Source organism: Phenylobacterium sp. LjRoot219, assembly GCF_964252995.1.
Taxonomy (GTDB): Bacteria; Pseudomonadota; Alphaproteobacteria; order Caulobacterales; family Caulobacteraceae; genus Phenylobacterium.
In genome coordinates this window covers 2,097,892-2,982,161 of the sequence record NZ_CAXUQI020000001.1, presented here as the reverse complement: position 1 = coordinate 2,982,161, position 884,270 = coordinate 2,097,892, and the positions used below count along the sequence as shown (strand labels likewise).

The 884,270-nt window shown below is 69.8% G+C and carries 843 protein-coding genes, 8 tRNA genes, 1 other RNA gene, 7 pseudogenes and 1 riboswitch (2 of these 860 only partly in view); of the genes and pseudogenes, 454 read left to right on the top strand and 405 right to left on the bottom strand.

Annotated features, from left to right (window positions below; all coding sequences use genetic code 11):
• The 7 genes from ccmE to ACSQ14_RS14575 all read left to right on the top strand — a co-directional run.
• Positions 1-462 carry the 3' portion of a cytochrome c maturation protein CcmE gene (ccmE, locus tag ACSQ14_RS14605; protein ID WP_436013990.1) on the top strand. 39 nt of this gene lie to the left of the window's left edge, so only the last 462 of its 501 coding nucleotides appear in the window; its start codon lies off the left edge, out of view; the stop codon is at positions 460-462.
• Positions 462-2,459 (top strand): heme lyase CcmF/NrfE family subunit, encoded by a 1,998-nt coding sequence (locus tag ACSQ14_RS14600; protein ID WP_436013988.1) that lies wholly within the window; start codon positions 462-464, stop codon positions 2,457-2,459. The genes ccmE and ACSQ14_RS14600 overlap by 1 nt, the downstream gene beginning before the upstream one ends.
• Positions 2,456-2,905 carry a cytochrome c-type biogenesis protein gene (locus ACSQ14_RS14595; RefSeq protein WP_436013986.1) on the top strand — a complete coding sequence of 150 codons (450 nt, stop codon included), beginning with the start codon at positions 2,456-2,458 and terminating at the stop codon, positions 2,903-2,905. Before ACSQ14_RS14600 ends, ACSQ14_RS14595 begins: the two co-directional genes overlap by 4 nt.
• A gap of 143 nt (positions 2,906-3,048) precedes the next feature.
• A complete protein-coding gene (locus tag ACSQ14_RS14590) occupies positions 3,049-4,608 on the top strand; it encodes a Do family serine endopeptidase (RefSeq protein ID WP_436013984.1) in 1,560 nt (519 codons plus the stop codon).
• Between the two features lie 22 nt (positions 4,609-4,630).
• Positions 4,631-5,302 carry a response regulator transcription factor gene (locus ACSQ14_RS14585; RefSeq protein ID WP_436013982.1) on the top strand — a complete coding sequence of 224 codons (672 nt, stop codon included), beginning with the start codon at positions 4,631-4,633 and terminating at the stop codon, positions 5,300-5,302.
• 55 nt (positions 5,303-5,357) lie between these two features.
• The gene (locus ACSQ14_RS14580) at positions 5,358-6,761 is read left to right on the top strand and encodes a sensor histidine kinase (protein ID WP_436013980.1); all 1,404 of its coding nucleotides are present in this window, start codon (positions 5,358-5,360) and stop codon (positions 6,759-6,761) included.
• 136 nt (positions 6,762-6,897) lie between these two features.
• Positions 6,898-8,751, top strand: coding sequence for a PAS domain-containing sensor histidine kinase (locus ACSQ14_RS14575; RefSeq protein ID WP_436013978.1), 1,854 nt, complete (start codon positions 6,898-6,900; stop codon positions 8,749-8,751).
• On the opposite strand, the gene ACSQ14_RS14570 is transcribed toward ACSQ14_RS14575, so the two are convergent.
• The 7 genes from ACSQ14_RS14570 to ACSQ14_RS14540 all read right to left on the bottom strand — a co-directional run bounded on the left by ACSQ14_RS14570 (position 8,692) and on the right by ACSQ14_RS14540 (position 17,741).
• Positions 8,692-9,207: a periplasmic heavy metal sensor gene (locus tag ACSQ14_RS14570; protein WP_436013976.1), complete on the bottom strand. Its 516-nt coding sequence runs from the start codon at positions 9,205-9,207 to the stop codon at positions 8,692-8,694. The genes ACSQ14_RS14575 and ACSQ14_RS14570 overlap by 60 nt on opposite strands.
• A complete protein-coding gene (locus ACSQ14_RS14565; protein WP_436013974.1) occupies positions 9,207-9,620 on the bottom strand; it encodes a hypothetical protein in 414 nt (137 codons plus the stop codon). The genes ACSQ14_RS14570 and ACSQ14_RS14565 overlap by 1 nt, the downstream gene beginning before the upstream one ends.
• A gap of 1 nt (position 9,621) precedes the next feature.
• Positions 9,622-10,170, bottom strand: coding sequence for an RNA polymerase sigma factor (locus tag ACSQ14_RS14560; protein ID WP_436013972.1), 549 nt, complete (start codon positions 10,168-10,170; stop codon positions 9,622-9,624).
• A gap of 219 nt (positions 10,171-10,389) precedes the next feature.
• Entirely contained in the window at positions 10,390-13,281 is a 2,892-nt protein-coding gene (locus ACSQ14_RS14555) for a bifunctional [glutamine synthetase] adenylyltransferase/[glutamine synthetase]-adenylyl-L-tyrosine phosphorylase (protein WP_436013970.1), read from the bottom strand.
• An 18-nt stretch (positions 13,282-13,299) separates the two neighbouring features.
• Positions 13,300-15,918, bottom strand: coding sequence for an aminopeptidase N (gene pepN, locus ACSQ14_RS14550; protein WP_436013968.1), 2,619 nt, complete (start codon positions 15,916-15,918; stop codon positions 13,300-13,302).
• A gap of 44 nt (positions 15,919-15,962) precedes the next feature.
• Positions 15,963-17,177 carry a glycosyltransferase gene (locus tag ACSQ14_RS14545; RefSeq protein ID WP_436013966.1) on the bottom strand — a complete coding sequence of 405 codons (1,215 nt, stop codon included), beginning with the start codon at positions 17,175-17,177 and terminating at the stop codon, positions 15,963-15,965.
• 381 nt (positions 17,178-17,558) lie between these two features.
• Complete coding sequence (locus ACSQ14_RS14540) at positions 17,559-17,741, bottom strand: CsbD family protein (protein WP_436013964.1); 183 nt, start codon at positions 17,739-17,741, stop codon at positions 17,559-17,561.
• A 210-nt stretch (positions 17,742-17,951) separates the two neighbouring features.
• On the opposite strand from ACSQ14_RS14540, the gene ettA reads away from it, so the two are divergent.
• Positions 17,952-19,622 carry an energy-dependent translational throttle protein EttA gene (ettA, locus tag ACSQ14_RS14535; RefSeq protein WP_436013962.1) on the top strand — a complete coding sequence of 557 codons (1,671 nt, stop codon included), beginning with the start codon at positions 17,952-17,954 and terminating at the stop codon, positions 19,620-19,622.
• Positions 19,623-19,710: 88 nt separating this feature from the next.
• On the opposite strand, the gene ACSQ14_RS14530 is transcribed toward ettA, so the two are convergent.
• Both ACSQ14_RS14530 and ACSQ14_RS14525 read right to left on the bottom strand, forming a co-directional pair.
• Positions 19,711-20,190 (bottom strand): hypothetical protein, encoded by a 480-nt coding sequence (locus tag ACSQ14_RS14530; protein ID WP_436013960.1) that lies wholly within the window; start codon positions 20,188-20,190, stop codon positions 19,711-19,713.
• A gap of 191 nt (positions 20,191-20,381) precedes the next feature.
• On the bottom strand, positions 20,382-20,612 hold the full coding sequence (locus tag ACSQ14_RS14525; RefSeq protein WP_436013958.1) for a hypothetical protein: 231 nt from the start codon (positions 20,610-20,612) through the stop codon (positions 20,382-20,384).
• A gap of 175 nt (positions 20,613-20,787) precedes the next feature.
• On the opposite strand from ACSQ14_RS14525, the gene ACSQ14_RS14520 reads away from it, so the two are divergent.
• The 7 genes from ACSQ14_RS14520 to metH all read left to right on the top strand — a co-directional run bounded on the left by ACSQ14_RS14520 (position 20,788) and on the right by metH (position 30,155).
• The gene (locus ACSQ14_RS14520) at positions 20,788-21,387 is read left to right on the top strand and encodes a type 1 glutamine amidotransferase domain-containing protein (protein WP_436013956.1); all 600 of its coding nucleotides are present in this window, start codon (positions 20,788-20,790) and stop codon (positions 21,385-21,387) included.
• Between the two features lie 81 nt (positions 21,388-21,468).
• Entirely contained in the window at positions 21,469-23,289 is a 1,821-nt protein-coding gene (locus ACSQ14_RS14515) for a retroviral-like aspartic protease family protein (protein WP_436013954.1), read from the top strand.
• A gap of 61 nt (positions 23,290-23,350) precedes the next feature.
• Positions 23,351-24,295 (top strand): NAD(P)-dependent oxidoreductase, encoded by a 945-nt coding sequence (locus tag ACSQ14_RS14510; RefSeq protein WP_436013952.1) that lies wholly within the window; start codon positions 23,351-23,353, stop codon positions 24,293-24,295.
• A 32-nt stretch (positions 24,296-24,327) separates the two neighbouring features.
• Positions 24,328-25,299, top strand: a complete 972-nt coding sequence (locus tag ACSQ14_RS14505) for an ArsR/SmtB family transcription factor (protein WP_436013950.1) — start codon at positions 24,328-24,330, stop codon at positions 25,297-25,299.
• Positions 25,296-26,228, top strand: coding sequence for a methylenetetrahydrofolate reductase [NAD(P)H] (gene metF, locus ACSQ14_RS14500; RefSeq protein WP_436013948.1), 933 nt, complete (start codon positions 25,296-25,298; stop codon positions 26,226-26,228). Before ACSQ14_RS14505 ends, metF begins: the two co-directional genes overlap by 4 nt.
• A complete protein-coding gene (locus ACSQ14_RS14495) occupies positions 26,225-27,286 on the top strand; it encodes a homocysteine S-methyltransferase family protein (protein WP_436013946.1) in 1,062 nt (353 codons plus the stop codon). Before metF ends, ACSQ14_RS14495 begins: the two co-directional genes overlap by 4 nt.
• 223 nt (positions 27,287-27,509) lie before the next feature.
• Complete coding sequence (gene metH, locus ACSQ14_RS14490; RefSeq protein WP_436013944.1) at positions 27,510-30,155, top strand: methionine synthase; 2,646 nt, start codon at positions 27,510-27,512, stop codon at positions 30,153-30,155.
• A 162-nt stretch (positions 30,156-30,317) separates the two neighbouring features.
• On the opposite strand, the gene ACSQ14_RS14485 is transcribed toward metH, so the two are convergent.
• Positions 30,318-32,153, bottom strand: a complete 1,836-nt coding sequence (locus ACSQ14_RS14485) for a sensor histidine kinase (protein ID WP_436013942.1) — start codon at positions 32,151-32,153, stop codon at positions 30,318-30,320.
• 157 nt (positions 32,154-32,310) lie between these two features.
• Between ACSQ14_RS14485 and ACSQ14_RS14480 the strand changes: the two genes are divergently transcribed.
• Entirely contained in the window at positions 32,311-32,532 is a 222-nt protein-coding gene (locus ACSQ14_RS14480; protein WP_436013940.1) for a hypothetical protein, read from the top strand.
• 72 nt (positions 32,533-32,604) lie between these two features.
• Here the strand turns inward: ACSQ14_RS14480 and pth are convergent, their stop codons facing one another.
• The 7 genes from pth to lgt form a co-directional block, all read right to left on the bottom strand.
• Complete coding sequence (pth, locus tag ACSQ14_RS14475) at positions 32,605-33,228, bottom strand: aminoacyl-tRNA hydrolase (protein ID WP_436013938.1); 624 nt, start codon at positions 33,226-33,228, stop codon at positions 32,605-32,607.
• Positions 33,229-33,247: 19 nt separating this feature from the next.
• Positions 33,248-33,856, bottom strand: a complete 609-nt coding sequence (locus tag ACSQ14_RS14470; RefSeq protein ID WP_436013936.1) for a 50S ribosomal protein L25/general stress protein Ctc — start codon at positions 33,854-33,856, stop codon at positions 33,248-33,250.
• 141 nt (positions 33,857-33,997) lie between these two features.
• Positions 33,998-35,017 (bottom strand): hypothetical protein, encoded by a 1,020-nt coding sequence (locus ACSQ14_RS14465; RefSeq protein ID WP_436013934.1) that lies wholly within the window; start codon positions 35,015-35,017, stop codon positions 33,998-34,000.
• A 197-nt stretch (positions 35,018-35,214) separates the two neighbouring features.
• Complete coding sequence (locus ACSQ14_RS14460) at positions 35,215-36,150, bottom strand: ribose-phosphate pyrophosphokinase (protein ID WP_436013932.1); 936 nt, start codon at positions 36,148-36,150, stop codon at positions 35,215-35,217.
• 133 nt (positions 36,151-36,283) lie between these two features.
• Positions 36,284-37,054 carry a peptidoglycan editing factor PgeF gene (pgeF, locus tag ACSQ14_RS14455; RefSeq protein WP_436013930.1) on the bottom strand — a complete coding sequence of 257 codons (771 nt, stop codon included), beginning with the start codon at positions 37,052-37,054 and terminating at the stop codon, positions 36,284-36,286.
• Complete coding sequence (locus ACSQ14_RS14450; protein WP_436013928.1) at positions 37,051-38,112, bottom strand: class I SAM-dependent methyltransferase; 1,062 nt, start codon at positions 38,110-38,112, stop codon at positions 37,051-37,053. Before ACSQ14_RS14450 ends, pgeF begins: the two co-directional genes overlap by 4 nt.
• Complete coding sequence (gene lgt, locus ACSQ14_RS14445) at positions 38,099-38,971, bottom strand: prolipoprotein diacylglyceryl transferase (protein ID WP_436013926.1); 873 nt, start codon at positions 38,969-38,971, stop codon at positions 38,099-38,101. Before lgt ends, ACSQ14_RS14450 begins: the two co-directional genes overlap by 14 nt.
• Positions 38,972-39,197: 226 nt before the next feature.
• Between lgt and ACSQ14_RS14440 the strand changes: the two genes are divergently transcribed.
• The 3 genes from ACSQ14_RS14440 (at position 39,198) to proC (ending at position 40,993) form a co-directional block, all read left to right on the top strand.
• Positions 39,198-39,440: an accessory factor UbiK family protein gene (locus tag ACSQ14_RS14440; protein ID WP_436013924.1), complete on the top strand. Its 243-nt coding sequence runs from the start codon at positions 39,198-39,200 to the stop codon at positions 39,438-39,440.
• Positions 39,441-39,584: 144 nt separating this feature from the next.
• Positions 39,585-40,088, top strand: coding sequence for a YbjN domain-containing protein (locus ACSQ14_RS14435; protein WP_436013922.1), 504 nt, complete (start codon positions 39,585-39,587; stop codon positions 40,086-40,088).
• A gap of 110 nt (positions 40,089-40,198) precedes the next feature.
• A complete protein-coding gene (gene proC, locus ACSQ14_RS14430) occupies positions 40,199-40,993 on the top strand; it encodes a pyrroline-5-carboxylate reductase (protein WP_436015430.1) in 795 nt (264 codons plus the stop codon).
• 131 nt (positions 40,994-41,124) lie between these two features.
• Here the strand turns inward: proC and ACSQ14_RS14425 are convergent, their stop codons facing one another.
• Genes ACSQ14_RS14425 through ACSQ14_RS14415 form a run of 3 tightly spaced genes read right to left on the bottom strand, consistent with a single transcriptional unit; the run spans position 41,125 to position 43,663 of the window.
• Positions 41,125-41,565 carry a DUF2147 domain-containing protein gene (locus ACSQ14_RS14425; RefSeq protein ID WP_436013920.1) on the bottom strand — a complete coding sequence of 147 codons (441 nt, stop codon included), beginning with the start codon at positions 41,563-41,565 and terminating at the stop codon, positions 41,125-41,127.
• 5 nt (positions 41,566-41,570) lie between these two features.
• Entirely contained in the window at positions 41,571-42,953 is a 1,383-nt protein-coding gene (locus ACSQ14_RS14420; RefSeq protein ID WP_436013918.1) for an ATP-binding protein, read from the bottom strand.
• Entirely contained in the window at positions 42,953-43,663 is a 711-nt protein-coding gene (locus ACSQ14_RS14415; protein ID WP_436013916.1) for a response regulator, read from the bottom strand. The genes ACSQ14_RS14420 and ACSQ14_RS14415 overlap by 1 nt, the downstream gene beginning before the upstream one ends.
• Before the next feature lie 77 nt (positions 43,664-43,740).
• Here ACSQ14_RS14415 and ACSQ14_RS14410 point away from each other — a divergent pair, with 77 nt between their 5' ends.
• On the top strand, positions 43,741-44,628 hold the full coding sequence (locus ACSQ14_RS14410; RefSeq protein ID WP_436013914.1) for a branched-chain amino acid aminotransferase: 888 nt from the start codon (positions 43,741-43,743) through the stop codon (positions 44,626-44,628).
• Positions 44,629-44,764: 136 nt separating this feature from the next.
• On the opposite strand, the gene ACSQ14_RS14405 is transcribed toward ACSQ14_RS14410, so the two are convergent.
• From ACSQ14_RS14405 to nhaA, 4 genes are all read right to left on the bottom strand, one after another.
• Positions 44,765-45,160, bottom strand: coding sequence for a DUF4870 family protein (locus ACSQ14_RS14405; protein WP_436013912.1), 396 nt, complete (start codon positions 45,158-45,160; stop codon positions 44,765-44,767).
• 77 nt (positions 45,161-45,237) lie between these two features.
• On the bottom strand, positions 45,238-45,636 hold the full coding sequence (gene folB, locus ACSQ14_RS14400; protein WP_436013910.1) for a dihydroneopterin aldolase: 399 nt from the start codon (positions 45,634-45,636) through the stop codon (positions 45,238-45,240).
• A gap of 11 nt (positions 45,637-45,647) precedes the next feature.
• Positions 45,648-46,382, bottom strand: a complete 735-nt coding sequence (locus tag ACSQ14_RS14395; RefSeq protein WP_436013908.1) for an SDR family oxidoreductase — start codon at positions 46,380-46,382, stop codon at positions 45,648-45,650.
• A gap of 186 nt (positions 46,383-46,568) precedes the next feature.
• Positions 46,569-47,747 (bottom strand): Na+/H+ antiporter NhaA, encoded by a 1,179-nt coding sequence (gene nhaA / locus ACSQ14_RS14390; protein WP_436013906.1) that lies wholly within the window; start codon positions 47,745-47,747, stop codon positions 46,569-46,571.
• A gap of 104 nt (positions 47,748-47,851) precedes the next feature.
• Here nhaA and ACSQ14_RS14385 point away from each other — a divergent pair, with 104 nt between their 5' ends.
• Positions 47,852-49,279 (top strand): protein adenylyltransferase SelO, encoded by a 1,428-nt coding sequence (locus ACSQ14_RS14385; RefSeq protein WP_436013904.1) that lies wholly within the window; start codon positions 47,852-47,854, stop codon positions 49,277-49,279.
• A 323-nt stretch (positions 49,280-49,602) separates the two neighbouring features.
• Here the strand turns inward: ACSQ14_RS14385 and ACSQ14_RS14380 are convergent, their stop codons facing one another.
• The 3 genes from ACSQ14_RS14380 to ACSQ14_RS14370 are packed head-to-tail and all read right to left on the bottom strand — an operon-like array spanning position 49,603 to position 51,987.
• On the bottom strand, positions 49,603-50,475 hold the full coding sequence (locus ACSQ14_RS14380) for a DMT family transporter (protein WP_436013902.1): 873 nt from the start codon (positions 50,473-50,475) through the stop codon (positions 49,603-49,605).
• On the bottom strand, positions 50,468-51,319 hold the full coding sequence (gene gluQRS / locus ACSQ14_RS14375; RefSeq protein WP_436013900.1) for a tRNA glutamyl-Q(34) synthetase GluQRS: 852 nt from the start codon (positions 51,317-51,319) through the stop codon (positions 50,468-50,470). The genes ACSQ14_RS14380 and gluQRS overlap by 8 nt, the downstream gene beginning before the upstream one ends.
• Positions 51,320-51,369: 50 nt before the next feature.
• On the bottom strand, positions 51,370-51,987 hold the full coding sequence (locus ACSQ14_RS14370) for a TetR/AcrR family transcriptional regulator (RefSeq protein WP_436013898.1): 618 nt from the start codon (positions 51,985-51,987) through the stop codon (positions 51,370-51,372).
• Between the two features lie 1,191 nt (positions 51,988-53,178).
• Here ACSQ14_RS14370 and ACSQ14_RS14365 point away from each other — a divergent pair.
• Both ACSQ14_RS14365 and ACSQ14_RS14360 read left to right on the top strand, forming a co-directional pair.
• Positions 53,179-53,739, top strand: coding sequence for an HNH endonuclease (locus ACSQ14_RS14365; protein WP_436013896.1), 561 nt, complete (start codon positions 53,179-53,181; stop codon positions 53,737-53,739).
• 100 nt (positions 53,740-53,839) lie between these two features.
• Positions 53,840-54,082 carry a hypothetical protein gene (locus ACSQ14_RS14360; RefSeq protein WP_436013894.1) on the top strand — a complete coding sequence of 81 codons (243 nt, stop codon included), beginning with the start codon at positions 53,840-53,842 and terminating at the stop codon, positions 54,080-54,082.
• Positions 54,083-54,109: 27 nt separating this feature from the next.
• Here the strand turns inward: ACSQ14_RS14360 and ACSQ14_RS14355 are convergent, their stop codons facing one another.
• Positions 54,110-55,048 (bottom strand): hypothetical protein, encoded by a 939-nt coding sequence (locus tag ACSQ14_RS14355; protein ID WP_436013892.1) that lies wholly within the window; start codon positions 55,046-55,048, stop codon positions 54,110-54,112.
• 216 nt (positions 55,049-55,264) lie between these two features.
• Between ACSQ14_RS14355 and ACSQ14_RS14350 the strand changes: the two genes are divergently transcribed.
• On the top strand, positions 55,265-56,437 hold the full coding sequence (locus ACSQ14_RS14350; protein WP_436013890.1) for an acyl-CoA dehydrogenase family protein: 1,173 nt from the start codon (positions 55,265-55,267) through the stop codon (positions 56,435-56,437).
• Between the two features lie 17 nt (positions 56,438-56,454).
• Here ACSQ14_RS14350 and ACSQ14_RS14345 read toward each other — a convergent pair whose 3' ends face one another.
• Genes ACSQ14_RS14345 through ACSQ14_RS14330 form a run of 4 tightly spaced genes read right to left on the bottom strand, consistent with a single transcriptional unit; the run spans position 56,455 to position 58,868 of the window.
• Positions 56,455-57,102, bottom strand: a complete 648-nt coding sequence (locus tag ACSQ14_RS14345) for a sulfotransferase family protein (protein ID WP_436013888.1) — start codon at positions 57,100-57,102, stop codon at positions 56,455-56,457.
• A 59-nt stretch (positions 57,103-57,161) separates the two neighbouring features.
• Positions 57,162-57,740: a demethoxyubiquinone hydroxylase family protein gene (locus ACSQ14_RS14340; RefSeq protein ID WP_436013886.1), complete on the bottom strand. Its 579-nt coding sequence runs from the start codon at positions 57,738-57,740 to the stop codon at positions 57,162-57,164.
• Positions 57,737-58,261, bottom strand: coding sequence for a disulfide bond formation protein B (locus ACSQ14_RS14335; protein ID WP_436013884.1), 525 nt, complete (start codon positions 58,259-58,261; stop codon positions 57,737-57,739). The genes ACSQ14_RS14340 and ACSQ14_RS14335 overlap by 4 nt, the downstream gene beginning before the upstream one ends.
• Before the next feature lie 28 nt (positions 58,262-58,289).
• Entirely contained in the window at positions 58,290-58,868 is a 579-nt protein-coding gene (locus ACSQ14_RS14330) for a YqaA family protein (RefSeq protein ID WP_436013882.1), read from the bottom strand.
• A gap of 115 nt (positions 58,869-58,983) precedes the next feature.
• Between ACSQ14_RS14330 and hppD the strand changes: the two genes are divergently transcribed.
• The 6 genes from hppD to ACSQ14_RS14300 all read left to right on the top strand — a co-directional run bounded on the left by hppD (position 58,984) and on the right by ACSQ14_RS14300 (position 64,235).
• Positions 58,984-60,081: a 4-hydroxyphenylpyruvate dioxygenase gene (gene hppD, locus ACSQ14_RS14325; RefSeq protein ID WP_436013880.1), complete on the top strand. Its 1,098-nt coding sequence runs from the start codon at positions 58,984-58,986 to the stop codon at positions 60,079-60,081.
• Positions 60,082-60,296: 215 nt separating this feature from the next.
• Complete coding sequence (locus ACSQ14_RS14320) at positions 60,297-61,295, top strand: isoaspartyl peptidase/L-asparaginase family protein (protein WP_436013878.1); 999 nt, start codon at positions 60,297-60,299, stop codon at positions 61,293-61,295.
• Complete coding sequence (locus ACSQ14_RS14315) at positions 61,295-62,437, top strand: homogentisate 1,2-dioxygenase (protein ID WP_436013876.1); 1,143 nt, start codon at positions 61,295-61,297, stop codon at positions 62,435-62,437. The genes ACSQ14_RS14320 and ACSQ14_RS14315 overlap by 1 nt, the downstream gene beginning before the upstream one ends.
• On the top strand, positions 62,424-62,690 hold the full coding sequence (locus ACSQ14_RS14310) for a hypothetical protein (protein WP_436013874.1): 267 nt from the start codon (positions 62,424-62,426) through the stop codon (positions 62,688-62,690). The genes ACSQ14_RS14315 and ACSQ14_RS14310 overlap by 14 nt, the downstream gene beginning before the upstream one ends.
• Before the next feature lie 58 nt (positions 62,691-62,748).
• Positions 62,749-63,753 carry a fumarylacetoacetate hydrolase family protein gene (locus tag ACSQ14_RS14305; protein WP_436013872.1) on the top strand — a complete coding sequence of 335 codons (1,005 nt, stop codon included), beginning with the start codon at positions 62,749-62,751 and terminating at the stop codon, positions 63,751-63,753.
• A complete protein-coding gene (locus tag ACSQ14_RS14300; protein ID WP_436013870.1) occupies positions 63,750-64,235 on the top strand; it encodes a MarR family winged helix-turn-helix transcriptional regulator in 486 nt (161 codons plus the stop codon). The genes ACSQ14_RS14305 and ACSQ14_RS14300 overlap by 4 nt, the downstream gene beginning before the upstream one ends.
• A 24-nt stretch (positions 64,236-64,259) precedes the next feature.
• On the opposite strand, the gene ACSQ14_RS14295 is transcribed toward ACSQ14_RS14300, so the two are convergent.
• From ACSQ14_RS14295 to ACSQ14_RS14285, 3 genes are all read right to left on the bottom strand, one after another.
• A complete protein-coding gene (locus ACSQ14_RS14295; protein ID WP_436013868.1) occupies positions 64,260-64,565 on the bottom strand; it encodes a hypothetical protein in 306 nt (101 codons plus the stop codon).
• Positions 64,566-64,733: 168 nt separating this feature from the next.
• Positions 64,734-66,617, bottom strand: coding sequence for a ferrous iron transport protein B (gene feoB / locus ACSQ14_RS14290; RefSeq protein WP_436013866.1), 1,884 nt, complete (start codon positions 66,615-66,617; stop codon positions 64,734-64,736).
• Positions 66,614-66,925, bottom strand: a complete 312-nt coding sequence (locus ACSQ14_RS14285) for a FeoA family protein (RefSeq protein WP_436013864.1) — start codon at positions 66,923-66,925, stop codon at positions 66,614-66,616. The genes feoB and ACSQ14_RS14285 overlap by 4 nt, the downstream gene beginning before the upstream one ends.
• A gap of 215 nt (positions 66,926-67,140) precedes the next feature.
• On the opposite strand from ACSQ14_RS14285, the gene ACSQ14_RS14280 reads away from it, so the two are divergent.
• Both ACSQ14_RS14280 and ACSQ14_RS14275 read left to right on the top strand, forming a co-directional pair.
• Positions 67,141-67,224: transfer RNA gene (locus ACSQ14_RS14280), tRNA-Leu, on the top strand.
• 88 nt (positions 67,225-67,312) lie between these two features.
• Positions 67,313-68,488 carry a hypothetical protein gene (locus ACSQ14_RS14275; RefSeq protein ID WP_436013862.1) on the top strand — a complete coding sequence of 392 codons (1,176 nt, stop codon included), beginning with the start codon at positions 67,313-67,315 and terminating at the stop codon, positions 68,486-68,488.
• Between the two features lie 9 nt (positions 68,489-68,497).
• Here ACSQ14_RS14275 and ACSQ14_RS14270 read toward each other — a convergent pair whose 3' ends face one another.
• Positions 68,498-68,914, bottom strand: a complete 417-nt coding sequence (locus tag ACSQ14_RS14270) for a YbaN family protein (protein ID WP_436013860.1) — start codon at positions 68,912-68,914, stop codon at positions 68,498-68,500.
• A gap of 118 nt (positions 68,915-69,032) precedes the next feature.
• Between ACSQ14_RS14270 and ACSQ14_RS14265 the strand changes: the two genes are divergently transcribed.
• The 5 genes from ACSQ14_RS14265 (at position 69,033) to ypfJ (ending at position 73,093) form a co-directional block, all read left to right on the top strand.
• Entirely contained in the window at positions 69,033-70,682 is a 1,650-nt protein-coding gene (locus ACSQ14_RS14265; RefSeq protein WP_436013858.1) for an alkaline phosphatase family protein, read from the top strand.
• A gap of 168 nt (positions 70,683-70,850) precedes the next feature.
• The gene (locus tag ACSQ14_RS14260; RefSeq protein WP_436015428.1) at positions 70,851-71,036 is read left to right on the top strand and encodes a (2Fe-2S)-binding protein; all 186 of its coding nucleotides are present in this window, start codon (positions 70,851-70,853) and stop codon (positions 71,034-71,036) included.
• Positions 71,037-71,202: 166 nt separating this feature from the next.
• Positions 71,203-71,682 (top strand): bacterioferritin, encoded by a 480-nt coding sequence (gene bfr, locus ACSQ14_RS14255; protein WP_436013856.1) that lies wholly within the window; start codon positions 71,203-71,205, stop codon positions 71,680-71,682.
• Between the two features lie 85 nt (positions 71,683-71,767).
• On the top strand, positions 71,768-72,160 hold the full coding sequence (locus ACSQ14_RS14250) for a hypothetical protein (protein ID WP_436013854.1): 393 nt from the start codon (positions 71,768-71,770) through the stop codon (positions 72,158-72,160).
• A gap of 81 nt (positions 72,161-72,241) precedes the next feature.
• On the top strand, positions 72,242-73,093 hold the full coding sequence (gene ypfJ, locus ACSQ14_RS14245; protein ID WP_436013852.1) for a KPN_02809 family neutral zinc metallopeptidase: 852 nt from the start codon (positions 72,242-72,244) through the stop codon (positions 73,091-73,093).
• Here ypfJ and ACSQ14_RS14240 read toward each other — a convergent pair.
• Positions 73,090-73,962 (bottom strand): SMP-30/gluconolactonase/LRE family protein, encoded by an 873-nt coding sequence (locus ACSQ14_RS14240; protein ID WP_436013850.1) that lies wholly within the window; start codon positions 73,960-73,962, stop codon positions 73,090-73,092. The two genes, ypfJ and ACSQ14_RS14240, sit on opposite strands and share 4 nt — an antisense overlap.
• Positions 73,963-74,046: 84 nt before the next feature.
• Entirely contained in the window at positions 74,047-74,739 is a 693-nt protein-coding gene (locus tag ACSQ14_RS14235; RefSeq protein WP_436013848.1) for an aspartate/glutamate racemase family protein, read from the bottom strand.
• A gap of 134 nt (positions 74,740-74,873) precedes the next feature.
• Positions 74,874-74,981, top strand: a riboswitch (TPP riboswitch).
• A 43-nt stretch (positions 74,982-75,024) separates the two neighbouring features.
• Here ACSQ14_RS14235 and thiC point away from each other — a divergent pair.
• Both thiC and ACSQ14_RS14225 read left to right on the top strand, forming a co-directional pair.
• Positions 75,025-76,890: a phosphomethylpyrimidine synthase ThiC gene (gene thiC / locus ACSQ14_RS14230; protein ID WP_436013846.1), complete on the top strand. Its 1,866-nt coding sequence runs from the start codon at positions 75,025-75,027 to the stop codon at positions 76,888-76,890.
• A gap of 267 nt (positions 76,891-77,157) precedes the next feature.
• Complete coding sequence (locus tag ACSQ14_RS14225) at positions 77,158-77,469, top strand: CC_3452 family protein (RefSeq protein WP_436013844.1); 312 nt, start codon at positions 77,158-77,160, stop codon at positions 77,467-77,469.
• A 140-nt stretch (positions 77,470-77,609) separates the two neighbouring features.
• Here ACSQ14_RS14225 and ACSQ14_RS14220 read toward each other — a convergent pair whose 3' ends face one another.
• Positions 77,610-77,819 carry a hypothetical protein gene (locus tag ACSQ14_RS14220; protein ID WP_436013842.1) on the bottom strand — a complete coding sequence of 70 codons (210 nt, stop codon included), beginning with the start codon at positions 77,817-77,819 and terminating at the stop codon, positions 77,610-77,612.
• Between the two features lie 239 nt (positions 77,820-78,058).
• Here ACSQ14_RS14220 and ACSQ14_RS14215 point away from each other — a divergent pair, with 239 nt between their 5' ends.
• The gene (locus ACSQ14_RS14215; RefSeq protein ID WP_436013840.1) at positions 78,059-78,487 is read left to right on the top strand and encodes an OsmC family protein; all 429 of its coding nucleotides are present in this window, start codon (positions 78,059-78,061) and stop codon (positions 78,485-78,487) included.
• 19 nt (positions 78,488-78,506) lie between these two features.
• Here ACSQ14_RS14215 and ACSQ14_RS14210 read toward each other — a convergent pair whose 3' ends face one another.
• Complete coding sequence (locus tag ACSQ14_RS14210; protein WP_436013838.1) at positions 78,507-79,208, bottom strand: hypothetical protein; 702 nt, start codon at positions 79,206-79,208, stop codon at positions 78,507-78,509.
• A 337-nt stretch (positions 79,209-79,545) separates the two neighbouring features.
• Between ACSQ14_RS14210 and ACSQ14_RS14205 the strand changes: the two genes are divergently transcribed.
• Positions 79,546-81,333, top strand: a complete 1,788-nt coding sequence (locus ACSQ14_RS14205) for a long-chain-acyl-CoA synthetase (RefSeq protein WP_436013836.1) — start codon at positions 79,546-79,548, stop codon at positions 81,331-81,333.
• Between the two features lie 66 nt (positions 81,334-81,399).
• Here ACSQ14_RS14205 and ACSQ14_RS14200 read toward each other — a convergent pair whose 3' ends face one another.
• Positions 81,400-81,588 (bottom strand): DUF3008 family protein, encoded by a 189-nt coding sequence (locus ACSQ14_RS14200; RefSeq protein WP_436013834.1) that lies wholly within the window; start codon positions 81,586-81,588, stop codon positions 81,400-81,402.
• A gap of 147 nt (positions 81,589-81,735) precedes the next feature.
• On the opposite strand from ACSQ14_RS14200, the gene ACSQ14_RS14195 reads away from it, so the two are divergent.
• Positions 81,736-83,589: an ATP-binding protein gene (locus ACSQ14_RS14195; RefSeq protein WP_436013832.1), complete on the top strand. Its 1,854-nt coding sequence runs from the start codon at positions 81,736-81,738 to the stop codon at positions 83,587-83,589.
• Positions 83,590-83,605: 16 nt separating this feature from the next.
• Here the strand turns inward: ACSQ14_RS14195 and ACSQ14_RS14190 are convergent, their stop codons facing one another.
• The 3 genes from ACSQ14_RS14190 to ACSQ14_RS14180 form a co-directional block, all read right to left on the bottom strand.
• Positions 83,606-84,382 (bottom strand): enoyl-CoA hydratase-related protein, encoded by a 777-nt coding sequence (locus ACSQ14_RS14190; RefSeq protein WP_436013830.1) that lies wholly within the window; start codon positions 84,380-84,382, stop codon positions 83,606-83,608.
• A 234-nt stretch (positions 84,383-84,616) separates the two neighbouring features.
• A complete protein-coding gene (locus tag ACSQ14_RS14185) occupies positions 84,617-85,261 on the bottom strand; it encodes a 3-oxoacid CoA-transferase subunit B (protein WP_436013828.1) in 645 nt (214 codons plus the stop codon).
• Complete coding sequence (locus tag ACSQ14_RS14180) at positions 85,261-85,935, bottom strand: CoA transferase subunit A (protein ID WP_436015426.1); 675 nt, start codon at positions 85,933-85,935, stop codon at positions 85,261-85,263. The genes ACSQ14_RS14185 and ACSQ14_RS14180 overlap by 1 nt, the downstream gene beginning before the upstream one ends.
• A gap of 292 nt (positions 85,936-86,227) precedes the next feature.
• Here ACSQ14_RS14180 and ACSQ14_RS14175 point away from each other — a divergent pair, with 292 nt between their 5' ends.
• Entirely contained in the window at positions 86,228-86,998 is a 771-nt protein-coding gene (locus ACSQ14_RS14175; protein WP_436013826.1) for an alpha/beta fold hydrolase, read from the top strand.
• Here the strand turns inward: ACSQ14_RS14175 and ACSQ14_RS14170 are convergent.
• Together ACSQ14_RS14170 and ACSQ14_RS14165 are read right to left on the bottom strand one after the other, a co-directional pair.
• Positions 86,995-88,161, bottom strand: a complete 1,167-nt coding sequence (locus ACSQ14_RS14170; RefSeq protein WP_436013824.1) for an isovaleryl-CoA dehydrogenase — start codon at positions 88,159-88,161, stop codon at positions 86,995-86,997. The genes ACSQ14_RS14175 and ACSQ14_RS14170 overlap by 4 nt on opposite strands.
• A 43-nt stretch (positions 88,162-88,204) precedes the next feature.
• Complete coding sequence (locus ACSQ14_RS14165) at positions 88,205-89,836, bottom strand: long-chain-fatty-acid--CoA ligase (RefSeq protein ID WP_436013822.1); 1,632 nt, start codon at positions 89,834-89,836, stop codon at positions 88,205-88,207.
• Between the two features lie 189 nt (positions 89,837-90,025).
• On the opposite strand from ACSQ14_RS14165, the gene ACSQ14_RS14160 reads away from it, so the two are divergent.
• A complete protein-coding gene (locus tag ACSQ14_RS14160) occupies positions 90,026-92,356 on the top strand; it encodes a PAS domain S-box protein (RefSeq protein WP_436013820.1) in 2,331 nt (776 codons plus the stop codon).
• 28 nt (positions 92,357-92,384) lie between these two features.
• Here ACSQ14_RS14160 and ACSQ14_RS14155 read toward each other — a convergent pair whose 3' ends face one another.
• A complete protein-coding gene (locus tag ACSQ14_RS14155; protein WP_436013818.1) occupies positions 92,385-94,016 on the bottom strand; it encodes an alginate O-acetyltransferase AlgX-related protein in 1,632 nt (543 codons plus the stop codon).
• On the bottom strand, positions 94,016-95,455 hold the full coding sequence (locus ACSQ14_RS14150; protein ID WP_436013816.1) for an MBOAT family O-acyltransferase: 1,440 nt from the start codon (positions 95,453-95,455) through the stop codon (positions 94,016-94,018). Before ACSQ14_RS14150 ends, ACSQ14_RS14155 begins: the two co-directional genes overlap by 1 nt.
• Before the next feature lie 143 nt (positions 95,456-95,598).
• On the opposite strand from ACSQ14_RS14150, the gene ACSQ14_RS14145 reads away from it, so the two are divergent.
• From ACSQ14_RS14145 to ACSQ14_RS14105, 9 genes are all read left to right on the top strand, one after another.
• Positions 95,599-96,285, top strand: a complete 687-nt coding sequence (locus tag ACSQ14_RS14145) for a PepSY-associated TM helix domain-containing protein (RefSeq protein WP_436015425.1) — start codon at positions 95,599-95,601, stop codon at positions 96,283-96,285.
• A gap of 121 nt (positions 96,286-96,406) precedes the next feature.
• Positions 96,407-98,743, top strand: coding sequence for a TonB-dependent receptor (locus ACSQ14_RS14140; RefSeq protein WP_436013814.1), 2,337 nt, complete (start codon positions 96,407-96,409; stop codon positions 98,741-98,743).
• A 68-nt stretch (positions 98,744-98,811) separates the two neighbouring features.
• The gene (locus tag ACSQ14_RS14135; protein WP_436013812.1) at positions 98,812-99,903 is read left to right on the top strand and encodes an alpha-hydroxy acid oxidase; all 1,092 of its coding nucleotides are present in this window, start codon (positions 98,812-98,814) and stop codon (positions 99,901-99,903) included.
• Positions 99,897-100,580: a Fe2+-dependent dioxygenase gene (locus tag ACSQ14_RS14130; RefSeq protein ID WP_436013810.1), complete on the top strand. Its 684-nt coding sequence runs from the start codon at positions 99,897-99,899 to the stop codon at positions 100,578-100,580. Before ACSQ14_RS14135 ends, ACSQ14_RS14130 begins: the two co-directional genes overlap by 7 nt.
• A gap of 64 nt (positions 100,581-100,644) precedes the next feature.
• Positions 100,645-101,043: a hypothetical protein gene (locus ACSQ14_RS14125; RefSeq protein ID WP_436013808.1), complete on the top strand. Its 399-nt coding sequence runs from the start codon at positions 100,645-100,647 to the stop codon at positions 101,041-101,043.
• On the top strand, positions 101,040-101,300 hold the full coding sequence (locus tag ACSQ14_RS14120) for an energy transducer TonB (RefSeq protein WP_436015423.1): 261 nt from the start codon (positions 101,040-101,042) through the stop codon (positions 101,298-101,300). Before ACSQ14_RS14125 ends, ACSQ14_RS14120 begins: the two co-directional genes overlap by 4 nt.
• 8 nt (positions 101,301-101,308) lie before the next feature.
• On the top strand, positions 101,309-102,043 hold the full coding sequence (locus tag ACSQ14_RS14115; RefSeq protein WP_436013806.1) for a MotA/TolQ/ExbB proton channel family protein: 735 nt from the start codon (positions 101,309-101,311) through the stop codon (positions 102,041-102,043).
• A gap of 3 nt (positions 102,044-102,046) precedes the next feature.
• Positions 102,047-102,499 carry an ExbD/TolR family protein gene (locus ACSQ14_RS14110; RefSeq protein WP_436013804.1) on the top strand — a complete coding sequence of 151 codons (453 nt, stop codon included), beginning with the start codon at positions 102,047-102,049 and terminating at the stop codon, positions 102,497-102,499.
• Positions 102,500-102,522: 23 nt separating this feature from the next.
• On the top strand, positions 102,523-102,795 hold the full coding sequence (locus ACSQ14_RS14105; RefSeq protein ID WP_436013802.1) for a PepSY domain-containing protein: 273 nt from the start codon (positions 102,523-102,525) through the stop codon (positions 102,793-102,795).
• Between the two features lie 6 nt (positions 102,796-102,801).
• On the opposite strand, the gene ACSQ14_RS14100 is transcribed toward ACSQ14_RS14105, so the two are convergent.
• On the bottom strand, positions 102,802-103,857 hold the full coding sequence (locus ACSQ14_RS14100) for a helix-turn-helix domain-containing protein (protein WP_436013800.1): 1,056 nt from the start codon (positions 103,855-103,857) through the stop codon (positions 102,802-102,804).
• A 135-nt stretch (positions 103,858-103,992) separates the two neighbouring features.
• Here ACSQ14_RS14100 and ACSQ14_RS14095 point away from each other — a divergent pair, with 135 nt between their 5' ends.
• From ACSQ14_RS14095 to dusA, 11 genes are all read left to right on the top strand, one after another.
• A complete protein-coding gene (locus tag ACSQ14_RS14095; RefSeq protein ID WP_436013798.1) occupies positions 103,993-104,859 on the top strand; it encodes an SDR family NAD(P)-dependent oxidoreductase in 867 nt (288 codons plus the stop codon).
• Between the two features lie 47 nt (positions 104,860-104,906).
• Positions 104,907-106,133 (top strand): cytochrome P450, encoded by a 1,227-nt coding sequence (locus tag ACSQ14_RS14090; RefSeq protein ID WP_436013796.1) that lies wholly within the window; start codon positions 104,907-104,909, stop codon positions 106,131-106,133.
• 151 nt (positions 106,134-106,284) lie between these two features.
• Positions 106,285-107,250, top strand: coding sequence for an enoyl-CoA hydratase/isomerase family protein (locus ACSQ14_RS14085; RefSeq protein WP_436013793.1), 966 nt, complete (start codon positions 106,285-106,287; stop codon positions 107,248-107,250).
• A 58-nt stretch (positions 107,251-107,308) separates the two neighbouring features.
• A complete protein-coding gene (locus ACSQ14_RS14080) occupies positions 107,309-108,340 on the top strand; it encodes an aldo/keto reductase (RefSeq protein WP_436013791.1) in 1,032 nt (343 codons plus the stop codon).
• A gap of 143 nt (positions 108,341-108,483) precedes the next feature.
• Positions 108,484-109,254 carry an SDR family oxidoreductase gene (locus ACSQ14_RS14075; RefSeq protein WP_436013789.1) on the top strand — a complete coding sequence of 257 codons (771 nt, stop codon included), beginning with the start codon at positions 108,484-108,486 and terminating at the stop codon, positions 109,252-109,254.
• 35 nt (positions 109,255-109,289) lie between these two features.
• Positions 109,290-110,291, top strand: a complete 1,002-nt coding sequence (locus tag ACSQ14_RS14070) for an NADPH:quinone oxidoreductase family protein (RefSeq protein WP_436013787.1) — start codon at positions 109,290-109,292, stop codon at positions 110,289-110,291.
• 93 nt (positions 110,292-110,384) lie between these two features.
• On the top strand, positions 110,385-111,353 hold the full coding sequence (gene corA, locus ACSQ14_RS14065; protein ID WP_436013785.1) for a magnesium/cobalt transporter CorA: 969 nt from the start codon (positions 110,385-110,387) through the stop codon (positions 111,351-111,353).
• Between the two features lie 71 nt (positions 111,354-111,424).
• The gene (locus ACSQ14_RS14060) at positions 111,425-112,465 is read left to right on the top strand and encodes a 2-hydroxyacid dehydrogenase (protein ID WP_436013783.1); all 1,041 of its coding nucleotides are present in this window, start codon (positions 111,425-111,427) and stop codon (positions 112,463-112,465) included.
• A 137-nt stretch (positions 112,466-112,602) separates the two neighbouring features.
• Entirely contained in the window at positions 112,603-113,004 is a 402-nt protein-coding gene (locus ACSQ14_RS14055) for a hypothetical protein (protein ID WP_436013781.1), read from the top strand.
• Positions 113,005-113,039: 35 nt separating this feature from the next.
• Positions 113,040-114,497, top strand: coding sequence for an MFS transporter (locus tag ACSQ14_RS14050; protein ID WP_436013779.1), 1,458 nt, complete (start codon positions 113,040-113,042; stop codon positions 114,495-114,497).
• Between the two features lie 50 nt (positions 114,498-114,547).
• Complete coding sequence (gene dusA / locus ACSQ14_RS14045; protein WP_436013777.1) at positions 114,548-115,570, top strand: tRNA dihydrouridine(20/20a) synthase DusA; 1,023 nt, start codon at positions 114,548-114,550, stop codon at positions 115,568-115,570.
• Here dusA and ACSQ14_RS14040 read toward each other — a convergent pair.
• Both ACSQ14_RS14040 and ACSQ14_RS14035 read right to left on the bottom strand, forming a co-directional pair.
• Positions 115,514-116,041: a TIGR02281 family clan AA aspartic protease gene (locus tag ACSQ14_RS14040; protein WP_436013775.1), complete on the bottom strand. Its 528-nt coding sequence runs from the start codon at positions 116,039-116,041 to the stop codon at positions 115,514-115,516. The genes dusA and ACSQ14_RS14040 overlap by 57 nt on opposite strands.
• A 91-nt stretch (positions 116,042-116,132) precedes the next feature.
• Positions 116,133-116,345, bottom strand: a complete 213-nt coding sequence (locus ACSQ14_RS14035) for a DUF1289 domain-containing protein (protein WP_436013773.1) — start codon at positions 116,343-116,345, stop codon at positions 116,133-116,135.
• A 180-nt stretch (positions 116,346-116,525) separates the two neighbouring features.
• On the opposite strand from ACSQ14_RS14035, the gene ACSQ14_RS14030 reads away from it, so the two are divergent.
• Positions 116,526-116,837, top strand: coding sequence for a hypothetical protein (locus ACSQ14_RS14030; protein WP_436013771.1), 312 nt, complete (start codon positions 116,526-116,528; stop codon positions 116,835-116,837).
• 172 nt (positions 116,838-117,009) lie between these two features.
• On the top strand, positions 117,010-118,479 hold the full coding sequence (locus ACSQ14_RS14025; protein WP_436013769.1) for a phospholipase D-like domain-containing protein: 1,470 nt from the start codon (positions 117,010-117,012) through the stop codon (positions 118,477-118,479).
• On the opposite strand, the gene ACSQ14_RS14020 is transcribed toward ACSQ14_RS14025, so the two are convergent.
• Positions 118,469-119,203, bottom strand: a complete 735-nt coding sequence (locus ACSQ14_RS14020) for an endonuclease/exonuclease/phosphatase family protein (RefSeq protein WP_436013767.1) — start codon at positions 119,201-119,203, stop codon at positions 118,469-118,471. The genes ACSQ14_RS14025 and ACSQ14_RS14020 overlap by 11 nt on opposite strands.
• Before the next feature lie 96 nt (positions 119,204-119,299).
• On the opposite strand from ACSQ14_RS14020, the gene ACSQ14_RS14015 reads away from it, so the two are divergent.
• Together ACSQ14_RS14015 and ACSQ14_RS14010 are read left to right on the top strand one after the other, a co-directional pair.
• The gene (locus tag ACSQ14_RS14015; protein ID WP_436013765.1) at positions 119,300-120,019 is read left to right on the top strand and encodes a peptidoglycan recognition protein family protein; all 720 of its coding nucleotides are present in this window, start codon (positions 119,300-119,302) and stop codon (positions 120,017-120,019) included.
• Positions 120,016-120,465: a cupin domain-containing protein gene (locus ACSQ14_RS14010; RefSeq protein ID WP_436013763.1), complete on the top strand. Its 450-nt coding sequence runs from the start codon at positions 120,016-120,018 to the stop codon at positions 120,463-120,465. Before ACSQ14_RS14015 ends, ACSQ14_RS14010 begins: the two co-directional genes overlap by 4 nt.
• Here ACSQ14_RS14010 and ACSQ14_RS14005 read toward each other — a convergent pair.
• Positions 120,462-120,896, bottom strand: coding sequence for a GFA family protein (locus tag ACSQ14_RS14005; RefSeq protein ID WP_436013761.1), 435 nt, complete (start codon positions 120,894-120,896; stop codon positions 120,462-120,464). The genes ACSQ14_RS14010 and ACSQ14_RS14005 overlap by 4 nt on opposite strands.
• A 286-nt stretch (positions 120,897-121,182) precedes the next feature.
• Between ACSQ14_RS14005 and ACSQ14_RS14000 the strand changes: the two genes are divergently transcribed.
• From ACSQ14_RS14000 to lpxC, 22 genes are all read left to right on the top strand, one after another.
• A complete protein-coding gene (locus ACSQ14_RS14000; protein ID WP_436013759.1) occupies positions 121,183-123,360 on the top strand; it encodes a nitrate- and nitrite sensing domain-containing protein in 2,178 nt (725 codons plus the stop codon).
• 54 nt (positions 123,361-123,414) lie between these two features.
• An RNA gene (gene rnpB, locus ACSQ14_RS13995) (RNase P RNA component class A) lies at positions 123,415-123,801 on the top strand.
• 617 nt (positions 123,802-124,418) lie between these two features.
• Positions 124,419-124,886, top strand: coding sequence for a division/cell wall cluster transcriptional repressor MraZ (locus ACSQ14_RS13990; protein ID WP_436013757.1), 468 nt, complete (start codon positions 124,419-124,421; stop codon positions 124,884-124,886).
• Positions 124,883-125,083: a hypothetical protein gene (locus tag ACSQ14_RS13985; protein ID WP_436013755.1), complete on the top strand. Its 201-nt coding sequence runs from the start codon at positions 124,883-124,885 to the stop codon at positions 125,081-125,083. The genes ACSQ14_RS13990 and ACSQ14_RS13985 overlap by 4 nt, the downstream gene beginning before the upstream one ends.
• Positions 125,080-126,009 carry a 16S rRNA (cytosine(1402)-N(4))-methyltransferase RsmH gene (gene rsmH / locus ACSQ14_RS13980; RefSeq protein ID WP_436013753.1) on the top strand — a complete coding sequence of 310 codons (930 nt, stop codon included), beginning with the start codon at positions 125,080-125,082 and terminating at the stop codon, positions 126,007-126,009. The genes ACSQ14_RS13985 and rsmH overlap by 4 nt, the downstream gene beginning before the upstream one ends.
• A 2-nt stretch (positions 126,010-126,011) precedes the next feature.
• Positions 126,012-126,443, top strand: a complete 432-nt coding sequence (gene ftsL / locus ACSQ14_RS13975) for a cell division protein FtsL (RefSeq protein ID WP_436013751.1) — start codon at positions 126,012-126,014, stop codon at positions 126,441-126,443.
• Positions 126,440-128,191, top strand: coding sequence for a peptidoglycan D,D-transpeptidase FtsI family protein (locus ACSQ14_RS13970; RefSeq protein ID WP_436013749.1), 1,752 nt, complete (start codon positions 126,440-126,442; stop codon positions 128,189-128,191). The genes ftsL and ACSQ14_RS13970 overlap by 4 nt, the downstream gene beginning before the upstream one ends.
• Positions 128,188-129,642, top strand: coding sequence for a UDP-N-acetylmuramoyl-L-alanyl-D-glutamate--2,6-diaminopimelate ligase (locus ACSQ14_RS13965; RefSeq protein ID WP_436013747.1), 1,455 nt, complete (start codon positions 128,188-128,190; stop codon positions 129,640-129,642). The genes ACSQ14_RS13970 and ACSQ14_RS13965 overlap by 4 nt, the downstream gene beginning before the upstream one ends.
• Entirely contained in the window at positions 129,635-131,035 is a 1,401-nt protein-coding gene (locus tag ACSQ14_RS13960; RefSeq protein ID WP_436013745.1) for a UDP-N-acetylmuramoyl-tripeptide--D-alanyl-D-alanine ligase, read from the top strand. The genes ACSQ14_RS13965 and ACSQ14_RS13960 overlap by 8 nt, the downstream gene beginning before the upstream one ends.
• Positions 131,032-132,141 (top strand): phospho-N-acetylmuramoyl-pentapeptide-transferase, encoded by a 1,110-nt coding sequence (gene mraY / locus ACSQ14_RS13955; RefSeq protein ID WP_436013743.1) that lies wholly within the window; start codon positions 131,032-131,034, stop codon positions 132,139-132,141. Before ACSQ14_RS13960 ends, mraY begins: the two co-directional genes overlap by 4 nt.
• A 20-nt stretch (positions 132,142-132,161) precedes the next feature.
• On the top strand, positions 132,162-133,577 hold the full coding sequence (gene murD / locus ACSQ14_RS13950; protein WP_436013741.1) for a UDP-N-acetylmuramoyl-L-alanine--D-glutamate ligase: 1,416 nt from the start codon (positions 132,162-132,164) through the stop codon (positions 133,575-133,577).
• Positions 133,578-133,630: 53 nt separating this feature from the next.
• Positions 133,631-134,749, top strand: a complete 1,119-nt coding sequence (ftsW, locus tag ACSQ14_RS13945; protein ID WP_436015421.1) for a putative lipid II flippase FtsW — start codon at positions 133,631-133,633, stop codon at positions 134,747-134,749.
• A gap of 14 nt (positions 134,750-134,763) precedes the next feature.
• The gene (murG, locus tag ACSQ14_RS13940; protein ID WP_436013739.1) at positions 134,764-135,861 is read left to right on the top strand and encodes an undecaprenyldiphospho-muramoylpentapeptide beta-N-acetylglucosaminyltransferase; all 1,098 of its coding nucleotides are present in this window, start codon (positions 134,764-134,766) and stop codon (positions 135,859-135,861) included.
• Between the two features lie 191 nt (positions 135,862-136,052).
• Positions 136,053-137,474, top strand: coding sequence for a UDP-N-acetylmuramate--L-alanine ligase (murC, locus tag ACSQ14_RS13935; RefSeq protein ID WP_436013737.1), 1,422 nt, complete (start codon positions 136,053-136,055; stop codon positions 137,472-137,474).
• Positions 137,471-138,376: a UDP-N-acetylmuramate dehydrogenase gene (murB, locus tag ACSQ14_RS13930; RefSeq protein ID WP_436013735.1), complete on the top strand. Its 906-nt coding sequence runs from the start codon at positions 137,471-137,473 to the stop codon at positions 138,374-138,376. Before murC ends, murB (ACSQ14_RS13930) begins: the two co-directional genes overlap by 4 nt.
• A gap of 244 nt (positions 138,377-138,620) precedes the next feature.
• On the top strand, positions 138,621-139,610 hold the full coding sequence (locus tag ACSQ14_RS13925; RefSeq protein ID WP_436013733.1) for a D-alanine--D-alanine ligase: 990 nt from the start codon (positions 138,621-138,623) through the stop codon (positions 139,608-139,610).
• Positions 139,534-140,442, top strand: a complete 909-nt coding sequence (locus tag ACSQ14_RS13920; protein WP_436013731.1) for a cell division protein FtsQ/DivIB — start codon at positions 139,534-139,536, stop codon at positions 140,440-140,442. Before ACSQ14_RS13925 ends, ACSQ14_RS13920 begins: the two co-directional genes overlap by 77 nt.
• Positions 140,443-140,458: 16 nt before the next feature.
• Positions 140,459-141,787 carry a cell division protein FtsA gene (gene ftsA / locus ACSQ14_RS13915; RefSeq protein ID WP_436013729.1) on the top strand — a complete coding sequence of 443 codons (1,329 nt, stop codon included), beginning with the start codon at positions 140,459-140,461 and terminating at the stop codon, positions 141,785-141,787.
• A gap of 51 nt (positions 141,788-141,838) precedes the next feature.
• Positions 141,839-142,651: a TIGR02587 family membrane protein gene (locus tag ACSQ14_RS13910; protein WP_436013727.1), complete on the top strand. Its 813-nt coding sequence runs from the start codon at positions 141,839-141,841 to the stop codon at positions 142,649-142,651.
• Positions 142,652-142,655: 4 nt separating this feature from the next.
• Positions 142,656-143,063 (top strand): hypothetical protein, encoded by a 408-nt coding sequence (locus ACSQ14_RS13905; RefSeq protein WP_436013725.1) that lies wholly within the window; start codon positions 142,656-142,658, stop codon positions 143,061-143,063.
• 270 nt (positions 143,064-143,333) lie between these two features.
• Positions 143,334-144,818, top strand: a complete 1,485-nt coding sequence (gene ftsZ, locus ACSQ14_RS13900; protein ID WP_436013723.1) for a cell division protein FtsZ — start codon at positions 143,334-143,336, stop codon at positions 144,816-144,818.
• A 280-nt stretch (positions 144,819-145,098) separates the two neighbouring features.
• Positions 145,099-146,007: a UDP-3-O-acyl-N-acetylglucosamine deacetylase gene (gene lpxC / locus ACSQ14_RS13895; RefSeq protein ID WP_436013721.1), complete on the top strand. Its 909-nt coding sequence runs from the start codon at positions 145,099-145,101 to the stop codon at positions 146,005-146,007.
• A 131-nt stretch (positions 146,008-146,138) separates the two neighbouring features.
• Here lpxC and ACSQ14_RS13890 read toward each other — a convergent pair whose 3' ends face one another.
• Positions 146,139-147,938, bottom strand: a complete 1,800-nt coding sequence (locus tag ACSQ14_RS13890; protein ID WP_436013719.1) for a DEAD/DEAH box helicase — start codon at positions 147,936-147,938, stop codon at positions 146,139-146,141.
• 196 nt (positions 147,939-148,134) lie between these two features.
• Here ACSQ14_RS13890 and ACSQ14_RS13885 point away from each other — a divergent pair, with 196 nt between their 5' ends.
• Positions 148,135-149,076: an SDR family NAD(P)-dependent oxidoreductase gene (locus tag ACSQ14_RS13885; protein WP_436013717.1), complete on the top strand. Its 942-nt coding sequence runs from the start codon at positions 148,135-148,137 to the stop codon at positions 149,074-149,076.
• Between the two features lie 116 nt (positions 149,077-149,192).
• Complete coding sequence (locus ACSQ14_RS13880) at positions 149,193-150,416, top strand: CaiB/BaiF CoA transferase family protein (protein WP_436013715.1); 1,224 nt, start codon at positions 149,193-149,195, stop codon at positions 150,414-150,416.
• Between the two features lie 13 nt (positions 150,417-150,429).
• Here ACSQ14_RS13880 and ACSQ14_RS13875 read toward each other — a convergent pair whose 3' ends face one another.
• From ACSQ14_RS13875 to minC, 5 genes are all read right to left on the bottom strand, one after another.
• Positions 150,430-150,933 carry an MEKHLA domain-containing protein gene (locus ACSQ14_RS13875; protein ID WP_436013713.1) on the bottom strand — a complete coding sequence of 168 codons (504 nt, stop codon included), beginning with the start codon at positions 150,931-150,933 and terminating at the stop codon, positions 150,430-150,432.
• A gap of 23 nt (positions 150,934-150,956) precedes the next feature.
• Positions 150,957-151,448, bottom strand: a complete 492-nt coding sequence (gene cynS, locus ACSQ14_RS13870; protein ID WP_436013711.1) for a cyanase — start codon at positions 151,446-151,448, stop codon at positions 150,957-150,959.
• A gap of 160 nt (positions 151,449-151,608) precedes the next feature.
• Complete coding sequence (minE, locus tag ACSQ14_RS13865; protein ID WP_436013709.1) at positions 151,609-151,872, bottom strand: cell division topological specificity factor MinE; 264 nt, start codon at positions 151,870-151,872, stop codon at positions 151,609-151,611.
• Positions 151,869-152,687, bottom strand: coding sequence for a septum site-determining protein MinD (minD, locus tag ACSQ14_RS13860; RefSeq protein ID WP_436013707.1), 819 nt, complete (start codon positions 152,685-152,687; stop codon positions 151,869-151,871). Before minD ends, minE begins: the two co-directional genes overlap by 4 nt.
• A 35-nt stretch (positions 152,688-152,722) precedes the next feature.
• Complete coding sequence (minC, locus tag ACSQ14_RS13855) at positions 152,723-153,421, bottom strand: septum site-determining protein MinC (protein ID WP_436013705.1); 699 nt, start codon at positions 153,419-153,421, stop codon at positions 152,723-152,725.
• 202 nt (positions 153,422-153,623) lie between these two features.
• Between minC and ACSQ14_RS13850 the strand changes: the two genes are divergently transcribed.
• The 4 genes from ACSQ14_RS13850 (at position 153,624) to recN (ending at position 157,558) form a co-directional block, all read left to right on the top strand.
• Entirely contained in the window at positions 153,624-153,965 is a 342-nt protein-coding gene (locus ACSQ14_RS13850) for a hypothetical protein (RefSeq protein WP_436013703.1), read from the top strand.
• Between the two features lie 223 nt (positions 153,966-154,188).
• Positions 154,189-154,689 carry an MOSC domain-containing protein gene (locus tag ACSQ14_RS13845; RefSeq protein ID WP_436013701.1) on the top strand — a complete coding sequence of 167 codons (501 nt, stop codon included), beginning with the start codon at positions 154,189-154,191 and terminating at the stop codon, positions 154,687-154,689.
• 114 nt (positions 154,690-154,803) lie between these two features.
• Complete coding sequence (locus ACSQ14_RS13840; RefSeq protein ID WP_436015419.1) at positions 154,804-155,718, top strand: outer membrane protein assembly factor BamD; 915 nt, start codon at positions 154,804-154,806, stop codon at positions 155,716-155,718.
• A 142-nt stretch (positions 155,719-155,860) separates the two neighbouring features.
• The gene (gene recN, locus ACSQ14_RS13835) at positions 155,861-157,558 is read left to right on the top strand and encodes a DNA repair protein RecN (RefSeq protein ID WP_436013699.1); all 1,698 of its coding nucleotides are present in this window, start codon (positions 155,861-155,863) and stop codon (positions 157,556-157,558) included.
• Between the two features lie 126 nt (positions 157,559-157,684).
• Here the strand turns inward: recN and ACSQ14_RS13830 are convergent, their stop codons facing one another.
• Positions 157,685-158,008 carry an endonuclease domain-containing protein gene (locus tag ACSQ14_RS13830; RefSeq protein ID WP_436013697.1) on the bottom strand — a complete coding sequence of 108 codons (324 nt, stop codon included), beginning with the start codon at positions 158,006-158,008 and terminating at the stop codon, positions 157,685-157,687.
• Between the two features lie 142 nt (positions 158,009-158,150).
• Here ACSQ14_RS13830 and ligA point away from each other — a divergent pair, with 142 nt between their 5' ends.
• On the top strand, positions 158,151-160,487 hold the full coding sequence (ligA, locus tag ACSQ14_RS13825) for an NAD-dependent DNA ligase LigA (protein WP_436013695.1): 2,337 nt from the start codon (positions 158,151-158,153) through the stop codon (positions 160,485-160,487).
• Positions 160,488-160,589: 102 nt separating this feature from the next.
• Here the strand turns inward: ligA and ACSQ14_RS13820 are convergent, their stop codons facing one another.
• The 6 genes from ACSQ14_RS13820 to ACSQ14_RS13795 all read right to left on the bottom strand — a co-directional run bounded on the left by ACSQ14_RS13820 (position 160,590) and on the right by ACSQ14_RS13795 (position 167,046).
• On the bottom strand, positions 160,590-161,645 hold the full coding sequence (locus ACSQ14_RS13820; RefSeq protein WP_436013693.1) for an NAD(P)H-dependent amine dehydrogenase family protein: 1,056 nt from the start codon (positions 161,643-161,645) through the stop codon (positions 160,590-160,592).
• A gap of 17 nt (positions 161,646-161,662) precedes the next feature.
• Positions 161,663-162,928, bottom strand: a complete 1,266-nt coding sequence (locus ACSQ14_RS13815; protein ID WP_436013691.1) for an acyltransferase family protein — start codon at positions 162,926-162,928, stop codon at positions 161,663-161,665.
• Positions 162,929-163,201: 273 nt separating this feature from the next.
• The gene (locus ACSQ14_RS13810) at positions 163,202-165,016 is read right to left on the bottom strand and encodes an aminopeptidase P family protein (RefSeq protein WP_436013689.1); all 1,815 of its coding nucleotides are present in this window, start codon (positions 165,014-165,016) and stop codon (positions 163,202-163,204) included.
• A gap of 178 nt (positions 165,017-165,194) precedes the next feature.
• Positions 165,195-165,551, bottom strand: a complete 357-nt coding sequence (locus ACSQ14_RS13805; protein WP_436013687.1) for a hypothetical protein — start codon at positions 165,549-165,551, stop codon at positions 165,195-165,197.
• Positions 165,552-165,627: 76 nt separating this feature from the next.
• A complete protein-coding gene (locus tag ACSQ14_RS13800; RefSeq protein ID WP_436013685.1) occupies positions 165,628-166,494 on the bottom strand; it encodes a 50S ribosomal protein L11 methyltransferase in 867 nt (288 codons plus the stop codon).
• Between the two features lie 51 nt (positions 166,495-166,545).
• Positions 166,546-167,046 carry a hypothetical protein gene (locus ACSQ14_RS13795; RefSeq protein ID WP_436013683.1) on the bottom strand — a complete coding sequence of 167 codons (501 nt, stop codon included), beginning with the start codon at positions 167,044-167,046 and terminating at the stop codon, positions 166,546-166,548.
• A 133-nt stretch (positions 167,047-167,179) separates the two neighbouring features.
• Here ACSQ14_RS13795 and ACSQ14_RS13790 point away from each other — a divergent pair, with 133 nt between their 5' ends.
• Complete coding sequence (locus ACSQ14_RS13790) at positions 167,180-167,659, top strand: DUF7662 domain-containing protein (RefSeq protein WP_436013681.1); 480 nt, start codon at positions 167,180-167,182, stop codon at positions 167,657-167,659.
• Positions 167,660-167,666: 7 nt separating this feature from the next.
• On the opposite strand, the gene ACSQ14_RS13785 is transcribed toward ACSQ14_RS13790, so the two are convergent.
• The 3 genes from ACSQ14_RS13785 to ACSQ14_RS13775 all read right to left on the bottom strand — a co-directional run bounded on the left by ACSQ14_RS13785 (position 167,667) and on the right by ACSQ14_RS13775 (position 170,671).
• Positions 167,667-170,027, bottom strand: a complete 2,361-nt coding sequence (locus ACSQ14_RS13785; protein ID WP_436013679.1) for an ATP-dependent helicase — start codon at positions 170,025-170,027, stop codon at positions 167,667-167,669.
• Between the two features lie 215 nt (positions 170,028-170,242).
• Entirely contained in the window at positions 170,243-170,488 is a 246-nt protein-coding gene (locus ACSQ14_RS13780) for a ribbon-helix-helix domain-containing protein (RefSeq protein ID WP_436013677.1), read from the bottom strand.
• A 6-nt stretch (positions 170,489-170,494) separates the two neighbouring features.
• Positions 170,495-170,671 (bottom strand): DUF4169 family protein, encoded by a 177-nt coding sequence (locus ACSQ14_RS13775; RefSeq protein WP_436013675.1) that lies wholly within the window; start codon positions 170,669-170,671, stop codon positions 170,495-170,497.
• Between the two features lie 60 nt (positions 170,672-170,731).
• Between ACSQ14_RS13775 and ACSQ14_RS13770 the strand changes: the two genes are divergently transcribed.
• Complete coding sequence (locus tag ACSQ14_RS13770; protein WP_436013673.1) at positions 170,732-170,968, top strand: DUF2171 domain-containing protein; 237 nt, start codon at positions 170,732-170,734, stop codon at positions 170,966-170,968.
• A gap of 125 nt (positions 170,969-171,093) precedes the next feature.
• Here the strand turns inward: ACSQ14_RS13770 and ACSQ14_RS13765 are convergent, their stop codons facing one another.
• Positions 171,094-172,296 (bottom strand): pyridoxal phosphate-dependent aminotransferase, encoded by a 1,203-nt coding sequence (locus ACSQ14_RS13765; RefSeq protein ID WP_436013671.1) that lies wholly within the window; start codon positions 172,294-172,296, stop codon positions 171,094-171,096.
• Between the two features lie 263 nt (positions 172,297-172,559).
• On the opposite strand from ACSQ14_RS13765, the gene ACSQ14_RS13760 reads away from it, so the two are divergent.
• The 12 genes and pseudogenes from ACSQ14_RS13760 to rodA all read left to right on the top strand — a co-directional run bounded on the left by ACSQ14_RS13760 (position 172,560) and on the right by rodA (position 185,540).
• Positions 172,560-173,273, top strand: coding sequence for a TVP38/TMEM64 family protein (locus ACSQ14_RS13760; RefSeq protein ID WP_436013669.1), 714 nt, complete (start codon positions 172,560-172,562; stop codon positions 173,271-173,273).
• A 130-nt stretch (positions 173,274-173,403) separates the two neighbouring features.
• Entirely contained in the window at positions 173,404-174,201 is a 798-nt protein-coding gene (locus tag ACSQ14_RS13755) for a Crp/Fnr family transcriptional regulator (RefSeq protein WP_436013667.1), read from the top strand.
• Between the two features lie 229 nt (positions 174,202-174,430).
• Positions 174,431-176,029: a 2-isopropylmalate synthase gene (locus ACSQ14_RS13750; RefSeq protein WP_436013665.1), complete on the top strand. Its 1,599-nt coding sequence runs from the start codon at positions 174,431-174,433 to the stop codon at positions 176,027-176,029.
• A gap of 89 nt (positions 176,030-176,118) precedes the next feature.
• Entirely contained in the window at positions 176,119-176,865 is a 747-nt protein-coding gene (gene modA / locus ACSQ14_RS13745; protein ID WP_436013663.1) for a molybdate ABC transporter substrate-binding protein, read from the top strand.
• 2 nt (positions 176,866-176,867) lie between these two features.
• Positions 176,868-177,533: a molybdate ABC transporter permease subunit gene (gene modB, locus ACSQ14_RS13740; RefSeq protein ID WP_436013661.1), complete on the top strand. Its 666-nt coding sequence runs from the start codon at positions 176,868-176,870 to the stop codon at positions 177,531-177,533.
• A gap of 2 nt (positions 177,534-177,535) precedes the next feature.
• On the top strand, positions 177,536-178,297 hold the full coding sequence (locus ACSQ14_RS13735) for a molybdenum ABC transporter ATP-binding protein (protein ID WP_436015417.1): 762 nt from the start codon (positions 177,536-177,538) through the stop codon (positions 178,295-178,297).
• A complete protein-coding gene (locus ACSQ14_RS13730; protein WP_436013659.1) occupies positions 178,294-179,088 on the top strand; it encodes a TOBE domain-containing protein in 795 nt (264 codons plus the stop codon). Before ACSQ14_RS13735 ends, ACSQ14_RS13730 begins: the two co-directional genes overlap by 4 nt.
• 345 nt (positions 179,089-179,433) lie before the next feature.
• Positions 179,434-180,477, top strand: a complete 1,044-nt coding sequence (locus tag ACSQ14_RS13725; RefSeq protein ID WP_012522835.1) for a rod shape-determining protein — start codon at positions 179,434-179,436, stop codon at positions 180,475-180,477.
• Between the two features lie 103 nt (positions 180,478-180,580).
• Positions 180,581-181,619: pseudogene (mreC, locus tag ACSQ14_RS13720) on the top strand (rod shape-determining protein MreC); the annotation flags it as partial.
• 236 nt (positions 181,620-181,855) lie between these two features.
• Positions 181,856-182,365, top strand: coding sequence for a hypothetical protein (locus ACSQ14_RS13715; protein ID WP_436013656.1), 510 nt, complete (start codon positions 181,856-181,858; stop codon positions 182,363-182,365).
• A gap of 8 nt (positions 182,366-182,373) precedes the next feature.
• Complete coding sequence (mrdA, locus tag ACSQ14_RS13710; protein ID WP_436013654.1) at positions 182,374-184,389, top strand: penicillin-binding protein 2; 2,016 nt, start codon at positions 182,374-182,376, stop codon at positions 184,387-184,389.
• A complete protein-coding gene (rodA, locus tag ACSQ14_RS13705; protein ID WP_436013652.1) occupies positions 184,386-185,540 on the top strand; it encodes a rod shape-determining protein RodA in 1,155 nt (384 codons plus the stop codon). The genes mrdA and rodA overlap by 4 nt, the downstream gene beginning before the upstream one ends.
• A gap of 124 nt (positions 185,541-185,664) precedes the next feature.
• Here rodA and pip read toward each other — a convergent pair whose 3' ends face one another.
• Positions 185,665-186,645: a prolyl aminopeptidase gene (gene pip, locus ACSQ14_RS13700; RefSeq protein ID WP_436013650.1), complete on the bottom strand. Its 981-nt coding sequence runs from the start codon at positions 186,643-186,645 to the stop codon at positions 185,665-185,667.
• 150 nt (positions 186,646-186,795) lie between these two features.
• Here pip and ACSQ14_RS13695 point away from each other — a divergent pair, with 150 nt between their 5' ends.
• Positions 186,796-187,992 (top strand): multidrug effflux MFS transporter, encoded by a 1,197-nt coding sequence (locus ACSQ14_RS13695; protein WP_436013648.1) that lies wholly within the window; start codon positions 186,796-186,798, stop codon positions 187,990-187,992.
• On the opposite strand, the gene ACSQ14_RS13690 is transcribed toward ACSQ14_RS13695, so the two are convergent.
• Positions 187,989-188,348: a DUF423 domain-containing protein gene (locus ACSQ14_RS13690; RefSeq protein ID WP_436013646.1), complete on the bottom strand. Its 360-nt coding sequence runs from the start codon at positions 188,346-188,348 to the stop codon at positions 187,989-187,991. The two genes, ACSQ14_RS13695 and ACSQ14_RS13690, sit on opposite strands and share 4 nt — an antisense overlap.
• A 138-nt stretch (positions 188,349-188,486) precedes the next feature.
• Between ACSQ14_RS13690 and ACSQ14_RS13685 the strand changes: the two genes are divergently transcribed.
• The gene (locus tag ACSQ14_RS13685; protein WP_436013644.1) at positions 188,487-188,759 is read left to right on the top strand and encodes a DUF4242 domain-containing protein; all 273 of its coding nucleotides are present in this window, start codon (positions 188,487-188,489) and stop codon (positions 188,757-188,759) included.
• Between the two features lie 11 nt (positions 188,760-188,770).
• On the top strand, positions 188,771-189,781 hold the full coding sequence (locus ACSQ14_RS13680) for a GlxA family transcriptional regulator (RefSeq protein ID WP_436013642.1): 1,011 nt from the start codon (positions 188,771-188,773) through the stop codon (positions 189,779-189,781).
• A gap of 42 nt (positions 189,782-189,823) precedes the next feature.
• Here the strand turns inward: ACSQ14_RS13680 and efp are convergent, their stop codons facing one another.
• Positions 189,824-190,390 carry an elongation factor P gene (gene efp, locus ACSQ14_RS13675; RefSeq protein ID WP_436013640.1) on the bottom strand — a complete coding sequence of 189 codons (567 nt, stop codon included), beginning with the start codon at positions 190,388-190,390 and terminating at the stop codon, positions 189,824-189,826.
• 136 nt (positions 190,391-190,526) lie between these two features.
• On the opposite strand from efp, the gene epmA reads away from it, so the two are divergent.
• The 3 genes from epmA (at position 190,527) to ACSQ14_RS13660 (ending at position 193,186) form a co-directional block, all read left to right on the top strand.
• Positions 190,527-191,576 (top strand): EF-P lysine aminoacylase EpmA, encoded by a 1,050-nt coding sequence (gene epmA / locus ACSQ14_RS13670; RefSeq protein WP_436013638.1) that lies wholly within the window; start codon positions 190,527-190,529, stop codon positions 191,574-191,576.
• Between the two features lie 189 nt (positions 191,577-191,765).
• Positions 191,766-192,812, top strand: coding sequence for a lysine-2,3-aminomutase-like protein (locus ACSQ14_RS13665; RefSeq protein ID WP_436013636.1), 1,047 nt, complete (start codon positions 191,766-191,768; stop codon positions 192,810-192,812).
• Between the two features lie 158 nt (positions 192,813-192,970).
• Entirely contained in the window at positions 192,971-193,186 is a 216-nt protein-coding gene (locus tag ACSQ14_RS13660) for a hypothetical protein (RefSeq protein ID WP_436013634.1), read from the top strand.
• 9 nt (positions 193,187-193,195) lie between these two features.
• Here ACSQ14_RS13660 and ACSQ14_RS13655 read toward each other — a convergent pair whose 3' ends face one another.
• Genes ACSQ14_RS13655 through ACSQ14_RS13645 form a run of 3 tightly spaced genes read right to left on the bottom strand, consistent with a single transcriptional unit; the run spans position 193,196 to position 195,327 of the window.
• Positions 193,196-193,606, bottom strand: a complete 411-nt coding sequence (locus ACSQ14_RS13655; RefSeq protein WP_436013632.1) for a GtrA family protein — start codon at positions 193,604-193,606, stop codon at positions 193,196-193,198.
• 3 nt (positions 193,607-193,609) lie between these two features.
• Positions 193,610-194,305 carry a class I SAM-dependent methyltransferase gene (locus ACSQ14_RS13650; protein ID WP_436013630.1) on the bottom strand — a complete coding sequence of 232 codons (696 nt, stop codon included), beginning with the start codon at positions 194,303-194,305 and terminating at the stop codon, positions 193,610-193,612.
• Positions 194,302-195,327 carry a glycosyltransferase gene (locus ACSQ14_RS13645; protein WP_436013628.1) on the bottom strand — a complete coding sequence of 342 codons (1,026 nt, stop codon included), beginning with the start codon at positions 195,325-195,327 and terminating at the stop codon, positions 194,302-194,304. Before ACSQ14_RS13645 ends, ACSQ14_RS13650 begins: the two co-directional genes overlap by 4 nt.
• Before the next feature lie 127 nt (positions 195,328-195,454).
• Between ACSQ14_RS13645 and ACSQ14_RS13640 the strand changes: the two genes are divergently transcribed.
• A complete protein-coding gene (locus ACSQ14_RS13640) occupies positions 195,455-195,901 on the top strand; it encodes a DUF3617 domain-containing protein (RefSeq protein ID WP_436013626.1) in 447 nt (148 codons plus the stop codon).
• A gap of 179 nt (positions 195,902-196,080) precedes the next feature.
• Entirely contained in the window at positions 196,081-197,472 is a 1,392-nt protein-coding gene (locus ACSQ14_RS13635) for an aromatic ring-hydroxylating oxygenase subunit alpha (protein ID WP_436013624.1), read from the top strand.
• Between the two features lie 225 nt (positions 197,473-197,697).
• On the opposite strand, the gene ACSQ14_RS13630 is transcribed toward ACSQ14_RS13635, so the two are convergent.
• Positions 197,698-198,315 carry a TetR/AcrR family transcriptional regulator gene (locus tag ACSQ14_RS13630; RefSeq protein ID WP_436015415.1) on the bottom strand — a complete coding sequence of 206 codons (618 nt, stop codon included), beginning with the start codon at positions 198,313-198,315 and terminating at the stop codon, positions 197,698-197,700.
• A gap of 265 nt (positions 198,316-198,580) precedes the next feature.
• Here ACSQ14_RS13630 and ACSQ14_RS13625 point away from each other — a divergent pair, with 265 nt between their 5' ends.
• Both ACSQ14_RS13625 and ACSQ14_RS13620 read left to right on the top strand, forming a co-directional pair.
• Positions 198,581-199,231 carry a hypothetical protein gene (locus ACSQ14_RS13625; RefSeq protein WP_436013622.1) on the top strand — a complete coding sequence of 217 codons (651 nt, stop codon included), beginning with the start codon at positions 198,581-198,583 and terminating at the stop codon, positions 199,229-199,231.
• Positions 199,228-201,321, top strand: coding sequence for a phage terminase large subunit family protein (locus ACSQ14_RS13620; protein WP_436013620.1), 2,094 nt, complete (start codon positions 199,228-199,230; stop codon positions 201,319-201,321). Before ACSQ14_RS13625 ends, ACSQ14_RS13620 begins: the two co-directional genes overlap by 4 nt.
• 273 nt (positions 201,322-201,594) lie before the next feature.
• Here the strand turns inward: ACSQ14_RS13620 and ACSQ14_RS13615 are convergent, their stop codons facing one another.
• The 4 genes from ACSQ14_RS13615 to ACSQ14_RS13600 all read right to left on the bottom strand — a co-directional run bounded on the left by ACSQ14_RS13615 (position 201,595) and on the right by ACSQ14_RS13600 (position 205,355).
• Complete coding sequence (locus ACSQ14_RS13615; RefSeq protein WP_436013618.1) at positions 201,595-202,182, bottom strand: HD domain-containing protein; 588 nt, start codon at positions 202,180-202,182, stop codon at positions 201,595-201,597.
• Positions 202,183-202,276: 94 nt separating this feature from the next.
• Positions 202,277-202,603: a hypothetical protein gene (locus tag ACSQ14_RS13610; protein WP_436013616.1), complete on the bottom strand. Its 327-nt coding sequence runs from the start codon at positions 202,601-202,603 to the stop codon at positions 202,277-202,279.
• A gap of 6 nt (positions 202,604-202,609) precedes the next feature.
• Positions 202,610-203,398 (bottom strand): AAA family ATPase, encoded by a 789-nt coding sequence (locus ACSQ14_RS13605; protein WP_436013614.1) that lies wholly within the window; start codon positions 203,396-203,398, stop codon positions 202,610-202,612.
• On the bottom strand, positions 203,391-205,355 hold the full coding sequence (locus ACSQ14_RS13600) for a helix-turn-helix domain-containing protein (RefSeq protein ID WP_436013612.1): 1,965 nt from the start codon (positions 205,353-205,355) through the stop codon (positions 203,391-203,393). Before ACSQ14_RS13600 ends, ACSQ14_RS13605 begins: the two co-directional genes overlap by 8 nt.
• 162 nt (positions 205,356-205,517) lie before the next feature.
• Here ACSQ14_RS13600 and ACSQ14_RS13595 point away from each other — a divergent pair, with 162 nt between their 5' ends.
• The 3 genes from ACSQ14_RS13595 to ACSQ14_RS13585 all read left to right on the top strand — a co-directional run bounded on the left by ACSQ14_RS13595 (position 205,518) and on the right by ACSQ14_RS13585 (position 209,942).
• Positions 205,518-206,813, top strand: a complete 1,296-nt coding sequence (locus ACSQ14_RS13595) for an ISNCY family transposase (protein WP_436012104.1) — start codon at positions 205,518-205,520, stop codon at positions 206,811-206,813.
• Positions 206,814-207,877: 1,064 nt separating this feature from the next.
• Positions 207,878-209,428: an AlkA N-terminal domain-containing protein gene (locus ACSQ14_RS13590; RefSeq protein ID WP_436013610.1), complete on the top strand. Its 1,551-nt coding sequence runs from the start codon at positions 207,878-207,880 to the stop codon at positions 209,426-209,428.
• Positions 209,409-209,942, top strand: coding sequence for a methylated-DNA--[protein]-cysteine S-methyltransferase (locus tag ACSQ14_RS13585; protein WP_436013608.1), 534 nt, complete (start codon positions 209,409-209,411; stop codon positions 209,940-209,942). Before ACSQ14_RS13590 ends, ACSQ14_RS13585 begins: the two co-directional genes overlap by 20 nt.
• Positions 209,943-209,952: 10 nt before the next feature.
• Here the strand turns inward: ACSQ14_RS13585 and ACSQ14_RS13580 are convergent, their stop codons facing one another.
• Both ACSQ14_RS13580 and ACSQ14_RS13575 read right to left on the bottom strand, forming a co-directional pair.
• Complete coding sequence (locus ACSQ14_RS13580) at positions 209,953-211,059, bottom strand: phosphotransferase (RefSeq protein ID WP_436013606.1); 1,107 nt, start codon at positions 211,057-211,059, stop codon at positions 209,953-209,955.
• 418 nt (positions 211,060-211,477) lie between these two features.
• A complete protein-coding gene (locus tag ACSQ14_RS13575) occupies positions 211,478-212,230 on the bottom strand; it encodes a TVP38/TMEM64 family protein (RefSeq protein WP_436013604.1) in 753 nt (250 codons plus the stop codon).
• 164 nt (positions 212,231-212,394) lie between these two features.
• Between ACSQ14_RS13575 and ACSQ14_RS13570 the strand changes: the two genes are divergently transcribed.
• Positions 212,395-212,619, top strand: coding sequence for a hypothetical protein (locus ACSQ14_RS13570; RefSeq protein ID WP_436013602.1), 225 nt, complete (start codon positions 212,395-212,397; stop codon positions 212,617-212,619).
• 84 nt (positions 212,620-212,703) lie between these two features.
• Here ACSQ14_RS13570 and ACSQ14_RS13565 read toward each other — a convergent pair whose 3' ends face one another.
• Complete coding sequence (locus ACSQ14_RS13565) at positions 212,704-213,990, bottom strand: mechanosensitive ion channel (RefSeq protein WP_436013600.1); 1,287 nt, start codon at positions 213,988-213,990, stop codon at positions 212,704-212,706.
• Positions 213,991-214,174: 184 nt separating this feature from the next.
• Between ACSQ14_RS13565 and ACSQ14_RS13560 the strand changes: the two genes are divergently transcribed.
• The 3 genes from ACSQ14_RS13560 to ACSQ14_RS13550 all read left to right on the top strand — a co-directional run bounded on the left by ACSQ14_RS13560 (position 214,175) and on the right by ACSQ14_RS13550 (position 218,269).
• A complete protein-coding gene (locus ACSQ14_RS13560) occupies positions 214,175-216,709 on the top strand; it encodes a polar localization protein TipN (protein ID WP_436013598.1) in 2,535 nt (844 codons plus the stop codon).
• A 41-nt stretch (positions 216,710-216,750) separates the two neighbouring features.
• A complete protein-coding gene (gene dgcA / locus ACSQ14_RS13555; RefSeq protein ID WP_436013596.1) occupies positions 216,751-217,722 on the top strand; it encodes an N-acetyl-D-Glu racemase DgcA in 972 nt (323 codons plus the stop codon).
• A gap of 106 nt (positions 217,723-217,828) precedes the next feature.
• A complete protein-coding gene (locus tag ACSQ14_RS13550; RefSeq protein WP_436013594.1) occupies positions 217,829-218,269 on the top strand; it encodes a DUF4112 domain-containing protein in 441 nt (146 codons plus the stop codon).
• A 53-nt stretch (positions 218,270-218,322) separates the two neighbouring features.
• Here ACSQ14_RS13550 and ACSQ14_RS13545 read toward each other — a convergent pair whose 3' ends face one another.
• On the bottom strand, positions 218,323-219,015 hold the full coding sequence (locus ACSQ14_RS13545) for an alternative oxidase (RefSeq protein WP_436013592.1): 693 nt from the start codon (positions 219,013-219,015) through the stop codon (positions 218,323-218,325).
• A 270-nt stretch (positions 219,016-219,285) separates the two neighbouring features.
• Here ACSQ14_RS13545 and ACSQ14_RS13540 point away from each other — a divergent pair, with 270 nt between their 5' ends.
• Complete coding sequence (locus tag ACSQ14_RS13540) at positions 219,286-219,525, top strand: hypothetical protein (protein WP_436013590.1); 240 nt, start codon at positions 219,286-219,288, stop codon at positions 219,523-219,525.
• 12 nt (positions 219,526-219,537) lie between these two features.
• On the opposite strand, the gene ACSQ14_RS13535 is transcribed toward ACSQ14_RS13540, so the two are convergent.
• The gene (locus ACSQ14_RS13535) at positions 219,538-220,512 is read right to left on the bottom strand and encodes an NADPH:quinone oxidoreductase family protein (protein WP_436013588.1); all 975 of its coding nucleotides are present in this window, start codon (positions 220,510-220,512) and stop codon (positions 219,538-219,540) included.
• 7 nt (positions 220,513-220,519) lie between these two features.
• On the bottom strand, positions 220,520-221,386 hold the full coding sequence (locus tag ACSQ14_RS13530) for a phytanoyl-CoA dioxygenase family protein (RefSeq protein WP_436013586.1): 867 nt from the start codon (positions 221,384-221,386) through the stop codon (positions 220,520-220,522).
• Between the two features lie 165 nt (positions 221,387-221,551).
• Here ACSQ14_RS13530 and ACSQ14_RS13525 point away from each other — a divergent pair, with 165 nt between their 5' ends.
• Positions 221,552-222,778, top strand: coding sequence for a CaiB/BaiF CoA transferase family protein (locus tag ACSQ14_RS13525; protein WP_436013584.1), 1,227 nt, complete (start codon positions 221,552-221,554; stop codon positions 222,776-222,778).
• Positions 222,779-222,802: 24 nt separating this feature from the next.
• Here the strand turns inward: ACSQ14_RS13525 and ACSQ14_RS13520 are convergent, their stop codons facing one another.
• Complete coding sequence (locus ACSQ14_RS13520; protein ID WP_436013582.1) at positions 222,803-223,795, bottom strand: CPBP family intramembrane glutamic endopeptidase; 993 nt, start codon at positions 223,793-223,795, stop codon at positions 222,803-222,805.
• 184 nt (positions 223,796-223,979) lie between these two features.
• On the opposite strand from ACSQ14_RS13520, the gene ACSQ14_RS13515 reads away from it, so the two are divergent.
• Both ACSQ14_RS13515 and ACSQ14_RS13510 read left to right on the top strand, forming a co-directional pair.
• Positions 223,980-224,807, top strand: a complete 828-nt coding sequence (locus tag ACSQ14_RS13515; RefSeq protein WP_436013580.1) for an aspartyl protease family protein — start codon at positions 223,980-223,982, stop codon at positions 224,805-224,807.
• Complete coding sequence (locus tag ACSQ14_RS13510; RefSeq protein ID WP_436013578.1) at positions 224,804-225,331, top strand: helix-turn-helix domain-containing protein; 528 nt, start codon at positions 224,804-224,806, stop codon at positions 225,329-225,331. Before ACSQ14_RS13515 ends, ACSQ14_RS13510 begins: the two co-directional genes overlap by 4 nt.
• Positions 225,332-225,360: 29 nt before the next feature.
• On the opposite strand, the gene ACSQ14_RS13505 is transcribed toward ACSQ14_RS13510, so the two are convergent.
• Together ACSQ14_RS13505 and ACSQ14_RS13500 are read right to left on the bottom strand one after the other, a co-directional pair.
• Positions 225,361-225,615 carry a hypothetical protein gene (locus ACSQ14_RS13505; RefSeq protein WP_436013576.1) on the bottom strand — a complete coding sequence of 85 codons (255 nt, stop codon included), beginning with the start codon at positions 225,613-225,615 and terminating at the stop codon, positions 225,361-225,363.
• 153 nt (positions 225,616-225,768) lie between these two features.
• A complete protein-coding gene (locus ACSQ14_RS13500) occupies positions 225,769-226,494 on the bottom strand; it encodes a methyltransferase domain-containing protein (RefSeq protein WP_436013574.1) in 726 nt (241 codons plus the stop codon).
• Between the two features lie 601 nt (positions 226,495-227,095).
• On the opposite strand from ACSQ14_RS13500, the gene ACSQ14_RS13495 reads away from it, so the two are divergent.
• Genes ACSQ14_RS13495 through ACSQ14_RS13470 form a run of 6 tightly spaced genes read left to right on the top strand, consistent with a single transcriptional unit; the run spans position 227,096 to position 235,359 of the window.
• The gene (locus ACSQ14_RS13495) at positions 227,096-228,964 is read left to right on the top strand and encodes a WecB/TagA/CpsF family glycosyltransferase (RefSeq protein ID WP_436013572.1); all 1,869 of its coding nucleotides are present in this window, start codon (positions 227,096-227,098) and stop codon (positions 228,962-228,964) included.
• Positions 228,965-228,972: 8 nt separating this feature from the next.
• Complete coding sequence (locus ACSQ14_RS13490) at positions 228,973-230,235, top strand: glycosyltransferase (protein ID WP_436013570.1); 1,263 nt, start codon at positions 228,973-228,975, stop codon at positions 230,233-230,235.
• 9 nt (positions 230,236-230,244) lie between these two features.
• Positions 230,245-231,696: a hypothetical protein gene (locus ACSQ14_RS13485; RefSeq protein WP_436013568.1), complete on the top strand. Its 1,452-nt coding sequence runs from the start codon at positions 230,245-230,247 to the stop codon at positions 231,694-231,696.
• Positions 231,693-233,123 (top strand): AAA family ATPase, encoded by a 1,431-nt coding sequence (locus ACSQ14_RS13480; RefSeq protein WP_436013566.1) that lies wholly within the window; start codon positions 231,693-231,695, stop codon positions 233,121-233,123. Before ACSQ14_RS13485 ends, ACSQ14_RS13480 begins: the two co-directional genes overlap by 4 nt.
• Positions 233,123-234,475 carry a GNVR domain-containing protein gene (locus ACSQ14_RS13475; RefSeq protein ID WP_436013564.1) on the top strand — a complete coding sequence of 451 codons (1,353 nt, stop codon included), beginning with the start codon at positions 233,123-233,125 and terminating at the stop codon, positions 234,473-234,475. Before ACSQ14_RS13480 ends, ACSQ14_RS13475 begins: the two co-directional genes overlap by 1 nt.
• A complete protein-coding gene (locus ACSQ14_RS13470; protein WP_436013562.1) occupies positions 234,472-235,359 on the top strand; it encodes a hypothetical protein in 888 nt (295 codons plus the stop codon). Before ACSQ14_RS13475 ends, ACSQ14_RS13470 begins: the two co-directional genes overlap by 4 nt.
• A 4-nt stretch (positions 235,360-235,363) precedes the next feature.
• Here ACSQ14_RS13470 and ACSQ14_RS13465 read toward each other — a convergent pair whose 3' ends face one another.
• A complete protein-coding gene (locus ACSQ14_RS13465) occupies positions 235,364-236,689 on the bottom strand; it encodes a lipopolysaccharide biosynthesis protein (protein ID WP_436013560.1) in 1,326 nt (441 codons plus the stop codon).
• A gap of 1 nt (position 236,690) precedes the next feature.
• A complete protein-coding gene (locus tag ACSQ14_RS13460; RefSeq protein ID WP_436013558.1) occupies positions 236,691-237,791 on the bottom strand; it encodes a glycosyltransferase family 2 protein in 1,101 nt (366 codons plus the stop codon).
• Between the two features lie 368 nt (positions 237,792-238,159).
• On the opposite strand from ACSQ14_RS13460, the gene ACSQ14_RS13455 reads away from it, so the two are divergent.
• From ACSQ14_RS13455 to ACSQ14_RS13430, 6 genes are all read left to right on the top strand, one after another.
• Positions 238,160-238,444: a hypothetical protein gene (locus ACSQ14_RS13455; RefSeq protein ID WP_436013556.1), complete on the top strand. Its 285-nt coding sequence runs from the start codon at positions 238,160-238,162 to the stop codon at positions 238,442-238,444.
• A gap of 169 nt (positions 238,445-238,613) precedes the next feature.
• Positions 238,614-239,918, top strand: coding sequence for a UDP-glucose dehydrogenase family protein (locus tag ACSQ14_RS13450; RefSeq protein ID WP_436013554.1), 1,305 nt, complete (start codon positions 238,614-238,616; stop codon positions 239,916-239,918).
• Between the two features lie 8 nt (positions 239,919-239,926).
• Entirely contained in the window at positions 239,927-240,910 is a 984-nt protein-coding gene (locus ACSQ14_RS13445; protein WP_436013552.1) for an NAD-dependent epimerase/dehydratase family protein, read from the top strand.
• Positions 240,907-241,713, top strand: coding sequence for a WecB/TagA/CpsF family glycosyltransferase (locus ACSQ14_RS13440; protein WP_436013550.1), 807 nt, complete (start codon positions 240,907-240,909; stop codon positions 241,711-241,713). Before ACSQ14_RS13445 ends, ACSQ14_RS13440 begins: the two co-directional genes overlap by 4 nt.
• A gap of 10 nt (positions 241,714-241,723) precedes the next feature.
• Positions 241,724-242,713: a glycosyltransferase gene (locus ACSQ14_RS13435; RefSeq protein ID WP_436013548.1), complete on the top strand. Its 990-nt coding sequence runs from the start codon at positions 241,724-241,726 to the stop codon at positions 242,711-242,713.
• A 16-nt stretch (positions 242,714-242,729) separates the two neighbouring features.
• Positions 242,730-243,752: a hypothetical protein gene (locus ACSQ14_RS13430; protein WP_436013546.1), complete on the top strand. Its 1,023-nt coding sequence runs from the start codon at positions 242,730-242,732 to the stop codon at positions 243,750-243,752.
• A 924-nt stretch (positions 243,753-244,676) separates the two neighbouring features.
• Here the strand turns inward: ACSQ14_RS13430 and ACSQ14_RS13425 are convergent.
• The gene (locus ACSQ14_RS13425; RefSeq protein ID WP_436013544.1) at positions 244,677-245,735 is read right to left on the bottom strand and encodes an acyltransferase family protein; all 1,059 of its coding nucleotides are present in this window, start codon (positions 245,733-245,735) and stop codon (positions 244,677-244,679) included.
• A gap of 226 nt (positions 245,736-245,961) precedes the next feature.
• A complete protein-coding gene (locus tag ACSQ14_RS13420; protein WP_436015413.1) occupies positions 245,962-246,507 on the bottom strand; it encodes an SGNH/GDSL hydrolase family protein in 546 nt (181 codons plus the stop codon).
• Between ACSQ14_RS13420 and ACSQ14_RS13415 the strand changes: the two genes are divergently transcribed.
• Positions 246,472-246,636, top strand: coding sequence for a hypothetical protein (locus tag ACSQ14_RS13415; RefSeq protein WP_436015474.1), 165 nt, complete (start codon positions 246,472-246,474; stop codon positions 246,634-246,636). The two genes, ACSQ14_RS13420 and ACSQ14_RS13415, sit on opposite strands and share 36 nt — an antisense overlap.
• Positions 246,637-247,071: 435 nt before the next feature.
• The gene (locus ACSQ14_RS13410; protein ID WP_436013542.1) at positions 247,072-248,316 is read left to right on the top strand and encodes an O-antigen ligase family protein; all 1,245 of its coding nucleotides are present in this window, start codon (positions 247,072-247,074) and stop codon (positions 248,314-248,316) included.
• Between the two features lie 452 nt (positions 248,317-248,768).
• Here ACSQ14_RS13410 and ACSQ14_RS13405 read toward each other — a convergent pair whose 3' ends face one another.
• The 6 genes from ACSQ14_RS13405 to ACSQ14_RS13380 all read right to left on the bottom strand — a co-directional run bounded on the left by ACSQ14_RS13405 (position 248,769) and on the right by ACSQ14_RS13380 (position 256,037).
• Positions 248,769-250,436 (bottom strand): calcium-binding protein, encoded by a 1,668-nt coding sequence (locus tag ACSQ14_RS13405; protein ID WP_436013539.1) that lies wholly within the window; start codon positions 250,434-250,436, stop codon positions 248,769-248,771.
• A 327-nt stretch (positions 250,437-250,763) separates the two neighbouring features.
• A complete protein-coding gene (locus ACSQ14_RS13400) occupies positions 250,764-252,023 on the bottom strand; it encodes a lipopolysaccharide biosynthesis protein (protein ID WP_436013537.1) in 1,260 nt (419 codons plus the stop codon).
• A 51-nt stretch (positions 252,024-252,074) separates the two neighbouring features.
• Entirely contained in the window at positions 252,075-253,055 is a 981-nt protein-coding gene (gene murB / locus ACSQ14_RS13395) for a UDP-N-acetylmuramate dehydrogenase (protein ID WP_436013535.1), read from the bottom strand.
• Complete coding sequence (locus ACSQ14_RS13390) at positions 253,052-254,353, bottom strand: UDP-N-acetylglucosamine 1-carboxyvinyltransferase (protein ID WP_436013533.1); 1,302 nt, start codon at positions 254,351-254,353, stop codon at positions 253,052-253,054. Before ACSQ14_RS13390 ends, murB (ACSQ14_RS13395) begins: the two co-directional genes overlap by 4 nt.
• A gap of 50 nt (positions 254,354-254,403) precedes the next feature.
• Positions 254,404-255,387 (bottom strand): NAD-dependent epimerase/dehydratase family protein, encoded by a 984-nt coding sequence (locus tag ACSQ14_RS13385; protein WP_436013531.1) that lies wholly within the window; start codon positions 255,385-255,387, stop codon positions 254,404-254,406.
• Positions 255,388-255,416: 29 nt separating this feature from the next.
• Positions 255,417-256,037: a sugar transferase gene (locus tag ACSQ14_RS13380; protein ID WP_436013529.1), complete on the bottom strand. Its 621-nt coding sequence runs from the start codon at positions 256,035-256,037 to the stop codon at positions 255,417-255,419.
• Positions 256,038-256,359: 322 nt separating this feature from the next.
• Between ACSQ14_RS13380 and ACSQ14_RS13375 the strand changes: the two genes are divergently transcribed.
• On the top strand, positions 256,360-256,632 hold the full coding sequence (locus ACSQ14_RS13375; protein ID WP_436013527.1) for a hypothetical protein: 273 nt from the start codon (positions 256,360-256,362) through the stop codon (positions 256,630-256,632).
• A 111-nt stretch (positions 256,633-256,743) separates the two neighbouring features.
• On the opposite strand, the gene ACSQ14_RS13370 is transcribed toward ACSQ14_RS13375, so the two are convergent.
• The 18 genes from ACSQ14_RS13370 to ACSQ14_RS13285 form a co-directional block, all read right to left on the bottom strand.
• On the bottom strand, positions 256,744-258,996 hold the full coding sequence (locus ACSQ14_RS13370; RefSeq protein WP_436013525.1) for a GumC family protein: 2,253 nt from the start codon (positions 258,994-258,996) through the stop codon (positions 256,744-256,746).
• Between the two features lie 107 nt (positions 258,997-259,103).
• Positions 259,104-260,432 (bottom strand): outer membrane beta-barrel protein, encoded by a 1,329-nt coding sequence (locus tag ACSQ14_RS13365; protein ID WP_436013523.1) that lies wholly within the window; start codon positions 260,430-260,432, stop codon positions 259,104-259,106.
• 143 nt (positions 260,433-260,575) lie between these two features.
• Complete coding sequence (locus tag ACSQ14_RS13360) at positions 260,576-261,157, bottom strand: hypothetical protein (protein WP_436013521.1); 582 nt, start codon at positions 261,155-261,157, stop codon at positions 260,576-260,578.
• 139 nt (positions 261,158-261,296) lie between these two features.
• Positions 261,297-261,881, bottom strand: a complete 585-nt coding sequence (locus tag ACSQ14_RS13355; RefSeq protein ID WP_436013519.1) for a hypothetical protein — start codon at positions 261,879-261,881, stop codon at positions 261,297-261,299.
• Positions 261,878-263,245 (bottom strand): O-antigen ligase family protein, encoded by a 1,368-nt coding sequence (locus ACSQ14_RS13350; protein WP_436013517.1) that lies wholly within the window; start codon positions 263,243-263,245, stop codon positions 261,878-261,880. The genes ACSQ14_RS13355 and ACSQ14_RS13350 overlap by 4 nt, the downstream gene beginning before the upstream one ends.
• A gap of 159 nt (positions 263,246-263,404) precedes the next feature.
• A complete protein-coding gene (locus ACSQ14_RS13345; protein ID WP_436013515.1) occupies positions 263,405-263,866 on the bottom strand; it encodes an A24 family peptidase in 462 nt (153 codons plus the stop codon).
• The gene (locus tag ACSQ14_RS13340; protein WP_436013513.1) at positions 263,863-264,783 is read right to left on the bottom strand and encodes a type II secretion system F family protein; all 921 of its coding nucleotides are present in this window, start codon (positions 264,781-264,783) and stop codon (positions 263,863-263,865) included. The genes ACSQ14_RS13345 and ACSQ14_RS13340 overlap by 4 nt, the downstream gene beginning before the upstream one ends.
• A gap of 10 nt (positions 264,784-264,793) precedes the next feature.
• On the bottom strand, positions 264,794-265,738 hold the full coding sequence (locus tag ACSQ14_RS13335; RefSeq protein ID WP_436013511.1) for a type II secretion system F family protein: 945 nt from the start codon (positions 265,736-265,738) through the stop codon (positions 264,794-264,796).
• Positions 265,739-265,743: 5 nt separating this feature from the next.
• The gene (locus tag ACSQ14_RS13330) at positions 265,744-267,120 is read right to left on the bottom strand and encodes a CpaF family protein (protein WP_436013509.1); all 1,377 of its coding nucleotides are present in this window, start codon (positions 267,118-267,120) and stop codon (positions 265,744-265,746) included.
• The gene (locus ACSQ14_RS13325; protein ID WP_436013507.1) at positions 267,117-268,301 is read right to left on the bottom strand and encodes an AAA family ATPase; all 1,185 of its coding nucleotides are present in this window, start codon (positions 268,299-268,301) and stop codon (positions 267,117-267,119) included. Before ACSQ14_RS13325 ends, ACSQ14_RS13330 begins: the two co-directional genes overlap by 4 nt.
• Positions 268,298-268,918: a TadE/TadG family type IV pilus assembly protein gene (locus ACSQ14_RS13320; RefSeq protein ID WP_436013505.1), complete on the bottom strand. Its 621-nt coding sequence runs from the start codon at positions 268,916-268,918 to the stop codon at positions 268,298-268,300. The genes ACSQ14_RS13325 and ACSQ14_RS13320 overlap by 4 nt, the downstream gene beginning before the upstream one ends.
• Positions 268,918-269,412 carry a TadE/TadG family type IV pilus assembly protein gene (locus ACSQ14_RS13315; protein WP_436013503.1) on the bottom strand — a complete coding sequence of 165 codons (495 nt, stop codon included), beginning with the start codon at positions 269,410-269,412 and terminating at the stop codon, positions 268,918-268,920. The genes ACSQ14_RS13320 and ACSQ14_RS13315 overlap by 1 nt, the downstream gene beginning before the upstream one ends.
• Positions 269,413-269,416: 4 nt before the next feature.
• Positions 269,417-270,637, bottom strand: a complete 1,221-nt coding sequence (locus ACSQ14_RS13310) for a pilus assembly protein TadG-related protein (RefSeq protein ID WP_436013501.1) — start codon at positions 270,635-270,637, stop codon at positions 269,417-269,419.
• Between the two features lie 2 nt (positions 270,638-270,639).
• Complete coding sequence (locus ACSQ14_RS13305; protein WP_436013499.1) at positions 270,640-270,906, bottom strand: hypothetical protein; 267 nt, start codon at positions 270,904-270,906, stop codon at positions 270,640-270,642.
• Positions 270,907-270,916: 10 nt separating this feature from the next.
• Complete coding sequence (locus tag ACSQ14_RS13300; RefSeq protein WP_436013497.1) at positions 270,917-273,139, bottom strand: type II and III secretion system protein family protein; 2,223 nt, start codon at positions 273,137-273,139, stop codon at positions 270,917-270,919.
• A gap of 47 nt (positions 273,140-273,186) precedes the next feature.
• Positions 273,187-274,041 (bottom strand): Flp pilus assembly protein CpaB, encoded by an 855-nt coding sequence (gene cpaB, locus ACSQ14_RS13295; protein WP_436013495.1) that lies wholly within the window; start codon positions 274,039-274,041, stop codon positions 273,187-273,189.
• 64 nt (positions 274,042-274,105) lie between these two features.
• Positions 274,106-274,336: a Flp family type IVb pilin gene (locus ACSQ14_RS13290; RefSeq protein ID WP_436013493.1), complete on the bottom strand. Its 231-nt coding sequence runs from the start codon at positions 274,334-274,336 to the stop codon at positions 274,106-274,108.
• 717 nt (positions 274,337-275,053) lie between these two features.
• Complete coding sequence (locus ACSQ14_RS13285; protein WP_436013491.1) at positions 275,054-276,256, bottom strand: glycosyltransferase family 87 protein; 1,203 nt, start codon at positions 276,254-276,256, stop codon at positions 275,054-275,056.
• A gap of 648 nt (positions 276,257-276,904) precedes the next feature.
• Here ACSQ14_RS13285 and ACSQ14_RS13280 point away from each other — a divergent pair.
• On the top strand, positions 276,905-277,873 hold the full coding sequence (locus tag ACSQ14_RS13280; protein WP_436013489.1) for a hypothetical protein: 969 nt from the start codon (positions 276,905-276,907) through the stop codon (positions 277,871-277,873).
• A gap of 87 nt (positions 277,874-277,960) precedes the next feature.
• On the opposite strand, the gene ACSQ14_RS13275 is transcribed toward ACSQ14_RS13280, so the two are convergent.
• Positions 277,961-279,055, bottom strand: a complete 1,095-nt coding sequence (locus tag ACSQ14_RS13275) for an NAD(P)H-dependent amine dehydrogenase family protein (RefSeq protein WP_436013487.1) — start codon at positions 279,053-279,055, stop codon at positions 277,961-277,963.
• Positions 279,056-279,320: 265 nt separating this feature from the next.
• On the opposite strand from ACSQ14_RS13275, the gene ACSQ14_RS13270 reads away from it, so the two are divergent.
• The 5 genes from ACSQ14_RS13270 (at position 279,321) to ACSQ14_RS13250 (ending at position 282,839) form a co-directional block, all read left to right on the top strand.
• On the top strand, positions 279,321-280,202 hold the full coding sequence (locus ACSQ14_RS13270) for a helix-turn-helix transcriptional regulator (RefSeq protein WP_436013485.1): 882 nt from the start codon (positions 279,321-279,323) through the stop codon (positions 280,200-280,202).
• Between the two features lie 220 nt (positions 280,203-280,422).
• On the top strand, positions 280,423-281,109 hold the full coding sequence (locus ACSQ14_RS13265) for a hypothetical protein (RefSeq protein WP_436013483.1): 687 nt from the start codon (positions 280,423-280,425) through the stop codon (positions 281,107-281,109).
• Entirely contained in the window at positions 281,106-281,888 is a 783-nt protein-coding gene (locus tag ACSQ14_RS13260; protein WP_436013481.1) for a hypothetical protein, read from the top strand. The genes ACSQ14_RS13265 and ACSQ14_RS13260 overlap by 4 nt, the downstream gene beginning before the upstream one ends.
• Positions 281,889-281,937: 49 nt before the next feature.
• Entirely contained in the window at positions 281,938-282,549 is a 612-nt protein-coding gene (locus ACSQ14_RS13255) for a cytochrome c oxidase subunit 3 (RefSeq protein WP_436013479.1), read from the top strand.
• A 5-nt stretch (positions 282,550-282,554) separates the two neighbouring features.
• A complete protein-coding gene (locus ACSQ14_RS13250; RefSeq protein ID WP_436013477.1) occupies positions 282,555-282,839 on the top strand; it encodes a cytochrome C oxidase subunit IV family protein in 285 nt (94 codons plus the stop codon).
• Here ACSQ14_RS13250 and ACSQ14_RS13245 read toward each other — a convergent pair.
• Positions 282,836-283,783, bottom strand: a complete 948-nt coding sequence (locus tag ACSQ14_RS13245; RefSeq protein ID WP_436013475.1) for a LysR substrate-binding domain-containing protein — start codon at positions 283,781-283,783, stop codon at positions 282,836-282,838. The two genes, ACSQ14_RS13250 and ACSQ14_RS13245, sit on opposite strands and share 4 nt — an antisense overlap.
• A 97-nt stretch (positions 283,784-283,880) precedes the next feature.
• Between ACSQ14_RS13245 and ACSQ14_RS13240 the strand changes: the two genes are divergently transcribed.
• From ACSQ14_RS13240 to ACSQ14_RS13230, 3 genes are read left to right on the top strand one after another with little or no spacing between them, the layout of a single operon-like run.
• The gene (locus tag ACSQ14_RS13240) at positions 283,881-284,042 is read left to right on the top strand and encodes a hypothetical protein (protein ID WP_436013473.1); all 162 of its coding nucleotides are present in this window, start codon (positions 283,881-283,883) and stop codon (positions 284,040-284,042) included.
• A gap of 41 nt (positions 284,043-284,083) precedes the next feature.
• Positions 284,084-284,875, top strand: a complete 792-nt coding sequence (locus ACSQ14_RS13235) for a tryptophan 2,3-dioxygenase (protein WP_436013471.1) — start codon at positions 284,084-284,086, stop codon at positions 284,873-284,875.
• Positions 284,851-286,032: a kynureninase/PvdN C-terminal domain-containing protein gene (locus ACSQ14_RS13230; RefSeq protein WP_436013469.1), complete on the top strand. Its 1,182-nt coding sequence runs from the start codon at positions 284,851-284,853 to the stop codon at positions 286,030-286,032. Before ACSQ14_RS13235 ends, ACSQ14_RS13230 begins: the two co-directional genes overlap by 25 nt.
• Positions 286,033-286,131: 99 nt before the next feature.
• On the opposite strand, the pseudogene ACSQ14_RS13225 reads toward ACSQ14_RS13230, so the two are convergent.
• Positions 286,132-286,692, bottom strand: a pseudogene (locus tag ACSQ14_RS13225) (acyltransferase family protein); the annotation flags it as partial.
• Between the two features lie 22 nt (positions 286,693-286,714).
• Positions 286,715-287,062: an acyltransferase family protein gene (locus tag ACSQ14_RS13220; protein ID WP_436013467.1), complete on the bottom strand. Its 348-nt coding sequence runs from the start codon at positions 287,060-287,062 to the stop codon at positions 286,715-286,717.
• A 235-nt stretch (positions 287,063-287,297) separates the two neighbouring features.
• Between ACSQ14_RS13220 and ACSQ14_RS13215 the strand changes: the two genes are divergently transcribed.
• Entirely contained in the window at positions 287,298-289,220 is a 1,923-nt protein-coding gene (locus ACSQ14_RS13215; RefSeq protein WP_436013465.1) for an SGNH/GDSL hydrolase family protein, read from the top strand.
• Between the two features lies 1 nt (position 289,221).
• On the opposite strand, the gene ACSQ14_RS13210 is transcribed toward ACSQ14_RS13215, so the two are convergent.
• The 4 genes from ACSQ14_RS13210 to ACSQ14_RS13195 form a co-directional block, all read right to left on the bottom strand.
• Positions 289,222-289,434, bottom strand: coding sequence for a hypothetical protein (locus ACSQ14_RS13210; RefSeq protein ID WP_436013463.1), 213 nt, complete (start codon positions 289,432-289,434; stop codon positions 289,222-289,224).
• Between the two features lie 78 nt (positions 289,435-289,512).
• Complete coding sequence (locus ACSQ14_RS13205) at positions 289,513-290,370, bottom strand: phosphate/phosphite/phosphonate ABC transporter substrate-binding protein (protein ID WP_436013461.1); 858 nt, start codon at positions 290,368-290,370, stop codon at positions 289,513-289,515.
• Positions 290,367-291,284 (bottom strand): fatty acid desaturase, encoded by a 918-nt coding sequence (locus ACSQ14_RS13200; RefSeq protein WP_436013459.1) that lies wholly within the window; start codon positions 291,282-291,284, stop codon positions 290,367-290,369. The genes ACSQ14_RS13205 and ACSQ14_RS13200 overlap by 4 nt, the downstream gene beginning before the upstream one ends.
• A gap of 14 nt (positions 291,285-291,298) precedes the next feature.
• Complete coding sequence (locus ACSQ14_RS13195; RefSeq protein WP_436013457.1) at positions 291,299-291,979, bottom strand: RBBP9/YdeN family alpha/beta hydrolase; 681 nt, start codon at positions 291,977-291,979, stop codon at positions 291,299-291,301.
• Positions 291,980-292,263: 284 nt separating this feature from the next.
• On the opposite strand from ACSQ14_RS13195, the gene ACSQ14_RS13190 reads away from it, so the two are divergent.
• A complete protein-coding gene (locus ACSQ14_RS13190) occupies positions 292,264-292,710 on the top strand; it encodes a hypothetical protein (protein ID WP_436013455.1) in 447 nt (148 codons plus the stop codon).
• Positions 292,711-292,842: 132 nt separating this feature from the next.
• On the opposite strand, the gene ACSQ14_RS13185 is transcribed toward ACSQ14_RS13190, so the two are convergent.
• From ACSQ14_RS13185 to ACSQ14_RS13170, 4 genes are all read right to left on the bottom strand, one after another.
• Positions 292,843-293,595 (bottom strand): SDR family oxidoreductase, encoded by a 753-nt coding sequence (locus tag ACSQ14_RS13185; protein ID WP_436013453.1) that lies wholly within the window; start codon positions 293,593-293,595, stop codon positions 292,843-292,845.
• Positions 293,596-293,631: 36 nt separating this feature from the next.
• Positions 293,632-294,222, bottom strand: a complete 591-nt coding sequence (locus tag ACSQ14_RS13180; protein WP_436013451.1) for a carboxymuconolactone decarboxylase family protein — start codon at positions 294,220-294,222, stop codon at positions 293,632-293,634.
• A gap of 75 nt (positions 294,223-294,297) precedes the next feature.
• Positions 294,298-295,146, bottom strand: coding sequence for a TauD/TfdA dioxygenase family protein (locus ACSQ14_RS13175; RefSeq protein WP_436013449.1), 849 nt, complete (start codon positions 295,144-295,146; stop codon positions 294,298-294,300).
• Positions 295,147-295,320: 174 nt separating this feature from the next.
• The gene (locus ACSQ14_RS13170) at positions 295,321-296,697 is read right to left on the bottom strand and encodes an SLC13 family permease (protein WP_436013447.1); all 1,377 of its coding nucleotides are present in this window, start codon (positions 296,695-296,697) and stop codon (positions 295,321-295,323) included.
• A gap of 92 nt (positions 296,698-296,789) precedes the next feature.
• Between ACSQ14_RS13170 and ACSQ14_RS13165 the strand changes: the two genes are divergently transcribed.
• Both ACSQ14_RS13165 and ACSQ14_RS13160 read left to right on the top strand, forming a co-directional pair.
• The gene (locus tag ACSQ14_RS13165; protein ID WP_436013445.1) at positions 296,790-297,620 is read left to right on the top strand and encodes a hypothetical protein; all 831 of its coding nucleotides are present in this window, start codon (positions 296,790-296,792) and stop codon (positions 297,618-297,620) included.
• 108 nt (positions 297,621-297,728) lie between these two features.
• Positions 297,729-297,959, top strand: coding sequence for a hypothetical protein (locus tag ACSQ14_RS13160; RefSeq protein WP_436013443.1), 231 nt, complete (start codon positions 297,729-297,731; stop codon positions 297,957-297,959).
• Positions 297,960-297,972: 13 nt separating this feature from the next.
• Here ACSQ14_RS13160 and ppk2 read toward each other — a convergent pair whose 3' ends face one another.
• From ppk2 to ACSQ14_RS13130, 6 genes are all read right to left on the bottom strand, one after another.
• Positions 297,973-298,788, bottom strand: a complete 816-nt coding sequence (gene ppk2 / locus ACSQ14_RS13155; RefSeq protein WP_436013441.1) for a polyphosphate kinase 2 — start codon at positions 298,786-298,788, stop codon at positions 297,973-297,975.
• 98 nt (positions 298,789-298,886) lie between these two features.
• Entirely contained in the window at positions 298,887-299,174 is a 288-nt protein-coding gene (locus ACSQ14_RS13150; protein WP_436013439.1) for a hypothetical protein, read from the bottom strand.
• Positions 299,175-299,474: 300 nt separating this feature from the next.
• Positions 299,475-299,864 carry a helix-turn-helix domain-containing protein gene (locus tag ACSQ14_RS13145; RefSeq protein WP_436013437.1) on the bottom strand — a complete coding sequence of 130 codons (390 nt, stop codon included), beginning with the start codon at positions 299,862-299,864 and terminating at the stop codon, positions 299,475-299,477.
• A 65-nt stretch (positions 299,865-299,929) separates the two neighbouring features.
• Complete coding sequence (locus ACSQ14_RS13140) at positions 299,930-300,145, bottom strand: metallophosphoesterase family protein (RefSeq protein ID WP_436013435.1); 216 nt, start codon at positions 300,143-300,145, stop codon at positions 299,930-299,932.
• Positions 300,146-300,238: 93 nt separating this feature from the next.
• A complete protein-coding gene (locus ACSQ14_RS13135; RefSeq protein WP_436013433.1) occupies positions 300,239-301,228 on the bottom strand; it encodes a sensor histidine kinase in 990 nt (329 codons plus the stop codon).
• An 81-nt stretch (positions 301,229-301,309) separates the two neighbouring features.
• Positions 301,310-302,188, bottom strand: coding sequence for a dienelactone hydrolase family protein (locus ACSQ14_RS13130; protein WP_436013431.1), 879 nt, complete (start codon positions 302,186-302,188; stop codon positions 301,310-301,312).
• Positions 302,189-302,449: 261 nt separating this feature from the next.
• Between ACSQ14_RS13130 and ACSQ14_RS13125 the strand changes: the two genes are divergently transcribed.
• The 3 genes from ACSQ14_RS13125 (at position 302,450) to ACSQ14_RS13115 (ending at position 304,490) form a co-directional block, all read left to right on the top strand.
• Positions 302,450-302,734, top strand: a complete 285-nt coding sequence (locus ACSQ14_RS13125) for a DUF1971 domain-containing protein (RefSeq protein WP_436013429.1) — start codon at positions 302,450-302,452, stop codon at positions 302,732-302,734.
• A 328-nt stretch (positions 302,735-303,062) separates the two neighbouring features.
• Positions 303,063-303,896: an alpha/beta fold hydrolase gene (locus ACSQ14_RS13120; protein WP_436013427.1), complete on the top strand. Its 834-nt coding sequence runs from the start codon at positions 303,063-303,065 to the stop codon at positions 303,894-303,896.
• A 99-nt stretch (positions 303,897-303,995) separates the two neighbouring features.
• Positions 303,996-304,490, top strand: coding sequence for an OsmC family protein (locus tag ACSQ14_RS13115; protein WP_436013425.1), 495 nt, complete (start codon positions 303,996-303,998; stop codon positions 304,488-304,490).
• Positions 304,491-304,558: 68 nt separating this feature from the next.
• Here the strand turns inward: ACSQ14_RS13115 and ACSQ14_RS13110 are convergent, their stop codons facing one another.
• A complete protein-coding gene (locus ACSQ14_RS13110; RefSeq protein ID WP_436013423.1) occupies positions 304,559-304,984 on the bottom strand; it encodes an SRPBCC family protein in 426 nt (141 codons plus the stop codon).
• A gap of 138 nt (positions 304,985-305,122) precedes the next feature.
• The gene (locus tag ACSQ14_RS13105; RefSeq protein ID WP_436013421.1) at positions 305,123-306,307 is read right to left on the bottom strand and encodes a cytochrome P450; all 1,185 of its coding nucleotides are present in this window, start codon (positions 306,305-306,307) and stop codon (positions 305,123-305,125) included.
• 151 nt (positions 306,308-306,458) lie between these two features.
• Between ACSQ14_RS13105 and ACSQ14_RS13100 the strand changes: the two genes are divergently transcribed.
• Positions 306,459-306,938 (top strand): glutathione peroxidase, encoded by a 480-nt coding sequence (locus tag ACSQ14_RS13100; protein ID WP_436013419.1) that lies wholly within the window; start codon positions 306,459-306,461, stop codon positions 306,936-306,938.
• 89 nt (positions 306,939-307,027) lie between these two features.
• On the opposite strand, the gene ACSQ14_RS13095 is transcribed toward ACSQ14_RS13100, so the two are convergent.
• The gene (locus ACSQ14_RS13095; protein WP_436013417.1) at positions 307,028-309,478 is read right to left on the bottom strand and encodes a TonB-dependent receptor; all 2,451 of its coding nucleotides are present in this window, start codon (positions 309,476-309,478) and stop codon (positions 307,028-307,030) included.
• Between the two features lie 321 nt (positions 309,479-309,799).
• Positions 309,800-310,534: a GntR family transcriptional regulator gene (locus ACSQ14_RS13090; protein WP_436013415.1), complete on the bottom strand. Its 735-nt coding sequence runs from the start codon at positions 310,532-310,534 to the stop codon at positions 309,800-309,802.
• 172 nt (positions 310,535-310,706) lie between these two features.
• On the opposite strand from ACSQ14_RS13090, the gene ACSQ14_RS13085 reads away from it, so the two are divergent.
• From ACSQ14_RS13085 to ACSQ14_RS13075, 3 genes are all read left to right on the top strand, one after another.
• On the top strand, positions 310,707-311,513 hold the full coding sequence (locus ACSQ14_RS13085; RefSeq protein WP_436013413.1) for a sugar phosphate isomerase/epimerase family protein: 807 nt from the start codon (positions 310,707-310,709) through the stop codon (positions 311,511-311,513).
• Positions 311,514-311,593: 80 nt separating this feature from the next.
• Positions 311,594-312,442 carry an SDR family NAD(P)-dependent oxidoreductase gene (locus tag ACSQ14_RS13080; protein WP_436013411.1) on the top strand — a complete coding sequence of 283 codons (849 nt, stop codon included), beginning with the start codon at positions 311,594-311,596 and terminating at the stop codon, positions 312,440-312,442.
• Between the two features lie 44 nt (positions 312,443-312,486).
• Positions 312,487-312,858 carry a VOC family protein gene (locus tag ACSQ14_RS13075; protein ID WP_436013409.1) on the top strand — a complete coding sequence of 124 codons (372 nt, stop codon included), beginning with the start codon at positions 312,487-312,489 and terminating at the stop codon, positions 312,856-312,858.
• A gap of 39 nt (positions 312,859-312,897) precedes the next feature.
• On the opposite strand, the gene ACSQ14_RS13070 is transcribed toward ACSQ14_RS13075, so the two are convergent.
• Genes ACSQ14_RS13070 through ACSQ14_RS13060 form a run of 3 tightly spaced genes read right to left on the bottom strand, consistent with a single transcriptional unit; the run spans position 312,898 to position 314,900 of the window.
• A complete protein-coding gene (locus ACSQ14_RS13070; protein ID WP_436013407.1) occupies positions 312,898-313,458 on the bottom strand; it encodes a YceI family protein in 561 nt (186 codons plus the stop codon).
• 14 nt (positions 313,459-313,472) lie between these two features.
• Positions 313,473-314,039 carry a cytochrome b gene (locus tag ACSQ14_RS13065; RefSeq protein ID WP_436013405.1) on the bottom strand — a complete coding sequence of 189 codons (567 nt, stop codon included), beginning with the start codon at positions 314,037-314,039 and terminating at the stop codon, positions 313,473-313,475.
• Between the two features lie 54 nt (positions 314,040-314,093).
• Positions 314,094-314,900, bottom strand: a complete 807-nt coding sequence (locus ACSQ14_RS13060) for a YceI family protein (protein ID WP_436013403.1) — start codon at positions 314,898-314,900, stop codon at positions 314,094-314,096.
• Between the two features lie 133 nt (positions 314,901-315,033).
• On the opposite strand from ACSQ14_RS13060, the gene ACSQ14_RS13055 reads away from it, so the two are divergent.
• Positions 315,034-315,630, top strand: a complete 597-nt coding sequence (locus ACSQ14_RS13055) for a YceI family protein (RefSeq protein WP_436013401.1) — start codon at positions 315,034-315,036, stop codon at positions 315,628-315,630.
• 8 nt (positions 315,631-315,638) lie between these two features.
• On the opposite strand, the gene ACSQ14_RS13050 is transcribed toward ACSQ14_RS13055, so the two are convergent.
• Positions 315,639-316,034, bottom strand: a complete 396-nt coding sequence (locus tag ACSQ14_RS13050; RefSeq protein ID WP_436013399.1) for a hypothetical protein — start codon at positions 316,032-316,034, stop codon at positions 315,639-315,641.
• A gap of 62 nt (positions 316,035-316,096) precedes the next feature.
• On the bottom strand, positions 316,097-318,955 hold the full coding sequence (locus ACSQ14_RS13045) for a response regulator (RefSeq protein WP_436013397.1): 2,859 nt from the start codon (positions 318,953-318,955) through the stop codon (positions 316,097-316,099).
• 200 nt (positions 318,956-319,155) lie between these two features.
• On the opposite strand from ACSQ14_RS13045, the gene ACSQ14_RS13040 reads away from it, so the two are divergent.
• The 6 genes from ACSQ14_RS13040 (at position 319,156) to ACSQ14_RS13015 (ending at position 326,333) form a co-directional block, all read left to right on the top strand.
• The gene (locus ACSQ14_RS13040; protein WP_436013395.1) at positions 319,156-320,100 is read left to right on the top strand and encodes a S1C family serine protease; all 945 of its coding nucleotides are present in this window, start codon (positions 319,156-319,158) and stop codon (positions 320,098-320,100) included.
• Positions 320,101-320,169: 69 nt separating this feature from the next.
• Positions 320,170-321,123, top strand: coding sequence for a DUF5996 family protein (locus ACSQ14_RS13035; protein WP_436013393.1), 954 nt, complete (start codon positions 320,170-320,172; stop codon positions 321,121-321,123).
• A gap of 144 nt (positions 321,124-321,267) precedes the next feature.
• Positions 321,268-322,692: a basic amino acid/polyamine antiporter gene (locus ACSQ14_RS13030; RefSeq protein ID WP_436013391.1), complete on the top strand. Its 1,425-nt coding sequence runs from the start codon at positions 321,268-321,270 to the stop codon at positions 322,690-322,692.
• 13 nt (positions 322,693-322,705) lie between these two features.
• Entirely contained in the window at positions 322,706-323,953 is a 1,248-nt protein-coding gene (locus ACSQ14_RS13025) for an arginine deiminase (RefSeq protein WP_436013389.1), read from the top strand.
• A 7-nt stretch (positions 323,954-323,960) separates the two neighbouring features.
• Positions 323,961-324,833 carry a hypothetical protein gene (locus ACSQ14_RS13020; RefSeq protein ID WP_436013387.1) on the top strand — a complete coding sequence of 291 codons (873 nt, stop codon included), beginning with the start codon at positions 323,961-323,963 and terminating at the stop codon, positions 324,831-324,833.
• Between the two features lie 69 nt (positions 324,834-324,902).
• Positions 324,903-326,333, top strand: a complete 1,431-nt coding sequence (locus ACSQ14_RS13015) for a basic amino acid/polyamine antiporter (RefSeq protein ID WP_436013385.1) — start codon at positions 324,903-324,905, stop codon at positions 326,331-326,333.
• Positions 326,334-326,390: 57 nt separating this feature from the next.
• On the opposite strand, the gene ACSQ14_RS13010 is transcribed toward ACSQ14_RS13015, so the two are convergent.
• The 5 genes from ACSQ14_RS13010 to ACSQ14_RS12990 form a co-directional block, all read right to left on the bottom strand.
• Positions 326,391-326,852 carry a glycine zipper 2TM domain-containing protein gene (locus ACSQ14_RS13010; RefSeq protein WP_436013383.1) on the bottom strand — a complete coding sequence of 154 codons (462 nt, stop codon included), beginning with the start codon at positions 326,850-326,852 and terminating at the stop codon, positions 326,391-326,393.
• A 96-nt stretch (positions 326,853-326,948) separates the two neighbouring features.
• Entirely contained in the window at positions 326,949-328,133 is a 1,185-nt protein-coding gene (locus tag ACSQ14_RS13005; protein ID WP_436013381.1) for a patatin-like phospholipase family protein, read from the bottom strand.
• 20 nt (positions 328,134-328,153) lie between these two features.
• Positions 328,154-328,357, bottom strand: a complete 204-nt coding sequence (locus tag ACSQ14_RS13000; protein WP_436013379.1) for a hypothetical protein — start codon at positions 328,355-328,357, stop codon at positions 328,154-328,156.
• An 83-nt stretch (positions 328,358-328,440) separates the two neighbouring features.
• Positions 328,441-329,646 carry an ROK family protein gene (locus tag ACSQ14_RS12995; protein WP_436013377.1) on the bottom strand — a complete coding sequence of 402 codons (1,206 nt, stop codon included), beginning with the start codon at positions 329,644-329,646 and terminating at the stop codon, positions 328,441-328,443.
• Positions 329,647-329,763: 117 nt separating this feature from the next.
• Positions 329,764-330,642 carry an SDR family NAD(P)-dependent oxidoreductase gene (locus ACSQ14_RS12990; RefSeq protein WP_436013375.1) on the bottom strand — a complete coding sequence of 293 codons (879 nt, stop codon included), beginning with the start codon at positions 330,640-330,642 and terminating at the stop codon, positions 329,764-329,766.
• A 282-nt stretch (positions 330,643-330,924) separates the two neighbouring features.
• On the opposite strand from ACSQ14_RS12990, the gene ACSQ14_RS12985 reads away from it, so the two are divergent.
• From ACSQ14_RS12985 to ACSQ14_RS12970, 4 genes are all read left to right on the top strand, one after another.
• A complete protein-coding gene (locus ACSQ14_RS12985; protein WP_436013373.1) occupies positions 330,925-332,601 on the top strand; it encodes an MFS transporter in 1,677 nt (558 codons plus the stop codon).
• A gap of 80 nt (positions 332,602-332,681) precedes the next feature.
• On the top strand, positions 332,682-334,268 hold the full coding sequence (locus ACSQ14_RS12980; RefSeq protein WP_436013371.1) for an ATP-binding protein: 1,587 nt from the start codon (positions 332,682-332,684) through the stop codon (positions 334,266-334,268).
• A gap of 119 nt (positions 334,269-334,387) precedes the next feature.
• Positions 334,388-336,454 (top strand): PQQ-dependent dehydrogenase, methanol/ethanol family, encoded by a 2,067-nt coding sequence (locus ACSQ14_RS12975; RefSeq protein WP_436013369.1) that lies wholly within the window; start codon positions 334,388-334,390, stop codon positions 336,452-336,454.
• A gap of 96 nt (positions 336,455-336,550) precedes the next feature.
• On the top strand, positions 336,551-337,648 hold the full coding sequence (locus ACSQ14_RS12970; protein WP_436013367.1) for a fatty acid desaturase: 1,098 nt from the start codon (positions 336,551-336,553) through the stop codon (positions 337,646-337,648).
• A gap of 3 nt (positions 337,649-337,651) precedes the next feature.
• Here the strand turns inward: ACSQ14_RS12970 and ACSQ14_RS12965 are convergent, their stop codons facing one another.
• From ACSQ14_RS12965 to aepX, 5 genes are all read right to left on the bottom strand, one after another.
• Complete coding sequence (locus ACSQ14_RS12965) at positions 337,652-338,797, bottom strand: SDR family oxidoreductase (protein ID WP_436013365.1); 1,146 nt, start codon at positions 338,795-338,797, stop codon at positions 337,652-337,654.
• 209 nt (positions 338,798-339,006) lie between these two features.
• Complete coding sequence (locus ACSQ14_RS12960) at positions 339,007-339,423, bottom strand: adenylyltransferase/cytidyltransferase family protein (RefSeq protein ID WP_436013363.1); 417 nt, start codon at positions 339,421-339,423, stop codon at positions 339,007-339,009.
• Positions 339,420-340,421, bottom strand: coding sequence for a hypothetical protein (locus ACSQ14_RS12955; protein ID WP_436013361.1), 1,002 nt, complete (start codon positions 340,419-340,421; stop codon positions 339,420-339,422). The genes ACSQ14_RS12960 and ACSQ14_RS12955 overlap by 4 nt, the downstream gene beginning before the upstream one ends.
• Positions 340,418-341,554, bottom strand: coding sequence for a phosphonopyruvate decarboxylase (gene aepY / locus ACSQ14_RS12950; RefSeq protein ID WP_436013359.1), 1,137 nt, complete (start codon positions 341,552-341,554; stop codon positions 340,418-340,420). Before aepY ends, ACSQ14_RS12955 begins: the two co-directional genes overlap by 4 nt.
• Positions 341,554-342,855: a phosphoenolpyruvate mutase gene (aepX, locus tag ACSQ14_RS12945; RefSeq protein ID WP_436013357.1), complete on the bottom strand. Its 1,302-nt coding sequence runs from the start codon at positions 342,853-342,855 to the stop codon at positions 341,554-341,556. Before aepX ends, aepY begins: the two co-directional genes overlap by 1 nt.
• A 160-nt stretch (positions 342,856-343,015) precedes the next feature.
• On the opposite strand from aepX, the gene ACSQ14_RS12940 reads away from it, so the two are divergent.
• Positions 343,016-343,672, top strand: a complete 657-nt coding sequence (locus ACSQ14_RS12940) for an HAD family hydrolase (protein WP_436013355.1) — start codon at positions 343,016-343,018, stop codon at positions 343,670-343,672.
• Positions 343,673-343,803: 131 nt separating this feature from the next.
• Here the strand turns inward: ACSQ14_RS12940 and ACSQ14_RS12935 are convergent, their stop codons facing one another.
• Positions 343,804-345,039: an MFS transporter gene (locus tag ACSQ14_RS12935; RefSeq protein ID WP_436013353.1), complete on the bottom strand. Its 1,236-nt coding sequence runs from the start codon at positions 345,037-345,039 to the stop codon at positions 343,804-343,806.
• 191 nt (positions 345,040-345,230) lie between these two features.
• Here ACSQ14_RS12935 and ACSQ14_RS12930 point away from each other — a divergent pair, with 191 nt between their 5' ends.
• Positions 345,231-345,995, top strand: a complete 765-nt coding sequence (locus tag ACSQ14_RS12930; protein ID WP_436013351.1) for a class I SAM-dependent DNA methyltransferase — start codon at positions 345,231-345,233, stop codon at positions 345,993-345,995.
• Positions 345,996-346,006: 11 nt separating this feature from the next.
• Here ACSQ14_RS12930 and ACSQ14_RS12925 read toward each other — a convergent pair whose 3' ends face one another.
• The gene (locus ACSQ14_RS12925) at positions 346,007-346,774 is read right to left on the bottom strand and encodes an SDR family NAD(P)-dependent oxidoreductase (protein ID WP_436013349.1); all 768 of its coding nucleotides are present in this window, start codon (positions 346,772-346,774) and stop codon (positions 346,007-346,009) included.
• A 170-nt stretch (positions 346,775-346,944) separates the two neighbouring features.
• Between ACSQ14_RS12925 and ACSQ14_RS12920 the strand changes: the two genes are divergently transcribed.
• Both ACSQ14_RS12920 and ACSQ14_RS12915 read left to right on the top strand, forming a co-directional pair.
• Positions 346,945-347,607 carry a lysophospholipid acyltransferase family protein gene (locus tag ACSQ14_RS12920; protein ID WP_436013347.1) on the top strand — a complete coding sequence of 221 codons (663 nt, stop codon included), beginning with the start codon at positions 346,945-346,947 and terminating at the stop codon, positions 347,605-347,607.
• Entirely contained in the window at positions 347,600-349,309 is a 1,710-nt protein-coding gene (locus tag ACSQ14_RS12915; RefSeq protein ID WP_436013345.1) for an FAD-binding oxidoreductase, read from the top strand. Before ACSQ14_RS12920 ends, ACSQ14_RS12915 begins: the two co-directional genes overlap by 8 nt.
• A 106-nt stretch (positions 349,310-349,415) precedes the next feature.
• Here the strand turns inward: ACSQ14_RS12915 and ACSQ14_RS12910 are convergent, their stop codons facing one another.
• From ACSQ14_RS12910 to ACSQ14_RS12880, 7 genes are all read right to left on the bottom strand, one after another.
• On the bottom strand, positions 349,416-349,856 hold the full coding sequence (locus ACSQ14_RS12910; protein WP_436013343.1) for a nuclear transport factor 2 family protein: 441 nt from the start codon (positions 349,854-349,856) through the stop codon (positions 349,416-349,418).
• Complete coding sequence (locus ACSQ14_RS12905) at positions 349,853-350,797, bottom strand: SDR family NAD(P)-dependent oxidoreductase (RefSeq protein ID WP_436013341.1); 945 nt, start codon at positions 350,795-350,797, stop codon at positions 349,853-349,855. Before ACSQ14_RS12905 ends, ACSQ14_RS12910 begins: the two co-directional genes overlap by 4 nt.
• A gap of 26 nt (positions 350,798-350,823) precedes the next feature.
• Positions 350,824-351,816: a phosphotriesterase family protein gene (locus ACSQ14_RS12900; protein WP_436013338.1), complete on the bottom strand. Its 993-nt coding sequence runs from the start codon at positions 351,814-351,816 to the stop codon at positions 350,824-350,826.
• Positions 351,817-351,827: 11 nt separating this feature from the next.
• Positions 351,828-352,658, bottom strand: coding sequence for a TauD/TfdA dioxygenase family protein (locus ACSQ14_RS12895; protein ID WP_436013336.1), 831 nt, complete (start codon positions 352,656-352,658; stop codon positions 351,828-351,830).
• Positions 352,659-352,780: 122 nt separating this feature from the next.
• Positions 352,781-353,788 (bottom strand): zinc-dependent alcohol dehydrogenase family protein, encoded by a 1,008-nt coding sequence (locus tag ACSQ14_RS12890; RefSeq protein ID WP_436013334.1) that lies wholly within the window; start codon positions 353,786-353,788, stop codon positions 352,781-352,783.
• 72 nt (positions 353,789-353,860) lie between these two features.
• The gene (locus tag ACSQ14_RS12885) at positions 353,861-355,396 is read right to left on the bottom strand and encodes a cation:proton antiporter (protein ID WP_436013332.1); all 1,536 of its coding nucleotides are present in this window, start codon (positions 355,394-355,396) and stop codon (positions 353,861-353,863) included.
• Positions 355,397-355,467: 71 nt separating this feature from the next.
• A complete protein-coding gene (locus tag ACSQ14_RS12880) occupies positions 355,468-356,166 on the bottom strand; it encodes a CDP-alcohol phosphatidyltransferase family protein (RefSeq protein ID WP_436013329.1) in 699 nt (232 codons plus the stop codon).
• 160 nt (positions 356,167-356,326) lie between these two features.
• Here ACSQ14_RS12880 and ACSQ14_RS12875 point away from each other — a divergent pair, with 160 nt between their 5' ends.
• Complete coding sequence (locus ACSQ14_RS12875) at positions 356,327-357,295, top strand: calcium-binding protein (protein WP_436013327.1); 969 nt, start codon at positions 356,327-356,329, stop codon at positions 357,293-357,295.
• 12 nt (positions 357,296-357,307) lie between these two features.
• Here ACSQ14_RS12875 and ACSQ14_RS12870 read toward each other — a convergent pair whose 3' ends face one another.
• A complete protein-coding gene (locus ACSQ14_RS12870) occupies positions 357,308-358,042 on the bottom strand; it encodes an alpha/beta fold hydrolase (RefSeq protein WP_436013325.1) in 735 nt (244 codons plus the stop codon).
• A 13-nt stretch (positions 358,043-358,055) separates the two neighbouring features.
• Entirely contained in the window at positions 358,056-359,018 is a 963-nt protein-coding gene (locus ACSQ14_RS12865; protein ID WP_436013323.1) for a TauD/TfdA dioxygenase family protein, read from the bottom strand.
• Between the two features lie 220 nt (positions 359,019-359,238).
• On the opposite strand from ACSQ14_RS12865, the gene ACSQ14_RS12860 reads away from it, so the two are divergent.
• Genes ACSQ14_RS12860 through ACSQ14_RS12850 form a run of 3 tightly spaced genes read left to right on the top strand, consistent with a single transcriptional unit; the run spans position 359,239 to position 362,421 of the window.
• A complete protein-coding gene (locus tag ACSQ14_RS12860) occupies positions 359,239-360,102 on the top strand; it encodes an alpha/beta fold hydrolase (protein WP_436013321.1) in 864 nt (287 codons plus the stop codon).
• Positions 360,103-360,133: 31 nt separating this feature from the next.
• Complete coding sequence (locus ACSQ14_RS12855; RefSeq protein WP_436013319.1) at positions 360,134-362,176, top strand: alpha-ketoacid dehydrogenase subunit alpha/beta; 2,043 nt, start codon at positions 360,134-360,136, stop codon at positions 362,174-362,176.
• Positions 362,177-362,190: 14 nt separating this feature from the next.
• Positions 362,191-362,421 (top strand): lipoyl domain-containing protein, encoded by a 231-nt coding sequence (locus ACSQ14_RS12850; RefSeq protein ID WP_436013317.1) that lies wholly within the window; start codon positions 362,191-362,193, stop codon positions 362,419-362,421.
• A gap of 110 nt (positions 362,422-362,531) precedes the next feature.
• On the opposite strand, the gene ACSQ14_RS12845 is transcribed toward ACSQ14_RS12850, so the two are convergent.
• The 8 genes from ACSQ14_RS12845 to ACSQ14_RS12810 all read right to left on the bottom strand — a co-directional run bounded on the left by ACSQ14_RS12845 (position 362,532) and on the right by ACSQ14_RS12810 (position 371,977).
• A complete protein-coding gene (locus ACSQ14_RS12845) occupies positions 362,532-363,443 on the bottom strand; it encodes a DUF6999 family protein (protein ID WP_436013315.1) in 912 nt (303 codons plus the stop codon).
• Entirely contained in the window at positions 363,440-364,162 is a 723-nt protein-coding gene (locus tag ACSQ14_RS12840) for an iron-containing redox enzyme family protein (RefSeq protein WP_436015411.1), read from the bottom strand. The genes ACSQ14_RS12845 and ACSQ14_RS12840 overlap by 4 nt, the downstream gene beginning before the upstream one ends.
• On the bottom strand, positions 364,099-365,238 hold the full coding sequence (locus ACSQ14_RS12835; RefSeq protein ID WP_436013313.1) for a beta-ketoacyl-ACP synthase III: 1,140 nt from the start codon (positions 365,236-365,238) through the stop codon (positions 364,099-364,101). Before ACSQ14_RS12835 ends, ACSQ14_RS12840 begins: the two co-directional genes overlap by 64 nt.
• 55 nt (positions 365,239-365,293) lie before the next feature.
• On the bottom strand, positions 365,294-367,525 hold the full coding sequence (locus tag ACSQ14_RS12830) for an amylo-alpha-1,6-glucosidase (RefSeq protein ID WP_436013311.1): 2,232 nt from the start codon (positions 367,523-367,525) through the stop codon (positions 365,294-365,296).
• Positions 367,522-368,586, bottom strand: coding sequence for a glycosyltransferase family 4 protein (locus tag ACSQ14_RS12825; RefSeq protein ID WP_436013309.1), 1,065 nt, complete (start codon positions 368,584-368,586; stop codon positions 367,522-367,524). The genes ACSQ14_RS12830 and ACSQ14_RS12825 overlap by 4 nt, the downstream gene beginning before the upstream one ends.
• 140 nt (positions 368,587-368,726) lie before the next feature.
• Positions 368,727-369,164 carry a CBS domain-containing protein gene (locus tag ACSQ14_RS12820; protein ID WP_436013307.1) on the bottom strand — a complete coding sequence of 146 codons (438 nt, stop codon included), beginning with the start codon at positions 369,162-369,164 and terminating at the stop codon, positions 368,727-368,729.
• Positions 369,165-369,264: 100 nt separating this feature from the next.
• Positions 369,265-369,957 carry a protein-L-isoaspartate(D-aspartate) O-methyltransferase gene (locus tag ACSQ14_RS12815; protein WP_436013305.1) on the bottom strand — a complete coding sequence of 231 codons (693 nt, stop codon included), beginning with the start codon at positions 369,955-369,957 and terminating at the stop codon, positions 369,265-369,267.
• Between the two features lie 67 nt (positions 369,958-370,024).
• Positions 370,025-371,977: a hypothetical protein gene (locus tag ACSQ14_RS12810; protein ID WP_436013303.1), complete on the bottom strand. Its 1,953-nt coding sequence runs from the start codon at positions 371,975-371,977 to the stop codon at positions 370,025-370,027.
• 80 nt (positions 371,978-372,057) lie between these two features.
• On the opposite strand from ACSQ14_RS12810, the gene ACSQ14_RS12805 reads away from it, so the two are divergent.
• A complete protein-coding gene (locus ACSQ14_RS12805) occupies positions 372,058-372,603 on the top strand; it encodes a TetR/AcrR family transcriptional regulator (RefSeq protein WP_436013301.1) in 546 nt (181 codons plus the stop codon).
• 14 nt (positions 372,604-372,617) lie between these two features.
• Here ACSQ14_RS12805 and ACSQ14_RS12800 read toward each other — a convergent pair whose 3' ends face one another.
• From ACSQ14_RS12800 to ACSQ14_RS12770, 7 genes are all read right to left on the bottom strand, one after another.
• Positions 372,618-373,292, bottom strand: coding sequence for a peroxiredoxin (locus tag ACSQ14_RS12800; RefSeq protein ID WP_436013299.1), 675 nt, complete (start codon positions 373,290-373,292; stop codon positions 372,618-372,620).
• A gap of 42 nt (positions 373,293-373,334) precedes the next feature.
• Positions 373,335-374,375: an MBL fold metallo-hydrolase gene (locus ACSQ14_RS12795; RefSeq protein WP_436013297.1), complete on the bottom strand. Its 1,041-nt coding sequence runs from the start codon at positions 374,373-374,375 to the stop codon at positions 373,335-373,337.
• A 160-nt stretch (positions 374,376-374,535) separates the two neighbouring features.
• Complete coding sequence (locus ACSQ14_RS12790; protein WP_436013295.1) at positions 374,536-375,255, bottom strand: beta-ketoacyl-ACP reductase; 720 nt, start codon at positions 375,253-375,255, stop codon at positions 374,536-374,538.
• A 60-nt stretch (positions 375,256-375,315) separates the two neighbouring features.
• Positions 375,316-375,498 carry a hypothetical protein gene (locus tag ACSQ14_RS12785; RefSeq protein WP_436013293.1) on the bottom strand — a complete coding sequence of 61 codons (183 nt, stop codon included), beginning with the start codon at positions 375,496-375,498 and terminating at the stop codon, positions 375,316-375,318.
• Between the two features lie 160 nt (positions 375,499-375,658).
• Positions 375,659-376,327, bottom strand: a complete 669-nt coding sequence (locus ACSQ14_RS12780) for an alpha/beta hydrolase family protein (RefSeq protein WP_436013291.1) — start codon at positions 376,325-376,327, stop codon at positions 375,659-375,661.
• Between the two features lie 139 nt (positions 376,328-376,466).
• Entirely contained in the window at positions 376,467-377,684 is a 1,218-nt protein-coding gene (locus ACSQ14_RS12775) for a cytochrome P450 (RefSeq protein WP_436013289.1), read from the bottom strand.
• 30 nt (positions 377,685-377,714) lie between these two features.
• Positions 377,715-378,038, bottom strand: coding sequence for a 2Fe-2S iron-sulfur cluster-binding protein (locus ACSQ14_RS12770; RefSeq protein WP_436013287.1), 324 nt, complete (start codon positions 378,036-378,038; stop codon positions 377,715-377,717).
• Positions 378,039-378,217: 179 nt separating this feature from the next.
• Between ACSQ14_RS12770 and ACSQ14_RS12765 the strand changes: the two genes are divergently transcribed.
• Both ACSQ14_RS12765 and ACSQ14_RS12760 read left to right on the top strand, forming a co-directional pair.
• Entirely contained in the window at positions 378,218-378,928 is a 711-nt protein-coding gene (locus tag ACSQ14_RS12765; protein WP_436013285.1) for a TetR/AcrR family transcriptional regulator, read from the top strand.
• Positions 378,929-378,952: 24 nt separating this feature from the next.
• Positions 378,953-379,375 (top strand): DUF2147 domain-containing protein, encoded by a 423-nt coding sequence (locus ACSQ14_RS12760; RefSeq protein WP_436013283.1) that lies wholly within the window; start codon positions 378,953-378,955, stop codon positions 379,373-379,375.
• 17 nt (positions 379,376-379,392) lie between these two features.
• On the opposite strand, the gene ACSQ14_RS12755 is transcribed toward ACSQ14_RS12760, so the two are convergent.
• Positions 379,393-380,289, bottom strand: a complete 897-nt coding sequence (locus ACSQ14_RS12755) for an SDR family NAD(P)-dependent oxidoreductase (protein ID WP_436013281.1) — start codon at positions 380,287-380,289, stop codon at positions 379,393-379,395.
• A 167-nt stretch (positions 380,290-380,456) separates the two neighbouring features.
• Between ACSQ14_RS12755 and ACSQ14_RS12750 the strand changes: the two genes are divergently transcribed.
• On the top strand, positions 380,457-380,972 hold the full coding sequence (locus tag ACSQ14_RS12750) for a VOC family protein (RefSeq protein WP_436013279.1): 516 nt from the start codon (positions 380,457-380,459) through the stop codon (positions 380,970-380,972).
• 9 nt (positions 380,973-380,981) lie between these two features.
• Here ACSQ14_RS12750 and ACSQ14_RS12745 read toward each other — a convergent pair.
• Positions 380,982-381,074: pseudogene (locus ACSQ14_RS12745) on the bottom strand (hypothetical protein); the annotation flags it as partial.
• Between the two features lie 94 nt (positions 381,075-381,168).
• Here ACSQ14_RS12745 and ACSQ14_RS12740 point away from each other — a divergent pair.
• From ACSQ14_RS12740 to ACSQ14_RS12700, 9 genes are all read left to right on the top strand, one after another.
• Positions 381,169-381,879 (top strand): division plane positioning ATPase MipZ, encoded by a 711-nt coding sequence (locus ACSQ14_RS12740; RefSeq protein WP_436013277.1) that lies wholly within the window; start codon positions 381,169-381,171, stop codon positions 381,877-381,879.
• Positions 381,880-382,045: 166 nt separating this feature from the next.
• Positions 382,046-383,062: a DUF2889 domain-containing protein gene (locus tag ACSQ14_RS12735; protein WP_436013275.1), complete on the top strand. Its 1,017-nt coding sequence runs from the start codon at positions 382,046-382,048 to the stop codon at positions 383,060-383,062.
• Between the two features lie 218 nt (positions 383,063-383,280).
• Positions 383,281-384,201, top strand: a complete 921-nt coding sequence (locus ACSQ14_RS12730) for a peptidyl-prolyl cis-trans isomerase (protein ID WP_436013273.1) — start codon at positions 383,281-383,283, stop codon at positions 384,199-384,201.
• Entirely contained in the window at positions 384,198-385,220 is a 1,023-nt protein-coding gene (locus tag ACSQ14_RS12725; RefSeq protein ID WP_436013271.1) for a HupE/UreJ family protein, read from the top strand. The genes ACSQ14_RS12730 and ACSQ14_RS12725 overlap by 4 nt, the downstream gene beginning before the upstream one ends.
• A 21-nt stretch (positions 385,221-385,241) precedes the next feature.
• Complete coding sequence (locus ACSQ14_RS12720) at positions 385,242-387,176, top strand: DUF3604 domain-containing protein (RefSeq protein ID WP_436013269.1); 1,935 nt, start codon at positions 385,242-385,244, stop codon at positions 387,174-387,176.
• On the top strand, positions 387,173-389,074 hold the full coding sequence (locus ACSQ14_RS12715; RefSeq protein WP_436013267.1) for a DUF3604 domain-containing protein: 1,902 nt from the start codon (positions 387,173-387,175) through the stop codon (positions 389,072-389,074). The genes ACSQ14_RS12720 and ACSQ14_RS12715 overlap by 4 nt, the downstream gene beginning before the upstream one ends.
• Positions 389,075-389,121: 47 nt before the next feature.
• On the top strand, positions 389,122-389,973 hold the full coding sequence (locus ACSQ14_RS12710; RefSeq protein ID WP_436013265.1) for an isocitrate lyase/PEP mutase family protein: 852 nt from the start codon (positions 389,122-389,124) through the stop codon (positions 389,971-389,973).
• 75 nt (positions 389,974-390,048) lie between these two features.
• Complete coding sequence (locus ACSQ14_RS12705) at positions 390,049-390,846, top strand: IclR family transcriptional regulator (protein ID WP_436013263.1); 798 nt, start codon at positions 390,049-390,051, stop codon at positions 390,844-390,846.
• Between the two features lie 46 nt (positions 390,847-390,892).
• Positions 390,893-391,267 (top strand): EthD domain-containing protein, encoded by a 375-nt coding sequence (locus ACSQ14_RS12700; protein ID WP_436013261.1) that lies wholly within the window; start codon positions 390,893-390,895, stop codon positions 391,265-391,267.
• Positions 391,268-391,290: 23 nt separating this feature from the next.
• Here the strand turns inward: ACSQ14_RS12700 and ACSQ14_RS12695 are convergent.
• The 3 genes and pseudogenes from ACSQ14_RS12695 to ACSQ14_RS12685 form a co-directional block, all read right to left on the bottom strand.
• Positions 391,291-391,383 (bottom strand): annotated as a pseudogene (locus ACSQ14_RS12695) (hypothetical protein); the annotation flags it as partial.
• A gap of 11 nt (positions 391,384-391,394) precedes the next feature.
• The gene (locus ACSQ14_RS12690; RefSeq protein ID WP_436013259.1) at positions 391,395-392,246 is read right to left on the bottom strand and encodes an SDR family NAD(P)-dependent oxidoreductase; all 852 of its coding nucleotides are present in this window, start codon (positions 392,244-392,246) and stop codon (positions 391,395-391,397) included.
• A complete protein-coding gene (locus ACSQ14_RS12685) occupies positions 392,243-393,409 on the bottom strand; it encodes an LLM class flavin-dependent oxidoreductase (RefSeq protein ID WP_436013257.1) in 1,167 nt (388 codons plus the stop codon). Before ACSQ14_RS12685 ends, ACSQ14_RS12690 begins: the two co-directional genes overlap by 4 nt.
• 224 nt (positions 393,410-393,633) lie before the next feature.
• On the opposite strand from ACSQ14_RS12685, the gene ACSQ14_RS12680 reads away from it, so the two are divergent.
• The 3 genes from ACSQ14_RS12680 to ACSQ14_RS12670 all read left to right on the top strand — a co-directional run bounded on the left by ACSQ14_RS12680 (position 393,634) and on the right by ACSQ14_RS12670 (position 395,560).
• Complete coding sequence (locus tag ACSQ14_RS12680) at positions 393,634-394,428, top strand: SDR family NAD(P)-dependent oxidoreductase (RefSeq protein WP_436013255.1); 795 nt, start codon at positions 393,634-393,636, stop codon at positions 394,426-394,428.
• On the top strand, positions 394,425-395,192 hold the full coding sequence (locus ACSQ14_RS12675) for an SDR family NAD(P)-dependent oxidoreductase (protein WP_436013253.1): 768 nt from the start codon (positions 394,425-394,427) through the stop codon (positions 395,190-395,192). Before ACSQ14_RS12680 ends, ACSQ14_RS12675 begins: the two co-directional genes overlap by 4 nt.
• Before the next feature lie 74 nt (positions 395,193-395,266).
• Positions 395,267-395,560 carry a hypothetical protein gene (locus ACSQ14_RS12670; protein WP_436013251.1) on the top strand — a complete coding sequence of 98 codons (294 nt, stop codon included), beginning with the start codon at positions 395,267-395,269 and terminating at the stop codon, positions 395,558-395,560.
• A 56-nt stretch (positions 395,561-395,616) separates the two neighbouring features.
• Here the strand turns inward: ACSQ14_RS12670 and arsC are convergent, their stop codons facing one another.
• Genes arsC through ACSQ14_RS12650 form a run of 4 tightly spaced genes read right to left on the bottom strand, consistent with a single transcriptional unit; the run spans position 395,617 to position 398,002 of the window.
• On the bottom strand, positions 395,617-396,054 hold the full coding sequence (arsC, locus tag ACSQ14_RS12665; protein WP_436013249.1) for an arsenate reductase (glutaredoxin): 438 nt from the start codon (positions 396,052-396,054) through the stop codon (positions 395,617-395,619).
• Positions 396,030-397,100, bottom strand: a complete 1,071-nt coding sequence (gene arsB / locus ACSQ14_RS12660) for an ACR3 family arsenite efflux transporter (RefSeq protein WP_436013247.1) — start codon at positions 397,098-397,100, stop codon at positions 396,030-396,032. Before arsB ends, arsC begins: the two co-directional genes overlap by 25 nt.
• Before the next feature lie 26 nt (positions 397,101-397,126).
• Complete coding sequence (locus ACSQ14_RS12655; RefSeq protein WP_436013245.1) at positions 397,127-397,639, bottom strand: arsenate reductase ArsC; 513 nt, start codon at positions 397,637-397,639, stop codon at positions 397,127-397,129.
• Positions 397,640-397,648: 9 nt separating this feature from the next.
• Complete coding sequence (locus ACSQ14_RS12650; protein ID WP_436013243.1) at positions 397,649-398,002, bottom strand: ArsR/SmtB family transcription factor; 354 nt, start codon at positions 398,000-398,002, stop codon at positions 397,649-397,651.
• 57 nt (positions 398,003-398,059) lie between these two features.
• Between ACSQ14_RS12650 and arsH the strand changes: the two genes are divergently transcribed.
• Positions 398,060-398,800, top strand: a complete 741-nt coding sequence (gene arsH / locus ACSQ14_RS12645; RefSeq protein WP_436013241.1) for an arsenical resistance protein ArsH — start codon at positions 398,060-398,062, stop codon at positions 398,798-398,800.
• Positions 398,801-399,007: 207 nt separating this feature from the next.
• Here arsH and ACSQ14_RS12640 read toward each other — a convergent pair whose 3' ends face one another.
• From ACSQ14_RS12640 to ACSQ14_RS12600, 9 genes are all read right to left on the bottom strand, one after another.
• Entirely contained in the window at positions 399,008-399,388 is a 381-nt protein-coding gene (locus ACSQ14_RS12640) for an STAS/SEC14 domain-containing protein (protein WP_436013239.1), read from the bottom strand.
• Positions 399,389-399,456: 68 nt separating this feature from the next.
• Positions 399,457-400,332 (bottom strand): alpha/beta fold hydrolase, encoded by an 876-nt coding sequence (locus ACSQ14_RS12635; RefSeq protein WP_436013237.1) that lies wholly within the window; start codon positions 400,330-400,332, stop codon positions 399,457-399,459.
• 1 nt (position 400,333) lies between these two features.
• On the bottom strand, positions 400,334-401,470 hold the full coding sequence (locus ACSQ14_RS12630) for an AI-2E family transporter (RefSeq protein ID WP_436013235.1): 1,137 nt from the start codon (positions 401,468-401,470) through the stop codon (positions 400,334-400,336).
• Positions 401,471-401,528: 58 nt separating this feature from the next.
• Complete coding sequence (locus ACSQ14_RS12625; RefSeq protein ID WP_436013233.1) at positions 401,529-401,864, bottom strand: hypothetical protein; 336 nt, start codon at positions 401,862-401,864, stop codon at positions 401,529-401,531.
• A gap of 212 nt (positions 401,865-402,076) precedes the next feature.
• A complete protein-coding gene (locus ACSQ14_RS12620; RefSeq protein WP_436013231.1) occupies positions 402,077-402,706 on the bottom strand; it encodes an acyloxyacyl hydrolase in 630 nt (209 codons plus the stop codon).
• 152 nt (positions 402,707-402,858) lie between these two features.
• On the bottom strand, positions 402,859-403,338 hold the full coding sequence (locus ACSQ14_RS12615; RefSeq protein WP_436013229.1) for a nuclear transport factor 2 family protein: 480 nt from the start codon (positions 403,336-403,338) through the stop codon (positions 402,859-402,861).
• Positions 403,335-404,144, bottom strand: a complete 810-nt coding sequence (locus ACSQ14_RS12610; protein WP_436013227.1) for an enoyl-CoA hydratase/isomerase family protein — start codon at positions 404,142-404,144, stop codon at positions 403,335-403,337. Before ACSQ14_RS12610 ends, ACSQ14_RS12615 begins: the two co-directional genes overlap by 4 nt.
• Before the next feature lie 7 nt (positions 404,145-404,151).
• Positions 404,152-405,204 (bottom strand): aldo/keto reductase, encoded by a 1,053-nt coding sequence (locus ACSQ14_RS12605; RefSeq protein WP_436013225.1) that lies wholly within the window; start codon positions 405,202-405,204, stop codon positions 404,152-404,154.
• Between the two features lie 8 nt (positions 405,205-405,212).
• The gene (locus ACSQ14_RS12600; RefSeq protein WP_436013223.1) at positions 405,213-406,319 is read right to left on the bottom strand and encodes a Rieske 2Fe-2S domain-containing protein; all 1,107 of its coding nucleotides are present in this window, start codon (positions 406,317-406,319) and stop codon (positions 405,213-405,215) included.
• 104 nt (positions 406,320-406,423) lie between these two features.
• Between ACSQ14_RS12600 and ACSQ14_RS12595 the strand changes: the two genes are divergently transcribed.
• Together ACSQ14_RS12595 and ACSQ14_RS12590 are read left to right on the top strand one after the other, a co-directional pair.
• Entirely contained in the window at positions 406,424-407,356 is a 933-nt protein-coding gene (locus tag ACSQ14_RS12595; RefSeq protein ID WP_436013221.1) for a LysR family transcriptional regulator, read from the top strand.
• A 107-nt stretch (positions 407,357-407,463) separates the two neighbouring features.
• Positions 407,464-408,798 carry an FAD/NAD(P)-binding protein gene (locus ACSQ14_RS12590; protein ID WP_436013219.1) on the top strand — a complete coding sequence of 445 codons (1,335 nt, stop codon included), beginning with the start codon at positions 407,464-407,466 and terminating at the stop codon, positions 408,796-408,798.
• Between the two features lie 52 nt (positions 408,799-408,850).
• Here ACSQ14_RS12590 and ACSQ14_RS12585 read toward each other — a convergent pair whose 3' ends face one another.
• Positions 408,851-409,684, bottom strand: a complete 834-nt coding sequence (locus ACSQ14_RS12585; RefSeq protein WP_436013217.1) for a TauD/TfdA dioxygenase family protein — start codon at positions 409,682-409,684, stop codon at positions 408,851-408,853.
• A gap of 294 nt (positions 409,685-409,978) precedes the next feature.
• Between ACSQ14_RS12585 and ACSQ14_RS12580 the strand changes: the two genes are divergently transcribed.
• Positions 409,979-410,992, top strand: coding sequence for an LLM class flavin-dependent oxidoreductase (locus ACSQ14_RS12580; RefSeq protein ID WP_436013215.1), 1,014 nt, complete (start codon positions 409,979-409,981; stop codon positions 410,990-410,992).
• Between the two features lie 16 nt (positions 410,993-411,008).
• On the opposite strand, the gene ACSQ14_RS12575 is transcribed toward ACSQ14_RS12580, so the two are convergent.
• The gene (locus ACSQ14_RS12575; RefSeq protein ID WP_436013213.1) at positions 411,009-411,701 is read right to left on the bottom strand and encodes a helix-turn-helix transcriptional regulator; all 693 of its coding nucleotides are present in this window, start codon (positions 411,699-411,701) and stop codon (positions 411,009-411,011) included.
• 88 nt (positions 411,702-411,789) lie between these two features.
• On the opposite strand from ACSQ14_RS12575, the gene ACSQ14_RS12570 reads away from it, so the two are divergent.
• From ACSQ14_RS12570 to ACSQ14_RS12560, 3 genes are all read left to right on the top strand, one after another.
• Positions 411,790-412,194: a GFA family protein gene (locus ACSQ14_RS12570; RefSeq protein ID WP_436013211.1), complete on the top strand. Its 405-nt coding sequence runs from the start codon at positions 411,790-411,792 to the stop codon at positions 412,192-412,194.
• A 165-nt stretch (positions 412,195-412,359) separates the two neighbouring features.
• Positions 412,360-413,136 (top strand): IclR family transcriptional regulator, encoded by a 777-nt coding sequence (locus ACSQ14_RS12565; RefSeq protein ID WP_436013209.1) that lies wholly within the window; start codon positions 412,360-412,362, stop codon positions 413,134-413,136.
• A gap of 107 nt (positions 413,137-413,243) precedes the next feature.
• The gene (locus ACSQ14_RS12560) at positions 413,244-414,716 is read left to right on the top strand and encodes a class I adenylate-forming enzyme family protein (protein WP_436013207.1); all 1,473 of its coding nucleotides are present in this window, start codon (positions 413,244-413,246) and stop codon (positions 414,714-414,716) included.
• A 21-nt stretch (positions 414,717-414,737) separates the two neighbouring features.
• Here the strand turns inward: ACSQ14_RS12560 and ACSQ14_RS12555 are convergent, their stop codons facing one another.
• A complete protein-coding gene (locus tag ACSQ14_RS12555) occupies positions 414,738-415,940 on the bottom strand; it encodes a CaiB/BaiF CoA transferase family protein (RefSeq protein WP_436013205.1) in 1,203 nt (400 codons plus the stop codon).
• A gap of 162 nt (positions 415,941-416,102) precedes the next feature.
• Between ACSQ14_RS12555 and ACSQ14_RS12550 the strand changes: the two genes are divergently transcribed.
• From ACSQ14_RS12550 to ACSQ14_RS12490, 13 genes are all read left to right on the top strand, one after another.
• Entirely contained in the window at positions 416,103-417,269 is a 1,167-nt protein-coding gene (locus tag ACSQ14_RS12550) for an acyl-CoA dehydrogenase family protein (RefSeq protein ID WP_436013203.1), read from the top strand.
• A gap of 39 nt (positions 417,270-417,308) precedes the next feature.
• Positions 417,309-418,193, top strand: coding sequence for an HpcH/HpaI aldolase/citrate lyase family protein (locus ACSQ14_RS12545; protein ID WP_436013201.1), 885 nt, complete (start codon positions 417,309-417,311; stop codon positions 418,191-418,193).
• On the top strand, positions 418,193-419,464 hold the full coding sequence (locus tag ACSQ14_RS12540) for an acetyl-CoA hydrolase/transferase family protein (protein WP_436013199.1): 1,272 nt from the start codon (positions 418,193-418,195) through the stop codon (positions 419,462-419,464). Before ACSQ14_RS12545 ends, ACSQ14_RS12540 begins: the two co-directional genes overlap by 1 nt.
• Positions 419,464-420,231, top strand: a complete 768-nt coding sequence (locus tag ACSQ14_RS12535) for an enoyl-CoA hydratase/isomerase family protein (protein WP_436013197.1) — start codon at positions 419,464-419,466, stop codon at positions 420,229-420,231. The genes ACSQ14_RS12540 and ACSQ14_RS12535 overlap by 1 nt, the downstream gene beginning before the upstream one ends.
• Positions 420,232-420,272: 41 nt before the next feature.
• Positions 420,273-421,184 carry an SDR family NAD(P)-dependent oxidoreductase gene (locus ACSQ14_RS12530; protein ID WP_436013194.1) on the top strand — a complete coding sequence of 304 codons (912 nt, stop codon included), beginning with the start codon at positions 420,273-420,275 and terminating at the stop codon, positions 421,182-421,184.
• A gap of 206 nt (positions 421,185-421,390) precedes the next feature.
• Positions 421,391-422,758, top strand: coding sequence for an aromatic ring-hydroxylating oxygenase subunit alpha (locus tag ACSQ14_RS12525; RefSeq protein ID WP_436013192.1), 1,368 nt, complete (start codon positions 421,391-421,393; stop codon positions 422,756-422,758).
• A gap of 106 nt (positions 422,759-422,864) precedes the next feature.
• The gene (locus ACSQ14_RS12520) at positions 422,865-424,052 is read left to right on the top strand and encodes an LLM class flavin-dependent oxidoreductase (RefSeq protein ID WP_436013190.1); all 1,188 of its coding nucleotides are present in this window, start codon (positions 422,865-422,867) and stop codon (positions 424,050-424,052) included.
• Positions 424,053-424,325: 273 nt separating this feature from the next.
• A complete protein-coding gene (locus ACSQ14_RS12515) occupies positions 424,326-425,369 on the top strand; it encodes an AraC family transcriptional regulator ligand-binding domain-containing protein (RefSeq protein ID WP_436013188.1) in 1,044 nt (347 codons plus the stop codon).
• A gap of 6 nt (positions 425,370-425,375) precedes the next feature.
• Positions 425,376-426,458 (top strand): AraC family transcriptional regulator, encoded by a 1,083-nt coding sequence (locus tag ACSQ14_RS12510; protein WP_436013186.1) that lies wholly within the window; start codon positions 425,376-425,378, stop codon positions 426,456-426,458.
• A gap of 139 nt (positions 426,459-426,597) precedes the next feature.
• Positions 426,598-428,913 carry a TonB-dependent receptor gene (locus ACSQ14_RS12505; RefSeq protein WP_436013184.1) on the top strand — a complete coding sequence of 772 codons (2,316 nt, stop codon included), beginning with the start codon at positions 426,598-426,600 and terminating at the stop codon, positions 428,911-428,913.
• A gap of 204 nt (positions 428,914-429,117) precedes the next feature.
• On the top strand, positions 429,118-429,930 hold the full coding sequence (locus ACSQ14_RS12500) for a TauD/TfdA dioxygenase family protein (protein WP_436013182.1): 813 nt from the start codon (positions 429,118-429,120) through the stop codon (positions 429,928-429,930).
• A gap of 155 nt (positions 429,931-430,085) precedes the next feature.
• Positions 430,086-430,673 (top strand): carboxymuconolactone decarboxylase family protein, encoded by a 588-nt coding sequence (locus tag ACSQ14_RS12495; protein ID WP_436013180.1) that lies wholly within the window; start codon positions 430,086-430,088, stop codon positions 430,671-430,673.
• 308 nt (positions 430,674-430,981) lie between these two features.
• Positions 430,982-433,444, top strand: coding sequence for a TonB-dependent receptor (locus ACSQ14_RS12490; protein WP_436013178.1), 2,463 nt, complete (start codon positions 430,982-430,984; stop codon positions 433,442-433,444).
• Here ACSQ14_RS12490 and ACSQ14_RS12485 read toward each other — a convergent pair.
• From ACSQ14_RS12485 to ACSQ14_RS12475, 3 genes and pseudogenes are all read right to left on the bottom strand, one after another.
• Positions 433,423-433,560: pseudogene (locus ACSQ14_RS12485) on the bottom strand (hypothetical protein); the annotation flags it as partial. The gene ACSQ14_RS12490 and the pseudogene ACSQ14_RS12485 overlap by 22 nt on opposite strands.
• Positions 433,559-433,879: a Rieske (2Fe-2S) protein gene (locus ACSQ14_RS12480; protein WP_436013176.1), complete on the bottom strand. Its 321-nt coding sequence runs from the start codon at positions 433,877-433,879 to the stop codon at positions 433,559-433,561. The pseudogene ACSQ14_RS12485 and the gene ACSQ14_RS12480, both read right to left, overlap by 2 nt.
• A gap of 180 nt (positions 433,880-434,059) precedes the next feature.
• Complete coding sequence (locus ACSQ14_RS12475; RefSeq protein ID WP_436013174.1) at positions 434,060-434,323, bottom strand: hypothetical protein; 264 nt, start codon at positions 434,321-434,323, stop codon at positions 434,060-434,062.
• 174 nt (positions 434,324-434,497) lie between these two features.
• Here ACSQ14_RS12475 and ACSQ14_RS12470 point away from each other — a divergent pair, with 174 nt between their 5' ends.
• Entirely contained in the window at positions 434,498-434,635 is a 138-nt protein-coding gene (locus tag ACSQ14_RS12470; protein ID WP_436013172.1) for a hypothetical protein, read from the top strand.
• On the opposite strand, the gene glgX is transcribed toward ACSQ14_RS12470, so the two are convergent.
• The 9 genes from glgX to ACSQ14_RS12425 form a co-directional block, all read right to left on the bottom strand.
• Positions 434,629-438,642: a glycogen debranching protein GlgX gene (glgX, locus tag ACSQ14_RS12465; RefSeq protein ID WP_436013170.1), complete on the bottom strand. Its 4,014-nt coding sequence runs from the start codon at positions 438,640-438,642 to the stop codon at positions 434,629-434,631. The two genes, ACSQ14_RS12470 and glgX, sit on opposite strands and share 7 nt — an antisense overlap.
• 3 nt (positions 438,643-438,645) lie before the next feature.
• Complete coding sequence (glgA, locus tag ACSQ14_RS12460) at positions 438,646-440,103, bottom strand: glycogen synthase GlgA (RefSeq protein WP_436013168.1); 1,458 nt, start codon at positions 440,101-440,103, stop codon at positions 438,646-438,648.
• Positions 440,100-441,377: a glucose-1-phosphate adenylyltransferase gene (gene glgC / locus ACSQ14_RS12455; RefSeq protein ID WP_436013166.1), complete on the bottom strand. Its 1,278-nt coding sequence runs from the start codon at positions 441,375-441,377 to the stop codon at positions 440,100-440,102. Before glgC ends, glgA begins: the two co-directional genes overlap by 4 nt.
• 30 nt (positions 441,378-441,407) lie before the next feature.
• Positions 441,408-443,621, bottom strand: a complete 2,214-nt coding sequence (glgB, locus tag ACSQ14_RS12450) for a 1,4-alpha-glucan branching protein GlgB (RefSeq protein WP_436013164.1) — start codon at positions 443,619-443,621, stop codon at positions 441,408-441,410.
• Positions 443,618-446,092, bottom strand: coding sequence for a glycogen/starch/alpha-glucan phosphorylase (locus tag ACSQ14_RS12445; protein WP_436013162.1), 2,475 nt, complete (start codon positions 446,090-446,092; stop codon positions 443,618-443,620). Before ACSQ14_RS12445 ends, glgB begins: the two co-directional genes overlap by 4 nt.
• Before the next feature lie 173 nt (positions 446,093-446,265).
• Positions 446,266-446,562: a hypothetical protein gene (locus ACSQ14_RS12440; RefSeq protein ID WP_436013160.1), complete on the bottom strand. Its 297-nt coding sequence runs from the start codon at positions 446,560-446,562 to the stop codon at positions 446,266-446,268.
• 165 nt (positions 446,563-446,727) lie between these two features.
• On the bottom strand, positions 446,728-446,955 hold the full coding sequence (locus tag ACSQ14_RS12435) for a hypothetical protein (protein ID WP_436013158.1): 228 nt from the start codon (positions 446,953-446,955) through the stop codon (positions 446,728-446,730).
• Between the two features lie 447 nt (positions 446,956-447,402).
• A complete protein-coding gene (locus tag ACSQ14_RS12430; protein WP_436013156.1) occupies positions 447,403-449,883 on the bottom strand; it encodes a TonB-dependent receptor in 2,481 nt (826 codons plus the stop codon).
• A 410-nt stretch (positions 449,884-450,293) separates the two neighbouring features.
• Positions 450,294-450,887: a TetR/AcrR family transcriptional regulator gene (locus ACSQ14_RS12425; protein WP_436013154.1), complete on the bottom strand. Its 594-nt coding sequence runs from the start codon at positions 450,885-450,887 to the stop codon at positions 450,294-450,296.
• Positions 450,888-451,050: 163 nt separating this feature from the next.
• Here ACSQ14_RS12425 and ACSQ14_RS12420 point away from each other — a divergent pair, with 163 nt between their 5' ends.
• Positions 451,051-453,114 (top strand): molybdopterin-containing oxidoreductase family protein, encoded by a 2,064-nt coding sequence (locus ACSQ14_RS12420; protein ID WP_436013152.1) that lies wholly within the window; start codon positions 451,051-451,053, stop codon positions 453,112-453,114.
• 161 nt (positions 453,115-453,275) lie between these two features.
• Here the strand turns inward: ACSQ14_RS12420 and ACSQ14_RS12415 are convergent, their stop codons facing one another.
• From ACSQ14_RS12415 to ACSQ14_RS12400, 4 genes are all read right to left on the bottom strand, one after another.
• The gene (locus tag ACSQ14_RS12415) at positions 453,276-453,827 is read right to left on the bottom strand and encodes a sigma-70 family RNA polymerase sigma factor (protein ID WP_436013150.1); all 552 of its coding nucleotides are present in this window, start codon (positions 453,825-453,827) and stop codon (positions 453,276-453,278) included.
• 121 nt (positions 453,828-453,948) lie between these two features.
• The gene (locus ACSQ14_RS12410) at positions 453,949-455,145 is read right to left on the bottom strand and encodes a thiolase family protein (RefSeq protein ID WP_436013148.1); all 1,197 of its coding nucleotides are present in this window, start codon (positions 455,143-455,145) and stop codon (positions 453,949-453,951) included.
• Positions 455,135-455,566 carry a Zn-ribbon domain-containing OB-fold protein gene (locus tag ACSQ14_RS12405; RefSeq protein WP_436013146.1) on the bottom strand — a complete coding sequence of 144 codons (432 nt, stop codon included), beginning with the start codon at positions 455,564-455,566 and terminating at the stop codon, positions 455,135-455,137. Before ACSQ14_RS12405 ends, ACSQ14_RS12410 begins: the two co-directional genes overlap by 11 nt.
• Positions 455,563-456,813 carry a CaiB/BaiF CoA transferase family protein gene (locus ACSQ14_RS12400; protein WP_436013144.1) on the bottom strand — a complete coding sequence of 417 codons (1,251 nt, stop codon included), beginning with the start codon at positions 456,811-456,813 and terminating at the stop codon, positions 455,563-455,565. The genes ACSQ14_RS12405 and ACSQ14_RS12400 overlap by 4 nt, the downstream gene beginning before the upstream one ends.
• Positions 456,814-457,046: 233 nt before the next feature.
• Here ACSQ14_RS12400 and ACSQ14_RS12395 point away from each other — a divergent pair, with 233 nt between their 5' ends.
• The 3 genes from ACSQ14_RS12395 to ACSQ14_RS12385 all read left to right on the top strand — a co-directional run bounded on the left by ACSQ14_RS12395 (position 457,047) and on the right by ACSQ14_RS12385 (position 459,505).
• On the top strand, positions 457,047-457,895 hold the full coding sequence (locus ACSQ14_RS12395; protein WP_436013142.1) for a fumarylacetoacetate hydrolase family protein: 849 nt from the start codon (positions 457,047-457,049) through the stop codon (positions 457,893-457,895).
• A 29-nt stretch (positions 457,896-457,924) separates the two neighbouring features.
• Positions 457,925-459,124 (top strand): amidohydrolase family protein, encoded by a 1,200-nt coding sequence (locus ACSQ14_RS12390; protein WP_436013140.1) that lies wholly within the window; start codon positions 457,925-457,927, stop codon positions 459,122-459,124.
• A gap of 153 nt (positions 459,125-459,277) precedes the next feature.
• Positions 459,278-459,505 (top strand): cupin domain-containing protein, encoded by a 228-nt coding sequence (locus ACSQ14_RS12385; protein ID WP_436013138.1) that lies wholly within the window; start codon positions 459,278-459,280, stop codon positions 459,503-459,505.
• Between the two features lie 155 nt (positions 459,506-459,660).
• Here ACSQ14_RS12385 and ACSQ14_RS12380 read toward each other — a convergent pair whose 3' ends face one another.
• On the bottom strand, positions 459,661-460,548 hold the full coding sequence (locus ACSQ14_RS12380; RefSeq protein WP_436013136.1) for an IclR family transcriptional regulator domain-containing protein: 888 nt from the start codon (positions 460,546-460,548) through the stop codon (positions 459,661-459,663).
• Positions 460,549-460,680: 132 nt separating this feature from the next.
• On the opposite strand from ACSQ14_RS12380, the gene ACSQ14_RS12375 reads away from it, so the two are divergent.
• The 4 genes from ACSQ14_RS12375 to ACSQ14_RS12360 all read left to right on the top strand — a co-directional run bounded on the left by ACSQ14_RS12375 (position 460,681) and on the right by ACSQ14_RS12360 (position 465,361).
• Positions 460,681-461,511 (top strand): SDR family NAD(P)-dependent oxidoreductase, encoded by an 831-nt coding sequence (locus tag ACSQ14_RS12375; protein ID WP_436013134.1) that lies wholly within the window; start codon positions 460,681-460,683, stop codon positions 461,509-461,511.
• Between the two features lie 18 nt (positions 461,512-461,529).
• Positions 461,530-462,693 (top strand): LLM class flavin-dependent oxidoreductase, encoded by a 1,164-nt coding sequence (locus tag ACSQ14_RS12370; protein WP_436013132.1) that lies wholly within the window; start codon positions 461,530-461,532, stop codon positions 462,691-462,693.
• Positions 462,690-463,580, top strand: a complete 891-nt coding sequence (locus ACSQ14_RS12365) for an alpha/beta hydrolase fold domain-containing protein (protein WP_436013130.1) — start codon at positions 462,690-462,692, stop codon at positions 463,578-463,580. The genes ACSQ14_RS12370 and ACSQ14_RS12365 overlap by 4 nt, the downstream gene beginning before the upstream one ends.
• A gap of 158 nt (positions 463,581-463,738) precedes the next feature.
• On the top strand, positions 463,739-465,361 hold the full coding sequence (locus ACSQ14_RS12360) for a mechanosensitive ion channel family protein (RefSeq protein WP_436013128.1): 1,623 nt from the start codon (positions 463,739-463,741) through the stop codon (positions 465,359-465,361).
• A gap of 14 nt (positions 465,362-465,375) precedes the next feature.
• On the opposite strand, the gene ACSQ14_RS12355 is transcribed toward ACSQ14_RS12360, so the two are convergent.
• The 5 genes from ACSQ14_RS12355 to ACSQ14_RS12335 form a co-directional block, all read right to left on the bottom strand.
• Complete coding sequence (locus ACSQ14_RS12355; RefSeq protein WP_436013126.1) at positions 465,376-466,257, bottom strand: IclR family transcriptional regulator; 882 nt, start codon at positions 466,255-466,257, stop codon at positions 465,376-465,378.
• 115 nt (positions 466,258-466,372) lie between these two features.
• Positions 466,373-466,822, bottom strand: coding sequence for a nitroreductase family deazaflavin-dependent oxidoreductase (locus ACSQ14_RS12350; RefSeq protein WP_436013124.1), 450 nt, complete (start codon positions 466,820-466,822; stop codon positions 466,373-466,375).
• A 25-nt stretch (positions 466,823-466,847) separates the two neighbouring features.
• A complete protein-coding gene (locus ACSQ14_RS12345; protein ID WP_436013122.1) occupies positions 466,848-468,131 on the bottom strand; it encodes a cytochrome P450 in 1,284 nt (427 codons plus the stop codon).
• A 39-nt stretch (positions 468,132-468,170) separates the two neighbouring features.
• Positions 468,171-469,763: an MFS transporter gene (locus ACSQ14_RS12340; RefSeq protein ID WP_436013120.1), complete on the bottom strand. Its 1,593-nt coding sequence runs from the start codon at positions 469,761-469,763 to the stop codon at positions 468,171-468,173.
• A 101-nt stretch (positions 469,764-469,864) separates the two neighbouring features.
• Positions 469,865-471,070, bottom strand: coding sequence for an amidohydrolase family protein (locus ACSQ14_RS12335; protein ID WP_436013118.1), 1,206 nt, complete (start codon positions 471,068-471,070; stop codon positions 469,865-469,867).
• A gap of 280 nt (positions 471,071-471,350) precedes the next feature.
• Here ACSQ14_RS12335 and ACSQ14_RS12330 point away from each other — a divergent pair, with 280 nt between their 5' ends.
• The 6 genes from ACSQ14_RS12330 (at position 471,351) to ACSQ14_RS12305 (ending at position 477,878) form a co-directional block, all read left to right on the top strand.
• Positions 471,351-472,853 (top strand): aldehyde dehydrogenase family protein, encoded by a 1,503-nt coding sequence (locus ACSQ14_RS12330; protein ID WP_436013116.1) that lies wholly within the window; start codon positions 471,351-471,353, stop codon positions 472,851-472,853.
• 3 nt (positions 472,854-472,856) lie between these two features.
• Positions 472,857-473,651 (top strand): SDR family NAD(P)-dependent oxidoreductase, encoded by a 795-nt coding sequence (locus tag ACSQ14_RS12325; protein WP_436013114.1) that lies wholly within the window; start codon positions 472,857-472,859, stop codon positions 473,649-473,651.
• 25 nt (positions 473,652-473,676) lie between these two features.
• On the top strand, positions 473,677-474,708 hold the full coding sequence (locus ACSQ14_RS12320) for a phosphotransferase family protein (protein WP_436013112.1): 1,032 nt from the start codon (positions 473,677-473,679) through the stop codon (positions 474,706-474,708).
• 154 nt (positions 474,709-474,862) lie between these two features.
• Positions 474,863-475,777: an LLM class flavin-dependent oxidoreductase gene (locus ACSQ14_RS12315; protein ID WP_436013110.1), complete on the top strand. Its 915-nt coding sequence runs from the start codon at positions 474,863-474,865 to the stop codon at positions 475,775-475,777.
• Positions 475,778-475,839: 62 nt separating this feature from the next.
• Positions 475,840-476,682: an IclR family transcriptional regulator gene (locus ACSQ14_RS12310; RefSeq protein ID WP_436013108.1), complete on the top strand. Its 843-nt coding sequence runs from the start codon at positions 475,840-475,842 to the stop codon at positions 476,680-476,682.
• Positions 476,683-476,828: 146 nt separating this feature from the next.
• Positions 476,829-477,878 carry a phosphotransferase family protein gene (locus ACSQ14_RS12305; RefSeq protein WP_436013106.1) on the top strand — a complete coding sequence of 350 codons (1,050 nt, stop codon included), beginning with the start codon at positions 476,829-476,831 and terminating at the stop codon, positions 477,876-477,878.
• 1 nt (position 477,879) lies between these two features.
• On the opposite strand, the gene ACSQ14_RS12300 is transcribed toward ACSQ14_RS12305, so the two are convergent.
• Both ACSQ14_RS12300 and ACSQ14_RS12295 read right to left on the bottom strand, forming a co-directional pair.
• Entirely contained in the window at positions 477,880-478,710 is an 831-nt protein-coding gene (locus ACSQ14_RS12300) for an enoyl-CoA hydratase (RefSeq protein WP_436013104.1), read from the bottom strand.
• A gap of 12 nt (positions 478,711-478,722) precedes the next feature.
• Positions 478,723-479,442 (bottom strand): alpha/beta fold hydrolase, encoded by a 720-nt coding sequence (locus ACSQ14_RS12295; RefSeq protein ID WP_436013102.1) that lies wholly within the window; start codon positions 479,440-479,442, stop codon positions 478,723-478,725.
• A 178-nt stretch (positions 479,443-479,620) separates the two neighbouring features.
• Here ACSQ14_RS12295 and ACSQ14_RS12290 point away from each other — a divergent pair, with 178 nt between their 5' ends.
• From ACSQ14_RS12290 to ACSQ14_RS12270, 5 genes are all read left to right on the top strand, one after another.
• A complete protein-coding gene (locus ACSQ14_RS12290; protein ID WP_436013100.1) occupies positions 479,621-480,709 on the top strand; it encodes a phosphotransferase family protein in 1,089 nt (362 codons plus the stop codon).
• 339 nt (positions 480,710-481,048) lie between these two features.
• The gene (locus ACSQ14_RS12285) at positions 481,049-481,342 is read left to right on the top strand and encodes a hypothetical protein (RefSeq protein ID WP_436013098.1); all 294 of its coding nucleotides are present in this window, start codon (positions 481,049-481,051) and stop codon (positions 481,340-481,342) included.
• A 97-nt stretch (positions 481,343-481,439) separates the two neighbouring features.
• Positions 481,440-482,213 (top strand): site-2 protease family protein, encoded by a 774-nt coding sequence (locus ACSQ14_RS12280; RefSeq protein ID WP_436013096.1) that lies wholly within the window; start codon positions 481,440-481,442, stop codon positions 482,211-482,213.
• A gap of 74 nt (positions 482,214-482,287) precedes the next feature.
• On the top strand, positions 482,288-482,470 hold the full coding sequence (locus ACSQ14_RS12275; RefSeq protein ID WP_436013094.1) for a hypothetical protein: 183 nt from the start codon (positions 482,288-482,290) through the stop codon (positions 482,468-482,470).
• A gap of 172 nt (positions 482,471-482,642) precedes the next feature.
• Entirely contained in the window at positions 482,643-484,181 is a 1,539-nt protein-coding gene (locus ACSQ14_RS12270) for an ATP-binding protein (RefSeq protein ID WP_436013092.1), read from the top strand.
• A 23-nt stretch (positions 484,182-484,204) separates the two neighbouring features.
• On the opposite strand, the gene ACSQ14_RS12265 is transcribed toward ACSQ14_RS12270, so the two are convergent.
• Both ACSQ14_RS12265 and ACSQ14_RS12260 read right to left on the bottom strand, forming a co-directional pair.
• Positions 484,205-484,669 carry a CHRD domain-containing protein gene (locus ACSQ14_RS12265; RefSeq protein ID WP_436013090.1) on the bottom strand — a complete coding sequence of 155 codons (465 nt, stop codon included), beginning with the start codon at positions 484,667-484,669 and terminating at the stop codon, positions 484,205-484,207.
• A gap of 101 nt (positions 484,670-484,770) precedes the next feature.
• A complete protein-coding gene (locus tag ACSQ14_RS12260) occupies positions 484,771-484,971 on the bottom strand; it encodes a hypothetical protein (protein ID WP_436013088.1) in 201 nt (66 codons plus the stop codon).
• Between the two features lie 451 nt (positions 484,972-485,422).
• Between ACSQ14_RS12260 and ACSQ14_RS12255 the strand changes: the two genes are divergently transcribed.
• Positions 485,423-487,156: a thiamine pyrophosphate-binding protein gene (locus ACSQ14_RS12255; RefSeq protein WP_436013086.1), complete on the top strand. Its 1,734-nt coding sequence runs from the start codon at positions 485,423-485,425 to the stop codon at positions 487,154-487,156.
• A 169-nt stretch (positions 487,157-487,325) separates the two neighbouring features.
• Positions 487,326-487,742 (top strand): GtrA family protein, encoded by a 417-nt coding sequence (locus tag ACSQ14_RS12250; protein ID WP_436013084.1) that lies wholly within the window; start codon positions 487,326-487,328, stop codon positions 487,740-487,742.
• Here the strand turns inward: ACSQ14_RS12250 and ACSQ14_RS12245 are convergent.
• Positions 487,645-488,985 carry a glycosyltransferase family 2 protein gene (locus ACSQ14_RS12245; RefSeq protein WP_436013082.1) on the bottom strand — a complete coding sequence of 447 codons (1,341 nt, stop codon included), beginning with the start codon at positions 488,983-488,985 and terminating at the stop codon, positions 487,645-487,647. The two genes, ACSQ14_RS12250 and ACSQ14_RS12245, sit on opposite strands and share 98 nt — an antisense overlap.
• A 154-nt stretch (positions 488,986-489,139) precedes the next feature.
• Between ACSQ14_RS12245 and ACSQ14_RS12240 the strand changes: the two genes are divergently transcribed.
• The 4 genes from ACSQ14_RS12240 to ACSQ14_RS12225 all read left to right on the top strand — a co-directional run bounded on the left by ACSQ14_RS12240 (position 489,140) and on the right by ACSQ14_RS12225 (position 494,344).
• Complete coding sequence (locus ACSQ14_RS12240; RefSeq protein ID WP_436013080.1) at positions 489,140-490,768, top strand: ArnT family glycosyltransferase; 1,629 nt, start codon at positions 489,140-489,142, stop codon at positions 490,766-490,768.
• A 21-nt stretch (positions 490,769-490,789) separates the two neighbouring features.
• Complete coding sequence (locus ACSQ14_RS12235) at positions 490,790-492,151, top strand: hypothetical protein (RefSeq protein ID WP_436013078.1); 1,362 nt, start codon at positions 490,790-490,792, stop codon at positions 492,149-492,151.
• Between the two features lie 345 nt (positions 492,152-492,496).
• Complete coding sequence (locus ACSQ14_RS12230; RefSeq protein WP_436013076.1) at positions 492,497-492,670, top strand: hypothetical protein; 174 nt, start codon at positions 492,497-492,499, stop codon at positions 492,668-492,670.
• A 114-nt stretch (positions 492,671-492,784) separates the two neighbouring features.
• A complete protein-coding gene (locus ACSQ14_RS12225; RefSeq protein WP_436013074.1) occupies positions 492,785-494,344 on the top strand; it encodes an ATP-binding protein in 1,560 nt (519 codons plus the stop codon).
• A 45-nt stretch (positions 494,345-494,389) separates the two neighbouring features.
• Here ACSQ14_RS12225 and ACSQ14_RS12220 read toward each other — a convergent pair whose 3' ends face one another.
• Complete coding sequence (locus tag ACSQ14_RS12220) at positions 494,390-494,935, bottom strand: Crp/Fnr family transcriptional regulator (protein WP_436013072.1); 546 nt, start codon at positions 494,933-494,935, stop codon at positions 494,390-494,392.
• 707 nt (positions 494,936-495,642) lie between these two features.
• Between ACSQ14_RS12220 and ACSQ14_RS12215 the strand changes: the two genes are divergently transcribed.
• From ACSQ14_RS12215 to ACSQ14_RS12205, 3 genes are read left to right on the top strand one after another with little or no spacing between them, the layout of a single operon-like run.
• A complete protein-coding gene (locus ACSQ14_RS12215; protein ID WP_436013070.1) occupies positions 495,643-497,583 on the top strand; it encodes a PrkA family serine protein kinase in 1,941 nt (646 codons plus the stop codon).
• Between the two features lie 19 nt (positions 497,584-497,602).
• Positions 497,603-498,874, top strand: a complete 1,272-nt coding sequence (locus ACSQ14_RS12210) for a YeaH/YhbH family protein (RefSeq protein ID WP_436013068.1) — start codon at positions 497,603-497,605, stop codon at positions 498,872-498,874.
• Complete coding sequence (locus tag ACSQ14_RS12205; protein WP_436013066.1) at positions 498,871-500,415, top strand: SpoVR family protein; 1,545 nt, start codon at positions 498,871-498,873, stop codon at positions 500,413-500,415. Before ACSQ14_RS12210 ends, ACSQ14_RS12205 begins: the two co-directional genes overlap by 4 nt.
• Before the next feature lie 54 nt (positions 500,416-500,469).
• On the opposite strand, the gene ACSQ14_RS12200 is transcribed toward ACSQ14_RS12205, so the two are convergent.
• Together ACSQ14_RS12200 and ACSQ14_RS12195 are read right to left on the bottom strand one after the other, a co-directional pair.
• Entirely contained in the window at positions 500,470-500,685 is a 216-nt protein-coding gene (locus ACSQ14_RS12200) for a hypothetical protein (protein WP_436013064.1), read from the bottom strand.
• Positions 500,686-500,873: 188 nt separating this feature from the next.
• On the bottom strand, positions 500,874-501,083 hold the full coding sequence (locus ACSQ14_RS12195; RefSeq protein ID WP_436013062.1) for a dodecin: 210 nt from the start codon (positions 501,081-501,083) through the stop codon (positions 500,874-500,876).
• Between the two features lie 185 nt (positions 501,084-501,268).
• Here ACSQ14_RS12195 and ACSQ14_RS12190 point away from each other — a divergent pair, with 185 nt between their 5' ends.
• The 3 genes from ACSQ14_RS12190 (at position 501,269) to ACSQ14_RS12180 (ending at position 503,256) form a co-directional block, all read left to right on the top strand.
• Positions 501,269-501,490 (top strand): hypothetical protein, encoded by a 222-nt coding sequence (locus tag ACSQ14_RS12190; protein ID WP_436013060.1) that lies wholly within the window; start codon positions 501,269-501,271, stop codon positions 501,488-501,490.
• Between the two features lie 484 nt (positions 501,491-501,974).
• Complete coding sequence (locus ACSQ14_RS12185; protein WP_436013058.1) at positions 501,975-502,415, top strand: hypothetical protein; 441 nt, start codon at positions 501,975-501,977, stop codon at positions 502,413-502,415.
• Between the two features lie 115 nt (positions 502,416-502,530).
• The gene (locus tag ACSQ14_RS12180) at positions 502,531-503,256 is read left to right on the top strand and encodes a Crp/Fnr family transcriptional regulator (protein WP_436013056.1); all 726 of its coding nucleotides are present in this window, start codon (positions 502,531-502,533) and stop codon (positions 503,254-503,256) included.
• Here the strand turns inward: ACSQ14_RS12180 and ACSQ14_RS12175 are convergent.
• Genes ACSQ14_RS12175 through uxaC form a run of 5 tightly spaced genes read right to left on the bottom strand, consistent with a single transcriptional unit; the run spans position 503,222 to position 509,366 of the window.
• The gene (locus ACSQ14_RS12175) at positions 503,222-504,493 is read right to left on the bottom strand and encodes an MFS transporter (protein ID WP_436013054.1); all 1,272 of its coding nucleotides are present in this window, start codon (positions 504,491-504,493) and stop codon (positions 503,222-503,224) included. The genes ACSQ14_RS12180 and ACSQ14_RS12175 overlap by 35 nt on opposite strands.
• Before the next feature lie 10 nt (positions 504,494-504,503).
• Positions 504,504-505,715, bottom strand: coding sequence for a D-mannonate dehydratase ManD (gene manD / locus ACSQ14_RS12170; RefSeq protein ID WP_436013052.1), 1,212 nt, complete (start codon positions 505,713-505,715; stop codon positions 504,504-504,506).
• A complete protein-coding gene (locus ACSQ14_RS12165; protein WP_436013050.1) occupies positions 505,715-506,635 on the bottom strand; it encodes a sugar kinase in 921 nt (306 codons plus the stop codon). The genes manD and ACSQ14_RS12165 overlap by 1 nt, the downstream gene beginning before the upstream one ends.
• Positions 506,632-507,954 (bottom strand): mannitol dehydrogenase family protein, encoded by a 1,323-nt coding sequence (locus ACSQ14_RS12160; RefSeq protein WP_436013048.1) that lies wholly within the window; start codon positions 507,952-507,954, stop codon positions 506,632-506,634. The genes ACSQ14_RS12165 and ACSQ14_RS12160 overlap by 4 nt, the downstream gene beginning before the upstream one ends.
• Complete coding sequence (gene uxaC / locus ACSQ14_RS12155; RefSeq protein ID WP_436013046.1) at positions 507,951-509,366, bottom strand: glucuronate isomerase; 1,416 nt, start codon at positions 509,364-509,366, stop codon at positions 507,951-507,953. Before uxaC ends, ACSQ14_RS12160 begins: the two co-directional genes overlap by 4 nt.
• Positions 509,367-509,471: 105 nt before the next feature.
• Between uxaC and ACSQ14_RS12150 the strand changes: the two genes are divergently transcribed.
• Positions 509,472-510,233, top strand: a complete 762-nt coding sequence (locus ACSQ14_RS12150; protein ID WP_436013044.1) for a FadR/GntR family transcriptional regulator — start codon at positions 509,472-509,474, stop codon at positions 510,231-510,233.
• A gap of 76 nt (positions 510,234-510,309) precedes the next feature.
• Positions 510,310-511,908 carry a hypothetical protein gene (locus ACSQ14_RS12145; RefSeq protein WP_436013042.1) on the top strand — a complete coding sequence of 533 codons (1,599 nt, stop codon included), beginning with the start codon at positions 510,310-510,312 and terminating at the stop codon, positions 511,906-511,908.
• Positions 511,909-512,122: 214 nt separating this feature from the next.
• Here the strand turns inward: ACSQ14_RS12145 and ACSQ14_RS12140 are convergent, their stop codons facing one another.
• The 3 genes from ACSQ14_RS12140 to ACSQ14_RS12130 all read right to left on the bottom strand — a co-directional run bounded on the left by ACSQ14_RS12140 (position 512,123) and on the right by ACSQ14_RS12130 (position 515,055).
• Complete coding sequence (locus tag ACSQ14_RS12140) at positions 512,123-512,650, bottom strand: NUDIX domain-containing protein (RefSeq protein ID WP_436013040.1); 528 nt, start codon at positions 512,648-512,650, stop codon at positions 512,123-512,125.
• Positions 512,637-513,617, bottom strand: a complete 981-nt coding sequence (galE, locus tag ACSQ14_RS12135; RefSeq protein WP_436013038.1) for a UDP-glucose 4-epimerase GalE — start codon at positions 513,615-513,617, stop codon at positions 512,637-512,639. Before galE (ACSQ14_RS12135) ends, ACSQ14_RS12140 begins: the two co-directional genes overlap by 14 nt.
• Positions 513,618-513,714: 97 nt before the next feature.
• Positions 513,715-515,055: a putative O-glycosylation ligase, exosortase A system-associated gene (locus ACSQ14_RS12130; RefSeq protein WP_436013036.1), complete on the bottom strand. Its 1,341-nt coding sequence runs from the start codon at positions 515,053-515,055 to the stop codon at positions 513,715-513,717.
• 208 nt (positions 515,056-515,263) lie between these two features.
• Between ACSQ14_RS12130 and ACSQ14_RS12125 the strand changes: the two genes are divergently transcribed.
• Positions 515,264-515,557, top strand: coding sequence for a hypothetical protein (locus ACSQ14_RS12125; protein ID WP_436013034.1), 294 nt, complete (start codon positions 515,264-515,266; stop codon positions 515,555-515,557).
• Positions 515,558-515,596: 39 nt separating this feature from the next.
• Here the strand turns inward: ACSQ14_RS12125 and ACSQ14_RS12120 are convergent, their stop codons facing one another.
• From ACSQ14_RS12120 to ACSQ14_RS12075, 10 genes are read right to left on the bottom strand one after another with little or no spacing between them, the layout of a single operon-like run.
• Positions 515,597-516,871 (bottom strand): glycosyltransferase family 4 protein, encoded by a 1,275-nt coding sequence (locus ACSQ14_RS12120; RefSeq protein WP_436013032.1) that lies wholly within the window; start codon positions 516,869-516,871, stop codon positions 515,597-515,599.
• 38 nt (positions 516,872-516,909) lie between these two features.
• On the bottom strand, positions 516,910-517,914 hold the full coding sequence (locus ACSQ14_RS12115) for a glycosyltransferase family A protein (protein WP_436013030.1): 1,005 nt from the start codon (positions 517,912-517,914) through the stop codon (positions 516,910-516,912).
• Complete coding sequence (locus ACSQ14_RS12110; protein ID WP_436013028.1) at positions 517,914-519,197, bottom strand: ABC transporter ATP-binding protein; 1,284 nt, start codon at positions 519,195-519,197, stop codon at positions 517,914-517,916. The genes ACSQ14_RS12115 and ACSQ14_RS12110 overlap by 1 nt, the downstream gene beginning before the upstream one ends.
• Complete coding sequence (locus ACSQ14_RS12105) at positions 519,181-520,041, bottom strand: ABC transporter permease (RefSeq protein WP_436015409.1); 861 nt, start codon at positions 520,039-520,041, stop codon at positions 519,181-519,183. Before ACSQ14_RS12105 ends, ACSQ14_RS12110 begins: the two co-directional genes overlap by 17 nt.
• A 5-nt stretch (positions 520,042-520,046) precedes the next feature.
• Complete coding sequence (locus tag ACSQ14_RS12100) at positions 520,047-521,219, bottom strand: DegT/DnrJ/EryC1/StrS family aminotransferase (protein ID WP_436013026.1); 1,173 nt, start codon at positions 521,217-521,219, stop codon at positions 520,047-520,049.
• Positions 521,216-522,217 (bottom strand): NAD-dependent epimerase/dehydratase family protein, encoded by a 1,002-nt coding sequence (locus ACSQ14_RS12095; protein WP_436013024.1) that lies wholly within the window; start codon positions 522,215-522,217, stop codon positions 521,216-521,218. The genes ACSQ14_RS12100 and ACSQ14_RS12095 overlap by 4 nt, the downstream gene beginning before the upstream one ends.
• Positions 522,214-522,906, bottom strand: coding sequence for an acyltransferase (locus tag ACSQ14_RS12090; protein ID WP_436013022.1), 693 nt, complete (start codon positions 522,904-522,906; stop codon positions 522,214-522,216). The genes ACSQ14_RS12095 and ACSQ14_RS12090 overlap by 4 nt, the downstream gene beginning before the upstream one ends.
• A gap of 1 nt (position 522,907) precedes the next feature.
• Positions 522,908-524,032 (bottom strand): DegT/DnrJ/EryC1/StrS family aminotransferase, encoded by a 1,125-nt coding sequence (locus tag ACSQ14_RS12085; protein WP_436013020.1) that lies wholly within the window; start codon positions 524,030-524,032, stop codon positions 522,908-522,910.
• Complete coding sequence (locus ACSQ14_RS12080; protein WP_436013018.1) at positions 524,029-525,057, bottom strand: Gfo/Idh/MocA family protein; 1,029 nt, start codon at positions 525,055-525,057, stop codon at positions 524,029-524,031. Before ACSQ14_RS12080 ends, ACSQ14_RS12085 begins: the two co-directional genes overlap by 4 nt.
• Positions 525,054-525,572 carry an acyltransferase gene (locus tag ACSQ14_RS12075; RefSeq protein ID WP_436013016.1) on the bottom strand — a complete coding sequence of 173 codons (519 nt, stop codon included), beginning with the start codon at positions 525,570-525,572 and terminating at the stop codon, positions 525,054-525,056. The genes ACSQ14_RS12080 and ACSQ14_RS12075 overlap by 4 nt, the downstream gene beginning before the upstream one ends.
• Before the next feature lie 294 nt (positions 525,573-525,866).
• Here ACSQ14_RS12075 and ACSQ14_RS12070 point away from each other — a divergent pair, with 294 nt between their 5' ends.
• Positions 525,867-528,116 carry an NAD-dependent epimerase/dehydratase family protein gene (locus tag ACSQ14_RS12070; RefSeq protein WP_436013014.1) on the top strand — a complete coding sequence of 750 codons (2,250 nt, stop codon included), beginning with the start codon at positions 525,867-525,869 and terminating at the stop codon, positions 528,114-528,116.
• Entirely contained in the window at positions 528,113-529,228 is a 1,116-nt protein-coding gene (locus ACSQ14_RS12065) for a glycosyltransferase (RefSeq protein ID WP_436013012.1), read from the top strand. Before ACSQ14_RS12070 ends, ACSQ14_RS12065 begins: the two co-directional genes overlap by 4 nt.
• On the opposite strand, the gene ACSQ14_RS12060 is transcribed toward ACSQ14_RS12065, so the two are convergent.
• Positions 529,189-530,349: a glycosyltransferase family 4 protein gene (locus ACSQ14_RS12060; RefSeq protein ID WP_436013010.1), complete on the bottom strand. Its 1,161-nt coding sequence runs from the start codon at positions 530,347-530,349 to the stop codon at positions 529,189-529,191. The two genes, ACSQ14_RS12065 and ACSQ14_RS12060, sit on opposite strands and share 40 nt — an antisense overlap.
• A 170-nt stretch (positions 530,350-530,519) precedes the next feature.
• Here ACSQ14_RS12060 and ACSQ14_RS12055 point away from each other — a divergent pair, with 170 nt between their 5' ends.
• Positions 530,520-531,461: a glycosyltransferase family 2 protein gene (locus ACSQ14_RS12055; RefSeq protein WP_436013008.1), complete on the top strand. Its 942-nt coding sequence runs from the start codon at positions 530,520-530,522 to the stop codon at positions 531,459-531,461.
• Positions 531,462-531,599: 138 nt separating this feature from the next.
• Here ACSQ14_RS12055 and ACSQ14_RS12050 read toward each other — a convergent pair whose 3' ends face one another.
• Complete coding sequence (locus ACSQ14_RS12050; protein ID WP_436013006.1) at positions 531,600-533,012, bottom strand: TIGR03013 family XrtA/PEP-CTERM system glycosyltransferase; 1,413 nt, start codon at positions 533,010-533,012, stop codon at positions 531,600-531,602.
• A gap of 234 nt (positions 533,013-533,246) precedes the next feature.
• Between ACSQ14_RS12050 and ACSQ14_RS12045 the strand changes: the two genes are divergently transcribed.
• Together ACSQ14_RS12045 and ACSQ14_RS12040 are read left to right on the top strand one after the other, a co-directional pair.
• Positions 533,247-534,497 carry a glycosyltransferase family 4 protein gene (locus tag ACSQ14_RS12045; protein WP_436013004.1) on the top strand — a complete coding sequence of 417 codons (1,251 nt, stop codon included), beginning with the start codon at positions 533,247-533,249 and terminating at the stop codon, positions 534,495-534,497.
• 128 nt (positions 534,498-534,625) lie between these two features.
• Positions 534,626-534,796, top strand: coding sequence for a hypothetical protein (locus tag ACSQ14_RS12040; RefSeq protein WP_436013002.1), 171 nt, complete (start codon positions 534,626-534,628; stop codon positions 534,794-534,796).
• 24 nt (positions 534,797-534,820) lie between these two features.
• Here the strand turns inward: ACSQ14_RS12040 and asnB are convergent, their stop codons facing one another.
• Entirely contained in the window at positions 534,821-536,776 is a 1,956-nt protein-coding gene (asnB, locus tag ACSQ14_RS12035) for an asparagine synthase (glutamine-hydrolyzing) (RefSeq protein WP_436013000.1), read from the bottom strand.
• 97 nt (positions 536,777-536,873) lie between these two features.
• On the opposite strand from asnB, the gene ACSQ14_RS12030 reads away from it, so the two are divergent.
• Positions 536,874-538,091, top strand: a complete 1,218-nt coding sequence (locus ACSQ14_RS12030; protein WP_436012998.1) for a TIGR03087 family PEP-CTERM/XrtA system glycosyltransferase — start codon at positions 536,874-536,876, stop codon at positions 538,089-538,091.
• Here the strand turns inward: ACSQ14_RS12030 and ACSQ14_RS12025 are convergent.
• The 6 genes from ACSQ14_RS12025 to ACSQ14_RS12000 all read right to left on the bottom strand — a co-directional run bounded on the left by ACSQ14_RS12025 (position 538,071) and on the right by ACSQ14_RS12000 (position 544,507).
• The gene (locus ACSQ14_RS12025) at positions 538,071-539,084 is read right to left on the bottom strand and encodes a FemAB family XrtA/PEP-CTERM system-associated protein (RefSeq protein ID WP_436012996.1); all 1,014 of its coding nucleotides are present in this window, start codon (positions 539,082-539,084) and stop codon (positions 538,071-538,073) included. The genes ACSQ14_RS12030 and ACSQ14_RS12025 overlap by 21 nt on opposite strands.
• On the bottom strand, positions 539,081-539,971 hold the full coding sequence (locus ACSQ14_RS12020) for an XrtA system polysaccharide deacetylase (RefSeq protein WP_436012994.1): 891 nt from the start codon (positions 539,969-539,971) through the stop codon (positions 539,081-539,083). Before ACSQ14_RS12020 ends, ACSQ14_RS12025 begins: the two co-directional genes overlap by 4 nt.
• Before the next feature lie 19 nt (positions 539,972-539,990).
• Positions 539,991-541,574 carry a TIGR03016 family PEP-CTERM system-associated outer membrane protein gene (locus ACSQ14_RS12015; RefSeq protein ID WP_436012992.1) on the bottom strand — a complete coding sequence of 528 codons (1,584 nt, stop codon included), beginning with the start codon at positions 541,572-541,574 and terminating at the stop codon, positions 539,991-539,993.
• 25 nt (positions 541,575-541,599) lie between these two features.
• On the bottom strand, positions 541,600-542,418 hold the full coding sequence (locus ACSQ14_RS12010) for a chromosome partitioning protein (protein ID WP_436012990.1): 819 nt from the start codon (positions 542,416-542,418) through the stop codon (positions 541,600-541,602).
• Positions 542,415-543,827, bottom strand: coding sequence for a hypothetical protein (locus ACSQ14_RS12005; protein ID WP_436012988.1), 1,413 nt, complete (start codon positions 543,825-543,827; stop codon positions 542,415-542,417). The genes ACSQ14_RS12010 and ACSQ14_RS12005 overlap by 4 nt, the downstream gene beginning before the upstream one ends.
• 74 nt (positions 543,828-543,901) lie before the next feature.
• On the bottom strand, positions 543,902-544,507 hold the full coding sequence (locus ACSQ14_RS12000) for an XrtA/PEP-CTERM system exopolysaccharide export protein (protein ID WP_436012986.1): 606 nt from the start codon (positions 544,505-544,507) through the stop codon (positions 543,902-543,904).
• Positions 544,508-544,684: 177 nt separating this feature from the next.
• Between ACSQ14_RS12000 and ACSQ14_RS11995 the strand changes: the two genes are divergently transcribed.
• The 3 genes from ACSQ14_RS11995 (at position 544,685) to ACSQ14_RS11985 (ending at position 546,124) form a co-directional block, all read left to right on the top strand.
• Positions 544,685-545,611: a hypothetical protein gene (locus ACSQ14_RS11995; protein ID WP_436012984.1), complete on the top strand. Its 927-nt coding sequence runs from the start codon at positions 544,685-544,687 to the stop codon at positions 545,609-545,611.
• A gap of 98 nt (positions 545,612-545,709) precedes the next feature.
• The gene (locus tag ACSQ14_RS11990; protein WP_436012982.1) at positions 545,710-545,895 is read left to right on the top strand and encodes a hypothetical protein; all 186 of its coding nucleotides are present in this window, start codon (positions 545,710-545,712) and stop codon (positions 545,893-545,895) included.
• Between the two features lie 55 nt (positions 545,896-545,950).
• Positions 545,951-546,124, top strand: coding sequence for a hypothetical protein (locus ACSQ14_RS11985; protein WP_436012980.1), 174 nt, complete (start codon positions 545,951-545,953; stop codon positions 546,122-546,124).
• A gap of 55 nt (positions 546,125-546,179) precedes the next feature.
• Here ACSQ14_RS11985 and ACSQ14_RS11980 read toward each other — a convergent pair whose 3' ends face one another.
• On the bottom strand, positions 546,180-547,622 hold the full coding sequence (locus ACSQ14_RS11980) for a hypothetical protein (protein WP_436012978.1): 1,443 nt from the start codon (positions 547,620-547,622) through the stop codon (positions 546,180-546,182).
• Between the two features lie 451 nt (positions 547,623-548,073).
• On the opposite strand from ACSQ14_RS11980, the gene ACSQ14_RS11975 reads away from it, so the two are divergent.
• Complete coding sequence (locus ACSQ14_RS11975) at positions 548,074-549,627, top strand: right-handed parallel beta-helix repeat-containing protein (protein WP_436012976.1); 1,554 nt, start codon at positions 548,074-548,076, stop codon at positions 549,625-549,627.
• A 618-nt stretch (positions 549,628-550,245) separates the two neighbouring features.
• Here ACSQ14_RS11975 and ACSQ14_RS11970 read toward each other — a convergent pair.
• The gene (locus ACSQ14_RS11970; protein ID WP_436012974.1) at positions 550,246-550,458 is read right to left on the bottom strand and encodes a hypothetical protein; all 213 of its coding nucleotides are present in this window, start codon (positions 550,456-550,458) and stop codon (positions 550,246-550,248) included.
• 234 nt (positions 550,459-550,692) lie between these two features.
• On the opposite strand from ACSQ14_RS11970, the gene ACSQ14_RS11965 reads away from it, so the two are divergent.
• On the top strand, positions 550,693-551,337 hold the full coding sequence (locus ACSQ14_RS11965; protein ID WP_436012972.1) for a glutathione S-transferase family protein: 645 nt from the start codon (positions 550,693-550,695) through the stop codon (positions 551,335-551,337).
• On the opposite strand, the gene ACSQ14_RS11960 is transcribed toward ACSQ14_RS11965, so the two are convergent.
• The 8 genes from ACSQ14_RS11960 to ACSQ14_RS11925 all read right to left on the bottom strand — a co-directional run bounded on the left by ACSQ14_RS11960 (position 551,334) and on the right by ACSQ14_RS11925 (position 559,358).
• Complete coding sequence (locus tag ACSQ14_RS11960) at positions 551,334-551,708, bottom strand: hypothetical protein (protein WP_436012970.1); 375 nt, start codon at positions 551,706-551,708, stop codon at positions 551,334-551,336. The two genes, ACSQ14_RS11965 and ACSQ14_RS11960, sit on opposite strands and share 4 nt — an antisense overlap.
• A 96-nt stretch (positions 551,709-551,804) precedes the next feature.
• On the bottom strand, positions 551,805-552,791 hold the full coding sequence (locus ACSQ14_RS11955) for a Tim44 domain-containing protein (protein WP_436012968.1): 987 nt from the start codon (positions 552,789-552,791) through the stop codon (positions 551,805-551,807).
• 103 nt (positions 552,792-552,894) lie between these two features.
• Complete coding sequence (locus ACSQ14_RS11950) at positions 552,895-553,992, bottom strand: hypothetical protein (RefSeq protein ID WP_436012966.1); 1,098 nt, start codon at positions 553,990-553,992, stop codon at positions 552,895-552,897.
• Between the two features lie 339 nt (positions 553,993-554,331).
• A complete protein-coding gene (locus ACSQ14_RS11945) occupies positions 554,332-555,774 on the bottom strand; it encodes an efflux transporter outer membrane subunit (protein ID WP_436012964.1) in 1,443 nt (480 codons plus the stop codon).
• Complete coding sequence (locus ACSQ14_RS11940) at positions 555,771-556,655, bottom strand: efflux RND transporter periplasmic adaptor subunit (RefSeq protein ID WP_436012962.1); 885 nt, start codon at positions 556,653-556,655, stop codon at positions 555,771-555,773. Before ACSQ14_RS11940 ends, ACSQ14_RS11945 begins: the two co-directional genes overlap by 4 nt.
• Before the next feature lie 3 nt (positions 556,656-556,658).
• The gene (locus tag ACSQ14_RS11935; RefSeq protein ID WP_436012960.1) at positions 556,659-556,871 is read right to left on the bottom strand and encodes a DUF1656 domain-containing protein; all 213 of its coding nucleotides are present in this window, start codon (positions 556,869-556,871) and stop codon (positions 556,659-556,661) included.
• Positions 556,868-558,886 carry an FUSC family protein gene (locus tag ACSQ14_RS11930; protein WP_436012958.1) on the bottom strand — a complete coding sequence of 673 codons (2,019 nt, stop codon included), beginning with the start codon at positions 558,884-558,886 and terminating at the stop codon, positions 556,868-556,870. The genes ACSQ14_RS11935 and ACSQ14_RS11930 overlap by 4 nt, the downstream gene beginning before the upstream one ends.
• Before the next feature lie 4 nt (positions 558,887-558,890).
• The gene (locus tag ACSQ14_RS11925) at positions 558,891-559,358 is read right to left on the bottom strand and encodes a MarR family winged helix-turn-helix transcriptional regulator (RefSeq protein ID WP_436012956.1); all 468 of its coding nucleotides are present in this window, start codon (positions 559,356-559,358) and stop codon (positions 558,891-558,893) included.
• 173 nt (positions 559,359-559,531) lie between these two features.
• Here ACSQ14_RS11925 and ACSQ14_RS11920 point away from each other — a divergent pair, with 173 nt between their 5' ends.
• Positions 559,532-559,891: a hypothetical protein gene (locus ACSQ14_RS11920; RefSeq protein WP_436012954.1), complete on the top strand. Its 360-nt coding sequence runs from the start codon at positions 559,532-559,534 to the stop codon at positions 559,889-559,891.
• A gap of 217 nt (positions 559,892-560,108) precedes the next feature.
• Complete coding sequence (locus ACSQ14_RS11915; protein WP_436012952.1) at positions 560,109-561,212, top strand: class I SAM-dependent methyltransferase; 1,104 nt, start codon at positions 560,109-560,111, stop codon at positions 561,210-561,212.
• A 187-nt stretch (positions 561,213-561,399) separates the two neighbouring features.
• Here the strand turns inward: ACSQ14_RS11915 and ACSQ14_RS11910 are convergent, their stop codons facing one another.
• From ACSQ14_RS11910 to ACSQ14_RS11900, 3 genes are all read right to left on the bottom strand, one after another.
• Positions 561,400-561,819: a hypothetical protein gene (locus ACSQ14_RS11910; protein ID WP_436012950.1), complete on the bottom strand. Its 420-nt coding sequence runs from the start codon at positions 561,817-561,819 to the stop codon at positions 561,400-561,402.
• A gap of 400 nt (positions 561,820-562,219) precedes the next feature.
• Positions 562,220-562,687, bottom strand: a complete 468-nt coding sequence (locus ACSQ14_RS11905) for a hypothetical protein (protein ID WP_436012948.1) — start codon at positions 562,685-562,687, stop codon at positions 562,220-562,222.
• A 353-nt stretch (positions 562,688-563,040) separates the two neighbouring features.
• The gene (locus ACSQ14_RS11900; protein ID WP_436012946.1) at positions 563,041-563,355 is read right to left on the bottom strand and encodes a hypothetical protein; all 315 of its coding nucleotides are present in this window, start codon (positions 563,353-563,355) and stop codon (positions 563,041-563,043) included.
• Between the two features lie 1,269 nt (positions 563,356-564,624).
• Between ACSQ14_RS11900 and ACSQ14_RS11895 the strand changes: the two genes are divergently transcribed.
• Positions 564,625-565,383 carry a Crp/Fnr family transcriptional regulator gene (locus ACSQ14_RS11895; RefSeq protein WP_436012944.1) on the top strand — a complete coding sequence of 253 codons (759 nt, stop codon included), beginning with the start codon at positions 564,625-564,627 and terminating at the stop codon, positions 565,381-565,383.
• A gap of 192 nt (positions 565,384-565,575) precedes the next feature.
• Entirely contained in the window at positions 565,576-566,283 is a 708-nt protein-coding gene (locus tag ACSQ14_RS11890; protein WP_436012942.1) for a Crp/Fnr family transcriptional regulator, read from the top strand.
• A gap of 25 nt (positions 566,284-566,308) precedes the next feature.
• Here ACSQ14_RS11890 and ACSQ14_RS11885 read toward each other — a convergent pair whose 3' ends face one another.
• The 3 genes from ACSQ14_RS11885 to ACSQ14_RS11875 all read right to left on the bottom strand — a co-directional run bounded on the left by ACSQ14_RS11885 (position 566,309) and on the right by ACSQ14_RS11875 (position 568,293).
• Complete coding sequence (locus ACSQ14_RS11885; protein WP_436012940.1) at positions 566,309-566,779, bottom strand: hypothetical protein; 471 nt, start codon at positions 566,777-566,779, stop codon at positions 566,309-566,311.
• Between the two features lie 297 nt (positions 566,780-567,076).
• Positions 567,077-567,364, bottom strand: coding sequence for a DUF1330 domain-containing protein (locus ACSQ14_RS11880; protein WP_436012938.1), 288 nt, complete (start codon positions 567,362-567,364; stop codon positions 567,077-567,079).
• A 110-nt stretch (positions 567,365-567,474) separates the two neighbouring features.
• Positions 567,475-568,293 carry an LLM class flavin-dependent oxidoreductase gene (locus ACSQ14_RS11875; RefSeq protein WP_436012936.1) on the bottom strand — a complete coding sequence of 273 codons (819 nt, stop codon included), beginning with the start codon at positions 568,291-568,293 and terminating at the stop codon, positions 567,475-567,477.
• Between the two features lie 273 nt (positions 568,294-568,566).
• On the opposite strand from ACSQ14_RS11875, the gene ACSQ14_RS11870 reads away from it, so the two are divergent.
• The 7 genes from ACSQ14_RS11870 (at position 568,567) to ACSQ14_RS11840 (ending at position 577,094) form a co-directional block, all read left to right on the top strand.
• Positions 568,567-569,073, top strand: a complete 507-nt coding sequence (locus tag ACSQ14_RS11870; protein ID WP_436012934.1) for a CopG family ribbon-helix-helix protein — start codon at positions 568,567-568,569, stop codon at positions 569,071-569,073.
• Positions 569,070-569,900 (top strand): urea amidolyase associated protein UAAP1, encoded by an 831-nt coding sequence (locus tag ACSQ14_RS11865; RefSeq protein ID WP_436012932.1) that lies wholly within the window; start codon positions 569,070-569,072, stop codon positions 569,898-569,900. Before ACSQ14_RS11870 ends, ACSQ14_RS11865 begins: the two co-directional genes overlap by 4 nt.
• 11 nt (positions 569,901-569,911) lie before the next feature.
• Positions 569,912-570,529 carry an urea amidolyase associated protein UAAP2 gene (locus tag ACSQ14_RS11860; RefSeq protein WP_436015407.1) on the top strand — a complete coding sequence of 206 codons (618 nt, stop codon included), beginning with the start codon at positions 569,912-569,914 and terminating at the stop codon, positions 570,527-570,529.
• Positions 570,530-570,545: 16 nt separating this feature from the next.
• Positions 570,546-574,241 carry an urea carboxylase gene (gene uca, locus ACSQ14_RS11855; protein WP_436012930.1) on the top strand — a complete coding sequence of 1,232 codons (3,696 nt, stop codon included), beginning with the start codon at positions 570,546-570,548 and terminating at the stop codon, positions 574,239-574,241.
• Positions 574,241-576,010: an allophanate hydrolase gene (gene atzF / locus ACSQ14_RS11850; RefSeq protein WP_436012928.1), complete on the top strand. Its 1,770-nt coding sequence runs from the start codon at positions 574,241-574,243 to the stop codon at positions 576,008-576,010. Before uca ends, atzF begins: the two co-directional genes overlap by 1 nt.
• Positions 576,011-576,149: 139 nt before the next feature.
• A complete protein-coding gene (locus tag ACSQ14_RS11845; RefSeq protein ID WP_436012926.1) occupies positions 576,150-576,743 on the top strand; it encodes a hypothetical protein in 594 nt (197 codons plus the stop codon).
• A 162-nt stretch (positions 576,744-576,905) separates the two neighbouring features.
• The gene (locus ACSQ14_RS11840) at positions 576,906-577,094 is read left to right on the top strand and encodes a hypothetical protein (RefSeq protein WP_436012924.1); all 189 of its coding nucleotides are present in this window, start codon (positions 576,906-576,908) and stop codon (positions 577,092-577,094) included.
• Positions 577,095-577,108: 14 nt separating this feature from the next.
• On the opposite strand, the gene bla is transcribed toward ACSQ14_RS11840, so the two are convergent.
• The 5 genes from bla to ACSQ14_RS11815 form a co-directional block, all read right to left on the bottom strand.
• Complete coding sequence (bla, locus tag ACSQ14_RS11835) at positions 577,109-578,008, bottom strand: subclass B3 metallo-beta-lactamase (protein ID WP_436012922.1); 900 nt, start codon at positions 578,006-578,008, stop codon at positions 577,109-577,111.
• A gap of 188 nt (positions 578,009-578,196) precedes the next feature.
• Complete coding sequence (locus tag ACSQ14_RS11830) at positions 578,197-578,949, bottom strand: ABC transporter ATP-binding protein (protein ID WP_436012921.1); 753 nt, start codon at positions 578,947-578,949, stop codon at positions 578,197-578,199.
• Positions 578,949-579,770: an ABC transporter permease gene (locus ACSQ14_RS11825; protein WP_436012919.1), complete on the bottom strand. Its 822-nt coding sequence runs from the start codon at positions 579,768-579,770 to the stop codon at positions 578,949-578,951. Before ACSQ14_RS11825 ends, ACSQ14_RS11830 begins: the two co-directional genes overlap by 1 nt.
• Before the next feature lie 51 nt (positions 579,771-579,821).
• Complete coding sequence (locus tag ACSQ14_RS11820) at positions 579,822-580,919, bottom strand: putative urea ABC transporter substrate-binding protein (protein WP_436012917.1); 1,098 nt, start codon at positions 580,917-580,919, stop codon at positions 579,822-579,824.
• 339 nt (positions 580,920-581,258) lie between these two features.
• Positions 581,259-581,747: an HPF/RaiA family ribosome-associated protein gene (locus ACSQ14_RS11815; RefSeq protein WP_436012914.1), complete on the bottom strand. Its 489-nt coding sequence runs from the start codon at positions 581,745-581,747 to the stop codon at positions 581,259-581,261.
• 327 nt (positions 581,748-582,074) lie between these two features.
• On the opposite strand from ACSQ14_RS11815, the gene ACSQ14_RS11810 reads away from it, so the two are divergent.
• Together ACSQ14_RS11810 and ACSQ14_RS11805 are read left to right on the top strand one after the other, a co-directional pair.
• Positions 582,075-582,500: a hypothetical protein gene (locus tag ACSQ14_RS11810; protein ID WP_436012912.1), complete on the top strand. Its 426-nt coding sequence runs from the start codon at positions 582,075-582,077 to the stop codon at positions 582,498-582,500.
• Positions 582,501-582,586: 86 nt separating this feature from the next.
• Positions 582,587-583,042: a DUF3237 domain-containing protein gene (locus ACSQ14_RS11805; protein WP_436012910.1), complete on the top strand. Its 456-nt coding sequence runs from the start codon at positions 582,587-582,589 to the stop codon at positions 583,040-583,042.
• A 116-nt stretch (positions 583,043-583,158) separates the two neighbouring features.
• On the opposite strand, the gene ACSQ14_RS11800 is transcribed toward ACSQ14_RS11805, so the two are convergent.
• Positions 583,159-584,424: a flavin-dependent oxidoreductase gene (locus ACSQ14_RS11800; protein ID WP_436012908.1), complete on the bottom strand. Its 1,266-nt coding sequence runs from the start codon at positions 584,422-584,424 to the stop codon at positions 583,159-583,161.
• Positions 584,425-584,892: 468 nt separating this feature from the next.
• Between ACSQ14_RS11800 and ACSQ14_RS11795 the strand changes: the two genes are divergently transcribed.
• On the top strand, positions 584,893-585,591 hold the full coding sequence (locus tag ACSQ14_RS11795; RefSeq protein ID WP_436012906.1) for a FadR/GntR family transcriptional regulator: 699 nt from the start codon (positions 584,893-584,895) through the stop codon (positions 585,589-585,591).
• 114 nt (positions 585,592-585,705) lie between these two features.
• Positions 585,706-586,944, top strand: coding sequence for an MFS transporter (locus ACSQ14_RS11790; RefSeq protein ID WP_436012904.1), 1,239 nt, complete (start codon positions 585,706-585,708; stop codon positions 586,942-586,944).
• An 18-nt stretch (positions 586,945-586,962) separates the two neighbouring features.
• On the opposite strand, the gene ACSQ14_RS11785 is transcribed toward ACSQ14_RS11790, so the two are convergent.
• Positions 586,963-589,140, bottom strand: coding sequence for a M3 family metallopeptidase (locus ACSQ14_RS11785; protein ID WP_436012902.1), 2,178 nt, complete (start codon positions 589,138-589,140; stop codon positions 586,963-586,965).
• 99 nt (positions 589,141-589,239) lie between these two features.
• Positions 589,240-589,440, bottom strand: coding sequence for a hypothetical protein (locus ACSQ14_RS11780; RefSeq protein WP_436012900.1), 201 nt, complete (start codon positions 589,438-589,440; stop codon positions 589,240-589,242).
• Between the two features lie 173 nt (positions 589,441-589,613).
• Between ACSQ14_RS11780 and ACSQ14_RS11775 the strand changes: the two genes are divergently transcribed.
• Positions 589,614-590,567 carry a hypothetical protein gene (locus ACSQ14_RS11775; RefSeq protein ID WP_436012898.1) on the top strand — a complete coding sequence of 318 codons (954 nt, stop codon included), beginning with the start codon at positions 589,614-589,616 and terminating at the stop codon, positions 590,565-590,567.
• 14 nt (positions 590,568-590,581) lie between these two features.
• Here ACSQ14_RS11775 and ACSQ14_RS11770 read toward each other — a convergent pair whose 3' ends face one another.
• A complete protein-coding gene (locus ACSQ14_RS11770; protein ID WP_436012896.1) occupies positions 590,582-591,391 on the bottom strand; it encodes a transglutaminase-like cysteine peptidase in 810 nt (269 codons plus the stop codon).
• 376 nt (positions 591,392-591,767) lie between these two features.
• Between ACSQ14_RS11770 and ACSQ14_RS11765 the strand changes: the two genes are divergently transcribed.
• Both ACSQ14_RS11765 and ACSQ14_RS11760 read left to right on the top strand, forming a co-directional pair.
• Positions 591,768-592,334: a polysaccharide biosynthesis/export family protein gene (locus ACSQ14_RS11765; RefSeq protein WP_436012894.1), complete on the top strand. Its 567-nt coding sequence runs from the start codon at positions 591,768-591,770 to the stop codon at positions 592,332-592,334.
• A 25-nt stretch (positions 592,335-592,359) separates the two neighbouring features.
• Positions 592,360-592,650, top strand: a complete 291-nt coding sequence (locus ACSQ14_RS11760; protein ID WP_436012892.1) for a hypothetical protein — start codon at positions 592,360-592,362, stop codon at positions 592,648-592,650.
• Positions 592,651-592,716: 66 nt separating this feature from the next.
• On the opposite strand, the gene ACSQ14_RS11755 is transcribed toward ACSQ14_RS11760, so the two are convergent.
• The gene (locus tag ACSQ14_RS11755) at positions 592,717-594,135 is read right to left on the bottom strand and encodes a mannose-1-phosphate guanylyltransferase/mannose-6-phosphate isomerase (protein ID WP_436012890.1); all 1,419 of its coding nucleotides are present in this window, start codon (positions 594,133-594,135) and stop codon (positions 592,717-592,719) included.
• 174 nt (positions 594,136-594,309) lie between these two features.
• Here ACSQ14_RS11755 and ACSQ14_RS11750 point away from each other — a divergent pair, with 174 nt between their 5' ends.
• A complete protein-coding gene (locus ACSQ14_RS11750) occupies positions 594,310-595,416 on the top strand; it encodes an AGE family epimerase/isomerase (protein ID WP_436012888.1) in 1,107 nt (368 codons plus the stop codon).
• 173 nt (positions 595,417-595,589) lie between these two features.
• Here the strand turns inward: ACSQ14_RS11750 and ACSQ14_RS11745 are convergent, their stop codons facing one another.
• The 3 genes from ACSQ14_RS11745 to ACSQ14_RS11735 form a co-directional block, all read right to left on the bottom strand.
• Complete coding sequence (locus ACSQ14_RS11745; protein ID WP_436012886.1) at positions 595,590-597,044, bottom strand: ArnT family glycosyltransferase; 1,455 nt, start codon at positions 597,042-597,044, stop codon at positions 595,590-595,592.
• Entirely contained in the window at positions 597,041-598,180 is a 1,140-nt protein-coding gene (locus tag ACSQ14_RS11740) for a glycosyltransferase family 2 protein (protein ID WP_436012884.1), read from the bottom strand. Before ACSQ14_RS11740 ends, ACSQ14_RS11745 begins: the two co-directional genes overlap by 4 nt.
• Positions 598,181-598,295: 115 nt before the next feature.
• Positions 598,296-599,300, bottom strand: a complete 1,005-nt coding sequence (locus tag ACSQ14_RS11735; RefSeq protein ID WP_436012882.1) for a class 1 fructose-bisphosphatase — start codon at positions 599,298-599,300, stop codon at positions 598,296-598,298.
• Positions 599,301-599,524: 224 nt separating this feature from the next.
• On the opposite strand from ACSQ14_RS11735, the gene ACSQ14_RS11730 reads away from it, so the two are divergent.
• Positions 599,525-601,348 (top strand): transglycosylase domain-containing protein, encoded by a 1,824-nt coding sequence (locus ACSQ14_RS11730; RefSeq protein WP_436012880.1) that lies wholly within the window; start codon positions 599,525-599,527, stop codon positions 601,346-601,348.
• Positions 601,349-601,467: 119 nt separating this feature from the next.
• On the opposite strand, the gene ACSQ14_RS11725 is transcribed toward ACSQ14_RS11730, so the two are convergent.
• Positions 601,468-601,785, bottom strand: coding sequence for a hypothetical protein (locus ACSQ14_RS11725; RefSeq protein WP_436012878.1), 318 nt, complete (start codon positions 601,783-601,785; stop codon positions 601,468-601,470).
• 90 nt (positions 601,786-601,875) lie between these two features.
• On the opposite strand from ACSQ14_RS11725, the gene ACSQ14_RS11720 reads away from it, so the two are divergent.
• Both ACSQ14_RS11720 and ACSQ14_RS11715 read left to right on the top strand, forming a co-directional pair.
• Positions 601,876-602,259, top strand: a complete 384-nt coding sequence (locus tag ACSQ14_RS11720) for a hypothetical protein (RefSeq protein ID WP_436012876.1) — start codon at positions 601,876-601,878, stop codon at positions 602,257-602,259.
• Between the two features lie 175 nt (positions 602,260-602,434).
• A complete protein-coding gene (locus tag ACSQ14_RS11715) occupies positions 602,435-602,923 on the top strand; it encodes a response regulator (protein ID WP_436012874.1) in 489 nt (162 codons plus the stop codon).
• Between the two features lie 12 nt (positions 602,924-602,935).
• Here ACSQ14_RS11715 and ACSQ14_RS11710 read toward each other — a convergent pair whose 3' ends face one another.
• Positions 602,936-604,276, bottom strand: coding sequence for an aminotransferase class I/II-fold pyridoxal phosphate-dependent enzyme (locus tag ACSQ14_RS11710; protein WP_436012872.1), 1,341 nt, complete (start codon positions 604,274-604,276; stop codon positions 602,936-602,938).
• A 131-nt stretch (positions 604,277-604,407) separates the two neighbouring features.
• Positions 604,408-606,015 carry a pilus assembly protein gene (locus ACSQ14_RS11705; RefSeq protein ID WP_436012870.1) on the bottom strand — a complete coding sequence of 536 codons (1,608 nt, stop codon included), beginning with the start codon at positions 606,013-606,015 and terminating at the stop codon, positions 604,408-604,410.
• A gap of 117 nt (positions 606,016-606,132) precedes the next feature.
• On the opposite strand from ACSQ14_RS11705, the gene ACSQ14_RS11700 reads away from it, so the two are divergent.
• The 4 genes from ACSQ14_RS11700 (at position 606,133) to ACSQ14_RS11685 (ending at position 609,700) form a co-directional block, all read left to right on the top strand.
• Positions 606,133-606,642 (top strand): TadE/TadG family type IV pilus assembly protein, encoded by a 510-nt coding sequence (locus tag ACSQ14_RS11700; protein WP_436012868.1) that lies wholly within the window; start codon positions 606,133-606,135, stop codon positions 606,640-606,642.
• On the top strand, positions 606,639-607,157 hold the full coding sequence (locus ACSQ14_RS11695) for a TadE/TadG family type IV pilus assembly protein (protein WP_436012866.1): 519 nt from the start codon (positions 606,639-606,641) through the stop codon (positions 607,155-607,157). The genes ACSQ14_RS11700 and ACSQ14_RS11695 overlap by 4 nt, the downstream gene beginning before the upstream one ends.
• A 248-nt stretch (positions 607,158-607,405) precedes the next feature.
• A complete protein-coding gene (locus tag ACSQ14_RS11690; protein ID WP_436012864.1) occupies positions 607,406-608,269 on the top strand; it encodes a flagellin in 864 nt (287 codons plus the stop codon).
• A 135-nt stretch (positions 608,270-608,404) separates the two neighbouring features.
• The gene (locus tag ACSQ14_RS11685; RefSeq protein ID WP_436012862.1) at positions 608,405-609,700 is read left to right on the top strand and encodes a nucleotide sugar dehydrogenase; all 1,296 of its coding nucleotides are present in this window, start codon (positions 608,405-608,407) and stop codon (positions 609,698-609,700) included.
• 26 nt (positions 609,701-609,726) lie between these two features.
• Here the strand turns inward: ACSQ14_RS11685 and ACSQ14_RS11680 are convergent, their stop codons facing one another.
• Complete coding sequence (locus ACSQ14_RS11680; RefSeq protein ID WP_436012860.1) at positions 609,727-610,740, bottom strand: NAD-dependent epimerase; 1,014 nt, start codon at positions 610,738-610,740, stop codon at positions 609,727-609,729.
• A gap of 235 nt (positions 610,741-610,975) precedes the next feature.
• Here ACSQ14_RS11680 and ACSQ14_RS11675 point away from each other — a divergent pair, with 235 nt between their 5' ends.
• Positions 610,976-612,823, top strand: a complete 1,848-nt coding sequence (locus ACSQ14_RS11675) for a phosphoenolpyruvate carboxykinase (GTP) (RefSeq protein ID WP_436012858.1) — start codon at positions 610,976-610,978, stop codon at positions 612,821-612,823.
• A 153-nt stretch (positions 612,824-612,976) separates the two neighbouring features.
• Complete coding sequence (locus tag ACSQ14_RS11670; RefSeq protein ID WP_436012856.1) at positions 612,977-613,297, top strand: GYD domain-containing protein; 321 nt, start codon at positions 612,977-612,979, stop codon at positions 613,295-613,297.
• A 25-nt stretch (positions 613,298-613,322) separates the two neighbouring features.
• Here ACSQ14_RS11670 and ACSQ14_RS11665 read toward each other — a convergent pair whose 3' ends face one another.
• Positions 613,323-615,260 (bottom strand): polysaccharide biosynthesis protein, encoded by a 1,938-nt coding sequence (locus tag ACSQ14_RS11665; protein WP_436012854.1) that lies wholly within the window; start codon positions 615,258-615,260, stop codon positions 613,323-613,325.
• 208 nt (positions 615,261-615,468) lie between these two features.
• Complete coding sequence (locus tag ACSQ14_RS11660) at positions 615,469-616,167, bottom strand: TorF family putative porin (protein WP_436012852.1); 699 nt, start codon at positions 616,165-616,167, stop codon at positions 615,469-615,471.
• Between the two features lie 281 nt (positions 616,168-616,448).
• Here ACSQ14_RS11660 and queF point away from each other — a divergent pair, with 281 nt between their 5' ends.
• Positions 616,449-616,904, top strand: a complete 456-nt coding sequence (gene queF, locus ACSQ14_RS11655) for a preQ(1) synthase (protein ID WP_436012850.1) — start codon at positions 616,449-616,451, stop codon at positions 616,902-616,904.
• A 322-nt stretch (positions 616,905-617,226) separates the two neighbouring features.
• On the opposite strand, the gene ACSQ14_RS11650 is transcribed toward queF, so the two are convergent.
• Positions 617,227-617,838, bottom strand: a complete 612-nt coding sequence (locus tag ACSQ14_RS11650) for a nitroreductase family protein (protein ID WP_436012848.1) — start codon at positions 617,836-617,838, stop codon at positions 617,227-617,229.
• 84 nt (positions 617,839-617,922) lie between these two features.
• Here ACSQ14_RS11650 and ACSQ14_RS11645 point away from each other — a divergent pair, with 84 nt between their 5' ends.
• The 4 genes from ACSQ14_RS11645 to ACSQ14_RS11630 all read left to right on the top strand — a co-directional run bounded on the left by ACSQ14_RS11645 (position 617,923) and on the right by ACSQ14_RS11630 (position 620,136).
• Positions 617,923-618,537, top strand: a complete 615-nt coding sequence (locus ACSQ14_RS11645; protein ID WP_436012846.1) for an NUDIX domain-containing protein — start codon at positions 617,923-617,925, stop codon at positions 618,535-618,537.
• A 27-nt stretch (positions 618,538-618,564) separates the two neighbouring features.
• A complete protein-coding gene (cysE, locus tag ACSQ14_RS11640; protein WP_436012844.1) occupies positions 618,565-619,395 on the top strand; it encodes a serine O-acetyltransferase in 831 nt (276 codons plus the stop codon).
• 63 nt (positions 619,396-619,458) lie between these two features.
• Positions 619,459-619,665, top strand: coding sequence for a DUF3126 family protein (locus tag ACSQ14_RS11635; RefSeq protein ID WP_436012842.1), 207 nt, complete (start codon positions 619,459-619,461; stop codon positions 619,663-619,665).
• A gap of 114 nt (positions 619,666-619,779) precedes the next feature.
• Positions 619,780-620,136 carry a DUF1428 domain-containing protein gene (locus tag ACSQ14_RS11630; RefSeq protein ID WP_436012840.1) on the top strand — a complete coding sequence of 119 codons (357 nt, stop codon included), beginning with the start codon at positions 619,780-619,782 and terminating at the stop codon, positions 620,134-620,136.
• Here the strand turns inward: ACSQ14_RS11630 and ACSQ14_RS11625 are convergent.
• The 5 genes from ACSQ14_RS11625 to ACSQ14_RS11605 all read right to left on the bottom strand — a co-directional run bounded on the left by ACSQ14_RS11625 (position 620,133) and on the right by ACSQ14_RS11605 (position 623,603).
• Positions 620,133-620,723 (bottom strand): SOS response-associated peptidase, encoded by a 591-nt coding sequence (locus ACSQ14_RS11625; protein WP_436012838.1) that lies wholly within the window; start codon positions 620,721-620,723, stop codon positions 620,133-620,135. The two genes, ACSQ14_RS11630 and ACSQ14_RS11625, sit on opposite strands and share 4 nt — an antisense overlap.
• 60 nt (positions 620,724-620,783) lie before the next feature.
• Positions 620,784-621,143: a response regulator gene (locus ACSQ14_RS11620; RefSeq protein ID WP_436012836.1), complete on the bottom strand. Its 360-nt coding sequence runs from the start codon at positions 621,141-621,143 to the stop codon at positions 620,784-620,786.
• 80 nt (positions 621,144-621,223) lie between these two features.
• Positions 621,224-621,802, bottom strand: a complete 579-nt coding sequence (locus tag ACSQ14_RS11615) for a sigma-70 family RNA polymerase sigma factor (protein ID WP_436012834.1) — start codon at positions 621,800-621,802, stop codon at positions 621,224-621,226.
• 87 nt (positions 621,803-621,889) lie between these two features.
• Entirely contained in the window at positions 621,890-622,120 is a 231-nt protein-coding gene (locus ACSQ14_RS11610) for a ComEA family DNA-binding protein (protein WP_436012832.1), read from the bottom strand.
• A gap of 64 nt (positions 622,121-622,184) precedes the next feature.
• Entirely contained in the window at positions 622,185-623,603 is a 1,419-nt protein-coding gene (locus ACSQ14_RS11605; protein WP_436012830.1) for a sensor histidine kinase, read from the bottom strand.
• 244 nt (positions 623,604-623,847) lie between these two features.
• Here ACSQ14_RS11605 and ACSQ14_RS11600 point away from each other — a divergent pair, with 244 nt between their 5' ends.
• From ACSQ14_RS11600 to ACSQ14_RS11590, 3 genes are all read left to right on the top strand, one after another.
• Positions 623,848-625,023 (top strand): glycosyltransferase family 9 protein, encoded by a 1,176-nt coding sequence (locus ACSQ14_RS11600; RefSeq protein ID WP_436012828.1) that lies wholly within the window; start codon positions 623,848-623,850, stop codon positions 625,021-625,023.
• Positions 625,024-625,111: 88 nt separating this feature from the next.
• Complete coding sequence (locus tag ACSQ14_RS11595) at positions 625,112-625,666, top strand: cupin domain-containing protein (protein ID WP_436012826.1); 555 nt, start codon at positions 625,112-625,114, stop codon at positions 625,664-625,666.
• Between the two features lie 17 nt (positions 625,667-625,683).
• Entirely contained in the window at positions 625,684-625,992 is a 309-nt protein-coding gene (locus tag ACSQ14_RS11590; RefSeq protein WP_436012824.1) for an antibiotic biosynthesis monooxygenase family protein, read from the top strand.
• Positions 625,993-626,122: 130 nt separating this feature from the next.
• On the opposite strand, the gene ACSQ14_RS11585 is transcribed toward ACSQ14_RS11590, so the two are convergent.
• On the bottom strand, positions 626,123-628,294 hold the full coding sequence (locus tag ACSQ14_RS11585) for a molybdopterin-containing oxidoreductase family protein (protein WP_436012822.1): 2,172 nt from the start codon (positions 628,292-628,294) through the stop codon (positions 626,123-626,125).
• Between the two features lie 186 nt (positions 628,295-628,480).
• Between ACSQ14_RS11585 and ACSQ14_RS11580 the strand changes: the two genes are divergently transcribed.
• Entirely contained in the window at positions 628,481-629,236 is a 756-nt protein-coding gene (locus ACSQ14_RS11580) for a class II aldolase/adducin family protein (protein WP_436012820.1), read from the top strand.
• Positions 629,237-629,297: 61 nt separating this feature from the next.
• On the opposite strand, the gene ACSQ14_RS11575 is transcribed toward ACSQ14_RS11580, so the two are convergent.
• Positions 629,298-629,372: transfer RNA gene (locus ACSQ14_RS11575), tRNA-Thr, on the bottom strand.
• Between the two features lie 103 nt (positions 629,373-629,475).
• On the opposite strand from ACSQ14_RS11575, the gene ACSQ14_RS11570 reads away from it, so the two are divergent.
• The 19 genes and pseudogenes from ACSQ14_RS11570 to ACSQ14_RS11480 all read left to right on the top strand — a co-directional run bounded on the left by ACSQ14_RS11570 (position 629,476) and on the right by ACSQ14_RS11480 (position 646,466).
• Positions 629,476-629,637 (top strand): hypothetical protein, encoded by a 162-nt coding sequence (locus ACSQ14_RS11570; RefSeq protein ID WP_436012818.1) that lies wholly within the window; start codon positions 629,476-629,478, stop codon positions 629,635-629,637.
• 99 nt (positions 629,638-629,736) lie between these two features.
• Positions 629,737-631,029 carry a UDP-N-acetylglucosamine 1-carboxyvinyltransferase gene (gene murA / locus ACSQ14_RS11565; RefSeq protein ID WP_436012816.1) on the top strand — a complete coding sequence of 431 codons (1,293 nt, stop codon included), beginning with the start codon at positions 629,737-629,739 and terminating at the stop codon, positions 631,027-631,029.
• The gene (locus ACSQ14_RS11560) at positions 631,029-631,457 is read left to right on the top strand and encodes a DUF2948 family protein (protein ID WP_436012814.1); all 429 of its coding nucleotides are present in this window, start codon (positions 631,029-631,031) and stop codon (positions 631,455-631,457) included. The genes murA and ACSQ14_RS11560 overlap by 1 nt, the downstream gene beginning before the upstream one ends.
• Before the next feature lie 10 nt (positions 631,458-631,467).
• Positions 631,468-632,748, top strand: coding sequence for a histidinol dehydrogenase (gene hisD, locus ACSQ14_RS11555; RefSeq protein WP_436012812.1), 1,281 nt, complete (start codon positions 631,468-631,470; stop codon positions 632,746-632,748).
• 283 nt (positions 632,749-633,031) lie between these two features.
• Entirely contained in the window at positions 633,032-633,637 is a 606-nt protein-coding gene (locus tag ACSQ14_RS11550; RefSeq protein WP_436012810.1) for an SH3 domain-containing protein, read from the top strand.
• Between the two features lie 29 nt (positions 633,638-633,666).
• Positions 633,667-633,760, top strand: a pseudogene (locus ACSQ14_RS11545) (hypothetical protein); the annotation flags it as partial.
• Between the two features lie 89 nt (positions 633,761-633,849).
• Positions 633,850-634,326, top strand: coding sequence for a UPF0262 family protein (locus tag ACSQ14_RS11540; protein WP_436012808.1), 477 nt, complete (start codon positions 633,850-633,852; stop codon positions 634,324-634,326).
• A gap of 3 nt (positions 634,327-634,329) precedes the next feature.
• On the top strand, positions 634,330-634,800 hold the full coding sequence (locus ACSQ14_RS11535) for a low molecular weight phosphatase family protein (RefSeq protein ID WP_436012806.1): 471 nt from the start codon (positions 634,330-634,332) through the stop codon (positions 634,798-634,800).
• Between the two features lie 93 nt (positions 634,801-634,893).
• The gene (locus tag ACSQ14_RS11530) at positions 634,894-634,995 is read left to right on the top strand and encodes a hypothetical protein (RefSeq protein WP_436012804.1); all 102 of its coding nucleotides are present in this window, start codon (positions 634,894-634,896) and stop codon (positions 634,993-634,995) included.
• 12 nt (positions 634,996-635,007) lie between these two features.
• Positions 635,008-635,595 (top strand): Maf family protein, encoded by a 588-nt coding sequence (locus ACSQ14_RS11525; protein ID WP_436012802.1) that lies wholly within the window; start codon positions 635,008-635,010, stop codon positions 635,593-635,595.
• Positions 635,592-636,632 (top strand): ribonuclease E/G, encoded by a 1,041-nt coding sequence (locus tag ACSQ14_RS11520; RefSeq protein ID WP_436012800.1) that lies wholly within the window; start codon positions 635,592-635,594, stop codon positions 636,630-636,632. The genes ACSQ14_RS11525 and ACSQ14_RS11520 overlap by 4 nt, the downstream gene beginning before the upstream one ends.
• Complete coding sequence (locus tag ACSQ14_RS11515) at positions 636,629-636,799, top strand: DNA gyrase inhibitor YacG (RefSeq protein WP_436012798.1); 171 nt, start codon at positions 636,629-636,631, stop codon at positions 636,797-636,799. Before ACSQ14_RS11520 ends, ACSQ14_RS11515 begins: the two co-directional genes overlap by 4 nt.
• A 63-nt stretch (positions 636,800-636,862) precedes the next feature.
• Positions 636,863-636,938, top strand: a tRNA-Phe gene (locus ACSQ14_RS11510).
• Between the two features lie 674 nt (positions 636,939-637,612).
• Complete coding sequence (locus ACSQ14_RS11505; protein ID WP_436012796.1) at positions 637,613-638,503, top strand: MotA/TolQ/ExbB proton channel family protein; 891 nt, start codon at positions 637,613-637,615, stop codon at positions 638,501-638,503.
• A gap of 6 nt (positions 638,504-638,509) precedes the next feature.
• Positions 638,510-638,965 (top strand): biopolymer transporter ExbD, encoded by a 456-nt coding sequence (locus tag ACSQ14_RS11500; RefSeq protein WP_436012794.1) that lies wholly within the window; start codon positions 638,510-638,512, stop codon positions 638,963-638,965.
• A 3-nt stretch (positions 638,966-638,968) separates the two neighbouring features.
• Entirely contained in the window at positions 638,969-639,676 is a 708-nt protein-coding gene (locus tag ACSQ14_RS11495) for an energy transducer TonB (RefSeq protein WP_436012792.1), read from the top strand.
• Positions 639,677-639,813: 137 nt separating this feature from the next.
• Positions 639,814-639,890: transfer RNA gene (locus tag ACSQ14_RS11490), tRNA-His, on the top strand.
• Positions 639,891-640,231: 341 nt separating this feature from the next.
• The gene (gene gltB, locus ACSQ14_RS11485; RefSeq protein ID WP_436012790.1) at positions 640,232-644,872 is read left to right on the top strand and encodes a glutamate synthase large subunit; all 4,641 of its coding nucleotides are present in this window, start codon (positions 640,232-640,234) and stop codon (positions 644,870-644,872) included.
• A 142-nt stretch (positions 644,873-645,014) separates the two neighbouring features.
• Positions 645,015-646,466, top strand: coding sequence for a glutamate synthase subunit beta (locus ACSQ14_RS11480; RefSeq protein ID WP_436012788.1), 1,452 nt, complete (start codon positions 645,015-645,017; stop codon positions 646,464-646,466).
• A gap of 142 nt (positions 646,467-646,608) precedes the next feature.
• Here ACSQ14_RS11480 and ACSQ14_RS11475 read toward each other — a convergent pair whose 3' ends face one another.
• The gene (locus tag ACSQ14_RS11475; RefSeq protein ID WP_436012786.1) at positions 646,609-647,781 is read right to left on the bottom strand and encodes a glycosyltransferase family protein; all 1,173 of its coding nucleotides are present in this window, start codon (positions 647,779-647,781) and stop codon (positions 646,609-646,611) included.
• A gap of 202 nt (positions 647,782-647,983) precedes the next feature.
• Between ACSQ14_RS11475 and ACSQ14_RS11470 the strand changes: the two genes are divergently transcribed.
• A complete protein-coding gene (locus ACSQ14_RS11470) occupies positions 647,984-649,414 on the top strand; it encodes a phosphomannomutase/phosphoglucomutase (RefSeq protein ID WP_436012784.1) in 1,431 nt (476 codons plus the stop codon).
• 23 nt (positions 649,415-649,437) lie between these two features.
• Here ACSQ14_RS11470 and ACSQ14_RS11465 read toward each other — a convergent pair whose 3' ends face one another.
• Both ACSQ14_RS11465 and ACSQ14_RS11460 read right to left on the bottom strand, forming a co-directional pair.
• Positions 649,438-650,181 (bottom strand): metallophosphoesterase family protein, encoded by a 744-nt coding sequence (locus tag ACSQ14_RS11465; RefSeq protein WP_436012782.1) that lies wholly within the window; start codon positions 650,179-650,181, stop codon positions 649,438-649,440.
• Entirely contained in the window at positions 650,165-650,944 is a 780-nt protein-coding gene (locus tag ACSQ14_RS11460; protein WP_436012780.1) for a hypothetical protein, read from the bottom strand. The genes ACSQ14_RS11465 and ACSQ14_RS11460 overlap by 17 nt, the downstream gene beginning before the upstream one ends.
• A 421-nt stretch (positions 650,945-651,365) precedes the next feature.
• Here ACSQ14_RS11460 and ACSQ14_RS11455 point away from each other — a divergent pair, with 421 nt between their 5' ends.
• Entirely contained in the window at positions 651,366-657,176 is a 5,811-nt protein-coding gene (locus ACSQ14_RS11455) for a HAMP domain-containing protein (protein WP_436012778.1), read from the top strand.
• A gap of 1 nt (position 657,177) precedes the next feature.
• Entirely contained in the window at positions 657,178-659,250 is a 2,073-nt protein-coding gene (locus ACSQ14_RS11450) for a response regulator (protein WP_436012776.1), read from the top strand.
• Positions 659,251-659,272: 22 nt separating this feature from the next.
• Here ACSQ14_RS11450 and ACSQ14_RS11445 read toward each other — a convergent pair whose 3' ends face one another.
• Positions 659,273-659,569, bottom strand: coding sequence for a hypothetical protein (locus ACSQ14_RS11445; RefSeq protein ID WP_436012774.1), 297 nt, complete (start codon positions 659,567-659,569; stop codon positions 659,273-659,275).
• A gap of 7 nt (positions 659,570-659,576) precedes the next feature.
• Entirely contained in the window at positions 659,577-660,653 is a 1,077-nt protein-coding gene (locus ACSQ14_RS11440; RefSeq protein WP_436012772.1) for an aldose 1-epimerase, read from the bottom strand.
• 301 nt (positions 660,654-660,954) lie between these two features.
• Between ACSQ14_RS11440 and ACSQ14_RS11435 the strand changes: the two genes are divergently transcribed.
• The 11 genes from ACSQ14_RS11435 (at position 660,955) to ACSQ14_RS11385 (ending at position 669,751) form a co-directional block, all read left to right on the top strand.
• Entirely contained in the window at positions 660,955-661,884 is a 930-nt protein-coding gene (locus tag ACSQ14_RS11435) for a 2-dehydro-3-deoxygalactonokinase (protein ID WP_436012770.1), read from the top strand.
• The gene (locus ACSQ14_RS11430) at positions 661,881-662,510 is read left to right on the top strand and encodes a 2-dehydro-3-deoxy-6-phosphogalactonate aldolase (protein ID WP_436012768.1); all 630 of its coding nucleotides are present in this window, start codon (positions 661,881-661,883) and stop codon (positions 662,508-662,510) included. Before ACSQ14_RS11435 ends, ACSQ14_RS11430 begins: the two co-directional genes overlap by 4 nt.
• A gap of 47 nt (positions 662,511-662,557) precedes the next feature.
• The gene (locus tag ACSQ14_RS11425; RefSeq protein ID WP_436012766.1) at positions 662,558-662,770 is read left to right on the top strand and encodes a hypothetical protein; all 213 of its coding nucleotides are present in this window, start codon (positions 662,558-662,560) and stop codon (positions 662,768-662,770) included.
• Between the two features lie 187 nt (positions 662,771-662,957).
• Positions 662,958-663,452 carry a pyridoxamine 5'-phosphate oxidase family protein gene (locus ACSQ14_RS11420; protein ID WP_436012764.1) on the top strand — a complete coding sequence of 165 codons (495 nt, stop codon included), beginning with the start codon at positions 662,958-662,960 and terminating at the stop codon, positions 663,450-663,452.
• Positions 663,453-663,713: 261 nt separating this feature from the next.
• Positions 663,714-664,760: a UDP-glucose 4-epimerase GalE gene (gene galE / locus ACSQ14_RS11415; RefSeq protein WP_436012762.1), complete on the top strand. Its 1,047-nt coding sequence runs from the start codon at positions 663,714-663,716 to the stop codon at positions 664,758-664,760.
• A gap of 292 nt (positions 664,761-665,052) precedes the next feature.
• Positions 665,053-667,323: a UDP-galactopyranose mutase gene (gene glf, locus ACSQ14_RS11410; RefSeq protein ID WP_436012760.1), complete on the top strand. Its 2,271-nt coding sequence runs from the start codon at positions 665,053-665,055 to the stop codon at positions 667,321-667,323.
• Between the two features lie 152 nt (positions 667,324-667,475).
• Positions 667,476-667,688, top strand: coding sequence for a hypothetical protein (locus tag ACSQ14_RS11405; RefSeq protein WP_436012758.1), 213 nt, complete (start codon positions 667,476-667,478; stop codon positions 667,686-667,688).
• Between the two features lie 24 nt (positions 667,689-667,712).
• Positions 667,713-668,105 carry a helix-turn-helix domain-containing protein gene (locus tag ACSQ14_RS11400; RefSeq protein WP_436012756.1) on the top strand — a complete coding sequence of 131 codons (393 nt, stop codon included), beginning with the start codon at positions 667,713-667,715 and terminating at the stop codon, positions 668,103-668,105.
• A 106-nt stretch (positions 668,106-668,211) separates the two neighbouring features.
• Positions 668,212-668,571 (top strand): hypothetical protein, encoded by a 360-nt coding sequence (locus ACSQ14_RS11395; RefSeq protein ID WP_436012754.1) that lies wholly within the window; start codon positions 668,212-668,214, stop codon positions 668,569-668,571.
• Positions 668,572-668,715: 144 nt separating this feature from the next.
• Positions 668,716-668,976 carry an SWIB/MDM2 domain-containing protein gene (locus tag ACSQ14_RS11390; protein ID WP_436012752.1) on the top strand — a complete coding sequence of 87 codons (261 nt, stop codon included), beginning with the start codon at positions 668,716-668,718 and terminating at the stop codon, positions 668,974-668,976.
• A gap of 217 nt (positions 668,977-669,193) precedes the next feature.
• The gene (locus tag ACSQ14_RS11385) at positions 669,194-669,751 is read left to right on the top strand and encodes a DUF882 domain-containing protein (RefSeq protein WP_436012750.1); all 558 of its coding nucleotides are present in this window, start codon (positions 669,194-669,196) and stop codon (positions 669,749-669,751) included.
• Between the two features lie 53 nt (positions 669,752-669,804).
• Here the strand turns inward: ACSQ14_RS11385 and ACSQ14_RS11380 are convergent, their stop codons facing one another.
• The 6 genes from ACSQ14_RS11380 to ACSQ14_RS11355 all read right to left on the bottom strand — a co-directional run bounded on the left by ACSQ14_RS11380 (position 669,805) and on the right by ACSQ14_RS11355 (position 678,889).
• Positions 669,805-670,161, bottom strand: coding sequence for a hypothetical protein (locus ACSQ14_RS11380; protein WP_436012748.1), 357 nt, complete (start codon positions 670,159-670,161; stop codon positions 669,805-669,807).
• Positions 670,162-670,174: 13 nt separating this feature from the next.
• The gene (locus ACSQ14_RS11375; RefSeq protein ID WP_436012746.1) at positions 670,175-671,644 is read right to left on the bottom strand and encodes a L,D-transpeptidase family protein; all 1,470 of its coding nucleotides are present in this window, start codon (positions 671,642-671,644) and stop codon (positions 670,175-670,177) included.
• A gap of 219 nt (positions 671,645-671,863) precedes the next feature.
• Complete coding sequence (locus ACSQ14_RS11370) at positions 671,864-674,287, bottom strand: TonB-dependent receptor (RefSeq protein ID WP_436012744.1); 2,424 nt, start codon at positions 674,285-674,287, stop codon at positions 671,864-671,866.
• Positions 674,288-674,810: 523 nt separating this feature from the next.
• On the bottom strand, positions 674,811-677,261 hold the full coding sequence (locus tag ACSQ14_RS11365; protein WP_436012742.1) for a TonB-dependent receptor: 2,451 nt from the start codon (positions 677,259-677,261) through the stop codon (positions 674,811-674,813).
• 622 nt (positions 677,262-677,883) lie between these two features.
• Positions 677,884-678,684: a hypothetical protein gene (locus ACSQ14_RS11360; RefSeq protein WP_436012740.1), complete on the bottom strand. Its 801-nt coding sequence runs from the start codon at positions 678,682-678,684 to the stop codon at positions 677,884-677,886.
• Positions 678,685-678,697: 13 nt separating this feature from the next.
• Positions 678,698-678,889, bottom strand: coding sequence for a hypothetical protein (locus tag ACSQ14_RS11355; RefSeq protein WP_436012738.1), 192 nt, complete (start codon positions 678,887-678,889; stop codon positions 678,698-678,700).
• On the opposite strand from ACSQ14_RS11355, the gene ACSQ14_RS11350 reads away from it, so the two are divergent.
• Complete coding sequence (locus tag ACSQ14_RS11350) at positions 678,888-679,418, top strand: MarR family winged helix-turn-helix transcriptional regulator (protein ID WP_436012736.1); 531 nt, start codon at positions 678,888-678,890, stop codon at positions 679,416-679,418. The genes ACSQ14_RS11355 and ACSQ14_RS11350 overlap by 2 nt on opposite strands.
• 24 nt (positions 679,419-679,442) lie before the next feature.
• Here the strand turns inward: ACSQ14_RS11350 and ACSQ14_RS11345 are convergent, their stop codons facing one another.
• Positions 679,443-680,777: a DUF1552 domain-containing protein gene (locus ACSQ14_RS11345; RefSeq protein ID WP_436012733.1), complete on the bottom strand. Its 1,335-nt coding sequence runs from the start codon at positions 680,775-680,777 to the stop codon at positions 679,443-679,445.
• Positions 680,777-682,483, bottom strand: coding sequence for a DUF1592 domain-containing protein (locus ACSQ14_RS11340; protein ID WP_436012731.1), 1,707 nt, complete (start codon positions 682,481-682,483; stop codon positions 680,777-680,779). Before ACSQ14_RS11340 ends, ACSQ14_RS11345 begins: the two co-directional genes overlap by 1 nt.
• A gap of 254 nt (positions 682,484-682,737) precedes the next feature.
• On the opposite strand from ACSQ14_RS11340, the gene ACSQ14_RS11335 reads away from it, so the two are divergent.
• The 3 genes from ACSQ14_RS11335 to ACSQ14_RS11325 are packed head-to-tail and all read left to right on the top strand — an operon-like array spanning position 682,738 to position 684,018.
• Complete coding sequence (locus ACSQ14_RS11335; protein ID WP_436012729.1) at positions 682,738-683,196, top strand: c-type cytochrome; 459 nt, start codon at positions 682,738-682,740, stop codon at positions 683,194-683,196.
• Between the two features lie 2 nt (positions 683,197-683,198).
• Positions 683,199-683,513 (top strand): high-potential iron-sulfur protein, encoded by a 315-nt coding sequence (locus ACSQ14_RS11330; protein WP_436012727.1) that lies wholly within the window; start codon positions 683,199-683,201, stop codon positions 683,511-683,513.
• A 25-nt stretch (positions 683,514-683,538) separates the two neighbouring features.
• A complete protein-coding gene (locus tag ACSQ14_RS11325; protein WP_436012725.1) occupies positions 683,539-684,018 on the top strand; it encodes a VOC family protein in 480 nt (159 codons plus the stop codon).
• Between the two features lie 24 nt (positions 684,019-684,042).
• On the opposite strand, the gene cysW is transcribed toward ACSQ14_RS11325, so the two are convergent.
• Positions 684,043-684,879 carry a sulfate ABC transporter permease subunit CysW gene (gene cysW / locus ACSQ14_RS11320; protein WP_436012723.1) on the bottom strand — a complete coding sequence of 279 codons (837 nt, stop codon included), beginning with the start codon at positions 684,877-684,879 and terminating at the stop codon, positions 684,043-684,045.
• Positions 684,876-685,325 carry an ABC transporter permease gene (locus ACSQ14_RS11315; protein WP_436012721.1) on the bottom strand — a complete coding sequence of 150 codons (450 nt, stop codon included), beginning with the start codon at positions 685,323-685,325 and terminating at the stop codon, positions 684,876-684,878. Before ACSQ14_RS11315 ends, cysW begins: the two co-directional genes overlap by 4 nt.
• 217 nt (positions 685,326-685,542) lie before the next feature.
• Here ACSQ14_RS11315 and ACSQ14_RS11310 point away from each other — a divergent pair, with 217 nt between their 5' ends.
• Positions 685,543-686,133: a malonic semialdehyde reductase gene (locus ACSQ14_RS11310; protein WP_436012719.1), complete on the top strand. Its 591-nt coding sequence runs from the start codon at positions 685,543-685,545 to the stop codon at positions 686,131-686,133.
• A gap of 124 nt (positions 686,134-686,257) precedes the next feature.
• Here the strand turns inward: ACSQ14_RS11310 and ACSQ14_RS11305 are convergent, their stop codons facing one another.
• From ACSQ14_RS11305 to ACSQ14_RS11295, 3 genes are all read right to left on the bottom strand, one after another.
• On the bottom strand, positions 686,258-687,205 hold the full coding sequence (locus ACSQ14_RS11305) for a TonB-dependent siderophore receptor (RefSeq protein WP_436015405.1): 948 nt from the start codon (positions 687,203-687,205) through the stop codon (positions 686,258-686,260).
• Positions 687,206-687,234: 29 nt separating this feature from the next.
• The gene (locus ACSQ14_RS11300) at positions 687,235-687,786 is read right to left on the bottom strand and encodes a TonB-dependent receptor plug domain-containing protein (RefSeq protein ID WP_436012717.1); all 552 of its coding nucleotides are present in this window, start codon (positions 687,784-687,786) and stop codon (positions 687,235-687,237) included.
• Positions 687,787-687,948: 162 nt separating this feature from the next.
• Positions 687,949-688,260 carry a hypothetical protein gene (locus tag ACSQ14_RS11295; protein ID WP_436012715.1) on the bottom strand — a complete coding sequence of 104 codons (312 nt, stop codon included), beginning with the start codon at positions 688,258-688,260 and terminating at the stop codon, positions 687,949-687,951.
• Between the two features lie 312 nt (positions 688,261-688,572).
• On the opposite strand from ACSQ14_RS11295, the gene ACSQ14_RS11290 reads away from it, so the two are divergent.
• Positions 688,573-689,754, top strand: a complete 1,182-nt coding sequence (locus ACSQ14_RS11290) for an acyl-CoA dehydrogenase family protein (RefSeq protein WP_436012713.1) — start codon at positions 688,573-688,575, stop codon at positions 689,752-689,754.
• Positions 689,755-689,757: 3 nt separating this feature from the next.
• Here ACSQ14_RS11290 and ACSQ14_RS11285 read toward each other — a convergent pair whose 3' ends face one another.
• Positions 689,758-690,876 (bottom strand): helix-turn-helix transcriptional regulator, encoded by a 1,119-nt coding sequence (locus ACSQ14_RS11285; protein ID WP_436012711.1) that lies wholly within the window; start codon positions 690,874-690,876, stop codon positions 689,758-689,760.
• 195 nt (positions 690,877-691,071) lie between these two features.
• On the opposite strand from ACSQ14_RS11285, the gene ACSQ14_RS11280 reads away from it, so the two are divergent.
• The 6 genes from ACSQ14_RS11280 (at position 691,072) to ACSQ14_RS11255 (ending at position 696,942) form a co-directional block, all read left to right on the top strand.
• On the top strand, positions 691,072-692,196 hold the full coding sequence (locus ACSQ14_RS11280) for an LLM class flavin-dependent oxidoreductase (protein WP_436012709.1): 1,125 nt from the start codon (positions 691,072-691,074) through the stop codon (positions 692,194-692,196).
• Positions 692,193-693,380: a sulfotransferase family protein gene (locus tag ACSQ14_RS11275; RefSeq protein WP_436012707.1), complete on the top strand. Its 1,188-nt coding sequence runs from the start codon at positions 692,193-692,195 to the stop codon at positions 693,378-693,380. Before ACSQ14_RS11280 ends, ACSQ14_RS11275 begins: the two co-directional genes overlap by 4 nt.
• A gap of 151 nt (positions 693,381-693,531) precedes the next feature.
• The gene (locus ACSQ14_RS11270; protein ID WP_436012705.1) at positions 693,532-694,227 is read left to right on the top strand and encodes a DUF3313 family protein; all 696 of its coding nucleotides are present in this window, start codon (positions 693,532-693,534) and stop codon (positions 694,225-694,227) included.
• A gap of 98 nt (positions 694,228-694,325) precedes the next feature.
• Positions 694,326-695,021 (top strand): DUF3313 family protein, encoded by a 696-nt coding sequence (locus tag ACSQ14_RS11265; protein ID WP_436012703.1) that lies wholly within the window; start codon positions 694,326-694,328, stop codon positions 695,019-695,021.
• A 136-nt stretch (positions 695,022-695,157) separates the two neighbouring features.
• Positions 695,158-695,739 carry a YSC84-related protein gene (locus ACSQ14_RS11260; RefSeq protein ID WP_436012701.1) on the top strand — a complete coding sequence of 194 codons (582 nt, stop codon included), beginning with the start codon at positions 695,158-695,160 and terminating at the stop codon, positions 695,737-695,739.
• Positions 695,740-695,787: 48 nt separating this feature from the next.
• Positions 695,788-696,942, top strand: a complete 1,155-nt coding sequence (locus tag ACSQ14_RS11255; protein WP_436012699.1) for a BamA/TamA family outer membrane protein — start codon at positions 695,788-695,790, stop codon at positions 696,940-696,942.
• 59 nt (positions 696,943-697,001) lie between these two features.
• On the opposite strand, the gene ACSQ14_RS11250 is transcribed toward ACSQ14_RS11255, so the two are convergent.
• Positions 697,002-698,531, bottom strand: coding sequence for an arylsulfatase (locus tag ACSQ14_RS11250; protein ID WP_436012697.1), 1,530 nt, complete (start codon positions 698,529-698,531; stop codon positions 697,002-697,004).
• A gap of 219 nt (positions 698,532-698,750) precedes the next feature.
• Here ACSQ14_RS11250 and ACSQ14_RS11245 point away from each other — a divergent pair, with 219 nt between their 5' ends.
• Both ACSQ14_RS11245 and ACSQ14_RS11240 read left to right on the top strand, forming a co-directional pair.
• Positions 698,751-699,212, top strand: coding sequence for a DUF2231 domain-containing protein (locus tag ACSQ14_RS11245; protein ID WP_436012695.1), 462 nt, complete (start codon positions 698,751-698,753; stop codon positions 699,210-699,212).
• Positions 699,209-700,516: a PQQ-dependent sugar dehydrogenase gene (locus ACSQ14_RS11240; RefSeq protein ID WP_436012693.1), complete on the top strand. Its 1,308-nt coding sequence runs from the start codon at positions 699,209-699,211 to the stop codon at positions 700,514-700,516. Before ACSQ14_RS11245 ends, ACSQ14_RS11240 begins: the two co-directional genes overlap by 4 nt.
• On the opposite strand, the gene ACSQ14_RS11235 is transcribed toward ACSQ14_RS11240, so the two are convergent.
• The 3 genes from ACSQ14_RS11235 to ACSQ14_RS11225 all read right to left on the bottom strand — a co-directional run bounded on the left by ACSQ14_RS11235 (position 700,513) and on the right by ACSQ14_RS11225 (position 703,339).
• Complete coding sequence (locus ACSQ14_RS11235) at positions 700,513-701,526, bottom strand: HAD family hydrolase (protein ID WP_436012691.1); 1,014 nt, start codon at positions 701,524-701,526, stop codon at positions 700,513-700,515. The two genes, ACSQ14_RS11240 and ACSQ14_RS11235, sit on opposite strands and share 4 nt — an antisense overlap.
• Complete coding sequence (locus tag ACSQ14_RS11230; protein ID WP_436012689.1) at positions 701,523-702,404, bottom strand: bile acid:sodium symporter family protein; 882 nt, start codon at positions 702,402-702,404, stop codon at positions 701,523-701,525. The genes ACSQ14_RS11235 and ACSQ14_RS11230 overlap by 4 nt, the downstream gene beginning before the upstream one ends.
• A 143-nt stretch (positions 702,405-702,547) precedes the next feature.
• A complete protein-coding gene (locus ACSQ14_RS11225; protein WP_436012687.1) occupies positions 702,548-703,339 on the bottom strand; it encodes a hypothetical protein in 792 nt (263 codons plus the stop codon).
• 322 nt (positions 703,340-703,661) lie between these two features.
• Between ACSQ14_RS11225 and ACSQ14_RS11220 the strand changes: the two genes are divergently transcribed.
• Entirely contained in the window at positions 703,662-703,793 is a 132-nt protein-coding gene (locus tag ACSQ14_RS11220) for a hypothetical protein (protein WP_436012685.1), read from the top strand.
• A 22-nt stretch (positions 703,794-703,815) separates the two neighbouring features.
• On the opposite strand, the gene ACSQ14_RS11215 is transcribed toward ACSQ14_RS11220, so the two are convergent.
• Both ACSQ14_RS11215 and ACSQ14_RS11210 read right to left on the bottom strand, forming a co-directional pair.
• A complete protein-coding gene (locus tag ACSQ14_RS11215; RefSeq protein ID WP_436012683.1) occupies positions 703,816-704,523 on the bottom strand; it encodes an aquaporin in 708 nt (235 codons plus the stop codon).
• A 14-nt stretch (positions 704,524-704,537) separates the two neighbouring features.
• On the bottom strand, positions 704,538-705,512 hold the full coding sequence (locus ACSQ14_RS11210; RefSeq protein ID WP_436012681.1) for a formylglycine-generating enzyme family protein: 975 nt from the start codon (positions 705,510-705,512) through the stop codon (positions 704,538-704,540).
• A 221-nt stretch (positions 705,513-705,733) separates the two neighbouring features.
• Here ACSQ14_RS11210 and ACSQ14_RS11205 point away from each other — a divergent pair, with 221 nt between their 5' ends.
• Positions 705,734-706,384, top strand: coding sequence for a hypothetical protein (locus ACSQ14_RS11205; RefSeq protein WP_436012679.1), 651 nt, complete (start codon positions 705,734-705,736; stop codon positions 706,382-706,384).
• Between the two features lie 39 nt (positions 706,385-706,423).
• On the opposite strand, the gene ACSQ14_RS11200 is transcribed toward ACSQ14_RS11205, so the two are convergent.
• The 4 genes from ACSQ14_RS11200 to ACSQ14_RS11185 form a co-directional block, all read right to left on the bottom strand.
• Positions 706,424-706,954: a hypothetical protein gene (locus ACSQ14_RS11200; RefSeq protein ID WP_436012677.1), complete on the bottom strand. Its 531-nt coding sequence runs from the start codon at positions 706,952-706,954 to the stop codon at positions 706,424-706,426.
• Positions 706,955-706,969: 15 nt separating this feature from the next.
• Positions 706,970-707,728 carry a DUF2092 domain-containing protein gene (locus ACSQ14_RS11195; protein WP_436012675.1) on the bottom strand — a complete coding sequence of 253 codons (759 nt, stop codon included), beginning with the start codon at positions 707,726-707,728 and terminating at the stop codon, positions 706,970-706,972.
• Complete coding sequence (locus tag ACSQ14_RS11190; protein ID WP_436012673.1) at positions 707,725-709,110, bottom strand: DUF1254 domain-containing protein; 1,386 nt, start codon at positions 709,108-709,110, stop codon at positions 707,725-707,727. Before ACSQ14_RS11190 ends, ACSQ14_RS11195 begins: the two co-directional genes overlap by 4 nt.
• Before the next feature lie 119 nt (positions 709,111-709,229).
• Positions 709,230-709,865, bottom strand: a complete 636-nt coding sequence (locus ACSQ14_RS11185; protein WP_436012671.1) for a response regulator — start codon at positions 709,863-709,865, stop codon at positions 709,230-709,232.
• Between the two features lie 352 nt (positions 709,866-710,217).
• On the opposite strand from ACSQ14_RS11185, the gene ACSQ14_RS11180 reads away from it, so the two are divergent.
• Together ACSQ14_RS11180 and ACSQ14_RS11175 are read left to right on the top strand one after the other, a co-directional pair.
• Positions 710,218-711,660: a histidine kinase gene (locus ACSQ14_RS11180; RefSeq protein WP_436012670.1), complete on the top strand. Its 1,443-nt coding sequence runs from the start codon at positions 710,218-710,220 to the stop codon at positions 711,658-711,660.
• Between the two features lie 66 nt (positions 711,661-711,726).
• Complete coding sequence (locus ACSQ14_RS11175) at positions 711,727-712,734, top strand: SphA family protein (protein ID WP_436012668.1); 1,008 nt, start codon at positions 711,727-711,729, stop codon at positions 712,732-712,734.
• 40 nt (positions 712,735-712,774) lie between these two features.
• On the opposite strand, the gene ACSQ14_RS11170 is transcribed toward ACSQ14_RS11175, so the two are convergent.
• The 9 genes from ACSQ14_RS11170 to ACSQ14_RS11130 all read right to left on the bottom strand — a co-directional run bounded on the left by ACSQ14_RS11170 (position 712,775) and on the right by ACSQ14_RS11130 (position 724,921).
• Complete coding sequence (locus tag ACSQ14_RS11170) at positions 712,775-713,965, bottom strand: acetate/propionate family kinase (RefSeq protein WP_436012665.1); 1,191 nt, start codon at positions 713,963-713,965, stop codon at positions 712,775-712,777.
• A gap of 36 nt (positions 713,966-714,001) precedes the next feature.
• Positions 714,002-714,781 (bottom strand): enoyl-ACP reductase FabI, encoded by a 780-nt coding sequence (fabI, locus tag ACSQ14_RS11165; protein ID WP_436012663.1) that lies wholly within the window; start codon positions 714,779-714,781, stop codon positions 714,002-714,004.
• A 7-nt stretch (positions 714,782-714,788) separates the two neighbouring features.
• On the bottom strand, positions 714,789-715,754 hold the full coding sequence (locus tag ACSQ14_RS11160; RefSeq protein WP_436012661.1) for a phosphate acetyltransferase: 966 nt from the start codon (positions 715,752-715,754) through the stop codon (positions 714,789-714,791).
• Positions 715,747-717,921, bottom strand: a complete 2,175-nt coding sequence (locus tag ACSQ14_RS11155) for a DUF3141 domain-containing protein (RefSeq protein ID WP_436012659.1) — start codon at positions 717,919-717,921, stop codon at positions 715,747-715,749. The genes ACSQ14_RS11160 and ACSQ14_RS11155 overlap by 8 nt, the downstream gene beginning before the upstream one ends.
• Positions 717,922-717,952: 31 nt before the next feature.
• The gene (locus tag ACSQ14_RS11150) at positions 717,953-719,392 is read right to left on the bottom strand and encodes an efflux transporter outer membrane subunit (RefSeq protein ID WP_436012657.1); all 1,440 of its coding nucleotides are present in this window, start codon (positions 719,390-719,392) and stop codon (positions 717,953-717,955) included.
• 12 nt (positions 719,393-719,404) lie between these two features.
• Positions 719,405-720,532 (bottom strand): ABC transporter permease, encoded by a 1,128-nt coding sequence (locus ACSQ14_RS11145; RefSeq protein WP_436012655.1) that lies wholly within the window; start codon positions 720,530-720,532, stop codon positions 719,405-719,407.
• A gap of 3 nt (positions 720,533-720,535) precedes the next feature.
• Positions 720,536-723,352, bottom strand: coding sequence for a ribosome-associated ATPase/putative transporter RbbA (gene rbbA, locus ACSQ14_RS11140; protein ID WP_436012653.1), 2,817 nt, complete (start codon positions 723,350-723,352; stop codon positions 720,536-720,538).
• Entirely contained in the window at positions 723,352-724,458 is a 1,107-nt protein-coding gene (locus tag ACSQ14_RS11135; RefSeq protein WP_436012651.1) for an HlyD family secretion protein, read from the bottom strand. Before ACSQ14_RS11135 ends, rbbA begins: the two co-directional genes overlap by 1 nt.
• A 387-nt stretch (positions 724,459-724,845) precedes the next feature.
• Positions 724,846-724,921, bottom strand: a tRNA-Lys gene (locus ACSQ14_RS11130).
• Between the two features lie 109 nt (positions 724,922-725,030).
• Between ACSQ14_RS11130 and ACSQ14_RS11125 the strand changes: the two genes are divergently transcribed.
• Positions 725,031-725,339, top strand: coding sequence for an Hpt domain-containing protein (locus tag ACSQ14_RS11125; protein WP_436012649.1), 309 nt, complete (start codon positions 725,031-725,033; stop codon positions 725,337-725,339).
• On the opposite strand, the gene ACSQ14_RS11120 is transcribed toward ACSQ14_RS11125, so the two are convergent.
• Positions 725,336-725,662, bottom strand: a complete 327-nt coding sequence (locus ACSQ14_RS11120; RefSeq protein WP_436012647.1) for a chorismate mutase — start codon at positions 725,660-725,662, stop codon at positions 725,336-725,338. The two genes, ACSQ14_RS11125 and ACSQ14_RS11120, sit on opposite strands and share 4 nt — an antisense overlap.
• A 48-nt stretch (positions 725,663-725,710) precedes the next feature.
• On the bottom strand, positions 725,711-726,667 hold the full coding sequence (gene gcvA / locus ACSQ14_RS11115; RefSeq protein WP_436012645.1) for a transcriptional regulator GcvA: 957 nt from the start codon (positions 726,665-726,667) through the stop codon (positions 725,711-725,713).
• Positions 726,668-726,840: 173 nt separating this feature from the next.
• On the opposite strand from gcvA, the gene cobA (ACSQ14_RS11110) reads away from it, so the two are divergent.
• The 6 genes from cobA (ACSQ14_RS11110) to ACSQ14_RS11085 are packed head-to-tail and all read left to right on the top strand — an operon-like array spanning position 726,841 to position 731,765.
• Positions 726,841-727,677, top strand: a complete 837-nt coding sequence (cobA, locus tag ACSQ14_RS11110; protein WP_436012643.1) for a uroporphyrinogen-III C-methyltransferase — start codon at positions 726,841-726,843, stop codon at positions 727,675-727,677.
• On the top strand, positions 727,674-728,033 hold the full coding sequence (locus ACSQ14_RS11105; RefSeq protein WP_436012641.1) for a DUF2849 domain-containing protein: 360 nt from the start codon (positions 727,674-727,676) through the stop codon (positions 728,031-728,033). The genes cobA (ACSQ14_RS11110) and ACSQ14_RS11105 overlap by 4 nt, the downstream gene beginning before the upstream one ends.
• A gap of 4 nt (positions 728,034-728,037) precedes the next feature.
• On the top strand, positions 728,038-729,693 hold the full coding sequence (locus ACSQ14_RS11100) for a nitrite/sulfite reductase (RefSeq protein ID WP_436012639.1): 1,656 nt from the start codon (positions 728,038-728,040) through the stop codon (positions 729,691-729,693).
• Positions 729,677-730,177: a DUF934 domain-containing protein gene (locus ACSQ14_RS11095; RefSeq protein ID WP_436012637.1), complete on the top strand. Its 501-nt coding sequence runs from the start codon at positions 729,677-729,679 to the stop codon at positions 730,175-730,177. The genes ACSQ14_RS11100 and ACSQ14_RS11095 overlap by 17 nt, the downstream gene beginning before the upstream one ends.
• 2 nt (positions 730,178-730,179) lie before the next feature.
• The gene (locus ACSQ14_RS11090; RefSeq protein WP_436012635.1) at positions 730,180-730,920 is read left to right on the top strand and encodes a phosphoadenylyl-sulfate reductase; all 741 of its coding nucleotides are present in this window, start codon (positions 730,180-730,182) and stop codon (positions 730,918-730,920) included.
• Between the two features lie 26 nt (positions 730,921-730,946).
• A complete protein-coding gene (locus tag ACSQ14_RS11085; RefSeq protein ID WP_436012633.1) occupies positions 730,947-731,765 on the top strand; it encodes a ferredoxin--NADP reductase in 819 nt (272 codons plus the stop codon).
• Between the two features lie 97 nt (positions 731,766-731,862).
• On the opposite strand, the gene ACSQ14_RS11080 is transcribed toward ACSQ14_RS11085, so the two are convergent.
• Positions 731,863-732,396, bottom strand: coding sequence for an AAA family ATPase (locus tag ACSQ14_RS11080; RefSeq protein WP_436012631.1), 534 nt, complete (start codon positions 732,394-732,396; stop codon positions 731,863-731,865).
• A 31-nt stretch (positions 732,397-732,427) separates the two neighbouring features.
• Positions 732,428-732,907, bottom strand: a complete 480-nt coding sequence (locus ACSQ14_RS11075) for a 3D domain-containing protein (RefSeq protein ID WP_436012629.1) — start codon at positions 732,905-732,907, stop codon at positions 732,428-732,430.
• A gap of 181 nt (positions 732,908-733,088) precedes the next feature.
• Between ACSQ14_RS11075 and ACSQ14_RS11070 the strand changes: the two genes are divergently transcribed.
• The 3 genes from ACSQ14_RS11070 to ACSQ14_RS11060 are packed head-to-tail and all read left to right on the top strand — an operon-like array spanning position 733,089 to position 735,206.
• Positions 733,089-733,673 carry a glutathione S-transferase family protein gene (locus tag ACSQ14_RS11070; protein WP_436012627.1) on the top strand — a complete coding sequence of 195 codons (585 nt, stop codon included), beginning with the start codon at positions 733,089-733,091 and terminating at the stop codon, positions 733,671-733,673.
• 43 nt (positions 733,674-733,716) lie between these two features.
• Positions 733,717-734,724, top strand: a complete 1,008-nt coding sequence (locus tag ACSQ14_RS11065; protein WP_436012625.1) for a S1/P1 Nuclease — start codon at positions 733,717-733,719, stop codon at positions 734,722-734,724.
• The gene (locus ACSQ14_RS11060) at positions 734,724-735,206 is read left to right on the top strand and encodes an NUDIX domain-containing protein (protein ID WP_436012623.1); all 483 of its coding nucleotides are present in this window, start codon (positions 734,724-734,726) and stop codon (positions 735,204-735,206) included. The genes ACSQ14_RS11065 and ACSQ14_RS11060 overlap by 1 nt, the downstream gene beginning before the upstream one ends.
• On the opposite strand, the gene ACSQ14_RS11055 is transcribed toward ACSQ14_RS11060, so the two are convergent.
• On the bottom strand, positions 735,195-735,611 hold the full coding sequence (locus ACSQ14_RS11055; protein WP_436012621.1) for a low affinity iron permease family protein: 417 nt from the start codon (positions 735,609-735,611) through the stop codon (positions 735,195-735,197). The two genes, ACSQ14_RS11060 and ACSQ14_RS11055, sit on opposite strands and share 12 nt — an antisense overlap.
• Positions 735,612-735,687: 76 nt before the next feature.
• On the opposite strand from ACSQ14_RS11055, the gene folD reads away from it, so the two are divergent.
• Positions 735,688-736,593, top strand: a complete 906-nt coding sequence (gene folD, locus ACSQ14_RS11050; protein WP_436012619.1) for a bifunctional methylenetetrahydrofolate dehydrogenase/methenyltetrahydrofolate cyclohydrolase FolD — start codon at positions 735,688-735,690, stop codon at positions 736,591-736,593.
• Here the strand turns inward: folD and ACSQ14_RS11045 are convergent.
• Positions 736,590-737,318 carry an NYN domain-containing protein gene (locus ACSQ14_RS11045; protein ID WP_436012617.1) on the bottom strand — a complete coding sequence of 243 codons (729 nt, stop codon included), beginning with the start codon at positions 737,316-737,318 and terminating at the stop codon, positions 736,590-736,592. The genes folD and ACSQ14_RS11045 overlap by 4 nt on opposite strands.
• A 216-nt stretch (positions 737,319-737,534) precedes the next feature.
• Here ACSQ14_RS11045 and ACSQ14_RS11040 point away from each other — a divergent pair, with 216 nt between their 5' ends.
• Positions 737,535-738,632, top strand: coding sequence for a methyl-accepting chemotaxis protein (locus ACSQ14_RS11040; protein WP_436012615.1), 1,098 nt, complete (start codon positions 737,535-737,537; stop codon positions 738,630-738,632).
• A 168-nt stretch (positions 738,633-738,800) separates the two neighbouring features.
• Here the strand turns inward: ACSQ14_RS11040 and ACSQ14_RS11035 are convergent, their stop codons facing one another.
• Both ACSQ14_RS11035 and ACSQ14_RS11030 read right to left on the bottom strand, forming a co-directional pair.
• Positions 738,801-739,325 carry an SRPBCC family protein gene (locus ACSQ14_RS11035; RefSeq protein WP_436012613.1) on the bottom strand — a complete coding sequence of 175 codons (525 nt, stop codon included), beginning with the start codon at positions 739,323-739,325 and terminating at the stop codon, positions 738,801-738,803.
• Positions 739,322-739,657: an ArsR/SmtB family transcription factor gene (locus tag ACSQ14_RS11030; protein ID WP_436012611.1), complete on the bottom strand. Its 336-nt coding sequence runs from the start codon at positions 739,655-739,657 to the stop codon at positions 739,322-739,324. The genes ACSQ14_RS11035 and ACSQ14_RS11030 overlap by 4 nt, the downstream gene beginning before the upstream one ends.
• A 278-nt stretch (positions 739,658-739,935) precedes the next feature.
• Between ACSQ14_RS11030 and ACSQ14_RS11025 the strand changes: the two genes are divergently transcribed.
• On the top strand, positions 739,936-741,024 hold the full coding sequence (locus tag ACSQ14_RS11025; protein WP_436012609.1) for a 3-deoxy-7-phosphoheptulonate synthase: 1,089 nt from the start codon (positions 739,936-739,938) through the stop codon (positions 741,022-741,024).
• Here ACSQ14_RS11025 and ACSQ14_RS11020 read toward each other — a convergent pair.
• From ACSQ14_RS11020 to ACSQ14_RS11005, 4 genes are read right to left on the bottom strand one after another with little or no spacing between them, the layout of a single operon-like run.
• A complete protein-coding gene (locus tag ACSQ14_RS11020; protein WP_436012607.1) occupies positions 741,013-741,621 on the bottom strand; it encodes an ABC-type transport auxiliary lipoprotein family protein in 609 nt (202 codons plus the stop codon). The genes ACSQ14_RS11025 and ACSQ14_RS11020 overlap by 12 nt on opposite strands.
• Positions 741,618-742,556 carry an MlaD family protein gene (locus tag ACSQ14_RS11015; protein ID WP_436012605.1) on the bottom strand — a complete coding sequence of 313 codons (939 nt, stop codon included), beginning with the start codon at positions 742,554-742,556 and terminating at the stop codon, positions 741,618-741,620. Before ACSQ14_RS11015 ends, ACSQ14_RS11020 begins: the two co-directional genes overlap by 4 nt.
• Positions 742,556-743,383 carry an ABC transporter ATP-binding protein gene (locus ACSQ14_RS11010; protein ID WP_436012603.1) on the bottom strand — a complete coding sequence of 276 codons (828 nt, stop codon included), beginning with the start codon at positions 743,381-743,383 and terminating at the stop codon, positions 742,556-742,558. Before ACSQ14_RS11010 ends, ACSQ14_RS11015 begins: the two co-directional genes overlap by 1 nt.
• The gene (locus ACSQ14_RS11005) at positions 743,380-744,495 is read right to left on the bottom strand and encodes an MlaE family lipid ABC transporter permease subunit (RefSeq protein WP_436012601.1); all 1,116 of its coding nucleotides are present in this window, start codon (positions 744,493-744,495) and stop codon (positions 743,380-743,382) included. The genes ACSQ14_RS11010 and ACSQ14_RS11005 overlap by 4 nt, the downstream gene beginning before the upstream one ends.
• A gap of 284 nt (positions 744,496-744,779) precedes the next feature.
• Between ACSQ14_RS11005 and ACSQ14_RS11000 the strand changes: the two genes are divergently transcribed.
• The 5 genes from ACSQ14_RS11000 to ACSQ14_RS10980 all read left to right on the top strand — a co-directional run bounded on the left by ACSQ14_RS11000 (position 744,780) and on the right by ACSQ14_RS10980 (position 748,414).
• Positions 744,780-745,097, top strand: coding sequence for a hypothetical protein (locus tag ACSQ14_RS11000; RefSeq protein ID WP_436012599.1), 318 nt, complete (start codon positions 744,780-744,782; stop codon positions 745,095-745,097).
• 84 nt (positions 745,098-745,181) lie between these two features.
• Positions 745,182-746,174, top strand: a complete 993-nt coding sequence (locus tag ACSQ14_RS10995; protein ID WP_436012597.1) for a zinc-dependent alcohol dehydrogenase family protein — start codon at positions 745,182-745,184, stop codon at positions 746,172-746,174.
• A 136-nt stretch (positions 746,175-746,310) separates the two neighbouring features.
• Positions 746,311-746,811 carry an RcnB family protein gene (locus ACSQ14_RS10990; protein WP_436012595.1) on the top strand — a complete coding sequence of 167 codons (501 nt, stop codon included), beginning with the start codon at positions 746,311-746,313 and terminating at the stop codon, positions 746,809-746,811.
• Between the two features lie 87 nt (positions 746,812-746,898).
• Entirely contained in the window at positions 746,899-747,366 is a 468-nt protein-coding gene (locus tag ACSQ14_RS10985; protein ID WP_436012593.1) for a ribonuclease H, read from the top strand.
• A gap of 130 nt (positions 747,367-747,496) precedes the next feature.
• Positions 747,497-748,414, top strand: a complete 918-nt coding sequence (locus ACSQ14_RS10980; protein WP_436012591.1) for a hypothetical protein — start codon at positions 747,497-747,499, stop codon at positions 748,412-748,414.
• A 6-nt stretch (positions 748,415-748,420) separates the two neighbouring features.
• Here ACSQ14_RS10980 and ACSQ14_RS10975 read toward each other — a convergent pair whose 3' ends face one another.
• The gene (locus ACSQ14_RS10975; RefSeq protein ID WP_436012589.1) at positions 748,421-748,600 is read right to left on the bottom strand and encodes a hypothetical protein; all 180 of its coding nucleotides are present in this window, start codon (positions 748,598-748,600) and stop codon (positions 748,421-748,423) included.
• A 77-nt stretch (positions 748,601-748,677) separates the two neighbouring features.
• On the bottom strand, positions 748,678-749,946 hold the full coding sequence (locus tag ACSQ14_RS10970; RefSeq protein WP_436012587.1) for a PepSY-associated TM helix domain-containing protein: 1,269 nt from the start codon (positions 749,944-749,946) through the stop codon (positions 748,678-748,680).
• Between the two features lie 137 nt (positions 749,947-750,083).
• Between ACSQ14_RS10970 and ACSQ14_RS10965 the strand changes: the two genes are divergently transcribed.
• Complete coding sequence (locus tag ACSQ14_RS10965) at positions 750,084-750,920, top strand: alpha/beta fold hydrolase (RefSeq protein WP_436012585.1); 837 nt, start codon at positions 750,084-750,086, stop codon at positions 750,918-750,920.
• A 48-nt stretch (positions 750,921-750,968) separates the two neighbouring features.
• On the opposite strand, the gene ACSQ14_RS10960 is transcribed toward ACSQ14_RS10965, so the two are convergent.
• On the bottom strand, positions 750,969-751,499 hold the full coding sequence (locus tag ACSQ14_RS10960; RefSeq protein WP_436012583.1) for a nuclear transport factor 2 family protein: 531 nt from the start codon (positions 751,497-751,499) through the stop codon (positions 750,969-750,971).
• Between the two features lie 35 nt (positions 751,500-751,534).
• A complete protein-coding gene (locus ACSQ14_RS10955) occupies positions 751,535-752,296 on the bottom strand; it encodes an SDR family NAD(P)-dependent oxidoreductase (RefSeq protein WP_436012581.1) in 762 nt (253 codons plus the stop codon).
• Between the two features lie 127 nt (positions 752,297-752,423).
• Between ACSQ14_RS10955 and ACSQ14_RS10950 the strand changes: the two genes are divergently transcribed.
• Positions 752,424-753,014, top strand: coding sequence for a TetR/AcrR family transcriptional regulator (locus ACSQ14_RS10950; protein ID WP_436012579.1), 591 nt, complete (start codon positions 752,424-752,426; stop codon positions 753,012-753,014).
• A 143-nt stretch (positions 753,015-753,157) separates the two neighbouring features.
• Here the strand turns inward: ACSQ14_RS10950 and leuA are convergent, their stop codons facing one another.
• Positions 753,158-754,834, bottom strand: coding sequence for a 2-isopropylmalate synthase (leuA, locus tag ACSQ14_RS10945; RefSeq protein ID WP_436012577.1), 1,677 nt, complete (start codon positions 754,832-754,834; stop codon positions 753,158-753,160).
• A gap of 191 nt (positions 754,835-755,025) precedes the next feature.
• Here leuA and ACSQ14_RS10940 point away from each other — a divergent pair.
• Positions 755,026-755,133: pseudogene (locus ACSQ14_RS10940) on the top strand (hypothetical protein); the annotation flags it as partial.
• Positions 755,134-755,158: 25 nt separating this feature from the next.
• On the opposite strand, the gene ACSQ14_RS10935 reads toward ACSQ14_RS10940, so the two are convergent.
• From ACSQ14_RS10935 to ACSQ14_RS10925, 3 genes are all read right to left on the bottom strand, one after another.
• Positions 755,159-755,803: a helix-turn-helix domain-containing protein gene (locus tag ACSQ14_RS10935; RefSeq protein ID WP_436012575.1), complete on the bottom strand. Its 645-nt coding sequence runs from the start codon at positions 755,801-755,803 to the stop codon at positions 755,159-755,161.
• Positions 755,804-756,021: 218 nt separating this feature from the next.
• Positions 756,022-756,627, bottom strand: coding sequence for a response regulator FixJ (fixJ, locus tag ACSQ14_RS10930; RefSeq protein WP_436012573.1), 606 nt, complete (start codon positions 756,625-756,627; stop codon positions 756,022-756,024).
• Complete coding sequence (locus ACSQ14_RS10925; RefSeq protein ID WP_436012571.1) at positions 756,620-758,122, bottom strand: PAS domain S-box protein; 1,503 nt, start codon at positions 758,120-758,122, stop codon at positions 756,620-756,622. Before ACSQ14_RS10925 ends, fixJ begins: the two co-directional genes overlap by 8 nt.
• 110 nt (positions 758,123-758,232) lie before the next feature.
• Here ACSQ14_RS10925 and ACSQ14_RS10920 point away from each other — a divergent pair, with 110 nt between their 5' ends.
• Positions 758,233-758,514: a hypothetical protein gene (locus ACSQ14_RS10920; protein WP_436012569.1), complete on the top strand. Its 282-nt coding sequence runs from the start codon at positions 758,233-758,235 to the stop codon at positions 758,512-758,514.
• A 128-nt stretch (positions 758,515-758,642) separates the two neighbouring features.
• Here ACSQ14_RS10920 and paoC read toward each other — a convergent pair whose 3' ends face one another.
• From paoC to ACSQ14_RS10900, 4 genes are read right to left on the bottom strand one after another with little or no spacing between them, the layout of a single operon-like run.
• Complete coding sequence (paoC, locus tag ACSQ14_RS10915; RefSeq protein ID WP_436012567.1) at positions 758,643-760,841, bottom strand: aldehyde oxidoreductase molybdenum-binding subunit PaoC; 2,199 nt, start codon at positions 760,839-760,841, stop codon at positions 758,643-758,645.
• 4 nt (positions 760,842-760,845) lie between these two features.
• On the bottom strand, positions 760,846-761,796 hold the full coding sequence (locus ACSQ14_RS10910) for an FAD binding domain-containing protein (protein WP_436012565.1): 951 nt from the start codon (positions 761,794-761,796) through the stop codon (positions 760,846-760,848).
• On the bottom strand, positions 761,793-762,422 hold the full coding sequence (gene paoA / locus ACSQ14_RS10905) for an aldehyde dehydrogenase iron-sulfur subunit PaoA (RefSeq protein WP_436012563.1): 630 nt from the start codon (positions 762,420-762,422) through the stop codon (positions 761,793-761,795). The genes ACSQ14_RS10910 and paoA overlap by 4 nt, the downstream gene beginning before the upstream one ends.
• 48 nt (positions 762,423-762,470) lie before the next feature.
• A complete protein-coding gene (locus ACSQ14_RS10900) occupies positions 762,471-763,454 on the bottom strand; it encodes an aldo/keto reductase (protein ID WP_436012562.1) in 984 nt (327 codons plus the stop codon).
• Positions 763,455-763,551: 97 nt separating this feature from the next.
• Between ACSQ14_RS10900 and ACSQ14_RS10895 the strand changes: the two genes are divergently transcribed.
• Entirely contained in the window at positions 763,552-764,460 is a 909-nt protein-coding gene (locus ACSQ14_RS10895; protein WP_436012560.1) for a LysR family transcriptional regulator, read from the top strand.
• Here ACSQ14_RS10895 and ACSQ14_RS10890 read toward each other — a convergent pair.
• Positions 764,433-765,575 (bottom strand): CapA family protein, encoded by a 1,143-nt coding sequence (locus ACSQ14_RS10890; protein WP_436012558.1) that lies wholly within the window; start codon positions 765,573-765,575, stop codon positions 764,433-764,435. The two genes, ACSQ14_RS10895 and ACSQ14_RS10890, sit on opposite strands and share 28 nt — an antisense overlap.
• Positions 765,576-765,644: 69 nt before the next feature.
• A complete protein-coding gene (locus ACSQ14_RS10885) occupies positions 765,645-767,528 on the bottom strand; it encodes an ABC-F family ATP-binding cassette domain-containing protein (protein ID WP_436012556.1) in 1,884 nt (627 codons plus the stop codon).
• A 285-nt stretch (positions 767,529-767,813) separates the two neighbouring features.
• Here ACSQ14_RS10885 and ndk point away from each other — a divergent pair, with 285 nt between their 5' ends.
• Both ndk and ACSQ14_RS10875 read left to right on the top strand, forming a co-directional pair.
• Positions 767,814-768,233, top strand: coding sequence for a nucleoside-diphosphate kinase (gene ndk / locus ACSQ14_RS10880; RefSeq protein WP_436012554.1), 420 nt, complete (start codon positions 767,814-767,816; stop codon positions 768,231-768,233).
• A gap of 65 nt (positions 768,234-768,298) precedes the next feature.
• Positions 768,299-768,649: a DUF6481 family protein gene (locus ACSQ14_RS10875; RefSeq protein ID WP_436012552.1), complete on the top strand. Its 351-nt coding sequence runs from the start codon at positions 768,299-768,301 to the stop codon at positions 768,647-768,649.
• Between the two features lie 4 nt (positions 768,650-768,653).
• Here ACSQ14_RS10875 and ACSQ14_RS10870 read toward each other — a convergent pair whose 3' ends face one another.
• Positions 768,654-768,866, bottom strand: coding sequence for a hypothetical protein (locus tag ACSQ14_RS10870; RefSeq protein WP_436012550.1), 213 nt, complete (start codon positions 768,864-768,866; stop codon positions 768,654-768,656).
• A gap of 352 nt (positions 768,867-769,218) precedes the next feature.
• Here ACSQ14_RS10870 and ACSQ14_RS10865 point away from each other — a divergent pair, with 352 nt between their 5' ends.
• Positions 769,219-769,833 (top strand): ATP-dependent Clp protease proteolytic subunit, encoded by a 615-nt coding sequence (locus tag ACSQ14_RS10865; RefSeq protein ID WP_436012548.1) that lies wholly within the window; start codon positions 769,219-769,221, stop codon positions 769,831-769,833.
• Positions 769,834-770,025: 192 nt separating this feature from the next.
• Here ACSQ14_RS10865 and ACSQ14_RS10860 read toward each other — a convergent pair whose 3' ends face one another.
• The gene (locus tag ACSQ14_RS10860) at positions 770,026-770,187 is read right to left on the bottom strand and encodes a hypothetical protein (RefSeq protein ID WP_436012546.1); all 162 of its coding nucleotides are present in this window, start codon (positions 770,185-770,187) and stop codon (positions 770,026-770,028) included.
• A 123-nt stretch (positions 770,188-770,310) separates the two neighbouring features.
• Between ACSQ14_RS10860 and ACSQ14_RS10855 the strand changes: the two genes are divergently transcribed.
• Genes ACSQ14_RS10855 through ACSQ14_RS10845 form a run of 3 tightly spaced genes read left to right on the top strand, consistent with a single transcriptional unit; the run spans position 770,311 to position 772,651 of the window.
• The gene (locus tag ACSQ14_RS10855; RefSeq protein ID WP_436012544.1) at positions 770,311-771,228 is read left to right on the top strand and encodes a class I SAM-dependent methyltransferase; all 918 of its coding nucleotides are present in this window, start codon (positions 770,311-770,313) and stop codon (positions 771,226-771,228) included.
• Positions 771,225-771,965 (top strand): pseudouridine synthase, encoded by a 741-nt coding sequence (locus ACSQ14_RS10850; protein WP_436012542.1) that lies wholly within the window; start codon positions 771,225-771,227, stop codon positions 771,963-771,965. The genes ACSQ14_RS10855 and ACSQ14_RS10850 overlap by 4 nt, the downstream gene beginning before the upstream one ends.
• Positions 771,962-772,651, top strand: a complete 690-nt coding sequence (locus ACSQ14_RS10845; protein WP_436012540.1) for a spermidine synthase — start codon at positions 771,962-771,964, stop codon at positions 772,649-772,651. The genes ACSQ14_RS10850 and ACSQ14_RS10845 overlap by 4 nt, the downstream gene beginning before the upstream one ends.
• Positions 772,652-772,664: 13 nt before the next feature.
• Here ACSQ14_RS10845 and ACSQ14_RS10840 read toward each other — a convergent pair whose 3' ends face one another.
• Together ACSQ14_RS10840 and ACSQ14_RS10835 are read right to left on the bottom strand one after the other, a co-directional pair.
• A complete protein-coding gene (locus ACSQ14_RS10840) occupies positions 772,665-773,672 on the bottom strand; it encodes a glycosyltransferase family 9 protein (RefSeq protein ID WP_436012538.1) in 1,008 nt (335 codons plus the stop codon).
• A 10-nt stretch (positions 773,673-773,682) separates the two neighbouring features.
• Positions 773,683-774,546, bottom strand: a complete 864-nt coding sequence (locus tag ACSQ14_RS10835; RefSeq protein ID WP_436012536.1) for a hypothetical protein — start codon at positions 774,544-774,546, stop codon at positions 773,683-773,685.
• 125 nt (positions 774,547-774,671) lie between these two features.
• Here ACSQ14_RS10835 and ACSQ14_RS10830 point away from each other — a divergent pair.
• Positions 774,672-774,756: transfer RNA gene (locus ACSQ14_RS10830), tRNA-Leu, on the top strand.
• A 172-nt stretch (positions 774,757-774,928) separates the two neighbouring features.
• A complete protein-coding gene (gene tig, locus ACSQ14_RS10825; RefSeq protein ID WP_436015403.1) occupies positions 774,929-776,287 on the top strand; it encodes a trigger factor in 1,359 nt (452 codons plus the stop codon).
• A 66-nt stretch (positions 776,288-776,353) separates the two neighbouring features.
• On the opposite strand, the gene ACSQ14_RS10820 is transcribed toward tig, so the two are convergent.
• The 3 genes from ACSQ14_RS10820 to purM form a co-directional block, all read right to left on the bottom strand.
• Positions 776,354-776,758, bottom strand: coding sequence for a hypothetical protein (locus tag ACSQ14_RS10820; RefSeq protein ID WP_436012534.1), 405 nt, complete (start codon positions 776,756-776,758; stop codon positions 776,354-776,356).
• Positions 776,759-776,893: 135 nt separating this feature from the next.
• Positions 776,894-777,316 (bottom strand): VOC family protein, encoded by a 423-nt coding sequence (locus ACSQ14_RS10815; RefSeq protein WP_436012532.1) that lies wholly within the window; start codon positions 777,314-777,316, stop codon positions 776,894-776,896.
• A 204-nt stretch (positions 777,317-777,520) separates the two neighbouring features.
• The gene (gene purM, locus ACSQ14_RS10810; RefSeq protein ID WP_436012530.1) at positions 777,521-778,549 is read right to left on the bottom strand and encodes a phosphoribosylformylglycinamidine cyclo-ligase; all 1,029 of its coding nucleotides are present in this window, start codon (positions 778,547-778,549) and stop codon (positions 777,521-777,523) included.
• A gap of 87 nt (positions 778,550-778,636) precedes the next feature.
• Here purM and rnd point away from each other — a divergent pair, with 87 nt between their 5' ends.
• Positions 778,637-779,812 (top strand): ribonuclease D, encoded by a 1,176-nt coding sequence (gene rnd / locus ACSQ14_RS10805; RefSeq protein WP_436012528.1) that lies wholly within the window; start codon positions 778,637-778,639, stop codon positions 779,810-779,812.
• 413 nt (positions 779,813-780,225) lie between these two features.
• Here the strand turns inward: rnd and ACSQ14_RS10800 are convergent, their stop codons facing one another.
• From ACSQ14_RS10800 to ACSQ14_RS10780, 5 genes are all read right to left on the bottom strand, one after another.
• Positions 780,226-781,722 (bottom strand): Ppx/GppA phosphatase family protein, encoded by a 1,497-nt coding sequence (locus ACSQ14_RS10800; protein ID WP_436012526.1) that lies wholly within the window; start codon positions 781,720-781,722, stop codon positions 780,226-780,228.
• On the bottom strand, positions 781,703-783,904 hold the full coding sequence (locus ACSQ14_RS10795; RefSeq protein WP_436012524.1) for an RNA degradosome polyphosphate kinase: 2,202 nt from the start codon (positions 783,902-783,904) through the stop codon (positions 781,703-781,705). The genes ACSQ14_RS10800 and ACSQ14_RS10795 overlap by 20 nt, the downstream gene beginning before the upstream one ends.
• A gap of 67 nt (positions 783,905-783,971) precedes the next feature.
• Positions 783,972-784,634 (bottom strand): chromosomal replication initiator DnaA, encoded by a 663-nt coding sequence (locus ACSQ14_RS10790; protein ID WP_436012522.1) that lies wholly within the window; start codon positions 784,632-784,634, stop codon positions 783,972-783,974.
• 128 nt (positions 784,635-784,762) lie between these two features.
• Entirely contained in the window at positions 784,763-785,527 is a 765-nt protein-coding gene (locus ACSQ14_RS10785; RefSeq protein WP_436012520.1) for an arginyltransferase, read from the bottom strand.
• 83 nt (positions 785,528-785,610) lie between these two features.
• Complete coding sequence (locus ACSQ14_RS10780) at positions 785,611-786,519, bottom strand: flagellar motor protein MotB (protein ID WP_436012518.1); 909 nt, start codon at positions 786,517-786,519, stop codon at positions 785,611-785,613.
• A 90-nt stretch (positions 786,520-786,609) separates the two neighbouring features.
• Between ACSQ14_RS10780 and ACSQ14_RS10775 the strand changes: the two genes are divergently transcribed.
• Positions 786,610-787,467: an NAD(P)-dependent oxidoreductase gene (locus ACSQ14_RS10775; RefSeq protein ID WP_436012516.1), complete on the top strand. Its 858-nt coding sequence runs from the start codon at positions 786,610-786,612 to the stop codon at positions 787,465-787,467.
• On the top strand, positions 787,468-787,947 hold the full coding sequence (locus ACSQ14_RS10770; protein WP_436012514.1) for a GNAT family N-acetyltransferase: 480 nt from the start codon (positions 787,468-787,470) through the stop codon (positions 787,945-787,947).
• A 70-nt stretch (positions 787,948-788,017) separates the two neighbouring features.
• On the opposite strand, the gene ACSQ14_RS10765 is transcribed toward ACSQ14_RS10770, so the two are convergent.
• Positions 788,018-788,473, bottom strand: coding sequence for a MarR family winged helix-turn-helix transcriptional regulator (locus ACSQ14_RS10765; RefSeq protein ID WP_436012512.1), 456 nt, complete (start codon positions 788,471-788,473; stop codon positions 788,018-788,020).
• Between the two features lie 69 nt (positions 788,474-788,542).
• Here ACSQ14_RS10765 and ACSQ14_RS10760 point away from each other — a divergent pair, with 69 nt between their 5' ends.
• On the top strand, positions 788,543-788,821 hold the full coding sequence (locus ACSQ14_RS10760; protein ID WP_436012510.1) for a hypothetical protein: 279 nt from the start codon (positions 788,543-788,545) through the stop codon (positions 788,819-788,821).
• 3 nt (positions 788,822-788,824) lie between these two features.
• Positions 788,825-789,682, top strand: coding sequence for a PLP-dependent aminotransferase family protein (locus ACSQ14_RS10755; RefSeq protein ID WP_436015401.1), 858 nt, complete (start codon positions 788,825-788,827; stop codon positions 789,680-789,682).
• A 142-nt stretch (positions 789,683-789,824) separates the two neighbouring features.
• Here ACSQ14_RS10755 and hemB read toward each other — a convergent pair whose 3' ends face one another.
• Entirely contained in the window at positions 789,825-790,835 is a 1,011-nt protein-coding gene (hemB, locus tag ACSQ14_RS10750; RefSeq protein WP_436012508.1) for a porphobilinogen synthase, read from the bottom strand.
• Between the two features lie 80 nt (positions 790,836-790,915).
• Here hemB and ACSQ14_RS10745 point away from each other — a divergent pair, with 80 nt between their 5' ends.
• The 3 genes from ACSQ14_RS10745 to hemA all read left to right on the top strand — a co-directional run bounded on the left by ACSQ14_RS10745 (position 790,916) and on the right by hemA (position 794,531).
• Positions 790,916-792,055, top strand: coding sequence for an acyl-CoA dehydrogenase family protein (locus tag ACSQ14_RS10745; RefSeq protein ID WP_436012506.1), 1,140 nt, complete (start codon positions 790,916-790,918; stop codon positions 792,053-792,055).
• 11 nt (positions 792,056-792,066) lie between these two features.
• Positions 792,067-793,116 carry an enoyl-CoA hydratase/isomerase family protein gene (locus ACSQ14_RS10740; protein WP_436012504.1) on the top strand — a complete coding sequence of 350 codons (1,050 nt, stop codon included), beginning with the start codon at positions 792,067-792,069 and terminating at the stop codon, positions 793,114-793,116.
• Between the two features lie 182 nt (positions 793,117-793,298).
• Complete coding sequence (gene hemA, locus ACSQ14_RS10735) at positions 793,299-794,531, top strand: 5-aminolevulinate synthase (protein WP_436011926.1); 1,233 nt, start codon at positions 793,299-793,301, stop codon at positions 794,529-794,531.
• A 208-nt stretch (positions 794,532-794,739) separates the two neighbouring features.
• Here hemA and ACSQ14_RS10730 read toward each other — a convergent pair whose 3' ends face one another.
• On the bottom strand, positions 794,740-795,036 hold the full coding sequence (locus ACSQ14_RS10730) for a hypothetical protein (RefSeq protein ID WP_436012502.1): 297 nt from the start codon (positions 795,034-795,036) through the stop codon (positions 794,740-794,742).
• Between the two features lie 244 nt (positions 795,037-795,280).
• Here ACSQ14_RS10730 and ACSQ14_RS10725 point away from each other — a divergent pair, with 244 nt between their 5' ends.
• From ACSQ14_RS10725 to ACSQ14_RS10655, 15 genes are all read left to right on the top strand, one after another.
• Complete coding sequence (locus tag ACSQ14_RS10725) at positions 795,281-795,847, top strand: ANTAR domain-containing response regulator (protein ID WP_436012500.1); 567 nt, start codon at positions 795,281-795,283, stop codon at positions 795,845-795,847.
• The gene (locus ACSQ14_RS10720; RefSeq protein ID WP_436012498.1) at positions 795,844-796,953 is read left to right on the top strand and encodes a CmpA/NrtA family ABC transporter substrate-binding protein; all 1,110 of its coding nucleotides are present in this window, start codon (positions 795,844-795,846) and stop codon (positions 796,951-796,953) included. Before ACSQ14_RS10725 ends, ACSQ14_RS10720 begins: the two co-directional genes overlap by 4 nt.
• A 514-nt stretch (positions 796,954-797,467) precedes the next feature.
• A complete protein-coding gene (locus tag ACSQ14_RS10715; protein ID WP_436012496.1) occupies positions 797,468-798,898 on the top strand; it encodes an alginate export family protein in 1,431 nt (476 codons plus the stop codon).
• A gap of 39 nt (positions 798,899-798,937) precedes the next feature.
• Entirely contained in the window at positions 798,938-800,218 is a 1,281-nt protein-coding gene (locus ACSQ14_RS10710) for a CmpA/NrtA family ABC transporter substrate-binding protein (protein ID WP_436012494.1), read from the top strand.
• Positions 800,219-800,230: 12 nt separating this feature from the next.
• Complete coding sequence (ntrB, locus tag ACSQ14_RS10705) at positions 800,231-801,124, top strand: nitrate ABC transporter permease (RefSeq protein WP_436012492.1); 894 nt, start codon at positions 800,231-800,233, stop codon at positions 801,122-801,124.
• Positions 801,125-801,137: 13 nt separating this feature from the next.
• Positions 801,138-801,941 (top strand): ABC transporter ATP-binding protein, encoded by an 804-nt coding sequence (locus ACSQ14_RS10700; protein WP_436012490.1) that lies wholly within the window; start codon positions 801,138-801,140, stop codon positions 801,939-801,941.
• Between the two features lie 231 nt (positions 801,942-802,172).
• Positions 802,173-803,387, top strand: a complete 1,215-nt coding sequence (locus ACSQ14_RS10695) for a nitrate/nitrite transporter (RefSeq protein ID WP_436012488.1) — start codon at positions 802,173-802,175, stop codon at positions 803,385-803,387.
• A gap of 20 nt (positions 803,388-803,407) precedes the next feature.
• Positions 803,408-805,876, top strand: a complete 2,469-nt coding sequence (gene nirB, locus ACSQ14_RS10690; protein ID WP_436012486.1) for a nitrite reductase large subunit NirB — start codon at positions 803,408-803,410, stop codon at positions 805,874-805,876.
• Positions 805,873-806,211: a nitrite reductase small subunit NirD gene (gene nirD / locus ACSQ14_RS10685; RefSeq protein WP_436012484.1), complete on the top strand. Its 339-nt coding sequence runs from the start codon at positions 805,873-805,875 to the stop codon at positions 806,209-806,211. Before nirB ends, nirD begins: the two co-directional genes overlap by 4 nt.
• A 4-nt stretch (positions 806,212-806,215) precedes the next feature.
• Positions 806,216-808,891 (top strand): nitrate reductase, encoded by a 2,676-nt coding sequence (locus ACSQ14_RS10680; protein ID WP_436012482.1) that lies wholly within the window; start codon positions 806,216-806,218, stop codon positions 808,889-808,891.
• The gene (gene cobA, locus ACSQ14_RS10675; protein WP_436012480.1) at positions 808,881-809,660 is read left to right on the top strand and encodes a uroporphyrinogen-III C-methyltransferase; all 780 of its coding nucleotides are present in this window, start codon (positions 808,881-808,883) and stop codon (positions 809,658-809,660) included. The genes ACSQ14_RS10680 and cobA (ACSQ14_RS10675) overlap by 11 nt, the downstream gene beginning before the upstream one ends.
• Before the next feature lie 285 nt (positions 809,661-809,945).
• Positions 809,946-811,451 carry a class I adenylate-forming enzyme family protein gene (locus ACSQ14_RS10670; protein ID WP_436012478.1) on the top strand — a complete coding sequence of 502 codons (1,506 nt, stop codon included), beginning with the start codon at positions 809,946-809,948 and terminating at the stop codon, positions 811,449-811,451.
• A gap of 68 nt (positions 811,452-811,519) precedes the next feature.
• The gene (locus ACSQ14_RS10665) at positions 811,520-812,449 is read left to right on the top strand and encodes an enoyl-CoA hydratase/isomerase family protein (RefSeq protein WP_436012477.1); all 930 of its coding nucleotides are present in this window, start codon (positions 811,520-811,522) and stop codon (positions 812,447-812,449) included.
• Positions 812,449-813,465 carry a CoA transferase gene (locus ACSQ14_RS10660; protein ID WP_436012475.1) on the top strand — a complete coding sequence of 339 codons (1,017 nt, stop codon included), beginning with the start codon at positions 812,449-812,451 and terminating at the stop codon, positions 813,463-813,465. Before ACSQ14_RS10665 ends, ACSQ14_RS10660 begins: the two co-directional genes overlap by 1 nt.
• Entirely contained in the window at positions 813,465-814,859 is a 1,395-nt protein-coding gene (locus ACSQ14_RS10655) for an amidohydrolase family protein (protein WP_436012473.1), read from the top strand. The genes ACSQ14_RS10660 and ACSQ14_RS10655 overlap by 1 nt, the downstream gene beginning before the upstream one ends.
• Here ACSQ14_RS10655 and ACSQ14_RS10650 read toward each other — a convergent pair.
• From ACSQ14_RS10650 to ACSQ14_RS10630, 5 genes are all read right to left on the bottom strand, one after another.
• Positions 814,856-815,116, bottom strand: a complete 261-nt coding sequence (locus ACSQ14_RS10650) for a hypothetical protein (RefSeq protein WP_436012471.1) — start codon at positions 815,114-815,116, stop codon at positions 814,856-814,858. The genes ACSQ14_RS10655 and ACSQ14_RS10650 overlap by 4 nt on opposite strands.
• A 274-nt stretch (positions 815,117-815,390) precedes the next feature.
• Complete coding sequence (locus ACSQ14_RS10645; protein ID WP_436012469.1) at positions 815,391-816,119, bottom strand: ABC transporter ATP-binding protein; 729 nt, start codon at positions 816,117-816,119, stop codon at positions 815,391-815,393.
• A 5-nt stretch (positions 816,120-816,124) separates the two neighbouring features.
• Positions 816,125-816,925: an ABC transporter permease gene (locus ACSQ14_RS10640; RefSeq protein WP_436012467.1), complete on the bottom strand. Its 801-nt coding sequence runs from the start codon at positions 816,923-816,925 to the stop codon at positions 816,125-816,127.
• Between the two features lie 118 nt (positions 816,926-817,043).
• Positions 817,044-818,960: a glycosyltransferase gene (locus ACSQ14_RS10635; RefSeq protein ID WP_436012465.1), complete on the bottom strand. Its 1,917-nt coding sequence runs from the start codon at positions 818,958-818,960 to the stop codon at positions 817,044-817,046.
• 241 nt (positions 818,961-819,201) lie between these two features.
• Positions 819,202-820,257: a class I SAM-dependent methyltransferase gene (locus tag ACSQ14_RS10630; protein WP_436012463.1), complete on the bottom strand. Its 1,056-nt coding sequence runs from the start codon at positions 820,255-820,257 to the stop codon at positions 819,202-819,204.
• Positions 820,258-820,572: 315 nt separating this feature from the next.
• Between ACSQ14_RS10630 and ACSQ14_RS10625 the strand changes: the two genes are divergently transcribed.
• The gene (locus tag ACSQ14_RS10625) at positions 820,573-821,331 is read left to right on the top strand and encodes a class I SAM-dependent methyltransferase (protein WP_436012461.1); all 759 of its coding nucleotides are present in this window, start codon (positions 820,573-820,575) and stop codon (positions 821,329-821,331) included.
• 144 nt (positions 821,332-821,475) lie between these two features.
• Here the strand turns inward: ACSQ14_RS10625 and ACSQ14_RS10620 are convergent, their stop codons facing one another.
• Entirely contained in the window at positions 821,476-822,684 is a 1,209-nt protein-coding gene (locus ACSQ14_RS10620) for a glycosyltransferase family 4 protein (protein ID WP_436012459.1), read from the bottom strand.
• Positions 822,685-822,771: 87 nt separating this feature from the next.
• On the opposite strand from ACSQ14_RS10620, the gene ACSQ14_RS10615 reads away from it, so the two are divergent.
• Positions 822,772-823,404 (top strand): class I SAM-dependent methyltransferase, encoded by a 633-nt coding sequence (locus ACSQ14_RS10615; protein WP_436012457.1) that lies wholly within the window; start codon positions 822,772-822,774, stop codon positions 823,402-823,404.
• 125 nt (positions 823,405-823,529) lie between these two features.
• Here the strand turns inward: ACSQ14_RS10615 and ACSQ14_RS10610 are convergent.
• A tRNA-Val gene (locus ACSQ14_RS10610) sits at positions 823,530-823,604 on the bottom strand.
• A 55-nt stretch (positions 823,605-823,659) separates the two neighbouring features.
• Complete coding sequence (gph, locus tag ACSQ14_RS10605) at positions 823,660-824,361, bottom strand: phosphoglycolate phosphatase (RefSeq protein WP_436012455.1); 702 nt, start codon at positions 824,359-824,361, stop codon at positions 823,660-823,662.
• 112 nt (positions 824,362-824,473) lie between these two features.
• Between gph and glmU the strand changes: the two genes are divergently transcribed.
• The 7 genes from glmU to ACSQ14_RS10570 all read left to right on the top strand — a co-directional run bounded on the left by glmU (position 824,474) and on the right by ACSQ14_RS10570 (position 833,754).
• Complete coding sequence (gene glmU, locus ACSQ14_RS10600; protein ID WP_436012453.1) at positions 824,474-825,832, top strand: bifunctional UDP-N-acetylglucosamine diphosphorylase/glucosamine-1-phosphate N-acetyltransferase GlmU; 1,359 nt, start codon at positions 824,474-824,476, stop codon at positions 825,830-825,832.
• Positions 825,833-825,836: 4 nt separating this feature from the next.
• Complete coding sequence (gene rpiA, locus ACSQ14_RS10595; RefSeq protein ID WP_436012451.1) at positions 825,837-826,523, top strand: ribose-5-phosphate isomerase RpiA; 687 nt, start codon at positions 825,837-825,839, stop codon at positions 826,521-826,523.
• Positions 826,524-826,547: 24 nt separating this feature from the next.
• A complete protein-coding gene (gene gor, locus ACSQ14_RS10590; protein ID WP_436012449.1) occupies positions 826,548-827,930 on the top strand; it encodes a glutathione-disulfide reductase in 1,383 nt (460 codons plus the stop codon).
• Complete coding sequence (locus tag ACSQ14_RS10585; RefSeq protein WP_436012447.1) at positions 827,927-829,141, top strand: O-antigen ligase family protein; 1,215 nt, start codon at positions 827,927-827,929, stop codon at positions 829,139-829,141. Before gor ends, ACSQ14_RS10585 begins: the two co-directional genes overlap by 4 nt.
• A 74-nt stretch (positions 829,142-829,215) precedes the next feature.
• The gene (locus tag ACSQ14_RS10580; protein WP_436012445.1) at positions 829,216-830,595 is read left to right on the top strand and encodes a class II 3-deoxy-7-phosphoheptulonate synthase; all 1,380 of its coding nucleotides are present in this window, start codon (positions 829,216-829,218) and stop codon (positions 830,593-830,595) included.
• 194 nt (positions 830,596-830,789) lie between these two features.
• Complete coding sequence (locus ACSQ14_RS10575) at positions 830,790-832,166, top strand: MATE family efflux transporter (RefSeq protein WP_436012443.1); 1,377 nt, start codon at positions 830,790-830,792, stop codon at positions 832,164-832,166.
• Between the two features lie 67 nt (positions 832,167-832,233).
• On the top strand, positions 832,234-833,754 hold the full coding sequence (locus ACSQ14_RS10570) for a DHA2 family efflux MFS transporter permease subunit (protein WP_436012441.1): 1,521 nt from the start codon (positions 832,234-832,236) through the stop codon (positions 833,752-833,754).
• 5 nt (positions 833,755-833,759) lie between these two features.
• On the opposite strand, the gene ACSQ14_RS10565 is transcribed toward ACSQ14_RS10570, so the two are convergent.
• Positions 833,760-834,662, bottom strand: coding sequence for a cobalamin biosynthesis protein CbiG (locus ACSQ14_RS10565; protein WP_436012439.1), 903 nt, complete (start codon positions 834,660-834,662; stop codon positions 833,760-833,762).
• A gap of 120 nt (positions 834,663-834,782) precedes the next feature.
• On the opposite strand from ACSQ14_RS10565, the gene ACSQ14_RS10560 reads away from it, so the two are divergent.
• A complete protein-coding gene (locus tag ACSQ14_RS10560) occupies positions 834,783-835,700 on the top strand; it encodes a Gfo/Idh/MocA family protein (RefSeq protein ID WP_436012437.1) in 918 nt (305 codons plus the stop codon).
• Here the strand turns inward: ACSQ14_RS10560 and ACSQ14_RS10555 are convergent.
• Positions 835,697-837,130, bottom strand: a complete 1,434-nt coding sequence (locus tag ACSQ14_RS10555; protein WP_436012435.1) for a L,D-transpeptidase family protein — start codon at positions 837,128-837,130, stop codon at positions 835,697-835,699. The genes ACSQ14_RS10560 and ACSQ14_RS10555 overlap by 4 nt on opposite strands.
• Before the next feature lie 174 nt (positions 837,131-837,304).
• On the opposite strand from ACSQ14_RS10555, the gene ilvD reads away from it, so the two are divergent.
• On the top strand, positions 837,305-839,038 hold the full coding sequence (ilvD, locus tag ACSQ14_RS10550; RefSeq protein ID WP_436012433.1) for a dihydroxy-acid dehydratase: 1,734 nt from the start codon (positions 837,305-837,307) through the stop codon (positions 839,036-839,038).
• 134 nt (positions 839,039-839,172) lie between these two features.
• Here ilvD and ACSQ14_RS10545 read toward each other — a convergent pair whose 3' ends face one another.
• Together ACSQ14_RS10545 and xth are read right to left on the bottom strand one after the other, a co-directional pair.
• Positions 839,173-839,877, bottom strand: coding sequence for a hypothetical protein (locus ACSQ14_RS10545; protein WP_436012431.1), 705 nt, complete (start codon positions 839,875-839,877; stop codon positions 839,173-839,175).
• A 61-nt stretch (positions 839,878-839,938) separates the two neighbouring features.
• Positions 839,939-840,718, bottom strand: coding sequence for an exodeoxyribonuclease III (xth, locus tag ACSQ14_RS10540; RefSeq protein ID WP_436012429.1), 780 nt, complete (start codon positions 840,716-840,718; stop codon positions 839,939-839,941).
• A 114-nt stretch (positions 840,719-840,832) separates the two neighbouring features.
• Here xth and ACSQ14_RS10535 point away from each other — a divergent pair, with 114 nt between their 5' ends.
• On the top strand, positions 840,833-841,507 hold the full coding sequence (locus tag ACSQ14_RS10535) for a glutathione S-transferase family protein (protein WP_436012427.1): 675 nt from the start codon (positions 840,833-840,835) through the stop codon (positions 841,505-841,507).
• A 141-nt stretch (positions 841,508-841,648) separates the two neighbouring features.
• On the opposite strand, the gene erpA is transcribed toward ACSQ14_RS10535, so the two are convergent.
• Positions 841,649-841,984, bottom strand: coding sequence for an iron-sulfur cluster insertion protein ErpA (erpA, locus tag ACSQ14_RS10530; protein WP_436012425.1), 336 nt, complete (start codon positions 841,982-841,984; stop codon positions 841,649-841,651).
• An 83-nt stretch (positions 841,985-842,067) separates the two neighbouring features.
• Between erpA and ACSQ14_RS10525 the strand changes: the two genes are divergently transcribed.
• The 13 genes from ACSQ14_RS10525 to ACSQ14_RS10465 all read left to right on the top strand — a co-directional run bounded on the left by ACSQ14_RS10525 (position 842,068) and on the right by ACSQ14_RS10465 (position 853,657).
• Positions 842,068-843,243 carry a deoxyguanosinetriphosphate triphosphohydrolase gene (locus tag ACSQ14_RS10525; RefSeq protein ID WP_436012423.1) on the top strand — a complete coding sequence of 392 codons (1,176 nt, stop codon included), beginning with the start codon at positions 842,068-842,070 and terminating at the stop codon, positions 843,241-843,243.
• Between the two features lie 142 nt (positions 843,244-843,385).
• A complete protein-coding gene (gene ftsN, locus ACSQ14_RS10520; RefSeq protein WP_436012421.1) occupies positions 843,386-844,201 on the top strand; it encodes a cell division protein FtsN in 816 nt (271 codons plus the stop codon).
• Positions 844,198-845,214: a beta-N-acetylhexosaminidase gene (nagZ, locus tag ACSQ14_RS10515; RefSeq protein ID WP_436012419.1), complete on the top strand. Its 1,017-nt coding sequence runs from the start codon at positions 844,198-844,200 to the stop codon at positions 845,212-845,214. The genes ftsN and nagZ overlap by 4 nt, the downstream gene beginning before the upstream one ends.
• A 10-nt stretch (positions 845,215-845,224) precedes the next feature.
• Complete coding sequence (locus ACSQ14_RS10510; RefSeq protein ID WP_436012417.1) at positions 845,225-846,028, top strand: segregation and condensation protein A; 804 nt, start codon at positions 845,225-845,227, stop codon at positions 846,026-846,028.
• Entirely contained in the window at positions 846,025-846,663 is a 639-nt protein-coding gene (gene scpB / locus ACSQ14_RS10505; protein ID WP_436012415.1) for an SMC-Scp complex subunit ScpB, read from the top strand. The genes ACSQ14_RS10510 and scpB overlap by 4 nt, the downstream gene beginning before the upstream one ends.
• 24 nt (positions 846,664-846,687) lie before the next feature.
• On the top strand, positions 846,688-846,876 hold the full coding sequence (locus ACSQ14_RS10500; protein ID WP_436012413.1) for a hypothetical protein: 189 nt from the start codon (positions 846,688-846,690) through the stop codon (positions 846,874-846,876).
• Between the two features lie 104 nt (positions 846,877-846,980).
• Complete coding sequence (locus ACSQ14_RS10495; protein WP_436012411.1) at positions 846,981-847,187, top strand: twin-arginine translocase TatA/TatE family subunit; 207 nt, start codon at positions 846,981-846,983, stop codon at positions 847,185-847,187.
• A gap of 61 nt (positions 847,188-847,248) precedes the next feature.
• Positions 847,249-847,728: a Sec-independent protein translocase protein TatB gene (tatB, locus tag ACSQ14_RS10490; RefSeq protein WP_436012409.1), complete on the top strand. Its 480-nt coding sequence runs from the start codon at positions 847,249-847,251 to the stop codon at positions 847,726-847,728.
• The gene (gene tatC / locus ACSQ14_RS10485; protein WP_436012407.1) at positions 847,725-848,648 is read left to right on the top strand and encodes a twin-arginine translocase subunit TatC; all 924 of its coding nucleotides are present in this window, start codon (positions 847,725-847,727) and stop codon (positions 848,646-848,648) included. The genes tatB and tatC overlap by 4 nt, the downstream gene beginning before the upstream one ends.
• A gap of 226 nt (positions 848,649-848,874) precedes the next feature.
• Positions 848,875-850,155 carry a serine--tRNA ligase gene (serS, locus tag ACSQ14_RS10480; protein ID WP_436012405.1) on the top strand — a complete coding sequence of 427 codons (1,281 nt, stop codon included), beginning with the start codon at positions 848,875-848,877 and terminating at the stop codon, positions 850,153-850,155.
• Positions 850,152-850,928: a 5'/3'-nucleotidase SurE gene (surE, locus tag ACSQ14_RS10475; protein WP_436012403.1), complete on the top strand. Its 777-nt coding sequence runs from the start codon at positions 850,152-850,154 to the stop codon at positions 850,926-850,928. The genes serS and surE overlap by 4 nt, the downstream gene beginning before the upstream one ends.
• Before the next feature lie 2 nt (positions 850,929-850,930).
• Entirely contained in the window at positions 850,931-851,590 is a 660-nt protein-coding gene (locus ACSQ14_RS10470) for a protein-L-isoaspartate(D-aspartate) O-methyltransferase (protein WP_436012401.1), read from the top strand.
• Between the two features lie 354 nt (positions 851,591-851,944).
• Positions 851,945-853,657: a LysM peptidoglycan-binding domain-containing protein gene (locus ACSQ14_RS10465; RefSeq protein ID WP_436012399.1), complete on the top strand. Its 1,713-nt coding sequence runs from the start codon at positions 851,945-851,947 to the stop codon at positions 853,655-853,657.
• A gap of 175 nt (positions 853,658-853,832) precedes the next feature.
• Here the strand turns inward: ACSQ14_RS10465 and ACSQ14_RS10460 are convergent, their stop codons facing one another.
• Complete coding sequence (locus ACSQ14_RS10460) at positions 853,833-854,672, bottom strand: ATP-binding protein (RefSeq protein ID WP_436012397.1); 840 nt, start codon at positions 854,670-854,672, stop codon at positions 853,833-853,835.
• Between the two features lie 136 nt (positions 854,673-854,808).
• On the opposite strand from ACSQ14_RS10460, the gene yajC reads away from it, so the two are divergent.
• From yajC to ACSQ14_RS10430, 6 genes are all read left to right on the top strand, one after another.
• Entirely contained in the window at positions 854,809-855,159 is a 351-nt protein-coding gene (gene yajC, locus ACSQ14_RS10455) for a preprotein translocase subunit YajC (protein WP_436012395.1), read from the top strand.
• A 15-nt stretch (positions 855,160-855,174) separates the two neighbouring features.
• The gene (gene secD, locus ACSQ14_RS10450; RefSeq protein ID WP_436012393.1) at positions 855,175-856,788 is read left to right on the top strand and encodes a protein translocase subunit SecD; all 1,614 of its coding nucleotides are present in this window, start codon (positions 855,175-855,177) and stop codon (positions 856,786-856,788) included.
• A 3-nt stretch (positions 856,789-856,791) separates the two neighbouring features.
• Positions 856,792-857,763, top strand: coding sequence for a protein translocase subunit SecF (secF, locus tag ACSQ14_RS10445; protein WP_436012391.1), 972 nt, complete (start codon positions 856,792-856,794; stop codon positions 857,761-857,763).
• Positions 857,764-857,782: 19 nt separating this feature from the next.
• Positions 857,783-858,142 carry an Mth938-like domain-containing protein gene (locus tag ACSQ14_RS10440; RefSeq protein WP_436012389.1) on the top strand — a complete coding sequence of 120 codons (360 nt, stop codon included), beginning with the start codon at positions 857,783-857,785 and terminating at the stop codon, positions 858,140-858,142.
• A 75-nt stretch (positions 858,143-858,217) separates the two neighbouring features.
• Positions 858,218-858,823: a urate hydroxylase PuuD gene (locus ACSQ14_RS10435; RefSeq protein ID WP_436012388.1), complete on the top strand. Its 606-nt coding sequence runs from the start codon at positions 858,218-858,220 to the stop codon at positions 858,821-858,823.
• Between the two features lie 116 nt (positions 858,824-858,939).
• Positions 858,940-859,638, top strand: coding sequence for a squalene/phytoene synthase family protein (locus ACSQ14_RS10430; protein ID WP_436012386.1), 699 nt, complete (start codon positions 858,940-858,942; stop codon positions 859,636-859,638).
• A 3-nt stretch (positions 859,639-859,641) separates the two neighbouring features.
• Here the strand turns inward: ACSQ14_RS10430 and trmFO are convergent, their stop codons facing one another.
• Complete coding sequence (trmFO, locus tag ACSQ14_RS10425) at positions 859,642-861,051, bottom strand: methylenetetrahydrofolate--tRNA-(uracil(54)-C(5))-methyltransferase (FADH(2)-oxidizing) TrmFO (protein WP_436012384.1); 1,410 nt, start codon at positions 861,049-861,051, stop codon at positions 859,642-859,644.
• Positions 861,052-861,182: 131 nt separating this feature from the next.
• On the opposite strand from trmFO, the gene ACSQ14_RS10420 reads away from it, so the two are divergent.
• A complete protein-coding gene (locus ACSQ14_RS10420) occupies positions 861,183-862,064 on the top strand; it encodes a hypothetical protein (protein ID WP_436012382.1) in 882 nt (293 codons plus the stop codon).
• Between the two features lie 26 nt (positions 862,065-862,090).
• Positions 862,091-862,945 (top strand): hypothetical protein, encoded by an 855-nt coding sequence (locus tag ACSQ14_RS10415; RefSeq protein ID WP_436012380.1) that lies wholly within the window; start codon positions 862,091-862,093, stop codon positions 862,943-862,945.
• A gap of 52 nt (positions 862,946-862,997) precedes the next feature.
• Here the strand turns inward: ACSQ14_RS10415 and uvrA are convergent, their stop codons facing one another.
• The 5 genes from uvrA to ACSQ14_RS10390 form a co-directional block, all read right to left on the bottom strand.
• Positions 862,998-865,889, bottom strand: a complete 2,892-nt coding sequence (gene uvrA, locus ACSQ14_RS10410) for an excinuclease ABC subunit UvrA (RefSeq protein WP_436012378.1) — start codon at positions 865,887-865,889, stop codon at positions 862,998-863,000.
• A 113-nt stretch (positions 865,890-866,002) separates the two neighbouring features.
• Positions 866,003-867,997, bottom strand: a complete 1,995-nt coding sequence (locus tag ACSQ14_RS10405) for an OPT family oligopeptide transporter (protein ID WP_436012376.1) — start codon at positions 867,995-867,997, stop codon at positions 866,003-866,005.
• Between the two features lie 91 nt (positions 867,998-868,088).
• The gene (locus ACSQ14_RS10400) at positions 868,089-868,541 is read right to left on the bottom strand and encodes a flagellar basal body protein (RefSeq protein WP_436012374.1); all 453 of its coding nucleotides are present in this window, start codon (positions 868,539-868,541) and stop codon (positions 868,089-868,091) included.
• An 11-nt stretch (positions 868,542-868,552) separates the two neighbouring features.
• A complete protein-coding gene (locus ACSQ14_RS10395; RefSeq protein WP_436012372.1) occupies positions 868,553-868,879 on the bottom strand; it encodes a rod-binding protein in 327 nt (108 codons plus the stop codon).
• Positions 868,879-869,988 (bottom strand): flagellar basal body P-ring protein FlgI, encoded by a 1,110-nt coding sequence (locus ACSQ14_RS10390; RefSeq protein ID WP_436012370.1) that lies wholly within the window; start codon positions 869,986-869,988, stop codon positions 868,879-868,881. The genes ACSQ14_RS10395 and ACSQ14_RS10390 overlap by 1 nt, the downstream gene beginning before the upstream one ends.
• Positions 869,989-870,196: 208 nt before the next feature.
• Between ACSQ14_RS10390 and fliX the strand changes: the two genes are divergently transcribed.
• The 3 genes from fliX to ACSQ14_RS10375 all read left to right on the top strand — a co-directional run bounded on the left by fliX (position 870,197) and on the right by ACSQ14_RS10375 (position 873,384).
• Positions 870,197-870,628, top strand: coding sequence for a flagellar assembly regulator FliX (gene fliX / locus ACSQ14_RS10385; protein ID WP_436012368.1), 432 nt, complete (start codon positions 870,197-870,199; stop codon positions 870,626-870,628).
• A gap of 97 nt (positions 870,629-870,725) precedes the next feature.
• Positions 870,726-871,154 carry an RNA polymerase-binding protein DksA gene (dksA, locus tag ACSQ14_RS10380; protein ID WP_436012366.1) on the top strand — a complete coding sequence of 143 codons (429 nt, stop codon included), beginning with the start codon at positions 870,726-870,728 and terminating at the stop codon, positions 871,152-871,154.
• A 184-nt stretch (positions 871,155-871,338) separates the two neighbouring features.
• Positions 871,339-873,384 (top strand): NAD(+) synthase, encoded by a 2,046-nt coding sequence (locus tag ACSQ14_RS10375; protein WP_436012364.1) that lies wholly within the window; start codon positions 871,339-871,341, stop codon positions 873,382-873,384.
• A gap of 143 nt (positions 873,385-873,527) precedes the next feature.
• Here the strand turns inward: ACSQ14_RS10375 and ACSQ14_RS10370 are convergent, their stop codons facing one another.
• Positions 873,528-874,130 carry a TIGR00730 family Rossman fold protein gene (locus tag ACSQ14_RS10370; RefSeq protein ID WP_436012362.1) on the bottom strand — a complete coding sequence of 201 codons (603 nt, stop codon included), beginning with the start codon at positions 874,128-874,130 and terminating at the stop codon, positions 873,528-873,530.
• Positions 874,131-874,213: 83 nt separating this feature from the next.
• Here ACSQ14_RS10370 and ACSQ14_RS10365 point away from each other — a divergent pair, with 83 nt between their 5' ends.
• The 4 genes from ACSQ14_RS10365 (at position 874,214) to ACSQ14_RS10350 (ending at position 878,375) form a co-directional block, all read left to right on the top strand.
• Entirely contained in the window at positions 874,214-874,975 is a 762-nt protein-coding gene (locus tag ACSQ14_RS10365) for a hypothetical protein (RefSeq protein ID WP_436012360.1), read from the top strand.
• A gap of 114 nt (positions 874,976-875,089) precedes the next feature.
• The gene (locus tag ACSQ14_RS10360; protein ID WP_436012358.1) at positions 875,090-876,922 is read left to right on the top strand and encodes an ABCB family ABC transporter ATP-binding protein/permease; all 1,833 of its coding nucleotides are present in this window, start codon (positions 875,090-875,092) and stop codon (positions 876,920-876,922) included.
• A 132-nt stretch (positions 876,923-877,054) separates the two neighbouring features.
• Positions 877,055-877,495, top strand: coding sequence for a VOC family protein (locus ACSQ14_RS10355; protein WP_436012356.1), 441 nt, complete (start codon positions 877,055-877,057; stop codon positions 877,493-877,495).
• Between the two features lie 37 nt (positions 877,496-877,532).
• Positions 877,533-878,375, top strand: a complete 843-nt coding sequence (locus ACSQ14_RS10350) for an aldo/keto reductase (protein WP_436012354.1) — start codon at positions 877,533-877,535, stop codon at positions 878,373-878,375.
• 91 nt (positions 878,376-878,466) lie between these two features.
• Here the strand turns inward: ACSQ14_RS10350 and ACSQ14_RS10345 are convergent.
• Positions 878,467-878,542 (bottom strand) — tRNA-Asn (locus tag ACSQ14_RS10345).
• 278 nt (positions 878,543-878,820) lie between these two features.
• On the bottom strand, positions 878,821-879,030 hold the full coding sequence (locus ACSQ14_RS10340; RefSeq protein ID WP_436012352.1) for a hypothetical protein: 210 nt from the start codon (positions 879,028-879,030) through the stop codon (positions 878,821-878,823).
• Positions 879,031-879,285: 255 nt separating this feature from the next.
• Here ACSQ14_RS10340 and ACSQ14_RS10335 point away from each other — a divergent pair, with 255 nt between their 5' ends.
• Positions 879,286-879,462: a hypothetical protein gene (locus tag ACSQ14_RS10335; RefSeq protein WP_436012350.1), complete on the top strand. Its 177-nt coding sequence runs from the start codon at positions 879,286-879,288 to the stop codon at positions 879,460-879,462.
• Positions 879,463-879,470: 8 nt separating this feature from the next.
• Here ACSQ14_RS10335 and ACSQ14_RS10330 read toward each other — a convergent pair whose 3' ends face one another.
• Positions 879,471-880,193, bottom strand: coding sequence for an HAD-IB family hydrolase (locus ACSQ14_RS10330; RefSeq protein WP_436012348.1), 723 nt, complete (start codon positions 880,191-880,193; stop codon positions 879,471-879,473).
• Positions 880,194-880,356: 163 nt separating this feature from the next.
• On the opposite strand from ACSQ14_RS10330, the gene clpX reads away from it, so the two are divergent.
• The 3 genes from clpX to lon all read left to right on the top strand — a co-directional run.
• Complete coding sequence (gene clpX, locus ACSQ14_RS10325) at positions 880,357-881,619, top strand: ATP-dependent Clp protease ATP-binding subunit ClpX (RefSeq protein WP_436012346.1); 1,263 nt, start codon at positions 880,357-880,359, stop codon at positions 881,617-881,619.
• A 14-nt stretch (positions 881,620-881,633) separates the two neighbouring features.
• Positions 881,634-883,073 carry an MFS transporter gene (locus ACSQ14_RS10320; RefSeq protein ID WP_436012344.1) on the top strand — a complete coding sequence of 480 codons (1,440 nt, stop codon included), beginning with the start codon at positions 881,634-881,636 and terminating at the stop codon, positions 883,071-883,073.
• A gap of 688 nt (positions 883,074-883,761) precedes the next feature.
• Positions 883,762-884,270, top strand: the beginning of a protein-coding gene (gene lon / locus ACSQ14_RS10315) for an endopeptidase La (protein ID WP_436012342.1). It continues 1,888 nt past the right edge of the window; 509 of the gene's 2,397 nt are visible here — the first part of the coding sequence; it begins with the start codon at positions 883,762-883,764; the stop codon falls past the right edge of the window.

Here is an 884,270-nt window from a genome sequence, read left to right as displayed (position 1 = left end):
CTGACCCTGGTCGCCGCGATCGCGCCGGTCCTGGCGCTGGCCGTCGGCCTGGCGTTGTGGGGCCTCGGGGACTCGGTCTCCTTCTTCTACACCCCGTCGCAGGCCGAGGCGGCGCGGCCGCCGGTCGGCCGCTCGATCCAGCTGGGCGGCCTCGTCGCGCATGGCTCGGTGATCAAGCACCCGGACGGCGCGGTCGAGTTCACGGTCCAGGACCAGCGCGCGCTCGACAAGGTGGTGTTCCGCGGCGACCTGCCGGATCTCTTCCGGGAGGGGCAGGGCATCGTCGCGGTCGGCGCCTTCCGTCAGGACGGCGTGTTCGAGGCCAAGCGGGTGCTGGCCAAGCATGACGAGCGCTACATGCCGCGCGAGGTCTCCAAGGCGCTGAAGGAGCAGGGCGAGTGGCGCGGTGAGGGGCAGGCGCCCAGCTACGGCGCCCAGCCCACTGCGGCGGGCGGGGTCTGATGCTGGTCGAACTCGGCGCCTTCGCGCTTGTCCTGGCGCTGGCCTTCTCGACCGCCCAGGTCGGCCTATCGGTCGCGGCGCGCACCCGTCGTTCCGCGCCCCTGGCCGCCGCCGGCGAGGGCGCGGCGGTCGCGGCGTTCCTCGGTGTCGCCGTCGCCTTCGGCGTCCTGATCCACGCCTTCGTCGTGTCCGACTTCTCGGTGGCGAACGTGGCGGCCAACTCGCACACCGCCAAGCCGATGCTCTACAAGGTCGCCGGCGCCTGGGGCAGCCACGAGGGCTCGATCCTGCTCTGGTGCCTGGCGCTGACCGGCTACGGCGCCGTCGCGGCGGTGCTCAGCCGCAGCCTGCCGCGCGGCCTGCGCGCGCTGATGGTGGCGACCCAGGGGGGGCTGGGCGTGGTCTTCCTGGCCTACACCGTCTTCGCCTCCAATCCGCTGGCGCGGCTGATCCCGGCGCCGGTCGAAGGCCGCTCGCTCAATCCGCTGCTGCAGGACCCGGCGCTCGCGGTCCACCCGCCGTTCCTCTACGCCGGCTACGTCGGTCTGTCGGTGGTGTTCTCGCTGGCCGTCGCCGCCCTGATCGAGGGCCGGGTCGACGCCGCCTGGGCGCGCTGGGTGCGGCCCTGGACGCTCGCCGCTTGGAGCATGCTGACCATCGGCATCATGCTGGGCTCGTTCTGGGCCTACTACGAGCTCGGCTGGGGCGGCTGGTGGTTCTGGGACCCGGTCGAGAACGCCTCCTTCATGCCCTGGCTGGTCGCCGCGGCGCTGCTGCATTCGGCAATCGTCACCGAGAAGCGCGGCGCCCTGGCCGGCTGGACGGTGTTCCTCGCGCTCGCCGCCTTCAGCTTCTCGATGCTGGGCGCCTTCCTGGTGCGCTCGGGCGTGCTGACCTCGGTCCACGCCTTCGCCGTCGACCCGCGGCGCGGCGTCCTGCTGCTGATCATCCTGGGCGTCATGTCCGGGGCCGGGTTCGCCCTGTTCGCCTGGCGCGCGCCGAAGCTGTCGCCGGGCGGGGTGTTCGCGCCGGTCAGCCGCGAGAGCGCGCTGGTGCTGAACAACATCCTGCTGGCCGCGGCGACCGCCACGGTGCTGCTGGGCACCCTCTATCCGCTGATCCGCGAGGCGATGACCGGCGAGTCGATCTCGGTCGGCCCGCCGTACTTCAACCTGACCTTTACGCCGCTGATGGCGGCGCTGCTGATCCTGCTGCCCGCAGGGCCGCTGCTCGCCTGGAAGCGCGGCGACGCGCAAGGCGTGATCCAGCGGCTCTGGGCGGCGGCGCTGATCGCTTTCGGCGTAGGCCTCGCCGCCTACGCGCTGATCAGCCCGCGCAAGGCGTTCGCCGCAGCCGGCCTGGCGCTCGGCGCCTGGCTGATCGCCGGCGCCGTCGCGGAGGTGCTCGAGCGCACCCGCGCCTTCCGCGCGCCGGCGGCCGAGAGCCTGCGGCGGCTGGTGCGGCTGCCACGCGGGGCCTGGGGCATGACCCTGGCGCACCTGGGCCTGGGCGTCTTCGTGCTCGGCGCCTGTTTCGAGACCGGCTGGAAGCAGGAGACTGCCGAGGCCCTGCCAGTGGGCGGCGCGCTCGACGTCGGCGGTTACCACCTGGTGCTCGAGAAGGTGGTCGGGCTGGAAGGCGCCAACTACGACGCCGAGCGCGGTCTGATCCGCGTGACCCGCGACGGCCGGCCGGTCTGCGAGGCGCAGCCGGAACGGCGGCTCTTCACCGCCGGCGGCCAGACCACCTCGGAGGTCGCCCTCTGCTATCGCGGCCTCAGCCATCTCTACATCGTGCTGGGCGAGCAACGCGTCAGCGAAGGCGCGCCGGTCTGGCTGGTGCGGGCCTACTGGAACCCGCTCGCCACCTTGCTGTTCGTCGGCCCCGTGATCATGGCCTTGGGCGGACTGGTCTCGCTGTCCGACCGCCGGCTTCGCCTGGGCGTCGCCGCGCGCCGGCGCGCGCAGTCGGAACCGCCGCAAGAGCAGGCCGCATGAGGGCGCGGGTTCTCCTGGCGGTGATCGCGGCGGTTTTCTGCATGGCCGCCGCCTCGGACCCGGCCGAGCGGTTGCCCGATCCGGCGCAGGAAGCCCGCGCGCGCGAGATCTTCCAGCAGGTCCGCTGCCTGGTCTGCCAGAACGAGTCGATCGACGATTCCAACGCCGAGCTCGCCCAGGACCTGCGGCGGATCGTCCGCGACCAGGTCCAGCAGGGCCGCAGCGACGCCGAGATCAAGTCTTTCCTGACCGACCGCTACGGCGAGTTCGTGCTGTTGCGGCCGAGCTTCTCGATCGGCAACCTGGCGCTTTGGCTGGGGCCGTTCCTGGTCGTTCTCCTGGGCGTCGTGCTGCTGCTGGGCCGCCTGCGCCATCGTTTGCCCGAGGCGGAACTCGATGCGGCCGATGTCGAACGCCTGCGCCGCCTGGAAGACGGCGAGTCCTGACACATCCGCGCCGCAGATCGGTCCAGATACGGAACGCTGGGTGACCTAAACGTAACTTGAGAGGCTTTTCGGCCTCGTGCATCGAACCTAGGTTGTCGTTGCGCGTCGTCATTCCTTGCGCCGCGCACAAGGATCACAGGCTTATGACCTCGAAGAAGACCGGTTATCTCCTCGGCGCGCTTGCCGGGGCGGGCGTGATGGCGGCGGCGGTGGCCGGCGCGGGCGTACGCCTGCCGCAAGCCCACGCCGGCGATCAGCCGCACGTGATCCGGGCCTCGACGTCGCCGATCTTCGCGCCCCCGCCGGGCGCGCCGATGTCCTTCTCCGACATCTTCGACCGCGTCTCGCCGGCGGTGGTGTCGATCAATGTGACCACCCGGGTGGACGCCAACGCGCTGCGCATCCCCGGTCTGCCGTTCGACATCGTGCCGCGCGCGCCGGACGAGGACGAGGAGGGCGCTCCGCCAAACGGCGGGCGCACCGAAAAGGGCCAGCCGCGTCTGCCGACTCAGCAGTCCGCCGGCTCCGGCTTCTTCATTTCCCAGGACGGCTACGTGGTGACGAACAACCACGTGGTCGAGAACGCCGAGAGCATCAAGGTGGTGCTGAAGGACGAGACCGAGCTCGAGGGCGTGGTCGTCGGCCGCGACGAAGCCACCGACCTCGCCGTCATCAAGGTGAAGGGCCGCAACGGGCCGTTCCCGTTCGTCAACTTCGAGAACGCCGCCAAGCCGCGCGTCGGCGACTGGGTGATCGCGGTCGGCAATCCCTTCGGCCTGGGCGGCACCGCGACGGCCGGCATCATCTCGGCCTACGGCCGCGACATCGGCGAGACCTTCGTCGACTACATCCAGATCGACGCGCCGATCAACCGCGGCAACTCCGGCGGCCCGACCTTCGACATCTATGGCCGCGTGATCGGCGTCAACACTGCGATCTTCTCGCCGTCGGGCGGCTCGGTCGGGATCGGCTTCGCCATCCCCGCGGAGGTCGCGGACCAGGTGACCAAGCAGCTGATCTCCGGCCGCAAGATCGAGCGCGGCTATATCGGCGCGACCATCCAGAACTTCACCACCGAGATGGCCGAGGCCCAGGGCATGGGCGAACAGCGCGGCGCGATCGTCTCCGACCTGACGCCGGGCGGGCCGTCGCAGAAGGCCGGTCTGCAGGCCGGCGACGTCATCGTCTCGATCAACGGCCACACCGTGCGGACCTCGTCGGAGCTGACCCGCGAGGTGGCCAAGGCGCGGCCGGGCGACGTGCTGCGGATCGAGATCATCCGCGACGGCAAGCGGCGTAACGTCGAGGTGCGCTCCGGCACCCGGCCTTCGGAACGGGAGCTCGCGGCCAGCGCCGAGGCGCCCGACAGCGAAAACGGCGGCCCCGGCGCCCAGCAGGCCCCGCGCGCCCCGGCGGTGCTTGGTCTCTCGCTGGCGCCGCTGGACGCCGGACTGCGCAGCAAGCTCGGCCTGCCGGCAAACGTGAAGGGCGCGGTGGTGCTCGGCGTCGACAGCAACTCCGACGCCGGCCAGAAGGGCCTGAAGACCGGCGACGTCATCGTCCGCGCCGGCGACGCCGCGGTGACCACGCCGCAGGACGTCACGGCGGCGGTCGATGCGGCCAAGAAGGCCAAGCGGCCGAGCGTGCTGGTCGGCGTCTTCCGCGGCGGGCGCACCCTGTTCCTGCCGCTGAAGATCGACTGACGGACCGGGCGGGGGGCTGGTGATGCGAATTCTGATCGTCGAGGACGACCTCGAGGCGGCCGAAGCCATGGAGCGCGGCCTCGGCGAAAAGGGGTTCGCCTGCGTGCGGGCCGCCGACGGCGCGGAGGGGCTCGACGCCGCCCGCGCCGGAACCTTCGACGTGATGATCGTCGACCGGATGCTGCCGCGCCTCGACGGGGTCAGCCTCGTCGAGACGCTGCGGCGGGAAGGCGACGCCACCCCGGTGCTGTTCCTGTCGGCGCTCGGCGAGGTCGGCGACCGGGTCACCGGCCTGCAGGCGGGCGCCGACGACTACCTGGTCAAGCCCTACGCCTTCGTCGAGCTGATCGCCCGGGTCGAGGCCTTGACGCGACGGCGCGAGACCGGCTCGGTCCAGACTCTGCTGCGCGTCGGCGATCTGGAGATGGATCTGATCGGCCGCACGGTCCATCGGCAGGGCAAGGAGATCGACCTGCAGCCGCGGGAGTTCCAGCTGCTGGAGTTCCTGATGCGGCACGCCGGTCAGTCGGTCACCCGCACCATGCTGCTCGAGAAGGTCTGGGAATATCACTTCGATCCCCAGACCAACGTCATCGACGTCCACGTCTCCCGGCTGCGCTCGAAGATCGACAAGGGCTTCGACCGGCCGATGCTGCAGACGGTCCGCGGCGCCGGCTATCGCCTGGATGCCTAACCAAGCTCCCCCGTGCGCGGGGGAGGCGGACCTCGCGCCGAAACGGGCGCGGGTGATGCGCCTGCCGCGCATCTTCCGCACGACGCCGTTCCGGCTGACGCTGCTGTTCCTGGCGCTGTTCGCCGCGGCCGCCAGCGCCTTCCTGGCTTACATCTACATCGCCACCGCCGGCGAGGCGGCCCGACGCACCGACAGCGAGATCCTGCGGGAGATGCGCTCGCTGACGGCGACCTACGACCGCGCCGGCGTCGACGCCGTCAATCAGTCGCTGATCGAGCGCGCCGCCAGCGAACGGCCGTTCCTGTACCTGCTGATCGGGGCCGACGGTCAGCGCATCTCCGGCTCGATCGCCGAATCGCCGATGGAGCGGTTCGACGGCCAGCCGGCCTGGACCACCTTCCAGGTCTCGGACGCCGAGGAGGGCCGGATCGTCAACCGCCCCGCACGTGGTCTGCAGCAGCGGTTGGCCGGCGGAGAGGTGCTGTTCGTCGGCGCCGACGTCGGCGAGGACGAGGCCTATGTGGTCAACGTCGTGCGCGCGCTGTGGGGCGCGGGGCTGATGGTCATCATCCTCGGCCTCGCGGGGGGGATTCTGGTCAGCCGCAACGTTTCCCGCAGCATGGGCAGTCTGACCGGCGTGGTCGACGCGGTCCGCGGCGGCGACCTCGCCGTCCGCGCGCCGGTACGCGGCGCGCGTGACGAGTTCGACGAACTGGCCGCCGGCCTGAACGAGATGCTCGAACGGCTGGAGCGCTCGATGGCCGGTCACCGCCACGCGGGCGACGCCATCGCCCACGACCTGCGCTCGCCGCTCACCCGGCTGCGCGCCCGGCTGGAGGCGGCCTACCTCGACATCGAGGCCGGTCGCGGCGATCCGAAGCAGGCGCTCGCCCAGGCGCTGGAGGATACCGACGGCGTCCTCAAGACCTTCTCCGCGGTGCTGGCGATCGCCCGGCTGCAGGCCGCCGGCAGTGCGCCGGACGCCACGGTGTTCGACCTCGCCGATCTCGCCGGCGACATGGCCGAACTCTACGAGCCGCTGTGCGAGGACAAGGGCATCGAGTTCGGCGCCGAGCTCGCGCGCGGCCTGCCGGTGCGGGCGAACCGCGAGTTCATCGCCCAGGCGCTGGCCAACATCCTTGATAACGCCGTGAAGTACACGCCCTCGGGCGGCGCCATCATGCTGCGCGTCCGCCGTTGCGCCTCGGGCGAGGTGGAGGCCTCGGTCACCGATACGGGTCCCGGCGTGCCCGAGGCCGAGCGCGCCCGCGTCGTCGAGCGCTTCGTCCGGCTAGAGAACAGCCGCAACGAGCCGGGCGCGGGGCTGGGCCTGTCGCTGGTGGCCGCCGTGGCCGAGGCGCACGCCGGTCGGCTGGAACTGGACGAGGGGCCGGGCCGGCTCGGCGAAATGGGGCCAGGCCTACGTGTGGCTTTGGTGTTGCCAAGCGTCGCCGCCTGAACGCGGATCGACGGAATTCGCGTCCCGGTGGTGACGGACTCCCTGTGCCCGGCTAGACTCTGATTTGCTCGGGCCTGACTCGGGCGGGACCGTTGCGGGGGAGCGGCTGCCGTTGGCCAGAAGCGGAAGGGACAGCATGGCTGCCCGCTGGCCGACGCCCGTGGAGAGCGGCGGCCCGCGCCCGCAGACCTCGGCGCCGGAACGCCCGCCGACCCAGCGGTTCGTCCGCATCGCCATTTTTTCGGTGCTGGTGATCCTCACCGCCTACACCGCCGCCGGCGTGGCCCGGCTGGCGATCCCGGCCCCGTCGAAGCTGGAGCAACTGGTCTGGCTGGTCGGCCCCTTCCTGGTCGCGGCCCTGCTGGGCGGACTGCTGCTGGTCGAGTCGCGCCGTGTTGAGCGCGGCCACGCCGCGTTCAACGAGTCCGAGCGCCGCTTCCGCCTAGCCGTGGAGGCCGCGCGCTGCGGCATCTGGGAATGGGACCTGGCGACCGACACCATCTTCATGTCGGACGTCACCGCCTCGCTGTTCAGCTGGCGCGGCGGCGTGGTCGAAGGCCAGCAGGTGCTGGACCGCGTCTGGCCCGGCCACCGCGACGGCCTGCGCGACGCGCTGCGCGCCGCAGCGCTCTACGGCGGTTTCGACGTCTCCTTCCGGGTGCCCAGCCTGACCGGGGGCCGGCCGGTGTGGATCGACGCCCGCGGCGAGGCCTTCGGCGAAAGCCCGGAAGGCGGCTATGCGCGGATCATCGGCGTGGCCCTCGACGTCACCGAGGAGCGGCTCGCCCAGGCCCGCGCCCAGTCGGCCGAAGGCCGGCTGCGCGACGCGATCGAAAGCGTCTCCGAGGCCTTCGTGCTGTGGGACCGCCATGACCGGCTGGTCATGTACAACCGCAACTACCGCAGCTTCTTCCGGCTGGACCCGCAGCTGCTGAAGCCGGGCGCCCAGCGCGAGGAGGTCGAGCGCAATGCGCGCGCCGCCATGCGCCAGGACGTTCGCGGGCCCGGCGACCGCCGCGGCGTCAGCGAGGCCGAGCTCGTCGACGGCCGCTGGGTGCAGATCTCCGAACGCCGCACCGCCGAGGGCGGGCTGGTGGTCACCGCGACCGACATCACTGCGGTCAAGGCGCAAGAGGAGGCCCGCCGGCTCAACGAGGAAGAGCTGCGCAAGGCAGTGGTCAATCTCGAGCGCAGCCAGTCGGAGCTTTCCGAACTGGCGCGCAAGTACGAGACCGAGAAGGTCCGCGCCGAGGCCGCCAACCAGGCGAAGAGCGAGTTCCTCGCCAACATGAGCCACGAGTTGCGCACGCCGCTCAACGCCATCAACGGCTTTTCCGAGATCATGCTGGCGGGGATGTTCGGCCCGCTCGGCGACGCCCGCTATCGGGACTACGCTCAGGACATCCACAACTCCGGCCAGCACCTGCTCGCGCTGATCAACGACATCCTCGACATGTCGAAGATCGAGGCCGGCAAGATGTCGCTGCGTCTCGAGCCGGTTTCGGTCGAGGAGATCACCGAGGAGGCCGTGCGCCTGGTGCGCACCCGCGCCGAGACCGCCGGGCTGGCGCTGACCTTCGAGCTGCCGCCGCTGCCGGACGTCGAGGCCGACTACCGCGCGGTCAAGCAGGTGCTGCTCAACCTGCTGTCCAATGCGGTGAAGTTCACGCCGCGCGGCGGTCGGGTCTCGGTCTCCGCCGAGCGGCAGGGTGAGCGCGTGCGGGTCAACGTCCACGACACCGGCATCGGCATTGCGGCCGAGGACCTCAAGCGCCTCGCCCAGCCGTTCGAGCAGATCGAAAGCCAGCACGCCAAGACCCAGCAGGGCACCGGCCTGGGCCTCGCGCTCAGCAAGGCGCTGATCGACATGCACGGCGGCAAGTTCGAACTCGTCAGTGCGCCGGGGCACGGCACCACGGCGAGCTTCAGCCTACCGCTCCGGCAGGTGGCGCCCGCCCCCCTGCGGGCCGGGATGGCCGCGGTCGCGTGACCACTCGCCCGGCGGGTGGCGCCGGGCTCGGCTGAGCACTTCGGCCAGCTTGCGGCGATCGTCCGCGGGCAGGGTGGCGGCGAAGCCGACCACCGCACGGTCCATCTCCGAACGCGCCTGCATCTCCAGCGCCCGCGAGCGGTTCAGCGCGACCAGCGTGGCCTCCACGTCGACGGGACCGATCGAGAGGCCGCGCCAGGCTTCGCGGCGCAGCGCACGCGCCTGCTCCAGCTTGGGGCGGGAGGTTTCGGCTCCCTGGCGGATCGCCGCCTGCCAGGCTTCGCGTTGCGGATCGCTCAGCGCCGCGCCGGCGGCGGTCAGCCGCGGCGGTCCGGGTGGCGGCGGCTCGGGCGGCCGCAAGCCGCCGCGCAGCGCAGCGCCGGCCAGCCCGCCGAGTACGAACAGGTTCACCGCCAGCGAGACGATCAGCGCGATCCACAGGCCTCGTCGGCTCATCACCCCACCTCCGCAACGGTCGAGACATCGAGGTCCGCCACCGCCTGGGCCGAGGCCTCGGCGCCGGTGGTGGAGCGGTCGCCCAGCTGCGCGCCCAGCACCACGCCGGCGGCCGCGGCCCCGGCCAGCGCCGCGCCCAAACCCGCGGGCGTCAGCCACAGCCGCCACCGCAGTCGTCGGGGGAGGCCGGGCGCATCGGCCAAGATCCGGTCGTAAAGCGCGCTCGGCGCCGGAGCCGGCCGCGGCGCGGCGTCCAGCGCGGCGTCCAGCGCCGCTTCGCGCGCCAGCACCGCCTGGGCCTGCGCGGGCTCGCTCGCGGCGAACAAGGCCGCCTCGTCGCGCATCGCCGCCGGCCAGCGGGCGATCTCGCCGCCATAGGCTTCCGCCAGCGCTTGAAACTGTTCTTTCGTCACCTCACCGCTCCACCAGATCGGCGAGCGCGGCGCGCAGCGCCCGCCGCCCGCGCGACAAGAGGCTCTCGAGCGCCTCCACCGTCACGTCCATCACCGCCGCCGCCTCGATATTGCCGAGCTCCTGATAATGGCACAGCACGACCGCCTCGCGTTGCCGGTCGGGCAGCTTCGCCAAGGCCGCGGCGACCCGCCGGCCGGTGTCCTGGGCCTCCAGGGCGCGGTCCGGCGCCGGCCGCTCGTCGGGCACGTCCGGCGGGTTGTCGGTCGGGATCTCGCGTCGTCGTCGCAGCCGGTCGTAGCAGAGGTTGAGCGTCACCCGATGCAGCCAGGTGTCGAACTTGGCCTGGCCGGGCCGCCACTTCGGCGCCTGGCGCCAGACGCGCAGAAAGGCTTCTTGCGCCACGTCCTCGGCCTCCGCCGGATCGGCCAGCATGCGCTGGGCCAGCCCATGGATCCGCGGCAGCTTGCGGCCGACAAGCGCCCGCGCCGCCGCCGGATCTCCGTCGGCGACCCGCATCAGCAATTCTTCGTCGGGATCCACCGCCGCCAAGCCAGTCCTCGCGCTGGGCCCTCAGACCGTCAGGGGGCCCCATGGCCCCAGCTCCGCCGCTTCATCATCCGCTCGTCCTCACAGGCCTTCAACGGCCCAGGCGAGCGGTTCCGTCGCGGGGTCAGAAATCCTGCGCCGATCGCACTTCAAGATCCGTCATCCCGGATCGGCCCTGCAGGCCGTCCGGGATGACGGAAGGGAGGTGGTGGAAGGCTGGCCCTACGCCTTCACCAGCGCCTCGTAGGCGGCGCGGGCGCCGGTCTGGGCGTCGTCCAGCTTGCGGCGCAGGCTGGCGAAGGTGCGCGCGTGCCCGGCGCGCGCCAGCAGGGCGCGGAACGCCTTCGGCTCGTCGTCGGGATGGTGGCTGTCCTCGAGCGCCACCTTCAGCAGCTGGGTCAGGTCCTGCTGCAGCCGCCACGCCTTTTCCAGCTCCGCCAGCGGCTCGGCCGGCGCCAGGTGGGTCCGGCGGAAGGCGGCCAGCGCCTCGGCGGTGTTGGGGCTGAGCGGGCCGCCGGCCGCAGCATGCGCCAGCTGCAGGAACTGGGCGGCGAATTCGATGTCGACCAGGCCGCCGGGCGAAAGCTTCAGGTCCCAGTCGCCTTTCGGCGGCCGCTCGCGCTCCAGCAGGTCGCGCATCTCCAGCACGTCCTTGGCGGTGGCCGCCCGGTCGCGCGGCTGGCGCAGCGCGCGCTCGATGGCGCCGGCGGCGTCGGCCGCGAAGTCGTCCGAACTCGCCCAGACGATCCGCGCCCGGGTCAGCGCCAGGTGCTCCCAGGTCTCCGCCTCGCCGCGGTAGTAGTTCTCGAAGGCGGCGAAGCTGACCGCGACCGGCCCCTTGGTGCCGGAGGGGCGCAGCTGCATGTCCACCTCGTAGAGGCCGCCCTCGGCGGTCGGGGTCGAGAGCGCCGCGATCAGCCGCTGGGTGAACCGGCCGTAGAAGGTGGCGGGATCCCAGCCCTTCACGCTCGACGTCGCCGCCGGGTCGGGCGCGCGGTACAGCGTCATCAGATCGAGATCGGAGGTGGCGCTCATCTCTCGCGAGCCGCACTTGCCGAGCGCGACGACCGCGACCTCGCCGGGGAAAGCGCCGCCGAGCCGCACCGCCTCGGCCAGGGCCGCCGGCGCCAGCGTCTGGATGCAGAGGTCGGCGAGGTCGGCGAACGCCTTGCCGGCGGTCTCGGCGCTGGCCTCGCCGCTCATCACCTGCACGCCGACGCGGAAGGCCTGCTCGCGCTGCAGCCTGCGCACCGCGTCCATCGCCGCCTCGAAGCCCTCGGCCCGCGCCACCGCCGCGTGAAACACCGGCCGGTCCTCGTCGAGGTCGATGTTGTGGAAGAAGGCGGTGTCGAGCATGGCGTCGATCGCCGCCGGGCGGCGCGCCAGCGTCGTCGCCAGCCTCGGCGCGAAGGCCATCACCTGCACCACCAGCTCGAACAGCTTCGGCTGGGCGAGGAACAGGGACTGCAACTGCACGCCCGACGACAGCCGCGAGAAGAAGTCGCTGAACCGGTTGAACGCGGTGTCCGGCGCGCCGCTCGCCTGGGCGGCCTCCAGCAGCCGTGGCGCGAGCCGGGTGAACAGTTCGCGGCCGCGCTCGGTGCGGGTCGCCGGGATGTTGCCGTGGTGCCAGCTGCGGATGGTCTGGGCGACCCGCGGCGGGGCGGAGAAGCCCATCCGCGCCAGCGTCGCCAGCGTCTCCGGGTCGTCGTCGACGCCGGTGAACACCAGGCTGCCGAAGCGCGAGGAGAGCGGCTCCTCTTCGGGGAAGAGCTCGCCGTAGCGGGCGTTGACCGCCTTCAGCGTCCGGGTGACGAACGCATCGAAGCTGCGCAGCCGGTCATAGCCGGACAGCGCCGCCACCTTGCGCCGCTCGCCGTCGGATTCCGGCAGCTTGTGGGTCTGCTCGTCCGCCAGCATCTGCACCCGGTGCTCCCACTCGCGCAGCAGCCGGTAGGCGGCGCTGAGCTCCTCGCCGGTCTCGGCCTCCACGTGGCCGGCCGCGACCAGGGCGGCCAGGGCGTCGAGGGTGCGGTTGCTGCGCAGCGCGGGGTTGCGGCCGCCGAGGATCAGCTGCTGGGTCTGGACGTAGAATTCGATCTCGCGGATGCCGCCGCGGCCGAGCTTCAGGTCGATCCCCTTGGCGGAGATCCGGTCGTCGACCTTGTGCGCGTGGATCTGGCGCTTGATCGAGTGGATGTCGGCGATGGCGGCGAAGTCGAGGTTCTTGCGCCAGACGAACGGCAACAGCTCGACGAGGAAGGCCTCCGCGGCGTCGTGGTCGCCGGCGCAGGTGCGCGCCTTGATGAAGGCCGCCCGCTCCCAATTCTGGCCGACGCTCTCGTAGTAGTCGAGCGCCGCCGGCGTCGGCACCGCCGGCGGGGTCGAGGAGGGGTCCGGCCGCAGGCGCAGGTCGATGCGGAAGACGTAGCCTTCGTCGGTGCGCGACTGCATCAGCTCCGCCAGCCGTTGCGTCAGGCGCACGGCGAAGGGCTGCGGCTCGACCCCGTTGGCCAGCGGCAGCTTGTCCGGGTCGAAGAAGACCGAGACGTCGATGTCGCTGGAGTAGTTGAGCTCGTAGGCGCCCTGCTTGCCCATGGCGATGCAGAACCAGCCGGGCACCGGCCCCTCGCGGCCGGCGCCGAGCCGCGTCAGCCGGCCGGCCTCCAGCTCGCCGCGGGCGGCCAGCGTCAGCGCCGCCGCCACGGCGGCGTCGGCGAACCGGGTCAGCGCGCCAGTGACCGCGTCCAGATCCCAGACGCCGCCGAGGTCGGACAGCGCGGTGAGCAGATGCAGCTCGGCTTTCAGCCGGCGCAGGGCGGCGGATCCGGCGTCCAGATCGCCCTCGGCCACCGCCGCGGTGCGCGCCAGCAGGTCGCCGAGCCGCGCGTCGGGATCGCTCTCCAGCAGCTCGGCCAATCGGGCCGGATTGCGCCGCGCGAGGCCCGCCAGATAGGCCGAGGCGCCGAAGATCGGCTCCAGCGCCGGCCAGGCCGCGTCAACCGCCGCCGACGCGCCGAGGATCTCCCGGGTGCGCGTCGCCATCTTGGCGTCGACCACCGGACCGCAGGGCCGCATCCGCGCCCCCAGACTCATGCTCTCACCAAAGCCCATGGCGGGAAGCTACCAGCGCTAGCCTTCGAGCGCGCGGCTGACCTTCTCCAGCACGTTCTTCGACAGGTCCTCGGCCGCGGCGATCCGCTCCAGCTCGGCCTTCATCAGGGCGCCGAGCTCCGGCTTGTAGCGCCGCCAGCCGTCCAGCGGGTCGACCAGCCGCGCCGCGGTCATCGGGTTGAACCGGTCGACGGCGAGGATCTGGTCGGCGAGGAAGCGGTAGCCCGCGCCGCTCGGATCGTGGAACCGCGCCGGGTTGAAGTTGGCGAAGCTCGAGACCAGGGCGCGCAGGCGGTTCGGGTTCTTCGACTCGAACGCCGGGTGGGTAGTGAGGCCCATGACCCGGCCGAGCGCGGTCTCGCTCGGATCGCGCGCCTGGATCGAGAACCACTTGTCGATGACCAGCGGTTCGCCCTTCCAGCGTTCATAGAAGGCCGCCAGCGCCTGCTCGTAGCGCTCGCCGCCCATCTGCATCAGCGCGTTCAGCCCGCCCATGGCGTCGGTCATGTTGGCGGCCGCCTCGAAGTGACCGCTCGCCATGTCGACATTGTCCGAGCGCGGGTTCGCCGCCAGCAGCTCCAGGGCGGCGTTGCGCAGCGCGCGGCGCCCGGCGCCCGCCGCATCCGGCGAGAACTCGCCGATGTCCTGCAGGCCGGTGTGCAGCCGGCGCAGCTCGGGCTCCAGATGCACCGACAGGCGCATCAGCAGCGCCTCGCGGGCCTCGTGGATCGCCGCAGGGTCGGCCGGCTGCAGGGCCAGCGCCAGGTCCGGCTCGGACGGCAGGGCCATCAGCAGCGCCTTGAACGCCGGCTCCGCCGCCTGGTCGGACAGCGAACGGCCAAGCGCCGTGGCGTAGCGCTCCTCGCCGACCTCGTCCGGCTGTCCGGCGGCGCGCGCCAGGATCAGCTCGCGGGCCAGGGTCTGGCCGGCCTCCCAGCGGTTGAACAGGTCCGGATCGGCGGCCAGCTGAATGTAGCGGTCCTTGGCCTCGGCGTCGGTCTCCAGCACCACGGGCGCGGAGAAGCCGCGCAGCGCTGATACCGCCGGCTCGCGCGCCACCTTGTGCAGCGTCACCGTGGCGGACGGCTGGGTCAGCACGATCACCGTCTCCTCGATGGTCTCGCCGTCCCGCTCGAAGGCGAGCGGGCGGCCGTCCTGGTCCAGCAGACCGACGACCACCGGGATCGGCAGCGGCCGCTTCTGGCCCTGGCCGGGCGTCGGCGGGGTGCGCTGCGAAAGCTCCAGCGTCAGGGTCTGGGCCTTGGCGTCATAGGCCTGCTTCAGGGCCACTCGCGGCGTGCCGGCCTGTTCGTACCAGGCGAAGAAGTGCGTCAGGTCCTGGCCGGAGGCCTCGGCGAAGCAGCGCACGAACTCCTCGACGGTGGTGGCGTGGCCGTCCCAGCGGTCGAAGTAGAGATCCATCCCGGTGCGGAACGCGTCCGGTCCGATCAGCGTCCGCAGCATGCGGATCACCTCGGAGCCCTTCTCGTAGATGGTCGCGGTGTAGAAGTTGTCGATCTTCAGATAGCTGGACGGGCGCACCGGGTGGGCGAGGGGGCCCTGGTCCTCGGCGAACTGCCGCGCGCGCAGCGCCTTGACGTCCTTGATTCGCTGCACGGCGTGGCCGCGCATGTCGGCCGAGAAGCCCTGGTCGCGGTAAACCGTCAGCCCTTCCTTCAGGCACAGCTGGAACCAGTCGCGGCAGGTGATCCGGTCGCCGGTCCAGTTGTGGAAGTACTCGTGGGCGACCACGCTCTCGATGCGCTCATAGTCCGCGTCGGTCGCCGTCGCCGGGTCGGCCAGCAGCAGCGACGAGTTGAAGATGTTGAGGCCCTTGTTCTCCATCGCCCCGAAATTGAAGTCGCGGACAGCGACGATCATGAACAGGTCGAGGTCGTACTCGCGGCCGTAGGCTTCCTCGTCCCAGGTCATCGAGCGCTTCAGCGCGTCCATGGCGTAGGCCGCGCGCGGCGCCATGCCGGGATCGACGTAGATCCGCAGGGCCACGGTGCGCCCGCTCATCGTCACCAGCTGGTCCTCGAGCATGTCCAGCTCGCCGGCGACCAGGGCGAACAGGTAGCAGGGCTTCGGGAATGGGTCGTTCCAGACGGCGTAATGGCGGCCGCCTGGAAGCTCGCCGGCCTCGATCAGGTTGCCGTTCGACAGCAGCCGGCTGAGGGATTTCGGCCCCTCGAGCCGCACGGTGAAGCGCGACAGCACGTCGGGCCGGTCGGGCCAGTAGGTGATCTTGCGGAAGCCCTCCGCCTCGCACTGGGTGCAGAAGCGGCCGCCGGACATGTAGAGGCCTTCCAGCGCCTTGTTGTTCTCCGGGTCGATCTCGACCTCGGTCTCCAGGGTGAAGGCGTCCGGGACGTTGGCGATGGTCAGGAATTCGTCGTCGACGGCGAATTCCTGATCGCCGAGCCGGCGGCCGTCGATCGCCGCCGAGATCAGCTTCAGCCGCTCGCCGTTGAACCGCAGCGGGCCCGCATGGTCGCCGTTGCGGCGCACCGCGAGCTTCGCTTTCACCCGCGTCGTGTTCGGCTTTAGATCGAAGGCGAGGTGCGCCTCGTCGATCAGGAAGGCGGGCGGACGATAGTCGGAGAGCCGGATCGGCTGGGGCGTGTCGGTGCGCATCCGTTGGATTTAGACCCCCGTCCGCCCGGCCGCCAGAGCGGCCGTCAGGCGCTCAGCGCCAACGGCCGCGCGGCGCGCCCGATCAGGACGCTGTAGAGCCGGGTCAGGGCTTCGAAGGTGTGGTCCCAGCCGTGACGGGTCTCCACGCGCCGCCGCGCCGCCTGGCCGATCGGCGCCAGGTCCCGGGCGAACAGCGCCTCGATCGCCTCGGCGAGGCCTTCCGGGTCGGCGCTGTCGGCGCGCTGGCCGACGGTCTCGTCGATCAGTTCGCCGACGCCGCCCTTGTGGGGGCCGACGACCGGCAGGCCGGCCGCCATGGCCTCCAGCACCACCAGGCCGAAGATCTCGTTCTCGTTGGCGTGCAGGAAGGCGTCGCAGCTGGCGACCAGCGCGGCCAGCTTGTGCGGGTCGCGCTCGTAGTCGAAGCAGATCACCCGTTCGGACGGGCGCGTGTCCCGCCCGGCGCCGACCAGCAGCAGGTGGTAGGGCGCGCCCAGCCGCTCGATCGCGGCGACCATGGACTCGACGTTCTTTTCGCGCGCGGGTCGTCCGGCGAACACCAGCAGCCGCGCGTCCTGCGGCAGGCCGAGCCGGCGGAACAGCTTGGCCCGGTCGCCGCGCGCCGGGTGGAACAGCTCGGTGTCGACGCCGAGCTGCAGCACGGTGACCTTCTCCACCCCGGCCTCGGCCAGCCGTGCGGCGGTGTGCCGGCTGGGCGCGATTACGTGGTCGAACCGCTGGTAGGCCTGAGCCCAGAAGTTGAAGGTCGGCTGCTCGGCCCAATCGCCGAGGTGCAGGGCGGCCAACGCCGCAGCGTCGGTGTGGCAGAAGCCGATCACCGGCGCCCCGAGCGCTTCGCCCGCCTCCAGCGCCGCGTGGCCGGGGACGAAGACGTCGCCGGCCTCGATGATGTCGGGCTCGCAGCCGCGCAGCACCGCTTCCCACTTGGTGACGCTCGCCGGCATCCGGTAGCCGTCGCCGAACGGCAGCCGCGCGGCGGCGACGGTGAGGATCCCCTCCGGGTCGATGCGGGTGCGCGCGCCGGGCACGACCAGGGCGTGGCTGATGTCCGGCCGGTGCGTCGCCAGCCAGTTGCGCTTGGCCATCAGGTAGCGCTTCACCCCGCCGGAGCGCGGCGCGTACATCATGGTGGTGTCGAGAAGGCGGTAGCCTGCGCCGGCCGGCCCATGCGCGAGAGCCGACTCCGACGGCGTGAGCCGGATCAGGTTCTCCGAGCGTGGGGCGGTGACGTCGAACATCTGGCGCGCCCTCTTGTCCATAAGCCCGGCGGTAGCGGCAACGAACGGCGCGGCGGTTTGATCCCGGTCGACGGCGGCGAAAATGCGCCGCTTGGAACGGCTCCGGGCCGCCGTCTTCTTCCAGAGTCTGGCCAGTTTTGTCGTCCTTCTCTGGGGAGGGCGCCGTTCCGAAACGCAGGCGGCGATCTCACTCGCCGGGCGCCGGCGGACCTGGAGCTCTGTCTCGGCCAACCAGGTTGGCCGAATCTCAGATTCTTATCAGTACTCGCGCTTATTCGTCATCTGTCCGCGTGCGGTCTATTTCGCGTGGACAGGCGCGGAAGCGGACAGCAAAGAGGGCCGCGCAACCGCGCGGCCCTCTTCAGTAGGGGCTCTGGGCGCTTAGTGCTTGAGCGCGTCTCGGGCGGCGTCCTTTAGATTGCCGACGCCCTTCTGCACCTTGCCCGCGGTCTTCTCGGCGGCGCCTTCGGCTTGCATCCGGTCGTTCCCGGTCGCCTTGCCGGAGGCTTCCTTCATCGCGCCCTTCGCCTGCTTGGCGGTCCCCTTGATTTCGTCCTTGTGCATCCGAATAACCCGTTTCATTCCGAGGCTTGCGCGCCTCTGCGGGGTCAGTACGCATCGGCCGCCGTCATGTTCCCGCGGCCGCGGCGGAGATGGCGGATTGTCGGCGTCCGCGCCCCACTCTTCCGCGCGCGCGACATTGCGCGCGGGGTGTGCGGCCGCTATCTGCGTCGGCGACTTTCCTCTTCCTCTCAGAAAGACGCGGGACGCCCGATGGCGCAGCAATACATTTTCCAGATGCAGGGGCTGACCAAGGCGTTCCCCGGCGCGACGAAGAAGACCTTCGAGAACATCTGGCTGTCGTTCTATCCGGACGCGAAGATCGGCGTCGTCGGCGTCAACGGCTCGGGCAAGTCGACCCTGCTGAAGATCATGGCCGGCCTCGACACCGAGTTCTCGGGCGAGGCGATCGCTGCGGACGGCATCAAGCGCGGCTACCTGCAACAGGAGCCGCAGCTCGACGAGGCTCTCAACGTTTGGGGCAACGTCATCGCCTGGTGCGACGAGAAGAAGATCGTCGACCGCTACAACGAGGTCGCCGGCGAACTCGGCGAGAACTACACCGACGAACTGATGGAGGAGATGACCGCCCTCCAGGAGAAGATCGACGCCGGTGATCTGTGGGACATCGACTCCCGCATCGAGATGGCGATGGACGCCCTGCGCTGCCCGCCCAACGACTGGCCGGTCGACCAGCTGTCGGGCGGTGAGAAGCGCCGCGTGGCGCTCGCCCGCCTGCTGCTCTCCAAGCCCGACATGCTGCTGCTCGACGAGCCGACCAACCACCTCGACGCCGAAAGCGTCGCCTGGCTGCAGCACCACCTGGAAGCCTTCCCGGGCTGCGTGATCCTCGTCACCCACGACCGCTACTTCCTCGACCAGGTGACCAAGTGGACGCTGGAGCTCGATCGCGGAAAGGGCGTCCCCTACGAGGGCAACTACTCGAGCTGGCTCGAGCAGAAGACCAAGCGCGTCGTCCAGGAGCAGTCGGAGAGCGAGGCCCGCCAGCGCGCCATGACCCGCGAACTGGAGTGGGTGCGCTCCGGCGCCAAGGCCCGCCAGGCCAAGTCGAAGGCCCGTCTGGCCCGCTACGACGAGATGGTCCGCGAGCAGGAACAGACTCGCCAGGCGCAGAGCTTCGCCACCATCCAGATCCCGCCGGGCCCGCGCCTCGGCAATGTGGTGCTGGAAGCCGACAACCTGTCGAAAGCCTTCGGCGACAAGGTGCTGTTCGAGAACCTGTCGTTCAAGCTGCCGCCGAACGGCATCGTCGGCGTCATCGGCCCGAACGGCGCCGGCAAGTCGACCCTGTTCAAGATCATCACCGGCCAGGAACAGCCCGACTCCGGGACCTTCCGCCTCGGCGAGACGGTGAAGCTCGCCTACGTCGACCAGAGCCGCGACGCGCTGGATCCCAGCAAGACCGTCTGGCAGGAGGTCAGCCAGGGCCTCGACGTGCTGACGGTCAACAAGCGCGACATCAACACCCGCTCCTACGTCGGCTCGTTCAACTTCCGCGGCGGCGACCAGCAGAAGAAGGTCGGCCTGCTGTCGGGCGGTGAGCGCAACCGCGTCCACCTGGCCAAGACCCTGACCACCGGCGGCAACGTCATCCTGCTCGACGAACCGACCAACGACCTCGACATCGAGACCTTGCAGAACCTGGAAGAGGCGCTCGAAGAGTTCGCCGGCTGCGCCGTGGTCATCAGCCACGACCGCTGGTTCCTGGACCGCCTGGCGACCCACATCCTGGCCTTCGAGGGCGACAGCCACGTCGAGTGGTTCGAGGGCAACTTCGAAGCCTACGAAGAAGACAAGAAGCGCCGCCTCGGCGTCGACAGCCTGATCCCCCACCGGATCAAGTTCCAGAAGTTCGCCCGCTAAGCGGACGCAGAAAGGCCGGCGAAAGCCGGCCTTTTTAGTTTCAGGGGCCCCAGCCTGAAGGCCGGGGCCTGGGTCGCTCGACGCTCGCTTAGCGTGGCGAGGTGGTCGAGCCCGAGCTGCTGGACGGCGCCTGAGAGTCCATCGACCCGCTGGGCGAGGTGGTGGTCGCGCCGGAGCCGGAGTCCATTGGCGGATTGACCGCGCCGGCCGAGCCGCCGGAGCTGTCGGAGCTTGAGCCGCTGGCCGAGCCGGAGCTCGTCGAGGGGCTGGTGCTCATGCTGCTCGGCGAGTCGGAGCTCATGCCGCTCGTCGCGCTGGTGTCGGACGACGTGCCGGTGGTGGCCGACGCATTGGCGCCGGCGCCGCTTGCGGCCATCGTCGACGAACCCGCCCACCAATCAGTGCTCGCACGCTCGCTGGGCGAGGCGCGCAAATAGGCGTCGAGCTGGGCGTAGGGGATCGGCTGCGGCGGGCCGGCGACGGCGCTGCGGTGCTTACCTCCCGCCTCCGCCGACCCTGCGGCCAGCAGCACAGCCGCAGCCCCCGCGACCATCATGATCGTCTTCATGCTCGCATCTCCCTTGGGTGACGCCGACTGTGTCGGCGCCGCAACAACCCTGCGGCGCCCTATTGGTTGCCCCTGCGGCGCGAATCAGGCGGCAGCCCGCCACCTGCGCGCTCTGTGCGGCATGCCGATCTTCGCGCCGCCGACGGCGGCGCCGTTCCGGATACGGCTCGACGCCGCGCCGGCCTGAGGGGCTAGGCGTTGGGGTCGATGGCGGCCAGCCGGGCGTTGAGCGGCTCCTGCACCAGCATGTCGACCCGGCGGCCGCGCCAGTTCTCGAGGTGCGCCAACCGGCGCGCGGCGGCCATCGCCTCGTCGCGGTCCTCGAAGCGGCCTTGCACGGCGGGGTGGCTCAGCAGCCAGCCTTCCTTGGCGGCGAACACGCCGATCTGGATCACTGGGCGAGGCGTGTCGGTCGAGGTCATGGAGGTCTCCCTTGGACAGCCTCAGTGGGGCCCTCGCCAACTTGGCCGGGGAGTTGGGCGACATTTCGTCGCTGGGCCGTCGGGGGCGTGACGATGCGGAACCGTCCGGCGCCGCGCTCGGTTGAGGGCGTTCGCAGCACGTCGTGTTTCTTAAGAGAACAAGGGAGGAGGCGGCATGGCTGGGCAGCTTCAGGGAAAGAAGATCGCCGTCCTGGCGACCGACGGCTTCGAGCAGGTCGAGATGACCAGGACGCTCGAGGCGCTCCGCGGCGCCGGCGCCGCGGTCGAAGTCGTGGCGCCCCGCGGTGGCCAGATCCAGGGCTGGAACCACTTCGACAAGGGACAGATGGTGAAGGTGGACCGTGAGCTGTCCGAGGTGGTGGCGGCGGACTATGACGCCCTGGTCCTGCCGGGCGGGGTGATCAACCCCGACCAGCTGCGAACCATCCCGCAGGCGGTCGCCTTCACCCGCGGCTTCGTCGAGGCGGAAAAGCCGATCGCCGCCATCTGTCACGGCCCGTGGTTGCTGATCAACGCGCGCGGCGTGGACGGTCGGCGCATGACGTCGTGGCCGTCGCTGAAGCTCGACCTGATCAACGCCGGCGCCGAGTGGGTCGATCAGGATGTGGTCGTCGACGAGGGCCTGGTCACCTCGCGCAAGCCGGACGACCTGCCGGCCTTCTGCGCCAAGATGATCGAGGAGTTCGCCGAAGGCCGCCATGCCAGGGCCCGCCGCGACGCCGACCGGGACGACGGCGCTCGCCCGCACGCCTAGGCGCGCTGCTGCGCACGCCTGCATTGCGATGCGTAACAATGCAATTTTCAGACGCGGAGGCTTATTGCTAAGCTTGTCGCTATGCGCCGCAAGCTTAGCATTCTCTCGTCCGCCCTGATCCTCGCCGCCACCGCGCTGCCGTCTGTTGCAGCCGCCAAAGCGCCGCCGAAGGGCTGCACGCTCGCCCGACTGGCCGAACTGCACGTGACGATGAACGGCGCCTCGCCAATCATCGAGGGGACGATCAACGGTCAGCCGGCGCGCTTCATCGTCGACACCGGCGCCTTCTTCAGTCTCGTGACGCCGCGCGCGGCGGAGAAGTTCAAGCTGAAGCCGGTGGCCCTGCCGGACGGCTTCTATCTGCAAGGCGCGGTCGGGCGGACGGCGGTGCGCGCCGGCAAGGCCGACGAATTCGGCTTCGGCAAGAGCAAGTTCACCAAGGTCGACTTCCTGATCGCCGGCGACACCCTGGGCGAGGCCGACGGCTTGCTCGGCCAGAACATCCTGGGCCAGCTCGATGTGGAGTACGATCTGGCGAACGGCGTCATCCGGATGTTCAAGGCTGAGGGCTGCGACAACGCGGCCCTGGCCTACTGGGCTGGCGAGACGCCGTTTTCGATCGTGCCGATCGCCCGCACGACGCCGATCGAGCCGCACATCGTCGCCGACGCGCAGGTCAACAACCTGCCGATCAGGGTGATGTTGGACACCGGCGCGGGTCGATCCTTCCTGAAGCTTAATGTCGCCCTGCGGGCGGGCGCCGCCCTCACGGACGAGGAGGCGAGCGCCGCTGACGCCGCGCGGGGCATCGGTCCCAAGGCGACCGACAGCTACCTCCTGCCGTTCGACAGCTTCACGATCGGCGACGAAACCATCCACAAGACCCGGCTGCGGGTGGCCAGGAGCGACTTCACTGGCGGCGACATGCTGCTGGGCGCGGACTTCTTCCTGTCGCACCGCGTGCTGGTGTCGCCGAGCCAGCGCAAGCTCTACTTCACCTACAACGGCGGTCCGGTCTTCCGTCTGGATGAGGCCGGCTGGCGCTCGGCCCAGGCCGCCGCCCAGGCGCGCACGCCCGCCGCCGCGGCCGCCCCGGCGGGCCTCGCCGAGGACGCCAGCGCGATCCGCCGCAGGGCCGCGGCCTCGTCCGCCCGCGGGGACCATCGCAGCGCCTTGGTCGACTTCGACAAGGCGATCGCGCTGGAGCCGGGCGACGCCCAGCTCTACTTCGACCGCGCCCGTTCGCGCGGCGCCAGCGGCGACGCGCTGGGCGCGCGCTCGGACCTCGATCAGGCGCTGCGGCTGAAGCCCGATTTCGCCAAGGCGCTGATTGTGCGGGGCGGGCTACGGCTGCAGGAAAAAGCCCTCCCGCAGGCTGACGCCGACTTCGCGGCGGCGCTCAAGGCGCCGTCGGCTGACGACGCCCTGGGCCTGCAGATCTCGGCGCTCTATCTGGGTGCGGACCTGTTCGAGAAGGCGGTGGCGAGCGTCGACGCCTGGATCGCGGCGCATCCGAAATCGTACGAGATGGGGTCGGCGCTGAACCAGCGTTGCTGGACGCGCGCGCTCTGGGGGCGGGAGCTGGACCTGGCGCTCGCCGATTGCGACCTGGCCTTGCGGCGCGGGTCGCGGCTGGCCGACGTCCTCGACAGCCGGGGCATGGTGCGGCTTCGCCGCGGCGAGTTCGCCAAGGCCATCGCCGACTTCGACGCCGCGCTGAAGCTTCAGCCGAAGCTCGCCGCCTCGCTCTATGGCCGCGGCCTGGCCAAGGCGAAGGTTGGCGACAGCGTGGGCGGGGCGGCCGATGTCCGGGCCGCGTCGGCCCTCGAGCCCGGCCTCATCGAGGCGATGACGCGGCGCGGGATCACCGACGACAAGGTGGTGGTCGCCACGCTCCGCTGAACGCCGTACGCTCGACCTGCCGCGCGCGGGTCGTAACCTCCGCGGCGCACACGGAGGATCGATGGACGCCGCCGCAGAGCCGATGGTGCTGATCTCGCATCCGATGTTGTGGGGCCTGGGCGAGGCGCTCGCGGCCGAGGGTTTCCGGGTGGTGCGCGGCTGGGAGGCCAGCGCCGCCGAGCGCGCCCAAGTCCGGGCCATGGCCCACGCCGGCGACATCCACCTGTCGGCCGAGTTTCTCGAAAGCCTGCCCAGCCTCGGCCTGATCGCCTGCGTCGGCGCGGGCTACGACGGCGTCGACGTCGCCTGGTGCCGGGCGCGGGGGATCGAGGTCACCAACGCCGCCGGCCTGAACGCCGACGACGTCGCCGACCAGGCGATCGGCCTGATGCTGGCGGGCTGGCGCAACATCCTCAGTGGCGACCGGTGCATTCGCGCCGGCGGCTGGCGCGAGGCCCACCGCAACCCCGCCAGCCGCAGCCTGACCGGGCGGCGGTTCGGCGTCGTCGGCCTGGGCGCGATCGGCGCGGCGGCCGCCCGGCGAGCCGAGGCGTTCGGCCTGGAGATCGCCTGGTGGGGCCCGCGGCCGAAGCCCGTGGCCTGGACGCGGATGGATAGCCTGCTGGAGTTGGCGGCCTGGAGCGACATCCTGCTGGTCGCCAGCCGCGCCAACGCCGAGAACCACCAGATGATCTCGCGCGCGGTGATCGAGGCGGTCGGGCCCGCGGGGATGATCGTCAACGTCGCTCGCGGCTCGGTGGTCGACGAGGATGCGTTGATCGCCGCGCTGCAGGACGGCCGGCTGGGCCACGCCGGCCTCGATGTCTTCGCCGAGGAGCCGACGCCGGCCGCGCGTTGGGCCGCCGTGCCGAACACGGTGCTGACGCCGCACAGCGGCAGCACAACGCTGGAGACGATCCCGCGGCTGGTCGCCCGCACCGCCGAGAACCTTCGGCTGTTCTTCGCCGGCCGGCCGGTAGCCACGCCGGTGCCCGCTCAGCCTTGACATAAAGACATAAAGATATCTTTATGTGAGCTATGAAGCTCTCGGCGGACCAGGCTGTTGACGTGCTGCGTGCGGCGGGCGAGCCGACGCGCCTGCGCATCCTCGCCTTGCTGGCTCACGAGGAGCTGGCGGTGCTGGAGCTGTGCCGGGTGCTGGACCAGAGCCAGCCCCGCGTCTCCCGCCACCTCAAGCTGCTGGCCGAGGCCGGCCTGGTCGAGCGGTTCCCCGACGGCGCCTGGGTCTTCTACCGTCTGACGGCGCATGGGCAAGCGGCGGAACTCATCGCCGAGACCTTGGCGCGCGTCGACCCCGCCGACCCGGTGCTGGCGCGCGACGCCGACCAGCTGTCGAAGGTCCGCGCCGAGCGCGCCGCCGACGCCGCCGACTATTTCGCCCGCAACGCCGCCCGCTGGGACGAGATCCGTTCGCTCTATGTCGCCGAGGCCGACGTGGAGCATGCGATCCTCGACGCCGCCGGCCCCGGGCCGTTCAAGCGCCTCGTCGACCTTGGCACCGGCGCCGGGCGGATGCTGACCCTGCTGGCGCCGCGCGTGAACCAGGCGGTCGGCCTCGACCTGTCGCAGCAGATGCTGAACATCGCCCGCAACCACGTGGCCCAGGCCGGGCTCAATCGTTGCGAGCTGCGCCATGGCGACATCTTCGGCACGCGGCTGCCGGACGCCAGCGCCGATCTCGTCGTGGTCCATCAGGTGCTGCACTACCTCGCCGACCCCGCCGCGGCGGTGCGCGAGGCCGGCCGCATCGTCGCCGACCCCGGCAAGCTGATCATCGTCGACTTCGCCCCGCACGCGCTGGAGTTCCTGCGCGAACAGCACCAGCACCGCCGGCTCGGCTTCTCCGACGCGGAGATGAAGCGCTGGCTCGGCGACGCGGGTTTCGTAAACGTCCAGGCGGGCGCCCTGCCGCCCGCCCAGAAGGAAGGCCTCACCGTGAAGATCTGGACGGCCGAACGCGGCCGTGACCGTCAGAGGAGCGCCGCATGAGCGGCCGCCAATCCGCATTCGGCCCGGTCGCGCGCGCCGGCCTCAGCGGGCGTCCGCGCCCGACCGTCTCGTTCGAGTTCTCGCCGCCGAAGACCCCGGAGGCCGAAGCCAGCCTGTGGGAGTGCATCCGCCGGCTGGAGCCGCTGGGCCCGTCCTTCGTCTCGGTGACCTACGGCGCCGGCGGCTCGACCCGCGACCGCACCCACCGCACCGTGCTGCGCATGCTGCGCGAGACCTCGCTGAAGCCCGCGGCGCACCTGACCTGCGTCGAGGCCTCGCGCGAGCAGGTCGACGAGGTGATCCGCGAATACTGGGACGCCGGCGTCCGGCACATCGTCGCCCTGCGCGGCGACCCGCCGGGCCAGATCGGCGGCCGCTACACGCCGCGCGAAGACGGCTACAACAACGCCACCGAGCTGACCCACGCGATCCGCGGCGTCGGCGATTTCGAGGTGAGCGTCGGCCTCTATCCGCAGATCCACCCGGAAAGCCCGTCGATCGAGCACGAGATCGACGTGCTGAAGGCCAAGGTGGACGCCGGCGCGACCCGCGCGATCACCCAGTTCTTCTTCGACCACGAGGACTTCCTGCGGTTCATGGACCGCGTCCGCAAGGCGGGCGTGACCATCCCGATCTCGCCGGGGATCATGCCGGTGACCAACGTCAAGGCGCTGAAGAAGATGGCCGGGCCGATCGGCATCCATCTGCCGGACTGGTTGGGCAATCTGTTCGACGGTCTCGACAAGGACCCCGAGACGCGGCGGCTGATCGCCGGCTCGGTGGCGACCGAAATGTGCGCCAAGCTGCTGGAAGAGGGCTTCTCCGACTTCCATTTCTACACGCTCAACCGCGCCGACCTGACCTACGCCATCTGCCGGGTGCTAGGCGTGCGCGAACCTGAATCTCCGGCGGAAGAGGCTGCGGCATGACGAGAAGCGAACGCATCGCGGCGCTGAAGGCCGCGGCCAAGGAACGGGTGCTGATCCTCGACGGCTCCTGGGGCGTGATGATCCAGAAGCGCGGCCTGGACGAAGCCGATTACCGCGGCGAGCAGTTCAAGGACCAGCCGGGGCAGCTGAAGGGGAACAACGACCTCCTGTGCATCACCCGGCCGGACATCATCGCCGATCTGCACGACCAGTACTTCGCCGCCGGCGCCGACATCTCCGAGACCAACACCTTCTCGGCGACCTCGATCGGCCAGGCCGAGTACGGGATGGAAGCCGCCGTCCGCGACATCAACCTCGAGGGCGCGCGGATCGGCCGGAAGATCGCCGACGAATGGACCGCCAAGGAGCCGCACAAGCCGCGCTTCCTGGCCGGCTCGATCGGCCCGCTGCCGGTGATGCTGTCGATGTCCTCGGACGTGAACGACCCGGGCGCGCGCAAGGTCACCTTCGAGCAGGTCTATGACGCCTACGTCGAACAGGTGAAGGCGCTGCACGACGGCGGGGTCGACCTGTTCCTGGTCGAGACCATCACCGACACCCTGAACTGCAAGGCCGCGATCAAGGCGATCATGGACCTCGAAGAGCAGGGCTACGAGCCGCTGCCGATCTGGATCTCCGGCACCATCACCGATCGCTCCGGCCGCACGCTGTCGGGCCAGACGGTCGAGGCGTTCTGGAACTCGGTGAAGCACGCCAAGCCGTTCGCCGTCGGCCTCAACTGCGCCCTGGGCGCCGAGCTGATGCGGCCGCACATCGCCGAACTGGCGCGGGTCGCCGACACCCTGGTCTCGGCCTATCCGAACGCCGGCCTGCCGAACGCCTTCGGCGAGTACGACGAGACGCCGGATCAGACGGGGCATTCGCTGCACGAGTGGGCGGAAGCGGGGCTGGTCAACATCCTCGGCGGCTGCTGCGGCACGACGCCGGACCACATCCGCCACGTCGCCGACGAGGTGCGCGGGCTGACGCCGCGGCCGATCCCCGAGCGCCCGAAGGCCATGCGGCTGGCGGGCCTCGAGCCGTTCGAGCTGGCGTAGTTCACATCCCGGGCTTCTACCTCCCTCGCGCAGCGGGGGAGGGGGACCGCCCGGGGCACACCGGGTGGTGGAGGGGCAAGCCGCAGCCGCGGCGCTTCGTACCTCGCCCGTCCGGCGGATATGTTGGGCCCTGTGGCTCGCCCCTCCACCACGTGCTCTTCGGCGCGTGGTCCCCCTCCCGCCGCTTCGCGGGGGAGGAAATCAGGTTCGTAGGTTTGGATTGATGCGCCCCATCTTCATCAACGTCGGCGAGCGGACCAACGTCACCGGTTCGGCCAAATTCCGGAAGCTGATCGCCGAGGGGAACTACCCTGAGGCGCTGTCGGTAGCGCGCCAGCAGGTCGAGGCCGGCGCCCAGGTCATCGACGTCAACATGGACGAGGGCCTGCTCGACTCCGTGGCGGCGATGCGGACCTTCCTGAACCTGGTCGCCGCCGAGCCGGACATCGCCCGCGTGCCGGTGATGATCGACAGCTCCAAGTGGGAGGTGATCGAGGCCGGCCTGCAGTGCGTCCAGGGCAAGTCGATCGTCAACTCGATCAGCATGAAGGAAGGCGAGGCGACCTTCATCGAGCACGCCAAGGCCTGCCTGCGCTATGGCGCGGCGGTGGTGGTGATGGCCTTCGACGAGGTCGGCCAGGCGGACACCGCCGACCGCAAGGTCGAAATCTGCCAGCGGGCCTACAAGATCCTGACGGAAGAAGTCGGCTTCCCGCCCGAGGACATCATCTTCGACCCGAACATCTTCGCGGTGGCGACCGGGATCGAGGAGCACGACAACTACGCCGTCGACTTCATCGAGGCGACGCGGCGGATCAAGGCGAGCCTGCCCTACGCGCGGATCTCCGGCGGCGTCTCCAACGTCTCGTTCAGCTTCCGCGGCAACGAGCCGGTGCGCCGGGCGATCCACTCGGTCTTCCTCTACCACGCGATCGCCGCGGGCATGGACATGGGCATCGTCAACGCCGGCGACCTGCCGGTCTACGACGAGATCCCGGCCGAGCTGCGCGAGGCCGTCGAGGACGTGATCCTCAACCGCAAGCGGGCTGACGGCGGCTCGCCGACCGAATTCCTGGTTGAGCTGGCGCCCAAGTACAAGGGCGGCAAGAGCGAGGCGAAGGGGCCCGACCTGGCCTGGCGCGAGGCGCCGGTCGAGGAGCGGCTGAAGCACGCCCTGGTCCGCGGCGTCAGCGAGTTCATCGAGGTCGACGTCGAAGAGGCGCGGCTCAAGGCTGTCCGCCCGCTGCACGTCATCGAAGGCCCGCTGATGGCCGGCATGGACGTGGTTGGCGACCTGTTCGGCGCGGGCAAGATGTTCCTGCCGCAGGTGGTGAAGTCGGCCCGGGTGATGAAACAGGCCGTCGCCTACCTGATGCCCTTCATGGAGGCCGAGAAGGACGGCGGCGAACGGCAGACCGCCGGCCGCATCCTGATGGCGACCGTCAAGGGCGACGTCCACGACATCGGCAAGAACATCGTCGGCGTGGTACTGCAGTGCAACAACTACGAGGTCATCGACCTCGGGGTGATGGTGCCCGCCGACCGCATCCTCGACGAGGCCGAGAAGCACAAGGTCGACATCGTCGGGCTCTCCGGCCTGATCACCCCGTCGCTCGACGAGATGGCCTTCGTCGCCGCCGAGATGCAGCGCCGCGGCTTCAAGATCCCGCTGCTGATTGGCGGGGCGACCACTTCGAAGACCCACACGGCGGTGAAGATCGCCCCGCGCTACCAGGGCGCGACCACCTATGTGCTGGACGCCAGCCGGGCGGTCGGCGTGGTCTCCAACCTGCTGTCGCCGACTGAGCGCGACCGCTTCGTCGCCGAGACCGTCGCCGACTACGACAAGGTCCGCGAGCAGTTCGCCCGCGGGCAGGGAAACCGCGCCCGAGCGTCGCTCGCCGACGCCCGCGCCAACGCCTTCACGCCGGACTGGGCGGCCTACGACCCGCCCAAGCCGAGCTTCCTCGGAACCCGCACCTTCGCGCCCTATGACCTGGCGGAGCTGGCGCGGCACATCGACTGGACGCCGTTCTTCGCCAGCTGGGAGCTGGTCGGCCGCTTCCCGCAGATCCTCGAGGACGACGTGGTCGGCGAGGCCGCCCGGGACCTCTACAAGGACGCCCAGGCGATGCTGGCGCGGATCATCCAGGAGGGGCTGCTGGAGGCTCGCGGGGTCGTCGGCTTCTGGCCGGCGAACGCGGACGGCGACGACGTCGTGCTCTACACCGACGAGACCCGGACCACTGAGCTGGGTCGCCTCAACACCCTGCGCCAGCAGATGCTGAAGAGCGGCGACCAGCGCAACGTCGCGCTCGCCGACTTCGTCGCGCCGATCGGGACCAAGCCGGACTGGGTGGGCGGCTTTGCGGTCACCGCCGGCCATGGCGAACTGGAGCTGGCCAAGCAGTTCAAGGACGCCGGCGACGACTATTCGGCGATCCTGTCGACCGCTATCGCCGACCGTCTGGCCGAAGCCTTCGCCGAGGCGCTGCACCGACGCGTGCGCACCGAGCTGTGGGGCTATGCGCCGGACGAGGCCTTCGACGTCGACGCGATGATCGCCGAGCAGTACCGCGGCATCCGGCCGGCGCCGGGCTATCCGGCCCAGCCCGACCACACCGAGAAGAGCACGCTGTTCCGGATCCTCGACGCCACCGCCGCGACCGGCATGGAGCTTACCGAGAGCCTCGCCATGACCCCGCCGGCGGCGGTCTCGGGCCTCTATTTCGCCCATCCGGAGGCGCACTACTTCGGCGTCGGCCGCATCGAGCGCGACCAGGTCGAGGACTATGCGCGGCGCAAGGGCTGGGAGCTGGCGACCGCCGAGCGCTGGCTGGCCCCGATCCTCAACTACGACCCGGCGTGACGCCAAGATGCTCCACCGCATCGCGGGGGAGCTGGCGGCGAAGCCGACTGAGGGGGCGTTTTCGGCGATAGCCTTGCGGCGGCGTCGAAGGTTCGTACGCGGCGAACGCCCCCTGGCGCTGGCGCGCCGATCCACCTCCCCCGCTGCGCGGTGGAGGATCTGCTACGCCTCCAGCATCGCCGGTGCGGCTGAGGAGCGGCCGTTCTCCAGCCGGCAGCGGACTTCGCAGCGGACGCCGTCCGGCGCGAAGGTGAAGGCCACCTCGCCGCCGAGCTCCCGGGCCAGGCTGCGCTGCAGCAGCCGCGAGCCGAAGCCGGCGCGCTCCGGCGGCGCCACTGGCGGCCCGCCGTGCTCGATCCAGGACAGGGCCAGCACGTTGTCGGCCGACAGCGTCCAGCGGATGGTCACCCGGCCCTCCGGGACCGACAGCGCGCCGTACTTCACCGCGTTGGTGGCCAGCTCGTGCAGCGCCATGCTCAGCGCCAGCGCGCGTTGGGCGTTCAGCCAGACCGGCGGGCCGGAGCGGCTGATCTGCGGCCGGCGCTGGGTCTCGAACGGCGCCATGGCCGAGGCCACCACGTCGGTCAGCCGCGCGCCGTGCCAGCTCTCCGCCGTCAGCAGGTCGTGCGCCGCGGCCAGCGCCACCAGCCGGGCTTCGAAGGCGTCGCGCGCGCGCTCGAGGTTGGGGGCCGAGCGCAGCGTCTGCGCGGCGATCGACTGCACCGTGGCCAAGGTGTTCTTCACCCGGTGGTTCAGCTCGTTGATCAGTAGCCGTTGGCGCTTTTCGGCGCGGCGACGCTCGGTGACGTCGTCAAACACGCCGATGATCCGCTCGATGCTGCCGTCCGGACCCGGCACGGCGTCGCTGACGGTGGCGATGTTGCGGGTCGCGCCATCCGGCAGGTGGATGCGGTACTCGAACTCTCGGCGCACCCGGCCGCTCGCTTCCGCGGCCCGGGTCTCGACCTGCAGGCGCGCCATGTCCTCCGGGTCGATGCGCTGAACCACGTCGGCGACGGTCAGCCCGTCGTTGGACTCCAGCGCGAAGATCTCCAGCGCCCGCTCGTCGAGCGTCGCCTTCCCGGTCGCCATATCCCATTCGAAGGCGCCCAGCCGGGCGACGGCGATCGCCGCGCTGAGCCGACGCTCATTCTCCTCCGCCGCGGCCTGGGCGCGCACCTGGGGCGTGACGTCGAAGCCTTCGACGAACAGGCCGATCACCTTGCCGTTGTCGTCGGTCACCGGCTCGACCACCAGGTCCAGGAAGATCTCCTCGACGCGCCCGCCGGGCCGGGTCGCCAGCACCCGCTCGCCGCGGGTCACGAAGCGTTCGCCGGTGGCGTAGACCTGATCCAGCACCTTCCATCGGTTGTCGGCCCCAGCATAGGCGGCGAAGGCCTCGTGATAGGGCCGCCCGACCACGTCGTGAACGCCGAACAGCCGCTCATGCGCCTCGTTGACGAACTGGACGATCAGGTTGGGTCCGGTCATCAGGCAGATAAAGCCCGGCGCCTGGGCGAACATGTCGCGCAGGCGGGCGAACTCCATCGCAGACCTGCGCTCGGCGAGCACCCGCTCGGTGGTCTCGATGATCACGCACAACATGCCGAGCGGCCGGCCGTCCTCATCGAGCACGGGGGAGCAGTCGATGTTCATCCACACCTGCTCGGCCGCGCCGGTCCGGTAGATGGTCAGTTCCAGGTCGCGGAAGGCCAGCGTGCCGCACGCCTCGCCGGCGTCGAGCGCCTTTTGGCACAGCTCGGTCATCCGCGGCCAGCTGCCGAGCGCTGGCGCGCCCAGGGTCGCCGGGTGCTTGTTGCCGATCAGGTTGGCGTACCCGTCGTTGTAGAGGCTTATGCCGTCCCGGCCGACAAGCATCACCATTGGAAGTTGCGAGTGCAGCATGATCGCCGTTGCGATCTTCAGAGGCGACGGCCAGTCGCGCAGCGGACCAAGGGCAGTCGACGCCCAGTCGTACTGGGCGATAAGCGCCGCCATGGCGCCGCCGCCGCGCAAAAACGCGGCCCCCTCTACGTGATCGTCTTGATGCGGCATCTTTGTCGACACGGTTGGCGCTCGAATGAGCACATCATCCAGGACCGATGGCAACCACCCAACGCGAGAACCTTGCCTTGGCCGGACGCGTTCCATCGGCATGCCGCAGTACACGTTCTGCATCGAACCCGACTCGGCGGGGGCGCCAGAGACGACCACCGAGGTCTTCGAGAACGACGAGGTCGCGGTCCATGTCGCGCGGCGTGCGCTGGGCGGCCGTCACGCCTCGGTGCGGGTCGGTCGCGGAGCCGGCGAGGCGGTCGAGTGGATCGGCGCTTGGCGGGCCGGACCGCGGCAGGCGGCCTGGAGCGACGCCGGTTGACGGCTAGTGTCCCGATTCCGAAGTTCGCTTCGGCGCATGACCGATGTGCAGGCGAACTTCAGAGCGAGTACACTAGGCGTCTTTACCGCGGGCCAGGGCGCGCGGGTCGGCCTTGTCGGCCGGGGCCAGGCGCATGACCTCGGCCTGGTAGCGCTCATCCTCGCCGGCGGCGAGCAGGGGCAGGGCGTCGGCGCAGGCCTCGAGCAGCGGCGCGACCCACTTCAGCTCGACCTTGTGGAAGTCGGAGAGCACGTGGCCCTGCACCAGTTCCTTGGCGCCGGGATGGCCGGTGCCGAGCCGCGCGCGGCGGAAATCGGGGCTGACCTGGGCGGCGATCGAGCGGATGCCGTTGTTGCCGGCCGCGCCGCCGCCGGTCTTCATCCGGAAGCGCCCGGGCGCGAGGTCGATCTCGTCGTAGAAGACCACCAGGTCGGCGGGCTGCAGCTTGAAGAACTTCAGCGCCTCGCCGACCGCTCGGCCGGTCTCGTTGTAGTAGGTCTGCGGCTTCAGAAGCAGCGCCCGCACCGGTCCGGCCGGCGTGTCGATCGAGCCTTCGCTCGCCAGGCTCTGAAAACGCGAACGCGCCGGTGAGAAACCCCACCGGCGCGCAATCTCGTCCACAGCCATGAAGCCGATGTTGTGGCGGTTCTTCGCATACCCCTGGCCGGGGTTTCCGAGGCCCGCAATCAGCAACATCAGCGGAGGCGGGGAGGCCTTAGGCCTCGCCGCCCTCAGCCGCTTCAGCCGCTTCTTCCGCGATCTGCGCCGCGGCGCCGGCCACGGTCGCCACGACCGTGTCGGCGTCGAGCGTCGATTGGGCCGAGCCCGCCAGCTTCAGGTCGCCGACGCGGATGGTCGCGCCGATGTCCAGGCCGGTCAGGTCGAAGACGATGTCTTCCGGGATCTCGTCGGCCGGAACCGACAGAGCCACTTCGTGCAGCACGATGTTCAGGGTGCCGCCGCGCTTCAGGCCCGGGCTGGCTTCCTGGTTGGTGAAGTGCACCGGCACGGCGATCTTCACGGTCTGATGCTCGTCGACGCGGTACAGGTCGAAGTGCCACGGCTCGTCGGTGACCGGGTGCATGTCGACGACCTTGGCGATCACCGACTGGGTCTCTTTGCCGTTCTGCACCTTCACCAGGTGACCGAGCAGCTTGCCGGTGAAGAGCGCCTTACGGAACTCGTTGGCGCGCACGGCGACCGCAACGGGATCCTTGTCGCCGCCGTAGATCACGCCGGGCACCAGGCCCGCACGACGGCTGGCGCGGGCGCCGCCGGTGCCGGTCCGCTCACGCACTTCAACATTCAGAACGATATCGGCCATGGCCTTGCCTCAAAACGAAGCCGCCGCGCGAAGGCCGCGCGGCGACGCAAATCCGCGACCGCAGGGGTCGAAAGGTGCGCGTAGATACACAAAAGCCCCGGCCTGCGCAACGGGCCGGGGCTGTGATTTATCCGGCCGAAGTCAGCCCTTCTTGGTCTTCTTCTTCGCCGCCGGCTTCTTGGCGGCGGCGCGCACGGCCGCGGCTTCTGCGGCGCGGGCCTTGGCGGCTTCGACGATCGGATCCGGCGGCACGGCCAGGCCGACGCCCTTCATCAGGCAGGCGCCGGTGTCAGCCATGATGTGCACGCCGAGGCAGAAGACGTCCTCATAGTAGGGCTTGGACACGGCCAGGCACTGATAGAGGTTCAGCTTCGACATGTTCAGGCAGCTGGCCGTGTTCGGCTCGGCGAGCAGCGGCATCACTTGCTCGAGGTTGGCGTCGTCGGCGTAGCCGAGCCCCGCCAGCGCCGCGAGCGCCAGGCTGCGAACGACCAGCGGGCTGTACGGCGGCCCCGCCGGCGCGCCGCTCAGGCTCATCGGGGCGGCGCCGACGCTGGCCTGCTGCAGCCGCAGGGTCTCGGCGGTCTCGCCGAGGGTCGGCGTGGCGGACAGTTGCTTGGCCTGCAACAGGCGGGCGTCGCGGCCGGCGACGTCCTTCTTCGACCAGGCCGAATGCTGCACGTCATAGGCGGCCTGCTTCACCTGCCGGCCCTGGTCGAGCAGCTTGCGGCCGTCCTCGCCGAGCGCGCCGACGACCAGCCCCGCGGCGCTGGAGGCGCCCGAGATGCCCAGCACATAGGCCGGGTCACGCATGATGTCGTAGGCGACCTTCTGGCGCTGGGCCGGGTCGGCGGCGAAGCTGCGCACCCCGGTCACGAACGCCGGGTCCTGCAACGCCGCGACGGCGCCGTAGGCGATGGCGCCGCGCAGCAGCTGGTCAGCCTGGTAGCCGGCGCCGATGCGGACGCTGTCGGACACCTGTTCGCCGCTGGCGAAGGCCGGCGAGATCTGCGCCGCCTTGGTGACGTAGGCGCGGTAGGCGCTCGCCTGGTCGATCAGCCGGGACGACAGGCTGATGGGCGGCGGCGGGGACGGCTTGGCGGGAGGTGGTTGGGCGCAGCTGGCGAGCAAGGTGGCGGCCGCCAGCGCAGCCAGAGTCACGCTCCGGCGGAGCGGGTTAACTCGGTACATAAAAGGGCGATCCCCCTAAAGATCGTTTGCGCGAACATACACGGGCCCGCGCCGACATTGTGGCCCGGCGTGATCAACTTCCGATGAGCGGCCTAACCTCGGCGCAGGCGCACGCCAGCGCGCCGCGGTGCGAACCGCAGCGGCCGGCGACTCTCGAGGTCGGACGGTCAGTCGAAGAGTTTGGAGACAGACTCTTCGTTGGCGATGCGGCGGATCGCCTCGCCGATCAGCGGCGCGCAGCTGACCTGGCGGATCTTGGTCGAACCCAGGATCGGATCCGGCTGCTCGATCGAATCGGTGATCACCAGTTCCTTCAGCACCGAGTTCTTGACCCGCTCGCAGGCCGCGCCGGAGAGCACGCCGTGGGTGACGTAGGCCGAAACCTCGGTTGCGCCGGCGTCGATCAGCGACTGGGCGGCGCTGCACAGCGTGCCCGCCGAATCGACGATGTCGTCGAACATGATCAGGCGGCGGCCGGAGACGTCGCCGATGATGTTGGCCACTTCGCTCTTGCCCGGGCCCGAGCGGCGCTTGTCGACGATCGCCAGCTCGGCGTTCAGCCGGCTCGCCACCGCCAACGCGCGGACCACGCCGCCGACGTCGGGGGAAACGATCAGCAGCTCGTTGGCCTTTTCGTAGTTGGTCTTGATGTCCTGCGCCATCAGCGGGGCGGCGTGCAGGTTGTCGGTCGGGATGTCGAAGAAGCCCTGGATCTGGCCGGAGTGCAGATCCATCGTCAGCACCCGGTCGGCGCCGGCGCGGGTGATCAGGTTGGCGACCAGCTTGGCCGAAATCGGCGTGCGGCCGCCGGTCTTCCGGTCCTGCCGGGCGTAGCCGAAGTAGGGCAGCACCGCGGTGATCCGCTTGGCCGAGGCGCGCTTCAGCGCGTCGACGCAGATCAGCAGCTCCATCAGGTTGTCGTTGGCCGGGTAGCTGGTGGACTGCAGGACGAACACGTCCTCGCCGCGGACGTTCTCGTCGATGGTGACCCAGATCTCATTGTCCGGGAACCGCTTCACCTGGGCCTTCGTCAGCGGCACGTCCAGGTGCGTGGAGACGGCCTGCGCCAGCGTTCGGTTGGAGTTGCCGGCCAGCAGCTTCATCGGTCACCTTCAAATTTTCGGCAGTTCGGGCGCCTTTTATCAGCGGCGACGGACGAGTCTATCCCTCTGGCGGCCGCATTTGCGCCTGCCGTCGCGGAATGCCGCGTGAGCGGCATCTCCGGGAGATGCGCCGTCAGGGCTCCAGCATGATCGCCGACAGCAGCCGGCCGTAGTCCGGCTCGCCCGCCTTGAACGCCCGGCGGTTGGAGAAGAACAGCTCGGGCTCCGCGCAGGTGTCGCGGCCGACCCATTCGCAGGCCTCGACGCCGGCGGCCGCAAGGCGCGACAAAACGAAGCTCGGCAGGTCGAACAGCCGCTTTTCGCCCGACGCGCCCGGCGCGAAAAAGCGTTCGTAGCCGGGGTCGACCGCGGCGAACCGCTCGAGGAACTCCAGCCCGACCTCGTAGGAGCGGGGCCCGATGCAGGGGCCGACGACGGCGCGGATGCGCTCGGCGCGGGCGCCCAGGGTCTCCATCTGCGCGATGGCCGCCTCGACGACGCCGGTCAGCGCGCCCTTCCAGCCGGCGTGGGCGGCGGCGACGACGCGGGCCTCGGCGTCGGCCAGCAGCACCGGGGCGCAGTCGGCGGCGAGCGCGCCGCACACCACGCCGGGCGTGGCGCTGACCACCGCATCGGCCTGCGGGGCGGCGTCCGGCCAGGGGGCCGTGGCGACCAGGGCCTCGGCCGAATGGATCTGATAGACGGTGACGATCGCTTCGCGGCCGAAGTGCGCCGCCGCGCGACGGCGGTTCTCCTGCACCGCATCGGGATCGTCGCGCGAGCCCAGCCCGACGTTGAGGCCGGCGTAAATGCCCTGCGAGACGCCGCCCTGGCGAGTGAAGAAGGCATGGCGCACGCCCGGCAGTTCGAGCAGCGGCGAGGTCAGGACGGGAAGCTCGTTCATGCGTCGCAGGCCTCGAAGGCGGGCGGGCTCCAGCCCGGGGAGTGGATGCAGGCGGCCTTGAACAGCTCGCCCATCTCGTCAGCGCCGATCAGCCGGTGCAGCTGCCGGCCCAGCGTCGCCGAACGGTCCGGCCGGGCGCGCAGCAGGGTCTCGGTGCGCGCGCCGATCCCCATGTTCGACAGGAACTGCGCCTGGGTGAGGATCGCGGTCTGCGCGCCTTGCGCCCGCGCGGCAGACAGCACGGCCGGGAAGTCGGCGTGCACGGTCAGGTCGGCCTCGCCCGGACAGGCCAGCGGATCGACTTTCTCGTGGCGGCGCAGCGCCTGCAGGGTGTCGCCGAAGCCAGCCGCGTCGCGGCCGTAGTCGATCAGCAGCGCCGCCCCGCCGTCGGCGGAAATCCGCTGGCCGAGCGCCGCCCCCAGGGCGGCCTGGGCCGCGGACTGTTCGAACACCGCGCCGACCGCCGCGTCCGGCAGCAGCCCGGCGGCCGGCGTCGCCGCCAGCCCGAACGCCAGCTGTCCTGCGGCGTCCAGCCCGACCATCTGCTCCGCCCAGCCGACCGCCGTGCGCACGAACTGGCGCGCCGGCAGGCAGTCCAGCAATTCGTTGGAGATCAGCAGCAGCGGTTCGCCGCCGGGAACCTCGTCCAGCGCCGCGGCCCAGCGGACCGCGTCGCCCAACCGCTCGGCCTGTTTGGCCCTCAGCGGCGCCGACACTTCCACCAGCCAGACTTCCGCCGCCTCCAGCAAGCCCGGGGCGAGGCGCGCCGCGCGCAGCACATCGCTCATCAGCGTGCCGTCGCCGGGGCCCATCTCGACCAGGCGAAAGCGCTGCGGCCGGCCGATCTGCTCCCAGGCCGAGGCGACCCAGACGCCGATCAGCTCGCCGAACATCTGGCTGATCAGCGGCGCGGTGATGAAGTCGCCGGTCGGCCCGAGCGCCGGACGGGTGGCGTAGTAGCCATAGTCCGGATCGTAGAGGCAGGCGGTCATGTACTGGGCGACGCTGATCGGTCCGGTCTCGGCGATCTGCGCCTGCAGGCGGTCACGCAGGCTCATCGGCCTCCCGCGGGCTCGCGCCGGCCGCCTGCGCGGGCTGGGCCGGCAGCTCGGGCGGCAGCGGCGCCTTCAGGCCGCGCCAGATCAGCAGCAGGCCGGCGATCACCATCGGCGCCGACAACATCATCCCCATGGTCAGGCCCAGCGGGAAATGCGGCATGTAGGCGTCGGGCTCGCGCACGTTCTCAAGGCTGATGCGGATCACCCCGTAGCCGGCGATGAACAGGCCCATGATCACGCCGCGCCGGTTGGTCCATTTGCGCCCCCAGACCGCCCAGGCCAGCAGCAGGAACAGGCCCAGGCCTTCGAGCGCCGCTTCGTAGAGCTGGCTGGGATGCCGCGGCAGCAGGCCGGCGCCGGGGAAGACGATCCCCCAGGGGGCGGTGGTCGGCCGGCCCCAAAGCTCGCCGTTGATGAAGTTGGCGATGCGTCCGAAGAACAGGCCGATCGGCGTCGCCGCGGCGACCACGTCGCCCAGCTGCAGCACGTCGAGGCGGTTGCGCCAGGCGAAGAGGATCAGGGCGAGCAGCACGCCCAGCGCGCCGCCGTGGAAGCTCATGCCGCCATGCCAGACCTTCAGGATCTCCAGCGGGTCGCGCCAGATCAGGTCGGGCATATAGAACAGGGTGTGGCCGAGCCGGCCGCCGAGGATTACACCGAGCGTGATCCAGAGGATCAGGTCGTCCAGCTGCACCGTGGTCATCGGCGCCGGCCGGCGGGTCCAGAGCGAGGCCTTCCGCAGGATCGTCGCGGCGTAGCGCCAGCCCAGCAGGATGCCGGCGACATAGGCCAGGGCGTACCAGCGGATCGCAAACGGCCCGATCTGGATCAGGACGGGATCGAAGTCCGGAAATGGCACGGTCGCGCGGCTCCCAGCGTTGTGCGTGGCCCCCGGTTTAGACGAGAAGAGCTCCGCTTTCACCCCCCGCGACGTCCGCGACGCCCGCGAGTCGCCGCGGTTCAGCCGTGGTCGGGGGCCAGCTTCCCCGGTAATGGCTAGGGGCCCGGCCGGTTTAGTAGCAAAACCGCCGCTGGGAGCCCATATAGGCGTAGAAGGCGCCGATCTTGCAGCGCTTGTGAGTGAAATGCAGACCCAGAATCCCTTTCTCGACGAGATGGCCAAGCTGACCACCGCCGCCATGGGCCTTGCCCAGGCTGCGGGCGAGGAGGCCAAGGCCGCGTTCCGTTCCCAGGCCGATCGTGTCGCCGCCGAATTCGACCTGGTGCGCCGCGAGGACTTCGATGCGCTTAAGGCTGAACTGGCCGCTCTCCGGGCCGAGGTCGCCGCGCTGCGCACGCAGCAGGCGCCTGGGACCAACGCGCCCTGAACATCCACAGAAACACGCCCTTACGGCTCAGCACGCGTCAGATGCGAGTGAACCTCTGCGCGCGAACGGGCTTACTTTCAGTATCGCAGGCGATTCGGGGGCGGCGATCCGCTCCCCGCCCACTGCGAAAGGACCGCGGGTCTCATGGACACCACCCAGTCTGACGAAAACGTCCTCCTCGCCAACGATCCTCTCGACGTCGTCGAGCACGTGCTTGCCGCCGAGAACCTGCCCTTCGACCGTACCGAGGATGGTGACCTCGCCTTTACCCTGGCCGGCGACTGGAAAGATTACGAACTCTGGTTCGCCTGGCGTCCGGAAGGGGACTGCCTGCAGCTCTGCCTATCGGTGGACCTGGTCGCGAGTGCGGAGCAGCGGGCGGCCGCCCACGAACTGATCGCCATGATCAATCCGCGCGTCTGGCTGGGCCATTACGAGCTCTGGGAAGACGGCGAGATCATCTTCCGCCACGGAATGGCGCTGATGACCGGCGAGCAGCCGAGCCTGGCCCAGGCCGCAGCCATGATCGACGTGGCGGTGGAAGCGGCCGACCGGTTCTACCCGGCGTTCGACTTCCTCGTGCGCGGCGCCAAGTCGCCGCAGGACGCGGTCGCGGCCTGCATGTTCGAAACCGTCGGCGAGGCCTGATCGCCGGCCATGGGATCCTCTCCCTCAGGGAGAGGATCTGCTGTCGGCTAAGCCGCGCCGGCTTTCCCGGATGACAGCTTGGCGGCGGGCTCATAGTGTCCGCCGCCATGATCACTCCCATACTGATGCTGGGCGCCGGGCGCATGGGCGGGGCGATGCTCGCCGGCTGGCGCAAGGCCAACGCCTTCTCCGCCGCTGAGCTGATGATCCGCGATCCGCAGCCGGGCGACTCCGCCCAGGCCGCCGGCCGCGACGGCGCGGTGCTCAATCCGCCGGATTCCGAGCTGGCCCGCGCCCGCACCGTGGTGCTGGCGGTGAAGCCGCAGCTGTGGCGCGAGGCCGCGGCCGAGGTCGCGCCCTGGCTCGCCGCCGATGCGGTGATCGTCTCCATCGCCGCTGGCGTGCGCGCCGGCGACATCACCAAGGAGTTCGGCGGCCGCTGCGTGGCCCGGGTGATGCCGACCACCGCGGCGGCCATCGGCCAGGGCACCGCCAGCCTCTACGCCGACGATCCGGCGGCGCTGGCCCGGGCGCACGCGCTGTTCGAGCCGCTCGGCGCGGTGGTCGATCTCGCCGACGAGGGGCTGATGCACGCCGCCACCGCCGTGTCGGGGTCGGCGCCGGCCTACCTCTACGCCTTCATCGAGTCGCTGGAGGCCGCCGGCCTCGCCGCCGGCCTGAGCGGCAAGGACGCCAGCCGGCTGGCCCGCTCGACGCTCACCGGCGCCGCGGCGCTGCTCGCCGAGAGCGGCGACGACCCGGCCGAACTGCGCCGCCAGGTCACCTCGCCCGGCGGCACCACCCAGGCGGCGCTCGACGTGCTGCTCGGCGAGGCCGGCCTGCCGCCGCTGCTGCGCGACGCCGTAGCGGCCGCGGTGCGGCGCTCGAAGGAACTGGGGGCTTAGCGAGCGGCCCCCTCAGTCAGCTTCGCTGATAGCCCCCCGCAGGCGGGGGAGCAGCGGATCGCTCCTCCCCTGCGGAGCGGGGGAGGTGGATCGGCGCGTCAGCGCCGAGACGGAGGGGGCGCTAGGCTCCGCTACTCCGTCCGCGTCCAGGTCTGGGTCTTGCAGATCACCAGCACGCAGCCGTCGACCTTCAGCGCGCCGTCCGCCGCGACCCGCAGCTTCGAGGCGTAGGTCTTGCCCGATTTCGGATCGTAGATCTTGCCGCCGTCCCAGCGGCCGGGGCCGGCGGGGCGGAAGTCGCGGATCATCGTCAAGCCGACCAGCGGGCGGCTGCGCTGGCCGGCGTCCGGATTGTGCCGATCGCGCTTCGGCTGGCCGTCGTCGCCGAGCGGCGTACGCAGCCAGACGATCTCGCCGCACAGCTGGGCGGCGCGGCCGGGGCACGGGCCGATCTTCACCTTGGCGTCCTTGTCCTGCACCAGCCAGACGCCCTCGGCGGGATCGGCGGCCAGGGCGGCTCCGCCCGCCAGGCTCAGCAGCACGGCGGCGGTCGCGGCGATCCTCAGGCCCATGGCTCTCAACTCCTCCGCGGTTCGACCACTGGCCGCAGCGCGCCCGGCAGCCGCAGCGTCGCCCGCAGCCCGCCGAGCGGCGAGCGGCCGAGCGTGATGTCGCCGCCGTGGCCGCGCGCTACGTCGCGGGCGATCGCCAGCCCCAGGCCCACGCCCTTGGTGTTCTGGTTGCGCGCCTCGTCCAGGCGGCTGAACGCCTTGAACGCGTCCTCGTAACGCTCCGCCGGGATTCCCGGTCCGTCGTCGTCGACGACGATCTCGACGCCGCCCTGCGGCCAGGGCTGCGCCGAGACCTGCACGGTCTCGCCGTAGGCCGCGGCGTTCATCACCAGGTTGGACAGCGCGCGTTTCAGGGCGTTGGGCCGCACCGGCGCCTCTAGCTTCGGGTCGGCGGTGACGCTGACCCGGGCGCCGGCCCGCACCGCGCCTTCGCTGACCTGTTCGATCAACTCGCGCAGCCGCACCTTCTCGATCGCCTCGCCGCCCTCGCCGCGGGCGAAGGCGAGGTACTCGTCGATCATGTGCTCCATCTCGACCACGTCGCGCTTCATCGCCTCGTTGCCCTTCGACGGCTCGGACAGGGCCAGCGCCAGCTTCAGCCGGGTGAGCGGGGTGCGCAGGTCGTGGCTGACCGAGGCCAGCAGGGTGGTGCGCTGATCGATGTGGCGCTGGATGCGCGCGCGCATGTCCAGGAAGGCGACCGCGGCGCGCCGCACCTCGCGCGCGCCGTGCGGCTTGAAGGCCGGGGCGTCGACGCCGCGGCCGAAGGCCTCGGCGGCGTTGGCCAGCCGCTCGATCGCCCGCACCTGGTTGCGGATGAACAACAGCGCGATGGCGGTGAGCAGCACGGTCGCCACCGTCATCCAGAGCACGAAGATATGGCCGTTGGTGGCCACCGCGCGGTCGCGCGGGGCCAGCACGCGGATCACCGCGCCGGGCATCTGCACGCGCACGTCGACGTAGGCCGGGTAGCGGGTGGTGTCGAACCAGAACGGCTGGTCCAGCCGGTCGCTCAGCGCCTGCTGCATCGACCGGTCGATCGGCGCGAACAGCGAATAGCGGCGGTTGACCGGCAGGGTCTTGCCCGGCTGCAGGGCGATCGACAGGCCCTTGGACTCCTCGGCCCGGCGCGCCAGCTTGGCGAAGCTCTCGGGCGTCGGATCCTCGGTGTAGCTCTCCACCGCCCAGGCGATGTCGCCGGCCAACCCCTCGGACAGGCGCGAGGTCACGGTCTGCCAATGGGCGTCGAAGAACACGTAGGTGACGGCGATCTGCATGATCGCCACCGGCAGGACGATGATCAGCAGGGAGCGGCCGAAAAGGGTCTTCGGCACCTGCCGCCGGACCCAGACGGCGATCCACCGGCCGATGCGGCGGAAGTCGATCATCAGTCGGGCGCCAGGCGGTAACCGATCCCGCGCACCGTCTGCAGGTAGCGCGGCGCCTTGGGGTCGTCCTCGATCTTGCGGCGCAGGCGGGTGACCTGCACGTCCACAGCGCGGCCGGACGGGTCGCTGGAGTTGGTCGCCAATTCCAGCCGGTCCACCGGCTCGTGCGGCGTCCGCGCCAGATGGCGCATCAGCGCGACCTCCGCCTCGGTCAGCCGGATCGGCTCGCCCTCGCAGGTCAGCTCGCCGCGCTCGGGATCGAAGGCGCAGCGGCCGAGCGACAGGGGACCGGTGGTCGGCGGGCGGTCCTGCGAGCGGCGCAGGATCGCCTCGATGCGCAGCAGCAGCTCCTCGGGCTCGAACGGCTTGGCCAGGTAGTCGTCGGCGCCGACCTTCAGGCCCTCGATTCGGTCGCCGGATTCGCCGCGCGCCGTCAGCATCAGCACCGGCGTGCGGCCGCTCGCGCCGCGTTGGTCGCGCAGCCAGCGGGTCAGCGACAATCCGTCCTCCCCGGGCATCATCACGTCGAACACCGCCAGGTCGAAGTCGAGCGTGGCCAGCAGTTTGCGCGCCGCCGCCCCGCCGTTGGCCGCCGAGACGCGGAAACCCGCGCGGGCCAGGTAGGCCTTCAGCAGCTCACGGATGCGGTCGTCGTCGTCCACCACCAACAGATGGCGCACGCGCTGGGCGGGATCGGCGTAGGCGTTCAACTCACAGAGCCCATTTCGTTTGACGCGGGGCCCTCCTCACGGTTCAAGGAGCCCCTCTGAAAGGAGCATTCGGCCCCATGTCTACAGTTTCCTTCGACGATCGCGACGGTTGGATCTGGTTCGATGGCCAGTTCGTCCCCTGGCGCGAGGCGAAGGTGCATGTCCTCACCCACGGCCTGCACTATGCGTCGTCCGTGTTCGAGGGTGAGCGGATGTACGGGGGCGAGATCTTCGAGCTGACCGCCCATACCGAGCGCCTCTTCAAGTCGGCCGAGATCCTCGACTTCCAAATCCCCTACACGGTGGCCGAGATCGATCAGGCCTGCAAGGACGCCTGCGCGAAGAACGGCCTGGCCGACGCCTACGTCCGGCCGGTCGCCTGGCGCGGCTCCGAGACGGTGGCCGTCTCGGCGCAGAACGCCAAGATCCACGTGGCCATCGCCGTGTGGGACTGGCCGAGCTACTTCAAGCCGGAAGAGAAGGCCAAGGGCGTCCGCCTGACCTGGGCCAAGTACAAGCGCCCGTCGCCGGAGACCGAGCCGGTCCACGCCAAGGCCGCGGGTCTCTACATGATCTGCACCGTCTCCAAGCACGCTGCGGAGAAGGACGGCTACACCGACGCGTTGATGCTGGACTACCGCGGCTATGTGGCCGAGGCGACCGGCGCCAACGTCTTCTTCGTCAAGGACGGGGTGCTGCACACGCCGCTGCCGGACTGCTTCCTCGACGGCATCACCCGCCAGACGGTGGTCAAGCTGGCCCGCTCGCAGGGCGTCGAGGTGATCGAACGGCACATCATGCCGGAGGAGCTCGCGGGTTTCACCGAGTGCTTCCTCACCGGCACCGCCGCCGAGGTCACGCCGGTCTCGCAGGTCGGCGAATACACCTTCACCCCGGGCAAGCTGTCGCTCGGACTGATGGACGACTACGCCAAGCTGGTCCGCCGCCAGCTGGTCGCGGCCTAAGCCGCCACGCCGGAGGAGGGGGCGTACCGCCCCCTTCGTCTCGGCTCCAGCTGCTCCCCTGCGAAGCGGGGGAGCTATCAGCGAAGCTGACTGAGGGGGCGTTCGGCGTTCGCCCCTTCTCGCGTTGCTCGAACGCTCACACGAACCAGGTGCGCGGCCGCGGGTAGGGCTCGTCGCGGGCCAGGTGGATCACGCCGACGATCGCGCGCAGCGCGAACCAGACGTGGGTCAGGCCGACGATCAGCCAGCCGAGCAGGAACAGCGGAATGCCGATCAGCACCAGGCTGAGCGGTGCGCCGATCACGATCAACACGACGCCGATCACCTCCCAGGCGATCCACAGCCAGCAGGTGCGGATCAGGAAGGTGTAGTGGCTGCGGGCCATCTCCCCGGCCTCGCCGCGCTTGGCGTACGCCAGGATCAGCCCGAGGATGATCGTCAGGCCGTTGACGATCCCCAGCAGGTAGAGGGCGTAGACCACCGCCGGCATGGTGCGGTCTTCGACGCCGCCATAGCTCAGACGCTCAGTCATCGGTGTCCTTCCCTGCGGCCCGTGGGCGGGCGATTGCCTCGCAAAAGGTGGGAACGTTTCGCCGCGGAGAAAAGACTTCAGCCGCGCTCGAGGGTGATCTCGGCGCCGGCCGCCACCGCGTCGGGCGCGAGCGCCAGCGGCTTCTCCACCCGCACGCGGGCGCGGGTCACCCGCGGGTCGGCGATGCAGGCGCGCGCCAGCCGCTCGGCGAAGGCCTCGACCAGCTCGATATGACCTTCGGCGGCGATCGCCTGGGCGGCCTTCAGGATGGTCTCGTAGTTGACGGTGTCGGCGAGCCGGTCGGCGCCGGCGGCCGGGACGTCGAGCTCGACGTCGACCGACAGCGGCTGGCGCTTGCCGATTTCATGGCGGTAGACGCCGATCTCGGCCTGCACCCGCAGGCCGGTGACGAAGACCTTGGTCATCGCGACGCGCACCGCGCCGGCGGCGGGCGCGGGAAGAGGGGGCTTGGCCATCGCTGCGGACCTCAGCGCCAGGCCAGGTGCTGGCCGGAATCGACCGCGATCATCTGGCCGGTGACCGCCGGCGCATCGATCAGGTAGCGCAGCGCGCCGGCGACCTCGGCGGGCGCGACCGGCCGGCGCATCAGCGTCGACGCCGCCTCGTCGGCGAAGTCCTGGGGATCCTGGTGGATGGATTGCAGGGTGGGGCCGGGGCCGATGGCGTTGACCCGCACGCGCGGCGCCAGCGCCTGGGCCATCAACTTGGTCGCATCCCAGAGCGCGGCCTTGCTCAGCGAATAGGAGAAGAACTCCGGCGTCGGCCGCCAGACCCGCTGGTCGAGAACGTTGACGATCAGGCCCTCGCGGTCGGCCGGCAGCCGCCGGGCGAAGACCTGGGAGAGCACCAGCGGCGCGCGCAAGTTGGTCTCCATGTGCAGGTCCCACGAGGCGCGGTTGAAGGTCTCGAACCCGTCTTCCTCGAAGACGCTGGCGCAGTTGACCAGCAGGGTGACCGGGCCGAGCTCGGCCTCGGCCTCGCCGACCAGGGCGACCACGGCGGATTCTTTGCGCAGGTCGCAGCCGAGGATCGTCGCCCGGCGTCCAGCCGAGCGCACCTCGCCGGCCGACGCGTCGGCGTCGTCGCCGGGATTGCGCACATGGATCGCGACGTCGAAGCCGGCCTCGGCGCACGCCCGGGCCAACGCCCGGCCAATACGGCGGGCGCCGCCGGTGACGAGCGCTGCGCCGCGGTTCGCCATCTGCCGCGCGCGGGCTTAGTCGAGCCGGCCGAACTCGTAGACGTTCAGCGCGCCGATCACGACGATGAAGATGACGATGGCGGCGATGCCGGACATGAGCGGCTCCTTCGAAACTATCAGCGGGCTTTAGCGAGGCCCGGGCTTAGCCGCAAGCCAGCGATGGCGGCTGCGCGCGCGATCGCGCCGTTACGCCTCGTCCGGCCTGCGCCGTTGCGCCCAGGCGAGCACCGCCATGCCGGCCGCGGCCGACAGCACCGAGCCCATCAGCACGCCGAGCCGGACCTGGGCGGCGGCGTATTCGGCGGTGAAGGCCAGGGCGCCGATGAACAGGCTCATGGTGAAGCCGACGCCGCACAGCAGCGACACGCCGTAGAGCTCGGCCCAGGTGGCGCCGGTCGGCCGCCGGGCGAGCTTCAGCCCGATCACCGCCGCCGTCGCGCCGAAGACGCCGAGCTGCTTGCCGAGGAACAGGCCCAGCGCGATGCCGAGCGTCACCGGGCTGGCCAGTTCGGCCAGCGTCATGCCCTCCAGCGAGAAGCCGGCGGCGGCGAAGGCGAACAGCGGCAGGATCAGGAAGGCGACGTAGGGGTGGAGGCTCTCCATGAAGTCCTCCAGCACGCCAGGCCGGTGCGGCTTGCGCGGCTCGATCGGCACGGTCATCGCCGCGGCGACCCCCGCCACGGAGGTGGAGATCCCCGATTTCAGCGTGAACGCCCAGACCAGCAGGAAGCCCAGCGCATAGAAGAGGTAGGGCGCGCTGCGCCACCGGCCGAGCAGGGCCATCAGCGCCAGCGAGACCAGCGCGCCGCCGAGCGCGGCGACCTGCACCCCCTCGCTGAACACCAGGCCGATCAACGCCACCGCGCCAAGGTCGTCGACGATGGCCAGGGTCAGCAGGAAGACGCGCAAGGTGGGCGGCAGCCTGGGCCCGGCGATCGCCAGCGCGGCGACGGCGAAGGCGATGTCGGTCGCCGTCGGGATCGGCCAGCCCTGGGTCGCGCCGCCCGGCCCGGCGTTGAACGCCAGGTAGACCGCCGCCGGCACGACCATGCCGCCGACCGCGGCGACGATCGGCAGCACCAGCCGCCGCGGATTGGCCAGTTCGCCGCGCAGGATCTCGTATTTGATCTCCAGCCCGACGACGAAGAAGAAGACCGCCATCAGGCCTTCCTTGATCCAGTCCAGGACCGAATGGGTCTCGCGGAAAGCCCCGACCTGAATGGTGAAGGTCGCGTCGATGAAGCCGTAGTAGGTCGCGGCCCACGGGGAGTTGGCCATCAGGATGGCCACCGCCGCGGTCGTCGCGAGAATCAAGCCCGAGGCGCTCTCAGTCTTGAGGAAGTCGAGGGTCAGTCGTCGCGCCATGCCTGTCGGTTAGCATGCAAGCGGAACCGGATCGACTGACATCGGGGCTGGCGGCGGGGGGAAAGCGGTTGTGGCCGCGCCGCTTTGCGCCCATTTGCCCTCAGATGCCCGTCTCGTCCGCCTATCGCCCCGATCCGCAACTTCCCAAGCTCGGGTTGGAGTACGCCGACCCGGTCGAGGCGGCGAAATTCCCGCAGACGCTGCTGCGGTTCCGCAACGATCGCGCGGCGGCGACCGTCGGTCTGGACACGCTGAGCGACGCCGAGTGGATCGCCCATTTCGGCCGCTTCGAGCCGTTGCCGGACAACATCGCCCCGCCGCTGGCCATGCGCTACCACGGCCATCAGTTCCGGGTTTACAACCCCGAGCTCGGCGACGGCCGCGGCTTCCTGTTCGCCCAGTTGCGCGAGGCCGGAACCGACCGTCTGCTCGACCTCGGCACCAAGGGGTCCGGCCAGACCCCCTGGTCGCGCCAGGGCGACGGCCGACTGACGCTGAAGGGCGGCGTGCGCGAGGTGCTGGCGACCGCCATGCTCGAGGCGCTGGGCGTGCCGACCTCGCGTTCCTTCGCGCTGATCGAGACCGGCGAGGCGCTGCAGCGCGGCGACGAGCCCAGCCCGACCCGGTCCTCGGTGCTGACCCGGCTGTCACACAGCCACATCCGCTTCGGCAGCTTCCAGCGCCACGCCTTTTTCGAGCAGCCGGGCCGGATCGCCGTGCTCGTCGACCATGTGATCGAGAACTACTATCCGCAGCTGCAGGGCGCGGACGACAAGCCGAGCGCGCTGCTTGCGGTGGTGACGGCCAAGGCGGCGCGGCTGGCCGCCCGCTGGATGGCGGCGGGCTTCGTCCACGGGGTGCTCAATACTGACAACATGAACATGACCGGCGAGAGCTTCGACTACGGCCCTTACCGCTTCCTGCCGCGGTCGGACCCGAAGTTTACCGCGGCCTATTTCGACCACTCCGGCCTCTACGCCTTCGGCCGCCAGCCGGAGACGGTGTTCTGGAACCTGCAGCAGCTCGCCGGCTGCTTCAGCCTGCTGAGCGCGAGCGAGCCGCTGATCGAGGCGCTGAACGGCTTCGGCGCCGCCTATCAGCGCGAGCTGGTCGCCGCCGTGGTCGAGCGGCTGGGCCTGGCGCCGCGCGGCGAGGCGGAGGACGTCGCCCTGGCGCAGGCGGCGTTCCGCGCCCTGGCCGAGGGCGGCGAGGCGCTGCGCTGGGAGCCGTTCTTCTTCGACTGGTTCTGCAAGGACGAGGCGCGGGCCCTGGCCGGCCCGCGCGCGGCGCTCTACGGCGGCGAGGCCTTCACGGAGTTCCGCGCCCGGCTCGCGCCCTACGCCGCCGAGCGACCCGAACGGCTGGCGAATCCCTATTTCGCCGGGCCGGAGCCGCAGGAGCTGCTGTACGACGAGATCGAGGCCATCTGGGCGGCGATCGCCGAGCGCGACGACTGGTCGGTTTTCGAAGCCAAGCTGGCCACGATCGAGCGCGCCCGGCTGGCCTGGGGGCTGACGCCGCAAGGCGCTTAAGCTCCCATTCTTCCGTCATCGCCCGGCTTGTCCGGGCGACCCATCCCAAGGCCGTTCGACGGCGGGTTGGAGGTCTGGACAAGCCGGTCATGATCTAGGGAATTTTGCGGAACGCCGGTCTTGGCGTTTCGTTCGGACTCTGGGCCTCCACGTGTTGGGAGGCGCGCCCATGAAGAGCCTGATGTTCTGGCTGATCGGCGTTCCGGTCCCGGTGATCGTCCTTATCTATTTGTTCGGCTTGATCCGCTGAGCACCGCGCCCGGACGTCGTCAATCTGCGCTCGCTGAGCGACGGTTCCCTGTTCGCTCCGATCGCGTTCTGCCCTAGGCGGCCTTGTCCCGCGACGCCCGCTGCGCCAGCACGACGCCGCCCAGCGTCACCGCTGCGCCGAGCGACTGCACCGGGCCGAGCACCTCGTTGAACAACACCCAACCGAGCGCGCCGGCGACCACCGGCTGCACCAGCACGACGACCGAAGCGGTGGCGGTCGGCAGCCGGCCCATGGCCCAGGCGATCGAGCCCTGTCCGGCGACATGCATCAACCCGAGGCCCACGCAGGCGGCCCAGCCGGCGGCGCCCAGCGGCAGGATCTGCTCGCCGAGCGCCAGGGCGCCGACCAGCACCAGCGGCGCGCCGACGGCGCTCGACCAGAACATCAGCGCGCTGGCGGTCTCCCGCTTCCGGCCCGCGCCGATCGCCAACAGATAGAGGGCGTACCAGAGCGCGGTGGTGGCCGACAGCGCGTCGCCGAGCGGCGGGTTCACACCGGGCGCGCCGACCCGCTGGCTGGCCATCAGCCAGGCGCCGGCGACCGCGATGGCGACCGCGAGCAGGAACTGCGGCCGCGGCCGCTGCTTCAGGAAGATCCAGGCGAAGGCGGTCACCACCACCGGGGTCAGGTTCGACAGCACGGTGGCGTTGGCCACCGAGGTGTACTTGATGCCGTAGTGCCAGAAGCCGAGGTCGAGGGCGAAGGCCGCGCCGGCGGCCAGCGCCAGCGGCGAGGGCGGGGCGATCCGCCCGGTGGTGCGCCGGGTCATCAGCGCCAGCAGCGGCAGGGCGAAGGCCAGCCGCCAGAAGCCGGCGGCCGCCGGGCCGGTCTGGGTCAGCCGCACCAGGATCGGCGAGAAGCCGATGACGCAGGCGCCGAACACCAGGACCGCGGCGGCGCGCCAGCGCGGCGGCGGCTCAGTCAAAGCCCAGCTCCCGCCGCAGGGCCTCGGGCGTGACGCCGCGGGCGCGGATCTCGCGCAGCGTCTCGGCCCTGTCGCGCTTGGCGTAGCGCTTGCCGTCCGGCCCGGTCAGCAGCGGGTGATGGCGATAGACCGGGCTCGGCAGGCCGAGCAGCGCCTGCAGCAGCCGCTGGATGTGGCTCGCCTCGAACAGGTCCTGGCCGCGGACCACGTGGCTGACGCCCTGCAGGGCGTCGTCGAAGGTGGCGGCCAGGTGGTAGGCGACGCCGACGTCCTTGCGCGCCAGCACCACGTCGCCGCCGAGCTCCGGCCGGACCGCGATCACCCCCTGCTCGCCGTTCGGGCCCGAACCTTCCTCGACGAAGGTGAGGCCGCCGAACCCGCCAAGCGCCGCCTCGGCGGCGGCCAGCGACAGCCGCCAGGCGAACGGCTCGCCAGCGGCGAGGCGGTGGCTTTCGTCGTGCCGCGGCAGCGGCGCGCCGCGGAACATCTCCATGGCCCCATGCGGCGCGCGGCCGATGTCCTCGGCGATCTCCTTGCGGGTGCGGAAGCAGCGGTAGATCAGGCCGCGCGCCGCCAGACCGTCGAGCGCGCCGGCGTAGTCGGCCATCTCGTCCGACTGCCGGCGCACTGGCGTCTCCCAGCCGAGGCCGAGCCAGGCGAGGTCCTCGTAGATCGCCGTCTCGAACTCCGGCCGGCAGCGGGTCTGGTCGATGTCCTCTATGCGCAGCAGGAAGCGGCCGTCGGCCGCGCGCGCCGCGGCGTGCGCCGTCAGCGCCGAATAGGCGTGGCCCCGGTGCAGGAAGCCGGTCGGGGAGGGGGCGAAACGGGTCACGAAGCCGGCCACGGCCGAGACTTATCAGGCCCGCGCGGCGATCTGGAAGCCGTGCGTCGCGGCTATTCTCGCCGGTGGCTGTGCACGCCCATGTGCTCCAGCACCGCCTCGAGGAAAGGACGCTCGCCGCCGAGCGATTCCTTGATCGGATCGAACTGCTTGAAGCAGGCCATTTCCGCCAGGCCGTGGGCGGCGCACCAGACCGCGGCGATGCCCAGCTCCACCTCGTAGCCGCCCGCGTTCTGGCGCTCCTTGTCGAGCGCCTCGCGCACCCAGGCGTAAGGGCTGCCGTCGCCGGCCAGGCCGAAGAAGGGCAGGGACTCGGCGTCGCGAGCGTTGTCGAACATGACGCGATAGAGCGCCGGACGTTCGCGCGCGAAGGTGACATAGGCCAGCGCCGGGGCCAGCTGGTCGCCCGGGTTGGCCTGCGAGGCCTCGAATACGGCGGTGCTGACCAGGGCCCAGCCCTCGGCCGCGACCGCGCCCATCAGCTCGCTCTTGTCCTTGAAGTGATGGTAGGGCGCCGCCGGGCTGACGCCGGCCTCGCGGGCGACGGCGCGCAACGACATCGCCGCCGAGCCGCCCTCGCTCTCGACCAGGCGGCGGGCGGCATCCACCAGTGCGCGGCGGAGATCGCCGTGATGGTACGAGCGGGCCTCGGGCGGGTTCGACTCTGACATTGGCGGTCAAACTAGAATTCCATCTGAGCGTCGTAAAGTTGCATCTTGACGACGCTCAGATATGCCCCATCTAATCATTGTTCAGATCGAGGCCCCGCAAGGCGGGGCGGATCTCCAAAAGGTGTGTGGCCATGACCCTCGCTGCTGTCGCCAAGTTCGAACGTCTGATCGACCGTGTGGGTCCGGCGTTCTTCCTCTCCCTCGGTCTCGCGCCGTTCGGCGCCATGGCGCTGCTGGGCGTCTGAGGCGCGAACGCCTCGGCGCGGCGATGCGGCGAAGGCCCCTGCGGGGGCCTTCTTCACGTCTGGTGAAGGTGTCCCGGAAAATCGATCTGAACGCTGCATAGATATCTTGACGTCGCTCAGATTGATCCTATCTTAGCATTGTTCAAATCGAACGGGCCCCGGGATGGGACTCAGATAAGAAAGGACCGCCGTCATGACTCTCGCTGCTGTCGCCACCTTCGAGCGCGCCATCGATACCGTCGCGCCGGCCGTGTTCCTGGCTCTGGGCCTCGCTTCCGCCGTCGCCATGGCCCTGCTGGGCGCGTGACCGATGCGACGGCCCGTCGCAATCTAATCATCGTAAAGATATCTTGACGCCGCTCAGATTCGCATTATCTTAGCAACGTTCAAATAGAAAAAAGCCCGGCCCCGGCCGGGATCCAACTCAAAGGTGTGTGTCGCCATGACTCTCGCAGCTGTCGCCAACTTCGAACGTTTCCTGGATCGCTTCGCCCCGGTCGCTCTTCTGGCCCTGGGCCTCGCGTCCGCCGGCGCCATCGCCCTCGTCGGCGGTTGATCGCGCGGCCGGGGGTTCCTCCCACCCTCGGCTGTGACGTTTCCGGGGCCCCTTGCGGGGCCCCTTTCTTTTTGCGCTACGGGCCCCGCAAGGGGCCCTTTCTTTTTGGCGCCGAGCGGCCCCGCGCCATGGCTCCTGCGCTTGGACGGCCGGCCGCAAGTCATGGAGCTGTCGTCGAATCTTCCGTATAGTTAACGCCAATAGGGCGGTCCCTCGGCCGCTTGCGCGTCGCGGAAGGGGACCTCGTCTTCAGTCCACAAGCGTACGACATAGGCGTTCACCACGCCCCTCACGGACCGGATCGGCGATGCCGGCCGGGTGAGACGGGCGGGCCTTGCGGGTGTTCGAGCGCGCCGGCGGCGGGCTCAAGGCGTTGCGGAGGACCCTGCGATGCAGGTGCTTAGCAGGCCCCCCTCCGGCTGCCCCGCGCTGGTGCTGAACGCGGACTTCCGCCCTCTCAGCTACTACCCCCTGTCGCTCTGGCCGTGGCAGGAAGTGATCAAGGCGGTCTTCCTCGACCGCGTCGACGTCGTCTCCACCTACGACCAGGTGGTGCACTCCCCCTCCTTCGAAATGAAGCTGCCGAGCGTGGTGTCGCTGAAGCACTACGTGGCCCAGGACCGGCCCCCGGCGTTCACCCGCTTCAACCTCTTCCTCCGCGACGCCTTCTCCTGTCAGTACTGCTCGGCGGACAGCGACCTGACCTTCGACCATGTGATCCCCCGCTCGCGCGGCGGCCGCACCACCTGGGAGAACATCGTCACCGCCTGCGCCCGCTGCAATCTGACCAAGGGCGGCCGCACGCCGCACGAAGCCGGCATGCACCCGCATCACCGCCCGCGGCGTCCGACCGCCTTCGAGCTGCAGGACCGCGGCCGCCGGTTCCCGCCGCACCACCTGCACGAAAGCTGGCTCGACTACCTGTATTGGGACATCGAGCTGGAGGCTTAGCTGTTTCCCGACGCGCTGTCCGACGACGAGCGAGAACGCGCTGCCTGCGGGCGGGGCGCGGCTTTGAGCCGCTCGGGCCGCCATTTCCGAGGAGTGAGGCATGACGGTGATCGCCGGCTGGATGGATGGCCCGTGGATCTTGAGCAACGACCAAGCGCAAAGCGCGAAGTTCTGGATCGACGGTGATTGGATCTGGGGGCCGGTCGGCTCTGCGGACGTGAACACGCAGCATTGGATCAAAGACGGCTGGATCTACAGGGCGGGCGGCGGCCAAGCCCAGACCGGTTTCTACATCCAGGAAGGGTTTGTCTTCGGGCCGAGTGCGAAGTTGCCGTTCGCGTGAGATCGTAAAGTGGGAGGCGTAAGCCGCCTAGGCCGCCTTCGCCGCGAGATTCACTGCGGCCAGGGCGCGGTTGGCGGGCTCGGCCGCGCGGAGCGCCGCGACCAGCGCCTCCGGCGCATCGTGACGGCCTTCGGCGCGATAGCGCTGGCAGCAGGCGAGCGCCTGGTTGCGGCCGTGCGCGGCGTCGGGCGCGGGCTGGATCCCCGCCCGCTGCAGCGCCGCCGCCAGCAGGCTGAAGCGCGTGGCGGCGAGCGGCGGGGCGCTTAGCGCCGTCTCGCTCGGCGAGAACCGGTTCGCGAGCGTCAGGCCCAGCATGTAGCGCGTCGAGGCTGCGAGGTTGACGCGGCCGGCCGGATCGATGCGGAGGACCGGCAGATAGGGCGCGAGGTCCGGCAGCAGGTGGTTGGGCAGCGTCTCGCCGCCCCAGTAGCTGTCGGCGATGCGGGCATAGTGGCCGTAGTCGGCGATCGGCGAGAAGCCCGCCTCGGTGAACGGCAGGATCTCCACCTTCGGCTTGGTCGCCACGACAGTGTCGTTGGCGACGTCGACATAGAGGGCGCCGACCACCAGCGCGGTCTGGAAATAGCGTCCTCGCAGGTCGCCCCAGACCCGGCGGATCACGCCGCCGGATCGGGCGAAGGCGGCCAGCGCGGCGTAGCCGCGCGCGGCGGGCGGCGGCAACTGCGCCGGGTCGACCGTGCTGAGCCTTCGTTGCACCGCCGCGGTGATGCCCAGGCACTGGCCGCTCGGATAGGGCTTGGCGCCGCGGTGCGGGCGCTCGCGCTGCAGCACCGGGTCGATGTCGGCGCGCAGCCCCAGGAGCAGCGCCTCCAGGCTCGCCAGTTCCGGCGCCAGGAACTGTTCGGTCAGCGCCTGCTGACGTGGCGCGTCGCGGACCTCGGGCGTCTCCGCCAGCAGGGCGTCGAGCAGGACGCGCGCGGCGTCGGCGGGGGCGGGGATAAGCATGGCTACTGGCGTCGGATCGGCGATCTTGGCGTTGGTTGCGCCGCCTTAGGTTGCTTCGCCGCGTCGCGCCACGCGGCATCTGGTCCGCCGGACGGCTCCGGCAAGCTCCGTTCGGATCAAGCGTCCGCCCGCCGGGGTCTATGTACGCAGCGGCGGTGCGCGGTTTAGATGGCGGCAAGCGCGTCAAACGCGCGTTTGAATTCGAGGGAGGCGCGGATGATCGATCTGGCGCGCGGTGCGCGGGAGCTGGAGCTGGCGGAGCGCGTCCGGCGCTTCGTTCGTGAGGACGTGATCCCCTACGAGACCGACCCCCGGGTCGAGCGCCACGGGCCGAACGACGACCTGCGCCGCGAGTTGCAGGCCAAGGCGAAGGCCGCGGGGCTGCTGGGGTTTCATCTCCCTGCGGAGTTCGGCGGCCACGGGCTCAATCACCGCGAGACCGCGACCGTGTTCCGCGAGGCCGGCTATTCGCTGCTGGGCGCGACGGCGCTGAACTGCATGGCGCCTGACGAAGGCAACATGTTCCTGCTGGAGAAGGCCGGGACCCCGGCCCAGAAGGAGCGTTACCTGCGCCGCATGGCCGCCGGCGGGATCCGCTCGGCCTTCTTCATGACCGAGCCGGACGGCGGGGCCGGCTCCGATCCGTCCATGCTGGCGACGACGGCGACCCGGGACGGCGACGGCTGGGTGATCAACGGCCGCAAATGGCTGATCACCGGGGCGGACGGCGCGGGCGTCGGCCTGGTCATGGCCAAGACCGAGGGCGGCGCGACCATCTTCCTCGTGCCGCTGCCGCATCCCGGCGTCCGCACCGAGCGGGTGCTCGACACCATCGACCGCACCATGCCGGGCGGCCACGCGGTCATGACGCTGGAAAATGTGCGGGCCGGCGCGGACGACATCCTCGGCGAGCTCGATCAGGGGTTCCGCTACGCCCAGATCCGCCTGGCGCCGGCGCGGCTCACCCACTGCATGCGCTGGTGGGGCGCCGCCAAGCGGGCGCACGACATCGCCTGCGACTACGCCCGCACCCGCAAGGCCTTCGGCAAGACCCTGATCGAGCACGAGGGCGTCGGCTTCATGCTGGCCGACAACGAGATCGCGCTGCAGCAGGCCGAGCTGATGATCGACTGGTGCGCCTGGCGCCTCGACCAGGGCGTCCCGGGGACCGAGGAGTCGAGCATGACCAAGGTCGCGGTCTCCGAGGCGCTGTTCGGGATCGCCGACCGCTGCGTGCAGGTGCTGGGCGGCATGGGCATCACCGACGACACCCCGGTGCACCAGATCTTCCGCGATATCCGCGCCTTCCGCATCTACGACGGCCCGACCGAGGTGCATAAGTGGTCGCTGGCCAAGCGCATTCGCAAGCGGCCGCAGGTGTTCGGCTAGGGCGGGCCGGACGCCCTTCAGGTGTTCGGCGCGGCTGTCTGCTGCTTGATCATCTCCTCGGCGCGTCCGGCCATCGCGCGCTGGAAATCCTCGGTGGTGTTGGCCTTCGGAATCGGCGTGGCGGGCGCCTCGACGCCGAGCAGGGCGCAGAGCGGCCCCCAACCTTCGGCGAGGTCGTAGACCAGCAGCCGATCCTTGGGGATCACCTGCTGCACTGTCTCGTTGTGCCGGTTGAAGACCTCGATGCAGTGCGCCTCGTCGTGCATCCGCTGATCGAACAGCCGGCCGATGACCTTTGCGGCCATGGGCCCGAAGGGGGCGGGCTGGCCGGAGAAGTCGTGCTTGAAGATGGTCGCCTGGGTGGAGGCGAACCAGGCCTTGGGATCGCGCACCGTCAGCACGACCTTGGCCTCGGGATAGGCCTCGGCCAGCTCGCGGTAGAAGGTGGCGCTCGGCCAGTCGACGGTCGAGCCGTAGCCGGCGAAGACTTCCGCCCAGTCGACCGGCATGCGGTTGGCGGCGGCTTCCCAGTAGCCGGGCGCCTTCGGGTTCTTGAACACCTCGACCATGTGGTAGCAGGGGCCGAAGCCGAGCTGCTCCAGGGCGAGCTTGAGCGACAGGGTTCCGGTGCGGCCGAAGCCGGCGCCGATCACGGACAGGGTCATGAATCTGCTCCTCCCGAAGTGCGGAGAGCGCGACCGTACGCCCGGCGCCGGACCTTGGACTAGACCTTCTCGCTGAGCTTGATGGCGGCGCGGCAGCCCGCGCCGATCACCGCCGACAGCAGCCGGTGGCCGGGCGCTTCGCGCGCGCCTTCGGCGACCGACAGGTCGCGGTGCGCGAGCTCCTCGTCGCGGAATTTCGTCAGTTCCGCGACCAGCTCAGGCTCGGTCTCCGCAAGCTCGCTGATCTGGCCGGCGTAATGCTGTTCGATCACGTTCTCGACCGCTTCGGTGCAGGCGTGGGCGGCCTTCGGCCCGAGCAGGGCGGAGCCGGCGCCCACGGCGAAGCCGGCGAGCCGCCACAGCGGGGCGAGCGCCGTCGGCCGCACGCCGCGCTCGAGGATCAACTGGTCGAAGCGCGCCAGGTGCACGGCCTCGTGCGCCTCCATCTCGGCCAGCTGGCCGGCGATGCGCTCCTGGCCGGCGGCCGCGCCCAGCACCGCGCGTTGCCCGCGATAGATCGCCACCGCGCCGAGCTCGCCGGCGTGGTCGACGCGCAGGATCTCCGCCAGGCGGCCGGCGAGGCCGCCTTCGCCGGGGCGGGGGAGGGGCGCGTGGGACGGAGTTGCCTTCTCGCTCATCGCGCGGACCTTTCGCGCAGCGCCGCCGCCGCGCTCAGGCCGGCCAACGCCAGCGAGACCAGCACGTTCCAGCCGGCCATCGACAGGCCGAGGAAGTGCCAGAGCGCCTGGTCGCAGGCCGGCGGTTTGATCTTCGCGCCCTGCAGCAGGGCCGACATCGCGTCGGCGTCGACGGCCATCGCGCCGCCGCCGGCGCTGGCGCAGGTGGTCGGGCCGGGCCAGAACTTCCACTCGGCGCCGGCGTGATAGACCGCCACCCCGGCGCCGATCAGGAAGATCAGGCCGAGCAGCCAGCAGCTGGCCTCACGCAGCCGGCGGCCGCCGGGCGCCCGCACGATCAGCATCGCCGCCAGCGCCACGCCGCCGGCCCACCAGTAGACCTCGCGCTGGCGCAGGCACAGGGTGCAGGGCGGCAGGCCGCCGAAGGTCTCGAAGGCGTGGGCGGTCGCCAGCATGGCGGCCGCCGCGGCCAGCGCGCACAGCCGCCAGCGGTCGAGAAAGGGGCGAAGGAAGCCGCTCATCGGCGCCGATATGACCCGAAACCGCGGCTCAGCCCAAGTACTTCACGACGAAGACCACGCCGATCAGCAGCACGAAGAACAGCAGGCTGTAGAGCCCGAGCCGGCGCTCGACCTCGGCGCGGATGTGCGGACCGAAGTACTTGAGCAGCGTGGCCGAGAGGAAGAAGCGCGCGCCGCGGGTCAGCGTCGAGGTCCAGATGAAGGTCGCCAGGTCGAAGTGCGCCACGCCGGCGGTGATCGTCACCAGCTTGTAGGGGATCGGCGTCAGCCCCTTCACGAGGATGATCCAGGCGCCCCATTCGGCGAACCACTTCTGGAACTCGGCCGGCCCCTCCGGGTGGCCGAAGAACGCCAGGATGGCGTAGCCGACCGGCTCCAGCCACACGCCGATGGCGTAGCCGAGCAGCCCGCCAAGCACCGAGGCGAGGGTGCACAGGCCGGCGTAGACGTAGGCCTTCTCCGGCCGCGCCAGCACCATCGGCGCCAGCATCACGTCCGGCGGAATCGGAAAGAACGAGCTTTCGGCGAAGGAAACCGCGACCAGCGCCTTGGGCGCATGACGCGAGCCGGCCAGGTTGAAAACCCAGTCGTAGAGTTTGCGCAGCATCGACGCCCCGGAATGACTGTGTTGCGCGTTCAGCTAGCAGGCGCGGAAGGCCTTGTCTCCTGTGGCGCTATATAGTTACGATTGATACCATATTCTCTTCGAGGGAGCGCGACTGATGGGCGCCGAGACGACAATTCGCGCAGAGCCGCTGTTCGACAATCCGCTGGCCACCGACGGATTCGAGTTCGTCGAATTCACCTCGCCCGAGCCGGAGCGGCTCAAGGGCCTGTTCGAGCTGATGGGGTTCACCGCGGTCGCGCGGCACCGGTCGAAGGACGTGCTGCGCTTCCGCCAGGGCGACATCAACTTCCTGCTGAACATGGAGCCCTCCGGCCAGCCGGCGGACTTCCGGCGGGTGCATGGCCCCTCGGCCAACGCCATGGCCTTCCGGGTGCGTGATGCGGCTCTGGCCCTGAAGCTGGCGGTCGAGCGCGGCGCGACCGCGGTCAGTGGTCCGGTCGGGCCGATGGAGCTGAACATCCCGGCGATCGAGGGGATCGGCGGCTCCAACCTCTATCTCGTCGACCGCTACGGGGCGCAGGAGATCTACGACGTCGACTTCGTGGCGATCCCGGGCGCGGCCGAGCAGGCGGCCGCCAATTCGGTCGGGCTGACCTACATCGACCACCTGACCCACAACGTCTTCCGCGGGAAGATGGCGACGTGGGCGGACTTCTACGAGCGGATCTTCAACTTCCGGCAGATCCGCTACTTCGACATCGAGGGCAAGCAGACCGGTCTGTTCTCCAAGGCGATGACCAGTCCCTGCGGCAAGATCCGCATCCCGCTCAACGAGAGCCAGGACGAGCACTCGCAGATCGAGGAGTTCCTGCGCGAGTACCACGGCGAGGGGATCCAGCACGTGGCGCTGGGCACGCCGGACATCTTCCACGCGGTCGAGGCGATGCGCGCGCGCGGCGTGCGCTTCCAGGACACCCCGGACACCTACTACGAGCAGCTCGACGCCCGGGTGCCGGGCCACGGCGAGGAGATCCACCGGCTGCAGGCCGACCGGATCCTGGTCGACGGCGCGCCGACCGAGGGGCAGGGGCTGCTGCTGCAGATCTTCACCGAAAACATGATCGGCCCGATCTTCTTCGAGCTGATCCAGCGCAAGGGCAACGAGGGTTTCGGCGAGGGCAACTTCAAGGCGCTGTTCGAGTCGATCGAGCTCGACCAGGTCCGCCGCGGCGTGCTGCCGGCGAAGGAGTAGGCGTGGGGCTCGCGCCTGCGCCGAACGCCCCCTCAGTCGGCTTCGCCGACAGCTCCCCCGCACGCGGGGGAGAAGCGACCCGCTCCTCCACCGCGAAGCGGGGGAGGTGGATCGGCGCGCAGCGCCGAGACGGAGGGGGCGTTCAACTGCGCTGGCGCCCGGCGCTCACGCGGCCCATCCTCATTCTTCTGTTCCTCGTCCTGCTGAGCCTGTTCATGCCCGATCCCGCCGCCGCCGCCCAGTGGGCCCTCGTCGTGCACGGCGGCGCGGGCGCCATCGAGCGCGGCCAGCTGAAGCCGGACCAGGAGCGGGCCTATCGCGAGGCCATGGCGCGGGCGACCGAGGCCGGCGCGGCGGTGCTGCGCCGCGACGGCCGCGCGCTGGACGCGGTCGAGGTGGTGATCCGCCTGCTGGAGGACGATCCGCTGTTCAACGCCGGCCGCGGCGCGGTCTTCACCGCCGACGGCAAGAACGAGCTCGACGCGGCGATCATGGAGGGGCGCGAGATGAAGGCCGGCGCGGTGGCCGGCGTCACCCGCACGCGGCATCCGATCTCGCTGGCGCGGACGGTCATGGAGCGCTCTGCGCACGTCTTCCTGATCGGCGAGGGCGCCGACGCCTTCGCCCGCAGCCAGCGCCTCGAGCAGGTCGATCCGAGCTGGTTCTTCACCGAGCGGCGCTGGCGCTCGCTGGAAAAGGCGCTGCAGGCCGAGCGCCTGCCGATCCCGCCGCGGCCGGCCGGCGCGCCGCGCGGCCCGGACGCCGCCGCCGCGCTCGCCCACGACGAGGGCAAGCACGGCACGGTCGGCGTGGTGGCGCGCGACAGCCGCGGCGACGTCGCGGCCGGGACCTCGACCGGCGGCACGACCGCCAAACGCTGGGGCCGGGTCGGCGACAGCCCGATCATCGGCGCCGGGGCCTACGCCTCCAACCGCTCCTGCGCGGTCTCCGCCACCGGCACGGGCGAATACTTCATCCGCCTGACCGTGGCCCGCGAGGTCTGCGCCCTGGTGGAGTACAAGGGGCTGTCGCTGCAGGCCGCCGTCGACCAGGTGGTGCAGCAGCAGCTGCCCGCCATCGGCGGCGACGGCGGGGTCATCGCGGTCGCGCCCGACGGCCGGATGGCCTGGAGCTTCAACACCACGGGCATGTACCGCGCGCGGATCAGCGACGCCGAGCCGCTGGTCGTGGGCATCTTCAAGGACGATCCCTGATGGCGAAGCGCAACTGGATCCCGGTCCGCGGCGCGCAAGGCCGCCACTCCCGCCAGGCCCACGCCGACCTGCCGCCCGGAACCTATGAGCGGGAGATCTCCAAGGAGGGCTTCTTCGGCCCGGCGGCCTTCATCCACCATCCGCGGCCGCCGACCGGCTGGACGACGTTCGAGGGGCCGCTGCGTCCCCGGGCCTTCGACCTGGCCCGGCTAAACGCCGCCGAGCCGTCGCCCTGGGCGGCCGGCAAGGTGCTGTTCAACGCCGCGGTCGAGATCCGCTTCTGGAAGCTCGCCCAAGCCATGCCGGCGCTGGCGCGCAACGCCGACGGCGACCAGCTGCTGTTCGTCCACCAGGGCGCTGGCCAGCTGTTCTGCGACTACGGCCGGCTCCCTTACGAGGCCGGCGACTACCTCTACCTGCCGCGCGGGACCCTGTGGCGGCTGGAGCCGGCCGAGCCGACCGCCATCCTGATGATCGAGGCGACCAACAGCCACTTCGGCCTGCCGGACCGCGGCCTGCTCGGCGGCCACGCCCTGTTCGACCCGGCGATGCTGCAGACGCCCGAGCTGGACGCGGCGTTCGAGGCCCAGGCGGCGCGGCCGGGCGAGGTCGCCGTCGAGATTAAGAAGCGCGGCCAGGTCTCGGTGGTGACCTATCCCTACAATCCGCTCGACGCGGTCGGCTGGCACGGCGACCTGGCGCCGGTGCGGCTCAACGTGCGCGACCTGCGGCCGGTCGCCAGCCACCGCTACCACCTGCCGCCCAGCGTCCACACCACCTTCGTCAGCGACCGGTTCGTCGTCTGCACCTTCGCGCCGCGGCCGTTCGAGACCGATCCCGGCGCGCTGAAGGTGCCGTTCTTCCACAACAACGACGACTATGACGAGGTGCTGTTCTACCACGCCGGCGACTTCTTCAGCCGCGACCACATCGAGGCCGGCATGATGACCTTCCATCCGTCCGGCTTCACCCACGGGCCGCACCCGAAGGCGCTGAAGAACATGCTCGTCCAGGCCAAGCCCGCGACCGACGAGTACGCCGTGATGGTCGACGCCCGCGACCCGCTGGAGGTCGGCGAGGCCGCCGGCGCGGTCGAAAACCCCGCCTATGTCGACAGCTGGAAGAGCCATGACCCAGGTTGAAGATCTCTCCGCCGCCGCCGAGGACGAACTCGAGCGCGCCTGCACCCTGGGCTGGCGCGACCTCGCCGGCCACATGCCCTGGGGCGACACCTTCGAGGGCTTCACCCCGGCCGGCCGCGCGGTCTGCTTCGAGCGCAGCTACCTGTGGGAAGGCGAGCCCGGCGGCGAGATCCGCGTCGAGGTCGTCGTCTATCCGCCCGACGCCTACGAGTCCGGCGTGCGGCTCGCCCGCACCATCGGGCCGGCGGAGTGAACATGAACCGCGGAGGCCGCGCCCGCCGCACCCACCAACAGCAGGGATTGGAAACCGCATGAAGCTTGCGTCTCTGAAGGATGGCCGCGACGGACGGCTGGTGGTCGTCTCCGACGACTTGGCCTGGTACGCGCCGGCCGACGCCATCGCGCCGACGCTGCAGGCGGCGCTGGACGACTGGGAGCGCTGCGAACCGCATCTGCGGGCGCTGGCCGAGACGCTCGAGCACGGCGGCGTGCCGCGCGAGCGGTTCCACGAGCATGAGGCCGCCAGCCCCCTGCCGCGCGCCTATCAGTGGGCGGACGGCTCGGCCTATGTGAACCACGTGGCGCTGGTGCGGCAGGCGCGCGGGGCGGAGATGCCGGAGAGCTTCTGGACCGATCCGCTGATGTACCAGGGCGGCTCCGACGGCTTCCTCGGGCCACGGGATGCGATCCCGTTGTCAGATCCGTCCTGGGGGCTGGACCTCGAGGCGGAAGTCGCGGTGATCACCGGCGACGTGCCGCAGGGCGCGAGCCCCGAGGCGGCGCTGGCCGCGGTTCGCCTGGTGATGCTGTGCAACGACGTGTCGCTGCGCAACCTGATCCCGGGCGAGATCGCCAAGGGGTTCGGCTTCTTCCAGGCGAAGCCGGCTTCGGCCTTTTCCCCAGTGGCGGTGACGCCGGACTCGCTGCAAGGGTGGCGTGCCGGGAAGCTGCATGGGTCACTGGAGGTTGAGTTGAACGGAGAGCCGCTCGGGCGAGCCGACGCCGGCGTCGACATGACCTTCGATTTCGGACAGCTGGTGGCGCACGCCGCGCGCACCCGCAGCCTCGCGGCGGGCTCGATCATCGGTTCGGGCACGGTGTCCAACCGCGGCCCGGATGGCGGACCGGGGCAGCCGGTCGCCGCTGGCGGGGTCGGCTACTCCTGTCTGGCGGAGTTGCGCACCGTCGAGACCCTGGCCGACGGCCAGGCCCGGACGCCGTTCCTCAAGGCCGGCGACGTGGTGCGGATCGAGATGCGCGACGGGCGCCGGCACACGATCTTCGGGGCGATTGAGCAGCAGGTGGAGGCGACATGAGCGCGGACGACGGCGAGCCCGGCCTCAAGCTCGACGCTTATCTGCCGTACCGGCTGTCGGTGGCGTCGAACGCCGTCTCCGGCCTGATCGCGCGCGCCTACCAGGACCGTTTCGGCCTGACGATTCCGCAGTGGCGGCTGATGTGCGTGCTGGCCGACGAGGGCGCCATGACCCAAGGCCAGATCGTCACCCGCACCTTCATGGACAAGGTCACCGTCAGCCGCGCCGCCCAGGGGCTGGCCGGCCGGCGGCTGATCGCCCGCTCGGAGCATCACGCCGACGGGCGCTCGCACGTGCTGTCGCTCACCGCCGAGGGCCGGCGGCTGTTCGGCGAGATCGCGCCCTTGGCGCTGGCCTACGAGGCGGCGCTGATCTCCGGCCTGGCGCCGGAAGAGGTCAGCCTGTTGCGCCGCCTGCTCGGCCGGCTGCAGACCGCCGCCACGGCGCTCGCCGGCGAAGGCGAGCCTCCACCGATCGGCTGACCCGGCCGGCTGGTGGCCCGCGGCCTAGTGGAGGGTGCGCACGCTCCAGCGGTGCGAGCCTTCGCCGAACGGCAGGTGGAAGCCGTAGGCGGCCCGCCGGCGCTCGTCGCGCCAGTTCCCCTCGAAGCACTGGATCAGCGCCGAGTGCAGGTCTTGGGGGATCTGATGGACGTCGTGGCCCAGCGAACGGGCCACTTGCTCGATCACCAGCCCGCGGTGCGCTTCGCCGCCGAGGGCTAGGAGTACCTCGCGGACACGCTTGGCGAGATTGGGTCGCGCCGGCTTCTTGCCGGTGTGCGTGTCGGAGGCGATTTCCAGGTGCTTTGACATGGCTTAAGCAACATGGCGCCGCTGGGTTGTCGCTCGGTTAAAATCGAGGTTGAAGCCCTGATTAATTCGCGCCTGGGTTTAGTCTTTCGGTAACCAGGATCTCGCCTCCTTCGGAGCCTCTACCGCCCCCGCGCAGCGGGGGAGGTCGGAGCAAATGAGGAGACGCTGCTACCCCAGCCCCGCCGCGACGGCGGCGCGGTAGACGACCAGCGAGGCCAGGTAGGCCATCGCGGTCATGTAGACCAGCATGACGATCGGCCAGCGCCAGGAGTTGGTCTCGCGCTTCACGACGCCGAGCGTCGAGATGCATTGCGGGGCGAAGATGTACCAGGCGAGGAACGACAGCCCGGTGGCGATCGACCAGTGGTTGGCCAAGGTGGTGGCCAGCATGCCCGGGTCGGAGTCGGTCGCGGCGACGGCGTAGACCGTGCCCAGCGCCGCCACGGCGACCTCGCGGGCGGCGAAGCCCGGGATCAGCGCCACGGTCATCTGCCAGTTGAAGCCGATCGGGGCGAGCAGCGGCTGCAGCGCATGGCCGAGTTGGCCGGCGAACGAGTAGTCGATCGCCGGCTCGGTCGCGCCGGCAGGCGCCGCCGGGTAGGTCGACAGGAACCAGATCAGGATGGTCAGCGGGAAGATGATCCGGCCGGCGCGCTCGACGAAGATCTTGCCGCGCAGATAGAGGTTGCGCAGCACATTCTCCGGGTCCGGCAGCTTGTAGGTCGGCAGCTCCATCAGGAACGGCTCGACCGCGCCGCGCCAGAACAGCCGCCGGGTCAGGAACGAGATGCCCAGCGCGCTGAAGATGCCGGCGGCGTAGAGGCCGAACATCACCAGCCCCTGCAGGTTCAGGAACCCGGCGACGCTGCGGTCGGGGATGAAGGCCGAGATGATCAGGGTGTAGACCGGGATCCGCGCCGAGCAGGTCATCAGCGGGGCCACCAGGATGGTGGTCAGCCGGTCGCGCTTGTTGTCGATCACCCGGGTCGCCATCACGCCGGGGATGGCGCAGGCAAACGAGGACAGCAGTGGGATGAAGGCGCGCCCGTGCAGCCCGGCGCCGCCCATGATCCGGTCCATCAGGAAGGCGGCCCGGGCCATGTAGCCGAAGTCCTCCAAGAGGAGGATGAACAGGAACAGCACCAGGATCTGCGGCAGGAACACCAGCACGCTGCCGACCCCGGAGATCACCCCGTCAGTCAGGAAGCTGGTCAGCGGTCCGGCCGGCAGGGCGCCCGCAACCAGCCCGCCCAGCGCGCCGAAGGCGGTCTCGATCAGGTCCTGGGCCGGGGCGGCCCAGCTGAACACCGCCTGGAACATCAGGAACAGCAGGCCCATCAGGATCGTCAGGCCGGCGAGCGGATGCAGCAGCACCGCGTCGATGCGGGCGGTCATGGTGTCCGGCCGCTCCGGCGGGCGGACATAGGTCTTCAGCAGCCGTTGCGCCTCGCGATGCGCCTGGCGGATCTCCGCGGCGGTCGGCTCGCGCCAGACGTTCTCGCCGGCGAGCGCGCCGGCGTGGGCGATCTCGTCGACCTTGGCGACCAGCTCTTCGATGCCACGCTTGCGGGTCGCGACGGTGGTGACGATCGGGCAGCCCAGTTCGCGCTGCAGGCCGTCGAGGTCGATCCGCAGACCCTGGCGCTGGGCGATGTCGTACATGTTCAGCGCCAGCACCATCGGCCGGCCGACGGCCTTCAGCTCGAGGATCAGCCGCAGCACCAGGCGAAGGTTGGTGGCGTCGGCGACGCAGACCAGCACGTCGGGGGTCTGTTCGCCGGCCAGCCGGCCGAGCACCGCGTCGCGGGTGACTTCCTCGTCGGGGCTGCGGGCGCGCAGCGAATAGGTGCCGGGCAGGTCGAGGATCGACAGCGTCCGGCCCTCGCTGGTCTTTAGCTGGCCTTCCTTCCGCTCGACGGTGACGCCGGCATAGTTGGCGACCTTTTGGCGGCTGCCGGTCAGCGCGTTGAACAACGCCGTCTTGCCGGAATTGGGGTTGCCCACCAGCGCCACGCGGGCGGTGGCGGCGAGGGTGTCGGTGGCGACGTTCATCGGCGGTCGGCGTGGTCGGCGAACCGCACCCAGATATCCTCGGCGTCGCCGCGGCGCAGGGCGACGCGCATGTCGTCGACCCGCACGGCGATCGGGTCGCGGCCGATCGCGCCCTCGTGCAGGACCTCGATCTCGGCGCCCTCGACGAAGCCGAACTCCAGCAGGCGGCGTTGCAGCTCCTCGACGCTCAGGCCCTGCTCGGCGGGACGCGACTCGGCGCGGACGTCGACGATCACGCCGGCGTCTCCGGGGCGGGCCTGGCTGAGGCGCCGGACGGCCGTATCGACGGCCGACGTGGGGGCGAGCATGTCGTGCATCAAAAGTGACGCCTTGCGATACTTTGCGAACGATTATCAGTTACGGACAAAGCGCCGCAAACACAAGCGCCAAGGACATTTTGCCCCGCTTCCGAGGCCGGCGATTTGGGCCTGCGCAATTTTGCAGGCTCACGTTGACCGGGGCCGCTCGGTGGCTAGAGTGCCGCCGCCCAGAGCGGGCGGCTTAACCGCCGCGCGCGCCGGGGGCCCCAGTGGCGAAATGGTAGACGCGGCAGACTCAAAATCTGCTGTCGAGAGGCGTGCTGGTTCGAGTCCGGCCTGGGGCACCATTCGCATGAGTTTGCGCAGATCCGTGGGCGCTTCAGCGCCACCACGAGCCCGCTGAATCGTTATGCTTCCAGCACCTAAGGTTCGGTGATGGACGCTCTGGAACTCTCCGACCACGACATCACGCCGGAGCGCGGATTCCTCTGTGGGTACGATGCGGATGCGGTGCGGCTTCCCGCCGACCTCGCCCCGGCGGTGGAGGCCGCCGCCAGCCTTCCGCGCACGCTGCCCACCGGCCGCGTGCGCGCCCACCTCGAACAGTTGCCGGAACTCGACCTCACGGGCTTCTGCGCCGAGGCGGCCGACCCGGCGGTGCGCAGCGCCATGGTGCGCTACGCCTTCATGGCGCAGGCCTATGTGTGGGGCGAAGCGGCGCCGCCCGCCCGCCTGCCGGCGACGCTGGCCAAGCCGATCTGGGCGCTGGCCCGCCGGCTGGGCGAGAAGCCGCTGCTGTCCTATTCGGCCTATGTGCTGGACAACTGGGGCCGGCTCGACTCGGCGGGCCCGATCGCGCTCGACAACCTGTTCATGGTCCAGAACTTCCTCGCCGGTCAGGACGAGGCCTGGTTCGTGCTCGTGCATGTCGCCATCGAGGCCCGGGCCGGGGCGATGCTCGCGGAGGCGCCAGCGCTGATCGCGGCCGCCGACCAGCACGACGCCGACAGCGCCGAGCGCGGCCTCCTGGCCGTCGCCGCCGTCTGGGACGACGTCAGCGCCATCTTCGATCGCATGCCGGAGCGCTGCGATCCGTACATCTACTTCCACCGCGTGCGGCCCTACATCCACGGCTGGAAGGACAATCCGGCGCTCGGCGCGGGCCTGGTCTACGAGGGGGTGGCTGAAACCGGCGGCGAGCCCCAGGCCTTCCGCGGCCAGACCGGGGCGCAGAGTTCGATCGTGCCGGCGCTGGACGCCTTGCTGGGCGTCCGCCACGCCCAGGACCCGCTGCGCAGCTACCTGGACGAACTGCATGCCTATCGACCGCCGGCGCATCGCCGGTTCATCGACCGCCTGCGGGCTGAAAGCCGGCTGCGCGCGTTCGTCGCCGCGGCGGGCCGCCCGGCGCTTCGCGAGGCCTATAACGAGTGCGTCCTGCGCGTGGCCCGCTTCCGCGCGCGCCACCTCGAGTACGCCGCCAGCTACATCCATCGGCAGGCGCGGGACTCGGCCGGCAACGCCACCGACGTCGGCACCGGCGGCACGCCGTTCATGGCCTATCTGAAGAAGCACCGCGACGAGACCGCAGCGCAACTCCTGCCGGGATGAGGGGCGGGGCTACTGGCGGCGCGGCGCGGGGCGGCTGAGCACATAGGCCGCACAGCCGGCCATCACGCCGCCGACCAGGGCCGCGGTGATCAGGCTCGGGTGGATGGCGATCCAGAACATGCCATAGCCGCCGGCCATGCCGGCGCAGGCCGCAGTCTTGCCGCGCCGGCCGATCGCGCCTTCCGCCCGCCAGGCTCGGAGCGTCGGGCCGAACTGCTTGTGGTTCAGCAGCCAGGCCTCGAAGCGCGGCGAGGAGCGGGCGAAGCAGGCCGCCGCGAAAATCAGGAAGATGGTCGTCGGCATCAGCGGCAGCAGCGCGCCGACGAAGGCCAGGCCGACGCAGGCGAAGCCCAGCAGCAGCCACAGCGGCCGGGTGAGCGGCGCGCCGCGGGCGGAAGCGTCGGTCTGGGGGGTAGGGCGGCCCATGCGCGCGCAATCAACCACGCGAACGCTCGTCCGCCCAGCGGGCTTTCGAACGCCGCGGCGATACGCAACTGTCACAATCGCGACCGTAGAAGACGCCGCGAACTCGGGGAGCAAGCGCGTGAAGACATTGGCGATGCGGCTGGCGGCGATCGGTGCGGCTCTGCTTTCGGCCTCGGCGGCGGTCGCCGCGCCGCCTCCGGCGCAGCCGAAGCTGGTGGTGGCGATCTCGGTCGATCAGCTGAGCCTGGAGCTCTACGAACGTTATCGCCCGACCTTCACCGGCGGGCTGAAGCGGCTCGGCGAGGGGCTGGCGTTCACCGGCTACCAGTCGCACGGCGCGACCGAGACCTGTCCCGGCCATTCCACCATCCTGACCGGCGCCCACCCGGCCCGCACCGGCATCGTCGCCAACAGCTGGTACGACCGCGCGAGCGGCAAGACCGTCTACTGCGTCTCGGTGGAGGGCGGCGGCGAGCCGGACGCCCGCGGCCCCGGCAAGCTGCGCGTCGACGCGCTCGGCGACTGGCTGAAGCAGGCCCGGCCGGGCGCGCGCTCGGTCGCCGTCTCCGGCAAGGACCGCGGGGCGATCATGATGGCCGGCCAGCACCCCGACGCGGTCTACTGGTGGGCCGACAAGCGGGGCTTCGCCACCTCGCGCCATGCGGGGCCGACGACGCCGCAGGTGCTGGCGCCGGCCGAGGCGTTCAACGCCGCGCGCTCCGCCGCCTGGCGGGCCGCGCCGCCGCGTCTCTGGCCGCAGCAGATCTCCGCCCGCTGCGCCGCGCTGCAGAAGCCGCACCGCTTCGGCGCGCTCGAGCTCAGCGGCGCGGTCCCGCCGCAGACCGCGCCGGGCGGCGTGCTGGCGCCGGACGCCCGGGACTTCGACGAGGAGCTGCGGGCCTCGCCGGAGCTCGATCGGCTGACGTTGGCCTTCGCCGATCAATTGGTGGACCGCTTCCGGCTGGGGCAGGGGCCGCAGACCGACCTGCTGGCGATCAGCCTGTCGGCGACCGACGCCATCGGCCACCGCTACGGCAACGGCGGGGCGGAAAGCTGCGTGCAGCTCGCCTCGCTCGATGCGGCTCTGGGCGCCTTCCTCGCCGGGCTGGACCGCCGCGGCGTGCCCTATGTCGTGATGCTCACCGCCGACCACGGCGCGATCGACGCGGCCGAGCGCCTGGATCCGCCGGCGATCCGGGTCGATGGGCGCGCGATCACCCGCGGCCTCGCGCGGCATCTGCAGGCGACCTTCGGGCTTTCATACGAGCCGGTGGCCGGCAATTCGCGCCAGATCGTCCTCACCCTGGCGGCCGCCGACGCGCCGCGGCGCGGCGAAATCCTCGCCGTCGCCACGGCCTGGCTGAAGGCGCGGCCGGAGGTCGCCGCCGCCTACACCGCCGCCGAGATCGCCGCGGTGCGGATTGCGCCCGGCACGCCGGTCACCGCGCTCACCGTGCCGGAGCGCTTCGCCGAGAGCTTCGACGCCGAACGCAGCGGCGACATCCTCGTCGCCTATGTCGAGCGGGCGACTGTCGGCATGCCGCGCGAACTGGGCGACAGCGTCGCCGGCCACGGCTCGCCCTGGGACTACGACCGCCGGGTGCCGATCCTGTTCTGGTGGCGCGGCGTCACCCCGGCCCGTGAGGCGGCGCCCATGGAGACGGTGGACATCGCCCCGACGCTCGCACCGCTGATGGCGGTCGCCGCCCCGCAGGTCGACGGCCGTTGCGTCGAGATCGGCCAGGGTTGCGCCGTCGGCGCGCGGTGAAAAAGGGCGGCCTCTAGCGCGGCCCCAAGGTTGCGCTGGGGGTGCGACATTGCAAATGAGATCGCATCGCAAAAAGAGCCTTGCGACCGACTCGCACTTGCACCATCATCCTCGTCAACAAAGGCCGCGAAGGCGGCTGGCGTCCTGATAGGGATGAAGGTCGGTCACGTGTACGTGTGCAATTGCAACGGTATCCGCGAGCGGGAAGTCCGCGCCGCCATCGCCGCTGGGGCCCGTAGGCCCGCCGATGTCTTCAGGTCCCGGGCGTGCTCGCCCAAGTGCGCCAAATGCGTGTGTGACATGCGCGGCATGATCGCGGAGTCCAAAGAGGCGCTTCGCTACGCCGCGGAATAGACCTGCGCAGGTCCCGAGCGGGATCCGCGCAAGTCGTTGAGTGAAGAGAGCATCAACTGCTCAGGTTGTCAGATCCGAGCGGGAAATAGCTCGTGGGCGCCTTGCGCCTATTGCCAGCCGGGCCGGATGGGACGATTCTCCGCGCGTTGTATTCAGGAGAGGTCCCATGAAAGGCGATCCGGCGATCATCGCTCGGCTCAACGAGGTGCTGACGAACGAGCTCACCGCCGTGAATCAGTATTTCCTGCATGCACGGATGCTCGACAACTGGGGCTGCACCAAGCTCGGCAAGGTCATCTACGACGAATCCATCGACGAGATGAAACACGCCGACAAGCTCATCAAACGAATCCTTTTTCTTGATGGCCTTCCCAATCTCCAGGACCTGCACAAGCTTTCGATCGGCGAGAATGTGCTGGAGGCGCTGACCGCGGATCTGCAACTTGAGGTCGGCGGTCGGGCGACTTTGGTGGCCGGCGTCGCTCAGTGCGAAACCGTCCAGGACTATGTCAGCCGCGAGATCCTGTCGGAGATCCTGCGCGACACCGAAAACCACATCGACTACCTCGAGACCCAGCTCAAGCTGCTGAGCTCGATGGGCGAGGCCAACTACATCCAAAGCGCCGCCGGCGAGTTCGACGAGTAGCCTGTTGCGGCCGGGGAGCGCTGGCGCCAGGCGCGGGGGCTCCCCACCTAACGACGCATCCTCAAGGGCCTTCCGGAGCCCGAAGATGCGCCAGCCCGCCGTTCTCTCCGTCGCCATTCTTTCTGTCACCGTCAGCCTCGCCGCCGCCGGCCCGGTCCGCGCCCAGGCGCTGCCGTCGCCGTCGCTGCAGCAGCAGTTGGATTTCCAGCTGCGGGCCAACGACCTGCGCGCACGGCAGGACCAGGCCGATCAGCGCGCGGTGATCCTCGAAAACCGGCTGACCAACCTCGAAGCGCAGACGCGCACCCAGCAGGCCCTCGACGACCTGCAGCTGCAGAGCCAGACGCCGGCGCTGCCGCAGCCGCCGGCCAGCGGGCCGCTGCCGCAGATCGACGCCAGCGGCCTCGTCTCGATCCCCGACGACACGCTCGCCGCCTCCAACGCCCGGGTCCGCGCGGCGGCGGAGAACCGGCGCTAGCGCTCCTCGATCACAGGCGGCTGGAGCGCGGGCCCGACCTGCCGCGTTATCGGCTCGGCGGTTGATCGGAGCGAGAACGACATGCGGTGGGAAGGCGGACGCCAGTCGGGCGGCATCGAGGACCGTCGCGGTCTCGGCCCGGCCGCGGCCGGCGGGCTGGGGCTCGGCGGAATCGTGCTGGCGCTGATCGGCTACTTCGTGTTCGGCATCAATCCGCAGACGACCATGGAGGCAGTCGACGGCCGCGGCGCGCCCGCGGCGCAGCAGGAAGGCGTCCGCGGCCAGGTCGCCGACCGCGAGGGACAGTTCGTCGACGTGGTCGCCACCAATGTCGACGACGTCTGGGCGCCGCTCTTCCAGGACGCGGGCCGCACCTACCGGCCGCCGGCGGCGATGGTGCTCTACACCCAGTCGACCGGCACCGGCTGCGGCCTCGGCCAGTCGGCGATGGGCCCGTTCTATTGTCCGACGGACCAGAAGGTCTATCTCGACCTGTCGTTCTGGCAGGAGCTCGGCGGCCGCTTCGGGGCCGGCGGCGACGCGGCCAAGGCCTATGTCATCGCCCACGAGATCGGCCATCACGTGCAGCATCAGCTGGGCGCCGACCAGCAGGCCCGGCGGATGGGCGCGCAGGGGGCCGAAAGCGGCTCGGTGCGGCTCGAGCTGCAGGCCGACTGCTACGCCGGCGTCTGGGCGGCGCACGCCGCCCAGGTCTCCGGCGGCCAGGTGGCGCTGGCGCCGAACGACGTCGAGGACGGCCTGCGCGCCGCTGCGGCGGTCGGCGACGACACCCTGCAGCAGCAGGCCACCGGCCGCGTGGCGCCGGACAGCTTCACCCACGGCAGTTCGGCCCAGCGGGTGCGCTGGTTCCGCGTCGGGGTGCAGAGCGGCGATCCGTCGGCCTGCGACACCTTCAACACCAGCCGGCTCTAGCCGGCGAAGCGCGGCTCCGGCACGCCGCGCACGCCGAGCCCCTCGATCACATAGACCTCGCCCCCGCCGGCCTGGGCTGGCTCGCCGAAGAAGCTCGGGTCGATCGTCGTCACATAGAGCTGGTCGAGGTTCGCGCCGCCGAACGCCACGCTGACCGCCAGCCGCACCGGCATCGCGACCTCCCGCTCGACCCGGCCGTCGGGCCGGAAGGCGACCACCTTGCCGGCGCGGAAGATCGCCATCCAGACCAGGCCGTCGCGGTCGGTGGTCGCCCCGTCCGGCATGCCGCCGAGCGCGGTGGTGTCGGCGAACAGCCGTCGGTTGGCGGCGGCGCCGGTCTCCAGGTCGTAGTCGTAGGCGTAGACCGCGTTCTTCAGGCTGTCTGAGAAGTAGAGCGTCGCGCCGTCCGGCGACCAGCAGGGGCTGTTCGAGAAGTGGATCCCGCGGTCGAGCTCGCGAAAGCGCTGGTCGGCGCCCAGGCTGTAGAGGCCGCCGATTGGCTGCGGGTCGCTCATGTCGCTGTCGCACAGGCCGATGGCGAAGCGGCCGCGGCGGTCGACCTTGCCGTCGTTGAACGTCGCCCGCGCCGGCGCGCCCTCCAGCTGGGCGATCGGCGCGAAGTCGCCGGTCGCCAGATCGAGGCCCCAGACGGCGTCCTTCATCGCCACGACCGCGCCGCCGCGCTGGCGCAGCGCCATGGCCCCCACCGCGCTCGGCGTCTCCCAGCTCCGCGTGGTCCCGGCGGCCGGGTCGTAGCGGTGAACCTTGCGGCCGGTGATGTCGAGGAAGTAGAGCGCCTGCTCGTCGGCGTACCAGAGCGCCCCTTCGCCCACCATGCAGCGCCGCGTATCGACGCGATGGATCTGCACGTCCGTCCTCCCGATCTTCTCTCACTTTATCTGCGCGCACGATGACGCGCGGCGGCCCAGGCGGTCAAACCGCCGCGCGGGCGCTCAGAGCGTGGGGGAGGGGGCCGGCTCCAGGCCCATGCAGACGGCGACGCAGCGCCGCGCCAGCTCTTCGGCCGGCGTGATCAGCGGGACGTGCAGCCCGGCGGAATCGAGCACCAGCGGCAGCTCGACGGCGCCGGCGATCAGCACCTCGGCGCCGCCGGCGATCAGCTCTTCGGCGAAGGCGCGCATCTCGGCGCGGCGTTCGCGGCCGAGGTCGCCGTCGCGCAGCGCCTGCAGCGCGGCGGCGAACGCCTGCGCCCGCTCGCCCTCCAGGCTGACCATCCCCATGGCGTGGGCGGCGATATATTCGCGGTAGAGCCGGATCGCGCCGCGCGGCGCCAGCACGCCGACCCGGCGCGCGTCCGCCATCCGCGCGGCGTCGGCCGCGGCGTCGATCATGTCGACGACCGCCAGCCCCGAGGCCCGCTCGATCAGCTCGGTGTGGGCGTGGGCCGCGTCGTCGATGATCGCCAGCACGTCGGCCCCGGCGCCGGCCAACGCGCCGGCCGCTTCGGCCAGCAGGAAGCCGGCGTTCGCCGCGTCGGGGTCGGCCAGCTTCGGATTGATGTCGGCCAGCACCCGGATGTGGTCGCGTTCAAGCGCCGCCGGGGTGTTGGCTTCCAGCCGCTGCAGGAAGTCCAGGGTCGCGGCTGGCGTCAGGCCGAGCACGCCCAGGGTCAAGGCCGGCCTCAAGAGGCAGGCTCCGGACGCGGCGCGCGCAAGGCAGGCGGGCGGGCGGGGGGCATGTCCCGGCCTAACCCGATCACGCCGGATCCGCCAGCAACCTGTGAAAAGGCTGGCGTGCGAAGCGCACAACGCTTACCTTCCCGGCCTCCTCGGGGGGCCGCGCTGGAGCGGCTGAGAGGCGGGTAAACCCGCGACCCGTCGAACCTGATCCGGGTCATGCCGGCGAAGGGAAGGGAAGGCTGATTTCCGTCCTCGCCGCAGGTCCGCTTTGACTGAACGAGGCCGCGCGTCATGAACAAGCCTGCTGGAAATCTGGAAGCCGCCGCCATTCCGACCGGGGAGCGTCCCGGGTCGCGGAAAGTCTATCAACAGGGCGAACGCTGGCCGGACATCCGCGTGCCGTTCCGCGAAGTTGCGGTGCACCCGAGCGCCAACGAGCCGGCGCTGACCCTCTACGACCCGTCCGGCCCCTACACCGACCCGTCGGTGAAGATCGACATCGAGAAGGGCCTGCCGCGCACCCGCGAGCCCTGGGTCGTCTCCCGCGGCGACGTCGAGATCGTCGAGAACCCGCGCGAGGTGAAGCCCGAGGACAACGGCTTCGCCAAGGGCGATGGCCTGGCGCCGCAGTTCAGCGCCCCGCGCCGCGTCTACCGCGCCAAGACGGGCGCCGTCGTGACCCAGCTGGAATATGCGCGCCGCGGCATCATCACGCCGGAGATGGAATACGTCGCCATCCGCGAGAACCTGCGCCGCAAGGAGACTGACGCCTTCATCCGTGACGGCGAGGACTTCGGCGCCGAGATCCCGGACTTCTGCACCCCGGAATTCGTCCGCGACGAGATCGCCCGCGGCCGCGCCATCATCCCGGCGAACATCAACCACACCGAGCTCGAGCCGATGATCATCGGCCGAAACTTCCTGGTGAAGATCAACGCCAACATCGGCAACTCGGCGGTGCTGTCCCACGTCTCCGACGAAGTGGACAAGATGGTGTGGTCGATCCGCTGCGGCGCCGACACGGTCATGGACCTGTCCACCGGCCGCAACATCCACAACATCCGCGACTGGATCGTCCGCAACAGCCCGGCGCCGATCGGCACGGTGCCGATCTATCAGGCCCTGGAGAAGGTCAACGGCGTCGCCGAGGACCTGACCTGGGAGGTGTTCCGCGACACCCTGATCGAGCAGGCCGAGCAGGGCGTGGACTACTTCACTATCCACGCCGGCGTGCGGCTGGCCTATGTGCCGCTGACCGCCAAGCGGGTCACCGGAATCGTCTCGCGCGGCGGCTCGATCATGGCCAAGTGGTGCCTGGCGCACCACAAGGAGAACTTCCTCTACGAGCACTTCGAAGACATCTGCGAGATCATGAAGGCGTACGACGTGTCGTTCAGCCTTGGCGACGGCCTGCGTCCGGGCTGTATCGCCGACGCCAACGACGCGGCGCAGTTCGGTGAGCTGGAGACCCTGGGCGAACTCACCCAGATCGCCTGGAAGCACAATGTGCAGGTGATGATCGAGGGCCCCGGCCACGTGCCGATGCACAAGATCAAAGCCAACATGGACAAGCAGCTGAAGACCTGCGGCGAGGCCCCCTTCTACACCTTGGGCCCGCTCACCACCGACGTGGCTCCGGGCTACGACCACATCACCAGCGCCATCGGCGCGGCGATGATCGGCTGGTTCGGCACGGCGATGCTCTGCTACGTCACGCCGAAGGAGCACCTGGGGCTGCCGAACCGCGAGGACGTGAAGGTCGGGGTGATGACCTACAAGCTCGCCGCCCACGCCGCCGACCTCGCCAAGGGCCATCCGACCGCCCGCGCCTGGGACGACGCCATCTCCCGCGCGCGGTTCGAGTTCCGCTGGGAGGATCAGTTCAACCTCGGCATCGATCCGGAGACGGCGCGCGAGTACCACGACGAGACCCTGCCGAAGGAGGCGATGAAGACCGCCCACTTCTGCTCGATGTGCGGTCCGAAGTTCTGCTCGATGAAGATCAGCCAGGACATCCGCGACGCGGCCCGGTCGCAGAACGACGTGGCCGAGAACGCCGCGGCGCAGAGCGACCTCGACGCCAACCTCGACGAGATGGCGCGCAAGTTCCGCGAATCCGGCGGCGAAATCCTGGTGCCCGTGACGCCTCAGGGTTGAGTCGGGCGGCAGCGCGTTCGGCGAGAGCGGCTGCCGGTTTTGCGATCAAAACGGGCTCAAATCCCCTGATTTGAGCCCGTTGCCTGCCGATCCGGTGGTTCGCCCCGATCGGGCGTGGCTCTATCGCCACTGCGGCGACCGCAGCGACGATGTTTCAGGGTTGCGACAAAATCCTACGACAACTCTGGCCAAAATTGGTGTAGGGGACCGCTCGCTGGCTTTTATGGCCCTTCCAGGGCAACCGAACTTACGATCAAGGGGATTGATATGAAGCTCCGTCTCACCGCCGCGCTCGTCGCCATCGCCGCTGGCGCCTTCGCCACCGGCGCGATGGCCGAACCGGTCGTCGCCAAGCTGCAAACGCCGGGTTCCGGCGCGGCCAAGCCGGTCGCCGGCGGCGCCGTGTTCGAGTGCCTGGGCGATGTCTGCGCTGCGCGTGCGCCGTCGGCCGACACCGCCTCGCTGCGCGGCTGCAAGGATCTGGCCCGTCAAATGGGCGCGGTGAACTCGTTCGGCCCGCCGTCGAAGCCGCTGTCGGGCGACCAAGTGTCGGCCTGCAACGAGTCGGCCCGCAAGTAGGACCTGCGCGGACCGGGCCGCGAGCGCGGCCCGTCCGAACAGCCGAACTTGGCGCAAAAATAAGAACGCCCGCGCGAGCGGGCGTTCTTTTTTATGGTCGCGATGTCAGCGGCGGCCGCGCGCGGCCGCCGGCCGGGACGTCAGTCGCGGTGCGGGCTGGCCGAGGCCTTGGCCTTCGCCGGCCACACGCGCACGACGACCGCCACGGTCACCGAGCCCAGCACCGCCGCGGCGGCGCCGGCCCATTGCATCGGCGTCATGCCCACGGCGGCGTAGTGCCCGGCCAGTGCGCCGGAGGCGAACACCATGATGGCCGAACCCCACTCGGCGGCTTCCTTGGACGAGATCATTACGGCGGCGCTCCCTGCAGCGGCTCGGTTGGCGACGTTGAGATGAGGCGAACCCCTTAGCCGCTTCCGTCAAAGAACGCCATGCGGCGTCGTCGCGCAGTACGCTGCGGTGCAGCATAGCCTTAGCCCCGCCCTATCGGGCCGGTCCGTCGTCGTAGACGGCCCCGAACGTCCGGGTCGGGCGTTGAGCAGGCGGGAGCGGCGCTCCCGCTACTTTTCAGCTCCAGAAAGGACGACCGATGATCCGCAAGGCGAGCGCGGTGTGGAAGGGCGACGGCCGCAACGGGACCGGGGCGCTGACCACCCAGTCCGGGGTGCTCACGGACAGCCTCTATGGCTTCAAGACCCGTTTCGAGAACGAGCCTGGCACCAATCCGGAAGAACTGATCGCGGCGGCGCACGCCGGCTGCTTCAGCATGGCGCTGGCCTTCGGCCTGCAGGCCGAGGGCTTCACCGCCGAGGAACTCCGCACTGAAGCCGCGGTGACGCTCGAGCCCGACGGCGACGGCTTCAAGATCAGCCGCTCGGCGCTGACGCTGCGGGCGCGCATCCCCGGGATCGACGGCGCGAAGTTCCTCGAGCTGGCGCGCGGCGCGGAGAAGAACTGCCCGGTGTCCAAGGTGCTCAACGCCGAGATCACCCTCGACGCCGAGCTGACCGGGAGCTGAGCCGACGGCGCGGCCCGGCTCAGGCCCGCGCCGTCAGGGCGTGGTCGTCGGATCCGGCGTCGGCGCCGGCGGCGCCGCAGGCGCGGTCGGAGCGGTCGGGGCGACCGGGGCCGTCGGCAGGGGGTTCACCGTCATCGGGTCGGTGGCCGGCGAGTTGGGCGCAGCGATCGTCGGCGGCGTCGTGGCGCTGGCGTTCGCGCCGGCGCTCCCCGGCGCTCGGCGCGGGCCGCACGCGCGGCGCAGGCGTCTGCGCCGGCGGCGTGGCGCGGCGTGCGGCGGGCGCCGGCTTGGCGGCTTCGCCCGTCGCCGGGGCGGGGCCGGGCAGGCTCGTCTCCGGCGGCGCGACGACAGCCAAGGCGACCGGAGCGCCGTCCGGGCCGCCGGGGGTCAGCTCTGGAACGCCCCGCTCGCGCGGCTGGCTGGCGTACCAGCCGACGGCGGCGATGATCGCCAGAGCCGCGGCGCCGGCGATGATTGCGCCGGCCGGCGCGGCACGGCGCGGCGGGTAGCCGGTCTGCAGGCCGACGTCTGCGGGCTGGGTCTCATAAGCGGCGTCGACCGGCTCGCCGAGGCCGCCGGCCTCGCCCGCGTCCATCGCCGGATCGCTGGCCGGACGGTGGCCTCCCTTGCGATCCTGCTCCCAAAGCGGAACCGACGCGAAGATCGCGCCGTCGGTCCCGGATGTGGCGGCGCCTTCGCGCCCGCCGGGTTGCACAGGCATTTCAACTCTCTCCAGTACAGTGTCGCGAGGTCAAACGGCCTCTCCCCGGAGCGGTTCCGACGCCGAAATCCCGATGCGAGGGGGGAGAAGCTTCTGGCGGCGGAGCAACCCGACGGCCCAAAATTCAGCGAATACTGCGGAGCTGGAAAATCGCGCCGGCGACTTCATGACGCGGCGCGGGATGGATGCTGCCGCCGGCGGTCGATCTTCCGGAGGGCGACTGTGACATCTCCCGGCGTGGCGCGGCTCGCACGTCTGTGACCGCCGCGTCCGCGCGCTTGTGCTTGACCCGGCGCCCGACGCGCCGCCAAGCTCCCTATCCAAGTCGGAGGAGAGGATGCGCCTTAAGGCTAGGCTTCAGCGTGAGTGGCGTTTTCTGCGCGGCCTCAACCGGACACTGGCGCGGGTAAAGTCGATCGACCCGGGCTCCGGCCACCTGCTCTGCGACGACCTCGAGGCGGCGGTGGCGAAGTGGCGCGACCGGCCGGCGATCACGTTCGAGGGGCGGACCCTGACCTATGGCGAGCTCGACGCCATGGCCAACCGGTTCGCCCACTGGGGCAAGAGCCTCAACCTGCGGCGTGGCCAGACTGTGGCGCTCTTCATGCCGAATCGGCTGGAGTATTTCGCGATCTGGTACGGCCTGTCGAAGATCGGCGTGGTCACCGCACTCATCAACAACCAGCTGGCCGGCCTGCCGCTGGCGCACTGCCTGAACATCTCCGGCGTCAGCCACGTCATCGTCGACGCCGAGAGCGCGCCGGCGTTCGAGGCCGCCCGGGCGCTGATCGAGCGGCCGCTGCAGCAGTGGGTGCTGGGACCGGCGCGCGGCGACCAGCGCGACCTGAGCCAGGCCCTGAAGAGCTGCAGCCAGCTGCAGCCCGACCGCCGCATCCGCGAGGAGCTGCAGGCGCGCGACACCTTGCTGCTGATCTTCACCTCGGGCACGACCGGCATGCCCAAGGCGGCGCGGATCACCCACGTGCGCGGCCAGCTGTACATGCGGGGTTTCGCCGGCGCGACCGACGCACGCGAGACCGACCGGATCTACGTCGCCCTGCCGCTCTACCACGCGACCGGCGGGCTCTGCGCGCTCGGCGCGGCCCTGCTCAATGGCGGCTCGGTGGTGCTCAAGCGGCGCTTCTCGGCGAGCCACTTCTGGGAAGAGGTGGTGGCCGAAGGCTGCACCATGTTCGTCTACATCGGCGAGCTCTGCCGCTATCTGGTCAACCACGCCCCGAGCGACGACGAGACCCGGCACAAGGTGCGGATGGCGTTCGGCAACGGGCTGCGGCCCGACATCTGGCCGGTGATGAAGCAGCGCTTCCGGATCCCGGAGGTCCTGGAGTTCTACGGCTCGACCGAGGGCAACGTCAGCCTGTTCAACTTCGACGGCAAGGAAGGCGCCGTGGGCCGCGCGCCCAAATGGCTGCGCAGCCGCTTCAATGTGCGGGTCATCCAGTTCGACGTGGAGAACGAAAAGCCGATCCGCGGCGCGAACGGCTTCTGCATCGAGGCGGGCGCGGGCCAGGTCGGCGAATGCATCGGCCGGATCGGGACCGACGCGCGCGCCCAGTACACCGGCTATGTCGACAAGGCGGCCTCCGAGAAGAAGGTGCTGCACGACGTTTTCGAGAAGGGCGACGCCTGGTTCGCCACCGGCGACCTGATGCGTATCGACGGCGACGGCTACCTGTATTTCGTCGACCGGATCGGCGACACCTACCGCTGGAAGGGCGAGAACGTCTCGACCAACGAGGTCGCCGAACGGCTGCAGGCCGCGGCCGGCGTGCTGCAGGCGAATGTGTTCGGCGTGGCGGTCGACGGCGCGGAGGGGCGCGCCGGCATGGCGGCCCTGGTGGTCGACGAGAGCTTCGACATCAAGACGTTCGGCGCCCACGTCGCCCAGGAGCTGCCGCTCTACGCCCAGCCGCTGTTCGTGCGCATCCTGCCGGCGATGGAGACCACCGGCACCTTCAAGATGCGCAAGATGGATTTGGTGGCCGACGGCTACGACCCGGGCAAGGTCAAGGGGCCGCTGTTCTTCCACGACCCCAAGCGCGGCTATGTGAAGGTCACCAAGGCGGTCTACGACAAGATCGCCTCCGGCCTGGTGAAGGTCTGAGGAGCGCGTTCCGCAAAAGTGGACGCCGGTTTTGCGACAAGAACGCGCTCAAGCTTCTGAATGGCCTTACGGCCGCTGAACGTGCTCCGGCTTACCCTTGCGTTTGGTCGAGGCCATCTTTTCGAGCTCGGCCTCGCTCATCGACTCGGCCATGTGCTTGGACGGTTCGCGGGCCTGCGACTTCGGGGTCTCGCCGCGCTTGACCGACAGCGCCGCGCCGGCGGCCTTCTGCTGAGCCTTGGACTTGGCGGGCATGGGAGGTTCTCCTCGCGTGAACCGCACCAACCCTGACGAGCGGCGGGAAGTTGCGGTCAGCCGATGATCATCGGCGGGCGGCGAAGGCTGGAGCCAACCCGCGCTGATTTCATTTGTCTTACGGGCTAGGGCGGCCCGGATTGCAGCATGCGTTTGTCGCTGCCAGGGCAGGCTCGATCCACCCTGGATGCCTGGGCACATCGGCTTCCGAGGTCGCTGGCGATTGCGCTCGATCTGATCCCGGCGGATCCGGAAGATGCGGCGATAATCCGGGGCGCGCAGGTCCACGCCATCGTGCGGGTTTCGCCCTACGTCATGGCGGCGAGCTGTTTCAACGGAATAGTCGTGCTCGCGACGTTCGCCGCCCTGGGCGCCCTGCGCCCGGTGCTCTGGGTCTGGGCGCTGTTGCTGTTCGCCATGGCCCTGCGGTTTTCCCGCGCCTGGTGGGGCCGGACGGACATTGCACGGCGGTCCGTGTCGCGCAGGACGGTCCGGCGCGCGATCCTCAACGGCGCGGCCTTTGGCGCCCTCTGGGGCGCGGTGCCTGCGGTCACCTATCCGGGCGCACCGGTCCAGATCCAGCTCTTCGTCGCCTGCGTGACCTCCGGCATGATGAGCGCCGGCGCTTTCGTCCTGGCGGCCGTTCCACTCGCCGGGATGGCGTACGTGGCGATGGTGGCGGCCGGCGCCCTTTACGCTCTGGCGCTGGACGGCTCGCCCGCCTCGGCCGGGATCATCGCGCTGCTGGCCAGCTACCTCTTGGTGATCGTCGTCGCGCTCAACTGGACCGCGGCCCTGCTGGTTAACAGCCTGCTGGCGGAGGCGCAGATTCGCCGCGAGGTGGCCGCGCGCGAGCAGGCGCAGGCGCAGTCGGCGCACGCCGAGCGCATGACCGCGCTTGGCCAACTCGCCGGCGGGATCGCGCACGACTTCAACAACATCCTGCAGGTGGTCAGCGGCGGCGCGGCGCGCATCGACCGGGATCCTGGGAACCGGGAAGGCGTCGTTCGCGATGCGCAGCGAATTCAGGACGCGGTCGAACGCGGCAGCGCGATCAGCCGCCGCCTTCTGGCCTTCGCCCGCCGTGACGCCCTGAACCACGAAGCAGTCGACGCCGCCGCACTGTTGACCGACGTGGGCGACCTGCTCGCCCACACGATCGGACCGTCGATCAACGTTCACATCGACGTCGCCAGGACGCCGGGCCGCTGCATGGCTGACCGGCGGCAGCTCGAGACCGTGATCCTGAACCTGGCGACCAACGCCCGGGACGCCATGCCCAAGGGCGGCGACCTGACGGTTTCGGCGGCCGGCATGGTGCTCGACCACGACTGCGAGCATCCGCGCCTGAAAGCCGGCGCCTACGTCCGTATCGCCGTCGCTGACACCGGAACGGGCATTGGCGCAGAGACCCTGAGCCGGGTCGCGGAGCCGTTCTTCACCACCAAGCCCAAGGGAAAGGGCACGGGGCTCGGCCTGTCGATGGCCAAGGGGTTTGCTGAGCAGTCCGGCGGGGCCTTTGCGATCGCCAGCGAGTTGGGGCGCGGCACGACGGTCACGCTTTGGCTGCCTCAGGCCGACGCCAACCTTGCGCCCCCGCCAACGGATTCGACCCGTGAGTCTGCGGCGGCTGTCGGGCGTCGCGTGCTCATGGTCGACGACGACGAACTGGTGCGGGAGATGTTGATGGCCTCGCTGGAAGACGCCGGCTTCGTGATCCTCGAGGCGGAAGACGCGGCGAACGCGCTCGCGCTTCTTGATCAGGGCGCAGAGGTCGACGCCTTGCTCACCGATTTCTCCATGCCGGGCATGGACGGGCTCGACCTCATTCGTGAGGTCCATGCCCGCAAGCCCGACCTGCCGGCGATCCTGCTCACGGGTCACGTCGGCGAGGTCGCCGCGCAAGCGGTCCATCGCCAGCGGAGCGACCGCTTCACGCTCCTGCAGAAACCCATGAAGCCGGCGCAGATCGCCGAGCGCCTAGCGGCGTTGATCGCCTAAAGGCGCGCCTGCGCCCTCAGTGTCCCTTCCAGACCGGCGGGCGCTTCTCGGCGAAGGCCTTTGCGCCCTCGAGCTTGTCTTCGCTTGTCGCCTGGGCGGCGAAGGCGGGATACCTCGCCTGGGCCTGCAGCGCGGCGGCCAGGCTCGGCTCGTCCAGACTCTTCAGCATGGTTTGCTTGCTCGCCTCGATCGCCAGCGGCGCGCCCTTCAGGATGTCGGCGCACCAGCGCTCGACGGCGGCGGCCAGTTCGCCCGGCGCGACCAGTTCGTTGACCAGGCCCAGCCGGTACGCCTCGGCGGCGCTGATCCGCCGCGAGCTCAGCGCCAGCCCCATCGCCTGCTTCAGGCCGATCTGCCGCTGCAGCCGGTGCAGGCCGCCGCCCAGCGCCACCGTGCCGACCAGCGGCTCGGGCAGGCCGAAGCTGGCGGTCTCGGCGGCGATGATGATGTCGCAGGCCAGCGCCAGCTCGAAGCCGCCGCCGAGCGCCAGGCCGTTGACCGCGGCGATCACCGGCTTGGCCAGGTCGAACCGCGCGATCAGCCCGGCGTAGCCGCTGTCCGGGTAGGGCCGCGCCTCGCCGGCGGCCATCGCCTTCAGGTCGCTGCCGGCGCAGAACGCCTTCTCGCCGGCGCCGGTGACGACGCAGATGCGCTGCTCCGGATCGGCCGCGAAGCCGTCGAACGCCGCCTGCAGCGCATGGTGCATGTCCGGGGTGATGCTGTTCATCGCCTGCGGGCGGTTCAAGGTGATCGTCGTCACCTGTCCGCGGCGGTCGACCGTGATGGAGTCCATGGGGGCATGTTTCGCCGCCGTCCCGACGCCCAACAAGAGCGGGTGCGCCGAGAGGCTAGCGTAGGCGCCGGCTGGAGCTTAGTCCGGGCGAATGCGCCAACCCCTTCGTCATCCCGGCCGGAGCGAAGCGGAGAGCCGGGACCCAGGGGCGGTGTGCGGGGCCCCCTAGGTCCGGGATCGGCCTTGCAGGCCGTCCGGGATGACGGGGTTGCTTGGACGCGAAGCCGCGCAGCCCTACGGCAGCGCGACCTCGAAGGTCGGCTCGGTCTTGGCCTTGATCTCTTCGACGCTCACGCCGGGCGCGAGCTCGATCAGGGTCATCGGGCTCTTGCCGCGGTCGGTGCGGAAGACGCCGAGGTCGGTGACCACCAGGTCGACGACGCTGGCGCCGGTCAGCGGCAGCGAGCAGGCGTTGACCAGCTTCGGCGCGCCGGACTTCTCGACGTGCTCCATGACCACGACGACGCGCTTGACGCCGGCCACCAGGTCCATGGCCCCGCCCATGCCCTTCACCATCTTGCCCGGCACCATCCAGTTGGCGAGGTCGCCGTTGGACGCCACCTGCATGGCGCCCAGGATGGACAGGTCGATGTGCCCGCCGCGGATCATGGCGAAGCTGTCGGCCGAGCTGAAATAGGACGAGCTGTCGAGCTCGGTGATGGTCTGCTTGCCGGCGTTGATCAGGTCCGGGTCGGCCTCGCCCTCGTAGGGGAAGGGGCCCATGCCCAGCATGCCGTTCTCGCTCTGCAGCGTCACGGTCATGCCGGTCGGGATGTAGTTGGCCACCAGGGTCGGAATGCCGATCCCGAGGTTGACGTAGAAGCCGTCGCGCAGCTCGGTCGCGGCGCGCGCCGCCATCTCATCGCGAGTCCAGGGCATCAGATCTCCTCCCCAGCGGCGGCGCCGGCGGTTTCGCGCGGCCGTGTTGTCACGCGTTCGATGCGCTTTTCGAACACTGCGCCCTTGATGATCCGGTCGACGTAGATGCCCGGCGTGTGGATCTGGTCGGGGTCGAGCGCGCCCACCTCGACCACGTCTTCGACCTCGACGACGGTGACCTTGCCGGCGGTGGCCATCATCGGATTGAAGTTCCGCGCCGTCTTCCGATAGACGAGGTTGCCCTCGTGATCGGCCTTCCAGGCCTTGACGATCGACAGGTCGGCGGTCAGGCCGCGCTCCATCACGTAGAGCTCGCCGTCGAACTCGCGGACCTCCTTGCCTTCCGCCACCAGCGTGCCGACGCCGGTCTTGGTGAAGAAAGCCGGGATGCCGGCGCCGCCGGCGCGGATGCGCTCGGCCAGCGTGCCCTGCGGATTGAACTCCAGCTCCAGCTCGCCCGACAGGTAGAGCTTTTCGAACAGCTTGTTCTCGCCGACGTAGCTGGAGACCATCTTCTTGATCTGGCCGCCCTCCAGCAGGATGCCGAGGCCGAAGCCGTCGACGCCGCAGTTGTTGGAGATGACCGTCAGGTCCTTCACCCCGCTCTGGCGGATCGCCGCGATCAGGTTTTCGGGGATGCCGCACAGGCCGAACCCGCCGGACATGATGGTCATGCCGTCGAACAGCAGACCCGCAAGGGCCTCGACGGCTGTGGCCTGGACCTTCCTTGTCACCAGCTGGCTCCTTCCCCTGCGCTTCGGCGTCGATGCTGCGCCGCAATATCAAGGCCGACTTAGCATGGAAACGGCTTTGGCGTGATCCCGATGCGATTTCGGATGCCCGCGAACCGGAGCCTGCGGAAAGCAGGGCCATTGCGGCGGCACGGCCGCTCGCTGCGTTACCATCCAGGCGCGACCGGAGGCCTCCGGCCCTGCGACTCGAGCCCGATTGCGGAAGGTGGCGGACATGATCGACCGGCGCGCCCTGACCTGCGGATTTGCGGCCGCAGCCGCCGTCTCCGTGCTGCCTCGCGTGGCGTCGGCCCAGGCGGCGACGCGCGCGCGCAACGTCGTGCTGGTGCATGGGCTGTTCGCCGACGGGTCCTGCTGGTCGGAGGTGATCCCGCGTTTGCAGGCGGCGGGCCTCAACGTCACCTCGGTGCAAAATCCGCTGACCACCCTCGACGAGGCGGTGGGCTCGGCGCTGCGGGTTCTGGCCCGGCAGGACGGCCCGACCGTGCTGGCCGGCCATTCGTTCTCCGGCATGATCGTCACCCAGGCCGGCGTCCATCCGAAGGTCTCGGCGGTGGTCTATGTGGCGGCGCGGGCGCCGGACGCCGGCGAGGACTATGCGGCGCTGGCGGCGAAGTTCCCGACGCCGCCCGCCACAGCCGGGATCGTCTACGACGGCGACCAGGGCCGGCTGACCGAGGCGGCCTTCCTGCGGGACTTCGCCGGCGACGTGCCGGAGGTGAAGGCCAGGGTGCTCTATGCGGCGCAGCAGCCGTTCCACAAGGCGCTGCTCACCGGCAGGACGACCCAGGCCGCCTGGCGCTCGAAGCCCAGCTTCTACGCGGTCTCGACCGAGGACCGGACGATCAATCCGGACCTCGAGCGCTTCATGGCCAAGCGGATGAACGCCCGGATCATCGAGCTCAGGTCCAGCCACCTGTCGCTGATCTCGCACCCGAAGGAGATCGCGGAGCTGATCCTGGAGGCCGCCGGGGGGCGGGCCTAGGCCCCGATCAGCTCGCGGCCGATCAGGAAGCGGCGGATCTCGTTGGTGCCGGCGCCGATGTCGTAGAGCTTGGCGTCGCGCAGGCAGCGCTCCACCGGATGGTCCTTGGTGTAACCGGCCCCGCCGAGCGCCTGGATCGACTCCAGCGCCACCTTCACCGCGCTTTCGCTGGCCATCAGGATCGCGCCGGCGGCGTCGAAGCGGGTGGTCTGGCCGGCGTCGCAGGCCCGCGCCACCGCATAGACGTAGGCGCGCGCGGCGTTCAGCGCGACGTACATGTCGGCGACCTTGCCCTGCATCAGCTGGAAGCCGCCGATCGGCCGTCCGAACTGCTGGCGCTCGCGCACGTACGGCAGCACCACGTCGAGGCAGGCCTGCATGATGCCGAGCGGCCCGCCGGCCAGCACCGTGCGCTCGTAGTCCAGCCCGCTCATCAGCACGCCCGCGCCGCCGTTCAGCGGACCGAGCACGTTGTCCTCGGGGACCTCGCAGTCCTCGAACACCAGCTCGCCGGTGTCGGAGCCGCGCATGCCGAGCTTGTCGAGCTTCTGGCCGACCGAGAACCCCTTGAGGCCCTTCTCGACGATGAAGGCGCTGATCCCGCCGGAGCCGGTCCCCGGCGCGGTCTTGGCGTAGACCACCAGCACGTCGGCGTGCGGCGCGTTGGTGATCCAGAACTTGGTTCCGTTCAGCACATAGACGTCGCCGCGCTTGTCGGCCTTGAGCCGCATCGAGACGACGTCGGAGCCGGCCCCGGCCTCGCTCATCGCCAGCGCGCCGACGTGCTCGCCGCTGATCAGCTTCGGCAGGTAGCGTTGCTTCTGCGCCTCCGTGCCCCAGCGGCGGATCTGGTTGATGCAGAGGTTGGAGTGGGCCCCGTAGGAGAGGCCGACCGAGGCCGAGGCGCGGGAGACCTCCTCCATCGCCACCACATGCTCGAGGTAGCCCAGGCCGAGGCCGCCGAAGTGCTCCTCGACGGTGATCCCGTGCAGGCCGAGCTCGCCCATCTGCGGCCAGAGTTCGCGCGGGAAGCTGTTCTCCGCGTCGATCCGCGCGGCCAGCGGCGCGATTCTGTCGGCGGCGAAGCGGGCGGTGGTCTCGCGGATCGCGTCGGTGGTCTCGCCGAGGTTGAAATCAAGCGCGGGAGAAGCGGTCTGGGGCATACGTGATCCTCCCGGATGCCGTGTTCGGCATCGTTCTAACGCCTTATGGCGCTGATGGGAGCATATAATCCTTCATTCGCTCGCGCAGGACCTTCTTGTCGATCTTGCCGGTCGCGCCGAGCGGGATGTCGCTGACGAACAGCACGTCGTCCGGCGTCCACCACTTGGCGATCTTGCCTTCCAGGAAGTCGAGGAACTCGGCCCGCGTGGCGGTCTCGTCCGGCTTCAGCTTGACCAGCAGCACCGGCCGCTCGTCCCACTTCGGGTGGCGCACGCCGATCACCGCGGCCAGCTCCGCCTTGGGATGGCCCATCGCCAGATTCTCGATCTCGATCGAGGAGATCCATTCGCCGCCGGACTTGATGACGTCCTTCGCCCGGTCGGTGATCTGCATGAAGCCGTATCCGTCGATGGTGGCGACGTCGCCGGTGTCGAAGAAGCCCACCGGGTCGAGGATGTCGCCGCCGTCGCCGCCGAAGTAGGCCTTGGAGACGAACGGGCCCTTCACCTTCAGGTGGCCGGAGGTCTTGCCGTCGTGCGGCAGCAGCCGGCCAGCGTCGTCGGTCAGCTTCATCTCGATGCCGAGCGGCGGGCGGCCCTGCTTCATCTTCAGCCGGAACTGGCTGGCCGGGTCGAGCGCCTGGGTCTTGGCGGTCGGGTTGGACTCCGTGCCGAGCGGCGAGGTCTCGGTCATCCCCCAGGCATGGGTCACCTCGACGCCGTAGTCGTCCTGGAAGGCGCGCACCAGCGACTCGGGCACCGCGGCGCCGCCGATCACCACCCGCTTCAGGGTGGTGATCTTGCCGCCGCTCTGGCGCAGGTGGGTGAGCAGCATCTGCCAGATGGTCGGCACTGCGGCGGAGAAGGTCACGCCCTCGCTCTCCAGCAGCTCGTGCACCGAGGCGCCGTCGAGCCGGGCGCCCGGCATCACCAGCTTCGCGCCGACCGCCGGGCCGGAGAAGCTGAGCCCCCAGGCGTTGGCGTGGAACATCGGCACGACCGGCAGCACCACGTCGCGCGAGCTGATCCCCAGAAGGTCGCCGCCCAGGGTGACCAGGGTGTGCAGGAAGTTCGAGCGGTGGGAGTAGAGCACGCCCTTCGGCGCGCCCGTCGTGCCGGAGGTGTAGCAGAGCCCCGCGGCGGTGTTCTCGTCGAAGCCGCCCCAGGCGAAATCGTCGGCCTGGGCGGCGACCAGGGTCTCGTAGCAGAGCAGGCCCGGGAGGTTCGCCGCCGCCAGGTGCGCCTCGTCGGTCAGCACGACGATGTGCTGCACGTTCGGCATCTTGTCGCGATGGGCCAGCAGCAGCGGCGCGAAGGTCAGGTCGACGAGGATCACCTTATCGCCGGCGTGGTTGATGATGTAGCAGAGCTGCTCGGGGTGGAGCCGCGGGTTGAGCGTATGGCAGACCGCGCCCATCCCCATGATGCCGTACCAGGCCTCGAGGTGCCGCGCGGTGTTCCAGGCCAGGGTCGCCACCCGGTCGCCGGGCGCCACGCCCAGCGCATGCAGCGCGTTGGACAACCGCCGCGCGCGACTGTGCACCTCGGCGTAGGTGGTCCGCACGATCGGCCCTTCGACCGAGCGGGTGACGATCTCGGCGTCGCCGTGCCAGCTGCGGGCATGGTCGAGGATCTTGTCGACCGTGAGCGGCCAATCCTGCATCAGGCCAAGCATTGGACCACCTCGAATATTCACCCTGCACCTGAGCTAACGGACCCTGTGTGGCCCGGCAACGCGGCGCTTCTCGCGGCCGTTCCGCGCGGCAGACCAGAGTGTAGGCTCTCGCGCCGGCCGTCGCGGCAACAAACCCGGCCTTTCAATCATTTGCTTCCTGTAAATGAGTGAAGGAGCGTGTCGGCGCAGATGGACGTTGGGAACGCGCCAGCGCCGTCGGCGGGCAATCTATTGCCGGACGCGATCGAGGTCGCGCCGATTTCGATCGCCATCTTCGACCGTGAGATGCGCTACCTCGCGGGCTCCCGTCAGTTTCGGATCGAGCACGGCCTGGACCCCGCCGAGCCGCTCGCCGGGCGGTCGCACTACGACGTCTTCCCGGGCGCGCCGGACCGCTGGCGGCAGCTGCACCGGCGGGCGCTGCAGGGCGAGGCGCTGCAGGCCGAGGAGGAGGTGGCGCGCGCCGACGGCCAGCTGGATTGGATGAGTTGGGCGATGCGGCCCTGGCGCACGCCGGACGGCCAGGTCGGCGGCCTCGTGCTGACGATCGAGCACATCACCGACCGGAGGCGGCGCCTGACCGACCTGCAGGCCGCCGAGCAGCGCTACCGCGGCGTTTTCGACCAGGTGGCTGTGGGCGTGGCGCGCATCGGCCCGGACGGCGCCTTCCTCGAGGTCAACGACCGCTACTGCAAGATCACTGGCTTCGGCCGCGAGGAGCTCCTGCGTCGGCGCTTCCAGGACATCACCCACCCCGACGACCTGGCCTCGGACATGGCCGACGCCCAGGCGCTGCTGGCCGGCGAGGTCGCGACCTACGCCAAGGACAAGCGATACGTCACTCCACGCGGCGACATCGTCTGGGTGAGCCTCACCGTTTCGCTGGTTCGCGACGAGATGGGCGAGCCGGATTACTTCGTCGCGGTGGTCGAGGACATCACCGCCCGCAAACAGGCGCAGACCCGGCTCAACGAGGCCTTCAGGATCCGCACCGTCGGAGTGCTGTTCTGGGGCGGAGGGGACTTCCGCCTGGCCGACGCCAACGACGCCTTTCTGCAGATGACCGGGTTCTCCCGGCAGGAGGCCCTCGGCAAGAGCTGGCAGGACTTCACGCCGCCGGAGTTCCACCCGGCGTCGCGGAATGCGGTCGCGGAAATCGCCGAACGGGGCGAGACCACCCCGTACGAGAAGCAGTATTTCCGCAAGGACGGCAGCCGCTGGTGGGGGCTGTTCGCCGGGCGTCGGATCGGCGACGAGGTCGTCGAATTCGTGCTCGACGTCACCGAGCGCCGGGAGGCCGAGGCTGCGCTTCGCCAGCTCAACGAGACGCTCGAACTGCGCGTGGCCGAAGAGGTGACCGCCCGGCTGAACGCCGAGGACGCCCTGCGGCAAAGCCAGAAGATGGAGGCGATCGGCCAGCTGACCGGCGGCGTCGCCCACGACTTCAACAACCTGCTCACGGTGATCCGCTCCTCGGCCGGCCTGCTGCAGCGCGAGGGGCTGCCGGAGGAGCGGCGCCGGCGCTACGTCGAGGCCATCGCCGAGACCGCCGAGCGCGCGGCCAAGCTGACCGGCCAGCTGCTCGCCTTCGCCCGTCGCCAGGCGCTGAAGCCGGAGGTGTTCGACGTCGGCGGGCGGGTCGAGCGGATCTGCGATATGCTGCGCACGGTGGTCGGCCCGCAGATCGAGCTCGTCACCCGGCTCGACTGCGAGTCCTGCTTCACCGAAGCCGATCCGACCCAGTTCGAGACGGCGCTGGTGAACATGGCGGTCAACGCGCGCGACGCCATGGAGACCGGCGGGCGGCTGACCATTCGCATCCACCCGGTCGACCGGGTGCCGCCGGTGCGCGGCCATCAGTCGGCCGAAGGTCACTTCGTGGCGGTTGCGGTGAGCGACACCGGCGTCGGCATTCCCGCCGACAAGCTGGCGCAGATCTTCGAGCCGTTTTTCACCACCAAGGCGGCGGGCAAGGGCACGGGGCTGGGGCTGAGCCAGGTCTACGGCTTCGCCAAGCAGTCCGGCGGCGAGGTCGACGTGCACAGCGAACTGGGGAAGGGCGCGGTCTTCACCCTGTTCCTGCCGCGCTCGTCGGAGCGGCCGGGCCCGGTCGATGAGAGCGATTGGGAAGAGCTTCCCGGCCCTGCCCGCGGCCGCATCCTGGTGGTCGAGGACAACGAGCAGGTCGGCGCCTTCTCCACCCAGATGCTGACGGAGCTGGGCTTCGAGACCCGCTGGGCGGCCAACGCCGAGGCGGCGCTGAAGCTGCTGCAGGCCGAACCGCAGGGCTTCGACGCGGTCTTCTCCGACGTGGTGATGCCGGGGATGAGCGGCATCGAGCTGGCCCGCGAGATCCGCCGGCGCAACGCCAGGCTGCCGGTGATCCTGACCAGCGGCTACAGCCATGTGCTGGCCGCCGAGGGCTCGCAGGGCTTCGAGCTGGTGCAGAAGCCCTACTCGGCCGAGGAGATCACCCAGGTCCTGCGCCGCGCGATCGCCAGCGCCCGGGCGTCACACTGAGGCTGGAGCATTCTGAACTGGTTCCAGTTCAGCGGAAGACCACCCACCCGGCCGGCAGGTCGGCGGCGCGCACGCCGCGCAGGGTGAGCCGCGCGCCGGCCAGTTCGAGCACCGTGTCCGCGCCGCTCTGCCGGACGGTGTAGGGCGCGCCGGTCGGCAGCTCGACGAGGTCGCCGTCGGCGGCGGCGAAATCGGTGACGACGTCGGCGCCGAAGCCCGGCGCGATGTGGAAGCGGTCGGCGCCCGGACCGCCGGTCAGGGTGTCGTCGTCGCGGTCGCCGCTCACCCAGTCGCGGCCTTCGGCGCCCGACACCCGGTCGGCGCCGCGGCCGCCGTGCAGCACGTCGTCGCCGGCCCGCCCGTCGAGCGTGTCGTTGCCGGCGCGGCCGTGGATCGCGTCGCTCTTGCGGCCGCCGTGCAGCTTGTTGTCAGCGCCGTCGCCCTCGATCCGCCGGCTCGGCGCGGCGACCGAGGCGGCCTGCGGGACCACCCGGTGCGGCGCGGCGAGCGCGCGGGCGATCTGCGCCTGGGCGGCTTCCGAGGCCGGCGGCGAGCCGTTCATCACGTACTGCAGGCCGCTTTCGATCACTTCGAAGATCACCACGTCGGGTTTGAAGCGCTCGACCAGCTCCGGCCGCCAGAACCCGTCCTGATGGTGGTACAGCACGATGCGGCTGAAGTGGCCCTCCAGGAAGGGCAGCAGGGCGAGGCTGAAGGAGTCCCGCAGCATGAGCAGCACCGGCTTGCCGGCGTGCCCGGTCTCGATGACCTGCGGCGCCGTCCAGTTCTGCTTCTCGGTCAGCCAGACGGTGTTGCTGGCGGTCTGCGGATCGCGTAACTGCTGATAGTCGGCGTCGACGAAGCTGGCGACGCCGAGCATCTGCGACAGGTTGCGCGGCTTGTGCGGGTCGTCGGTGATCTCGCGGAAGGCGGCGATCGGGCGAGGGCCGTCGGTGATCCCGGCGGCCGCCAGCCGCTGCATCACCATGACGTAGGCCTGGTAGGCGCCGAGCCCGGTCCAGTGGGTCTCATAAGGATTGTAGACGTTCAGGCCCCAGCGAGCCTGCTGCTGCAGCACCGGGCCCGGATCGACGATCTCGCCGACGCCGGCCACGGCGTTCAGCCGGCCGAGCAGCGGGGCCGGCCGGTTGGGGTCCGGGCCGCGGTACCAGTCCGGACCGTACTGCGGGACGATCATCTCCTTGTCCGGACCGATCAGCAGCAGATGGTGGACGCCGCGGGCCTTCAGCCATTCGGTGCGGCCGGCCAGGCCGGCCAGCCAGTCGCGCGCCTGGTCGTCGGTGAAGGCCGGGTTGTTGCGCGCCACGTCGAAGTGCCGGCCGTTGTCGTAGAACAGCCAGCCGTCGCGGCCGACGATCACCTGCTCGGCTCCGCTGACGCCCAGCCGGTAGCGCAGGAAGTTGAGCGCCGCGATCAGGTGGGTCCGCGCCGGAAAGCTGTCGGTGACATAGGCGTCCATCGCCTTGGGCCAGGCGCGCAGCTCCGCCGGCGAGCGCGGCGTGGCGGGGGCCGCGCGCGGCTCGCGGTTCTCCTGCAGGTCCGGCGGGTCGAGCGCGGCCGGCAGCAGCAGGCCGGCGGCCAGCACCGCCAGGCAGGTGGCGGTCAGCCGCCGCCAATGACGCTTGGGAAGGGGGCGCATTAGAACCGAAAGTAGAGGAAGGGGTTGAGGCTCGAGCTCGCCAGCTTGGCGACGCTGACCAAGAGCCCGCCGGCGAGCAGGGTGACGGACAGCACGTGCACGCCGTGCGGATCGAGCCGAGCGGGCAGGTGGGCCGAGGCCGGCAGGCGCGGCAGCCGCAGCCGCTCGCCGAGCCACGGCAGCACCGGCAGGGCGAAGATTGCACCGAGCACCAGGGCGGCGATCGTCTCGCGGTCCAGCAGCAGGCGCAGCGCGGTGTCGGGCGCGCGGGCGGCGCCGAAATCGACCATCGCGGCGTAGAAGCCGAGCGCCTTGTCGAGGTCGGCGGCGCGGAACAGCACCCAGCCGATCAGCACCGCCAGCAGCGCATAGACGTGGCCGACGACCCGCGGCGCGCGCTCCAGCGCTTTGCCGAGGCCGAACCGCTCGATTAGCAGGAAGCCGCCGTGGAACAGGCCCCAGGCGATGAAGTTCCAGGCCGCGCCGTGCCAGAAGCCGGTGAGCAGGAACACCACCAGCAGGTTGCGCACGGTCTTCAGCTTGCCGGCGCGGTTGCCGCCCAGCGGGATGTATACGTAGTCGCGGAACCAGGACGACAGGCTGATGTGCCAGCGCCGCCAGAATTCGGTCATCGAGCGCGAGACGTAGGGGTAGTCGAAGTTCTTCGGGAAGGTGAAGCCCAGCAGGAAGGCCAGGCCGATGGCCATGTTGGAGTAGCCGCAGAAGTCGAAATAGATCTGCAGCGTATAGGCCACCGCGCCCAGCCAGGCGGTGGTCGGCTCCAGCCCGGCGACCGGCATGTCGAAGGCGTGGTCGGCCAGCGGCGCCAGGGTGTTGGCGATCAGCACCTTCTGGCTCAGCCCGACGATGAAGTACTGCAGGCCCAGCCCGATCTGGCCGGTGCGGCGGCGGTCGGCGTGCAGCTCGTCGCGGATGTGCGCGTAGCGGACGATCGGCCCCGCGATCAGGTGCGGGAACATCAGGATGTAGGCGGCGAACCGCGTCAGCCCGCGCTCGACCGGCACGGCGCGGGTGTAGACGTCGGCCACGTAGCTGATCAGCTGGAAGGTGAAGAACGAGATCCCCAGCGGCAGGGCGAGCTGGAGCTCCGGCAGGCGCAGCGCCGGCAGCACGGCGTTCAGGTTGTGCGCCAGGAAGCCCGCGTACTTGAAGAAGCCCAGCACGGCGAGGTCGAGGGCGACGATGCCGATCAGGATCGCGCGGCGTCGCCCGGCCGCAACCGTCCGCTCCATCGCCTGCGACGCGGCCCAGTTCGCCAGGATCAGCGCGCCGAGCAGCAGGACGTAGGGACCTTCGCCCCAGACATAAAAGACCACGCTGCCGGTCAGCAGCGCCGCGGTGCGCCAGCCGCTCAGGTAGTAGCCGAGCAGGAAGACCGGCAGAAAATAGAAGATGAAGATGATTGAGCTGAACAGCATCTACCCTGCGCCCCCCACCGACTCACCGCAGGCGGCCGCACCTTGCGGGAACCGATGACAGCTTCGCAACCAGGCGTCGTCGCGGCGGATCGCCTCTGGCGCCGCGTCGGCGCCCGGGGCATGAGGGCGCGCGCTGCTTGACCATGGAGGCTCCGCTGGACCGCGCCGCATCGAAATCCGCCCGTCCGGCCGCGGCGTCGGAGCCGAGCGCCTGGCGGCGGCGGTCCTTCTGGCTGCAGCAGGTGCGGCTCTGGCACTGGGTCAGCGCGGCGCTCTGTCTGGCGTGCATGCTGCTGTTCGCCGGCACGGCGATCACCCTGAACCACGCCGACGTCTTCGAGCCGCAGCCGCAAACCACCAGCCGCACGCTGCAGCTGCCCGCGGCGCTGGCCGCGCAGCTGGCGTCGGGACCGAGCGAGGGCGCGGCGCCGCTGCCCGCGCCGGTGGCCGCCTGGGTCAACGCGCAACTGCAGTTCGACCTCTCCGGGGATCTCGCCGAATGGTCGGAGGACGAGGTGACCGCCGCGCTTCCCCGGCCGGGCGGCGAACGCGCGCTGAGCTTCGACCGCGTTTCCGGCGCGCTGACCTACGAGACCTCCAATCGCGGGGTGGTGGGCGCGCTCAACGACCTGCACACCGGCCGCAACTCCGGCCGCGCCTGGGGCTGGTTCATCGACGTCTTCGCCATCGGCTGCCTGGTGTTCGCCGCCACCGGCCTGGCGCTGGCCTGCCTCTATGCGCGCGGCCGCCCGCTGACCTGGCCGCTGCTCGCCACCGGGGCAGGCGCGCCCTTGATCTTGATCATCCTGCTCCTGTTCCACCTGCTTTAAGGCGTTTGCGGCGCAAATGAGAGCGAGTTGCAACTTAACCGTTGCACCTGCGATCTATTCGCAATAACAGCGGCGCCTCAAGTCAACGACCGCAAAGGTCGGCAGAGGGGATCTAACGAAGATGAGCGTTTCGAAGCCGGCGCTGAGCCGTCCTGCGAGCCTCCGCGCGAGCGTCGCGCCGCGCGCCGCCATACTGGGCCTTTCGGCGGCCATGCTGATGCCGATCGCGGCCCAGGCGCAGGACACCGAGCTCGCCACGGTGAAGGTGCAGGACACCGCGATCGATCCGAACCCGAACGCTCAGGTTGGCGTCCCCTACAAGGCCCGCACCTCGGGAGACGAGCGTCGCCTCCGTCCGCTGGCTGAGACGCCGGCGACCATTCAGGTGCTGACCGCCAAGGAAATCGAAGACTCCGGCCAGACCGACCTGCGGGCGATCCTTGACGGCGTTCCGGGCATCACCCTCGGCACCGGCGAAAACGGCAACGCCTTCGGCGACCGCTACATCATCCGCGGCCAGGAAGCCCGCAGCGACGTCTTCGTCGACGGCCTGCGCGACCCGGGCATGGCCACCCGTGAGAGCTTCGCGGTCGAGCAACTCGAAATCACCAAGGGCCCGAACTCGAGCTTCGCCGGCCGCGGCGCGGCGGGCGGCACGATCAACGCCATCACCAAGCAGGCCAACACCAACCTGAACTTCGGCAAGGCGGCCCTCGGCGTCGGCTCCGACGACCACTTCCGTGGCACGCTCGACGTCAACCGCACCTTCGGCGACACCCTCGCGGTGCGCCTGAACGGCCTCTACACGACCGAGGACGTCCCGGGCCTCAGCCCCGCCAACCGTGAGCGCAAGGGCCTGGCCCTGTCGGGCCTCTACTCGCCGACCGACGACCTGAGCATCACGCTCGACTACTACGGCCTGCGCGCCAAGGATAAGCCGGACATCGGCACCTATCTGCTCAACGGCGCGCCGCGGGCGGATGTGCCGGTCTATGTCCAGGACCAGGACTTCCTGAAGTCGGACGTCGACACCTTCACGGCCCGGGTGAAGTACCAGTTCAACCCGAACCTGCGGATCACCAACCTCAGCCGCTACGGCGAGACCTATAACCGCTACGTGGTCACCGGCACGCGCGGCGCGGCCACCAGCCTGAACGGCCCGGGCGGCGCCTACACCAGCGCGACGCTCAGCACCCATCAGGGCTGGCAGGACGTCGAGTACTTCGCCAACCAGACGAACCTGTTCCTCGACACCGAGCTGTTCGGCATGAAGCACCAGTTCGTGTTCGGCGCCGAGTACGCCGACCAAAAAGTGAAGAACGGCGTCTACCGGGTGACGAACAATGGGGCGTTCAACTGCGCCGTTCCCGCCGGAACGACCAATCCGAATCCGACGACGCCGAACAACTACTGCATCTTTGGCGCGAACGGCCTGCCGGTGAACGGCCTCAACAGCCTGATGAACCGGCAGATCACCAAGGGGCTTTTCGACATCGACTGGGCGGTCGAGACCATCTCCGGCTACGCGATGGACACCTTCGATCTCACCGACAAGCTGTCGGTGTTCGCCGGCGTCCGCTTCGACGACTACGACATCAAGGTCACGACCCAGAACACCACCACCCTTGTTCGGACCCCCTACAAGGACTCCGACACCATCTGGAGCGGGAACCTCGGGTTGACCTACAAGGTCACCGACGACGGCATGGTCTACTTCGCCTGGGCGTCCTCGGCCGACATCAACGGCGGCGAGTCTGACGTCGGCACCAATTCCGGCTACGGCGGCCTGATCATCGATCCGCTAACCGGCAGCATCGGCGCCAAGCCGGAGCGGTCGGAGAACCTCGAGGTCGGCACCAAGTGGAACATCTTCGGCGAGCGCCTGCTGCTCACCGCGGCCGCATTCCAGACCACCAAGAGCGACGTCATTGAGGGGGAGGGCTACACCTCCGTCGCCGCCGGCAACGATCCCAACTCGGGCAAGAACCGCGTCCGCGGCGTCGAGTTCGGCGCCACCGGCGCCGTGACCGACAAGCTGATGGTGCAGGCTGGCGTGACCTTCATGAAGAGCAAGGTCCTGGAGTCGGCCGTGGCCGACCGGGTCGGCAAGCGGCTGTCGAACTTCGCCAACGCCTCGGGTTCGGTGCAGGCCCGCTACCAGCTGACCGAGAACTTCTACTTCGGCGGCGTGGTGCGGTACGAAGGGAAGCGCTATGGCGGTCAGCCCGACACCGCGGCCGCCCTGATCCCTGGCACCGGCATTCTCACTGTGCCGATCCCGGCCTACTGGACCGGCGACCTGTTCGCGGCCTACCGCCTGAACAAGGACCTCGAAGCGCGGGTGAACTTCAACAACGTCACCGACGAGAAGTACTATCTGGCGGCCTATCGCGGTCAGAACTTCCTGTACCGGGGCGACGGGCGCAACGTCCGCTTCACCCTGAACTATGAGTTCTAGTCGTCGACATGACGTCGTCGGAACAGGCCGGGCGCAAGCCCGGCCTGTTTCCGTATTCTGAGTTTGCTATGGCCCCGCTTTCCGCCATCCCTGCCGATGTCCGTTGCGCCCGCGACTACGAGCGGCTGGCGGCGGACGCGCTCGACCCGGCCGTGCTCGCCTATCTGGCCGGCGGGGCCGGCGACGAGATCACCCTGCTGCGCAACTGTCAGGCGTTCGAGCAGGCGACGGTGATCCCGCGGGTGCTGCGCCGCGTCGATAGCGGCCACACGCGCCTGACGCTCGGCGGCCGTGAGCGGCCGCACCCGATTTTCCTGGCGCCGGTCGCCCATCAAGCCCTGTTCCACCCGCGGGGCGAGCTCGACACGGCGCGCGGCGCGGCGGCCACGGAGACCGGGCTGGTCTGCAGCACCCTGTCGTCCTTCACGCTGGAGGAGATCGCCGCGGTCGCCGGGCCGGATCGCTGGTTCCAGCTCTATGCCCAGCCATGGTGGGCCGCGACCCTCGACCTGGTGCGCCGCGCCGAGGCGGCCGGCTACGCCGCGATCGTGCTGACGGTCGACGCGCCGGTCCAGGCGCCGAGCCTGCGCGCGCAGCGCGCCGGATTCCGCCCCGAAGCCGCCGCGGCGGCCAATCTGCAAGCCTATCCGGCTGCCCCTGCGCGCACGCTCGCCGCCGGCCAAAGCCGCATCCTGCAGGGCATGATGGCCGAGGCCCCGGGCTGGGACGACCTCGACCGGCTGATCGCGGCGACCACGCTGCCGGTGTGGGTGAAGGGCGTGATGCATCCCGACGACGCCGTCGCGGCGCTGGCCCGCGGAGCGGCCGGGGTGATCGTCTCCAACCACGGCGGCCGCGCGCTCGACGGCGCGCCAGCCAGCCTGTCGGTGCTGCCGCGGATCCGCGCGGCGGTCGGCGAGGGCGCCAGCGTGCTGCTCGACAGCGGTGTCGGCTCCGGGAGCGACGTCTTCAAGGCGCTGGCGCTGGGCGCCGACGCCGTGCTGGTCGGCCGCCTGCAGGCTTGCTCTTTGAGCGTTGCCGGGGCCCTGGGCGTCGGGCACATGATCAAGCTGCTGCGCGAGGAGCTCGAGCTCTGCATGGCCCTGGCCGGCTGTGCGACCCTGGCCGACATCCGCAAGGTGGAGGTGGCGGCATGCTGATCGCGATCGAACAGGTCCTCTCCAAGGAAGAGGTCGCGCAGTACCGGACGCTGCTGGAGGCGGCCGAATGGCGCGACGGGGCGGCGACCGCCGGCTCGCTGGCGCGCCACCAGAAGCAGAACCTGCAGCTCGACGACGACGCCGAGGCCGCCGTCAACCTCGGCGACCATCTGCTGCGCCGGCTGCAGAGCCATCCGCTGTTCGTCTCCGCGGCCCTGCCGCGACGGATCTTCCCGCCGAAGTTCAACCGCTACGAGGCCGGCGGCGGCTATGGGGCGCATGTCGACAGCGCCGTGCTGCGCAGCCCGCGCGACGGCGTCACCCTGCGCAGCGATCTGTCGGCGACGCTCTTCCTGTCCGAGCCCGAGGACTACGACGGCGGCGAACTGGAGATCGAAGGCCCGTTCGGCGTGCAGAGCGCCAAGCTCGCGGCCGGCGACCTCGTGCTCTACCCGTCGAGCAGCCTGCATCAGGTCGCGCCGGTCACCCGCGGGGTTCGCCTGGCGTCCTTCTTCTGGATCGAAAGCCTGGTCGGCGACGAGGGCGAGCGCACCCTGCTGTTCGACCTGGACCAGGCGATCCAGGGGCTGACTCCGGCGGTCGGTCCGACGGACGCGAGCCTGCTGAAGCTGACCCACGTCTATCACAACCTGCTGCGCCGCTGGGCCCACACCTGAGATGACCGCAAGCGTCCTTTCCTCCTCGGCCGGATCGGCTGTCGACTATCGTCGCGCACGCGCCTTGAGCCGCGGCCAGCGCGTCGCGGCCTGGGCCGCCGTGGCGGCGCTCCACGTCGGGCTGGTCGGCGGCCTCGCACTGGCCAGCCTGAAGACCAAGGCCCCGCCGCCGACCCCGTCGATCATGGTCTCGATGATCTCCGAGACCCCGGCCGCGCCGACCGCCGTGCCGGAACCGCCCCCGCCGCAGCCGCAGCCGAAGCCGCCGACGCCGCAGCCGAAGATGGTCGCCGCCGCGCGGCCGACCGCCTCGCCGATGACCGCGCCGCCGCCGGAGGAGCCGGTCCGGCCTGGAGCCTCGCCGTCCAGGCGTCCTCCGCGCCGCCGTCGCCGGCGGCCGCGCCGAGCGCGGCGGCGACCGGTCCGGCGACCACGCCGCCGAACTTCACCGCCGCCTACCTGAACAACCCGGGGCCGCAGTACCCTTACGTCTCGCGGCGCAAGCACGAGCAGGGCGTGGTGAAGCTGCACGTCTTCGTCAACGCCAACGGCCGCCCGGAGCGGGTGGAGATCGCGCGCAGCAGCGGCTTCCCGCTGCTCGATCAGGCGGCGTTGGACGTCGTCAAGAACCGCTGGCGCTTCGTGCCGGCGAAGCGCGGCGACCAGGCGGTCAGCGCCTCGGTCGTCGTGCCTCTCGAATTCGAACTTAAGGATCGTTGAGCAGTCCCATGGAACCCTCGCTTGGCTTTGGCCACTTCATCACCCAGGCCGACCTGCTGGCTAAGACGATCCTCGTGATCATGGCCGTGGCCTCGGTCTCCAGCTGGTACATCATCGTCACCAAGTCGGTGGCCGGCTTCCGCGCCCGCAAGCGCGCGGCGCAGTTCCTCGACTTCTTCTGGAACGCCAGCTCGCTCGACCAGGTCGCCCGCCGGCTTGAGGAGACGGCGCCGGACGAGCCGTTCTCCAACCTGGCCCATCAGGGCATCGTCGCCAGCCGCCACCATGAGCGCCACGGCGGCGCGCGGCTGGGCGAAGCCGGCAGCGCCGGCGAGTACCTGACCCGGGCGCTGCGCCGCACGATCGACGAGGAGACCTCGGAGATGGAGTCCGGCCTGACCATCCTGGCCTCGATCGGCGCGACCGCGCCGTTCGTCGGCCTGCTCGGCACGGTGTGGGGCATCTACCACGCGCTGGTGGCGATCGGCATGTCCGGCTCGGGCACGCTCGACAAGGTCGCCGGCCCGGTCGGCGAGGCGCTGATCATGACCGCGATCGGCCTGGCCGTCGCGATCCCGGCGGTGCTCGGCTACAACTTCCTGGTCCGCCTGAACCGCATCACGCTGGCCCGCCTCGACGGCTTCGCCCACGACCTGTTCTCCTTCCTGGCCACCGGCGCGAAGGTCGACGACCAGGCCGCCCAGGTGACCCGCCTGGCGCCTGAAGCCGCCCGGAGGGCCTGAGCCATGGCGTTCGGAGGCTTCGGGAGCAATCGCAACAGCGCGCCGATGGCGGACATCAACGTCATTCCGCTGGTCGACATCATGCTGGTGCTGCTGGTGATCTTCATCGTCACCGCGCCGCTGCTCACCCATTCGGTGAAGGTCGATCTGCCGAAGGTGTCGAGCACGCCGAACATGAGCCAGGCCAAGAGCGTGCAGTTCGCGCTCGACGGGGCGGGCCAGATGTACTGGGACGGCGAGAAGATCGACCGCGCCCAGATGATTCAGCGGATGGCCGCGGCCGCCGCCCAGGATCCGACGCCGGAGCTGCACCTGCGGATCGACCGCCAGGCGCGCTATGAGGCGATCGCCGACGTGATGAGCGAGGCGGCCAAGGCCGGCTTGACCAAGATCGGCTTCGTCACCGACCCGTCGCGGCCGGGCGCTCAGCCCGTGCTCGCCGGCGCGACTCCCTGATCGTCACCAACCCGGGAACAACGATGCGCAAGCTTATCGGACTTGGACTTCTGCTCGCCGGCCTGTCCGTGGCGGGCTCCGCCGCGGCCCACGGCGACGTCTCGTGCCCGGACGTGCCGCGCAGCGAGCGCCGCCCGACTGTCGAGCTGCAAAAGGAGCTGCAGAAGCAGGGCTGGACCGTGCGCAAGCTGCAGAAGTTCAACGGCTGCTACGAGGTCTACGGCTACGACGCCAACGGCAAGAAGGTGGAAGCCTTCTTCAACCCCAAGACCTTCGAGCGCATCCGCGCGAACTGAGCCGTTTCAGGCGGCGCCGCGGTAAGCCCGCGGCGTCACCCCGGTCCAGCGTTTGAAGGCGCGGCCGAAGCTCGCCTGTTCGGAATAGCCGAGCATCGCGGCGACCTCGTGCACGCTGGCCTGGCCGTTGCGCAGCGCCGCGGTGGCCAGCTCGATGCGCTGCTTCTCCACCAGGTCGGAGAACCGCACCCCGCTCTCGCTCAGCCGCAGCTGCAAGGTGCGCACCGAGGCGCCGAGCTTGCGGGCGCAGCGGGCGATGGTGCAGGCGCCGGAGGGCAGGGCGCCGCGGATGTAGCTCTCCACCCGCTCCACCGTGGTCGCGGCCGAGGCGGCCTTGACCCGCTTCAGATAGCCGCCCAGCAGGCTGAACAGCAGCCGGTTGGCCGTGCCGACCGGCCGCTCCAGCACGCCGACCGAAAAGCCGATGGCGTTGCCGTCGCGGCGTCCGGTCACCCGACAGTCGACCTTGGCCTGGATCGCGTCCAGCTCCCGCGCCGGAACGTTGAGCGCCAGGTCGACGTAGGCGGGCCGGAAGTCCGCGCCGCCGAGCATGTGCAGGATCTTCAGGTTCAGCAGCAGCGCCTGGTAGTTGGCCTGCTCGATCACCGCGAAATCGCCGTGGCCGCGCCAGCGCAGCTCGGCGGTCTCGCCGGTGGCGACGAGCTCCAGTTCGCCCTCGCGGGAATGGGTCACCGGCAGGTAGTCGACGATCCCTTGCAGCCCTTCGCGGAAGGTGGGCGCCGCTCGCCCCAGCGCCGCGACGCAGCCGAACACGTCCGGTCCCTGCAGCTCGGCGAGCTCCAGCCCGAACAGCGGTGCGTCGAACCGCGCCCGGCAGTCCTCCAGCGCGCCGACCGCGCCTGCGCAGGCGATGAAGTTGTCGGGGTCGGCGAAGGCGATGGGATCGATGTCGTGCCGCTCGAGCATCCGCCGCGGGTCGGCGCCGTAGCGCTGCACCAGCGCATGGAAGCCGGCGAGGTTGCCGGCGCGCATCTGCCCGGCGCTCGGGCCGACGTCGAGCGGCCCTTCCAGGCTGAAGAAATAGTCGGGCTCGCGCCCCATCCCGCTTCCTCCACCACGCCCGCCTCGCCGCGGGTCTGCGCGGCGGATCCGCCGTGCTTGCCATAGGGGTAGCGCATGTGCCTAGCTTTGCGAAACGGTCGCCGCCAAGGACGGCCGAGGCATTTGGGAGGCGACATGGCCGAGCCGGGCAAGACCGTAGCCGTGGTGACCGGCGCCAGCCGCGGCGCGGGCCGGGGCATCGCCATCGCGCTCGGCGCGCACGGCTGCACCGTCTACGTCACCGGCCGCTCGGAAAAGTCCGGCGACCACCCGCTGCCCGGCACCATCTACGAGACCGCCGAGGCGGTCACCGCCGCCGGCGGCAAGGGGATCGCCGTGCGCTGCGACAGCGGCGACGACGCGCAGGTCAAGGCGCTGATCGAACAGGTCGAGCGCGAGCAGGGCCGGATCGACATCCTCGTCAACAACGCCGCGGCCATCTACGACGAACTCAACGCCCCGGGCCATTTCTGGGAGAAGCCGCTCAAGCTGGTCGACCTGATGGATGTCGGCCTGCGCAGCGGTTACGTCGCCAGCTATTACGCGGCGCCGAAGATGGTCGAGCGGCGGAGCGGCCTGGTGATCTTCACCTCGGCGTCGGGCGCCGTGCACTACGTGTTTGGCCCGGCCTACGGTGCGCACAAGGCCGGCATGGACAAGTTCGCCGCCGACATGGCCGTCGACTTCGCCGACTTCAACGTCGCCGCTATCTCGATCTGGATGGGCGCGCTGCTGACCGACCGGCTGAAGAACATCATCGCCGCGGAGCCGGAGAAGTACGGCTATCTGCAGGAACAGATCGAGACGCCGGAATTCACCGGCCACGTCATCTGGGCGCTGTGGAACGATCCGAAGCTGATGGAGCTGTCCGGCCAGACGCTGATCGGCGCGGAGCTGGCGGTGAAGTACGGCGTCCAGGACGAGGGCGGCCGTCAGCCGCCGTCCTACCGCGAGACCCACAAGGTCGAGCCCCGCGTCCAGTACCCGGTGATCATCCGCTAGCGTTCGGCAGCCGCGTCTCGCGAGGCCGCCGGGCGGAAGGAGACGACATGGATCAGGCGTCCGAGGTCCTGCCGGTCTTGCCGGTGGAGCTGCTCGAGTTCTCCGCCAATCCCGACCCCTACATCGAGGCCGCGCGCCGCGAGCATCCGTGGCTCGCCAGGTTCTCCCAGGGCTATGTGGTCCACGGCTATCAGGCGACCAAGGACCTGCTGGCCGACGACGACCACCTGCAGCCCGGCTTCGGCGGGGTCGTCGACTTCTATGGGGTGCGCGGCACGATGTGGGCGCGCTTCATGGAGGAGATGGTGCTGTCGCAGTCGGGGCCCGAACACGCGCGGCTGCGGGCCAGCGTGGCGACGGCCTTCACGCCGCGTCAGGCCAACCAGGCGCGGCCGCTGATGCGCCGGGTGATCACCGAGCTGCTCGACGACTGGGCCCCGTCGGGCGCGTTCGACTTCGCGCAGTTCGCCGCCTTCTTTCCGGTCGCGGTGATCAGCGGGCTGTTGGGCGTCTCGGCCGAGGCCATTCCGAAGATCCGCACCGCGCTCGACAACCAGTTGACCTCGCTCACCCTCGATCCGGCGGCCAAGCCGCTGTTCATGGCCGGCTGGGAGGTGCTCTGGAGCTTCGCCGACGAACTCGTCGGCGAGCGCGAGGCCCGCGGCGCAGGCGATGAGGAGTCCCTGCTCGACGCCCTGATCGCCGCTAAGAACGCCGGCCAGCTCGACGCGACCGAGCTGCGCTTCATGGTGCTGGTGCTGATGGTCGCCGGTTACGACACCTCGAAGAACATGCTGACGCTGATCATGCAGATGCTGCTGGAGCGGCCGGAGATGTGGCGGCGGTGCGCCGAGGATCAGGCCTACTGCGCCAAGGTGGTCGAGGAGGCGCTGCGCCACTCGGCGATCACCACCCCCTACCGCGCCGTCGCCAAGGACTTCGACTACGAGGGCGTGCGCTTCCCGGCCGGGGCGATGGTGGTGTTCGCCACCTCGCTCGCCGGCCGTGATCCGGCGGCCTACGACGAGCCGCTGAGCTTCGATCCCGAACGGCCGGCCGGTCCCCGGCATGTCGCCTTCGGGCGCGGCGGACACATCTGCCTCGGCCAGTTCATTGCCAGGAACCAGCTTGAGGAGGGGCTGCACCTGATCGCCCAGCGGCTGCGCAATCCGCGCCGCGCCGGCGCGGTGGTCTGGCGGCCGTTCCTCGGCGCCTGGGGACTGAAGACCCTGCCGATCGCCTTCGAGCCGGCGCCGGCGCCCGCCCCGGCCTGAGCGGGCCTTGCCGCGACTGTCCATCTCTGTGCGCGATCTGTAGAGCGCCCGCGGCCTTCGTCTGGCACCGTCCTCGACAGTGGAACCTGCGTCTCGACGGCTCGACCCAAGGCGTGGCGGCAGGCCTAAGAACAGGAAAGGGAGTGCAGCGATGTCCGAAGCGAACCGTCCTTCGCCCGAAGAGATCATCCTCTACGAGAAGGATCCCAAGACCAAGATCGCGACGATCACGCTCAACCGTCCCGACCACCTGAACGCCCCGACCATCGCCGCGCGGCTGCGCTATTCCGACCTGATCCACCGCGCCAACGTCGACGACGACGTGAAGGTGCTGGTGATCCGCGGCGTCGGCAACAACCTCGGCGGCGGCGCCGACCTGCCCGAGCAGGCCGACATGCTGTCGGAGACGGCCCAGGTCTCGCTGCTGAAGGAGTTCCGGATCGGCGACGACGAGGGGGTCAAGTATCCGCCGAAGAACTCCTACCGCTATCTCGCGTCGCTGACCCAGCTGTACGCCAACCCGAACTACGGCTGCCGCAGCCTGCAGGACTTCAAGAAGATCAGCATCCTGGAGGTGAAGGGCTACTGCTACGGCTGGCACTTCTACCAGGCGGCGGACGCCGACATCATCATCTCCTCGGACGACGCATTGTTCGGCCACCCGGCGTTCCGTTACGTCGGCTGGGGCCCGCGCATGTGGCAGTGGGCCAACACCATGGGCATCCGCAGGTTCCAGGAGATGGTCTTCACCGGGCGGCCGTTCACCGCCCAGGAGATGTACGACTGCAACTTCGTCAACAAGGTCGTCGCGCGCGCTGACCTCGAAGCCGAAGTCGCGAAGTACGCCTCCGCCTGTTCGAACACCCGTCCGACCGACGTGGTGATGATGCAGAAGACCTTCTTCGAGGTCATGAAGCAGCAGCAGGGCGAGTACATGGGCTCGATCCTGACCGCCTGGCTGGAGTCGATGCTGCCGGCCGTGTCGAACGACGGCGGCGAGCTGACGCTCGGCGACGAGACCTTCGAGAAGGGCCTGAACAACGCGGTGAAGGACAACGACAGCCTCTATCCGCCGGACTTCCGCCTGAGCCGTTCGGGCCGCAAGGCCAAGGAATAGGCCGCGAATTTCGCCGGCCGTCTTACAGGCGGCCGGCGCCAGCCATAGGACTTCGGCAATGCAGTACGCGACGCTCGGGAACACCGGCCTGGTGGTCTCGCGGCTGGGCTTTGGCGCGCTCACCTTCACCCAGGGCAACCAGACCCTGAGCACGGTCTATAAGGTCGGCGCCGGCCTCGCCGACGAGCTGGTCGGCCGCGCGCTCGACGCCGGGGTCAACTTCTTCGACACCGCCGACGTCTACGCCGACGGCGAGTCCGAGGTGCTGCTCGGCCAGGCGCTGAAGCCGCACCGCGACAAGGTCGTGATCACCACCAAGGTCGGCAATCGCGGCACCACCGACCGCGAGCTGCTGCGCACCGGCCTGTCGAAGCGGCACATCCTGTGGTCCGTCGACCAGAGCCTGAAGCGGCTCGGCACCGACTGGATCGACTTCTATGTCGCCCACCGCGAGGACCCGTTCACGCCGCTGGAGGAGACGCTGGAGGCGTTCGACGCCGTCGTGCGGGCCGGCAAGGTCCGTCATATCGGCTTTTCCAACTGGTCGGCCTGGACGGTCTCTGCGGCGATGGAGATCCAGAAGGCGCGGGGGCTGACGCCCTTCACCCACGGCCAGATGTACTATTCGCTGCTCGGCCGCGACGTGGAGCGCGACATCGTGCCGATGATGCAGCGCTACGGCCTGGGCATGACCGTCTGGAGCCCGCTGGCCTTCGGCTTCCTCAGCGGCGCCTACAGCCGCGAGGACCTGACCAAGCCCGACAACCGCTTCTCCAGCTTCGATCCGCTCGGCATCGACAAGGAGAAGGGCTTCGCGGTGATCGAGGTGATGCGGCGGATCGCGGCTGCGCGCGCGATCACCGTGCCGCAGGTGGCGATCGCCTGGCTGCTGGCGCGCCCCGGCGTCACCAGCGTGCTGATCGGCGCCACCAAGATGCACCAGCTCGACGACAACCTCGGCGCCGCCGACGTCCGGCTCACGGACGAAGACATGGCCGAGCTGAACGAGGCGACCAAGATCGACATGATCTACGCGACCTCGGCCTGGATCGAGCCGGACCGCAAGGTGACCCGGGCGCTGGGACGCTGAGGCGTGATGCCGACGCCAAGCGCCCCCTCAGTCAGCTTCGCTGACAGCTCCCCAGCGTGCGGGGGAGCAGCGATCCGCTCCTCCCCTGCGAAGCGGGGGAGGTGGATCGCGCCGCAGGCGCGAGACGGAGGGGGCGTCCGGCCATGAGCCGCGTCCTCGCCGGCAAGGCCGCTCTCGTCACCGGCGCGGCGCAGGGCGTCGGCGCCGGGGTCGCCCGGGCGCTGGCCGCCGAAGGCGCGCAGGTGCTGGTCACCGACCTGAACGCCGCCGGTGCGGCCGAGGTGGCCGCGCAGATCAACGCCGAGCGTGGCGCGGGCGTCGCCTTCGGCCTGGGCCACGACGTGACTTCCGAGGCGGCCTGGGACGCCGCCGTCGCCGCGGCCAGGGCGCAGATGGGCGGGCTGTCGGTGCTGGTGAACAACGCCGGCGTCCTGCCGTTCGGTTCGGTCGAGGACCTGAGCCTGGAGGAGTGGCGGCGCGGCATGTCGGTCAACGCCGACAGTGTCTTCCTCGGCTGCAAGCACGCCCTGCCGCTGATGCGCGAAAGCCAGCCGGGGTCGATCGTCAACATCGCCTCGGTTTCGGCGCTGATCGCCTCGCACAACCTGGCCGCCTACAACGCCTCGAAGGCCGCGGTCTGGATGCTGACCAAGTCGGTGGCGCTGCACTGCGCCAAGCACGGCTGGGACATCCGTTGCAACTCGGTCCATCCGACCTTCGTGCGGACCGCGATGTTGAACGACATCGTCGGCGACGACCCGGCGGCCCTGGCCAAGCTGGCCCGCCAGGTGCCGCTCGGCCGGATCGGCGAGGTCGAGGACGTGGCCGCCGCGGTGGTCTACCTCGCCTCCGACGCCAGCCGCATGATGACCGGCGCCGAGCTCAAGCTCGACGGCGGCCTGACGGCGATGTGAGCGCCGCGAGCGCGGCGAGAAAGACAGGTGCAGTGATGGCTGACGGCATGATGCGTGCGCTGGTCTGCGAGAGCTATGGCCCGCCGGAGACCCTGCCGCTGCGCGAGATCGCGATCCCGCAGCCGGGGCCGGGCGAGGTGCTGATCAAGACCCAGGCTGCGGGCGTCAACTTCCCCGAGACGCTGATCATCGAGAACAAGTACCAGATCAAGCCGCCGCTGCCGTTCAGCCCGGGCGGCGAACTGTCCGGCGTGATCGCCGAGGTCGGGCTCGGCGTGGACGGCTTCAAGCTGGGCGACCGGGTGGCGGCGCTGACCAACTGGGGCGCCTTCGCCGAGTATGTGATCGCCCGCGCCGAGCGCACCACCCATGTGCCGGACGGCATGCCGCTCGACGTCGCCGCCGCCTTCACCATGGCCTACGGCACCTCGCATCACGCCTTGAAGCAGCGGGCCCGGCTGCAGCCCGGCGAGACCCTGCTGGTGCTGGGCGCCGCGGGCGGCGTCGGCCTGGCCGCGGTCGAACTCGGCAAGGTGATGGGCGCTCATGTGATCGCCGGGGCCTCGAGCCCCGAGAAGCTGCAGATCGCGGCGGAGTACGGCGCCGACGCGCTGATCGACTACAGCGCCCAGGACCTCAAGGCGACGCTCAAGGAGCTGACCGGCGGCAAGGGCGTCGACGTGGTCTACGACCCCGTCGGCGATCGGCTGGCCGAGCCGGCGTTCCGCTCGATCGGCTGGGAAGGGCGCTATCTGGTCGTCGGCTTCGCGGGCGGCCAGATCCCGACGCTCCCGCTCAACCTGCCGCTGGTGAAGGGCGCATCGATTGTCGGCGTGTTCTGGGGCGACTTCGTCGCCCGCTCGCCGGCGCTGCACGCCGAGAACATGGCCGAGCTCTACGCCTGGCACGCCGAGGGCAGGCTCAAGCCGCTGATCAGCGCACGCTTCCCGCTGGAGCGCGGCGGCGACGCGATCCGCTGGATCCAGGATCGCAAGGCCAAGGGCAAGGTGCTGGTCGAGGTCGGCGAGGCCGGCTGAGCGCCTTAGCGGTTGGCCGGCGGGCCGTTCGGCGCTTTTCTGCGGGACGGCGGCGATTCGCTTGCAGCTTCGCCAGCAGTGCAGGGTGTCCGCATGACCGTCATCGCCGCCGTGGTCTACCGCAACGGACAGCGTGACCGGGAACTGTCGTTCGACGAGGCGGCCGGCTGGGACCTGGCTGAGGGCGAGTTCGCCTGGATCGGCCTCTATGAGCCGAGCGCTGAAGAGCTGGGCCTGCTGAAGGCGCGGTTCAAGCTGCACCCGCTGGCGGTCGAGGACGCGCTGCAGGCCCACCAGCTGCCGAAGGTCGAGGCTTATGGCGACCAGCTGTTCGTCGTCGCGCGCACCGCGCGGCTGGACGACGAGGAGATCCACTACGGCGAGACCGCGATCTTCCTCGGCCCCAAGCACATCATCACCGTCCGCCACGGCTCGGTCCGCGCGCACACCCCGCTGCGCGGACAGCTGGAGGCCTCGCCGCAGCTTCTGAAGCACGGCGTCGACTACGTGCTGCACGGCGTCCTCGACTTCATCGTCGACGGCTACCTGCCGATCGTCGAGACGATCGAGGAGGAGGTGCTGGGGATGGAGCAGGAGATCTCCGAAAAGCCGCTGTCCCGCACCGACGTGCGGCGGATACTGCGCCTGCGCGGCGAACTGCTGCGCTTCCAGCGGATCCTCGGCCCCATGCGCGAGACCTGCAGCCGGATCCTGCACGTCGAGCTGCCCTGCATCGACGCGGAGGTGCGGCCCTATTTCCGCGACGTGCTCGACCACGTGCGCCGGGTCGAAGACATGGCCGAAGGCGCCCGCGAGATGTTGAGCTTCGTCTTCGAAGCGGGCGTGCTGCTGGAACAGCAGGGACAGACGGTGATCACCCGCAGGCTGGCGGCCTGGGCCGCGATCCTGGCGGTGCCGACCGCCATCGCCGGGGTCTATGGGATGAACTTCCGGTTCATGCCGGAACTCACCTGGCGGTACGGCTACTTCCTGGTGCTGGGCGCCATCGCCTTGATCTGCGGCGTCCTCTTCGGGCGGTTCCGACGCTCCGGCTGGCTCTGAGCGGCGGGCGACGGCGTCTTCGGCCGTCCCGCGCGTTCAGGGAGATATCGGCCCGGCCGAAGGAGGTGCGGATGCGTGTCGCGGTGTTCTCGACCAAGGCTTACGACCGCCGTTTCCTTGATGCGGCGAACCAGGCGTTCGACCACCAGCTCGACTATTTCGAGGCGCGGCTCGACGCCGCCTCGGCGCCGCTGGCGCGTGGCTATCCGGCGGTATGCGCCTTCGTCAACGACCGGCTCGACGCCGCCACCCTGGGCCAGCTGGCCGAAGGCGGGGTGCGGCTGGTGGCCCTGCGCTGCGCCGGCTTCAACAACGTCGACCTCGCCGCGGCGGAGGCGAAGGGCATCCTGGTGGTGCGGGTGCCGGCCTATTCCCCTGAGGCGGTCGCCGAATTCACCATCGCCCTGGTGCTGGCGCTGGAGCGCAACATCCCGCGCGCCTGGGCCCGCGTGCGGGAAAACAACTTCGCGCTCGACGGCCTGATCGGCCGAACGCTCGGCGGGCGGGTCGCCGGCGTGGTCGGCACCGGCCGGATCGGCGCGCGGGTTGCGCGCGCGCTGCGGCTGGGCTTTGGCTGCGAGGTGCTGGCCAGCGACGTGGTCGAGGATCCGGGGCTGGTCGAAGACGGCGTCCGCTATGTGCCGCTGCCGACCCTGCTCGCGAGCGCCGACGTCATCACCCTGCATTGTCCGCTGACCCCGGAGACGCGGCATCTGGTCAACGCCGCGGCGATCGCCGGGGCGCGGCCGGGGGTCGTGCTGGTGAACACCAGCCGCGGCGCGCTGATCGACACCGTCGCGCTGATCGAAGGTCTCAAGTCGCGCAAGATCGGCGGCGTCGCCCTGGACGTCTACGAGCAGGAGGCCGACCTGTTCTTCGAGGACCTGTCGAACGAGATCATCCAGGACGACGTCTTCCAGCGGCTGCTGACCTTCCCCAACGTCCTGATCACCGGCCACCAGGGCTTCCTCACCGAGGAGGCGTTGCAGGCGATCGCCGAGACGACGCTGCGGAGCCTGGCTGACGCCGAAGCCGGCCTCGCGCTCGTCAACGTGGTCACCGCCGCGCGGGTCGCCGGCGCCGAGCACATGGGCGCTGCGGCCGCGCGCTGACGGCCGCTCCCCGGTTGCTGGCGCGCGCTGGCTGCGGGTTTACCCGGAGGGCCAGCGTGACGGCTGCGCCTACTATCGCGGACGCCGGCGCCCGTCTGCGTGACGGCGCGTGGCTCCAATCGCGAGACGCAACCATGATGAGCTTGGTCGTTGGCGTCGCCGCTGCGCTGTTGCAGGCCGGCGGCGGGCCGCTGCAGGGCGCCTGGCGGGTGACCTGCGACGTCGCCGCGTCGCCCGTGCAGCAGGAGCCGCGCCAGCCCCGCGTGTTTCGGCTCGCGCCGCGCACGCTGCAGGAATGGAGCCCGGTCTCGAAAGACTTCGGCCCGAACCTGTGCGGCGTCTTCGTCTGCACCACCGACGGCGGGCGGCTGGAGGGGACGATCACCACAGCCTCGATGATCCTGACGATCGCCGCCGATCCGGCCGCCCGCCAGGCGACCTGGCGGATCAAGGGCGCATCCGCCAGCGGCCGATCGAGCGGCGCGTGCACCATGGAGCCGGAACGCTCGCAGCCGAACGCCGCGCCGCCCGGCGAGTGATGTTCCGGCCGCAGAGCGATATCGACGCGCCCACCTTGAAGCGGGGTCTGCGGACCCTGACCGTCGAAGCCGTCTTCTCGTCGACCTGCGACGCGATCATGGCCGGCACGATCATGACGGCGTTCGCCCTGTACCTCGGGGCGCGGCCGGCGCAGGTCGGGATCCTCACCGCGATCGCCTTCTGGGGGCAACTGCTGCAAGGGCCGGCGGTGCTGCTGGTCGAGCGGCTGCGCACGCGCAAGCGGATCGCCGTGGTCGGCAGCCTGATCTCCGCCCTGGCGCCGGCCGTGGTCGCGGCGCTGGCTTTCTCCGACGCCACGCCGGCGGCGCGCTACGCCGTCGCCGCAGCCGTCGGCCTCTACTGCGGAGCCAGCGCCTTCGCCGGCTGCGCCTGGAACGCCTGGACCCGCGATCTCGTGGCCGACGACATCCGCGGCCGCTTCACCGCCCGGCGCTCCCGGCTGGCGATCTTCGCCAAGGTGGTCATCAGCCTGCTGGCGGCGCTGGCGCTCGATGTCGCCGGCGCGCAGCGGGACTCCAGCGCGGTGGTCTTCGCCGGCCTGTTCATCCTGGCCTTCGTCGCGCAATTGCTCAGCGCCATGACGCTGGCGCGGGCGCCCGAACCGACCATGCCGCCGGCGCCGCCGAAACCGGCCAGGCTGGTCGAGCTGCTGCGCGGCCCGCTGCACGACGCCAGCTTCCGTCCGCTGGTCCGCTTCACCGCGAGCTGGCAGTTCGCGGTGAACCTCGCCCAGCCTTTCTTCACGGTGTTTCTGCTGCAGCAGCTGGGCTTCACCGTCACCTTCGTGATGGTCCTGACGATCGTCAGCCAGCTGGCCAACCTCTGGGCGTTGAAGCGCTGGGGGCCGCTGGCCGACCGGTACGGCGCCAAGTCGGTGCTCAACGTCGCTGCGCCGACCTACATCGTCTGCATCGCCGCGATGATCGGCGCCTCGCAGCTCGGCGCGAACTGGCTTGGCGTCGTGTACCTCGTGGTGGTGCATCTGGTCATGGGCGTGTCGGGCGCCGGCGTCACCCTGGGGTCGGCGAGCATCGCGCTCGACCTCTCGCCGGCCGGGGCCGCGGCGCCCTACCTGGCGCTCAACGCCCTGATCTCTTCGGCCGTCGCCGGGGTGGCGCCGGTGCTCGGTGGCCTCGGCGCGGAGTTCTTCGAGGCGCGTCGCGTCGCCCTGGTGCTCGAGTGGGCGGGGCCGCGGATCCGCGGCGATCTCCTGGGCGTGCACCTGACGGGCTGGGATTTTTACTTCCTGTTCTCGGCGCTGTGGGGACTCTACGCGCTGCATCGCCTGACCTTGGTGCGGGTCGAGGGCGAGGTCCCCCGCAGCGAGATGGTCCAGCAAATCCTGGCTCAGGCCCGCGCGCGCTTCGCCCGCCCGCCGGCGGTGGGCGCCGCCGACCCGCCGGAGGAGGTCTCGGCCGACCTTATGGCGGCCGAGAATGAACCGAGCCCGTCGAAATCCGTCGTCGGATAGCGTAGAAACCCGCCGCAAACCGGACCACGCTTGCCGCTCGGGGAGATTTCTTGGGTTTTCAGTCGCATAGGCTCTCCGTCGCGCCGATGATGGACTGGACGGACCGGCATTGCCGGATGCTGCACCGGCAGCTGTCGGCGCGCGCGCTGCTCTACACCGAGATGCTGACGACCGGCGCGGTGCTGCACGGCGACCGCGCGCGGCTGCTGGCGTTCGACGCCGGCGAGCATCCGGTGGCGCTGCAGCTCGGCGGCTCGGAGCCGGCGGATCTGGCGGCCGCGGCGCGGATCGGCGAGGCCGAGGGCTACGACGAGATCAACCTCAATGTCGGCTGTCCGTCGGACCGGGTGCAGTCCGGCCGCTTCGGCGCCTGCCTGATGCGCGAGCCGCAGCTGGTCGCCGAGGGCATGGCCGAGATCATCGCCGCGGTGAAGGTCCCGGCGACGGTGAAATGCCGGATCGGCGTCGACGACCAGGAAGCGGCGGAGAGCCTGTTCACCCTGGTCGACCTCTGCGCCCAGGCCGGCGTGCGCCGGTTCATCGTCCATGCGCGCAAGGCCTGGCTGAAGGGGCTGTCGCCGAAGGAGAACCGCGACGTCCCGCCGCTCGACTATCCGCTGGTCTGGCGGCTGAAGGCCGAGCGCCCGGAACTGGTGATCGACATCAACGGCGGGATCGCCGACCTCGACGCGACCGAGGCGCAGCTCGAACACGTCGACGGGGTGATGCTGGGCCGCGCCGCCTATCACACGCCCGCCCTGCTGGGCGAGGTCGACGCGCGGATCTTCGGCGAGGGGACGCGGGTCGATCCGCTGGAGGCCGTCGAGCGCTACCGGCCCTATGTCGCCGGCGAGCTGGCGCGCGGGACCCACCTGGCGGCGATGACCCGGCACATGCTGGGGCTGTTCCACGGCCGGCCCGGCGCGCGGGCTTGGCGGCGGACCTTGACGGTCGAGGGCGTGAAGCCGGGGGCCGGGCTCGAGGTGATCGACCGCGCGCTGGCGGCGATGGCGGCGTCAGGGCCGCAGGAAGAGCGCCTGCCGCGTGGCCTGGAAGCTGGAGAGGCGGCCTAGGTAGCTCATCCCCAGCAGGGAGGCGTCGAGGCCCTTTTCGATGACCACGGCGTCGACGTCGTCGAGCCGCGCGCCGGCGATGGTGATCGAGGCGAGCTTGACCGAGGCGGCCCGCGCCCGGCCGCCGGCGGTGACGACGCTGTAGCCGTACTTCAGGGTCTTCAGATCAAAGCCGAGCCGCTCGGCGTCGGCCGGGGTGAGCGCCACCGCCGTCGCGCCGGTGTCGACCAGGAAGCGCACGCGCGCGCCGTCGTTGACGGCGCCCTCGGCCCAGAAGTGGCCGTCGCTGGCCTTCATCACCGCGCCGCCTTGAACCGGCGCGATCGCGGCGTGGGTCCGGTCGCGGCTTTCGACGGTGGCGGCGCGCAGGGCCGGCCGATGCTCGGCGAGCAGCACGACGGCCTCGGCCGAGCCCACCGCGGACGCGGCGGCGGCCAGGGCGACGATCGCGAACCGAAGCTTGTCAGCCAACTGGGTCTCCACCCGTCGCGGTCCGCTTGGGGACCCGTTAGGAGGCGAAGCTTAGGGCCGCGGTTCTTTGCAAGCGATGAACGGGGAGGGGCTAGGCGGCGCCCAGCTTCTCCGGGGCGATCCGGCCGCGCCGGGCGGGCAGCTCGTCCATGATCGCCGTACGGGCCGCGTCGCCCAGCTTCGCCCAACCGGCGATCTCGGGCAGCGCGCGGAAGCAGCCGAGGCACAGGCCGCTGTCGTCGTCGATGGCGCACACCTGGACGCAGGGCGTCCGGATCGGTCGGGGTGGGCCGGGAGCGGGCATAGCCGGTGGATGCCTGCGCGGCGGGAAGATTACAAGCCGTTTATGTATGATCGTGAACTCTGTGTAATGTTTCGTAAGTTTAATCTCAGGTTGGCGTTCATTACTCCCATTTCATTTGAGTTGTATTCGTTGTGGGGTCAGGTTCCCGCCAGGACGAAGTCTTGGACTGGGAGAGAGATCGTGAACATTCCTGCAGTTGCGCTTGCGAGCCTGACCCTAGCTTCTGCCGGCGCCGCCTACGCCGCGCCCATTACCGACGTCGATTATCTCAAGGCCAGCCGCTGTCGCGGCATCGCGACCGGCCTCGGCGCCGACACCACGGCGATCAACGCCTATCTGAAGCGCGCCCAGCCGGGCCGGAGCCCCGCCGTCCTCACCCGGGCCGACGAAGAGTTCGCCAAGGCCAAGCGGCAGGGCAAGGGCGACGACGGCAAGGCGCGGCTGCAGGCCGAGCTCGCCGGTCCCTGCGCGGCCTACACGGCGATGGCGTAGCCGCCGCCCTTCTGTTCCACCCCCGCACTGACTAGACGCGCCGGTTCCCCCCGACCGGCGCGTCCTTTTTCTTGCCAGGCGCGCCGCTGGAACCCACCTTCGCCGCAGGGGCTTTCCGTTAAGCGCGTGGGGCTCGAGCCCTCGCCCGACGAGCGCGAGGATCACACGTCGCATGGCGGTCTTTCGACCCGGGAGCACCTGTTGGCGCACCGCTAGCGCCGGGCGCGCGGCGTTCCTGATCGACAACGAAGCCTATTTTACCGCGCTGTTCGACGCCCTGCAGAAGGCGCGTCGCTCAATCCTGCTGCTGGGCTGGGGGTTCGATCCGCGGACCCGGCTGTTTCCGGACGGCTACGACGGCCCGGACGATCCCGACGAGGTCGGCCGTATCCTGGTCGAGCTGGCGCGCGCCCGCCCGGAGCTCGACATCCGGCTGCTGATCTGGAAGTCGGCGTTGCCGATCAGCGCCAGCCAGGAGTTCTTTCCGCACAAGGCGCGTAAGTTCTTCCGCAACACCCCGGTGAAGTTCCGCCTGGACGACGCCGTGCCGTTCGGCGCCTGCCATCACCAGAAGGTGCTGGTGGTCGACGACAAGCTGGCGTTTTGCGGCGGCGGCGACATCTCGGTCGATCGCTGGGACAGCCCGGCGCACAAGGACTTCGACCGCCGCCGGATGATGCCCAAACAGGAGTGCCACGACCCGCGGCACGAGGTGATGATGATGGTCGACGGCGCGGCCGCCCGCGCGCTCGGCGACCTGGCGCGCGAACGCTGGCTGCGCGCCACCGGCGACGTGGTCGCGCCGCCGCCGGCGGTGGACGGCGATCCCTGGCCCAGCCACGTGCCGGCGCAGCTGCACGGCGCCGAGATCGCCATCGCCCGCACCGAGCCGGCGTGGAAGGGCCGGCCGATGGTCGACGAGATCCTGCAGTTGACGCTCAGCTGCATCGCCGAGGCCCGGACGACCATCTATCTGGAGAACCAGTACTTCACCTCGCCGATCATCGCCGAGGCGCTGGCGGCGCGGCTGGCCGAGCCCGACGGGCCGGAGGTGGTGCTGGTCTCGACCGGCCACGCGCCCAGCTGGTTCGACCACATGACCATGGACCGCGCCCGCGGGGCGATGATCTGGCGGCTGCGCGCGGCCGACGTCTTCGGCCGGTTCCGGGCGCTGTGGCCGGCGACCTGGGGCGGCGAGACCATCATCGTCCACTCGAAGGTGACGGTGATCGACGACCGCATCGCCCGCGTCGGTTCGGCCAACCTCAACAACCGGTCCGGCGGCTTCGACACCGAGTGCGAACTGGGCATCGAGGCGGCCGACAACGCGACCCGGGTGCAGATCGAGGTGTTCCGGGACCGGCTGGTCGGCCATTTCATGGGCCACACCGGCGACGCCGTGGCCAAGGCGCGGGCGAAGCTCGGCGGCCTGGTCCCGGCGATCGACGCACTCAACCGCGAGCGCCGCCTGATGCCGATCGATCCGCCGCGGACCACCCGGTTCGGCGACTTCATCACCCACCACCACCTCGGCGACCCGCAGGACACCCGCGACGCCTGGCGGCCCGGCCGGCGGCGCGAGCGGCTCTACCGCGAAGCTCGGGCGCTGATTGGCCAGCCGGCGGTCGGCGTCAGGCCTTGACCTCGAAGTCCATCACCAGCGGCAGGTGATCCGAGGCGAGGCGGGTCAGCGGGTCAAACGGCGCGAACACGTCGCGCACGACGATCTCCGGACTGACGAACACATGGTCGATGCGCAGCACCGGCAGCGGCGAGGGGAAGGTCGAGCTGGACTGGCGGGTCGGGGCCAGCCGCCGCGCCGCCGCCAGCTTGGCGGTCAGCGTGCGGTAGACGATCGAGGTGCCGGTCGCGTTGAAGTCGCCCAGCAGGATCCTCGGGCCCGTGCAGCACGGATGGTCGAGCCACGCCGGCCCGGCCAGGAAGGCCGCCTGCAGCCGCTGCTCGCGCGGCACCAGGCCCAGGTGGGTGTTGATCACCTGCACCGGCTTGCCGGCGATCTCGACCTCCAGCCACAGCGCGCCGCGCGGCTCCAGCTGCGGCAGCCGCGGGTGGCCGGGCAGCGGGCCGGTCTGGATCAGCCGCTCGGGATAGGCGCTGAGGATGGCGTCGCCGTAGAGCTCCTTCTCGACCCGCATGGCGGGGTGGAAGTGGCAGGCCATCTCCAGCCGCTCGGCGATCTCGGTCGCCTGGTCGACGTGGTTGGTCCGGGCCCGGCCGACGTCGAGTTCCTGCAGGGCGACGATGTCCGGCTCCAGCTGGGCGAGCACGTCGGCCACCCGCGCCACGTCAAGCTGCCGATCGTTCCCGACGCAGCGGTGCACGTTGTAGGTCACGATGCGGGGCATGCAATGCTGACCTGTGCCGGCCTCCGCCCCCCAACGCAAGCTTCGCTGCAAGCGTTCCCCGTCGCCAGTCGCCGCCATCGCCTTTATGACGGGGGCATGGAGTTGATCGACGCGCCTTCCCCCAACTTCGACGCGCGCACCGCGCCGCCGGACATGATCGTGCTGCACTACACCGGCATGGAGAGCGGCCAGGCCGCGCTCGACCGGCTGCGCGATCCCACGGCCAAGGTCTCGTCCCACTACCTGGTCGAGGAGGACGGGCGGGTCTTCCGCATGGTGCCGGAGGAGCGGCGCGCCTGGCACGCCGGGGTGTCGTTCTGGAAGGGCCAGCAGGACGTCAACGGCGCCTCGATCGGCATCGAGATCGTCAATCCCGGCCACGAGTTCGGCTATCGCGCCTTTCCCGAGGCGCAGATCGCTGCGCTGATCGAGCTGCTCGACGATATCCGCGGCCGCTGGATGATCGCCGACAGCCGGATCGTCGGCCATTCGGACGTGGCGCCGGACCGCAAGGTCGATCCGGGCGAGCTGTTTCCCTGGCGCCGGCTGGCCGAGGCCGGCCACGGCCTGTGGGTCGACGTGCCGGCCGCGCCCGGGGCGGCGCTGTGCGAAGGCGAGGCCGGGGCCGGGGTCTTCGCCCTGCAGGCCGGGCTGACCCGCTTGGGCTACGCCTGCGCGCCGTCCGGCGAGTTCGAGCCCAGGACCGCCTGCATCATCCGCGCCTTCCAGCGCCACTGGCGTCCCGCCCTGGTCGACGGGATCGCCGACGGCGAGACCCGCGCCCGGCTGATCGCCCTGCTCAAGCTGGCGGCGTGAGCGCGCCAGCGGTCGAGCGCGACGCCGCGGCGATGATCGCGGCGCTGCAGCTGGCGGCGCATCCCGAGGGCGGCTGGTACCGCGAGACCTGGCGCGCCACGGCGAGCCTGGCCGGCGGCCGCGCCGCGGCGACCACCATCCTGTTCTTGCTGGAGGCCGGCCAGCGGTCCCATTGGCACCGCGTCGACGCCGGCGAGATGTGGCTGTTCCAGGCCGGCGCGCCGCTGGCGCTCTCTGTCGCCGCGGCCGAGGGCGGCCCGGCCGAGATGGTGACGCTCGGCCCCGATCCGCTCGGCGGCCAGACGCCGCAGCACCTGGTTCCGCCGGGCGCGTGGCAATCGGCGCAAGCCGCCGCGGACGGCTGGACCCTGGTCGCCTGCGTCGTCGCCCCGGGCTTCGAGTTCACTGGCTTCGAGCTGGCCCCGCCGGGGTGGGAGCCCGCCTAGGTCGCGTCGGTCGGTTCGAACCGCAGCACGCCGGCCAGCCGCGGCCGCTCGCCGGGCGGCAGGTCGCTGGGGTGATGCACCCCGTCGTTGACCGGCACTTCGGCGAAGTCGAACGGGCTGACGCCTTCCAGGCAGGCGGCGTTGACCCCGTACTCGCGCGGGTTCGAGCGCCGCTGGTGGTGGGTGTAGATCCCGCAGCGGGCGCAGAAGAAGTGCCGGGCGACGCCGGTGTTGAAGCGGTACTCGGTGAGGTGCTCCTCGCCGGCGAGGATGCGCAAGCCGTCGAGCTCCGCCGTCAGCGCGACCGCGCCGCGCATTCGGCACATCGAGCAGTTGCAGCGCCGCGGCTTGTTCAGGCCGTCGCGGAGCTTCACTTCGAACTGCACGGCTCCGCAATGGCAGCGGCCGCACATCGCGACGTCGTCAGGCATGGCGATGCTCCGATGGTCAGCAGGTTGGCCAGGATGTGGGCGTGGACTGCGCATTCCGCCAGCAGGTCTTCGAGCTCTGCCTTTGCGAGCGGCGATTTTGTTGCCTGGCAGTGTTGGCGCTGTTTACGTGAGCGGTTGCTCGCCGACTGCTAAAGATGATCTTTCGGTGTGAATTTTTACGTTATAAATCAATTAGATTGTTGTTAGGATTCAATCGCGATCGTCCGCCCGTTCTGAGTTCTTCGGGGTGGATGACTTGCGTATCCGGGATCGTGTGTTTGGCGTCGTGGCTGTGCCGCTGGCCGGCCTGCTCATTTTTGGCGGACTGCTGCTGACGGAGACCTGGTCGCGCTATGCGGCCGCCGAACAGGTCGCGCTGTTCTCCCGCGTCGCGGTGTCCGCAGGCGAGGCGATCCACGAACTGCAGAAGGAGCGCGGCGCGACCGCGCTGCACCTGGGCTCCGGCCGCACGGCCGGGCGCGAGGCGATGGTCGCCCAGCGCGCGGCGGCGGACCAGGCGGCGGCCCGGCTGCGCGGCGAGCTGAAGGCGCTCGACCTGCAGGGCGCGCCGGCGGCGCAGGCCCGCGCGATCGGCGACCTGCTGGCCGAGCTCGACCAACTGGCCGGGTTCCGCGAGGCGGTGGACGCCGGCCGCGCCGACGGCAAGCGGTCGCTGGCCTTCTACACCGGCCTGATCGGCCGCGGCCTGCAGCTCGACGAGAACCTGGCGCGCTCGGCCGCCGACCCGGACATCGCCCGCGCGCTGGTGGTCTACGTCGACCTGGTCGCCGGCAAGGAGTTCGCCGGCCGCGAGCGGGCGATCGGTGCGAGCAACCTGACGCAGCCGCGCTTCACGGCGGAAGGTTGGGCCGCCTGGACCCCGCTGGAGGGGCGGCAGGAAGGGCTGTTCTCCGCCGTCGAACGCTACGGCGCGCCGGCGCAGATCGAGCGTTGGCGGACGGTCGCTTCTTCGCCCGAGGCGGGCCGGGTCAAAGCCTTGCGCGAGCAGATCAAGGCCTTCGAGGCGGGGACGCCCGGGGCGCCGCAGGTCGCGCCGGCGGAGTGGTTCGCCGCGACCACGGCGCGGATCAACAAGCTGCATGAGCTGGAGAACCGCTATGGCGGCGAGATCGGCGCGGCGGCGCAGGCCGCCCGCAGCGCGGCGCTGGCGGCGCTGCGGCTTCAGCTCGCGCTGGCCTTCGCCGCCGCCCTGGCGGCGCTGGCCGCGGTGGCGATGCTGGTGCGCTCGATCACTCGGCCGCTCGCCGGCCTGACCGGCGACCTCGGGCGGCTGGCCGCCGGCGAGGCCGATCTGCAGATCAGCGCCCGCGGCCGGCGCGACGAACTGGGCGAGATCGCCCGCGCCATCGGCGAGGTGCGCGACGTCACTGCCGCGCGGATCGAGGCCGATTTCGCCGCCCGGGCCGAAACCGAGCGCCGCGAGGCGGCGCTGATGGCCGAGCGCCAAGCCGAGCGCGAGGCGGTCGCCGCCGAACAAGCCCGGGTCGTGGCCAGCCTGGCCCAGGGCCTCGAGCGGCTCGCGCGTCGGGACCTCGCGGCCAGCCTGGAGCAGAGCTTCTCGGCCGATTTCGAACAGCTGCGGGCCGACTTCAACGAGGCCGCCCAGGCGCTGCGCGCGACCATCGGCTCGGTCGCCGAGGCGACCGACAAGATCTCCAGCGGCGCGGCGGAAATCGCCGTCGCCAGCGACGACCTGGCCCGCCGCAGCGAGCAGCAGGCCGCCAGTCTGGAGGAGACCGCTGCGGCGCTTGATCAGATCACCACGGCGGTGCGGGGCGCGGCCGGCAACGCCTCGCAGGCGGCCGCGACGGTCCAGGCGGCGCGGGAGGAGGCCGAGCGCTCGCGGCGGGTGCTCGACGAGACCGTCGACGCCATGGGTCAGATTGAGGCCTCGTCGGGTCAGATCGGCCAGATCATTGGGGTGATCGACGAGATCGCCTTCCAGACCAACCTGCTGGCGTTGAACGCCGGGGTCGAGGCGGCGCGCGCCGGCGAGGCCGGGAAGGGCTTCGCCGTCGTCGCCCAGGAGGTCCGCGCGCTGGCCCAGCGCTCGGCCGAGGCGGCCCGGGAGATCAAGGCGCTGATCGCCGGCAGCGCCGGTCAAGTCGAGCGCGGCGTGCGGCTGGTCGGCGAGACCGGCGGGGCGCTGACCTCGATCATCACCCGGGTCGAGGCGATCAGCGGCCTGGTCGGCCAGATCGCGGCCTCGGCGGCGGAGGAGGCGAGCGGCCTGGTGCAGGTCAACAGCGCCATCTCGGCGATGGACCAGGTGACCCAGCAGAACGCCGCCATGGTCGAGGAGGCGACCGCCGCGGCCGCCGCGCTGAGCCTGGAGGCGCAGCGGCTCGCCGATCTGGTCGGCGTCTTCAACCTCGGCCGCGCGGGCGAGCGCGCCGGGGGGCCGCAGCGCGTCCAACCGGTCCGGCTGGCGGCCGGCTTCTGAGGAAATCCAGCTTCGCTTGACGCGGCGAGGGGCAGTCGCCACTTTCCGCGCGGATCAGACGGCTGGGCGGTCGCGGGCGCGCAAGCGTTCGAGGAAAGTCCGGGCTCCACGACGACATGGCGGCGGGTAACGCCCGCCGGGGGCGACCCCAGGGATAGCGCCACAGAAAGGAAACCGCCGGCGTCCGCGCCGGTAAGGGTGAAAGGGTGCGGTAAGAGCGCACCGCGTCCTTGGTAACAAGGGCGGCATGGCAAGCCCCGCCAGGAGCAAGACCGAATAGGGATCCCGCGCCCGGGCGACCGGGTAGAGCCGTCGTTGGCTTGAGGGATCCGGGTAGGTCGCGAGAACCGGCCCGCGAGGGTCGGTCCAGAGGAATGGCCGCCGCGTCCGACGTTTCGGCGTCGGGCGGCACAGAACCCGGCTTACAGGCCGTCTGATCCGCAATCTCTTCCGTCCGCTTCTACCTCCCCCGAGCAACGGGGGAGGGGGACCGCCCGCCGCAGAGCGGGCGGTGGAGGGGGGCAAGCCGCAACCGCGGCGTCGCCGCTTCGCCTTTTCATCCTCCGCTTTCGCAGTGGCGTAGCATTGCGCGCCGCTCGCCCCCTCCCCCGCGCTCTTCGGCGCGTGGTCCCCCTCCCGCCGCTTCGCGGTGGAGGAAGGGCCTGCGGCTGGGATCGAATGACACTGGGAAGTCTGTGGGCGTGGCTTTGCGCTCTTATCCGGCGACGCCGCTGATCGAAGAGGCCAATCGGTCGCGCGGCCGCCCTCTGCGCCGTCGAAATCTGGGACGCGGCTGACACTCGCGTTGGGACGCGCTGACACCTGCAACCCGGGCGATTAACGCGTTCTGTGTACGTTCTGTGGATAAGTACTTCGCATTAACTTCGAGTCTAGGCGGGTTCTTTGATTTGGCCCGATTCAGCCCCTTGGAGTCATTGTGTCCCAATTCGTCCCATGTTAACCCATTATCCATCGTCAGTTGCAGGTCAGGGGCGGCTCTGCGGCGGAGATGATGGGGCGGTCCGGGCTTTCCGGCCGCGAGCAGGGGCCAGGGCGAGATGTTTCTCTCGACCTTTGAGAAACAACTGGACGCCAAGCGGCGCATCGTCGTGCCGCAGGAATTCCGCGCCCTCGCGGCTGGGCCGTTCGACGGCGTGTTCTGCTTCCCCTCGATCGAGGCCGACTGCATCGAAGGCGGCGGCAAGGCCCTGTTCGACCGCTACATCGGCGTGATCGAGGAGCTGGAGTTCGGCGACCCGCTGCGCACGGCGCTGGAGACGTCGGTGCTCGGCGGCATGGCCAAGCTCAGCTTCGACACCGCCGGCCGCATCACCCTGCCCGAAAGCCTTTGCGACATGTTCGGCCTCACCGACTGGGTGGTGGTCGTCGGCCTCGGCGACCGGTTCCAGATCTGGTCGCGCGACGCCTTCCAGGCCCACCGCGCCGCCCAGCGCGACCTCGCCCGCGAAGGGCTCGCCCAACTGCGCGCCCAGCAGCGCGCCGCTCGCCTCGGAGGCGCGGCATGAGCACGATGTCCCCCACCGAATCCGCCCCGTTCGCCGAGGGCGCCTTCCCGGTGATGCGGTGCCGGCGCTACCTGTTCGACCGCGCCGACTTCCAGGATGATCCGCGCGCGCCGCTCGGCGCCCCCGCGGCCCCCGACCGTTCTACGCTCAGCCCTTCGCCGATCGGGGCGGACGGCGGCCTGGAGCGCGAACAATGAGCGCGGCCCCCCACAAGTCCGTTCTGCTCGACGAGGTGCTCGCTGCGATGAAGCCCGTCGCGGGCGAGACCGTGGTCGACGGCACCTTCGGCGCGGGCGGCTACACCCGCGGCTTCCTGGCCGCCGGCGCCAGCGTCATCGCCTTCGACCGCGATCCGACCGCCGCGCGCTTCGCCGCGGACCTGCCGGCCGACCGCTTCCGCCTGGTCCAGGAGCGCTTCTCGGAGATGGCCGAGGTCGTCGGCGAGGGCGCGGTCGACGCCGTGGCGCTCGACTTGGGCGTCTCCTCGATGCAGCTGGACGAGGCCGAGCGCGGCTTCTCCTTCATGCGCGACGGCCCGCTCGACATGCGCATGAGCGACGAGGGGCCGACCGCGGCCGACCTCGTCAACACCGCCGAGCCCTTCGAGCTGGCGCGGATCATCTACGTCTACGGCGAGGAGCGGCAGAGCCGGCGGATCGCCGGGGCCATCGCCCGGCGTCGGGTCGAGCAGCCGTTCACCCGCACCCTGGAGCTCGCCGACTTCATCGAGAAGGCGCTCGGCGGACGACGCGGGGCCAAGGTCCATCCGGCCACCCGGTCGTTCCAGGCGCTGCGCATCGCCGTCAACGAGGAACTCGCCGAGCTCGAGGCCGGCCTGGTCGCCGCCGAGCGGTCGCTGAAGGTCGGCGGCCGCCTCTGCGTCGTTACGTTCCATTCGCTCGAAGACAGAATCGTGAAGAATTTTCTGACGGTGCGAGCGGGCAGAACGCCGGCGGGCTCGCGCCATGCGCCGCCGCTCGCCGCTGGCGCGCCGCCGAGCTTCCAGCTGCTGTTCAACGGCGCCCAAGCGCCGACGGAGGCGGAAGTCGAAGCCAATCCGCGCGCGCGTTCGGCGAAGCTTCGGGCTGCGGTGCGCACCGCCGCGCCCGTCTGGAAGGATTAGGCATGAGCCTGCTCGATCGGAGGGTCCGCGGTTTCCGCCTGGTCGACCTGGTCGCCGCGGGCCTGCTCGTCGTGCTGGTGTTCGGCGTCTACCTCGCCAAGACCATGGCCGGCCGCGAGCGCGTCGAGATCGCCCGGGTCGAACGCCAGATCCGCGAGGAGAAGGCGCGCATCCGCCTGCTGCAGGCCGAGGTCGCGCACCTCGAGGAGCCGGCGCGGCTGGAACACCTGTCGGTCGCCTACCTCGGCCTGGCCCCGGTCTCGATCAAGCGCGACGTCAACGCCGACGGCCTGGCCGACATCGCCCGCACCGCCGCCAACACCGGCCGCCTGCCGGATCACGGCATGCCGGCGGCGCCGCACGCGCCGCTGGGCATCGACCCGACCCGTCCGGTTCCCGAGCCTGCGCCCAAGCCAGAGGCTGACGCGGAATGAGCCTCGGCCTGCAGTCCTTCGGCGCCGAGACCGTCTCGCGCTGGCTCACGCGCACCATGTGGCGGCTGGAGCACGCCTTCGAGCGCGCCCGCGCCTCCGACAAGCCGCAGGACGACACGCGGATCCGCATCTTCTTCGTCGGCGCCCTGTTCGCCGCCGGCTTCATCACTCTGGCGATGGGGGCGACGCGGGCGGCGCTGTTCAACGACGTCGGCCGCAGCGAAGGCTACGCCCCGCCGATCAGCGCGGCGCGCGCCGACCTCGTCGACCGCCACGGCGAACTGCTGGCCGCCGACCTGCTGCACTACGGCCTCTACATCGACCCGCGGGAGATCTGGGACGCGGCCGAGACCCGCCGGGCGCTGCGCAAGGCGCTGCCGGACGTCGCGGCCGAGCGGCTGGAGCGCGCGCTGCGCGGCAATCGGCGGACCTTCCTGGTCGGCGGCCTGACGCCCGAGACCCGCAAGCGGGTCTATGAGCTCGGCCTGCCGGGCGTCAGCTTCGAGCCGGAGGAGAAGCGGGTCTATCCGCTGGGCTACACCGGCGCTCACCTGATCGGCTTCGTCGATTCCGGCGGCCAGGGCCTGGCCGGCGCCGAGGCCGCGTTCAACGACGAGATCCACAAGGCCGCCGCCGCCGGCCAAACCGCCCAGCTGTCGATGGACCTGCGCGTGCAGGCCGCGGCCGAGGACGAGCTCTACAAGGGCGTCGCCAAGTTCCGCCCGAAGGGCGCGGTGGCGCTGGTGGTCAACGTCCACACCGGCGAGATCCTGGCTCTGGCCAACTATCCGACCTTCGACCCGAACAAGCCGGGCGCCGCCAGCCTCGACGCGCGCCTCAACCGCGGCGCGGCGGCGATCTACGAGATGGGTTCGACCTTCAAGGGCTTCACCGTCGCCGCGGGTCTCGACAGCGGCGTCGCCACGCCGATGTCGACCTTCGACGCGCGCCAGCCGTTCCAGCTCGGCTACCGGACGATCCACGACTATCACGCGACCCATAAGGTGCTGAACCTGGTCGAGGTGTTCCAGCACTCGTCCAACATCGGCACGGCGATCCTGGCGGAGTCGGTCGGCGTCGAGCGGCTGGCGGCCTATTTCAAGGCGTTCGGCCTCACCGAGCCGGCCAAGGTGGAGCTGCTCGAGACCGCCCGGCCGCTGACGCCGAAGGTGTGGGACCAGGACGCCATCGCCTCGACCTCGTTCGGCCACGGGATGAACGTCAGCCCGCTGGCGATCGCCCGCGCCTACTCGGGCCTGCTGAACGGCGGCAAGCTGATCCCGCTGACGATCCGCAAGACCCCGGCGGACTATCGGCCGCAGGGGCCGCAGATCGTCCAGCCGCGCACCACCGAGACCCTGCTGCAGATCATGCGGGCCAACGTCACCGGCGGCTCCGGCAAGTCGGCGAACGTCTCCGGCCTCAACGTCGGCGGCAAGACCGGCACCGGCGAGAAGTACGATCCGGCGATCCGCGGCTATTCGACCTCGAAGCAGGTCTCGTCGTTCGCCGCGGTGTTCCCGACCGACGGGCCGCTGGATGCGACGCGCTACTTCGTGCTGGTGCTGATGGACGAGCCGAAGACCGACGCCAGCGGCGCGCGGCCGACCGGCGGCATCGTCGCCGCCCCGGTCGCTGGCAAGATTATCGAGCGCATCGCCCCGTTCGTCGGTATCGAGCGCCGCATGGACACCGCCCCGTTCACCGAAATCGTCGCTGGCCCGAACGACGCGAGGGAAGAGCATTGAGCCCGCGTCTCTCCGAGCTTGTGAAGCGCGACCTAGCCGCCGATCCGGCGATCGCCGGCGTCACCGCCGACAGCCGCAAGGTGCGGCCGGGTTTCCTGTTCGCCGCCCTGCCGGGCTCGAAGGTTGACGGGACCGGCTTCGCCGCCAAGGCCGTGGAGCAGGGCGCGTCCGCGGTGATCGCCAGCCGGGATCTCGGCCTCTCGGTCCCGACCATCGTCACGCCGGATCCGCGCCGCGCCTATGCGCTGGCGGCCTCCGCCTTCCACGGCGCCCAGCCGCCGACCGTGGTCGCCGTCACCGGCACCAACGGCAAGACCTCGGTCGCCAACTTCTGCCGCCAGATCTTCGTCAGCGCGGGCCTGAAGGCCGGCAGCATGGGCACGCTCGGCGTGCGGCTGAGCGGGCCGGGCGGCTTCGACGAGCAGGTCACCCCGCCGGGCTTGACCACTCCGGACGCCGCCGACGTCGCCGAACTGATGGCCGACGCGGCCGCCCGCGGCGTCACCCACTTCGCCATGGAGGCCTCCTCCCACGGCGTCGACCAGCGCCGGCTGGACGGCGTGCGGCTGACCGCGGCGGGCTTCCTGAACCTGACCCAGGACCACCTCGACTATCACGGCACCATGGGTGTTTACCGCGCGGCCAAGCTGCGGCTGTTCGAGACCCTGCTGCCGCGCGGCGCGACCGCCGTCCTGAACGCCGATTCCGACGCCTACGACGCCTTCGCCGCCGCCGCGGTGACCGCCGGCCAGACGGTGGTCAGCGTCGGCGAGACCGGCCAGGGGATCCGGCTGGTCGAGCGCAGCCTGCTGCCCGAGGGCCAGCGGCTCCGGCTCGAGCTGGACGGCCGCGCCTATGAGCTGGCCCTGCCGCTCGCCGGCGGCTTCCAGGCCTCCAACGCCCTGGTGGCCGCGGGCCTCTGCCTCGCCGGCGGCCTGACGATCGAGCAGACGCTGGAAGGCCTCGAGACGCTGGAAGGCGCGCCGGGGCGTTTGCAGCGGGTTGGAGCTGGGCCGCGCGGGGGCGAGGCCTACGTCGACTACGCCCACACCCCGGACGGGCTGGAGACGGTGTTGAAGGCGCTGCGCCCGCACGTCCAAGGCAAGCTGATCGTGGTGTTCGGCGCCGGCGGCGATCGTGATCGCGGGAAGCGGCCGCTGATGGGCCGCGTCGCGGCCGACTTCGCCGACGTGGCGATCGTCACCGATGACAATCCGCGCTCGGAGAACCCGGCGCTGATCCGCGCCGAGGTGCTGGCCGGGGCCCGCGGAGCCAAGGAGATCGGCGACCGGCGCGAGGCGATCCGCGCCGCCGCCGGCCTGCTGGGCGAGGGCGACGTGCTGGTGATCGCCGGCAAAGGACATGAACAGGGCCAGATCGTGGGCGGCGTGACCCATCCTTTCGACGACGTGGCGGAGACCGCCCAGGCGCTGGAACTCGCCCATGGCTGAGCCGCTCTGGACCGCAGAAGAGATCGTCCGCGCGACGGGCGGCGTCGGCGTAGGTAACGGCTTCGCCGCGACCGGCGTCTCGATCGACACGCGCTCGATCGAGCCCGGCGACCTGTTCGTCGCCCTGGCCGGAGTGCGCGACGGTCACGAGTTCGTCGCCCAGGCGATGGCCAGCGGCGCGGCCGGCGCGCTGGTCACCCGCGACGTGGGCGCGCCAGGCGTGGTCGTCGGCGACGCGCTGACGGCGCTGGAGCAACTGGGCCAGGCCGCGCGCGAGCGGGCGCCGCAGGCCCGCCGCGGGGCGATCACCGGCTCGGTCGGCAAGACCAGCGTCACCCAGGCGGTGATGGCCGGGCTGAGCCTGGCCGGCCGGGCGCACTCGTCGGTGAAATCCTACAACAACCACATCGGCGTGCCGCTGACGCTGGCGCGGATGCCGCGCGACACGGAGCGCGCGGTGTTCGAGATCGGCATGAACCATGCCGACGAGATCCGCCCGCTCGCCCGGATGGTCCGGCCGCACGCCGCGGTGATCACCACCGTCGGCCCGGTGCACACCGAGAACTTCCCGGACGGCGAGGCGGGCGTCGCCCGCGCCAAGGCCGAGGTCTTCGCGGGCCTCGAGCCCGGCGGCATCGCCGTGCTGAACGCCGACAACCGCTGGTTCGACTTCCTGCAGGCCGAGGCCCGGACGGCCGGGGCGATCGTCCGCACTTTCGGGACCGGCGAGGGCTGCGACGCGCGGCTGCTCGACTTCCAGGCCGCCAGCGGCGCGGCGACGCTCAAGGCCCAGGTCGACGGCCGGGCGCTCGACTTCCCGATCCTGCAGACCGGGCAGCACTGGGGCCTGAACTCCATGGCCGTGCTGCTGATGCTGCAGGCGCTGGACGTCGACCTCAGCCACAGCCTTGCGGCGCTCGGCGCCTTCGAGCCGCTGGCCGGCCGCGGGGCGGAGAAGACGGTGCGGATCGCCGGCGGGGCCTTCACCCTGATCGACGAGAGCTACAACGCCAACCCGATCTCGATGGGCTCGGCGATCGCCACCCTGGGCGCGCGCAAGGCGGGCGGGCGGCGCATTGTCGCGCTCACCGACATGCTGGAGCTGGGCGACGAGGCGGCCCGCTTCCACGCCGCCCTCGCAGAGCCGCTGGACGCGGCCGCGATCGACCTCGTCTTCTGCGCCGGACCCCTGATGAAATCGCTCTGGGACGCCCTTCCGCCGACTCGGCGGGGCGGGTACGCCGAGACAGCGGCCGAGCTAGCGCCGCAAGTCGCCCGGGCCGCAGAGCCCGGCGACGTGGTGATGGTGAAAGGGTCCAACGGGTCGAAGGCGGGCGCTGTCGCAACTGCGCTGGCGCAGCTCGACTCCGTGGGCGGGGAGTCTGGGCGATGATCTACTGGCTCTATGAGCAGCTGGCGGCGGGCGGGCACGTGCCCGGCCTGAACGTCATCCGCTACATCACCTTCCGAAGCGGCATGGCGCTGTTCACCGCCCAGCTGGTGGTTATGCTGATGGGGTCGCGCTTCATCGGCTGGATGCGCGCCAAGCAGGGCAAGGGCCAGCCGATCCGCAAGGAAGGCATCGAGCGCCACATCATCGAGAAGGCCGGCACCCCGACCATGGGCGGGGTGATGATCCTCGCCGGCCTGATCGTCGGCACCCTGCTGTGGGCCGACCTGCGCAACGTCTACATCTGGGCGGTGCTGCTGGTGACCACCGGCTACGGCGTGCTGGGTTTCCTCGACGACTACGCCAAGGTCACCAAGCAGACGACGGCGGGCCTCTCCAGCTTTGCGCGCCTGGCGATCGAGGCGGGCCTCGCCATCGCGGCGATCCTGATGATCATCGTCTTCGCCGAGAAGCCGCCGCAGGACGGCGACCTGCTGACCTCGGTGGTGTTCCCGCTGGTCAAGCAGCTGGTGGTGGATTTCGGCTGGTTCTACCTGCTGTTCGGCGCCTTCGTGATCGTCGGCGCGGCCAATGCGGTGAACTTCACCGACGGCCTCGACGGGCTGGCGACGGTGCCGGTGATGATCGCCTCGGCGGCGTTCGGCTTCATCGCCTACCTGGTCGGCAACTACGTCTTCGCCAAGTACCTGCAGCTGCAGTTCGTCCCCGGCGTCGGCGAGATCGCGGTCTTCTGCAGCGCGCTGATCGGCGCCGGCATGGGCTTCCTCTGGTACAACGCGCCGCCCGCACGGATCTTCATGGGCGACACCGGCTCGCTGGCGCTGGGCGGAGCGGTCGGCTCGATCGCCGTCGCCACCCGCCACGAGATCGTGCTGGCGGTGATCGGCGGCCTGTTCGTCGCCGAGACCCTGTCGGTCGTGATCCAGGTCGCCTGGTTCAAGCGCACCGGCCGCCGGGTGTTCCTAATGGCCCCGATCCACCACCACTTCGAAAAGCTCGGCTGGTCGGAGTCGACCGTCGTGATCCGGTTCTGGATCGTCTCGCTGATGCTGGCCATCCTCGGCCTGGCCACGCTGAAGCTGCGATAGGGAGGCGAGGCGCTAGCGTCATGATCCCGGTCCGCGGCTTTGAAGGCAGGACGGTCGCCGTGTTCGGCCTGGCTCGTACGGGGCTGGCGGCCGCGCGCGCGCTGGAGGCCGGCGGCGCGTCGGTCGCGCTGTGGGACGAGAAGCCCGCCGCCCGCCAGGCTGCGGAGGCCGCCGGCTTCACGCTGACGGATCTCACCACGGCCGACTGGTCGCAGTTCGCCGCCCTGATGCTGTCGCCGGGCGTGCCGCTGACCCATCCCGCGCCGCACTGGACGGTGGAGAAGGCGCGTGAGGCCGGCGTCGAGATCCTCGGCGACATCGAGCTGTTCGCCCGCACGGTGAACGCCGCGCCCGAGCACAAGCGGCCGAAGATCATCGCCGTCACCGGCACCAACGGGAAGTCGACGACGACCGCCCTGATCGGCCACATCTGCGCCCAGGCCGGCCGTGACACCCGCATTGGCGGCAACATCGGCTTCGGCGTGCTGGGCTTAGAGGACATGCACGGCGGCGCCGTGTACGTGCTGGAGCTCTCGTCCTACCAGCTGGACCTGACGACGAGCCTGAAGCCCGACGTCGCCATCATCCTCAACGTCTCGCCCGACCACCTCGACCGCCACGGCGGGATGGAGGGCTACGTCGGCGCCAAGCGCCGCATCCTCGCCAACCAGGGCAAGGGCGACACCGCCGTCATCGGCGTGGACGACCCCTGGGGCGCGCGGATCTGCACCGAGATCACCGCCGCCAACCGCCGCACCATCGTGCCGGTTTCGGCGTCGAAGGCGATGGGCCGCGGAGTCTATGCGCTGGACGGACTGCTGTACGACGCCACCGGCGAGCGTGCGGTCGAGGCTGCCGATCTGAAGCGCGCCCGCTCGCTGCCCGGCCGGCACAACTGGCAGAACGCGGCGGCCGCCTACGCCGCGGCCAAGGGCATCGGCATCGCCGCCGACGAGGCCGCCGAGCACCTGATGAGCTTCCCGGGCCTGGCCCACCGGATGGAGACGGTCGGGACCATCGGCAAGGTGCGCTTCGTCAACGACTCCAAGGCGACCAACGCCGACGCCGCGCGCCAGGCGATGTCCAGCTATCCGAAGTTCTACTGGATCGCCGGCGGCCAGCCGAAGGCCGGCGGGATCGACACCCTGGGCGATCTCTTCGGCCGGATCGAGAAGGCCTATCTGATCGGCGAGGCCGCGCCGGCCTTCGCCCAGGTGCTGGCCGGTCAGGCCCCCGCCGTCGAAAGCGGGACCATGGAGGCGGCGGTCGCGCAGGCTTTCGCTGACGCGCAAGCCTCCGGTCAGGACGCCATCGTGCTGCTGTCGCCGGCCTGCGCCTCGTTCGACCAGTTCACCGACTTCGAAGCCCGCGGCGAGGCCTTCCGCGCCGCCGTCCAGCGCCTCGCCGGCGAAGGCCAGGCGAAGGGGGCGGCGTGACCTCCCCCTCCCAGGCGCACGCTTTCGCCCGCTCGGACCGCTCCGCGCTCGGCATGTGGTGGTGGACCATCGACCGCTGGATGCTGGGCGTCACCGCCCTGCTGATGGCGATCGGCGTGGCCCTGTCGTTCGCCTCCAGTCCGGCGGCGGCGATGCGGATGAACATCGGCGACCCGTTCCATTTCGCGGTGCGCCAGTGCGTGTTCGGCGCCGGCGCCGCGGTGATGCTGATCGGCGTCTCGATGCTCGAGGTGCGCACCATCCGCCGCTCGGCCTTCGCCATCTGGCTGGCGGCGATCGCCATGATGATCGTGCTGCCGCTGATCGGCCACAACGCCAAGGGCGCGACCCGCTGGCTGGAGCTCGGCGGCTTCACCCTGCAGCCGTCGGAGTTCATGAAGCCGGCGCTGGTGATCCTGGTCGCCTGGATGTTCGCCGAGGGCCAGAAGGGGCAGGGGGTGCCCGGCGTCTCGATCGCCTTCGGCCTCTACCTGGTCTCGGTCGCGCTGCTGCTGATCCAGCCGGACGTCGGCCAGACGGTGCTGATCACCATCGCCTTCGGCGCCGCCTTCTGGATGGCCGGCGTGCCGATCTCCTGGGTGATGCTGCTCGGCGGCACGGCGCTCGCCGGCCTGTCGTCGACCTATTTCCTGTTTCCGCACGTCGCCAGCCGGGTGAACCGCTTCCTGTCGCCGGACAAGGCCGACACCCACCAGGTCGACCGCGCCGCCGAGGCGATCAACGCCGGCGGCTTCCTCGGCCGCGGCCCGGGCGAGGGCGTGATGAAGCGCCACGTCCCCGACCTGCACACCGACTTCATCTATTCGGTCGGGGCCGAGGAGTACGGCCTGGTGTTTTCGCTGCTGCTGATCGGACTGTTTTCGCTGTTGGTGGTCCGCGGCCTCTATCGCGCCATGAAGCTGAACGATCCCTTCGAGCAGGTTGCGGCGGCGGGGCTGTTCGTGCTCGTCGGCCAGCAGGCCTTCATCAACGTGGCGGTCAATCTGAACATGATCCCGACCAAGGGCATGACCCTGCCCTTCATCTCGTATGGAGGCTCCTCGATGCTGGCGATGGGCCTGACGCTTGGCATGGCGCTGGCGCTGACCCGCCGCCGACCCGGCGCCTACACGCCTGGCGACGGCCTCTCCAAGTCCGGCGCCTTCGCCTAAAGAGCCTGTTCCGAATGCGTAAAGTCGCTGTCGTCGCCGCCGGAGGAACCGGCGGCCATCTGTTTCCCGCCCAGGCGCTGGCCGAGGCGCTGATCGCTCGCGGCTGGTCGATCGTGCTCGCCTCCGACGAGCGCGTCGCCGGCCTGGCCCAGGACTTTCCGGCCGAGCGCCGGATCGGCCTGTCGGCCGCCACCTACAAGCCCGGCGATCCGCTGGGCATGGCCCGGGCCGGCCTCGCCGTGCTCGGCGGCGCGGCCCAGGCGCGCGCCGCCTACCACCAGTTCGGGCCGCGCGTGGTGGTCGGCTTCGGCGGCTATCCGTCGGCGCCGGCGCTGGTCGGCGCGGTGCTCGACCGCCGCCCGACGGTGATCCACGAGCAGAACGCGGTGATGGGCCGGACCAACCGGATGCTGGCCCCGCACGTGCGCACCGTGGCCTGCGCCTTCCCGACCTTGCTGAAGGCGCCGCCGAAGGTCGCCCAGCGCGCCATCGTCGTCGGCAACCCGGTGCGCCCGCCGATCCGCGCGCTGGCCACCGAGCCCTACATCCCGCCGGAGGACGGCGGACAGCTGCGCCTGCTCGTCACCGGCGGCAGCCAGGGCGCCCGGCTGCTGTCCGAACTGGTGCCGGAAGCCATCAAGCTGCTGCCGGAAGAGCTGCGCGCGCGGCTGGTGGTCGCCCAGCAGACCCGGCCGGAGTCGATGAACTTCGCCCGCCGCGCCTACGGCGACGCCAACGTCGACGCCGAGATCGCCCCGTTCTTCCGCGACATGGCCACCCGGCTGAAGGCCGCCCACCTGGTGATCGGCCGCTCGGGCGCCGGTACGGTCTGCGAGTTCGCGATCGCCGGCCGGCCGGCGATCCTGGTGCCGCTGGCCATCGCCATCGACGACGACCAGGGCCAGAACGCCCGCCTGCTGGCCGAGGCCGGCGGGGCCGAGATCGCCCGCGAGCACCAGCTCACCGTCGACAGCCTGGCCGGGGCGCTGGAGAAGCTGCTGAGCAATCCGGCGCGGCTCGCCCGGATGGCCGCCGCCGCCCGCTCGGTCGCCATCCCCGACGCCGCCGAACGCCTGGCCGACGTCGTCGAGGACACCGCGGCGAAGGGGTAAGCTCTCTCTTCACGTCATCCCGGCCGAAGCGCAGCGTAGAGCCGGGACCCAGGGGCGGCGCGCACTGCAGAACCCCCTGGGTCCCGGATCGGCCTTCGGCTGTCCGGGATGACGGCTTTGAAGAGCGGACGGCCTTTCGTCGCGCCCGGCGCTAGTTTCCCGCTAACTCGGCTGATGGTAGCAACCGCCTCATGAACCGACGCCCCGTGCCCTTCGACATCGGCCCCGTGCACTTCATCGGCATCGGGGGCATCGGCATGAGCGGCATCGCCGAGATCATGCTGCGCATCGGCTATACGGTGCAGGGCTCCGACGCCAAGGCCAGCGCCAACACCGAGCGGCTCGAGAAGCTCGGCGCGAAGATCTGCATCGGCCACGACGCGTCCCACGTCGAGGGCGCCTCGGCGGTGGTCTATTCGACCGCGGTCAAGCACGACAATCCGGAGATGGTCGCCGCACGCGACCGGCGCCTGCCGCTGGTGCGCCGCGCCGAGATGCTGGCCGAGCTGATGCGACTGCAGTTCTCGGTGGCTGTGGGCGGCACGCACGGCAAGACCACCACCACCTCGATGATCGCCTGCCTGCTGGACGCCGGCGGGCTGGATCCGACGGTAGTCAACGGCGGGATCATCAACGCCTACGGCACCAACGCCAAGGTCGGGGCCGGCGACTGGATCGTCGTCGAGGCGGACGAGAGCGACGGCACCTTCCTGAAGCTCCGTTCGACGGTGGCGGTGGTCACCAACATCGACCCCGAGCACCTCGACCACTACGGCGACTTCGACGCGGTCAAGCGCGCCTTCCGCGACTTCGTCGAGAACATCCCGTTCTACGGCTTCGCCGCGGTCTGCACCGACCACCCCGAGGTGCAGGCGATGGCCGCCCGGGTCGAGAACCGCCGGCTGGTCAGCTACGGCGTCAATCCCCAGGCCGAGGTCCGCGCCGAGAAGATCGCCATGGGCCCCGACGGCGCCCGCTTCGACGTGATCATCGATCCGCTGGAAGGCGAGGCGATCCGCTACGAGGGCCTGCACCTGCCGATGGCCGGCCACCACAACGTCATGAACGCCCTGGCGGCGATCGCCGTGGCCCGCGAGCTCGGGGTCTCCGCCGAAGACCTGCGCAGCGGCCTGACCAGCTTCGGCGGGGTCAAGCGGCGCTTCACCACCACCGGCGTCGCCAACGGCGTGCGGGTGATCGACGACTACGGCCACCATCCGGTGGAGATCGGCTCGGTGCTGAAGGCCGCCCGCGCGGTGACCGAAGGCCGGGTCGTCGCCGTGGTCCAGCCGCACCGCTATTCGCGCCTGCACGACCTGTTCGACGACTTCTGCGCCTGCTTCAGCGACGCCGACACGGTGATCGTCGCCGACGTCTACGCCGCCGGCGAAGCGCCGCTGCCGGGCATCGACCGCAACGGCCTGGTCGAGGGACTGCGCCGCTACGGCCACCGCCGGGTGCTGTCGCTGGACGGCCCGCAGCAACTCGCCGGGCTGGTCAGCCACGAGGCCCATGCGGGCGACGTCGTCGTGCTGCTGGGGGCCGGCGACATCACCAGCTGGGCCTACGCCCTGCCGGACGAACTGCTGGCGCTCGGGCAGGCCGCGCAATGAGCTGGCGCGACCGGCTGCCGGCGGTCCGCGGCAAGGTCCTGTTCGACGAGCCGCTCGGCCCCTTCACCTGGTTCCGCGTCGGCGGCCCGGCCGAGGTGGTCTTCCTGCCGGCCGACGCCGAGGATCTCGCCGAGTTCCTGAAAGCCCTGGACCCGGCCGTGCCGGTCGCGCCGATCGGCGTCGGCTCCAACACCCTGGTCCGCGACGGCGGGGTCGAGGGCGTGGTGGTGCGCCTCGGCAAGGGCTTCTCCGGGGTCGAGCCGCGCGGCGACCACCGCATCTACGCCGGCGCCGCCCTGCTCGACGCCGTGCTGGCGCGCGAGGCGGCCAAGGCCGGCATCGCCGGGCTGGAGTTCTACCGCGGCGTGCCGGGCTCGGTCGGCGGGGCGCTGACCATGAACGCCGGCTGCTACGGCGCGGAGACCAAGGACGTGCTGGTCGAGGCCTATGCGGTCACCCGCGCCGGCGCGACGATCACGCTGTCCAACGCCGAGCTCGGCTACAGCTACCGCAAGTCGGCCCGCGCCGCCGCCGAGCCGCTGATCTTCACCGGCGCGCTGTTCGCCGGGACGCCGGACGCGCCGGCCGCCATCGAGGCGCGGATGAGCGCGATCACCGAGCGGCGCGAGGCCAGCCAGCCGATCCGCGAGAAGACCGGCGGGTCGACCTTCAAGAATCCGCCCGGCCACTCCTCCTGGCAGCTGGTCGACCAGGCCGGCTGGCGCGGCAAGCCGTTCGGCGGGGCGATGTTCTCGCCGCTGCACGCCAACTTCCTGATCAACACCGGCGAAGCCACCGCCGCCGATCTCGAAGGCCTGGGCGAAGCCGTCCGCGCCGACGTGAAGGCCAAGTTCGGCGTCGAGCTCGACTGGGAAATCAAGCGGATCGGCAAGCCGGGCTGAGCCCAAAACTCGGCTGTCATCCCGGTTTCGCGAATTTTCTCCGTCATGGCCCGGCTCGTCCGGGCCACCCAGCCCAAAGCGCCGCCTTCAGTTGTTGCGGAACCACGTCGGGATGGGCCGCCCGGACAAGCCAGGCGATGACGGTTGAGAGAGCCGCGATCTAAGGCGCGGCGCGGCGTCCACTTGACCCCCGCCCGCGGCTGCGCCACCGCGGGTATGCCTCCAACTTCAACGAGAGTCGCTCATGGCCGCCCCCCTCGCCGGACATCACGTCGCCGTCCTTCTCGGCGGCCCTTCTTCCGAGCGGGAGGTCAGCCTGGTCTCCGGCGCGGCCTGCGCCGATGCGCTCGAGCGGCTGGGCGCCAAGGTCAGCCGGGTCGACGCCCATCGCGACGTCGCCGAGATCCTGACCCGGCTGCAGCCCGACGTCTGTTTCAACGCCCTGCATGGGGCCTGGGGCGAGGACGGCTGCGTCCAGGGCGTCCTGGAGACGCTCGGGATCCCCTACACCCACTGCGGCGTGCTGGCCTCGGCGCTGGCGATGGACAAGGCCAAGGCCAAGGCGGTGCTGGCCGCGGCCGGTGTCACCGTGCCGGGCGGCGGTCTGTTCAACCGGTTCGATGTCGCCCGCGACCACGTGCTGCCGCCACCCTATGTGGTGAAGCCCAACGCCGAAGGCTCCTCGGTCGGCGTCTTCCTGGTGATGGACGGCTCCAACCGCCCGCCGCAGGAGGTGGTCGACCCGTCCTGGACCTTCGGTGAGGAGGTGATGGTCGAGCCCTACATCCCTGGGCGCGAGCTGGCCGCCGGGGTGCGTGACGGCAAGGGCATGATGGTTACCGAAATCATCCCCAGGACCGGCTTCTATGACTACGAAGCCAAGTACGGCGAAGACGGCTCCGTGCACGTCTGCCCGGCCGATCTTCCGGCGCATGTTACGGAAAAGGCTCTGCAATTAGCGGAGCAGGCGCACGCGGCCCTGGGTTGCCGAGGGGTTACCCGGTCGGACCTCCGTTATGACGACATTAACGACGTGCTCGTACTCTTGGAGGTCAACACCCAGCCCGGCATGACTCCGACTTCGCTAATTCCCGAGCAGGCGGCGAAGCAGGGCGTGGGATTCGACGAACTGGTTCTTTGGATCACGGAGGACGCTTATGCCCGCGGCGGTGCGGGGGGGATCGCGAGTCCAGGCGAATCCTCGGGCCAAAGCGCCCGCCAGTCCCAGAGGTAAGCGCGCCGCTTCCGCGAAGCCGGCGCCGCCTCCCGGACGCGGCGGCGCGCCCGGCCCGGGAGTATCCCCCAAGACAGTGCTGATCGCCGCCGCCAGCGTGGTCGCGCTGGCGCTGGTCGCCACGCTGGCCACCGGCGGCCGCGGCGAGCGGTTGGTCCAGGGCATAGCGACCGGCGTCGACGCGCGCTTCGCCCAGGCCGGCTTCCGGCTGAAGAAGGTGCACGTCGAAGGCGCCTCGCCGCTGGCGACCGCCGACATCGTCCGCGCCGCGGGCGTCTACGCCGACCAGCCGCTGGTAGGCCTGAACCTCGAGGACGTTCGCCTGCGGGTGGAGAGCGTCGGCTGGGTCAAGGACGTCCGGGTCGTTCGCCTGCTGCCCGACACCCTGGTGCTGGCGGTGCACGAGCGCCGGCAGCTCGCCGTCTGGCAGCGCGCCGGCAAGACCTCGGTGATCGACGACCACGGCCAGGTGATCCCGGAGGCTGATCCGGGCCGCTTCGCGGCCTTGCCGCTGGTGGTGGGCGAGGGCGCCGACGTGGCCGCCCCGGCGATCCTGCCGATCCTGTCGCAGCGGCCGCGGCTGATGCAACTGACCGACGCCCTGGTCCGCGTCGACGACCGGCGCTGGGACCTTCGCCTTCGGGACGGCTCGCTGATCCAGCTGCCGTCCGTCGGCGAGGAGCAGGCGCTGATGCAGCTCGAACAGCTGGATCAGCGCTCGCACATCCTGACGCTGGGCTTCGACCGGATCGACCTGCGCAACCCCGAACTCGTGGCCGTCCGACCACGGCAAGCTGAGCTGGATGGCCGCCCCGCGGCCGCCGGCGCCTGAGGCAAGAAAGCCTGAGATGCTGAAGATCGCCCCTCGCACCGAAGACAAGAAGGACGGGCTCAAAGCGGCCCTGTCCCGTCCGCCCGTGGTCGCCGCCGTCGACCTGGGCGCGTCGAAGGTCACGTGCTTCATCATGAAGCCGGACGGCGTGCGCCGCGGCGACCGCACCCTGACCACGGCCGGGGTCGGCTACGTCCAGTCGCGCGGCGTGCGCGGCGGGGCGATCATCAACCTTGACGAGGCCTCCGAGGCCATCGCCCAGGCCGTCGAGCGCGCCGAGAACGTCGCTGGCGTCAACGTCCAGGGCGTCACCGTCGCCACCGCTGGCGGCCAGCTGAGCTCGGCCCGGGTAGGCGGCCGCGTCTCGCTGGGCGCGCGTCCGATCTGCGACAACGACCTAGTCCGCTGCATCCAGCACGCCCTGTCGCAGATCAAGCTGCCGGGCCGCCGCGCCGCTCACATTCTGCCGATCGCCTGGGCGGTGGACGGGCAGGGCGGGGTGCGCGACCCGCGCGCCATGTTCGGCCGCGTGCTCGGCGTCGAGCTGCTGGTCGTCTCGGTCTCCGAGGCCGTCTACCAGACGCTGGGCGCCTGTATCGAGCGCGCCCACCTGCAGTTCGAAGGCGTGGTCGCGGCTCCGTTTGTTTCGGCGCTCGCGGCGCTGGAAGAAGACGAGATGGACCTGGGTTCGGTCTGCATCGACATGGGCGGCGGCTCGACCTCGGCGGCGGTGTTCAACGCCGGTTCGCTGGTGCACGTCGAAACGATCCCGGTCGGCGGCCAGCACGTGACTCAGGACATCGCCCGCGGGCTCTCGACCTCGGTCGCCGGCGCCGAGCGCATCAAGACCCTGCACGGCTCGGCCATCGCCTCGGCCAACGAGGATCGCGAGATCATCGAGGCGCCGCCGCGTGGCGACGACCCCGGCGCGGGTCCGGTGCAAGCGCCGCGCTCGTTGCTCAAGGGGATCATCGCGCCGCGAGTCGAAGAGACGATGGAGCTGCTGCGCGACCGGCTGAAAGCCTCTGGCGCGCCGATGGAAGCCGGCGCCGGCCTGGTGCTGACCGGCGGCGCCAGCCAGCTGGCCGGCGTGCGCGAAGTGGCTGTGCGGGTGTTCGACCGTCCGGTGCGCCTGGGCCGTCCGCGCCGGGTGCCGCACCTGGCCGACGCCGCCTCGGGCCCCGCCTTCACCGCCGCGGCTGGGGTCCTGCACCGCGCCGCCTTCGGTCCGCGCGAGGCGGTCTCCACCAAGGCGCTGGTCTCGGCCAAGCTGCGCCGCGAACCGCTCGACGCCAGCGCCAACCCGGTCGCCAAGGCCGCGGCCTGGCTGCGGGAGAATCTGTAGGCGGAGTCACGCCGCGGGAGCGAAGCTTCGCCTTCGCGCGTTCAGGCGGCGATGGATGTCGCGCGCTCTCGTGAAGGAGACTATGCGCTAGGACTGGCGAGAGCCTGCGCCGGGGCGCTGATCTTCGGATTTCCGTTGCTGATGACGATGGAGATGTGGGAGCTCGGCTTCTACATCGAGCGCCATCGACTGGCGCTGTTCCTCGGCGTTACCGTCCTGGTCGTGTTCGGCCTGAGCCGTTTCGCCGGCTTCCGTGACGACACCGACATCTTCGACGACGCGCTGGACAGCTTGGCGGCCATGCTCGTGGGCTGCGTCGTCTCGGCCCTGCTGCTGCTGTTGTTCGGCCTCATCCATGCCGGTCTCAGCGTGCGCGAGGTGGTCGGCATGGTGGCGATTCAAGCCGCGCCGGCCAGCATGGGCGCGGTGCTCGCCAACAAGCAGCTGCAGCGGCGAGAGGGCGGCGCGGAGAAGGAGGATCGGGCGGGTTATCTCGGCCAGCTGTTCCTGATGGCGGCCGGCGCGCTGTTCCTCGCCTTCAACACCGCGCCGACCGAGGAGATGATCCTGATCGGCTTCAAGATGACGCCCTGGCACGCGATCGCCCTGGTCGGTCTTTCGCTGCTGGTGCTGCACGCGCTCGTCTTCACTGTCGGGTTCGCGGGCCAGGAAGAACACGAACGTCCGCTGATGGCCTTCCTGCATTTCACCCTGGCGGGGTACGGCCTGGCCCTGCTCGTCAGCCTCTACGTGCTGTGGACCTTCGGGCGGCTCGACGGTGGCCTGAGCGACACGGTGCTGTCCGCCGCCGTGCTGGGTTTCCCTGCCGCCCTGGGGGCGGCGCTCGCCCGGCTGGTGGTGTGAGGCCATGGCCAGGACTGTGAAGCGTCCGGGTCTCCTGCAGCGCACGCCGATCCTGGAATGGATCGCGGCGGCGCTGGGGCTGCTGCTCACCGTGAGCCTGCTCGTCTACCTCGTCGGCGAGGGCCTGTCGGCGCGCAATGGTCCGCCGGCCCTGAGCGTCGCCACCGAGGCGGCGAAGCCGAGCGGCGGCGGCTTCGTCGTGCCGGTGGTTGTGCGCAACGCGAGCAACACCACGGCGGCCGCGGTCGAAGTCCGGGGGACGCTGGAGCAGGGCGGACGGGTCGTCGAGGAACGCCGGCTGAGCTTCACCTACGTTCCAGGCGGCGGCGAGGTCCGTGGCGGGCTGATCTTCCAGCGCGATCCAAGGGGCCTGCGGCTGAGCGTTTCGCCGGAAGGGTACGAGGAGCCGTGAAGGCCCGACTCGGCCGGTTTGAGACGATTTCGAGGAGGCTTCGGCGCCTCTTCGCGGCTTAACCGAGACACCCGGTCACAGTTGCCTGAGTCCTTAACAGGAAACCGCACTTTCCGGGCGGATCCGGGTCGATACGGCTCCGACTCAGGCTATGCCCTTAACCTTCGATTAAGGGTGTCGGTCGCCTAGTAAACCCATCCTTAAGAAGGGCGTTCGCGGGCGGGTCGCGGAGCGCCGGGTTCGGTATTCTAAGAAGGACGCAGGGGTCCCATGGCTATTTCTCTTACAGCGCCGCGGGCTACGGAATTGAAGCCGCGGATCGTCGTCTTCGGCGTCGGCGGCGCTGGCGGCAACGCGGTCAACAACATGATCGAAGCCGGCCTGGAAGGCGTCGAATTCGTCGTCGCCAACACCGACGCGCAGCAGCTGCAGTTCGCCAAGACTGAGCGCCGCATCCAGCTGGGCGTGCTGGCGACTCAGGGCCTGGGCGCGGGCGCCCATCCGGAAGTCGGCATGACCGCGGCCGAAGAGTCGGTCGCCGAGATCGGCGAGCATCTCGACGGCTCGCACATGGTGTTCATCACCGCCGGCATGGGCGGCGGCACCGGCACCGGCGCGGCCCCGATCATCGCCAAGTGCGCCCGCGAGCGCGGCATCCTGACGGTCGGCGTGGTGACCAAGCCCTTCCACTTCGAAGGCCGTCACCGGATGCGCCTGGCTGACGCCGGCATCAACGAGCTGCAGCGCTACGTCGACACCTTGATCATCATCCCGAACCAGAACCTGTTCCGCGTCGCCAACGAGCGGACGACCTTCGCCGAAGCGTTCGGCATGGCCGACCAGGTCTTGCACTCCGGCGTCCGCTCGATCACCGACCTTATGGTCCTGCCGGGCCTGATCAACCTCGACTTCGCTGACGTCCGCACGGTCATGACCGAGATGGGCAAGGCGATGATGGGCACCGGCGAAGCGACCGGCGACGACCGCGCGCTGATGGCCGCCCAGAACGCGATCCAGAACCCGCTGCTGGACGAAGTCTCGCTGAAGGGCGCCAAGGCGGTGCTGGTCAACGTCACCGGCGGCCTCGACATGACCCTGCTGGAAGTCGACGAAGCGGCCAACGCCATCGCCGAACAGGTCGACGCCGAAGCCAACATCATCTTCGGCGCCGCCTTCGACCCGAGCCTGGACGGCATGATCCGCGTGTCGGTGGTCGCCACCGGCATGGACGGCGCCTCGATCGCCGCCATCGAGCCGAAGGTCGAACGCCGCGCCAACACCGCCGCCCAGCCGCTGCGCGCCGACCTGACCCGCGCCGCCGCCGAGGCCGCCGCGGCTCCGGCGCCGCAACCGGTCGCCGCCGCCTACGAGCCGGCCCCGGTCGCCCGCCAGCCGATCCTCGCCCACGAGGACGACCAGCCCGACCTCTACGGCCAGCCGGCTCCGGTCGCGGCCCAAGCCGCGCCGACCGTCACCCGCATCGTCGATCCGGCGGTGGAAGAGCTGACCGACGAGGACGAGCCGCTGTTCGCCGAGCCGGCCTATGAGCAGCGCCGTCCGCGCGGCGGGTTCCTCAGCCTGTTCGGCGGCCGCCCGCGCTACGAGCAGGCCCCGGCCCAGGCGCCCGCGCCCGGCCCGCGCGCCAGCGCGGTCCGCGGCGGCGCCCTGCCGGTCGAGACCCCGGCGATCGCGCCCGAGCCGGACGTCGGCGAGGACCTGGAGATCCCGTCCTTCCTCCGCCGTCTGGCGAACTAAGCACTCGCGACCCGATCCTGGGCGGCGCTTAGGCCGCCTGCGACAAAGGCGAACGTCGGAACCCCGGCGTTCGCCTTTGGCGTTTCGCCGCACCCGCCTTGCGAAGCGGCGTGCGTAGGCTCAGTTCCCCGCATCGGTGAACGAGGTCTTAACTGTCCCGAAGCGAAACATAGCGAAACAGCAGTTGTTTTGCTGCAGCGCGGCAACGCTTCTACACAGCTACTGGGACGTTTTCCGGCCGCGTCTTCGGGCCGGATCAGTTGTTTGGGAAGGTAGCAGCGTGGCTGCAGACGGATTTCAGCACGGAGCGTTCCAGCACACCTTGCGTACGCCGGCGGTCTTCGCCGGGGTGGGCGTGCATACGGGCGCTTATACTCGCGCGTCCGTTCACCCGGCGCCCGTGGACGCCGGCATTGTCTTTGTCCGAACCGACGTGACCGGCCGCGACAACCGCATTCCCGTCACCGGCAAGGCGGTCTGCAAGACCCAACTCGGCACGGTGATCAGCAATGCTGACGGGGTCACCGTCTCGACCATCGAACACCTGATGGCCGCCCTGGTGATGCTGGGGATCGACAATGCGGTGGTCGAGCTCGACGGTCCCGAGATGCCGATCATGGACGGCTCGGCCGAGCCGTTCGTGCGCATCATCGACCGCGCCGGCCGCCGGCCGCAGGCGGCCGCCCGCCGATTCATCGAGATCCGCGAGACCGTCGAAGTCCGCGACGGCGACAAGCGCGCCGCGTTGAAGCCGGCGCATCGCTTCGAAGTCGCGTTCGAGATCCGCTTCCCGACGCAGGTGATCGGCCGCCAGGTGATCGACATGGCGATGGACGAGTTCACCTTCCGCCGCGAGATCGCCGACTGCCGCACCTTCGGCTTCGTGCACGAGGTCGAGGCGCTGCGCGCGCTGGGCCTGGCGCGGGGCGGCAGCCTGGAGAACGCGGTGGTGATCGAGGGCGACGGGGTGATCAACCCGGAGGGCCTCCGCCGCCCGGACGAGTTCGTGCGCCACAAGGCGCTGGACGCGATCGGCGACCTCTACGTGCTCGGCGCGCCGATCCTCGGCCGTTTCGAGGGCGTGCTGGCCGGCCACGGCCTGAACAACCAGCTGGTTCGCGCGCTGCTCGCGCGTCCGGACGCCTGGCGCCTGCGGACCTTCGCCGAAGAGATCGCCGAAGCGGTCTGACGCACGCAGGGGAGGGGCGAGCCGCGTGGAGCGCTCGCCGCTGCTCCAGGCTTCTCGCTACCTAGACTTTTCCATGACAACGGCGCCGCCGGAGGCGGTCGCCTCCCCCTCTCGCGAGGGGGAGGAAAGCGTCAGCGCTTCGGCGGCTTGCCACGCGGCGGCGGCCCGCCTCGGCGCGGCGGTCCGCCCTTGCCGGCCGGAGGCCCGCCCTTGCCAGGCGGCCGGCCCTTGCCGGGGCCGCGCGGGCCGGGGCCCCTGGGGCCTGCGCCCTTCGGACCTGACGACCGCGGGGCCGGCGCACCGGCCGGGGTGATCGGCACGTCGCCGTCGGCGGCGTTGCGCACGGCCTCGCGGAAGCGCTCTTCCGCGGCCAGGGCGATCTCGAACTTGGTCTCGCCGTCGAAGATGCGGATCTCGCCGATGTCCTTCTTGGTGACATGGCCGAGCCGGCAGATCAGCGGCACCAGCCACTTCGGGTCGGCGTTGTCCTGGCGGCCGACCGGCATCTGGAACCAGGCGCCGGTGCCGGCCCCGGTCTCCAGCGCATGGCGCGGCTCGCGCGGGGCGCGTTCCAGATTGCGATCGATGTTCAGGTGGCGCGGGGCCGGCGGTGCGGCGCCCCGGCCGTCGTCGAACAGGTCCTCGGGATCGGGCAGGCGCGAGCGGTAGAGCCGAACCAGGGCCGCGGCGACCACCTCGGGCGCAGTGCCTTCGAGCAGCTTCTTGCCGAGCGCCAGGTCCTCATCCGACGGCGCTTCCTGCAGCAGCGGGTTCTCCAGCAGCCGCTGCTGGTCGCGCTCGCGGATCTCCTCGGCGAGCGGCGGACCGGACCAGATCGCCTGCACCTGGGCGGAGCCCAGCAGCTGCTCGGCCTTGCGCTGGCGGGTGTAGGGCACCAGCAGCACCGAGACGCCCTTGCGCCCGGCGCGGCCGGTCCGGCCGCTGCGGTGCAGCAGGGCGGCCTTGTTCTGCGGCAGCTCGGCGTGGATCACCAGGTCCAGCGCCGGCAGGTCGAGGCCGCGCGCCGCCACGTCGGTCGCGACGCAGGCCCGGGCATGGCCGTCGCGCAGCGCCTGCAGCGCGTCGGAGCGCTCCTTCTGGCTCAGCTCGCCGGACAGGGCGACGACGCCGAACCCGCGCTCGCGCAGCGAGCCGTAGAGGTGGCGCACCGCCTCACGGGTGGCGCAGAAGATCAGCGCGCTCGGCGGCTCGAAATAGCGCAGCACATTGACAACCGCGTGCTCGAGCTCGTTCGGCGCGACGCGGACCGCGCGGTATTCGATGTCGCGGTGCGGCTCGTCGCGGCGGACGGTGTCGATGCGCACCGCCTCGCGCTGGTAGCGACGGGCCAGGGTGGCGATGTCGCGGGCGATGGTGGCGGAGAACAGCAGGGTGCGCCGCTCGACCGGGGTCGCGTCGAGGATCTCCTCGAGGTCCTCGCGGAAGCCGAGGTCGAGCATCTCGTCGGCCTCGTCGAGCACCACGACCTTCAGCGCTGAGAGGTCGAGGTTGCCGCGCTCCAGGTGGTCGCGCAGGCGGCCGGGGGTGCCGACTACCAGGTGGCAGCCGGAGGCCAGCGCCCGCTGCTCGCGCCGCGCGTCCATGCCGCCGACGCAGGTGACGACGTGGGCTCCGGCTTCGGCGTAGAGCCAGCCGAGCTCGCGGCTGACCTGCAGCGCCAGCTCGCGGGTGGGGGCGATGATCAGGCCGAGCGGAGGGCCGGCCTGGGCGAACCGCGGCGCCTCGCCCAGCAGTTCGCTCGCGGCGGCGAGCCCGAAGGCCACGGTCTTGCCGGAGCCGGTCTGCGCCGAAACCAGGAGATCCGCGCCGGCGGGCGCCTCCAGGATGGCGGCCTGGACGGGCGTCGGCTCTTCATAACCCTGCGCGGCGAGCGCGTGAGCCAGCGCGGGATGGGTGTTGGGAAACGGCATCAATATCCTCGTGCGCCCGATCGGCGACTGGCCGAGGGCGTGAGCGTGCAGCCGTTAGCAGGCTTTGTCCCAGCATGCATGTGAATGAGACATGGCGTTTGCGCGAACAACGGCCGATCTTTGATGGCGGAGCGCATGGCGCCCGCCTGTAACGGCCCCACATAAGGCCGAGCTTAGAGACCAGAGGGAGGTCGCCATGACCAAGACGTTCGGGCCCGAGACCACGACCGAAGACGTGCTGGACGGCGTCGACCTTCGCGGCAAACGCATCCTGGTGACCGGCGTCTCGGCGGGCCTGGGGGTGGAGACGGCGCGGGCCTTGGCCGCCCACGGCGCGCAGGTGGTGGGCGCGGCGCGCGACCTGGCCAAGGCGGAGGTGGCGACCGGGCTGGTGCGCGCCGAGGCCGCGAACGGCGGCGGGCTGTCGCTGGTGGAGCTCGACCTGGCTTCGCTGGCCAGCGTGCGGCGGTGCGCCGACGGCCTGCTGGCCGACGGCCGGCCGTTCGACGTGGTGATCGCCAACGCCGGGGTCATGGCGACGCCGTTCGGCCACACCACGGACGGCTTCGAGACCCAGTTCGGCACCAACCACCTCGGCCATTTCGTGCTGGTCAACCGGATCGCCGGCCTGATGCCGGCGGGGGCGCGGCTGGTGAGCCTGTCCTCGGCCGGACACCGGTTCGCCGACGTCGATCTCGATGATCCGAACTTCGAGCACACGCCCTATGTCGAGTTTCTCGGCTACGGCCGATCGAAGACCGCCAACATCCTCTTCGCGGTGGAGTTCGACCGCCGCCACCGCGGGCGCGGCGTCCGCGCCACGGCGGTGCATCCCGGCGTCATCCAGACCGAGCTCGGCCGTCACGTCGATCCGGCGGAGATGGCGAAGGCGACCACCGACCGGCCGGGTTTCGTCTGGAAGACCATCCCGCAGGGCGCGGCGACGTCGGTCTGGGCCGGCGTCGTGGCCGCGGGCGACGCGGTGGGCGGCCACTATTGCGAGGACTGCCACGTGGCGGAAATCAGCAATGACCCCACGGTCCGCGGCGGCGTGCAGCCCTATGCGCTCGACCCCGAGCGAGCCCAGGCGCTGTGGGCCAAGAGCGAGGCGATGGTCGGCGAGCAGTTCTCCGCCTAACCGGGCGGATCGCGGCGGCGATTGATGGCGCCGGCGGGGCGGATGGCGTTCCCGGACCGGCGCAGGCTCGACTAGCGTGACGTCGAGCTTCGAAAACGAGACGGCGGGAGGTGACTATGGTTGCGGTGATGAAGGGCTTCCGGATCCTGGAAGTGGCCCAGTTCACCTTTGTGCCGGCGGCCGGCGGGATTCTCGCCGACTGGGGCGCCGACGTCATCAAGGTCGAGCACCCGGTGCGCGGCGACACCCAGCGCGGCTTTCTCAACATGGGCGGCGTCGCCTGCGACCCCGACCGCCATCCGCTGATCGAGCATCCCAACCGCGGCAAGCGCAGCGTCGGCATCGACGTTTCGACGCCGGAGGGCCAGGCGCTGCTCTACGAGATGGCCAAGACCGCCGACGTCTTCCTGACCAACTACCTTCCGCAGCACCGCCAGAAGAACAAGTTCGACGTCGAGCACATCCGCGCCGCCAACCCCAATATCATCTACGCCCGCGGCAGCGCCTACGGCGACAAGGGGCCGGAGCGCGAGGTCGGCGGCTTTGACGGCACCGCCTTCTGGTCGCGCAGCGGTGTCGGCTACGCGATGAGCCCGCCGGAGCTGGACGGCCCGCTCGGCCCCGGCATGCCGGCCTTCGGCGACTCGATCGGCGCGATGAACATCGCCGGCGGCATCTCCGCGGCCCTGCTGCATCGCGAGCGCACCGGCGAGGCGATCGAGGTCGACGTCTCCCTGCTGTCGAGCGCCTGGTGGGCGTCCGGCGCCAACCTCGCCCAGGGCATGGAGACCGGGGTCCTGGTGCGCAACACCATGCCGACCTCCGGCGGCTCGGCGAAGAACCCGCTGATGGGCAATTTCCGGACCTCGGACAACGGCTGGATCAACCTGTGCATGCCGAGCCCGACCGGCCTGATCGCCGACGCCTTCGTGCACTTCGGCCTGCCCGAGGCGGCGACCGACCCACGGTTCGAGACCGTCCACAAGCTGATCGAGAACTCGCAGGCCGCCAGCGACCTGATCGCCGAGGCCATCGGCAAGCAGACCTTCGAATACTGGCGCCACCACCTGAAGACGCTGAAGGGGCAGTGGGCGCCGATCCAGAGCCTGCTAGACCTGACCACCGACGAGCAGGCGCTGGCCAACGACATGATCGTCGAGGTCGAGGGCAGCGACGGCCGCCCGTTCAAGGTCGTCCGTGGGCCGGTGCAGTTCAACCACGAGCCGGTCAAGACCACCCGCGCGCCGCAGGCTTCGGAGCACACCGAGACCTTCCTGATGGAGATGGGACTGGAGTGGGAGCAGATCGAGGGGCTGAAGGCGGCGGGCGCGATCGCCTGAGCGGCCAACCCGTCTAGTCCAGCCGGCTCCACTCCGAGAACGCCGCGGCCTGGCCGTGGCGCGCGCCGGCCGGATCGAGCAGGTTCCAGACCGTGGCCTGCTCGATGCGGAACCGTCGGCCGGTCCGCGACACCCGGATGCCGGCGTAGTCGGCGATGAAGCCGTGCCGGGCGACCTCGTCGAGCAGCCGCGCGCGTTCGGTGCGGTCGGGGGCCTCGGCCGAGAGCCGCGACGGCATGGCCAGCAACTGCTCCGCCGTGACCTCGAACAGCGCCAGCGCCGCTCGATTGCCGTAGAAGAACACCGGATCGGGCTCGGTCCCGTGCGCCAGCACGACGAAGGGCGCGGCCCAGAGCGCGTCCGCGCGGCCCTCAGGCAGCAGCGGACGGCCGGTGAGGCGCTGGAAGCTCTGCATGATCAGTTCCAGGCGCGTGCCCGCGCTGGCGCTCAGGCGGCGCTCCGCGGCGGCGTCGGCGGCGTGCTCGTGCGTCCCGGCCATGACCGGCGGATACAGCAAGCCGCCGCCTTCGTCTCCCGACGCTAATCGATCTCCTTGAAGCCGTAGTCGGGCACGCCCTGCTCATTGCCGTAGTATTTGTACGGCAGGAACTTGCCAGACATGGTGATCCGCACCCGGTCGCCCTTGGGGTTCGGCTCGCGCTCGAAATCGAACTCGAAGTCGATCGCCGACATGATGCCGTCGCCGAACTCCTCCTCGATCAGCGCCTTCCAGGCCGGGCCGTTGACCATCACCATCTCGTAGAAGCGGTAGATCAGCGGATCGGTCGGCGGCATCGGCGTGCCGGTCCCGCGATAGGGGACCTCGTTGAGCATGGCGGCCTCGGCCTCCGAGAGGCCGAACAGCTCGGCCGCGCGGCGCGCCAGCGGCTTCACCAGCTTCATCTGCCCGAGCAGGGCGCCGACCAGCAGCACCGGCGACATGCCGCCGATCTCGGCGCAGATGTAGCGCCAGCTCCAGCCGCGCTCGCGCTTGATGTCGAGGATCTTCTCGGTGAGGTCGGCGCGCTTCATGAACTCTCCTGGCGTTACCACTCGCCCGTCGGACGGGCGGGTCGAAGCCTAGGAGAGCCGCCGGCGCCGCGGCCAAGCCGCACGCGTCAGGCGTGGTCGGCGAAGCTGCGGCGCCTGAAGCTGAGGCGCCGCATGCGCGCGGCGCTCAACCGATGGGCGTTCAGTCGCGCGCCAGCGCCACGTCCGGCATCTCGACGTCGATCGCCAGGGTCGAGACGTGGCGGCCGCGCTCGAGCTTGACCATGACCTTGTCGCGGTCGATCGGGATGTGCCGGGCGATCACCTCCATGATCTCCTGCTGGAGCACGGCGGCGAGGTCGGCGCGGCCGTCCAGCGCCCGCTCGTGCGCCAGCAGCACCTGCAGCCGATCGCGCGCCACGGGCGCGGTGGTGCGGTTGCGGTTGAACAGGCTGAGCAGGTTCATGCCGCGACCCTGCGGCCGAACAGCCGGCTGATCAGGCCGCCGCGCCTGGGGGCCTCTTCCTCGCGAACGTCCTCGCCCATCAGTCGGCGCACCGCCGTGGCGTAGGCCCGCGCCGCCGGCGCGGCCGGGTTGTGCAGGGTCACCGGCGAACCGAGGTTCGAGGCGGTCAGCACGTCCGGGCTTTCCGGCACCACGCCGAGCAGCGGGATGGCCAGGATCTCCAGCACGTCCTCGACCTTCATCATCTCGCCGCGGGCGGCGCGCGCGACGTCGTAGCGGGTGAGCAGCAGGTGCTTTTCCATCGGCTCGCCGGCCTCGGCGCGGACGGTCTTGGAATCCAGCATGCCGATGATCCGGTCGCTGTCGCGCACCGACGAGACCTCAGGGTTGGTCACCACCACCGCCACGTCGGCGTGGCGCATGGCTAGCGTCGCGCCCTTCTCGATGCCGGCCGGGCTGTCGCAGACGATCCAGTCGAACCGCTGGCGCAGTTCGCCGATCACCCGTTCGACGCCCTCGTCGGTCAGCGCGTCCTTGTCGCGGGTCTGCGAGGCGGGCAGCAGGTGCAGGGTTTCCAGCCGCTTGTCGCGGATCAGCGCCTGCGGCAGCTTGGCGTCGCCCTGGATGACGTTGACCAAGTCGAACACCACCCGACGCTCGGCGCCTAGGATCAGGTCGAGATTCCGCAGACCGACGTCGAAATCGACTAGCACCACGTTCTGGCCCGCCTGGGCCAGCGCAGCGCCCAGGGCTGCGGAGGACGTGGTCTTGCCCACGCCTCCCTTGCCAGACGTAACGACCATCACTTTGGACATGTGTCAGACTCCCCTCGTCTGAGGATTTTGGAAATTCAATCGAGCGCCGACAGGCGCAGCGCGCCGCGGTCCGAGCGGATCTGTACGCTGCGGCCATGCAGGCTGGCGCCCCAGTGTTCGGCGGTGCGGTAGAGGCGGTCGACGCCGACCATCTCGGCTTCCATCCGGGCGCAGAAGATCCGCGCGTCGACGCCGGGACGCAGGCCGGCGATCGCCCGGCCGCGCAGCGCGCCGTAGATGTGGATCGAGCCGCCGGCGATCACCTCCGCGCCGGAGGCCACCGCGCCGATCACCGTCACGTCGCCGGCCTCGAAGAAGACCGACTGGCCGGAGCGCACCGGACCCTCGATGACCAGCGAGGTCGGGGCCTGCTTGGCGCTCGGCGAGGCGCGCAACTCGGCGACTTCGCGTCCGTGCAACTGGGTCGGCATCCGCGCCCAGTGGGTGCCGTCGAGCAGGCCGGGGCGGGCGCCCTCTAGGCCGATCACCCGCAGCCCGCGACTCTCCAGGCCATCGAGCATGATCAGCACCGCCTCGCGCCCCTCGGCCCCGGCGAGCGTCAGGTCGACCACCACGGCGCGGTCGGTGAACAGGCCCTGGGCGTTGCGCAGGTGCTCGTCGAGGGCGGAGAACCAGATCGCCAGCGGCGGCTCGGGGGTCAGCGCCAGCGCCATGAAGCTGCGGCCGCGCACCTGGATCCCGGGCGGGGAAGGGGTCTCGGCCTGCTGCGGCATGGGCGCCTGATCCTCGAGCGTTCGGCCGCGCGCCGGCGCTCTCGCGCGCGCCAGGGACGCCGCAAGCCGGCTGCGGTCGGGTTGTCTGCATGAGGCCGGCGCACCCGCTCGCGAATCGGCGCGCGCCCCGGCCCTTGAGCCTCTGTGTCTCGGCGAACCTGGGCTAAATCAGGGCCATACCCCCGCTTGGGTTGCTGGATCTGTGGATCAGGCCGTGGGATCGTCACTTTTTCGGCGCACCGTCACCCTTGATGTCGCCGGGAGCGACAGCGATCCCGGGGAGCAGCGGCGGATGTTTTACGGCGAGCCCGACATGCCTCTGCGCCGCTATGCGGCCGGTCGCAGCAGAGCCCAGGTTCGCTTCTGCTGTTCCGCCTGCGGCAGCGGGCACGACGTCCTCACCAGCGAGGTGATCTGGCTGCTCAAGGCGCTGCAGCAGGGCGACGAGCAGACCTCCCTGGCCGACAGCGCCCGGCTCATGGACCAGGCCTGCGTCCGCTGCGGCGGCCTGCGCTGGGAAGCCTGGCCGGCGCCGGCCAACTGAGGAACCACGAAAGAAAGCGCTCCGCCGCGGGTGCTTAGCTCTCCGTCATGGCCCGGCTTGTCCGGGCCACCCAGCCCAAGGCGCCAGCCGCAGCTATTGCGGAACGATGTTGGGATGGGTCGCCCGGACAAGCCGGGCGATGACGGACTGGAAGAGCGTTGCCCCGGCCGTTTCGTGTTTTTCGTGTCTTTCGTGGTTCAATCCCCGTCGCCGGAGACGTCGCGTGCTCAATCCTTCGTCTGATCTGCAGCGCCTATTCGACGCACCGGTCCGACCGGGCCGGCTGGTATGGATCGGTTTGCGCACCCGCCGCCGTGGCGCGGTGCGCGAGGTGGTGCAGGCCGAGCTGTCCACCGAAAGCGGCCTGGTCGGCGACCGCTACGACGGCAAGACCGGCCGGCGTCAGGTGACCCTGGTGGCGCAGGAGGATCTCGCGGCGATCGCCAGCTTTCTCGGGCGCGCGACGATCGCGCCGGCCCTGTTGCGGCGCAACCTGGTGACCGCGGGAATCAATCTGCTGGCGCTGAAAGCGCGGCGGGTGGCGGTGGGCGAGGCGATTCTCGAGATTACCGACGATTGCCATCCCTGTTCGCGGATGGAGGAGGCGCTGGGCCTCGGCGGCTACAACGCTTTGCGCGGGCGCGGCGGGCTCACCGCGCGCGTGATCACAGGCGGAGAGATCCGCCTGGGCGATCCGATCGTGCGGCTGGGCGCGGTCGAGTGAGCGCTGCTGTATCCCCGCGCCAATCCGTTCCGTTTGCGCCGCCCCGGCCCTGGTGTAGAAGCAACGTCGTGCGGCGCGGGGGCGCGCGTTGGCTGTCTTGAGGTGAAGGTGTCCTTGCTTCGGAATTCCTGGGTGCGCCCGGTGCTTATCGCAGGCATTTGCGCGCTGGCCGCAGCGGGATGCTCCGGCGGCGGCAAGAAAAAGCCGCAGCTGGCTTACGAGGAGCGCCCGGTGGAGCTGCTCTATGCGGCGGGGGCCCAGCGGCTCGACCGCCGGCAATGGAGCCAGGCGGTCCAATACTTCCAGGAAGTCGAGCGCCAGCACCCGTATTCGGAATGGGCCCGGCGTTCGATCCTGATGCAGGCCTTCGCCCACTACGAGGGCAACGACTACGAAGAGGCGATCGGCGACGCCAACCGCTTCATCCAGCTCTATCCGGGCAACCCGTCGGCGGCCTACGCCCACTATCTGCGCTCGGTCTGCTACTTCGAGCAGATCGCCGACGTGGGGCGTGACCAGGCGGCCACCGGCCAGGCGCTCAACGCCCTGCAGGACGTCGTCCAGCGCTACCCGAACTCCGAGTACGCCGCCGACGCCCGGCTGAAGATCGACATGGTCAACGACCAGCTGGCCGGCAAGGAAATGACCGTCGGCCGCTACTACCTGCGCTCCGGCGACACGCTGGCGGCCATCGGCCGGTTCCGCAACGTCGTCGACCGCTACCAGACCACCAGCCACACGCCCGAGGCGCTCTACCGCCTGGTCGAATCCTACCTGACCATCGGTCTGGCGGGCGAAGCCCAGAAGAACGGCGCGGTGCTGGGCTACAACTACCCGGGCGACCGCTGGTACGTCGACGCCTACAAGCTGCTGACCTCGAAGGGCCTGCGCCCGGCGGTCGAGCCGAAGCAGGGCGGCAAGCGCGGCGGCGTCAGCATCCCCTTCATCCAGAAGAAGTCGACGACCATCGCCCCGCCCGCAGCGGAGCCGGCGGCGTCGACCGCGCAAGCCGGACAGCCCGCAAGCTGAGCCGGCGGCCGCGGCGGGAACGAAACGCGTTCCCCGCGGCGTTCGCGCTCTTCCAAAACCGGCTGATTCCAGGCGATCCTGCGCCTGGGGCGCTTGCGCTGAAAGCTCGTCAGCGCGGGCGAACGTCGGACTCGGGACACCAATGCTGATCGGACTGTGGATCCGCGACGTCGTGCTGATCGAGGCCTTGGACCTGTCCATCGGCCCGGGCCTGACTGCGCTCACCGGCGAAACCGGGGCCGGCAAGTCGATCATTCTCGACTCGCTGGGGCTGGCGACCGGCGCGCGCGCCGGCGCAGGCCTGGTGCGGCGCGGCGCGGCCCAGGCGGCCGCCTCGGCGGTCTTCGCGCCGGCGCCGGAGCATCCGGTCTGGGATCTCCTGGAAGAGAAGGGCCTCGCCTACGCCCGCGACGAGGATCTGGTCCTGCGCCGCACGCTCAGCGCCGACGGCCGCAGCCGCGCCTTCGTCAACGACCAGGCGACCGGGGTCGGCGTGCTGAAGGAAGTCGGCGACCTGCTGCTGGAGGTGCACGGCCAGCACGAGACCGTCGGCCTGCTCGACGCCCGCACCCACCGGCCGCTGCTCGATGCGTTCGGCGGGCTGCAACCGATGCTCGCCGGCGTGGCCGCGCGGTTCGCCGACTGGCGCGAGGCGCGGAGCCGGGTCGACGAGCTGCGCGCGCTGACCGAGCGCGCCGCCGCCGAGACCGAGGAGCTGAGCCTCCGCCTTGCGGAACTTGATCGCCTCGACCCGCGCGAGGGCGAGGAGGCGGCGCTCGCCGAAGAGCGCGCGGTGCTCGGCGCGGCGGAGAAGTCGCTGAACGACATCGCCACGGCGCGCGACGCCTTTGACGGGCTGTCGGCCAAGCTGGCTTCGGCCGCCCGCACCCTGGAGCGCGCCCGCGAGCGCGCCGTCGCCGCCGGCGCGGCGCCGGAAGCCCCGGCGGTGAAGCGGCTGGCCGAGGCTTCGGCCGCCGTCGACCGGGTGCTGATCGAGGCCCAGGAAGCCGAAGCGACCGTCGATCTCGCCGCCGACGCCTTCGAGTTCGAGCCCGACCGGCTGGAGAAGGCCGAGGAGCGGCTGTTCGAACTGCGCGGCCTCGCCCGCAAACTGAACTGCAGCGTCGAGGAGCTGCCGCTGCTGCGGGTGCGCTTCGCCGAACGGCTGCATGCGGCGGAATCCTCCGAGGACGCGCTGAAGGCCGCCGAGGCGGCGCTCAAGACCGTGCGCGACGCCTATACGGTTGAGGCTGCGGCGCTGACCGCGGCGCGGCGCGAGGCCGGCGAACGGCTGGCTCAGGCGGTCATGGCCGAGCTGGGCCCGCTGAAGCTCGACAAGGCGCGCTTCCGCGTCGGCGTCGAGCCGCTCGGCGAGGAGCGGGCCGGGGCGACCGGCCTTGACCGCGTCGCCTTCGAGGTGGCGACCAACCCGGGCGCGCCGTTCGGCGACCTGGGCGCGATCGCCTCCGGCGGCGAACTCGCCCGTTTCGCCCTGGCGCTGAAGGCGGCGCTGGCCGGCCGCGGCGGGGCCTTCCAGCCGCTGATGATCTTCGACGAAGTCGACCAGGGCGTCGGCGGGGCGGTGGCCGACGCCGTCGGCCTGCGGCTCAAGAGCCTCGCGGCCAGCGCCCAGGTGCTGGTCGTCACCCATTCGCCGCAGGTCGCCGCCCGCGCCGACGCGCACTGGCGGATCGCCAAGGCCGGGGAGGGCGAGCGCCTGCGCACCGCCGTCGAGGTGCTGTCGCCGGACGACCGCGAGGAAGAGATCGCGCGCATGCTCGCCGGCGCACAGATCACCGACGCCGCCCGCGCCGCGGCCCGGGCGCTGATCGGGGCGTAGGTTCGTTTCCTTTCCCGCGAAGCGGGAGAGGGGGACCGCCCGCCGAAGAGCGGGCGGTGGAGAGGGCAAGCCGCAAGCTCAGCCTACACGCGCCCGATCCGCGCCTCCGCCTGCAGGATGATCCCATCAGCCACGCCGGATAGATCGCGGTAGACCGCACTCGCGGCAATCCGGACGACAGCCACGCCTCGCCAGCCAGGCGTCGCGCGCCTCATCCTTGCTCCGCCTCTCGTCGTCCCAGTGCGTAGCTCCATCGATCTCCACCGCCAGCCGCGCGGCTGGGCAGTAGAAGTCGAAGATCACGGTCTGGTAGGCGAACTGGCGGCGGAAGATGGGCTTATCCGTTCCACGGCCTTTCAGTCGGGACCACAGCATGATTTCGGGCTCGGTCATCGCCTTTCGCAACGCTCGCGCGCGGTTCGAGATTCGCGTGGATGTTCGAGGCGCCATGCCGGCCGCTTGCCCTCTCCCCCACGCGCTCTTCGGCGCGCGGGCCCCCTCTCCCGCGAGCGGGAGAGGAAATGTTCCTATGTTGTTCTGAGGGAGGCAACCCCCTTCCACGGAGCGCGCAGCACAGGTTAGACCTTGCGCCATGGACGTCCGCCCCATCGATCAGCTCACCGAAGCCCAGGCCGTCGAGGAGCTGACCCAGCTCGCCGACACCATCGCGGCTCATGACATCCGCTACTATCAGGAGGACGCGCCGGCGATCTCCGACGCGGACTACGATGCGCTGAAGCAGCGCAACCTCGCGATCGAGCAGGCCTTCCCGCACCTGGTCCGCGACAACTCGCCGTCGCTGCGGGTCGGCGCGGCGCGCTCCGAGCAGTTCGCCCCGGTCGAGCATGGGACGCCCATGCTCAGCCTCGACAACGCCTTCTCCGACGAGGACGCCGCCGAGTTCGACGGCCGGGTGAAGCGCTTCCTCAAGATCGCGGGCCCGGTGGCCTACACCGCCGAGCCGAAGATCGACGGGCTTTCGGCTTCGCTGCGCTACGAAAACGGCGTGCTGGTGCGCGGCGCGACCCGCGGCGACGGCCGGGTCGGCGAGGACGTCACCGAGAACCTGCGCACCCTCGCCGAGATCCCCAAGCGGCTGAAGGGCTCCGGCTGGCCGGAGGTGATCGAGGTGCGCGGCGAGGTCTACCTCGGCCACGAGGAGTTCGCCGCGCTCAACGCCGCGGCGGAAGCCGCCGGCCAGCGCACCTACGCCAATCCGCGCAACGCCGCGGCCGGCTCGCTGCGGCAGATCGATCCGAAAATCACCGCCCAGCGGCCGCTGCGCTTCTTCGCCTACGCCTGGGGGCTGCTCAGCGCGCCGTTCGCCGAGACCCAGTGGGAGGCGCTGCAGAAGCTCGCCGCCTGGGGCTTTAAGACCACGCCGCAGAGCCGCCGCGTCGAGGGGCTGGAAGGGCTGCTCGAGGCCTACCGCGAGATGGAGGCGGTCCGCCCGCACCTCGGCTTCGACATCGACGGGGTGGTCTACAAGGTCGATCGCCTCGACTGGCAGCAGCGGCTGGGCTTCGTCTCCCGCGCGCCGCGCTGGGGGATCGCCCGCAAGTTCCCCGCCCAGCAGGCCCGCACCGTGCTCGAGGCGATCGACATCCAGGTCGGCCGCACCGGAGCGCTGACCCCGGTCGCGCGGCTGACGCCGGTGACGGTCGGCGGGGTGGTGGTGACCAACGCCACCTTGCACAACGCCGACGAGATCGCCCGCCTCGACGCCCGTGTCGGCGACACGGTGATCCTGCAGCGCGCCGGCGACGTGATCCCGCAGATCGTCAGCGTGGTGGAGGCCGAGCGCCCCGCCGACGCCGCGCCTTACGCCTTCCCGCACGAGTGTCCGTGCGAGCTGAAGACCCCGGTGGTGCGCGAGACCACGGCCTCCGGGGCCGAGACGGTGGTGCGCCGCTGTTCGGGCGAGTTCGCCTGCCCGTTCCAGAAGCTCGCCCACCTGCGCCACTTCGTGTCGCGCCGCGCCTTCGACATCGAAGGGCTGGGCGAAAAGCAGCTGACCGCCTTCGTCGAGCGCGAATGGATCCGCGAGCCGGCCGACATCTTCCGCCTGGCCCGCGACGAGGCGAAGCTGGCGGAGCTGCGGCAGACCGACGGCTACGGCGAGACCAGCGTCAAGAACCTGGTCGCCGGCATCGAGGCGCGGCGCAGCATCTCGCTCGACCGGTTCATCTTCGGCCTGGGCATGCGGCACGTGGGCGAGACCACCTCGACTGCGCTGGCGCGGCATTTCGAGACGGTCGAGGCCTTCGTCGCGGTGGCCGAGCGCGCCGCGCAGGGCCGGCCCGGCAAGACCTATCTGGCGCTGGCCAACCTCGACGGGGTGGGGCCGACGGCGCGCGACGCGATCCTCGCCTTCGCCGCGCAGCCGAAAGACCTGCTGATCCCGCCCGACGCGGCCCTGGAGGAGCGGCTGCGGCTGGCGATCCCCAAGCTCAATCGGACGGCGCGCGCGGCGCTGGCCGGGCATTTCGAAACCTGGGACGCCTTCGCGACGGCGGCGCAGCTGGCGGTCGCCCAGCGGCCCGGGGACGACTTCCTGGAGATCGCCTCGGTGGACGGCGTCGGCGAGGTCGCCGCACGGATGATCGGCGAGTTCTTCGCCGAAGAGCACAATCGCCTGAAGGTCCAGGCCCTGCTCGCCGAGTTGCAGGTGGTGCCGGCGGCGCGGCCGAAGACCGACACCGCCGTCGCCGGCAAGACGGTGGTGTTCACCGGCTCGCTTGAACGGATGACCCGCGACGAGGCCAAGGCCCAGGCCGAGCGGCTGGGGGCCAAGGTCTCCGGCTCGGTCTCGAAGAAGACCGATCTGGTGGTCGCCGGCCCCGGCGCCGGCTCGAAGCTGAAGGCCGCCGCCGACCTCGGCATCCGGGTGATGACCGAGGACGAGTGGCTGGAGCTGGTGGGCGGGTAGCTAAACCCTCGCTTTCTTCCGCCCCCGGGCAACGGGGGAGGGGGACCACGCGCTCTGCGGCGCGTGGTCCCCCTCCCCCGCTGCGCAGGGGAGGAGCGAGCTCTAGCCCAACACCGGCAGGATCCTCAGCTCCGCGGCGGTGCGGATGCCGGGCTGGGCGGCGACGACCGCGGGGGCGGCGTTGACCACCGGGTGGGCGGTGAAGCCGGGCGAGATCTTCGGATAGTCCTCCGCCGAGCAGGGGAAGGCGATCGAGATGTCGAGCGGGGTGTCGCCTTCGACCTGCACGCGCCAGCCGGTGTCGCGCAGGTCCCAGTCCTGCTCGAGGTCCTTGGTGCAGTACCAGTTGGCGCGGAAGCGCATCACCGGCTTGTCGTTGCGGTAGCCGACGACGGTGATGCGCAGGGCGCCTACCGTGCCGGGCTCCAGCACGCCGGCGGCGATCTCCACCCGGCCGCGGGTGACGCCGAATTCGCCGCTCGCCTCGAAGCGGTCGAGCGGCATGCCGAGCGCGCGCGCCGTATGGCTGAGCGACTGGCCGAAGCTTTGCCGGATATGGGCGATCTGCCGCTCGTCGAAGGCGCCGGGCTTCTTCCCGTAGCCGAGGACGTCGAAGATCATCTGCGGGGAGTCCCGCGAGGTCATGTCGGCGAACTCGTCGATCGTGTAGCTGTCGAGCCGGCGGATCAGCGTCGTCAGCGCAAACGGCAGCACCTCGGAGATGAAGCCGGGCGAGGAGCCGGTCGAGTGGATCGAGGTCCCGCCGCGGCGGCAGGCGTCCTCGACGCGGGCGCGGACCTGCGGGTCGAGGCTCTCCGGATCATGGAACTCGACCACGCTGGTGACGATGTTGGCGCCGCTCTCGAGCAGCCGGCAGACCTCGTCGAGGTTCAGGTACGCCGGCATGTAGAGGACGCAGTCCGGCTTCAGCGCGACGATGTCTTCCAGGCTGTGGGTCGCCTTCACCCCGAGTTCGCGGCCCAGGCCGGCCAGCTCGCCGGCGTCGCGGCCGACCTTGTCCTCGCTATGCACCCACAGGCCCACCAGCTCCATCTGCGGATGCTCGCCGACCGCCTTGATGGCGTGGGTCCCGATGTTGCCCGTGGCCCATTGCGCGATGCGCAGCTTGGCGGCTCCGGCTTTCGCAGCCTGGCTCATGCCCCGTCTCCCTGGTTCTACTTGGTCGCCGGAATACTGCTGCGTTGCCGCAGGGTAAGGTCAACCGGCCTCGCCCGGGCGTCGGCGGGTCGTCGCCGGGGCGATGGACGCAGCCCGAGGCAGGGGCCAAGCCAGGGCGTGCGCCGCACCGCTTCGAAGCCGGCGACGCAGCCCAGCAAGGTGATGGCGAGCAGCCCCAGCGCCTCCAGCGGAAGCGGCAGGTCCAGCGGCCGCAGCGCGTAGGCGGCGATGACGATGATCGTCTGGTGCAGCAGGTAGAAGGGGAAGACCGCCTCGCGCAGGTAAACGAGCGCCGGCCCGTCGAGCGCGCTCAGGTGGCGACGGCCGAAGCCCAGCACGGTGACGATCGTGCTCCACTGCGCCACGGCGAAGGCGGCCATCGCGGCGACCGCCGCCGGGTGCTGCTGCGGGACCGGACGCAGCGCGTCGACGCCGAGCATCGCGGTGGCGGCGGTTGCGATCAGGAGCGCCGGCCAGCGCACGCGCTCGACGCTCGCCCAGAACGAGGTCCGGAACGCCAGCAGGAAGCCGGTCAGGAACAGCGCCAGCGAGGTGGCGTGATTGTACGGGTCCCAGGTCAGGTGGTTGGTCACGCCGAAGGTCGGAAACAGCGCGAACCGCGCCGTCACCAGGTAGAGGGTCGGCACGACCAGCACGCCGGCGCCGCTGCCCAGCGCGCCGCCCAGCCGCGCCTGCAGCGCCTCCAGCAGCCGCGGCGCCCACAGCAGCGCGACGGCGATCAGCGAATAGGCCCAGATGTAGCTGATGAACCACAGGTGGTTCAGCGGCGGCGGCGACCACGTTCCGTCCAGCTGCGGGACATGCTCCAGCAGGAAGCGGGGCCAGAAGGCGAGGTAGCTCGCCGCCAGCCCGTCGTTCACGACCTGCTCAAGATAGGCCTGCGGCGGCACCAGGACGACGGCGCCGAACAGCAGCGGCAGCAGCAGGCGCCGCGAACGCTCGGACATCAGCCCGCCGACGCCTTGACCGCCGTCTCCGACCTTCCGCGTCATGTGGCGCACCGCCACGCCGGATACCAGGAACAGCAGGCCAAGCCGCCAGGGATTGCTGGCGACCATCGCCACGCCCAGCCAGTCGACTGTCCCGCGGCTGTTCAGATGCCAGGACCACGGGCCGAAATACATCGCCAGGTGATAGAGGATCAGCAGGGCGAAGGCGCCGATGCGGATCCAGTCGAGGTCGTTGCGCCGGCCGGGCGGCGTCTCGTCGGGCGCGAAGCGTCCCAGGTTCGTCTGCGCCATGCGGCCTCCCCATGCCGTTTCCGGATGACCGGCCGGCAGCTCGGGAAGCCGCACGCGCCGCGGCCGCCACTTGGACGGATCACGGCGCCGCTAATCGGAAAATATCGTGGGCAGATTGTGGCGGCCGCGAATTCGCCACTCTTAGTGGTGGCGAAATCCCCACCGTCATCCCGGCCGGAGCGTAGAGCGCCGGGACCCAGGGGCCGTGCGCAACGCCCTGGGTCCCGGATCGGCCTTTTCAGGCCGTCCGGGATGACGAGGAAGGCGAGGCCGTCAGATCGGGGCGGTCGCCGCGTCCAGCCAGGTTCGTGCTTCGCCGTCCAGCTGCGGGCCGATCACCGCGCGCACCCGGGCGTGGTAGGCGTCGAGCTGCGTGCGCTCGGCCTCGGTCAGCAGGTCGCGGGCGATGCAGCGCCGGTCGATCGGGGCCAGGGTTAGCGTCTCGAAGCCGTGCATGGGCCGCTCGCCGCCGGGGATGGCCGCGGGCTCGGTGACGACCTCAAGGTTCTCGATGCGGATGCCGTAGGCGCCTTCCTTGTAGTAGCCGGGCTCGTTCGAGAGGATCATCCCGGGCTTCAGCGCCACCGAGTTGGGAGCCTTGGAGATCCGCTGCGGCCCTTCGTGCACGCCGAGGTAGGAGCCCACCCCGTGGCCGGTGCCGTGGTCGTAGTCGAGGCCGTGGGCCCAGAGCGCGTGGCGCGCCAGCACGTCGAGCGCCGAGCCGGTGGTGCCGACCGGGAAGCGCGCCCGAGCCAGCGCCAGATGGCCCTTCAGCACCAGGGTGAAGCGCTCGCGCATCTCCTGCGTCGGCTCGCCGATCGCCACCGTGCGGGTCACGTCGGTGGTGCCGTCGAGGTACTGGGCGCCGCTGTCGATCAGCATCAGCGTGCCGGGTTCGGCGCGCTTGTTGAGGCGCTCGGTAGGCCGGTAGTGGACGATCGCGCCGTTGCCGGCCGTGCCGGCGATGGTGTCGAACGACAGGTCCTTCAGCGCGCCGGTGGCCTCGCGGAACGCCTCCAGCTGGCGCACGGCGGTGATCTCGTCCGGCGGGCTGGTGGGCGAGGTCGTCTCCAGCCAGTGCAGGAAGCGGGTCAGTGCGGCGCCGTCGCGGGCGTGCGCCCGCCGCGTGCCTTCGAGCTCCACGGGGTTCTTGCAGGCGCGGGGCAGGGTGCAGGGATCTTCGGCTCGCAGCACCTGGGCGCCGCCCGCGGCCAGGGTGTCGAAGTACCAGGCCGACGACTGCGCCGGATCGACCAGCACCGTCTGGCCCTTCAGGCCGGCGAGCGCCTGGGCCAGGTCCTCGGGCCGCTCGAGCGTCACCTCGTTGCCGAGCCAGGCGGGCAGTTCCGGGGTGACCTTGCGCGGGTCGAGGAACAGCTGCGCGGTCCCGTCGGCGGCGAGGATCGCCTGGCCGAGCGGCAGCGGCGAGCGGATGACGTCGCCGCCGCGGATGTTGAACAGCCAGGCGAGCGACGAGGGCGCGGTCAGCACCGCGGCCTTGGCCCCCTGGGCGGTCAGCGCCTCGCCGACCCGCTTGCGCTTGGCGGCGGACTCCTCGCCGGCGTATTCGAGCGGATGCGGCACCACCGGCGCGCTCGGCTGGGCGGGGCGGGCCTCGCCCCAGGCGGCGTCCAGCGGATTGAGCGGGGCCGGCTTCAGCTCGGCCCCGGCCTTGGCCGCGGCGGCCTTCAGCCGGGCCAGCGCGTCGGGGCTGTGCAGCCGCGGGTCGTAGCCGATCTGTTGCCCCGGCTGGGCGGCGGTCTCGAGGTAGCCGCTGACCCCGCCGTCCACCAGGTCGCGGATCTCGAAGGTCGCCGGATCCACCTGGTCGCGGACCTGCAGGGTGTAGCGGCCGTCGACGAAGATCGCCGCCTTGTCCTGGAAGATCACCGCCGCCCCGGCCGAGCCGGTGAAGCCGGTCGCCCAGCCGAGCCGGTCGTTGGCCGCCGGCAGGTACTCGTTCTGATGCTCGTCCTCGTGCGGCACCAACAGGGCGTCGAGCCCCTGTTCGGCCATCGCCGCGCGGATCAGCGGCAGGTGCTTGGGCCCAAAGGACGGATCGGTGGTCTCGTCGAAGGTCTGGCGCATGGTGTCTGATGTAATGGGTTCGGAGGGAGCGGTGAAGGCCGAGTGCTGCCGAACGCCCCCTCAGTCAGCTTCGCTGACAGCTCCCTCGCATGCGGGGGAGCTGCGGGGCTACGCTCCTCCACCGCGCAGCGGGGGAGGTGGATCGGCGCGCACGCGCCGAGACGGAGGGGGCGTTCTGCTACTGCGGCACCGCCTCCGTCGCCGCCGCGTCGCGCGCGGCGTCGCCGGCGGTCTGTGCGGTCTGGACGGTGTGGTCGGCCGCCGCGCCGGCCGCCGCGGCGGCGTGCTGGCTGGCCTGGGCGGTGGAGTCGACCGCCGACTGGGTGGCGCGGCTGGCGTGGACGGCGGCGTGCTGCGCCGCGACGGTGGCGGTCTCGACGCTGGCCGGGGCGGTCTGTTCGCGCGCCGCCTGCTGCTCGGCGTAGCGGTTCTCGGTGACGAAGATCGCGACCAGTCCCGCCAGCGCGAACACGGCGACGACCGCGGCGATCCACCAGCCGGCGTTGCTCGCGCGCGGATCGCGGACGTCGGCCATGGGGCGTTCTCCTCCGCAGGCCTTTGCGCCTGCGGAGCCGGGAACGTCGGCTACCCCCGCCGGTTCCGGCGCAGGTCTACGGCCGGCGCAGCACCAGGGTCGCCCAGGCGTCGCGGTGCAGCCGGCGCTCGATGCGGAAGCCGCGCGACAGATAGGCCGCCGAGACGCGCCGCTCCTGGGTGCGCAACAGGCCGGACAGGATGGCGAAGCCGCCGGGCTTCAGCGCGCCCTTGATGTCCTGGGCCAGCGCCACCAGCGGCGGGGCGAGGATGTTGGCGAACACCAGGTCGTAGGGCGCCGCGGCGCGGACCTTGGTGTCGTTCAGGCCGGCGGCGTGGACGAAGCGGGCGCCTGCCTTGTTCAGCGTGGCATTCTCGTTGGCGATGCGCACCGAAACCCGGTCGATGTCGGTGCCGACGGAGATCTGCGAGCCGGTGCGCGCCGCGGCGATCGCCAGCACGCCGGTGCCGCAGCCGACGTCCAGCACGCGCGGGAAGCGGCGGGCCTTCAGCAGCCGATCGAACGCCAGCAGGCAGCCGACGGTGGTGCCGTGGTGGCCGGTGCCGAACGCCGCGCCGGCTTCGATCCGCAGGTTGACGGTGGAGGCGGGGGCCAGGCCGCGGTCGTGCGCGCCGTAGACGAAGAAGCGCCCGGCGCGCACCGGCGGCAGGCCGGACAGCGCCATCGCCAGCCAGTCGGCGTCGGCCAGCTTCTCGGTGGTCACCCGCAGGTCGGCGAAACCGGCGAGCACGTCGCTCAGCGCCGCACGCTCGTCCTCGCTGGTCGGGAACGCGTCGATCCGCCAGACGTCGTGGTCCTCGTCCTCCTCGAGGATCGAGTAGGTGAGGGTTTCGGTGGCGGGCGCTTCGTCCAACGCCACGGCGGCGGCTTCGGCCACGGCGCGCGGTCCGCGGGCGGTGATCTGCAGGGCGTCTTCGGTCATGGCCGCCCTGCTAGAGCGGGACCGACGAAAGGGGAAGCCGGTTTCGCGCGATCAGGGCCCGACACTGGTGTCGCCGGTGGCCTCCGGCTCGGGCTGGGCGTCGTCGGCGAGCGTCGGAATCGGCGGAACCGCGGCGGGGTCGGCGCTCGCCGCGGCGCCGTCTGCGGCGGCGGGAACCTCGGCGGCGGCCGGCATGGCGTGCGCCTCGGCCGCCGGGGCTTCGCGGAGCTGCGACGGCGGCAGGCGTTCGGCGGAGGCGACGGGCTCGGCGTCGGCCTCGTCGGGCCGCGGCGCGGCGGGCTCGGCCGGCGGGGGCGCAGTGGCCCGCCAGTCGGCGCCGACCACATAGTCCGGCAGCCGGGCGTCGTAGGCCGAGTAGGCGAGGGCCTCCTTCAAGCCGGGATCCTCTGCGGGCGCGCCGGGCAGTTCGCCGGACCAGACGCCCAGCGGCTGTGGGGACAGCTCGCCGATGGCCAGTTGCGGCCGCATCGCCGCGCCGATCAGCAGTCCGGCGACCAGCGCGATGCCCGCGCCCGCGACGGGGGTGCTCACGCCCAGGGTCTTCACGTGTCCCACCAATGCTAGATTTGCGTTGCGCCCTACAGCGTGCGTCCGGCGGGTTGGTTCAGGGCCAAGCTGGCGCCAACTCGCCGCGACGTGCGTTTCGGCCGCGGGAGAGTCCGTCATGAGCAAGTACAACCCCTTGGCCGACCGCCTGGCGGCCCACACCGGCGACGAGTGGGGCGCAAGCTTCTCGGAGCTGGAGGCGGTGCTGGGCTTCGCCCTGCCGAAGGCGGCGCAAAGCGGCCGCGGCTGGTGGGGGAACGATCCGGACAAGAGCCACAGCCGCGCCTGGGCGGCGCAGGGCTGGGTGGTCGGCGACGTCGATCACGCCACGCAACGGGTGGTGTTCCGGCGCGGCGCGGGCTCCGGCGTGATCCTGACTCAGGCGGCGGGATTGAAGCCGCAGCCTGCGCCCGCGTCGCCGCCGGCCGCGGCCGAGATCCAGCCGCCGGTGCTGCGCGAAGCCGCCGAGGCCGCCTCGGCGAAGATGCACCGCAACCGCGCGCTCGGGGGGACGGCGATCGTCACCGCCGGCGTCGCGGTGCTGGCCGGCCTCGGCGCGATGGTCATGCGCGGCGTGCTGCGGCGGCGCTCGAAGTAGCCCGCCCTCACGCCTTCTCGACGAAGCTGTCGATGACCTTCTTGTCGCCGGCCTTGTCGAACTTGACGCTCAGCTTGTTGCCGTCGACCGACGCGACCTTGCCGTAGCCGAACTTCACGTGGAAGACGCGGTCGCCGCGCTTGTAGTCGCTGGCCGCCGAGCTCTCCGACACCGCCACCAGCCGGCCTTCGCCCTCGATCACCGCCTGGCGGCCCGGATGGCTGCCGCGGTAGCCGCTGGCCTGGGCCCGCTTCCAGCCGGGCGAGGAGTAGCCGGCGCCGAACGACGGGCTCTCGTCCCAGCGGCTGCCGTGCTGCTGCATGCCCGGCCCGCCGCCGTAGTAGCCGGTCTCCGAGGCCGCCTCGACATTGGCCAGCGGCAGCTCGTCGACGAACCGGCTGGGCAGCTGGCTGGTCCAGCGGCCGTAGACTTGGCGGTTGGCGGCGAAGGAGATCCGCGCCTCCTCGCGCGCCCGGGTGATGCCGACGTAGGCCAGCCGGCGCTCCTCCTCGAGCGCCTTCTCGCCCTTCTCGTCGAGGCTGCGCTGCGAGGGGAAGATGCCTTCCTCCCAGCCCGGCAGGAAGACCAGCGGGAACTCCAGGCCCTTGGCCTGGTGCAGGGTCATGATCTGCACGGAGTCGCCGCCGGCCTCGCGCTCGAGGTCGAGCACCAGCGAGACGTGCTCCAGATAGGATTCCAGGGTCTCGTGCTCGCCCATCGAGCTGACCAGCTCCTTGAGGTTCTCCAGCCGGCCCTGGGCGGTCGGCGTGCGATCGAGCCGGAGCGCGTCGGTGTAGCCGCTCTCCTCCAGCACCTGCTCCATCAGCCGGGAGTGGTGGATGCGCTCGGCGTCGACCCGCCAGCGGTCGAGATCGCGCAGGAAGTTGGACAGCGCGGTGCGGGTCTTCGCCGCCAGTTCGTCGGTGCGCACCAGTTCGCGCGCGGCGGTGCTGGCCGGCACGCCGTTCAGCCGGGCGATCTGCAGCAGCTTCTGGACGGTGGTCTCGCCGATGCCGCGCTTGGGCGTGTTGACGATGCGCTCGAAGGCGAGGTCGTCGTCCGGGCTCTGGATCAGCCGCAGATAGGCGTGGGCGTCGCGGATCTCGGCGCGCTCGAAGAACCGCTGGCCGCCGATGATCTTCAGCGGGATCTGCAGCAGGGCGAAGCGCTCTTCGAAGGCGCGCATCTGGAAGGAGGCGCGCACCAGGATGGCGATGTCGCGGTAGCGGCGGCCCGGCTTGTCGCGCGAGCCGCGCTTGGCGCTCTCGATCTCCTCGGCGATCAGCCGGCTCTCGGCCTCGCCGTCCCAGACGCCGCGGACGACGACCTTCTCGCCGCCCTGTTCGTCGGTCCATAGGGTCTTGCCGAGCCGGCCCTTGTTGGCGGCGATCAGGCCCGACGCGGCCGCCAGGATGTGGCTGGTCGAGCGGTAGTTGCGCTCCAGCCGGATCACCTTGGCGCCCGGGAAATCGCGCTCGAAGCGCAGGATGTTGTCCACTTCCGCCCCGCGCCAGCCGTAGATCGACTGGTCGTCGTCGCCGACGCAGCAGACGTTTTGCCGCTTCTGGGCCAGCAGCCGCAGCCACAGGTACTGGGCGACGTTGGTGTCCTGGTACTCGTCGACCAGCACGTAGCGGAACCGGTTATGGTACTCGGCCAGCACGTCGGGGTTCGACGTGAAGATGGTCAGGTTGTGCAGCAGCAGGTCGCCGAAGTCGCAGGCGTTCAGCACCCGCAGCCGCTCCTGGTACATCCGGTAAAGCGCCCCGCCGCGGCCGTTGGCGAAGGTCTCGGCCTCCTGCGGCGGCAGCTTGTCGGGCGTCCAGCCGCGGTTCTTCCAGTGGTCGATCAGCCCGGCCAGCGCCTTCGGCGTCCAGCGCTTGGCGTCGATGTTCTCGGCCTCGAGCAGCTGCTTGATCAGCCGTTCCTGATCGTCGGTGTCGAGGATGGTGTAGCTCGACTTCAGCCCGACCAGCTCGGCGTGGCGGCGCAGGATCTGGGCGGCGATCGAGTGGAAGGTGCCCAGCCAGCGCAGGCCCTCGGCCTGCGGGCCGATAATCGCGGTGATCCGCTCGCGCATCTCCCGCGCGGCCTTGTTGGTGAAGGTGACCGCCAGCAGCTCCCAGGGCTTGGCCTTGCCGCTCGCCAGGATGTGCGCCAGCCGGGTGGTCAGCACCCGGGTCTTGCCGGTGCCGGCGCCGGCCAACACCAGCACCGGGCCGTCGGTGGTCTCGACCGCGTCGCGCTGCTCGGGGTTCAGGCCCTGCAGATAGTCGGGCGCCGGCCCGCCCGCGCGCGCCAGGTCGCTGATGCGCGGGGCCGGAAGGTCGTGATCGAAAGGGGATTCGGGAGGAGACATGGGGAACATATGTAGCACGCCGAGGCCGCGGCTTAAGGGCTCACGGCGTCGCGCGGAACTTCGTCGGACGCGGGGGGTTTCGGCCTCGGAGGGCGAACGGCCCCTCGCGTCCAGCCCGAGGTTGCGCGATGTCGGAGAAACCCCGCCGGCCGCGTCCTGACTCCATGCCCTCGCTCGTCTGGGGAATCCTCGGCGTGTTGGCGGTGGCCCTGTTCGTGCTGGCCCTAGGAATCCTCAACCCCATCCCGTGACGCCGCCTCGCCGTGAGCGAAGGCCAGGGCCGCGACCCGGCAGGCCGAGGCCAGCGGCCGTTCGCCGCGCTCGGCGTCGATCCGCAGCACCAGGGCCGCGAGGCTGCCGCCGCGGGCCAGGGCCATGGTCTCCAGCACCATCCAGAATTCCGGCTCCAGCGCGATCGAGGTGCGGTGGCCGGCGAGCTGCAGCGAGCGTTTGCGCAAGGGGTGCGTCAAGGCGGGCTAGTCCTCGCGCTTGGTGTCGTCGTGAAGCCGGCGGGCGCGCTCGGTTTCCAGCTTGGAGACGGTCTTCTCGGCCTTGGTGCGGCCGAAGCGGACGCGGTTCTCGGCGGCCTGCGCCTTCTCGGCGGCGCGGTCGCGCGCCTTGCGCGCCTTGTTCAGGTTGATCGGCTCGGTCATGCGAAACCCTTCGCTCCGTCGTCGGTTTACCCGGGCCTGACGTGAAGGAGGAGAGACAAGATGGTGCAAGCTTCGATGATCCGCGAGCACATGGAAGTGGTCGGCTCCGACGGCCGTCACGTCGGCCGCGTCGACCATGTCATCGGCGAGGAGATCGAACTGACCAAGCTCGACCTGGCCGCCGGCCTGCGGCACCACATGATCCCGATGAGCTGGGTGGAGTCCGTCGCCGACGACGAGGTGCGGCTGAACCGCACCAAGGACGCCGCCCGGCAGCAGTGGCGGACCAAGCACTAGGCCAAGATCCTCCCCCTCAGGGGGAGGTGGCCCGGAGGGCCGGGGGGGGCGCCGCAGACCGTGGCCTTCAACCCCCTCACCCGCTGCGCGGGAGCTCCCCCTGAGGGGGAGCAACGAATGCGTTCCTACTTCACGCTGGCGCAGAAGCGCTGGATGCGGGTGCAGGCGTCTTCCAGCACCGAGTTGGCCGTGGCGTAGCTGATGCGGAAGAACGGCGAGAGACCGAACGCCGCGCCGTGCACCACCGCCACGCCTTCGGTCTCCAGCAGCTCGGTGGCGAAGTCGGCGTCCGAGGTGATGGTCTTGCCGCTCGGCGCGGTCTTGCCGATCAGGCCTTCGCACGACGGGTAGACGTAGAAGGCGCCTTCCGGCGTCGGGCACTTGATGCCGGGAGCCTGGTTCAGCATCGACACCACCAGGTCGCGCCGGCCCTGGAACAGCTTCTGGTTCGGCTTGATGAAATCCTGGGTGCCGTTCAGCGCCTCGACGGCCGCGTACTGCGAGACCGAGCAGGGGTTGGACGTCGTCTGGCTGAGCACCTTGCGCATCAGGTTGATCAGCGGCTCGGGGCCCGCGGCGTAGCCGATCCGCCAGCCGGTCATGGCGTAGGCCTTGGAGACCCCGTTCATGGTCAGGGTGCGCTCGTAGAGCGCCGGCTCGACCTGGGCGATGGTCCAGAACTCGAAGTCGTCGAACACCAGGTGCTCGTACATGTCGTCGGTCAGGATCCAGACGTGCGGGTGGCGCAGCAGCACGTCGGCGACGGCGCGCAGCTCGGCCTTGGTGTAGGCGGCGCCCGACGGGTTCGACGGCGAGTTGAGGAACACCCAGCGAGTCTTCGGGGTGATCGCCGCCTCGAGGTCGGCGGGCTGCACCTTGAAGCCGGTCTCGGCGGTGGTCTGCACGAAGCGCGGCTCGCCGCCGGCCAGCAGCACCATGTCCGGGTAGCTCACCCAGTACGGCGTCGGGATGATCACCTCGTCGCCCGGATTCAGGGTGGCGACCATGGCGTTGTAGATCACCGGCTTGCCGCCCGGCGAGACGTTCACCTGCGCGGGCTTGTAGGTCAGGCCGTTCTCGCGCTGGAACTTGGCGCAGATGGCTTCCTTCAACTCGGGGATGCCGTCGACGTTGGTGTACTTCGTCTTGCCGTCGCGGATCGCCTTGATCGCGGCTTCCTTGATGTTGTCGGGCGTGTCGAAGTCGGGCTCGCCGGCGGCCAGGCCGATCACGTCGCGGCCCTGGGCGCGCAGTTCGCGGGCTTTCTGGTCGGCCGCAAGCGTGGCGGAGGGCTTCACGCGGGCGAGGGCGGCGGACTGCAGCGACATGGCGGAGGTTGCTCCCGGCAGAGGGTGTTGATGATGCGCGCGCGGTTTAGCCTAACCCGCTCGCCGGGCAAACCCGGGTTCCGCATCAATCCGCTCATCCCGGCGAAGGCCGGGATCCAGATGACGCGCTGCGAGGCGGCCGCGAAGGTCGCTGTCGCTCAAATCTCCAAAGCCCCGGCTGGACCTGGGTCCCGGCCTTCGCCGGGATGAGCGGTGGTGACCCGACCTTGACCCGGCGACGGCAATCGGCGACAGGCGCCCGGATGCGCCGGCTCCTGCAGTTTCTGTCCGATATGGACGCCCAGGCCTGGCGGGCGCTGGTGGTCTCCTTCCTGCTGTTCGGCGGCGTCGGCCTGGTGTTCGTCTTCGGCGCCCAGGTGCTTGGCTTCAGCGGCGAGGCCACGGTCGAGCATTGGATGGGCGCGGCGAGCGGGCCGCTGGCGCTGCCGGTCGCGGTCGCCGCCTTCGCGCTCCTGGCCTTCGTCGGCGTGCCGCAGTTCATGCTGATCGCCGCGGCGGTGGTGGCGTTCGGCGGCTGGACCGGCTTCGCCTACAGCTGGGTCGGGACCATGGTCTCGGCCCTGGTCGGCTTCTACATTGGACGCACGGCCGGGGCGAAGGTGCTGGCGCGCTTCTCCGGCGACGGCGTCCGGCGGTTCATGGAGCACGTCGGCAACAACGGCTTCCTGGCCAGCCTGATCGTCCGCCTGGTGCCCTCGGCGCCGTTCATTGTTGTCAACATGGCCGCCGGCGTCACGCCGATGCGCGCCGTCGACTTCGCCGCCGGCACGGCGCTCGGCATCGTGCCGAAGATCGCGCTGACCGCCTTCGCCGGCAACTCGATCGCCCGCGCCATGCGCGGCGAGCTGGGCCGCGACCTGATCTGGCTGGTGGTGCTGGTTATAGCCTGGGTTGCTATCGGCTGGGCCGCACGGCGCTGGCTGCGCAGCCGCGACCGTCCAGCTAACCTCCGATAGAATAAGCGAAAGATGCTCGCTGGCGGCGCGCGAATTTATCCGCCGACATGCTGATCCGTTAACCTATGTCGTTCTTGGCGACCCGGCTTCGTGCCTTTGATGGCGCGGGGAGCAGGGACGGAAGAGCACAATGGGCAGCATCTCCCGACGCTCCGCGGACGTCGCGCTCCGCATCTTTGCGTCCGGCGCGAACCTGACGCCGGCCGACCAGGATCTGCTGGCGCGCCTGACCGGTGAGCCGCAGGCGTTCGAAGCCGGCAGCTGGATCGAGCCGCAGACCGCGCCGGAGGAGCGCGCCTGGCTGGTCGTCTCCGGCTGGGCGGCGCAGGCCCGGGTGCTGTCCGACCGGCGCCGACAGATCGGCCGCCTGCTGCTGCCCGGCGACGTCGCCGGGCTCAGCCACCTGGGCGGCGGCGCGCGGCTCGGGCTGCTGGCCCTCACCGAGGTGGTGGTCGCGGACTTCAACTTGGTGCGCGCCGCGGTCGAGGCGGGCAAGAGCCGCGGCCTGGCCCGGGCCTGGGCCGAACTGCAGCGCGCCGAGCAGGCCGGGGCCTTGCAGCAGATCATGCGGCTCGGCCGCTTCACCGCCTTCGAGCGCACCGGCGACCTGCTGCTGGAGCTCTACGAACGGCTGGTCGCGGCCGGGCTCGCCCACGACCGCAGCATGCCGATGCCGCTCACCCAGGAGGTGCTGGCCGACTGCCTAGGCTTGAGCATCGTCCACCTGAACCGAATGGTGCAGCTGCTGCGCAGAAATCAGCTGATCGCCTCGGAGCCGCGCCGGATCAGCTTCCTCGATCTCGAGCGGCTGGCCGAAGAGTGCCACCATCCGCTCTCCAGCGAGGCGCTGGCGGAGGCGGCGCCGAGATCCAGCTTCACCGGACGCGCGAAGGTTCAGAATTTCGCCGCGGGCCACATTTCCGGTTAAAAGTTGCGCAAATTGGCCACCGAGATGTCGTTGCGGGGGAAAGTATTGCGCTGAGGCTTCGGAAGTCTTAGATTTCACGAATGTGCGCCGGTCGCGACAACCTGCTTCTTCTCTCGCTGGGGCTTAGCAGCCCCTGGGCGCCTTAATCGGGCTGCGTCGCATCGCGGCCGGGCGTTCAGGGGATCGATGATCTCGCCCTCCTGACCCTATCCCGCGAAGAGCCGCCCCCATGACCACCCCCGCCGACACCGCCCCCGCCGACCGCAGCGCGGCCCCGGCCGTTTCCGACCGCGTCGTCATCTTCGACACCACCATGCGCGACGGCGAGCAGTCGCCCGGCGCCTCGATGTCGCACCAGGAAAAGCTGGAGCTGGCGAAGATCCTTGAGGAGATGCGCGTCGACGTGATCGAGGCGGGCTTCCCGATCGCCTCGAACGGCGACTTCGAGGCCGTGCGCGGCATCGCCGAGATCGTCAGCGAGAGCACGATCTGCGGCCTGGCCCGCGCGGCGACCGCCGACATCGACCGCTGCGCCGAGGCGCTGAAGCCGGCCAAGCGCGGCCGGATCCACACCTTCATCTCCACCAGCCCGGTGCACATGAAGTGGAAGCTGCAGATGGAGCCGGAAGCGGTGCTGGAGCGGGTGACCAGCTCGGTCAGCTACGCCCGGAACCTGATCGACGACGTCGAATGGTCGGCCGAGGACGCCACCCGCACCGAGCGCGATTTCCTGCGCCGCTGCGTCGAGGCGGCGATCAAGGCCGGGGCGACGACCATCAACATCCCCGACACCGTCGGCTACACCTATCCGGACGAGTACGCCGCGCTGTTTCGCGACCTGATCGAGACCGTGCCCGGCGCGGACAAGGTGATCTTCTCGACCCACTGCCACAACGACCTCGGCCTGGGCGTCGCCAACAGCCTGGCCGGCGTGCAGGGCGGCGCGCGGCAGATCGAGTGCGCGATCAACGGCATCGGCGAGCGCGCCGGCAACGCGGCGCTGGAAGAGATCGTCATGGCGCTGCGGGTGCGCGGCGACCGGCTGCCCTACCACACCGGCGTCGCCCCGCAGCAGATCACCCGGGCCTCGCGCTACGTCTCGGCGATCACCGGCTTCCCGGTGCAGTTCAACAAGGCGATCGTCGGCAAGAACGCCTTCGCCCACGAGAGCGGCATCCACCAGGACGGGATGCTGAAGAACGCCGAGACCTACGAGATCATGCGCCCCGAGGACGTCGGGCAGGGCGCCACCAACCTGGTGATGGGCAAGCACTCCGGCCGCCACGCCTTCCGCGAGAAGCTGAAGGCGCTGGGCTACGAACTGGGCAAGAACGCGCTGGACGAGGCGTTCCAGCGCTTCAAGGACCTGGCCGACAAGAAGAAGCACGTCTTCGACGACGACATCGTCGCCCTGGTCGACGACGCCCTGGCCTCCGGGGCCGATCGCATCCAGGTCAAGCACCTGCGGGTGATCGCCGGCACCGGCGGGCCGCAGGAGGCCTTCCTGACCGTCACCGTCGACGGCGAGGACCGCTCGGCCAACGCCACCGGCGACGGCCCGGTCGACGCGGTGTTCAACGCCATCCACCTGGCGGTGCCGCACGAAGCGGTGCTGCGCCTGTTCCAGGTGCACGCAGTGACTGAAGGCACCGACGCCCAGGCCCAGGTCTCGGTGCGCCTGGAGGAGGACGGCCGGATCGCCACCGGCCAGGCCGCCGACACCGACACCCTGACCGCCTCGGCCAAGGCCTATGTCAACGCGCTGAACAACCTGTTCGCCCGCAAGGAGAAGACCGCCCCGGCCGACCGGGTCGCCAGCGGGTTCTAAGCCCTTCCTCCCCCGCGCCAGCGGGGGAGGATCTTGGCTCCGCGCGTGCACAGCGTTATGCATCGTCACTTCATAACGTTGGGGCGGTGATGATCACACGTCGGCTGTTCGGGGCGCTCGCCGCCGTCTTCGTCGCTTTTGGGGCCGCGCCGGCGTTCGCCGGCGAGACCCAGGTGGCGGTGGCCGCCAACTTCACCGCGCCGGCCAAGGAGATCGCCGCCGCCTTCACCGCGGCGACCGGCCACAAGGCGAGCCTGAGCTTCGGCTCCTCCGGCCAGTTCTACACCCAGATCGCCCATGGGGCGCCGTTCGAGGTCTTCCTCTCGGCCGACGCTGAGCGGCCGACCAAAGCCGAGCAGGCGGGGCTGGCCGTGCCAGGCACGCGCTTCACCTACGCCGTCGGCACGCTGGTGCTCTATTCCAAGACCCCGGGCCTGGCCGGGCCGGCGGCGCTCAAGGGCGGCAAGTTCGAGAAGCTGGCGATCGCCGATCCGGCGGCCGCGCCCTACGGCGAGGCGGCGATCGAGACCTTGAAGCAGATGGGCCTCTACGAGCAGCTGAAGCCGAAGCTGGTCACCGGCGCGTCGATCACCCAGGCCTATCAGTTCGTCGCCACCGGCGCGGCCGAGCTCGGCTTCGTCGCCCTGTCGCAGGTCGTCGACCAACCCGGCGGCTCGCGCTGGGTGGCGCCGGAGAAGTACCACACGCCGATCGCCCAGCAGGCGGTGCTGCTGAACCCCGGGCGCGACAGCGCCGCCGCCAAGGCCTTCCTCGCCTTCCTGAAGGGGCCGAAAGCCGCGGCCATCATCAAGCGCTACGGCTACCGGCCGGGCTGAGCATGGCCCAGGTCGTCTGGACCACGATCGCGCTGGCCGGGGTCACCACGCTGATCCTGCTGGTGATCGCCGCCCCGCTCGGCTGGTGGCTGGCGAGGAGCCGCGGCTGGTGGAAGGAGGCGGTGGCGGCGCTGACCGCCCTGCCGGTGGTGCTGCCGCCGACGGTGCTGGGCTTCTACGTGCTGATCGCGCTCGGGCCGAACAGTCCGCTGATGACGCTGTTGCAGCCGTTCGGCGTGCGCACGCTGGCCTTCACCTTCACCGGTCTGGTGATCGGCTCGGTGCTCTACTCGCTGCCGTTTGCGGTGCAGCCGGTCCGCAACGCCTTCGAGGCGATGGGCGATCGGCCGCTGGAGGTCGCCGCGACACTGCGGGCGAGGCCCGTCGACGCCTTCCTCCACGTGGCCGTGCCGATGGCCTCGCGCGGCTTCCTCACCGCCGCCGTCCTGGTGTTCGCCCACACCATCGGCGAGTTCGGCGTGGTGCTGATGATCGGCGGCGCGATTCCCGGCCGGACCGAGGTGGTGTCGATCCGCATCTTCCAGGACGTCGAGGCGCTGAACTTCGCCGACGCCCACCGGCTGTCGGCGGCCCTGGTGGCGTTCGCCTTCGTCGTGCTGTTCAGCCTGTTCCTGCTGCAGCGCCGCGCCGCCGCGGAGCGGGCGTGACCATGAGCGCCGCCGGCGAGATCCGCTTCCGGCTGCAGGGCCGCTTCGGCGGCTTCGTCCTCGACGCCGAGGCGGCGATCCCGGCGCAGGGCGTCACCGCCCTGGTCGGCGCGAGCGGCGCGGGCAAGACCAGCCTGCTGCGCTGCCTGGCGGGCCTGGCGCGGGCCAAGGGCGAGGTCAGCGTCGGCGAGACGGTCTGGCAGGACGTCCGCCGGTTCGTCGCGCCGCACCGCCGCGGCGTCGGCTATGTCTTCCAGGAGCCCAGCCTGCTGCCGCACCTGTCGGTGCGCGGCAACCTCGCCTTCGCGGCGCGTCGGGCCGGTGACGGGCCCGGGCCGGCGTTCGAGGAGGCGGTGGCGATGCTCGGGCTGGAGCGGCTGATCGATCGTGCGCCGGCCAAGCTGTCCGGCGGCGAGCGGCAACGCGTCGCCATCGCCCGGGCGCTGCTGTCGCGGCCGGCGCTGCTGTTGATGGACGAGCCGCTGTCCAGCCTGGACGCCGCCAGCAAGGCCGAGGTCCTGCCCTATCTTGAGGGGCTGCATCGCAGCCTGCGGCTGCCGGTGCTCTATGTCAGCCATGACGCGCTGGAGGTCGCACGGCTGGCGGACCGGGTGCTGCGGATGGAGGGCGGGCGGCTGCGCGGACCCGCCACCGAGGTCGCCGGCGGCGCCGATCCGCTGGCGCTGCTCGATCCGGCGCAGGTCAGGGCGCTGGCCCGCGCGGCGTTGGCGGCGGGCCTGACCGTGGAGCAGGACGACGCATGACCCCGGAAGACGAACTGAACGTCGCGGTCAGCCTGAAGCGCGGGCCTTCGCCGCGGATCGGCCTGGAGCGGGTGGCGCTGATCGAGGCGGTGGACGATCTCGGCTCGATCACCGCGGCGGCCAAGCGGCTGGGGCTCAGCTACAAAGGCGCCTGGGACATCGTCCAGGCGCTGAACAACCTGTTCGCCGCGCCGCTGATCGAGGCCGCGGCCGGCGGCAAGGCCGGCGGGAAGGCCCAGGTCACGCCGCGCGGTCGTGAGGTGGCGCGGGCGTTCCGCCGGGTGCAGGGTGAGATCGACGCCGCGCTCGCCAAGCTGGAAGCCGGGTTGGCGGGCGAGACGGCGCGGGACCTGTTCTGGAGCCTGGGCATGCAGACCAGCGCGCGCAATGCGCTTCGCGGCGAGGTCAGCCGGGTCACCGACGGCGCGGTCAACAGCGAGGTGGCCCTGAAGCTGGCCGACGGGGTGGAGATCATCGCCGTGGTCACCCGCCGCAGCGTCGCCGACCTTGGCCTGGCGGTCGGCCGCCCGGCCATCGCCCTGATCAAGTCGAGCTTCGTGCTGCTGGCCAAGGGCGAGGGGCTGGTCACCTCGGCCCGCAACCAGATCCCCGGCGAGGTCGTCAGCCGGGAGGACGGGCCGGTCAGCAGCGAGGTCACCTTGAGCATCGGCGGCGGCAAGACCCTGACTGCGACCATCACCCACGAAAGCGCCGAGGCGATGAAAATTACCCCGGGCGAGCGCCTGACCGCGCTTATCAAGGCGCCGCACGTCATCCTGGCGACGGAGTAGGCAGCGGCAAGGCGTCGCGCCGGGTCGCCCGCCGCGGCCTCAGGACCGCCGCTTTGGCGGGCCATTTAGAGAGCGCTGATACGCGCAACGCCTTGCACTGGCGGGATCTCTTCGGCGTGCGCTTGGCGACGGCGGCGATTCCGTGGCGTGCCCGAGCGAAAAATTCGCGCGCGACGCGAACGCGCAGCCCGCGCATTCCCGCTTGAATTCGCCCATTGGGCAGGGCACACGAACGCTAAGCCTGTCAGGACGGACGTAGCGACTCGGCGCATTCTATGGCGTCAATCAAGTCGCTTTCGACGCTGGCGGACCTGCCGTCCCAGCCCCCATTCACCAGGGCCCTGCATGATCTCTTCCCTCTTCGGCGCGATCTCGAACGACATCGCCATCGACCTCGGAACCGCCAACACCCTGATTTATATGAAGGGTAAGGGCATCGTGCTGAACGAGCCCTCGGTGGTGGCGCTGCGCAACGTCGGCGGCCGCAAGGTCGTCCACGCGGTGGGCATCGAGGCCAAGCAGATGCTCGGCCGCACCCCCGGGCACATGGAAGCCATCCGTCCGATGCGCGACGGGGTCATCGCCGACTTCGAAGTCGCCGAGGAGATGATCAAGTACTTCATCCGCAAGGTTCACAACCGGAAGGGGTTCGTGAATCCGAAGGTGATCGTGTGCGTGCCGTCGGGCGCGACCGCGGTGGAGCGCCGGGCCATCAACGACAGCTGCCTGAACGCCGGCGGCCGCCGCGTCGGCCTGATCGACGAGCCGATGGCCGCGGCGATCGGCGCCGGCCTGCCGATCCACGAGCCGACCGGCTCGATGGTCGTCGACATCGGCGGCGGCACCACCGAAGTGGCCGTGCTCTCGCTGTCCGGCATCGTCTATTCGCGCTCGGTCCGCGTCGGCGGCGACAAGATGGACGAGGCGATCATCAGCTACATGCGCCGCAACCATAATCTGCTGATCGGCGAAACCACCGCCGAGCGCATCAAGAAGGAAATCGGCACCGCCCGGGCGCCGGCCGACGGCGAAGGCCTGTCGATCGAGGTCAAGGGCCGCGACCTGATGCAGGGCGTGCCGCGCGAAGTGCGCATCAGCGAGAAGCAGGCGTCGGACGCCCTGTCGGAGCCGGTCGGCCAGATCGTCGACGCGGTGAAGATGGCGCTGGAAGCCACCCCGCCGGAACTCGCCTCGGACATCGCCGACAAGGGCATCATGCTGACCGGCGGCGGCGCGCTGCTGCGCGGCCTGGACGCCGAGATCCGCGACCACACCGGCCTGCCGGTGACGGTGGCCGACGACCCGCTGTCCTGCGTCGCGCTGGGGTGCGGCAAGGTGCTCGAACATCCGAAGTGGATGAAGGGCGTGCTGGAGTCCACACTGGCCTAAGAGGCTGGCGACTCGCAGCTACCAGAGACTTTGTAGTCGGATCCTTCGGGTGAAGGGTTCAGGGGCGGCGAGGGCTGTCGCTGGCCGTTGGGGGCGAGCCTAAATGTCCTTACGGGACAGCCAATTCGGTGAGTTGAAGGTCCCGTTGACCTGGACGGCGGCGGTGGCGCTGGTGGTCGCGGGCGTGATCGCCACAGCGCTGCTGTTCGGCGACCGCCGCGAGACCTTCCAGGCCGAGGCCTATGGCGCGGCCCGCGGCGCCGCCGACGGCCTGCTGGCCCCGGTCGGCGACGCGCTCTCGGCCCCCGGCCGCTGGACGGGCGCCGGCATCTCGGCGATCCGCGGCTATTTCTTCGCCGTCTCCGAAAACCGCCGGCTGAAGGCCGAGCTCAGCGACATGCGCCAGTGGCGCGACGTGGCGCTGGCGCTGAAGAACGAGAACGGGCGCTACCGCTCGCTGCTGGGCCTGAAGACCGATCCGCCGATCCCGATGGTCGCCGCCCGCGTCGTCACCGACAGCCGCGGCCCGTTCGCCAACACCCGCATCGCCAACACCGGCTCCGAGGCCGGGGTGACGCCCGGCAATCCGGTGATGAGCGAGCACGGCCTGGTCGGCCGGGTGATCGGCGTCTCCACCGACGCCAGCCGGGTGCTGATGCTGACCGACGTCGCCTCGCGCACCCCGGTGATGATCGACCGGACCAATGCCCGCGCCATCCTGACCGGCGACGGCGGCCCCAATCCGCGGCTCGACTATCTGCGCGGCCAGGAGCCGGTGCGCGAAGGCGACCGGGTGCTGACCTCCGGCGACGGCGGGATCGTCCCGCGCGGCCTGCCGGTCGGCGTCGCGGTCAAGGGCCTCGACGGCAAGTGGCGGGTGGTGCTGGCCTCGGAGCGGGGGCCGATCGACTTCGTGCGGATCCTGCTGTTCCAGGACTTCACCCAGGTGATCAACCGCAAGGCGCTGGACGAACTTCCGGTGCCGCCGCCGACGCCCGGCCTGCCGGTCGAGCCCACCGCGCCGGCCGCGGCCGGGTCCGCCACGCCGCCGGGCGCCGCCGCCGCCGTTGCTGGCAGCCGCCGCCGCCGCGGCGACGCCGCGACCGGCGACGCCGCCGTCGGCCGCGACCACGACCGCTCCGGCGGCCACGGCGCCGAAGCCGCCGGTGAAGCCCGCGGTCCAGGCCGGCGCAACCGCCGCGGCCACGCCGAAGAAGCCTGCCAGCCCGACAACGACGGCGGCGGCCACCGCGCCGAAGAAGCCGGCGACGCCGACGATCGCGGCTGCGCCGAAGAAGCCCGCCGCCAAGCCGACGACGGCTGCGTCGTCGTCCGCCGCGCCCAAGCCGCAGGCCCGAACCGCCGAGGAGCCGCCGCATTGAGCGCCGCGCGCAGCCTCGACCCGTGGCGCTGGCTGGGCGTCCCCCTCGTCCAGGTGCTGATCGCGACGGTGCTGTTCGGCATCCCCTTGCGGATCTGGGGCCTGCAACTGCCCGAGCCGCTGTTCGCCATGCCGGTGGTGTTCGCCTGGGCGGTCATCCGGCCGTCGGTGCTGGCCCCGTTCGGCATCCTGATCATGGGCCTCTTCCTGGACCTCTTCTGGGGCGGCGCCATGGGCCTGTGGGCGCTGTGCCTGCTGATCGCCTACGGCATCCTGCTCGCCGGCCGGCATATGATGGCCGGCCAGAGCAAGGTCATGCTCTGGGTCTGGTACGGCATGGTCGCCGGCATCGCCCAGCTGTCCGGCTACCTGTTCATCATGCTCGACACCAAGTCGATGCCGAGCCTGACCGCGGTCGGCTGGCAGTACCTGGCCACCGTCGTGCTGTTTCCCTTCGCCTACCGTCTGATCGACATGTTCGACGACGCTGACGTGCGGTTCCGCTGAGATCAGGCATGGCCGAACCGGCAATCTTCTTCGCTGAAGTCAACGAACGGCAGGGCCAGTTCCACCGCCGGGCCTTCCTGCTGGGCGGGTTCGCCGGCGCGGGCCTGCTCGCGCTGAGCGGGCGGCTGGCCTATCTGCAGCTGTTCCAGACCCAGCGCTTCGAGAAGCTCTCGGCGTCGAACCAGTTCAACTTCAAGCTGATGCCGCCGCCGCGCGGGCTGATCATCGACCGCAACGGGGTGGTGCTGGCGTCGAACCGGCCGAACTTCCGCCTGCTGGTCGCGCGCGACAAGGGCATGGACGTGCCCGGCACCTTGAAGACCCTGGCCAACTTCGTGCCGCTCGACGACAAGCGCCAGACCCGCCTGGCAAAGGACATCGCCGCGGCCCCGAAGCGCGCCCGCGTCGAGGTGGCCGAGGACATGAGCTGGGAGCAGTTCAGCGCCATCAACCTGCGCACCCCGACCCTGCCCGGGGTCAGCGCCGACATGGGCGAGGTGCGGGTCTATCCGCACGGCGGGGCGTTCGCCCACGTGATCGGTTATGTCGCCAAGGTCAACCAGAGCGACCTGACCGAGACCGGTCCGAACTCCGAGCCGATCATGTTCAATCCGGGCTTCCGGATCGGCAAGCAGGGCATCGAGAAGGCGCTCGACCTGGAACTGCGCGGCCGGCCCGGCGCGCAGAAGGTCGAGGTCGACGCCAACGGCCGCGAGGTCCGTCACTACACCGAAGGCGACATCCCGGCGGTTCCCGGCCAGGAAGTTCAGCTGACCCTCGACGTCGACGTGCAGAACCGCGCGCTCGAGGTGTTCGGCGAGGAGAGCGGCGCGGCGGTGATGGTCGACTGCCGTACCGGCGACATCCTGTGCATGCTGTCGGCCCCGAGCTTCGACGCCAACCGCTTCGTGCGCGGCCTGACCGGGGCGGAATACCGCCAACTGGCCAACTACGAGCGCAAGCCGCTGCTCGACAAATGCCTGTCCGGCACCTACCCGCCGGGGTCGACCTTCAAGACCATGACCGCGCTGGCGGCGCTCGAGGCGGGGATCGACCCGGAGCTGCGGGTGGTGTGCGGCGGCGGCATGGGCTTCGGCGGCCGCTATTTCCGCTGCCACAAGAAGGAAGGTCATGGCGCGCAGAACATGCGCGACGCGATCAAGAACTCCTGCGACGTCTACTTTTATTCGGTGGCGCTGCGCGCCGGTCCCGACCGGATCGCCAAGGTCGCCAGGGAGTTCGGCTTCGGCCAGACCTTCGACATCGGCATCCCCGGCCAGAAGAAGGGCATCGTCCCGTCCACCGAGTGGGTGCGGAAGAACCGCAAGCGCGACCCGAAATGGCACGCCGGCGAAAGCCTCAGCTACGGCATCGGCCAGGGCATGCTGACCGCCAACTGCCTGCAGCTGGCGGTGATGACCGCCCGGCTGGCCAACGGCAGGAAGGCGCTGAATCCGCGGCTGATCCGATCGGTCGGCGGCAAGGAGCTGCCCTCCGGCGCGGCCGTTCCGGACCTGCCGTTCAGCCAGGAGCACCTGAACTACGTCCGCTCCGGCATGGCCGCGGTGACCGAGATCGGCGGCACCGCCTACCGCTCCAGCCAGCTGGGGCTGGGCGACATCCTGATGGCCGGCAAGACCGGCACGGCGCAGGTCTACAGCTACAAGGCCGGCGGGCCGCGCGGGAAGGGCGGTCCCTGGAAGCTGCGCGACCACGGCCTGTTCGTCGCCTTCGCGCCGCTCGACCAGCCGCGCTATGCGCTGGCGGTGATCGTCCAGCACGGCCAGGGCGGCTCCACCGCCGCCGCGCCCCGGGCGCGTGAGATCATGCGCGTCGCGCTGCTGAAGGATCCCGAGATCCGGGCGCGGATCGAAAAGCCGATGCCGCCGCCGGAGATGCCGGTGGATCCGGAAGCCGACATCGTGCCCGAGACGCCGCCGATCGGCGCCGCGCCGCCGGCGCCGACGGTCGCGGCCACGCCTATTCCGTCCGCACCCGTTCCGAGCCCCCGAGGCCCCGCATGACCGTCTCCGCGCTCACCCGCCCCGGCGAACGCGACCGGCTGGTCGTCAAGTTCGGCGAGATCGACTGGGTGTTCGGCCTGGCGCTGTTCCTGATCGCCGGCACCGGCGCGCTGATGCTGTTCTCGATCGCCGGCTCGTCCTGGGAGCCGTGGGCCGCCAAGCACCTGGCGCGGTTCACCTTCTGCTTCCTGCTGATGGTGACCCTGGCGATGGTCGATATTCGCGTGTGGTTCGCGCTGGCCTATCCGGTCTACGCCGTCGGCCTGCTGCTGCTGGTCGCGGTCGAGGCGGTGGGAGATACGCGCCTGGGCGCGCAGCGCTGGCTGTCGATCGGCTCGTTCAGCTTCCAGCCGTCGGAGATCATGAAGCTCGGCATCGTGCTGGCGCTGGCCAGATTCTACCACAGCATCTCGGCGGAGCGGGCGAAGCTGTCCTGGTGGCTGCTGATCCCGGCGGCCATGCTCGGCGTGCCGGTGCTGCTGGTGGCGCACCAGCCGGACCTCGGCACCGCCATGCTGATCGCCATGACCGGCGGGGCGATCATCGTGCTGGCCGGGCTGTCCTGGCGGATCATCCTCGGCGGCCTCGCCGCCTTCGCCGTCGCCGTCCCGCCGTTCGTGCTGTTCGTCATGCACGAATATCAGCGGCAGCGGGTGCTGACCTTCCTCGACCCGGAAAGCGACCCGTCCGGCTCGGGCTACCACATCATGCAGTCGATGATCGCCCTGGGCTCCGGCGGCGTGCTCGGCAAGGGCTACGGCCTCGGCTCGCAGAGCCAGCTCAACTTCCTGCCGGAGAAGCAGACCGACTTCATCTTCGCCACCCTGGCGGAGGAGTTCGGCTTCGTCGGCTGCGTCTCGGTGCTGGCGCTCTACGCCGCGGTGATCTTCATGGGCCTGCGCGCCGCCTACGTCAGCCACAGCCATTTCGGCCGGCTGGCGGCGGCCGGCACGATGGCGACCTTCACCCTCTATGTGCTGATCAACGGCGCGATGGTGATGGGCCTAGCCCCGGTCGTCGGCGTGCCGATGCCGATGCTGTCCTACGGTGGCACCGTCATGCTGACGGTGATGATCGGCTTCGGCCTGGTGATGTCCGCCCGTGTGCACCGCTACGCCGAGATCACCAGCGGCAAGGGCTCGCTGCTGTAGGAACCCAGATGCTCCCCCTCAGGGGGAGCTGTCGCGAAGCGACTGAGGAGGCCGCGGACTCGGCGGCTGAAACCCCCTCCGGCCCTCTGGGCCACCTCCCCCTGAAGGGGGAGGACCTGCGGCCTCACACCCTGAACGCCTGCTCCGTCGCGCGGACCAGGGCGTCGACGACGCCGGGCTCGGTCGAGGCGTGGCCGGCGTCCCAGATGATCTCGAAGCGGGCGCCGGGCCAGGCGTTCTTCAGCTTCCAGGCGGCCTCCATCGGCGTGACGACGTCGAAGCGGCCCTGCACCACCCAGCCGGGGATGGGCCCCAGCTTGTCGGCGTTCTTCAGGATCCAGCCGTCCTCCTCGAAGAAGCCGCCGTTGGTGAAGTAGTGGTTCTCGATCCGGGCGAAGGCGATGGCGAAGTCGACCTCGTTGAACTTCGACGGCCGGGCCTCAGGCCCGCGGATCGACATGGTGTCGCCTTCCCACTGGCTCCAGGCGGCCGCGGCCTCGGCCTGGACGCGCCGGTCAGGGTCGGTCAGGCGCTTGTGGTAGGCGGCGATCATGTCGTCGCGCTCGGCCTCGGGCACCGGGGCGCAGAACCGCTCCCAGGCGTCGGGGAACAGCATCGAGGCGCCCTCCTGGTAGAACCAGCGCAACTCGCGCTGGGTCAGCAGGAAGACGCCGCGCAGCACCAGGCTTTCCACCCGCTCGGGGTGGGTGATGGCGTAGGCCAGCGCCAGGGTCGAGCCCCAGGAGCCGCCGAACACGCACCACTTCTCGATGCCCAGCCGCTCGCGCAGCCGCTCGATGTCCTCGATCAGCGCCCAGGTGGTGTTGTCCTCGAGGCTGGCGTTCGGCCGGCTGCGGCCGCAGCCGCGCTGGTCGAACAGCACCATCCGCCACTTCGCCGGGTCGAAGAAGCGGCGCATCGTCGGGTTGGTCGCCCCGCCCGGGCCGCCGTGCAGGATAATGCAGGGCTTGCCGTCCGGGCGGCCGCATTGCTCGTAGTAGATCTCGTGCGGCCCGCCGGTCGCCATCCAGGCGGCGTTGTAGGGCATGTTCTCGGCGAACAGCCCCCGTCGATAGGTGGCGCCGGAGACGACGGGCGAGAGCATGCTGCGGTCCATGACGCTAGTTATGACCGGAAGCGGGCGCGCTTCCAGAAGCATCTAGGCGGATGGACCTTCACGGAAGCCTTACCGCGCGAACGCGGTTCCGCCCAAGGCGCGAGACAGGCAGGCCTGGATGAGGTTCTAACCGGGGCCATGACTGCGACGACTCAGAAAACCCCCTGGGGGCTGATGACGCTGCTGGGCGGGCTGACCGCGCTTGGCCCGCTCGCCATCGACATGTACCTGCCGAGCCTGCCGGCGATCGGCGCCGACCTGCGCGCGCCTTCGGCCGAGATCCAGTCGACGGTCGCGGCCTTCCTCGCCGGGATGGCGCTGGGCCAGCTGTTCTACGGGCCGGCGTCCGACCGGTTCGGGCGCAGGCCGCCGATCCTGCTGGGGCTGGCGATCTTCGTCGCCGCCTCGGCCGGCTGCGCGCTGGCGACCTCCGGCGAGATGCTGATCGCCCTGCGCTTCATCCAGGCGCTCGGGGCCTGCGCCGGCGCGGTGGTCGCCCGCGCGGTGATCCGCGACCGATTCGACCACACCGAAACGGCGCGGATGCTGTCGCTGATGACCTTGATCATGGGCCTGGCGCCGATCTTCGCGCCGCTGATCGGCGGCTTCCTGCTGACCGTCGGCGGCTGGCGCTCGCTGTTCTGGGTGATGGCCGGGGCCGGCGCGCTGCTGGCGCTGGCGGTGCTGCTGCGGATGACCGAGTCGCGCTCGGCCGAGACCGCGGCCCACGCCCGCGCCGAGCACCCGTTGCGCGGCTACGCCAGCCTGCTGAGCCAGCGCAGGCTGGTCGGCTACGCCGCGGCGGGCGCACTGAACGGGGCGGTGCTGTTCACCTACATCGGCTCCTCGCCGGAGCTGCTGATCGGCACCTACGGCATCTCGCCCAGCGCGTTCGGCTGGGTGTTCGGGGCCAACGCCGTGGGCGTGATCGGCGCCAGCCAGCTGAACCGTCGGCTGCTGCGCCGCCGGACGCCCGACGCGGTGCTGGCGCGCGCCTCGCAGCTCGGCGTCGTCGCCGCCGTGTTGCTGGCCGTCGCGGCGGTCACCGGCGTCGGCGAGCGCTGGAGCGTGCTGCCGCTGCTGTTCGTGGTGCTGGCCAGCTACGGCCTGATGCAGGGCAACACCATGGCTGGGGCGCTGAACGTCGATCCCCGGCGGGCCGGCTCGATCTCGGCGCTGCTCGGCGCCTTCGCCTTCGCCACCGGCGCGGCGGGCGCGGGCCTAGCCGGGGCGCTGCACGACGGCACGCCGCGGCCGATGGCGCTGGTGATCCTGACGGCGATGTGCGGCTCGGCGCTGGCGCTGCGCGCGCTGGCCCTGCCGCGGAAGGGCTAGAGCTTCAGCTGGCGTGCGGCCCAGGCCAGCACGCCCCAGCCGGCGAGGAACAGGGTCCCGCCGATCGGGGTGATCGCGCCCAGCCAGCGCGGGCCGCCGAGCGCCATCGCCGCCAGCGTGCCGGAGAAGATCACCACGCCGGCCAGGAACAGCGGCGGGGCGAAGCGGGCGCGCGCCGCGCCGGCCTGCACCAGGGGAACGCAGGCGAGGGTCGCCAGGACGTGGACGAAGCCGTACTCGGCACCGGTGCGTATCCACTCCTGCGCCTTGGGGTCGCTGAGGCCGTGGGCGGCGAAGGCGCCGAACGCCACGGACAGGAAGCCGAGGACGGCGGCGAGGGGGATCCAGCTACGCATGGCGCCTGACATGCCGCAGAACTGCGCCGTGGTCGATGGGCGCTGACGGCGTGATCGCCCCCGAAGGTTGTCCGGATCGCCCCCTATCGAGGGCGAACGGCGTTATGTCATCGTTCGCCATCCCTCATGGAGGCTGCGATGAAGAAGTACCTGATCGAACGCGAGATCCCGGGCGTCCACCAGCTGGACGGCGAGGCGCTGAAGGGCGCGGCGGCGACCTCGAACGCGGCGCTCGCGCAACTCGGGCCGAAGGTCCAGTGGGTGCAGTCCTTCGTCACCCCGGACAAGACCTTTTGCCTCTACCTGGCGGAGAACGAGGACGTGGTGCGCGAGCACGCCAAGCTCAGCGGCTTCCCGGCCAACAAGATCACCGAGATCTCCGGCGTCATCGACCCGACCACCGCCGGCTGACGGAGACGGCGATGCTCGACGTGACGGTCGTGCTGCTCGACGACGGCCTGTCGTCGACGGCGATCATGCCGGTGGAGATCTTCCACTCGGCCGGGACGCTGTGGAACGTGCTGCACGACCGTCCGCCCGAGCCGGCGTTCCGCGTCCGCTCGGTCTCGGTGCACGGAGGGCCGGTGCGCAGCCCCTATGGCCTGAAGATATTGGCCGAGGGGGTGATCGACGACGTCGCGCGCACCGACCTCATCGTCGTGCCGACCTCGGGCCTGGAAGTGGACGCCACCTTGGCGCAGAACGCCGCGCTGCTGCCGTGGCTGCGCCGCCAGCATGCGCAAGGGGCCTATGTCGCCGGCGTCTGCATGGGCGCGGCCTATCTCGCCGAGGCGGGGCTGCTCGACGGTCGGCTGGCGACCACCCACTGGGCGGTCTGCGACGACTTCGTCCGGCGCTATCCGCAGGTGCGCTGGCGGCCGGACCTGTTCGTCACCGAGGACTCGCGGCTGCTCTGCAGCGGCGGGGTCTACGCCTCGATGGATCTCAGCCTCTATCTCGTCGAGAAGCTCTGCGGGCACGAGCTGGCGGTGCAGTGCGCCAAGGCGCTGCTGCTGCCGATGCCGCGGATCCACCAGTCGGGCTACGCCATGACCCCGGTCTCGGCGCCGCACGACGACGAGCGGATCCGGGCGATCGAGGTGTTTCTGCAGGGCCGCTTCCGCGACGACGTCTCGACCCAGGCGCTGGCCGAGCGGGCGGGGTTGGGCGCGCGGACCTTCGTGCGGCGCTTCAAGGCCGCGACCGGCCGCATGCCGGCGGCCTATGTGCAGGCGCTGCGGATCGCCGCGGCCAAGGCGGCGCTGGAGCGCAACGCCAGTCCGATCCAGACGATCAGCGCCGACGTCGGCTACGACGACGTCAGCTTCTTCCGGGCGCTGTTCAAGCGGACGACCGGGATGACGCCCGCCGAGTACCGCGCCCACTTCGCGCCGCTGGCCGTGCGCGGCCAGGCGTTGCTGCAGGCGGGGTAAGGGCAGAAGACCTCTCCCCGCTTGCGGGGAGAGGTCAGTGCCTTAGTCCTTCGCGCGTTCCTGGTAGGAGCCGTCTTCCGTCAGGATGACGATCCGGGTGCCGACCGCGATGTACGGCGGCACCATGGTCTTGACGCCGTTGGAGAGGATCGCCGGCTTGTAGGACGACGACGCGGTCTGGCCCTTCACCGAAGGCTCGGTCTCGACCACTTCGAAGGTCGCCAGGCGCGGCAGCTCCAGCGCGATCGGGATCCCCTCATGGGTCGAGAGGCTGACCTGGGTGCCGTCGGTCAGGTAGGGGGCGGCGTCGCCGACCACGTCCTCGGAGGCCACGACCTGATCGTAGCTGTCCGGGTTCATGAAGTGGTAGCCCTCGCCGTCCTGGTAGAGGAAGTTGTAGGGGCGGTCGTCGACGATGGCGCGCTCCACCGTCTCGGTGGTGCGGTAGCGCTCGGAGATCTTCACCCCGTCCGAGATGCGCCGCATGTTCAGCTGCGTGACCGGCGTGCCCTTGCCCGGGTGGATGTTTTCGCAGGTGAGAACGACGTAGAGCTTGCCTTCGAGATCGACGACGGCCCCTTTCCGGAGCGAGCTGGCGGAGACCTTCACGTGATGTAGTCCTCGATGATGCTTGCGGGGCGCGAGGGCCCTCGCGCGATTCCGCTAATCAAATTGTTGTCGGGCCCCTATAGCGATCCCCGCCGAAATCGCCAGTCTTTCCCCCGTCGCACCCCCAGGCGCCCCGATGAGCACGCCCGAACCCTCGCCCTGGTGGGCCCCCGAGCGGCACCGCGACCGCCGGCCGTTCCTCACCGCCCGGCGGGCGATCACCCGGGCCGCGCGCAACTGGTTCGAGGCGCAGGATTTCGCCGAGGTCGAGACCGCGGCGCTGCAGGTTTCGCCCGGCAACGAGGCCCACCTGCACGCCTTCGAAAGCGAGGCGATTGGCCCGGGCGGCGAGCGGCGGCCGCTCTATCTGCGCACCTCGCCGGAGTTCGCCGCCAAGAAGCTGCTGGCCGCGGGCGAGGAACGGATCTTCGAACTCGCCCGGGTCTGGCGCAATCGCGAGCGCGGGCCGCTGCACCATCCCGAGTTCACCATGCTCGAGTGGTATCGCGCCGGCGCGCCCTACGAGCAGCTGATGGCCGATTGCGCCGATCTGCTGCGGCTGGCCGCCGAGACCACGGGCGCTCGGCGGTTCGAGTTCCGCGGCCGCAGCGTCGATCCCTACGCCGAGCCTGAGCGGGTGACGCTGGCCGAGGCGTTCGCCGCCTACGCCGGGATCGACCTGCTGGCGACCGTCGACGCCGCGGGCGCGACCGACCGCAAGGCGCTGGCGGCGGCGGCGAAGGCCGCCGGCGTACGCGTCGCCGAGGACGACACCTGGTCCGACGTGTTTAGCCGGGTGCTGGTCGAGAAGGTCGATCCGCGTCTGGGCGAGGGGCGGGCGACCATCCTGTGCGAATACCCGACCGCCGAGGCGGCGCTGGCGCGACCGAAGCCCGCCGACCCGCGGGTGGCCGAGCGCTTCGAGCTCTACGCCTGCGGCGTCGAACTGGCCAACTGCTTCGGCGAACTGACCGACCCGGCCGAGCAGCGCCGCCGTTTCGAGGCGGAGATGGCCGAGAAGGCGCGGGTCTATGGTGAGCGCTATCCGATCGACGAGGACTTCCTGGCGGCGCTGGCGCAGATGCCGCAGGCCAGCGGCGCGGCGCTCGGCTTCGACCGCCTGGTCATGCTGGCGGCCGGCGCGCAGCACATCGAGCAGGTGCTGTGGGCGCCGGTCGCCGAGTAGGTCCTCGATCATTTCTCGTCATCCCGGACGGCCGCAGGCCGATCCGGGACCCAGGGGCGGTGCGCACGGCTCCGGTCCCGGCTTTCCGCTTCGCTGCGGCCGGGGTGACGGTTCTGCCTGCGGGAGGCGGAGCGGCGTTCCGGCGCTGACCTTGGCGCTGGCGGCAATCGGGTCCATATGCCGCCAGCCATGCGGCCGTCCCGAACCCTCCGAACGACTGAAGGCCTCGCCGAGGCGGGGCTGATCGCGCCCGAGCGGGTGGCGGCGCTGTCGGCCGTCGCGGCGCAGTATGCGGTGGCGATCACCCCGGCCATGGCCGAACTGGTCGACCCGTCCGATCCCGCCGATCCGATCGCGGCCCAGTTCGTCCCCGACCTGCGCGAGCTGGAAACCCAACCGGTCGAGCGCGCCGACCCGATCGGCGACGACGTGCACAGCCCGGTCGCCGGCGTCGTCCACCGCTATCCCGATCGGCTGCTGCTGAAGGTCACCCACACCTGCGCCGTCTACTGCCGGTTCTGCTTCCGCCGCGAGATGGTCGGGCCGGACGGCGAGGGGACGCTGTCGCCGGCCGAGCTCGAGGCGGCGCTGGCCTACATCGCCGGCCGCCCGGAGGTCTGGGAGGTGATCCTGACCGGCGGCGATCCGCTGGTGCTGTCGCCGCGCCGGCTGCGCGAGTTGATAGACCGGCTGACGGCGATCGCGCACGTGAAGGTGGTCCGCTTCCACACCCGCGTGCCGGCGGTCGAGCCGGAGGCGGTGACGCCGGAGCTGGTGGCGGCGCTGAAGAGCCCGACCCAGGCCGTCTACGTCGCGCTGCACGCCGACCATGCGCGCGAGCTGACGCCGGCCGCCCGCGCCGCCTGCGCGCGGCTGGTCGACGCCGGGATCCCGCTGCTCGGCCAGACGGTGCTGCTGAAGGGGATCAACGACGATCCCGCGACGCTGACGGCGCTGTTCCGGGCGATGGTCGAGACCCGCATCAAGCCCTACTACCTGCACCACGCCGACCTGGCCCCGGGCACCGGCCATCTGCGCACCAGCCTGGAAGACGGCCAGGCGCTGATGCGCGCCCTGCGCGGCGCGGTCTCCGGCCTCTGCCAGCCGACCTATGTGCTCGATGTCCCCGGCGGCTACGGCAAGGTTCCGGTCGGACCGGCCTATCTCAGCGCGGCCGGCGAGGCGACCTGCGTCGAGGACCCGAACGGCGGCCGCCACGCCTATCCGCCGACCTAGCGGCGGCGCCTGGATCACGCTCGGTGAACCCAGTTTTCTGTGAACATCTCGGCCACATCGTCGGGGAAAGCGAGGCTGTGGCGTTGCGGTCGCATCGCCTCCCTTGAAGCCTTGCTATAGCTACCACGGGGGGCGAGCCGCTGATTCGAGTGACGACCGTGAGTGACCTGAACGAACCGCCGTGGATCCGGAGTTATGCACTGACGCCGAAGCGCCTGACCGAGGGCGGCTGGGTGTGGCTGCAGGCTTATGAATGGCGCTGGGAGCGCCCGGCGGCCCACCTGCCGAGCGCCGTCAACCCGCCGCGCGTGCGCAGCCGCCGCGCGCGCGCCGCGCCGGCCCCGACGCCGGCTGGCGTCGAACAGCGCGCCTAGAACAGCCGCCTAGACAGCTGGACGGAAGACCCAGAGCCGGAACAGGGCGAACTGGGTCGCCGTATAGGTCGCCATGGCGACCAGCTGTGCGGCGGTGCGTCCCAGCCGGTCGTCCGGCAAGGCGACGCCAGCCATCGTGAGCACCACCTGGTTGAGCGCGAAGGCGATGACCATCACCGCGACATAGCGGAGGGTCGCGCCGCGCGCGGGGTCCGCCTGGCGGAAGACGAAGCGCTTCTGCAGCACCAGCCCCAGCGTCGCGCCAGCCAGGTAGCCGCAGGCGTTGGCCAGCCGGCGGTCGAAGCCCAAGCCGATATCGAGGATCAGGATCACCGCCAGCCCGAGCGCGGTGGTGAGCACGCCTGCGCCGCCGAAGCGGGCCAAGAGGCCCGCCTCGCGCTTCAGATCAAAGCTGGGCAAGGTTCAAGCTCGGGCCAGGGTGTAGTACTGCGCGCCGACCGGGATCTTGGCCATCAGCGGCTCCAGCGGCCGCAGCGCCCGCAGCGGCCCGGGGAAGAAGCCGGTGTAGGCGACGTCGACCCGGCGGAAGCCCGCGGCCTGCTGACGCTTCGCCAGTTCGCCGGCCGGGATCAGCACCGCGTTCTCGTCGAACGGGCAGGTGGCGACGATGTAGCGGCTGACCGGATTGACTGGGTTGTGCTCGAAGATCGTCATCACCCCGCCGGCCGCCAGGCGCTCGCGCAGGCGGCGGAAGATGGCGACGTGCTCGTCCGCCTCGATGTGGTGGAAGACGCAGGCCGAAAAGATCAGGTCGTAGCCGTCGGCCGGCCCCGGCGGCGCCGCGCCCGGATCGTAGGCGACGAACTCGGCCGCGCCCGGGAAGCGCGCGCGGGCCACCGAGAGGCTCTTTTCCGAGACGTCGACGCCGGTGATCTCGGCGTCGGGGAAGGCCTCGCGCAGGTGTGGGGCGGAGCTGCCGATGCCGCAGCCGAAGTCCAGCACCCGCTTCGGCGCGAGCCCCAGCTGCTTCAGCCGCCGGGCGATCTCGACGATCTTGTAGCGGGCGAAATAGTCCGGGCTCTCGCCGGTCACGGCGAGGTTGGTCGTGTGGGTCGCCAGATACTCTTCTGCGAACTTGTCGAACTCGGCGACCTTCACCCTTGCGCCCCTCGCTTGCCGGCGGACGACTCGGCGTCCGACGAACGCACCACGTCGTCTACGAAGTAGAGCGGCCGCGACTTCACTTCCAGGAAGATGCGGCCGATGTAGGCCCCCATCACCGCCAGGCACAGGAACTGGCCGACGCCGAAGAACACCATCATCGTCGCCAGGCTGGTCCAGCCGGGCGCCACGTGGCCGGTGACGAAGCCGATCACCACGTAGAGCAGCAGGCCGAAAGCGATCACCGCGCCGGCGCCCGCCAGCACGATCGCGAGCTTCAGCGGCAGGGTGGAGAAGCTGGTGATGCCGGCTGTCGCCAGCTTGATCATCTTCTTCAGCGTGTAGCCGGTCTCGCCGGCATAGCGCGGGTCGCGGTCGTACAGCACCTCGGCCTGACGGCCGCCGAGCCAGGCGACCATGCCGCGCAGGAAGCGGTCCTGCTCAGGCATGGCGTTCAGCCGGTCCACGGCCCGCCGGGACATCAGCCGGAAGTCGCCGACGTTGCGCGGGATCGGCGTCTCGCTCATGCCGCTCAGCAGCCGGTAGAACAGGTTGGCGGTGAGCAGCTTGAAGGCGCTCTCTTTCGCCCGGGTGCGGCGCTGGGCGTAGACGACGTCATAGCCATCGTCCATGCGCGCGCTGAGCTCGGTCAGCAGCTCGGGCGGGTCCTGCAGGTCGGCGTCGATGATCAGCACGCGCTGGCCACGCGCCAGCTTCAGCCCGGCGGTGACCGCCAGCTGGTGGCCGTAGTTGCGCGCCAGGTTGACGCCGACGACGCCCGGGTGCTGCGCCGCCATCGCCTGGATCTGCGTCCAGGTGCCGTCGCGCGAACCGTCGTTGATCAGCAGCAGCTCGAAGGACTCGCCGGCGACCACCTGGCAGGCGGCGACCATGCGGGCGACGAAGACGGGAAGGGTCTCTTCCTCGTTGTAGCAGGGCGCCACGACCGAGAAGGCCGGCCCGTCGTCCGAGGGACGCGGGCGGAATGCGATGGGCTCGCCATGGGCGATAGGGCTCATGGGCGCCATGTCGCCACCGTCGTGGGGCAGGTCAAGCGAAGAAGCGCCGCAACCCTTGGCGGCGCGGAGCGCTCTGGCCTGGACGCCCCTCTGTACAGTCGCCCCGAACTTCGGGCAGATCCCCCGCATGAACTTAGCCGCCGCCGTCGCCCTGATCCTCGCGCTCGCCGCCCCGGCGGCGGCCGTCGGTCATCCGAACGCGATCGCCCCGGGTTACTGGGAGACGACCAACAAGGTCCTCTCGCCGGTCCGCTCCAGCAAGGTCGAGCGGCGCTGCATCCGCCCCGAAGAGGTGGCGAAGTTCATGGAGGGGCCGAGCAACCACATCTACCGCTGCACCTATCCGACGCGGGTGGTGAGCCAGGGGACGATCCGGCTGAAGGGCAGCTGCACGACGAAGAAGGGTCCGCCGGTGCCGGTCTCCGGCGAAGGCTCGTTCACCCGCGACACCTTCCACATGGAAGCCCAGGTCGCCGCGCAGTTCGGGCCGATGACCGTGCCGATCCGCGCGACGACCGATGCGCGGCGGCTAGGCGACGATTGTCCGGCCGCCGCCGAGGCCAAGGCCGAGTAGGGCGACCGCCCAAATTGTCGCCGAAACGAGGTTGGCGGCCCGCCCCCGGCGTACGATATAGCCATCGGCGCGCCCGACAGTTACGTGCGTTCATATCGCCCTTGCGGTGCGCCGCCCCGTTGCAATGCGACGACAACTGCGGTTGCCTCGCGCCAAAGGAAATTTAGAGGAAGTGTCCCATGGCTGACGGTGTTGATGCTCTGAGGCCGGCGCCGTTCCCGGTCGTCGACCCCGAGCGCATCCCGACGAAGCGCTACTACGACGAGGAATTCTATCGTCTCGAGAACGAGCGCATGTGGCCGCACGTCTGGCAGATGGCCTGCCGCCTCGAACAGATCCCCAACGTCGGCGACTGGATCGAATACTCGAACCTCGGCAAGTCGGTGATCGTCGTCCGCACCAAGGACGGCGTGAAGGCCTATCACAACGCCTGCCGCCACCGCGGCGTGCAACTGGCCAAGGGCCACGGCAGCTGTGAGACCCAGGGCTTCACCTGTCCGTTCCACGGCTGGCGCTGGAACATCGAGGGCAAGAACACCTTCGTCTACGGCAAGCACCTGTTCAGCGAAAAGCAGCTGGAGCAGGCCGATCTCGACCTGCCGGCCTGCCGTGTCGAGCTGTGGGGCGGCTGCGCCTTCATCAACCACGACGACAATGCGCCGGCGCTGCGCGACTGCATCGGCCCGCTCGCCGACCGGCTGGACCAGTACCAGGTCGACAAGCTGCGCGCCGAATGGTGCTACGGCGCCGTGCTGCCGGCGAACTGGAAGGTCGCCATGGAAGCCTTCATGGAAGGCTACCACGTGATGCGCACCCACCCGCAGCTGCACGAAGCCGCGGGCCCGCTCTATCAGTCGATGTACCAGGAGCCGCAGGGCCACGCCCCGCCGGTGAACATGCGGATCTCGTCGCGCGACAACATCCTGGCCCAGTTCAAGCACATGGAGCTGCTGAGCGAGGGCATGGCCGGGATGGCCCACGCCAAGGACGTCGAGACCGCCAGCACCCTGCTGGACGTCGACCTGCCGGAGGATCAGATCCAGGCGCTGATGACCTGGTACGGCATCCTCAACGATCAGGTGACCAAGCAGGGCCGTGCGCGCGGCGAGCCGACGCCGGACCTGAACGCGCTGGCCGTCAGCCATCCGATCAAGGCGGTGGAGTTCATCTACCCGAACTACTTCCTGCTGCCGTTCCTGTCCTCGATGTCGGCCTACCGCATCCGGCCGCTGGGCCCGGAGAGCTGCCTGTTCGAGATCTGGTCGCTGACCCTGTTCCCGGAAGGGAAGGAGCCGCCGCCGGTGATGGACACGGTGATGCTGCCTTACGACAGCAAGGAGTTCCCGCCGATCCCGCAGCAGGACTACTCGAACATCCCCGAGCAGCAGATCGGCCTGCACGCCGACGGGTTCGAGTTCATGCGCCTGTCGAAGGACATCGAAGGCCTGATCAGCAATTACCAGCGGCTGATCGACGGCTACCTGCGTGGCGCTCCGCCGGAGAAGCTCGCCAAGGCCCAGCACAAGCTGGGCGGCAACTTCGACGGCCCGATCCACGACCTCGGACTGTAACGGAACGGGCGCGGCGGTAGGGCTGCCCTTTGGAAATGTCCCTAGCGCATAGGAAATGTCCCTCCGGCCCCTTTATGCGGGGGGCCGGGGCGGACTTCTGACGGACATTTGAGGGACGTCTGAGGGACATTTCGGCGCCGCTCGAGGTCATCTGAGGGACATTGCGAGGACGTTGAAATGTCCCTGGGCGGCTCATGGCTATCCCCTGTGTCGATGGGGCCGTGTTCAGCCAGGCTTGGGCATGGGGCCTTCGAAGAGATTTCCCTGTGCGCCGCCCACCCCGTGCGGGGGAGGTACCTTTGGGGGCCCCTTCGCGGCCGGCCGCTCGGGGGCTAGGGCGCATTCGATCAGGGCGGTGAACGCTGCGCTCGGGCCATCGCCGGTGGCGGCGATCCGGAGGAGTTCGCCGTGCAGCAGGCCGAGGAGCACCGCCGCCAAATCGCTGGGCTCTAGATCGTCGCGGACCTGCTGCAGAGCTTGAGCAGCGCTAAGGTGGCGCTGGATCAGTTGGCTGCGGCGGCTCCAGTACGCCTCGCGAAGCGCTGACGCCTCGGCTTCCACCCCAGGGCCGACGGCGAGTTGTAGAAGAGCGAGGAGCTTCGGGTCGCGCCTGGCGGCCCGCTGCGACTGCTCGGCCATCCAGCTGAATAGGGACGTCAGGCCATGCCCCTCCGGCCCGGGTTCGTCCTCGAGCAGTCCGGCTAACGCCGTCCTGAGGAGCTCGCCCCGGTCGGCGAAGTGATAGTTGGCCAAGCCCCGACTCACGCCCGCTTCGGCGCCGACGTTGGTGAGCGCGAAGCCCGGCAAGCCGCGCTCAGCGATCATCTCAACCGCCGCCTTGATGAGCTTCGCCCGCGCGCGCTCAGTTCGCTCCTGATGCTTATTAGGCTTTGAATTAATTAGATAATGATCCCGAACGAAAATTCCTTGCTAAACTGTTAGCAAATAATTGCACCAGCAGATAGGCGACCGAACTGACAGGTCGTGACGCCACAGTTTGACGGCGCTTCGCCCAATCAGGTGCGGGCGCTGGACACTGGAAAACGTCGCGGCCGACATGACTATTGAACCTGAGCCCCCGACCGCCTCGGCGCCGAAGTGGGCCCGCATGCCGGGTTCAGTGCGGCTCAAGCTTGACCGTGCCATCGCCGACCATCTGAAGGTCCATGGCGCGCGCCACTACGACTTGCTGCGCGATGATCCGGCGTTCGCGCCGTGGATCGGCTCCCATCTGGGTGCGAGAGGGGAGAAGCGGCTCGATCGGGCGATCCGCGATGTGCGGCGCTTTCAAATGAAGAAGCTTGGCCGAGGCGCCGCTCCGACGGCCCTGGCGGTGGACGACGCCCTAGACGCCGCGGCGGGCGAGCCGTTGGAGCATCCCGCGGGCAGCCCGGTGCAACGGTTCGCCGCCGTCGGCGCGGCGGTCGTCAGCTACGACGAACTCCAAGGGGAACTGCGCCGAGGCCGGCGGCAACTCGAGGCGATGATGGCCGCCTGTCTCAATGAGGACGGCGAGCCAGTGAAGCCCGACCTCTATCTGAAGCTCAGCCGCGAACGCCGCGCGCTCATCACCGACAGCGCTAATCTGGCGAAGCGCTACCACGCCGATCTGAATTCGCAGGCGGTCATGGAGCGGGTCCTGGCCCGGGTGCTCGAGGCGCACGCCGGCGATCCGGAGGGCGCGCACGCCCTCATCACAGACATCAGCAACATCATCCGCGACGCCACGGGGATCGCGGCCACTGGAGAGGGCGAATGAACACGGCTTCCTACCTGGACCCGCGGACGGTGCAGCGCATGACGCGCGTGTTGGCCAACGCGGGCGCCCGCCTGGACAGCACCGTCTTGCGGGAGCCGATCCCGCCGGAGATGACCTTTCGCCAATGGTGCGAGCGCCTGGCTCGGGAACGGACCGACCCGCGGACCGGCGAGACGCGCCCCGCGTTGCGGGTCGACGGTAAGCCGTTCACGCTCGAAGACCGGCCAGCGATGGCCTGGCTCTACGACCAGATCCCGACGACGCGCGAGGAAGCGTTCCGGCGGACCCTGGTCCTGATGAAGTGCACGCAGGTGGGCTTCACGGTGATGGAGATCTTGGCGACCATCTATCTGGGCTTGAAATTCCAGCCCTGCACCATCGGCATGTTCCTGCCCGACGTCGCCCTGGCGGAGGGCAAGAGCACCGAGCGCTTCATGCCGATCGTCCGCACGATCCCCGAAGCGCACACGCTGATGACGATGGACGCCCCGGACGGCTCCGGCCGGAAGACCGGCGAGGGCAACGTCCGGCGGCGGCGGATCGGTGAGGCGCTTTTCCTGTTCGGCTGGACCTCGGGCAGGGCGTCAACCGAGTCCTTCCCGATGGACGTCCTGACCTTTGACGAGGTCCAGGAGATGAGCCTGGCGCAGATGGAGAAGACCCACGAACGCCTGTCCGCCTCGTCGTTCCGCTACAACCTGATGGGCTCGACGGCGAACTGGCCCGATAGTGACATCCACTTCTGGTACAAGCGCGGGACCCAGCACCGCTTCCATACCGAGTGCCCGACCTGCCTGAAGCGGCGGCCGCTCGATGACTACTTCCCGGCCTGTATCGAGTGGGATCCCGACCAGGTCGATCCGCTGACCAAGCGCCCCGGCGTCTACCGCTACGTCTGCGAGGCGGGCCATTGGATTGACGATCCCCAGCGCGGCGAGTGGCTCCCCGACAACCCCGACGCCTGGATCGTGTCGGCGCACTTCCCGCAGATGCTCTCGCCGACGATCGCGCCCGGCGAGATCATGGAGAAGTTCCACAACTGGACGGACAAGAAGAACTTCTACAACCGGATCCTCGGCAAGCCCTGGCTGGATCCGAGCCAGATCCCCGTCACGCTCGAGCACATGGCGCGCTGCGTCGAGGAGGGGAAGAAGGCCGGCCTGGTGTGGAAGACCCGGGCCCGCGGCGCCTTCATGGGCATCGACCAGATGGGCCAGGTCAACGTGGTGGTGATCAAGGAGCGTCTGCCAGATGGCCGCCAGGCCGTGATCCACCTCGAGGAGATCTACGATGAAGACCCATTCGCCCGCTGCGACGAGCTCATGTTGAACTATGGCGTCGCGGCGTGCGTGGTGGAGATCAACCCCAACTTTAACGACGCGCATAGGTTCGCCAATCGCCACCCCGGCCGGGTGTTCCTCTGCATCGGGTTTGGCGAGCTCCCAGACGGCATGGTGAAGTGGGGCGACGCGCCCAAGCTGGACGCTTCGGAGCGCCGGACCGATGAAGCAGCGCGCACGCGCTACACGGTCAAGGCCGACCAGTTCAAATGCATGCAGACGAGCTTCGCCCGGTTCACGGCGAACCCGCCTACCTGCCTGTTCCCGGATCCCAAGGACCTCGAGCAAGAGGTCATCGAGAACGGCAAGAAGCAGCGCGCGTTGATCGCGCCGCGGGCGTTCGAACACTTCACCAACACCGCGCTGGTGGTCGAGAAGGTTCGCGACGCGGCCGGCAACGAGGCGACGACCAACAAGTACAAGCGGGCGGTCCGCAAGATCAAAATCGACCCGCACTTCAGCTACGCGAACCAGCTGTGCGACGTGGCCTGGGCTCGCGCCCACGGCACGGCGTCTTTCATCTTGCCGGAGGGCGGCGACGACCGAAACGTCGCCGAGGCGATGGGCCTGCACGGCTTGCCCAGTCACGTCGCGGCGCAGCTGGCGCCGCTGCCGCCTGGCGAGGTCTGCGGCCGTTGCACGGAATGCCCGATCGGCCCGCACGGGCCGCCGGATCGGTTCTTCTGCGAAGCGCGCCAGTTCGAGACGCGCGCTAAAGACCCCGGCTGTCCGATGTTCGTAGAGGAGTAGGTCCGAGCAGCCCGCCCGCCCGTCGTTCATCGGCGCGGCGGTTAAGCACCTCCGCGGTATGCGCGGCGTCCTCTTGCGAGAGCCTGTCCTGCGGCGTCATCGCAATCACCGCGGTCTCGCCAGTCTGGAGGTCGACGACATTGTAGCCGGAAGGACCGCGGCGGACGCAGAAGCGCTCTGTCATGCTTGAAGGTATGCGCTGGAACGGCACCGCCGCCTAGCAACTGAGGCTGGCATCCGCGGAGAGCGGGCGGCAGTCGGCGGCGCCTTCCATCACGCGGCCGCCGCGTCACAAGCCGCGAGCATCCGACCGATCGTCCAGCGGAGTTCGATCGCCAGCGAAGCGTCACGCCCCAAGCGGCCCTCGAAGATTTCAAGCAGGCCCTGATAGTACCAGAGCGTGCCGTCTTGACCGCCTTTGAAGCGCGCGAACACGTCTTGGCCGCTGGCCAGGTCGCCGGCGATGGCGCGGGCGTTGTGCAGCTTGTCGCAGGCTGAGACGAGGAGGGTGTCCTCGTCCACGCTGGCTAAGTGCTCAAGGTAGGCCCGCTTGCGCTCGCGCCACGGCGCCTTCTGGCCGCTCTCGTCGGGCGTGCCGTCAGTGCAGGCCTCGATGATCCGCAGCACCCGCTCGCCGAAACGCTCGCGGATGGGATCGGCGTGCTGAGCACCACAGTCCTCCAGCACGTCGTGCAGCAGACCGGCGATGGCTTGGTCCTCGTCGCCGCCGTACTCGATCACCAGGCTCGATACGCCGAGCAGGTGGCTTAGGTACGGGATAGAGCTGCCCTTGCGGACCTGCGCCTGGTGAGCGTCCGCCGCGTAATCGAGCGCGACATGCAGTCGGGGAAAGCGGTTCATGTGGCTCCTCGGTTTGTTCGCGGGCTAGGCGAGCGCGAGATCCCCTCGCTTCGCCCGCGTTGGGCAAGCAAGTGAGCGGTGCCGATGCGCCTAGTTAGTACTCCTCAGCCTCAATGACGATCAGCCTGCCGAGCGGCGCGCTTTCCCGAACGCGGATCGCGAGGAACGTCGGAACGTGCAGTTCTTCGCTGAGGAAGCGGGCCAGTTCGTGCTGATCCACGGGGACGCGGATCCAACTGTTGTCGACGTAGTGGACTGGTAGAAGCCTGCTCTTAGCCCAGGTCGCGAGCTGAAAAGGCCCGTAGCTGAAGGCGTATTCGGCCAAGTTACTAACCGTTTGCGGCCGTACCCAGGGCGCCTCGAGCTCTTCGACCGTTGTAGACGTCGCAAACGCCTCGATGCGGAGAGAATGATAGCTCATTCGGGATCACGCATAGGCCAGCACCTGCTCGACCAGTTCATGGGTCATAGGCCCGCCGTCGGCGACTTCCTCGAGTTCTTCTAGGAAGTTCCGTACCCGTCGGAGACTGCGGGTGACCCCGCGGCTGGTGAAACAGCGCACGACGGCGGAGACGACATCCTCACGGGCGTCGAGCTTGGAGCCAACGAACAGCTTCAGGTCATCGTCGGTGAGATCCGCGTACTCGAGGCTCTCGATGAAGAGTGCGCGGTCAGCCACGGCGGCCGAAATAGAGCTGCGGCCGCTGGCGTCCGCTTGAAGGGCGAACTCGCTGTTGCCGATGAAGACGAACCCGACCCGGAAAGGCGCGTAACAGCGGTCCGCGTCATTCCAGTAGCGCAGGGCCTCGATAGATTGGCGCGAGAGGTTCTGCGCCTCGTCAAACACCAGCGTCAGCCGCGGAGACGGAGCGACCTCTTCGGGCGGCGCCTGTAGGGCGCTGAGGCGCTCCAGCGTGTCGTAGATCTCCTGACGCGCCCACCGGAGGTGATCAACGCGGGACCTCAGCGGAGACTGGGCGGTGTGGCGAAGCGCTTCGACCACTTGCTGCAGCACGAGAAGCTCGCGCGCCCCCTGCCGCTCGATCTTTACGACGGCGGTCTCCTGCGGGTGGCGCTCGCAGAAGACGTCGATAGCCGTGGTCTTGCCGATCCCCGGCGGCCCCGCGAACACGGAGATTGCCCGCTTGTCGTGCGTGGCGTGCATGCGGGCGAGAAGGCGGCGGGCCACCGAGGTCGCCACGAAATCCTCATTCATCGGGCTTCTGCTTCCGTTCGAGGCGCGCAGTCCGCGCCATTTCGCGCATCAACCGCTGCTCATGAGCGTTCCGCCTCGATGCGGGCGAGGGGGCGTGGGTCAGGCCTCTAGCCAGGTCTGTTTGGGTTTCGCCCAGATCGAGTTTGGCGGTGAACGCTGGCGGCGGCAGGGCTTTCGCCCTCGCTTCGCCCCAGCGGATCTTTGCGGCGACAGGGTCGATTGTCGGTACGTCAGCAGCTAGCTGCTCCGTAGCGCGCGCATAGTCCTTCTGGCTGCGAGAGGCGGTGCGGGCTCCCTCAATCCATCGTGCGGGGACAACTTCTTGTCGTTGCAGCGGCACCCAGCCGAGCTCCGGGATCCGCGCTAGCGGAGCCGCGCCGCGCCGCCACGGCGCGGCCAGGTCGACGATGGTGCGGTGTGGCAGCTTCGCAAGCGCGGGGTGGGTATAACGATCCCCGCGCCAGCGGATGACGCCTCGGTCAACGCGGCGATTGTCGCGATCGCAGAAGGCGGCGTTCAGGGCGGCAGGCTCGACTATCGCCGGTCGCCAGCCTGCAGACACCTTCTGCTCGAACCAATCAGCAGCGCTTCGCCGACGCCAGCGTTCGCCGAGCGGCTGTTGATTGAAGGCGTGGATGAGCCCGGCAAATTGGAGGCTGAATACCTCCCAGCTTCCAGGGAACGGGGCGGGCGGTTTCCCGACGGTCTGGGTTTTCTGGGAGAGCCGGTCCGGGCCCGCGTAGCCTGGGAGCAAGGAGAAGGCGTACCGATCGAGCCTCGCGAACAAGCTCTCAATCGGCTTGGCGGACGCGTTGTAGGGCTTGGCGTAGAGGATCGTCCGGACGCCTGCGTCGCCCAGCATGTTCAACGCGCTCTCGATGCGCAGCAGCGCCCCGAACTCGGAGCCGTTGTCGAGGTAGAGGCCGCGCGGAAAGCCCCAGCTCGGGTCCGAGACCATCGCGATAAAGGCCTCGATGACGTGTTCCTGGCGCACGCCTTCGCCGCGCTCCAACAGGAACGGCACTGCGAAGACGCGGCTGGTCCCCATGTCCATGAAGGCGACGATCTTCGGCCATGCGGGCGTCCCGTCGGGACGGCGCACGATGACGTCGAGGTGCTTCACGTCGGCGACGACGCGCTCCATCGGATCCAGCTCAGTCCAGTCGCGCCGGATGCGGGGTTTGCCGTTGTCGAAGCCCTTGCGGTCGTTTCGCATCCGGTTGAGCGCACGGTAATGAGCGAAGCGCTCCACGCGTCGGCGGGAGAGGCTGAAGGCGTGCTCAGGAAGCCTCAAGCCGCGGCCTTCACACAACTCCCGTAGGAGGAATGCGGCCAGGCGGCGGATCTCGGAGCTGCCGGCCTGTTCGGCGCGTGAGGCCCAAAGCCCTCGCAAGGCCTTGTCCAGCTCTGCTTCGAGCTGCTTCAAGACATCCCCATTCAGGCCGGCAGTACGGGCGGCCTGGTCGAAAGTCCGGGAGATCAGAACGCGTCGAGCGCCCGCGTTGCTCGGGCGGGCATTGCCGAGCCCGCGCAGGCCATGCTGGTCGTAGCGTTCGACCCACCGGCGGATGGTGCGGGGATGGCGCCCCGCACGAAGGGCGGCGGTCTCGATGGCCTCCGCGCGTTCGGCCGACCCATATGGCTGGTCAAGCGCATCGGCGATCGCCGCCCACCGGCGCCGGATCACCACGTCCTGACGGTGGGCGATCTGCATCGGCGTCGGCGCGGCGCGGCGAAGCGCCTTTTCACGGACTTCGGCGGGCAAGCTGTCGACGGCGATCTGATAGCTCAGGCCGGAGCGTCCGCCGCGGCCTGCGCCGTATTGGACCTGCAATGCAGCGCCACGCCACCTGGTGCCTGCCAGGCCATGCCGAGCGGCCCGGCGCGCTGCCTGAGGGCTCATCCCGGCGATCTGGGCGAGCTCATCAGTGCAGATCCAGGCGACTTCGGTTTGCATTTCCGGCGGCTTGTTGACGCGGGCGTTCCGCCCCGTTCAGCCGATTGATTTCTTATAATCCGACGTAAGCCAAGCTTGATTGTAGCCGCAAAGTGCAAATGTCAGTGCCGTGCAAATTAGAGACGTCAGCCTCCCTCCAAGCTTGGCTGGGAGACGGCGTCGATGGCGGTGCGGATCATGAGCGATGCGGAGCTGTCGAAGTTCGAGGTGCTGCGCGACGTAGACGCCGAGCGATTGCCGGTGCGCGCCGCGGCCGGCGTGCTGGGCCTCAGCGAGCGCCAGGTCTGGCGGCTGCTGAAGGCCTACCGGCTGCGCGGCGCTGACGGGATCGTCTCGAAGAAGCGCGGCCGGCCGAGCAACCGCAAGACGCCGGCGGACGTGCGGCAAGCGGCGATCGACATCATCAAGGCGCGCTACCCGGATTTCGGCCCGACGCTGGCGGCGGAGAAGCTGTTGGAGCTGCACGACATCACCGTCTCACGCGAGACGCTGCGCGCCTGGATGATCGCCGAAGGCCTGTGGGACGCGCGCGCCAAGCGGCGGCGCAAGATCTACCAGCCGCGCTACCGGCGCGACTGCGTCGGCGAGCTGGTGCAGATCGACGGCTCCGAGCACCGCTGGTTCGAGGCCCGCGGGCCGAAGTGCACGCTGCTGGTGTTCATCGACGACGCCACCAGCCGGCTGATGCACCTGCAGTTCGTCGAGTCGGAGTCGACCTTCGCCTACTTCGCCGCGACCCGGACCTACCTCGAGGCGCACGGCAAGCCGGTGGCGTTCTACAGCGACCGGCATTCGGTGTTCCGCGTCAGCAAGCCCGGCGTCAGCGGCGACGCGATGACCCAGTTCGGCCGGGCGCTGAGCAAGATGAACATCGAGATCATCTGCGCCAACTCCAGTCAGGCGAAGGGCCGCGTCGAGCGGGCCAACAAGACGCTGCAGGACCGGCTGGTGAAGGAGCTGCGGCTGGCCGCCATCAGCACGATCGCCGAGGGCAACGCGTTCCTCCCGGGCTTCGTCGCCGACTACAACACCCGCTTCGGCAAGGTCCCGGCCAATCCGAAGGATCTGCACCGGCCGATGTCGCCGCGCGACCAATTGGACGACGAGTTCACCTGGCAGGTCGAACGCACCCTCTCCCAGTCGCTGACCCTGCAGTACGACAAGGTGCTGTTCATCGTGGAGCCATCGGAGACCGCGCAATCGGCGATCGGCAAGCGGGTGACCGTCGTCGACTATCCCGACGGCCGGATCGCCATCCGCTACCAGGGCGAGGAGCTCGCCTACCGCACCTTCGACAAGATCCGGAAGGTCAACCAGGCCGCCGTCGTCGAGAACAAGCGGCTGGGCTCGCTGCTGGAGATGATCAAGGCCTATCAGGACACCCAGCCGCCGCCGGCGCGCAGCTGCAAGGCGCCGAAGCGCCGCGACCAGACTGGGCACATGTTCGGCGTCGAGTGAACGCTCGCAACGTTGCACAGCTTAAGGTCGCGCCTTACGACTCTCGAAATGCCTGAGCATGATGCCAACTCCGACGGCCAATCGATCGCGCGCTTTTCCAGACCGAAAGCCAGACGAGCTATTTTGCTTCTCTCTGCTTGGGCAGTTGTTGGAGCTGCCGCGACGGTCGCCTTGGCCTGGCAGATCGCTCACCCCGACGAGTACGTAAGGTCAGTCATTCTGCGATACGAGATGAACGTCTTCGTGTGCGCAGCAGTAACCGCTTGGGTGATGTACAAGATCGCCCCCTATGCTCGCGCGTATCGGCGCTCGCGGTCAGATAGCGCAGCGCTCCTCATCCGAGGTGGGATCTTGATCTCGCGGCAATGGCGACCATTCGAGATCGCGCTGCGAGAGATCTCGACCGTCACTTCTCGACCGCGCGACCGGTTAACTGGGCGACCTGAGCAGCTGAAAATCACGACGGCTGATGGAAGCGCCCGCCTAATCCAATGTGATCTACTGGATCGCACCTCGGAGGAGATCGCCAGGTCTGTCGTCGAGGCTCAACAGACCTCCGCCTGACAGGTCCGGCTACGTGCCTCGCGCGCCTGCCGGCGCGCTTCGGAAAACCCGCCGTCATGATCTCCGGTGCGCCGGCCGGGCGGTCGGCCGCTGCGCGGGTTGTGGGCTGCGCGCCCGCCCGTCGGCCGACACCAGACGCCCCTGCCCTGACATTTCTAATCGGCGCAAACCGCGACATCTCTAACCGGCGTAGACATTGATGTTAGCTGGCATAGATGGCCTGCGGCCGGTCATCCGGTTTCCCAATCGGTTTCTCAATCTATGGGCATTGGGAAACTTCAGCGGCCGAAAACCGACGTAAAATCAGCGACCGCCAGTTGTGGGGCATTGAGAAACCGGTGCGGCGATTGGGAAACCTCGCACTGCTCTAGGCCCACGGCGGCGTTCAGGGGCATTTCCTATGAGCGGCCGCTGACAAAATGAAAGAGCGTCCCTAGCGTCCCTATCGCCGCCGCCTGACCGCCAGCCGATCGGAGTCCGAAAACCGCGAGACTCCCTGGATGGCCCGGCGCATGGTCCGGGCCATGGACCTTGACCCCGAAGCCTGCCGCCGCGCCTTCGTCACCCGGGATCCGCGCTTTGACGGACGGATCTTCTGCGGGGTGAAGACCACCGGCATCTACTGCCGGCCGGTCTGCCCGGCGCGGACGCCGAAGGCCGAGAACGTCGTCTACTTCCCCTCGGCCGCCGCCGCCCAGGAGGCCGGGTTCCGGCCCTGCCTGCGCTGCCGGCCGGAAGCCTCGCCCGACATGGGCGCGTGGCGCGGCACCTCCAACACGGTCTCGCGCGCGCTGGCGCTGATCGAGGCTGGCGCGCTCGACACCGCCGACGTCGACGGCCTCGCCGCGCGCCTTGGCGTCGGCGAGCGTCAACTGCGCCGGCTGTTCCGCCAGCACCTCGGCGCCTCGCCGGTCGCCGTCGCCCAGACCCGCCGGGTGCTGCTCGCCAAGCAGCTGATCCAGGAGACCCGGCTGCCGATGACCGAGGTCGCGCTGGCCGCCGGTTTCGGCAGCGTGCGGCGCTTCAACGAGACCTTCCAGCAGCTGTTCGACCGCGCGCCGGGCGCGCTGCGGCGCTCGCGCCAGCCGGCCGAGAGCGCCGCCGCCGCCGGCGTCACCGTGCGGCTCGCCTATCGCGCGCCCTACGACTGGGCCGGCGTGATCGGCTTTCTCGCGGCGCGCGCCATCCCCGGCGTCGAGGCGGTGACGCCCGAACGCTACGCCCGCACCCTGGCGGTCGACGGCGCGCGCGGGTGGGTCGTCGTCCGGCCAGGGGCCGGCGGCGACTGGCTGGAGGCGGAGATCCGCTTCCCGCGGCTCCAGGCGCTGCCGGCGGTGATCTCGCGGATCCGCCGGGTGTTCGACCTCGCCGCCGATCCGGCCTTGATCGGCGCGCACCTGTCGCAGGATCCGGCGCTTGGCCACCTGATCGCCGAGCGGCCCGGCCTGCGTGCGCCGGGGGCCTGGGACGGCTTCGAGCTCGCCGTGCGCGCGGTGCTCGGCCAGCAGATCACCGTGGTGGCGGCCCGCACGCTCGCCGCCCGGCTGACCCAGGCCTATGGCGAGCCGTTCGAGGATCCGGCGGCCGCGGCGCTCGGGCTGACCCACCTGTTCCCGACGCCGGAGCGGCTGGTCGGCGAGAACATCGCCGCGCTCGGCATGCCGGCCGCCCGCGGCGCGGCGCTGGAGGGCCTGGCCCGCAAGGTCGCCGAGGACCCGTCGATCTTCACCCCACGCGCCGATCTTGAAAGCGCCATCGCCGCCCTGTCCGCCCTGCCGGGGGTCGGCGCCTGGACCGCGCAGTACATCGCGCTGCGCGAGCTGCGCGAGCCGGACGCCTTCCCGCACGGCGACATCGCCCTGATGCGCGCCCTGGCCGACGAAGCCGGCGGCCGGCCGAGCGCGCTGGACCTGCTCGCGCGCGCCGAGGCCTGGCGGCCTTGGCGCGCCTACGCCGCGCAACACCTGTGGGCCGCAGATGCGGCCAAGTCCGCCCTGAAAACCCGTTCCGCCCCGAAGAGGAGCCGCAAGGATGATCGACGCGCCGCCTGACGCCATCACCATCGCCCGCCACGACACCCCGATCGGCACGGCGCTGCTCGCCACCGATGCGGCGGGCGTGCTGCGGGCCTTCAACTGGACCGACTACGAGCCGCAGATGCTGGCCTGGCTGCGCCGCCGCTATCCGCAGGCGACGCTGGAGGAGGGCGCCGCGCCGCGCGCCGTAGAGCTGGCGTTCGCCGCCTATTTCGCCGGCGACGCCCGGGCGCTGGAGGCGATCGCCTGGCGCGCCGTCGGCACCGACTTCCAGCTGACGGTCTGGCGGGCGCTGTGTTCGATCCCGGCGGGCGAGACGCTCAGCTACGCCGCGCTCGCCGCGCGCATCGGCCGGCCCTCGGCGATCCGCGCCGTCGGCCTGGCGAACGGGGCCAATCCGCTGGCGCTGGTCGCGCCCTGCCACCGGGTGATCGGCGCGAACGGCGCGCTGACCGGCTATGGCGGCGGGCTGCACCGCAAGCGCTGGCTGCTCGCCCACGAGGGCGCCCGCTTCCGGGAAGCGGCCTAGGCCGTCGGCGTCAGGCGGGCGTCGGGCCGAGTAGCGGTTGCAGGGCTTCGAACCGGGCGGCGATGGCGGCCAGTTCGATGAAGGCGCTGTCCCCTTCGCCGTCGAGCGCCGAGAGCGCCGGCCCGATCACGCCATCGGCCAGCCGCGAGCGTTCGGCGGTGTCGAACAGGGCGTTCCAGGTCGCCGGGTTGGGCCAGTCGGCCGTCGCGCAGCCCCGCTCCTGGCGGTAGCGCTCGAGCGCCGCGCCCCGCTCGCCCTTCGGCAGTTGCCCGAGAAGGGCGGAGAGGTCGAAGCTGGCCGGCCCGACGCCGGCGTGGCGCCAGGTGATGAGGCGGCCGACGCCGTCCGCACCGATCATGGCGGCTCCGTCTCCGCAATCGCCATGCAGCAGGCAGTCGGGGCCGCCGAAGGCCGCCAACTGGGCGCAGCGATCGGCCGCTTCGGCCTGCAGGCGCCGAACCGCGGCAAGCAGCGCGTCGCGCGTCTGCAGGCGGTGCGGGGTGAGCGCCAGGCGGTCCGGACGCAAGGCCTCCAGCGCCGCTATGGCGCCTTGCACGCTGGCGAGAAGGAAATGGCCGCCAAGACCGCGGGTCCAGTAGCAGTATTCATCGAGCAGCGGATGGCTGGCGGAGGCGCGGTGCAGCCGCGCGAGGCTGGCGAGGGCGAAGGCCAGACGATCCGGTTGCGGCGGCGCCGCCGTCACCGGAAGCAAGCTCCGATCGCGCACGCCCTGGTCGCCGGCGGCCTTGAGCGCGCCGTCGCTCAGGTCCTCGTAAACGTGCCACACGCAGGCGGCGTCCGGCTTGCCGACGACGGCGAGCAGCTCGGGCGCGAGGTCGGCGAGTTGCAGGGCTGGCAGCCAGCGCTCCAGGGCCAGCCGTTCGACGCGCGATTGCTCTGGCGTGAAGCGCTTGACGATGACCGACTGCGCTAGCTCGCCGGTGCGCCACACCTGGCGATGCAGACGTCCCGGCTTCACCGGGTGGTCCTCGATCAGTTGTGCGGCGCCCTCGGCGCTGCCGAGCCCGCGCCCGATCCGGGCCCGGACGTCGATCCAGGTGTGATCCAGCGCCGATATGCGGGGCGACCGCTGGAGCTTGACCCGCGCGTCGATCATGACGCGCTCGCCGCCGCCACCGGCGCCCCGGCGCCCATTCAGTCCCTCAGTTCGCCCAGCACCCAGCATCCCACCCTCCGTGGAGACCGCATCCAAGAATCGAATTTCCCCGTTATGTAATCGTCTGGCGTCGCCAGCGATCGGATCGCCCCCTGTTGGAGGTTAGTTGAGGGCGGTCACTGGATGGGATGCTTACACGGGTAAGTCGCATCGGATAGATCATAGATTAACGTGCAGTGCGTATTTCAATTTGTCGAAAACCTGTGGTCGATACACAACGTGGAGAAGCTAAGCCGTTCTGATATTATAGTTAAGCTTGATCGTTACGGTGAAGCTATTGTGCGGGGATTGTTGCGTGCGGCTTGCTGGAGGTCGCAAGAGCTTCATGCGCACTGAGCCCCCCGGGGCGAGCGGCGGTTTAGCTGCGGCGCGCGCGCTTGATCAGCGCTGGGGCGAGCGACAGCAGCGTCAGGCCGATTAGCGGCAGGACGATCTGCGGCGAGCGCAACGCCGCCACCAGCGACTGCTCCGATCCCAGCGAGGAGCCGAGGCCAGCCCCCAGGCCGGTGTAGATCAGCGCCGTCGGGACCCCGCCGGCGAGGGTGGCCAGCGCATAGGGGCGCAGCGGCACCGCGGCCAGGCCGGAGGCCACGTTGACCAGGGCGAACGGCGCCATCGGGAACAGCCGCAGCGTCAGGATGTAGCGGAAGGCGCTGCGGCCGAAGCCGGCGATCAGCAGCTGCAAGCGGACGTCGCGTTCGGCGAGCCGCACCAGCAGCGGCGCAAACGCGGAGCGGGCGGCGGCGTAGGTCAGGATCGCCCCACCGGTGCCGCCCAGCAGCACCGCGGGCGCGCCCGACCAGACGCCGAACACCGCGCCGCCGAGCAGGCTCAGCACCAGGGCCACCGGCAGGCAGGCGCCAGTCAGCACGGCGTAAGCGAGCACGAACAGGCCTAGCGACAGGACCGGCGAGGCCGCTGCGGCGGCGCGCAGTTGGTCCTGCTCGCGGCTCAGCAACTCGGGCGACAGGGTCTGGGCCAGGCCGGTCCAGTAGGCGGCGAGCGCGACGGCGAGCAGCGCCGCCACCAGTGCGAAACGCGCGACCACCGACCGCCAGCGGGACGCCGGCGGCTGCAGAGTCGTGGTGGCATCGGGCGCGCGCGGACTCATCGTTCCTTCTTACCAGAGACCGAGCCTTTCAAAGACCCGCGTTCGCAGCGTCCGGGCGGCGGCCGCAACATTGCGGAAAATTCACGCTTGCGCGCATGCGCTCCGGCCGCGCTTGGAGTATCTATCCTGCCCGTGGGAGTCGTGTTCGGGCCGGGAGGCGTCTGATGACGACATTGACGGAGATCGTGGCGACGGTGGTGGTGCAGTCCTCCGCCGCGGCCCTGGCTCATTTCGGCGTGACGCTCGAACCCGCGCCGATCGTGCAGCCCGCCCCGACGCCGGCGGCGATGCACGCGGCCGATCGGGTGATCATCCGCACGCCGCGCCCCGCCGAGAAGCTCGCCAGCTGTCCGAAGCCGAAGACCGCGCCGGCCGAGCTGCGCGTCTGATCTTCACGCGCCTGGCCGGCCGACACCGTCTCTCTGTCTTGGCAAGATGGCCCCGGCCTTGCGACCGGGGCCTTTAGCTACGCGTCACTGAACCGACGGGCGCGGGGGCTTCGGGCGCGCGTCCGTAGTCGGGCCCGCTTGGGCGCGGTGGGTCCATTGCTCGAGCAGGCGCCGCGCGGTCTCGCGTCCGCCGATGCCGAACGCCAGGGCCGCCGCGACGGCCGCGGCCCCCAGCACCAGGGCGAAAGCGATGATCACGATCTCGTCGGCGATGCCCATGAACCTCAGCCCCATGGCGCTGGCCAGGGCGATGGTCGACCAGCGCACCAGGTTCGAGGCGATGCCCTCCTGACCGCCGGTCGAACGGCGGGCCAGTCCGGCAAGGAAGTTGGCCAGCAGCACGCCGGCGAGGATGATCACGCCGCCGAACAGCACCTGGCCGGCCAGTTCCAGGATCTGCGCCAACATCACCGCGATGGCGCCGAAGGCCAGCAGCCGGGCCGCCTCGACGGCCGAGAACAGCATGATGGCGATGAACGCCAGCTGGGCGATGACCTTCGACGGAACCAGTCGCCGCGCGCGGACGCCGCCGCCGTCGCCGGACAGCTGCGCCTCGGCGAGCGTGGCGGGCGGGGGCTCGCCGGCCCCGATCGCCTCGAGGGCCCGATCGACGCCGAGCGACGGCAGGACCTGTTCGAGGATGCCGGACACCCAGCGGGCGATCACGAAGGCGATGCCGAGCACGATGGCCGCGGCCACCACGCGGGGGATGGCGTTCATGATGATCGTCAGCATCGCCACCGCCGGGTCGGAGATGGCGCGGATGTTCAGCTGCTGCAGCGCCGCGATGGCGACCGGGATCAGGATCAGCACGAACACCAGGGTGCCGACGGCGCGCGCCAGCCGCGACGCGCCGGTCACCTGCGACATGCCCGTCCGCTCGAGCACGCGATCGACATGCGCCACATTGAGCGCGGTCTCGACGACCCGCCTGGCGAGCGTGGCGACGACCAGGCCGACGAAGAAGATCAGCGCCGCGCCGACGATGTTCGGCACGTAGGCCAGCACGTTCGTCAGCAAGGCGTTCAGCGGCGTCACGACGCTGGTCATGCCGAGCAGCGTCAGCGCGCCGATCACCCCCAGCAGCAGCACCAGCCAGTAGCCCAGCTGGCCAAGCTGGTAGCCGGTCGACTTCTTCGGGTCCGCCGGCTGTTCGTGGTTCGCGCCCGGTAGTCGGTCGACCAGTTTCGCCAGGCCCCATTGCGCCGCCTTGGCCACGAAGTGCGCAACGATAAGAACCAGGATCGCGCCAAGAATTCGCGGCCCCCACTCCATCACCAGCCCTTGCAGCTGGCTTGTGTCCCAGTTCATCGTTCGTTCCTCTCAAAGGTGCATCTACTGCTCAACTCGTTGTGCAAAGGCCAAGTTGCGGTCCGTTGCGGCGGACGAGAATGATTCGCCCGGCTGTTTTCCTCGACCGCCTTCGCGGGTAATCCTTGTGCGAGGGTCGGGCGCGTTCGGGGGCGAGCGCGCGCGACACATCGGGAAGGCGCGCATGAAGATTACGAGACGGCCTCCGCCGCTGGATTTCGGAGCTTCCAACGACGACGGAAAGGCGCACGCCGCCCCGGAGGTCGCCGCCAAGGATCCGACGGCCGCCGTGCTGCAGGCGTCGAAGCCGGCGCTCGACGAGCCGGCCGCGGGCGACGGCAAGCCTGCCAAGGCTCAGCGCCGGCGCGTCGGCCGCGGCGCCGCCACGCCATCGGGCTTCGTCGTCTATCTGATCGCCTTCGCCGTCGCCGTGCTCTGGGCGCTCGGCCCGATCGCGTTCGCGGTCGGCTACCGCAGCGGCGTCGCCCCGCTGCAGCACGACCGTTTCGCCCTGATCGTCTTTTCCCTGCTGGCGCTCGGCCCCGCCGTGCTGGTGTTCGCCGTCGCCTGGTTCATCCGCCAGGGGCAGACCCTGGCCGCGGAGACCCAGCGCACCCGTGAGTTGGAGCAGACGCTGCTGTCGCCGGCGCTGCGCGCCGCCGTCGAAGCGGGCGAGGTGACCCGCGCGGTGCGCGAGGAGATCGTCGCCGCCGCGTCCGCCGCCGACGTCGCCCGCGAGAGCCTGAGCGCGCTGCGCCAGGTGTTGTCGGCGCAGACCGAGGGCCTGGTGCAGGCGACCCAGTCGTCGCTGAACGCCGCCCAGCAGTTGAGCGGCGAGCTCGGCCGCGAGCGCGGAGAGCTGCAGGCGCTCGCCCAGACCCTGGACTCCCAGGCCGCGCGCGCCGCCGAAGTCATCGGCCAGCAGGCGCAGAAGGCCGCGGCGGTGTCGCAAGCCGCCGAGACCCAACTGCTGCAGGCCGAGAGCGCCTTCGCCGCTCGGGCCGCCGGGCTGGCGCAGGCCGCCGACGAGGCCAGCGCTGTGGTCCGCACGGCCGGCGAAGACCTCGCCCGCCACAGCGCCCGGCTGGAGACCGCCGGCGCCGGCGTCGGCGAACAGGTCCGCGCCGTCGAGGGCGGGTTGGCCGAACAGCGCGCGGCGCTCGCCGCCCTGAGCCAGGCGCTGCGCGACGACCAGCAGACCTTCGCCGCCGACGTCGCCAGCCAGACCGACCGGCTCGACGTCGCGCTGATCGAGGTGCGGCGTACGGCCGGCGACATGAGCCATGACGCCGCCGAGGCGGCCGAGGCGCTGCGCCGTCTGGTCGCCGAGGCCGGCGTGCGGTTCAGCGAGCTGTCGACCGCCGCGCGCGCCGAGCGCGAAGCATTGGGCGAAACCGCCGCCGGGTCGCTCGACGCCGTCGCCCGCACCGTCGCCGCCCAGCGCGCCCAGCTCGAGGCCGACAACCGCCAGGCCCTGGAGGCGCTGGCCGGCGCGGCGGAAGAGACCCGCCAGGCCGCCGCCCGCCACGCCGCGGCCGCGCGCGAACAGGTCGATCAGCTTTCCGAGGCGGCCTTCGCCGCCGGCCAGAAGGCCAACCAGGTGTTCGAGGCCCGGCTCGAGGAGGCCCGCGCCCTGGTCGAGCAGTCGGCGAAGATGGTCGGCGACGCTGGCGCCGCGGCCGTGCGCAAGCTGGACGAGGGCGCCGCCGCCGCGCGCGCGACGCTCGATGAGCTCGGCGTGGTGATCGAGGCGCTGGAGGGGCGCGCCCGCACGCTGCCGGCGGACGCCCGGGCCCAGGTCGAGATGGTGCAGGCCCGCCTCGCCGAGGGGATGGACGCGTTGATGGCCCAGGCCAGACGCACCGCCGACGAGGCCCAGGCGATCGACGCGGCCTTCCAGGATCGCGTGCGGCGCAACTTTGACATGCTTAGCGAGGCCGTCCGGCTGATGGGCGCGGTGGCCGCCGCCCCGCCGGCCGCCCTGGCGGCGCAGCCGCCCGCTGCGAGCCCGCCGCCGGCCGACGCCTTCCCGCCGGCCTATGCGCCGCCGACCCTGCGGGCGGCTGCGCCGCCGCCCGAGGCCGCCGCGCCCGCCACGCCTACCGCCGAGCAGCCCGAGCCCCAGCCGGGGGCGGCCCTGGCCGAGCGGCTTGGCCTGCGGCCGCGGCTGAAGCTGACGCCGACCGCCAGCGACGCCGAGTTCTCCGCCATCTTCGACACTGCCGGCGGGTCCAAGGCCGCGCCGCCCGCGCAAGCTCCGGCGGCGCCCGCGGTCGAAGAGGAGGCCGACGAGGAAGAGCCGGCGGAGACCTGGACCTGGAAGGACCTGCTGGCTTCGCTGGGCGGCGGGGAGGCGGGCGAGGAGCCGGAGGAGGCGCTGCTGGCCGCCGAGCTGGTGAAGATGGGCGTCGAGCCGGAGAAGCTGCTGCCGCAAGGGCGGATCGACCAGATCGCCGCGACGATCCAGTCCGGCGACGTCGACGGCGCGCGGCAGGTGGTCAAGAAGCTCGCCGGCGCCGCCAGCCGGCGGATCGTGCGCCGGCTGTTCACCGACGAGGCGCTGAAGGCGCGGGCCAGCGGCTTCGTGCGCCGCTACCAGGCGCTGGTCGACGACGCCGCGGTGCGCGACCCCGAGGGCTTCCTGATGGCCGAGATCCTCGGCTCGGAGGCCGGGCGCATCTATTTGCTGCTTGACCAGGCCCTAGGCGACGCCGCCTGAGCGCGTCCAGGAGTTCGCAAGGGGCCGCCCCCTCACGCCGGTTGACCGCGCGGGTCGAACGCTGGCCGATCGCCGGCGCCTTCGTCATCGCCCGCGGCGCGAAGACCGAGGCCGTGGTGGTGGTCGTCGAACTGACTGAGGGGTCGCATCGCGGCCGCGGGGAGGCCGTGCCCTACGCCCGCTATGGCGAAACTGCCGACGGCGCGCTGGCGCAGATCGAGCTGGTGCGCACAGCGCTCGAGGCCGGCGCGGACCGCGCGGCGCTGCAGGCGCTGCTGCCGCCCGGCGCGGCGCGCAATGCGCTCGACTGCGCGCTCTGGGACCTGGAGGCCAAACAGGCCGGCGTGCGCGCCTGGACGCTGGCCGGCCGCGAGCGGCTCGACCCGGTGAAGACCTGCTACACCCTGAGCCTGGCTTCCGCAGACGAGATGGCCGAGGTCGCGCTGGCGCACGCGCGCTGGCCGCTGCTGAAGCTGAAGATCGGCGCCGCCGACCATCTCGACCGGGTGGCGGCGGTCCGCGCCGCGGCCCCGCGCACGCGGCTGGTGGTCGACGCCAACGAGGCGCTGACCTTCGACGAGCTGACGCGGCTGGCGCCGGAGTTCGCCAGGCTGGAGGTCAAGCTGCTCGAACAGCCGCTGCCGGCCGCCGAGGACGCGGCGCTGGAGGGCTACGCCAGCCCGGTGCCGCTGTGCGCCGACGAGAGCCTGCACACCCGCGCCGAACTGGCCGCCTGCGCCCGCCGTTACGCCGCGGTCAACATCAAGCTCGACAAGGCGGGCGGCCTGACCGAGGCGCTGGCGCTGAAGGCCGAGGCGCAAGCCCTGGGCCTGGAGATCATGGCCGGCTGCATGGTCGCGACCTCGCTGGCCATGGCCCCGGCGCTGCTGATCGCGCAGGGCGCGCGCTACGTCGACCTCGACGGGCCGCTGCTGCTGGCCCGCGACCGCGAGCCCAGGCTGCCGATCTCCGGCGCGCTGATCGAGCCGCCGCCGGCCGAGCTCTGGGGGTGAGCCCGGCGCCCCCTGTTCATGGCGGCGCTTGGATTTTGCTGGACCGGGACCATGTCTCCTGGAGGGACAGGACAGACCTCTGACGAGAAAGGAGCCGCCGCCCCTCATGGACGATGCTTCGCAACGCGCTCACCAGGCGTGGATTCACGCTGAGCGCATCCGCCGCCTGTCGGACCGGGTGGTGAGCCTGGGGCCGCTGGGCCTCGGCCTCGACGGCGTGCTGGCCTGGATCCCGGGCGCGAACGTGGCCTACGCGGTAGGGGCCGGCGGGCTGTTGCTCTATTGCGCGGTCCAGGCCGGCGCCGGACCGGCGACCCTGGCGCGGATGGGCATCTACCTCGCCGCCGACAGCGCGCTGTCGAGCGTGCCGGTCGCCGGCTGGGCGGTCGACACCTTCTTCCCCGGCCACCTCCTGGCCGCCAAGGCGCTGCAGCGCGACATCGAAAAGCGCCACGGCAAGCCGGCGCAGGATCTGCCGAAGGGCTGGGGCCGCTGGTCGCCGAGCTTCGGCCGCGGTCGCATGCGCAACGTGACGCCGGGCGCCTAGGCGTCTCCAACAACGAGCGAAGCCCCGGCAGCAGCCGGGGCTTCGGGGTTTGGTCAGGCCGCCTCGCGCCAGTGCGGGAGCAGTTCCTCGTGCGGCCAGGCCTTCGGCACCGGGGCCAGGGCCGGCCCGCCGGCGAGTTCGTCAGCGAACCCGTGATTGACGTCGCGATGGTGGACTTCATCGGCGCGGACCACCTCGACCACGTCGCGCAGACGGGCGTCGGCCGGCAGCTTCCAGTACTTCAGCGCGATGGCCGGGGCCGGCACGTTCTCCGAACGGCCTTCGTCGATCTCGGCCAGGTAGTGGGTGTAGCTGACGACAGCCTCTTCCTCGAAATAGCCGACGACGCGGTGGGCGGTCTTGGCGCTCAGCAGGTAGAGGCCGAAGAAGAACAGGTAGAAGACCCACTGCACGGCGACGACGACGAAGCGTTCCAGGACCGTTGGCTTGCAGACCTCGATGAAGGTCATCAGGTGCATGCGCTCGTTTTCCGCCTCGTCCATCAGCGTCTTGATCCAGCCGCGGTCGTCTTCCATGCGGCGGAGGCACTTCAGGTGGTTGAGGGTCGCGCCGACCATGCCCGGCACGGCGGCCACCGTCTCCAGCACCACGGCGCGGTGGCCATAGCGCTTGGCGAAGAAGGTGTCGGCGAAGAAGCGCAGCCCCTTCACGAACCCGAAGGCGACGCGGTCGGCGGCGGTGCGCGGTTGGTGGCGGGCGGTCAGGTCGATGGTCGGGGCGATCACGGCGGCGATCCTTGGTCAGTCGGGCGGACCCAGGTCCGCCCCGTCTGAGCGGATATGTAGGCCATGCCGCCCGGCCGCTGAATTCAGGCGCGGCCCTTACGTATCGCTACGGAAGACCTCCGGGCCTGGGCGCGCGGCCCAGGCCAAGGTCGGGTTCCCGACCTAAGTTAGTGTCATTTGTTATGGGACCGAGCTGGCGCCGAGCGCAGTTTTCTATCGCAAACTCTCGCGTCAGTTGAGCTGACGCGCGCTGACCCGGGGGGTAGAGGCGTGACTCATCTTGTTGCGGAACTCGAGTGGGAGCCCACCTCACGGTCGTCGAAGTTCGCGGGCGCGGGGGCGGACGACGCGCTGCTCGGCATGGTCGACGCCGAGGCGCCGGCTGACCTGGACGAGGGGCTGGCTCAGACCCGTCCGCTGCCGGCGGCGGCGAGCCTGGCGCTGGTGATTGGCCTGGGTCTGGCGTGTTGGGCGGCGATCGGCTTCGCCGTCGCGCTGCTGATTTTCTGAACGCCGGGTTTTTTACGGGACCAGGACGATGCGCCCGGCGCTGTCGCCTTGGGCCGCGTCGGCCATTGCCTGGGCGAACTGGTCGAGCCGATAGGTCTGGGCGATCACCGGGCGAATGACGCCCTCGGCCGCTAAGCTGAGCACCTTGAGGTGGTTGGCGTGCGCCAGTTCCGGCTCCGCCTGGGCGAGCCCGGAGAGGTTCACCCCGACCAAGCTGGCGGACTTCAGCAGCGGCAGGTTGGTCGGCAGGGCGGCGATGCCGCCGGGGAAGCCGACCACCAGGTGCCGGCCCTTCCAGCCGAGCCGGCGAAAGGCCTGTTCGGTGGCCGCGCCGCCGACCGGATCGAACACCACGTCGACGCCCTTGCCGCCGCAGGCCGCCTTCACCGCCTCGGCCCAGTCCGGGGCGCGGGCGTCGAGCGCGAGCGCGGCGCCGGCCGCGGTGGCTGCGGCGCGTTTGGCGGCGCTGGAGGCTGAGGCGATGACCCGGGCGCCGAGGTGCGCGCCGAGCTGGACGGCCGCCAGGCCGGTCGCGCCGCCGGCGCCGAGCACCAGCAGGGTCTCGCCGGGCTGGAGCGCGCCGCGGTCGACCAGCGCGTGCCAGGCCGTGGTGTAGCTGACCACCAGGACGGCGGCCTCTTCGAAGGACAGCCCCTCCGGCATCGGCCAGACGACCTCGGCCGGAGCGTTCACGACGTCGGCGTACATGCCGCACCAGCCGGTCGCGGCGACCTTCTGGCCGACCGCGACGCCTTCGACCGCCGCGCCGACCGCCTCGACGACGCCGGCGCATTCGCTGCCCGGGATGAAGGGCAGGGACGGCTTGGCCTGGTAGCGGCCCTGAGACACCAGTACGTCGACGAAGCTGACGCCGACAGCCTTCACGGCGATCCGCACCTGGTTCGGCCCGGGCGGACCGGGGTCGTGCGGGCGCAGCCGGTAGTTGTCGATGGGGCCGAGTTCGTCGCCGATCACCGCGCGCGGCATGATCCCCCTAGCCCTCGCGCCAGCCGACCGGGAAGACTGCCGGGTGGTCGCCGATGCGGGCCCCGTCCGGCACCGGATGGGCGCGCAGGTCGCCGGGCGGCGGGAAGGCCTTGCCCTTGGGTTCGTGATAGCGGAGCTCCGGCCCGCCCCACATGGTGGCGAAGGCCCGCCGGGGGCTGTCGTGCTGGTCGCGGCCGAACGCGCCGTGCAGCATGTTGCCCTGGAAGACCAGGGCGTCGCCGGGCTCCACGTCGAAGCTGAGGATGTCGAAGCTGTCGCGGTAGCGCGCGACGTCCGGCGCCAGCGGCAGGTTCGGATCGCCGAGATTTTCGTTGTTGTACTCGGCCCGCGCCTCGGCCTGGACCACCGGCGCCATGGCCTCGGCCTGAGTGCTGTAGACCACGTTCCAACGGTGCGAGCCGCGAACCATCTGCACGGTGATGTCGGCCGGCGAGGGATCGCAGGTCAGCCAGACCCGGCACATGTCCATCCCCCGCACCCTCAGGAACGGGGTGTCCTGGTGCCAGGGCGTCGGCAGGATCCGCCCCTTGGTCTTGTAGAAGATCTGCTCGAAGACCAGCTGGGCCGAGGCGGTTTGCATGACCCGGCCGGCGAGCTGCGCCATCAGGCCGCTGTCGATCAGGGCGCGCAGCGCCGGGCTGCGCTGGCTGGGCGAGGTCTCGACCAGGGTTTCGCCTTCGCCCTCGGGGCTGCGCACGATCGAGCTGCGCCGTCCGGGATCGGCGTAGGCCTGCTCGACGCCCTGTTCCAAGAGCCGCAGGTCGTCGGGCGCCAGGACGCCCTTCAACAGCACCGCGCCGTCGCGCTGGTAGGTGGCGATCTGCTCGTCGGTGACCGCAAGGCTTCTCTGCACGCGCCTACCTCCCAATGGTCGCGGACGCATCGTTCACCGGCGTCTCGCGCGTCGCCGTCACGCGCGCTTGTTGTCGGCGCGCGCCGCGGCTTAACATCGGAAAAACTGAATGATCTTGGCGGGCGAGGCAACGGCCCTGATCGCCGGACAATGGGAGGAGACGGCATGACGCAGGTCATGAAGGGCGTGCGCGTGCTCGAGGTCGCGCAGTTCATTTTCGCCCCGTCGGCCGGGGCGCTGCTCGCCGACTGGGGCGCCGACGTCATCAAGGTCGAGCACCCGGTCCACGCCGACGGCCAGCGCGGCTTCATCCGCTGGAGCGGCGTCACCTTCGACCCCGACCGCAATCCGCTGATCGAGGGGGCCAACCGCGGCAAGCGCAGCGTCGGGCTCGACATCTCCACCCCTGAGGGCCGCGAGATCCTTTACGACCTGGCCCGGTCGGCGGACGTCTTCCTGACCAACTATCTGCCGTCGGTGCGCGAGAAGCTCGGCATCGACCTGGCGCAGATCCGCGCGATCAACCCGAAGATCATCTACGCCCGCGCCAGCGCCTATGGCGACAAGGGGCCGGACCGCGACCGCTCAGGCTTCGACGGCACCGCCTTCTGGTCGCACAGCGGCATCGCCCAGGCGCTGACCCCCGAAGAGCTGGAGGCCCCGGTGACCCAGGGGATCGGCGGCTTCGGCGACCAGGTCGGCGGCATGAACATCGTCGGCGGGGTCGCTGCGGCGCTGTTCCACCGCGCCCAGACGGGCGAGGCGCTGGAGCTCGACGTCTCGCTGCTGTCGACCGCCTGGTGGGCGGCGGCGGCCTCGGTCAACGCCATCGCGCTGACCGGCCAGACCTTCCCCGCGCCGAGCCCGAAGACCGGCGGCGCGCCGGGCAATCCGTTCATGGGGCAGTTCAAAACCGCCGACGGCCGGCTGATCTCGCTGTTCATCATGCAGCCCGGGCCGTTCATCCGCGACACCTTCGAGCACCTCGGGATCGGCCATCTGGCCGACGACCCGCGCTTCGCCGACGCGCACGCGCTGATGGAGAACTGGGAGGCGGCGAACGCGGCCATGGTCGCGGCGTTCGCCGCGGAGTCGTTCGACTACTGGCGCGGCCGGCTGAAGACCATGAGCGGTCAGTGGGCGGCGGTGCAGAGCCTGCTGGACCTGGTCGGAGACGAGCAGGCGCTGGCCAACGACATGTTCTTCGAGGTCGAGCCGGTCGCCGGCGGCGCGCCGCTCAGGCTCGCCCGCGGCCCCGTGCAGTTCAATCACGCGCCGACCCAGAACACCCGCGGGCCCCAGGCCTTCGAACACACCGAGTCGGTGCTGCTCGACCTCGGCCTCGATTGGGACCGCATCGCCGCGCTGAAAGCCAAGGGGGCGATTCCGTAAGCCTCCTCTAAGCGGCGGCCGCCCTCAGCCCGCTTCCTCCACCGGCGCGAGGGCGCCGTGGCCGGCAGCGCTGCGTCGTTCGCGGCGGCGCGCCCACACCTCGGCCGCAATCACGAAGACGACCACCATCGCGATCTCGACCAGGATGGAGCCCAGGTCGAGATCGCGCGCGGTCGGCGACTTGAAGCTGACCGGCGTGACGAACAGGGTGATCAGCAGATTGTTGGCCAGGTGAACGCCGGTAGTCGCCTCGATTCCGCCGGTGCGCAGCGCGATCCAGGCCCAGCCTGCGCCCATGATCAGGCGGATGACGAAGGCGCTCAGGTCCGGGTCGAAATGCACCAGCGAGAAGATCAGGCCGTTGACGGCCAGGATGAGCGGCAGGCTCCGCGTGAACGCAGCGCTCAGCTGCAGAAGCACGCCGCGGAAGATGATTTCTTCGGCGAGGGCGGCGAGAAACAGGCAGCCGGCGGCGAGCCCAGCGTAGCCGAGGCGGGCGCCGAGGCTTTCGCCGCCGCGGAGCAGGGGCGGGGCGAGCTCTTCGGTGGAGAGCAGCGGCTGGATGGCGATCGCGACAGCCACCACGACGGCGCCAAAGACGGCGCCTCCCAGCAGCAGGTTCCAGCGAAACCGGGGCGCAGCCGTCAGAAACGACTGCGCATTGCGCCGATAGACCCAACAGGCGAGCGCCAGGACGGCCAGGGCGGCGGCGTAAGAGGCCAGGCCGGCCACCGAGAGCTCGTACCAATAGCTGAGCAAGGGGCGCGCCGCGCCTGTCGGGCTGACGGCGAGCTCGATCCCCTGGGCGATGCTGACGCCGTGCCGCCGGGCGAGCTGGGCCGCGGCGCAAGCGGTGACAATGAGGCCGACGACGAGCGCCGCCGCTAAGCTCGCCACGATCGCGGCGATCAGGAAAACCGCCAGGCGGGCGACGCTGCGCTCCTTCGCGCTGCTTAGCGCCAAGAACGCCGGCGGGCTGCGGAACCGCCCGAGCTTATCCAGGATCAGCTGTGCCATGCGGGGATCCTCGCCCGGAGGCGGTTAATGATCAGTCCCAAATCAGGGTTCGTCGCTTCCCGCGAGCGGCTCTTCTCGTGCCAGTTCGAGACGGCCCCGATCGCGGCCGCTCAGGAACTGCGCTCTTGACTCCGATCATTCATGATATCATGAATGTTCATAGACGAGTGAATGGAAGCAGCTGATGGACTACGTCGATTTCCAGCCGCCGCCGCAGTTCCCCTTCGTCGTGATGGAGGGAAGGCTTGCTGGCGGCCCCCCCGTGAACGTGCTGCTCGACAGCGGGGCTGTGACGCCGTTCAAGCTGATGGTCGCCCCGAGGGCGGCGGCGGCGGCTGGGATCCAAGCGCCTACTGAAGCTGACGCCTCAGGTCAGGGCGTCTCCGGGGCCAAGAGCGGGGTCACCACTGCCGAGCTGAAGAGCTTCAGTCTAGGCCCGGTCGTCATGAAAGACGTGAAGGTCGGCATTTTCCCGGCTCTGGAGCAGATCAGCGCGAAGGTCGGAACGCGCGTCGACGTGCTGGTCGGGGCCGAGTTCTTGAAGGGACGGCTGGTGGAGATCGACTACGGCCGTAAGCGCGTGAACTTTGCTGCCGCCGAGCCGATCGGAAAGGCCATGCCGGCCACGCTCGCGGCCAATCGACCGCTGATGCTGGTCAAGGTCCAGGTGAACGGACAGGGGCCCTTCATCATGGGGCTCGACACGGGGGCCAGCCACACTCTGCTCTCCACCGCCGCCGCGGAGCGGCTCAAACTAAAGTCCGACGAAGCCGGCCTCGCTGGCGGCGCCGGCGGCGACTTGGCCGTCACCACCTCCCGGGGCGCGGTGACGTTCGGGCCGCATCGTCGGGACGTGACGCTCCTCGTCTCGAGCGCGGTCGACAAGATCGGCCAGGCCGCTGGATCGCCTCTCGACGGCATCCTGGGCGCGGACGTATTCGGCTCCGGCAAGTTGACGCTCGACTATGAGGCGGCGCGGGTATGGACGGAGGCTGGGAAGCCAGGGGCGTGAGCAAGGACGGCGTATTCATCGTCGATACGCCCGAGCGGATGAAGGCGTTGGCCGATCCGCTGCGCCAGCGGCTGCTCGCCGCTTTTGCGCAGCAGCCCGGCACGGTGAAGCAGGTTTCCACCCGGTTGGGGGAGCCTATAACCAAGCTCTACCGCCATGTGGACCAGCTCGTTGCCGCCGGTTTCCTGCGGGTGACCGGGGAGCAGCGTCGCCGCGGCGCCGTGGAACGCTCCTTCGAAGCCGTCGGCAGCCGCTATGTCGTGGCTCCGGCGGCCGAGGAAGACCGTGTCTTGAAGGGCGACACCATGGTCCGCGGCGCCCTCGAGCAAGTTCTGGCCAGCGCCCGCAAGGCCGAGGATCCGGACGGAAGGCTGCATCTGATGCGTGCTCGTGTGCGCCTCACTTCAAAGGCTCTCCGCCACCTCGAGGACAGGCTGCGCGAGCTCTTGGTGGAGAACGTGAGTGATGACGGCGATGAGACCGAGGTTCTGCTGCTCTTCGCGCGAACGGAGCCGGACGATTGAAGCCGCCTGAGGAGTGACAAGCGGGCTGCTTAGCCGGCTTGGCGGGCCAGCAGGGCGGCGGTCAGCAGCGGCATGCCGGCGAGAATGGCGACGTTCGCCAACACCACGAGCCAACCGAGCAGCGGACGCCGCTTCCTGAAGGCCGCGATGGCGGCTTCGCTCATCACGCCGGTGATCGGGCCGAAGACGATCCACGGGGCGATCCGCAGGGCGCCGAGCGAGAGGCGGCGGCCGTTGAATGCGGGCGAGCGGCGCGAGACGATCGACCTGAGACGCTGCAGCATAAGCCACTCCTGCGTCGCATTGTGGGACCGGCCCATGCGCGCGTGGCCAAGCCTGCAGGAACTGCGCCACAAGGTTGACGGGGGGTTAACAGCGAAGCGTGGCCGCCGGGCTGCCTTGTCTGCGGCCGCTCATCGCCGCTCGAGCCTGGTCGATCACTGCTGGCCCGGCGCCGCTGGACCGCGTCGGACGGCGATCAGCGATTTGGTGAGACCGAGCAGCTTCTCGTTCCGATGCTCGGCGTCCGGAAACAGGAACCCGAACTGCTTGCGGCCGAGCAGGCGGAACTCCTGGACCGTGGTCATCGCCTGACCGAGGGTCTCGCACTTCTGGATGAAGCCGTAGCCGCGCTTCAGCAGCGCCGCGGCGCGGGCCTCCTCGGAGCGCCAGTGGAAGAAGGGCGTCGAGAAATGCGGCTCGATCGGGAAGCCGTAGTAGGGCGTCTGGACATAGTAGGTGTCCGCCAGCCGGCGCACTTCCTTGGCGAACGCCTCCATCTTCGGCCAGTCGCCGACGTGTTCGATGACCGAGTTGGAATGGACGAGATCAAAGGACCGGTCCGGCGCGTCGACCTGGCAGGCGTCGCCCGTGACGACCGTGATCATCGGATCCGGCGAGCGCATCGGCTCCTGGTTGAGGATCGTGATCCTGACCCGGTGCTGCGCCAGGAACTCGCGGTCGTAGCTTTGCGCCCAGTAATAATCGCTGCCGCCGAGGTCGAGGATCGAGACCGGACGGCCCCCCGCGCGGGCGGCGATGTCCTCGATCAGCCGGCACACGATGGCGGCGCGTCGCCGGCGAAGCCGGGCCGCGACGGTGCGCGGATTCTCGTAGGTCTGCTGCGAGCGGATGTATCTGGCCGCCGCGCCTAGAACCGACACCAAGACGCGAACTCCCCCAACTCAACCGTCGCGGCCAAATCGTCGAACGCGACGCACCCTTGCCGACCTAACGCAATCCGCCGGGCTCGGGGAGTCCTGGCGGCGTAGATTCGATGCTGCTGCCAGTAAAGATTGAATGGCGTGCGGGGCGGCTCTCGCAATGGTTGCGGATATATGTCCGCTGCTGTGAAGTCACCCGGCGCTTATCCAACCGTCCGTTGGTGTTTACGCCTTCTATACCATGTGTTGAGCGCTCGATAATGCGCGTTGAAAATACATGAGTTCTTCGGGGTGGGATTGACCTGACGTCCGGCGGGATTGGCTGGGAGTGCAGGCGAATATCGCGAAATACAACCCCATGGTTGTAGTTCATTACTTTCCATCATTGCGCGTGAAAGCTACTTGTATTTGTAGGCTTTCAGTAATCGATGATACGATATTGTGAGTGTGTCTAGGGGCGAGTGGTGGGGCGAGCGGCGGACGCTGCCGCCCCGCGGAGGGGATTGTGGAGCGAACCAAGCGCCGTTCAGCGGCGGTCGCGACGGCGAAGATCGCCGCGAGCGACGTTTCTCCCGCTCGGCGAGGTCTTGGCGACGACGCCATGCCGCCCCTCGTCCGGCCCGCCAGCACGCCGGCGGTGCGGCTGCGCATCATCCACGTCACCCGCCAGTTCTGGCCCTCGGTCGGCGGGCTGGAGAACATGGTCGAGAGCCTCGCCAAGGCGCAGGCGGACGCCGGTCACCAGGTGACCGTCGTCACGCTCAACCGGGTGTTCGGCCATCCCGAGATCCTGCCGAGCCAGGACGCGCTCGGTCGGGTCGACATCGTCCGCATTCCGTTTGTCGGCTCGCGTCGCTACCCGATCGCCCCGGCGGTGCTCTCCGCCCTCCGCGGCGCGGACGTCGTCCACGTGCACGCTGTCGACTTCCTATTCGACTACCTCTGGCTCACCCGGCGGATGCACCGCGCCAAGCTGGTGGTGACCACCCACGGCGGCTTCTTCCATACGAGCTTCGCCCGGCGTCTGAAGGCGCTCTATTTCCAGCAGGTGACGCGCCGGGCGCTCGGCGCCTACGCCCATGTCGTCGCGACGAGCGAGAACGATCTCCAGACCTTTTCGGCGATCCGCCCGCACGACATCAGCTTCATCGCCAACGGGGTCGATGTCTCGAAGTTCGCCGGGCTGGCCCGGTCCCCGGGCGCCAAGCGGCTGATCTATTTCGGTCGGCTCGCGCCGCACAAGGGGCTAAGCCGCGCCCTGCTGTTCTTCGCGGCGCTGGTCGCCCGCGATCCGGAGTGGCGCCTGACGCTGGCCGGCCGCCCGTTCGACCTCGACGTCGAGGCGGTGCGCGCCGCAGCGCGCGCGCTCGGGCTGGAGGACCGCGTCGAGGTGGTCGACACGCCGCCCGACGGGGAGCTCGCAGAGCTGATCGCCGGCGCCTCGGCCTTCATCAGCGCCTCGGAATACGAAGGCTTCGGCATCGCCGCGCTCGAGGCCCTGTCCGCCGGCCTATTGCCGGTGCTCAGCGATATCGCCGCCCATCGCGACACGGTCGGCCGGACCGGCCTCGGCCTGTTGCTGGACTTCGCGGACCCGGTCGCCGACGCCGACGCCTTTCTCGACAGCTGGGAAGCCTGGCGCAACCGCCCGCCCGGCGCGCTCCGTCTGCAGGCGGCGCTATCGGGCTACGCCTGGGATGCGGCCGCCGAGGCCTATGAGCGGATCTATCGCACCCCGGCGCCTTCCCGGCGGCTGCTCGGTCTGGAGATCCAGGCGCGCTACACCGCCGAGGCGGTGGCGGCGCTGGACGCGGGCCTCGACGAGGGCAAAAGCCGGCGGGTGGCATTCGTCAACGCCCACCTCGCCAACCTCTGCCATACGCGGCCCGACCTGGCGCAGGTGCTCGGCGGGTTCGACCTGCTGCCGGATGGCATCGGCATCGATTTCGCCAGCTGGCTGCTGCTGGGGCGGTCATTCCCCCAGAACCTGAACGGCACCGACTTCGTGCCCGCCTACCTCAGCCGGACCCGTCGCCGGCTGCGGATCTTCCTGCTCGGCGCGACCGAGGGCTGCATACGGCGCACCGCCGAGGTCTTCGCCGAACGCTGGCCGCAGCATGAAGTGGTGGGAACGCACCACGGCTACTTCGCCGATCGGGCGGAGGTCGACGCCCTGGTGCGCGCGGCCCACGCCGACCTGATCCTCGTCGGGATGGGCAACCCGCGGCAGGAGTTCTGGCTGGACGGGTATACGCAGGCGCGGCCGTTCGTCGGCATCGGCGTCGGCGCTCTGTTCGACTTCCTGAGCGGCGAGGTCTCGCGGGCGCCGGCCTGGATGCGGCGGCTGCGCTGCGAGTGGCTGTTCCGGCTGTATAAGGAGCCGGGCCGCCTCTGGCGTCGCTATCTGCTGGGCAATGTGCTGTTCCTGATCCGGGCCGCCCGCCTGGCCGTGAGTCCGAAGACGGCCTAGTCCGACCCATGCCGCGTTCCCGACCAATGCGCATCCTGATGGCCTGCGCCGCCTTTCCGCCGTACGGCCGCGGCGGCGGCCCGGCGGGCTCGGAGCTGCTGGCTGAGACCCTGGCTGCGCGCGGCCATGAGGTGCAGGTGGTCAGCGTCGGCGACAAGGCGGAAGCCTATGTGCGCGACGACGGCGTGGTGGTGGAGTTCGTCCCGCCGCTGAACATCTACCGCAACTACTACGAGCCGCATCCGCCGCTGGCCAAGCTGGTGTGGCACGCGCTCGAGAACTTCAACCCGCGCGCCTTTTTCGCGATGCGTCGCCAGATCGCCCGTCACCGCCCGGATCTGGTGATGACGGTGAGCACCGAGAACATCAACGTCGCCACCTGGGCGGCCGCGGCGAGCGCGCGCCGGCCGATCGTGCACGTGACCCAGAGCTATTTCCTGCTCTGCTGGCGCGGCGCGCTGTTCCGCAAGGGCGCCAATTGCGGGCCCAAGCGCTGCGTCGACTGCCGCGCCGCCTCGTTCGGCAAGGCTATGCTTTCCCAGCTGGTCGACGGACTGGTCGGCGAGACGCGCTTCGTGGTCGAGCGGCATCGTCAAGCCGGGCTCTTCCGCAAGGCTCAGGCCCGGGTGATCCCGGGAGCCGTCCGCAAGGCGCGCAGCCTCCCGGCGCCCTCCGCCTCGGCGAAGCTGCGGGTCGGCTATCTGGGCGTGCACACGCCGATCAAGGGGCTGGAGACCCTGGCCGCCGCGGCCCAGGCGCTGCCGCGCGACCTGGAGATTGAATTCCTGATCGCCGGGGACGGCGAGGCCGATTACGCGGCGCAGCTCAGGGCGGCCTTTGCGGGGACCAGCCACCGTTTCCTCGGCTGGATCGACCCCGCCGATCTGTTCGCCCAGGTCGACGTCGTGGTCGTGCCCTCGATCTGGTTTGAACCCTACGGGCGCGCCAGCGTCGAAGGCCTCGCGTTTGGCGTGCCGGCGATCGTCGCCCGCTCGGGCGGACTGCCGGAGAACCTGGAAGACGGCGTTTCCGGCCTCGTCTTCGAGCCTGGCGATGCGGCGATGCTGGCCGCGCAGCTTGAGCGCCTGGCGACCGACCGGGCGTTGCTCGGACGCCTGCGCGACGGCGCGCTCGACCTCGCCGACCGCTACAGCGAGGCGCGCACCGGCGCCGAACTCGAAGCCTTTCTGACCGAGGTGGTCGAGGGGCATCGGACGAAATCGCCGCAGCGCTGGAGCGGCAGGCGCAAGCCTGCGCTGCTCGCCTCCTAGGCCCGCAAGATGATGCCGGATCTGAGCGTCGGAACGTTGGGGCAGGGGGCCGCGCGCCGCCTGGGACGCTTGATCCGCGGCGAGGACGGCGCGCGTCACGCTCTGACGCTGCCGTCGCGCGTTCCTCATGCCGACGATCCGAGCCCGAGCCGGGACGCCGCCGCGATCGGCGTCTGGCAGTGGTTGGCGCTGGGCCTGCTCGCCGCGACCGTGCTGTTCAATCCGGCGCTCGCCGTAGTGAACGCCAACGTCGCCGGTCTCAGCGGAGGGATCGTCGCGGCGATCCAGGCCGGGCTGGTGGCCACGGCCTTCGCGGTCGGGCTCGCCAATGCCGAGCGCGCGCCGGTGCGCTGGCTGATCCTTGCCGCCGCCCTGGTGGCGAGCAACATCGCGCTTGGCCTCGCGCGGGACGCCTTCAATCCGAAGTACCTGGGCGATGTGCTGACCATCCCGGCCTTCCTGTGCCTCGGCGCCCGGCTGCGCCGGCAGGAGCTCGTCCGGCTGCTCGTCGGCCTGCAGGTGCTGATCGCGGTCGTCGGCGTGTGGGAGTTGCTGGCCCCCGAGGCCTACGCCTTCGTCCTCGACCCGCGCAGCTACTACATCAACACCCGCGGCTTTGCGGACGAGAACTTCTGGGCCGGCGGGTCGCTGTTCGTCAGCGCCGTCCGGGGCGAAGGCCGCTTCCTGCTGCCCTGGACCGGCTTCCATCGCGGCTCGTCGATCTTCCTCGAGCCGGTGTCGCTCGGCAATTGGACGACGATGGCGACCGTGCTGCTGGCCGCCTTCTGGCGCGACATGCGGCCGGTCTCCCGGCTGGTGCTGATCGTCTGCAACCTAATCAGCCTCTGCGTCTGCGACGGCCGCCTGGCGCTGGTCACCAACCTGATCCTCATCGCGGCCTTGCCGCTGCTGCGCCTGGCGCCGTCGCGCCTGGCGGCGCTCGCACCCGTCGCCTTCGGCCTGAGCGTGCTTATGCTGGCGCAGTTCGGCTTCCTGGACAGCGGCAGCGACGACTTCGCCGGCCGCCTTCGCTACAGCCTGGGCGTGCTGCAGCAGACGACGCTGGCGGGGGTGCTTGGGTTGGAGCCGGTCGAATGGGTCGACGCCGGTTACAGTTACCTGATCCAGACCCAGTCGGCCCTGGTGGCGCTCGGGCTCTGGCTGGTGCTGATGCTGAGCGATTTCGGGGAGGACGCGGCGGGCCGGCGGCTGAAGTTCGGCGCGGCCATCGCCATCACCCTCTGTCTTTCCGTGAGCTTTTCGATCTTCTCGGTTAAGGTCTCCGGCCTGCTCTGGGCGGCCTTCGGGTGCCTGTGGAGCCGGTCGGGGGCCTTGGGGGATCTTCAGTTGGTGCTACGTCCGCAGCAAGCGACGAGTCCGGCGCGCGCGCCTGCTCCGCTGGCCGGCGCTGGCCGTCTGGTCGCCCCCGTGCGCCGGCTTGGCGATGGAGGGGCGTCATGAGCCGCAAGCTGGCGCGGTTCTCGCAATGGCTGCGCTCGCGCGCGGCGGAGCCGGAGGCGTCGTCGCCTGTCCAGGTGCTGACCGCCGCTGCGGCCTATGTCCCGCCGGCGTCGCCGCAGCTCCCGCCGGAGCTGGCGCCGGCTGAGCCGGTGCGCGGCCCCGATCGGCGGTCCCTGGCGCTGAGCGTCTTCGATCCGGTGCATCCGGTGAAGCACCGTGGAGAGCTGTGCGGCCGCGACGCGGAACTGGAGATGCTTTCCACCGCGGTGCTCGAGCAGGGCAAGCACGCGATCATCTACGGCGCCCGCGGCTCGGGAAAGACCTCGCTGGTGCAGGTGTTCGGCGCGCAGGCCGACGAGGCCGGCGCCGTGGTCGTCTATCTGGCGGCCGAGGCCGGGGTCGGCTTCGGCGAACTGCTGGCCGCCTACATGCGGTTCATCCCGGAGACCGCCCTGACCCTCGAGGGCCGCGCCAATCTGGCGGCCCGCGCCGAGGAGCTAAAGCGGGCGGTCCGCAGCCAGGAGATGGTCGAACTGCTGCAGGCCGGCCTGGTCCGGCAGCTGGTCCTGGTGCTGGACGAGTTCGACCGCGTCACCGACCGTCAGCTGCAGGTCGAGCTGGCGACCTTCATGAAGCTCGTCGCCGACACCCGCGCGCCGGTGCAGTTCGTGATCGTCGGCATCGCCCGCAGCGTCGACGAGATCATCGTCCATCACCCTTCGCTGCGGCGCCACCTGGTGGCGACGCCCGTGCGCCGGCTCTCCGACGAGGGTTTGCGCCGGCTCGTCGAGCAGGGCGCCGAACAGTGCGGGCTGGCGTTTTCGCCCGCCGCCGTCGACCTGATCGCCCGCGTCGCTTCGGGCTCGCCCTATCACGCCCGCCTCTTCGCCTTGGAGGCGGCGCTGGGGGCGCTGAAGGCGGAGGCCGAGGTCGTCGGCGCCGCCGATGTGCGCGACGGATTGGCCAAGGCGATCGAAGACTGGTCGCGGCTCAACGTCCAGGAGAGCGCCTTCTTCGCGCCCCTGGCGCGGCTGCGGCCGGAGCTGCGGTCGAGCCTCGTCGAGGTGGCCCAGGCCGCCGCACTGGCGGGCGAGCTGGCGGCGGACGCGCCGGACGCGTCGGCGCCGACCGCGTCGCAGGCGGATTCTGAACTTGGGCTGCTGGACGAAGTGCGGGAACGCCTCAGCGCCGACAGTCTGGCGCCGCAGTTCCTGCTGGCGATGCTGGAGCTCGCCGCGCCAGCCGCGCCGCCGCAGGAGTTGGCGGCCGCGCCGGCCGAGGCCGAGCCCGTCGGATCCCAACCGCAGCCGCCTGAAGCCGACGCCTCGACGGCCGAGGCGCCGATCGCCCCGGTCGGTCGCGGGCTGAACCTCGCCGGCTACGCCCAGCCCGCCCGCAAGGCCAGCCGCCGCGAGGGCGTGTCCTGATGTTCCTGCCGGACCTCCTGATGGCGCTGCGGGCGCGGTGGCGTGAGGAGCTCGCCGCGTTCTGCGTCGTGCTCGCCGTCATCGGCGCCTGGACCCTGCAAACCCCGCGCAGTTACGTGGCGACGACGACCTTGCTGGTGAGCCGCGACCCGACCGTGATCGGCGAGGGGCCCCGCGACCCGGTCGACATGGGCCAGGTGCTGTCCACCGAAGCGCAGATCCTGAAGAGCGAGCAGGTCCTGCGCGCGGCGATCGCCGAGGCCCGTCTCAGCGAGCTCCCCGAGTTCTCCGGCGGCGCGGGGGGCGGCGCGCGGTCCGAGGCGCTGACCGCTCGGGCGGTCCGCGAGGGCCTGAGCGTCGATGCGGACCGCAGCAGCCAGGTCCTGACGCTGGCCTTCGCCTCTCGCGACCCGGAGGTGGCGGCGCGCACGGCCAACGCCATCGCCCGGGCCTATGTCGAGATGCAGATCCGGCTGCAGGTGGATCCCGCCAAGAGCACCAGCCGGTGGTTCGAGGAGGAGACGCGCGAGGAACGCCTCAATATGGAGCGCGCTCAGGCGGCGCTGGCCGAGTTCCAGCGCGCCAACGGCTTCACCGACGCTGGCGCGATGGACGGCGAGACGAGCCGGCTCCGGGAGCTTTCGGCGCAATTGGCGCAGGCCGAGGCGAACTCCGCCGACGTCGGGTCGCGCGCCGGCGTGGAGGCGGCCTCGGCCGCCGAGGTCCAGTCGACGCCGGTGATCCAGCAGCTGCGCACCGCCATCGCCGAGCAGTCCCGCAAGATCGCCGACCTCTCCACCCATTACGGCCCGCGCCACCCGGACCTGGTCGCGGCGCAGTCGGAAATGGACACCTTGAGGACCCGGCTGGCGGAAGAGACGCGCCAGGCGCAGCGCTCGCTCGCCGTGTCGAAGAAGGGCGCTGAGCGGCGCGTCGCCGAGCTCGAGCGGCTGACCGAGGTGCAGCGGCAGAAGATGATCGGCATGGCCGACGCCCGCAATCAGCTGCAGATGCTGCAGCGTGACGCCGAGTCCGCCCGACGGGCCTATGACCAGGTCACCGAGCGGCTGAGGAACGCCGAGCTGCAGGCGCAGCTGCCCCGCACCAGCGTGCGCCAGCTGGATCCGGCGCGGCCGCCGCTCAAGGCCAGCCGCCCGAACCGCGGGCTTCGCGCCTTCCTGGGCCTGGTGCTGGGCGCGCTCGCCGCCGCCGGCTGGGGCGTGTTCCGCGAATGGCGCAGCCCGCGGGTGCGCACGGCCGCCGGGGTCCAGGCCGCGGGCGCCGACGGCCCGGTGTTCGAACTGCCGCTCGCAGGCTCCGAGATTACGGCTCTCCTGAGGGACGCGTCATGAGGCTGCAGGGCTCAACCGCGCGGACCACGCGCAGCGACGCCGCGCGCGGCCGTAACGCCGAAGCGCGCCGTCGGATCGGCGAGATCCTGCTCGCCATGGGCGCGATCACCCGCGAGCAGTTCACCCGGATCATGGCCGAGCAGGAGCGCACCGGCGAACTGTTCGGCGAGGCGGCGCAGAGGCTCGGCCTGGTCACCACCAGCACCCTGGCGCGGGCGGTCGAGAACCAGCAGGACTTCACCGTGTTGCGGCGGGGAGATCCTGGCGTCGACCCGTTGGTGGTCGCCGCCTACGCGCCGCAGGATCCGCTGGCCGAGCGGGTGCGCGAGCTGCGTGGCGTGCTGACGGCGAGCATCACCGGACCGGCGGAGGTGCGCAGCATCGGCGTCCTCGGGCTCGACGCCGAGGTCGCGACGGCGGTGCTCTGCGCCAACCTCGGCGTCGCCTTCGCCCAGGCGGGCTATCGCACCCTGCTGATCGACAGCAATCTCGACGCGCCGGTGCAGAACGGCCTGTTCCGGCTGCACAACCGGTTCGGGTTGACCACCCTGCTGTCGAGCGGCGGCGCGCACCAGGACGTCGTGCAGGCCAGCGCGATCCGGAACCTCTGGCTGCAGACCACCGGGCCGGCGGTGCCGAACGGCAGCGAACTGCTGGACGGCGGGCGGCTGGCGGCCCGGTTGCAGGCGTTGTTCGACCTGTTCGACGTGGTGCTGGTCGACGCCAGCGCCGGCGACGCCAAGGCGTTCGCCGCCTGCGACGGGCTCGACGGCGGCCTGGTGGTGACCCGCAAGGACGTCACGCGCCTGGCCGAGGTGCGGGCGGCCTGCGCCTGGCTCGGCAGCCGCGGCGCGAGCCTCCTCGGGACGGTCGTGACCAGCTGACCGGTCAGACCGGGGCGGTTCGCAGCCGCCTCGCCGAGAGGATGACGCCCATGGCGGTGACGACGACGGCTTCGGCCACGCCGGTCCAGGCGAAGGCGTAGAGATCGCCGCTCAGGGCGACGAGGTACTTGACGCCCCAGAAGCTCACCGCGATCGCCGCCCGCAGCGCCGAGTAGATCCGCTCCTGGCCGCACAGCGGCGGGATGACGTTGTGCAGCCCGCCGGCCGCAGAGATGACCGCCGGCAGGGCGAGGATCGCCAGCAGGCCGGCGTGCTCGGCGAACTCTGGCCGATAGAGCCCCATGATCTCGCGGCGCCAGATCCACGCCGCCGCGGCTAGCGTCAGCAGCAGCGGGAACAGCGTGCGGGAGAGCTGCCGCGACAGCCGGGCGATCGCCTCGCGCTGACCTTGAGCCCAGGCCAGCGGGATCTGCGAGGCGGCGGTGATCGAGGCCCCGTAGGGGATCATCCAGAACAGCTGGGTCGTGCGCTGGGCCGCGTAGAAGGCCCCGAGCATGACGGGATCGACGGCGGCGAGCGCGCCGAGGATCAGCACGTCGACCTGCACCCCGGCCTGGGCGACCAGATTGATCAGGAAGAAGGCGCCGCCGCCCGAGCTCGGGCGGCCGTCCGCGTCCGCTGTCGTGTCCGTTTCTCCGGGCCGGCGCCAGAGCCCTTTGGCGAAGGCGGCGCCCAGCACCACGCTGAGCAGCAGGCCGGCGAGATAGAGCCCGCTGGCGCCCAGCGCCGTGGCGCGACCTGCGCCCGCCCACAGCAGGGCCAGGCCGAGCACCGGAAACAGTTTCCAGAGCACCTCGCGATTGAACACCGCGCGCTGGACGGCGCCGGCGCCGCGCTGCACCGCGAACATCATCTCGGCGGCGCCGTTGGCGGCCACGAGCAGCCCGGCCATGGCGATCAGCCACAGCGAGCCGGAGTTGAGGGCGTGCGCGGCGTAGGCGCAGGCGCCGAGTGCGGCGAGCAAGGCGCCGAGGCTCGCGACCCGTCCGGCGTGGACCATCAGCCGGCGGTGCGCGCCGGTGCGCGCGTCCAGCGCTACCGGCAGGTCGCGCAGCAGCAGCGTGTCCTGCCCAAGCGTGGCGACGGCGCTGAACAGGCCGGAGGCGGCGACCAGCAGGGCGAAGTCGGCGAAGTCGGCGAGGCTCAGGGTCCGCGCCGCCAGGGTGAGCATCGCATAGCCGAGCGCGGCCCCCAGCAGGCGCATGCCGAGCGCGACCAGCTGCTCGCGGCCGGCCCGGTCGGCCAGCCGTGATCGCAGCCGGGCCAGACGCCCGCCGGTCGCGACCAGCGTCAGCGGATCGCTCGACACGTCAGGCGACGCGGGCGGCCGGCGCCGCGGCCGGCGACAGGCCGCCGCGCGCCCGCTCGACCTGGGCCTGCAGCTCCGGCCAGGCGGCGGTCGTGGGCTGACGCGTCGGCGCTGCGGCGGACCGGAGCCGGCGCAGCAGTTCCAGGCTGGTCTTCAGCAGCGGGCGCATGCGCCGTCCCAGCGCCGGGCTGGCGACGGAGGTCGCGATGGCCAGGCTGTGCAGGCTCGCCCTGCGCGGCCGGTAGGCGTCGGAGCGGAATATCTGCAGCGCGAGCGCCCGGTCGCCGGCGTTGGCCGCATCGAGCGCCGCGGCCGGCGCGATCTGTTGCAGGGCGGCGGCGCGGGCGGGCTCGGCCTCCGCTGGGATCACCAGCGCGGCGAGCGCCTGGAAGAACAGGTGATAGCGCTGGCTGGCGACGCTGCGCAGGATCGACTGCCGGCTCAGCCGGTAGACCGAGACATAGTCGCGGGCGAACACCGTCGGGCGATCGGTGGCCGCGGCCATGCGGATCGCGAAGTCGGCGTCCACCGCCGTGCCGATTTCCCGGTCGGCGCGGTAGAGGGTGCGCTGGGCGAGCGCGGCGTCCACCAGAAACCCGTTGTTCGGGATCTGCTGCAGCAGGCCGGCGACCAGGCCGGACGCCACCGGGCCGTCCGGCAGCTCGCCGCGCCGGTAAAGAGTGTTCAGCTCCAGGGTCTCGCCGCTGAGCAGTCGGCCGTCGTCGGCGATCACCAGCTGCTGGCCGAACAGGCAGGCGGCGTCGGGATGCTCGGCCTTCAGCCGCAGCAGCCGGTCCAGCCCGCCGGGCATCAGCAGGTCGTCGTCGTGCAGCAGCAGCAGCAGTTCGCCCTGCGCGGCCTTGAACAGGGCGTTGACGTTGCCGGCCTGGCCGAGGCCCGGGCGATTGCGGAACACCCGCAGCGTAATGCCGGCGGGCAGCTCCAGCCGCTCCAGGGTGTCGGCCGAGACTTCGTTGTCGGAGTCGTCGCCGACCAGGATCTCCAGCGGCCGGTGCGCCTGCACCAGCACGCTGCCCACCGCCTCCAGCAGGAAGTCGACGCGGTTGCGCGTCGGGATGCAGATCGACACCAGCCTGGACACTCAGAAGCCCCCGCTCCGCAGCCCCACGGCGCCCCCGCCGCATCCGGCCCGGCGCAACGTGCAAGCCCGGCCAGCCGACCAGCGATATCGCGTTCCGACGCGCCTGCACAGGCGAAGCTTGATCCGGCGCGACCGTCAGCGCCGAGGCCGGGGATGACGCTCCAACCGCGCGCCAAGTGGGGCGGGGCAGGGCGCCGCCACCCGAAACCAAAAGCTGCGCAACTATGGCGCGCGGCGAGGGCGCGACTTGCGGCTACTCGCAGGTATTCCCGGTTAACGATGCGACTTCCGGTAGGTTGAGGTAGGGTTGCGATAACCTTAATTTTGCTGACGCGACTGCTTCGCAGACACAAGCTGGGAACTGAGCCTTGGACGACGTCCGCTATCTGACCGACGGCGACCTGACCTATATCGAGTTCGACACGATCACGTGCCGGATGGCGTCGCAAAAGTCCTGGCCGCTGCTCGATCAACTGAACCAGGCGGTCGGGCGCGAGGCCTCCGGCACCGGCGGCCCGCCCCCCGCGGCGGCGCAAACGCGGCTCGGCGCGCGCCCGCTATCGCTCGGACACTACGCCGCGCCGTCGTCGCCGGCCGGCCGCGATCTGCCGCTGCAAGAGATCTTCTCCCGGCTTGCCCAGCCTTCCGCCTAGAGCCCGCGCCGGGCGCCCGCCCGGGCGCAGTCCCCAGGTCGCGCCCGCAATCTGAGCCGGCCCACCCCGACTGCGTGCAGGTTGTCACAATTTCCCGAGAAGGTTGGCTTAGGGCTTGCTGCAGCGCAGCGGGCCTGTATCAAGCTGGGCCGCGGTTGAGGGGATTTCTATGCACGTTGCGATGATTGGCACCGGTTATGTGGGTCTGGTGAGCGGCGCCTGTTTCGCCGATTTCGGCCACGTGGTGACCTGCATCGACAAGGACGCCGGCAAGATCGAGCGGCTGCAGGCCGGCGGCATCCCGATCTACGAGCCGGGCCTCGACAAGCTGGTCGCCGACAACGTCAAGGCCGGCCGTCTGTTCTTCACCACCGAGGCGGCGGAAGCCGTGAAGAAGGCCGACGCGGTGTTCATCGCCGTCGGCACCCCGTCGCGCCGTGGCGACGGCCACGCCGACCTCTCTTACGTCTACGCCGCGGCCGAGGAGATCGCCGGCCTGGTCGAGGGCTTCACCGTCGTGGTCACCAAGTCGACCGTGCCGGTCGGCACCGGCGACGAGATCGAGGCGATCATGCAGCGCGTACGGCCTGAGGCCGACGTCGCCGTTGTGTCGAACCCCGAGTTCCTGCGCGAAGGCGCGGCGATTGAGGACTTCAAGCGTCCCGACCGGGTGGTGGTCGGCACCGGCGACGAGCGCGCCCAGGCGGTGATGCGCGAACTCTACCGCCCGCTGTATCTCAACGAGACGCCGATCCAGTTCACCGGCCGGCGCACCTCGGAGCTGATCAAGTACGCGGCCAACGCCTTCCTGGCGATGAAGATCACCTTCATCAACGAGATCGCCGACCTGTGCGAAGCGGTCGGCGCCGACGTGCAGCAGGTCGCCCGCGGGATCGGCCTCGACAAGCGGATCGGCGGCAAGTTCCTCAACGCCGGCCCGGGCTACGGCGGCTCCTGCTTCCCGAAGGACACCCTGGCGCTGGTCAAGACCGCGCGGGACTACGAAGCCCCGATGCAGCTGATCGAGACCACGGTGGCGGTCAACGACGCGCGCAAGAAGGCGATGGCGAGCAAGGTCACGGCCGCGGTCGAGGGCCAGGACCTGGCCGGCAAGACCATCGGCGTGCTCGGCCTGACCTTCAAGCCGAACACCGACGATATGCGCGACGCGCCCAGCCTCGACATCGTCCCGGCGCTGCAGGCCGCCGGCGCGCGGGTGCAGGCCTTCGACCCCGAGGGCCACGAGGCCAAGCAGATGCTGCCGCGGGTGGAGTTCAAGGACGACCCCTATGCGGCCGCGGAAGGCGCCGATGCGCTGGTGATCATCACCGAATGGGATCAGTTCCGGGCGCTGGACCTGCAACGCATCAAGGGGCTGATGAAGGCCCCGGTGCTGGTCGACCTGCGCAACATCTACAAGCCGGAGGAAGTCCGCCGCGACGGCTTCAAGTACGTCAGCGTCGGGCGGGTTTAGGCTTATCCATGACCGTCGTCGTCACCGGCGCGGCCGGCTTCATCGGCATGCACGTCGCTGAGCGCCTCTTGGCGCGCGGCGAAGAGGTCGTCGGCGTTGACGTCTTCACCGACTACTACGATCCGCGCCTCAAGGCCGCGCGCGCCGCCCGACTGGAGGCTCAGTCGGGCTTCCGGATGGTGCGGATAGATATTGCCGAGCATGAGGCGCTGCGAGACGTCGTGCGCGCCGCCGGCGCGAAGCGGATGGTGCATCTCGCCGCTCAGGCGGGGGTCCGCTATTCGCTGGAGAATCCGTTCGCCTACGAGCGCAGCAATCAGGCTGGCCACTTGGCGGTGCTAGAGGCCTGTCGCCACACGCCCGGGTTCGAGCATCTGGTCTACGCGTCCTCGTCGTCGGTCTATGGCGATCGGCCGAGGGATGGCGCGGCCTTCCGCGAGGACGATGCGGCCGCCGAGCCGGTGTCGCTGTACGCCGCGACCAAGCGGTCGGGCGAGTTGATGAGCAGTTCCTACGCGAAGCTCTTCGGCTTCCCGCAAACCGGCCTGCGGTTCTTCACGGTCTACGGACCCTGGGGCCGACCCGACATGGCCTACTTCTCCTTCACTCAGAAGATCCTCGCCGGCCAGCCGATTGAGGTCTTCGGCCAGGGCGAGATGGCGCGGGACTTCACCTACATCGACGACATCGTCGACGGAGTGCTGGGGGCGCTCGACAACCCGCCCGCGCGCGGCGCGAACCGGGTCCTCAACATCGGGGGCGGCCGCCCCGAGGGGCTGATGGAGATGATCGGTACGCTGGAGCGGGTGCTCGGGCGCGAGGCGCAGAAGAACTTCAAGCCGATGCAGCCGGGCGACGTGAGGCACACCTGCGCCGACGTCTCACAATTGAAAGCGGTCACCGGCTACACACCGCAAATCCCGATCGCCGAGGGGCTTCCGCGGTTCGTAGATTGGTATCGGTCGTTCTACGGCCAGAGGGCGAGTGTATGAGAGACCTGTTCGATCCGACGAGCCCGTCGGAGAAGTATTCTCATGGATTCACCGAGGTGGTCGTCGGCGGGCTGAAGACCGTCGTGGCGACGCGCTCGCAACTCGCCGAAGCGATGGTGCGCGACTGCCAGGCGGCGCGCGCTGCGCAACGCAAGCCGGCCCCAAGGCTGGTGTTCTCCTCCAACGGCCAGGGCATCTCTCTCGTGGGCACCGATCGCGAGTTCGCCAAGACAATGGGGGCGGCAGACATCATCCATGCCGACGGCATGTCGGTGGTGAAGGGATCTCGCTGGTTCGGCAGCACGCCGATCCCTGAGCGTGCGGCGACGACCGATTTCTTCCATGACGCCGCGAAGGCCGCGGTGCGCTCTGGCCTTAGGTTCTATGTGCTAGGCGGCAAGGAAGAGCAGAATGCGGCCGCGGTGGATTCGATGCTGAGGCTCTATCCGGATTTGAACATCGTTGGTCGGCGGAACGGGTATTTCAGATCCGAAGAAGATTCCGACGTGTGCCGCCAAGTTGTTGAGAGTGGCGCGGACGTCCTGTGGGTAGGGCTCGGCAAGCCGAAACAGGAATTTTGGTCCGTCGCCAACCGGGAGCGCCTTCGCGGTGTGGGCTGGGTCAAGACCTGCGGCGGTCTGTATTCTTATCTAGCCGGAGACGCCCCTCGGGCTCCCGACTGGATGCAGCGTGCGGGTTTGGAGTGGCTGTTCCGGTCTGTGCTCGAACCGCGTCGCCTTGGCGTTCGATACCTGCTGACCAACCCGCACTCTTTCTATCGAATGGTTCGGTACAGTGGCTAAGGGATCTCCGATGTCTGAGCGTGCGCTGCCGCGCGTAACAGCGATTACGGGTTACTATAATCGAGGGATGTTGTTGGATCGCACTCTGCGGTCTCTCCTTGATCAAACCTATCCCAATCTTGAAATCATCGTGTTTGATGATAAGTCGCCCGACGATACAAGCCGTCGCCTCGATGCGTACGAAGCGCTGGGTGATCCACGTCTGAAGATCATCCGGCACGAAACGAACCTCGGCTTCACCCGGGGCATGATCAATGCAATTTCGCAAGCTACGGGAGAGTACATCGCCGTCCAAGGGTCGGGCGATGTGTCGACGCCGGACCGGATCGCCGAGCAGGCTGCCATTCTTCAGGCACGTCCTGAAGTTGGCGTCGTCGGTTCTCATTATGAGAATGTGGTCGAGGAACGTGGGATCGTCAGGTTGCGGACGCCGGATGCCGACGAGACCACCTTGGAAAGCCTCGCGCGGGGCAACGTGTTTACACATGGCGAAGTCATGTATCGACGCTCGATCTATGACGCCGCGGGTGGCTATCGGCCAGAGTTTCGCTACTGCCAGGATTATGATCTCTGGTTGCGTATGATCCGGAACTGTCGGTTCGCGACAGTAAAGAAGCCGCTCTATCAACGGTATATCCAGTTTGAGGGCGTTTCGTATGCGCCTGAGAAGGCCGCGGTGCAGGCCCAGTACTTTCTCCTCTGCCAGAGAATGGCGAACCTGGGCGAGGCTGAGCGGGCGGCCACGTTCGAAAAGCTTAAGGCGAGCGGCCCTGACGCGTTGGTTCCCAAACATGATCCAGCGCTTCAAAAACGCGTCCTGCGGAATTGCCTGCGACTGATTGCTTGGGGCAACGCACCCCAGGCGGAGCGGATGTCAGCCAACCTGGCGAGCGCCCCTCAACGCCTCGCCGTCAAGGTCATCGGCAAAGCTTTTTCCACTCCGCTTCTCGCCGCACCCCGGAACTTGGTGTTCAAGGCGCTCGGCATTCAAGGGGCGTAAGATGGGAGTTCCGGCCTTGAAATTTCATGTCCTCGGCTATCTTGAGCGTCATCACACGGCCTTGCTCGAGTTCTGGACGAAGGGAACGCCTTGTGACGCCACGGTCGAGGAGCATTGCGATGTGGTCTATTCTCTTTGTCTCGGTGGAGAACTGAGCCGGATCGAAGGTTCTGCGCCGAAGCAATTCGTCGAGATCCTCCAGCGTCACGGCTTGCCGGGCTGGCGCGGGCGCGGGGAGGCGTCGGTCCTTAGCGTGCATAACTGCGCCTATGCCTTCGGCGCCCTGAACATCCTTCGCGAGCAGTTCGGTGACCTCTATGGCGCCGCACTCAACGGGCGTGCGATGGATTTCGGTCAGATCATCCACAAGGGCCGTGGCTTGCCTCGGTATCCGAGGTGGCTTGCCCATCACAACTGGCGCGTCAGTCATTGGATCGGCGGGGCACCGTCGATCCTATGGTCGCTAGCGCACAGCGGCACCCAGTATGCGACGGAATTGAAGGAGCTAGCTCCGCGCGTGCTGGCCAACTCCGACAGTTATCTCGACGCGCGCACTGGCCTCATTAAGCTCTATCAGGTGGACGCCTTCCAAAAGCTGTTCCGCCTCCTTTATGGCGTCCGCCATGATCCTGATCTAGGTGATGTTGGTGGAGTCGCTCATATCCTCTGGGTCAATCACGCGGCCGACCGGAAGTATCTCGCCGGTGAAGCGCTGTTGCGGAAGGCGTCCCAGCTCTTCCGTGCCCACAAGCCCTTTATGGAGTCTGTGCCGTACTGTCTGGACTTCGATGTGGTTCAGATCGTCCGAACCGCCAGTCAGCAGCTTGGTGGCTTCGCCTCTGAAGACGTACGCCGTGCGGCGGAAATGATGGCAGCGATCGAAGAGTTCTTCGCTGTCAGTCTGGACGAGGGATATCGGATGCATAAGTTGCCGGGAGCCCTAGCCACTTATCACGAGTGTGCGCTGATCACGGGTGCGCCGGCGGCGGACCTAGCGCCGGTCGGGATCGACATCATTAAAAAGGCTTACTGGCTTTAGTGCTGCGGGAGGGCTGTGTGGCAGTGCTTCGATGCCTCCGTCCGCAGTCTGACCGGTCTAATCGACGTGCACCAGTTGACGTGGCCCCCTTCGTCCACTGGGAGCGAGAGTCCTGGGTTGATCCGAGCCCTTGTTGACGTGGGTGACTGGCTGAGGCGCTGAGAGGGGCCAGAATCGCAGCGTGTCGGCGGGAATCGCCGCGGAGGGCGCGGTGTAGTCCAAGCGTCATCCAACCGAGCTTCGGGTGCAGCCGAGCCACATTGCAGTCGTGCGCGAGGCCCCGAGCACGGCGCGGGGTAGCGAACCGCACCGCGCTCGCGATCGCCGCGGGGGCGCGCACTGTTCGGCGGCAGCTCGGTACCGTTGGTCGCTGACGATAGTCGCCGAGGCCGTGCAGGCGGATGTTGTCCAACTCCCGCGCGCGCGCCGGCGCTGTCAGCGTGAGGTCCACCAGGTCCAGGCACCCGCGCGGGCAACCGTCGACGTGCAGCAAATATACAGCGAAGCACGCCTCACCGTTGACCTCCTGGCCCAGTCGCCGCTGCAATAAGGGTCAGCGCCCATAGCCTAAGCGCCGACACTCATGGGCCAAGACCTTCAATCCCTCACGCAACGCCGCGTCGTCCGATTGTGCAGACTGGTAGCGCACGCTGGTCCGGTCGACACGGCATTATGCGCTGCGCGTGTCACCACATTCCTGTTCTAAGCAAATCTTTCAGCGCCAAGCTCGGTGTGCTCAGACCGTACTTGCGGCAAAGGTCCACGACCGCGATGCTCTGGTCTTCGGTGAACCGTGACCGCAACTCTGTTGGTCCCCCCGCGGGGGGACTTTAGCTTCACCTGGCTGTCGGAGCAACGTCACGGGCAGTGTTGGGCAGAGGTGGTTTGATCCAGCCCAGCTGAGCTGTTCTCTCCTGCACTGTCTCAAACCTCGGAGAGCCGGGACACCGGAACCGGAGTGGACGAGAGGTCTTTAATCCACGCCGACACGGGCCTCTCGACGAAAAGGTGGACGAAGATCCCCGCAGGCACGGAAACGAGCGTCGCGAAAACGATGTAGGCGAGGGCGTTGTCATCGACCGGCAACTTCTTCCAGACCATGCTGACGGCATTCAGCGAGAAGATGTGCGACAGGTAGAGGGCGTAGGAGGCGTCCCCGCCGAGCTTCATCGCCGAGCCGATGATCGTGTTTTCGCGGCTATCTTTGCTTAAGACGACGGCAGCCACGATCAGGAAACCGGGAACGCCCCAAGTGATGAAGCGCAGCGACTCGCCAAATGCGTTCCACAGGAAGGCGAGGAGTGCGATGCCGGCCATCGTCAGAGCTACAGAGCCCGCGACGGGAAGTCGGAAGCCGCTTCGATACGCCACGCCGAGCCACATGCCGGCCACGAACTCCAGGATGATCGGGTTCGTCCAAGTAAAGAATGGCGGGGAAATTTTCGGGACGAGCGGATGGACCGCGGTCAGGGCGATCAGGAAGGCGCTCAGGGCTAGGAGGGACCAGCGCTTCGGCAACAGCATGGCGACGGCGAACAGCGTGTAGAAGGCCATCTCATAGTTGAGCGTCCAACCAACATCGAGGATCGGGGTTGGGCGAACGTCAAAGGGCACCTCAGCCCAGGGAAGAAAGGCGTAGGAGGCCAGCACTTCGCTCCAAGACAGCTTGTTGTGAAGCAGGACCGCCATGGCGACGGCGAGCGTCGTAAAGATCCAGTAGATCGGCCCAATGCGGAGCAGCCTACGCCAGAGGAACTCCTTAGCCGCTGTGACAGAGCCTGCCTTGTCGGCGGCGGTGAGCACCATCACAAAGCCAGAGATGGCGAAGAAGATATCCACCCCGACCGCCCAAGGAATCGGTAGCCACTTTTCATAGCCCTCCACGAGTCGGGCAGCTTCGCCCTGGACGTGGCCGATCACCACCAGAAACGCGGCCACGAACCGCAGAGCTTGCAAATTGACGATCGTCGGTTGTCTGGCCATACGAGTCCCCGCTACGCGCGAACCCATTGCACAGCCTAGTTGGGTAGAAAAGCCCAAAACGGTGGCGGTTCAGAGCTTGCTAAAGCCTTGACCATGACGAAGGACCGATGCACTCAACGCGTTCTATGCGGAGGGTGCGCCGGCCATGCTTGCTGACATTTTCGGGATGTATCCCGCGCCGCTCCTGATGCTGGTGGTGCTCTTCTGGATCACCATCTTCTGTGGCTTAGTGAGTATGTTCTTCGCGCCGATCGATCCGCCCCCGCCCCCGCCCCCCTTGGTTCGCCGCTCCAAGCTCGTCATGCAGAACCGGCCCCAAGCGCGCACCCATCCGATCCTGACTGGCGGCGGTCGGGTGGAGGTTCGCGGAGCTGTCGAAACCGACCAGCTTCCCGCCGCTGACGAATAGGTCGCCCAGCCAGACAATCCGGACATCAGGTCTCGCAGCAAATTGCTGAGAGACGTACTCTCCTCGCTCTGCACCTGGGTCCGACCCTCTAGGCAGGGGGGGGACGAGGACGATGCGGGCCATGGGCCATTTCTGTTTCGCGCGTGAGATGATCGCGCGAATATTCTGGGCCGTGATCTCTGGGCCCCAGCGGCAGCGCTGATCATTCGCCCCAATTTGCAACACGATAACTTTCGGGCTCATCTTCGGTAGATGATCGAGGAGCCATAGAGTGTTGGCGCTGGTGTTGCCGGGAATGGCGGCAATAGCGGCGTTTAAATCGCCGTAGTGGCGCTGGAATACGGCGCGGTGATCGTGCCGCAACAAGGCTGCCGTTATGCTGTCGCCGAGAAACAGGACATCGGGATGGAGGCGTTCGACGCGATGTACAATTGCGCCGTATTCCGCCTCTCGGCCAGCCTGCGGGCGAAGTCCCTTGCAGTCGGAAGTTGACAATAGCAGGGAGAAAGCAAGAGCACTGCCGGTTAGCATAAATACCCGCATCAACAAAAGGCACCACAATTTGCGGTGGCAGTGGCGAAGCCGTCAAGGTGGCGCTGGGCGTCACGGGTGAGCACGAGGCGCCCATCTGGTCGGTCGCGACGCTCACGCTCTGCCTTTGGGCGAATATACCTATTCGCGCTACAGGCGCAGAGTGGCCGTGTTAGCCATCGCTGGCGTGGCTTCGACGGGCATTGACAGGTCGTTCAACTGGGCCTCCTTCACATCCACGAAGCTTGGCGGTCGCATGAGGCTGGAGGGGGCGGCGTGTCTGGCACTGTGTAGTGCGGAATTGGCCTGGCGCAGAGGGGTTGCTACTGAGATATGCGTTGTCCATTGAGCCAAAAAACTAGAGAGCGAGCTTAATTTTCCATGAGATCGCCCCAAGTGAATGCGCCGAAGCCAGTGTATGCGGCGAAGGCGGGCCAGGTTTCGCGAGACGCGAGCCGGACTAGAGCCGAGACGCGCGACAATGTGTTCGTTTTTGTTGCGCTTCTCGCCTTCATCGTTTTGGAAGTCACGCTTCCTCGGATTGGCGTGCGACGGGTCAACATACCGCTTGCAGCTGTCATCCTGACCTGCACGGTTCCGTCCGTCATCATCGGCATGCAGTCGATAAGGCTCAGTGCTGGGGCGTTCCTCGTAGCTACTTCTTGGGTATTATATTTTCTTTGGTGCCTGATTTCGTTCTACTGGTCAGTGAGTTCATCTGAGACGATCCTGCACGCGGCGTTTCTGCTCAGCCTGCTTCCGATTGCCGTGTCGGCCTCGCGCATCGACCCAGACATTACGTTGAAATGGCTGGTGAGAATGGTGGCTGTTGTTTGCATATTGAGCTGGATCGCCCTCTTCGTATCGCCTTCGTTTGCCCTCCAGGATAAGGGCATCTGGCGCTTGAAAGGCGTAATGGAGCATGAGTTTCGTCTAGGATACTTGTGCGCCATCGCAATAATAGTCATGGCGATCTCTTGGCTGAGGGGCGGGAAGCGAGTTGGGGGGGGCAGGTTCTGGCCACTTCTCCTGTTATTCGTAGCGACGCTTGTTGCGACGCAAACCCGCACGTTGCTAGCTTATACCCTGATCACAGTGTTGCTGGCCGTGAGTATTCAAACGCGCGGTTACGCCCGCTTCTTCGCGATCTCGGGTGCCGTCCTTCTAGTTTTGGGTGCGCTCGGGCTTGCCGACACGATTGCGGCTATGTTCGGTCGCGGAGAGGGCGATGCCTCTTTGTCTGGCCGCACCTACGTTTGGGCAAAAACCCAGCAACTCGCCGCCCTTAAACCGTGGAAGGGATACGGCTTTGCGAGCTATCTCAACCCCAGCTTTGATTACGCCTGGAATAATTATAGACCCGCGAACGCGCATAGTATGTGGATCAACAGCTATTTTGAGACTGGCCTGATTGGATCTGTGCTGTTGGGATTCGCTGTGGTGAGTACCTTCTTGCGAGCAGTTTATTCGTCGCGGGTCAGTCGCGGACGTCACACCTACAGCTCTTATATTCTGATATTTATTGCGTTAAGCGGACTAACCGGGCTGGTGCTTGGCGGAAAGCTGACTACGCTATACGGTGTTTCTCTCATTCTCTTTTTTCAAGAGGCTTATCGAACGCGTGTGGTGGGGCGGGCTTGAGGCGAGGATGTCGATCCATTCTCACAATTCGGGCGCCACCCCGGGTTATTGATTGACTGCATTGAGACTAGCGGCGTGATGTTTTCGGGATCTGAGGCGATCGCGGGGAAGTGGTCGCTCAGACAACCTGGCCGTCGATGCGGCGTGAAAGCGGCCGGGTCGGTATCTCACGCGGAACCAAGCGCGCGCTACCGCCCGTCCGGGTCATCTCCAGGGCTGCGCGAGCCTGGCAGGCTGCAGCAAGGCGTGTTGCCTCGATGAAGGCGAAGTTCACGACCGAGCTCGGTGGCTAGCGCGCCCATTAGATTGCGCGCGTTGGCGAGTGGCTGGGATTCACCGCTGACCCCTCATGTCTGAGGACGCGACGTGCGATGCGCGGTATTGGGTGCGCCCATTACCCGGCTACCCTGGGGGAATCAGCTGCGCCCTTTCGCTGCCGCCCGAAAAGTTGGTCAGTGCAGGATCTTGAGTTGGTAAAGAGTGTAGCCGGCGGTATTCCGGAGCAGTATCGATTGGGTCTTTCCAAGATTGATTAGCAGATCGCGCCCGACCGGTTGCGCTTTAGGCCTCAATGCCTTCGGGAGTTCGCTTAGGTCAATCGAATCCAGTTGAGGGTCGAAGTCCAAAATCGTGTCGCGCCCGTCCCCGGGGCGAAAGACGAAGACGTCGCGGCCGGGCCCTCCAGAGAGGAGATCCTGGCCGCGGCCGCCGATGATCGTGTCGTTGCCCCGGCCGCCCGAGATCGTATCGGCGCCTCCCCTCCCGTCGAGGTGGGCGCCGTCATCGGCACCCTGAATCAAATCGCCTGTTCGAGAGCCGGACGCCCAGTCAAAGGCGACCGAATTTCGCTTAACGGTTGCAGATGAATTTCGCGGGCTCCGATCAGACACAGAAGTCCAATTAATGTCATCTGGCGAGTAGTAGAGTTCGGATCGTCGGATCCGCACGAAGTTGTGTGTGTCATCGCTGCCGTGGAAATCTATGTTCCGGTTTGTGAACGAAATCTCTATGCGATTGTAATGCTCCGCGTGCTCAGCAGAGAACAGGAAGCTGTGTCGCATATCTCTATCGTAAAGCGTGTCGAAGCGGTTCTCAAATCCCCCTGACAGGCGATACGCGTAGCCGTTTCCCCCAATGCCCTTATTGCTGGCTCCGATGGCGGCGAGAGCTTCCCCGTGGACGCGAAATACATGCGTAAACTGAAAGGCGGACGAAGCAGAACTTGTGATCTTGATGTCGCGAAAAGTGGAGTAGGCGACGTTCTCTACTTGAAATGTCGCGACATTATTGCGAGCTGGAATCCGATTGGAGAATGCCAGAGGGTTTGCAATGGGAAGATCGGTTATTATAGAGAATTCACCTATATCTATGTTTCTGAGCGGACAGTCCAAACGAATTTGGGCGATTTTTCCCGAAAACGCATATGGGCTCGGTTTACTCAAGCGAATGCCTGCGCGATCGATCCGAGTTACCTCAGAGATCGTCTCGCGAATGGGTGATTTCGTTTTCGTATAGAAGATGTCGGACTTGCGTAAGGCGGCCTTGTACGTTTCGTCATTAGGTTGATAGATGTAGAGCAGATCGCCAGCGCGAACCTTCAGACGACCGACCGGGAGCGTGTCACTTCCACTCCTGAGGTCTTGTTCCAGCGGTTGGGCTCTGTCCGGGGTTTGCGAGGGGCTGACGATGATAGCTGTCGGCGTCAGGCCGCCAGCAGTGTGCAGCATGATCCTGGTGGCGTCTGGTCCGGCGCCTAGGAGAGCAATATCGCCACGTGAGATCAGGAGAGGCTTGTCAAAAATGAACGTGCCCGTCGAAAGCCTGATCGTGCTCCCTCGCGGAGCTCTGTCGATTATTTGCTGTATCTGATCGACGGAGGTGCCCGAGCGCACTGTGATCGCCGGCGAGGTCGCCGTCGCTGCCGGACGTGCGGGGGCGCAGCGGTGCAGGCCGAGCTGGTCTGGTGCGGGCGAAGTGGCCGGAGGAGGTTCGGAGCGGGGGGAGGATTTATTGCCTGCGCTTGGCGCAGCGTACGTTTCGCCTTCTTGCGCTGTTAGGGGGAGAGTCGTTAGGAGGCAGGTGCTTAAAAATAGAAGTAATGCGTAGCGGCGTTCTTGCATGATGCCCGAAGTCCAAGCTTGGAATTAAGCATTTCACCACTAGCTATTCGCTTGGGCAAATCCATGGCGCTGCTTCAAGATGAAGCCTCCCTGCAGTCTATACTCTGCACGCGAGCTTGGGGCGCGGCGTGTGAATTTTCCGGGGAGCGCGATGTCGCGAAGCCGTATCCGGTAGCGAAATTGCGGCGATGAACCGGAGGCGGCCTAGATCCCCCAACGATCCGAGCTCAGGCCGTGTAGACTACTTCGGCAACATGATCGGCCCTAGTTATCGTCGGCCTGATCACGCCGCAGGGGTTCTCATCGAATTCATACTGTGCCGCGTGCTCATCGTGCTTCTTCTTTTATCGGCGCAGGTTCGGATTCGTGGAACTCGGCACTGAAATGCGGCGGTAGCGCAATCATTTGAAGCCTGCGCTCATGCAAGCAGACCGCGGCATAGACCGTTGCTGCGACGAACTGGCCGATCGCTAGGCCGGCGGCGGCGCCAACGGCGCCGTACCGAGGTGCAAGCAGGGCGCATGCCGCGGCATTGATCGCGATGCCGACGAGGACAATGCCGGCGCTTATGTACGGCTTGCCCATTCCGGCTATGACGCTGTTCAGCACGCGCACGGCGGCGGCGGGAGCGAGGCCGATGGCGAGGACCCGAAGGGCGTCCGTGGCCTCAGCGTACTGCGGGCCAAGAAGCACCAAGACGAGCCACGGCGCCGTGAACGCAGCGACCGCGCCGACTCCCAGGAACATGACGAAAAGACCGCCCGCGGTGCGCATGGCGCTGCGCAGCGTTTCGCGATTCGGTCCGCTCCGGGCCGTTTCCGAGAAGAGGACTAGGCCTACGGCGGTCGCAAGTTCAAGGAAGAGCTCGCTGGCCCGCTGGGCGGCGAAGAATTGTCCGGCGGCTTCTGGCCCATGTGCGCCGGACAGAAAGAAGACACCGACGCGACCCTGCAACGTGACTAGGAAGGCGGAAACCGCGAATAGGAAGCCGTGTCGTATCATCGCTGGCGCTTGGCCGACGGCGGGGCTCAGCCTCTGAGCTGATCGCGCCGCCATCCAAACGACAATCGGCGCAAGTACGAGGAAGCCGGCGGCGAAGCTCCATAGGGCGGTGTTCAAGGTGAGGGCGCCGGTCAGCCACAGCGACAGCGCCAGCAAGGATTGCAGGACGCGCGGCCCAGCGTCGGAAAAGGAAAACGCTTTAATCTCCCCCCGGCCGAGAAACACGCCCTGCAGGAGGTTGAGCAACAGCACCGCCGCCGTGGCGATCAGCACGGCAGCCGTGGGGCCCGCCCCGAAGCCTTCGAATGCGGTCTGGTTCAGGCCAAACACAGCCGCCATGCAGACGAGGGCCGTAAGCGGCCAGAAGAGCGCCAGGACCCCGAGCGCCTGACCGTCGGTCATCAGCGACTGGCCGATCCGGTACGCGGAGGCCTGCCTGAGGCCGAGCGGACCGATCTGTCCGGCCAGGAAAACCGCCGAAGTGATGACGGCGTACGCGCCGAAACCCGAGGGCGATAGTGCTCGGGCGAGCACGAGAAAGGCGACGACCTGCGCCACACGGGTAACGCCGCGCGACGCCAGCACAGTCGCCATCTTAAGGAGGCGGGATTGCATGCTACGGGACCGCGGACGACTTCAGGCCAGTTCCGCCGCCTGGTGCGCGGGGCGGACGCGGCCGTCCGGTGCGATGTGGCGGACCTCGCAATCCATCCAGAAGCCCGTCTGCTCGTGAACCGTCGTGCGCGCGAGGCGAATGAGCGCCAGCACGTCGACCGACGTCGCCCCGCCGTTGTTGACGATGAAGTTGGCGTGCCGGGGCGACAACTGCGCCTTCCCCCATTGGCGGCCCTTGAGCCCGGCCGTTTCGATTGCTTTACCCGGAGGTCCGACGACGTCGTACATGGCGGGGTCGCTGAGGAACACCGAGCCGCAGTTCGGGAGTTCTTTCGGAAACTTGCCGCGGCGCTCGACCATGATGCTGATCATGTCGCGGCGCAGGAACGCAGGATCCGCTTGTTCGAACTCGAACTCCGCCTCGAGGATGATAAGGCCATCGTCCTGTAGTGTGGAGCCGCGGTATCGGAACTGGCAGGCGGCGTGGTCACGTTCGAATGGCACGCCATAGCCATCGCAGCCACGAGCGCGGACCAATTGCTCGCCGACGCCCTTGCGGCGGCTGCCGCCGTTCATGACAATCAGTCCACCGACAGTGCCGGGGATGCCGATCGCGTGCTCCAGTCCGCCAAGGCCGCACTGGCCGAGGCGCCGCACGAGCTGCGGCACCCACATGCCGCCCTGCACGTGGACGCGTCGCCCGTCAATCCCCATGGCGGACAGGGCCCGGCCGATCCGGATGACGACGCCATGAAAGCCGGCGTCATCAAAGAGAATGTTGGACGCGTCACCGATCACCACACGCGGCACCGGCTTGTCGGCTAGGTAGGCGAGGGTAGCGATGGCCGCCTCGACGCTGGTCGGTTCCACGAACAGGGCCGCGGGGCCGCCAATCCGCCAACGGCTCAAGGGCCGCAGATCGGCGTCGCGTACGACCGGCCCGCCGCTCAAACGCGTCAGGTCGGCCGCAAGTTGATCCATCGAGGACAGCGGACGGTTCATTCGGCGGCGACGGCCGTGGCGGATTGGTCTGCTTCCACGCCGATCGTCACGCCAACCTTGGCGAGCTTGCCGCGCAGATCGTTGTAGCCCCGCAGCGCCATGTGAGCATCCTCGACGATCGATTCGCCGGGCGCGCAGAGCGCCGCGAGGATCAACGCCATGCTGCCGCGCAGATCGGTCGAGGTGGCGTGGGCCGGCTTGTAGGTGCCGGGGCCGTGGACGGTGATCTTGCCGTGTTCTGCCTCAAGAGCGCCCGGCGGACAGAACTTGGCCAGTTCATGCACGTAGCCGACGCGCTCCGGATAGCGATAATCAAAGATCCGCGAGACGCCGGTCGCGCTCAGACCGAGCATCGTGAAGAAGGGCTGCATGTCCGAGATGACGCCCGGGTGAGTGCCGCAGGGCACTTCGAAGGGCTGAACCTGGCCTTCCCGTACACATTCAGGGTGGACGTAGACCGAGGTGCTGTTCTGGAGCAGGTCGATGCCGGCACTTTGAATGTAAAGCAATGGCGAGCGCATTGCCTCGAAAGGAACGCCATCAATGCGCAACTCGCCGCGGCTCATCACAGCGTAGACGATCCAAGTCAGAGCCTCAATCCGGTCGGGCATGACTTGTTTCCGCGCACCGGAGAGGTCTCGACGTCCATCAACCCGCACGTGGCTGTTGCCGGTGACCTCGATCTGGGCGCCCATACGCTTCAGGAGATCGATCAGGTCCTCGATCTCCGGCGTGATGTACGCGTTGATGATCTCGGTGACGCCATCGGCGATCGCAGCGCAAATTAGGGCATTCTCGGTGCCGCCCACCGTCGAGATCGGGAACCGGATCTCGCCACCGCGGAAACTCTTCGCGCGAACTTCGATGTAGTCTGCCTTCTCCTCCACCTCGCAGCCCAGCTGGCGCCAGACCATGATGTGCAGGTCGTAGCCGCGAGCGCCGATTTTGCAGCCGCCAGGGTAGGGGATGCGCGCGACGCCGGAGCGGAGGATCTGACCGGCGACGAGGAGGTAGGTCGTCCGGATCGGGTAGTCGTAGTCCTTCAGGACCTCAGAGACGTATTGGCTTGCGTCAACGGTGATCGCACCGCGGTCGTTGTCGACCTCGACGCGCCCGCCAAGCGCGCGGATGAATCGGATCTTATGGCCGACATCGACAAGCTGGGTCGGGAAGTCGGTGAGTTCCACCGGCCGATCCGTGATCAGCGCCGCAGACAGCAGCCGGGTGGCTGAGTTCTTGGCGCCGCTCACGCGCACGACACCCTTGGGCGAAACGCCCCCTTCGATGATGGCACGCATGTTAATCCCCTCGACGAACTGCTTTGCTCGTATGCGGTGAAAGTAAAAACTTAGTCGAACCGCCCTGCGGTCTCCGTCGCCCACCCGGTCAGCGCACGCTCGAGGTCGAGCTCGAACTCGTAGCCGTTGGCGAGCAGCCAGGCGGGGGCGACGCGGGTGGAGTTGACCAGCTTCAGCACCCGTTCGCGGTGGATCGGGTTGGGCAGGCCGAGCGCGTCGGCCGCCTCGCACACTCTGGCCGCAGCCATCAGCGGCGCGACGGGAATGGTGGGGTAGCGCGAGGGAACGCCGCAGACCTTGCCGAAGGTGGCGACGATCGCCTCGGTCGTGCTCTCGTCCGGGAAGGCGAAGTTGAACAGCACCTCGCGCAGGCATTTGGCGGTCGCGAACTCGATGCAGCGCAGCAGCTCGTCGACGTGGCCGCCGCTCTTCACTGCATCCTTGCGGCCGGGGTAGGCGAACACCCGCCGCTGCAGGGCGCGAGCGAGGTTGGTGTAGTTGCCGCGCTCGCCGGGACCGAAAATCACGCCTGGGCGGACGATCACCAGCTTCCGGTCGGGATCGGCGTCCAGCCACTGGCGATGCACAACCTCGGCCATCCGCTTCGAGCGGCCGTAGTCGGAAGTCGGCTGCAGCGGCGACTGCTCGGTGACCACCAGCTCCGACGGGCCGTAGACCGAGATCGAGCTGGTGAAGACGATCAGCGGGATGTTGCAGGTGTCGGCCAGCGCCGTGGCGTTGGCCGCGCCCATCACATTGGTGTCGTAGTATTCGTGCGGCGGGTGGCCCGGCGTGCGGTGCACCGCGGCCAGATTGTAGAGCACGCCTGCGCCGAGGCCGATCTGCAAATCCAGCGGCTGGCGCACGTCGGCGGTGACGTAGTCGGCGCCCTCGAACCGCTCGCGCGGCGGCAGGATGTCGACCGCAGCGACCGCATAGCCCTGGCCGGTCAGCCGGCGGACCAGCCGGGTACCGACGAAGCCGCTGGCGCCGAGCACCACGGCGCGCTTCTTGCGCATGCTGATCTGGTTCATCGGAAAGTGCGCCTATACTCGAACGTTACTTAGTACGAGCCTTTGCGGCACAGCACCGCAGGCACGGTGGCGAACAGCAGCGCCACGTAGAGCTTGGCTGAGACGCGCTTGGCGAACACCGTGTCCATCGCCACCCGCTTGCGGTAGCCGATGTCGTTGCGGCCGCTGACCTGCCACAGGCCGGTGATGCCCGGGCGCACCGAGCAGTAGTGGGCGAAACGGCTGCCGTAGCGGGCGACCTCGGCGGTGACGATCGGGCGCGGCCCGACCAAGCTCATCTCGCCGGTCAGCACGTTGAACAGCTGCGGCAGTTCGTCGATCGAGGAGACCCGCAGGAAGCGGCCGAGCAGGGTCACCCGCGGGTCACGCCGCAACTTCTGGTCGGCTTCCCATTCGCGCCGGGCCTCCGGATCGCGCGCGAGCAGCGCCGCCAGCCGGGCCTCGGCGTCGACCACCATGCTGCGGAACTTCCAGCAGCGGAAGGCGCGGCCCTCGTAGCCGATCCGCGAGTGGCCAAAGAAGATCGAGCCGCCGTCCTGGATCTTGATGGCGATCGCCACCAGCAGCATCAGCGGAGCGACGAAGATCAGGCCGGCCAGGGCGATCATAATGTCGAGAACTCGACAGGCTGCGGGCGCAGGTTTGCGCACGCGCTGATCCGCGCCAGCGGCGTTAACTTCTTGCGGAAGGGCCGCAAACTCGACGTCGTTTGTGCCGGAAATGAACACGCCCCAATCCCCGTTGTTCAGTTTCTCTTTACCCAGCCAAAGCCGTGCCAGCTAGAGCATGACGGCGTTCGGCGACACTTTTTCGCCACCTGGTGGCTTTGAAGGCGCCGCTTGCGCGGCCCCTGCGCGGCCCAGAACGATACACGTCATAGTAGTGCTTGGTAAACTGGAGTTAAGACCGTCCGGGAAGTAGTTGTTAGGCTTCCGCCGCCTACCGTGATCCTCGCCTTTGGAGGAGTTCGGCGTGGTTCGGAAGATGAACGCGGCGCGGGCGGACCGTCAGGCGGAGACCGAAGTCTCCGCGGATCCGCAGAGTCACCAACAGCCCCGCTGGGCCGAGCCGCACGATCCCGCCGGGGTCGAGAGCCCGGCGCGCCGGTTGCAGATCGAGTTGCGGGAAAGCCTGGCCAAGCCGCAGGCGGGCCGCTGGTCGGCGCGGCGCTCGGTGGTCGTCATCTTTGCGACCAATGCGGTGCTCTGGACTGTGGCGATCGCCGGTCTGCGCTCGCTGCTGTAGATCGGCTGGTCGCCCCCTGAGGATCTCGAAGCGGGGGTGGGGCAGAGCGCCAAGGCGAAATTTGGAAACCGAACGGCCCGCCTGCGTCTGACGCCGGCGGGCCGTCGCTTGTCAGCTGACGTAGTACTTCTTGTATTCGGCGTAGTAGTAGCCCGGATCGCCGTAGCCGTACTTCGACTGCTGCTGCATGTCGACTTGGGTCAGGGCGACGCCGCCGATGTGCGCGCCAGTGCCGGCGAGCAGGCGGAAGGCGGACTCCACGGCATGCTGCGGGGTCTTGCGCCAGCGGGTCAGGAAGATCACCGCGTCGGCCTTCGGCGCCAGCACCCGGGTGTCGGCGACCGGCAGCACCGGGGCGGTGTCGAGCACCACCAGGTCGTAACGGCTGCGCAGTTCGTTCAGCAGCCGGTCCATCGCCGCGGTGCCGAACACTTCCTTCGGCGTCACCCCGCTCTTAGCCAGCGGCAGGATGTGCGCGCCGCTTTCGCTGTCGGGAATGATCGCCTGCTCCAGCGTGGCCTCGCCGTTGAGCACTTCGAGCAGGCCGACAGTCGGCTCGTGGCGCAGTACGCGGTTCACGGTGCGGCGGCGCAGGTCGCAGTCGACCACCAGCACCTTCTGGCCCTGCAGCGCCGTGGCGCGGCCGAGGCAGATCGAGGTCGTGGTCTTGCCTTCACCCGGTAGGGAGGAGGTGACCGCGACGATCTTCACCGGCTCGCCGAGGCGGGCGTAGAGGATCGAGGTCCGCAGGTTGCGGAACGCCTCGGAGAAGCTGGAGAGCGGCTTGGCCACGACATAGTCGATCGGCGCGACGTTGGTGTCGTCGGCGACCGAGGCCAGCGACGGGATCGAGCCCAGGTAGGTGGCCTCGAGCCGGCGTTCGACGTCCTCGGCGGTGGCGAGACCGGAGTCCAGCATTTCGGCGAGGGCGATCGCGCCCGCGCCGGCGCCCAGCGCCAGCAACAGACCCAGCGCCAGGTTCAGCGTCACCTTCGGCGAGCTTTGCTTGGTTGGGATCTTCGCCTTGGAGACGACCCGAGCGTCCGATTGCTCGATGCCCTGCTGGGTGCTGGTCTCCTTGAAGCGGTTCAGATAGCTCTCGTAGAGCGTGCGCGAGGCTTCCGACGTGCGCTGCAGCTCGTTCAGCCGCACCATGGCGCGGTTGTTGGCCACCAGCGCGCCCTTGGCGCCGCCCAGGCTGCCGGAAATCGCGCCGGCGCGCTGCCGCGACACCTGCACCTTGGCTTGCAGGTTGGAGATCACCCGCTGGATCTCGGCCTGAATCTGGGCGTCGATGTCCGTCAGCTGGCGCTTGGCCTTCAGCATTTCCGGGTGGCGGTCGCCGTAGCGGCCCTGCAGGTCAGCCACGGTGGAGCTGACCTGGGTGCGCTGCTCGCGAAGCTTTTGGATCACCGGGGAGTCCAGCGCTTCGCCGACGTCCTCGCCGTTCGAGCCGCCCGCCAGCTGATTGCGGGCGGTGTTCAGGCGGGCCGCGTCTTCGGCGACCTGGGCCTGCGCCTGGGTCAGGGTGACGTTGTAGCTGGAGATTTCCGCTTCGGTCAGGTTGGTGCCCGAGGCGCTCATCAGGTTGTTGGCGATCTTGTACTGCTGGACCGCGGCCTCGTCGGCCAGCACCTGGCCGCGCAGCTCGTCCAGCCGCTGATTCAGCCAGGTGGTCGCCTGGCGGGTCGCGTCGAACTTCGCCTCCATCTGCTCCAGCAGGTAGAGCTCGGAGAACTTGTTGGCGATCAGAGCGGCCTTTTGCGGGCTCTCGGACTCATAGCCGACGTTGATGATGTAGGTCAGGCCGGCGCGCTTGATCGACAGTCCGGCGAGGACGTTGTCGACCACCAGTTCGTGCTGCTTTTGCTGCTCGATCGGGCTGAGCTTGGTCTGATCGGGCGCGCCGAACATGCCGGCCACGCTGGCGATCACCGCCTTGACGCCGGTCGGCTTGCTCGCGAGCGGGTTGAATTCCGGGTCGGCCTCGAGGTTCAGCGACTTGACCACCCGCTCGGCGAGCTGGCGGGACTTCAGGACCTCGACCTCGGTGTCGACGGTCGGCGAATCCGGCGGCAGGCCGGACAGCACCGCCTCGGTGTCGGTCACCTTCTCCTTGCGTGGGTCGAGCATGACGTTGGCGGTCGCCGTGTACTTAGGCGTCGCCTGCAAAGTGAAGAGGATGGTGGCCAGGAGCAGGGCCGCGGCGACCGCGCCGAACAGGCGCAGTCGCCGACGGAAGACGTTCCACAGCCGCCGCAGATCCAGCTGCCCCGCCAGGGACGAGGTCCACTGGTTGGGGGGAAAGCCCTGGTGACCAGGGCTTTCCGGTTCGAGTACAGACGAAGGCGTGTGCGCGTTCATGCGGATTTCCGAAAACTCGCCCTACAGGCGAACTGTGCGAAAGAGGGAACGTTCGCTACCAGCCTTCAAGATCGAAGCCAGCCCCAATCTGAGGCAGCGGCGATTTGTCAGTACTGGACGGTGAGCACAGCGCCGACGCGGTTGACCGTGGCGTTGCCGAACTCGACGCTCGCATCCGTGCCGTCGGCTTCCTTCTTGTACCAGTTGTAGGCCAAGCTCAGGCCGACGTTGCGGTTCATGAAGTAGCTGGCGCTGACGCCGGCGCCGTAGCGCTTGTCCGTCCGATCGATGCCGCGATAGTCGTCATGGCCATAGGAGCCGCTGCCGCCGACGACGACGTTGCGCAGCAGTTCGTAGTCGACCTTCAGCCCGACGTTGTTCGACAGGTAGGTCGACGCGCCCGGCATCGAGGCGTCCTCGACCGAGCGTGAGCCGGTCAGGGTGACGGTGGTCAGCTGGGTCGGGAACCATTCGACCTGGCCGCGCGCGCCGAAGCCGCTGTAGTCGTCCAAGGCGCTGTCGCTGAAGCTCTGCTCCATGTAGCCGACGCCGATTTCACCGCGCACCAGAGCGGCGAGGTCGAAGTTGGCGCCGACCAGCGCGGTCAGGCCGTCGGAATCACGGTTCACGAAGTTCGGATAGACCGCCACGCCGTTCTCGATCGGCGAGGACGACAGCCGGTATTCGCGCCAGTTGCCGGAGAGTTCGACGAAGACGGCGGTGTCCGGGCTAACCGCGTAGTCCGCCCGCGCGGTGGCGAGCCACTGGTCGCGGTCGCGGTCATTCTGCGGGAAGTTGCCGGTCGTGTTGAGGTAGTTGAATTCTTTCCAGTCGCCGCGGGCGGAGAGCTTCAGGCGATTGAAGGTCTTCGCCGCCGCCAGATAGACGGTCGACTGCTCGTACTGCACCGGGAAGGCTTGGCCTTCCGATCCGGCGGAGGTGCGCGGCTCGGTCAGTTGCGAGAAGTCGGCGCCGCCGAAGACCGCGAAGGAGCGCAGCACATCGAGTTGGCCGTCGGCACCGAGCGAGTAGTCGGTCGTGTTCTGGTTCGAGTTCTGCAGGTACTGGTTGAAGGTCGTGCTGGCGTGAGCGTTGAGCGAGTGACGCGACCAATTCGAGGTCACGTTGATCTCAGGCTTGGTGTGGAAGATGCCGTCGGCGACCTTGCCATCTTCGGTCGCGAAGATGTTGTCGTTGTATTCGCCCGCCGCCGTGAGCTTCGGCCAGATCATGAAGCCGCCTTGGCGAACGCCGAGGGCTTCGTAGCCCGGGTGCGGCCGCTGCAGCACGCTCACGTTGCGGTCGCGGCGGAAGTTGTCGCCTGCTTGGTCCGCACTGGAGGAGAGGGAGCCCTGCACCGATTGCGCTTGCGCCGCGCTGCTCATCGCCAGCACCAGGGCTGCGCTCACAAAAAGGACCTGCTTCTTCGCCGTCACGTTATCGCCTCATATGCTATCGCCGCACGCCCCCGTGGCGTCCGGTCATAGCCTCCCCGTAGTTTTGATTTTTTCGAGGCGACCGCCCGACAGCCGCCCTTGAGTCGAGAAGCGGCCGCCCGGAGGCGGCCGCTCTTTAGTGCTTAGCGGTGAGCGCCGCCACCGCCGCCACCGCCGCCACCGCCACCACCACCACCACCGGTGCCGCCACCGCCGGGCGCGCCGCCGACCGGGCCGCCGCCGATGCCGTTGCCGGCGTTGCCGACATTGCCGTTGCCGTTGGCGTTATTGCCGTTGTTCGAGCCCGGGCCGTTGTTGCCGCGGCCGTTGTTACCGACCGCGCCGGTCGGCGAGTTCAGAGCCGCCGTGACGAGGGTTTGCTGGCTCGAGAAGGCGGACTGCACCGCCGGGTTGTTCGCCGCGGCGGGCTGCGCCGCGACCACCATCGCCTGGGCCTGCGTCAGCGCGGCCTGGGCGATCGCCGGGTCGGCGCCGTCAACCGCCGCGGCGATCGCGTCGGCGACGGCTTGTTCGGCGGTCGCCGGCGTGGAGTTCGCCAGAGCGTTTTGGACCGCCTGGCTGATCGCCGTGGCGAGCGCGGCGGCCTGTTCGGCCGGCGACTGCGCCTGGGCGGACGCGATCGTCGGGACGACGGCGGCGCCGATCAGGCTGGTGGCGGCCAAGGCGCGCGCGAGTGCGCCGATCGAAATCGTCTTGAGGCTCATTGCGCCCCCCCATCAAAAGATCACCGAACGGCATAATGCCGAGGCGTCTTAAGGCCATAGCGGCGCAGCTTCATCAAGCTAAAAATAGCAACGTTTCAGTAACACTGATGGCGGGTGCGCACTTCTGGGGCGCCTGTGACTATTTAGCGTCGCTGGCCTGAAGACGGTTAATCCACAGCATCAAGGAAAGCCGGCCGGCCGGATTCCTCAATTGCGTCCGCAGGTTGCGAAGTTGACCCCGATAGCGACCAACTGTCCATAAGGCGGCCGCCTCCTGTTGTACCGATGCGCGCAATGGTTGTGGCAGCGCCTGCGAGTTTTCCAGCGCGAAGGCGATTCGCCAGACGCCGAAATCGGTGTCGACAGCCACCAGGTCGTAGGACCGGCTGAGCGCGGCGATCCCCGTGGGGGTCAGTTCACCATGTTCGGCGTGGTCCAAATAGGCCAGCCGCAGCCAGGCGCCGGTGTCGTAGGGGAACTCGGCGATGGCGCTACGCGAGGCCTCGGCGGCGGCGCGGCGCACGTCCGGAGGCGGTCCGGCGGCTGGCGACAGCGCCGTTTGCGCCTGTCGGTCGTAGCCGGCCGCGAGCGGCAGCAGGTGGGCGCCGCCGACCCTCACAGCGCCGCCGCTGTTGATCGACGCTAGCGCCAGCAGAGATGAGACCAGGCAGACGCCGCCGAGCGCGGCCATGCCGGCCAGCTTGAGGGGAGGCGACAGTTTCATCGGCGCGAGCTCCCCTGGGCGAGGGCGAACTGCAGGCCCAGCAACCAGGCCCACAGGGCGGCCATCGAGGGGACCTGCAGGCCGAAGTCCGTGGTCCCGTGCAGGATGAACACCGCGTCGACGGCGATCAGCGCGGCGAGCAGGCGCACCATCCGTGATCGCCGCAGCGCGCCGCGGAAGGTCAGGACCACCAGCAGGCCGACGCACAGGAACATCGGCGCCGCGCCGACGATCCCCGCCTCTTCGAGCCACTGCACATAGAGATTGAGGATCGCCTTGATGTTCCAGAGGACCGGCGTGTTCGCGGCGGTCGTGAGGGTCTTGTTGACGGTTTCGGCCGTGCCCAGCCCGTAGCCGAACAGCGGCGCGTCGAGGAAGGCGGCCCAATGCTCGCGCCAGATAGCGGTGCGGACGATCGCGGCGTCGCCGGTCTGGAAGAAGCGGTCGATCAGCTGGTCGCCGGCGAACCAGACGACGCTGACCAGCAGCAGGACGCCGCCGAGCGCGACCAGCACGGCGCGCGAGAGCTTCAGCGCGCCGCAGGCCAGCTGGACGAGCACGAAGACCGCGGCCGCGCCGAGGAAGGACAGCACCGCCCCGCGCGAGGCGGTGTCGAGCAGGCAGATGGCGAAGGTCAGCACGGCGGCTGCCAGCGCGATGGTCGCGCTGAGGTCCCGCTCGCGGCCGCGCTGGCGCAGCCGCCGCTGCAGCTCGCTAATCGCCAGCAGCAGCAGGACGGCGAAGAAGGTGCCCGCAGTGTTCGGATTGACGAAGTGGGCCTCCAGCCGGTGGCCCTGGGTCTGCGGAATGGTCCCGGTCACCGAGCCGACGAAGGCCCAGAGGCCGAACGCCATGCCGGCTATGAGGGTGAGCTGGATGGCCAGTTGGGCGCGGTCGTCGCGCGCGCCGGTCGCCGCGCCGACCAGGAACAGGCAGGCCAAGCCGACGAGCTTGATGATCTCCATCGTCGTCGTCGACTTGTCAATCGTCGACGCGCCGGGTGAAACGCCGACGTAGGCCCAGACCCCATGCGGGCCGCCGGGCGTCCAGGGGGTCAGCGTCCACAGCGCCACCAGCAGGACCAGCGCGAACAGCAGGGCCGGCCATTCGAGGCCCTTTAGCCGCAGCAGGTCGTCGCGCGTCTGCGCGTGCAGCAGCGCTGCGCCGAGGATCAACGCGCCGGCCGCGCCCATCAGCATGGCCGCGTCGCTGAGCAGCGCGCCGTAGGCGAGGTGCGAAAGATAGAGCAGGGCGACGCCGGCGACCGGCAGCCAGGCGTCTTTCGGCGGCGGCCACAGCCGCGCGTCCGGCCGCGACGCCGACTTGCGCCGCACCACCCGCGACTCGCTCAAGACCTCAGTCACGCCGCGCCCCCTCTGCCCGGCCCGTAAAGAGCCTATCCGGCGGCGGCGATCAACACCCGGCCGGGCGGCGCCGCGACCGAACAGCCGTGACGGTGAACTGGATGGCCAGCGGATCGGCGCCGTCCGTCGGCAAGCTGGACGGCCTAGCGAAACGCTGCGTCAGGCGGCCGCGAGGCTCGTGTGCAGGCTCCAGTAGAGGCCCGCGGCGGCGATGCTAACGGCGAGCGGGACACGGTTACGGAGGCGGTTGCGGAGCTGGCCGCTCGGGGCAGCAGAGGCCGCCAGCAGCGTAATCAATCCCTGCGCGCCGCTGGCCAAGCCGAACGCAAGGAAGAAGGGCGCCAGGCCTCCGAGGCCCGTCCAGACTGCGCAGGCCCAGATGAGCTTGTAGTCGCCCCCGCCGAACAGCCCGCGCAGCCACAAAAATCCGCCGCCTAGCCCCACGATGAGCACCGCCGCTCCGCGGTCGAGCAGTTCGCCCGAGCTGGACGGCAGGTGCAAGACAAGGCCGGAGAGCGCGATCAGAAGCGGCAGCGCATTCGGGATCCGAAACGTCCGCAAATCGATCGCTGCGGCGCACCAGAGAAGGCCGTTGAACGCGAGGAGGGCTAAGGGGGTCATGTCGTCAGCAGAACCCTCATGATGCGAATAATGAGCGGCGTGAAGATCACGGTCATAAGGGCCGGGAAGATGAAGAGGACCAGGGGAATGGACAGCTTCACTGGCAACTCGGCGGCCTTCTTCTCGGCTTCGAGGTAACGCGCCTGGCGGGTCTGCTCGGCGAAAACGCGCAGTGTTTGTGCGACGCTAGCGCCGAGGGCTTCAGACTGCACCAGCATGGTCATGAGGCCAGTCACCTCGTCGGATCCGGCGCGCTCAGCGAGGCGAGTCAGGGCGTCGGCACGGCTTGAGCCGGCCTGCATCTCCGCCAGCGCGACGCTGAAGTGCTCGGAGATCACCGGGTGCAGGTCGAGGAACTCGGACTGCACCCGCTGCATGCCCGAGCTAAGGGTACCGCCGGCCTCCAAGCAAACGACCATCAAATCAACGGCGTCCGGTAGGCCGATCTTGAGAGCAAACGTACGTTCTTTAATCCGCTGCTGTAGAAGTAGATTCGGCAGGTAGAGCCCGGCGCCAGTTGCTGTGAGGACAAGCAAGAGCGAGATCAACGGGCTCGGCGGTCTCATGACAAGCAGAGCAAGGATCGCCAATAGCCCAAGGGCGACGGCGGTGACGACGCGGATCGCAAAGAAGGCCTCGGCGGCGCGCTCGGCGTAGAAGCCGGCGCGGACGAGCTTGGTGCGCAGGCTTGCCCGTTCGGCGCCGTCGAGGCTACCTCGGCCGGCGACGGCCCCGATCCGCTGCAGGGCTTTCTCGACCCTTGCGCGCCGATCTGATCGCGGAGCGACCTCGACGATGCGCCGGTGCCGCGAGAGCCTGGCGGCGAATGGCGAGTCGCTGAGCACGATCATGCCCAGCGAGGCTGCCAGGAGCAGCAGGCAAAGCGCGCCGCCTCCGACCATGATGAGCAGGTCCATGGGCAGCTCCTCAGATCCGGATGTTGACCATGCGCCAGATAATGATGGCGCCGATGGTGAGGGTGACGGGGGCGAAGGAGAGCATCGGCCAGAACAGCGGATCTTCCGCCACATCCAGGAAGAAGCCCGGCCGCAGCAGCATCAGCGCCGCGCCGACGACGAAGGGCAGGGCGGTCACCACCCAGAACGTGATGCGCCCTTCCGCCGAGATGGCGATGATCTTCTTGCGCAGCTGCTCCTTGGCGCGGATCGCTTCGGCGAGCTTGAGGAAGACCTCGGCCAGATTGCCCCCGGACTCGCGGGTCACCTCGAGCGAGGCGGTGAACATCCGCAGTTCGGCCACGGGAAACCGTTGCACGAGGTTATCCAGCGCCTGGTCGCGGTCGAGCCCATAGGTCATTTCGTCGATGACGACCTGGAACTCCGGCCCCATTGGATCAGGCATCCGCTGGCCGACTACGCTCATCGCCGCGGCGACCGGATGGCCGGCCTGCAGACTGCGCGCCATCAGGTCGACTGCCTGCGGCAACTGGTCGAGGAACCGCTTGCGGCGTCGCGAGGTCATTCCAGAAACGACCAGATAGGGCGTACCCGTTGCGAGCGCGGTGGCCGCGAAGGCCGCCAGGAGGCGCGGCGCGCCGAGCGTGCTCAGGCCGAGGAAAACCAGCAGGAACAGCGCGCCTGCGCCAAGCACCAGCGGACCAGTACCGAACGGCGCCCGCGCCCGGACGAGCGCCCGGGCCAGTCGCGGGAAGCGGGCGTCGAGCGCGACGCTCAGGGCGTCGGGCCTGGCCTGAGGCGTGGTGGCGGCCGAGACCGCCGCGCTTCTGCCGCGCGCCAGGCGTCGCTTCACCGCGCGCTCTTCGCCCAGGTTGGCGCGCGCCAGCCGCCACGCGCCTTCCACGGCGAGGATCACCGCAATGAAGGCCAGGGCATAGAGCAGGTATTCAAGCATGGCGCTTAGCCCATTCCTTCGAGGAGGACATCCGGCACGGCGATGCGCTGGGAGCGCAGGACCTCGAAGAAGCGTGGGCGGATGCCGGTCCAGCTGAAGCGACCTTGCACGCGGCCGTCGGCGTCGAGGCCGGTCTGATCGAAGCGGAAGACCTCCTGCATGGTGATGATGTCGCCCTCCATGCCCTCGACCTCCTGCAGGCTGACCACCCGGCGGGTCCCGTCGGCGAAGCGGCGGATCTGCACCACGATGTTGATGGCGCTGGCGATTTGCGCGCGCATCGACCGCGGGGAGACATCCAGCCCGGCCATGCCGATCATCTGCTCCAGTCGCGACAGCGCGTCGCGCGGAGTGTTGGCGTGCACCGTGGTCAGCGAGCCGTCGTGGCCGGTGTTCATCGCCTGCAGCATGTCGAACGCTTCACCGGAGCGGCATTCGCCGAGGATGATGCGGTCTGGCCGCATCCGCAGGGTGTTGCGCACCAGGTCGCGCTGAGTGACCTCGCCGCGCCCCTCGACGTTGCGCGGGCGCGTCTCGAGGCGCACGACGTGCGGCTGCTGCAGTTGCAGTTCGGCTGCGTCCTCGATGGTGACGATCCGTTCGGTCGCGCCGATAAACTGCGACATGGCGTTGAGCAGGGTCGTCTTGCCGGTGCCGGTGCCTCCCGAAATCAAGATGTTGAGCCGCCCCTGCACGAGGCCTTTCAGCAGTTCGGCCGCCGGCGCAGGCAAGGCGCCGGCGGCGACCAGACGAGAGAGGTCGAAGGGGATGCGGGCGAAGCGGCGGATGGAGAGGATCGACCCGTCCACCGCGATCGGCGCGACCACGGCGTTGACGCGAGAGCCGTCCGGCAGCCGGGCGTCGACCATCGGTTGGGATTCGTCGATCCGCCGGCCGACGCGATCGACGATGCGCTCGATCACGCGCAGCAGATGCTGCTCGTCGGCGAACTGGATCGGCGTGAGCTCGAGCTTGCCGAACTTGTCGACGTAGACCTCGCGGGCGGTGTTCACGAGGATATCGGAGACGTCGGGATCGTTCAGCAGCGGCTCGAGCGGTCCATAGCCCAGCAGTTCGTGGAGCAGGTCCTCGTTGAGACGGCGCAGCTCCAGTTCGTTCAGAGGACGCGCGTCATCCTTGAGCATGCCGAGAACGCGTTCGGCGACCTCGATGCGGACCTCGGCGATCGGACGTCGCTCGAGCCCGGCGAGGTTCATATTCTCGATCAGCCGCCGATGCATGTCGGTCTTGAGCCGCAGATAGGCTTCATCGGGCGCCGGTTGCGCGGCCTTGAAGCTGCGCGCCTCGCTCTGCAACTGCGGGGGCGCCTCGGATGGGGTGGCGACCGGAACGGGCGTGGTGTCGGCGAAGGACAGTCTCATGCGACGGCTCCGATCTGGTCTTGCTGCTGCGTTGGGGCTTGCGCGAGCCGCTGCTCAACTTTTTGGGCGAGGGCGCGCAGATCGCGGGTCAGGCGGGTGTTCGGATAGGCTTCGACCACCGGCGCGCCGCGATCCAGGGCGCGGGTGGCGTTCGGGTCGTGGCCAAGGACGGCGTCGATCGGCCGGTCGAGCGAGCGGCTGATCCGCGATGGCTTTTCGAAGCCGTCGACTAGGCCGGCGATGCCATTGAGCACCAGCATGACCGGTGCCTCCAACCGCGCCTCGACCAAGGCGTCGAGCGTGCGGCGGGCGCCGAGCGCGCCCTGAACCGTGGGCGCCGACAGCAGCACCACCAGGTCAGATGCGCGCAGGACGCTCAAGGTCCAGTCCGTCCACACCGAGGGGAGGTCGACAAAGGTGCGTTCGTGCAGGCGAGCGGACTGGCGTACAATGTCCGCGGCGAAGTCCGCTGACAGCGCGTCCAACGGGACGATCTTCTGCGCGACCGGCAACACGCGCAGGCCTGAGCCGTGCTCGGTCATGACCCCCTGGAGGAACCGGCCGTCGAAGCGGCTTTGCGCGCGGATCACGTCCAACAGATTGCTGCGTGGCTCAAGGTTCAGGGCGATGTCGGCGTCGCCGAACTGGAGGTCGAGGTCGAGCATGGCGGTGCTGCGCGCGGGCCGCTTCTGCTTGGGCTCGCCACGGGCGGCGAGCGCCGCCAGATTGATCGCGGCCGTCGTCGCCCCGACGCCGCCGCTGGCCTTCAGGAACGTGACGACCCGTCCCGCGGCCGCTGGTGCGGGCCCACGCGCGTCGATCAGTTCGCCAAGCGCCGTCTCGAGTGCGGCGGAGCTGAACGGGGCGGTGAGCACGTCGGCCGCCCCCGCGCGGAACAGGCGGCGGAGGTCGCCAGGCTCGGCGTAGCGCGCCGCGGCGATCACCTTGCGCTCCCCCAGCGACCCGGCCAGCTTCTCGAACGCTTGCACCGCCGTGGGCGAGCGAAGATCGAGCTCCACCACCATGGCGGTGGAGGCGATCGCCTTGCCATTGAGCATCTGTGGTTCGAGGCTTTCAGCCTCGTCCACATGGATGTCCGGCATCTGGGCCGCGGCGCGGTCGAGCAGGGCGCGGAGTTCCTCGCCCGCGCCGGCGAGCAGAATCCTGCGGGCCTTGGTCATATCCCGGGTCCTTCTTTCTGGTCTTCGGCCACTTCCGTGCTGGCGAAGCTGGGCATCGTGATCGAGCCGACTCCGGGCACGAGGGCGCCGAGGGCGATGAAGTTGTAGGTGAGGCCGGTGGTCTTGGCCGTGATCAGCGGGACGGCGCGGCCGCGGCCGACGAAGCCGATGTTGCTGCCTCTCAGCTCCACGCTGACGTTCGTGTCGGTGATGAACGGCGCGAAGCGCTGCATCTCGGTGACCAGGCCGGTCCATACTGTGTCATCGCAAGCGCCGCCGCCTGCTCCGCTGCAGGTCTCGATCCAGGTGCTGGTCGCATATTGGGTGCAGAGGGTTCCGGGCGCGGCGACGCTGGGATCGGTGGAGTTGACGAAGCAATCCGGTACCGGGGCGGTCCAGAGTTCGCCGTTCGCGGAGCCGCTGCCGAGCACGCCGTGGCGCGTGGCCAGCCAGCGGGCGCCGGCGGCGGTCGCCTTCTCGGCAGCGTGGTACTGCCAGAAAACATGGCCGAACTCGACCAGGCCGAAGGTCAGGATCAGCATCAAGGGGACGACCAAGGCCGACTCCACCAGGGTGGCGCCGCTCTGGTCGCGGAGGAGTGAGCGGAACCGGCGCATCACGACACCTTCAGTTCCTGATGGGAGACGGTCAGGGTGATCGCGTCGAAGCCGAGAGCGCTCAGCATGCCGAGGTCGGCGTACGGCGCGCTCGCCGTGACGATGATCAGCGGCAGGTCCGAGCCGCTGCCCCGCGGGTTCGTCAGGCACGTCGGTGCGGGCACCGACACGCTCGCCGTGTCGCTCCAGCCATTGAAAAGGGCCGTTCCGCCTGTGGGCACGCCTTTGACGGCTAGGTTCTGCGCTTCGCCGACGTAGGTCGCCCAGTTCGGGTCGGTGGCGTCCATGCACGGCGGACGGGCCGGCGCGCGGGCCAGGTAGCGGGCGGCGTCGCCGACGCCCTTCTGCATGACGTGGTACTGCCGCAGCGCCTGGCCGAACTCGGCCAGCCCGCACATCAGGGCGATCAGCAAGGGCGCGACGAGCGTGAACTCGACCAGCGCCGCGCCGCTGCGCTCCGCCCTCAGTCGCCGAAAGTTTGCGCGCAAGCTCATGGCGTCACCTGTAGATCTGCACTTCTTCGTGGATCGCGGTGGGATCAGTCTTGGACGTGACCAAGGCGATCGGCTCGACGTAGATGTGCTTCTGGCTTGCGGCCTCGGCTTTGCGGAGCATGAAGGCCTTGAGGAAGGCCTTCGGCGGGCTGCCGCTCGAGGTGCAATCGAAGATGCTCAGGTAGAGCAGGCGCCGCTCTTCCGCCGTCGTCTTGCCGGCAGGGCCACGTGTCGGGATCTTATCGGCGGCGCGTTCGGCCTGGTAAACGGAGTAGCGCGTAGGAGAGGTGGTGTTCGACGTGCAGCTCGCAGGCTTCGCCAGCCCGTCGCTCGCGTGGTGGGCGGCGTAGTAGGCGGCGCAGTTCCAGCCGGAGCCGCCCGTGAGGTCGTTTGAGTACGGCTGGAAATCAGTGATGTTGGTGTCGGACGGTTCGCTGGCGGACGAGCCATCGCCGAACCGGGTGTTGATCCCGTTTTTGGCCTGCTCGGTCTTATTGCCGGGGACGGTCTCCATAGCGCCGTCAACGACACAGAAGCTGGCCTGTTTGCTCGCCAGCGTGCTGCTGACGCAACCGGCGCTGTTGCCACAATCCGAGACGAAGCCCTTCAGGCTCGCGTCGTTGATCCAGGCGTCGAATGCGACCCCGGGCGTCCAGGCGAAGGTGTCGCAGGTCATCATCACCGGCGCGGCGGCGCAGAGCGAGCGGCGGAAGCCGGCGACGGCGGTGCGCTGGATGGTCGCCGTCTTGTCCGTGCTCAGCGCGTCCAGAAGGCTGTTCTGATGGGTGAGCTGCTGGGTGGTGACCTGCACGTAGCGGGACGCCGCGTCGTTCGTCGTCACCTCGCCGCTCGTCGAGGCGGCGTCGCTGGTCGGCAGGTCTTTCAGGCAGACCGGGCTGCCGGACGCGATCGAGATGTCCCCGGCGCCGCCTTGGGCGAAGCGCTGCTTGTTGACAACCACCAGGGCCTCCGCCTTGGCGCGGTCGCAGGCGCCGCTTTGACCGTCGAGCTGCGAGGCCGCCGCGAGCGCCGCGGCGTCCGCGGCGGACTGGGCTTCGGAATGGGTGATCATCGCCCGGGAGCCGTCGAGCGCCAGCCCGACGATCCCCAGGAGGACCGCGGCCGAGAGCGTCACATAGACCAGGACATTGCCGTCCTCGTCGTCACGCAGGCGATGCGCGAGGCGGGCGGTCGGCGCCAAGGATGCGAAGCGCGGCCTTCCCATGGCTACTTGCCTCCGTAGCTCATGACGGAGACGTTCGACGTGTTCGCGGTCTCTGGCTTGTAGACCTCGCCCTTCTCGAGCCGGGCGATGGCGGACGCGGCGCGCGCGCCGTTGGCCGAGGGCGGTTGGTCAGATGGCCGCACCGGGATGATCTGAGTGTCCATCGACGCCACGGCCTGACCGAAGGTCGGCGAGAGCGGGGCATCGATGCTCTGGACGCACCCGCAGAGACCGACGGCGCAGACGGAAGTAAGGATCAGGGTTCGCATGATCGGCTCCTTACCGGCCGCCGGCGGAAGCCGCCGCGGCGTCGCTGGTGGGGGTGGAGTTGAACGGGAGCGTCCCCCGCAAGGTCGTCGACGCGACCTGAAGCTTGGCGGCGCTCGCCGGCTGCGCCGCAGCCACCTGGTCAGCGGCGACCGGCTTGGCCGTCGGCGCCGCGGGCTTCTGCGCTGCGCCGGAAGGCGGGGCGGCCGAGCCTGTCGCCGAGGCGTTCAGGGCGATCGCCGGCGCGGGCTTGGCGGCGGCGATGGCCACGTAGGGCATCGGGGCGGCTGGAAGCGTGGCGGCTGGCAGCGTGGCGCGAGCCGTGACTGCCGCCGCTGCTGGTCGGGCCGCGGGCTTGGCTGCGGCGACCGCAACCGCGGGCCTCGCGGGCGGAGTCACGGCGTGGGAGGACGGGGCCGGCCGCGGCGTGGGGGCGGCGCGGGTGACGTTGGCCGGCGGCGCGGCTGGTCGGACCGCGAGCTGGGCTGCGGCGAGCGGGGCTGCGGGCTTGGCGGCAGGGGCCAAGGCGTAGGCGGCCGGGGCGGCCCGCGGCGCGGAGGCGACGGTGGCCGCAGGCGCCGGCTTGGCGGCCGGAATGGGCGTCACCGCGACCGGTTTCGGCGCAGGGGCCGAGACCGGGGCGGCGGCCGCCGACGCGGTCGGCCGGACCATCGGCGGTGCGGCGGCTGCGGTCGGCGACGGCTGCGGCGCCGCGGGCGCCGGCGTCGCGGGGACCAACTGGTTCACGGCGAGCATGGCGGCTGGCGGCGTGAGGGGCGTTGAGGCCATCGGGTTCGACGCGAGGTCAGCGGGGCCGGCGGCGCCCGGTTGAGCCTGGGGCGTCCGGCTCGTGGCGCTCGCCTGTGGCCGCGCCTGGGGGAGGGCCTTGTCCGTGGCGCCCATGAAGAAGAGGTCCGCCTCGCTGGGGCCCTGCCGCACGTCCGTCGGCGCGATCAGGTTTTCCTTATGGGTCGGCTTTGCGAGGTGAGCCGTGACGATGATGATCACCTCGGTCTCGTTGTTCTGGTAGCCAGTCGAGCGGAACAGCGCGCCGAACACCGGCAAGCGCGCGGCGCCCGGGATGCCCCGCAGGTTGTCGGTGAAATCCCGCTTGATCAGGCCGGCGATCGCGAAGCTCTGGCCGTTGCGCAGCTCGACGGTGGTCTTGGCGCGGCGGGTGGTCAGGCCTGGGATGCGGAAGCCCTGCAGCACCACGCTGTTGGCCGGATCGAGCGCGCTGACTTCCGGCGCGACGGCCAGGTTGATGCTGTCCCCGGACACAGTGGGCGTGAAGCCGACGCTCACCCCATACTGCTTGTATTCGATGGTGATGGTGTCGGTGCCGGCGCCCACCTGGGGCACAGGAATCGGGAACTCGCCGCCGGCGAAGAAGACGGCCGTTTCGCCGGAAAGGGCCACGAGGTTGGGTTCCGCGAGAGTCGAGGCGAAGCCCCTGCGCTCCAGCGCGTCGAACACCGCCTCGAAGGTCCAATCGCCGCTCACGTCGCGGCCGATCAGATTGGCGACCACGTCCGGGTTCAGCGTCGGCGCGGCGAAGGTCAGGGCTCCGGTCGTGTCCCAGAGCGCGTTCAGGTTGCTCAGACCCAACTGCTGCAGGGCGCTGCGTTGCACCTCGGCGACGCGGACCGAGAGCATGACCTGTTCGGCGGCGCGAATGCTGGTGAGGTTCACCACGTGGCCCGGCGCGAACTGTTCGGCGAGCGAGGCGGCCCGGGCGGCGGCGGCCGACGAGCTGAGCACGCCGGTCAGCACCAAGCCGTCGCCATGGGCGCTGACGTCCAGCGCCTCGTTGGGCAGAACCTGGCGTGCGGCGCGCCGGATGTTCTCGACGTCGTAGCCCACCCGAAGGTCGAGGGTGGCGAGCGGCTCGCCGCCGCCGCGCGGCATGACGGTCAGATTAGTGGCGCCAGGCGCCGTGCCGAGCACGTAGAGAGTCCGTTCGCCCAGCGGGATGACGTCCCCGACCTTGGGGTTGCCGAGCATCACCCGGCCGATCGGCCGGTTGAAGCGCAGGATCCGCGAGCCGCCCATCGGCAGGGCCACCTGACCGCCATAGCCGGAGGAGTCGGCCGTCACGTCCCGCACCGCGCCTTCCGGAGCGTAAGGCTGGGCCGTCGCGTCCGCGCTGATGGCGCAGAACATGGCGGTGGTGGCGAGCAGTGCGCCGAGCAGCTTGCGCGGGCCGGGACGAGTGGATCGACGGTTGGAAGGCATCGACTTTTCAGGCGCTCTGGCCTGCCCCCTACAGATGGTTGCCCGGTTCAGCCGACGCTCGGCACGCGGGCGAACGTGGCGTCGGAGCCACGGATGATCTCGATGGTCGGACCGGCCGGGGCCGCGCGGCGGCGCGGAGCGGCGCGAACTGCCCTGGGGGCGGCCGGCGCGGACGCGCCCTGCAGCCGCAGGTCGGCGGTGCGGACCGTGGTTGGCGCGCCTTCCTTGTCGCTGGCCAGCGGATCGATCGTGCCGCGCAGGGACAGTGAGAGTGTGCCGACCTGAGAGGCCAGGGCGAGCTTTTGGGCCTGCTCGGGCGTGACCTCGATGGTCGCGGCCTTGGCGACGACCGGGTCGTTCTTGCTTTCATTCGCCAGCTGATCGACCGCCAGGACGCGGATGCTGCGCAGCAGCACGTCGGTGCGCATGTTGCCCGAGCTCTGGGATCCTTCGTCGCGGGTGATGAGCACGTCGACGAAATCGCCCGGCAGCACGAAGCCGGCGACGCCGAAGACGTCGTTCACCCGAATGGTCGTGGCGCGCATACCCTCGCGGATGACGCCGGATAGCGTGGCGCGGCCGCCGGGACCGGAGATGCGGCTGGTGAGCACCGGCTCGTTGGCGGCGATCGGGCCAAGCGCCACACGCTTCTGGGCGGTGACCTGGGCGACACTGTTGAAGGCTCCTTGCGGAACCGCGCCCTGCGGCCATGGCTGAAGCCGCAGCACCTCTGCGGTGATCGGCTCCCCAAACCCGACGGCTCGGGTTGCGACCACGATGGCCGTACGCGCAACGCCTTGTTCAGGCGTGGCTCGCGCGGCGCTCAGATGGCGAATGCCCATGACGACCAGGCCGCCGAGCACGACCGAGACGAGCAGCAGTACGAAGCCGATATTGCGCATGGAGGTCTCCTGCGGTCAGGTCGTGATGGGCGGGCGACGCTGTTGCGCCGCCCGCACGCGTTGGCTAGACGAGGGCCGTATCCAGGGCAGTCCATTTGCCGCTCACCCAGGTGCCCACCGCGATGATCGCGGTGATGGCGGCGACGGTGATCAGGCCGATGAGGATGGTGTATTCGATCAGAGCTGCGCCGCTCTCGTCTTTCGAGAGACGCGTCTTCAACCCATCGAGGTGAGCGACGGCGTGGTCCTTCAGGACATCGGCTTGAGATTTGATGGCGATGTAGGTCTTGAGCATCTTGTTGGCTCCCTGAATTAAAGATTGATCGCGCGCTGATTACGCGAGGAAGCCGATCACAACTCGATCGGTAGCTGGATGATAGCAGCCGTATTTTCGCCTCACTGCCGTCCGGAGACGCGCGTTTCGCCTGGCATGTCGGCGTTAGTGATTTGTAAACACTTGTAAAAATAGCCCTCGCGGAAGGCGCGGATGTCGTGACTTCGTGCCAAGTTGCGGATGCGAGCGCATCAAATGAGGTCGTGAGGAGAGCTCGGAAATATTCAGCGAGATCTGCAAGCCGTGCCGCCTTGCTGCGGATCATCGGCCATGAACAAGCGCGCCGGCGTCCGACAACGCGATCGTCGGCGACGGCTCGCGCCGCTGACGGTCGCACGCCCGATCCCGGCAGTTGCGGGAAGGAGACGCCCTCCCGGGGTCACCGACGGCCTTCGCCCTGATGCGTTTCATGCGGCTCGGGATGCCGACGCTGGCCAATGCCCACGTCAAGCCGCCCCTACAGGGACGAGCGGGCAGGCGGCGAGCCTTCGCAGCGCGTTACCTACGGATCTAGGCACGGCGCACAGCGCCTCTTCGATGAGGCGGTCGAGCGCTACGGCGTCCGGTCGTCTATCCCGCCGCCCGATGCGGCCGCCCGCTCAAGCTCGGCCATCGCGTCGGGGCGGCGGCGCCTGTACGGCGATGACTATGATGCAATGCATGTCCCCGCCGAGGGCGTCAGCCATAGGAGCTGGTGTGCCCGTCGGTTGCCGGGCGCTCGGCTGCGAGCGCGCCTGACGGCGGCGCCCCGAGCCGCCGGAGGATCAAGGTCAGCAGAACGATCTGCAGAAGCGGTCCTAGGTTGAGCCCCAGGCCAGCGCGGGCCAGAGGCTCGGCCATGAGCGGCGCGGCGAACGCGGCCCCGATCGTGAGCTTCTCCCACGGGGCGAAGCCGTTGCGCGCGCCTTCACGGATCAGCCAAGCGAGCGCGGGAACCGCCAAGGCCATGTCGTAGCCATAGACGTAGGGCGTCGCCAGCGGGATGGCCGCCGTGAGGACGGCGCCCTTGGGGAGCGTCTCCCCGGGCGCGCGCCAGCATCGATAGACCAGATAGGCGACAGCCCCGGCGGCGATCGCCTGAGTCAGGCTCGCAAGCGCAATCCCCCCGCGCAAGGCCAGCACCGTCGAGAACACCGACTGCATTTTGAGGGCATGGACGCCGCTGGTGAGGACTTCGCGCGATAGGCTGTTGGCGCGCAGAAAGGCTTCGAACGACTCGGGGCCGAAGGCGGCGTAGCTCAGCAGGAGCAGGCCTGCGGAGCCCGCCACAGCGCCGGCGATAGCCCGCCACCGCCGTCCCGCCAGGAGCGCGAACGGGACGAGCAACGCCAGGTGCGGCTTGATGATCAGCATTCCGAACAACAGGCCGGCGAGCAACGGGCGGCGCTCGAGCAGGTTGATCGCGCCAATGATCAGCGCCGCGGTCAGGAGGCCCGTCTGCCCGCCAATGCCGACCATCAACACTGGCGAGAAGGCGGCGAGCGTCCAGCCGCTCAACAACCCTCTGCCGGCCAGCAGGTACAGCGCGAAGGTGAGGCCGAACCAGAGCGCATGGGCGAGGCCGAACGGGAGCAGACCGAACGGCGCGACCAGCAGCAGGAACTGCGGAGGGCTGACGAATGGCACCCAGCGGTCTTCCGGGAACCAGGTCTGCAGCGCTGCGACCTGATGAAAATCCCACGCTGCAAGCGGATCGCGCCAGCTTAGCCGGGCGGCAGCCCAAAAGGCGGCGAAGTCCGACTGGCTGTCGTGCAGGACGAGAACATAGAAGCCGACGATGAGGATCGGCAGGTAACAGAGGGCGATCACTTTCGGGTAGTTTCGGCCGCGCGCTGCGTCGAACCAGGCGGCATCGCGCAAGGGGGAAATCAGACCCGACATCTGCTTTGCTCCGGCGCCCGCAGAACTGATCCGCCGGCGCATTGCTGATAGCTCCCGACGCGCGCCGGTCGCGCGACGCGGCGGCTCGGACAGCCACCTTGGATCTCAAGGAATTCGGCGAGGGCGCCCGCGGTCGCGACTAAGACAGCCGCGGGCTAGACCCGCAGTAGACAAGCTTGAGTGCAAGGAGGGAGAACTGAATTAAAGGATGTTAGGTATGCTTGCCTCAAGCTCGCGCGCTGTCCGCGGGTCGATCCCTTCCGCCGGCTTCGGCCGTCTCTACCTGGAGATGCTGCGTGCAACGCTGCGCGTTCGGGTCGCCGGCGAACCTACGGGTGTGCGCACGCCCAGACGCCGCTGAAGGCGCCGCTCATCGCTTCCTGACGAATACCTGAATAGCGTGAATATTCGACGGCCAGTACGTGCTTACGCTAAATCCCGGAAAGGTTGATTCTTGCCGCGCCGGGTTGTGCGGCGCTACGCTAAGTAGCGACCGCCCTGACGGGCCTGTGCGCTGCACCATCATTCCAAACCAGAGTCTAACATTCGTTAGTTTGGTTCTTCTTCATCGCACTCAAGGTTGCGGCCAGCGGGAGACCGCGGTGGGGAAAGGGGCGAGCGATGCTGGCACGCAGACAGGGCGCCGGCTTGAGCGGCGAGATCAGCCGTCTGAGCAGTGCGGCGGTGACGCCGTTGCATCCGATCGATTTACTGCAAGCGAGAGTTCGACGCGGACTGCGCGAGACCACCGACGATGGCGCGCCCTCGGGCGTTGTTGCGCCGGATCATCTGACCTTGCGCGCGTTAATGGGAGCGTTGATGTGCGGCGGACCCGGCGCGGAGGCCGCCGGCTGGCGACAGGGCGAGGGCTGCGCTCAGATCACTCTGCGTATCGGTTTTGAGCCTGTCCGCGTACGGCTGGACGCCGTCGACGCCGCTACGGCGTGGCGGGAGCTTCACGCCATCTCGCCGTTGGCCCTGGACGTCTTGACGGTCCTGGTCGATCGCTTTCAGGCGGAGGGCTCCGAGGTCCGCCTCGTGAGCTGCGCCGAATTCCTGGACGCGAAGGGCTGTCGACGTTGGGGTGACGAGCGTCAGGCCCTGGAGGAGCAGATCGGCCGTGAACTGATGCGCCTGGGCCGCCTGACAGTCGGCGACGACGACGAACCGCTGTTGTCCGTGGCGCCGGTGGGGGAGGGGCAGACCGCCTTTGTGGTGTCGCTGCGGCCGGGGTTGAAGGCTTGCTGGAACGACGCGCCGACCCGTCGGCTGAATCCCGCGCTGCTGGACTTCGATCATCGGATGAACCGCGGAGCCGATGTGCTCGCCAAGAAGCTCGGCCTTTACCTCAGCCTGGCCGGCGCTGAATCCCGCCCGGTCGTGCGCCGGGTCGGTACGGTGCTCAATGCGATCGGCGTCGCGCAAGAGCTGGCCAGCGGCGCCCGCGGCGGACGGCTCGCGGACCGGTTCGAGGAGGCTGTGCTGCGGCTGCAGGAGCGCGGCCTGTTCACGGTCACCTATCGCGGCTGCCACGACCTGCTGGGGGAAGAAGAGCGCGTCAGGGGCTGGGTGAAGCGGTGGCTTGACGCCGAACTCGTCGCGCGGCCGCTCGCCTGAGGCGGCTGCAGATCGTTCAGGTTCACCGACAACGCCACTTCGGGCGCACGCAGGGGCGCAAGCACGACGCCTGCTGCTCGCGCCGGCCTAGCCCGCAGTCAACTGCGGTCCGCTCGCCAGGATCGGCGGCAGGTCGGCGGCGGTCACGAAGCCGGGCCGCGCAGTGCTCAGGTAGGGGATGGCGTTGACCAGGCCGTTGACGTTGAAGCCCGGGACGAAGTCGTGGATCCGGTCCAGCGGCACCTGCCAGGGGATCTCGACGTGCAGCGGGGTGTCGCCCTTGAACTTCAGCCGCCAGCCGAGCGGGCCCATGCCCCAGTCGGGGACGATGTCGCGGGTCACGTAGCCGTACTGGATGAAGCGGATGCGTTCGACGCCCTGGCTCAGCCCGTAGATGATGATCCGCTGGGCCGCGGCGGTGCCGGCCTTGAGCGACCCGGCGGCGATCTCGGTGTCGACCCGCGCCGCGGCCACCCCGCCCTCGACGCCCCATTCGTCGATCTCCAGCCCGGCGACCTTGGCCAGGGAGCGCACCGTCGGCAGGTACTCGCCGTAGAGATGGGTCTTGCGACGTTCGACGTCGTACTCTTCGAGCGGCTTTCCGAACCGCATCTGCTCGAACAGCATGTGGGGCGACGGCCGGCGGGACATGTCGCCGAACTCCTCGAGCTCGATGTGGTCGATGCGCCGCATGTTGGCGAGGAAGGGCAGGGGCAGGGTCTCGGTGAACCACCCGGGGTCGCCGCCGCTGGCGTAGATGGTCGCGCCGCTGTGCTGGCAGGCTGCGGTCAGCCGGTCGCGCCCTTCGCCGAGCCGCTCGTGGCCGCCGTCGAAGAAGTCGGTGCAGGTGGTGACGATGTTCTTGCCGGAGCCGGTGATCGCCAGGGCGTCGTCGAGCAGTTGCTCGATGGGCAGGCCGGCGCGGGTGATCCCGCTGCCGGTTGCGCGCGGCATGTAGCTCACGCAGTCCGCCTGCAGCGCGAGGATGGCGGCGCGGTCGGTGGTCGCCTTGATGCCGATCGGCGCCTCGCCGCACAGCTCGCCGGCGTCGACCCCGTGCTTCGCCGGGTCGTAGGTCAGCACCCCGACGAGCTCCATCCGCGGATCGCGGATCACCTCGCGCATCGCCCGCGCGCCGCAGTTGCCGGTGGCCCATTGGATGACCCGATAGCGCTGCGACATGGAATTCCTCCGCTGTGTTCTGTCTTGGGGGCGAGCCGCGTGGCCGCGGGGCTCGGTCCCGTGGCCGACAACGCTAGTCCAGCGCCCCCGCAGGGCAACGTTGAGGATTGGCCGCGACGCTGAATTCTGGCCGGCAACCGCCTGCCGCTCTGAGCAGACCCGCGCCCGGCCATTTGCGCGCGAGCGCAACGGCGCCATGCTCGACGAAGCCGGCGGCGGCGCGGTCGTGGGCTCGCCGCGCGGTGGGCTTTGGTCGGGGGCCTGGATGACTTACCATCAGCGGATGGCGGAGGCCGCAAAAGGGGCCATCGAGGTCGAGGCGGCGCTCAGGTCATCGAGCGCTCAGGTGCAGCTTGTGCGCTATCACTTCGCCGAGCCTCCCGAGAGCGTGCTGCGCACCGACGGCGCCTTCCGCGTCGAGCTGTGCCTGACGTCGCGCCATCGCAGCAGTCGCGGCCGCTTTCAGGATCAGTGGGCCGCGCAGCGCTTCGAGCGCATCGGCGACATCTTCGTCATGCCGCCGAACCTCGAACTGCTCGCCAAGAGCGACGAGGCCTCGTCGTTGACCTCGATCATCTGCGAACTCGCGCCCGAGCCCATGCTCAAGCTGTTCGACGGCCGGCCGGCGCTGACCGACCAGCACCTGCGGGCCACCCTCGACGTCCGCGACGCCAAGGTCCGCCAGGTGCTGCTGCGCCTCGCCGAAGAGGCCAAGCAGCCCGGCTTCGCCAGCGAAATGCTGGTCGAACTGCTGGCCGGGCAACTGACCATCGAGCTGTTCCGCCTCGGCGGCGCGATCGGAAAAGGCCAGCCGCACGGCGGCCTCGCGCCCTGGCAATTGCGGCTGATCGATGAGCGGCTGAAGGAGGTGCGCGAGGCGCCCACCCTGCCGGTGCTGGCCGACCTCTGCCGGATCTCGGTGCGGCAACTGACCCGCGGCTTCCGCGCCAGCCGCGGGGCCTCGATCGGCGCCTATGTCGCCGAAAGCCAGATGGAGCACGCCAAGCGGCTGCTGGCGAGCGACCAGAGCGTCACGGCGATCGCCGCGGCCCTGGGCTTCGCCTCGTCGTCGAACTTCTGCTTCGCCTTCCGGCGGGCGGCGGGGATGACGCCCGGCCAGTTCCGGCAGACCCTGCTGCGCCACTGACCGGCTGATCCGGCTTCGGTCATCGGACATCCCGGCGGACGGCTTGCGTCCAATTTTCAGCCTGCTGGCCAATTCTGAATGTAGTGGCGCTCCCGGCGCGCTTCTATTCTTCGCCCACAAAGTTGAGCCGGCCCCTGGTGGGCCGTGATCGGCACGTGCTGCGCGCGAATATGGCTGTCGGGAGTGGATTGATATGAAGAGCGTGAATGGAGAGCTCTTGTTGCTCTGGTCGCTCCCGCTGCTGGCGCTGATCTGGGGGCTGGCGTTTCTCACCTTCCCGGGTTTCGTCCATCCGATGTCGCCGACCCTGTCGGCCGAGGCGGTCGCGGCCTTCTATCGCGACCCGGAAAATCTGCCGCGCATCCGCTACAGCATGGTGGTGTTCAACTGGTTCGGCGTCGCGCTGATCCCGTTCCTGGCGCTGATCGTGATGCAGATCCGCCGGATGGCGCATCAGACGCCGATCCTCGCCTTCTGCTTCTACGGCTGCCTGACCGGGGGACCGACCCTGTTCTTCATGGCCGACCTGTTCTGGCTGCTCGCCGCCTTCCGTCCGGAGCGCGACCCGGAGCTGATCCAGCTGTTCAATGACCTGGCCTGGGTGACCTTCACCGGCCAGGTCGGCTTCCTGATCGGCCAGAGCGTCATCCTTGCGCTGTCGATCTACCTCGACCGCCAGCCGAAACCGGTCTTCAAGACCTGGGTCGCGCACTTCAACCTGGTCGTCGCCGCAGCACTTGCGCCGGCCTCCTTCGTCGCCCTGGCCACCGAGGGGCCGATCGCCTGGGACGGCCTGCTGTCGTTCTGGGTGAAGAACATCGCGATCGGCCTGTGGATCCTGGTCATGGCGGTGGTGCTCGGCCAGACCATCTACCGTCAGCGTCGCGAGCAAGGGGCGGCGGCGTGAACGGCGCGGTCGAGAGCCTCGCGCCGCCGCCGCCGCGCAACTCGATACTGGATCGGATCGTCGGGCAATGGCGTCACAACCCGAAGCTGGAGCTGTGGCTCGCCTGGGGCGCGATCGTCGTCTTCTACAACATCTTCGGCATCGTCTTCTTCGTGATGTCGCGCACCCAGCCGCCGCCGCAGCCCTGGTGGGAGCTGGTGCGGATCGGGCAATGGTTCAACGACAACCACCTCGGCGTGCTCGCCGGGTTCGGGATCATCTTCCTGATCGCCGGCTTCACGACGCCCGCCAATGCGCTGATCGCCTATTCGATGCGACGCATGTCGGTCAGTCCGGCCTTCGCCTATTCGTACTTGGCGATCTATTCGCTCGCGGCCGTCCCCGGCATGCTGTTGACCTGCATCGTCCTGTCGGTCGGGGCCATGCGCCCGGACCGGGACCTGAGCCAGATCAGCCTGCTCTACGACTTCGGCTTCATGGCGTTCGGCGGCACCATGGGCATCTTCCTGATCGGCTCCGTCGTCTGGGCGGTGGCCATCCTGATCGACAAGAACCGGGTGCTGCCCAAGTGGTTCGCCTACCTCAACATCTGTAACGCGATGACCGAGGTGGTGATCGCGCCGACCTGGATCTTCAAGAGCGGCCCGTTCGCCTGGAACGGCGTGATCGCCTTCTACATCAACATGGTGGTGTTCGTGATCTACACCTCGGCCTTCATCACGCTGCTTCGGAAGATGATCGTCGAGGAGGACCTGAGCGCCGGTCCGATCCGGGACTGACCTCATGCGCACTGATGTCGTCCGCGATTCAAACCAGAAAGACCCGTCGATGACCCACGTCGCAGACGCCGACGTCCGCCGGTCCGTGGCCGCGGAGCAGGCGGGCCGTCCCGCGCTGGCCGTCCCCGGGCAGCCGGACATGTGGGCCCTCGTGCTGTTCGAGGCGCTGATCTTCTCGAGCTACTTCGTCGTCTACGTGCTCCACCGCGCCGCCGATCCCGAACTCTACCTGCGCTCCCAGGCGCACCTCAGCCAGGGCGTCGGGGTGCTCAACACCCTGATCCTGCTGACCAGTTCGTGGTCGGTCGCGCGCTGCGCCCAGCGCTCGCGGCAGGGCGACTATCGCGGCGCGCTGAGGGCGGTCTTCCTGACGATCTTCATCGGCTTGGTGTTCTGCGGCTCGAAGCTCTACGAGTGGATCGTCAAGATCGAGCAGGGCCTCACCTTTTCGACCAACGAGTTCTTCTCGTTTTATTACTTCCTGACCGGCATGCATCTCTTGCACGTGCTGGTGGGGTTCATCGTGCTCGGCGTCGTGGTCTACCAGCTGTGGAGCCCGGCGCGCCGCTCGCAGGAAATCATCGAGACCGGAACCACCTACTGGCACATGGTCGACTTCCTGTGGGTGATCATCTTCGCTCTGCTCTACGTGATGAGGTGATTGGGATGCGTCTCCTGTCTCGGGCCAGACTGCCGATCGCCTGGTTCGGCCTGTCGGCGATCACCCTAGTGTCCTGGTGGATCAGCGTGCAGCGCGGCCAAGGGTTCGAGCCCAACGCCGGCGTGACGCTCAGCGTCATCCTGATCTCGGCGATCAAGGTGCGGGTGATCTTCCGCGAGTTCATGGACGTCCGTCACGCGCCGGCGCTGCTGCGCTACCTGACCGACGCCTGGCTCGGGTTGCTGGTCGCAGCCCTGGTCGCCGCCTACTTCCTCGGCGGCCGCCTCTAGTCCCTGGCCGCCAGGCCGGGGTGGCGGCGCAGCATGCTCTGGGCGGTGGCGTCGGCGGCGAGTTCGGCCAGCAGCCAGTCGCGGAAGGCGGCGATCTTGCGGGTGCGGCGGCGGTCCTGCGGATAGAGCAGCCAGTAGCCGGTATCCTCGGCGATATAGACGTCGAACGGCTGGAGCAGCCGGCCGGCCGCAATGTCGGCGGCGAACATCACCGGCGAGCCGAGCGCCACGCCGCCGCTGGCCATGGCGGCGGACACCTCCAGCGCCTGGGTGTCGGCCGAGAGCCGGGCCGGCGCGGGCCCGGTCGGCGGCGTCGCGACCCCGATATTGCGGAACCATTCCGCCCATTCCGCCTCGATGCCGATCCGGGGCGCGTTCAGCAGGTCTGCGGGCCGTGGGTTCGGGCCGAGCTTGGCCATCGCCTCGGGCGTGACCAGCGCCGTCTCCGCCGTCGGGAACAGGAAGATCGCCTCCAGGCCCGGCCAGGGCTGACGCCGGCTCCAGCGCAGCGCGACATCGGCCTCGCCGCGCAGCAGGTCGCGCATGCGGTTGTCCGAGTCGAGGCGGACGGCGATCTGCGGATGCGCCAGCTGGAAGCCGCCCAGCCGGCCGGCCAGCCAGCGGGTCGCGAAGGTCTGCAGGGTGGTGATCGCCAGCACGGCCTCGCCATCGCCGGTGATGTCGGCCAGCGCGCTGCGCAAGGCCGCCATCGCCTCGCTCGCCGCCCGCGCCAGCCGTTCGCCGGCCGGCGTCAGCGCCACCTCCCGCGGCAGCCGCAGGAACAGCGGCTGATCGAGCCGCTTCTCCAGCGCCTTGACCTGCCAGCTCACCGCGGCCTGGGTCATGCCGAGCTCGCCGGCGGCGCGGGTGAAGCTGCCCAGACGGGCGGCGGCCTCGAACACGCGGATGGCGCTGAGCGGGATGGCGGCGAGCGGGTCAGACATAAGCAGTCCTTATGCAGGTAGCAGGAGAACCCGTTTGAGGCGGCGGTGTCCAGCCGGCACCTTCTCCCTGGATTTTCCGGCAGAAGGGCAGGCCGCCATGGAAGAGCTGAGCAAGTTGCACCGCGACGTTCCTTATGGCTGGGTGCTGGTGGTCGGCGCGCTCTGGCGGGTCGCGCTGCGCCGGCGTCAGGCGCCCGCCGCGCCGGAAGCGCACGATCGGCTGGCCGGCGGCCTGAACCAGCTCTCGCACCCGCACTAGGGACAGAGACATTCGCCGGCCGGCGGGCCTAAATTCGGCTCATGAGCGAGCCGATGTCCTATGCGCGCTATCTCGCCCTCGACGAGCTGCTGTCTGCGCAGCGGCCGCTGAGCGATTGCCACGACGAACTGCTGTTCATCGTCATCCACCAGAACAAGGAGCTCTGGCTCAAGGAGATCATCCACGAGGTGACCCTGGCGCGGGCGCTGGTCGCCTCCGGCGACCTGGAGCCGGCCTACAAGGCGCTGGCCCGGGTCTCGCGGATCCAGATGATCATGACCCTGTCGTGGGACGTGCTGGCGACCATGACGCCGGCCGACTACCTGAGCTTCCGCGACAAGCTCGGCCCCAGCTCCGGCTTCCAGTCGCATCAGTTCCGGACGGTGGAATACCTGCTCGGGCTGAAGGACGCGCAGTTCCTGCGGTTTCACGCACCAGGCTCGGCGGCCCATGCGCAACTGGCCCAGGCGCTCGGCGAGCCCAGCCTCTATGACGCCGCGCTCGCCGAACTGGCGCGCAGCGGCCTTGACCTGCCGGCCAGCGTGCTGGGCCGCGACGTCACCGAGCCCTATCAGCCGAGCGAGGCGGTCGAGGCGGCCTGGCTGGCGGTCTACCGCGAGCCGGAGCGCTACTGGGCGCTCTACCAGTTGGCCGAAAAGCTGGTCGACCTGGACGACGCCCTGCTGACCTGGCGGCACAAGCACATGCTGACGGTCGAGCGGATCATCGGCGGCCGCCCGGGGACCGGCGGCACCGAGGGCAGCGGCTATCTCGCCCGCACCCTGCAGCGGCGCTGCTTCCCGGAGCTGTGGTCGCTCAGGACCAAGCTTTGAGCGCCCGCAAGGACCTCTTTTCCCGCGCGCTGGCGGCCGATCCGCAGCGCCTGCACTACGCCGCGCACAGTCATCACCTGTGGCCGGACGCCACCTTCGAAGCCCAGCTGCAGGCCTGGCAGGACGCCGCCGTCCTGGCCGACCGCAAATGGGCGCGGGTGATGGGCGAGGTCTATCCCGCGGCCCAGGCCCGCGTCGCGCGCGAGCTGTCGCTGCCGTCGGCCGACAGCGTGGTGTTCGCGCCGAACACCCATGCGTTGCTGGTTGCGCTGATGTCGGCCTTTCCGCGGCGGCCGCTGCGGGTGCTGGCCACCGACGGCGAATTCCATTCCTTCCGTCGGCAGGCGCAGCGCTGGGCGGAGGCCGGCGAGATCGAGCTCACCCTGGTGGCGGCCGAGGACCCGGACTTCGCCGAGCGGTTCACCCAGGTGGCGCGGTCGGGCGTCTTCGACCTGGTCTTCGTCAGCCACGTCTTCTTCAAGAGCGGCGTGGTCTTCGACGAGGCCTGGCGGCTGGCCGAGCTGACCAGGCCTGAGGGCCCGTGGCTGGTGGTCGACGGCTACCACGGGTTCCGCGCCGTGCCGACCGACCTCGCGGCGGTGGCCGATCGTCTCTTCTATCTGGCGGGCGGCTACAAGTACGCCATGGCCGGCGAGGGCGCGGCCTTCCTGCACGCGCCGCCCGGCTTCGGCCCGCGCCCGGTGGTCAGCGGCTGGTACGCCGAGTTCGCCGATCTGGAGGGCGTCGCCGGGGCGGTCGGCTATCGCCGCGACGCCGGCCGCTTCCTCGGCGCGACCTTCGATCCGTCGGGCCTCTATCGCTTCGTCGCCGCCGCGCGGATGCTCGACGAGAACGGGCTGAGCACGCCGGTCGTCAGCGCCCATGTCGCGGCGTTGCAGGGCCAACTGCTGTCAGAGATGCGGTCCGGTCGGGCCGGGCGGCTCGCCGAAGCGACCCTGCTCAACCCGCCGGGCGATCGGCCCGCCGCCCGCTTCCTGGCCTTCCGCCATCCGGAGGCCGCCGCCTGGAGCCGGGCCCTGGCCGAGCGCCACGTCCTGACCGATGTGCGCGACGACGTGCTGCGGATCGGCTTTGGCCTCTACCACGACGCCGGGGACGTCGATCGCCTCTGCGCGGCCTGCCGCAGCGGCCTGTAGCGGCCGGCGGCGGGCGCCAGGCTCCAGCGCGCGCCGCGCCCATTTCGTCAGCGGCAGCTCCAGCGCCCGGTGCGTCGCCACCCCCAGGACGCCGACGGCGACCAGGGTCAGGGGAATGAGCGCCGCCGAGCCGACCGGGCCGAGTTGCAGCCGCTCGGCCGCCTCAGCGAACGCCTGGGTGCAGAAGAAGTGGGTGAGGTAGACGGCGTAGGAGGCCGCGCCTAGCAGCAGCACCCAGCCGGCCCTGACGGTCAGGCCGGCGCGCTCGGCGATCACGGCCGAGGCGACGACGAGGCTCGCCAGCAGCGGCACGGTCCAGGCGCGTTGGTCGAGCCAGACCGCGCTGCACAGCAGCATCAGCACCAGGCCCGCCGCGCCGGCGACCGCCGCCGGCCATCGCCAGGCCGTCCCGGGACGCAGTCGAGGGAGCAGCAGGCCCAGGGCCATGCCGGCGACGAACTCCAGCATCATCGGGTTGCAGTAGAAGCCCAGCACCGGATCGGCCGGCGGCCGCCACAGGCCGGCGAGCACGACGCCCGCCAGCAGCAGGCCGGTCGCCGTCACCCCGATCAGCTGTCGCCGAGCAATAAAACTCAGCGAAAACAGCAGGTAGAACATCATCTCATAGTTCAGCGACCAACCCGACGAAGACGATCGGATTGAGATCCCCGCCGGCCCGGACTTAGGGCACGAAGGCCATGGACTTGAGCAGGTGAACGGGATCGGCCGTCGTTGACTGCAGGAGGGCGGGAGCGACCCAGGCCATCGCGAACACGGCCAGGGTGATGGCCCAGTAGAGCGGCGCAATCCGCGTCAGCCGGTCGCGAAGAAAGGACAGCGGCGTGTGCCGCCGATCGGCGGTGGTGATCACCATGATCATGCCGCTGATCACGAAGAACAGATCGACCCCGCTGGCGCCGAAATGCAGCGAGCGCTCCGGCAGTCCGGCGCGCACGGCGAGCGGCTCGGCATGCACCAGCACCACGAGATACGCGGCGAGCGCCCGCAGCATCTGCAGGTTCAGCAGCATCGGACGATGACGTCCTCACCGGCGGAGCCCCCGCGGCGCGGGAAAGTGGCGCGCCGCGCGCCGCGAGACCATTAGCGGAGGACATGTCCCGTCCTGGAAATGCGGAAAGCCGCCGCGCGCTTTGCGCCAGGCGAGGCGGCTCAAGACAAGTTCAACAGCCGGCGCTGCAACGAACTTCGCCCGGCCGCGTCAGTGACCTCCTGCCAAGTCGGAGCAGCGACACGCGAGCATCTCCATGCCTGCCGAGCCTTCCGCCGCGCCGCTGCCGGCCTTCACCGGCGTCTACACTTTCGGCGACAGCCTGCTCGATCCGGGCAATGACCTGCGGGCCGCCGAGCAGCTCGGCAGGTTCCCGTTCGCCTCGGTTCCGGACGGCGCGCCGACCGCCGACAGGGGCTATTTCGGCGGGCGCTTCAGCAATGGCTACAACTACGGCGACCTGATCAGCAACAAGGCCTTGGGCCTCGCCCAGAAGCCGACCTTTCCCTATGGCGTCGCCGAGAGCCAGCTCGGCTTTCCGACCCCGATCGGCAACCGCCCCGAGGGGAACAACCTGAGCTTCGCCTATGGCGGCGCGCGGGTGATCCAGGGGCCGGATCCGGCGCCGGCGCTCGAGGCGCAGGTCAGGATCTACGAGACCTACACCGCCGATCCGAACGCCCTCTACGTGGTCGGCGTCGGCGCGAACGACATCCTCGCCCTCGTGCCCACCGGCGGCGCGGCGGTGACCGGCGCCGAGGCCGAGGCGCGGATCGCCGCCATCGCCGCCGAGCTGGTTCAGGAAGTCGCCCGCCTGTTCGCCCTCGGCGCGCGGCATGTCGTGGTCGCCGACGTGCCCAATGTCGGCGCCGTGCCCGCCTATCTCGGCGGCCAGGACGAGGCCGCTCGGCGCAGCTTGGCGGCGGAGTACGCGCACAAGGTCGACGATCTGGTGGAGGCGCAGCTTGCGGGGCTGTCGCGGCCGGTCGGCTCGACCCTGCTGCAGTTCCACTTCGACGCCTACACCGACGCGGTGACCGCCAACCCGGCCCAGTACGCCTTCGCCAACGTCGTTCAGGCGCTCACCGCCCAGGGCGGCGCGCTGGATCCGACCGGCCGCGGCTTCCTGTTCTTCGACAAGCTGCATCCGACCGCCCAGACCCACGCCCAGATCGCCTCGGAGATCCTCGACGCGCTGGCGAACCCCGGCGGGCCGCTTGACTGGACCGCCGCCCCGGCGATCGGCGCGCAGGCGCTGGGCGACATCCCCGTGGCCGGCGTGGACCGGTTCACCGCCGCGCTGAGCGGCGGCGCGACCTATGTGGTCGATCTGATCGGCGTCAGCAGCGGCGTCGCCAGCCTGGCCGACCCCGTGGTGCGGGTGCTCGACGCCGCCGGCGCGGTGGTCGCCGAGAACGACGACGGCGGGCTGGGGCTGGATGCGCACCTGCAGTTCGTGGCGCCTGCGGGCGGCGACTATGTGGTCGAGGTCGACGGCGTCGGCGTGACGGCCGGAACCTACCGGCTGCAGGTCGCCGGCCCGAGCGCGGCGAACCTGCTGCTGGACGGCCGCCTGCGCGGCGCCGACGTGCGCGTCGAGGGCGGGGCGGGGGACGACCTGATCGCCGTGCTCGGCGGCGCCAACTATCTGCGCGGCGGCGGCGGGAACGACACCCTCGAGGGCGGCGCAGGGTTCGACGACGTCAACGGCAACACCGGCGACGACCGCCTGGTCGGCCGCTCGGCCAGCGGCGACTGGCTGCTCGGCGGCCAGGGCGCCGACGTGATCGACGCCCTGGCGTCCAGCGGCCGCAACATCGCCAACGGCAATCTCGGCACCGACACCGTGACCGGCGGCTCAGGCGCCGACACGCTGCGAGGCGGGCAGGCGGCGGACCTGGTCCGCGGGGCCCAGGGCGACGACTGGCTGTCGGGCGACCTGGGCGACGACACCATCGTCGGCGGCGCTGGGGGCGATGTCTTCCACGCCGGCGGCGGCCTGGACCGGGTGCAGGGCTTCAACCCGGCCGAGGGCGACCGCGTGCTGCTCGATCCGGGGACGAGCTACAGCCTGAGCCAGTCGGGATCCGACACCCTGCTGTCGTTCGACGGCGGGCAGATGCGGCTGATCGGTTTCCAGACCGCGAGTCCGCCGGAGAGCTGGATCGTCGGCGGCTGACCTAGTCTTGCGCGACCATGGACTTGGCGAGCGCCGCCTCGCGCCGTCGATGCCGCCTGGCCGCGCTCAAGGCCAGCTCCCGCCAGGTCTCGGCGACGAGCGTCAGGACCTCCCGGGTGACCTCGTCAGTGGCCCGTCGCGCCTCGGCCTCGGCCTGCCAGGCGCGTCGGCGAAAGACATCGGCGATGTCGAGGGTGGCCTCTGTCTGGGACATGGCGCCAGCCTAGGGTGGCTCGGCGCCGCGTTCCGTCCACTGGCGGACACTCTCGATCGCCACGCTTGCCGCTCGCGCTCATTGCAGCGTCGGATAGCCCAGCGCCTGGGCGCGCTCTTCGCGGTGCGCCGTCAGCCGGTAGTAGTGCAGCGGCAGCGGGCTGAAGCCGTCGAGCAGCAGGGTCTCGCGCACTTCGGCGAAGCGCGGGTCGGCGGCGACGCCGGCGAGCGCGCGCCGCAGCGCGGCGAGGGTGGCGGCCGGCGTCGTGGCGGCGGTGATCAGCGGCAGGCCGGGCGTCCGCTCGGTCCAGGCCAGCCGGCGCAGCCGCCAGGCGAGCTCCGGCCGGAAGCGGCGCAGATGCGCATAGCTGACGGCGTCCAGCGCTGCGACGTCGGCGTCGCCGCCAGCCACCGCCTCGGCGCTGGCGAGGTGCGAGCCGGTGATGACCACCTCCTGGAAGAAGGCGCGGCCGTCGGCCAGCGGCGCGACCGCCGCGCGCAGCAGGTTCATGCCGGAATCCGACATCGCGTCGTTCACCGCGCAGCGCGCGCCGCGCAACTCGGCGAGCCGATCGGCGGGATCGTGCGCGCGGACGACCACGGCGCTCCGGCGGAACGGCCCCTCGCAGCCTGGCGCGCGGTAACGCGGCGTGGCCACCAGCTGGACGCGGTCGCCCAGGCCCTTGATCAGCGGATAGCCGCAGGTCTGCGCCAGCAGCAGGGCGGGCGAGCTCCAGGTCGCCGCGAGGTCCGGCGCGCGGGTCAGCTGCGCCGGCACGTCGGCGACGCCCTCGGCGGTCAGGCGCTCGGCGACGGCGCGCCACAGCGCGTCGTTGGCCGCCTGCAGTTGCGGCCCGTCGTACATCTGAAGGGCCGCGATCGGCGCCAGCGCGGTCGCGGCGTGGCAGGTCGGCGGGACGGGGGACCAGGCGTTCATGCGACGGCCTCCGGCGCGACGGCGCCGAGTTGCGGGTGGATGACGGCGTCGTGCGGCGCGAACAGGAAACGGCGGAAGACCTCGCCGTATCCGCGGTAGACCAGCCCGCCGTTGGCGGCGAGCAGCGCGCTGCGATGCCGCGCGTAGAGCCCGGGCAGCTCGCGCCATGAGGCCTGCGGGAAGGCGTGGTGCGCCGCGTGCAGGTTGTTGTTCAGGTAGAGCAGCCCGAGGACCGGCGCGTTCTCGACGACCGCGATCCGCCGCCCGGGCTCTGGGTCGGCCCGGTGCTCGGCGAACGAGCGCAGCAGCGACAGCGCCGCGCCTGGATAGACGAAGCACAGCAGATACTCGCCCAGGCCGAAGCCGCAGACGCCGACCAGCCAGGCCGCGATCGCCGCGACCCAGACCAGGTGCAGCGCCCAGGCCCGCCGCACGCCGGGTCGGTCGGCCAGCGCCGCCTTCGCCTCGGCGACCAGGAAGCCGCCGATCTCCAGCGGCGGGCCGAGCACCAGCCGGCCGAGCAGGGTCGCGGTCAGCCGCGCGGCGAGGCGGCCGAACGGGCCGGCGTGCTCGGCGAGATAGCGCGCCTCGGGGTCGTGGCCCGGAACGGTCAGCTGCTCGGTCGCATGGTGCGCCATGTGCAGCGCGCGGTAGCGCTCATAAGGCAGCCAGAGGTTCAGCGGCGGGCAGCCGAGCAGCTGGTTGATCCGCCGCCACGGCGTCGGGTGGCCGTGGATGGTCTCGTGCTGCAGCGAGCCCTGCCAGGCGAGCAGCCAGCCGCCGAGCGCGGCGACCAGCAGCGGCGGCATCTCGGCGGCGTTGAGGGTGAGCGCCCCCCAGTGGCCATAGATCAGCGCCGCGACCAGCAGGGTCGCGCCATTGATCTTGCGGCGGGCGGCTAGCTCCAGCGCCATATCGGTCTCGTTTTCTACAGCTCGTGAAGAGGGGAGAGGGCGGGCGAGGCGGTCCGCCGGGCCAGCTGGCCGAGCAGGGCGAGCCCTTCCGGCCAGGGGCCGTGGCCGGACTCGACGTTGACGTGGCCGGCCGCGCCGAGATCGACGAGCGTCCCGCCCCAGTCCTGCGCCAGCCGGGTCGCCGTCGGGTAGCTCATGTACGGATCGTTGCGGCTGGCCACGACCGTCGTCGGGAACGGCAGCCGGCGGCGCGGCGCCGGCCCGGAGCTCTCGACCAGCCGGCCGGCGGGTCCGTGAGTATCGACGTCGGCCGGCGCCACCAGCAGCGCGCCGGCGACCTGCAGCGCCTGCGGCCGCAGCGCCAGGTGCGCGGCCAGGATGCACCCCAGGCTATGGGCGACGAGCAAGGCGCCGGGGCGCCGCTCGACCGCCAGCGCCAGCCGCTGCAGCCAGGCGTCGAGGTCGGGGCGGCCCCAGTCCGCCTGCTCGACGCGCTCGGCGGCGGGCAGGGCGCGCTGCCAATGGCTCTGCCAATGCCCGGGACCGGAGTTGTTGAGGCCCGCGACGATCAGGACCGGATACCCCGCAGCCTCGGCGCGGACGGCGTCGCGCCGCGCCGGGGCGCGAGCCGCCAGGCGTCGCCCCGACAGCTCGGTCGGGCGTGGCGCGGCGGCGGAGGGGGCGGGTGCGGTCACGGTCTGGGCTCGGGTCGGAGGACGCTCCTTGATGCGTCGCAACGCCTTCGCCATCAATTCAGATCGATTTAGTAGGCAATTAGAGAAGCTATCGGCGCCGCCGATCGTCGCATCGGCCAGTTAAACGGAGCAAACACCGCCGCCGTCCCCACGAGATCGAAGGAAGTCTTGAGCTGGATGTCCGATGCCGCTAGCCAAATAGCCGCAAATAAAAAGGGGGATAAGACGTGATCAGAGGCGCCTTTGTTCGCAGTTTTCGACCGGCTCATGGCTTGACGCGGCACTTGGCGCTCGCGGCGATCACGCTTTCGGTCTGCGCGACAACCTCGCCGGTCAAGGCCGACGGTCGCCATCAGGTCTCCCCGTCCGATTGCATGAGCGAGCAGGCGGAAATGCGAGCCCGCGGATGGGCTGCGGCGGAAATCCAGCGGCAATTGCACGAGCCGAACGGGGTCGGCCCCGATCAATACAATGAGTATCTCGACGCGTTTCGTGCAGGGTTGAAATTCTCCCGGCAAGAAAATGATCTTGAAGCCCTGGCCTCTTACCGCCTCGGCGTTTGCGCCTTCGAAACGGCTTCGCTGCGCTCGAAGATCGGGTCCCCACCGACGCAGCCAAGCCACGCTCCGCAGGGGATTGATCCGAAGACCTCTGCCCCGCCGCCGGTCACGACCAACTCCGGCAAGCTGGGGAACACCGGCTTCGTCGCGCCGCGGCCAAGCGGCCACTGATCACGTCGGAGGAGCAGCACGGCTCCAACCCGCCTAGACGGCCGGGCGGCCGGGCAGCGCCCGCCATCTATCAACAGCGGGTGTGTTGGACCGTGCCCGAGTAAATCGGCGCGGCGCCCGGCGGCGCCGGGATCAGGCGGTGGTGTCGATGGTCGGGCGGACGCAGATCTCGGAGATGTTCACCCGCCGGGGCAGCGACAGGATGAAGACGATGGTGTCGCCCACTTCCGACGGCAGCACCGCGCCGTCCTTGGCGACGTGCGCCTGGATCGCCTGGCGCCAGTTCGGGTCGGAGATGTTGTCGCCCACCTCCGTGGTGGTGGCCCCGGGCATCAGCGTGCAGACACGAATGTTGCGGCCGCCCAACTCCTGGCGCATCGCGTCGGTCATCGAATTGACCGCGTGCTTGCTCGCTGAATAGGCGTTGGTCTGCGGCCCGCCCTTGCGCCCGGCGAGCGAAGAGATGGTGACGATGTCGCCGCCGCCCTGCTGCAGCATGTGCGGCACGGCCGCGTTGCAGGTGTAGAGCGTCGCGAACAGGTTGATGTCGAAGACCCGGCGGTATTCGTCGAGGTCGCAGTTCTCGATCCCGCCGGCCTGCATCACCCCGGCCGAGTTGATCAGGATGTCGATGCGGCCGAACTGCGAAACCGTCTCCTCGACCACGCGCTTCGCGTCCGCCTCGTTGGTCATGTCGCCAGCCAGCGCCAGCGCCTTGCCCCCGGCGGCTTCGATCTTTCGGACCAGGCCGTCCAGCCGGTCGGCGCGGCGGGCGGCGACGGCCACCGTCGCGCCGGCCGCGGCCAGCGCCAGGGCCGTGCCCTCGCCGATCCCCGACGAGGCGCCGGTGACCAGGGCGATCTTGTTAGCCAGTGTTCCCGTCATCTTGTCCTCACGCGGTCCTTCAACTCGTCTCGTCGCCTAGTCCGGCGCGCCGTATTTCGCCGCCAGCTCCAGCAGTTCCGGCTCGCGCTCGACGCCGGTGGAGCGCATCACGCCGGCGACCAGCACGTAGGCGCCGACGGTGAACATGAAGTCGAGCATCTGCTCGTGGCTCCACTCGGTGGAGAGCGCGGCCCAGTTCGCGTCGCCGATCCGCCGGTCGTTCACCAGCTCCTCGGTCGCACGGATGATCACCCGTTCGAACTCGGTGAAATAGGGATCGTCCGCCCCGACCTTCAGCGGCGCGTAGAGCTCCGGCTCAAGGCCGAAACCGGCGCTGGTGCGCAGGTGACTCGACCACATGTAGGTCGCCTTGGTGAGCCAGGCGGTGCGCATGATCGCGATCTGCCGTTGGCGCACCGGCACGCTGTTGGTCAGCAACAGGTGGATGTTCAGCTGCGAGAACAGGTCGGCCAGCTTCGGCGCGTGGATGAAGGTCTTCAGCACCGGGTTCTTGTCGGCGTCCTTGAACGGCCCCTGGGTCCAGCGGGCGAACATCTCCTTGGCTTCGTCGGAGAAGTCCTCGGGCGCGATCTGAGGCATCCGCGCGGGCGGGTCGGGCGGCAGCATGGGGGCTCCGTTCTCGTGGTCTCTGGCTGTGGGGAAGGGCGAACGCGCCGGCGGGTGCGCCCGCCGCGTCACCGATCAGGCGAACGCTTCTTCGCCTTCCAGCTTGGTGCGGTGCATCAGCCGGCCGCTGTCGTGGTCATAGGGCAGGGCGCGGTGCATGGTGCCGGTGTTGTCCCAGATCACCATGTCGCCGAGCTTCCAGGTGTGGCGATAGACGAACCGCGGCTGGGTGGCCCAGTCGCGCAGCCGCACCAGCAGGGATTCGCTCTCGGCGATGTCCATGCCCTCGACCTGCAGGGCGGTGGCGCCCAGCACCAGCGACTTGCGGCCCGAGCGGTGCTTCCAGACCAGCGGCAGGGTGTTCTTGCCGCGGGACATCCATTGCTGGAGCGTCGCGTGGCTCGGCTCCGGCTGCCAGTAGAGCTGCGAGCGCCACATGGCGTGGACCACCTGGAGCTTCTCCAGCTGCGCCTTCTCGGCCTCCGGCAGTTCGTCCCAGGCGGCGTAGGTGTTGCAGAACTCGGTCTCGCCGCCGGTCGGCGCCAGCCGGCGGCTGGACATGATCGAGGCCAGGATCGGCTTGTCCGACATGGTGCCGTCGATGTGCCAGAAGAAGGCGCCCTTCAGGTAGCTGGCGATCGGGTTGATCTTCTCGTCCATGGTGATCGGATAGACGGCGTCCTTGCCGGCCATCCCTTCACCTTCCTCGTGCGCGAAGGTTCCGAGGGTGTGGGTGAAGGCGATCTGCTCTTCGTCGGTCAGGTTGACCTCGGGGAAGACGATCACGCCGCGCTGTTCGAGGATCTGGCGGATCTCGCCCGCCTTGGCGCCGCTCAGCAGCGTGGCCTTGTCGCAGCGTATCGTGCTGCCGATCGTCGGCGTGACGTCGGCGACGTCGAAGCGGGCGTCTGCGGAAACGCTCATCCTGATGTTCCTCCAGCTTGCTTTCTTCCCGGCGCGCGGCGGGGACCGTCGCGCGCTCGGGGCGGCCGCATTCACGAGGCGGGCCGCCATTGCCTAACGATTTACCGCCATCATCCGACGCGCGCGAGGCCTTTCGGTGGCGCTGGCCGCCCTCCTGATCGCCGGGCGGCCGGATCAGAACGGGAAGAAGATCGGGATGGCGGCCATGGCCGCGGCCCAGGTCACGAGGTTGAGCGGCAGGCCCACCCGGACGAAGTCCATGTAGCTGTAGTTGGCCATGTTGAAGACCAGCACATTGGTCTGGTAGCCGAACGGCGTGGCGAACGCGGCCGAGGCCGCCATCATCACCGCGACGAGAAAAGGGCGCGGATTGACGCCCAGGCTCTCGGCCAGCGCGACCGCGATCGGCGTCATCAGCACGGCGACCGTGGCGTTGGACAGCAACTCGGTCGCGAACAGGGTCACGCCGTAGAGCACGGCCAGCGCGCCGAACGGGCCGAGCGGTCGGATCAGGTCGATCAGCTGGTCGGCCGCGGCCTTGGCGAGGCCCGTGACCTCCATCGCCGTGCCGACGACGACCATGCCGGCGATCAGCAGCAGGATCTCCGGCCGCAGGCCGGCGTAGGCCTCGTCGGGGGTGATGACCTTGAGCAGGATCAGGGCGACGGCGCCGGCAAAGGCCGCGGCGGCGATCGGCGCCCATCCCATCGCGGCGGCGACGATGACCGCGACGAACACGCCGAGCGAGATCAGCGCCGACTTCAGTCGGAACGGCCGGTCGGCGGCCGTGTAGAGCGCGACGTCCCCCAGCCGGGCGTCGCCCGAGCCGTCGGGCAGGTTCCGCGCTTCGCCGAGGCGGGAGAAATCGATGCCGCGGTGGACCGCCGGGGGCTTCTCGTCGGGGCCGGGCGCAGGGCCGGGCGCCTCGTCGGCCGCGGCCGTGCGGCCGAGCTGGCGTGCGCCGACCAGGTACAGCCAGGCGCCGCCGACCAGGGCGATGACCAGGCCGACCGGCGTGATCTCGAACAGGCTGAACACCGGCTGGTCGGCGTTGCGCGCCATGTCGTTGACCAGCAGGTTGGTCGAGGTGCCGATCAGGGTCAGCAGCCCGCCCATCACCGTGACGTGGCTGAGCGGCATCAGAAAGCGCTTCGGCGAAAGGCCCAGCGACTTGGCGACATCGCGGATCACCGGGGCGGCCAGCACCACCACCGGCGTGTTGTTGAGAAAGCCGCCGACCGAGCCGCAGAGGCCGATCACCATCCAGATCCCCAGCGCGCCGACGCGCATCGACAGGCGCGTGGCCTGGCGGATCATCAGTCCCAGCAGGCCCGAAAGCTCGATGGCGTAGGCGATGACGAACAGCCCGGCCAGCGCCATCACCGCGGGGCTGGCGAAGGCCCCCTGCACCTCGACGGGGCGCACCACGCCGAGCACCAGCAGGATCGCCGCCCCGAGCAGCGCCACCACGTCCGCGCGCATCTTGCCGTGGATCATCAGCCCCACGACGCCCACGAGCACCACCAGCGCGGCGATCTGATCGAAAGTCATCGCCCTTGCAGACGTCCGGACGCCACCGAGGTCAACCCGCAAAGTTGTGCAGCTCGAGGCGCACGTCGGAGACTGCATGCTAGGGTGACCCGATGCTTCAGTGGCCCCAGTCCGTCCGCCGACTTTCTATTGCGCTGCTCGCCTCGGGGCTGACGCTCGCGGCCTGTGAGCGCCAGGCCAAGACGCCCCCGCAGCCTGCGCCGGCGGCCCCCGCCCCGCCGCCAGTTCCCGTGGCGACGGCGCCCAGGCTCCCGACGCTTGCGCCGGTCGCGCTTGGCCGATCCGAGCTGTTGCTGGCGCTGGACGCGGCGAGTTCCGCCTATGCGGCCGGGAATCCCGACGAGGGCGAGGACCTAGCCGGCCGCCGCTTTGTCATCCGCCAGGCTTTCGGCTGTCCCGGCGCGGCGTCGCCGGACGGCGGGGCGGGGCTGGCCCGCTGGAAGTGGGGGCCCCGGCAAAGCTCGATCGAGCTCAGCCTGCGGCCGGAGGACTGGACCGAGGCGCCGATCGTCGCGGGCGACGACGCCCATTGGGAAGCGGTCGAGGGCTTTTGGCTCGCCAGGCCGTGGCTGCGCGCCGAAGGCTGCCCAGCTGTGACGGCGGGAGAGGAGATCGCGGCGCCCGCGTCGCCGCAGACCGCGGGGCTCGCCGCGGTGTTCGAACGCGAAGGCTCCCGCGTCGGCCGGCGCGAGGGCAAGGCTTTCAGCTTCACGATCCGCGGCGAGCCGCCGCCAAAGCCGCCCGCGGCCGGCTACCGCCTCGTGCTCGAGGGACGCTTCACCGCCTTCCCGGGCGGCCGCGCCATTCGCTGCCGTTCAGAAGGGCCGGATGCGCGCCCGCTTTGCATCGCCGCCGCCGAGGTGGACCGCGTCGCGTTTGAAGACGCGGACGGCAAGCTACTCAGCGAGTGGCGGCCCGGCTGACGCCGTTGACTAACCGGGAGGTCGGCGCCTTAGATTTTGCGGGTGAAAGTCCGAGCCGCGCGCTGAAATCTGCGGTATTCTGTGTGCTGACGGTGTGAGGTGTGTCCGATGACTGAAACGGATGCTCTAGGGCGAGAAGTCGAGCGGCGCATCGACGACTGCTCCGCCCACGCCGCCGCGCTCGTCGAACGGCTCGGCGCCGAGGGCGTCGACTGGCTGGACAGCTTCCTCGCCGACTACGTCTTCCGCGGCGAACCGCTCGACCGGGTGTTGCTGCGCGCGCGGGAAATGAGCCGGCTGCCGCCACGGTCGTGGCCGCAGGAACCCGACGACGACTGAACGCCGCTGAGGTTCAGTACCGCGTCTCGACGAACTTCCGGCCGCGCAAGGTCGCCTGGTCGTCGTACTCGTGCTTGTCGGAGCGCTTCGGCAGCTTCACCTCGGGCCGCTTGACGTGCTTGTAGGGGATCCTGGACAGGATGTGGGCGATCGCGTTCAGACGCGCCCGCTTCTTGTCGTCCGAGCGCAGGATGTGCCACGGCGAGTGGGGCACGTCGGTCGCCGACAGCATCTGGTCGCGCGCCTCGGAGTAGGAATACCAGCGCTCGTAGGACTCCAGGTCCATGGGGCTCAGCTTCCACTGCCGTAAGGGGTCGGTGATGCGCTGCATGAAGCGGCGCTCCTGTTCCTCCTTCCCCACCTCCAGCCAGATCTTGATGAGAATGATCCCGGAGTCGATGAGGTAACGCTCGATCGCCGGGGTCATCTCCAGGAAGCGGTCGTGCTGCTCTTGCGTGCAGAACTTCATCACGTATTCGACGCCGGCGCGGTTGTACCAACTGCGGTCGAAGATCACGATCTCGCCCCCGGCGGGGAAGTGCAGGAAGTAGCGCTGGAAATAGAGCTCGGTCTTCTCGCGCTCGGTCGGCGCGGGCAGGGCGATGACCCGGAACACCCGCGGGCTCACCCGCTCGGTGATCGCCTTGATCGTCCCGCCCTTGCCGGCGGCGTCGCGGCCTTCGAAGATGATGATCACCCGCGCGCCGGCCGCCTTCACCCAGTCCTGCACGTAGCAGAGCTCGACCTGAAGCTTCCGCAGCTCCTCCAGGTATTCCTTACCCTTCATCTTCGGCCGCTCGCTGTCGGCGGCATTGTCAGCCCGTGCCATCGCGCGAACCTCCGCAAGTTGATCGTCAGCCTAGGCGCGCCGGCGGTGGAGTCTATCGGGTGGAATACCGGCATCGCGGTCATGGCCGCGTGCGGAGTTCACACCTCGAACTCATGGGTGGCTTCCGCCAGCAGGGTGTTGTGCGGTCCGAACGCCTGGAGCTGCAGCACGTGGGCGCCGGTCTTCGGCGCGCCGCTCAGCCAGACCAGCTCCTGGGTCGTCGGCTTCGACAGCGTCTGCGCGAGCACCGCCTCGACGGCGCAGAGCAGCGGCATGCCGTCAGGGCTGACGACCTTGGCCTCGACGCGGCACGGCGCCTGGGCGGGAAGGTCGGCGACGAAGCTGCCCGTCGCCGCGGCGACCGACTGCAGGGGGAACTGGGACATGGGACATTCTCCTGGAGGGTTGGCGCCGGCCGGAGAAAGGTCCCTTTGAAAAACCCCGCGTCCTGGCCGGAGCGGGGTGAAGCTTGCGATCAGGCGGTTGTCAGGCCGCGCGGGATCGCCCCCGTCCAATGATGGCGGGTCATAATTTTCATCGTCGAAGAGATCGCGCGCGTCGTGCGCATGGGCCTCACCTGGGATGCTGCGCCACTGATACCCGATCGCCGGGCCGCACGGAAGGGGGTGCCCGAGAACACAGCTTCGCGGCGCGACGGCGTCAGGCTCTGGCCGCCCCCATGCGAACTAGCTGGCCTCGTGGACCAGCGCCCGCATCAACTCGAGGAGCCCGCGACGCTTGCGCAGCTCCACACGCGGGAAGAGGTCGGCAAGCTCAGCCCCGCCAGGACATGCGAGCAAGGCCGTCTGCGCGTTTCCCAGCGATCCGCGCGTCGCCTCACACGTATCGTCGAAGAAGTAGGTGACCGGCACATAGAGCGCCTGGCTGATCTCCCAGAGGTTGGAGGCGCTCACCCGGTTCGAGGCGTTCTCGTATTTCTGGATCTGCTGAAAGCACACGCCGATCGCCCGAGCGAGCTGCTTCTGGCTGATCCCGAGCGCCTTGCGACGCAGCCGGATCTTCGCCCCGACGCCGAGATCGATCTCGTTCGCCTGCGCAACGTCGGCAGGATCCATCGCTGCGGCTTCCCCCGGGCCCAAACGGTGAAGCTAGCTCGGCTCGAGACGGCGGATTTTTCGGTTCACGACAGAATTTTTTCATTTCGCGACGGGTTGCCGGCGAGGCTGGGCCAGCCGAGCGCGATCAGCCGCCCGGCGGTCTCCACCGGCCACAGCGGGCCTGACAGGCTGTCGCCGAGGTTCACCACCTCGGTCACCCCCTGGGCGCCGATGTCGGCGATGACGGCCTCCAGCGCCGGGAGATTGCCGTGGATGTCCGAGACTGCCGCAAAACGCATGCGGGCAACGTGGCGGAAAGACCGGCGGCAGGGCAATCCAGTTTGCCTGGGCCGCGCGTGACCTCCGCTAACATCCTCCGTCCGCCGGAATCCCTAGTGCGCCAGCCCGGCCTGGGGCGCCCTTAGCCGCCAGCACACGCCGGCCGGATCGAAGGTCAGGGTCGTCTCGCCGCCGAGGTTCTCCGCGGAGCGTTCGATCACGTTGCGGCCGAACCCCTTGTGGTCGGGGGGCGAGACGGGCGGACCGCCGCGCTCCTGCCAGGTCAGCAGCAGTTCGCCGTCGGCCAGCGTCCAGCTGATCTGGATGACGCCCTCGATCACCGACAGCGCACCGTACTTGCAGGCGTTGGTCGCGAGTTCATGCAGCGCCATGCCGATGGTGTTGGTGGCGTTGGGTCCCAAGGCGACCCGGGGGCCGTCGATCACCACCCTCGCATCGTTCGCCGGCACGAAGGCCGAGATCTGCTTTTCGACCAGCTCCGCCAGCGCGACCCCCTGGCCCATCGTCACGAGCAGGTCCTGCGAGGCCGCCAGCCCCATCAGGCGGTCGTCAACGCCGGCCAGCATGCTCTTCACCGAGGTGGCGGTGGCGGCGATGCGATGGGTGGTGGCGCGAACCACCGCCAGCAGGTTCTTCGACCGGTGCTGCAGTTCGTGCAGCAGGAAGCTCAGCCGGCCCTCGAGCTGTTTCGCCTCGCCGATGTCGACGATGATCGAGATGTAGCTGAGGACGCGGTCGGCGGGGTCCCTGAGCACCGAGACGGTGAGATCGGCCCAGAGCACCTCGCCGCTGGCCCGCAGGTAGCGCTTCTGCATCCGGTAGCCGTCGATGTCGCCGGAGCCGAGGCGTTCCAGAAGCTCGACGTTGGGGGCGACGTCCTCGGGATGGGTGACCTCGTGGAAGGTCCGGCCGCAGAGCTCTGCGCGGGGGTACCCCAGCATCCTGCAGAAGGCCGGGTTCACGTCGATCAGCACCCCGGCGGGACTGACGAAGGCAATGCCGACCGGCGCGCACTCGAACGTCCGCTTCAGCCGCTCGAACGCCAGGTCGTCATCGAGCGATGCGCTGGTCGTCTCAGCCACCGAGGTCTCCCGTCAACCGTCCGCGAGAGAGCCTAACACTGAATTTGAGCGCACCCGTACACCCTGCGCCCTGGGGATCCGTCAGCGGGCCAGCGGCGGGGACTGCAGCCAGGCGATGAACTCCGCATGGGTGCGGGCGGCGGCGGCGGGGGCGAACCGGAAGGTGCTGTCCGACGACTTGACCCGTTCGTCGAAGGCGTGGGTCACGCCGGGGACGATCTCCATGTCGACCTTGGAGCCGGCTTCGCGCGCGCGTTCCACCAGCGGCAGGCAGCCGGCGGCGGGCTGCACCGTGTCGAGCTCGGCGAACACCATCCGCACCAGGCCCTTCCACTGCCAATCGCGTCGCCCGCCCTGGGCCGGGAAGGCGCAGAACGGATAGCTGAACCAGACCCCTTCGACATCGGCCATGGTCCGGCTGAGGCTGCCGTCGCCCGGGTCGCTCAGCGTCACCAGATCGCCCACCGCCCAGCCGCCGTGGCTCCACGAGGCGATGCGCAGGCGATGGCGGTCGACCCGCGGGTCGACCTGCAGCAGGTCGAGGCCGGCCAGCACGTCGGCGGCGCGGCGGAAGCCCTGCAGCCGCGCGCCGGTGCAGACCCGGTGGCGCGCCCAGGTCGCCTCCCAGCCGCGCGGGCCGTAGCTGTCGAGAATGCCGGCCGCCCAGCCGGCCTCGACCGCCGAGCGGGCGTACTCATCCATGATCGGATTGGGCCGGCCGCCTTCGCCATGAAGGCCGCCGCAGCCGTGGATCAGCAGCACCGTCGGGAACGGCCCCGGCCCCGGAGGCGTCACCAGCTTCAGGCCGGAGGCCATCATCTGCGCGTGGCTGGCGCGGGCGCTGGGCTCGAGGAACCGCGGATGGGCGATCAGCACGTACCAGGTCACGGCGACGGCGATCACCACGACCAGCAGCGTCAGCCCGAGGCCCGCCAGGATCCATCTGATCACCTTGCCCATGCTCTCGTTCGCTCCGGGCGGGCGCCGCCGCAAACGCGCCGGATCGCCCATGGGCGGACGTCGCCAGGGCCGCGGCCCTGCAACTCGGGCAGAGCGGACGCGCGGCCGCCATCAGGTGAACACCGGAGCGGTTCGCCAATTCGGCGCGTCGGCCCGTCCCCGCGCATTTTGGCTGAGCTTGCTGCGGTCGACTTGCTCCAGATCAAGTCGCGGCGCGGCGCGGGCTGATGTGCTGCCGCCGGCGCTTCTGGGAGACCGCGCATGCAACTGCCGAGCGATGTCCGCCCCTATCGGCGCACCGAGGTGTTCACCGAGGCGACGGTTCCCGCCGCTCTGCGCCGGGCGCACAACACCAAGGCGGGGGTCTGGGGGCTGATCCACGTGCTGGAGGGGCGCCTGACCTATCGGGTGACCGACCCGGGCCGCCCGCCCCAGGCGCAGGTGCTGAGCGCCGAGACCGCGCCTGGCGTGGTCGAGCCCGGCGTCCTGCACGAGGTGGAGCCGCTTGGTCCGGTGCGCTTCTTCGTCGAGTTCCACCGCGCCTGAACCGTGACGCTTCCAACCTGAACCGGGGGCGCGTGCTGGAAGACGCCAGGCCCCGGGTTTGACCTGATGTGTCGGCCGCGCCCGGATTGCCATGTTCCGCGCGTCCGGCGCGCCAGGGCGGTTCGCCTCCTCAGTCGAATAGGTTCGCCTGCGAACAGGGCAACTCCCTGCTTGCGGCGACGGCAGGTCACTCCGAATGGGCCCCCATGGCCGGGCCCGACCACGGTTCGGGCGGCGTCACCGCTGGGGAGTGATTTGCTCTGCACTGGGCTTCGCCATCGCCCAGGCCGTCGCGTCCGCGGCACGCCTAACCTGAGGAGCCAGCAGCATGACCAGCGGTATCGTCACCACCAAGGACGGCACGGAGATCTTCTACAAGGACTGGGGAACCGGGCAGCCGATCGTCTTCCACCACGGCTGGCCGCTGAGCGGCGACGACTGGGACAACCAGATGCTGTTCTTCCTGGCCCAGGGCTTTCGCGTGGTCGCTCACGACCGGCGCGGCCACGGTCGCTCCAGCCAGACGGCGAGCGGCAACGAGATGGACACCTACGCCGCCGATGTCGCGGCCGTCGTCGACCACCTGGGCCTGACCGGCGCGGTCCACGTCGGCCATTCCACCGGCGGGGGCGAGGCGGCGCGCTACGTCGCCCGCTACGGCGGCGGCGGACGTGTCGCCAAGGCCGCGCTGATCAGCGCCGTGCCGCCGGTCATGGTGAAGTCCGACAAGAACCCCGGCGGCCTGCCGATCGAGGTGTTCGACGGCCTGCGGGCGCAGCTCGCCGCCAATCGATCCCAGTTCTACCGCGACCTGTCGGCCGGCCCGTTCTACGGCTTCAACCGGCCGGGGGCGAAGGTGATGGAACCCGTCATCGACAACTGGTGGCGCCAGGGGATGATGGGGGGGGCGCTGCCGCATTACGAGTGCATCAAGGCGTTCTCGGAGACCGACTTCACCGACGACCTGCAGAAGATCGAGGTCCCGACCCTGGTCATGCACGGCGACGACGACCAGATCGTGCCCTACGCCGACGCCGCGCCGCTCTCGGTCAAGCTCCTCAAGAATGGGACGCTGAAGACTTACAAGGGCCTGCCGCACGGCATGTGCACGACCCATCCGGAGATCATCAACCCCGACCTGCTGGCCTTCATCCGCAGCTAGGGTCTGCGCGCGGCGTTGCGCCGGCGCTGCTTGCGTCTGGCGCAACGCCCGGCCCCTGGGCGACACTGGCCGCTCAGCGCAGCGTGCACGGAGGCGACAATGCCGGTTCAGGGTGGGATTCTCACGGAGGGCGTCGAGGTCCGCGAAACCGGCGGCGGCCGGTATCAGGTCGAGGTCCGCGCGGCGAGCGGCAGGTTTTTCGCCGACGAACCGGAGGCGGTCGGCGGGCTGGGCTCGGGACCGACGCCCTACGACCTGCTGGGCTCGGCTCTTGGGGCCTGCACGGTGATGACCATCCGGCTCTACGCCGAGCGCAAGGGCTGGCCGTTGGAGGCGGTGACGGTGCGGGTGCTGCACCGCAGCGGCGGCCTGCAGGCGAAGGACCGCTTCGCCCGCGAGATCGTGCTCGAGGGCGAGCTCGCGCCGGAGCAGCGGCGCCGGCTGCTGGAGATCGCCGAGCGCTGCCCGGTGCATGAGACGCTCGAGCGCGGCTCCGATGTGATCACCATCCTGGCCGACCTGCCGCTCCCCGAGGGGATCGACCCGCGGCCGATCGAGCACGCGAACGACATGGCGCAGGCCTGCGAGGAATGAGGATGTCGGGGCAAGTCGGCGACGCCCAGCGCCGCGCAGCCTGAGCCGTGCGGCGCTGCGGCGCCGGTTCAGGCGTGGCCGTGGGTCACCAGCGACGCCAGGCGCGCGAGGTTTTCCTCGGCCTGCTGCTTGCGCGCCCAGTTCGAGACCGGGTGCGGACCGGTCTCGTCGTCGCGCACGTGGATGGTGGCGATCGAGCCGCCGGCGGTGGGCGCCACCTGGTAGATGATCTCGCCTTGGCGGGTGGCGTTGATCACCGCCATCTCCAGTCGTCGGTCGGGCTCAAAGGAACGCACTTCGGTGACGAACGACACCGGCCAGCCGTGCACGCCGGCGGTGTGGCGCACCTGCGAGCCGACCCCCATTGGTCCAGGCGTCAGCGGCTCGGCGCTGCCGGCCTTGGCCATCCATTCGGCCTCGCGGCCGGGATCGAACATGATGCGGGCGACGGCCTCCGGCGCGGCGTGGATGGTGCGTTCGATATAGAAATCCATGACGGGCTCTCCTTCACGCAGTCAGGGTCGCGTTCGGCGCGCGCCGTCGCCTTGACGAAACGCAACCGCCAGCGTCCCTAACGAAAGCGCCGCGCGGGAGGTTCTCCCGCGCGGCGCCTGCGTCCGAATCTGGTCCGCCTAGTGGCTGCGCTGCGGGCCGGGCTGGCAGGGCAGGGTGTCGGCGCCGCGGACATTGCTCAGCACCCGCCGGGTCGCCCGCTCCGGGAACACCTGGAACTCGGGGAAGCGGCCGAGGAGTTCCTCGAACGCCACCCGGATCTCCAGCCGCGCGAGGTGGATGCCGAGGCAGCGGTGGATGCCGTAGCCGAAGTAGATCGACACCACGTCGTTGTCGCGGCTGACGTCGAACACGTCGGGGTTCTCGAAACGGCGTTCGTCGCGGGTGGCGGCGCCGGTCAGCAGCATGGTCTTGGCGCCGGCCGGAATGGTCACGCCGTGCAGCTCGACGTCGCGGGTGGTGGTGCGGCCCTGCAGCTGCGACGGCGGGTCGAAGCGCAGGATCTCCTCCACGGCGTTGGGGATCAGCGCGCGGTCGGCGAGCAGCTTGGCGCGCTCGGACGGGAAGCGCATCAGCGCCTGGGCGCCGTTCGGAATGGCCTTGGCGACGGTCTCGTGCCCGGCGGTCGCCAGCTCCATGAAGCGGACGGCGAGTTCCTCGTCGGTGAGGTGGCGCACGACGCCGGAGTCGTCCTCCAGCTCGGTGTTCATCAACAGGGTGATCACGTCGTCGCGCGGCCGGGCGCGGCGCTCGCGGATCAACTGCATGTAGACTTCGTCCGCCGCCAGCTTGGCCTGGTAGACCTGGGCCAGGTCGAGGTCGCCGCGCAGCAGCAGCATGTTGGCGAAGTGATGGATGTCGGCCCGCACTTCCTCGGGAATGCCGATCAGCTCGCTGATCACGTTGAGCGGCAGCTGAACGGCGAAGTCCTTGACGAAGTCGAACTCGCCCTTCTCGGCCGCGGTGGTCAGCGTCCTGACGCAGCGTTCGCGGACGAAGGGCTCCATGGCGTTCATCCGGTCGCGGGTGAACACTTTGGTCACCAGCGCCTTGTGCCAGCGGTGCTCGGGCGCGTCCTTCATGATCAGCAGGCCCATGTCGACCATCGGCTCGATGGTCACCCCGCCGGCGCTGGAGAAGGCCTCGTTGTCCTGGTGCGCGGCGACGACGTCGGCGTAGCGCGACAGCGCCCAGAAGTTCAGCCCCTCGTGATGGTAGACCGGCGCGTCGTCGCGCAAGCGCCGATAGAGCGGGTAGGGGTCGGTGGCGAAGTCCATCGAGTAGGGATCGAAGTTGATCGTCATCTGGCTCTCCGGCGGCGGGGGCGACGCAACGTCCGGATGTGATACAAAGTGGATCGTAACTCGCCGTCAATTGCGGACTGAACGGCTGCCCAGGATCCGTCGGCAGCCATCGGTGGGGCGATGACGGCGCAGCCGAACTCGGGGATTCCACGTGACGACCGTCTATGACTTCACCGCGCTCGACATCGCCGGCCGCGAGGTTCCGCTGGCGGACTTCCGCGGCAAGGTGCTGCTGATCGTCAACACCGCCAGCAAGTGCGGCTTCACCCCGCAGTACGGGGGCTTGGAGGCGCTGCATGAAGAGCTTGGCCCCCGTGGCCTGGCGGTGCTGGGATTTCCCTGCAACCAGTTCGCCGGCCAGGAGCCGGGCGACGCCGGCGAGATCGCCAACTTCTGCAAGCTGACCTACGACGTCAGCTTCCCGATGTTCTCGAAGATCGAGGTGAACGGGCCGGCCGCGCACCCGCTGTTCCGCTGGCTGGTCGAAGCGGCGCCGGGCGTGCTGGGCACCAAGGCGATCAAGTGGAACTTCACCAAGTTCCTGCTGGACCGCAACGGCCAGGTGGCCGGCCGCTACGCCCCTACCGCCAAGCCGGAGGCGATCCGGCCGGCGATCGAGGCGCTGCTCTAGCGCGCAAAAAAGAACCCACCCGGCGGGGCCGGGTGGGCGGGCTGGCCGACCGCGCACTGGGCGCGGCCGGCCGATAGCGTGGCGTCGGCTTAGCCGCCGAAGCGGGCGCGCAGGCGCACGCCGTACATCCGCGGCTGCGCCATCTGCTGCGAGACGAAGCCCGCCGAGGTCCGCTGGTCGTTGACGCCGGTGTAGTACTTCTCGTTCGTCACGTTGGTGACGAAGAACTGTAGGTCGACCGGCTTCCCGGAGATCGAGTCCCAGTTGGCGTTCAGGTTCAGCAGGTTGACCGACGGCAGGGTGCCGAAGGGGCCCTGGGTGACCAGATAGTCGCCGCTGTAGGCCCAGGTCGCCGCGAGCGCCACGTCGCCGATGTCGGCGTTCAGCGGCAGGTGATAGGTCGCGGTGACCGTCGCCTTGTTCTCCGGTGTGAACGGCAGGCGCGAGCCGGCCAGCGCGGCGAACTGGAAGATGTCGTAGGGGCCGCCCGGCGCCGCCGTCACCGTCGTCAGCGTCTTCAGCTTGGTGTTGAGGTAGGCGTAGCTGCCCTCGAGCGTGAAGCCCTCGAACGGCCGCACCGAGGCGTCGATCTCGACGCCGTAGATCCGCGACTTGCCGCCGTTGATGATCGCCTGGGTCGGCGCCGCGGCGCTGGTGGAGCTGATCAGGCCCACCGCCAGCTGCTGGTTGGTGAAGTCGTTGTAGAAGGCGGCGATGTTGAACGAGCCGGGAACCGAGCCGCTCCAGCTGGTCTTCGCGCCGACTTCGTAGGTGTCGACCTTCTCAGGGCCGAAGGTCTGGAACTCGGACGGGGCCGAGTAGTTGACCGCCCCTTGCCGGTAGCCGCGGCTGTACTTGCCGTACAGCAGGACATCGTCGACCGGGTTGAAGTCGAGACCGACGACCCAGGTCGGCTTGTCCGACTTCTGCTTGTTGGTGCCGATGCAGATGTTGGGATCAGTGATCGGCGTCGGGCCGAGCAGCGTGCAGTTCGGGGTCGGCACGTTCGGCTGGAAGAACCGGTAGGTGATCGACTGCGCCGTGGCCGTCGTGCGGTCCCAGGTGTAGCGGATGCCGCCGGTGAGCTTCAGATTGTCCAGCAGCGCGTAGGTGCCCTGGGCATAGAGCGCCTTGTTCTGGAACGCGACCTGGCCGATGGCGTAGTTGAGGCTGCCGACGGCCGGGCGGCGGAGCAGCGCCGCCATCACGTCGGTGCAGCGCAGGTTCGTCGAGTCGGTGCAGCTCAGCAGGACCGGCGATTGCGCGCCGCTGTAGCCGACCGGATTGCTTTCCTCGTAGTAGGCGCCCGCCTGCCAGATCAGCTTGTCGCCTTCGGTGCGGCCCTGGAATTGCAGCTCCTCGGTGAAGTTGTCCTGGTCGGCGGTGTTGAGCCCCTTCGCCGGATACGACCGGGCGAAACCGAATTGCGTGCCGGCCAGCGCGCCGGTGTTCGGGATCGGCCCGAACTGGGTGGGGATGATGAACTGGGTGCCGAAGGACTCGGCCTTGATCAGGCTGGTCAGCCGCGAATAGCTGATGATGTTCTTGATGGTGAGGGCGTCGCTCGCCCGCCAGGTGGTGGTGTTGATCAACTGCCACTGCTTGGCCTTGCTCTCGGCGTCCGGCAGCAGGTTCTGGACGGTGAAGAAGCCGTTGTTCGCCTGGCGCGCCATCTGCTGGCAGGACAGCAGGCCGAACGGGAAGGTGCCGTTCGGTTCGGTCGGCGAGGTCACGCAGGAGGTCAGCTTCGCCAGCGGGCCGTTATCGTGCGACCTGTTGTAGGAGAAGATCGAGTAGTTCTCGAGATCCTCGGTCAGGTCGGCGACGAGGCTGGCGCGGAACGACGTATAGTTCAGGTCGCCGAAGCGCCGCGGGCCGATTCCGGAGATGTTCTTGGCGTAGCCGTCGCGGCTCTGGGTGTCGAAGCCCACCCGCGCGCGGGCGTTCTCCGCCAGCGGCATGTTCACCACGCCCTGCAGGCGGGCCATGTTGTAGTTGCCGAGCGAGGCTTCGGCGTAGCCTTCGAACTCGCGGGTCGGCTTCTGCGGCACCAGCAGGACGGCGCCGCCGGTGGTGTTGCGGCCGAACAGGGTGCCTTGCGGGCCCTTCAGCACCTGGACGTTCTGCAGGTCGAAGAACGAGCCCGGGACCGCGCCGTCACCGGCCGGCTGGCCGCCGTTGCCGCCGCGCGGGGCGACGACGTCGGCGAAATAGATGGCCACCGACGAGGTGGTGCGCAGCTCCTGGGTGAAGCCGCGGATGGCGAAGGTGGTGTTGTTGGTGCCGAACCGGCTGTTGGCGGTCAGCGACGGGGTGTAGGTCGCCAGGTCCGCGCCCGACACGACGTTGCGGTTGCTCAGCTGCTGCTGGTTGAACACGGTGATGGAGATCGGCACGTCCTGCAGCCGTTCGTCCATCCGCCGGGCGGTGACGACGACCGTGTCCATGGTCGCTTCGGTCTGTTGGGCGAAGGCGGGCGCGGCGATCGCGCTGAGCGCCGTCGTCAGACACAGGGCGCGCTTAAGCAGTCTCGTTTTCATGTTGATCCCTCCCAGATCTCGAGCTTGTTTTTTGCTCTTATGCCGATGCCCTGGAGGGCGTCGGTGGAACTGTCAAGCTTGGGGGCGGGCGCAGGGATGCTGGCCGTCGCGCGGTCGCCCGCACGGCGCGCAGTCCCGGCGGTCGCCGTTTCCCCTCGCCGGAATTGTTCCGTTAAAGTGCACTTTAAGGCCGGCATCGCGCCGGAGCGCAAGCGTTTCGTATCGTGGTTGGGTGATTTTCCGCGCGGACGCGCAGCGGCCATCGCCGCCACTCTGCGGTGCGGCTGAATAGAGGGTCCTTTATTGCCCGCAGGTGGGCGCCTAGACCTGCGCTTCGAGCTGGCCGGCGGCGTCGCGTCGCCAGATCCGCTGGTGCCAGAGATTGCGGATGTGGCGGGCGGCCAGCATGCCCATCTCCGGGTCGCCGTCGGCGATCGCCGCCAACTCCATCAGCTTGGCGTCGCGCCACGCCTGCACGAACTGGTGGTGCGCCTCGGTGTCGGCCGAGGAGGTCGGGGGCATCCGCTGCTGGGCGAAGGCCATGTTGATCTGGAAGATCAGCTCGATGTAGCGGGCCTTGACCAGGTCGAAGATCGCCGCGCGGCTCGCCTGCTCCAGTTCGAGGATCAGCTTGAACGGCGCGTCGGGGCGGAGCGCCAGCACCCGCTCGCGATAGTCCTGCGCCATGGTCCGGGCGGCCTCGGTGCGCACGTTCGCCGCCTTGCGCAGCACCTCGACCCACAGCACCGAGGCGACCACGGTGACGTCCTCGGCGTCCATGTCGAGGGTGTCGAGATAGGCGCTGACCGCGGTCTCGATCGTGCCGATGTCCGGGCGGCTGGCGAAATAGCCGCCGTTGATGCCGCGGCGGACCCGCAGCAGCCCCTCGCGCTCGAGCAGCCGGGCGGCCTGGCGGACGGTCGCGCGCGAGACGCCCAGCTTGGCGACCAGCGCCTCTTCGCCGCCGAGCAGCGCGCCCGCGTCGACGCTCATGGCTAAGGCGCGCAACTGCTGCGCCGCCGTAGCGATGGTGGACCTGGGCTGTTTCGTCGTCACGCGCTGCGATCAATCATAGGAGTTCCGATTGGTCCAGCGGTCTTCGGTTGGCGGGCCGGCGGCGGAGCCGTCCAGCTCTACATAAAAGTAGACTGAATGTCGGGTGTGGATTGCGAATTCGGTTGATGCGCCTAAAACAGTATCCTCAAGTGGCGATCGAGGAGGCCGACCGATGACCCATCCGCGCCTTTCGATCTCCGCGCTCAGCTCGTTCCACTGGTCGTTCGAGCAGGACCTGGCGCTGTGGCGCGAACTGGACTTGCCCTGGGCTGGCCTGCTGATTTCGAAGATCGCCGACGATATCCCCGGCAAGGTGCAGCGGGTGACCGAGGCGGGCATCCGGATCAGCACGGTGGTCACCGGCGCATTCGATCTCGCCGCGCCCAAGACCTGGGAGGCCCAGCGCGGCCTGCTCCGGAGCGTCTTCGACGCCCTGGCCGCGACCGGCGGCGGCACGGTCTATCTCCCGCCGGGCCGCACGACCGGAGCGCCTTGGGGCGAGGTGCTGGAGGTTTTCGCCGCGGCGGTCGCGCCGTCGGTCGAGGAGGCCAGGTCGCGCGGCGTGCGGCTCGGCTTCGAACCGTCGCTGCGCACCGACGTCTCCTTCGTCAACACCCTGCGCGACGCGGTCGACGTGTCGGAGCGCACGGGCCTTGGGCTGGTCGCCGACTTCGGCAACTGCTGGATGGAGCGCGACCTGGCGCAGGTGCTGCAGCGCGCCGCGCCGCACATCTGCCTGGCGCAGATCTGCGACGTGCTCATCGGCGCACCCGGCCGGCCCTCGCCGGGCGGGCGGGCGCACATCGGCGAGGGCGAACTGCCGGTCCGCCGGCTGCTGCAGGAGGTGCTGGCCACCGGCTACCAGGGCCCGTTCGACCTCGAGGTGCTCGGCCCGGAGATCGAAAAGGAAGGCTACGGCTCGGCGATTCGCCGCGGCGCGCAGCTCGCCTCGGCCCTCCTCGCCGAGGCGGCCCTCTAGCTCACGTCACTCCCCTGACCGCCGGGCGGCGAGGGAGCCGTCTGGCGGTCGCTTTTTCGGGACTCCAGGGAGATCAGGATATGGCCACTTTTGAGAACAAGACTGCGCTCATCTTCGGGGCCGGGCAGAACATCGGCCGGGCCATCGCCCTGGAGTTCGCCCGCCGCGGCGCGCGGGTCGCAGTCGCCGACATCAACGCAGACGGAGCGGAGGAAGCGGCGCAGCGGATCCGCGACGCCGGCGGTCAGGCCGTCGGGCTGGGCTGCGACGTGACCAGCGCGGAGTCGGTGCGCGCCGCCGCCGACGCGGCCGAACGCGGCCTGGGCGCGGTCGACATCGTCATGAACAACGCCGGCGTCCTGCACAACGGGTGGGTCGAGGACATCCCGCTCGGCGAATGGCAGCGGATGTTCGACGTCAACCTGATGGGCATGGTTCGCAGCCTCGAGGTCTTCGTGCCGAAGATGCTCGCCCGCGGCGCCGGCCACATCGTCAACACCGCATCGTTCGCCGGGCTCTATCCGTTCGCCATCAACCGCATCCCCTACGCCGCCTCCAAGGCCGCGGTGGTGTCGATGTCGCAGAACTTGGCGCTGCACCTGGAGCCGAAGGGCGTGCGCGTCAGCTGCCTGTGCCCCGGCCCGGTGATGACCACCTCGCCGGACAGCATGAAGAGCTTCTCGGGCGAGATGGAGATGCGCGGCCCGGGCAGCCATCTGCAGGTGAAGAGCCAGGCGGAGACCGCGCGGACCCTCGCCGACGGAATGGAAGCCGGCCGGATCCTGATCCCGACCCACGCGGAGCTGTGGGAGACGCTGCGCGAATGGGCGGTCTCGCCCGACGACTACATCCGCGCCAAGGCCGCCGCCTTCGCCAGCGGCGACATCGGCAAGCCGTCGTTCGACGCCAGCGCGCTCGGGCTTGAGTGAGACGGCCCGCGTCTGCGACGATGAGGGCGTAGAGGAGCGATGAGATGCCGGTGACCGGACTGAACCACGTCAATATCCGAACGACGGATGTCGCGAGCTCCGCCAAGTTCTACGTCGATCTCTTCGACTTCGAGTTCCGCCAGGGGCCGGTCGTCATGGGCAACCAGAGCAACTGGCTGTTTGATCGCCAAGGCAATGCGATCATCCATTTCCGAGTGCTCGGAGCGGATTCGACCTCGACCGGACCGATCGACCACGTTGCGCTCAACTGCGAGGGCAAGGCCGACATTCTCAGCCGTCTCGAAGCGCGCAACATCAAGTTCGCCATGGCGGAGAACCTGACCCCCGGCGTCACCCAGGTCTTTGTCACCGATCCGCACGGCGTCGCCCTGGAACTGAACTTCACGAGCGCCTGAGGGCATCGCGCGACGGCGGGCGAGGCTGCCGATCCCCGCTCAGCGCGGCGTCGCCAGCAGGTCGACCTGCACGCGCACCGCCTTTTTCAGCGGCTGATCGCCGCCGAACTCGCCCGCGCCGACGCCGAACTGGGTCCGGTCGAGCGTGAGTTCGCCGCGCATTCGGGTGCGTGGGCCCTCCGGCTGCAGGGTGAACGGTAGGGTCGCCGGGCGGGCGACGTTGCGGATGGTCAGCTGGCCCACGGCTTCGTAGCGGTTCGCGCCGGTCTTGCGGAACGTGCTGGCGACGAATTTGGCGGTCGGGAACTGGCGCACGGCGAACCAGGCCGGCTCGCCGATGGTCTTGTCGTACTCCGCCGTGCCGGTGCGCACCGAGCCGGTCTGGATGACGACCACGGCCTTCGAGGCGTCGAGATGCGCCGGGTCGAAATTGATCTGCGCGTCCCACTTCTGGAAGGCGCCGGTGAACGGGCGACCGTCGAAGGTCCCGGTGAAACTGAGCTTCGAGGCGGCGGGATCGACGACATAGGGCCGGGCCAGCGCCGCCCCCGGGGCGGTGAGCGCCGCGGCGACGACCAGCAACAAGCCCAGGCGTGTCATGATCCGGCTCCGGCTCAGCGCAGGAACGGCAGCATCCGCTGCAGCTCCGGCGTGCGATCGATGAACTGGTGCTTCAACGCGCCGGCGACGTGGACGACGATCAGGGCGGCGCCCGTCCAGGCGAACACCCCGTGGGCCGAGCCGAGCGCGTCCTGCCAGGCCTTGCCGGCGCCGTCGACGATCGGCAGCGCCGGCCACAGGAACAGGCCGAAGAAGCGGGTCGGGGCCGGGCCCGGGGCGGCCGAGATCGCCGCCCAGCCGAGCAGCGGCGTCCCAACCATGAAGCCGTAGAGCGCCCAATGGACCGCGCGCGCCGCAGTCCGCTCCCAGGGTTTGAGCCAGGCGGCGAGCGGCGGCGGCGGGACCGCGAGCCGCCAGCCGAGCCGCATAAGACTCAGCAGCAGGATCAGGATTCCCAGCGACTTGTGCAGCTGGAACAACTGGTACTTCTGCAGGCCGAGCGGCAGGCCGACCATCCAGGCGCCCAGGCCGAGCTGGAAGACCAGCAGGCCGGCGAGCAGCCAGTGTAGCGTCGCGGCGACTGCGCTGTAGCGCTCAGCAGACCGCCTGAACCGGGCCATGGGCAATCATCTCGTCCCGCGCAGCCTGAAGCGTCCCACCGGCTGCAGCGCCGGTCAATCAGGTCGCCGCCGGGCGAACTCCACGTCGAACCGCAGCTCCATCTGGTCGCGGGTCAGCGTCGGGGCCGGCAGGCCGAACTCCGAGCGATGGATGCGGCCGCGGCCGATGAAGCGCAACCGCGGCGCGTCCGCGCTGGGCGCGCCGGTCGGCTCGGCGATCCCCCCGTGCAGGGTGATCGGGCGGGTCACGCCGCGCAGCGTCAGCCGCCCGTTCATCGTCCAGGCCCCGTCGCCGTCCATGCTGATGCGGTCCGAGACGAAGCTGGCTTGCGGCCAGCGCTCCGGTTCCAGCGCCGCCAGGGCGGAGCGCCGGGTCCAGGCCGAGGCGGTCGCCGAGGTCGTGTCGACATTGATTTTCACCCGGGCCCGCTCCTGCGCGCCGGGCGCGTGGGTGAGGTCGCCGTCGAGCCGGGTGAACCGCACCGAGGTCGCGCCGAGACCGCCGGCGAAGCCCAGGTTGATCCGCAGGCTCGAGCGATCCGGATCGAGCCGGTACTCGCCCGGCGGCGCCTCCACCGGCGGCGGCTGCGCCAGGGCCGGGGCGGCGAGGAGGGCGAACGCCGTGGCTGCGGCGACCAGCGCCGCGCGCGCCCGCCGCCAGGCGTCCGCCGCCGGCGGCCAGGCGAGGCCAGGACCGAGGTGCGGCCGGTCGAGGGTGCGGTGGAGCAGCGACAGCATGAACAGCACAACGACGCCGACCGGCTTCTGGAACCGCGGCGGCGGGTACTTCAGCTGCAGAAACCAGGTCAGGTCGCCGACGGCGCGGCGCCGATGCGTCGTTCGCGGACCCGCGTCCTGCAACTTGGCGGCCCTCCCTGCCCAGAGTAGCTTAGCGCCTTCTCCAGGCGCGCCTATGGCTTCGGTTGTCTCGCCGGTGCGCTCGGTGGCTTGGCGCAATCCCGGCCGCTGTTCCGCCGGAAGCAGGAGGCGTCGGATGCGTCTGACCGCGGTCGTCCTGGCCCTCGCGCTGGTCGCGGCGGGGCCGCTCGCGGCCGCGCCGCAGAGCCGCGACCCGGCGCAGGTCCCCGCCGGCGAGTACGTGCTCGACAAGCCGCACGCCAGCCTGATCGCGCGCGTCCCGCATCTCGGCTTCTCCCGCTACACCCTGCGCTTCAACCGGCTGGACGGACGCTTCGCCTACGATCCGGCCAACTGGCGTAACCCGCAGGTGACGTTCGAGGCCGACGCCGCCTCGGTGGACACCGGCGACAAGGACTTCGATCGCCAGATCGCCGGCTATTTCGACGCCGCCGCCCACCCGAAGATCACCTTCCAATCCCGCGCCCTGGAAGTGACCGGGGAGGGGACCGGCAAGCTGACCGGCGACCTGACCCTGCGCGGCGTCACCCACCCGGTGACCCTGGATGTCGTCTTCAACGGCGTCGGCCCCGGGATGATGGGCGGCGGCACGCGGCTGGGCTTTTCCGGAACCGGGCGGATCAACCGCTCCGACTTCGGGGTGACCGAGGTCAAGCAGTTCGTCGGCGACGAGGTCGACCTGCAGTTCGAGCTCGAATTCTTCCGCAAGTAGCCGAGCGCCTAGCCGTCACTGGCCCTCGGCTTCGGGGTCGCGGCGCGTCGCAGCCGGGGGACCGGCGAGAGCAGCGACGGCTGAGCGCCGCGGCCGGCCGAGGCCTTCACCCGGCGCACCTCCTTGAGCTGGGTTTCGAACGCCGAGATCGCCGCCTGCTGGTCGGGGCTCAGGCTGTTGCGGTTGAGGGTGGCGACCAGCACCTCCACCGCGTCGGCCAGACGGCCGAGCTGGCGGCCGTAGGAGCCGACGTCCTCGAGCACCTGGGCTTCGACGTCTGGCGCAGGCGTGTTGCCGAAGTTGATGTTGATCAGTCCCAGCTGGCCGGCCTGCCGGACGAACCAGCTCCAGGGGGCGATGAACTGCGAAACGTCGCCGCTGAGCGGCGTCATGATGGTCGCCATGTGCGCCAACCTCGAGCTTGCCGGGCGCCACCCTCTCACGCCGGGGCGCAACGGCCCAGCCTTCAGGCGCTGGCGGCCTGCGGGATCTCGTGGGCCTGCGGCTCCAGCGCCCAGGCCAGGGTCTGGAACAGGGCGGCGGCGGTGATCGGCTTGGCCAGGTGGCAGTCGGCGCCGGCCGCGCTGCTCGCCTCGACGTGCTCGCGCAGCGCGTTCGCCGTCAGCATGACGATCGGCGTGTGCGCCAGCCGCAGCTGCTGTTCGTGGTCGCGGATCGCCCGGGTGGCGGAGAGGCCGTCCAGCACCGGCATCTGCATGTCCATGAGCACGACGTCGAAGCGCTCGGCCCGGAACGCCTCGAGCGCGGCGGCGCCGTCGTGGGCCGAGACATAGGAGGCCCCCAGCTGGTCGAGCATCAGCTCCACCACCTTGCGATTGGTCGGATGGTCGTCGGCGATCAGCACCCGCAGACCGGGGTCCGGCGCGGTCGCCGGCGCGGCCTCGGCGAAAGGCTGTTCCAGCTCCGCCGGGGTGAGCGGCAGGTCGACCCAGAACCGCGCGCCTTCGCCCGGCGCGCTGGCGCAGTCGATCGCTCCGCCCATCAGGCCGGTGAGCTGGTGGCTGATCGCCAGGCCGAGCCCGGTGCCGCCGAAGCGGCGGGTGATCGAGCCGTCGGCCTGTTCGAACCGGCCGAAGATCTTGCCGCGCTGGGTCGCGTCGAAGCCGACGCCGGTGTCGGTCACCGATAGGCGGATCCGGCCTTCGGGGCCCGGCAGGGCCTCGACGAGGATGCCGCCGACGTCGGTGAACTTCACCGCGTTGGAGGCGAAGTTGGTCAGGATCTGACGGACCCGCAGGGCGTCACCCAGGAAGGCGCGGTCCAGCTCCGGCGCGACCTGCGCGGTGAGCTGGACGCCGCGCTCGTCGGCGCGCAGCCGCCACAGGTCGGCGGTCGCGCGCACCAGGTCGCCGAGGTGGAAGGGCGCGATCTCGATGTGCAGCCGGCCAGCCTCGATCCGCGCCTGGTCGAGGATGTCGGAGAGCAGGCTCGCCAGCGTCTCGCCGGAGGCGCGGATGATGTCGACGAGCTCGCGGTCGCGCGGCGCGAGGTCCGAGCGCGCCAGCACCTCGGCTGTGCCGACGATGCCGTTGAGCGGCGTGCGGATCTCGTGGCTCATGTTGGCGAGGAATTCGGACTTCGCGCGGTTGGCGTTCTCCGTCGCCGCACGCGTCAGCTCGCGGGCGATGGCCGCGGAGACCACGTCGGCGAACACCGCCAGGTCGGCGGCGTGCTGGGTGACGAAGGCCAAGGGCGACTTCGAGCCGATCATCAGCACGCCGAACACCCGCTCGCCGTCGCAAAGCGGCGCCGTCACGGTCGACCGCAGCCCGGTTTCGCGGATCAGCGAAGGGTGGACCCGCGGATCGGTGAAGGTGTCCTCGCACAGTTGCACGCTGCGGGTGCGCACGGTCGCGCCCGAGATGCTGCCTTCGATCGGAATGCGCAGCCCCAGGTAGCCGAACAGCTCGCCGGAGGCGGCGCGATAGACGATCTCGTCGTCCTCGACGAGGCCAACCACCACCGCGCCGGCGCCGGTCACCTGCAGCATCTCCTCGACGATCAGTTCGAGGAAGGCCTGCAGCGGCAGGTTGGCGGAGGTGATGCGCAGCTGCGCCGAGCGCTCGCGGGCCAGCCGCTCGGCGTCCCGGCGGGCGGTCTCGGCGCTGACCGCGCGGGCCGCATAGTCGCGGAAGGCCTCCAGCGCCTCGGCCATCTCCGCCAGTTCGATGCTGCCGGCGGCCGGCGGGATCGGCGCGTCCATGTCGCCCTGAGCCATCCGCCGCATCGCCCGAGCCATCTGGGTGACCGGGCTGGCCAGGCCGCGGCCGAGCCGGCGGCCGATGTAGGCCGCCAGCGCGGTCAGCAGCACGCCGCCGGCGATCGCCAGCCCGAGCAGTTTCAGCGTGCCGGTGAAGCCGCCGTTGAGCGGTTCGGCGACGATCAGCCGCCAGGGCGTCTGCGCCGCCTCGAAATTGATCGGCAGGGCGACCATGGCGACGCGTTCGCCCGCCCAGTCGCCGGTCACCCCGGCGTGGCCGGCGGCCGAGGCGCGGGCCAGCAGGCGCGGAGATAGCGGCAGGCTGGACGCCTGCTGCCGGATCAGGCCGGGGTCGTTGGACAGCACCACGAGGCCCGCGTCGGAAATCAGCGCGTAGCGGACCCCCTTGCCATTGGCGCGGCCGTTCAGTTCCTGGGCGAGGTCCGTCAGATAGATATCGACGCCGACCACGCCGACCAGCTTGCCGTCGACCCGCACCGGGCCGCTGATGCTGGCCATGGTCTTCCATTCGCCGGCGCCTTCGCCCATCCGCCAGACGTAGGGCTCGGTGACGATGATGCGGTTCTGCGCGACCGGCGAGCGGTAGAACTCGGCCTTGCGGTCCTCTGCGACGTTGTCGCGCCGGCCGGTGGTGTCCTGCACCAGCTGACCCTGCTCAGTGCGATACCAGTAGGGGAAGAACTCGCCGCGGGCGCTGGAGCCGAATGCGCCGCGGAACGCCCGGTCGCGTCCGTCGAAGCCGTCGGGCTCGGAGATCAGCCAGACGCCGTAGACGTCGGGCTCGCGCTGCAGGATGTGTCGGGTGATCTCGAGCACCCGCGGCCGCGAGAGGGCGCGGTAGCGCGCCGCCGAGCTGACGATCCCTTGCAGTTCCTGGGTGACCTGGGCGCCGCGGTTCAGCCGTTCGGCCAGTTCGCCGGCGATGGCGCTGGCGTTCGCCCGCGCCATCTCCACCGCCCCCGTCGCGCTGCGGGCGACCAGCAGCCCGCCGATGGCGAGCACGCACAGAAACGTCGTCGTGGCGGCCGAAAGACCGATCGCCAGCCCAAGCTTTGCGGAAATGGATTCCTGGTTTCTGCGCAAGTCGGTCCTCGGCGTAACCGTGATCTACACTTGTAAATAATCAGTGCGCGGCTGCCGGGGCCTTGAGGAGCGCGGCCTTCGAGCGAGCCTTAGTCGAGGAACGCTTGGGCGTGATTGAGCCGGCCGTGCGCGGCGAGGACGACCTGCACCGCCCGGCTCGCGTCCTTGTGTGCAGAAGGCCCGTTTCCCATTTCCGAAACATGGCATTCGACGGCTTTGACATCAGTAATCCGCCGCTCGATCCCTACAGCGAACGTGTCGCGCACGCGTTTGAGACTGTCGGGCCGAGCGTCGTTCACATCACCGCGCACAACGCCCGCGGCCGCAGCGGGACCGGCTCGGGCGTGCTGTTCACCCCCGACGGCTATCTGCTCACCAACAGCCATGTGGTTCATGGCGCCTCGCGCCTGACCGCCAGCCTGACCGACGGCCGCAGCTTCGAAGCGAGCCTGGTCGGCGACGACCCGGCGACCGACCTGGCGGTGCTGCGGCTGGCCGCGACGGGACTGCCGCACGCGCTGTTCGGCAGTTCGCGGGCCTTGCGGGTCGGCCAGCTGGTGGTGGCGATCGGCAACCCGCTCGGCTTTCAGGCGACGGTCACCGCCGGCATCGTCAGCGCGCTCGGCCGCACCCTGCGCGCGTCCGGCCGGCTGATCGAGAGCGTGATCCAGACCGACGCGCCGCTGAACCCCGGCAACTCCGGCGGCCCGCTGGTCGACGGGCAGGGCCGGGTGGTCGGCGTCAACACCGCGATGATCGGCGGGGCCCAGGGCATCTGCTTTGCGATCGGCGTCGACACCGCCGTCGACGTGGTCGCGCGGCTGATGCGCGACGGGCGGGTGCGCCGCTCGCGGCTCGGCCTGTCGGGCCAGACGACGCCGCTGGATCCGCGGCTGGCGGCGCGGCTGAAGCGCCAGCCGGCCAGCGCGGTGCTGGTGGCCGAGGTCCAGCCGGGCGGCGCCGCCGCGACCGGCGGCCTGCGGGCGGGCGACCTGCTGTTGCGCTTCGACGGCGAACTGGTCGCCAACGTCGACGATCTGCATCGCATGCTGACCGCCGAGCGCGCCGGCCGTGCGAGCGAAGTCGAGGTGCTGCGCCAGGGACGCCTCGAGACCTTTCAGCTCACGCCGGCGAGCGACGACTAAAACCGCGGCTGGGCGGAACCGCAGCGCCGCCGCGAGGGTATGAGGGGCGACTCTTCGGAGGCGTCCGTCATGACCGGAACCGACACGCGCAACGCTTGGCCAGAGCTGCCCTATGCGCGACTGCAGCCGACCGCCGGGACCCTGCTGCTCTGGACCCAGATTGTCGGCAAGGTCGCCGTCGCCCGGCTGCCCTGGCTCAATCACTCCTGGCACGTCGCCCTGCATATTTCGGCGCGCGGGCTCATCACGCCCTTGATCCCGTGCGGCGGCATGGGGTTGCAGCTGGAGTTCGACTTCCTGGCCCAGGAACTTGTCGTCCGCACCACCGAGGGGCGAGAGCGGCGCATCCCGCTGACCGCCGGCCCCGTCGCCGGCTTCTACCGCCACGTCATGGACGCGCTGACGGCGCTCGGCGCGCCGACGCGCATCGTCGCCCACCCGAACGAGACGCCGGACCCGACGCCGTTCGAGGAGGATCGGACCTCCCGCGCCTATGACCCGCAGGCGGCGCGCGACCTGTGGCTGGCGTACGTGCAGATGGCCCGCGTGTTCGGCCGCTTCCGCACCCGCTTCCTCGGCAAGTGCAGTCCGCTGCACTTCTTCTGGGGCGGCGCGGATCTCGCCCTGACCCGCTTCTCCGGGCGCCGCGCGCCGCTGCATCCAGGCGGCGTGCCCAACCTGCCGGACGAGGTCACCCGCGAGGCCTATTCGCACGAGGTCTCCAGCGCCGGCTTCTGGCCGGGCGATCCGCGCCTGCCGGAGCCGGCCTTCTATTCCTACGCCTATCCGACGCCGGACGGCTTCGCCGACGCCAAGGTCTCGCCCGCCGCCGCGCGGTTCGAGCCGGAACTGGGCGAGTTCGTGCTGCCCTACGCCGCGGTGCGGGCCGCGACCGACCCCGACGCGGACCTGCTCGCCTTCCTGCAGACCACCTACGAGGCCGCCGCCGACCTCGCCGGCTGGGACCGCGCGGCGCTGGAGTGCGCGGAAGGAACGCCGGGGCGGCCGCGCCCGGTCGGGTAATGGCCCCTCCCGCGTACGCGCGGGGGCTGTGCCTGGGGGTTTCGCCGGATATGCGCGCCGTCTGACAGACTTCACCCTCCCGGCGCGGATGGAATGGACCGGGGCATGCCGCCGCCAACGCGAGAGCGCTAGGGAGGCGCGGGCATGCAGTCGGTGCAGAAGATGTCGCTGCCGATGCTCACCGCGATGGTGGTCGGCTCGATGGTCGGGGCGGGCATCTTCTCCCTACCGCGCACCTTCGGGGCGGCGACCGGGCCGGTCGGGGCGCTGATCGCCTGGGGCATCGCCGGCGGCGGCATGTACATGCTGGCCCGGGTGTTCCAGTCGCTGGCCGAGCGCAAGCCCGACCTCGACGCCGGTGTGTTCGCCTACGCCAAGGCGGGCTTCGGCGACTACCCCGGGTTCCTCTCGGCCTTCGGCTACTGGATCGGCAGCTGCATCGGCAACGTCTCCTACTGGGTGCTGATCAAGGCGACGCTGGGCGCCTTCTTCCCGGTGTTCGGCGACGGCAATACGGTGGTCGCCATCGTCGTCGCCTCGATCGGCATCTGGCTGTTCCACTTCCTGATCCTGCGCGGCGTGAAGAACGCCGCCTTCGTGAACTCCATCGTCACGGTGACGAAGATCGTCCCGATCGTGGTGTTCATCCTCATCCTGGCATTCGCGTTCAAAGCCGGCCTGTTCCGCGAGAACTTCTGGGGCGGCGTCGGCATGCCGCAGACCAGCCTGTTCGAGCAGGTGCGCGCCACCATGCTGGTCACCGTGTTCGTGTTCCTCGGGATCGAGGGCGCCAGCGTCTATTCGCGCTACGCCCAGGAGCGGTCGCACGTCGGCACGGCGACGATCATCGGCTTCATCGGGGTGACCGGGCTGATGGTGCTGGTGACCCTGCTGCCCTACGCGGTGCTGCCGCGCGCCGAGATCGCCGAGATGCGCCAGCCGTCGATGGCCGCGGTGCTCGAGGCGGTGGTCGGCCACTGGGGCGCGGTGTTCGTCAGCATCGGCCTGCTGATCTCGGTGCTCGGCGCCTATCTGGCCTGGTCGCTGATCGCCGCCGAGGTGCTGTTCGTCGCCGCCAAGAACGAAGACATGCCGCGGGTCTTCGCCACCGAGAACAAGAACCAGGTGCCGGCCGCGGCGCTGTGGCTGACCAACATCATCGTCCAGCTGTTCGTCATCTCGACCTACTGGTCGCAGAACGCCTTCGACCTGATGCTCAGCCTGACCAGCGCGATGGCGCTGATCCCCTATCTGCTGGTGGCGGCGTTCGGCCTGCAGCTCGCCCAGCGAAGGGTCACCTACGAATTGCGTCCGCAGGAGCGGACCCGCGACCTGGTCTTCGCGGCGATCGCCTCGGCCTACACCCTGTTCATGATCTTCGCCGGCGGCGTGAAGTTCCTGGTCCTGTCGGCGTTGCTCTACGCGCCGGGCACGCTCCTCTACATCTGGGCGCGGCGTGAACAGGGCCGCCGGGTGTTCGGCCCGGTCGACTGGGGCCTGCTGGCGGTCGCCGTGATCGCCGCGCTCTACGGCGTCTACAGCCTGTTCACCGGGGCCATCACAATCTGACGGGAGAGAAGCCATGACGGCCGCGAGCGAGTACGGCGTCCATTCCGAGGTCGGGCAACTGCGCAAGGTGATGGTCTGCGCGCCGGGCCGCGCCCATCAGCGGCTGACGCCCAGCAACTGCGACGCGCTGCTGTTCGACGACGTGCTGTGGGTAGAGGTCGCCAAGCGTGACCATTTCGACTTCATGCAGAAGATGCGCGACCGCGGCGTCGAGGTGGTCGAGATGCACAACCTGCTGGCCACCACCGTCGGCATCCCCGAGGCGCGCAAGTGGATCCTCGACAACCAGGTGGTCGCCAACCAGATCGGGCCTGAGCTGCTGAGCGAGGTCCGCAGCTACCTCGACGGCCTGCCGGACCGCGAACTGGCCGAGACCCTGATCGGCGGTCTGTCGACCGAGGAGTTTCCGGTCGAGATCGGCGGCACGAAACTGCAGCTGATCCACGAGGCGGCCGGCGTCGCCGAATACCTGCTGCCGCCGCTGCCCAACACCCTCTACACCCGCGACACGACCTGCTGGATCTACGGCGGCGTGACGCTCAATCCGCTCTACTGGCCGGCGCGTCACGAGGAGACGATCCTCACCACGGCGATCTACAAATTCCACCCCGACTTCGCCGGCAAGGTGAAGGTCTGGTGGGGCGACCCCACCGAGGACTGGGGTCTGGCGACGCTTGAGGGCGGCGACGTCATGCCGATCGGCAAGGGCAATGTGCTGATCGGCATGAGCGAGCGCAGCTCGCGCCAGGCGATCGGCCAGGTCGCCGCCAAGCTGTTCGCGGCCGGCGCCGCCGAACGGGTGATCGTCGCGGCCATGCCCAAGCTGCGCGCGGCGATGCACCTCGACACGGTGTTCACCTTCGCCGACCGCGACTGCGTGCTGGTGCACCCGGACATCGTCGACCAGATCCACGCCTATTCTTACCGGCCGGGGAAGAAGCCGGGCGAGCTGGACCTGCGCAAGGACGAGAGTTCGCTGGTCGACACCGTCGGCGAGGCGCTCGGCGTCAAGCAGATGCGCGTCGTCGAGACCGGCAGCACGGCCTACATGCGCGAGCGCACCCAGTGGGACAGCGGCGCCAACCTGGTCTGCGCCTCGCCGGGCGTGGTCTTCGCCTACGACCGCAACACCTACGCCAACACCCTGCTGCGCAAGGCCGGCATCGAGGTGATCACCATCTCCGGCTCCGAACTCGGCCGCGGGCGGGGCGGGGGGCACTGCATGACCTGCCCGATCCAGCGCGACGCCGTGGACTTCTAGGTCGGCCATGGCGCGGCGGCATGAGCTGGCGGCCGGCGCGTTCGCGGCGATCCTGCTCGCCGCGGGCGGCGGCGCGGCCCTGGCGCAGGCGCGCGATCCCAGCGCCAACTACGACACCCGCGACGTGCTGCACCGGCTGCCGCACGGCGTCTACCAGTTGCCGACGAAGGAGGCCGCCCAGGGCCGGCCGGTCACCTTCGAGCTGTCGCTCGCCGGGACCTATGCGACCAACGCCGGGGCCAGTCGCTTCGACGCGATCGACACCGGCTATCTGACGCCGGGGTTCGGCGTCGACGTCACGCCGGTGACGCTGGCCGGCTGGGACCTCGGCGGCGGAGCGCTGATCGACGCCGACCTCTACACCGGCGACTACGACGACGCGTTCGGCGAGGGGCGACTGGAGGGGTTCGTCTTCGCCGAGCACCCGCTGGGGCCGGGGCGGCTGATCGCCGAGGCGGTGCTGCTGGGGGTGTTCGACAACGACTTCTCCGACCAGGCCTTCCGGCTGCTGATCAGCAACCTGACCTACAGCCTCAGCCGCGGCGGGATGAACGCCGACGTCGCCGCCGAGTACCAGGACGCCGACGTGCCGGAGCTGCGCCGCACGCGGCTGACGACGACGCTGGCCTACACCCTGCCGGAGCCGCAGCTCGGCTACGACATCACCGTCGAGGGCGATCTCGCCTTCTCCGACTTCAACGGCGGGGCCAACAGCAACCGCAACGACACGGTCGCGGCGCTGGTGCTGATCGCCGAGCGGGAGCTGGCCCGGGGCTGGTCCTTGGGCTGGGAGGCGGCGGTCCTCAATAGCTTCTCCAACCGCAAGAGTTCGCGCTTCACCGCGCTCGACCTGGTCTTCGAGCTCGGCAAACGGTTCTGAGCGCCTGCCGGCGGCCGGCGCGGCGCAGTGCGTTCGTCAGTGTTCCAGCTGCACAGGGAAGGGTTCGCCATGGCCGCGTCGACGGAGCAGAAGCTCTCGCTTCGCGCGCTGACCGCGCTGGTGATCGGCTCGATGATCGGGTCCGGCATCTTCGCGCTGCCGGGGGCGTTCGGGCGCGCGACCGGCGGCGTGGGCGCGATGATCGCCTGGGTCATCGCTGGCTCCGGCATGTTGATGCTGGCCTTCGCCTTCCAGAACCTGGCGCAGCGCCGCCCGGACCTCGACGCCGGCATCTTCGCCTACGCCCGGGCGGGCTTCGGCTCCTACGTCGGCTTCGTCGCCGCGGCCGGCTACTGGATCGGCGCATGCTTCGCCGACACCGCCTGCCTGATCCTGATCAAGGCGACGCTTGGCCAGTTCTTCCCGATCTTCGGGGACGGCACCACGCCGGTCGCCATCCTTGGCGCCTCGCTGCTGGTGTGGGCGGTGCACGTGCTGGTGCTGCGCGGGGTGAAGAACGCCGCGACGCTCAACGCCATCGCCACCTATGCGAAGATCATCCCGATCGGCCTGTTCGTGATCGTCATCGTCGCCGCCTTCCAGGCCGACATCTTCGTGGGCAACCTCTGGGGCGGCGAGGCGCCGAGCGTCGGGGCGGTGGCCAGCCAGGTGCGCGCCACCATGCTGGTGACGGTCTTCGTCTTCGTCGGCATCGAAGGCGCCAGCGTCTATTCGCGCTATGCGATGCGCCGCAAGGACGTCGGCGTCGCCACCGTGCTCGGCTTCCTGACCGTGCTCTGCCTGCTGGTGCTGGTCACCATCGCCTCCTACGGGGTCATGCCGCAGTCGGACCTGGCGGCGCTTCCCGCCCCGTCGATGGCCGGGGTGATGTCGCACGTGGTCGGGCCCTGGGGCGGGGTGTTCGTCAGCGTCGGCCTGCTGATCTCGGTGCTCGGCAACTACCTGTCCTGGTCGCTGCTGGCGGCCGAGGTGGTGCACGCGGCCGCGAAGGACGGGGTGATGCCCGCCGTGCTCAGCCGGGAGAACGCCGCTGGCGCGCCGGCCGCGGCGCTGTGGCTGAGCAACCTCGTCATTCAGGTCTTCCTGCTGCTCTCCTGGTTCGCCGAGGAGGGGTTCACCATGGCGCTGAAGATGACCGGGGCCATGACCCTGATCCCCTATCTGCTGGTCGCGGCCTACGCGGTCCGCCTGGGCTGGACCGGCGAGACCTACGCCGACGATCCGCGGAGCCGCCGGGGCGACCTGGTCCGCGCAGCCCTCGCCACCGCCTACGCCTGCCTGATGCTGGTGGCCGGCGGGACGAAGTTCCTACTGCTGTCGGCCTTGCTCTACCTGCCGGTGACGATCCTCTTCGTCCTGGCGATGCGCGAGCAGAAGAAGCCGGTGTTCACGCTCGCCGAGTGGGGACTGGTCGCTGCCGTCGCGCTGGGCGCTGTCGTCGGCGTTTACGGCCTGGCGTCTGGCGGCATCGTGATCTGATCGGGTCCGGCGGGGGCCGGGATCAGGCCGGGCGAGACGCCCGGCCGTCCCGGCGCGTCAGCGGACGACGCGGGTGTTCTCGGCGCTGCCGACCACGCGGACCTGGTCGCCCATCCGGAAGTCGCGGATGTCGCCCGGCTGCACGACGGCGACGGCCTGGCCGGTTTCCTGCAGGGTCACCGTCACTTCGATGGCGCGTTGGGTCTGCGACCCCTGGACCGCGCTGCCGATGGCGCCGCCGACCACCGCGCCGCCGACGCCTGCGGCGACGTTCGAGGCCGTGTCGCCGCCGATTTGGCTGCCGCCGATCGCGCCGAGGGTCGCGCCGGTCACCATGCCGAGCCGGGTCTGGCCGGGACGGATCTCGACGTTGCGCACGCCGGTCACCTGGCCGAACTGCACCGTTTGCGGCGTCATCGCCTCGTTGCGGGAGAAGGAGGTCGGCGAGGGCTGTGGGGTGCAGCCGGCGACGCCGACGACGCAGATCGAAAACGCCAGGACTGTGAGTGATGATCGCATGAGAGATCCTCCATTCGCCGGGAGGAAACAGTGGACCGCCCGCCACGGGTATCGGGTGAAGACCCCAGCAGCCCTGAGGCGAACCTCAAATCCCGATCAACGCAGCGTGGGATATTCCGGCGGGATGTTGCGCCAGGCCGAGCCGTCCAGCCCCATCTGCCGCCCGCGCTCGAACAACTGCCGCATGTAGTTGGTGTCGAAGTCGTGCTCGCGGGGCGCGTCGAAGTCGGCGGGGATGAAGGCGAGGTTGAACTTCACGCCGTCGCGCTGGGTCAGCAGGAAGATCTGCGTCAGGTCGCCCAGGCCCTGGGTGTGGATCAGCGCCGACACCGAGCGGCCGGCGATGCTCAGCGTGCGTCGGTCGACGCTGGCCCAGTCGGGGTCCAGCCGGCTGTTGCGGATCACGTAGATGGTCCGCGGTCGGTCCTTCAGCGCGACCTCCCGCAGCTGGAAGGAGGACGGGTACATGAACACCTGCTGCGTCGTCCCGCCGTCGACGTGCATCTCCTGATAGCGCCGGCCGTCGACGGTCACGTCGATCATCACCGGCGGGAACACGCCGGGGATCGAGGCGGAGGCCAGGATCACCTTGCGGAACAGCGCGAGCGCGTGGGGATCCTTGCTGGCCGCGATCGCGGTCATGTCCCAGATCACCGGCTCGCGGGAATCCAGGTCGGTGGTGCCGACGAACAGCAGCCGGCCCTTGGCGTACTCGGCGGCGATGTCGTCCAGCACCGGCTGGGTGATGTAGCGCTTGATCAGCCCGGCCAGCGGCTGGGAGTCGGCCATGGCGTCGTCGAAGATGGCCGCGGTGATGAAGCGCCGCCTGAGAATGTCGTCGCGCGAGACCTCGGTGTAGGTTTCGCGCAGGGAGGCGTCGTAGCGCGGGCCGAGGAAGGCGAACGGCGCGCTCAGGGCGCCGGTGCTGATCCCGGTGACGGCGCGAAACGCCGGGCGGTCGCCGCGCTGGGTCCAGCCGACCAGAAGCCCGGCGCCGAAAGCTCCGGCGTCGCCGCCGCCGGAGATCGCCAGGAAGGCGACCGGCGACGCGGTCGTCTGCCCAGTGCGCGCCATCCAGGCCCGTTCCCGTTCGACCGACGCCGCCGCGGCGCGCAGCAGGGCGTCGGTGTCGCGGTCCGGCCAGTAGCGCACATTGGGGATTAGCGGCTGGGCGCGGGCGGTCTGGCCGACCGGCACGGCGGGCAGGCGAAAGGTCGTCGCGCAGGCCGACAGGCAGAGCTGAAGCGCCAGAACCAGGGCCGCGAAACGCAGGGGCCGCATCACCCGGCTCCGCGTCGGCGTCAGTGCGGCGGTCGGTTGCGGGCGATGATCTTCAGGGTGATCAGCAGGATGCCGAGCGCGGCGAGGCCGAAGCCGATCACCGTGGCCAGGTGGGCGCGGTTAAAGACGCCGACCAGGATCACCGCGAGACCGACCAGCAGGCAGAGCAGCCCGAGGAGGTATTTGGCGAGGAGGGGTCCGGCTCCGGGTCGTGCAGCGTCCATCATCGACTCCCGCCAGAAGCGGAGCGTCACCGCCCCGATCAGCTAGAAACCGCGTTCGCGAGCGAGCGGTTCCTGGGGCGCGTTCAACTGGCGAGCGCGGCGGCCTCGGCGCGGCCGGGCAGGCGATAGAGCTGCTCGAGCACCAAGGCTGCGGCGCCTTCGGCGTAGCTGATCGTCGGGCGCACCTTCCACTGCACTTGCGTTAGGTCGAGCAGCACGGGGAAGGCGCTCTCGCGCAGCGCCGCCTGCAGCTGCGGGTCCATGAGCTCGGGGATCTCCGGCGAGGTGGTGAGGATGAGAATGCGGGCGGGGTTCGCGACGTTGATGTGGTTGGCCAGCGCCACGCCCAGCAGACGGCCGGCGCGGCTGAAGACTTCATGCGCCACGGCGTCGCCGGCCAGGGCCTCCCGGGCGAAGATCGTCGCCGTCGCCTCGACGCGGTCGATCGCCGGGTCCGCCAGGCCGCGCAGGTCGCAGATCTCCCGGACGATGCTGAAAAGGCTGGCGTGGGTCGCCAGGCAGTCCTGGCCGCCGCACATGCACGGCCGGCCGCCGGTCAGGCCGAGCTTCACATGCGCCAGCTCGGCGTTGAGGTTGCGGCCGCCGCTCCAGAGCAGCCCATCGACGTACTGCGCCAGGCCGATCCAGGCGTTGTAGAGGACCAGGGTGAAGTCCTCGAGTTCGCGGTCGGCGCCGAACCAATGCTCCGCCCGGGCGACGATGTTGGTGCCGTTGTCGACCACGACCGGCAGCTGAAGGCGGTCCTGCAGCAGCGCCGCCACCGGCACCGGGCGCACCGGATAGGTGGCCAGCCAGTGCAGCACGCCGGCCTCGCCGTCGACGATCGCCGGCAGGGCGACGCCGACGCTGTGGATCGCCGCCTTCGGGATCGGTCCGGCGGCGATCGTCTGCTCGATGCCAGCGCCGACGCCCTCGATCAGCGCCTCGATGGTCTCGGCCTTGCCGAAGGGCACCGACTTCCGGAACAGGGTGTCGCCGCGCGCATTGGCGATCTCCACCGCCACGGAGCCGCCCACCGGCAGGGTGGCGGAGACCACGAAGGCGGCTTCGGGGTTCAGCCGCAGCGCGATGCGCGGCCGTCCCATCCGGTTGGTGGTGACCTTCTCTTCCACCAGGACGTTGCGGCGCACCAGCTCGCCGACGACTTCGGTGATGGTGCCGCCGGCCAGGCCGGTGAGCTGCGCCAGTTCGGTTCGCGACACGGGCTCGTTTCGACGGATCGCCTTCAGCACCCGCAGCCGGTTGTATTCCTGATCGCTGATCCGCATCCGGCCTGTCCCGCCGCGCAGCTCTGCCGGCGTCATCTACTAGGCCGGCAGGATAGGGCGGGGCTCGCTGCGCCGCCAGCCGCTTAGGCGGCCGGACGGCGGCGGCGCAGCGAAGCCTCAGGCCGGGATGCGGGCGATCAGCGCTTCGCTCTCGGTCCAGAGCCGTTCGGCGGCCTCGTCGTCCTGGCCCTGGGCGCTGACGGTGTCGGGCGCGCGCTGGTGGAAATAGCCGCCGGTCGACTGGCCGGGCTCGGCCGCCGTCGCTAGCCAGACCAGGGTGTCGGCGCCCTGCGCCGGCGTGAAGGCCACGTCCTTCTTCGACGCTAGATAGCTCTGCATCGCCTGATCGCCGTGGCTGGCGAAGTTGCTGTCGACGATGCCGGGGTGCATGGCGTGCGCCACCACCCCGTAGGGCGCGACGCGCTTCGCCAGCGCGCGGGTGAACAGCACATTGGCCAGCTTGGCGTTCATGTAGGCCGGCGCCGTCTGGAAATTCTCGAGCATCTGCAGGTTCGACCAGTCGAAGCCCGGGCTGCCCAGGTGGCCGCTGGAGGAGGTGTTGACCACCCGCACCGCGCCGGCCGGCTGATCGGCGGCGGCTGCCTGCAGCAGCGGCAGCAGGCGCTGGGTCAGCAGGAAGGGGCCGAGGTGGTTGCCGGCGAAGGTCGCCTCGTTGCCCTCGGCTGTCACCACCCGTTCCTTGCCGACGCCGCCAGCGTTGTTCAGCAGCACGTCGAGGCGGTCGGTGCGGGCGGCGATCGCCTTCGCCGCCCGCGCGGCGCCGGCCATCAGCGAGAGGTCGGCGAGAATCATCTCGACCTCGGCGCCCGGCGCGGCCGCGCGGATCTCCGCCTCGGCCTCGGCGCTGCGCTGCGGATCGCGACCCAGGCCGATGACCCGCCAGCCGGCGGCCACCAGCGCCTTGGCCGCTTCCTTGCCGATGCCCGAGCTCGCGCCCGTGACCACCGCGACCCGCGTCCGCGCTTCCGCCGCCATCCTCGATCTCCCTGGTCCGCCGGCCGCCCGGCAGCTCGACTTATTGACGCCCAATACGTTTCATTACTGGCCGATCGCCAGCGACCGCGCCAGCGAAAATGCGGCCGGTCGGCGGGGAACGGCGAGCGCCCGCGGCGATTGACAGAGCGCCCGGACGCAGCGGACCTTGCTCGGGCCGGGCTTCCGCGTCATGCACGCGAGCCCGATGGGCCGTGTGACCCGGTCGGCGCCGCTGTGCGCCACGGGCCGATGCGCGGCAGGGGCCGGAAGGGAAGGAAAGACATGGCGGAAGCGCAGGGCGTGCCACAGCCGACGCGCAGCTGGGGTCCGCTCGAACCGCTCCGGGAGCGGACCTTCCGCAACATCTGGTCGACCAGCATGCTGTCGAACTTCGGCGCGCTCATCCTGGGCGTCGGGGCGGCGTGGGAGATGACCCACATCGCCGATTCGCCGGAGATGGTGGCGCTGGTGCAGACGGCGCTGATGCTGCCGCTGATGCTGGTCTCCGTGCCGGCGGGCGCGATCGCCGACATGTTCGATCGGCGCAAGGTCGCGCTCACCGGCCTGGCGTTCGCGATCGTCTGTTCGGCGGCGCTGAGCGCGTTGGCGCTGTTCGGCCTGACCACGCCGTGGCTGCTGCTGGGCTTCTGCTCGCTGATTGGCGTCGGCGTCGCGCTCTACGGCCCGGCCTGGCAGGCCTCGGTGCGCGAGCAGGTCTCGGCGGAGCAGCTGCCGGCCGCCGTGGCGCTGGGTTCGATCAGCTACAACGTCGCGCGCAGCTTCGGTCCGGCGATCGGCGGGGTCATCGTCCTGGTGGCCGGAGCGGAGGCGGCGTTCGGGGTGAACACCGTCTGCTATCTGCCGCTGTTCGCCGCCTTCTACTTCTGGCGCCGCGAACCGGCGCCGGCCCGGCTGCCGCCGGAGCGGATGGACCGGGCGATCGTCTCCGGCGCGCGCTACGTCATTCACTCGCCGGCGATCCGCACCGTGCTGGTCCGCTCGCTGGTCTACGGCCTGACCGGCGCCTCGGTCGCGGCGCTGACGCCGATCGTCGCCCGCGACCTGCTCCACGGCAGCGCCGGCACCTACGGCCTGCTGCTGGGGGTCTACGGGGCCGGCGCGGTCGCCGGCGCGCTGGCGATCCCCAAGGTGCGCGAGCGCATGGGGATGGAGCAGGCGGTCAGCGTGTTCGCCATCATCTCGGGCCTGATGGTGGTCGTCATGGGGCTCAGCCACCACACCATCCTGACCGCGGCGGCCATGACGATCGCCGGCGCCGCCTGGATGCTGCTGGCGGCGATGCTGAACCTCGGCGTGCAGCTCTCCGCGCCGCGCTGGGTCACCGCGCGGGCGCTGTCCTGGTACATGTCGGCGCTGACCGGCGGGATGGCGGTCGGGGCCTGGATCTGGGGGCGCACGGCCGCCGACTATGGCGTCGACGAGGCGCTGATGATCTCCGGCGGCGCGCTGATCCTGTCGCCGCTGATCGGCCGCTTCCTGCCGATGCCGAGCGTCGACGTCGACGAAACCGAGCCCTTCGAGCTGAGCAACGAACCGGAGGTCGCCATGGCGATCACCCCGCGCAGCGGCCCGGTGGTGATCGAGGTCGACTACGAGGTCGACCTGGCCCTGGCGCGGCAGTTCTACGACGCGATGCAGAAGCTGCAGCGGGCGCGCCAGCGCAACGGCGCGTTCGACTGGTCGCTGTCGCGCGACATCGCCGATCCGGCGCTCTGGACGGAGCGCTACTTGTGCCCGACCTGGGGCGACTATCTGCGGCTGCGCAGCCGGTTCACCCACTCCGACCGGGCGCTGCAGGAGAACGCCACCGCCCTGGTCCGCGGCGGCAGCACCACGGCCGTCCGCCGCAAGCTGGAGCGTCCGTTCGGCTCGGTCCGCTGGCGAGCCGACACCCCCGATTTGGGCAGCAACGAGCCGATGCTCACTTATCCCCCATGATGCGGGGCGAGGGAGAACAGGCTTAACCTTCTGCTATCGGGGCGCAGGCACAGTTTCGCGTCGATTGGAGTCGCGATTCGATGTCTCGCCCCCCTGAAGGTCGCTCGAGCGAGACGGACGGCGCGGCGCCCGACTTCGCGACCTTCTTCGCGGTCTCCCTCGACCTGCTGGTGATCCGCGACAGCGACTTCCGGATCGTCAAGGTCAACAAGGCCTGGGAGACCATGCTCGGCTACCGGACCGAGGAGCTGGAAGGCCAGTTGATGCTGTCCTTCATCCATCCCGACGACGTGCCGGCCAGCCACGGCCACATGAAGCGGATGGAGACGGAACGGGACGTCTCGGGCTTCATCAACCGCTACCGCTGTCGCGACGGCGGCTATCGCCACCTCGAATGGCGCGCCCGGCGCGACGGCGACCTGGTCTACGGCGTCGCCCGCGACGTCACCGAGCGGCTGGCGATCGAGGCCGAGATGGCCGCCGCGCGGGTCTCGGCGGAGGCGGCGAACCGGGCCAAGAGCGACTTCCTCGCCAACATGAGCCACGAGATCCGCACGCCGCTGAACGGCGTGATCGGCGTCGCCGCCGCGCTCGCCCAGACCGAACTCGCCCCGGCGCAGCGCGAGATGGTCGAGCTGATCCTGACCTCCGGCTCGACCCTCGAACGCGTCGTCTCCGACGTGCTCGACTTCTCCAAGATCGAGGCCGGCAAGCTCGAGATCGAAGTCCGGCCGTTCGACCTGCGGGTCGAGTTCGACAAGCCGCTGGAGCTGTTCCGGCTGCGCGCCGACGAGAAGGGCCTGCGGCTGCCGGTGAGCTACGGCGCGACCGCGCGTGGCGAGTTCCTCGGCGACGTCGTGCGCATCAAGCAGGTGCTCGGCAACCTGCTGTCGAACGCGCTGAAGTTCACCGCGGCGGGCGAGGTGCGGGTCGCGGTGGACGTGCGCGATCCCGGCGACGGCGGGCCGGCCGAGCTGCGGCTGCAGGTGCAGGACACCGGCGTCGGCTTCGACGACGCGTTCGCCGCCAAGCTCTTCCAGCGGTTCAGCCAGGCCGACGAGACGATCACCCGCCGGTTCGGCGGCACGGGGCTCGGCCTGTCGATCTGCCACGCCCTGGTGGAGATGATGGACGGCCAGATCGCGGCGACGTCGCGCCCGGGCCACGGCAGCACCTTCGAGATCCGGCTGCCGCTGCCGCGCTGCCGGACCCTGGCGGACTACGATCGCGCGGCGCCCGCGCCGCTAGCGCCGCTGGGCGCCGGCGAGGGCGCGCCGCTGGAGGCGTTGCGGGTTCTGCTGGCCGAGGACCACCCGATCAATCAGCGGGTCGTCGAGCTGATCCTCGAGCCGCTCGGGGCGATCCTCACTACGGTCGAGACCGGCGTCGACGCGGTCAGCGCCTTTACCGCCGGGCCGGTCGATCTGGTGCTGATGGACATGCAGATGCCGGGCATGGACGGGCTGGCGGCGACCCGGGCGATCCGCCGGCTCGAGGCCGCGGCGCCCGAGCGCGCGCGCACGCCGATCATCATGCTCAGCGCCAACGCCATGCGGCAGCACACCGAAGAGGCGCAGGCCGCCGGCGCGGACCTGCATTTGGCCAAGCCGGTCACCGCCGCCAGCCTGGTCGCGGCGGTCGTCCGGGTGCTCGACGAGGTTCCGTAGCGCGGCGCTTGTCGGGCGCGCGGCTTTTCGCCAACACTGTTACGCGAACTCCCGGGAGGGGCGTGATGTCGACAGCGGACAGTCCGCGAACCATTCGCGCGGGGGCAGCCCCGGGCCGGTTGGTTGCGCGACTTGCGGCCGTCGGCCTGCTGCTGTTGTCCGCTTGCGACGCCCAGGTCGCCAAGGTCACGCCGTCGGCCCCGGGAACCGTCGGCGGCGCCGAGAACTGGGCCAGCCACAACGCCGGCGCGGACGAGAGCGCCTACAGCCGGCTGGCCGCGATCAACACCAAGACCGTCGGCCGGCTGGGGCTGACCTGGTGGCACGACCTGCCCGGCGAGGCCAGCCTGGAGGCGACCCCGCTGGCGATCGACGGGGTGCTCTACTTCACCGGCGCCTACGGCGCGGTCTACGCGATGGACGGCGTCACCGGCCGGCTGCTGTGGAGCCATGATCCGAAGACCTGGAAGCACAATCCGGCGAAGATGCGCTTCGGCTTCGCGGCCAATCGCGGGGTCGCCTACGCCGGCGGACGGGTCTTCTCCGCGGCCTACGACGGTCGGTTGTTCGCGCTCGACGCCAAGAAGGGCAAGCTGCTGTGGAGCGTCGAGACGACGCCGCGCGACGGCGGGCAGACGATCACCGGCGCCCCGCGGGTGTTCAACGGCAAGGTGATCATCGGCCACGGCGGCGCGGACTTCGGCGCGCGCGGCTACGTCACCGCCTACGATCAGGCCACCGGCAAGCAGGCCTGGCGCTTCTACACCGCGCCGGGCAGTCCGGAGGAGAACCGCGGCGATCCGGCCATGGAGTTGGCGGCGGCGACCTGGAGCGGCGAATACTGGAAGACCGGCACTGGCGGCGCGGCCTGGGACAACTTCACCTTCGATCCCGAGCTCAACCGCATCTATGTCGGCACCGCCAACGCCGCGCCCTACGACGCTGAGGCGCGCAGCCCGGGCGCCGGCGACAGCCTCTACACCGCCTCGATCGTCGCGCTGGACGCCGACACCGGGCGGTACGTCTGGCATTATCAGGTCAATCCCAGGGACTCCTGGGACTTCGACTGCACCCAGCAGATGACGCTGGCCGACCTGACGATCGACGGCCAGCCGCGCAAGGTGCTGATGCAGGCGCCGAAGAACGGCTTCTTCTATGTGCTGGACCGTCATACCGGGCGGCTGATCTCGGCCGAGAAGATCGGCAAGGCGACCTGGGCCGAGCGTATCGATCTGGAGACCGGCCGGCCGGTGGAGGCGTCGAACCTCCGCGACGCGGCCGGCGACGCGGTGACCTGGCCGAGCCCGACGGGCGCCCACGGCTGGCAGTCGATGTCGTTCAGCCCGCGGACCGGGCTGGTCTACATCCCCTACATGCAAAACGGCGAGCGCGTCGCGACGGCCAGGCCGCGCCAGGGCGACGTCTCGATGGCCGCGTTGTCGACCGGCTCGACGCCAGCCGATCCGATGGACGGCAAGGGCGCGCTGCTGGCGTGGGACCCGATCGCCCAGAAGGCGCGCTGGAAGGTCCCGCTGGACACCCTGTGGAACGGCGGCGTGCTGTCCACCGGCGGCGACCTGGTGTTCCAGGGCGCGGCGGACGGCTACGTCTCGGCCTACCATGCCGGCACCGGCAAGCGGCTCTGGCGCTTCGACGCCGGCCACGGCGTGATCGCCGCGCCGATGAGCTATGCGGTGGACGGCCGGCAGTATGTCGCCGTGCTGGTCGGCTACGGCGCCTCGGCGGCGATCGGCAGCGACGTGATGAACGTCGGCTGGAAGTGGGGCGCGCCCCGCCGGCTGCTGGTCTTCGCGCTCGACGGCCGGCAGCAGCTGCCGACGACGCAGCCGCGCGACATGACCGTGCGAGCGCTCGACGACCCGACGCTCAAGATCCGTCCCGAGGACGTGGCGGCAGGCCAGCAGCTGTTCATGCGCTGCGCCACCTGCCACGGCCGCGATCTGGTCGGCGCCGGCGGGCCGGCTCCGGATCTGCGCGAGTCGCAGATCGCGCTCGATCCGGAGATGTTCTGGACCGTCGTGCGCGACGGCGCGCTGCTGCAGCGGGGCATGCCGCAGTTCGCCGACCTGACGCCCGAGCAGATGGTGCAGCTCTACGCCTACATCCGCGCCGGCGCCCGCGAGGCGATCGGCAAGCAGGGCGGCAGGACGGTTGCGGCGCGGTGACCGAGCGACCCTTGGTCGCCGGTTGCTCGTTCCGTTAGCGGACTATTAGCCGGCGTGGCCGCCCCTAAGACTGGGCAGCGGGTCTTGGGTAGGGGAATGACGGCATCCAGCGACGTTGGAACGGCGCGCCGCGCGGCGGAGCAGGGCGCAGTCGCCCGGTTCCTCGACGCCGAGGCGCGCCGGGCGCTGACGGCGCGCTCGACGGCGAAGGCGCTGGCCTGGTTCGTCCCGGAGTTCGCCGCCTGGCTGCTGCTGACGGCGCTGGCGCTCGCGCCGTTTCCCTGGCCGCTCAGCCTCGGCTTCGCGGCGGCGGCGGGGCTGGCGATCGGCGTGGTGTTCACCGTCGGCCATGACGCCTCGCACCAGGCGCTGACGCCGCACCGCTGGCTGAACGGGCTGATCGCGCGGCTGGCCTTCATCCCGTCGGCCCACGCGGCCAGCCTCTGGGACGTCGGGCATAACCGCATCCATCACGGCTTCACCAACCTGCTGGGACAGGACTACGTCTGGGCGCCGATGTCGCCGGAGCAGTACCGGCGGGCGAAGCCCTGGCGACGGGCGCTCTATCGCCTCTACCGCAGCCCGGCCGGGCATCTGCCCTACTATCTGATCGAGATGTGGTGGAAGAAGAACCTGCTGCCGATCGCGCCGGAGACGCGCGGCGAGTGGCGCCGCCACGCCGCCGACAGCCTGTTCGTGCTCGTAGCCCAGGCCCTGCTGATCTGGGGCGTCGTCGCGCTCGGCGCGCGGCTGGCGCCCGAGCGGCCGTGGCAGCTGAGCCTGGCCCTCGGCTGGCTGGTCCCGTTCCTGGTCTGGAACTGGCTGATGGGCCTGGTGATCTACATGCACCACACCCACCCACAGATCGGCTGGGTGGCGCGCCCGGAGGACTGGAGCGTCCACGGCGCGGCGATCGCCGGCACGGTCGAGGCGCGGATGCCGGGCCTGCTCGACAGCATCGACAACCACATCATGCAGCATAATGCGCACCACGCGCTCCCGGCGATCCCGATGTACCACCTGGCCGCCGCCCAGCAGCGGCTGCGCCGGACTTTCCCCGAGGTGCTGAGCCTGGGGATCTCGGCGCGGTCAGTGGGCGCCGTCTCGCGCGCCTGCAAGCTCTACGATCCGGCGGCCGGCTGCTGGCGCGACTTTCAGGGGCGGGTGACCGCCCGGCCGAAGCCGGGCGTCTGAAGCCTAGCCAGCGCGGGCGAACTCGCGCCGCGACGCGGGCTCCGGCTGGCCCTCGAAGTCCACCGACACGGCGTAATCGAGCATGCGCCGCAGGGCGTCCGGATCGACCAGCGGCGGCGGCGTATAGGCCTCGCCGAGGGCCGCCTGGACCGCGCTATGTCCGAAGATCGCCTCGCCGTTGATGTAGCAGGTGTAGCGTTCGAGGTGGCCGTCGAGCCGGCGTTGCATCACCTGCACCCCGCGCGAGGGCGCTTCCGGCGGCTCGGGCGTCAGCTTGGCGCCGTCGATGCCGAGTTGGGCGGCGCTGACCGCCATCACCATCCCCAGGTTGGCCGGGGCGTTGTGGGCGAGGTGGTAGCACTGGCCGGTCGCCGGCAGCTCCAGCAGCCGGGCCATCATCTCGGTGACCCAGTCGACCGGCACCAGATTGAGCGTCGCCTCCGGGCGGCCGCGCAGCGTCAGCGGCAGATAGAGGCGCTCGCCGTCGCGGCGGATGCCCTCCGGCAAGTCCGTCCGTCCGGCGAACAGCCGCATGATCCGGTTCCAGGCCTTGCAGATCCCGTAGTAGCCGTCGAAGGCGCGGGTGAAGCCGGTCTGGCTGTCGCCGACGACGATGCTCGGCCGGTAGATCGAATAGGCGTTGGGGAAGCGCTCGCGGAACAGCGCCTCGGCGGCGCGCTTGCTCGCCTCATAGGGGTTCCGGGCCGCGCCGCGGTCGTAGTCGGTTTCCAGGAACTCGGGCGCGTCGCCGGCGACATAGGCCGTGCTGACCTGGTGCGCCTGGTCGAGCCCCAGCGCCTCGACCAGGTCGAGGAAGTTGCGGGCGCCTTCGAGATTGGTCGTCCAGGTGTCGTCGGCGACGTCGGCGTCGAACGAGACCGAGGCGGCGCAGTGCAGCGCGACCGAGATGTTGCCGCGCAGCGCGGCGATCTCGCGCGGGGTCACGCCCAGCATCGGCTCGCGGATATCGCCGCCGACCGCCGTCATCTGGCTGGCCAGCGGGCCGAACTCCTCGACCAGCCGCTCGGCGGCGCTGCGGCCCGCCTTGGGCCGCACGGCGCAGACGACATGCCAGCCCCGGGCGATCAGCCGGGGGACGAGCTGCGAGCCGATGGCGCCGGTCACGCCTGTGACGAAAATGCGTCGCATGCTTTTGGCTCTAGGACTCATCAAGACTTTAGGTTGAAAGCGGCGACCGCGAGACAATCGCATCAGGTCGAGAAACGCAACAGCTAAGCTTGTCGCAGGAAAACGTTAGGTTTTCCTTTGCGCGCGTCCCGGGTTCACAGTCCGAGGCTGTGCGCCTGGAGGTTGTGTTTTCTGCGATATTCTTCGGTCCGCGAGGTTTTCGCGCGGCCCTATTCCGCCTTGTCGCGCTTCAGCTGGCTGGCGACGGCGTCGAGCACGCGGGCGCGCAGCAGCGAGCTGCTGATGCCCGGGGTGCGCGGCAGGATGGCCAGGCGCTCAGCGCGCACGTCGTTGCTGTTGTCGTGGCCGTGCACCAGCAGGTCGATCCGGTGGGCGTCGAGGAAGGCGTCGTCGAGCAGCCAGTTGCAGGGCACGACCTCGTCGACGTAGCGCAGCGCCTCAAGCACCTCCTTGCGGTGCTCGAAGGAAAGCTCCGGCGTGTAGCCCTTCTTGGCGATGACCTCGTCGTCGGTGGTCAGGGCGACGATGACGTAGCCCAGCTCCTTGGCCGTCTTCAGCAGCCGCACGTGGCCGTGGTGGATCAGGGTGGCCGACATGTCGACCATCACCCGCAGCGGCGCGCTCATGGCTGGGGCTCCGGCAGCAGCAGGGCGTCGAGGATGTCGCCGCGCGCCGCCTGGCCGAGGTGGGCCTCGCCGAGGTGGCAGACGACGCTGCCCGGCAGGTTGGAGCGCGGGCGGTAGAGCACCGCATTCGGGTCGCGCGCCTCGACGTCACAGGCGACGTGGGTGCAGAGCAGCGGCTGGCGCTCGGGCGGCAGGGTCAGGTGGGCCGCCATCTGCCGGCTGAAGCGCGCCTTGTTGACCACCACGGCCTCGCGGAACTGGTCGTGCCGGGGCAGCACCTCGGCCAGGGAGGCGATCGCGTGATAGGGCCCGGTCATCCGCTTCTCGAGGTGCGAGGCGAGATCCAGGTAGAAGGAATCCACCCCGTGGCCGGGCGCGTCGTTGAAGGCGACGAAGCTGGCGCCGGTCAGGCCGAACAGGCCTTTGCAGGAGCTGTAGGCGATCACCTCGGCCAGCTCGTGGTCGCCTTCCAGGCCGATCGAGGCGGTGGCGTCGAGCATCAGCCGCGCACCGAGCCGCCTGGCCTGGGCGGCGAGATCGGCGATCGGCAGCCGCAGGGCGCAGCTGGTCTCGGTCGAGCAGGCGAACACCCAGTCGAAGCGGCCGGGGGCGTCGGCCAGCTCGGCGTGGTCGACCAGCACCACCTCGGTCACGTGGCGGTCGCGCCGGGCGCAGGACTGCGCCAGCCACAGCAGCCGGTCGGAGTAGTAGCCGGAGCCCACCACCAGCACCCGGCCCTCGAGGAAGTTCAGCGCCATGATCTCCAGCGCCAGGCTCGAGGCGCCCTGCATGCGGGCGATCTGGCGGTGGCCGCTCATTTTCAGCAGCCGGGCGAGCACGTCGGCCTCGACGGCGGCGTAGTCGGCGTCGCCGCGGCCGAAGCAGGGGCGCAGGCCGGTGAGGTTCTCAGCTAACAGGCTGGCCGGGCCGGCGGTGAACAGCGGCTTGGCGGCGTTGCGCGCGGCGACCAGCGCCTGGACGGTGGTCTCGCCGCTCATCGCGCGGTCTCCTGCAGGAAGGCCATCACGTCGCGCTTGTTCTCGGCCGGCGTGCGGTCCGGGCGACCGAGGTCCGGCCGCGCGCCGCGCCCGCAGCGGATCTCCAGGAAGCCCGCGCCGTCGGCCGCCAGCAGGTCGGCGATGGCGGCGCCGGCCTCGGCGGGCTCGGCGCGCGCGATGTGGCGATAGCCGCAGGCCTGGGCCAGCGTCAGCAGGTCGAGCCGGCCGGCGGCGGTGGGCTGGCCGCCGACGGAGTCGTGGGCCTCGTTGTTCAGCACCACATGCAGCAGGTTCGGCCGCAGCGCGCTTTCGGTCAGCGCGCCCAGGTGCATCAGGATCGCCCCGTCGCCGTCGAGGCAGACCACCGGGCGTTCGGGCTGCGCCAGGGCCAGCCCGGCGGCGATCGAGGCGGCGTGGCCCATGCCGCCGACCGTCAGGAAGTCGCTGTCGTGGCCGGCGCCGTCGCGCTTGCGCAGCTCGAATAGTTCGCGCGAGGCCATGCCGGTGGTGGCGACCACGGCGGCGTCGGCGGGCAGGGCGCCGGCCACGGCGGCGATCGCCGCCTCGCGGGTGTGGGGCGAGGCTTGCCGCCGCGCCGGCAGCGCGTAGCCGGCGAAGGCGCCCTTGCGGACCACCAGGGCGACCGGCCGCGACGTCGCCAGCGCCTCGGACGCCGCCCAGCGGACGGCCTCGGCCGGATCGCTCGCGGCGTCGACGACGCGGTGGGCGATGCCCAGCAGCTCCAGCTGGGGCAGGGTGACCTGGCCCTGCAGCACGTGCTGCGGCTCGTCCTTCAGCTGGCGGCCGTCGGCGGCGATCTCGCCGCGCCAGCCGATCATCAGCACCATCGGCACTCCGTAGATCTCCGGTGCGGCCAGGGAGGCGAGCGGGTTGACCGCGTTCCCGAGCCCGGAATTCTGCATGTAGACCAGCGCCGGACGGCCGGTCGCCAGGTGGTGGCCGATCGCCAGACCGACGGCGGCGCCTTCGTTGGCGGCGATGACGTGACGCTCGGCCGGGAAGCTGTCGGTGATCGCCGCGCAGATGTCCTTCAGCAGCGAGTCCGGCACGCCGGCGGCGAAGCTCACGCCGTTGTCCGCCAGCGCGCGGAGGAAGTCGGCCGGGACGATCATCAGCGGGTGCCCGGGATCAGCTCGAGCACGTCGTTGATGCTGATCAGCTCGCGATCGACCTCCAGCGAGCGGCCGTGGCGCAGGATCTCGTTGGCCACCCGGCGCATCGCCGGATAGGCCGCGCGCATCAGCTGGTTGGCGTAGATCACGATGTTGAAGCCGCGCTCGGCCAGCTCCGCTTCGCCGACGTGGTTGTAGCTGGTCGGCACCGCGACCAGCGGCAGGGTGTTGAAGCTCTGGCGGAAAACGCCGGCGAATTCAAAGATCTCGTCCGGACTCTTCTGGCGGCTGTGGATCATGATCGCGTCCGCCCCGGCCGCGGCGTAGGCCTCGGCGCGGGCCATGGCGTCGCTCAGGCCGCGGTCCAGGATCAGGCTTTCGATCCGGGCGATGACCATGAAGTCGTCGCCGACCCGCGCGGCGCGGCCGGCGCGGATCTTGTCGCAGAAAACCTCGACGTCCTCCTGGGTCTGCACGACGTCGTTGCCGAACAGCGAGTTCTTCTTCAGCCCGGTCTTGTCCTCGATGATCGTCGCCGAGATCCCCAGCCGCTCCATGCTGCGGACGTTCAGCTCGAAGTGCTCGGGCTTGCCGCCGGTGTCGGCGTCCATGATCAGCGGCTTGGTGGTGACGTCGAAGATCTCGTTGATCCCGGTCAGCCGGCTGTTGATCTCCAGCGCCTCGATGTCCGGCTTGCCGCGCACCGTGGAGTCGGTCAGCGAGCTCGACCAGAAGCCGTCGAACTCGCGGACCTGGTCGTCGGCCTGCTGCCGCGCGTGCTCGGCGATCAGCGCCGAGATCGGACTGTGCGCCTCGATGAAGCGGGAGATCGGCTTGGCGGCGAGCAGCCGGCGCAGGGTCGCGCGGCGCAGGTCCGGCGTGGTGCCGAGCGCCTGCTGGCGGTGGGCCATCTCGGTGGAGGAGACGCCCTCGGTGTAGGGGACTTCGATCAGCTTGCCGCCATAGGCGGCGAGCGCGGCGAGCGCCCGGTCGCGATAGGGCGCCAGCGGGCCCTGCAGCCAGTCGCTGCCGTGCACCATGAAGTCGGGTTTGTAGCGCTGCAGGTTCGGCGTGTAGTCCCAGCTTTCCTGGGCGACGACGCGGGTGACGCCGCTGATGTTCTCCAGCACCTGGCGGCGATGCTCCCACTTCAACAGCGGCAGACGCTTGTGGCCGGCGACTGCGGCGTCGGTGAGCAGGCCGATGGTGACGTCGCCGAACTGTCGCGCATGGGCGATAATGTTCGTGTGCCCATGGTGCAGGATGTCGGCGGTCATGCCGATGTAGACGGTTGGGCGCATCGGCGGACTATCGTTGAGTCGGCCTTAAGGGACAATTTAACGTCGTTCGGCATTTTGCCGCGGCGCCCTTTCGCCGCATTCCAACCTGACGACCGCGTTGACAACCGAACCCGCTCATCACGCATCTGCGGCTATGCTTTCGCCGGCCGCTGCGATCTCCGTGACCCGCGTCGCCGCCTTCGACGTCGACGGCACCATCCTGCGCGGCCAGAGCCAGGTCTATTTCGCCAAGATGCTGGTCCGCCGGCGGATCGCCGGCGCGGGGCTGATGGCGCGGGTGCTCTGGTGGTACGCGCTGATGCGGCTGGGCGTGCCGTTCGACCAGGCGAAGGCCCAGCGCACGGTGATCGGCTCGCTCGCCGGCGCGCCGCAGGCCTGGATCGACGAGGTGCTGGCGACCTTCGTGAGCGAGGCGCTGGCGCCGAACCTCCGCCCGGGCGCGCTCGCCGAGATCGACCGCCTGCGGGCCGCAGGCTGCCGCATCCTGCTGGTCTCGGCCGCCCCGTCGCCGATCATCTCGCGGCTGGCCGAGCATCTTGGGCTCGACGGCTATGTCGCCACCGAGGTCGCCCCGCCGGTGGACGGGCGGTTCTCCGGCCAGTTGGTCGGGGCCAGCGTGATGGGCGGGGAGAAGGTCCTCCGGCTGCAGAGCTACGCCGCCGAGGCCTTTGGCCAGTGGGAGCTGCACGCGGCCTACGGCGACCAGGACCTCGACGGCCCGCTGCTGGCGCTGGCGCGCCATCCGGTGGCGGTCTGCCCGACCCGCGAACTGGCCCAGATGGCCGCGGCCCGCGGCTGGCCGGTGCGGCAGTGGTGAGATCTGTCATCCCGGAAGCCGCTTTGGCGGCTGTCCGGGGTCCAAGCACACGGCGACGCAGGCGAGCGCCCGGCCGCGCCGTGTTCTTGGATCCCGGTCTTCGCTTCGCGAAACCGGGATGACAGCGGGGGTTACGCCGTGACCGCCTCTCGGCGCAGGCCGGCCTGCAGATAGAGGCAGGTTGCGGCGTTCAGCACCGCGAAGCCGACGAAGACCGCCAGCAGGCTGGCCCCGGCGGCGACCGCCAGGCCGGCGGCGGCCATGCCGACCACCATCACCAGCGAACTCAGCGCGTTGTCGACCGAGACCACCCGGGCGCGGGCGTCCTCGGCCGGGCGGGTCTGCAGGCTGACGCCGAGCGGTACGACGAAGGCGCCGCAGAACACCGCCGCCAACGTCAGGTCGACGGCGATCCGCAGGCGCGCCGGATCAGCCAGGAAGGCGCCCAGCGGCAGCAGGTCCTCGCTCGGGGCGAGCCGGGCGGCGGCCAGGCACATGTCGAGGGTGAAGCCGCTGACCAGCAGGCCGGGCAGCCAGACGTGACGGGCGGCCTCCTCGCCGGCCATGAACTTCGAATAGCCGAGCATCCCGGCCGAAAGTCCGACCGAGAATAGGGTGAAGACCAGGGCGACCACCTCCGGCGTGCCGGCCAGCACGTGGCGGGTCACCGCCGGGATTTCCGCCAGGAACAGGGCGCCGGTCAGCCAGAAGAGCGAACGGCCGATCATCACGTTGAGCAGGAAGCGGTCGGCGGTGGCCAGCCGCACCATGCCGGCCAGCGGCCGCAGCATGTGCGGGTCGAGCTGCAGGTCCGGCGCCGCGGCGCGGCCGCGCGGCAGGGCGACCGCGCTCAGCACCCCCGCGACGCCCAGCAGCGCCAGCGCCGCCGAGGTCGCGGCCGCGCCGTTCTGCAGCGGCATCAGCAGGGTCCCCGCCAGGGTGCCGGCCAGGCAGGCGACGAAGGAGCCGGCCTCGACCAGGCTATAGCCGGTCGCCAGCTCGCGCGGCTGCAGGTGCTCGGGCAGGGCGGCGTACTTCACCGGACTGAAGAAGGCGCTGGCGATCCCCTTGAGGAACACCGCGACCAGCACCAGCGGAATGCTGCGGGCGAAGAAGGCGGCAGCCGCGACGGCGAACACCGCCAGCTCCAGCAGCTTCACCTGGCGGATCACCCGGCTCTTCTCGAACTTGTCGGCGACCTGGCCGGACAGTGCGGCGAACAGCACGTAGGGCGCCATGTACAGCGCCCAGACCAGCGCCGGCACCAGCCCGCCCTCGGCCTTGCTGGCGCCCGCGGCGTAGACCGCCATCATCGTCGCGGCGGTCTTGAACAGGGTGTCGGACGCCGCCGCCAGCGTCTGCGTCATGAACAGCGGAAACAGCCGCCGCGACGCCAAAAGAGAAAATGCCGAACTCAAGTCCCCCGTCCGTCCCCTGATGTCTCGCCGCTAAGATCTTCAATCGACCTTAGGTTGACATGTTATTGCTCTTCAAGGTATCCGCCGCGCCTTGTGGCGCGCTATGAAAACGTCGCAGCAGACTCGGCCCAGAGGTCACCTTGAATATCGGTCAGATCTACGACGACACGGTAGCGGATCACTATGATCACGACCAGCATGGCCTCCTCGGCGGCGCGCGCGGGCGGTTCGTTCAACAGATCCGGACGCATCTGGCCGGAGCGGAAATCAAGAAGGTCCTCGACCTGGCGGTCGGCACCGGCGAATCCCTGACTCCACTGCGGGAAATCTTTCCGAGCGCGGCGTTCAGCGGCGTCGATCTCTCGGCGCGGATGCTGGAGATCGCCCAGACCAAGCTCGAGTTCCAGGCGATCCACGACGACGTCAACAACGCCGGCCAACACTTCGCGCCGGAGAGCTTCGACCTCGCCCTGATGCACTTCCTGACGACCTTCATCGACGGGGCGAAGGTGGTGCGCGAGAGCGCCGATCTGCTGAAGTCGGGCGGCTACTACTCGATCGTCAGTTCGACCTACGAGGCCTTCCCGGTGCTGCGCGAGCTCAGCATGAAGGTCGTCTCCAAGGAGTTCCTCGACCAGGCGAGCCCGGCGCCGCACGACCCGGAGGTGATCGCCTCGTTCCTGCGCGACGCGGGCCTGGAGATCGTCGCCTGCGAGCAGTTCGAGAAGGAAATCAGCTTCCCGAACTTCTTCGAACTCTACGAATTCGCCCTGAAGTCCGGCTTCTTCACCCACATCCTGGCGCAGGTCGACCCCAGCAAGGTGACCGAGTTCCAGAACCTCGGCCTGCAGTTCCCGGTGGTGGACCGCTACAAGGCCGCCGTCGTTCTCGCCCGCAAGCCCTAGGCGCGATGAGGTCAGGCCGGCTGCTGCTCTTGCGGGCCGGGGACGAGCAGTCGTCCCAGGCGCGGCGGCAGGGCCTGCAGCAGCCAGGCCGCGACGCCCAGCGTCCAGGGGAAATAGACCCGGCCGCGGCCCGCCTGCACCGCGGCGGCGATCCGGCGCGCGGCGGTCGCGGCGGTTATCAGGTAGGGCATGCGGAAGGCGTTCGGGCCGACCATCGGGGTGGCGACATAGCCCGGGCAGACGACGCTGACGCTGACGCCGTGGGGCTTCAGCGCCGCGCGCCAGGCGTCGCCCATGATCACCAGCGCCGCCTTGCTGCCGGAGTAGCAGGGGTGGCGCGGGATCCCGACCAGCCCGGCCAGCGAGGCGATGACGCAGATCCGGCCGCCGCGGCGCTGGCGCAGGCGCGGCAGGATCGGGTCGACGGTGTTCAGCACGCCCGTGACATTGACCGCGAAGATCCGCCGACCGAGCGCCGGATCGCTGCCGACCGCGCCAGTCTCGCCCATCACGCCGGCGGCGGGGATCACCAGGTCGAGCGGGGCTATGTCGTCCTCGCCCAGCACCCAGGCGGCCATGCCGGCGTGGTCCTCGACGTCGAGGATGCGGGTGGAGACCGTCGCGCCCTGCGCGCGGCAGGCCTCGGCCACCGCCGCGAGCCGGCCGCCGTCGCGCCCGCCGAGCGCCAGCCGGCGGCCCGGCGCGGCGTAGTGACGGGCCAGCGCCTCGCCGATGCCGCTCGACGCGCCGGTGATCAGAATCGAACTCGGCTCGTTCATGCCGCCCCTCGCGCCCCCGCGACCGGCCCGGTGAATCACCGCGCCCGCCTGTCGGGCGGCAACATATCGCGTTGTCGAAGCGTCACCATTGCGCGTAGCTTCCGCCGGGGACTGGGAGGGGAGAGCATGGCCGCGGAGGCATCCTGCGGTTGCGTGGGGCTGGCCGGCCGATGACGCCGCGCAAGCCGCATCCGGTGATGGCCGGCGCCTTCGAGCGGATGTGCGCAGGCCTGTTCGTCGGTTGGTGCCGGCTAACGGTGTCCGGCCGCGAGCACCTCCCCGAGGGCCCGTTCATCCTCTGCAGCAATCACCAGAGCCATCTCGACAGCGTGGCCCTGATGGCGGCGACCGGCGGTCGCTTCCGGGAGTTCGGCCTGCTGGCCGCCCAGGATTACTTCTTCGAGCGGCCGGCGACCCACCGGCTGTTCTCGCCGCTGCTCAACCTGATCCCGGTGGCCCGCACGGCCGACCGCCAGGCGCTGCGTCACACCTTGATGCTGTGCCGGCAGTTCATCGCCGAGACCCAAGGCAATCTGATCATCTACCCGGAGGGCGGCCGCTCGCGCAGCGGCGCGCTCCAGCCGTTCAAGCGCGGCGCGGCGATGTTCGCCGCCGAACTCGGGCTGCCGATCGTCCCGGCCTATGTGCGGGGCACAAGGGCGGTGATGCCGCCAGGGACCTCCTGGCCGAAGCCGGGCGGTATCGAGGTGCGTTTCGGCCCGCCGGTGCTGCAGGATGCCGGGGCGCCGGCGACGCGGCGCGGGCGGATCGACGCGACGGCCGCCGACCTCGAGCGGCGGGTGCATGAACTGAAGGCGATCAGTGGTGACTGACAGGCGTATGAAGTGGTGGGGCTGGGGCGCCGAAGGGGTGGCCTTCGACCCCGAGCATCGGCCCGGCGTCTGGCCGTTCGTCGCCGACCAACTGCAGCTCGATCCCGATCGCCCCCTTGACCTGCCGCTGCCGGCCGCGGCCGTGGCGCTGCCGGCGCAGACCCGTAACGCCGCCTTCGTGGCCGGGGTCGTCGAGGCCCTGGGGCGCGAGCACGTCCGCGAGGACGATCCTGAGCGCCTGGTCCACGCCTACGGCAAGAGCTATCGCGACCTGCTGCGGGTGCGCCGCGGCGACGCCTCCGGCGCGCCGGACGTGGTGCTCTATCCGGGCGGCGAGGCCGAGGTCGAGGCGGTGGTGCGGCTGGCCGCCCGCCACGACGTGGTGCTGATCCCGTTCGGCGGCGGCTCGAACATCGCCGGCTGCCTGGAGCGGCCGGCCGGCGACACGCGGATGGTCGCCTCGCTCGACATGTCGCGTCTGTCGCGGGTGATCGAGGTCGATGCGGCTTCCTGCACCGCGCGCATCGAGGCCGGCGCCTTCGGTCCGGACCTGGAGGCCGCGCTCAACGCCCAGGGGATGACCCTGGGGCATTTTCCGGACTCCTTCCTGCACTCCACCCTGGGCGGCTGGATCGCCACCCGCTCGGCCGGAATGCAGAGCGACAAGTACGGCAAGATCGAGGACATGGTGGTGGCCCTGCGGATGGTGACGCCCGCAGGGACGGTCGCGACGCGCGCGATCCCGCGGTCCGCCGCCGGCCTCGACGTCAACCACCTGTGCGTCGGCGGGGAGGGGACGCTCGGGGTGATCACCGAGGCGGTGATGCGGGTGCATCCGCTGCCGGCCCACAAGCGGGTCGAGGGCTACATGTTCCGCGACTTCGAGAGCGGGATCGCGGCGCTGCAGGAATGCGTCCGGCGCGAGTGCGCGCCGTCGATGGCCCGGCTTAACGACCCGGGGAAGACGGCGCTGTCGCTGGCCTTCAAGAGCCGGTCGAGCGGCGGCCAGAAGCTCATCCTGCGCGCCATGGACGCCTACCTGCGCCTGCGCGGCGTCGCGCCCGGCAAGGGCTGCGCCATGCTGGTGAAGTACGAGGGCAGCCGGGCGCAGGTGGCCAGGCAGCGTCGCGAGGTCGCCGCCGTCTACCGCGCGTTCGGCGGCATCGCGCTGGGGACCGCGCCGGGCCGGTCGTTCGAACGGGCGAAGTACGACTTCCCGCACGCCCGCGACTTCATGATGGACCGCGGGGTGATCGTCGACGTCAGCGAGACGGCGACCGTCTGGAGCAAGCTCATGCCGCTCTACAAGGCGGCCAGCCAGGCGATCGTCGCGGCGATCGCGGCGGACGGCTCGCCGGCCTGGGTCGGCTGTCACGTCAGCCACACCTACCGCACCGGGGCCAGCCTCTACTTCACCTTCGGCGCCGCCGGGCGGAGAGGCGAGGAGCTTGGCCAGTACCTGCGGATCAAGAAGGCCGCCGAGGACGCCTTCCTGGCGCACGGCGGCACGCTCTCGCACCACCATGCGGTCGGCACCGAGCATCTGCCGTGGCTGGCCGACGACGCCTCGCCGCCCGGGCTTGCGGCGATGCAGGCGGTGAAGCGGGCGTTCGACCCGACCGATATCATGACGCCTGGCCGCCTGCGCCCCTCGGCGACGCCGTTCGCCGACTGGGGCCTGCCGGGCGAGGATGCGGCGTAGGCGCAACAGATCCTCCCCCTTAGGGGGAGGTGGCCCGGAGGGCCGGAGGGGGTTTCCACTCAGAAGGTCGGTGTTCGGCGGCTTCGACGTCTGAGCGGAAACCCCCTCAGTCGCTACGCGACAGCTCCCCCTGAGGGGGAGCATCTTTGGCAGCGTTATCCCGCAACTGCTGCATCAGCGGGATCAGCTTGTCCTGCACGACCAGGGCGTTGAAGTGCTCGGCGATCGCCGCGAGGCGGCCGTCGCGGATGCGGAAGACGAAGATGTAGGTGTTGCCGTAGGGCTCGCCGTTGACCAGCACACCTTCGGAGGTCGCCTCGGCCACCACCCGGTCGTCCTCGGCGGTCAGCGACTGGATCGTGAAGGCCAGCGGCTGGGCGCACATTCCCGCCAGGATTCGGATCAGGCCCTGATAGGTCGCCCGGTCCAGTACGCCCTGGGTGGTGGTCCAGGCGGTCATGTCGGGCGTCAGCAGGCTGTCCGGCAGCTCGCCCGCGGTCACGGCGGCGAAATAGGCTCGGGCCAGATCCTTGTTGGCTTCGCTCACTGAGATCCTCCGGCGACCGGCACGTAGGGCTTGATGTGCCAGGCGCGTGGGTCGCTGGCGTCGTGCCGGAAGATCCCGGGATCGACCCCGGCCATGGCTTCCGGCCAGCGCTCGGCCATCGTCTCCAGCGTCATGGCGGCGGCCTCGAAGCCCGGCGTGCGGGCGAGGTACAGGCGGCTGACGTGGCCCCCCATCGACTCCACGCACTCGCCGGTGAACGGGCAGGCCTCGTGCGCCAGGAAGGCGACCGCCGGCGAGACAAGTTCGGGCGGCATGTGCTCGCGGGCGTGGGCGATCCAGGGCGAGCTCTCGTCCTGCGCCGCCATCACCATCCGGGTGAAGGCCCCGGGGATCACGCTGTTGGCGAGGATTCCGTGCTCCGCGCCTTCGGCGGCCAGCGCGCGGGTGAAGGCGAAGACCCCGGCCTTGGCCGCGGCGTAGGCCGACTGCCAGGCGAAGCCGGCCATCGAGCCCGAGGAACTGTTGACGATGCGGCCGTAGCCCTGGGCCGTCATGTGGGCCCAGGCGGCGCGGCAGGTCGCCACCGTGCCCATCAGGTTGACGTCGATCGATTGGCGGAAGTCCTCCGGGGTCATCTCCTCGAAGGCGACCACCCGGCAGACGCCGGCGTTGTTGATCAGGATGTCGATGCGGCCGAAGGCGTCGAGCGCGGTCTGGACAATCGCCGCCGCGCCGTCGTCGGTCGCCACCGAGTGGGTGTCGGCGACCGCCTCGCCGCCGCGCGCGCGGATCTCCGCGACGACGGCCTCGGCCGACGCCACGCCCGGATAGCCGAGCGCCGCGGGCAATTGGCCGATGTCGTTGACGACCACCTTGGCGCCACGCTGCGCCAGCAGCAGGGCGTGCGCCCGCCCCAGGCTCGGGTCGCCGCCGGCGCCGGTGACCACCGCGACCCGGCCGTCGAAACGCAACGCTTCCATCGCATCCTCCCTGATGCGGGTCCGCGTCAGTTGCGCTGCGCGAACCGGTTGGCGGCAGCCTCGAAGTGGCGGCGCGGATTGTCCACGAACATCTTGTCGAGATCGCCTTGGCTGACCCCGGCCTCGAGCAGCGCCGGGATCACCTGCTGGTGGATGTGCAGGTAGTGGTGGTCCGGCATGGCGCGGTTGTAGTCGTCGACGGTCGGGAAATAGTCCGACCAGCAGGTGCAGTCGTGGCTCAGCGTCAGCCGGTCGGCGTAGCCGCGCTTGACCATCTCGACAATGGTCGCGACCCGCTGCTCGGTGGTGATGGTGAAGTTGATGCCGAACCGGTCCATGCCGAGCAGCGAGCCGCGGTCGGCAAGCTGCATCAGGTAGTCGAGGTCGGTGGTGTCGCCGCAGTGGCCGATCAGTACGTCTTCGAGGTCGACGCCTTCCTCGCTCATCACCTGCTGGACGACCAGGCCGCTGTGGGTCTGCGAGGCGGTGTGGACGGTGATCGGCGTTCCGGTCAGCAGGTGGGTGCGGGCCACCGCCCGCATCACCCGCTCGACGCCCTTGGTCAGGCCGGGGGTGTCGATGGCGCACTTCAGCTCGCCGGCCTTGATCCCGGTCCCGGCGACGCCCTCGGTGATGTCGCGGACGAAGTGCTCGATCATCGGCTCGGGCGCGTCGTGCAGCAGTCCCGGCCCGTAGAAGGCGAACGGGCCGGGCGTCTCGTCGAAGGTGTAGGCCCCGGTCGAGATGATGATGTTCAGCTCGGTCTGGGCGGCGACCTTGGCCAGGCTGGGGATGTGCCGGCCCAGGCCCAGCACGGTGAGGTCGATGATGGTGTCGACGCCGGTGGCCTTCAGCGCGTTCAGCTTGGCCGCGGCGCGGGTGATGGTCTCGTCTTCGAAGAAGTCCGGACGGTAGTTGAGCGTGTATTCCGTGTTCATCAGGAACACGTGCTCGTGCACCAGCACCCGGCCGAGCGCGCTGACGTCGATCGGTCCGCGAATGGTCTGGACCTGGGCCATGTCCTGCTCTTTCAGGCGCCGACCGCGGCGCCGGCGATCGGCTCTTCGCCCGCCAGCGTGGTGCGGTGCATCATCCGGCCGCTGTCGTCCGGATAGGGTTCGACCCGGTGCATGGTGCCGCAGTTGTCCCAGATCACGGTGTCGCCGACCGTCCATTCGTGGCGGTAGACGAACTTCGGCTGGGTGGTCCATTGCTGCAGCTCGGCGAGCAGGGCGCGGCCCTCGGCCTCGTCCATGCCCTCGATCCAGTCAGCGCTGGAGCCGAGCACCAGCGACTTGCGCCCTGACTGGTGGGTCCAGACCAGCGGATGGACCTTCGGCGGGTAGCTCGCCCAGCGTTCCCGCATCTCCGCCGGCGCGTTGGCGAAGACGTCGCGCTGGCTGGCCGCCATGGTGTGCACGACGCGGACGTGCTCGAGCTCGCGCTTGCGCGCCTCGGGCAGGTCGTCATAGGCCGCGTAGGTGTTGGAGAACTCGGTCTGGCCGCCGATCGCCGAGATCTTGCGCGCGCTGAGGATCGAGCCGCGGGCCGGCAGGTCGTCGCTGAAGCCGTCGATGTGCCACAGCACCGTGCCGCGGAGGTATTCCGCCGTCGGCGTCACCTTCGAGTCGAGGGTCACCTTGTAGATGCCCTTCTCGCCTAGGCTGACGATGTCGCCGAGGGTCTTGGAGAAGACCAGCTGCTCCTCGTCGGTGAAGTCGATCTGCGGGAAGACCAGGACGCCGCGGAGCTCGAGCAGTTCGCGGATCTCGGCGGCCTTCGCGCCGGAGGTCAGCGTCGCCTTGTCGGCCTCGATCCGGGCGCCGATGCGGGGTGAGATATCGCTCGCGACGAACGGCACTGGCTGTCCTCCCATGTCGGATTGACGGACTCATCCGAGCGGTCCGCTTTTATCTGCTGATAATGGCCGGATCCGGCCGTCCGTGATCTTGACCCTTTCGGACAATCGGACCCGGGCCGACGTCAGATGTCGATGCAGATCTTGCCGACGTGCCGGCCGGCCTGCAGGTGGCGGAACGCCTCGGCCAGGTCGGCGAGCGGGAAGGCGCGGTCGATCACCGGCCGAACGCCGTTGGTCTCGATGGCGCGGACCATGTCGATCTGGTCTCGGCGGCTGCCGACGGTCACGCCCTGCAGCCGCAGCCGCTTGGCCTGGACGATGGCGAACGGGATGGTGTCGACGTTGAAGCCGGCCACCGCGCCGATGATCGCCACATGGCCGCCGGTGCGGGCGGCGACCAGCGACTGGGCCATGGTGTTCGGCCCGCCGACCTCGACGATGTGATCGACGCCGAGCCCGTCGGTCAGCGCCAGCGCGGCTTCGCCCCACTTCTCGACTTCGCGGTGGTTGATCACGTGGTCGGCCCCGAGCGCCTTCAGCCGCTCCAGCTTCTCCGGGCTCGACGAGGTGGCGATCACCGTCGCCCCGGCGGCCTTGGCGAACTGCAGCGCGAACAGCGAGACCCCGCCGGTGCCCTGGACCAGCACGCGCGCGCCGGGCTTCAGCCGGCCGTCGGTGATCAGCGCGCGCCAGGCGGTGACCCCGGCGCAGGTGAGCGTCGCGGCCTCGGCGAACGACAGCCCCTTGGGCGCGCGGGTGAAATGGGTCGCCGGGCGGGTGGCGTACTCGCAGGCGAAGCCGTCGGCCGGGCCGCCCGGGCTGGCGGTGAGCTGCGCGCGCTCCATGTGGCCGTCCAGCCAGGCGGGATGGAAGGTGCTGACGACCGCGTCGCCCGGCTTGAACTCGGTGACGCCCGCGCCGACCTCGAGCACTTCGCCGGCCCCGTCGGACAGCGGGATCAGCCCGTCGACGGCGGGGAAGACGCCGGTCGCCACCAAGACGTCGCGGAAGTTCAGCGACGCGGCGCGCACCCGCACCTTGATCTCGCCCGGGCCCGGCGCCGGCGCCTCGGCGCTTTCGAGCACGAGGTTGTCCAGGCTGGCCGGCTGCCGGATCCGCATCGCCTTCATGAGTTCGTCTCCCCGCGCGTTGTCTTGCGGTCGCACCCTAGCCTGGGCAGCGCCTGCGTCTCCAGAACGGTCTCACTCCGATCGCGCGCTGAGTTCCAGCCAGTCGAGCTCCTCCTCGGCGCGCCGGTAGGCGACGTCGCCAATCGTCCCGGCGCTGCGGAGGTCGTCGATCGCGGTGCGGGCGGCGGCCACGGCCTGGCGCCTCAGCAGGTTGTCGCGGGTGTCGCGCGGATCTTCGCCCTCGCGCGCGCGGCCGATGGCGTCGGCGTACTGCGCGCGCAGCCGCTGCGCGGCGGGCGAGTCGTCCTGCTCCAGCGTCGCCATCGCCGCCTTGAGCGCCATCTTCCGCGCCAGGGCGAGCTCGGTCTCGACGATGGTGTCCTTCGGCAGCTTCAGCAGCAGCAGCAGCGGCCGCAGGGTCAGGCCCTGGATCAGCAGGGTGCCCAACACCACAACGAAAGCGGTCAGCAGGATGAACTCGCGGTAGGGGAAGGCCGCGGGCAGCGCCAGGGCCGCCGCCAGGGTGACGATGCCGCGCATCCCCGACCAGCCGACCACCAGCGCGTCCTTGGCGGTCGGCGCCGCCATCGTCGGAGCCGCAGCGCGCGGGACCAGCCGGCCGTTCAGCGTCGCCGCCGCGTGGTGCGCCAGCACCCACAGCAGCCGCACCGCGATCACCACGGCCAGGATCAGCAGCGCGCCGCTGAAGTAGCGCAGCTGCTCGGCCTGGCTCAGCGCCTCCAGGATCGGCCGCAGCTGCAGGCCGATCAGGGTGAAGGCCAGGATGTTCAGCACCGCCGTCACCGTCTCCCAGATGGCGAAGGACGGGATGCGCAGCCGGGCCGGGATCGGCGGCATGCTACGCCGCGCGACCGTCAGGCCGAAGACGACGATGGTGACCACGCCGGACAGGCCGAGGCGTTCGGCGAGCAGCCACACCGCGAAGGTCGTCACGAACTGGAATATGACCGAGCTGGGCGCGTCCTGGATCCGCGCCGTCATCATCGCCACCGGCCGGGCCATGACCCAGCCGGCGACGACGCTGCCGACAAAGACCAGCGCAAAGGCCGGCGCCGCCTCGGCGACGCTGAAGCCGCCGGCGGCGACCGCGCCGACGGCGAGCCGGTAGATCAGCAGGGCCGAGGCGTCGTTCAGCAGGCTCTCGCCCTCGAGCACCATGCGGATGCGAAACGGCGGGTTCACCTGCCGCAGCACCGCCAGGGCGGCGACGGCGTCAGGCGGGGCGAGCAGGGCTCCGAGCGCGACCGCCGCCGCCCAGGGCAGGTCCGGAATGAGCAGGCGGGCGGTGAACGCCACCGCCACCGTGGTCAGGCCGACCGCGACCAGCACCATCGACGAGATCGGCAGCCAGTTGCGCCGCAGGTCGCGCAGCGACGCGTCGTAGGCCGCGTCGAGCAGCACCGGCGCGACGAACAGCGCCAGGATCAGCTCCGGCGGCAGGCTGAGATGCGGCGCGCCGGGGACCAGGGCGACCAGGGCGCCGCCCAAGGCGAGCAGCGTCGGATAGGGGATGTTCAAGCGCCTGGCGAACGCCGAGAGCAGCGTTGCGCCGAGCAGGATGGCGAGCAGGGTCTCGAATACGTGCATCGCGCCGGGGCCCCTGGGGAGCCGCCATCAGAACCCCAGGCGCGCCGTCGCGCCAACAACCTTGCTGCGCTTCAGGGCTCCAGGCCGTTCGCCCGCCGCTCGGCCAGCACCTGTTCGGCGTGCAGGCGCATGACCACCAGGGCGACGATCAGGAACACCGCGGCCGGGATGATCACCAGCACGCCGGTCCAGACCGGCGCGTTCCAGAACATCGCGCCGCAGAAGAACACCGCCTTGCCGAACGAATAGGACTCGATCGCCCAGCCGGCGTAGGCCTTCTTCACCAGGCCGCCGCCGCCGGGCAGGAACGACTGGGCCGCCTGCTGCATCAGGGTCGCGTAGACGCTGGGGGTCAGGCCGCCCCAGCGGATCACCAGCACATCGGGCCCGAACCGGGCGAGCAGGAAGAAGATCACCACGCCGGTGTACTGCGGGTGAGCGGACAGCAGATACGAGCAGGCGATCAGGTCGCAGACGCAGTCGGCGACGAGATCCATGCTTTCGCCGAAGCTGGAGGTCTTCTTCAGCCGCCGCGCCAGCTGGCCGTCGAGCGTGTCGGTATACCAGAACACCGCCATGAACACCGCCGTGGCGACGTACGGGTTCCATTGCACGCCAGCGAACAGGCTGGCGACGATCAGGCCGGTGATCACGATGCGGCTGAGCGTGACCAAGTTGTTCGGCCAGCACAGCACGCGCCCCAGCGCGCCCCAGCCGGAGATGGACTCCGCCCGTGCCTGGGCCACAGGCCCGGTGTTCTCGATGGTCATGTTACAGCCCCCGCTGTCGCCCAGCGGCCGCCCCCGGCGGCTGGGTGGAGCGGAAGGTGACGCAGCTTCGCGCGTCTGTCAGCGACTAATATCCGTCGCGGGAGGACCTCGTGTCTTCGCCGTGAGTTCTTAACCGGTCAATCGGTTGCACAGGTGACGCATGGCCGTCGTCGTCACAGGCTTCTTCGGGGCGGACACGAGCGCGCTGGACCCTTTCGGCCAGGCCCGGGTCATCACCACGACGTCCAGCTTCAACACCACGACCACCAGCTTTAACAGCCTGGGCGGCGACACCCTGGTGACGCTCGGACCCACGACCCCGTCCCTTGGAACGCTGATGCCCACCCTAGGGCCTCTGACGCCCTCGTTGGGGTCGGTGTTCCTCGACAGCGGGGATTCCTTCGTCACCAACGCGTTGATCACCACGACGGCCGTCACCAGCACGACCGACCTGTTGCTGACCGGGCGCGGTGACGACCGGCTGATCCGCGGCAGCGGCTTCGACGAGGTGCTGGACGGCGGGCGCGGCGACAACACCATCTCCGGCGGCGGCGGCGACGACATCATCACCGCTTCGACCTCCATCGGCTCCAACGTCCTGCGTGGCGGCCTGGGCGACGACGTCATCCGCGGCGGCGCGGACTTCGACGACATCAACGGCAATCAGGGGAACGATTCGATCGAGGGCGGCGAAGGCGGCGACGACTGGCTGCTCGGCGGCCAGGGCGACGACGTCATTCTCGCCGTCGCCGGCAACGTGGTCATCAACGGCAACCTGGGCGCGGACTGCCTCACCGGCGGTGGCGGCCGCGACGTCATCCGCGGCGGCCAGGGCGACGATCTGCTGTTCGGCGGCGCGGGGGACGACCAGGTCTTCGGCGACCGCGGCGGCGACAGCATGGCCGGCGGCGCCGGGGCCGACACCTTCCACGTCGCGACCGGCGACGGACGCGACGTAATCGTCGATTTCGACGCCGCGCGCGGCGACCATCTGCAGCTCGACCCCGGCGCGACCTTCGAGCTGCGCCAGGTCGGCCTGGACACGCTGGTGGACCTACGCGACGGCGATCAGGTCGTGCTTATCGGCGTCCGCGTCTCGAGCCTGACCGACGGCTGGGTGATCACCTGAACCGCAGCGCCTTCAGGCCGCCGCTTCTTGGCGCAGCACTTCGGCCAGCGCGTGCGGGCGGGTGTTCATCGCCTGGTGTCCGCAGTCCAGGCGGATGCGCCGCTCGGCCTTGAAGCGGTCGGCGAAGATCTCCTGCCAGGCGACCGGCAGCACCGCGTCGCGCAGGCAGAGCACGTAGCTGGCCGGCGTCGCGGCGAGGTGGTCGTAGGGCCAGTCGGACGCGGCGTACATCGGCGCAGGCCAGGCGTCGGCGCCGAGCTTGTCTAGGAAGGCCTCCGTCCCGGCCGCGCCCATGTCGTTGCAGAACAGGGAGCGGAACAGCGCGCGCGGATCGCTCGGCGCCTCCTTGGGCGTCGCCACGGCGTCGCTGTCGGGGAGGCTGGCGCGGAAGTCCAGGACGGTCTGGCCGGGCAGGGGGGCGATGGCGCTGACATAGACCGCCCGGCGGAACCGTTGCGGCTCCAGTCCGATCAGCCGCGGCAGCACCGTGCCGGCCTGCGAATGGCCGACCAGCAGCACGTCGCGCAAGCCCGCGGCCGCGATCTCGGCGAACAGTTCGGCGGCGACCTCGTCCGGTCCCAGCCCATCGGTCGCACGGCCGCGCTTGGTTCCGCAGCCCGGCACGTCGAGCACCAGCGCGCGGCCGAAGCCGCCGCCGGTCTGCCGGTCGAGCGCCGCCAGCGTCTCGTCCCAGACCCAACCGCCCTGGGCGCCGCCGTGCAGGAAGACGTAGTCGGTCGGCGTCATGCGGGCGGCGCCGTCAGACCATGGTGTCGGTCAGCAGGCGGTCGCCTGCGCCGTCGTTCTCGAACCGGCCGAGGCCGTAGTCGCCCTTGATCGTCGTCCGCTGCATGCGCCGCGGGTGCTTCGGATCGCTGCCGCTGACCGCGTGCAGCATCCGCCAGTTGTCCCAGATCAGCATGTCGGTCGGCCGCCACTGGTGGAAATAGGGGCGGACCTTGCGGTTGATCTCCTGGCAGACCGCTTCAAGCAGCGCTTCGCCCTCCGGCGTCTCGCGGCCGGCGATGCCTTCCGACATCCACGGCGAGACGTGCAGCACCTTGCGGTCGTCCTGGCGGGTCCAGACCGCCGGATGCAGCGCCCGCGACAGCGTCTTGGCGAAGTCCTGGGTCTTCTTGGCGTTTTCCGGCGTGAAGACCACCTTCAGGTCGGCCGGGCGGCCGAAGCGCATCGTCTCGAAGGTCACGTTCAGCGTGTAGAGGATGTCCGCGCCTTCGATCTGCTTCAGCAGTTCGGGGTCGATGTCCTGGTAGAGCTGGACGCCGTCGGCGAAGCCGGTCAGCCCGCCTTCCGGCGGAATGTCGATGGCCCGCAGCACGCCGGCCCGGTTCAACTCGTTGTTGTAGCAGTGGTCGAAATGCCAGGGCAGCCACTGCGCCAGCACGCGGCCGCCGACCTCGACGATCTTGCCGCTCTCGCCGCCGTCGTAGCGCATGTCGATCACCCCCGGCATCAGGCTCGGGTCGACGCGCGAGACGTTCGGCACCGGGTGATCCTTCATCGGGCCGAACACGTCGCTGATCTCGACGTGCATCTGCGAGGTCGGCTCGACATCCTCGAAGATGATCATGCCGCGGTCCTCGAAGACCTCGCTGATCTGCCGGCGGATGGCGGGGTCGCGCAGCGCCGCGTGGGTGACGCCGGTGATGCGCGCGCCGAACGCGAGGTCGTCCTGTAGCGGCCGGACTTCGATCGACGCCATCGTGTTCTCTCCCTTGTTTGTTGCGCCCAGCGGACGCCAAAAGCCGCCAGGGCGCAAGAACGCTCCGGCGATGTTAGCGCCGCGGGGCCAGCCGAAGGCGCCGCGTCGGACAAGCGAAGTGCGATTAGCGCTTGGCGGCCAGCCGCTGCTCGGGGTCTTCTGGCGACAACGGTCAAGAACCTGGGCCAGCCAGCTGGGCCCGGCATGGGAGGATGAAGTCATGGCGCGCATGTCGATCTCTGGCGTCGGTGTCGAATACGAGCTGCTCGGCGAGGCCGGCGCGCCGGCCGTGGCGATCACGCCGGGCGGGCGCTTCCCGATGGACACCCCCGGCGTCCGCGAGCTCGGCGAGAAGCTCGCCGCCGGCGGCCGGCGGGTGCTGCTGTGGGACCGGCCGAACACCGGCTATTCCGACATCTCGTTCGACGACCAGAGCGAGTCCGAGCTTTGCGCGCGGACGCTGACCAAGCTGATCCGCGAGCTGGACCTCGGCCCGACCACCCTGGCCGCCGGCTCGGCCGGCTCGCGCGTCTCGCTGATCGCCGCCTCGCGCGATCCGGAGATCGTCTCGGCCATGGTGCTGTGGTGGATCAGCGGCGGGATGATCGGCCTGGTCAGCCTGGCCAACTACTACTGCGCGGACTCCGCGCTCGCCGCCAGCAAGGGCGGCATGGAGGCGGTGGTCAAGCTGCCGGGCTGGGCCGAGCAGCTGGCCCGCAACCCGAAGAACCGCGACATCCTGCTGGCCCAGGAGCCCAAGGCCTTCATCAAGAAGATGGAGCAGTGGGCCTCCTTCTACCTGCCGAGCAAGGAGTCGCCGGTGCCTGGCATGAGCCCGGCCGACTTCGCCAAGCTGAAGATGCCGGTGCTGCTGTTCCAGAACGGCGAGAGCGACCTCAGCCACACCCGCGAGACCAGCGAATGGGTGCACAAGCTGATCCCGCACTCCGAACTGCGCGATCCGCCGTGGGCCGACGACGAGTGGAACCACCGCTCGGGCACCGCGACGCCCGAGGGGCGGCCGGCGCTGTTCACCGGCTGGCCGGCGATGGCCCCGGCCATTCTCGACTTCACCGCCCGCTAAGCCGCACGCCGTCCGTCACCAGGAGACCGTCATGTCACAGCCCGACACGTCCAATCTGGGCGTCGCGCCCGCCGTGCTGGTGGAGATCTACCGGCAGATGTCGCGCATCCGCGCCGTCGACAAGGCGATCCAGGCCGGCCTCTCGGGCGGCAAGTTCTTCTTCAGCTACTGGCCGATGACCGGCCAGGAATCGATCCCGGCGACGATCTCGCAGCTGATCAGCGCCCGCGACTACATGGTCACCACCTATCGCGGGGTGCATGACCAGGTGGCCAAGGGCGTGGCGCTGGAGGGGCTGTTCGCCGAGATGCTCGGCCGCGAGGGCGGGGTCAACAAGGGCAAGGGCGGCTCGCCGCACATCTCCGACCCGACCTCCGGCTCGATGCTGACCACCGCCATCGTCGGCGCCGGCGCGCCGATCGCCAACGGCCTGGCGCTGGCCGCCCAGGCCCGCGGCGAGGACCGCGTCACCATCGTCAACTTCGGCGACGGCGCGACCAGCATCGGGGCGGTGCACGAGGCGATGAACCTGGCCGGCGTCTGGAAGCTGCCGGTGATCTTCCTCTGCCAGAACAACCTGATCGGCGAGTACACGCCGATCCCCGGCTACACGGCCAGCAAGGACTTCGCCTCGCGCGCCGCCGGCTACGGTTTCAAGGGCGTGAAGCTCGACGCCAACGACGTCGCCGGCTTCCATGCGGGCATGAAGGCGGTGATCGACGAAGTGCGCGCCGGCCACGGCCCGGTGTTCGTCGAGGCCGTCACCTTCCGTCTCGGCCCGCACGCCGGCGTCGGCGACAGCAAGGAGGTCACGGCCGACGTGCTGAAGGCCGCCAAGGCGGCCTGGCCGGTGCCGCGCACCCGCGCGCTGCTGCTCGAGGCTGGCGTCCTCACCGAGGCCGAGCTCGCCGCGATCGACGAAGCGGCGCGCGTCGAGGTCGACGCCGCCATCGAGGCCGCGCTCGCCAGCCCGGTGACGCCGCAGGCCGAGACCCTGCTCGACGTCTACGCCGACCCGGACACGCCGCCGCGCCGCGGCCACCATCCCCGGCGCGCGGAGGAGGCCCAGCCGGCGGGCGAGACCAAGGCCATGCTGATGCTGGAGGCCATCGTCAGCGCCCAGGACCTGGCGCTGGAGGCGGACCCCGGCGTCTTCCTGCTCGGCGAGGACATCGGCGACCCGCCCGGCGGCGTGTTCGCCACCTCGCGTGGCCTGCAGACCAAGCACGGTGAGGCGCGCGTGCGCCCGACGCCGATCGCCGAGACCGCGATCATCGGCGCCGGCATCGGCGCGGCGCTGGTCGGCATGCGGCCCGTCGCCGAGATCATGTTCAACGATTTCGCCGGCGTCTGCCTGGACCAGATCTTCAACCACGCCGCCAAGCAGCGCTACATGTCGGGCGCGGCGACCCATGTGCCGATGACCGTCCGGATGATGGTCGGCGGCGGCATCGGCGGCTTCGGCGCCCAGCACTCGCAGTCGCTGGAGGCCTGGCTGACCCACACGCCGGGCCTGAAGGTCACCTTCCCGTCGACCGCGTTCGACGCCAAGGGGCTGCTCTTGAGCTGCATCTTCGACGAGGACCCCTGCGTGCAGCTGGAGTCGATCAAGCTGCTGCGCGGCGTCCGCGGCGAGGTTCCGCTCGGCGACTACCGGATCCCGCTCGGCGTGGCGAAAGTCCGCCGCGAAGGGACCGACATCAGCTTCATCACTTACGGCTGGCAGGTGCAGGAATGCCTGGCCGCCGCCGAGGAGCTGGCCAAGGACGGCGTCAGCGCCGAGGTGGTCGACCTGCGCACCCTGGTGCCGCTCGACTACGCCCGGGTGCTCGACTCGGTGAAGAAGACCCGCCGGGCGCTGGTGGTGCACGCCGCCACCGAGTTCGGCGGCTTCGGCGGCGAGCTGGCCAGCACCATCAGCGAGCAGCTGTTCTCGACGCTGAAGGCCCCGGTCGGCCGGCTCGGCGCTGATTTTGCGCCGATCGCCTACTCGCGCGAGATCGAAATGAGCCAGATCCCGAGCGCCAACTCCATCGTCGCGCGTGCGCGCGAAGTGCTTGCTTACAAGGCCTGAGGACCGAACTGCGAATGACGACTCCGCTGACCATACCGCGTCTCGAAATGGCCATGACCGAAGGCGGTCTCGCCCAGTGGCTCGTCGACGACGGCGCCCAGGTGAACGAGGGCGATCCGATCTATGTGCTGGAGACCGAGAAGGCCTCCCAGGAGATCGCCGCCCCAGCCTCGGGCAAGCTGGTGCAGAAGGCCGCGGCCGGTTCGATCTACCCGGTCGGCACCGACATCGGCGAGATCGTCTAGAGCCCTTCCCACTCGCTATGGATCACGCGAGTGGATGAGAAGGGCTCTCACTCCAAGACGACGACCCTGTTTGTCCCGCCTGACTTGCCTCAAGTCAGGCGGGACAGGGGCTAGCGCTCGGCGAGCGGGTTGCGCGGATCCAGCGGCAGCCCGGCCGCCTGCCGGCGTTTCAGCAGCGTCAACCAGCCGTGCAGGGCCTCGCAGTCGAGGCCGTGCATCATCAGCCGGTAGCCCGCCTGCAAGGTGGAGAGCGGCACCAGCGGGTGGCCGTTCTTGATGAACGCCATGTGGTAGTCGGTGCCGAGGATCTTGCCGATGTAGATGGCGACCGTCTCGTCGAGTTGCAGCGACTGGGCCGCGCGCACGAAGTCGCTTCGCGGCAGCAGCAGGGCGTAGAGCGGCGTGTAGATCTCGATCGCGGTCTGCACGTCGACGAAGTTCAGCCGGCCGCGCGGCAAGGGCGCGAGTTCGATCGGTTCGTCAGAGATCGCCGAGAAGTCCGGGGCCTCGACCGGCTCCAGGTCGCGGTGCTGGGCGCGCAGGGCGGCGTTCAGCTGGATGATGAAGTTGAAGATGTTGAGGTCGTGCTGGAGGAAGACGTTGTCCTCCAGCTCCTTCAGCCGGCGCGGGCGCAGCGGAACCGTCTCGACCTCGACCGGCCCGGCGTTGGCCTTGATGAAGGCCAGCAACTCGGTGCCGATGTGGAAGTGGCGCAGGATCAGCGTGTTCGCCTCCGGCGTGGCGAAGGTGCGCAGGCCCCAGTGGATCAGCCGGTGCAGGGCCCCGTTGAGGTTCGGGTGGTGGGGCGAGAACCCGCGGGCGATCTTCACCAGGATGAAGAAGGCGAACACCGCCGGGCGGACGATCGGGAACAGCCAGCGCCGCGACCAGGTCCGGTTGCCCTTGAGCAGCGCAAGCTTCGCCTCCGGCGCCAGCGGCATGCCCTGGTCGAGGTAGAGCGCCAGCCACGGATCCGGATCGCGCGGGTCGTAGCCGGCCAGGTCGAACGCCGGATCGCTCACGCCAGGATCTCCTCGATCTGCAGCGCGTACAGCCGGGCGGTGACCCGCGCAGTCTTGACGATGCGGGCGGCGACCGCGTCGTCCGGCAACACCATCGCCAGCATCGCCTCGAACTCGGCGATGTGCTCGACGTCGTTCTCGCCGTGATAGAGTAGGAAGCGCACCGCCTCGTCGGGCAGCCCGAGCTGGCGGCGCACCATCGCGCCCCATTCGGCGGCCTTGATGGAGCCCAGCCCCTCGATGATCCACATCGCGCCGAGCTGGCCGAACGGGTTGGGGCGCGAGGCTTCGTGGAACATCCAGGCCGACAGCGCCTCGGAGCCGATGTTTTTCTCCGCCGCGCGGATGGTCTCCAGCGCGCCGCCGGTGGCGACGTAGTCGGCCTCCAGCAGCCGGAAGTCGCGGTGCTCGGTCACCGCGTGCCGCATCAAGGTCGAGCGCAGCTCGAGATGGTCGTCGTCGATGTTCGAGGCCGCCCGCGACATCCACAGCGCGCCGTCCTTCACCTGCTGGCGCAGGCTGACCAGGAAGGCCTGGTAGTCGGCCAGGGCGAAGCGCCCGCGGGTCAGCTTGCGGATCAGCGGGGCCTGCTCCAGCCGCCCCTCGAACTCGGTGAAGACGATCGTCAGCTGGCGCAGGACGTCGGCGGTGGTGCTCACGCCACGGCCTCCAGCAGCATGAAGCCGACGAAGGCGCGGCCGCTCTCCGGCACGATGCAGAGCACCTGCTCGCCGGGCTTCAGCCGGTCGGTCGCCAGGAATTCGTCGAGCATCACCCAGATCGAGGCCGAGCCGATGTTGCCGACGGTGAGGAGGTTCGAGAACCACTTCGCCTCGGGGATGGCGCCGGCCGTCTTCTCCAGCAGCGAGACGATCTCCTCCCGCAGCGAGCGCGCCGAATAGTGACAGAGCAGATGGTCGATCTCGTCGGGGACGATCCGCCGATCGTCGACCTTCTGCAGATAGACGCCGATCCAGGCGCGGATCACCCGCTTCAGGAGCTCGAAATCCTGCAGCAGGGCGATCGAGCCCTGCGCATGGGCGGCGGCCGGGCCAGCGAACGCCCAAGTCGACAGCGGATCGGCGCGGCCGTCGACGGCGGCGCCGGCCCACATGCACGGGTCGAAGCGGTCGGCCAGCGACACCAGGTCGATGAACCGCACCTTCAGCGACAGGCGGCCGGGGCGCGGCTGCGGCTCCATGACGATCGCCCCGGCGCCGTCCGACAGCGTGAAGCGCAGATAGTCGGCGTCGGGCCGCAGCCGGCCCTTGGCGTCGACCAGGGCGGTGCCTTCGTAGAAGCTCGGCTGGAACCAGCGCGAGGAGAACTCGCTGGCCGCGGCCGCCGCCGCCTGGTGCTCGCCGGCGCGGACCGACAGCCAGGCGGCCTTCGCCGCCATCAGCGAGGCGCCGCACACCGACTGGAAGCTGGCGATCTCCAGTGGGCCGCCGCCGAGCTCGGCGTGCACGCCGCTGGCGTGGCCGGGCGCCAGGTAGTCGCCCTGGGTGGTGGCGGCGGCGAGGTAGCTGATGTCCTCGCGGCCGAGGCCGGCGTCGTCCAGCGCCGCGCGCACCGCGCGGGCGCACATCTCGGCGTTCGAATGGGTCGCGCGCCGCTCCGCGTCGTAGGCGTAGTGGCGGGTGCGCACGCCGTTCCAGCGCAAGGCCCGGCGGCCCATGCGGCTGTCGCGACCGCCCACACGGCCCAGGTAGTCCTCCATCGACTCAACGCCGATCGGTTCGCCTGGCAGGAATGCGCCGGTGCCGGTGATGTAGACGTCGCGGAGGTCGCTCATTCAACTCAGGGTGAGCGATTGCGGCGTCGAGGTGAAGCCCGGAAGTCGCGGCGGCTCAGGCCGCCCCGTGCGGGCTGACCAGCTTGGCGGGCGGGAAGGGCGCCCGGCGGTCGATCCGTTGCGCATCGGGGTCGGGAATGACGCGTAGCGGCACCCGCGGCGACGAGCTGCTGACGAAGACCCCCGCGCCCTCGCGCTCGAACAGCAGGTTGGTGCGTTCGCGGCCGACCTGCAGGTCGGCTGCGTGGAAGCGGTCGATGCCGATCGGCAGCCGCGGATGATCGACTAGCAGTTCGCCGCTGACGCCGTCGACGCTCAGGCCCAGGCAGGCCTGCAGCATCATGAACACCGAACCGGCCGCCCAGGCCTGCGGCAGGCAGGCGACGGGATAGGGCACCGGCGGTTCGCCCGCCGAGCGCGGGAAGCCGCAGAACAGCTCGGGCAGCCGCATCTCCAGCTCCGAGGCGGTTTCGAACAGTGTCGAGACCAGCCGGACCACTCCGTCGCGCTCGCCGTAACGCGCCAGCCCCATGGCGCAGAGCGCGGTGTCGTGCGGCCAGATCGAGCCGTTGTGGTAGGACATCGGATTGAACCGCGGCTGGCCGGTGGCCAGGGTGCGGATGCCCCAGCCCGAGGCGAAGTCCGGCGACAGCAGCGCCTCGGCGACGCGGTGCGCGCGCTCGCGGCTCGGCAGGCCGCAGAACAGCAGGTGGCCGGCGTTGGAGGCGCGCACTCGGCAGAGCTCGCCGTCGCCATCGAGCGCCATGCCGTAGAAGCCCTCGTCCTCCATCCAGAACAGCCGCTCGACCGTTTCGCGCATCTGCTCGGCGCGGCGGGCCCAGTCGGCGCTTGCGTGCAGGTCGCACCGCTCGGCGCAGAACCGGGCCATGGTGAGGTAGGCGAGGTAGGCGTAGCCCTGCACCTCGACGAGCGAGATCGGCCCCTTCGGCGTGCGGCCGTCGGCGTGGAACACGGAATCCCCGGAGTCCTTCCAGCCCTGGTTGGACAGGCCGCTCTCCGCGGCGCGGGCGTAATCCACCAGGCCGTTGGGATTGGATTTGGTGCGACGGTGGACCCAGCCGGCGGCGCGCTCCAGCGCCGGCCACAGCCGGTCGATGGTCCGCCGGTCGCCGGTGGCGTCGGCGTAGGCGCCGGCCAGGCAGATGAACAGCGGCGTGGTGTCGACCCCGCCGTAGTAGCGGCCGAACGGCACCTCGCCGAGCGCGGCCATCTCGCCGCGGCGCAGCTCGTGCATGATCTTGCCGGGCTGGCTGTCGCGGAAGTCCGAGATCTCGTCGGCCTGATGGGCCGCGAGATAGGTCAGCACCCCGTGCGCCAGGGACGGCTCGAACCACAGCGTCTGCCAGGCGGTGATGATCGCGTCGCGGCCGAAGGCGGTCGAGAACCAGGGGATGCCGGCGTAGGGGTAGGGGCCGGTCTCGGTCGGTGTGGTCAAGAGCGCGAGGTCGGCCCGCGACTTGGCGATCCAGCCGTTAAACAGCCGGCCGCTGGTGCTCAGCCGCGCGCCCTGGCGCCGGCGGGCGCGCATGGCGAAGCGGGCGCGGGCCGCCGCCGCGCGGTAGCGCTCACGGCTGGGCGGCTGACACTCCTGGGCGCTGATCTCGATGAACAGCTCCATCCGGCCGCCGGGCTTCAGCGTGTAGAGGAACTCCGCCCGGTGCGGCAGGAGCTTGGCCGGGACGTCGGAGAAGGCGATCACGCTGGTCCGGTCGATGCCGTCCAGGCCGCAGTAGCTGAAGCGCACCGAGCCGATGTGCGCCTCGGGATCCCGCTTGTCGCCGCGTCGCGGGCGGAGCGCCCCGCGCACCTCGAACATGTCGCGAAAGTCGGCGTCGAACTCGAACGTCAGCGGCAGCTGGATCTCGGCGTCGGAGTAGCTGACGATCTCTACCCGCTCGTAGAGCCGCTCTTCCCACAGGAAGCGCTTGCGCTCGATATGCAGCACGCCGGGAGGGCTGAGCGGCCCGCCCGGCGCGGGCAAGGCCTTGTTCAGCGTGTGGGCGGTGAACAGCACGTTGTCCTGGCTGATCCCGCCCGACAGCAGGGTCGGGGCGATCGTCCCCAACAGCATGCGCCAGCGCGACAGGATGCGGGTGTCGTCGTGGAACAGGCCGTCGCTCGATCCCATGACGTCGCCGTAGGCGTCGGCGACGAGGAAGGTGTCGCGGTCCTTCAGCGCGAACATCCGCGTCGGGACGCGCGGCTCCTCGATCTCGCCCCATTCGATGGGCGCTTCGAGGTGGGGTGCGAGTTGGTCTACGTTCACGCGGTTAGCGCCTTCTGTACGAACGTCGTCCCGCGCAGGGACTTGGTGCGCGCGTAGAGTTCCAGGTAGCCCTGGGCCATCACCGGGGCCGAGAAGCGCTCCTCGAACCGTTTGCGAATGGCGGCGCGGTCGAGCCGCACCGCCTGCTCCACCGCTTGGGCGGCCTCCTCCTCGGTCGAGACGACAAAGCCGGTCAGGCCGGGCTCGACGATCTCGCGCACCGAGCCGCAGTCGAACGCCACCACCGGGGTGCCGCAGGCCATGGCTTCGATCATCACCAGGCCGAACGGCTCGGGCCAGTCGATCGGGAAGAGCAGGGCGTCCGCGCCACCGAGGAAGTCGGATTTCTCGCGGTCGCCGATCTCGCCGACGAAGTCGATCAGCGGGTGATGCAGCAGCGCCTCGATCTTCTCTTCGAAATAGGTCTGGTCGAGCTGGTCCACCTTGGCGGCGACGCGCAATGTCCGGCCGAGCCGCTTGGCGATCGAGATCGCCCGGTCCGGCCGCTTCTCCGGCGAGATCCGGCCGAGGAAGGCGAGGTAGCCGCGGCTCTCCGGATAGAAGTCGTAGAGGTCCACCGAAACGCCGTGATGCACCGTGCCGGCGTAATTGGCGTTGGGCAGGTGTTTGCGCTGGGCGTGGCTGATCGAGGCCAGCGGAAAGGCGCGCCAGCGCTCGTAGACCTGCGGCAGATCGATCAGGTCCAGCCGGCCATGCAGGGTGGAGATGGTGCCGTGCGCCAGGTCCTCGAAGAATGGGAAATGCAGCATGTCGGTGTGGAAGTGGATGACGTCGAACTCGCTGGCGCGGGCGCGGACTTCGCTCAGCTGGTGCATGTGCGCGGCCAGGTCCGACTTCAGCGGCGCCGGGTCGAGCCGGATCGCCCGGTCGCGCACCGGCACCAGACGGGCGGCGGTCTGGGCTTCGGCGCTGGCGAACAGGGTGACGTGATGACCAAGCTGTACGAGGGCGTCGCAGAGGTTCGCCACGACCCGCTCTGTGCCGCCGTAGAGGCGCGGCGGGACGGCTTCGTAAAGCGGGGAGACTTGGGCGATCCTCATTACGACCTCGGACTGGCGGCCGCACGCAGCGGCAAAATCGGGCCCGACGAAGGCGCAGGGGCGACCCTCCGCCGGCCCATCGGATTTCAAGCCCATCCCGCCACCAGGCGTACCGCGCGGCGGCGGGCGAGCGGGCGGGGTTAGTGCAGAGTCTGGGTGTGCGGCCCGCCGGGTTCGGCGATGTGCTGCAGCGCCTCGCCGGCGCGCGGGCGTTCGCCGCCGGTGGCCAGGTCGCTCAGCGAAATGATGCCGACCAGCCGCTTGTCGCGATTGAGCACCGGCAACCGGCGCAGCTTGATGTCGCCCATGTTGCGCAGGACGTCTTCGGTGTCGTCGTCCTCATAGCAGTACATCACGTCGCGGCTCATCACCTCGGAGATCGGGGTGTCGGGACCCTTGCCTTCGGCGATTGCGCGGATGGCGATGTCGCGGTCGGTGATCATGCCGGCGAGCCGGTCGTTCTCCTGAACCGGCAGGCAGCCGCAGTCGATGTTGGCCATCATCCTGGCGACGGACTGGATCGTATCGCTCGGCCGGGCCAGTCGCACATCATGGCTCATGCACTCCGAAATTCTCATCGAGACCTCCATCGACTGTCAGTTCGTCCCAGCAACAGGCCCTAACGGCGGCTCCGGGGTGATGTTCCGCCGCGAGCGGCGCCTTCCGCGCTGCAGTGCGTCAAAGGCCGACCGTAGGCGGTGTGGGGGAGGTGTTTCGCGTCGGTTCCGCCCAGCCGTGGGCGCCGATCAGCGGCACGAAGGCGACGCCGCACAGCCCCTGCTCGGTGAAGTCGTCAGGGCCGCGGCGGACGACCTTGACCAGGCGCTGGCCGTACGGGTCCTCGTCCACCGGCATCACCAACCGGCCGCCGACCTGCAGCTGGTCGGCGAGCGGCGGCGGCACCGCCGGGCCGCTGGCGGCCACCAGGATGGCGTCGAACGGCGCGGCCTCGGCCCAGCCGCAGGTGCCGTCGCCGACGCGCATTTCGACGGTGTCGTAGCCCAGCCGCTGCAGCCGCTCGGCCGCGGCGACGGCGAGCGCCTCGACCCGTTCGATCGCGTAGACCCGCGCGGCGATGCGGCTCATCACCGCCGCCGCATAGCCGGAGCCGGCGCCGATCTCGAGCACCCGGTCGCCGGGGCGCAAGCCGGCGGCCTCGATCATCAGGGCGACGATGTAGGGCTGGGAGATGGTCTGGCCGCAGCCGATCGGCAGCGGCCGATCCGCGTAGGCGAACTCGCGCAGGGTGTCCGGCACGAAGGCGTCGCGAGGAACCTCGCGCATCGCCGCCAGCACGCGCGCATCGCTCACCCCGCGGCCCGCCAACTGGCGCTCCACCATCAGCTCGCGCGCTTCGAAGGCGTCCGTCATGGACTCCTCCCGCGCCAGCAAACGGATCGGCGTCGCCGCCGTTCCGTCTGCTAACGGCCGCCGGCGGCTAGCGGACCACGATCCGGGCGCGCGCGAGGTTCTCGACCCGCGCGTAAGGTGTCTGGGCGTCGCCGTCGCGCTGTGCGGCGGCGCGCAGGACCGGGAAATAGACGCCCGGCTTGGAATAGGCGTGGGTCGCCGTCACCGTGACGCTAGTTTCCGTCGCGGCCAGGCTGGCGGAGGTGGCGAACTCGCCGGCGCCTTCGAAATCCCAGTCCGCGGCGACGATCGTGCCCCGGCCCCCAGGCGCTTCGATCCGGCCGCTGAAGCTGACGGGCTCGCCGGCGGCGACCTCCGCGCGCAGGCCGCCGTTGGCGCTGAGCTCGACGACCGGCTGCACGCCGCCGCGCTCCGCCGCGGTGGCCGGGATCTCGACCTGGCTGTCGACGACGCGGTAGCGGGTCTCCGAGGGGCGGACGCCGGTCTCCACCCAGATGGCCAGATCCCGCAGTCCCTGCTGCAGGGCGCCGGACAGCCGCACCGCATGGGCCCGGGCGAGCGGCGTCAGCGGATTGTCGTGCTGGGCGTGGTCGATGAACCAGAGCGCGAAATCGTCGGCGAACTGTGGGCCCATCGCCGCGGCGACCTGCGACCGATACCAGTCGGCGAACCAGGGGAAGGCGTCGATGTCCATCAGGCTCTGGACCAGCAGCACCTTGCCGTGGACCCGCCCGCTCATCAGCGTGCCCAGGCTCGAGCGGGTGAAGATCTCGCCGATGAGCATCTGGCGCTGCGGGTAGAGCGGCGCGCCGCGCTCGTCGCGGAACTGGTTCCAGCCGTATTCGTCCGGGCTCGGCGGGACCTGGTGGCGCTGGTAGGTCTGGATCGCCAGCGCCCAGGCGTTGTCGATCCGCACCGCGTCGCCGGCGCGGAAGGCCTCGACGATGGCGGGGTCGGTGGTGTTGGCGAACTGAATCGTCCGGCCCGTCACGCTGGCGATCGCCGCGCTGCGACCGGCCGAAGCGCCGGTGAGCAGCACGAGGTGCGCGTCGGCGAACGGCCGCTCCGGGACCTCGGCCAGTTCGAACTGCTTCGGCGCGCCGTCGCTGACGCGCACGACGGTGGTGTCGAACTGGAAGCGATCGGCGTGGATCGCCGCCGCCGGGTCACTGCCGAGGTAGCCGGGCTTGCTCCAGAAATCGTCGAGGTAGGTCGGATCGAGCTGCGGGATCACGCCCTGGATGTCGGCGAAGTATCCGCTGCCCTGGGTCTCGTGGGCATACCAGCCGCGCGGCGGGAAGCCCATCAGGGTGACCTCCCGCAGGGCGGCGCGCTCCTCCTCGTCGAGCTCGGCGTACATGTCGCCGCCGCCGCCCGGACTGATCGCGTCCATGACCGCCGCGAGCTTGTTGCGCCGCCGCAGCACCCGCAGCGGATGCAACCGCACCGTGAAGTTGCTCGGCGTGGCGTGGTTGCTGCCCATCACGAACGGCATGAAGCCGTCCCACACGCCGCTGGTGTGCTCGGCCCCGCCGACGGTCTGGTAGGCCCCGCCGCTGCCGCCATAGAGATAGCCGAAGGCGCGATGCTCGCCGTACATCTCGGCCGCCAGGACCCGCGAGTACTTGGCGGCTGCAGCGTTCACCCGGTAGGCGGCGACGCTGGGATCGGCGGCGGCGCGGCTAAACGCGCTGCCGTTGTTCGTCTGGACGTAATAGGCGCCGCTATCGAGGGTGAAGCCCAGGTCTCCGGTCGCGACGGCGAAGGCGATCGGGAAGGGCGCGATGTCCGAGGTCGCCGCCAGCGGATAGGTGTTGTGGTGGAAGCGACCTTGGTAGCGCTCCGGCGGCGGGAAGTAGAACGAGAAGCGGGCTTCGGTGCCCTTGAAGCCGCCGTGCACATAGCGGTGCGGAGCCGGCTCGCTCCGCCACTCGTCGACCTCGATGAAGGGGGCGTTGAACAGCGGGTCTACGGAAGCCTCGGTGACGGCCACGTTGGCGTCGTCTGCGCTCGACGGCATGATTTTCCTCCCGGTCGTTGATCGACCCGTGTTAGGTATTTTTTGGAATACGGTGTTCCGAAAGTCAACGAACGGTGGGCATGACTGACGCGCGTGTCGTCCGCAACCGGGCAGGCCTCCGCCAAGCCCTGCTCGATCTGCTCGAGGGCGCTCCGCTCGAGCAGGTCACGGTTCGCGACATCGCGGCGAAGGCCGGCGTCGGCTACACGACCTACTTCCGCCACTACCCGAACAAGGACGCGCTGCTGCGGGATCTCGCCGCGAGCGAGGTCGCGCGGCTTTCGGACCTGACCACGCCGGTCTACGACGCGGTCGATTCACGGGCGGCGTGTCGCGCCATCTTCGCCTACGTGGATCAGCACCGGGTGACCTGGTCCGCCCTGCTGACCGGGGCCGCCGGCTTCGTTCGCGACGAGATGCTGCAGCGTGGACGGCAGGACGTCGCCACCCGGGCGAACAGCTGGCTGCCCGGCGACCTCGGCGTGGTGCTCGGCGTGACGGTGATCGTCGAGCTGCTGACTTGGTGGCTGCGCCAGGAGACGCCGCCGCCGATCGACTTCATGGCCGACGTACTCGATCGCACCGGCATTTCGCCCGCCAGGCCAGGCATCAAAGACCCGGCCTAGCCGCGGCGCCGCCCTCAGGTGCGGGGCGCGCCGCCCGGTTGCGGCACGAGCCGAAGGTAGGGCTTGACCGTCTTCCAGCCCGCCGGGAACCGCTCGCGGGCCTCCTCGTCGGCGACCGCCGGGACGATGATGCAGTCCTCGCCCTGCTTCCAGTTCACCGGGGTGGCGACCTTGTGCTGGGCGGTCAACTGGCAGGAATCCAGCAGCCGCAGCACCTCGTCGAAGTTGCGTCCGCTGCTCATCGGGTAGGCGAGGGAGGCCTTCACCAGCTTGTCCGGGCCTATCACATAGACCGTCCGGACGGTCTGGTTCATCGCCGCGGTGCGGCCCTGGTAGGTGTCGCCGGCGTCGGCGGGGAGCATGTCGTAGAGCTTGGCGATCTTCAGCTCCGGGTCGCCGATCAGCGGATAGTGCGGCTTATGGCCGGTCACCTCGGCGATGTCGTCCAGCCAGCGGGTGTGGTCCTCGACCGGATCGACGCTGAGGCCGAGCACCTTGATGTTGCGGCGGGCGAACTCCGGTTCGAGCTTGGCCAGGTAGCCGAGCTCGGTGGTGCAGACCGGGGTGAAGTCCTTCGGGTGCGAAAACAGGACGCCCCAGGAGTCGCCGAGCCAGTCGTGGAAACGGATCGGCCCTTCGGTCGTCTGGGCTTCGAAGTCCGGGGCTTCGTCGCCGATGCGAAGTGTCATGCTCGCCTCCTCAAGGTGAAGCCGTGGGGGAAGGGCGGGAGCTCATGGCGTGGGGCCCGCCTCGATGGGGTAGTCCTCGTCGCGCCAGGCCTTCATCCCGCCGTCCAGCGCCACGGCGCGGGCGAAGCCCAGCTCGCGCAGGGTCGCGGCCGCCAGCGTCGAGATCTTGCCGAACTCGCAGTAGGCGAGGATCCGTACCGTCGGGTCGGGGAAGGCGTCGTTGACCCGCAGCTCCAGCTGGCCGCGCGGCAGGTGGCGGGCGCCGGGGATGTGCGCCTGTTCGAAGGCGTCGCGCTCGCGCACGTCGAGGATCACGAAGTCATTGTCCCGCTGCGCGAGCCGCGCGCTCAGCTCGGTCCGCGACAGGAAGGGGATGGTCGCGGCGCTCTCGGCCAGCAGCTGGTCGATGGTCTTGCCGCCGCTCATGTTGGTGCGCAGCGCCTCGGTCAGGTGGGTCGGGGCGCTGAGGTTCAGCTGGCGCATCATCTCGACGAAGGCGGCCGGGTCGCGCTGGGCCAGCCGCGGATTGGTCGCCAGCTCGTCGCCGATCGTCGTCGAGCAGCGGTCCTTGTAGTCGTGCGCCGGATAGACGGTGGTGGCTGGGTCGAGCTTCAGGAGCTTGTTGAACAGGCTGTCCCACAGCGCTTCGGCGTCGCCGGTGGGCAGGTCGGTGCGGCCGGTGGCGCCGATCAGCAGGGTGTCGCCGGTGAACACCGCCCCGTCGATCCGCAGGCACATGGAATCGCGAGTGTGCCCCGGCGTGTGCATGGCGACCAGCCGCAGGTCGCCGATCCGCAGAGTGTCGCCGTCCTCCAGCCGCAGGTCCGCGAACGGCGCCGGACTGTCGCGGTGCATCACCACCGGCGCGTCGAAGATCCGTCCCAGCTGTCGCGCGCCGGTGAAGTGATCGGCGTGGGTGTGAGTGTCGATGATGTAGCGCACCCGCAGGCCGTGGCGCGCCGCCAGCCCCTGATAGCGGTCGATCTGGTGCAGCTCTGGGTCGATCAGCGCCGCCGCGCAGGTCTGCGGGCAGCCGATCAGGTAGGACAGGCAACCGCCGGTGCGGATTTGCTCGTAGAGCATCGCGTGCGCCCGCTTGACCCAGAGAACGCGATTATCCGCTTGGCTCGAAGCGGAATCAATTAACCCGCGAGGCGTCGCCACACCCGAAGCTGGGCCATTCGCGGCGATCGGCCTGGGCGGCTCAGGAGCCCGCCGGGCCCCTGAGCGCCCCGGCCGGTGACTACATGTGCTGGCCGCCGTTGATGCTCAGCGTCGCCCCGGTGACGTAGCCCGCCCGCTCGCCGGCGAGATAGGAGACGATGTCGGCGATCTCCTCGCCCCGGGCCAGCCGGCCGACCGGGATCTGGGCGATGATCGCCTGCAGCACGTTCTCCGGCACCGCCTGGACCATTTCGGTGTCGACGTAGCCGGGAGCGATGGCGTTCACCGTCACGCCCTTCTTGGCGTTTTCCAGCGCCAGCGCCTTGGTAAAGCCGATCATGCCGGCCTTGGCGGCCGAGTAGTTGGTCTGGCCGACCTGGCCCTTCAGGCCGTTGATCGAGGAGATGTTGACGATCCGGCCGTAGCCGCGCTCGCGCATGCCCTCGATCACCTGGCGGGTCATGTTGAACAGGCTGTCCATGTTCACCCGGACCACCTCGCCCCACTGTTCGGACGACATCTTGTGGAACACGCCGTCGCGGGTGATCCCGGCGTTGTTGACCAGCACGTCAATCGGGCCGAGCTCCTTCTCGACCAGTTCGACCGCCCTGCGGCAGTCCTCGAAAACGCTGACGTTCCCCTTCACCGGCATGACGTTGAGCTGGTTCGCGCAGGCTTGGGCGGCCTCCTCATTGCCCGAGTAGCCGGCGGCCACCTTGAAGCCGTCAGCTTTCAGCCGCTCGACGATGCATCGGCCGATACCCCGGGTGCCACCCGTTACGAACGCTACTCGCGCCATATGTCTCTCCGTGCCTGTTTCAGTTGAGGGAAAACTGTCATGCCGCGCGTGCGCGGACCTTTAGTGACAGGGCGTGTCCAGCCAGCGGCCGACCTCACGCTCGCCGCACCAGAGTTCGGCGCCGCGATGACAGCCGAACTGCTCGGCTGCGTGTTGGGCGCAATCGTCGTCGGTGCTGGCGAAGTCGAAGGCGCCGAGTCGGCGGCCTTCGGCGTCCAGGAAGTAGAGGCGATACTCAGACATGACGACGACCACACCCGCGTGAGGTGAATGACACCTCGTTACAGTGGCTGTTCGCGGATCGATGTTCTGTCTTCTGGTGGACAGTTTGTCGCAGGTAGGTGGGTTGAGCGTTCCGCCGCCCGTTCTCGCGGCGGGGCGCCGGAAATTTAGGCGCCGCGGGTCAGTGGGCGACGATCCAGGCGGCCGCCGCGGCGAGCGCCTCGGCCATCACTTCAGGATCCTTGCGGCCGGTCTTGGCCGGCACGTGGAAGGAGTGGTCGGCGTCGGCGACGCGTTGCAGGGTGGCGCGCGCGCCGAGCTCGGCGATCACGCCCTCGAGCAGGCCGAGATCGGCCAGGGCGTCGCGGGTCCCCTGGACGAACAGCATCGGCACGGCGACCTCGGCCAGGTGCGCCGCCCGCTCGATCGCCGGCTTGCCGGCGAGGTGCAGCGGGAAGGCGAAGAACACCAGCCCGCGGACGCCCTCCAGCGCCGCCTGGGCCTGGGCCTGGGAGGTCATCCGGCCGCCGAACGAGCGGCCGCCGGCGAACAGCGGCAGGCCCGCGGCCTGCTCGCGCGCAACGGCGACCGCGGCCCGCACCGTCGCCTGGGCGAGCGCCGGCGAGTCCACCCGTTTGCGGCCCTGCTCCATGTAGGGGAACTGGTAGCGCAGGGTGGCGACGCCGTGCTCGGCGAGCCCGTCGTCCAGCGCGGCCATCGCCCGGTGCGCCATGCCGACGCCGGCGCCGTGGGCAAGCGCCAGGCAGGCGCGGGCGTCCGGCGGCGCCTGCCACAGCCCGGAGACGGTCGCGCCGTCGGAAATCGGAATGGAAAGCGGTTCGGCGGCCATGCGGCCAGCATAGCGGCGCACAGCGCACCGAAAAGCTCCGTCATCCCGGCCGGAGCGCAGCGGAGGACCCAGGGGCGGTGTGCGCGGCCCTGGGTCCCGGATCGGCCTGTCGGCCGTCCGGGATGACGGGCTTAGAAGGTCACCAGACCAGCGGCACCGATTTCGGGCCGACGACGCCACCCGGCCAGTACTCGATCTCGGTCCCGTCCTTCAGCTTGAAGTCGGGGATCCGCTTCAGGAACACGTCGATGCAGGCCTTGACCTCGAGCCGGGCGAGGTGCGCGCCCATGCAGCTGTGCACGCCGCCGGCGAACGCCAGCTGCGGCTTGCGCGGCCGGTTGAAGTCGATCTTGGTCGGGTCCGGGAAGACCGCCGGGTCGAAGTTGGCGGCCGGCAGGATGCTGGTGATCTTGTCGCCCTTCTTCAGCTGCACCCCTTGCAGTTCGTAGTCCTGGGTCAGGGTGCGGCCCGAGAAGGTCACGGCGAAGGCCCGCAGCAGCTCCTCGACGGCGTTGTTCAGGTTGTCCGGGTTGTCGATGATCTCGCGACGCCGATCCGGATTCTGCGCCAGCCAGACGAAGATGTTGTTCAGCGCCGCGAACACGGTGTCGAGGCCGGCGATGAACAGGAAGAAGGTGAAGCCGAAGATCTCCCGCTCGGTCAGCGGCTCGCCTTCCGGCCGGGCCTGAATGATCGCGCTGATCGCGCCTTCGTCCGGGTTCGCGGTCTTCTCGACGATCACCTGGGCCAGATAGGTGGAGATCTCGCCCATCACCCGGCCCGAGGCGGCGCGGTCCTGGCCGTGCAGCAGGGTCATCGCCCACTCGACGAAGGTGTCGAGCATGTCCTGCGGCAGGCCCATCAGGTCGAGGAAGACCGAGACGGGCAGGGGACGGCCGAACGCCTTGGTGAACTCGACTTCGCCCTTGTCGATGAAGTCGTCGATCAACGCGTTGCAGCGGGCGTAGATGTTGGCTTCCAGCTTGGCGACCGCGCGCGGCGACAGCATCGGGTCGAGGATCGCCCGGTACTTGCGGTGCTCCGGCGGATCGATCTCCAGCGGGATGAAGTAGAAGTAGTTGTTCGGATCGCGCGGGAACGGCGTCGCGCCGGCGGTGCTGAACAGCTCCGGATGGCGCAGCACAAAGTAGCAGTCCTCGTGGTGCGTCAGCAGCCAGGCGCCCGGGTTGTGCTCGGCGGGGCTGTAGAAGATCCGCGGCAGCCGGTCGTGCAGACCGGCCATGAAGGCGTAGGGGTTGGCCAGGAATTCAGGCCCCTCAGTGAGGCCGATCGCATGGACCAGCTCCGGCGGCACGTGGGCCGGAACGGGCTTGGCCAGGGTCTGGGCGTCTCCCATCGTCTTTTCTCCTTCGATCTTGGCGTGCAGTTAGAACTGCGATTCCGGCAGGCGCACGACCAGGCCGTCGAGTTCGTCGCTGAGGATGATCTGGCAGCTCAGCCGGCTACCCGGTCGGGTTTCGTTGCTGGAGAAATCCAGCATCTGCTGCTCCATCTCGGAGGCCGGGCCGACGCGCGCGATCCAGGCGTCGTCGACGTAGCAGTGGCAGGTGGCGCAGGCGAGGCCGCCGCCGCACTCGGCGACCATGCCGTCGAGCATCTTGCGCATCGCGCCCTGCATGACGGAATCGCCGTTCGGCACCACGACCTCGTGCTGGGCGCCGCTGTGCTCGACAAAGGTGACGGTGGCCATCTGCGCTGCCTCTTGAACCTTAACGTGAGAACTGCGTTCTCGTCTAAGCGCAATCATCGCGCCCGAGAACATTGTTCTCGTCCTATTACGCGCGGTGGGGCCGGCGATGTCAACCGATCGCAGGCCGGCAAGGCGTCGCGCCATTGCCGCCGTCCCGAACTCCTGAGAGGAAAGGGGTCATGACGCGCAAGACCCCGAACGTCCCGGATCACGCCGCCGAGGCGGCCACGCTCGAGCGGCCGACGTCGTCGCCTGACCGCGCGGCGCGGGCGGGCGGCGAGCCGGTTTTGGAGCGCAGCCAGCAGATCGTCGAGGCGGCCTACGACCTGCTCGACGAAGCCGGGCTGGAAGGGCTGACCATCCGTGCGGTGCTGGCGCGCACGGGCCTGTCCCGACGGGCCTTCTACGAACGGTTCTCCGGCAAGGACGACTTGGTGGTGGCGGTGTTCGAGCAGACCATCCGGCTCGCCGCCGAGCACTTCCGCGACCAGGTCGAGGGCGTGGCCGACCCGATGGCGCGGCTCAAGCTGATCGTCATGAGCATCGTGCTCGGCACCCGGACGGGCGAGGTCGATCTCGACAAGAGCGACCGGCGCGGGGCGGCGATGAGCCGCGAGCATCTGCGGCTGGCGGAAGCGCGGCCGCTTGATCTGCAGGCGGCGCTGCGGCCGCTGATCGGCCTGATCGCCCAGCAGCTGTCGGACGGCATGGCGGCGGGCGTGGTGCGGGAGTACGCGCCGCAACGGCTCGCGGCGCTGGTTTACAATCTTGTCTCGACGACCGTGCATACGGAACTGCTGGCCGAGGAACTGGGCCAACCGGACCGGTCACGGCGCGTTCAGCTGGCTGAGGATATCTGGGAATTCTGCCGGAGGGCGATCGCCGCCTGACCGGCCGATGCGTCGGAGGCGTTCGTGAGACAGCTGCTGCTCATCTTCGTCGTGCTCGCCGGCCTGGCGGGCGCGGCCCCGGCGTCCGCCGCCGACCTGTTCGGGCGCTGGAAGAATCCCAAGAACAGCGTCCACGTCGACATCCGCCCCTGCGGCGGCTCGGCCTGCGGCTATGTCGTCTGGGCCTCGGAGCGAGCCAAGGAGGACGTCCGCAAAGGCAGCGGCCGCGAACTCGTCGGTCTGCAGCTGCTGCGCGACTTCGCCCCATCGAGCTCGGGCTCGAGCTGGCGCGGCAAGGTGTACGTGCCCGACATCAACCGCACCTTCACCGGCACGGCCCGGCTGATCGACGACGAGCACATGGAGGCGCGCGGCTGCCTGGTGGCCGGCGCGTTCTGCAAGAAGCAGGTCTGGACCCGGATGGCCGCGGCCGAAGCCGCGCGCTAGCGCGCTAGCGCGCTCGATCAGCCGTCCTGCGGGAACAGCCGCGCCAGCGTGCCGCCGAGCGGCGCGGGCATGAAGCTGTCGCCGCCGGGCCAGTCGAGGAAGCCCAGCGCGGCGATGGTGCCGCCGTCGATGTGCAGCGTCGTACCGCTGATCCCCTTGGACAGGTCGCTCGCCAGGAACAGGACTCCGTTGACGATGTCGTCCACGCCCGGCGGCTCCTTCAGCGGGACGTAGAACTTGATCGACTCTTGCAGCGCCTCGGGGCCGAGCGCGGCGAGCCGCTCGAAGTCCGCCGGATAGAGCGCCTGGTTGGAGGTGCGCGCCGGCGCGGTGTCCGGCGCGATCAGGTTGACGCGGATGCCGTCCTTGCCGAGCTCGACGGCCATGGCGCGGCTGAAGTTGGTCGTCGCCGCCTTGGCCCCGGCGTAGACCGCATAGGTCGCCGCCCCGCGGTGCGCCTCGATGGTGGTGAAGTTGATGATGCTTCCGCCGCGGCCGCCCTTGCGGATCAGCGGCGCGGCCCGGCGGACGCTGTCGATGACGTAGCCGTAGTTCAGCCGGATATCCCGGGCGTTGTCCTCGCGGGTGGTCTCCAGGAACAGCGAGCGCTTCACCCCGCCGACCAGGTTGACGACGATGTCGAGGCGGTCGAACTCGGCCTCGACCCGGTCGTAGAAGGCGTCCAGCGCGGCCGGATCGGCGACGTCGGCGTGGGTCGCCAGGATCCGCCCGCCCAGCGCCTCGACCTCAGTGACGATGGCGCCCACGGCCGGCTCGTCGATGTCGCAGGCGGCGACGGTCACCCCGGCCTTGGCGAGCGCCAGCGTGATCGCCCGTCCCTGGATCTCGCCGCAGCCGCCGACCACGACCGCGACCTTGCCGGCCAGCCCGGCGTGCGCTTCCAGCAGCCCCATGGTTCCACCCTTGTGCTTTTGTTCGTTGGCTCGACGATCCCTCGCCATCGCCACGCCGGCAAGCGGCCATCGGCCGGGCCGAGCTTGCGCAAGCGCCGGCGCGGCAGCAAGATAGCGATCACTATCTAGCCGCGCGCAGCGGACGAACCAGGGTGGAGGAAACCCAAGTGAGCCAGCTTCTGAACATCCCGCCCGCCGCCTTCGCGCCCGGCGCCGGCCTGTACCGCAACGACCACTTCCAGATCGCCTACGTCACCAACGACATCGAGCGCGCGATGGCGGTGTTCACCGAGCGCTACGGCGTGAAGGAGTTCCGCCGCATGGAAGGCGCGCTGCCGGCCGGCGGCCACATCCGCGTCGAGTTCGCCTGGGCGGGCGGCGCGCTGCTCGAGGTCACCCAGGCGACCGGGCCGGGCTCGGAGCTGTTCCAGGTCGGCCTGCCGGAGGATGGGGCCTTCGCCATCCGCTTCCACCACCTCGGCTATTTCGTGCACGACGCGGCCGGCTGGGCGGCGCTCGAGGCGGAGCTCGAGCGGGGCGGGGTAAAGGTGCTCTCGAAGGGCCACACGCCCGGCTTCCTGCGGACCTGCATCATCGAGGCCCCGGAACTCGGCCACTACATCGAGTACATCCTGCCGGAAGCCGGCGGCGTCGCCTTCTTCGAGGGCGTGCCGGGGAACTGAGTTAGATCCGTCATCCCGGACGGCCTGCAAGGCCGATCCGGGACCAGGGGCCGTACGCGCCGCCCCTGGGTCCCGGCTCTCCGCTGCGCTGCGGCCGGGATGACGAGGTGGTCTGGGACCTCGTGTCGCGGGACGCGGGACACGAAAGCGCCTGACTTGCTGGCTCCAAGGGACGAGAGCCGCAGGAAGAGCGAATATGCCGAACGTCGTCTTCATCAGTCCCAAGGGCGGGGCGGGCAAGACCACCGCCGCCGTGGCGCTGGCGCTCGGCCTGGCCGATCGCGGTCTGCGCGTGGCGATGATCGACTCCGACCCGAACAAGCCGCTGGTCCACTGGGCCGGGCTGCAGCACCGCGAGAAGATCAGCGTGCACCCGGCGCCGACCGTGCCGGACATCCGCGACGCGGCCCGCGAGGCCCAGCGGCGCAATCCCGACTGGTTCATCCTCGACACCGAGGGCACCGAGCGCGGCGCGGTGGTGCTGGCGGCGCTGCGGCCGGACCTGGTGCTGACCCCGGTCGCCGGCTCGCAGCTCGACCTTCGCGAGGCGATCAAGGCCGCCGAGATGGTGCAGCTGTTCGCCCGCCGCGGCGGGCGCGAACTGCCCCACCGCGCGCTGCTGACCCGGGTGCCGGCGGCGGTGAAGCCGAAGATGCTGAAGACCGTGGTCGAGCAGCTGCGCGCCGCCGACGTGCAGATCCTGCCGACGCCGCTGCTGGAGAAGGAGGCGTTCCGCGCCCTGTTCCACTTCGGCGGCTTCGACGCGCTGGAGGCCAACGGCGTGTTCGGGGCGGCCGCCGCCCGGCAGAACACCGCCCGCTACGTGGCCGACGTGATCGACCTAGTCCAGGGCGAGGCCCCGCGGCGCGCCGAGGAGCCGCCGTTCGCCCGCACGGCCCAGGCCTGAACGGCTGATGCTCTCGGCCTGATCGCTCCGGCGATGCCGTCTCGCCTGGACATCCGGTCCGGGCGCTCCCAGCATGAGAAAAAGTCGTCGCCGCTGCGAACAGCTGCGGGCGGCGATCTCATCAAGCTGGCCTGGCTCACAGGCGGCGTCAGGAGGATCTCGGCCGATGGGTAAGCACTTGCCGCCGCCGCCGAAGAACTCCGCGGGCTATGCGCCGCCGCGGGCGCCGGGCTCCGCGCGCCGCACCTCCAGTATCGACGTCTCCTGGCCGGAAGGGCGCGGCGGGAACATGCGTCTGGTCGGTCGGGCGCGCGATTTGGTGACGCCGCTCGCCGGCGCGCCGGTCGTCTGCGCCGAGGACGGTTTCGCCGCCGAGGTGCGGATGGACCGCACCATCATGGCGATCCGCGCCGAGCCCGAGCGGGTCGACCTGTCGCGGCTGGTCGGCGAGCGCGGCGGCGGGCACCTGCGCGTGCTGCTCAACGAGATCCTGCCGCAGGAGCGGCTGGGCGCGACGCCGCTCTACCTGATCCTCGACGACATCTCCGGCGCCAGCCTGGTCGCCGGCTGGTCCTGGTCGCAGTGGGAGCCCGACTGGAGCGCCCAGATGCGCCAGGCGATGAAGGAACGGGGCGGGGCCGGCCACACCATGGAAGGCGTCTGCATCGGCTTCGCCCCGGGCTCGAGCGCGCTCGAGCCGGACCGGACGGTGTCGAGCGGGGCTCCGGCGCCGGACCTGCGCCGCCCGGACGACCCGGAGGGCTGGCACGCCTTCACCCAGCAGGACGGCGCGGTCGGCATGCGCCGGGCGCGGCGGATCGACGTGCGGCTGGAGGACGAGATCGTCATCGACGCCGCCTTCCAGGACAGCTCCACCACGCCGGACGGCGGACGGATGGTGCTGCACGAGTACCGGCTCACGGCCACCGCCGACCCGCAGAGCCTGCGGATCACCTCGCTGGCGGCGGATCCTCGGGTGCTGCCGTTCCCGGAGTGCCCGTCGGCGGGGCACAACCTGACCCGGCTGCTGGGCACGCGGATCGACGAGCTGCGTGAAACCGTGCTGGCGGAGCTGCGCGGCACCGCCGGCTGCACCCATCTCAACGACGCGGTGCGCTCGCTGGCCGAGGCGCCGGCTTTGGTCGGCCGGCTGCAGCGGCACGGGGGCTTGGCGCAGGCTTAGCGACGGCCGCGCCGAACGCCCCCTCAGTCGGCTTCGCCGACAGCTCCCCCGCACGCGGGGGAGCAGCGACCCGCTCCTCCACCGCGCAGCGGGGGAGGTGGATCGGCGCAGAGCGCCGAGACGGGGGGTCGCTCCGTCCCGTTGTTTGCCGAACGGGGATCGCTTTTTCCGACAGCGCTGCAGTAAGCTTCGGCGAAAGACCGGGGAGGGCGGCCGCCATGGATGCGGATGCGCTGGCGAGAACGAGCGCCAAGACGGCGAAGGCGCCTGCGCCGCGGGCGGACCGGCGTTGGCGCGCCGCGCGCCGCGCGCTGCGCGAGCCGCTGCTGCACTTCCTGCTGATCGGCCTGGTGCTGTTCGCGGCCGCCGAGCATCACCGGCGGCAGACCGACCACTACCGGATCGTCGTCACGCCCCAGCAGGTGCGCCAGCTGGCGGCGGCCTACCAGGTCGAATACGGCGCCGAGCCGACCGCGGCCGCACTCGCCCAGCTGGTCGACCTCTACATCGACGAGGAGGTGCTCTACCGCGAAGGCCTGGCGCGCAAGCTCGATCAGGACGACCCGATCGTGCGCCGCCGGATCGTCCAGAAGGTGCAGTTCCTGCAGCAGGACGTGGCGATGCCGCGCCCGCCGACCGAGGCCGAGGCCGGCGCCTATTATCAGGCGCACCGCGCTCGCTACGCCGCGCCCGCCGCGGTGAGCTTCAGCCATGTGTTCTTCGCCGACAACGCCGAGGGCGCGGCCGCCGCGCGCCGGCGAGCCGAGGCGACCCTGGCGCAGCTGCCGGCGGCCACGGTGCGCGCGCCGGAGCGCGGCGACAGCTTCCCGGACCTCTATGACTTCGCCAGCCTCAACCAGGAGCAGGTCGCCCGGCTGTTCGGCGACAGCGAGTTCAGCCGCCGGCTGTTCGAGGCGCCGGCCGGCCGCTGGGTCGGGCCGCTGCGTTCGGCCTACGGCTGGCACCTGGTGCGGGTGCAGGCGGCCGAGCCGGCTAGGCAATTGCCGCTGGAGACGGTGCGCGACCGGGTCCGCGCCGACCTGACGATCGCCGAGCAGGAGGCGGCCAACCGCCAGAGCTTCGAGCGCCTGAAGGCGCGCTTCACGGTCGTGCGGGAAGACACCGGGGCGCGGCCGTGAGGCGACTGCTCGCCGCGGTGCTGGCCTTCGCGTTCGGCCTGGCGCTGGCCGCCGGCGCGGCGGCGCACGAGGTGCGGCCGGCCTATCTGGAGATCCGCCAGGACGGGCCGCAGCACTTCACCGTCACCTGGAAGCAGCCGGTGGTCGGCGAGATGGCCGTGCGGCTGGTCCCGCACCTGTCGAACGGCTGGCTTGCGGGGCGGCCGACCGAGCAGTTCGCGACGCCCGCCTTCCTGATCCGCAGCTGGTCGGTCGACGCCGCGCCGGCCGCACTGATCGGCAGCACCCTGCGGGTCGAGGGACTGGAGCGGACCATCACCGACGCCCTGGTCAGCGTCCGGTTGGCCGACGGCCGGGCGTTCGAGACCGTGCTGAAGCCCCACGCGCCGAGCCTGCGGGTCGACTTCGAACATCGCCGCAGCCACGCAGTACCCGCCTACTTCCGGCTCGGCGTCGAGCACATCCTCGGCGGCGTCGACCACCTGATGTTCGTGCTCGGCCTGTTGCTGCTGGTCGGCGTGCGCCGGCGGCTGGTCGAGGCGATCACCGCCTTCACCCTGGCGCACAGCCTGACCCTGGCGGCGACCGCGATCGGCTGGGTCCACGTCCCCTCGGCGGTCATCGAGGCGCTGGTCGCGCTGAGCATCGTCTTCGTCGCCGCCGAGCTGATCGCGCACCGGCGTGGGCAGGGCGGACTGGCGAGCCGCCATCCCGGGCTGATCGCCGGCGTCTTCGGCCTGCTGCACGGCTTCGCCTTCGCCGGGGCCCTGGCCGAGGTCGGCCTGCCGCAGGACGCGATCCCGATGTCGCTTCTGCTATTCAACCTTGGCGTCGAGGCCGGGCAGTTGCTGTTCGTCGCGGTCTGCGTGCTGGCCATGCTGGCGCTCGGCCGCCTGCGCGCGCGGCTGCCGGCGGGCTGGCCTGCGAGGTGGGACGCCCTCCGCTACGTCCCGCCCTACGCCATCGGCGGCTTCGCCAGCTTCTGGTTCATCGAACGCACCGTCGCGGCGTTCGCCTAGGCCATGTCCGGAGTGCTCACGATGCGCCGCCGTCTCCTGATCGCCGCCAGCGTCAGCGCCGTGCTCGCGGGCGCCGGCGCCATGGCCGTCGCAGACCGGCCGGACCGCCCAGCGCCGGTCGCGCTCGCCGCCGCAGCCCAGGCGGCGACCCCCGCCGCCGAGCGCCGCGCCTACTTCGGCGAACTGCACCTGCACACCGGCTATTCGTTCGACGCCTACGCGCTGATGGGGGCGCGGACCACGCCGGAGGACGCCTACCGCTTCGCCAAGGGCGAGCCGGTCGCCTACCTCGGCCAGACCGTGGAGCGCGAGCGGCCGCTCGACTTCATCGCCGTCACCGACCACGCCGAATACATCGGGACCTTCAACCGGTTGGACGACCCGAACAGCGCCCTGTCGCAAAGCGAGCTCGGCAAGCAGGTCCGCGCCCAGCCGATGCAGACCTTCGTGCGCATCCTGCAGGCCTACAACGACTTCATCGACGCGCCCGGCCTGAACGCCCGGGCGGAGATGGCCTCGGCCTGGAAGCGGGTGATCGAGGCCGCCGACCGCAACTACCAGCCCGGCCGGTTCACCACCTTCGTCGGCTACGAATGGACCGGCTATCCGGAGCAGAAATACAACCTGCACCGCAACGTGATCTTCCAGAACCGGCCGGCCGAGGCGCCGTTCTCGGCCGCTGACTCCCAGAAGCCCGAGGACCTCTGGGGCTACCTGGAGCGGCTGCGGGCGCGGGGGATCGAGGCGCTGGCCATCCCGCACAACGCCAACGCCAGCGGCGGGCTGATGTTCGGCTGGAAGGGCAGCGACGGCCATCCGATCGACGAGGTCTACGCCCAGCGCCGGGCGCTGAACGAGCCGCTGACCGAAGCCTTCCAGAACAAGGGCCAGTCGGAGACCACGCCGTCGCTGTCGCCGAACGACGAGTTCTCCAACTTCGAGGTGATCGAGGAACTGCTGACCGGCGGCCCGAGCCCGGCGGACGGCAGCTATGCGCGCCAGGCGCTCGGCCGCGGCCTGGTCGTCGAGGCGAAGGTCGGGGCCAATCCCTACAAGCTGGGCTTCGTCGGCGGCAGCGACTTCCATAACGGCCTGGCTGACGCCGACGAGCGCGCCTACGCCGGCGCGGGGGCCTTCAGCACCGATCCGAAGGTCAACCTGCCGCCGCGTGAGCTGGCCGCGCGCTTCCTCGCCGCGCCGCCGCCGCCCGGCGGTCCGGCCAAGAGCCTGAAGGAGATCGCCCAGGACTCCCAGCGCCGCCAGGCCCCCAGCACCACCAAGCTGGGCTCGGCCGGCCTGACCGGGGTCTGGGCCGAGGCCAACACCCGCGAGGCGATCTATGCGGCGCTGAAGCGCAAGGAGACCTTCGCCACCTCCGGGCCGATGATCCGGCTGCGGATGTTCGGCGGCTGGAACGTCGCCCCCGATGCGCTCAAGCGGCCGGCCTGGGTGCAGACCGCCTACCGGACCGGCGCGCCGATGGGCGGCGACTTGCCGGCCAGGCCCGCCGGGGCCGGCGCGCCCGGCTTCATCGTCCAGGCGGCGCAGGATCCGCAGAGCGGCAGCCTCGACCGCATCCAGATCGTCAAGGTCTGGCTCGACGGCGGCGACTACCGCGAGAAGGTGTTCGACGTCGTCTGGTCGCCGGGCCGCACGCGCGATGCGAAGACCGGCCGCGTTGCGCCGGTCCGCGACAGCGTCGACCTGAAGACTGGCGGCTACGACAAGGCGACGGGCGCGCCGACGCTGAGCGGGGTGTGGCGCGATCCGGAGTTCGATCCGGCCAAGCCCGCCGTCTACTACGCCCGCGCCATCGAGATCCCGACGCCGCGCTGGAGCACGCTGCTGGCGATCCAGCGCGAGCTGCCGGTCCCGACGCACGTGCCCGCGACCCTCCAGGAGCGGGCGATCTCCTCGCCCATCTGGTACACGCCGACCGCGAGGAGCCGGGGATGATCCGCCGTCGTCATTGGCTCGCCGCGGCGGCCGTCGCCGCCCTGGCGGTCGGCGGGTACGCCGCCACCCGCACGTCGATGGACAGCGCCCCCGCGCCGGCCGGCCGCCTGGTCTCGACGGCGCACGCCGAGAGCGCCCCGGCCGAACGGCGGGCCTACTTTGGCGAGCTGCACCTGCACACCGGCTACTCCTTCGACGCCTATGTGATGAGCGGCGTGCGCACCACGCCGGAGGACGCCTACCGCTACGCCCAGGGCCTGCCGGTCGAGTACCTCGGCCAGACGGTGAAGCGCGCCCGGCCCCTGGACTTCACCGCCGTCACCGACCACGCCGAGCAGATCGGCGTGCTCAACCAGCTCGACGATCCGAAGAGCGCCCTGTCGCTGAGCGAGTGGGCGCTGATGCTGCGCACCGAGCCGCTGAAGGCGCTGCGCGCGATGGGCCTGCACTCGCCGTTGCTGCAGGACAAGGCGGCGATGAGCTCGGCCTGGACCCGCGAGATGGAGGCCGCGAACCGGCACAACCAGCCGGGCCGGTTCACCACCTTCATCGGCTACGAATGGACGACGATGTCGCCGCAGAAGGGCAATCTGCACCGCAACGTCATCTTCAAGAACCAGGGCGCGGAGGCGCCGTTCTCGTCCGCCGACTCGACCCGTCCGGAGGAGCTCTGGGGCTATCTGGAGCGGCTGCGGGCGAAGGGCGTCGAGGCGCTGGCGATCCCGCACAACGCCAACGCCAGCGGCGGCCAGATGTTCGACTGGAACGACAGCGACGGCCGGCCGATCAGCGAGGCCTACGCCGAGCGCCGGGCGCTGAACGAGCCGCTGACCGAGGTCTTCCAGAACAAGGGCCAGTCGGAGACCGTGCCCTCGCTGTCGCCGAACGACGAGTTCGCCAACTTCGAGGTGATGGAGCAACTGCTGGTCGGCGGGCCGAGCCCGGCCAACGGCGGCTACGCCCGCCAGGCGCTCGGCCGCGGGCAGGTCGTCGAGTCGAAGGTCGGGGCCAACCCGTTCAAGCTGGGCTTCGTCGGCGGCAGCGACTTCCACAACGGCCTGAGCAACGCCGACGAGAACGCCTACGCCGGGCGCGGCGAGCTGGCCACGGTTCCCGGCAGCGAACCGCCGCCGGCCGGCCAGGCCAAGGCCATCCTCAATCCCGAGCTGAACCTGCCCGGCGGCCGCGGCGGCGGCGGGGTGCCGAGCTCGCTCTACGGCTCGGCCGGGCTGACCGGGGTCTGGGCCGAGGCCAACACCCGCGAGGCGATCTATGCGGCGCTGCGGCGCAAGGAGACCTTCGCCACTTCCGGACCGGAGATCCGGCTGCGGGTGTTCGGCGGCTGGAACCCGCCGGCCGACGCATTCAAGCGGCCGGATTGGGTGCAGACCGCCTACCGCACCGGCGTGCCGATGGGCGGCGACCTACCGGCGCGGCCGGCCAGTGGCGGCGCGCCCGGCTTCATCGTCCAGGCCGTCCAGGATCCGGAGAGCGGCAGCCTCGACCGCATCCAGATCGTCAAGGTCTGGCTCGACGGCGACGACTACCGCGAGAAGGTGTTCGACGTCGTCTGGTCGCCGGGCCGCACGCGCGATCCGAAGAGCGGCCGCGTCGCGCCGGTGCGCGACAGCGTCGACCGCAAGACCGGCGCCTACGACAAGGCCGCCGGCGCGCCGACGCTGAGCGGGGTGTGGCGCGACCCGGAGTTCGATCCGGCCAGGCCCGCGGTCTACTACGCCCGCGCGATCGAGATCCCGACGCCGCGCTGGAGCACGCTGCTGGCGATCAGGCGCGGCGTGCCGGTCTCCAGCCAGATCCCGGCGACCCTCCAGGAGCGGGCGATCTCCTCGCCCATCTGGTACACGCCGCCCCCGCGATTTGCGGCGGCGGCACGCTGACAGACGCGCGCGGCCGGGCAACTATGCCGGCCAAACCGGAGGAACACATGGCGACCCAGGCGCAGAAGCTTCGAGACCTGTTCAACAGCGGCGAGCATTTCATCGCCGCCGACGCCTACAGCGCGCTGACCGCGCGGATCGTCGAGCGCGTCGGCTTCAAGGCCGCCTACCTCGGCGGCCACGCCTGCAGCGCCTTCCACTACGCGGTGCCGGACAACGGGATTTTTTCCCAGGTCGAACAGATCGAGCAGGCCTCGCGGATCGCCGCGGCCATCGACATCCCGCTGATCGCCGACGCCGACACCCTGGGCGAGACGGTCGCCGACGCCTTCCATTTCAGCCGCCGCTACGCCCGCGCCGGGATCGCCGGCATCCACGTCGAGGACGAGGTCAACCCGAAGCACTCGACCTACGACAACGACCTGACCTCGATCGCCGACATGCAGGCCCGCCTCGAGGCCTCGGTGAAGGGCCGGGGCGACAGCGGGCTGGTGATCATCGCCCGCTGCGACGAGCTCTACACCAAGGCCCGGCGCGGCGGCGGCACGGGCTCGCTGGAGGAGGCGATCAAGCGCGGCAAGGCTTACATCGAGGCCGGGGCCGACGCCCTGGTGTTCCCGATGGCCTCGCCGGAACAGACCGCCGAGTTGGGGGCGGCGCTGTCCAAGCCGATCGTCGTGCTCGGCCTGCCGATCCCCGGCACCGCCTGCACCCTGCACACCGGCTGGGGCTGGATGGGCGCGGCGATGCTGCACCTGGAGCGCGCCAAGGAGCTGTTCGAGACCGGCAAGGTCACCGCCGACTTCAACATGCCGGAGAAGAACGCCCTGATCGAACAGGACTTCTACGACGAGCTGATCGCCGACTGGGCGAAGAAGACCGGCCGTCCGGTCCGCTAAGGCCGCGCCCTGAATCGCGTCGGCCGGTTGACCTTGCGGTCGACCGGCCGAACAGTCAGCGCCTGGAGGCGCCAAGTGGTGCACACGGGTGAGAATATCGCGCGCGGCGGGACCTGGCCGGTCCGGGTGCGGCGCCCGAGCGAGCGGCGCAGCCTGTCGCGCTCGGCGACCCGCGCGCTCGACGTGCTGGAGTATTTCGGCCAGGCGCGCCGGCCGTTGCGGGCGACGGAGATCGCCAAGGCGCTCGAGCTACATCCATCGACCACCAACCAGCTGCTGAAGACCATGGTCGACTCCGCCCACCTGGTGTTCGACGCGCGCGCCAAGACCTATCTGCCGTCGCACCGGCTGGCCTGTTTCAGCGCCTGGCTGGTCGACAGCTACGGCGGCGACGAGCGGCTGCGCGGTCTGGTCCGCGAACTGCAAGCCGCCGCCGGCGAGATCGTCACCCTGACGACGCCGAACGACCTCTTCATGCAGATCCTCGATCTGGCCGGGGCGGCGCCGCACGGCAACCCGACCGAGCGGGGCCTGCGGGTCTCGGTGTTCGGCTCGACGGTCGGCGCGGCCTACCTCTCGACCCTGACCGACGCCGATATCGCCCGGCTGGCCGACCGTGGGCGGCTGCCCGCCACCGAGGCGGCCGAGGTGCTGGCCAGCGCCGCGCGCATCCGCGACGAGGGCGTCGCCGAGGGGCCGAGCCCGGACGGCGAGATCTGGTCGTTCGCCGCGGCCCTGCCGCCGCGGGGCTTGCGGATCCCGCTGGTGCTCGGGCTCGCCGGTCCGGTCGAGCGGATGCAGGCCAAGCGGGACGAGATCCGCGCGCTGATGCGCACGGCGGTGGCGCGCTGGTTCGCCGATCCGCCGGCCTGAGCGCCGCAGACAAGCTTCAATTCAAACAAGAACGAGGGAGGATCCGATGCCTCAGCCGACCTACAAGATTCTGCTGTTCATGAAGCGCCGGGCGGGCACGAGCGTGGAAGCGTTCCGCGACTACTACGAGAACAACCATGTCCCGCTGTGCCTGAAATACACCTCCGGCGTGACGCGCTACATCCGCCGCTACGTCAATCCGCTGCCGCACCCGGAGACCGGGCCGTTCGACGAAGCGCCGTTCGATGTGATCACCGAGCTGTGGTTCGAGGACGAGGCGATCTTCAAGGGCACGGTCGACTACATCACCACGAACATCATGCCCGATGAGGTGGTCGAGGACGAAAAGAAGCTGTTCGACCGCTCCTCGTTCCGCATCGCCACGGTGACCGAGGCGGAGACGGAGTTCAGCGCGGCGTAGTCGGCCGCTTTTGCACAATGTCCGTTATCCCGGACGGCCTGAAGGGCCGATCCGGGACCCAGGGGCGGTGCGCACCGCCCTGGGTCCCGGCTCTTCGCTTCGCTCCGGCCGGGATGACGGATTGGGTTTACCGCCGCTCCTCGCCGATCACGCCGTTCGGCTTCGCCTGGGCCTTGCCGCCGCCGCCGAAGACGCCGGTGGCGGTGTAGCCGCCGTCCACCGCCAGGGTCTGGCCGGTGACGTAAGGCGAGAGGTCCGAGAGGAAGAAGGCCGCGGCCTTGGCGATGTCGTCGACGGTTCCCCGCCGCTGCATCGGCAACAGGCCCATGCTGCGCCGCTCGGCCTCGGCGTCGACCAGCGGGATCCGCGGGGTGACGATGCCGCCGGGGGCGACACAGTTGACCCGGATGCCCTGGCCCGACCACTCGACCGCCATGGTCTTCACCAGGTTGATGAGCCCGGCCTTGGCCGCGCCGTAGGCGGCGTGGTTCGGCGCCGAGACGAGGCCGTCGACCGAGGCGACGCAGACCATCGAGCCGGCCGCCTGGCGCGCCAGCAGGCCGCGGGCGACCTCGCGGGCGGCCAAGAAGAAGTAGCGCAGGTTGCGTCGGTGGTCGGCGTCCCAGGTCTCCAGGGTCATCTCGGCGATCGGCGCCCAGCCGGCCATGCCGATGATCGTCGCCATGCCGTCGAGCGGACCGAGCTCGCGCTCCACCTGGGCGAGCGTCGCGATCAGCGCGTCGTCGTCGGTGACGTCGACGGCGAAGGGCAGGGCGACCGCGCCTGTCTCGCGCACCTCGCCGGCGACCCGCTCGGCGCGCTCGGCCTGCAGGTCGACCACGGCGACCGCGCAGCCCAGTCGGGCGAGCAGCTTCACCGTCGCCTCGCCCATGCCCTGGCCGCCGCCGAGCACCAGGATCCGCTTGCCTTCCAGCCCGAACAGCGACGTCACGCCTTCCTCCTCGATGCTTGTGGTCATTCGGCGGCCTCCGCGCGCCGCAGCGCGGCCTGCAGGCTGTGGGCGGTGCGGCTTGCGCCGCGCTTCTGCAGCTCCGGGATCACCCGGGTGCCGAGCAGCTCGATCGACTTCATCACCGCCTCGTGCGGCAGGTAGCCGAAGTTCAGATAGCAGAGCAGCTGATCGACCCCGGCCTCCTCGTAGCGCAGCAGCTTCTGGAGGCATTCCTCAGGGGTGCCGACGATCACCATGTCCTCGCGGTCGAATTCGGTGATGTCGAACTCGCCGCGGGCGCGGGATTCCAGCAGCGGGAAGGCCTGGGCCTGCTGCTCGGGCGTCAGGTGGGCCATCTCCCACTTCAGGTGGAACTCGGCGATCCCCTTGTACCACCACCACATCGACTCCCAGAGCCGGTTGGTCGCGAAGTCGTCGCGCGACTCCGCGCAGTGGACCAGGGTGTAGATGCCGACCTTGTTGGTGTGCACGCCGGTCAGCGGCTTGGCGTCCAGCTGCGCCTGGCGATAGGCCTCGACGATGGACTTCAGCTTGTCCAGCGGCTGCATGATGCTGAAGCAGAGCAGGCCGCAGCCGTTCTCGCCGGCCATCACCGCGCTGGCCTCGGTCGAGGCGGCCATCCAGGCCGGCGGGTGCGGGTACTGGTAGGGCTTCGGCGTCACCATCCGCTTGGGGAAGTCGAGATATTCCGAGTGCTCCTCGTAATATTGCTGCTCCCACATCCCCACGACCGTGCGGGCGGCGGCCTTCATCTTCTCCTTGCTGGCCGGGATATCGACGCCGAAGGCCAGCTGCTCCATCGGCGTCGAGCGGCCCATGCCCCAGATCGCCCGGCCGCGCGACAAAAGGTCGACGGTCGCCACCTTCTCGGCGACGCGGGCCGGGTGGATGAACTCGTGCGGCATCAACGCCACGCCGAAGCCGAGCTTGATGCGCTCGGTGATCTGCGACAGCGCGCCCAGCACGACCTCGTTGCAGGGCATGTGCGAGCGGTTTTCGCGGAAGTGGTGCTCGACCAGCCAGACCGCCTCGAAACCCAGCTTATCGGCCAGCACGATCTGCTCGATGTTGTTGCGATAGACCTCGCGCTCGGCGTTGCGCTGGCCCCACGGGTGCTCCCCGGCCCAGGGCTGGGGAACGTCGAATTCGTACAGCAGGCCCAGTTCCATTTCGCGTCTCATCCCATTGAACTCTTGGGTGTGACGGTAGGTGCGGATGGCTGTCGGCGACAATTGCGAAAAGTGATCGGCGCGCAAATACGGATATACGTAATTCCGGCCAAGGTTCAGGTGTATCCGTATATACGGAATGCGTGATGTCGCCCGGGTGATTACTTGAGTTCTGCGACCGCCTGTGCGGCCCTTATGGGGCGACAGACGAAAGGGCGGACGCGATGCACGAGGAGCTGAGCCGGGATTTCAGCCTGGAGGGGCGGATCGCCGTAGTCACCGGCGCGGCCTCCGGCATCGGCCGGGAGACGGCGCGCGTCCTCGCCCAGGCCGGCGCGCGAGTGGTCGTGGCCGACCTCGACGCTCAAGGGCTGGCCGAGACGGTCGCCCTGGTCGTCGGCGGCCAGGCCCAGGCCCGGGTGACCGACATGGCCGACCGCGCCGCCGTCGATGCGCTGGCGGATGCGGTCGTGGCCGAGTTCGGCCGGCTCGACGTCTGGATCAACGCCGCCGGGATCCTCAAGAACACGCCGATCCTGGAGGTCGCCGAGCCGGACCTCGACCGGCTGCTGGCGGTCAACCTGAAGGGCGTGTTCTTCGGCTGCGCCGCGGCCGGCCGGGTGATGCGCGAGCGCGGTGGCTCGATCATCAACGTCTCCTCGGCGGGCGCCGACACCACGCCGCCGGGCGTCTCGGTCTATGCGATGACCAAGGCGGCGGTGAACTCGCTGACGCGGTCGGCGGCGAAGGAGTTCGGGCCGTTCCAGGTGCGGGTCAACGCCGTCGCGCCCGGCTGGATCGACACGCCGATGGTCACCTACCGCTTCCGCACCGCCGCGGGCGAGATCGACGCGGCGGCGCGCGAGGCGGTGGTCCGCCAGTGCGCCCAGGCCTCGCCGATGGGGCGGACCGGCACGCCGCGCGACATCGCGCTGGCCATGCTCTACCTGGCCTCGGACGCCAGCCGCTTCGTCACCGGCCAGGTGCTGCGGCCGAACGGCGGCGCGGTGATGCCGTGAGCGGTCGCCTGCAGGGCAAGGTGGCGCTGGTCACCGGCGCCGCCCAGGGCATCGGCGAGGCGAGCGCCCGCAAGCTGGCCGAGCACGGGGCGAAGGTGGTGATCAGCGACATCCAGGTGGAGCGCGGCGAACAGCTCGCCGCCGAACTCGGCGAGGGCTGCGTCTTCCAGCACCTCGACGTGCGCGAGCTGGAGAGCTGGGAGGCGGCGGTGGCCGCGGTGCTCGGCCGCTTCGGCCGGCTCGACGTGCTGGTCAACAACGCCGGCGGCGGCGCCGGCGGGCCGATAGAACGCGAGCCGCTGTCGGAGCACCTGCGGCTGATGGGGCTGAACGTCACCGGCGTCTGGGCCGGCATGCGCACGGTGGTGAGGCCGATGGCGGCGCAAGGCAGCGGCTCGATCGTCAACATCTCGTCGATCGACGGACTGGTCGGGGTCTCGGGGCTGGCCAGCTATGTGGCGACCAAGTTCGCCGTCACCGGCCTGACCCGCGCGTTGGCGCTGGAGCTGGGCGGCCGGGGGATCCGGGTCAACAGCGTCCATCCGGGGATCATCGAGACCCCGCTGGTCAAGAAGACCCCGCCGTCGAGCCTGGAGCGGCTGAAGCGCGCCGTGGCCCGCCAGCCGATCGCCCGCATGGGCCGGCCGGAGGAGATCGCCAACGCCGTGCTGTTCTTCGCCTCGGACGAGAGCTCCTACTGCACCGGAGCCTCGCTGGTGGTCGACGGCGGCCATCTGGCCGGCCCCTACCGCGATCCGCTCTAGGGCGGCCGCTGATCCTAAGCGGCCGGCGGCCGTTATCCATGGTCCCTGCGCCGGAGCAAGCGAGGAGACCGTCCATGGCCCAGGTTCAGAAGCCGGCCCCACCGCATCTCGCCCTCATGGCCGCGGGCGTGGTGCTCGGCCTCGGCGGCTGCGCCCAACAGGCCGCGCCGCACGTCCAGGGCTCCCCGGCCGCCGCGACCGAAAGCGCGCCGCCGGCGCCGCCGACGCAAGGCGACGTCTCGCCCCCGCCGGCGGTCACGGTCGAGCCGGACGGAACCCCCGAGGCGCATCCGCATGCGCCGGAATCGCTGCCGAACAAGCCCGTGACCATCCCTGAGGAGATGCCGGGCGTCGCGCCGCCGCGTTAGCGGGTTGCTCGCCGCCGCCGCGCGGGTTTCGGCGGCGAAAGCAGAGGCTTGCCGCTTTAGGGGCGGACCACTTCGCCGTCTTCCTTGGTGAAGCTCCCGGGCGTCCGTTCGAGCAGGTCGAACACCTTTTCCGACGGCCGGCAGAGCGCGACGCCCTTCGGCGTTACGACGATCGGCCGGTTGACCAGGATCGGGTGGGCGGCCATCGCCTCGAGCAGGGCGTCGTCGCTGACGCCTGGGTCCAGCAGGCCGAGCGCTTCCGCGGGCGTTCCCTTCTCCCGAAGGACCTCGCGCGGCCGGGCGCCCATGGCGGTGAGCAGGTTCTGAAGCTGCGGCTTGGTCCAGCCGGCCTTGAGGTATTCGACCACCTGCGGCTGGTAGCCGGCCGCCTCGACCATGGCGACGGCGTTCCGGGAGGTGCCGCAGGCCGGGTTGTGGAAGATGGTGATCGGGAAATCCGCCATGGCGATCACCTCGTGACCGGGGCCGCGCATCGCGTCGCCACCTTCCGGACGGCGGCGCCGCGTTCGTACCAGCCCTTCGACCGGTTCACGATGGCGACGACGGTGAGCATGACCGGCACCTCGATCAGCACGCCGACGACGGTCGCCAGCGCCGCGCCGGAGGCGAAGCCGAACAGGCTGATCGCCGCGGCCACCGCCAGTTCGAAGAAGTTGCTGGCGCCGATCAGGGCTGAGGGGCCGGCGACGCAGTGGGCCTCGCCGGTGGCGCGGTTGAGGAGATAGGCCAGGCCGGCGTTGAAATAGACCTGGATCAGGATCGGGACGGCGAGCATGGCGATGATCGCCGGCTGGGAAAGGATCTGCTCGCCCTGGAAACCGAACAGCAGGACCAGCGTCGCCAGCAGCGCCGTCAGCGACACCGGGCCGATGCGGCGCTGGAGGCGCGTCAGTGCGGCTTCGCCTCCACGGCTCAGGAGCGCCCGGCGGAACAGCTGCGCCAGCACGACCGGCACGATGATGTAGAGCCCGACCGACAGCAGCAGCGTCTGCCAGGGCACGGTGATCGCCGAGAGGCCGAGCAGGAGGCCGACGATTGGCGCGAAGGCCACCACCATGATCGCGTCGTTCACCGCCACTTGGCTGAGGGTGAAGTGCGGCTCGCCGCGGGTCAGGTTGCTCCAGACGAACACCATCGCCGTGCAGGGCGCCGCCGCCAGCAGGATCAGGCCGGCGATGTAGCTGTTGATCTGATCAGCGGGGAGGTAGGGGCGGAACAGGTGGCCGATGAAAAAGGCGCCGAGCGCCGCCATCGAGAACGGCTTCACCGCCCAGTTCACGAACAGGGTGACGCCGATCCCGCGCCAATGCTGGCCGACCTCGCGCATCGCGCCGAAGTCGACCTTCATCAGCATCGGGATGATCATCAGCCAGATCAGCACCGCCACCGGCAGGTTGACCTTGGCGACCTCGGCCGCGCCGACCGCCTGGAAGACGGAGGGGAACAGGTGGCCGAGGCCGACACCGGCGACGATGCAGAGCGCCACCCAGACCGTCAGGTAGCGTTCGAAGCGCGACATGGCTGGGGGAGCGGGAGGGGCGCTACTCATTGGGCGGGCTCGTGAACAGACTGGCCGATCTCGCGCAGCGAGGTCTGCAGGGACATCTTGTCGAGTGAGGCGAGCGGTAGGTTCAGGAACAGACGGATGCGATTGCCGAGCAGGCGTGCGGTCTCGGCGAAGGCCGCGCCGATTTCGGCCTCAGTCCCGTCAACGGCCGCCGGGTCGGGTACGCCCCAGTGCGCCGTCATCGGCTGGCCGGGCCAGATCGGACAAACCTCGCCGGCGGCGTTGTCGCAAACCGTAAAGATGAAATCGAGCGGCGGTGCGCCCGGCTTGGCGAACTCGTCCCAGGACTTCGAGCGGAATTCCGACATAGCGAAACCGCAGCCTTCGACGACCGGCCGCGTGTGCGGGTTCACGCGCCCCGTCGGCATCGAGCCTGCCGAGTAGGCGCGGAAGCGCCCAGCGCCGAGCTGGTTCATCAGCGCCTCGGCGATGATCGAACGTGCCGAGTTGCCCGTGCACAGGAAGAGCACGTTGTAGGTCTTGTCGGTCATGAAGGGCTCCTAGGTGCAGACGCCTTCGGCCTCGCAGCACTGGCTGGCGATGGCGGCGAGCGGGGCGCAGATCTCGGGGGCGCCGTTGCAGCAGTCCTCCATCAGGAAGGCGAGCAACCCGCGCATGGCGCCGTAGTCGGCGGTGTAGATGATCGACCGGCCCTCGCGGCGCGAGGCGATCAGGCCGGCGTGGCTGAGGATGTTGAGGCTGGCGGAGAGCGTGTTGGGCAACACGCCGAGCCGGCGCGCGATCTCGCCGGCGGCCAGGCCGCACGGCCCGGCCTGCACCAGCAGCCGGAAGGCGGAAAGCCGACCTTCGTGCGCCAGCGCAGCGAGGCTTGAGACCGCGGATTTAGTTTCCATATTTCGATGATAAAGGAAATATACGACAGTTTGAAGTCGCTTCTCACAGGGGTCGCCATGACCGAATTCCCGGCGCTGCAGCCGCAATTCCTGGACACGCCCACGCAAGCGAGGCTCGAGCCGGCGCGGGTCTCGACCCACCCGCCGCGCATCCTGCTGCTCTACGGCTCGCTGCGGGAACGCTCCTACAGTCGGCTGCTGGTCGAGGAGGCTGCGCGCATCCTGCGGCGGCTCGGGGCGGAGACCCGGATTTACGATCCCCGGGATCTGCCGCTGCCGGACGCGGTCTCGCCGGATCACCCCAAGGTGCAGGAACTGCGCGAGCTGTCGCTCTGGTCGGAGGGGCAGGTGTGGTGCAGCCCTGAGCGCCACGGCGCGATCTCGGGCGTCATGAAGGCGCAGATCGACTGGATCCCGCTGGAGGTGGGCAGCGTGCGCCCGACCCAGGGCCGAACGCTCGCGGTGATGCAGGTCAGCGGCGGCTCGCAGTCGTTCAACGCCGTCAACACCCTGCGCCTGCTCGGTCGCTGGATGCGGATGATCACCATCCCCAACCAGTCGTCGGTCGCCAAGGCCTTCCAGGAGTTCGACGAAGCCGGCCGGATGAAGCCGTCGGCCTACTACGACCGGGTGGTCGACGTGATGGAGGAACTGGTGAAGTTCACCCTGCTGACCCGCGACCGCGCCGACTACCTGGTCGACCGCTACAGCGAGCGCAAAGCCGAAGGCCGGGTGACGGACGGCGATGCCTTGGCCGCAGCGGCCATGGCGCATGAGCCAGGTCCCGCAACGCGCTGAAGCTAGGCAGGCGGCGCGAGCTGGGGCGCAGTTACTCCGTCAACCTGCGAGCGCGCTATTGAGGCGGGCTGGCCTTTCCACTCTCCCGCTCACCCCCGCGAACCCGGGGGCCCAGGCTTTTTTGGATCCTCAGCCAAGGCGGGCTCGCGGTTCGAACACAAAAAACCTGGATCCCCGCTTTCGCGGGGAAGAGCGGAGGTAGGGGCGCTAATGCGTCCCGCCGAAATCCGCCGCCCAGGCCAGGGCGGCGGACTGCTCGCCGGGGTTGAAGGTGCGGACCTCGACCTGCGGGACCAGCGGGTCGAGCGCGTGCACAGCTGCGCGCACCCAGGCCTTGTCGGTGATCACCGCCTCGCGCGGAAACCGCTTCCACTCGCCCAACTTGGCGAGGTTGTAGCGAAGGTCCTTGGCCAGGGCCTGCAGCGTCACGCCATCGAAGCCGGTCAGGTCGGCGACGACGCCGATCCGCTCGTGGCGGGCGAGCCGGGTCTCGATCTCGGCGGCGACGCGGTCGAAGTCGGGGCCGGTCAGCTCGCCGGAGAAGCGCAGCGCGACGACGTGGTCGGGGGCGGGGAGCATCTCGATCATGGCCGCAGTCTTCCGTTCCGGGTGACCGTGTCCTTGATCAACCGCAAGCGGCGCAGCCCCGTTCCCGCTCAGGCGGGCGGCGTCCTCAGCGGCCGGGCGAGCATCTCCAGCACGGTGCGGTTGAAGGTCTCCGCGTCCTCGTACATCACCCAGTGGCCGACGTTGGGGATCACCCGGAACTCAAGGTCGGGGCGCACGCCGCGCAGCGCCGCCTCCTGGGCCGTCGGATCCGGGTGCGGCCCGTCGAACTCGCCCCAGATGGCGTCGACCTGGGCCGTGACTTGCGGCAGCGCCGCGAGCAGCTTGTCCGGCAGCACCAGGCCGACCGGCTTCAGCCGGCCGCGCGGGCCGTCGCGATCCAGCAGGTGCAGCGCCAGCGCGTCGACGCTGGCGGGGTGGCGCAGCATGATCGCCAGCAGGTTGGTGCGCAGCGCCGCGCGGCGGGCCTCGCCCTCCAGTCCGCGGGCCCGCGCGGTTTCGACCGTGCCCAGCGGAGTGTCCAGGCCGCCGGTGTCGACCAGGATCAGCCGGCGCACCAGCGCCGGATGCAGCGCCGCCAGATGCGCGGCGATCACGCCGCCGAGCGAGAAGCCGACGATGTCGAGCGGCAGTTCATCTCCAATCAGCTGGCGCAGGCCGGCGGCCAGCGCCGCCGAGATCGCCGGATGGTCGGGGCTCGGCGGCAGGGCGCTGTCGCCGTTGCCAGGCAGGTCCGGGGCCCACACGGTGCGGGTCGCCGACAGCGCCTCGATGCTGCGGATCCAGTGCGCCCATGAACCGTGCGAGCCGTGCAGCAGCAGCAGCGGCGGGCCGGAGCCCCAGGCGCGCCAGACCAGCGAACCGTCGCCGCAGGGCGTCTCGCAGCGCCGGGCGCGGGCTTCGAGCGCGGCGATCACGTCGGCGGGGCCGGCGGCGGCCGGCTGGGAGCGGGCGTCGAGACTCATGTCAGGCGTCGCGCCGCGGGGGCAGCTGGCCGGGCGCGACGGCATCGGGGTCGCCGAGCACGTCCTGGCGATAGAGCAGGGTCACCGCGGTGTAGATCACCAGCGCCGCCGGAGTGGCGAACAGCACGCCCAACGGGCCGAACAGGATGCCCATGGCGACGACGGCGAAGATCCCCAGCACCACTGGCAGGGCGGCGACGTTGCGCTGCACCAGCGGGGTGATCAGGTTCGCCTCCAGCTGCGAGACGCCGATATAGAGCGCCAGGGTCAGCAGCGCGGTGTGCTGGCCGCTGACCGCCGCGACCAGCAGGGCGGGAACCGCCGAGACGATCGGGCCGACGATCGGCACGAACTGCGCCATTCCGCTCAGCAGGCCGAGCGCCAGCGGCGACGGCACGCCGATCACCCACAGCCCCAGGGTCACCAGGGAGCCGACCACCACCATCGAGATCAGCTGCGCATGGAGCCAGCCCTTCAGCGCCCGCCCGCAGGTGTTCATCACTTCGCGCAGCCGCGGGCGGGCGGACAGCGGGACCATCGCCAGCGCGCCCTCGCGGGCCTCGCGCGGGCGCAGGGCGATGAAAATGCCCGCGACCAGCACCAGCACCATGGTGGTGACGCCGGACAGGACGGCCGTGGCGATCCGCTGGGCGATGATCAGGGCGCGCCCGGCCTGGCTGCCGATGGCGGTGGCGAAGCCGAGCAGCTGGTCGCCGATCGGCGAGGCCTCGACCCGGGCGCGCAGCGTCTCCCAGTCCGCGGGCAGGCGCTGGGCCAGGCCGGTGATCTGGGCGGAGATGGTCTGGCCGAACAAGGTGCCGATGGCGGCGAAGATCGCCACCACCAGCAGGACGGCGACCAGCGTCGCCAGCTCGTCGTTCAGCGGCGTGCGGCGGACCAGCGGATCGGCGATCGAGCGCAGGATCACCGCGACCAGCACCGAGCCGAAGATCAGCAACCACAGGTTCGACAGCCGGATCGTCAGCTGCGCGGCGAAGAACACCCCGACTAGCGCCACGGCGGCGACCAGAATGCGGGTCAGCGTGGCCCGATCGATCAGCGGCGCATGAGCGGGGGGCGGCGGGTCGGCGGCGTCGGCGTTGGGCTCGGGGGATCGGCGGGCGCTAGGCGAAGTCATGACCCACTTTGCGCCAACGCCGGCGAGATCCCAAGCGGGGTCGGGCGCCTCGGCCGGCTTATCGGGCGGGCTGGGCGAGCTGGGCGAAGACCTCGGCGAGCGGCAAGCCGCGGCCGTCGTCGGGCGAGGTCTCGGCCGGCGCGTAGCGGTCCAGCATCGAGCGGTCCGGTCGCCGCAGGCCGCTGACCAGAGGCGCGCGCGGCGCCCGCGCGGCGATCGGCTCCGCTTCTGCCTCTTCGGCGTGTGCGTCCTCGGCGATCGGAACGGGCGGCGCCATGCGACCGACGTGCTGCAGGATGGGCCAGGCGCCGTTCGGCGGGCGCGTCGCGCCGTCGAACTCCCTGTACTCCATCTGCGTGTGGAGGTTGTCCATCAGGTTGCGAATGTCGTTCATCAGAACCGCCCCCGTCCGTGCGGTGCACGGCGTCGATCTCGAATATGGGGCGCAGTGATTTCGAGAGAATTACTTCATCTGAGAAAATCTTGAGTAAATACAATTATTCCGCGCTAAGTCGCCCACTATACCTATGAGTGTCGGTGAGTGGGCTTGTTCATCGCTCCGCGAGCTATATTCATGCCGCGCCGAGACGGCTGAACCCCGCGTCATCAGAAGCGGTAAGCTGCCCGCAGGCCCAGGCTGTTAGCGCCGTCGTGGGTCTCGCCGCCTATGCGTCCGTTGCTCCAGTGCTGGCCCTCAAACTCCAGCGCCCATCGCGGGGTCACGCGCCAGCCGATGGCGAAGGTGGAGTGGAAAATGGTCCGATATCCCCATTCGAGCTGCTCCTCGCGTTCATGAACCCGGTGCTGGTTCTCCTCCGCAGACAGGCCAGGCTCCGGTTTCGGAAGGTTGAGGTGGCCGTCATGGACCGAGAGTCCGCCCCCCAGGTCCAGGTAGACGCGCTTGCGCTCCCAGCGCCAGATCAGGCCGGCCTGCCCGAAGTTGGTGAAGCCATCCAGGCTGAGCTGGGCGCTGGCGTAAGGCCGGGGTGAACCCATGAATGACAGGGCGCGCAGCGGTTTGAACAGATATTCGGCGATCACCGAGGCGCCCTCCTCCGGGGGGTGGGGCGCATAGCCCACCCCTACGCGGAGCTCCTGCGCCTGACTGCCGCCGCCCGCCGCAAGCGCGGCCGCCGCCGCGATGCCGGCGGCGGCCGCTCGGAGCGCTGGCGATGGCTTGCGCGCCCGGCGGGGCTGGCCTCGCGGGGCGCTGAAGGTTGGCGGGTTGGCCGGCATCGGCGGTCGCTCCTGATCGTCGCCAGACTGCCTGCTCCATCGGCGCGCCGTATCAGGGTAATCCCTGGATGACGTCCTGTTAGACCCTCAGTGCCAAGGGGCCTTCCGCGGTTTTCCTCGCTGCGGTGGCGCCAGACACGGGGCGAACGCCCTTAGGCGGTCCCGCCAGCGCGCGGCGGGTGCATGTCGAGCCACTGCATGACCACCTCCCGCTCGGTGATCAGCCAGCCCCCGGCGATCCGCCGGCAGCGGTCGCGGTACTGCACGCCGGCGATGACCTCGTCGCGGGCCGCGCCGGGCGCGACCTTGTGGTGGGCGACCCCGTAGCTCCAGACCACGGCCTCGTCGCCGTGCAAGGTGACGTACTGGTTGCCGATCAGGTGCTGGGTGGCGTGGAAGCTCTCGGCCACCGCATAGGTCTTCGGCAGGGAGACGTCGATCGGCTCCGGGCCCTCTCGGCCGATGGCCACCGCGTCGGCGGCGAAGGCGCTGCGGGCCAGCTGGTAGTCCCGCAGGTCCAGGCCCAGGCCGTAGATCTTCGCCAGCTGGCAGACCGCGTGGTGATCCAGCAATTCCTCGACGGTCTTCGGCGGGACCGCGGGCCCGGCCCACGCCTGTGCGGTGTCGTTCATGCGGAGGTCTCCTGCTTGCGGCCGATGCCGGCGACGTAGCGGGCGACGCCCGCGAGGCAGTCGGGGCTCTGCATCAGGCTGCTGTTGGCCAGGCGTTCGACGTCGCGCGCGGCGGCGCGGCCGACGTCGGCCGCCAGTTCGATGGCGAGCTTGGCGGTCCCCATCTGCTCGGCGTTCTGCTGGGCCAGGTGGCGGCAGAACGCCATCACCTCGTCCTCGAAGCTGTCGTCGGGGAAGACCTCGTGGACCAGGCCCATCGTCAGGGCGCGGTCGGCGTCGACCTTCCGGTTCGCCATGATCAGCCAGCGCGCCCAATGCGGCCCGCAGAGGCGGGTCAGGCGGCTGACGCCGTTGGAGGCGGGCAGCACGCCGAACAGCCCTTCGGGAAAGGCGTAGCCGGCGCTTCGCGCGGCCAGCCGGAAGTCGCAGGACAGCGACAGCTCCAGGCCGCCGCCGACGCACATCGCGTGATGGGCGACGACGATCGGCTTCTCGATCGCCTCCATCTCATCGTAGATCCGGTGCACCCCGTGCACCCGCAGCCGGTGGTTCTCGCGGATCGCCGAGCCGCTGGTCGGCGGGCGTCCGCCGTCGCTGCTCTTCAGGTCGACGCCGGAGCAGAAATAGCGGCCGGTCGCGCGGATCAGCATGACCTTGAGCTCGGGGCTGTCGCGGAAGCGGTGCAGCGCCTGCTCGAACAGGACCATCATCTCGCCGGTGACGGCGTTCAGCTTGTCTGGCCGATTGAGCGTCGCGATCAGGATCGGGCCGTCCTCGCGGACCAGTAGGTGCGGGGCTTCGGTCATCGGGCGGTCACCGCGGATTGGGCTGGTCGTCGTGGATCGCGTCGATCGCCTTGATCAGCTCCGGCGGCAGGGTCAGTTCCAGGCTGCGCAGGTTGATCTCCAGCTGCTCGACGCGGCTGGCGGCCATCAGCACCGAGGTGGTGAACGGCCGCTGGCGCACGAAGGCCAGCGCCATGTCCGCCGGGTCGAGCCCGCGGCTGCGGGCCAGCTCGACGTAGGCTGCGGTGGCGGCGAGCTTCTTCGGCGTGAAGCGGGACTGGGCGAAGCCGGTCATCACGGCCGAGCGGCTGCCGGCGATCGGCGCAGCGTCGGCGTACTTGCCGGTCAGCAGGCCGCCGACCAGCGGCGAATAGGCGATCAGCCCGACCTGCTCGCGCAGGGCGACCTCGGCCAGGCCCAGCTCGAACTGCCGGTCCAGCAGGCTGTAGCCGTTCTGGATGCTGGCGATCCGCGGCAGCCCGCGGGCCTCGGCGGCGGCCAGGTAGCGCATCACGCCCCACGGGCTCTCGTTGCAGACGCCGACCTGGCGCACCTTGCCGGCGGCGACCAGCTCGCCCAGCGCCGCCAGCGTCTCCTCGATCGGCGTCAGGTTCGCCGCGTCGGGGAGGTGGGAGAACCGGGTCCGCCCCTGGGTGGTGATCGGCCGCTCCGCCCAGTGCACCTGGTAGAGGTCGATGTAGTCGGTCCCCAGCCGTTTCAGGCTGGCGTCCGCCGCCGCCAGGATGTTCGCCCGGTCGAGCCGCCGGTCGGGCCCGCGGATATGGTTCATGTCGCCTGCCGCATTGCCCGGGCCGGCGACCTTGGTCGCCACCACCACCCGGTCGCGCACGCCGCGCGCGGCGATCCAGCGGCCGAGGATCTGCTCCGAGCGGCCTTGCGTCTCGGCGAGCACCGGGGCCGGGTAGTTCTCGGCGGTGTCGAACAGGTTGACCCCGGCGGCTAGGGCCATGTCGAGCTGGCGGAAGGCGTCGTCCTGCGGCGTCTGGGCGCCGAAGGTCATGACGCCCAGGCCCATGGCGCTGACCCGGATGTCGCTGCGGCCGAGCGGTCTCAGTTCCATGGGGCGACCTATTCTGCGGGCATGTCGGCGAAGCTGGGGACGCCGCGCACGCGGTGCACGCCGCTCACCCGGGCGAGGATCTCGCCCGCCTTGTCGCGCGGGTTGAAGAACTGGCTGTACCAGATGCGCGCCTGGCGGAACGGTCCGTCGGTCGGCAGCTGCATGATCTGAATGGCCGCTCGCTTGTTGGTCCAGATCTCGGCGTCCTCGATCCCCAGCCCCTTGATCATGTTCTGATTGAAGGTGGCGAGCGCCTGGTTCGCCTGTTCGTCGCTGAGGCCCGTGGGGCGCTTGATCATCGCGCACTGCCACAGCCGCGCCGAGCCGTCGTCGATCGGGGTGGTGGCGATCAGCTGAACGGCGCTGGCCTCCAGGAACCGGGCGGCGTTGAGCCCCGGCCCGACGTAGGCGTTGACCGTCGTCAGGCGCCACTCGTTGTGGGCGTCGACCTTGAAGGTGTCGCCGACGCCTTCGCTCCGACCCACCATGCTCTCGCGCTGGCGGTAGCAGTGGCCGTCGACTTCGTTTTCGTAAGCCCGCACCTCGCCGCCGCCGTGCAGGTGCAGCAGGTGCGCGTAGTCGGAGTTGTTGTCGAACACCTCGACCGGGTGACAGGGCAGGTCGGCCAGGTGGTCGAGCCCGGTCCAGCGCATCCAGGCCGGATCGTCCCACTCCGGATAGTCCGGCAGGTCGAAGTCCGGCGGGCCGCCCTCCGGGTCGTTCCAGCAGAAGACCACGCCATAGCGCTCCTGCACCGGCCAGCTGCGCACCTTGGCCCCTTCCGGGATCGGCCCGTCGAAGTAGGGGATGTCGTTGCAGCGGCCGTCGGCCCCGAACCGCCAGCCGTGGAACGGGCAGCGGATCGCGTCGCCTTCCAGGTGATGGCCGGAGACCACGGTGTGCGAGGTGCGGTTCTTGCCAAGGTGGGTGCCCATGTGCGGGCAGTAGGCCTGGAGCATGACGACCGCGCCGCTCTCGCCGCGGAACAGCACCACCTCTTCGCCGAAGTAGCGGGCGTTGTGCGGCTGCCGGCCGATCGCCGAGCTCTCGGCGACTACGAACCAGCCGCGCGGGAAGGGGTGCTCGCCGAGCCCGTAGTCCGCGGTCTTCGCCATCGGATCCTCCCAGTTGTTGGAGCCGATGGTAGGGCGCGATCATTTTGGCGAGCCAAGACAAAATCTGGCGTCGAGCCATGCCGACTTGTTATATCGGGGGTCTGATGGACCTCCGGCGGCTCCGCTATTTCCTGCGCATCGCGGACGAAGGCTCGATGAGCCGGGCCGCCAGCGTGCTCGGCATCGCCCAGCCCGCCCTGAGCCGGCAGGTGCGCCTGCTGGAAGAGGCCCTCGGCGTCGTCCTGTTCCGCCGCACGCCGCGCGGCGTGGCGCTGACCGAGGAGGGCGAGCAGCTGCGCGCCTCGATGACCGGGCCGCTGCGCCAGTTGGAGCTGGCCATGCAGAACGTCGGCTCGCCGTTCGCCCAGCTGGAGGGCGGCGTGGTGCTGGGCCTGCCGGCGACGGTCGCCAGCGTCCTTGCCGAGCCGCTGGTCGGGCGCGTCGCGACCGCCTTTCCCAAGGTGAAATTGCGCGTGGTCGACCGGGAGACGGGGCAGCTGATCGAAGCGATGCTGCGGGGCGAGGTCGACCTCGGGGTGATCCACGGGCCGGCGCCCGACGAGCGGCTGTTCGAAAGCGACCTGCTGGTCGAGGCGCTGGTGCTGGTCGGCGGTCCAGGGTCCGATCTGTCGCCGGATCGGCCGGTGGCCTTCGCCCGCTTGGCCGATCTGCCGCTGGCCTTGCCGGGGGTGCAGCCCGGCGTCCGCAGCCTGGTCGAGAAGACCGCGCTCAGAGCCCAGGTGGCGCTCGACATCCGCGTCGAGGTCGACTCCCTGCAGGTCACCAAGGACCTGATCGAGGCCGGCCAGGTCCACAGCGTGCTGCCGGCGTCGGCCGTCGGGCGCGAGGTCGCGGCCGGCCGGCTGCGCTATGCGCCGATATGCGATCCTGTGATGACCCAGCAGTTGGCGTTCGTCGCTCGGCCGCACCTGGTCATGCCGCGCAGCTTCGTCGCGGAGTTCGGCGCGCTGGTCCGCCGGGAGGTGGCGCAGCTGGTGCAGAGCGGGGCCTGGCCGGCGACGCTGGCGTTCGCCTGATCCCGCGCCCTCAGGACGTCAGAAAACCTGCGATCGGGAGAAGAACGTCTCGCTTCATTTCCTATTAGAACAATAGGAGATGACCGCTGTAGCGGAATGAGGGGCGCGTGGGCCAGACAGTTGCGATCATCGGCGGGGGTTTCAGCGGCCTGCTCAGCGCGCTTCACCTGCTGCGCGCCGCGCCGGAGCTGACCGTGCGGCTGATCGAGCGGGCCCCGCGGTTCGGCCGCGGGCGCGCCTATTCGACCCGCGATCCCGGCCATCTGCTGAACGTCCGGGCAGCGAACATGAGCGCCTTTCCGGACCGGCCGGACCACTTCGTCGACTGGCTGGGGGCCGGGGAGCGGGCCCGCGACTGGTTCGTCGGCCGCCGGCAGTACGGCGACTACCTGCAGGACCTGTTGAAGGACGCGGTCAGCGCACCGGGCCGGCCTGGGCGGCTGCTGCTCGAACAGGACGAGGCCGTGCAGGTCCGCCGCGACGGCGAGCGCTTCCGCATCGAGCTGGCGCTGGGGCGTGCGATCCACGCCGAGGCGGTGGTGCTGGCGGTGGGCCTCCTGCCGCCGTCGCCGCTGCCGGGGATTACGCCGGAGGCGCGGGAGTCGCCGAATTACGTCGCCGATCCGTGGCGAGCCGACCTCGACGAACTGCCGGCCGGCCAGGTGCTGCTGCTTGGCTCCGGCCTGACTATGGTCGACGTGGCGCTCACCGTCGGCGTGGCGAACCGCCGGCTGACGGCGGTGTCGCGGCGCGGGCTGCTGCCGCGGCTGCACGCCGGGTCGGTCGCCGCCCCGCCGCCCGAGGGGCTGTCGGGCACGCCGGCGCGGGTGCTGCAGATCTTGCGCCGCCACGCGGACGAGGTCGGCTGGCGCGCCGCGGTCGATGGCGTCCGGCCGTTCGTGACCGGCCTATGGGCCGGCTGGTCGGTCGAAGAGAAGGCGCGGATCCTCCGCCATCTGCGGCCGTGGTGGGACGCCCACCGCCACCGCATGGCCCCGGCGGTGGCGGCGCGCATCGGCGCGCTGCAGGCTGACGGTCTGCTGGAGGTCCGCGCCGGCAAGCTCGAACAGCTGCGGCCGCTCGGCGCCGGGTTCGAGGCGGTGATCCGGCGGCGCGGGGCGCAGTTTCCGGAGCGCGCCCGCTTCACCGCGGTGGTCGACTGCAGCGGTCTGTCCGGCGACCTCTCTGGCGACCGCTCCGGTGTGCTCGAGGGCCTGCAGGCCCAGGGGCTGATCGCCCGCGATCCGCTCGGCCTGGGCGTGGCGATGGATGCCGAGTTGCGGCTTCTGAGTCGGGAGGGGCGCGTGACGCGGGGGCTCTATGCGGTCGGACCGCTCAGCCGCGCCGTCGCCTGGGAGGCGGTGGCGGTGCCGGACATCCGCAACCAGACCGCCCAGCTGGCCGAGACCATCGCCCGCGACCTCGCGCCTGCGTCGGCCTGAAACGAAAACGGCGCGGCCGAAGCCGCGCCGTCTCGACGTCCGATGGGGTGGGTTAGGCCAGCAGTTCCTTGCCGGCCAGGGTGGTGCGGTGCATCAGGCGCTCGGCCGGGTCGTAGGACTCGACCTTGTGCATGGTGCCGGTGTTGTCCCAGATCAGCAGGTCGCCCGGCTGCCAGGCGTGCTGGTAGACGAACTGCGGCTGGGTCGACCAGCTCAGCAGCTCGGCGAGCAGCAGCCGGCCTTCCTCGACGTCCATGCCCTCGATGCGGTCGGCGGTGCAGCCCAGCACCAGCGACTTGCGGCCGGACTCGTGCGTCCAGACCAGCGGCTGGGACTTCACGCCGTGGGTCTGCCAGGCCTTCATCTGTTCGAAGCTCGGCTGCGGATAGACGACGCGCTGGGCGGACTCGAAGCTGTGGATCACCCGCAGCTTCTCGAGCTGCTGCTTGCGGTCGTCCGGCAGCGCCTCCCAGGCGGCGTAGGTGTTGGCGAACAGGGTGTCGCCGCCTTCCTTCGGCAGGCGCCGCGCGCCCAGGGTGGCGGCGAAGTTCGGGGCGCCTTCGGTGGCGCCGTCGATGTGCCAGAACAGCGAGCCCTTCAGGTACTCGGCGGCCATGTCGACCTTGGAGTCGAGGGTGATCTTCTGGATCGGCGAGCGGTCGCCGTGGCGGACCACTTCGCCGAGGCTTTCGGAGAAGGCGAGCTGCTGCTCGTCGCTCAGGTCCACGCCGCGGAAGATCAGCACGCCGCGCTCTTCCAACAGGTTGCGCAGTTCAGTGCCGTGCACGCCGCTGGTCAGGGTCGCCGCATCGGCCTTCACCTCGGATCCGATGAGCGGGGTCAGGGCGACGGAGGTGAGCGTCTTTTCGGCGGTGGCGGTCGACATCGTCTGGCGGTCTCTCAAGTGGGTCTGCTGTTGCGCACTGCAATCGGCGTCGCCGCCGATATAGCGACCCGCGTCGGGCTTCCAAGGGGGACGGGAAGCCGCACCGGGCGGGCTCCCCTAGCACCTGAGTCGGCGCCGGCTCTTGACCTCGGACGACAAAATCCCGGCGCAGGCGCCGAAATTGTCGGCCGCGCCCGGGCGTCTTTTGACCCGCATCGCCCAGGTTGTCTCCTAGGATCAAGACCGCGGCGGTCGCGATGGTGTTGGTGCGATCAACAACACCGGGAGGATGCGATGCCTGCGAAGCTGACCTTCGGCTATCTCTACGACTTCCGGAATCCGCCGCCGTGGCGCCGCCCGTGGGGCGACCTCTACGCCGAGACCCTGGACTTCATCGCCTGGAGCGAGACGGTCGGCTTCGACGGCGCCTGGGTGCCGGAGCATCACGGCGCCGAGGACGGCTACATGCCGACGCCTTCGGTGGCGCTGGCGGCGATCGCGGCCCGCACCAAGACCCTCAAGCTCGGCTCGGCGATCGCGCTGGCGCCGCTCTATCACCCGGTGCGCTTCGCCGAGGAGTGCGCGGTGCTCGACATCCTCTCGAACGGCCGGCTGGAGATGGCCGCGGCGATCGGCTACCGGCGGCGCGAAACGGACGCCTACGGGGTCGATTTCACTAAGCGCGGCAAGCGGTTCGACGAGTTTCTTGAGATCGTCCGCCGGCTCTGGGCCGGGGAGACGGTCACCTTCGAGGGCCAGCACTACACGGTGAAGAACGCGACGATCATGCCGCCGCCGCCGCGCGGGCAGATCCCGCTCTACCTCGGCGGCTTCGCCGACAAGGCGATGGAGCGGGTGGCCAAGTACGGCGACGGCTACTTCGGCAACGAAGACGTCTGCGGCGTCTACGCCGAGAAGCTGCGGGCCCAGGGCAAGGACCCGGCCGCGGCGCGGATCCGCATCCAGGGCCTGTTCACCGTGGTGGCCAAGGATCCCGAGCAGGCGCTGCACGAGCTCGCGCCCTACTACCACTATGTGAACAACACCTACGGCGCCTGGCTGAACGAGGATAAGGCCTCGGGCGTCGGCGACGCGGCGCTGCTCAAGCCGATGAGCCTGGAAGACTTCAAGAAGAGCGGCATCCTGACGATCCTCACGCCGGATGCGGCGATCGACTGGTTCCGCGCCCTGCAGACGCGGATTCCGGTCGAGCATTTCATGATGATGCTGCCGGCCGGCCTGCCGCCGGCGAAGTTCGTCCCCTACGCCGAGGTCTTCGCCAAGGAGGTGATGCCCGCCTTCCGCTGACCGCGCTCGGTCAGGCCTAGTCGGGCGGCATTTCCCGCCACTGGGCCAGCCACTCGGCGCGCAGCGCGGCTGGACGGGCGGGGAAACGCTCGTCCAGGAAGCGCGCCTCGACCACGCGATCGAGGCGGAAACTGCGGAAGTCCTGCCGCAACTCGCACCAGCCGATCAACAGGCGCGACGCTTCCATGTAGCCGACCACCACCGGCCAGATAACTCGCTCGCTGAGGCGGTCCTCGGCGTCGCGATAGGCCAGCGCGATCTTGCGGCCCGAGCGGATCCAGGCGCGCACCTGTCCGGCGTCGACCTGGTCGGCGGGGATCGCGAAGGCGGGCGGGGTGCGGGCGCTGGCGTCGAGCAGGTGCGGACGAAGCCGCTCGGGCACCGCCGCGGCGATCTTCGCGATCAGGTCCTGGGCGGCGCGCGCCAACGCCTGGTCGCCGTGCCCGGCCACCCACTGGGCGCCGAGCACCGCGGCCTCCAGTTCGTCGGCGGTCAGCATCAGCGGCGGCAGGTCGAAGCCGCCTTCCAGCACATAGCCGAAGCCCGCCTCGCCGCGGATCGGCACCCGCTGACCGATCAGGGCGGCGATGTCGCGATAGACCGAGCGCTTGGAGGTCTCGAGCTCCTCGGCGATGGCCGCGGCGGTCACCGGCCGCGACGAGCGGCGGAGGATCTGGACGATCTGGAACAGGCGGTCGGCGCGGCGCATGGGTTCATCCTGGCGGCCGAATGCTGACAGCATGGTGGCAACAGGGCCAGCCTAGGTCTGACCGTCGTTGAATGAACGGAGAGGCGTCATGCTGAAGACCTACAAGGGTAGCTGCCACTGCGGGAACGTCCGCTTCGAGGCTGAGATCGACCTGGCCAACGGCACCGGCCGGTGCAACTGCTCGATCTGCACCAAGCGGCGAGAGTGGAGCGCGCTGATCAAGCCCGAGGCGTTCCGCCTGATCAGCGGCCAGGACTCCCTGTCCGATTACCAGTTCGGGACGATGAGCGGCCATCACCGGTTCTGCAGCAACTGCGGCTGCGCCTCCTTTGGCGAGGGCTATGTAGAGGCGATCGGCGGCGCCTATGTCGCGATCAGCGTCGCCTGCCTCGACGACGTGGAGCCGAGCGAGCTCGCCGAGCTGCCGATCCGCTACATGGACGGTCGCAACAACAACTGGTTCGAGACGCCGCAGGAGACGCGGCACCTGTAAAGGCGCCCGCGCTGGCGATTTGGGACGCCACGTGCTGTAGGTTCGGCAAGGCGCGATTCCGCAGTGCAAACGCTGCGGCCGCGCGATTTGCCGGGGCGGGCGCGAGCGCCGTCCGCCGACCTCCGGCGGTGTCCAGGTTTCCCGATGCTCGCCGAGGATCGCCGTTTGAATTCGCCGCAGTCCGTCACACGGGTGATCCAGATCCTGGAGGCCTTGTGCGCGAGCCCGAGGCCGCTCAGCCTGGCGGACCTCAGCCGCGCGCTCGAGACGCCGAAGAGCAGCCTTGCGGCGCTCCTGCGCGGCCTGGCCGACACCAGCTTCGTGGTCGCCGCCGACGGGCTCTACCGCCTGGGGCCGGGGGCGTTCGGCCTGGGCAGTGCGCTCTTGGAGGCCCGCCGGCGGGTGCAGTCCTCGGACCTCATCCGCGACGGCATGCGCCGGCTGGCCGAGCGCTCGGAGGAGACGGTGCTGTTCGCGGTCCGCGACAAGGACGCCGGCATGATCACCTATGTCGACGTGATCGAGAGCCGCAACACCGTCCGCTTCTCGGTGGCGTTCGGCGACCGTCGGCCGCTCTACAATACGGCGGGCGGGCGCGCGCTGCTGGCGACCGATCCGGAGGAGGAGCTGCAGAACTACCTGCGCCGCCTCAAGCCGGAGCAGCAGGCGCCGCAGACCGAAACCGACAAGAAGAAGCTCGCCGAGGCGATCGCCGCGGCGCGCGCCAGCGGCGTGGCGCAGACCATCGATCAGGCCGCCGACGGCGTGACCGGCACCGCCTCGGTGATACACGACGCGACCGGCGCTGTGATCGGCGCGCTGGTGGTGGCCGCGCCCAGCTCGCGGTTGACGGACCGCCGTGTCGAGCTGGCGCGCCTTGTGCGGGAGGAGGCGGCCGCGATCTCGCGCAGCCTCGGCTACCGCGCGGCGGGACCGGCCTGAACCGCGTTTTCTCGAATTGAGTAGCTGCGCGCATTCGCGCGCCTGCGACTCTCGGGTGCGCCGTGCGATCCTGACGCCCTTAGAGTGAAGCGTCGGAGTTGCGTGCCATGGCGGATCCCGCCGCTGCGTCTGGAGCCCAGTTCGTCCTGAAGTGGGCGCAGCAACGACCGCAGGCCGTCGCCATCACCGAGGGCGCAGACCGCGTCTCCTATCTCGATCTGGCGCGCCAGCTGGCCGCCGCCGTCGAAGCGCTGGAGGCCGAAGGCGTCCGGGCTGGCCAGATCGTCGGCGTGGAATGCGACAGCCGGCTGCTGCGGATGCTGCTCGCGCTGGCCTGCGAGGTGTTGGGCGCAGCGCATGTCGCCTTCACCGCGGGAGAGCTGACAGCGCCGGGGCGGACGGCCCGCGGCTGCCAGGTGATTCTCGCCGAGCACGACGGGGCGGCGCTGGCTGCGGCCGGCCGCCTCGTGCGGATCGATGCGGCGTTCCGCACGCGCCTTGAAGCGGCGACTGTCACCGACCTCTCGCGGCTGGCGGCCTGCCATGGGCCGGACGCCGGCGTGCGGATCGCCAAGACCTCCGGCACGACCGGGGCCATGAAGCATGTGCTGAAGACCCGGCGGATGCTGAACGCGGCGATCGACAGCTATGACGTGGCGATGCGGCCGGTGGCGGGCGACTTCACCTATGCCTGCCTGTACAGCCCGGCGATCAACGGCGTGTACACCGACGTCATCCGGGCCCTGAAGTTCGGCAACCCGGTGCGGTTCTTGTCGAGCTTCACGGAGCTCGCCGAGGCCTGTCGTGCGGCCCGCTGCTACGCGTTCCTGTTGACACGGGACGCCGAGCGGCTCGCCGCGAGCTGCTGCGAAGCGTCGCTGAACCTCGGCATGCACTACGTCGACGTCACTGGCTCCGGCGTCTCGCCGGCGCTGGAGGCGACGCTCAAGGCGTCGGTGACCCCGTGGGTGGTCAACGTCTACTCCAGCAACGAGACCTACGCGATCGCCTACCGGGAGCAGGCCGGCGGCGAGCTCTACGCCGTCGCGCCGGGCGCCGAGGTGCAGTTGGTCGACGACGCCTGGCGGCCGACGGCGGCCGGAGAGACGGGCCGGATCTGCGTGAAGTCGCCGATGGTGGCCGAGGGGTACCTCTGGGACGAGGCGCTGACGGCGCGTCATTTCCGCGACGGCTGGTTCCTGACCAGCGACCTCGGCCGCATGCCCGAGCCGGGCAAGCTGGTGGTGGTCGGCCGCACCGACGACATGCTCAACATCGGCGGCGTGAAGATCGCGCCCTATCCGATCGAACAGCGGGTGAAGGCCGTCTGCGGCGTCAGCGATGCGGTGGTGCTGGCGGTGCAGAACGCGGCCGCGGTGGGGACGATGTGCGTCGTCGTCGAGCCGGAGCCGGGGCAGGATGCGGCGGCGCTCGCCCCGCGTGTCGCCGAGGCGGTGCAGGCGAGGGCCTTCTCCGTCCGCATCGAAGGCCAGTTCCCGCGCACCGCGACCGGGAAGGTGAAGCGCGCCCTCCTGCAGGGGAAGGTCGACGCCAGCCTGCGCGAGCAGGCGACCGCCTGACCCGCGCCTTAGAGCGCCGTCTTAGACCGCGTTTTCCTCGTGACCCTCGACGGTCTCGGCGCCGGCGTCCGGCGAGAGGCCGAGCTCGGCCAGCACCTCGACGGTGTGCTCGCCGAGCGTCGCGGTCGGGCCGGCGACGCGGCCAGGGGTCTTGGAGAACCAGGTCGGCACGCCGGGGAAGCGCACCGGCCCGTGCGGCGTCTCGACGGTCTCGAAGAAGCCGACGGCGTTGAGGTGCTCGTTGTCGAACAGCTCGTCCGGGGTGCGCAGCGGGGCTGCGGGGACGTGCAGGTCGCGCAGCAGGTCCAGCCACTCCTGGGTGGTCCGCTCTAGGAAGGTCTCGGCGAGCAGGCCGTAGACCCGGTCGATCTGCTTGGCGCGCTGCGCCAGGGTGGCCAGCTCGGGGCCGGCCCAGGCCGGCTTCACCGCCTCGACGAATGCGGCCCAGTGCTTGTCGTTATAGACCAGGGCGGCGATGTAGCCGTCCTTGGTCTTGTAGGGCTTGCGGTTCGGCGCGACCACGCGCGGGTAGTTGGCCGGGCCGAGCGGCGGGACGAACATCGCGCCGTTGGCGTGCTCCACCAGCATGAACGAGGCCATGGTCTCGAACATGCTGACCTCGACCTCCTGGCCCTCGCCGGTGCGGGCGCGGTGGAAGAGGGCGAGCAGGGTGGCGTAGAAGGCGGTCAGGCCGGAGACCTTGTCGGCCATGATCGTGCCGACGTAGTCCGCGTTTCCGGTCAGCATCTGCTGGACCGCGGTCAGGCCGCATTCGGCCTGGATGGTGTCGTCGTAGGCCGGCAGGTCGCGCTCGGGCCCGCGGCGGCTGTAGCCGTAGCAGTTGGCGTAGATGATCGCCGGGTTGATCTCCGACACCGCCTCATAGCTGAAGCCGAGCTTGGCGATCGCCTTGGCGCGCATCGAGTGGATGAAGACGTCAGCGGTGGCGACCAGCGCCCGCAGCGCGGCCTTGCCCTCGGGCGTCTGCAGGTCCAGGACGACGCTGCGCTTGCCGCGATTCACGTTGACGTAGACGCCGCTCATGCCGGGCGCCGGCCCGACCGAGATGTAGCGGGTGTTGTCGCCGGCGGGGGGCTCGATCTTGATCACGTCGGCGCCCATGTCGGCCATGATCTGGGTCGCGTACGGTCCCATGACCATCGCGGTGAGATCGACCACGCGAATGCCGGCCATCGGGCCCGCGCGCTTGGTGGTGTCGCCCATGACGTCCTCCCTCGGATGCGCCGCGTGGCTAACGGATAAGCGCGCGCGAGGCCATACTTATTTCGGTTCAGGCGGCCGATATCGGCACGCCACGTGGTTGCTGTGGCGGGGCGCGGCTGCTATGCCGCGGGCCAAGTTTTCCCTCGCAGCCGGGGTTTTACCGTGGATTTCTCACTGTCGTCGGACCAGGAAGGCATTCGCGAAGCCGTCCTGAAGATTTGCTCCCGTTTCGGGGACGAGTACTGGCTCGAGCGCGACCGCGACGGCGTCTTCCCGCATGAATTCCACAAGGCGATGGCCGAAGCCGGTTGGCTCGGCATCGCCATGCCGGAAAGCGTCGGCGGCGCCGGGCTCGGCATCACCGAGGCGGCGATCATGATGCAGGCCGTCGCCGAATCCGGCGGCGGGATGACCGCGGCCTCCAGCATCCACGGCCCGGTGTTCTCGATGCAGCCGGTGGCGATCTTCGGCACCGAAGCGCAGCAGCAGCGGATGATCCCGCCGGTGCTCAGCGGCCAGGACAAGATCTGCTTCGCGGTGACCGAGCCCAACGTCGGGCTGGACACCACCAAGCTGAAGACCCGGGCGGTCAAGGTCGACGGCGGCTACCGCGTCAGCGGCGAGAAGATCTGGATCTCGGTCGCCCAGGTCGCCAACAAGATGATGCTCCTGGCGCGCACCACGCCGCTGGAGGAGGTCAAGCGCAAGACCGACGGCCTGTCGCTGTTCTTCACCGACCTCGACCGCGCCAAGATCGACGTCCGGCTGATCCACAAGATGGGCCGGCACGCGGTCGACTCGAACATGCTGTTCATCGAGGACCTATTCATCCCCGAGGAAGACCGGATCGGCGGGGAGGGCGACGGCTTCAAGATCATCCTCCACGGCCTCAATCCGGAGCGCATCCTGCTGGGCGCGGAAGCGATCGGGCTCGGCCGCGTGGCGATCCAGCGGGCCGCCAAGTACGCCCAGGAACGGATTGTCTTCGATCGTCCGATCGGCATGAACCAGGGCATCCAGCATCCGCTGGCCAAGTGCTGGGCGCAGGTCGAGGCCGCCAACCTGATGGTGCTGAAAGCCGCCTCGCTGTTCGACAAGGGCGTCGATTGCGGCGTCGAGGCCAACGCCGGCAAATACCTGGCCGCCGAGGCCGGCTTCGAAGCCTGCCACACCGCCATGCTGACGCTGGGCGGCATGGGCTACGCCCAGGAATACCATGTCGAGCGCTACCTGCGCGAAGTGCTGATCCCGCGCACCGCGCCGGTCAGCCCGCACATGATCCTGAACTTCCTCGCCGAGAAGGTCCTGGGGCTTCCCAAGTCCTACTGAGACCGGTCAGAGAGAAGCGCGAGGCAAGAGGGACGAGAGATGGCGAACCAAGAGATCTTCAGCGCGCGCTCCTGGCTGTTCGCGCCGGGCGACAGCGACAAGAAGATGGAGAAGGCGACCGCGGGCTCCGCGGACATCGTCATCTTCGACCTCGAGGACGCCGTCGCGCCGAGCGAGAAGCCCAAGGCCCGGACCATGGTGCGGGAGTTCCTGCAAGGTCAGGCGGGCGGCCACGAGCGGCTGTGGGTGCGGATCAACCCGCTGGACGGCCCCTATGCGGTCGACGACCTAGCGGCGATCATGCCGGGCCGGCCGGGTGGCATCATGCTGCCGAAAGCCTACGGCCGCGCCGACGTCGAGCTGCTGAACAACTACCTGACCGCGCTGGAGGCGGCGTTCGGCTTCGAGCAGGGTTCGACCAAGGTGATCGCCCTGGTCACCGAGACCGCCGAGGCGATGTACACCACCGGCGACTACAAGGGCGCGCCACGGCTGGTGGCGATGACCTGGGGCGCCGAAGACCTCGCCGACGCCCTGGGCGCCAGCGAGAACCGCAATCCGGACGGCAGCTACGGCTTCACCTACGAGATGGCGCGCAGCTTCTGCCTGATCGGCGCGGCGACCGCCGGCGTGGCCCCGATCGAGACCATCCAGGGCGACTTCCGCGACCTCGAGGGCCTGCGCAAGCGCGCCGAGAAGGTCCGCCGCGACGGCTATCGCGGCATGCTGGCGATCCACCCCGCCCAGGTCGACGTGATCAACGAGGCCTTCTCGCCGAACGAGGCGGAGATCGCCGCCGCCCAGGAGATCGTCGACCTGTTCGCCGCCAACCCGGGGGCCGGGACGATCGGCTTCAAGGGCGCGATGGTCGACCGGCCGCACCTGGCCCGCGCCCAGGCGCTGCTGAAGCTGGCGGGCCGCTGATGACGGTCGTCACCGACGCCGCCGGCCTGGACCTTCGCCAGTTCCTGAAGCCCGGCGACCGGATCGTCGTCGGCCAGGCCTGCGGCGAGCCGACCACCCTGATCGAAGCGCTGATCGCCCAGGGCCGCGACATCGGCGGGCTGTCGGCCTTCATCGCCACGAGCTTCTCGGGACTGTTCTCGCCGGAGGCGACCGAGAGCTTTTCGGTCTCCAGCATGGGCGCGATCGGCGCGCTGCGGTCGCTGACCGTCGCCGGCAAGCTCAGCGTCATTCCCTGCCACGTCAGCCAGGTCGGGCCGATGATCGAGCAGGGGCTGATCGGCTGCGACGTCGCCTTGATCCAGGTCAGCCCGGCGGACGCCGACGGCAACCACAGCCTGGGTCTGATCAGCGATCACGTGCAGGCCGCCGTCGCCAAGGCCCGGGTGGTGATCGCCGAGATCAACGACCAGGTCCCCTACACCTTCGGCGAGCTGCTGCCGGCCGCGCGCATCGACGTCGCCGTGCAGGTCTCGCGCACGCCGGTCGAAGTCGCGCCGGGCAAGATCGGCGAGACCGACGAGGCGATCGCCCGGTTCGCCGCGAGCTACATCGAGGACGGCGCGGTGCTGCAGACCGGCGTCGGCGCGGTGCCGGACGCCATCCTCCGGCTCTTGAAGGACCGCAAGGACCTGGGCGTGCACTCGGGCATGCTCGGGGACGGCCTGGTCGAGCTGGTCGAGGCCGGCGTCGTCACCAACGCCCGGAAGCCGATCGACGCCGGGGTGTCGATCAACGGCGCGCTGATCGGCACGCGGCGGCTCTACGAGTGGGCTCATCGCAACGCTGCGATCCGGATGTGCAGCAGCGCCTACACCCACGACGCCGCCGTGCTCGCCCAGCTGCCGAAGCTGGTGACGATCAACTCGGCGCTGGAAGTCGACCTCAGCGGCCAGGTCAACGCCGAGCAGAGCGGTTCGGCCTACATGGGCGGCACCGGCGGCCAGGTGGACTTCGTCCGCGCCGGCGCGCGCTCGCCGGGCGGCCGCTCGATCATCGCCCTGCCGGCCACCGCCAAGGGCGGCAAGATCAGCCGCATCACCACCGCCCTGTCGGGGCCGGTGACGACCGCGCGCAGCGACGTCGACGTGATCGTCACCGAGTTCGGCGCCGCCGAGCTGAAGGGCCAGACCCTGGCCGAGCGCACCCGCCGGCTGATCGCCGTCGCCCACCCGGACTTCCGCGAGGAGCTCGACCGCGCGGCCCACGCCACCCAGCAACGAGGCTTCTGATGAGCGATGCGGTTCTGTTCGACGCGCGTGATGACGGCATTGCGATCATCACCATCAATCGGCCCGACACCCGCAACGCGCTGAGCCACGAGGTCCGCCAGGGCCTGTTCGCCGCCTGGGATCGCTTCGAGCGTGACGACAAGCTGCGCGTCGCCATCCTGACCGGCGTCGGCGAGAAGGCCTTCTGCGCCGGCGGCGACCTGAAGGAGATGGTCGAGCGTCAGCTGCAGGTGCCGCCGCGCGAGATGTTCCCGGTGCCGGGCGACAACATCGAGCTGTCGAAGCCGACGATCGCCGCGGTCAACGGCGTCGCCTTCGCCGGCGGCTGGATGATCGCCCAGGCCTGCGACCTGTGCGTCGCCAGCACCGCAGCGCGGTTCGCGATCACCGAGGTGAAGGTCGGACGCGGCTCGCCGTGGGCCGCGCCGCTGATCCACATGATCCCGCAGCGGATCATGATGGAGATCATCCTGACCGGTAAGCCGATCACCGCCCAGCGCGCCTATGAGATCGGCCTGGTCAACCGGCTGGTCGAGCCGGCGGCGCTGATGGACGCGGCGCTGGAGCTGGCCAACGAGATTCTTGACGGCGCGCCGCTGTCGGTGAAAGCCGGCCGCGAGACGGTGATGCTCGCCACCGAGATGGGCCGTGCGGCCGCCCTGCAGGCGGCGCGTGCGGCGCACGAGGTCACCTATCGCAGCGAGGACGCGCAGGAAGGTCCCCGGGCCTTCGCCGAGAAGCGCCGTCCGCAGTGGAAGAACCGCTGACGCCGTAAGCAGCGTCGGCCGGACAAACTGGAGGAAGCCCGATGTCTGAACTGAGATTCGATGGTCGCGTCGCCGTCATCACCGGCGCTGGCCGTGGGCTCGGGCGCGCCTACGCCGAACTGCTGGGCGCGAAGGGCGCGAAGGTCGTCGTCAACGACGTCGGCGGCAGCCTGAACGGGGAGGGCGTCGACCTCGGCCCCGCCGACGAAGTGGTGCAGGCGATCAAGGCCGCCGGCGGCGAAGCCGTGGCCTCGCTCGACTCGGTGGCCACCGCCGCGGGCGGCAAGGCGATCATCGACCGGGCGCTCGACACCTACGGCCGGATCGACATCCTGATCCACAACGCCGGCAACGTCCGCTACGCCTCGCTGAAAGAGATCACCCACGAGGACTTCGAAGCGGTGCTCGACGTCCACCTGCGCGGCGCGTTCAACGTCGTGAAGCCGGCCTTCCCGCGGATGTGCGCCGACGGCTATGGCCGGATCGTGCTGACCTCGTCGATCGGCGGCCTCTACGGCAACAAGCGGGTGACCAACTACGGCGTCGCCAAGGCCGGCATCATCGGCCTGAACAACGTCATCGCGCTGGAAGGCGAGGCCGAGGGCGTGAAGTCCAACGTCATCGTCCCCGGCGCCGTGACCCGCATGGCCGAGGGCATCGACGTCTCGGCCTACCCGCCGATGGGCCCGGAGCTGGTCGCGCCGGTGGTCGGCTGGCTGTCGCATGAAAGCTGCTCAATCACCGGCGAGATGCTGGTCTCGATCGCCGGGCGGGTGGCCAAGGCCTTCGTCGGCGAGACCGAGGGCGTCTACCAGCCGTCGTGGACCATCGACCAGGTCGGCGAGCAGATCGACGCGATCCGCAACGCCGATCACCCCTGGATCCTGCCGGTCGTCCCGTCGGCCCACGTCGACCACATCCGCAAGAGCTTCGAGATGGCGGCGAAGGGCTGATCGGCCCGGAGTCTGCGCGCAACTTATTGTCCGACTTCGTCAAGCCGTCGCCGTACCCATATGCCAGGGTCCTGGCGCCGGCCGCGCGCGCGTAGCCCGATGGATACGCGCGGCCAGTCAGTTAGTTTTGAGGACGCTCAAGGACGCCAACCCGCTGCGGCTAAGCGGTGAGCCTGAGGCCTGAAACCCCAGGGCGCGAGGAAACGATGAACGATATCAGCAAAGTCGGCATGACCGCCGAGGACCTGAACGAACCGGTGACGATCCCGGTGGAAGCCTATGTCTCCGAGGACTACGTCCGTCTGGAGCGCGACAAGCTGTGGCGCAAGACGTGGCTGCAGGCCTGCCGCCTGGAGGAGATCCCGGAGGTCGGCAACTTCATCACCTACGACATCCTCGACGACTCGATCCTGATCGTCCGCCAGGGCGAGGACAAGATCGGCGCCTTCTACAACGTCTGCTCGCACCGCGGCCGCCGGCTGGTCGACACCCCGCCCGGCGCAAAGAACGCCAAGGGCGACAAGACCCACTTCGTCTGCGGCTTCCACGGCTGGACCTACGACCTGCAGGGCAAGTGCACCTACATCCTCGAAAAGGAGGATTGGCAGGGCAAGCTGACCGAGGACCGCACCCGCCTGGGCCCGGTGCAGGTCGACACCTGGGGCGGCTGGGTGTGGATCAACCTGGATCGGGAAGCCGGTCCGCTGCGCGAATACCTCGAGCCCGCCGCTTCGATGCTCGACCCGTTCGAACTGCAGAACATGCGCCCGCGCTGGCGCAAGTGGATCATCTTCGATTGCAACTGGAAGGTTGCAATGGAGGCGTTCGCCGAGATCTACCACGTCGAACACACCCACCCGGAGTTCATGGACTTCGGCGACTTCCGCGGCTGGGGCCGGGCCCACGGCCTGCACAGCAACATCGGTTATGACGCGCCCAAGGGCCTCGACGAGAACCAGGCGAAGCTGCGGCTGGGCTCGGGCGGCGATCCGCGGCTCAAGACCGCCGAGATGCAGATCTACACCTGGGAGCAGGTGAACACGAACACCACCCGCACCCTGGTCGATGCGGCGCTGCGGCTGAAGGACGAACTGCCGGAAGGCACGCCGGCGCCGGAAGTGCTGAAGCACTGGCTGGACAGCGCGCGGCGCGACGACGAGGCCCGCGGGGTGTTCTGGCCGAAGGTCGATCCGGCGCACACGGCGGCCAGCGGCACCTCCTGGCAGGTGTTCCCGAACTTCCAGATCGGGCACGCGGTCAACAACATGCTCTGCTACAGCGCGCGGCCCTACGGCTACGACCCGAACAAGTGCTACTTCGAGGTCTCGGTCTACGAGCTGTATCCGACGGGCGAGGAGCCCGAAGCGCCGTGGGAGTACACCGAGAAGGACGATCCCAAGTGGGGTTCGGTCCTGCCGCAGGACTTCTCCAACATGGCGGCGGTGCAGCAGGGGATGAAGAACGGCGGCTTCCGCGGCACGCTGCCCAATCCCTACCGCGAGCGCAGCATCGCCAACCTCCATCGCAACCTGGCGCGCTTTGTCGGCGCCGGGGCGCCAAATCCAGTCAAGTAAGTCACCAGCGCCGCGCGGCCAGGCGAAGATCTGGCGATGCGCGGCGCGCACCGTCGCCCCGGTGTGTTTCGGGGCGCGGTTTTTTCTCTGAGGGGTCTATCGCGTTATGAAGGTCAATATCGGGGTCTTCGCCCACAACTCCCAGGACTGGGACCGCATCATCAGCGGCGATCTCAGCTCGCCGCCGGGTGAACCGGATTGGAAGTTCGTGCAGGCCGGCCTGGCGATCGGCGACCTCGCCGAGCCGCTGGGCTTCGACGGCATCTGGGCGCCCGAGCACCAGGGCACGCCCTACGGCATGACGCCCAACCCGATCCAGACCCTGACCTATTTCGCCGGGCGCACCGAGCGCGTGACCTTCGGCACCATGGTCGCCGTCGCCCCCTGGTGGAACCCGGTCCGGCTGGCGCACCAGATCGCCTACCTCGATATCATCTCGAACGGCCGCTACACGACGATCGGCCTCGGCCGCGGCGTCGCCAAGTCGGAATTCGCCGCGGTCGGCGTGCCGCGCGAAGAGAGCCGCCAGCGGCTGCTCGAGACGCTCGACATCCTCAAGCTCGCCTTCACCCAGCACCGCTTCGGCTACGAAGGCGAGATCTTCAAGATCCCGGACATGGAGCTGCGGCCGGCGCCGAAGAGCACCGACCTGTGGAGCCGCATCTACGGCTCGTCCGCCTCGCCGGACTCGCTGGAGATCCTGGCCCGCCGCGGGATGGTGCCGCTGTTCGTCGGCAACAAGCCGCTCGAGGACGCCGGCAAGGAAGTGCAGAAGGTCAACGCCTTCCGCGCCGAGGAAGGCTTCAAGCCCTGCCAGCCGAAGAACGTGCTCTTCATGTACTGCACGCCGGCCGCCGCGGCGGCCGCCGAGGCCGACGAGTGGCTGCTGAGCGCCAACCGCGACGTGAACCTGCACTACGGCTTCGCCGACCCGTCCAACTTCGTCGGCGTGAAGGGCTATGAGTCCTATGCCTCGCGCGAAGCGAGCGCGACGGCGGTGCTCGCCGCCTCGGCCGAGGGCGCGCTGAAGACCGACGGCAAGCCGAAGGCGCCGGGATACCACCCGTCGAACCTGATGATCGGCACGCCGGAAGACGTCTTCACCCGCATCAAGGCGGCGCAGGAGGCGTGCTCGTTCTCGGAGATCACCATCGTCCCGCAGTTCGGCACCATGCCTTACGAAGACGCGATGAAGAGCGTTCGGCTGTTCGCCGAAGAGGTGCTGCCGCAGCTCCAGAAGATGGACGCCCCGCTGCACGCCTCGGGGCTGCCGAAGCCCGCAGCCGCGGCCTGATCTTCCCGGGCCGGGCGCAGCTCGGCCTGGTTCCCTAATTGAGCGACCGGGGCGGTCCGACAGGATCGCCCCGCCAGCCCTGAAGCGGCGCTCGGCCGCCTCCCGACGCGCCGATGCGTCGCATCCGGTCGCGAAAATCACCCTGCCTTGCCGGCGCCAGGCGACAGCATGTCGTCGCAGGCGACCGGAAACGCCCCCTGAACCCTTGTCGCGGACGAGACGCGGCGGCATGGTCGCGCGGCGCGGTCACGCGGTGACCGCAAGGAGGATCGGATGGCCCTGGCGGCGAGCGCGGAGGCGGGCGACGGCGGCTTCGAACTGCTGCACGCCGACACGCTGCGGTTCTTTCCCGAGCTGGTCGAGGAGCTGGGCGGGGATCCCGCCGCGCTGCTGCGCCAGGCCGGGCTCGACCCGGCGATCTTCGTGCGCGGCGCCGGGCTCAGCTACCGCTCGATGGTCGAACTCCTCGAACTCGCCGCCGCTGAATTGCAGTCGCCCGACTTCGGCATGCGGCTGGCCCGCCGCCAAGGCGGGGGCAAGGTGTTCGGCATCATGGGCGTGGTGATGAAGAACTCGAACACGTTCGGGGACGCCATCGACTACGCCACCCAGCACATCTATGCCCACAGCCTGGCCGCGCGGATGCGCTGCGAGCGCGACCGCGCCGAGCATCGGGTGTTCGTCGGCTACGAGATCCTGCTGGACCGGCTGCCCAACAAGCGCCAGGCGATCGAGCAGGCGCTGCTGCTGGCGCACCTCAACGCCCTCGAGATCACCGGCGGCCAGGCGCGCGTGCGCGAGGTGCTGTTCCGGCACCAGCCGCTGTCGTCGCCCCGGACCTACCGCGACTATTTCGGCTGCGAGGCGCGCTTCGACCAGAAGGAGGACGGGGTCGTCTTCAGCGAGCAGGACCTGCTGTGCCCGGTCGTCGAGCCGGACGTGCAGCTCTACGAGATGGCGACCTCGTTCATCGACACCCGCTTCACCCGGGTCACGCCGCCGATGCACGCCCAGGTCCGCGGCCTGATCCTGCAGCATCTCGGCGGCGAGGCCTGCACCAACGACCGGATCGCCGCGGAGCTCTGCCTGCACCCGCGGACGCTGCACCGGCGGCTGAAGGCCGAGGGCAAGTCGTTCGAGGGCGTCAAGGACGAGGTGCGCCGCGACGTGGCGCTGCGCTTCCTGCAACAGACCGACCTGCCGCTGACGCGCATCGCCGAGAAGCTGGGCTATGCGGAGACCTCGGTGCTCTCGCGCAGCTGCTTCCGCTGGTTCGGCGTTTCGCCGCGGCAGCTGCGCGCCCAGGCGGGCGCCTAGGACCAGATGCGCCAGTCAAACAGCTCCGGCGCCGCCGTCGACATGACCGGCCCAGGCGCGGCGACCTCGATGGTGCGGGCCGGCGCGCTGCGGAAGTACGCCGAGTTCGTGACCCAGCTCGGCGGCGACGCCCAGGCGCTGCTGGCGAAGTTCCAGATCGATCCGGCGGCGCTGGCCAACCGGCACGCGGTGGTCGCCTACCGCGCCTTCGTGCAGCTGCTCGAACGGACCGCCGTCGAGCTCGCCTGTCCGGATTTCGGCATGCGGCTGGCGGCGGTGCAGGACGGGACCAAGGTGCTGGGGCCGCTGGAGGTCGCCATGCGCAACTCGGCCACGGTCGGGGCGGCGTTCCGCTACTGCGCCGAGCACGTCCGGGCCTACAGCACCGCCACCCAGGTCAGCCTGGAGGAGCGCCCTGGCGAGGAGGGCATCTTCCTGCACTGCGAGATCCTGGTGCCCAAGCTGCCGCCGCATCCGCAGACGATGGAGCACGGACTGCTGTTGACCCAGCACGCCGCGCGCCAGCTCAGCGGCGGGCAGATGCAGGCGCGGGAGATCTGGTTCACGCATGATCCGGTGTCGCCGATGGGGACCTACCGCGCCAACTTCGGCGCCGTGGTGAAGTTCGGCCAGCCGATGAACGGCGCCTGGTTCGACGCGCGCGACTTCGAGGCGCCGATCCCGGACAGCGACCCGCAGCTGTACGAACTCGCCGCCAGCTTCATCGAGCAGCGGTTCCCGTCGTCCGAGCCGGGGCTCAGCACCAGGGTGCGGGCGATCGTCGAGCGGCTGCTGACCGCCGGCGGCTGCACCTACGGCGGGGTGGCCTCCGAACTCGGCATGCACCCGCGCACCCTGCAGCGGCGGCTGCGGACGGAGGGCGAGTCCTTCGAGGCGATCAAGGACAGTGTCCGTCGCGACGTCGCGCTGCGCTACCTCCGGCAGCCGGAGATCCCGTTGATCCGGGTCGCCGAGATGCTCGGCTATTCCGAGACCTCGGTGCTGTCGCGCAGCTGCTACCGCTGGTTCGCCGCCTCGCCGCGCCAGCTCCGCGCCGGCGCGCGCGTCGACGCGGCCGAGGTCGGCTGAGCGCCTAAGGCGGCCCACCGACCCGGCCGCACGGTCGGGATTTCTCAAGACGACATCGAACCTGCCAGCGCGCGATCAGGACGCCGCGGGCGAGTCATGTAATCTCCCTGCAAACTCTAAAACAAAGAGGGGAGAGTAGATGCGTACGAATGCTTTGCGCTGGTCGGCCTCGGCCTGCGCCATGATGGCCGCCCTGGCGGGGTTTGCGCCCGCGGCCTACGCCCAGGCCACCGCCAACGGCGCCAGCCAGGTCAGCGAGATCATCGTCACCGCCCAGCGGCGCTCGGAAGCCTCGCGCGACGTGCCGATCACCGTGACGACGCTGAATGAAAGCCAGCTGGCGGTGGCCAACGCCAGCCAGCTGTCGGACATCACCAAGCTCACCCCGGCGCTACGCTTCGACTCGGCCGGCACCTTCGTCCAGCCGACGATCCGCGGCGTGGGCACGGCGGTCAGCACTTCCGGCGGCGGGCCGAACGTCGGCATCTATGTCGACGGCTTCTTCCAATCCAACTCGCAGGTCGCCGACTTCAACCTGCTGGCGGTGCAGAACATCCAGGTCCTCAAAGGGCCGCAGGGCACGCTGTTCGGCCGCAACACCACCGGCGGCGCCATTCTGGTGACGACCGCGGACCCCAGCACCGAGCGTTCGGCCGAGGTCAAGGCGAGCTACGCCCGCTTCGACGCGCTGACCCTGCAGGGCTACGCGACCACCGGGTTCGGCGAGAACCTGGCGATGGACATCGAGGGGCTCTACCGCAGCGGCGATGGGTTCAAGACCAACATCATCAACGACGACGGCCATGTCGGCTCTTACGAGAACTGGTCGATCCGCACCGGTTTCAGGGCCCAGCTGTCGGACACCGTCTCGGCGCTGCTGCGCTACACCCACTCGCAGACCGACGACCCGACCCTGCAGTTGTCCAACGCCTACGTCGACCGCAACGGCGGGGCGGGCTTCTTCAGCAAGGTCTCGCCGGCCGGTCAGGGGATCTACGGACGTTCCAGCTCGGCCGGCGTGCCGCTGGTCTACTTCTTCACGCCGCCGGGGCTCTACGCGACCGATCCGGACGAGATCGCCACGGCCGACCACCTGGTGTTCCGCACCCAGTCCGACATCTTCCAGGGGACCATCAAGGCCGACCTCGGCTTCGCCGATCTGACGTCCTACTCGCAGTTCCGCCGCGACCGCTCGGTCAACCAGGGCGACCTGGACGCCACGGCGCTGCAGCTCTTCTACATCTACATCGGCGTCTACAATAAAACGATCTCGCAGGAGTTCCTGCTGAACTCGAAGCCGGGGTCGCGTCTGCAGTGGACCGCCGGGGCCAACTACTTCCAGAACAAGGACACCTGGGACGTCGGCTCGTCGTTCAGCGGGTCGCCGTTCATGCCGTTCGGCGGATCGAGCACCAACACCAAGTCCTACGCGGCCTTCGTCGACGCGACCTACGAGCTGAACGAAAAGCTGTTCCTGACCGCCGGCGCCCGCTTCAGCCACGACGTGGTCGGTGACGCCTATTTCAAGACCAACTTCACCACCACTTCCTACGAAGGCCCGAACGGGCAGCCGGTCTCGGCGGTGGGGCTGCCGCCGGGCAGCATCGTTCCGGTCAAGGACCTGAAGAACGACAGTTTCACGCCGCGCCTGGTCGTGCGCTACAAGCCGAACGACGATTCCAGCGTCTATGCCTCCTACACGCGGGGCTTCAAGGCGGGGATCCTGAACGTCGGCGGTCTGTCGCAGGTCCCGGTCAAGCCTGAGACCATCGACGCCTTCGAGGTCGGCTACAAGTTCGCCGACCACAAGCTGTCGCTCGACCTGTCGGCCTTCTACTACGACTACAAGAACCTGCAGGTCTCCAGCTACCAGAACGGCGCGGCCAAGATCACCAACGCCGCCACCTCCGAGATCTACGGTCTCGAAGGGCAGTTCCGCTATCAGGTCACCGAAGACTTCAACCTCAGCGCCGGCGCCGCCTGGACCCACGCCCGCTACAAGTCGTTCCCCAACGCGCCGTTCTACAGTTACTGCGACCCGACCGCCGTGGCGCCCAGCGACATGGCCTGCGGTGCGATCGGCCCGGGCTCGCTGACCCAGACGACGACCGACGCCTCGGGCCTGCACATGCAGCGCGCGCCCAGCTTCACCGGCAACCTCGGCGCCAACTATGGGCTGGACCTGGCGGGCGGCCGCCTGACCCTGTCCGGCAACCTCTACTACTCGTCGTCGCTGTATTTCGACCCGGCGCAGCAGTTCAAGCAGAAGGCCTACGAGGTCCTCTCGCTGCGCGCGCAATGGCTCGATCCGTCGGAGCACTACACGGTCGCGGTGTTCGGCGACAACGTCACCAACGACCGCTACCAGACCCAGGTGCTGTTCAACACGCTCGGTATCGGCAGCGTCTGGGCCGCGCCGACGACCTACGGCGTCGAGGTCAGCGCCAAGTTCTGATTGCGACCCTCAAGGCGGCGCCGGGCAGGGGACACCTCGCCCGGCGCCGAACTCTTTTCAGCGCCAGCGCAGCCGACCGACCGCGGAAAATGTCGGAACAGGTCAAGACGCTGGCCCGCCGGCCCTGACCTAACTCCAGTTCGACAACATTCGGCCGAGGCGCCGGACCACGGCGGCCGCCTGGCGAACGACCTGGAGGAACTGATGTCCGTTACGTCGATCAATCTGACGCCGCGGATCGGCGCTGAGATCCGCGCCGACCGCGCGACGCTGCTGGGCGGCGCCGACGGTCCGGAGATCCGGCGCATCCTCGAGGAACGCGGCGTGGTCATCTTCCGCGCCATCGACTTCACCGACGAAGAGCAACTCGCCTTCTCCGCCACCATCGGCGACGTCATCCCGCAGGGCGAGAAGGGCGTCTTCAAGGTGACGATGGACAAGAAGGAGAACAAGCTCGCCGAATACCTGCTCGGCGCCGTCCATTGGCACATCGACGGCAGCATGGACGACGCGCCGACCCGCGCCTCGCTGCTCAGCGCCCGGCGGCTCGCGCCCGAGGGCGGCCAGACCGAATTCGCCAACACCTACGCCGCCTGGGACGACCTGCCGGAGTCCGAGAAGCGAAGCCTCGAGAAGCTGCGGGTGGTCCACACCATGGAGGCCATGCAGCGCCTGGTCTATCCGGACCCGAGCGCCGAACAGCTGCAGGCCTGGGCGGGCTATGCGCCGAAGACCCATCCGCTGGTCTGGACCCACCAGTCGGGCCGCAAGTCGCTGGTGCTGGGCTCCAGCGCGACGACGATCGAAGGCATGGGCGCCGACGAGGGGCGGGGGCTGATCGCCGAACTGATGCAGTGGTCGACCAAGCCGCAGTTCGTCTACCGCCACGAATGGACGCTGGGCGACCTGCTGATCTGGGACAACACCGGCACCATGCACCGGGTGCTGCCCTATCCGATGGACTGCGGACGGATGATGCACCGCACCACCCTGGTGGCCGAAGAACTGCTGATCTGACGCCCGCGCGGCCGGGCTCGCGCCGCAGGCCGGCCTGCCGAGCGTGCGCAAGCTTGACCTGCGGCGGCCTGCCGGCTGAGGTGGGCCGGGCGCGAACACGACAACGACCGGTCCGGCGATCCGCCGCCCGGCAGCCGAGCGCCGAGGGAGGGATGATGTCCAGCAACGCCCGGGTTCCGCCGCTTCCGCCGTCCGAATGGGGAGAGGCCGAGCGGGCCGCCTACGGCGTCCTGGCCTCCGAGACGACCCAGGCTCTGGGCGCGTCGTCGAACATGACCATGGTGCTGGCCAACCACCCGCGGCTGAGCAAGGCCTACTACACGCTGGGCCGGCACCTGCTGATGGAGTCCACCCTACCGGATCGGCCGCGCGAGCTGGCCAGCCTGCGGGTCAACGTGCTCACCCAGTGCGAATACGAATGGCATCACCACGTCCGCTTCGCCAAGCGCATCGGCCTGACCGATGCCGAGATCGAGGCGGTGAAGGAGGGGCCCGAGGCGGCGCTCTGGTCCGAGGAGGACCGCGCCGTGCTGCGGCTGGTCGACCAGCAGCTCCAGACCTGGAAGGTCGACGACGCGACCTGGGCTGAGCTGGGCCGGTTCTTCGAGCGGCGGCAGCTGATGGATCTGGCCTTCACGATCGGCCTTTATGCGATGGCCGCCGGCGCGGTCGCCGCCTTGGGCATCGAGATCGAGCCCGGGTTCGAGAGCCGCGAGCATTCCCTTACGTCAGGACCACGTTAGGTGGCGTCAGCTGTGGCCAACGCGCCACTTGACGGTCCAAAGCACTGCCCGCTGGATCAAGTGGGATTACTCGGTTCGGTAAGAACAGGTTTAATCTAGAAGCTCTTAGCGAGTCGGGGGGGCATCCGGCTCTCTTCTTTCGCCGCCAGAATGCGGCGCCGGCGCGCACGGTCGAATTCAGATGTCGTCGCTCGAAGACGCGAGCAGGGGGCTCTGGCGATCCGGAACGTCGTCGCTGCGCCAGGTTTGGCGCTGTTCAATATGCTGAATGAGCCCGGCGAAACTCGGGCCGCAGAGGGAGGATACGGATGAAAGTTACGCGTTTGCTTGTGGCCAGTTGCTCGACGGCGGCTCTGGCCACGGCGATCTGGGCCACCCCGGCTGCGGCGCAGCAACAGGCCGCTCCGGCGCAGCCGCGGGCGGAGCCTCGGGTCTCGGAAATCATCGTCACCGCCCGCAAGCGGCAGGAGTCGATCCTCAACGTGCCGGTGGTCGAAACGGCGATCCCGGCGGAACAGCTGCAGCGCTTCCAGACCAAGGACCTGCGCGACGTCGCGACCCTGGTGCCAGGGCTGGCGTTCGGCGAGTCGGTGCTGTCGATCGGCACCCAGGTCTCGCTGCGCGGGGTCGGCACCACGGCCTACGATCCGGGCATCGACCAGTCGGTGTCGCTGAACATCGACGGCCTGCCGCTGAGCCAGGGCCTCGCCTATTCGAGCGGCTTCTTCGACGCCGGCATGATCGAAGTGCTGAAGGGCCCGCAGGCGCTGTTCTACGGCAAGAGCAGCCCGGGCGGGGTGATCGCGATCCGCACCGCCGACCCGACCAACGAGGTCGAGGTCAGGGCGCAGGCCGGCTATGAGTTCGAGGCCCGCGAGCGCCGCGCCGAGCTGATCGTCTCCGGCCCGCTGACCGAGACCCTGAAGGCCCGCCTGGCCGGCTCCTATTCGAACCAGGACGGCTTCTACAAGAACATCGTCAGCGGCCCGCTGCCGCCGCTCGGCGGCCAGGTCGCCTCCAAGCGCGTCCCGGCGCTGGAGAGCTGGATGGTCCGCGGCACGGTGCTGTGGAACCCGACCGAGCAGTTCGACGCGCGGTTGAAGGTCAACACCGTCAAGGACACCACCACCAATGCGGCGGTGCTCAACCTGACCAACTGTCCGGACGGGCTCGCCGGTCCGGGCGGCCTGCCGTTCCTCAACCCCGCCGACGAGTGCAAAAAGAACGGCAAGGTCTCGACCGTCGACATGGATCCGGCGGCCTACGTCGGGCTGATCGAGAACGGCCGCGGGTTCGTGGAGTCGACCCAGACCTATGGCACCCTGGAGATGAATATCCAGGCGACGGACGAACTCACCCTGACGTCGCAGACCGGCTACTACCTGCTGCATTCGCGTAGCCAGTTCAACGCGGCGCAGGCCAGCTTCGCGGGGCCGGGCGTTGCGGTGATCAACGGCTTCCGACGCCGGCAATGGACTCAGGAATTCCGCCTCAACAGCGACTACGAAGGCCCGCTGAACTTCACCCTCGGCGCGTTCGCCGAGCGTGGGCGGTTCTCCGATCTGGTCACCCTGCTGGGCAACACCCGGCTGATGTTCCCGGCGCTGCTGCAGAAAGGCGTGCAGACCGTCCACATCGACACCAATTCGGTGTTCGGGCAGCTGCGCTACAAGATCACCCCTGAGCTTGAACTCGCCGCCGGCGCGCGCTGGACGGACGAGACGCGGACGAACGAGCCGGTGGACTACACGACCGGCGTGGCGATCCCGGTGCCGAAGCCGGTGCCGGGTTCGGGCGGGCCGGGCCTGACCACGCGGCCGAAGCTCAATGCGAACAACTGGTCGCCGGAAATCACCCTGACCTACCGGCCGACCGACGACCTGACCTACTTCGCCGCGGCGAAGCGCGGCTACAAGTCGGGGTCGTTCAACGTCGCCACTCCGCCGGTGCCGTTCGTCGACAACTCCTTCGGCGACGAGAAGGTGACCGGCGGCGAACTGGGCATGAAGAGCCGGCTGCTCGACCGGGCCCTGCTCTTCAACCTCGCGGGCTACTATTACGAGTACAAGGGCCTGCAGGTCGGCTCGATCGTGCCGGTCGAGAACAACATCCCGGTGACCACCACGATCAACGCCGGCTCGGCGCGGATCTACGGGATCGAGGCCGAGGCGGTCTATCGGGTGCCGCAGGTCGAGAACCTGACGCTGAACCTGGCGGTAAACTGGAACGACACCAAGTTCACCGAGCTCGACAACGTGCCGTGCTACGGCGGCCAGACGATTGCGGCGGGTTGCGACCGGGTGTTCAGCCCGTCCGTCAACGGCGGGATCGGCGGGTTCACCGCGCAGGACCTCTCGGGCCTGCCGCTGGTCCGCGCCGCCACCTGGCAGGCGAACTTCGGGTTCGACTGGGAGACCGACGTCGGCAGCGACATGACGTTGATCCTCAGCAACAACAACCACTACTCGTCGAAGTACCTCGTGAACCTGGGCCTGCCTTGGTACCAGAAGGGCTTCATCAAGTCGGACCTGAGCCTGACCCTGCAGGGCGCGGCGCAGAAGTGGGAGGTGGCGCTGATCGGCAAGAACCTCACCAACGTGCTGACCAGCGGCAACTGCACCAACTTCAACGGTCAGGGCGGCCTGCTGCCCGGCTCGGAGATCACCGGCACCAACCTGCGCGGGCCCTCGGGCATTGACGAGATCGGTTGCTGGATGGACCGCGGCCGCGAACTCTGGGTGCGCGTCACCTACCGGCCGTTCGCCAAGTAGCACCTCGGTCCGTCATCCCGGACGGCCTGAAAGGCCGATCCGGGACCCAGGGGCCGTGGCGCCGCCCCTGGGTCCCGGCTCTCCGCTACGCTCCGGCCGGGATGACGGGACGTTCTAACTCACCGCCACTTCGATCCAGCCGTCGACGACGCGGGTCGGATAGGTGGCGATCGGCTCGACGGCCGGCGGATTGAGCGCCGCCCCGGTCGCCAGGTCGAAGCGAGCGCCGTGCACCGGACAGCAGAGCACGCCGTGCTTGATCCGCCCGCCCGCCAGGCTTTCGTGGGCGTGCGAGCAGATGCTGGCGACGGCGAACAGCTGGTCGCGGCTGCTGCAGAGCAGCACCCCCACGCCGTCCACCTCCACCGCCAGGCTGCGGTTGTTCTGCAGATCCGAGACCTGGGCGACGCGGACGTAGGCGGCGGTCTCGGACATGGTGCGCCTTTCAGCTCCGGCTTGCGTCAGGTCAGGTGGGGCGGGGCGGCCGCATCCCAGCTTGGCCCTGGAGCGCCTTCCGCAAAACGGGACACCGGTTTTGCGGTCAGAACGCGCTCAAACCTTTGATTAGAGCCATTTTCGCCGGATCAGATTGGTTCAACCTGATCGGAAATGGCTCTAGGCGTCGACCGCAGCCGTCCGCCGCGAGATTTGGGCGAGCATCTGCGAGAAGTCGGGCGCGACCAGGTCGACCAGCAGCGCGACCTGCGGCCCGGTCTGGCCGTGTTGCGGCTTGCGCACCCATTTCCGGCCCTGCGGCGGCGCCGGCAGACTGTCGTCGAAGGTGCGCACCTCATAGACCGGGCAGGTGGCGTAGCAACTCCAGCGGCAGGTCTCCTGAGCGTCGACGTAGGCTCCAGCGTAGGGTTGGAACGCGGCCATATTCCTGCAACTCCGATTTCACCGACCGAGAGTATGCGCCGCGCGTGCGACAGTCTGTCCACCGTAAGACAGAAGCCCATTCTATCAATTGCTTGCGATCAGGGATCTTACGGTCAAGCTTGACGTTGAGGATTCGAGGTCGCCGCTAGAGCGGCCGCTTGGGAGAAGACGCCGATGCTCTCTGCGGACTTCCGCCTGCCACGGGTCCAGGGCCATATGATCAACGCCCTGCTCAGCGCTTTACTCTGGCTCGGGATCGCCACGCTGGCGAGCGGCTTCGCCGACGCCGTCAGCCGATTGCGGCCCTACTGACCGCCTGGCGGGCGCTCGGCGCGCACAGCCGCGGTGATCGCGCGCCACAGCGCGCCCTGCGGGGCCGCGTCCAGTCCGGCGCCGAGCCGGGTGCGCCAGTTCGGCCGCTCGCGGTCGGTGCCTGGCAGGTTCACGCCGACCCGCTCCCCGGCCAGATCCTCCAGCTGCAGCATGAAGATCCGGCTGGGGCCTGAGGCGGCGAAGGCGTAGATCGCCGCGGCGAGCTCGGGGCTGAACGGGCTCTCGGCGGTCCAGACTGCGGCGAAGCCGTCCTGCGCCATCGCCGCCAGCAGGGCGGTCTTGTCCCCTGCACGCGCCAGGCGCGCCGCACGCGTGGCGATCTCGTCGAACAGCCCCAGCGCGCGCCGCTCGTCGATGTCGGCGCCCTCCCACCAGCCGGCGAGCGGGGCGATGTCGTGGGTGCTGACGCAGGCCAGCGCCCGGGGCGGGTAGCGTTGGGGCGAGGTGAAGGCCGAACCGTCGCGCTCGAACGGCAGCACCGTGTAGCGGTAGACGCCGGCCGCCCCGAGCGCCTCGCGCAGGCCGTCGGGGACGGTGCCGAGGTCCTCGCCGACCACCAGGCATTCGGCGGCCTGGCTTTCGAGGGCCAGCACGCTCAGCAGGTCGGCCTGGGGATAGGCGACATAGGCCCCGTCCGCGCCGTCCGCGCCCTCCGGCACCCAGAACAGCCGCGTCAGGCCGAGCACGTGGTCGATGCGCAGCGCTCCGGCGTGACGCATGTTGGCGCGCAGCAGCTCGCTGAAGCTGCGGTAGCCCTCCGCCCGCCAGCGGTGTGGGTCGGGCGGCGGCAGCCCCCAGACCTGGCCCTGCGGCGCGAGCAGGTCCGGCGGCGCGCCGATCGAGACGCCGTGGGCCAGCCGGTCGGCGGCGGCCCAGGCCTCGGACCCGTCCGGCGCCGCGCCGACCGCTAGGTCGCGACAGAACCCCAGCCCCGGCGCGCGGGCGGCGGCGTCGGCGAACTGGCGGTCGCACCGCCACTGCAGCGCCTGGTGATGCGCCAGTCGTTCCGGGCGCGCGGCGACGAAGGCGGCGACCGCCGGGCTTGCCGGATCGCGCAGCGCCGCCGGCCAGCCGCGCCAGTCGCCGGGATGGGCCTCGCTGATCACCTGGAAGGCGCAGAAGTCGGCCAGTGCCTGGCCGCCGTCGGCGACGAAGCGCGCGAAGGCCTCGCCGGTCGCCAGCTCGGCCGCGTTCGCCAGCGCTTCGGCCTTCGCCGCCCAGACCGCCCGATAGGCGATGCTCTTGCCGGTGTCGGCGGGCGGTCCCGCGGCCGGGACGTCAAGATAGATCGGGTCGAGGAAGCGCCGGTCCGATGGGTGATAGGGGCTCGCCCGCTCGCGGTCGGCCGGGAACAGGGCGTGCAGCGGGTTGAGCGCGATCAGCCGCGCACCGGCCTGGGCGGCGAGGTCGCCGAGCTGGGCCAGGGCGGTGAAATCGCCGATCCCCTGATCGCCGTCGCGGCGCAGGGTGTAGAGCTGCGCCGACAGGCCGAAGATCCGCTGGCCCTGGGCGAGGCCGGCTGGCTCGAAGGCGCGCGGCGGCGCCACGATCAGTTCGCCGCGCTCGCCGCCAGCCTGCAGGGCGTAGCGGCCGGCCGCCAGCGGCGGCAGGCGCGCCTCGCCGTCGACGACCGGAACCGGCGTCGCCTGGCCGTGCGCGTCCTCGACGATCAGCCAGCCGTCCGGCGCGCTCAGGTGCACGACGGTCGGCTGGCCGGCGGCGGCCATGGTCAGCGGCGGCAGCGGCACCCGGGCCGGCGCGGCCAGCCGCCAGAGGCTGTCGTGCACCTCGTCGGGGCTCCTGGTCGGCAGCGCCATGGCGGTGAGCAGGGCGCGCTGGGTCTCGACGCTGACCGCGTGGTGCTGGCCGTCGATCGTATGCCACTCGGGCGTGATGCCGGCGGCCGCGGCCAGCCGGCGCACCTCGTCGTCGTCGGCGAGCCGCGCCTTGCGCCGGACCGGGATCTCCGCCAGCAGCACGACGGCGCGCGGTGGAAGCGCCAGCGCGCGCCCATCCAAAGTTTCGTCGCGCGTTGGATCCGCGCTGTCGGCCAGCACGCGCCAGCCGCAGCTGTCGCGCGGCTCCGGCAGGGAGGCGGCGAGCGCCTCGCCGCCGCGGTTCAGCAGCAGCGCGACCCGGTCGAGCCCGCCGTCGGGCAGCGGGCTGGCCAAGGCCATCTGCAGCGCCGGGCCGTGCGGATCGTCCCAGTCGCCGGCGGCGAGCGGCGCGCCGTCCGCCCGCCGCCATTCGACGTCGGGGTAGGGGCTGTCGGTCGCCTCGCCAGTCAGGAAGCGGTCGGCGCTGAGCGCCGGATGCTCGCGTCGGGCCTGGGTCAGCCGCGCGGCGAAGCCGGCCAGCTCACGGTCGGCCTGGGCCCAGTCGATCCAGCCGATTGCGTTGTCCTGGGCGTAGGCGTTGTTGTTGCCGCCCTGGCTGTGGCCGAGCTCGGCGCCCATCGCCAGCATCGGCGTGCCGCGCGCCAGGATCAGGGTCGCCAGCAGCGCGCGTTGGTCGGCGCGCCGGGCCGCGTGGACGGCGGGATCGTCGCACGGGCCCTCGACGCCATGGTTCCAGGAGCAGTTCTGGTCGGTCCCGTCGCGGTTGTGCTCGCCGTTGGCGTCGTTGTGCTTGGCGGCGTAGCTGACCAGGTCGGCCAGCGTGAAGCCGTCGTGGGCGGTGACGAAGTTGACGCTGCGCGACGGTCGATGGCGCGCGCCGAAGCGCTCCTGCGAGCCGGCGAGGCGGCCGGCCAATTCGCCGAGCGAGGCGCCGGCGCCCGCCCAGAACCGGCGCACGGTGTCGCGGAAGCCGTCGTTCCACTCGCCCCAGGCGGCGGGGAAGCGGCCGAGCTGGTAGCCGCCGAGGCCGCAGTCCCAGGGCTCGGCGATCAGCTTCAGGCCGCGCAGCAGCGGGTCCTGGTCGATGGCGGCGAGCAGCGGCGCGTGCGGATCGAAGCCGTTCGCCCGCCGGCCCAGCACCGGGGCGAGGTCGAAGCGGAAGCCGGCGACGCCGCCGCGCTGGACCCAGGCGCGCATCGCCTCCATCGCCAGCCGCACGCCCTGCGGCCGGTCGAGCCGCAGCGCATTGCCGGTGCCGGCGTGGTCGAGGTAGCGCGCCGGGTCGGCCGGATCGAGCCAGTAGGAGCCGGCATTGTCGAGGCCGCGCAGCGACAGGGTAGGGCCGAGTTCATCGCCTTCGCCAGAGTGGTTGAAGACCACGTCGAGGATCACCTCGATCCCGGCCGCCGCCAGCGCCTTGGTGGCGGCCCGCACCTCCGGCCAGCCGCCCGGCGCGAGCCTCGGGTCCGGCGCGCAGAAAGCGATCGGGTTGTAGCCCCAGTAGTTGCTCAGCCCGAGCGGCGGCAGGTGCCGCTCGTCGACCCAGGCGGCGGTCGGCAGCAGTTCCAGGGTGGTGACGCCGAGCCCCTTGAGGTGGGCGATCACCGCCGGGTGGGCGAGGGCGGCGAAGGTCCCGCGCTGGGCTTCCGGAACTTCGGGGTGCAGCCGGGTCAGCCCGCGGACATGGGCCTCGTAGATGACCGTCTGCTCCCACGGCACGACCATGGGCGCGTCGGCCGGAGGGGCCGAGGCGGTGACGATCGCCTTGGGCACGAAGGCGGCGGTGTCGACGCTGTCCGGCGGGCTCGTGAACAGCGACGCGTGCAGGGCGAAGGGGGCGTCCAGCGCGACGGCGTAGGGATCGACCAGCAGTTTCTCGGCGTCGAACCGCAGGCCGCGTTCAGGCGCGTAAAGACCGTGGGCGCGCAGGCCGTAGCGGTCGCCTGCGGCGACGCCCTCGACGTGGCCGTGGAAGACCTCGCCGGTGCGCTCCGGCAGGCGGATGCGCTGCTCTGCGCCCTTGGCGTCGAACAGGCAGAGGTCGATCGCCTGGGCGGTGCTCGAGGCGACGGCGACATTGACCCCGCTCGGCGTGAGCGTGACGCCCAGGGGCTCCGGCCGGCCTGCTGTGACCCGCCCCCGCGCCATCGCCTAGGCTCCGCGCTCCACCAGCAGGCCCGCGTAGAGCTGGGCGTAGCGCCTGGCCGACTGGGTCCAGGAGACGTCGGTGGCCATGCCGTTCAGCTGCAGCCGCCGCCAGGCCTCCGGCGCGCGATAGAGCTCCAGCGTGCGGCGGATCGCGTTCTCCAGCATCGGCGTCTCGACCGGGGCGAACTGCACGCCGGTCGCCGCGCCCGAGGCCAGGCTCATCGGCGTGGCGTCGATGATCGTGTCGGCCAGGCCGCCGACGCGGGCGACCAGCGGCACCGCGCCGTAGCGCAGGGCGCAGAGCTGGGTCAGGCCGCAGGGCTCGAAGCGGGAGGGGACCGCCAGCACGTCGGCGCCGCCCTGGATCTGGTGCGCCAGGGGCTCGTCATAGGCGAAGACGCAGGCCACCCGGCCGGGCCAGGCGGCGGCCGCGGCGCGGAAGCCCTGTTCGAGGGCGGGCTCGCCGGCGCCGAGCACCGCCAGCTGCGCGCCCTCGGCCATCAGCATCGGCAGCGCGGCGAGCAGCAGGTCGAGGCCCTTCTGCCAGGACAGCCGGCTGACCACGCCGACCAGCGGCGCGTTCGGCTCGGCGGCGAGGCCCAATCGCTTCTGCAGTGCGGCCTTGTTGACGGCGCGGGCGTCGAGCCGCGCGGCGTCGTAGGCCTGGGCGAGCAGCGGATCGGTCGCCGGGTCCCAGGTCGTCGTGTCGATGCCGTTGAGGATGCCGCTCAGCCGGTCGGCGCGGCCGTGCAGCAGCCCGTCCATGCCCATGCCGCGCTCGGCGGTGCAGATCTCCGCGGCGTAGGTCGGCGAGACCGTGGTGATCCGGTCGGCGAGGCGGACGCCGGCTTTCAGGAAGCCGATGTCGCCGTAGTACTCGACCCCGTCGGCGGTGAAGGACTGCGGCGGCAGCCCGAGCTCCGCCAGCAGGCGGCGGTCGAACTGGCCCTGGAAGGCGAGGTTGTGGATGGTGCAGACCACGCCTGGGCGCGCTGCGCCATCGTAGGCCAGATAGGCCGCGGTCAGCCCGGCCTGCCAGTCGTGGGCGTGCACCACCTGCGGCCGCCAACGCGGGACCAGCCCCTGGCCGATCCGGGCGGCGACCCAGCCCAGCGCCGCGAAGCGCCGGGCGTTGTCGGCGAAGTCCTTGCCGTCCGGCCCGCCGTAGGGGCCGCCCGGGCGGTCGTAGAGGTGCGGCGCGTCCAGCACGTAGAGCTCGAGCCCGTCGGCGCCGCCGGCGAGCAGCCGGGCCGGGCCGCCGTACACCTCGCCCAGCGCTTTGACGGCGCGTGGCTTCTCCAGCCCCGCCAGCACCGCCGGATAGCCCGGCAGCAGGGTGCGCACGCGCACGCCGAGCGGCTTCAGCGCCTTGGGCAGCGCGCCCGCCACGTCGGCCAGCCCGCCGGTCTTGACCAGCGGGTAGAGCTCGGAGGCGACGGCGAGAACTTCGATCTGGCTCACGCGGTCCCGGCGGCCAGCTTGTCGATCATCTTCTGGGTGATCAGGCAGACGCCGGCCTCGCTGCGCCGGAAGCGCTGGGCGTCGAGCACCGGATCTTCGCCCACCACCAGGCCGTCGGGGATGCGCACGCCGCGGTCGACGATGACGTTGCGCAGCCGCACCTGCCGGCCGATCTCGACGTCGGGCATCACCACGCCCAGCTCGACCGTCGAGTAGGAGTTGACCCGCACCCGGCTGAACAGCAGCGAGCGCCAGACCGTCGAGCCGGAGACCACGCAGCCGCCGGCGATCAGCGACGAGGTCGCCTGGCCGCGCCGGCCCGGATAGTCGTGCACGAACTTCGCCGGCGCGCTCATCTCGCTGTAGGTCCAGATCGGCCAGGACTGGTCGTAGAGGTCAAGGTCCGGCACCACCTCGGTCAGGTCGATGTTGGCGGCGAAGTAGCTGTCGATGGTGCCGACGTCGCGCCAGTAGGGCACCGCCGAGGGCGTCGGGCGGATGGCCGAGTTGCTGAACAGGTGGGCGACCGCCTTCCCCTCCTTCACCAGGCGCGGGATGATGTCCTTGCCGAAGTCGTGGCTGGAGTTGGGATCGGCCGCGTCCTGGCGCAGCACCTCGGCCAGGAAGTCGGTGTTGAAGACGTAGATGCCCATGCTGGCCAGCGCGGTGTCCGGGCGGCCCGGCATGGCCGGCGGATCTTTCGGCTTCTCGACGAAGGCGGTGATCTGGTCGTGCGCGTCGACGGCCATGACGCCGAAGCCGACCGCCTCCATCCGCGGCACTTCGAGACAGCCGACGGTGACGTCGGCGCCCTGCTCGACGTGCTGACGCAGCATCAGCTCGTAGTCCATCTTGTAGATATGGTCGCCGGCCAGGATGACGATGAAGCGGGTGTCGTAATCCAGGATGATGTCGAGGTTCTGATACACCGCGTCGGCGGTGCCCATGTACCACATCTCCTCCGAGACCCGCTGGCTGGCCGGCAGGATGTCGAAGGTCTCGTTGCGCTCAGGCCGGAAGAAGTTCCAGCCGCGCTGCATGTGGCGGATCAGGCTGTGGGCCTTGTACTGGGTGGCCACGGCGATCCGGCGGATGCCGGAGTTCAGCGCGTTCGACAGCGCGAAGTCGATGATCCGGAACTTGCCGCCGAAATAGACCGCGGGCTTGGCGCGGACGTCGGTCATCTCCATCAAGCGGCTTCCGCGGCCGCCGGCCAGCACATAGGCCATCGCCTGACGGGAGAGGGGCGCGTGGATCGCGGGCCCGGCGCTCATGCCTGACTTCCTTCTAACTGACGCAACTGTTCACCCCTGCGGCGCGGGCTGCAAGTAGATGACCGACAAGGGCGGAACCATGATTTCCGCCGAGGCGGGCAGGCCGTGCGACGGCCGGTCTTCGGCGACCACCTGGCCGCAGTTTCCAAGCCCCGATCCGCCATAGATCTCCGCGTCCGAGTTGAAGACCTCGCGCCAGACGCCGGCGTGAGGCAGTCCGATGCGATACCCAGCGCGGGGCAGGGGGGTGAAGTTGCACACCACCACCACCGGCGGCTCGTGCGGCTCGCCGCGCCGCAGCCAGGCGAACACCGACTGGGCGGCGTCGTCGACGACGATCCACTGGAAGCCGTGCGGCTCGCAGTCGTGGCGATGCAGCGCCGGCAGGTCGCGGTAGAGGCGGTTGAGGTCGGCGACCGCGCGGCTCATGCCCGCGTGCGGGGCGTGCTGCAGGAGGTGCCAGTCGAGGCTTTGGCGGAAGTTCCACTCCGCCCGCTGGCCGAACTCCTGGCCCATGAACAGCAGCTTCTTACCGGGATAGCCCCACATGAACCCGTAGTAGGCGCGCGCGCCGGCGAACTGCTGCCAGTCGTCGCCGGGCATGCGCGACAGGATCGAGCCTTTGCCGTGCACCACCTCGTCGTGGGACAGCGGCAGGACGAAGTTCTCCGAGAAGGCGTAGAGCAGGCCGAAGGTCAGCTCGCCGTGGTGGTGCAGCCGGTGGACCGGATCGCGCGAGACATAGTCCAGCGTGTCGTTCATCCAGCCCATGTTCCACTTGAAGCCGAAGCCCAGGCCGCCCTGGTCGACCGGCCTGGAGACGCCGGGCCAGGTGGTGGACTCCTCGGCGATCATCATCACGCCCGGATGGGTCCCGTGGGTCAGGACGTTGAGGCTCTTCAGGAAGGCCTCGGCCTCGAGGTTCTCGCGCCCGCCGCGGATGTTCGGCAGCCATTCGCCGGCGGCCCGCGAGTAGTCGAGGTAGAGCATCGAGGCCACCGCATCGACCCGCAGGCCGTCGATGTGGAACACCTCTAGCCAATAGAGGGCGTTGGCCAGCAGCACGTTGGCGACCTCGCGGCGGCCGAAGTCGTAGATCGCGCTGTTCCAGTCCGGGTGGTAGCCGCGGCGCGGGTCGGCGTGCTCGTAGAGCGCGGTGCCGTCGAACCGATAGAGGCCATGAGCGTCGGTCGGGAAGTGCGCCGCCGGCCAGTCGAGGATCACCCCGAGGCCCGCGGCGTGGGCGCGGTCCACCAGCCGGGCGAAGCCGGCCGGGTCGCCGAACCGGCTGGTTGGGGCGAACAGGCCGATCGGCTGGTAGCCCCAGGAGTCGTCGAGCGGGTGCTCCGAGACCGGCAGGAACTCCAGATGGGTGAAGCCCATCCCGGCGGCGTAGGGGACCAGGGTGTCGGCCAGTTCGTCGTAGCTGAGGAAGCCGCCGTCGTCCCGGCGCCGCCAGGAGCCCAGATGCACCTCGTAGATCGAGATTGGCGCCTGGCGGCCGGCGCGGCCGGCGCGCTCGCGCAGATAGGCCTCGTCGGTCCAGGCGAGCCGCCCGAGCGAGGCGACGACCGAGGCGGTCGAGGGCCGCAGTTCGCCGGCGAAGCCGAACGGGTCGGCCCTCAGCGGCAGCAAATCGCCGGCCGGGCCGATCACCTCGTACTTGTAGCGCTGGCCCTCGTGGGCGGCGGGGACGAAGATCTCCCAGAGGCCGCTGTCGACCCGCTTGCGCATCTGCGCTTGGCGGCCGTCCCAGCCGTTGAAGTCGCCGACCACCGAGACCCGCAGCGCGTGCGGCGCCCAGACCGCGAAATGCACGCCCTGGACGCCCTGATGCGTCATCGGGTGCGCGCCGAGCCGTTCCCAGAGCCGCCGGTGGGCGCCTTCGACCAGCAGGTGGTCGTCCATCGCGCCGAGCACCGGGGCGAAGCGGTAGGGATCGTCGAGCTCCCACGCCCCGCCGGCGTTGGCGGCGTGCAGACGGTAGTCGGCGAGGTGCTTCTTGCGCTTCAGCAGGCCCTCGAAGAAGCCCGCGTCATGCCGGCGGTCCAGCGTCGCCAGCAGCGTCCCGTCCGGCGTGCGCGCTTGCAGCGTCTCGGCGTGCGGGACGAAGGCGCGGATCACCAGCCCCTGCGGGACGAGGTGTGCGCCCAGCACGGCGAACGGGTCCGGATGCCGCGCCGCGACGATCGCGGCGACCTCGCGGTCGTCGAGGCGCCAGTCGTGCGGCGCGGCGGCGCTCAATTCGGCTGCACCGGAATGTCCCAAATGTCCTCGGCGTATTCGCGGATGGTCCGGTCGGACGAGAAGAAGCCCATCCCGGCGGTGTTGATCACCGACGAGCGCCACCAGGCGGCGGGATCGCGCCACCTGGCGTCGACCGCGCGCTGGGCGCGGGCGAAGTCGGTGAAGTCGCCCAGGACGAGGAAGTGGTCGTGCAGCATCAGCCCGTTCAGCAGGTCGCGGTAGAGATCCGGCAGGCCCGGCGAGAAGCTGCCGGAGCCGATCTGATCGAGAACCTGCTGCAGCATCGGCGATCCGGCAATGATCTCTTCAACGCCGAAGCCGTCGCGACGGCGCTGTTCGACCTCATCGGCGGTAAGGCCGAAGATGAAGATGTTGTCGTCGCCGACCCGCTCCTTGATTTCGACGTTGGCGCCGTCGAGCGTGCCGATGGTCAGCGCCCCGTTCAGCGCCAGCTTCATGTTTCCGGTGCCCGACGCCTCCATGCCCGCCGTCGAGATCTGCTCGGAGAGGTCCGAGGCCGGGATGATCGCCTCGGCCAACGACACATTGTAGTTCGGCAGGAACGCCACCTTCAGCCGGCCGCGCAGGGTGGGATCGTGGTTCACCACCTGCGCCACGTCGTGGATCAGTTTTATGATCAGCTTGGCGTTGTGGTAGCTCGCCGCCGCCTTGCCGGAGAAGATCTTCACCCGCGGGGCCCAGTCGCGCGTCGGCTGGGCGCGCATGGCGTCATAGAGCGCCACCGTCTCGAGGATGTTGAGCAACTGGCGCTTGTACTCGTGCACCCGCTTGATCTGGGTGTCGAACATGGCGTCCGGATCGACCCTCAAGCCCAGCCGCTCGTGGATCAGGCCGGCGAGCTTGACCTTGTGGCCGCGGCGGATCGCCTGCAGCCGCTCGCGCACCGCGCTGTCGTCGGCGAACTTGGCGAAGTCGGCCAGCGCCTCGGGATCGTCCAGCACCCGCTTGCCGACGGTCTCGACCAGCAGGTCGGTCAGGCCGGGATTGGCGCACATCAGCCAGCGGCGGAAGGTGATGCCGTTGGTCTTGTTGACGATCCGGTCCGGGTAGATCCGGTTGAAGGTCGAGAACACCGTCTGCCGCATCAGGTCGGTGTGCAGCGCCGAGACGCCGTTGACCTTGTGCGAGCCGATGAAGCTCAGCCAGCCCATCCGCACCTTGCGCCCGCCGTACTCGTCGATCAGCGAGACCCCGCCGAGCTCCTGCTCGCTGACCAGCTTCTTGGCCTTCAGCTCGTCCAGGTGCAGGGCGTTGATCAGGTAGATGATCTGCATGTGCCGCGGCAGCATGCGCTCCATCAGCGGCACGCCCCAGTGCTCCAGCGCCTCCGGCAGTAGGGTGTGGTTGGTGTAGGAGAAGGTCTGCAGGGTGAGGTCCCAGGCCTCGGTCCACTCCAGCCCGTGCTCGTCGACCAGCAGGCGCATCATCTCCGGGATGGCGATCGCCGGGTGGGTGTCGTTGAGCTGGATGGCGACGTGCTCGTGCAGGTTCTTCAGGTCGCCATGCTCGCGCAGGTGCCGGTGCAGGATGTCCTGCAGGGCGGCGGACGAGAAGAAGTACTCCTGGCGCAGCCGCAGCTCCTCGCCGGCCGGGCTGTCGTCGGCCGGGTAGAGCACCTGGGAGATCGCCGCCGCCTTCGCCTGGGCGGCCAGGGCGCCGACGTGGTCGCCGCGGTTGAAGGCGTCGAGCCGGAGCGGGTCGGGGGCGCGCGCCCGCCAGAGCCGGAGCGTGTTCACATGCTTGCCGCGCCAGCCGACCATGGCGGTGTCGTAGGCCAGCGCCTCGACGGTCTCGCCCGGCGTCCAGTGGTAGCTCAGCCGCCCGTCAGGCCCTTCCCGGGCCTCCACCGCGCCGCCGAAACCGATCGGATAGACCACTTCGGCGCGTTCGAACTCCCACGGGTTGCCGTTTGTCAGCCAGTTCTCGGGCACCTCGGACTGCCAGCCGTCCTTGATCTTCTGGCGGAACAGGCCGTGGTCGTAGCGGATGCCGTAGCCGAAGGCGGCGATCTCCAGGCTCGCCATGCTCTCCATGAAGCAGGCGGCGAGCCGGCCGAGGCCGCCGTTGCCGAGCGCGGCGTCGGGCTCCTGGGCGAACAGCGGGTCGAGCTCGACGCCCAGTTCGGCCAGCGCCTTGCGCATCGGCTCGGTCAGGCCGAGCGCGTGCAGGCTGTCGTTCAGCAGCCGGCCGATCAAGAACTCCAGCGACAGGTAGTAAACCCGCTTGCGGTGCTCGCGGTAGATCGCCCGGGTCGAGGGGAACCAGCGGTCGATGATGCGGTCGCGGACGGTCAGGGCGGTGGCGACGAACCAGTCGTGCTCGCTGGCGACGGTCGGGTCCTTGCCGACCGAATAGGCGAGCTTGGCGACCAGGGTGCGGCGCAGGGCGGCGACCTCTTCGTCCTCGGCGGGGAGGGCGATGCTGACGGCGTTCGGCGGCGAATTCATGGATGTCTCACCCGCGGCGTTGCTGTTGGCCGACGGCGGACGCGCCGAAGCGGCTCCGGCCGGCGGCCTTCGAAGAGACTTCAACCGAGGGAGCCGGCGCGTCCAGCGTCACAGGGCGTTCGCGGCCGCGCTATTGCGAAGCAGGGGATTGGACAAGCAGGGCGGCGCGGGGACTAGGCAGACGCCGCTTCGGCGTCGCGCCGGGCGGCCCGGGCCTGCGGCTGCACCTGCAGCAGGATCTGCGAGAACTCGTCGACCGCCTCGTCGACCAGGCAGCTGACGTCCTGTCCATTGCTGCAATCCGGACCCTGGCGGGCGGGGGCCACCCACTTGCGGCCGGTGGGCGGCGGCGGCGGCGGACCGTGCTCGCGCCGACGGATCTCGTGGATCCGCGCCGTGGCGTAGCAGCGCCAGGCATAGGCGCCGCCATCGAACTCATAGGCGCCGGCATAAGCTTGGAACGCGGACATCGCGCGCATCTCCCCCAATCCTGGGCTGTCGCTGAATCTTGGAGTCAGACGACGCCCATCCCAAAGATCAGAGCGCGGTGAAGCTGATCTAGTTCCGTGGCTTGCGCGGATTTTGTGCAGCGCACGTGAATTTTCCGCGCAGGCGCCGCTTTAGCTTGCGGCGGGCTATTTGCTCGCCGGCGCCAAGCCTTGCGTCGCCTCGGCAAGGCGGCAGCGGCTGAGCAGGGCCATGTGGTCGGCGCCGGTCTCGACGTCGCGTAGCCAGGCCTTGCCAACGTGGATCGCCAGCACCTCGTAGTGGCTCCGGCCGGCGGTGACGAGGTCGCCGGCGCGGATCTCCTGATCGCAGCCGGGCTCGTGGCCGGAGACATCCGAGGCGTTGCGGAGGGGCATGGCGTCTCCGTCGGTGGTTGCGAGGGCCGGCAGATGGGGAGGCGGGCAGGGACCGAAACCCCGCGCCCCGGGCGCGTCTTGTCGCACGGCGGGCGGGGCGGCCGGCCCTCATTGACCCGGGCCGCGCGTTCGGGGCCAATGGCGGGGTGACCCGCGACGCCGCGCCCCGCACCCTGAGTGCGCCGAAGCCCGCTTGTCTTTGCCTCGGCAAGACGAAGCGCTGCGGCCGCTGCGCGCTGCTGGAGGCGGCGCAGGCCCGACAGGCCGCGAGCGCCGCGCGGGCGGCTCAGGCCTCCTGACGTCCGACGTAAGCCGACCCGCTCAAACACGACGACCCTGTCCAGCCTGACTGGCGTTGAGTCAGGCTGGACAGGGTCGGGCGCGGCCTGCGCCGCGTAGAAAAAGAGCCGGCGCGCGTCCGGGGACGCGCGCCGGGGGGAGAAGTCGTTAGCTGTCAGCGCCGAACCGATAGCGCAGACGCATGCCGTACATCCGCGGCGGCCCGTAAAGGACGCTCTCGAAGCCCGCGGAGATGAACGAACTGCCGACCGACACCGGATAGATCTCGTCGGTGACGTTGGTCGCGAACAGCGAGAGGTCGACGGGCCGGCCGCCGATGTTCTTCCAGTCGATGTTGAGATTGAGCAGGTTGGTCGACGGCAACTTCCAGAGCGGAGACACCTGCGACGAGGTGGCGCTCTGCGGGTCGGTGTAGACGTAGGTCGCGCCGATCGACAGGTCGCCCAGGTCTTCCGACAGCGGCAGCCGATAGCTGGCGGTCAGCGTCACCCGGTTCTTCGGCGAGAACGACAGCGGCCGGCCCACCTCGGCGGTCGGGATGACCTGCAGGAACGGGCTGTCGGCCGGCAGGGTCGGGATGTCGATCTCTTTCAGCTCGGTATCGAGGTAGGCGTAGCCGAGGTCGAACCGCAGGTCCTCGAACAGCGTGACGGACGAGTCGACCTCGATCCCCCAGATGGTCGACTTACCCGCGTTGACGATCGCATTGCCCCCGGCGAGACCGCTCTCGGGCCTGGCGATCAGGTTCGCGGTGATCTGCTGTTCCTGGAAGTCGTTGTAGAAGGCGGCGATGTTGAAATAGCCGGGGAAGGATCCGCCGAAGCTGGCCTTGCCGCCGACTTCGTAGGAGTCGACCTTTTCCGGGCCCCAGGTTTCGATGCCGACGTTGGTCATGTTGATGCCGCCCTGGCGGTAGCCGCGGGCGTACTTGGCGTAGAGCAGGACGTCGTCGATCGGCTTGTAGTCGAGGTCGATCAGCCAGGTCGGCTTGTCCGACTTCTGCTTGAGGCTAAGGCGGCATGCCTCCGGCGAGGAGACGACCAGCGGATCGGGCGAGGTGCCCGGGTCCGGACCGTCGGGCACGTTAAAGCGCAGGGTGTCGTTACAGACGATGTCCTGGAAGCCGCCGACCGCGCCCGGGCGGATGCGGATGCGGGTGCTCTCACCGGTCGATTTGATCTTGTCGAAGGTGTAGCGGATCCCGCCCGTCAGGCTGAGCCGGTCGGTGATCTTGAAGGTGCCTTGGCCGTAGAGGCCCTTGTTGTCGAATTTCGTCTTGGTGCGCGACCAGGAGACCTGGCCGCCGCCGGTCGGGTTGATGCACTGCAGCGTCCGCACGTCCGTGCAGGACAGCAGGATCGCCGTGTAGCCTTCGCTGAAGCCCATCGGCTCGCTGAGTTCGAAGTACCCGCCGGCCTGCCAGACGAACCGGTCTTCCCAGAGGTTGCCCTGGAACTGCAGTTCCTCGGTGAAGGTCGACTGGATGGAGTTGCCGCCGCCCGGCTGCGGGGGCGGATTGAGCAGGATGTAGTTGAACGGCTGGCCCGCACCCGGAAGTCCAGTGGGGATGCGGAAGTTCTCCCCGTTCAGGCTGAAGCTGGCGCGCTCCCGGAACTCCGAATAGCTGATGATATTCTTGACCGTGAGGGCCTCGCTCGCCCGCCAGGTGGTCGTGTTGATGCCCTGGATCTGGCTCAGGTCGATCAACGGCTTGGGGTTGTTGACCTCGACGTCGAGCCGGCCGTCGCCGCGCGCGTTCTGTCTGGCGATCTGGGCGCAGGCCAACGGGCCCAGCAAGGCGCCGCCGCCGGAGGCGCCGCTCGCCCGGCACAACTCGATGCGCGAGGCGTAGCCGCGCCCGTACGAGTTGTTGTAGGCGAAGATCGTGTAGTTCTCGATGTCCTCAGACAGGTCGGCGACGATGCCGAGCCGCGCCGCCCAGTAGTCGACGTCGTTGTAGCTGCTCGGTCCGATGCCGGACTTGTTCTTCATGTAGCCGCCGCGCTTCTGGCGATCGACGCTCATGCGCACGCGCAGCGTCTCGGCCAGCGGCAGGTTCACCACCGCCGACGTCCGCCACATGTCGTAGTTGCCGAGCGAGCCCTCGACGAAGCCTTCATAGCGGTCGACCGGCTTCTGCGGCACCAGCAGCACCGCGCCGCCGGTGGTGTTGCGGCCGAACAGCGTGCCTTGCGGTCCTTTCAGCACCTGCACGTTCTGCAGGTCGAAGAAGGCGCCCGGCAGGGGGCTGCTGCCCGAGGTCGTGCCGCCTTGCGCGCGCGGCAGCACCACGTCGGCGAAATAGACGCCGACGGACGGCGAGGTGCCGGACTCCTGGGTGAAGCCGCGGATGACGAACGAGCTCTTTTCCGGGCCGAACCGCTGGTTGGTGGTCAGCGACGGCGTGTAGGTCGCCAGGTCGGTCGCGGTGACGATGTTGCGCTGATCAAGCTGATCCTGGTTGTAGACGGTGATCGAGATCGGGACGTCCTGCAGGCGCTCTTCGACGCGCCGGGCGGTCACGACGACCTCGTTCAAGGTGCTCTGTGCGAATGCCGGCGCGGCGCCGACCAGCGCGGTGATGGCGCTCGTTACAAAAAGCGCGGCTCTTGCTTGGCGTTGTTTCATCAGCCTCCCTCTCCCAAAGTTCTTTCGCGTTTGACTTGCCGCGGGCCGAAGCCGCCGGCGTCATTTTGTGAGTACGCGGTGCACGCAAATCCCCTAGGCGGACGGTGCGACCGTCCGGCCTGGCGTTAACACTGTCCCTGCGGCGGCTGTGTTCGCGGTCAACTCGACGCGACCAGCGATCGCGCCGCGCGAGCAGGGCGCACAACTCTTAGTTTGGCCTTTTCACTCCCCTGCGACTGGCGGTTATCTGGTCCGCCTCGACTCTATTTCTGTATTGTAATGGACCGAGGTAATCTTGTTCGGTCAAATGGAATTTACGATCGTGAAAAAGGTGTCGGCGTTGCCCGCGTGCAACGGTCGAGCCTCAACGCGTGTCGGTCAGGGCGCCCGGCGAGAGCTTAAGCGCTCGCTCAAGCCTTGGGCGTGCGCGCTTCGAGCGCCTGCAGTTGACGTTCGATGTAGGCGCGCATCGAAGCGTGGCCGGCTGAAACGCCGACCGCCGCCTCGGTGATCAGGGCGCGCGAGGTGGCGACCATCAGGAAGCACAGCACGTCGGCCGGCATGTCGTCCGGCGACAGGGCGAGATCTTCGGCGAACCGCGAGACCACGGCGACCTGCAGGCTGCGATAGCGTTCGGTGGAGCGGGCGATCTCCTTGCGGATCGCCTTGCGGTGGTTGGCCAGGGCGATGAACTCGAGCGACAGCTCGGCGCCGGCGGCGTCGACGCTCAGATCCCACAGCGCCCTCAGCGGATTGCGCGAGGCGAGCGCCTGAGCGTGCCGCGCGAAGTGCTGTTGCTCGTAGCGCTGGTAGAGGGCGAGGAAGAGCTCGTCCATCGTGCCGAAATGGTAGTGGACGAGCTGCGACTTCAGGCCGGCCCGCTCGGCCACCTTGCGCGAGCTGACCGCGGCGTAGCCTTCCTCGCGCATGATCTGGGCGGTGGCGTCGAGGATGGCGGTGCGCGTGCGGGCGCTCTCCTCGCCGTTGCGCCGCTCGGATGTCATCGCGCGTGTCTCCACCGGTTTCGCTCGCCGCCTTTGTACAGCTCCGACGCGGCCGGGGCGACGTCGCGTCAACATTGACAGCCGTTCTTAAGCGAGTGCTTAAATCGCGCCAATTAAGGGGTGGCCGGCGGTCCGGCCGCGGGAAACGACGACAGGTGAGCCGGTGTCTGAACGCGCCCTCCGCACGGAACGCAGCTACTGCCGGATCTGCACCTCCCAATGCGGCATCCTCATCGACATCGACGGCGACGAGGTGGTCAAGGTGCGCGGCGACCGCGACCACCCGGTGACCCACGGCTACACCTGCCCGAAGGGTCGCGCGCTCGGACAAGTCCATCATCACCCACAGCGCATCGAGCGGCCGCTGATGCGCGGCGCCGACGGCGCGCAGGCGCCGGTGAGCTGGGACGCCTGCCTGGACGACCTGGCCGGCAAGCTGCGCGCGGTGATCGACCGGCACGGCCCGGAGGCGGTGGGCATCTTCTTCGGCAGCGGCCTGGGCATGGACGCCGCCGGATACCGGATGTCCGAGAAACTGCAGGCGGCGATCGGCACGCCGGCCAAGTTCAGCCCGCTGACCATCGACGGCACCGCCAAGACCCTGGTGGCGACCCTGGTCGGCGGCTTTCCCGGCTTCAGCGTCCGTCCGGACTACGAGCGGGTGAACCTGGTCGTCTACATCGGCATCAACCCGATGATCTCGCACGGCCACACGGTGGCGATGCCGAACCCGGCGCCGACCATCAAGGCCGCTGCGGCGCGCGGCGAGGTCTGGGTGATCGACCCGCGCGAAAGCGAGACCGCCGGCTTCGCCTCGCGCCACATGGCGCCGCTGCCGGGCACGGACTACGCCATCCTCGCCTACCTGGTCCGCGACCTGCTGCGCGCGGGCGCCGACGCTGCGGGGCTGGCCAGTCGTACGGTGGACGCCGAGGCGCTGCGCGCGGCGGTCGAGCCGTTCGACGCGGCGCAGGCCGCGCGGATCAGCGGCGTCACGACCGGCGACCTCGCCGACCTGCTGGCCTCGGTGCGCAAGGCCGGCCGGCTGGCGGTGGAGACCGGCACCGGCGTGACCATGTCGGAAGGGGGCAACCTCACCCAATGGCTCGCCTGGGTGCTGATGATCCTGACCGACTCGATGAATCGGCCCGGCGGGACCTGGTTTCACCCCGGCTTTAACGCGCCGATGGACGCCGCCCCGCTGCCGGTCATCACCGAGCCGTTCGGTCCCGGGCCGAAGAGCCGGCCGGAGCTGCCGAGCTTCGTCGGCGACTGGCCGTGCGCCGCGCTGCCGGACGAGATCAACGCCGGGCACATCCGCGCCTTCGTCAATCTCGGCGGCAGCATGATCCGCTCGTTCCCTGATGCGAATGCGCTCGGTGCGGCGCTCAAGAAGCTGGAGGTGTTCGCGACGCTGGAGATCATCGAGAACGAGACCACGGCGCTCTCGACCCACGTGCTGCCGACCAAGGGCCAGCTGGAGCGGCCGGACTTCGCCCTGTGGGATTTCCTCAGCCCGCGGGTGGACGCCCAGTATGCGCCGGCGTCGATCGCCCCGATCGGCGACCGTCGCGCGGCCTGGTGGATGTTGTCGGAGCTGATCCGGCGGATGGGCTTCGAGCCGCCGGCCGGGCTGCCGGCGGACGACCGGGCCGAGGGCGCGGACGACGCCGTGCTGGCCAACCTGATGCCCTATGCGCGCTGCAGCTTCGGCGAGCTTTCGGAGAAGCGCTACGTCGAGGTCGCCGCGCCGGAACTGCCCGCGGCCTGGGTCGACGACCACATCGAACGGCTGGGCGGCTGGCGGCTGGCGCCACAGATCCTGGTCGACCAGTTGACGGCGGTGAGCCGCGCGCAGCTGGCGGAAGCTGACGGGCCTGCGCCGCTGCGGCTGATCCCGCGCCGCCAGCGGCGGCACGTCAACGCCCAGCTGCTGTTCCTGGGCGACGTTTCGGACATCCTGCTGAACCCCGGCGACGCGGCGTCGCTCGGCGTCGCCGACGGCCAGCTGGTGACGGTCCGCACCGAAGCCGGGGAGATCCGCGCCAAGGCCCGGGTCGACGGCAAGGTCCGCTCCGGCGTCGTCTCCATTCCGCACGGCCATGTCGACGCCAACGTCAACCTGCTGACCAGCATCCGCCAGGTCGATCCGGTGACGGGGATGGCGCGCTATTCGGGGGTGCCGGTGAGCATCGAGCCGGCGGCGACGCCGGTGGCCGCGGAGTAAGGCTTCGCCCGGGCGACGTCGCGCCCGGGGATGCTCTTGTTTGCGGACGTTTCGCTCCCAGCCTGCCGGCCGGTGGTCACCATCTCATCGAACATGGTTCACGTATGTCCGGTCGCAGACACTTCGGCGGAGGGTGATTTTCGCGCGTTGGACCGGGCAGGTCACCGCGCGCCGGCCAGACGCGTCGGTCTGGCGATGCCGTGCCGCGGGCCTTCGATCTCGAGGTCGAGGGTTTCCGCCAGCCGCTCGCGCGCCCGGTTGACCCGGCTTTTCACGGTGCCGGCGGAGCATCCTAGCACTGCGGCGGCCTCGTCGTAGGTCAGGCCGGAGGCGGCCACCAGCACCAGCGCCTCGCCGTTCAGCGCCGGCAGCTTCGCCAGGCCGTTCCGCAATTCGCTGAAGCGCAGCCGCCATTCCTGGTCGGGCTCCTGCGCCAGCCGCGCGGTGAACTTGCCGTCGACATCCTGCACGGCTTTCGGCTTGGCGACGTCGGCCAGGAAGACGTTGCGCAAGATCCGGTAGAGCCAGAACTTGAGGTTGGTCCCGTCGTGGAAGGTGTGGCGGAACTGCCAGGCGCGGAGCAGCGTCTCCTGCACCAGGTCGTCGGCGTCGCCGCGGCCGCGGGTGAGCGTCCAGGCGCGCGATCTCAGCTTCGGCGCCAACGCCAGCATCTCGCGGGTCATGCGCACGTCGTCGTGCGGCGGCGCGGACATCGCCTTCCTTTCCCAACCGCGGGCCAGGCCCACGGACAGGAAGCTTGAGCGTCAGGCAGTTGAACCGAACCATCCGAAGTTAAACCCGGCGCCGGATAGGGCGGCGCCGGGCGGCGGTCCGTCAGGCGGTCTGCTTCAGCAGCAGCGCGCCGTAGCCGTAGCCGCCGTTGCTGACGGCGCAGACCTGGGCGTCGCGGACCTGGCGCTCGCCGGCGCGGCCCCACAGCTGCAGGCAGGCCTCATAGGTGTGGCCGAAGCCGTGGAACCGGCCGGCGGACAGCTGGCCGCCGCTGGTGTTCATCGGCAGCACGCCGTCCAGGCCGATGCGGGTTCCGCCCTCGACGAAGGCGGCGGCTTCACCGCGGCCGCATAGGCCCAGGCTTTCCAGCCAGATCAGGGTGAGGATCGAGAAGCCGTCGTAGATCTGGGCGACGTCGACGTCCGCCGGCTTGAGGTCGGTGCGCGACCACATCATCGCCCCGGCCCGGTCGGCGGCCAGGGTGGTGAAGTCGCCACGGTGCAGGCCGAAGCCGAGGCCGCCGAGCGCCATGCCCATCGCCTCGATCTCGATCGGCGGCCGGGCGAGGTCCTTGGCGACGTCGCGACGCGACAGCAGGATCGCCGTCGAGCCGTCGATATGGGTGTCGCAGTCGTAGAGCCGCAGCGGCGAAGAGATCACCCGCGAGGCCAGATAGTCCTCGATCGTGATCGGCTTCCGGTAGATGGCGTTGGGGTTAAGCGCCGCCATCTTGCGGCTGTTGACGGCGATCGCGCCCAACTGCTCCGAGGTCGCTCCGTACTTGGCGAAATAGGCCTGGGCGTAGAGCGCGTACATGTTCGCCGGCGACAGCGCGTTGAACGGCAGGGTCCAGGCGTTGGCCCCGCGCGCCGGCGTCGACTTGTCGCCGCCGCCGAGCACGGCGGCGTGGTGCACCTTGGCCCGCGCGCTGGCCTGGGCGACGGTGCGGAACACCAGCACGTGGCGGCACAGCCCCGAGGCGATCGCCTGGATGGCGCTGATGATCGCGCCCATGTGCGCGTGGCCCTCGGTCGAGGCGCCGACCCAGGTCGGCTCCAGGCCGAGCCCCAGCATGGTCTCGGTCGCCCCGACCGGCGAGATGCCGCCGCCCTCCTGCGAAGGGCCGGGATAGGTGGTCAGGCCGTCGATGTCCGCCGGCGTCAGGCCGGCGTCGGCGATCGCCGCCAAGCAGGCGTCGAGGGTCAGTTGCAGCGCGCTGCGGCTGGACGGGCGGCCGACTTCGGACTGGCCGACGCCGGTGATGCAGACCTGCTTCTCAGGATAGGTTTCAGCCGACATCGGCGCCTCCGGTCGGCTGGAACAGCGGCAGATAGATCTCGCCGTGCGGCTCGAAGCTCACCTCGACCGGCATGCCGATCCGCACGTCCTCCGGCGGACAGCCGATGATGTTGGTGAAGACGTAGAGTTCGGCCTGTTCGGCCAGCTCGACGGCGGCGAACACGAACGGCACCGCCAGGCCGGGGACCCAGGCCTGCTGGTTGATGGTGAAGGTCGCCACTCGGCCGCGGCCGGACACCGGCTCGGGCGCGACCTCGCCGCCGCACGTCGGGCAGCGGGGCAGGGGCGGGTGTTGATAGCGGCCGCAATCCTGGCAGCGGCTGATCTTCAGGCGGCCTTCAGCGCCGGCCGTCCAGAAGAAGGCGGTGTCGGGCTCCAGCGCCGGCAGCTGGCGGGGCGGTGCGGACGCTGACGCGCTCACAGCACGACGCCCGCGACCTTCAGATCGATGATCGCGTCTTCGTCGTAGCCGAGCTCCGCCAGCACCTCGTCGCTATGGGCGCCGACGTCGGGCGCCGGACGGGCCCGCAGTGGCGCGCCGTCGAACTGCGCCGGCACGCTGACCATGTAGAGCTGCCGGCCGTCGGGATAGTCCACCGGCTGCAGGATCTCGTTGGCCTGGACCTGCGCATCGTCCTTGAGCTCGCCGACCTCCTGCACGACCTCCCACTGGCCGTCCTGCTGCAGCAGGATCTCGCGCCACTCGGCGAGCGTGCGGGCGCCAAAGATGGCGTCGAGCTCGGCGACCCCGGCGCCGCCATGCCGCGCGCGGGCTTCGGAGCTCGCGAAGCGGTCGTCGGTCGCCAGATCCGGACGCCCCGCCAGCTCGCAGAAGCGGCCCCAGTACTTGTCGCTTTGCAGCATGCACAGCGACAGGTAGCGGTCGTCGCTGGTGCGGTAGATGTTCACCAGCGGGTTTATCAGCTGATCCCGCTTGGGTTTGGTCAGGCCGCGGGTTCCCTGGGCGGTGGCCTGCATGATCGCGCGCTGCATCGACCAGGCCGCGGTCCCGAGCAGCGAAACGTCGACCACCGAGGCGTGGCCGGTCATGGCCCGCTGGGCGATCGCGGCGGAGACGCCGGCCGCCAGCATGGCGCCGCTGGTCACGTCGCCATAGGCCGGGCCCGGCGGCTGGGCCGGGTAGGCGGCGCCGTCGGCCGTGACGGCGGCGGCGACCCCGCCGCGCGCCCAGAAGCTGATCGAGTCGTAGCCGCCCTTCTCGCCCTCCGGGCCGCGGCGGCCGGTGGCGCTGCCGACGGCGTAGATGATGTTCGGGTTACGGGCGCGGATGTCCTCGACGTCGATCTTCATCTTGCGCCGCGCCGGCGGCAGCAGGTTGGTCAGGAAGACGTCGGCGTCGGCGATCAGCTTGTAGAGCACCTCGACGCCCTGCGGCTGGCGCAGGTCGAGCGCGACGCTGCGCTTGCCACGGTTATAGGCCTCCCAGGACATATCGAAGCCGTTGGTCGCGCTCGCCGCCTGGATCTTCAGGCCGCGCAGCGGATCGCCGGTGGGCGGCTCAATCTTGATCACGCTGGCGCCCAGGTCCGACAGCATGCCGCCAGCGGCGGGCACAAAGGCCCACATCGCCACCTCGACCACCTTGATGCCGCTCAGGGGCCTGGCGTCCGTAGTCGAGGGCGAGGATCCGGCGGGCGTGCTGGTCATGATGGTCTCCTCCGGCGGGCCGTCTCAGGCTGCGACACAATATTCGTTATTGCGAAAATTGTACCGAAATACCGACCGCGGCGTCAAGCGAGCCGACGCCCAGCCTCGATGGCGATCGGAGGTTTGACAATCCCGCGTCTCAGGCTCACGATATCGCAATAAACGAAATCAATATCGCCATTGCAATAGATCGCGCTGGAGCGCGGCGAGGCGGGCGAGAGGGAGGAGGCGCGATGCGGATCTGCCGGTTCACCTTGAAGGTCGACGCGAACGCCACGCCGCGGCTCGGGCTGCTGGAGGATGGCGGCGTGCGCGACGTTACCGCCGTGACGGAGGATCTGCCGGCGCTGCGCTGGCCGCTGCCGCCGGGCGACCAGCTGATCGCCAACCTCGAGGCCTTGCGGCCGCGCATGGCGGCGCTGGCCTCCGACGCGCCGCTGATCCCGCGCGAGGAGGTGCGGCTGCTGTCGCCGGTGGCCAATCCCGGCAAGTTCGTCTGCGGCGTCGGCAACTGGTCGCACCATGGGGCCCCGCTCGGCATGATGGGCTTTCTGTTCAAGATGACCAGCGCCGCCGCCGGCGAGGGCGACGGGGTGCAGATCCGCTGGACCGACCGCACCACCCTGCACGAGCCGGAGCTGGCGATCGTCATCGGCCGTCAATGCACCAACGTCAGCGAGGCCGAGGCGCTGACCTATGTAGCGGGCTATACCTGCGCGCTGGACATGACGATGAAGGAGGAGAAGGAGTTCTTCACCTTCTGCAAGTCGTTCGACACCTACGGCGTCCTCGGCCCGTGCCTGGTCACCGCCGACGAGATCCCGGATCCGTCGGCGCTCGGCTACACCTTCTTCGTCAACGGCGAGCCGCGCGGCGAGCGCAGTTTTAGCGACCTGACGGGCAGCCCGGCGCAGCTGGTCGCCTTCGCCTCGACGGTGATGACCCTCTACCCCGGGGACGTGATCTTCTCCGGGGCCGCCGACGTCGGGCCGGTCGCGCCGGGCGACGTCATGACCATCGACATCCCGCGGGTCGGACGCATGGACGTGCCCGTCTCGGTCTCGCCGCTCGCGCGCGGCTAAAGCAACACCAAGTTCGAAGGACTCCCGCCATGAACAAGCCCATTCTGAACAACCCGGCGGTCTTCGGCGGCCGCAAGGTGATCGACGTCGACACCCATCTGGTCGAGCCGCACGACCTCTGGACCAAGCGCGCGCCGGCCAAGTTCAAGGACCGGGTGCCGCAGGTGAAGGTGATCGACGGCGTCCGCTCCTGGGTGATCGACGGCGACAAGATCCTGCTGAAGGGCGCGATCCCGGCCTCGACGGTGACCAAGGAGAACACCAAGTGGCCGGGGCTCGAGTTCATCAACCACCAGTTCGAGGAGGTGCACCCGGCCTCGCACTCGACCCGCGAGCGGGTGCTGATGATGGACGACATGGGGATCAGCGCGCAGATCCTCTACCCGAACATCCTCGGCTTCGGCGGCCAGAACGCGGTCAAGGTCGATGAAGAGCTGCGCCTGATCAGCGTGCAGCTTTTCAACGACGCCATGGCCGAGATTCAGCGCGACAGCGGCGAGCGGATCTTCCCGATGGCGCTGATCCCCTGGTGGGACGTCGACCTATCGGTGGCGGAGATCGAGCGGGCCCATCGGATGGGCCTGAAGGGGATCAACATCAACTCCGACCCGCACTACCTGATCCGCGCCGACGGCAGCCGGCTGCCGGATCTCGGCCAGGATCACTGGGCCCCGATGTGGGAGGCCTGTGTCGCCTATGACATGCCGGTCAATTTCCACATCGGCGCCTCCGAGCAGTCGATGGACTTCGTCGGCGCCCAGGGCTGGCCGGGCCTGCACTACGACATGCGCGCCGCGCTCGGCGGAGCGATGCTGTTCATCAACAACGGCCGGGTGATGGGCAACCTGATCCTGTCGGGCCTGCTCGACCGGTTCCCGAAGCTGAAGTTCGTCTCGGTCGAGAGCGGGATCGGCTGGATCCCCTTCCTGCTGGAGGCGATCGACTACGAGTACAAGGAGACCGGCGCCAACGTCGCCAAGCTGCAGCGCCTGCCCAGCGAATACTTCACCACCAACTTCCACGCCTGCTTCTGGTTCGAGCGGCGCGACCTGACGCGCCAGATCCGGTCGGTCGGGGTCGACAACGTCCTGTTCGAAACCGACTTCCCGCATCCCGTCTGCCTTTATCCGGTCGACGATATGGACAAGGCGATGGCCGGCCTGACCGAAGAGGAGAAGGTCAAGGTGCTCTCCGGCAACGCCGCCAAGCTCTACAACATCGCGGTCTGAGGCGAGGATTGAAGCGATGAGCGTCATCGTCGTCCGCGACGCGGACCAGGAGTGGCGGGAGACCTCGGCCGACTGGCCCGGCCGGGCCAAGGCCGGCGAGCCGCGGGTGCTCTAAAGTCGCTGCTGCCCGGCGGCGTCGCCGGCCGGCCGAACATGCAGCGCAGCCGCTACGAGCCGCACCACTTCGAGCCGCCGCACAGCCATCCGGAGGACGAGGTGATCTATGTCCTGTCCGGCGACCTGACCTTCGGCGACCAAGCGCTGGGCTTCGGCGATGCGCTGTTCGTGCCGAAGGACACCCGTTACAGCCTGCGCGCCGGCGAAGCGGGCGCCGAGTTCGTCCGCGTCGGCCTGGGCGAGGGTGGGGCGAAGCAGAGCTGAGCGCCCCTTACATGGACGCAGGCTAAATCACTCCGTCATCCCGGCCGTAGCGAAGCGGAGAGCCGGGACCCAGGAGCGGTGCGCACGGCCGCCCTGGGTCCCGGATCGGCCTTTCAGGCCGTCGGGGATGACGGTCTTTGTCGGCTAAGCCGCGTCTACGCCGCCTGGGTGCGGTTCTCGCGCATGATCTGCACGCAGGTGCGGACCAGCCGGTCGGCGTAGGCCTGGATCCGCGCGCCGCTGACCGGCTCGGGAAAGCCGCCGAGGCAGAGGTTGAACGCCGCTTCGCCGTTCTGGTCGAAGATCGGGGCGGCGATCAGCACGATGTCGTAGAGCGCGTCGGGCTGGAGCTCGGCCGGCTGCGAGAGGTGGTGGTCCAGCGAGCCGACCAGGCGGATCATCTGGTCCTTGTACTGCGGGGCCTGCCGGCCGGAGGCCATCTCGGCCATCAGCGACGCCAGCTCCGAGCTGTCCGGCGCGCGCAGCGTCACCTGGAAGCCGCGGCGGCGGATCGTCGCCAGCGCTTCGCGCCATTCCGCCACTAGCTGGGCGTCGGCGGCGCCGGCCCGGCGGGCGATCCAGGCGTCGATCGCCTCGGCCGAGGACCAGGCGAGGAACGGCGCGCCGACCGGCGGGGCCAGCGGCATGCGCTCGCCGACCCGCAAGCCCGGGTCGCGGCCGTCGGGCGTGTCGATCGCCACGACGCCGAGGATCTCGTCGCCGACCACCGCGCTCAGTAGCACGCCGACGCCGAACTCCGCGGCGAGTTCCTCGGCCGCTTCGCGAGCCCGCGCGACCAGCGGTTGGCTCTTCAGCGCGGCGTGCCCCACGGCCACCAGGGCGGGCCCCAGCGCATAGGTGCGTTGGCTGGTGCGGCTCAGGTAGCCGCGCTCGGTCAGCGCGCTCAGCACCGCATGGCACGAGGCGACGTTGATCTTCGCGGCGCGGGCGATCTCCGACAGCGTGAAGCTGCGCCCCGGGAAGCCGGCGAGGAAATCCAGAATATCGACGCCGCGCGAGGCGGACAGCGCAGGTCTTGGCACGCGGATTCCTGGAGGCGGGTGGGTTTGACAGATCCGGTTAGCGGGATCACTATCTATATTACACTGCCATTTTCGATAATGCAAAAGGATTGCCGCGACAGACGGCGGCCCGGAGCCCAGGGAGGCTGACGCATGGCCATATGCATCGATCTAGAAGGACGCGTGGTGCTGCTGTGCGGCGCGGCCCGCGGCGGCATCAGCGGGGCGACCGCGCGGCGGCTGGCCGCGACGGGCGCGACGGTGGTCGCCGTCGACCAGGCCCAGGAGATCCTCGATCTGACGATCGCCGACGTCGAGGCGGCCGGCGGCCGCTGCCACGGGGTCGTCGCCAACCTGATGGACGCCGCCCAGACCGATCCGCTGGTCGCAACAGTGGTCGGCCGGTTCGGCCGGCTCGACGGCGTCGTCAACGTCGCCGGCGGCACCAAGGCGGAGGAATGGATCCCGCTGGAGCAGACGTCGACGGAGATGTTCCGCGACACCCTGAACCTGAACCTCGAGTACGTCTTCCGCATCTGCCGCGACGCCGCGGCTTCGATGATCCGGCGCGACGCGCCGGGGTCGATCGTCAACGTCGGCTCGGTGAGCTCGATCGCCGCGGCGCCGTTCCACGGCCCCTACGGCGCGGCCAAGTCGGGCATCGCCGCCTTGACCCGGACCATGGCCTTCGAGTGGGGCAAGTACGGGATCCGCGCCAACACGGTGCAGCCGGGCGCGGTCGCCACCGACCGGGTGATGAACCGACCGAGCACGCCGCACGCCGGCGCGGCCCTGGCCGGCGCCAACGCGCCGAGCATCGTCTGGACCACGCCGGACGAACTCGCCAACACCATCGTCTTCCTGCTGAGCGACCTGGCTTCGGGGATCTCCGGCCAGACCATCTCGGTCGACTCCGCGCTGAGCACCAAGTTCTGCGCCGGGTCCCGGCCGTTCGAGATCAACAAGCGCAACCCGCAAGTCTGAGCAGGCCAGGAGAACGTCATGGAACTCGGACTGCTGTACGAGATCGAAGCGCCCCAGCCCTGGGCAGGACAACATCCTTGGGGCCAGCGGACCGCCGAACGCGCGGCCTACCGCGAAAGCCTCGAGCAGATCGTCCTGGCCGACAAGAAGGGCTTCGAGACGGTCTGGTGCGTCGAGCATCACTTCCGCGAGGGCCGCTCGCACATGCCCTGCAACGAGGTGGTGCTGGGCGCGCTGTCGCAGATCACCAAGGACATCAAGCTGGGCTTCGGCGTGGCCCTGATGCCGCACGAGTTCATCCACCCGGCCCGGGTCGCCGAGAAGGTCGCCACCGTCGACCTGCTCTCCGGCGGGCGCGTCGAATGGGGCATGGGCCGCTCGACGCCGATGGAGCAGATCGCCTTCGGCGTCGACCGCGACCGCAGCAAGGAGAAGATGTGCGCCGCGGCCCGCTCGGTCGTCGGCATGTGGGAGCAGGAGTACTACGAGGAGCACTCCGAACACCTCGACTTCCCGAAGCGGATGGTCACCCCGAAGCCGTACCAGTACCCGCATCCGCCGGCCTGGATGGCGGCCTCGTCGGCCGACACCGCGCGGATGGCCGGCGAGAACGGCCTGGGCCTCTTGTGCTTCTCGATCCTGCAGCCGCTCAGCAAGCTGAAGCCGTTGCTCGACATCTACCGGCAGGCGCAGGAGACCGCGACGCCGCTGACCAGCGTGAGAACCAACAAGGCCGGCATCTACACCCTGGTGCACTGCGCGGAGTCGCGCTCGAAGTTCGAGCAGAACCGGCTCTGGGAGTCGATGTGGTGGTGGTACACCACCGTCGCCCAGTTCAGCATCAAGTGGGAGCTGGCGCACCTGAGCGAGGATGATCAGAAGCGCGCCTTCCCGTTGCTCGACAAGCAGGCGCGCGGCGACTTCGACATCACCCAGTTCGACAAGGAGGACATGGTGATCGTCGGCACGCCGGAGGAATGCCTCGAGAAGTTCCTCAAATACGAGGAGGTCGGGGTCGACCAGGTGCTCTGCTACACCAAGTTCGGCTACCTGCCGCACGAGGCGGTGATGAAGTCGATCGAGCTGCTCGGCGACTACGTCATCCCGGAGCTGAAGCGCCGCGGGGCCACGCGCACCGCCGCCGGCCTCGGCTCGGCCATCCGCCTGGCGGCGCAGCGATGAGCCAGACCGCAAAGCAGGCGACCGATCTGCGGCTGCCGCCGGAGCGTGCGGGCCGTCCGGCGCCGGCGGAGGTCGCCGCGCGTCGCGAGGGGATGACCGGCGCGGTGGCGGCCGGGACCTGGCGCACGACGCCCGCGCCCGAGGAGACCTCGCTGGACGGCGTCCGCGTGCTGCGCTTTCGGCCGTCGGGGCCGGCGCGCGGCCTGGTCCTGCACCTGCACGGCGGCGGCTTCCGCCTCGGCTGCCCGGAGATGATCGGCCCCTACGCCGCCGCGCTCGCCGCCCGCTGCGGCGTCGAGGTGGTCTGCCCGACTTATCGGCTGGCCCCCGAGCACCCGTTCCCCGCCGGCCTGAACGACGCGCATACGGTCTATCGCGCGCTGCGCCGGGAGGGTGCGCGGCCGCTGATCGTCTCCGGCGACTCCGCCGGCGGCGGGCTGGCCGCGAGCCTGACGGCGCTGGCGGCGGGGGAGGGCGCGGCCCCGGCCGGCCTGATCCTGTTGTCGGCCTGGCTGGACCTGACGGTCAGCGCCGGAAGCTACTGGACCAACGCCGCGACCGATCCGCTGTTCTCCCAGGAATCCGCCGAGACCGCCGCGGATCTCTATCTGCAGGGGCATGCGTCGAGCGACCCGCTGGCCTCGCCGCTGTTCGCCACGCTGGAGGGCTTTCCGCCAACCCTGGTCAGTCTCGGCGAGGGCGAGGTGCTCGCCGATGACGCCCGCAAGTTCCATGCGGCGCTGCAGGCGGCGGGCGTCGCCGCGCAACTGCAGACAGTCGCCGGCATGGAGCACGTCGCCGTCACCCGCGGCCTGACGCTGACCGGCGCGGCGGAGACCTTCGAGCGCGTTGCGGGGTTTGTCGACGGGCTGACCCAGGCCGGCTGAGCGGGGCCGCGGCGGGGGACCTTCTCCGGGTTTCCCCGGATCCGCAGGTCAGGTCGGCGAGGGTATGTCTGGAGCGATCGCTCAAGCTTTGCGCCGTCCGCGGCGCTGTAGCCGGGCAGGAAATCCAGGTCGCCCGCAAGGGCCGCGCGGAGCGGTTCGTGGCTGTCAGTTCGACATCAGGACGGCGTCTTGGGCCAATTTGCGGGCTGCTCGTCCTGCTGTTCTGCCTGTGGCTGGCGCCGGCGGCCCTGGCGCAAGCCGGCGCGGCTGCTCAGGCGGAGGCTCCCGAAGCCGGGGCGGCCGTGGAGGTCGACGGCCGGGTGCTGTTCCACGTGCGCGGGATCGAAGCCTATCCGGCGCCCCAGCGGGCGGACAACATCCGCCGCAAGATCGAGGCGCTGGCGGCCGACGCTGCGTTTCGGCCGGGGACCCTGTCGACCCGCCCGAATGCCGACGTGACCGAGATCATCGGCGACTCCCGGGTGGTGATGGCGGTGACCGAGGCCGACGCGGCGGCCGAGGACGTCCCGCAAGGCCTGCTCGCCCGGGTGTACGCGGACCGCATCAACCGCGCCATCGTCGAGCATCGCCGCGGCCGGACGCCGCAAGAGCTGGTGGCCAGCATGGTCCGGGCCGGCGTGGCCGTGGCGGTCGCCACGATCGCCTTCGGCGCCGTGCTGTGGCTGCTGGATCGCGGCGAAGCACTGGTCCAGCGCGCCTTCGATCAGCGGGTCGCGGTGTTGACGACGGCGTCGCGGCGGATGCGGCGCGTGGCGCACCTGTGGCGGAGCCTGCGCGGCGTGCTCAGCGTCGCGCGCTGGGTGGCGGTCGTGGTGCTGCTGTTCTTCCTGGCCGAATACGTCCTGTCGCAGTTCCCCTGGACCCGCGGCGCCGGCCGGCGGCTGGCGCAAGCCGTCGCTGAACCGCTCTCCAGCTTCGCCGACGGCTTCGTCGCGGCGATCCCCAATCTGCTGCTGCTGGCGCTGATCTTCTTCGTCACCCGCTTCGGCCTGTCGCTGGCGCGCCTCTACTTCGAGGCGATCGAGGACGGCAGCATCACGGTCGGCCGCTTCGAGCAGGAATGGGCCGGGCCGACCTATAACCTGGTCCGCGGGGCGGTGGTGGCGATGGCGCTGGTGATCGCCTATCCGCTGATCCCCGGCTCCGACACCGACGCCTTCAAGGGCTTGTCGATCCTGGCCGGGGTGATGCTCTCGCTGGGCTCCAGCGCGGCGGTGGCGAACGTCGTCGCCGGCTACATGATCCTCTATCGCCGCGCCTTCCGGGTCGGCGACCGGGTGCGGATCGGCGAGGTGCTCGGCGACGTCACCGACGTGCGGCTGATGGTGACCCACGTGCGTACGGTGAAGAACGAGGAGGTCACCATCCCCAATTCGTCGATCCTCGGCAGCGAGGTGACGAACTACAGCCTGCCGGCGCGCGAGGGGCGGCTAATCCTGCACACCGAGATCGGCATCGGCTACGACGCGCCCTGGCGGCTGGTCGAGGCGCTGCTGATCGAGGCGGCGCGCCGCACGCCGGGCGTGCTGCTCGATCCGCCGCCGTTCGTGCTGCAGAAGCAGCTGGGCGACTTCGCGGTGATCTACGAGATCAACGGCTACTCCGACGAGGCCAAGTTCATGGCGCGGGTCTACACGGACCTGCACCGCAACATCCTCGACCAGTTCAACGAACACGGCCTGCAGATCATGACCCCGGCCTACGAGGGCGATCCGGAGCAGCCGAAGGTGGTCGCCAAGGACCGCTGGTTCGCGCCCTGAGCCGGCGGGCGGCGTCAGCCGCCCCGATCCTCGCGCATCACCTGCAGGCAGACGCGCAGCAGCTGGTCGGCGTAGGCGGTGATCTGCGCGCCGGTGAGCTTCTCGCCGAAGCCGCCGAGGCAGAGGCTGAGCCGGGCCTCGCCGCTCTGGTCAAAGATCGGCGCGGCGATCAGCACCACGTCGTAGAGCTCGGCTGGCTCGATGGTGTCCGGCTGAGACAGCCGCCAGGGATGGGCGCCGACCAGGCTGGTCGCCTGGTCGCGGTATTCGATCGGCTGCCGGCCGGAGGCCATCTCGGCCATCAGCGTCGCGAACTCGGTCTCCATGCTCGAGCCGAGGGTCACCTGGAAGCCGCGCTTGCGGACCAGCGCGAGGGCGTCGCGCCAGGCCTGGACCAGTTCCGGGTCCTGCTCGCCGCCGCGGGCGAGCCACGCCTCGATCGCCGGCTCCGAGGCCCAGGCCACGAAGTGCGCGCCGAGCGGCGGCTCCAGCGGCATGCGCTGGCCGAGCCGCATGCCGGCGCTGCGCCCGGCGCGGTCGACGAGAGAGGTCAGCGCCAGGATGTCCTCGCCGACAATGGTGCTCAGCAGCACCGGCACGCCGGTCTCGTTGAACAGCTCGCGGGCGGCGTCCTGGGCGCGGGCGATCAGCGGCTGGCTGAGCCGGCTGGCGGGGCCGACGGCGATCAGCGCCGGGCCCAGCACATAGGTCTTCTGCTGCGGCAGCCGGGTCAGGTAGCCGCGGCTGGTCAGCGCCGCCAGCACCGCATGGCAGGAGGCGACGTTGATCTTCGTCGCGCGGACGATCTCGGCCATGGTGAAGGCGCGCCCGGGGAAGGCCGTCAGCAGGTCGAGCACTTCCGTGGTCCGGGAAGCGGAAAGAGCGGGCCGCGCCACGTAAGCCTCATCGTCAACGGCTCCCCCAATAGGAGCTCGTCGGCGTTACAACATCGGATTTCGATATTGCAAGCCTGGATAAGGGCGGGCGCGGCCCGAGGGGGAGGTCTCTCGGCTAGCTGCGCTTCGGTTCCAGCACGACGACCGGGATCTGGCGGTCGGTGCGGGACTGGTAGAGGTCGTACTTCGGCCAGGTCCGGTTCGAGGCGGCCCAGAGCTCCTCGCGCTCCTGGCCTTCGGCCGTGCGGGCGGTCGCCTGGAAGACGTCGCCCTTCACCTGAACCTCGACGTTCGGATCGTCGAGCACGTTCAGGTACCAGGCCGGATGGCTCGGCGCGCCGCCCTTGGAGGCGACGATCACCCAGCCGTCCTTGTAGGTCGTGTGGATGATGGCGATGGTCCGCGGCTCGCCGGATTTGCGGCCCTTGGTGGTGAGCAGCAGGATCGGCGCGCCGTTCCAGAGGTAGCCGGTCTCGCCGTTGGTCTCGCGGTAGACGCGGACGTGCTCTTCGCCGAGCAGGCTGGTGTCGGTCGGCTGCGCGGCCGAGGGGGGCTGTTGGCTCATTTCGATCGTCTCCAGTGGCTCGCGATCAACGCAGCAGGACAGGGATCGCCGACATGCCGCGCTGCTCCAGGCCGCCGGTCATGTGCGGCGCCGGGGCGTCCGGATCGAGCCGCAGGTTCGGGAAGGCGTCGAGCAGGGCGTTGATGGCCACCCAGATCTCGCTGCGGGCGACGTTCATGCCCAGGCACTGGTGGCCGCCCATGCCGAAGCCCATGTGGCTCTGCAGCGGACGGTGCAGGTCGTAGGCGTCCGGGTTGTCCCAGCGGCTCGGGTCGCGGTTGGCCGCGCCCAGGCAGATCTCCAGCACCGAGCCCTCGGGCAACTGCACGCCCTCCAGTTCGGTGTCCTGAGCGACCAGCCGGCTGAACACCGGGTCGGTGGGGTTCCAGCGCACGGATTCCTCGATCGCCTTGTCGATCAGCTTGCGGTCGGCCCGCACCGCCTCGAGCTGTTCGCGGTGGGTGAGCAGCGCCCAGATGGTGATGCCCATCTGCCGCCAGGAGGTGCCGCCGCCAGCCAGCATGACGAGCTTGGTCATGATGACGATCTCGCGCTCAGTCAGCGGCCGCCGCACGCCGTCCGGGAAGTCGAGTTCGGCCTGGATCAGGCCGCTGAGCACGTCGTCGCCCGGCTCGACCCGGCGCTTGGCGATCAGCTCGATCAGCATCCGGTCGACGGTCGCGCTCGCCGCGCGGGCCTCGTCCATCGAGATGCGGCCGTGGGCGCTGGTGCGGACCAGGTTCTGGCGGAAGATGATCGCGTCATCGCCCTCCATGCCGATGGCGCGGGTGATGGTGTGCACCGGCACCCGGGCGCAGAGCTGCAGGTTGAGCTCAGCCCGGTCGTTCTGCGCGATCTTGGCGACCAGGGTCTCGACGATGTCCTTGATGAAGCGGTCGCGCCACCAGGTCAGCGTCTTGGGCCGCAGGAACATCGGCTGGATGGTGGCGCGGAAGGTGCGGTGCTCCGGCTCGTCCATCTCCAGGATGCCGAGCCGCTGCTCGCCGCTCTCCGAGGGCGTGTGCATCACCTTCGAGGAGAACCGCTCGTGGTCGCGGAAAGCGGCGTTGCAGGCGTCCCAGGTGAGGGCGGTGTAGCCCTGCCGGCCGACGGCGAACACGTGGCGCTGGTGGTGCGGCAGCTTCAGCAGTTCGCGCAGGAAGCCCTTCTGCACCGGCGCGCGCTCGCGCAGCGCGTTCATCGCCGGGTTCATGTCCTCTTCGACGAGGTTGCCGGCGTGCTCGGCCTCGCGCCGGACGTCGTAGAGCTCCTCGTAGATGGAATCGTCGCCGATCAGGACGTTGTTCATAGGTTCCTCGAGTGAATTCATCGTCTTGCCTCCGCGCGTTCAGGCCAGCGCTAGGCCAGGTTGGGGTTCGCCGGCGGCGTTCGCGCGCGCCCGGCGGGTGGTTTCGGATTCGCCCTTCAGCCGTCGGGCGGCGATCAGCAGAACGCCGACGGCGATCGGCGTCAGCGCCTGGATGCTGATGACCCCGAGCGCCAGCGAGCCGGTGAGGGTGCTGACCTTGCCGGCCCAGTAGGGGCCGGCCCCGGAGGCGATGACGATGCTGACCAGGGCGAAGGCCGAGGCCGCAGCGCCGCGCATGCGCGGCAGCACCAGGTCCTGGACCAGGGCGGCGATCGCCCCGGACCAGCTGGAGCCGAAGAAGCCGAAGAAGAAGTAGGCCGTTAGATAGGCCGGCACGCTGTCCGCCGTCAGCATGAGAGCCATGGGCGGGGCCGAGGTGAGCAGGGCTACCAGACACATCCAGATCGGCGCGCGGACGTCGCGGCGCTTCCACCGGTCGGTGATCCATCCGCCGATGACGACCGCGGCCGCGGCGCTGACGGCGTGGGTCAGGCCCAGCCACAGGCCGGCCGAGCCGGGGGACATGCCCAGTTCGCGCATGGCGAAAGGCGCCGCCCAGGCGCTCGCCGCGCCGATGACGCAGGCGACCAGGGCCGCGCCGATCATGGCCAGGGCGAAGGTCGGGCAGCCGAAGGTCAGCCTGTACAGCGGCAGGTCCCGCAGCCGCAGCACCTGGCCCCAGGTCAGGATCGAATAGGCGCCGAGCGCCAGGGCCGCCCATTGCAGCAGGTCGCCGGTCAACTGGATCAGCGACAGCGCCGCCGCGGCCAGCGTGACGATCAACACCAGGTTGGCGCCCACCGCGCGCGCGCGCCCGAGGCCGTAGAGGGTCACGAAGGTGAACGGCGGGATGGCCGAGCCGAATTCCTCGACGACCAGGCGCGGCAGGGGGCGGGTGTCCCCGGTCGGCGGGCGCGCGGGTTCGCGCAGGGTGGCCACCAGGACGGCGAGCAGCAGGCCCGGCGCGCCGACCGTGGCGAGCGCCGCCTGCCAGCCGGCGACCTTGCAGGCGCCGCCTACCGGCAGGGTGCGGCAGAGGTCGCCCCAGTGCTGCAGCATCAGGCCGCCGACCAGCAGGGCCGCGGCGCCGCCGATGAAGGCGCCGGACAGGTAGACCCCGAGCGCAAACGCCCGTCGGCTGGCGGGAAAATACTGGGCGAGCAGCGAGTGGGAGCAGGGGTTGGCCGTGGATTCGCCGACGCCCACGCCGATCCGCGTCGCCGCCAGCGTGGCGTAGTTGCTGGCGGCCCCGCCCAGCACCGTCATCAGCGACCAGAGCGCCAGCCCCCCGCCCATCAGGCGCGTGCGCGACACCGCATCGGCGATCCGGCCCATGGCGATGCCGACCACGGCGTAGAAGACGGCGAAGGAGGTGCCGAGCAGAAAGCCCAGCTGGGTGTCGGTCAGCTCCAGGTCGGCCTTCACGGCCTGGGCCAGGATCGAGAGGATCTGGCGGTCGACAAAGTTCAGGATGCTGGAAGCCGTGAGGACGGCCAGCGCGTAGTAGGCGTACGGACGAATGCGCTCGTCGGGCGGAGCGACGCCGGCGCGTTCCAACTCGATCTGCGCCACGACGCGCACCTCCCTAACGCTATTTTGTTCTTTTTATTGTTCTACTTACGCGATCGGCGCGCCCGCCCTTGAAGGCGCGCGCGCCGTGCGATTGGGCCGCGCTAGTCGACGGCGTAGACCCGACGGGCGGTGTCGCAGACGATCTTGCGGACGTCCTCTTCCGGAATGCCGACGAAGTCGCGCTCGATCACCTCCAGCGAGTGGGGGAAGGTGGTCTCCGAGTGCGGATAGTCGGACGACCACATGATGTTCTTGCCGCCCGGTTGGTCGCGCAGCAGGACGCCGATGCGGTCGTTGATGAACGAGCCGTAGACGTTGCGGTCCATGAAGAAGCTGGGCTTCTCGGTCAGCGGGCTCTCGGTCCAGAAGCGCTGCTTTTCCCAGGTGCGGTCCAGATACTCCGCCAGCCAGGCCATCCAGCCCACGCCGCTCTCGACCGTCACCAGGCGCAGCTTGGGGAAGCGCTGGAAGATGGCGTTGAAGATGAAGATCGCGACCGGCTCGATCATCGCGACCTTGCTCATCGGCATGTCGGCCAGGAAGTACTTCTTCTCGCCGAAGCGGGGGACCCGGCCGCCCAGGTGCATGGTCACCGTCATGTCGAGGTCCTGCAGCGTCTGCCACAGGATGTCGAACTCGGGATCGGCGTAGGAGCGGTCGCCGCCGGGATCGCCGCTCAGCGCCGCGCTCTGGGCGCGGTTGAGCGCGCGGACCTCGATCGACGTGGCGGTCGCGTCGCCCTTGGCCATCGGGAAGGCCGGGATGTTCACGCTGCGGAAGCCCAGCTTGTGGACGTCCTTGAGCATGCGCACCGTCTCTTCCGGATCGCGCATCGGCACATAGGCGACCGGCACCAGCCGCTTGCGGTCGGCGGCGCAGAAGTCCCAGAGCCAGCGATTGTAGGCCTCGAAGCTGGCGAGGTAGAGATCGACGTTGAAGGTGGGGAGCGGGCCGCCGCCGAACAGCACGGCCGCGTCGAGACCGTCCGTATCCATGTCGGCAAGCCGGGTTTCCGGCAGCCAGACCGGGCGCATGTCGGCGCGCCGGCCGACCATCTTGAAGTCCTTGCCGGTGCGGCCGGCTTGGTTGCCGATCAGCATCACCGGCCGCTTCTTGCCCTCGAACACGATCCAGTCGTGCTCTTCGCCGTGCTCAATGCGCGGCGCGAACTCGCGCAGATGCGCCGGCAGGTACTCGGCCCACATCTCATAAGGCGCGTCGCAGTGGGCGTCGGCGTCGATCACCCGGCGGCGGGATTTTTTGCCGCTCTCGGAGGGACGGTCGGCAAGGGTTTGGTCCAAGGACATCTGTGGTCTCCTCCGTCGCTTCGTCGACGCGAATTTGCGACACATATTTCGTTATGGCGAACAACCTACCGATTTGGGGAACGGCAAGTCAAGCGAAGCCGGGAACGGTTCACCCTCCTGTGAGGCGGCTCAATATGTCATAAAATGCGAACGGATGTTCTAAATAGAGAAAAATGAGGGTTGCTGGCGCGGCGGTCGGTCGGTATCCCTGATCCACAGGACAAGAGGCAGCCGCCGCGGCGTGTTCCGGGGCGCAACGGACGCCCGAGGAAACGCCAGCATGACCATCCACACTCCGCAATCGCAATTGACCGCGGCGGGCCGCGGTCGCCTCTACATCGGCGGCGAAGCCGTGGCCGGGGAGGGGGAGACCTTCGCGGTCATCAATCCCGGTACCGAAGAGGTCATCGCCGAGGTGGCCGGGGCGTCCGCCGGCCAGGTCGAGGCGGCGATCGGCGCGGCGCGCCGCGCCTATGACAGTGGCGTCTGGTGCGATCTGCCGGCCGCCGAGCGGGCGCAGGCGCTGCGCCGGCTGATGGCCGCGCTCGCCGCGCAGCGCGACCGGCTGGTGGAGCTGTCTGTGCGCGAGGCCGGCTGCCCGGTCAGCTCCGGCAGCATGGCGGCCCAGGTGCACGCCCCGCTGCAGCACGGGCTCGACACCATTGAGCTGTTCCTGCAGCTGCCGGAGTTCGAGGAAAATCCGCTGCCGTTCGAGCAGCGGCTGACGCCGCGCGGCGGTGCGGTCCAGAGCCTGCGGCGGCACCTGCCGGTCGGCGTCGTGGCGGCGATCTCGGCCTACAACTTCCCGTTCTACACCAACCTCTGGAAGGTGCTGCCGGCGCTGATCACCGGCAACACGGTGATCCTGCGGCCGAACCCGCTGACGCCGCTGGCGGCGCTGGTGTTCGGCGAGGCGGCCGAGGCCGCCGGGCTGCCGCCGGGCGTCCTTAACGTGATCGCCGAACAGGGCGCGGGCGGGGCGGTGGCGCTGTCCACCCATGCGGACGTCGACATGGTGGCCTTCACCGGCTCCACCGGCGTCGGCAAGCAGGTGATGGTGCAGGCCGCGCCGACCATGAAGCGGCTGCAGCTCGAGCTCGGCGGCAAGTCGGCGCAGATCTACATGCCGGACAGCGTCGCCCAGGCTGGGATGGCGGCGGCGATGGTGGCCATGGGCCACGCCGGCCAGGGCTGCGCCCACGGCACCCGGGTGTTCGTGCCGGAGGCCGACAAGGCGCAGGCGCTGGAAGCCATGGCCGCGCCGCTCGCCAAGGTGAAGATCGGCGATCCCGCCGATCCGCAGACCCAGATGGGCCCGGTGATCAGCGCCGCCCAGCGCGACCGCTGCGAACGCTACGTCGCCCTCGCCGTCGAGGCCGGCGCGAAGGTGGTCTATGGCGGCAAGCGGCCCGAGGGCCTGGCCAAGGGCTTCTTCTTCGAGCCGACCATCCTCGACACCCCGGACAACAAGAACCCGGCGGCGCAGGAGGAGATCTTCGGCCCGGTCGTCAGCGTCATCGGCTACCGCGACCTCGACCACCTGGTCGAGATGGCCAACGACAGCCCCTACGGCCTGTCCGGCTACGTCACCGGCAAGGACATCAAGCAGGCGATCGGGGTCGCCTCGAAGATCCGCACCGGCACGGTGAACGTCAACGGCGGCCTGCTCAGCGCCTACGCCTCGTCGGGCGGCTGGAAGCAGAGCGGCGTCGGCCGCGAGCGCGGGGTCGAAGGCCTGCGCGTCTACCAACAGATCCAAGCCATGAACATCCAGGGAGCCTGAGCCGTGATCGAAGGACTGCTGAAGGGTAAGAGCGTCGTCATCACCGGCTCGGCGTCGGGCGTCGGTCGCGCGGCGGCGGAGCTGTTCGCCGCCCATGGCGCGCGGCTGATCTGCGCCGACATCGCGCTCGACCTGCTGGAGGAGACCATCGCCGCGGTGAAGGCCGCCGGCGGCGAGGCGCGCGCCGTCCGTTGCGACGTCAGCCAGAAGTCCGACGTGGCCGCGGCGGTGAAGGCGGCGGTCGAGGCCTATGGCCGGATCGACGTCATCTACAACAACGTCGGCATCCCCTCGCCGAAGACCGAGCAGGGGACGATGGCCAAGCTCGTCGAGAACACCGACGCGCAGATCGAAAAGCTCTACGCGGTGAACGTCAACGGCGTGATCTACGGCTGCCAGCTGGCCGTCGAACAGTTCCGCGCCCAGGGCGGCGGCGGGGTGATCGTCAACACCGCCTCGGTGGCCGGCCTGATCGGCTGGGGCGGGGTGCTGTACGGCTCGACCAAGGGCGCGGTGGTCAACCTGACCCGCGCGCTGGCGATCGAGGTGGCGGGCGAGGGGATCCGCGTGAACTCGGTCTGCCCGGCCGGCATGGCCACTCGCTTCATCACCGGCGACCGCGGGCCGCTGCCGGACGCGGCGATCGAACGGATGGGCCAGGCCTATCCGTTGGGCCGGGTGATCGACCCGCTGGACACCGCCAAGGCGGCGCTGTTCCTGGCCTCGGACCTGTCGAGCAACATCACCGGTGTGAACCTGCCGGTCGACGGCGGCCTGTCCGCCGGCAAACCGCTCTAACCCGACGTCGTCACGGAGGTCGCAGATGCCTGCGCTGGAAGTTCCCCGCACCTTGGCGCAGGCGCTCGACGCCGCCTGGCTGACAAAGGCGCTCGAGCCGCTCACCGGCGGCGTGCCGGTGACGGCGGTCGAGACCGTCGAGGTGATCAAGACCGTCGCCACCAAGGTCCGTTTCGTCGCGACCTTCGAGGGCGGCCAGGCGGCGCTCTGCCTGAAGGGGCTGCTCGACGTCGATCCGCAGATGGCCAAGGGCGGTCCGACCACCGTCCTGGAGGCCGACTTCTACGACAAGCTCGCGCCGCACCTGCAGGTGCGGGTCCCCGACTGCGTCGGCACTGTCGTCGACCGCGAGGACCCGATGGGCGTGGTGATCATGCGCGACGTGATCGCCCAGGGCGGCCGGTTCTGTACGGCGCTGGAGGCCTTCACGGCCGACGAGGCGGCCGCGAGCCTGGATCAGCTCGCCCAGCTGAACGTCCGCCGCGACCTGCTGGACGCCTCGCCCTGGGTGCGCCGGCGGATCGCCGAACTGGCCCGCGGCGAGTACGTGCCGGAGCCCCTGCTGCAGGAGATGCTGAACGGTCCGCGAGGCGAGGGGCTTTCCGAGCGCACCCGCGACGCAAGCCTCCTGATGGCCGGCATGCGGGCGTTGGCCGAGCGCGACGAGCACCTGCCGCAGATGCTGGTCCACGGCGACAGCCACGCCGGGAACATCTTCCGCACCGCCGCCGGGCCGGGGCTGATCGACTGGCAGCTGCTGCAGCGCGGCGGCTGGGCGCTCGACGTCGCCTATCACATCGCCGCGGTGTTGCCGGTGGAGGTGGCCGAGCGGGAGGAGCGGGCGCTGCTCAACCACTATCTGGAGACCTTCCGGGGCCTCGGCGGCGAGCCGCCGGATCCGGAGACGGCCTGGGCCCAATATCGGATGGCCCCAGTCTACGGCTATTTCCTTTGGTCGATCACCCGCCGGGTCGATCCGGCGATCATCAACGTCTTCGTCGGCCGCCTCGGCGCCTCGGTGACCCGGCACGACAGCTATCGCCTGCTGGGGCTGTGATCGGCGCGCCTCCTCAGTCAGCTTCGCTGACAGCTCCCCCGCAGGCGGGGGAGCAGCGATCTTGCTCCTCCACCGCGAAGCGGGGGAGGTGGATCGCGCCGCAGGCGCGAGACGGAGGGGGCGTTTCGGCGCCAGCGGCAACGGGAGCGCCTGATTGAACCAGCTCAGCTTCGGCTTCACTGCTTCGCCGGTCCGTGAGGAGGTGGAGGCGCTCGAGGATCTGCCGATCGACTCGCTCTGGGTCGGCGGGCACGTCGCCTCGCGCAATCCCTCGCCGGAAGCGATGGTCAAACTGGCGCAGCTGGCGGTGCTGACCCGCCGGGTGCGGATCGGCACCTCGATCCTGCTGTTGCCGCTCTACCCGCCGGCGATCGTCGCCAAGCAGATCGCCGACCTCGACCAGACGACCGGCGGCCGGGTGACGCTCGGCGTCGGCGTCGGCGGCGAGTACGAGCAGGAGTTCCGCGCCTGCGGCGTGCCGGTGCAGGAGCGCGGCAGGCGCGTCAACGAAGCCATTCCGCTGATCCGCAAGCTCTGGACCGCCGAGGAGATCTCCCACCCGGGGCCGTTCTACCCGATGGAGCAGGTGCGGATTCATCCGGCGCCGGTGCAGCCCGGCGGGCCGCCGATCGTCGTCGCCGGGCGCAAGGATCCGGCGATGGTGCGCGCCGGCCGGCTCGGTGACGGCTGGATGCCCTATCTCTATTCGCCGCGCGCCTACGCCGAGTCGGTCGGGCGCATCCGCGAGGTCGCCGCCGAGGCGGGACGCGATCTGGCCCGCTTCGAATGGATGCAGTTCCTGTTCACCAACGTCGGCGACGATCCTGAGGCGGCGCGGCGCGAGACCGCCGGCTTCCTCGGCGGCAACTACGACCAGGACTTTTCCGCCTTCGTCGACCGGGTGGCGGCCGCCGGCACGGCGGCGCAGGTGGCGGCGCGCGTGCAGGAATACGTCGACGCCGGCGCGCGGCACATCATCTTCACCCCGGCCACCCGCATCGACCGCATGGCCATGGTCCGGCGCATCCTCGATGAGGTGGTGCCCCTGGTCCGCCCAAGCTCAAGCTGAGCCGCAGTTGACGGCCGAAGTTCCTCCGCTTATTCCGCATGTTCGAAATAGCGAAAGACTCAATGGCGCGCTCTTCTCCCGGCGTCCTGCGCGTGGCCGCCATCCTGAACTTCATCGCGGAACATCCCGGCCAGGCGTTCACCCTTAGTGATCTCGTGCGGGCCCTGAAGCTCAGCCGGGCGACCTGCCACGCGCTGCTGACCGGCCTGGTCGAGGTCGGCTACCTCTATCGCGCCAGCGACAAGGCCTATGTCCTGGGTCCGGCGCTGGTCGCCATCGGCCGGGTCGCCGCCGAGCACGCCTCGCCGCTGCAGATCGCCAAGCCGGAGATGCGGGCGCTGGCCGACGAGTTCGAGTCGATCTGCTCGGCCTTCTTCCTCGACAAGGAGGACGTCGTGGTGCGCGAGCGCGCGGCGTCGGTGTCGCACCTGGGGAATTCGCCGCCGATGGGCGCCCGCATGCGCCTGCGGGCGCCGTTCGCGGCCATCTATTACGCCTGGTCGCCTCAGGCCGAGGCGGAAGCCTGGCTCAATACGACCACGCCGCCGCCGACGCCCGAGCAACGGTCGGACATGTTTGCGTCGATGGCCTTCGCGCGCGAGCGCGGCTACATGTTCAGCGTGCGTAATCCGAGCCTGCCCGCCTCGGAGCCGGCGGAGAAGGCCTTCGCCGCCGATCGCCTCGAGTTCCCCGCGGCCGCCGGCGTGAACCTGGATCCCGCGCAGTCGTACCGGGTGCTGTCGGTGACGGCGCCGGTGTTCGACGCCCCGGGTAACGTCGCCTTCGTCCTCGGCCTGGTGGGCTTCGACCGCATGGCGCGGGGCGACGAGATCGAACACATGGGCCGCAGCCTGCGCGCGGCCTGCGATCGGGTCACCGCCTTCATCGCCGGCGTCCCGCACTAGCGCTTATCGTGCGGCTTCCTCTCTCGCGCGGCGCGGGGAGGAAAGATTTGACCCGCGAGGCCGCTTCTCGTACGCCTATATAAGCGAACGAAAGTTCGAAATAAGGAATTGATGGGCCGCAGCCACTGCGGTCCGGGAGGAGCGCCATGTCGAATGTGATCGTCGCGCCGGAGGTGCGGGACCTGTCCCGCCTGGCCGATCAGCTGGGCCGGTGGCTCGCCGTGCAGATCCCGGGCGCCCAGGACGTGCGGATCGAGAACCTCGCCTATCCCTTCGGGGCCGGGCAGTCGCACGAGACGATCCTGTTCGACGCCGCCTGGCGGCAGGACGGCCGCGACGTCGCCCAGGGCTGCGTGGTGCGGATCCGGCCGACGCGGCACACGGTCTATCCCGACACCCTGTTCGAGGAGCAGTACCGGCTGATGCATTTGCTGCACGACGAGGGCCGCGTCCGCGTCGCCCGTCCGCTGTGGTTCGAGCCCGACGCCGAGGTGCTCGGCGCGCCGTTCTTCGTCATGGAGAAGGTCAAGGGCCGGGTGGCGGTCAGCGTGCCGCCGTACGCCCAGAGCGGCTGGGTGGCCGAGGCGACGCCGGCGCAGCGGGCGCGGATGTGGGAGAACGGCGTCCGGCAGCTGGCGGCGATCCAGAGCACGCCGCTCGACAAGCTGCAGTTCCTGGCCGGCCCGGCGCACGCCCGCGACGGGCTCGCCCAGGAGTGGGACAAATACGTCCGCTTCGTCGCCTGGGTGCAGGAGGACCGCCCCTGGCCGGTGCTGGAGCGGGCGATCGAGCGGCTCAAGTCCAGCTGGCCGGCCAACCAGCCCGCCGGGGTGGTCTGGGGCGACGCGCGGCTCGGCAACATGATGTTCGACGAGACCTTCGAGGTCGTCGCGGTGATGGACTGGGAGCAGCCGTCGCTGGGCGGCGCGCTGCACGACCTCGCCTGGTGGCTGTTCATCTCGGGCATGATGCACGGCGCCTTGCCGGGCGCGCGGCCGACCCTGGAAGGGATGGGCACGCGCGAGGAGACCATCGCGCTGTGGGGGGAGGTCACCGGGATCTCGACCGCCGACATCGAGTGGTACGAGGACTTCACCGCCCTGAAGATCTGCTGCCTGTCGATCCGCACGGCGGGCCTGAGGGGCCATCCGCTGCCGGACGAGGCGTGGCTCGCCCAGCGGCTGAAGGTCGGCTGATTTAAGGCTTGGGCTGCGCCTGCTTGTTGGCGCGGACCATCTCGTCGAGCCCGGCCATCACCGGATAGCCGCGGGCGGCCCAGGCGTTGGCGTGGCCGAGCGAGTGCAGGTTGAACACCGCCTGCATGGCGGTGTGCTGGCCCATGGCGTCCAGGGTCTGGTTGACCGCCTGCTTGGCCATCAGCAGCGCGTGCGGGTGCATCTGCGCGATCTCCTCGGCCAGGGCCAGGGTGTGCGCCTCGAGCTCTTCGAGCGGGACGACCCGGTTCACCATGCCCAGGCGGTGCGCCTCGTGGGCGTCGATGAAACCGGCGGTGAACAGCAGCTCCTTGGCCTTGCGCGCGCCGAACTCCCAGGTGTGGCCGTGGTACTCGACCCCGCCGATCCCCATGCGCACGACCGGATCGCTGAAGCGGGCGTTGTCGGCGGCGACGATCAGGTCGCATGGCCAGGCCAGCATCAGCCCGCCGCCGATGCAGGCCCCCTGGACCGCGGCGATGGTCGGTTTCGGCAGGTCGCGCCACTTGCGGCAGAAGCCGAGGTAGTGCTTGGCCTCCCAGCGGTAGAGGCCGAGCAGGCCGTTCTCCGCGACGTCGTCGAGCAGGCCTTTCTCGCCCTCGACCGGCGGCTTGGGCGAGAGGTCGTGGCCGGCCGAGAAGTGCTTGCCGTTGGCCTTCAGCACGATGACCCGCACCGCCTCGTCGGCGACCGCCCGGTCGAAGGCCTGGTCCAGTTCGACCAGCAGCGCCTGGTTCTGGGCGTTGGCCTGCTGCGGCCGGTTCAGGGTGACGACCGCCACGCGGCCGATGACGCTGTACTCGATGAATTCCACGGCTCGGCTCTCCTAGAGGTCGGCCAGCGACAGCAGCATCTCGGCGACGCGCTGCGGCTCGGTGATCATCAGGTCGTGGGTGGTGTCGATCTCCCACACCCGGTCGGCGGTCAGAGCACGCTGCACCTTGTCCTTCGGGCGCATGGCGAGCGTCGAGGTGCAGTTGATGTTGGTGCGCGGGATGCGCGCCAGCGCCGCCGCATTGGTCAGCCGGAGCGGCTGGGCGAAGGAGATCCAGGGGTGCGGCGTCTGCCGCCGGGCCTTCCAGGCGCGGATCGCGTCGTCCTGCGAACCGACCTGGCGGGTAGCCGCGGCGTCCGGCCCGAGCACCACCTCGACGCCGTCGATCATGCGGGCATCCTGGCGGGCGAGCGCCATCAGCACGGGCGACAGGTCGACGAGGGACTCGCCGTCCTGCGGCGTCGCGGCGTCGAGATAGACCAGCTGGCCGATGCGGTCCGGCGCACGGTCGGCGACCCCGGTGATCACCATCCCGCCGTAGCTGTGCCCGACCAGGATCACGTCTCTGAGGTCCTCGTAGAAGAGCACCCCCAGGATGTCGGCGAGGTGGGTCTCCAGGTCGGTGTCGGCGCGTAGCAGGTGCGAGCGCTCGCCGACCCCGGTCAGGGTGGGCGTATAGACCTCGTGGCCGGCGGCGCGCAGCCGCGGCGCCAAGCGGCCCCAGACCCATCCGCCGCCACCGCCGCCATGCACCAGGACATAGGTCGCCATCGTCGCCTCCCAGGTTCGCTCGTGGAGCGGGCGCATCTCGCGTGCGCGTTCCCCGAAGACTGACCGACAATGCGCGGCCGACAAGCGGCAATTTCCTCAGCTGCGGGTGGCGTTCGTCCGAGGGACGGGTTCTGATGCGGCAGGCCTCCGCCGAGAGAGGTCGTCTAGGGAGTCGCCCGTGTCCTCAAAACGAAGCCCGCTGCCGCTGCCGCTGGCGCTGGAGGAGATCGACCGAGACTGGCTGACGGCGGCGCTGCGTACCCGCGCGCCCGACGTCGCGGTGCGCGGCGTCGAGATCGTCGACGTCAATCACGGGACCTGCACCAAGGTCCGCCTGCGGCTCGACCTCGACGCGGCGGCCGTGCGCGCCGGGATTCCGGAGACGGTGATCCTGAAAGGCGGCTTCGAACCGCACAGCCGCGAGATGGCCTACATGCACGAGACCGAGGTGCGCGGTTACCGCGACATCTTCCCGGTCCTGCCGCTGCCGAGCCCGGCCTGCTACTTCGCCGACTACGACGCCGAGCGCGGGCAGGGCGTCATCGTCATGGAGGACCTGGTCGCCCGCGGCGTGACCTTCTGCCATCCGCTGCAGCCGCAGACCCACGACCAAGTCGCACGACGCCTGACGGTGCTGGCGCAGTTCCACGCCAAGACCTGGAACAGCCCGGAGTTTGCCCCCGGCGGCCGCTGGGACTGGCTGCAGAATTCCCTGCCGGACACCCGCAAATACGCGGAGCTCTTCCTGCAGTCGGGGACCTGGAGCCGCTTCATCGACTCTCCGCGCGGGGCGGCGGCCTCGATGCGCTTCCACAGCGGCGACTGGATGGAGGAGGCGCTCGAGAAGATGGTGGTGCTGTCCAGGCGCGAACCCCACTGCCTGCTGCACGGCGACACCCACCTGGGCAACCTCTACGTCGACCGCGACGGGACGCCGGGGTTCTTCGATTCCCTGCCGACGCACGGGCCGGCGATGTCCGAGGTCGCCTATCATGTGGTCTGCGCGCTCGATCCCGCCGACCGGCCGCGGTGGGAGCCGGCGCTGGTCAGGCACTACCTCGACGAACTGGCCCGCCACGGGATCGAGCCGCCGGGCTTCGACGAGGCGATGCTGCAGTACGGGGTCTATCTGGCGCGGGCCTACTTCATCTTCGTGGTCAACGACCCGGCCTTCCAGCGCGAGGCGATCAACACCGCCTATGTGGCGCGGATCAGCGCCGCCATGCTGGCGCACGACACCGCAGGCCTGATCGCGGCGCTAAAGTGACCCGTTTGCCGCACTGCCAGCCTTAACGTCCGGGCCGCGGAGCGAACGAGCGCCAGCGCGGTTTATAGCGCGACGGCGACGGACGTCTGAAGGTCGTCGATCGAGGTGTGCAACCGCGTGGCGCCTGGCGCCCATGCGGTCGGCAGGAAACTTGTTTGCGCAACCTTGATCGCGACAACTGTCCGGCGTTGTACGGACCTGTGCCCAAGTCGCCGTCAACTGGGTGACCTCAGTACGAGGGGCAGGATGATGCCGAATGCAAATCGGCGGCGCGGCGCATACTCCGGGTGGACCCGGCGGCGCGTTGCAACGGGGCAGCCGCCTGAGCCAAGTGCGAGATTGGAGCGCGCCCTGCGGCGCGGCCCATCGGCTGAGCCAGCGATCGACGGCTTCGCGTTGGGCGCGCCGGCGAGGCCGGATCCCGGCGAGCGGGAGAAGATCGTGGTCTTCTGTCTCGATGCCAGCGGCCACGTGTTGTCTTCCGGCGAGGTCGCCTTCACGTCGCGCGACGAGCTGGCGCGTCGGCTGACCGAGGACAGCCGACGCTATCCGGTCGTCGAAGCCTGGCAGGGGTGTATCTGTCTGCTGCGGCTGGGCGGCCCGGCCTGGCCCGACAACGACGACGAGATGTGATTCGGCAGGCCGGCGTTCTGTCTTCCAGCGGACAGATTGTCGCGCCCAGCTCGGTGATAGTGGCGCGGGAATGCAGCGCCTTCGGGGGAGCCGCGGAATGATCTCGGTCGCAGCTACGCGACGCATCGATGGTCGAGCGGGGTGGGTGTTCCTGAGCTTGCTGTTGTCGTGGAGCGTCGCGCAGGCCGCGCTGATGCAGTTCCCCGCCGGTTCCGAAGGCGTCGGCGTCGCCAATGCGGTCTACCTGGCCGGGGCCGCACTCTCGCTGGTCGGCCACGAAATGACCCAGGGCCTGGTCGGCCGGCTGTTCGGCTGGCGGCCGACGTCTGGCGGCCCGTTCGGTTCGCGTGAGCCTCGCGAGCTCGACAATCAACCGCGCGCCGCCACCGCAGAGCTGGCCATGGCCGCGGCGGGGCCGGTATTTCTGCTGTTCGCAAGCTTCGCCCTCATCGCCTTCGCGCGGGTCGCCTACGTGGCGGGGGCTGGCGATCCGCTGATCCGGGCGCTTGCCGCCGTCGCCTCGTTGAACATCGTGCTCGGCATCGCCAACCTGCTGCCGGCGCTGCCGCTGGACGGCGGCCGCGCGCTGCGCGCCGTGCTCTGGCGGGCCGGCAAGGACGCCGGTCGCGCGACCCGGGTCGCCGGCGGCGTCAGCGAGGTGATCGCCCTGTTGATCATCGCCATCGGACTGGCCACCGCGCTGGTGGGCTCGGTCGCCGACGCGTTGATGTGGGTGCTGTGCGGCGTGCTGCTGCTGATCGTCGCCCGCAGCGAGGTCGATAGTGCGGCCGCGCTCGAGCCGCAGGGCGCCGATCGCCCGAGCGTCGCCGAGCCGAAGGCCGGCGATCGGCCGCTGCGGCCGCTGAGCTAGCGGCCCCCGCGCGGCGCGGCCGTAGGAACCTCGCCAGCCTGGGATCGTTGCCGGCCAAAGGGCCCGAGGTGATCATGAAGGACCAAAGCCAAACCCGTGGGGAATGCGTAGCGCGCGCTCTGGCGGCCACGGAGATGGGAGAGACCTGCATCGAGCCGCAGCTCCGCGCGTCGTTCTTCGCGCTCGCGGAACATTGGCTCGACCAGGCCCAGCGGCTCGACGACGAGGCGATGGCGTCGCCGCGCGGGGTTCACTGACGCTCGTCCGCCGATCCTAAATTGCTGACGTGCGGACCGGCGCGGCCGCCGACGCTGGCCGGAGCAAGTTTCGCCGCTCGGCGTTCCGCCTGCACTGCGGAGTCCGGGGCGAAACATCGCCGCGCCCGCGGCGGCGTCCGCCACCCGGCTCGCAAGGAGCGGAGACGACGGCATGGGCCGGACAGCCGAAGGACGCCCTCCGCCCGGCGCGGCCGAGCGGATGTGGGAGCTCTCCAGCGACCTGATGGCGGTCACTGACGGGGAGGGCCAGGTGCTGGCGGTGAACTGCGCCTGGCAGACCCTGCTCGGCTGGACCGAGGCCGAGATGATGCGCGGGATGGACCTGCTGCATCCTGACGACGCCCAGGCGGTGGTGGCGGAGAAGGAGCGCGTCCGCGACGGCGCCACGGCGATGAACTTCGAGAGCCGTTTGCGCGCGCGCGACGGCAGCTACCACCGGTTCTCCTGGCGGGCGTTCGGCGACGCCGACCACCTGTATGTCGTCGGTCGCGACATCACCGAACGGGTGCATCGCGAGGAGGCCGCCCGGCACGCCCAGAAGATGGAGGCGATCGGCCAGCTCACCGGCGGCATCGCCCACGACTTCAACAACTTGCTGACCATTGTGCGCTCGGCCGTGGACCTCCTGAAGAACCCGGACCTGCCGGAGGCCCGGCGGCGGCGCTATGTCGACGCGATCGACGACGCCGTCGAGCGCGCGACCAAGGTGACGCAGCAGTTGCTCGCCTTCGCCCGGCGCCAGAGGCTCGATCCGGAGCAGTTCGATATCGCCGAGCGGATCGCCGACGTCTCCGAACTGCTGCGCCAGGTGGTCGGCCCGCGGATCCATATCCGCACCGACGCGCCGATCGGCGCCTGTCATGTCGATGCCGACGTTTGCCAGTTCGAGACGGCGCTGATGAACCTGGCCATCAATGCGCGGGATGCCATGGAGGGCGGGGGGGAGTTGGCGATCGAGTGCAGCATGGTCGACGAGATCCCGCCGTTGCGGAGCCACGCGGCGACCAAGGGCGAGTTCGTCGCCGTGACGGTCCGCGACAGCGGGGTCGGCATCGCCCCGGAGTTGCTGCCGCGGATCTTCGAGCCGTTCTACTCGACCAAGGAGACGGGCAAGGGCGCGGGGCTCGGCCTCTCCCAGGTCTACGGCTTCGCCAAACAGTCCGGCGGCACGGTCGGGGTATCGAGCGAGCCCGGGGCGGGGGCGGACTTCACCATCTATCTGCCGCGGAGCCAGGCGACGGCGGTCGCGTCGTCCGACCTCGCTGTGCGTACGCCGCCCGATGACGGCGCCGCGCCGGGGTCGTTGCACGCGCTCGTGGTGGAGGACAACGAGGAGGTCGGCAACTTCTGCGTCGGCATGATGCGCGACCTCGGCTATCGCCCCGACTGGGCCCGCAACGCCCGCGAGGCGCTGGACGCCCTGGCCCAGGACGACGCCGACTACGACCTCGTGTTCAGCGACGTCGTCATGCCGGGGATGAGCGGCATCGAACTCGCCGAGCGCATCCGCGAACTGCAGCCGGACATGCCGGTGCTGCTGACCAGCGGCTACAGCGCCATCCTCGCGCAGGAAGGGTCACGCGGTTTCCCGTTGCTGGCCAAGCCCTACTCGGCGCGCGAGCTGGAGACGGCGCTGTCGCGGATCCTGCCCCGCAACCGCGCGGAGCTTGCCCGGCAGACCCGCCACTGACGAGGCGGCGGGCGGCCGCGGGCTCACTTCGGGGCGGGCTTGGCCTGTGGGGCGGAAAGCTGGCCGCGCAGCGCGCCGGCCGGGCGGTCGGTGGTGTGGACGTTGACGTAGAACTGGGCGGGGTCGGCGAGGATCTCCTGCGCCAGTTCGTGGGTCACCGCCGTGCAGCCGGTGCTGAGGCCGTTCGGGCCGGGCGCGCTGAGCAGGACCACCACGCTGCCGGATTCCGTCGCCGGGGCACGGTGGATGTGCGCGCCGGTCGCAGGCAGCGATATATTGGCCACCTTGAGGTCGTAGCAGATCTGGCTGCGTGCGAGATCGAGCCGGAGCGCAGCGGTCCCGCCGCCTTTCGGGTCGCCGGGGCCGGGGACCTCGGCCGCGCCGGTCAGGGGAACGTTGAATTGCCGTAGGCCGCCCTGGGCGATCGCCGGCGTGATCAGCCCCGCGGCGAGAACCGCGGCCAAGACGCTGGTGAGCCGGGCGCGCATGCGCGTATCTCCAGCCCCCCCAGGCTTGAGCCTAGGAAGTGAAGCTTAGCGATACGATAGCGTCAATTACGCAGGTGAACTTGGCGGTACGATGGCGTCAGTCAGAGCCGCTGGCCGATCCGCACGCATTCGGCGGGCAGGGGGTCCTGAAACGGGGCCACGAGGGCCTGCAGCACGTCGGTGAAGGGCAGATACCCGGCGGCGAAGCCGTCCAGCGCCGCGGCGGCCCGAGATTCCTCGGTCACCGGTTCAAGCCGCCGGCGCTTTTGTCTCGCCGCATCGAGGGAGATGACAGTCATCATTCCAACCTCGTCGAGCCGGCCACGTCCTACGGGGCGTGGTCCCGGGGAAGCCTAAGCAGAGCGCTAAATCTATTGCTGATAGGTTAAAGAGATTCGCGCTGAAGCCCAAAGTCGACCCAAGTCTTCATGCTTCCTTGGCCGGAATGTCTTGCGAGAACTGTGTGGAAGGCCGCGGGGACGCGGACGCTTTGCGCGCCGCCCGGCGCCATGTCGCTGTCCGAAAATGTCAAGCCGACGGTGGGGCGCTGCGGTTACATCGCGCCTCCGAAAAACGCCGACTCCGAAGGGGGTCGACGTGGCGTCCTGCATTGGCGAAGGCGACCGCGTGGTGGTCGCCAGGTTCGACGTGAGTGCGCTTGCCACCGGGCGTGCACCCGAGGATGCTCGCCCGCCCAATAACCGCCGCGGCGTCTCGCTTGAGGAATGTCCGCTTGAGACAGGGAGGTCCTTGATGTCCGTACCGGTTTACGAACGCATTCTGCAGCTTTTTGAGGCCGAAGGGATCAACACCCTGTTCGGCATTCCCGACCCGAACTTCGTCCACATGTTCCTGGCGGCCGAGCGCCGCGGCTGGACCGTCATTGCCCCGCACCACGAAGCCGCCGCCGGCTTCATGGCCGAAGCCGCCTCGCGCATCACCGGCAAGGCCGCCGTCTGCATCGGGACGCTTGGCCCGGGCATCGCCAACTCCGCGCCCGCCATCCAGTGCTGCCTGGTCGAGAACTCGCCGGTCATCTTCCTCAGCGGCCAGCGCGCCCGGGTGACCGAGCAGCGCGTCCGCCGCGGCCGCATCCAGTTCGTCAAGCAGATGCCGCTGTTCGAGAACTCGGTGAAGTACGCCGCGTCGATCGAATACGCCGACCAGACGGACGAGATCATCCGCGAGGGCATCCGCAAGGCGGTGGGCGGCACCCCCGGCCCGGTCTACATCGAGTTCCCCAGCCACATCATCAACGAAGAGCTGGACGTTCCCGAGCCGCTGGCGCCGTCGCGCTACCGCCTGGTCAACCAGGGCGCGGACATCGACAAGATCGCCGAGGCCGCGAAGCTGATCCGCGAAGCCAAGAACCCGATCCTGCTGGTCGGTCACGCCGTCCACACCTCGCGCAGCGGAGCGGCGGTGAAGGAACTGGCCGAGCTGATGAACTGCCCGGTCATCCAGACCTCGGGCGGCACCTCCTACATCCCGGGCCTCGAAGACCGCACCTTCCAGTACGTGTTCTCGAACGCCTCGATCGAGGCGGTGACGGAATCCGACCTCTGCCTGGCGCTCGGCACCGAGCTCGGCGAGCCGGTGCACTACGGCCGCCATCGCTACTGGGTGAAGAACGAAGCCATCCGCAAGTGGATTTACGTCGAGCAGGACCCGGACGCGATCGGCGTCAACCGTCCGATCGACGTGCCGCTGGTCGGCGACCTTCGCGGCGTCGTCCCGCAACTGATCGCGGCGCTGAAGGACACCCCGCGCGCGCCGGCGCCGGGCCTCGCCAAGTTCATGAAGGACGGTCAGGCGGAGCTTGACTCGCTGGCCGAGGAATCGCTGACCAAGACCGACGGCACGGGCGACGTGCCGATCCACACCTCGCGCTTCGTCGTGGAGGCCACGCAGGCCTTCCCGAAGGACGGCATCATGATCCGCGACGGCGGCGCCACGGTGATCTTCCAGTGGACCTACTCGCAGTGCAAGCCGCACGACGTGATCTGGAACCAGAACTTCGGTCACATCGGCACCGGCCTGCCCTACGCGACGGGCGCGATGCTGGCGGACAAGGCGGCGACCGGAAAGTCGCGTCCGGGGATGCTGCTGACCTCGGACTCCTCGTTCATGTTCCACATCGCCGAGCTTGAAACCGCGGCGCGCTGCAAACTGCCGCTGGTCTGCGTCGTCGGCGTGGACAACCAGTGGGGCCTCGAAGTCGGCGTCTACAAGCGCACCTTCGGCCAGGGCACCGAGGAGACCGGTACGCACTGGAGCAAGGACGTCCGGTTCGACAAGATCGGCGAAGGCTTCGGCTGCCACGGCGAGTACGTCACCAAGGCGGAAGACATCAAGCCGGCCATCGAGCGGGCCTACGCCAGCGGCAAGGTCGGCGTGGTCCACGTGGTGATCGACCCGAAGGCCAATTCGGAAGAGATGCCGAAGTACAGCGAGTTCCGCACCTGGTACGCCGAAGGCACCCAGTAAGCGGCACGCTTCTCCTGTAGGCATGGCTGCGCCGCGATCGATCTTCGCGGCGCAGCCATCGCCGGACGGGCAGGGGCCTTCACTTTTGCAAGGGCCCGAGCCCTGACCGTCGTCTAACGAGCTTGCTCCCGCGGGCGTCCGCTCCCCCGCGCAGACGACAGGTGATCGAATGACGGCCACGCTGGGGCGCGCAATTCGTTTCCTTTTCGTCGGCGGGCTCTGCGCGGCGATCACCTATGTGGTCTACGAGGCGGGCCTGCGGCTGGGCGTCAACTACCTCGTCGCCAACGCCGCCGGCTGGCTGACCGGGGTCGCCGTCGGCTTCGGGCTCAATCGCCGGGTGACGTTCGGCGTCTCGGGCGCCAAGCACATGGGCGTGCAGGCGGTGCAGTTCGTGTTCGGCGCGGCCGTCCAGCTCAGCGGCTCGACGATCGGCCTGGGCGTGCTGGTCTCGGGATTTCAGATCGGTCCGCGGATCGCCTTCGTGCTTAACACGGGCTTTTGGGCGGTCTGGAGCTTCCTCTGGATGCACTTCGTCTTCCGACGCCGGAGCGAGCGCTCGCCGGCGGCTGAGAGCGCGATCTGACGCGACCGTGGAGCGAGCCAGCGAGGCCGCGCACCGCCCGCGGGCTGGGCGCGGGCTCCATGTGGGCGAGGAACTGGGCTTCGTTGCCGCCCAGAACGGAAAGCAGGAATCCGCCCAGCGCGTTCTGCGCGCCGAGCGTCAGCAGCAGCGAGCCGGCGACCGCCGGCCAGACGCTGAACGCCGGGCCGAAGCCGCGGAGCTGCCAGTCGAACAGCACGGCCAGCAACACCAGAATGCCGGCCAGGAAGAAGCCGGCGCCGGCGATCACCATCGACTCCAGATTGACCCAGCGCGACAGCCGCAGCGCCAACGGGTTCGGCGTGCGGTAGCCCTCGCGCACGCCATAGAGATGGGTGGCGATGGCCAGGATCAGCGCGATGTGGCTGAGCCCGACCAGCGCGCCGGCCAGCACGGTCCAGTAGTTGCCGAAGAAGAAGCTGGCCTCGCGGTGGGTGGCCAGGGCCCAGGCCGAGGCGCTGAGGATCCCCAGGCCGATGCCCCCGCCGAGGATGGCCGGCATGGCGAAGACCCAGAACGGGCTCAGCATGAACAGGTAGCGCAGGTGCCGCCAGCCGTCGCGCCACGGCCGCAGGTGCGGCGGCCGGTCCCGCAGGTCCGGCGACAGGGTGGCAGGGACTTCGGTCATCCGCTCGCCGCGCAGCGCGGCCTTGATGACCATCTCGCTGGCGAACTCCATCCCCGAGCCGGTCAGGCCGAGGCGATCGTAGCAGTCGCGGGTCAGCGCGCGCAGGCCGCAGTGGGCGTCGCTGATGCCGGTGTGGAAGATCAGGTTCAGGATCCCGGTCAGGACCGGATTGCCGATGTAGCGGTTCTTCCAGGGCATGGCGCCCGGCTTGATCTCGCCCTTGAAGCGCGAGCCCATGCACACCGAGGCGCCCTGCATCAGCGCCTCGACCATCGGCGCCGCCTCGCGGAAGTCATAGGAGCCGTCGGCGTCGGCCATCACCAGGTAGCGACCGCGCGACGCCTCAAAGCCGCCGCGCAGCGCCGCGCCGTAGCCGCGCTCGGTCACGTTGACCACCCGCGCGCCGAGCCGCAGGGCCAGCGCCTGGCTGCCGTCGGTGCTGCCGTTGTCGGCGATGACGACCTCGCCTTCCAGGCCGTGCCGCCGTTCGAGCTCATCCAGCGCTTGCTGCGCGGCCCGGATGCAAGGCTCCAAACAGAGCACTTCGTTCAGGCACGGCATGACGATGCTGACGTCCAGGTGTCGATCGTGTCGCATGCGGGTTCGCCGGCTGGTTTTGAGGCGGGCGGATTAAGGGCGGGGGAGCCTGACCTTCGCCACGTCAAATGAAATTGCCCCCGCTCGCAGAGCGCTTTCCGATCGGGTCTGGTGGCGCACCTGCCTTCGCCACGCCGCTCGATGGGCGTTTGGGATGCAATCACCGCCTGATGCGCGCGACGGCCGACGAGGCCTCTGGATCGGCGTCGGCGTGCTCGTTCTGCTGACCGCGCTGACGCTGTATCTGCAGCTCCGGAATAACGCGTTTGGCGCCGAGCTCCCCGACGACGAGGCCTCGCACTACATTTCGGGCCTGCTGATCCGGGACTACCTGCTCAGCGGCTTCCAGCAGTCGCCGATCGCTTATCTGACCAACTACCACGCGCACTATCCGCTGGTCGGCATCGGCCACTGGGGGCCGGGCTACTACCTCGCGGAGGCCGCCTGGTTCCTGGTGTTCCCGCCGACCATCCAGTCGGCGATCCTGCTGTCGACGGCGATCACCGTCGCCACCGCCGGCGTCATCTATCTGTTCGCCGTGCGGAAGCTGCAGCTGAACCCGGTCCTCGCGGCCGGCGCGGGGGCGCTGTTCGTGCTCACCCCGCTGGTCCAGAGCGGCAGCTCGACGATCATGCTGGACGTGCCGATCGCCTTCCTGACGATCTGCGCCGCCTACGCCTACACCACCTACCTGGAATCCGAGAGCCCCTGGGCCGCCGCGGCCTTCGGCCTGATCGCCGCGACGGCGATCCTGACCAAGGGCAACGGCGCGCTGCTGGCGCTGACGCCGCCGCTCGCGGTGCTGGCGACTGGGCGCTGGGTGCTGTTGCGGCGGTGGTCGTTCTGGCTGCCCGCGGCGATCGTGCTGGTGCTGGCCGGGCCCTGGACCCTGTTCACCTACGGCCAGGTCGCGGCGGGCTTCCGCTACGCCTGGGGCGTCACCTATTCGACGGTAGCGACCATCGAGAACACCAACATCCTGCTGCGCAACGTCGCGGCGCCGGTGTTGATCCTGGCGGTGCTGGGCGTCGTCGCGGCGGTCCGCGATCGCGGCTCGCCGCGCCGGCTCGCGGCGCGGATGCTGATCGCGACGCTGGCGTCGGTGTGGATATTCCAGACCCTCGTGCCGGCCGCAATCCAGGACCGCTACCTGGCGCCGCTGATCCCGCCGGTGGTGCTGCTGGCGGCGCTGGGCGCGGACCTGCTGACGTCGCGGTGGACCGGTCGCGCCCGCCTGGGCGCGAGCGCCCTGGCCGCCGCGGTCCTGCTGATCGCCGCCTTGCCCGTGGCCCTGAGCATGACGCCCCGGCCTTCGCTCGGCATCCGCGAGCTGGCGGCGCTGGTCTGGGCCGAGAAGCCGCCCGCCAATCCTGTCGTGCTGATCTCCGCCAAGAGTTCGTCCGAGGCCGCGGCCATCGCCGAACTGGCCGGGGCCGATCCGCACCGGCCCAGCCTGTTCGCGGTGCGCGGTTCGCGCCTGCTCGGCGGCGGCGGCTACAACCGCACGGACTATGTCGCGAAGTTCGCCAGCAGCGGCGAGGTCGCCGGCCAGATCGAGCGCATGCGCGTTCCGCTGGTGCTCTATCAGGACGACCCGGGCGGCTGGAAACACGTCGCCCAGGTCGAACAGGTGCGCGAGGCGGCGCACCCTGGGTGGCGGCTGCTGGGCCGCGCCGGGACGAACGCCTCGAGCATCAGCCTCTACGCGCTACCGGAGGCCGCTGACGCCTCCGCGGATCTCGACGCCTGGGTCGCAATGACCCGGCCCAGGCAACTTCAGTAGGCAGCTTCAGCAGGTGGCGGCATGACTAAACCTCAGCACCCCGATCAGGCGACGCGCCGAACTCCGCGAGACGGGCGGCCGACGCGCCGCGCCGCGGTGGCGGGGTTCGCCCTGTCGGTCTGCGGCCTGGGCGCCGTGGCGCTGGCGAAGAAGCTGGACGCCGAGTCCGGGGCGGCGCCGGCGCCGGCCGCGCCTACGCCCGCCAGCCCCGCGCCGGCCCCGCCGGCGCCGCGGAACTACAACTACGAGGTGCTGGAGGTCGGGCCCGGCAAAAAGTTCAAGTCGCTGACCGAGGCCGGCGCCTTCATGAACTCCGAGGCCCGGTGGAACAACGGCTACGCCGGCGCGGACAAGATCTCGCGCATGGCGTTCCGGGTGGTGATCAGCCCGGGGCCGGCCGGCTATTACGTCAACGACGCCGGGTCGCGGTCGCGGCGCTGGACGGACGCCAAGGGCTGGCCGCCGTATGACGGCAACCTGCTGGGGCCGGTGCTGATCGAAGGCGAGGCCGGCAAGCCCGCGCCCGTGCTCGAGACCGACGGCTACGGCGACGGGGTGATCTATTACCAGAAGGGCCTGTTCGCGACCGGCAACTTCGACGCCACCTTCCGCCACCTGGCGTTCCGCGGCTTCCGCCGGCGCGACGGCAACGGCAATTACGCGGCGATCCGCATGGGCGACAGCTTCCTCGAGGACGTGCCGAACCGGGCCAACATTCTGATCGAGGATTGCGAGTTCACAGGCTGCGACAACGGCATAATGGGCGGCGCCAAGGGGCAGCGGGTCGCCATCCGCAACAGCTATTTCCACCGCAACGGCAACCAGACGGGGCTGGCGCACAACATCTACGTGCTGCAGGTCGACGAACTGACCGTCGACGGCCTGCTCTCCAGCGAGGCGATCATCGGGCATCTGCTCAAGACCCGCGCGGCGCGCACCGTCGTGCGCAATTCCCGGCTGCTCGGCGGCGACGGCTCGGAGAGCGCCTGCCTCGATGCGCCGAACGCCGGGGCTCTGGTGATGGACGGGGTGGTCTGCGAGAAGTCCGTCGATTCCGATGCGACCTGGCTGATCCACTACGCGGGCGAGAACCAGGACGGCGCGGGCATGCCGTTCCACCAGGCCTCGAGCGTCCAGCTGCGCAATCTGACCCTGCTGGCCCCGCCGGCCCTGATCCGCCACCCGTCCTCGCCGGTGGTCGGCTTCGCCAACCAGAGCGGCGACGGCGCGCAGCAGTCCGGCGCGGGATCGCGCCTGGTCAGCCCGCAGGCGGAGAACGTCGAGGTCTACGGCCTGAACCGGCAGACCGCAGGGGTGCCATGCCGCGTGCTGCCCCAGCGGCCGGCCGTGGACCGCAAGCCGCCGATCGCCACGATGACCTAGCGCGCCGCGCAGCCACAGCGGGGCTGTTGTAATCGGGCAAGCGCGGTCAAGCCTCTCGGCGCTGCGGCTGAGTTTGCGGGCCAATGGTTTGCCGGCGTATCTTGTGTCCACTTACCGACAGACAGCGGCCCAGGCGCAAAGACACGATGGCGCAAGTGCTGTGTTGTCGAGAGATTTTGCATGTCTAACGAGAACCGTAAACGCGCCGCCCGCTCTGGTTGGGCGCGTCGGCGGGGTGAGGCGCCTCAGCAGCCATCTCAGACCGAACCGCGAGAGGGGGGCGAGGCTCCCGGCGGGGAGGACGGGCCGGTCGCGGACGAGCAGCACTTGTCGGATCGCGAACCGTTGTTCGCCGCCTACCGGGCGGCCAAGGCGAAACATGACGAGGCGATCGCCGCATTGAAGCGGGCGACTCGCGCCCGTCTGGCGCCCGACCCGGAGCTGGTGCGGGCCCAGGCCGAAGCGGCGGTGGGGGAAATCGACGCGCTGACGGCCTTGCGCGCAGGCGTTCGCGCCTGAATTCGGCCTCGCGGCCGCTGAAAACAGCGGCGGGGCTGGCTGTTATGTCAAAAGCAGTCGCGATTTTTAACCCACGCGGTCAATCTCGGCCTGCGCACGGGAAGCGGAGACACGATGCCTGACCGGAAGCTGCTCGCCACCGAGAACGAAGGGCTGAGGAGGCAGCTGGCGGAGAACGCGCGCAACCTGAATCAATGCGAGGCGCGCTACGACGCGGTCTTCAATTCCTCGCATACGCTGACGTCCCTGTGCACGGCCGAGGGCGTGGTCCTCGACGTCAACCGCACCACCCTGGAGAACGTCGGGGTGCGGATCGAGGACTGCATCGGCAAGTATCTGTGGGAGTGCCCCTGGTACGCCACCGCGCCGGAGGAGGCCGCCAAGATCGAGGGCGCGATCAGGCAGCGTTCGGGGCAGGTCATCCAATACGAGTCCTGCCTGATGACCCCGGAGGGGCCGGGCTACTACGACGTGCTGATCCGTCCGGTCCGCAACGGGGTGGGCGGCGACATCCGGCTGCTGGTGGTCGAAGGACGCGATCTCACCGACATGCGCCGCGCCGAGGACCGCGCCAGCCGCTCGGAGCGGATGGAGGCGCTGGGGCTGCTGACCGGCGGCATCGCCCATGACTTCAACAACTTCCTGACCGTCGTCATCGGCGCGCTGGACATCGTCGTGCGACGCCCGGAGCGGCCGAACCGAAGCCAGTTGATCGAGGCCGCGTTGGAGGCCGCGCAGAAGGCCGAGGCGCTCAACAAGCAGCTGCTGGCGTTCGCCCGCCGCACGCCGCTGGCCGCGCAGGAGGTCGATCTCGGCGCCGCGCTGCGCAGCCTGGAGCCGTTGCTGCGCAAGGCGATCGGCGAGGCCGTCGAGATGCATCTGCACGTCTCGGCCGAGGCCCATGCGGTGCGCATGGAGAGCGCGCAGTTCGAGGCGGCGGTGCTCAACCTGTGCATCAACGCCCGCGACGCCATGCCCAGCGGCGGCCACATCGAGATCGAGATCCGCCACGGTACGCCGGAGGAAGCTCAGCGGGCCGGCGTCACCGGCCCGACCGTGGTGCTGGCGGTGGCCGACGACGGCTCGGGGATCGAGCCGCAGATCCTGCAGCGCGTCTTCGACCCCTTCTTCACGACCAAGCCGGCGGGGCAGGGGACCGGACTGGGGTTGAGCCAGGTCTATGGCTTCGCGCAGCAAACCGGAGGCGGCGTCGACGTGGTCAGCGCGCCCGGCAAGGGCGCGACCTTCAAGGTGGTGCTGCCGTGCTCGGCGGCGGTGAAGCCCGAGCACGACGACGGCGACGAGACCGGCCGGCCGCTCGAGATCCAGAAGGTGCTGCTGGTCGAGGACGACGAGAGCGTCTCGAACGTCACCCAGGCCATGCTGAGCGAGCTGGGGCTCGAGGTCGTCGGCGCGCGCAACGGGCCGGACGCCCAGCGCGCCCTGGCGGACGACAGCTTCGACCTGCTGATCACCGACCTGATCATGCCGGGCGGCATGAACGGGGTGCAATTGGCGGAGTGGGCGAAGGGGCAACGGCCGGGCATCAAGGTGATGCTGTTCTCGGGCTGGACCGCCGACACCGTGGTCTCAGCCCCGCCGGGGGTGCCGGTCTTGCAGAAGCCGTTCGATTTGAACGCCTTGAAGCGGGCGATCGAGAGGCTCGGGCGCTAAGCCCGTCCGGCCCGGGCGGTCGTCCGCTGACGACCGCCCGCCGTATCAAGCCTCGATCGCGGCGACTTCGCAGGCGGCGAGCTGGGCGAGCGCCGCGCGCTTGTTCAGCTGGATATCTCCAGCCTCGAAGGTGACGAGACCTTCCCGGCGCATCTGCTGCAGGGTGCGGTTGATGTGGACCACGCTGAGGCCGAGCGCGTCGGCGAACAGCTCTTGCGTCACCGGCAGTCGGAACGCGCCGTTGCGCACCAGACCGACGGAGTCCAGGCGATCGTGCAGCTCGACCAGCAGGTTGAGCACCCGCTCCTTGGCGGTGAGCCGTCCGATGCGGACGATCTGGTCGAGCAGCCGCTGCTCACGTTCCCGATGCGCGTCGGCGATGGCCGCCTGGGCGAGCGCGGGATCGACGCCGGCGTTCATCAGCGCCGCGTCGGCGAGTTCGACATGGGTCAGGGTGAGGAGTTCCCGCACGCCGACGTCGGTGAACCCGCCAGTGGCGACCACGTCCCCGGGAAGGATGAATGAGAAGATCTGGCGGCGCCCGTCGGGCAACAGCCGCACTTCGCAAATCCAGCCTGAGACCACGGCCATCAATCGCGGGGTCGCATCTGAGATCGTAGTTTTCGGCTTAAACCGTTCTACCTGTTTCCAGAATTGGTGGAGGCGGTCGGCGTAAGATCCTGAATCACTTCCTAGAGTATGAAATATAGACGGCCGAGACTTGGTCGTCGGATGCACGCAAGTAGACGCTAACATCTCTCACCTCTCCTGTGAGCGCCATGCGGTTCTCGCACGTGTGTCCTGGAAGCCCCGCGTACCCCTTCTTCTTTTTGCTGCCGAGCTTGCCGCCGGTCAGTGAAAGCGACGTTTCCACAGGGGCCGCCGGGCCTGAATGCAACACCCTGTGTACGGTTAAACCTATGTTTGGTGGCTCCCGGCCGCGGTGCGCGGAGCCGCAAACGTCGGCAGGGGCAGGAGCGGGGGCGTGTTGCGGCCAGCCTCCCGTCCACCGCGGGCGCAAGATTTTGGCCGCGGGACACGGAGCACGCCCGGCGCGCGGGCGTTTTGTCGGCAGGACCTATCTTGAAGAGTCTCACGGCGCGCAAGCGCAAACGCCGATGAAGCAGCCAGATCGCCGTGATGTGATGAAAAGTGAGCCAAGTTTCCGCTTATCCGCCCCCGCATTACGAGTTTTTGTTCGTTGGTGTTGATTTTCAGCTTCGCCGTTTAGGCGGGCGACGCGTTCTAACTTCGCAGGGATCAGACTGTCGGTGGGCATGTAGAGGACGACCTGAGTGATGTCGGAGAATCTGTTCAGCGCCTTCGCCAGCGCCTTCGAGTCGCGGCGCAACGCAGAGATGCCGCTTAAAAACTATCTCGAGGCGTGCGCCGGGGATCCGTTACTTTACGCGAACGCCGCCGAGCGGCTGCTCGCGGCGATCGGCGAAGCCGAGATGGTGGACACGGCCAAGGATGCGCGCCTCGGCCGCGTCTTCATGAACCGCACGATCCGGCTCTACCCGGCCTTTTCCGGCTTCTACGGGATGGAAGAGACGATCGAACAGATCGTCTCGTTCTTCCGCCACGCCGCGCAGGGGCTCGAGGAGCGCAAGCAGATCCTCTACCTGCTGGGCCCCGTCGGGGGCGGCAAGTCCTCGCTCGCCGAGCGGCTGAAGTCGCTGATGGAAGTTAACCCGATCTACGTGCTGAAGGCGGGCGACGAGGTCAGTCCGGTGTTCGAGAGCCCGCTGGCGCTGTTCGATTCCGAGGTGCACGGCGCCGAGCTCGAGGAGCGCTACAAGATCCCGGCGCGCCGCCTCTCCGGCGTGATGAGCCCCTGGGCGCTGAAGCGGCTGCACGAGTTCGAGGGCGACATCTCGCGCTTCAGCGTGGTGCGCATGCAGCCGTCGCGGCTGCGCCAGGTCGCCATCGCCAAGACCGAGCCGGGCGACGAGAACAACCAGGACATCTCCTCGCTGGTCGGCAAGGTCGACATCCGCAAGCTGGAGTATTTTTCGCAGAACGATCCCGACGCCTACAGCTACTCCGGCGGCCTGAACCGGGCCAACCAGGGGTTGCTCGAGTTCGTCGAGATGTTCAAAGCCCCGATCAAGATGCTCCACCCGCTGCTGACGGCGACGCAGGAGGGCAACTACATCGGCACCGAGAACATCGGCGCCATCCCGTTCCTGGGGATCGTCCTCGCCCACTCCAACGAGGCCGAATGGCAGGCCTTCCGCAGCAACAAGAACAACGAAGCCTTCATCGACCGGATCTGCGTGATCAAGGTGCCGTACTGCCTGCGGGTCGCCGAGGAGCAGAAGATCTACGAGAAGCTGATCGCCGGCTCCGAGCTGGCCGACGCGCCCTGCGCGCCGGCGACGCTGGAGATGCTGGCGCGCTTCTCGGTCCTGACCCGGCTGCGCCGGCACGACAACTCGACCTACTACGCCAAGCTTCGGGTCTATGACGGCGAGAGCCTCAGGGACTCCGATCCCAACGCCCGCAGCGTCCAGGAGTACCGCGACGCCGCCGGGGTCGACGAGGGCATGGACGGGGCCTCGACCCGCTTCGCCTTCAAGGTGCTGGCCTCGACCTTCAACCACGACACCAGCGAGATCGCCGCCGACCCGGTGCACCTGATGTACGTGCTCGAACAGAGCGTGCGGCGCGAGCAACTCCCCGAGGAGACCGAGAAGCGCTACCTCGAGTTCATCAAGGCCGAGCTCGCCTCGCGCTACGCCGAGTTCATCGGCAACGAGATCCAGAAGGCCTACCTGGAGTCCTATTCCGACTACGGCCAGAACCTCTTCGACCGCTACGTCGACTACGCCGACGCCTGGATCGAGGATCAGGACTTCAAGGATCCGGACACCGGCCAGCTGCTCAATCGCGAACTGCTCAACCAGGAGCTTTCGAAGATCGAGAAGCCGGCGGGCATCGCCAATCCCAAGGATTTCCGCAACGAAATCGTCAAGTTCTCGCTGCGCTCGCGCGCCAAGTACGGCGGGCAGAACCCCTCGTGGACCAGCTACGAGAAGGTGCGCGAGGTGATCGAGAAGCGGATGTTCAGCCAGGTCGAGGACCTGCTGCCGGTGATCTCGTTCGGCTCGAAGAAGGACGGCGAGACGGACAAGAAGCACACCGAGTTCGTCGAGCGGATGAAGGCGCGGCACTACACCGAACGCCAGGTCCGGCGTCTGGTCGATTGGTACATGCGGGTGAAGCAGGCAGGCTGAACGCGCGACGGGAGTTCCCATGCACATCGTCGACCGCCGGCTCAACCCCAACAGCAAGAGCCTCGAGAACCGCCAGCGGTTCCTGAGGCGGGCGAAGGCGCAGGTGCAGGAGGCCGTGCGCAACGCTTCCGGCGGCCGCGACCTGGGCGACGCGCTTGAGGGCGGGGAGGTCAGCATCCCGTCCGACGGCGTGCGCGAGCCGCGCTTCCGCACCGCGCCCGGCGACGTCCAGGACCACATCCTGCCCGGCAACAAGACCTTCAACGAGGGCGACGTGCTGCCGCGACCGGGCGGCGGCGGCGGGCGCGGCGGGGCCGGCGAGGGTGACGGCGAGGACGCCTTCACCTTCATGCTGACCCGCGAGGAGTTCCTCGAGCTGTTTCTCGACGACCTCGAACTGCCCGACATGGCCAAGCGGCGGCTGGCGACCACCGAGCGCGAAGGGTTGCGCCGGGCCGGCTACCAGACCACCGGCTCGCCGACCAGCATGTCGGTCACCCGCACCATGCAGCTGGCGCTGGTGCGGCGCACGGCCCTGCGGCGGCCGAGCCCGCGGGCGCTGGCCGAGCTCGAACAGGAGCTGGAGAAGGCCCAGGACCGCGAGCGCCGGGCCGCGCTCAAGGCTGAGATCGAGGCGATGACGACGCGCATGCGGCGGATCCCCTACATCGACCCGATCGACGTCCGTTACCGCCGCTTCGAGATCGAGCCCAAGCCGGTCGCCCGGGCGGTGATGTTCTGCCTGATGGACGTCTCCGGCTCGATGACCGAGCACATGAAGGACCTCGCCAAGCGGTTCTACCTGCTGCTCTACGTCTTCCTGACGCGGCGCTACAAGCGGGTCGAGGTGGTCTTCATCCGCCACACCGACCGGGCCGAGGAGGTCGACGAGGAGACCTTCTTCCGCAGCCCGGCCTCGGGCGGGACGCTGGTCTCCAGCGCCCTGGCGGCGATGGCGAAGATCGTCGCCGAGCGCTACTCGCCGGACGACTGGAACATCTACGCGGCCCAGGCCTCGGACGGCGACAACGCCCACGGCGACGGCCAGCTCACCGCCCAGCTGCTGACCGCAGAGGTCCTGCCGGTCACCCAGTACTTCGCCTACCTCGAGGTGGGCGCCAGCTCGCACCTGCGCCAGCCGATGCCGGATTCGCCGCTGTGGACGCTGTACGAGCGCCTGCAGTCCGAGGGGGCGCCGCTGTCGATGCGGCGGGTCGAGGACCGCAACGAGATCTATCCGGTGTTCCGCGAGCTGTTCCGCAAGCGCGACGGCCAGCAGGTGAGCTCATGAGTTCCGACAAGCTTCTGTTCACGGGCGCCGACTGGGACTTCCCGACCCTGCAGCGCATCCACGACGCCTGCCAGGAGATCGCGGTCGATGAGCTCGGCCTCGACGTCTATCCGAACCAGATCGAGGTGATCACCGCCGAGCAGATGCTGGACGCTTATGCGTCCATGGGCATGCCGCTGTTTTACAAGCACTGGTCGTTCGGCAAGCACTACGCCTACCACGAGACCCTCTACCGCAAGGGCTGGGCGGGGCTGGCCTATGAGATCGTCATCAACTCCTCGCCGTGCGTCTCCTACCTGATGGAGGGCAACACGGCGACGATGCAGACCCTGGTCATCGCCCACGCAGCTTTCGGCCATAACCACTTCTTCAAGAACAACTATCTGTTCAAGGCCTGGACCCAGGCCGACACCATCCTGGACTACCTGGACTTCGCCAAGCGCTACATCGCCCGCTGCGAGGACCGCTATGGCCAGGAGGCGGTGGCGCGGGTGCTGGATTCGGCCCACGCGCTGATGGGCCAGGCGGTGCACCGCTATCAGGGCGCGCGCGGCCCGGACCTGCGGCACGAGGAGGAGCGGCAGAAAAGCCGCCGGGCGCACCAGGAGAAGATCTTCAACGACCTGTGGCGGACCCTGCCCACCGCCGGCCGCGAGCCGACGCCGGACCAGACCGCGCACCGCCGCGAGCTGCTCGGGCTGCCGCAGGAGAACCTGCTCTATTTCCTCGAGAAGGCCGCGCCGCGCCTGGCGCCCTGGCAGCGCGAGCTGCTGCGCATCGTCCGGCAGGTGGCGCAGTACTTCTATCCGCAGGGCCAGACCAAGGTGATGAACGAGGGCACTGCGACCTACGTCCACTACACGATCATGAAGCGGCTGCACGACAAGGGGATGATCTCCGACGGCAACTACATCGAGTTCCTGCAGTCGCACACCAACGTCGTCACCCAGCCGAGCTACGACGATCCGCGGTTCCAGGGCTTCAATCCGTACGCCCTCGGCTTCTCGATGATGCGCGACATCGAGCGCATCGTCACCGAGCCGGACGCCGAGGACCGCGAGTGGTTCCCCGACATCGCCGGGACCGGGGACCACATGGCGGTGTTGCGCGACGTCTGGGCGAACTACCGCGACGACAGCTTCATCGGCCAGTTCCTGAGCCCGCGGCTGATCCGCGAGATGCGGCTGTTCCAGCTGCATGACGACGCGGCGATGAAGGAGGGCATCGAGGTGGCGGCGATCCACAACGAGCGGGGCTATCGCCGGATGCGTCGCGAACTGGCCCGCCAGTACGACGTCGGCGCGCGCGAGCCCAATATCGAGGTGGTCGACGTGGACCTGGCCGGCGACCGCAAGCTGGTGCTGCACCACAATGTCGCCGGCGGCGCGCTGCTGGAGCCCGCCGACGCCGAGCGGGTGCTGCAGCATCTGGCCGACCTGTGGAGCTACGACGTGGTGATGCTCGAGGTCGACGCCGACCGCGACGTGCTGCGCGAGCACGCCGCGCATCCGCGCGAGGCCTCGCATTTCGAATGGACTTGAAGTTGGCGGCGGGCGCTAGGCCCCGCCCGCTCGCCGCCCTAGCCGGGCGACGGCTTAGCGTTCGTTGCGGTCGCTCCGGGCGAGCACGGGTTGCGGCTGCGGCCAGACGCGCACGACCACGGCCATGCTGAGCGAGCCGAGCACCGCCACGGCGGCGCCGAACCACTGCTGCGGCGCAAGGCCGGTGGTGGTGGCGAACTGGACGACTAGGCCCGTCGAAAAGACGGCGAGGAACAGAGACCCCAACTTCTCGGCCTTCTCACGCGTCATGGCATCCCTTTCAAACAAGCGCCCGCCTGGCGCGGTGTGGCCGGCACCATGTAGGCCTCCTTGCGGAGGAACAAGCGTCGCCGCGGCATGCGGCGACGGGCTGGGGACCCGAATTGAGGCGTGAGCATGCGCGATCCGCGCCGGCTCAGCCGGCGGGGTCCTCCGCCGTCGCTTCGGCCGTGTATCAGCTAGCTGTCGAGGGTAAAGCCCACCTTGAGCGTCACCTGATAGCGGGCGACCTGGCCGTCCTCGACCCAGCCGCGGGTCTCCTGCACCTCGAACCAGCGGATGTTGCGCAGCGTTTCGTTCGCGCGCGTGATCGCGTTCTGGATCGCGTCCTCGATCGACACCTTGGACGACCCCACCAGCTCCAGCAGCTTGTAGACGTGCTCGCTCATCTTCGACCTCGCAGGCGGCGCTCGGCCGCCAACCCGGTGCTGGCGGCGTCGCGCTGCTGCACATTTGAACGCCTGAGCGCAGGGGATCGGGGGCAAACCGGAACAGCCGCCTGCGGCAGCCGTTCTGCATCATATGGCGCCCTGCGCGCCGCGTGGTGTGCAGGGCGCGGTTACGGAGGCCCGCCATGAATATCCACATGCCGCGTTGGGGGCATTCCCACGCCCACGCCACCGACGAGACCGAACACCACCACCATCATCACGCATCTGACAATATGCGGCGGGTGGAAGGCGGCATCGACCTCTTCGCGATCGCGCTCGTGGTCCTGTTCGCCCTGGCGATGATCTACGCCCTGTTCTCCACCGGCGGCGGACACCCGGCCTACTTCGACCGCTGGCCGGGCTGAGGCGGCCATCCCACGGCGCGGTTGATCCGCGCCCTGCAGCGCCGTCCGCCATCTGCCGGCGGACGGCGCTGCCTTCGAACGCGCGAACCCGCGAGCGCCTCGGTTTCCGCTTGTCGACGCGCTTCCCCACAACCCGCCCGGCCTGGAGCCGGCAGTTCGCTCCGCCAGTTTGGTGAGGCCCGCTGACGCGCAGGCTAGCGGGTCGGCGTAGCCTGGGCTGCATCTGCAAATAGAATCCTTGCTAGAGTTATCGTTCCAATTGCGAAGAACTAAACCCAAGTAAATAACGCCGATCAAGTTGGCATTCTGCGGTCTGCTGCGACAAGTTGAGCCGGTTAAAACATCTGATAACTGAAGTCTGAAATAGCGACGACTTCCGGAATTCTCGACGAACATTCTTGGCCTGGCCCCGATTGGGGCGGGCATGTCTGTGCGCAAGCCATGGCGGTTGTGCGGATTTCCCACAGCCGTTTGCGGCGTTCTGGTGATCGCCGCGACGCCCGCCCGGCCGTCCGGTTGGACGCGGGCGGTCGAGCCCGCGCCGGTCATCTACGCCAGCGGCCCGACGCGCACCGGGAAGACCTGGGAGATGGTGCTGCGCAACGTCGAGCAGGTCGACTACATCTGCCGGACGGCGATGGGCGGCCTGCCGGAGCACGCGCGGCGGGGCGCCTACTATTGGGGCTGCTACCACGCCAAGCTCGACGCCGTGGTGCTGGTCGATCCGCGGGCCTGGCCCAGTCGGCGAGAATGGGACGCGGCGCGGGAGCACGAATGGGCCCACGCCCGCGGCTGGCGTCATCGTCCGGACGGCCACGGCACCGACTGGGCGCGCAGCCTGCCGCCGGCGGGGCCGGGCGCGCAGGCGCTGGTTTTGGCGACAACCGCCGGCGAGGAACCGCCGCGCGCAGCGTCCGGCGACTGATCGTCAGGGCGAACTGTCCAACGCTGGACAGACTCTATGAGAGCACTGGATCATTCCTCGGCCGAACCGGGTCCGGTGAGCGCGTTATTCGACTCGCCGGCATGTATCTGGAGTAGTGCTTCTGGTTAGTCGCAATCTTATCCTGCGCGAGTTCGGCTCGGACCTTGACCTCATTCGCGGCGACCTGGTCGCGACGCGGCTGCGGGCCGGGCAGGTCCTCAACGAGCCCGGCGACGAAATCCGCAACATCTATTTCCTCGCCGAGGGCGTCGTCTCGAAGTTCACCGTGTTCGAGACCGGCCAGGAGGTCGAGTGCGTACTGATCGGCCGCAACAGCGCGGTCGGGGGGCTATCGGCCTTCGGCTTCGCGACCGCCCTGACCCGCAACGTCAGCATTTTCGACGCCCACGCCTGGAGCATTCCTCGTCAGCGCCTCGGCTGGGCCTGCCGGCAGTCGACGCGCATCGCCGGCGCCCTGTCGCGCTGCGGCCAGGACCAGATGCGCTACGCCATCCGCGTCGGCGCCTGCAACGCGCTGCACGGCATCGAGCAGCGACTGTCGCGCTGGTTGCTGAGCTGTTCTAGCCTGCTCGAGCGGCAGGACATCGGCCTGGCGCAGGAGCTGTTCGCCAAGGTGCTGGGTGCGCAGCGTTCGTCGATCAACCCGACGCTGCAGCGGTTCCAGGCGGATGGGCTGATCTCGCTCGGCCGCTCGCGGCTGACCATCGTCGACCGCGAGGGCCTGCAGCGCCGCGCCTGCGAATGCTACGCGGCGCTGGAGCTGCACGATTGCACAGCGCACGATCCTAAACTGGGCCTGGCTTTTCCCGCATCAGGGTGAACAGCACCGCCGCGCCGATCAGGTCGAAGATCGCCAGGGCGACGAACAGCGGATTGTAACCGACGGTGGTCGCCAGCGCGCCGACCACCAGGGAGAACAGCAGGCCGCCGGTCCAGGCCGCGGTGCCGGCCATGCCGGTGGCGGTGGCCACCTGGTTGTCCGGGAAGACGTCGGCCGACAGCGTGATCAGCGTGCCCGACAGCACCTGGTGGGCGAAGCCGCCGACGCAGAACAGCGCGATGGCCCAATAGGCGCTGGGGGCCAGGCCGATCAGGGCCGGGCCGATCATCAGCACCGCGCCGGTCAGCACCGTCAGCTTGCGCGCCGTCAGCAGCGAGAAGCCGCCGTAGCGCATCAGCGCCGGCGAGAGATAGCCGCCGAAGATCGAGCCGAGATCGGCGGCCAGGAACGGCAGCCAGGCGAAGGCGGCGATCTGCTTCAGGTCCATCCCGCGGACCGTCACCAGATAGAGCGGGATCCAGAAGCTGAAGGTCTGCCACGCCGGGTCCGCCAGGAAGCGGGGGATGGCGATCGCCCAGAACTTGCGGGTCCGGGCGATGGCGATCCAGCCCGGGCCCTTGGCCGGGGCGTCGGCCGGCTTCTTCGCCTGGCCGGCCTCGATGTAGGCGAGCTCCGCGGCCGTGATCCGCGGATGCTGCTGCGGGCGGTGGTAGAACCAGGCCCAGAGGCCCGCCCAGACCAGGCCGACGCCGCCGGTGACGACGAAGGCCAGCCGCCAGCTGCCCTCGAGGATGCACCAGATCACCAGCGGCGGGGCGATCATGCTGCCCAGCGCCGTGCCGATGTTGAACCAGCCGGTGGCGATCGACCGCTCCTTGGCCGGGAACCAGTCGGAGACCGTCTTCATCGCCGCCGGGATGACGGCCCCTTCGAAGACGCCCAGCAGGCCGCGAAAGCCGGCCAGCATCGGCCAGCCGGTGGCCAGGGCGTGGGCCATGTTGGCCAGCGACCAGCCGATCGCGAAGATGGTCAGGCCGACCTTGGCCCCCAGCAGGTCCAGCAGCCAGCCGGCGATCGGCTGGACGATGGTGTAGGCGAGCTGGAACGACGCCACGACGTACGAGTACGCCTGGGTCGACATGTTCCATTCTTTGGTCAACGTCGGCGCCGCCGCCCCCAGCGCGCTGCGGGCGAGGTAGTTCACCGCCGTGCCGATCATCACCAGCGAGATGATCCACCAGCGCAGGTGGCGGATCGGGCGCACGACGGGTTTCATGTTCGCGCCGCTACCAGTTGAACATCGAGCCGTCTTCCAGACGGTTCACCGGCAGGCTGGCGGGCTTGTACGGGTACTTGGCGGCCAGCGTCTCGTCGATGTCGACGCCGTGGCCAGGCGTCTCGCCCGGATGCAGGTAGCCGTCGGCGAAGCTGTAGGCGTGGGGGAACACCGCGTCGGTCTCCGGCGTGTGGCGCATGTACTCCTGGACGCCGAAGTTCGGCACCCAGAGGTCGAAGTGCAGGGCCGCGCCCATGCAGACCGGCGACAGGTCGGTGGCGCCATGGAAGCCGGTGCGGACGTTGTTGAGCTCGGCCAGATGGGCGATGCGGCGCACGTGGCTGATGCCGCCGGCGTGGACGATGGTGGTGCGGATGTAGTCGATCAGCTGCTCTTCGATCAGCTGCTTGCAATCCCAGACGCTGGAGAAGACCTCGCCGACGGCGAGCGGCGTGGTGGTGTGGGCGCGGATCTGGCGGAACGAGGCCTGGTTCTCCGCCGGGGTGACGTCCTCCAGCCAGAACGGCCGGAACGGCTCGAGGTCCTTGCCGAGGCGGGCCGCCTCGATCGGCGTCAGGCGGTGGTGGCTGTCGTGCAGCAGGTGCACGTCCCAGCCGAGCGCGTCGCGCGCCGCCTGGAACAGCTTCGGCACGGTGGGCAGGTACTTCTCGGTCGACCAGACGTTCTCGGTCGGCAGCGCCGCGTCGGCCGGCTCGTAGAACATCTTGTCGCCGGAGACGCCGTAGGTGCTGGCGAGTCCCGGCACGCCGGTCTGCAGGCGGATCGCCTTGTAGCCCAGGGCCTGGTAGCGCAGGGCTTCGGCGATGGTCTCCTCGACCGTGTTCCCGTTGGCGTGGCCGTAGACCATCACGCCGTTGCGGCTCTGGCCGCCGAGGAGCTGGTAGAGCGGCATGCCGGCCGCCTTGGCCTTGATGTCCCACAGCGCCATGTCGACCGCGGCGATGGCGCTCATGGTCACCGGGCCCCGGCGCCAATAGGCGCCGCGGTAGAGGTATTGCCAGATGTCCTCGATGCGGTGGGCGTCGCGGCCGATCAGCGCCGGGCAGACGTGGTCCTGCAGGTAGCTGACGACGGCCAGCTCGCGGCCGTTCAGGGTGGCGTCGCCGATGCCGTAGACGCCCTGGTCGGTCTCGATCTTCAGGGTGACAAAGTTGCGCCCCGGGCAGGTGACGATGACCCGGGCGTTGGTGATCTTAAGCATCAGGAAGCAGGTCCACTCGGTTGGTCGGCGGCGATGGCGCCGGGTTGGGTCACGACGTAGGCGGCGAGCGCCAGGCCCCGACGGGCCGCGTCGATCGGGGATTTCTTGGCCAGGCGCGCGGCGAGGTAGGCGCCGTTGAAGCTGTCGCCGGCGCCGGAGGTGTCGACCACCGTCTCGACGCGCGGGGCGGGCAGCCACTGCGACTGGCCGCGGTGGTGGACCAGGCAGCCCTGGTCCTCGGCGGTGATGGCGAATTCGGACGCGCCCAGCTCGGCGAGCCGCCGGGCCATCCACTCGATGTCTTCTTCGCCCCACAGCAGCTGCAGGTCCTGGCGGCTGGGCAGTAGGATGTCGGCCACGCCGGCGACGGTCTCGAACGCCGCGCGGGCCGTGGCGATGTCGCCCCACAGCGCCGGGCGGAGATTGGGGTCGAAAGCGATCCGACGGACGCGGCCGCGCAAGCTCCGCAGGATCTCGAAGGCCAGCGCCCGGTCGTCCGGCGTCAGGATCGCCAGCGAGATGCCGGAGACATAGATCAGGTCGGCGCCGTCCAGCACGTCGTCCTGGGCCATGGTCGCCAGGTGGCGCGCCCAGCCGCGGGCGGCGGATTCGCCGCGCCAGTAGTGGAAGCTGCGCTCGCCCTGGGGGTCGAGCTCGATCAGGTAGAGGCCGGGGCGGCGGGCCGGATCGACGGCGGCCAGGGCGTCGCCGACGCCCTGCGCCCGCCAGGCCTGGCGCATCGCCTTGCTCAAGGGATCGGCGCCGGTGACGGTGGCGAACTGGACGTCCAGCTTCGGCGCGCTGCGCTTCAGATAGACCGCGGTGTTGAAGGTGTCGCCGGCGAAGCCGCGCCGGTAGAGGTCGTCGCCCGCCGGGGCGAGCTCGACCATGCATTCGCCGATGCAGACTGCCCGGCTCATGCCGCGGCTCCGAGGATCGCCGCGCGCAGCGCCGGATTGCTGCGGATTTCGGCCGGGAACAGCGTGGGGTCGTCGAGATCGCGCGGCGGCGGCCCTTGGGTCGCCGACCAGTCGATCCAGGCGCGGACCACGCGGCCCATCCGGGTCACCGGCAGGCCGGCGCGCTGGTTGGCGATCATCAGCGGGAAGATCCGCTGGGCGAGCTTCTGCGCGCCGTCCTGGGCGATCTGGTCGAGCCGGTGATCGACCGCCGGGTTGGCGAAGCGGCGGCGCACGCCGCTCCAGTAGTCGCCCACGGCGAGCTCGGGCAGGGCGGGGGCGACCTCCTCGGCGATCAGGCCGTCGAGGAAGCCGGCGAGCTCGGGGTCGGCGATGGCGTCCCGCACGAAGGTGCGGCCGCGCAGCAGGCCGAGATAGGCGAGGGCGGAATGGCTGGCGTTCAGCACGTGCAGCTTGAGCCGCCGATAGGGGACGACGTCGCCGACGAGCTCGACGCCGACCTGCTCCCAGGCCGGGCGCGGGCCGGCGAACCGGTCTTCGATCACCCACTGCCCGAAGGCTTCGCGCTGCACCGAGCCTTCGTCGGTCAGGCCGAGGACGCGCTCGATCCGCGCGCGGCTCGCCGCGTCAGTGGCCGGGACGATGGAGTCGACCATGGTCTGTGGGAAGGCGGCCGCCGCGCTGAGCCGCGGCGCCAGCAGCGGATGCGCGCGGGCGGCGAAGGCTTCGACCGCCGCGGCCAGCCGCGCGCCATTATCGGCGACGTTGTCGCAACTGATCACGGTGAGCGGCGCAGCGCCCTCAGCCACGCGGCGGGCGAGACCTGCGGCCAGCACGCCGACCGCCGAGCGCGGCGAGCCAGGCGACGTCAGGTCGTGGACGATGTCCGGATGGGAAAGATCGAGCGCCCCGGCGCCGTCGAGGCAATAGCCCTTCTCGGTGACGGTCAGGGTGACGATCCGCGTCGCCGGCGCGGCCAGCGCCGTCAGCACCCGGTCCGGCTCCAGCGGCAGGGTCAGCGCCTGACGCACCGCGCCGACCACGCGGTAGCTGGGCTCGGCGTCGAGCACCTCGACCGTATAGAGGCCGTCCTGCGGGCTGAGCGCTGCGGCGACGTCCGGCTTTCGCATCGAGACGCCGACGATCCCCCAGGCGCCGCCGGCGGCCGCGATCGCGGCGTCGCTGTAGACCGCCTGGTGCGCGCGATGGAACGCGCCCAGGCCCAGGTGGACGATGCCGCAGCCCAGGCCCGCGAGGTCATAGGCCGGCCGCGCGACGGCGGCCGGGACCTGGTCCAGCGTTTGAAACGACAGTCTCACAGGCGGTAGGCCTGCTTGGGCAGGGCGTAGGCGAGGTCGTGGGCGAGCGCGAGCGCCTCGTCCAGCTCCAGCCGATGGCTGGCGACCAGTTCGGCCAGGTGGGCGCAGTCCATGCGCCGCGCCAGGTCGTGGCGCGCGGGGATCGAGAAGAAGGCCCGGGTGTCGTCGTTGAAGCCCACGGTGTTGTAGAAGCCGGCGGTCTCGGTGACCTGGCGGCGGAAGCGCAGCATCCCCTCCGGGCTGTCGTTGAACCACCAGGCGGGCCCGAGCTTCAGGCACGGATAGTGGCCGGCCAGCGGCGCCAGCTCGCGGGCGTAGGTGCTCTCGTCCAGGGTGAACAGGATCAGCGTCAGGTCGGCGCGATTGCCGACCCGATCGAGCAGGGGCTTGAGTCCGTCGACGTAGGAGACCCGGGTCGGGATGTCGGCGCCCTTGTCGCGGCCGTAGCGGTCGAAGAGCCAGGGGTTGTGGTTGCGCCAGACGCCGGGATGCAGCTGCATCGTCATGCCGTCGTCGCCGGCCATCACCGCCATCTCGGTCAGCATCTGCGCGCGGAAGGTCTCGGCGTCCTCAGGCGTCGCGCCGCCGCTGCGGATACGGGCGTAGAGCGCTGCGCAATCGGCCGCCGACAGGTTGGCGGTGCGCGCGGTCGGGTGGCCGTGGTCGGTGGCGGTGGCCCCGCCGACCTCGCGGAAATAGGCCCGGCGGTTGCGCAGCGCGCTGAGGTAGCTCTCCCAGCTCGCCAGGTCCTCGCCAGTCAGCGCCTGGAGCTTCGTCAGGTTCTCGGCGAAGTCCTCGCGCTCGGCGTCGATCACGTCGTCCGGGCGGAAGGTGGTGAGGATCCGGCCGGACCAGCCCGAGGCGCGGATCGCCCGGTGGTGCGGCAGCTCGTCGGTCGCCCCCTCGGTGGTGGCGATCGCCTCGATGGCGAAGCGTTCGAACAGGGCGCGCGGGCGGAAGGCCTCGGTCGCCAGCGCCTGATTGATGGTGTCGAAGTAGAGGTCGGCGGTTTCCGCCGACAGCCGCTGGTCGAGCCCGAAGACGGTGGCGAAGGCGTGGTCCAGCCACAGCCGCGACGGGGTGCCGCGGAACAGCCGGTAGTTGGCGGCGAACAGCCGCCAGACCGCCCGGCGGTCGGTCTCGACCGGCCCGTCGCCGCCCGACATGCCCAGGCGGCCGAGGTCGATCCCCTGGCTGTAGAGCATGCGCAGGACGTAGTGGTCGGGCCACAGGAAGACGCTGACCGCGTCCTCGAACGGAGCGTTGTCGGCGAACCACTCCGGCGCGACGTGGCCGTGCGGGCTGATGATCGGCAGGCGCTCAATCCCGGCGAACAGCTGCCGCGCGACGGCGCGGGCCGAAGGCTCCGGCGGGAAGAATCGGTCCGGATCGAGGATAAGCGGCGCCGCCACGGCGAGAGTCCTTGATGAGGGTGCTTTTCGGGGCGAAAAGTGGTAATACCTCTTGGCTCTCGTCTGAACGACTTGTCAACCGCGGACCCGCGACAACCCGATCTCATGACCCGCTCCCCCGCCGAGACCCGCAAGCTCTACCAGCAGGTGGCCGCCGCCATCGCCGATGGGATCGCCGCCGGCCGCTATCCGCCGGGCCAGCGGCTGCCGTCCGAACGCGATTTGGCCGAGGAGTTCGGCGTCAGCCGGCCGACCATCCGCGAGGCCATGCTGGCGTTGGAGATCCGCGGCATGGTCGAGGCCCGGCACGGCTCGGGCATCTATGTCGCCGACACCCTGCCGGAGCCGGCGCCGGCGCCCGAACTCGACATCGGCGCGTTCGAGCTCACCGAGGCGCGGGCGCTGTTCGAGCCCGAGGCCGCCGCCCTGGCGGCCGCCACGATCACCGACGAAGAGCTTGATCGCCTGGAGGAAATCCTCGCTGACATGGTCGAGGAGAACGCCGCCGAGGCGAAGGGCGAACAGGCCGACCGCCGCTTTCACGTGGCCATCGCCGAGGCGACCCGCAACGCCGCCATCGTCTCGGTGATCGAGACCCTGTGGGATGCGCGCTACCGCTCGCCGCTCTGCCGCCACATGCTCGACAAGGCGCGCGCGGTCGGGGTGAAGCCGCGGATCGACGAGCATCGCCGGCTGCTCGACGCGCTCCGGACGCGCGATCCGCAACAGGCCCGCAAGGTGATGCGCGAGCACCTCGAGCACGTCATCGAAGGGCTGCTGGCGGCGACCGAGCTGGAGGCGCTGGAGCGTGCCCGCACCGAGGTCGAGGCCAAGCGCATCGAGTACGCGCGTCGCCGCTCGGTCTGACCACCGCCTTGACCCGTCCGGGCTGACTGGTAAGACCAATTCAAATGCGCCCGACGGGCGCCTCGGAGGACCTGCGATGCTGACCCGACGTGCGGACCTTGGCCGATCGGCCGCCATCATGCTGGCCGCCACGGCTGTCGTCTCGGCGGGCCCGGCGAGCGCGGCGGCGGTGAGGATCGCGCCCGGCGAGCTGCCGGCGGTCCGCAAGGTCGACCCGCGTTTCCAGTCCTACAATGTCGAGACGGTCGAGGTGATCGGCGGCCGCTTCTGGGCGCCCTATCCGAAGCCCGGCGAGGCCGCGAAGCCCGACCCGCTGAGGAGCGGCGGCGTCGATATCGCCGGCGCCATGTTCCGCAAGCGCGAGCCGCTCGACCTGAAGCACGACCGGCGCCTGCGCGTGCTCGCCAAGGCGCTGGGCCCGGCCTATGTGCGGGTCAGCGGCGCCTGGGCCAACAGCACCTATTTCCACGACGCCGACACCCCGCCGCCGGCGACCCCGCCGGCCGGCTACCAGGGCGTGCTGACCCGGCCGCAGTGGGCCGGGGTGGTCGATTTCGCGCAGGCGACCGACGCCGAACTGGTGGTCTCCTTCCCGGTCAGCGACGGGGCCCGCAATCCTGACGGCGCTTGGAATCCCGACCAGGCGCGGCGGATGATCCGCTACACCCACGACCTCGGCGGCAAGCTCTATGCGGCCGAACTGATCAACGAGCCGAACGTCGGGCCGGCGGTCGGCCTGCCGAAGGGCTATGACGCCGCGCGCTTCGCCCAGGACGTCGCCGCCTTCCGTGAGCTGGTGAAGACCGACGCACCGGACATGAAGACGGTCGGACCGGGCTCGACCGGCGAGGCGGGCTTCATCCTGTTCCCGCCGAAGATGGGGCAGGTGCCGACCGAGGCGCTGATGACCGCCGATCCGGCGCCGAAGTTCGACATCTTCTCCTACCACTTCTACGGCACCGTCTCGAAGCGCTGCTCGGGGATGGACAAGTCCGCCGGCGTCACGCCGGACCAGGCGCTGACCGAGGCGTGGCTGGCGCGGGCGGATCAGACCTTCGATCACTACAAGGCCGTGCGCGACCGCTTCGCGCCGGGCGCGCCGATCTGGATCACCGAGATGGCCGAGGCGGCCTGCGGCGGCGACCAGTGGGCGGCGACCTGGCTCGACACCTTCCGCTACGTCGACCAGATGGGCCGGCTGGCCAAGCGCGGCGCGGACGTCATCTTCCACAACACCCTGTCGGCCAGCGACTACGCGCTGATCGACGACGTCACCAACCAGCCGCGGCCGAGCTATTGGGCGGCGCTGTTGTGGCGCAACCTGATGGGCGAGACGGTGCTGGACGCCGGGCCGACCCAGCCGGGCCTGCATGTCTACGCCCACTGCCTGCGTGACCGGCCGGGCGGCGTCGGCCTCGTCGCCATCAACCTCGACAAGACCGCGCCGGCGACCCTCGAGCTGACGGCGGCGGCGGAGCGCTACACGTTGAGCGCCGACGAACTGCAGAGCAGCACGGTGAAGCTCAACGGCCGGACGCTGGGCCTGCTGCCGGGCGACAAGCTGCCGCCGCTCACCCCGGTCAAGGCGGGCAAGGGCAAGCTGAACCTGGCGCCGGCCAGCATCACCTTCCTGGCGATCCCGGGGGCCGGATCCAAGGCCTGCCGCGCGGCCTGATCACAGCCGAACGCCTCGGCCGCCGATTCGGCGGCCGAGGCTCGCGCTCAGCTATTCGCCGGAGGCGGGACGTCCGGCGAAGCTGTTCAACATCCGAGCGCGCGCGTTGGCCCGAACATCCGATCTTCCCAGCGACGGGGGCGGCGCGCCCTTGCATGTGAGGGCGCCGGCGCGCATTCGCTCTCGCGCCTGTCAGCAGTAACCCCAGATTGGGCTACCAGAGCGGCGCTTGCGGTGCGCCCCCGACCTCGGCGAGCCGGCGGCGCACCGAGGGATGCGCGTCGGCGGGCAGGGCCTGTTCGGCGAAGAAGGCGGCGGCGTCGATCTCCACGCCCCAATGGGTCGCGCATGGCGTCCACCGCTCGATCTGGAAGAAGGCGACGTGGTCGCCCCCCGTCCACTCGGGATTGCGGAACAGGCCGAGCAGCCGCGGCGGCGCAGTGATCGCCACGCCGCCCTCTTCGGCGAGTTCGCGCTGCACCGCCTCGGCGGCGGTTTCGCCGAACTCCACCCCGCCGCCGGGAAAGTGCCAGCCTGGCAGGTAGCTGTGGCGGATGAGCAGCACCTGGCCGCGGTCGTCGCGGACGCAGGCCCGCACGCCGAGCGAGATGCCGCGCAGCTGCGTGCGCAGCTTCACCAGCGGCAGCAGGGCGCGCAATGCGCGACCGGCGAGCGAGGGCGGCTCGCCGCCGCCGGCCGCCTCGAAGGCCGACGCCGCCGGCCAGGCCTCAGCGGGCGTCAACGCGGCTCTCCCATTCGAGGGCGTGGCGCACGATCTGGTCGAGCGCGTCGTAGCGCGGCGTCCAGCCGAGCCGGCCCTTCAGCTTGCCGGGGTCGGCGACCACCGCGGGCGGGTCGCCGGGGCGGCGCGGCAGTTCCTTGACCGCCAGCTTGTGGCCCGAGGCCTGCTCCACCGCGCCGATCACCTGGCGCACCGAGAAGCCGTGGCCGTAGCCGCAGTTGAAGGCGCCGGACTCGCCGCCGGCGCGCAGGTGGTCGAGCGCCAGCGCGTGGGCGGCGACCAGGTCGCTGACGTGGATGTAGTCGCGCACGCCGGTGCCGTCGGGGGTGGCGAAGTCGACGCCGAAGATGCCGAGGTAGGGCAGCCGGCCGAGCGCGGTCTGGCAGGCCCGCTTGATCAGGTGGGTGGCGCGCGGCGTCGACTGGCCGGTGCGGCCGAGCGGATCGGCCCCGGCCACGTTGAAGTAGCGCAGCGCGATGTATTTGAGGCTAGTCGCCGAGGCCGCGTCCTGGAGCATCCATTCGGTCATCAGCTTGGAGCGACCGTAGGGGTTGGCCGGGATCTTCGGCGCGTTCTCATCGATCATCTCGGCCTCGGTGGCGCCGTAGACCGCCGCCGTGGAGGAGAAGATGAAGTGCTTCACCCCGCCTTGGATGCAGGCCTCGATGAGCGTGCGGGAGTTGCAGGTGTTGTTGGCGTAGTAGCGCAGCGGATCGGAGACTGAATCCGGCACGACGGTGGAGCCGGCGAAGTGCAGCACGCTGTCGACCTCGTGTTCGGCGATCAGCTGGCGCACCAGGCGGGCGTCGCCGACGTCGCCCTGAACGAACTGTGCCTTGTCGGGAACCAGGTCCCGTACGCCAGTCGTCAGATTGTCCAGGATCACCACGTCTTCGCCGCGCTCCAGGAGCGCCAGAGCCATGTGGCTGCCGATGTAGCCGGCGCCGCCGGTGACGAGAGCCGTCATATGTACCACCCCGCTCAAAAACCAAGGGGGAGCGGGATTGGAAGTCCTCCGCTCCGACCCGTTGGCAGGCTAGGGCGGGGGCCGAAACGGCGTTCAATCAAAGGACAGGCCGGGCGTCCGGTTTGCGTGGCGCGGCCGGCACACCGACGGTCATCCGCTTCCACTCCGGCGCGCCGGCCCGGAGCGGGCCTTCGGCACCGACCGTCTGGCAGGCGACCCGGGCGACCGCGGCGGTGAGCGCCAGGATGAGCAGCATCCCGTCGTAGTAGGCCATCGACAGCGCCGCGCCGGCCACCAGGAAGGCGACCATGCTCACCTGCATCATCCGCGCGAGCTGCGCCGCCCAGGCGAGCTCCGGGCGGCCGCGGGCAGTGTTCAGCGTCAGGATGGTGTTCCAGCCGGCCGCGATCAGCACGATGAAATAGAGGAACAGGCCGATGAAGCCGTGGTCGCCGAGCACCTCGAAGTAGATGCTGTGGGCGGCTTTGCCGGCCGTCAGGCTGCCCGGCATGGTGTACTCCCTGGTCACCCGGTCGATCTTCACCGCCGAGAACCCGCCGCCGACCAGCCGCTCCGAGGCGATGGCGTAGCTGGTCTTCCAGGCCGCGACCCGGCCGTTGAACGAGGCGTCCTCGCTGGCGGTCGAGATGCTCGACATGCGGTTCATCCAGGCCGCCGGCATGAAGCTGGGCAGGGTGGTGGCGAGCAGGCCGCCGACCACCAGCAACAGCAGCCCGGCGCGCGACCGCGCGCCGAAGGCGACCAGCACCGCGCCGAGGCCAAGCAGGGCGCCGCGCGACCAGGTGCCGATGATCGCCAGCACCGTCAGGGCGAGCGTCGCCCAGCCGCCGGTGCGGACGATGCGCAGCCGGCTCGACATGCGCAGATAGTTGACCAGCGGCAGCAGGATCAGCAGCGCCAGGCCCAGGGTGTTGTTGTCGTTGATCTGGCTGTCCGGCGGCCCGTACACTCGGTTGGCGCCGGCGGTGAGGACGGTGAAGGCCCCGCCCTTGACCGCGTAGTAGCCGAGCGAGACGACCACCATCCAGACCACCATCTGGATCCGCCCCTTGCTGTTGGCCAGGGTGATCACCGCGAGCGCCAGGATGATGCTCTTCATCGTCCGGTCCCACAGCCCATTGGCTGTCGCCGGATCGAGGGCGAAGTAGGTCGTCAGCGACGTCCAGGCTGCGAACACCAGCAGCGCGACGGTGAAGAAGTTGAGCGGAACGATCTTGCGCTCACGCGACACCCCCCAGGCGGCGAAGGTCAGCAGGGCGATGATCAGGTTGAGCTTGAAGCCGTAGAGAAAGCCCCACACCTCGCGGTGCGGATTCATCAGCGTGATCCAGGTCCAGGCCAGCACGCCGACGATCGGGAACCGGAAGATCAGAGGCACGATCGCGATCAGCGCCGCCAGGAGTGTGAGGTCGCGCATGTCCAGCTGCCCCTGCTCAGCAACGGTCCGGCGCAAAAGCGCCCGCCGCGAAGCGCAAATTCGCCTGAGCGCGACGGGCCGACCGCGTCAAATGATGTAACGGCGGTGCGGCGGGCTTTTGGTTCGCGGGCTCGCGGCGCTGAGTCCATCATTTGGCGCCGCCGAACCGGCCGCGAGCCGCGATGATGCGCCGGTTGCGGAGGGCCCGATGGAAGGCATCCTGTTCCTGGCGGAGGTCGCCGCGTTCCTGATCGTGGTCGCGTGGGCCGCGTTCGTTGAGCACACCGGATCTCCGGAGCGGGGCCTGCTGGGGATGCGCGAGGAGGGCGTGCCCGCCGGGCCGCCGCAGCGGGCCGAACCGGATTGGAAGCGGGTGCCGAGACGCGCGCCGATCCAGCTGGAGGCCGAGCCCGAGAAGCCGCTGCCGATGCGCCACGTCGGGCCGACGCCGGGGCCGACGCCCGCCTGGCGGCGGAAGTTGCGCGCCGACCGCTGGCGCTAGGTCCCGGGCCGGTCGAGCCGGCCACGGGCGCGGATCAACTCAGAGGTTCGAGCTCGCCCCGGCCGTCAGGCCGGCGTCCACCTTTGCGGCGCGCTCCCGCGATGGCCTGAGCAGGCCCTCGGCGAGGGCTTCGATGCGCGCGGCGTTGTGCGCCCAGGTCAGCGGCCGCTGCTCGACGGTCTGCAGCGCGGCGTCGCCCAGCCGCCGGCGCAAGCCGGCGTCGGCGCACAGCCGTTGCAGCGCGTCGGCGAACGCGGCTGCGTCGCCGGGCGCGAACAGCAGCGCGTTTTCGCCGTCGGTCAGCACCTCGCGGATGTTCGGCTGATCCGGCGCGATCACCGGCCGGCCGAGCGCCATGTATTCGAACAGCTTGAGCGGCGAGGCGTAGGCCGCGGCTCCGGTCTGCAGGGCGATGTCGAAGCCCTGGGTGACCGCCGGCACTTCGCCGTGCGGCAGCTTGCCGGTGACGTGGAGGCGGCCGGCGACGCCAAGAGCCGCGGCGCGGGCCTGCAGCTCGGGCAGGGCGGGGCCGTCGCCGACGATGACCAGGTGGGTGTTCGGCGGCAGCTGCGGCAGCGCATCCACCGCCCAGCCGACGCCGTGCCAGGCGCGCACGAAGCCCACGAAGCCCAGGACCACGTCGGTTTCGCTGAGGCCCAGCCGCCGGCGCGCAGCCGCAGCCGCCTGAGGCGTTGGGCGGCGCGACAGGTCCGCGCCGTTCGGGATGACGTGCACCTGGCCCGTGCCGCGGACCTTGCGGATATGCTCCGCCAGCACCGCGGTCACCGGCAGGATCGCGTCGGCCCCCTGCCAGAGCGCCGCCTCGCAGCGGCGGCCGATCCCGCGAAGGCTCAGCTGGCCGAGATCGGTGCGCTCGGCGGCGAGCGGGGCGTTGACCTCGAGCAGCACCGGCGGTCCGCCCTGGGCGCGCAGCGCCAGCCCGGCGAGCAGGAACAGGTTGTAGCGCTCGTAGATGACGTCGGGCCGGAAGGCGCGGGCGGCCCGCGCCAGCCGCAGATAGGCCGGGCCGTTGTAGGCCAGCTCGCAGAGCTCGTAGGCCCAGCCTGGCAGGCCGCGCCGCAGGCGTTCCACGAAGCGCTCCAGCCGGCTGTCGGCGCCGGCCACCGCGGTGGCGTCGGCCTGTTCGCCGGGGCCGACCAGCAGCACCTCATGGCCGCGCGCGCGCAGCGCGCTCACCAGTTCGGTGACGTGCACCCGCATGCCGTCGGTGGCGGCGATCCGGTGGTGGTAGAGGATGCGCAGCGGCCGTTCCGGCCGGACGGCGGGCTCAGGGCCAAGTCCTCGCGTGTCCATCGCTGGCTGCCCCTCTGCTCACCTAGCCGCAAACCATCTCAGTCGCGAGCCGGAGCGGCGCGCTCAAATGAGGATGTGGCGGTTGTCCCGCGCGTCGCGATCTGCAGCAGCGGGTGGACAAGACGCTTGATCTGCAGGCGCCGGTACTGTCGCGACCGGCGCACGGCTGGCCACAGCTCGGCGGCGAAGGCGATCATTTCCGAACATCCCCGGCCGGCCTCGACCGCCCTGGAGGCGTCCCACAGGAGGTCGTGCGCCAGGGTCGAGAGCGCCTGGGATCGCAGGTCGGCGGCCCCGGCCACGCGGGCGCCCTGGGCGTCGAAGAAGATCTCGAACGCGTCACGCCGCTGGCCGTAGTCGCGCAGGAAGTTCGCCCCGGCGTAGCCCTGGCGCATGTTCTCGCCGTGCATCCGGACGAAGGCCTGCAGCGCGTCGATCTCGCCGACGTCCCCGTAGGCGGCGCAGCGCAGCCACATCTCGAGGTCGCCGGTGTGGGTCAGCTTGGTGCTGTAGTAGCCGACCCTTTTCTGCACGGCGGTGCGCACGACGGCCGTGGCGGTCTCCACCGGATTGTCCGGCCGGGCGCAGATCCGCTTGATGAAGTCCTGGCCGGAGATGAGCCGGTCGCGCCCGCCGGCGGCGACGGTGCGGGGCAGCTCCTCATTGCGGGCGAACTGGATCGCCTTGCCGTAGACGAAGGCGACGCTCGGATTGGCCTCCATCAGCGTCACGGCGCGCGCCAGCGCCCCGGGCGCGACCATGTCGTCCGCCGAGAGCAGCAGCAGATACTTCTGCGCGGTCCAGCCGAGGCCCTCGTTGAAGGTGTCGATGTGGCCGCGGTTCTGCTGGTGGACGATGACCTCGACCCGGCTGTCCTCGGCGGCGATGCGCCGGGCCTCCGCGGCCGTGTCGTCGCTGGAGGCGTCGTCGAGGATCAGCACCCGGACCGGCAGCGAGGTTTCCTGCAGCACGCTGCCGGTGCAGGCGCGCAGATAGCGGGCGTAGTTGTAGCAGGGGACAATGACGTCGATCCCGGCGGACATCAGGCGACCGCTCCGATGCTCTGCGGACGCGCGACGGCGCGCCGTTCGCCCTGGCTCCAGACGCCCGGCTCGTGGAACACGCCGAAGTGCATGTCGAGCACCGGGTGGCTGACGTGGAAGCTGCCGCCGAGCTGGCCGCAGACCAGCTTGCCGAAGCCCCGCTCGCGCACCAGGATCTCCAGCTTGTAGAGCTCGGAGACCAGCGACAGCGGCGGGGTCAGCAGCTCGAGTCGTCCGGCCCCCGGCTTGGTCGAGATCGTCACCCCGTCCAGCTTGGTGTTGTAGTTGCAGCAGGACACCCCGTCCGAGCGGACGAAGGCGAGGATGAAGTTCGGGTCGTCCACCGGGCCGCGGACCTCGTAGTCGAGATGCAGCCGCAGACGTTCGCCGTACTCGAACACCGTGGTCGGCTCGCCCGCCTCGTTCAGCAGGGCGACGTCGGTGATGACGATCGGGGTGTCGTTCGGGTCGGTGATCCCGGCCGCCTGCGCCCAGTTGACCGAGGCCAGCCGGCAGTCGGACTCGTAGAGCTCGATGCCCTTGGCGGTCGCACCGTCGAACTGCACCTTGCCCTGCCGCAGGTAGATCACCCGGTCGCACATCGTCTTGATCGAGAACATGTTGTGCGAGACGAACAGGATCGTCGCCTCGCGCCGCTGCAGGTCCTTGGCGAAGTCGATGCACTTGCGCTGGAAGGTGATGTCGCCGACCGACAGCACCTCGTCGAGCAGCAGGATGTCCGGCTCCAGGTGCGCGGCGACCGAAAACGCCAGCCGCACGTACATGCCGCTCGAGTAGCGTTTCACCGGCGTGTTGATGAACTCGCCGATCTCGGCGAACTCGACGATGGCGTCGAACTTGCGGGCGATCTCCGACCGGCTCATCCCGAGGATGGCGCCGTAGAGGAAGACGTTCTCGCGCCCGGACAGCTCGGCGTGGAAGCCGGTGCCGACCTCGAGCAGCGAGCCGAGCCGGCCGTTGACGCGCGCGCGTCCGGTCGTCGGGCTGGTGATCCGCGACAGCACCTTCAACAGGGTGCTCTTGCCAGCGCCGTTGAGGCCGAGGATGCCGACATTCTCGCCATGGCGGATGTCGAACGACACGTCGTCCAGCGCCCAGAACGATTGCTTCGGCGGCCGCGAGCGTCCGAGCGTGGCGATCGCCTTGGCCGTACCGGCCATCACGTCGACCATGGTGTCGGTGCGCCGGCCGCCGCTGGCGATCCGGTACTGCTTGCCGAGGCCCTGGGCCTGGATGGCGAACTCGTCAGATGATGTCCGCAAAGGACCGCTCCATCTTCCGGAAGTAGGCGAGGCCGAGGGCCAGGGCGACGGCGATGACGACGACGCTGATGGCCATCGCCCGGAAGTCCGGGTGCGGGGTGCCGAGCAGCGCCCAGCGGAACCCCTCGACGACGCCGACCATCGGGTTGAGGCTGTAGAGAAGCCGCCAGCGCTCGGGGACGATGCTGCTGGGGTAGGCGACCGGCGAGGCGTAGAGCCAGACCTGGATCAGGAACGGCAGGGTGTGCATCACGTCGCGGTAGCGGACGCTGAGCGGCCCCAGCCAGAGCCCGATCGCCAGCGCCAGCGCGTAGGCGACGCCCAGGAACAGCGGCAACAGCATGATGTAGGGGGTCGGCGAGATCCCGTACCAGAGGAACATGCCGAGCAGCACGATCAGGCCGGCGGCGAAGTCCGCCAGCGGCGCGGTGACCATCGCCAGCGGCACGATCAGCCGCGGGAAATAGACCTTGCGGATCAGGTCGGCGTCGCTGACCAGGCCCACCGAGCTGCGGCGCACCGCCTCGGCGAAGAAGGTCCACGGCAGGATCGCCGCATAGGCGAACAGCGGGTAGGGGATGCCGCCGGTCGGCATCTTGGCGAACAGGCCGAAGATGACGGTGAAGATCAGCGCCGCCAGCAGCGGCTGGACGATCGCCCAGCCGACGCCGATCACCGCCTGCTTGTAGCGGATCTTCAGTTCGCGCAGGACCAGGAAGTAGAGCAGTTCGCGCGACCGCCAGATTTCACGCAGGTTGAGGCCGGCCCAGCCGCTGGCGGGGCGGATCTCGATGCTCGGGCGTTCGGACGGGGCGGGGGCGAGGGCGGGGGCTGCGGCGTGCATGGTCGTCACGCCACTTCCGCCAGCGCGCCAGGGGCGAGCGGCTCGGCCGCCAGCGCCTCGCGCAGCGCCTCGACCACCGTGATCTGGTCCGCCTCGGTCATCTGCGCGTAGAGCGGCAGCAGCAGGCAGCGCAGGTGCGCGGTCTCGGACTGCGGCAGGGGCGGGGCTTCGGCGCCGTCGTAGGCGGCTTCCAGGTGCGCGCACATCACGCCCCGGCGGGTCGCCACGCCGCGGTCGAGCATCGCCTGCATCACCCGGGCCTGGTCGGCGCCGTCGGGCAGTCGCACGGCGTAGCTCTGCCAGTTGCTGCGCGCCCAGTCCGGCTCGACCGGCGGACGGACGCCCGGCGTGCCGGCCAGCAGTTCGCCGTAGCGCGCGGCGAGCGAGCGACGGCGCGCGATGATCTCCGGCAGCCGCTGCAGTTGGCGGCGGCCGATCGCCGCCTGCATGTCGGTCATGCGGTAGTTGAAGCCGCTGACTGGATATTCCTCGAAGATCACCTGGGTCGAGCCGTGCCGCACCGCGTCGGACACCGTCATGCCGTGTTGCCGCAACAGCCGGAACTGCGCGTCCCAGTCGGCCCGCCGGGTCGTCAGCATCCCGCCTTCGCCTGTGGTGATCACCTTGCGCGGATGGAAGGAGAAGCAGGCCACGTCGCCGACCGGCCCGCCGAGCGGCGTCCAGGCGCCGTCGAGGCGGATCTCCGCGCCGATGGCGCAGGCGGCGTCCTCGATCAGCGGCAGGCCGTGCGCCTGGGCGAGCGGCAGGATGCGGGCGAGATCGGCCGGCATGCCGATCTGGTGGACGCAGAGGATCGCCTTGGTCCGCGGCGTCACCGCCGCGGCGATGCGCTCCGGATCGAGGGTCCAGGTCCCCGGCTCGACGTCGACGAACACCGGGGTCGCGCCGCACTGGCGGATCACGTTGGCCGTGGCGATGAAGCTGTGGCTGACGGTGATCACCTCGTCCCCGGCGCCGACGCCGGCGACCAGCAGCGCGAGGTGCAGGGCGGTGGTGCAGTTGGAGACTGCGCAGGCGTGCGGCGTGCCGACCAGGGCGGCGAATTCCGCCTCGAAGGCGGCGACCTGCACGCCCTGGCTAAGCCAGCCGGAGCGCACGACCGCCGCGGCCGCCTCGGCTTCCTCCTCACCGAGCAGGGGCTGAGCGATCGGGATCATGCCGCTTGTCCTTCCGCCTTGCGGACCTGTTCGCGGCGCCACCAGTCGACCAGGCTGCTCAAGCCGGCGTCGAGGCTGAGCGACGGCGTCCAGCCGATCAGGGCCTCGGCCGCGGCGATGTCGGCCAGCCGCTTCGGCACCGGATTGACCGCCCGTTCGGCCTCGTGGATCGTCTTTGCGCCAGGCGCGCCCATGACCACGGCGAGGCGCTCGGCCAGGTCGGCCAGGCTCGTCTCGGTGGCGCTGCCGATGTTGAGGACCACGTCGCTGGCCGGCGCACGGGCGGCGAGCACATTGGCCCGGGCGATGTCCTCGACGTGGATCATGTCCAGCGTCTGCAGGCCGTCGCCGAAGATGATCGGCGGCTCGCCAGCGGCCAGCCGCTCCATCCAGCGGATCAGCACCTCAGTGTACTTGCCGTGGATGTCCATCCGCGGGCCGTAGGCGTTGAAATAGCGCAGCGCGACATAGTCCAAGCCGTACATGTCGTTGAAGCTGCGCAGCAGGCCCTCGCCAAACATCTTGGCCGCGCCGTAGAGCGTGCGGTTGCCGTAGCCGTGGTGGTCCTCCCGCGTCGGGAAGAGCTCGGCCATGCCGTAGATCGACGCCGACGAGGCCATGACCACCTTGCGCACCTTCTGCGCGACGCACTGCTCGAGCAGGTCGTAGGTGGCGTCGACCATCACCTCGATGGCCCGGCGCGGCTCGGCGGCGCATTGGGTGATGCGCAGCGCCGCCAGGTGGAAGACGGTGTCGCAGCCGTCGACCAGTTCGGCCATCAGCGGGCGGTCGCAGATGTCGCCGCGGACCAGCCGGACGCGCCCGGTGGCCAGGGCGCCGGCGAGGTTGTCCGGCCGCCCGCGCACCATGTCGTCGATCACCAGGATGTCGCCGGCGCCCGCGGCCAGCAGCGCGTCCACTGTCGCGCTGCCGATGAAGCCGGCGCCGCCAGTGACCAGCACCCTGCGGTCAGTCAGATCGTAGAGGGGCAGGGTCACGCACGGACTCCTTTTCGGGTCAGGTTGGCGTTGCGGAAGCCGATCACCTGGGCGGGCGCGCCGGCGACCTTGGCGAATGGCGGCACGTCGTGGGTCACCACCGCCCCGGCGCCGACGATGGCCCCTCGGCCGATGGTCACGCCGGGCAGCAGGACGGCGTTGACGCCGATGTCGGCCTCGTCCTCGATGATGGTTCGGGCGATGATCAGGTCGGTGGCGATGATCGGCTCATGGACCGGTTCGCCGGAGTGCTTCGAGCCCAGCAGCTTGGCGCCGGGGCCCCAGCCGACGTAGTTGCCGATCACCGCGTCGCGGACGTCGAGGTAGGCCTGCGGCCCGATCCAGACCTTGTGGCCGATGCGGCAGGTGCCGTCGAACCGGCCCTGGATCACCGCCTGTTCGCCGATCACCACGCCGTCGCCGATCTCGAAGGTCTCGGGGTGTCGCAGTCCGACGCTCGGGCCGATGCGCAGGCCGTCGCCGCAGCTCCGGGCCAGGGCGCGGACGCAGGTGCGGCGCATCAGCTGGTCGAGGTGATCGTCGCCGGCGGCGAAACGCCGGAACAGCGCCATCAGCTCGTCCGCCGAATGACGGCGCCGCAGGTCGTCGGCGAACCCGAACTCGTAGTCCGGGTCGCGGGTGACGGGCTCACGCCCATGAGTGGCGGGAACGTTGCGAACGACCTTCATTTCAAGCCGCCTTGCCCGCGAGTGTTGTGGCCGTCTGGCAGGCATCCGCCAGGGCGTCGCAGACCGTGTCGATCTGGGTGTCAGTGATGCCCGGGAACATCGGCAGCGACAGGGTCTCGTCGGCGAGCTGCTCGCTGACCGGGAAGTCGCCGCGCCGGTAGCCGAGGTCGGCGTAGGCCGGCTGCAGGTGCACCGGGATCGGGTAGTGGATGTTGGTGTCGACGCGGCCCGCGAGCTGCGCGCGCACGGCGTCGCGCTCGGCCACGCGCACGGCGTAGACGTGATAGACGTGGTCGCGGCCGTTGGCGGGCGCAGCGTGGACCACGCCGGCGGCGTCGAGGTTGCGATCGTAGCGCGCGGCGGCGTGCCGGCGCATGTCGGTCCAGGCTTCGAGATGCGGCAGCTTCACGCTCAGCAGCGCCGCCTGGATCTCGTCGAGGCGGGCGTTGAAGCCCTTCTCGGTGTGCAGGTACTTCCGCGGCTGGCCCCAGTCGCGCAGCAGGCGCAGGCGTTCGGCCAGGTCCGCGCGGTTGGTGACCACCGCACCGCCTTCGCCGCAGGCCCCAAGGTTCTTGCCCGGGTAGAAGCTGAAGCAGCCGAGGTCGCCGAAGGTCCCGGCCCGCTGGCCGTCGGCCTCTGCGCCGTGCGCCTGGCAGGCGTCCTCGATGACCACCAGCCCATTGGCGCGGGCGATCGCCAGGATCGCCGGCATATCGGCCAGCCGCCCGTGCAGGTGCACCGGGATGATCGCCTTGGTGCGCGGCGTGATCGCCGCCTCGAGCTTCGCCGGGTCGATGTTCCAGGTGACCGGATCGATGTCCACCAGGCGGGGCGTCGCCTGGGCGTAGAGGATCGCCGCGACCGTCGCGACGAAGGTCGCCGGCGTGGTGATCACCTCGTCGCCCGGTTCGACCCCGGCGGCCAGCAACGCCATGTGCAGCGCCGCGGTGCCCGTGCTGACCGTGACCGCATGCTCAGCGCCGCAATAGCCGGCGAACGCCTGCTCGAAAGCCAGGTTGCGCTCGCCGAGGATGAACCGGCCGCTGGCGATCACCTCGCGCGCCGCCTCCGCGAGCTCCGGCTCGAGCCGGCGCTGCTGCAGTCCGAGGTCGAGAAATGGGATCATGAAGCTCTCCGCATGCCGCCGAATTCGACGGGGTGGCCACGCATCGCCATCGAACGGGTGGCGGCTTCCAACATCTCGACCACCTGCAGGCCCAGGCGCCCGTCGGTGGTTGGCCGTTTGCCGGTGTTGATGCAGTCGACGAAGTGCGCCGCCTCGGCGATCAGCGGCTCGGTGGTCGCCAGGTGAGGCGCCCACATGTCGCCGATCCGGTAGCTGACCATCATGCTGTAGATGTCCTCGACCTTGTCGGTGAGGTTCACGCCGCGGTCGTAGACCTTGATCTTCTCGCTGACCTCGAGGTCGTCCCAGACGATCATCTTGCGGCTGCCGCCGACGAACACCTGGCGCACCTTGCGCGGCGCCAGCCAGTTGACGTTCAGGTGGGCGACTGCGCCGCTTTCCAGGTAGAGCGACAGGTGCGCCATGTTTTCCGGCGTGCCGTGCACGTGGCTGACCCCGTTGGCCGAGACCGCCGTCGGCCGGCTGTTCAGCACGTACTGCAGGATCGCCAGGTCGTGGACCGCGAGGTCCCAGATGACGTTCACGTCTTTCTGGAACAGGCCCAGGTTGATGCGCGTGGAGTCGTAGTAGTAGACCTCGCCGAGGTCGTCGGCGGCGATCAGCTCCTTCATCTTCGCCACCGCCGGCGAGTAGACGAAGGTGTGGTCGACCATCAGCGTCAGGCCGCGCCGCTCAGCGGTCTCCAGCAGCATCCGGCCCTGCGCCGAGGTCTCGGTCATCGGCTTTTCGACCAGCACGTGGCGGCCGGCCAGCAGCGAGGCGTTGGCGATGTCGAAGTGGGTGCGCACCGGGGTGGCGATCGCCACCGCGTCGACCTGCGGATCCTCGAGCGCCTCGCGCCAGTCGTTCAGCAGCCGGACGTAGGGGTGGCGCTTGGCGGCCCGGGCGAGCGCGTCGGGCGAGGCGTCGGCGATCGCCACCAGGCGGCAGCCGTCGGTCTCGGCGAAGCATCGCGCCAGGTTTGGGCCCCAGTAGCCGTAGCCGATGACTGCGACGCCGATCATGGACAAACCTTTCGCGGGCTGGCCTTGCGGAGTGTGGGTTGGGCGTCGTCGGCCGCCGGCTTTTGCAGGCGCGTGTCGCCGACGACGCGGGCAGGGTTGCCGACGACGATCGCGTGGTCGGCCACGTCGGCCGTCACCACCGCGCCTGCGCCGACCAGCGCGCCGGCGCCGATCACCAGGCCGGCCAGGATGGTGGCGTTGGAGCCGATCGAGGCGCCGCGGCGCACGAGGGTCGGCAACACCTGCCAGTCGGCCTCGGTCTGCAGGCCGCCGCCGGCGGCGGTGGCGCGCGGATACAGGTCGTTGGTGAACATTACGCCGTGGCCGACAAAGACCTCGTCTTCGATGGTCACGCCTTCACAGACGAAGGTGTGCGAGGAGATCTTGCAGCGTGCGCCGATCACCGCGTTTTTCTGAATCTCGACAAAGGCGCCGATCCGCGAACCTTCACCGATACGGCATCCGTAAAGATTGACTAGGTCGGGCTGAGGCAGGGCGACGTCTGCGCCCAGCATCACGTCCGCAGAAACCGGCATGGAAATGAAGCCTCCGCATCTGGTTATTCACGCCCTGCGGCCTGTGTCCTTGCTAGGCGTTGCGGCTGGGGCCAACCACGTCTTTTGATGCGGGATAGGTGTTTCGGATGACCCGGATCGGGGGTTCCGCGAAGCTGGGTCGGGAGCCCGACGGACCGTCGTCGACACGCGGAAATCGGCGGCGATACGGGCGCTCGACCAAATGATGGCGCCCGCTCTGAGCGGACGTGGAAGGGTCGGCGGAAGACCGAAGCTGCCCTCGCGACAGGCCTCATGAACACCCGAAATCTCACCCAGCCCCGCGACCTCGCGTCAGGCCCGACCGCAGGGCAGGCGGCAGCCGACGAGGACGCCGGACGCGCCCCGACGGGCCGCGTCGTCGAGGTCGCGCGCCGCGCGCTCGGACGACCGCGCAACGTCTGTCTGGTCGGGGCCGGCAACATCGCCGCGACGCACGCCAGGGTTCTGCAGGCGATGCCGGGCGTCCGCATCGCGGCGGTCGTCGACCCGGATCTGGCGGCCGCCCGTCGCCTGGCCGACAGCCTCGGCGCCGGCAGCGTGCACGACAGCGCCACCGCCGCGATCCGCGCCGAACAGCTGGATGCGGCCCATGTCATGGTCCCGCCGCAGGTGCACCGGGACGCGGCGATGCCGCTGCTCGAGGCCGGTTGCTCAGTGCTGCTGGAGAAGCCGCTCGGGACTTCGCGCGCGGAATGCGACGAACTGCTGGCCGCCGCCCGCCGCACCGGCGCGACCCTGGGGGTCAACCAGAACTTCGTCTTCCACCCGGCCTTCGCTCGCCTGCGCCGGGCGCTGGCTGCGGGGACCTACGGCAAGCCGCGCTTCGTCGACTGCATCTACAACGTGCAACTGCGCCAACTCGCGGCGCGGCAGTTCGGCCATTGGATGTTCCACCAGCCGGGCAACATCCTGCTGGAGCAGGCGGTCCATCCGCTGTCGCAGATCGTCGCCGTCGCCGGCGCGGTGCGCGGGCTTCGGGCGATCGCCGGGCCGCCGACCGAGATCGCCCCGGGCGTGCCGCTGTTCCCGGCGGTGACGGCGACGCTGGACTGCGCCGAGACGCCGGCGCAGCTGCGCTTCGCGGTCGGCCAGTCCTATCCGTTCTGGCAGCTGACGGTGGTCTGTGACGACGGTGTGCTGGTCGCCGACATCCTCGCCAACCGCTGCTACGCGCACGGCCGGACCCGCTGGCTGGAGGCGGCCGACGGGCTGATTTCCGGCGTGCGCACCGCCGGGGCGGTGTTCGGCGGGGCGGTGCGCAACGCGAGTGACTACGCGCTGTCGACCCTGCGGCTGCAGCGTCCGAGCGAGCCGTTCCTGCGCAGCATGCAGGGCAGCATCGGCGCCTTCTATGAGGCGATCGAGACCGGCGCGTCCTACGAGACTGACGGGCGGTTCGGCGCGGCCCTGGTCTCGGTCTGCGAGGCGATCCGCGACGAGGCCTTCGGCGCGCCCGCCCCGGCGCCCGCGGCGGCGGCCACGCCGCGCCGTGCGGCGCGACGCGCGCCCGCGCCCGACGTCGCGGTGCTCGGCGGGACCGGCTTCATCGGCGCCCAGACGGTTCAGCGCTTCCTCGCCGAGGGCAAGCGGGTCTCGGTGCTCGCGCGCTCGATCCGCAACCTGCCGGCGGAGCTTCAGCACGAGGACGTCGTGCTGCATCGCGGGGACATCCGCGATTACGAGACGGTGCGCAGCGCCATCGGCGACGCCGGGGTGGTGGTCAATCTCGCCCACGGCGGCGGCGGCGCGAGTTACGAGCAGGTCCGCGCCGGGATGGTCGGCGGGGCCGAGACGGTGGCCCGCATCAGCCTGGCGTTAGGCGTGCGCCGCATGCTGCACATCGGCTCGATCGCCGGTCTCTACCTCGGGCCGCAAGGCGCGCCGATCACCGGCGCGACCCCGCCCGATCCGTTGGCGTGGCGGCGGGCGGACTACGCCCGGGCCAAGGCCGAATGCGACCGCATGCTGCTGGAGATGCATGCGCGCGAGGGCCTGCCGGTCTGCATCCTGCGGCCCGGCCTGGTGGTGGGCGAGGGCACGGCGGCGTTCCACAGCGGCCTCGGCTTCTTCAACAACGACCAGCACTGCGTTGGCTGGAACCTCGGGCGCAACGCGTTGCCGTTCGTCCTGGTCCAGGACGTGGCCGAGGCGATCGTGCTCGCCGCCCTGACCGACACTGCGGTGGAGGGGCGCTGCTACAACCTCGTCGGCGACGTGCGGCCGAGCGCGCGCGAATACATGCAGGACCTGGCCGAGGCGACCGGCCGGCCGCTGCGCTTCCACCCAAGCCTGCCCGCCGGGCTGTGGGCGGGCGAACTGGCGAAGTGGACGATCAAGCGGGCCGGCGGCCGCCGTTCCCCCTTGCCGTCGCACCGCGACATCCTCTCGCGCGGGCTGCGGGCGAAGTTCGACTGCGACGACGCCCGGCGCGACCTCGGCTGGATCCCGACGGTGGATCCGCGGACCTTCGCGCGCCTCGCGGTGGCGGTTCACGCGCGATGAGCGCGCCGGCCCCGCTGGTGCTGAGCGTCTTCGCGACGTTCGCCGTGGGCGGGCCGCAGGTCCGGTTCGCGGCGCTGGCCAATCACTACGGCCGGGCCTGGCGGCACGCGATCGTCGCCATGGACGGGCGCTACGACTGCGCCGAGCGGCTGTCGCCGACGCTCGACGTGGTCTTTCCGGCGCTGAAGACCAACGGCGGCCTGCTCGCGAACCTCGCCGCCTTCCGCTGGGCGCTGGCCGAGCTGGCGCCGGAGGTGCTGGTGACCCACAACTGGGGCTCGATCGAGTGGGCGATGGCCAACCTCGCGCCGGGCGGCGTGCGGCATGTCCACATCGAGGACGGCTTTGGCCCGGAGGAGGCGCTGACGCAGATCCGGCGGCGCGTGCTGACGCGTCGGCTGGTCCTGCGGCGCAGCAACGTGGTGCTGCCGTCGCTGACGCTTGGCAAGATCGCGACCGAGATCTGGCGTCTGCCGCCGGCGCGGCTGCACTACATTCCCAACGGCCTCGACCTGCAGCGCTTCCGGCCGGCGACCGAGGTCCAGGCCAAGGCGCGGGCGCGCACGACGGAGCCGCCGCTGGTCGGCACGGTCGCGGCCCTGCGCGCGGAGAAGAACCTCTCGCGCCTGCTGCGCGCGGCCCGCCTGCTGCGCGACGAGGGGACGCCGCTGCGCCTGTCGATCGTCGGCGAGGGGGCGGAGCGCCCGAAACTGGAGGCGTTGGCCGCCGAGCTCGGCCTCACTGACATGGTGGCGTTCGAGGGCGCGCTGGAGGATCCGTCACGCGCCTATCGGGCGCTGGACGTCTTCGCCCTGTCCTCCGACACCGAGCAGATGCCGCTGTCGGTGCTGGAGGCGATGGCGAGCGGCCTGCCGGTGGCCGCCACCGCGGTCGGCGACGTGCCGCAGATGCTGGCGGCCGAGAACCGCCCCTATGTGGCCGACAAGGACGACGCGGCGCTCGCTGCGGCGTTGCGGCCGCTCCTGCGGGACGCAGGCTTGCGCGGGCGGGTCGGCGCGGCGAACCGGCTGAAGGCCGAGCGCGACTATGACGCCCAGACCATGTTCAGGCGCTACGGCGAGCTGCTGGCGAGGCCGGTGCCGGCCGCCTGAAGCCGACGGTAGAGCGCCGTCACGTCGCGCGCGAAGCGCTGGCGGCTGAAGCGCCGTTCGGCCTCGGCGCGGGCGTTGGCGCCGATCCGCGCCGCCAGGTCACGGCCCTCGATCAGGCGCGCGAGCGCCGCCGCCAGGCCGGCGGCGTCCTCGTGGGCGTGCAGCAGCCCGGTTTCGCCGTCGGTGAGCGTCTCGGGCACCCCGTCGACGGCGGTCGCGACGCAGGGCCGGCCGGCCGCCATCGCCTCGATGACGACCAGCGGCAGGCCCTCGAAATGCGTGCACAGCACGCAGAGGTCGGCGGCCAGCATCAGCCGCTCGGTGTCGCTGCGGAAGCCGGCGAACACGAACCGGTCGAGCACGCCGGCGTCCCGGGCCTGGGCCTGGACCTGCTCGAAGTGCTGCCGGTTCAGTGGGACGTTGGCGTTGTCGCCGACGATCAGGAAGCGCAACTGCGGGTGCGCGTCACGCAGCAGCGCCGCGGCCCGGATCAGCGTCTGGTAGTCCTTCTGCGGGTTCACCCGCGCGAACATCGCCGCGATCACGGTGTCCTGCGGCAGGCCGAACTCGGCGCGCACCGCCCGGGCGGTGGCTTCCCGCGCCGCCGGGGCGGCGGGCGGCGCGATCTCCACGCCGTCGTAGAGGACGCTGCTGCGCTGTTGCGGGATCGGGATCGGGAAGCGCTCGCGGGTGTCCTGCGAGACGAAGGCGAAATGGCTGGCGGCGCCGATGAAGATGCGGCTGCGCCGGCCGATCTGCGCCTCGCGGTTGCGCACGTGGCAGAGCACCGGCCGCTGGGCCATCCGCCCGGCGACGCCCACGTGGTAGGCCGCCGAGACGTCGGCGCAGTGCACGAGGTCGAACCGCCCGCAGATCCGCGCCGTCGCCCAGGAGTCCCGCAGGAAGGCCGCGGCCTCGCGCACGAGGCTGGGTTCGGGGCGGCGCAGGTCGGCGAAGCAGGGCACGCCGGCCTCCTCGAAGTAGGCGAGCTGGTCGGCGGTCGGCTGGAGCAGCAGGGCCGCGCTGTGCACCCCGTACGGCCGCACCGCATCGGCGATGCGTCGCGTCGCGATCTCGGTGCCGCCGACGCCGGGAAACGGCAGGACGTGCAGGACCTTCATGCGGACGCCGTCCGGGAAATATCGTTGTGCTGGTGATCTGCGCCCATCTCGACCCCAGGGTCCGGCCGCGGGCCGTCCGGCGAAAGAGCAAATGGTAGGGAAGCGGCCTGGGAGAGTGTCTTTCTAGGCTCGAGCCCCCGAATTTAGTCGGGGCCCTGGTGGAGGGTCTGTTGGGACGCGCGATCCTCGAGCGGCCGCTGGTGTCGGTGATCGTGCCGGCCTACGGCGTCGCCGGCCTGCTGGGCGAAGCGCTGGCCTCGCTGCAGGCGCAGACCTGGCCGCATTGGGAGGCGATCGTCGTCGACGACGGCGCGCCGGATGACGTCGCCGGCGCGTTCGCGCCGTTCGCCGCCGACCCGCGGTTCCGCCTGCTGCGGACCGACAACGGCGGCCTGGCCACCGCGCGCAACCGCGGGGTCGCTGCGTCGCGCGCGCCGTACGTCGCGCTGCTCGACGGCGACGACCTCTACGAGCCGGACTATCTCGAGCGCATGGTCGCCGCCTTGCAGGCCGACCATGGCCTCGGCTTCGTCAGCTGCGACGCGACGATGTTCGGCGTGCGGCTCTACGCCGGCCAGCGCTATTCGGAGCGCTACCCCATGGCCGGCCCGGTGACGCTGGAGCGCGTGCTGGGCCGCGAGGTGCAGGTGTTCGTCGCCGCGACGATCCGCCGATGCGCGTTGGAGCAGGTCGGCGGCTTCGACGGCGCTCTGCGCTCAGTCGAGGATCTCGACCTTTGGATCCGGCTGCTGGCGGCGGGCTGGGGCGGGGCGATCGTGCCGCAGCCCCTGGTGCGCTACCGCCGCCGCGCGGGGTCGCTGTCGACCGACGACCGCGGGATGCTGACCGCGGCGTGCGTCGTCTACCGCAAGGCCTGCCAGGCCCTGCAGGGACGCCCGGAGGCCGCGACCGCCGCCCGAACCCTGGCGACCTACGAGCAGCAACTGCGCTACCTCGAGGGCCAGCAGGCGATCCTTGATGGCGACGTGGAGCGCGGCCTGGCGCTGCTCGCCGGGGCCGAGCAGCGCTCGCGCCGCTGGCGGCTCGTGCTGCCGATCATGCGCCGGGCGCCCTGGCTGGCCCCGCTGATGCTGAGGCTGCGGGCCTCGTAGGCGCTCTGCTTTTCAGTATTCGTCATCCCGCACGGCCTTTGGCCGATCCGGGACCGAGGAGCTGTGGCGCCGCCCCTGGGTACCGGCTCTCCGCTTCGCGGCGGCCGGGATGACGAGGAAGAGGGATCGCGCCGACGGCTATCGGGCGCCGTGGGCGAACAGGATCACCCGCACCGTCTGGACCAGGATGGCGACGTCGAGCAGCAGGTCGTTCTTCTTCAGGTAGTAGAGGTCGTAGGCGAGCTTGCGCTTCGCGTCGTCGACAGAGGCACCATAGGGATAGTTCACCTGCGCCCAGCCGGTGATCCCCGGCCGCACGCGGTGGCGCAGGTCGTAGTAGGGGATCTGCTGCTTCAGCTGTTCGACGAAGAACGGGCGCTCCGGCCGCGGGCCGATGAAACTCATGTCGCCGACCAGCACGTTGAGGATCTGTGGCACCTCGTCCAGCCGCACCTTGCGGATGAAGCGCCCGATGCGGGTGACGCGGTCGTCGGAGGTGTTGGCCCACTGGGGCACCCCGTCGCGCTCGGCGTCGGAGCGCATGCTGCGGAACTTCCACACCTTGAATACCTTGCCGTTCAGGCCGACCCGCTCCTGGCGGTAGAAGATCGGCCCGGGGCTCTCCAGACGGATGCCCAGCGCGACCAGCACGCCGAGCGGCAGGATGAACAACAGGAAGGCCAGGCTGATGGCGACGTCGGTGATGCGCTTGTACATCCGGTGGCGCTGATCGAAGGCGAAGCCGCCGGAGAAGGTCAGCCAGCCCGGCCCGGCGTGCGCGAAGTCGATCTGGCCGGCCTCGCGCTCCCAGAAGGTCAGGGCGTCGACCACGCCGATGCCCCGCAGGCGGCACTCCAGCAATTCGTCCACCGGCAGGCCGCGGCGGTCCTCGACCGCCACCACGATCTCCTCGGCCTTGACGCCTTCGGCGACCGCGTGGAGCGGCAGCAGCTGCAGCTGCAGGCGCGCCTGCTTCAGCGTCAGGTTGCCGAAGGTCGCCGCCAGCGCTGGCGCGCGCCAGGTCTTGATCTGCTGCACCAGCCGGAAATGGCTGTGGCCGGGGCCGTCGATGAAGGCGGTGATCGCGTCGGCCATCTCGCCGTCGCCGTAGACGATGATACGCTTGCGCAGGAAGGCCAGGCCGGGGCCCCAGACCAGCGGCAGCCGCAACAGCGCCAGCACCAGCAACAGCGCGGCCAGCGCCACGAGCGCCTCGACCATGCGCCAGCCGAGCGTCGCCGACGCTGTGAAGGCCAGGCCGGCGACCGCCGCCAGCATGACGAACTGCGCCGCCAGCACGAACCGCTTCAGGAAGACGCGGAAGTCCCGGGTGGCGTCGTTGTTGTAGACGCCGATCGACATGGTGGTGAGCAGGAATACCCCGGTCAGCGCCGCCGACTGGTGAAACTGCAGCTCCAACGGCGGCCGGTATCCGCAGCCGGCGCAGTTCGCGCCAAGGCTCAACGCCCACAGCAACAGGATGAACAACGCGCCGTCAAGCGCGACAAACAGGGCGAACGTCCGCCCGACATGGTGGCCAAACAGCTTCACCTGACGCTGCTCCTCAGGACCTCGACGCTGCCTTTGAAGGGGAGCGCTAATCGTTGAGGGCATTTTCACGTGTCTCGGCGGAGCTGGTCATATCGTATGATCGTTCGCCTGGGCGATCCGCGGCGAAAGGGCGGTTCGCAGGTCGAGGGACCAACATCCGTTAACGCGGCGGGGCGCCGCACCGGCCAAACTTTACGTACTGCGCAGTTCTTCCGCCCCTCGCCGGAGTTCCTGATGGTGCGTGTCCTGGTTTTCTCGACCCTCTATCCGAACGCCGCGCAGCCCAACCACGGGGTGTTCGTCGAGAACCGGCTGCTGCACACCCTGGAGCTTGGCGGGATCGAGGCGACGGTGATCGCGCCGACGCCGTATTTTCCGAGCTCGAACAAGATCTTCGGCCGGTACGCCGCCTTCGCCGCGGCGCCGCGGCGCGAGGAGCGCCACGGGCTGGAGGTGCTGCACCCGCGCTATCTGGTGGTCCCGAGGATTGGCACGGCCTGGACGCCGGACTCCCTGTTCCGCGCCGGCCTGCGGGCCGCCCGGGCGCTGCAGGCGGCGGGCAAGAGCTTCGACGTGATCGACGCCCACTACTTCTATCCCGATGGCGTGGCCGCGGCCCGGCTGGGCCAGGAGCTCAAGCTGCCGGTGGTGATCACCGGACGCGGCAGCGACCTGACCCTGCTTCCCGAGACGCCGCAGGCGCGCGCGCTGATCCACTGGGCGGCGCAGGAAGCCAGCGCCCTGGTCACGGTATGCGAGGACCTGCGACGCCGGCTGCTCGGTCTGGGCGCGCCCGAGGCGCGCACCCTGGTGCTGCGCAACGGCGTCGATCTGCAGCGCTTCACCCCCGGCGACCGGCAGGCGGCGCGCGCCGGGCTCGGGGTCGACGGCTTCGTCCTGCTGTCGGTCGGCAGCCTGATCCCGCGCAAGGGCCATGAGCTGACCATCGAGGCGCTGACCCGGCACCCGGACTGCACCTTGCTGATCGCCGGGCACGGGCCGCTGCGCGCCGAGCTCGAGGCCCTGGCGCAGCGTCTGGGCGTCGCCGACCGCGTCCGCTTCCTGGGCGAGATCCCGCACGACGCGCTGCCGACGGTCTATGCGGCGGCCGACGTCATGGTGCTGGCCTCGTCGCGCGAGGGGTGGGCCAATGTGCTGCTGGAATCGATGGCCTGCGGCACCCCGGTGCTCGCCACCGACGTGAACGGCGCGCGCGAGATCGTCCGCTCGCCGGCGGCCGGGCTGCTGGTGCGCAACCGCACCGCCGCGGCGCTGGCCGGCGTGCTGGAGAAGCTGCGCGGGAACATGCCCAGCCGCGAGGCCACCCGTCGCTATTCCGAAGGCTTCGGCTGGGAGGAGACCGCCCGGGCCAATCGGGCGCTGCTCACCGCCGTCGGCAAGGCCGGTTTCGAGCATCGCCGCTCGATCGAGAGCGTGCGCGAGGCCCGGCGACATCTTGCCACCTCGCTGGAAGGCGCCGCCTAGGCGATCATCACCGTGAAGTTGCCGCAATCGGCCGGCAACGCTACTCACGATGAAGACGCGGGATGCCAGGGACGACTCAGCGCAGGCTGTATCCCGTAGCGGGGCGGGCGTTTAAGGAAGCCGATCTGATGGGTCACGCGCGGCGACGAGACGCGGACGAGGCTCGGCCGGCGCAGCACGCCGACGCCGTCGAAACCCGCAAGGATCAGCCGCTGTCGCTCGGCCTGTCGCTGCTGATCTGGTTCGTGATGGCGGGACTGGCCTGGGCGGCCGTCGCGCTGGTGCTGCGTCTTTCCTAGAGCCATCGTAGAGGCTGGCGGCGGTCAGGCCGCGCCCAAGCCTTGAGCCATCCGCATCCGATCCGGCCGCTCAGCTGAGCTGGGCAGGGCGCGCGGCGCGGCTGTGCTGTGCGCCAGGAAGGCGTCGAACACCCACAACAGCCAAAGTGCCTTGGAGTTGTCCTGCGCGCCGCCGAGGTGGCCGCGGGCGAGGCGACGCACGGTGTCGCGGTCGATCATCCCGGACTCGACCAGGGCCGAGCTCTCGGCGAGCCCCTGCACCTGCTCGCTGAGCGGTCCGCGGAACCAGCGGGCCAGCGGCACGGTGAAGCCCTGTTTCGGGCGATAGAGCAGGTCGTGCGGCAGCCGGTCGGCCATGGCCTCCTTGAGGATGGTCTTGCCGCCGCCGGCGGCGGTGATCTTGCGCTCCGGCGGGAGGGCGAACGACCAGGCGAAGAACTCCGGATCCAGCATCGGCGAGCGCAGCTCGAGCGAATTGGCCATGCTGGCGCGGTCAACCTTGGTCAGGATGTCGCCCGGCAGATAGGTCATGACGTCGGCGTATTGCGCCCGCTGCAGCGGATCGAGCGGCGCGTCGACGTTGAACGCCTCGCGGACCGCCTCGCCGGGATCGTAGCCGCCGAGCGTCTGCTGGAAGTCGCCGGAGAGCAGCCGGGCGCGGGTCGGCTCATGCAGCGCCGAGACCATGCGGACGTAGGCGTCGGCCGGATCGAGGGAGAGCTCGCGGAACGTGGCCTTGGCACGCAGCCGCTGAGGCAGCCAGGAGCCTTGCGGATAGAGATCAGCCAGGGTTCCGAACAGACTGCGCCGCAGGCCCGCCGGGACATGGCCGCGCAGCCGCTCCTCGCGCAGATGGAAGGCGTAGCGCCGATAGCCGGCCAGCGCCTCGTCGCCGCCGTCGCCGGACAGGGCGACGGTGACGAACCGGCGCGCCTGGGCGCAGACCGCGAAGGTCGGGATCGCCGAGACGTCGCCGAACGGCTCGTCGTAGATCTCCGGCAGGCGGGGGATCAGGCTGAAGTCGTCGGGATCGAGCTGGCGCACCTCATGGTCGGCGCCGTAGCGCTCCGCGACCAGGGCGGCGTAGCGGGTCTCGTCGTAGTCGCGCTCAGCGAAGGCGATCGAGAAGGTGCGGGGAGTGCGGCAGCCGGCTTCGGTCATCAGCGCCACGACCGCGCTGGAATCCACACCGCCGGACAGCAGGGCGCCGAGCGGCACGTCGGAGATCAGCCGGCGGCCCACCGCCGCGCGCAGCCGATCGGCCAACGCCTCGGGGCCGGGATCGGGCTGGCCGAGGGTGTCGAGCAGCGTCCAGTAGCGGTGCAGCGTGGTCCCGCGTCCGCGGCGGGCGATCAGCAGGTGCCCCGGCGGCAGCTTGCGGATGGCCCGGTAGATGGTCTTCGGGTCCGGTACGTAGCCCAGCGCGAAGAAGTCGGAGACGGCGTGCGGATCGAGCTCGCGGCCGATCGCCGGGACCCGCAACAGCGATTTGATCTCCGAGCCGAACGCCAGGCCGCCGTCGTCGAGCAGGGCGTAGTGCAGCGGCTTCTTGCCGAAGCGGTCGCGGGCCAGCACCAGCGTCTCGTCGCGCGCGTCGTAGAGGGCGAGGGCGAACATGCCGTTCAGCTTCGCGAACAGCTGCTCGCGCCAGGCGCGCCAGCCGTGCAGCAGCACCTCGGTGTCGCTGCGGGTCACAAACTGCGCGCCCTTGGCCTCCAGCTCGGCCCGCAGTTCGAGGAAGTTGTAGATCTCGCCGTTGAACACGACCGTGAGGCTGCGGTCGGCGGTGCGCATCGGCTGCGCGCCGCCGGCCAGATCGATGATCGCCAGCCGGCGGTGGCCGAGCGCGACGCCGGGCTCGAGGTGCAGGCCCGCGCCGTCAGGCCCGCGATGGGCGATGACGTCGGTCATCTCCTCCAGCAACCTCGCCTCGTAGGGCCTCGATCCTTTGATGTCGAAGAGGCCCGCAATGCCGCACATGCTCGTTCCTCAAGGCTGCCCCGGTGCTCAGGTCGCTTCGACATTGCGCGCCGGTCCGCGACCTCGGCATTGTCGAAAGCGATGGAGCGCGCGCTTTATGGGGAAGGTGCTGTTTCTGGCCCACCGCGTGCCGTTCCCGCCGGACAAGGGCGACAAGATCCGCGCGTTCCACATCCTCCACCACCTGGCGGCGCGCCATGAGGTGTGGCTCGGCGCCGGCGCCGACGACCTGGCGGACCTCCGCCACGAGCCGGCGGCGCGGGCGATCTGCCAGGACGTGCACTTCGCGCCGCTGGGGCCGATCCGCCGGCGGGCCAACCTCCTGGCCGGGCTGCCGACCGGCGCGCCCTTGAGCGTCGCCCGGTTCCGCCATCCGGAGCTGGCCCGCTGGACCCGGCGGGTGCTGGCCGAGGTCCGCCCGGACATGGTCTTCGTCTTTTCCTCGGCCATGGCGCAGTACGTGGTCGGCCGCACCGCTCCGGGGACGCGGGTGATCGTCGACTTCTGCGACGCCGATGCGGAGAAGTGGCGCGCCTACGCCGCGAGCGCGCCGCCCGGCATGCGGGCGATCTACCGCCGCGAGTTCGATCGGCTGGTGAAGTTCGAGGCCGGAGCGCTCGCCGCGGCCGAGGCGGGGATTTTGATCTCCGAGACCGAGCGCGGCCTGCTGGCCGACTTCCTGCCGGCCGGCGCCCACAAGCTGCACGTGATGCCGAACGGGGTCGACGTCGACTACTTCGCGCCGATGGAGGCCGCCGCCGCGGCGCCGCTCATCGTGCTCTGCGGCCGCATGGACTATCCGCCGAACATCGACGGCGCCCGCTGGTTCGCCGAGGAGATCCTGCCGCGGGTGCGGGCCCGCCGGCCTGACGCGGTGTTCCGCATCGTCGGGGCCGCGCCGGCGCCGGCGGTGCGCGCGCTGGCCAGCCTGCCGGGGGTGGAGGTGACGGGCGCGGTGCCGGACGTGCGGCCGCACCTGGCGCAGGCCGCGGTGGTCGTGGCGCCGCTGCGGATCGCCCGCGGCATCCAGAACAAGGTGCTGGAAGGCCTGGCGGCCGGCCGGCCGGTGGTGGCCACGCCGCAGGCGCTCGACGGGATCGACGCGGTGGTCGGCCGCGACGTGCTGGCCGCCGCCGACGCAGCAAGCTTCGCCGACGCCGTCGGCCAGGTGCTGGCGGGAACGGCGCCGGCCGATCTCGGGGCCAACGGCCGGGCCTGCGTGCTGCGGCGCCACCAATGGTCGGCGCAATTGCGGGTGTTGGACGAGCTGATCGGCCGCGCCGGCGCCGGGGTCTCAGCCGAGGCTGCGGCTTAGCAGCGGCGAGATCCCGTTGGCGACCGGCAGCGGCAGCTGCTGCCAGGCCCGGATGAAGGTGGCGTAGCGCGGATTGGTCGGGTTCACGTTCGGCAGGCTGTCGGCGCCGATCAGCCGATACTGGTGGATGATCGGTCGCGGCTCGAAGCCCCAGAGGCGTTTGAACTCGTAAGGGCCGCTGCCGATCTTGCTGCGGCTGAAGTCGAAGATCGGGTAGCCGCGGGCGACCCCGTCGCGCATCAGCGTCCAGTACATCAGGTCGTTCGAGGCGGTGTCCCGCGCCTCCGCCCGCGCGCCCATGTAGTAGGGCATCACGCGGTCCTTGAAGTAGAAGCTGCAGACGCTGCTGATCGGCTGGCCGCCGTCGCCGCGCACGGTGAGGATTTCGCAGGCGCTGCCGAACACCGCGCGCAGCCGCTCGAAGTAGCGACGGGGCAGGGCCGGGGTGCCGTGCTTGTGCATGTTGCGGCAGTAGAGCTTGTAGAAATCGTCCGGCGTGGCGTCGATGGTGGTCGTCAGGCCGCTTCGGATCACCTTGCGCAGCACGGCGCGCTTGCGCCGCGGCAGCTGCAGGTAGTTGTCCTCTTCGGTGACCGCGGTCTCCCGCGCGAAATAGGCATAGAGGCCGTCCTTGGCGGACCAGCCGGGCCCGGCGCTCGGCGTGTCGCGCAGCTCGATGTAGTCGACCCCCAGCTTGCGGCCGAGGTGCTCGGCCCGATCCAGGATCTCGGCCAGGGCGTCGTCGTCGGCCGCCAGCGGGCCGCCGCCGATGCAGAAGCCGTTGGCGATCAGCGAGTGGCCGAACAGCCGGCTCTTGACCTGGGTCAGCGGCAACACCGCCCGCAACTCGCCGCCGCGCTCGACCGTCAGCGGATAGCTCTTGTGGCCGAACACCCCCTGGGTCACGTCGCGCCAGCCGGAAAGCTGGAAGATGCTGCCCTCGGGGTGGGCCCGGACGAACGCGTCCCAATCCGGGTGGAACTGCTGGCTCATCGGATCAACTCGGCGGATACGGTCGGGCGCTGCAGGTCTGGGGCGAACACCCGATCCATGCGGTCCCAGGAGAAGGCGCGGGTTAGCCGGCGCAGCCGGTCGCCGGTCTTGGACAGGTTCATGTAGTGGCGCAGGCGCGACTTCAGCGGCGCGTCGGCCACCCGCGGCTGTCCGGGGTCGACCTCCCAGGGGTGGATGTAGAAGACCGCGCGGATCCCGTCGGCCTGGTTCATCCGCGCGATGGCGGCGTGCGAGACGGGGTAGGGCAGCAGCCGGAAGTAGCCGCCGCCGCCGCAGGGCCAGTTGCGCCGGCCAAAGCGGACGGCGGCGAGCGGGATCTCGAGCAGGCCGTCGCCGTCCTCGGGCCGGTATGGCGTGCGCGGCGCGTCGCGGACGCCGTAGTTGTCGCGTACCACCGGATAGACGCTGGACGAGTAGGCATAGCCTTCCTCCGCCAGGATCCGCCAGGCCCAGGGGGTGCGCGGCCCGACGCTGAAGGTCGCGGCGCGGTAGCCGCTGACGTCGACGCCGCTGATGTCCTGCAGCAGTTGGCGGGTCTTGCGGACGTCGGCGCGGAACGCCTCGGGACTCTGGCTGTCGACCCGCGCGTGCTCGTAGCCGTGGCTGGCGAGCTCGTGGCCCGCCTCCACGATCCGCCGCACCATCGGGCGATGCCGCTCGGCGATCCAGCCGAGGGTGAAGAAGGTCGCGCTTACGCCGGCGTCGGCGAAAGTTTCGAGCAGCGCGTCGGTGTTGCGCTCGACGCGGGATTCACAACTGTCCCAGCGCGCCGGCGGAAAGGCTCCGCTTAGCGCCTGGACCTGGAAGTAATCCTCGACGTCGACAGAGAGGGCGTTGGTGATCCGATGCGGTTCAGCAGCAGACATTCAGCCCTCCTGAGCATGGTCAGAATCTCTTCTGGAGCGAGACCATCACGGCGTTCTCGTGGAAGGTGTCGCCCTCGACGAAGAATTCCTGTCCTTGCTGATATCTGTACCGGGCCTGTGCGTCGGTTGTGGAATTCAAACGATAGGCGAGGGTCGCTTCTGCGCCCCAACTGGTGCCTTCGTTGAACGCGTCGCTCTCGTAGGTGTCGGCGATATAGACCTGGGCGATCAGATCGAGGTCCGCCCGAGCGTGCCGCGTCGCGGTGAACGTGGTCGTTACCGACTTGTCGCGGGTGTCGGTATCCAGGAAGCGCTGGTCGAACCAGCCGGCCGACCAGTCGAGGCGATACGACGGCCGATCGAACACCAGGGTCATGTCGGCCTGCTTGTTGTAGGAAATCTGGTTGGCGATGTTCTGGCCGAAGCGGAACCCGGCGGTGCTCGTCGGCGCCGGCAGCAGATCACTGGTCGAGACGAAGTCGGCGAAGGCGTCGACCACCTGCAGCTGGTTGGGCGCGAGCACTTCCCAGTAGCGCGCCGTGAAGAGCAGAGTCCTGGAGATGCGCCAGTCGGCGCTGGCCGCCCAGGCCGGACGGTCATAACGGTTGCCGCCCTCGAGGCTCAGGCGCGAGTCGGCGTTGGGCCGGAGCTCGACGCCGGCGCTGAACATCGGCGCATCGATATTGACCACGCCCGTCTGGCGCACCCGCTCGTAGCCGCCGCGGGCGATCAGCCGCACCATCGGCGCGACGCGGATGTAGGCCGACTGCACCAGGCTGGTGGAGCGGTACTTGCTGTCGGTGGCGGAGAACTTGGCCGTGGAGACGGACTGCAACACCCGCCCGCGCGCTCCGGTGTCGAGCCGCGCGCCGAGCTGCAGGAAGGTGTCGTCCGCCGGCAGGTCCTCGACGTCGCTGCCGTCGGATTCCGTATAGAAGACCTGGCCGATGCGGCCGGCGGCGTACAGGTCGGCGAAGCTCCGCACCTGGGTCGTGAGTTCCGGGCCGACATAGTACAGGCCGACGCGGGCGCGGCCGGGGGCGCCGGCGCGCTCGGTGGTCGGGACGCCCAGCACGCTGACGTACTGGTCGCTGTAGCTGGCCCCGGCCTGGATCGCGAAGATGTCCTTGACGACGTCGTAGTTGATGAAGGCGTCGCTCGACAGCGTCCAGCCGCTCAGGGATGAGTTGTTGAAGTACTGGTCGTAATAGCCGAACGCCCGCAGCCAGCCGGTGGTGCGGCCGCGATCGATGTCGCCGGTTAAGCCGAGCGCGACGCGGGCGATGAAGTCCGACTTCCGGTCGTCGGAGGTCAGCTCGGCGTTGTCGGTGAAGGTGCCTTCGATGCCGATTTCCGGCTCGAAGATGATCTCCGGCCGCGCCTCACGCGGGGGCGGCGGAGCCGCCGGCATCGGCGGCGGCGGCTCGGCCACCCAGGGGGAGAGCGTGCGGTCCGAGGCGGACGGCTGGCCGGGGGGCTCGGGCTCGATGGGCTGCGCCAGGGCCGCGCTCGGGGCCAGATAGGCCCAGGCCGCGGCGCCTACGAGCGCCGTGCAGAACAGTCGCGGCTTTTGCAGTCGCGCGCCAGCAGATCGGGTGTGCATCTCGAGCCCGCCCCCCATTCCAGACTCACCAAGTCGAGTACCGGACCGGAGACTGCGACAAATCGGTCTTGTTGAACACTAGGGCGACGCGAGACTCGTCGATTGGACCGGCCTGCCGGTGAAGAAGGCCGAGACCTTCGTCCAGATCGGCACGCCGGGTCTGGCCCTTCGCGGCGACGAACAGGATCTGGCCGGCGTGGGTGGCCAGCGAGATCGTCTCGCTGCAGGAGAGGATCGAACCGGAGTCCATGATCACGACCAGATTCGGGTCGCTATCGAGCAGTTGATCGAGGAAGGAGCGCATGCGCGGCCCGGTGATCAGCTCGGGCGCGTCGATCCGCGGCCGACCCGACGGCACGGCGAACACGCCCTTGACGCTGGTCGAATAGAGGATGTCGCTGACCTCCAGCTCCTCGTCCTCGAGGTAGTCGAGCATCCCGAGCTCTTCGCTCAGCTTCATCCGCCGCGACAGTTCCGGGCTGCGCATGTCCGCGTCGATCAGCACCACGGTGGCGTTGCGCTCGAACATGAAGCTCATCGCCAGCCCGAGGGTCACCGTCGTCTTGCCCTCCTTCGGGCTGGCGCTGGTGATCAGGATGCTGCGGGCGTCGTGGCCGCTCTCGCTCGGGCCGGCCTTAATGCGCGACAGCATGTGCCGCTTGATCACCCGGAACTCCTCCCGGGTCCGCGACTCGTCGAAGTGCGGCGGATGGACCGAGCCGACCCGCTTCACGTCGCCGGGCACGGTCGGGCCGCTCGGGTGGCGTTCGGCCGACGGCGGTTGGCCGGCGGCCGGTTCGGCGCCTCTCAGGAGGAAGGTGGCGGAGAGATCTGCCCTGTTCATGACACCCTCAAGCTAGTGCTGCGGGACCCCAGGCGGGCGCGGCTCCATGAGCGGAACATGGTGGCGCGGACCGCGCCGAAGGTGCCCGGACGGGCCGCCTCCACCGTGCTCCACGCCGGCTCCCAGGCCACGGTGCCCACGACGGGCAATTGGAAGGTTTGCTCCAGCTCGCGGCGGGAGACGAAGATCCCGACCATCGCCGCGCGGAGGTAGGCGACGCCCAGGCCGGCGACGATCGCGCCGAAGGCGGCGAGCCCGAGGAACAGCCCGCGCTTCGGGCCGATCGGCAGCTCCGGCACCGTCGGCGGACGGGTGATCTGATACTTGCCGCCGCCGTCGCCGCCGAACACCGCCTCGGACACCCGCGTGCCGTGGCGCTTGGAGACCAGCTGCTGGTAGTTGATGCGCAGCACCTCGTCGCCCCGCTGCAGGTCGGCCCATTCCGCCTGCAGGGCCGGCGAGAGGGCCGGGGCGAGGGCCGCGCCCGCGGCGGCGCGCTGCGCGGCCAGGAGCCGGGCGCGGGCGGACGCCAGCTGCGGATCGCCGCCGCCGCCGGCGCGCATTGCCTGGTTCCGCTCGGCGATGGCGTCGGCCAGCTCGCGCTTGGTGGCCACCACGTCGGGATGCTGGTCGGTGTACTGGCTGCGCAGGGTCGCCAGCTTGGACTGCACCGCGGCGACCCGCTCACTGGACGGGCCGGCGGCGCTCGCCGGGCGCTGCGACAGCAGGGTGTTGTAGGTCGCGCGCGCTTCGGTCAGGTCGGCGCTTTCGCCGCCGCCCGCGCTGCCGCCGACCAGGGTCATCGCCGCGACGAACCGCGGATTGCGCTGCTGGAAGGCGGCGATCCGCGCCTTGGACTCGGCGATCATCGTCTCATAGGAGGCGATCTGCTTGTCGAGGAACTCGCCCGCGCGGCGCAGTTCGCCCTCGTTGCGGTTGACGTTGCGGCCGACGAAGTCGGTGAGCAGCAGGTGCACCACGCGCTGGGCGTAGACCGGATCGGTGGACTTCACGTGGAAGTCGAAGAAGCCGTCCTCGTCGCCCTTCAGCTCGATCTTCATCCGCAGGTTGGCGACGGCCTTGGCCATCTCCTCCTTGGGCAGAGCGGCGGTCGACGGATCCATCTTCCGGATGATGCGCTCGAGGCTGTCGTCGTTCAGCGCCGTGCGGGCGGCGACCGCAGCTCCGCCGTAACCGTCACCCACCAGCGAGACGCCTTGGGCGGCGGTGGCCACCGGCGGCGTCTTGTTGACGAAGATCTGGCCCCAGGCGTCGTAGACGTTCGGGCGCGTGAGGATGAAGGCGGCCGCGGCGAGGAACAGCAGGATGCTCGTCACCACCGCCAGCCAGCGATAGCACCAGATCTTTTTGGCTTCGTCGTAGATCAGGGCGATGATGGCGCCGGGCATGGGAACTCCTGCTGCCTCTCAAGGATGTTCAATCCGGCGGGCGCCGTCCGTGACGACGCCCCGGCTGAGATCGGTCAGAACCAGCGTTCAGGGATGCGGATGACGTCGCCTGGCTTCAGGTTGACGTTGGCCGCCATGTCGCCCGACTTGACCAGGTCGGCGAGCCGCAGCGGGTAGCTGCGGTAGGCGCCGTTCTCGTTGCGGATCAGTTGGGCCTTGTTGCCGCTGGCGAAGGTGGTCAGGCCGCCGACCTCGATCATCACGTCGAGCGCGGTGAGCCCGGAGTGATAGGCCACGGTCTTCGGCGTCACCGCCGCGCCGATCACCCGGATCGCCGAGGCGCTGGTCGGCGCCGCCACGGTCTTCACCACCACGGTGACGATCGGTTCCTGGACGTAGGCGGCCAGCGCGGTGCGCAGGTCGCCGGCCAGTTGCGTGGGCGTCTTGCCCTGCGCCTGGATGTCCTGGACCAGCGGCGTGGTGATCTTGCCGTCGGGCCGCACCGGCACGTCGGCCGAGAGCTCCGGATTCTTCCAGACGAACACCTGGAGCGTATCTCCGGGGCCGATCTGATAGTCGCTATCCGCGACCGCCGAACGCGGCGCCCCGGCAGGGCGTGGCGCAGGGGCGCCGGCAGGACTCGACTTGCTAGGCTTCTGAGCCTCCGCCAGGGCAGGCATGAGGGCGAGAGCACTCACAAGTCCGATAATGCGCAACACTCTCATGGCGAAACCCTCGTCCACCGTGGCTCATGCTTGACGGGTACGTGACCAAAGCGTCCGCCGACACATCGAATGATAAACGAGCGGTGCGAAGTGTTGGGCAGGCTACGGCAACGCTTGGTTGCGGGGATTTTGATGCTGCCGTACGCCCGACTGACGCCCGGCGCCGGGTTCCGGCCAGGCAGGTCTCTGCTCTACTACGCCCAGCGGCTCGCACCGCTGCCGGGGCTGCGCCGCGCGGTGGCCACGCTGCTTGCGGCCGGGCTGCGCTGGCTGCACGGCGAGCTCGACGGTCCGCCGCTCGACGTCCCCGGCGCCCGCGCCCTGGCGACGCTGCGCCGCGAGGGCTTGACCCGGCTGCCGCCGCTGATGACGCCGGAGGCGGTCCGGCGGATGGCGCGCTACTTCGCCGAGCGCCCGGTGATCTGCCCGGACGGGGAGCCGCGCCCCGTGGACGAGCTGCCCGCGGCGGCGGCCTGCGCGGAGTATCCGCTGCAGACGGTGCTGGAGTGTCCGGGGCTGCTGGCGCTGCTCAACGCCCCGTCGGTGCTGCGGCTGGCCGAGGCCTATCTCGGCTGCAAGCCGACCCTGTCCAGCGTCGGGGTGCGCTGGTCGTTGCCCGCCGCCGGCGCGCCGCCGCCGCGCTATCAGGGGTTCCATCGCGACGTCGACGACTGGCGGTTCCTCAAGCTGTTCATCTACCTGACGGACGTCGGGGCCGACTGCGGTCCGCATCTCTATGTCCGCGGCTCGCATCGGCGCCGGTTCGGGTTCAGCGCCCGCAAGTACGAGCTCGCCGAGATCGCCACGCGGTTCGGCGACGACAGCCTGCTCACCATCACCGGACCGGCCGGGGCGGCCTTCATCGCCGACACCCTGGGGGTTCACTGCGGCGGTCCGCCGACCGGCGGCGCGCGCCTGATGCTGCAGGCGCAGTACTCGATCCTGCCGGTGTTCGCGTTCGACTATGCGCCGCTGGAGCGCGGCGCGCGCGGCATCGACTCCTACTGCAACCGACTGTTCCTGCGGCCGGCGGCGTCGGACGCGGCCCTTCGCAATTGATCGATCCTCCGGCCTCGAGATGCGGCAGGCTCAGGGTTAAGCCGGGCCGGGTCCACCAGCGGCGCGGCCCCCCGCGGACGCGGCGAAGGAGGTCGGAGATGCGCAGGAGACTGATCGACGCGCTCGAGGACGCGATCTGGGCCGAGGGCCTGGCGGCCGAGCTGCGCAAGGCCCACGGCGCGGAGGCCGAGAGCTACTGCGACGGCCTGATCCAGACCCACACCCGACGCGATCCGGAGTGGGAGCGTCTGCAGGATGTCCGCCGGGCGCTGCGCTGGGTCTAGGCGTCGGCGTCGGCGTCGGTCGGAACGGAGCGTGAATGTGGAGGGAGGGCGCAGAATGCCTGCTGGCCCTACGGTGAATGGCGACGTCGTGGCGACGCCGGGCAAGGCGCGGCCTTACGCGGTGATCGTCCGCCTGCGTCGAGTCGTCGTCCGCCAGGAACCGGTGGAAAGCCTGGCCGAAGGCCGTCGCCTGCTGGTGCGGCTGCTGGCGGACGCCGCCATAGAATAAGGCGCGCCCCTCGCGGGACGCGCCTTTCTCTTGGGCCGGAGCCTGAGAGGCTCGTTTAGCCGAGCAGGAAGTCGGAGGTGTTGAGCCCCGCGGCGTTCTTGCCGAGCAGCGTCACCGAGGTGTCGCCCACCTCGATCACCGCGCCCTGCGAACCGTTCGAGATGTCGACCATGCTGTCGAAGTTCGCCTTCGTCACGCCCATCGAGCGCAGGTCGATATAGTCCCGCTCGCTGGTGTTGGTGTGCGTGGCGAAGCTCTGGATGCGGTCGTCGCCGGCGCCGGCTTCCATCTTGAAGGTGTCGTGGCCGCCGCCGCCGATGAGCAGGTCGTTGCCGCCGCTGCCGACCAGCCGGTCATTGCCGGTGCCGCCGTTCAGGGTGTCGTTGCCGGCCGAACCGAACAGGGTGTCGTTGCCGCCCATGCCCGACAGGCTGTCGGCGCCCGCGCCGCCTTCCTTGGTGTTGGCGGAGCTGGTGCCGGTCCAGGTGATGCCGGTGATCGGGGTCGGCTCCGGGGTCGGAGTCGGTTCCGGCGTCGGGGTCGGCTCCGGCGTGGGCTCCGTCGGCTTCGGCGGCGTGGTGCTGCTGCTCGACCAGGGGTGCGACAGGTCGAGGCTCGGCTCGCTCGACAGGGTCGTGGTGTTCTTGGCGGTGATCCCCGAGCCGCTGATCAGGGTGTTGGGATTGTAGACCTTGTTGCCGTCGAACACGCCCGGCGAACCGCTGGCGTTCCACAGCACGGTGCCCCGGCCGACCTGCTCGTTGATGATCGTGTTGCCGGTCATCGTCAGCGAGCTGCCGGAGTGGATGCTGCCTTCGGCGCCCATGGCGACGATGTTGGTGTTTCCGCTGCCCGCGCTTTGCTGGATGAAGTTGTTGGTCAGGGTCGCCTTGCCGCCGTTTGGCAGGTCGATGCTGTAGTTGGTGTCGCCGTTCTCGTCATAGATCCGCGTGTTGCTGATCTCGGTCACGTACGCCCGGCTCTTGATCTCGTGGCCATTGTTGGCGTCGTGGAACAGGCTGTCGGTGATCGTCAGCTTGCCGATCTGGTTGACGTACAGGTTGTGCGTGTAGCCGTCGCCGTAGCCGTTGTGATCGAACTCGCTGTTGCGGATGGTGATCGATCCGCTCTGCGACGCAGCGCCCAGGATGCCGTTCTGGTTGTCGTGGAAATAGCTGTTGGTGACGACCAGGTTGCCGCCCTGGTAGCGAATGCCCGCAGCGTTGTTGCTGCCGCCCGTGGCGCCGCTGAACTCGAAATGGTCGATCGTGACGTCGGTGTTGGTCACCAGCAGGCCCTTGCCGTTGGTGACGTCGCGCGTGCCGACCATCTTCACCATGCCGCCCACGCCTTGCAGGGTGATCTTGGTGTTTATTTCGATGTTCTCATTCGTGTAGGTGCCGGCTTGCACCTGAACCACGTCGCCGTCGCGCGATGCGGCCACTGCCGCCTTGATGGTGGTGTACTGCTGACCCGCACCGACCGTAAGCGTTGCCATTAACTAGTCCCGTCACTGTTGATCTGTTTTTCGCCGCCCCCGGCTGAGGTGAAAAATCGGGCCGATTGGGGCGCTGGTTGGGCAAAAACGCCCTGGCGCAGGTGATCGGGGCGTTCGGTCGCAGCCCATGACGTCGCAGGGCTGGGCAGAATGTCGCAGCGCCGCCGTATCCGTGAAATCCCGGTTGCGTCGAAGCTGTGCAGATGGGCAGCGTAGCCGTTGAGCACCCACTTTCGATGCTGTGAAGCTGCCTGCTGGCCGTTCGGAGCCGCCGGGGTGCGGCGTCGTGCCGCAAGTAGTGCGACATTTTGCATAGTAATTATCAGGTCTAACTGCGACAGAACGGCCCAAAATCCGGTTTCTCTCAGGTATTGCCACTTGAGCGCCCCAATCGGACGCAAATTCATCTCTCGCCGGACAGGCACCCCGTTAACAGCGACGAGAAGAATTCATGGCAACTCTCACGGTCGGCACTGGTCAACAGTATTCCACCATCAAGGCGGCGGTCGCCGCTTCTAAGGACGGCGATGTAGTCCAGGTGCAGGCCGGGACCTACACCAACGAATTCATTGAAGTGAACACCAAGATCACGCTGCAAGGCGTGGGCGGTATGGTGAAGCTGGAAGGCACCGAGTGGACGACCAACGACAAGGGTCTGCTGGTCACCAACACTGACGTCACCGTCGACCATTTTGAATTCACGGGCGCCACGGGCAGCGGCAACAACGCTGCGGGCATTCGCTACCAGGGCGGCAACCTGGTCGTGACCAACAGCTATTTCCACGACAACCAGAATGGCATTCTGGCGAACTCGGACCCGAGCGGTACGATCACCATCACCAACAGCGAATTCAGCCACAACGGCTACGGTGACGGTTACACGCACAACATCTACGTCAACGACGTGGCCAAGCTGACGATCGCCGACAGCTACTTCCACGACGCGGTCTACGGCCATGAGATCAAGAGCCGGGCCACGGCGACGGAGATCGTCAACAACCGCATCTTCGATAACGGCGGCGACGCCAGCTACAGCATCGACCTGCCGAACGGCGGCCAGGCCGTGATCAGCGGCAACATCATTCAGCAGGGCGCCAACAGCGCGAACCCGAACATCGTCGCCTACGGCGCCGAGGGTAACCTGCACAGCAGCAGCTCGCTGGCCATGACCGGCAACGTCATCATCAACGACATGCCCGGTCGCGGCGCGGTCCTGATGAACGCCAGCGGTTCGCCGACGACGTTCGACGGCAACTCGGTCTACGGCGTCAACCAGCTGATCAGCGGCACGGGCGTGAGCGAGAGCAACACGACCTACCTCTCGAGCGCGCCGGGCCTCGACCAGTCCTCGCCGATCGACGGCGTCAGCAGCGGCGGCGGTTCGGCCCCGGTCGCGGGTCCGGTGCAGCACGACGGCACTGCGGGCAACGACGTGCTGGCGGCCGACGCTAACGTGGCGAACCGTCTGCGCGGCTTCGAAGGTGACGACCAGATCACCGGCAACGCGAACGCGTTCAGCGACATCAACGGCAACCAGGGCCAGGACACCATCACCGGCCACTCGTCGGTCGGCGACTGGCTGCTCGGCGGCCAGGGCGACGACCTGATCAGCGCCGTCCAGTCGAGCGGTAACAACATCATCAACGGCAACATCGGCGTCGACAACATCACTGGCGGCACCGGGGCGGACATCCTGCGCGGCGGCCAGGGCGACGATCAGATCCGCGGCAGCGGCGGCGATGATTGGATTTCCGGCGACATGGGCAACAACACCGTCACCGGCGGCGCGGGCGCGGACACCTTCCACGCCACGACGAACGGCGGCGTGTCGACCGTGACCGACTTCAACGGCGCGGCTGGCGACCGGGTCCACCTCGACGCCGACGTGCAGTACCACCTCAGCCAACAAGGCGCGGACCTGCACGTGGTGCTGGACTCCGGCCAGGGCGGTGAACTGGTGCTGCAGAACACCAACACTGCGGACGGCTGGATCCTGCAGGGCTAAGCGATCGTCAGGCGCCTCCGTCGCGGTTTCGCGGCGGAGGCGCTACGACGTCGATCGCAATTTCTCTTCAGCGACGCTCGAACCGATCCGCTTGCGGATCGGTTTTTCTATGCGGGCTGCATTGTGGCCCGGCATTCCGAATGAAGATGACGCGATATGAAAGGCGAGCGTGTCGCCTTGCCTGGCGAAGTCTCGCTCGCGAGCCCCGGCCTTCGGCAGCGCGAAGACCGGGGCTTTCGCGTTGTCTGGACCTTAGCGTCCCGCAGGATTTGAGGCGCGCAGGCGCCGGCGACCTAGGCGTCCGGGGCCGGAACGCGGCCTAGAGGTCGGTCAAAAGCGGCGCGTCGACGCCATTGCGCTCAAGCCGCCTACCGGCGGCCAACTGGCCAAGATCGAACCAGCCCGCAAGATAGCCGACATAGGCGCGCATGGCCGCCTCGGCCGCGGAGGAAGCGGGCGACGGCTCGCTGGGCGAGGGCGTCGGCGCGGCGGGAGCAGGGCGAGCTTCGGGTACCATCACCAGACCCTCGGCGTTCGGATGCGCGGACCCGACGCCCGCGCGCCGACAGTGAGCGCCCGGCGCGGGCCGAGTTCAACCGCCCTTCGGCCGGCCGCCGATCAATTCCGCGCGCATTCGCGATCGTCCCCCTGGAATGGCCGGGCCCGGGCGTCCGCCTGCACCGCGCGCCAGGTCTCCTGTTCGTGGGCCAGCACCAGCCAGTCCTGTCGCTCGCGCTCCAGCTGGGCGCGGCGGCGCGGATCCAGTCGCTTGCTCAAGAGCTGGCTGCAATAGGCGGCCTGCTCGCGACACATCGTGCTGTCGACGTCCATGACGCTCCTCCGATTTGCGGCCTTCTGGACTGGGCCTGTGAAGAGGGAATCACAGTTCTTCAGCAGCTTCGCGACAGCGCCGTTCACCGGGCGTCAAAACTCTCTGGCCCCGGCGGGATTCGCGGGCGGGTGAAAGTTGCGCGACGGTGTCGGATCGTGGCCCGCCGCGGCGTCCTTGGAGCGCCGGCCGCGTTGGAGGCCGGCTTGCGCTCACAACTCGCAGGAGCTTCGCGCATGATCACCGTTTCCGCCTTTCACTGGGTCCCCGAGTTCGCCAAGGGCCAGGTTCGCGACCTGCGGGTCCGCTGGGCCCTGGAGGAGGCCGGCCTGCCGTACCGGACGCGTCTGCTCGAGCAGGGCGACCAGGACTCGCCCGAGTACCGCGCGCTGCAGCCGTTCGGCCAGGTGCCGATCTTCGAGGAGGATGGCCGCGTGTTGTTCGAGAGCGGCGCCATCGTGGTGCATATCGGCGAGCGCACGCCGGCCCTGCTGCCGAGGGACGCCGACGCCCGGGCGCGGGCGGTGCAGTGGCTGATCGCCGCCCTCAACTCGGTCGAGCCGCACGTCATGAACGTGGTGCTGATCGAGCTCTTCTATGTCGGCGAGGAGTGGGCCCGGCTGCGTCGGGACGGCGCGCGGGCGTTCGCGCAGAAGCGGATTGCGGCGGTCGGCGACGCGCTCGGCGACAAGCCCTACCTCGACGGTGAGGACTTCACCGCCGGCGACCTCCTGATGTCGTCGGTGCTACGCATCGTCCCGGACCTGATCACCCGTCCGAACCTGGAGGCTTACGTCGCCCGCTGCACCGCCCGGCCGGCGTTCCGCCGGGCGCTGGCCAGCCAGCTGGCGGACTTTCGGCCGGAACCGGCGCCCGCTTAACTGGCTGGCGGCTTGCGTCCGGCCGAACCGGCGGGCGGACGCCAGGGGAAGGCGAGGGCGGAAAGATTGGTCAGCGCCGCCGTCCAGCTGTCCGCCAGGACGGGGTCGCGGGGCGGGACCACGGCGGCGGCCGTCTCCGCCACTGGCTGGGTCGGGGTCAGGTCGGCGATCACCTCGGCCAGGGCGCTGTGGTCCGGGGCTAGGTCGTCAGCCAGCGTCGCTTCCAGAGCCAGCACCGCGAAGTGGGTGAGCGACAGCCATTGCAGGCCGTCCGTCTCGGGCCGCAGCGACAGCTCCGCCGCGGCCGCCCGCGCGCCCTTCAGGCGGCGCAGGTGCCACTCCAGGTGCTCGCGAAGGGAGTCGGTCGCCATCGGCTGCTCCGGGGTCAGGCGACTGAAGATGCCTGATGCCAGGGCGCGCGTCCGCAGGCCGCGCGCCCCAGCGCCAATCCGTCGCGGCGGACCGGGTTAGGCCTGGATCGCCGAAAGCTTCCACTGGCCGCCGTTGCGGCGGGTGAAGGTCCAGACCTCGGTGGTGGCGGTCGGGCGGTCCGGATCGCCCTCGACGACGCGGCCGGTGGTGCGGTCGCGCATCACGTCGATGCTCTCGTAGTTCAGGGCCGCGGTGGCGTACTCCGCGTCGCCCTCGCGCCAGGCCTCGGCGATGTCGGCGCTGAGCAGCTTGGTGTTGGAGACCTCGTTGCGGCGGCCCTGGGTCGCGTTCTGGCTGAGCTCTTCGGCGAGGTAGGACATCACCTCCGGCGTGGTTAGCTCGCGCAGCGCGCCGTAGTTCTCGCGGCTGAAGGCTTCCTGCACCTCGCTCAGCATCCGCTGGAAGGTTTCGCGGTCGGCCGCGGTCACCGGAATGTCGACGCCGGTGTCCTGCGGGGCGGGGCTCGCGCCGCCGCTGCTCCACTGCGGACGCGCAGCACCGCCGGCGTCGTAGCCGGGGCCGCCGGCGTAGGCGTAGGCGCCAGCCGGCGCGGCCGCCGGGCTGCGGCGACGGAACAGGCGGATCGCCAGCATCACCGCCCCGGCGAGCAGGGCGCCTTGCAGCAGGGCCGCGAAGATGCCGCCCATCGCGCCCAGGCCGCCGAAGCCGCCGAAGCCATGGCCCAGCAGGGCGCCGATCAGGCCGCCGGTCACGAGGCCGGCGAGCAGGCCGCCGCCGAGGCCGCCGAACATCCCCGGACGGCGCGGCGCCGGCGCGGGAGCGCCCGGCGTGGCGGCGTTCGGGCGGGTCGCTTGCGCGCCCGCGGGCGGGGTGGTCATCGAACGCTGCACCGGTGCGGTGTAGCCCGGCGTGGTCTGGGTGGGCGGCGGGGCGTTGTAGGTGCGCGCGCCACGGCTTCCGAAGCTGCCGCCCCGACGGGCCTCCGCCGGCGCGCCGACCAGAATGGAGAGCGCAAGGGCGCCGGTCAGCACAGTGGCGAACCGGGAGCGAGGGGAAAGCATGGGCGTGTCCGTCCTTAAGTTGGTCAGCGCGTAGAGACGATGCGCGGGCGCGCATAGAGATGGGGGCGATGCAGGGCTTCGTCCAGTGGCGCTCGCATGCGGATCAGTCCAACGCGAGCGCATAGTCGTCGAGAATGTCGGTCAGCTCGTCCGTCGGCGCGACCAGCGGCGCGTCGGCCGGGAAGCGAAAGCGCCAGTAGCTGGCGATGTGGGACAGCACGCCCATGTCCTCGCCGAGCGTGCGAAACACCGTCGGCGCGCCGATCAGGAAGCGGGCGAAGGCGGCCGGGTCGGTCTGGTCGCGCAACTGGTCGAAAGCGGCGTCGTACTCGCCGAGCGCCTCGGCGACCTGGGCGGTGCGGCGGGCCAGGCCGCTCGCGACCCGGTTCTTCAGCGCATAGACCTCGTCGATCGCCGCGGCGGGGCGCGCGCCGCTCAGGCGCACGTCGCCGAGCTCGCCGGTCATGGTCGCCAGCGTCGGCAGCACGTCCTGCAGCACCCATTTGTAGTAAAGCAGGCCGCGCCAGCAGAAGAGGCCCTCGCCATAGTCGGCCGCGTCGAGGTGCAGCGCCGTGCGCAGCGCCTCCAGCCGCAGGTCCTGTTCGCCGGAGAGGATGGTGTGCACCAGCCGGTCGGTCTCCGGCTCGACCCGTTCGGCGCCGCAAGCCAGCCGGACCAGCCCTTCCAGCTCGCGGCGGACGAATTCGTACATCCGCTCCAGGTCGGCCGGCGACAGCACGAAGTGGGCCGCGGCGGTCTCGAAGCGCCGGCGCTTCAGCTGTTCGCGGACCAGGAAGGGATCGAGCGAGGGCAACTCGTCCAGCGCCTCGAGCAGGGCGACGTCATGCGCGTGGCCGACCGGCTCGCCGTGAAGCGCGCCGAGCATCTTGGTCCAGCCGGGCTGGCCGACGAGCAGCGCGCGACCGCCGAGGCTGAGGTCGGTGCGCTCGAAGGGGATCACCAGCTTGGTGGCCGTGCGGCGCGACCGGCGGAGCTGGCTGAGCTCGTCCGGCCGCAGGCGATGCTTGATGATCACCGCGCCGCCCAGCACGCCGGCGGTGAACAGCGGCGCCATGCGCTCGCCGCCCCGCTCGGCGTGGCGCGCGGCAATCGCGGCGAGGTTCAGCACCCGGCTGGTGGCGCCGGTGCGCTCCAGGCCCTTCAGGCTGCGAAAGGCGCGATCGCGGGTGGCGACCGTCATGGCGAGGCTCGCGGAGAATCCAGGCGGTCACCCTGCGCGGCCGGGCCTTAACGACGGCTTTCCGCGCCGCGTCGGCCATCCTGCGCCCGAAAAACGCGCAGCGCCGCCGGAGGTGTGATGCGGAAACGAGCGCGAAAAAACGTTGATCGACGAACGCGGCGATCCGCGCCGCGCGGCGGCCTGGCCGGGGCTAGGCTCGGGGCGTGATCGGTTCTTCCCTCGTCACAATGCCGGCGTCGGTCGACCAGCTGAGCTGGGGGCTTTTCCTGGGGCCCGCACTCCTGGTTCTGGCCGGCGCCGGCGCATGGTTTCTGGCCGCGAGGCGCCGGCGCTGACCCCTCAGCGCGCGCTGACCCGCACGGCCGGGGCCTGTTCCCAGCCGCCGCCGAGCGCCAGGAACAGCTTCACCTGATCGCTCGCCACCTGGCCGCTGGACGCGGCCAGCGCCGCCTCGGCCGCGGCCAGGGTGCGGGTGGCGTCCAGGCCGGTCAGGTAGGGCGTGCGGCCGGCGGTGTAGAGCCGCTGGGCCTGCGCCTCGGCGGTCGCGGCCGAGTCGCGGGCGGCGCGCAGGTCGGCGTTGCGCCGCAGATCCTGGGCGTAGACGGCCAGGCTGGTCTCGGTCTCGCGCAGCGCGTTCAGCACCACGCCGTCGAATCGCGCCAGCGCCGCGTCGGCCGCGGCGTTCGCCTCGCGGATGCGGGCCCGCTCGCCGCCGCCCGGGAAGGACCAGGAGATCAGTCCGCCGAGGCTCCAACGGTTGGCGGCGTCGTCGCCGATGTGGGCCAGGAGGCCGGTCGAGCCAGCGCTCAGGCCGAGGGTGACGGTGGGGTAGAGCGCGGCGGTGGCTACGCCGATCCGCGCCGTCGCGCCGTGCAGGCTGCGTTCGGCCTGGCGCACGTCGGGCCGGCGGCGCAGCAGCGCCGCGCCGTCGCCGACCGGGATCGGCCGGGCGAGGACGGGCGGGGCGGCGCAATCGGCCACCGCCTTGGGGAACTCGGCCGGCGGATGGCCGGTCAGGGCGGCGAGCCGGAACAGCGCCGCCTGCCGTTTGGCGGCGAGCGCCGGCGCGCCGGCGCGGATCTGGCTGAGCAGGCCCTGGGCGCGGGTGACGTCGAGCGCCTGGCCGCGGCCGGCCGCCGCCAGGCGCTGGGTGACGGTCAGGTTGCGCGCCTGCAGGGCGACGCTGTGCTCGGCCGCCGCCAGCTCCTCGTTGGCCGAGCAGGCGTCGACGTAGGCCGCAGCGACCTCGCCGGCGACGCTGACCCGGGCCAGATCGAGGGCGGCCTGGCTAGCCTCGGCGTCGGCCTGGGCGGCCTCCGACGCGCGGCGCAGCTTGCCGACCAGATCGATCTGGTAGGAGACGCTGACGCCGACGTCGGCGAGGTTTTCGACCGGCAGCGGTTCTTCGCGCAGGAAGGTCTCGGCGGACTCCAGCGCCCGCTGGGCCCCGCCGGAAACCCCGAGCGTCGGATCTCGGGCGGCGCGCGCCTCGGCGACCACCGCCTGGGCGCGGGCGAGGTTGGCGGCGGCGACCCGCAGGTCGGTGTTGGCCGCCAGCGCCTCCTCCTCCAAGGCGTTCAGCGTCGGGTCCTGGTACAGCCGCCACCAGCCGGGCGGCGGGGCGTCCGCTGACACCGGGGCCGAGGCGGCGCCCAGGAAGCCACCCTGGGCGGCGGGTTCGCGCAACGCCGCGGCCGGCGGGACCTTGTAGTCGGGGCCGACGGTGGCGCAGCCGCCCAGGGCGAGCGCGGCCGCCGCGCCCAACAGGCCGAGCCGGTTCATGACTGGCCTCCCTGGACGACCGAGACGGTGGCGGTGCGGCCGGCGATCAGCCGGATGTTCGTCGGAGTCTTGTCGAGCGCCACCCGCACCGGCACCCGCTGCGCCAGCCGCACCCAGCTGAAGGTGGGGGTGATGGAGGGCAGCTGTCCGGCGTTCGACGTCCGGTCGCGGTCCTCGATCCCGGGCGCGATGCTGACGATGTGGCCGCGCAGGGTTTCGGGCTCGCCCATGATCTTCACCTCCACCGGCTGGCCGATGCGCAGTCCCGGCAGCTTGGTCTCCTCGAAATAGCCCTCGACCCGCAGCGAGTTGGCGTCGATCAGCGCCAGCACCGGCTTGCCGGCGGTGACATAGTCGCCGCCGCGCAGGGTGAGATCCGAGAGGTAGCCGTCGACCGGCGCGCGCACGACCGTCCGCTGGAGGTTGAGGGCGGCGACGTCGCGGGCCGCCAGCGCCTGGGCGAGCGCGGCCTCGGCCTGCTCGACGTGCGCCTGGCTCTGCTCCAGCACCTCGCCCGCCACCAGGTCGTCGAGGCTCCGGTTTCGGCCCATCTCGCGGCGGGCCTGAGCCAGCGTCGAGCGCTGGGCGGCGACCGCGGCGTCGGACTGTCGCAACGCCAGGGCGTAGCGGTCGCGGTCGACCAGGAACAGCACCTGGCCGCGCTTGACGGTCGCGTCCTGGGTGACCTCCACCCGGCTGACCAGCCCGGAGACGTCGGAGGCGACCTGCACGACGTCGGCCCGCACCCGTCCGTCCCGGGTCCAGGGATCGCGCTGGAAGTGGGTCCACAGGCGCTGGCCGGCGACGACGGCGACGGCGACCACCGCCAGAGTGATGACCACGCGGACGACATCGGTCAGGGAGATCTTGAGGCGCGGCATGGATCAGCTCAGCGGGAGACGGATAGGGAGGGCGATGACGGCCGCCCAGAGGATGACGAACAGCGCGGTGTCGAACAGCGCCGGGTGCCAGACGAAGCGGTAGGCCCCGACCAGCGCCAGCAGGCGCCGGATCAGGAAGGAGAGCGCGAGCGCGATCACCGCGGTGATCAGCACGGACGAGAGGAACACCCCGCCGACGTCGCTTTCGCCGATCATGGCGCAGCTCCCAGGAAGGCCGGCGCGGCCGGGAAGAGGTTGCGGCGCAGCCCCACCAGGCCGGCGGTGGCGGCGCGCGCGGCGTCGCCGGCGGTGGCGCTGAGCTCGGCGAGCGCGGCGTCGAGGCTGGCCAGCAGCCCGGGCTCGGGCGCGTGGCGGCCGTCGCGGGCGAGGCGCGAGAAATGCGCGTCGAGTCCGGCGTTGAGGGCGTCGAGCCGGGTCGCGCCGGGCCCGGCGATCGCCGGCTGGGAGGCCTGGATGGTGACCAGGTTCATGGCCACCCGCAGGTCGGCCAGGGCGGCCTCGCCGAGCTGGTCGCGGCGCTCGCCGATCCCGGCCAACTTCGGGCTGAGCAGGGCGAGGCGGTCGACCAGCAGACTGGCGAAGGCCCCGTGCTCGGGGGCGGTGCGGTTGCGCGCCAGGGCCGCGAGCCCCAGCCAGGTGCGGCGCAGCAACCGCCGCACGCTCGCCTCGGTGCTCATCGAGCGCAGGCTGCGGGTGACGATGATCGAGATGAACAGGCCGACGTACTGCGCCAGGTTGGCGTTGATGAAGCTCGCCATGTCCGGGTGGAAGCTCTCCTGCAGCGCCAGCGCGTTCAGGAAGGTCATCACCACCGCCAGCCCGCGGCCGGTGGTCTTCGGCTCGGCGATGTAGAGGCCCAGCACGATCAGCGGCGGCGCGAGCGCCACGGTCAGCGGCACGAAGTCGTTGACCATCGGCAGGATGGCGAACAGGTAGACCGCCGCCAGCGGCAGGGAGAGGAAGCCGTAGAGGCCGAAGCTGGCGATCTGCGGCGCCGGGTCGTCGAGCGCGGCGAACAGGCAGCAGAAGACCGCCGTCATCATCGCTGCAGTGACGCCGTCGGTCCAACCGAGGCCGATCCACAGGACGCAGACGATCAGGATGGCGATCACCGCGGTCGCGCCGGACATCAGCGCCAGCGGCAGGTCGACGTGCAGCGGCCGCCGGCCGGCCGACGAGATCGCCTGGGCGACCTCCGGCGGGATCGCCGCGTCGGGCGTGCGCAGGTGGTTGCGCAGCGCATGCGCCTCGGCCAGGGCCTCCACCACTTCGCGCAGGCGCAGCATCAGGCTCTCGGCGAGCAGGCCGCGCCAGTCGCGGGCCGCGATGGCGGCCTCGTAGCGGACGATCGGCGCGAGGAGCTCGGCCTGGGCGTCGAGGCGCGCGCCGGCGCGGATCCAGTCGGCCGCGGCGTCGCGGATCTCCGCGGCCTCGGCGTCCAAGCCGCCCTCCGCCTCGACGGCGCTGAAGCGGTCGGCGAGGCCTGAGAGCAGCGGGATAAGCATCAGCATGCGGTCGTGGACCGCGCGCACGGTGGCGCGGGTGTCGCGCAGCCGCGACGTGTCGAACGGCAGGTGGCTGGTCAGGGCGTGGATCTCGCCGGCGGCGACGGCCAGCGCGGCGCGGTCGCGCGCCGTGACGGCGCCGGGCGCCTCGCTCAGCACGTCCAGCGCCCAGCGGTCGGCGCCGGCGAGCCATTCGCCGAGCCGATGCTGCAGCACCTGGCCGACCGGGCGCGGGAAGACCAGGCTGTGGACCAGGCTGGCGCAGACGATGCCCAGGCCGATCTCGACGACCCGGGCCGTGGCGACGTCGAACACCGTCTCCGGGTGGTTGACGACGGGAAAGCCGATCAGGGCGGCGGTGTAGCCGGCCAGCATCACCAGATAGCTGCGCGGCGTGCGGTCGAGCAGCGAGATGGTCAGGCAGCCCCCGACCCACAGCGCCAGCGCCAGGCAGAGCAGGGGCGGGGAGTTCACCAGGTTCGGCACCAGGGCGATGGTCGCCAGCCCGCCGAGAATGGTGCCGCCGACCCGATAGATCGCCTTGGAGCGCACCGCGCCCGAGAGCGGCTGGCTGATGATGTAGGCGGTGGTCATCGCCCAGTAGGGGCGCGGCAGGCCGACCGCCAGCGCGATGTAGAGCGCCAGCATCGCCGCCGCGAAGCTGTTCAGCGAGAACAGCAGGCTATGCCGGTTGAGCTTCGGCATCGGCTCAGCTGTCCGCGCTCCGGGGCCGCTTCTGGGCCGCTTCCAGCGCCGTGTCGAAACGCGCCAGGGTGCGCAAGGTGGCGCTCAGGTCGGCGTCGCTGATCTCGCCCATCAGGCTGCGGCGAAAGCTGTCGACGCTGGTCTCGACCACCGCCGCCAGGGCGCGGCCTTCGTCGCTGAGGTGCAGGGTCTTGGCCCGGCGGTCGTTCGGATCGTCGCGGCGTTCGACCAGCCCGGCGGCGCACAGCTGGTCGAGGATGCGCACCAACGAGGGGCCCTCGACGCCGAGCTCCTCGGCCAGCACGCCCTGGCGGACGCCTTCGCCCAGTCGGGCGATGTGCAGCACGGGCAGGGCGCGCGCATCCGACAGGCCGTGGGCGGCCAGCGCCTTGTCGATCTCGCGCCGGTAGATGCGGGTGAGCCGCAGCAGGCCGGCGGTGAACAGGCGCTCGTTCTCTGTACGATCGGGCATATTTGATAGGTTCCTACCTATTTAATTAGGCCGCGGCTCGGCGCCGGTCAAGCGGGCGAGGGTTGGATGTGTGGTCAAGCTTGGTCGCGCAGTGGCCCAGGTTCGGCCCAGCCATCGCCCCATTGAGGCCGATCCTGCGTTCCTCGGAGAGAACCTCAGGAAGGAAAAGCCTAATGCGCAAGATTCTGACCTTCGCCGCCGCCGCCGTCGCCCTGGCGACCGCTGCGCCGGCCTTGGCCCAGTCGGCCGCGCCGGGCGCGCAAGCCGCGCCGTCGGCCGGCGCCCCCGCATCCGCGTCCGCGACCGCGTCGGCTCCGACGCTCAGCGTCGGCCAGCCGGTCAAGGACAAGACCGGCGTGGTGATCGGTTCGATCGCCGAGCTCAGCGGTGACACCGCGACGGTGAAGATGGGCGAGCAGAGCTTCGCCATCGGCGCGTCGAGCTTCGTCGTCCAGGACGGCGCAGCGGTGATCAACGCCACCCAGGCCGAGCTGAAGGCGATGATCGCCAAGGCCAGCCCGCCCGCGGGCTGATCGCGGCCTGAGGCGCGCCCGGTCGCTGACCCGCGAGCGGCCGGGCGCGGCGCGCCGATGATGCGCGCCCCGTTCCGTCGCTGCGGCCGGCGGCGTATACTCCGGCCCCTCAGAGAGCCTCTCGGCGTTCTCGACCGCGTCTTCCCCTGGAGACGGCGGTCGTTGGGGCGCGGTCGCGCAAGCCTCGCGTCCGCGCCGACGTCAGAGGAGACGGCTCATGGCTTCCGAGATCCCCCAAGGCTCCGCGACTGGAGCGCCCCCCGCCGGGCCCGACCCGCAGCGGCTGGAAGCCTTCATGGCCAAGATGGTCGGCGACATGGGCGCGGCGGTGTCCGGCGCGCTGGTGGTGCTGGGCGATCGGCTGGGGCTCTACAAGGCGCTGGCGGCGAAGGGGCCCTGCACCTCGGCCGAACTGGCGTCGGCGACCGGCACCAGCGAGCGCTATGTGCGCGAATGGCTGAGCGCCCAGGCGGCGGCCGACTACGTCACCTTCAATCCCGATACCCGCAAGTTCTTCCTCACCCCCGAACAGGCGCTGGTCTTCGCCGACGAGGAGAGCCCGGCCTTCATGGCCGGCGGCTACGAGATCCTGCAGGCGATGTGGCGCGACGAGCCGAAGATCAGCGCGGCCTTCCAGAGCGGCGCGGGCGTCGGCTGGCATGAGCACGACACCTGCCTGTTCCGCGGCACCGAACGGTTCTTCCGGCCGGGCTATAACGCTCACCTGGTCGGCGAATGGCTGCCGGCGCTCGACGGCGTGGAGCAGAAGCTGCGGTCCGGCGCGGAGGTGGCCGATGTCGGCTGTGGCCACGGGGCCTCGACCATCCTGATGGCCCAGGCGTTCCCGAACTCACGCTTCACCGGCTTCGACTATCATCCGGCGTCGATCGAGCGGGCGCGCGAGCGCGCCGCTGAAGCCGGAGTGGCCGACCGGGCGCGGTTCGAGGTCGCCGCGGCGAAGGACTATCCGGGTAGCGGCTACGATCTGGTCTGCATCTTCGACGCATTGCACGACATGGGCGACCCGGTGGGCGCGGCGCGGCACATCCGCGAGACCTTGAAGCTAGACGGCACCTTCATGCTGGTCGAGCCGTTCGCCAACGACGAGCTGACGGACAACCTTAACCCGATCGGCCGGCTGTTCTATTCGGCCTCCACCATGCTCTGCACCCCGGCCTCGCTCAGTCAGGAGGTCGGGCTGGGGCTCGGCGCGCAGGCGGGCGAGACGCGCCTGAAGTCGGTCGCCGACGAGGCCGGGTTCGCGCGCTTCCGGCGCGCCGCCGAGACGCCGTTCAATCTGGTGTTCGAGGTTCGGCCGTAGGGCGCGGCGTCCGCGCGGGGCTCCCGGGTGGCCGGCCCCCGGTCGGGGGGTCATGTCGGGCTGAACGGGAGCCGGCCTGACCGCTGGGGGAGAGAGCGCGGGAGCTCAGAGCGGTCGTCTGCAGCATGCGCCACTGCGCCGCCCGCGCCCTATCATCCGCAACTTCGCCGGGTCGATCCGACCCGTCTCAGGCGAAAAGCTGCGCCAGACGACCGAAGATTCCCGGATGCGACATCGCCCGCAGCCGTCGGCCGGCCGAGCGTCCGGTCATCGCGCCGTTGAAGTGGCAGTCGCAAAGCAGGCGGTGGGCGTCCTCGTCGGACAGGCTGAAGAAGGTTTGCGCGTCGCCCAGGGTGTCGCCCTCGAGGCCGGCCGCGCGCAGCACCGGGTCGGCGTAGGCCAGCGAGATCGGCGATCCGTCGCGGCGCAGCTGCCGACGTTCCGGTTCGGCGTAGAATTCCACCCAGCGCAGCGCTTCGAGCGGGCGCGCGCCCTCGCGGCCGAGAATGTCGGCCCAGCGCCTCAGGCGCTGCTGGCGCGTCATCTGCGGCCGAGCTTCGGTGATGTCTGCGAGGGCGCGAACCTGATCCAGACGCTGGTAGAGCATGATGAGGCCTCCTGCGCTCTCCGAGCCGGCAGTGTCCCAGATTGCGTTTTGGCGGGGCGGCGGCCGGAAAGCCGCGCGGGCGGACGCCTCGCCGTCTTGCTCCGCAAACCCGCGAGGCTGGCTGCGGTTCCAGAGCTGTTAAAAAGCGGCGCCGTAACTATCCGAAGATGATGCGCCGCGCCCGGGCGGCGGCGAGAGTGGTGCTCGCGAAGACGTTACGGCGCCGGTTCCCCCGCCAGGCGCATGTCCCCATCGTCTTCGCGGGGCGCGAGACCTCGGCACGACTCTCTTGCGCTGACCGCGTCGCGCCGCACCCCCCCCCGCGGCGCGACGCGGCGAAGGGGCCCGGCGGGCCGACCGTCTCCTGGGTCACCGTCTCTTGGATCACTGCCACCTGGATCTATGGCGTCAGGGCTCTCGCCGAGGCGTCGCGGGCTGCGGCGTCGTCCTGCAGCAGGCTCGGATGATGCGGCGGTCGGGGAAGCGCGCCTTCGCCCCAGCGCCGGCTCCGCTCAGGCGGGGAGGCTGCCGGGGTCTCGGCGACACAGACGCTTAGGCAGGCTTCCGCTGCGGCGCGGGCGTCGTCGGTTTGCCCCGGCGTGGAGAGGATCTCGCCGGCGAGCGTCCGCAGGCCCAGGGCGGCGGCGTCGTGGGCGCTGAGCGGCGCGGCGGCGGCGAGCGAGCGCTCGACCCAGTCGCAGGCGATGTCGTTGGCGAGCACCAGCAGCTGGAGCCACATCGCGCTGGCCTGCTCGATCCCGGCGCGGGTCAGCAGAAGGCTCAGCTCCGCCACCTCGACGGCGGCCTCGATCGGCTCGGGTTGGCCGCGCGCAAACGATCGCGGCTCCGACATCGCCGTATCTTTCATCGCTAGCTCCCGTCCCATCGCGGCGGGCCAATATCCCCGGTCTTTGGCGAGGCGCCCAATCACGCCGAGACGGATCACGGACCGTTGAAATTGTTGCGCTTGTCAAAAAAGTCGCCGGCCGGGGGCTCGATCCCGCCTGTGGACCATCAAATGATGCAATCCCACAGCTCAGCTACGATACGGTCTGTGTACGGATCACGTGATCGACGCCGCCACCATCTCTCCCCTTTGCGAGGCGACGGACTTTTCCCCTCGGCGGGCACGCCGAGGGGATTTTTGTCCGTGCGGCGCGCGTGTGCAAAGCGCCCGCGATCGCAAGCGATGCGGGCAGGGGCTCTGCGAAAAGATGGGGCCTAGGCGGCGGGCGGCGCGCGCCGTGAGGTCGCCTTGGCGGCGCGCGGCGGCCGGCCGGCTTGTGGCGGCGGCAGGCGGACCGGGCTGGCGCGGCCGGTGCGCGCCGAGCGCCAGCCGCTGATCCAGTCGACTTCGCCGCTCTGGCTCTGCCGGCCGAGGCTGACCGCCAGCGGCCGCTGATCGGTGGCGAAGCATTCCTGCATGAAGATCCGCCGGGCGCTGACCAGGGCGGCGACCTCGTCGTCGAGGCGCAGCTCGAGGCCGGCGGTCGCGCCGTCGCCGGCGTGCATGACGATCACGTACTTCGGCGGCATGGCGGTTCCCCCTGGCCTCCGCTGGGTGTGTGATACGCGGTACGGAACGCTGGGTACGGGGACGCGGTACGGTGGATCGCGCAGCCTAGGGCGCGTGCGCGACAGGGTAGTGACCGGCGAAGTATGCGACCGATACGATTAATATTCCCCATAGAACGGCGGCGATGACAACCGCCGCCAGCACCGCCCAGCCGCGACGCGTGACGTGACGGCGCTCGGGGGGATGGCCGGGCTCGCCGCCCGGCGCGTCGCCACGGCGGGCGTCGCGTCGGTCGCGGCGGCCATAGGCCTTCGGCGAGGGCGGTCGATGGTTCCCGGCCTGGATCATCTCAGCCCCCAGCATCTGGCGCGAAGGGCGGCGCGGCCGTCGGGCGTGCGGCTCCAGGGGTAGAACTCGCCAAGACCCGGCGCGCTCCCCGGTCACGCGCGGCGCCCGCGGCGGATCTGTCGCGCGCCCCTGTCCATGTCGCTCATCGCGGCGTCGTCCCTGCCACGGGCCAGGGCGGCCCCCGGCCAGTGTTCCGAGGGAGGTTGTCCGAGCTTCACCGTAGCGGTGTCATCAAATGATAGCAGCGCTTGCAGAATGACGGCGTCGGGCGCTTCCCACCGTTGTCGGCGGCGGTCTCAGCCAGGCTGGCCGGCCCTTGGGGCCCTGACGGCGTCCGCGCCGGTCGCGGCGAAGTTGTGGCCAAGTTGTGGCGGGGGGCGCGGGCCGATCGGTGCGCTCCGGCCGCGTCCGGGGCCGGCCGCAGCTGGTCGCTCTCGTCGAAGCTGCGCCGCAGAAGCTCGCCGCCGGGCGCCGAATAGTCGTCGCGGGTCTGCTGGTCGGGGCCCGGGTTCGGCGACGGTAAGCTTAACTTTCGTCGCGCCATCACCTCAAAGCGATACATCGCTGTACGTTACGCCACGAATGAATTTGACGTCCGCATGCTATCCCGGGGCGTGGATAGACTCGCCCCTTCAGCAGCAATGACGACCTCCGCAGTGTTGGGATCCCGCCACCAAGAAAGATGGCAACATTTGAGGGCGGCGCTTTCGGGCGAAATCAGTGCCTTCGGATGGACCAAGACAAAGTGACGAATCGCAATCCAAAGACAATTTGATCACAGCTGTGTGAGTTCAGTGACGTAAAGTGCTGTGAGAAGCTCGGCTTCAGTGGGAGCTTAGTTAACGTTCAGGGGTCCTCGCGTTATAGTTGTTACGTCTTTTGACGGGTCCATGTAACGCGATGGAGCTTTGCAACCTGGGGTGGAGGGGCAATCAATGCCTGTGTCCGGCGACGTCGGCGTCATTCCGCGTGAGAGGCAATCAGCCTTCACGGGGCTCAACGATTTTCGACAGATGGATGTCGGTCGTGTGCGAACATTCTGGCGCACGGTCGAACGAATTGCGGCAGGCGCCAGTATCGGCGCCGAAAATGAGGCCCGAAAACGGCAGATCGTGGTCGTCTCCGGGTGGATCGCGGAAACCCGCATCCTGCCCGACGGGCGGCGGCAGATCTTCGCCTTCCTCCTGCCGGGCGACGTGGCGAGCGTCACCAGCGCCTCCAACGTCGGCAGCCGCGGCCTGGTCGCGCTGACCAACGTCGAGATCGCCGACGCCGCCGCGCTGACCGTCGGCGACCAGGGCGAACGGGTCGCGGCCTCACTCAACGAGGCGATCCGCCAGCGCGAGGAGCGGCTGTTCGACCAGATCGTCCGCATCGGCCGACTGACCGCCAAGGAGCGGGTGTTGAACCTGCTGCTGGAGCTCTACGACCGGCTCGACTCGATCGGCCTGGTCAAGGAGAACACCTTCCGCATCCCGCTCACCCAAGAGGTGTTCGCGGACGCGCTGGGGCTCAGCGTGGTGCATATCAACCGCACCTTGCAGCAGCTGCGGCGCGAAGGGATGGTGACGGTCGGGCGGGGCACGGTGACGCTACACCAGCGCCACAAGCTCGCGGCCTTCGCCTGTTACCAGTCCGAGACCCAGATCAGCAGCTTCGAACATTCGTCGCGCCGCGTTGGCGGCCTGACCCAAGGCTGATCCACAGAAACCGGCGGCCGGCTAAGTTTGGGCCGCGCCGCCGGTTTTTTGCTGTCTTCTCAGAATCCTGGGGCCGTTAGCTTCAATCTGGCGCCGACAGTGGCGAATGATAGTGAAGCTCCTCCGCCAAAACGGAACTTTCGACTTGTTAATTCGGCGCCACCCCCGTTGCGCCGCGGTCGGAAGAGAAGCATGGCGGATCAGGGCGCGACCCACAAATCGTCAGGGCATCCCGCGGTGGAAGGGTTGGTCCGGGCCTGCGGGCTCCCGACCACGACGGCCCTTACCCTGTGTGAACTGGTCGGCCCGATCGAGCGGTATCCGGCGGCGGCGGTGGTCAGTTCGATCGCGCCCGCGCCGCGGCTGAAATGGATGCTCAGCGGCTGGACCTGCGAGATGCGCGTCCTGCCGGATGGCCGCCGTCAGATCTTCTCCTTCGCGGTGCCCGGCGATCCGGTGCTGTCGCGCCCCGTCAATGCGGCCAATCCCTGCTCGGTGGTGGCGCTGACCAGCGTCGAGTGCATCGACGTCGCCCAGACCCTGGCGCGGGCCAAGGACAACGATCGCGCCGAGATCACCCGGGCGATGAACCACGCGCTCGATCTCGCCCAGGAGCGCCGCTACGACGACATCATCCGGCTCGGCCGGCGCTCGGCGCTGCAACGGCTCGCCGATCTGCTGTTGGAGCTGCACGACCGCCTGGAGCAGATCGGTCTGGTCGACGAACGCGGCTTCCACCTGCCGCTGACCCAGGAACATCTCGCCGACGCGCTGGGCCTCAGCGTCGTACACGTCAATCGCAGCCTGAAGACCTTGCGGCTGGACGGGATGGCCACCTTCCGCTTCGGACGGGTGACCCACATCGATCGCGACCGCCTGGCGCAGCTCTGCCGGGTCTGAGGTCTGGGTCTGAGTTCTGAGGCCGTCAGGCCTCGACGCCGCCGTCCGGGTCGTGCGCCGTCGCCAGGCAGTTGCAGCCCGAGGCGCCGCTGATCAGCTCTTTCCGCGGGGTGTCGTCGAGCGACAGGAAGTCGCCCTTACGGTAGGCCTTGCCGTCGACGACGAGCGCGCCTTCGAGCACCAGGAGTTCGGCCAGGGGCAGGGGCAGTTCCAGCGGCAGCGCCAGTTCGGGCGCGGCCTTGATCAGGTAGACGGCCTCGCCCAGGCCGCTGGCGCCGCTGATCGTGGTCACCTCCAACCCCGGCTGCAGCCGTTGCGTCTCGCCGTTGGCGAGCTCGCTGGGGGCCACGCCGGCCGCGCCCAGGGCCTGAACTCGGCTCGCGCAGCGCGGGCAGAGATCGACATGGCGCGTCAAGAGCAGCGCTGCGCCGGGGGAGCAGTCGCCGATCAGGAAATTCGCCAAGGACTGGGCGCTGGGATGGTGCGTCGGCGCCATCAGGAGCCCGCGTTGGGGTAATCGCTTTCGGTCATTACAACCGTGGCGTGTATCATTTCCGTCCCGACCGCTCGTTCGAGCGGAGCCTTTGCGCGGATCGGATGCAAATTGCAACGCTTGTCAGCCCCATCGTGTGGTTCTGAGCACTAAATACAACTACGGCGTGTTTAGTTGCGTCGTGTACAGCTTGCTGACGTACAAATGCATATGATCGTGGCGCCGCTACGGCGCGGGAGCCGCCACCTCTCCGGGTAGGGGCGCGCGATCCCGCGGATGTCGCGGGACCGCGCGGCGGGCTCAGAAGCCCTCGACGATGACCCCGCGGTAGTCGGCGGCCTTCAGCCGGTGTTGCACGGCGTCCTGATACTCTGGGCTGTAGTACCAGGCCTTGGCCGCCGCCACGTCCGGGAACTCCAGGACGATCACCCCGTCGGGCGCCGCGCCTTCCAGCGGGGTCATCGCGCCATAGACCACCAGCGGCTTGAGCCCGAACTTGGTCGGGTCCGAGCCCTTGCTCCGGTACTTCTCCATCTCTTCCGGATCGCGCACCTCGCTCTCGCGGAAAAGCACCACATAGGCCGGCATCAGTTCGCTCCCTTAGGTTTTGTTCTGCCGCCCAGAGCTAAGGCGCAAGGCGCGGCCAAGTCCAGGCCGGCGCGCCAGCTGCAAACGCCCGCGACGTCGGGTGGGCCGGGCTACAGGCGCGGCGGGCCCTGCCGGAGCCGGGCGCGGGTCGCCGCGAGCGAGCCGCCGCGGGCGTAGACGTAGTCGATCCACCAGGTCGCGCCGGCCTCGGCGCTGGCGGCGACCACCGCGGTGTCGCCGGGATCCTTGGTCACGCCGAACTGGGTGACGTCGAAGGCGTCGTCGGCGCTGCGCTGAGCGCGGACCGCGGCGACGATGCTGGCGAGGTCCTTCGGGGCGACCTCCAGCCCCTGGCCGCCGACCGGCACGACCCCGTCCCAGCGCGCGGCGCGCGCCAGCGGCCGCTTGGCCGGCCAGGCGGCGCCGACCCAGATCGGCACCCGCGGCCGCTGCACCGGCGGCTGAAAGCCGGCGCACTCGACCTGGTAATGCGCGCCGTGGTGGTTGACCGGCTCGCCGCTCCACAGCGCGGTGAGCAACTCCAGTCCTTCGTCGAGCTTGGCCGCCCGCTGCCTGGCGTCGCCGCGATCGCCGAAGGCGGCGTAGTCGGGCAGGTAGGGGAAGCCGGCGCCGACGCCCAGGATCAGCCGGCCGTTCGACAGATGGTCGAGGCTGGTGACCTCGCGGGCGAGCTTGGCGATGTGCCGCCGCGGCACCGGCGTGACCAGGGTGCCCAGCCGGATGCGTTCGGTCCGCAGCGCCATCGCCGTCAGCGCCACCCACGGATCGACCGCCGGCTCGATCACCTGCAGGTGGTCCCAGATGAAGAAGCCGTCCCAGCCGGCGTCCTCCGCCTCATGGGCCAACTCGGCGAGAACCCGGGCATCGCCGCAGAAGTCGAAGTTCGGAGTGTAGAAGCCGAATTTCACGTCAAATCCTCCCCAGCCGCTGGCTTGAGAACGTTGTTCTCGCGGCGAATCTCTAACATCGAACGGCGGGCGCGCAAACCGTCGCGGCGCGGCCATCGCTGGAGCAGGGGCGTCGGCGGGCGGGTTGCTCGTTGGGAGCAGCCCGACGGCAGGCGCCCAGGCTTTGGGCGCCTGCGCATCGCAATCGCTCAAGGATCGTCCACCCCGATGGGCGAGGCTCCGCCCCCGGTGTTACGATTTGAATGAAACGTAATAACGCCGCAGGTTGCCGACATGACCACCGACACCGTTTCCCAGCTTGCGCGCCTCAGCGTCAGCCTGCCGGCGGAGCTGCTCGCCCAGCTTGACGCCATGGTGGCCGAGCGCGGCCTGCCGAGCCGCTCGCAGATGATCGCCGAACTGATCCGCCATGAGTTGGCCGAGCACAGCGAGGGCGTGCACGGCGCAGTGCTGGCCGGCACCATAACCCTGATCTATCGCGCCGAGCGCGGCCGCGTGCGCCAGGCCCTGGCCGATGCGCAATGCGAGTTCCTCAAGGAGGTGATCTCCTCCCAGCACGTCTTCCTCGAAGAGGACCAGTCGCTGGAGGTGCTGCTGGTGCAGGGGCCGTCGGAGCGGCTGAACGCCCTGTGCGACCGGCTGCGCAAGATCCGCGGCGTCCAGCAGATCAAGCTGGTCACCACCACCGCCCTGCTGCCGCCGCTGCACGCGCATGGCGGCGAGGACGTCTCCGCCTCCCTTCAGTCAGGCCCCCTCACAGTGAAAGAATCGGCACGATGACCGCGTTCAGCACCGCCGATCCCGCCGGCGCCCGCGCGCACGCCCGCGCCATGGCCGGCCTGCGGGTCGAATCCCAACCGACCGTGCCGGCCAGCGCCGCCGAGGATCGTCCCGAAGGCGTGCCGGCCGAGGCCATGCTGTGGGCCGAGACCATCGCGCCGGGCGGCTATGCGGCGAAGCGGCTGAACCGCGGCGCGCGGCTGCGGATGATCGACCTGGCCGGCGACGCCTGCCTGTCGATGCTGGTGTTCAACGCCGAGCGTCCGGTCGAGCGGCTGAACGTCGCCGACACCCAGAAGGTGCAGTGGAACGCCTACCTGGGCGCGGGCAAGCTGCTGCTCTCCGACATGGGCAAGGTGCTGCTGAGCATCGTCGAGGACGACGCCGGGGCGCACGACGCCTTCTGCGGGGCCTCGAACGCCGCGGCCAATGCGCGGAAGTACGGGGAGGGCGACAACTGGGGGCCGCATCCCAACGCCCGCGACCGCTTCATGCTGGGCGCCGCCAAGTTCGGCCTGGGGCGCAAGGACATCCACCCCTGCATCAACTGGTTCAAGGGCGTGCGCATCGCGGAGGACGGCGCGACCCGCTTCAACCTCGGGCCCTATGCACCCGGCCGGCAGCTGACGCTGCGCGCCGAGATGGACGTGATCGTCGTGCTGGCCAACTGCCCGCACGTGCTGGACCCGCGGCCGGAGTACGCCGTCACGCCGGCCCGGGTGCTGGGCTGGCGCGGCGCGCCGACGCCCGAGAACGACCCCATCCGCAACGCCACCCCCGAAGGCCTGCGCGCCTTCCAGAACGTGGAAGAGGACCTGCGCCGGTGAGCCAGATCAGCATGCCCGACCTGACCGGTCCCATCGTTCTCGACGAGGTGGTGCCGGCCCGCGCGCCCTGGACCGCCGTGGTCAAGAAGGGCCAGACGCTGCGGATCGTCGACCTGGAGGGCAACCAGGCGGTCGACTTCCTGATGTACGCGGAAGACGACGACGCCGAGCGCTACTCGGCCCAGGACACCATCGCCGCCCAGGGCAACATCTTCCTGCGCACCGGTTCGGTGCTGATGTCCAACGAGGGCCGCCCGATGGGCGTCGTGACCGACACCTCGGTCGAGTACCACGACACCATCGGCGGGGCCTGCAGCTGCGAGAGCAACACCCTGCGCTACGGCCACCACACCAAGAGCCAGCACGCCTGCGTGGAGAACTTCCTGCAGGGCAACGCCCGCTACGGCCGCGGCAAGCGCGACATGGTCTCCAACATCAATTGGTTCATGAACGTGCCGGTCGAGGCCGACGGCAGCCTCGGCATCGTCGACGGCATCTCCGCGCCCGGGCTCTACGTCGACCTGCGCGCCGAGATCGACCTAGTGGTGGTGGTATCCAACTGCCCGCAGATCAACAACCCCTGCAACGGCTTCAATCCGACGCCGGTGCGCATGGTCATCGCCGGCTGAACGGGGCGAAAACAGCGTGTTCTCCAAGGTCCTGATCGCCAACCGCGGCGCCATCGCCTGCCGCATCATCCGCACCCTGCGCCGCATGGGCGTGGCCTCTGTCGCCGTCTTCTCCGACGCCGACGCCGGCTCGGCGCACGTCAGCCAGGCCGACGAGGCGGTGCGGCTCGGGCCCGCGCCCGCGGCCGAGAGCTACCTCAACGTCGAGGCGGTGCTGGCCGCGGCCAAGGCGACCGGCGCTGAAGCCATCCACCCGGGCTACGGCTTCCTGTCGGAGAACACCGCCTTCGCCGAGGCCTGCGCGGCGGCCGGCATCGCCTTCATCGGCCCGACGCCGGAGAACATCCTGGCCTTCGGCCTGAAGCACACAGCGCGCGATTTGGCCCAGGCCTACGGCGTGCCGCTGGCACCCGGCACCGACCTGCTCACCGACGCCGAGGCGGCCCGCGCCGCGGCCGAGGCGATCGGCTATCCGGTGATCCTCAAGGCCACCGCCGGCGGCGGCGGCATCGGCATGCGGGTCTGCGAGGACGCCGCGGGCCTGTCGGAAGCCTTCGCCGCGGTCGTCCGCCTGGCGGGGGCCAACTTCTCCGACGGCGGCGTCTTCCTGGAGCGCTACGTCCGTCGCGCCCGGCACATCGAGGTGCAGGTGTTCGGCGACGGCCGGGGCAAGGTCGTGGCGCTCGGCGAACGCGACTGCTCGCTGCAGCGGCGCAACCAGAAGGTCATCGAGGAGACCCCAGCGCCGCACCTGCCGCCGGTCACCCGCGACGCGCTCATGCAAGCGGCGGTCGATCTTGCTCAAGCCGTCAACTACCGCTCGGCCGGCACGGTGGAGTTCCTCTACGACGCCGAGCGCGACGACTTCTTCTTCCTCGAGGTCAACACCCGCCTGCAGGTCGAGCACGGCGTGACCGAGCAGGTCACCGGCGTTGACCTGGTGGAATGGATGGTTCGCGGCGCCGCCGGGGACTTCTCATTCCTGGACGCGCCCGTCCCGCAGCCCAGCGGCGCCTCGATCCAGGCCCGCCTCTACGCCGAGGATCCGGGCCAGGACTACCGGCCGAGCTCCGGCGTGCTGACCGAGGTCAGCTTCCCCGCCGACGCCCGCGTCGACGGCTGGGTGGCGGCCGGCGCCGAGGTCAGCGCCTTCTACGATCCGCTGCTGGCCAAGCTGATCGTCACCGCGCCGACCCGCGAGGCGGCGGTCGCAAAGCTTCAGGCGGCGCTCGACGAGGCCCGGCTGGCCGGGCTGGAGACCAACCTCGATTGGCTGCGCGACGTCGCCCGCAGCGAACCGTTCGTCTCCGGCCAGGTGTCGACCCGGGCGCTGGCCGAACTGCCATACCGCGGCCGCACCGTGCGGGTGCTGAGCGGCGGGGCCTCGACCACGGTGCAGGACTATCCCGGCCGCCTCGGCTACTGGGACGTCGGGGTGCCGCCGTCGGGCCCGATGGACGCCTTCTCGCTGCGGCTCGGCAACCGGCTGCTCGGCAACGACGAGGGCGCGGCGGGGCTGGAGATCACCGGCCTCGGCCCCAGCCTGGTGTTCAACGCCGACACCGTGGCCTGCTTGGCGGGCGCGGAGCTGGAAGCCAGCCTCGACGGCCAGCCGGTCGCGCCTTACGCGCCGTTCCCGATCGCCGCCGGCCAGACCTTGAAGCTCGGCCGGGTGAAGAACGGCGGTTTGCGGGCCTATTTGCTGGTCGCCGGCGGCTTCGACGTGCCGCTCTACCTCGGCAGCCGCTCGGGTTTCACCCTCGGCGGCTTCGGCGGCCACGCCGGCCGCGCGCTGGCGGCGGGCGACGTGCTGCACCTGTCGACGGCGACGGCGCAGACCGCCAGCTTGCCGGCCGAGCTGCGGCCGCCGATCAGCAAGAGCTGGACCCTGCGGGTGCTTTACGGCCCGCACGGCGCGCCGGACTTCTTCACCCCGAAGGACATCGAGACCTTCTGCGCCACCGAGTGGGGCGTGCACTACAACTCCAACCGCACCGGCGTGCGGCTGGTCGGCCCCAAGCCCGAGTGGGCGCGACGCGACGGCGGCGAGGCGGGGCTGCACCCGTCGAACATCCACGACAACGCCTACGCGATCGGCGCGGTCGACTTCACCGGCGACATGCCGATCATCCTCGGCCCTGACGGACCGTCGCTGGGCGGCTTCGTCTGCCCGTTCGTGGTGATCCAGGCCGACCTCTGGAAGGTCGGCCAACTGGCCCCCGGCGACACCGTGCGCTTCGCGCCGGTCGATGACGCGACCGCCGTTCAGGCTGAACTGGCGCAGGACGCGCTGGTGGCGACGCTGAACGCCCCCTCAGTCGGCTTCGCCGACAGCTCCCCCGCAAGCGGTGGAGCATCTCCGGCCCAGATCCTCCAGCGCGCAGCGGGGGAGGTGGATCGCGCGCAGCGCGAAACGGAGGGGGCGTTCGGCGTTGGCGACTTCTCCCCGATCCTCGGCCGCATCCCGGCCCAGGGGCATCGGCCGGAGGTGGTCTATCGCCGGCAGGGCGACCGCAATCTGCTGGTCGAGTACGGACCGATCGTGCTGGACCTGGAGCTGCGGCTGCGGGTGCACGCCTTGATGCTCGAGCTGCAGGCGATGGACCTCGCCGGCGTGATCGACATCACCCCGGGCATCCGTTCGATGCAGATCCACTACGACAGCCGGGTGCTGAGCCAGGGCCGGCTGCTGCAGGCGCTGGCCGACGCCGAGGAGCGGCTGGGCTCGCTGGACGACTTCGAGATCCCGTCGCGGGTGGTGCACCTGCCGCTCTCGTGGAAGGACCCGGCGATCTACGAGACGATCAACAAGTACATCGCCTCGGTGCGCGACGACGCCCCCTGGTGCCCGGACAACATCGAGTTCATTCGCCGGGTCAATGGCTTGGCGTCGGAAGATGATGTGCGCCGGATCGTCTTCGACGCCCGCTACCTGGTGATGGGGCTGGGCGACGTCTATCTCGGCGCGCCGGTCGCCACCCCGGTCGATCCGCGCCACCGGCTGGTGACCACCAAGTACAATCCGGCCCGCACCTGGACCCCGCCGAACGTGGTCGGCATCGGCGGCGCCTACATGTGCATCTACGGCATGGAGGGGCCGGGCGGTTACCAGCTGTTCGGCCGCACCATCCAGGTGTGGAACACCTGGCGGCAGACCGACGCCTTCACCGACGGCAAACCCTGGCTGTTGCGGTTCTTCGACCAGGTGCAGTTCTTCCCGGTGTCGGCCGAGGAACTGACCGAGTGGCGGCGCGACTTCCCGCTCGGCCGGCGCGAAATCGAGGTCACGACCGAGACCTTCCGGCTTTCCGAGTACCGCAAGTTCCTGGCCGACAGCGCGGATTCGATTGGCGAATTCCAGGCCCGCCGTCAGGCCGCCTTCGACGCCGAACGCGCCGACTGGCAGGCCAAGGGCGAGTTCGACCGGGTGGCCGCGCTGACCAGCGAGGCCGACGCCGGCGCCGCGCCGGTGGCGATCGAGGTCCCGGACGGCGCCGAACTGGTCGAGGCCCCGCTGGGCGGCAGCGTCTGGAAGATGCTCGTGCAGCCCGGCGACACGGTCGAGAAGGGCGCGGTGATCGCCATCATCGAAGCCATGAAGACCGAATGCGACGTCGCCAGCCCCGAGGCCGGGGTGGTGCGCGCCGTCTACGCCACCGAGCGCCAGGCGATCGCCGCCGGCGCCCCGATGATCGCCCTGGAGCCCGCCTGATGCCCGTCCTCAAGGTCACCGAGATCGCCGCCGAGGTGCAGGCCGGCCGGCGTTCCGCCGAGGCGGTCGCCCGCGAGACGCTGGCCCGGATCAAAGCCTATGACGCGGTCCAGGCGCACGCCTGGATCGAGCGCCCCAGGGCCGAGGAAATCCTGAGCCGGGCCCGCGCGGTCGACGCCCGGGTCGCCGCCGGCGAAGTCCTGCCGCTGGCCGGCGTGCCGTTCGCGGTGAAGGACAACATCGACGTCGCCGGCTCCTCCACCACCGCGGCCTGTCCGACCTTCGCCTATCGCCCCGACGCTTCGGCGACGGTGGTCGCGCGGCTGCAGGCGGCCGGCGCGATCATGATGGGCAAGACCAACCTCGACCAGTTCGCCACCGGCCTGGTCGGCGCGCGCAGCCCCTATGGCGCGCCGGGCTGCGTCTTCAACCGCGACTACGTCAGCGGCGGCTCGAGCTCCGGCTCGGCGGTGTCGGTGGGGGCGGGGCTGGTCGGCTTCGCGCTCGGCACCGACACCGCCGGCTCCGGCCGGGTGCCGGCGGCGTTCAACAACCTCGTCGGCTTGAAGCCGACCAAGGGCCGTTGGAGCACCACCGGCCTGGTGCCGGCCTGCCGCTCGCTGGACTGCATTACCGTCTTCGCCGGCGACGTGGCCGGCGCGGCCCTGGTCGACTCCGTCGCCGCCGGCTTCGACGCGAGCGATCCCTATTCGCGCCACGCGCCGCAGGCGACCGCGCCGATCCCGCCGGCCTTCCGCTTCGGCCTGCCGAAGCCGGAGCAGCGGGTGTTCCTTGGCGACGCCCAGGCCGAGGCGATGTTCGCCGCGGCCGTCGAGCGGCTGAAAGCGATGGGCGGCTCGCCGGTCGAGATCGACATCGACCCGTTCCTCGACGCCGCCCAGCTGCTCTACGCCGGCCCCTGGGTCGCCGAGCGCACCGCCGCGGTCGAGGAGCTGCTGAAGACCAACCCCGGCGCCATCCAGCCGACCGTGCGGGCGATCCTACAGGGCGGGGCGGCCTACAGCGCCGTCGACGCCTTCAAGGCCATGTACGAGATGCAGGCCTACGCCCGGCTGGCCGAGCAGGTGTGGGCCGATGTCGACGTGCTGCTGCTGCCGACCGCACCGACCATCTACCGCCTTGCCGAAGTGACGGCCGAGCCGGTGGCGCTGAACGCCAACCTCGGCCGCTACACCAACTTCGTGAATCTGCTGGACATGAGCGCCATCGCCGTCCCGGCCGGCTTCCGCGACAACGGCACCGGCTTCGGGGTGACCCTGGTCGGCCCGGCCTTCGCCGACGCCGCGCTGCTCGGCCTGGCCCGCCGCTATGAGGAGATCGCCCCGATGCCCGAAGCCCCGCCGCTCGACCTCGACGGCCGCCCCGAGACCGTGAAGCTGGCGGTGGTCGGCGCGCACCTGGCCGGCATGCCGTTGCACTGGCAGCTGACCTCGCGCGACGCCAGGCTGGTGGCGCGCACCCGCACCGCGTCGGCCTACCGCCTCTACGCGATGGCCGAGTCGACCCCGCCGAAGCCGGCGCTGATCCACAGCAACGACGGCGCGGCGATCGAGGTCGAGGTCTACGAACTGCCGGTCAGCGCCTTCGGCTCCTTCGTCGTCGAGGTGCCGGCGCCGCTGGCCATCGGCACGGTGACGCTGGAAGACGGCAGCCAGGTCAAAGGCTTCGTCGCCGAACCTCGCGCGATCGAAGGCGCGCAGGACATCACCGCGCTCGGCGGCTGGCGCGCCTACATCGCCCAGCGGTAGCCGCGCGTCCTCGGTTCCCGAGCCAGCCGCCCTCCGGGTTAGCCCCCATAGGGAAGCGTGACCGCTCGGGTCACAGTGACGGGGCCTTACTGGCCGGCGACAGCGCCGGCAGGCGCTTCACTCACGGGGATCTGCAGCCATGACTGCGAAACATAGAGCGCGCCGCGCCGGCGCGATCGTCGCGACCCTTGCCGCCATCGGGCTGGCGGCGCCCTGCGCCTCGCTGGCGAAGCCTGCAACCGTCGTGCAGAACACGCAGCAGGCCAGCGAGAAGGTCACGGTCGTCTCCATCGACCTGGGGACGCGCCATCTGGTCGTGCGCAAGGAGAACGGCGAGACGGCGTCGCTCAAGGTCCCACCGGAGGTGCGGAACCTGGCGAACCTGAAGCCCGGCGACACCATCACGGCGACCTACACCCTGTCGACGGAGTTCGCGCTCTCGCCGCCCAACCAGCCGCTGCCCGCCGACACCGACACCGTCATCGCCGCCAGGGCGAAACAGGGCGACCTTCCGGCGGCGGTCATCGCCAACCGTGTGGTCGTGACCGGCGCGGTGCTGGCCATCGACACCCAGGCCAACACCCTCAAGGTCGTCAGTCCGCAGGGCGGCCAGGTGCACACCTTCGTCGTCGCGAGCCCCGAGGGCCGGCGCGTGATGGGCCAGTTGAAGCCGGGCGACAAGATCACCGCCTACATCACCGAAAGCCTGCTGATCTCGACCGAAGCCAGCTGAGCCAGGGCTTCGGCGCGCTGGCGCCTGATTTGCAGTCCCGCAAGCAGACCGCGCGGGAGGCAGCCATGAGCGTCAGCGGGATCGGCCAGTCGTACAACTACGTCCCGGCCGGGGCGTCCGGCGGCGCATCGGCGCTCGCGGGCGTCCCGAAGCCCAGCGCAGATGACACCCGGCGAGCGGATGCGGGCCAACATGCTCTCCAGCATGGGCCTGGACGAGGCCAAGCTCGCCGGCATGTCCGAAGAGGCGCGCGAGAAGGTCGAGGCCAAGATCCGCGAGATGATCGAAATCAAGGTCCGCGAGGACATGGAGAAGGGCAAGACCGGGGTCGTGGTCGACCAGAAGGTCTAGCCGGGCGGCAAGAGTTACCGGGCGGCCTGAGCTTTTTCCTTGGCGAGCCGCGCGTCCAGCTTCTCCTCAGCCCGCGCCGCGTAGGCGCGGCAGGCGGCCGGGGCGACGAACGGATTGGGCGTGCGGCTGATCGCCAGCGCTCTCAGCTTGGCGTCCATGCCGCTGTTGTCCGGATGGGCGGAAATCAGAATGTCGCAGGGCAGGGCGGCGAGCCGCTGGCCGCTGCGCCGGAAGACCGCCGGCAGCTCTGTGCCGGTGAAGCGGAAGCCGTCCGTCGACACCGGGTTGAGGCTGGCGGCGAACACCAGGTTCAGACACTTGCCGGCCTCGCAGGAACTCCAGGTCCAGCTGGTGCTGCCGGCGGTGTGCCCGGGCGTGAGGCGGGCGGTCACGCTGACGCCGCCGAGCGTCACCGACTGGCCGTCGCCGATTTCGCGGACGCGGGTCACCGCGGGGAAGGCCGCCAGCGAGCCGGACTGCGGATCGTCAGGGCCGACCTGGCCGGCGCGCAGCGCTCTGGCGGTGGGCGGGCTGGCGATCACCGTCGCGCCGCTGTCGCGAGCCAGCGCCGCGGCGCCGCCCGAATGGTCGAAGTGCGGCTCGGTGACCAGGATGTACTTGATGTCGGTGATCTTGACGCCGAGCTGGCGGATGTGCGCCTCGACCGCGGCGACGCCCTGCGGCATCGAGGCGTCGATCAGGATCAAGCCGGCCGGCGTCTTGATCAGCACCACGCTGAGCCCGGCGGTGCCGACGTAGTAGCTGTTCCCCCAGATCCGCAGCGGCGCCTGCGGCGCCAGCCAGTCGGCGGCGTAGGACGAGGCGATCGGCGCGGTCAGCGGGTCGGCGGCGCGATGGGCTTGAGCGGCAGGCGCGAGCAGCGCCGTGGCCGCGGCGGCGATCAGGAGTTTCATCGGGCGGGCTCCCTGGCGGCGGAACTTCAGGAACGCCCCCTCAGTCCGCTTCGCGGACAGCTCCCCCGCTGCGCGGTGGAGCATCTTTCGTCTCCTGATCCTCCACCGCGCAGCGGGGGAGGTGGATCGGCGCGGTACGCGCCGAGGCGGAGGGGGCGTTCACTGTCTGGCGGCCGCCCCCGCCGCGGTCAAGCCGCCTCGGCCGGTTGTGGGCGGATCATCTTCTCCAGCTCGCGGCGGATGCCGGCGTTCGGCTTGTCCAGCGGGAAGTCGTAGACCGCGGTCGAGCCGTAGCGGTGCGGGGCCTGGGGATCGCGCCGGCGCTTGTCGATGGCGATCACCCGGGTGCCGAGCTTGAACGCCTCCTTGATGTCGTGGGTGACCATCAGGATGGTCAGGCCTTTCTCGCGCCAGAGGCCGGTGATCAGCTCGTGCATGTCGAGCTTCACCCCCGGGTCGAGCGCGCCGAACGGCTCGTCGAGTAGCAGGATGCGGGGGTGGGTGACCAGTGCCTGGGCGATCGCCAGCCGCTGCTGCATGCCGCCGGATAGCGCCGCGGGATAGGCGTCGAGGTTGTCGCCCAGGCCCACCAGCCGCAGCATCTCGGCAGCCTCGTCGCGGGCCGAGCGCTTCTTGTCGCGGCACTGGACGCCGAACATCACGTTCTTCAGCACCGTCATGTGCGGGAAGACCGAATAGCGCTGGAAGACCACCCCGCGGTCGGGACCGGGCTCGGGGCACAGCGGCTCGCCGTCCAGGTAGATCCGCCCCCGGCTCGGGGCCTCCTGGCCGAGCACCAGCCGCAGGAAGGTGCTCTTGCCGGCGCCGGACGGGCCGACGATCGAGACGAAAGCCCCTTCGGCGACGTCGAGCGTGACCTTCTCGAGGATGATCTTCTCGCCGTACTCGACCCAGACGTCGCGGAACGACAGCACGCTCATTAGCGGATCCTCTTGGGGTGGGCCCACGGGAAGGCGGTGCGGCTGAGCGAGACCAGCGCCCAGTCCATGATCACCGCGAGGAGCGAGATCCAGGCGACGTAGGGCAGGATCACGTCCATCGCGAGGTAGCGGCGGACCAGGAAGATCCGGTAGCCGAGGCCGACGTCGGCGGCGATCGCCTCGGCCGAGATCAGGAACACCCAGGCCGGGCCGAGCGAGAAGCGCAGGGATTCGATCAGCCGCGGCAGCACCTGCGGCAGGGCCACGCGGACCATGACGATCCAGGTGTTGGCCCCCAGCGTCTGGGCCTTGACCAACTGCTCCTCGGGAATGGCCGCGACCGCCGAGGCCAGGTCGCGGATCATGAAGGGGGTCAGGCCGACGAAGATCAGGGCGATCTTCGAGGTCTCGCCGAGCCCCATGATGATGAACAGGATGGGCAGCACCGCGATCGGCGGGATCACCGCGATGGCGGCGACCAGCGGGCCGAGGCTGGCGCGCACCACCGGCAGGAGGCCGATCGTCAGGCCCAGCACCAGGGTGGTGATCGCCGCCAGGCCGATGCCGGCGCCCAGGCGCTTCAGGCTGGCGACGGTGTCGACCAGCAACGGGACTTCGCCGGTCACCGGATCGGCCTGGAAGCCCATGGTGCGGATCTGATCGGCCATGGCGCTGACGGTCGGCAGGATCTTGTCGGCCGGATTGTCGGCGTGCCGCGCCAGCGAGGAGGCGAGGTAGATCAGGATCAGGATCAGGATCGGCACGATCCCGAGCAGGAGGCGACCGCCCCCACGCGGCCGGACATTGAGTAATCGGGGCATGGGGGCGGTCTCTCTCCGGGGGAGGAAGCTTACGGGACTGAAAAGTTGGGCTTAGAGCTGCCCGGCCGCGGCGGCGGCCACGTAGGTCGGGTCGAACCGCAGCTTCACGTTCTGCGGGTTGCCGAGGATCTTGCCGCCGGTGAACTCGATGCCGATGTCGTCGACCGACTTCGCGCCCTGGCCGAACAGGCCGCTCTCGAAGCTGAACTTCCGCACCCGGTCGGTGGCGGTGACGATCTCCGGCCCGACGACGAAGGCGTGCGCGGCCTTCGGATCGGCGTAGAGGAAAGTGGTCTTCAGCTGGGCTTCGAAGCCGGCCAGATCGGTGCCGGACAGCTTGGCCATCGCCTCGCGGGCGGCCTTGCCGGCGGCGTCGTCCTTGGCCATCAGCGCCATGGTCTCGTACCAGATGCCGGCCAGCGCCTTGCCGAGGTTGGGATTGGCCTTCAACGCGTCGGTCGAGACCACCATCAGGTCCTGGATCTCGCCGGGGATCTTGCTGGAGTTGAAGACCTCCTTCGCGCCGGGCGCCTTGATGACCTCCAGCAGCTGCGGGTTCCAGGTGACCATGGCGTTGGAGCCCGGCGCCGAGAAGGCCGCGACCATGTCGGCGTCGGAGGTGTTCACCAGCTTCACGTCGGACTGCTTCAGCCCGACGCTCTCGAGGCCGCGCGCGAGCAGGTACTGCGAGACCGAAGCCTCGACCAGGTTGACCGAGCGGCCCTTGATGTCGGCCAGCGACCCGGCGTTCTTCAGCACCACGCCGTCATTGCCATTGGAATAGTCGCCGACGATCAGCGCGGTGGAGTCGCGGCCGCCCGCGGCGGGGATCGTCAGCGCGTCCATGTTGGTCGAGGTGACGCCGTCGAGCTTGCCGGCGGTGTACTGGTTCAGGCTCTCGACGTAGTCGTTGATCTGCACGAACTTGATGTTCACGCCGTACTTGTCGGACCACTTCTTCACGATGCCGGCCTGCTCGGCGTAGGGCCAGGGCATCCAGCCGGCGTAGATGGTCCAGCCGATCGTGTATTCCGACTTCGCCGCCGCCGCGTCGGCGGCCTTGTCGGCCGGCTTGCTGCAGCTGGCCAGGCTCAGGCCCACCGCCGCCGTCGCCGCGGCGACCCCCAATGTCTTCAGCCACCGGTACATCTCGATCCCCTTGCGAACCGGCGCGTCCCAGCCGGCTTCGGTATTACTGCGGGGCGTATTCGTAATAATCCAAGCGCCGCAAGCGGGCGCGGGGCGTCTGCTGCGCCGGCGCCGCTTTTCTAGGCGCCGCTGACTGGCGGAGGCTGATCGGCGATCATTTCGCCCCGCGACGGGGGGAATGGCCGGGCCGGGCGCAGCGTCTGCGCCCGGCGGTGATAGCGCCGCTGAGATTCGTAGGCTGCGCCGCACAGCGGCGGCGAAGCGGGGCGGGGGAATAAATCGACCCGCGGCCCCGCCTGAAGGCGCCGCCGCCTAGGCGACGGCGGCGCCCGCTGGGCCTCAGGCGTAGGCGACCCGGGCCGTGCGGCCGGCGGTCGCCAGCGGCTCCATCTCGAGCTGGTCGAGCTCGGCGTCGTCGCGTTCGAACGTGCGCTCGGCGGCCTGGCGGAAGATCGGCGCGAGTTCGCCGCGGGTGGCCGTCTCGTGGGCTTTCGCCTTGCCGGTGTGGCGGCCGTGCCGGTCAAGCAGCCGCCGCCGCGCCGCGGCGAAGGCGTCGCGCACGGCGACGAAGGCGTCCTCGTGGGCGTGGTCGGCGGGCGGATTGCGGGTGATCACCATGTCGCCGAGCCCCGGGCCGGTGACCTGCAGGCGCACGGCGTAGAGCCCGCCTTGACGTCTCTTGCCGCCGCGCCCGGTCACCGCCACCCGGCACGAGCTTATGCGGTCGTAGAAGCGCTCGAGCTTGGCTGCCTCTCGCTCGATGCGCCGGCGGAGCGAGTCGCTCCCTGCCAAGCCGCCCTCGAAGGTGATCTGCAGCGGAACTTGCATTCGCGTCTCCTCTGACAGCGCCCGCGCCCAGGAGCGGCGCGAGCCGCACGACAAGGATTGAAGCTTGGCCGATGAACGGCCTTGCGCGGGATCAAGAAGTCGCGAGGCGGACGATTTTCCACCATCTTGCAAAGGACATGATCTCGACCAGACCTCGCCCTGCTTGCCCGCGATGGTCGCGCCTGTCGGCTGGTCCCCTCCGGCGTGCTCAACGAGCCCCCCAGCCCAAGCGCCGGGGCGGGACCGGTCGGCGCCTTTACGCCGGACACTGGGCGCGACCGGGCGTTTGCTTTATTTGACCGCCCGACGTTCCACAGGAGGCGGATCATGCGTCCCATCACTCTGGCCCTTTGCGCGGGCTTCGCCTTCGCGCCGTTCGCCGCCGTCGCCGCCGCGCCCGCGGCGGGTGGTGCCACCGGCGATGCGCGCTGCCTGATGACGATGGCGGCGATCAGCGGGTCGCAGGACGCCAACCAGGCGCGGCTCGGTCAGGTCGGCGTCGTCTATTTCGCCGGCCGCGTGAAGGCGCAGGATCCGAGTTTCGATTTCGCCACGCGCCTGAAGCCGATCGCCGACGCCATGAACCGCGACGCGATCAATCAGGAAGTGCAGCGCTGCGGCCCGCTGCTGACCAACACGCTGCGCGAGCTCGACAACGCCCAGAAGGCGTTCCCGGCGCAGAAGCCCGCCGCCGGCGCCGGCGGTGCTGCGCCCGCCAAGCCGCCGGCCGGCCAGACTCCGCCGAAGCGCTAGGCCGCCCAGCCGCGGCGTCCGCGGCCCCTTGTGCGACAACCCAGGCGCGGTCTACCGAATGCGCCTGGGTCCAGAGGGGATTTGGCATGAGCGTCACGGCCGAACAGCCGATTCTGATCCTCGACGTCGAGGTGGGGCCGCCGGTGGAGCTTGGGCCCACGGGCGCCGGCGTCCGCCGCTGCATTCCGCTGACCGGCGGACGGGTGTCGGGCGCGATCGAGGGCGAGATCATCCCCGGCGGCGCCGACTGGCAGACCATCCACGACGACGGCGCGCTGCAGATCGAGGCGCACTACGCCTTCCGCACCAAGGACGGAGCGGTGGTCGAGGTGGTCTCCAGCGGCGTGCGCTCCGGCCCGCCGGAAGTGCTGCAACGGCTGGCGGCCGGCGAGATCGTCGATCCGAGCCAGTATTATTTCCGCACGGCGATCCGCCTGCGCACCGGCGCGCCGGAACTCGCCCGTCTCAACCATCGCCTGTACGTGGCGCGCGGCGCGCGCCGGCCGGGCGCGGTGCGGCTCGAGGTCTTCGAGGTCCTTTAGACACCGGGAGCCTCAAACTCCCGCTCTTACCGGCGAAGGCCGGTATCCAGATTCAGCCTGGGCGCTTTCGTGGGTTTCACCTGGGCCCGGCGTTCGCCGGTGAGCGGTTCAGAGCTCTATCCTGCCTTCACCATGTAGCTCCGCCGGGCGTTCAGCGTGCTCGGGTCGAAGCCGGCGATGCGCTTGTAATCGTCGGCGATCGCCTGCCGCTCGGCCATCGGCAGGGCGGCGTCGAGGTCGTCGTCGCGGTTTGGCGCGCGCTGCTCGGCGAGCTCCATCACCTGGTCCGGGCCGTTGGCGCGGTTCATCAGCACGATCCGCTCGGTCGCCGGCCGCCGGTCGGCCTCGTAGCGGGCGAGCGCCTCATCCGGATCGGGCGCGGTCGCCACATGGTAGGCGAAGGCGCGGGCGTCGATGATCCCCTGCGTCGCCCCGTTCGAGCCGATCGGGTACATCGGGTGCGCCGCATCGCCCAGCAGGGTCGCCCGGCCGTGGGCCCAGCGGGGCAGGGGATCGCGGTCGACCATCGGGAAGACGAAGATCTCGCCCGACGAGGCGACCAGCTCCGGCACGTCGACGCCGGGCCAGTTCCATCCCTGATAACGGGGCTCCAGATCGGCGCGCTCGCCGGTCCGGTTCCAATCCTCCTTCGGCGGGGTCTTTGGGTCGGCGTCCGCGGTCTTCAGATCGCAGATCCAGTTCAGCAAGGTCTCGCCGGTCTCCGGATCGTAGCGGATCGGATAGGCGACGAACTTCTGCCGCGCATGACCGGCCCACAGCATCGAGCGGCCGCCCAGCACCTTCCCGACGCGGCTGGTCGAGCGGTAGAGGCTGACGCCGTTCCACTTCGGCAGCCCTTCGTCGGGATAGAACTTCCGGCGCACCGCGGAATGGATGCCGTCGGCCGCCGCCAGCACCTCGGCGCGGTGCGAGCCCGCGGCGGCGCCGCTGCGGTCGCGGAAGTGGGCGACGACGCCGTCCTGCGTGAGCTCCAGGTCGCTCAGCGCGTGGCCGAACCTGACGGCGTCCGGTCCCAGCCGGGTCTGCACGGCGCGCAGCAGCAGCATCTGCAGTTCGCCGCGATGGATGGCGATCTGCGGCCAGTCGTAGCAAGCGGCGAGGCCGCGCGGCTCGCGCCAGATCGGCTTGCCGTGCTTGGTGAGGTAGGCGAGCTCGTCGATTTCGACGCCGGCCGCGCGCAGCTCTGGCAGCAGGCCGAGCTCGGTCAGCTCGCGCATCGCATGCGGCAGCAGATTGATCCCGACGCCGAGCGGCGCCGGCTGGGCGACGGCCTCGAACACCACGCAAGAGACGCCGGCGGCGTGCAGGCTGAGCGCCGTGGTGAGGCCGGTGATTCCGCCGCCGACGATCGCCACCTTCATGAGCCGCTCCCCCTAGCCGCACGGTGATCCGCGCCGGCGCCGAGGTCGGCATAATGGATGCCGTTACAAGTGCAACAAGAAGCGCCGGACGGCGGGCCGTCCGGCGCGAGAGGAGTCCAGATCCCGGAACAGCGGACGCAGCCGCCGCGTCGCGACGGCATCCGGACCGTCCCGGGCGCTGCCTGGACGATTTGTCATACAGCTTCTTTTGCGGCCTGGCGATGGAGGAGCGTCTTGTTGCGCCCTCGGCGGCGTGCAACCTAGTGTGTCGGGGCCGAAGTTCGCCGGCAGGTCATCTGGCCGCGCGGGCATCGGGTCGAAAAAGAACACTAAAAACGAAGACTTGCTCGTATCCGGATCGAATCCGAAGTTTGGCCGGGGCCGCCGCGGCGGCCACACGACCTTCGGCTTCGGGACGCGGGCAGGCGGGGCGGAAATCCAGGATCTCTTGTGAGACAAACAGGTAGTTTGGGCGGACCGGGCGACGAGCCCGGCGAACGGCTGGCCGACCGCGTCTATGGTCAGTTGCTGGCCTTCATCGTCGAGGAGAACCTCGGCCAGGGCGACCGGCTGCCGTCGGAGCACGAACTGAGCCGTCTGACGGGGGTGTCGCGGCCGATCGTCCGTGAGGCGCTGACCCGGCTGCAGGCCGACGGCCTGATCGAATCCCGGCGCGGGGCTGGCTCCTTCGTCCGCCAGCGGCCGGCCGAGCATCAGATCCAGCATCTCCTGCCGGCCCCGGTCCGGGCCCGCCTGGACACCTTCGATGTGCGGATCGCGGTCGAGCCCGCCGCGGCGCGGCTGGCGGCCTTGCACCGCACCGACGCGGAGCTGCAGGCCATCAAGACCGCGACCGCCGCGCTGATCGCCGCGCTGGCGGCGGGCGAGCCGGCCGGCGAACACGATCTCACCTTCCATCGGGCGATCGCCCAGGCGTCGCACAACCCGATGTTCCTGCTGACGCTCGAGACGCTCGACGCCCATGTCGAGGGGCTGATCGTGCCCAGCCTGGCGCTGATCGAGGCGGACGAGCGCGCCAAACGCGTCGAGCTGGAGCACGTCGCGGTCACCGAGGCGATCGAGCGCGGCGAGGCCGAACTGGCCGAGACGGCCATGCGGCTGCACCTCATGCGCGCCCGCAGCCGCGCGGTGGCGATGCGTTGGTAGGGCCTTTGACAAGCCTGTGCATTGGGCCCTAACCACATGGTCAGGGCCACGGTCGAACGCGACCGGCCCATTGCATGAGGCCGCCCCCATAGAAGCGGCCCAGGGAGGATATCGATGTCAGCCGCCGAGCGGGCCGAGCCCGTCGTGAAGAACCATCCGGCGGCGCCCCGCATGGCCGCGATCGCCTTCCTCAACCAGAACATCACGCTGGCCTGCATCTGGGGCTCGTTCAGCGTGGTGCTGGGCGCGGTGGAGACCCGCCTCGGCGTGGGGCGCGAGCTCAGCACGCTGGCGATCCCATTGCTCAACCTGGTGACCGCGGTTCTGGCGGCCATGGTCGGCGTGCTGGCGACGCGGTTTTCGCTGCGGCTCGTGATGCTGGCGGGCGCCGCGCTGGGCACGGCCGGCTTCGCCCTGCTCGCGCTCACGGCCAGCTATCCCCTCTACCTCATCGCCTTCGGCGCGCTGCTCGGCCCGGCGATGGCCATCGCCGTCGTCCTGCCGCCGACCCTGGTGACCCGCTGGTATCAGGTGAACCGCGGCAAGGCGCTGGGGATCATCTCCACGCCGGTCCTGGTCGCGATCATGCCGCTGGCGGCGGCCTGGACGCTCCAGTCCCATGGCCTCGTGGCGACCTACGCCATGCTCGCCGCGCTCGCGGCCGTGAACCTGGTCGCCAACCTGTTCATCATCGACCGCCCGCCGGGCGCGGCGGCGGCGGCGGCCGAGACTGCGGGCGCCCATGGTCCGGTCGGCGACGGCGCGATGAGCACGCCGCAGCTGTTGCGGTCGGTGGGGTTCTGGGCGATGGCGCTCGCGTTCATGGCCTCCGCCGCGAGCTCGATCGTGCTGACCGCCCACATGGTGCCGATGGCGCGCGCCTGGGGCTTCTCCACCACGCTGGCGGCGACGCTGCTCTCCATTCAGGCCTTCGCCGGCATCGCCGGCACCCTGGTGTTCGGCTGGGTGGCGGACCGGCTGGGCGGGGTCCGCGCGCTCGGGCTCGTCGTGTTCGACGCCGCGCTGCTCTGGCTCCTGCTGTTGCTCGAGCTGCCGTTCCCGGCGAAGGCCGTCGTCATCGCCCTGATTGGCCTGCATGGCGCGGGCGCGCTGCCGGTGATGAGCGTGGCGCTCTCGGAGCGGTTCGGCCGCGAGAGCTTCAGCCGTGCGTTCGGCCTGACGAACCTCGTCAACCTGCCGGTCTCGGTCGCCTGCGTTCCGGCCGCGGCCCTAGTCTACACGGCCACCGGCTCCTACGCTGGCGCGATCGTCGGGGTCGCGGCCTTCCTCGGGGTGGCGGGCGCCCTGGTGTTCGCCGCCGGCGCCAGGCACCGGACGGCGCTGCAAGTCTGATCCGGACCGGGCCCGGGGCTATTTGCCCTGGGCTTCGCCGAGGCCGCGGTGCTCCAGCATCGGGCCGATCTCCGGATCCCGGCCGTAGAAGGCGCGGAACATCGGGCCGTAGTCCTCGGTGTGGCCGCGCGAGAGGATCATGTCGCGGAACCGCTGGCCGTTGGCCCGGGTCATGCCGCCGTTCTGCTCGAACCACTTGTAGGAGCTGTCGGCCAGCATCTGGGTCCAGAGATAGGCGTAGTAGCCGGCGGCGTAGCCGTTGCTCCAGATGTGCCGGAAGTAGCTGGTGCGGTAGCGCGGCGGCACGTCGGGGAAGTCGACGCCGCCGGCCTTCAGCGCCTGCTGCTCGAAGGCGTCGACGTCGCCGGCCAGCGCGTCGGGCGCGCCCAGCCGGTGCCACTGCATGTCGAGCTCGGCCGCGGCGATCAGCTCGCCCATCGTGTAGCCCTGGTTGAACTTCGAGGCCGCCTTGATCTTGTCGACCAGCGCTAGCGGGATCGGCTGGCCGGTCTTGTAGTGCACCGCGTAATTCTTCAGCACCTTCGGATCGAGCGCCCAGTTTTCGTTGATCTGGCTGGGGAATTCGACGAAGTCGCGGGCCACGTTGGTGCCCGACAGCGTCGGATAGGTCTGGTCGGCGAAGAGGCCGTGCAGGGCGTGGCCGAACTCGTGGAACAGGGTCGTCACGTCGTCCCAGGAGACCAGCGCCGGCTGGCCGGCCGCGGGCTTGGTGATGTTCGAGACGTTGTAGACCACCGGCTTGGTGCCGAGCAGCTTCGACTGGTTGACGAAGTTGCTCATCCAGGCCCCGCCAGACTTGTTGTCGCGCTTGAAGGGGTCGAAGTAGAACAGCCCGATCAGCTCGCCGTTCGCCTCGTGCACTTCGAAGACGCGCACGTCGGGATGGTAGACCGGTAGGTCGGTGCGCTCCTTGAAGCTCAGGCCGTAGAGCTGGCCGGCGGCGTAGAAGACCCCGTCCTTCAGCACCCGGTCGAGCTGGAAGTAGGGCTTCACCTCCGCCTCATCGAGGTCGTAGCGCGCCTTGCGCACCTTCTCGGAATAGCGCTGCCAGTCCCACGGCTTGAGCTGGAAGCTCTCGCCCGAGGCCTGGATCATCTGCTGGTTTTCGGCGGCCTCGGTCTTCGAGCGGGCGCGGGCGGCCGGCGCCAGCTGGCGCAGGAAGCTTTCCGCGGCCTCCGGCGTGCGGGCCATCTGGTCCTCGAGCACATAGGCCGCATAGCTCGGATAGCCGAGCAGCTGCGCCTTCTCGATCCGCAGCTTGGCGAGCTGGGTGATGGTCGCCCGGGTGTCGGCGTCATTGTCCTGTTCGGCGCGCGTCCAGCTCCGCTCGAACAGCTGCTCGCGCACGCTGCGGTCGGCGAGGTCCTGCAGCAGCGGCTGCTGGGTGGTGTTCTGCAGCGTCAGGACCCACTTGCCCTTGAGGCCGCGCGCTTCGGCGGCGGCCGCCGCGGCGGCGACCTGCTCTTCGCTCAGGCCGGCGAGCTTGGCCTTGTCGTCGATCACCATGGCGCCGCCTTTGTCGGCGGCCAGCAGCTTGTGCTGGAAGGCGGTCTCCAGCGTCGAGAGCTGCTCGTTCAGCGCCTTGAGGCGCGTCTGCTCGGCCGGCGACAGCTTCGCGCCGGAGCGGACGAACTTCTGATGGACGACGGTGAGCAACTGCTGCTGCTCGGCGTTCAGGCCGAGGCTCGCGCGGCGGTCGTAGAGGCTCTGCACCCGCTGGAACAGCTTCGGGTTCAGGTAGATCCAGTCATTGTGCGCCGCGAACTTGGGCGACATCTCCGCCTCGATCTTCTGCAGCCCGTCGCTGGTGTTGGCGCTGGTCAGCGCGTTGAACACCAGGCCGGTCCGCTCGAGCATCTGCCCGGACCGCTCCAGCGCCGCCAGCGTGTTGTCGAAGGTCGGCGCGGCCGGGTTCTCGGCGATCTCGGTGACCTCGGCCTTGTGGCGGGCCATGCCGGCCTCGAACGCCGGCTTGAAGTCGGCCTCGGTGATCTTGTCGAACTGCGGCGCGTGCAGGAACAGGGGGCTGGCGGCTTCGAACACGGTTCCGGGCGCTCCGGCGCTGGGCTTGGCTGGCGCGCTGGCCGGCTGAGGGGCGGCGGGCGCGGCGATGGCGGCGCCGGTCAGGATCGCGCACGCTGAGGCGCCGAGAAAGAGCGAACGGATCGGATGCATCAAGGTCTCCCTGGCGGCCGCCGGCCGCCGGCGGGCGACGTCACAATTGGCGTAACATTCGCCCGGCCGCAACTGCCGCCGAAGACCTCAGGGGCGAGTTCAGCCGCTGATCACCCATTCGGCCACATAGGCCTGGGCTTTGCGCGCCAGAACCGGCGGGCCGGAGAAGTAGAACTCGCTGCCGAACCAGGATCTTTGCTCGCGCCAGGCGAGGGGGCCGGTGTCCTCGGTGCGCAAGATCTTGCGCAACTCGTCGCGTTTGGCTTTCGGGACGAAGACGACGTAGGTGGCGTCAGACATCGGGTTACTCGGTTCCAGCGCGGTCAGGAGACCGCGAGTCGGCCCTTCCATAGGGTTAACGATCGCGTGAGCCGCAGGCCAGGGCGAAGGGGCCGCGGCTTGCCAAGGGCGGTCAGGCACGCGAAACAAGGAGCGGGTGACCAACGTGGGGCGCGGCGGCTAAGAGCGGGGGCATGGATCCGGCGAGTGCGGAGCAAGCGTTGGCCCCGTTCGAGGCGCGCATCGCCGGCTGGCTGACGGTCGGCTTCTTCCTCGACATCGCCTTCCTCGGGCGCATGGACGCGCCGGTGCTCGACGCCCTGCTGGTGGCAGGCGTGATGGAGGCCAACCTCAATCGCCTGAACCGCGATCCCGAGCTGCAGGCGGCGCACAGCGGCCTGGACAGCGCGCCGCCGGACGATCTGCGTCGCCCGGTCAGCATCAATGCCCTGGCCGGCTCGCTGCGCCTGCCGTTCGAGACGGTGCGGCGGCATGTGAACCAACTGGTCCGCCAGGGCGTCCTGGTCAGCACGCCGCAGGGCGTCTACGTGCCGGTCGAGGTGGTCGTCTCGCCGCGGTTCATCGGCATCATGCGGGCGCGCTACCAACGCGTGGTGCAGTTCTATGGCGACCTGGAGCTCGCCGGCGCCGTCGAGCCGCTGGCGACGCCGTTCCTGCCGGTCGACCATCCGGACGCGCCGATCCGCGCGGTCGGCCGGATCCTCTCGGACTATTTCTTTCGCACGCTCGACGCCCTGCACCGGCGGGTGCCGGATCCCTTGACGGTGATCGTCATGCTCGAGGTGGTCCGATCGAGCACCGAGCATTTCCAGGCGTCGCAGGCGATCGCCGCGATGCGCGGCGGCTGGATCTCGGACGCCGAACGCACGCCGGTGCGGGTGGCGCACCTGTCGCGCCGATTGGGCATTCCCTACGAAACCACCCGCCGCCACGTGGGGTGGCTGGTCGAGCAGGGGATCTGCCGGCGCGTCGGCAATGGCGTGCTGCAGGCGGCGGCTTATCGGGAGAACGACACGGCGCTGTCCGCGGCCGACAATCTCGTCAACATCCGCCGCCTGTACCGGCTGATCGGCGCCTTGCGCGGCGGCGAGGCCGAGGCGGCGTCGGCCCAATCCGCCAGGCCCTAACCCGGCCAGAGCGATCAAGACAGCGAGGCGACCACCAGGCGTTCGACCATCGGCGCGGCCGGGGCGGGCGCGGGGCGCCGGGCCGGATCCTGGATCATCACCCAGTTGAACGGGTCGCCGTCGACCTGGCGCTGGCGCCAGCGGTAGCCGGTCTGATCCCACGGCTTGACCCACGGCGACATGTTGTCGAGCACGAACTCGCCTTCGCTGGTGGCGACCAGCAGCACCGCGTGGGTCTCGCCTTGCGGCGTGACGACGATGCCGATGTTCAGCGCTTCGCGCGGCAGGCCGTCGGCGATCAGGGCGCGCTGCTTCTCCAGCACATAGTCCTCGCAGTCGCCCTTGCGCACGCCGTAGGCGATCGGCGTCGCCCAGTAGTCGACCCGGCCATAGGTGGCGATGTCGGTGGTGGCCCGGAAAGCGCGGTTGACCTTGTCGTTCACCCGGTTGAGCCGGGCCCACAGCTGCGAACTCATCCGCGGCGTGGACGCCTCCATGTCCAGCGGGCGCAGGATCGCCGGCGTCAGGGCGTCGGTCGGGGCCAGCGCCACGGCCGTCGCCGGGGTCAGCGTTGCGGCCGGCGGCGTCGCCGCGGTCATGGCGGCGGTGTTCGAGGCGCGCGAGGCCGAGGTGGCGGCCGGCGGGTTGGACGCCAGGGCGGCCAAGGCGGTCGGGGTGGCGGCGGCGAGCAGGGCGGCGCGCTCGGCCTTGGCTTTGGCGACCCCGGCGAGCACGGTTTGCGGCGCGGCGCCGCAGTCCCCGGGCTGGCGCTGGCAGAAGTCGAGGTACTCCGCTGGCGGCATGGCGCTCGCCCCAAGCGGCATGGCGGCTCCAGGTTGCGGCGCCGCTTGCGCAGCGGCGGCCGTCAGCCAGAGACCAGCGGCGAGGGTCGCCCCGCGAAGGATCCCATTCTGAAACACCACACCATCACCTGAACTGTTGTTCTCGGGTGTAGTGTGGGTTTGGCCCGTTAAACCGGGCTCTACTGAGGTGGTTAGTCTCTATTGAACCTTGAAGGTTAACGAGACTTAACGGTGAATGCTGTAAACTCCGATTGAACGCATGTGGTTAATTCGCGTTGTGACTCCTTTTCTCCCCATTGGAGAGTGGTCGTGGGGTGACTCGCGGAACGCTATTCCGTCCTTCGCTGCGCTGCGATATGGTCCCGCCACCGAGGGGCGCTGCTGGAGTTTCTGAAATATGCGAGCGTTGACGTGGCTGGCGGCGTGCCTGGTCGTCTGCTTTGGCGTTGTCGCCGGGTTGGCGCCGCAAACGGCGCATGCGCAGGAGGAGGCCACGCGCGTGGTCCCGCAGTATCGCCTTGGCTCTTCAGACAAGATCCGGGTGATCACCTTCGGCGAAGAAGCGCTGAGCGGCGAGTTCCTGATCGGCGGCTCGGGCAAGGTCTCCCTGCCGCTGGTCGGCGAGGTGCAGGCTGCTGGGCTGACCATCCCGGAGTTCCAGACCGAGGTCGAGACCGCGCTGAAGAACGGCTACCTGAAGGATCCGCGCGTCAGCGTCGAGGTGCTGACCTATCGCCCGTTCTACATCCTGGGCGAGGTGCAGAAGCCCGGCGAATATCCCTACAGCAACGGGCTGACGGTGCTGAACGCGGTGGCCACGGCGAACGGCTTCACCTACCGCGCGAACAGCAAGAAGGTGTACATCAAGCGCACCGACAGCGCCGCAGAGGAGGAGTTCCCGCTCACCAGCGCGACGCCGGTGGCGCCCGGGGACACCATCCGCATCGGCGAACGCTTCTTCTGAACCCGCACGCGCCGGTGGTCCCAGCGTGACCCCCGGCGCGACGATCTTCGTCGTCAGCATGCAGGCGGTCGCCGGGCCAGAGAACGCCGATCCCGACGGCCGCTGCTACGATCTGCTGGTCTTTGCCCGCGCCGCGACCGAGGCCGAGGCCGAGGCGGTCGCCCACCGCGGCCTGGCGCAACTCGGCTGGATCGAGGCGCAGGCGTTGCGCAGCGGCGAGATCACCGATCCGGACGCGGTGCCCGATGATTTCCGGCGTAGCTTCGAGACCGCCCAGGCCGTCGGCTGCGCGGTGATCGTCTACGACGAGCCCTAGATCCTGTCCCGCCTGCTCATCCACTCGCGTGATCATCGCGAGTGGGAAGGGCTCTAGGCGGCGGGCTCACGCCCGCGCGTAGGCGTCCTCGAAGCGGACGATGTCGTCCTCGCCGAGATAGGCTCCCGACTGCACCTCGATCAGGTTGAGCGGCACCTTGCCGGGATTGCCCAGCCGGTGGGTCGAGCCGAGCGGGATGTAGATGCTCTCGTTCTCGGCCAGCAGCCGGGTCTCGCCGTCGAGGTGAACCTCGGCCGTCCCGTTCACCACCACCCAGTGCTCGGCCCGGTGGAAGTGCTTCTGCAGCGAGAGTTTGTGCCCTGGGTTGACGGTGATCCGCTTGACCTGGAACCGCTCGCCCTCGGACACGCCCTCGTAGGAGCCCCACGGGCGATAGACCCGGCGGGTCTGCACCGCGCTGGCGTGGTTGGCCGCGCGCAACCGCTCGACGACGGTCTTCACGTCCTGGTCCTTGTGCCGGTTGGCGACCAGCACGGCGTCGGGGGTGGCGACGATGATCAGGTCCTCGACGCCGACCGCGGCGATCAGCGGCCCCTCGGTGCGCAGGTACGAGCCGCGGGTGTCGACGGTCAGCACGTCGCCGATCTCGACATTGTCGGCGAGGTCCTTGCCGGCCAGCTTCCACAGCGCCGACCAGGCGCCGACGTCGCTCCAGGCGAAGGTCGAGGGCACGACCGCGGCCTTGGCGGTCCGCTCCATCACCGCATAGTCGATCGAGATCGACGGGCTCTTGGCGAAGGCGTCGGGATCGAGCCGCAGGAAATCCATGTCGCGCTGGGCGGCGTCGAGGGCGGCGCGCACCGCGGCGAGCACCGCCGGTTCGTGGGTCTCCAGCTCGGCGATCACCGACTTGGCCGGCAGCAGGAAGATGCCGCTGTTCCAGGAATAGCGGCCGTCGGCCAGATAACCCTCGGCGGTCGCCAGGTCCGGCTTCTCGACGAAGGCGTCGACCTTGTGCGCAGCGCCGGTCAGGGTCGCGCCGGCGCGGATGTAGCCGTAGCCGGTCGCCGGGCTGTCGGGCTGGATGCCGAACAGCACCAGCGCGCCGCCTTCGGCGGCTGGCACGCCGGCGTCGATCGCCGCCAGGAAGCCGGCGGCGTCGGGCACGGCGTGGTCGGCGGGCATCACCAGGATCAGCGCGTCGGGGTCCTGCTGGCTGGCGATCAGCGCCGCGGCGGCGACCGCCGGGGCGGTGTTGCGGGCGACCGGCTCCAGCACGATCGTCGGCTGGCGCTGGCCGATCTCGCGCAACTGCTCGGCGATGACGAAGCGGTGCTCGGCGTTGGCGATCACCGTCACCGGATGGAACCGGGCCGGATCGGCGACCCGCTGCGCGGTGTCCTGCAGCATGGTGCGCTCGCCGGCCAGCGGCAGCAGCTGTTTGGGGAAGCTCTCGCGCGACAGCGGCCATAGCCGCGAGCCCGAACCGCCCGACAGGATCACCGGAAAGATCTTCGCCGACATAGGCTTCTCACCCCGTCTGCGCCTGACGCGCAACATTGGAGCCTACTCATAGCCACAACTTAGTCCTCTGGCGAAGCCGCGCCGCCGTCGAATGACAGCCGATGCGTGCGGCGGGAGGTGACCGCGGTCGGCGGCGCGGGCTATCAGGGCGCAGAACCCTTCTTACGGAGCGCCATGCCGGCCCCCTTCGCAACCCTCGCCGCGGCCGCGGCCTGGTACGACGCCTGGCTCGTCGAGGCGGCCTTGCCGCTCTGGGCCGCCGCCGGCCGAGATTCCGCGCGCGGCAGTTTCCGCGAGGCGCTGACGCTGGCCGGCGAGCCCTGGTCCGCGCCCAGGCGGGCGCGCGTGCAGACGCGGCAGGTCTGGGTCTACGCCACGGCGGCGGCCGCGGGGCTGGGCGCGGCCTATGGCGCGCAGGCCAAGGCGGCCTACGGATTCTATCGCGCGCACTACCTGCGCCCGGACGGCCTCTTCGCCCGCGCCGCGGCGGACGACGGCCAGATCACCGATCCGGCCGCCTTGTTGTACGAGCAGGCCTTCTCCCTGCTGGCCATGGCGGCGCTGGAGGGGCTCGAAGCGGGCGCAGGCGCAGCCGACGCCGCGGCGCTGCGGACGGCGCTGGCGCCGATGCGCCATCCCGCCGGCGGCTTTCGCGAGACCGGCGCGCAGCCGTTCCAGGCCAACGCGCACATGCACCTGCTGGAAGCCGCGCTCGCCTGGGAGGAGACCGGCGCGGCCGGTTGGGCGGCGCTGGCCGACGAGATCGCCGAGCTGGCGCTCGCCCGGTTCATCGACGCCGAGAGCGGCGCGATCCGCGAATTCTTCGACGCCGAGTGGCGCGCGCTGCCGGATGCGGCGGGCGGGCTGCTGGAGCCGGGCCACCAGTTCGAATGGGCCTGGCTGCTGAACCGCTGGGGCCGGGCGCGGGGGCGGCCGGAGGTTCGCGCGGTGGCCGAGCGGCTGTATGCGACCGGGCTGCGCGGGGTGGACGCCCGCGGCGTCGCGGCCGGCGCGCTATGGGCCGACCTCGGCGTGCGCGAGCAAACGGCCCGCCTCTGGGCGCAGACCGAACATCTGAAGGCGGCGCTGGCGTTCGGCGGCGAAGCCGAGGCGCTGCGCGCGGCGCAGGCGCTGGCGCTTTATCTGGAGACCCCGCGACGCGGGACCTGGCGCGACAAGCTGCGGGCCGACGGCGGCTTCGTCGAGGAGCCGGCCCCGGCGACCTCGTTCTATCACCTCGTGGGCGCGATCCTGCCGCTGCGGCGGGCGGCTGGCCTGTAGGTCTCTCCCCTTGCGGAGAAGGTGTCAGCCGGAGGCTGACGGATGAGGGGTCGAAGATCGCGTCCGCCTCGAAAGCTTTGCCGCAGATCCGAGAGTTCTGAGAAACCCCTCATCCGACCCGCTTCGCGGGCCACCTTCTCCCGCAAGGGGAGAAGGGCCAGTGAGTTCGTGGCCTAGGGACACCCGGCCTTCAGCACGTCCACCTTCGGCCCCGCCACCCGGAACACCGCGTAGCGGGTCCAGCGGCTGCGGCCGTCGCCGCGGTCGAGCACGCCCAGCGGCTGCACCTTGGCGAAGCAGCGCTGCAGGTCCTCGGCCTTGGTCCGGCGGGCGAGGTCCAGCACCAGGCCGGGACCGGTCAGGTCGGCGCCCTTCTGCCAGTCGAAGTAGCGCTGGCGGTCCGCAATCTGGACGATCGGGGCCTGGATCCGGCCCGGGATGTCGAGCTGGGCGGCGACGCCGTAACTCTTCGTCCCGACCCAGGTCGCGCCCTGGGCGAGCCGCATCGTCTCGAGGTCCTGGGAAAGCTCGGGCCAGGCGCGCAGGTGCAGCGCCGGATCGGAATCGCCGAGCCGCGGGGAGGGCGTCGCCAGGTGGATCAGCGCCAGGGCCGACAGGCCGAAGCCGAGGATCGGGACCGCGCGGCGCACCCAGGGGCGGCTGCGCTCGGCGGCGTAGGCGGCGCAGATCACCAGGGCCCCGAAGGCCGGCACCGGCCAGTGGCCCTGGACCCGGGCGTGCAGGCTGTGGGCGGCGAGGTAAAGGATAAAGGGCGCCGCCACCGCGATCGGCAGCAGCACCGCTAGGTCAGGGTCGGTCCTGCGCGCCTTCCAGCCGCGGGCCACGCCGCGGGCCGCCAGCACGGCGATGATCGGGTTGAGCAGCAGGAACTGGGTGACCAGGAACTCCGGCACGCGCTCGAGGTGCAGCGCCTTGGCGCCGACGCGGCCGAACTGCTTCTCGAAGGTCATCCAGTCGTTGGCCGCGTTCCAGACCACGTTCGGCGCGAACACCAGCACGGCGACGACGGCGGCGAGCCATGGCCAGGGCTTCGCCAGCTGTTTCAGGCCGCCCGGCGCCAGCAGCAGCCAGACGAAGACGCCCGGCGCGAGGAACAGGCCGGAGTATTTGGAAAGGCAGGAGAGGCCGGCGGCCGCGCCGGCGCCGAGCCACCAGCGGCCGTCGCCGCTCTGGTGCTGGCGGGCCAGGCACCAGACGGCGAGCGTCCAGAACAGGCAGGCCGGGGTGTCGGGCGTGGCCAGCAGCCCGCCGAGCGCCACGGTGAAGGTCGCGTTGTACCAGAGGGCGGCGCGCTCTCCGGTCGCCTGCGATAGGTCGAGCCGGCGGGCGAGATCGCCGACCAGCCAGGTCGTCAGGCCGGTGGCCAGCGCCGGGACCAGCCGCGCGCCGAGCGCGGTGTCGCCGGCGACCAGCTGGCCGAGCCAGATCCACCAGGCGATCATCGGCGGATGGTCGAGGTAGCCCGCCTGCAGGTGCTGGGCCCACAGCCGGTAGTAGGCCTCGTCCTCGGTCAGCGGGATCGCCGCGGCGGCGAGCAGCCGCACGACCGTCACCGCGGCGACGATCAGCCAAAGGCGGCTGGGCGTGCGGGCGGCGTCGGGGCTCACCACACGGCCTTGGAGGTGGTGACGTAGTTCCAGGCGGCGGCGACGACGGCGCCGGCGATGCCGGCGACCCACCAGGCCGGGCCGCGCTCGTAGACCATGGTGGCGACGGCGACGTTGGCGGCCAGCGGCACGCTGCACAGCACGACGAACTTGCCGTAGCCGACCAGCAGGCCGACGCCACGCTTGCGGCGGTCGCGGTAGGTGATCGTGTTGTTGAGCAGGTAGTTCGAGGTCATCGCCCCGACCGCCGCGGCGGTCTGGGCGCCGGCGAAGCCGACGTGCAGCAGGCCGCGCAGGATGGCGAGGTGGACGATCACGCCGCTCGCGCCGACCAGGGCGAACATCAGGAAGCGCGGTGAGATCGTGTCGCGGGTGAGCTTGGCGGTGAGCAGGCCCAGGTACTGCAGCACCACGGCGTTATCGAGCTTGCTGTCACCGGCCTCGCGGGCGCGGAACTGGTAGGGCAGCTCGATGAACCGCGGCGGCTCGTCCTGGCAGGCGAAGATGTCGAACAGGACCTTGAAGCCGGCGGTGTCGAGCTTGGGCGCGACCTGTTCGACCAGCTCGCGGCGCAGCATGAAGAAGCCGCTCATCGGGTCGGTCAGCGGCGCGCGCAGCACCTTCTGGCCCAGCCAGTTGGCGAAGCGGCTGCCGGCCTCGCGGGTGGCGCCGAGCGCCGAGGCGTCGGCGTCGGCGCCGCCGACGTAGCGGCTGCCGACCACCAGTTCGGCGCGGTCCTCGCGCAGGGCGTCGAGCATCTGCGGCAGCAGGCGCTCGTCGTGCTGCATGTCGCCGTCGATCACCGCGACGTAGGGCGCAGCCGAGGCCAGGGCGCCTTCGATCACCGCCCCGGCCAGGCCGCGGCGGCCGATCCGGTGCAGGCATTCGATGCGGCTGTCGTGGGCGGCGATCGCCTTCACCACGCCGGCGGTGCCGTCCGGCGAATCGTCGTCGACGAAGATCGCCTGCCAGGCGACGCCCTGCAGCGCCGCGTCGAGCTTGCGGATCAGCGGCGCGACGTTGGCCGCTTCGTTGAAGGTCGGGATGACGACCGTGAGCTCCAGCCCGCGGTCGTGGCCGGCGGGGCTGGCGGCGTCCTGCGGGCGGCTGGCGTGGCCCGCGGTCTGCTGCGGCAAGTTACCCTCCATGGGCGTCAGGCGCGCCGGCCCTTAAGGCCGACGCGGGCGGGACATGACCGCAACACGAACGCGATGTCGAGGCGGCCGAACGCCTCTCTGCTTGGCGCGGACCTCAGGCCGGCTGCAGCGCCTCGGCGTGCAGCCGGGCGATGTACTCGACCTCGGCCTTGGAGCCGAGCATCACCGAGACCCGCTGGTGCAGCGAGACTGGCTGGCAGTCGAGCGTCGCGCCGAACCCGTCGAAGGCCGCGCCGCCGGCCTGTTCGACCAGCAGGGCCATCGGATTGGCCTCGTACATCAGGCGCAGCTTGCCGGCGCGATTCGGCTCGCGCGCGTCCCACGGATAGAGGAAGACGCCGCCGCGCATCATGATCCGGTGGACGTCAGCGACCATCGCCGCCACCCAACGCATGTTGAAGTTCTTGCCCCGCGGGCCGGTCTCGCCGGCCAGGCACTCGTCGATGTAGCGACGCACCGGGGCGGCCCAGTGGCGCATGTTCGAGGCGTTGATCGAGAATTCCTTGGTCTCGGGTGGGATGGCGATCGCCTCGTTGACCTCGAGCCAGTCGCCGCTCACCGGATCCAGGGTGAAGGCGCGCACGCCGGTGCGCAGCGTCAGCACCAGCGTGGTCTGCGGCCCATAGACCACATAGCCGGCGACCAGCTGGTTGCGGCCGGGCTGCAGGAAGTCGGCCTCGGTCGGATCGCGCTCGGCGGCCGCCGTCGGCGCCGGCAGCACCGAGAAGATGGTGCCGATCGAGACGTTGACGTCGATGTTGCTGGAGCCGTCGAGCGGATCGAACAGCAGCAGGTAGCCGCCCTGCGGGCCGACCTTTCGCACTTCGTAGATCCCGTCCATCTCCTCGGAGCCCATGGCGACCAGCCGCGAGGCCGGGGCGCAGGCTTCGAGCAGCAGCTCGTTGGAGATGACGTCGAGCTTCTTCTGCACTTCGCCCTGGACGTTCTCGCTCTCCAGCGCGCCCAGGATGCCACCGACTGCCCCGCGGCGAACCGCCGCGCTGATTCGTTCGCAACCGTCGGCGACGGCCAGCAGCAGTTCGACGAGGCTCGGATCCGCGCCGGATTGCGCGAAATACTGGCCAAGCGTGACAGGCATCGAAACAGTCTCCTCAAGGTGCGGCGCGCGGATCAGGCGGTGGCCGCGGCCCGACCTGCTTGTGGCCAAGGCTCCGCGCGACGCGACGGCGCGATCTTGAAGCACGCGGGGCCCGCCTTGGCCAGTCAGCCGGCATTACAGCGAATTATCTTTGCCGTTGCGCGTGATCGCGACAGAAGAGGGTCGCCGCTCCGCAACCTGCCCCCAATCGAGGAAGTTCCCGCGTGATCGCCGCCGCGCTCGCCGCCCTGTCGCTCAGCCTGCCGGCGCCCGAACTGCCCGACCTTCCGCCGATCAAGCGCGACGCGCAGATCACCTATGTGGACCGCTCCGGCGCGGTGCTCGGCGTCCGCGGCGGCCGCTATGCGCCGCCGGTCAACCTGGCGCGGCTGCCGCCCTACGTGCCCGCCGCCTTCGTGGCGATCGAGGACCGGCGCTTCTACGAGCACACCGGCTTCGACGCGCGCGGCATTGCCCGGGCCATCGTCACCAACATCGAGCGTGGCCGCGCCGCCCAGGGCGCCTCGACCATCACCCAGCAGCTGGCGCGCAACCTCTACCTCAGCTCCGACCGCACCCTGCAGCGCAAGGGCAGCGAGCTGCTGTACGCGATCCAGCTGGAGCGGACCTATTCCAAGCAGCAGCTCCTCGGCCTCTACCTCAGCCGGATCTACTTCGGCTCCGGCGCCTACGGGATCGAGGCGGCCTCCCAGCGCTACTTCAACAAGCCGGCGGCGAAGTTGACCCTGCGCGAGGCGGCGATGCTGGCGGCGATCCCCAAGTCGCCGGTCGCCTACGACCCGTCCGATCACCCCGAGGCCTCGGCCGCACGCTCGCGGCTGGTGCTGGACGCCATGGTCGAGACCGGGGCGATCACCCCGGCCCAGCGGACCAAGGCGTTGGCCGAGAAGCCCAAGGTCTGGAAGACCGCGCCGAACGACGGGGCGCAGTACTTCCTCGATTGGGTCGACGGCGAGACTCGCCGACTGGTCGGCCAACCGAAACAGGACCTGGTGGTCGAGACCACCCTGGATGCGCCGCTGGAGGCCGCCGCGGCCCAGGCGGCGCGGGCCACGGTGACGCAATACGCCAAGCAGGGCGCCGGTCAGGTCGCGGTGGTCGCGGTGGACGGGCAGGGGCGGGTGCGCGCCCTGGTCGGCGGCGCGAGCCACGAGGCCAGCCCCTACAACCGCGCTGTCGCCGCCCGTCGCCAGGCCGGCTCGGCCTGGAAGCCGTTCGTCTACCTCACAGCCCTGGAAGCCGGGATGACGCCCGAGACGCTGGTGGTCGACGCGCCGCTGACGATCGGGACATGGTCGCCGCGCAACTACGACGAGGGCTATCTCGGTCCGATCACTCTGCAGCAGGCGCTGGCGCGCTCGGTGAACACGGTGGCCGCGGGCCTCGCTGACCAGGTCGGGCGCAACAATGTGGCGGCGACGGCGCGCCGGCTGGGGGTCGCCTCGCCGGTGACCACCGACCCGGCAATGGCGCTGGGCGTCGCCCAGGTGTCGCCGTTGGAGATGGCCCAGGCCTACGCCGTCTTCGCCAACGGCGGCCAGCGGGTCGCGGCCTACGGGCTGGAGCGGATCCGCACGACCGGCGGCGCCGTGGTCTGGCAGCGTCGGGCGCAGGCTCCGGTGCAGGTGATCGGCAACCCGCCGCTCGGCGAGCTCAATCAGATGCTGCGGGCGGTGATGGCGTCGGGCACCGGCGTGCGGGCGGCGATTCCCGGCCGCGACGTGGCCGGCAAGACCGGCACCACCTCGGACTACCGCGACGCCTGGTTCTGCGGCTTCACCGGCAACCTCGCCACCGTGGTCTGGATGGGCCGTGACGACAATTCGCCGATGGGCCGGATCACCGGCGGCTCGGCGCCCGCCGAGCTGTGGCGCGGGGTGATGACCACCGGGTTCAAGCGGCTGCCGACCAGCGCCATCCCGCCGGGCCCGCCGCCGCCGGTCATGGCTCCGCTGGAGCCGGTGCTGACGCCGGCGATCGCCGCGCCGTTCGCGCCGCAGCAGCCGGCGGCCGTTCCGGTCGGCTGACCACGCACCGTGCGTCCCCGCGAGCGCGGGGAGCCGGGCTGTCCGTCATGTTCGGTGGAAACGGCGCGCGCCCGAGCGAAAGCGCTTGGGGTCCCCGCTTGCGCGGGGACGAGCGAGACTCAGCGCTCGCCGGCGCTGAGCACTGCGGGCCGGTGTTCGGCGACGATGTCTTCGTGCTCGGCGGTGCGCACTGCGCGCGCGACGTTCAGCCGGGTGTAGAGCCGGGCGTCAGGCGTCTTGGCCATCGCCTTCTTGGCCTCATTGGCGGCCTGCGACAGATCGCTGGTGACGCCGGCCAGCAACACCTTCACGCCGTTCGCGTCGTCGCGAAGCACGATGTAGTTGCCGGCGATCGGCGGATGGGTTCCACCCTCCGGCCAGATGCGGAATCGGTAGAAGGTTCCGGAAGCGCCACTTAGGTCGACGAATTCTCTCATGGGTACTCCAACGCAGCTGAACGAAAGGGCGAGGGGTCCGCTGCGTGCTTCATGCGTTATGAGCGCCGCACGCCAAAAGAGCTATCCCGAATGAGCGCTTCGTTCGACCGCTTCCTCAATGCGCGTCACCGGCAATCGCGCAAGGCGTCGCTTGGTCGCGCCTTTACCGTATCTCGCCAAAGTTGGCGGCTCAGCGAGGACCCGCGCGAGACCGAACCCGAGGTGGAAATCGTCGCGACTCGGCGCACCGCCTCAGAGGCGGCCGACCTCGCACGCGAAGCCGCCTGGAGTTTCAAGCGCAACGGATTCCACAAACCGAGCGGCGCCTGGTGGGGCGCGGACGGCGAAAGTTTCCACAGATTTATGGTCCGCCCGAGCTCGCGGGCGACCACCGGTGCGGCGCTTTTGGCCGTCGCGCTGGCCGGCGTCGCGGCGGTCGCGATCTCGCAGCGGAAGTCCGGCCGCGGCAAGTGACCCCCTGCGCCCCTTCGCTTGGCGCGGGAGATTTGGGCGAATCTGCAACTCTTAGGTGTCCGTGAGCGGCTGCGCGCGACAGGTAGTGGTGCGCCGCGGGCGCGCGCCGTAAGCCGAACTGTCGCGACCGCTGCAGAGCGCGCCGCGGCGGGTAGAGCTTTGGAGCCGGCGGGCGATGGATCTCGGCGCAGTTCGCATCCTTGTGGTCGACGACAACCGCCAGGCGCGGGAGCTGATCAAGGCGGTGCTCGCCAGCGCCGGCGCGCGGGAGATTCGCCACGCGGTGAGCGCGCATGACGCCTTCGAGCTGATGCGCAGCGAGCCGATCGACCTGGTGTTTCTCGATCAGAATCTCGGCGAGGGCGGGGAGGGCATCGCGCTCGCCCGCCGCATCCGCCACGATCCGGCGAGCCCGAATCCGTTCGTGGCGCTGCTGATGCTGACCGGGCACGCCGACGCCCAGCTGGTGCGCGCGGCGCGCGACGCCGGGGTCAACGAGTTCCTCGCCAAACCCTTCACCGTCGCCGGCCTGCTCAAGCGGGTGGAGGCGCTGATTTTCCAGCCGCGCCCGTTCGTCCGCGCGGCCGACTACGTCGGTCCCGACCGCCGCCGGCGCGACGACAGCGCCTACAACGGGACCGAGCGCCGCGCCCGTCGGGATTGAGCCGGAAAATTTCTAGCCGTTGACCCGCAGCTTCTCGCGCTCGCTGCCGAGCCAGTCGAACTCCTCGCAGCCGGCGGCGTAGGCCGTCTTCAGCGCGGCGACGGCGTCGCGAACGTTTTCCTCGCTGTGGTTGGCCATCACCTGCAGGCGCAGGCGCGCCTGGTTCTTCGGCACCGCCGGGAACTCCACCAGGTTGGCGATCAGCCCGGCGTCGGGCAGCCGGCGGGCGATCAGCCGGGCCAGGCCCTCGAGCCCGACCTTGACGCAGACCACGCCCGACGGTTCGCCATAGACCTCGAAGCCGGCGTCGGTCAGCTGCCGGCGCAGGCTTTCGACGGCGCCCATCAATTGTTCGCGCAGGGCGTCGCCTTCCGGACTGGCGACGATCTCGAAGGCCCTCATCACGGTCGCGGCCTGGATCGGCGACAGGGCGCTGGAGTGGGCGCAGGTCGGGGCGAAGAAGCGCAGATACTCCTTCACCTCGCGGCTGCGGCAGGCGACGAAGCCGCCGTTCGCGCCGAAGGTTTTGGAGAAGCTGCCCATCACCAGGTCGACCTTGCCGACCATGCCCTGGGCGCCGAGCGCGCCGTGGCCGCCGGGGCCGAGCGCGCCGAGGTCGTGAGCGACGTCGACCAGCAGGGTGGCGTTGAACTCGTCGCACAGCGCCTGCATCGCCCGCAGGTCGGGCGTGTCGGAGTCCATCGAGAACAGGCTCTCGGTGGCGACGAGAATCCCGTTCTGCGGGTCCTTGGAACGGATCTTCTGCAGCCAGCCGCGGCAGTCTTCGAGGCTGTTGTGACGGAACAGGTAGACGTTGTTGGTCGCCGCCGCCGCGCCTTCCTTCAGCGAGGCGTGGGTCAGGACGTCGAGCAGCACATGGTCGGTCGGCCGCACCAGGCCCTTCACCGCGCCGTAGGCGGCGGCCCAGCCAGTGGGGAAGAGGATCGCCTCGGCGGCGCCGAGGAAGTCGGCGATCGTCCGCTCCAGCTGCACCGAATGGGCCGTGGCCCCCAGCATGGCGGCGGAGCCTGCGCTGTGCAGGCCGAACTGATCAATCACCTCATGGGCGACCTGCTTGAGCGCCGGATGCGAGCCGAGGTTCAGGTAGTCCTCGCTGGCGAAGTTCACGCCGCGGAAGCGCCCGCCGGCGTCGTCGCGCGCGGCGATGACGGTCGCCGGGCTCTCGTCGGTCGAGCGCGAGAACGGCCATAGCCCGTGCTGGCGACGGAGGTTCTGCCACTTGTAGAACCCCTCGATCCGACCCTGCAGGTCGGCGCCGCGCGGATAGCGGTAGTCCCGCGCGCTGCCGGCCAGCGCCGCTGGCGGCGTGTAGTTGAACGTGCCCTTGAGCATCTGTAGGCCCCCACCTTGTTGGGCTTGTTTCCGCGACTGTCGCAGATAGGCCTTAGTGCGAGGTGTACATCCGGAACGTGTAGGGTTAGCGCCGATTTACCGTATGCGTTGCATAGGGAAACGGGCGTCGCCTACTTCGCGAGGTGCAGCTGGGAGATCTGGTTGGCGACGCTCTGGAACGCCGCGGTCATGTCGGCGCCCTTGACGTCGAAATAGTGGTCGTCGCCGGAGGCGCACTCCTTGAGCAGCTTCTTGGCGCTGTCCGAGACCCCCACGCCCACCGTGTAGATCTCGATGCCCACGTTGGCCTTCTTCATGTTGGCGCAGAGCAGCTTCATGCGGCTGTCGAGGGTCGCGGTGCGCTCATCGTCATCGCTGCTGATGTTCTTGAGCGCCGTCGCGCCGTCGCTCTTGAGGATGCGTCCCTGCCAGACGAAGCCGGCCGCCGAATAGGTTGAGTTGTTCTTGGTGTCGTTGTCCCAGCTGCTGCGCTCGTTGGTCAGCATGGTGTTGTCGCCGTCGGTCATCAGCACGACGACCTTGCGGTGCTTGGGCTTGAGGTAGGGTACGCCGTCCGAAAAGGGCGCGTTGGGCGACAGCGTCAGCCACCCCCACAGCAGGCCATTGGGGATGTTGGTTTCGCCCTGCGTCTTCATGTTGCCGATCGACGTGGTCAGCGAGCTGAACTCGGTCGTCAGGCGCTGAATCTCCTGCAACCCGCAGCCGGCGTTGGGGCCGGCTTCGCTGTTGATGGTCACCTTCGGCGTCTTGGTCGTGTACTTTGCAATGTCGCCCTGGGCCTTCCACCAATCGCTCAGGCGCTTGCCCTTCGAATCTCGGGGGTCGTCGAGGTAGTCGTTGCCGGTGCCGTCCCATTCGTCCGGCGCGAACATCGGCGTGAACAGGGTGGCGGGCGTGCTGGCGCTCGGGGGCTCGGCCTCGACGTCGTAGGGCGCCTTGCGCATCTCGACGCAGCCGCGCCACCGATCGATCTTGTCGAAATAGGTCCAGCGGTTGCCCTTCTGGGTCACGCCCTGGGCGGTGGTGAAGATCTCGTCGTTGAGCGGCGAGGCGCCGTTCTGGTCCATCCAGGCCGCGTTGCGATAGGTCGAGCCGACGCGCACGGTGTTCGAGAACGGCACCAGGGAGATCTGGATCGACTTCGGGGTCGTGCTCTGGTCCGCCGCCTTCTTCATCACCTCGACGAACTTGGTGGCCGCGGTCCGCAGGTTGGCGATCTTGTTGTTGCTGTCCATCGACTTGGTGTTGTCGAGCACGAGCGCGATCTCGAGGATGCTGTTGGCGCGCTTCACTTCCGTGTCGACGTTAACCTGACCGTCGCCGCCGAGGCCGCCGAGCAGCGGCTGGAAGGTCGCCTGGGCGGACGCCAGGATTCGGCCGTCCTCCCCGAACTTGAAGGACGAGCCCCCGATGGCGAGGTCGCTGCCCGCGGTCAGGTTCTGCTGCAGGATGCGCTTGCCGATGCGGTCGAGCTCGGCGGCGTCCTGGGTGCTGCTGCGGCCGGCCGCCAGGGCGGCGGCGTCGAGCGCGTCCTGCAACTCTACACGCGCGGCGACGGCGCGGGTCAGGTCGACCGCGCCGAGCGACGCCACAGCCAGCGGAACCATGGCGAGCGCGGTCATCATGGCGACGTTGCCGCGGTCGTCGGCGCGAATTCCCCGGCGGCGCGCCGCGGAGAGCAGTTCTTTCATCGTCCTGCCATAGGTAATCGGGAGCATGCCGCGATCATTGGCAGGCAGGGTTAAGCGCCGTTGAGATGTGTTGGTTAACATGCCTATTTTAGGTTGTAACGATTTCTTCGATCTACTTGATTAAATCGTGTCCGCATGGAGTGGATGCAGGCGAAATCGCCGATCTGGCGAACGTTCAAGCGCAGCGAAGACGGGGTGGCGGCGTTGGAGTTCGCGCTCGTCTCGCCGATGGTCATCGCGCTGATGATCGGCACGATCCAGATCGGCATGCTGGAGCTGATGTCGACCAACCTCGACGCGGCGGTGATGTCGACGACGCGGAAGATCCGCACCGGCGCGGCCGACCGACCGGTGGGCGCCGACGCGTTCGAGGACGCGATCTGCGAGGTCATGATCGATGAGCGCGACAAGTGCCGCGACCGGCTCGCGATCAGCGTGCAGAAGGTCACCGACTTCGCCGCCGCCGAAGCCGTTGCGAATGCGACGCCGACGGGCCAGTACGATATCGGCGGACCGGGCGCGATCATTCTGGTGCGCGCGACCTATCGCTGGCCGCTGATCCTGCCGATGTACGCTGGCGGCTTCCGCCTCTCGGAACCGAGCGAAGCGTTGATCGACGCGCGCGCGGTCTTCCGCAACGAGCCCTACGCATGATCCGCCGGCTGCAGAGCTTCGGGCGCTGCGAGCGCGGCGCGGCGGCGTTGGAGTTCGGCCTGATCGCGCCGATCCTGATCCTCTTCCATTTCGGCTCGGTCGAGTTCGTGCAGGCGTGGGAGGCTCACCGGCGGGTCACGCACGTCGCCGCCGCCCTGGCCGATCTCACCGCCCAGAAGCGCGCCGTCACCCAGGCTGAAGTGGACGACATCCTGAAGGCGGGCGGGTTGATGATCGCGCCGTTCCCGGCCGATCGGCTGAGCGTGCGGATTTCAAGCTTCTCCACCGACAGTTCCGGCAAGGTGACGCAGGACTGGACCCGATCGCGCAACTGGACGGCGGCGGGCCAGGCGACCGTTCCAAAGGGCTACCTTGCGGCCAGCGAGAGCGTGATCGTCGCCAATGTCGCCTACGAGCACAAAGCGATGTTCGGGCTGGCGATGTCGCCTTCGGTGAAGATGGGGAAGGACGCCTATCTGCGGCCGCGGCTCTCGAACCAAGTCCTCGGCCCCTGACCGCACGGCGCGGTGGAAGGCTCTGCCGGGCAAAACCTGCCGCGGACCGGCGCTTCCTGCCGAGTTGCGGCGGCTACGATCTCGGTGGCGCAGGGGCTGGGTTTGGAAAACACCAATAGATTCAATCTACGACTCGTTTCTTTCGGGGGTGGCGCCGACTGGCCCGGCAATTGCGCCGTGCTTGGCGGGCAAAATGCCCCCGGCCGTCAAAATGACAGCCGAATACCTTGAAAGAAGGAGTGCGGTTCATGCCTATGAACAGCGTGAATACCAATGTCGGCGCCATGGTTGCGCTGCAAAATCTCAACAGCACCAACACTGCTCTGGCGACCACCCAGGACCGGATCAACACCGGCCTGAAAGTCGGTTCGGCCAAGGACAATGGCGCCATCTGGGCCATCGCCCAGAACCAGCGCGCCACCTCGCAATCCCTGGATTCGGTGAAGGAGTCGCTGCAACGCGGCTCGTCGACCGTCGACGTGGCGATCGCCGCCGGCGAGAGCATCTCCGACCTGCTGCTGCAGATGAAGGCCAAGGCGCTTTCGGCCTCGGACACGACGCTCGACACCAACAGCCGGATCGCGCTGAACGACGACTTCAAGTCGCTTCGCGACCAGATCCAGAAGGCCGTCGACAACGCCGAGTTCAACGGCGCCAACATGATCAAGGCGACCGCCTCGCAGCCGACGACGGTGATGGCGCTGGCCAACGCCGACGGCAATCAGTTCATCACCGTGCAGGCGCAGGACCTGTCGCTGGGCTCGGCGGCGCTGACCGACGCCGTGGGCGGCGGCACGATCGACGACACCTCGTCGATCGCCACTCAGACGATGGCGCAGAACATGATCGCCACCGTCAACGCGGCGATCATCCAGGTCTCCAGCGCGCTGTCGAAGCTCGGCACCGGCTCGAAGTCGCTGAACGCCCACCTGAACTTCGTCGGCAAGCTGCAGGACACCCTGGACGCCGGCGTCGGCAACCTGGTGGACGCGGACCTGGCGAAGGAAAGCGCAAGGCTGCAGGCGCTGCAGACCAAGCAGCAGCTTGGCGTCCAGGCGCTATCGATCGCCAACCAGTCGTCGGGGACGCTGATGTCCCTGTTCCGCGGCTAAGACTGAGCGGCGGGCCCTGCGGCCCGCCCCTTCCGCAGCGCCGGCGGTGGCAGCCCCATCGCCGGCGTTCGCTTTTTCCGCTTCGCCGGCGAAGCGTGCTAGTCAGCGGCTCCGTCGAAACCCGCCGAGAGCCCGATGCTGCAGAACCCTTTCACCCGGACGCCCGCCAAGATCGCGGTGCTCGGCCTGGGCTATGTGGGGCTGCCGCTGGCGGTGGCCTTCGCCGCCGAGCACGAGGTGGTGGGCTTCGACCTCAATCCTGAGCGCGCCGCCGAACTGCGGGCCGGGCACGACCGCACGCTGGAGGTCTCGGCCGAGGAGCTGGCCGCGGCGACCCGGCTGAGCGTCACCGCCGACGCGGCCGATCTCGCCGGCTGCAACGTCTTCATCGTCACCGTCCCGACGCCGATCGACGCCTACAAGCGCCCCGATCTGTCGGCGCTGCTGGCCGCCAGCCGCACGGTCGGCCGGGCGATCCAGCCGGGCGGCGTGGTGATCTATGAGAGCACCGTCTATCCCGGCGCGACCGAAGACGACTGCGTGCCGGTCGTCGAGCAGGTCTCGGGCCTGACCTTCAACCGCGACTTCTTCGCGGGCTACAGCCCCGAGCGGGCCAATCCGGGCGACCCGCAGCACCGGCTGGCGAACATCATCAAGGTGACGGCGGGCTCGACGCCGGAGGCCACGGATTTCGTCGACGCGCTCTACGCCGCGATCGTCACCGCCGGCACCCACCGGGCGAGCTCGATCAAGGTCGCCGAGGCGGCGAAGGTGATCGAGAACACCCAGCGCGACCTGAACATCGCCCTGATCAACGAGTTCGCGCTGATCTTCCACCGGCTGGGGATCGACACCCAGGAGGTGCTGCAGGCCGCCGGCACCAAGTGGAACTTCCTGAACTTCCGCCCGGGCCTGGTCGGCGGCCACTGCATCGGTGTCGACCCCTACTACCTGACCCACAAGGCCGAGGCGCTGGGCTACCACCCGGAGGTGATCCTGGCCGGGCGGCGGATCAACGACGGCATGGGCGGCTATATCGCCCGCGAGCTGATCAAGGAGCTGATCCGCCGCGGCTCGAGCGTCAACGGCGCCCGCGTGCTGGTGATGGGGCTGGCCTTCAAGGAAAACACCCCCGACCTGCGCAACACCCGGGTGATCGACATCGTCCGGGAGCTGACCGACTACCAGGCCCAGGTCGAGGTCTGGGATCCCTGGATCGCGCCGGCCGATGCGCGCCACGAGTACGGCCTGGAGCTGATCGACGCGCCGGCGGATGGGGCAGGGGCCTACGACGCCATCGTGCTGGCGGTGGCCCACCGCGAGTTCGCCGAACTGGGGGCCGAACGCATCCGCGCGCTGGGCAAGCCGGGCGCGGTGCTGTTCGACGTCAAGGGGCTGCTGCCCACCGCGGTCGCCGACCTGCGGCTATAGGTCCGGGGGCGGGGGCCGCCGCGCCGTCAGCGGCGGCCGTAGTAGTCCAGGTACCAGTCGACGAAGCGGCCGACGCCGACCTCGACCGGGGTCTTCGGCGCATAGTCGAGCGCCTGGCGGGTCTCCTCGACGTCGGCCTCGGTGCGCGCCACGTCGCCCGGCTGCATCGGCATCAGGTTGAGCTCGGCCTTCTGGCCCAGCTTCTCCTCCAGCACCTCGATGTAGCGCATCAGCTCGATCCGGCGCGCGGCGCCCAGGTTCAGCACCCGCCAGGGCGCCACGCCGCTGGTCGCCGGGTCCGGGGCCTCGGGGTTCCAGGCAGGATTGACCATCGCCGGCCGGTCGATCGCCGCGACCAGGCCGTCGACGATGTCGTCGACATAGGTGAAGTCGCGCTGCATCCGGCCCTCGCCGTAGACGTCGATCGGCCGGCCTTCGAGGATCGCCTGGGTGAACTTGAACAGCGCCATATCCGGGCGGCCCCACGGCCCGTAGACGGTGAAGAAGCGGAAGCCCGTCGAGGGCACGCCGAACAGGTGCGAATAGGAGTGGGCCATCGACTCGTTCGCCAGCTTGGTCGCGGCGTAGAGGGTGATGGGATGGGTGGCGGCGTCGTGGACGTTGAACGGCAGCTTGCCGTTGGCCCCGTAGACCGAGCTGGTGGAGGCGTAGACGAGGTGCTTCGGCTGCACCGCGCGGCACCCCTCCAGCACGTTGAGGAACCCCACGACGTTGGAGTCCACATAGGCCTCGGGCTTCTCCAGGCTGTAGCGGACGCCGGCCTGGGCCGCGAGGTTGACGACCGCAGTCGGCCGGCTCTCGGCGAACAGGGCCGCCATGGCGTCGCGGTCGGCGAGGTCGATCTTGGCGTGCCGGTAGCCCGGGTAGCCCTCAAGGATAGCCAGCCGCGCGGCCTTCAGCGCCGGGTCGTAATAGGGGTTCAGCGAATCGACGCCGACCACCTCGTCGCCGCGCTCCAGCAGGCGGCGGCTGAGGTGGAAACCGATGAATCCTGCCGATCCGGTGAGCAAGATGCTCATATTCGCCTCGTGGATAGTGACACAGCCGGGCCGTATGGGGTACGCGGTCGGCACGCTGGGTCGAGCGTACGTGAACGAGCCCGCTGATCCAAACCGCACGTGAAGCGTTCTCGCTCACTGGGGTTCGGCTCGCGGTCTGCAGGGTATTTGCTCTGCATGGTGTTGGTGTTCTGTTTTGACCGTTGCGAGGGGCCGGCGGGCGCCGCGCTGTCCATCGGGGCTACGGAGTATTTGGATGTCGCAACCTAACGTCCCGGGCCTGGAGCCCGCGCCGACGAAAAATCAGAAACTGCTCAAGTGGGTGCGGGAGGTCGCGCAACTGACGCAGCCTGACCGCGTCGTCTGGTGCGACGGCTCTGAGGACGAATGGAATCGCCTGAGCGAGGAATTGGTTCAATCGGGCACCCTGAAGCGGCTTAACCCCGCCAAGCGCCCGAACTCCTTCTACGCCGCGTCCGACCCGCGCGACGTGGCGCGCGTCGAAAGCCGCACCTTCATCTGCTCGGAGAACCAGGCCGACGCCGGCCCGACGAACAACTGGCGCGAACCTGCGGAGATGCGGGCGACGCTGAACGGCCTGTTCGCCGGCGCCATGAAGGGCCGCACCATGTACGTGGTGCCCTTCTGCATGGGCCCGCTGGGCTCGAAGATTAGCGCCATCGGCGTAGAAATCACCGATTCGGCCTACGTGGCCGTGTCGATGCGGATCATGACCCGCATGGGCAAAGCCGCCCTCGACCAGCTCGGCGAGGAGGGCTTTTTTGTGCCGGCCGTGCACACCGTCGGCGCCCCGCTCGCCGCCGGCCAGCAGGACGTCGCGTGGCCCTGCAACGACGAGAAGTACATCGTCCACTTCCCGGAGACCCGGGAGATCTGGTCCTACGGTTCGGGCTACGGCGGCAACGCGCTGCTCGGCAAGAAGTGCTTCGCACTGCGCATCGCCTCGGTGATGGCCCGCGACGAGGGCTGGTTCGCCGAGCACATGCTGATCCTGAAGCTGACCTCGCCGGAAGGCCGCGCGCACTACCTCGCCGCCGCCTTCCCGAGCGCCTGCGGCAAGACCAACATGGCGATGCTGCAGCCGACGCTGCCCGGCTGGAAGGCCGAGACCATCGGCGACGACATCTGCTGGATGCGGTTCGGCCAGGACGGCCGGCTGTACGCCGTCAACCCGGAGGCGGGCTTCTTCGGCGTCGCGCCGGGCACCGGCATCGACACCAACAAGAACGCCATCGACTCGCTCTACGGCAACAGCATCTTCACCAACGTGGCGCTGACCGACGACGGCGACGTCTGGTGGGAAGGCCTGACGGCCGAGGCCCCGGCGCACCTGATCGACTGGCGCGGCCGCGACTGGACGCCGGACAGCGACGAGCCCGCCGCGCACCCGAACGCCCGCTTCACCGTCCCGGCCGCGCAGTGCCCGGTGGCGGCCGCGGAGTGGGAAGATCCCGCCGGCGTGCCGATCTCCGCCATCCTGTTCGGCGGCCGCCGCGCCAGCGCCGTGCCGCTGGTGCGCGAGGCCAACGACTGGGCCCAGGGCGTGTTCATGGCCTCGAACGTGGCATCCGAGGGCACCGCCGCGGCGGAGAACGCCATCGGCGAACTGCGTCGCGATCCCTTCGCCATGCTGCCGTTCTGCGGCTACAACATGGGCGACTACTTCGGCCACTGGCTGGCGATGGGCGAGAAGGCTGACGCGGCCAAGCTGCCGCGCATCTATTTCGTCAACTGGTTCCGCAAGGACGAGCGCGGCAAGTTCGTCTGGCCGGGCTACGGCGAGAACAGCCGCGTGCTGAAGTGGATCGTCGATCGCCTGGAAGGCCGCGCCGAGGGCGTCGACACCCCGATCGGCCGCCTGCCGAAGGCCGCCGAGCTGGACGTCTCCGGCCTGAACCTGACCGCCGAGCAGATCAATCTGCTGCTCAGCGTGGACCCGGAAATCTGGCGCCAGGAAGCCGCGCTGATCCCGCCGTTCTACGAGAAGTTCGGCGACCGCACGCCCAAGGCGCTGTGGGCGGAGTATGAGGCCCTGGTGAAGCGGCTCTCCGCCGCCAGCCCGGCGATGGCCGCGGCCGAGTAGGCCGAAGCCTCCGACCTGAACAGAAAGGCCGCGGGAGATGCTCCCGCGGCCTTTTTACTGCGCGATCGCCCGCGGGCTGCGGGGTTCGCCTGATCGACAGGCCGCGCCTCCGGGCGCATCCCTGGCGGCGCGCCCCTAGCCGGAGCTCGCGCCATGCCGAAGTTCCTTGTCGTCGCGTCCTACACCGCCGAAGGCTTGCGGGGGCTGCAGAAGGACACCGCCTCGGGGCGGCTGGCCGCGGTCGTCCAGGCCGTCGAGTCCGTCGGCGGGACGCTGGAGTCCATGCACTACGCCCTCGGCGCCGACGACGTGATCATGCTCATGGACCTGCCGGACGCGAAGGCGGCCGCAGCGCTTGGCGTCGCCGCCTCAGGTTCGGGGATGGTGCGGTCGCGCGCCACGGCCCTGCTGACGATCGCTGAGATGGATCAGGCGTTGGCGGGCCCGCCGGACTTCCGCGCGCCGGGCCGTTAGGCTCCACCGGCGCGGGCGACCGCGGCTAGCGGGTGGCGACGACCCGCAGACTGGGGACTGCGCCGGGCTTCTCGCCGCGGATCTGGGAGACCAGTTCGAACAGGGCGCGGCGCACCTCGTCGACCTCGCCGGCGTCGGCGAGCTGGCGCAGGTTGGCCATATGGCCGGGGGTCACCTGCAGGGCGGAGGCGGAGATCACCTCCATCACCTTCGGCGCGCAGGGCGCGGAGCGCTCGGTCTCGTCGAGCAGCGATTCGGTCAGCTTCTCGCCGGGGCGCAGGCCGGTGACCTCGATCTCGATGTTGCGGCCGGGCGTGCGGCCGGAGAGCGCGATCATCTGCCGGGCGAGGTCGAGGATCCGCACCGGTTCGCCCATCTCCAGCAGGAACAGCCGCGCGTCGCGGCCGTCGCCCTGGGTGTTGGTGGCGGTGGCGTGCAGCACCAGCTGCGTCGCCTCCGGAATGGTCATGAAGAACCGTTCCATCTCCGGATGGGTGACGGTGACCGGCCCGCCGCGCTCGATCTGCGACTTGAAGATCGGCACCACCGAGCCGGCCGAGCCGAGGACGTTGCCGAACCGCACCGCGGCGAAGCGGGTCTCGCCGCCGAGGCTCTGCTGGCCGCGGATCACCGATTCAGCGAGCCGCTTGGTGGCGCCCATGACGTTGGTCGGGTCCACCGCCTTGTCGGTCGAGATCAGCACCATCTGCCGCGCGCCGCAGGCGCGGGCGGCTTCGGCGACGTTCCAGGTGCCGATGACGTTGGTCAGCACGCCCTCGCAGGGATGCTGTTCGACCATCGACACGTGCTTCAGCGCCGCGGCGTGGAACACCAGGTCCGGCTGCTCCTCGCGGAACAGGCTCTCCAGCCGCGCGGCGTTGCGCACGTCGCAGAGCAGCGCCCGGTAGGAGCCTCGCGGGAAGGTCTCCGACAGCTCGCGCTCGATCTCGAAGAGCGCGGTCTCCGAATAGTCGAGCAGGGTGATGTGGCTGCACTCGAAGGCGGCGACCTGGCGGCAGAGCTCTGCGCCGATCGAGCCACCGGCGCCGGTCACCAGCACGCGCCGGCCGCGCAGCAGGGCGGCGATCGCCACGCGGTCGAGTTGGATCGGGTCGCGGGCCAGCAGCTCCTCGATGTTGATCTCGCGCATCGGCAGCAGGGTGACGCTGTCGTGCTGGGACAGCTCGACGATCGAGGGCAGCCGCAACAGGCGGATGCCGTCGTTCTTCAGCCGGCCGAGCACGTCGGCGGTGAGCCCCTTCAGCCGGCTCGGCTCGTCGAGCAGCAGGATCGCCCGCGGATAGCGGTTCCAGCGCCGCAGATCGGCGAGGGCGGCCTCGAGGTTCTCCAGCACGTCGATGATGCAGACGCCGCGGACCTGGTGGCCGACGTCCCGGCGGTCGGCGCCGACGATGCCGACAGGCGTGTAGTTCCGGTCATGGCTGCGGGCGGCGTCGCGCAAATAGCTGTCGGCGAGCGCCGGCGGGCCGATCAGCAACAGCGCCGGCGCCGGGTTCGCCCGGTCGGTGAGGGCGTTCAGCGGCGCGAAGGCCCCCAGGGCGTGTTCGTGGAACGCGCGGCGCAGGATGCGCACCCCCATCGAGCCGGACATCTGCAGCAGGGGCGCGAGGAACAGGGTCGAGCGCGGCACGCTGCGCGCGCGGTCGAGGAAGAACACCCAGATCAGGAACAGCACTACCGTCAGTACGGCGATGCGCGCCAGCACGACGGCGTCGGGGATTGAGGTGTAGCGCCAGGGCGAGAGCTCGCGCCGGAACAGCAGGGTGAAGCTGGCCGCGAGCGCGGCGTAGAGCCCCACCAACTGCAGCAGGGTCAGCGAGGGCAGGGCGACCGCAAGGGTCGGCAGCCGCGGCGGCGCGATCGAATAGGCCGCAGTGAAGGCGAAGGCGGCGATGACGGTGTCGAGCAGGACGGTCTGTGCTTGCAAAGCCATCCGCTGCATGGACCGTACTCCGCTCACACTTGAACTCCGTAACCAGCCCTCGGAGCGCGTCGGCCGCCGAGTAAAACGCAAGTTGGCGTTCCGAGCTGCAATGAGCCTGGGCCGGATCGGTAAAACCTTAGGAAGGTGCGGAGAGGGAAGCAATTAGCAAAGGCCGCCGCGTTTCCGCGACGGCCCTGCCTGTGTCCTGAAGGACGCGCTTTTGGCCTTAGAAGACGGCCTTGAAGCCCGCAACCACGCGGTCGCCGGCCAGCGAGCCGAGCGGATCTTCGCCGTCGGTGCCCCAGTAGCGGATGTCGACGCCGAGGGTGTCGTTGATCGCGTAGCCGGCGCCCAGGTTCCAGACGGTGTAGTCGGTGTAGTCCTCGTCATAGATCTGACGGCCGAGGCCGGCGCTGAGCGAGAACTTCGTGTCCGGGATCGTCACCGCGCCGTTCACTTCGAAATACCAGCCGTCGGTGTTGCTGAAGCCGGTCGCGTCCGGGGTGTAGTAGATCGCGCCGCCCAGGCTGCCCGGGCCGACCGGCACCGAGCCGGCGGCCTTGAATTCCCAGTAGTCCCAGTCGCTGCCGTCATCGATGTAGCCGTAGTACAGCACGCCGAGGTCGAAGGTCACCGGGCCGAGGGTCGGCTTCACGCCAGCGTAGACGTCGACTTCCGCATCGGTGCCGTCGCCGAAATCGACGTTCGACGCCCAGACGCCAGCGTAGCCGATGCCGCCGAAGCTGATGTCGGCGCCGCCGAAGATCTGCGGGTTTTCGTCGGTTTGGCTGAAGCCGCGGAACACGTAATCGGTCGCGGCGCCGACGTTGAAGGTGGCGCCGAGCGGACGGTCGGCGGCTTGAGCGGCGCTGGTCAGCGCGAGCGCGCCGACAGCGGCCAGCAACGAGAGTTTCAGCAGCTTCATTCTTATCCCCTTTTTTCCCGGCCCATTTGGCGCGGGGCGCCCCGCTGGCCGTGGCGGCATCCTCATCGCGACGGCGTGCGGATCAACGCAGCGACGGCGCGGCTGCACATCCGCCGGGCAGACGCTTAATTTTGCGTCAATCAAGCTGGGCGATTGCGCAGCTTTGCAGCAATTTTGGCGGGATCGTGGCTTGGCGCCGCTCCGGGCGGCCGGGCCGGCCGATTCGCGGGCGCCGCGGCGCGCCGTTGTTCCGCCCCCGAGGAGGAGGTAAAGCGGCGGCCATGGACGAGACCCATCTCACTCAACTCGGGCGGGAGGTGCGCGGCTTCGCCAGCCCCGAGGAGGCCGTGCTCGAGCGCGTGCCGAATCCGCACCCCGATACGCTCTACCTGGCGCGCTTCACCGTGCCGGAGTTCACCTCGCTCTGTCCGGTCACCGGGCAGCCGGACTTCGCCCACCTGGTCATCGACTACGCGCCGGCCGGCTGGCTGGTCGAATCCAAGTCGCTGAAGCTCTACCTCGCATCGTTCCGCAACCACGGCGCCTTTCACGAGGACTGCACGGTGGCGATCGGCCGGCGGCTGGTCGACGAGTTGGAGCCGCGCTGGCTGCGGATCGGCGGCTACTGGTACCCGCGCGGCGGCATTCCGATCGACGTGTTCTGGCAGGCCGGGACGCCGCCCGAAGGGCTTTGGCTGCCGGATCAGGGCGTTCCGCCGTATCGCGGCCGCGGCTAAGACGCATCCGCAAGGTCAATTGGTTAATGTCCAAGCAATGATGGCTTGGCCGATCATCCGCCTACTGCTGGTTGTTCTCCGCTCTACAGATTACGGTCGGCTGCGACAAATTCACGTGTAGCGCGAAAATGCGCCCATCCTCGCGTAAGCGCTCGGGGCGGGCTTTGCAGAACCGTAAATAAGTTCTATATCTGCGGGGCCCAACTCTCCTCGGGCGTGTCACTTCAGGCCGAGCGACGCCGATGCGTCGTTCGGCCGTCGTGTTTTCGGGGCAGATTTTCTCCGGGGCAGATTTTCCGGCAGGCCGTTGCGGCGCGCCGCCTCAGCCGCCCCACCGGCTGGTGAGCTGGGCCGGATCCGGGCGCTCCCGCTCCAGCGGCGGCTCGCGCGGCGTCCCCAGCAGGATGAACCCCGCCACCTTCTCGTTCGATTGCAGGCCCAGCACGGCGCAGGCCTCCGAATCGTAGGCGTACCAGTCGGTGATCCAGTTCGCCCCGTAGCCCATCGCCAGGGCGGCGTAGGTGAGGGTGGTGCACGCGGCGCCGGCCGACAGCAGCTGCTCCCATTCCGGGATGGCGGCGGCCCGGGGCGCAGCGATCACGGCGATCGCCAGCGGCGGGGTCTTCAACTTGACGAGCTTGGCGGCGGCGGCCGCGTCGCCGCGCGCCTGGGCCAGCTGTCCCAGCCGGCCGGCGAACTCGGCCTTGCCGGCCCCCTCCAGCACGACGAACCGCCAGGGCGCGAGCTTGCCGTGGTCCGGGACCCGGGTCGCCAGCTGGATCAGCTCGGCGATCTCCGCCGGCGTGGGCGCGGGCTCGGCCAGGGTGACCGCCGAGGTGGAGCGCCGGCGGCGCAGGAAGGCCAGCACCTCGGGGGCGGCCTCGACCGGCAGCGGGGTTCCGAATTCGGGCGACGGGGGCGGGGTGTCGGACACGCGAAGTGGCCTCTCTTTTTCACAAGACCGGGCGGTGAGGGCCCTTTATGGGTTCGACCGCCCTCTCGGCAAGGCAAGTTGAAGATGTCGCAAAAACCCGACTGGCTTCGGCCGCACGGTTCGCCATGGACGCGCGGCGCCGAGCAGATGGTCTACGACAATCCGTGGATCCGGGTGAGCCACCATGAGGCGGTCGCGCCGACCGGCCGACCGGCCCAGTACGGTCTGGTCAGCTTCAAGAACCTGGCGATCGCCGTCCTGCCGCTGCACGACGACGGTACGGTGACCCTCGTCGGCCAGAACCGCTTCGCGCTGGCGGGGTACAGCTGGGAGCTACCCGAGGGCGGCTCGCCGATCGGCGAGGATCCCCTCGAAGGCGCCAAGCGCGAACTGGCCGAGGAGACTGGGCTGCAGGCGCGGGAGTGGCGCAAGGTGCTGCAGGTGCAATTGTCCAACTCGGTGACCGACGAGCGGGCGGTCGGCTACCTGGCGCTGGGCCTCTCGGACGCCGTCGGCCGAGCCCAGGGCGACGACACCGAAGAACTCGCCCTGGTGCGCGCGCCGTACCGCGAAGTGCTGGACGCGGCGCTGGCCGGCCATATGGAAGACATGCTGACGGTGGCGATGCTGCTGCGGGCCTACCATATGGCCCGCGAAGGCGCCCTGCCTGACGCGTTGACCCGCGCCATGCTAAGTTAAAGCGCCGCTACGGCTGGAGAAGGTTACGTGAGCCAACGCCTGGAAGTGATCGATTCCGCCGTCGCGCCGCCGGTCTGGGCTGCGCTGCGCAACGAAGCGACAGCCGCCGCGCGCGACGAATCCGCCCTGGCCAGCCTGCTGGCGACGGTGATCCTCAACCACAAGACCATGGCCGACGCGCTGTCCTATCAACTGGCGCGCAAACTGGGCGACCAGGAGCTGCGCGCCATGACGCTGCGCGAGATCGCGCAGGACGCCTACGCCAGCGAACCGGCGCTGGTGGAGACCGCCGAGGCCGACCTGCGGGCGGTGTTCGAGCGTGACCCGGCCTGCAAGGGCTACCTGCAGCCGTTCCTGTTCTTCAAAGGCTTCCTGGCGCTGCAGACCCAGCGGGTTTCGCACTGGCTCTGGCATGAAGGCCGCGACACGCTCGCCTTCCACCTGCAGAGCCGCACCAGCGAGTTGTTCCAGGTCGACATCCACCCGGCGACTCGGATCGGCCGCGGGGTGTTCGTCGACCACGGCACCGGCATCGTCATCGGCGAGACCGCGGTGATCGGCGACGGCGTCTCGATGCTGCAGGGCGTGACGCTCGGCGGCACCGGCGCCGACCGCGGCGACCGCCACCCGAAGATCGGCAAGGGCGTGTTGCTGGGCGCCGGCGCCAAGGTGCTCGGAAACATCACCATCGGCGACTTCGCCAAGATCGCTTCCGGCTCGGTCGTGTTGAAGCCGGTGCCGCCCGGCTGCACCGCCGCCGGGGTGCCCGCGCGCCTGGTCAACTGCCCGACATGCGAGGAACCGGCCCGGAGCATGGACCACACTCTGGCCGAGGCTGTGTACGACTACGTGATCTGAGGTTTGCGCCAGCCGCCTGAACGGCTAGGTTCCGGCCGAGTGACTGCTTCAGGAGCGCCCCGCGTGGACGAAAAGACTATCCGCAAGCTTGAGTCCTACCTGCGCGGGACCTTCGCCAACGCGCGCATCACGCTCGCCCCGCGGCCGAAGCAGAAGGATTCCGCCGAGGTCTACATCGGCGAAGAGTTCATCGGCGTCGTCTTCCAGGACGAGGACGAGGACGGCTCCTTCATGTTCGAGATGGCGATTCTCGCCGAGGACCTGCCCTAGGCGCGCCGGCCGGCCCGGTTTCGCGCCGGGCCGATCCGATTTTTCCGCGGCGCGATGTCGGAACGCGACGGGATCGTTCGTCCTTCGGTCAAGTCAAGACGAAGGAGACTAGCGATGTATGTCGACGGGTTCGTGCTCGCCGTGCCGAAAGCCAAGCTCGACGCCTACAAGGCGGTGGCGAAGACCGCCGGCGATGTCTGGATGGAACATGGCGCCAGGGCCTATGTGGAATGCGTCGGCGACGACGTGCCCTACGGCGAGTTGACGTCGTTCCCGCGCGCCGTCCAGGCCAAGGACGACGAGGTCGTCGTGTTCTCCTGGATCGTCTACGGCTCCCGTGAGGAGCGCGACGCCATCAACGCCAAGGTGATGGCCGACGAGCGCATGAAGCCGCAGATGAACGACATGCCGTTCGACGGCAAGCGGATGATCTACGGCGGCTTCGCGCCGCTGCTGCAACTGGGCGCCTAAAGCGGCAGTTGGCCCTCCGTCGCGTCGGTTCCGCGGCGGATCTGTTCAACCTTCAGGCTGCCGGCGGGCAGGGGCTCGAGGCTCGGTTGAGCCTCGGCCGGGCCGAGCCATGCCGCCCAGCGATCCTTCGGCAGGATGACGATCTGGCGGTCGTGGTAGGGCGCGATGTCCGGACCTGGCGCGGAGGTCAGCATGGTGAAGCGGTCGTCGCGCACCAGGCCGGCGATGCAGAACAGCTCGCCGCCGTCCGCCGGCGTGAACAGCCACTTCGACTTCGGCGCCTTGGCCCCGGTGAACTCATAGAAGCCGTCGGCCGGGATCAGGCAACGGCCCGCCGTGAAGCGCCGGCCCTCGGAGCGGAAGTTGATCACCGGCGGCCGACCCGGCTGCACGAACCCCCAGCGGAGCTGCTTCAGTTCCGCGCCCTCCGGCGCGCCCAGGATGATCGGCGCCGGGTCGGTCGGGCGGATCGAGTCGCGCGGCTCCAGGTTCGGGGCGCCGCCCGCCCAGTGCAGCGGCAAGTTCAGCGCGCTGAACTCGCGGGCGATGCGGTCGAGGGTCTGCTTGAAGCGATATTCGTTGCACATGCCGGCCGCGGCCTCCGGCCCTCAAGTCTGGGCCGCGCGCAGGCGCGCGTCCACCACTGCTCAGCCCTGCAGCAGCGCGACGACCTGGTCGGCCAGTTCCTCGGGATAGAAGGGCTTGGGGAACATGATCGAGTCGGCCACGCCCATCTTCTGCAGATGGGCGGCGTGACCGCTGATGTAGATCACCCGCAGTTCGGGGTTCAGTTCGCGCGCGCGGCGCGCCACGTCGAAGCCGCTGGTTCCCACGCCCAGGTTGACGTCGGCGATCAGCAGCGTGAACGCGTGCGCCTCGTCGTCGAGGATCGCGTAGGCGGATCGATCGGTGTGCGCGCTGCGCACCTGGAAGCCTCGATCCTCGAGCGCCTCCTCGATCATTTCCGCGATGAAGACTTCGTCCTCGACCAGCAGGATCCGGCCCATGCCCCCTCCCATCGGCTGCCGCGGTCGGGGCTAAATGCCGCGGCGGTTCAAGGCAAGCTATGCCGTGGGTAACAATACGGTCAGGCTGCTTGGGTGCCGCTCAGCCGATCGAAATCGGCGACCAGGGCGGCGAGCGGCGCGGAGGCGCCATCGGCTGGACCCAGCCGGCCCTCGAACAGGATCGCCTGCAGTTCATCGCGGGCGCGCCGCACCCGGCTCTTCACCGTGCCCAGCGGGCAGCCGGCGATCTGGGCGACCTCCTCGTAGGACATGCCCCCGGCGCCGACCAAGATCAGCGCCTCGCGCTGGAAATCGGGCAGCATCGCCAGTGCGCGGCGGACGTCTTCGAGCTCGACGATGCCGTGTGGATCATCCGGCGCCACCAGCGTGCGTTCCATGATCTCCTGATCATAGTCCGCGTGCCACTTGCGGCGACGGCCCAGGGAATAGAAGCGGTTGCGCAGGATGGTGGCGAGCCAGGCCCGAAGGTTGGTGCCCGGCTGGAACTGGTCGCGGGCCTGCCAGGCCTTCAGCAACGCCTCCTGCGCGAGGTCCTCGGCCTGTTCGGCGTCGTGGCAAAGCGTGCGGGCGAACGCGCGCAGGAAGGGCGCGGCAGCCAGCAGGTCGTCTTCGAAGCGCATGGTTTGGCGGTCCGTCATCGCACACCCCGGTCTACCCAAGCGGGAAACGTCCACGGCGCAGCTTGGTTCCGGACCTGGATCGTCCGACGATGGAGCGGGGCGCGCTCAGAGCTCGCTGGCGCGACCTTCGCCGACCCAACAGGTGTCCTGGGGCACGCCGACGCGCGCGCCGGCGTCACGCAACTCGCCGGCCCGCGCCGTGTCGAAGCCGGGCACGAAGGCGACTTCCTCCCACGTCAGGTACGGCCGCCATAGCAGCAGGTCGTAAGCCGCGCGCAGATCAACTCCGGGCAGCGTCTGGAGCGCCTCGATCGAGGCTGAGTTCAGGTCCACCATCAAGGGAGAACCGCCCAGGCCGAACGCGGTTCGAGCTGAGCTGAAGATTCAACCTGACGCCGGCCTACAGCAGCGTGCTTTCGGGGATCGTGTCGGGGGGTGCGTGCTCGCGCAGGCGGATTGTGAAGCTGGCGCCGCGCTCCCGGTCGATCTGCAGCTCGCCGCCGCACTGCTGGACCAGCGAGCGGACCAGCCGCATGCCGATGCCGGAGGCCGTGTCAGGGCCCGGCAGGCCACGCCCTTCGTCGCTGACTTTCAGGATCAGCGCCTCGGGGGTGTTGTGCAGGGCGACGTGGATCACGCCGGCGACCGGCGGCGGATAGGCGTACTTGGCGGCGTTGGTGACCAGCTCGTTGACGATCAAGCCGAGGGGGACGGCCTCCTCGAGCGGGGCCATGGTGGGGTCGATGTCGGCTTCGATGCGCACGCGGTCGTCGTCGAGCAGGCTGGTGGCCAACCGGTCGCAGAGCCGCTTCAGGTAACCGGCGAAGTCGATCTGGTCGGTGCTGCTGACCCGGTAGAGGCTGGCGTGGACGTCGGCGATGGTCTCGATGCGGTCGACCGCCTTGTTGAGCTGTTCTCGCAGGCGCACGTCGTCGGCGGCCCGGGCCTGCATGCTGAGCATCGCCGAGACGGCGGCCAGGTTGTTCTTCACCCGGTGGTTCAGCTCGTCGAACATCTCCACCTGCCGGTTCTCGGCCACCTTGCGCTCGGTGATGTCGACTAGGATCTGCGCGAGCCGGTTCTCGCCGACCCAGCTGAGCCGGACATCGTACCAGCGCTGAGTCGCCGTGGAGAACAGCTCGATCCGCACCGGGAGGCGGCCGAACGCGCGCTCACAGGCCTGGAGATACTCCGGGTCGGCGGGGCCGAAGGCGTACTCGCTGCGCAGCCGGCCGACGACCGCCGACGTGACCTTGAACATCTCGATCAGCGCCGGGTTGGCCTCGAGCAGCACGAAGTCGACGATCTTCCCCTGGTCGTCCCGCACCCCCTCGATCAGGGCGAAGCCTTCCGAGACGCCTTCGAACAGCGCCCGGTAGCGGGCTTCGCGGTCGGCGAGCCGCAGGATGTCCCGACGGCGACGGCGCAGCAGTCGCCGCAGCCGCGCGCCCACCGCGCCGACGAAGGCGCCGGCCAGGACGAAGATCACCAAGTTGAGGGTGACCGTCGCCATCGGCACCAGCAGGCCCTGGGCGTTGTGCAGGATAAGCCAACTGCTGGCGGCGCTGAGGACCAGCGCCAGCGCCGCCGAGGCTTCGCCGCCGACCAGGGCCGCGGCGAGGATAGCCGGATAGTAGAGGTTGAAGACCGTGAGGCCGGGCAGCAGGTTGCCGAGCAGCACCCGGGCCGCCATCGCCACGCCGACGAACACGACTGCGCTCGCCGGGCCGGCCAGCCGCTTGGCCAGCGGCCGGATCGAGGCGAAGCGGGCGGATCCTCTAGGCGGCATGCCGCGCCCCTCGGCGGAGCTCTGGGTCAAGTCTAGGTCGTCGGCCTTCAAGGTCGCGAATCGCTTTTCTTCGCACGGCCGGAAGCCTCGGGAGGACTAATTTCTATAAAAGATCTGATGAGTGAAGCGCCGCCGGGTTGCAGCGGCGGGTGAAAAACATCGTTTAGGGGAGGAGTGCACGCGTAGATTGCGATTCCGCTGCGGCTTCGCAAGTCAATACCGGGTTCGCTGCTTAGCTTGAGTTAAGTTCACGTCGCAAAAGGGCGGTGAACTCATGACGGTGTCGCCGGTCCGGCGGCCCAGCATGGCCGGCGGCGATGACGACGCGGTGACGCTGGACCTGGCGCCTGGATTCGGCGATGCCAACCGAATGAGCGCGACGAGCGACACCAAGGCCGATCTGCTGGCCAGGACGGCGGAACTGCGCGACGCCGGCGATGTGGCGGCGGGCCGACGGCTGTTGCGCGCCGCGGCTCCCGGCGATGCTGAGCTGCTGCGCGAGCTCGGCGATTTCAGCGAGCTCGACGGCGACCTAGCGGCCGCCGAGGCCTGCTTCCGCGACGCGCTGGCGCTCGCCCCCGACGCGATGCCGACCGCCCGGCGGCTGGGAAAATTGCTGTTGAGCCAGGGACGCTACGCCGAGGGCTTCGCCCTGTTCGAGGTGCGGCATCAGCTGGACGCCCTGCAGAAGCCGCCGCTGCCGTATCCGGAGTGGCGGGGCGAGGCGGTCGCCGGCCGGCGGATCCTGATCTGGCCGGAACAGGGGCTGGGCGACCAGATCCAGTTCGCGCGCTTCGCGCCGATCCTGCAGGCGCGCGGGGCGGACGTCACCGTGATCTGCTTGCCGGCGCTGGCGCGCCTGTTCGCCGACAGCCTCGGCGTGCGGGTGATCCCCGCCCGCGGCGAAGTCGAGTTCCCCGACCCCGACGCCTGGGTGATGACCTGCTCGCTGGCGGGGCGGATGGGCGTGACGCCGGAGACGATCCCGGCCGCGCCCTACCTGCGGGCGGCGCGTCCCTGGCCCCGGCCGCTGCCGGCCGGGCTGAAGGTCGGGGTGATGACCAACGGCAACCCGGTCAACGCCAACGACCGCAACCGCTCGCTGCCGGCCGAGGCCGCTGCGGCGCTGCGCCGGCTGCCGGCGCAGGTCGTTGACCTCCATCCCGCGGCGACCGGCGCGACGGATTTCGCCGACACCGCCTCGCTGATGGCGCAGCTGGATCTGGTCATTTCGGTCGACACCTCGGTCGCGCATCTGGCGGGCGCGCTGGGCAAGCCCTGTTGGCTGCTGCTGCCGGTCCGCGGGCTCGACTGGCGCTGGATGCGCGAGCGGCGGGACTCGCCCTGGTATCCGACGATGCGGCTCTATCGCCAGACCACGCCCGACGACTGGGGACCGGTGCTGCGGGAGATCGAAGCCGACCTCGCGGCGTGGCCGGCGCAGGCCTAGCGACGGTTGCGGGCCGCGCGCGGCCCGGTCCATGATCCGCCAGGGGCTGCATGGCCCCGAGCGTGAACAAGAGTGAAAGGGAGGTCGCATGTCCGGTCGCGCCAGCAGCGCCGACGCCGGCGAGGCTCGGGTCTCGCGCTTCCAGATCTTCCGCGCCGCCGACGCCCAGGCGATGGAGGAGCATATGCCGACGGAGGGGCTCACGCCCGTCGACCTCGCCGGCATCGCCCAGGCCAGCGCCGAGGGCGCGGCGGAGGGCGGCTTCGCCCGGCTGCTGTTCGCCGACCCGGTGTCGGGCATGAGCGTGGGCTACGTCTGGTTCAAGCCGAACTTCGTCCTGCCCAGGCACAGCCACAACGCCGACTGCGCCTACTATGTGATCTCCGGCGAGGCGTACCTGGGGACCGAGGTTCTGCGGCCCGGCGACGGCTTCTTCGTTCCCGCCGACCATAACTACCAGTACAGGGCCGGCCCCGACGGCGTGGAGGTGCTCGAGGTCCGCAACGCCCGGGAGTTCAACATCCGGCTGAGCGGCAACGGCGAGGCCGCGTGGCGGCGCTTCACCGAAAGCGCGGTGGCCAACCGCGACCGCTGGCGCGAGCTGGTCCCGCCGCCGGCGGCCGCGGCGATGGGCGCGAAGTGAGATTGGAAGAGAGCACCATGGCCGACACTGACGGCGTCACCATCACCTTCGAACGCCGCCTCAAGCCGGAGGCCGTTGAAACCTTCCTGAACATGCGCGACGAGCTGGTCGCCGGCGTCTCGCAGATGCCGGGTTTCCGCAGCATCCGCATCGTCCAGCACAAGGACGAGCCGAACCGCTTCTTGTTCGTCGAGCACTGGGACAGCGAGGACGACCACCGCAACTACATCGCCTGGCGCATGCAGCGCGGCGAGCTCGGCGGCTTCCAGGACGCGACCCTCAGCGCCGAGCTGAACGTCTGGCCGACCCTGGTGGTGAAGGCGTGAGCCGTCGAGATCGCAAAACAGCTCCGTCATCCCGGCCCGAGCGATAGCGCAGAGCCGGGACCCAGGGGCGGTGCGCGCGGCTCCTGGGTCCCGGATCGGCCTTTCAGGCCGTCCGGGATGACCGAGATGTTTAGCTCGCCAGCCGCCGCTCCGCCGCCCGCCGGACGTTGATCGGCACGCCGGAGAACCGCGGCATGAAGTTGATCGGCTCCAGGTAGCGGTCGAGCGAAGTGAGCCAGCCGGTGTTGCTGCCACGCTGGGTCCAGGGCTCGGTCGACGGCGCGAGGTCGCCGAACAGGTGGGTCATCGAGACCACGCCGCGGCGCAGCCGGTCCTCGGCCTTGGCGACGCCGGTGATCCGGCCGTGCTCGGAGGCGATCTCGATCAGATCGCCGTCGGCCAGCCCCTCGGCGGCCATGTCCTCGGGGTTCATGAAGGCCCAGTTCACCGGGTGCTTGCGGCCCACGCCGGCGGAGTCGCGGTAGGCGCTGTTCATCGCCTCGAGAATGCGCCGCACGGTCAGCTGGTAGCGGAAGCGGCCGTCGGGCTGGTCCTCCGCCAGCACCGCCTGCAGCTCGGCGGCGATGTCCGGCGGGCAGACCTCCAGCCGCGCGCCGTTGTCGTCGACCGCGCGGACGTACTGCGGCGGGAGCTCGGGGCGCACGCCGCTGGGATTGGCCTTCAGCTCGTCGAACGAGACCCGGCTGTCCTTGCAGAGGTAGCGGATCAGCGCCTCGGGATCCGGCGCGACGTCGAGGTCGAGTTCCAGGCCGTCGGGGATGGCGTCGAACTCGATGCCGTAGGTCCAGTACTTGAAGGTGAGCGGCGTCCGCAGCCTCGAGGCGACCTCCCAGAAGAACTCCCAGTCGTGGATCACCCCGGCCGGCTTCTCGACCACCGGCGCGGCGTACTGGGCGAAGGGCTCGGGCGCCAGCGCGTCGCCGGGCACCGTGATGTCGTGCCGCTCGAACGGCTGCGACGCCGCGATCACATAGTGGGAGAGGCGGGCGGTCTCGTTCAGCCGGGCGTCCAGCGAGACCAGCAGCTCCAGGTCCTCGAACGCCGGCACGGCGCGCTGTGGATCGCCCAGCGCCATCACCGGATTGCCGCCGAAGTTGATCAGCGCGCGGATGCGGTTGGGGCCCGGCGTGGTGATCTCCGCCGGCAGCAAGGCGGAAGGGAATTCGCCGTACAGCTTGCCGATGTTGGCGCTGTGGCACTTCACGCCCTTCTCCCAGCTACGGCCAGGGGCGATGGCGGTCTCGATCAGGGTGCGCGGCTTCAGCACGCCGGGATTGCGCACCGCGTCGCCGGCGCGGCGGTAGCCGCCGAGCAGGGCGTTCACGACCTCGATCATGTGGTCGTTGAGGTTGGAGTGCAGCGACATCGACGGGCCGCTGCCGCTGCCGACGAAGGGCCGCCGCGCGCCGGCCAGCATCCGCGCGGCCTCTTCGATCTGCGCCACCGGTACGTCGGCGCGCCGCGCCGCCAGCTCCGGCGTGAACGGCCGAACCGCCTCGCGCAGGTCCTCGACCTGGCTGACGAAGCGGTCGCAGAAGGCCCGGTCGTAGGTTCCGTCGCGCAGCAGGATGTGGGCGATGGCGGCGAAGATCGCCGCGTCATGGCCGGGCAGGGGCTGGATCAGCAGGTCGGCGTAGCGGGCGGTCTCGGTGCGCCGCGGGTCGACGACGATCAGCTTCAGGCCGCGCTGCTTGGCCTCGGCGAAGGCGCGGGCCGGCGCGCCGGAGTGACCGGCCCCGAACGGATAGGTCTGGTGGCTGACCACGGGATTGTTGCCGGCCAGCAGCGCCACGTCGACGTCGTGGAAGCTCGGCTTGCCGCTGGCCATCACGCCCAGGCGGCCGGAGGTCACCCACTTGGCCGACTGGTCGATGGTCATGGTCGAGAACAGGCTGGGCGAGCCGATCGCCGCCAGGAAGGCCTTCTCCATCAGCCCGCCCAGCACGCTGCGGTAGGCGCCGGTGCCGTGATAGACAGCGACCGAACGCGGTCCGTGCTCGGCGATCAGCGCCGCCAGCTTGGCGCCGATCTCGTCCAGCGCCTGGGCGGCGGCGATCTCGGCGAAGCCGCCGGCGGCGTCGCGCTTCAGGCTGTTCAGCAGCCGGTTCTCCGCCCCGTTGTGAAAGTCCACCGCGGCCAGCGCCTTCGGACACATATAGGCGCCGTAGGGCGAGGCGGTCCCGTCGGCGACGGCGTCGACCACGCGGCCGTCCTCGACGGTCACCTCCAGGGCGCAGAGCGCCCCGCAGTTCCGACAGAATGTCTTGGCCTTATGCGCCATCGCCAGTCCTCCCGCGCTGCCTCCAGGATCGCAGGCGCCATCCGGGAGGCAAAGGCCCGGGCGTGCCCCTGTCGGACACGGCCGTGCGCGAGATCTTGTCTCAACGCGTCAAGCGCCCCCGCGTATCGTCGTTCGCCGCTTTCGGGTCGGAAACGGCAGGCGTACCCTCCGGCGACGGAGGTCGAGATGAACGCGACTTCGACGATGCAGGCGACCGAGGCGGAGTTGCGCCGCGACCTGACGGCCGCCTACCGGCTCGTGGCCCTGTTCGGCTGGGACGACCTGGTGGCGACCCACATCTCGGTGCGGCTGCCGGAGCCGAACGCCTTCCTGATCAATCCGTTCGGCATGCTGTTCGACGAGATCCGCCCGGCCGACCTGGTGAAGGTCGACCTCGACGGCCAGGTGCTCAGCCCGACGCCCTGGAAGGTGAATCACGCCGGCTTCGTGATCCATAGCGCGATCCATGCGGCGCGGGATGACGCGCACTGCGCCGTGCACCTGCACACGCTGGACGGCGTCGCGGTCTCGACGCTGGAGGAGGGGCTGCTGCCGCTCAATCAGACGGCGATGCTGGTCGCCAGCGACCTGGCCTTCCATGAGTACGAGGGCGTGGCGAGCAACCTCGAGGAGCGCGCCAGGCTGGTCGCCGACCTCGGCGACAGGAACGCGATGTTCCTGCGCAACCACGGCACCCTGACCGTCGGCCGCACGATCGGCGAGGCCTTCACCACCATGTACTACCTGGAGACCGCCTGCTCGATCCAGGTGCGGGCGCTGGCCATGGGCCGCCCGCTGCATCCGGTCGCCCCGGAGGTGATCGCCGGCGTCGCCCAGTTCCGGCCGATGGGCGGGCTGGAGGCGGTCGCCCGCGACCTGGTCTGGCCGGCGCTGCTGCGCAAGCTCGACCGCATCGATCCGGGCTGGCGCGGCGAGGAGTAGGGCCAAACGAAAGCGGGCTCCCGAAGGAGCCCGCTAAGTCGCTGATTTCTCAGCGAATGGATGGTGCCGCCGGGCAGGATTGAACTGCCGACCTCAGCCTTACCAAGGATGCGCTCTACCACTGAGCTACGGCGGCGAAAGGCGAGGGGCGCTCTTTAGCCAACGATTCCCCCGGCGGGAAGCGGAAAATCGCGGCGCCCCTGCTTGACCCTGTGGACAGTCCGTCGCACCCAGCGGGGATGGCGACGGATCGCACTCCTTCCAAGGCGCAACCCCCACAGGACGAGAAGGCCCGGCGCGAGGCCAAGCTCGCCGAAGCGCTGCGGGCCAACCTGCGTCGGCGCAAGGCCGAGGCCCCGGCCAAGCCCAAGCCGGATGCGGCGGATGGCGATTCCGCCTGAGCCGCCCTTTGCGCTGACGAGGGCGCAGGCTAGATAGCGGGATCATTTCAGGGCTGCCCCCGCGACGCTCCGTTCGCGGTCGTTTTCGAAGGATTGGGATTGGACCGCATCGCGATCACGGGCGGCGCGCGGCTGAAGGGCGAAATCCCGATCAGCGGCGCCAAGAACTCGGCCATCAAGCTGATGGCGGCCAGCCTGCTCACCGACGAGCCGCTGCTGCTCACCAACATGCCGCGCCTGGCCGACACGCGCTTCCTCGGCCGGCTGCTGCAGCGGCTCGGGACCGAGGTCGTCGAGCGTGACGGCGCGAACGGGGCCGAGACGCTGCTGACCACCCGCGAGATCGTCTCGGGCTTCGCGCCCTATGACCTCGTGCGGCAGATGCGCGCCTCGTTCAACGTGCTGGGGCCGCTGCTGGCGCGCAGCGGCCAGGCCAAGGTCTCGCTGCCCGGCGGCTGCACCATCGGCGCGCGCCCGGTCGACCTGCACCTGAAGGCGCTCGAGGCGCTGGGCGCGCGGATCGACCTGCACGAGGGCTATGTCTACGCCCAGGCCCCGCGCGGCCTGATCGGCGCGCGGATCGAATTTCCGTTCGTCTCGGTCGGCGCGACCGAGCACGCGCTGCTGGCCGCGGTGCTGGCCAAGGGCGAGACGGTGCTGGAGAACGCCGCGGCCGAGCCCGAGATGGGCGACTTGGCCGACTGCCTGAACAAGATGGGCGCCAAGGTCGAAGGCGCCGGGACGACGACCATCCGCATCCAGGGCGTCGACCGCCTGCACGGCGCGACCCATGCGGTCATCGCCGACCGCATCGAGACCGGCACCTATGCGCTGGCGGCCGCCATGGCCGGCGGCGAGGTGCGGCTGACGCGGACCCGCCACGACTTCATCCAGGCGCTGATCGACAAGATGCGCGAGGCCGGCGTCGAGGTGACGACCCACGAGGACGGCCTGACCGTGAAGCGTGACGGCGGCCGGCTGCGCGCGGTGGAGATCGAGACCGATCCCTATCCGGGCTTCGCCACCGACCTGCAGGCGCAGTTCATGGCGCTGATGACGCTGGCCGACGGCGAGAGCGTGATCAAGGAGACCATCTTCGAGAACCGCTTCATGCACGCGCCCGAGTTGGGCCGCCTGGGGGCGGACATCTCGGTGCACGGCGGCGAGGCGCGGGTGCGCGGCGTCGAGGCGCTGGAAGGCGCCCAGGTGATGGCGACCGACCTGCGGGCTTCGGTCAGCCTGGTCATCGCCGGCCTCGCGGCGCACGGCGAGACCGTGGTCAACCGCGTCTATCACCTCGACCGCGGCTTCGAGCGGCTGGAAGAGAAGCTCAGCGCCTGCGGCGCGCAGATCCGTCGGCTCAAGGGCGACGGCGAAATGGCGGAAGACTAATGGCCGAAACCGCGCCGCCGCTTCGCCTGCTCGCCCAGGACGCCGACGACCTGGCGGTGATCTCGGCCGCCATGCAGGACGCCGTCGCCAAGGTCGGCGACATCGAGTTCGAGCCCAAGGCGCGGCGGCTGACCATCGCCTTCAACCGCTATCGCTGGGAGGCGGACGGCGACGAACGGGTGCGTTCGGCGCTGCAGCTCGGCGGCGTGCTGAACGTGCAGACCCGCAAGATTCGCCGGGAAGCGCCCTCCGCCGTGCTCGAAATCCTCGCCATGACCTTCGAGCCGGGCGAGGCGCCCGGCGGCGTGGTGACCCTGACCTGCGCCGGCGGCGGCGACCTGCGGGCGACCGTCGAATGCGTCGAGGCCGTGCTGGCCGATGTCTCGCAACCGTGGCCGACCCCTCGCAAGCCGGCTCACGAGCTCTAAGTAGAAGACCATGCGCCGTTTCCGCACCACCGATCCCGGCTTCGAGGCCGCCTTCAAGGCTTTCGTCGAAGAGCGCCGCGACACGCCCCATGACGTCGACGCGATCGTCGCCGACGTGCTGGCCGCGGTCCGCGCCGAGGGCCTGGCGGCGCTGCTGCGCTTCGCCCGCGACTTCGACAAGGTCGAGCTGACCGAAGCGACGATCGGCGTCTCGCGCGACGAGATCGAGGCGGGGGCCGCGGCCTGCGCGCCGGAGGTGCGCGAGGCGATCGCCTTCGCCGCCGAGCGCATCCGCGCCTATCACGAGCGCCAGCGGCCGGCGGACCAGTGGTTCAAGGACGCCGACGGCGTCGAGCTCGGCTGGCGCTGGACGCCGCTCGACGCGGTCGGGATCTATGTGCCCGGCGGCCGCGCCGCCTATCCCTCGACGGTGCTGATGAACGCCGTGCCGGCGGCGGCGGCCGGCGTGCGGCGGATCGCCATGGTGACGCCGCCCGGCCGGCTGCAGCCGGCGGTGCTGGCCGCCGCCAAGGCCGCCGGGGTGACCGAGATCTGGCGGGTGGGCGGAGCCCAGGCGGTGGCCGCGCTGGCCTATGGGGCCGGGCCGATCGCCCCGGTCGACAAGATCGTCGGCCCGGGCAACGCCTTCGTCACCGCGGCCAAGCGCCGGGTCTATGGGGTGGTCGGCATCGACGCCTTGGCCGGGCCCTCGGAGATCGTCGTCGTCGCCGATGCGGCCAACGACCCGGACTGGATCGCCGCGGACCTGCTGTCCCAGGCCGAGCATGACCCGGCCGCCCAGTCGATCCTGATCACCGACGACGAGGCCTTCGCCGCCCAGGTGGAGGCTGCGGTCGAGACGCAGCTCGGCCAGCTCGCCACCGGCGAGGACGCCCGCGCCTCCTGGCGCGACCACGGCGCGGTGGTGATCGCTCGCCAGGACGAATCGGCGGCGCTGGTCGACCTGATCGCGCCCGAGCACGTCGAACTCGCCGTGGCCGATCCCGACGACCTGTCCAGACAGATCCGCCACGCCGGCGCGATCTTCCTCGGCCGCTACACGCCCGAGGCGGTCGGCGACTACGTGGCCGGCTCGAATCACGTGCTGCCGACCAGCCGCGCGGCGCGGTTCTCCTCGGGCCTGTCGCTGTACGACTTCCTGAAGCGCACCTCGATGGTGAAGTGCGATCCCGCCGCCTTCGCCCGGCTGGGCCCGCACACCGTCGCGCTCGCCGAGGCCGAAGGCCTGCCGGCGCACGCCCGCTCGGCCGCGATCCGGCTCGGGAAGTAAGCGCTCCTGTCATCCCGGTTTTCGCGGAGCGAAAGACCGCGACCCAAGACCACCGGCAGGCGTGACTGTCTTCAGCGGCGCCGCCCGCGACCTGATCTGACGCGCCGTGTTCCTGGGTCCCGGACAGCCGCTGCGCGCCTTCCGGGATGACAGACGGGAGCGGCTGCGAAGCTGAACAATAGCTGTCAGCGCCAGCGCGGCGGCCGTTCAGACAGCCCCGTCTATCTTGCATCTCATCGAGGCGGCGACGCCTCCTGAAGACAAGAAAGAGGGGAGTTCTCTCATGCGTACCCTGAAGACCTCGAAGGCGATGAGCGCGGCGCTGGCGGCGATGCTGGCGACGGCGGCTCTGGCGGGCGCCGCGGCGCCGGCGCAGGCCGAGACCCTGATCCCCGGCGTCACCGGCTGCGGCGCGGCGGGCGTGAAGCAGGAGCGCGGCGCGCTGCTGGGCGCGCTGGCCGGCGGCCTGCTGGGCAACCGGATCGCCGACGGCAACCGGGGCACCGGCACGGTGCTGGGCGCCGCGGTCGGCGCGGGCGTTGGCTCGGCGGTCGGCTGCCAGATGCAGCACAACGACGTGCAGCGCGAAACGGCGGCCTACGGCGCGCGGACCTATCGCCACAACGGCTACGCCCTGTACTCCGGCGTCACCCCGGCCAGCTACGATCGGGTCGGCCAGACCTTGGTCGCCACCCAGACGGTGAACCTGCGGGCGGCGCCGTCGCAAGGCGGCGAACGGGTCGGCCAGCTGCGCCGCGGCGAGCGCTTCGAGGCGCTGGCCGAAGTGCGCGGCAGCGACTGGATCCTGGTCGGCCGCAACGGCGTCGGCGTCGGCTATGTGAAGGGCGCCTACACCCGCGCCGACGGCTACCGCTACGCCTCGTACTAGGGTGGGGGGCCTCGGCCCTTCCGCTCCGTCATCCCGGCCGGAGCGATAGCGGAGAGCCGGGACCCAGGGCGGTACGCACGGCTTCTGGGTCCCGGATCGGCCTTTCAGGCTGTCCGGGATGACGAGCTTGCGGCGGAGGTTCCTCCAAGCGGTGGGATGACGGGCCGGGGCGGAATGGCCTAAAGGTGCAGGCGCGCCGCTCCCCCGGATCCATGGCCTCGCCCCGCAAGACCCACCACCTGCACAGCGTACAGCTCGACGAGGAATCCCTCGCCGCGGCGTCGCGCGACCAGGAACAGGAGCGGCAGATCGCCATCTTCGACCTGCTCGAGGAGAACTACTTCGCGCCGGAGGGGGCGGAGGGCGGTCCCTATGCGCTGCAGATGGGGCTGGTGGACAATCGGCTGGTGCTGGACGTCAGCGGGCCGGAGTACGAGCGGCGACACATCCTCTCGCTGTCGCCGTTCCGCTCGCTGATCCGCGACTATTTCATGATCTGCGAGAGCTACTTCCAGGCGATCCGCAACGCGACGCCGGCGCAGATCGAGGCCTTGGACATGGGGCGGCGCGGCCTGCACAACGAAGCCTCCGAGCTTCTCAGGACGCGGCTCAAGGGCAAGATCGACACCGACCTGGATACGGCGCGTCGGCTCTTCACCCTGATCTGCGCCCTGTATCGGCGGGGTTGAGGCGTGTCTGAGAAGCCGCCCGCCGCCGCGCCCGGCGCGGTGCTGTTCGCCTGCAACTTCAACCGGGTGCGCTCGCCGATGGCCGAGGGGCTGCTGAAGCGGCTGGCCGGCGACCGGATCTACGTCGACAGCTGCGGGCTCAAGCGGGCCCCGGATTTCGTCGATCCCGACGAACGCCTGACGGTCGATCCGCTGGCGCAGGAGGTCATGGCCGAGATCGGCTGCGACCTGTCGGGCTACAAGACCAAGACCTTCGATGAACTGGAGGACGACAGCTTCGACCTGGTGATCTCGCTCACGCCCGAGGCGCAGCACCGGGCGGTCGAGATGGCCCGCGGCCGGGCCGCGGAGATCGAATACTGGCCGATCCACGACCCGACGCTGACCGAGGGCTCGCGGCTGGTCCGGCTCGACGCCTACCGGCTGGTCCGCGATTCGCTGGCCCATCGGATCGCCCGCCGATTCCGCCCCTAGGACGCCGCGGACGCTTCGCCGAGCTGAGCCCAACGCGACTTTTCGCGTGAAGCTCGAGAACGATCACGAAATTATCGCCACACGGCGGGCAAGATGCGTAAGAACCGCATCCGCGTCTCGGCCGGCGACAGGGTTCTCGGGGAAATGACGCCCTACGACCTGACCAAAGGCCGGATCAACTTCCGCGTTCGCTAAAGGCCCTGCGGTTTGACACTCAACGCTCAACGCCTGGTGCTCGCTTCGGCCAGTCCAAGGCGCCTCGACCTCCTCCGCCAGATCGGCGTCACCCCTGACGCCGTCGTCGGAGCCGAACTCGACGAATCCCCTCAACGCGACGAGACCCCGCGCCGGCTGGCGATTCGGCTGGCGGCGGAGAAGGCGGCCTGCGTCGCCGAGCGCGAGCGCGGCGCTTTCGTGCTGGCCGCCGACACCGTGGTCGCCGTCGGCCGGCGCGTCCTGCCCAAGGTCGAGGACGCGACCGAGGGCCGCCGTTGCCTGGAGCTGCTGTCCGGGCGCGCGCACCGCGTGCTGACCGCGGTGGCCGCGGTCGGGCCGGACGGCCGCCGGGCGCAGCGCCTGGTCGAGACCCGGGTCAGCTTCAAGCGGCTGGGGCCTGACGAGTTGCGCGCCTACCTCGACAGCGGGGAAGGGCAGGGCAAGGCTGGCGGCTACGCCATCCAGGGCCGCGCCGGAGCCTTCGTGACCGAACTGCAGGGCTCCTACACCGGCGTGGTCGGCCTGCCGCTCTACGAGAGCCTCAACCTTCTGATCGGCCTGGGTTATCAGCGGCCATGAGCGAGCGACGCATCTACCTCGACGAGGGCATCGGCGAATCCCGCGGGGTGGTGACCCTCGACGGGGGCCCCGAGCGGCTGCTGATTCGCCGGGCCGGCGACGACCCGCGGCTGCGGCTTGGCGCGCGGCTGGTCGCCGTGGTCGCCAGCGTCGAGCCGGCGCTCAACACCGCCTTCCTCGATCTCGGCGACGGGCGTCAGGCGATCCTGCAGTTCAAGCCCGACTCGCGGCCGGTCCGCGGCGAGGTGATCGAGGTGGAGATTCGCAGCGAACCGCGGCGCGGCAAACTGCCGATCGCCCGGCTGCTCGGCCCGGCGGAAGGACGCCCACGGCTGCTGGCCGAGGCCCCGTCGCTGGCGGAGACCCTGCAGGGGCTGGCGCGCGAGGCCGAACTGCGCACCGGCCGCGCCGCGCGCGAGGCGGCCGATGAGGCCGAGGCCGAGGCGCTCGAGGTGCTGCATGCGTTGCCCGGGGGCGGGACGCTGGCAGTCGAGCCCACCCGGGCGCTGACGGCGATCGACGTCGACCTCGGCGAGCGCAAGGGTTCGGACGCCAAGCGGGTCACCCGGGCGGCGAATCTCGCCGCCATCCAGCTGGCCGCGCGGCTGCTGCGGCTGAAGAGCCTGGGCGGGATCGTAGTGATCGACCTGGTCGGCCGCGGCCATGACGCCAAGACCTTGCTGGCGGCGGCGCGCACCGCCTTCGCCGGCGACAATCCCGGCGTCGCCATCGAGCCGATCGGCCGATTCGGCACGCTGGAGCTGTCGCTGCCCCGGCGCACCCAGCCGCTGGCCGAGATTCTCTGCCGCGAGGACGGCGCCTTGAGCGACCGCAGCCTGGCCCAGCGGCTGATTCGCCGCCTGCAGGCGGAGGCGGCGGCGCAACCCGGCGCGCGGCTCGTCGCCCGCTGCGCCCCCGCGGTCGCGGCGGCCGCCAAGCCGCTCGCGGCCGAGCTCACCGAACGCATCGGCGCGCGTTTCTCCCTCGAGCCGGATCCCGTCCGCACCCGCGAGAACTTCGACGTCGCCGCCGCATGACCCAGTCGAAATGCCCGATCTGCGGGCGTCCCACCGAGACCGATTTCCGTCCGTTCTGCTCGAAACGCTGCGCGGATGTGGACCTGCAGCGCTGGCTGAGCGACCGCTACGCGGTCCCGGCGGTCGAGGACGAGCAGGGCCCCCAGGACGATCCGACAGAAGAGTGATCGGGTGGCTAGACTTCCCGGAAAGCCTCCCCTATAGAGCGGCTCCCGCGTCGGCGGCCCCTAGCCTGGGTAGCTCAGTTGGTAGAGCAGCGGATTGAAAATCCGCGTGTCGGTGGTTCGAATCCGCCCCCAGGCACCATTCCTTCCAGACCTTAGAATGAGACCGCGCCGGTTGGCGCAGAACGGTCGGCGCCCGCGCCGGCGGCGGGTTCGGTTGAGCCCAACCGCCACGCCACGCGCCGCCGCGGGCAATGGCGAAGATTACGGTCTCAAGCGCGGTTCGCATCCTAGTGCGACGATGAAACCGAGGGCGCCCGGGGGGCGAGGTCTACCTTCCGTAGCGGAAAGTCCAGTCTCGTCTGGCCCAGGTTCTGAGATCGCGGTTCGACCGGTCGGTATTGCACTGCGGCGCCGAAAAACCGTCAGGCGGGTCAGTTCCCTGGGCGAGACAGGTGGCTAATATTGTGCGTTGCAACATAGATGGCCGCGGGCAGGGGCCCCGACCGTCGCACAGGCCGTCCTACCACTTGACGCTTGAATAAGGGGTTGCCAAAGGTCCGCAGCCGCCCGTCTAACATAGCGGTAAGACTTCGTGATCCCCATCGGGGAGACGAAGTCGCCACGCGCTTCGAAACGCCAAGCTTCCGCACTTAGTTGGGAGTACGCGTAACGGGGTCGCGCAGCGACAGCGGCTCTGTCGTCCACACCCCGGGTCCGGGGACGGGCGGCGGGCTTGTTTAAACTAGGGTGGAGACGCTCTCGCGCGACGACCCTCCGGCCAATCGTGCTAGACCAACCAGGAACTGGCGACAGATGCTCGACAACAAACGGAAGACCTCCCTCATTGCTCTCGTCGGCGCGATGGCGCTGATGGCGAGCGCGCCCGCGTTCGCGCAGAACGCCGCCGATCCGGCCGCCTCCGCCCCGGCTGCGGCGACCGCGGAAGGCAACGCCGCCGCGCCGGCCCCCGCGCCCGCGCCCGCCGAGGCCGAAGTGCCGCCGCAAGTCGCTCATGGCGGCAAGCTGAACGTCGGCACCATGTTCATGGACGCCGACCCGGTCGTTAAGACCGTGATGATCGGCCTGATGCTGGCGTCGCTGTTCTCGTGGGCGACCCTGATCACCAAGCTGATCGAGTTCCGCTCGCTGAACCGCACCACCGACAGCTTCCTTGAGGCCTTCCGCGGCGCGAAGTCGGTCAACGACATGGGCCGCATCGCCCAGTCCGAAGAGTTCGAAGGCAACCCGCTGGCCGACATGGCCGCCGCGGCCGCCGCCGAAGTCGAACTGTCCCGCCAGGCTGGCCTGCAGGTCTCCGGCGAGCACCGCGACACCACCCTGGACCGCGCCCACTCGGCGGTCGGCGCCGTGCAGGCCTCGCTTGCCCGTCGTCTCTCGGGCGGCATGCAGTTCCTCGCGTCGGTCGGCTCCAACGGTCCGTTCATCGGTCTGTTCGGCACCGTCTACGGGATCATGAACTCGTTCATCGGCATCGCGAACACCAACACCACCAACCTGGCCGTCGTGGCGCCCGGCATCGCCGAAGCCCTGCTGGCCACCGGTCTGGGCCTGTTCGCCGCCATCCCGTCGGTTATCTTCTACAACTACTTCCAGACGCGGATTTCGGCCTACGGCGCGCGCACTGAAGGCTTCGTGGCCGAACTGATGAACGCGATTTCCCGACAGCTCGACAAAGGAGCCTAACCCACCATGGGAGCCAAACTAGGAGGCTCTGGGGGGGGGAAATATCAGGAAGAGCAAAACGCAGAGATCAACGTCACGCCCTTCGTGGACGTTATGTTGGTCCTCCTGATCATCTTCATGGTGGCCGCGCCCATGGCGTCGGTGAACGTGAAGGTGGCTCTCCCTGAGGCGGTCGCCAAGGCGTCCGCCAACCCGCCGAAGCCGATATACATCTCGCTCCAGAGCAATGGGCGGATCTTCATCCAGGACTCGCAGACCGACCTCGCCACCCTCGGCGACGATCTGCGGTCCTCCCTGGGCGCCAAGCGCAATCCGACGAAGGAACGGATCTTCATCCGCGCCGACAAGGACGTGCTCTACGGCGACTTCATGGGCGTGATGAACATGCTGCAGGACAACGGGTTCTACAGCGTGGCGCTTGTCGGCGAAGACAAGCGTCCCGTGGGTCCGGCGGGGACGTGACGCATGTCTGAAACTCAACAGCGCGACATCGCCCACCCGGGTCACAACCCGTTCGACATCCCCCGTCCCAAGCGGAGCAAGGGTTTCATCGTCGCGATCACGCTCGCGGGCATCGCCCACGTCGCGCTCGCTGCATATCTTTGGAAAAGCCGGTTCGAACCGAAGTTCCAGGAGTACTCGGACGACGTCACCGACGTGGCCCTGATCAAGCCTCAGGCCCCGCCGCCGCCGCCGCCGCCTCCGCCGCCGCCGAACACGCCGCCGCCGCCGCCGCCGAAGCTTCAGCCTCGTCCGCCGGTGGCCATGCCGAACGTGCCGACCATCCCGCCGCTGCCGGTTCCGCCGGTGCCGCAACGGGTGGAAGAGCCCAAGCCGCCTGCGCCGCCGCCGCCGGAACCCCCGCGCGCCTCGGTGATCACGCAGCCGGACTGGGTCCGTCGTCCGTCGGCTGAGGACCTGGAACGGTATTATCCGGAACGGGCCCAACGGATGAACGTGGAAGGCCGGGCCAGCATCAGCTGCACCGTCGACGCCCGTGGCACGCTGCAAAGCTGCTCGGTCGCCAACGAAAGCCCGAGCGACGCCGGTTTCGGCGAAGCTGCTCTGCGGATGAGCCGCCTCTTCAAGATGCGGCCCATGACCAAGGATGGCTCTCCCGTCGACGGCGGGAAGATCGTCATCCCGATCGCCTTCCGCCTGCCGAAAGGCTGAGGCGAGGGGTGTTCGAGAAACCGGCCCTGGAGCGCAAGCTCCGGGGCCTTTTTCTTTCTGCGCGGTCTCTTTCTCTTTCTTGGGAGAACGGCTTGATCACGCCGCCGGGCGCGACTACAACGCCGCCCTCGCGATGCGCCGCCTTAGCTCAGTTGGTTAGAGCGCCAGATTGTGGCTCTGGAGGTCTCCCGTTCGATCCGGGAAGGCGGTACCATCGCGCTACGCCACGGGGCGGCTTCTCAGGCCCCGCGTCGCCGCCCTGGGGCCCTGCGCCCAGGCCTGACGGCGCCGCGACCTGAAGCTTCGAGCGACCTGGTCGCCGGTCGCCTTCAGACTGCTCGTCGGCCACGGCCGGCGCCCAGCAAGGGATCAGTTTGCCCCCTAGATGGGCGCTTGCGGCGCTCCGCCGCAATTTTCTCCCCAAGCTGCGGCTTCCCTCCCATCGACACATCCCCATTTGCCGGGTAAATGCGCGCGATTGCGCAAGATCGGTCCGACTCGGGGTTGGGTCGGGCCGCGTTTTTGCGTGCGCGTGTGGGAGTTGAGGACGAGCGAATGGGGTTTTCCCGGCAAGGTCTGTACGATCCGAGCAACGAGCATGACGCTTGCGGCGTGGGTTTCGTGGCCAACATTAAAGGTCGCAAAACTCACGAAACGATCGAGGCCGGCCTGAAAATCCTGGTCAACCTCGATCACCGCGGCGCGGTGGGCGCGGATCCGCTCGTGGGCGACGGCGCGGGGATTCTGATTCAGATCCCGGACGCGCTCTATCGTGAGTGGGCGCAAGGCGCGGGCGTCGCCCTGCCGCCGGCCGGCGAGTACGCGGTCGCCATGTGCTTCCTGCCGCAGGACGAAGAGGCGCGCAGCGCCGCCGTCCAGCAGTTCGAGCATTTCCTGTCGGTCGAGAAGCAGCCGCTGATCGGCTGGCGCGACGTGCCGGTCAACCTGAACGGCCTGGGCGAGGCGGTGCTGGCCTCGATGCCGGTGATCCGCCAGTGCTTCATCGGCCGCGGCCCGAACATCGCCGACCAGGACGCGCACGAGCGCAAGCTGCTGGCGGTGCGAAAGCAGATCCAGAATCCGCTGGCGGAGCTGGCGGCCAAGCGCAACCTGCCGGGCCTGTCGCAGCTCTACATCCCGTCGCTGTCGACGCGGACCGTGGTCTACAAGGGCCTGCTGCTCGCCGACCAAGTCGGCGGCTTCTATGAAGACCTGAAGAACCCGGTGGCGACGTCGGCGCTGGCGCTGGTTCACCAGCGCTTCTCGACCAACACCTTCCCGTCGTGGAAGCTGGCCCACCCGTACCGGTTCATCGCCCACAACGGCGAGATCAACACCGTCCGCGGCAACGTGAACTGGATGAACGCGCGGCGTCGCTCGATGGAGAGCGACCTGCTCGGGCCGGACCTGCACAAGATGTGGCCGCTGATCCCGCACGGGCAGTCGGACACCGCCTGCCTCGACAACGCGCTCGAGCTGCTGGTGGCCGGCGGCTATCCGCTGGCCCACGCGGTGATGATGCTGATCCCCGAGGCCTGGGCGGGCAATCCGCTGATGGAGACCAAGCGGAAGGCCTTCTACGAGTACCACGCCGCCCTGATGGAGCCGTGGGACGGGCCGGCGGCGGTGGCCTTCACCGACGGCCGCCAGATCGGCGCGACCCTCGACCGCAACGGCCTGCGGCCGGCGCGCTTCGTCATCACCGACGATGACAACGTGATCATGGCCTCGGAAGTCGGCGTGCTCGACGTCCCCGAGGAGAAGGTCGTCCGCAAGTGGCGCCTGCAGCCCGGCAAGATGCTGCTGATCGACATGGAAGCCGGTCGCATCATCGAGGACGAAGAGATCAAGGCGAGCCTCGCCGAGGCGAAGCCCTATGAGCAGTGGCTGGCCGAGACCCAGTTCAAGCTCGAGGAGCTGTCGCTGGCCGGCGAGACCGCTGGCAAGCTGGCGAACGATCCGTCCAACCTGCTCGATCGCCAACAGGCGTTCGGCTACACCCAGGAAGACATCGCCTTCTTCCTGGAGCCGATGGGCCGCGCCGGCGACGATCCGATCGGTTCGATGGGCTCGGACACGCCGATCGCCGTGCTCTCGTCCAAGGCGAAGCTGCTGTACGAATACTTCAAGCAGAACTTCGCCCAGGTGACGAACCCGCCGATCGACCCGATCCGCGAAGAGCTCGTCATGAGCCTGGTGTCGATGATCGGCCCGCGCCCGAACCTGCTCGGCCGCCAGGCCGGCACGCACAAGCGGCTCGAGGTCTCGCAACCGATCCTCACCGACGAGGACCTGGCGAAGATCCGTTCGATCCACGAACTGCTGGACGGCGCCTTCCGCACCGCCACCATCGACACGACCTGGTCGGCGGAGGACGGCGTGGGCGGCCTGGAGGCGGCGCTCGACCGGCTCTGCCGCGAAGCCACCGAACAGGTGCTGGCCGACGTCAACATCCTGATCCTGTCGGACCGCGCGGCGTCGGCCGATCGCATCCCGATCCCGGCGGCGCTGGCCACCGCGGCGGTGCACCATCACCTGATCCGTCAGGGCCTGCGCATGCAGACCGGCCTCGTCGTCGAGACCGGCGAAGCCCGCGAGGTGCACCATTTCTGCGTGCTGGCCGGCTACGGCGCCGAAGCGGTCAACCCGTACCTGGCGTTCGAGACGCTGGAGCAGATCCGCGTCGACAACGGCCTGGCGCAGAGCGCCTATGAAGTTCGCAAGAACTACATCAAGGCGATCGGCAAGGGCGTGCTGAAGGTGATGTCCAAGATGGGCATCTCCACCTACCAGTCGTACTGCGGCGCGCAGATCTTCGACGGCGTGGGCCTGTCCTCGGAACTGGTGGAGAAGTACTTCACCGGCACCGCGACGACGATCGAAGGCATCGGCCTGAAGGAGATCGCCGAGGAAAGCGTGCGGCGTCACCGCGACGCCTACAGCGAGAACCCGATCTACAAGAACATGCTGGATGTGGGCGGCCAGTACGCCTACCGCATCCGCGGCGAGGCGCACGCCTGGAACCCGGAATCGGTGTCCCGGCTGCAGCACGCCGTGCGCGGCAACCTGCCTGACGAGTACCGGAACTTCTCGCGCTCGATCAACGAGCAGAGCGAGCGGCTGCTGACCATCCGCGGCCTGATGCGGCTGAAGCCGGCGGACCAGGCGGTCCCGCTGGACGAGGTCGAGCCGGCCTCGGAGATCGTCAAGCGCTTCGCCACCGGCGCGATGTCCTTCGGCTCGATCAGCCGCGAGGCGCACACCACGCTGGCGCTGGCGATGAACCGCATCGGCGGCCGGTCGAACACCGGCGAGGGCGGCGAGGAATCCGACCGCTTCAAGCCGCTGCCGAACGGCGACTCGATGCGCTCGGCGATCAAGCAGGTCGCCTCGGGCCGGTTCGGCGTCACCGCCGAATACCTGGTCAACGCCGACGACATCCAGATCAAGATGGCCCAGGGCGCCAAGCCCGGCGAGGGCGGCCAGTTGCCCGGCCACAAGGTCGACCGCAACATCGCCCGGGTGCGTCACTCGACGCCGGGCGTGGGCCTGATCAGCCCGCCGCCGCACCACGACATCTATTCGATCGAGGATCTGGCGCAGCTGATCCACGACCTGAAGAACGTCAATCCGGTCGCCCGCATCTCCGTGAAGCTGGTGTCGGAAGTGGGCGTCGGCACGGTCGCGGCGGGCGTCGCCAAGGCGCGCGCCGACCATGTGACCATCTCCGGCTTCGAAGGCGGCACCGGCGCTTCGCCGCTGACCTCGCTGACGCACGCCGGCTCGCCCTGGGAGATCGGCCTGGCCGAGACCCAGCAGACCCTGCTGCTGAACGGCCTGCGGACCCGCATTGCCGTGCAGGTCGACGGTGGTCTGCGCACCGGCCGCGACGTGGCGGTGGGCGCGCTGCTCGGGGCCGACGAGTTCGGCTTCGCGACGGCGCCGCTGATCGCCGCCGGCTGCATCATGATGCGCAAGTGCCACCTCAACACCTGCCCGGTGGGGGTGGCGACCCAGGACCCGGTGCTGCGCGCGCGCTTCACCGGCCAGCCGGAACACGTGATCAACTACTTCTTCTTCGTCGCCGAAGAGCTGCGGGAGATCATGGCCGAGATGGGCTTCCGGACGATCAACGAGATGATCGGTCGTGTGGACCGCATCGACATGCGTCCGGCGCTGGATCACTGGAAGGCCCACAACGTGGACCTGTCGCGGATCCTCTACTCGGCCCCGGCCGAGAACGCGAAGGGCCTGTGGAACATCGACCGCCAGGACCACGGTCTGGGCCGGGCGCTGGACCACACGTTGATCGCCGACGCCAAGACGGCGCTCGAAGCCGGCAAGCCGGTGCAGGGCGAGTACCAGGTGCGCAACATCAACCGCACCGTGGGCGCGATGCTCTCGGGCGAGGTGGCCAAGCGCTACGGTCACGCCGGTCTGGCCGAGGACACGATCCAGCTGAAGTTCCTCGGCACCGCCGGGCAGAGCTTCGGCGCGTTCGCCGCCCGCGGCGTGAGCCTGGAGCTGTCCGGCGACGCCAACGACTACGTCGGCAAGGGGCTGTCGGGCGGCCGGGTGGTCGTGCGGCAACCGAAGGGCTCCAAGCGTGAGCCGACCCGCAACATCATCATCGGCAACACGGTGCTGTATGGGGCGATCGCCGGCGAAGCCTATTTCGAAGGCGTCGGCGGCGAACGGTTCGCGGTGCGCAACTCCGGCGCGGTGGCGGTCGTCGAAGGCGTGGGCGACCACGGCTGCGAATACATGACCGGCGGCGTGGTGGTCGTGCTCGGCGACACCGGGCGCAACTTCGCGGCCGGCATGAGCGGCGGCGTGGCCTACGTCTACGACCCCGACAAGCGGTTCCGCGCGCTCTGCAACACCTCCATGGTGGAGCTGGAAGCGATCGGCCCGGCGACCCCGCCGACCTCGGCCGACGAGGCGGCGCGGCCGACCCAGCGGGCCCCTTCGGTCGAGAACAACGGCATGGGCGACATGCTGCGGTTCGACGCCGAACGCCTGCGGATCCTGGTCGAGCGGCATCAGCTGTACACCGGGTCGAAACGCGCCGGCGAACTCCTGGCCAACTGGGACCAGGCGCTGGGCGACTTCGTGAAGGTGATGCCGACCGACTATCGCCGGGCATTGCTCGACATGCAGGCGCAGCGCGAAGCCGCGCCGGTCGCCGCCGAGTAACCGAGTCTTACGCCAGACCCAGTCCCACCCGGCCTCAGCCGGGTGGGATGAAACGGGGTCGTCGTCTTTTTGATTTGAGCCTTTCGCCCACACTCGCGTAGCTACGCGAATGGGAAGGGTTCCAGAGTTTGGAGACCGACCGATGGGCAAGCCCACCGGCTTCCTCGAGATCGACCGCCAAGAGCGCGGCTATGATCCGCCGTCCGAGCGCCTGAAGCACTACAAGGAATTCGTGCGTCCGCTGGCCGCTGGCGAAGTGAGCCAGCAGGCGTCGCGCTGCATGGATTGCGGGATTCCGTTCTGTCACCAGGGCTGCCCGGTGAACAACCAGATCCCCGACTTCAACAATCTGGTCTATCGCGACCAGTGGAAGGCGGCGCTGGAGAACCTGCAGTCGACCAACAACTTCCCGGAGTTCACCGGCCGCATCTGCCCCGCGCCGTGCGAGGCCTCGTGCACCCTGAACATCCCGGACACCCCGGTCACCATCAAGACGATCGAGTGCGAGATCGTCGATCGCGGCTGGCGTGAAGGCTGGATCGGCTCGCAGCCGAGCCCGCGCGGCACCGGCAAGCGCGTCGCCGTCGTCGGCTCCGGCCCGGCCGGCCTGGCCTGCGCCCAGCAGCTGGCTCGCGCCGGCCACGCCGCGACGGTGTTCGAGAAGAACGACCGGGTCGGCGGCCTGCTGCGCTACGGCATCCCCGACTTTAAGATGGAAAAGGACCTCATCGACCGTCGCATCAAGCAGATGGAAGGCGAGGGGGTCATCTTCCGCACCAACTTCGAGGTTGGCGTCACCGTCTCGGTGCAGCGCCTGCTCGACGACTATGACGTGCTGGTCATGGCCGGCGGCGCCGAAAACCCGCGCGACCTGCCGGTCCCGGGCCGCGAGCTCGACGGCGTGCATTACGCCATGGAGTTCCTGACCCAGCAGAACAAGCGCAACGCCGGCGATCCCGAGAACGTGGCGGCGCCGAACGGCACGCTGACCGCCAAGGGCAAGCACGTCGTCGTCATCGGCGGCGGCGACACCGGCTCGGACTGCATCGGCACCTCCAACCGCCACGGCGCGCTGTCGGTCACCCAGCTGGAAATCATGCCGCGCCCGCCGGAGAAGGAGAACAAGTCGCTCTCCTGGCCGGATTGGCCGTTGAAGCTGCGCACCTCCTCGAGCCACCAGGAAGGCTGCGAGCGCGAGTTCGCCGTCGCCACCAAGCGGTTCATCGGCGAGAACGGCAAGGTCACCGCCATCGAGTGCGTGCGCCTGGAGTGGGTCGCTGACGAGACCGGCCGCATGCAGATGCAGGAGGTCGCCGGCTCGGAGTTCGAGCTGAAGGCCGACCTGGTGCTGCTGGCGATGGGCTTCGTCGGTCCGCGGCACGAAGGGCTGATCGAGCAGGGCGCGGTCGAGCTCGACCCGCGCGGCAACGTCAAGGCCAACGTCGTCGACTACCGCACCTCGGTGCCGAACATCTTCTCCTGCGGCGACATGCGCCGCGGCCAGTCCCTGGTGGTCTGGGCGATCCGCGAAGGCCGCCAGGCCGCCCGCGCGGTCGACGAGTACCTGATGGGTTCGACCAAGCTGCCGCGCTAAGCGGAGCCATAAATCCTGGCATCCCGGACGGCCGGCAAGGCCGATCCGGGACCCAGGGCCACCGCACTGCAGATCTTCCTGGTCCCGGCTCGCCGCTTCGCTGCGGCCGGGATGACGTGAGAGAAATGGCGGCTCGACGCCGCTAGATCGCCTGTTTGACCGCGTCCACCAGCCGCTGCGCCCGATCGGTCCAGCGGTGTTCGGCCTGCGCGCGATGGGCGCCGGCGCGGGCGATCCGACCGGCGCGGCCGACGTCGGCCGTCAGGTCCGCCAGCGCCTGGGGCGCGGCCGCCAGTTGCGGCCAGGCGAAGGTGACGATCTCGGAACCTTCCTCGAACGCCTCGGCGTAGTAGGGGTTGGCGTCGGAGAAGACCGCCGCACCGGCGCACATGGCGGTGAACACCCGCTCGTGGCCGCCGGCGACGAAGCCGTTGTTGATGTTCAGCACCACCCGCGTGCGGCGCAAGGTGTGCAGCGTCTCGGCGAAGCTGCCGACCCCGCCGTAGACGAACCCGCCGTACCGCTCGGCCAACGGTTCCCAGCCGGAGCCCCAGATGTGCAGCGGCAGGCCGGCGGCCCCCAGCGCGTGCAGCAGCGCGTCGCGATGGTAGGCCTCGGCGTAGGCCTGCGGCGCCGCCAGCTGCGGCAGCAGCTGACCCAGCAGCTCGCCGGTGAGTTCGGCGCCGAGGTCCTTCAGCGCGGCCCGCAAGGCGTCCAGCAGCGGCAGCCGGGCGTCGGCCGTCATCCGCGCGACGAGCTGTTCGGCCACGAGCTTGGAGGCGCCTTCCGGCCAGTCCCGCCAATAGGGCTGCGGCGGCCCGCGGTACGTGCCGGTGAACATCAGCGGGATGTCCCGACGGGCGAAGGCCGAGTCGGACAGGTCGGGCGGCTCGGGCAGCTCGTTGGCCCCGGGCGGCAGGAAGCCCAGCTGGCTGAAGCCGCCGGCGGCCGGCGAGGCGCCGAGGAACTCGGCGTGGCTGCGGTCGAGGAACAGGCCGACGTGCTTGGGGATCGGGGCTAGAATCCGCGTCAGGTGGTGGACGGGGTGGTCGACGTAGATCGAGGCGTAGACCGTTCCCAGCACCTGGTAGATCGAACCGGCCGGGCCGCTGAGATCGGCGCCGACGCCGCTGAAGCCGAAGATGCAGTCGGGCAGGGGCTGCAGCGCTGCGTTGAGCTGGACCTGGCGATCCTCGGCCGCCATGTCGACGATCGGGGCCTCGTGGCCGAGCCCGATCAGAGCCTGAGCGAGTTGGTCGATGTGCAGCCGCAGCGAGCCGTACTGCGACTGGCCTTTCAACAGAGCGAAACGCAACGGCGAACCTCACGCGGCGAGCCCCATCTAGTCCGCCGATTCCGCAGTTCGGGCGAGTTGCGCGCGCCCGCCTCGAACGGTGACGCCTGGAACAAGCGCGGCGCGCAGCCATTGCATGGTTTGATGAGGGCGTTGCGCGGGGCGGCGTCTGCGGCGAGCGGGGCGTCCGAGGCCCGGCGCGCCACGTAAGGGAGCCGGGGCGATGACGTTCGAGCCCACTGCGGCCTATGCAGAAAGCACGGCCGGCAGTCTGACGGGAGGGCCGAAGACCGAGGGCCGCATCTGCTCCGCGGCGGTCCGCGCCTATGACATCCGCGGCCATGCCGGCCGCGACATCGACCGGGCGGGCGCCTACACCCTTGGACTGTCCTACGCCGGCGCCGCGCGCAAGCTCGGGGTGCGGCGGGTCGGCGTCGCGCGCGACGGGCGGCTCAGTTCGCCCACCCTCGAGCAGGCCCTGGTCTGGGGGCTGATGGACGGCGGGCTGCGGATCGAGCGGCTGGGCATCGGGCCGACGCCGATGCTGGTGTTCGCGGTGCGCGAACTGGATCTCGGCGGGGCGATCATGGTGACCGCCTCGCACAACCCGGCGGCGGAGAACGGCTTCAAGATCCTGCTCGGCGAGGAGCGGGTGCACGGCGACGCCTTGTCGGCCCTGGTGCAGGGGCCCTGCGAGCGCGCCATCTGCGGCTCAGCCCGACGACACTCGGTGCTGGACGCCTATGTCGCCGAGCTCGCCCGCGCGGCGAAGGGCATGTCGCCGCTGAAGGTCGCCTGGGACTGCGGCAACGGCGCGACGGCCCCGGTGATCGAACGGCTCGCGCCGCTGCTGCCCGGGCATCACATCCTGATCAACACCCGCGTCGACGGCAGCTTCCCGGCGCACGCGCCAGATCCGGCGGCGCCGGAAAACCTGTCGCAGCTGGCCGACGTCGTGCTCGCCAACGGCTGCGACCTGGGCGTCGCCTTCGACGGCGACGGCGACCGGCTGGGCGTGGTGGACGGCCAGGGGCGGATCCTGTGGGTCGACCAGGTCCTGCTGCTGCTGGCCCGGGACCTGCTGGCGCGCCGGCCGGGGTCCGGCGTCACCGCCGACGTGAAGTGCTCGAAGGTGCTGTTCGACGAGGTGGCCGCCGCCGGCGGCCGCTGCGAGCTTTCGCCCTCCGGCTATGTGCTGGTCCGCGAGACCATGCTGCAGAAGGGCGCGCAGCTCGGCGGCGAGCTGTCCGGGCACATCTTCTTCGACGACGGGCTGGGCGCAGGCGACGACGCGATCTATGCGGCGATCCAGACCTTCCAGGCGATCTCGCACCTGAGCGGCGGCCTGGCCGGCTTCCGCGACAGCCTGCCGCCGAGCTTCGCGACGCCGGAGCTGCGCATTCCCTGTCCCGAGGCGCGCAAGCCGGAGGTGGTGGCCGAGGTCGCCGAGCGGCTGGCGCAGGAAGGCGCGACGGTCGATCGCCGCTATGGCGTGCGGGTCGAGACGGCGGACGGCTGGTGGCTGCTGCGCGCCTCCGGCACGGAGTCCAAGCTGACCTGCCGCTGCGAGTCGGTGCACCCCGACGGGCTCGACCGGCTGCGCGGCGAACTGCGGCGGCATCTTCAGCTCAGCGGCATCGAGGCGGAGGTCTGAGCGCCCGCGCCTGACGGCCGGCGCTAGATGTCGAACACCGCGAACTCGACGCCCATCCGGTTTCGCAACAGCGGGCGGGCGACGTTGTAGACCGGCACGCCGCGCGGCGTGCGGCCCTCGTAAGCGCCGGAATGCGCATGGCCGTGCAGGACCAGCTGCACGCCGTCGAAGCGGTCGATGGTCTCGCCCATCCGCGCCGAGCCGAGGAAGGGGAAGATCTCCAGCGGTTCGCCCGCCAGGGTCTCGGCGATCGGCGAATAGTGCAGCACCACCACCGTCCGCTCGGTCTTCAGCATCCGGAGCGAGCTTTCCAGTTTCAGGTTCTCATCGATCGAGGCCTGGACGAAGGCCTTGACCGCCGGCTCGCCAAAGGCGCTCAGCATGTGCCGGCCGTAACCGCCGATGAAGCCCTTGCCGCCGGCAAAGCCGACGCCGTGGATCTCGTAGGCTTCGCCCTCCAGCAGCTTGAGCCCGGCCTGGTGCAGGATGCGGGAGACTTCGTGCGGCTGCCCGCATTCGTAGTCGTGGTTGCCGAGCACGCCGACCATCGGGATGGTGCAGGCCAGCAGGTCCTCGGCCAGGATCTCCGCCTCGGGGGTCTTGCCGAAATTGGTCAGGTCGCCGCACAGCGCCAGCGCGTCGGCCTCCTGGCTGATGCGGGCGAACAGTTCGCGGTAGGGGCGCTCGGCGTTCTCGCCGACGTGCAGGTCGCCCAGCGCCGCCAGCCGCAGGCTCCCGGCCGGCGGCGGCTCAGGCGATAGGCTCATGCCGTTCCTCCAGACCCTTGCCGACCACGTCGGCGAAGCCCCATTCGGTGATGTCGGTGACGTAGTCGCGCGGGCTGAACAGCCGCCCGCGGCAGACCTTCACCCGCGCCGGCGGCAGCCCGACCTGGGCCTGCAGGCGGGCGGTGAGTTCCTCCATCAGCTCGCGCGGGATCAGGTCGCGCTCGGTCGGATAGATGAAGCGGAAGTTCAGGAGGTGGGTCAGCAGCACCTCCCAGTAGGGCTCCATGTAGCGGAGCAGGCGGCGCCAATCGATCTGGTCGTGCGCGCGCAGCATCACGTGCGCCACATCCGCGCCGTCGTAGCGATAGCGGTCCTGGATGAACATCTTCGAGACGATCAGCTCGGTCGGCGGGGTGATCCGCGCCTCGGCCCCGTAGACTTCGATGGTGGGGTTGTCCTGGAACCAGACGTCGGTGATCGGCGCGGTGCCGTTGGACATCGCGAAGATGACGTCGAAGAAATGGTTGTCGCACCAGATCTTGGCGATCCAGCGCTCGTCCTCGACCGTGGTCTGGAAGCCGCGGGCCTGGAAGTAGGCGAGGATCTTCGGGTAGTCGCCGGCCGTGCAGAAGACGTCGAGGTCCTTCGTCGGTCGGACGATGCCGGTATAGGCGGTGACCGCGTAGGTGCCGGACAGCAGGAACGGAATCCGCGACTCGTTCAGCAGCCGCAAGCTGTCGGCGTAGAACGCCTCGGTGCCCGGCGGCGGTTCGAATGAGGCGGCGTCGTAGGCTTGCGACATTGCGCGCTGGCGTCCTGAAGGTCACGGGGGCCGATCGCCCCCAAGGGCAAACGGAAGCCCTGCCGGGGGGTTCCGCGGCCGCCGCTCGACCTGTGGTGGCGGTTGTTTTTTATGAACTTTTGGCGTAACCCCTAGGGGCGTTGACCGCCGTGCGTCGGGGTTTGTCCGGGCGCCGCCTGCGGGGCCGCCAGCCGCATTTCTTCAGATCCCGGTTTTTAACAAGCCAAGCTGGAACCGAACTTTAGTTCCAGAAGTTCCTCCCTCAGGGCGGGGGTGTGTCTTGTCGCGTCGGTGGGGACCGGCGGCGTCAAAGCATGGCCCCATGCCGCGTCTCGCTGGGTGGGGATCCATGCCGCAATCTGATCTGAAGTCGTCTTCCGCCGTTCGTTCCGGCGCCGCGCGGGCTGGCAAGAAAGCTACGTTGCGCGCCCGCCAACCCGAGGCGGAGCTGGCGACCCAGGAGCTGCTGGCGGCGCTCAGGGCCTTCCGCCGCGGCGACTTTTCGGTGCGGCTGCCGAAGGGACTGACCGGGGTCGGCGGCGAGATCGCCGAAGCCTTCAACGACGTGGTCGAGCTCAACGACCGCATGACCAAGGAGTTCGACCGGCTGGGCGAGGCGGTCGGCCGACAGGGCAAGATCAACCACCGGGCCAAGCTGCCGGGGGCGCAGGGCGCCTGGGCCGCCGGCGTCGACGCGGTCAACACCCTGATCGCCGACATGGTGCACCCCACCGCCGAGATGGCGCGGGTGATCGGCGCGGTGGCGAAGGGCGACCTGTCGCAGACCATGGACCTGGAGAACGAGGAGCGGCCGATGCGCGGCGAGTTCCTGCGCACGGGCAAGGTGGTGAACACCATGGTCGGCCAGCTCGGCTCGTTCGTGTCGGAAGTGACCCGGGTGGCGCGGGAGGTCGGGACCGAGGGCAAGCTCGGCGGCCAGGCGCAGGTGAAAGGCGTCGCCGGCGCCTGGAAGGACCTGACCGACAACGTGAACCTGATGGCCGCCAACCTGACCGGCCAGGTGCGCAACATCGCCGAGGTCACCACCGCCGTCGCCAACGGCGACCTGTCGCGCAAGATCACCGTCGACGTGAAGGGCGAGGTGCTGGAGCTGAAGAACACCATCAACACCATGGTGGACCAGCTGAACTCCTTCGCCTCGGAAGTGACCCGGGTGGCGCGCGAAGTCGGCACCGAGGGCAAGCTCGGCGGCCAGGCGCAGGTGAAGGGCGTGACCGGGGCCTGGAAGGACCTGACCGACAACGTGAACTTCATGGCCGCCAACCTGACCGGTCAGGTGCGGAACATCGCCGAGGTCACCACCGCCGTGGCGCGCGGCGACCTGTCGAAGAAGATCACCGTCGACGTGCGCGGCGAGATCCTCGAGCTGAAGATCACCATCAACACCATGGTGGACCAGCTGAACGCCTTCGCCTCGGAAGTGACCCGGGTGGCGCGGGAAGTCGGCACCGAGGGCAAGCTTGGCGGCCAGGCGCGCGTCGAGGGCGTCACCGGGGCCTGGAAGGACCTGACCGACAACGTGAACTTCATGGCCGCCAACCTGACCGGCCAGGTGCGGAACATCGCCGAGGTGACCACCGCGGTGGCCATGGGCGACCTGTCAAAGAAGATCACCGTCGACGTGCGCGGCGAGATTCTGGAGCTGAAGAACACCATCAACACCATGGTGGACCAGCTGAACGCCTTCGCCTCGGAAGTGACCCGGGTGGCGCGCGAGGTCGGCACCGAGGGCAAGCTCGGCGGCCAGGCGCAGGTGAAGGGGGTGACCGGGGCCTGGAAGGACCTGACCGACAATGTGAACCTGATGGCCGGCAATCTGACCGGCCAGGTGCGGAACATCGCCGAGGTGACCACGGCGGTGGCCATGGGCGACCTGTCGAAGAAGATCACCGTCGACGTGCGCGGCGAGATTCTGGAGCTGAAGAACACCATCAACACCATGGTGGATCAGCTGAACGCCTTCTCGTCGGAGGTGACCCGGGTGGCGCGCGAGGTCGGCACCGAGGGCAAGCTCGGCGGCCAGGCCAACGTCAAGGGCGTCGGCGGCACCTGGAAGGAGCTGACCGACAACGTGAACCTGATGGCCGGCAACCTGACCGGCCAGGTGCGCAACATCGCAGAGGTGACCACCGCGGTGGCCACGGGCGACCTGTCGAAGAAGATCACCGTCGACGTGAAGGGCGAGATCCTCGAGCTGAAGATCACCATCAACACCATGGTGGATCAGCTGAACGCCTTCGCCTCTGAAGTGACCCGCGTGGCGCGGGAAGTCGGCACCGAGGGCAAGCTCGGCGGCCAGGCGCAGGTGAAGGGGGTCGCCGGCACCTGGAAGGACCTGACCGACAACGTGAACTTCATGGCCGCCAACCTGACCGGCCAGGTGCGGAACATCGCCGAGGTGACCACCGCGGTGGCCATGGGCGACCTGTCGAAGAAGATCACCGTCGACGTGCGCGGCGAGATCCTGGAGCTGAAGAACACCATCAACACCATGGTGGATCAGTTGAACTCCTTCGCCTCGGAAGTGACCCGGGTGGCGCGGGAAGTCGGCACCGAGGGCAAGCTCGGCGGCCAGGCGCAAGTGAAGGGGGTGGCCGGCACCTGGAAGGAGCTGACCGACAACGTGAACCTGATGGCCGGCAACCTGACCGGCCAGGTGCGGAACATCGCCGAGGTGACCACCGCGGTGGCGCGCGGCGACCTGTCGAAGAAGATCACCGTCGACGTGCGCGGCGAGATCCTGGAGCTGAAGAACACCATCAACACCATGGTGGACCAGCTGAACGCCTTCGCCTCGGAAGTGACCCGGGTGGCGCGGGAAGTCGGCACCGAGGGCAAGCTCGGCGGCCAGGCGCAGGTTTCCGGCGTCGCCGGCACCTGGAAGGACCTGACCGACAATGTGAACATGATGGCCAACAACCTGACCGGTCAGGTGCGGAACATCGCCGACGTCGTGACCGCGGTCGCCATGGGCGACCTGAAGCGCAAGCTGACGCTGGACGCCAAGGGCGAAATCGCCGCGCTCGCCGACACCATCAACGGCATGATCGAGACGCTCGCGATCTTCGCCGACCAAGTGACCAACGTGGCCCGGGAGGTGGGGATCGAGGGCAAGCTGGGCGGCCAGGCCCGGGTGCCCGGCGCGGCCGGCCTGTGGCGCGACCTGACCGACAACGTAAACGGCATGGCGGCCAACCTGACCACCCAGGTGCGCGCCATCGCCGAGGTGTCCACCGCCGTGACCAAGGGCGACCTGACCCGCTCGATCGCCGTCGAGGCCTCGGGCGAGGTCGAGGAGCTGAAGAACAACATCAACGAGATGATCCGCAACCTGAAGGATCAGACGTTGAAGAACACCGAGCAGGACTGGCTGAAGACCAACCTCGCCCGGTTCACCCGCATGCTGCAGGGCGAGCGCGACCTGTCGACCGTGTCCAACCTGGTGCTGTCGGAGCTGGCGCCGCTGATCAACGCCCAGCACGCGGTGTTCTACGTCAGCGATCGGGACGACGACGGCCAGATGGTGATGAACCTGGCCTCCTCCTACGCCTTCAACAACCGCAAGCACTTGGCCAGCCAGTTCAAGCTGCGCGAGGGGTTGATCGGGCAATGCGCCTACGAGAAGTCGCGCATCCTGCTGAGCAACGTGCCGAAGGACTACGTCCAGATCTCCTCGGGCCTGGGCGAGGCGCCGCCGGCGCACATCATCGTCCTGCCGGCGCTGTTCGAGGGCGAGGTGAAGGCGGTCATCGAGCTGGCCACCTTCGGCGAGTTTAACGAGACCCAGCAGCAGTTCCTCGACCAGCTGATGGAATCCGTCGGCATCGTGCTGAACACCATCGCCGCCAACATGCGGACCGAGGGGCTGCTGAAGCAGTCGCAGCTGCTGACCTCCGAGCTGCAGGCGCAGCAGGAGGAGCTGAAGAAGACCAACGACCGGCTGGAGCAGCAAGCCGCCAGCTTGCGCCAGTCCGAGGAGCTGCTGCGCACCAAGCAGGAGGAGCTGCAGCAGACCAACGCCGAGCTGCAGGAGAAGGCGCACCTGCTGTCGGTGCAGAACCAGCAGGTGGAGGCGAAGAACCGGGAGGTCGAACAGGCCAAGCTGGCGCTCGAGGACAAGGCCGAGCAACTGGCGCTGACCTCGAAGTACAAGTCCGAGTTCCTGGCCAATATGAGCCACGAGCTGCGCACGCCGCTGAACTCGCTGCTGATCCTGTCGAAGCTGCTGGCCGACAACGCCCAGGGCAACCTCTCGGACAAGCAGGTCGAGTTCGCCCGCAACATCCACGACGCGGGCGCCGACCTGCTGGGGCTGATCAACGACATCCTCGACCTGTCGAAGATCGAGTCCGGCACGGTCACCCTGGACATCGGCGAGATGTCCTTCGCGTCCTTGCGCGATCAGGTCGACCGGATGTTCAGCCAGGTCGCGGCCGACAAGAAGCTGGAGTTCAAGGTCGAGCTCGATCCGGCCCTGCCGCGGTCGATGTACACCGACGACAAGCGGCTTCAGCAGGTGATCAAGAACCTGCTGTCGAACGCCTTCAAATTCACCGAGCACGGCCACGTCAAGCTGAAGGTCTCCCGCGCCCGCAGCGGCTGGAACCCGACCAACGACCACCTGAACACCGCCGGCCAGGTGCTGGCGATCGCGGTCGAGGACACCGGCATCGGCATCGCCGACGACAAGCAGCGGATCATCTTCGAGCCCTTCCAGCAGGCCGACGGCACCACCAGCCGCAAGTACGGCGGCACCGGGCTGGGCCTGTCGATCAGCCGCGAGATCTCGCAGATGCTGGGCGGCGAGCTGAGGATGGTCTCCAAGCCCGGTCGCGGCTCGACCTTCACTCTCTACCTGCCGCTGAACTTCAGCCCGGCGCAGCCGCTGACCGTGCCGCGCTCCGCCGGCGCGCCGGCGACGCGGCCGATGATGCTGCCCTCGGTGATGGCCGAGGCGACGAGCGAGGCGGTGGCCGACGATCGCGAGGCCATCAGCTCCGACGACAGCGTGGTGCTGATCGTCGAGGACGACCCGCGGTTCGCGGCGATCCTGCTCAGCCTCGTGCGCGAGGGCGGGTTCAAGGGCGTGGTGACCGGGGAAGGGGCGGCCGTGCCGTCGCTGGCCCGCCGGTTCGGCCCCGACGCCATCATGCTCGACCTCGGCCTGCCCGACATGGACGGCCTGGCTCTGCTCGATCTGTTGAAGCGCACGCCGGAGACGCGGCACATCCCGGTGCACGTGATCTCGGCCGACGATCAGAAGGGGCTCGGCCTGTCGCTCGGCGCCTTCGGCTTCACCCACAAGCCGGTCGAGCGCGAGGTGGTGGTCTCGACCCTGCAGGGCGTGAAGAACTTCGTCGACAAGGCCGAGCGGCGCATCGTGCTGGTCGGCCAGGAAGGTGAGGCCGCCGACGTGCTGCGCCGCTGCTTCACCCAGGTGGAGCTGGCCTCCGACCTCGCCGCGGTGCTCGCCCGGCCGGCTGCTGAGCGGCCCGACGGTCTCGTCGTCGAGGCGTCGGCGGCGCCGGCGAGCCAGATCCTCGAGCTGTTGAAGCAGAGCGACGGCCCGACGCCGTTGGCGGTGGTCTTCGCCCCAGACAAACTGAGCGAGGAGGACGACCGCCGGCTGCGGCTCGCCGTCTTTGGCGGCCTTGTCCGCCTGGCGCGCACCCCGGACCAGCTGGTCGATCAGGCGAGCCTGTCGCTGCACTCGCTGGTCGAGCAGCTGCCGGCCGAGGCCCAGGCCAAGCTCGACCAGCCGAAGCAGGACGACGCCGTGCTGGCCGGCCGCAAGGTCGTGGTGATCGATGACGACATCCGCAACATCTTCTCGCTCGCCTCGGCGCTCGAAGAGTACGGTATCGAGCTGGCCTACGCCGAGAGCGGGCGCGCGGGGCTGGAGGTGCTCGACGCCCAGCCCGACGTCGACGTGGTGCTGGTGGACATCATGATGCCCGATATGGACGGCTACGAGACGATCCGCGAGATCCGGGCGCGCGACGAACTGCGCGACCTGCCGGTCATCGCGGTCACAGCCAAGGCGATGAAGGGCGACCGTCAGAAGTGTATCCAGGCCGGCGCGTCGGACTATGTCTCCAAGCCAGTGGACATCGACCATCTGGTGTCGGTGTTGCGTGTCTCCATCCAGCGGGCCGATGCGCTGAGACTGTCCAGCGACGCCGCCGTCCCGATCCTGCCGCAAGCGAGCTGACGTGACGTCGTCTCCCACCGGATCCGGTCAAGCCTGGTCGCCGGCGGAGCGGCCCGAGCCGCCCGACCTGTCGACTCCGCTCACCGCGCGGATCCTCGTTGTCGACGATGACGAGCGGAACGCCTTCGCCGCGGTGCAGGCGCTGGAGGAGCTCGGCCACGAACTGGTCGTCGCGCGGTCCGGCGAAGAGGCGCTGCGGCGGCTGCTCGTCGACGAGTTCGCGGTCATCCTGCTCGACCTGCACATGCCGGGCATGGACGGCTACGAAACGGCCCAACTGATCCGCTCGCGCAAGCGCACCAGCCGCACGCCGATCGTCTTCCTGACCGCGATCTTCCGCGACGAGGCCCACGTGTTTCAGGCCTATTCGGCCGGCGCGGTGGACGTGGTCTTCAAGCCGGTGGATCCGTTCATCCTGAAGTCCAAGGTGGCGGTCCTCGTCGACCTGTACCTGAAGACCGAGGAGGTGAAGCGCCAGTCCGCCTACCAGCAGTGGCTGCTCGACGAGCATGCCCGGGTGAAGGCCGACGCCGCGCAGACCGAGCGCGCGCTGCGCCAGACCGAGGCGCGGCAGGAAGCCATCCTGCAGTCGCTGCCGATCGTCTTCACCTCGCGCAATGTCGAGCCGCCGCACGCGCCGCAGTTCGTCTCCCAGGCGATCGAGCAGATCACCGGATTCCCGGCTTCGCGGTTCCTGTCCGAGCCGGAGTTCGGCCTGGATCGGGTCCATCCGGAGGACGTAGGGATCGTGCGCGAGGCGCTGCGCAGCGCGGAGCGGCACGGCCGTTACGCCGCCGAGTTTCGCTGGCTTTGCGCCGACGGGCAGTACCGGGTGCTGCAGGACCAGGGCGTGCTGGCGCCGGCGTTCGACGGGGCCCCGCCGCAGATCTTCGGCATCCTGCTCGACGCCACCGATCGCCGTCTGCTGGAGGAGCAACTCGCCCAGGCGCGGAAGATGGAGGCGGTCGGACAGCTGACCGGCGGGGTGGCGCACGACTTCAACAACCTGCTGACCGTCGTGCTCGGCAATGTCGACATGCTGGCGCGCAAGGCCGAGGACGAGCGCCGCCGGGCGCGCCGGGTCGACGCCATCCGCCAGGCCGCCGAGCGCGGCCGCGACCTGACCCGTCAGCTGCTGGCCTTCTCCCGTCGCCAGCACCTGCGGCCGATCACCCTCGACGTCAACGTGCTGATCCGCGAATTCACCCCGCTGGTCCGGCAGGCGGTCGGCGAGGCCGTGACGGTGGAGCTGTCGCTGGACCAGGCGGCGCTCTGCGCGCACGTCGACCCGAACCAGCTGGAGACGGCGCTGCTCAACCTCGCGGTCAACGCGCGCGATGCGATGCCGGACGGCGGGGCGCTGTCGATCTGCACCGCCACCGAGACCCGCGAGGGCGCGGACTGGGTGGTGATCGCCGTCAAGGACACCGGCCTTGGCATGACGCCGGAGGTGCGCGATCGCGTATTCGAGCCCTTCTTCACCACCAAGGAGGTGGGCAAGGGCTCGGGCCTGGGGCTGTCGCAGGTCTATGGCTTCGTCCGGCAGTCCGAGGGCGAGGTCCAGTTGGACAGCGCCGAGGGGCAGGGCACCACCTTCCGCCTGCGCCTGCCGCAGTCGAGCGAGGCCGCGGTGGAGATCCGCAACGAGGCGCCGCAGGGTGAGATCGTCGGCGGTGACGAGAAGATCCTGCTGGTCGAGGACGACGCCACGGTGCTGGCGCTGACCTTCGATCTGCTCACCGGCCTGGGCTATCAGGTGACGACCGCGAGCAACGCCGCCGAGGCGCTGGAGATCCTGCGCACGCCCGCGGAGTTCGACCTGCTGTTCACCGACGTGGTGATGCCGGGCGGGGTCAGCGGCGTAAGCCTGGCCCGCGCGGCGCGGGAGCTGCGTCCCGGCCTGACTGTGCTGCTGAGCTCCGGCTTCCTGCGCGATGGCGGCGGGGAGGACATGGAGTTCCCGCTGCTCGACAAGCCGTATGAGACGGCGGTCATGGCCGCGAAGCTGCGCAAGCTGCTGGATCCCCCGGGCGGCCCTGCGGCGGCGATGCCTGGGTGGGCGGCGACCGGCTAGCGTCGCCTCGGGGCTCAGGCGGTCACGCCGCCTGGCGGGCCACCTGGCGCAGCGCTGCGGCGAGCAGCCGCGCGCGGGCGCGGCCGATGTCGAGGTCGCGCAGCCCGGTCTCGAGCGAATGCGCCAGGCGTTCGATTTGCACGGCGCGGCCCTCGGGCGCAAACGCGGCGGCGAGGATCGACGCTTCGGCCATCAGTTCGACCTTCTGTTCCGGCGGGCGGGCGTTGAGCAGAGCGGTGTCGAAATCAACCACTTCGCCGCCTGCCGGACGGGCCGGCGGGGCGGGTTTTTTTGTCATGGAAACCTCGATTTGGCCCAATGAACCCTCAAAAGTTAGCGGGGTTCCGGACCTCGAACGGCTCCACCCGGACCTCGTAGGCGAGGCGCGCGCCAGGCGGCAGGCGGGCCATGCCGGTGTCGGTTCCGGCCGGCCAGACCGCGCCGAACGGATCGGCCAGGTTGAACTGCGGCTCGATGGCGACGAACGTCTGGTCGAGCGGGGCATAGACCTGCACCGCCTTCACCTGCGGTGTCGGCGAGGTGACGCGCAGGCCGAGGCCGGCGGCCGGGTCGATCAATTCGACCACAACGCGGCCGTCTTCGTGCGCCAAGTTCGTAAAACAGTCGTCGAGGTAGAGGGCGCCCAGCGGGCGGCCTTGCTGCGCAGTGAAATCGTAGGCCGATCCGGCGGTCGACAGCAGTCGCCCGGTCGGCAGCACCTGGTCGTAGTCGTCGACCTCGACGCGGCTCGCGGCCGGCAGGCGCAGTCGGGCCTGGGCGCGCTGACCGCTCGGCAGGGCGAAATAGGGGTGCCAGCCGAGGCCGAGGGGCAGGGGCTCGGCGCCGATGTTGCGCGCCGAGACGGTGAGGATCAGCGCGCCGCCCTGCAGCCGCCATTCGAAATCCATCTCGGCCTGCGAGAGCCACCGGCCGCCGAAGTCGCCGGCGTCGAGGCGCCCGAGCGCGCGGTCGGGCGACGGCTGCTCCCAGGCCGTCGGGGCGTCGAGGATCAGGCCGTGCATGGCGTACTGCGCCGCGCCCGGGGCCTTGCCGCCCCAGTTGCTCGGCAGCCGGACGACGCGGTTGTCGATCTCAACTTCGATCTGACGGGCGCCGGCCACCTCGCGGCCACGGATGCGGTTGGCGTAGGGGGCGAGGATCGCGCCGCCGAAACTGAAGGCGCGGTTGCCGGCGAAGTCCTCGGGCCCGCCGTCGAGCATCTGCGCCGCCTGCGCCGGCGGCGGGCCGACGACGCCGTCGACGGTCTGGCCAGAGGAGAGCCGCAACGCGGCGCGCAGCAGCAGGAAGCCGCGGCCTGGGGCCACCTCGGCGGCGGTGAAGGCCGGGCCGGCCGCCGGCAGGTCGCGGCCCTGGAGCGCCACCACCGGCGCGCCGCCGATCATCACTGGCTGGGTCGGCAGGACTTCGCGCCTTTCGCTGCGGACTGCACGTGGACGCTGCGGACCAGGTCGCCGAAGCCGCGGGACAGGCGCATGTCGGGATTCCCCTCCCGGTTCTTGTGTCGAGGATAGTGCGCGCGCGACCTTAAATGGAACCGGCAGGGTGCGGTCAGGTTGTCGCACCCTTGCGGGGCGCGGCTGGCGCCGGCTTTACCTCGACAGCGGCCCGTGGGCGGACAAAGGCGTTGACCTGGGCTTCCGCGTGAGCAAGTCCAGCGCGGACGTAACGCGGGGATCCCACGGAATGACGGCAGCTGCTGTGCTCGCCTGCGACTGGGGCACGACCAATCTGCGCGCCTGGACGCTGGACGCCTCGGGGCGGGTGGTCGCGAGCCGCGACTTCGCCCTCGGCGTCTCCAGGCTGCAGCCCGGCGAGGCCGCCGCCCGTCTCGAGAGCGAGGTGCGCCCGGCGCTGGACGCCGTCGGGACGCCGGCGGTGCTGTGCGGCATGATCGGCTCGAACCTGGGCTGGTGCGTCGCTCCCTATCTCGACTGTCCGGTCGGCCTCGACGACCTGGCGGGCGCGCTGGTCGCGCCGCCGGTCACGGCCGGAGACGCTTCAGGCTGGGCGCGGATCGCGCCGGGCGTCCGCGGCGACGGCCTGGCAGGCGCCGGCGACGTCATGCGCGGGGAGGAGACCCAGCTGTTCGGCTGGCTGGCGCTGAATCCCGACCGTGCGCGCGGCCGGCATCTGGTCTGCCACCCCGGAACCCACGCCAAGTGGATGGTGGTCGAGGACGGTCGGCTGACCCGGTTCGTCACCGCCATGACCGGCGAGCTGTTCGCCGTGCTGCGCAAGCACAGCGTGCTGAAGAGCGACGCGCCGGCGGACGACGCCGAGGCCTTCTCCGAAGGGCTGGTCGCAGCCGGCGACGGCGCTGCGCTGGCCGCCCGGCTGTTCACCGCTCGGGCCCGGGTGGTCGGGCGCGGCAAGCCCGCCGAGAGCACGCCGTCCTACCTTTCGGGCCTGCTGATCGGCGCCGAGACCGCGAGCGTGCCGCGGCTGCTGGGCCTTGCGCCGGACACCCCGGTCGCCGTTCTCGGCGACGCCGGGCTCTGCGCCCTTTACCGCCAGGCGCTGGAACACCGCGGTGTCGCTTGCGAAACCTTCGACGGCGAGGCCGCGGCGGTCGCCGGCCTCTTCGCTCTCTATCGTAAGGGAACTGGACAATGACCCGCAGCCTGGATGACGCGCTGGCCGAGTGCCCGGTGGTGGCGATCGTGCGCGGCGTCCGACCGGACGAGATCCTCGACCACGCCGAGGCGCTCTACGCCGAGGGCGTGCGCGGGGTCGAAGTGCCGCTGAACTCGCCGGATCCGATCGCCAGCATCCGCAAGCTGGCCGAAGCCTTCGGCGATCGCATGGCGGTGGGCGCCGGCACGGTGCTGACGCCGGCGGCGGTCGAGCAGGTGGCTGCAGCCGGCGGCCAGATCATCGTCTCGCCCAATGTGAACCCGGCGGTGATCGCCCGGGCGCTGGCGCTGGGGCTGGCGCCTGCGCCGGGCTTCTCGAGCCCGACTGAAGCCTTCGCCGCGTTGGAGGCCGGCGCCCGGCACCTGAAGCTGTTTCCGGCGGTCAGCTACGGGCCGGCGCACGTGAAGCAGCTCTCGGCGGTGCTGCCGGCCGAGGCGGTGGTCTGGGCGGTCGGCGGCGTCGGTCCGGCGCAGATGGCCGACTGGTGGGCGGCGGGCGCCAGCGCCTTCGGTCTCGGCGGCGAACTCTACCAAGCCGGGCAGTCGCCGGTGGAGACGGCTGAGAAGGCGCGGCGCGTGGTGGCCGCGGCGCGCGGGCTCACCTGAACGAAAGGTCGCCGCCGGCTGTTTAAGCAAGCGACCGGAGGGACACCATGCGACAGCTGGCAAAGTTCGCGATATCCGTGCGCGAAGAGGACTTCGTGCTCCACTTGGTGGACGAGGCCGGCGAGGCGACCGACTTCGCCACGTCGCCGGAGCAGCTCGACGCCGTGATCGACGCGCTGGACGAGCTTCTGGCGGAAAACGAGGAAGACCTGTTCGAAATCGACGAGGACGGTCCGACCTACCAGAAGCCGCTGGGCTGAACGCCGCCCGCGCACGTTGGCCGCACTGCTGCAGGGAGGCCGACGATGGCGCAACGCTACGCCGAACTGATGTTCACGCCGCAGGTGAAGGCGGCGCAGGGAGGCGCTCGGCTCACGCGGCCTCTACGCCCGCGTCGAGCGGCCCGACGCGCCGACGCATGACCGGCTGGGCCCGGCGGAGGCGCAGATGATCGCCGAGCGGGACAGTTTCTATCTGGCGAGCGTCTCCGAGACCGGTTGGCCCTACGTGCAGCATCGCGGCGGGCCGGCGGGCTTCCTGAAGGTGCTGGACGAGCGGACGCTCGGCTTCGCGGATTTCCGCGGCAACCGCCAGTACCTCAGCCTCGGCAATCTGGCCGGCGACGATCGCGTGTCGCTGCTCCTGATGGACTATCCCAACCGGCGGCGGCTGAAGCTGGTCGGCCACGCCCGCGTGGTCGACACGGACGGCGACCCGGCCGCGCTGGCGCGGCTGCGGGACGACTATCCGGCCCAGGTCGAGCGTGGAATCGTCATCGCGATCGAGGGTTACGACTGGAACTGTTCGCAACACATCACCCCGCGTTTCACCGAGGCCGACATCGCCGCGATGCTGGAGCCGGCGCAGGCGCGGATGCGGGCGCTGGAGCAGGAGAACGCCTGGCTGCGCGGGCAGCTGGAGGGCAAGGCGCCGCCCACATGAGCCGGGGGCTCCGGCCCTCGGTCAGCCGCGCCAACTCGGCGGCGAGGTCCTCGAGGCGCTGGTCAAAGTAGAGGCTGTCGACCCGGTTGACGGTGCGCTCGTGCCCGCGCCGTAGCTCCAGGGCTTGCATTCGACCCCGGCGCTCCCGTCAATTTGGCGGGAGAATGCTTTCGGCGCCGCAAAACGTTCCTCGGGTCCACCAATGGACCTAAGGTTCGCCGGGACATGGAACCGTGACAATTGAGAGGTTATTGAGCGCGCATGGATCGGGGAACGAAAGCCGCCGTACTGGTGACCGGCGGAGCCGGCTTCATCGGCGCTCACACCGCCAAGGCCTTGCACGACCGCGGCTATCTGCCGGTCGTCTATGACAATCTCAGCTCCGGCTTCCGCGACGCGGTGCGCTGGGGGCCGTTCGTCCATGGCGACATCCGCGATGAGCGGGCGCTGGGCGACGCACTCGCGGAACACGGGATCAAGGCGGTGATCCACTTCGCCGGCCTGATCGAGGTCGGCCGCTCGGTCGCCAAGCCGGACCTGTTCTGGGAGCACAATGTCGCCGGCACCGTCTCGCTGCTGGGCGCGATGCGCGACCGCGGGGTCGGCCGGCTGGTCTTCTCGTCGAGCGCGGCGGTCTACGGCCAGGGCGGTCGCGGTCCGCTGGAGACCATCCCGGAGGACGCGCCCAAGGCTCCCGCCAGCCCCTATGGCGACACCAAGCTCGCCTGCGAATGGATGATCCAGGCGCAATGCCGCGCCTACGGCCTGACCGGCGTGGCGCTGCGCTACTTCAACGCCGCCGGCGCCGACCCCTCGGACCAGATCGGCGAGGCGCACGAGCCGGAGACCCACCTGATTCCGCTGGCGATCGCCGCGGCGCTCGGCGACGGCAAGCCGTTGACGGTGTTCGGCGACGACTTCGACACCCCCGACGGCACCTGCCTGCGCGACTACATCCACGTCAGCGATCTGGCCGCGGCGCACGTCGCGGCGCTGGAGGCCGACCTGCCGGCCGGCGCCTTCGAAGCGGTCAATGTCGGCACCGGCCAGGGGGCGTCGGTGTTCGAGGTGGTCAAGGCGGTCGGCCAGGCGGTCGGCCACGCCGTGCCGCACAGCATCGGCGCCCGCCGCGCCGGCGACCCGGCGAGCCTGGTGGCCAACCCGTCTCGGGCCCGTGAACTGCTCGGGTGGAGCGCGACCCGTTCCTCGCTCGATCAGATCGTCGCCGATGCGCTTCGCTGGGAGCGCACGCCGAGGTATGGCGCCGGCGTGCGCGGCGAACGCAAGATGCAGGCGTCGGTCGACTAGCGCCGTGGGAACCCCGGGCAGCCCGCGCGGATTAGCATTTGCTACTAGGGTGAAATCCTGAGGCGGGGCCGGGCGAAGCACGGAACCGGGCTGCGGGCTGGGTGTTCTCTCAGCCGGGCTCGTGTGCCGTACCCAGCCAAAGGAATGCGCCTTGGACACTCAGTGGTTCCCCAGCGCCGGAAGCGCTGCGCCATTGCATCCCCAAGGGGGACCGCGTTCCAGGGGGCGCCAGACGCTCCTCTGCTTCTCCCATCTGCGCTGGAACTTCGGCTTTCAACGTCCGCAGCACCTGATGACCCGGTTCGCCCGGGGGCGTCGGGTGATCTTCTGGGAGGAGCCGCTCTATCTCGCTGACCTGAATGTGCCGGCGCTCGAGCGCCGCACCTACTCCGACAGCGGCGTGACCGTGGTGACCCCGATGCTGCCCGAGCGCCTGTCGGCGGAGCAGTGCGAGGCCGCCTTGCGCGACCTGCTGGACGAGATGCTCGAGACGCATGAGGGCGACCTCATCCGCTGGTACTGCACGCCGATGATGCTGCGCTTCTCGCGGCATCTGTCGTCGGTCTGCACCGTCTATGACTGCATGGACGAGCTGGCGAATTTGCGGTTCGCGCCGCCGGAGCTGGCCGGCCTCGAGCGCGAGCTGATGACCGCGGCGGATGTGGTCTTCACCGGCGGCTATTCGCTCTGGGAGGCCAAGCGGAAGCGGCATCCGAACATTCATCCGTTCCCCTCCAGCGTCGACCGCCCGCATTTCGCCAGCGCGCGCCGCGCGGCCGAGCCGCCGGCCGACCAGGCGCAGATCCCGGGCCCGAGGCTCGGCTTCTATGGGGTGATCGACGAGCGGATCGACCAGGACCTGCTGGCGGCGCTGGCCGACGCGCGGCCGGACTGGAGCGTGGTGATCGTCGGTCCGGTCCTGAAGATCGATCCGGCGAGCCTGCCGCAGCGGCCGAACCTGCATTACCTCGGCCCGAAGGACTACGAGGAGCTGCCGCGCTATCTCTCGGGCTGGGACGTGGCGCTGATGCCCTTCGCGCTCAACGACTCCACGCGCTTTATCAGCCCGACCAAGACGCCGGAGTATCTCGCCGGCGGCCGCCCGGTGGTCTCGACGCCGATCGTCGACGTGGTCCGTCAGTACGGCGACCTCGAAGCGGTGCGGCTGGCGACGACGCATGCCGAATTCGTCGCCGCCTGCGAGGCGGCCCTGGCGCTGTCGCAGGTGCGTGGGGAGTGGCTGCGCGAGGTCGACACCGCGCTGGCGGCGTCCTCGTGGGACGAGACCTTCGTGCGGATGAACCACGAGCTGTCGTGCGCCGCCGCCCAGCGGCGACAGGCGGTCGAGGACTCGCTGGCCAGCAGCGGGGTGGCCGCGCCGGCGACGCGCACGTCGTCGCGCAAGCGGCCGTTCGACTACCTGATCGTCGGCGCGGGCTTCGCCGGCTCGGTGCTGGCCGAGCGGCTCACCACCCAGTTGGGCAAGCGGGTGATGCTGGTCGACCGGCGGCCGCACATCGCCGGCAACGCCTATGACCAGAAGGACGCGTCCGGGGTGCTGATGCACCGCTACGGACCGCACATCTTCCACACCAACTCCGACGAGGTCGCGGCCTACCTGTCGCAGTTCACGCGCTGGCGGCCGTACGAGCACCGGGTGCTGGCTTCGATCCACAACGGCTTGCTGGCGCCGATGCCGATCAACCGTACGACCCTGAACCTGCTCTACCGGCTCGAACTGGACAGCGACGAGGCGGCGGCGGCCTATCTCGCGAGCCGCGCCGAGCCGGTGGAGAAGATCTGCACCTCCGAGGACGTGGTCGTCTCGGCCATCGGCCGCGAGCTCTACGAGACCTTCTTCCGAGGCTACACCCGCAAGCAGTGGGGCATGGACCCCTCGGAGCTCGACAAGTCGGTCACCGCCCGGGTGCCGACGCGGACCAACACCGACGACCGCTACTTCACCGACAAGTTCCAGAACATGCCGGCCGACGGCTACACGCGGATGTTCGAGAACATGCTCGACCAGCCAGGGATCGAGCTGCAGCTCGGGGTGGACTTCGAGGAGGTGCGCGACGAGGCGGTCTATGACCGGCTGATCTTCACCGGTCCGATCGACGAGTATTTCGACTTCCGCCACGGCAAGCTGCCCTATCGGAGCCTGAGCTTCCGGCACGAGACATTGAACCAGGAATGGTGGCAGCCGGTCGGCACGGTCAACTATCCGACCGAGTCCACGCCCTACACCCGCATCAGCGAATACAAGCACATGACGGGGCAGGCGATCGGCAAGACGACCATCACCTACGAATACCCGAGCGCCGACGGCGATCCCTACTATCCGGTGCCGCGGCCGGAGAATCAGGCGCTCTACAAGCGGTACGAGGCCCTGGCGCTGGAGACCCCGAACGTGCAGTTCGTCGGCCGCCTGGCGACCTACCGCTACTACAATATGGACCAGGTGGTCGGGCAGGCGTTGGCCACCTTCCGCCGCATCGCCGAACGCGAGGGGCGTGCGGCGATGGATGCGCAGAGCGCGGGCCGCGCGATCGCCGCCAATTGAGCGGTTGCGCTGGCCCCCGGCTGATAGGGGCGTCGGATCGCGGCGAATTGACGCGCTCGGCGGGGTTGTGAGCCGCCAACATTCACCCGTGCAGTTCCGGAACCTGAACAGTCGTGGTATGCGCGCGACCAATCTTCGCGACGAGCGATTGAATGAACGACATCGAAACTGAGCGTGCGCGTGCAGCGGCCGAGGACCTCGTCAACCTGCTGAGCGCCTATGAGCTGGAGCTCAGCGCGCTCGAGCAGGAAGCGCCGGGCGTCGCGTCATTGCGCGAAGCGATTGGCACGGCGCTTGCTAAGGTGTCGTTCTGGATCTCAGATCGAGACGCCGAGCATCGTCGCTTCACAGCAACCGTGCACTAGCAGAACGCAGGACAGGAGCTCACGATGACTCGCAAGCCGGAGGCGCTCGCCGACCCCGTCGATGTGGCCGTGGGCGCGCGTATCCGTCTGCTCCGCAAGCTTCGCGGCATGTCGCAACAGGCCCTGGCCGAGGCGGCGGGCGTGACCTTCCAGCAAATCCAGAAGTACGAGCGCGGCGCCAACCGCGTCAGCGCCTCGATGCTGTCGCGCATCGCCTCGGCGCTCGACACCCCGGTGGCGGAGATGTTCGGCGAAGCCGGGCCGGCGAGCGGCGCGATCGACGAGGTCGCCGCCCTGCTGGCGGAGCCCGGCGCGCTGGAGCTGCTGCGCGCCTACACCGCTTTGCCGCGCGGCCCGGCCCGTGCCGCGCTGGTGGACTTCGTCCAGGCGCTGCGGACGCCGATGACGCCCGCCTGAGGCTGCCGCGGACGGTCCCGGCTGCGGCCGGGGAACTGGCCCCCGCCATGCGGGTTGCTCCCTGTACGCCGCCGGCCTCGGCCGGTGCTGGGAAAGGGAGACCCCGATGGCTACAACGTCTCGTGCCGACGACCTCTCGGCGCACGCCGTGCGTGACGAGGACGCGCACGACCGCCGGCTTGGCGAACACATCTTCATCTGGTGCGCCTGGGCGGTCGCAGCCTTTTTTTGGGGCGCGTACATGACCACGCTCGGCCACATCTTCGCGGCTGTCGCTACGCCGACGCCGGTCGCCGTCGGCCTCGGCTGGTGGGCCTACCTCGCGATCGCCGGGATTCTGGCGCTTGGCGGGGCCCTGGCCTACGGCATGTTCATGACCTCCGGCCGCGATCGCCGGCTCGATCCGGCGGCGGAAGCCAAGACTGCGCAGCTCTACAGCACCGATCAGCCGCTGCCGATGCGCTGATTTCACAGTTTTCCGGCGTTTACTGAGGAGTTCGGCAGCTTGTGCCTGTGGCGCGCTGCGCAGGAGGCTCCTAGGATACCTCTGCGACTCAGCCCTGCTTGCAACTTGAAGGGGCGGACGCCTCAATCCAGCTGGGGGAACACCATGGCAGAACCGAAAAAGACCAACGCGCTGCAGAAGCCGCTCACTCCGTCGGCGGAGCTTGCCGCCGTCGTCGGCGCCGGCCAGCTGTCGCGTGGCGAAGTGGTCTCGAAGATCTGGGAATACATCAAGGCGAACAACCTGCAGAACCCCGCGAACAAGCGTGAGATCGTCGCTGACGACAAGCTGAAGCCGGTGTTCGGCGGCAAGGACCGTGTGTCCATGTTCGAAATGAACAAGCACCTCGCGCAGCACCTGAAATAGGGTCGCCGCGCCCGGTAAGGGCGCATCCACCGACCAGATTACGGAAACCCCGCAGGCGCACGCCTCGCGGGGTTTCTTGTTGCTCAACTGCCGCCTGGTCCGCTTTTGCCGCGCGTCAGGTGGTCGCAGCTGGCCTGCGGTTAGGTTGACCTTAAGCGTTTTGCGCCAAATCTTGGCTGCTGCGTAAGCGTAACCGTTCAGGTTGGGGTGGTTGGGGATGCAGGCCAAGATCGCGCGCCGCGGATTGCTGTTCGGCGCAGCGGGCGCGCTGGCGGCGGTCGCCGCGCCGGCGGTCGTACGAGCCCAAGGGCTGGAGACCGGCGCGGTCCGGCGCGCGGCGCTGCACAACCTGCACACCGGCGATTTCTTCAACGAAGTCTTCTACGCCAACGGCCGCTACATGCCCGACGCGCTGGCCGAGGCGACCCGCGTGCTGCGCGACTGGCGCAACGGCGAGCAGCACCCGATCGATCCGCGCCTGTTCGACGCCCTGCACGACATCAACGTGCGGCTGGAGTCCAACCGGCCGTTCCTGGTGATCTCCGGCTACCGCTCGCCGCACACCAACGCCATGCTCAACCGCCGCAGCTCCGGCGTGGCCAAGAAGAGCCAGCACATGCTGGGCAAGGCGATCGACGTCCGCGTCCAGGGCGTCGAACTGCGCCACCTGCGCTCGGCGGCGCTGGACGTGAGCGCCGGCGGCGTCGGCTATTATCCGGTGTCGAACTTTGTCCACGTCGACGTGGGTCGCGTCCGCCAATGGAGCGGCGCCTGATCTAGGCGGCGTCTCCGGGCCGCACGGCCCGGAGTTGACCTGATCTTCTGAAATCAGCCCTGCGGCTGCGGCGCGACCGGCTCGTTCGCGTCCGTGCTGGCCGGCGTCGTCGCGGGATCCACCTCGGCAGCCTCGAGCGTCGTCATGCCGACCGCCGCGGCGTCTTCCTGCACCTGCAGGTCGGGCGCGATCGTCGGGATCGCCGCGGGCGGCGGCGCGGGCGCCTGCACCGGGGCCGGCAGCGGCGGCGGCGGCGGCGCGGGCGGCGGGGCGGTGGTGATCTGAACCGTAGCCGGCGTAGACGGCTCCGAGGTCGGCGCCGCGTGCTGGCCGCGTCCGATCAGGACGCCGACCAGCAGCACCAGCACCAGCCCGCCGACCAGCAGCAGAATTCGGGGCAGTTTGTTCATCGGGGCGGCCTCCTCAGACCTTGGGGGCGTCAAGCACCCCGATTCGCTGCAGCAGCAGCCGATCCCAATTATAGGGGTCGGAGCGGAAGTTCATCGAGCCGTCGGGCGACGCGAAGGCCGTCCAGTAGAAGATGAAGATCGGCGTCGGCGCCGGCAGGCGCACGCGCTGGGTGCCGCCCTTGGCGACGGCCTCGGCGATCAGTTCCGACGTCCAGGCAGGATCCTTGGCGAGCAGGGCCTCGGCCAGTTCCTTGGGCTTCTCCAACCGCACGCAGCCATGGCTCGCCTGGCGGCCGTAGTGGGCGAAGGTGCTCTGGGTCGGGGTGTCGTGCAGGAAGACGGTGTAGGGGTTGTCGAAGTCGAACTTGTAGCGGCCGAGCGCGCTCTGCGAGCCCGCGCGCTGCTGCAGGCGCGAACCGCCTTCGGTCTTGATCACCACGAAGCCGTTGCGGCGCAGGTAGCCCGGCTTGGCGCGCTCCTTCGGCCACAGCTCCCGGCTGGCGATTCCGCTGGGCACGTTCCAGGGGGGATTGAGCACGATCGAATGGATGCTGGAGAACAGCATCGGCGTCTCGTCGCCGGGCTTGCCGGAGACCGCCTTCATCGACAGCACCGGCTTGTCGTCCTGGAACAGGGTGACGATCGCCGCCCCGGAGTTCACCTGCACGCGGGTGGCCGGCATGGTCGGCGGCAGCCAGCGCCAGCGTTCCAGGTTGGCGAGGATCTGCAGCACCCGCTGGCCGACCGGCTGGTTGAGCGCCGCCAGGGTCTCGGCGGTGACGACCCCGTCGGGCTTCAGCCCGAAGCGACGCTGGGCACGGGCGATGGCCTGCTGCAGGTCGGCGTCGACGGCGGCCGGGCCGCGGGCGTCGACGGCGGGATCCTCGGCGGCTAGCCGGGCGCGCAGGGCCGCGGCGCGCGCGCCCTTGGTCCCGAGCCCGAAGTCGGGGCCCTCGGCCAGCGGCTTCCAGCCGCCCTTGGCGCCGATCTCGCGATAGCTCGCCAGCCCGCGCCGCAGCGCGTTGTAGCCGGAGTAGGGCGGCGGCAGGCTGGCCAGCCAGGTTTCCAGGCGATCGGCGGTCAGCGCCGCGGCGAGGTCGGCGCGCGGGTCGTAGGGCGGCGGGCGCACGCCCCAGGCGTCGAGGAAGTTTTCCGGCGCGAGCCGGCCGACGTGCACGTCGTGGGCGTAGCGCAAAAGCGCGGTCGTGATCCGCTCCGGCGGATCGTTGGTCGAAAACTGCTGCCGCGGCAGGCCGTGGGTCTCGGCGGCGTTCAGCACGCGGACGGCGACCTCGGTCTGCGCAGCGCTCAGCGGCGGAATGACAACCGGCGGCGGCGGCGGCGGCGGGAGCGGCGGCGGCAGCGTGATGAGCGGCGGCGCGGCCGGCTCCTGCGCCAGGGCGTGTCCGGCGACGGCGAGCCCGGGGACCGCAAGGAGCAGCGCGCGACGGCTGCAGGACGGACGGGCGGAGGGGAGGGACATCGTAAGCTTCACGCCCGGGGAACGCATCAAATGAGAGAACGGCATCTGCGGTATGTCATTTTTCTGCGCAGCTTGCAGCGGCACACGCAGAAGTTTTGAACTGTGGCGCTGCGGGCGCAGCCTGTCCCCAGCAAAAGCAAACCCCCGGACCACAAAAGAAAATCGCCGGGCGGCAGGGCCACCCGGCGACTTGAGGCTCAGCTTTGCCGAGGCCCGCGCTTAGCGCGAACCGAAGGCGTAGCGGACGTTGACGCCCACCTCACGCCGCGGCGTGTAGGTGGTGCCGAAGTAGCCGCTGGAGCCGAACGGGTTGCCGCTGACGGTGTAGGCGTTGGCGTCCTGCGACAGGACTTCGTCGGTCTTGAACGCGTTCTTGGCGAACAGCGCGACTTCCCAGGCGCCGTCCTGGCTGCGGACACCCGCATACAGGTTCAGCAGGCTGTAGTCGTCGATGATCAGCGCGGTGCTCTTCCGGTTGTTCTCCGGATAGTAGTTGAACAGTCCGCGGACGAAGCCGTCGACGTTGTCGGCCACCTGGCGGTGGTATTCCGACGTCGCCGTCAGGCTCCACAGCGGGTCACGCGAGGTCGAGCCGTTCGACTGGCAGATGCGGACCGACTGGCCGGCCGGGATCGCGCCGTTGCAGGGCACCAGGCCGTTGTCGATGCGGCCGTCGGCGTAGGAGAGCGCCAGCGTCGCATTCCACTCCGGGGTGATCTGCAGAGCGGTGTCGATGTCGAAGCCTTCGATCGTCGCCGGCACGCCGAGGGTGAAGTTGAACAGCGCCGGGCTGATCGTCTGGCCGTTGTTGGCCAGGTACTGCACCGGTTCGGTCCGGATGATCAGGTTCTTGAAGGTCTGACGGAACAGCGCGACGTTCAGGCGAGCCCGGCCGTCGAGCAGGGTCGACTTGAAGCCCACTTCATACGAACGCGAGGTTTCGTCGTTCAGGTTCTGCAGGGCCGCGAGCGTCGGGTCGTTGCCGGCGTTGGAGATGCCGATCACGCCCGGGCCGTAGCGCCAGGAGCTGCCGGTGTTTGCGTACACCATCAGGTCGCGGTTGAAGCGGTGCGACAGCGAGACGTTGTAGATGAACGGCCGCTCCATCGAACGCTTGCCCGGCGCCGGGATGCTGGAGGCGGCCACCGGCACGTCGCAGAAGCCCGCGTAGGTGCTCGGGAACGGGCCGCAGCTGCCGCCGAAGGGCAGGCGGCTGGCCGGCGTCGCATTGATCCCGCCCGCCAGCAGGCCGAGTTGGTTGCTACGCACGAAGCGCGAGATGATCTGTCGACCACCGACCGTCAGTTCGGTGTTCTCGGTGAAGTGCGCCGTGACGCTACCGAAGAACGAGGTCTCTTCCGAGCGGCTGGGCGCGACGATCGACAGGGTCGTCTGGTAGCGCTGGTCGATCGCGAACGGGCTCGGCGACGCCGGGTTGCCGAAGAAGCCCGAGAAGAGCTGCGGTTGCGGCGCTTGGGAGTCGGTCGCGATCCACTGGTAGAAGGCGCCCACGGTGTAGTCGAGGAAGCGGCCCGGCGCCGGCTCGGAGGCGAGCCGGATTTCGTGCGAGGTGCGCTCCTGCGGGCTGTAGGCGATGTTGTACAGCTCGAGGCCCGGCAGCAGGTTGCCGCGGTCGACGTTCTCGGCCGCCTTGATCTTCTGGTAGCCGTAGGAGCCGACGTAGCTCAGGTGCTGGCCGAAGATCCGCGAGTCGATTTGCGCGGTGACGGTGTCGAAGTGCTGGCTGACGTCGCTGATGCCGTCGTTGACCGCCAGGCGGTCCTTCGACTCGATCGCCGGGCCGTTGAAGCCGGCGCCCGGGCCCGTGACCTGCGCGAAGCTGTGCAGCGAACGGTCCATGTGCTGGTAGGTCACCAGGGCGTTGAACGCGTCGTTCGGCTCGTAGGCGATGCTGCCGCGCACCGCGCTGGTCTTCTGCGTCGGACGCAGCGCGTTGTTCAGGCTGCGCACGCCGTCGTAGTCGGTCTGGTCGATGATGCCGGCGATCCGGACGGCCAGGACGTCCTGGATGATCGGGATGTTGACGGCGCCGTTGACGTTGCGGCCCTGGTGGTCGGTGACCGTGGTGTTGATGTAGCCGCCGTACTCGCCGAGGACCGGCTTGCGGGTGGTCACGGTGATCGCGCCCGACGGGGCGGAGATGCCGCGGGTGGTGCCTTGCGGGCCGCGCAGTACTTCGATCTGGCCGACGTCGTACAGCGACTGGAACATCACGCTGGATTCGACCGGCGCGTCGTTCAGGTAGAAGGCGACGGTCGGCGCAGCCGAGGATTCCGACTGGAAGCTGACGCCGCGGGTCGAGGCGGCGACCGCGTAGCCGTTGGTGCCGCTGCTCAGCGACAGGCCCGGGGTCACGGCGGTGACGTCTTCGAGGCGCTGGATGTTCAGCTTCGACAGGGTCTCGGAGGTGACCGCGGTCACGCTCTGCGGCACCTGCTGCAGGCTTTCCGACTTACGCCGCGCGGTGACGACGATTTCGCCGAGTTCGGCCGGCTGGTCAGCGGCGGCTTCGGCCGGCGCGGCGGCCGGGGCGTCGGCGGGTTGAGCCGCGTGGGCGGCGGTGGTGGAAGCAAGCGCAAGCAGGCTGGCGCCCGCGAGAGCGATACGAATACGCGACGTCATTTTTGAAATGACCTCCCCTCTTAAGTTGAAAGCCAGCCTTCGGGGGGGCGGTTTTGCGCGGCTGCGTCAGGGCGAGACGTCTCGTCCGCGCACCGCGATGCGGTGCGCGCCGGTCGAGCGCGCTCGCGACCTTTCACGCCGTGAAAGTTCGTCCCTCAGAAGCGCCTGGACGGCGGGATTGGGAGCGCCGTCCGAGCTGCTGCAAAGCTTCCCAAGGAGGCACGGAAACTAGGCCTCTCCGGTAAACTTCGGGCGGTGCGCTATCATGGGGTGCTTAACAATCGCTACCGGGGCGGGTGGCGAGTTGCGCGCGGAGGTCGCCGGGGCGGGCCACCTGTGGCCCGATTGACACATTTCTGACGTACGGCGCCATCTCTCCAGAGAGGCGCGTTCTCTGAAGCGCGGCCGTAGCCTTCGAATCAAATCTGTCGCGGGTGTCGACGGCTGTTGGGCGGGCCGTTGAAAAAGCGCCGGGCGGCTGGGCCGCCCGGCGCTCGTTCAGGCCGGTTTCGCCGGACTGCGCTTAGCGCGAGCCGAAGGCGTAGCGGACGTTGACGCCCACTTCACGCCGCGGCGTGAAGGTGGTGCCGAAGTAGCCGGTCGAGTTGGTCAGCGTGCCCGGCGTGCCGGCGCCCGACACCGTGAAGGCGTTGGCGTCGAGCGAGGTGACCTCGTCGGTCTTGAACGCGTTCTTGGCGAACAGCGAGACTTCCCAGGCGCCGTCCTGGCTGCGGACGCCCGCATACAGGTTCAGCAGGCTGTAGTCGTCGATCACCAGCGCCGTGCTGCGACGGTTGTTCTCCGGGTAGTAGTTGAACAGGCCGCGGACGAAGCCGTCGATGTTGTCGTGCACCGGGCGGGCGTATTCCGAAGTCATGGTCAGGGTCCACAGCGGATCGCGCGAGGTCGAACCGCTGGACGGGCACAGGCGGACCCGCTGACCGGCCGGGATCGGGCCGTTGCAGGGGACCAATCCGTTGTCGATCCGACCGTCGGCGTAGCTGACCGCCAGGGTCGCGTTCCACTCCGGCGTGATCTGCAGCGCGGTGTCGATGTCGAAGCCTTCGATCGTCGCCGGGACCGCCGTGGTGAAGTTGAACAGCGTCGGACTCGGGGTGGCGCTGCGGCCGTCGAACACCAGGTACTGAACCGGCTCGGTACGGATGAACAGGTTCTTGAAGGTCTGCCGGAAGAGGGCGACGTTCAGGCGCGCACGGCCGTCCAGCAGGGTCGACTTGAAGCCGAGTTCATAAGACCGCGACGTCTCGTTCGGCATGACCTGCAGCGCCGCCAGCACCGGGTCGGACGTGCCCGTCGCCGGGTTGACGCCGTTGGTGATGCCGACGACCGCCGGACCCGCCCGCCACGAGGTGCCGTGGTTGGCGTAGACCATGAAGTCCGGGCTGAATTTGTGCGACAGCGAGATGTTGTAGATGAACGGCCGGTCGAGCGCGCGCTTGTTCGCGCCGGGGATCGGCGTGGCCGGCACCGGGGCGTCGCAGAAGCCGGCGTAGCTGCTGGCGAACGGGCCGCAGCCGCCGCCGAACGGCAGGACGGACGCTGGGGTGGCCGCGAAGCCGCCGGACAGCAGCGACAGATTGGTGCTGCGGACGGTGCGGGCGATGATCTGGCGCCCGCCGACGCTCAGCTCGGTGTCCGGGCCGAAGTGCGCCGTCAGGCTGCCGAAGAACGACGTCTCTTCCAGTCGGCTCGGCGAGATGATGCTGAGCTGGGTCTGGAACTTCGGATTGATGGTGAACGGGCTCGGCGACGCCGGGCTGCCGAAGAAGCCGGGGAACACGCGCGGCTGCGGCGCGTCGACGTCGGTCGAGGTCCAGGAGTAGTAGGCGCCGACGGTGTAGTCGAGGAAGCGGTCCGGCGCCGGGTCCGAGGCCAGGCGGATTTCGTGGGTGGTCCGCTCCTGCGGCACGTAGCTGATGTTGTAGACCTCATAATTGGGAATGAGGTTGCCGCGGTCCACGTTCTCGCGCGCGTAGAGCTTCTGGAAGGCGTAGGAGCCGACGTAGCTCAGGTGCTGGCCGAAGATCCGCGACTCGACCTGGGCGGTGACCACGTCGACGTGGTTCTTGATGTGGCTGAGGCCGTCGTTGACCGAGAGCCGGTCCTTGGATTCGATCGCCGGGCCGTTGTAGCCGGCGCCCGGACCCTGGACCTGGGCGTAGCTTTCCAGCTCCTTGTCCAGGTGCATGTAGGAGACGTAGGCGTTGAACGCGTCGCTCGGCTCGTAGGCGACGCTGGCGCGCAGCGCGCTGGTCGTCTGCTGGGGCCGCAGCGCATTGTTGACGCTGCGCACGCCGTCGAAGTCGTTCTGGTCGATGACGCCGGCCAGGCGAACGCCGAGCACGTCGTTGATGATCGGCAGGTTGATCGCGCCTTGCAGGTTGCGGCCCTGCAGGTCGGTCAGCGTGGTGTTCAGGAAGCCGCCGTATTCCGACAGGTTCGGACGGCGCGTGGTCAGGGTGATCGCGCCGGACGGCGCGGAGATGCCGCGCACGGTGCCTTGCGGACCGCGCAGCACTTCAACCTGGCCGACGTCGAACATCGACTGGAACAGCACCGGCGTCTCGACCGGCGCGTCGTTCAGGTAGAAGGCGACGGTTGGCGACGCCGAGGTCTCCTGTTGGAAGCTCACGCCGCGGGTCGAGGCGGCGGTGGCGTAGCCGTTGTTGCCGGTGCTCAGCGTCAGGCCCGGGGTGACGGCGCTGACGTCGTCGAAGTTCTTCAGGTTCAGCTTCGCCAGGGTGTCGGCGGTGACCGCGGTCACGCTCTGCGGCACCTGTTGCAGGCTTTCCGAGCGGCGGCGGGCGGTGACGACGATTTCGCCGAGCGTCACGTCTTCGGCCGGCGCGGCGGTGGCTTCGGCCGGGGCCGGTTGGGCGGCGTGCACGGCGGTTGCGGCGGCCAGCGTCAGCAGGCTGGCGGTGGCGAACGCCACGCGGTTACGCGTCTTCATTAGATTGGTCTCCCCTCAATCTCTTTATGAATTCAGCTTGAGGGAGAGCGTTGTCCGGACGGCCGGCGCCGCGCATTCGCGCGCCGTCGGAAGGCCCGACTGCGCGCGTGATCGCGAGCGATAAAAAGACCGGCTGGGTCCTGCACGTTTCTTCCCTCATGCACCCGGCGACGGATTGGGACTACGCCGGGGCTGCTGCAAAGCTCCGGAGCGACGTTCGGGCGACGCCTTCCTCCCGGAATCTTCGGCGCTGGCGCTACCATGGGTCGGCGAGCGGCGACAACCGTGCATAGCGAGGCTACTGCAGAGGTGTGGCTCCGGGGACACGAATTTGACACTGGCGCGGTATTTTTAGGGCGGAAATTGGACGCAGCGCCGGGGCAATTGACTGCTGGCGCAGTAAAGCGAGCGCGCGAGAACACGCGCGAAGCGATCCGATCCATCTGTAGCTCCCCGAAACGTTCCGGCGCCTGTTGACGGCGCTCGTCTGTATTTGTGTCCAACCGGTAATATCGGTTTCGGGGCCACGGCAAGCAGCATCCGCAGGTCAAATTAACCCGCGTAAATCATTCGTTTTATTTGGGGCGTGCGTGGCCGAAAGGCCGCGCTAGGGGCGGGCGGGTCAGCGGAGCTCGAGCGGCCGCCAGCCCGTCGCCGGCGGCTCGGCGTCGGCGCTGGTCGCGCGATGCGCGATGCGGCCCTGATAGGCCCAGTAGCGGCCGCCGGCGGCGGCCTCCACCGGCCGCCATTCGCCGACCGGCAGCGCGGCCAGCGGTGCGACCAGAGGTTGGAAGCCGGCGCAGTCCGCCTGGCAGGCGCGGCCGGACTTGGAGACGTAGAGTTCGTGGTTCTCGGCGTCCGCGAAAACGTAGGCGGTCTTCGACCAGTGCAGGGTGACGCCCGCAGGCGTCTTCGCCTCGGGGGCCGGCGGCTGATAGAGCGCCGGGTGCCAGTAGAGGGTGGCCAACGGCACGCCGTCGACCATCGAGGTGGGCTTGGCCGTATAGGAGCTGAAGTAGGGCGGCGCCACCTGCAGCTTTTCCGCCTCCGCCAGGCTCTCGCCGGCGAAGCTGTACAGCGGATCGCCCTTGTAGGTCAGCTGCGCGCCTGAGGGCCGCGGGGTCGCGGTCCAGTCGCCTTCGGCCGGCAAGCCCTTCGGCGCCGGGACCGGGCGCCACAGCCGGTCGCAGACCCCGGCGCAGCGTTCGGCGGCGACCTGGGAGGCGCCCCGCCGTCGCTTGGCCATCCGGTCGAGGTCGAGACGGTAGAGCGGCTTGCCGTCGGAGAGAGCCAGCGCCAAACCCTCGTCGCTCTGGCGGGTGGCGACGCCGGCCGGAAGCGGCCCGGCGGCGGCCATCGCCGGCGGCAGGGCGAAGAGACCCGCCAGCACGAGGGCCGCTGCGCTGTTCAGCTTCCGAACCAAGGTGTCCTCCCGCTCATGTTTGCAGGGCCGCGGCCTGCTTTGGCGCGACTATACCGCAGCAATCAAATTCATATATCGAAATGTTCAATTCCGTCGGCGTTTTACCCTTGAATGTGCCGTGTCGCTGCTGAAATAAGGAACGACCCGGCGCGACGCCTGTCGGGAAGCAGAGGTCCGTTTCGGTGACGAAATCCAAGCCGGTCATGTCGTCCCCTGATGTGGTCGATCCCATCGTCGGGCTCGACCCTGACATCATCGCCGTCATGCGCCTCGGCGCCGACCTGCAGCGCGCCTCGAGCCGGCACATGAAGAGCCTGTGGCGCGAGAAGGGGCTGACCGAGCGGGGGCTGTTCATCCTGGCGCTGGTTAACGCCGGCCTCGACCGGCCGAGCCGGCTGATCGAGTATTTCGACGTCCTGCCCAGCACCATCACCTTCGAGACCGAGAAGCTGGTCACCGCGGGGCTGCTGGTGCGCGAGTCGCTGCCGACCGATCGCCGGGTCGTGCAGCTGAGCCTGACGGAGCAGGGCAAGGCGGTGCATCGCGAGATGGCCGATACGCTGAACGCCTTCCTGCGGCCGCGCCTGCGTCAGCTGGCGCCGGGCGAATTGGCCGCCTTCCTGGCGACCTTCAGCAAGATCATCGAGCCGTTTCCATCGCGCGGCGAAGACCCGGCGGAAGCGGCCGAGCCGGCGCCGGCGCCGGCCCGCGCCAAGGGCCGCGGGGCCTCCTGAGCGTCCGGGGCGGCGGGCGCCGCCTCAGACCATGATTTCCGAGATCGGCTTGTTGGTGTGCAGGCCGCCTTCGCCCCAGGCGTCGACCGGCAGGCCCATGACCTGCTGCACGGTCAGGCCGACCCGCGTGGCCGCGGTGGAGCCGCCGGCGACATGCAGCCCGGTCCTGACCTTCCCGCCGGCGCGGCCCGCCAGCATCATCGGGATGCCCTCGACCGAGTGGGTCTTGGCGAAGTTGGTCTCCGAGTGGGCGACCACCAGCGAGTTGTCGAGCAGGGTCCCGTCGCCCTCCTTGAACTGGCCCAGGGTGTCGACGAAGACGCCGAAGGCCTCCATGCAGCGCTCCACGAACCAGGTCGATTCCGGCTGGTAGCCGAGCTTGCCGTCGATCTGCTCCTCGTGGGTGAGCTGGTGGTGGGAGATGGTGCTGCCGGCCTTGGTCAGCGACGACGCGCCGTTGTTGAAGTTCAGGTTGAAGACGCGGGTCTGGTTGCAGGCCAGCGCCATCGCCAGCAGCTGCGCCATGACCTTGTGGTTCTCGATGACGTGCTCGATCTGGTAGTTCGGCGGCGTGGTGTCGGCGGGCTTTGACGGGATGCGGCAGGCCTCCAGCGGCGCCGGCTTCTCGAGCTGCAGGGCGAGCTGCTGTTCGGTCTGCCGCAGCGCGGTGAAGTACTGGTCCAGCCGCTCGCGGTCGCGCGCGCCGACCCTGGCCTCCAGCGCCTTGCGCTGGTCGCCGACTGCCGAGAGCACGCTGCGGCGGGCCATGATCGTCGGGTTGGGCGTGAAGTTGGCGCTGTTCGGATCGACGAACTCCGCGCCGAACAGGCGATTGTAGAAGTTGATCGGCGACGTCTCGGCCGGGTTGAGGCTGCCTTCGCCGCGGCCGCTCAGCGAGTTGGTCGCGTCGCGCGTCGCCGAGATCTCCAGCGAGCGGAAGCGGTTCTGGCCGCCGATCTTGTCGGCGATCAGCACGTCGAACGACGGCGCGGGCAGGGTGGGGCTGGACGGCGCCACGCCGGTGCGGATCCCGATGCCGCCGCTGTTGTGCGGCAGGTTGGGCTTGCCGTCGAGGATGACGTCGAAGCCGGACAGGATAGTGATCTTGTCCTTGTAGGCCTCGATCGGCTTCAGCTCGTGCGGGATGTCGTAGCCGGCGCCGATCTTGGTCGGCTTCCAACGGTCCTCGGTGACGCCCAGGCCCCAGAACCAGGTGCCGAAGCGCACCGGGATCGGCGCGCCGGAGGCCAGCGCCTGGCCATTGCCGTCCAGGAAGCAGTCGAGCAGCGGCAGGGCGACCCCGACGGCCGCGCCGTTGAAGGCGCCGCGCAGGATCGTTCGGCGGGAAAGCTTGACCATCAGCGGACCTCGTTGGTCTGGGCGGCGGAGGGGGCCAGGGCGGCGACCTTGGTCGCGGGCGCGGGCGGCGCATCCGGCAGGGCGAAGAACTCGGCGCTGAGCGCGACCTTCTCGACCAGGGCGCGGTACTTGAAGCCGCCGGCTTCGAAGGCCTGGCCCAGCGTCTCCAGCCAGCCCTTCGGCAGCTTGTCCTCGGTCAGGCCGGTGGAATATTCGGCCACCCGCTTGGCCAGGCAGTCGGTCGGCCCCTTGCTCTGGGCCATCAGGTAGCCGAGCGACGCGGCCCCATCGAACGCCTTGCCCTCGAACGCGCCGGAGGCGTCGATCGGGGCGTCGTTCTCTGTCGTGCGGAAGGCGCCGACCCCGTCGAACCGCTCGAGCGGCAGGCCGAGCGGATCGGTGATCTTATGGCAGGAGGCGCAGACCGGGTCGGTGTTGTGCCGGTCGAGCCGCTGGCGCGAGGTCTTCAGCACGGCGTTCGAGGTGTCGTTGAAGCCGGAGAAGTCGACGTTGGCCGGCGGGTTCGGCACCGGCTGGCAGAGCAGTACCTCGCGCACGGCCCGGCCGCGCAGCGTCGGCGAACTGCGGCCCTCGTGCGAGAACAGCGCCAGGAACGCGCCCTGGCCCAGCAGGCCGGCGCGCTCGTCGCTGGCAGGGGTCTCGTAGGCCTCCCAGCCCTCGGCCTTGGACACCGGGGTCTGGTACATCAGGCCCAGCCGGCGGTTGAGGAAGGTCTTCCGGGTGGTGAAGAGCTCGGGGTAGGACTTGTCCTGCTTCAGCACGTGGTCGACCACCGTGAGCAGCATCTGCTCCTTCAGGTCCTGGGCGACCGCCGGGGTGAAGCGATTGTAGACCACCGTGTCCTTCGACAGGTCGGCGACCCGGTCGAGGTGCAGGAAGTCGGTGAAGAAGGCGCGCACGCCCTGTTCGGCCTTCGGCGAGGCCAGCATCCGCTCGACCTGAGCCTGCAGCCCCTTGTCGGTCTCCAGCTCGCCGCGGGAGGCGGCGGTCAGCAGGACCTGGTCGGGGATCGAGTTCCAGATCAGGAAGCTGAGCCGCGAGGCCTTCGACCAGCTGTCGATCTGCCGGCCGTCGGCGGCCGCGGTCTCCAGCTGATAGAGGAAGTCCGGCGCCACCAGCATCGAGGCGAGGCCGAGCTCGAGACCCTTGTAGAAGTCGCGGGTCGGCTCGGCGCCGCGGGCGGCCATGCCGACGTAGAATTCGAGCTCCGCCGAGGTCAGCGGCCGGCGGAAGACGTAGAGGCCGAGCTGGCTGAAGAAGCTGCGGGCGCAGGCGGCGTCGGCCTGCGCGGCGTCGACCGGCTTGCAGGGCAGGAAGGTCGCGCGATGCTGTTCGTCCAGCACCTGGGCGGCGATGGTCCGGGCCATGGTGTCGAACTGTTCGAAGCCGGCCGGCGAGATCGTGCTTTCGGCGGCGCCGGTGGCGATCAGCTCATGCTCGGGGCGGACGATCGGGTCGAACCGGCCGCCGACTTTGATGTCGGCGCCGAAGATGTCGGCGATGGCGTTGCGGTACTGCGCTTCGGTCAGTCGGCGCATGGCGACGATCCGGCCCGGCGCCTCAGCCGAGGCGACCAGACCCGGCGCGGCGGCGTCGCGGGGGGTGGAGCAACCCAGCAAGGTCGCCAGCACGCCGGCGATCGCCAGCCCCGCGGCCGTCCGTCTGCGCCCGTGCGGCGATCTCATCCTACGCGCCTCCCCAAACCTCGGCGGCGTCGGTCTCGCCGCGCCGTCCGCACGGGAAGATTGAAAAAGTTCAAGCTTGCGTCAATTCAAAATGTGAAATTTCACGACCTCGTCACAGCTGCGGCGAGGCACTCTCATTCGTAATGTGAAATATTCGCCTTGCGCGCGGATTGCCGGGCGTGTGAAGCTCGGCTGGTGAGGGACCGCGTAGGGGCGCCGGCGAAGGGCCGAGCCCCGGTCGAGGAGGCGATCAGTTGACGTTTCGGGTGAGGATGATGGTCGGCGTCGGGGTGGCGCTGGCCGCAGCGGGGACCGCCTATGCGCAGCTCGCGCCCAAGGAGGCCGTCGGGGTGCGGGTCAACGCCTATCGCGAGACCGGCGCGGCGTTCAAGAACATCAACGATCAGCTGAAGGCCGACACACCGGCCAAGATCATGCTGCGCTCGTCGGCGCGAACCATCGCCGGCGCGGCGCGCGACCAGCACCGGTGGTTCCCGGCCGGCTCCGGCCCCGAGACCGGCGTGAAGACCAAGGCCAAGCCGGCGATCTGGAGCGATGCGGCCGGCTTCACCGCCGCCCAGACCCGCTTCCAGCGCGAGGCCGATCTCATGGTCAAGGTCGTCGAGACCGGCGACAAGCCGCAGATGCAGAAGCAGGCGAAGGCGCTCGGCCAGTCCTGCTCGTCCTGCCACAGCAAGTTCCGCGAGGAGTGAGCATGACCCGCCTGGATTTCCGCGCCGGCGCCACCCGGCGCGCGCTGCTGATGTTGGCGGTCGGCGCGCCGGCGGCGGGCTTTGCCGCGGCCGCTGCGGCGCAGGGCGCCTGCGTGAACCTGGATGGCCTGCCGTCCGGCCAGAAGGCGATGCGCGCCTCGCTGGGGTTCAAGATGGTGTCCGAGGACCCGAAGCGCCGCTGCGGCGGCTGCGCCTTCTACACCGCAGTCGAGGGCGGCTGCGGAAAGTGCACCCTGCTGAGCAATGGTCCGGTGCCCGCCGAAGGGCGCTGCGACTCCTGGGCGGCGCGCAAGTAGCGGTGCAGGCGAGGGGGAAGACACAATGACGATCGGCAAGCTCGCCGCCGCCGCGACGGCCGCCGCGGCGATCGCTCTGGGCGGGCCCGCGCACGCCGCGACCGCGCCGGCCGCGCCGGCGGGGCTGAAGGTGATGTCGGCGACCTTCGCCGTCACCGACGTCGACCGGGCGGTCGACTTCTACGTCAAGGGCCTGGGGCTGACCGTCGCGCGGCGCATCGAGAACCCGACGAACAGCGAGGTCCCGCTGCTGTTTCCCGGCGGCGGGCTCAGCCTGCTGCTGATCAGGTCGAAGACGCCGTCCGCCGCCGCGCCTGGCCAGCCGCCGCGCATCGGCCGCGTGATCCTCGACGTCGCCGACGTTCGGGCGCTCGAGGCGCGGCTGACCGCCGCCGGCTATCCGCTGCGCCACCCGGTCGTCGAGAACCCGACCCACCATGTGCTGGTGGGCCTCGCGACCGACCCGGACGGCAACGAGCTGGAACTGGTCCAGCGGCCGCGGTGAACTCGGCGAGTCAGCGACAGCAAGCTAGTCGCGGCTCGCCGCCGCCAGTCGCCATTCGGCGAGGCTCTTCAGCCCCAGGGTCACCAGCGCCAGCAGGGCGAGCAGGCTGGAGGCGGCGAAGGCCCCGGTGGCGTTGTAGTCGTTGAACAGCACCTCGATGTGCAGCGGCAGGGTCTCGGTCCTGCCGCGGATCTTGCCGGAGACGACCGAGACCGCGCCGAACTCGCCCATCACCCGGGCATTGCAGAGCAGCGCGCCGTAGAACAGCGCCCAGCGCACGTTGGGCAGGGTGACCGACAGGAAGATCCTGAAACCGCTGGCGCCGAGGGTCAGCGCCGCCTCTTCGTCGTCCTGCGCCTGGGCCTGCATGACGGTGATCAGCTCGCGCGCGACATAGGGCGCGGTGACGAACAGGCTGGCCAGGAAGATGGCCGGGGCGGTGAACATGATCCGCCAGCCCTGGGCCGACAGCAACGGGCCGAGCAGCCCCTGAGCGCCGTACAGGAAGAGATAGGCGACGCCGGCGACGATCGGCGAGACCGATACCGGCAGCTCGATCAGGGCGGTGAGCAGGCCGCGGCCCCTGAAGCTGTGACGGGTGATCAGCCAGGCGGCGCAGATCCCGAACACGGTGTTGATCAGCGTCACCACCAGCGCCGCCAGCACCGTGAGCCGGACCGCGGGGAGGGTGAGGGGATCGCCGATCTTCTCGAGGTAGACGGACCCGCCGAGGGCGAAGGCCCGGGCGAACACCAGGGCGAGCGGCGCGCCGAACACCAGCACCGCCAGCACGGCGCTGACGGCGAGCAGCGTCCGGCGCACGGTGCGGGAATCGCCCACGCGTTGCAGCGCCTGGCTCATCCGCGGGCCTCCCGCCGGCGGCGCCACAACTGCAGGGCGTTGACGACGAACAGGGTGAAGAAGGACAGGCCGAGCAGGGCGGTGGCCAGGGCCGCGGCCCCGGCGTAGTCGAACTCCTCGAGCCGGATATAAGTCAACAGGGTGGTGACCTCGGTCTTCAGCGGCACGTTGCCGGCGATGAAGATGATCGCGCCGTACTCGCTGAGCGCCCGGGCGAAGGCCATGGCGCAGCCGGTGGCCAGCGCCGGCTGCAGCGCCGGGACCAGCACCCGCCAGAAGGTCTGAGCTTCGCCGGCGCCCAGGCTGAGGGCGGCCTCCTCCTCGGCGGGGTCGAGATCCTCGATCACCGGCTTCAGGCTGCGCACCACGAACGGCAGGCTGGTGAAGGCCATGGCCACGGCGATGCCGGCCGGGGCGTAGGCGACCTTCAGGCCGAGCGGCGCCAACCGCCGTGCGACTGGTTGACCTTGACGGCCTGGCCCGAGGTAAGCCGACGTATTCCTAAGTCCCATCGGATAAGTAGACAATGAAGTTGCGGCGCAGTTTTTCTGAGCTGCGGCTTAGGCGCGCTGGCGTTGGTCCGGGGGCGGACAGGCGAGTTGCGACGCTCTCGCCGGCGCCTTAAGGCGCCCACCATCGATCGTGCGTCGCAGGGGACACCACATGAGCCAAAGGTTCGCCGAAGCCGAGCTCGACCAGCTCTTCCGCACCGCGCGCACGCGCAACAGCTGGCGGTCGGAACCGGTCCCCGAGGCGCTGATTCACGAGTTGTACGAGCTGGCGAAGTGGGGGCCGACCTCGGCCAATCTGTCGCCGGGCCGTTTTGTGTTCCTGACGACGGAAGGGGCGAAGAACCGGATCGCGCCGTTCCTGTCGAACGCCAACCGCGCCAAGAGCCTGGCGGCGCCGGTGATCGCCATCGTCGCCTACGACCTGGCGTTCGCCCAGCACGCGCCGCGGCTGTTTCCGCACGCGCCGGGCGTGAAGGACTGGTTCGGCGATCCGGCGGTGGCCCAGGAGACCGCGTTCCGCAACGGCTCGCTGCAGGGCGCCTATCTGATCATGGCCGCCCGCTCGCTCGGGCTCGACTGCGGGCCGATGTCGGGGTTCGACGCCAAGGGCGTGGACGCCGAGTTCTTCGCTGGCACGACCTGGCGCAGCAACTTCGTCTGCAACCTCGGCTACGGCTCGGACGAGAACCTGTTCGAGCGGCTGCCGCGGCTGGCGTTCGAGGAGGCCTGCCAGCTGCTCTGAGCGCGGCGGCTGAGGCGACGTCGGAACGCGCCCGCGGGCGCTTCCCTGCGATGCGGCGCGACGGCGCCGCGCCCCGCACCCCATGATGGTGGTGCGATGAGCGGGGCCCATCGCACCATGCAGATCAGAACCGGTAGCCGACCGTGGCGATCACGTTCTGGCGGTTGCCGGTGAAACAGTCGCCGAACGCGCGGCACGGTGAGTAGTAGCGCTTGTCGAAGAGGTTGGTGACGTTGAGCGACAGGCTCCAGGTCTGCCAGTCGGCGGCGACCAGTGCGTCGGCCAGGGTGTAGCTCGGCGTGCGGATCGCGCCGGCCACGCCAGTCGACAGCGTCTCGCCGACATAGCGCACGCCCAGGCCGGTGCGCAGCGAGACCTCGTCGGACAGCCGCCAGGTCTTCACGCCCCAGGCCGAGGCCTGGTGCTTGGGCGTAGCGCTGAGCTGGACGCCGATCTCCTCGGGGAAGCCGGACTCGGTCACCTCGGCCTTCACGTAGCTGTAGGCGGCGGTCACGTAGACCTCGCCCGGCAGGTCGACAGCGCCTTCCAGTTCGAAGCCCCTACTCTCCACCTCGCCGGTCTGGACGGTGTTGAGGACATTGTCCGGGTCGTTGGTCGGCCGGTTGGTCTCGGTGATCTTGAAGGCCGAGGCGGTCAGCAGGGTCCCGGGCCGCGGGGCCCACTTCACGCCGCCCTCGTACTGTTTGCCGCGCTGCGGCTTGAAGGCGGCGCCGAACAGATCGAGCCCGCCGACCGGCAGGAAGCTCTCCATATAGCTGACATAGGGCGAGAGGCCGAAGGCGACGTCGACGATCAGGCCGGCGCGCCAGGTGTCGATCTGCTTCTCGTCGTCGCCGGTGCGCGACTCGGCCCGGTCGCGACGCGCGCCGAGCACGAGCGAGGCCCGGTCGAGGATGCGGATCTGGTCCTGAACGTAGACGCCGATCTGCTCCTGGCGCAGCGTCGGCAGCTCGAACAGCTCAGGCGCGACGAAGTCGCCGTAGACCGGATTGTAGATGTCGATGTCGGCGACCGAGCCGAAGCCGCTGCGCTGGCTTTCGCGGTAGTTCAGATAGTTGACGCCGACGAGGATGGTGTGGGTCAGCGGGCCGGTCGCGCCCTGGAGGAACGTCGGTGGTGAAGGTCCGCGTGTCGCTCTCGATCGAATAGGCCGAGCGGTTCACCCGCCGCCGGGCGGCGTCGATGAAGGGGGCCGTAGAGGACGGAGGAGGGGCCGCGCAGCAGCTCCACCCGATCCAGGGTGTAGACCTCGGCGCGCGGGATCAGGCTGTAGCCGAACAGGGTGCGCATGCCGTCGAGGTACTGGGTGGCGTAGAAGCCGCGCGCCACCGGCTGGTCCTGGCGGGCGTCGAGCCCGTAGGCCTCGCTGGTCACGCCGGCGCTGTAGCGCAGCGTCTCCTGCAGGGTCAGCGCGCCGCGGTCGGCGATCTGGGCGGCGGTGACGACGCTGATCGCTTGCGGCGTCTCGATCAGCCGGGTGTCGGTCTTGGTGGCGGTGGCCGCGCGCTGGGCGGTGACGACCAGTTCGCCCACTTCCGGCGCGGATTCGGCGTGCGCGGGCAGCGCCGCGAGCGCTGCGGCGGCTGCGCCGGCGAGCAGGACCAGGCGAGCGGTGGGCGAGGTGCGCAGCATGAGAGGCGCTCCCGAAACAGCGGCGCTCCTCTATCTGCGGCAGATCGAGATTGCAAGTTATTCGCATTAGCCTCGCCCAAGCGCCTGCAGGCCGGGAGGGGCGAGTAACCCTCCCGGCTGACCCGGCCCGGGTCGGTCCGGGCCTAAGGGCTAGTCAGCTGCTCAGTTCCGCGGCTCGCCATTTTCCCAGTAATACCGGCCGTTCGACTTGTCGTAGTAGTAGTAGCGACCGGCGCGGGAGTCCCAGTACTGGCGACGATCCACCGAGTGCGACTTGGGCGTGGTCGCCGCGCCGAGCGCGGCCCCGGCGGCGCCGCCGACCAGCGCGCCCGTCCAGGATCCGCCCACCGCGCCGCCGACCGCCGCACCGGCAAGGCCGCCGGTCGCCGCCCGCTGGGTGGTCGTCGTGCCGCAGCCGGCGAGGATCATGCCGGCCAGGCCGACGCCGCAGATTACGTTCATCTTCTTCTTCATCAAGGTCTCCATCGCTGTCCCCGGGCGGCGGCCCCGGCTTGCGTGGGCGCCGCCGTCCGCGCCGTGAGAGCCTTCAGGCTCAGCTTAGGAGACGAACAAGTGGGCGGCGATCCGGTTCTAAGAACACGGCATCGTGAGCGGATCGGAGGTGGCGCAGCCGTGGCTTCAGCCGGCGGTCGCCTTCGGACTCCGGCACAGTCACGTATGACGTTTCGGCGTCGCTTGACGGCTCCGGTCGATGTCTCAGTATTTGGGTCACTATAAGAGGCGAATGGATTACTATGTAATCCGGCGCGGCAAAAGGGGACGCGCATGGAGACGCAGGCCTTGGCTGGAGAGCGGGCGTCCGGCCCGCTGGAGGAGGTTCGCGCGCTCCGCGGGCTGATCGAGCGCAGCGCCGCGGCCCACGAGCACGCCAGCGAGCTAGGCGCCGAGCTGCTGCGGGCGATCGAGGACTCCAACCTGCTGCGGCTGATGGCGCCGCGCGAGGTCGGCGGGCTGGAAGCCGACCCGCAGCTGCTGATCGACGTGCTGCGCGAGCTCGCCTACTGCGACGGCTCGACCGGGTGGTACTGCGGCGCGGTGATGACCGCCGGCGCGGTCGCCGGCGCCTTCCTCGGCGATCGGGCGGTCGAGGCCATCTTCGGCGGTGGCGGCAAGGCGCGCGCCGCCGGCCAGGCCGCGCCGCAGGGCAAGGCCGAGCGGGTCGGCGACGGCTACCGTGTCTCCGGCTCCTTCAGCTTCGGCAGCGGCAGCCCGAGCGCCGATTGGCTGGTCGGCGGCTACATCCTGCACGAGGACGGCGCCCCGGTGATCGGCGAGCACGGCCAGCCGCAGATGCTGATCGCGCTGGTTCCGCGGGCCAAGGTGGAGTTCCTCGGCAACTGGGACGTCATCGGCCTGCGCGGCACTGGCAGCTACGACTTCCGGGTGCTGGAGCAGATCGTCCACGAGGACTTCGTCTTCGATCCGGCCACGCCCCGTCCGCGCCGCGGCGGCGCGCTGTACAAGATGGGCTTCATGGCCATCCCCTGCCTGACCCACGCCGCGTTCGCGGTCGGCTGCGGACGGCGCGCGCTCGACGAGTGGACGGCGTTCGCCCAGGCCAAGAAGCGGCTGCCGCGCGGTTACGCCAACGAACTGCACACCGTTCAGCGCGACCTGGCCCTCGCGCACGGCGAGCTGCGCGCCGCCGAGGCCTATGTCCGCTCGACCTTCGCCGAGCTCTACGACGGCGCCGAGCGCGGTGTGATCGCCGAGGACCTGCGGCTCGACGGTCGGCTCTGCGCCAGCCACGCGACCCGCGTCGCGGCGGCCGCAGCGCAGGCGGCGTTCAGCTCGGCCACCACCACGGCCCTGCGCGAGGGCAGCCAGCTGCAGCGCTGCTACCGCGACCTGCAGGCCGGGGCGGCGCACTTCATGACCGGCGAACAGTCGACCATCGACCTGGGCGCGGTGCTCGCCGACGCGCCGGGCGCGGCGCTGATCTTCTGAGACTCAGGCGATCGCCAGCACGCTGCGCATGACAAAGCGGATCAGGTCCGGCTGCCCGCGCGCGCCGGTCTTGGAATAGATCTTCTTCGAGTAGTTGCGCGCCGTCTCCACGGTGAGGCCGTACTCCGCGGCCGCCTCGGCGATCGTCATGCCGCGGCTGAGCGCCAGCGCCAGGCGCGCCTCGCTGAATGTCAGGCCGAACAGCTGGGCGAGCTGCTCGCAGCGGTCGTTGGAGGGCTGCCGGTCGCCATGCACATAGGCGATCACCGCCGGCGCAGGACCGGCGGCGATCGAGGGCGTGCGCACCGGCGCCAGCAGCATGTCGAGCCACGGGTCGCGGCTCAGCGTGATCGCCCGCGGGCGGCTGCGCGGGTCGGCGGCGACGCCGCGGATCGCCTCGAAGACCTGACGCTCCAGCTCCGCCGGCCGCACCGACAGACGTCCGCTCGCGGTCTTGCGCAGGATCGTCGAGCCTGACAGCGCCTGGGCGCCCTGCGGGTCGGCCTCCAGCACCCGGCCGCCGGCGTCGAGGGTGAACCAGCCGAACCGCAGCCGACGGATGGCCTCGCCGGCGACGGAGGCGCTGAACCGCTCGCGCTCGAGGGCGATGAAGTTGCGCAGCGCGCCGCGCAGGACGGGCGCTATCGTGGCCAGCAGGGCGTCGTCGCGCAGCGCAAAGTCGGTCTTGCGACGCGCGATCGTCAGCCAGGCGTTCACGCCGCTGGCCTCCTGCACGCGCATCATCCGCATCTCGGCCATGCCGCTCGGCACGACGATGTCGCGATAGAAGACGTCATGCGCCGGATCGTCAGGCTTGAGCAGGGAAGCCAGCGGGTAGGGGCGGCCCTCCGCCAGGGCGTGATAGGGCAGCGGATCCTGCTGGTAGAGCTCCTCGTGGTAGAGCTGCTGCACCATCGGCGGCGAGGGCGCGCCGGAGAACAGGTGGACCACGGCGTTCAGCGGCTGATCCGGCTGGCGGAAGATCAGGCTCGCGTAGTCGGCCGCCACCTTCGCCCGCAGGCCGTCGAGGAAGCTCTTCCACAGCGGCGTTTCGAACGCGCCGTCGACCAGGGCCGCCAACAGGTCGAGGTGGTCGTGCGGCGCCGGCAGGGGCTCTGGCATGGCCGTGGTACGCGCTCCCGTCCTCATCCTCCCAAATGGGAGGTTTCCGCGGGTCCGGTGTATGACATTGGATTCCGTACAGCAATCAGCGGGGTCAGCCCGCGGACGTCCCGGTCGTGACGGATGGGAGAGAAACGTGGGCCTCACGAATCCTCAGCCGTCGCGCCGTGCGTCGTCGCACGTCGAGGAAAACGCATGACCTTCCAGCCCGCCGCCTTCCTGCGATCGACCCTGCCGCTTGGCCTCGGCGACCTCGAGCGGCTCGACAGCGGGCGTTACCACTCGATCTGGATTCCCGATCACATGGTCAGCTTCTGGCCGGACTCGATCTGGACGCCGGAGTTCACCGACCTCGCGATCTCCTCGCCGTCGCCGCACCGGCACCTCGACGGGCTGGCGGTGGCGGCCGCCGCCGCGGTGCTGACCAAGAACGTGCCGATCGCGACCACCGTGATCGACACGGTGCGCCGCCACCCCTCGCTGCTCGCGCAGACGGCGCTGACCATCGACCACCTGTCGAAGGGACGCTTCATCCTGGGGCTGGGCAGCGGCGAGACCGAGAACACCGTCCCCTACGGCTTCGACTTCTCCAAGCCGGTCAGCCGCTTCGAGGAGTCGCTGAAGGTGATCCGGCTGCTCTGGGAAAGCGACGGGCCGGTGGACTTCGAGGGGCAGTTCTACCACCTGCACCACGCCCGGCTCGACACCGAGCCCTATGAGGGCAAGTTCCCGAAGATCTGGATCGGCGCCAACGGCCCGCGGATGCTCGACATCACCGGCCGCTATGCCGACGGTTGGTGGCCGGCCGGCGCCTGGACCCCCGAGGAGTACGGCGCCAAGCTCAAGGTGATCCGCGAGGCCGCTGAGAAGGCCGGCCGCGATCCCATGGCCATCACGCCCGCCACCACCAACTTCTGCCTGATCGGCGACGACGCCGAGCTGGCGGAGATCGTCGAGGCGCCGCTGGTCAAGGCGCTGGTCATGCAGATCCCGGCTGAAGTGCTGCGCGAGCGCGGCCATCAGCATCCGCTGGGCGAGGACTGGCGCGGGATGCAGGACATCGATCCCGCCAAGTTCCCGCGCGAGCGGATCCTCGACATGCTGACCAGGACCCGGCCGGAACATATCTTGTCGGTGGTCGAGCACGGCTCGCCGCAGCAGATCGCGGCTAAGTACAAGGGCTACGTCGACGCCGGCATGCGCGTGGCCAAGCTGCTCGATTACAGCGGCATGGCCGGTCTGAAATTCGCCGCCAGCTCGGCCGAGAAGGTTCGGCAGGCGGAAGACGAACTGATGCGGCTGACGGGAGGCGTGGCGTGAACACGAACGCCAAACCGAACACGCCGCCGCTCGAGGCGGACGCCATCCTGGCCGAAGCCCAGGCGCGCACCGGCCTCAGCGACTTCGGGGATCCCGGCTTGCCCGACCGCTTCCGCCTGGCGGTCGACCACCTAAAGAGCGTCGGCATGGACGCGGCCGGCCAGCGGGCGGCGGTGGAGAATTGCCTGTGGCTGCTGACCTCGCGGCTGGAGTTCTTCGAGGACCGCAAGCGCTACCCGATCGGCGACGAGGTGATCGACAAGCCGGTGTTCGCCACCGGCGAGCCGCGCTGCGGCACGACCTTGCTGCACGCCCTGTTGTCGGTCGATCCGAACGGCCGCTCGCTGCGCTTCTGGGAGGTGATGTACCCGTCGCCGCCGCCGGGAGTGGTCGAGGGCGACGACCCGCGCCAGGCGCGCGCCGACGATGACTGGCGCGAGATCAACGCCAAGCTGGACTTCTGGCTGAAGAGCCATCCGTACAACGACATGCTCGGGGCCGGCCTGCCGGAGGACGAGCGCACCTGGGCGTTCGACTTCCGGGTGATGACGCCGACCGCCTGGTGGCGGGTGCCGATGGGCATGAACGTCGGCGGCCTGCCGGCCGACCCGGCCGCACAGTACCGGCTGCACAAGGCGATGCTGCAGCAACTGCAATACGGCCGGGAGAAGAAGTACTGGGTGCTGAAGGGCTTCCACAACGCCCGGCTCGACGACTTCTTCGCCACCTATCCGGACGCGCGGATCATCTGGACCCACCGCGACCCGGTGCAGGTCATCGCCTCGCGCATCGCCATGGTCGCCGAGCTGACCGAAGGCCTCGCCGGCCACGTCGACTGGGCCGCGATCGCCAAGCAGCAACTGGCGATGAGCCGCGCCAGTTTCGCGGCGACCATGAGCCACCCGCTGGTCGACGATCCGCGCATCCATCACGTCCGCTACCAGGACTTCGTCGCCGATCCGGTGGCGGTGATCCGCGGCTTCTACGCCAGGTACGACATGCCGTTCGGGCCTGAGACCGACACGGCGATGCGCGACTACCTGGCGAGCAACAAGGGCGATCGCTACGGCAAGTTCGTCTACACGACCGACATGATCGGGGAGGACATCGCCGCCTTGCACGCGGAGTTCGCGCCTTACCGCGAACGCTTCGGCATCGACGTCGAGCAGCGCAGAGCGCGCTGATCCGGCTGTCGAGAGGCGCCGCTGCGCAAGGCGGCGCCTCCGGAGGTCGCGCTGACGCCGGTCCCCAGCCTTTTGGGCCAGGGTTTCGCCGGATGGAGCCGACCACGGACGAAGCGCAGTCTCCGGGCCTCGATCCCTCGGAGAACTGGCCATGAAGCGCCACCTTGCGGCTGTCGCCGCGTTCACCGCCATCGTCGCCTGGGCGCCGTTGGCCGGCGCCGCCAGCGCGCCGGCGACCTGGGACGGGCTGACCCGGGTGGCGTCGAAGAAGTTCGACTACGTCTACCTGCTGCCGGGCGCCGACTTCCGCAACTACACCAAGGTCATGCTGGATCCGACGGAGGTCGCCTTCCAGAAGGACTGGCAGCGCAACTACAACGACCAGCAGGTCGACTCGATGTCCCGCATCAGCGACTCCGACGCCCAGCAGATGCTGAGCGACGTGCAGAAGGGCTTCGAGCAGAGCTTCCGCAAGGTCTACACGAACTCGGGCTTGCAGATCGTGCAGGCCGCCGGGCCGGACGTGCTGCGGGTGAGGACGGCCGTGGTGAACCTCAACGTAGTCGCCCCCGACACCATGACTCCCGGCCCCAGCATGACCTTCTCGCGCGACGCGGGCAGCGCCTCGGTGATCATCGAGGTGCGGGATTCGACGAGCAACGCCTTGCTCGGCCGGGCGGTCGACAACCAGGTGCTCGGCGACACCGGGGCATACTTGCGCAACAGCGTCACCAACCGCGCCGACTTCGAGCGGGTGTTCGACCAGTGGGCGAAGATCAGCGCCGAGGGGCTGGCGGAACTGAAGCTCAACTCGCCGGTCGGCGGCGCGGTCGCCGCCAAGCCGTGAGCCGGCTGTAGCGGGCCTGAGTTTCCGGGATTACCCGGATGGCGGCGGCGACCTGCGAAGCGCAGCTTCTAGGGGCTGACCTCTCCGGAGATATCGCCATGAAGCGCTACTTGGCAGTGGTGGCCGCCTTGTCGGCCCTCTTGGCGGGGGCGCCGCTCGCGGACGCGGCGAGCCCGCCCGCCTCCTGGGACGGATTGACCCGGGTGGCGTCGAAGAAGTTCGACTACGTGTACCTGCTCCCCGGCGCCGACTTCCGCACCTACACCAAGGTGATGCTCGATCCGACCGAAGTCGCGTTCCAGAAGAACTGGCTGCGTGACTACAACGCCCAGGCCGCCTCGACGTCGCGGCGGATGAGCGAAGCCGACGCGCAGCGAATGCTCGGCGAGGTGCAGCAGGGCTTCGATGAGGTGTTCCGCAAGGCCTATGCCGCCGGCGGCTACACCGTCACCGACACCCCGGGAAGCGATGTGCTCCGGGTGCGCACCGCGGTGGTGAACCTCGACGTCGCCGCGCCCGACGTGATGGCCGCAGGGCGCAGCCGCACCTTCTCGCAAGAGGCCGGCGGCGCGTCGTTGATCATCGAGGTCCGCGACTCCTCCAGCAACGCCCTGCTGGGACGCGCCGTCGACAACCAGGTCGTCGGATATGGCGCGCCCTATCGGCGCGACAGCGTCAGCAACCGCGCGGATTTCGAGCGGCTGTTCAGTCAATGGGCCAAGCGCAGCGTCGAAGGCCTGGGCGTGCTGAAGGCCAACTCGCCGATCGGCGCGACGTCGCCGGCCCCAAAGTGAGCGGGACCCGGGCCTGCCTCCGGTCCACCCCGGAGATCGCAGGGCCCGATCCCTGGATGGCGAGGCTCAGGGGAACACCTGATAGCTGCGGCCGGGGCGTGGCCGTCAAATGGGCGGGACAACCGGAGATCCGTCCATGCCCCAACTTCCTCTGCACGATCGGCGGGCCGTCGGGCTGAGCCGCCGCAACACCCTGGCGCTCGTGGCCGCAGCGGCGCTCGCGCGGCCGGACGTCGGCGCGGCGGCGACCGCGACGGAGCTGTCGCGGGACGCCCGCCTGGCGCTCGACAGTCTCCACGCCAAGCGGCCCGAAACCCGTGAGTGGTCGAAGACGGCGCTCGCCACCATGGTTTTCCCCAAGATCGTCAAGGCCGGCGTGCTGCTCGGCGGGCAGGGGGGTGACGGCGCCCTGTTCGTGAAAGGTCAGCCGATCGCCTTCTACCGCCTCGCGGCGGGCTCGATCGGCCTGCAGTTGGGCGTGCAGAGCTTCTCCTACGCCCTCTTCTTCATGACCCAGAAGGCGCTCGACTACGTGAAGTCGTCCGACGGCTGGTCGATCGGCGCCGGCCCCACGGTCGTGGCCATGGACGAAGGGAAGGACAGGCAAACCACGTCGTTCCGCGACGACATCCTTTCGGTCGCGTGGGGGCAGGCGGGCCTGATGGCCGGGCTCACCCTCGACGGCTCGAAGATCACCAAGATTCATCCGAAACCCTGAGGAGCCTGCGGGGGGCGGCTCTGGTCCCGGTGCAGATGGAGGGGGCGCGTGCGTGTAGAATTGTTCGCGGCGGCGGCTCTGCTCGCCGCGCCCTGGCCGACGGCGCTGTACGCCCAGTCGAGCCAGGAGGTGACCCGACCGCCACAGGATGCCGCCAAGGCCGCGCGCGCGGCGAACGAGGGTAAGGAGGAGGGCCGCGGACCGCGCAACTTCAACCTGGTCGCGACGCCGATCCCGGTCGCCAACCCCGCGGTCGGCAATGGCGTCGCGGTCGCTGCGCTCGGCCTCTACCAGGTCGGCGACTCGCCACGGCCGTGGGTCACGGTGCTGGGCGGGCTCTACACCGACACCAAGACCTGGGGCGCCCTGATCGGCCAGAAGGCCTACCTCGGCGGCGACCGCTTCCGGCTCTCCGCCGGGATCGGCGGCGGCGTGTTCAACACCGAGTTCTTCGGCATCGGCCAGAGCGCCGGCCGGCGCGGTATTTCCGTGCCGATCGAGGAGACCGGCAAGGGCGGCCTGATCGAGGCGCTGGTGAAGGTCGCGCCCAACATCTACCTCGGCCCGGAGTTCCGTTATCTCAATCTCGACATCAGCGTCGACCTGGCGGACACGCGGTTCCCGGACCAGCAGATCCCCGAACTGAATCGCGACACCACAATTGCCGCCCTCGGGGTGTCGACGGAGTACGACACGCGCGACAGCGAGTTCGGGCCGAGCAAGGGGATCTACGCCACCGGGGTCTGGCTGCGCGCCTCCGAAAAGCTCGGCGGCAGTTTCGACTTCGATCGGGTCGAGGCGGCGGTGAACGGCTACCACCGGCTGGACCCGAAGGCGGTGCTGGCCTGGCGGGCCGCGGTCTGCTGGACCGGCGGCGGGGCGCCCTTCTACCAGCTGTGCAGCTTCGGTCAGCAGAGCGACCTGCGCGGCTACCAGGCGGGCCAGTACATCGACCACGCCATGTATGCGGTGCAGGCGGAGTATCGCCGGCACCTTTTCTGGCGCATCGGCGCGGTCGCCTTCGCCGGCGTCGGCGAGGTCGCCGACAGCTTCTACGACATGAGCACCCGCAACCTGCTGCCGGCCGGCGGCGTCGGCCTGCGGTTCAAGGCGTCGGAGGAGTACGGCGTCAACGTCCGCATCGACGTCGCCAAGGGCAAGGGCTCGGAGGCGTTCTACGTCTCGGTCGGCGAGGCGTTCTGAACGCGAAGCAGCGGCGCGATCGCTCGCGCCGCCGCCCCGATCAGCCCCGATAATTCAGCTCAGTCGCCGCTGACGGTCTCGTGCATCTTCGCCAGCGCGTCATCCACCGTGAAGGTGTTGGCGTGCTGCACCGGCGGGAACTCCTTGAAGGTCTCGGCGAACTTCGCCGCCCCGGCCTGCGCCGCGTAGATGAAGTAGGCGTTGTGCATAAACCAGTCGTAGTAGGTGTTCGAGGTGATGTCGGCGAACTCGTAGGGGTCGGTCCGCAGGTTGAAGAGCTTCGGCATGCGAAGCTTGACGAACGGTTCGCCCCAGACCTGCATCGTGCCCTGGCAGCGCTGCTCCATGAACACCAGCTTCCAGTTGTCGTAGCGCATGCCGAGCATGTCGCCGTCGTCACTGAAGTAGAAGAAGAAATTCCGCGGGCATTCCTTCGTCTTTCCGGTGATGTAGGAAAGCAGGCTTACCCCGTCGATGTGGTTCTTGTAGGTCCGGCCGATGGCCTGGTAGCCCTTCTTGAGCTTGTCGAGGATGTCCGGCGCGCCGGCTATCTCCAGGAAGGTCGGCAGCCAGTCGTGGTGCTGGACGATGCCGTTGGCCACGGATCCAGCCTCGATCTTGCCCGGCCAGCGGGCCAGCAGCGGGACCCGGAAGGCGCCTTCCCAGTTGGTGTTCTTCTCGCTGCGGAACGGGGTCATGCCGCCGTCCGGCCAGCTGTTGCGGTGCGGGCCGTTGTCCGTCGAGTACTGGACGAAGGTGTCCTCGGCGATGCCGAGCTCGTCGAGCAGGTCGAGCATCTGACCGACGTTCTTGTCGTGGTCGATCATGGTGTCGTGGTAGCGCGACTGCCACTTGCCGGCCTGGCCGATGCTTTCCTTCTTCGTGTGGGTGAACAGATGCATGTGCGTCGTGTTCAGCCAGACGAAGAACGGCTTGCCGTCGGCTTTGCAGCGCTTGATGAAGTCGGTCGCCGCGGCGACGAAGTCGTCGTCGCAGGTCTCCATCCGCTTGGCCGTCAGCGGGCCGGTGTCCTCGATCTTCTGCTTTCCGACCCGGCCCCAGCGCGGCATTTCGGTCGGGTCGTCGTTGTCGGTGGCCCAGGAATGGATCACGCCGCGCGGCCCGAACGTCTCCTTGAACTTCGGGTTCGTCGGATAGTCGTCCATCTCCGGCTCTTCTTCGGCGTTCAGGTGGTAGAGGTTGCCGTAGAATTCGTCGAAGCCGTGGTTGGTCGGCAGCATGTGGTTCATGTCGCCGAGGTGGTTCTTGCCGAACTGCCCGGTGGCGTAGCCCTGCTCCTTCAGCAGCGCGGCGATGGTCACCAGCTTCTCGTTCATGCCGATCGGCGCGGCCGGGATCCCGACCTTCGAGAGGCCCGTCCGGTAGACGCTCTGGCCGGTGATGAACGACGAGCGGCCGGCGGTGCAGGACTGCTCGCCGTAGCTGTCGGTGAACAGCATGCCTTCCTTGGCGATGCGGTCGATGTTGGGCGTGCGATAGCCCATCAGGCCATGGGTGTAGCAACTGAGGTTCGACTGGCCGATGTCGTCGCCCCAGATGACGAGGATGTTGGGCTTGCCCTTGGGCATGGCGCGCTCCCATTGCGAACTGTCGCACAATCTGGCCGGGCGCGGCGGCCGCGGGGATCAGGTGAAACCCGCGCCTGCGCCCAGCCCTCTCCAGAGCGCGCGAGGCGGCCGGGCCACATCCCACAATTGTCATAGCCGCAACGCGGGCTTGGAACCGGCCGGCCGGCGCCTGGATTTCCGCTGCGAGTTGCGGCGAACTCCGCGGCGAGGACCGCGCTCATGGCCAACGACAATCCACGCTCGACCGCCCAGGTGGCGGGCCACCCGATCCATCCGATGCTGGTGCCGTTTCCGATCGCCTTCTTGGTCGGGGCGCTGATCACCGACATCGTCTACTGGCGGACCGCCGAGATGCAGTGGGCGAATTTCTCGGTCTGGTTGATCACCGGCGGGCTGCTGTTCGCCGCGGTGGCGGCGATGGCCGGACTGATCGACTTCTTCGGCGACCGGCGCATCCGACAGCTTCGGCCGATGTGGATCCACGGGATCGGCAATGGGGTCGCGGTGGTGCTGGCGATCATCAACGCCTTCGTGCACAGCCGCGACGCCTATACGTCGGTGGTGCCGACCGGCTTGGTGCTCTCGGCCCTGGTGGTGCTGATCCTGCTGGTCACCGGCTGGAACGGCTGGGAGATGGTCTACCGCCATCGCGTGGGCGTTGCGCCGGAGGATCGCCGGTGACCCGCCGCCGCCGCGCCGCCGCCGGTCCGCTGCTGGCGCTGGCGGCCGTCTCCGCCTGCGGGCCGGCGCCGATCGACGCCAGGAGCCAGATCGGGCCGAACCCCCACCTGCCGGCGATCCATCAGTATCTGCTGCCGCCGATGAAGGTGACCGGCGTCACGCCCTGGGGCGACGTCACGCCCAAGGTCGCCCCGGGCCTGCAGGTCAAGGCGCTGGCGACGGGACTGAAAAGCCCGCGCTCGGTCTATTTGCTGCCCAACGGCGACGTCCTGGCGGTGGAGAGCGGCGGGCCCCCTGAGCCGGTCAAGCGGCCGAAGGAGCTGGTCATGGCCTGGCTGCAGACGAAGTCGCACCCGCGCGGCGAGCCCGGCCAGCGCATCACCCTGCTGCGCGACGCCGACGGCGATGGCTCGCCGGAGTTGCGCAGCGTCTTCCTCGAGCATCTGAATTCGCCGTTCGGCGTGGCCCTGGTGGGCGGCGACCTCTACGTCGCCAACACCGATGCGGTGCTGCGCTACCCGTACGTCGAGGGGCAGACCCGGATCACTGCGCCGGGCGTCAAGCTCACCGACCTGCCAGGCGGGCCGATCGACCACCACTGGACCAAGAGCCTGGTCGCAAGCCCCGACGGGACCAAGCTCTACGCCGGCGTCGGCTCCAACAGCAACATTACCGAGAACGGCATCGAGGCCGAGCGGGAGCGCGCCGCGATCTGGGAGATCGACCGGGCGACCGGCGGCCACCGGCTGTTCGCCACCGGCCTGCGCAATCCCAACGGGCTGAACTTCGAGCCGCAGACCCAGGCGCTCTGGGCGGTGGTCAACGAGCGCGACGAACTCGGTCCCGACCTGGTGCCCGACTACCTGACCTCGGTGAAGGACGGCGGCTTCTACGGCTGGCCCTACAGCTACTGGGGCCGGCACGTGGATCCGCGGGTGCGGCCGCAACGGCCGGACCTGGTGGCCAAGGCGGTCGTGCCCGACTATTCGCTCAGCTCGCACGTCGCGCCGCTGGGCATGACCTTCTACACCGGCGCCAACCTTCCGCCGGCCTATCGCGGCGGCGCGTTCGTCGGCGAGCACGGCAGCTGGGACCGCCCGCGGTTCAATGGCTACAAGGTGGTCTACGTCCCCTTCGCCAACGGCCGGCCGAATGGCGCAGCGCAGGACGTGGTGACCGGCTTCCTCGACGGCGCCAATGCGCGCGGCCGGCCGGTCGGCCTGGCGGTCGACAGCCGCGGCGGGCTGCTGATCGCCGACGACGTCGGAGGCACGGTCTGGCGGGTGACGGCGGCGGGGGCTTAGGGCGCGCGCGGCGTGGCGACGGCGGCGGGGAACACGGTCTTCCAATCGCCCTTCATGCTGACCACCGTCCAGCCCGAGCGGGCGGCCTCGTCCAGCGCCTTGTCCAAGGTCCCGATCTTCGAGGCGCGGTCGTAGGCGTATTCCCGCTGGGCGTCGTCGTGATGGACGATCAGGCCCATGCGCCGGCCGGGGCCTGAGGTCGTGTACTGCAGCATCTGCAGGTCGCCGTCGGAGTTGCCGGCGGCGAAGATCGGCCGGGCGCCGATGTGCAGGCCGATGTTCGACGGCTTGGCCGCCTTGTCGTCGATGCTCATCTGCGGCTGGCGGACCAGCACCCAGCGGCCGTTGCGTTGATCGAACTGGGTCGTGCTGCTGGAGCCGATCACCTGGTCCGGCGGCACGCCGTAGGTGCGCTCTGCGAAGGTGCGCATGAAGTCGGCGTCGCCGCCGGAGACGATGAACACGTTGAAGTCGTGCTCGCGCAGATAGCTGATCAGCTCGAGCATCGGCTGGTAGACCGCGGTGTCGTAGGCGCGGTGGAAGCGCGGATGCCGCGCCTGGGCCAGCCAGGTCTTCGCCGCCTGAGCGAACTCCTCGGTCGTCACGTTGGCGTGGGTGGCGACCACCACCTTGAGCAGATCCTTCTCCGACAGCGCGGCGATCTGCTTCGGGTCGCCGCTCGCCGCCGCCTTGAACCCGGGCTTCGCCAGCAGCTGCGGATCGGCCTTGGCCATCTCGGCGGCGCGGGCCAGCGAGAAGGCGAACTCGGTGTAGATCGGCTGCTCGGTCCACAGGGTGCCGTCGTTGTCGAACACCGCGATCCGCTCGGCCGGCGGCACGAAATCCGCGCCCGGCGTCGTCACCGTGGTGACGAAGCTTTCGATCGCCCGCCGCGAGTTGGTGTCGTGCCAGGAGGCGAGGGCCTCGGCCGAGGCGAAACCGGCCGACAGGAGCCAGGCGGCCGCGGCCGGCGCGCTCGCCCGAACGAGCAGCCGCATGAAACGGGTCATCGGCGAACTCCGCCCGTCGTCGCCACCGCGGCGGCGGCCTGGCGCTTGATCCAGAACTGGTAGGGCAGGCTGACGATCAGGCCGACGAGCAGCATGCAGAGGATGGCGGCCGTCACCTGTTTGTCGAGATGGTTGGCGTTGGCGATCATCAGGGCGATGCCGGGGTGCCGGGTCGCGCAGGTGACGGCAAGTGCGGCGCGGTTCTCCAGGAGCGGTCCGCCGAGCAGATGGCCGCCGGCCAGCGCGACGAGAGCGGTCAGCGCCATGGCGACGATCGTGCCGTTGCCGACCAGCGCCAGGATCGACGGCCAGGCGTGGATCGCCAGCGGGATCGCCACCAGGACCAGCAGCACCATCGAGAGCTTGCTGAGCAGCGGGCTGGCGTGCTCGGCGAAGACCGGCTTGAACCGCCGTATGGCCAGGCCGATCACCAGCGGCAGCAGCACCATCAACACGATGCTGAACACCAGCCGCGGCATCGGAACCGCCACCTGCACGGTGAACACCCGGTCGAGGATGGCCACCACCAGCGGCACCATGACCACGGCCAGCAGGCCCAGCGTGACGTAGACGCCGTAGGCGTAGGACTTTCCGGCCCCGACCTTCAACTCTTTGCGCGGCACCAGCGGCGGCACCGGCGAGACCGCCATCAGCACGATCCCGGTCTTGGCGATCGCCGTCAGCGGAAACAGGAAGACCAGCAGCACGGCGGCGATGGGCACGATGACGTTCACCGCCAACACCGCCTTGGCGAGCTCCACCGGCCGCCGGAACAGATAGAGCAGGTCGTCGCGGTCGGCGTCCATGCCGACCGCCACGACGATCCCGCCGACGCTGAGCAGGAGCAGCAGCAGGTAGAGGGGGGAGAGGGCCGCCATGATCGTCTCCAGCCGGGCCGAGGCATAGGCCTGCGCGGCGTCGCCGTCCTCCCGACGGCGAAGTCTCGCCCGCGGGGCGCCGTTCTGCCGATCCGGCGAAACCCGCAGCCGGTCCGACGGCTCGCCCGATCGTCGTCGGCGGCTTAGCGGGGGAAGAGGAAGGTGCTGGTGAAGCGCAGGCCCCAGTCGGGACCGCCGCCGATGGTCGCCGCATAGACCCGCACGCCGCCGCCCAGCGACACCTTTTGCTGGCCGAACTTGTAGAGCTGGCTGACCTGGAAGTTCACCGGGATCGACCACTCGTCGACCTTCCAGTCGTAAACGCTTTCGGCGTTGATGCTCACCGTCGCCGCCGTCGAGCTGGTCCAGCTGAGGAAGGGCTGCAAGAAGGTCTGGTTGACCGATGGCCGGTCGCCGGCGTCGCCGGCGTCGGCGAAGGACCAGATGTGGTTGGTCAGCACGCCGTAGGTGAAGCCGTGTTCCTGGCGCAGCGCCAGCAGCGTCGGGCCGGCGCCCCACTTGTCGGTGCTCAGTCCACTCGAACCGGTCGGCCAGAGGACCGCCGGGCCGGCCGCGAGGATCCAGCCGCGGACGGGCTGCTTGGGGGAAAAGAAGAAGCTCTGGGTGGTGTCGCCAAGCCCCCAGGTGGAATCGACTGTCGGCGAGAGGCGGTTCTGGTCGATGACCGGCAGGATGGTGCGGACGATCAGGTTCCAGTCCGTGGTCAGCGAGATCGGGATCACCGGCTGGATGTTGAGCTGGTAGCGGCCGCCTTCGCTCGGCCCGATGCAGCAGTCGTAGTTCCACTGCAGCGGCACGCTGATCAGGTTGGCGACCGGGTTGGAGAGCTGCTGCGCGAGTTCGGCGTCGCTGTGCTGCGCGTGCGCCAGGCCGGGGAGGGCGAGGGCGAGCGCGGCGATCAGCAGGCGGTTCATGCGGTTGCCCCCTGGCGGACGTCGGGCGGCAAGTCTCGCGTGGCGGCCCGAAGGCGGATATCCGGGAAAACCCGCAGTTCTACCGGCGGTAGACCAGAAGGTCGCGCGGCTCTGGGCCGCAGGTTCGGCGTCGGCCGACGAGGCTAGGCTAAGCAACCGTCGCCGCAGGGGCGAGTTGTGCTTAGGAGGCGGCGCGTATTCGCCGCCGATGAGGTTAGTAGACGAAATGGCGTTCGATTGTGCGCCCTGGGAAGGTGATCCCAGGGGACCGACCTGCCCGAAATGCGCCCGCCCGGTGGGCGCTGACGAGCCTTCCACCATCATGCACTTCCACGAGGATCCGGACGGCCAGCGCGGCCTGAGCGGCAAGCGCTGGCACGCCGAGTGCGCGCGACCCTACTGGGACAAGCTCTCCGGCGTGCTGGAGATGTTGAACCGCATCAACTTGGACTGAGCCGGTCCCGGCGAGGCGCCCGTCAGGCGGCGCCTCGCACCGTCGTATCGGTCCGGTCGTCCACCGGCGGCTTGGCTGTATCCAACAGGTGGAAGCGGAACGGCAGCGCGCCGATCACCGCCCCGACCGCCGGGGCGACGATGAACAGCCACAGCTGGCTGAGCGCCTCGCCGCCGACCAGCACGGCCGGCCCGAAGCTGCGGGCCGGATTGACCGAAACGCCGGTGACGTGGATGCCGACGATGTGGATCGCCGCGAGCGTCAGGCCGATCGCCAGCCCGGCGAAGCCCGCCGCTGCGCCCGGCCCGGTCGAGCCGAGAATGACGCCGACGAACAGCGCGGTCATGACCACCTCGAAGCCGGCCGCGGCGCCCAGAGCATATTCGCCGCCGTAGCCGGGGCCCCAGCCGTTCTGGCCGAGCGACTCGGTGCCGCCGGCGATGCCGGCGAGGATCGCCGCGCCGACCAGCGCGCCGGCGAACTGGGCCACCCAGTAGATCAGCATCTCGCGGCCGCTCATCCGGCCCGCCAGGAACATGCCGAGGCTCACGGCCGGGTTCACGTGGCCGCCGGAGATCGGCCCGAGGCCGTAGGCGAGGGCGACGATGGCGAAGCCGAACGACAGGGCGATGCCGAGCTGGCCGACCTGGTCGCCGCCGAGCACGGCCGCGCCGCAGCCGAACAGCACCAGGATCAGCGTTCCGAGGAACTCCGCAGTGAACTTGGCCATCTAAGGCTCCTCCTTCAGCTTTCGCTCGCCGGCCGCACCACGCAGCGAAAGCCGATGTGCGAGGTCGAGGTGTCGATGGGTTGGGCGTGGCGCGCGGCCGGCCGGTAGCGGCGGCAATAGGACGGGGCGCACAGGTGCGAGCCGCCCTTCAGCACCTTTCGCGGAATGTCGCCGCCGGGGCAGTCCGGGGCGTAGCTGTCCGCCTGGTCGCCGCCGCGCGGGTTGCGCGGGGCGCAGCAGGGCGAGGCCGCCTTGGCGCTAGTCGACCACCAGTCCTGGGTCCATTCCCAGACGTTGCCGATCATGTCGGAGAGGCCATAGCCGTTGGCCGGGAAGGCCCCGACGCGCGAGGTGCGGAAGTTGTGGCCGCGCTTCAGCGTCTCGAACGGAAACCGGCCGAGCCAGGTGTTGGCCATCACCTGGCCCTGCGGAGTCATCTCCTCGCCCCAGGCGTATTCAGCGCCGTCCAGGCCGCCGCGCGCGGCGAACTCCCATTCCGCCTCGGTCGGCAGCGTCTTGCCGGCCCAGCGGACGTAGGCGTCCACGTCGGCCCAGGCGACGTGCACCACCGGATGGTCGAGCCGCCCGGTCAGGCTGCTGTCCGGACCCGTCGGATGACGCCAGTCGGCGCCCAGGGTGTAGGTCCACCAGGCGCGGAGATCGTCCAACGGCACCGGGCCGGCGGTCGGGGTGAAGACCAGCGACGCCGGCGCAAGATACTCGGGCAGGGCGCCTGGATACTGCGCCGGGTCCGGGGCCTGCTCGGCGACCGTGACCCAGCCGGTCTCCCGCACGAAGCGCGAGAACTGCCGGTTGGTCACCGGCATGGCGTCGATCCAGAAGCCGTCGACCTCCACCCAGCGGGCCGGCGCCTCCTCGGCGTAGTGCTGGTCTGAGCCCATGCGGAACCTGCCGCCGTCGATCCAGACCATCCCCGCAGGGGCGGGCTGGGGCTTGGCGCGGCTCAGGGTCGGCGCAACTGAGGACATGGACGCTCCTGGTGCAGGCGATGCCGTGCCGGCGCGACGCGGCGCCGACGGCGTTCACGCAGAATTGGGCACGCGCCGTGGGGGCCTGACCATCGGGCCAATCCCTGAGACGCCGATGGCGGCCGAACCGGCTCAGGTCCCGGCTGGAGGCGATCCCCGGCATGCGCCGGATGTCGGCGCCGAGCGCGGCGTGCGCCCATCCTCGCGACACGGGAGCAGTCATGGCGGAGCAGAACGAACGGTCGCTCGGGCTGGAGATCGTCAGCGCCATCATCCTGTCGGTCGCGGCGCTGGCGTCGTCCCTGGCGGTCTACCAGGCCGGGCTGTGGGACGGTCAGCAGGCGTTGCACTACAGCCGCGCCAACGCCCTGCGGATCGTCGGGTCGCGCTCCGCGCTCGAAGGCGACGCCCTGGCCGCGGTGGAGGTGCAGATGTTCGGCGCCTGGCTCGAAGCCTGGGCGCGTAACGACCAGAGGGTGGCGACCTTCTACCGGGCCCGCTTCCCGCCCTCCTTCAAGCCGGCGTTCAACGAATGGATCGCCGCGGACCCGCTGAACAACCCGTCAGCGCCGGCCACCCCGTTCGTCACCCCGGCCTATCGCCGGCCCGGGCTGGAACAGTCTCGGGCCTACGACCGCCAGGCGGAAGCCAGCTTCGCGGCCGGGCATTACGCCAACGCCGTCTCCGACTCCTTCCAGCAGAGCGCGACCATGCTGGCGGTGGCCTTGTTCTTCGCCGGCATCGGCCAGGTCTTCACCCAGAAGAAGACCCGCGTGGCGCTGGTCGCCGTCGCCGGCGTGGTGCTGATCATCGGCCTCCTGCGGCTGTTCAGCCTGCCGATGGAGATCCTCGGGCTGCATGCGGCCGGCTAGGCGAGCCGGTCGGCGGCCCGCCCTCGGCCGTCACAGCGATCAGCCCGGATTCTCGACGACGACGTAGACCACCTGGTCGCCTTGGTATTGCGGCGCGTACCAGGTGCCGCTGCAGTTGTAGTAGGTCACGCCGCCGTACATCTGCGGTCCGCAGGCGGGCGGCAGGGTGCGCGTCATCGAGCCGATCGCGGCGGCGGTCACCGCGGCGGCGGTCCCGACCGCCATGCCGCGCGCCACCGGGTGGTAGTCGTCGTCCCAGTCGCCCCAGCCGTTGTTATTGTCGACGTTGATGTTGACGTCGTTGCCGACCCGGACATTGCCGGTGTTGACCCGGTTGCCGCCGCTGACCCGGGTGGTGGTGTCGACGCGGTTGCTGGCGACGTTGCGCTGGGCCGCGGCGTTGCCGCCAGGGGCGCCGCTGGTGCGGGCCGCGGGGGCGCGCTGCATGCTGGTCGAGGCCGAGCCGCGGACGCCGGGACGGGCGTCGGCGGGCTGCGCCGGGAGCAGCAGGGCGGCGGAGAGCAGCGCCAGGCTGGTCACGCTGGCGCACTTGAGGGGTGACGCACGCATCATGCACTCCTGTCGCTACTGGGCGGCGATCTGGATCGGCTTGTCGTTCTTGCCGGGCTTGAAGGTCAGGCTCTCGGCGGTGACCGGGGCGTTGAGGTTCCAGCCCAACCGCACGGTGTAGGCCGGACGTGCGTCGTCGGAGCGATCGACGATCACCACCTTGCGCGGCAGCGGCCGGGCGCCCTTCTCGATCCAGACCTCCCAGTCGTAGTCGCCCTCGCGGAAGGCGTACTGAGTGGTCTGCACGCCGCCGATGACGGCGTCGCCGACGACCATCGCCGTCTGCAGCTTGTCGTGCTTCGCGCCGGGCTCGCTCCAGCGGAACAGCTCCTCGAGCGGGAAGACGATGCCGTATTTCTCGTGGGCCGCGTCCAGCGTCTGGCGGATGGTCGGCGGCGCCGCGGCTTGGGCGTAATAGCCGAGCTTCGGCGCGTACACCGTCAGCTGCTTGCCGTTGTAGTAGAAGTCGCGGACCTTGTTGCCGGTGGCGACCTTGATCTCGAAGCCGTCCGGCCGCTTCACCCGATAGGTCAGCACCCCGTCGATCTGCACCTTCTGGCCGTTGTCGAGCACCACGTCCTGGGTCGTGTCGGAGGTCGCCTCGAAGGTGGTCAGCGTGCCGAGGTAGCTGTTCATACGCTGCAGCGCCTGGACCGCTTCCGGCTCAATGTCCGGCCCGGAGGGCGTCGCAGGCGCCGTCGCCTGGGCGAGGGCCGCGGCGCCGGTGGTCAGGGCGAGCGCGAGCCCGGTCAGGGCTCGACGGGACGGCGTCATGCGGAAGTCCTCCAGTTTCCAGAGCTGTTGAGGTCGCCGCCGCGCCGCGACCGGGACCGCAGCGGTCGCCGGCCGGGGGCCTCGGGACGGCCGTCGCCGCGCGAGCCGAGCCGCTCGACGGCGACCATCCGCCAGCTGCCGGCTAGGGCTTCCGCCGTCGGGCCGTACAGCCGTAGCTTGAGCTCGAACGGGCCGGGCGGCGCGCGCAGCCAGTTCGGCGACAGCGGACGGGCCGGCGGGTCGCGCTGGATGAGCAGCTCCAGGGCGTTGTTCTCGCCGACGACCAGCGGGCTGTGATCGCCGATCACGCCGCAGGAGACGCTGGCCTGACGGCCGTGCGCCGTGAGTCGCCAGGCCGACTGCGCCGGCGGCAGTCCGTCGGCGGCGAAGCGGATCCGATACTGCTCTTCGCCGGTGAGCGGGCGGCCGGATTCATCGGCGTTGCAGCGGAGAGTGAGGACGTCCTCCCGCACCGGCGCGCCGAGCCGTTGCAGCACCAGGGCGGCGCGGCTGGTCGGGGTCAGCGCCGCGGGGCCGGCGTCCAGGCTGGTCCAGTCGCGGGACGGCGGGGCGATCTGCGCGGTGCGCGCGGCCTGTATCGCCTTCCAGCCGTCGGCGAAGCCGCGCGCCATGGCCTCCTCGCTCTGGGGGGAGGCCTCGAACTGCGTCTGGATCATGCTCAGACGCCCGCGGATCGCGACGTCGAGCCGCTCCTGCGCCGCGCGCGGGGCCCGGGCGATCAGCTGATGCATCCGGAACAGCAGCAGGTGCGGCTCGGTGCCGGCCACCTGGCGGATCGCCGTCAGCTCCAGCATGTCGAGCTTGGTCGGCGCGGCGTCGGCTTCATCGGCCGGGCCGAGCGCGGGCGACAGGAACTGGCGGGCGGCCAGCCCCTCGACGATGGCGTGGTCGGCGGCCGAGCGCGCCAGGATGCGGCTGACGGCCCAGACCATGTCGCTCGGCGAACGGAACGCCTTCATGCCTGGCCGCACTTCGCCGTGCCAGTGCGGGCCGGCGACCACCGCGTCGTTGATCAGGTGGCTGTCGGTGCGCGAGCCGAGACTGGCGAACGGCTCGCCGGCGGCGTCGATCAGGGTCACCGACAGGTAGCGGCCGTGGGTGTTCGGCAGGTGCAGCGCCGCGGGCCCCAGGCCGAGATCCATCACCGCGCAGCTGTGCAGGCAGTCGGGATCGTCGTCGAACAGGCCCGGCAGCAGTTCGTGCGAGCCCGGCGGCAGCCGTCGGAAGCGGCTCGAGGCCAGCGGGTGGGCCCGCCGCACCGCGTCCATCAGGATCAGCGGGAACCCGAGGACGAAGACCTCGCAGGCGAGCTGTCGCGCCGCGGCGTCTGGCGATTTTGCGGGGCGGGGCGAGTCGACCACGGCGGCCTCCGGCAGGTCGCCAGAAGCGTCCTCCGTGGGCGCTCCCCGACCAATCCGGCGAAACCCCGAGCGGTGATGGTTGTGGGCTCTATCCGCCCCCTGACCAGCCCTCTGTTTTTCTAGGGTTGGATGAGATTGTGTTTGATCGCGAAGCGAACGAACTCGGCCGCGGTCCGCGCCCCGGCCTTGCGCATCGCCGCCGAGCGGTGGCTCTCGACCGTCTTGATGCTGATCTCCAGATTCCGGGCGATCTGCTTGTTCGAATTGCCCTCGGCGATCAGCTGCGCCACCTCCAGTTCGCGGATGGTGAAGCTTTCCAGCCGCGAGCGCTTGCGGTCGTTGATCGCCGCGTCGAGCAGCAGTTCGGAGACGAAGGACGAGAAATACGGACGGTTGGCGCCGAGCGCCGAGATCGCCGCCTCAAGGTAGCGCTCACTGTCGGTCTTCAGGACGTAGCCGCGGGCGCCGGCCGCCAGCCCGCCGCTGACGGTCTCGTCATCGTCGTGCATGGTGAACAGCAGCACATTGGTCGCGGGACATTCCTGTTTCAGCCGCCGCGTCAGCGCCACGCCGTTGAGCAGCGGCAGGGAGACGTCGAGCACTGCGACGTCGGGTTTTTCGCGAAGCGCGATCTCCAGCGCGGCCTGGCCGTCGGCGGCCTCGCCGCACACCTCCCAGCCAGGGTGGGCTTCGATCACGTCCCGCACGCCCTTGCGAACGATCTCGTGATCGTCCGCGATCAGGATGCGCAGCATTCAAGCCTCCCGTCCTCAGAACTACCGATACCCTGGGGCGAACCCCTGCGGCATCAGGCGAAACCCGGACGACATTTACACCCCGGCCGGTCGGCCCCACGGCGCTCGGGCGCCGACCTGAGGCCTGGTGTCAGGCAGAAAGGGTGTGGGGCACGTGCGCCTTATCGAATGTTGATCGCCCTATCCGGATTTCACCTCCATAATCACCCTACCAAGCAAAACATGCTACTATGAGTTGAGAGCGCGATAAGCCCTCGCAGGAGTTCGAGCCGTGTCACTCGTACTTCGGGATGAGATCCTCAGACCAGCCGCAGGGCTCTATGAGCTCGCATTCTGGTCCGCCACTGCGCCAATGGCGCTCGCTTCTCGGTCGGGAGGCGGGCTTTCGGTAGATCGGGCCAATCAAGCCTTTCTACGACTGTTCGAGTTGCCGCAATCTGGGGTGGAGGGGCGGCCGCTCAGTCAGGTGTTCCGCGGCGCCTCGGCCGATCAGGTCCGGCGGGCGGTGGAACAGTGCCTGCGCGACGGCGAAGCGGTGGAGTTCCGCGCCGCCCACGGCTCCCGCGCGGAGTTCGCCCTGTTGCGGATCGCCGTGCAGCGGGTGGTGCTCAACGGGGCAGCCTCCGTCCTCATCAGCGCCACCGAGGCGCGGCCGCCGCTCGCGCTGTCGACGCTCGGCGAGGCCGGGGTGCTGGCGGAGATCGGCGCGCTCAGCCGCGGCATGGTCTTCATCTTCGACTATCCCTGCGGGACGCTGCGCTGCGCTGCGGATCCGCTGCTCGACCGGCTCGGCCTGACGCCGGGTGTGATGAGCGCGGCCGACGCCCTGAGTCTGGTCGATGCAGCCGACCACGATGTCGTCGCGCGCCACATGGCGGCGCAACTGGAGGCCGCGGACGGCGAAGTCGTGCAGACCGTCTGCCGCATGCGCGGCGGTGGCGGCGAGCAGCTGTGGGTCAATGTGCGCTCCCAGGTGTTCGCCCGTACGCCGGACGGCGGGGTGCAGCGGATCCTCGGCGTGACCACCGACGAGACCGAGCACTACGAGCATCAGGCCGAGCTCGCGGCGGCCGCCAACGCCCTGGCGCACGCGGAACTGAACGAACGGCGGCGTATCGGCCGCGAGCTGCACGACTCGACCGCGCAGCTGCTTGTCGCCGCCCGCCTCGGGCTGAGCCGGCTGTCGGGGCAGGGCGCGCTGAGCGGCGAGCCGCTGCGGGTGTTGGACGACGCGCGCGAGGCGATCGAAAGCGCGCAGCGCGAGATCCGCAACTTCTCGTTTGTGTTGCATCCGCCGGCGCTGCTCGAGGCCGGCGGGCTTGAGGACACCTTGCGCGTCTTCGCGCTCGGGTTTGGGCGGCGCACGGGACTGGAGATCAGCGTCGAGGCCGGGCGGCGCAGCATGGACCTGCCGTTCCGCACCAAGGTGGCGCTGTTCCGCGTGACCCAGGAGGCGCTGATGAACGTCTACCGTCACGCCGGGGCGGCGAGCGCGGTGGTGCGGCTGAAGCGCAAGCGCGGGCGCGTGGTCCTCGAGGTCGAGGACGACGGAGTCGGTCTCCCGGACGGCGAGGCGCCGCCGGAAGGCGTCGGCATCAGCGGCATGCGCGCGCGGATGAAGCAACTGGGCGGGGCCTTCGAACTGGCCGCCGGAGCGACCGGGGTGCTGGTGCGCGCTTCGATCGAGGAGGGCGACGACCGGCCAAGGCGCAACCCCGTCAAGCGGCCGGCGGCGCCTGTAGCCGGACGGTTGGTCTCAGGTGAAGACCCCACCAGCCGGCAAGGTTTGGCCTGATACTCGGTCGATGGCGCAGGTGATCTGCTGCCGCGGAGCTGGTCACGCGGCACGGAGGTCCTCGCCATGCGGACGCGTCAAAGCCGGACGCTGGCCGGTCTCGCCGGCGTCGGTTTGATCCTCGCGGCCGCAGGCTTCGCGCCGACGGCGCGCGCGTCGGAGGGCGGGGCGAGCTTCTATCTGCTGGGTTCCGGCGGCCCCGGGGCCGGGGTCCTGCCGCCGTTGCCGGGCCTGTTCCTGGCCAACACCGCCTACTACTACAAGGGCGACTCCGGCGGCGGGAAACAGTTCACCGTCGGCGGCAACGTCGTCGCCGGCCTGGAGGCGACCATTGCCGCCGACTTCGCCTCGGTGCTGTCGGTGCCCGACCTCAAGATCGCCGGCGGCACGCCTGCGGTCGGCCTGATCGTCCCGTTCGGCCAGCCATGGGTCAAGGTCGACGCGGTTATCACCGGGCCACGCGGCAATCAGGTCAATCTATCCCGCGGCGACACGGCGTTCATCCTCGGCGATCCGGCGCTGATCACCGCGATCGGCTGGACGACCGGCAAGACCCACATCCAAGTCGCCAACCTGCTGAACGTCCCGATCGGCGACTATCGTGACGCCGAACTGGCGAACCTCGCCTTCAACCGCTGGGCCAGCGACCTCTCCGTCGCCGCCAGCTGGATCGACCCGAGGGCCGGCTGGGACCTCTCGGCCAAGACCGGCGTCACCTTCAACGGCATGAATCCGGCCACCCAGTATCGCACCGGCACCGAGTGGCACATCGAGGCCGCGATCGAGAAGACGCTGTCGCCGGCCTGGTCGCTGGGGCTGCAGGGCTACTATTTCGACCAGCTCACCGGCGACTCCGGCTCCGGCGCCAGGCTTGGCCCCTTCAAGGGCCGCGTCGCGGCCCTCGGCGCGACCGCGAACTATAATTTCAAGATCGCGGGCAAAGTCCCGGCGGCCGTGCGGGTGCGCGGCTTCTCGGAGTTCGAGGCGCGCAACCGGCTCGAGGGCCACTCGATCTTCGTGGATTTCAACATGCCGCTGTACGTGAAGCTGCCGCCCGGCATGAAGACGCCCTGAACGGATGCGGGGAGGCGTCGAGCGCGTCACGCGCCTTTGCTCAGCTAGCCTTCGGTCCGGCGTCGACCAGGCCGAGAACGGCCTCAGTGTGGCGCGCCACCATGCGCTCCTCGTCGGTCGGGATCACCCAGGCCGCGACCCGGGAGGCGTCGCTGCTGATCCGGGCCTCGCCGCCGCGGTTGCGGGCCTCGTCGAGCTCCAGGCCGAGCCAGCCGCAACCCGCCGCGACGGCCGATCGCACGGTTGGGTCATTCTCGCCGATGCCGGCGGTGAAGACGACGCCGTCGACGCCGCCGAGCGCGGCGGCGAGCGAGCCCGCCTCGCGGACGATCCGGTAGACGAACAGCGCCACCGCCTCGGCGGCCGCGGGCTCGGCCGAGGCGTGCAGGGTGCGCATGTCCGAGGAGACGCCGGAGACGCCGAGCAGGCCGGACTGGCGATAGATCAGGGTCTCGAGCGCGCGGGCGTCCATGCCATAGACGTCCATCAGGTAGATCAGCACGCCGGGATCGATGGTCCCGCAACGGGTGCCCATCACCAGGCCGTCGACGGCGGTGAAGCCCATGGTGCTGGCCATGCTGCGGCCGCTCTGGATGGCGCACAGGCTGGCGCCGTTGCCGAGGTGGGCGACGATGACCCGGCCCGCCGCCAGGGCCGGCGCGACCTCGGGCAGCCGCGAGGCGATGTATTCATAGGAGAGGCCGTGGAAACCGTACCGGCGCACGCCGGCGTCGGCGAACTTGCGCGGCAGGGCGAACGACTGCGCCACATCCGGCTGCCCGCGGTGGAAGGCGGTGTCGAAGCAGGCGACCTGCGGGATGTGCGGCGCGGCCTCGGCGATCGCCGCGATCGAGGCCAGATTGTGCGGCTGATGCAGCGGCGCCAGCGGCGTCAGCTCGGCGAGGTCCGCCAGCACCTGGCGGTCGACCCGGACGGGCGCGGCGTAGTTGACCCCGCCATGCACGACCCGGTGTCCGACCGCCAGCACCGACCGGCCGTCGATCAGCGCGACAGCGGTCTCCAGCAGCCGCCGGGTCGCCGCGCCATGGTCCAGTCCTTCGGCGGGCAGGCTCTCATCGATGATCGCCGCGCCGGCGGCGTCGGCGACCCGCAGCCGCGGTGACGCGCCGATGCCTTCCACCCGTCCGCGGAACAGCGCTGTCTCATCCTCGTAGATCGCGAACTTGATGCTGGACGAGCCGGCGTTGATGACCGCGATGCAACCGTTCATGGCGAGCGCCTTTCCGCAGCGAGGCCGCGCCGTCGCTCAGGCGACGACGTGCGCGCCTCCATCGATGTAGACGGTGTCTCCGGTGATCCGTCGGGCGAAGTCGGAGGCCAGGTAGGCGCAGGCGAAGCCGACATCCATGACGTCGACCAGTTCGCCCAGCGGCGCCTTCTGCGCCGCCTCGTTCAGCATCAGATCGAAGTCCTTCAGGCCTGACGCCGCGCGGGTCTTCAGCGGACCTGGCGAGATCGGGTGGACGCGGATCCCGGCCGGGCCGAGCTCGTAGGCGAGGTAGCGGCAGGAAGCCTCCAGCGCCGCCTTCACCGGGCCCATGACGTTGTAGTTCGGCACGACCCGATTGGCCCCGTAGTAGCTCATGGCGAACATCGCGCCGCCGTCGGTCATCAGCGGCGCGGCGAGCTTCGCCATCCGGATGAAGGAATGGCAGGAGACGTCCATCGCCTTGGCGAACCCCTCCGCCGAGCAGTCGAGCAGGCCGCCCTGGAGATCCTCCTTCGGGGCGAAGGCGATCGAATGGACCAGGTTGTCGAGCCGTCCCCAGCGGTCGCGGATCAGGTCGAACACCGCCTCCAGCTGGCCGGGGACCGAGACGTCCAAGGGAGCGGTGATCGCCGCGCCCAGTTCCGTCGCCAGCGGCTCCACGTGCGGCCGCGCCTTGTCGTTCAGCCAGGTGATGGCCAGCTCGGAGCCGGCGGCGCGGAACGCCCTGGCGCAGCCGTAGGCGATCGAATGCTCGTTGGCGACGCCGACGATCAGCGTCTTCCGTCCGGCGAGGATCGGTTGGATGGGTTCGCCCATGACGTCCTCAGACCATGGCTGCGGCGGCGTCGGCGCGGCGCGAGGCCACCACCAGAAGGGCCACCGCGCAGGAGGCCAGGCGCGTCAGCAGCGCGTCCGCGCGGCTGGTCAGGATGATCGGCACCCGCGCGCCCATGACGATGCCGGCGGCGTCCGCGCCGGCCAGGAAGGACAGGCTCTTGGCGAGCATGTTGCCGGCCTCCAGGTCGGGGACCACCAGCACGTTGGCGCGACCCGCGACGGGCGAGACGATCTTCTTCACCGCGGCGGCTTCCGGACTGATCGCGTTGTCGAGTGCGAGGGGCCCATCGAGCACGGCGCCGGTGATCTGCCCGCGGTCGGCCATCTTGCAGAGCGCCGCGGCCTCGACCGTGGAGGGGACCTTTGGATTGACCGTCTCCATCGCGCTCAGGATCGCCACCCGGACGTCGGAGACCCCCATGCCGTGGGCCAGGTCGATGGCGTTCTGGACGATGTCGACCTTCTCTTCCAGCGTGGGTGCGATCATTACCGCGGCGTCGGTGATGATCAGCGGGTGCGGGTGGTTCGGAACGTCCATGATGAAGCTGTGGCTGATCCGCCGGCCGGTGCGCAGGCCGGTCTCCCGGGCGACAACGGCGCCCATCACCTCGTCGGTGTGCAGGCTGCCCTTCATCAGGGTTTCGGCCCGACCGGCCCGCACCAGCGCCACGGCCTTGGCGGCTGAATCGTGGCTGTGGACGGCGTCGACGATCTCGTAGGGGGTGATGTCCAGCGTCGCCCGCGCCGCCACCTCGCGGATGCGCGCCTGCGGCCCGACCAGGATGGGGACGATCAGCCCCAGCTTCGCAGCCTGCACCGCGCTCTCCAGTGAGACTTCGTCGCATGGGTGGGCGATGGCGGTCGTCGCTGCGGGATACTCCTGGGCCGCCTCGACGAGACGCCGGAACTTCTCGTGGCCATCCGGGCCGATGCATTGCGAGAGCTCAGACATGGGCGGACTCCGATGGGCTGCTCGGGCCCTTGCCGTTGAACAGGGCGTCGACGCGGTCGAGACGGCGCTTGCACTCGTCGGGGATCGCGCCGTGCGCCTCGAGCACGCTGTGCACGGCGTTGAGGGTGGCTTCGCGCTGATCGGTGCCCTTTGGCAGCAGCTTGGGAATGGCCCGGATCGCGCGCTCCTCATCCAGGCGCACCAGCAGGGACTGTTCCTTGAGCAATTCCTTGAGCTCGGCCATCGAGCTGCGCGAGGCGGCCGGTTGCGCCGCGCGAAGCTCCTTCAGCATGGTGAAGCCGCGCTCGTCATAGCCGCCGTCCGGAAGGCTCACATAGATCAGTGCGCGCGAGGCGGCCTCGGCCGCGCCGCCCGCTTCGAACCGGGGCTCCAACTCCGAGCGCAGCCGGGCCTCATCGGCCTCGCGCACGAGGTCACGCGCCTCGTGGCGCTCGGCGGTCGCCGCCACGGGGTCCAGCCCGACCATCGCCTGCAGCAGCGGCGAGCCGTAGGTGTTTACGAAGACCGCTTCGACCCACGCGTCGCGCGCTGCGCCGTAGGTCTCCAGCGAGGTGCGGATCCATGTCGACAGCGACGTCTCCCAGGCCAGCAGCGGGTTGTCGGGGCTGACCGGCTGGCGGGCATGGCGCACCTGCTCGGCGAGCCGCTCGACGTACTTCATCAGCGGGTTCTGCTCGGAGAAGATCGCGAACCGCATCCGGTTCGGATGCAGCGCGCGAAGCGCTTCCGCCATGGGCTCGGTCATCGTCGCGCGCACCGCCGGTTGGAACAGCGTGCGGTAGAGCCCTAGCCCGGCGTCCGACACGCGGGCGGCCGTGACGAAACGCAGGTCGTCCTCCGGGGACTCGGCGACGATCGTGCGGACCTCGGCCAGGGTCCGCGGCTCCAGCCGGAACAGGTAGCGCCCGTCGATCAGCTCCGGATGGGCGGTGTCGGGGCCGACGTCGGTGATCACCGCCTCGTAGAGCCCAGGCGGCGCCAGGTCGATCATTCCCATGCAGGTGGCGAACTCGCGATGCTCCCGGTTCGCCACCTTGCCCGAGACGAAGATGCCGAGATGGCCGATCGACTGGTGCAGGCAGTAGACGATGGTCTGGCCGTTGGCGGCGATCTCCCGCTCGTGGGCGTAGATGTCGCTGATCCAGCCCAGGGCCTGCTGCGGCGGGGTGATGTCGTCGCCCCAGGAGCAGAAGACGATGATCGGCGAGCGGACGTTGCGCAGATCGATCCGCACGCCGTCGGAGGTGCGCAGCGCCCCGGTCGCCAGCTTGTTGCCGACGAACAGATTGTCGGCGATCCACTGCATCTCGCCGGCGTTCAGCAGCACCGGGCTGCCCCACCAGGTCTCGAAGTCGAGGAACCGCGCGCCTTCGGTGTCGGCCTTGGCGTAGACGTTGTAGGGCTTCTGCCAGAAGGTGTTGGCCGGGTTCAGGGACTCGAAGTTGGCCACCAGATTGGCCCCGTCGAAGAGCCCCTCGCCAAGGTCGCCGGCGAAGGCGGTCCAGCAGGTGCCGCCCATCACGCCGCCGGAGTAACGCATCGGGTTCTTGCCGCGGACGCCGGCCCAGTAGGACAGGGGCGAGCCGGCCAGCAGGATCGGCCCGGCCAGCTCCGGTCGGATCGCCGCCATGATCATGGTCTGCCAGCCGGCCTGGCAGTTGGCGATGATGACCGGCTTGCCGTCGGCGTCGGGATGGCGCGCGGCGACTTCCTCGACGAAGGCGGCCTGGGCCAGGCAGACGTCCTCGATGGTCTGCCCGGGTTCGGGCTCGGGCCGGAAGCCTATGAAATAGCAGGCGTGGCCGGCCGCCAGGGCGACGCCGATCTCGCTGTTCGGCTTCATCCCGCCGATGCCCGGGCCATGGCCGGCGCGCGGATCGACGACGATGAACGGGGGCTTGGCCGGATCGATCGTCACGCCTGCCGGAGGGACGATCCGAACCAGCCCATAGTTGACCGGGCGGGGCAGGGTGCGGCCGTCGCGCACCAGCTCGACCTCGAAGTGCAGCACGTTGGGAATCGGCAGGGCCGAGTGCTCCCGGTAGATGTTTCCGCGCTCCCGCAGGATGTCGAGAAACAGGATCGAGCGTTGCCACGCGTCCAGGCAATATTCCTGGACGGGGCTGAACGTCTTTCGCGCCGCCATGTCGCCGCTCCTAACGCTGCCTCGTTGGAGTTCACCGAGATGATTGACGCCATTCCTCCGGCGTCAGCTTCCAACCGCCGCCAAGCGCCTTGTAGAGACTGACCGTCGCCTGCAGCTGGTCGCCCTCGGCCTGGGCCAGTTCGCCCTCGACCGGATAAAGCTGCTGCTGCGCCTCGAGCACTTCGAAGTAGCTGGCGCGGCCGCCGTCGTAGCGCGTCAGCGCCAGCTCCGAGGACTGCCGCAGATTGCCGACCTGCGCCTCCAGGGCGTCGCGCTGCGTCGCCAGGTTCTGCTGCGCCGCCAGCGCGTTCGATGTCTCCTGAAAGGCGACCAGCACCGTCTTGCGGTACTGCGCGACGGTCTCGTCCCAGAACGCCTTGCGCCCGTTGTAGATCGCCTGCAGCCGGCCGCCGTTGAAGATCGGTCCGGTCAGGCCGAGCCCGGCGTTCCACAGACCGAACCAGTTGTCGTCGCCCGCGACGCGGATGCCCTGGCCGCCGGCGAACGCCGACAGGCCGATGCGCGGGAAGAAGTTCGCCACGGCGACGCCGATGTCGGCGTTGGCGGAGATCATGTTCTGCTCGGCGGCGCGGATGTCGGGACGACGCTGAAGGATGTCGCTGGTCGAGCCGAGCGGGGTTGGCGGGAGCGCCTGCTCCCGCAGGCGGCCGCGTGGAATCGCGCGCGGATAGCTGCCGAGGAGGATGCTGAGGGCGTTCTCCTGCTGCGCGATCTGGCGCTTCAGGTCGGCGGTGCGGGCGAGGCTCGCGTTGTAGATCGCCTGGGACCGCTGGACCGGCAGGTTGCTGTCCTTTCCGGCCTGGAAGCGCAGGTCGAACAGGTCGAAGGTCTTCTTGTAGGTCCGGGTGCTTTCCTCGGAGATCGCCAGTTGGCGGTCGAGGGTCAGCAGCCGGAAGTAGCCGGAGGCGACGTCCGTCACCAGCGTCAGCATCACGCCGCGCCGCACCTCTTCCTGGGCGAACAGGCCGGCGCGAGCGGACTCGGACGCGCGCCGGATGCGGCCCCAGATGTCGAGCTCCCAGGCGGCGTTGAGAAGGCCGCTGACCGATCCGACGTCGGTTGCGCCCACACCCTGCAGCCCCTGGACCAGCGCGCGTTGGGCGCCGGCGCCGGCGCTGTAGTCGAGCTGTGGATAGGCCTCGGAGCGCACGACGCCGAGCTCCGCCCGCGCCTGCTCGATCCGCGCGGCGGCGATCTGGACGTCGTAGTTGTTGGTGACCGCCTCGTTGATCAGCCGCTGCAGCTGTGGATCATTGAACGCGCTCCACCACGGAAGGTCGGCGAAGGAGGTCGCCTCGGCCGGGGAAAGCTGGGAGCGGTACTGGGTCGGCACCTGCACGTCGGGCTTCTTGTAGTCCGGCCCCATGGTGCAGCCCGGCGACAGCATGGCGGTCGCGAGGGCCGCGAGAAGGCTGAAGCAGACGGTCGTCTTCCGAGCGTTGGTCTTCACCGCCGCACCTCTTTATTGCACAGCCGCGAGCATTTTTCTGAAACGCGTGAGGGTGAACGCCATGTAGGCGCTGCCGATCAGGAACATCTTCAGCATCGACGGCCAGACCATCGCCAGCGAGGCGTCGCGGAAGAGCACCGCCTGCGAGAAGGCCACGAAGTGGGTCGAAGGGACGAACTGCATCACCTTCTGCAGGAAGATCGGCATGCTCTCGAGCGGGGTGTTGCCGCCTGACAGCAGGGACATGACGATGAAGACCGGGAAGGCCAGCAGGCCGAACTGCGGCATCGAGCGGACCAGCGTGGCCAGCATGATCCCCAGCGCGGTGACCGAGAACAGGTAGATCACCAGGCCGGCGCTGAAGAGCAGGATCGAGCCGCGGATCGGTACGCCGATGACCAGCTTCACCACCAGGAACAGCGACAGCAGGGCCGCGACGATCACCACCAGGCCGTTCGCCCAGATCTTGGCGAACATCAGCTCGTAGGGCCGCAGCGGCATCACCAGCAGGTGCTCGATGTTGCCGTGTTCGCGCTCGCGCAGCACGGCGGCCCCGGTCAGGAAGATCGCCAGCACCGAGATGTTGTTGATCACCTGGTTGATGGCGACGAACCAGCTCTGCTCATAGTTGGCGTTGAAGCGGCCGCGGGTGTTGAGCGTGACGACCGGCTGGTTCTCCGGATTGCTCGCGCCGGGCCAGTAGCGCTGCGCCACCTGGGTGATGATGTTCTGGATGTAGGACGGGCCGCGGCCCGCCTGGCTCATCGCCGTGGCGTCGGTGATGACCTGCACCTCCGGCTGCGCGTCGCGGCCCAGGTCGATCTCGAAGTTCGGCGGCACGTCGACCACGAAGGTGAACTGGCCGGTGTCCATCGCCCTGTTGATCTGGTCGAAGCTGATCTCCTTCGCCGGCAGGAACATTTTCGGCAGCATGGCTTCGCGGACGTCGCGGGCGGCTTCCGAATTGTCCTCGTCGACGATGGCGATGGAGGCGTTGACCACGTCCATGACCGCGCGCGTGGCCGGCGTGTAGACCGAGAAGGTGAAGCTGTAGATGATCAGGAACAGCAGCACCGGGTCGCGCGCCAGGCTCAGCAACTCCTTCAGGCCGAGCCGGAAGATGTGAGCCAGCGGGCGCATGGGTCATTTCTCCTGCTTGGGCAGGAGGAGGACGGAAAGGGCGAAGTACACCGCCGCGATCACCGCCAGCGCCACGAGGCTGGGCCACAGGGTCGGCAGTCCGAGCGCCTTGGTGAAGGTCCCGACGCTGATCGCCTGGAAGTAGGTGCTCGGGAAGATCTTGCCGATGAACGCCGCCGCCCCGGTGAGCGAGGAGACCGGCACGAACATCCCGGAGAACTGCACCGCCGGCAGGATGGTGATGATGGCGGCGGCGAAGATCGCCGCGGTCTGTGTCGCGGCGAACACCGAGAGCAGCAGGCCGAAGCCGGTGGTCGCCAGCACGTAGAGCACGCCGCCCACGACCAGGGTCAGGATGCTGCCCTTGATCGGCACCTGGAACAGGAACACCGCCAGCAGCACCAGCGTCACGAACTGGATGAGGGCGATCACGACATAGGGCAGCTGTTTGCCCAGCAGGAACTCGGCCTTGGTGGCCGGAGCGGCGTAGAAGTTGGCGATCGAGCCAAGCTCCTTCTCACGCACGACGCTGAGCGCGGTCAGCATGCTGGGGATCAGCATCAGCAGCAGCATGATGTCGCCCGGCACCATGGCGTAGATGCTGTCGAACGACTGGTTGTAGAGCGCCCGGGCGTTGAAGATGATCGGCTGCTCCCGCGCCGGCAGCCCCTTGTCCTGCCGATACTGGGCCTCGAAATCGCTGGTCGCCTTTTCGATGTAGGTCCGCGCGGTCTCGGCGCGGAACGGCTGGGCGGCGTCGATATGGGCCAGGATCGTCGGCTGTCGGCCGCGGCTCAGATCCGCTTCGAACCCCGAGGGGATCTCGATCACGAAGCGCAGCTCGCCGTCGCGCAGGCGTCGGTCGAGATCCGCATAGCTGGTGACCGGTCTCTTCTCGTCGAAGTACCAGGATCCTCGGTAGGCGTCGGCGTAGCGCTGGCTGGACTGGCTCTGGTCGAAATCCAGCACCCCGTAGGTCAGGTGGTTCACGTCCAGCGAGATGCCGTAGCCGAACACGATCATCAGCAGCAGCGGCCCGAGCACGGCGAAGGCCAGCCGCACGGTGTCATGCCGCAGCTCGATCGCCTCGCGGCGGGCGAACGCCCAGATGCGGGCCGGGCTGAAGCGGCTGGGCCCGGCCGCGTGGCTCGTCGGCGGCGGCTCGAACGCCGGCTCGGGCTCGGCGGCGGCTTCGGCCGCGGCGACATCTTTTGGCGGGAGGCCCTGGGCGGCCTTGGCCGCGGCGGCGGCGTCCTCCAGATAGCCGATGAAGGCCTGCTCGAGGTTCTCCGCGCCGCGCTCCTTGACTAGCTCCGCCGGCGGGCCCTGCGCGAGCACCTTGCCGGCGTGCATCATCGACATGCGGTCGCAGCGCTCGGCCTCGTTCATGAAGTGGGTCGACAGGAAGATCGTCACGCCGTTCTCGCGCGAGAGGCGGATCAGCAGCTCCCAGAAGCCGTCGCGCGCGACCGGGTCGACGCCGGAGGTCGGCTCGTCGAGGATCAGCACGCCCGGCTCGTGCAGCACCGCGACCGCCAGCGACAGCCGTTGGCGGATGCCCAGCGGCAGGCTTTCGGCGAGGGTGTCGGCGACCCCCTCCAACTGGAAGTCGCGCAGCAGGTCGTCGACCCGCGCGCGCCCCTCCGCCGGCGGCAGGTCGAACAGATGGGCGTGCAGCATCATATTCTGCCGCACGGTTAGCTCGGTGTAGAGCGAGAAGGCCTGGGACATGAAGCCGACGTTGCGGCGGGACTCGACGTCGCCGCCCTTGACCGGTTCGCCGAACAGCAGCGCCGTGCCCTCGGTGGGCGGCAGCAGGCCGGTCAGCATCTTCATCGTCGTGGTCTTGCCGCAGCCGTTGGAGCCGAGGAAGCCGAAGATCTCGCCGCGCTCGATGCGGAAGTTGACGTGGTCGACGGCGGTGAAGGCGCCGAACCGCTGGGTCAGCCCGTGCGCCTCGATCGCCGGCGGGCCGCCGCTCGGCTGGAAGGGGGTGATCTGCGGCTCCCGGTGGCCGCGTCGCGCCTCCTCGGGCAGCAGCTTGATGAAGGCGGCTTCCAGGTTGGGCGCGCCGACGCTGTCCAGCATCTCGCGCGGGGTGCCGGTGGCCAGGATCTTGCCGGCGTTCATCGCCACCAGCCAGTCGAAGCCCTGGGCCTCGTCCATGTAGGCGGTCGCGACCAGCACGCTCATCTGCGGCCGGCGCTCGCGGATCCGGTCGATCAGCTCCCAGAACTGCCGCCGCGCCAGCGGGTCGACCCCGGTCGTCGGCTCGTCGAGGATCAGCAGGTCGGGGTCATGGATCAGCGAGCAGCAGAGGCCGAGCTTCTGCTTCATGCCGCCCGACAGCTTGCCGGCCGGGCGGCCGCGGAACGGCTCCAGGTCGGTGCTCTTCAGCAGGTCGTCGATCCGCCATTCGCGCTCCTCGCGCGACTGGCCGAACAGCCGGCCGAAGAAGTCGACGTTCTCGAAGATCGAGAGGGTGGGGTAAAGGTTCTTGCCGAGGCCCTGCGGCAGATAGGCGATCCGCGAGGAGACCGCGTTGCGGAACCGGGCGTCGGCGATATCGCCGCCGAGCACCTCGACGTCGCCCTGCTGGATCTTCCGCACCCCGGCCAGCATCCCCAGCAGCGTCGACTTGCCGACCCCGTCGGGGCCGATCAGGCCGATCATCTTCCGCGACGGGACGTCCAGCGACACGTCGTCCAGCGCGATGGCCTTGCCGTAGCTCTGGCTGACGCCCTGGACGCGCACGACCCAGTCACCGACCCCGTCGTCGGCCAACGGGGCCTGGTCGTCTCCGCTGATGCGGATGTCCATCAGTTGGCTCCCGTGGACGACCCTGTCGGTTGCCAGAGGTTCTTCGGAACGGTCGCTTTGGGCTGCAGCCGCTCAGGCCAATCCTTGCTGGTGTCCCAGCGCACGTAGCCCATGCCCGGCAGGCCGGTCTTCACCAGCGGCTCGAACTCCCGCAACCGCTCCTTGGGGATCTGCAGCTTCACCCGGAAGGTCAGGTTGTGCCGTTCCTCGGCCGTCTCCACCGTCTTCGGCGTGAACTGGGCCATCGGCGAGACGTAGGAGACGACGGCGCGGATCGGGTACTCAGGCGCGGCGTCGAGCACGATGCGCGCCTCGGAGCCGAGCGGGATCTTCCCGGTCACCTTCTCGGGCAGATAGACGTACATGTAGACGTCGCTCAGGTCGTTGACGGAGAACACCCGCCCGCCGGCGCCCAACACCTCGCCGGGCTCGCCCAGGCGCCGCTCGACGCGGGCGCGCATCGGGGCGCGCAGGACGCTGTCGGCGATCTCAGCACGCAAACGATCGGCCGTCGCGCGGGCGGCGTCGATCTGCGAGACGCTCTGTACGGCTTGCGCCTGGGCCCCGGCGAGCTGCGCCTTCGCCGAGAGGCTGGCGGCGTGGTCGATCTCGGCTTCTTGCTGGCTGACGGCGCCGCGCGGCACCAGCTCCCGCGACCGGGCGTCCTGCTTGTTGGCGTAGTTGAAATCGGCCTGCTTCACCGCGACCTGGGCGAGGGCGGCGTTGCGCGCGTCCTGCGACGAACGGATCTGCGCCTCCGCTTCCCGCAACTGCGCCTGCAGCGCGGAGGTGTCCATCCGCGCGACGATCTGGCCGGGCTCGATGGTGGCGCCTTCGTTGACCAGGACTTCGGCGATCCGGCCGGGGTATTTGGTGGAGACGTAGATCTGCGTCGCCTCCAGTCGACCATTTCCGCCAGCAAATCCGGCCGGAAGGGCGGGCTTTCGCAAGACCAGCCAAGCCGCGACGCCGGCTCCGACCGCCGCGACGCCAAGGAACAGGAAGATCATCTTCCTCGACTTCCGGGATGTCGTGGCCGTCGACTTTCCCTTGTCGGCCCCGGCGGCGGTTGGCGGCTTGGTGTTGCCTGCGACTGCCTCAGCCATGACCGCGCACCCGCTCTCATGTTGCGACGTTTGTTCTCATCCGTCGTGATGGCGAAGGCTAGGCTTCGACCCTGGCGCCGGAAATCAGGTGTAATCCCGAGGCGCGACGCCGTTCCGCCGGAAGACCCGAGGCCGGGGTGCGATTTGCCTTGCTTGTCAGGGGCTCCCGCGCCGCCGGCTGAGGGCATCTGCGGATGCGAGTTGCGCGCTGTCGGCGAGGGCCGCCGCGGCGGTATCAACTCGTCGATCAAGGCGATTGCTGGTGGCCCGGTGGAAGAGCCCTGGGGCCGTCAGGCTTGAAGGTTCGCGCGCTTTAGCGGACACATCCACGCAGTCGTGATCGCGCCACTGGATTGTGGCGCTAAATCACTGATTTTGCGGAGAAAGTGGTGGGTGTAGTAGGATTCGAACCTACGACCCGCTGATTAAGAGTCAGCTGCTCTACCAACTGAGCTATACACCCGTCCCGGCTCCGGCCCACTTCCGTGGGTCAGCGGCGAGGCGCGGAAAATAGCCGAAAACGCCGCGTTGGCAAGCGTTGTGGTGAAGCAAGTTTCGGGGGCGAAAAAGTCGTGAGTTCTGTGGACTTTAGCTACCTCGAGGGCTTCCTCGGTGGGGATATTTCGATCGCGATCGAAGTGGTCGGGCTGTTCCGAAAGCAGGCCGCGACCTGGTCGGCGGGACTCGATTCCGCGAATCCCGACTGGCGGGCGGTGGTGCATACGGTGAAGGGCGCGGCGCGCGGCATCGGCGCCAATGCGCTGGGCGACGCGTGCCATGCGGCGGAGGTCGCCGCGGCGGGAGACCTCGCGGCGGTGCGGGCCGCGCTGGCGGCGGCGCTGGCGGACATCGCGGCCTATGAGGCCGCGCGGGCGGCCTAGCCCTTGGCGCGGATCTCGTCCCAGCGGTCGAATTCGTAGGCGATGCAGCGGTCGACCAGGGTGCGCCAGACCGGCTCGGCGATCGCTTCGGACAGGCCGGCCTCGCGCGCCGCCGCCGTGACCTTGGCGACCACGTCCTCGATCCGCGCCCGGTCGAGCACCGCGTCGCGGTCGGACTTGATGCGCGCGGCGGCGTCCATGTAGCGCTGGCGTTCGGCGAGCAGGGTCACCAGCGCCCGGTCCAGCGCGTCGACGCCCTGGCGGACGTCGGCCATGGTGGCGCAGTCCGCCGGGGCGCAGCGCTCGTCGATCTTCAGGCTCATTGCGTACTCGGTCTCGTGGGCTTTGGCGGTCTTACTGGGGCGGTCTCGTCAGATGCCGGCGCCGTTGTCGATGGCCCGCAGCGCCGCCTCGTGCGCTTCGGCTTCGGCTTCGATCCAGCTGATGAAGGCCTTGACCTGCGGCAGCCGGCCCTTGGCTTTCGGATGGACGAGGTAATAGGCGAAGTCCACCGCCGTGGCGATCTGCAAAGGCGCGATCAGCCGGCCGGCGTCGAGGTCGGCCTGGGCCAGGGTGAGCTTGGCCAGCGCCACGCCGCGGCCGTTGGCGGCGGCCTCGATCACCAGGCTGGACTGGTTGAACCGCGGGCCGCGCATCCCCTCGACGCCGCGCAGGCCGCGGGCGGCCAGCCACATCGACCAGTCGGGGCAGCTGTCGTCGAGGTCCGGCGAGCCGTCGTGCAGCAGCACGTGGTTCTTCAGGTCTTCCGGCGTGTCGAGCGGCTGGTCTTTGATCAGCTCGGGGCTGATCACCGGGATCACCGTCTCGCTCATCAGCCGCCGCACCTCCAGCCCGGGGTAGCGGCCGGAGCCGTAGCGGATCGCCACGTCGACCTCGCCGGCGGTTAGGTCGACCAGCTCGATGCCGGCCGACAGCCAGATGTCGACCTGCGGGTGCGCCTGCTCGAAGGCGCCCAGCCGCGGCACCAGCCACTTGGCGGCGAACGAGGGCGGGGCGGTCAGGGTCAGGCGCCGGCCGTCGACCGCGGCGGTCAGCAGGCTGGCCGCCTCGGCCAGCCGGTCGAAGGCCTCGCGCAGGGCGGGCAGGGCGGTCTGGGCTGCGTCAGTGAGCAGCAGGCCCTTCGGCGTGCGCTTGAATAACGCCGCGCCGACATAATCTTCCAGGTTCTGGATCTGCTGGCTGACCGCGCCCGGGGTCACCGAAAGCTCGTCGGCCGCACGGCTGAAATTCAGATGCCGGGCGGCGGCCTCGAAGGCGCGGAGTGCGTTGAGCGGCGGCAACCTGCGTCGCTCGTGCGATCGTTCCATAGTTTTCCTGGCGCCTCGGGCAGAGTTCCTTGGCTTGCGAAGTGGCCTTGTAACGCACTATTTGCAAGCGTCCGGCGATGTCTCAGCGCTTTTCGTCGACGCACCGACGACGGGGCGGGCCGCAATCCGTCCCGTGCTGATTCAGAGCCTACGGTATTAGAGAAGCTTAATTCATGGGTCACCACGACGACAGGTCGAAGGCGCGACGGGGGCTTGTGGCCCTCGGCGGAACGCCTGCCCGCCAGACGGGCGCGGTCTGGTTGGTGGGCGCCGGTCCGGGCGATCCGGAACTGCTGACGCTGAAGGCGCTGAAGGCGCTGCAGGCCGCCGAGGTGGTGGTCCATGACGGCCTGGTCTCGGACGAGATCCTCGACCTGGCGTCGGCGAACGCGCGGCGGATCTCGGTGGCCAAGCGCAAGTCGCGCCACTCCTACAGCCAGGACGAGATCAACCGGATGCTGGTGGCCTTCGCCCAGGACGGCCTGAACGTGGTGCGGCTGAAGGGCGGCGACCCGTTCATGTTCGGCCGCGGCGGCGAAGAGCTGGAGGCTGTGCGCGCAGCCGGGATCGCCTGCCACGTGGTGCCGGGCGTGACGGCGGCGCTGGCCGCGGGCGCTGCGGCCGGCGCGCCTCTGACCCATCGCGGGGCGGCCCAGGCGGTCACCTTCGTCACCGGCCACGCGGCCAAGGGCGGCGAACCGGATCTCGACTGGGACGCGCTCGCGCGGCCCAACCAGACGGTGGTGGTCTACATGGGCCTGTCGATGGCCGCGCCGATCGCGGCGCGTCTGATGGCCGCGGGACGGGCCGGGACGACGCCGGCGTTGATCGTCGAGAACGCCTCGCGCGCCGACGAGCGTCGGCTGAAGACCACGCTTGCGGGCTTGGCCGAAGCCGCAAGCGCGCTTAAAGGGCCGGCCCTGCTGATCGTGGGCGAGGCGATGGCGCTGGCGCAAGCCGGCGACGGCCAAGCGGCGATCGAAAATCTTCTCAAGGAGGCTCGGGCATGAGGGCGCTGACGGCGAACCGGCTCGCGGACGGCGAGACTGTCTTCTGGAACAAGGGCCGCTGGGTCGAGCGGTTCGTCGAGGCCGAGCTGTTCGAGGCGGCCGACGAGGCCGAAGGCGCAGAGGCGTCGGCGAAATCGCAGCAGACGGTGGTGGTCGATCCCTATCTGATCGACGTCATCCAGTCGGGCGCGATCTGGGCGCCGCTCAGCTATCGCGAACGGATCCGCTGTCTGGGGCCGACCAACCATCCCCATCACGGCAAACAGGCGGAAGGCGGGGCCGACATCGAGGCCCTGGTCCACGCCGAAGGCGCGGCCCGCTCCAGCGGACGCGTCAACCTGATCAAGCGGAAGTAATCGCATGTACCGCTACGACGCCATCGACAAGCAATTCGTGGCCGACCGCGCCGCGGAGTTTCGCGAGCAGGTGAACCGCCGGCTGGCCGGCGAGATCACCGAGGACCAGTTCAAGCCGATCCGGCTGATGAACGGCCTGTACCTGCAGCTGCACGCCTACATGCTGCGGATCGCGATCCCCTATGGGACGCTCGACTCCCAGAAGCTGCGCAAGCTGGCCTACATCGCCACGACCTACGACAAGGGCTACGGCCACTTCACGACGCGCACCAATCTTCAGCTGCACTGGATCAAGCTGAAGGACGCGCCGGAGATCCTCGACCACCTAGCCGAGGTCGGGATGCACGCGATGCAGACCTCCGGGAACTGCATCCGCAACGTCACCGCCGATCCCTACGCCGGCGCGACCGCCGACGAGCTCGACGACAGCCGCGTCTGGGCCGAGGTGATCCGCCAGTGGTCGACGCTGCACCCGGAGTTCAGCTACCTGCCGCGCAAGTTCAAGATCGCCGTGACCGCGGCGGCCAAGGACCGGACGGCGGCCAAGGTCTACGACATCGGCCTGCACCTGCGGCGCGGCCGCGGCGGCGAGCTGGGCTTTGAGGTGATGGTCGGCGGCGGCCTGGGGCGCTCGCCGCACCTGAGCTCGACGATCCGCGAGTTCCTGCCGACCCGCCACCTGCTGTCGTACATGGAGGCGATCCTCCGGGTCTATAATCGCCACGGACGGCGCGACAACATCTTCAAGGCGCGGATCAAGATCCTGGTCGCCTCGCTGGGCGCCGAGGAGTTCGCGCGTCAGGTCGAGGAAGAGTGGGCCAAGACCGAGCCGTCGCGCATCGACGTGCCGGACACCGAGCTCGCGCGGATCCGCGGCGACTTCACGCCGGCGTTTGAGACCCTGGCGGCGCGCTCCGAAGCGCTGGAGGCCGCCAAGGCGGCCGATCCGGCCTTCGCCCGCTTCGTCCGCCGCAACGTGCACCCGCACAAGCAGCCGGGCTACGCCCTGGTCGACGTGTCGCTGAAGGTGCCGGGCCTGACGCCGGGGGACATGAGCTCCGAGCAGATGGAGCTGGTGGCCGATCTGGCGCAGCGCTACTCGCAGGATGAGGTCCGCGTGACCTACCAGCAGAACCTGCTGCTGCCGCACGTGAAGCTGGACGACGTGCCGACGGTCTGGCGCGAGCTGGCCGCGGCCGGCCTGGCGACGCCGAACATCGACCTGATCACCGACATCATCGCCTGCCCGGGGCTGGACTACTGCGCCCTGGCCAACGCCCGCGCGATCCCGATCGCTCAGCACATCGCCGAGCGCTTCGCCGATCCCGACCGGGCCGAGGCGATCGGCGATTTGAACATCAAGATCTCCGGCTGCATCAACGCCTGCGGCCACCACCACGTCGGCCACATCGGCATCCTCGGCGTCGATAAGAAGGGCGAGGAGTTCTACCAGGTCACCCTGGGGGGCACGCCCGAAGACAACGCCGCGCTCGGCCAGATGCTCGGCCCGGCACTGCCGGCGGCCAAGGTCGCCGAGGCGGTCGAGCAGATGGTCGAGGTCTACCTCAAGGAGAGGAAGGACGGGGAACGCTTCCTCGACACCTTCCGGCGCACGGGCGTCGCGCCCTTCAAGGAGGCTGTCTATGCCGACGCTGATTAAGCTGCAGGGCGAGGCCATGGTGCTGGCCAACGACGCCTTCACCCATGTCGCCGACGATCAGGACCTGCCGCAGGGCGACGTGATCATCTCGCTGACCCGCTTCCAGGCGGACGGCGAGCGGCTGCTCGGCGAAGGCCGGTCGGTCGGCGTGCGGCTCGAGCCGAACGAGGAGGCCGAGGCGCTGGCCTACGACCTGCCGCGTCTGGCGGTGGTGGCGCTGGCCTATCCGAAGTTCCGCGACGGCCGCCAGTACTCCAACGCCCGGGTGCTGCGCGAGCGCTTCGGCTTCAAGGGCGAGGTCCGCGCCGTCGGCGACGTGCTGCGCGAGCAGGCCGGCTTCATGGTCCGCTGCGGGATCGACGCGTTCGAGCCGGCCGACGGCTCGACGCCGGACCAGTGGGCGCACGTCGCCCAGCGCTTCCGCTACGTCTATCAGCGCGCCGCTGACGCGCGCGAACCGGCCTTCGCTGAGCGCGGGAGGTGAACATGGCGTTCGACACGGCTGAGCGGGCTCCCAACCTGGTCGCCCGCCTCGACGCGGAGCTGCGGCACGCCCATCCGCGGACGGTGATCGAGGCCGCCCTCGAGACGTTCGGCGACCGGCTGGCGCTGGTCTCCTCGTTCGGCTCGGAATCGGCGGTGCTGCTCGACCTGGCGTCGAAGGTCGATCCGAACATCCCGGTGCTGTTTCTCGACACCGGCATGCTGTTCGGCCAGACGCTGGACTACCGCAAAGGTCTGGCCGCGCATCTCGGCCTGAAGGACGTGCGCGACCTGCGCCCGCACTACCAGGACCTGGCGACCGAGGATCCGGACGCCAAGCTCTGGCAGACCGACACCGACGCCTGCTGCAACCTGCGCAAGGTGGTGCCGCTGGATCTGGCGCTCGAAGATTTCGAGGGCTGGATCACCGGGCGCAAGCGCTTCCACGGCGGGGCGCGGATGTCGTTGCCGGTGGTCGAGCAGTCCGATGGCAAGGTGAAGTTCAATCCGCTGGCCAACTGGACCAAGGCGGACCTCGACGCCTACGCCGCCGAGCAGAAGCTGCCGGCCCATCCGCTGGTCGAGGCGGGCTTCCCGTCGATCGGCTGCTGGCCGTGCACCCATCCGGTCGAAGAGGGCCAGGATGTGCGCGCCGGCCGCTGGCTGGGCTCGCAAAAAACCGAATGCGGCATACATGTCGCCCGTGCCCCGGGCGCTGTCGCGAACCCGGGCGGCGACATCTGAGCCGTTACGAGAAAGCCGGATACGAAATGAACGACATGTCTGCTGCGGCCAAGCCCGCGCTGAAGGCGAGCGGCGCCTTCTACGTCGAGACCGTCACCTGGGTGCAGCACTGGACCCCGTCGCTGTTCTCGTTCCGCACCACCCGTGACCCGGGGCTGCGGTTCTCCAGCGGCCAGTTCGTCATGGTCGGCCTGATGACAGAAGAGGGCCGCCCGCTGGTGCGCGCCTATTCGATCGCCAGCCCGGCCTGGCACGACGAGCTCGAGTTCTACTCGATCAAGGTGCAGGACGGCCCGCTGACCTCTCGGCTGCAGAAGATCCAGGTCGGCGACCAGGTGCTGATCGGCCGCAAGCCGACCGGCACCCTGGTGATGGACGGCCTGAAGCCCGGCAAGCGGCTGTACATGCTCGGCACCGGCACGGGACTGGCCCCCTGGCTGTCGCTGGCGCGCGATCCGGAGACCTACGAGCGCTTCGACGAGGTGATCGTCACCCACACCGTGCGCGAAGTCGGCGACCTGAACTACCGCGAGCTGTTCGAGGAAGAGCTGAAGTCCGACGAGATCCTCGGCGAACTCATCGGCGACAAGCTCACCTACTACCCGACGGTCACCCGCGAGCCGTTCAAGACCCAGGGCCGGATCACCGACCTGATCGCCTCCGGCAAGATCTTCGAGGACCTTGGCGTCCCGCCGCTCGACCCGGCGACCGACCGGCTGATGATGTGCGGCGGCCCCTCGGTGCTGGCCGACCTGAAGCAGCTGCTGATCGACCGCGGCTTCCAGGAAGGCTCGATCGCCAACCCCGGCGACTTCGTGCTGGAGAAGGCCTTCGTCGAGACCTGATCGGGTTCCGATCTGAAGCTCAGAGGCGCGCTGGGGCAGCCCGGCGCGCCTTTTGTTATGTACGGGCTTTACCTCCCCCGCGCAGCGGGGGAGGAAGTTAGGCGGCGGCCGTCAGCACGAACGTCACCCGCGCCTCGACGCTCGTCTTCGGCAGCACCACCGCCTCGTAGCCGAGCTCGTCCAGGTTGCTCAGAATCCGCCCGAAGGTGGCTTCCGCCTCCGCCCAGTCCTGTCGTCGTTCGGCGTCGGTCTGGTAGATCTCGCGCCAGGGCGGGGCGACGAAGACGCGGCGATTGTAGCGGCGGGTGCGCAGCGCCGCGATCAGCAGCGGGCTGGGGGCGACGCCGTTGGCGCGATAGCTGTCGAGGATCCCGCGGTCGAAGAAGACGCGGCCGGTCTCGTCCGCCAGGCTGTCGAACTGGGCGATGTCGCGTCGCGCGGTCGTCTCGGCGAAGGCCTCGGGATCGATCCAGGGCACGGCGCGGCCGCCGGTCTCCAACTGTTCGCGAATGACGGCGCGGGCGCTTTCCTCAACGCAGAATTCGCCCTGCGAACGCAGGGCGTGCAGCAGCGCCGTCTTGCCGACGCCAGGGCCGCCGGTCAGGACGAAGAAGTTCGGTTTGTCGAGCATTCAGGAGCCACGCATTCGGCGCGGCCGGGGATCAGCGCGGCGGACAGCCCTTGAATTCGCCGACCTTGACGGCGCTCAGGGTGGCCAGGTTCAGCGCCTTGATCGGGTTCATCGAGGCGGCGTTGAAGCCGGTGAACAGGTCGATTCGCCGGCCCTTGATCGCGCCGCCGGTGTCGGAGGCGTACCAGTAGCCGTCATGCTGCGAGCCGTCGGGCATCTTCAGGCCCACCGTTTCGCGGATGAACAGGATCGATCCCTTGGGAATCAGTCGACGGTCGACCGCGGCGGTGCGCATGGCGACCACCTTGCAGCCAAGGGCGTCGAGGTTGCCCACGCCTTTGGCCCCCGCATGGTAGAGGGTCGCCTTCACGTTCCAGCCCGGCGCGCCGGGCATCGAGCCGGTGACCACGGACATGATCATGTCGCCGACAGGATCGGGAGACGCGGCCTGGGCGTTCGTTGTTAGCGCGAGAGCCGAAAACACGGCCAGGGCGGCGAGGCGGCGTCGCATGACGGCGTCTCCTTCGTCGTTGAACTGGTCAGCCATGAGTCTAGCCACGACGCGCGGCAGGGGCAACCCGGGTGCGGCGGAATGATGCTGCGCCTTAGATAAGTCCCAATGATTGACTGCTGGTTACCCGTGGGCTGTCCTAAAGATGTGCATGTTAACAGGCGCGGCTGGAGGACTCACGGTGCTCACGATCTACGGGGACTCGATCTCGGGTAACTGTCTGAAGGTCAAATGGATCTCGGATCACCTGGGGCTAGCCTATCGCTGGATCGAGACCGGTGTGCTGACCGGCGAAACGCGCACGCCGGCGTTCCTGGCGATGAACCCTGCGGGCCAGGTTCCGCTGCTGCTTTTGGCCGACGGTCGGCCGCTCGCGCAGTCCAACGCCATCCTCCTGCACCTGGCGGAAGGCTCGCCGCTGATTCCCGCCGACGCCTACGAGCGGGCGCGGATGCTCGAGTGGATGTTCTGGGAGCAGTACAGCCACGAGCCCTACATCGCCGTGGCCCGCTTCCAGGTGCGCTACCTCGAAAAGCCGGTCGAATCGCTGGAGCCGCGAATCGTCGAACGGGGAGTTCAGGCGCTGCAGCGGCTGGAGGCGGGGCTCGCCGACTCGCCGTTCCTGGTCGGCCAGGCGCTCAGCCTCGCCGACGTGGCGCTGGTGGCCTACACGCGGGTGGCGGGAGAGGGCGGCTTCGACCTCGCGCCGCTGCCGCGGGTGCGGGCCTGGATCGCTCGCGTGGAGGCCGCCCTGGGCATCGGGTGAGGCTGGCCTCCCGCAGCCGCCGTCGGCGCGGTAGGTGAGCGCCGTGCGCCGCCTTGCCGCTTTTTCGCTCGTCGTCGTCCTGGCCGCCGCGCCGGCCCAGGCCCTGGCGTGGGGCGCGACCGGCCACCGGACGGTCGGGCTGGCGGCGATGCGCGCGCTGCCGGCCGACGCGCCCGGCTTTCTGCGCACGCCGCGGGCGGCGGCCGACGTCGGCGAGCTGTCGCGCGAACCCGACCGCGGCAAGGACGCCGGCGAGATTCACGACGAGGACCGCGATCCGGCCCATTTCGTCGACGTGTCGGACGACGGGACCGTGCTCGGCGGACCTCGGCTCGACGCCCTGCCGCCGACCCGGGCGGCCTATGAGACGGCGCTGCGCGCCGCCGGCCAGGAGAGCTGGGAGGCCGGCTATCTGCCCTATGCGATCGTCGACCGCTGGCAGCAGCTGCGGCACGACTTCGCCTACTGGCGGGTGCTGACGGCCGCCGAGGCCAATCCGGCCTGGGCCGCCAACCGCGCCTGGTTCGCCGCCGACCGCCAGCGGCGCGAGGCGCAGATCCTGCGCGACATCGGCGAGCTGTCGCACTTCGTCGGCGACGGCGCCCAGCCGCTGCACGTCACCCTGCATTTCAACGGCTGGGGCGATCTGCCCAACCCGGCAGGCTACACCACGGCCAAGGTGCACTCGCTGTTCGAGGGCGCACTGGTGCGCGCGACGGTGCGGCCCGAGGCGGTGGCGGCGCGGGTTGCGCCCATGCGCCTGTGCCGCTGCGCCATCGAGCGGCGCACGGTCGATTATCTGGCCGGGACCCAGCGGCTGGTCATTCCGTTCTACGAACTGGAGAAGGCCGGCGGCCTGCGACGGGGCGACCCGCGCGGCCCGGCCTTCGCCCGCGATCAGCTGGCGCGCGGGGCTTCGGAGCTGCGCGACCTGATCGTCGAAGCCTGGGTCGCCAGCGCCGACCACCCGGTGGGGTGGAAGCCGGTGAAGCCCGCGGACGTCGTCGCCGGCCGGGTGGATCCCTATCCGTCGCTCTATGGGATGGACTGATGAGCGTTCCGCAGTTCGGCCACCGCGAGGACGGCCGCGACTATCCCGACCGTCCGGCGGCCTTCGTCCTGCTCGAGCAGGACGGCCGCATCGCCTGCGTGCGGGTGGCCTGGCGGCGCGGCGGGCCGAAGCTCGACCTGCCCGGCGGCGGGCTCGATCCCGACGAGAGCCCGGCGGCGGCGGCGGCGCGCGAATGCGGCGAGGAGGCGGGTTTGCGGGTGACGGTCGCGGGCGAGCCCTTCGTTCGGGCCGACCACTACTTCGTCAATGACGAGGGCCGGTCGAACAACACCCGCGGTTCGTTCTTCACCGCCCGGCTGGAGGCCGAGGCGCCTGAGCTGAAGGTCGAGGACGACCACGACCTGGTCTGGCTGGAGCCGCTGGAGGCGATCCGCGCCCTGGATCGGGAATCCCACGCCTGGGCGGTGGCCGCCTGGCTGCGGCGGACGGCCCCCTGGAGCCTGGCGGCGTCAGGCGGTTGAGCCGGTCTTCGCGCCCGAGCGGGCGCGGACCCGGGCGCGCTCGAAGACGTGCGGCCGGTACTGCTCGCATTCCGCCAGGATCCGCTCGAGCTCCTTGTCCGACAGGTGTTCGATGCCGATGAAACTGTTCTTCGCCTTGGAGACGCGGATCAGCTCGTCCAGCTTGGCCTGCAGAGCGGCGTTGTCGCGGTTCTGGGTGTTCTGGATCAGGAACACCATCAGGAAGGTGACGATGGTGGTGCCGGTGTTGATCACCAGCTGCCAGGTGTCGGAGTAGCCGAACACCGGGCCGCTGAGGGCCCAGACCACGACCACCAGGCAGCAGGCGAGGAAGGTGAGGGGGCGGCCAGTCCAGCGCGAGACCGCACTGGCGATCCGCGCAAACGCCTCGCTGGGCGAAATCATGAGACCAGTTCAGCCTTTCACGGGTTTGCGTCGACCCACTTGAACGGCTACTGCGGAGGCCTGTTCCGGAGGCCCCATGGCTGAGCTCGCCCCCACCGCAAAGCTGATCGACGGCAAGGTCTACGCCGAGCGCTTGCGCGCCCAGGTCGCCGAAGAGGTGGCGGCGCTGCGCCACGATCATGGGGTCCAGCCGGGCCTGGCCGTGGTGCTGGTCGGCGAGGACGCGGCGAGCCAGATCTACGTCAAGTCGAAGGGCGAGCACTCGCTGGCCGCCGGCATGCATTCGGTGACGCATCGGCTGCCGGCTGACGCCGACCAGGGCGAGGTCCTGAAGCTGGTGGCCGACCTGAACGCCGACCCGCTGATCCACGGCATCCTGGTGCAACTGCCGCTGCCGAAGCACCTGGACGAGAAGTCGGTGATCGCGGCGATTAGCCCGGACAAGGACGTCGACGGCCTGCACGTGGTCAACGCCGGCCGGCTGGCGAGCGGCCTGCCGGGCCTCTATCCGTGCACCCCGATGGGCAGCATGATCCTGCTGCGTGAGACGCTCGGCGACCTGACCGGCAAGCGTGCGGTCGTCGTCGGCCGCTCGGTGCTGGTCGGTCGGCCGATCGCCCAACTGCTGCTGCAGGCCGACTGCACCGTCACCATCGCCCACTCCCGCACCAAGGACCTGCCCGCGGTCTGCCGCGAGGCCGACATCCTGGTCGCCGCGGTCGGCCGGCCGCGGATGATCCGCGGCGACTGGATCAAGCCGGGCGCGACGGTGATCGACGTCGGCATCAACCGGGTGCCGTTCGACGATCCGGAGAAGGCCGCCGCCGGCCGCACCAAGGTGGTCGGCGACGTCCATTTCAAGGAAGCCATGCAGGTGGCCGGCGCGGTCACCCCGGTGCCGGGTGGCGTCGGCCTGATGACCGTGGCGGTGCTGCTGCAGAACACCGTGATCGCGGCCCGGCGGCTGGCCGGGCTCGACTAAGCCGGGCTGGCGTTCTGCCGAGGCGTTGTGGGCTTGTTGCGGATGTCGACTCCGCCCCCGACCTTGCGGCGAACTTCGAAGCCGCCCGCCCGTTCGACGAGGTCGACGAGCTTCGCTTGTCCGTAGGTGCGCGGGTCGAAATCGGACGCCAGGACGGCTAGGCGTTGGCCAACCCCGCCGAGCGCCACCCAGCCCTCCTCGTCATCCAGTTGGCCGATAGCGGTGCGGATCAGGCGTCTAGCAGCGCTAGGCGGCTTCAGGGCGGGGGCTGGGGGAGAGCCGGCCGAAGTCGGCCGGTCGGGCGCCGCGGCCTCCGGGAGCAGGTTCTCGGTGTAGATGAACCGGCGGCACGCCTGGCGGAAGCTCTCCGGCGTCTTCTGTTCGCCGAACCCATAGACGTCTACGCCCTCCTCCCGGAGGCGGGCGGCGAGCCGCGTGAAGTCGCTGTCGGAAGAAACCAGGCAAAAGCCGTCGAACCGTCCGCTGTGCAGCAGGTCCATGGCGTCGATGACGAGGGCGATGTCCGAGGCGTTCTTGCCTGTCGTATTGGCGAAATTCTGATGTGGAATGATCGCGTGCATCGCCAGGATGTCGGCCCAGCTTTTCAGGCGCGTGCCGGAAAAGTCGCCGTAGATCCGCCGCACGCTGGCTTCGCCGATCTTGGCGATTTCTTCGAACAGGCCGGGGGCGATGCGGGCCGAGGCGTTGTCGGCGTCGATCAGCACGGCGAGGCGGGGGGCGCGCGGTTCTATAGCCATGCGCCAGGATAGCGCGCCGCGCCGCGGGGGCGGGGGCTTTTTGCGCGAAAAGGTCCGCTGTATTTTTTGGCAAAATACTCGCGGCGCCCGTTAAATAATCAACTTGTATAAAGTCGCTGGTTGTTAAACGAGCGAATCGCTTACGACCTTTTCTGTCTAGAACTGGTCGTGGGGATGACTGTGGTGAATCCCGAAGGTGACCTTCGTCCTGAGCGGATACTTGAGCTGTCCGAACGGCTCAGCGCCGTGGCCGGGCAGCGCATTGGCGAGATCGCCACCGTCAACCGCATGGCCAAGATGTTGTCGATGAACGCGCTGATCGTCGCCGCCCGCGCCGGCGACGCCGGCAAGGGCTTCGCGGTCGTCGCCGAGGAGTTCAAGAAGATCTCCGACGAGATCGACGTCATCGCCGCGTCGCTGGAGAGCGAGGTCGGCGCGGACCTGCGGGAGCTGACCGCGGTCGGCGGCGGGATTCTCGAGCACCTGCACGGCCAGCGCCTGATCGACCTGGCGCTCAACGCCATCGAGATCGTCGACCGCAACCTCTACGAACGGACCTGCGACGTGCGCTGGTGGGCCACCGATCCGGCCGTGGTGGACTGCCTGGTCGAGCCCTCGGCGGAAAAGGCCCGCCACGCCAGCAAGCGGCTGGGGGTGATCCTCGACGCCTACACGGTCTATCTGGACCTGTGGATCTGCGACGCGGCGGGCCGGGTGGTGGCGACCGGGCGGCCGCAGCGCTACCCGAGGGCCGCCCACGCCTCGGTCGCCGGCGCGGCCTGGTTCCAGCAGGCGATGCGCACCGCCTCGGGCATGGAGTTCGCCGCCTGCGACATCCAGCAGGAGCCCGCCCTCGACCATTCGCCGGTCGCCACCTACGCGACCGCGATCCGCACCGGCGGCGACGCCAACGGCGAAGCGATCGGCGTGCTCGGCATCCACTTCGACTGGCGGCCGCAGGCGCAGGCCGTGGTCGACGGGGTGCGGCTGACCGACGGCGAGCGGGCGCGCTCGCGGGTGCTGATCCTCGACCAGGCCCACCGCGTGCTGGCGGCCTCGGACGGGCGCGGGGTGCTGAGCGAAACGGTGGCCATCGACGTCTCGGCCGGCCCAACCGGCTGCTACACCGACCGCGGCCTGACCATCGGCTACGCGCTCACCCCCGGCTACGAAACCTACGCCGGCATGGGCTGGTACGGCTGCGTCCAGCAGATGGCGGACGCAGGCGCCGGCCTGGCGAGCGTCGCGTCGGCTGAACCGGCGTCGCGCTCTGCCGCCTAGCGCGCGGCCTCGAACTCCGCTCCGAGGCGCCGATCGGCGCAGGCCGATTGGAAATCCTCGCCGTCATCCCGGACGGCCCGCAGGGCCGATCCGGGACCCAGGGTCGGTGCGCCCGGCCTGGGTCCCGGCTCTTCGACCCTTCGGCGGGGATGACGGCCGGTGCGGCGATCACGCGTCCTCGGGGATGCGGCGCTGGTATTCGGCCTCGGCGGCGTGCACCTCGGCCCAGAACTCGCGCGGCGCGTGGCCGGCGAGCAGGTCCTGCAGCAGGCCGACGTGGGCGTGCCAGCCGCCGGAGACGTCGACCATCGCGGCGCGGCTGGCGAGGTTGTGGTGGGTCAATGTCAGCAGGGTCCGTTCGCCGTCGGCCTGCAGTTCGAAGACGAGCTCGGCGCCCTCGCCGCCGAAGTAGAAGCCCAGCACATGCGGCGGTTCGAACCGGGTGAGGGTGCTGTGCTCGACCATGCCCTCGAACTGCGCGAAGCGTTCGGGCAACGGAGCGGTGGAGAGCTCGGAGTTGTGGAACGTAAGGGTAAGGGCGCCGCCGACCTTCGGCTCCAGCGGCCCGCCGGCGAACCAGCGACGCCGCAGCTCGGACTCGGTCAGATAGGACCAGACCTTGCCGATCGGCGCATTCAGCGTCCGCTGCAGGCGCACCGTGCGCGGCGCGACGACCTCGGCGTAGTCGTTCATGGGGTGTCTCCTTCGGTGAGGGCGAACTCCAGGGCGTCCAGACGGTCGCGCCAGAAGTGGGAATAGAAGCTCAGCCAGCGGTCGGCCTCGGCCAGTCCGGCGGCGTCGAGCGAGCAAAGGTGATGGCGGCCCTGCACGCGCCGGCGCACGAGGCCGGCGCGCTCCAGCGCCTTCACGTGCTTCGACGCGCCGGCGAACGACATCTCGTAGGGCGCGGCGAGCTCGCCGATCGTGCGCTCGCCGCCGGCCAGGGCGCGCAGCATGCCGCGGCGGGTGCTGTCGGCCAGCGCCTGGAACACGGCGTCCAGCTGCTCGGAATATTCTTCAACCATAAGGTTTAATATAGTCACCTGCGGCTATATGCTCAACCATTCAGTTCAGCGATTGCGGCCGGGGACGGGCGTTGACAAGCCTCGGCCGCGGCGCCATTTGCCAAGACATGATCCTCCGGGCCGGCCAATATTCGTTTTGGTACTTCGGCTATCCGACGCCCCTGGCGCCGGCAGAGGATCGTTTGGCCTAAGAGAAATCTCGAAAGCCGACCTTCCCGCAGCCGCCAGGATCTGGCGGCTTTTTTCATGGCCGCCGCCCGCCACTCACGGAACCCGCCATGCCTTCCAAGACCGACGACCTCCGCATCGAGCACCTCGAAGCGCTCGCGCCCCCCGCCCAGGTGATGGGCGAACAGCCCGCGTCCTCGCGCATCGAAGAGACGGTGAGCGGCGCGCGCGGGGCGATCCAACAGATCCTGCATGGTCCGGACGACCGGCTGCTGGTCGTCGTCGGGCCGTGCTCGATCCACGATCCGGACGCGGCGATGGACTACGCCCGGCGGCTGGCGGACCAGAGGGCGCGCCACGTTGGCGAGCTCGAGATCCTGATGCGGGTCTACTTCGAGAAGCCGCGCACGACGGTCGGCTGGAAGGGGCTGATCAACGATCCGCGGCTGGATAACAGTTTCCGCATCGACGAGGGACTGCGGCTGGCGCGCCGGTTGCTGCTCGACATCAACGCCCTCGACCTGCCGGCGGCCTGCGAGTTCCTCGACTTGATCACCCCGCAATACCTGGCCGACCTGGTGGCCTGGGGGGCGATCGGCGCGCGCACCACCGAGAGCCAGATCCACCGCGAGATGGCTTCCGGGCTGTCGTGCCCGGTGGGCTTCAAGAACGGCACCAACGGCGACGTGAAGATCGCCGTCGACGCGGCGCTGGCGGCGCAGCACCCGCACCACTTCCTGGCGGTCGACAAGCAGGGGCGGGCGGCCATCGCCGCCACCCGCGGCAACGCCGACGGCCATGTGGTGCTGCGCGGCGGGGCCAAGCCGAACTACGACGCCGAGAGCCTGGCTGCGGCGGCGGGCGAACTGGCCAAGGCCGGCCTGCCGACCCGGCTGGTGGTCGACGCCAGCCACGCCAACAGCGGCAAGAACCCCGCCAACCAGCCGCAGGTGATCGCCGACCTTTGCGCCCAGGTCGTCGCCGGCGCGCCGAACCTGATGGGCGTGATGATCGAAAGCCACCTGGTGGCGGGCCGCCAGGATCTGGTCGCCGGGCGCGACCTGACCTACGGCCAGTCGATCACCGACGGCTGCGTCGGCTGGGAGACCACCGAGCAGCTGCTGGAGGAGCTGGCCGCGGCCGTGCGTACGCGGCGCGCGGCGGCCCCGGCGGCGTCGGCGCTGGCCTCAAGCTGCTGAGCTGTTGGTCCAGGCGGCGACGTCGCTGAGCACCTTGGCGACGGCGTCGTTGTAGGCGACGACGATGGCGGAGACGCGGTTGCGCTCCGCCGGAACCGCGGCCTCGAAGAGTCGCTCGCTGGCCGGACTGCGGTTCGGGCCGCCGGCCAGCGTGGCGCGCACCCGCACCAGAACCACCGGGGTGCGGCCTTCGCCGTAGTGGGTCTCGAAGTTGCGGACGTCGAGCCGCAGCAGGTAGGCGCCGCGCGCCGGCTCGCCCCGCGGCAGTAGTCTCACCCGGCCCGGCGCGGAATCGAAGGCGGCGGACACCGCGGCGTCGAACAGGATTTCGGCCGGCGCGACCCAGCGTGAGCGGGAGATGTAGGCCGCGCGTTCGCCGGTGACGGTGAGGATGCGGTCGCCGGCGGCCTCCCGCTGGAACTGCGCCGGGGCGCGGAACACGTTGATCGGCTCGGTGCGCGGCGGCGACGCGGCGGTCGGAACACCGAAGCGGTAGAGTTGGGCGGGCTTGGTCTTCGGCACCAGCGAGATGCAGCCGGCGAGGCTGAGCGCCAGGAGGCCCGTCACCGCGAACCGGAGCAGCTGGGGAGGTCTCATGGCTTCACCTTCATTTCCTCGCCGGCCGGCTTGCCGAGGGTTCCTGTCGGACTGGCTTGAATGTCGTTCACGAGCCGCTGCAGCGCCTGGGCCGCCTGCTGCAGCTCGACCACCGACGCGGTGACCTGCGGCAGGCCGTTGGTCGCGAAGTCAGAGGTCGGACCTTCCAGCTTGTCCATCAGCGCCCGGGCCGATGCGGTGGTCGCCTTGGCCTCCTCGGCGGCGTCGGCGAGATTCTTGATCGTGCGGCGGCCGTCGCCGTTCAGGATGTCGTTGGCGTCGGCGCTGAGCTTGGTGATCTGCTCGGCCGCCGCGTTGATGTCCTGCATCGCCTTCTGGGCGTCGGCGATGATCGACTTGCGCTGGCGCGCCTCGGCGGTGATCGCCTCGGCGTCGGAGACCGCGGCCGAGAATTTCTTGATGTTCTGGTCGGACAGCACCCGATTGACCCGGTCGAGCGCCTCGATGGTGCGGGTCAGAACCGTGCCGCCGCCTTCCAACAGGTCGGACAGGGTGCTCCGCTGGCTGCGGATCACCGGGATCTGGTCCTTCGGCACGGTGTCCTTCAACAGCGGCTTGGATGGCGAGCCGGCGGTGATCTGCACGTAGTTCACCCCGGTGATGCCTTGCGGCTCGAGGGTGGCGAAGGAGTCCACCTTGATCGGCACGTCCGAGGTCACCCGAACCCGGGCGATGACCCGCGACGGGTTTGTGCGGTCGAGCGCGATCTTCGTCACCTCGCCGACCTTGATGCCGTTGAAGTGCACTTCGCCCCCCTGGCTCAGGCCGCGGACCGGTCCCTGGAACAGGATGTCGTAGGTGTCGTAGTCGCGGGTGAACTGCAGCCGGGCCAGCCAGACCACGAAGATCACCAACCCCACGAACAGGATCAGCGATGAGGCGCCCACCAGGGCGTAGTTGGCGTTCTTTTCCATCAGGCGTTGGTCCCCGCCCCAGCGGCCGCCGCGCGGCCACGGGGTCCTAGGAAGTACTCGCGGATCCAGGGATGGTCCGACTTTTCGAGCTCGTGCACCGGCGCGGTGGCCACCACCTTCTTGTCGGCGATGACGGCGACGCGATTGGTGATCGCGTAGAGGGTGTCGAGGTCGTGGGTGATCATGAAAACGGTCAGGTCCAGGCTCTCCGACAAGTCGCGGATCAGCTCGTCGAAGGCCGAGGCGCCGATAGGGTCGAGGCCGGCGGTGGGCTCGTCGAGGAACAGCAGTTCGGGGTCGAGCGCGAGCGCCCGGGCCAGGCCCGCGCGCTTGCGCATGCCGCCGGAGAGTTCGGCCGGCTTCAGCGCGCCGGCGTCCGGCCTAAGGCCGACCAGGGCGATCTTCAGGTCGGCGAGCTCGTGAACCTGCCGCTTGCTGAGCTCGGTGTGTTCGAGCATCGGCGCGGCGACGTTCTCGCGCACCGTCAGGTTGGAGAACAGCGCGCCCTGCTGGAACAGCACGCCCCAGCTGCGGTTGATGGCGTCCCAGCGCTTGCGCGAGGCGTGCTGCAGATCCTGGCCGAGCACCCGAATCGTGCCGGCCTGCGGCCGCCGCAGGCCGATGATGCTGTTGAGCAGCACCGACTTGCCGGCGCCGGAGCCGCCGACCACGCCCATGATCTCGCCCCGGCGCACGGTCAGGTCGAGGTGGTCGTGCACCAGGTGGTCGCCGAAGGCGTTGACCAGGCCTTGCACCTCGATCGCCGGGCCCTCGCCTTCGAGCAGGTCGTCGTCCGCCGACGGTTGGGTGTGCGCAGGGCCGCTCAAATGCCGAGCTCCATGTAGACCAGGGCGAAGGCGGCATCGATCAGGATGATGGCGAAAATGGCGTGGACCACCGCGGCGGTGACCCGCTGGCCGAGCGATTCCACGTCGCCGCCGACCTCCAGCCCCTGGCGGCAGCCGATCCCGGCGATCACCGCGGCCATCACCGGCGCCTTGGAGAGCGCCACCCAGAAGTGCTGCGCCCCGACATTGTCGACGATCCGCTGGAAGAAGAAGGACGGGCCGAGGCCCAGCACGCTCCAGGTCACCACCAGGCCGCCGAACAGGCCGGCCACGGTGGCCACGAAGGTGAGCAGCGGAATCGTCAGCAGCAGCGCGCCGAAGCGCGGGAAGACCAGCGCCTCGTAAGGGTCGACGCCCAGCACCTGCATGGCGTCGATCTCCTGCTGCATCTTCATCGAGCCGATCTCGGCGGCGAAGGCCGAGGCCGAGCGGCCGGCGAGCAGCACGGCGGTGATGATGATGTTGAACTCGCGGGTGACGGCGATGCCGATCAGCTCCACGGCGAACACCTGGGCGCCGAACTGGCGCAGCATGTTGGCCCCGAGCAGGCCCACGACCGCGCCGATGAAGAAGGAGGTGGTGGCGACGATCGGCAGGGCGTCGAAACCGGCCCGTTCCATCAGATTGACCAGCGCCGGCCAGCGGATCCGCCGCGGATTGGCGATCGCGCGCATCACCACCACCAGCAGGTGGCCGAGGAAGACCATGGTCTCGGTCGCCTCGAGCGCCATGTCGACGACGCCCTTGCCGATCCGCACCGTCAGCGACGACAGGCTCGGCGGCGCGGCCGGCGGGGTGGGCTCGGCGGCGCCGGCCTGGCGGACCAGCTGCAGCAGGCGAAGGCTTTCCGGCCGGGCCTCGATGCGGCCGAGGGCGAAGTCCTCGCCGACCGCCCGCAGGATGGCGTAGGCGCCGGCGGTGTCCATCCGGTGCACGCGCCGCAGGTCGAGGGTCACGTCAGGGGCGCTCTGCACGGCTTCGGCGAGGGCGGTGTCCGCGCTTCCCAGCTGAGTCGCCGTCCAGTCGCCGCTGAAGGACAGTTGCGGACCTTGCGCCGAGGTGCTGAGGCTGAATTCGGCCGGTCTATCCATCAGCGCGAGCAAACTCCGTGGCCGGGGCGAGCGAGCGGCCACCCGTTGCGCCCGCCGCGAGTTCCACGTTTAGCAAAGGCAGCGCTCCCGGCGAACGCGATACGGCGCCGGTTGTTCCGCTCCAGGTTCCGTCGAGCTGCGCGCGACATACGGCCACGGTCTCGCACAGGTCGAGCTTGTGGCCAAGTTGGGCCACCTTTTGGCCTCAGTCCGACCGGATGCATGGCGGTCACGACGCTGCCGCGGGTCGCCCGCGAGCCGATGAAATAGGGTGGAGAGTTGCTTTGAGCCGCCAGATCGAATTCGCCGGCAAATCCGGCGCCCGTTACCGCTACACGCCGCTCGACGAGGGGCGCTTCGTGCCCCCTGCGGGCGCCAACTACATCATCGCCGAGCTGACGCCCGACGGCCCCAGCGTCGTCTATGCGGGTGAAACCGACAACCTGGCGAATCAGGCGTGGCGCGCGGCGCTCGACGAGGCGCGAAAGACCCATGCGCAGGCGCGCGTGCTGACCCGGCTGAACGTCACCCGGGCGGTGCGCGAGGCCGAGCGGGCCGACCTGGTCGAGCAGTACCATCCGCCGATGAACGAGACCCACTGACGCGCGCCGTCGCGCCGCCGCGGATCCCGGCCGGCGGACTCGGGCGTTTCAAGGAGGCGGCCGCAAGTCCGCCTGGAAGTCGTCATGTTCGCCATGGTCATGACCGCGCCGAAGACGCCTCTGGCGCCGCAACGGCGGCCTGATCCGCAGCCGGGGCCAGGCGAGGTCCGGCTGCGCGTGCTGGCCTGCGGCGTCTGCCGCACCGATCTGCACCAGGTCGACGGCGAGCTGCCGCAACGGCGGCCCGCGGTCGTCCCCGGTCACGAGATCATCGGGCGGGTGGAGGCCTTGGGCGCCGAGGTCGCCGGCGTCGCGCTGGGCGACCGATTGGGCGTGCCCTGGCTCGGCGAGACCTGTGGGCGCTGCCGCTACTGCTGCGATGGGGAGGAGAACCTCTGCGACCGACCCGGCTTCACCGGCTGGACCCGCGACGGCGGTTACGCCGACGTGGCGATCGCACGGGCCGACTACTGTCTGCCGATTCCGCCGGGCTACGCCGACGCCGAAGCCGCGCCGCTGATGTGCGCCGGCCTGATCGGCTACCGCGCCTGGCGCAAGGCCTGCGAGGGCCGGCCGGTGGTTCGGCTCGGGCTCTACGGGTTCGGCGCAGCGGCCCATTTGCTGGCCCAGCTGGCGGTCTGGTCCGGCCAGCAGGTCTACGCCTTCACCCGATCGGGCGACGCGGTGGCGCAGGGTTTGGCGCGGCGGCTCGGCTGCTGCTGGGCCGGCGGCTCGGAGCAGCCGCCGCCCGAGCCGCTGGATGCGGCGATCATCTTCGCGCCGGCGGGCGGCCTCGTGCCGCTGGCGCTGCAGGCGGTGCGCAAGGGCGGGGTGGTGGTCTGCGGCGGGATCCACATGAGCGACATCCCGAGCTTCCCCTATGCCTGGCTGTGGGAGGAGCGCCGCCTGCTCTCCGTGGCCAACCTGACCCGGCAGGACGGGCGCGAGTACCTGCCGCTGGCGGCCAGGGCCGGGGTGAGGGCGCAGGTCACCACCTATCCGCTCGTCCAGGCCAACGCCGCGCTCGACGCTCTGCGCCGCGGCGCGGTCTCGGGGGCGGCCGTGCTGACGCCGTGAGGCAACCGAGCGTCGCCGTCGGCGTTCACCACCGCTCCCGCCTAGCCAAGCTTTCCTGAGCGCCAGATGAACGGCGCAGACGGACGACGGTCAGGCTTGGTGGTGCAGAGTGACGTCAGTTTCGAGGAGAGTGATGATGAAGAAGATGGTTATCGCCGCCCTGGCGGCGACCACGGCGATCACCGGCGTGATGACGTCGGGCGTCGCCGCCGCGCAACCCGCTCATTACGACCGCGGCTATGACCGCGGCCACGACCGCCGGGACCTGGAGCGCGAGCATCGCCGCGAAGACCGCCAGCTGGATCGCCGGCAGCAGCACGAGATGCGGCAGTACGATCGGGATGACCGGCGGGCGCGTCAGAACTGGAGCCGCTGGTATCATCAGGACCGTTGGTCCAAGGGCCACCGCTACTACGGCGGCAAGTACGGCTACAGCGGCTACCGCGGCCATTGGAAGACCGGCGAGCGCTATCCGTACTGGCGCGACAACGGCTACGTGATCAACGACTACCGCGCCTATCGCCTGCCGCCGCCGCGGACCGGCTATCGCTACTACCGCGACGACAACGGCGACATCGTCATGGCCGCGATCGCCTCGGGCGTGATCGGGCTGATCATCGGCAGCCAGCTGAACTAGGCCGGGAAGGGGCGGCGCGCAGGCGCCGCCCCGCACCCGCGATTGCGACTGGCGGGGCGCGCCCGCCTGGTGGTAGGCGCATCCCCCATGTCGCAGACCACCATCTGGCTCGAGATCTCCCATCACGCCGCCTTCCGCGTCGGCGGCTGGGCCTTTGTGCGTCGCGAGCCGGATGGCGCGCTCGTCGGCTACGCCGGGGGCGAGCGGCGGATCGAGGCCGAGCGTACGGCGCTCGCCGCGCTGATCGCGGCCCTGAAGGACCTGGGCCCGAAACCGGTCCGCATCCTGACCGCTTCAGCCCCGATCGCGGCGATCCCGGCGCGGATCAAGGCCGCGCAGGCCGGTGAGGACCCGCCGACCGACAATCTCGACCTCTGGGCGCAGGCCATGACCGCGCTCGGCGGTGGCAATGTCGAGCTGGCGCGCGCGCCGACCGGCGACCGGACCACCGCCTTCGCCGCCGCCTGGGCCGAACTCGGGCGTGACCGGGCCAAGGACAAGGGGCCGTTCACCTCCGCCATCCCCAAGCCGAACCTGGCGAAATCGGGCGCTTGAGATTTCGGCGGCGGCGTAACCCTTCGCGTTTGCGAAAAAGAACGACGCACTCCAAGCTGTTCAGCGAACACGACTCCTTGTGCGCATGTCCCAACCAACCTCGATTTCGACGCTGCGATTCGCTCTGCGCATGGCGAATGGCTTCATCATGGACATGTTGCGGGCCTACCGCAGCCAGCGCGATTTCACCGACGCCTTGATCCTGGCGACCCTCGTGCAATGCAACTCGGCCCCGGTGTCCGCCGATCCTGTCCTGCAGCGCCGCTACGCGACCTTTGGCGCGACGGCGCCGGAGAGCCTGCGGCGGGCGATCAGCATCAACGCCATCGCCAGCTCGCTCGACCTGCCGTTCGAGACCGTGCGCCGCCGCGTCAAGCGGCTGATCGCCGACGGGGCGTGCGAGGTGGTGCCTGAGGGGATTCGCCTCGTCGATGCGACGCTGCACTCGGCCCATCACCGAATCGCCCTCGAGGGGACCTACGAGACGGTGCGCGCGCTGTACTGGCGGCTGAAGCACAACGACTGCCTGCAGCTCATGGACCTACCGCAGAGCCATGGCCCTGGCTGGTCGAATGACGATCCGCCGGTGCGCATCGTCTGGCGCGCCGCGTCGGACTATCTGCTCCGGATGATGGAGCACCTGCTGCCGAACTTTCCCAGCCTGTCGCGGGCCTTCATCGTCCTGGGGGTGTTCCGCCTGAACACCGAAGGGCTGCCGGACATGATGCGGGGCGGCGAGGGGATTCTGCCCGAGGACCACGTGCCGGACGCCTACCGCAAGCCGGCGCGCGCCAGCGAGGTCGCTGCGATGCTGGGCCTGCCGCACGAAACGGTGCGTCGCCACCTCGCCGCCTTGATCGAGGAAGGCCGCTGCGTGCGGGTGCGCGACGGTTTCGTCGTGCCGGCGGAGACCCTCGCGCGGCAGAACGTCGTCAACGCCTGGGGCGCCAACTTCCGCCACTTGACGCGGATGTTCGCCGTGCTGTCGGAATTGGGCGTCCTGGGTCTGTGGGACGCCGAGATGGCGGCGGAATCGACCGCCGCCTGAGGCCGTTTAGCGGCTGGCCCGATCGACCACCACGCCGACGCCGGCGCCCACCGCCGCGCCGATCGGCCCGCCCACCACCAGTCCGGCCGCAGCACCGGTCGCCGCGCGTTGCTCGGTGTTGTGGCCGCAGGCCGCCAGCGCCAGGCAGGCGATCGCCACGCCGAAGAGAGTCGAGAAATTGCGCATAGAGCCCCCGTACCTGAACCGTCGAACCGGCTTGACCATGAGATTGGGTCAAATTTCCGGCAGGTAAAGGAACTGCGTTACTCTGCCGCTTGGGTCGCAGCCGCTGGGATCGCCGCCCCGGCGACGCGGCGCCGACGCAACACGCGGGCCTGCCGCTTCTTCCACCAGATCACCACGCCGGTGACGCTGAGCGCGGCCACCACCGCGCCGGTGAGCGACATCAGGATCCGCCCCGGCACGCCGAGGATTCGGCCGGAATGCAGCGGGAACTGCGCTTGCACGAAGATGTCCGCGGCCGTGCCCTTCCAGGGCTGGCGCTCGCCGAGCAGGCGGCCGTCGACGCCGTCGAAATAGAGCGCGGCTGGACCGACGCCGCCGGCGCCATGGTCGGCGCCCGGCTGGAAGAACGAGACGCCGTAGATGCCGAACTCCGGCGAATAGAAGACGCTGCCGGCAGGGTCCTTCCAGCCGCGCCGTTCGGCCTCCGCCCGAGCGCTGGCGATCACCGGCGCATAGGCGACCTTGGGGACGACCGGGTCATGGTGGCTGCGCGGCGTGCGCTGGTCGAACGGCGTCGGGGTGACCTGGGAGACCTTCGACATCACCGGATAGAAGACCTCGCTGTAGAGGTTCAGCGAGAAGGCGGTGAAGGCCACGGTGAACAGCACGCCCCACAGCCACAGGCTGAAGGCGCGGTGGATGTCGAAGTTGATGCGGTAGGCGCTGCCGGAGGTCTTGATCTTCCAGGCCGGCTTCCAGCGGCTCCAGAAGCCGCGCCAGCCGCCGCCCTTGCCGGGGGGCAGGGTCAGGTAGAAGCCGACGAAGCAGTCGAGGGTCCAGAGCAGGGCGATCGCGCCCATCAGCCAGACGCCCCAGCGGTCGATGCCCCACATCTCGGGAATGTGCAGGCTGTAGTGCAGCACATAGAGGAAGGAGACGAAGCTCTCCGTGGTGATCGGCCAGACCGCGCCCCAGTTGCGCCGGCCGAGCTCGGCGCCGGTGACCGGATCGAGGAACACCTGGTTGTAGCCGGGCTCGATCTGACGCTTCGTCTGCGGATCGACCCGGCCGGTGACGCCGAACCCGAGGGATTCGCCCGGTTCCGGCGCGAGCGGCAGGAAGGTGACCTGCACCCGCGGGTCGCGGGCCTCGATCTCGGCCGCCAGCTTCAGCGTGGACTGCGGCGCGCCGTCGGTGGTCGCGTGCATCAGGTGCGGATTCAGCAGATCGTCGAGCTCGTGATCCCACGAGATCACCGCGCCGGTGACGCCTGAGATGAACAGGAACCCGGCCATGAGCAGCCCGACCCAGCGGTGCAGAAAGCCGAAGTACGGGCGCAGGGTCATGGGCAGTCTCACGTGTCCAGGGCGAATGGGGCCTATAGCAGGTAGCGTATGTTGTTGCGAGTCGTTTGCAATCGCAAGAGGTGCTAGGCGCGGACGGCCCCGGGAGTCATCCTGCAGCCGGCGGCAGGAGACGGCCCATGCCGATGCACACGGTCGAGGGCGGCGGCGGCGTTCAGCTTCACGTGCGCGATTGGGGCGATCCCGGCGCGCCGCCGATCCTGTTCCTCCACGGCTGGTCGCAGCATCACCTGTGCTGGGCGAAGCAATTCACCAGCGAGTTGAGCGACAGCTTCCGCATCATGGCGATGGACCTTCGCGGTCACGGCCAATCCGATGCGCCGCTGGAGGCGGCGAACTATACGACCGGCGTCCTGTGGGCCGACGACGTCGCCGCGGTGATGGCATCGCTAGGGCTGGCAAAGCCGTTGCTGGTCGGCTGGTCGTACGGCGGGCTCATCATCGGCGACTACCTGCGCAAGCACGGCGGGTCGGCGATCGCCGGGATCAATCTGGTCGCGCCGGCGATCGGGATCGGGCCGGCCTGGTTCGGCCCCTTTATCGGCCCGGCGTTTCTGGATCACGCGCCGGCCGCTTGCTCGGGCGATCAGGCGGTGGCCCTGCCGGCCATCCAGGCGTTCCTGCGCGCCTGCCTGGTCAAGCCGGTGGCCGCCCGAGATCGTGAGCTGGCGATCGGCTGGACCATGCTGGTGCTCCCCGAGGTCCGCGCCGGCCTGCTCGCCCGCGACGAGGATTTCCGCCCCGAGTACGCGAAGTTCAGCAAGCCGATGCTGGTGAGCTACGGGGCGGCGGACACCGTGCTGCTGCCGGCGACGGCGCAGGCGCTGAAGGCGGCGGCCCCCGGGTGCCGGCTGTCGGAGTACCCGGACGTGGGCCACGCGCCGTTCTTCGAGGAGCCGGCCCGCTTCAACCGTGAACTTGCGGAGTTTGCGCGGGACGCCTTCGCGCAGAGCTGAGCGCGGTTCGTCCCGGAGGCGCAGGGCGCGCCCCGGGGCGAAGCTGGCTCAGGCGCGCGCGCCGCGGCCGAACAGCCGGCTTTTCAGGACGGTGTAGCTGGCGTCGACGCCGACTTCGCGCTGGGCCAGCTCGACATCGCCGGCCGGACGGGTACGGCGCAGGTCGAACTCGACGTCGCGCTGGGCGAACTTCCAGCGGCCGTCCTCCTTGCGGTACTGGTCGACGTAGCGGACCGCTTGCAGATCCTCGAGCAGGCCGCCCTTGCCGTCCGGCAGGACGTGATAGGCCAGCGCCCAGACCTCGCCTTCGGCGGTCTCGCCGTCGATGACCGAGATCAGGTGGTTGCAGACGTGGTGGCCGCTGTAGGGCATGTACGGCATCGAGCGCTCGAGGAAGTCGCAGTAGTCCTTCGCCGTGCCCTGGAAGAACTTCCCGTGGAAGTCCATGCCGTCCTGCGTATAGAGCGAGCGCAGCAGTTCCGGGTCCTTGCGGTCGACCCCGCGCGAGTAAAGCAGCGCCAGTTCGCGGATCTCATCCTTGGCGATCAGGGTCGCCAGGGCGTCTTGAGCTGAGCTCATGTTTCCTCCGGATGTTTTGAATGCTGGCGGCGGCCTCAGTCGGCCGTGATGCCCTTGTCGATGTTGATGCTGGCGCCGTGGTAGGCGGCCGAGGCCGGGGTGGCGAGGAAGGCCACCAGCTCGGCGACCTCATCGACCTCGACCAGGCCGCGCAGCGGGTTCACCCGGCCGAACAACGCCCGGTCGAAGTCCTCCGGCAGGCGCATGTTGCGGGCGATGTTGGTCATCATCCCGCCCGGCGCGACCGCGTTGAAGCGGATCGGCTTGTGCATGAACTCCATGGCCAGCGCCTTGGTCATATGGCTCAGGCCGGCCTTGGTCGCGCAGTAGGCCGCCGAATAGGCCTGAGCCTTGTGCGCCGCGCAGGAGGTGACGTTGACCACCGCGCCGTCAGCTTCCAGCAGGTGCGGGATCGCCGCCTGGATCAGGTAGAAGGGCGCCGACAGGTTCACCGCCAGGGTCTTCTCCCAGGACGCCGCGGGCATGTCGGCGGCATGCTCGGTGATCAGGATGGCCGCGACGTTGCACAGGGCGTCGAGCCGCCCGAACGCCTCGACCGCGGCGGTCACCGCGGCCGTGCAGTTCTCGCGCTCGGACAGGTCGGTCGCCCGCACCAGGGCTTTCACGCCGTGCGCGCGCGCCGCCGCGGCGGTCTCTTCCAGCCGGGCGGCGTCGATGTCGACGAGGCAGACGTCGGCGCCGGCCTGGGCCAGCCGCAGCGCGGTGGCGGCGCCCAATCCGCCGGCGGCCCCGGTGACGAGCGCGGCGCGGCCCTTCATGTCGCTGGGCTGGGGCATGGGCGTTCCTCTGGCTTGTGGTTGGGTTGAGTTTCGACAGCCCTGTGGGACATTGCAAGCCGACCCGCGTCAAGCATCGCCCTGGCGGGGTCTTGCCGTCTCGTCACGTCGGACCCTAAAGCCGGATATGACCTCGCCGAAAGCCGCCCCGCGCAAACGCCACAAGACGTTCGAGGCCACCCACCAGGAGCTGATCGAGACCGCGGTCCGGCTGATTTCGGAGCAGGGGGCCGGCTCGCTGTCGATCGCGGCGGTGGCGCGGGCGATGGGCATCGACCGGACGACGGTCTACTACCACTTCGCGGGGCGCGAGGACCTGCTGGCCGCGGTCAAGGCCTGGTCTTCGGAGCAACTGGCCAAGGCGTTCCGGCCGGAGGCCAGCCAACAGGAGCGGATCGACTACACGACCCGCTACGTGCTGGAGAATCCGGAGCTGATGAAGCTGTGGATGGACGACTTCCTGGCCGGCGCCGACATCCGCAAGAGCTATCCCTTCTGGGACCAGCTGGTGGAGGGGGTGCGGGCCGACGCCTCCTATCAGGGCGGGGAGGCGGTCGACGCGGAGATCTACTGCGTGAACCTGCTGACCAGCTCGATCATCGGTCCGCGGGTGTTCCGCAACAGCGTCTCGCCAGGCGACGACAACGAGACCGTGGTGAGGCGTTTCCGCGACGAGCGCCGGCGGGTGCTGCGGCTGAGCTCGCTGCTGAAGGAGTAGGGAGCGCGAACGCCCCCTCAGTCCGCTGCGCGGACAGCTCCCCCGCAAGCGGGGGAGCATCTTCGGCCCAGATCCTCCACCGCGCAGCGGGGGAGGTGGATCGCGCGAAGCGCGAGACGGAGGGGGCGTTAGGCCGCCTGAGCCTACGCCGCCCGCGCCGCGTTGGCCGCGCTGAGGATCGCCCGCACCGAGGCGGTCGCCACGTCGGCGTCGACGCCGACCCCGAACACCACGCCGCCGGTCTTGGTGCGGCACTGCACGTAGGCCGCGGCCTGGGCGTCGCCGCCCGAGCCGATGGCGTGCTCCTGGTAGTCGACGACATCGAGCGCCAGGCCGCAGCCGCTCTCCAACGCCGCCAGGCAGCTGGAGATCAGGCCGTTGCCGCGGCCCTCGATGGTCTGCGGCTTGCCCTCGACGCGCAGGTCGCCGACGAACACCCGCTGCTGGTCGGCCCGCGAGGCGCCGGTCTCCTCGAAGCCGATCAGCTCGATCGGCTGGCCGGGCGTCAGGTGGTAGGCGCGCTCGAACGCCGCCCAGATGTCGGCGGTGGTCAGCTCGCGGCTGGTCTCGTCGGCCAACTGCTGGACCACGCGGCTGAAGTTGGCCTGCATCGGCTTGGGCAGCTTCAGGCCCTTGTCCTGCTGCAGCACCCAGGCGACGCCGCCCTTGCCCGACTGCGAGTTGACGCGGATCACCGCCTCGTAGCTGCCGCCGATGTCCGCCGGGTCGATCGGCAGATAAGGCACGTCCCACAGCTGGTCGTTGCGCTTGGACTGGGCCTCGAAGCCCTTCTTAATGGCGTCCTGGTGGCTGCCGGAGAAGGCGGTGAACACCAGCTCGCCGGCGTACGGGTGGCGCGGGTGGACCGGCAGCTGGTTGCAGTACTCGACGGTCTTCACGACCGTCTCCATGTCGGAGAAATCCAGGCCCGGCGTGACGCCCTGGGTGTAGAGATTCAGCGCCAGGGTCACCAGGTCGACGTTGCCGGTGCGCTCGCCGTTGCCGAACAGGCAGCCCTCGACCCGGTCGGCGCCGGCCATCACCGCCAGCTCGGCGGCGGCGACCCCGGTGCCGCGGTCGTTGTGCGGGTGGACCGAGATGATCACGCTGTCGCGCCGCGAGAGGTTGCGGCACATCCACTCGATCTGGTCGGCGTAGATGTTGGCGCTCGCCGCCTCGACGGTCGCTGGCAGGTTCAGGATCACCGGCTTCTCGGGCGTCGGCTGCAGCACGTCCATCACCGCCTCACAAACCTCCAGGCTGAAATCCAGCTCGGCGGTGGAGAAGGTCTCAGGGCTGTATTCGAAGCGCCAGTCAGTGCCCGGGCGCTTCTCGGCCTGCTCGCGCAGGATGCTGACGCCCTCGACGGCCAGCGCCTTCACGCCGGCGCGGTCCAGGTTGAAAACGATGTTCCGCCAGGCCGGCGAGACAGCGTTGTAGAGGTGGATGACCGCGGTCCGCGCGCCCTCCAGGCTCTCGAAGCTCTTCTCGATCAGGTCGCGCCGCGACTGCGTCAGCACCTGGATGACAACGTCGTCGGGGATGCGGTTCTGCCGGATCAGGCCCTGGATGAAGTCGAACTCGGTGGCGCCGGCCGAGGGGAAGCCGACCTCGATCTCCTTGAGGCCGACCTTCACCAGCAGGTCGAAGAAGCGCTGCTTCTTCTCGGCGTTCATCGGATCGGCGAGCGCCTGGTTGCCGTCGCGCAGGTCGGTGGACAGCCAGCGCGGGGCCTGGGTGATGGTCTTCGACGGCCACTGGCGGTTGGGCAGGTCGACTTGCGGGAAGGGGCGGTATTTGACCGAAGGGTCACGCAGCATCGGGTGCAGCTCTCGTTGAGAGGCGAATCTGAATTTTGTGGGGCTGGCGCGTCGCCGCCGGACAGCCGTCTAGATCCGGCGGCCGCCGGTAAGTCGCGCACGCGCGCGCAGTAGAGCTGCGAAGCTGCTAGCCATCCGCGGGCTTTTAGCGAGGGTCGCGGCGAAAGGCTAGGGGGACGGGGCGCGCTTTAATCGCGCGTCATCCCGGCCGGAGCGTTGCGGAGAGCTGGGCCCCAGGGCGGCGGGCACGACCCCTAGGTCCCGGATCGGCCTTGCAGGCCGTCCGGGATGACGGAGTTTCTTCGGGGCGACAGGACTTCCCGCCTAAGCCGCCATCTGCTCCAGCGCTTCCCAGCGAGTGACCTTGAACTTGCGGCTGCCGTCGAACTCGACGACCGCGGCGCCCTGCAACTGGGTGAGCATGCGCGAGACCGTCTCGATGGTCAGGCCGAGGTAGTCGGCCATGTCCTGACGGCTCATCGGCATCTGCACCCGCTCGGCCGGCTCGCGCTGGGCCAGGCCCATCAGGAAGCTGGCGACCTTCTCGCAGGCGGTCTTGCGGCCGAGCACCAGCAGGTGCTCCTGGGTCCGCTCGAGTTCGCGGCGCGCGGCCTCCCAGATCGCCCGATCGAGGTGGCCGTCGCCGGCGAAGGCCCGCAGCGCCGAGCGGCGCACGACCATCACCGTGGAGGGGCAGATCGCCTCGGCCGAGAAGCGGTGGATTGCGTGGGTCTCCAGGCCGATCAGGTCGCCGGGATAGTAGAAGCAGCCGACCTGGCGGCGGCCATCGCTCAAGAGGCGGGTGGTGCGCACCGCGCCGGAGACCAGCAGGTGCACGAGGTCGGCGTCCTCGTCCTGGGCGAAGATCTCCTCATCCTTGGCGTAGTTCATCTTCACGCCCAGACGCTCCATCACCTCGGCGATGGCGAGCGGCGCGGCGTGGCTTTCAGTGTCGTAGGCGAGGGTCATCGCGGTTCCTTCCAAGCGATGCCTGAAAGGTGCCGGACGGCGGCGCTTGGCGGTATTCGGGAGGGCCCCCTAAGTAGCCGTACGGAGGGCGGAGCCGAACGCTTTCATTCCTGTCATCCCGGCCGCAGCGCCGCGGAGAGCCGGGACCCAGCGGCGGCGCACGGCCCCTGGGTCCCGGATCGGCCTTGCAGGCCGTCCGGGATGACGGAGGAATTGGCTCAGGACTGCGCCAGCAGCACCATCCGCACCAGCTCCGACAGGCCGCGGGCGCCGCTCTTGGACATGACGTTGGCGCGGTAGACCTCGACGGTGCGCGGGCTGATGCCGAGCTCGTGGGCGATCACCTTGTTCAGCTTGCCGGCGACGACGCCGTCGAGCACCTCGTGCTCGCGCGGCGAGAGGCTGTCGAGCACTCGGCGGATGCGCTCGCGCTCGGCCTGCTCCTCGTCGCTCTGGCGGCTCTCGGCCAGCGCCGAGCGGATCGCCGCCAGCAGGTGTTCCTCGTCGAACGGCTTCTCCAGGAAGTCGACGACGCCGGCCTTCATCGCCTCGACCGCCAGCGGCACGTCGCCGTGGCCGGTGATCATGATGATCGGCAGCGGCGCCTCGCGCGCCTTCAGCCGGCGCACCAGCTCCAGGCCGTTCATTTCCGGCATCCGCACGTCGGTGACGATCACGCCCCCGTTGGCCGCGTCGAAGGTCTCAAGGAAGCGCGTCGCGGACTCGTAGGTGCGGGCGGTCAGGCCCGAGGCGTCGAGCAGGAAGGCGAGGGATGCGCGCATCGCCTCGTCGTCGTCGATCACATGCACGACCGGCTCAGTCATTCGGCTCAAGCTCCTCCTTGCGGACGGCGCGCAGGGTGAAGCGGAAGACGGTGCCGCCTTCCGCGCGCGGCTCGGCCCAGATCCGTCCGCCGTGGGCCTCGACGATGGTGCGCGAGATCGACAGGCCGACGCCCATCCCCGTCGCCTTGGTGGTCATGAACGGCTGGAACAGGTGCGCGGCGAACTCCGGCGCGATCCCGGGACCGGTGTCGGCGACGCTGACCTCGATCATGTCGTCGGCCGCGGCGCGGGCGGCGACCACCAGCTCGCGCCGTGGGCTGTCCTCCATCGCGTCGATGGCGTTGCGCATCAGGTTCACCACCACCTGCTGGATCTGCACCTTGTCGGCCAGCACCAGGTCGTCTTGCGGGATGTCGAAGCGCAGGTGCACCTCCTTGGCCCCGAACATCGCCAGCGCGCCGGCTTCCTCGAGCAGCTTGGGCAGGCTCTCGATGCGCCGCTCGGACTCGCCCTTGGCGACGAAGTCGCGCAGCCGGCGAATGATCTGGCCAGCCCGCAGCGCCTGGTCGCCGGCGCTCGACAGGGCGCCGCGGATCTTGCCGAGATCCGGCGGATCGGCCGCCAGCAGCCGCTCCGAGCCCTTCACATAGTTGGCGATCGCCGCCAGCGGCTGGTTCAGCTCATGCGCCAGCGCCGAGGCCATCTCGCCGAGCGCGGTGAGGCGCGAGACGTGCACCAGCTCGGTCTGCATGTCCTGCAGCCGCCGCTCGGCGGTGTGGGTTTCGGTCAGGTCGCTGACGAAGCCGGTGAACAGCCGCTGGCCGCCGGAGTGCACCTCGCCGACCGACAGTTCCATCGGGAAGGTCGAGCCGTCCTTGCGCTCGCCGACCACCACCCGGCCGATGCCGACGATCCGCCGCTCGCCAGTCCGCTTGTAGCGGTCGATGTAGGAGTCGTGCTGCTCGCGGTAGGGCGACGGCATCAGCATCGCGACGTTGCGGCCGACCGCTTCGGCGGCGGTCCAGCCGAACAGCCGCTCGGCCGCGGCGCTGAACGAGCGCATCACCCCCTTGTCGTCAATGACGACCATCGCGTCGGGGACGGTGTCGAGGATCGACTGCAGGTGCGCCTCGCGCTCCTCCAGCCGCCGCAGCGCTTCGAACGCCTGGGTCGAGCGCAGATTGTGCCGCTGGCCGGCCAGGCCGAAGGCGGGACCGAGCACCAGGAACAGCAGGGCGTCGATCAGGTTCGCCCGGTCGCTGACCAGCGCCTCGCCGCTGAGCAGCGCTGTCGCCAGCAGGCTGAGCCCGGTCGCCAGCATCGCCGGCGTCATGCCGCCGATCGCCGCGGCGAAGATCACCGCCGGCACGAAGATCACCATCAGGGTGCGCTCGTGGAACACCGGCTCGAGCGCCAGCCGGAAGCCGATGGAGATCAGGGTCGCCAGCACCGCCAGCACCAGGGCGAACCAGCGATGCGCACGGATCCGTTCGACGAGCCGGCGTGGCGGAGCGGGCGGGGCGCGGGACGTCATGAGCCAAGGGTTTAAGCCGCCGGGCGGGCTTTTTGAAGCGCGACCGTGGACGGCAACCCGGCTGGGGCTTGCGGGTTACGGTGGCGACGTAACGCCACAAAGGAGCGGACATGCCCCACAAGCAGACGGAAGCCGAGGCCAAGCGCGCCTTCACCCACGGTTCGGGCGGCGCGAACGCGGACATGGCGGTGGAAGGCTCCCCGAAGCCCGAGGACCGTCACATCGAGGCCCCGCACGCCCGCCCGGCCGCACCGCTGCCCGAGGGCGAGAAGTGCGACCAGCTGGCCGACAAGAACGCCAAGGCCGAGAGCCACCAGGAAGCCCTGCTCGACGAGGCGATCGAAGAAACCTTCCCGAGCAGCGACCCGATCAGCCCGAAGCACATCACCTGAGCGACAACCCCTTCGTCATCCCGGCCGGAGCGTAGCGGAGAGCCGGGACCCAGGGGCGGGTGCGCGCGGCTCCTGGGTCCCGGATCGGCCCTTCAGGCCGTCCGGGATTCGGGTTTTTGCTAAGCGTCTCAGGCCAAGTCCGGCATCTGCGCCAGCAGCTTGTCGAGCGTGATCGGATAGTCCCGCACGCGGACGCCGGTGGCGTTGTGGATGGCGTTGGCGATCGCCGCGCCGACCCCGCAGATGCCGAGCTCGCCGACGCCCTTGGCCTTCATCGGCGAGGAGGTCGGATCGACCTCGTCGAGGAAGATCACCTCCTGGTGCGGGATGTCGGCATGCACCGGCACCTCGTAGCCGGCGAGGTCGTGATTGACGAAGAAGCCGGCGCGCTTGTCGACCACGAGATCCTCCATCAGCGCCGCACCGACGCCCATGGTCATCGAGCCGATCACCTGGCTGCGTGCGGACTTCGGGTTGAGGATGCGGCCGGCGGCGCACACCGCCAGCATGCGGCGGACGCGGACCTCGGCCGTCGCGGCGTCCACCGCGACCTCGACGAAATGGGCGCCGAAGGTCGCCTGCCGGTACTTGCGCTGAAGCTCGCCGAACTCGATGGCGTCCGCGGCGACCAGGCCGGCGGCCTGGCTGAGCGGCGCGCTCTGCGCCCCGGAGCGGATCTGGCCGCCCACGAACTCCGCCGTCGCCGGGTCGAAGCCCAGCTTCTGCGCGACCGCCTCGCGCAGCTGGGTGCAGGCGGCGTAGACCCCGGCGGTCGAGCTGTTCGCGCCCCACTGGCCGCCGGAACCGGCGGAGACCGGGAAGGTCGAGTCGCCGAGCCGCACGACGACCTTGTGCAGCGGCACGCCCATCATCTCGGCCGCGGTCTGGGCGATGATGGTGTAGCTGCCGGTGCCGATGTCGGTCATGTCGGTCTCGACCGTGACCACGCCGCGCTCGTCGAGGCGCACCCGGGCGGCCGACTTCTGCGCGGGCGCGCCGCGGTAGGCCCCGGCGACGCCCAGGCCGACCAGCCAGCGGCCGTCGCGGACCTGGGCGGGCCTGGCGTTGCGCTGGCTCCAGCCGAACCGCTGAGCGCCGAGGCCCAGGCACTCGACGAACTGCCGCTGCGAGAACGGCCGCTGCGGCTGCTCGGGATCGACCTGGGTGTCGTTGCGGATGCGCAGTTCGACCGGATCCAGGCCGAGCTTCTCGGCCAGCTCGTCGATCGCCGCCTCCAGCGCCATCATGCCGGTGGCCTCGCCCGGCGCGCGCATGGCGTTGGCCTCGGGCAGGTCGAGCGCCGCCAGCCGCGTGGCGGTCATCCGGTTGGCGCCGGCGTAGAGCGCGCGGGTCTGGGCCACCGAGCCGTCGGCCTTGCCGCCGGGCAGGTCGCCGGACCAGTTCTCGTGGGCGATGGCGGTGATCTTGCCGTCGCGGGTCGCGCCGATGCGGATCCGCTGGATGGTCGCCGGCCGGTGGACCGTATTGTTGAACATCAGCGGCCGGGTGAGCGCGACCTTCACCGGTCGCTTCGCGGCGCGCGCGCCGAGCGCGGCCAGTAGGGCGTCGGCGCGCACGAACAGCTTGCCGCCGAAGCCGCCGCCGATGAACGGCGAGCTCACGCGCACCTTCTCTTTCGGGATGCCGAGGGTCGCGGCCGCGTCCAGGCGGCCCCAGTTGATCATCTGGTTGGAGGTCCACAGCGTCAGTTCGTCGCCGGTCCAGGCGGCGATGCTGGCGTGCGGCTCCATCATCGCGTGGGCCTGGTCGGGGGTGGTGTAGGTCGCGTCGAGCTTCACCGGCGCGGCGGCGAACGCCGCGTCGAAGTCGCCGACGGCGGTGTCCGGCGGGCCGGCGGTGATCCGCGCCGGTTTGATCGCCGTGTCCTTCTGCGCGGCGAGGTCGAACCGGCCCTCGGCCGTCACATAACTCACCCGCACCAGCTGGGCGGCGGCGCGCGCCTGCTCGAAGGTCTCGGCGACCACCACGGCGACCGCCTGGTGGTAGTGGTCGATCTCCGGGCCGCCGAGCAGCCGGGCGGTGTTGCGGTCGGCCTTGCCGAGCGGGCCGGCGTTGTCGGCGGTGACGATGGCCAGCACGCCGGGGGCGGCCCGGGCGCGCGTCAGGTCGAGGGCGGAGATCCGGCCCTTGGCGATCGCGGCGCCGACCACATAGCCGTAGGCCTGCTTCGGCGAGACGTCGTGCCGCTCATAGGCGTAGGCGGCCGCGCCGGTGGTCTTCAGCGGACCGTCGATCCGGTCCACCGGCTGGCCGACTACCTTCAGCTGGTCGATCGGATTGGTGGTCGCTGGCGTGTCGAACTTCATCGGTTCAGGCCTTCGCTTGCGCCAGCACGCCGGCGAGCGTGCGCTCGACCAGTGTCAGCTTGAATTGGTTCTCGTCGGTCGGCTTGGCGTCGGCCAGCAGCCGCGCCGTCACCGCCTTGGCGCCGCGCGGCATCTCGGCTTCCGCCGCCTCCACCCGCCAGGGCTTGGGCGCGACCCCGCCCAGCGCCACGCGCCCGGTCCCGTCGCGCTGGACCACGGCTCCGACCGAAACCAGGGCGAAGGCGTAGGACGCCCGGTCCCGCACCTTGCGATAGACGTGCACCCCGCCGAGCGGCCGGGGCAGGGTGACCGCCGTGATCAGCTCGCCGCGCGCCAGGGTGGTCTCGACCTGCGGCGTGTCCCCGGGCGAGCGGTGAAGCTCGGCGATCGGAATGGACCGCGTCCGGCCGTCGGGCTGGACCGTCTCCACCACCGCGTCGAGCGCGCGCATGGCCACCGCCATGTCGCTGGGGTGAGTGGCGATGCAGGAGGGGCTGGCGCCGACCACCGCATGCTGGCGGCTGAAGCCGCCGATCGCCGAGCAGCCGCTGCCGGGCTGGCGCTTATTGCAGGGTTGGTTGGTGTCGTAGAAGTAGGCGCAACGGGTCCGCTGCAGCAGGTTGCCGGCGGTGGTCGCCTTGTTGCGCAGCTGACCAGAGGCGCCGGCGAGCAAGCCGCGCGACAGCAGCCCGTAGTCGCGGCGCACCCGCGGATCGGCGGCCAGGTCGGTGTTGCGCACCAGCGCGCCGATGCGCAGACCGCCTTCCGGGGTGGGCTCGATGCGGTCCAGGGCCAGCCCATTGACGTCGATCAGCCGGTTCGGCGTCTCGATCTCCAGCTTCATCAGGTCGAGCAGGTTGGTGCCGCCGGCGATGAACTTCGCGCCAGGCGATTTCGCGGCGGCCGCCGCCGCCTCGGCGGGTGAGCGGGCCCGCTCATAGGCGAAGGTTTTCATGCTCTTGCCCCCGCAACCTCAGATATGGCGTCGACGATGTTGGAGTAGGCCCCGCAGCGGCAGATGTTGCCGCTCATCCGCTCGCGCAGCTCCACGCCGTTGAGCGGCGGCGGCTGGGTCAGGTCGGCAGTGACATGGCTGGGTACGCCGGCGCGGATCTCGTCGAGCACCGCCACCGCCGAGCAGATCTGGCCGGGCGTGCAGTAGCCGCACTGGTAGCCGTCGTGCTTCACGAACGCCGCCTGCATCGGGTGCAGCTTCTCCGGCCGGCCGAGCCCCTCGATGGTGGTGATGCGATCGCCCTCGTGCATCACCGCCAGGGTCAGGCAGGCGTTGATCCGCCTGCCATCGATGATGACCGTGCAGGCGCCGCACTGACCATGGTCGCAGCCCTTCTTCGTCCCGGTCAGCTTCAGGTGCTCGCGCAGGGCGTCGAGCAGGGTGGTGCGGGTGTCGAGCTCCAGCCGGCGGCGCTCGCCGTTCACCTCGAAGGCCACCTTGGCCATCACCGGGGCGTCGGTTCCTTGCGCCTCGGCCACCGCCGGCGCCGTGGTCGCCGCCACCGACGCCGCGCCGGAGACGAGCAGGTCGCGGCGGGAGATCTCGAAGTCGTAGCGGCTGTCCAAGGTTGGGCTCCGGCGGTGGGGCTGGGAAGGCGGCTGGGCGCAAGCGGCTCAGCGGTTGATCAGCTGCTGCATCTGCGCGGGGTAGCGGTCGCCTTGCACGGCGATCTGGGACAGGGCGGCGTCGATCTCGGCCAGGTCGTCCGGCGTCAGCTGGATCGCGGCCGCGCCGATGTTCTCTTCCAGGCGGTGCAGCTTGGTCGTGCCGGGGATCGGCGCGATCCACGGCTTCTGCGCCAGCAGCCAGGCGATCGCAATTTGCGCCGGCGTGGCGGTCTTGCGCGTGGCGATCTGCGCCAGGCGCTCGACCAGGGCGTGGTTCGCCTTGCGCGCCTCGGGCGAGAAGCGCGGCACGATGTTGCGGAAGTCGTTGGCGCTGAAGGTCGTGCTCTCGTCGATCGCGCCGGTGAGGAAGCCTTTGCCCAACGGGCTGAACGGGACGAAGCCGATGCCGAGCTCTTCGAGGGTCGGCAGGATCTCGTGTTCGGGCTCGCGCCACCAAAGGGAGTATTCGCTCTGCAGCGCGGTCACCGGCAGCACCGCGTGCGCCCGGCGGATCGTGTCGGCGCCGGCCTCAGACAGGCCGAAATGCTTCACCTTGCCCTCGCGGACCAGGTCCTTGACCGTGCCGGCGACGTCCTCGATCGGCACGTTCGGATCGACGCGGTGCTGATAGAGCAGGTCGATGTGGTCGGTCTTCAGCCGCAGCAGCTGCGCCTCGGCGACCTCGCGGATGTGCTTGGGCCGGCTGTCGAGGCCGACCTGCGGGCTGGCGCTGGCGAAGCCGAACTTCGTGGCGATGACCACCTGTTCGCGGACCGGGGCCAGGGCTTCGCCGACCACCTCCTCGTTGGTGAAGGGCCCATAGGCCTCGGCGGTGTCGAAGAAGGTGACGCCGCGCTCGACGGCCGCCCGGATCAGCTTGACGGCGTCGGCCGTGTCGGTCGCCGGCCCCAGGCCGAAGCTCAGTCCCATGCAGCCGAGCCCGATGGCCGAAACCATGAGGCCGCTGCGTCCGAGTTCCCGCGTTTGCATCGCTTGGTCTCCTTGCTGGCTCAATAGAAATCTAGGAGACGTCCTCGCGGGTCATAAGGCGCTAAGATCGGCATGAACTCATGTTGGGGATTCATGAATGCGCCGCGAGGAACTGAGCGAGCTGATGGCCTTCCTGGCGGTGGCCGAGGAGCGCAGCTTCACCCGCGCGGCGGCCAAGCTCGGGACCTCGCAGTCGGCGCTCAGCCATACGGTCCGCCGGCTGGAGGCCCGCCTGGGGCTTAGGCTCCTGACCCGCACCACCCGCAGCGTCGCGCCGACCGAGGCCGGCGAACGGCTGATCGCGACCCTGCGCCCGGCCTTCGACGAGATCGACGGCAAGCTCGCCGCGCTCAGCGAGCTGCGCGAAAAGCCGGCCGGCACCATCCGGATCACCACCAGCAAGCGGGCGGTGGAGACGACGCTCTGGCCGGTGCTCAGCCGCCTGCTACCGCAGTATCCGGATATCCGGGTCGAGCTGGGAATCGACTCCGGCCTGACAGACATCGTCGCCGAGCGCTTCGACGCCGGCGTGCGGCTGGGCGAGGCGGTGGCCAAGGATATGATCGCCGTGCCGATCGGCCCGGACCTGCGCATGGCCGTGGTCGGCGCGCCGTCGTACTTCGCCGGGCGGACGCCGCCGAAGACGCCGCACGAACTCACCCGCCACCTCTGCATCAACCTGCGCCTGCCGACCCGCGGCGGCCTCTATGCCTGGGAGTTCGAGAAGGACGGCCGCGAGCTGCGGGTGCGGGTCGACGGACAACTCGTGTTCAACGACCCGGCCATGGTGCTGGAGGCGGCGCGCGGCGGTTTCGGCCTGGCCTGCGTGCTCGAGGACTATGTGGGCGAGGACCTCGCCGCAGGCCGGCTGGTGCGGGTGTTGGAGGATTGGTGTGCGCCGTTCGCCGGCTACCACCTCTACTATCCGAGCCGGCGCCAGCAGTCGCCGGCGTTCGCGCTGCTGGTCGAGGCGCTGCGTTACCGCGGGACCCGCAAGGCCGTTTGAACCGCCCGCGGCCACGACAGCGTCAGGCCGCCGCCCGCTCGCCGGACGGTCGCTCCGACCCGAGCGCACTCTCGGCCGAGCCGATTCTGCAGCCAGGCCGCGTCGGATGCGTCGGGCGTGGCCAGTTGGAAGCGCCGCATCTGGAGCGGCGCCATCTCCACGGCGGCGACCTGGCCGGTCTGCGCATCGACGTCGACGAAGTACATCAGGGCGAGATCGGGCCGATAGGCCTCGTGGCCGGAGATGCCTTCGTAGTCGGTCAGGAAGTCGCCGCAGCCGTAGAGGATCAGTCCGCCGTTGTGGACCTCAATCGCCAGCGGATGGTGCGAAGAATGCCCATGCACGATCGAGACGCCGGCCACGTCGATCAGCGCGTGCGCAAACCGCTGATGGGCCTGCGGGATCTCGTAGCCCCAGTTCGGCCCCCAGTGGATCGAAGCCACGACGATGTCGCCCGCGCGCCGGACCTGGGCGAGCTGGGCCGCCAGCCGCTCGGCGACCCCTGGCGACGGGGCGATCAGGTTGACCCCCGGATGCTCGGCGCCGGCCGCCCAGTCGGCCGGCACGCCGCTGGAGGTGGTGCAGAAGGCGCATACCAGCACGCGCCCGCGATCGGCGACGGGCAGCACCACCGGCGCGGCGGCTTGGGCGGACGTGCGTCCGGCGCCGGCGGTGGCGATCCCCTGACCTGCGACCACATCCAGGGTCTCGAGCAGGCCGGCCTGGCCCCAGTCGCCGATATGATTGTTGGCCAGCACGCAGCAGTCGATCCCGGCGGCGGTCAGGCTGGCCGCGTTGCGCGGGTGCATGCGGTAGTTGATGCCCTTGGGCGCGTGGTCGTCGCTCGTGGTGACGCTGGTCTCGAGGTTGACGATGCGCAGGTCGGGGCGGCGGCGGGCCCATTCGCCGAGCGCTGCGCCCCACGGATAGTCGAAGGCGACCGGCCGCGGGATCGGGCCGTTGCGCCGCTCGGCGAGCGCGACGTAGTCCAGCGCCGAGCCGATCCAGGATTCATAGAGCTGCGGGTCGGACGGATGCGGCAGCGCCTGATCGACCCCGCGGCCGGTCATCACGTCGCCGCATAGGAAGATCCGCACGCGTCCGGAGCCGCACATGCCTTCAGAACGTGGCAGGGCGCCGGTTGTTCGCGCCGGCGCTGGCTGTTCTGTGCGGCCCCAGCCATGTCAGGCGCTGGCGCGCAACGCCTCGTAGGCTTCCTGGGCTTCCAGCCACTCGGCCTCTGCGGCCTCGACCGCGGCTTCCGCGGCGTCGCGGGCCCGGCCGAGTTCGCTCGCCTTGGCCGGATCCTTGGCGAACACCGAAGGGTCGGTGAGCGCCGAGTCGATGCGCGCCAACTCCTCCATCGCCCGGGCGAGTGCAGCTTCGGCGTTCTCGGCGCGGCGACGGGCCGTGCCGGTGGGCACCTTGGGGCGCGGCGCGGGCGGCGGCGGTTCGACGGCCTTGGCCGGGGCCTCGCGCACCTGGGTCGGCGCCCGGGCAGCCATCCGCGCGCGGTCGAGCACGAACTTGGCGTAGTCGTCCATGTCGCCGTCGAACGGCGCGATGGTGCCGTCGGCGGCCAGCCACAGCCGGTCGGCGACCAGCTCCATCAGCGAGCGGTCGTGGGTGATCAGGATCACCGCCCCCTCGTACTCGTTCAGCGCGTCGAGCAGGGCGCGGCGGCTGTCGATGTCGAGGTGGTTGGTCGGTTCGTCGAGGATCAGCAGGTGCGGCGCTTCCATCGCCACCATGTTGAGCAGCAGCCGGGCGCGCTCGCCGCCGGAGAGGTTGGCGACCGTGGTCTCGACCTTGCTGACGCCGATGCCGAACGACGCCAGCACCGCCCGCCGCTTGGCCTCGGTGGCCTCGGGCAGGGCGCGGCGGATGATGTCGAGCGGCGTGTCCGTCGGGTCCATCGCCTCGATCTGGTGCTGGTGGAACCAGCCGACCTTGAGCTTGCCCGAGCGGTGCAGCTGGCCGGCCTCGAGCTTCAGCGCGCCGGCGGCGATCTTGGCGAAGGTCGACTTGCCGGCCCCGTTGACGCCGAGCAGGCCGATCCGGTCGTCGACGTCGAGCCGCAGGTTCAGCTTCTTCAGGATCGGCGTGCCGCCGTAGCCCGCGACCCCGTCCTCCAGCCGCAGCAGCGGCGGGGCGATCGGCCGTTCCGGCGAGGGCAGGACGAAGGGCGCGACATGCTCCTCGACCACCGCGGCGATCGGCGGCAGCTTGGCCAGCATCTTCAGGCGCGACTGGGCCTGGGTGGCCTTCGAGGCCTTGGCCCGGAAGCGGTCGACGAAGCTCTGCAGGTGGGCGCGCTTGGCGTCGACCTTGGCGCGGCTGGCTTCCTGCAGGCGCAGCTTCTCCGACAGCTGCCGCTCGAAGTCGTCATAGCCGCCCGTGTAGAGCTCCAGCTTGCCGTCCTTCAGGTGCAGGATGTGGTCGCAGGAGTTGTTCAGCAGCTCGCGGTCGTGGCTGATCACCATGGCCGCGTGCGGGTACTTCTTCAGCCGCGCCTCCAGCCAGAGCGCGCCTTCCAGGTCGAGGTAGTTGGTGGGTTCGTCGAGCAGCAGCTGGTCGGGCTCGGCGAACAGGGCGGCCGCGAGCGCGACCCGCATCCGCCAGCCGCCGGAGAACTCGGCCATCGGCCGCGACAGGTCCTCCTGGCTGAAGCCCAGGCCGGCGAGGATCTCGGCGGCGCGCGACGGCGCGCGGTCGGCGTCGATCTCGATCAGCCGGCCCCAGATGTCGCCCATCTCGTCAGGATCCGCTGTCTCTAGGCGCGCCAGCAGGGTGGCGCGCTCCTCGTCGGCGGCCAGCACGGTGTCCAGCAGGGTGATCGGGGTGGCCGGATGCTCCTGGTCCACCGAGCCGATGCGCGCCTGGCGCGGCAGGTTGATCTCGCCCCCGCCGGAGACCAGCTTGCCGAGGATCAGCTTGAAGAGGGTCGACTTGCCGACGCCGTTGCGGCCCACGAGGCCGACCTTGGCGTCCTTCGGCACATTGACGCTCGCCTGGTCGAAGAAGCGTCGACCCCAGGCGTCGAAGACGAGTTCGTTGATCTGCAGCATGTCGGAGGATCGGTCACAGGATAGGCGCGCGCGTTCGCGCTCGCCGGAATTGCGGGAGGAGGGGATCAGGAGAAGTGATGAGGGCCGCGCCGCCGCCTGATCGGGCGGGTCCATAGCAGACGGCGACCGGCTCGTCATGCGGCGGGCGCCGCGTCAGGCGTGGCGGATCGCGTTCGCGCGATATCTGTGCGCCACCGCCTTGGCGAGCCGGGGGCTTGCCGTTATAGAGCCGCCGACTTTTGCGGCGCGTCCGCGCCTCCTCCTCAGAAGCTGAAGATTAGAACCATGACCGAACGCACCTTCTCGATCATCAAGCCGGACGCGACCCGGCGCAACCTGACTGGCAAGGTCAATGCGGTGATCGAGGACGCCGGCCTGCGCATCGTCGCGCAAAAGCGCATCCAGATGAGCCGCGCCCAGGCGGAAAAGTTCTACGAAGTGCACGCCGAGCGCCCGTTTTTCGGCGAGCTGGTCGACTTCATGATCTCCGCGCCGGTAGTGGTGCAGGTCCTGGAAGGCGAGAACGCCGTGGCCCGCTACCGCGAAGTCATGGGCGCCACCAACCCGGCCCAGGCCGCCGACGGCACCATCCGCAAGCTCTACGCTGAGAGCGTCGGCGAGAATTCGGTCCACGGCTCGGACAGCCAGGAAAACGCCCAGATCGAGATCGTCCAGTTCTTCACCGACGCCGAGATCGTCGGCTAAGCGGCAACCGAGATTACGCCGAGGGGGTTTCTCCCTCGGCGGTCTTTCAAGCGAACAGTTAGAGAATGCGCGAGCCCAAGATCGGGGGCTTCTCCGAACGTCTGTCGGCCCAGGCCGAGGCGCGGAAGGCCCTCCTTGCTAAGATGAAGCCGAAGCCGACGGTGCGTCCGGAGGTGTTCGAGACCAGCGCCGAGAAGAAGGCGCGGGAACTGGAAGAGGTGCGGGCCCGCCGCGCCACGGAAAAGGAAGAGGCGCGCAAGCGCGCCGAGGAAGCCGAGGCCGAGCGCCTGCTGGCGCTTGAGAACGACGAGCAGGCGCAGCTCGATATGAAGCGGCAGGAGCGCAAGGATCGCAAGGCTCAGGCCAAGGCCGACGCCCGCGCCAAGCGCGAAGCCAAATCGGCGTCGCGCCGCTAGGCCGTCAGTCGTCAGCGCCGCCGGTTAGGCGGCGCGACAAATCTCCGTAGTAGCCTTGGATCAGGAGCTCGACGGTGTCGCCGCGCTCCTCGGCTTCGAAGGCGAGGTCCTTGGCCATCTGGATCGCGGCCGAGCGCGACATGCCGTGCTCAAGCGCTTCGCCGTCGCGGAAGACGGTCCAGTCACCGTCCTTCAGCGTCACCGCGTACTGAACCATTCTATACAACCCCTGCGACAAAAGCTTCAGCGTACGAAGCAGCGGAAGGTTCCCGGGCGCCCTGACGCCTGAAGCGAGGGCAGTAACCCAGGCCGTTCGGGCGGTCTGGCTTTGGCGAGACCCGCCGTCGTCCCTGTCTTGTCTTGGCGGGCGCCGCGTCTCTTCCTGAGAAGTCCTCGCGGGCGATGCGGTTTCGCGGCGCCGGCGCTGAGCTCGGCCGTAAGGGCGGTGTCGGGCTGCTGCGCATCAAGCCGACGCGATGCGCCTTGCGCCTGGCTCGCGGGCACGCGATATCGAAAGGGAGCGAGCCTTTCGGCAGGCTCGCCAGCGATTCCAGAAGGGCTTCCTCCAAATGCGTGACCCCGTCACTACCGCGCTGGGCCTCGTGCCGATGGTCGTCGAGCAGACGAGCCGGGGCGAGCGCGCCTACGACATCTTCTCCCGCCTGCTGAAGGACCGGATCGTGTTCCTCGCCGGCCCGGTCGAGGACAACATGGCCTCCTTGATCTGTGCGCAGCTGCTGCACCTCGAGGCGGAGAACCCGAAAAAAGAAATCCAGATGTACATCAACTCGCCGGGCGGGGTGGTGACGTCGGGTCTCGCGATCTACGACACCATGCAGTACATCAAGAGCCCGGTGATCACGCTCTGCCTCGGCATGGCGGCGTCGATGGGCTCGTTCCTGCTGATGGCCGGCGAGAAGGGCCATCGGATCGCCCTGCCGAACTCGCGCATCATGGTGCACCAGCCGTCGGGCGGCTTCTCGGGCAAGGCCTCGGACATCGAGCGCCATGCCGAGGACATCATCAAGACCAAGCGCCGCCTGAACGAGATCTACGCCAAGCACACCGGCCAGCCGATCGAGGTCGTCGAGGAGACCCTCGACCGCGACTACTTCATGACCGCCGAAGAAGCCCGCGACTGGGGTCTCGTCGACCACGTCTGGGAAAAGCGCGAGGCTGAATAATCGTCCATCCGTCATCGCCCGGCTTGTCCGGGCGACCCATCCCGGGGTCGATCCGCATTTGCTGAGTCCGGCGACTTGGGCTGGATGGCCCGGACAAGCCGGGCCATGACGGAGATGGTGAGGCGACAGAAAAAAGGCCCGGGCGGATCCGCCCGGGCCTTTCTCGTTGTCGTCTGGGGGCGTGGCCACCGGCTACACCCAGGTGTCGAGGTTCTCGCCCTGGCCAGGCTCCAGCGCCCGGCCGCGGCGTGGGGCCTTGCGGTCGGTCGCCTTGCGCGCGGTCTCGGCATCGGCCTTGCGCGCCACCGGCTTGATCGGCGTGATCGGACGGTAGGTGACCGGCTGAAGCGCCACGGCGAGTCCTCTGCGAATCTCTCTCATCAGCATCGCGCCGAGCCGTTAACCGGCGGTTAGCTCGCCCCGGCGGCCGACATAGCCCTCGCGAGCGGCGACGACCCCGCTTAAAGGGACGCGGGCATGACAGACATTTCCCGCCCGGCCGCCTGCGTCTACGGCGCCCCGCCGCTCGCCCTGGCTCAGCCGGCGCCCGGCGCCACCCAGGTTTCGCCGCTGGTTCCCGGCGCCCTGTCGCTTGAAGCGCTGGAGCCCGCCAGCCTCGCCTCGGCTGTGATCGCCGCCCCGCCGGGCACCATCGAGCGCCGCTATGTGCTGGCGCTGACGCTGCGGGCGCTCGCGCCGGGCGCGCCGCTGACCGCGTTGGCGGCGAAGGAGAAGGGCGGTTCGCGGCTGCGCAAGGAACTGGAGACGTTCGGCTGCCAGGTCGAGGAGATCGGCCGCCAGCACCAGCGGATCTGCCACACCGTCCGCCCGGCGACGCCGGACGGCCTGGACGCGGCGATCGCCGCCGGCGGGCCGCAGCAACGCGACGGAGGGCTCTGGACCCAGCCCGGCGTGTTCAGCTGGGACCGCAGCGACCCGGGCAGCGACCTGCTGATCGCCGCGCTGCCGGACTTAAGCGGGCAGGGGGCGGACCTGGGCTGCGGGCTCGGGGTGCTGGCGCGCGCGGTGCTGGCCAGCCCGAAGGTCGCGCGGCTCGACCTGGTGGACCTCGACCGGCGCGCGGTGGAGGCGGCGCGGCGCAATGTCGAGGACGCACGGGCGCGCTTCCATTGGGCCGACGTGCGCAGCGCCCCGGAACTGGACGGCCTGGATTTCGTGGTGATGAACCCGCCGTTCCACGACACCGGGCTCGAGGACAAGGCGCTGGGCCAGGCGTTCATCCGCCGGGCGCATCAGCTCCTGCGGCGCGGCGGGACGCTGTGGATGGTGGCGAACCGGCATCTGCCGTACGAGGCCGTGCTCGCCGAACACTTCAGCCGGGTGACGCCGAAAGGCGACGGCAAGGGCTTCAAGATCTACGAGGCGCGGAAATGAGCGGGACCATGCGGCTCGACCGCCTGTTGGCCAACATGGGCTACGGCTCGCGCCGGGACATCCAGCAACTGGTCCGTCACCGCTGCGTCGTGCTCGACGGCGCGGAGGTGACGAACGCCGAGATGCGGCTGGCGGTCGGCCCGGATCTCGTCGCGCGGATGCAGGTCAACGGCGTAGCGCTCGACCCGCCGCCCGGCTTGGCCATCATGCTGCACAAGCCGCTGGGGACGACCTGTTCGCACAAGGAGGCGGGGGCGCTGGTCTATGACCTTTTGCCGACGCGCTGGCGGACGCGGGACCCGGCCATCTCCACCGTCGGGCGGCTCGACAAGGAGACCTCGGGCCTGCTGCTGATGACCGACGACGGCGGGCTGCTGCACCGGATCATCTCGCCGAAGAAGCATGTCTCGAAGCGCTACCTGGCCACGCTCGCGCGGCCGCTGGAAGGCCACGAGACGGCGCGCTTCGCCTCGGGCGAACTGATGCTGGAGGGGGAGGACAAGCCGCTGCTGCCGGCGCGGCTGGAGCCCCTGTCCGAGCGCCAGGCGTGGCTGACCATCACCGAGGGCCGCTACCACCAGGTGCGCCGCATGTTCGCCGCGATCGGCAACCACGTCGAGGCGCTGCATCGCGACCGCGTCGGCGGTCTCGACCTGCCGTCGGACCTGGAGCCCGGCGGGTTCCGGCTGATGAGCGCGGCGGACATCGCCGCGGTCTTCGCAGGCTCGCCGGCATGATCCGCTGGGAGCACCTGGACACCGCGCCGATCCCCGACGGCGGCGAGTTGAAGCTGATGCGGCGGGGAGCCGAATACTCGATCATGTCCGGCGCGACCGAGCTGATGAACAGCCGGCTGAGCGGCTCGGAGGAGGCGCTGGCCACCTTGAGCTGGGAGGCGCTGGGCGGGCGGTCGAAGCCGCGGATGCTGATCGGCGGGCTGGGCATGGGGTTCACCCTGCGCGCGGCGCTGGCGGTGCTGCCGGCGCAGGCCGAGGTCGTCGTCGCCGAACTGGTGCCCGCCGTCGTCGCTTGGGCCCGCGGACCGCTGGCCGGCGTGTTCGACGGCTGTCTGGAGGATCCGCGCGTCGGCATCCGCGAAGGCGACGTCGCCGAGGCGATCGCCGAGGCGCCCGGCGGCTACGACGCCATCCTGCTCGACGTGGACAACGGACCGGGCGGCCTCAACCGCGACGCCAACGACCAGCTCTATGACGCGCGCGGCCTGACGGCGGCGCGCAACGCGCTCACGCCCGGCGGCGTGCTCGCCGTCTGGTCGTCCGCGCCGGACGACCGGTTCACCGCGCGGCTGAGGAAGAGCGGCTTCGCGGTCGAGGACAAGCGGGTCCGGGCGAGCCGCAGCGGCCGCGGCGCCCGCCATGTGATCTGGCTGGCCACTGCGCCGGGGCGTCCCTCCGGGCGGTGATCGGGTCCGCCGCTCAGAGCGCGGCTTTCGCCTGTTCGATCGCCGAGGTCCAATCGCCTGGCTCGGGCTGGCGGATCAGCCGCAGCGACGGGTACCAGGGACTGTCGGTCCGGTCCCGCAGCCAGCGCCAGTCGCTGCGGTGGGGCAGCAGGACAAACGTCGGCTTGCCGAGGGAGCCGGCAAGGTGGGCCACAGCGGTGTCGACGGTGACGACGGCGTCCAGGCCGGCGATGATCTCGGCCGTCTCTTGGAAGTCCGCGGCGCCGCTGTCCTCGGGCTGCAGGCTCACCGCCCCGGCCAGCGCCAGCAGGTCTTGCGCCTGGTCCGGCGTGAGCGAGCGGCCGCGGTTGGTGGCTTCTCCCGCTTTCCAGCAGACCCCGACGCCGCCGACGCGGCGCGGGGCGGCGGTCAGCGGCGCGGGCGGCGGCAGGTCGTCGAGCGTGGCGTTGAGCCGCCCGGGCAGCGACATCGACGAGACCCAGTAGTCGAACCGACCGGGGATCTCGCCCAGGCGCGGGACCGTCGGGCAGAGCTGGCCAAGCAGGCGGGACAGCGGCGCAAGGCAGGCGAAGGACACCGCGTCGGCGTCCAGCAAGGGCACGAAGCGCGCCATCTGGAGCTGATCGCCGAACCCCTGCTCCTGCCAGACGAGGAGGCGCTTGCCGGCCAGCGGCTCGCCTCGCCACTCGGGGATCGTGGTCTTCGGCGCGCCGGCCGCCTTGCTGGGGCGGTGTTCGAAGTGCGGCCAGGCGTCGGCGTAGCGGCCCCGATAGAGTTCGGTGATGGCGAGCGCGTAGCGCCGCGCGTCGCTGGGCTCGAGCGCGATGGCCCGCCGATGAACCTCGGCCAGCTCCGCCAGTCGGTCCTCGCGCGAGTAGATGTTGGCGAGGTTGTCCCAGGCGATCAGCAGCTGTGGCGCCAGGCGCAGCACAGCGTGGTAGCCGGCCTCCGCGGTGCGCAGGTCGCCGGCGCGATGGGCGGCCACCGCGTCGCGAAACACAGCTTCGGCGCTCGCGGTCATGAGGCCGCGCTCAGGCCTGCGCCGATGGTGCGGCGCCGAGCGCGCGGGCCAGCGTCCGAGACAGCAAGGCGGGCCCTTCGCCAGCGGGATCGATGTGGTCGAAATCGCAGAAGTGAGCGTCGGTGAACCGCGTGTCGTCCCACAGGCTCAGAACGTCGAAGCCGCCGAGTTGGAGTTCAACCCGCATTTCCGTCAGGCTGCGGAACGGTACGGGCGCCGGGGCGCCGCAGCTTCGCTTGTAGTCGGACCTGGCCGGCGTAACGACGACGACGAGGCGGTGCCCCTGGTGTCGGGCGAGCTGGGCGATGGCGGCGAGGTAGACGAGCGCGGCGCTGGAGGCGTTGAGCTTCATATGCTCTGCGGTGCGCCGGTCCACGCCGTAGCTGTCGTCGAAGCGCCAGGTCATCAGTTCCGGAAAGAAGCCGGCGCGGCCATTCGCCTGCGGCTCCCATTGCGCCAGCCGCGTCTTCAGCGACCCAGCGGCCTGAGCCATGTCCAGCTCGGAATAGGCGAGGGTCAGGTCCAGCATCTCGTGCAGCGCGATCGCGTACACGCGGTCGCTTGGGCTCTTCTCCAGCACGTGCCCGGGCGAGAACACCGAATAGAACAGCACCAGGGTCTTCAGCTTCGGCAGGTTGCGCGACACACGGCGATAGATGGCGTGCGAGTGCCTGAGATCCTGGGAGGTCGAGCAGAGGTTGAAGGCGCCCGGAAACGGACCGGGGTCGAAGCCGCAATCGCCGTGAGATGACCCCAGGACGAGTGTGGTGATGTCGTCGGCCGACCGGCGAAGCATGGTGCGCTTGTAGCCAAGCATCAGCGCCGCGCTTCGAAACGCGGCGGAGAAGCCCGCAAGGGGATCGGTGTCGGACATGTCCGCGCCATAGCAAGCCCTTCCGCGAGATGTAAGCCGGGGCCCCGACCCGGCGCCGGCGCGGATCGCCGCTGGTCGGCTCGGCTGTTGCCGCTTTCCGCCATTTCCCCTAGGGAGGGACCGTTGCGGATGTGGCGGAACTGGTAGACGCACTGGATTTAGGTTCCAGCGCCGCGAGGCGTGGAGGTTCGAGTCCTCTCATCCGCACCAACTCCCGGTTGGCGGCCGTTCCTGGTTCGGCTTTTGGCTTGGACGCCACGGCGCGGCGTGACATAAGTCGCCGCCTTCCGCCCCGGCCGTCCGGGGCGGGTTCCTTTTCCCATGTAAGAGGCGGTTCGCGACGCGCGAGCGTTCGCGCGGGCGCCGGAAGTCAAGAATGTCGATGCAGATCGTTGAAAAGTCTGGCGAAGGCCTGAGCCGCGTCTATGGCGTCACCGTCCCGGCGACGGACCTGACTGAAAAGCTGGAGGCGCGGATCGCCGAGATCACGCCGACGCTCAACATCAAGGGCTTCCGCCCCGGCAAGGTGCCGACCGCCCACGTCCGCCGCCTGTACGGCAAGGCGCTGATGGGCGAAGTGGTCGAACAGACCCTGTCGGAAAGCACCCAGAAGGTCATCGCCGACAACAACCTGCGTCCCGCCGGCGAGCCCGACCTGAAGCCGGAAGGCGACCTAGCGGCGGTGATCGACGGCAAGGCGGACCTGTCCTACGAGCTGTCGCTCGACCTGATGCCGGACTTCACCCCGGTCGACGCCGCGACGCTGGAGCTGAAGCGCCCGGTCTACGAGCCGAGCGACGCTGAGGTCGACGAAGCGGTGGCCGAACTGGCCAAGCAGAACCGCACCTACGAGACCCGCACCGGCAAGACGGTGAAGGCGAAGGACGGCGACATGGTCGTCATCGACTTCGTCGGCAAGCTGGACGGCGAAGCCTTCGCCGGCGGCTCGGCCACCGACGCCGAGCTGACCCTCGGTTCGGGCCAGTTCATCCCCGGCTTCGAAGAGCAGCTGGTCGGCGCCAAGCCGGACACCGACGTCGAGGTGAAGGTCATTTTCCCGGAAGGCTATCAGGCCGCTCACCTCGCCGGCAAAGAAGCCGTGTTCGAAGTGAAGGTGAAAGAGGTCAAGGCGCCGGTCGAGACCGTGGCCGACGACGCCTTCGCCGAAAAGCTGGGCATCGAGAACCTCGAGAAGCTGCGTGAGCTGCTGAAGGCCAACCTCGGCGAACAATACGATCGCGCCAGCCGCTTCAAGCTGAAGCGCGCGCTGCTCGACCAGCTGGACACCAAGCACGACTTCCCGCTGCCGCCGAAGATGGTCGAAGCCGAATTCGCCTCGATCTGGAGCCAGGTGCAGCAGGACAAGGAAGCCGGCTCGCTGCCGGCCGACGACGCCGAGAAGACCGACGAGCAGCTGCAGACCGAGTACCGCAAGATCGCCGAGCGCCGCGTGCGCCTGGGCCTGGTGCTGGCCGAGGTCGGCCGCGCCAACAACGTCCAGGTCACCGAGCAGGAGCTGGCCGAGGCGATGCGTCGCGAAGCCATGCGCTTCGGTCCGCAAGCCCAGCAGATCTTCGACCTGTTCCGCCAGAACCCGAACGCGCAAGCCCAGCTGCGCGCGCCGATCTTCGAGGACAAGGTCGTCGACCTGATCGTCTCCAAGGCCAAGGTCGAGGACGAGAAGGTCTCGAAGGAAGACCTGCTGAAGGACGACGACCTGCCGGAAGGCTACGGCGAGTAAGCGCCGGCCTCAGCCGATCAAGAGAAGCCCCGGTCTCGCAAGAGCCGGGGCTTTTTCTTTTGGGATTCAGGCCGCCGGCGCGGCGTCGCCGTGCCATTGGGCGGCGGTCACCTCGGCGCCGAGGGTCTGGCATTGCCGCAGGTTGTCCATCAGCTGCGGGTAGAGCGGGTCGCTCTCGGGAAAGCTGCCGGGCTCCCAGGCGGCCGAGGCGCTGGGCGTGGCGTCGCCCATCACCAGGAACGGTCGGCGGGCCTGGCCGGGAACGGCGTAGGCGCCGCAGAGCACCCGCAGCGACTCGCCGGCCTTGAGCACCCGCAGATCTGAGATCCGCAGGTCTTTGGGCTGCGCCTTCCACTGGACGAAGAAGTCGACGAACAGCGACGGCAGCGGGTCCGGCCGCAGCGCGTTGGCGGGGACGGCGGCGAGCGCGACGGTAAGGGCGGCGGCGACGGCGGGAATGTGGCAATGCATGTGGCGACACTGCGGCCGATTTGCGGCACGATTCAACTCACGGTGGAGTGAGGTGTGCAACCACGGCGTCGTTCTCGGGAAAATTCGCGCGGAAAGCGAGCGCGCCGACCGCTGACGATCGGCGCGCTCGGTCGATTACAGGCCGAAGGTGACGTGGCCCGCTGCGTCGATCGTCCAGGCGGGGTTCCAGGCGATCTCCCAGGCGTGGCCGTCGGGATCGGCGACGTAGCCGCGGTAGCCGCCATGCGACGGTGCGTCGCCGGGGCGCAGCACCCGGCCGCCGGCGGCCGCGAGCTTGTCGATCAGGTGGTCGACCGCCTCGGCCGAGGCGACATTGTGCGCCAGGGCGACGGCGCCGGGCGCGACCGCGCCGGGGCGCTGCATGTCGTTCTGCAACTCCTGGATCAGCCAGGTTCCCAGGACCAGGCCGTTCATCTGGAAGAAGATGACTTCGCTGTTCTCGAAGACCGGCGACCAGCGGAAGCCGCCGACGTAGAAGCCCTTGGAGCGCTCCAGCTCGTGAACGCCGAGGGTGATGACCGAGATCTGTTGCTGCATGTTGCACGTCCTCTGTCGCGCCCGCGCACCATGCGCTGACGCTTGAAGGCCGTGGGACTCGGCGTCGGGCCACGATTGCGACCGGGCGCCGGACAGACCCGCGAGCAGCGCGGGGGCTGGGCTAACCACACCAGCCTGCCTTTTTCGACAGGCTGGAGGATAGCAGACCGGGCGCGCCGGACCAGCCGACGCGCCCGGAAGGCCTCAGGCGGCCTTGGCCAGTTCGCCGATCACGAAGGCGTCCTCGCCGGCGCGAACCAGGCCCTCGAGCACGTCGGGCAGGTCGTGGGTGTCGACGATCAGCACCAGGCCGACGCCGCAGTTGAAGGTGCGGCGCATCTCGTGCTCGGAGACCCCGCCGGTCTCCTGCAGCCACTGGAACACCGGCGGCAGCTCCCAGGCGCTCCAGTCGAAGCGGGCCTCGAGGCCTTCGGCGATGGCGCGCGGCGGATTTTCGATCAGCCCACCGCCGGTGATGTGCGCCAGGCCCTCGACGCGGCCGGCCTTCAGGTGCGGCAGGACGGTTTTCACATAGATGCGGGTCGGCGCGAGCAGCGCCTCGGCGAGGCTCTTGCCCGGCTCGAACGGCGCCTCGACGTCCCAGCCGAGGCCGGAGCGCTCGACGATGCGGCGGACCAGCGAATAACCGTTGGAGTGCGGGCCGGACGAGCCCAGGCCGATCAGGATGTCGCCCGGCTTCTGGGCGCCGAGCTTCGGCAGCACCTTGTCGCGGTCGACCGCGCCGACGCAGAAGCCGGCCATGTCGTAGTCGCCCGGCGCGTACATGCCGGGCATCTCCGCGGTCTCGCCGCCAACCAGGGCGCAGCCCGCCTGGCGGCAGCCTTCGGCGATGCCGGCGACGACCGTCGCGGCGGCGTCGACGTCGAGCTTGCCGGTGGCGAAATAGTCCAGGAACATCAGCGGCTCGGCGCCCTGGGCCAGCAGGTCGTTGACGCACATGCCGACGAGGTCGATGCCGACCGTCTCATGGCGGCCGGTCTCGATGGCGACCTTCAGCTTGGTGCCGACGCCGTCGGTGGTCGTGACCAGCAGCGGATCGTCGTAGCCGGCCGCCTTAAGGTCGAAGAGCGCGCCGAAACCGCCCAGCGAGACCTCCGTGCCGGGGCGGCGCGTGGCCTTGGCCAGCGGCTTGATCCGTTCGACGAGCGCATTGCCCGCGTCGATGTCCACGCCCGCCTGGGCGTAGGTGAGACCATTGGGCCGATCGGACATTGAGGTAACGCCTTCAACGAAATAAAGGATCGCGCGCACACAACGGGCCCTTGCAGACTCGGGCGCGCGCGGGGCTATAGCTAATCGATGACGCCGATCACCACCACCGCGGAACTCGCGGGGTTTTGCGAGAAGATCAAAGGCCAGCCGTTTGTCGCCGTGGACACCGAGTTCATGCGCGAGACAACCTACTGGCCGAAGCTCTGTCTGATCCAGGCGGCCGCGCCCAATGCGCACGCCGTCATCGACCCCCTGGCCGATGGGATCGACCTTGAGCCCTTTCTCGCAATCCTGCGCGACGAATCGATCCTGAAGGTGTTCCACGCCGCCCGGCAGGACGTGGAAATCTTCAATAATCTGCAGGCCATGCCGCGGCCGCTGTTCGACACCCAGGTGGCGGGCATGGCGGCCGGGTTCGGCGAGCAGATCGCCTATGACGCCCTGGTGCGCCAGATGCTGAAGATCGAGCTCGACAAGTCGAGCCGGTTCACCGACTGGGCGCGCCGGCCGCTGTCGGACAATCAGCTCACCTACGCCCTGGCCGACGTGACCCATCTGGCCGACCTCTATCCGCGACTGCGCGAGCGGCTCGAGCGGGAAGGGCGGCTGGCCTGGGTGACCGACGAGATGGCGGGGCTGACCGATCCGGCCAACTACGACGTCGATCCGGAGAACGCCTGGCGGCGGCTGCGCCCGCGCCGGCACACCGCCAAGTACCTCGCGGTCTACAAGTCCGTGGCGGCCTGGCGCGAACGCACCGCGCAGCTGCGCGATCAGCCGCGCGGCCGCATCCTGAAGGACGAGGCGATCGACGAGGTCGCCACCCAGGCGCCGACCGACGCCGACGGCCTCGACCGCCTGCGCTCGGTGCCGAAGGGCTTTTCGGGCTCGCGCTTCGGCCCGGACCTGCTGGCCGCGGTGCGCGAGGCGCTGAAGGATCCCGAGGGCTACGCCCCGGTGATCGACCGGGCCAAGACCCAGGCTTCGCCGGCCGCCGGGGCCGTGGTCGAATTGCTCAAGGTGCTGCTGAAGGCGCGGGCGGAAGAAGCGGGCGTCGCCTCCAAGCTGATCGCCACGGTGGCCGACCTGGAGCAGATCGCCAACGACGACGAAGCCGCGACGCCGGCGCTGAAGGGCTGGCGCCGCGACGCTTTCGGCGAGGACGCGCTGAAGCTGAAGCGCGGCGAACTGGCCCTGGTTCTGGACGGCGCGCGCGTGCGGGTCGTCGAGGTGCGCCGCGCGCCGAAGGCCGCGGTGAACTGACGCGCGCCATCTCATTTGCTGCGTCCGGGTTAACGCGGCCGCGATCTGCTGGTGAAAACCTAAGTCGCGGCCGTCGTTGCGGTTTTTGTGATCGCCCCCAGGGCGTCCACCGGTCTTGCACAGGTTTGCCCACAGATCCTGCCGCCTGACGTAACGCCGGTCTCTTGCCGCCGCGGCGCATTGGATCAACCTTCCGCCGGCAACGAGGGCTGCGGCGCGGCGCACCGGTATCGGGCGTCAAGCGGGCAGACGGTTCCGGCGGCTGGAGGGCTCGGGGCGACCAGCGCCTTCCGGTTCGCAGGGGATCGCGGACGGCGTGGCGCTTCGGCGCCAGCCGACGTCCGGCTCGGTGTGCAGATCTTCCCAACGGATCTGGTGAAGGCGGCGTCCGGTTTCCGGCGCCGCCTTTTGTCCTAGGCCGGCTCGAGCCGCAGCCGCAGCGCTGCTGCGAGCGTCTGGGCGCGCTTGGCGGTCTGTTCGCCGAGCAGCATGTCCTCCCAGCCGGGCTTGGCCTTCAACCGCAGCCGGTCGCCGTCGATCGACAGCGTCGCCTGGGAGAGCAGTTGCGCGTTGCGGCCGGACAGGTCGCAGCCCAGCCGCACCGCCGCGCCGAGCGCGCGGGCGCGTTGCCGCCGCTCAGGCGTCAGCAGGCGGTTGACCGTCGCGGCGTCCGGCGTGGTCGCCGCCGCCGAATGGCGCGAGAACGCGGCGCAGGCGAGGAAGGCCCGCTCGGCGTGGTTCATGCCGGGAATGGGCGCGCGCAGCACCTCTTCGAAGGCGATGTCGGCGCGATGGTCCGGGTGCAGCCGCGCGCCGATGTCGGCCAGGCGGCAGGCGGCGGCGGTCAGCACGGCGTCGCGGCCGCCGAACACCGGCGGCAGTTGGGCGAACACCGGCGCCAGCCACGCTTCCAGCGCCGCGCCGAGATCCAGCGAGAGGCCGCGTACGGCGGTCAGCGCCTCGCAGCCCTCGAGCAACGGGTCGCGGGCGCGCACCTCGGGGTCCATCGCCTCCAGCAGCAGGCCCTCGCGCACGCCGTAGGCGGAGATCACCACCCGCTCGATGCCGAGGCGTTCGATCAGCGCCTCCAGCACCAGGGCGGCGTAGGGCAGGGTGTCGAAGCGCTTTTTCGACAGCCCCTGGATGCGCTCCAGCGAGGACTTCGACAGCCGCTCGACGAAGCGCGCGACCTCCATCGCGTCGGCCCGGCTCATTTCGTACTGATGCGCCACCCGCAGCGGATAGTTGGCCATCTCCATGTGCAGCAGCGCGAGGTTGCGCCACGCGCCGCCCACCGCATGGAAGTTGCGGGCACGGAACCGGCCGCTGACCGGGCCGAGCTCGGCCTCGATGGCGCGCCGCGTGCGGTCGATGTCGAGGGCGCGGGGCGCGCCGAGCGCAAACGGGCCGAGCGCCAGGGTCGCGCCGTCCTGCGGCGCGCCGTCGGTCAGACGCACCAGCTCCAGGCTCGAGCCGCCCAGGTCGCCGACCACGCCCTCGGCGCTTGGGTCGCCGGCCAGAACGCCGAGCGCCGCATAGCGCGCCTCTTCCTCGCCGGACAGCACGCGCACGGTCAGGCCGGTTTCGTCCTTCACGCGGCGCAGGAAGGTCTGGCCGTCGGCGGCCTCGCGCACCGCCGCGGTGGCCGCCGCGGTGATGTCGTCGCCCTCCCAGCCGTTCAGCAGGGCGCGGAAGCGGTGCAGGGCGCTCATCGCCACCTCCACCCCATTGGTGGAGAGGCGGCCGGTGACCGGCAGGTCGCGGCCGAGCCCGGCCAGCGCCTTCTCGTTGAAGATGGTCCAGATCGCCCGGCCCTCGACCCGGTAGATCACCAGGCGGACGGAGTTCGATCCGAGGTCGATGACGGCGGCCTGCCGCGCCTCCGGGCGACTAGCTGCGCGGAGCCACATCTTCGATCGCGCGCGGCATGTCCTTCACCCTTTGGCCTCGTCCCGACAGGCTGGGATTGGTCATGAAATACTCATGCGCCGAAAAGGCGTCCGGATGGTCCCAGGCCGGGTCCCGCGTATAGCGGCCCTCGCTGTCCAGGGTCCAGCTTTGAGCTTCGTCACGCAGGTTGGCCACCATGATCTGATTGAGAACCTGCCGATGCACCGTCGGGTTCTCGATCGGCGTCAGCGCCTCGACCCGGCGGTCGAGGTTGCGCGGCATCCAGTCGGCCGAGGAGATGAACAGCCGCGCCTCCGACGAGGGCAGCGCCGCGCCGTTGGCGAAGGCGACGATCCGGCCGTGCTCCAGGTAGCGGCCGATGATGCTCTTCACCTGGATGTTCTCGGACAGGCCGGCGACGCCCGGGCGCAGGCAGCAGATGCCGCGGATCACCAGCCGGATGTCCACGCCGGCCCGGCTGGCGTCGTACAGCGCGTCGATGATCTGCGGGTCGACCAGCGAGTTCATCTTCGCCCAGATGCCGGCGGGCTTGCCCTCCCGGGCGTGCTCGGCCTCGCGGGCGATCAGCGTCAGCAGGTCGCGCTTCATGGTCACTGGCGAGAAGGACAGCTTCTCCAGCCGGTCGGGCTGGGCGTAGCCGGTGACGAAGTTGAACAGGCGGGTGGAGTCGCGGCCCATCGCCGGATCGGTCGTGAACAGCGACAGGTCGGTGTAAATCCGCGCCGTGATCGGGTGGTAGTTGCCGGTGCCGAAGTGGCAGTAGGTGCGCAGGGAATCGCCTTCGCGCCGGACCACCGTCGAGAGCTTGGCGTGGGTCTTGTACTCGACGAAGCCGAAGACGACGTGGACGCCGGCCCGCTCCAGGTCGCGCGCCCACTTGAGGTTGGCCTCCTCGTCGAAGCGGGCCTTGATCTCGACCACGGCGGTGACGTTCTTGCCCATGTCGGCCGCCTCGATCAGGGCGGCGACGATCGGGCTGTCCTTGGACGTGCGGTACAGCGTCTGCTTGATCGCCAGCACATTGGGGTCGCGCGCGGCCTGGCGCACGAACTGCACCACCACGTCGAAGCTCTCGAACGGGTGGTGGACCAGGATGTCCTTCTCGCGGATCGCCGCGAAGCAGTCGCCGCCGTGGTCGCGGATCCGCTCGGGGAAGCGCGGTTCGAACGGCTTGAACTTCAGCTCCGGCCGGTCGGGCGGGATCAGCTGCGACAGCTCGTCGAGGCCCAGCAGGCCGTCGATCAGGATGATGTCCTCGGGCTGGGCGTGCAGGTTCCCGCTGATGAAGCCGCGCAGCTCCTCCGGCATGGCGGCTTCGATCTCGACGCGGACCACCGAACCCATGCGCCGCTGCTTGAGCATGGCCTCGAACTCGCGGACCAGGTCCTCGGCTTCTTCCTCGATCTCCACGTCGGAGTCGCGGATCAGCCGGAACACGCCCTGGCCCTCGACCTCGCAGCCGGGGAACAGGTGGTCGAGGAACAGGACCAGGAAGCCTTCCAGCGACAGGAAGCGGCGCTCAGCCTTGCGCCGGCCGGCGCGCGGCAGCTCCCAGAACCGCGCCACCTGAGCCGGGATCGGCACCAGGGCGTAGAGCAGCCGCCCGTCGCTGTGGCGCTTCAGCTTCAGCACCAGCGAGAAGGCCAGGTTCGGGATGAACGGGAACGGGTGCGCCGGGTCGATGGCCAGCGGCGTCAGCACCGGGAACAGCTGGGCGGCGAACACCTCCTCCAGCGACGCCTTCTCCCGCTCGGTGACCTCGCCCGGGCTGACCAGCCGCAGCCCTTCGGAGGCGAGTTCGCTGTACAGCTGGCGCCAGCGCAGCTGCTGGTCGCCCATCAGGTCGGCGGCCTCGGCGTTGACCCGCTCGAGCTGCTCCGCCGGCGTGAGCCCGTCCTGGCTGAGCACGCGCACGCCTTCGCGCACCTGCGCCTTCAGGCCGGCGACCCGGACCATGTAGAATTCGTCGAGGTTGTTGGCGGAGATCGCCAGGAAGCGCAGCCGCTCCAGCAGCGGATGGCGCGGGTTCTTGCTCTCGGCCAGGACGCGGCGGTTGAACGACAGCCAGGAAAGCTCGCGATTGAAGAACCGCTCCGGCGAGCGGGCCAGGGCCGCGGGGTCATCGCTCGTCGCGCGCTCGGCGACGGGGGAGTCCGAGGCGATGGGCGCGACAAAAGTCATCGAGGAAGCTCCGTTAGCCCCGGCCTGGATCCGCTAGTGAACCGCTCGTTCCGTGGGCTGGCAATCTTCACTCGAAAAGATCAAGGTTTTGAGACTCGTCCTCAAGCACCGTTCGCGCCAGCAGCCGCGAAATCGGTCCTTCGGCCGCCTCGTCCATCCGCCGAACCACCTCCTCGGCCTCGGGAATGGAGCGCGCCATGCGCTGCAGCAGATAGGGGAAGACCTGTTCCGGCGGTCGGATGCTGCGCGCGCGGAAGAACTTCCGCAGCACGCCCTCCAGCACCACGTCGTCCGGCGCCTCGATCTCGGCGACGAACAGGGCGTTCAGCCGCGAGCGCAGGTCCGGCAACTCGGCGGCCCAGGCCGTCGGCCGGGCGCGCGCGGTCATCAGCAGGCCGCCGCCGTCGCGGGCGGCGAGGTTGATCAGGTGGAACAGGGCCTCGGCCGGAACGCCTTGGTCGACGTCCTCCAGCAGCACTGGCCGGCCGTCGGCGAGGGCCAGGTCCGGGGCTTCGCGCGCCAGCCCCGCCGCGCCGGTCTCAGCCGCCCAGGCCCGCGCCAGGTGAGTCTTGCCGACGCCTTCCGGGCCGACCAGCACCAGGCAGCCGCCTGGCCAGCGCGGCCAGCTGTCGAGCGCCGCCACCGCCGCGCCATTGGAGGCGCCGACGATGAACTCGTCGCGCGTATGGCGCGCGGGGCGTTGAAGCCTCAGGCGAAGCTGCTGGGTCATGCGCCGGATGCGAGGAGAACGGTCACCGTGGCAATCTAGGGGGCGGACCCGCGGCGCGCCACCGCGCCCGCGCGGCTGTCCCCGGCATTCACAGGCAGAGCTCGCGGTTCGGAGCGCCTATAGGGCGGTCAGCCTTCCGGCGGCGGCTTGAAGTCGCGGCTGGCCATCAGGCTCCAGCCCTCCGGCTTCAGAAGCTCGATCGGCGAGAAGCGGACCTTGTAGTCCATCTTCTCCGAGCCCCGGACCCAATAGCCCAGATAGACGTAGGGCAGGTTGGTCAGGCTGGCCTGGATGATGTGGTCGAGGATGATGAAGGAGCCGAGGCTGCGCCGCCGCTGCGTCGGGTCGTAGAAGCTGTAGACCAGCGACAGCCCGTCGCCCATCAGGTCGACCAGGGCGCAGGCGATCAGCTGGCCGGGGCCGCCGTCCTTCGACTTCATTCGGTATTCGATGATGTGCGTGCGGACCGCCGTGTCCTCGACCATGGCGACGTAGTCCGGCCAGGTCATCTCGGCCATGCCGCCGTCGGCGTGACGCACCGTCAGGTAGCGCCGGAGCAGGTCGAACTGCTCCATCGTCGCCTCGGCCTCGACCAGGTGGCGCTCGAGGTCGTCGTTGCGGTTGAGCACCTTCCGCTCGGAGCGGCCGAACACATAATCCAGCGCCGGCAACCGTGCGGAGATGCAGGCGTTGCAGGCCTCGCATGCCGGGCGATAGGCGATGTTCTGCGACCGGCGGAAGCCCACCTGGGTGAGGCTGTCGTTGACCGTCGCCCCGTCGGTCAGCGGCAGGTGGGCGAAGACTTTCCGCTCGAAGCGATCAGGCAGATAGGGGCAGGGAGACGGCGCAGTCAGGAAGAACCTGAGCTGTCTTGTCGCAAAATGCTGCGTCACGGACTGCGGCCGCCTTTAACCCTGTTCGCCTTGATTAGGGGGCATGCGGGGCGCTTGCGCAAGGCGGATCGCAAGGCTCCAGATCAGAGAGCCGGCGACGGCGGAAGCACCGGCGCCTCACGCAACAACACGATGGCGATCCGGCGGTTGCCGGGCAGCATCGGATCATCCGGATACAGCGGTTCGGAGGTCGCTTTCCCCGCCACTTGATAGATTCGATCGCGATCTACGCCGGCGCTCTGCAGGATCCGTCGCGAGGCGTCGGCGCGGGACGCCGACAGGGTCCAGTCGCCCTCGGCCTTGGCTCCGCCGGGGCTGGCGCTGGTGTGGCCGTAGATGCTGATGCGGTTCGGCAGCTGATTGATCACCTTGGTGATGGCGCGCAGCAGCAGCTTGGCGCGGTCGTTCGGCTGGCTCGAGCCCTCGGTGAACATCGAGCGGCCTTCCTGGTCGACCAGCTGGATGCGCAGGCCTTCCGGCGTCTGATCGATGATGATGTTCTTCGACAGCTCCGCCAGCTCCGGCATGTCCTGCAGCGCCTGGCGCAGCGATTGGGCGGCGGAGGCGAAGGCGGCGTCGTCGCGCCGCTTGAGCGCCTCGCGCAGCGATTCGGTGGAGGTGTCCTCGCTGACCGCGGCCTTGGCGCCTTCGGTGCTGCGGCCTTCGTCGGGGTCGCGCGCCTGTGGCGACAGCTCCTCGATCACCGAACTGGTGCCGGCGGCCTTGGCCCCGTCGGAGCCGAGCGCGGTGCCGGCCAGAATGCCGCCGGAGCCGGAGGTGGAATCCGAGACGCTGGCCGGGGCGAAGTAGTCGGCGATGCCGCGCTTCTGCTCCGGCGAGGTGGTGTTGATCAGCCACATCAGGAGGAAGAAGGCCATCATGGCGGTGACGAAGTCCGCGTAGGCGACCTTCCAGGCGCCCCCGTGGTGGCCGTCGCCGCCGCCCTTCTTGATCTTCTTGATGACGATCGTCTGCTCGCCGCCGACGGCCATGGTTTACCCTGTTCTAGGCTGGTAGAGGGCAGGGTGCGCGCGCGGCCGTTAAGATGGCGTGTGCGTGGGGACGAGCGGAGATCTGTGGCGATGAAGCTGGCGTTCGCAGGGCTGGGCGTGATGGGCTTTCCGATGGCGGGACACCTCGCCCGGGCCGGCCATGAGGTGGTGGTCTACAACCGCAGCCCCGAGAAGGCCGCACGCTGGGTCGAGACCTATGGCGGCCGGGCCGCGCCGACCGTCGCGGAGGCTGCGCGGGAGGCCGAGGTGTTCCTGCTCTGCGTCGGCGCAGACGACGACGTGCGCACGGTGGTGACCGAGGCGCTGACCGCGCTGCCGGCGAACGCCGTGGTGGTCGACCACACCACCACTTCGGCGGTGGTGGCGCGCGAGATGGCCGAAAAGGCCGCCGAAGGCGGCCGCGCCTTCGTCGATGCGCCGGTCTCCGGCGGACAGGCCGGCGCCGAGAACGGTCAGCTGACGATCATGTGCGGTGCTGACCCGGGTGTGTTCGCGCGGGTGCAAAGCGTGCTCGAGGTCTACGCCAAGGCCCTGCGGCTGATGGGCGGGGTCGGCTCTGGCCAGCTGACCAAGATGGTCAACCAGATCTGCATCGCCGGCGTCGTCCAGGGCCTGGCCGAGGCGCTGCACTTCAGCAAGCGCGCCGGCCTCGACCCGCAGGCCGTCTACGAGGCGATCTCCAAGGGCGCGGCGCAGTCCTGGCAGATGGACAACCGCTGGAAGACCATGAGCGAGGACAAGTTCGACTTCGGCTTCGCCGTGGACTGGATGCGCAAGGACCTGGGCCTAGTGCTCGACGAGGCGGCGCGCAACGGCGCGGCGCTGGACATGACCCGGCTGGTCGACGGCTTCTACGGCGAAGTTCAGCAGCTGGGCGGGTCGCGCTGGGACACCTCCAGCCTGGTGGCGCGGCTGGAGAAGCCCTGAATGGTCGAGCTGCGCACCGCGCGGCTGACCCTGGGGCCGGTGGTCGAGAGCGACGCGGCGTTCGTGCTGGCGCTGCTCAACGATCCGGGCTGGATCCGCAACATCGGCGACCGCGGCGTCCGCTCGCTGGACGACGCCCGGACCTATATTCGCGAGCGGTTCGGCCAGAGCCTCTGGCTGATCGTGCGCGACGCCGCCGGCGAGCCGCTCGGCATGTGCGGCCTGATCGAGCGCGAGGTGCTCGACAGCCCGGATCTCGGCTACGCCTTCCTCGATCGGCATTCCGGCCAGGGCTACGCCACTGAGGCGGCGGCCGCGGTGCTCCGGCATGTGCGTGAGGTGATCCGCCTGCCGAAGCTCGCGGCCATCACCGACCCGGACAACCGTGCCTCGCAGCGGGTGCTGGAGAAGCTCGGCTTCCGCTATGTGGACACCCGCGAACTGCCGGGGATGGGGACGAGCGCTTACTTCCTGGCCTAGGCGCTGAACGCCCCCTCAGTCCGCTTCGCGGATAGCTCCACCACGGAACGGGGGGAGGTGGATCGCGCCGTCAGGCGTGAGACGGAGGGGGCGTTTCGCCGCTCGCCAGCTCGCCCATCACCTGCCGCCAGCCGGCCTCCTGATCGACGCCGGCGCGCTCGAAGGCGGTCTGCAGGTGGCGCATCTGGGCGCCGGTGAGCTCGGCTTCCAGCCGCTGACCCTCGGCGGTCAGCCGCAGGTTCTTCATCCGCCGGTCGCTCGGGTCGGCCACGGCGCTGACTAGGTTCATCTCGATCAGCTGGCGGAGCGGCGCGTTCAGCGCCTGCTTGCTGACCGCCAGCAGGTCGAGCAGCCCGCGGACCGAGACGTCCGGCCGCCGGCCGATGAAGTAGAGGATCCGGTGGTGGACCCGTCCCAGGCCGCGGCGCTCGAGAATGCGGTCGGGCCGGTCGGTGAAGCCGCGATAGGCGAAGTAGATCAGCTCGATCGCGCCGCGCAGCTCGTCCTGGCGTTTTTGGTCAACCATATTGACGTGATAGGCGCCCCCGCTTAACAAGTCGATAGGTCAATGATCTTGACGTTATGCGAGGAGCCCATGGCGCGCCTGTCGACCCGAACCCGCGATCTGCACGCCTCGCCGGTGCGCGAGATGCTGGAGGTGGCGCTGCGCCCGGAGGTGATCTCCTTCGCCGGCGGGCTGCCGTCGCCGGAGACCTTCGCCGGTCTTGAGACCCCGCAGGCCCCGCGGGCGCTGATGCAGTACGGCCCGACCGAGGGCGAGCCGGAGCTGCGCGCCCGCATCGCCGAGGAGCTGCGCGCGCTCGGCGTCGATGCTGCGCCCGAGCGGGTGCTGGTGCTCTCGGGCTCGCAGTAGGGCATCGATCTGGCCGCCAAGCTGGTCGTCGACGCCGGCGCGGCGATCGCCGTCGAGCAACCGGCCTATCTCGCGGCGCTGCAGGTCTTCCGCTTCTTCGGCGCCCGCTTCGAGATCCTCGACCGGGCGCAGCCAGGCGGCGGCTGGGCCACCGAGGCGCCGCGGCTGGCCTACGTTACGCCGACCTTCCAGAACCCCAGCGGCCTCTGCTGGACCGGCGACGAGCGTCAGGCGCTGGCCGACGCCTGCGACCGGCATGACGTCATCCTGTTCGAGGACGATCCCTATCGCGACCTGGTCTATGAGCCGTGCGAGCGACGTCCGGCGGTGGCGGGCCTCAAACAGGCCTCGTGGATCTACCAGAGCTCGTTCTCCAAGACCGTGGCGCCGGGGCTGCGGCTCGGCTTTCTCGCCGCCTCAGAGGACCTGTTTCCCCTGCTGGTCCGGCTGAAGCAGGCGGCCGACCTGCACACCAATCGGCTCAGCCAGTGGATGGTGCTGCAGTACCTCGCCGCGCCCGACCGCGCGGCGCGGATGGCCCAGGTGGTGGAGTCTTATCGCCAGAAGCGCGACGCCTTCGATGCGGCGCTGCGGCGGCACCTGGGGGACGTCGCCGACTGGCGTTCGCCGCCGGGCGGGCTGTTCTTCTGGGTGACGCTGCGTGGCGGCCTGGACTCCCAGGCGCTGCTGCGCCGCGCGCTCGAGCGCAATGTGTTGTTCACCCCCGGCGGCCATTTCCTGGCTGAGGGCGGCGCGAGCTCGGCCATGCGGCTCAACTTCAGCCTGGCCGCGCCGGAGGCGGCCGAGCGCGGGCTGGCGATCCTCGGCGAACTGCTGCGCGAACAGCGCGCGGCGGCCTGACAAACCCCGCTCTCCCGGCGAAGGCTGGGATCCAGGTCCAGCCTGAGCGCTGGCACGCGAAACCGCGAGGGGCGGGACGCCTGCCTCTCGGCGCCCTTCATCTGGGTCCCGGCCATCGCCGGGATGAGCGGGTGTTTTGAGCCTAAGCCCCCAGCAGCCGCGCCGCGCGGGGCGCGAAATAGGTGATCACGCCGGCGCAGCCGGCGCGCTTGAAAGCGCTCAGCGACTCCAGGATCGCGCGCTCCTCGTCGAGCCAGCCGTTCTGGGCGGCGGCCATCAGCATCGCGTACTCGCCGGACACCTGGTAGGCGAAGGTCGGGACCTGGAACGCCTCGACGACGTCGCGGACGATGTCGAGATAGGGCAGGCCGGGCTTGACCATGACCATGTCGGCGCCCTCAGCGAGGTCGAGGGCCACCTCGCGCAGCGCCTCCTGCCGGTTGGCCGGGTCCATCTGATAGGTCTTCTTGTCGGCCGGCGCGCCGCCGGTCCCGAGCTTGCCCGAACCGATCGCGTCCCGGTACGGACCGTAGAAGGCCGAGGCGTACTTGGCCGCATAGGACATGATCATCACCTCGGTCAGGCCCTCGGCCTCCAGCGCCTGGCGCAGGACGCCGCAGCGGCCGTCCATCATGTCCGAGGGCGCGAGGATGTCGCAGCCGGCCTTGGCCTGCATCAGCGCCTGTTCGACCAGCCGCTCGATGGTCGCCTCGTTGTGGATGCGGCCGTCGCGGATGATTCCGTCGTGGCCGTGGTCGGTGAACGGATCGAGCGCCACGTCGCACATGATCCCGACCTCGGGGGCGGCGTCCTTCATGGTCTTCACCGCCCGCGCGATCAGCCCGTTCGGGTCGTTCGCCTGCGAGCCGGTCGCGTCCTTCTTGGCCCCGTCGATGTGCGGGAAGACGGCGATCGCCGGGATGCCCAGCGCGCGGGCTTCCTTGGCCGCCGCGGCGACGTCCGTCAGCGACAGCCGCGAGACCCCGGGCATCGAGGCCACCGGGACCTGGCCCTCGCCCTCATGCACCACCATCGACCAGATCAGGTCGGAGGGCGCGAGCGCGGTCTCGCGGACCAGGCGGCGAATCCAGTCGGCCTGGCGCAGCCGGCGCAGGCGCAGAGCGGGGTAGGCGGCGAGGGGGGCTTTGCTCATGGCGGCGTGGTGAACCTTCCCAGGAGGCGGTGCAAGAGTTCCTTGTTGACAGGCCGGAACCGTCGCATCAGTGCGGCGCAATGGATTTCAATCTCACCGAAGATCAGCGCGCGATCCAGGACATGGCGCGCGGTTTCGCCGCGAGCGAGCTGGCGCCGCATTCGGCGCATTGGGACGAGGACAAGGTCTTCCCGGTCGAGGCGCTGCGCGCAGCCGCGGCCCTGGGACTGGCCGGGATCTACATCGGCGAGGACGTCGGCGGCTCGGGCCTTGGCCGGATGGAGGCGCAGATCGTCTTCGAGGAGCTGTCCTACGGCGACGTGGCGACGGCAGCCTTCCTGTCGATCCACAACATGGCCGGCTGGATGATCGACCGGTTCGGTTCCGAGGAGCTGCGCCAGCGGTTCCTGCCGAGCCTGACCAGCATGGAGCGGATCGCCAGCTACTGCCTGACCGAGCCGGGCGCCGGCTCCGACGCCGGCTCGCTGGCGACCAAAGCGGTGAAGGACGGCGACGGCTACGTGCTGAACGGCTCGAAGGCCTTCATCTCCGGCGGCGGCGTCTCGGACGTCTATGTGGTGATGGCCCGCACCGGCGGTCCGGGGCCGAAGGGCATCTCGGCCTTCGTGGTCGAGAAGGGGACGCCGGGGCTGTCCTACGGCGCCCAGGAAAAGAAGATGGGCTGGAACGCCCAGCCGACCGCCCAGGTCAACTTCGACGACTGCCGCATCCCCGAGGCCAACCGCATCGGCGCCGAGGGCGATGGCTTCAAGTTCGCCATGGCCGGGCTCGACGGCGGCCGCGTCAACATCGCTTCCTGCTCGCTGGGCGGGGCGCGGTTCGCGCTCGACACCGCCAAGGCCTATCTCGAGACCCGCAAGCAGTTCGGCCAGCCGCTGAAGGACAATCAGGGCCTGCAGTGGCGGCTGGCCGACATGGCCACCGAACTCGACGCGGCCCAGCTGATGGTGCGCCGCGCGGCCTTCGCGATGGACAGCAAGGCGCCCGAGGCGACCAAGCACTGCGCCATGGCCAAGCGGTTCGCCACCGACATCGGCTTCGAGGTCGCCAACCAGGCGCTGCAGCTGCACGGCGGCTACGGCTATCTGAAGGACTATCCGCTGGAGCGGATTGTGCGCGACCTGCGCGTCCACCAGATCCTCGAAGGCACCAACGAGATCATGCGCGTGATCATCGCGCGCGAGCTGTTCCGGCAATAAGCGAGGCTGACGTGAGCGAAGCGGAGATCCTGGTCCGCGTCGAAGGCAAGGTCGGGCGGCTGACGCTCAACCGCCCGAAGGCGCTGCATTCGCTGACCCTGAACATGTGCCAGCTGATGACCGACGCCCTGCTGGCCTGGCAGGACGATCCGGCGGTCGAGCTGGTGATGATCGACCATTCCGGCGAGCGCGGCTTCTGCGCCGGCGGCGACATCCGGGTGCTCTACGACAGCGCCGGCGGCGACGGGCGCGCGGCGCGCGAGTTCTTCTTCGTCGAGTACCGGCTCAACGAGCTGATGGTCCGCTACAAGAAGCCGATCGCCGCCTTCATCGACGGCGTCGTCATGGGCGGCGGGGTCGGCATCTCCATGCCGGCGACCTACCGGGTCGCGACCGAGCGGACCACCTACGCCATGCCGGAGACCGGCATCGGCCTGTTCCCGGACGTCGGCGGCGGCTGGTGGCTGCCGCGGATGCCCGACCACATCGGCATCTGGCTGGCGCTGACCGGCGCGCGCATCAAGGCCGCCGACTGCGAGCTGGTCGGGGTGGCGACCGACTTTGTCGAGAGCGCCCGGCTGGAGGAGCTGAAGGCCGCCATCGTCGCCGAGCCGGCGGCGGTCGAGCGCCTGCTGACCGAGTTCGAGGGCGACGCCGGCCGACCGCCGCTGGCCGCGCACCAGGACGAGATCGCCAAGATGTTCTCGCAAGGCAGCGTCGAGGCGATCGTCGCGACGCTGAAAGCCGCCGACAGCGACTGGGCGCGCCAGCAGCTGGAGGTGCTGGCCACCAAGTCGCCGCAGACCGTCAAGGTCGCCTTCCGGCAGCTGCAGCTGGGCGCGCAGTTCAAGTCCTTCGCTGAGAACATGGAGCTGGAGTACCGCATCGCCTGCCGGGTGACGCGTCGGCCGGACTTCATCGAGGGCGTCCGCGCGGTGATCGTCGAGAAGGACAATGCGCCGCGCTGGAATCCGCCGACCCTGGAAGAGGTGAGCGAAGGGCTGCTGGACGAGATCTTCGCCCCGCTGCCGCCAAGCGAAGTCTGGTCGCCGCTGCCTTGAGGCGATAAGCTTCGGAAAGCTGAAATAGGTCTGGGGCGAAACGCGAGCCGGACTCCAGCGGCGTCGGCGTCGGCCGCGCTTATGGACAACGTCGGCGCACGGTGCGAAAAGCCCCGCAATTGCATGGGAATCCCGCTGCGAGCGCGATAGTCGAACGCTCCGGCGCGGATCGCATAGGTCGGATGGATTACAGAGACGCATTCCGGGTTGCGCTGGACCAGGTCCGCAGCGAAGGCCGCTATCGGGTGTTCGCCGACCTGAAGCGTCACCGCGGTGAGTTTCCGCGGGCGACCTGGACCAAGGCCGACGGGACGACCCAGGAGGTCGTGGTCTGGTGCTCCAACGACTATCTCGGGCAGGGCCAGAACCCGGTGGTGCTGGACGCCATGACCCAGGCGCTGGCGGAAGCCGGGGCCGGCTCCGGCGGCACCCGCAACATCTCCGGCACCACCCGCTACCACGTCGAGCTGGAGGCCGAGCTGGCCGACCTGCACGGCAAGGAAGCGGCGCTGCTGTTCACCTCCGGCTACGTCTCCAACGAGGCGACGCTGTCGACGCTGTACAAGATCCTGCCGGGGCTGATCGTCTTCTCCGACGCGCTGAACCACAACTCGATGATCAGCGGCATCCGCGCCGGCGCGAAGGCGCAGCGCAAGGTGTTCCGCCACAACGACCTGGCGCACCTCGAGGAGCTGCTGGCCGAGGCCCCGGCCGATGCGCCGAAGCTGATCGCCTTCGAGAGCGTCTATTCGATGGACGGCGACATCGCCGACATCGCCGGCACGGTGGCGCTGGCCAAGAAGTACGGGGCGCTGACCTACATCGACGAGGTGCACGCGGTCGGCATGTACGGCCCGCGCGGGGCCGGCGTCGCCGAGCGCGACGGCGTGATGGACCAGATCGACATCGTCGAGGGCACGCTCGGCAAGGCGATCGGGGTGATGGGCGGCTACATCGCCGCCGACGCGGTGATCATCGACGCGATCCGCAGCTACGCCGACGGCTTCATCTTCACCACCTCGCTGCCGCCGGCGCTGGCGGCCGGCGCGGCGGCCTCGATCCGCTGGCTGAAAGAGCACGACGAGGTGCGCCAGGCGCACCAGGCGCGCGCCGCGGCGCTGAAGGCCCGGCTGGTCCAGGCCGGGCTGCCGGTGATGGAGTCCTCGGTCAGCCACATCGTCCCGGTGCTGGTCGGCGACGCTACCCACTGCAAGCTGATCAGCGACATCCTGCTGGCCGACCACGGGATCTACGTGCAGCCGATCAACTATCCGACGGTGCCGAAGGGCGGCGAGCGGCTGCGCTTCACGCCATCGCCGGCGCACACCGATGCGATGATCGACGACCTGGCCCGGGCGATGGAAAAGCTCTGGGCCCACTGCAACATCAAGCGCATGGGCGGCATCGCCGCCTGAAGATGCTCCCCCTCAGGGGGAGCTCCCGCGAAGCGGGTGAGGGGGTTCACACCCCCGGTGTTGCGGCCTTCAACCCCCTCCGGCCTTTGGCCACCTCCCCCTAACGGGGGAGGACCGCACGGGAAAAGAAAATCCCGGCCTTCCGCGCGCGCGAAAGGCCGGGATGGCAGGCGAGGAGAGGGGGAGGATCCCCGCCCAGATGGCGCGCCTAGTAGCGATAGCCGGAGTACGGCCGCTCGTAGCGCGACGAGTAGTAGTGGTCGCGGTGATGGCGGTGGCGGCGGTTGTCGTAGCGGTCCCACTGGTCCGGGCGGCCGTCGCGGTCGCGGTCGCGGTTCCATTCCACCCGATCCGGCACGCCGTCGCGGTCGCTGTCGCGGCGGTAGCTGCGGCGGTCATGGTAGCCGTCGCGGTAGCCGCCATGGTGGTCATACGGGTGGGCCATCGCCGCGCCGCCGACCAAGGCAGCGCCGAGCGCCAGGGCGGGCAAGAGAAGCTTTTTCATCTGCGGTCTCCTCAGGTGTCCAGCGCAGCCTAGGCGGGCGTGCCTGAACGTCCCCGGGCGCAGGTGTTCATCGGGGGTTCAGCCGCAGTGCAGCTTCCGGACGGATCCGGCGGCGCCTGCTGCGCAAATATTCAGCTGGGCGCCTATTATTTGCGCTCATTGGTGCAGCTGCGCGTTGGCGTGCTGAGAGGCCTCGGCGTATCGTCGGTACCTGCGCTTAGTCGGCCCCAGTATGCGAGTCTTGGTGGTTGATCCCGATCCTGCCCGCGCGGCCCTGGTCGTCGAGGGCCTGGCTGGCGTGCACCCGCTCGAGGTGCGCCAGGCGACGGTGTTCGACGAGCACGAGGCGGCGGTGTTCGAGCCCGATGTCGTGGTGGTCGCCGCCGACAGCCCGGACCGGGACACCCTGGAGAGCCTGCAGGACGCCAGCGTCAACAACCCGCGGCCGGTGGTGATGTTCGTCGACCGCTCGGAGCCGGGCGTGGCCGAGGCCGCCGTGCGGGCCGGGGTCGCCGCCTACATCGTCGATGGCCTGGCGCCCAACCGGGTGCGGGCGATTCTCGAGGTGGCGATGAGCCGCTTTCGACTGATGCACCAGCTGAGGCAGGATTTGGAAAAGGCCAAGGCCGACCTGGCGTCGCGCAAGACGGTCGAACGGGCCAAGGCGCTGCTCATGAAGGAGCGCGGGCTCGAAGAGGAGCAGGCCTACAAACTGCTCCGCAAGCTGTCGATGGACACGGGACGGCCGCTGGGGGCGGTGGCGGCCGACCTGCTGGCGTTCGCAGGCGTGTTGAAGGGGGACGGAGCGTGAGCGGGGCGGGCGAACTCAAGCTGGGCTTCGTGCCGCTGAACGATGCGGCGCCGCTGATCGTGGCGCAGGAGCGAGGCTTCTTCGACGCCGAGGGGGTGGACGTCCGGCTGAGCCGCGAGGTCTCGTGGGCGACGGTGCGCGACAAGGTGGCCGCCGGCGCGCTGGACGGGGCCCACATGCTGGCGCCGATCGCCTTGGCGACGACCTTGGGCATGGGCGGCGATCCGCAGCCGATGATCGCGCCGATGGCGTTGAACCGCAGCGGCGCGGCCTTCGCGCTGTCGCGCCGGCTGACCGCGGGGATGGAGCCGGGCGAATCGCGGCAGGCGGGCCTTGCGCGGCTGATCGCCCAACGGCGCGCGCAGGGCGAGCCGCCGCTCGTGTTCGCCGTGGTGTTCACCTATTCGACGCACAGCTACCTGCTGCGCTACTGGCTGGCCGAGGCCGGGATCGATCCGGACCATGACGTGCGGATCACCGTGGCGCCGCCGTCGCGCATGGCCAGCAAGCTCGCGGCCGGCGAACTCGACGGGTTCTGCGCCGGCGAGCCCTGGAGCGCGGTGGCCGAGGACGAGGGGCTGGGCGAGGTCGCCTTCCGCGCCTTCGACATCTGGCGCGACGGGCCGGAAAAGATCCTCGGCGTCACCGCCGAGTGGGCGCGACGCCATCCCGACACGTTGCAGGCGCTGCTGCGCGCCCTGCTGAAGGCTGCAGCCTGGGCCGACGAGGCGGACAATCGCCCGGAACTGGCCGAACTGCTCGCCCGACCGGACCATATCGGCGCGCCGGCGGCCAGCATCGTCCGCTCGCTGCCGACCACCACCTTCCATCGCGACGCCGCCAATGCGCCGTTGCCGGTGCAGGCGGGCTGGCTGCTCAGCCAGATGATGCGCTGGGGTCAGGCGCCGCGCGACCTGGACGTTGCGGCGGTGGCCGCGCAGGTCTACCGGCTGGATCTGTACAATCAGGCGGCCGCCGACCTGGGCTGGCCGCAGGCCGCCGCGCCGGAGGCCGCGACAGGGTTCGCCGACGGCCGCACCTTCCGGCTGGGCGACGCCCAGGCCTACGCCGCGAGCTTCACGCTCGGCCGTCTCGCCCGCGCTTAGCGCGGCGCCACTTCCTTTTTCCGCTTCGGGTCTCTCCTGCAGCCTGCCTTTGCGGCGCTGCAGCGGAGATCGCGCGCGCTGAAAGCGGCCGTCCGACTCGCCAGGACGGCTTTCGGCGTCCGCTTGAATTGTGACCACGCCGATTCCGAAGGCTCGCCGATGCGTAATTATTGCGCGTTCTGGGGCGGGTGGGCTGGCCGTGTGCGCCGCCATTCGGGTTTCTGAAGTCGGGTTTCTGCGCGCAATTTGTGCGGCGCCAGGAAGGTGGGCGCCCCCAGGCTGAGCAATTCCAACGCATAGCAGCGGTTTTGGTGTTGCAGCTGCGATGGTGCGTTGCAGCGCAAGCGGCGGCGTGGCGGCATCGCCTCGCGATCGCGGGGCAACGTCGTCCCGCAACCGTCAGCACACAAAGGCCTTCGGCGCGCCGTGAGCGCCGAGATCATTCGGACACCGGCGTCCGCACGGGGCTCAAAAGCCCCGGCGGGCGCTTTTTTTTGGCTTGGGGGATAGAGCCTTGAATCGATTGAAGACCGCGCTCGTGGCGAGCGCAGCCGGGGCCGCGCTGGCCTGGGGGGGCCTGGCCCAGGCGCAGACCACCGACCTGTCGCCGGCGCCGGCGAGCGAAGCCGTGCCGGGGGCCGCGGACGGGTTCGAGGAGGGCGCCGCGCCCGCGCCGACCGCTGCGGAACCGGCGGCGCCGGAGCCCATGGCCGCCCCGGTGGCGGCGCCGACGATCAGCGAGGCGATCGCCGCCGGCCGGCTGCTGCTCGAGGTGCGTGCCCGCTACGAGTTCGTCGACCAGAAGAAGACCGCGGTGCTCACCAAGAACGCCGAGGCCCCCACGGTGCGCACCCGGCTGGGCTGGGAGACCGCGGAGTGGAACGGCCTGCGCGGGCTGATCGAGTTCGAGGACGTCCGGCTGTGGGGGCCGGAGCGCTACGCCGTGAACGTGCCCGGCGCGACGACGCCGCCGCTGAACGGCGCCGACAAGGCCAAGTTTCCGCTGGTCAACGATCCGAAGGTGACTGAGCTCAACCGGCTGCAGCTCAGCTGGACGCCGAGCGCGATGCTGAGCGCCACGCTCGGCCGCCAGCGCATCCTGATCGACGACCAGCGCTTCATCGGCAACGTCGGCTGGCGCCAGGACGAGCAGACCTTCGACGCCCTGCGGCTCGACACCGCGTGGCAGCGCTTCAAGTTCACCTACGCCTATGTCAACCACGTCAACCGGATCCTCGGCGAGGAGAAGGACTGGAACTCTGACAGCCACCTGGCGAACCTGACCTGGTCCTACGCCGAGCAACTGCGGTTGCAGGGCTTCGTCTACGCGCTGGACTTCGACAACTCTCGGCAGAACACCTCGATCACCTACGGGGCCAAGGCCTCGGGCAAGGCCTGGATCGGCCTCTACCAGCTGGCCTACAACGCCACCTACGCGCGGCAGAGCGACTGGCGCCACAACACCGAGAAGTACGACCTCGACTACTGGGGCGGCGACCTCACCGGCACCTTCGACATCTACAGCGCCAAGGTCTCCTACGAGCACCTCGAGGGGAACGGCTTCCGCGGCTTCACCACGCCGCTGGCCACCACCCACGCCTTCCAGGGCTGGGCTGACGCCTTCGTCCAGCCGCTCGGCGGCAACAAGGGGTTCGTCGACGGGCTGAAAGACTTCAACGTCACCTTCAACGCCAAGCCGCGCTTCAAGCGGACCTACTTCTTCAACACCGACATCATCGTTCGCTACCACTGGTTCGAGGACCAGCGGACCGGCGCGAGCCTCGGTCGCGAGCTCGACGCCCAGGTCCAGGCCGCCATCACCCCGAAGCTGACCGTGGCGCTGAAGTACGCCGACTTCGAACGCGACAACGTGGTGCCGGTGGGCACCGCCACCCCGCCGCCGGCCCGCACCAAGTTCTGGTTCACGCTCGAATACAAGCTGTGAACCCCGTCCAACAACGCATTCAATCTGCAGGATAATCTCATGACCGCTCCGAAATCGAACGGCCTCACCCGCAGAGGCGCCCTGACCGCCGCGGCCGCCACCGTCGTCGCCGCCAAGACCCTGCTGCCGTCGGGGGCCTTCGCCGCCGGGCCCGGGCCCGAGGTGGCCAAGGCCAGGCTGGGCTTCATCGCCCTCACCGACGCTTCGCCGTTGATCATCGCCAAGGAGAGGGGCCTGTTCGCCAAGTACGGCATGCCCGACGTCGAGGTGCTGAAGCAGGCCTCCTGGGCCGCGACCCGCGACAACCTGGTGCTGGGCTCCGGCGGCGGCGGCATCGACGGCGCGCACATCCTCTCGCCGATGCCCTATCTGCTCACCACCGGGCAGGCGACCGGCGGCAAGCCGACGCCGATGAACATCCTGGCGCGGCTGAACACCAACGGCCAGGCGATCAGCGTCGGCAACGACCTGAAGGCGGTGAAGGTCGGCCTCAACAGCGCCGGGGCCAAGGCGAAGTTCGCCCAGCTGAAGGCGTCGGGGAACCAGGCGAAGGTCGCGATGACCTTCCGCGGCGGCACCCACGATCTGTGGATCCGCTACTGGCTGGCGGCCGGCGGCATCAATCCCGACGGCGACGTCTCGACCATCGTGATCCCGCCGCCGCAGATGGTGGCGAACATGAAGGCCGGCACCCAGGACGCCTTCTGCGTCGGCGAGCCGTGGAACGGCCAGCTGATTAACCAGAAGGTCGGCTACACCGCCTGCCTGACCTCCGAGCTGTGGATGAACCACCCGGAGAAGGCGCTCGGCATGCGCGCCGACTGGGTCGCGAAGTACCCGCGGGCGGCCCAGGCCATCACCATGGCGGTGATGGAAGCCCAGATGTGGTGCGACAAGATGCAGAACCGGCCGGCGATGTGCTCGGTCGTGTCCGGCCGCCAGTACATTAACGTGCCGATGAACGACATCCTCCCCAGGCTGCAGGGGACGATCAACTTCGGCGACGGCCGGCAGGCGCAGAAGTCGCCGCATATCATGAAGTTCTGGGCCGACAACGCCTCGTTCCCCTTCAAGTCGCACGACCTGTGGTTCCTGACCGAGAACGTGCGCTGGGGCGTGCTGCCGGCGTCGACCAACAAGATGGCGCTCGTGAACAAGGTCAACCGCGCCGACATCTGGCGGGCGTCGGCCAAGGCGCTGGGCGCGCCGGCCCCGGCCTCCGACAGCCGCGGCGTCGAGAAGTTCTTCGACGGCAAGGTGTTCGATCCCGCCAATCCGGCCGCCTACCTGGCGAGCCAGCCGATCAAGAAGATGGTCTGAGGAGGCTGACCCATGGCGCTACCTGCCTATTCACCAGACCCAGGACCCGCGCCGGCCAAGCCGCCGGCCGAGATCCTCGCCTTGCCGGCGCGCCGATCGCGGATCGGCGCCCGGCTGGCGGACGTCGCGCGCGACGTCGCCGGCGTGCTGCTGCCGCCCTTGGTCACGCTCGCCGTGCTGCTGTTCCTTTGGGAGCTGATCGCGGTCGCCCGGCCCGGCGGCCTGCCGGCGCCGTCGATGATCTGGATGGAGTCCCGCGAGCTGATCCTGCACCCGTTTTATGACCGGGGAGGGGTCGACAAGGGCCTGTTCTGGCACGCCCTGACCAGCCTCAAGCGGGTGGCGATCGGCTTCAGCATCTCTGCGGTGGTCGGCATCGCGCTCGGGGTGCTGGTCGGCGGCAGCAGGCTCGCCCATCGCGGCCTGGATCCGCTGTTCCAGGTGCTGCGGACCGTGCCGCCGCTGGCCTGGCTGCCGATCTCGCTGGCGGCGCTGCACCAGGCCAACCCCTCGGCGCTGTTCGTGATCTTCATCACCGCCATCTGGCCGGTGATCATCAACACCGCGGTCGGCGTGCGCAACGTGCCGCAGGATTACCGCAACGTCGGCCGGGTGCTGCGGCTGTCGCCCCTCAGCTACTTCTTCAAGATCCTGCTGCCGGCGGCCACGCCCTACATCTTCACCGGCCTGCGGATCGGGGTGGGGATGAGCTGGCTGGCCATCGTCGCTTCCGAGATGCTGCTGGGCGGCGTCGGCGTCGGGTTCTTCATCTGGGACCAGTACAACGCCTCGCGCATCTCCGACATCGTCGTGGCCCTGATCTGGGTCGGGTTGGTGGGCTTCGCGCTCGACCGCCTGGTCGGACTGCTCGGCCGCATCGTTTCCCGCGGCGCTTCGGCCGGCTGAAGGAGCCTCCAAAATGGGCAAGTCCTATCTTTCCGTCGAGAACGTCGCCGTCACCTTCCAGGGCCGCGGCAAGGTCTCCGAGGTGCTGCGCGGCGTCGAGCTGCAGGTCGAGAAGGGGGAGTTCGTCTCGATCATCGGCCACTCCGGCTGCGGCAAGTCGACTCTGCTGAACGTGGTGGCCGGACTGCTGCCGGTGACCTCCGGCGCGGTGATCGTCGACAAGGTCGCGGTCGAGAGTCCGGGCCCCGACCGGGCGGTGGTGTTCCAGAACCACTCGCTGCTGCCCTGGCTCAGCGTCTACGAGAACGTCCGCCTGGGGGTTGATCAGGTCTTCAAGGGCTCGAGGAGCCGCGCCGAGCGGCACGAGTGGACGCTGCACAACCTCCAGCTCGTGCAGATGACCCACGCCAAGGACAAGCGGCCCTCGGAGATCTCCGGCGGCATGAAGCAGCGGGTCGGCATCGCCCGGGCGCTGGCCATGGAGCCCAAGGTGCTGCTGCTCGATGAGCCGTTCGGCGCGCTCGACGCGCTGACCCGGGCGAATCTGCAGGACAGCGTGATGGAGATCCACGCCAAGCTCGGCAACACGGTGCTGATGATCACCCACGACGTCGACGAGGCGGTACTGCTCTCCGACCGCATCGTGATGATGACCAACGGTCCGGCGGCCACCATCGGCCAGGTGCTGACCGTGGACCTGCCGAGACCGCGGCGCCGGCTCGAGGTCGACGTGGCGCCCGCCTATGTGGCGGCGCGTCATGCGGTGGTCGAGTTCCTGCATGAAAGGGCCCCTGGGGTTCGCGTCGCCGCTGCGTGAGCCCAAAACCTGGGCGCCGGGTGAAAATCCGGCGCCCTTTTTTTGTGCGTAGTGCGAATGCAGGCCCCCGGCGCCTCGCTCAAGGCATGACGCACCGCAGCAGACGTGTTTCTTCTGGTTCCAGGCCCAGCGAACAACGGCGTTCCGAGGCTCCGACCGGCTCGATGACGAGCCGCTCAACCCCCGGCGACGCCGCCGCTCCATCGCATTTTTGCACGGGGCCTTCCGACCATGCTGAGCCGTTCATTCCTCAAGGCCGGCCACACGCCGACCCTCTTCTCCGCCTTCCTCTATTTCGACCTGTCCTTCATGGTCTGGGTGATGCTGGGCCCGCTCGGCGTGGCCATCGCCAAGGACTTCGGTCTCGATCCGGCCCAGAAGGGCCTGATGGTCGCCCTCCCGGTCCTGGCCGGCGCACTGCTGCGGATCGTGGCCGGCGTGATGGTCGACCACATCGGCCCGAAGAAGACCGGCATGATCGGTCAGTTGATCGTGCTCAGCGGCCTGCTCATCGCCTGGCGCCTGGGCGTCCACAACTATCATCAAGTGCTGGCCCTGGGCCTCGTCCTCGGCGTCGCCGGCGCCTCCTTCGCCGTCGCCCTGCCGCTCGCCTCGCGCTGGTATCCGCCGGAGCACCAGGGTCTGGCGCTGGGCATCGCCGGGGCCGGCAACTCCGGCACCGCGCTGGCTGCTCTGTTCGCCCCGAGCCTCGCCCAGCACTTCGGCTGGAGCAATGTGATCGGCCTGGCCGCCCTGCCGCTCGCCGTCGCCTTCGTGGTCTACGTGATCTTCGCCAAGGACGCGCCGAACCGTCCGGCCCCGAAGAAGTTCGCCGAGTATCTCGACGTGCTGAAGATCGGCGACGCCTGGTGGCTGATGGCCCTCTACAGCGTGACCTTCGGCGGCTTCGTCGGCCTGGCGTCGTCGCTGACCATCTACTTCAACGCGGAATACGGCCTGCCCGCGGTCACCGCCGGCTTCTTCACCGCCGCCTGCGTCTTCGCCGGCTCGTTCATCCGCCCGGTCGGCGGCGCCATCGCCGACCGCATCGGCGGGGTCCGCACCCTGTCGGTGGTCTACGTCCTGGCCGCCCTCGGCCTGGCGGTGGCCAGCTTCAAGCTGCCGAGCGCCCCGATCGCTCTCGGCGTGATCATGTTCGCCATGATGGCGCTGGGCGTCGGCAACGGCGCGGTCTTCCAGCTGGCTCCGCAGCGGTTCGGCAAGGAGATCGGCGTGGTCACCGGCCTGGTCGGCATGACCGGCGGCGTCGGAGGCTTCTACCTCGCCTCCAGCCTCGGCTGGGCCAAGCAGGCGACCGGCTCCTACCAGATCGGTCTCCTGGCCTTCGCCGGCCTCGCGCTTCTCGCCCTCGCGGGCCTCACCGGGGTCAAGGCGCGGTGGCGCCGGACGTGGGGCGCCGAAGCGCCCGCGGCCCTCCGTCTTTAAGTTTCGAGTAGGGGAACCTCATGACCAAGGCCAATCTCGCCAAAGAGCGTCTGGTCGTTATCGGCAACGGCATGGCCGGGTGCCGGGCGGTGCAGGAAGTGCTCAAGCGCGACGCTGACCGGTACGACATCGCCATCTTCGGCGCCGAGCCGCGGGTCAACTACGACCGGATCATGCTCTCGCCAGTCCTCGCGGGTGAGAAGACCTTCGAAGACATCGTCATCAACGACGAGGCCTGGTACCGCGACAACGGCATCACCCTGCATGCCGGGCGCAAGATCGTCGCCATCGACCGCGAGGCCAAGGTGGTGCGCGCCGAGGGCGGCTTCGACGCCCCCTACGACCGGCTGCTGCTGGCGATGGGCTCCGACCCGATCCGCCTGCCGCTGCCGGGCGCGGACCTCAAGGGGGTCGTCACCTTCCGCGACCTCGACGACGTCGAGGCGATGGTCGAGGCGGTGAAGCCGGGCGCCCGCGCCGTGGTCATCGGCGGCGGCCTGCTCGGCATCGAAGCCGCCTACGGCCTCGCCCGCCGGGGCATGGGCGCGACCGTCGTCCACCTGATGGACGTGCTGATGGAGCGCCAGCTGGACTCCTCGGCCGGCTTCCTGCTCACCCAGGCCATGGCCGAGCGCGGCGTGGAGACGGTGCTGGGCGCCAACTCCGAGGAGATCCTCGGCGAGGACGGCCGGGTCGCCGGCCTGAAGCTGAAGGACGGTCGCGTGCTGCCGTGCGACCTGCTGGTCATGGCGGTCGGCATCCGTCCGGCGACCGCGCTGGCCAAGGCCGCCGAACTCGAGGTCGGCCGCGGGGTGATCGTTAACGACGCCATGCAGACCTCGGATCCGGCGATCTTCGCCGTCGGCGAATGCGTCGAGCACCGTGGTCAGGTCTACGGCCTGGTCGCGCCGATCTGGGAGATGTGCAAGACGCTCGGCCAGACGCTGACCGGCGCCGACGCGGCCTACGAGGGCTCGGTGCTCTCGACCCGGCTGAAGGTCTCCGGCGTCGACGTCTTCTCCGCCGGCAAGTTCGCGGGCGGGGAGGGGTGCGAGGACATCGTCTTCCGCGACGCCGGCCGCGGCGTCTACAAGCGGATCGTGCTGGAGGACGGCAAGGTCGCCGGCGCGGTGCTGTTCGGCGACGCCGCCGACGGCGGCTGGTACTTCGACCTGATGCGCTCCGGCGCCGAAGTCGGCGACATCCGCGAGACCCTGGTGTTCGGCCAGGCTGTCACGGAGGGCCTTCGCGGTCTCGACCCTAGCGCGGCCGTTGCAGCCATGGCGGATGACGCCGAGATTTGTGGCTGCAACGGCGTCTGCAAGGGCGCGATCACCAGCGCCATCGCCGACCAGGGCCTGACCACGCTGGAAAGCGTGCGGGCGGTGACCAAGGCTTCGGCCTCCTGCGGCTCCTGCACGCCGCTGGTCGAGAAGATCCTGATCGCCAGCCTCGGCGACGCCTTCCAGGTCCAGACCGGGCCGAAGCCGGTCTGCAGCTGCACCGACAAGGGCCACGACGAACTCCGTCGCCGCCTGGTCGCCGAAGGGCTGAAGACCATGCCGGCGGTGTTCCAGGCGCTGGAGTGGAACACGCCCGACGGCTGCGCCTCCTGCCGCCCGGCGCTTAACTACTACCTGCTGTGCGCCTGGCCGGGCGAATACCGGGACGACAAGCAGTCGCGCTTCATCAACGAGCGGGTGCACGCCAACATCCAGAAGGACGGCACCTACTCGGTGGTCCCGCGGATGTGGGGCGGGGTCACCACCCCGGACGAGCTGCGGGCGATCGCCGACGTCGCCGACAAGTTCAAGATCCCGACGGTGAAGGTGACCGGCGGCCAGCGCATCGACCTCTTGGGGGTCAAGAAGGACGACCTGCCGGCGGTGTGGGCCGACCTGAACGCGGCCGGCATGGTCTCCGGCCACGCCTACGCCAAGGGGCTGCGCACGGTGAAGACCTGCGTCGGCTCCGAGTGGTGCCGCTTCGGCACCCAGGACTCCACCGGCCTCGGGGTGAAGCTCGAGAAGATGATGTGGGGCTCCTGGGCTCCGGCGAAGGTGAAGCTGGCGGTCTCCGGCTGCCCGCGCAACTGCGCCGAGGCCACCTGCAAGGACATCGGCGTGGTCTGCGTCGACAGCGGCTACGAGATCCACATCGGCGGGGCCGCGGGCCTGCACATCCAGGGCACCCAGGTTCTGACCAAGGTGGCGACCGAGGAAGAGGCGATCTGGGCGATCTGCGCCATCACCCAGCTCTACCGCGAGAAGGGCTGGTACCTGGAGCGGATCTACAAGTGGATGGCCCGGGTCGGCATCGAGAGCATCCGCGAGGAGATCGAGAATCCGGAGCGCCGGCGTCAGCTCTACGACCTGTTCGCCTATTCGCAACGCTTCTCGCGCATCGACCCCTGGGCCGAGCGCGTCGCCGGCCGCCACGCCGATGAGTTCAACCCGCTTTCGCGCCGTATGGAGTTCGCGCCCGCATGAACGCCCTCGTGACAGACCCGACCGACTGGATCGACGTGGGCGCCGTGACCGACGTGCCGCTGCGCGGCGCGCGGCGGGTGCCGACGCCGAAGGGCGACGTGGCGGTGTTCCGCACCGGCGACAACCAGGTCTACGCCCTGATGGACCGCTGCCCGCACAAGGACGGTCCCCTCAGCCAGGGGATCATCCACGGCCGGGCGGTGACCTGTCCGCTGCACGCCTGGAACATCGACCTCGCCACCGGCGAGCCGATGGGCGCCGACGCGGGGAAGGGCTGCACGCCAGTCGTCCCGCTGCAGGTCCGCGAGGGCCGCATCCTGCTGGGACAGGTGTGAACCGATGAGCGAAACGCTCGCGCGAGAACGCCGCACGACCTGCGCCTATTGCGGCGTCGGCTGCGGGATCTCCGCGCAGGCCGAGCCGGACGGGCGGGGGCTCTCGGTCTCGGGCGACGCCGCCCACCCGGCCAACTTCGGCCGGCTGTGCTCGAAGGGCAGCGCGCTGGGCGCGACGGTCGGCCTCGAAGGCCGGCTGCTGCACCCGATGATCGGGAACAAGCGCGCCAACTGGTCCGACGCGGTCGGCCTGGTGGCGCGCAAGTTCAAGGAGGCGATCGCCCGGCACGGCCCGGATTCGGTCGCCTTTTACGTCTCCGGCCAGCTGCTGACCGAGGACTATTACGCCGCCAACAAGCTGATGAAGGGCTTCATCGGCTCGGGCAACATCGACACCAATTCGCGGCTGTGCATGGCCTCGGCGGTGGTGGCGCACAAGCTGGCCTTCGGCGCCGACCTGGTGCCGGGCTGCTACGAGGACCTCGATCTCGCCGACCTGGTGGTGTTCTCCGGCCACAACGCCGCCTGGACCCACCCGGTGCTGTTCCGGCGCATGGAGGCGGCCAAGGCGCGCGGCCAGAAGCACGTGGTCATCGACCCGCGCCGCACCGACACCGCCGAGGTCGCCGACCTGCACCTGGCGCTCAAGCCGCAGATGGACGTGCGGCTGTGGAACGGCCTGCTGGCCGACCTGATCCGCCGCGGCGTGGTCGACCGCGCCTACGTCGCCGCCCACGTCGCCGGCTTCGCCGAGATCGAGGCCGAGCTCGGCCGGGCCGACCAGTCGATTGGCGCGGTGGCTTCCGACTGCGGCCTGCCGACCGCCCAGGTGGAGACCTTCTTCCGGCTGTTCGCCGAGACGCCGAAGACCGTCAGCCTGTTCTCCATGGGCGCCAACCAGTCGACCCAGGGCGTCGCCAAGGGCTCGGCGATCATCAACGCCCACCTGGCCACCGGCCGGATCGGCAAGCCGGGCGCCTGTCCGTTCTCGATCACCGGTCAGCCGAACGCCATGGGCGGCCGCGAGACCGGCGGCATGGCCAATACGCTCGCCGCGCACATGGACTTCGACGACGCCAGCCGCGCCCGGGTCGCGCGGTTCTGGGGCGCCGAGAAGGTCGCCCCGGCGCCCGGCCTGAAGGCCATCGACATGTTCGAGGCGGTCCGTGAGGGCCGGATCAAGGCGCTGTGGGTGATGGCCACCAATCCGGCCGTCAGCCTGCCGAACGGCGATCGCGTCCGCGAGGCGCTGGCGGCCTGTCCGTTCGTCGTCGTCTCCGACTGCATGGCCGAGACCGACACCATGGCTTATGCGCACGTGAAGCTGCCGGCCCTGGGCTGGAGTGAGAAGGACGGCACGGTCACCAACTCCGAACGCCGCATCTCGCGCCAGCGCGGGCTGTTCCCGGCCCCGGGTGAGGCCAAGGGCGACTGGCGGATCGTCGCCGAGGTCGGCGCCGCCATGGGCTTCGCCGACGCGTTCAACTGGCGCACGCCGGGCCAGGTGTTCCGCGAGTACGCCCGGATGACGGCCTACGAAAACACCGACCGCTTCCTGCACCTGGGCCCGTTCGCCGGCATGACCGTCGACGAGTACGACGCAATGGAGCCGGTGCAGTGGCCGGTGACCGCCGAAGGCGGCACGGCGCGGCTGTTCACCGACGGCCGCTTCCAGACCCCGGACGGCCGGGCGCGGATGCTGGCGGTCGCCGCAGCCGGTCCGGCCGAGGCGGTCGACGCGGTCTATCCGCTGGCGCTGAACACCGGCCGGGTTCGCGACCACTGGCACACCCTGACCCGGACCGGGCTGGCGCCGGAGCTCTGCCGCCACACGCCCGAGCCCTATGTCGAGATCCACCCCGACGACGCCGTGCCGCTGGGCGTCGCCGACGGCCGGCTGACCCGGGTGCAGACCCGCCAGGGCGAGGCGATCGCGGTGGCCAAAGTCACCGACCGCCAGCGGCCCGGCTCGGTCTTCATGCCGATGCACTGGACGGCGCTCTACGCCGCCTACGGCCGCTCCAACACCCTGGTGGCGCCGAAGGTCGACGCCCGCTCGGGCCAGCCGGAGTTCAAGCACACGCCGGCGCGGGTGCGGCCGTACCGCGAGACCTGGCGCGGCTTCTTCATCGCCCGCGAGGGCTGGACCGCGCCGCACGGGCTGGATCTTGTGTGGCGGCGGATCCCGCAGGCCGGCTGCCAGCTGCACGAGTTCGCCGGCCGCGGCGGCGACGCCGAGCGCGAGGCGGTGCGCCGCGCCCTGGTTCGCGACGCCGCGCCCGACGTGCTGCGCTTCGAGGACGCCAAGACCGGCGCGCTGCGCGAGGCGTTCATCGCCAGCGGCCGGATCGACCGGATCCTGTTCACCACCTGCACCGGCGGCCTGCCGCCGCGCGAGTGGCTGGCGGAGATGTTCGCCGCCGACACCCTCTCGCCGCTGGATCGGGCGCTGCTGCTGGTCGGCCGCGCCCCGGGCCAGCCGGTCGAGACCGGCCCCATCGTCTGCGCCTGCCGCGGCGTGCGCCAGACCAAGATCGAAGCGGCGATCGCCGGCGGCTGCAGCTCGGTCGACGCCGTCGCCGACGCCACCGGCGCGGGGGCGTCCTGCGGCTCCTGCCGGCCCGAGATCGCCCGCCTGCTCAGCCAATCCGCCAAACCGGAGGTGCGCCATGCCGCATGACGCCAAGCCAGGGTTCGTTCAGCTGGTGGGCGCCGGCCCCGGCGCGGCCGATCTGCTGACGATCCGCGCGCTGCGCGCCATCGAAGGCTGCGAGGCGCTGCTGTACGACGCGCTGATCTCCGAGGAGGTGCTGGCGCTGGCCCCGGCCAACTGCCTGAAGATCCAGACCGGCAAGCGCGCCGGCCGCACCAGCATGAAGCAGGAAACGATCAACCGGCTGATGCTGCGGCTCGCGCGGCGCGGCCTGAAGGTGGTCCGGCTGAAGGGCGGCGACCCGTCGGTGTTCGGCCGGGTCGGAGAGGAGGCCGCCTTCCTCAACGCTCACGGCGTCGGCACCGAGGTGGTGCCGGGAATCACCGCGGCCTGCGCCGCAGCGGCCCAGTTCAACTTCCCGCTGACCCACCGCAAGCAGGCCCGGCGGGTGGTGTTCACCACCGCGCGCCTTGAGGCCGGGGCGCTGCAGGCCGACTGGAGCGCGGCGGCAGATCCCGAGACCACCCTGGCCATCTACATGGGCGGCGGCGCGGCCGAGGAGCTCAGCGCCCGGCTGATCGACGCCGGTCGCGCGGCGAGCACCCCGGCGGTGGCGGTGGAAAGCGCCGGCACCCCGCGCGCGCGGCTGCGGCGCGGCGTGGTCGGCGACCTCGCCCGGCTGGTCGAGGACGGCGAGGGCGGTCCGGTGCTGCTGATCATCGGCGAGGTGGCGGCGCTGGCCAGCGCCGGCGAGATCGCCGACGAACTGGATGCGGCGCACGCGCTGCGCGCCTGAGGTCGACGGCGGATCTGGACGCGCGAGCGGGCCGCCGACGCGGTCCGCTGAGAGGGCGCTTTTGACAGGCTTTCAAAAGACGCCCCGCTAGGACGCAAGCGCGCTTAGCCTTTTCCGCAGCGGCGATGTGAAAGCGTGCCACTGGACGCAGCCGGCATCCTCGCACTAAAGCGACGTTACGAAACGTAAACCCCGGAATCCCCTGAGCCGCGCGGCCTCCGCGCCCAGGGGGCGAGGCAACGAAACGGAGGCGGGAACGCTTCCGGTGTCGGAGTAGACAAAGGCATGCACACCGCGCTCCTTCTCGAGATGGCGTCCGATGCGGCGCCGGACCGGATTATCCTGGGCGAGCTCAGCAATGGCGTATCGCTGGCCGAGGCCCAGGCGCGGGCCAAGGCCGCGGCGGCGTGGTTCGGCAAGCAGTCGGGCGAGACGGTGGTCTTCCTGGGGCTCAACAGTCCGTATCTGCCGGTGGCGGTGTTCGCCTCGGGCCTGATCGGCAAGCCCTTCGCGCCGATCAACTACCGGCTCTCCGACGAAGACCTGCGCAAGCTGGTCGCGCGGACCGCGCCGTCGGTGGCCATCGTCGATGACGACATGCTCGCCCGCGTCCAGGGCGTCGAAGGCGTCCAGCTGGTCGCCACCAGCGAGTTCAAGAAGGTTTGCGACGATCCGGCGCTGCGCGCCGAGGAGCTGCCCTTCGCCGATCCGGACATCGGCGTGCTGCTGTTCACCAGCGGCACGACCGGCGAGCCGAAGGCCGCCGTGCTGCGTCACCGCAACCTGACCTCCTACGTCATCTCGACCGTGGAATTCCTGGCGTCCGACGACAGCGAAGCCGCGCTGGTCAGCGTGCCGCCCTACCATATCGCCGGCATCTCGGCGATTTTGACCGGCATCTACGGCGGTCGCCGTATCGTCCACATGCCGGCGTTCACGCCGGAGGGCTGGGTGGACCTGGCGTCGAAGGAGAAGATCTCCCACGCCATGGTCGTGCCGACCATGCTCGGCCGTATCCTCGACGTCGTCGAAAGCCGCGGCGAGAAGCTGGCCCACCTCAAGGCGCTGTCCTACGGCGGCGGGCGCATGCCGCAGGTGACGATCGAGCGGGCGCTGAAACTCCTGCCGCACGTCGACTTCGTCAACGCCTACGGCCTGACCGAGACCAGCTCGACCATCGCGGTGCTGGGCCCGGAAGATCACCGCATCGCCATCGCCGCCAGCGACGCGAACGTGCGCCGCCGCCTGGGCTCGGTCGGCAAGCCGCTGCCGACCCTGGAGCTCGAGATCCGCGGGCCGAACGGCGAAGTGCTGCCGGCCGGCGTGTCAGGCGAGATCTACGTCCGCGGCGAGCAGGTCTCCGGCGAGTACCTGTCGAAGAAGGTGATCCGCGACGACGGCTGGTTCCCGACCAACGACGGCGGCTGGATCGACGAGGACGGCTACCTCTACGTCGAAGGCCGGCTGGACGACGTCATCGTCCGCGGCGGCGAGAACATGTCGCCCGGCGAGATCGAGGACGTGCTGCGCGCCCACCCGAACGTCGCCGACGTGGCGGTGCTAGGCATCCCGGACAACGAGTGGGGCGAGAAGGTCGCCGCGGTGATCGTGGCGAAGAACGGCCAGCCGACCACCGATGAGCTGGCGGCCTGGGTGAAGGCGCGGCTGCGCTCTTCGAAGACCCCGGAGATCTGGGAGTTCCGCGAACTGCTGCCGTACAACGACACCGGCAAGCTGCTGCGTCGCGTGCTCAAGACCGAGCTGACCAAGCCGGCGCTGGCGAGCGCCTGACGGTCGTGTCTGCGGCCGGCGAGCTGCTTTCCGCCCTGACCGAACTCGGTGGGGCGGGGCTCGCTGTCGTGGAGCTGACTGCCGGGCGGGCGCCCGAGCCACGATCGGGCCTGGGCGCGGTGCGCGTCGGCGTGCACCGCGCCGGTCCGGCGCCCGACCAGGGCCTGGACCTTTTCGATATTCTGTTGAGCGCAGATCCCGCCGCCCCGGCGCCGTGGGTTGGCTTGCCGCCCGAGCGGATGGCGGCGGCGCTCGCGCGGCTGGAGGCGGTGGTCGCCGCCCAGCCCGTGGCGGCCGCGGTCGCCGCCCAGGTGCTGCGGAGCACGCTGAACCTCGGCTTCGACGAGGCGCTCGCCGCGGAATCCATCGCCTATTCCATGCTGCAGGCGACCGAGAGCTTCGCCGTCTGGCGCGCGGCCAATCCGGCGTCGGCGCGGGATGACCAGGACGCGCCGCGGGTCGCGGTCGTCCGCGAAGGCGAGGCCCTGTCGATCCGACTCACCCGCGCCTCGGCCCACAACGCGGTCGACGCGCGCATGCGCGATGCGCTGTGCGAGGCCCTCGAGTTCGCGCTGATCGATCCCGACCAGCCGCCGGTGGTGCTGAGCGGCGAAGGGCGGGTCTTCAGCGAGGGCGGCGACCTCGCCGAGTTCGGGACCTTCGGCGACCCGGGCCGGGCCCATCTGGTCAGGACCTTGCGCTCGCCCGCCGCCCTGATGCGGCGTCTCGGCGACCGCGCGACTGCGCAGCTCCACGGAACCTGCATCGGCGCGGGGATCGAGATCCCGGCCGCCGCCGCCCGGGTGGTCGCCCGGCGCCATAGCCTGTTCCGGCTGCCGGAGGTCGGGATGGGGCTGATCCCCGGCGCCGGCGGAACCGCCACCATTCCGCGGCGGATCGGCCGGCATCGCGCCTGCTTCATGGCGATCTCCGGCGTCGACATCCGGGCCTCGACGGCGCTGGAGTGGGGTCTGGTGGACGCGGTGGAGGCGGCCTGATGAGCCCGATCGCAGGCCCGCTTGATAAGCTGGCCACGCAGATCGCCGCGCGCGGCGCGGCGTTCGGCTGGTCGGGCGCGGTGGATCTGCCGGGACTCACCGACCGCAGCGCGGACCTCGCGCTCGGCGCGCCCGGCGGTATTTCGCCGAACGGATCCTGCCGCCTGGTTCAGGCGGCGGACGGCTGGCTCGCGGTCAATCTGCCGCGTTCGGACGACCTCGACCTGATCCCGGCCTGGCTGGGCGGGGATCCGACCTGGGACGCGGTGATCGCGGCGGCGTCGGCGCGGCCCTGGCGCGGGCTGGTTGAGGGCGCGCGCGAACTGGGGCTGCCGGTTGCGGGCGTCGGCGAGGTCGTCGCCCCCAGCACCGCGGCGCCGCTCGTAGCGATCGGCCGTCCAGAGGTGAGGCCGCGGTCGCAAGTGCAGGTCGTCGACCTCTCCACCCTGTGGGCCGGTCCGCTCTGCGGCGCCGTGCTGGCGGCCTTCGGGGCGGCGGTGACCAAGGTCGAGAGCTCGCGCCGGCCGGATCCGAGCCGCCACGCCACGCCGGATTTCTTTCGCCGGCTGAACGGCGCCAAGGCCGACCTGGCGCTGGACTTCGGAGATTCGGGCGACCGCGCCCGGCTGCGGCGGATGATCCTCAACGCCGGCGTGGTGATCACCAGCGCGCGGCCGCGCGCCTTCGCGCAACTGGGGCTCTCGCCCGACAGCCTGTTCGCCGAGCGGCCGGACCTGATCTGGGTCGCCATCAGCGGCTACGGCTGGAGCGGCGCGGCGGCCGACCGGGTGGCGTTCGGCGACGATGCGGCGGCGGCCGGCGGGTTGGTGCGCTGGACCGCCGAGGGAGCGCCGCTGTTCCTCGGCGATGCGCTCGGCGACCCGCTGACCGGACTGGCCGCGGCGGAAGGGGCGTTGCGCGCGCTCGAGCTCGGCGGCGGCGTGGTGGTTGACGCCGCGCTGGCCCGCACCGCGGCGGGGGCGGCGGCCGAGCTCGGCTTGCGGGGGCTGGCCTAATGCGCCCGCTCATTCTGCGCAATGTCGAGGTGGCCGGACGCGGCGGCCTCGACGTGCGCCTGGCCGACGGCCGGATCGCCGGGATCGGCGAACGGCTTTCCGGGCCGGGCGAGACCTTCGACGGTCGCGGCGGCGCGCTGATCCCCGGCCTGATCGACCATCACATTCACCTGCTGGCGACGGCGGCCCAGGCGCGGTCGGTGCGGCTCGACGCGGTTCGCGATGCGGACGAGTTCGACGCGACGCTGCGCCAGGCGCTGGACGCCCGCCCGCCGGGCGGCTGGCTGCGCGCGACCGGCTATCACGGGCGCATGGCCGGCGACCTCGACCGGGACGTGCTGGACCGCATCGCGCCGCGCCACCGGCTGCGGGTGCAGGACCAGACCGGGGCGTTGTGGATCCTCAACAGCCTGGCGCTGGACGAGGTGACGGCGCAGGGCGCGCCGCCGGAGGCCGAGCGCGACGCCGGCGGGCGGCTGACCGGCCGCATCTGGCGCGGCGACGCCTGGTTGCGGGAACGCCTCGCCGCCGAGCCGCCGGAGCTCGCTCCGCTAGGCCGCACCCTGGCGGCGTTCGGGATCACCGGCGTGACCGATACCAGCGCGACGACCGACGCCCAGGCCGCGGCGCTGCTGGCGGACGCGCGCCGCAGCGGCGCGCTGCCCCAGCGGCTGACGCTGATGAGCGCCGGGGAGCTGGCGACGCCGGCCGACGGGATCTTCGACGTCGGGCCGGTCAAGGTGCTGCTCGACGACGCCCGGCTGCCGGAGTTCGACGACTTCCTGGCGCGGATCGCCGGCGCGCGAACCCAGGGGCGCGCGGTCGCCGTGCACTGCGTCACCGCCGGCGAGCTGGCGCTGACGCTCGCCGCCTTCGAGGTCGCGGGGGCGCAGGCCGGCGACCGGATCGAGCATGGCGGGGTGATCCCGGGCGAGGCGATTCCAAGCTTGAAGCAGCTGGGCCTGACGGTCGTCACCCAGCCTGCCTTCGTTTTCGAACGGGGCGACCGCTATCTGGCGGACGTCGAGGCTGCGGAGCAGGTGGACCTCTACCGCTGCGCCTCGCTGCTGGCGGCCGGCGTGCCCGTCGCGGCGAGTTCGGACGCGCCCTATGCGGCGTGCGATCCGTGGCTGGGGATGCGGGCGGCGATCCAGCGCCGCACCCGCACGGGGCGGCCAATCGGCCTTAAGGAAGGTGTCGATCCGCGGCGGGCGCTCGAGCTCTATCTCGGCGACCGCAGCGCCCCGGGCGGCCCCGTTCGGCGGATCGAGCTCGGCGCTGCGGCCGATCTCTGTCTGCTGTGCGTCCCGCTGGCGGAGGCGCTGGCGGAGCCTGCCGCCGAGCAGATCCGCGCGACGATCATCGACGGCGCGCCGGTGTTCGCCGCGGACTAGGGACAGCGGCGCCGGCTGCGATGTCTGGGCGGACTGAGCCCGCCCAGACATGAGAGGCGTTCAGGGATCGGCGTCGGGCTGATCGCGTCCTCGAGGGGGGCTTCCCGCTCGGCGCTGGTCAGATGGCCGCCGCGCTTTTCGCGCATGAACAGTATGGCGACGCCGCCGATGATGCAGATGGCGCCGAGGCCCATGAGCGGCGAGGCGACGGAGGCGACCAGCGCCAGCGGCAGCATGGCCAACAGCAACTGGCTCACCGGCGTGTGCAGGTCTCTGGCCCAGTCTTGCAGAACAGCGACATCGAATTGATCGCCAAGCCGTTGGCGGCGATCTGCGAGAGCACCGCCACCGCGACGATGTTCCAGCCATGGTACCAAAGACCACGAGGGGCAGAGCGGCCCCCTGACGTCATCCGAGTCCTCCCGACGCACGGCCGTACCCGACCGTTTCATTTTCGCGGGCACTCTGCGCCAGATCGCGACGGATGCAACCGGCCTTTCGGCGAGCGTCGGTCGCCCAGGAAGCCAGGCGTCAGGCGGCGAGCAGATCGGTCGGGGAGCCGAGCGCCTGGGGTACGCCGTTCTCCAGGACCAGCACCTTGTTGCAGAGCTGCTGGATGATCCCGTAGTCGTGGGTCGCCAGCACCACTGCCTTGGCTTGGTCGAAGTAGGACTGCAGGTGCGCGCGGGCCTTGTGCACGAAGGCGTGGTCGGCCGCGTTGATCCACTCGTCCATCAGCAGGATGTCCGGTTCGAAGCTGGTGGCCACCGCGAACGACAGGCGCGCCAGCATGCCGGCGGAATAGCTCTTCACCGGCAGGTCGAGAAACGGCCCCAGCTCGCTCAGATCGGCGATCGCCGGCAGCGCGGCCAGCGCTTCCTTGCGGCTCGCCCCGCGGTAGCGGGCCAGGGCGATGATGTTGGTCTCGCCGTTGGCTTCGAGCTCCAGCCCCATCATCGGGTCGAGCGCCGCCGAGATGCTGCCGTCGAGGCGGACCGTGCCGGAGGTCGGCTTGTAGATGCCGGCGAGGGTGCGCAGCAGGGTGCTCTTGCCCGAGCCGTTGTGCCCGACCAGGCCCAGCCGGTCGCCGCGCTCCAGAGTGAACGACGCGCCGCTGATGGCCCGGATGATCACCCGGTCGTCACTGCGCATGAGCCGGCCACCGGTCGACAGCTTCATGACGCTGCGGCGCAGCGAGCGCGCCTGGGTGGAATAGACCGGCAGGTCTACCGTGAGATCGCGAACTTCGATGAGCGCCATGTGTGTCAGACCCAGTACGCGATGTCGTTGCGGTAGCGGCGGAAGGTGAGCAGCGCGGCGATCGTGCCCGCCAGGGCCATGCCGCCGGTGACCGCCCAGTTCTCGGCGTTCGGCATGTGGCCCAGCAGCGGCGCGCGGATCACCTCCATCCAGTGATAGAAGGGGTTCAGCACCAGCAGGCCGAAGTCGCGGCCGGCGAGGTCGGGGAACCAGAAGATCGGCGTGATGAAGCCGACGAACTGCAGGCCGTAGGTGATCAGCTGGATCACGTCGCGGAACCGCGCCGAGAGCAGGGCGACCAGCCAGGCCGACCAGAGCAGGTTGATCATCAGCAGCGTCACGCCGAGCAGGGAGAGCACGGCTTCGGGCCGCAGCGTCTGGCCGTTGAACCAGAGCATCGCGGCGACCACCGGCAGGGTGTGGGCGAAGACGATGAAATTGCGCCAGACGGTGCGCAGGACGTGCACCGGCCGCGGCAGGGCGGCGTTGCGGATCAGCGACCAGGAAGAGGTGAAGCTGTGGCAGGCCTCGATCAGGGTGAGCGAGATCAGGCTCCACAGCGCGATGCCCACCGCGACGAACGGCACCAGTTCCTGGCTCTCCACCCGCAGCACTCGCGAAAAGAGGGTGCCGGCGCCGAGGCTGGCTGCGGCCACGCCGCCGGCCACCCAGAACGGCCCGAGCAGCGAGCCGCGGTAGCGCTGGCGGATGTCCTGCCAGCTCATGAAGGTCCAAAGCGGCCACAGTCGCAGCGCCTGGCCCAACTCCTGTCCAGGGCCCACGGCCGCGCCGGCGAAACTCGCCATTCTTAGTGCTCCTGTCGGGTGGGCTGGATTGGGCGGAGGTCTGCGCGAAGCGCCTTGCCGCTAGGCTCGTCGCTCTGGACGAAGTTGAAGATCGGTACGCGCATGCTGGCGGGCGGCCTCACGTCACGGGGGGCGCGAGTTGGGAGCGGCGGGCGCGGTCGCGGGCGGGGCGGATGACGTTTTGCGGCGGCCGCTCCAGGCCGAGCCGGCGTTCCCAGCCTTCGGCGCGCACCAGCTCAGGATAGGCCGCGAGCCAGCGCGCCGCAGTTTTTCCGCGCCGTAGCCGATAGCCCAGGATCATCGGAGCGGTGGCGAAAAGGGCGCGCCAACTGGCCCCCCAGGAGTAGCGCAGGCGCGCGTAGTAGTGACCGCCGGGTTCGGCCACGACATAGGCCCGGCCCAGGCGCATGCGGTGATGCGGCGCGTCGGGCTCGAGCCGGCACATCGCCCCGGCCGGGTCGCGGGCCGGCCGCCCGACGAGGGCGCGGACGATCGAGCTCACAAGTCGCATGCGGCGGGCGGCCCGCGACGTCGGACCGGGCGTGGCCGCCGGCAGGTCGTCGATCTCGTCGAGCAGTTCCGGCCCCAGCGGCTGCAGGGCGCGCAGGATCTCGGCGTGCTTCTCGCTGGCGGGTTGCTCGAGCAGCTCGGGGCCGCGCAGGAAGTCAGCCAGCGCGTGACGGATGATCGCGATGTGCTGGTAGTCGTAGCGCACGATCATCGCGAGCAGGATCTTGAACAGCCGCGCCGCGCTGTCGAGGCGGCAGTGCTCGGGGTGCAGGCTGGCGAAGATCAGCCGGTTGCGCAGGTCGTAGTAGTGCTTCCAGCCACCGGGCCGGGCGTAGAACGGCTCGTGCCAGACCGAGATCGGCGGCAGCGAGATGGTCGGGATGCCGGCGCTGCGCAGCCGCACGCCGAACTCCATGTCGTCGCCGCGAATGAAGATCGGCAGCGGCAGGCCGTGGGCGCGGAACGCCTCGACCGGAATGGCCGTGAACCACCAGCCGTTAAAGTGGGTGAGGGGGATCTTCGCCAGGTCCTGCAGCGCCTCGTGGGCGCACAGGTCCAGCTGTTCGTGGTTAGATTTGACGTGGTTGTCCGCGCTCACCCGGGCGCCGGCCTCGGTCATCCGGCAGCGGTCGAACAGGTCGAGCATCTGGCCGCCCAGCACCAGGGGATCGCGGCTGTAGCGCAGGAAGGCGACGACGGTGGGCAGGTGGGCGGGATCGACCTCGATGTCGTCGTCCATGAACAGGATGTGGGTGGTCTCCGGCCGCTTCAGCAGTTCGAGGGCGGCGCGTGCGAAGCCGCCGGCGCCGCCGAAATTGTCCTGGGAGACAATCCGCAGGCGCAGCGGCTCGGCGTCGCGCAGGGTCTGCAGCCGCGGCGAGCTCAGCGGCTCGCCCTGGTTGACCACATAGATCTGGTCGACCCCGGCTTCGGCCGGCGCGCCGAGCAGCCGCTCCAGCGTCGGCAACAGGAAGCGCTCGCGGTTGAAGGTGCAGATGCCGACGCCGAGGGAGACCTGGCGCAGCGGCTTGTCGAAGGTCGCCCAGCCGATACGGTCGATCCGCAGGCCGGCGGCGTCGCCTTCCAGGACCGCGAACAGCCGGCCGGGATGGCCATGGGACGACGGCCGCAGCTGCACGCTGATCGCGGCCTCGCCATAGAGGTCGAGGTCGACGAGCTGGCGCGCCACGGTCTCGCGGCCGGCCACCGGGGCGTCGCGATAGATGGTGCACCAGACGCGGCCCTTGCCGTGCAGCACGAGCTCGGCCTGCTCGACGCTGGTGTACTGGACCCAGTAGGCCTCGAAGAAGCTGTTCAGATAGGCGTCGAAGGAGATGCTGGCGTACGGCGTTGACCGCAGGCCGTGCTCCTGATGCAGGATCTCGCCGCGCTCGATGCGCGCGTAGAGCTCCAGCCCCTCCGGCGAGCGCGGCAGCAGAAAGCGCTGCAGCAGCTCAAGGCTTCGCGGCGCGCCCTGGTGCGGCCTGTTCGTCGCCTGGAACGCCGTTTGGAACTGGGCGGTCATTGCGGGTCACCGGGGAGTGCGAGGGGAAGGGGAGGTCGCCCGATCCAGCGAGGTGGCGAGAGCCGTGTTGAGTAGTCTCCTTGCGCCAAGCCTCCGTGCCGCCGCCGCGGCGTGAAGCATCGCAGTCCGCAGCATTGCGATTGAGGCGGGCTGCACGCCCTATCTTTTGATGCCTAACGCCAAATTGGCCGTGGTGGGTCCGAGGTCGGCCGCGACCGACAGACGGGATCATCCAGGCGGCTCAGGCCCGGCCCGCCATGGCGTAGAGATGATCGCTGTAGGCGCGGCCGAAGAGCTTCCGCAGCGCCTTCGCGGCGAACGTGTCGAGCTTCGCCGCCTGGCCCAGGAGCGGGCCGGGGGTCCGCGCCGGCTGCAGTTTCAGGGCGCGGCCGAGAGCCGTCGGCCTGTAGAGCCGATCGTCGGCGTCGCCAGCGCCGCGCGGGCTGGAGAAGTCGAGATCGTAGAACGGCCGGGCAAGGTAGCTGCCGAGGACCTCGGTGTTGGCGTCCGTCTCCAGGCGGCGGATCCTCAGTCCATGGCGCGACAGCAGCCGCTCCAACGCCTGCTCCGTGAACAGCGAGACGTGGCTGGGGCCGGTGTAATGGACGCAGTGCGACGGGAAGCGCCGCGCCGGAATGTTGCGCACCGACGGTGTGGTGACGAACAGCACGCCGCAGGGGCTGAGCAGCCGCGCGCAGGTGGCGACGACCTCGTCGGGGTCGCTGAGGTGCTCGATCGTCTCGAACAGGACAATGACGTCGTAGCTCTGCTGGTGCAATGCGCCGACGTCGGGCGCGAGCTCGAGACCGTAGCAGCGTCGCGCGACCTCGGCGCTGTGCAGGTTCAGCTCGAGGCCCTCGACGTTGGCGAAGCCGAACTCGTCGCGGAGCAGCGCGAGGAAGCTGCCCGGACCGCAGCCGTAATCGAGGATGGCCGCCGCCCTGTCCGCCTCGATCCAGGTCGCCAGCTCGCGAAGGTCCCGATAGGCGCTGACGCTGAAGTAGGGCTCGGCGGCGATGGTCTGCTCTTCGAGCACCCGGTAGTTGTTGTAGAAGGCGCTATTGTAGAAGTCCGCCAGCACCGCGTCCGTCGGCATCGGGTTGGCGAACACGAACCCGCATTCGGCGCAGCGATCGTAGTGGATCTGTCGAATCCGGGAAAATCGGTCGATCGCGGTGGACGTGCAGGCTGCGCACCGGGTCCTGGCCGCCCAACTCTCGACGCCGAGACCGGCATTGAATTCAGCCAGCGTCGGGGCGGTGGCGTAAGGTCCCGCGGTTTCCGTGACGGCGCCCATGGGCCGGCGATCTCTTCAAAGATCCGCCTGCGGGCAATGACCAAATGACGTCTATGGGGCGATTTTTTCGCCTAACGCCCGATCAGAGGGCGTCGAGAACGGCGGCTCTCATGGCCGCGGCGTTGCGTGACCAGGTGAGCTTCGCCAACTCGGCCAGCGGCCACGACCACGGCAGGTCACGCCTGGGCGTGACGGCGCCGGTGCGCCAAGCCGGCGCCGCGCAACTCGTTCTCACGCGCAACTCATTCTCAAATGATATTCGTCAGCCATAGGGCGCGTGGGAGGATGAGGGGCTGCTTAACCGGAGATCCGTGCGTGGCCGCCATTCTCGACCTTGCTGCGGAACCCGCGCCCAAGACCGCGGGCGAACGGATTGCGGAGGCGGAGGTCGCCCGCGCCCTGGAAGGCGTCAAGGAGGTGCTCGCCAGCACGGACGCCGAATTCAGCTCGCGCCGTTTCCTGCTCTCGAAGCTGAAGAAGATCGGCCTCGCCTACTGCGATTGGCACGAGCTGGCCGGCTATGCCGACTGGATGAACATGGGCCAGTTCGGCGTGCAGCAGATCCCCACCGAATACATCGACTTCCTCATGTATGTCGCCAAACTGAGCATCAAGACCGGGATCGAGGTTGGGGTCTGGTATGGCGCCTCTTCTTACTTCACGGCTGCGGTGCTGCAGCGCGCAAATCCCGATTTCATGATGACCATGGTCGACAACGAGGATCGGCTGGTCGGATATCCCGAGTTCTCGTCGGTTCTAAATATTGAGAAACGGGTTCCTGCAACGGCCGAAGATTGTGCCGGCGAGGTCTACGACTTCGTGTTCATCGATGGCGACCACGCCTATGAAGGCATTCAGCGGGACTACCTCCTGCTCGGGCGCTACGCGCGCCGGGCGGTGGCGTTCCACGACGTTCGCGGCGCGGAGTTCGATCAGTTCGCAGGGGGCACCCGGCGATTCTGGCAGGAGTTCGTCCATAACCACTGCCGGGACATGGCGATCCTGGAGTTCGGCCACTACGAGACGCCATGGATGGGGATCGGGCTGGCGGTTAAGGAGCTCGACAATCCCTGATCAGGGCGCTCTCAGAAAACAGCTACGAAAACGAACGGCGGACACGTCCGCAATGGGGCGAAAGCGCTCTTTGTGGTCGCGTCAGATTGCGTACCTGCGCCGCCTTCAAGCCGTGCGCAAACGCGAGCGGTCTTGCATCGTGCTCTAGCCCGTTTGGCCGCCAAGGACGTTGAGAACGGCGTTCTTCATGGCCGCTGCGCTTCGGGACCAGGTGAGCTTGGCCAGGGTGGCCGCGCCGCGTTCTCCGCGCCGCCGCGCCTCGTCGCGGTCCCGGTAGGCCCGCTCCAGCAGTTCGACGGCCTCGTCGACGTCGCTCTCGCCCCATCCGGGCGTGTCGCCGAAGGCGGCCGCGCTGTCGGTCCAGGGCGAGGCGGCTTGCTGGGTCAGGACATAGCAGTTGTCCTCCTCGATCAGGTCGAGGTGGCCGGTGTTGCCGGAGAGGATGGTAGGGATCCCGCAAGCCATGCACTCCATGGCCACCAGGTTGGTGCCGCCTTCGCAGCGGTTGGGGAACAGAGCCACGTCCAGCTGCCGCAGCAGCGACGGCATGAGCGCGTTGGGCGTCTCGCCGGCGTAGATGAACTGGTCGGGCCTGATCCCGTTCGCCGCCGCCCAGGCCGCGGCGTCGAGGCGGTCGCCCGCAAAGGCGACCGGCGCGGCGACGCCAGTCTGGTCGACCGTGCGGGCGAGCTGCGGCCAGGGGCTGTGCCAGGCCGCCACCAGCACCGCGTCCGCATGGCGCTCGGCGAATTTTCGGAAGGCCGCGACGGCGAGGTCCTGGCCCTTGCGCAGCTCCAGCTTTCCGCCGCTGAACACCAGGAAGCGACCGTCGCCGCGCGGCGGGCGCGGCGCGGCGTGGAAGAGCAGCGGGTCGATCCCCTGCAGGATGGTGCGGACGTTGGTCAGGCCGTGCGCGCGCAGCACCTGCTCATTCCAGGTGGAGCCGGTGACGATCAGCGGATACTGCGCCGCCCGTTCGATCGCCTCGGGCGCATGCTGCGCCGTTTCGAAGAAGGTCACGGCGATGGTGGGGGCGCCGGAGGCGAAGATCGTCTTTTGGACCGGCAGCACGCCAAAGTCGGCCGTGACTGTGGCCAGCATGGGCGCCTTGACCGCCACCGCCTGGTTTTGGAAGGCCTGAATCTGATCGCTGAGTTGCCGGGATTGCTGAGCGAAGCGGCCCAGTCGGCGCAGGCGGATGGGGTCGAGCGCCATATGCTTGTCGTCGAAGCCGGACGCGGCCACCAACTCCAGGTCGGGGTCCGCCGCCCAGGCGAGCGCCAGGTTCAGCCCATAGACGCCCCAGCCAAAAAAGCTCGACACCTGCCAGTTGATGATCACCTTGCGCCGCAAGCACCCGTCCTCCCGTTGGCCGCGTGGGGCGTGGCCCGCCTAGGCTTGTGATCCCAGCTGGCGCCGACTACCCGTTCGGGCATGCCTATGCCGACTCCCGCCGACACGTTAGCCGACCGCTACCGGCGCCTCGACGCCTTCCTTGAGAGGCTGCGCGGCGACATCTATCCGGAGCTGCCGAGCGGGCTGCATACCCAGATCTCGCAGAAGATGTTCGCGGAACTCTGCACCCACTTCCCGCAGCCGCCGGGTGCAAAGGTGCTGGACGTCGGCTGCGGCCAGGGCGTGGCGCTGGAGCTCTTCCGAGACGCCGGGCTGGACGCCACCGGAATTACGCTCGGCCCGGACGCCGAGGCGTGCCGCGCAAGAGGGCTGAAGGTCCTGGAGATGGACTTCGCCTTTCTCGATTTCGCGGATCAGAGCTTCGACCTGGTCTGGTGCCGGCACGCCATTGAGCACAGCGTCTTTCCGTTTTTCACCCTGGCGGAGTTGCACCGCATCCTGAAGCCGGGCGGGGTGCTGTATCTGGAGGTCCCGGCGCCCGACACCTCCTGTCGCCACCAGACCAACCCGAACCACTACAGCGTGCTTGGGAAAAGCATGTGGCTGGAGCTGATTCGCCGCGTGGGCTTTCCGCTCAGCCGCGTGCTCGACCTGAACTTCACGACGCCGGCTGGTCCCGACAGCTATTGGGGCTTCATCCAACAGAAGAATGGGTGAGCTGGTCGATCCGCCACACGTCTAGCGGGCGAACCCAACGGCTGTGGTCCGGGCGGCTTCCGAAAGGCGAGGTTCTGGGGCGATTTCCCCAGAACGGCCTAGCCGCCTGAATTACCGGGGAAAGATGGTGGACGCGACAGGGATTGAACCTGTGACCCCCTCGGTGTGAACGAGGTGCTCTCCCGCTGAGCTACGCGTCCGCCGGTGCGAGCGGCGCTCAGCGCCGCTGCGGAGGCGGGCATATAGCCCGGAGACTCATTCCCCGCAAGCGCTGAGGAGCCGTGCGCAGCCATCTGCCAGCTGATCGAAGTGATCGATCAACAGGTCCGGCGCGAGATCGCGCGCCGGAACCTCGGTGTAGCCGAACGTGACGAGGATCAGGTGGGTTCCCGCGGCCCGCGCCGCGCCGGCGTCGGTGCCGGCGTCGCCGACGAGAATCGCCTTGTCCATCGCCCCGCCGGCGGCGGCGACCGCGGTGGTCAGGTGGCGCGGGTCGGGCTTGCAGGCCGGGGCGGCGTCGGCGCCGACCACCGCGTCGAACCGCCGCGTCAGATCGAGCGCGTTCAGCAGCGCCAGCGACAGGTCGGTGCGCTTGTTGGTGCAGACCGCGAGCCGCGCGCCCTGGGCCTTCAGCGAATCGAGCGCGGCTTCGACGCCCGGGAAGGGACGGCTCTCGTCGGCGATGTGGTCGAGGTAGTGGGCGATAAAGCGGTCGAACAGCTCCGGCGTCCGCGCCTCTTCGAGCGTCGCGCCGGCGGCCTGGAAGCCGCGCTCGATGAGCCACCTTGCGCCCCGGCCGATAAACGGGCGGGCCTCGCTGAGCGGCAGCGGGGCCAGGCCTTCCTGGTCCAGCAGCACGTTGAGCGTGCCGATCAGGTCGGGGGCGGTGTCCACCAGGGTGCCGTCGAGGTCGAAGGCGATGGTCGCGCCTGCGAGCGTGGAATGTTCATTCGCCATAGTCTGGCGCTAGCGGTCGCGGCAGGTTGGCGCAAGCGCTTCTCGCGCCCGGAGCGAAGGCTTGGTAAGGCTCCGGCGACCGCCGCATGACTCGCCCGGAGGCTTCAATTCCATGACCGCTCGCGCCGCCGTGATTCTCGCCGCCGGTCAGGGGACGCGGATGAAGTCCGCGACGCCGAAGGTGCTGCACAAGGTCGGCGGCCGCACCCTGCTGGACCGGGTGATCGACACCGTCGAGCAAATCGGCTGCCAGCGGGTGGTCGTGGTAGTCGGAACCCACAGCCCCGCGGTGCGGGCATTGGTCGAGGCGCGCCTGGGCCCGGGCGCGGTCGCCGTGCAGGATCCGCCGCTCGGCACCGGTCACGCCGTACTCGCCGCCGCGCCGGCGCTCGAGGGCTTCGAGGGCGACGTGCTGGTCACCAACGCCGACTGCCCGCTGCTGTTGCCGGCCGACCTGGAGCCGCTGTTCGCCATGCGGGCGGAGGGCGTCGACCTGGCGCTGCTGGGGTTCGAGCCGGCGGACGCGCTGCTCTACGGCCGGCTGATCCGCGGGGCCGCCGGCCAGGTGCTGAAGATCGCCGAGCCGAAGGACGCCACGCCCGAGGAGCTGGCCGCGAAGTCCTGCTACGCCGGCATGCTGGCGGCCGAAAAACACGCCCTGCTGGGCTGGCTGGGGCGGACCAGCAACAACAACGCCAAGGGCGAGTACTACCTGACCGAGATCGTCTCGCTGGCGGTCGGCGACAGCCGCAGCGTGCGCGCGCATATCGCCCCGGAGAGCGCGGTGATGGGCTGCGACACGCCCATGCAGCTGGCCGCCGCCGAAGGCGTCTTTCAGCAGCGGGCGCGGGCCCAGGCGCTGGCCGACGGCGTCGCGCTGCAGGCGCCGGACACCGTGCACTTCGCCTACGACACCCAGATCGGCCCGGGGACGACGGTCGAGCCGTTCGTGGTCTTCGCGCCCGGCGTGACGGTCGAGGGCGGGGCGGTGATCCGGTCCTTCAGTCACCTGGAGGGTGCAGTGGTGCGCGCCGGCGCGATCATCGGCCCCTACGCCCGGCTGCGTCCGGGCGCCGACATCGGCGAAGAGGCCCACATCGGCAATTTCGTCGAGGTGAAGAAGGTCAAGCTTGGCAAGGGGGCCAAGGCCAACCACCTGAGCTATCTGGGCGACGGCACGGTGGGCGCTGGCGCGAACATCGGCGCCGGCACCATCTTCTGTAACTACGACGGCTTCGACAAATACGAGACCCACGTGGGCGAGGGGGCGTTCATCGGCTCCGACACCGCCCTGGTGGCGCCGGTCACCGTCGGCGCGGGCGCCTTCACCGGCACCGGCTCGGTGATCACCGAGGACGTGCCGGCGGATGCGCTGGCGCTGGCGCGCGGGCAGCAGGTCGCCAAGGCCGGCTGGGCCGCTCGATTCCGCGAACGCAAACGGGCCGAGAAGGCCGCACGAGGTAAGAAGTAGCAACATGAGCGACGCTGACGCCCAGAAGCGCGCCGCCGGCGAAGCCGCCGCGGCGCTCGTCGAAAACGGCATGGTGGTGGGGCTGGGCACCGGCTCCACCGCGGCCTGGTTCGTCAAGGCGCTCGGCGCGCGCCAGCTCGACCTGACCTGCGTCTGCACCTCGGAGGTGACGGCGGAGCTCGCCCGCAGCCTGGGGATGAAGCTCGGCGAGCTTGGCGACACCCGCGAGATCGACCTCACCGTCGACGGCGCCGACGAGATCGGCCCGGGGCTGTCGCTGATCAAGGGCGGCGGCGCGGCGCTGTTGCGCGAGAAGCTGGTCTGGGAGGCCTCGAAGCGCTGCGTGGTCATCGCCGACGCCGCCAAGCGGGTGCCGGTGCTGGGCCAGTTCCCGCTGCCGATCGAGGTCGTGGCCTTCGGGCACAAGACCACGGCGCTGCGGATCTGCGACGCCCTGACCGAATGCGATCTCGGGGTCGCGCCGCGGCTGCGCATGAAGGACGGCCAGCCGGTGCGGACCGACGGCGGCAATTTCATCTATGACGCCGCCTGCGGGCGCATCGTGGAGCCGGCGCTGCTCGCCGAGGCGCTGAAGAGCGTCACCGGCGTGGTCGACCACGGCCTGTTCCTCGATCTCGCCGATCAGGCGCTGGTCGGTACGCCCGAGGGCGTGCTGACGATTGAACCGTAGGCGAAGCGGAGTGGAGCGCTGACCTTGGCCAAGTACGACTACGACCTGTTCGTCATCGGCGCCGGTTCCGGCGGCGTCCGCGCGGCGCGGCTTGCGGCCATGGCCGGGGCCAAGGTGCTGGTGGCCGAGGAGCACCGGGTCGGCGGCACCTGCGTGATCCGCGGCTGCGTGCCGAAGAAGTTCATGGTCTATGCCTCGGAGTACGCCCACCACTTCAAGATGGCCGAAGGCTACGGCTGGACGGTCGGCGAGAGCAGCTTCGACTGGCCGCGCTTCATCGCCGAGAAGGACAAGGAGATCGCCCGGCTGTCCGGCATCTATGTCCGCAATCTGCAGAACGCCGGCGCCGAGCTGGTGCATGGACGCGCGACGCTGCTCGACGCCCATACGGTCGAGGTCGCCGGGCGCGGCCGCGTCACGGCGGACAAGATCCTGGTCGCCCCGGGCGCGCGGCCCTGGATGCCGGTCGAACTGCCGGGCATCGAGCACGCCATCACCTCCAACGAGGCCTTCCACCTGGAAGAGCTGCCGAAGCGGATCGTGATCGCCGGCGGCGGCTACATCGCGCTTGAGTTCGCCGGCATCTTCAACGGCCTGGGGGTCGAGACCACGCTGGTCCACCGCGGGCCGAACGTTCTGCGCGGCTTCGACGACGACATCCGCGCCCACATCGCCGAGGAGATGGACAAGCGCGGGATCAAGGTGATCCTCGGCGCGCAGCATGCGGCGATTGAGAAGACCGACACCGGACTGGTCAGCCGCTTCACCGACGGCCATCACTGCGAGAGCGACGTGGTCATGTTCGCGCTCGGCCGCGCGCCCTACGTCGATGGGCTCGGCCTGGAGGCGGCCGGCGTCGAGCTCGACGAGGATGGCGCGGTGCGGGTCGACGACTACTCGCGCACCAACGTCGAGAACATCTGGGCGGTGGGCGACGTCACCAACCGCATCAACCTGACCCCGGTGGCGATCCGCGAGGGTCATGCCTTCGCCGACACGGAATTCAACAACAAGCCGACCACCTTCGATCACGACATGGTCGCCTCGGCGGTCTTCTCGCAGCCGCCGATCGGCTCGGTCGGGCTGTCCGAGGCTGAAGCCCGCCATCGGCTCGGCAAGGTCGACGTCTATCTCGCCCGCTTCCGGCCGATGAAGTACGCGCTGACCGGCTATTCCGAGCGCTGCCTGGTGAAGCTGGTGGTCGAGGCGGCCACCGAGAAGGTCGTCGGCTGTCACGTCGTCGGCCCCGACGCCCCGGAGATCATCCAACTGGCGGCGGTGGCGATGAAGATGGGCGTGACCAAGACCCAGTGGGATTCGACCTGCGCCGTGCACCCGACGCTGGCCGAAGAGCTGGTCACCCTGCGCGAGAAGTACGTGCCGCAGGGCCTGGGCCAGGCGGCGTGAGCGCCGCGGCGGCCGCCGCCTCCATGAGCCCCGCCCGCGACCGGCTGGGCGCCTGGTGCGGGTGGGTGATGGTCGGCGCGGCGGGGCTCATCCCGCTGCTGGGCTGGCTGTCGCCGCTGGGCTTCGCCCCGTTGCTGGCGCTGATGGGCCTGCTGTGCCTGCCGGCGATCCGCATGAGCGACGAGGACCGGCCAGTCCTGATCGTGCTGCTGGGCGCGCTGGTCTGGGCCGCGGCGTCCACCACCTGGAGCCTGCAGCAGCCGAAGCCGGGCGGTCATGGGGTGATCGTGGAGATCGCCCTGGCGTTGCCGCTGTTCTGGAGCGCCATCTGCGGCGCGCGGCGCGCCAATCCGCGGCTCAACCGGCTGGCGCTGCAGGTGCTGGCCTGGGGGCTGGGATTGTTCGGCCTGATCCTGCTGGTCGACACCTTCGCCGACGCCCGCATCTATCGCTGGCTGCACGAGCGCTATTACGAGCCGATCCGCCCGGACCTCGCGCGTTCGAACGTCGCGCACACGACCTTCGTGCTGGCGGTGCTCTGGCCCGTCGTGATGGTCGGCGGGCTTAGGCGGCTGATCGATCTCGTGCCGCTGGCGCTGGCGATCGCCGGCACAGTCGCGGCGGCCTACGCCTTCGGCTCCGATGCGCCGGTGCTGGCCTTTCCGCTGGCGGCGATCGCGATCCTCGGCGTGTGGCTGACGCCGCGCACCGGCCCGCGGCTGCTGGCGCTCGGCGTGGCGGCCGTCAGCTTCCTGATGCCGGCCTTCGTCTGGCTGGTGCGCGCCAGCAGCGATTACGGCCGGCTGGAGCAGGGCGTGCAGCTCTCCTGGTCGGCGCGGATGAGCTACTGGAGCCACACGGTGGACTGGATCCTCCAGCACCCGCTCAAGGGCTGGGGTCTGGATGCAAGCCGGGCCATGGGGCCGGGGATCACGCTGCATCCGCACAACGGCGCCCTGCAGGTCTGGCTCGAGCTGGGATTCGTCGGCGCGGTGGCTGCGGCCGCCTTCTGGGGCCTCAGTCTCGTGCGGCTGTCGCGCGAGAAGCCTGACCTGGCGATGAGCGGCGCCGCGGGCTCCGCGGTGGTCTATCTGCTGTTCGCCTGGATCAACTACGGCCTGTGGCAGCAGTGGTGGCTCGCGCTCGGCGCGCTGATCGCCGTCGTGGCGGCGATGCTTGACAACCGGGACGACACGCCGAAGTCGACCTGAGCCCCCATATCAGAGTAGAAGGCCCGCTCGCCCGTCGCGCCCCCGCGTCGGGCCCAAGCTTGTTCGAGACGACGATGGAACACTGGACGCCCGCTTCCTGGAGATCCAAGCCCGGCAAGCACATGCCGACCGACTATCCCGACCTCGCCCAGGTGACGAAGGTCGAGCAGATGCTCCGGGGCATGCCGCCGTTGGTGTTCGCCGGCGAGGCGCGCCGGCTGAAGAGCCTGCTGGGCGAGGTGGCCGAGGGCCGCGCCTTTCTGCTGCAGGGCGGCGACTGCGCCGAGAGCTTCAAGGAATTCCACGCCGACAACATCCGCGACACCTTCCGCCTGATCCTGCAGATGGCGGTGGTGCTGACCTTCGCCGGCGGCAAGCCGGTGGTGAAGGTGGGCCGCATGGCCGGCCAGTTCGCCAAGCCGCGCTCGTCGCCGCTCGAGACCCAGGGCGAGGCGACGCTGCCGTCCTATCGCGGCGACATCATCAACGCGATGGAGTTCAGCCCCGAGTCGCGGACCCCGGACCCGAACCGGCTGCTGCAGGCCTACGCGCAGTCGGCCGCGACGCTGAACCTGCTGCGGGCGTTCGCGACCGGCGGTTACGCCGATCTGCACAACATCCACCGCTGGACGCTGGGCTTCGTGGCGGGCTCGCCGCAGGCCGCACGCTACGAGGAGCTGTCCAAGCGGATCAGCGAGTCGCTGGCCTTCATGGAGGCCATCGGCGTCACGCCCGAGAGCCATCCCAGCCTGCATCAGGTGGAGTTCTTCACCAGTCACGAAGGCCTGCTGCTCGGCGTCGAGGAAGCGATGACCCGCGTCGATTCCACCTCGGGCGAGTGGTACGACACCTCCGCGCACCTGCTGTGGATCGGCGAGCGCACCCGCGAGCTGGACGGCGCCCATGTCGAATTCTTCCGCGGCATCCGCAACCCGATCGGGGTGAAGTGCGGGCCGACCATGGAAGGCGACGACATCCTGCGCCTGATGGACGTGCTCAACCCGAAGAACGAGCCGGGCCGCCTGACCGTCTACGGCCGCTTCGGCTCGGAGAAGATCGCCGAGCGCCTGCCGCGCCTGCTGCGCGCCACCAAGGCCGACGGCCGCAGTCTGGTCTGGGCGATCGACCCGATGCACGGCAACACGCTGACCGCCGCCAACGGCTACAAGACCCGGCCGTTCGACCGCATCCTCTCCGAGGTGAAGAGCTTCGTGGAGATCTGCGAGGCCGAAGGCGTGCACCCCGGCGGCGTCCACCTGGAGATGACCGGGCAGAACGTCACCGAATGCCTGGGCGGCGCGCGGGCGCTGACCGAGGGCGACCTGGCCGACCGCTACCACACGCACTGCGACCCGCGGCTGAACGGCGAGCAGGCGCTGGAGCTGGCCTTCCTGGTGGCCGAGAAGCTGAAGGAAGAGGGCGCACGGCCGGCGAAGCGGGCCTCGGCGGGCTGAACCTCCAAGCTCCGTCATCCCGGACGGCCTGAAGGGCCGATCCGGGACCCAGGGCGGCAGCACTGCAGAACCCGCTGGGTTCCGGCTCTCCGCTTCGCTGCGGCCGGGATGACGAGCTGTTTCACTCCTGCCCTTGCAGCCCAGCTTCCGGGTGCCCACCTTCCACGCCACTTTGACATACCGGCAGCGCGCCCATGGACCGTCCGTCGACCCGGACGGCCTCCGTCGCCGGGGGCCGTGACCATCCGTTCCGCACCGAACTCGACCAGCTGATGAAGCTGGCCGGCCCGGTCGTGCTGGCCCGGCTGGGCATTATGACCATGGGCCTGACCGACGCGATCGTCGTCGGCCGCTACTCCGCCGCCCAGCTCGGCTATCACGCCATCGGTTGGACGCCGACCAACATCGTCATCACCATGGTGGTCGGCCTGCTCAGCGGCGTGCAGGTGATGACCGCGCGCGCGGTGGGCGAAGGGCGCAGGCACGACGCCGGCGCGGTGCTGCGGCGGGGCGTGGTCTACAGCTTTTGGATCGGCCTGGTCTCCACCGTCGTGCTGCTGATCGGCGGGCCGCCGTTCCTGCACGCGGTCGGGCTGAGCAAGGATCTCGCCGACGGCGCCTCGGCGCCGCTGCTGGTCTTCGCCTTCTCGCTGATGCCGTATGCGGTGAGCGTGGCGGCGAGCTTCTGGCTGGAAGGCCTCTCGCGACCGGGCCCCGCGGTCTGGGCGATGTGGGGCGCAAACCTGGTCAATCTGGCCCTCAACCTGCTGCTGGTGCCGGGGACCTTTGGCCTGCCGGCGCTGGGCGCCGTCGGCGGCGCCTACGCCACCCTCGGCGCGCGGACGGCGCTGTGCCTGTTCATGCTCGCCTACATCGCCCGCATGGCCGAGGCGCGGGAACTGGGCGTGTTCGACCGGGCGGCGCATGATCCCGCCGCCGCGGCGGAGCAGCGGCACATCGGCTTCGGCGCGGGACTGTCCAACTTCTTCGAGGTCACCGCCTTCAACAGCCTGAACATCATCGCCGGCTGGATCAGCGCGCTGGCGGTGGCGAGCTGGGCGATCGTGCTGAACGTCGGCGCCGTGGTCTTCATGGTGCCGCTGGGACTCGCCGCGGCGACCGCCGTGCGGGTCGGCCAGGCCTATGGCGCGCGTGACGCGGCGGGCGTGCGCCGCGCGGCCGCGGCGTCCTTCGCCGTGGCGACGGTGTTCGGCCTGCTGGTGGCGCTCGCCGTCTGGCCGTTCGCCCATCCGATCGCCGCGCTCTACACCCGCGATTCCCTGACCCTGGCGATGGCCGGCGCGGGGCTGACGCTGGCCTGCCTGTGGTTTCTGCCGGACTGCCTGCAGGTGGTCGCCGCCCAGGCGCTGCGGGCGCGCGGCGACGTGTGGGTGCCGACCGGGACGCACATGGCCAGCTACATCGTCGTCATGGCGCCGCTCGCCTGGTTCCTGGCGATCCCGATGAAGCTGGGCGTGAACGGCATGGTCTGGGCGGTGATCATCGCCAGCACGATATCCTGCGGGCTGCTGCTCGCCCGCTTCTGGATGCTCAGCCGACGGAGCCTGTGAGCGGCTTCAGGCGCTGGCCACGTTCTCTGATTGCGGACTAAAGTTCGCCAGGGAGAACGCCGGGCGCATGAACGACGCCGAAGTCGATCCAACGACACGGGTGCTCGCGACCGGCGGGCTGATGCTGGCCGTGATCATGCAGGCGCTCGACTCGACGATCGCCAACGTCGCCCTGCCGCACATGATGGGCAGCCTGTCGGCCGCCCAGGACCAGATCACCTGGGTGCTGACCTCCTACATCGTCGCCGCGGCCATCATGACGCCGTTCTCCGGCTGGCTGGCGCTGAAGATCGGCCGCAAGCCGATGTTCCTGTTCTCGATCGTCGCCTTCGTCCTCGCCTCGGTGCTGTGCGGGGTCGCCACCAACCTGCCGGAGATGGTCTTCTTCCGCCTGCTGCAGGGGTTCGCCGGGGCCGGGATGATGCCGCTCTCCCAAGCGGCGATCTTCGACCTCTGGCCGGCCGAGGTGATGCCGCGGGTGATGTCGATCTGGAGCGCGACCATCATGGTCGGGCCGATCCTGGGGCCGACGCTCGGCGGCTACCTGACCGAGCACTTCTCCTGGCGCTGGGTCTTCTACATCAACGTGCCGGTGGGGGCGCTGGCCTTCGCCCTGGTCTATTTCGCCTTGCCGGCGAACGAGGGCGGCCGGCAGCGGCCGTTCGATTTCATCGGCTTCGGCGCGCTGGTGCTGTTCACCGGCTGCATCCAGCTGATGGCCGACCGCGGCCCCAGCCTCGACTGGTTCTACGCCCGCGAGATCTGGATCGAGGCGATCCTGGCGCTCTGCGGGCTGTACGTCTTCGTCGTCCAGACGCTGACGGCCGAGCACCCCTTCTTCCCGCGCGAGGTGCTGCGCGACCGCAACTTCGTGACCTGCACCATCATGATCTTCGCCATGGCGGTGCTGCTCTATTCGACCAACGCCCTGATGCCGTCGTTCATGCAGAACCTGATGGGCTATTCGGCGCTGCAGAGCGGGGAGGTCTCGATGTACCGGGGCTTCGGCTCGATGGCCGCCTTCGCCCTGGTGCCCTGGATGGCGCGGGTGTTCCGGCCGCGGCCGACGGTGACGCTCGGCGTCCTGATCTCCGGCTACGGCCTGTGGCTGATGGCGCACTTCGACCTGTCGATGACCGCCGCCAACATCAAGGCCGCTGGCGTGCTGCAGGGCTTCGGCATGGGCCTGATGGCCAATCCCCTGGCGGTGCTGAGCTACGCCACCATCAGCGCCGCGCATCGCACCGAGGCGGCGGTGTTCAGCACCGTGGTGCGGACCATGGGCGCCAGCCTGGGCATCGCCGGGCTGCAGGCCATGCTGACCCAGCAGAGCGCCGCCGCGCACGAGCGGCTGGCGGCCAACATCATCGAGAGCGATCCGGTGGTCCGCTGGAGCCTGCCACAAGTGTTCGGCGGGGCGCACGGTCTGGACGGGCTCAACGCCGAGATCACCCGGCAGGGCTCGGTGATGGCCTATGACGCCATCTTCGCCTGGATGGCGCTCGCCAGCCTGCTGCTGGTCCCGATGTTGCTGATCCTGCGGCCGGCGAGGGCCGAAGACCTCGTCCAGGAGGTGGTGGAGGCCTGAGCGGGCTAGCTGCCCGCGCCCAGGATCCAGCCTTCCTCGCGCTCGGCGTCGAGCACCACGTCCGGCGGCGTGCCGGCCGGCGGCGCGAACAGGGCGGCGAGCTTTCCGGCCTCGTCGAGCTTGGCGAAATGTTCAGCTGCGGCGCGCACTTGCGCCAGATCCTTCACCTCGGCGGGGGCGACCTGGACCTTCACCAGCGAGGGGTAGACCTCGGCCACCACGGTCTGGACGCCAGCCAGGGCGTCCTCGGTCAGCGCCTTGAAGCCGGTCTCGAACGGCCAGACCTTCAACGCCTCGCCGCGGGCGAGCTTCAGGCGCTTCACCGCCGGGATGCCGAGGATCGACTGCCCGCCGACCGAGCCGTTGTAGTAGAGCTTCCAGATCGAGGCCGCGCCCTTGGCCGCGAGATCGGCGTGCCGGAATTCCGGCAGGTCGTCGGGCCCGTGCGCGCGGCTGCGCTTCGGTTGCAGGGTGGTCAGCGCGTCTTTCGGCGGGCACCCCCAAAACGGGAACGGACCGCCGGTCAGCCGTCGGTTGATCTCCGCGCCGACGCCGAAGCGGTTGTTGGTGTTGTCGACCTTGTCCTTGGCCATCTTGTCGATCTGGTCCCAGACCGCCCGCCAAGGCGGGTCGCCGGGCAGATTCAGGGCCGCGGCGAAACCGCGCGGGAAGGCCAGCGAGAAGTCGAAGCCGAGCAGGGCGCGTTCGCCGCGCTTTTTCAGGTCGTCGAGAATCGCCGCCAGCCGCTTCTCCGCCTCGGCGCGGGTCGGCGGATTGTAGCTTTCGAAGGCCATACGGAAGCGCACGTCTCGCTTCAGCACGCCGATCCAGATCGAGTCGGCGCCCGTCGTCGGCTTCGAGGCCGCGCTCCAGTCGACGATGATGAAGGCGCTGAAAAGGCGCGGCACGAGCGGCTCCCGGGCGAAACGGAAGCATGAGTTCTAACCCGCGCATCGGGGCGGGCCAATCGCCTTCGGGTGGCGTCGGCGGCTTTGACCTGCTAGGCGCAGCGCGATCCGGAGAGCAGCATGACAGAGTCCAAGGTCCTACGGGGCGGCGTGATCGGCGCTGGCGTGTTCGGCGGCTATCATGCGCGCCAATACGCGAAGCAGGACGGCGCGGTGCTGTCGGCCGTGCTCGATCCACATCCCGAGCGGGCAGCGAAGGTCGCCGTGCCGCTCGGCGGGCGCGCCTTCCACGACATGGCCAGCTTCCTGGACGCGGTGGACGTGGTGACGATCGCCTCGCCGGCGACGGTTCACGCCCAGCACGCCCTGGCCGCGATCGAGGCCGGCAAGTCGATCTATGTGGAGAAGCCGCTCGCGGTGAGCCTGGTCGATGCGGAGAAGATCCGCGCCGCCGCCGCCGCCCGCAATCTCGTCGTCGCCTGCGGTCACCAGGAGCGCGTGGTGTTCCGCGCGATGGGCCTGCTGGACGTCCCCGAGCAGCCGCTGCGCCTGGAGGCGCTGCGGCATGGTCCGCCGTCGGAGCGCAGCCAGGACGTCTCGGCCGTGCTCGACCTGATGGTTCACGACATCGACCTAGCGCTCGCGCTCACCACCGCGCGGCCGCAGCCGGCGCGGGTCAGCGCCGAAGGCGGCTGGAACGACATCCGCGCCGAGGTGGGCTTCGACGACGGCTTCACCGCGGTGTTCGACGTCTCCCGCCAGGCGCCGGCGCGCGAGCGCACCATGCGGGTGGTCTTCCCCTCAGGCGAGGTCGAGATCGACTTCCTGGCGCGGACCTTCCGCAACACCACGCCGTTCGAGCTCAATCCGGACTTCGCCGACACGCCGGCCGGCCGGGATCCGCTGGGCGCCAGCGTGCACAGCTTCCTGATGGCCGTCAGCGGTCATGCGCCGAGGCCGGTGGTCACCGCCGACGAGGCGATCGGCGCCCTCCAAGTCGCCGTCGCCGTCGAGGAATCGGCCAAGGCGACGGTCTAGGCCGAGCGCTTTCGCGCCTCGTAACGATCGAGCAGCCCAAGCAGCTGGGTGTCCCAGCCGTAGACGTCGGGCAGATAGGCGATCTGGTCGGCCTGCGGCACGGCGGTCAGGTACATCAGCCGTACGGGCACCGGCTGGTCGAGCTTGACGCGCGTGGTCCGGCCCGACGCCAGGACCTTGTCGAGCCGCGCCGCCGACCAGCCCGGCTGCTGGGAAATCAAGGTTCGGGCGAGCTCCACCGCGCGGGCCAGGCGCACGCAGCCATGGCTCACCGTGCGCTGGGCGCGGTTGAACGCCGCCTTCGACGGCGTGTCGTGCAGGTAGACGGCGTAGTCGTTGGGAAAGTCGAACTTCACGAGGCCGAGCGCGGTGTGCGGGCCGGGGCGCTGGATCAGCCGGCCGTCGCGCCAGACGAAGCCGCGCGAGCGCATGTAGGCGCGGCCCTTCGGCACGATTTCCTCGCGCGCAATCCGCTGCGGCACGTACCAGGGCGGGTTGAGAACGAGGCTGTCGATCGCCGAGGTCAGCATCGGCGTTTCGTCGCCCTTCTTCCCGGCGGCGACCAGCATGTGGGTCACGGGCTGGTTGTCGGCGAAGTAGTTCATCTCCGCCGAGGCGATGTTCACGTCGATGCGGGTGGCGGGCTCGGCGCGGGGCAGCCAGCGCTGGCGCTCCATATTGGCCCGCAGCGCGTCGCCCGGGTTCAGCAGGGGAGTGTTCAGCTTCTTCACGGTGGCGTCGTCGAGATAGCCGCTCGGCGGCAAGCCGTGCGCGGCCTGATAGCGCTGCAGGGACGCGATCAGCGCCTCGTCGACCGGCGTCTCCTCGGGGACGTCGATGAGCTCCGGGAACTCGAGGGCGAGGCGCTTGCGCAGCGCCGCCGTCGTCCTGTCCTGCGCGCCGAGCGCCAGGGGCGCTGCGGCGACCTTGGGGCGGGGCGGAGGCTTCTCGCCCCTCAGGTAGGCCACATAGGCGGCCTGCAGCGCCTGGTAGGTCGGCGACTTGGACGGCAGGTCGTCGAGCCATGCCTTCAGCGTTCCGGCCCGGATCGCCGCGTTTAGCTCCGCTTCGGCGTCATAGGCGGCAGGCTTCTGTCCCCAGTCGCGGGGCCTGGCCCCCGCCGGAACGGTCAGGCCGCGATGGGCCCGGGCGTAGTCCACGACGATCGCGCGCAGTTGGCGTTCGCCCTCGGCCTGTTGGGCTGCGTCCGCGGAGTTGACCAACTCTGCGATGTGATCCGTGCGGAAGCGCTTGGCGGCGAAGCCATGGTCGGGCGCAGCCTTGAGCGCCTCCATGGCCATCTCGGCGTCCTTCCCCCTGAAGGGAGGCGGCGGCAGCGGCCGTGGCGGCGGCGTGACCTCGGCGGTGGCGGCCGGCGTCGGGGACTTGCGCTGGCAGGCGGCGAGCGCGCCGGCGATCGCCAGCGCCATGAGCGCTCGCCGGGACGGATGGAAACTGGGCGCGGAAGGCCGCGCGTCGACTTGGTTTTGCACTGTCATCGGAAGATGAACGCGCAAGCGCCGCTGTGGTGGCGGTGAAGCCGCACGGCGCTTTTCCACGCCTCGCGCGCTTTAGAGTCCGCCTCCTGCTGGGAGATCCTGACCATGCATCGCAAGCCGGACGGCGGATGGGACAAGTCGCGACTGCCCAGCCGCCACGTCACCGAGGGCCCGGAGCGGGCCCCGCATCGATCCTACTACTACGCCATGGGCCTGGGCAGCCGCGAGATCGATCAGCCGTTCGTCGGCGTCGCCTCCTGCTGGAACGAGGCGGCGCCCTGCAACACCTCGCTGATGCGCCAGGCGCGGGCCGCGGCCGAGGGCGTCAAGCGCGCCGGCGGCACCCCGCGCGAGTTCGTCACCATCACCGTGACCGACGGCATCGCCATGGGCCACGAGGGGATGCGCTCGTCGCTGGTCAGTCGCGACGTCATCGCCGACTCGGTCGAGCTGACGATGCGCGGCCATGCCTATGACGCCCTGATCGGCGTCGCCGGCTGCGACAAGAGCCTGCCGGGCATGATGATGGCCATGCTGCGGCTCAACGCGCCGAGCGCCTTCATCTACGGCGGCTCGATTCTGCCTGGGCAGTGGCACGGTCGCGAAGTGACGGTGCAGGACGTCTTCGAGGGCGTCGGCCGGCACGCCGCCGGACGGATGAGCCTGGAGGACCTCTGCGACCTGGAGCAGCACGCCTGTCCCGGCGACGGCGCCTGCGGCGGCCAGTACACCGCCAACACCATGGCCTGCGTCTCCGAGGCCATCGGCCTGGCGCTGCCGCTGTCGTCGGCGCTGCCGGCGGCCTACCTCGACCGCGATCGCTACGCCGAGGCCACCGGCGAGACGGTGATGCGGCTGATCGAGACCAATCTTCGGCCGCGCGACATCTGCACCCGCGAAGCGTTCGAGAACGCCGCCGTGGTCATCGCCGCGACCGGCGGCTCGACCAATGGCGGTCTGCACCTGCCGGCCATGGCCCATGAAGCCGGCCTGGAGTTCACCCTGCGCGACGTCTGCGAGGTCATGAGGCGCACGCCCTATCTCGCCGACCTGATGCCGGGCGGCCGCTATCCGGCGAAGCGGATGGGTGAGGCCGGCGGCGTGCCGATGCTGCTGCGCACCCTGCTGGACGCCGGGCTGATCCACGGCGACTGCCTGACGGTCACCGGCAGGACGATTCGCGAGAACCTCGAGGGCGTGGTCTGGCGCAGCGACCAGGACGTGATCCGGCCGGTCGCCGACCCGCTGTCGCCGACCGGCGGGGTGGTCGGCCTGTGGGGCTCGCTCGCCCCCGACGGGGCGATCGTCAAGGTCGCCGGCCTGGCGCACCGCCGTCACCGCGGCCCCGCCCGGGTGTTCGATGGCGAGGAGGCCTGTTTCGCCGCGGTGCAGGCGGGCGACTACAAGCCGGGCGACGTGCTGGTGATCCGCTACGAGGGACCGCGCGGCGGACCGGGCATGCGCGAGATGCTGGCCACCACCGCGGCGATCTACGGCCAGGGTATCAGCGACCAGGTGGCGCTGATCACCGACGGCCGCTTCTCCGGGGCGACCCGCGGCCTCTGCATCGGCCACGTGGGCCCGGAGGCGCAGGCCGGCGGACCGATCGCCCTGGTCCGGGACGGCGACATCATCGCGATCGACGCCGATGCCGGCAGTCTCGACCTCGAGGTCGATCCCATCGAGCTGGAGCATCGCGCCCGCGACTGGGCGCCCCGGGCGACCGACTACAATTCCGGCGCGCTATGGAAATTCGCCCAGCTGGTTGGCCCCGCCTACCTCGGCGCGGTGACTCATCCCGGCGGGCGGGCCGAGACGCACGTCTATGCGGATATCTGAGTTTTACCCGCCTCCGTCATCCCGGCCGCAGCGAAGCGGAGAGCCGGGACCCAGGCGGTTCTGCCGTGCGGTCGCCCTGGGTCCCGGATGGCCTTGCAGGCCGTCCGGGAAGGTGTTCGCCTGCGGGACGGACTCTACCGACCGACAGCCTCGTCGTCCGCGTCCTCGTCTTCGTCCAGGTCGAACGGCAGCTCCTGATGCGGATCGGCCGGGATCGGCGCGGGCGCTGGGGTGGGGCGGGGCGGTTGCGGCGCCTCGGCGGCGACGGGCGGCGCCGCTTGAGGCGGCGGGAGGGAGGCGAGGCGCGTGACCGGCCCCTGCTTGCGGCGGAACACCGACTCGACCCGGGCGAGCCAGCGGTTGCCCTCCTCGACGGCGGTGGCCGCGTCCGGGCCGCGGCGGCTCGCGCGGGCGGCGCTCCAGAGCTCGAGGACGAAGTCGGCGTACTGCGGATCGTCGAACACCAGCCGTAGGGCGACCTGTTTCTCCGCGCCGTCCAACACGTCCAGCGGCCGGCGCGGCTCGCCCCGGAAGGCGCGGGCGGCGACCTGGTTGTCGACGATCAGCTCGACGCCGAGGAGTTCGTCCATCCGGTAGATCAGGCACCAGGCCCCGGCGTCCCAGGCCACCGCCATGGTGTTGCTGGTGAAGTTGAAGCCGGCGCCGCGGCCGCGGCCGTAGGCGATGATCTCCGCGTGGCTCTCGCCGCGGAGCACTCGGCGCAGGCCACGGCGGATCCGGCGGGCCTCCTCGTTGTACCAGGCCACCGCGCCGCCGAGCGACGCCAGCGCCACCGCGGCGACGCCGATCAGGACCAGGAAGGGGCCAAGCTGAGTCATCGCCCCGAAGCTAAGCCGTAACGGCCGCGCGCGAAACGGTTTTGCGGCCGGGGCGCGACCGTCAGACGTCGAGTTCGATGACCAGCGGCACGTGGTCCGAGGGCTTGTCCCAGCCGCGCACGTCGCGATGGATCGAGACCCCGCGCAGCCGGTCGGCCGCCTGCGGCGAGAGCAGGGCGTGGTCGATGCGGATGCCGTTGTTCCGTTGCCAGGCGCCGGCCTGATAGTCCCAGAAGGTGTAGGCGCCCGGCGCGCCGTCGGCCTGCAGATAGGCTTCGGTCAGGCCCAGCCACTTCAGCGCCCGGAACGCCGCGCGGGTCTCCGGCTGGAAGAGGGCGTCTTCCACCCAGTTCTGCGGGAACTCCGCGTCGCGCGGTTCGGGGATCACGTTATAGTCGCCGAGCAGGGCCAGCGGCTCCTCGTAGGCCAGCAGGGCCTGGGCATGGCGGCGCAGCCGGTCCATCCAGGCCAGCTTGTAGCTGAACTTCTCGGTGCCGATCGGATTGCCGTTCGGCAGGTAGATGGAGGCCACCCGCACCGGCTGCGGTCCGGAGACCACGGCTTCGATGTAGCGGGCGTGGTCGTCGCCGTCGCCTTCCGGCAGGCCGCGGCGGATGTCCTCCAGCGGGTGCTTCGAGAGCAGGGCCACGCCGTTGTACGACTTCTGGCCATGGACCGCGACGTTATAGCCAAGCCGTTCAAAGGCTTCGGCGGGAAACTTCTCGTCGACGCACTTGATTTCCTGCAGGCAGGCGACGTCGGGCTGGGCCTCTTCGAACCAGCGGACGACCGTCTCCAGCCGCGCGTTGACCGAGTTCACGTTCCAGGTGGCGATGCGCATGACGACTCCGAGGTGCGGCGGCGAAGCTAGTGGTCGGCCGGGTCGGGCTCAAGGCGGCTTGCGCAGCCGTCTTCAGACGCTTAAGTGTTCGCTTAACTGATGTGGAGAAGTCTCATGGCGCTTGAGCTGCATTTGCACCCGTTGTCGTCCTATTGCTGGAAGGTGCTGATCGCCCTGTACGAGCAGGGGACGCCGTTCGAACCGGTGGTGGTGAACCTCGGCGATCCGGCGGAGCGTGAGGCGCTTCTGAAGCTCTCGCCGTTCGGCAAGATCCCAGCGCTGCGCGACAGGACCCGCGGCGCCGAGGTGTTCGAGACCAGCATCATCATCGAGTATCTCGACCGACATTATCCCGGCGCGGTTCGATTGATCCCCGGGGAGGCCGACCAAGCGCTCGAGGCGCGGCTGTGGGATCGCGTCTTCGACCACCACGTGATGAACGCCTTCCAGCCGATCGTGAGCGATCGGCTCCGTCCGGCGGACCAGCGCGATCCGCTGTCGGTGCAGATGGCGCGCGCCAACCTCCGGCACGCCTATGGGGTGATCGAGCAGCGGCTGGCCGGACGGACCTGGGCGGCGGGCGAGGCCTTCAGCCTGGCCGACTGCGCCGCGGCGCCGGCGCTGTTCTATGCGGCGATCGCCGAGCCGCTGGACGGCTTCCCGGTGACGGCGGCCTACCGCGCGCGCCTGCTCGAGCGTCCGAGCGTCGCCCGCGCCATCAGCGAGGCCAAGCCGTACTTCGCGATGTTCCCGGCGACGGATGAAGAGCGGGCGCGGTTGCCGGCTTAGCCCCGACACCGCATGTCATCCCGGAAAGCCGCGTTTGCGGCTTGTCCGGGATCCAAGAACGCGGCCACGCAGGTAGCGCTCGTAATCGCCGTGTTCTTGGGTACCGGTCTTCGCTCCGCGAAACCGGGATGACAGTTGAAGCTAGACCGAGAAGCTGACGCCGCAGCCGCAGCTGGACTTGGCGTTGGGGTTGCGGATGCGGAACTCCGCGCCGGCCAGTTCGTCGACGAAGTCGATCTCCGAGCCCTTCAGCAGGGCCAGCGACATCTCGTCGACCAGGGCGGCCGCGCCGTCGCGCTCGATCCTCAGGTCGTCGGGCTGGGCCTCGTCGACCAGGTCGAACAGATACTGGAAGCCGGAGCAGCCGCCGCCTTCCACCGCGACACGCAGCATGACCGCACGGCCTTCGGCTTCGCCGATCGAGCGGATTCGGCGGGCGGCGCTGGGGGAAAGGGTCAGGTCGAGGCTCACGGTCATGCGCTGTTAAACGAAAACTCTGCAAAGCCTATATGAGGTGCTCTTGGGCTTCGACCAAGAGGCCACTGCAATGCAAGGCTCTGATGCCGTCGATCCCGCCCCGCGCGCCCTACGCCGAAAGCCCGTCCCGGTCCCGCGGTCGCAAGTTCGCCGAGGACCTCAGCAAGACGCGCAGCGCCTTCGCCCGCGACCGCGACCGGATCATTCACACCAGCGCGTTTCGCCGGCTGAAGGAGAAGACCCAGGTCTTCGTCGCGCATGAAGGCGACCACTTCCGCACCCGGCTGACGCATTCGCTGGAAGTGGCGCAGATCGCCCGCTCGATCGCCACCGCGCTGGGGCTCGACCCGGATCTCGCCGAGACCGTGGCGCTGGCCCATGACCTCGGCCACCCGCCGTTCGGCCACGCCGGCGAGGACGAGCTGCAGATCCAGATGCAGAACTACGGCGGTTTCGATCACAATGTGCAGACCTTCCGGGTCGTGACGAAGCTGGAGCGCCGCTATCCGCGCTTCGAGGGCCTGAACCTCACCTGGGAGACGCTGGAAGGGGTCATCAAGCACAACGGCCCGGTGGCCGATAAGCTTGAGAAGCCGTCCTGGCGGGGGATCGCCGAGTTCGACGCGCAGTACGACCTGCGGCTCTCGACCTGGGCCTCGGCCGAGGCCCAGGTGGCGGCGCTGGCCGACGACATCGCCTACAACAACCACGACGTCGACGACGGCGTGCAGGCGGGCCTCTTCACCCTGGAGGAGCTGCGCGCGGTGCCGTTGATTGGGCCGCAGATCGAGGGCGCCTGGGCCGACTATCCCGACTGCGATCCCAGCATCATCCGACTGGAGGCGGTCCGGCGGATGATCGGCGCGATGGTCGACGACGTGATGGCCGAGACGCGCCGGCGGGTCGAGCAGGGCGGGGTGAAGAGCCCGGAGGACGTGCGCACGCTCGGTCAGGCGCTGATCAGCTTCTCCCGCGACATGGCCGAGGATCTGTCGGCGCTGCGGCTCTTCCTGATGGAGCGAATGTACCGGCACTGGAAGGTCAATCGCACCCGCAGCCAGGCGCGGCGGATCCTGGCCGAGATGTTCCAGCTGTTCATGGCCGAGCCGGAGGTCCTGCCGACCGAATGGTACCAGCGGCTCCAGGGGCGCGACGAGGCCGGGCGGGCGCGGATGATCTGCGACTACATCGCCGGGATGACCGACCGCTACGCGATCGAGGAGCACCGCAAGCTCTTCCACCTGGAAGTCTGGAACTGATCGTCCGACAGCGGCGAAACGTCGCCCAAAGAAAATCCGATCGGGGCGGTTCGGCGACCCGCCGCCTTGGCTAGAGTTGCGGCTTGAAAGCGTGCGATTCGCGGCCTGGCCTCGCGCGTCTTTGAGGAGTTCGGAGATGGCGATGGCTGATCACGACCGCGGCGCGTACGCCCCACCCACAGCCGACGCGCCCCTGTCGTTCGACGCGCGGCAACCGGTCCGCGGGGCGCGGCCGTTCCCCGTCACCCTGATCATCAGCGGCCTGGTCCTGGTGGGCCTGATCGTGGCCATCGTCCTGTTCTACCGCTCAGGCGTGCGCGAGGCGGGCCAGGCGCCGCAGACCGTGGGCACGCCGGTCGCCGAGATGAAGAGCGCCGCGCCGGCTGACGCCCAGCCGCAAGATCCCGCGGCCGGCCTGCAGATTTATCAATCCGAGGGTGGCCAGGCCGCACCGGCCGGGCCGAACTTCGTGCCGCCGCCCGAGCAGCCCGCCGCCCGGCCGGAACCGCAAGCTCCGCCGCCGCCGGCCGCCGCGCCGACCACGCCGGTGGGCGCCGGCGCAGCCCTGCGCCCGGCGGCTGCGCCCGCCGCCGCCCCGGCCGCCGTCGCTCCGGTTCCGCCGGCTCCAGCGCCCGCGCCCAAAGCCATCCAGGCGCCGCTTCCGCCGCCGCCCGCCGCCAAGCCGGCCCCGACTCCGGCCCCCGCGGCCGCCAAGGCCGGCGCCGCTGCGGTGCAGATCGGCGCGGTGTCCTCGACGGCGCTCGCCGACAAGGCCTGGAGCAAGGCGGTCGCCGCCGCGCCGGGCCTGGCCGTCGGCAAGGGCAAGGGCGTCGAGCGCATCGAGCGCGACGGCAAGACGCTCTACCGCACCTCGGTCACCGGCTTCGCCAGCAAGGCCGAGGCCTCGGCCTTCTGCGGCAAGCTGAAGGCCGCCGGCACCGATTGCTTCGTCAAGTGAGCGTCCGGGCCTGCATCCTCGGCTGCGCCGGGACCACGCTGAGCCGTGAAGAGGTCGCCTTCTTCCGCGACGTGAAGCCCTGGGGCTTCATCCTCTTCGCCCGCAACGTCGAGACGCCGGACCAGGTCCGCCAACTGGTCGACGCGCTGCGCGAGACGGTCGGCCGACCGGACGCGCCGGTGCTGATCGACCAGGAAGGCGGCCGGGTCCAGCGCCTGAAGCCGCCGCACTGGCCGATCTATCCGCCGGGCCGGACCTACGGCCAGCTGCCGGGCAATGACCCGCTGCTGCGCCGCGAGATCACCCGGCTGGGGGCGCGGCTGATCGCCCACGACCTGGCGAGCCTGGGGATCAACGTCGACTGCGTGCCGGTGCTGGACGTGCCCGATCCGCACGGCCACGAGATCATCGGCGACCGGGCCTATGGCGACACCCCGGAACAGGTGGCCTACCTCGGCCGCGCCGCCGCCGAAGGGCTGATCGCCGGCGGCGTGCTGCCGGTGATCAAGCACATCCCCGGTCACGGCCGGGCGAAGGCCGACAGCCACCTCGAACTGCCGGTGGTTGACGCCAGCTGGGACGAGCTCGACGCCCGCGACTTCGCGCCGTTCCGGGTGCTCTCCGACATGCCGATGGCGATGACCGCCCACGTGATCTATTCGGCGATCGATCCGAAGCGACCGGCGACGACCTCGAAGAAGGCGATGCGCAAGGTCATCCGCGGGGCGATCGGCTTCGACGGCCTGGTGATGAGCGACGACCTGTCGATGAAGGCGCTGAGCGGCGATTTCGCCGAGCGGGCCGAGCAGTCGATCGCCGCCGGCTGCGACGTGGTTCTGCACTGCAACGGCGACATGGCGGAGATGAAGCCGGTGGTCGAAGGCTGCGGGGCCTTGAAGGGCCGCGCCAAGCGCCGGGCCGAGGCGGCCATGGCGCGGATCGCCCGCGCGCCCGAGCCGCTCGACATCGACGAGGCGCGGGCCCGGTTCGCCGCGGCGCTCGGAACCAGCTAGGTTCGGCGGCATGAGCCAGCCGTTCCAGCCGAACCTGGACTTCACCGCCGCGGCCAGCGCCGCGGAAGACGGCGAGGCCCTGGTCGTCGAGCTGGAAGGCTACGAAGGCCCGCTGCACGTGCTGCTGGCGCTCGCCCGCGGCCAGAAGGTCGATCTGCTGCAGCTGTCGGTGAGCAAGCTCGCCGACCAGTATCTGACGTTCGTCCAGCAGGCGCGGCGCCGGCGGTTCTCGCTGGCGGCCGACTATCTGGTGATGGCGGCCTGGCTGGCCTACCTGAAGTCCCGGCTGCTGCTGCCGAAGCTCGAGCGGCCCAAGGCCGAGGAACTCCCGGCCGAGGAGATGGCGGCGCGGCTCGCCTATCGCCTGGCCAAGCTGGATGCGATGCGCAACGCCGGCGAGGCGTTGAAGGTCCGGCCTCAGCTCGGCCGCGACGTGTTCGGCCGCGGCGATCCCGAAGCCATCAAGGTGATTCCCTCGGGCCGGATCGAGGGCGACCTCTATCAGCTGATGAGCGCCTACATCGGCCAGCGGGTGAAAGAGGTGAAGCGCTACTACACGCCGCGCCCGCCCCAGGCCTATCCGCTGGAGGACGCGCGCGAGCGGCTGCGCAAGCTGCTGCCCGACCTCGACCGCTGGACCTCGCTGACCGGCGTCGCCCCGACCGGAACGGCGGGGCAGGGGCCGTCGCGGGCCTCCTATGTCGCCTCGACGCTCTCGGCCAGCCTGGAGCTGGTGAAGGAGGGGGCGCTGGAAGCCCGGCAGCTCGAAGCCTTCGCCGACATCTACATCCGCTCGAAGGAGCCGCGGTCGTGACGGGGTTGGAGGAAACCGAACGCGAGATCGAGGCGCTGCTCTTCGCCGCGGCGGGCCCGTTGAGCGAAGCCGACTTGGCGCAACGCCTGCCCGAGGGGGCCGAGGTGAAGGCCGCGATCGCCGCGCTGCAGGCGCGCTATGAGGGCCGCGGCGTCGAACTGGTCCGCGTCGCCGACCGCTGGCGATTCCAGACCGCCGCCGACCTGACCTGGCTGATGACCGAGGAGAAGGAGGAGCCGCGCCGGCTGTCGAAGGCCGCGCAGGAGACTCTCGCGATCATCGCCTACCACCAGCCGGTGACGCGGGCGGAGATCGAGGCCGTGCGCGGCGTGCAGGCGAGCAAGGGCACCCTGGACGTACTGCTGGAGCTGGGCCTGGTGCGGATGCGCGGTCGCCGGCGCACGCCAGGACGGCCGGTGACCTACGGCACTACCGACGCCTTCCTCGAACACTATGGGCTGGCCAGCCTGTCCGACCTGCCGGGCATGGCGGAGATGAAGGCCGCGGGGCTGCTGTCGCTCGACCTGCCGCCGGACTTCGTGGTGCCCAATCCCGAGGCGACGGCCGCCGATGAAGATCCGCTGGACGATCAAGCGCCGCAGTTCCACATTGATTACGTGGGCGAGGACAACTGAAGCGGGGCGCGCGCGATGGTGAGCATGTCGATCTGGCACTGGCTGATCATCGCCGGCTACGTCTTTCTGGTGTGCTTTCCGATCGCGAAGATCCTGCGTCGGTTGGGGTTTTCCGGTTGGTGGGCGTTGCTCGCGGTTGTTCCGTTGGGGAATCTGGTCGCGCTATGGATCTTGGCCTTCAACCGCTGGCCGCGTGAACCCGCGAGCAACTGACGCGGCCGGCTTGATGGCGCATCTGTCACAGACCGCTTATATATCCCGCTGAATCTTGGCGTCGGGCGCATCGTCGCGCGCCGCGCAAATGGAGTTTCGCCGATATGGGTTCTCTTTCCATCTGGCACTGGCTGATCGTGCTGGTCATCGTGGCGCTGGTCTTTGGCGGCCGCGGCAAACTGTCTGGCCTGATGGGCGACGCCGGCAAGGGCATCAAGGCCTTCCGCGAAGGCCTCAAGGAAAGCGAGCAGAACAAGGAAACCGCCGCCGCCAAGCCGCTCCCGAGCGAATCGGAAAAGGACCAGGCGTAAGAACGAGGTCGCGCATGCACCGCGGCTTTCGCCGTGGCTGCGAAGCGCGTAAGCCTTAGCCATGTTTCCTGAAGGACGCGCCCTCGAATTCCTGCTGGCCGCGGTCGTCGCGCTCGTCGTCGTCGGGCCGAAGGACCTGCCTGTGCTGATGCGCAAGCTCGGTCAGTTCCTCGGCAAGATGCGGGCGATGGCGGCCGAGTTCCGCGCCAGCTTCGACGAGATGGCCCGCCAGTCCGAGCTCGACGAACTCCGCAAGGAGGTCGAGGCCATGCGCCACGCCCAGTTCGCCGATGTCGCCGCGCAGGCCGGCCAGGCCGAGGTGCAGGACGTCTTCACCGACATCCGGCAGGATCTCGACGGGGTCACCCACGACCTGCACGGCGGGCCGCCTGCGCCGGAGCCGGCGATCGCCGCGCCTGCGCCGGAGGCCCCCAAGGCCAAGCCGCGGGCCCCGCGCAAGACCGCCGCGGCGACCGCTGCGGCGCCCAGCAAGACGGCGGCCAAGCCGCGCACCCGCAAGAAGGCGGAGCCTGAGGCGTGAGCTACGAACCCGAAGAGTCGGAGATCGAGGCGTCCCGCGCGCCGCTGCTCGACCATCTGATCGAACTGCGGAAGCGGCTGATCATCAGCCTGCTGGCGCTGGGCGTCGCCTTCTTCATCAGCTTCGCCTTCGCCACCCAGATCTTCACCGTACTGCTGCACCCGTTCACCGTCGCCGCGCAGCTGCTGGCGATCCGTGAGGCCGAGGCGGCGCATACCTCGAGTTTCGACTTCCTGGCGGTGCTGACCGGCGCCAAGGCCATGTTCCTGGCGCTGATCGGCGCGGTGGAGCTGCCCGCGACGCCCGGCAAGGTGACCAACCTGGTCTTCACCGCGCCGCTGGAGTTCTTCTTCACCAAGATCAAGCTGGCGGGTCTGGGCGCGGTGGCGCTCTCCTTCCCGGTGCTCGCCTGGCAGATCTACGCCTTCGTCGCGCCGGGCCTCTACAAGCGCGAGCGCAAGGCCTTCCTGCCGTTCCTGCTCGCCGCGCCGACGCTGTTCCTGATCGGGGCGGCGCTCGTCTACTACGTCATCCTGCCCTTCGTGCTGTGGTTCTCGCTCTCGCAGCAGATCGTCGGCGCCGGGGCGATCTCGGTGCAGCTGCTGCCGAAGGTCTCCGACTACTTCAGCCTGGTGACCACCCTGGTGCTGGCCTTCGGCCTCTGCTTCCAGCTGCCGGTCGTGCTGACCCTGCTGGGCATGGCTGGGTTCGTCACCTCGAAGCAGCTGATGAGCGGCTGGCGCTACGCCGTGGTGGCGGTGTTCATCGTCGCCGCCATCGTCACCCCGCCGGACCCGATCAGCCAGCTGCTGCTCGCGCTGCCGATCATCGGCCTCTACTTCGCGTCGATCGCCTGCGTGAAGGTGATCGAAGTGCGCCGCGCCAAGGAAGAGGCGAGCCAGGAAGTGGCGCCGGTTTAGGCTGAGCGCCTGGGCGGCGGTCGGTTCTGCCGAACGCCCCCTCAGTCCGCTTCGCGGACAGCTCCCCCGCTTTGCGGTGGAGCATCTTGGCTCCCAGATCCTCCACCGCAAAGGGGGGGAGGTGGATCCCGCCGCAGGCGGGAGACGGAGGGGGCGTTCAAGGGGCTTGGCCCGTCCGCCGACGCGCTCTAGACAGGACCGCCTCCCAAAGCCGCCAGCGGTCGCCATGCACGACATTCGAGCCATTCGCGAAAACCCCGAGCTCTACGAGCAGCACTGGGCGGCGAAGGGCGTTTCCGGCCGCGTGGCGGAGATCCTCGACCTCGACGGCAAGCTGCGCGCGGCGCAGACGGCGCTGCAGGCCGCCCAGGCCGAGCGCAACGAAGCCTCGAAGAAGATCGGCCAGGCCAAGGCCAAGAAGGACGAGGCCGAGGCGACGCGCCTGATGGCCCACGTCGAGACCTTGAAGAAGACGCTGGAAGAGCAGACCGAGCTCGAGCGCGAGCTTGGCGAACTGCTGCGCCAGGTGCTGGCCGCGCTGCCGAACCTGCCGGCGACGGATGTCCCGGCGGGCGAGGACGAGAACGACAACGTCGAAGTCCGTCGCTGGGGCGAGCCGCGGGCGATCGCCGCGCCGAAGGATCACGTCGATCTCGGCGAAGGCCTGGGCCTGCTGGATTTCGAGGCCGCGGCGCGGATGAGCGGCGCCCGATTCGCGGTTCTGAAGGGCCAACTCGCCCGCCTGGAGCGCGCGCTCGGCCAGTTCATGCTCGACGTGCAGACCAGCGAGCACGGCTACACCGAGGTGTCGCCGCCGCTGCTGGTGCGCGACGAAGCGGCGTTCGGCACCGGACAGCTGCCGAAGTTCGCCGAGGACCTGTTCCACACCACCGACGGCCGTTGGCTGATCCCGACCGCCGAGGTCTCGCTGACCAACCTCGTGCGCGAGCAGATCACCGCGCAGGAGCAGCTGCCGCTGCGGCTGACGGCGCTCACCCCGTGCTTCCGCTCGGAGGCCGGGGCTTCGGGGCGCGACACCCGGGGGATGATCCGCCAGCACCAGTTCTACAAGGTCGAGCTCGTGTCGATCACCGCGCCGGAGGATTCCGAGGCGGAGCATGAGCGGATGGTGGCCTGCGCCGAGACCGTGCTGAAGCGGCTCGAGCTGCCGTACCGCACCATGCTGCTGTGCGCCGGCGACATGGGCTTCTCGGCGCGCAAGACCTACGACCTGGAGGTCTGGATCCCGTCGGAGAACCGTTACCGCGAGATCAGCTCCTGCTCGAACTGCGGCGAGTTCCAGGCCCGCCGGATGGACGCCCGCACCAAGGCCGCCGGGGAGAAGGGCACGCGCTTCGTGCACACCCTCAACGGCTCTGGCCTGGCGGTCGGCCGGACCTTGGTGGCGGTGATGGAGAACTACCAGGAGGAGGACGGGCGGATCGCCGTGCCTGAGGCGCTGAAGCCCTATCTGCCGGGCCTGACGCACATCGAGGCGCCGCGGTGAGGATCCTCCTCACCAACGACGACGGCATCAACGCGCCGGGCCTGGCGGCGCTGGAGCGAATCGCTCGCCAGCTGACCGACGACGTCTGGATCTGCGCGCCGGAGTACGAGATGTCCGGCGCCAGCCGGGCGCTGACCCTTTCCGAGCCGGTGCGGGTGCGCACGGTCGGCGAGCGGCGCTTCTCGACCACCGGCACGCCGACGGACTGCGTGATGCTGGCGCTGCGCGAGCTGGTCGAGGGCGCTAAGCCGGACCTGGTGCTGTCGGGCGTCAACCGTGGGGCAAACCTGGCCGAGGACGTGACCTTGTCGGGCACGGTCGCCGGCGCGATCGAGGCGATGGCGCTGGGCGTGCCCGGCGTCGCCCTCTCGCAGATGGGCGGCAAGGGGCCGGACGAGAGCTTCTTCGACGTCTCTGAACATTTTGCGCCGGGCATCCTCAAGCGCCTCGTCGAGGTGGGCTGGCCGACCGACGTGGTGATGAACCTCAACTTCCCCAGCGCGCCGATCGACGAGGTGACCGCCGTGGAGGTGACCCGCCAGGGCTTCCGCGACGTGCAGATCCGCACCGCCGAGAAGCGCACCGACCTGCGCGGTCGGGAATATTTTTGGATCGGCTTCCGCCATGAGATGTCCAAGCCCGCCGAGGGCACCGACCTGCGTGCGCTCTACGAGAAGCGCATTTCGGTGACGCCGCTGCATATTGACCTGACCCACCAGCCGACCGTGTACGACCTCAAGGGCGTGCTGGGCGGGGCCCCGCCGAGGCTCTAACGATGAGCGAGCCGCACGAGGACACGCCCGAGGCGCAAATGGCGCGCCTCATTCTGGGGCTGCGCAGCCAGGGCGTCACCGACGCCAAGGTTCTGAAGGCGATCGAATCGACGCCGCGCGAGCTCTTCACGCCGCAGCTGTTCAAGGAACGTGCCTTCGAGGATTCGGCGCTGCCGATCGCCTGCGGGCAGACGATCAGCCAGCCGTTCATCGTCGGCCTGATGTCTCAGGCGCTGAAGCTCGACCGCCGCTCGCGGGTGCTCGAGATCGGCACTGGCTCCGGCTATCAGACGGCGATCCTCTCGAAGCTCGCCCGGCTGGTCTACACGGTCGAGCGCTATCGCACGCTGATGCGCGAGGCCGAGGGGCGCTTCAAGGAACTCGGCCTGACCAACGTCATCACCCGCTTCGGCGACGGCGGGGAGGGGTGGCCCGAGCAGGCGCCTTTCGACCGCATTATGGTCACAGCGGCGGCGCCGGGCGAACCTACAGCCCTGCTTCACCAGCTGAAGCCGTCGGGCGTCCTTGTCGCCCCGATCGGCCGGGGACCGGTGCAGACGCTGCGCCGCTACACCGGCGACGGCAAGGGCGGCTTTCAGGTGGAGGACCTGATCGACGTCCGCTTCGTGCCGCTGCTCGAGGGCGTCGCGAAGGAACCCTGAAGCGAAGGTCTGTGGTGGCCGCATCGCGATGCCGGCGGCCGGCGGACCGCTCGCGCCTCCAGTGCGGCGCTTTGCCGGTTGGCTCGATGAAGGGGGCTGACCCATGATCGCCACGCTCCCCCGACTGATTCTCTCACGCCTAAGCCCAATTCCGGAGCGGTGATGACGCATTTTCTGCAGCGGACGGCCCTGATTGCGCTGGCGACCGGCGCGCTTGGGGCGTGTTCGACCACGCAAACGGATGGCGCTATGCGCCCGAGCTATCCGGTGCGTGTTCCGGAGACGCCTCCGGCGCCGACCACCCCTGCGCCGACCCCTGCGCCCGCGCCCGCGGCTCCGCCGAGCGACGCGCCCGTGAGCGTCGCGCCTGCGCCGCCGGTCGAGCAGCGCGCGCTGGAGCCGCTCGCGCCGCCGCCGCGACCGGCCGTGCGGCCGACACCGCCGCCGCCGCCACCGACCTACCGGACCGTCACCACCCGCAGCGTCACCGGGCGCGTCGTCGAGGTCGACGGCCGGGCGGTCAGCTACAAGGTCAAGAAGGGCGACAACCTCGACAAGATCGCCCGCCAGTTGGACACCACCGTCGCCCAACTGCGCGAGGACAACGACATCGGCCGCCGCGAGGCGATCCACCCCGGCGACGTGCTGAAAGGCCCGCAATCCACGGCCAAGGCCTATGTGGTGGTCTCGGGCGACACCCTGTTCTCGATCGCCAAGCGCTTCGGCGTGACGGCGGAGGCGCTGCGCGCGGAGAATGACCTCTCGCGCAACGCCAGCCTGCGCGCGGGCCAGAAGATCCGCCTGCCGGACGGCTACCGTGACCGCGGCCCGCTGACCTCGACCAGCCGGGTGCAGGTGGCCGCCAGCCCGACGGCGGCGCAGATGGAGGAGCCGGAGGCCCAGATCGAGGAGCGGCCTGCGACGCCGGCCCCGCGCCCGTCGTCCGCTCCCGTCACGCCGATCGCGCCGGCCTATCGCACCGTCACTACCCGCTCGGTCACCGGCAAGGTGGTCGAGGTCGAGGGCCCGGCCGCGACCTACAAGGTCAAGAAGGGCGATAACCTCGAGAAGATCGCCCGCAAGCTGGACACCACCGTCGCCCAGCTGCGCGAGGACAACGACATCGGCCGGCGCGAGGCCATCCAGCCCGGCCAGACCCTGAAGGGGCCGCGCACCTCGGCCAAGGCCTATGTGGTGGTGTCCGGCGACACCTTGTTCGCGATCTCCAAGCGGTTCGGCGTCAGCGCCGAGGCGCTGCGCGCGGAGAACGATCTGTCGCGCAACACCAGCCTGCGCGCCGGCCAGAAGATCCGCCTGCCGAGCGGCTACCGCGACCGCGGCGCGCTGACCTCGACGACCCAGATCCCGATCGCGCCGCCGCCGCCGCGCGTCGAACCGCAACCGCTCCCGCCGCCGCCGCGCGTCGAGCCGCAACCGCTTTCGCCGCCGCCCGCGCCGCAACCGGCGCCGTCGCGGCCCTACACGCCGCCGACGTCGCGCCCGTACTCGCCGCCGGCGCCACGGCCCTATACGCCGCCCGCGCGTCCCTACACGCCGCCGCCGCCGCCGCCGCCGCCGCGCGCCTACACGCCGCCGGCCGCTGCGCCGGGCCCGGTCGCAGGGCCGACGTCCGCGCCGACACCGGGCGACGCGCAGATCTCAGAGCTCGGCCGCGGCCGGTTCATCTGGCCGCTGCAAGGACCAGTGGTTTCGGACTTCGGCCCGAAGGGCCCGGGCCAGCGCAACGACGGCGTCAACATCGGCGCGTCGCTGGGCAGCTCGGTGCGCGCTGCATCGGCCGGCGACGTCGTCTACGCCGGCGACCAGGTGCCGGGCTTCGGCAACCTCGTGCTGATCAAGCACGCCGACGGCTGGGTCACGGCCTACGGCCACCTGTCCCGGGTGATGGTGAAGATGCAGCAGAAGGTCACCCAGGGGCAGGAGATCGGCCAGGCCGGCTCCACCGGCGGCGTGGCCGAACCCCAGCTGCACTTCGAGGTCCGCTACGCTCCGAGCCCGCTCGAGCGCGCCAAGCCGATCGACCCGAAGCTGGTGCTGCCGAAGTAGGGCGGGGCTGAAGGCCCCCTCCGTCTCGCGCCTGCGGCGCGATCCCCTCGGGCTTTCGATCCCGCCACTGGCGGGCTCCGGCCCTCGACCCCCGCTGCGCAGGGGAGGAGCGGGTCGCTGCTCCCCCGCCTGCGGGGGAGCTGTCAGCGAAGCTGACTGAGGGGGCGCTGCCCGCCTACAGCGGCAGCGGCTTGCCGAGTTCGCCGGCGAGGTCGCGGATGAACTGCCAGGCGATGCGGCCGGAGCGGCCGCCGCGCAGCTGCGCCCACTGCAGCGCCCGCCGCTCGAGATCGGGGACGCCCAGGTCGAAGCGCGCGGCATAGCCGCGCACCGCGGTCAGATAGGTCGCCTGGTCCATCGCCGGGAAGCCGATCCACAGGCCGAAGCGGTCGGAGACGCTGACCTCCTCCTCGGCGTCCTCGGCCGTGGCGATCATCCCCCGGTCCTCGGTGTTGGTGCGCGGCATCAGGTGGCGACGGTTGGAGGTCGCGACGAACAGCACATTGGCCGGCGGCCCGGAGACGCCGCCTTCCAGCGCCGACTTCAGCGCCTTGGCGGCGGCTGCGCCTTCCTCGAACGAAAGGTCGTCGCAGAGCACCAGGAAGCGCTCGGAACGGCCGCGCAGCAGGTCGAACAGCGCGGGCAGGGCGGTGACCTGGTCGCGGTCGACCTCGACCAGCTTGAGCTGCGGCGAGCCGGCGCTGGCCGCCATGAAGGCGGCCTTGGCGAGCGAGCTCTTGCCGGTGCCGCGCACGCCCCACAGCAGCGCGTGGTTGTACGGCAGGCCCTGGGCGAACCGATCGAGGTTCTCCAGGAAGCGGGTCTTCTGCCGCTCGACGCCGATCAGGCTGTCCAACTCCAGGGGATAGTCCGGCGCCGGGTGGAAGGCGGCGGTCTCCGGATCGTGCCGGAAGAGCCGTGCGCCGGCGAAGTCGGGCGGCTGGGGCGCGGGCGGAGCGAGCCGCTCCAGCGCCTCGGCGATGCGGATCAGCAGGGGAGAGAGCTCGGCGTTCATGACCAGGACGCTTAGCGCCGGCCGGGACGCATTGCAAAAGGGGTTCCATTGCAAAACCAGGGCGCAGCGCATAGCTTCCGCCGACCTTGAACCGGGCCCGCGTCGGCCCCCCGATTCAGCGCCATTCGGAGAGGCCATGTTCGCCACCCCTGCCTTCGCACAAGCCGCCGGCGCCCCCGCCATGGGCGGTCCCCAGGACATGCTGATCCAGTTTCTGCCGCTGATCGGCCTGGTGGTGCTGTTTTACTTCCTGATGATCCGCCCGCAGCAGCGGCGGATGAAGCAGCATCAGCAGATGCTCACGGCGATGAAGCGCGGCGACACCGTCGTGCTGTCGTCGGGCGTGATCGGCAAGGTCGTGCGCGTCGAGGACAAGGAAGTCGGCGTCGAGATCGCCACCGGCGTGACCGTCAAGGTCCGCAAGGCGATGATCTCGGACGTCAGCGTGCGCGGCGAGCCGGCCGCGGCCAACGACACCAAGAACTAGGCGACAGCCCGCCCCATGATGACCCTGTCGCGCTGGAAGGTGATCGTCGTCGTTCTGGCGACGATCTTCGGCGCTCTCTTCACCCTGCCCAATCTGCTGCCGCCGGATGTGCGTGCGCAGCTTCCGGGCTTCCTGCCGAAGAAGGCGCTGAACCTGGGGCTGGACCTCCAGGGCGGGTCCTATCTGCTCTACTCGGTGGACACTCAGGCGCTTCGCAACGAGCGGCTGACCAACCTCACCGAGGACGTGCGCAAGACCCTCACCGACGCACAGATCCCGTTCACGGATCTCGGTCAGGTGAGCGGCGCCTTGTCGGTCCGGATCACCGATCCGGGCCAGGTCAACAAGGCGCTGAACCTGCTGCGCAACGAGATCGGCGCCCCGCTGGCCGGCACGACCGGCGGACGGGACATCACGGTCGAGGGCGGCGACGATCAGCGACTGCGGATCGCCTTCGTGCCGCAAGCGCTCGACGCCGACGCCTCGCGGGCGGTCGAACAGTCGATCGAAATCATTCGTCGCCGGATCGACCAGCTCGGCACCCGCGAACCCAATATCGTGCGCCAGGGCAAGGACCGCATCGTCATCGAGGCGGCCGGCGAGAGCGACCCTGAAAAGCTGAAGAGCGTGGTCGGCCAGACCGCCAAGCTCACCTTCCAGATGGTCGACGACAGCGTCTCGGCGCAGGAAGCCGCCGCTGGCCGGGTCCCCCCGGGCTCGGAGCTGCTGGCCTCGACCGACGGCTACGCGCAGGCCTATCTGGTCAAGAAGCGCGCCGAGGTGACCGGCGAGATGCTGGTCGACGCCCAGGCCCGCTTCGACCAGCAGACCGGACGTCCGATCGTCCAGTTCCGCTTCAATAGCGAAGGCGCGCGGCGATTCGGCGCGATCTCCAGCCAGAACATCGGCCGGCGGTTCGCGATCGTCCTCGACAGGAAGGTGATTTCCGCTCCGGTGATCCAGAGCGCGATCACCGGCGGCAGCGGTCAGATCACCGGCAACTTCACCGAGGAGACCGCCAACGAGCTGGCCATCCTGCTGCGGGCCGGCGCGCTGCCGGCGCCGCTGAAGGTGGAGGAGCAGCGCACCGTCGGCGCCGAACTGGGCGCCGATGCGGTCAGGGCTGGGGCGATCTCCGGGATCGTCGGCCTGATCGGCGTGATCATCTTCATGATCGGCATGTACGGCTGGCTGTTCGGCGGGGTGTCGCTCGCCGGCCTGGTCGTCAACGGCCTGATGATCATCGCCTTCATGAGCATCACCCAGGCGACGTTGACCCTGCCGGGTATCGCCGGGCTGATCCTGACGCTGGCGGTTGCGGTCGACGCCAACGTGCTCATCTACGAGCGCATGCGCGACGAACTGCGTGCCGGACGGGGCATCCTGTCGTCCATGGATGCGGGCTTCTCGCGCGCCATGGGCACGATCATGGACGCCAACATCACCCACCTGCTGTCCGCGGCCATCCTGTTCGGCTTCGGGGCCGGGCCGGTGAAGGGCTTCGCCTGGACCCTGTCGATCGGCGTGATCACGACGGTCTTCTCCGCCGTGCTCGTCACCCAGGTTCTGCTCGCCTGGTGGTACCGCCTGGCCCGTCCCAAAGTGCTGCCGATCGATGAGAGGGCCTGACCGATGAAATACTGGCCCCTCATCAAGGTCCTGCCGGTCCGCACCCACTTCCGGTTCGTGAGCCTGGCGAAATATTTCGGCGTGCTCTCGATCGTGCTGATCATCGCCTCGCTGGCGGTGACCCTCTATCCGCCGAAGCCGCCCTGCTTCGGCATGGCGTGCGGCATCGATTTTAAGGGCGGCACCGTGCTCGAGATCTCGACCGCGCCGGAGGCGGTCGACGTGGGCAAGGTTCGGGCGGCGCTCGACTCGATGGAACTGGGCGACATCCAGGTGCAGAGCTTCGGCTCGCCGTCGTCGGCCATGATCAAGTTCCAGACGCCTGAGGGCGCGAGCCCCAGCCAGACGGTCGACACGGTGAAGGCCAAGATCGGGCAGGCGATCTCGCCGGTCCGCTTCGTGCGCACCGACGTGGTGGGGCCGAAGGTCTCCGACGAACTGCTGACCAAGGGCCTGCTGGCGCTGGGCGGGGCCATCCTGCTCATGCTGGTCTACATCTGGTTCCGGTTCGAGCTGCAGTTCGGCCTGGGTGCGGTCGCGGCGCTGTTCCACGACGTCATTCTGACGTTCGGCCTGATCTCGATCGCGCGGATCGAGTTCAACCTGACGGCCGTAGCGGCGCTGCTGACCATCATCGGCTACTCGATGAACGACACCGTGGTCGTGTTCGACCGCCTGCGGGAGAACCTGCGCAAGTACAAGCGCATGCCGTTCCGCGAGGTGATCGATCTGACCATCAACGAGACCCTGACCCGCACCATCGTCACCAGCTTCACCGCTATCCTGGCGTTGATCTCGCTGGCGATCTTCGGCGGCCCGAACCTCTGGGGCCTGTCGGTGATCATGCTGTTCGGCATCGTGGTCGGCACCTACTCGTCGATCTATATCGCCGCGCCGATCCTGCTCCTGTGGGGCGTCAGGCGTGGCGGCGACGAGGGCGCGGAGGCCGTCGTGACCGCCAAGGCGCGGTCCTAGGCGGCGAGGCAGGCCCGGCATGGCCCGTTCCGCCCCTTCGCTCGACGCCTATGGCGAGGGCGGTTTCCGATTGGACGGAAACCGCCACGAAGGCTCGCTGCTGATCGTCAAGGACGAGCCCGGCCCCTGGGCCGTGACGAGCCTGGCCGAGCTGACGCCGGACAGCCTAGCCCCGGTGCTGGAGGCCGGCCGCGCCGAGGTCGAGTTCCTGCTGCTCGGCGTCGGGGCGCGCAACGCCATGCCGCCGAAGGCGATCCGCGAGGCGCTGCAGCGGGCGGGCATCGGCCTGGAGTTCATGGACACGCCGGCCGCGGCGCGGCTGTACAACATCCTGACCGCCGAAGGGCGGCGGGTGGCGGCGGCCTTGATCGCCGTCTGAAGCTGAGCTGGAACTTCCCGCCCGCGACGAAACGCCATATACCTGACCCTCAAGGTAGGAATCGTGAGGGGGACTATGGCTGGACTGCTTTCCAATCTGCGCAACACGGTGATCGTCAGCTTCGTGCTGGCGCTGGTCATCGTCGTTGGCTACTTCATGCATTACGGCTCGGGCGACGCGATCTTCTGGCAGGCGGTGTTCCGCTGGCTGCACACGCTGTTCGGCATCATGTGGATCGGCCTGCTCTACTACTTCAACTTCGTGCAGATCCCGACGATGCCGAAGATCCCGGCCGAACTGAAGCCGGGCGTGTCCAAGTTCATCGCGCCGGAAGCGCTGTTCTGGTTCCGCTGGGCGGCCCTGTTCACCTGGGTGATGGGCGTGATCATCGCCATCGATCGCGGCTACCTGGTGCAGGCCTTCACCCTGGGCGCCCTCGAGGGCTTCCAGAACCCGCGCGACAGCTTCATCGGCCTGGGCATGTGGCTCGCGACGATCATGTTCATCAACGTCTGGGCGTTCATCTGGCCGGCGCAGAAGATCGCGCTGGGCCTGGTCGACGCCGACGCTGACGCCAAGGCGGCGAACGCCCGCAAGGCGATGCTGTTCTCGCGGATCAACACCCTGCTGTCGATCCCGATGCTGGTCACCATGACCATGACGCAAACCATCTTCGGCTAAGCGAAGCTGCAGACTTGCGAGAAGGCCCGCCGGCGACGGCGGGCCTTTTTCTTTGCCCGCATTTTTCTTCGGCCGCGGCGTTGACGCGGCCGGCGCAAGGCCGCAGGGCAGCGCCCATGGCCCCCGACGCGCCTTCCGACTCCGAAGATCTCGACGCCCTGGTGAAGCGCGTCGATCCCGACCGCTGGCTGTCCAGCCGCTTCATCGCCGATCCGGACGAACGCGCCGACGTCATCGCCCTCTACGCATACGACCACGAACTGGCGCGCGCCCCGCGGGTGGCCAGCAACTCGCTGCTCGGCGAGATCCGGCTGACCTGGTGGCGCGAGGCGCTGGACGAGATCTACGAAGGCCGTGCGGTGCGCCGGCATCCGACCGCCCAGGCGCTGGCCGCCGTCGTCGGCGGCCGCGGGCTGGCGCGGGCGCCACTCGAGGCGATGATCGACGCCCGCTACCGCGAACTCGACGGGCAGCCGCTGACCGAGGTCGAGGCGCTGGAATGGGCGCGCGATACCGCCGGCCGCGCCGCGGAGGCGGCGATCGCGGTGCTGGATCCGGGCGCGCAGCCGGCGGCCGCGCTCGACGCGGCGGCGGCCTGGGCGCTCGCCCGCCGGGCGGCCGATCGGCCGGAGTTGCGGGCGGCGTTCGACCGGCTGCTGGCGGAGGGCCGGCGCGGCGCCGCGCGGCTGAGCGCGGCGGCCTTCCCGGCGGTGGCGCATGCGGTCTTCGCCGGCCCACGCCTGCGCGGCGGCTCCAGCGAGGGCCTCGCCAGCCGCCTGAAGATCACCCTGGCGGTGGCCCGCGGCCGGCTCTGAGGCCTACTCGGCCGGCTCGGGCTCCGGCACGGCCCGGGCCGCGCGCCAGGCGTCGAGATCGGCGAGCGCGCGCTCGCCCACCATCAGCTTCTTGGCGCGGGTCTTTTCCTTGGCGCCGAGCCGACGGCCGTCCTCGGCGCGCTTTGGCGGCGCGAGCGGCGGCAGCAGGCCGTAGTTGATGTTCATCGGCTGGAACGAGCCCTTGCCGCCGTCCAGGTGGCCGCCGGTGATGTGGCCGACCAGCGCGCCCAGCGCGGTCGTCGGAGGCGGCGGCGGCAGCGTCTGGCCCAGCCGCTCGGCGGCGGCGAAACGGCCGGCGAGCAGGCCCACGGCGGCGCTCTCGACATAGCCCTCGACGCCGGTCACCTGGCCGGCGAAGCGCAGCCGGGAATCGGCCTTCAGCCGCAGTTGCGCGTCCAGCAGCCGCGGGCTGTTCAGGAAGGTGTTGCGGTGCAGGCCGCCCAGCCGGGCGAACACCGCCTTTTCCAGGCCCGGGATCATGCGGAACACCTCGGCCTGGGCGCCGTGCTTCAGCTTGGTCTGGAAGCCGACCATGTTCCACAGCGTGCCCAGCGCATTGTCCTGGCGCAGCTGCACCACGGCGTAGGCCTTCTCGTCCGGTTTGTGGGCGTTGGTCAGACCGACCGGCTTCATCGGCCCGTGGCGCAGGGTCTCGCGGCCGCGCTCGGCCATCACCTCGATCGGCAGGCAGCCGTCGAAGTAGGGGACGTTCTCCCACTCCTTGAACTCGGACTTCGGGCCGTCGAGCAGGGCGTCGATGAAGGCCTCGTACTGGGCCTTGTCCATCGGGCAGTTGATGTAGGCCGCGGCCTCGCCGCCAGGCCCTTCCTTGTCGTAGCGCGACTGCCGCCAGGCGACGTCCATGTCGACGGAATCGAAGTGCACGATCGGCGCGATGGCGTCGAAGAAGGAGAGCTGGTCCTCGCCGGTCAGGCTGAGGATGGCCTCGGCCAGGGCGGGCGAGGTGAGGGGGCCGGTGGCCACGACCACGTTGTCCCAGTCCGCCGGCGGCAGGCCGGCGACTTCCTCACGCGCCAGGGTCACCAGCGGATGGCCCAGCAGGCGCGTTGTGACCGCTTCGGCGAAGCCTTCGCGGTCCACCGCCAGCGCGCCGCCGGCCGGCACCTGGTGGGCGTCGGCGCAGGCCAGGATCAGCGAGTCCAGCCGCCGCATCTCCGCGTGCAGCAGGCCGACCGCATTGCCGGTCCAGTCGTCGGCGCGGAAGGAGTTCGAGCAGACCAGCTCGGCCAACTGGTCGGTCTGGTGCGCGTCGGTGCCGCGCACCGGGCGCATTTCGTGCAGGATCACAGGCGCGCCGGACTGGGCGATCTGCCAGGCGGCCTCGGAGCCGGCGAGCCCGCCGCCGATCACATGTACTGGTTTCGTCGTCATTCGTGGCTAACTAGCAACGTTGCGCCCCGATCGCGAGCGGGGCCTTGCGCGGGACCCATGCGCACCCGAATTTGCGACCGTTGGGGTCGCCGATTCGTTCTCGTGAACGCATGGCGCGCCGAGGGACGGGCATGATCAAATTTTCGGCGAGCGAAGCTGCGCTGGAGGGCTTCCGCCTGACCCGGGAACGTCCCGGGACCATCTTCGGATGGGGCGTCGTCTACGCCGTCTGCATGTTCGTGATCGGCCAACTGATGCTGATCAGCCTCGACCCCGAGCTGATCGCGCTGACCCGCAGCAATGACCTTGAACAAGCGGATATCGAGCGGGTCTCCAACCTGCTGGCGCAGTCGCTGCCGGCGTTCCTGCTGGTGCTGGTGCTGGTGGTCGGGCTGCTCTCCTGCCTGATGGGCGGCATCTACCGGCTGGTGCTCCGGCCCGGCGAGAAGGGCTTCCTGCACCTGCGGTTCGGCAAGGACGAGCTGCGGCTCACCGGCGTCAACCTGCTGCTGTTCGCTATGGGGATGGTCTGCCTGACGGCCGAAATCGCCGCCGTCGGCGCCGCGCAGCAGGGCAGCGCGATCGCTGCGATCGCCGCCGTCGTGCTGCTGATCGCCAGCATCTGGCTGGGCGTGCGCCTGACCCTGGCGACGCCGATGACCTTCGCCCTGCATCGCTTCGCCATCCGTGACGCCTGGGGCGCCTCGCGCGGTCGCTTTATGCCGCTGCTCGGCATGATCGTGCTGGCGGTCATCTTCTATCTGATGGTCTGGCTGCTCATCAGCATCATCGGCGCGGCGCTGATCGGGCTGGCCGGCGGCGCCGGCGCGCTGGAGAATATTCGCGGCCTCAGCGGCACGGCGATCGTGGGCGTCGCCCTCTATCTGTCGCTGCAGCTGATCCTGCAGGTGATCCAGCTGGTGATGATCTATGCGCCGTTCGGCGTGGCCTATCAGCAGATCCACGGCGACCCGCCGGCCAACCCGTTGCGGGTGCGGCCGCAGCAAGGCTAAGCAGCCGTCAGGCTCAAGGATCCGACATGACCCCGTTCTCCGCCAGCGACGCGGCGCTGGAGGGCTTTCATCTGATACGGCGCAGCTGGCGCGCGATCCTCGGCTGGGCCGGGTTCAACCTGCTGGCGCTGATCATGGTGGTGGTGCTCTCCGCGGTGCTCTCGGTGATCGCCGCGGCGGTCGGCGGCGGGACCAGCACCCCGGTGCTGGCGTTCGCCGGTTTCGCCGGCGGGCTCGCCACCCTGTTCTCCCAGGCGATCATCGTCGGCGGCGTGTTCCGGCTGGAGCTGCGGCCCGCCGAGCCGGCCTTCCTGCACCTGCGGCTCGGCCGCGATGAGCTGCGGCTGGTCGTGGTCTGGCTGATCACCCTGACCGGCGTCTGGGTCGTCGGTTGGGCGGCGACGCTGCTCGGCCAGTTGATCGGCGGGGGCGGCGTCCTGGTCGAGCTGCTCGGGGCGGCCCTGGCGGTCTATCTGGGGCTGCGCTTCCTGCTCGCCGCGCCGGTTGCTTTCGTCGAGCGGCGGATAGACTTCGTCCGCTCCTGGCGGCTGACTCGCGGCCGGGTGTGGGCGCTGCTCGGCATGAGCGCGCTCAGCATCTGCCTGATCGCGCTGTTGATGATCGTCGTGTTCGTGGTGCTGGCGGCGATCGCCACCGCCGCGGCGGGCCTCGACGGCCTGGCGGTGCTGTTCGCCGGGACCGAGGCGCTGCAGCAGCACCCGGCGGTCTTCCTGCTGGCTTTCGCCGTCGAGATCATCCTGATCCCGGTGCTGTGGGTGCTGGGGATTGCGCCGCTGGTCGCCGCCTACCGGGCGTTCACCGCGGACGGCGACGCCGCGCCGGTCAATCTCAAGCCAGAAACCGGGGGGAGCGCGGCCTAGCTCCGCCTCCCGCTCGTCCCCGCTTTTGCGGGGATGACCGGGAAGCGGGGAATTAGGCCCGCTTGCGCGCCGTGCCGCGCCGCTCGCGGTGCCGCTCGAGCAGCTCTGTGAGGTAGCGTCCGGTCCAGCTCTTCTCGCTGGCGGCGACCTGCTCGGGGGTGCCGGAGGCGACGATCTCGCCGCCGCCGTCGCCGCCTTCCGGACCGAAGTCGACCAGCCAGTCGGCGGTCTTGATGACGTCGAGGTTGTGCTCGATCACCACCACCGTGTTGCCCTGGTCGACCAGTTCGTGCAGCACCTCGAGCAGCTTCTTGATGTCCTCGAAGTGCAGGCCGGTGGTCGGCTCGTCGAGGATGTAGAGGGTCTTGCCGGTCGCCCGGCGCGACAGCTCCTTCGACAGCTTGACCCGCTGGGCCTCGCCGCCGGACAGGGTGGTGGCCTGCTGACCGACCTTCACATAGCCCAGGCCGACGCGCTTCAGCGTGTCCATCTTGTCCCGGATCGGGGGGACGGCCTTGAAGAAGTCGGCCGCCTCTTCCACCGTCATATCAAGGACATCGGCGATATTCTTGCCCTTGAACATGACCTCCAGGGTCTCGCGGTTGTAGCGATGGCCATGGCAGACGTCGCAGGTCACGTAGACGTCCGGCAGGAAGTGCATCTCGATCTTGATCAGCCCGTCGCCCTGGCAGGCCTCGCAGCGGCCGCCCTTGACGTTGAAGCTGAACCGCCCCGGGCCGTAGCCGCGCGCTTTTGACTCCGGCAAGCCGGCGAACCAGTCGCGGATCGGCTGGAAGGCGCCGGTGTAGGTCGCCGGGTTGGAGCGCGGCGTGCGGCCGATCGGCGACTGGTCGATGTCGATGACCTTGTCGAACAGCTCCAGGCCTTCGATCCGCTCGTGCGGCGCCGGGGCGTCCGAGGCGTTGTGCAGCCGCCGCGCGGCGGCCTTGTAGAGCGTCTCGATGGTGAAGGTGGACTTGCCGCCGCCGGAGACCCCGGTGATGCAGGTGAAGGTGCCGACCGGGATCTCCCCGGTGACGTTCTTCAGGTTGTTGCCGGCTGCGCCGACGACCCGCAGCATCTTCTTCTTCGAGAACGGCCGGCGGTCCTCCGGCACCTCGATCTCGCGGGCGCCGGAAAGGTACTGGCCGGTGATGCTTCTCGGCTCGGCCATGATGTCGGCGGGCTTGCCCTGGGCGATGATCTCACCGCCGTGGATGCCGGCCGCCGGGCCCATGTCGATGACGTAGTCGGCGGTGAGGATGGCTTCCTCGTCGTGCTCGACCACCAGCACCGAGTTGCCGAGGTCGCGCAGGCCGCGCAGGCTCTCGAGCAGCCGGGTGTTGTCGCGCTGGTGCAGGCCGATCGACGGCTCGTCGAGCACATAGAGCACGCCGGTCAGGCCGGAGCCGATCTGGCTGGCCAGGCGGATGCGCTGGCTTTCGCCGCCGGACAGGGTGCCGGAACCGCGGCTGAGGTTCAGGTAGTCGAGCCCGACGTTGACCAGGAACCGCAGCCGGTCGTTGATCTCCTTCAGGATCCGCCGGGCGATCTCCATCTGCTTGGCGGTGAGGTCGCCCTCCAGGCTCTCGAACCATTCGCGGGCGTGGCGGATCGACAGCCTGGAGACCTCGCCGACGTGCTGGCCGCCGATCTTCACGGCCAGCGCTTCCGGCTTCAGGCGGTAGCCCAGGCAGGCCTCGCACGGCGTCTCCGACTGGTAGCGGCCAAGCTCCTCGCGGACCCAGGCGGAGTCGGTCTCGCGCCAGCGCCGTTCGAGGTTCGGCAGCACGCCCTCGAAGGTCTTGTTGACCTCGTACTTGCGGGCGTTGTCGTCGTAGACGAAGTGGATCTTCTCCTTGCCTGACCCCTGCAGGACCACCTGCCGGGCGGCGTCGGAGAGCTTCCACCACGGCTCGTCCATCGAGAACTCGTAGTGGCGGGCGATCGCCTGCAGGGTCTGGGTGTAGAGCGGCGAGGGGCCGCGCGCCCAGGGGGCCACCGCGCCCTTGTGTAGCGTCTTATCCTTGTCCGGCACGATCAGATCGGGGTCAAAGGCGAGCTTGGCCCCGAGGCCGTCGCACACCGGGCAGGCGCCGTAGGGGTTGTTGAACGAGAACAGCCGCGGCTCGATCTCGCTGATGGTGAAGCCGGAGACCGGGCAGGCGAACTTCTCGGAGAAGATCAGCCGCTTCGGTTCATGCTCGGTCGGATCCTGGTCGGCCCATTCGGCGACGGCGATGCCGTCGGCGAGCCGCAGCGCGGTCTCCAGGCTGTCGGCGTAGCGCTGCTCCAGGCCCGGCTTGGCGACCAGCCGGTCGACCACCACGTCAATGTCGTGCTTGAACTTCTTGTCGAGGGTCGGGGCGTCCTCGATCGGATAGAACTCGCCGTCGATCTTGAGGCGCTGGAAGCCCGCCTTCTGCCACTCGGCGATCTCCTTGCGGTACTCGCCCTTGCGGCCGCGCACCACCGGCGCCAGCAGGTAGAGGCGGGTGCCTTCCGCGACCGCCGCCAGCTTGTCGACCATCTGGCTGATGGTCTGGCTCTCGATCGGCAGGCCGGTGGCCGGCGAGTAGGGCACGCCGACCCGCGCCCACAGCAGGCGCATGTAGTCGTGGATTTCAGTGACCGTGCCGACCGTCGAGCGCGGGTTGCGGCTGGTGGTCTTCTGCTCGATCGAAATCGCCGGCGACAGGCCCTCGATCAGGTCGACGTCCGGCTTGCTCATCAGCTCGAGGAACTGGCGGGCGTAGGCCGACAGGCTCTCGACGTAGCGGCGCTGGCCCTCGGCGTAGATGGTGTCGAACGCCAGCGAGCTCTTGCCCGAACCCGACAGGCCGGTCAGCACCACCAGCTCGCCGCGCGGGATGTCGACGTTGACGTCCTTGAGATTGTGCTCGCGCGCGCCGCGCACGCGGATTTGGTTGAGCTGGTCGGCCATCGGGTTCCGGGAACTCTGTCAGCCCCCGGGGCTCCGGCGGGCTGGGCTAATGTAGGTCGGCGAGTCACCGATATCACCAGAACGCAACCGGAACAAACGCCGGGCGCGCCGGCTTAGCCGCGGGCGCGGCGGGCGGTCCAGGCGTACAGTGCGAACGCCACGGCGGCGTAGGCGGCCAGCGCGAGCGGCGTCGCCGGGGCGAAATCCTCCGGCACGAGGGCCAGCGGCGCGCCCTGGCCGGTGGCGACGATCAGGCCGGCGTAGGCGACGTTCAGCAGGCTGTCGCCGACGATATAGCCGGAGACCAGCAGTACGCCGAGTTGCCGGGTGGTCTCCGGATTGGGCGCGCGTTCGGCCCGGCGGTTGAACGCCCAGCCGGCGAAGGCGCCGATGATCACCGGGACGGTGACGCTGGACGGCAGGTAGATGGCCAGCGCCGCGCCGAGCGGCGGCAGGCTGTAGCGGCCGCCGCGGCGCAGCGTCTCGTCGATCAGCACCAGGCCGGCGCCGACCAGGGCGCCGACGCCGATCAGGCCCCACTGCAGGTCGCCGCCGACCACTCCTGAGGCGATGGTGCTGATCAGGGTCGCCTGCGGCGCGGCCAGCGGGGTGTCGGAGATCGCCTGGCCGGGCGCCCCGGCGAAGCCGTAGGCGCGGTTCAGCAGGTTGAGGATCACCGGGATCAGCGCCGAGCCGGCGATCACCCCGATCACCAGGGCGACCTGCTGGCGCCACGGGGTGGCGTCGACCAACTGGCCGGTCTTCAGGTCCTGCAGGTTGTCGTTGGCCGAGACCGCCACGGCGATCAGCACGCTGGTGACCAGCAGGGCGAAGGCGATCAGCGGCTTGACGTCGCCGCCCTTCAGCACCGGCAGGCCGATCGCCGCGATCAGCAGCGCCGCGCCGAGCACCGAGAGGATGGCCATGCCCGACACCGGGCTGTTGGACGAGCCGATCAGGCCGGCCATGTAGCCGCAGACCGCCGCCACGGCGAAGCCGGCGATGACGATGTAGAGCACCGCGGCGATGGTCAGCGGGACGATCAGCCCGCCGAGCGGGCCGCCGGTCAGCGACGCGGCCAGCACCACGGCCACCGGGACCAGGCAGATCAGGCCGATCACCGCGGTCAGCCCGATCGGCAGGTCCTGTTCGACCCGCGGCAACGTCCCGGCCTGGCCGGTGCGGCGATGGCGCGCGGCGGCGAGCGCGCTGGCGACTCCGGTGACCAGCGGCCCGGCCAGCTTGGCGAGCGTCCAGATCGCCGAGACGCCGATCGCGCCTGCGCCCAGGAAGCGCACCTTCTGGCTCCAGATCGTCTGGGCCCAGTCCGCCGCCGGACCGGCCGCCGGCGCGGCGGCGGTGAGGATCGGCACGGCGGCGCCCCAGGCGATCGCCAGGCCGACCAGCATGGCCGCGCCGACCGCGGGGCCCATCAGGTGCCCGGCGCCGAACAGGGCGAGCGACATCTGTGCGCCGAGGCCGGTCGCGCCGCCGTTCGGCGTCCGGAAGTAGGTGGAGACCTCGCCGGCGAACACCCGCATCGCCGACAGCGCCGCATAGGCCGCCGCGGCGATCGCGCCGATGGAGATGGTGATCAGGCCCAGCCGGCTGTCGGCCTCGGCCTGGACGCTGTCGCCCTGGGCCCCGGAGCCGACGATCAGCACCTCGGCGGCGGCGACGCCTTCCGGATAGGGCAGGTTCGACTGGGCGACGAGCGCCCGCCGGAGCGGGATGGTGTACATCACCCCCAGCACCCCGCCGGCCGCGCAGACGGCGAAGCTGGTCCAGAACGGAAAGCCGCTCCAGGCGCCGATGATCACCAGGCCGGGCAGGACGAACACCACCGAGGCCATGGCCCCGGCCGCCGAGGCGACCGTCTGGACGATGTTGTTCTCGACGATGGTGGCGTTGCGCGTGAAGGTCCGCAGCACCGCCATGGAGATCACCGCCGCCGGGATGGCGGTTGAGAACGTCAGCGCCACCTTCAGCCCGAGGTAGACGTTGGCCGCGGTGAACACGAGGGTGATCAGCACCCCCATCACCACGCCGCGGACGGTGAGCTCCAGACGCGTGTCGGAAGCGGCGAGCGGCGGGGCGTGGGCGGTCATGGGGCGTCCGTCGTACAGCTGAACTGTCAGTTAGAGCGGGAAGCCGGCCGCGGCTCAAGTCGCCGCGCTTGGCGCCCCGTTGGTCCGTCCGTCAGGCCCGCTGATTGAGCGTGATCGCGGTGGCGGCAGCGCCGTAGGCCGACGCCGGAATGCGCGCGCCGGGCCCGTAGCCGGAGAGTTGCTCGCGCTGGCTGGCGACCTCCTCGGCGATCGAGCGCACCAGGCCCTCGGTGATGAACTTCGCGGCCATCACGGCGCGGCCGTGGCGGGCGAGTTCGACATCGAACGCCTCGGTGGCGCGGACCAGCGCCCGGCGCCGGTCGGACGGCGCGGCGGTGACCAGGCCGGGGTCGGCCCGCACTCGGCCGGATTCGTGGCGGTAGAGGTTGGCCAGGCGGGAGGCCTCCTCGGTCAGGGCGGCGGCGTCCTGCGGCCGGTGGGCCTCGAAGCAGTGGGCTTGCTGGGCCACCACGTCGGTCAGGCGTTCGGTCAGAATGATCAGCTGTTCGACGCGGTCGGTTGCGTCGTGGGCGGCGAGAGCCATGGGCGGGTTCCTTAGGTAAGACCTTGCATCTTGAGCATTTCGCGTTGGACCTGGGCGGCGATGCCGATCCCGCCGCCCTTGGACATCTGCTTGCCCATGGCGTCGGTCAGGAATGACTTGAACATCGACTCGCCGGGGCCGCCGCCGAACGGGGCGGCCGGTTCCACGCCGTCGAACATCTGCTGCAGCATCGACGACAGGAAGGTCGCCTCGAACCGCTCGGCGGTGTCCTTGATCTGGGCGCGCTTGGCGAGTTCGGCGGCGTTGGCGGGGCCGGCCTGCGGCTGGACCGGCGACTGCGGCGGAAGGCCGGCGGGGGTGAAGCCGTAGTTCGTCATCACATCACCTCGATGTCGGCCTGCAGGGCGCCGGCGGCCTTGATGGTCTGCAGGATGGAGATCATGTCGCGCGGGGTGACGCCGAGAGCGTTGAGCCCCGCCACCAGGGTCGCCAGCGAGGCGCCGCTGCGCACCGTCAGGAACTGGCGGCCGGTCTCTTCCTCGACCGAGACGGCGCTCTGCGGCACGACGGTGGTCTCGCCGGTGCGGGAGAACGGCGCCGGCTGGCTGACCGCCGGGCTCTCCTGCACGGTGATCGTCAGATTGCCCTGCTGGATGGCGACGGTGGAGATCCGGACGTTCTCGCCCATGACGATCACGCCGGCGACCTCGTCGATGACCACCTTGGCCGGGGCGTCGGGCTCGACGCTGAGGTTCTCCACCTGGGCCACGAAGCTCATCATGTCCTGGCCGGGCAGCGGCCGGATGGCGACGATGGTCGGGTTCTCGGCCAAGGCCGCGCCGGGGTATCGGGTGTTGATCACGTCGGCGATCCGCCGCGCCGTGGTGAAGTCCGGATTGCGCAGCGTCATGCGCAGCTGGTTCATGCTGGCGAGCTGGAAGCCGATCTCGCGCTCGACCACCGCGCCGGACGCGATTCGGCCGGCGGTCGGCACGCCCTTGGAGACCGTGGTCCCGGAAGCGCCGCTGGCGCTGACCGAGCCGGTCTGCACCGTGCCTTGCGCCACCGCATAGGCCTGGCCGTCGGCGCCGAGCAGCGGGGTGACCAGCAAGGTTCCGCCCAGCAGGCTCTTGGAGTCGCCGAGCGCCGAGACGTTCACGTCGATCTGCGACCCGGCCGCGGCGAAGGCGGGCAGGCGGGCGGTGACCATCACCGCGGCGACGTTCTTGGTGTTGAGGTTGGCGTCGCGGGTGTTGACGCCCAGCCGCTCGAGCATCGCCTCGAGGCTCTGCTTGGTCATCGGGGCGTTGCGCAGCGCATCGCCGGTGCCGTTCAGGCCGACGACGATGCCGTAGCCCACCAGCATGTTCTCCCGCACGCCCTCGAACTCGACGATGTCCTTGATGCGCGACTTGGCGAACGCCGGCGCGGTCGAGAGGCCAGCGACGAGGAGGGCGGCGACGAAGAGGCGGAGCGGGCGAAGCATGGTTAACACCGGAGCTGTTCGCTCAGGCCTATGCGACTGCCGTGCCAACAGGCATAGAGGGGAAAATCCGAGCAAAAACAGTCGGGCTTATCGAATGACAGAGTGGCGTCCGGCGCCCTCGGCAGAAATTGCCCGGCATTAACCATACCGCAAGCGTGCCGCCGGACCCTGCCGGCCTTACAGTGATCAGGAAGCCTTGAGTCGCCCGATGAAGATCACCGGCCCTAACGGAACTGGATCAGCTACCGGCCCGAAGGGCGCGCGCCCCACAGGCGCGAGCGGCTTCAAGCTGCCAGCTATGGGCGACAGCGCCGCCGCCGCGCCGAGCGCCGGCGTCAACCGGACCGCGGGCGTGATGGGCGTCGACGCGCTCCTGGCGCTGCAGGACGTCGGCGGGCCGCTGGAACGCAAGCGTCGCGCGGTGCGCCGCGCCGGCCGGATCCTCGATGTGCTAGACGAAGTGAAGCTGGCGTTGCTCGACGGCGGATTGAGCCTCGGGCAACTCGACCGGCTACGGCGGGCCGTGCGTGACGAGCGCGATCTGACGGACGATCCCGGACTTGAGGGCGTCTTGGACGAAATCGAATTGCGCGCCGCCGTGGAAATCGCAAAGCTAGAGCAAGCCGCGCAGGCGGCATAAAAAAGCAGGGATTGGGAGAGCGCCGATTGAAAAGAGGGGTCTTTTCGTTATACACGCACCGCGTGTTTCATAACGTCCAGGGGGCGTGAGGTATTTCATGAGCACAGCCACGGTTCTGGCTGGAAAGCCTGAATATCGTCCGACAGAGGACGAAGAGTTCATGAACGAGCGGCAGCTTGAGTATTTCAAGCAGAAGCTGCTGAACTGGAAGGAAGAGATCCTCCGCGAATCGCGGGAGACGCTGACGCACTTGCAGAGCGAGACCGAGAATCATCCGGACCTCGCCGACCGTGCGTCGTCCGAAACGGATCGGGCGCTGGAACTTCGGACCCGGGATCGCCAGCGCAAGCTGATCTCGAAGATCGATGAAGCCATGCGGCGGATCGAGGACGGCAGCTACGGCTACTGCGAAGAGACTGGCGAGCCGATTGGCGTCGCCCGCCTCGAGGCCCGGCCGATCGCCACCCTGAGCCTTGAAGCCCAGGAGCGGCACGAACGACGGGAGCGGGTCCACCGCGACGACTGACACCCAACGGCCCCGCAAGGGGCCGTTTTCTTTTGGGGGCCCGCCCGGTTCTTTTGGGCTGGCAGGGGGCGGCGCGCATTTGGCGCACGGCGGCGGTCGGTCTATATGCTCAGTCTGAGCATTTCTCGGGCGTCGTCGCGTCCGAGCGTCGCCCTCGGGCGGACAGCCAGCGGAGCCGGAGCGCGTGACCACCCCGTTCTACGCCATTCATACCCACGGCTTTGTCCGCGCAGCGGTCTGCACGCCGCGGGTGGCGGTCGGCGACCCGGGCTTCAACGCCGCCAAGACCCTGGAACTGGCCAAACAGGGGCACGACCAGGGCGTCGACCTGATGCTGTTCCCGGAGCTCGGGATCTCGGCCTACGCCATCGATGACCTGCTGCTGCAGGACGCCCTGCTGCGCCGGGTCGACGCCGAGCTCGCGCGGATCGCCGCCGCCAGCGCCGAACTCGCGCCGGTGCTGGTCGTCGGTGCGCCGTTGCAGCATGGCGGCCGGCTCTACAACTGCGCCGTGGTGATCGCGAAGGGCCAGGTGCTGGGCGTGGTGCCCAAGAGCTTCCCGCCGAACTACCGCGAGTACTACGAGCTGCGCTGGTTCGCCCCCGGCTGGGGCGTGCGCGGCCAGGAGATCGAGGTCGGCGGCCAGCGGGCGCCGTTCGGGATCGACCTGATCTTCGAGGCCAGCGACCTCAGGGACTTCAGCTTCGCGGCGGAGATCTGCGAGGACTTTTGGGCCGCCAGCCCGCCGTCGACCCAGGCGGCGCTCGCCGGCGCCCTGATCCTGCTGAACCTCTCGGCCTCGAACGTCGTGATCGGCAAGGCCGAGGAGCGCGAGATCCTCTGCGCGGCCCAATCCAGCCGCTGCCAGGCGGCCTACCTCTATTCCGCTGCGGGGCCGGGCGAGAGCACGACCGACCTTGCCTGGGACGGCCAGGCCAGCATCCACGAGCTCGGCAAGCGGCTGGCCCAGACCGAGCGCTTTCCCACCAAGTCGCAGATCTGCGTGGCCGATATCGACGTCGAGCGGCTGCGGCTGGAGCGGATGCGCACGCCGACCTTCAACCTCGCGGCGATAGCGGCCGGCCAGCCGGACGCCGCCTACCGGCGCATCCGCTTCGAACACCGGCCGCACTTCCAGGACGTCGGCCTGCGCCGGGTGCTTGAGCGCTTCCCCTTCGTGCCGAGCGATCCGGCCCGGCTCGACAAGGACTGCTACGAGGCGTTCAACATCCAGGTGCAGGGGCTGGAGAAGCGCCTGCAGGCGACCAACGGCGAACGGATCGTCATCGGCGTCTCCGGCGGGCTGGACTCGACGCACGCGCTGATCGTCGCCTGCAAGGCGTTTGATGCGCTGAATCTGCCGCGGGCGAACATCCTGGCCTTCACGCTGCCCGGTTTCGCCACCAGCGAGGGCACCAAGTCGAACGCCTGGACGCTGATGCGGGCGCTGGGCGTCACCGCCCGCGAGATCGACATCAGGCCGGCCGCGCTGCGCATGCTCGAAGACATCGGCCACCCGTTCGCCGACGGCCAGCCGGTCTATGACGTCACCTTCGAGAACGTCCAGGCGGGCCTGCGCACCGACTACCTGTTCCGCCTGGCCAACCAGAACAACGGCTTCGTGCTCGGCACCGGCGACCTGTCGGAGCTGGCGCTCGGCTGGTGCACCTACGGCGTGGGCGACCAGATGAGCCACTACAACGTCAACGGCTCGATCTCGAAGACGCTGATCCAGCACCTGATCCGCTGGGTGGCGGAGACCCGCCAGTTCGACGCCGCGGCGTCGAAGACGCTGCTGGGCGTGCTCGACACCGAAATCTCGCCGGAACTGGTGCCGGCCGACGCGACCGGCGCGATCCAGAGCACCCAGGCCATCGTCGGGCCCTACGAGCTGCAGGACTTCAACCTCTACTACGTCACCCGCTTCGGCCTGCGGCCGTCCAAGGTCGCCTTCCTGGCCTGGTATGCGTGGCGCGACGCCGCCGAAGGGCCGTGGCCGCCGCACTTCCCGCCGGAGGCCCGCAACGCCTACGACCTGGCGACGATCAAGCGGTGGCTGAACATCTTCCTGTTCCGCTTCTTCCAGACCAGCCAGTACAAGCGCTCGGCCATGCCGAATGGGCCGAAGGTCGTCTCCGGCGGCAACCTCTCGCCGCGCGGCGACTGGCGCGCGCCGTCGGACGGGACGGCGAAGGTGTGGCTGGAAGAGCTGGAAGCGAACGTGCCTTAGCCCTCCGTCCGCTCATCCCGGCGAAGGCCGGGACCCAGATGGCGCTCGCGGAAGGGCAGGAGAGGTCAGAGCGGACCTTTGGGGCCGACGCCCAGGCTGTGGACCTGGGTCCCGGCCTTCGCCGGGATGAGCGGAGATTGGCCTTAGCCTGCCCGGGCGACCTTGACGTCTTCGGCGTCGGGCTGGGTCCTGGCGGCGAGCAGGGCGGGCACCACCGCGTCGATGTGCTCGACGTCGATCCAGGCGTTCATGAACTCCGGCGGCGTCAGCTTGGCGTCCACGGTGTGCTGGAACAGGTCGAACAGCGGCTGCCAGAAGCCGCTCGGATTGTAGAAGACCACCGGCTTGGCGTGCAGGTCGAGGCGGCGCCAGGACAGCAGCTCGACCACTTCCTCGAGCGTGCCGATGCCGCCGGGCAGCACGACGAAGGCGTCGGCCTTGTCGAACATCATCATCTTGCGCTGGTGCATGTTGGCGACGACGACGTGCTCGACGCTCTCCAGCGCCTGCTCACGGCCGATCAGGAAGTCGGGGATGATTCCCAGCACCCGGCCGCCCGCCTCGTGGGCGGCCACCGCGCAGGCGCCCATCAGGCCGACCCCGCCGCCGCCATAGATCAGCTTCAGCTCGGCCGCCGCCAGGCCGCGGCCGAGCTCGGCCGCAGCGCGCAGGTAGGCGGGATCGGCGGCGTCGGACGATCCGCAGAAGACGCACACGGATTCCACGCGTTCAGTCACACGCCCCATGATCTACTCCACGCGGCTCGCTTGCAGCGGCGAGCCGAAGACTTCATTGCTACAGCAAGGGTGCAAGGAGTTTGGTCCGCCACGTGTTCCCAGGGAAGGCGCAAATCGCCGCCGCCGCGGTCTTGGCCGGGTTGGGCGGCTGCCATGCAGCCGCGCCGGGGCCCTCCGCCGGGGCTGCGGCCGACGCTGGCTATGTCGCGCCGCCCTCGGTCACCGAGGCGGCGGGCGGGGCTGACGCGGTGATTCTCCATGGCGCAGCCCCCGCCGGCGCGGAGGTGCGGCTGGCCACGCCCGCCGGCGAGCTGCTGACCACCCAGGCGGACGCCGCCGGGCGTTGGCGATTGCAGCTGGCGCCGGGACGCGAGGCGCGAATTTTCGGCCTGTCCGCCGAGAGCGGCGGCCGCCGGGTGCAGGGGCAGGGCTATCTGCTGGTCGGACCGCGTGGCCAGACGGCGCTGCTGCGCGCCGGGGCCGGCGCCTTGCGGCTGGATCGGCCGACGGGGTCGCGGATCGCGGCGGTGGACTTCGACGCCGACGGCGGGGCCCTGGTGTCCGGTTGGGCGGCGGCCGGCACCGACGTCGCCATCCGGCTCGACGGCCGTGCGGCGGGCGAGGCGCGGGCCGACAGCGACGGCCGGTTCAGCTTCGCCATCGAGCGGTTGTCCGGCGGCGCGCATCGCATCGAGGCGACCGGGGTGGCCTTCACCGACGAGGTCTCGCTGCTGGCCAGCCCTGCAGCGCCGCTTGCCGACGGGCCGTTGCGTAGCCAGTTGGTGCGGCAGGGGCTGCGGGCCGACTGGCTGACCCCCGGCGGCGGGGTGCAGTCGACCCTGATTGTCGGCTAGAGCGCGTCCCGAACAAGTGGATCCGGTTTTGCGACGAGTGCGCGTGCAAATTTTTGATTCGAGTCGTTCGCGCCCTGACCGGCGATGGTTTGGGCGGAGCGGCCGTTGACCTCGATGCACGCACACGCGGCGCGGCGCTTCCGCGACGCTGACGGGGTCGCGCCGAAGACGGCGAAGTTCGACTTCTGGAGCGCCATGGCCGACCTCGGGCGGCTGGTGCTGCGCTCCGGGGCGCCGAACCTGCGCTTGCGGATCGCCGCGGCGCTGGGCCTGGTGTTCATCGGCAAGCTGGCCAGCGTCTGGGCCCCGCTGGCGCTCGGCGACGCGGTGAACACGCTGGCGCCGGCGGCCAGCGGCACGCTCGGCCGCGGCTTCATCGCCGGCGCGCTGGCGTTTGCGGGCCTCAGCCTGATCGCGGCCTGCGCGCCCTATGCGCGCGACGTGGTCTTTACCCGCGTGTCGCAGTCGACCATGGCGCGCGCCGCCGTCGAGACCTTCCAGCACGCGCTGAGCCTGTCGCTCGATTTCCACCAGTCGAAGCAGATGGGCTCGCTTTCGCGGGTCATCGACCGCGGCTCGCGCGCCACCGACTTCCTGATCCGCAGCGTTGTCTTCAACATCGGACCGACCGCGGTCGAGCTGGTGCTGGCGGTTACGGTGATGGCGGTCAGGTTCGACTGGCGGTTCGCGCTGGTCGCCCTGGCCAGCGTGCTCATCTACGTCGTCGTCACCTTCAAGATCACCGACTGGCGGCTGTCGCACCGGCGGGCGCTGAACGAAGCGGACGCCCGCACCGCCGGCCTCGCGGTCGACGCCCTGATCAACTACGAGACGGTCAAGACCTTCGGCGCGGATCGCCGGGTGGTGGCCGGTTACGCCGAAGCGATGGACGAGTACGTCGACGCCAGCGTGCAGGCGAACAGTTCGCTGAACCTGCTCAACGCCTCGCAGTCGGTGATCCTCAACCTGGGCCTGGCGGTCATGACCGTGATGGCCGGCCTGGCGGTGATGGAAGGCCGCATGCAGGTCGGCGAAGTGGTCGCCGCGGTGCTGCTGCTGCGCGGCCTCTACCAGCCGCTCGGCATGCTCGGCTTCAACTACCGCGAGATCCGCCAGGCCTTCATCGACATGGAGCAGATGGTCGAGCTGACCGAGGTTCAGCCGGAGATCTCCGACACGCCGGACTCCCGCGACCTGCCGCCGGCCAGCGGGCAGGGGGCGGCGGTCACCTTCGAGCACGTGCACTTCCGCCACGACGCGCGCTCCCTGGGCCTCCGGGACGTGAGCTTCGCCGCCCTGCCAGGCCAGACGGTGGCGCTGGTCGGCCCCTCCGGCGCCGGCAAGACCACGGCGGTGCGGCTCGCCATGCGCCTGATCGACCCGCAGGAGGGCCGGGTCCTGATCGACGGCGTCGACATGCGCCGGGTGAAGCTCGACGCGCTGCGCCGCGCCGTGGCGCTGGTGCCGCAGGACGTGGCGCTGTTCAACGACACCCTCTATCGCAACATCGCCTTCGCCCGGCCGGACGCGCCGCCCGAGGCGGTGCGGGCGGCGGCCGAGGCGGCCGAACTCGGCGACTTTATCGACAGCCTGCCGAACGGCATGTCCACCCGGGTCGGCGAGCGGGGGCTGAAGCTGTCGGGCGGCGAGCGGCAGCGCGTCGGCATCGCCCGGGCGCTGCTGGCTGATCCGCGCCTGCTGATCCTCGACGAAGCGACCAGCGCGCTGGACGGCCCGACCGAGGCGGCGATCCAGGAGACCCTGCGCAGGGCGCGCGCCGGCCGCACCACCCTGGTGATCGCCCACCGGCTGTCCACCATCGTCGACGCCGACCAGATCCTGGTGCTGCGGCGTGGCCGGATCGTCGAGCGGGGCACGCACGAAGAACTGCTCGACAAGGGCGGCGAGTACGCTGCGCTCTGGCGGCGGCAGACCCGCGCGGCCTGAAGGCCCTCCAGCCTCGCCACGCCGTCCCGGGACGGAGCGCGGGATCGACCTCTCGCGTGCGTTTTGGGGTAGGAAGGCGGCTCAGGCGCGGCCAAACCGCCGCCGTTTCGCGCCCCATCAAGGAGCCCGCCCTTGCGCTATCTGCACACCATGGTCCGCGTGGCCGACCTCGACGCCTCGCTGGAGTTCTACTGCAACCAGTTAGGCCTGGTGGAGGTCGATCGGTACGACAATGCCGGCGGCCGCTTCACCCTGGTGTTCCTGGCCGCGCCGCACGACCTGGAGGCCGCCCGCGATCGGCGCGCGCCAACCGTCGAGCTGACCTACAACTGGGACCCCGAGGACTACGCCGGGGGGCGAAACTTCGGCCACCTGGCCTACGCCGTGGATGACATCTACGCCGCCTGCCAGCGGCTGATGGACGCCGGCGTGACCATCAGCCGGCCGCCGCGGGACGGGCGGATGGCCTTCATCCGCTCGCCCGACAACATTTCCGTCGAGCTTCTGCAGGCCGGCGACGCGCTGCCTCCGGCGGAGCCGTGGGTCTCAATGCCGAATACGGGCGTTTGGTAGCTGTCACAGCAGCCGCCAGCCTCGAGGAGGCGCTCCCATGTCCCGATCGGTCGTCGCCAGTTCCCCCACGCTGACCCTGGCTGACGGCCAAACGGCGCCGCAAATGGGGCTCGGCGTCTGGCAGACGCCGGCGGACCTCACCGCTGAGGTCGTCCGTGCGGCGTTCGAGACCGGCTACCGGCTGGTCGACACCGCCGCGGCCTACGAGAACGAGGCCGGCGTCGGCGAGGCCGTGCGGGCCTCGGGGATCGCCCGTACGGACGTCTTCGTGACCACCAAGCTGTGGAACACCCACCACGCCTACGACGAGGCGCTCCGGGCCTTCGACAAGAGCCTGCAGCGGCTGCGGATGGACTATGTGGACCTCTACCTGATCCACTGGCCGGTCCCGACGCAGGATCTCTACATCGACGCCTGGCGGGCGCTGGTGCGGCTGCAGGAGGAGGGGCGGGCGCGCTCGATCGGCGTCTGCAACTTCATGGTCGAGCACCTGCGCCGGATCATCGGCGAGACCGGCGTGATTCCCGTCGTCAATCAGGTCGAGTTGCATCCGCAGTTCCAGCAGACCGAACTCAGGTCGTTCCACGCCTCGCGGGGAATCGTCACCCAGTCCTGGAGCCCGCTGGGCCAGGGGCGGCTGTTGAAGCACCCCGAGCTTGCGCGGATCGCGGCGCGCCATGGCAAGACGCCGGCTCAGGCGATCATCCGCTGGCATCTGGATTCGGGATTGATGGTGTTTCCGAAGTCGATTCGTCCCGAGCGGCTCGCCGAGAACTTCGAGGTGTTCGACTTCCGCCTGGACGACGAGGACCTCGCGGCCATCGCCAAGCTCGACCATCCGGCGGGCCGGATCGGCTCGGACCCGCTCACCTTCCGCTGAAGGCTGCGGGACAGGCCTCGAAAGGCCCGACGGCGGGTTCAAATGGACGAAGAGAGTGGCCCGCCGCGTGGGCGGGCGCTGTCTCAACGAATGGCTCCCCGGGCAGGACTCGAACCTGCGACCCGGCGGTTAACAGCCGCCTGCTCTACCAACTGAGCTACCGAGGACCAGAGCCGTCCGTCGAGGGCCGGGGCTATACGATAGGGCCTCGGGGCTTGCAAGCGGGGGTGAGCAGACTTTTCGAATTCATGCACAGGCTCGTTTGCGGGCGGCGCGTACGGACGAAAAAAGAGCCCGGCGCGAGCGCCGGGCTGAAAAAAGTCGGTGATGGTGGGGTGTCTTCAAGGAAGACAGGGTCACAGTCCGGCGCGTCGGTGAATCAATGGTTAACGCGACGGCGCGTGGCCAATCTCCGGTTTACATAGATGGCCAAATCCTGACCGCGTCACGTCAGCAGCGCGGCGCCGAGCGCCGCAGCGACGGCGGCGGTGGCCAGCAGCGCCGCGGCGATCTTGAGGGCGAAGATCTCTTCCGGGGCGTGGCGCGCCCAGAGGCGGAAGTAGCGCCGCCATTCTGCGCGCACGGCCTGCGGATCAGAGAGGTCGACGGGCGCGGCGCGGCCGAACTCCGGCGGCACGAGGTGAAGCCTGTGCACGAGACGATGCAGCGCCAGCGAGGCGGATGGGGGGGGCGAGGTCGGGGACGTCGCCGTCGCGCGGCGTCTCGGTTTCTCGGGGCCGTCGTGATTCGGCGGCTTCGGATTGCGGCATGCGGTCTAGGCGCGGGTTCTGCGCCGCTCCATGGTCTAGCTCGTCCCGGGGGCTTCAACCCCGCCAGGCCGCGCTTGTTCCCGGCGTTGCGCGGATGGGCCGCGCTTGCCGTGGGGCGGGGCAGGGCCCAGATTGCCGGCATGTCTTTTGAGCGTCCGCCGACGACCGACGCCGAATTCCGCGTCGTCCACGGTCCCTGGCCGCGCTGGGCCGTGCATCTCAGCCTGATCAAACTCATCGCTTGGGGCGCAGGCGCCGTGGGGGCGGTGATCCTCTTGACGCTGGCCCTGCTGGCGCTGATCAGCGCCCTGGACTGATCGGCCGGTTAATCCGGCCGGGCGGTGAAGACACGGTAGCCGGGGCTGTCGGCGATCGTCAGCATCTCCCGGTCGCCGGCGGTGTCGCCATAGGCCGCCGCCAGCCGAAGGCCCGCGCCAAAGCGGGCCTCCAGCCGCGCGACCTTCTCAGGGCCGCGGCAATTGGGGGTCGCAAAGGCGCCCGTCACCCGGTCCTGGGCGTCATAGGCCATCTCGGTGCCGATCAGCTCGTCGGCTTCGAGCATCTCGGCGAAGGGGCGGACGACGACGCTCGGCGAGGCGGTGACGATGACCAGACGCGCGCCCTTGGCCTTCCAGTCCCGCCAGACCGCCAGCGCATCGGGCCGCAGCAGGGCGGCGGCGTGCGCCGCGGCGAAGGTGCGGGCCTCGGCCTCGAGTTCGGCCCGCGCCAGCCCACGGAGAAATTCGCGCGCCGCGTCCGCCTTGATCCGGCCACGGTCTCTGTCGATCAGATAACGCAGGGCGGCGAAACCGAGATTCGCCATCCCCAGCGCGTAGCGGCCAGATCCCGCGCGCCACCGCAGGAAGGCCGTGAAACTGTCGCGAACTGTCAAGGTGCCGTCGAAATCGAAGGCCGCAATCGGGCGGCCGTCGCTCGGCGCGCGGCCTTCTGTCTCGCGACGGGACCGGCCAGAGCCGTTGGCTTGTTCCATTTCGATGGGATTCCCATGTAGAAGCCGGCGCCCGAGCCTTCGGCGCCGCGCCGCCAAATGTCGCTTCGGCGTTCGAAGGCTTGTGATCCCGACGCGGATCGGGGAATGTCAAGACTTGGACAACCCGCGGCGCGTATTCTGCATTGAGGCGCAGACGCCCGTAAGGGCGGCGAACTCCGGGCTCGTACGGACCCGGTCGCCTAGAGAGTGAGAGACGACCATGACCAAGGCCGCCAGCGGAGACTCGAAGAGCACGCTCTACTGCTCGTTCTGCGGGAAGAGCCAGCACGAGGTCCGCAAGCTCATCGCGGGGCCGACTGTGTTCATCTGCGACGAGTGCGTCGAGCTGTGCATGGACATCATTCGCGAGGAGCACAAAATCTCCTTCGTGAAGTCCAAGGACGGTGTGCCGACGCCCAAGGAAATCCGTGAGGTTCTGGACGATTACGTCATCGGCCAAGATCACGCGAAGAAGGTTCTCTCGGTCGCGGTTCACAACCACTACAAGCGCCTCAACCACGCGACGAAGAACAACGACGTCGAACTGGGCAAGGCCAACATCCTGCTGATCGGCCCGACCGGGACCGGCAAGACGCTGCTCGCCCAGACCCTGGCGCGGATCATCGACGTGCCGTTCACCGTGGCCGACGCCACGACGTTGACCGAAGCCGGCTACGTCGGCGAGGACGTCGAGAACATCATCCTGAAGCTGCTGCAGGCGGCCGACTACAACGTCGAGCGTGCGCAGCGCGGCATCGTCTACATCGACGAAGTCGACAAGATCAGCCGCAAGTCGGACAACCCGTCGATCACCCGCGACGTGTCGGGCGAGGGCGTCCAGCAGGCGCTGCTGAAGATCATGGAAGGCACCGTCGCCTCCGTGCCGCCGCAGGGCGGGCGCAAGCATCCGCAGCAGGAATTCCTGCAGGTCGACACGACCAACATCCTGTTCATCTGCGGCGGGGCCTTCGCCGGGCTGGAGAAGATCATCTCCGCGCGCGGCCAGGGCACCTCGATCGGCTTCGGCGCCAAGGTGTCGGATCCGGACGAGCGGCGCACCGGCGAGGTCTTCCGCCAGGTGGAGCCGGACGACCTGCTGCGCTTCGGGCTGATCCCGGAGTTCATCGGCCGTCTGCCGGTGATCGCCACGCTCGACGACCTCGATGAAAAGGCGCTGGTGAAGATCCTCACCGAGCCGAAGAACGCCTTCGTGAAGCAGTACGTCCGCCTGTTCGACATGGAGAACATCGGCCTGACCTTCACCGAGGACGCGCTGAACGCGGTGGCCCGCAAGGCCATCCAGCGCAAGACCGGGGCCCGCGGGCTGCGGTCGATCCTCGAAGGCATCCTGCTCGACACCATGTACGAGCTGCCGACCTACGACGGCGTCGAAGAGGTGGTGGTCAACGCCGAGGTGGTCGAAGGCCGCTCGCAGCCGCTGCTGATCTACGCCGAGCGCCGTGACAAAGGCGGCGCGGCCTAAGCCTTCCGGGCCGAATGGCCCGACTTCCTGATCCCTGCGCCCGCGGCTTCGCAAGAGCCGCGGGCGCAGTCGTTTCGGGGGAGGGGCCGGCGCCGAAGCCGCGGCTGGTGCTGGCCGGGACGGTGCTGGGCTCCAGCCTGGCCTTCATCGACAGCTCCGCCGTGAGCCTGACGCTGCCGGTGATGCAGCAGCAGCTCGGCGGCGACCTGGCCGCCGCCCAGTGGATCATGAACGCCTACGCGTTGATGCTCGGCGCGCTGGTCCTGGCCGGCGGCGCGGCGGCCGACCGCTACGGCCGCAAGCGGGTGTTCCTGATCGGCGTGGCGCTGTTCACCGCGGCTTCGCTGGGATGCGGCCTGGCCCCCGACCTCAACGTTCTGATCGCCGCCCGGGCGGCGCAGGGGGCCGGCGCGGCGCTGCTGACCCCATCCAGCCTGGCGCTGCTCGGCGCCACCTTCGACGACAGGGCGCGCGGCCAGGCGGTGGGGATCTGGGCCGGCGCCAGCGGCCTGATGAGCGCGGTGGGGCCGGTGCTCGGCGGCTGGCTCACCGAAGCGGTCTCCTGGCGCGCGGTCTTTCTGATCAACCTGCCGCTGGCCGCGCTCGCCGTGATCCTGGTCGCCATCGGTGCGCGGGAAAGCCGCGGGGTCCGGCCGGGGCCGGTCGACTGGCGGGGGGCGCTCGTCGTCACGGCCAGTCTGGCGCTGATCACCTGGAGCCTGACCGCCGCAGCCAAGGCCGGGTTTGCGCCGCCGGCGGCCGGCGCGCTCATCTTGGGCGCAGTCGGGCTGGGCGGATTTCTGTGGATCGAACGGCGGGCCAAGAGCCCGATGATGCCGCTGGAGCTGTTCCGCTCACGCGCCTTCTCCGGCCTGAACGCCTACACCCTGCTGCTCTATGGCGCGTTCGGCGGCGCGCTGTTCCTGCTGCCCTTCCTGCTGCTGCGGGCGCACCACTATTCGCCGGCGCAGGCCGGCGCGGCGCTGCTGCCGTTGTCGGTCGGGCTCGCAGTGTTGTCGCCGCTCGCCGGGCGGCTGACCGGCCGGCTTGGCGTGCGCGCGCTGCTGGTGAGCGGACCGGTGCTGGTCGGCGCGGGCTTCGCCCTGATGGCCTGGCGCGCCGGAATCGCCGACTACTGGACGGGGCCTTTCCCCGGCCTGGCGGTGCTGGCGGTCGGGCTGGGCCTGGCCGTGGCGCCGCTGACCGACGCGGTGCTGGGCGCCGTGGAGCCGGCGTATGAAGGGGCGGCGTCGGGCATCAACAACGCCGTGGCCCGGGTCGCGGGGCTGCTGGCGGTCGCGCTGGTCGGCTTTGTGCTCGGCGGCTCGGACGCCGCGGCCATCCTCGCGGGCTTCCGTTCGGCCTTGGTCGTGTCCGCTGTCGCTGCGCTCGGCGCCGCGATCATCGCCGCCGTCAGCATGCCTCAAGCGGACGGCCGCCGAACTGAGCGGTGACCGCCGCGCCGAGCTTCACCCTTGCATCACTATCCAAAGTTGCGTTTTTTGACGCGGCTGAGGGATCGCTGGGGGCTGAGCATGTTCAAGGTCGCGGGAACGTTCACCGTCGGCACGCAGCCGCCCGGCTGTTCGGCGACCTGGGGAAGGACACCTTGAGCGGCGGGGCCGGCGCTGACCACTTCCACTTCGCCGGGCGCGATCTACACCCTGGCTCAGCAAGGGGCCGACACCGTGATCGACCTTGGCCACGGCGATCGGCTGATGCTGCAGAACGTCCAGCTCAGCGCGTTGCCGGCCGGCTGGATCGTCGGCTGACCGAGGCAGGACCGGCGGGCGGGGCGGCTTAGGGGAGGCGGGGCGGCGAAGGTAAATCCTGCCCCCGTCCTGGGCCCCTGAACTTGCGCCGCGGCCGCCCATCTCCCACATACGGCCAGTGAACAAGGCATATCCTTGCGCGAATGGCGCGGCTTTGTGTGGTCCAGCTGCAATTGTGGCCGCGCTGCTACCGTATGTCGCGCAAATGTCTGGCTCGGCTTGAACCCCGAGCGAAACCGTCCACATAAATCCAGAACAAGCCGCCGACCGACGGCGGGACGGGTCGTCCGACTCAGGCGCATCGTCTGAGTGACCACGATCCGGACGCCGAGCCTGAAACCCAAACGGGCCGGCAAGGAGTTGAAGCATCATGTCCGAGATAAAGATCCTGCCGATCCTGCCGCTGCGGGACATCGTGGTCTTTCCGCACCAGCCGGTGCCGCTGTTCGTGGGCCGGGAAAAGTCCGTGCGCGCGCTCGAGGAAGCGATGCGCAATGAGGGCAAGGAGATCCTCCTCGCCACTCAGAAGGACAAGGACGACGACGATCCCGCACCGGCCGCCATCTACGACGTGGGCGTCGTGGCGACCGTGCTGCAGCTGCTGAAGCTGCCGGACGGGACGGTCAAGGTCCTGGTGGAAGGCCGCGCCCGCGCTGGCGTGACCCGGTTCACCGAGCAGACCGAGTACTACGAGGCCGAGATCGCCTACGTGCAGGAAGACGGTTCCGGTTCGCCGGAGGCCGAGGCCCTGTCCCGCGCGGTCGTCGAGCAGTTCGAAAACTATGTGAAGCTGAACAAGAAGGTCCCACCGGAGGCCCTGGCTGCGATCCCGCAGATCGAGAACCCCGGCGAGCTGGCCGACCGCATCGCGTCGCATCT

Bases quoted from the DNA above. Each gene is read 5' to 3' on its own strand.
- ACSQ14_RS14600 (WP_436013988.1), top strand. From the start codon at position 462: ATGCTGGTCGAACTCGGCGCCTTCGCGCTTGTCCTGGCGCTGGCCTTC.
- ACSQ14_RS14595 (WP_436013986.1), top strand. From the start codon at position 2,456: ATGAGGGCGCGGGTTCTCCTGGCGGTGATCGCGGCGGTTTTCTGCATG.
- ACSQ14_RS14590 (WP_436013984.1), top strand. From the start codon at position 3,049: ATGACCTCGAAGAAGACCGGTTATCTCCTCGGCGCGCTTGCCGGGGCG.
- ACSQ14_RS14585 (WP_436013982.1), top strand. From the start codon at position 4,631: ATGCGAATTCTGATCGTCGAGGACGACCTCGAGGCGGCCGAAGCCATG.
- ACSQ14_RS14580 (WP_436013980.1), top strand. From the start codon at position 5,358: ATGCGCCTGCCGCGCATCTTCCGCACGACGCCGTTCCGGCTGACGCTG.
- ACSQ14_RS14575 (WP_436013978.1), top strand. From the start codon at position 6,898: ATGGCTGCCCGCTGGCCGACGCCCGTGGAGAGCGGCGGCCCGCGCCCG.
- ACSQ14_RS14570 (WP_436013976.1), bottom strand. From the start codon at position 9,207: ATGAGCCGACGAGGCCTGTGGATCGCGCTGATCGTCTCGCTGGCGGTG.
- ACSQ14_RS14555 (WP_436013970.1), bottom strand. From the start codon at position 13,281: ATGGGCTTTGGTGAGAGCATGAGTCTGGGGGCGCGGATGCGGCCCTGC.
- pepN (WP_436013968.1), bottom strand. From the start codon at position 15,918: ATGCGCACCGACACGCCCCAGCCGATCCGGCTCTCCGACTATCGTCCG.
- ACSQ14_RS14545 (WP_436013966.1), bottom strand. From the start codon at position 17,177: ATGTTCGACGTCACCGCCCCACGCTCGGAGAACCTGATCCGGCTCACG.
- ACSQ14_RS14540 (WP_436013964.1), bottom strand. From the start codon at position 17,741: ATGCACAAGGACGAAATCAAGGGGACCGCCAAGCAGGCGAAGGGCGCG.
- ettA (WP_436013962.1), top strand. From the start codon at position 17,952: ATGGCGCAGCAATACATTTTCCAGATGCAGGGGCTGACCAAGGCGTTC.
- ACSQ14_RS14530 (WP_436013960.1), bottom strand. From the start codon at position 20,190: ATGAAGACGATCATGATGGTCGCGGGGGCTGCGGCTGTGCTGCTGGCC.
- ACSQ14_RS14525 (WP_436013958.1), bottom strand. From the start codon at position 20,612: ATGACCTCGACCGACACGCCTCGCCCAGTGATCCAGATCGGCGTGTTC.
- ACSQ14_RS14520 (WP_436013956.1), top strand. From the start codon at position 20,788: ATGGCTGGGCAGCTTCAGGGAAAGAAGATCGCCGTCCTGGCGACCGAC.
- ACSQ14_RS14515 (WP_436013954.1), top strand. From the start codon at position 21,469: ATGCGCCGCAAGCTTAGCATTCTCTCGTCCGCCCTGATCCTCGCCGCC.
- ACSQ14_RS14510 (WP_436013952.1), top strand. From the start codon at position 23,351: ATGGACGCCGCCGCAGAGCCGATGGTGCTGATCTCGCATCCGATGTTG.
- ACSQ14_RS14505 (WP_436013950.1), top strand. From the start codon at position 24,328: ATGAAGCTCTCGGCGGACCAGGCTGTTGACGTGCTGCGTGCGGCGGGC.
- metF (WP_436013948.1), top strand. From the start codon at position 25,296: ATGAGCGGCCGCCAATCCGCATTCGGCCCGGTCGCGCGCGCCGGCCTC.
- ACSQ14_RS14495 (WP_436013946.1), top strand. From the start codon at position 26,225: ATGACGAGAAGCGAACGCATCGCGGCGCTGAAGGCCGCGGCCAAGGAA.
- metH (WP_436013944.1), top strand. From the start codon at position 27,510: ATGCGCCCCATCTTCATCAACGTCGGCGAGCGGACCAACGTCACCGGT.
- ACSQ14_RS14485 (WP_436013942.1), bottom strand. From the start codon at position 32,153: ATGGCGGCGCTTATCGCCCAGTACGACTGGGCGTCGACTGCCCTTGGT.
- ACSQ14_RS14480 (WP_436013940.1), top strand. From the start codon at position 32,311: ATGCCGCAGTACACGTTCTGCATCGAACCCGACTCGGCGGGGGCGCCA.
- pth (WP_436013938.1), bottom strand. From the start codon at position 33,228: ATGTTGCTGATTGCGGGCCTCGGAAACCCCGGCCAGGGGTATGCGAAG.
- ACSQ14_RS14470 (WP_436013936.1), bottom strand. From the start codon at position 33,856: ATGGCCGATATCGTTCTGAATGTTGAAGTGCGTGAGCGGACCGGCACC.
- ACSQ14_RS14460 (WP_436013932.1), bottom strand. From the start codon at position 36,150: ATGAAGCTGCTGGCCGGCAACTCCAACCGAACGCTGGCGCAGGCCGTC.
- pgeF (WP_436013930.1), bottom strand. From the start codon at position 37,054: ATGAACGAGCTTCCCGTCCTGACCTCGCCGCTGCTCGAACTGCCGGGC.
- ACSQ14_RS14450 (WP_436013928.1), bottom strand. From the start codon at position 38,112: ATGAGCCTGCGTGACCGCCTGCAGGCGCAGATCGCCGAGACCGGACCG.
- ACSQ14_RS14440 (WP_436013924.1), top strand. From the start codon at position 39,198: ATGCAGACCCAGAATCCCTTTCTCGACGAGATGGCCAAGCTGACCACC.
- ACSQ14_RS14435 (WP_436013922.1), top strand. From the start codon at position 39,585: ATGGACACCACCCAGTCTGACGAAAACGTCCTCCTCGCCAACGATCCT.
- ACSQ14_RS14425 (WP_436013920.1), bottom strand. From the start codon at position 41,565: ATGGGCCTGAGGATCGCCGCGACCGCCGCCGTGCTGCTGAGCCTGGCG.
- ACSQ14_RS14420 (WP_436013918.1), bottom strand. From the start codon at position 42,953: ATGATCGACTTCCGCCGCATCGGCCGGTGGATCGCCGTCTGGGTCCGG.
- ACSQ14_RS14410 (WP_436013914.1), top strand. From the start codon at position 43,741: ATGTCTACAGTTTCCTTCGACGATCGCGACGGTTGGATCTGGTTCGAT.
- ACSQ14_RS14405 (WP_436013912.1), bottom strand. From the start codon at position 45,160: ATGACTGAGCGTCTGAGCTATGGCGGCGTCGAAGACCGCACCATGCCG.
- folB (WP_436013910.1), bottom strand. From the start codon at position 45,636: ATGGCCAAGCCCCCTCTTCCCGCGCCCGCCGCCGGCGCGGTGCGCGTC.
- ACSQ14_RS14395 (WP_436013908.1), bottom strand. From the start codon at position 46,382: ATGGCGAACCGCGGCGCAGCGCTCGTCACCGGCGGCGCCCGCCGTATT.
- nhaA (WP_436013906.1), bottom strand. From the start codon at position 47,747: ATGGCGCGACGACTGACCCTCGACTTCCTCAAGACTGAGAGCGCCTCG.
- ACSQ14_RS14385 (WP_436013904.1), top strand. From the start codon at position 47,852: ATGCCCGTCTCGTCCGCCTATCGCCCCGATCCGCAACTTCCCAAGCTC.
- ACSQ14_RS14370 (WP_436013898.1), bottom strand. From the start codon at position 51,987: ATGTCAGAGTCGAACCCGCCCGAGGCCCGCTCGTACCATCACGGCGAT.
- ACSQ14_RS14365 (WP_436013896.1), top strand. From the start codon at position 53,179: ATGCAGGTGCTTAGCAGGCCCCCCTCCGGCTGCCCCGCGCTGGTGCTG.
- ACSQ14_RS14360 (WP_436013894.1), top strand. From the start codon at position 53,840: ATGACGGTGATCGCCGGCTGGATGGATGGCCCGTGGATCTTGAGCAAC.
- ACSQ14_RS14355 (WP_436013892.1), bottom strand. From the start codon at position 55,048: ATGCTTATCCCCGCCCCCGCCGACGCCGCGCGCGTCCTGCTCGACGCC.
- ACSQ14_RS14350 (WP_436013890.1), top strand. From the start codon at position 55,265: ATGATCGATCTGGCGCGCGGTGCGCGGGAGCTGGAGCTGGCGGAGCGC.
- ACSQ14_RS14345 (WP_436013888.1), bottom strand. From the start codon at position 57,102: ATGACCCTGTCCGTGATCGGCGCCGGCTTCGGCCGCACCGGAACCCTG.
- ACSQ14_RS14340 (WP_436013886.1), bottom strand. From the start codon at position 57,740: ATGAGCGAGAAGGCAACTCCGTCCCACGCGCCCCTCCCCCGCCCCGGC.
- ACSQ14_RS14335 (WP_436013884.1), bottom strand. From the start codon at position 58,261: ATGAGCGGCTTCCTTCGCCCCTTTCTCGACCGCTGGCGGCTGTGCGCG.
- ACSQ14_RS14330 (WP_436013882.1), bottom strand. From the start codon at position 58,868: ATGCTGCGCAAACTCTACGACTGGGTTTTCAACCTGGCCGGCTCGCGT.
- hppD (WP_436013880.1), top strand. From the start codon at position 58,984: ATGGGCGCCGAGACGACAATTCGCGCAGAGCCGCTGTTCGACAATCCG.
- ACSQ14_RS14320 (WP_436013878.1), top strand. From the start codon at position 60,297: ATGCCCGATCCCGCCGCCGCCGCCCAGTGGGCCCTCGTCGTGCACGGC.
- ACSQ14_RS14315 (WP_436013876.1), top strand. From the start codon at position 61,295: ATGGCGAAGCGCAACTGGATCCCGGTCCGCGGCGCGCAAGGCCGCCAC.
- ACSQ14_RS14310 (WP_436013874.1), top strand. From the start codon at position 62,424: ATGACCCAGGTTGAAGATCTCTCCGCCGCCGCCGAGGACGAACTCGAG.
- ACSQ14_RS14305 (WP_436013872.1), top strand. From the start codon at position 62,749: ATGAAGCTTGCGTCTCTGAAGGATGGCCGCGACGGACGGCTGGTGGTC.
- ACSQ14_RS14300 (WP_436013870.1), top strand. From the start codon at position 63,750: ATGAGCGCGGACGACGGCGAGCCCGGCCTCAAGCTCGACGCTTATCTG.
- ACSQ14_RS14295 (WP_436013868.1), bottom strand. From the start codon at position 64,565: ATGTCAAAGCACCTGGAAATCGCCTCCGACACGCACACCGGCAAGAAG.
- feoB (WP_436013866.1), bottom strand. From the start codon at position 66,617: ATGAACGTCGCCACCGACACCCTCGCCGCCACCGCCCGCGTGGCGCTG.
- ACSQ14_RS14285 (WP_436013864.1), bottom strand. From the start codon at position 66,925: ATGCTCGCCCCCACGTCGGCCGTCGATACGGCCGTCCGGCGCCTCAGC.
- ACSQ14_RS14275 (WP_436013862.1), top strand. From the start codon at position 67,313: ATGGACGCTCTGGAACTCTCCGACCACGACATCACGCCGGAGCGCGGA.
- ACSQ14_RS14270 (WP_436013860.1), bottom strand. From the start codon at position 68,914: ATGGGCCGCCCTACCCCCCAGACCGACGCTTCCGCCCGCGGCGCGCCG.
- bfr (WP_436013856.1), top strand. From the start codon at position 71,203: ATGAAAGGCGATCCGGCGATCATCGCTCGGCTCAACGAGGTGCTGACG.
- ACSQ14_RS14250 (WP_436013854.1), top strand. From the start codon at position 71,768: ATGCGCCAGCCCGCCGTTCTCTCCGTCGCCATTCTTTCTGTCACCGTC.
- ypfJ (WP_436013852.1), top strand. From the start codon at position 72,242: ATGCGGTGGGAAGGCGGACGCCAGTCGGGCGGCATCGAGGACCGTCGC.
- thiC (WP_436013846.1), top strand. From the start codon at position 75,025: ATGAACAAGCCTGCTGGAAATCTGGAAGCCGCCGCCATTCCGACCGGG.
- ACSQ14_RS14225 (WP_436013844.1), top strand. From the start codon at position 77,158: ATGAAGCTCCGTCTCACCGCCGCGCTCGTCGCCATCGCCGCTGGCGCC.
- ACSQ14_RS14220 (WP_436013842.1), bottom strand. From the start codon at position 77,819: ATGATCTCGTCCAAGGAAGCCGCCGAGTGGGGTTCGGCCATCATGGTG.
- ACSQ14_RS14215 (WP_436013840.1), top strand. From the start codon at position 78,059: ATGATCCGCAAGGCGAGCGCGGTGTGGAAGGGCGACGGCCGCAACGGG.
- ACSQ14_RS14210 (WP_436013838.1), bottom strand. From the start codon at position 79,208: ATGCCTGTGCAACCCGGCGGGCGCGAAGGCGCCGCCACATCCGGGACC.
- ACSQ14_RS14205 (WP_436013836.1), top strand. From the start codon at position 79,546: ATGCGCCTTAAGGCTAGGCTTCAGCGTGAGTGGCGTTTTCTGCGCGGC.
- ACSQ14_RS14200 (WP_436013834.1), bottom strand. From the start codon at position 81,588: ATGCCCGCCAAGTCCAAGGCTCAGCAGAAGGCCGCCGGCGCGGCGCTG.
- ACSQ14_RS14195 (WP_436013832.1), top strand. From the start codon at position 81,736: ATGCGTTTGTCGCTGCCAGGGCAGGCTCGATCCACCCTGGATGCCTGG.
- ACSQ14_RS14190 (WP_436013830.1), bottom strand. From the start codon at position 84,382: ATGGACTCCATCACGGTCGACCGCCGCGGACAGGTGACGACGATCACC.
- ACSQ14_RS14185 (WP_436013828.1), bottom strand. From the start codon at position 85,261: ATGCCCTGGACTCGCGATGAGATGGCGGCGCGCGCCGCGACCGAGCTG.
- ACSQ14_RS14180 (WP_436015426.1), bottom strand. From the start codon at position 85,935: ATGACCATCATGTCCGGCGGGTTCGGCCTGTGCGGCATCCCCGAAAAC.
- ACSQ14_RS14175 (WP_436013826.1), top strand. From the start codon at position 86,228: ATGATCGACCGGCGCGCCCTGACCTGCGGATTTGCGGCCGCAGCCGCC.
- ACSQ14_RS14170 (WP_436013824.1), bottom strand. From the start codon at position 88,161: ATGCCCCAGACCGCTTCTCCCGCGCTTGATTTCAACCTCGGCGAGACC.
- ACSQ14_RS14165 (WP_436013822.1), bottom strand. From the start codon at position 89,836: ATGCTTGGCCTGATGCAGGATTGGCCGCTCACGGTCGACAAGATCCTC.
- ACSQ14_RS14160 (WP_436013820.1), top strand. From the start codon at position 90,026: ATGGACGTTGGGAACGCGCCAGCGCCGTCGGCGGGCAATCTATTGCCG.
- ACSQ14_RS14155 (WP_436013818.1), bottom strand. From the start codon at position 94,016: ATGCGCCCCCTTCCCAAGCGTCATTGGCGGCGGCTGACCGCCACCTGC.
- ACSQ14_RS14150 (WP_436013816.1), bottom strand. From the start codon at position 95,455: ATGCTGTTCAGCTCAATCATCTTCATCTTCTATTTTCTGCCGGTCTTC.
- ACSQ14_RS14145 (WP_436015425.1), top strand. From the start codon at position 95,599: ATGGAGGCTCCGCTGGACCGCGCCGCATCGAAATCCGCCCGTCCGGCC.
- ACSQ14_RS14140 (WP_436013814.1), top strand. From the start codon at position 96,407: ATGAGCGTTTCGAAGCCGGCGCTGAGCCGTCCTGCGAGCCTCCGCGCG.
- ACSQ14_RS14135 (WP_436013812.1), top strand. From the start codon at position 98,812: ATGGCCCCGCTTTCCGCCATCCCTGCCGATGTCCGTTGCGCCCGCGAC.
- ACSQ14_RS14130 (WP_436013810.1), top strand. From the start codon at position 99,897: ATGCTGATCGCGATCGAACAGGTCCTCTCCAAGGAAGAGGTCGCGCAG.
- ACSQ14_RS14115 (WP_436013806.1), top strand. From the start codon at position 101,309: ATGGAACCCTCGCTTGGCTTTGGCCACTTCATCACCCAGGCCGACCTG.
- ACSQ14_RS14110 (WP_436013804.1), top strand. From the start codon at position 102,047: ATGGCGTTCGGAGGCTTCGGGAGCAATCGCAACAGCGCGCCGATGGCG.
- ACSQ14_RS14105 (WP_436013802.1), top strand. From the start codon at position 102,523: ATGCGCAAGCTTATCGGACTTGGACTTCTGCTCGCCGGCCTGTCCGTG.
- ACSQ14_RS14100 (WP_436013800.1), bottom strand. From the start codon at position 103,857: ATGGGGCGCGAGCCCGACTATTTCTTCAGCCTGGAAGGGCCGCTCGAC.
- ACSQ14_RS14095 (WP_436013798.1), top strand. From the start codon at position 103,993: ATGGCCGAGCCGGGCAAGACCGTAGCCGTGGTGACCGGCGCCAGCCGC.
- ACSQ14_RS14090 (WP_436013796.1), top strand. From the start codon at position 104,907: ATGGATCAGGCGTCCGAGGTCCTGCCGGTCTTGCCGGTGGAGCTGCTC.
- ACSQ14_RS14085 (WP_436013793.1), top strand. From the start codon at position 106,285: ATGTCCGAAGCGAACCGTCCTTCGCCCGAAGAGATCATCCTCTACGAG.
- ACSQ14_RS14080 (WP_436013791.1), top strand. From the start codon at position 107,309: ATGCAGTACGCGACGCTCGGGAACACCGGCCTGGTGGTCTCGCGGCTG.
- ACSQ14_RS14075 (WP_436013789.1), top strand. From the start codon at position 108,484: ATGAGCCGCGTCCTCGCCGGCAAGGCCGCTCTCGTCACCGGCGCGGCG.
- ACSQ14_RS14070 (WP_436013787.1), top strand. From the start codon at position 109,290: ATGGCTGACGGCATGATGCGTGCGCTGGTCTGCGAGAGCTATGGCCCG.
- corA (WP_436013785.1), top strand. From the start codon at position 110,385: ATGACCGTCATCGCCGCCGTGGTCTACCGCAACGGACAGCGTGACCGG.
- ACSQ14_RS14060 (WP_436013783.1), top strand. From the start codon at position 111,425: ATGCGTGTCGCGGTGTTCTCGACCAAGGCTTACGACCGCCGTTTCCTT.
- ACSQ14_RS14055 (WP_436013781.1), top strand. From the start codon at position 112,603: ATGAGCTTGGTCGTTGGCGTCGCCGCTGCGCTGTTGCAGGCCGGCGGC.
- ACSQ14_RS14035 (WP_436013773.1), bottom strand. From the start codon at position 116,345: ATGCCCGCTCCCGGCCCACCCCGACCGATCCGGACGCCCTGCGTCCAG.
- ACSQ14_RS14025 (WP_436013769.1), top strand. From the start codon at position 117,010: ATGGCGGTCTTTCGACCCGGGAGCACCTGTTGGCGCACCGCTAGCGCC.
- ACSQ14_RS14020 (WP_436013767.1), bottom strand. From the start codon at position 119,203: ATGCCCCGCATCGTGACCTACAACGTGCACCGCTGCGTCGGGAACGAT.
- ACSQ14_RS14015 (WP_436013765.1), top strand. From the start codon at position 119,300: ATGGAGTTGATCGACGCGCCTTCCCCCAACTTCGACGCGCGCACCGCG.
- ACSQ14_RS14005 (WP_436013761.1), bottom strand. From the start codon at position 120,896: ATGCCTGACGACGTCGCGATGTGCGGCCGCTGCCATTGCGGAGCCGTG.
- ACSQ14_RS13990 (WP_436013757.1), top strand. From the start codon at position 124,419: ATGTTTCTCTCGACCTTTGAGAAACAACTGGACGCCAAGCGGCGCATC.
- ACSQ14_RS13985 (WP_436013755.1), top strand. From the start codon at position 124,883: ATGAGCACGATGTCCCCCACCGAATCCGCCCCGTTCGCCGAGGGCGCC.
- rsmH (WP_436013753.1), top strand. From the start codon at position 125,080: ATGAGCGCGGCCCCCCACAAGTCCGTTCTGCTCGACGAGGTGCTCGCT.
- ftsL (WP_436013751.1), top strand. From the start codon at position 126,012: ATGAGCCTGCTCGATCGGAGGGTCCGCGGTTTCCGCCTGGTCGACCTG.
- ACSQ14_RS13970 (WP_436013749.1), top strand. From the start codon at position 126,440: ATGAGCCTCGGCCTGCAGTCCTTCGGCGCCGAGACCGTCTCGCGCTGG.
- ACSQ14_RS13960 (WP_436013745.1), top strand. From the start codon at position 129,635: ATGGCTGAGCCGCTCTGGACCGCAGAAGAGATCGTCCGCGCGACGGGC.
- mraY (WP_436013743.1), top strand. From the start codon at position 131,032: ATGATCTACTGGCTCTATGAGCAGCTGGCGGCGGGCGGGCACGTGCCC.
- murD (WP_436013741.1), top strand. From the start codon at position 132,162: ATGATCCCGGTCCGCGGCTTTGAAGGCAGGACGGTCGCCGTGTTCGGC.
- ftsW (WP_436015421.1), top strand. From the start codon at position 133,631: ATGTGGTGGTGGACCATCGACCGCTGGATGCTGGGCGTCACCGCCCTG.
- murG (WP_436013739.1), top strand. From the start codon at position 134,764: ATGCGTAAAGTCGCTGTCGTCGCCGCCGGAGGAACCGGCGGCCATCTG.
- murC (WP_436013737.1), top strand. From the start codon at position 136,053: ATGAACCGACGCCCCGTGCCCTTCGACATCGGCCCCGTGCACTTCATC.
- murB (WP_436013735.1), top strand. From the start codon at position 137,471: ATGAGCTGGCGCGACCGGCTGCCGGCGGTCCGCGGCAAGGTCCTGTTC.
- ACSQ14_RS13925 (WP_436013733.1), top strand. From the start codon at position 138,621: ATGGCCGCCCCCCTCGCCGGACATCACGTCGCCGTCCTTCTCGGCGGC.
- ACSQ14_RS13920 (WP_436013731.1), top strand. From the start codon at position 139,534: ATGCCCGCGGCGGTGCGGGGGGGATCGCGAGTCCAGGCGAATCCTCGG.
- ftsA (WP_436013729.1), top strand. From the start codon at position 140,459: ATGCTGAAGATCGCCCCTCGCACCGAAGACAAGAAGGACGGGCTCAAA.
- ACSQ14_RS13910 (WP_436013727.1), top strand. From the start codon at position 141,839: ATGGATGTCGCGCGCTCTCGTGAAGGAGACTATGCGCTAGGACTGGCG.
- ACSQ14_RS13905 (WP_436013725.1), top strand. From the start codon at position 142,656: ATGGCCAGGACTGTGAAGCGTCCGGGTCTCCTGCAGCGCACGCCGATC.
- ftsZ (WP_436013723.1), top strand. From the start codon at position 143,334: ATGGCTATTTCTCTTACAGCGCCGCGGGCTACGGAATTGAAGCCGCGG.
- ACSQ14_RS13890 (WP_436013719.1), bottom strand. From the start codon at position 147,938: ATGCCGTTTCCCAACACCCATCCCGCGCTGGCTCACGCGCTCGCCGCG.
- ACSQ14_RS13885 (WP_436013717.1), top strand. From the start codon at position 148,135: ATGACCAAGACGTTCGGGCCCGAGACCACGACCGAAGACGTGCTGGAC.
- ACSQ14_RS13880 (WP_436013715.1), top strand. From the start codon at position 149,193: ATGGTTGCGGTGATGAAGGGCTTCCGGATCCTGGAAGTGGCCCAGTTC.
- cynS (WP_436013711.1), bottom strand. From the start codon at position 151,448: ATGAAGCGCGCCGACCTCACCGAGAAGATCCTCGACATCAAGCGCGAG.
- minE (WP_436013709.1), bottom strand. From the start codon at position 151,872: ATGAACCTGCTCAGCCTGTTCAACCGCAACCGCACCACCGCGCCCGTG.
- minD (WP_436013707.1), bottom strand. From the start codon at position 152,687: ATGTCCAAAGTGATGGTCGTTACGTCTGGCAAGGGAGGCGTGGGCAAG.
- minC (WP_436013705.1), bottom strand. From the start codon at position 153,421: ATGCCGCAGCAGGCCGAGACCCCTTCCCCGCCCGGGATCCAGGTGCGC.
- recN (WP_436013699.1), top strand. From the start codon at position 155,861: ATGCTGATCGGACTGTGGATCCGCGACGTCGTGCTGATCGAGGCCTTG.
- ACSQ14_RS13830 (WP_436013697.1), bottom strand. From the start codon at position 158,008: ATGGCGCCTCGAACATCCACGCGAATCTCGAACCGCGCGCGAGCGTTG.
- ligA (WP_436013695.1), top strand. From the start codon at position 158,151: ATGGACGTCCGCCCCATCGATCAGCTCACCGAAGCCCAGGCCGTCGAG.
- ACSQ14_RS13820 (WP_436013693.1), bottom strand. From the start codon at position 161,645: ATGAGCCAGGCTGCGAAAGCCGGAGCCGCCAAGCTGCGCATCGCGCAA.
- ACSQ14_RS13815 (WP_436013691.1), bottom strand. From the start codon at position 162,928: ATGGCGCAGACGAACCTGGGACGCTTCGCGCCCGACGAGACGCCGCCC.
- ACSQ14_RS13810 (WP_436013689.1), bottom strand. From the start codon at position 165,016: ATGCGCCAGACCTTCGACGAGACCACCGATCCGTCCTTTGGGCCCAAG.
- ACSQ14_RS13805 (WP_436013687.1), bottom strand. From the start codon at position 165,551: ATGGCCGACGTCCGCGATCCGCGCGCGAGCAACGCCGGCTGGTGGATC.
- ACSQ14_RS13800 (WP_436013685.1), bottom strand. From the start codon at position 166,494: ATGACCGAAGACGCCCTGCAGATCACCGCCCGCGGACCGCGCGCCGTG.
- ACSQ14_RS13790 (WP_436013681.1), top strand. From the start codon at position 167,180: ATGAGCAAGTACAACCCCTTGGCCGACCGCCTGGCGGCCCACACCGGC.
- ACSQ14_RS13785 (WP_436013679.1), bottom strand. From the start codon at position 170,027: ATGTTCCCCATGTCTCCTCCCGAATCCCCTTTCGATCACGACCTTCCG.
- ACSQ14_RS13775 (WP_436013675.1), bottom strand. From the start codon at position 170,671: ATGACCGAGCCGATCAACCTGAACAAGGCGCGCAAGGCGCGCGACCGC.
- ACSQ14_RS13770 (WP_436013673.1), top strand. From the start codon at position 170,732: ATGGTGCAAGCTTCGATGATCCGCGAGCACATGGAAGTGGTCGGCTCC.
- ACSQ14_RS13765 (WP_436013671.1), bottom strand. From the start codon at position 172,296: ATGTCGCTGCAGTCCGCCGCCCTCGCCCGCGTGAAGCCCTCCGCCACG.
- ACSQ14_RS13760 (WP_436013669.1), top strand. From the start codon at position 172,560: ATGCGCCGGCTCCTGCAGTTTCTGTCCGATATGGACGCCCAGGCCTGG.
- ACSQ14_RS13755 (WP_436013667.1), top strand. From the start codon at position 173,404: ATGGGCAGCATCTCCCGACGCTCCGCGGACGTCGCGCTCCGCATCTTT.
- ACSQ14_RS13750 (WP_436013665.1), top strand. From the start codon at position 174,431: ATGACCACCCCCGCCGACACCGCCCCCGCCGACCGCAGCGCGGCCCCG.
- modA (WP_436013663.1), top strand. From the start codon at position 176,119: ATGATCACACGTCGGCTGTTCGGGGCGCTCGCCGCCGTCTTCGTCGCT.
- modB (WP_436013661.1), top strand. From the start codon at position 176,868: ATGGCCCAGGTCGTCTGGACCACGATCGCGCTGGCCGGGGTCACCACG.
- ACSQ14_RS13735 (WP_436015417.1), top strand. From the start codon at position 177,536: ATGAGCGCCGCCGGCGAGATCCGCTTCCGGCTGCAGGGCCGCTTCGGC.
- ACSQ14_RS13730 (WP_436013659.1), top strand. From the start codon at position 178,294: ATGACCCCGGAAGACGAACTGAACGTCGCGGTCAGCCTGAAGCGCGGG.
- ACSQ14_RS13725 (WP_012522835.1), top strand. From the start codon at position 179,434: ATGATCTCTTCCCTCTTCGGCGCGATCTCGAACGACATCGCCATCGAC.
- mrdA (WP_436013654.1), top strand. From the start codon at position 182,374: ATGGCCGAACCGGCAATCTTCTTCGCTGAAGTCAACGAACGGCAGGGC.
- rodA (WP_436013652.1), top strand. From the start codon at position 184,386: ATGACCGTCTCCGCGCTCACCCGCCCCGGCGAACGCGACCGGCTGGTC.
- pip (WP_436013650.1), bottom strand. From the start codon at position 186,645: ATGCTCTCGCCCGTCGTCTCCGGCGCCACCTATCGACGGGGGCTGTTC.
- ACSQ14_RS13695 (WP_436013648.1), top strand. From the start codon at position 186,796: ATGACTGCGACGACTCAGAAAACCCCCTGGGGGCTGATGACGCTGCTG.
- ACSQ14_RS13690 (WP_436013646.1), bottom strand. From the start codon at position 188,348: ATGCGTAGCTGGATCCCCCTCGCCGCCGTCCTCGGCTTCCTGTCCGTG.
- ACSQ14_RS13685 (WP_436013644.1), top strand. From the start codon at position 188,487: ATGAAGAAGTACCTGATCGAACGCGAGATCCCGGGCGTCCACCAGCTG.
- ACSQ14_RS13680 (WP_436013642.1), top strand. From the start codon at position 188,771: ATGCTCGACGTGACGGTCGTGCTGCTCGACGACGGCCTGTCGTCGACG.
- epmA (WP_436013638.1), top strand. From the start codon at position 190,527: ATGAGCACGCCCGAACCCTCGCCCTGGTGGGCCCCCGAGCGGCACCGC.
- ACSQ14_RS13665 (WP_436013636.1), top strand. From the start codon at position 191,766: ATGCGGCCGTCCCGAACCCTCCGAACGACTGAAGGCCTCGCCGAGGCG.
- ACSQ14_RS13645 (WP_436013628.1), bottom strand. From the start codon at position 195,327: ATGAGCCCTATCGCCCATGGCGAGCCCATCGCATTCCGCCCGCGTCCC.
- ACSQ14_RS13640 (WP_436013626.1), top strand. From the start codon at position 195,455: ATGAACTTAGCCGCCGCCGTCGCCCTGATCCTCGCGCTCGCCGCCCCG.
- ACSQ14_RS13635 (WP_436013624.1), top strand. From the start codon at position 196,081: ATGGCTGACGGTGTTGATGCTCTGAGGCCGGCGCCGTTCCCGGTCGTC.
- ACSQ14_RS13625 (WP_436013622.1), top strand. From the start codon at position 198,581: ATGCCGGGTTCAGTGCGGCTCAAGCTTGACCGTGCCATCGCCGACCAT.
- ACSQ14_RS13620 (WP_436013620.1), top strand. From the start codon at position 199,228: ATGAACACGGCTTCCTACCTGGACCCGCGGACGGTGCAGCGCATGACG.
- ACSQ14_RS13615 (WP_436013618.1), bottom strand. From the start codon at position 202,182: ATGAACCGCTTTCCCCGACTGCATGTCGCGCTCGATTACGCGGCGGAC.
- ACSQ14_RS13610 (WP_436013616.1), bottom strand. From the start codon at position 202,603: ATGAGCTATCATTCTCTCCGCATCGAGGCGTTTGCGACGTCTACAACG.
- ACSQ14_RS13605 (WP_436013614.1), bottom strand. From the start codon at position 203,398: ATGAATGAGGATTTCGTGGCGACCTCGGTGGCCCGCCGCCTTCTCGCC.
- ACSQ14_RS13600 (WP_436013612.1), bottom strand. From the start codon at position 205,355: ATGCAAACCGAAGTCGCCTGGATCTGCACTGATGAGCTCGCCCAGATC.
- ACSQ14_RS13595 (WP_436012104.1), top strand. From the start codon at position 205,518: ATGGCGGTGCGGATCATGAGCGATGCGGAGCTGTCGAAGTTCGAGGTG.
- ACSQ14_RS13590 (WP_436013610.1), top strand. From the start codon at position 207,878: ATGGCCCGGCGCATGGTCCGGGCCATGGACCTTGACCCCGAAGCCTGC.
- ACSQ14_RS13585 (WP_436013608.1), top strand. From the start codon at position 209,409: ATGATCGACGCGCCGCCTGACGCCATCACCATCGCCCGCCACGACACC.
- ACSQ14_RS13580 (WP_436013606.1), bottom strand. From the start codon at position 211,059: ATGATCGACGCGCGGGTCAAGCTCCAGCGGTCGCCCCGCATATCGGCG.
- ACSQ14_RS13575 (WP_436013604.1), bottom strand. From the start codon at position 212,230: ATGAGTCCGCGCGCGCCCGATGCCACCACGACTCTGCAGCCGCCGGCG.
- ACSQ14_RS13570 (WP_436013602.1), top strand. From the start codon at position 212,395: ATGACGACATTGACGGAGATCGTGGCGACGGTGGTGGTGCAGTCCTCC.
- ACSQ14_RS13565 (WP_436013600.1), bottom strand. From the start codon at position 213,990: ATGAACTGGGACACAAGCCAGCTGCAAGGGCTGGTGATGGAGTGGGGG.
- ACSQ14_RS13560 (WP_436013598.1), top strand. From the start codon at position 214,175: ATGAAGATTACGAGACGGCCTCCGCCGCTGGATTTCGGAGCTTCCAAC.
- ACSQ14_RS13550 (WP_436013594.1), top strand. From the start codon at position 217,829: ATGGACGATGCTTCGCAACGCGCTCACCAGGCGTGGATTCACGCTGAG.
- ACSQ14_RS13535 (WP_436013588.1), bottom strand. From the start codon at position 220,512: ATGCCGCGCGCGGTGATCGGCGACGAACTCGGCCCCATCGACAACTAC.
- ACSQ14_RS13525 (WP_436013584.1), top strand. From the start codon at position 221,552: ATGACGCAGGTCATGAAGGGCGTGCGCGTGCTCGAGGTCGCGCAGTTC.
- ACSQ14_RS13520 (WP_436013582.1), bottom strand. From the start codon at position 223,795: ATGGCACAGCTGATCCTGGATAAGCTCGGGCGGTTCCGCAGCCCGCCG.
- ACSQ14_RS13515 (WP_436013580.1), top strand. From the start codon at position 223,980: ATGGACTACGTCGATTTCCAGCCGCCGCCGCAGTTCCCCTTCGTCGTG.
- ACSQ14_RS13505 (WP_436013576.1), bottom strand. From the start codon at position 225,615: ATGCTGCAGCGTCTCAGGTCGATCGTCTCGCGCCGCTCGCCCGCATTC.
- ACSQ14_RS13495 (WP_436013572.1), top strand. From the start codon at position 227,096: ATGCCGCCCCTCGTCCGGCCCGCCAGCACGCCGGCGGTGCGGCTGCGC.
- ACSQ14_RS13490 (WP_436013570.1), top strand. From the start codon at position 228,973: ATGCCGCGTTCCCGACCAATGCGCATCCTGATGGCCTGCGCCGCCTTT.
- ACSQ14_RS13485 (WP_436013568.1), top strand. From the start codon at position 230,245: ATGATGCCGGATCTGAGCGTCGGAACGTTGGGGCAGGGGGCCGCGCGC.
- ACSQ14_RS13480 (WP_436013566.1), top strand. From the start codon at position 231,693: ATGAGCCGCAAGCTGGCGCGGTTCTCGCAATGGCTGCGCTCGCGCGCG.
- ACSQ14_RS13475 (WP_436013564.1), top strand. From the start codon at position 233,123: ATGTTCCTGCCGGACCTCCTGATGGCGCTGCGGGCGCGGTGGCGTGAG.
- ACSQ14_RS13470 (WP_436013562.1), top strand. From the start codon at position 234,472: ATGAGGCTGCAGGGCTCAACCGCGCGGACCACGCGCAGCGACGCCGCG.
- ACSQ14_RS13450 (WP_436013554.1), top strand. From the start codon at position 238,614: ATGCACGTTGCGATGATTGGCACCGGTTATGTGGGTCTGGTGAGCGGC.
- ACSQ14_RS13445 (WP_436013552.1), top strand. From the start codon at position 239,927: ATGACCGTCGTCGTCACCGGCGCGGCCGGCTTCATCGGCATGCACGTC.
- ACSQ14_RS13440 (WP_436013550.1), top strand. From the start codon at position 240,907: ATGAGAGACCTGTTCGATCCGACGAGCCCGTCGGAGAAGTATTCTCAT.
- ACSQ14_RS13435 (WP_436013548.1), top strand. From the start codon at position 241,724: ATGTCTGAGCGTGCGCTGCCGCGCGTAACAGCGATTACGGGTTACTAT.
- ACSQ14_RS13425 (WP_436013544.1), bottom strand. From the start codon at position 245,735: ATGGCCAGACAACCGACGATCGTCAATTTGCAAGCTCTGCGGTTCGTG.
- ACSQ14_RS13405 (WP_436013539.1), bottom strand. From the start codon at position 250,436: ATGCAAGAACGCCGCTACGCATTACTTCTATTTTTAAGCACCTGCCTC.
- murB (WP_436013535.1), bottom strand. From the start codon at position 253,055: ATGAACCGTCCGCTGTCCTCGATGGATCAACTTGCGGCCGACCTGACG.
- ACSQ14_RS13390 (WP_436013533.1), bottom strand. From the start codon at position 254,353: ATGCGTGCCATCATCGAAGGGGGCGTTTCGCCCAAGGGTGTCGTGCGC.
- ACSQ14_RS13385 (WP_436013531.1), bottom strand. From the start codon at position 255,387: ATGAACCAGATCAGCATGCGCAAGAAGCGCGCCGTGGTGCTCGGCGCC.
- ACSQ14_RS13370 (WP_436013525.1), bottom strand. From the start codon at position 258,996: ATGAACGCGCACACGCCTTCGTCTGTACTCGAACCGGAAAGCCCTGGT.
- ACSQ14_RS13360 (WP_436013521.1), bottom strand. From the start codon at position 261,157: ATGAGCCTCAAGACGATTTCGATCGGCGCACTCGCGCGCGCCTTGGCC.
- ACSQ14_RS13355 (WP_436013519.1), bottom strand. From the start codon at position 261,881: ATGAAACTGTCGCCTCCCCTCAAGCTGGCCGGCATGGCCGCGCTCGGC.
- ACSQ14_RS13345 (WP_436013515.1), bottom strand. From the start codon at position 263,866: ATGACCCCCTTAGCCCTCCTCGCGTTCAACGGCCTTCTCTGGTGCGCC.
- ACSQ14_RS13340 (WP_436013513.1), bottom strand. From the start codon at position 264,783: ATGGACCTGCTCATCATGGTCGGAGGCGGCGCGCTTTGCCTGCTGCTC.
- ACSQ14_RS13335 (WP_436013511.1), bottom strand. From the start codon at position 265,738: ATGCTTGAATACCTGCTCTATGCCCTGGCCTTCATTGCGGTGATCCTC.
- ACSQ14_RS13330 (WP_436013509.1), bottom strand. From the start codon at position 267,120: ATGAGACTGTCCTTCGCCGACACCACGCCCGTTCCGGTCGCCACCCCA.
- ACSQ14_RS13325 (WP_436013507.1), bottom strand. From the start codon at position 268,301: ATGACCAAGGCCCGCAGGATTCTGCTCGCCGGCGCGGGCGAGGAACTC.
- ACSQ14_RS13320 (WP_436013505.1), bottom strand. From the start codon at position 268,918: ATGCGCCGGTTCCGCTCACTCCTCCGCGACCAGAGCGGCGCCACCCTG.
- ACSQ14_RS13315 (WP_436013503.1), bottom strand. From the start codon at position 269,412: ATGAGCTTGCGCGCAAACTTTCGGCGACTGAGGGCGGAGCGCAGCGGC.
- ACSQ14_RS13310 (WP_436013501.1), bottom strand. From the start codon at position 270,637: ATGGGAAGGCCGCGCTTCGCATCCTTGGCGCCGACCGCCCGCCTCGCG.
- ACSQ14_RS13305 (WP_436013499.1), bottom strand. From the start codon at position 270,906: ATGCGAACCCTGATCCTTACTTCCGTCTGCGCCGTCGGTCTCTGCGGG.
- ACSQ14_RS13300 (WP_436013497.1), bottom strand. From the start codon at position 273,139: ATGCCTTCCAACCGTCGATCCACTCGTCCCGGCCCGCGCAAGCTGCTC.
- cpaB (WP_436013495.1), bottom strand. From the start codon at position 274,041: ATGCGCAATATCGGCTTCGTACTGCTGCTCGTCTCGGTCGTGCTCGGC.
- ACSQ14_RS13290 (WP_436013493.1), bottom strand. From the start codon at position 274,336: ATGCTCAAGACCTACATCGCCATCAAATCTCAAGCCGATGTCCTGAAG.
- ACSQ14_RS13285 (WP_436013491.1), bottom strand. From the start codon at position 276,256: ATGTCGGGTCTGATTTCCCCCTTGCGCGATGCCGCCTGGTTCGACGCA.
- ACSQ14_RS13275 (WP_436013487.1), bottom strand. From the start codon at position 279,055: ATGTCGCAGCGCTATCGGGTCATCCAATGGGCCACCGGCAACTGCGGC.
- ACSQ14_RS13270 (WP_436013485.1), top strand. From the start codon at position 279,321: ATGACTTACCATCAGCGGATGGCGGAGGCCGCAAAAGGGGCCATCGAG.
- ACSQ14_RS13255 (WP_436013479.1), top strand. From the start codon at position 281,938: ATGACCCACGTCGCAGACGCCGACGTCCGCCGGTCCGTGGCCGCGGAG.
- ACSQ14_RS13250 (WP_436013477.1), top strand. From the start codon at position 282,555: ATGCGTCTCCTGTCTCGGGCCAGACTGCCGATCGCCTGGTTCGGCCTG.
- ACSQ14_RS13245 (WP_436013475.1), bottom strand. From the start codon at position 283,783: ATGTCTGACCCGCTCGCCGCCATCCCGCTCAGCGCCATCCGCGTGTTC.
- ACSQ14_RS13240 (WP_436013473.1), top strand. From the start codon at position 283,881: ATGGAAGAGCTGAGCAAGTTGCACCGCGACGTTCCTTATGGCTGGGTG.
- ACSQ14_RS13235 (WP_436013471.1), top strand. From the start codon at position 284,084: ATGAGCGAGCCGATGTCCTATGCGCGCTATCTCGCCCTCGACGAGCTG.
- ACSQ14_RS13220 (WP_436013467.1), bottom strand. From the start codon at position 287,062: ATGCTGCTGAACCTGCAGATGCTGCGGGCGCTCGCCGCGTATCTCGTG.
- ACSQ14_RS13215 (WP_436013465.1), top strand. From the start codon at position 287,298: ATGCCTGCCGAGCCTTCCGCCGCGCCGCTGCCGGCCTTCACCGGCGTC.
- ACSQ14_RS13210 (WP_436013463.1), bottom strand. From the start codon at position 289,434: ATGTCCCAGACAGAGGCCACCCTCGACATCGCCGATGTCTTTCGCCGA.
- ACSQ14_RS13205 (WP_436013461.1), bottom strand. From the start codon at position 290,370: ATGAACGCCTGGTCCCCCGTCCCGCCGACCTGCCACGCCGCGACCGCG.
- ACSQ14_RS13200 (WP_436013459.1), bottom strand. From the start codon at position 291,284: ATGGCGCTGGAGCTAGCCGCCCGCCGCAAGATCAATGGCGCGACCCTG.
- ACSQ14_RS13185 (WP_436013453.1), bottom strand. From the start codon at position 293,595: ATGACGGGAACACTGGCTAACAAGATCGCCCTGGTCACCGGCGCCTCG.
- ACSQ14_RS13180 (WP_436013451.1), bottom strand. From the start codon at position 294,222: ATGCTGCCGCCCGACCCGCCCGCGCGGATGCCTCAGATCGCGCCCGAG.
- ACSQ14_RS13175 (WP_436013449.1), bottom strand. From the start codon at position 295,146: ATGAGCGTTTCCGCAGACGCCCGCTTCGACGTCGCCGACGTCACGCCG.
- ACSQ14_RS13170 (WP_436013447.1), bottom strand. From the start codon at position 296,697: ATGACTTTCGATCAGATCGCCGCGCTGGTGGTGCTCGTGGGCGTCGTG.
- ACSQ14_RS13165 (WP_436013445.1), top strand. From the start codon at position 296,790: ATGCTTCAGTGGCCCCAGTCCGTCCGCCGACTTTCTATTGCGCTGCTC.
- ACSQ14_RS13160 (WP_436013443.1), top strand. From the start codon at position 297,729: ATGACTGAAACGGATGCTCTAGGGCGAGAAGTCGAGCGGCGCATCGAC.
- ppk2 (WP_436013441.1), bottom strand. From the start codon at position 298,788: ATGGCACGGGCTGACAATGCCGCCGACAGCGAGCGGCCGAAGATGAAG.
- ACSQ14_RS13150 (WP_436013439.1), bottom strand. From the start codon at position 299,174: ATGTCCCAGTTCCCCCTGCAGTCGGTCGCCGCGGCGACGGGCAGCTTC.
- ACSQ14_RS13145 (WP_436013437.1), bottom strand. From the start codon at position 299,864: ATGGATCCTGCCGACGTTGCGCAGGCGAACGAGATCGATCTCGGCGTC.
- ACSQ14_RS13140 (WP_436013435.1), bottom strand. From the start codon at position 300,145: ATGCGTTTTGCGGCAGTCTCGGACATCCACGGCAATCTCCCGGCGCTG.
- ACSQ14_RS13130 (WP_436013431.1), bottom strand. From the start codon at position 302,188: ATGGGCAAGGTGATCAGATGGATCCTGGCGGGCCTCGGGCTGACGCTG.
- ACSQ14_RS13125 (WP_436013429.1), top strand. From the start codon at position 302,450: ATGCAACTGCCGAGCGATGTCCGCCCCTATCGGCGCACCGAGGTGTTC.
- ACSQ14_RS13120 (WP_436013427.1), top strand. From the start codon at position 303,063: ATGACCAGCGGTATCGTCACCACCAAGGACGGCACGGAGATCTTCTAC.
- ACSQ14_RS13115 (WP_436013425.1), top strand. From the start codon at position 303,996: ATGCCGGTTCAGGGTGGGATTCTCACGGAGGGCGTCGAGGTCCGCGAA.
- ACSQ14_RS13110 (WP_436013423.1), bottom strand. From the start codon at position 304,984: ATGGATTTCTATATCGAACGCACCATCCACGCCGCGCCGGAGGCCGTC.
- ACSQ14_RS13105 (WP_436013421.1), bottom strand. From the start codon at position 306,307: ATGACGATCAACTTCGATCCCTACTCGATGGACTTCGCCACCGACCCC.
- ACSQ14_RS13095 (WP_436013417.1), bottom strand. From the start codon at position 309,478: ATGAAAACGAGACTGCTTAAGCGCGCCCTGTGTCTGACGACGGCGCTC.
- ACSQ14_RS13085 (WP_436013413.1), top strand. From the start codon at position 310,707: ATGACCCATCCGCGCCTTTCGATCTCCGCGCTCAGCTCGTTCCACTGG.
- ACSQ14_RS13080 (WP_436013411.1), top strand. From the start codon at position 311,594: ATGGCCACTTTTGAGAACAAGACTGCGCTCATCTTCGGGGCCGGGCAG.
- ACSQ14_RS13075 (WP_436013409.1), top strand. From the start codon at position 312,487: ATGCCGGTGACCGGACTGAACCACGTCAATATCCGAACGACGGATGTC.
- ACSQ14_RS13070 (WP_436013407.1), bottom strand. From the start codon at position 313,458: ATGACACGCCTGGGCTTGTTGCTGGTCGTCGCCGCGGCGCTCACCGCC.
- ACSQ14_RS13065 (WP_436013405.1), bottom strand. From the start codon at position 314,039: ATGGCCCGGTTCAGGCGGTCTGCTGAGCGCTACAGCGCAGTCGCCGCG.
- ACSQ14_RS13055 (WP_436013401.1), top strand. From the start codon at position 315,034: ATGCGTCTGACCGCGGTCGTCCTGGCCCTCGCGCTGGTCGCGGCGGGG.
- ACSQ14_RS13050 (WP_436013399.1), bottom strand. From the start codon at position 316,034: ATGGCGACCATCATGACGCCGCTCAGCGGCGACGTTTCGCAGTTCATC.
- ACSQ14_RS13040 (WP_436013395.1), top strand. From the start codon at position 319,156: ATGGCATTCGACGGCTTTGACATCAGTAATCCGCCGCTCGATCCCTAC.
- ACSQ14_RS13035 (WP_436013393.1), top strand. From the start codon at position 320,170: ATGACCGGAACCGACACGCGCAACGCTTGGCCAGAGCTGCCCTATGCG.
- ACSQ14_RS13030 (WP_436013391.1), top strand. From the start codon at position 321,268: ATGCAGTCGGTGCAGAAGATGTCGCTGCCGATGCTCACCGCGATGGTG.
- ACSQ14_RS13025 (WP_436013389.1), top strand. From the start codon at position 322,706: ATGACGGCCGCGAGCGAGTACGGCGTCCATTCCGAGGTCGGGCAACTG.
- ACSQ14_RS13020 (WP_436013387.1), top strand. From the start codon at position 323,961: ATGGCGCGGCGGCATGAGCTGGCGGCCGGCGCGTTCGCGGCGATCCTG.
- ACSQ14_RS13015 (WP_436013385.1), top strand. From the start codon at position 324,903: ATGGCCGCGTCGACGGAGCAGAAGCTCTCGCTTCGCGCGCTGACCGCG.
- ACSQ14_RS13010 (WP_436013383.1), bottom strand. From the start codon at position 326,852: ATGCGATCATCACTCACAGTCCTGGCGTTTTCGATCTGCGTCGTCGGC.
- ACSQ14_RS13005 (WP_436013381.1), bottom strand. From the start codon at position 328,133: ATGCGGCCCCTGCGTTTCGCGGCCCTGGTTCTGGCGCTTCAGCTCTGC.
- ACSQ14_RS13000 (WP_436013379.1), bottom strand. From the start codon at position 328,357: ATGGACGCTGCACGACCCGGAGCCGGACCCCTCCTCGCCAAATACCTC.
- ACSQ14_RS12995 (WP_436013377.1), bottom strand. From the start codon at position 329,646: ATGCGGATCAGCGATCAGGAATACAACCGGCTGCGGGTGCTGAAGGCG.
- ACSQ14_RS12990 (WP_436013375.1), bottom strand. From the start codon at position 330,642: ATGGCGGCGGAAGCGCGGACGCGGGTCGCGGTGGTCACGGGCGCGAGC.
- ACSQ14_RS12985 (WP_436013373.1), top strand. From the start codon at position 330,925: ATGGCGGAAGCGCAGGGCGTGCCACAGCCGACGCGCAGCTGGGGTCCG.
- ACSQ14_RS12980 (WP_436013371.1), top strand. From the start codon at position 332,682: ATGTCTCGCCCCCCTGAAGGTCGCTCGAGCGAGACGGACGGCGCGGCG.
- ACSQ14_RS12970 (WP_436013367.1), top strand. From the start codon at position 336,551: ATGACGGCATCCAGCGACGTTGGAACGGCGCGCCGCGCGGCGGAGCAG.
- ACSQ14_RS12965 (WP_436013365.1), bottom strand. From the start codon at position 338,797: ATGCGACGCATTTTCGTCACAGGCGTGACCGGCGCCATCGGCTCGCAG.
- ACSQ14_RS12960 (WP_436013363.1), bottom strand. From the start codon at position 339,423: ATGAGCGCGCCGCTGCGGGTGATGGTCGACATGTCGGCCACCCTGATC.
- ACSQ14_RS12955 (WP_436013361.1), bottom strand. From the start codon at position 340,421: ATGAGCGGCGAGACCACCGTCCAGGCGCTGGTCGCCGCGCGCAACGCC.
- aepY (WP_436013359.1), bottom strand. From the start codon at position 341,554: ATGATCGTCCCGGCCGACTTCCTCCGCGCGCTGGCGGACAACGGCGTG.
- aepX (WP_436013357.1), bottom strand. From the start codon at position 342,855: ATGCGCCCAACCGTCTACATCGGCATGACCGCCGACATCCTGCACCAT.
- ACSQ14_RS12935 (WP_436013353.1), bottom strand. From the start codon at position 345,039: ATGACGCAGACGCTGGCGGCGGCGTCCGACACCCTGTTCAAGACCGCC.
- ACSQ14_RS12925 (WP_436013349.1), bottom strand. From the start codon at position 346,774: ATGAACGAGCCGAGTTCGATTCTGATCACCGGCGCGTCGAGCGGCATC.
- ACSQ14_RS12920 (WP_436013347.1), top strand. From the start codon at position 346,945: ATGACGCCGCGCAAGCCGCATCCGGTGATGGCCGGCGCCTTCGAGCGG.
- ACSQ14_RS12905 (WP_436013341.1), bottom strand. From the start codon at position 350,797: ATGGAAGCGTTGCGTTTCGACGGCCGGGTCGCGGTGGTCACCGGCGCC.
- ACSQ14_RS12900 (WP_436013338.1), bottom strand. From the start codon at position 351,816: ATGGCCCAGGTCCAGACCATTCGCGGACCGATCGACGTCAGCGCGCTC.
- ACSQ14_RS12890 (WP_436013334.1), bottom strand. From the start codon at position 353,788: ATGAAGGCGATGCGGATCCGGCAGCCGGCCAGCCTGGACAACCTCGTG.
- ACSQ14_RS12885 (WP_436013332.1), bottom strand. From the start codon at position 355,396: ATGCACGTATTCGAGACCCTGCTCGCCATCCTGCTCGGCGCAACGCTG.
- ACSQ14_RS12880 (WP_436013329.1), bottom strand. From the start codon at position 356,166: ATGACCATCGAGAACACCGGGCCTGTGGCCCAGGCACGGGCGGAGTCC.
- ACSQ14_RS12875 (WP_436013327.1), top strand. From the start codon at position 356,327: ATGGCCGTCGTCGTCACAGGCTTCTTCGGGGCGGACACGAGCGCGCTG.
- ACSQ14_RS12870 (WP_436013325.1), bottom strand. From the start codon at position 358,042: ATGACGCCGACCGACTACGTCTTCCTGCACGGCGGCGCCCAGGGCGGT.
- ACSQ14_RS12865 (WP_436013323.1), bottom strand. From the start codon at position 359,018: ATGGCGTCGATCGAAGTCCGGCCGCTACAGGACGACCTCGCGTTCGGC.
- ACSQ14_RS12860 (WP_436013321.1), top strand. From the start codon at position 359,239: ATGGCGCGCATGTCGATCTCTGGCGTCGGTGTCGAATACGAGCTGCTC.
- ACSQ14_RS12855 (WP_436013319.1), top strand. From the start codon at position 360,134: ATGTCACAGCCCGACACGTCCAATCTGGGCGTCGCGCCCGCCGTGCTG.
- ACSQ14_RS12850 (WP_436013317.1), top strand. From the start codon at position 362,191: ATGACGACTCCGCTGACCATACCGCGTCTCGAAATGGCCATGACCGAA.
- ACSQ14_RS12835 (WP_436013313.1), bottom strand. From the start codon at position 365,238: ATGAGCGACCTCCGCGACGTCTACATCACCGGCACCGGCGCATTCCTG.
- ACSQ14_RS12825 (WP_436013309.1), bottom strand. From the start codon at position 368,586: ATGAGGATCGCCCAAGTCTCCCCGCTTTACGAAGCCGTCCCGCCGCGC.
- ACSQ14_RS12820 (WP_436013307.1), bottom strand. From the start codon at position 369,164: ATGAGAATTTCGGAGTGCATGAGCCATGATGTGCGACTGGCCCGGCCG.
- ACSQ14_RS12815 (WP_436013305.1), bottom strand. From the start codon at position 369,957: ATGACGGACGCCTTCGAAGCGCGCGAGCTGATGGTGGAGCGCCAGTTG.
- ACSQ14_RS12810 (WP_436013303.1), bottom strand. From the start codon at position 371,977: ATGCCGTCGAGCGCAGACGACGCCAACGTGGCCGTCACCGAGGCTTCC.
- ACSQ14_RS12805 (WP_436013301.1), top strand. From the start codon at position 372,058: ATGACTGACGCGCGTGTCGTCCGCAACCGGGCAGGCCTCCGCCAAGCC.
- ACSQ14_RS12800 (WP_436013299.1), bottom strand. From the start codon at position 373,292: ATGACACTTCGCATCGGCGACGAAGCCCCGGACTTCGAAGCCCAGACG.
- ACSQ14_RS12795 (WP_436013297.1), bottom strand. From the start codon at position 374,375: ATGCTCTACGAGCAAATCCGCACCGGCGGTTGCCTGTCCTACCTGATC.
- ACSQ14_RS12790 (WP_436013295.1), bottom strand. From the start codon at position 375,255: ATGGCGCGAGTAGCGTTCGTAACGGGTGGCACCCGGGGTATCGGCCGA.
- ACSQ14_RS12785 (WP_436013293.1), bottom strand. From the start codon at position 375,498: ATGTCTGAGTATCGCCTCTACTTCCTGGACGCCGAAGGCCGCCGACTC.
- ACSQ14_RS12780 (WP_436013291.1), bottom strand. From the start codon at position 376,327: ATGGCCGCCGAACCGCTTTCCATTCCGATTTCCGACGGCGCGACCGTC.
- ACSQ14_RS12775 (WP_436013289.1), bottom strand. From the start codon at position 377,684: ATGGGAGACGCCCAGACCCTGGCCAAGCCCGTTCCGGCCCACGTGCCG.
- ACSQ14_RS12770 (WP_436013287.1), bottom strand. From the start codon at position 378,038: ATGGCCACCGTCACCTTTGTCGAGCACAGCGGCGCCCAGCACGAGGTC.
- ACSQ14_RS12765 (WP_436013285.1), top strand. From the start codon at position 378,218: ATGACGCGCAAGACCCCGAACGTCCCGGATCACGCCGCCGAGGCGGCC.
- ACSQ14_RS12755 (WP_436013281.1), bottom strand. From the start codon at position 380,289: ATGGGGCTGCTGGAAGCGCACGCCGGGCTGGCCGGCAAGGTCGCGGTC.
- ACSQ14_RS12740 (WP_436013277.1), top strand. From the start codon at position 381,169: ATGCCGAACGTCGTCTTCATCAGTCCCAAGGGCGGGGCGGGCAAGACC.
- ACSQ14_RS12735 (WP_436013275.1), top strand. From the start codon at position 382,046: ATGGGTAAGCACTTGCCGCCGCCGCCGAAGAACTCCGCGGGCTATGCG.
- ACSQ14_RS12730 (WP_436013273.1), top strand. From the start codon at position 383,281: ATGGATGCGGATGCGCTGGCGAGAACGAGCGCCAAGACGGCGAAGGCG.
- ACSQ14_RS12720 (WP_436013269.1), top strand. From the start codon at position 385,242: ATGCGCCGCCGTCTCCTGATCGCCGCCAGCGTCAGCGCCGTGCTCGCG.
- ACSQ14_RS12715 (WP_436013267.1), top strand. From the start codon at position 387,173: ATGATCCGCCGTCGTCATTGGCTCGCCGCGGCGGCCGTCGCCGCCCTG.
- ACSQ14_RS12710 (WP_436013265.1), top strand. From the start codon at position 389,122: ATGGCGACCCAGGCGCAGAAGCTTCGAGACCTGTTCAACAGCGGCGAG.
- ACSQ14_RS12700 (WP_436013261.1), top strand. From the start codon at position 390,893: ATGCCTCAGCCGACCTACAAGATTCTGCTGTTCATGAAGCGCCGGGCG.
- ACSQ14_RS12690 (WP_436013259.1), bottom strand. From the start codon at position 392,246: ATGACCACAAGCATCGAGGAGGAAGGCGTGACGTCGCTGTTCGGGCTG.
- ACSQ14_RS12685 (WP_436013257.1), bottom strand. From the start codon at position 393,409: ATGGAACTGGGCCTGCTGTACGAATTCGACGTTCCCCAGCCCTGGGCC.
- ACSQ14_RS12680 (WP_436013255.1), top strand. From the start codon at position 393,634: ATGCACGAGGAGCTGAGCCGGGATTTCAGCCTGGAGGGGCGGATCGCC.
- ACSQ14_RS12670 (WP_436013251.1), top strand. From the start codon at position 395,267: ATGGCCCAGGTTCAGAAGCCGGCCCCACCGCATCTCGCCCTCATGGCC.
- arsC (WP_436013249.1), bottom strand. From the start codon at position 396,054: ATGCGCGGCCCCGGTCACGAGGTGATCGCCATGGCGGATTTCCCGATC.
- arsB (WP_436013247.1), bottom strand. From the start codon at position 397,100: ATGTCGCGCTTCGAACGCTACCTGACGGTCTGGGTGGCGCTCTGCATC.
- ACSQ14_RS12655 (WP_436013245.1), bottom strand. From the start codon at position 397,639: ATGACCGACAAGACCTACAACGTGCTCTTCCTGTGCACGGGCAACTCG.
- ACSQ14_RS12650 (WP_436013243.1), bottom strand. From the start codon at position 398,002: ATGGAAACTAAATCCGCGGTCTCAAGCCTCGCTGCGCTGGCGCACGAA.
- arsH (WP_436013241.1), top strand. From the start codon at position 398,060: ATGACCGAATTCCCGGCGCTGCAGCCGCAATTCCTGGACACGCCCACG.
- ACSQ14_RS12640 (WP_436013239.1), bottom strand. From the start codon at position 399,388: ATGATCGAGATGCTCCCCGCCCCCGACCACGTCGTCGCGCTGCGCTTC.
- ACSQ14_RS12635 (WP_436013237.1), bottom strand. From the start codon at position 400,332: ATGAGTCTCGACGCCCGCTCCCAGCCGGCCGCCGCCGGCCCCGCCGAC.
- ACSQ14_RS12630 (WP_436013235.1), bottom strand. From the start codon at position 401,470: ATGACTTCGCCTAGCGCCCGCCGATCCCCCGAGCCCAACGCCGACGCC.
- ACSQ14_RS12625 (WP_436013233.1), bottom strand. From the start codon at position 401,864: ATGAACGACATTCGCAACCTGATGGACAACCTCCACACGCAGATGGAG.
- ACSQ14_RS12620 (WP_436013231.1), bottom strand. From the start codon at position 402,706: ATGCCGGCCAACCCGCCAACCTTCAGCGCCCCGCGAGGCCAGCCCCGC.
- ACSQ14_RS12615 (WP_436013229.1), bottom strand. From the start codon at position 403,338: ATGAACGACACCGCACAGGCGTGGGCCGGGCCCGCGGTCCCGCCGAAG.
- ACSQ14_RS12610 (WP_436013227.1), bottom strand. From the start codon at position 404,144: ATGACCGAAGCCCCGCACCTACTGGTCCGCGAGGACGGCCCGATCCTG.
- ACSQ14_RS12605 (WP_436013225.1), bottom strand. From the start codon at position 405,204: ATGGAACTGAGACCGCTCGGCCGCAGCGACATCCGGGTCAGCGCCATG.
- ACSQ14_RS12600 (WP_436013223.1), bottom strand. From the start codon at position 406,319: ATGGCGAAGACCGCGGACTACGGGCTCGGCGAGCACCCCTTCCCGCGC.
- ACSQ14_RS12595 (WP_436013221.1), top strand. From the start codon at position 406,424: ATGGACCTCCGGCGGCTCCGCTATTTCCTGCGCATCGCGGACGAAGGC.
- ACSQ14_RS12585 (WP_436013217.1), bottom strand. From the start codon at position 409,684: ATGTCGACCGCCACCGCCGAAAAGACGCTCACCTCCGTCGCCCTGACC.
- ACSQ14_RS12580 (WP_436013215.1), top strand. From the start codon at position 409,979: ATGCCTGCGAAGCTGACCTTCGGCTATCTCTACGACTTCCGGAATCCG.
- ACSQ14_RS12575 (WP_436013213.1), bottom strand. From the start codon at position 411,701: ATGCGCCGCGCCGACCGCCTGTTCCAGATCGTCCAGATCCTCCGCCGC.
- ACSQ14_RS12570 (WP_436013211.1), top strand. From the start codon at position 411,790: ATGCTGAAGACCTACAAGGGTAGCTGCCACTGCGGGAACGTCCGCTTC.
- ACSQ14_RS12560 (WP_436013207.1), top strand. From the start codon at position 413,244: ATGGCGGATCCCGCCGCTGCGTCTGGAGCCCAGTTCGTCCTGAAGTGG.
- ACSQ14_RS12555 (WP_436013205.1), bottom strand. From the start codon at position 415,940: ATGGGCGACACCACCAAGCGCGCGGGCCCGATGGCCGGCATTCGCGTG.
- ACSQ14_RS12545 (WP_436013201.1), top strand. From the start codon at position 417,309: ATGGCGAACCAAGAGATCTTCAGCGCGCGCTCCTGGCTGTTCGCGCCG.
- ACSQ14_RS12540 (WP_436013199.1), top strand. From the start codon at position 418,193: ATGACGGTCGTCACCGACGCCGCCGGCCTGGACCTTCGCCAGTTCCTG.
- ACSQ14_RS12535 (WP_436013197.1), top strand. From the start codon at position 419,464: ATGAGCGATGCGGTTCTGTTCGACGCGCGTGATGACGGCATTGCGATC.
- ACSQ14_RS12530 (WP_436013194.1), top strand. From the start codon at position 420,273: ATGTCTGAACTGAGATTCGATGGTCGCGTCGCCGTCATCACCGGCGCT.
- ACSQ14_RS12525 (WP_436013192.1), top strand. From the start codon at position 421,391: ATGAACGATATCAGCAAAGTCGGCATGACCGCCGAGGACCTGAACGAA.
- ACSQ14_RS12520 (WP_436013190.1), top strand. From the start codon at position 422,865: ATGAAGGTCAATATCGGGGTCTTCGCCCACAACTCCCAGGACTGGGAC.
- ACSQ14_RS12515 (WP_436013188.1), top strand. From the start codon at position 424,326: ATGGCCCTGGCGGCGAGCGCGGAGGCGGGCGACGGCGGCTTCGAACTG.
- ACSQ14_RS12510 (WP_436013186.1), top strand. From the start codon at position 425,376: ATGCGCCAGTCAAACAGCTCCGGCGCCGCCGTCGACATGACCGGCCCA.
- ACSQ14_RS12505 (WP_436013184.1), top strand. From the start codon at position 426,598: ATGCGTACGAATGCTTTGCGCTGGTCGGCCTCGGCCTGCGCCATGATG.
- ACSQ14_RS12500 (WP_436013182.1), top strand. From the start codon at position 429,118: ATGTCCGTTACGTCGATCAATCTGACGCCGCGGATCGGCGCTGAGATC.
- ACSQ14_RS12495 (WP_436013180.1), top strand. From the start codon at position 430,086: ATGTCCAGCAACGCCCGGGTTCCGCCGCTTCCGCCGTCCGAATGGGGA.
- ACSQ14_RS12490 (WP_436013178.1), top strand. From the start codon at position 430,982: ATGAAAGTTACGCGTTTGCTTGTGGCCAGTTGCTCGACGGCGGCTCTG.
- ACSQ14_RS12480 (WP_436013176.1), bottom strand. From the start codon at position 433,879: ATGTCCGAGACCGCCGCCTACGTCCGCGTCGCCCAGGTCTCGGATCTG.
- ACSQ14_RS12475 (WP_436013174.1), bottom strand. From the start codon at position 434,323: ATGGCCGCGTTCCAACCCTACGCTGGAGCCTACGTCGACGCTCAGGAG.
- ACSQ14_RS12470 (WP_436013172.1), top strand. From the start codon at position 434,498: ATGCTCTCTGCGGACTTCCGCCTGCCACGGGTCCAGGGCCATATGATC.
- glgX (WP_436013170.1), bottom strand. From the start codon at position 438,642: ATGGCGCGGGGGCGGGTCACAGCAGGCCGGCCGGAGCCCCTGGGCGTC.
- glgC (WP_436013166.1), bottom strand. From the start codon at position 441,377: ATGAGCGCCGGGCCCGCGATCCACGCGCCCCTCTCCCGTCAGGCGATG.
- ACSQ14_RS12445 (WP_436013162.1), bottom strand. From the start codon at position 446,092: ATGAATTCGCCGCCGAACGCCGTCAGCATCGCCCTCCCCGCCGAGGAC.
- ACSQ14_RS12440 (WP_436013160.1), bottom strand. From the start codon at position 446,562: ATGTCCGCGTTCCAAGCTTATGCCGGCGCCTATGAGTTCGATGGCGGC.
- ACSQ14_RS12435 (WP_436013158.1), bottom strand. From the start codon at position 446,955: ATGCCCCTCCGCAACGCCTCGGATGTCTCCGGCCACGAGCCCGGCTGC.
- ACSQ14_RS12430 (WP_436013156.1), bottom strand. From the start codon at position 449,883: ATGAAACAACGCCAAGCAAGAGCCGCGCTTTTTGTAACGAGCGCCATC.
- ACSQ14_RS12425 (WP_436013154.1), bottom strand. From the start codon at position 450,887: ATGACATCCGAGCGGCGCAACGGCGAGGAGAGCGCCCGCACGCGCACC.
- ACSQ14_RS12415 (WP_436013150.1), bottom strand. From the start codon at position 453,827: ATGTCCGCGCCGCCGCACGACGACGTGCGCATGACCCGCGAGATGCTG.
- ACSQ14_RS12410 (WP_436013148.1), bottom strand. From the start codon at position 455,145: ATGTCGGCTGAAACCTATCCTGAGAAGCAGGTCTGCATCACCGGCGTC.
- ACSQ14_RS12400 (WP_436013144.1), bottom strand. From the start codon at position 456,813: ATGACCAGCACGCCCGCCGGATCCTCGCCCTCGACTACGGACGCCAGG.
- ACSQ14_RS12395 (WP_436013142.1), top strand. From the start codon at position 457,047: ATGCGGATCTGCCGGTTCACCTTGAAGGTCGACGCGAACGCCACGCCG.
- ACSQ14_RS12390 (WP_436013140.1), top strand. From the start codon at position 457,925: ATGAACAAGCCCATTCTGAACAACCCGGCGGTCTTCGGCGGCCGCAAG.
- ACSQ14_RS12385 (WP_436013138.1), top strand. From the start codon at position 459,278: ATGCAGCGCAGCCGCTACGAGCCGCACCACTTCGAGCCGCCGCACAGC.
- ACSQ14_RS12375 (WP_436013134.1), top strand. From the start codon at position 460,681: ATGGCCATATGCATCGATCTAGAAGGACGCGTGGTGCTGCTGTGCGGC.
- ACSQ14_RS12370 (WP_436013132.1), top strand. From the start codon at position 461,530: ATGGAACTCGGACTGCTGTACGAGATCGAAGCGCCCCAGCCCTGGGCA.
- ACSQ14_RS12365 (WP_436013130.1), top strand. From the start codon at position 462,690: ATGAGCCAGACCGCAAAGCAGGCGACCGATCTGCGGCTGCCGCCGGAG.
- ACSQ14_RS12350 (WP_436013124.1), bottom strand. From the start codon at position 466,822: ATGAGCCAACAGCCCCCCTCGGCCGCGCAGCCGACCGACACCAGCCTG.
- ACSQ14_RS12345 (WP_436013122.1), bottom strand. From the start codon at position 468,131: ATGAACAACGTCCTGATCGGCGACGATTCCATCTACGAGGAGCTCTAC.
- ACSQ14_RS12335 (WP_436013118.1), bottom strand. From the start codon at position 471,070: ATGTCCTTGGACCAAACCCTTGCCGACCGTCCCTCCGAGAGCGGCAAA.
- ACSQ14_RS12330 (WP_436013116.1), top strand. From the start codon at position 471,351: ATGACCATCCACACTCCGCAATCGCAATTGACCGCGGCGGGCCGCGGT.
- ACSQ14_RS12320 (WP_436013112.1), top strand. From the start codon at position 473,677: ATGCCTGCGCTGGAAGTTCCCCGCACCTTGGCGCAGGCGCTCGACGCC.
- ACSQ14_RS12310 (WP_436013108.1), top strand. From the start codon at position 475,840: ATGGCGCGCTCTTCTCCCGGCGTCCTGCGCGTGGCCGCCATCCTGAAC.
- ACSQ14_RS12305 (WP_436013106.1), top strand. From the start codon at position 476,829: ATGTCGAATGTGATCGTCGCGCCGGAGGTGCGGGACCTGTCCCGCCTG.
- ACSQ14_RS12295 (WP_436013102.1), bottom strand. From the start codon at position 479,442: ATGGCGACCTATGTCCTGGTGCATGGCGGCGGTGGCGGCGGATGGGTC.
- ACSQ14_RS12280 (WP_436013096.1), top strand. From the start codon at position 481,440: ATGATCTCGGTCGCAGCTACGCGACGCATCGATGGTCGAGCGGGGTGG.
- ACSQ14_RS12275 (WP_436013094.1), top strand. From the start codon at position 482,288: ATGAAGGACCAAAGCCAAACCCGTGGGGAATGCGTAGCGCGCGCTCTG.
- ACSQ14_RS12270 (WP_436013092.1), top strand. From the start codon at position 482,643: ATGGGCCGGACAGCCGAAGGACGCCCTCCGCCCGGCGCGGCCGAGCGG.
- ACSQ14_RS12265 (WP_436013090.1), bottom strand. From the start codon at position 484,669: ATGCGCGCCCGGCTCACCAGCGTCTTGGCCGCGGTTCTCGCCGCGGGG.
- ACSQ14_RS12260 (WP_436013088.1), bottom strand. From the start codon at position 484,971: ATGATGACTGTCATCTCCCTCGATGCGGCGAGACAAAAGCGCCGGCGG.
- ACSQ14_RS12255 (WP_436013086.1), top strand. From the start codon at position 485,423: ATGTCCGTACCGGTTTACGAACGCATTCTGCAGCTTTTTGAGGCCGAA.
- ACSQ14_RS12250 (WP_436013084.1), top strand. From the start codon at position 487,326: ATGACGGCCACGCTGGGGCGCGCAATTCGTTTCCTTTTCGTCGGCGGG.
- ACSQ14_RS12245 (WP_436013082.1), bottom strand. From the start codon at position 488,985: ATGCGACACGATCGACACCTGGACGTCAGCATCGTCATGCCGTGCCTG.
- ACSQ14_RS12240 (WP_436013080.1), top strand. From the start codon at position 489,140: ATGCAATCACCGCCTGATGCGCGCGACGGCCGACGAGGCCTCTGGATC.
- ACSQ14_RS12235 (WP_436013078.1), top strand. From the start codon at position 490,790: ATGACTAAACCTCAGCACCCCGATCAGGCGACGCGCCGAACTCCGCGA.
- ACSQ14_RS12225 (WP_436013074.1), top strand. From the start codon at position 492,785: ATGCCTGACCGGAAGCTGCTCGCCACCGAGAACGAAGGGCTGAGGAGG.
- ACSQ14_RS12220 (WP_436013072.1), bottom strand. From the start codon at position 494,935: ATGGCCGTGGTCTCAGGCTGGATTTGCGAAGTGCGGCTGTTGCCCGAC.
- ACSQ14_RS12215 (WP_436013070.1), top strand. From the start codon at position 495,643: ATGTCGGAGAATCTGTTCAGCGCCTTCGCCAGCGCCTTCGAGTCGCGG.
- ACSQ14_RS12210 (WP_436013068.1), top strand. From the start codon at position 497,603: ATGCACATCGTCGACCGCCGGCTCAACCCCAACAGCAAGAGCCTCGAG.
- ACSQ14_RS12205 (WP_436013066.1), top strand. From the start codon at position 498,871: ATGAGTTCCGACAAGCTTCTGTTCACGGGCGCCGACTGGGACTTCCCG.
- ACSQ14_RS12200 (WP_436013064.1), bottom strand. From the start codon at position 500,685: ATGACGCGTGAGAAGGCCGAGAAGTTGGGGTCTCTGTTCCTCGCCGTC.
- ACSQ14_RS12195 (WP_436013062.1), bottom strand. From the start codon at position 501,083: ATGAGCGAGCACGTCTACAAGCTGCTGGAGCTGGTGGGGTCGTCCAAG.
- ACSQ14_RS12190 (WP_436013060.1), top strand. From the start codon at position 501,269: ATGAATATCCACATGCCGCGTTGGGGGCATTCCCACGCCCACGCCACC.
- ACSQ14_RS12175 (WP_436013054.1), bottom strand. From the start codon at position 504,493: ATGAAACCCGTCGTGCGCCCGATCCGCCACCTGCGCTGGTGGATCATC.
- manD (WP_436013052.1), bottom strand. From the start codon at position 505,715: ATGCTTAAGATCACCAACGCCCGGGTCATCGTCACCTGCCCGGGGCGC.
- ACSQ14_RS12165 (WP_436013050.1), bottom strand. From the start codon at position 506,635: ATGAGCCGGGCAGTCTGCATCGGCGAATGCATGGTCGAGCTCGCCCCG.
- ACSQ14_RS12150 (WP_436013044.1), top strand. From the start codon at position 509,472: ATGACCCGCTCCCCCGCCGAGACCCGCAAGCTCTACCAGCAGGTGGCC.
- ACSQ14_RS12145 (WP_436013042.1), top strand. From the start codon at position 510,310: ATGCTGACCCGACGTGCGGACCTTGGCCGATCGGCCGCCATCATGCTG.
- galE (WP_436013038.1), bottom strand. From the start codon at position 513,617: ATGACGGCTCTCGTCACCGGCGGCGCCGGCTACATCGGCAGCCACATG.
- ACSQ14_RS12130 (WP_436013036.1), bottom strand. From the start codon at position 515,055: ATGCGCGACCTCACACTCCTGGCGGCGCTGATCGCGATCGTGCCTCTG.
- ACSQ14_RS12125 (WP_436013034.1), top strand. From the start codon at position 515,264: ATGGAAGGCATCCTGTTCCTGGCGGAGGTCGCCGCGTTCCTGATCGTG.
- ACSQ14_RS12120 (WP_436013032.1), bottom strand. From the start codon at position 516,871: ATGGACACGCGAGGACTTGGCCCTGAGCCCGCCGTCCGGCCGGAACGG.
- ACSQ14_RS12115 (WP_436013030.1), bottom strand. From the start codon at position 517,914: ATGTCCGCCGGGATCGACGTCATTGTCCCCTGCTACAACTACGCCCGC.
- ACSQ14_RS12105 (WP_436015409.1), bottom strand. From the start codon at position 520,041: ATGCACGCCGCAGCCCCCGCCCTCGCCCCCGCCCCGTCCGAACGCCCG.
- ACSQ14_RS12100 (WP_436013026.1), bottom strand. From the start codon at position 521,219: ATGATCCCGATCGCTCAGCCCCTGCTCGGTGAGGAGGAAGCCGAGGCG.
- ACSQ14_RS12090 (WP_436013022.1), bottom strand. From the start codon at position 522,906: ATGAAGGTCGTTCGCAACGTTCCCGCCACTCATGGGCGTGAGCCCGTC.
- ACSQ14_RS12085 (WP_436013020.1), bottom strand. From the start codon at position 524,032: ATGATCCCATTTCTCGACCTCGGACTGCAGCAGCGCCGGCTCGAGCCG.
- ACSQ14_RS12080 (WP_436013018.1), bottom strand. From the start codon at position 525,057: ATGATCGGCGTCGCAGTCATCGGCTACGGCTACTGGGGCCCAAACCTG.
- ACSQ14_RS12075 (WP_436013016.1), bottom strand. From the start codon at position 525,572: ATGCTGGGCGCAGACGTCGCCCTGCCTCAGCCCGACCTAGTCAATCTT.
- ACSQ14_RS12070 (WP_436013014.1), top strand. From the start codon at position 525,867: ATGAACACCCGAAATCTCACCCAGCCCCGCGACCTCGCGTCAGGCCCG.
- ACSQ14_RS12065 (WP_436013012.1), top strand. From the start codon at position 528,113: ATGAGCGCGCCGGCCCCGCTGGTGCTGAGCGTCTTCGCGACGTTCGCC.
- ACSQ14_RS12060 (WP_436013010.1), bottom strand. From the start codon at position 530,349: ATGAAGGTCCTGCACGTCCTGCCGTTTCCCGGCGTCGGCGGCACCGAG.
- ACSQ14_RS12045 (WP_436013004.1), top strand. From the start codon at position 533,247: ATGGTGCGTGTCCTGGTTTTCTCGACCCTCTATCCGAACGCCGCGCAG.
- ACSQ14_RS12040 (WP_436013002.1), top strand. From the start codon at position 534,626: ATGGGTCACGCGCGGCGACGAGACGCGGACGAGGCTCGGCCGGCGCAG.
- asnB (WP_436013000.1), bottom strand. From the start codon at position 536,776: ATGTGCGGCATTGCGGGCCTCTTCGACATCAAAGGATCGAGGCCCTAC.
- ACSQ14_RS12030 (WP_436012998.1), top strand. From the start codon at position 536,874: ATGGGGAAGGTGCTGTTTCTGGCCCACCGCGTGCCGTTCCCGCCGGAC.
- ACSQ14_RS12025 (WP_436012996.1), bottom strand. From the start codon at position 539,084: ATGAGCCAGCAGTTCCACCCGGATTGGGACGCGTTCGTCCGGGCCCAC.
- ACSQ14_RS12020 (WP_436012994.1), bottom strand. From the start codon at position 539,971: ATGTCTGCTGCTGAACCGCATCGGATCACCAACGCCCTCTCTGTCGAC.
- ACSQ14_RS12015 (WP_436012992.1), bottom strand. From the start codon at position 541,574: ATGCACACCCGATCTGCTGGCGCGCGACTGCAAAAGCCGCGACTGTTC.
- ACSQ14_RS12010 (WP_436012990.1), bottom strand. From the start codon at position 542,418: ATGAACAGGGCAGATCTCTCCGCCACCTTCCTCCTGAGAGGCGCCGAA.
- ACSQ14_RS12005 (WP_436012988.1), bottom strand. From the start codon at position 543,827: ATGCCCGGCGCCATCATCGCCCTGATCTACGACGAAGCCAAAAAGATC.
- ACSQ14_RS12000 (WP_436012986.1), bottom strand. From the start codon at position 544,507: ATGCCTGCCCTGGCGGAGGCTCAGAAGCCTAGCAAGTCGAGTCCTGCC.
- ACSQ14_RS11995 (WP_436012984.1), top strand. From the start codon at position 544,685: ATGCTGCCGTACGCCCGACTGACGCCCGGCGCCGGGTTCCGGCCAGGC.
- ACSQ14_RS11990 (WP_436012982.1), top strand. From the start codon at position 545,710: ATGCGCAGGAGACTGATCGACGCGCTCGAGGACGCGATCTGGGCCGAG.
- ACSQ14_RS11985 (WP_436012980.1), top strand. From the start codon at position 545,951: ATGCCTGCTGGCCCTACGGTGAATGGCGACGTCGTGGCGACGCCGGGC.
- ACSQ14_RS11980 (WP_436012978.1), bottom strand. From the start codon at position 547,622: ATGGCAACGCTTACGGTCGGTGCGGGTCAGCAGTACACCACCATCAAG.
- ACSQ14_RS11975 (WP_436012976.1), top strand. From the start codon at position 548,074: ATGGCAACTCTCACGGTCGGCACTGGTCAACAGTATTCCACCATCAAG.
- ACSQ14_RS11970 (WP_436012974.1), bottom strand. From the start codon at position 550,458: ATGGACGTCGACAGCACGATGTGTCGCGAGCAGGCCGCCTATTGCAGC.
- ACSQ14_RS11965 (WP_436012972.1), top strand. From the start codon at position 550,693: ATGATCACCGTTTCCGCCTTTCACTGGGTCCCCGAGTTCGCCAAGGGC.
- ACSQ14_RS11960 (WP_436012970.1), bottom strand. From the start codon at position 551,708: ATGGCGACCGACTCCCTTCGCGAGCACCTGGAGTGGCACCTGCGCCGC.
- ACSQ14_RS11955 (WP_436012968.1), bottom strand. From the start codon at position 552,791: ATGCTTTCCCCTCGCTCCCGGTTCGCCACTGTGCTGACCGGCGCCCTT.
- ACSQ14_RS11950 (WP_436012966.1), bottom strand. From the start codon at position 553,992: ATGACGGTCGCCACCCGCGATCGCGCCTTTCGCAGCCTGAAGGGCCTG.
- ACSQ14_RS11945 (WP_436012964.1), bottom strand. From the start codon at position 555,774: ATGAACCGGCTCGGCCTGTTGGGCGCGGCGGCCGCGCTCGCCCTGGGC.
- ACSQ14_RS11940 (WP_436012962.1), bottom strand. From the start codon at position 556,655: ATGCCGCGCCTCAAGATCTCCCTGACCGATGTCGTCCGCGTGGTCATC.
- ACSQ14_RS11935 (WP_436012960.1), bottom strand. From the start codon at position 556,871: ATGATCGGCGAAAGCGACGTCGGCGGGGTGTTCCTCTCGTCCGTGCTG.
- ACSQ14_RS11930 (WP_436012958.1), bottom strand. From the start codon at position 558,886: ATGCCGAAGCTCAACCGGCATAGCCTGCTGTTCTCGCTGAACAGCTTC.
- ACSQ14_RS11925 (WP_436012956.1), bottom strand. From the start codon at position 559,358: ATGCCCGATCGTACAGAGAACGAGCGCCTGTTCACCGCCGGCCTGCTG.
- ACSQ14_RS11920 (WP_436012954.1), top strand. From the start codon at position 559,532: ATGCGCAAGATTCTGACCTTCGCCGCCGCCGCCGTCGCCCTGGCGACC.
- ACSQ14_RS11915 (WP_436012952.1), top strand. From the start codon at position 560,109: ATGGCTTCCGAGATCCCCCAAGGCTCCGCGACTGGAGCGCCCCCCGCC.
- ACSQ14_RS11910 (WP_436012950.1), bottom strand. From the start codon at position 561,819: ATGCTCTACCAGCGTCTGGATCAGGTTCGCGCCCTCGCAGACATCACC.
- ACSQ14_RS11905 (WP_436012948.1), bottom strand. From the start codon at position 562,687: ATGAAAGATACGGCGATGTCGGAGCCGCGATCGTTTGCGCGCGGCCAA.
- ACSQ14_RS11900 (WP_436012946.1), bottom strand. From the start codon at position 563,355: ATGCCGCCGAAGTACGTGATCGTCATGCACGCCGGCGACGGCGCGACC.
- ACSQ14_RS11890 (WP_436012942.1), top strand. From the start codon at position 565,576: ATGGCGGATCAGGGCGCGACCCACAAATCGTCAGGGCATCCCGCGGTG.
- ACSQ14_RS11885 (WP_436012940.1), bottom strand. From the start codon at position 566,779: ATGGCGCCGACGCACCATCCCAGCGCCCAGTCCTTGGCGAATTTCCTG.
- ACSQ14_RS11880 (WP_436012938.1), bottom strand. From the start codon at position 567,364: ATGCCGGCCTATGTGGTGCTTTTCCGCGAGAGCGAGGTGCGCGATCCG.
- ACSQ14_RS11870 (WP_436012934.1), top strand. From the start codon at position 568,567: ATGACCACCGACACCGTTTCCCAGCTTGCGCGCCTCAGCGTCAGCCTG.
- ACSQ14_RS11865 (WP_436012932.1), top strand. From the start codon at position 569,070: ATGACCGCGTTCAGCACCGCCGATCCCGCCGGCGCCCGCGCGCACGCC.
- ACSQ14_RS11860 (WP_436015407.1), top strand. From the start codon at position 569,912: ATGCCCGACCTGACCGGTCCCATCGTTCTCGACGAGGTGGTGCCGGCC.
- atzF (WP_436012928.1), top strand. From the start codon at position 574,241: ATGCCCGTCCTCAAGGTCACCGAGATCGCCGCCGAGGTGCAGGCCGGC.
- ACSQ14_RS11845 (WP_436012926.1), top strand. From the start codon at position 576,150: ATGACTGCGAAACATAGAGCGCGCCGCGCCGGCGCGATCGTCGCGACC.
- ACSQ14_RS11840 (WP_436012924.1), top strand. From the start codon at position 576,906: ATGACACCCGGCGAGCGGATGCGGGCCAACATGCTCTCCAGCATGGGC.
- bla (WP_436012922.1), bottom strand. From the start codon at position 578,008: ATGAAACTCCTGATCGCCGCCGCGGCCACGGCGCTGCTCGCGCCTGCC.
- ACSQ14_RS11830 (WP_436012921.1), bottom strand. From the start codon at position 578,949: ATGAGCGTGCTGTCGTTCCGCGACGTCTGGGTCGAGTACGGCGAGAAG.
- ACSQ14_RS11825 (WP_436012919.1), bottom strand. From the start codon at position 579,770: ATGCCCCGATTACTCAATGTCCGGCCGCGTGGGGGCGGTCGCCTCCTG.
- ACSQ14_RS11820 (WP_436012917.1), bottom strand. From the start codon at position 580,919: ATGTACCGGTGGCTGAAGACATTGGGGGTCGCCGCGGCGACGGCGGCG.
- ACSQ14_RS11815 (WP_436012914.1), bottom strand. From the start codon at position 581,747: ATGCAAGTTCCGCTGCAGATCACCTTCGAGGGCGGCTTGGCAGGGAGC.
- ACSQ14_RS11810 (WP_436012912.1), top strand. From the start codon at position 582,075: ATGCGTCCCATCACTCTGGCCCTTTGCGCGGGCTTCGCCTTCGCGCCG.
- ACSQ14_RS11805 (WP_436012910.1), top strand. From the start codon at position 582,587: ATGAGCGTCACGGCCGAACAGCCGATTCTGATCCTCGACGTCGAGGTG.
- ACSQ14_RS11800 (WP_436012908.1), bottom strand. From the start codon at position 584,424: ATGAAGGTGGCGATCGTCGGCGGCGGAATCACCGGCCTCACCACGGCG.
- ACSQ14_RS11790 (WP_436012904.1), top strand. From the start codon at position 585,706: ATGTCAGCCGCCGAGCGGGCCGAGCCCGTCGTGAAGAACCATCCGGCG.
- ACSQ14_RS11785 (WP_436012902.1), bottom strand. From the start codon at position 589,140: ATGCATCCGATCCGTTCGCTCTTTCTCGGCGCCTCAGCGTGCGCGATC.
- ACSQ14_RS11780 (WP_436012900.1), bottom strand. From the start codon at position 589,440: ATGTCTGACGCCACCTACGTCGTCTTCGTCCCGAAAGCCAAACGCGAC.
- ACSQ14_RS11775 (WP_436012898.1), top strand. From the start codon at position 589,614: ATGGATCCGGCGAGTGCGGAGCAAGCGTTGGCCCCGTTCGAGGCGCGC.
- ACSQ14_RS11770 (WP_436012896.1), bottom strand. From the start codon at position 591,391: ATGCCGCTTGGGGCGAGCGCCATGCCGCCAGCGGAGTACCTCGACTTC.
- ACSQ14_RS11765 (WP_436012894.1), top strand. From the start codon at position 591,768: ATGCGAGCGTTGACGTGGCTGGCGGCGTGCCTGGTCGTCTGCTTTGGC.
- ACSQ14_RS11755 (WP_436012890.1), bottom strand. From the start codon at position 594,135: ATGTCGGCGAAGATCTTTCCGGTGATCCTGTCGGGCGGTTCGGGCTCG.
- ACSQ14_RS11750 (WP_436012888.1), top strand. From the start codon at position 594,310: ATGCCGGCCCCCTTCGCAACCCTCGCCGCGGCCGCGGCCTGGTACGAC.
- ACSQ14_RS11735 (WP_436012882.1), bottom strand. From the start codon at position 599,300: ATGCCTGTCACGCTTGGCCAGTATTTCGCGCAATCCGGCGCGGATCCG.
- ACSQ14_RS11725 (WP_436012878.1), bottom strand. From the start codon at position 601,785: ATGAGAGAATTCGTCGACCTAAGTGGCGCTTCCGGAACCTTCTACCGA.
- ACSQ14_RS11720 (WP_436012876.1), top strand. From the start codon at position 601,876: ATGAGCGCTTCGTTCGACCGCTTCCTCAATGCGCGTCACCGGCAATCG.
- ACSQ14_RS11715 (WP_436012874.1), top strand. From the start codon at position 602,435: ATGGATCTCGGCGCAGTTCGCATCCTTGTGGTCGACGACAACCGCCAG.
- ACSQ14_RS11710 (WP_436012872.1), bottom strand. From the start codon at position 604,276: ATGCTCAAGGGCACGTTCAACTACACGCCGCCAGCGGCGCTGGCCGGC.
- ACSQ14_RS11705 (WP_436012870.1), bottom strand. From the start codon at position 606,015: ATGCTCCCGATTACCTATGGCAGGACGATGAAAGAACTGCTCTCCGCG.
- ACSQ14_RS11700 (WP_436012868.1), top strand. From the start codon at position 606,133: ATGCAGGCGAAATCGCCGATCTGGCGAACGTTCAAGCGCAGCGAAGAC.
- ACSQ14_RS11695 (WP_436012866.1), top strand. From the start codon at position 606,639: ATGATCCGCCGGCTGCAGAGCTTCGGGCGCTGCGAGCGCGGCGCGGCG.
- ACSQ14_RS11690 (WP_436012864.1), top strand. From the start codon at position 607,406: ATGCCTATGAACAGCGTGAATACCAATGTCGGCGCCATGGTTGCGCTG.
- ACSQ14_RS11685 (WP_436012862.1), top strand. From the start codon at position 608,405: ATGCTGCAGAACCCTTTCACCCGGACGCCCGCCAAGATCGCGGTGCTC.
- ACSQ14_RS11680 (WP_436012860.1), bottom strand. From the start codon at position 610,740: ATGAGCATCTTGCTCACCGGATCGGCAGGATTCATCGGTTTCCACCTC.
- ACSQ14_RS11675 (WP_436012858.1), top strand. From the start codon at position 610,976: ATGTCGCAACCTAACGTCCCGGGCCTGGAGCCCGCGCCGACGAAAAAT.
- ACSQ14_RS11670 (WP_436012856.1), top strand. From the start codon at position 612,977: ATGCCGAAGTTCCTTGTCGTCGCGTCCTACACCGCCGAAGGCTTGCGG.
- ACSQ14_RS11665 (WP_436012854.1), bottom strand. From the start codon at position 615,260: ATGCAGCGGATGGCTTTGCAAGCACAGACCGTCCTGCTCGACACCGTC.
- ACSQ14_RS11660 (WP_436012852.1), bottom strand. From the start codon at position 616,167: ATGAAGCTGCTGAAACTCTCGTTGCTGGCCGCTGTCGGCGCGCTCGCG.
- queF (WP_436012850.1), top strand. From the start codon at position 616,449: ATGGACGAGACCCATCTCACTCAACTCGGGCGGGAGGTGCGCGGCTTC.
- ACSQ14_RS11645 (WP_436012846.1), top strand. From the start codon at position 617,923: ATGTCGCAAAAACCCGACTGGCTTCGGCCGCACGGTTCGCCATGGACG.
- ACSQ14_RS11630 (WP_436012840.1), top strand. From the start codon at position 619,780: ATGTATGTCGACGGGTTCGTGCTCGCCGTGCCGAAAGCCAAGCTCGAC.
- ACSQ14_RS11625 (WP_436012838.1), bottom strand. From the start codon at position 620,723: ATGTGCAACGAATATCGCTTCAAGCAGACCCTCGACCGCATCGCCCGC.
- ACSQ14_RS11620 (WP_436012836.1), bottom strand. From the start codon at position 621,143: ATGGGCCGGATCCTGCTGGTCGAGGACGAAGTCTTCATCGCGGAAATG.
- ACSQ14_RS11615 (WP_436012834.1), bottom strand. From the start codon at position 621,802: ATGACGGACCGCCAAACCATGCGCTTCGAAGACGACCTGCTGGCTGCC.
- ACSQ14_RS11610 (WP_436012832.1), bottom strand. From the start codon at position 622,120: ATGGTGGACCTGAACTCAGCCTCGATCGAGGCGCTCCAGACGCTGCCC.
- ACSQ14_RS11600 (WP_436012828.1), top strand. From the start codon at position 623,848: ATGACGGTGTCGCCGGTCCGGCGGCCCAGCATGGCCGGCGGCGATGAC.
- ACSQ14_RS11595 (WP_436012826.1), top strand. From the start codon at position 625,112: ATGTCCGGTCGCGCCAGCAGCGCCGACGCCGGCGAGGCTCGGGTCTCG.
- ACSQ14_RS11590 (WP_436012824.1), top strand. From the start codon at position 625,684: ATGGCCGACACTGACGGCGTCACCATCACCTTCGAACGCCGCCTCAAG.
- ACSQ14_RS11585 (WP_436012822.1), bottom strand. From the start codon at position 628,294: ATGGCGCATAAGGCCAAGACATTCTGTCGGAACTGCGGGGCGCTCTGC.
- ACSQ14_RS11580 (WP_436012820.1), top strand. From the start codon at position 628,481: ATGAACGCGACTTCGACGATGCAGGCGACCGAGGCGGAGTTGCGCCGC.
- ACSQ14_RS11570 (WP_436012818.1), top strand. From the start codon at position 629,476: ATGGCGACGGATCGCACTCCTTCCAAGGCGCAACCCCCACAGGACGAG.
- ACSQ14_RS11560 (WP_436012814.1), top strand. From the start codon at position 631,029: ATGGCCGAAACCGCGCCGCCGCTTCGCCTGCTCGCCCAGGACGCCGAC.
- hisD (WP_436012812.1), top strand. From the start codon at position 631,468: ATGCGCCGTTTCCGCACCACCGATCCCGGCTTCGAGGCCGCCTTCAAG.
- ACSQ14_RS11550 (WP_436012810.1), top strand. From the start codon at position 633,032: ATGCGTACCCTGAAGACCTCGAAGGCGATGAGCGCGGCGCTGGCGGCG.
- ACSQ14_RS11540 (WP_436012808.1), top strand. From the start codon at position 633,850: ATGGCCTCGCCCCGCAAGACCCACCACCTGCACAGCGTACAGCTCGAC.
- ACSQ14_RS11530 (WP_436012804.1), top strand. From the start codon at position 634,894: ATGCGTAAGAACCGCATCCGCGTCTCGGCCGGCGACAGGGTTCTCGGG.
- ACSQ14_RS11520 (WP_436012800.1), top strand. From the start codon at position 635,592: ATGAGCGAGCGACGCATCTACCTCGACGAGGGCATCGGCGAATCCCGC.
- ACSQ14_RS11515 (WP_436012798.1), top strand. From the start codon at position 636,629: ATGACCCAGTCGAAATGCCCGATCTGCGGGCGTCCCACCGAGACCGAT.
- ACSQ14_RS11505 (WP_436012796.1), top strand. From the start codon at position 637,613: ATGCTCGACAACAAACGGAAGACCTCCCTCATTGCTCTCGTCGGCGCG.
- ACSQ14_RS11500 (WP_436012794.1), top strand. From the start codon at position 638,510: ATGGGAGCCAAACTAGGAGGCTCTGGGGGGGGGAAATATCAGGAAGAG.
- ACSQ14_RS11495 (WP_436012792.1), top strand. From the start codon at position 638,969: ATGTCTGAAACTCAACAGCGCGACATCGCCCACCCGGGTCACAACCCG.
- gltB (WP_436012790.1), top strand. From the start codon at position 640,232: ATGGGGTTTTCCCGGCAAGGTCTGTACGATCCGAGCAACGAGCATGAC.
- ACSQ14_RS11480 (WP_436012788.1), top strand. From the start codon at position 645,015: ATGGGCAAGCCCACCGGCTTCCTCGAGATCGACCGCCAAGAGCGCGGC.
- ACSQ14_RS11470 (WP_436012784.1), top strand. From the start codon at position 647,984: ATGACGTTCGAGCCCACTGCGGCCTATGCAGAAAGCACGGCCGGCAGT.
- ACSQ14_RS11465 (WP_436012782.1), bottom strand. From the start codon at position 650,181: ATGAGCCTATCGCCTGAGCCGCCGCCGGCCGGGAGCCTGCGGCTGGCG.
- ACSQ14_RS11460 (WP_436012780.1), bottom strand. From the start codon at position 650,944: ATGTCGCAAGCCTACGACGCCGCCTCATTCGAACCGCCGCCGGGCACC.
- ACSQ14_RS11440 (WP_436012772.1), bottom strand. From the start codon at position 660,653: ATGATCGGCGGCGCGCCGGTGGTGGCGCTCCAGGGCCGCGACCTGCCG.
- ACSQ14_RS11435 (WP_436012770.1), top strand. From the start codon at position 660,955: ATGACGGCAGCTGCTGTGCTCGCCTGCGACTGGGGCACGACCAATCTG.
- ACSQ14_RS11430 (WP_436012768.1), top strand. From the start codon at position 661,881: ATGACCCGCAGCCTGGATGACGCGCTGGCCGAGTGCCCGGTGGTGGCG.
- ACSQ14_RS11425 (WP_436012766.1), top strand. From the start codon at position 662,558: ATGCGACAGCTGGCAAAGTTCGCGATATCCGTGCGCGAAGAGGACTTC.
- ACSQ14_RS11420 (WP_436012764.1), top strand. From the start codon at position 662,958: ATGATCGCCGAGCGGGACAGTTTCTATCTGGCGAGCGTCTCCGAGACC.
- galE (WP_436012762.1), top strand. From the start codon at position 663,714: ATGGATCGGGGAACGAAAGCCGCCGTACTGGTGACCGGCGGAGCCGGC.
- glf (WP_436012760.1), top strand. From the start codon at position 665,053: ATGACCCGGTTCGCCCGGGGGCGTCGGGTGATCTTCTGGGAGGAGCCG.
- ACSQ14_RS11405 (WP_436012758.1), top strand. From the start codon at position 667,476: ATGAACGACATCGAAACTGAGCGTGCGCGTGCAGCGGCCGAGGACCTC.
- ACSQ14_RS11400 (WP_436012756.1), top strand. From the start codon at position 667,713: ATGACTCGCAAGCCGGAGGCGCTCGCCGACCCCGTCGATGTGGCCGTG.
- ACSQ14_RS11395 (WP_436012754.1), top strand. From the start codon at position 668,212: ATGGCTACAACGTCTCGTGCCGACGACCTCTCGGCGCACGCCGTGCGT.
- ACSQ14_RS11390 (WP_436012752.1), top strand. From the start codon at position 668,716: ATGGCAGAACCGAAAAAGACCAACGCGCTGCAGAAGCCGCTCACTCCG.
- ACSQ14_RS11385 (WP_436012750.1), top strand. From the start codon at position 669,194: ATGCAGGCCAAGATCGCGCGCCGCGGATTGCTGTTCGGCGCAGCGGGC.
- ACSQ14_RS11380 (WP_436012748.1), bottom strand. From the start codon at position 670,161: ATGAACAAACTGCCCCGAATTCTGCTGCTGGTCGGCGGGCTGGTGCTG.
- ACSQ14_RS11375 (WP_436012746.1), bottom strand. From the start codon at position 671,644: ATGTCCCTCCCCTCCGCCCGTCCGTCCTGCAGCCGTCGCGCGCTGCTC.
- ACSQ14_RS11370 (WP_436012744.1), bottom strand. From the start codon at position 674,287: ATGACGTCGCGTATTCGTATCGCTCTCGCGGGCGCCAGCCTGCTTGCG.
- ACSQ14_RS11365 (WP_436012742.1), bottom strand. From the start codon at position 677,261: ATGAAGACGCGTAACCGCGTGGCGTTCGCCACCGCCAGCCTGCTGACG.
- ACSQ14_RS11350 (WP_436012736.1), top strand. From the start codon at position 678,888: ATGTCGTCCCCTGATGTGGTCGATCCCATCGTCGGGCTCGACCCTGAC.
- ACSQ14_RS11355 (WP_436012738.1), bottom strand. From the start codon at position 678,889: ATGACCGGCTTGGATTTCGTCACCGAAACGGACCTCTGCTTCCCGACA.
- ACSQ14_RS11345 (WP_436012733.1), bottom strand. From the start codon at position 680,777: ATGGTCAAGCTTTCCCGCCGAACGATCCTGCGCGGCGCCTTCAACGGC.
- ACSQ14_RS11340 (WP_436012731.1), bottom strand. From the start codon at position 682,483: ATGAGATCGCCGCACGGGCGCAGACGGACGGCCGCGGGGCTGGCGATC.
- ACSQ14_RS11330 (WP_436012727.1), top strand. From the start codon at position 683,199: ATGACCCGCCTGGATTTCCGCGCCGGCGCCACCCGGCGCGCGCTGCTG.
- ACSQ14_RS11325 (WP_436012725.1), top strand. From the start codon at position 683,539: ATGACGATCGGCAAGCTCGCCGCCGCCGCGACGGCCGCCGCGGCGATC.
- cysW (WP_436012723.1), bottom strand. From the start codon at position 684,879: ATGAGCCAGGCGCTGCAACGCGTGGGCGATTCCCGCACCGTGCGCCGG.
- ACSQ14_RS11310 (WP_436012719.1), top strand. From the start codon at position 685,543: ATGAGCCAAAGGTTCGCCGAAGCCGAGCTCGACCAGCTCTTCCGCACC.
- ACSQ14_RS11300 (WP_436012717.1), bottom strand. From the start codon at position 687,786: ATGCTGCGCACCTCGCCCACCGCTCGCCTGGTCCTGCTCGCCGGCGCA.
- ACSQ14_RS11295 (WP_436012715.1), bottom strand. From the start codon at position 688,260: ATGAAGAAGAAGATGAACGTAATCTGCGGCGTCGGCCTGGCCGGCATG.
- ACSQ14_RS11290 (WP_436012713.1), top strand. From the start codon at position 688,573: ATGGAGACGCAGGCCTTGGCTGGAGAGCGGGCGTCCGGCCCGCTGGAG.
- ACSQ14_RS11285 (WP_436012711.1), bottom strand. From the start codon at position 690,876: ATGCCAGAGCCCCTGCCGGCGCCGCACGACCACCTCGACCTGTTGGCG.
- ACSQ14_RS11280 (WP_436012709.1), top strand. From the start codon at position 691,072: ATGACCTTCCAGCCCGCCGCCTTCCTGCGATCGACCCTGCCGCTTGGC.
- ACSQ14_RS11270 (WP_436012705.1), top strand. From the start codon at position 693,532: ATGAAGCGCCACCTTGCGGCTGTCGCCGCGTTCACCGCCATCGTCGCC.
- ACSQ14_RS11265 (WP_436012703.1), top strand. From the start codon at position 694,326: ATGAAGCGCTACTTGGCAGTGGTGGCCGCCTTGTCGGCCCTCTTGGCG.
- ACSQ14_RS11260 (WP_436012701.1), top strand. From the start codon at position 695,158: ATGCCCCAACTTCCTCTGCACGATCGGCGGGCCGTCGGGCTGAGCCGC.
- ACSQ14_RS11250 (WP_436012697.1), bottom strand. From the start codon at position 698,531: ATGCCCAAGGGCAAGCCCAACATCCTCGTCATCTGGGGCGACGACATC.
- ACSQ14_RS11245 (WP_436012695.1), top strand. From the start codon at position 698,751: ATGGCCAACGACAATCCACGCTCGACCGCCCAGGTGGCGGGCCACCCG.
- ACSQ14_RS11235 (WP_436012691.1), bottom strand. From the start codon at position 701,526: ATGACCCGTTTCATGCGGCTGCTCGTTCGGGCGAGCGCGCCGGCCGCG.
- ACSQ14_RS11230 (WP_436012689.1), bottom strand. From the start codon at position 702,404: ATGGCGGCCCTCTCCCCCCTCTACCTGCTGCTGCTCCTGCTCAGCGTC.
- ACSQ14_RS11225 (WP_436012687.1), bottom strand. From the start codon at position 703,339: ATGAACCGCCTGCTGATCGCCGCGCTCGCCCTCGCCCTCCCCGGCCTG.
- ACSQ14_RS11220 (WP_436012685.1), top strand. From the start codon at position 703,662: ATGCACTTCCACGAGGATCCGGACGGCCAGCGCGGCCTGAGCGGCAAG.
- ACSQ14_RS11215 (WP_436012683.1), bottom strand. From the start codon at position 704,523: ATGGCCAAGTTCACTGCGGAGTTCCTCGGAACGCTGATCCTGGTGCTG.
- ACSQ14_RS11210 (WP_436012681.1), bottom strand. From the start codon at position 705,512: ATGTCCTCAGTTGCGCCGACCCTGAGCCGCGCCAAGCCCCAGCCCGCC.
- ACSQ14_RS11205 (WP_436012679.1), top strand. From the start codon at position 705,734: ATGGCGGAGCAGAACGAACGGTCGCTCGGGCTGGAGATCGTCAGCGCC.
- ACSQ14_RS11200 (WP_436012677.1), bottom strand. From the start codon at position 706,954: ATGCGTGCGTCACCCCTCAAGTGCGCCAGCGTGACCAGCCTGGCGCTG.
- ACSQ14_RS11195 (WP_436012675.1), bottom strand. From the start codon at position 707,728: ATGACGCCGTCCCGTCGAGCCCTGACCGGGCTCGCGCTCGCCCTGACC.
- ACSQ14_RS11185 (WP_436012671.1), bottom strand. From the start codon at position 709,865: ATGCTGCGCATCCTGATCGCGGACGATCACGAGATCGTTCGCAAGGGC.
- ACSQ14_RS11180 (WP_436012670.1), top strand. From the start codon at position 710,218: ATGGCGCTCGCTTCTCGGTCGGGAGGCGGGCTTTCGGTAGATCGGGCC.
- ACSQ14_RS11175 (WP_436012668.1), top strand. From the start codon at position 711,727: ATGCGGACGCGTCAAAGCCGGACGCTGGCCGGTCTCGCCGGCGTCGGT.
- ACSQ14_RS11170 (WP_436012665.1), bottom strand. From the start codon at position 713,965: ATGAACGGTTGCATCGCGGTCATCAACGCCGGCTCGTCCAGCATCAAG.
- fabI (WP_436012663.1), bottom strand. From the start codon at position 714,781: ATGGGCGAACCCATCCAACCGATCCTCGCCGGACGGAAGACGCTGATC.
- ACSQ14_RS11160 (WP_436012661.1), bottom strand. From the start codon at position 715,754: ATGTCTGAGCTCTCGCAATGCATCGGCCCGGATGGCCACGAGAAGTTC.
- ACSQ14_RS11155 (WP_436012659.1), bottom strand. From the start codon at position 717,921: ATGGCGGCGCGAAAGACGTTCAGCCCCGTCCAGGAATATTGCCTGGAC.
- ACSQ14_RS11145 (WP_436012655.1), bottom strand. From the start codon at position 720,532: ATGCGCCCGCTGGCTCACATCTTCCGGCTCGGCCTGAAGGAGTTGCTG.
- rbbA (WP_436012653.1), bottom strand. From the start codon at position 723,352: ATGGACATCCGCATCAGCGGAGACGACCAGGCCCCGTTGGCCGACGAC.
- ACSQ14_RS11135 (WP_436012651.1), bottom strand. From the start codon at position 724,458: ATGGCTGAGGCAGTCGCAGGCAACACCAAGCCGCCAACCGCCGCCGGG.
- ACSQ14_RS11120 (WP_436012647.1), bottom strand. From the start codon at position 725,662: ATGAGCCTGAAGATCGACGAGCGCTGCGCCCCGGCGGACTGCGCCACC.
- gcvA (WP_436012645.1), bottom strand. From the start codon at position 726,667: ATGGAACGATCGCACGAGCGACGCAGGTTGCCGCCGCTCAACGCACTC.
- cobA (WP_436012643.1), top strand. From the start codon at position 726,841: ATGGGTCACCACGACGACAGGTCGAAGGCGCGACGGGGGCTTGTGGCC.
- ACSQ14_RS11105 (WP_436012641.1), top strand. From the start codon at position 727,674: ATGAGGGCGCTGACGGCGAACCGGCTCGCGGACGGCGAGACTGTCTTC.
- ACSQ14_RS11100 (WP_436012639.1), top strand. From the start codon at position 728,038: ATGTACCGCTACGACGCCATCGACAAGCAATTCGTGGCCGACCGCGCC.
- ACSQ14_RS11095 (WP_436012637.1), top strand. From the start codon at position 729,677: ATGCCGACGCTGATTAAGCTGCAGGGCGAGGCCATGGTGCTGGCCAAC.
- ACSQ14_RS11090 (WP_436012635.1), top strand. From the start codon at position 730,180: ATGGCGTTCGACACGGCTGAGCGGGCTCCCAACCTGGTCGCCCGCCTC.
- ACSQ14_RS11085 (WP_436012633.1), top strand. From the start codon at position 730,947: ATGAACGACATGTCTGCTGCGGCCAAGCCCGCGCTGAAGGCGAGCGGC.
- ACSQ14_RS11080 (WP_436012631.1), bottom strand. From the start codon at position 732,396: ATGCTCGACAAACCGAACTTCTTCGTCCTGACCGGCGGCCCTGGCGTC.
- ACSQ14_RS11075 (WP_436012629.1), bottom strand. From the start codon at position 732,907: ATGCGACGCCGCCTCGCCGCCCTGGCCGTGTTTTCGGCTCTCGCGCTA.
- ACSQ14_RS11060 (WP_436012623.1), top strand. From the start codon at position 734,724: ATGAGCGTTCCGCAGTTCGGCCACCGCGAGGACGGCCGCGACTATCCC.
- ACSQ14_RS11055 (WP_436012621.1), bottom strand. From the start codon at position 735,611: ATGATTTCGCCCAGCGAGGCGTTTGCGCGGATCGCCAGTGCGGTCTCG.
- folD (WP_436012619.1), top strand. From the start codon at position 735,688: ATGGCTGAGCTCGCCCCCACCGCAAAGCTGATCGACGGCAAGGTCTAC.
- ACSQ14_RS11035 (WP_436012613.1), bottom strand. From the start codon at position 739,325: ATGAACGACTACGCCGAGGTCGTCGCGCCGCGCACGGTGCGCCTGCAG.
- ACSQ14_RS11030 (WP_436012611.1), bottom strand. From the start codon at position 739,657: ATGGTTGAAGAATATTCCGAGCAGCTGGACGCCGTGTTCCAGGCGCTG.
- ACSQ14_RS11025 (WP_436012609.1), top strand. From the start codon at position 739,936: ATGCCTTCCAAGACCGACGACCTCCGCATCGAGCACCTCGAAGCGCTC.
- ACSQ14_RS11020 (WP_436012607.1), bottom strand. From the start codon at position 741,621: ATGAGACCTCCCCAGCTGCTCCGGTTCGCGGTGACGGGCCTCCTGGCG.
- ACSQ14_RS11015 (WP_436012605.1), bottom strand. From the start codon at position 742,556: ATGGAAAAGAACGCCAACTACGCCCTGGTGGGCGCCTCATCGCTGATC.
- ACSQ14_RS11005 (WP_436012601.1), bottom strand. From the start codon at position 744,495: ATGGATAGACCGGCCGAATTCAGCCTCAGCACCTCGGCGCAAGGTCCG.
- ACSQ14_RS10995 (WP_436012597.1), top strand. From the start codon at position 745,182: ATGTTCGCCATGGTCATGACCGCGCCGAAGACGCCTCTGGCGCCGCAA.
- ACSQ14_RS10990 (WP_436012595.1), top strand. From the start codon at position 746,311: ATGAAGAAGATGGTTATCGCCGCCCTGGCGGCGACCACGGCGATCACC.
- ACSQ14_RS10985 (WP_436012593.1), top strand. From the start codon at position 746,899: ATGTCGCAGACCACCATCTGGCTCGAGATCTCCCATCACGCCGCCTTC.
- ACSQ14_RS10980 (WP_436012591.1), top strand. From the start codon at position 747,497: ATGGCGAATGGCTTCATCATGGACATGTTGCGGGCCTACCGCAGCCAG.
- ACSQ14_RS10975 (WP_436012589.1), bottom strand. From the start codon at position 748,600: ATGCGCAATTTCTCGACTCTCTTCGGCGTGGCGATCGCCTGCCTGGCG.
- ACSQ14_RS10970 (WP_436012587.1), bottom strand. From the start codon at position 749,946: ATGACCCTGCGCCCGTACTTCGGCTTTCTGCACCGCTGGGTCGGGCTG.
- ACSQ14_RS10965 (WP_436012585.1), top strand. From the start codon at position 750,084: ATGCCGATGCACACGGTCGAGGGCGGCGGCGGCGTTCAGCTTCACGTG.
- ACSQ14_RS10960 (WP_436012583.1), bottom strand. From the start codon at position 751,499: ATGAGCTCAGCTCAAGACGCCCTGGCGACCCTGATCGCCAAGGATGAG.
- ACSQ14_RS10955 (WP_436012581.1), bottom strand. From the start codon at position 752,296: ATGCCCCAGCCCAGCGACATGAAGGGCCGCGCCGCGCTCGTCACCGGG.
- ACSQ14_RS10950 (WP_436012579.1), top strand. From the start codon at position 752,424: ATGACCTCGCCGAAAGCCGCCCCGCGCAAACGCCACAAGACGTTCGAG.
- leuA (WP_436012577.1), bottom strand. From the start codon at position 754,834: ATGCTGCGTGACCCTTCGGTCAAATACCGCCCCTTCCCGCAAGTCGAC.
- ACSQ14_RS10935 (WP_436012575.1), bottom strand. From the start codon at position 755,803: ATGACCCTCGCCTACGACACTGAAAGCCACGCCGCGCCGCTCGCCATC.
- fixJ (WP_436012573.1), bottom strand. From the start codon at position 756,627: ATGACTGAGCCGGTCGTGCATGTGATCGACGACGACGAGGCGATGCGC.
- ACSQ14_RS10925 (WP_436012571.1), bottom strand. From the start codon at position 758,122: ATGACGTCCCGCGCCCCGCCCGCTCCGCCACGCCGGCTCGTCGAACGG.
- ACSQ14_RS10920 (WP_436012569.1), top strand. From the start codon at position 758,233: ATGCCCCACAAGCAGACGGAAGCCGAGGCCAAGCGCGCCTTCACCCAC.
- paoC (WP_436012567.1), bottom strand. From the start codon at position 760,841: ATGAAGTTCGACACGCCAGCGACCACCAATCCGATCGACCAGCTGAAG.
- ACSQ14_RS10910 (WP_436012565.1), bottom strand. From the start codon at position 761,796: ATGAAAACCTTCGCCTATGAGCGGGCCCGCTCACCCGCCGAGGCGGCG.
- ACSQ14_RS10900 (WP_436012562.1), bottom strand. From the start codon at position 763,454: ATGCAAACGCGGGAACTCGGACGCAGCGGCCTCATGGTTTCGGCCATC.
- ACSQ14_RS10895 (WP_436012560.1), top strand. From the start codon at position 763,552: ATGCGCCGCGAGGAACTGAGCGAGCTGATGGCCTTCCTGGCGGTGGCC.
- ACSQ14_RS10890 (WP_436012558.1), bottom strand. From the start codon at position 765,575: ATGTGCGGCTCCGGACGCGTGCGGATCTTCCTATGCGGCGACGTGATG.
- ACSQ14_RS10885 (WP_436012556.1), bottom strand. From the start codon at position 767,528: ATGCTGCAGATCAACGAACTCGTCTTCGACGCCTGGGGTCGACGCTTC.
- ndk (WP_436012554.1), top strand. From the start codon at position 767,814: ATGACCGAACGCACCTTCTCGATCATCAAGCCGGACGCGACCCGGCGC.
- ACSQ14_RS10875 (WP_436012552.1), top strand. From the start codon at position 768,299: ATGCGCGAGCCCAAGATCGGGGGCTTCTCCGAACGTCTGTCGGCCCAG.
- ACSQ14_RS10870 (WP_436012550.1), bottom strand. From the start codon at position 768,866: ATGGTTCAGTACGCGGTGACGCTGAAGGACGGTGACTGGACCGTCTTC.
- ACSQ14_RS10865 (WP_436012548.1), top strand. From the start codon at position 769,219: ATGCGTGACCCCGTCACTACCGCGCTGGGCCTCGTGCCGATGGTCGTC.
- ACSQ14_RS10855 (WP_436012544.1), top strand. From the start codon at position 770,311: ATGACAGACATTTCCCGCCCGGCCGCCTGCGTCTACGGCGCCCCGCCG.
- ACSQ14_RS10850 (WP_436012542.1), top strand. From the start codon at position 771,225: ATGAGCGGGACCATGCGGCTCGACCGCCTGTTGGCCAACATGGGCTAC.
- ACSQ14_RS10845 (WP_436012540.1), top strand. From the start codon at position 771,962: ATGATCCGCTGGGAGCACCTGGACACCGCGCCGATCCCCGACGGCGGC.
- ACSQ14_RS10840 (WP_436012538.1), bottom strand. From the start codon at position 773,672: ATGACCGCGAGCGCCGAAGCTGTGTTTCGCGACGCGGTGGCCGCCCAT.
- ACSQ14_RS10835 (WP_436012536.1), bottom strand. From the start codon at position 774,546: ATGTCCGACACCGATCCCCTTGCGGGCTTCTCCGCCGCGTTTCGAAGC.
- tig (WP_436015403.1), top strand. From the start codon at position 774,929: ATGCAGATCGTTGAAAAGTCTGGCGAAGGCCTGAGCCGCGTCTATGGC.
- ACSQ14_RS10820 (WP_436012534.1), bottom strand. From the start codon at position 776,758: ATGCATTGCCACATTCCCGCCGTCGCCGCCGCCCTTACCGTCGCGCTC.
- ACSQ14_RS10815 (WP_436012532.1), bottom strand. From the start codon at position 777,316: ATGCAGCAACAGATCTCGGTCATCACCCTCGGCGTTCACGAGCTGGAG.
- purM (WP_436012530.1), bottom strand. From the start codon at position 778,549: ATGTCCGATCGGCCCAATGGTCTCACCTACGCCCAGGCGGGCGTGGAC.
- rnd (WP_436012528.1), top strand. From the start codon at position 778,637: ATGACGCCGATCACCACCACCGCGGAACTCGCGGGGTTTTGCGAGAAG.
- ACSQ14_RS10800 (WP_436012526.1), bottom strand. From the start codon at position 781,722: ATGTGGCTCCGCGCAGCTAGTCGCCCGGAGGCGCGGCAGGCCGCCGTC.
- ACSQ14_RS10795 (WP_436012524.1), bottom strand. From the start codon at position 783,904: ATGACTTTTGTCGCGCCCATCGCCTCGGACTCCCCCGTCGCCGAGCGC.
- ACSQ14_RS10790 (WP_436012522.1), bottom strand. From the start codon at position 784,634: ATGACCCAGCAGCTTCGCCTGAGGCTTCAACGCCCCGCGCGCCATACG.
- ACSQ14_RS10780 (WP_436012518.1), bottom strand. From the start codon at position 786,519: ATGGCCGTCGGCGGCGAGCAGACGATCGTCATCAAGAAGATCAAGAAG.
- ACSQ14_RS10775 (WP_436012516.1), top strand. From the start codon at position 786,610: ATGAAGCTGGCGTTCGCAGGGCTGGGCGTGATGGGCTTTCCGATGGCG.
- ACSQ14_RS10770 (WP_436012514.1), top strand. From the start codon at position 787,468: ATGGTCGAGCTGCGCACCGCGCGGCTGACCCTGGGGCCGGTGGTCGAG.
- ACSQ14_RS10765 (WP_436012512.1), bottom strand. From the start codon at position 788,473: ATGGTTGACCAAAAACGCCAGGACGAGCTGCGCGGCGCGATCGAGCTG.
- ACSQ14_RS10760 (WP_436012510.1), top strand. From the start codon at position 788,543: ATGGCGCGCCTGTCGACCCGAACCCGCGATCTGCACGCCTCGCCGGTG.
- hemB (WP_436012508.1), bottom strand. From the start codon at position 790,835: ATGAGCAAAGCCCCCCTCGCCGCCTACCCCGCTCTGCGCCTGCGCCGG.
- ACSQ14_RS10745 (WP_436012506.1), top strand. From the start codon at position 790,916: ATGGATTTCAATCTCACCGAAGATCAGCGCGCGATCCAGGACATGGCG.
- hemA (WP_436011926.1), top strand. From the start codon at position 793,299: ATGGATTACAGAGACGCATTCCGGGTTGCGCTGGACCAGGTCCGCAGC.
- ACSQ14_RS10730 (WP_436012502.1), bottom strand. From the start codon at position 795,036: ATGAAAAAGCTTCTCTTGCCCGCCCTGGCGCTCGGCGCTGCCTTGGTC.
- ACSQ14_RS10710 (WP_436012494.1), top strand. From the start codon at position 798,938: ATGACCGCTCCGAAATCGAACGGCCTCACCCGCAGAGGCGCCCTGACC.
- ntrB (WP_436012492.1), top strand. From the start codon at position 800,231: ATGGCGCTACCTGCCTATTCACCAGACCCAGGACCCGCGCCGGCCAAG.
- ACSQ14_RS10700 (WP_436012490.1), top strand. From the start codon at position 801,138: ATGGGCAAGTCCTATCTTTCCGTCGAGAACGTCGCCGTCACCTTCCAG.
- ACSQ14_RS10695 (WP_436012488.1), top strand. From the start codon at position 802,173: ATGCTGAGCCGTTCATTCCTCAAGGCCGGCCACACGCCGACCCTCTTC.
- nirB (WP_436012486.1), top strand. From the start codon at position 803,408: ATGACCAAGGCCAATCTCGCCAAAGAGCGTCTGGTCGTTATCGGCAAC.
- nirD (WP_436012484.1), top strand. From the start codon at position 805,873: ATGAACGCCCTCGTGACAGACCCGACCGACTGGATCGACGTGGGCGCC.
- ACSQ14_RS10680 (WP_436012482.1), top strand. From the start codon at position 806,216: ATGAGCGAAACGCTCGCGCGAGAACGCCGCACGACCTGCGCCTATTGC.
- cobA (WP_436012480.1), top strand. From the start codon at position 808,881: ATGCCGCATGACGCCAAGCCAGGGTTCGTTCAGCTGGTGGGCGCCGGC.
- ACSQ14_RS10670 (WP_436012478.1), top strand. From the start codon at position 809,946: ATGCACACCGCGCTCCTTCTCGAGATGGCGTCCGATGCGGCGCCGGAC.
- ACSQ14_RS10660 (WP_436012475.1), top strand. From the start codon at position 812,449: ATGAGCCCGATCGCAGGCCCGCTTGATAAGCTGGCCACGCAGATCGCC.
- ACSQ14_RS10655 (WP_436012473.1), top strand. From the start codon at position 813,465: ATGCGCCCGCTCATTCTGCGCAATGTCGAGGTGGCCGGACGCGGCGGC.
- ACSQ14_RS10645 (WP_436012469.1), bottom strand. From the start codon at position 816,119: ATGGCGCTCATCGAAGTTCGCGATCTCACGGTAGACCTGCCGGTCTAT.
- ACSQ14_RS10640 (WP_436012467.1), bottom strand. From the start codon at position 816,925: ATGGCGAGTTTCGCCGGCGCGGCCGTGGGCCCTGGACAGGAGTTGGGC.
- ACSQ14_RS10635 (WP_436012465.1), bottom strand. From the start codon at position 818,960: ATGACCGCCCAGTTCCAAACGGCGTTCCAGGCGACGAACAGGCCGCAC.
- ACSQ14_RS10630 (WP_436012463.1), bottom strand. From the start codon at position 820,257: ATGGGCGCCGTCACGGAAACCGCGGGACCTTACGCCACCGCCCCGACG.
- ACSQ14_RS10615 (WP_436012457.1), top strand. From the start codon at position 822,772: ATGCCGACTCCCGCCGACACGTTAGCCGACCGCTACCGGCGCCTCGAC.
- gph (WP_436012455.1), bottom strand. From the start codon at position 824,361: ATGGCGAATGAACATTCCACGCTCGCAGGCGCGACCATCGCCTTCGAC.
- glmU (WP_436012453.1), top strand. From the start codon at position 824,474: ATGACCGCTCGCGCCGCCGTGATTCTCGCCGCCGGTCAGGGGACGCGG.
- rpiA (WP_436012451.1), top strand. From the start codon at position 825,837: ATGAGCGACGCTGACGCCCAGAAGCGCGCCGCCGGCGAAGCCGCCGCG.
- ACSQ14_RS10580 (WP_436012445.1), top strand. From the start codon at position 829,216: ATGGAACACTGGACGCCCGCTTCCTGGAGATCCAAGCCCGGCAAGCAC.
- ACSQ14_RS10575 (WP_436012443.1), top strand. From the start codon at position 830,790: ATGGACCGTCCGTCGACCCGGACGGCCTCCGTCGCCGGGGGCCGTGAC.
- ACSQ14_RS10570 (WP_436012441.1), top strand. From the start codon at position 832,234: ATGAACGACGCCGAAGTCGATCCAACGACACGGGTGCTCGCGACCGGC.
- ACSQ14_RS10560 (WP_436012437.1), top strand. From the start codon at position 834,783: ATGACAGAGTCCAAGGTCCTACGGGGCGGCGTGATCGGCGCTGGCGTG.
- ACSQ14_RS10555 (WP_436012435.1), bottom strand. From the start codon at position 837,130: ATGGCGCTGGCGATCGCCGGCGCGCTCGCCGCCTGCCAGCGCAAGTCC.
- ilvD (WP_436012433.1), top strand. From the start codon at position 837,305: ATGCATCGCAAGCCGGACGGCGGATGGGACAAGTCGCGACTGCCCAGC.
- ACSQ14_RS10545 (WP_436012431.1), bottom strand. From the start codon at position 839,877: ATGACTCAGCTTGGCCCCTTCCTGGTCCTGATCGGCGTCGCCGCGGTG.
- xth (WP_436012429.1), bottom strand. From the start codon at position 840,718: ATGCGCATCGCCACCTGGAACGTGAACTCGGTCAACGCGCGGCTGGAG.
- ACSQ14_RS10535 (WP_436012427.1), top strand. From the start codon at position 840,833: ATGGCGCTTGAGCTGCATTTGCACCCGTTGTCGTCCTATTGCTGGAAG.
- erpA (WP_436012425.1), bottom strand. From the start codon at position 841,984: ATGACCGTGAGCCTCGACCTGACCCTTTCCCCCAGCGCCGCCCGCCGA.
- ACSQ14_RS10525 (WP_436012423.1), top strand. From the start codon at position 842,068: ATGCCGTCGATCCCGCCCCGCGCGCCCTACGCCGAAAGCCCGTCCCGG.
- ftsN (WP_436012421.1), top strand. From the start codon at position 843,386: ATGGCTGATCACGACCGCGGCGCGTACGCCCCACCCACAGCCGACGCG.
- ACSQ14_RS10510 (WP_436012417.1), top strand. From the start codon at position 845,225: ATGAGCCAGCCGTTCCAGCCGAACCTGGACTTCACCGCCGCGGCCAGC.
- ACSQ14_RS10500 (WP_436012413.1), top strand. From the start codon at position 846,688: ATGTCGATCTGGCACTGGCTGATCATCGCCGGCTACGTCTTTCTGGTG.
- ACSQ14_RS10495 (WP_436012411.1), top strand. From the start codon at position 846,981: ATGGGTTCTCTTTCCATCTGGCACTGGCTGATCGTGCTGGTCATCGTG.
- tatB (WP_436012409.1), top strand. From the start codon at position 847,249: ATGTTTCCTGAAGGACGCGCCCTCGAATTCCTGCTGGCCGCGGTCGTC.
- serS (WP_436012405.1), top strand. From the start codon at position 848,875: ATGCACGACATTCGAGCCATTCGCGAAAACCCCGAGCTCTACGAGCAG.
- ACSQ14_RS10470 (WP_436012401.1), top strand. From the start codon at position 850,931: ATGAGCGAGCCGCACGAGGACACGCCCGAGGCGCAAATGGCGCGCCTC.
- ACSQ14_RS10460 (WP_436012397.1), bottom strand. From the start codon at position 854,672: ATGAACGCCGAGCTCTCTCCCCTGCTGATCCGCATCGCCGAGGCGCTG.
- yajC (WP_436012395.1), top strand. From the start codon at position 854,809: ATGTTCGCCACCCCTGCCTTCGCACAAGCCGCCGGCGCCCCCGCCATG.
- secD (WP_436012393.1), top strand. From the start codon at position 855,175: ATGATGACCCTGTCGCGCTGGAAGGTGATCGTCGTCGTTCTGGCGACG.
- secF (WP_436012391.1), top strand. From the start codon at position 856,792: ATGAAATACTGGCCCCTCATCAAGGTCCTGCCGGTCCGCACCCACTTC.
- ACSQ14_RS10440 (WP_436012389.1), top strand. From the start codon at position 857,783: ATGGCCCGTTCCGCCCCTTCGCTCGACGCCTATGGCGAGGGCGGTTTC.
- ACSQ14_RS10435 (WP_436012388.1), top strand. From the start codon at position 858,218: ATGGCTGGACTGCTTTCCAATCTGCGCAACACGGTGATCGTCAGCTTC.
- ACSQ14_RS10430 (WP_436012386.1), top strand. From the start codon at position 858,940: ATGGCCCCCGACGCGCCTTCCGACTCCGAAGATCTCGACGCCCTGGTG.
- trmFO (WP_436012384.1), bottom strand. From the start codon at position 861,051: ATGACGACGAAACCAGTACATGTGATCGGCGGCGGGCTCGCCGGCTCC.
- ACSQ14_RS10420 (WP_436012382.1), top strand. From the start codon at position 861,183: ATGATCAAATTTTCGGCGAGCGAAGCTGCGCTGGAGGGCTTCCGCCTG.
- ACSQ14_RS10415 (WP_436012380.1), top strand. From the start codon at position 862,091: ATGACCCCGTTCTCCGCCAGCGACGCGGCGCTGGAGGGCTTTCATCTG.
- uvrA (WP_436012378.1), bottom strand. From the start codon at position 865,889: ATGGCCGACCAGCTCAACCAAATCCGCGTGCGCGGCGCGCGCGAGCAC.
- ACSQ14_RS10405 (WP_436012376.1), bottom strand. From the start codon at position 867,997: ATGACCGCCCACGCCCCGCCGCTCGCCGCTTCCGACACGCGTCTGGAG.
- ACSQ14_RS10400 (WP_436012374.1), bottom strand. From the start codon at position 868,541: ATGGCTCTCGCCGCCCACGACGCAACCGACCGCGTCGAACAGCTGATC.
- ACSQ14_RS10395 (WP_436012372.1), bottom strand. From the start codon at position 868,879: ATGACGAACTACGGCTTCACCCCCGCCGGCCTTCCGCCGCAGTCGCCG.
- ACSQ14_RS10390 (WP_436012370.1), bottom strand. From the start codon at position 869,988: ATGCTTCGCCCGCTCCGCCTCTTCGTCGCCGCCCTCCTCGTCGCTGGC.
- fliX (WP_436012368.1), top strand. From the start codon at position 870,197: ATGAAGATCACCGGCCCTAACGGAACTGGATCAGCTACCGGCCCGAAG.
- dksA (WP_436012366.1), top strand. From the start codon at position 870,726: ATGAGCACAGCCACGGTTCTGGCTGGAAAGCCTGAATATCGTCCGACA.
- ACSQ14_RS10370 (WP_436012362.1), bottom strand. From the start codon at position 874,130: ATGGGGCGTGTGACTGAACGCGTGGAATCCGTGTGCGTCTTCTGCGGA.
- ACSQ14_RS10360 (WP_436012358.1), top strand. From the start codon at position 875,090: ATGCACGCACACGCGGCGCGGCGCTTCCGCGACGCTGACGGGGTCGCG.
- ACSQ14_RS10350 (WP_436012354.1), top strand. From the start codon at position 877,533: ATGTCCCGATCGGTCGTCGCCAGTTCCCCCACGCTGACCCTGGCTGAC.
- ACSQ14_RS10335 (WP_436012350.1), top strand. From the start codon at position 879,286: ATGTCTTTTGAGCGTCCGCCGACGACCGACGCCGAATTCCGCGTCGTC.
- clpX (WP_436012346.1), top strand. From the start codon at position 880,357: ATGACCAAGGCCGCCAGCGGAGACTCGAAGAGCACGCTCTACTGCTCG.
- ACSQ14_RS10320 (WP_436012344.1), top strand. From the start codon at position 881,634: ATGGCCCGACTTCCTGATCCCTGCGCCCGCGGCTTCGCAAGAGCCGCG.